Genomic DNA, 922,746 nt, shown 5'->3' with positions numbered 1-922,746 from the left:
TGGGGTTCGCGTTCCATGTCGGTTCCCTGTATTTTAGGCCTCAACCGTTTGCTCGGCGGACAGCGTACATACCCGCATTTTTAAGCCGACCCCGCATTTTTAAGCCGACAAAGTGCGCGCTGTCACCTTTTTAACCCTATCGACCGCGCGCGCTCTATGTGGGGGCGGGCGGTCGTGTGCGATGTTCGTCATTATCATGCCGTGCGGGGCGTTATTGGGGCCGATCACTTCGGCTTTCTTCCCTATCGGCGATTTTACGGGGTCCGTGCGCGATTGTATGGGCGGGGCGGGGCGGTGACGCCGGGCGCTTTTGCGTGCGAAGCTTCGGTCCTGGGGGGTCTTTTCGATGAAACCGCACAAAAAATTCAGCGGCGGATGTTTCGTCTCGCGCCCTCGCACCGCCGCCGCCGACATGTCGCTACGCTGGCCCGGGGCATGGTTGAGCGAGAACAAGGGCGCGCCGTATGGAGGATCATATGTGCGCCGTATTTCAGTTCCAGGTAACTAGGGTCAGGACCTATTCATCTGAAGCGTCTGGCGGAGATGAATAGGTCCTGACCCTAGCATATTGAATGCGCACCCAAAAAGTGTTCAGAAGACTTTTATTCTGCGATAAGGGGGCGTAGTATGTGCCGGAGTTGGGCACGCGAACACCGGAGTTGGGCACGCGAACAAGCGTCAACGAGAGGCGGGCGTCAACGGCAGGATGGACAAGGTTGGCGCATTTTTGGGCGGTCCCCTTCGGTTCCGCGTATTATCTTTTAGGACATTACGGCGATGGTGAATAAAGAGCGTTTATTTTCGAACGGCGTCCTTTTTGGCGCGGTTGGCGTGGGATTGGTTGCGGCTCTGACCTTCGGCAGTTCCGCGCAGGCGGGCGAAATGGCCAACGGGTTCTATCTGAAAGGCGGCGTTGGCCTTAACGCCCAGCGCGACGCTTCGGTCAGTGGGACGGGGGTTGACGGCACCGTTGATTTTAACCGGGGCGCGGCGGGCTTGATTGGGCTGGGCCGACATGTCGGCGACAATCTGCGCGTCGAAGGTGAGTTGGGATATCGTCAGAACGGGGTCGATAGCGTCTCCGGGACCGGCGGGTCGGGCAAGACGCGGGCCTGGACGTTGATGGGCAACGTTCTTTATGATATTCCGGCGAATTTGCCGGTGCAGCCCTACATCGGCGTCGGACTCGGCTTGGCGCGGATCGATTATTCCGGGGTCTCTCCGATCGGCGGCAGCCGCATTGATGATCGGGACAATACTCTGGCCGGCCAAGGTATTGTCGGTTTTTCCATGCCGATTAAGGATTCGCTGTCGTTGTTTGCGGATTACCGCTACTTGCATGCGTTCGGCCCATCAATGCATACCAATTCCGGTGTTGGAGTCGATGTCGGCTACAATACGCACACGGTGATGGTCGGGTTGACGTGGGATTTCCCGTCGCCCGCCCCGGTGGCCGCGCTTGTGCCCGCACCGATGCCTGCGCCTGCGCCCGAACCCAAGCCCGTTCCGGCGCCCAAGCCTGCGCCTCGGGTCCAGGTTGCGCCCGCGCCTCAAGTGGTTAAGGATTTTCTGGTCTTCTTCGATTGGGATAAGGCGACCTTAACCCCCGAGGCGAAGAAAATCATTGCCCAGGCGATGGACAACGCCAAAAAAGGCCACATAACTCGGATCGTCGCCACGGGGCATGCCGACCGTTCGGGACCGGCCGCCTATAACATGCGTCTTTCCAAGCGCCGCGCCGATACGGTGAGCCGGGAATTGGTTCGTCTGGGGTTTAATGCCGCGAACATCACCGAAATCGCCAAGGGCGAGACCGACCCCTTGGTGCCGACGCCCGACGGCGTTCGCGAACCGCAAAACAGACGTGTCGAAATTGTCTTGAAGTAAGGCGTTTTCTGCGTTTTTTACGGGATATTGATCGGCAAGCTCGACGCCCCCTTCTATTTTGAAGGGGGCGTTTTTGCATTTAAAGCGTTTTTCGTTCGAGGATTTTTATTACGCGAATATGCTGTCGCGGCGAAGGGACCCGCGCCGGCATACGTTTCAATTCAGTGGCCGAAAGCTTGGCGCGAAAGCTTGGCGAGAGATAGGGGGAAGGGCGCTCAGGGTTGGATAGGGGGGACGGCAGTGTTGGCGGCTTCCTCGCTTAGGGCGGGAGGTAGAGTGGCATGCGCCTCTTGGGGGCATCCCTCGACGCCGCGTGGGTATGCCATGCGGGTGGACGTTGCGATGGTTTTGACGACGGCGCCGTGCTGAGCCGAAAAAGAATCGAACACGGTTTCGGCGCGGCGGCAAAATCCTGCGGTGTCTCTGGTGCGGCGTAAGGAGGCCTCGTTCGCGAGTCGGGTAACGAAGGCGTTCATCCGCCGCTCTCCCGATGCGCCGAAGCTGCGTCTGAAAAAGGACCGCAAGATGTGGCCCTGCGTAACCAATTCGGATCGGAAGTCCGTCACGAAGGCATTGTAACGCGGACGCAGGCCGCAAGTCAGCGCGGCGACCATCAGGTTGCTTTGCAGGACACGCGTTTTTAAGGCCACTTGATCCCTTGGCGCTGCGCACACCCCAGCCACGGCCGGAGCGCTCAACGCCAAGCCGGTCATCACGGCGAGCACAAGCGTCCCTCTTTTTAACGCGTCAATCCGCATCCCAAGACCCTAATTAACAAGACCCTAAACCCTAAATCACGCATGACGGGTCCCTGGAAAAGATACCCAATCAACAAACCGACTGCGCCGAAATCACCCTGAGTTACGGCGCATTCACGATCGGTACCTTACGCCAAAAAGAGCAATCGGAAAAGAGATGTCTTTATTATGCGGTCCGGAGGATAGGAAGGGGGCGGCGGCGGGGGCGAAGGCGCGTTTGCGACGCGGGGTTATTTTTTTTGCGCACCGACATCCGCGCGTCCGGTGGCGGTTTCGACGCTGACGGGCACCGTGCCCTTGATGTGGATGTCGCGTTGAGGGAAGGGAAATTCAACGCCGTTCTCGTGGTAAAGGTCCCATATTTTAAAATAAATATCGCTTTTAATATTGGACAATCCTTTTTCGGCGTCTTGAATCCAGACGCGCAATTCCAGGTTGACCGCGCTATCGCCGTACCCCTTGAGCAAACAACGAGGCTCCGGCGTTTTTAGGATGCGCTCAAACGACGTCGCCGCTTCGATCGCGAGAGCGCGGGCTTTGTGAAGATCGGATGTGTAGCTGACCCCGAAAGGGAGGTGTTGGCGCACCAGACGGTCGGTATAAGACCAATTTTCGACGGGGCTGCTAATCAGCTCTTCATTGGGAATAAGATGTTCGATGCCGTCCCGGGTGACGACGGAAACATAGCGCGCACCTAAGGAGTTGATCCAACCGTACGTTTCCCCGATGGCGATGACGTCGCCGGGTTTGACCGATCTGTCCAATAATAAAATGACGCCGCTGACCAGGTTCGAGGCGACTTTTTGCAAGCCGAACCCCAGGCCCAGCCCCAGCGCGCCGCTGAAGACGGTCAGGGCGGTCAAGTCAATGCCGACGCTTTCCAAGGCGACCAGCACCGCTAGCGTTATTAGGGCGATGCGCAGCAGTTTTCCGAAGAGGACGCGCAATGACGGCGTCAGGTTGGGGAACGTGCCGATCCGCCGTTCAATCGTGCTCGACAATAAGTTGGCCATCCACAACATCACGGCCAGGGCGATCATGGTCTTGAACACCCCGAGCACCGAAATCCGAGTTTTGCCGAAGGTGAGCGCGATCGTATCGAGAACGGTAATGGTTGGGGCCAACAGGCCGAGAATATTGAGCGCCGCTAAAACCCATACGGTGGCGGCCATCGCGCGCGCCCACCATGGGTCGGCGATGAAATTGGCGGCCAGACGAATGACGATCCATGCCGTCAGAAGACTGAGGGCCACGCCCGTCAGTTGCGTCGCCCCACCGGCCTTGGCGATGGCCAGATGCGCGAGACCCAATAGGGCCAACCAGACGACGGGTAGGGCGAAGATTGAAACTTCGATCGCCAGGCGGGCGTGAAAACGCTTGGGAATAGTTTTGTCACGGACGGTTTGCAGCAATCGGTGCGTCCCTCCGCGCAGAAAACGGGCGGGAAGGTAGCTTAGCGCGATGGCGAAAAACTGGATGACATTGCCCATGCCCAAGACATTGGTCCTGATCCAAGGCTCGACACCGCGAAGGGCGTGAAGGTACGTCGCGGGATCCAGTAGATAGTTGAAAGTGGCGTAATCCATCACATGCGGCCCTACTGGAAGCGTCACTCCGGGGAGCGTAAAGGGTAAGACGTATCCTCCGTGTCATCAAGCGCCGTGACGGTGTTCGGCTTTATTTTTCCTTGAAGTGGCGGGGGGTTGCCGCCGGTTTTATAAACTTTTGCAAGCGGTGCGTCGTGGATGTGGGCGTGATCCCCGGTCGCGTGGAAACGAAATTTGACGATTAAACGCTTCCGAAGGGCAATAGCGGTTGACAGCTCTCGCCTACCCTCGTACTTTCCGCGCCCAGGCTATCTGCTTTGTGCCGATGCGATAAAGATGTGAAGGTTGTGTCATGAAGGTAAGAAATTCCCTGAAGTCGGCGAAGTCGCGCGACAAAAATTGTGTCATCGTGCGCCGCAAGGGACGCGTTTACGTCATCAACAAGCGCAATCCGCGTTTCAAGGCGCGCCAAGGCTGAGCCTGCGGCCCCTTTCGGAAAAGCGCGATGGCGTTATCTGGCGTTTTCGCCGACGTGCGCTTTTTTTAGGGTATGCGCCCCGGGCCGGGAGACGCCCGCGTTGAAGGTGGGGCGGCGTATAAAAACATATGCTTTGAGAACCGTATGCTATTGGGCGTGCGGTTTTTCTTTTCCCGGCGACAAAGTCTCCGTACAGTGTAAAAAAAAGCGCCGACGCCCGGCTTAATTTTACGCGATACGGGAGCCCCCCATGAAAATGCCTCTTCCCGATGACGGCGTCATCGCTCGGCGCGGCGACATCGTCGCCGCGATGCGTGGGATCGTTCCCGGCGAAGGCGTTATCGTCGATGAGGAGGAGCTGAAGGTTTTCGAATGCGACGGCCTGCTCGCATACCGCCAACTCCCCCTTATCGTGGTGCTTCCGGAAACCACCGAACAGGTCTCGCGGATCTTGCGCTACTGCCATGAAAACGGGGTAAAAGTCGTCCCCCGTGGGGCGGGTACGGGACTTTCCGGCGGTGCGTTGCCGCTGGCCGACGGCATTACCCTGGGGCTGGGTAAATTCAATAAAATTCTGGAAATCGATTTTTACAATCGCTGTGTCGTCGCCCAGCCCGGCGTCACGAATTTATCGATCACCTCGGCGGTCGATGGCGACGGTTATTACTACGCGCCCGACCCGTCGAGCCGGATCGCGTGTTCCATCGGCGGCAATGTCGCGGAAAACGCCGGCGGCATGCATTGCCTGAAATACGGATTGACCACCAACAACCTCCTGGCGGTCGAAATGGTTCTGATGTCCGGCGAGGTGGTTCGCCTGGGCGGCAAGCATTTAGATAGCGGCGGGCTCGACCTGATGGGAGTCGTGACGGGATCGGAAGGTCTGCTCGGGGTGATCACCGAGGTTACGGTGCGTATTTTGCCCAAGCCGACCAGCGCACGGGTCGTGCTGCTGGGTTTTCCCTCATCCAATGCCGGGGGGCGGTGCGTGGCTGGGATCATCGGCGCGGGGATCATTCCCGGCGCGATGGAGATGATGGACAAGCCCGCTATCGCGGCGATGGAACAGTTTGTCAGTTCGGGCTACTGGCTGGACGTGGAAGCAATCCTCATCGTCGAACTGGATGGTCCCGAAGTCGAAGTGGACCACCTTTTGGGCGTGGTCGAAGGTATCGCCAGGGACGTCGGGTGCAGCCACGTGCGCGTCAGCGAGGGCGAAGACGAGCGGCGGCAATTTTGGGCCGGGCGGATGTCGGCGTTCCCCTCGGTAGGACGCCTGTCTCCCGATTACATGACCATGGACGGCACCATTCCGCGCCACCAGTTGCCGGCGGTCCTCACGCGCATGGCGCAATTGTCCGACTCATACGGATTGCGCGTCGCCAACGTGTTTCATGCCGGCGATGGTAATCTCCATCCGCTCATTTTGTATGACGCCAATCGTCCGGGTGAAATGGAAAAGGCCGAGGCCTTCGGCGCCGATATCCTCAGGCTGTGCGTCGAGGTCGGCGGCGTGCTCTCCGGCGAGCATGGCATCGGGGTCGAGAAACGCGACCTGATGGGCGATATGTTCACGGACCAGGACATGGTGCAGCAATCCCGCCTGAAGTGCGCCTTCGACGGGCATGGTTTGCTCAATCCGGGAAAGGTTTTTCCGATTTTGCACCGCTGCGCCGAAATGGGAAAGTTGAATGTGCGTGACGGGCGGCTCCCATTTCCGGATATTCCCAGATTCTAACCGGCACTTCCGACAGGTATGACGATCGCGCCGGGTCCGAAATTGAAGGTGCGACGATGATAAAGGCGAGATCACGATGACGACACGCTTACAGCCGCAAACATCCAGCGAGCTTCAGGCCATGCTTGCCGAGGCGGCGCGCCGCCGCACGTCGTTGGAGATCCGCGCCGGCGCTTCGAAGCTGTCATGGGGTGGAGTCGTGCGCGCCGATAACATTTTGGATATGAACGCTTTTTCCGGTATCGATTTATATCAACCCGAAGAGCTGGTGATGACGGCGGGCGCGGCGACCCCCTTGATGAAAATCGACGCGCTGTTGCGTGAACAATCCCAGCAGTTGGCTTTCGAGCCGGCTAATTTTTCGCGCCTGCTTGGCGCTACCGACAGCGCCACCATTGGGGGTGTTTTTTCTTGCAACCTATCGGGTCCTCGGCGGATAAAAATTGGCGCCGCGCGGGATCATTTGCTGGGATTTTCGGCGGTCAATGGAGTAGGGGAGCCGTTTAAATCGGGTGGGCGCGTGGTCAAGAATGTTTCGGGGTTCGATTTGTGCAAGTTGATGAGCGGAGCGTTCGGGACGCTGGGGGCGATCGAGCGGGTTTCCTTCAAGGTGCTGGCGAAGGCGGAAAAAACGCGTACCGTATTGCTTTTCGGTTTGGACGATCGCGATGGCGCGCGGGCGATGACGATGGGATTGAACAGCCCTCACGAGATTTCCGCGGCGATGCATCTGCCCGAGGATGTCGCCGCTTTGTCATCGGTGTCCTACGTGCGCGGCGCCGGGCGCGCCGTCACGGCGTTGCGCCTTGAGGGACCAGGACCATCGGTGGAGAAACGCTGCGCGGATGTTCGCGCTCTGTTGCATCTTTTTGGCGGCGGCGAGGAATTGCACAGCGCAAACAGCGCCGAGCTGTGGCGAGAGGTGCGCGACGTTCTGTTTTATTGCGATGACAATAGCCAGGTTTGGCGTATTTCCGTTCCGCCCGCCCAAGGGGCCGTCGTTGGCGCGGCGCTGCTCCGGGCGACCGAAGGACGGGTGTTCTACGACTGGGGTGGCGGGCTGCTTTGGTTGTCCCACGCCCCCGTCGATGACGCCCATCATGAAATCGTGCGCCGCACCGTGGGCGACCTTGGCCATGCCACCTTGATTCGCGCCGACGCGGCGGTGCGCGCCCGGACGCCGGTCTTTCAGCCCCAGCCTACCGCATTGGCGACGTTGGCGCATCGGGTGCGTGACGCTTTCGATCCCGAGGGCATTTTAAATCCGGGGAGGATGGACTGATGCAGACCCTGTTCAGCCCCGAGCAGCGCCGGCGCGAGGTCGTACGCGAGGCGGACGCTATTTTGCGCACATGCGTGCATTGCGGTTTTTGCACTGCGACGTGCCCAACCTATGTGTTGCTGGGTGATGAGTTGGACAGTCCGCGTGGGCGCATTTATCTCATCAAGGACATGATGGAAGGGGACAAGCCCGCCACGGAAAAAGTCGTGCGTCACATTGACCGCTGTTTGTCGTGCTTGTCGTGCATGACGACGTGTCCGTCGGGGGTGGATTACATGCATCTGATCGACCGCGCGCGGGTTCACATACACCGCACCTATCGCCGCCCTTTTGGCGCGCGGTGTTTGCGCGCCGTTCTGGCGTGGGTCCTTGTCCGGCCCAAGGTATTCCGCCTGTCCTTGATCGGCGCGCGCTTGGCGCGGCCTTTTCAAAAATTTCTTCCCGGCAGGTTGAAAGGCATGGTGGCGATGGCTCCCGCCGCATTGCCCAGATCGTCGCCGCTGGATAGACCGGGGGTTCATGTCGCCCATGATATCGCCCATGATATCGCCCAAGGGAAACACCGGCTTCGCGTCGCGCTACATCCAGGGTGCGCCCAACAAGTGCTCGCCCCGCGCATCAATGCGGCTGCGGTGCGTCTGCTAACACGTCTGGGTTGTGAAGTCGTGATCAGCAAGGGCTTGGGGTGTTGCGGCGCGCTGGTTCATCACATGGGGCGCGAGGATGACGCCCAGGCCCAAGCACGGGCCAACGTCGCCGCCTGGGTCCGGGAGATGGACGGCGCCGGGCTGGACGCCATTGTCGTGACCGCGTCGGGGTGCGGAACTACGCTCAAGGATTATGGCTATTTATTGAAAGACGACCCTCAAATCGCCGCCGCCGCCCAGCGCGTCGCCGCCTTGGTGCGCGATATTTCCGAGGTCTTGATCGATCTGGGGATGTCCGCCGACAAGGGGCGGGGAACGGTGGTCGGCTATCATGCGCCGTGTTCGATGCAACACGGACAGAAACTTAAAAATCAGCCCCAGGAACTGTTGCGTCAGGCCGGGTTCGATGTTCGCGAACCCGCCGAGGCGCATCTGTGTTGTGGCTCGGCGGGCACTTATAATTTGCTACAGCCCGACCTTGCGGCGCGGTTGGGTGCGCGCAAGGTCGAGAACCTGGATAAAACCGAAGCCGCCATGATCGCCACCGGCAACATCGGGTGCATGGTGCAGATCGCCCAGCGCACCGAAGTTCCCGTGGTGCATACGGTCGAACTCCTCGATTGGGCGATGGGCGGTCCCAAGCCTGCCCCCCTGGTTTGATGGGACGTGCATGGAGAAGACCCCCGCGCAAAACGAGCGCAGGCGCGGGGTGGAAAAAATCAAAGCTGCGCGAGGCGAGGGATAACCCACTTCAATCGACTTTCGCGACAGGCGACGCCGGGGTACAGGTGGGTCTTGCCATTCAGGGTGATGCTCTGGCGATAGGTCCGGCAAAAAGCGCCGGAAGCGGCCTTATACGTGAGTACCGGGGTGACGGTGGTCGCGGCGCCGGTTTTCTTGTCGCGCCACGTCAGGGGGACGCCGCTTTTATGATTTTCCAGGGCGACCTGGAATGTTTTTCGGATCTCTCGCCGTATCGGCGTGGCCACGCCGGGCAGGATCGAATAGACCGCCGTTAACTCGCGGCGATAGGTTTTCCCCGGGTACTTGTAATAATCTTCACGGCGGACGTATTGTCCGATTTCGGGGGCGTAATACCAGGTTCGTTTTTGATAAAAACGGAATGTCGGACTGAAGCGCTTGCACTCGACCTTATAGGTGTCGAAGGTCCCGGCCAGGACGCGGACGCGTTCCGTTCCGTCCACGGCGCATTGCCAGCGTTGAACGTATTTCGTGTCCTTTTTCGCGCCCTTGAGCTTGACGTGGTTAATCACCGTGAACCTGCTGGTGTTGCCGACGCCGAGCGGCCAAAGTGCGCCCGGCGCGCCGTGCAGGACGCGATTGTAATCGCGGGTCGTCGTCTCCACGAATTTTTCGGGGATCGTAAAGTCGCGGCTGGATATCTGTTTATGACGCCTATTGTTGATCCAGGTGACGTCGTCGCCGCCAACCGCCGTCACCCGCTCGGTGACGCCGTTGGAGTAATAGTACCGCGTGCCGACGACGGGCGTGGGAATTGGCGCCGGGGGCAATGTCGGGGCATAGGCCTTCTGACCGGAAGTCAAGGTGGACAACTGTTGTAGCACGGGATCGCCGACGCAGGCGGCCAACAACGGAGTGCTTAGCACGAGAGTTAATGCGGGGCGAAAAAGGCGATGCTGAAATACTGTCATGTTATGTAACTAGGTATCCCGATGAAAAGTGCTGCGATTATATCCGCCGACAACATAAAACGAAACGACTGAACCCATCCTGAACGAAAACAAGCCGGCGATGTAAGACCGCAACGAACCAAGATCGAGACGTGCAATGCCGTCGGATGCGTCCCGCGCGGTTAAAAACTTCCGGCCTTCGGCGTCGAGATTAGATAGCGCGGGCGCCACTGTCCGTCGGGCGTGCGGCAAGCGAGACCGTAGGTTTCGTTCGCCTTGCCTTGAAGGTGGGTTTGCTGGCGATATTCGCGGCAGAACTGACCATTTTTGTCTTGGTACGTGCGCACTGGCGTGATTGTCGCGGTGGCGGTGGCATCGGGACTTTTCCAAGTCATCGCCCGCCCGCTGACTTGGCTTTCCAAGGCTGAATTGCGCAGGGTATCGACGGCGAGAAGCTCGTGTTGACGCAGGGCGTTGGCCATCTCTTGGCTTTTTCCGGCGCGCCAATTCATGACGCCGTAGCCTCCGCCGACGCCGATCATCACCCCGACGATCGTCGCTGCGATCGGCAGGGCGAGGCGCCACGATGCGCGCGGACGCCGATCCGGGGCGGTGGGGGCATGGGTTTTGGTCCGGGGCGCGTGCGAAGCGGGCGATGGCCTTCGCGCAGCGCCGTCGCGCCCCTGATCGGGGGCGGCGTTGACGGTATCGACGAGGCGCTCGGGAACCGGCGCATGAAGGACGTCGTTGAAGGCGATGCGCGCCAGCGCCGCGCTTTTTTGCAAGGCGTCGAGGCGAAGCCGCGCCGTCTCGTCGAGGCGTAGGCGGCGTTCAACGGCGCGGACGGCTTCATCGTCCAATTCCCCGTCAAGGTAGGCGATTAGGGTGTTTTGATCGAGATGCTCTGTCATTTTTTCATCCTTCGGATCACGGCCCGTAAAGAGAAATGGATAAAGGCGGACGTTTGCGTCATGGCGTTCAATTGCTCAAACAATACCGACGAGGGCGTCGTCGGCCTGCGTCTCGCCATCGAGAAGGTTTAGCAACGCGGTGCGTCCGCGGACCAGGCGGCTGGTCAGGGTGCCGACCGGGATGCCCAAATTTTCCGCCGCGTCTTTGTAGGAATACCCTTCCACGCTCACCAACATGATGACGGCTCTTTGTTCTTCGGGGAGGCGTAAAATAGCGTCGCGGACGTTTCTCAGCGTCATCCGCGATTCCATGGCCTGGGCGCCGTCGTGTCCCGGTTCGGGTTGGTTGTCGAAGGGTTCCAAGACGCGGTCCTTGCGCGTTCGCGCGCGCATGACGTCGATATGTGCGTTTTGAATAATTCGAAACATCCAACTGTCCAATCGAGTCCCTTGTTGCCATTGATCGAAGCGGGAGATCGCCTTTTCGCAAGCGCACTGAACCAAATCGTCGGCTTCATCCAAGCTTCTGGTCAAGCCCAGGGCGAAGCGGCGCAGGCGCGGCAACAAGATGACGAGTTCTTTGCGTGTGCGTTCGTCCAAAGGGGCGATCCTTACTTGGTCCGATCGTGTTTTTCCGCGCGTTCTCGGGCGGCCACAGGGGCAGTCCCACGACCTTCTTCCACCGTCTTCAACCATCCACCCCGGACCATGGTCCATATTATAGTCCACTGTCCCGCCGAGACGAAATCGGAGACGAAACCAAGCCGTGGACGGGTGGCGAAGACGTCGGCGTTAAGACAACGCGTGGATGGTTGCTTTAATCCCAAACCTATTTTTTGAGGGGCTTTTTTTAAAAAGGGTTTTTTCATGCGCCGTGGGGATGAAAGTTGCATTTGGCGGCGTTGTCATGGCGAGTACGGTTTTGAAAGACGGCGCAGCGATCCCAGCATAATATGAAAAATGAAGGGTGTGGTCGCGCAGAGTGTCGTTCCTCCAAGCACGAAAACGTCTCCAGGAGCAAATTGCTTCACCGAGGATGTTAACCCTTATAGGACGATGTAAAATGAAACAGTTTTTTCCAAGATCATCCGAAACTTCCACCGTGGCGGCGTTCGCACACGCCGCACAAGATGGAAAAACCTCTGGCGCGACGCAGAGTATCGCGTGCGCCGTGCGCCGATCCGTGGCGCGCCTCGCTTCGGTTTCGGCGGTCAGCCTTCTCGCCCTGGGGTATATCGTCGCCCCCATCCACATCGCCAATAATGTAGTCCATTTCGGTCATGCCAGCGCACTGGCCGATGATGATGGTGGCGATCACGAAAGTGGCGGTGGATCCGGCGGTGGCGACAGTGGTGGCGATAGCGGCGATCATGGCGGTGGCGATAGCGGCGATCATGGCGGTAGTGGGCCAAGTGGCGATTCCCCCGATGGTGCGGGGCATGACGCCGGCGACAGTGGCGATCATGGTGGCGACGTCGCGGACCACAGTCCCGATTTGGGCGATGACGGCGCGCATGATGGCCCACAAGGCGATGTTCCCGATGATGGCGCCGGCGTCGGCGGCGCGCTTGGGACGCCTGCCGGCGGCGGCGCACCCGCCGGTGGCGGCGGAGCAAACGCTGGTGGTGGGGCCGCCGCCGGCGGGACGGGAGGCGGGCCGCTTGGTGCGCTGAACGGTATGAACGCCGTTCCGCCCGCAGCCGAAGCAGGGCTTGTCGGCAATTGGGGCGGCGCTCCGGCTCCGGCCGCTCCGGCCCCCGCCGCTCCGGCAATATAAGTCTCGCCTTTTACCAAAGGTTTCTTTCGCCGCCCCAATTTTTTGGGGCGGCGTTTTTTTACGTGCGGCGTTGCATCGGAAGTTGTCGCCTTGCGGTGACGGAGCGCGGGATAATCCAAATCTTGCCGCGGCGGCGTTTTGTGTGATTGATCCCGAGACGGGGTGGCTCTACTATTCGAAGGTCTTTGGATTTTTCTCCTCGCCTCCTGCGATCTTTCCGAAGAATTTTTTCACTCTTTGTAAAATCGGGTCCATCGTGAGCAAACGCATTCTGATCGGTGTCGGAACTTTTTTTCTCCTTGTGATCGGGACGGCGCTCTTACTTCCCCGGTTTATCGACTGGAACGCGTACAAAAACATCATTACCGAGCAGGTGCGCGCCCAAACCGGACGCACCATGGATATTCGCGGAGACCTGAGCGTTCGACTTTTGCCCTCGCCGGCGTTGACGATGCAGGACGTGCGCGTGCGCAACATTGAGGGGGCGCATGACGCCGACATGGTGCGGTTGTCCTCGCTCGAGGTCAACGTGGCGTTGCTTCCGCTTTTTCACGGCGAAGTGCAGGTTCGCAATGTGCGTTTGGTCGATCCGGTGATCAGTTTGGAAAGTCTGGCGGACGGGCGAAACAACTGGACACTCGCCCCGGCGCCCGCCTCCCCGAGGGGGGGACAGGCGCCGACCGTCGCCCAAGCGCCCGCCGTTGCGCCGTCGGGGGGCGGGGCCGCGCTGGTCGATCGCACGCCTGCGGTGCGCCTGGATAATTTCGTCATCGCCAATGCGACGATCATCTATCGGCGCGGGGCGCAGGTGCGCCGGATTGACGGCTTCAACGCCCGAATAACGATGGGTTCTCTGAAGGGACCGTTCGATAGCGCCGGCGATTTCACCTATCAGGGCAAGGCGTTGCATTACGAGGTTTCGTTGGGCAAAACCGTCGCCGACCGGACGTTGCCGCTTAACCTTACGGTGACGCTTCCGGGCGATGGTCGCATCCAGGCGAGCGGCGCCATCGTCGGTTTAAACGAACAGCCTCGTTTCAAGGGCAAGGTTAAATTCGATGGCCAAGACGCCTACGCCGTTAGCCATGCCTTGGCGCCTTCGGCGACGCTGCCGTCCATGTTGGCGCAGCCCTTTTCCCTGGAGGGCGAGATCACGGCGTCGGCCCAGGGCGTCGAGGCTCCCACGATCGCCCTTGCGCTGGGTACGACGAAGGCTAAGGTTGGGCTTTCGTTGAATACGGGCAAAACCACGACCTTCAAGATAGATATCCGCGCCGACCAGATCGCGCTTGATACGTGGCTGGCTTTGAAGCCGGGAACGCCTGCGTCGTCGGGTACGCAGACAGGGTCGGATACGCGGACAGGCGATTCCGCTATAACCGGGGGGGGTGGCGCGCCGATCGTGCTTGCGATACCCAATCAAAAAACGCCGCCGTCGCCAAAAGCCTCCGCATTGAACGGCGTTTCGGGCGCATTGACCCTAAGCATAGACACGATCGCGTATCGGGACGCCATCGTCTCCAACACCGCTGTGCAGGCGCATCTGGAGCAAGGCAAAATCACCCTGAGTAGGCTTTCGGCGCTGTTGCCAGGGGCCGGCGAGATATCTTTGTCGGGGGTTGCCGCCGTGGCGGGGCCGGTTCGTTTTGATGGTAACGTTTCGGCCCTGGTCAACGATCCGCGTACGTTGGCTTCGTGGCTTGGCGTTACTCTGCCCGAAGGCGTGCGCCGTCAAGCGCACAGAATAAACCTGCGTGGGCAAATCCAGGCGACACCTCGGGAAATTACCGTTTCAGGTGTCGATATGGCGCTGGACCGCACCCACATTCGGGGCGGCATTACACTGGCCTTGCGCAAACGCTTGGCGTTTGGCGCGAGTGTCACCATCGACCGGCTCGATCTCGACGGTATATTGGGGGATGCGGCGGTCGGGACCGGCGGGGGCGTGGCGCGCGCAAAGGCCTCGACCCCAAGCACCGGGACGCCGGGTGCGTCCAAACCGGAGAACGGCGCCCTACAAGGTCTTAAGGCATGGTCCGCGATGGGCGTCTTGAAAACTTTCGACGCCAATGCCAGGGCGCAGGTTAAAGAATTGATTTATCGCGGAGAAACGGTTCGCAACATTTTCTTTGACGGTTCGCTCGTCGATGGCGCGTTGACAATCCGCAAGGCGGGGATCGAGAACGTCGCCGGCGCGTCGGCCCAGATCAGTGGAACATTGTCGGGTTTTGGCGGCATTTTGGACACCAAGAACGTTTCTCTTTCCGTCAATGCGGCGGATAGTGCGCGCTTCGCCCATCTGCTCGGCGTTGGTGCGGGGGTTCCGCCGACGCTGGGCAAAGTGGCGATCGTCGGGCGCATCGACGGTTCGGTGTTGGCGCCGTCCCTCGACCTTAACGTCAGTGCCGCGGGCGCGCGCCTCAATGTCAACGGCAAGGCGTCGGCATTGCCCGTTGGCGCCCTTTTCGATGGAGAGGCGCATTTTGTCGCCGACGATACTCCTAATGTCCTTCGTCGTCTGAGCGGAGGTTTCACGCCGTCGGGACCGCTCGGCAAAACGGATATGCGAACGCGCGTGATCGTGAGCAAGAACGTGCTCGCTTTTTCCAAAATTCAGGGCCAGGTGGGTGGGGTTGATCTCAGCGGTCAAATTCAGGTGGCCATGGAGGGGGCGCGCCCCATCATTAATGGCGCGCTCTCCAGCGGGGCGATCGCCGTGCCGCGTTTCCTGCCGCCCAGTGTGGTGAAAAAAGCGAGCCTTTCCCTGTTCGAGGTCTTGGCGCGCCTCGATCGTGAAAACGCCCGAATGCCGATCGTCAAGGCGGCGGCGGGCGACAGTGGCGGTGTCGCCGTGGCGGCGATAGATCCCAGATGGTCGAAAAAGCCGATGGATTTGAGCGTTCTCGGCCGCTTCGACGCCAATCTTCAACTGACCAGCACGGCGTTGGAATTTGAAAAATACCGTCTCGATAACCTATCGGCCGAGGTATCCTTGAAGGACGGCCTGGTTCAAGGCAAAAAAATATCGGGTGTTTTTTTCGGCGGACCTTTGAATGCGACGGTGCGCCTGAACGGCGCCGCAATTCCCACCGTTTCCGCGACGTTTTCGATAAAGGACGCCGATGTCAATCGCATCGTGCGCGCCGTCGCGGCCAAGGATTTGGCGAACGGAAAGTTGACCTTCGACGCGACGATAAACAGCCGGGGCGGCAGTTCCGCCGATCTGGTTTCGGCGTTGGCGGGCAAGGGGGCGATTAAACTGAATCGCCTGGACGTTAAGAGAGGCGGCAGCGGCAGCGCCCTGTCCGGGGTCATGGGGTTGCTTGCGACGATGAACCAATTGGGCGGTGGCGCGGCCGATCGGATCGCCGACGCCAGCGCCACCTTCGTCATCGCCAAGGGGGTCGCGCGCACCGATGATTTCGCCCTGACGTCCGGGATCGGCGATGGCCACGCCAAGGGGACCGTGGATCTCCCTCAGTGGCGCATCGATATCGCGGGGGCGATGGCGGTCAAGCCGAATATCGTCACCGCTCTGCTCAGCAAGCGCGGAACGGGGGTGCAAACGGTGCCGTTTTCGATCAAGGGGGTGCTGGACGCGCCCGACGTCACGGTGGACACGTCGAGCCTGACGGGCAAGACGGTATTGCCGCCGGCCCTGGACAAGGTTCTGAAGAAAAAGGGTTTGGGTAAGATTCTTCAGCAGCTTGAACCCGCGCCTGCGCCCGGGAATGCTCCGGCGCAGCCTCAACAAGCCCCGGCAAATACGCCGATCAAACCGAAAGATTTGTTGCGGGGAATTCTCGAAGGGGTCATCAAATGAAATCGGCGGCGATAAGATCGGCGCACAAGGTTAGCTGCGCGCCGCCCCGCTAGACGTAAGACCGTGTTCGCCGGTCGCCTGTTCAAGGACGAATACCCGAATGGCGCTGGATAAATTCCCGGCGTGGGTTCTTGTGCGAACGTGGTCGATTTCACCGATCAGTTTATTCAAGGAGATGTTTTTTGACCGTGCGATGGCGCAAAAACGCCACCAGAAGGCGTTTTCGAGGGTAATGCTGGTCTGATGGCCGTCGATCGAAACCGAATGTTTGCGAAGGACGTGGGGGTCGGCCGTGGGACTGGGCGTCTCTTCCGTGGGGTGTTCGATCATGTCATGGCCTACGGCGTTGCGGGCCGGAGGAGGAGGCCGGCTTTGCCGACCGCCGGGCGGCCTCCCATGCGCGCCGCGCCCACAGGCGCAGGGTTTCGCCGTCGTCGAACAGGTCCGACGGCACTTCGTAGTACGAGCGCAGCGCCGGGCGGTCGATGAATGGGGCGAAGGCCGCCATGCCTTCGCTTATGTAGGCCTTGCGGCTATCGTCATCGACCTTGAAGTAAAGAACGTCATCGGAAATGATGGCGAAAAATACGCCGTCGAGATATAGCCCGACGCCGCCGAACATCGCCCGTGGGGTGACGGAGCCGGCGGAGTCCAGCAGGTCGAGAACATGATCGCGAAATTCCCGGCTGTAGCTCATGACGACTTGATTCCAAGGTGCGGAGCCGGGATCACAAAACGTGATCGATAATCAACAGCGCCGCGAAACCGATTAGGATGGTACCCGTCAGGCGGTTGAAGGCCAACAGGATTTTGGGGTTTTTCAACCAACGTCGAACGATCTCGCCCATGAACGCGATCGGTGTTTGCCACAGGACGTTGATCGCCACCAGGGTGACGGCCAGGGTAATTAGCTGGGCTCCGGTATCGCCGCGACGCAGGTCGATAAAATTGGGAAACAGGGCGAGGAAGAGCAAGATCACCTTAGGATTGAGCAGGTTGCACAATAGGGCGTCGCGAAAGGCGTGATGGGCCTTGAGTGGAACGCCCGCTCCATCGAGGTGGATCACGGCGCCATGGCGAAAGCTCTGGACGCCCAGTCCCATCAGATACAGCGCGCCGGCGACGGCGAGGGTTTTGAATAAAATTGGGGACGAGGCGATGAGAACGGAAACCCCAAGCACGGCGAGCAGGGTATGCACAAACAATCCGGCCTGCACGCCGAGCACGCTGACCAACCCCGCGCTGCGCCCCGCTCTTAGTGTGGCGCGAAGAATGATCAGGGTGTCCGGTCCGGGCGAGATGACGATGGCCAGGGCGGTTAAGACGAAAAGCCCCAAGGTGGCGGGGGGGACGGGAAGCGACATGCCTCAACCTTCGAAAATGTGAACGATGCCGCTATTGCGGCGATGGCGCGGCGTACGCCTTGATGACAGTGACCACGATTACAGGGATAGGGCGAATTGGGCAAGCGCATCCAACGCCGCGTCCCAATTTTCGACTTCGCTGCGTCCGGATTTCTTGCGTGGTTTGAAGCCGTGATCGCCGTCGGCCATCCATTTGAGTTTGATCGCCGGAGACAGGGCGTATTCGGCGATATCCTCGCGGCTGCCCAGGGTGTCCCTTTCGCCTTGGATGATTAGAGTCGGCGTGCGCAGGTTCAGAAGATGCGCGGTGCGCAATTTTTCGGGCTTACCCGGCGGATGGAAGGGGTAGCCTAGGCACACCAGCCCCCTAGGGGGAGCGCCTTCGTCTTCCAATGTGCGCGCGAGCATGGAGGCGATGCGCCCACCCATGGATTTTCCGCCAATGATCAAGGACGCCGGGGAGAGTTCGTCGATCGCCTCGCGCCAAGTTTGCAAGAGAACCCGCGCCGGGTTGGGCGGACGTTTTTTACCGTCTGTGCGGCGCTGCGCCATGTAGGGAAATTCGAACCGCGCACACCGCAACCCACGCCGGGCGATTCCTTCGGCGAAAGCGGCCATGAAGGGGCTATCCATGGGTGCGCCGGCGCCATGGGCGAGGACGACCGTCAGCGCGGCGTCCGGCGGGCCGGTGAATAGGAAATCGATCATGGTCGCGTCCCCACCGATCGCCGCCTCAGCCGATCTTATATTCGGCGAAAAAATCGTTGCCCTTGTCGTCGATAATAATGAAGGCGGGGAAATCGACGACCTCGATCTTCCAGACCGCCTCCATGCCCAGTTCGGGGTATTCCAAGCATTCGATCTTCTTGATCGATTTGTATGCCAGTTCGGCGGCCGCCCCGCCGATCGAGCCCAGATAAAAACCGCCATGTTTCTTACAGGCCTCACGGACCTGCGCCGAACGGTTTCCCTTGGCCAGCATCACCAACGAGCCGCCGGCGCTTTGAAATTCCTCGACATAGGTATCCATGCGCCCGGCGGTGGTCGGACCGAACGATCCCGAGGCGTAGCCTTCGGGCGTCTTCGCCGGGCCGGCGTAGTAAACGCAGTGATCCTTGATGTACTGGGGCAGGCCCTGACCGGCATCCAGGCGTTCCTTGAGCTTGGCGTGGGCCGAATCGCGGGCGACGATGATCGGCCCGCTCAGCAGCACCCGGGTTTTTACCGGGTATTGACTGAGGCGCGCGCGGATCGCATCCATCGGTTCGGTGAGGTCGATCTTGACCACCGCCTCGTCGAGATGTCCTTCGGTAATGTCGGGAAGATACTTGGCGGGATCGCGCTCCAGGCGTTCGAGAAAGACGCCGTCGCGAGTAATCTTCGCCAAAATTTGACGATCGGCGGAGCACGACACCCCAATCCCCACCGGGCACGACGCGCCATGGCGGGGCAGGCGGATGACGCGGACATCGTGACAGAAATACTTGCCGCCGAACTGCGCTCCGATGCCCAGGTTTTGGGTCATTTTGAAGACCTTGGCTTCCCACGCCGGATCGCGGAACGCCTGACCGTGGGCATTGCCCGCCGTGGGCAGGCCGTCCAGATAACGCGCGCTGGCCAGCTTCACGGTCTTCAGGTTCATTTCCGCCGAAGTGCCGCCGACGACAATCGCCAAATGATAGGGCGGACACGCCGCGGTGCCCAGGGTGCGCACTTTCTCGTCGAGAAACGCCATCAGGGACTTTTCGTTGAGCAGGGCCTTCGTCTGTTGATAGAAAAACGTCTTGTTGGCCGAGCCGCCGCCCTTGGCCATAAACATGAAATGGTATTCGTCGCCCTGGGTGGCATAGAGGTCGATCTGCGCCGGCAGGTTGTTGCCGGTGTTGACCTCGGAGAACATGTCGAGCGGGGCGACTTGGCTGTAGCGCAGATTGTTCTGGGCATAGGCCTTGAGCACGCCCTGGGACAGGGCGGCGACGTCATCGCCGCCGGTCCAGACGTTTTCGCCTTTTTTGCCCATCACGATCGCGGTGCCGGTATCTTGGCACATCGGTAGTACGCCGCCCGCCGAGATGTTGGCGTTTTTCAGCAATTCCAGGGCGACGAAACGATCGTTCTGTGACGCCTCGTCGTCGTCCAAAATTTGGCGCAACTGCGCCAGATGCGAGGGTCTTAAGAGGTGGGAGGTATCGCGCATCGCCTCGGCGGCCAGGTCGGTCAACACGGTGGGGGCGATCTTTAGGATATTCCGCCCTTCGACGTGAAGGGTGTCGATATCCGCGTCGGGCATATCGACTTTGCGATATTCGGTGGTGTCGGGACCAAGGGCGAAAATGTGATGGAGATCGTTTCCCGTCATGACTGAACCTCGATGGAAAAACTAAAAAAGGGGGGCGCGGGCGGCGCTACGGGCCGAGAACGCCCGGCGGATATTCGTGCGTCGGGATGAAAACGCCGGGGGGCTTATTTTTTACGAAAGGCGTCCAGCGTGATGACTTGGCCGCTTTTTTCGTCTTTTTCGGATACATCGCCGACCGACGGCTTGTCCTTATCTCCCTTGGATCCCGCAGCCTTGAAGGGGAGATCGTTCGGAGCGCCCGACGTGGCGGCGTCATTATCGTTTTCGTCGATGTCGATAAAAAGATCGTCCCCGCCGTCGCCGAGATCGTCGTCATCGCCATCGTCTTCGATTTTAAGCTGAAGCCCGAAATTCACCGACGGGTCGGCGAACGCCGCGACGGAATCGAAAGGTACCGTCAAACGTTCGGGCTTGCCGCCGAAACTGAGGGTGACTTCGAAGGCGTCGTCGCGCACCACCAGTCCGTCGAATTGATGTTGCAGGACGATGGTCATGTCTTCGGGGTGCTGGGCGCGCAGATGCGGCGGAATACGGACCCCCGGCGCATGCGTTCGAAAGGTAATGTAAAAGTGGTGATCGCCGGGCAGGCCGTGTTCGTTTATAAAATGCAGACCGCGCCGAATGACGCCCCGCAAGGCGTCTTCAACCCAACGATCATAACGCAGAAGATCGTCCTCCATGGCGTATCTCGACTTTCCTGTAATCCCAAAACCAAGGCGCCCACCCATGGATCGCCACCAAGTGGGGCGAAAGAAGGCGTCGCAATTTTGTAACAGCGTTTGCGCCGCGCGTATATGAGAGAAAACAAAAAAAAGTGGGGGGCTTCTGTTGCTAGGCGCCCCCCGGGCCCCGCAGATGCTTAGCGATTAAGCGGCAACTGCATATGCCTGATTATCGTTGGCATTTCTACGTTTTGATCCCGATACGGTGGGTATCATGCCGGGCAAAAACTGTACCTTTACTACGCACGTCGATCCTATTTCGCCCCCATATGTTTCCGTCGGCGACATTGAGGCCGACGGAAAACGGGAAATTGGTGGAGGCGCCGGGTACCGCCCCCGGGTCCGTAACGCTTATTCCGAACAGCGTTTATTACCATAGCCAGCGAACTGGCAGGGCTAATATAGGGCGGCGGCGGTCAAAAAGGAAGGGGGCGGGAAAAGATTAAGGCGTTCTTCGTATTCGTTCGCCGTTTCCGCTTTTATCTTCTCTTTTGTGAGGACTTTTCTTTTCGAGGCGGCGTTGGGCTTGGACGATGGGACGCGAAAGGGTAAAGTGCGGCGAACGGGATAAGCGCCGTCGGCGCATTTTCCGATCCCGCGAGATCACGCATACGCCATCACGCATACACCATAAGGACACACGATGGACCTGACGCCAGAACAAAGGGGCGAAATCGACGCCCTGCGCAAGCAAAATACCCCGACACGTCGGGTCTGCTCCCCGGCGCTGGAGGAGGTGCTGTACGAACCCGTTCCCGTTCTCGATCACGGTTTTGTGCGGGTCATCGACTATATGGGCGATGACGGCGCGATCGTTCAGGCGGCGCGCGTTTCATACGGTAAGGGCACGAAAAAAACCCAGAACGACGCCGGACTGATCAACTATCTGATGCGCCACCGCCACACGACGCCCTTCGAGATGTGCGAAATCAAATACCACATCAAGATGCCGATTTTCGTCGCTCGGCAATGGATTCGCCACCGTACCGCCAACGTCAACGAATATTCGGCGCGCTATTCGATCATGGATAAGGAATTTTACATTCCCGCGCCCGATCAATTGGCGGCGCAATCGCGTAGCAATCGCCAGGGTCGCGGCGACGTTCTTCAAGGCGAAGAAGCTCAGCGCGTCCTCGATCTTTTGCGCGACGACGCCGCGCGGTGTTACGAGCACTACGCCGAGATGCTGAACGAAGGCGACGACGGCGCGGCGCTGGATGACAATCGCCAAGGGTTGGCCCGTGAACTGGCGCGGATGAACCTGACGCTCAATACCTATACCCAATGGTACTGGAAGATCGATCTGCACAATCTTCTACATTTCCTCAGCCTGCGCGCCGACGGCCACGCTCAGTACGAAATTCGGGTTTACGCCGAAGCCATGATGGAAACGCTAAAACGGTGGACGCCGATCACCCATGATGCCTTCGTCAATTATCGGATGGGCGGGGTGCATGTTTCGGCGAAGGGTATGGATGTCATCCGCGCCTTGCTCAACGGTGATGAGGTGACCGCGCAAAGCGCGGGGATGTCGCCAAGAGAATGGCGCGAATTAATGGAAAGTCTTGGACGTTGAGGGCAGGCGTCCCTAAGTAAACATCTGTGCGCACGTTAAAGAGCGTGATTGACCTTGATAGCGGGGGTGTATCACCCTCTCCGGTTGTGGAGCGAACGGATGCCGACGAAAAGCCAGCGCAAATTATTTTCCGCAGAAAAAACCCTGCTCAAGAAACGCGGAGCGGATGAAGTTATTCACCATAAACCCGACCCCGGCGTGGATACCTCGCAAATTCTCGCGGCCATCGAGGGGTTGAAAAAGTCGGTTGAAAAAGCGGCGGCCCCGGTAACCGCCGCCGACTTGCCGGAAATGGGCGTGTTGCGTGGCCAACTCCACGAAATGCGCGAAAGTATTGATAAAACCAAGCTCGAAATCGCCTCGATGCGCAAACCCGGCGAGGGCGACGATCGGTTGGTGACGGCGGCGATGGAATTGGACGCCATCGTCAAGGCCACCGAGGAGGCGACCAACAATATTCTCTCGGCGGCGGAGGATATCGACGAGCGGGTGCAAAAGCTGAAAGATCGTATCGGCGACGTCGGGGCCATTCAAATCCTGGATGAAATCAGCGGGCTGACGATCCAGGTCTTCGAAAATTGCAATTTCCAGGATATTACCGGCCAGCGCACCAACAAGGTGGTCAAGACCATCAATTACCTGGAAGATCGCATCCACACCATGATCAATATTTGGGGCGAGGAAGAATTCGAAGGCTTGGTGCTTCCCGAAGCGGAATCCGATCAGGATAAGAAGCTCCTCCAGGGGCCTCAATTGGAAGGGGCGGGCGTCAGTCAGTCCGACATCGACGCCTTGTTCGATTAGGAAAAGCTCCAAGCCCGAGGCGGCGGCGAAAAAATAATGTTGATAAAAAAACGGGGCGGACCAAAGGATGTCCGCCCCGTTTTTTCACACGCCGCCCGCGGGCGGCGCAATGTGTTCAAGACGCCTACTGAATAATTTTCGGCATCGAGACCTGCTTTTTTTCCAGTTGGGCGCAAATTTTATTCCAGATCGTCTCGGCGATCTGTTTATAGGCTTGGGCATGGGCGCTATCCGGTTGCGAATCCACGATGGGATGACCGCCGTCGGAAGTTTCACGAATGATAATATCGAGTGGAATTTCGCCCAAGAAATCCATGCCGACGGTCTCCGCCTCCTTGCGCGCGCCGCCATGGCTGAAGATATCGGTGCGTTCGCCGCAATGCGGGCAGGCGAAATAGCTCATGTTTTCGACGATGCCGAACACCGGAACATCGACCTTGCGGAACATGTTCATGCCCTTGCGCGCATCGAGCAAGGCGATGTCTTGCGGGGTCGAAACGATGACCGCGCCGGTCAGCGGTACTTGTTGCGCCATGGTCAGTTGGACGTCGCCGGTGCCCGGCGGCATATCCACGACGAGGACGTCGAGCGCGCCCCAATTGATGTCACGCATCATTTGCTGCAATGCCGATTGAGCCATCGGTCCACGCCAGATGATGGGCGTGTCCTCATCGACCAAAAGTCCCATCGACATACATTTGACGCCGTGGGCGAGCATCGGGTCCAGGCGTACGCCGTCCGACGAAGTCGGTTCGCCGGAAAGTCCCAGCATACGAGGCATTGACGGGCCGTAAATGTCGGCGTCGAGAATGCCGACGCTGCGCCCCTGCGCGGCCAGGGCGAGGGCGAGATTGACCGCCGTGGTCGATTTACCCACGCCGCCCTTGCCGGAAGCCACCGCGATGATCGCCTTGACGTCGGGCATCAGGGGGGCGTTAGGGTCGGGCTGGGCCGCCTGAGGGGTGGGGCCGCCGGCTTCGTTGCGGGTGTCTTTTTCCGCTGTCAGCACCACGGTGGTGGAGAGGACGCCGTCGAGGGCCTGGACGGTTTGTTCCGCCGCCTTGCGCAGCGGCTCGGCGCTTGCGCCGACCTTGGGATCGACGACGATGGCGAAGATGACATGACCGTCCTGGGTTTGAATGCCCTGGACCATGCCCTTCTCGACGATGCTCTGATCGCCATCCTTGACGGCGCCGAGCGCCTCCAGGATGGTTTCTTCTGTAACTTGACTCATACTTGAAATCTCCGCGCTGTAAGCTGATATCCCTGTGACCCCGTTGGCGTTCCCGGCGGGGCAAACGTTGCGTGGTGCGCTAAGCTGCCTTATAAGGCAAGCAGACGGTGATATAAGCGTATCCATTAGAAATGCAAAATATAAATCCCGCATCAATATTTCGATCATGGGAATGATGCGGTCCAAAGTGAAGGGAAATGTGATCAATGGCATGGAAACCTCAAGGCGGCGGCCCCTGGGGCGGCGGCGGCGGCGGCGGCGGACAAGGCCCCTGGGGCGGCGGTTCGCAAGGCGGGGGTCAGCAACCACCCGACATCGAGGAAATGCTGAAGCGTTCGCAGGATCGCTTCAAGCAGATGCTGCCGGGGGGATTCGGCTCGTTCAGGGGCGTTGTCTTGGCCGTGTTGGCCATTTTTGCGCTGTGGATGGGCAGCGGGGTGTACCGGGTCGAGGCCGGTCATGAGGCCGTGGTGTTGCTGTTCGGAAAATACACCAAGACGTCGGACCCTGGGTTGCACTGGTTTTTCCCGACACCGATCGGCACGGTTCTTAAGGTCGATGTGCAAAGCATTCGCCGCGTCGATGTCGGTTATCGCAGCACCGGCGACGTGAGCCGCGTTTCCGGGACGGGTCGGGACATCCCCGCCGAAAGTCTGATGCTGACCGGCGATCAGAACATTATCGACCTCAACTTCACCGTACAATGGAGCGTCAAGGACCCGCAGGCCTACGTTTTCAATATCCGCAATCCCGACAAAACGGTCAAGGCGGCGACCGAAAGCGCGATGCGCGAAGTGATCGGACAGACCGATCTGGAATCGGCGCTGACCGGCGGACGCGGCCAGATCGAGGCCAAGGCCCACGCCTTGATCCAAAAAATTCTCGACAGCTACGGCGCGGGGATCAGCATCGCCCGCGTGCAGTTGTTGAAGGTGGACCCGCCCAGCGCCGTGATCGACGCCTTTAACGAAGTTCAACGTGCGCGCCAGGATAAGGTGCGTAAACAGAACGAAGCCCAGGCCTATATGAACAAGGTGGTGCCGACGGCGCGCGGTGAGGCGCAACAGGTGATCAAGGCGGCGGAGGCGTATCGCCAACGCGTCGTCAAGGAGGCCGAAGGTGAGGCCAAGCGCTTTACCTCCGTTTATGACGCCTATAAAAAAGCGAAAGACGTCACCGTTCGTCGCTTGTATATCGAAGGCATGGAAGCGGTCCTTCGCAACACCCCGAAAACGATCATCGACCAAGGCAAAGGCGGAACCAACGTCGTTCCCTACCTTCCCTTGAGTGAAATTCAAAAAAACCGGGGAGGGTCCAGCAAATGAACAAGACAGTATTTGCCGTTTTGGGCGTGATTGTTGTGATAATCGGGATAACGTTGAGTTCGGCGCTGTTCACGGTCGATCAACGCGATCAGGTCGTGGTGCGCCAATTCGGCGAGCCGGTCCGGCTGTTTTCCAAGGATCTCGCCGTCGTGCGCACGCCGGGGCTCTATTTCAAGTTGCCTTTCTTTCAGGATGTGCTGGTATACGATAAACGGATATTGGACCTCGATCCGCAGCCCGAGGAAGTGATCTTAGCCGACCAGAAACGGATCAATGTGGATTCGTATGCCCGTTATCGCATTACCGATCCGCTGCTGTTTTTGAAAACCGTGCGTAGCGAGACCAACTTCCGCGATAAGTTCGGCGGCATCTTGAATTCGTCGGTGCGTAACGTCCTCGGGCTGTTTTCGTTGCCCGACCTTTTGTCGCGGCAACGCGACAGCATCATGAGGCAAATCGACGAATTGGTCGTCAAGGCCGGCAAGAGCTTCGGCGTCGAGGTCGTCGATGTGCGTATCGGACGGACCGATCTGCCCGAGGATATTTCCAAAAACGTTTACGAACGTATGCGCACCGAACGGCTTCGCGAAGCCAATAAGTTGCGCGCGGAAGGCGATGAGGCGAAAAACACCATTATGGCCAGCGCCGATTTGCAGAAAAACATCATCATCGCCGACGCCAATTTGAAAGCGCAGATTCTGCGCGGTGAAGGTGACGGCAAGCGCACGACCATTTTGGGCGCAGCCTATGGTCATGATTTGAAGTTTTTCGAACTCTACCGGTCCTTGAGAGCGGCGCGCACGACGCTGACCGACGGCAAAACGAATCTTGTGTTGTCGCCCAACAGCGACCTGTTGACGTTTCTCAAAAATCTGACCGGGGATATCAAGGCCGCCAAATGACAAGGCGACCATTCTCGGCGGCGGCCCCCCCGGGCTCGCCGCCTCCTCGGTCCCGAGAGTTTTGAAAGGGGCCGCGCCGGATGAGCGATTTTCTGGCCGCCTTGGGTCTGGCGGTGGTGATCGAAGGGGTTTTGTATGCGCTTTTCCCGGCGCATATGAAACGCATGATTGTATCCATTTTGGAGATGCCCGAGGGTAAGATGCGTCTCGTCGGTCTTGCGATGGCGGGGATCGGCGTGTTGATCGTATGGTTCGTCAGGGGGTAGAAAATGGCGGCGCGTGGGCTAATTTTCCCAATCGCGCCCGGAATTCGCCACACTTATAACAAATTGATTGGCCATCGTAACGATCAAGCGCCCCCGCGGCGTAGGCAATTTCAGGCAAATGAAGAAAGATCATGATGAACACACATGAAAGCTACACTACGGCACGGGCCGCGATGCACGCTCCGGGACGCAGGTTGTCCCTGTCCGTGCTGGTGACGGCATTCGTTCTCGCTTTGATGTTCGCCGCCTCGGCACACGCCAAGGGTGCGCCGGAATCGTTCGCGCCTCTGGTGCACAAACTGCTTCCGGCGGTGGTGAATATTTCCTCGACGCAGACCATCGAAACTCGAGACGGCCCGGCGATGCCGCAATTCCCTCCGGGATCGCCGTTCGAGCAGTTTTTCAAGGATTTCATGGATCGGGGCGGCCAGCCGAACCAGATGCATAAGCGCAAGGCGACCTCGTTGGGTTCGGGATTTATCATCCAAGACAAGGCTGACGGCGACGCCTATGTGGTGACCAATAACCACGTCATTCAGCACGCCGACTCCATTCACGTTATCTTGCAGGACAACACGCGTCTCAAGGCGACGCTGGTCGGGCGGGATACGAAGTCGGATATCGCGGTTCTTAAAATTCATACCAAGCGCAAGCTGGCGTCCGTGCCTTTCGGCAATTCCGACGCGGCGCAGGTCGGCGACTGGGTGGTGGCGATCGGCAATCCGTTCGGTCTCGGCGGCACGGTGACGGCGGGTATCATATCGGCTCGTGGCCGGGATATCCGATCCGGTCCCTATGACAACTTCATCCAGACCGACGCCTCGATCAACCGGGGTAATTCCGGCGGCCCGATGTTCAACATGGAGGGTCAAGTCATCGGCATCAACACGGCGATCTATTCGCCCTCGGGCGGCAGTGTCGGGATCGGCTTTGCGATCCCCAGCATGTCCGCGGAACCGGTGATCAAACAGCTTATCGCTCACGGCGAAGTGCGCCGGGGTTGGTTGGGCGTGCGCATTCAGGACGTGACGCCGGAAATCGCCGACACGCTGGGCCTCAAGGACGCCAAGGGCGCTCTGGTTTCCAGCGTGATCAAAAACGGACCCGCCGAAAAGGCCGGCCTGAAACCCGGCGACGTCATCGTCACCTTCGACGGCAAGGACGTGCCGGCGATGCGCAAGCTCCCCAGGATCGTCGCCATCACCGATATCGGCAAGCGGGTTGACGTCAGGGTTTGGCGTGACGGAGCCTACAAGGATTTGTGGGTGACGCTCGGCAAGCTGGACGACAAGACGGAGGCGGCCGCCGAAAAAGGCTCGAAGACGCCACCGCCGGCTGCGGTGTCGGAAAAGAAGGTCGCCGGTCTCGGCTTGACGTTGTCGAAGCTTACCCCCGAACTGATCAAACACTATGACCTTGCGGACAATACCCAGGGCGTGGTGGTGACGGGGGTCGATGAAAACGGGCCCGCGGTGGAAAAAGGCATCCGCGAGGGCGATGTGATCGTCGAAGTCAGTCAGCGCAAGGTCAGCACGCCAGCCGAAGTGAGCGATCTGATCGCCAAGGCGCGAAAAGACGGACGCAAATCGGTAATTTTATGGCTAGAAGGTCAATCCGGGATGCGGTTCGCCGCCGTGCGTATCGGCAAGTAACCGTCCATTCCACGCATCGCTCGGACCCGTCTTGATATTCAAGGCGGGTATCCGGGGCCGGACAAGAGAAAGGGAGCCTCGCCAAGGGGCTCCCTTTTTATTGGCCGCGGGCGCTCCACGCGTTCGGCGGAAGGGGGGAGGAGGGTTCAGCGGGAAGTGTTCGGGAAGGAATAGCCGTTTTTCCCCGACCCCTTTACGCCGTACATGGCGTTGTCGGCGGAGGTCAATAAGGCGTCGTAATTGCGACCGTGCTCGGGATACAAGGCGATGCCGATACTGGCGCCGATCGCACCCTTGTTCGTGTCCAAGTCGAACGGCGCGGACAGCGACGCCAGAATTTTCTGGGCGACCTTGACGGCGTTGTCGGGGCTTTCGAGTTGATCTAGGACGACGACGAACTCATCGCCCCCCATGCGCGCGGCGGTGTCGGTCTCTCTGAGGCAACCGCGCAGGCGGTGCGCGACTTCGACCAAAACTTGGTCTCCGGCATCGTGACCATAGGTGTCGTTGATCGCCTTAAATCCATCGAGATCGACGAACAAAACCGCGACTCCTAAGCGGTTTCGTTTGGCCTGCTTCAACGCGTCGTCCACTTTTTCCGGTAAAAGCGTGCGGTTGGGTAGGTTCGTCAGCATGTCATGGGTGGCGAGTTGGCGGTAACGCTCCTCGGTACGGCGACGTTCGGCGATTTCATCGCGCAACGCACGGGTGCGTTCCTCGACGCGGTGTTCCAGGGTATCGATCGACGACCTTAGGGCGGCGACGGCGCGGTTGTGCGCGGTAATATCGCGGGCTTCGATCATGACCTGCTCGGCATCCCCGCCATCCAAGGAAAAAAAACCGACGTCGGCATCGATCATTTTTCCGTCAATCCGCTTTAGGCGAACCGGCAAAAGGGTGTTTTCCCGCGCCAAATCTCGAAGGGAAGATTCGATGATCTCCCGATAATCGCGCTGCGTGAACGCGCTAACGGGGCGGCCAATGATTTGCGTCTCATCCGTTGCGCCCAGCATCTTAAGGCCGGCGGTGTTTATGTACGTAATACGATTGGCTTCGCTGACGCAAATCAGGTCCAGGGCGTTGGCGACGAGATGGCTGTAGCGTTCCTCGCTACGGCGCGCCGCTTCGGACAAGGAAAGGCGATCGTTGACGTTCTCCGCGATGAGTACGAAGGCTTCGGGGTGTATTTCACGGGCGTGGTGCACACGTATGTTGACCCGGATATCCGTGTCGTCCAGGGTGCGCAAGACAAAGGAGGTAGAGGTGTTTTTTTCGGCTAAGGCGGCGCAAAAAACGTCCGTATGCGCCGCGTCATGGTCGGGGATGAAATCTGCGAGGTGGCGGCCGATAAGCTCTTCCACCGCTTTCGCTCCCAATATGTTAACACCCGCCTCGTTAAGGTATTCGATGGTCCCGTTTTGGCATACGCAGACCATGTCCGAAAAAATTTGGAACAGATTGGGGTGGTTCACGAAACAGGAAAATCGCGGACCCACGACGCGCCGATCTTCGGTGGCGTCCGAATTGTAAGATGTTGACGGGATGTGTCGCGGCATTTTCATGGCTGTCGTACGCTGACAAAGTGGAAAGAAGACAAGACGCCGACAGTGTCGTCAAGCACGCCCCCACGCCCCGAGAACGCGAGGGTCGGGCGGACGGGCGGAGTCCATGCCGGGAGCGGACGTTCCTGTCGTGTCACGCTGTTCAATGGTCTTCCTCAAGAGGTTTTTATATTTGTACCGGTGTGCCGCAAGATATAAAAATTTAGCCATAACAATTGGTTATAGATTCTCGTAGGGAGCAAAACACGTTCCCGTATATGTTGGAACGGCATGGGGAAAAATCCACAAAAAAACGCCATGCCGGATGGCGGATGCGCCGCCGAGTCCCGCGCCCGCGCCTTAAATCCCGAAGCCGGAGGAGGTCGCCCCTTTAATTTTAGGTGGCCTCTTTAATTTTAGGTGATTGTAAATTCGTCTCGGGCATAGCCTTGAGCGAACAGCAGGGCCGTCAGGTCGCCATGGTCGATGCGATGGCGCGCACCGGCGGCGACGGCGGGTTTTGCATGGTAGGCGACGCCCAGGCCGGCCGACAGCAGCATTGGCAGGTCGTTGGCCCCATCGCCGACGCTGAGGGTCTCGATGGTGGGGATGCGTTTTTTTCCGGCCAGCGCGAGGAGGGTTTTTAGTTTCGTTTCCTTATCGACGATAGGTTCGATGACCCGTCCGGTGAGTTTTCCCCCGGCGATCTCAAGGTGATTGCCGAGATGTTCGTGAAAACCGACGGTGGCGCTGATCCGTTCGGTGAAGTAGGTGAACCCGCCCGAGATCAAGGCGGTGTATGCGCCGTGGGCGCGCATCGTACGCACCAGCGCTTGGGCGCCGGGACTGACGGCCATCGCCTTCAAGGTTTCCTCAAGGCACTTTTCTTCCAGCCCGCTCAACATTCCGACACGCTCGAAAAGGGCCTCGGCGAAGCCGATTTCGCCGTTCATCGCGCGCTTTGTAATCGCTGAGATACGCTCCTTCAAACCGGCGAAGGCGGCCAGTTCGTCCAGAGTTTCGCCGGTGACGATGGTTGAATCCATGTCCGCGATCAGGAGCTTTTTGCGTCGTCCGTCCAGCGATTGGCTGATAATGTCGATCCCCGGCGTGTTCGGAATTTCGTTCAGGGTTTCGCGCACGGCGGCTTCCGCTTGCTCGACGGCCAGGCCACTAAAGGCAATGTCGCAGGCCTCGTTCGCGCTTAACCACACGGCTTGCCCGGTTTCCGCCCCCAGGACGTCCATCGCGGCGCGGGCGCGGGCCGCTGTGGCGGCGTCGAGAATGCTGGCTTGAGGAGGGGCAATTAGGGTAAGTACGGAGTCCATGGCGACGTTCTATCCAATTGATCAAGGCGACAAGACGACAAGGCGACACGACACCATGACGAAACCGCCGACATCGGGCGCCTCGGGCGCCGCCGAACGGGCCGTGCTGGCGGTCATAGGGCCGACCGCGAGCGGCAAGTCGTCGTTGGCTCTTGATGTGGCGACAGCCTTCAATGGAACCGTCATAAACGCCGACAGCCTTCAGGTCTACAAAGAATTGCGCATTTTAACGGCGCGTCCCAGCGCCGAAGAGGAAGCGTGCGCCCCTCATCGTTTGTATGGCGTTCTGCCTGGGAATGCGGGATGTTCCGCTGGGCGTTGGCTGGACATGGCGCAGCGGGAAATCGGCGCCGCCCAGGATGAGGGGCGCCTGCCCATCGTCGTCGGCGGGACGGGGATGTACCTTCAGGCCCTGATCGAGGGGTTGTCGCCGATGCCCGATATTCCGGACGAAATGCGCGCGCGGGCGGCGCGGCGGCGCGAAGCCCTCGGGGCGGCGGCATTCCACGAGGAAGTCGCCGCTTTCGATCCCGAGGCCGCCCGGCGGATCCCCCCCGGGGACACCCAGCGCCTAATCCGCGCCTGGGAGATCTACCACCAGACCGGGCGGACGTTTTCGGCCTGGCGCGCCGCGCCCCGGCGGCGCGCGGCGACGTTGGAAAATATGCAATTCCACATCCTTGCGCTGACGCCCGAGCGGAGCGTTTTGTATCCGTCCATCGAGCGGCGGTTCGACGCCATGATGACGGGGGGCGCGGTGGACGAGGTGCGCGCCCTGCTGGCTTTGGGGTATCCGCCCGGCGCGGCGGTGATGAACGCGGTCGGGGTCGAACAAATCAAGGCTTATCTGGAGGGTACACTTCGTTTGGAGGATGCCGTGAGCGCGGCGAAAACGCTTTCCCGGCGGTACGCGAAACGACAATTGACTTGGCTGCGACGACAAGTATCGCGGGCGAAGCGCATAGACACGCAATATTCAGAAAGCCTAAAGCCGGAAATCTTTTCATTTATTCGCCAGTTTTTGTTGACCCGATAAAATTGAGGGACTAGGTTTCCTTTATTCGCGGTTCGGGACCGCCCCTTGAGGGCGGCCCTGTTGCGTTATAAGGTGTTTCTTCGCGTCGCCCTCGGGATGGGGGTGCGACGCAAAGGCGACTTCACGAAATTTGAGGGCGCTCCCCGCCCCGCGTGACGGTTTGAGTCGACTGAGGTCGGCGCGTGTGGGGACGTCTTTAGACCATTCACACGCGCCGCTCCGCATTGGGTGGGGGGCGTTAACCGCCTTCGGGCAAAGAGGCCAGAACGATGTCACATAAGCAGCTCACCGGCGCCCAAATCTTGATCCAAGCCTTGGCGGATCAGGGCGTGGATACCATTTTCGGTTATCCCGGAGGGGCCGTGCTGCCGATTTACGACGTCATTTTTCAGCAAAATCGCATTCGTCACATCCTTTCGCGCCAGGAAGGCGGCTCCGTCCACGCGGCGGAAGGTTACGCCCGCTCCACCGGCAAGGTCGGCGTCGTGCTGGTGACCTCCGGTCCCGGCGCGACCAACGCGGTCACCGGTCTGCTCGACGCGATGATGGACAGCATTCCCCTGGTTTGCATTTCCGGCCAGGTGCCGACCCATCTGATCGGCAACGACGCTTTTCAGGAGGCCGACACCACCGGGATCACCCGCCCGTGCACCAAGCACAATTATCTGGTCAAGGACGCCAATGACCTGGCGCGGGTGGTGCACGAGGCCTTTTATGTCGCGCGCTCCGGTCGGCCCGGCCCGGTATTGATCGACCTGCCCAAGGATGTGGCGATGGGGCTTGGGGATTATCTGGCGCCCGGTAAGATCAAGCACAAAAGTTACCGCCCCACGGTTAAGGGCGATATCTCCGCCATCAAAGAAGCGGTGAAAATGCTGTCTTCGGCGAAGCGCCCGATCGTTTACGCCGGCGGCGGCGTCGTTAATTCGGGTCCGGGGGCGAGCACTATTTTGACCAATTTGGTGCGCTTAACCGGGGTTCCGATCACCACCACCTTGATGGGACTGGGTATTTTTCCGGGAGACGATCCGTTGTCCCTGGGGATGCTTGGGATGCACGGCACCTATGAAGCCAACATGGCGATGCACGACTGCGACGTCATGGTGTGCATCGGGGCGCGTTTCGACGATCGCGTCACCGGTCGGTTGGATGCCTTTTCGCCCGGCTCGCGTAAAATCCATATCGACATCGACCCCAGTTCGATCAACAAGAGTATCGCGGTGGATCTGCCGATCGTGGGCGACGTCGGGCACGTTTTGGAAGATTTTCTCAAAATCTGGAAGACGAGTCAGGCGGCGATGAACGAAAAGGCGTTGAAGTCCTGGTGGAAGCAAATCGATAAATGGCGCGATCGCCAGTGCCTGCGCTACAATCTGGATGACACCATCATCAAACCGCAATACGCGATCCAGCGTCTATACGAACTTACCCGCAAGCAGAGCAAGGAAGTCTACGTCAGCACCGAGGTCGGCCAACACCAAATGTGGGCGGCGCAGTATTTCAAATTCGACAGGCCGAACCGGTGGATGACCTCCGGCGGGTTGGGCACCATGGGCTACGGCTTGCCCGCGGCGCTCGGCGTCCAGGTCGCCCATCCCAAGGCGCTGGTTGTCGATATCGCGGGCGAGGCGTCGATCCAAATGAATATCCAGGAAATGGCGACGCTGGTGCAGTATCGTCTGCCGGTCAAAATTTTCATTCTCAACAACCAGTACATGGGCATGGTGCGCCAGTGGCAGGAACTGCTCCATGGCGGGCGCTATTCGGAAAGCTATATGGAAAGCCTGCCCGACTTCGTTAAATTGGCCGAGGCGTTCGGCGCCCACGGCGTGCGCGCCGAAAAAATGGCCGACCTTGATGGCGCCATCGCCGAGATGTTGGCCACGGAGGGGCCAGTGATCGCCGATATTTGCGTCGATGAAAAGGAAAACTGTTTTCCGATGATCCCCTCGGGGGCGGCCCACAATGAAATGCTTTTCGGTCCCGACGATACGTCGGCCAAGCCCATTTCCGAAGAAGGCATGGTCCTGGTGTAGGCCCCGCGCCGCGTTCAAGCCACCCTTAAAACCGTCCGTGACCCTTGACATTCCGTCCGCATCGACCGCCCTTGCATCCGGTGCGTGATAATAAAGCGAGATACAGATAGTGACGCCGATAGACCAAACGATCAGAAGTCATACCATCTCCATCCTGGTGGACAACGAGCCGGGCGTGCTCGCCCGTGTCATTGGCCTATTTTCCGGGCGTGGCTATAATATCGAAAGCCTGACCGTCGCCGAGGTCAGCGAGGACGATAATTTCTCGCGGATTACGGTGGTCACCTCGGGCACGGCGATGATTATCGAGCAAATCAAGGCGCAACTGGGGCGTCTCGTTCCGGTCCACCAGGTTTCCGATCTGACCTTGGACGGTCCCTCGGTGGAGCGGGAGTTGGCCCTGGTCAAGGTGCGTTCAAGCGGGGATAAGCGCGTCGAGTCTCTGCGCATCGCCGATATTTTTCGCGCCCGTGCGCTGGACAGCACCAACGAATCGTTTGTCTTCGAAATTGTCGGCGATACCGGAAAACTCGACGCCTTTATCGAACTGATGAAGCCGCTGGGTCTGATCGATGTATCGCGGACCGGCGTCGTCGCCATCGCTCGGGGGCCCGGCGACGGCAAAATCTCCACTTGATTGCCTTCTTCAAACAGCGTTACCAAGCACTCTTAAAGGAAACAAATTCATGCGTGTTTATTATGATCGCGACGCCGACCTCAATTTGATCAAGGCGAAAAAGGTCGCCATCGTCGGCTATGGCAGCCAAGGCCACGCCCATGCCCTGAACCTGCGCGACAGCGGCGTGAAGGACATCTGCGTCGCCCTTCGCGACGGTTCTTCCTCGCGCGCCAAGGCCGAAGGCGAGGGGCTGAGCGTGATGACCCCCGCCGCCGCCGCCGCCTGGGCCGACGTGGTGATGATCCTGGTGCCCGACGAACTGCAGGGCGACCTTTATGCGGACGACCTGAAAGACAACATGAAGGAAGGCGCGGCGCTGGTTTTCGCCCACGGCCTGAACGTGCATTTCAACTTGATCGAACCGCGCGCCGACCTCGACGTCTTCATGATCGCCCCCAAGGGGCCGGGTCACACCGTGCGCAGCGAATATCAGCGCGGCGGCGGCGTTCCTTGCCTGGTCGCGGTGGAACGGAACGCCACCGGCAACGCCCTGGAAATCGCGTTGTCCTATGCCTCGGCGATCGGCGGTGGGCGTTCGGGAATTATCGAGACGACCTTCAAGGAAGAATGCGAGACCGATCTGTTCGGCGAGCAGGTCGTGCTCTGCGGCGGCCTGACCGAACTGATTCGCAACGGCTTCGAAACCCTGGTCGAGGCGGGCTACGCGCCGGAAATGGCCTATTTCGAGTGCCTGCACGAGGTCAAACTGATCGTCGATCTGATCTATGAAGGCGGCATGGCGAACATGCGCTATTCGATCTCCAACACGGCGGAATACGGCGATTACGCCACCGGCCCTCGGATTGTTACCTCGGACACCAAGGCGGAAATGAAGCGTGTCCTTGATGATATCCAGTCGGGTCGCTTCACCCGGGATTGGATGCTCGAATGCAAGGCCGGTCAGCCCAGCTTCAAGGCGACCCGGCGGCGCAACGCCGAACACCAGATCGAAGAAGTGGGTGAGCGTCTGCGCGCCATGATGCCGTGGATTTCGGCCAACAAGCTGGTTGACAAAGAGAAAAACTAAGCCCGCGTCCCAGCGCCGTGGATTTTTCGAAAAGGGCGGAACATTTCGGTTCCGCCCTTTTAAACGGGCGATATACGCCGTCGGCGGCGTGAAAAAAAGTTGTCAGCGCCCGAGAATGCTATATCCTGGCGCACGGCTAAGGTTTGCGCCTTTTCCCTTTTATGGGGGCGCGAACACCCCAGAGAAGCGAGTGCGATAACGGTGAGCTATAGGTGGATGCAGGTTGCGATGGCGGCGGGCGGGGAATTTTCCTCGGCGGCGCCGACGCGCGCGCTCAATGTCCCCCTGGAGGGAAGCCGTCCCGTCGCCGGTTTTTCCGCCACGCCCCTGCTTGGTGGCCTCCTTCGACTTAGGCGCCCCTGAGTATCGCCTGTGACGCATTTTGCGCCGGGTATTCAGGGGATGAGTAGCTCCGTTCATACGCTTTGAGTAACGATGATACGCTTTCACGAGAACAAGAAAGCGTAGCCTAAGAAGACAAGGATAGTTCCATGACCGAACAATCGTCCCCATCCGCTGCGGATGGTGTGTCCGCCGCCGACCCCCGGCGGGTCGTCATTTTCGACACCACCTTGCGCGACGGCGAGCAATCGCCCGGCGCGTCGATGAACCTGGATGAAAAACTGCGCATCGCCCTGGCCCTGGAAGAACTCGGCGTCGATGTTATCGAAGCCGGGTTTCCGATCGCCTCGATCGGCGATTTCGAATCCGTCCATGAAATCGCCAAAGTCGTTAAAAATTCCACGGTCTGCGGTCTGGCGCGCGCCGCCAAGGGCGATATCGAACGCTGCGCCGAGGCGTTGGCCCCGACCGCGAGGAAGCGTATCCATACCTTCATCTCCACGAGCCCGCTGCACATGAAGTACAAGTTGCAGATGGCCCCGGAGCGGGTGCTTGAAAAAGTCGTCGAAAGCGTGAGCCAGGCGCGCAATCTGTGCGACGATGTCGAATGGTCGGCCGAGGACGGCTCGCGCACCGAGCACGATTTCCTTTGCCGTTGCGTCGAGGCCGCCATTCGTGCCGGGGCGGGAACCGTCAACATACCCGACACCGTGGGCTACGCCATGCCCGACGAATTCGCCGCCTTGATCGCGATGCTGATAAACCGCGTGCCGAACATCGACAAGGCGATCATTTCGGTGCATTGCCATAACGATTTGGGGGTCGCGGTCGCCAATTCGTTGGCCGCCGTCAACGCGGGGGCGCGCCAGGTCGAATGCACCATCAACGGCCTGGGCGAGCGGGCGGGCAACGCGGCGCTCGAAGAAACCGTAATGGCGCTGAAGACCCGCCACGACAGGTTGCCGTTCACGACCGAGATCAAGACCGAGCAGATCACCAAGGTGTCGCGCCTGGTCTCGGCGGTGACCGGCTTTGTGGTGCAGCCCAACAAGGCGATCGTCGGGGCCAATGCCTTCGCTCACGAATCGGGTATTCACCAAGACGGCATGCTCAAACACGCGGGAACCTACGAAATCATGTCGCCCGAATCGGTGGGTCTGAATCAGTCGAAACTGGTTTTGGGTAAGCATTCGGGACGTCACGCCTTCAAGGAAAAACTGAAGGACCTGGGTTATGAATTCGGCGATAACGCCGTCGAGGACGCCTTTCGCCGCTTCAAGGACCTGGCGGACAAGAAGAAAGACGTTTTCGACGACGATATTGTCGCCCTGGTCGATGACGAGGTCATGCGCGCCAACGATTACTTGAAATTAGTCTCGCTGGAAATCTTGTGCGGGACCAAACACAACCCACCCGAGGCGACATTGGAATTGAGCATCGACGAAGTGAAAAAAAGTCACACCGCGACGGGCGACGGGCCGGTCGATGCCGCGTTCAACGCCGTCAAGGCGTTGTTCCCCCACCGGGCGCGCCTGCAGTTGTATCAGGTCCACGCCGTGACCCAGGGTACCGACGCCCAGGCCGAGGTCACCGTTCGTCTCGAAGAGGACGGGCGCACCGTCATTGGCCAGGCGGCGGATACCGACACCATGGTCTCTTCGGTTAAGGCTTATATCAATGCGCTCAACAAGTTATTGGTGAAACGGGAAAAAACTGCCCCGTCGGCGCTTTCCGCCTAGCTTTGATGAACGGGATTTGAGTATATTGTGAGCGCCGGGGTTCCACCCCCGGCGCTCATTGTCCAATGAGTGGACCCGAATTTAATGAATGGTCCTTGACGCATGACCCCGCGGCGTCTTTGAATGGCGTCTCCCAACAAGGTGTGAGGTTCGATGTTTTCCAGATTGTTCGGCTTTTTATCTGCCGATATGGCGATTGACCTAGGTACGGCGAATACGCTGGTTTATGTCAAGGGTAAGGGGATTGTCCTGAACGAGCCCTCCGTTGTCGCCATTACGGAAATCAAGGGTAAGAAGCAAGTTCTTGCCGTCGGCGAGGAAGCCAAGATGATGCTGGGGCGCACCCCTGGAAACATTCAGGCGATCAGACCGTTGCGCGACGGCGTTATCGCCGATTTCGAAGTCGCCGAGGAAATGATTAAGTATTTTATACGCAAGGTCCACAAGCGACGTAGCTTCGCCAGCCCCCAAGTCGTGGTTTGCGTACCGTCGGGATCCACTGCGGTGGAGCGCCGGGCCATTCAGGATTCGGCGGAAAGCGCGGGGGCGCGCAAGGTGTGGCTGATCGAAGAGCCGATGGCGGCGGCGATCGGCGCCGGGCTGCCGGTGACCGAACCGACGGGCTCGATGGTGGTCGATATCGGCGGCGGCACGACCGAGGTCGCGGTGCTGTCGTTGGGCGGCATCGTTTACGCCAAATCGGTGCGTGTCGGCGGCGACAAAATGGACGAGGCGATCATCGCCTATATCCGGCGCAATCATAATCTGCTGATCGGCGAAGGGTCGGCGGCGCGGATCAAGGAAACCATCGGTTCGGCCTGCCCGCCCGAGGAAGGCGACGGACGCACCATGGAAATCAAGGGCCGCGATCTGATGAACGGCGTGCCCAAGGAAATCGCCATTACCGAACGGCAGATCGCCGAAAGCCTGGCGGAACCGGTGGGCGCGATCATCGAGGCGGTGAAGGTGGCGCTGGAACACACCGCGCCCGAATTGGCGGCCGATATTGTCGATAAAGGGATCGTGCTGACGGGCGGCGGCGGTTTGCTCAGCAACCTCGATCATGTTTTGCGCCATGCCACGGGACTTCCCGTGTCCATCGGGGACGATCCGTTATCGTGCGTGGTCATGGGTACGGGGCGTGCTCTGGAAGAAATGCACCGTCTGAAACACGTCCTATCGACGATGTACTGATCCGATCTCGGCGCGGGGATTTTCGGGGGCGCGTGCCGGCGCGCCTTGCGCGGGGAGGCGATTTCTCAAATGGATCGCACCGGCGAAGGGGCCGCGTGGGGGGGAAGAATTCGCATGGGGAAGTGAACGACGCCTTAAAACGGCCACGATAAAAAGCCATAATGGACAGCATGGTTTTGTTATGGCCTGGCCCGAAAAAATTCGGGGCCTGAAAAAAGCCGGGCGCCGTACTTTTTCTGTTTTGCCATCGTATGTTAACGTGGTGTCAACCGATCGTGACTATCGTTACGACGGATATGTATCGTAACACCTTTGAACGGTTCGCGCGCAGCGGACAGGGGGTGCCTTGAAATCTCGCCCACGATTCGGACACGGTATTTCCCCCTCCGCGCGAGGGGCGCAGCATAATGTTGCTTCGGCGCTGCTGGTCGTGGTCGCCATCGCCCTGATTTTCATGGCCAAGGCCGACGTCAATGTGGTTGATCGCATGCGCGTCTTGATTTCCGACGCCTTCTCGCCGGTCCTGGATGTCGTGTCGCGGCCGATCGCCAACGTCAATCATTGGAGCAATCAGCTGCGCGAGTTGATGTCGGTGCGCGCCGAGAATGCGCGCCTTCGCGAAGAGCGCGCCCGCTTGTTGCAGTGGCAAGAGGTCGCCCGCGCCGTCGAAGCGGAAAACCGCAGTCTCAAAGCTCTGCTGCATTACGTGCCCGAGGGCGCGGCCACGTATATCGCCGCGCGGGTGGTCGCCGATACCGGCGGGGCGTTCGCCAACAGCTTGCTTGTCAACGCCGGACGGCGCGACGGCGTGCGCAAAGGACTGGCGGTGGTCAACGGCGACGGCTTGGTGGGGCGCATCGTTGATGTCGGCAGGCGGTCGTCCCGGATCCTTTTGCTGACCGACTTGAACTCTCGAATTCCGGTGCTCATATCCGCGTCGCGTACGCGCGCGATCCTGGCCGGCGACAATACCAGCCGTCCCACCCTTATTCATCTTCCCCCGGGGGGGACGGTATCGCCCGGCGATCGCATCGTCACCTCGGGAAGCGGGGGGGCTTTCCCTCCCGGTCTTCCCGTGGGGTTGGTGGCGGCGGTCGATGAGCAGTCGATCGTGGTTCAGCCCTTTGTCGATCGCTACCGCCTGGAGTACGTGCGGGTCGTCGATTATGGCCTGCGGGGTGTTTTGGATGTCTCGTCGTCCACCCTGGCGCCGAAAAGCGGCCAAAAGCGATGAGCCAAAAAAAATGAGATCGACTTTATTTCAGCGCATGGACGCCATGCTGCGCCGTCTTACGCCCTTTGCGCTTGCCGTTTTGACGGTGATCTTGAACGTTATTCCCGTGCGCATCCCCGGGTTGCCGGAGGTTGCGCCGGTGCTGCCGATCATGGCGATCTACCACTGGACGATTTATCGCCCTCAATTGTTGCCGGTGTATGCCGTCTTCGCCCTGGGTGTGTTGCAGGACGCCCTCGTCGGCCTTCCGATGGGCGTGAGCGTCCTGGTGTTTTTGATGGTTCATATCATGGTGCTCAGTCAGCAGGTCTTTTTCACGGGGAAATCGTTCGCCATTCACTGGTTAGGCTTCGCCTTGGTGGCGGCGGGCACGCAGCTTATGTTTTGGGTGGTGATGTCTCTGTATTACACATCGTTGATCGGTGTTTGGCCGATGGTCTTCCAGTACCTCCTGACGGTGGGTTTTTTCCCTCTCGTCGCGTGGCTTTTACTGCGTTGGCAACGGTCCGTTCTGGCAATGGTGTAGGTGAGCGGGGACGTGGTCATGCACAGAGATTCCGAGCGACTGAAACTGTTCAACCGACGCGTCGCCCTGCTGGCGGGGGGAAAGGTGTTGCTGCTGTCCGGGTTGGTCGGACGCATGTATTATTTGCAGGTGGTCGAAGCCGCCCGTTACGCCACTCTGGCCGATGAGAACCGGATTAACCTTCGCCTTCTGCTTCCACCCCGAGGCCCCATCGTCGATCGCTTTGGTCGGCCTCTGGCGGTTAATCGCCAGAACTACCGTTCCGTTCTCGTGCCCGAGCAAACACCGAGCGTCGAGATGACGTTGGAGCGTCTGGGCCAAATCGTGGCCATCAGCCCCAGCGATAAACGACGGATTTTGCGTGAAATTCGTCGTAAACGGGCGTTCGTTCCGGTTACGGTACGCGATAATTTGGATTGGAACGAGGTCTCGCGCATAGAGGTCAACACGCCGGATCTTCCCGGCGTCATGATCGACGAAGGGCAAAGCCGGAAATATATCGACGGGCGAGAAGTCGCCCATGTTATCGGTTATGTTTCCAGCGTCAGCGAAAAGGATATCAACTCCGACCCGTTGATGGAATTGCCGGGATTTCGCATCGGCAAGGCAGGCGTCGAGAAGGTTTACGATTTGGCGCTGCGGGGTACGGGGGGCAGCTCCCAGGTCGAGGTCAATGCTCTCGGTCGAGTAATCCGCGAATTATCGCGCCAGGAAGGTCAGCCCGGCGTCGATCTGCAATTGACCATTGATATCGAACTCCAGCGCATGGTCAACAAACGATTGGCCGGACAGAGCGCGGCGTGCGTGGTGTTGGACATTCATACCGGAGGCGTCCTGGCGATGTCTTCGACACCCAGTTTCGACCCCAACGCGTTCAATCGCGGATTGTCCAACCAGGAATGGCAGGACTTGGTTTCCAACCCGATGGCGCCACTGACCAATAAGGCGATCGCCGGGCAATATTCTCCGGGATCGACCTTCAAGATGGTGGTGGCGTTGGCGGCTTTGGAAAAGGGGGTGATTTCCTCGACCAACGAGCTGTTTTGTTCGGGCTCATTGACCCTGGGCAACGCCGTTTTTCATTGCTGGAAAAGGTCCGGACACGGTCGGGTGGATATGAGAAAGGCGATCACTCAATCGTGTGACGTTTATTTTTACGAAGTGGCGCGTAGGCTGGGTATCGACGCCATCTCGGCGATGGCCAATCGATTGGGGATGGGCGCCAAGTTGGGGATCGACCTGCCTGGAGAGAACACAGGCCTGATGCCGACCCGCAAATGGAAAATGGGCGCCATGGGCACGCCGTGGCAAACGGGGGAAACCTTGATCGCGGGAATCGGGCAGGGTTATGTTCTGACGACCCCCCTGCAATTGGCGGTGATGACGGCGCGTTTGGCCAATGGCGGGATCGCGGTGACTCCGCATCTGGCGCACGATATCGTGACCCCGGAAAAGGTGACGCCGCGTAAAAGTGGCGATTTCCCCTCGGTCGGACTCGATCCCGACCATCTGAAAGTGGTCCTTGACGGGATGACGGCCGTGGTCAGTTCCCCTCATGGAACGGCGCATCGCTCGCGGATTGATATCGCGGGAATGGAGATGGCGGGAAAATCCGGCACCGTTCAGGTGCGTAGAATCACCAAACTCGAACGCGAACAGGGGGTGCGCAAGAACAAGGATTTGGCTTGGCTGGCGCGCGATCACGCGCTTTTTGTCGCCTATGCGCCGGTCCATGCGCCCCGTTATGCGGTGTCGGTGGTCGTCGAACACGGTGGCGGCGGGTCATCGACCGCCGCGCCCATCGCCCGTGACGTGCTGTTGGAGGCGCAAAAACGCAAGTCCGCGCGCCCGGCGGTCATTGAACAAGACGCGAGGAATTATCATCGCGCCGAGTCCAAGGGGTAACGCTATGCATTCCAGCCGTTTTACCCAATCGCAGATGACCGTCGGGCAAAAGCTTCTGCATATCCACTGGTTTTTCGTTCTGCTTTTGGTGCTAACCGCGAGCATTGGCTTTGTTATGCTATATTCGGCGGGCGGCGGAAGTTTCAATCCGTGGGCGTCGCGCCAGATGCTGCGGTTCGCCGTCGGCTTCGTATTGATGATTGGCGTCGCGCTGATCGATATTCGTATTTGGATGCGCTATGCCTATGTGATTTACAGCATCGCCCTGTTTTTGCTGATTGCGGTCGATGTCGCGGGGTACGTCGGCATGGGGGCGCAGCGCTGGATCAACCTCGGGGCGTTCAACCTGCAGCCGTCCGAGTTGATGAAGATCGCGATGGTCTTGACGTTAGCGCGTTATTTTCACGGCGCCTCGGTGGACGAAATTCGCCAACCCTTATTTTTACTGCCTCCGATCATGATCGTGCTTGGGCCGGCGGCGTTGATTTTGCGTCAACCCGACCTGGGCACCACGGTAATGCTGTTGTTGGCCAGCGCCGCCATTTTTTTCGTCGCCGGGGTGCGCATGTGGATGTTCGCCGTGGTCGCCCTGATCGCCTTGATTTCCGCTCCTGTCGGCTGGCATTTTCTGCACGAATATCAAAAACAGCGGGTACTGACCTTCCTTAACCCGGAAAACGATCCCCTGGGCGCCGGATACCATATCATCCAATCCAAGATTGCCTTCGGTTCGGGGGGGGTCTTTGGCAAGGGATTTTTGATGGGCAGTCAAAGTCACCTCAACTTCTTACCGGAAAAACAAACCGACTTTATTTTCACCATGCTGGCCGAAGAATTCGGAATGATCGGCGGGCTTACGCTTCTGGCGTTGTACACTTTGATCGTCATCTATGGCTTTGCCATAGCGCTGGGCGCGCGCAGCCACTTCGGCCGGATGGTGGCGATGGGGGTCAGCACCACGTTTTTTCTCTATGTCTTCATCAATATCGCCATGGTCATGGGTCTCATTCCGGTGGTCGGCGTGCCGCTGCCGCTGATCAGCTACGGCGGGACGGCCATGCTGACGTTGTTGATTGGTTTCGGCTTGCTGCTGGGCGTGCACGTCCATCGTGACGTGACCATCGGGCGGCGCGGTAGCACAGAAGATTTTTAAGCGGCGCACGAAGCCGCCACCTACCCCGAATTCTTGGGTGTTTGCGCATGGCGATGTCTCATCCAAGGAGAATATCTGAGCGTAAAAGGGGCGGGACGTGCTTACGTCTTGATAAGCGGTAAACTACAGGTGTGCACGATGGTCGATCTCGAAGCCTACAGGATCAATACCAGTGTTTACGAATGGTGTGTCGGCGCCTTTTCACGCCTGGAACGGCACCTCGGCCTGAAAATAAAACTGCATTCGTCCCCCGAACTTCTTGCTCAGGGGCAAATTTTTCTGTTCAATCATTTCGCCCGTTTCGAAACGGTCATTCCACCGTATCTCGTCTATAAGCACAGTGGGCGGTATTGCCGTTCGGTCGCCGATCACACCCTCTTTGAGGGCAGCGAGATGTTCGCGAAATTCCTGCGTGGCGTCGGGGGGGTTCCCAACACAACCGCCGGTTTGATGCCGTTTTTGGCCGCCGAAATCTTGCGCGGGCGCAAGATCGTCGTGTTCCCCGAGGGGGGCATGATCAAAGACCGCCGCGTCCTCGATAAAAGGGGGGCCTACAATGTTTATTCGCCGGTCGCCCAAGAACGGCGCAAGCACCACCGGGGGGCGGCGGTGATCGCCTTGACTCTCGATACCTTCAAGAATCGCATTCTCAGCGTCCACGCACACGCGGAGGAAGAGCGCCTTCACAGGTGGGTGGACGCCTTGGGCTTGGAGAGCGTCGATCAGCTTCTCGAACGCGCCCGCGAGCCGACGATGATCGTGCCCGCCAACATCACGTTTTACCCTCTAAGGGTGACGGAGAATATTCTCCATCGGGGCATGGAATTGTTGATGAAAGACATGTCGGGGCGTTTTTCCGAAGAGTTGCTGATCGAGGGCAATATTCTGCTGAAAGACACCGACATGGACATCCGCTTTGCGCCACCGGTGATGGCCGCTAAAAAATGGCGCTGGTGGGAACGCGTCCTGTTGAAATCCGTGTTTGAGCGTATCGATTCCTTGGAGGAACTGTTCGCCATGCGCGACGGGGCGGTCGGTTGGGCGGAAAAAATGATGAACCGTTGTATACAGGACGAAACGATGCGCATCCGCGACGCCTACATGGCCGGGATGTATTCGGTGACGACGGTGAATTTCAGCCACCTCGCCTCACGCCTGATTGTAGATCTGGTCGCCGCCGGGCGACGGGAAATCGGTAAGGAAGAATTTCACAAGGCGCTCTATCTGGCCATCAAAAACCTGCAAAACGCCGAAGGCGTGGGCCTGCACCGCAGCCTGCTCGCGCCCGAAAGCTATCGTGGTTTGCTCGACGGACAGTGCGACGCCCTGGAACAGTTTCTCAGGACCACCAAACAGGCCGGCCTAATCGGACGGACGCCAAGCAAGTATCGTTTTTTGGATAGCTTAAGTGCGGACAGCACGTTCGATCGGATCAGGATTGACAATCCGATCATGGTCTACGCCAACGAGGTCGCCCCCATCGCCGCCGTCCGCGCGACCCTGAACGACGCCCTCGAAAGGGCGGGACGGGTGCTAGATGAAGAATTGGCGTCCGACCAATTCGACGACGAATTGCGCGCGCACCAGTGGAACCACGCGCACTATCGGGGGGAACGCCACCACGAGATTAACGCCAAGGAAACCGCGACACTTTCAGGGGAGCCTTTTCTGCTGATCCCAAAAGAGATCACGGCGGTCGGCGTCGTTCTGGTTCATGGTTTCCTTGCCTCGCCCGCGGAAATGCGCGCCTTCGGTGAAAAATTGGTGCAAAAGGGGCATCCCGTGATCGGGGTGCGGCTGGCGGGACACGGCACGTCACCTTGGGATTTGCAGCACCGAAGCTGGCGCGAGTGGCTCCAATCGGTGCGCCGGGGCTGCGCCATATTGGGTGCGTTTTGCGAAAAAATCGCCGTGGTCGGATTTTCCGGCGGTGGGGTTTTGGCGTTACGTCTGGCCAGCGAGGCGCCGCGTTCCCTGGTGGGCGTCGCCGTGGTCAGCGCGCCGATGCGCTTCTTGGACCGGCGCATGGCGTTCGTGCCTCTGGTGCACCGTCTGAATACCCTGACCGAATGGTTGCCGTCTTTCGATGGCGTCATGCCCTTTCATGAAAACGCGAGTGAACATCCCGAGATAAATTACAAAAACATCCCGACGCGTGGCGTTTACGAATTGCGTCAATTGGTGGAGGAAACCCGGCATGTTTTACCCACGGTACGGTGCCCGGCGCTGATTGTGCAAGGAGATCGCGACCCGGTCGTCGATCCCGAAAGCGCGACGCTCATTCACGATCGGCTAGGCAGCTCGCAAAAGACGCTTGTTTACGTTCCCTCCACCCGTCATGCCATATTATTGGAAGATATCGCGGGCGCTCAGGATCGGGTCGCGAATTTTTTGAAGGGGCTACCCTGGGAGGCCGACGACAGTGGGACATCGTAATTTCAGGGGTGGGCTCAAGGATCGCTCGTCTTCGTAAGAAGACGCCTTACTTATAAAACGTGAAAGAGGGTTCGGGAGGATGTCATGACGCACGATAGCAATATCTCGGACGCACCCGAAACGCCGGATACCGGCGGGCGGGAATTTCGTGTTCCGAATGGCCCCCTGCACGCTATTTTCGACGATGCCGCGGCCCGCTGGCCGCACCGGCCATGTCTGGATTTTCTCGGTCGCACCATGAACTATCGGGCCGTCGCCCGGCGTGTCGATCGTGCGGCCAAGGGGTTGATGTCTTTGGGCGTGGGGCGCGGCGTCAATGTCGGGTTGTGTCTGCCCAACAGTCCTTACTATGTGATCGGTTATTTCGCGATCTTGAAAGCGGGAGGGACGGTGGTCAACTTCAACCCACTGTACAGCGCCGAGCAAATCGATTTTCAGGTCCGCGATTCGAAAATTCAAATCATGTTGACGCTCGACCTTCAAACGGTGCTGTCCAAGGTGACGCAAAGCAATGTCGGCAAGATTGTCGTCTGTCGGTTCGCCGCCGCCTTGCCCTTCGTTAAAAAGGGGCTGTTTTCGATTTTCAAGCGCCGGGAAATCGCCGCCATGCCCAAAGACGGACGGCATATTGCGTTCGACGCCCTGATCCATAACGATGGCGTTTTCACGCCGCCCGCGATTGATCCTAGGCGCGATCTTGCGGTGATCCAGTATACTGGCGGCACCACCGGCGCCCCCAAGGGGGCGATGCTGAGCCACTACAATCTCCGTGCGAATACGGCGCAGGTGCGTATTTTGCTGGGGGCGCTGTGCGACGGTCAGGAAAAATTTGTCGCCGTGATCCCGTTCTTTCACGTCTACGCCATGACCGTGTTGATGAATTTGGGGATCGCCACGGGATCGCAGCTTATCTTATTGCCCAGGTTCGACGCCGACCAATTGTTGAAGGCGATCTCGCGCAAGAAGGCGACGTTGATCGCCGCCGTGCCCACGGTTTACGCTGCGTTGGCGGGCCATCCCCGTGTGCGGAACCATGATTTCAGTTCGTTGCGCCATTGCGTGTCGGGCGGCGCGCCGCTGCCGTTGGCGGTGAAGGAAACGTTTGAGGGACTGACCGGGTGTCCCTTGATCGAAGGATATGGCCTCAGCGAAGCCTCGCCGGTGGTGTCGTTCAACCCACCGGACGGGGTGCAAAAAGCAGGATCGATCGGCCCCGCGTTGGCGGGGACCGATATCGAGGTGCGCGACCTGGAAGACCCCACCGTTGTTTTGGAACGCGGAAAAAAAGGCGAAATCGTCGTTCGCGGCCCCCAGGTGATGGTCGGATACTGGCAAAATACCGCGGCGACGCAGCAGGTTTTGGACAGAGAATGGTTGAGGACGGGCGATGTCGGTTATATGGATGAGGACGGTTATGTTTTCTTGATCGATCGCCTGAAGGACATCATTATCACCGGAGGGTATAAAGTCTACCCGCGCAATATCGAGGAGGTGTTGATGCGTCACCCCGAGGTTGAGGAAGCGACGGTCATCGCCATCGATCATCCTCTGCGCGGCCAAGTGCCCAAGGCTTTTGTCAAAGTGCGCCCGGGCGCGGCGGTGGACGAAGAAGCCCTGAAGGTCTTCGTCGGCGAGCATCTGACGCCGATGGAGCGTCCGGCCGAGATTGCGTTCCGCGACGAACTGCCGAAGACCTTGATCGGAAAACTCTCGAAAAAAGAACTGGTGCACGAGGAAAAGGCGAAAAATCGAAACCCGAACGACGCGCCGGAATAAAGACCGCGCGGGCGACGGAGGTGGTCGCGCGCGTAAAGAAACAACATCGTTAAGGAGAGCCCGTTCATGAAACCTGTCGTGATTGCGGCCTATGTCCGCTCACCGTTTACTTTCGCCAACAAGGGCGCGTTGGTGAAAACCCGACCCGACGACCTGGCCGCCCAGGTCGTCCGCGCTCTGATGGTGCGCACCGGCGTCGCTCCCGACAGTATCGAAGATTTGATTTTGGGGTGCGCCTTTCCCGAAGGTGAGCAAGGTTTCAATATCGGTCGTTTGGTTGGGTTTCTCGCCGATCTTCCGCTTTCGGTATCGGGGATGACGGTCAACCGCTTTTGCGGATCGTCGATGCAGGCGATCCATATCGCCGCGGGGGCGATCCAGATGAACGCTGGCGCGGCGTTTATCTGCGCCGGGGTCGAATCGATGAGCCGGATTCCAATGACCGGTTTTAATCCGATGCCCCATCCCGGATTGGCCGAACGCTACCCCCAGGCCTACATGTCGATGGGGGAAACGGCGGAAAACGTCGCGGCGAAATGGGATATTGGGCGCGACGCGCAGGACCGCTTCGCCGTTGAAAGCCACCGCAAGGCCGCCGCCGCTCAGGAAGGCGGATTGTTGCGCGACGAAATTGTCTCGATCACGACTCCGGGCGGCGCGCGCGTCGAAGCCGACGGCTGTATCCGTCCCGGCACCGACATGGAAGGTCTGAGCACCCTGAAACCGGCGTTCGACCAAAACGGGGTGGTGACGGCGGGAACCGCTTCGCCGTTGACCGATGGCGCGACGGCGGTACTGGTGTGCAGCGCCGAGTACGCCGAAAAATACGGTCTCGAACCGCTCGCTTACGTGCGTGGGATAGCGACCTCGGGCTGCGCCCCGGAAATTATGGGGATCGGCCCTGTCGAGTCTTCGCGCAAGGCGCTGGCGCGGGCCGGGATCGAGGTCGGCGATGTGGATGTCGTCGAATTGAACGAGGCGTTTTCCTCGCAATCGATCGCCTCGATCCGGGAGTTGGGCCTGGACGCGGCGAAGGTCAACCTCGACGGCGGGGCCTTGGCCCTGGGCCATCCCCTGGGGGCGACGGGGGCGCGGATTACGGGCAAGGCGGCGGCGCTTCTTGGGCGCACCGGGGGGCGTTGGGCGCTGGCGACGCAATGTATCGGCGGCGGACAGGGGATCGCCACGGTGATGGAGCGGGTGTAATGGCCGAGATTGAAAAAATCGCGGTGATCGGCGCCGGCGTGATGGGGGCGGCGATCGCCGCCCACGGCGCCAACGCGGGGGCCCTTGTGGTGCTTCTCGACGTCGTTCCGGGGGCGGCGCGAAAGGCGATCGACCGCTTGGCGAAGACCGACCCCGCGCCCTTGATGAGCAAACGTTTCGCCGCGCGCATCACGCCGGGAAGTATCGAGGACGATTTCGATTTGCTTGCCGATTGCGACTGGATTATCGAGGCGGTCATCGAGGACGCCGCCATCAAGCGCGACCTTTACGCACGCATCGAAACGGTGCGTAAACCCGGCGCGATCGTCTCTTCGAACACCTCGACCTTGCCTTTGGCGGTGCTCTGCGAAGGTTTGCCGCCATCGTTCCGGCAACGCTTTTTAATCACCCATTTTTTCAATCCGCCGCGCTATATGCGCCTTTTGGAGATCGTCAAGGGGGCGGATACGGCGCAGGAGGCCATCAACACCGTGGTCAACTTCGCCGACCAGAAGATGGGAAAATCGGTGATCGCATGTCGGGATACGCCGGGCTTCATCGCCAACCGGATTGGAACCTATTGGCTGCATTGCGCGGTGACCGAGGCGATCGCCCAGGGCATTGATGTCGAAACCGCCGACGCCCTCATCGGTCGGCCGATGGGCATTCCGAAAACAGGCGTATTCGGCTTGCTCGATCTGGTTGGGCTCGATTTGATGCCCCATGTTCTGGGCAGTTTGGAAAACGCCCTTCCGTCCGATGACGCCTTTCACGCCCTGGGAAAGGCGCCCGACATCCTGTCCCGTATGATTGACGATGGGTATACGGGGCGTAAAGGGAAGGGGGGGTTTTATCGTCTCAACGCAAAACGTGAAAAAGAGGTGATCGATCTCGCTACCGGCGCCTACGGCCCGGCGCAAAGACCCGTTCCGGCGGCGGTGAAGGCGGCTAAGGCGAAAAAGGGCAAGGGCGCCCTCAGGGCGATGATGTCCCACGATAGCCCGGAGGGACGTTACGCCTTTTCCGTGATCGGCAAGACGCTGTCCTACGCGGCGGCGCTGATCGGCGAAATCGGCGATGATATCGATGCCGTCGATCGCGCCATGCGTCTGGGCTATAACTGGAAGTACGGTCCGTTTGAATTGATCGACCGCTTGGGGGCGCATTGGCTGGCGCAGCGCCTGAGCGCCCCACCGTCCTTTTTGAGCGCGGTCGGCGAGGGCCGTTTTTACCGGGTCTCGGCTGGTCGCCTGCACCGCTTCGACGGGTCTGGATATATCGCGGTGACGCGCCCGGCGGGAGTTCTGCTGTTGGAAGACGTCAAGCGCCGCACCCGGCCTTTGGCGACCAACGGCTCCGCCAGCCTGTGGGATATCGGAGACGGTGCGCTATGCCTGGAATTTCATTCCAAGATGAACACCATCAACCCGTTGACGTTGGCGATGATCGCGCGCGTGGTGAAGATCGGACCGCGCGCGCTGGTGATCTATAACGAGGGCGCGAATTTTTCCGTCGGGGCGAATATCGGCCTTTTCCATTATGCCGGGAAATTCGGCCTGTGGCCGTTCGTTCGTTGGATGGTGAAACGGGGGCAGAGGGTTTATCGGGCGTTGAAACACGCGCCGTTTCCGGTTGTCGCCGCGCCCAGTGGGATGGCGCTGGGGGGCGGTTGCGAGATCGTGTTGCATTGCGATGCGATACAGGCCCATAGTGAGACCTACATCGGGTTGGTCGAGGCCGGGGTTGGTATCGTCCCCGGTTGGGGCGGCTGTGTGGAAATGTTGTCCCGTTGGGCGGTTCGCGAGAACGCGCCCAGAGGACCGATGCCGCCGGTAATGAAGGCGTTCGAACTGATCGCCACGGCGACGGTGGCCAAATCCGCCGAACAGGCGCGCGAGGCGGGCTTCTTGCGCCCCACCGACGGGGCCACCATGAACCGGGATCGGGTCTTGTTCGACGCCAAACAAAGGGCGCTGAAGATGGTCGAGGGCTATATGCCGCCCGCTCCACAGCCCTTGGTTTTGCCCGGACCGACGGGGAAGGCGGCCTTGGTCTTGGCGATCCACGATTTCGTCAAGCGCGGCTTGGCGACGGCGCATGATGAAACGGTCGCCTTGCAGTTGGCGCGGGTGCTCAGCGGCGGCGATTGCGATATGACGGAACCGCTTGAAGCGGACCGTGTTCTGGACCTGGAACGCGATGCGCTGTTACGCTTGGCGCATACCCCCCAGACCCGCGCCCGGATCGCGCATATTCTTAAGACCGGAAAACCGCTGCGCAATTGAGACGACAGAAGGAGGGTCGAATGACCTGGATAGTGATTGTAATCGTCATAGCCTTGATTGTGGTGTTCGGGGTGTCGTCGTTTCGCATCTCGTTGATTTCGGCGCCGCTGATGCGTTTGGTCGGGCGCATGTTGCCCGCCATCGGAGAGACCGAACGGATCGCCCTGGAGGCCGGCACCGTGTGGTGGGATGGCGATCTGTTTTCCGGCAAACCCGATTGGAAAAAGCTGCTCGCCTTTACGTCGCAGGGGCTTAGCGCCGAGGAACAAGCCTATCTCGACGGCCCGGTCGAGGAATTTTGCCGCGCCCTGGACGATTGGCTAATCGCCCAGGATCGGGACCTGCCGCCCGAGGCCTGGGCGTTGATCAAGAAACATCGCCTATTCGGCATGATCATTCCCAAGGAATATGGCGGCCATGGCTTTTCGGCGATCGCCCATTCCGCCGTGGTGACCAAGATCGCCAGCGTCAGCAGCGCCGCCGCGGTGACCGTGATGGTGCCCAATTCCTTGGGGCCGGGTGAATTGCTGGTGCACTATGGAACACAAGCGCAAAAGGACAAATACCTGAAGAAGCTGGCCAGCGGGGACGATATTCCCTGCTTCGCCCTGACCGAACCGGGCGCGGGCAGCGACGCCGCCAACGGGGCCAGCCGGGGCGTCGTCGCCAAGGGGCGTTACGGCGGCAAGCAGGTCTTGGGGCTGCGCCTCGATTTCGATAAGCGCTATATTACGCTGGCCCCGGTTGCGACCGTGATCGGTCTGGCGTTTCGCGCCTATGATCCCGACGGGTTGCTCGGCGATGTCGAGGACCTGGGCATCACCTGCGCCTTGTTGCCGCGCAAGCTGAAAGGATTGGAAATCGGCGATCATCACGATCCCATGGGGGTGCCCTTTCACAACGGCCCGGTGCGCGGCAAGGGGGTCTTTATCCCCCTGGAATTCGTGATCGGCGAGCGTGAAGGGGTCGGCCAGGGCTGGCGCATGCTGATGGAAAGTCTGGCGGCGGGACGCTCGATCTCACTGCCCGCGCTCTCGGTGGGGGCGGTCGAACTGGCGGCCCGCGTGGCCGGCGCCTATGGCGTGGTGCGCGAACAATTCGGCCTGCCGATCGGGCGCTTCGAAGGGGTCCAGGAGGCCCTGGCGCGCATCGGTGGGTATGCCTACTTCATGAACGCCGCCCGGCGGTTGACGGCGGGCGCGGTCGATGCCGGGGAAAAACCGGCGGTGATCTCGGCCATCGTCAAGGCGTACCTGACGGCGGGCATGCGCGATCGCGTCAACGACGCCATGGATATTCGCGGCGGCGCCGAAATTTGTCGGGGGCCGCGCAATATCTTGGGCCGGGGTTATTTGGGCGTCCCGGTGGCGATCACGGTGGAGGGGGCGAATATTTTAACGCGCTCGCTGATCGTTTTCGGTCAGGGGGCGATGCGCTGTCATCCCTATGTGCAAGATGAAATCCAGGCGATCGCCGCCAAAGATATGGAGGCCTTCGACCGAGCGTTCTTTGGTCATATCTTGCATATCTTCAAGAATGCGGGACGGGCGTTCGGCCATGCCGTTAGCGGGGCGATGTTCGCAGATTCCCCGGTGATGGGACCCGAGGCGAAGTATTATCGCCGCCTGACCCGGCTCAGCGCCGGGTTCGCCTTCGCCACCGATGTCGCCCTGATGAGTTTGGGGGGCGCACTGAAGCGCAAGGAAAGCTTTTCCGGGCGGATGGCCGATGTGTTGGCCTGGATGTATATGGCCAGCGCCGCCCTCAAACAATTTCACGACGACGGACGCCCGCCATCGCAATTGCCCCATTTGCGATGGGCATGTGAGCACGCCTTATTCCAGAGCGAACAGGCCCTGCTCGCCGCGGTGCGAAATTTTCCGCTGTGGTGGGCGCGCGTACTTCTGCGCGTCGTGATTTTCCCCCTGGGAGGGCGCTATGCACCCGTCAATGACGCGCTTTCGAGAACTGTCGCCGGAAGTCTTACGGACGGAAGTTCGGTGCGGGAAAAATTGAGCCCCGATATTCATATCCCCGAAGCCGAAAAAAACGGCCTCGGCCGACTTGAGGCGACGCTGGATAAAATCCTGGCCACGGATGCGACGCGCAAAAAAATTCAGGCCGCGGTCCGTGGGAAAACGCTGAAAAGGGGACCGATAGAGGATATGATCGATCAGGCGAAGGCGGCGGATCTGATCGACGACGACGAAGCGCAGAAACTCAAAGACGCCGAAGAGGCGCGCTGGGAAGTTATCCAGGTTGATGTCTTTTCTCCGGATACGTACAAGGGCCTTAAGGGATAGATTGCAAGGCGGGCGAAAAACCCACCGAATCACGCCACCGGCGCATTAAGCGCCGGTGGCGTGGTGAAGCGACAAGACTATTTTGTGATGTCGATAACGCCGGTCATGCCCGATTCGTAATGACCGGGAATGTTGCAGTCGAACTTGATTTTGGTCGGGGGACCCGCGAATTTCCAGATCAGTTCTTTGGTCTTACCCGCAGGAACGCTTACCGCCCAAGGTACGGTCATGGTGTCGGTCATGCCTTTTTCCGCCATGGCCTTCATCTCGACGACGACGGTGCGATCGACATGAGCGGCGGAGCCGGCTTCTCCGAAGGTTACCGATTCCTCCGCGCGCGCAGATGGCGCATGCACCGTTGTTAAGACCAAAACGCATAAACCGAGAAACGAAGCGGTGTCCATTTTCATAGATGTACCCCCCTTGTCGGTGACTCTGATTGTCATAATCGAAGACGAGCCTAAAGCTTCCCGTTGGCGTAATGTCAACGCGCCGCTTTATTTCCGTCGGTTTAGGGTCAGAACCTATTAATCTGACCCTAATCGGGAAAGGGGGGGGGCGAACGCTCCCCCTCCATGGCTTGAGGGGAGAAAAATTATTTTATGACGGAGATCGTGCCGTGCATGCCCTCGGCCTCGTGTCCGGGTTGGGTGCAGTAAAACGTGACCGCGCCCGCCGACGCGAAAGTCCAGATCAGGCCTCGACTCGCGCCTGCGGGAATGTCAACGGACCAGGGCGCCGTCGGGGTCAGTTCAACGTCTTCGCCGTCAAGCGTGGCCAACATGGCCGATGGGGTCGTCGCGGGGTTCTTTTTTGCGCCCAGGACGAATGCGTGATGGATATTGTCATGGTTTTTAACGACGAAACGAACGGTTTCATGCGCCCTAACCTTGATGGTTTTCGGGCCGAAGCCTTTGTCCTTAATCGCTAGGGTAATGGTGCGATCGACGTGAGTTGGGGCGCCGGGGCGACCGGGGGGGATGTCCGCGGCGTGGACCATGGGCGTGCGGCCAAGCGCGCCGCTTAGAACGGTCGTGAATACAAAAAGCAATGTGAAGGTTTTTATGGTTATGGCGGTTTTTGCGGCCATGGGAGTTGTCCTCTCGTTATTATTTTTTTTACGCGAAAACGCAGGCGTGAGGCGCCTTTCTCAGATGTGGGCAAGGCGCTGTAGTTTTGCACCTTATTTGTGCGTCGAGGGTGCAAAAAGAGGAGACAGCCGCGAACGCATGCGTTCGACTGCGGCGATAACGACACGTTTACGTCGCCCGATGCTCTACCGGGTTTTAGAGTGTTGTGTGTGTTGGGTTTGCGAATTGGTCATGCCGACCAGACGGCCAGTTCATTGCCGTTGGGATCGCGGAAATGGAACCTGCGCCCACCGGGAAAGGCATAAATCGGTTTGGTGATTTCCCCCCCGGCGGTGGCGACGAGCTCATTTTTTCGTTCTAGATCGTCGGCGTATAACACCACAAGGATGCCGGGTTCGGTCGGTTTCGCGTCATCCACGGCGTTGAAACCGCCGTCGATCCCGGCCCCGCTAAAGCCGAGGTAGTCCTCGCCCCAGGCGGTAAATTCCCACCCGAAGGCCTGCGCATAAAAGCGCTGGGTTTCCTTGGCGTCGATGAGAGGAAATTCGATATAGTTTATCGTGTTGTTTCGGGGTGTCATTTGTGTTTTCTCCCGGGTGTTGGCGTTAGATCGGGGTCTGTCCGCGGGTTTAGGGTAAAAACTGCTCGGTGAGAATGCGGTTCTCCAGGTTGTGTTCCGGATCGAACAAGAGGATCGGCTTGTTCGCCCGATCCTCGCGTACGCTCACCGATTGCACCCGGCGCACCTCGGTGCCGTCCGCGACCGCGCTGACCGGGCGTTGCGCCGGGTCGAGTATGTCGAAGGTTACTTCGGCGTTATGCGGCAGGAGCGCGCCGCGCCAGCGCCGGGGACGGAAAGCGCTGATCGGGGTCAACGCCAGCACGCCCGCGCCGATCGGGATGATCGGTCCGTGGGCGGAAAGATTATAGGCGGTGCTGCCGGCAGGCGTGGAGACGAGGACGCCATCGCAGATCATTTCCTCCAATCGGGTGACGCCATCGACGATGATGCGGATTTTCGCGGCGAGACGGGTCTGACGCAGCAAAGAGACTTCATTGATGGCGAGGGCCTCGTGGACGATCCCCTTGGTGTCGGTTGCGATCATCCGCAGGGGATGCAGCTCCACGGGTTCGGCCCGGCCTAACCGTTTGAGAAGCCCCGTTTCGCGATAGGCGTTCATCAAAAAGCCGACCGTCCCGCGGTTCATGCCATAGATCGGAACGCGCCTATTGAGGTAGTGGTGCAAGGTGCGCAACATATAGCCGTCCCCGCCTAGGGCGACGATAATGTCGGCGCGCGAGGGCGGAACATGTTTGTAGCGCGCCTTCAAGCGAACGAGAGCATCCTGCGCCTCTTTTTGGCGCGCCGCGACGAAGGCGATGGTTTTGAATTTCATAAGGTCCCGCCGGATCGATTGCGCGGGAAGTATACCCTATGCGTATGATGCTGGCTATCCGCCGGTTACGCTCATATGTCGGGCGACGGCGGGCCCGGAGCGACCTTCCTCGATCGTAAAATCGTGCCCCCGGGGCTTAAGCGCGATGGCTTTGTCGATGGCGGCGTTAAGGGCGACGTCGCTTTCGCTGTGGCGCAAAGGTTCACGCAGGTCAACGGCGCTATCTTGACCTAGGCACATATATAACTTTCCTGTCGCCGTTATGCGCACGCGGTTGCAGGTATCGCAAAAATTGTGGGTCATCGGCGTGATGAAGCCAATTCTTTGACCACTTTCTTCGAGGGTGACATAACGCGCCGGGCCACCGGAGAAATGGCTGTTGTCAACAAGCGTCCAGCGCGCCGACAAGCGTGCGCGCACCGTGCTCAGGGGGAGGTATTGTTCCGTTCTATCGCCGCCAATATCGCCCAACGGCATGGTTTCGATAAAGGTCAGGTCGAAACCTCGTTTTGCGCACCATATGACGAGATCGTCCAACTCAAATTCATTGAATCCGCGCAAGGCGACGGTGTTAATCTTAATTTTCAACCCGGCGTCCCGGGCCGCGTCAATCCCGCTCAGGACCTTATCGAGGGCGCCGCGGCGGGTGATTTCGGCGAATTTTTTGGGATCCAGCGTATCCAAGGAAACGTTGACCCGCTTGACGCCATGGCCGGCCAGCTGATGGGCGTATTTGGCCAATTGGCTGGCGTTGGTGGTCAAGGTTAATTCTTCGAGGGCGCCGCTACGCAAGTGGCGCGACAGTTCGCGCACCAAGTCCATGACGCCGCGCCGGACCAGAGGTTCGCCGCCCGTCAGACGGAGTTTTTTCACGCCTCGGCGGATGAAGGCGCTGCAGACCCGATCGAGTTCTTCAAGGCTCAGGATGTCGGCTTTGGGCAAAAAGGTCATGTCTTCCGACATGCAATATTGACAGCGGAAGTCGCAGCGGTCCGTCACCGACACGCGAAGATAACGGATACGCCGCCCAAAAGGGTCGGTCATGGATGGCGTTTGCGTATCCTTGTGAGCGTGCTTTTCCATGAGAATGGCCGTCGCCTTGTTTCGTGATCGTTAAGTCAATATGTATATAACGCTTGGTCAATAGATAATACGTCTTTCGTTGAAAATCGTCCCCAATTTTCCTGCGGGTATATCCGTCGGGGCTTAGCCTAGGAGCAGGGCGTCGTCGTCGATGGTTTCCCCACGCACCTTTTCGAACATGTGCAGCAGGTCTTCGATCGTTAACCCCCGGCGCTCGCTTCCCGATACGTCGAGCACGACCCGTCCCTCGTGCAGCATCACGGTGCGATCTCCGATATCCAAGGCCTGACGCATGGAGTGGGTGACCATCACCGTGGTCAGGCGGCGTTCGCGGACGATGGTGCGGGTCAGATCCAAGATGAAGGCCGCCGTCTTCGGGTCGAGCGCGGCGGTGTGCTCGTCGAGGAGGAGGATTTTCATCGGCCGCAAGGTCGCCATCAGCAGACTGACGGCCTGACGCTGTCCGCCCGACAGCAATTCCATCTTGTCGTTGAGGCGATTTTCCAGACCCAGGTCCAATTCGTGGATGCGCGCCTTGAAAGTCTCGCGCATGGTGTGGGTCAGGGCCGGCCATAGGCGGCGGCGCTTGCCCCTGGATGCGGCCAGGGCCATGTTTTCGGCGATGGTCAGATTGGCGCAGCTTCCCCCCAAGGGGTCTTGGAAGACGCGCGCGACCCGCCCGGCGCGGCGCGCCGTGGGCCATTTCGTGACGTCGTCGCCGTCAATCACGATGTGGCCGTGGTCAACGATGATTTCTCCGGCCAGCGCGTTCAGGAAGGTGCTTTTTCCGGCCCCGTTGGAGCCGATCACGGTGACGAATTCGCCTTCGGAAATGGTTAGGTCGATGCCACGCATGGCGCGGGTTTGCATCGGGGTTCCGGGGTTGAAGGTGACGTGCAGGCCCTTGGCTTCAATCATGAGGTGGCCCTTTCGCGCGGCGCGGGCGTAGGGGATTGCGCATACCCGGCAAGACCATGGCGAGGGTCACCAGGACCGCGGTGATCAAGTTCAAATCCTGGGTCTTCAGGCCGATGAAATCGGCGTTCAGGGCCAACGCCATCGCCAAGCGATAGAGGATCGAACCGATGACGCAGCCCAGCGTCGCCAGAAACACGGTGCGTGGCGGGACGATCGCCTCGCCGCCGATCACCGCCGCCAGGCCGACGACGATCACGCCGACGCCTAAGGTGACGTCGGCGAAGCCCTGGCTTTGTGCGAACAGGGCGCCGGCGAGGGCGACGAGGGCGTTGCTGATCGCCATCCCCAGGAGAATATGAAATTTCGTGTTTACACCCTGGGCGCGGGCCATGCGATCGTTAATGCCGGTGGCGCGCATCGCCAACCCCAATTGCGAAGAAAGAAAAAAGTCGAGGGCGATTTTGACGACCAAGACGACGACGGCGAGCACGATGGGGGTGGCGATATGCATCGCGATGGGCAAGTTTTGCAGCACCGTGAAGACCGTATCGTCGCCCAGCAGGGCGATATTGGGGCGCCCCATAATGCGAAGATTGATCGAATAGAGCGCGATCATGGTCAGGATCGACGCCAAAAGATGGAGAATTTTCAGGCGCACGTTGAGCCACGCGGTCATCAGGCCCGCCAGGGCGCCGGCCCCGATCGCCGCCAGTGTCGCCAGATAGGGGTTCACCCCCGAGACGATCAGGCTCGCCGACACCGCCGCCCCCAACGGAAAACTGCCGTCAACGGTGAGGTCGGGAAATTCCAACACCCGAAAGGAAAGAAAGACCCCAAGCGCAACGAGACCGAACAGCAGTCCGGTCTCGATCGCGCCGAGAAAGGCAAATGAACTCATCGCGCGTCCTGGTTAAAGTGTGTCACCCGTTTTTCGTGAACCCCGTTTTAGCGGATCACGTCCTTGGCTTCTTTGACGATGTCGGTGGGAACGGTGACGCCCATCTTGGCGGCGGCGCGAAGGTTTAGGTACAGTTCGGTCTTGGAGACGCCCTCGACCGCCATGTCGCCGGGTTTTTCACCGTTCAGAATACGGGCGACCATGGCCCCGGTCTGCCGCCCGACATCGTAATAGTTAAAACCGGCGGCGGCGATGGCGCCGCGCTTCACCGAGTCGGTGTCGGCGGCGAAGAGGGGGATTTTCGCCTCTTCGGCGACCTTGACCACGCCCTCGAAGGCCGAAACGACGGTGTTGTCGGTGGGAATATAAATGGCGTCCACCTTGCCGACCAGGGACCGGGTGGCGTCGAGCACGTCGCTGGATTTATAGGCCGCCGCCTCGACCACGGACATCCCGATCTTGGGAGCCTCGCTCTTCACCAGATTGACCAGCGATACCGAGTTGGCTTCGCCGGGGTTATAGACGATCCCCAAGCGTTTCACCGTCGGGACGATGCGCTTGATCAGGCGCATGTGCGCGCCGATCGGCGACAGGTCGGTGACGCCGGTAATATTTTTACCGGGGTGTTCCATGTTGGAGACCAGTTTAGCCCCCACCGGGTCGGTCACGGCGCTGAACACCAAGGGGATGGTTTTGGTGTTGGCGGCCACGCTCTGCGCCGAGGGGGTGGCGATAGCGACGATTACATCGGGGGCTTCGCCGATGAATTTCTGCGCGACTTGGGCCGCCGTGGTGGGACTGCCTTGGGCGCTTTCGTACGTCCACTTCAGGTTTTTCCCGGCGACGTATCCGGCGTCGGCCAGGGCGTCCTTGATGCCCTTGCGACAGGCGTCGAGGGCGGGATGGGCGACGATCTGGGTAATGGCGACGGATTTTTCCGCCCCCTGGGCCGCAAGAGGCATAATACTCGCCATCAGGGCGAGAAGACCAAGACGCAGAGCCTTCATGATAGTCTACCTTTGTCCTATTTTGTCGGGGCGAATAGCGCAACGTACGCCAATCCCCGCCCGCGCGACGTTTGTCCGTGCGTGAATATTTTATCGCGCTGATAACGCCACGAAAGAAAAATGTAAAGGGATCGTCACGAAATTACGCTTTTTTGGGCGTTTTTACGCCCCGGATCGTGGTTTCGGAGAGGTTGGCGTTTGGGGAACCCAATGCTCGGGCAGCCTAGCGATTGTGAATAGGGTCGCGCCGCGGACCGCTGCCCCGCCGCCACCACAGAAGCTTCCCGTTCATGAAGGCTTGCGCCAGGTCGTTTTTCGGTTCCTTGAAGAAAGCCTTCGCCGGAGATTGTTCGAGTAGGCGCCCGCGATGGAGGAACAACACCTCGTCGGCCAAACGTTCGGCCTGACCGAAATCGTGCGAAACCATGACGATGGTGGTCCCCAGGGCATGTATGGCGTTGATTACGTTCTCGATAACGTGGGTCGCCGAAGGATCGAGGCTGGCGGTCGGTTCGTCCAAAAAAAGCACTTTGGGTTTCAGCGCCCAAATGCGTGAAAACGCCAATTTTTGTTGCTCGCCGAAGGACAGCGTCCGGGCGGACCGGTCGGCGAGCCGGCGGATTCCGGTGCGTTCGAGGGCTTCATCGACGATGTCGCGGCGATGGCGGGCGTCGATCCCCCTCAGCGTCAGGGCATAGGCTACGTTGGCGCGCACCGAACGGCGCAGCATCACCGGTCTTTGAAAAACCATCGCCTGGTGGCGTGCGGGATCGACGGCGTCGCCGTGCCAGATCACTTGCCCCTCGCTGGGGCGCACCAGTCCATGACAAATGCGCAAGAGGAGGCTCTTCCCGGCGCCGTTTGGCCCTAAAATCAATACCCGCCTGGCGCTCTCGATGCGCAGGTTCATGTCCTTGATCAAGGGCATCGTGTCGACGCGAAAGCAGACGTTTTTCAATTCAAGGGGGAGAATTTCGCTCATCATGCGGGGACGATGGCAACCAGGAGGGAAGATGTCAACATGATCGAGGGCTCACGCATAGAGGTGTCGGCTCGCGCGCTCGCGGATCCAAAACACGGCGGCGTTCACGCTGATTGAAATCGATATCAAGATGAGGCCGAGGCCGAGGGCGAGCGGCAGATCGCCCTTGCTGACCTCCAACGAGATCGCGGTGGTCATGACCCGGGTGACATGGTCGATGTTGCCACCGACGATCATCACCGCGCCGACTTCCGCGCTGGCGCGGCCAAAACCCGCGAGTACCGCGGTGAACAGAGAAAATCGCCCGTCCCACAACAAAGTGAACAGCGCACGCAGGGGGCCTGCGCCCAAGGAGCGGAGCTGTTCCTCGTATTCACGCCACAGGTCTTCGATGACTTGGCGGGCGAGGGCGGCGATAATCGGTGTGATCAATAAAAACTGCGCGATAATCATGGCGCTGGGGGTAAATAGGAGCCCGAACACGCCGAGCGGACCCGACCGGGATAATGATAGATACACGATGAGACCGACGACGACGGGCGGCAACCCCATCATGGAATTCAGGGCGACGATCGCCATCTTGCGCCCGGGAAAGCGGAACAAGGCGACCGCCGCGCCCACCGGCAGTCCGACCACGGTGGCCAGGGTGACGGCGAGGAAGCTGACCCGGAACGAAAGAAAAACGATTTCGGCCAGGCGAGGATCCATGCTGACGATAAGATGAAAAGCCGCGACAAACGCGGCGCCGATATCGGACATGCGGGAACGGGTTCCACATCGCTAGAGGTTAAAAAAGAAGATCGAAGGTGTAAAAGGATAGCACGCCCAATGGGGCGGGCAAAAATCTCCCTTTTCGGTGACGCCGCTCAATCCGGGGCGTAAGGGTTGGCGCCTTTACGCATTAAGATACGGATCGGCAAACCTTCCAAGGCGAAGTCCTCGCGCAGGGCGTGAGTCAGATAGCGCAGGTACGATTCGGGCATGCCCTCGGGCTGGCTGACGAAGACGGCGAAGGTCGGCGGGCGGCTTTTGACCTGCGTCATGTAGCGCACCTTGATCCGCCGTCCCTTGGCCAAGGGCGGCGGATGGCGTTCCGTGGTGATTTCCAGCCAACGGTTTAGCTTGCCCGTCGATATCCGCGTGTTCCATGCATCGTAAACGGATAGGGCCTTAGGAATAAGGGCGGCGACGCCCTTCCCCGTGTGTGCGCTCAAAGTGACGACGGGAACGCCGCGAACCTGGGGCAATGACGTTTCCAGGCGATCGGCCAGGCGTTGCAACGCGCCCTTTTTGTCACGCACCATATCCCATTTGTTGACGGCGATGATCAAGGCGCGCCCTTCGTCCGCGACCAAACGGGCGATGGTCAGGTCCTGTTTTTCAAGAAGATCCTGGGCGTCGAGCACGAGAACGACGACCTGCGCGAAACGAATGGCGTTTAGGGTATTGGCGCTGGACAGGCCTTCGATTTTTTCGGTGATCTTGGCCTTGCGGCGCAGCCCCGCCGTATCGACGAGATCGACCCGCCGCCCTTTGTGATGCAGGGGAATGGTGATGGCGTCGCGGGTGATGCCGGCCTCGGGACCGCTGAGCAGGCGGTCCTCGCCGATCAAGTGGTTGATCAGGGTGGATTTTCCCACATTGGGGCGACCGACGATCGCCATTTGGATCAATCGGGGTTCGCCGTCGGCATCGTCGTCCGTGAGGGTGTCGGGGGCTTCGGCTTCACCTTTTCCATTTCGATCGTCATTCACGGCGGCGGTGGTCGGCGCGGGGTGGGATTGGGCGTCGGCTTTTTTGTCCTGCCATGTTTCTTTTTCCCGCCGGGCATCGTGCAGCGGGCGCAGGGCGTCATACAATTCGCCCATACCCTCGCCGTGTTCGGCGGAAATGGCGATCGGCTCGCCCAGGCCCAGTTCGAAGGCCTCGATCATGCCGCTTTGACCGGCGCGGCCCTCGCATTTGTTGGCGATCAGAATAACCGGGGTCTTGCGTTTGCGCAGCCAGGACGCGAAGTGCTTGTCCATCGGCGTGACCCCGGCGCGGGCGTCGATCAGCAACAACCCGACGTCGGCCTGATCGACGGCGGTTTCGGTTTGCGTGCGCATGCGCGCTTCCAAGGAATCGTCGAAGGCTTCTTCCAGTCCGGCGGTATCGACCACGGTGAAAGCGAGGTCGGCGATCCGCCCCGGCGCGGCGCGGCGGTCCCGGGTGACGCCGGGAGTGTCATCGACAATAGCCAGACGCTTACCCGCCAGACGGTTGAATAGCGTGGATTTCCCCACGTTGGGGCGGCCGATAATGGCGACGGTCAAGGGCATCGGGCAGGAACTCCATCAGGCCTCTTGGGGCCCGGCGTTGGCTGTTCAGCGATAGGCGATCAGCTGTGCGTTGTCGGTCAGGAAATAAACGCTGCCACCCGCGATAATCGGCGGGACGGAAACGCCCGAAGGCATTTCGACCTGACCGAGAATTTTCCCGGTATAAGGAGAAATAGCGAGGGCTTGTCCCTTGGATCCGGCGACGATAAGCCGGTTGCTGGCGAGCAAGGGTCCGGTCCAGATAACAGGGTGTAGGCGGGTTTTGGGGTCCGTGTACTCGGGCAGTTGCCGCACCCAATGAATTTCCCCATCGGCGCGCGATATCGCGATCAGTTCTTGATTATTGGTGATCAGATACAGGTAATCGCCCGCCGTCCAGATGGTTTGTTGTCCACCGATGGCCTTATCCCAAAGGCGTTTCCCCGTGCGCAGGTCGATGGCGACCATGACGTCGCCGTTACCGATGGCGAAAACCCGACCGCGATCGATGACGGGCGACGCCTTGATCTGGGAAATTGTCGAAATAGCGTTCGTGCGTTGTACCGAGGTTAGTGAATCGGCCCACACCATCAGTCCGTTGTCAACCTTGAACGCCAGCAGCTCGCCCGACGTGAAGGGGGCGACGACGACCCCCTGATCGACGGCGGGACTGCCCCCGCCGAGCAGGCTTGCGCCCTCGGCGATGGCGTTGTGGGTCCACAGCGTCCGACCGTCGGAGGCGGCCAGGGCGTACAGGGTATTGTTCAGGGTGACCGTAAACACGCGCCCGCCGCGCGCCGTGGGGCCGGAGTGTATAGGTCCATCGACCGGGCTGCGCCACAAGACCTTTCCGGTGGCGCTGTCCAGCGCGATCACTTGGGCGAACCCGGTGGTGACGAAAACCCGTCCGTGGTCGTAGGCCAATCCACCCGAAATTAGGCTGCTGCTCTCGTCTTTGGGGGTCAGCGAGACGCGCCACAACCGGGCTCCGGTCTTGGCGTCATAGGCGCCGACGTTGGTTTCGGTGTCCATGGCGAAGACTTTGCCCTCGGCCGCGATCGGCGAGGTGACGAAGCGCCGGCTCGAACTGGCTCCGGCGCCGATATTGACGCGCCATGCTTCATGCAGGGTGGCGTTGACCTGGATGTGATACATGGCGTGGTTGGCATAGCCTCCCTGCTGCGGCCAATCGGGGTTGGGTGAGGGGGCGGGCAGCAAAATGGGTTTAGCCTTGAGTTGGGCGTCCGGCGTCAGCGTGCTTTGATGGGTCAGGACGGAAATACGCTTACCGGGCAGCGGCGGGGCGCTGGAAGTGCCGAACCAAGTGTCGCAACCGCCGAGTAGGCTCAGCGCACCCATCGTCAAAACGAGCGCCGATAGCCCCCCCAGGCGGCGTTTTGCCCGTGGGAAGGGCGCGACCGTGAGGGGGGGGGGCGTATCGATGCGTTCTGACGTCATGTTCGGAGCCTCAATTAGCGGCCAACGCCGCGGCCAATTCGCCGGCGCGGGTGCGCAACGACTGTGGCGCGCTGGCGTCGGTGGCGATGGCGTTGAAAAGGTCGTGCGCTTTTTTGCGGTCGCCTTTTTTCAGGTAATAGGCGGCGGAAACTTCCTGGGCGCTAAAACGCAGGGGGTTGTCGGCGGCCTCGATCGGCTGCAGGCGTTTAATGACGGCGTCGGCGTGCGCCTCGGCGCCGGGAAGGCTTATCGACGCCTGCGCGCTTTCGATGGCGGCGATGTCGCGATATAGAGGGTCGAGGCTGGCGTTCGCGCTGAGCGCGTCATAGATCGCGATTGCCCCCGAGGCGTCCTTTTTTTCCAACAAAAGCGCGGCTTCCTTGAAGCGGGCGATCATCGCATATCCGCCACCGGCTTTTTTAGCCAGGGCGTTGAGGTCGGTCACGGCAGCGTCGATCTTGCCTTGGGCCGCCAGGGTAAAAGCCGCGTGGAGGCGTTCGCCGTATTTTTCCCGGTGATGGGTGTCGTATGTTTTCCAGCCTTGGTAACCGGCGACGCCTATGATAATGGCGATCGTCACGCCAAGAATATAGGCGCCGTATCTCTTCCAAATCTTGGCGATGGAATCCTGCCGCAGTTCATCGTTGATTTCCCTAAAAAGCGCTTCTTCGCTGTGTTCGGCCACGAACGTCTCCACTCCCCGGCGGGGTTTTTCAGTTGCTTGGTCTTTGCGCGAAAATGCCGGCGCGCCGCCGCGCCGGGCGCACGATACGTCGGCTCGCCGGCACAAGATATCGCCCCCGGCCCGCGAAGGCAAACGTCGTGATGACGTTGGCGGCGTATTTCTGCCTTGACGAACCTATCCAGGCAGGTTTTTCGGGGCGCGCCACGTTTGAGGGGAAAAAATTTATCCGACCGAAAACATGCGCTGCAAGATGCGGTGCCCCATGATTTGGTGCAGCACCGCGAGCGAGGCGTGGGCGATCAAATAGGCCCACATCAAGTTGGCGACGGCGCCGTGAACCTGCGCCGCGCCCCAGCCCAGGGCGGTCAGGGCGCCGTTCGGCGCCATCGAGAAGAAAATAAAAGTTCCACTGACGGCGAGGATCGTCGCGATGGTCAGGCCCAGGCCGTGGATCGCACTGGCCAGCGGGGATTTTTCGTCGGGCTCGGGCAGGCGACCTTTTTTCAGGGCGTCGGCGTGGGTCTTGAGATCGTCAATGACGGCGCGCCGCTCGTTTGTGGAAAACCAGGGTATCAGCGTCTTTACCGAGGTCTCCCGGCGACGGACCAGGGTCCATATCCAAAACAGCATGATGACGGTAAAGCTGACGAGCCCCCCGTATTGGTGCAGTTCGAAACCGAAATTGGCGGCGCGACCGATGGCGGGGCGGGGAACGCGCATGACCCAGGTGACGACAAGCTGGAAGACGATCGACGATGCCAGAAGAAGGTGAAGAAAACGTGTAATCAAGGATCGTTTCATGGTGCAGTTTCTTTGTTTTGGACTCAACGCGAGGTCGGTTTCGGTGATTTTGCTCGGGTCGGGATGGTTTCTCGGGTCGCGATGGTTCGAAGAGGATTACGCCGAAGACGGCGAGGGCGCGCCATGCGCGGGCGAGTCGGAGAGAACGCCTTCGTGGCTGGCCTCGAACGCCGCTGTACGGCGTTTTTCAAAACGCCAGACGAACGCGGGAGGCATGTTTCGCCACACGAAGGCGACGCGCCTTCCGGTGATCCCCAATCGGTTGAGCACTTTGGGCGAGATCGGTGTTTTCGGGCCATAGGTGAACTGCACAAAGGTGCCCCCCGAGCCGATCAGGGCGAAGGCCTGCTTTAAAATGGCGTATTGTTTTTTGCGTGTCAGCAGCAGGAACGGCAACCCCGAGACGATATCGCACGCCTCGCCGACATTGTGTTCACGCGCGATGACGCCCAGTTTGGCGGCATCGCGTTCGACAATCTGGGCATCGGGAAACGTTCCACGCAGCAATCCGGCCAAATTCGGATTATTCTCCACCACGATCAGTTGGTCGGCACGGGAAACCGCTTTTAAAAGGACGCTTGTGATCACGCCGGTACCCGCGCCCAGTTCGATAATGGTTCCGTTTTCACGCATGCCGACTTGGCGCGCCATGGCGTTGGCCAGGGTGCCCCCGCTGGGGACCAGAGATCCCATTTCCTGTGGACTTTTGATCCACTGCAGCAGAAATGCGCCAAGGTGTGAATCGGTCATTAATTCAGCTCTCCATAGTTAGGCTTGAACGACGATTAAATCGGTCATGGCATTATTCGGTCCGCCCGGCCCATCGACCGGACGGGGTCTGAGTATTGGAACTTCGGGCCGGACCAGTGATAGCGCGAACCATGCGATGCGTGGGCGAAAACGCCACGTATCGTGACCGCGGTGGGTATTGTCTTGAAGGTTAACGCACGATGTTTTCTCGCAGTGTCGATTTTAAAAGCATTAACATGAACAGGCGGTTCAAAAATCCAAAAGAAGCGAAAGGGGACCACGTCGCGACCGGATGAAACCCGTTTTCGCGGTTTGATCCTTGTTGTTGCGGCTTATCGGTCCGGTGCGTGGTATGTATCCCATGCTCATCTTAGGGTTATAAGACAGCACGGATGGAAAGGCATTGTAAAGATACCGATTTGTAAGGTTGAGACCACATTCTTGACATTAAAGACCGATCGGGAAAAATCAGGGGTCCCGGTCGGTCTTTGTCGTGTGGACCGAAACAATGACGTCATTCTCACCGGGGCCATTTTCCGGTGGTTTTTCGGTGGGCGGCGATTTTGACCAGGCGGTCTGCGCGGGTGCCCGCGGGCGGGGTGGCGCGCTGGTGTTCGATCCATGCGATGGCCCGCGCGCGTCCCGGTTCCTGGGCGATGGTGGTGCGTTGCGGGGCGTTGGGGGTGTTGTCGGCGTAGGCGGCCTTGAAGAAATTGCGCACCGCGTTCGCCGCGAAGGCGTGCAGCGGATGGCTGGCGCTTGCGTAGGCCTTCGACGTCATCACCCGTTCGGCCATTGCCTTGTCGAGCAACAGCCCGGCGATCTCGGCCGTTTTCGATGATGGAACGGCCGCGCGGGCGGACGTGGGTGATGACGATGAAGCCGACGATGAAGGCGACGATGGAACGGGCGAGGCCGACGGAAAAGGCGATCGCGTGGGGATCGGCGAAAATCCCCCTTTCGCGGCGGCTTTTCTGTTTCCCGGGGCCGTGTTTTTTGGGGCCGTGCTCATTGGCAAGGGGCTTTTCTTGGGGGCCAATATCTTGGGGGCCAAGATCGCCTTCAGGGCGGCGACGCCGTCGTTGGCGTGGGTGAAGAAGTCCTTGTTTCGGACTTGCTCGGGGATGGTTCCGCGCAGCACACGCGATGCCCGCGCGCGGTCGCCGTAAAGGTGGCTCAACCGGTCGATGGCGTTTTGCGAAAGATCGGGGCCGGGAGTTTTCGCCGGGGCGGGAACTTTCCCCGCCGTTCCCGGGGCCGCGTCCTTCTCCTTCGTCTCCCCGTTTCCCGCAGGCTTGTTTTGGGGGGCGGCTTTGTCTTTTGCCGTGACTTTGTTTTGGGCCGTGGGGGCATCTTGGGACGGCGCATTTTGGGCATGGGGCGCCGTTCCCGCCCCGTCGCCGCTTTGCCCGGGGACGGCTTGTTTGGGCGCGTTTCCCTGGTCCGTCGGTGCGCCTTTCCCCGATTTATGGACGGGGCGGTTATCGGGAGCGGGATTGCCCGACAGGCCGTCTTTGCCGGCATCTTTTGTCGCCCCGACTTGCGCCTTGGAGGCCGCGCCGGGCGCGTCGGAAGGGTTTTGTGCGGGACCTTGGGCGGATGGCGCCGCCGGGGCGTCGGCCCAAAGATCGCCGGGTTTTTGCCGATACGCCGCACGGGGCAGACAAATCAGGTCTCCGGCGCGAATTTTATCGGCGTTCGCAATGTCCGGGTTCGCCGCCATGACGGCGCGTAGGGGAACGTGATAACGCGCGGAAATAGCGCCGAGGGTATCCCCATTGTTCACCGTAACCGTGCCTTTCTCGTTGGTGTTCATGAAGTGCTTGGCGAAACTGAGGCCACGACTTTCGTCGTGTAGGTATCTGCCGATACGGATAAGGATGCGCCCGACGTCCTTCATGTCCCCCGCCCGAAGGGCCTTTTGCAAGGCGTCCCGTTCGCGCCGGACGCTGGCCGGGGACTGATACGTGACCAGCGTCAAAATCCCCTGACGTTTGGGACTGAGGGCGGCGAACAGGGGATCGCCGATGATGTTGCGGGTTTGGTCGTAAAAGCGGGCGTAGGACTGCGCGAACAAAGCCTTGGTCTGTTCTGGATTAAGTTCCGGGCCGCGCAGGGCGGAGATCATCCCATCGAGACGCTTGGTGTCGGCGTTCTCGCCCTTGTTCAATTCGTCGGCGATGGCGCGCAGGGTCTTTTTTTGGGAATCGCCCAGCGGGATCTTCGCCGCGCGCATGTCCGCCTCCAAGGTCGGCTTGATCACCCACCGCCCGTCCCGCCCCAAAACCACGGCGGCGTAACCGATGCCGATGGTCGGAACGTGGCGACCGTCGTTGTAGTAGGTGGATTGCATTCTTCCTTCTATTCCTCGGGCAATGTCGTAGATATGACCCAACGACTGTTTGTACGGATCGCTAATTTTGTTCTCGGTCATTTTTTGTCCTCCATGTTGTTAAGGGCACAAAAAAAACAGCGCGGAGGCGCTGTTTTTTGGAAATTGGGTATAGCTGAATTTTGGGATGTTACCTTAAATCAACTTGCTTGGAATCTTCATTCTCTGCGGTTTTTATAAGGAATGTATGTGTGCCAACCACAGAAATCATTCTTTTGTTTTTTTGGGGGGAGCCAAGTGTTCTCGATCGCGTTTTTAGCTCTTTTTTCTGTTCTGCATGTATTGACCCATATGAGGCACGATTCAAAAGCGATCCCCTCATGGTCATAATTAAGAACAATGTAATGTTCTATAATGGGGTATCCGTAAGCCACGGGCACGTCGAGGAGTTCGAGGTAAGGCACGTTGCGGGGCCCCCGGTGAATTTTGAAGCGGAATTCGCCGAGCTTGCCGAAGCGGATGCGGTCTTTCTTGATCTCCATGATGCCCAGGGTGGGCATCGTTATCCGGCTGAAAGGGTACCACTTGCCGTAGGGTGTTTTGGGGCAGGGGGGTGCCGGAGCCAGGGCCAGCGGGTCGGGGTTGGCGGCTTGTTTTGATCCCGGGGCGGGGATGACGACCTCGCGCGCGGCGCGGGTGATTTTTGCCTCGGCCTCGGCGTCGGCGATGGCCAAGGTGGAAAAGAGGACGGCGCTTAGGGCGGCGATAAGGCCTCCGACGACGCGCCCGCGCCGTGACGATGCAAACCTAACCATGGCGCGGTTCCCTCATCCTCAATCTCCCTCCCATCACGTTCCCATCTCCCCGCCGTATCCCGGCAGGAAAACGGCGCACCTATGGCGCGCCGTTGGGGTCATCTTATACACCAAATCGTCGGATCAATAAAGGAAAAAATTCACATAAATGCACATGTCGTCACCCCCCCTGACGTTTGGGACTGAGGGCGGCGAACAGGGGATCGCCGATGATGTTGCGGGTCTGGTCGTAAAAGCGGGCGTAGGACTGAGTGAACAAAGCCTTGGTCTGCTCCGGGGTCAATTCCGGGCCGCGCAGGGCGGTGATCATCCCATCGAGACGCTTGGTGTCGGCGTTCTCGCCTTTGTTCAATTCGTCGGCGATGGCGCGCAGGGTCTTTTTTTGGGAATCGCCAAGCGGGATCTTCGCCGCGCGCATGTCCGCCTCCAAGGTCGGCTTGACCACCCACCGCCCGTCCCGCCCCAAAACCACGGCGGCGTAACCGATGCCGATGGTCGGAACGTGGCGTCCGTCGTTGTAGTAGGTTTTCCCTGGTCCCTCCGCGCCTCCTGCGAGCGAATATATTTTATTTAAGGATTGCCCATATAAATCGAGGTTCGCCTTTTGTTTGGTCATAAGAGATTCTCCATACTGTTAGGTGCATAAAAAAAACAGCGCCGAAGCGCTGTTTGGGGGATTGAGGGTAGTTGGGCTGGGGCTTTAATTTGTAAACCTCTTGGGCACGGTGCTGCGTTCGCTATTCCCTGCGATTTTTATAGGGGATGTATGTATCTCCATTGCAGTAATTATCTTTTTGTTTTTCTTTGGGAAGCCAAGCGTTTCCAATTATATCTCTAGCATATTCCGCCGTTCTGCATGTATTGACCCATATGAGGCACGATTCAAAAGCGATCCCCTCATGGTCATAATTAAGAACAATGTAATGTTCTATAACGGGGTATCCGTAAGCCACGGGCACGTCGAGGAGTTCGAGGTAAGGCACGTTGCGGGGCCCCCGGTGAATTTTGAAGCGGAATTCGCCGAGCTTGCCGAAGCGGATGCGGTCTTTCTTGATCTCCATAATGCCGAAAATAGGCATTGTCCGGCGGCTGAAAGGATACCACTTGCCGTAGGGTGTTTTGGGGCAGAGGGGCGCCGGAGCCAAGGCCAGCGGGTCGGGGTTGGCGGCTTGTTTTGATCCCGGGGCGGGGATGACGACCTCGCGCGCGGCGAGGGTGATTTTTGCCTCGGCCTCGGCGTCGGCGATGGCCAAGGAGGAAAAGAGGACGGCGCTTAGGGCGGCGATGAGGCCTCCGACGACGCGCCCGCGCCGTGACGATGCAAACCTAACCATGGCGCGGTTCCCTCATCCTCAATCTCCCTCCCATCACGTTCCCATCTCCCCGCCGTATCCCGGCAGGAAAACGGCGCACCTATGGCGCGCCGTTGGGGTCATCTTATACACCAAATCGTCGGATCAATAAAGGAAAAAATTCACATAAATGCATATGTCGTCACCCCCCCTGACGTTTGGGACTGAGGGCGGCGAACAGGGGATCGCCGATGATGTTGCGGGTCTGGTCGTAAAAGCGGGCGTAGGACGGAGTGAACAAAGCCTTGGTCTGCTCCGGGGTCAATTCCGGGCCGCGCAGGGCGGTGATCATCCCATCGAGACGCTTGGTGTCGGCGTTCTCGCCCTTGTTCAATTCGTCGGCGATGGCGCGCAGGGTCTTTTTTTGGGAATCGCCAAGCGGGATCTTCGCCGCGCGCATGTCCGCCTCCAAGGTCGGTTTGACCACCCACCGCCCGTCCCGCCCCAAAACCACAGCGGCGTAGCCGATGCCGATGGTCGGAACGTGGCGTCCGTTGTTGTAATAATTGTGTTTGTCGCGCTCCAAATGGCTGGCCAAGGGGTATATTTTATCAAGGGATCGTTGGCCGTAATCATCAATTTGCCGCTTTTTGTGATCAGTCATCGTGTATCCTCCTTGTTGTTAAAGGCATAAAAAAACAGCGCCGAAGCGCTGTTTTAGAAACTGGGTGTGGTTGAAATTTGGGATGTTATCCTAGAGTGTTTCCCGATTATTCTGGCTCATACCCTGCGGCGGTAAAATAGTTTTTCGCTTCTCCTGGCGTGATCGCGTCGATGGCGTTTTTGACGGCGTCCCACAGGTCTTCGATTTTTCGGGCGGCGGCCTTTTTGAGCAACGCCTTGATTTTGCTGAACGCCATTTCGATTGGATTGAAGTCCGGGCTGTAGGGTGGCAAAAACAGGAGCCTCGCCCCGACCCGTTCAATGGCCTCTCGGATGGAGGCGCGTTTGTGAGCGGGCAGGTTGTCCATAATGACGATATCGCCACGCTTTAAAGTCGGCGCGAGGCATTGTTCTACGTAAGCCAGGAAAGCGGCGCCGGTCATGGCCCCGTCCAGCGTCATTGGGGCGGTGATCCCTGACGGCCTGAGCGCGCCGACGAATGTCGTCGTTTTCCAATGCCCGTGCGGAACCGGCGCGCGACACCGCTCACCGCGGAAGGATCGGCCACGCAGACGGGCCATCTTGGTCGATACACCGGTTTCATCGATGAAGACCAAATGCTCGGGATTGAGGTCCGGTTGTTCGTTGAACCACGCCTCACGCTTCGCCTTTACGTCGGCCCGTTCCTGCTCGCTGGCGTGCGCAGTCTTTTTTTGAATGTCACGCCGTGTCGAGCAAAGAACCGGTCCACCGAGCTCTTCGATGTTTCCACGCCATGGGCTCGGTGCAAATGAACGACGATTTCACCCAGCGTGATGTCGGCTTGCTCCTCGACCAAAGCCAGGATTTCCGTCCGCAACCCGTCCAGGGGGCTCCGGGGAGCGCCGCTGCCCCTCTTGTCCGGTTCCCAACTTCCGGTCCGGCGATACCGGGCAACCCAGCGGATCGCCGTCGCCTCACCAACATCATACTTCGCCGCCGCTGCCCGCCGCGACATCCCGCCGTTAACGGCTTCAATCACTCGTTTGCGTAGATCGTTTGAAAGGGTTCGTGCCATAGGGGCTGGCCTCCTCATCCAGCCCTTAGCTTGAATCATAAAACGCCGCTCAAGGGAATCCCTTACGATTCAAAAGGGGCGGGAAATGCTCTAGGTTAACTCGCCTGGGATCAATGTCATGAATCTTCATTCTCGGCGATTTTTATAGGGGATGTATGTGTCGTAGGCGCAGTAGCCAAATTTCCGTATCTTTGGAGGGAGCCAAGTGTTCTCGATCACCTTTTTGGCCTTTTTAACCGTTTCGCATGCGCTGACCTGTATAAGGCACGATTCAAATGCGATCCCCTCATGGTCATAATTAAGAACAATGTAGTGTTCTATAACAGGGTATCCGTAAGCCATGGGCACGTCGAGGAGTTCGAGATAGGGCACGTTGCGGGGGCCACGGTGAATTTTAAAGCGGAATTCGCCGAGTTTGCTGAAGCGGATACGGTCTTTTTTGATCTCCATGATGCCGCGAGTGGGCATCGTTATACGACTGAAAGGGTACCACTTTCCGTAGGGCGTTTTGGGGCAGAGGGATGCCGGAGCCAGGGTCAGGGGGTCGGGGTTGGCGGCTTGTTTTGATCCCGGGGCGGGGATGACGACCTCGCGCGCGGCGAAGGTGGTTTTTGCCTCGGCGTCGGCGATGGCCAAGGTGGAAAAGAGGACGGCGCTTAGGGCGGCGATAAGGCCTCCGACGACGCGCCCGCGCCGTGACGATGCAAACCTAACCATGGCGCGGTTCCCTCATCCTCAATCTCCCTCCCATCACGTTCCCATCTCCCATCTCCCATCTCCCCGCCGTATCCCGGCAGGAAAACGGCGCACCTATGGCGCGCCGTTGGGAACAGTTTATATCCTAAAACGGCGCCCCTAGGCAACCCAATAAAGGAAAAAATTCACATATCATTATCTAGCGTTAGCTGGAGTGAGGGCGGTTAATACACGTATTTATAGAATTTATTTTTTTATTTTTATTTTAGAGTATGCGGTGTTTTGCAGGTGTTTTTATGAGGGGCGTATTTTTTATTTTATATTAATACACCTAATAATTTTATTTTATGTAGACATTTTAGCTTGTTTTTTTCGAAATGATATACATCAACTATTTTATTGATGATGCGGTATCATTAGGTGTGTATATAATTTTTTATTTTTATTTAATTGGTTATGATGTTTTGGTGACATATTTTCGCATAGAATTTTTATAAAAAAACACGTAAAACGAGATAAATTGAGCTTGTCATGCTTTGTCGTTATGGGTTAGTCTTTATCAACTTAAAGATGAAATTTATAACTTTTGCATGGGGAGTGAGATGGCGCCGACGTATACCTTATCCTGGCGTGTATATTAAGGAAGTACCCAGTGCTGTGCGCGCCATTGCCGGTGTGCCGACCTCCGTCGCGGCGTTTATCGGGCGGACGACCATGGAGCCAGTCAATCAACCGGTTCGAGTTCAGAATTTCAGCGCATTCGAAAGGGCGTTCGGGGGCATGAACGCCGCCTTTGCCCTACCGTACAGCGTGCAGCAGTATTTCCAAAATGGCGGCGCGGACGCCTATGTGGTCAGGTTGGAAAAAGGCGCTACGGCGGCCCAGATCCATGTTCCCGTGGGGGTGACGACGCAGCAGCCTATCAATGCGGGCGCGACTACCCCCCAGACCGTGCAGGCTCAGGACGAGAAGATCGCGGGGAGGACGGTCATCACCGATCCTCCCAAGGCGCTTAAGGAAAACACTACGCTTTTTATCGCGCCCGGCCAGCAGGCGTTCAGCCAGGATTACACTTATGTCGGACCCGCCGTGATCGTCGGCGACGAGGGGATACCCTTTGAGAAGGCGGTGACTCTGGAGATGCCCATCGCGGTCGAGAACATTCCCGACGGAAAGAAAATTACGGATGTCAAGTTTCTCGTCTGGAGCCATAAAAACGGCACGTTGAGCCTACAAGCGCAAGCTTCGAGCGACCCTGACAAGAAAAAGGCGAGCTTAGCGACAAAAACCTTCTCGACCGTGCAGCCGGTGATCGAGGCCGCGAGCGCCAAACCGCCGAAGGCCGATCCCGCGCCGATGGTTCTGAGCGCCAAAAACGGTGGGGCATGGGGTAATGGGTTGCAGGTTATTATCGATTACAACACGCGCAATCCCGCCGATGCGACGTTGTTTAATTTGACGGTTCAGCTTGTCGATCCATCGACCCAGGGCGTCGTCGCGTCGGAAACGTTCCTTAATCTTTCGTCGGATGCAAGCGCGCCTTCGTATGTCGTGCGCACGCTCAATGACGATTCTCAATTCGTTCAGGTCGAAGGCGTGGTTACGGAGCGCCCGGTGGCGACGTCGCGTCGGAAACGTTCCTTAATCTTTCGTCGGATGCAAGCGCGCCTTCGTATGTCGTGCGCACGCTCAATGACGATTCTCAATTCGTTCAGGTCGAAGGCGTGGTTACGGAGCGCCCGGTGGCGACGCCTGTGGGGCAGGCGTATAAGGTCGATCAAAAGGGGAGCGACGGCAATGCTCTGGATGCGGCGACGATCAACGGCAACCTGGAAAATAAAACCGGGATGTACGCCCTTGAGGACGCCGACATTTTCAATCTTCTGATCATTCCGCCGTTGGCGCGCTACGATGGGCAAAGTCCCGATGTTCCCCAGGCGGTCTGGGATCAGGCGATTTCGTATTGTGATCAGCGCCGCGCGGTGGCCCTGGACGATCCCAACAAGAACAAGAAATGGGTCGTTTTCGGCACCCACCAAACCCGCGTTGCTCCGTAAAGGCGCGGCGCGAGCTCAATCGCGAAGGGGGTCGGGGATAAGGGGGCGGGGCATCGCGCCCAGGGCCAGCGCGCCGACGCCGCCCAGGGCGGAAAAGACGACCATGACGTAAAACGCGCCGGTGGCGTAATGCTGATACGCCCAGCCTGCAAGTAGCATCGCGATCGCGAATACGAAGCCCATCGCGAGGCCGCTATAAAGACCTTGGGCGCTGGCGCTCTGTTCGCCGGGAACGTTGCGGGCGATAAAGGTCACCGCCGCCAGATGGGTGCCCGCGAAGGTCAGCGCGTGCAGGCTCTGAACGGCGATTAGGAGCGTAAAATCGGCGCTGCTTCCCAGTGCCGTCCAGCGGATGATCCCGGCCAGCGCCGCCATCGCCAAAAGTTTCCAAACCCCAAATCGCAATAATATCCGTTGCCCGAAAGTAAACAGTAAAATTTCAAAGACCACCCCTTCGGCCCATAAAAAACCGATCGCTCCGTCGCCGATCCCGGCGCTGCGCCAAGCCAACGTGGCGAAACCGTAGAGCGCGGCGTGACTGGATTGCAAAAACGCCGCGCTGAAAATAAACACCATGAAGCGGCGGTTGGATAAGAGTTCGATCACCGGCCAGCGCCGCGCGCGCCGGGGCGCCGTACGATGATCGGGCAGCAGCGCCATGCCCGCCGTGGCGGCGGCGGCGGCGGCGATCAGCAGGACCAAAATGGCGTCGTCGGAACGGCCCTGGAGAAACAGTCCGCCAAGGAACGAGGCGGTGATAAAGCTGATCGATCCCCACAGGCGAATTTGGCCGTACTTCGCGCCGTGGCGCGTGATCGCGATCACCGCCAAGTTGTCGGTCAAGGGCACCATGGTGGTCAATACGGTGCCGACGATTATCCAACCAATCAAGATGGCCTCGTAGCCGTGCAAAAACGTGAAGGCGATAAATCCTGTCAAAACGAGGGCGCCGGCGGCGATCAAAATCCCCTTACGCCGACCGCTGCGATCTGCGAAGTGGGCGAGAAACAGGCTGATGGGGATGCGCGCCCACAGGGCGGCGGCGAAAACGACGCCGACTTCCTGGGGGGAAAGGCCGCGGCTTTTAAACCAGGCGGGCAGGAACGGCACATAGACGCCGATCATCAGGAAAATGGTAAAAATGCCCAGGGATAATCGGGCCGTCGGGGTGAGCGCGGACGACATCTGCGGCCTCGTGTCCATAACTGGGGTGAAACGGGCGTGCGGTGCATAGTTTGGGGGAGTATGCCGCCGTTCGCGCCGGGAGGGTACTGGAATTTACCGCGCCGCCTTTCCGGGATCGTGACGATTTGGGCGTTGACTTTTCGGCGTGCGCGGATCACCCTGAAAAAAAAATCATCAAGCGAAAAAAATTTCACATTGTGGCGCTTCGAGACGCCTAAGGGCGCGCCGGTAGGGCTTTGTTTGTGCGACCCACGAGGTCCGTAGGATCAACTTGGGGGTGTGCGGGTGTGTGAAGAAGGGTTGGCTGTTCCGTGAAGTCCACGACGATGACGAATGACGAAAGCCTCGCGGCGCGGGCGGCTTGGCTGTCTTATATCGGTGGCTATACGCAAGGCGAGATCGCGCGGCGGCTCGACGTGTCCTCGGCCAAGGCGCACCGCCTGATCGGCCAGGCCCACAAGGCGGGATTGGTGCGTGTATTTATCGAGGGCGCACCGGGCGAATGCCTTAGGTTCGAAGAAGAGATCGCGCGCCGCTTCTCCTTGCAGTCATGCGTCGTCGCCCCCGATATCGACGATGACGACGCGCGCGGCTCCCGTTTTCGCTTCGCCGGCGTCGGCGCGGCGGCGGCCAAGCGCCTATACGCCGTTCTGGAAGGCGGCAATGGGCTAACGATAGGTCTGGGCAAGGGGCGCTCGCTGGCCGCCATGGTGCAAAATTTTCCGCGCATCGAACGGCCCGACCTGAAATTCGTTTCGGTTTCCGGCAGCCTGACCCGCAATCTTTCGGCCAATCCCTACGACATCGTGCACAACATGGTGGAACGTACGGGCGGTGAGGGATATTTCTTGCCGGTGCCGTATATCGCCGCCAGCACCCGGGAGAGAGAATTGCTGATTGCGCAAAAAAGCGTCGCCGACGTGATGGAACTGGCGCGCCGGGCCGATGTCTACGTGATCGGCGTCGGGGCCGTCGGGCGCGACCCGGCGATCAAGGCCCACATCCAGCAGGTCGGCATGGTCAGTGACGACGAATGGCGCGATCTACAGGATAAAAACGCCGTTGGCGATATCATGGGATGCTTTATCGACGCCGACGGGCTTCGTGTCGATAGTGCGATCAACCGGATGACGCTCGGTTTGCACCTGGAGGACCTGAAGGGACGCAGGGTGATCGCCGTTGTCGGGGGCAAGGATAAGGGACAGGCTGTCTTGGCGGCCTTACGGACGGGCGCCGTTACCGATTTGATCATTGACGAGGGAACCGCCGCGTCCATATTGAAGATCGCCGACGGAGAGGGCGCATGACGAAGCTGGACGAACGGGCCGCCGCCCCATTAACCGCCGCCGAAGCCACTTCCGCTATGGATTCGCAGAACCTGCCGCGCAATCCCGGCGGCGATCTGGACCTCGACTGGGTCGCGTCCTTGCGCGTCAACCGCAGCGCCGTGGAGCGCCGCGCGGCGAGCATCGGCGCGCGCCGTTCGGTGAAGAAACAATGGCAGGCGGCATGGTTGATTCGGGCGTTGGAGTGCATCGACCTGACCACCCTCGCCGGGGACGACACGCCGGGCCGGGTGCGCCGGTTGTGCGCCAAGGCGCGCGCGCCGCTGTCGTGCGAAACCCTTAACGCCCTGGGGCTGGACGGGCGCGTCGTCACCACGGCGGCGGTCTGCGTCTATCACGAAATGATCGCCCCCGCCGTGACCGCCCTTAAGGGCAGCGGTATTCCCGTCGCCGCGGTCTCGACGGGATTCCCCGCCGGACAGACCCCGTTCGACCTGAAGGTGATGGAGATCGCGCGTTCGGTCGCCGCCGGGGCGCGCGAAATCGATATCGTCATCTCCCGTAAACATGTTTTATGCGGCGACTGGCAGGCGCTGTATGACGAGGTCCGGGCCTTTCGCGAGGCCTGCGCCGACGCCCACATGAAGACGATCCTGGCGACCGGCGATCTGAAAACCCTGCGCGCCGTGGCCAAGGCGTCGGCGGTGTGCATGATGGCCGGGGCCGATTTCATCAAGACCTCGACCGGCAAGGAAGACGCCAACGCCACCCTGCCGGTGTCGTTGGTGATGATGCGTATGGTGCGCGATTATTTCGAACGCACGGGATATCGCGTCGGCTTCAAGCCCGCGGGGGGCATCGGTTCCGCCAAGGACGCCCTGAATTATCTGTTTTTGGTCAAGGAAGAACTGGGGTCGCGCTGGCTGCGACCCGACCTGTTCCGCTTCGGCGCGTCGAGCCTATTGGGCGACATCGAACGCCAGCTCGATCATTTCGCCCGTGGGGCGTACAGCGCCGATTACCTCCATCCGATAGGGTAAGGTCATGGATATTGTGGAGATCTTGAACACCATGGAATACGGACCGGCCCCGGAGGACCGCGGTCCCGCCGATACTTGGCTGGAGTCTCACAAGCGGACGTTCGGCCATTTCATCGACGGCAAATGGTCGGCGGTCAAAGGCGGCGCGCATTTTGAAACCTGCAATCCGGCGACCGGCGAGGTCCTGGCCAGCATCGCCCAAGGGGGGGACAAGGCGGTCGGCGACGCCGTGCGTGCTGCCCGCCGTGCGCAGCCGGGATGGGCCGCCCTGGGCGGCGCGGGCCGTGCGCGCCATCTGTACGCCCTGGCCCGTCTGGTGCAAAAACACGCCCGTATTTTGGCTGTTCTGGAAACCCTGGACAACGGCAAGCCGATCCGCGAAAGCCGCGATATCGACGTGCCCTTGGTGGCGCGCCATTTTTATCATCATGCCGGTTGGGCGCAATTGATCGAGGATGAATTCCCGGCGCATCGGCCCCTGGGCGTGATCGGCCAGATCGTGCCGTGGAATTTCCCCTTGTTGATGCTGGCGTGGAAAATCGCCCCGGCCCTGGCGGCGGGCAATACGGTGGTGCTCAAACCGGCGGAATATACCCCGTTGACGGCGCTACGCTTCGCCGAAATCTGCGCCGAGGCGGGCCTGCCCGCGGGCGTCGTCAATATCGTCACCGGCGACGGGCGCACCGGAGCGCTGCTGGTCGAAAACGAGGCCGTCGATAAGATCGCCTTTACCGGCTCGACCGAGGTCGGGCGCATCATCCGCCAAAAAACGGCGGGCAGCGGCAAGAAATTGTCCCTCGAACTGGGCGGGAAATCGCCGTTCATCGTCTTCGACGACGCCGACCTCGACAGCGCGGTCGAGGGCGTGGTTGACGCCATCTGGTTCAACCAGGGGCAGGTCTGTTGCGCCGGGTCGCGCCTTTTGATCCAGGAAGGCGTCGCCGCGCGCTTCACCGAAAAGCTCAAGGCGCGCATGGAAACGCTGCGCGTCGGCGATCCGTTGGACAAATGCACCGACATCGGGGCGATCGTCGATGCCCGCCAGTTGGACGGCATCAACGAAATCGTCGGGCGGAGCGTGGCCCAGGGGGCGCGATTATGGCAACCCGCCGCGCCGTGTCCAAGCACGGGGATCTTCTATCCGCCGACCCTGCTTGAGGACGTCACCACGTCGTCGATCGCCGCCCAGGAGGAAATTTTCGGCCCGGTGCTGGCGGTGATGACCTTTCGCACCCCGGAGGAGGCGGTGGCGCTGGCCAACAACACCCGCTACGGACTGGCCGCCAGCGTGTGGAGCGAGAATATCAACCTCGCCCTCGGCGTCGCCCCGGCGATCAAGGCCGGTTCGGTGTGGATCAACAGCACCAACATGTTCGACGCCGCGGTCGGTTTCGGCGGCTATCGCCAATCGGGCTTCGGGCGTGAGGGCGGGCGCGAGGGCATGGCGGAATATCTGCGCCCGGAACCGATCCCAAGCGCCCCCAAGGCGGTGCGGGCCAAGGACGCCGCGGGCAAGACAAAACCGATCTCGGGAGTAAAGCGGTCCTCCGTCGCCGGGCCTTCGGTGGATCGAACCGCCAAGCTTTATATCGGCGGCAAGCAGGTTCGCCCCGACGGCGGCTACAGCCGCCCGGTGCCGGGCGCGGATGGGGCCGTTCTCGCCGAGGTCGGCGAGGGCAACCGCAAGGATATCCGAAACGCCGTCGAGGCGGCGCGCAAGGCGGCCGCTTGGGGAACCGTGAGCGGTCATGGCCGGGCGCAGATCCTGTATTACATCGCCGAAAACTTGTCGGCGCGTGCGGACGAATTCGCCCGGCGTCTTCAGGCGATGGGCGCGATGGACGCCGCGGCGGCGGAGCGGGAGGTCGCCGACACGCTCACGCGGCTGTTCTATTACGCCGCCTGGGCCGATAAATTCGACGGCGCCGTGCATACCCCGCCGATCCGTGGCCTGGCCCTGGCGGTCAACGAGCCGGTCGGCATTTTAGCCCTGTCGTGTCCCGACGGCGCGCCGCTTCTGGGCTTCGTTTCGATGCTCGCCCCGGCGATCGCCATGGGCAACCGGGTGGTCATCACGCCGTCCGCGCGCCATCCCCTAAGCGCCACCGATTTTTATCAGGTCCTGGAAACGTCCGACGTTCCCGCCGGTGTGGTCAACATCGTTACCGGCGATCAGGACGTCCTAGCCGAAACCTTGGCCGCGCATGAACAGGTCGATGGAATGTGGTATTTCGGCGCACCCGCGGGCATGGCCGATGTCGAGCGATTATCGGCGGGAAACATGAAACGCACCTGGGTGCTGGACGCCGGGGATTGCAATTTTTCCGACCGGCGCTTCGGGCTAGGTCGGCGCTTCCTTGACCATGGCGTCGAAGTGAAGAATATTTGGGTCCCCTTTGGGGAATGATGGGGCGTTTCAGCCCTGCTTGGCGGTGCGCGATCACCGCGCTGCTGTAAAAGGAGATACGTTTATGAAGGCCCTTATCCGTTTGGCGGGCGCGGCGATCGTCTCGTTGTCCGCGTTTTCCGCGTCGGCCGCCGAAATCAAACCGGCGGTGGTTTTCGACATGGGTGGAAAGTTCGACAAATCGTTCAACCAGTCGGTTTACGACGGCGTGGAACGTTTTAAGAAAGAAACCGGCATCGGGTATCGCGATTTCGTCGTCACCAACGAAACCCAGCGCGAACAGGCGATCCGCAAAATGGCCCAGCGCGGCAGAAGCCCGATTATCGCCGTCGGCTTTAGCCAAGCCCCCGCCGTCGCCGTGGTGGCCAAGGAATACCCCAAGTTGAAATTCACCCTGATCGACGGCGTGGTCAAGTTGCCCAACGTGCAGTCGGTGGTGTTCAAGGAACACGAAGGTTCGTTTCTGGTCGGCGTGTTGGCCGCGATGGCGTCGAAAACCGGGAAGATCGGTTATATCGGGGGTATGGATATTCCGATGATCCGGGCCTTCGGTTGTGGCTATGCCCAGGGCGCGAAATACGCCCGTCCCGATATCCAGGTGATCCAGAACATGACCGGATCAACGCCTTCGGCCTGGAACGATCCCGGGCGCGGAACGGAATTGGCCAAGGGTCAATTCGACCGTGGCGTCGATGTGGTCTACGCCGCCGCCGGGGCGACCGGAATCGGCGTCTATCAGGCCGCCGCGGATGCCGGGAAATTGGCGATCGGAGTCGATTCCAATCAAAATTACCTGCATCCGGGCACCATGCTGACCTCGATGGTCAAACGGGTCGATGTCGCCGCCTATAACAGCCTTAAGACGGCCATGGACGGCGATTGGAAGGCCGGCGTTCAGGCCATGGGTTTGAAGGACGGCGGCGTTTCGTGGGCCTACGACAAATACAACAAAAGCCTGATTACCCCGGCCATGAAAGCCAAGGTCGATCAGGCCGAAGCCGACATCATCGCCGGCAAAATCAAGGTGCACGATTACCGCACCGACAACGCCTGCCCCAACTGATCGACGGGCGGGGACGAAAAAATGCTTGTGTCCAATGCGCTCACCGTGGCCGGCGGCGATGTTTCCTTGGGCGAGAAGGAACACGGCCCGCCCCCGGCGATCGAGTTGCGGCACATCCATAAATCCTTCGGCGCCGTTCACGCCAACAAAGACGTTCATCTTTTTGTTCGCCCCGGCACGATCCACGGGATCGTGGGCGAGAACGGCGCCGGAAAATCGACCCTGATGAGCATCCTCTACGGCTTTTACGAGGCCGACAGCGGCGACATTCTGGTCGATGGGCGAAAGGTCAGGATCAATTCGTCCCAGGCCGCGATCGACGCCGGGATCGGCATGGTGCATCAACACTTCATGCTGGTCGATACGTTCACCGTCTTGGAAAACGTGATGCTGGGGGCGGAATCCGGCCCTCTGTTGAGGGAAAGCGCCGATGCGGCGCGGCGTAGACTGGCCCAATTGGCGGACGATTACGGCCTGCGCGTCGCCCCCGATAAGATGACCGGCGATTTGCCGGTGGGCGAGCAGCAGCGGGTCGAAATTTTAAAGACGCTCTACCGCGGGGCGCGGGTCCTCATCTTGGACGAGCCGACCGGCGTGTTGACGCCCCAAGAAACCGAACAACTGTTTCGCATTCTCGCTGCCTTGAAGAAGGAAGGCGTGACGATCATTCTGATTACCCATAAGTTGCGCGAAATCATGGCGGCGACCGACTATGTTTCGGTGATGCGCGGCGGCGAGATGGTCGCCCACCGCCACACCGCACGGACCAGCAAGGAAGAACTCGCCGAACTGATGGTCGGGCGGCGGGTCAATCCGACACAGCGCCGCGTGGGGTCGGCCCTTGGCGAGGTTCGCCTGAGTGTGGAAAAAGTCAGCGTATTGCGCAGGAGGTCCGCGCCGCTTCTCAAGGACATCGATTTTTCCGTGCGCGCCGGCGAAATCGTGGGCATCGCCGGCGTTTCCGGCAACGGGCAAAGCGCGTTGCTGGACGTTCTCAGCGCGATCCGGCCCATCGACGAGGGGCGGATCGTCGTCAACGGACGGGAAATCACGCCGCGACACCCCAGCGACCCCGCTCAATTGCGCGACCTGAAGGTCGCCCACGTCCCCGAGGATCGCCACCGCTTGGGGTTGGTGGCCCGTTTTTCGGCCATGGAAACGGCGATCCTGGGCTATCATCGTCGCGCCCGGTTCAACCGGGGTCCCTTTGAGTTTTCCCAGGATCTGCCCGCGATCGAACGTCATTGCCGGGCGTTGATGGAACGCTTCGACGTCCGTCCGCCGGAGCCGTTTATCAAAAGCGCCAACATGTCGGGCGGCAATCAGCAAAAATTGATCCTGGCGCGGGAAATCGATCAGGCGCCGACGGTGCTGTTGGTCGGCCAACCGACCCGGGGGGTCGATATCGGGGCGATCGAATTCATTCATCGCCAATTGCTCGACCTGCGCGATCAGGGCTGCGCCATCGTCATGGTGTCGGTCGAGCTTGATGAAATCATGGCGCTGAGCGATCGCATTTTGGTGATGTTCGACGGCCGCATTGTTCACCAAGTCGATAACGAGGACGCCGACATTCAGAGCCTGGGGTTGATGATGACCAACGCCTACGACAAGGAAAAGCACCCGCCCGCCGCCGGTGCGCGCGGGAAGAGGGGGGCGCCATGAGCGATCAGACGCGGACACTGCCCCGGTGGATCGATATCGGCCTGATACCGCTGATCAACGTCGCCATGGCCTTGGTCGTTTCGGGCGTCATTATCCTGGCGATCGGGGAAAATCCGATCGACGCCGTCGTCATCATGCTTCACGGCGCGCTGGGCTATGAAGAGGGGGTCGGTTACACCCTGTACTACGCGACCAATTTCATTTTTACCGGGCTCGCGGTGGCGATGGCCTTTCACGCCGGATTGTTCAATATCGGCGGCGAGGGGCAGGCCTATATCGGCGGTCTCGGCGTCGGGCTGGCGATGCTCGGGCTGGATCATGTGCTGCCGATGGGCCTATTGATCCCGATCGCGATTTTGATGGCGGCGGCGGGCGGCGCGTTGTGGGCGTTGATCCCGGCCTACCTTCAGGCCTATCGCGGCAGCCATGTGGTGATCACCACGATCATGTTCAATTTCATCGCTTCGGCGCTGATGGTCTATTTGATGGTCCACGTCCTGATCGAACCCGGCCAGCAATCCCCGGAAAGCCGGGAATTCGCCGCCAACGCCCAACTTCCGTTCATCTATCAAGTCCTGGGGTGGTTCGGTATCCCGATGGCCAAATCCCCGGCCAATCTGTCGCTCGTTTGGGCGCTGATTTGTTGCGTCGGGGTGTGGTTCTATATCTGGCGCACGAAATGGGGTTACGAGCTGCGCGCCGTCGGCTTTAACGAACGGGCGGCGATTTACGGCGGGGTGCGTCCGGCGCGGGTGATCATCCTGACGATGTGCCTTTCCGGCGCCCTGGCCGGGTTTGTCGGATTGAACGAAATCATGGGGGTGCAGCATAAATTGCTGCTCGATTTCACGGCGGGCTACGGGTTCACCGGGATCGCGGTTTCCTTGATGGGGCGCAACCATCCGCTGGGTATCATCCTGGCCAGCCTGTTGTTCGGGGTGTTGTACCAAGGCGGCGCGGACTTGGCGTTCGACGTGCCCAACATCACCCGCGAGATGGTGGTCGCCATTCAGGGCCTGATCATCCTGTTTTCGGGGGCGCTGGCGTACATGTCAACGCCCTGGATCACGCGGCTTTATTTCCGGCTGCACGACGGGGCGACCCCATCCGACCCACCCAAACCCGCCCATGAGGAGGCGTAAATGGCGGATTTTTTCTTATTGGCCGTACTTACGTTGGACGCCACCCTGCGCGTTTCGACCCCATTGATTTTCTGCGCCATGGCGGGCATTTTCTCCGAACGCTCGGGAATCATCGACATTAGCCTGGAAGGCAAGATGCTGATGTCGGCCTTTGTCGCGGCGGCGATCGCGGCGGTGACCGGATCGCCCTGGCTGGCCCTGGCGGGCGCCGTCGCCGCGGCGTGCGCGATGGCGTTGCTGCACGGTTTCGCCTGCATCACCCACAAGGGCAACCAAGTGGTCAGCGGGGTGGCGATCAATATCCTGGCGTCCGGTCTGACGGCGGTACTGGGCAACGCCTGGTTTCAGCGCGGCGGGCAAACCCCGACCCTGGACGCATCGTCGCGTTTCATGCCGATCACCCTACCGATGGCCGACACCCTGGGCCAGATTCCGATCATTGGGACCATTTATAAACACGCGATCAGCGGCCATAACGGTTTTGTTTACTTGGGCTTCGCCGTCGTTCCGTTGACGTGGTGGATCCTGTTTCGCACCCGTTTCGGGTTGCGCTTGCGCGCGGTCGGCGAAAATCCGCAGGCGGTGGATACCGCCGGCTTGTCGGTGACCGCCCTGCGCTACCGCGCGGTATTGATGTGCGGCGTGTTGACCGGTCTCGCCGGGGCCTATATCTCGATCGCGCAAAATGCCGTGTTCGTGCGCGATATGACGGCGGGGCAGGGCTATATCGCCCTGGCGGCGATGATTTTCGGCAAGTGGCGGCCCTTTCACGCCTTGGGCGCATGCTTGATGTTCGGTCTGTTGGACGCCGTGGCCATCCGGTTGCAGGGGGTTCATTTGCCCGGCATCGGCGAGGTGCCGGTGCAGTTTATTCAGGCCTTACCCTATATTTTGACGGTGGTGCTGCTCGCCGGGTTTATCGGCAAGGCGGTCGCGCCCAAGGCGATCGGCACCCCTTATGTGAAGGAGCGCTAGAATGGCCATGGACGACGCCATGCGCGAAGCCCTTGATAGGGCGGTCGAGAGATCATACGCCCCCTATTCGCGGTTCGCCGTGGGGGCGGTGGTGCGCGGCAAGAACGGCCGACTTTACGGCGGCTGCAATGTCGAAAACGCGGCCTATCCCGAAGGAAGTTGCGCGGAAACGGCGGCGATCGCCGCGATGGTCATGGACGGCGAGCGGGAAATCGTGGAAATCGCCGTGCGCGGAAGGGGGGATACCCCGGTCACGCCGTGCGGCGGCTGCCGACAACGCATCCGCGAGTTTGCATCCGCGGCGACACCGATCCATCTGTGCGGTGCGGGGGGCGTGATTAAAACCGTAACCTTGGACGATTTATTGCCGATGTCTTTCGGCCCCGATACCCTGGCCGACGGCGGCGAGGATGCGCCGGCGCGAGGAAATCCATCATGAACGAGGATAATGCGAACGAGAATGTCGCACGGTCGTTGGAGGTTGTCGCCACACGGGCCGGGAATCTGGCCCCTAAGGTCGCGGTCGTCCTGGGTTCCGGCCTGGGGAATTTCGCCAACAATGTGGAAAACGCGATCGCTATCGCTTATGGCGATCTGCCGGGCTTTCCCGAAGGCGGCGTCGGCGGCCATGCCGGGCGGTTGATTTTAGGGCGCATCGGAGGCGCCGACGTCGCCTTGATGCAGGGCCGGGCGCATTACTACGAAAACGGCGCGCCGGACGCGATGAAGGTGGCGGTGCGCACATTGGCCGGGCTGGGATGCGAAACCTTGGTGCTGAGCAATGCGGCGGGCAGCACGGACGCCGAGGTTGGTCCGGGTAGCGTCATGGCGATCTGCGATCATATCAGCTTCACCGGGGTTTCCCCGCTGTTCGGCGCGCCGGGCGACGATCGCTTCGTCGATCTGAGCGAAGCCTACGATCCCGCCCTGCGTCAAAGTCTGCACGCGATCGCCGCCGACATCGGGGTGACGCTGCATGACGGCGTCTACATGTGGTTTTGCGGCCCCCATTTCGAGACCCCGGCCGAAATTCGCGCGGCGCGGATGTTGGGCGCGGACGCGGTCGGCATGTCCACCGTGCCCGAGGTCATCCTCGCCCGTCACGCCGGAATGCGCGTCGCTGCGCTGTCGATCATCACCAATTTCGCCGCCGGCATGAACGCGGTCCCGCTCAGCCACGAACAAACCATGGATAACGCCGCCTTGGCGAGCCGGGCGGTGCAGGATCTGCTGCACGGATTTTTGACCCGCTACGGAGAATAAGCATGTTTCTGGCCCAGGAAATCATCCGCAAGAAACGCGACGGCGGCGTTCTTAGCGATGCGGAAATCGCCTTTGTCGTCGAGGGCGTTTCGGACGAGAGCATGAGCGAGGGGCAAGTCGCGGCCTTCGCCATGGCGGTTTTCTTTCAAGGCATGTCGATGGACGAGCGCCGGGCGCTGACCCGCGAGATGACGGCCTCGGGCGATGTGCTCGATTGGCGCGATCTGGATTTGCCCGGCCCGGTTTTGGACAAGCATTCCACCGGCGGCGTCGGCGACAAGGTCAGTTTGATGCTGGCCCCGATCGTCGCCGCGTGCGGCGGCTATGTGCCGATGATCTCGGGACGAGGCCTGGGGCACACCGGGGGCACGCTGGATAAGTTGGACTCCATCCCCGGCTATCGGACGACGCCCGACAACGCCCTCTACCGCAAAACGGTGAAATCCGTGGGCTGCGCGATTATCGGTCAGACCGCCCGCCTGGCTCCCGCGGACAAGCGTTTTTACGCCATTCGCGACGTTACCGCGACGGTCGAATCGATCCCCCTGATCACGGCGTCGATCCTGTCGAAAAAGTGCGCCGCGGGTCTGCAAGGCTTGGTGATGGACGTCAAGACCGGCTCGGGCGCATTCGCCCGGGAAATGGACATGGCGGTCGATCTCGCCGGCAGCATCGTTGAGGTCGCCAACGCCCTTGGCCTGCCGACGTCGGCGTTGATCACCGACATGGATCAGGTGTTGGGGCGCGCCGTCGGCAATGCGCTGGAGGTTGTCGAAGCGGTCGATTTCCTCAAGGGCGACGGCGATCCCAGAATGCGGGAGGTGACGCTGGCCCTGGCCGGGGAAATGTTGGTCCTGGGCCGTCTCGCCAGGAACCGCGACGCCGGGCGCAAGCAGGCCCGGGCGGCCCTCGACAGTGGTCAGGCGTTGGAGGTTTTCGCGCGTATGGTCGCCGCTTTAGGCGGGCCGAAGGATTTTATCGACGCCCCGCAAAAACACCTGCGCCCGGCCCCCGTCGTGCGGCCCTGTCCGATCGGCGATGCCGCACGGGACGGCGGATACATCACCGCCGTCGATGCCCGCGCGGTTGGGGTCGCGGTGATCGGCCTGGGCGGTGGGCGCCGTCGGGCAGATGATAAAATCGACCATGGCGTCGGTCTTGACGACGTGTGCGCGCCGGGACAGGCGATCACTCCGGAAACGCCGCTGGCCATGGTCCATGCCGCCGATGAAGACGATTATCACGGCGCTTGCGCCGCCTTGCGCCGGGCGATCCGCCTCGGCGACGCCCCGCCGCCCGCCCGTCCGATGGTGATCCGCGAAATGCGCGGCGACGTCGCGCACGAGCAAACGCCATGAGCCGGGCCTTTATCATCGTCATCGATTCCTTCGGCATCGGCGGCGCGCCCGACGCCGCCGCCTTCGGCGATGCGGGGGCCGACACCCTGGGCCACATTGCCCAGGCCTGCGCTGCGGGCGAAGCGGACATTCCGGGCGTGCGCCGTGGCCCTTTGGCGCTGCCCCATCTGACCCGCCTCGGCCTCGCCCGCGCGGCGCTGGCCAGCAGCGGGGAGGCCTCCTTGGGGGTGGACCCGAAGACGCCGGTCGGCGGCGCTTATGGCTACGCCCGCGAGAAAAGCGTGGGCAAGGACACGCCGAGCGGCCATTGGGAAATGGCCGGACTTCCGGTGATGTTCGCCTGGGGCGTGTTTCCACGTACTGTGCCGTGCTTCCCCGCCGAGGTTACCGACGCCTTGATCGCGCGCTGCGCCTTGCCCGGAATTTTGGGCAACCGCCACGCCTCGGGCACCGAAATCCTGAAAGATTTGGGCGAAGAGCATATCCATAGCGCAAAGCCGATTTGCTATACTTCCGCCGATTCCGTGTTTCAGATCGCCGCCCACGAGGATCATTTCGGGTTGGCGCGCCTCTACGCGGTGTGCGAAACCGCCCAGGAGATTCTTAAACCGCTGTCGATCGGCCGGGTCATCGCGCGGCCCTTTGTCGGGGAAACCGCGGCGACGTTTAAACGCACCGCCCATCGCCGCGATTACACCGTACCGCCGCATGGCCCGACCCTCCTCGATCACGTGCGCGACGCCGGCGGCGAGGTGATCTCGATCGGCAAGATCGCCGATATTTTCGCCCACAAGGGGATCGGCCGGGCGGTCAAGGCGGACGATACCGACGGCTTGATCGACGCCACCGTCGCCGCGGGCCGCACCGCGCCGGACGGGGCGCTGGTATTTACCAATTTGGTCGATTTCGATTCCGTTTACGGCCACCGGCGCGACGTCGCCGGGTACGCCCAGGCGCTGGAGGCGTTCGATCGACGCATTCCCGAACTGGAAGCGATGCTGAGGCCGGGCGACCTGTGCGTGCTCAGCGCCGATCACGGCTGCGACCCGACGTGGCCGGGCAGCGATCACACCCGCGAGAACATTCCCGTCTTGTTTTTCGGCCCCGATGTCGCGCCCGCCGATCTGGGCGGGCGCGATACCTTCGCCGATATCGGCCAAACCGTCGCCCGGCATTTGGGGGTCGAGGGGCTTGCCCACGGCGTCGATTGCCTCGCCGGGCGCGGTGTGGACGAGAAATAGAGGCCCGAGAAAAGCCCCCCGGAGACGGAATTACTTCGTGCCGAACAGGCGATCCCCGGCGTCGCCCAATCCGGGCAGGATATAGGCGTTTTCGTTTAACCCGTCGTCCAGCGCGGCGATGTAAACCGCTACTTTAGGATGCTCCTTGAGCAAGACGCCAACCCCTTCGGGGGTGCCGACCAAGGCCATCAGGCGAATATTTTCATCGGGCACGCCGCGTTTGTTAAGAACGTCCAGGGCGTAGGACGCGGAGTGGCCGGTCGCCAGCATCGGGTCGGTGACGATAAACAGCCGTCCCTCCACATCGGGAAGCTTGACCAGATATTCCACCGGACGCTGGGTGTCGTGGTCGCGGTACAGCCCAATATGGCCGACCCGGGCCGAGGGCATCAGTTCCAACAGGCCATCGGCCATGCCTTGCCCGGCACGCAAAATCGGAATTACGCCGACTTTCTTGCCGTCGATCACGGGGGCGTCTTCCATAACCTGCAAGGGGGTTTCGATCCTCTCGTGCGTGAGGGGGAGCCGGCGCGTGATCTCGTACCCCATAAGTAAGGAAATTTCCTTGAGCAGGGCGCGAAAGGTCTTGGTCGAGGTGCCGATTTTACGCGTGTGAGTCAACTTGTGCAGGATCAGGGGATGATCGAGGATATGCAGATTGGGAAATTGAAGATGCTGCGACATGGGTTCTCGTCTTCGATGTTCGATGGCGGCGAATTTTCTGTGGCGGCAGTAAAACAAAACAGGGGGGATAAACCAATGCCTAACTTACCACGGTGCGCGTTTTCAGACTCTTCGAAAATGAGGACGGACGCAGGGGCGTTATCCCGGATTAGGCATGCCCTCGCCATTCGCCTTTGTACGGGCGTTTGCGTCAATCGCGGTGCGAATGACGGCACGCAGAGTTTCGTTGCTGGTTCGCGACTTCACCAAGGAGGCGTAGATGGCGTCGATGGTTTCTTTTGTTGTGTCCTGCACCGAGAAAATAATGGTTGGCGTCGCGCTGTTGCGCGTTTTTTTCAAGAAAGGCAGTAATTGCTGGCCATCGCCATCGGGTAACATGAGGTCGAGGATGATAAGGTCGAAAATTTTGTCGCCCAGCAATGTCCGCGCCTCGGAAAGATTGCCGACGGAGGTGATCTCGGCCATGTCGTCGACCAGAGCGGCGACCACTTGGGCGACGTCGGGGTCGTCTTCAATGTGCAAAATTTGGGGGACGTGGTTGGCGGTGTCGCGCATGGCGCGCTTCAGCCCTTGGAAAAAGCGCGTTTGATCAATCGGCTTTTGCATCCAGTCGATGATACCAACGGTATCGCCGTTTAATTCCAACTTTCCTTCGTTCGCCGTCGCCGAAATAACGATGATGGGCAGTTCGCGAGTTTTCTCGTTGTCGCGCAATTCGCGGATCAAGGAAACGCCGTTTTGATCGGGCAAGTCGAGGTCCAGGGTCATTGCACTATACCTGGTTTGGGACAGTAAGTGTTTTGCCTGTTTGGCGTCGCGGGCGATATCGGCGACGAAGCCGTCGTTGTGGAGCATAAGTTGGATCAAAGCCGCAATATCGGGATCGTCCTCGCAGATTAAGATATGGCGCGTATTATTTTTCAACGCCGTCGAACGGTTGTTGGAAATGTTGTTGGGAGCCAGGGGGAGGTCGAAGTAAAATGTCGTTCCGACGCCTTTTTCGGTCTCGTAGCCAATTTCTCCGCCCAACTGTTCAATGATGGCTTTGGCTATGCTCAACCCCAATCCGGTGCCCCCTTTTTGGCGTTTGTCGGAAGAATCCGCCTGGGTGAATTTTTCAAAAATTTTATGCTGAAATTTTTTGTCTATGCCGGGGCCTTGATCGGAAACGGAGACGCGAATACGACCCTCGACCATGCGAAGGGCGATATTCACAGCCGCGCCTTTGGGTGAAAACTTGGCGGCATTGGACATCAAGTTGCTCATCACCTGCATTAAACGGTCGGGGTCGGCATGGACTGAGATGTCGGGAAGTTCGTCGGTAAAAGTGAACTGAACGTCGAGGGTGGCGGCGTAATCCTGATTGACGGCGATGGCCTGATGGATGAAGGGCGGCAAGCGCATCGCCGTATTGTTGAAGGGCATTCTCCCGGCGGCGATTTTTTCGATGTCCAGGATATCGTTGATCAGGCGAGTGAGACGATCGCTGTTGGAGTAGGCGATGTCGAGCATCGCGCCGAGTTTGTCTGGTAATGTGCCGATGACGCCCGAGCGGATCAATCCCAGCGCCCCCTTGATGGAGGTGAGCGGCGTGCGGAGTTCGTGACTGACCGTGGAGACAAATTCGACCTTGAGGCGTTCCGCCGCTTTGCGTTCGGAAATATCGCGCGTAACCCCGACGAAGGTGCGCTGTCCACTTTGTTCCATTTCGGCTATGGACAGCTCAAGGGGAAAAGTTGAACCGTTTTTGCGTTGTCCGACAAGTTCACGGCTATTGCCGATAATTTTTGCGCGGCCCGTTTTAAGGTATTCGTGAATGTACGCGTCATGTTTGCTGCGATACGGTTCGGGCATCAACATGTTGACGTTGTGGCCGACCATTTCATCTTCTTCATAGCCAAATAATTTTACCGTCGAGGGATTGACGGTTTTGATGACGCCCTTCTCGTCGATTGAAAAAATGCCGTCGATAACGGTGTCCAGGACGGCCCTTAAGTGGCTTTCCCGTGCCGTAAGCTCCGCGGTGGTTTCAATTAATAGCGCCTGCGTTAATTCCTGTTGCACGCAGTCGGCCAGATCGCGCAGCGCCTGAAATTCCTTTGGCGACAAGGTCCGGGGGACGGTGTCGATAATACATAACGTGCCTACTTTTTGACCGTTGGCGACACTGAGGGGGGCTCCGGCGTAAAAACGGATATGTGGCGCGTCCGTGACAAGCGGATTGTCGTAAAAACGCGGATCCTCAAGGGCGTCGGGGACACAAAAAACATCTTCGCCTAAAATGGCGTGACCGCAAAAAGAGACGTCCCGCGGAGTTTCGCAAGCATCCAAACCCTGGCGCGACTTAAACCACTGCCGGTCTTTGTCCACGATGCTGACCAGAGAAATGGGAACCTCGAAAAGATTTTTTGCTATTCGCGTCAGACGATCGAACCGTTCCTCCGGGGGGGTGTCGGTGATGTTTAGCTTGTCCAGGGACCGCTGACGTTCATGTTCGGTTGCGGGGAATTCCGGTGCTTTCACTTCGGCTCTCACCATGGGGCTAAACCCACGGTCCTTTTCTGGTGTTATGATTTACCCTGAGCGCGGCCCAGGTGAAATCGGTATGCAAATTCGGCTCATGGTGCAGTGGAAATATGGTATGGAACGTTGGGCGTTGCGATATTTATTTTTCCACGGGAGGGCGGCGACGGCCCCCATGGCGGGGGCGTCTTCTCGTGGTGTTTTTAAAATGTGACGTGACTCCCAAGTTCCCTCCGGTTATGGGGGTAGAGCCCGCTTGCAAAGCATTGCCCGTTGCGGGCGCTTTAGTTCAAGCCGATATGGGGCATGCCTCATATCGGCTTTTTCGGCGAACTCGACCAGTGTCGCCCCACCATGGGCGGAGTGCGGTCGGTGGTGGTTGTCATCATGCTTCCATGCCGCCAGTATGGTCCCGGCATGCAAAATAGGGTCTCGTTGAGACATTTTCCCACAGCTGCCCGTTGAAGCTTTCCACGAAGGCGTTCTGTGTCGGCTTTTCCGGCTGAGTGTAATGCCATTTCACGTGGCGCTCCTGTGGCCATTTGAGGATCGCGATGCTGGTCCGTTCGGCGCCGTTGTCACTGACAACGCTTTGGGGCTTGTCCCAGCGCTGAATGTTCCCGTGCAACCCGTAAGTCCGACAGGGCGGTGTCGGCCGCTAGGCCGAGGCATTCTCGCGTGAAGTCATCGACGACACACAGGATGCGGAACCGCCGTCCGTCGTCGAGCACGTCGGAAACGAAGTCCAGGGACCATCTTCGGTTCGGTCCCTCGGGCAGAATCGGCACCCGCGTGCCCAAGGCACGCCGCGCACCTGAAGACCTTTTTCCCGGTACAGGCGACGCAGATTCTTCTGATTCATGTGCAGGCCCTCCCGGGTTAACGGCAGGTGCAGACGGCGATAACCAAACCGGCGCCGTCGGGCGAATAGCGCCCGCAGCCGCTCCCGAATCGAAACATCATCCGGCTTGATCGACCGGTAACGGACCGAACTGTGGCCCACGCCCGTCGCGCGACACACCCACCGCACACCCACCGCACACTCACCTCACAGGTCTTGCGGAGGTAGGTGTCGGTCTCGCGCCTGGTGGAGGTACACATCCGCCGTCTTCTGACCCGCTTCCTGCTCGTGCAGAATCCCAATAATCCGTTCCTCTGAGAAACGTGAACGCTTCATGCCCATTTCCCCGTTTGGGTGATGGCCTCTCTACCTTGATGTGGAGGAAAATTCGGAGCGTACGCCACACGTGCGCATATGGAGTCGAAATAAGAAAAAACCAATGATTGCATTATAAATATAATCAATCACCTACAGTTTTATACTCCATAAAATTAAAGGAAATTCCTTGATGTCGGTCAAGTGGACACCAGGTGACACCATGGTAGAACGCTCTGTATAGGTACGAAGATAGCCGGAAATTTTGAGAGGGGTTTTCGGTGATGTGTGACGGCGTTTGGTTCCAGGCCTAATTTTTGGGTCCCGTTTCCGGGCGTAGGCTCGGGTTTGGGCTTGCGCGCGTGGTTCCGGCGAGTTGGTGGCGGATGGCGCCGCCCAGGGGAGAGGTGCGACTTGCGTTCTCTAGCGATGTTTGGTATCCCGCGGTTGCGTGGGAGTGTTTCTTTTTTCGTGTGCATTGTGGCGTTGGCGATTTTGGCGATCGCGCCGTCGCGGGCGCAAGGGGCCGATGATTTTCATCTCGCCGCGTTTTTGCCCAAGATTCAGATAAAAACCTTTTTTCCCGGCGCCGATCGGATCGAGATCGTCAAAGATACGCCGCCGGTGGCCGCGGTGTACGGTGGCGGCAAAAAACTGGGATACGTGTTCCTTAATTCGGATTTTGTCGATTCCACGGGATATTCCGGCAAGCCCATCAGGATTTTGATCGCGATCACCACCGAGGGTGTGATCGTTAACGCCAAATTGGTCGAACATCACGAGCCGATCGTCCTGGTCGGCATTCCCGAGGCTCGGATCGTCAAGGTTTTCGACGATTACAGGGGCCTCAACATCGCGCATCTGGCGGAAGGTGGGACCCAGGACCACAAGTTGGACATCGTCAGCGGCGCCACGGTGACGATCATGGTGATCGACGACAGCATGTTGCGTTCGGCGATCAAGGTTGGGCGCAAGTACGGTCTCGGCGGGCTGACGGCGCTTGCCCAGCAGGCGAGCGGGCCCAAGTTTTCGATCGCTCCCGGCCCCGGCACGGTCAAGGACTGGCCGGCGCTGTTGGGCGACGGCTCCGTGCGCCACTTGAAGATCACCGTGGGCGAGATCAATCAAGCGTTCGCCAAATCCGACGATCCCGAGGCCAAGAACCGACCCGAGTCGGGCGACCCCAAGGACACGTTCATCGATTTTTACGCCGCCTTGGCGACGGTGCCGACGATCGGGCGCAGCTTGCTCGGCGAGGGCGAATACAAAAATCTGAAAAATCACATTCCGGAGGGGCGCCAAGCCATCCTTCTGGCCGGGACCGGGCGTTTTTCGTTCAAGGGTTCGGGCTATGTGCGCGGCGGAATTTTCGATCGCTTTCATATCATCCAGGGCGAAAATTCCGTCCGTTTTCGCGACCGCCATCACAAGCGGTTGTCCAGGATCGCGGCGAAGGGTGCGCCCAAACTGAAAGAAGTGGATCTTTTCTACATTCCGAAAAACGCCAAATTCGATCCGACCCAACCGTGGCGTATCGAATTGCTGGTCAACCGGCCGACGGGGCCGACTAAAAAGGCGTTTTTGACGTACACCTTGGGATACCAGACGCCGAAGGTCTATTTGCGCGCCGAAGCGTCCGCGAAATCCGCCTACGAGGAAAGCGCGTCGGGAGGAAAGACCCCCCTGTGGCGCAAGCTGTGGCACGAGAAGTTTTACGAAGTGGTGGCGTTGAGCGTCGCCGTCGGCCTGTTGACGATTATCTTCTTTTTCCAGGATTGGGTGGTCCAGCGGCCACGTCTGATCAAGCGCACCCGCCTGGCGTTCCTTATTTTCACGTTGTTCGGGCTGGGCTGGTACGCCAACGGCCAAATTTCCGTCGTTAACGTGATGACCTTCTTCAACGCGCTGATCACCAAGTTCAGTTGGACCTACTTCCTGCGCGAGCCGCTGATCTTCATCCTGTGGTTCTCCGTGGTGGTGTCGTTGATCTTCTGGGGACGAGGCGCGTTCTGCGGTTGGCTGTGTCCCTTCGGCGCGCTTCAGGAAATCCTGAGCAAAATCGCCAAGGCGTTCAAGGTGCCGCAAATTCAGGTGCCGTGGGCGATCCACGAACGCTTGTGGCCCTTGAAATACCTGATCTTTCTGGTCTTGTTCGGGCTGTCGTTGTATTCTACCGGCCTGGCCGAACGTTGGGCCGAGGTCGAGCCGTTCAAGACCGCGATCGTCTTGAAATTCGCCCGTGAATGGCCGTTCGTGATCTTCGCCCTGACGGTGCTGTCGGCCGGGTTGTTCATCGAGCGGTTTTACTGCCGCTATTTGTGCCCCCTGGGCGCGGCGTTGGCGATTCCGGGGCGGCTGCGGATGTTCGAATGGCTGCGTCGCTACAAGGAATGCGGTTCGCCGTGCCATCGCTGCGCGCAAGAATGCATGGTTCAGGCCATTCATCCCGATGGTCATATCAATCCCAACGAATGCCTGTATTGCCTGCACTGCCAGATCCTTTACCACGACGACCAGAAGTGTCCGGTCGTCGTCCAACGCAGGCAAAGGCGCGAACGGCGCGCGGCTCTGTCGGCGGAAACGAAGAATGTGGAGGGCAAGGCCACGTAATACGAACGTCAAGGAGGAGGGTACGATATGGCGATAAGAACGATACCGATACGTCAAGGAGGAAGGTACGACTTAACGATAAAAATAATGTCAAAGGGTTACATCTAGGTCTTAGAAAAATGGAGAGAGAAAATGTCTAAGAACAAAGAAAACAAAAGTACGGGCTATACGCGCCGCGAGCTTTTCGGGGGCACCGCGAAAATTGCCGCCGTCAGCAGCGCCACGGTCGCCGGACTGGCCGGGTTCATGGGCAACGCCCTGTTGGCTCCAAGCGCCAGTCGCGCCAGCGAAAGCGAAAAAGTCACCGTCAAGCCCGGCGAGTTGGACGAATACTACGGCTTTTGGAGCGGTGGACAATCCGGCGAGCTTCGCATTCTCGGCGTGCCGTCGATGCGCGAATTGATGCGTGTTCCGGTGTTCAACCACGACAGCGCCACGGGTTGGGGGCGAACCAACGAAAGTCGCAAGATCCTGACCGAACACCTGCAACCGGAAACCAAGAAGTACCTCGAATCGCGGGGCGGTGTTTGGTTGAACGGCGATCTGCATCACCCGCACATGTCGTTCACCGACGGCACCTATGACGGGCGTTACCTGTTCGTGAACGACAAGGCCAACACCCGCGTCGCCCGCGTGCGCTGCGACGTGATGAAGGTCGATAAAATTATCGAAATTCCCAACGCCGCCGATATCCACGGGCTGCGCCCGCAAAAATATCCGCGCACGGGATATGTCTTCGCCAACGGCGAACACCGGGTTCCGATCCCGAACGACGGGACCATTTTGGACGAACCGAAGAAATACCACGCCATCTTCACCGCCGTTGACGGCGACAAGATGGAGGTCGCCTGGCAGGTGATGGTGGACGGCAACCTGGATAACTGCGATGCCGACTATCAGGGCAATTACGCGCTTTCGACCTGCTACAACTCCGAAGAGGGCGTCACCCTTGAGGAAATGACGGCCAACGACCAAGATTGGGTCGTCATCTTCGACATCAAGCGCATCGAAGCCGGCGTTAAAAAGGGCGACTTCAAGACCATCAAGGGGGTTCCCGTGCTCGATGGTCGCCACGGTTCGCCGTATACCCGCTACGTTCCGATCCCGACCAGCCCCCACGGCTGCAACACCGCTCCCGATGGTCGCTATGTGGTCCTCAACGGAAAATTGTCGCCGACCGTTTCGGTGATCGACTTGACCTTGGTTCCCGATCTGTTCAACGACAAAATCAAACCGCGCGATTGCGTCGTCGCCGAACCCGAATTGGGGCTTGGGCCGCTTCACACCGCGTTCGACGGCAAGGGCAATGCGTTCACCACTTTGTTCCTCGACAGCCAGGTCGCCAAGTGGAACATCGAAAAGGCGGTGCGCGCGTTCAAGGGCGAGAAGGTTAATCCGATTATCGAAAAAATCGACGTCGCCTATCAGCCCGGACACAACCACACGACCATGGGCGAGACCAAGGAAGCCGATGGAAAGTGGTTGATCTCGCTGAATAAGTTCTCGAAGGATCGGTTCTTGAATGCCGGTCCATTGAAACCGGAAAACGACCAGTTGATCGACATCACGGGCGAAAAAATGATTCTCGCCCACGATGGCCCGACCTTTGCCGAGCCGCACGATTGCATCATGGTGCGTTCGGACATCGTCAATCCGATCGATATCTGGAAACGCGACGATCCGATGTGGTCGGACGCCCGCGAATGGGCGAAAAAGGACGGCGTTAACCTGGAAGAAGCGGCGAACGTTATCCGCGACGGCAACAAGGTGCGCGTTTACATGCACTCGATCGCGCCGAACTACAGCCTGAGTAAGTTCACCGTCAAGGAAGGTGACGAGGTCACGGTGTTCGTCACCAACATGGATGACGTCTCGGATTTGACCCACGGCTTCACCATCGCCAACTACGGCCTCGCCATGGAAATCGGCCCGCACGCGACGTCGTCGGTGACGTTCCATGCCGATCGCCCGGGCGTGCATTGGTTCTATTGCCAGTGGTTCTGTCATGCCTTGCACATGGAAATGCGTGGGCGCATGCTGGTCGAGCCGCGTTCGGCCTAGACCATGAAAACGCGAGTGCGACATCTCGCCTCTCTCGTGGCCACAACCTTCATGAGTTTCATGATCGTCGTGGCCACGGGACTGCTGTGCGCGTGGGCGGGGCTTGTCTTGGCGAGCCCCGCCGCGTCCGCGGCGACGCGTCTCGTCGCGCCCGGTCCCGACGCGTTGCGCCGGGCGATCGCGGCGGCGGCCCCCGGCGACCGCTTGGAACTGCAAAGCGGAACCTTTCATGGGCCGGTCGTTGTCGATAAACCTCTGACCCTTGAGGGCGAAAACGATAGCGTCATCGACGGCGGCGGCAAGGGGCGGGTCATTACGATCTCCGCGCCCCACGTCACGGTGCGCGGGGTGACCATTATCAATTCCGGGATCCGTTTGGATATCGAAGACGCCGGCATTTATGTTCTGGCGACGGCGAATGACGCGCTGATCGAAAACAACCGGTTTCGCCATAACCTGACGGGAGTTTTCCTGAAGGGCCCCAAGGCGGCGGTGGTGCGCAACAACGATGTCGTCGGACGCAAGGACTTGCGCATGAACGAGCGGGGCAACGCCTTTCATATCTGGAATTCGCCCGGTTCGGTGATCGAGAACAATACCGTGCGCTATGGACGGGACGGCATTTTCGTGACCACCAGCAAGGACAATATCTTTCGCGGCAACACGTTTCGCGATCTGCGATTCGCCGTGCATTACATGTACACCAACGCCAGCGAGGTTTCCCATAACCTGTCCACCGGCAACCACATCGGCTACGCGATCATGTTCTCGCAGAACCTGAAAATTGAGGACAACGTCTCACGTGACGACCGCGACCGCGCCTTTTTGTTCAATTACGCCAATTATTCTCTGGTGGACGGAAATTTCGCCGACGGCGGGGCGAAAAAATGCGTATTCATCTATAATGCCAACCATAACGTTTTTCGCGATAATATCTTTTCCGGGTGCACGATCGGGATTCACTTCACGGCGGGGTCCGAGGATAACGAAATGGTCGGCAACGCCTTCATCAATAACCGCACCCAGGTTAAATATGTCGGCACCCGTCACTTGGAATGGTCGGTGGCGGGGCGGGGTAATTATTGGAGCGACAATCTCGCCTTCGATCTCGACGGCGATCACATCGCCGACCGCCCCTACCATCCCAACGATATGATCGACAAGGTGATGTGGCGTCATCCGTTGGCGAAGTTGCTTTTGAACAGCCCAGCGGTGCAGGTGCTGCGCTGGGCGCAATCGGAATTTCCCTCTCTGCGGCCGGGCGGCGTGGTCGATAGCGCCCCTTTGATGTCTCCGCCGAAACGACGGCAATATAAAGGAGCGCGCTCGTGAACGTGCCATCGTCTCCCGTGATTACCTTTGAAGGGGTCTGTAAACGTTATGGGCGCAAGGACGTGCTCAACGATATCGATTTGCAGGTCTTCGAGGGGGAAAACCTGGTCCTTCTCGGCCATAACGGGGCGGGGAAGACGACCTTGATGAAGATCGTCCTCGGCCTGACCCGGGCCAGTGCGGGAAAGGTTCGGGTGATGGGCGAGGACCCGGTGGTCGCGGCCTCGACGGTGTTGCGCGGGCGCTTCGGTTATCTGCCCGAGAAGGTGTCGCTCTATGAAAACCTGAGCGGGCGCGAGGCGCTGCGCTTTTACGCCCGCCTCAAGGGGGAAAATTTCGCCGCCTGCGACGACCTGCTGGAACAAATGGGGCTGGCCCCCGCCGCGGACCGGCGCATCGCGACCTATTCCAAGGGCATGCGCCAACGGCTGGGCCTCGCCCAGGCTATTCTCGGTTCCCCCCGGTTGTTGTTCCTGGATGAGCCGACGACCGGATTGGATCCCACGTCGCGCCAAGATTTTTACGCCCTTCTGCGCGATTTGCGTAAAAGCGGGGTGACCATGTTCCTGTCGTCCCACGCCCTGAGCGAGGTCGAACATCAGGCCGACCGCCTGGTCATCCTGCGTGAGGGCCGGGTGGTGACGTCGGGCACCCTGGACGAACTGCGTCGGCGCGCCGGGCTTCCCGTGCGCCTGAGAGTCAGCATGGCCGGCGATGACGGGCAGGTCGGCGTCGAGGGCGCGCTTGGGGCGGCCGACGGGAACGCCCAAGTGACGCGAATCAACGGCCACACCATCGAGGTGTCGTGCGCGCAGGCGGACAAGATGGAGACCATTCGTCGCATTCTCGCCGCGGACGAGACGATCGATAACATCGAATTGACTCCGCCGGGATTGGAAGACATCTACCGCGTGTTTACAGAGCAAGGAGGCCCGCGATGAGGACCTTAGCCATACTCGCCGGCAAGGAGTTTCGCGACGGTCTGCGCAACCGTTGGGTCTTTGCGACCATCGTGTTGCTCACCGCTCTGGCCCTGGCCCTGACGTTGCTGGGATCGGCCCCGGTCGGCGAGATCAAGGCGAGTAGGTTGAGCGCCACCGTCGCCAGTCTGTCCAGCCTGAGCGTCTATCTGCTGCCGCTGATCGCCTTGATGCTGTCCTACAATGCCCTGGTCGGCGAGTTCGAGCGGGGAACGATGATCTTGCTGTTGACCTATCCGGTGGCGCGCTGGCAGGTGGTGGTGGGAAAGTTCCTCGGCCACATGGCGATCCTGACGGTGGCGATCGTCGTCGGTTACGGCGTGTCGGCCCTGTATATTCATTTTAGCGGCGGTGGCGACGCCCAGGGATGGCGGGCGTTCTCCGCCCTGATCGGAAGCTCCGTTTTACTGGGCGCGGTATTTATCGCGCTGGGCTATTTGCTCAGCCAGCTCGCCCGCGAGGAGAGCATGGCGGCGGGGCTGGCGATCGGAACTTGGATCGTGATGGTCGTTTTATATGATCTCGCGTTGTTGGGGATGTTGGTCGCCGACCATGGCGAGGGCGTGGGCAAATCTTTGTTCTCCTGGCTGTTGCTGTTTAATCCCACCGACGCCTACCGGATATTCAACCTGACCACCTTCAATAGCGTCACCCTGGCGTCGGGAATGGCCGGCGTTGGACTGAAGGTCGGCCTGGGGGCGGGAACGTCGTTGCTGACCATGCTCGTCTGGTTGGCGGCGTCCTTGGGGGGGTGCGTCTATCTGTTCCACCGACGGGAGTTGTAGCCATGACCATGCCTCGCGCCGCCCTAATTTTACTTGTCGCCCTGGGCCTGGGGGCCTGCGGCGATAATACCCCCGCGCCCAAGCCGCCGCCGCGCGAATTGACCCGTGCCGCCAATGGCAATTATTGCAATATGATCGTGATCGACCATTTGGGACCGAAGGCGCAGGTCTTCGTCAGCAATCGAAACGATCCGCTTTGGTTCCCTTCGGTGCGTGACGCCATGTTCTATCGTCTCTTGCCCGAAGACGACAGCACTGTCATCGCCATCTACGTCAACGATATGACCGGCCAAAATTGGGATCATCCCGACCCCAAATCGTGGGTTGACGCCGATAAGGCCTGGTACGTCATCAACAGCAACAAAGTGGGAGGCATGGGCGCGCCCGAGGCGGTCCCCTTCGCCACCCGTAACGCCGCGGTGGATTTCAGCCGCAGGCACGGCGGCGATGTCCGCCGTCTTAAGGAAATTCCATCTTCCTATTTTCTCGACCCCGTGGACACGCCCGTACCCGGTGCGCCAAGCGTCCCGGGGGCTATAGATGAGGCTCCAAAACCATGAAGTTTTCTTCCTTAGATTCCCGTGGCCCCGTCCTTTCCCGTCGTCGGGCGCTTGTGATCATGGCCGCCGCCGGAGGCTTGGGTCTGGCCTTTAAGGGGGCGAAGGCGCGGGGGGCGTCCGACGTCGCCCCGGTGCGTTGGCGCGGCGTGGCGCTGGGCGCACGGGCGGAAATGATCCTTTATCACCCTAATCGTGTGGAGGGACGGAAAATACTCGATCGGGCGGTGCTCGAAGTGCGGCGGTTGGAAAACGTCTTCAGCCTGTACAAGGCCTCGTCGGCTCTGTCGCGCCTGAACGGGGCGGGATACCTCGACGCCCCGCCGTTGGACCTGGTTCGGTTATTGAGCACGGCGCAGCGTTTCGGCGATATTTCCGGCGGGGCGTTCGACATGACCGTGCAGCCGCTGTGGGCGGCTTACGCCCGCGCCGCGCAGATCGATGGAGGTGGCTCCCAGGGGCCGGACGCCCGGCGGCTTCGCGCCGCCCTGGAGTTGGTCGATTACCGCCGGGTGGATATCCAAACGGGGCGTATCGCGTTCGCCAAGCCGGCGATGGCGATTACCCTGAACGGCATCGCCCAAGGGTACGTCACCGACCGGGTCGCCGATCTTTTGGGCCAGGAAGGCATAGACGATATCCTCGTCGATCTGGGCGAAATGCGCGCCCTGGGCGGCCATCCCGACGGCCGACCATGGCGGGTCGGGGTGCAAAACCCGGTTCACCGCGATAAGGTCAGCGTGCCGCTGGCGTTGCGCGACAAGGCCTTGGCGACATCGGGCGGATACGGCTTCGCCTTCGGCGACAACGGCGAGAATACCCATATCTTCGACCCGCGCACCGGTCGCTCGCCGAAACGCTACGAGAGCGTTTCCGTGACCGCCCCCCACGCCGTCACCGCCGACGCCCTATCAACGGCGTTCTGCTGCATGGATACCGACGCGATAAAAACCGTGCTGGGTAAGATGCGCGATACCGGGGCGATTATCGTCAATGGCGTGAACGGCGAGAAGGTCACCCGGCTTGGGGCGTAGGGGGGGTATCTCTCCCGCCCGACAGGGTGCGTGCGACGGCGCGCCGCCAGCCTTGGTATTTGCGCTCGCGCACGGCGGCGTCCATTTCGGGCGTGAAGCGTTTCTCGAAACGCATGGAGGCGGCGAAACTTTCCATATCGGGATAAAGCCCGATCGCCTTTCCCGCCAGATACGCCGCGCCCAGGGCCGTGGTTTCCAGGGTGTGTGGCCGATCGACGGTGGCGTTTAAGATATCGGCGAGGCATTGCATGGTCCAGTCGTTGGCGACCATGCCGCCATCGACGCGCAGCGCCGTCGCCGCGCCCTCGCTCCGGGGCCAATCCCGGCGCATCGCTTCAAGAAGATCGCGGGTCTGATAGCACACCGCCTCCAGCGCGGCGCGCGCGAACTCCTTCGGCCCCGTGGCCCGGGTTAGTCCGAACATCGCGCCGCGGGCGTGGGCGTCCCAATAGGGCGCGCCAAGCCCGGTGAAGGCGGGCACCAGATAGACGTCTTGGAGGGGGTCGCCGTCGCGTGCCATCCGGTCGGTATCGGCGGCGTTTTCAATGATTCCCAGGCCGTCGCGCAGCCACTGCACGGCGGCCCCGGCGATGAAGATCGAGCCTTCCAGGGCGTATGTCGTCCGCCCACCGATGCGGTAGGCGACGGTGGTTAACAGGCGGTTTTGCGATAGGACGGCCTCGGCCCCGGTGTTGAGCAAGGCGAAGCATCCGGTGCCGTAGGTCGATTTCATCATGCCGGGTTGAAAGCAGGCCTGTCCGATGCTCGCCGCATGTTGATCGCCGGCGATACCGCGGATCGCGATGGCGCGGCCGAAGAGGGCCGCCGCCGTGACGCCGAAATCGTCGTCGCTATCGCGAACTTCGGGCAGAATCGCGCGGGGAACGTTAAACAGGTCGAGCAGATCGTCGTCCCAGCAATGGTCGTGAATATGGTAAAGCAGGGTGCGCGCGGCGTTGGTCTCGTCGGTGGCGTGTACCGCGCCGCCGGTTAGCCGCCAAAGCACGAAACTGTCGATGGTGCCGAACGCCAGTTCGCCCTTTTGCGCCCGCGCCCGCGCGCCGGGGACGGCGTCCAAAATCCAGGCGATCTTGGTCGCGGAAAAATAAGGATCGAGCAATAGACCGGTTTTGTGGCGCACGACGGCTTCGTGGCCGGCATCTTTCAGCGTATCGCAGAGATCGGCCGTACGCCGGTCTTGCCAGACGATGGCGGGATGGATGGCGGCGCCGGTTTCGCGGTCCCAGATCACGGTGGTTTCGCGCTGGTTGGTGATCCCGATGGCTTGAATGTCGGCGGCTCCGGTCTTGGTTTCGACCTTGGCGATCGCCTCGCGCGCGCTGTCCAGGACGCTTCGCCAGATGTCCTCGGGGTCGTGTTCGACCCAGCCCGAGGCCGGAAAATGTTGCGGAAATTCTCGCTGCGCGATCGCCACCGGACGATGGTCGCGATCGAACACGATCGCCCGCGACGATGTGGTGCCCTGGTCAATGGCGAGGATATACGCGGTCATGGTGTTCTCCCGAATGTGTGACGGCGCCGTCCGTCCGTATGGTAGCGTCGGACCTCCGGGCCGGGAATCGGAATTTCCGGCCCGGAGGCTTCGAGTGTGGGCAAGCCTATTTCGCCGTTTCGTTCCAGCTTGCGATCAGTTTGTCGTAATCGACGGTAACGCCCTGCGGCTTCTCGTTGGCCAGCTTAGGCTTCGGCGCGCCGGGGCGGTTTAGCCAGACGGCGGGATCGACCTTCGGGTTCAGCTTCGGGCCGCATTTGCCTTGCACGCCGGCCCGTTCGATACGCGCCATCACCTTGTCTTGTGCTTGGGCGAGACTGTTCATGGCCTCTTGTGGGGTTTTCGCGCCCGAACTGGCGTCGCCGATGTTTTGCCACCACAATTGCGCCAGTTTCGGATAATCCGGCACATTGACCCCGGTGGGTGTCCACAAAAGACGCGCGGGCGAGCGGTAAAATTCGATCAATCCGCCCAATTCCGGGGCCCGTTTGGTGAAGGATTTGTCCCAGATATCGCTGTTGCGGATGAAGGTCAGCCCGACGTGGCTTTTTTTCAGGCTCACGGTTTTGGACACCGTGAATTGGGCGTAAAGCCAAGCCGCCATGCGCCGCTTGACGGGGGTGGATTTGAGCAACGTCCACGACCCGGCGTCCTGATAGCCCAATTTCATGCCTTTTTCCCAGTAGGGACCGTGGGGCGAGGGGGCCATCCGCCATTTCGGCGTGCCGTCGGCGTTGACCACGGGCAGGCCCTTTTTTACCATGTCGGCGGTAAAGGCGGTGTACCAGAATATCTGTTGGGCGATTTCGCCTTGGGCGGGTACCGGACCCGCTTCGCTGAAGACCATTCCGGCGGCGGATGGTGGGGCGTATTTCTTCAGCCAGTCGATATATTTACGTACCGAATACACGGCGGCCGGGCCGTTGGTGGCTCCGCCGCGGGAGACCTCGGAGCCGACCGGACGGCAGCCTTCCATGCGGATGCCCCATTCATCGACCGGGAGTCCGTTGGGTAGCCCCTTGTCGCCGGCGCCGGCCATCGACAGCCAAGCGTCGGTGAAGCGCCACCCTAGGGATGGGTCCTTCTTACCGTAATCCATGTGGCCATAGACCCGCTTGCCGTCGATTTCCTTGACATCGTTGGTAAAGAAATTGGCGATGTCCTCGTAAGCCGACCAGTTGACCGGTACGCCGAGGTCGTAGCCGTACTTGGCCTTAAACTTGGCCTTCAGTTCGGGGTTGGTGAACCAGTCGTAACGAAACCAGTACAAATTGGCGAACTGTTGGTCGGGAAGCTGATAGAGCTTGCCGTCGGGCGCGGTGGTGAACGACAGGCCGATAAAGTCCTTGATATCCAGATACGGGTCGGTGACCGATTTTCCGTCGCCGGCCATCCAGTCGCTCAACGGTTCGACGAAGTTGTATCTGAAGTGGGTGCCGATCAGGTCGGAATCGTTGACATAGGCGTCGTAGATGTTTTTCCCCGACTGCATTTGCGTTTGCAGTTTTTCGATCAGGTCGCCCTCGCCGATGATGTCATGGTTCACCTTGATTCCGGTGATTTCATAAAACGCCTTGGCGAGCACTTGGGATTCGTATTTGTGGGTTGTCAACGTTTCCGAAACGACGTTGATTTCCATTCCCTTGAAAGGTTCGGCGGCCTTGATGAACCACTGCATTTCCTTCATTTGATCGGCCTTCGACAGGGTCGATGGCTGAAATTCGTTATCGACCCATTTTTTCGCCGCATTCATATCCGCCAAGGCGGTATGCGAGACGAACAACAGGCCAATTGCGGCAATCGCCGCCTTTGAGCGCGGTCTCATTTATAAACTCCCCTTAAAGTTGTCGGGCGCGACGTCGTTTCACCCCATTACAAAAAACTCCCGTTGATTTACACCCAGCGAAAAACCGCGAGGGCGTATACGGCGTCGAAGGCGAGAGCCCACCAGAGGTCCGGCCCGATCCAAAGGAGCCATCCCAGGCAGATGAAGGCGCTGCCCAGCAGCGCGACGAACAGGCGATCTCCGCGCGTGGTGGGGATGCGCAGGATGCCGACCCGTGGGGTTTCGGGGGACGCAATCGCCCATACCGTCATGCCCACGAGAATCGCGAAAATGGTGATGAAAAAAATCGCGGTAGGCCAGGTCCAGGCCATCCATGCCAATGCGTTCATGGTGTTCCCCCCCCCCTTAGACCCGACCCAGGGCGAAGCCCTTGGCGATGTGGTTGCGGACGAAATAAATCACCAGCGCGCCGGGGATAATGGTCAGTATCCCGGCGGCGGCGAGAACGCCCCAGTCCATGCCCGCGGCCGAAACGGTACGCGTCATGGTGGCGGCGATCGGTTTGGCGTTGACCGAGGTCAGGGTCCGCGCGAGCAGCAATTCGACCCACGAGAACATGAAAATAAAAAATGCGGTAACGCCGATGCCGGACGAAATCAACGGCATGAAAATACGCACGAAAAAACGCGCAAAGCCGTAGCCGTCGATATAGGCGGTCTCGTCGATTTCACGCGGGACGCCGGACATAAAGCCTTCCAGTATCCACACCGCCAGGGGGACGTTAAACAGGCAGTGCGCGAGGGCGACCGCGATCGGTGTGTCGAACAGGCCGATCGACGAGTACAATTGGAAAAACGGCAGGGCGAACACCGCCGGCGGGGCCATCCGGTTGGTCAGCAGCCAGAAAAACAGGTGCTTGTCGCCGAGGAAGCGATAGCGTGAAAATGCGTATGCCGCCGGAAGCGCCACGGTGAGCGAGATCACGGTATTCATGACGACGTAGGTTATCGAGTTGATGTAGCCCGAATACCACGCCGGGTCGGTGAAAATGACGATATAATTGGCCAACGTCGGGTGCTGTGGCCACAGGGCGAAGGTGGACAGGATTTCCTCGTTGCTTTTCAGCGACATGCTGAGCAGCCAGTAAATCGGCAAAAGCAGGAACACGATGTAGGCGATGGTCGCCCATGTACGCTTTCTCATGATCCGCTCTCCCGCTTATCGGTGTTGGTCATCACCGTGTAGAAGACCCAACACAGCGCCAGGATGATCAGGAAATAAATGATCGACATCGCCGCCGCCGGACCGAGGTCGAATTGTCCAAGCGCCATTTTGACCAGATCGATGGATAAAAACGTGGTGGCGTTGCCGGGCCCGCCGCCGGTGACGACGAACGGTTCGGTGTAGATCATGAAGCTGTCCATGAACCTGAGCAGGACCGCGATCAGAAGCACCCGGTGCAATTTCGGAAGCTGAATGTAGCGGAACACCGCCCAGCGGCTCGCCCCGTCGATTTTGGCGGCCTGATAAAAGGCGTCGGGGATGGACTGCAATCCGGCATAGCACAGAAGCACGACCAGCGACGTCCAATGCCAGATATCCATGGTGACGACCGTCGCCCAGGCGTCGAAGACATTTTTGGTGTAATTGTAATGGAGCCCGGCCTTGTTGGCGGCGACACCCAAAAGTCCGATATCGTCGCGGGCGAAAATCTGCCAGATGGTGCCGACCACGTTCCAGGGAATAAGCAGCGGCAGGGCCATCGTAATCAGGCAGACCGGGACCCAGAAGCCACGCTTGGGCATCGCCAGCGCGATCGCGATGCCGAGGGGAATTTCCAGCGCCAGAATAATAAAGGAAAAGAGAAACTGACGCCCCAAGGCGCTGTGGAAGCGCTGCGACGACAGAATTTCACGGAACCATTCGATGCCGGCCCAAAAGAATTGGTTGTTGCCGAAGGTGTCCTGTACCGAATAGTTGACCACCGTCATCAGGGGGATAATGGCGCTGAAGGCGACCAGAACGACCACCGGGGCGACCAGGAACCAGGCGCGGTTGTCGGTCCATTTGTTCATCTCAGGTTCCCTCCACCAGATGGCCGTCGGCGTAGATCAAGGCGTGCGCGGGGTCGCAGGTCATGGTCAGACCGTCCGGCGCGATGGCCCGATCTTCGGGGACGGTGACGTTGAATTCGAACGTGTCCAATGCGACGCGCGCCAACTTGTAGCGCCCCATGTCCTCGACCTTGATCAGGGTGACGGCGATCCCCGAAGACGCCGAGGACAGGGTGATGAATTCGGGGCGGATTCCCAATTCCGTTTTCGTCCCGGCGCGTTGCGCCGGATAATCGCGCCCGAGCGGAATATCGCGCCCGCCAACCCTCGCGACATTGCCGTGCACCGAGCAAGGATGCACGTTCATTCCCGGCGATCCGATGAAATAGCCGACGAAGGTATGGCTGGGGCGCTCGAACAGGTCTTCCGGCGATCCCATCTGAACCACCGCGCCGTCGTACATGACGACGACGGTATCGGCGAAGGTCAGCGCCTCGGTCTGGTCATGGGTGACATAGACCATGGTGTGATTGAAACGTTTATGCAGGTGCTTGAGCTGGCTGCGTAATTGCCATTTTAGGTGGGGGTCGATCACGGTCAGCGGCTCGTCGAACAGGATTGCGGAAACGTCGGACCGCACCAATCCCCGCCCCAGGGAGATTTTTTGCTTGGCGTCCGCCGTCAATCCCCGGGCTTTATTTCGCAGGCTGTCCGACAGGTCGAGGAGGGCCGCCGTTTCGCGCACCCGCCGCTCGACCTCGGCGTTTTTGACGCCCCGGTTGCGCAGGGGGAAGGCGAGGTTGTCGTAGACCGTCATGGTGTCGTAGATCACCGGAAACTGGAAGACCTGGGCGATGTTGCGCTGTTCGGGCGGCTTGTGGGTCACATCCCGGCCGTCGAACAGCACCCGTCCCTCGGTCGGCGTGATCAGCCCCGAGATGATGTTCAACAAGGTCGTCTTGCCGCACCCCGATGGGCCCAGTAGGGCGTACGCGCCGCCGTCTTCCCAGACATGGTTCAACTCTTTGAGGGCGAAATCCACCGAACCGGTGGGATCGCCGAGATACGAATGGGCGAGTGCGTTCAATTCGATACGCGCCATGACAATCAGTCCCCCGCCCGAGTCTGAGGCGCGGCGACCAGCGCGCCCGCCGGAGTGAAGACGAAAGCCCGCGCCGTGTCGAAGTAAACTTCTATTTGCGTGTCGATCTCGAAGTTATGGACGCCGCGGGTCAGGCTGACCCAGCGTTTCCCGTCGAAATCCACATGCACGAAACTTTCCGATCCGGTAATCTCCGTGACCGCGACCTTGACCGCAATGGGAATTTGCGCGGCGTTGCTGCGATGGACGTGCAGGTGATTGGGGCGAAAGGCGAGGGTGTACCGGCCCGGCGCGAGCCCGCTGAGGACGCCGCCCAGCGGCGCGTCGAGGCCGTCCGGGTTATGGACGGCGCCGTTTTCGACGGTGACGTCCAAAAGGTTCATCGGCGGGTCGGAAAAAACCATCGCCGCACGCAAATCGTGCGGCTTGCGGTAGACCTCCAAGGTGGGTCCGAACTGCACGACGCGCCCCTCATGTAAGCTCGCCGTGTTGCCGCCCAACAGCAGGGCTTCGCCGGGTTCGGTCGTCGCGTAGACGAAGATGGACCCGGTTTTTTCGAAAATTCGAGGCAGTTCCTCGCGCAGTTCCTCGCGCAGCTTGTAATCCAGATTGGCCAGCGGCTCGTCGAGCAGCACCAGATCGGCGTTCTTGACCAGGGCGCGGGCGAGGGCGGTGCGTTGCTGCTGTCCGCCGGACAATTCGAGCGGTTTGCGCCCGAGCAGGCCGTCCAGGCGCAGCAATTGCGCCGCTTGATGAACTTTCCTCTCGATTTCTTTCCTGGGATACCCCCCAACCCGAAGGGGCGAGGCGATGTTATCGAACACCGTGAGGCTCGGATAATTGATGAATTGCTGATAGACCATGGCGACGTTGCGCCGACGGACGGAAATGCCGGTGACATCGACATTATCCATCAGGACGCGCCCCTCGTCCGGGCGGTCAAGGCCGGCCATTAGGCGCAGTAGGCTGGTCTTGCCCGACAAGGTCGGCCCGAGCAAAACGTTGATGCTTCCCCGTTCCAGGGTGAGCGAGACGTCCGCGATGTGTGTCTCGCCGTCAACGATCCGCGAGACATGGTCAAGTCTGAGTGACATCTCCTAGCGCTCTCCCTGTTGTCGTCTCCGTTCCAAGCGGTTGAGGGTCTTTTTTTATGTCTTGGGACGTAACGGCCAGTGTGCCGATCCAGGCGTCGAGGCCTTGTTTTTGTCGCTTGGACATGCGCAGTCCCAGTTTGGTGCGCCGCCAGAGGATATCCTCGGCGGTCTGCGCCCATTCATTGGCGATCAGGTAGCGAACTTCGGCCTCATACAGTCCCGCGCCGAAATCGTGTCCTAGGTCGGCCAGACTGTCGGCGGCGCCCAAAACGGTCTCGACGGTGCGCCCGTAAGTACGCGCAAGGCGTAGTGCGAGCGCGTCGGGGAGGAAGGGGTGGCGCGCCCGAATATCGTCGAGGAAGCTCTGAAATGCGGTGGTTGGAAAGTCGCCGCCGGGCAGCGTCGCGCCCGCGGTCCACGGCGCGGACATGCCCGGCAGATACGGTCCGAGATGGGCCAGCGTCTGTTCGGCGAGTTTGCGGTAGGTGGTGATTTTGCCGCCGAAGATGTTGAGCATCGGCGCGCCGCCGACCCCGTCGCGTCCGGGTATGGTGTCGATTTTTAGGACATAATCGCGGGTCGCCTTGTGGGCGGCCGACGCGTTGTCGTCGTACAGTGGGCGCACTCCGGAAAAACTATGGACCACGTCGGCGGGCGTGATTTCCGTCTTGAAATAATCGTTCGAGACCCGGCACAGATAATCGATTTCCTTGGGCGTGATCGCGACATCTCCGGGATCGCCTTGATAATCCTCATCGGTGGTGCCGATCAGGGTGAAGTCGTCTTCGTAGGGGATGGCGAAGACGATGCGCCCGTCGCCGTTTTGGAAAATATAGGCGTGGTTGTGTTCGAACAGGCGCTTGACGATGATGTGGCTGCCCTTCACCGTGCGTACGCGGTGTTTCGTCTGTCCGCCGATGGCGTGCTCCAGAAATTGAGAGACCCAAGGCCCACTGGCGTTGATTAAGGTTTTTGCCCGGATCGTCATCGGCGCGCCATTGGGGACTTGTTCGGCGCTCAGTGTCCACATGCCGTTCTCGACCACGGCCCTGGTGCAGCGGGTGCGAGTCAGAATTTCGGCGCCGTTCTGCCGTGCGGCGATGGCGTTGAGAACGACCAAGCGGGAATCATCGACGGCACAGTCGGAATATTCGAACCCCGTGCGTGCGATGGGCTTCATCGGCGCGCCCAAGGGATCGTGAACGAGATCGATCGTGCGCGTGCCGGGAAGCAACTTGCGCCCTCCCAGATGATCGTAAAGGAACAGCCCCAGGCGCAACAGCCAAGCCGGGCGCAGTCCCTTGGTGTGGGGGAGGATGAAGCGCAGCGGGTGGATGATGTGAGGCGCCATCGACCACAGCACTTCGCGTTCCAAGAGTGCTTCGCGCACCAGGCGGAACTCATAAAATTCGAGATAGCGCAATCCGCCGTGAATAAGTTTGGTGCTCGCCGAACTGGTGGCCCCGGCAAGGTCGCCCTGTTCGACAAGGCAGACCGACAATCCCCGACCGGCGGCGTCGCGTGCGATGCCGCAGCCGTTGACGCCGCCGCCGATAATGGCGATATCGAAAATATCCCTCACGCGTTCCCCCAAGGACAAAATTGGTGTGAAAAATTGAACCCCTGTAAAATTTTCCGACGCCACTTCCCGGCGGAGGTTTGTACACGGACGCTATCCGCCGAAAAATCCCTCCCCGAGGCGGGTGATCCGGGATGAGCGGTGTCCGGGATGCGATCCATCCGGGACGAGACCCCGCTTTGGGGAGGGATTTGGGAAAAGGCTAAACCGAATATTTATAACTTTCAATCGAAAGTTAATGATGCGCGAAAAATTATCCGATACCGGCCTCGATCAAATGCACGCCGGCGTTTTGGCAGACCAAGCGCAGGGGCTCGGGAGCCAAGCGGTCGGTGATGAAACTTCCCACCTGCGACAGGTGGGCGATGCGCACCGGGGCGCTGCGCTCGAATTTCATGCTGTCGGCGACCAGGATAACGTGTTTGGCGTTGGCGATGATGGCCTGGGCGACTTTCACTTCACGCAGATCGAAATCCAGCAGGGAGCCGTCCTCGTCGATGGCCGAAACGCCGATCACCGCGTAATCGACCTTGAACTGATTAATGAAATCGACCGCCGCCTCGCCGACGACGCCGCCGTCGGCATGGCGGACCTTACCTCCGGCGATAATGACTTCGTTTAGGGGGGAGTGACGTAAGATATTGGCGACATTTATATTATTTGTGATCACCAGGAGGTTTTTATGGTCCGTAAGGGCGCGGGCGACGGCTTCCGTGGTGGTGCCGATGTTGATAAACAGGGAACACTGGTCGGGGATGATGCGTGCGGCGGCGGCGGCGATGAGGTTTTTTTCGCCTTGGGCGAGGTGGTGGCGGGCCTCGTAGTCCAAATTTTCGATGCTGCCCGCCAGAACCGCCCCGCCGTGGATGCGCCTCAGGACGCCCGCTTCGCAAATGTCGTGGAGGTCCTTGCGGATCGTTTGTTCGGAAACTTGAAATTGGCGCGCCAACGCCTCGACGCGAACGCCGCCGCCGTGACGGGCCTGAGCAATGATTTTTTGGTGTCGGTCGGAAAGTAAACGCATTTGTCCTCTCGTTGCGCCAGAGTAAGAGGGGGGCTTCATACAGCCCGATGGCCGCTTATGAAGTTTCGTTTTATTTTCGCTTTTTATAAAATCGAAAGCAAGACGATCTTGGGTGGCGGCGGTTGGTGATCTGTTTTAAAATCCGGCGCACGGCGCACCTAGTAGTTTGAATTTAACATTTGAGTCCGATGCAATTGGACACAAATGTGTGAAGAAATCAAACAGCAACAAAAAGATAGATAGTGGTCGGCCCGATGGTTCGCGGGAGCGAAACGTCGGAGTCGATCCACTAGGTCCCGATCTTGGTTTTTGAGGAATTTCCATGTCTGAAATGCATTGCGCGCCGCCCTTAAAACGCGCCCTGTTTGGGCTTTATTTCGGCAGGTCCGTGCGGGCCGTCCGCTTTCGCTACGCGTTGGTGGCGTTCGATATTGTGACGGTGCTCTACTTCGTCGTCGTCTCGATGATACACCAAGCCGCCTGGATGGGGGCGTTGGACATGGCGATAGCGGTTTTTCTGGGGCTCGATTACGGCGCGCGTTTCTGGCTGTCTACGCACCGCCTCAAGTTGTTGCGCAACCCCATCACCATCGCCGACGCGGTCGTCTTGGCGTCCCTGGTGATCCCGGCGATGACGGAAAATTTCGCCTTTCTTAGGGTAGCGCGGGCCTTGCGTTTGGTGCGCTCGCACCACGTTCTTCAGGATTTGCGCCGCTTTTCGTTTATCGCCCGCAATGAGCAGATGATTCAAAGCGTCATCAATTTGGTCGTTTTTATCTTTGTGGTGACGGCGCTGGTTTACGTGCTTCAAGTCAAAACCAATCCCGCGATCGCCAATTATGTGGACGCCCTGTACTTTACCGTCGCCACCTTGACCACGACCGGGTTCGGCGACATCACCCTGACCGGATCGCTGGGGCGGATTTTGGCCGTGATCATCATGGTGTTCGGGATTTCATTGTTTTTGCGCCTAGTGCAAACCATCTTCGTCGCCCAAAAATTGCACTACGTCTGCCCGTCGTGCGGTCTGAGCCGCCACGATCCCGACGCGGTTCACTGCAAGCACTGCGGCGAAACGGTGCATATTGAAACCGAGGGTCATTGAGAGATTCGCGCCGCGAATTTGGCGTTTTGCGGGAGATATAGGTATGGTGGTTCCCCGGGACGGGCTGAACCGCCGGGCGCGGCCTCGGGCCGTTTTTTAGGGGTGTGGAGGTCTTATGGGTAAGAGCAGATTAGAGGCCTTTAGCGATGGCGTGATCGCCATTATCATCACCATCATGGTGCTCGAGATGAAGGTCCCTCATGGCGATTCCCTCGCTCATCTGACGCCCCTGCTCCCCATATTTCTGAGTTACGTGCTGAGCTTCGTCTACATCGGCATATACTGGAACAACCACCACCACATGCTTCATACCGCCAAGCGGGTGACCGCGCCCGTTCTTTGGGCCAATTTACATTTGCTGTTTTGGCTGTCGCTGATGCCCTTCACCACGGGCTGGGCCGGGGAAAATCACTTTTCCGCTCTGCCCGCGATGCTGTACGGCGTCGATCTGCTGATGGCGTCGATCGCCTACTGGCTTTTGCAGAACGCGATTATCGCATCCGAGGGACCCGATTCCTTGCTCAGGAGTGCGATCGGAAAGGATATCAAGGGCAAGGGGTCGATCGTTCTGTATGGCGCCGCGATCGCCGTCGCGCTCCCCGTGCCTTGGCTTTCCTTGGCGATCTACGTTTTGGTCGCCTTGCTCTGGCTTATCCCGGACAAACGCATCGAAAATGCCCTCCTTTCCGAGGAAACCTGATCGTTCGCTCAAGCGGACCGCCCGCAGGTCAACCGACGTTCGCCGGCATTATCGCGGACCGGATAATGTCGGCACGTTAGGCATTTCAGAAACACGAGTGCTGCTGTCTATTTGACCTGCTCCAAGACCAACGGCGATCTCATTCAAATAATTCTCATAGAAATTTCGAAGTTCACCGTTCGCAGATGACCACTCACCCCTTTGAAACGCCGAAAGAGCTTGTTCTAAATGCCCTTTGGCAACCGCGAGACCGCCTTGATCAAGAAGCACAACAACTTCACTCCCTGCCTCACGGAAGTCTAAGCCCGGAATGTCATCAGGTAGCACCCTTCTAAGCGTTGCTTTTGTTTCAGCCCTCCCATGGCTCCAAGGGGATTCATCGGGATCAATCCCCTCAACAATCTCAATCTCGAAACCATCAAACCTAAGCCCCGCCAATAGCCTTTGCCACGCGCCCGGATTCCGTCATAACGTCCGGAGATTCCTCCATGGCAATACGCGCCCAACTCGCAACACGGGCTGATTTGTTTGACGCATTACATCTGCCATCCAAAACCTTTCACGTTGCGCAGGTACAGAAAACACAGCATGAAGCCCCAATTGCGGTGGCGCTGCGTCAGCGCAACGAGCCACCCGGCAACTTCGGCATTTTCGTCGCTGAGCTTCGCCTGATGGCGATAACAGGTCTCGCTGATCATGGCAGGCCGAACGGATGCTCAACCGCTCCAGCGCGACAGCCGTCTGCGCCATTTATAAAAACTGGCGCTGCTCATGCCGTGCTCGCGGCACAGATCCGGGACCGGCGTACCGGCCTCGGCCTGCTTCAAAATCGCAATGATTAGGCTGTCGGAATAACGGGACTGTTTCATGTCGAATCTCCCCAGTTCAAAATCCGAGAAAATTCTACTTCTGAAGACATCTGATTTTGGGGGGTATTACCCCGGGACTTAAACACCTAGCCCTTCGGAGGCGTGGCGGCGTCCGTCTTCGCCGGGGGCGTCGCCGGACGGGGGCTTGGGAACCGGGGATGGGGCGACGGATTAGGCGGCATTTGTGGCGGTTGCTGGTGCGAAACTGCGGATCGCCGTAGCGGATCAGTTCCGTTTTCGCGACATAAGGCGCGCCCACTTCGGTGTTGATGGTTGTCGTCGCCATGGCGGAGATCTTGGCTAAAGCCGCACCATCGATTTTGTCCTCGCCGGTGGCGAGGGCGTTGAAGGCCAGATACACGGCATCGACGACTTGCGGGTACCGCCGACAAATAGCGGACGTGGCGGTCGAATTTTTGATGGGGTAGATCAAGGCCGCGTAGTACGTCGTGGTCTGTCTGACGGCGGCGGCGTCGAACGGGGGCCAACTGAAGGGACGCAGGACGATGATCCTCGGCAACGTCGGCTTTGCGGGAAGGGCTTTCGCCCCGCCGGGGGCCGGGGGAACGTTCGCAAGCGGCGCGTCCGTCGCCGCTTGTCCGGGCGTGGCGGGCTGGGTTTGCGTCGCCCCGGGTCCGTTTTGTCCGGACGCCTGGGCCGTGCCGTCGTTCGCCGTCCCGTCCGTGGGCGGCGTTTTCGCAGCGCCTGTCGCCGTCTGCCCACCGTCTTGCCCCGCCGCCTGTCGTCGGTCGTCGGCGGATGTGGCGGCGGAGCCCGAGGCCACGGGGCTCTGGTCGGGCGTCGGTGGCGTCTCGAACAGTCCGACGGCGAAGTATATGCCGCCGGCGAGGGCGATTAATATGGCAAACAGCCCAATTGCTATTTTGGGCTGGCTGATCCGAAGAAGAAACGACATCAAGGTCGCCGTGCGTTGGGCCTTGTATTCCTTTTGCGCCCGCCGTTCCTGCGCCCTCTGCCGGGCGTTCTTCTGGGCGACGTAAAGCCGGGCCTTTTCGAGGCGTTCCTCCTTGATTCGACGCAACAGGGCCATCACGGAGGCGATTGTCGCGTTCAATTCCTCGGCGTCGTTCACGCCCGCGAGAATATCGTCGAGCTGCGCCGTGAATTTCGCGACGTCGTCGGCGTCGTCCTTACGGGTGAACAATTGTTGAATGACGACGCAAGTGCACTGACGCAACGCCTGACGGGATTGCGCCTCGCTGATGATCGGGATCAGGCCTGTTTTGGGGTCTTCGAAGACCACGTCCCAGTCGGTGGTGCCGTCGGGGGTCTTAGGCCATGCGGGTTTGCTGTGTTCGCTCACGTGTTATCCGATTTGCGCCATTTCTTGGCGGGGGTGTTGCGATGTGTTGGCGAAGGTGTCGCAAAAAGTTTCATCCATTTAGGCCGAAGTCTTTCGAGGGGGCTTCATATGTGTGTGTTGGCGCGTCTTCATTGTTTCTCCCAGATATTTCACCCCGCTTTTAACTTGAGGTGCGGGTATGTTCGGGTCAATCATTTTCGCAACCCCGTTAGGCAAGATGCGGGATAAGACGTGGGATTAAGGGAGATCGACGATGCTAACCTTGGAAAGACTGTCTTACCGGGACGCCATGGTTCTCATGGATGGGGCCGAGGCCAAGGCTCGTGAAATCGGTGTGCCCATGTGCATCGCCGTTTGCGACGAAGCGGGGCACCTCATCGCATTTCAGCGTATGGACGGCGCGAAAATCTTGAGTGTCGCGTTGTCTCAGGACAAGGCGATGACATCGGCGATTTCCCGGCGCCCTACCCACGAGTACAACGCGCGGTGTATTCCCGGAAATTTGGTCTTTGGGATACACACCTCTTTGGCGGGACATTTCAGCACCGTTGGCGGAGGTCTCGCGGTCGATATCGGCGATGGGGGCGTGGTCGGGGCTATTGGGGTAAGTGGCGGCGCGCCCGAACAGGATATTGCGTGCGCCGAGGCGGCCCTTGAGGTTTTTCTTTCCGACTGAACGGTGTGTGTTCGAACGGGGTGCGCCGCCTTTTGGATTTGCTCGCGCCGTTGGGCTTTCGAAACGGAGTTATGCGAGGGCGATTGATATCGACGCACATTATGAGCGTATAAAGAGCAAATCTCCGCTGTAACCATAAAACATTTTTAATAACAGTGCGTTGTAAATCTTGAGGCGAACGCTGCCCAGGTCATGGCCCGGTTTTGAGACACGCTCCTAAAAATTGTACGTAAATTGTATACAAAAAGACTTGCCAATTGTGCGTGAATGGGAAAGCCTTGCTTTTAAGGTTCCGGGGCAGGGCTTGGGTAAAAACAAAAACAACCCAAAGATGATGTCGAACGCAGAAGGTTCGATGTTCCTTTTGTTCCGGTTAGGGCTTTTTTGTGGGGATTTCCGTTTTACGGTCAAGGGAATCTCAGGGGTTTCTTCATCTTGAAGAAAGCGTTTACGCCATAGCCAGGGAGGCAAAAATGACAAAGGCCGAAACCAAAAGCGCGTCGGAGGGGCGCGCTTCGAAAGCCGTCAGTCGTCGTAAGTTTATGCGCGCTGGCGCCGCTGTCGCCGGGGCCGCCGGAGCCGCGGTCGCCGGTGTTGCGATGCCCAATGTATCGCGGGCGGCGACCACCGTTTTAAAAATGCAGGGCGCTTGGGGCAGTGGTATCTTTAAGGAATTCGCCCTTGATTACGTCAACCGCGTTAACGAAATGTCCGCCGGTCGTTTGAAAATCGACTACCTGGATGTCGGCGCGGTTTTGAAAACGCCGGAAATTCAGACCGGCGTGCACAAAGGGGTCGTCGATGCCGGACATCTGGTGACGGCGTATTGGTATTCGAAGCACCCCGCCGCGTCGTTGTTCGGCACCGGACCGTGCTGGGGTTGGGACGCCAATCAGATGCTCGCCTGGGTTAAGTACGGCGGCGGCCGGGCCTACTATGACAAGCTTTTGCAGGAGGTTTTGCGCTTGAATTTGGTCGGTTTTTTGTCCGGCCCGATGCAGGCGCAACCGTTCGGATGGTTCAAAAAACCGATAAACGGTATCGAGGATATTAAAGGGTTGAAGTACCGCACGGTGGGACTTGCCGCCGACGTCCTCAACGAAATGGGCATGTCCGTGGTACAAATCCCCGGCGGCGAAATCCAGCCGTCGATGGAACGGGGCGTGATTGACGCGGCGGAATTCAACAACCCGACCTCGGACAAGGACTTTGGCATGCAGGACGTGGCCAAGGAATACTATTTGGCGAGCTTCCATCAATCTCAGGAATCCTTTGAGATTATTTTCAACAAGGAACGCTTCGAGAGCCTGTCCAAGGAAGAGCAAAAAATTCTTGAGTACGCCAGCGAGTCCGCTTCGTCGGATATGTCCTGGAAATCGATCGACCGCTATGCCAAGGATCTGGTTCTGTTGGAGACCAAGTACGGCGTCCACGTGCACAGAACGGACGAATCGATCATGGCCGGTCAGCTCGCCGCCTGGGACGTGGTTATCAAGCGGTTTGCGGACGCCGATCCGTTCTTCAAGGAAATTGTGGAATCGCAAAAGGCTTGGGCGAAACGGACGATGGGGTACACCCTGACCAACGCGCCCGATTATAAGCTCGCCTTCGATCACTATTTCCCGGGCGTCTTGGCGTAATTTCGCACTTCCCGGCGCGGCGGTTCTCATAAAAATGTCGATGGGAACCGCCGCGTTGCTTTCTTGGAACGCCGGGGCGTCGTGCGCTCCGCGCCGTGCGGGACGTCTCGTCCGAAAACTCCTCCCCCCCGTAATCTGGAATCCGACATGAAACCGGTTCTTTATTTCATCGACAGCCTCAGCATGTGGGTAGGCAAGGCGTTCGCCTGGTGCATCGTCGTTCTGACCTTCGCCACCTGCTACGAAGTTTTCGTCCGCTATGTCTTGAATGCGCCGACGACCTGGGCGTTCGACATGAACGTTCAGATGTACGGCGCGCTGTTCATGATGGCGGGCGCCTACACTCTATCGCGCAATGGCCATGTGCGCGGCGACGTGATTTACCGTTTGCTGCCGATCAAGGTACAGGCGAGCATAGACTTGGTGCTGTATTTCATCTTTTTCTTCCCCGGCGCATTCGCCCTGCTTTACTACGGCTATTCCTTCGCCGCCGACAGCTGGTTCTACAAGGAAGTGAGCTGGAGCAGCCCGGCGCGGATTCAGATTTACTCCTTTAAAACCCTGATCCCGATCGCCGGAGCGCTTTTGGCGCTCCAGGGCTTCGCCGAGGTCGTGCGCTGCATCGAATGTATTCGAACGGGGGTTTGGCCGACACGACTGCACGATGTCGAAGAAACCGAAACCATGATGATGCATCAAGACGAAGACGTCGCCGCCGTGAAGCAATCGCTCGGCGTCAAGGAGAACGGAGCATGACCGACCCCCAAATCGCCATCATGATGCTGGCGCTGTTTATTGTTATCGTCCTTTTGGGGTTCCCGATCGCCTTCACCCTGGTCGCCATGGGGTTGGGGTTTGGCTACTACGCCTACTGGGACCCGTCGCGGATGCACTCCATCTTCGATAACCGTATTTTCGATTTGTTTGTCCAAAATACCTTCTCTGTGATGTCCAATGACATTTTGGTCGCGGTGCCTCTGTTCCTATTCATGGGGTACGTGGTCGAGCGGGCGAATATCGTCGATCGATTGTTCTTTTCCATCCGTCTCGCCGCGCGCAAGGTGCCGGGGTCGATGGCCCTTGCGGCCTTGGCGACGTGTTCTTTGTTCGCCACCGCCACCGGCATTATCGGCGCCGTGGTGACCTTGATGGGACTGTTGGCGTTGCCGGCGATGCTCAAGGCGGGTTACGAGACCAAGTACGCCGCGGGCGTTATCTGCGCGGGCGGCTGTCTGGGCATTTTGATTCCGCCGTCGATTATGTTGATCGTCTATTCCGCGATCGCGGAATTGTCCCCGGTGCGGCTGTACGCCGCGGCGATGTTCCCCGGCCTCTTGTTGGCTGGAATGTATATGGTTTACGTGGTTGGGCGGGCTTATTTCAATCCCTCGCTCGCGCCCAGCCCAAAGGAGGAGGACGTTCCCCCGACGGGCAAGATCGTTCTTCAACTGTTCACTTCGTTCGTGCCTTTGTTTTTATTGATCATGAGCGTGTTGGGCGCGATTTTGTTCGGCATCGCGACTCCCGCCGAGGCGGCGGGAGTCGGATCGGCGGGCGGGTTACTCCTGGCGCTGGCTTACCGTTCACTGACCTGGGAGCGTCTGAAAGAGGCGGTTTACCTGACCGCGCGCACTTCGGCCATGGTCTGTTGGCTATTCGTCGGCTCGTGGACGTTCGCCTCGGTGTTTTCCTATCTGGGGGGGCACGACATCATTAAAAATTGGGTGTTGTCGATGCAGATGACTCCCGTCGAATTCTTGATCTTGGCGCAAACCATCATCTTCCTTCTGGGCTGGCCGTTGGAATGGACCGAGATCATCATCATCTTCGTGCCGATTTTTCTGCCGATGCTGGCCGATTTCAAGATCGATCCGTTGTTCTTCGGCATCTTGGTGGCGCTCAACCTGCAAACGTCGTTCCTGACCCCACCGATGGCGATGGCGGCCTATTACCTGAAGGGGGTCGCGCCCAAGCATGTCGAATTGATCGACATCTTCAAGGGGATCATGCCCTACTTGGGGATCGTCATTTTGTGCATGGTGTTGTTGTACAATTTCCCGGGCATCGCGTTGTGGCTGCCGACCTATTTCTTCGGCTGACCCTGGTGGAAAGTGTGTGTGAAATGAACGAAACTGCCTATTACACCCTGACGGCGCTTCAGGCGGCGGACGATATTCGCGAGGGCCTGATCACGTCCGAGGAGCTGGTCGCCGCGTGCCTGGCGCGGATCGCGGCGGTCGATGACGATATTGAGGCCTGGGCCTACCTCGACGCGGAGTATGCCTTGGCCGAGGCGCGCGCGCGCGATGCGCACCGCCGCCGGGGCGGCGTCCTGGGGCCGCTTCATGGGGTTCCCGTGGCGGTGAAGGACAATATCGACACCGAGGAATTTCCCACCGCGTACGGGTCACCCCTCTATGCGGGGCGCCGTTCGGGCGAAGACGCCCATGTCGTCGCTCTGCTGCGCGCCGCGGGGGCGGTGATTGTGGGCAAAACGGTAACCACGGAATTTGCGGTCTTCCATCCCGGAAAAACACGCAACCCCTTAAACCCGGCGCACACGCCGGGAGGCTCGTCGAGCGGGTCGGCCGCCGCCGTGGCGTCGTTAATGTGCCCGCTTGCCGTCGGTACGCAAACCAATGGGTCGGTCGTCCGTCCGGCGTCCTTTTGCGGCGTCGTCGGCTTTAAGCCGTCTTTCGGCTGGGCGTCGCGCCGGGGCGTGTTGAAAGGCTCGCTGGAATTCGACACTGTCGGCGTCTTCGCCCGCTCGGTGGAAGACGCCGCCCTGATCGGCGAGGTGATGATGGCGTTTGATGCGCGCGAGACCAGTACCCGCCCGCGCACGGCGCCGCCGTTGCTGGCGACGGCGCGTGAGGACCCTCCCGTCGTCCCCCGTTTGGCTTTCGTCAAAACGTCTCAATGGGGCAAGGCCGACGCCGCCGTGCACGAAGGTTTCGCCGAGCTTGTCGATGCCCTCGGCGATCGGGTCGAAGAGGTCGAACTGCCGGGAATATTCGACAACGTCCACGGATGGCACAAGGCGATGATGGAGGCCGACTTAGCGCTCAACTTCGCCAAGGAATACGAGCGCAGCGCCGACCGCCTGAGTCCGGTTCTGCGTCGGATGATCGAGGCGGGTCGTGGCGTCCCGGCGGTGGCCTACAATTTCGCGCGCGACAAGAAAGAGATACTGTGCGCCATTTTGGACAAGATTTTCGAAGATTACGACGTCATCCTGACCCCCGCCGTGGTGGGCGAGGCGCCGCCGACCTTGGTCAATACGGGCGATCCGGCCTTTTGCACGATCTGGACGTTTTGCGGCGTTCCCACCGTCAGCTTGCCGATTTTGCAGGGTGAAAGCGGCTTGCCGGTCGGGGTGCAACTGGTCGGGGCCAAGGATGACGACGCCCGCCTTCTGCGCACGGCGCGCTGGTTGATGGATGCCGCCAAGGAATAAATTTTATCAATGATCTTTAGGGGCAGGACCTATTAATCTGCTGCGTTTGGTTTCTGAATAATAAAAAAACAGACAGATGAGGCATAGTGATGAACGTTCTTTTCAATACCGTGCTCGCCGGAGCGATCGCGATGGTGATGGTTATCTTGTTCTTGGGCGGCTTGGCGATTTCCATCGGATCGCTGCCTTTCGGCATCATCACGGCGGTGGTTTTGCTGGTGGCGGTGTGGGCCTATATCGACGAGGTGCGCAGCGCTTTGCGCGGGGATGACGTGTCCACCTGAACGGGGGAACCGACTACACGAAAACATCCTTCCAATAGCCCCGGGTGGCCAGCACCACCATGGTGAAAATTTCAAGTCGCCCCAAGAGCATCGCCAGGGTTAGCAGCCATTGTGCCGTCTCGCTGAGGTCTTGAAACGTTCCCGATGGCCCGATAATTTTACCCAGACCGGGGCCGACGTTGGCCATCGCCGTCGCCGCGCCGCTGAAGCTGGTGGTGAAATCCAGGCCGGTCGCCGCCAATCCCAGCGTGATTAAGATGATACAGACGACAAAGATGACCGCCATGTCGAGGGCGCCGACGAGGGTGTCGTTATCGACAGGCTTGCCGCCGTAACGCACGGTGTATACTCCATGGGGCATGGTCAGGCGGCGCAGTTCCTTGCGGATCGCCCCCGCCGCGAGCTGGATGCGCAGGTACTTGATCCCCCCCGCCGTCGATCCGGTGCACCCACCGACAAAAGTTAAAAACAACACGAAAATGATCGGGAAATATCCCCAAAGGGTGTAATCCTCGCTGGTGAACCCGGTGGTGGTGACGATGGAGACAAGATTAAACGCCGACGCCGTCAGGGCGTGCCAGATCGGCATGCCCTTGGCCAGGGTCAGCCACAGGGTCATGGCTAAAATGATGACCAGAAGGAAAAATAAAAACCCCTTGATCTGCGGCTCATTGAAACGTTCGGCTCCGCGTTTCTTGATCATCGAGACGTAGGAAACGAAGGGTAGGGATCCCGCGATCATGAAAAAGGTCAAGATCCATTCGATCAGATCGCTGTGAAAATGGCCGATTGATTTGTCCGAGGTCGAAAATCCCCCCGTCGATACCGCGGCCATGGAATGGATGATCGCTTCGAACGAGGTCATTCCCGCCGCCCATAGGGCGAACCAGCACAGCGCGATAATACCGAAATAAACGCCGACAATCGCCGCCGTCAGGCGGGCTACCCGGGGCAGGACCTTTTCCGACATGTCGGACGATTCGGTGCGGTACAATTGCATTCCGCCCAGACGCAGGAAGGGCAAAATGGCGATCGCCATCACGATAATGCCGATGCCGCCGATGCCCTGCAAAATGCCGCGCCACAACAAGATGCCGGGTGGCGCGCTATCCAGCCCGGTCAGCACCGTAGATCCGGTCGTGGTCAACCCGGAAACGGTTTCGAAAACGGCCTCGGTAAAGGTTAGGTTGTGAAACGACAGATAAAACGGCAGCGCGCCGATCGAAGACATCAAGAACCAACTGAGCACGGTGAGCAAAAAGGTTTGCCGGATATTCAATTCTTCGATCTTTCCGCTGCCGGAAAAAATCATCACCCCGCCGAGGAATACCGAAATGACCGCCGAAGCGGTAAAGGAGACCCAATCGTGGTTTCCCGAAACATAATCGGCCGAAGCGGGCAAAAGCATCGCGAAGCCGAGGAAGCTGAGCATCGGCCCCAAGATGAAAATGAGGGGGCGCAGGGCGGGAAAAAATTGCATGGCCGCACCCTATGTCCACGGACAACCGCATGGCGCCACCGCGCGTCCCTGACCGATGTGGCCGCTTTGGGAGGGCGTCTCCGCGCTTTGAGGCGAACGGCGCGTACGCCGCGGGGCCCGGGGCTGGAAAAGCGGGGGCACGGGTTAAACGGCCTTCGAATGGCGCCCTTGGCCGGACCCGAGGTAGGCGTCGAACGCGCTGGCCACGAGACGGACGAAGGGGCGGCCTTGGGCCGTCAAGCGGATGTGGCGGCCGTCGATGACGACGATGCCGTCGGCGGCCATCGGGGCCAATTTTTCCAACCCCGCGTCGAGGGCGTCCGGGGTCATGTCGTGAGCGGCGCAGACCTGGTCCAGATCGCATTCCAAATCGCACATGATGCGCATGATGGCGTCGGCTTCGAGTTTGTCGCGCGCAGTGAGCGCGCGCCCGCGCTGAACGGGAAATTCACCGGCGTCGATGGCGCGCGTGTAATCGCGCAGAGGCAAGACGTTCTGCACATACCCCTGGGGCAGGGCGCCGATCGCCGAAGCGCCGAAGGGCAGCATGGCGGGGCTGTCATCCACGGTGTAGCCCTGGAAATTGCGATGCACGGTATGGTTTTTCAGGGCGATCGCCAAGGCGTCGTCCGGCAGGGCGAAATGGTCAAGGCCGATCTTGACATAGCCCCGTTCTTCAAGCCGGTCCGAGGCCCGGGAAAATTGCACCCAGCGCTGCCTGTTGTCGGGAAGGTCTTCTTCCTTGATCAGTTTTTGGTGGCTTTTCATCCATGGAACGTGAGCGTAACCGAACAGGGCGATCCGGTTGGGACGAATTTCGACGGTCTTGTCGATCATATCGATGACGCCGTCCACGCTTTGATGGGGCAGGCCGTACATCAAATCCATGTTGATGCCGTCAATGGCGTTGTCGCGCAGCCAATCGACCACTTGGCGGGTCATCTCGAAGGGTTGAATGCGGTTGATCGCCTCCTGCACCTTGGGGTCGAAATCTTGCACCCCGATGCTGGCGCGGTTGACGCCGGCGGACGCCACCGCCCTGACGTAGTCCAAGGTGGCGGTGCGTGGGTCCATTTCGACGGCGATTTCGGCGTTTTGGGCGAAATCGAAGCGGGCGCGCAACTTATCCATGATGCGCATCCAATCGGGGCCGGTCAACATGGTTGGGCTGCCGCCGCCCCAATGCAGATGATGGGCGCTGAACCGACCGGGCAGGCGATCGGCGACCAGGTCGATTTCCTTGAGCAGGGTATTCAAATATTCGCTGACCGGCTCATAGCGCTTGACGATTTTGGTGTAGCAGCCGCAGAACCAGCACATTTCGTCGCAAAAGGGGATGTGGAAATACAGCGAAAGGGCGGTTTTGGGGTCCAGTTCGCAAAGCCAGCGACCATACACGTCGGCGGTGACGTCGTCGTTAAAGTGCGGCGCCGTGGGATAACTCGTGTAGCGGGGGACGAGCATGTCGTACTTTGTGGTCAGGTCCGCTTTCATGGAAACTCCGCCGGAATGAAGATGCGCCGTGGCGCGTGGGCGATAAGATACTCTCGCCCGGGAGGGGGCGCAAGGCGCTGTGTTCCCGTTCTAAAGAGGGTCGCGGACGAAGGGATGGCGTGGTCCGAAATCTCCCAATTGGCTATGGTGGGCGACCAGACCGGTATCGTCGCGCCATAGTAAAATGGGGATGGTGGGGGGTTCCTTCACGAAGCTCGACCCAACGTCGGGGCGCAGGTCGAGGGCCATTTGAAATGCGCTCGAAGAACACACACTGGCCACGGTCCCACCGAAGCGCTTGGAGATGGTGCGGTGCAGGTGTCCGGCGACGATCCGTTCGACCTGGGGGTGGCGGCGGATCAGCGCCTCGAAATCCTCGGCGCCGTCGAAATGCTGTTTGTCCATGAATCCGATGCCGGTCTTGAACGGAGGGTGGTGCATGAAAACCACCGTCGGGCGATCGGGTTGCTCGCCCAGACGCGCATCCAGCCAGGCCAGGCGTTCGGGGCACATCTCGCCGCCATCGCGCCGGTCGGCCTTGGTGTCCAGGGCGATCATGCGCACCGGCCAGTCTTCCACGGTGTAGTGCAGGAATTTTCCGTCGGGCGGGAAATAACCGTCCTTGGCGAAGACGTCGCGCATCATCGCGCGGTCGTCGTGGTTGCCGGGGATGACGTAAAACGCCATGCTCAAGGTGCGCAGCATGGCTTCCAGGGTTTCATAGTCCTGGACGTGCGCCTTGTTGGCCAGATCGCCGGTCGCCAGCACCACGTCGGGGCGCGGCTCAAGCGCGTTGAGGTGGCGCACGACGGCGTCAAGCGCGCCGACGGAATCGACAATACCCTTCAGTTTGTGTCCGTCGGTTCTCAGGTGGAGATCCGAAATTTGGGCGATAATCATGCCGTTATACCCGTAAGTTGCCATCGTGAAAGAGGAGAAAACAAAAGCGCAAACGCGCCGGGCGGGCATGCTAACGTGCTTCGTCCGTTCGTCAAAGAGGTATAATTCGTGATCAAACTAAGCGCCAACCTTTCTTTTCTTTTTACGCAAGAGGCCTTTCTTGAGCGTTTCCACGCCGCCTCTTTGGCCGGATTTAAGGGGGTTGAGTGCCTGTTTCCTTATGCTTTTCCCTCTCGGGAGATCAAGAACCGTCTTGCCGCGTCGCGCCTTGAGATGGTGATGTTCAACGCGCCGCCGGGCGATTGGGCGGCTGGTGCGCGCGGCCTTGCCGCCCTTCCCGGACGCGAAACGGATGTTGATGCCGCGATGGAACAGGCCCTCGCTTACGCCACGACCGTGCACTGTTCCAGGGTCCATGTCATGGCGGGGATCGTCCCCGTGGGGATTTCCCGCACGCGGGCGATGGCGACGTTGGTCGCAAACCTGGGCCGCGCCGCGCGCGTGTTCCAACCCCACGGGATCAATATTTTGATCGAGCCGATCAACCCCTTCGACATGCCGGGTTACCTTTTGAATCGAGCGGAAGAAGCGGTCGAGATTATCGAGCGGGTCGGTGCGGACAACGTCCGTCTGCAGTACGATATTTATCACGCCCGCCGCCTGGGCGTTGATCCGTTACTGGAAATCCACCGCTTTCTTCCGGCGATCGGCCATATTCAGATCGCCGCCCGTCGGGGGCGCGGCGAACCCGACGATGGCGATCCCGATACGCCGATGATTTTCAGGCTGTTGGATCGTCTGGGCTACGACGGTTGGGTGGGGCTGGAATATACGCCCCGGGCGGGCACGACGGCAGGTCTGGGCTGGGCGCGCGAGGCCGGATTTTTGTCGTCCCGCGGCTGACCGCCGTTGGTGCGGCGTAAAGCCGGATTAGGAGTGATGGCCATGTGGTGTGACGGGCACTACTACGGGGGCGCTGGATTTCGCCGATAGGACCGCGTCGGCCAAGGTGACGAAGGGAATCGAAAACGTGTAGGTATAGCTTGCGGTGATGGTCTTGAAAGCGGTGCCGCTGACCGTGCTGTCGGCGGCGTTGAAGGTTATTCCCGAGGGATCCAGGCCGTTGACCTGGCTCACCGCATAGGTGGTCAGGGTCGTGTTCGTGGCGGTGGGGTTGACCATGGCGTAGCGCGCGGTTTGTTCGACGGCGTATTGCATCGTGCTTTTGATCCAGTAGACGCGACCGAAATCCACCAGACCGAGAACGAACATCAGAAAAACCGGCGCGACCAGGGCGAATTCCACCGCCGTCGCGCCACGGTTGTCGGCGGTTTTTTCGGCGACTTTGCGCAAAATCGGTCGGATGCGGCGCGCTGTTCGGGTTTGGGTCATGGTGTTACTGGGTTCTGATGGTGGTGGTGTCGCTCAGGGTGATCGGCCCGGGCAGGAAGATTGGCGTATAGTCGTAGCTGCCGGCGACGCGGGTGTAGTAATGTACGTTACCCGCCGCGCACGTCCCGCCGCAAACGAGGCTGCTGCCGTCCGGGCATTCACAAAAGTTGGTGACGGTGACGCTGAGCGTGTTGGCGGGCAAGTTGGTCGAGTTAATCACGGTTTGCGCGATCGCCGTCGTCGCCGAGGAATCGATCAAGGCGTATTGCGCCCCGGAACGCACGGCGCCGACCAGTTCCATTTTATGGAAGATCAAGACGGCGTAATCGAACATGCCGAGCATCAGGATCATCAGCACCGGCGCGATCAGGGCGAATTCGATGGCGCTGACCCCCGCTGTATCGCCGGGTAGCGTCTTCAGCTTGCGTACACGCGGGCGAAGCCATTGGCGCAGGTGACGCAGGGTTTCCATCAAAGGGCGTCCGTCATGTCAAAGATGCCTCATTCCACGAGCAGCGGCTTGTTGCCGTAGGTGATCTTCGGGCTACTGTATTTATCGCACTTATTTTCGATATCCGCACCTCCGTTGAAGCTGATTTTTTGCGCAATCAGCATCAGGCAGCCGTTGTCGTCGGTGGAATTACCCCCGGAGAAGGATATATCGTTGTTGGGGACGTAGATCAAACCGTCCAGTTCGCTGTCCGACCCCCCGGTCAATTGGGCGTTGAGGCTGGGCGTTGTCGGCGCGTTGCGGTCCTGGTAAATCAGCACGCCGGTGTAATCTCCGGTCAGGCTACCGCCGGTGTCGGCGGCGGTGGGCGCGCTCAGGGCGATGTCGTCGTTGCCGGTGAATAGGAAACTGCCATACCCCGTTCCGCTGGACGAGGTCAGGATGATGGTGACATCGTGGCCTTCCAGGTGGGCGTTGCCCTGGACGTTGAAATCACCCTTATCCATGATGTAGATACCGGGGTCCATGTAGACGGTGTCGCCACTGCTGACCTTGATGCCGCCGCAATAGACGCCCTCGGTCATGGTTTCGCCCTCCGCCGGCGTATAGGGTTTGTTTCCCGCCGGGTCGTGGTCGCACCCGGAATAAGACGGCACCGTCAGGGCGCTGTATGGGTCGGCGACGGCGGGCGCGCCGGTGACGGGGGCCGGGCATTTCTCGGTCTTGATGTTTTCCGCGCCGCTGACGCCGCCGACGGTGGATACGCAATCGACTTCGAACTCGCCGTTTTGCACGTTGACCGCTTTGGGGTCGTTGGAATTGGCGACGACCCCGCAGCCTTCCATGCTGACGTCGGACATGGCGCCGTTCACATAAATGGCGTTTTGCGCGGTGGGGTTCAGCGCCAGGACGCAGGCTTCGTTCTCGCCCTGGGTGGTGGCCACGGCGCGGGTTGTCGCCGTCACCGGGTTGTTCAGGAATATTTTGGAAAAATAAAGATTGAGGGGATGGGTGATTATCACCTCGACATAATTGCCATCCCCTTTGTAAGCGCCGGAATGGGGGGCGACGTTGACCTGAATGGTGTCGGTCGCGGCGTTAAAGCCGTTGCGTGTCGCCTCCTGCAGCGCCGCGGCGTCTATCGATTGGGTGGTGCCGCCCTGCGATCTTTCCAAAGCGGCGGACACCGCGGCGGTATCGGCCGCCGACTGCATCGAGCGGCGTTCTTGATACCATGAGCCGACATCGACGCCGACGCCGACGAATCCGATGATGATGGGGGTCATCAAGGCGAACAAAATCGCCATGGCGCCTCGTTCGTCGCGCCAGAGGTTGCGGGCCCACGACAAACTTTCGTTTCGGTTTTTCTTTCCCGATACGCGGCGCCGGCTGCGATGAAACAATGCTGAAAGCAAAGCCGATACTCCGTTGCGAGAAGGGAAACAAGACGACGAACGTCGGCGTCTTGTCGGGATAATCCGTCGCGCCACGGCGCGTCTCAAGAGGAGGGTCTTTTTTGAGGCTGCGCCGCGAAGAAGCGGGGCCAACGATACGCTACGCTCAAGCATGATGAAAGCCTTTGTCGTTGATATCAATAGCGACCACCGCGGTCATCTCAAGCATAGCCGGGAGGAGGACCCTCAGGGTTGCTTTCGACGACGCCGAGCCAAGCTTTCCCCCATGAACTTCGACGAATGCCCCAGATTATGCTCCGGCGCGTATCTCGGCGCAGTGACGGCGGTCACGGATGGCGGGCGCGGCGTGGGCTAGGGTTTTGGATCGCGGCCCCTCCAAGGTTGTTTTTTCCGAGGGGGCGCCCCGGCGCCGGGGCGGCGATTGTTTTCTTCTGGGTGACGGCGCATGCGCGATCGGCATTCACAGCGTCGCCAAGCTGGCGTAAGCTGATGTGGTCGCGGCGTCGTGGTCGTGGCGTCGAGGATCGTTCCACGGGCGCTTGAGGGACGGGGGCGCGCGCACCGCGTGGCTTGTGGACAATGGAATTTGAAATGGGGAATGGGCCGTGCGCAATAGCTTGAAGGCGACGACGTTTCGTTTGGCGATCTTCGCGGGGGTCGTCGGGATTCTGTCCGGTTGCGCAAGCACGGGCGGCGCGCCGGTGAAGGTGAGCGAGGCGTCTCTCGCCAAAACCCTGGACATCGCGGCGCGAGATTCGGAGAACCAACACGATTATACCTCCGCCGCACAGTATTACGCCCGACTATCTCATGAAAAGCCCGATGATATCCGCTTGCGGATCGATTTGGCGCGTAACCTGCGTTATATCGGCGAGGCCAAGCAAGGCGTTAAAATCTTGCTGGAAAAACGCCCCTCCCAGTCCTCCAATCTGCCGTTTTTGTTGGAACTGGCGAAAAGCCGGATCGCCGCAGGTGACGCCGAGGGCGCTTTGGGCGATCTAAAGGCGTTGTTCGCCGCCGCGCCCGCCACATGGCCCGGAATGTGGGACGCCTTCATGGTGAGGGGGATCGCGCGGGATCAAGTGCAACACTACAAATTGGCCCAGGCGGATTATAACGCGGCCCTGAAGCTGTCGCCGAAAAATCCGCAGGTGATGAACAATTACGCCATGTCTCTGGCCCAGTCCGGTCGGCTTGACGCGGCGATCGCAATTTTGGAGAACGCATCGAATCAAAACCGTTCGAATGTCCAGGTTCGCCAGAATTTGGCGTTGTTATACGGTGTGAAAGGCGAATTGGGTAAGGCCAAGGCGTTATCGGAAATGGACCTTGATCCGAAAAATGTCGATACCAATATGAGCTTTTATCAAAGATTTAAACACCGGGGGACGCCGTGACGGCCCTCAAGGTCGTTTGAGGCGGAGATAGCAGGCATGGACGCAGATCGTGAACGCGAGCGCCGGCTCTTGGGGGGGGAGATTGAGGAACGCCAGGATCCGGGAGGCCTCGATTTGGGCCGTCGTGCATCGCCTAGGCTATCTAGTGTGTATAGCGCGAAGCTGGCGCAACGGGGGAAAGTTCAGGCGTGCGTGGTGACCAATCTTTCTCTAACCGGAGGGCGCGTGAAGCTGACCCAGCCGGTCGATGTGCATGCTCCCATGCGCCTGATGTTCGATCGCTTGGGCGATTACTGGGCCTTGAACGTGGGCGTCGTATGGTCGGCTTCGGGAATGGTCGGCGTGCGCCTGTTCGATGCCGAAGAAACCCGCCGGGCGACTTTGCAGCGCCTTATGCCGGGTCGTTTCAAGCGGATGAATTTCCCAAGGGATAAAGAGAAGGAAGGGTAGTCTGGGGGTTTGTTGCAGACGAAGCGGGGAGTTTGAGATTATAGTCTAACCTTCGGGGCGAATTATTTTTTCAGAGGTGGCCCGGTAGCGCGGATTGGCGCGGGGTGAATTTTGAAGGCGGGGGAGGAGAAGACGTATCCGAGGGCATGGGCGTTCGGAAAACGACCTCCTTGATGTAAGCGGGGCGAGTCTGAGATGGACGAAATGACGGATATCAGCGGTGTTGAACGGACCCTCCAAAATGTGGAGATGCTGGCCGAGGCCGGCCCCGATCGGGTCGAGGACCTGGAGAAAAAGTGCCGTTGGCTGACATTCGAGGCGAACCAGACGATCGTCGATCGCGACGACACATCGACGGATGTTTTCTTCATCGTCAGCGGGCGGGTCAAGGTCATGGATTTCCTGGGCAAGGATCAGGAGATCGCCCTCGCCGAGTTGGGTGACGGGGCCAGCTTCGGCGAACTGTCGGCGATCGATTTATCGAAACGCTCAGCCCGGGTGACGGCGTTACAGACATCCCTGATCGCTTCATTGCCCAGCGCCGATTTTAAAAAATTGCTCCTCGATTGTCCCGGTATTTCTGTGATGTTGCTGAAACGCTTCGCGTCGGTGATCCGCACCCTAAACACCCGAGTGACGGCGTTGACAACTCTGTCGCCCCATCAGCGGGTGTATTACGAATTGCTGCGGATGTCCGAACCCAACCCTCAGGGCGATGGATCGTGGATGATCCATTATCTGCCTAAACACGAGGAAATCGCCAGTTGGAGCGGCACCCGGCGCGAGGACGTCGCCATGGCGATCGGTCATCTGGCGCGCGAGGGTATCGTTGGGCGCAAGCACAAATCGCTGGTGATCAAGGACCATAGCAAATTGCAGATGTTGTTGAACCAGTGACGCCAAACACCTATTTAGGAAAGGTTGGCGCCCCGCATATGCCTCAGGGTACCTCGACAGTTGGGCGTGCGAAAAAATGGGATTTATTTTCTGAGTCGATGTGATACCCGTCACTGAATAAAATAAGATTTATCCATTAAATAAGGATAGATGGTTTCAATCGTGAAGGTTAGATGAAATATAGTTATTGAGAAAAAATCGCATGTAATAATATATTTTTCAATAGCATAGTATTCTTGAAAACAGCGGTGTAACGGCATACCCTTTTATTTAGAAGTTGACTTTTTGTTTTTGTTTGTGTATTCTGGCCGAGTGTTAGTATAGGTTTCTTGGCGGACTTACACGTTGGATGGTCTCATAGGAGTTTTTAAAATGACGCACCTCATGCAATACCTCACCCGTTTCAAGCGTGACGAATCCGGCGCGACGGCGATCGAATACGGCCTGATCGCGGCGCTGGTCGCCGTCGTCATCATCGGCGGGTTGACCCTGGTTGGCGGCAATCTGCAAACGTTGTTTACCACCGTCGCCGGCAAGCTTTAAGGGGCATCGCGCGGACCGTTCAGGGATCAACGCGCACCGCCCAGCGACACACCGCCGAAGGAGTGATCCTTCGGCGGTCATTTTTTGCGCCTTTGATCTTTCTCCTTATCGTTCGCGGGGCTGTTCGCCGCCACCCTGAGGCAGGAGACACCGTAGAGGGATACCACGTATGTTTCTTCCGTCGGTTTTCGCCGTTGTTTTCGCCGCCCTGTTGGTTTATGGCGCGCTCTGCGACATTCGCGCCTTGCGTATTCCCAATTGGGTCTCGCTCGCCCTGGCCGGGGCATTTCTGCCCGCCGCCGTGGTGGTGGGCATGGGCGGGCGGGCGATCGCGATCCATTATGGGATCGCGATTTTGGTGCTGGCGCTGTTAAGCGTCCTGTTCGCCCTGGGCGTCCTCGGCGGCGGCGACGTGAAGCTGTTTTCGGCGGCGGCGGTGTGGATGGGCGGAAGCCATCTGCCGATTTTCGCCCTGTCGGTCGCCCTTGCCGGCGGGGGCTTGTCGGCGCTGATTTTAATCGGCCGCGCCTGGCTGCGCGCCGGCAAGGGATGCCCGGCGTGGCTGGCCCCCCGTCTTGCCCCCGGCGGTGCGGCGCCCTATGGCGTCGCCATCGCCGCGGGAGGACTTTACGTCCTGCCTCGCCTGTTCATCCCGTCATAGACGCGCCATCATGGCGCATCCCCGGTTTACATGTGGCTGATCTGGATCGCGGCGGGGCCGATGACGACGGCAAACAGGGGCGGCAGAAAAAACACAATCATCGGCACGGTCAATTTGGCGGGCAGGGACGCCCCCTTGCGTTCGGCGATCGCCATTCGGTCCTGGCGGCGTTCTTGAGACAACACCTTCAAGGCCTGCCCGACCGGGGTGCCGTATTTTTCCGACTGAATAAGTGTCGTCGCCAGCGATTTGATGGCGGGCAGCCCGGTGCGATCGGCGAAGTTCTGATAGGCCTTGTGGCGGTCGCCGAGATAGGCCAGTTCGGCCGAGGTCAGGCCGAATTCCTGGGCCAGGGTCGGCGAGGCCTCGCCGATTTCCTCGGTCACCCGTTCGAAGGCGTTTTCCACCGAAAGTCCGCCTTCGACGCAGATCACGATCAGGTCGAGGGCGTCGGCGAAGCCCAGATTGATTTCTTTCTGGCGTTTCTGCGCCTGATTGACGACCAGCAGCTTAGGCAAATAAAACCCGCCGAGCGCGCCCAACCCCATGCCCACCAGCTTAAGGGCGTAGGGCAGGGTCGCCGTCGGGCCTTGCGATTCGATCAGGAAAATGGCGAGGAACGGCCCGGCGATGGCGGCGGCGAAACGGGCGAACTGGAAAAAAACCAAGGCGTTCTGGTAGCGGTATCCGGCCTGGGAAAGATGCAATTTTAGTTCTTTCGAGGACAGCGCCTGGTCCAGCTTCAGGGCAACCAGGACCTTTTTCATGATCTCCGCCTTGGTCGATTTCTGGCGCTGGCGCAACAACGACCCCTTCGTGGTCAAGCCGTCCAGTTGCTGGCGGCTGAGTTCTCGGCGTTTGGACGTCACCTGCTTAAAGCGGGCCGATTTTCCCTTGGCGGGAAAAACAAAGGGCGCGGCGATCGCGGCCACCGAGACCAAGGCCGCCAGGGTGGCCATCCAAACGATCAAGGTGGGGGTGGCGATATTGAAAATGGACATGGCGCAAAGCCCCTAAATTTCGAAGTTGATCATTTTGGACATTACGGCGACACCGCAGACCATCCAAAAACCGGCGATGCCGATAATCCAGTTTCCGGTTGAGGTGGAGAACAGCAGGCCGACATATTCCGGGTTGAGCAGGGAAAGCATGCCCAGAACGGCGAACGGCAAGCTGGCGATGATCGCCGCCGATGATTTCGCCTCGCTGGACAGGGCCTTGATTTTGTCACGCATTTTTTTGCGCTCGCGCAGCACCGTGGACAAGCCTTCCAGGGTATCGGCTAGGTTTCCGCCGGTTTGTTTCTGGATCTGTAACACGATGGCGAAGAAACGGTATTCGGGGATGGGGATGCGCTGTAGCCCGCGTTCGAGGATGTCGTCGAGGGTTAGACCTAGCCTCTGGCCTTCGATGATCAAGGTGAATTCCTCGCCGACCGGCCCCTCGAATTCGCGCGAGACGATGGCCAGGCATTCGCCTATTGGCAAGCCGGAACGGATGCCGCGCACGACGACGTCGATGGCTTCGGCGAAGTGGGCGATAAAATTTTTCTGGCGCTTCTTGGCCAGGAATCCGAGAAACAGTTTGGGCAGGCCGAGGGCGCCGGCGACGCCGATCAAGGGAACGGCGATCAAGGGCAGCTTGGCGACGGCGGCGATGGCGGCGCAGGTGAGTCCCGTGATGATGCTGGCGATGACATAGGCCTTAATGTCGGCGTGCAGGCCGGCCTGCAGGAAGGATGCGCGCAAAACGTCACCGCGCTGTTGGCGTTTGTTCTTTTCCTGAAGGGATTTGACCTTGTCCTGGATGCGTTTTTGACGCCGTCCGTCGCCACGCTGCGCGGGGGCGGATGAAACCGCGCCGATGGCGGCGAGGCGTTTTTTTAAGCGCAAGCGGGGCTTGATCGTCATGTAGATCGCGGCGCCCAACAGGGACAGCATGAACAGGCTCACAACGCCTAGCGCCGACATCATCAAAACCGGATTATTCATGACGCGTCATCCTATTTTGGGCCGGTCCGTTCTGCGCCGGGGGCGGCGCGGGCTCACTCTTCCCGATCCATGTTCAGGGCTTGGGCCAGCTTGCGTTCCTGGTCGTAATACCGCGCCTTGTCCCAGAACGACGGGCGCATGCCGGTGTGGCGATGGGCGCCGATCAGACGGCCGTTGGCGTCCTCGCCTTCGACTTCGTAAACATACAAATCTTGTAATGTCACGATATCGCCTTCCATGCCAATGACCTCGGTCACATGGGTGATCTTGCGGCTGCCGTCGCGCAGGCGGGCGGCCTGGACGATGATATTGACGGCGGCGGCGATCTGTTCGCGCACGGCCTTGGCGGGCAGGGTAAAGCCGCCCATGGCGATCATATTTTCCAGACGACCGATCGCCTCGCGCGGGTTGTTGGCATGGACCGTGCCCATCGAGCCGTCGTGGCCGGTGTTCATGGCCTGCAACAGGTCGAACGCCTCGGGGCCGCGAACCTCGCCGACGATGATGCGTTCGGGGCGCATGCGTAGGCAGTTTTTCACCAGATCGCGCATGGTGATCTCGCCCTTGCCCTCGAGATTGGCGGGGCGCGTTTCCAGGCGCACCACATGGGGTTGTTGCAATTGCAACTCCGCCGAATCTTCGCAGGTGATGACGCGCTCGCCGGGGTCGATGTGCGCGGTCATGCAGTTGAGGAGGGTCGTTTTCCCCGATCCGGTGCCGCCTGAAATCAGGACATTGAGACGGACCGCCGAGATCACTTCGAGCACGGCCTTCAGTTCCGGCGTGATCGAGGAGAAACGCAGCAAGTCTTCGAGGGTCAGCTTGTCTTTCTTGAATTTACGAATGGTCAGGGCGGTGCCGTCGATGGCCAATGGCGGCGCGATCACGTTGACGCGCGAGCCGTCGGCGAGGCGGGCGTCGCAAATCGGACTGGCCTCATCGACCCGGCGGCCCACCGCCGAAACGATACGTTGACAAATATTCATCAATTGCGCCTGATCGCGAAAGCGCACGGCGGTTTTCTGCATCTTGCCATCGACTTCGATATACACCGTGTCGGGGCCGTTGACCATCAGGTCGGCGATATCGTCGCGCACCAGCAGCGGTTCCAGCGGACCTAGCCCGAGAATATCGTTGCAGATATCGTCGATAACGAGCTGTTGTTCGGGGTGGCTGAGGACGATGCCGCGCATCGAGATGATCTCGCTGACCATGTCGGTGATTTCGTCGCGAACTTGCTCCTGAGTCAGCTTACTCAACTCGGAAAGATCGACGGCCTCCATCAAATCGTTGAAAACGTTAACCTTGACGTCGTTGAGTTTTTCCAGGGCTTCCGCACTTAGAGTCGGATGCGCGGCCTTGGCGGTTTGTTTTTCATCTCTTTGGGATTTGTTGGGCGCGCCCTTGCCGTGTGTCGAGGCGCTGCGCGCGGAACCTAAGGCGGAGGCTTGCGCAGCGCGCCCGGGATGACCGGCGCCGCTCCCGCCATCGTCCGAAGCTTTTTCGGACGCGGTGGAAGGCGCTTTGTCGCGCGGCGGTTTTGGCGGCGTTCCGCGGCGTCCAAACATCCTCGTGCGTTCCCTCATGTCATGTTCGTAGCATTTTTAAGCGGATTTAACCGTCTTTAAGATGGCGCTCTATTTTTTACCCAGAAAGTTAAACAGGCCGGGTTTCTTTTTGGTCTGGGCGTTTTGGCGGGCGCTCAGCAGTTTCGCCAGAGTCTCGATCGCGCTCACCGATTTTGACTTGGCGCCAACCGTGCGCAGCATGTCGCCGTTGTTGAGCGCCTTGCTAAATATGTCGGCCTCGTATGGAATGGAGGCCACGGGCTTCATTCCCAGGGCTTCCTTGAAATCCTTATCATCTAGTTGCCCCGCCTTATTGGCGCCAACCTTATTGAAAACGAGCCGCGTCGGCGCATCGACCCCACGATTGGGGGATAGGAATTCAACCAGGTTTTTGCCATCGCGTAAATTATACAAATCCGGCGTCGCTACGAGGACGGTTTCATCGGCCTCGACCAGAAGATCCTGAGTCCATCCGGTCCAAATGTGAGGGATATCCAAAACGACGAAGGAGGCCATTTGCTGAACCAGAGCGATGACGCCCTCCAGCATTTGGGTGTTGACCTGAACGCCGGAGATCAGATTTCCGGGCGCGGCTAAAAGCGAGACGTTGTCGGTGCATTTTTCCAGATAGCGTTGGAGTAGGGTTTCATCGAGGCGATCGGTTTGGGTTAGGGCGTCGGCCAGCGTATAGCTGGGCTGGGTGTTATACGCCAGCGCCGCCGTGCCATAGGCAATGTCGAGATCGACAAGAATGACGTCCTCATCGTAAGCTCGTGCGAGTTCGAACGCGATATTGTGGGCGAGTGAGCTGGAGCCCACGCCCCCGCGCAAACCAAAGCATGAAATAAGGCGACCCTTGGTCTGTGTGGTGCGATCGGAAAAAGCCTGATAAATCGCGTCGCGCAAACCCTCGACGCTGGCATGTTGATAAAAATATTGGCTAATACCTTGTTCGATCAAGGCCTTGAACAGATCAATGTCATTTACCGCACCGATCAGAACGACCCGCGTGCCAGGGGCGCAGACATCGGCCAGGGCGTCCAGTTCCGCCGATTGGCTTTGTGCGTCGGTGGCGAAACTTTCGACGATTACCAAATCGGGTGTCTGGTGAGTGGATAGAAATTTCGTTCCTTCGAGGATCGCGCCGTCCTGTATCGCTATGCTGGAGCGAACAAACATGCGGTCCGTGGCAAGCTCTTCCAACACGGCCTTCATGGCGTCGCTGCGGACAAAGGCCCCAACGGAAATTTTGAGGATCACGGTTTTCTCCCGTTCATCGTCAATGGGGTGGCGGACAAAATTTTCGCGTAGATCATGACGGTTCCAGAAGTCATTTGACGGTGGTTGTCGAAGGCGCGGCCGGGGCGGGCGCGGGCGTGGCGGCCTGTTGTCCGGAGTTTTTGACCGGGGCGTTGACACGATTGGTATAGTTTTCAATCGCCAAGTCCGAATTGAAGGCCGGACGGGCGGCCATCGGTTGGGACTGGATCAGATCGCCGGGGTCGTCCACCATCAAGCCAATGTTGCGCTGGAAGGCGCAGCCGAAATTGGAGTGAATTTTATTGCCGGGGTTGAAGCCCGAGGAACTGGACCAGTCTCCACATTTGGGAACGATGGCCCGATTGGTGGAAAAACTTAAAATCATGGTCCGACCGCTATCCTTGGCGAGGATGAAGGTCATTTCATCGTCGCGGAGACCTCGGCTCGTCAGCATCGCGCGGGCTTTTTCGGGATAGCCCGTTTCAACGACCACCGCGCCGTGGCCACGTGCGATGTAATCGCGCAGGAAACCCATGAAGCGTTGGGTGTCCGCGTGCGGCGGCGCGCCATCGCCGGAGGGGATGTTCAGCGTTATCGAAACGCGCTCGCGCCCGACTTTGAGGGGGTGATTGACGCGGTAATCGTCACTTAGCGTGGAGGTCGCGGTGTTTTGCGTCGCCGCGCAACCCGACAGGGCGACGAGGCCGAGTAAGGCGACAAGGAACCGCTTGCATACGGGAAGCGATGAAAAGGAAAGAGACGCCATGATCGCTTACTCCATGATATAGCCGTAAGGGCCGGACAGGGGGGTGACATAAGGCGGCAGGTCTTTTTTCAGATATTCCTTGTTCAACCGCCCAAGGAGATAGACGTCCATGTCGCTCGCCGACGCGAAGCCGTCGGTCGGCAGGTTGAGAGGTTTGTCGTTGCCGGTGGACTTCGCGAGATAGGCGGTGACGATAATCACCAATTCGGTCTGATCGCGCTGGAAAGACTCGCTGCGGAACAATTGCCCCAATATGGGCAGATCCTTGAGAAACGGTAGGCCGCGAATTTTGTTGGATTCATTGTTTTTCATCAGCCCGGCGATCATCACCGAGCCGCCGCTGGGCAGGTCCACGGTGGTTTGCGTGCGTCGGGTCGAAATGCTGTTGACCGTCAGGGTGCCGATTTTGACCTGGCCATCGGTGGATAGTTGGCTGACCTCGGTCGAAAGAATAAGATTGATGCGGTTTTTGCTGATCACCGTCGGGGTCGCGTCCAGGCGGATGCCGAACTCCTTGAATTTGATGATCGGCAGGCCGTTGGTGTCCAATCCGACGGGGAAGGGAAACTCGCCACCGGAAAGAAAATTGGCGTTTTCCCCGGAAATGGCGGTCAGCGTCGGCTCCGCCAGGGTTTTGATGACGCCCTGGCGTTCCAGCGCGCTGAAGGCGGCGGAGCTTTTGTACGGCAGTCCGATCGACCCGGTGCCAAACGGTGGATTGCTGATGAAGTTGGCGGCGCTGAGATCCGTCGCGCCGACGGTCGCCAGCGACACCGCGCCGCGCAGGAGCTGGTTGCTTACCGAAAGATTGACGCCCAGATGTTTGACGGCCTCGCGTTGCAGTTCGGAAATACGCACCCGCATGATGACCTGTTGACTGCCCAGGATTTGCAGCATGTTGACCACGTTCAACGATTTGGGCACGTAGCGCTTGGCGATTTCGAGCGCCTTGGCGGAAACCCCGGGTGAACGGACAAACCCCTTAAGGAAAAGGCTGTCGCCATGGGCGCTGACCTCGATCTTTTCTTCCGGCAGAAGATCCTTGAATGCGCTTTTCAGGCTCGCGGTGTCGAGATGAACGCGGATCTCCGATTTTAAAATAATTTCACCCTTGGCGTCTTCGAACATGACGCTGGTCGAACCGATCTTGCGCGCCACGACATAGACGAAATGGCGTTTGGGCGCGCCGCGGACCCCCTGACCGGGAATGATGACGTCCGCGATGTTGGGGTCGGCCAGAATAACGTTGCGTACCGGCGTCGTCACCTTGATGGCGACCGCTTTGTTCAATTCGACGCCGATGACCTCCCCCGGTGTAATCTGAGGCATAGTTTGCGGGTCGAGTTTGGCGGGAATGACGGGCGCCACCGGCGCGGCGCGGGGGGGCGTGGGGCTGTATGAGGGCACTTCCTGCGCCTGCGCGCGCGCGGGGGCGAGCGATGATGTCGCTACAGTGAAAACAGCCAAAACCAACCCCGCATGGACCGTCTTTTTGGGCTTCATTTGGCGGTTGCTCCTGTTGCTGATGACGTTCCGCGGTAGATCGTGATTGTCGGTGACGGCGCGGGAGCGGATTTTCGCCGGGCCGTGGGGACGCTCCGCGCTTTGGGAAGGCCCGCGCTTAATTCCTTGCCGATTTGGGACAAAAAGGGGCTGACCTGAACATCCGTGGTGTAGGGAGGACGTTTGATTCCGAGAGCCGCCGTTTTCGCGCCGCTCCGCGGTTCGGCGCTGCGCAACGTCAGGTCCAGCTTGCCCATGGCCTTCGCCGTGGCCAGGATTTGCGCCTGTCTGGGGGTGACCTCAAGAAGCACCGTTTTCGCCAGCATGGCGCCATCCTTGAAGTCGCTGACCTTCTGATCCAAGGCCAGGACGCGAATATTTTTCAAAATGGTTTCGGTGGTGTTTTCGACGACGATCAGCTTGTTGATATTCAATTTCTTCTTGTTTTCCGCCAACACCTTTCGGGCAAGGTTGTGGGTCAAGACGACATCCACCCGATCGTCGGGCAGGATGAACCCGGACGCCGAACTTTCCGCGCTGACTTTAATCGCGATGGCGCGTTTTCCCGGCGCGATGACACCGGGCAGAAAGCCGGGCGCGCCGCTGGCGTACAACTTGTCCATCGTGATCGGCTCACCCTTGGCCAGGGCATGGCGGACGATATGCTTGTCTTTTTCGATTTTTGCGAGAGGGTCTTCGCCTTGGGATTTGACCAAATAACCGTCGGCGACTCCATCCTCGGGCCAGTCGCGATACTCGGTGTTGTGGCTGGTGACCACGGTGCCGACCGGAAGGGCGCTGGAGGCGACAAGAATCTTCGCCGATTGTATCTTTGGCGCTTGTTGAGCGATCTCGGTCTGTTGCGTGTGCAGGTAACTGCGCACAAGAAAGGCTGTCCCACCGGCGAGCGTGACGGCCACGAAGATTAAAGCGATGACGAGAATGCGCATACCCTGTTCACCAAGCCCCTGAAATTTAAAATTCCCGCATCCTACAATGGAACGAAGACATTAATATGGCCTGAACGACCCTTAAATTACGCCCACGGGCGCACCCCTGGAGGATGTCCCCACCGCCCAGCGGATTGCTCCCCGATGGGCGATGTCGCGTCGTGCTTTACCCCCTCGTGTCCAAGCTCGTGTCCGAGATTTTACACCCCACACATCCGCGCGCGCCGGGTCGTTTGCGTCCGTCGCGGTGGAGTCGAATGATAAATCTTCTTTTTCAAGGGTATAACAAGCTCGCGTCAGGTACAATACGTTCATCGTCGATGCAGCTTTCATCCCCGGGCGGGCGCGGGGGGAGGTTGAGTTCGGGCATTCCATGCGTTTTTATGGATAGGCGGTCTGTTAAGTTATGAAAATATATCGCGGAACGCGTCGTGACGGAGTGATACAGGTCACTGTTGATGATCGCCCCCTGGCCCTGCCCCCGGCGCATGGCGGGGGCGCCGAGACGTTGGGCGGTCGTGTTTTCGAGTGGGGGTATGAGGGGGGAGGACCGTATCAATTATCCTTGGCCATATTGGCCGACCACTTCGACGACTCGATCAAGGCGAACGAACATTATCGTTCATTTTGCGAAAGCGTGGTTTCGCAATTGGACGACTCGTGGCAGTTGACGTCATCCCAAATCGACGGCGCTCTGGAGGGCGTGGTCCGGGTCGATATGACCTTCGAAGACTTGCTTCGGAAATTACGGGGCGCGCGCTGAGCCGTCGCTCGGAGGCGCGACCGGTTCATTTTGCGATAAAACTATGTGATATCCGTCACTTAAAGTTCGCCTAAAATTGTTTATATGCTTACGTATTGTGGCGTCCAATCGAAAGCGACGATGTCGATGCCGAGGTGGCAATGTATGGGTTTATCTATCTTTGGCATGTATGGGACGGTCTTTTTCGTTTCGTCGCCTTCGGTCGGCCTTACGTCAGCGTCGTCATGTTTTTCTTCACGATGCTTTGCATGGGGAAAATCATTAAATTTATTCGGGAGTAGGGTCATGGGCGCGAGGCCTTGGGTGTGCGCGCCATGGCGTGGGTTTAGAGTGGAAAAGGTATCGACAGGGTGACAATTAAAAAAGAATATCTTGAGTTGACGCGTCTCGTGGAGCGGCTGCACCGGCGGTTCTTAGACGTCCTTAGGGTGGAATTGAATAGGATGGACGTTCGCGACGTCAATTCCGTTCAAGCCCTACTTTTGGCCAATATCGGCGATGAGAAAATCATCATCCGGGATTTGGTGGAGCGGGGCTATTACCAGGGCTCGAACGTGTCGTACAACATCAAAAAATTGGTTGAGCTGGGTTATCTCGATCAGGAACGTTCCACGCACGATAAGCGCTCCGTCAGTGTGTCGTTGACCGATAAGGCGCGCCATGTCGTCGCGCGAATCAGGGAACTGGAAGAACGTAACGCACAGGCTTTGGACGATGCGGGGCTGGACGGCGGTGCGCTCGATAGCGTCGCGGTCGCCCTGCGCCGGGTCGAGAGAACGTGGACCGATTATATTCACTACGGATGAAACGCGCTATCCGGGTGACCGGGGGGCGTTTTTTATTATATTTAATGAAAACCTTTGGTTGCCGATCTCTTGTCCATATTTATATTGAAGGGGATAGCCTCTCTTTTTTGAGGCTATCGCGGGAAAACAATAAGGCTAGGGCGGCTTATGAAGGGAAGGTATCCGCGGTCTTCGCGCGACCCGGAAAACTCAGATACCGGGGACATAAAGCCGAAGCTAGAGGAACAATATGATGCGGGCACGGGAAAAACCGGGGGAAAGCCCACGTTAGGCGCCTCCAGGGCTGCGAAGTTAACCTTACTTACCTTGGTGCTCTCTCTTTTGGTCTTGGCCGCGGCCGGGTTTGTTCAAATGCGGATCGAGAAAGCCGTGCGCCGGGAAGTCGGCGCCCTGCTTTCGACCGTGTTGCACGCCACCCGCGAGGATATCTCATCTTGGTATGATTGGCGCGCCGACGACGCCCGCGCGGCGGTCATGACCGACGGCGTCGTGCCCGCCGTGCGCGACTTGCTCGATGCTCATGTTGGGTCGAAAAACCTTTTGGCCGCGCCGGCGCAGCATGTATTGCGGGCTAAAATGCGGCCCTTCATGATCAATAAAGGTTATTTGGGGTACTTCGTCATATCGCCCGATGGAATTAACTTGGCCTCCAGCCGAGATGTAAATGTCGGCGTGCGCAGCCTACTTAACGAAGATCCGAATTTTTTGAGCGCCATATTTTCCGGCCACAATGCAATCAGCCGACCTCAGATATCCGATGTTCCTCTGCCCGACGCCACGGGCGCGTTGATGGCTTCGCCCCCCACCTTGTTCGTTGGGGTGCCGATTTTCTTACCGAAGAGCGATCACGTCATCGCGGCATTCGCCTTTCGTATCGACACCGTTAGTGATTTTTCCGCGATTTTCGCCAATTGGCGCCTTGGGAAATCCGGCGAGACCTATGCCGTCGGGGCGGATGGTCTGTTGTTGAGTGAAAGCCGGTTTGATGAAGACCTTAGAAAGATAGGCCTGCTGCCTTCCGGCGTTCCGTCAATGCTGCACATTCATGTACGCGATCCCGGCGGAGACATAGCGCAAGGCTATAAGCCGCGCCAACCCCGTCATTTGCAGCCCTTGACGCAAATCGTACAAGGGATCGCCGATGACGAATCGAAATTTAGAATCAAGGAATATCGCGATTATCGGGGGGTTGACGTTCTGGGGGTGCGGCTTTGGGATTCCAAATTCAATTTTGGGATCGTGGCCAAGATAAACGCCGATGAGGCCCTGAAGACGCTTCACACCCAGCAGTATATGATCTGGGGCGTTATTTTTCTGGCGATCGGTTTGATGGTCGTGTTGGCCGTTTTTGTCCATCGGAGCCGCACCGATAGCGAAGCTCTAACCATGCGCACCCAAGCGATTTTGGACAACGCCATCGATGGTATCCTCACGATTGATCTTCTTGGGATCGTGCGTAGTTTCAACCCGGCGGCCGAGCGTATTTTCGGATATCGGGCCTCGGACGTCATCGGTCAAAAAATGTCGTCGCTGCTGGCCGGCGAGGAGAAACAGGTGGGCGGCGTCGATATCGATAAATATCTTTCTGAAAAAAGCGATGGCGCCGCCGATGCGTGGCAAGTGATCAGGGGAAAACGAAAAAGTGGCGCGCAATTCCCCATGGATATCGCCATCACCAAAATCCGGGTTGGGGAAAAATACCTTTATTTGGGAACCGTGCGCGATATCACCGAACGCCGTCATGCCGAGGAGACCTTGCGCCAATCCGAAGAAAGGTTGAAAAATGCCCAGCGGATTGCGCATTTGGGGAGCTGGAGTTGGAATTTCGACCAGGATGAAATGATTTGGTCCGATGAAATTTTCCGAATTTTCGGTCTTCGTCCGAAGGAAATTCAGCCGACGTTCGCGCGGTTCATGAAGATCGTGCATCCACAGGACCGCACTCGCGTGGAAGGCGCCCTACGAAACAGCTGGGACGGCAAGAAGGGGTTTCATTTTGAGCATCGAATTTTGCTGGCCAATGGAAATCAGCGCACGGTGCAGGAAATTGGCGAGATCGTCTCCGACGATGTTGGGAATATTGTCCGTATGGATGCGACGGTGCATAACATTACCGAACGCAAGCAGGCGGAAATGGCGAAAAGCGAATTTGTCGCTACCGTAAGCCATGAACTGCGTACCCCGATGACATCTATTCACGGCTCTTTGGGCTTATTGCTGGGGGGCGCCGCGGGCACGCTCGGAAGCAAGAAAAAAGAACTGGTCGAATTGGCGTACAACAGCTCGGAACGTCTGGTTCGCCTGATCAACGATATTCTCGATTTCGAGAAACTCGAAGCGGGCAGCATGAATTTCAATATGATCGAGTATCCACTGAATGACTTACTCGATCAGGCGGTGGACGCCAACGCCTCCTACGCGGAGAAATTTCAGGTAAAATTGGAACGATTGCCGATCTTCGGTGATGCGTTCGTTCTTGTCGATATCGACCGCTTCGCGCAAGTCATGGCCAACCTCCTGTCCAACGCCATTAAATTTTCACCTCCCGGCGCAAGTATTGAAATATCGGCCCAGGTGCGGGGAAAAAATGTGCGCGTAAGCGTGACCGACCATGGACCGGGAATCCCGGAAGAATTTCGGGGACAGATCTTTCAGAAATTTACCCAGGCCGATTCATCGGATACCCGGGCCAAAGGAGGGACCGGGCTGGGGTTGAGCATCACGCGTTCGATGATTAACAACATGCATGGCGTTTTATCCTTCGAAACCCATTTGGGCCGTGGAACGATATTTTATTTCGACCTTCCCCTGATGCTCCGCTCGCGGATGCCCCCTCAAGAGGGGGAAACGTCGCACGACACGTTGCGTATCCTGATTTGCGGGGACGATCACGCCACCGCCATGCATTTGAAAGAAACGGTAGTTGCGGCGGGCGGACGGGCGGATATTGCGAGGACGCTCAAGCGCGCTTCTAAATTGCAACAGGCGAACGCATACGTGGCGATGATTTTGGATATCGCTTCGACGGGGTCCGACGCAATTGCGCTTTTGCATCGAATACACAGGGAAAAGAATGGCGACGAATGCCCCGTCATCGCCGTTTCAGCCGTGTATTCCGACAATAAGGAAAACCTGTTGAGAGGAGGGATTGGGGTTGTGGAGTGGCTCGACGAGCCGATTGATTTTTTGAAATTGAAGAGCACCGTCAAGGAGGTTTTGGATGCAGGGAAGAGCGCCGATGTGCTGTATATTGAAACTGGTGAAGACAATGCGCATGTGCATTCACAAGTGATTGATTCCAGTGTCGGCCTATTGAGGGCTCGGAACGTTCTCGAGGCGAGGAGAATTGTTGCGCGGGACAATATCGGCCTCGTGTTGCTTGACGTGACGCCGCAAAATACAACCGGGATCGAATTATTATCCGGTCTGGAGCGCCCCGATGGCGCAACCGTTCCGGTTCTTGTTCTTTCCGCAGAGGGGATCGAAGATGATGGGGCCGGCCGGGTTGTTGCTATCCTCATGAAAACAGAGACCGAAGAAGAATTTCGTTTGAAAATCAGGGGGATGATAAATGACGTCGCAACGTAATGGAGATACGCCATGCCCCCTCCTCTGAAGAAAATTCTTTATGTCGAAGATGATTTGGATATTCAAATCGTCGCACGGATGGCTTTGCAAACCGTCGGCGGGTTTACTTTGGAGGTGTGTAGTTCGGGACGCGAGGCGGTTGAAATCGCGCCGATGTTCGTTCCCGATCTTGTCTTGCTGGATGTCATGATGCCGCAGATGGATGGGCCGAGCACCCTGCGCGCCTTGCGCGAATTGAGCGTCACGAAAACGACGCCGACCATATTCATGACGGCGAAGGTCATGCCGTCCGATGTTGCGCGATATCGTGAAATCGGCGCGGTTGACGTGATCGCAAAGCCCTTCGACCCGATGAACCTTTCTCTTGAAATTCAAAATATCTGGAAAAGACACCACGATGGCGGATGAAGAAACCACCGTTCAGTCTCGATTGGATGCTCTGCGCGCCAGCTACGGCGCCCATATTCCGGGAAAGGTCGCGGCGATTAAATCCTCTTTCGATGCGGTTTTTCGAGGTGAAACGCTGGATATGGAAGCCTTCGGTGCGTTGCGCCACCTGACTCATCAACTGTCCGGTTCCGCGGCGACTTTCGGGTACCCGGTCCTGGGAAAATCCGCGCGTGAAATCGAACGCCTCTGTAATTCTACGCCTGACGGTGAAACGCTCGATAGCGAATCCGTTTTAAACCTTCATCGCAACATTGAAAAACATATCGTTGCGATCGAACGCGATGGAACCGCCCCTCTGGAGGGAAAAGACCGAGAGACGGAAATAACGCCGGTTTTCGCCGCCGCACCGGAGAACCGCAAAAGAATTTTCGTCCTTACCGACAGCGAGGAATTTTCTTCGCGAACCCGGCATGAACTCGCCGCCTTTGGGTTTGAGGTGACGATCACGCTGGATATGGATGTCTTGATACGCGCGCTTGACGGGGATGATTTTGATGTTTTTATCATCGACAGCGATTTTTCCGGGGATGAGCATCCCGGCATCGCTGCGGTCGAGCGCGCCCGCGAGCGTGCGCAAAGTCGATCACGCACTCTTCCTCCCATTGTTTTGAGCACCGACCGCAGCGATCTTCACGCCCGCATAAAAGCCGTGCGCGCGGGCATCGAAGTGTACCTGAGCAGACCCTTGGATTTTTCCGTGTTGGTCGATGTGTTGGACCGTTATACGGACTCCCAGGATGTGGAGCCCTATCGTATCTTGGTGCTTGACGACGAGGTTAGCCTGGCACGATACAGCGAGTTGATTTTACAGGGCGCGGGCATGATTTGTCGGGCGTTGTCCAATCCGATGGATTTTTTGGAGGCGGTCGAGGATTTTTCTCCGGAATTGATTCTGATGGATTTGTACATGCCCGGAATCGATGGCGAGGAACTGGCGACGGCTTTGCGGCAAAATGAAAGTTTTGCGGGAATTCCAATCGTTTTTCTGTCCGGCGAGGCGGATCTGGATAAACAACTCATGGCGCTAAAACAAGGTGGCGACGATTTCCTTACCAAGCCGGTTACCCCGGAGTATCTGATTTCATCCGTTAAAATACGGGTGCAGAGATTTCGTCGTCTGCGTATGTTGATGGCGCGTGACAGCATGACCGGGCTGTATAACCACACAACGACGAAGCAACTGTTGCAAACCGAAGTTTCCCGCGCCGAACGCGATCGGAGTACATTGGTCTTGGCGTCGTTGGATATCGATCATTTCAAGCGGGTCAACGACACCTATGGTCACGGCGTCGGCGACAACGTCATCAAGAGCCTGTCGAGATTGCTTCGCCAACGCTTGCGTGGGGTCGATATTATCGGACGCATGGGCGGCGAGGAATTCGCGGTGATCATGCCCGACACGCTGGGCATTCACGCCAAGGGCGTGTTCGAGGATATCCGGAATTCCTTTTCCAGTATCGAGCATCATGCCCGCGAGGGAAATTTTAGTGTGACGATCAGTTGCGGGATCGCCGAATTTCCCAAACGCGCCGGCGCCGCGGCGTTGTCGGACGCCGCCGACAGGGCGCTTTACGCGGCCAAGCATAATGGGCGCGATCAGGTCGTCCTGGATTGAGGCCGCCCAGCGCGCGGGCCCCCGCGGGAAAGCGCGGCGGGGACGGCGATCCGATAGGGCTATTTTTCGATAATGGGGATAGACGTTTGGGCGTCGTCCAGGGTGTTCGCGCCGCAAACGACGAAATCTTTTCGTGCGCACGCCAGGGCTTTTTCCCGTTCGCCCGGCGCGCCGCCGTGGCCGCTGAGGACATGAACGCCGCCGGCAAGCCCGGCGCCCCGCCCGGCCAACATGTCGATGGCGCGATCGCCGACGATCCACGAGGCGGATAAGTCGAGGTTCAACAGGCGGCGCGCCTTGAGCAGCATGGCGGGGCCGGGCTTGCGCGCCGGATGGTCCGTGGCGGTAAACGGCGGCTTGGCCTTGGCGTGGAAGGGGCAGGCGATCACGGCGTCGAAATGCGCCCCCCAGCCATTATCGAGGTTCTCGATGATCCGGGCCTGCACGGCGATGAAATCGTCCCAGCCGAAATAGCCATAGCCGATGCCGGCCTGATTGGTGACGACGACGACGGCGATACCCGCCGCGTTGGCCCGCGCGATGATCGCGCCCGCGTTTGACGTTAGGCGCACTTTTTCGGGGTCGTGTAGGTAATGCTCGTCCTCGACGATCACGCCGTCGCGATCGAGGAACAGTGCGGCACGGGGCGGACCGTCCGGCGTCGGGGTCAGGCGTTGCACCCAAACGCCGCCGTCCTCGAAGACGGCGCCCTCGGGCATGACGCTTGGGGCGGCGTCGGCGCGGACGGCGAAACGGGGATCGACGGGTGGGGGCGGAGCTGACATCACATGAGACTTTCGACTGAAGCGCGGGTTATTCCGCCTGAAGGATGTCGCGATAACCGTAGGTCGCGCCATTTTCCCACCGTTGCGGTTCCAGGGCGACGTTCAGCACGGCGCGGGCAAGGTCGTCGCCACGGGCGCCACGACCGCTGAGGACGCCGACGGTGCGTAGCAGGGGTTCGACCGGCCCCTCGTCCGTTTCGTCGTTTTCGGTCGTATCCTCGCCGTCGAAGGGGTCGGCGAAGCCGTGCGCGACCCCGCCGCCCGCGACCAAGGCGCGCAGCGCCGCGCCGCTCATCGCGGCATAGATATCGTCGTCACGAACTTCGTCGGGGGCGTCGATGACGACGATGAATAGGCCTCGATCGCTTTCGATCAGCGGTTCACGCAGTTCGCGCAACATCACGGCGGGGGCGAACACGGCGGAAAGTAGACCCTGCTTGAAGCGATCGGCGGGGATGTCCTCCAATCCCCCGGGGGGGATATAGCCCGAACAGCTGACGGCGATGTCGATTTTACCGCATTCCAGGGCGGTCGCCTCGACCTCGACCGGCTGGGTGACGTCGGCGACGGCGGTCTCCACCGGGACCGCGAAGTCCTGGCTGATCTGAAAGGCGGCCTTCGCCAGGGCGTCGGCGGAGCGGGCGGTCAGGAATAAAGAGGCGCCACCCGACGCCAGCATCCGCGCGACGGCCAATCCGACCCCGCCCGACGCGCCGCTGACAAACGCCCGGAGCGCGCTTAGGGGGCCCCTCATAACCGCACGCCTCGTTTGCGGGTGCGTTTTTGCGGCGTCAATATCGTGGGGCCTAGGGGGGCGGTGGTGTCCAGTGCGGGATAATCGCGGGTGTAATGCAGGCCGCGGCTTTCTTTGCGCGCCATCGCACAGCGCACGATCAGTTCGGCGCATTGTGTGAGGTTGCGCAGTTCGAGAAGGTCTCTATTGACGTGAAAATTGCCGTAATATTCGTGGATTTCGCTTTGTAGCAGGTCGATGCGGTGCTTCGCGCGTTCCAACCGCTTGTCGGTGCGCACGATGCCGACGTAATCCCACATGAAACGGCGCAGTTCATCCCAGTTGTGCGACAGCACCACTTCCTCGTCGGAATCGGTGACTTGGCTTTCATCCCAGGGCTTCAACTTAGCCGGGGCCGGGGCGGTCGCCAGCTTTGCGCGGATGTCGGCCCCGGCGGCGGCGGAAATCACCAGGCATTCGAGAAGTGAGTTGCTGGCCATGCGGTTGGCGCCATGCAATCCGGTGTAAGCGACCTCGCCGATGGCGTAGAGGTTTTCCAGGTCGGTATGCCCGTTGATGCCGCTTTTGACGCCGCCGCAGGTGTAGTGCGCCGCGGGGACGACGGGGATCGGTTCCTTGGTGATGTCGAAACCGTATTTCTTGCAGCGTTCGTAAACGGTCGGGAAGTGCTCCTCGATGAATTCCTTGGGCTTATGGCTGATGTCGAGAAAGACGCTGTCCAGGCCCAACCGTTTCATCTCGAAGTCGATCGCCCGGGCGACGACGTCGCGCGGGGCCAGTTCGGCGCGTTCGTGAAAGCGGTCCATGAAGCGGCTGCCGTCGGGCAGCAGCAGAACGCCACCCTCGCCGCGCACCGCCTCGGTAATCAGGAACGATTTCGCTTCCGGGTGGTACAGGCAGGTCGGGTGAAACTGGGTGAATTCCATGTTGGCGACGCGGCATCCCGCCCGCCACGCCATGGCGATGCCGTCCCCGGTACAGGTATCGGGGTTGGATGTGTACATATACACCTTGCTCGCCCCGCCGGTGGCGAGCACGACGAAGGGCGCGGCGAAGGTATCGACCTTGTCGGTGCGCTCGTTCAGGACGTAAGCGCCGATGCAGCGTTCGGGTCCACCATCGACGCCGGACTCGACGATCAGGTCGATGGCGTTGTGGTGTTCGAAGATTTGGATGTTAGGCTGCGCCAGGACCTGCTTTTCCAAGGTGAGTTCGATCGCTTTGCCGGTGGCGTCGGCGGCGTGAATGACCCGGCGATGGCTGTGTCCGCCCTCGCGGGTCAGGTGATAAAGGTTTTTGCCGTCGGGTTGGCGTTCCTTGGTGAAGCCGACGCCGTATCCGATCAGTTTTTCGATCGCCGCGCGCCCGTTCTCGACGATATAGCGCACGGTGGCTTCTTCGCACAATCCGGCCCCGGCGATCAGGGTGTCTTCGATGTGCGATTTGATGCTGTCGGTTTCGTCGAGGACGGCGGCGACCCCGCCCTGGGCGTAGAAGGTGCTGCCCTCGCTAAGAGGGCCTTTCGAGAGCACCGCGACGCGGGCGTGAGGGGCCAGTTCGAGGGCGAGGTTCAACCCCGCCGCCCCGCTGCCGATAATCAAGACGTCGAATTTGTGGGATTGTTTTTCAACCATGATCGTTTTTATAGGCGCTTTCGCCTTCCCCCGCCAATGCTTTACGCGCTTTCGTTCAGCGCCCAATCCAGACCGATATCGACCGCCGGGGCCGATTGCGTGATCCGGCCGACGGATATCGTCTGGACGCCGGTTTGTCCAATCGCGCGGATGGTGTCCAGGGTGACCCCGCCCGAGGCTTCCGAGCGCGCCGCGTCGCCGATCATGGCGACCGCCTCGCGAAGCTCGTCGAGCGTCATGTTGTCGAGCAAGATCGCGTCGGCCCCGGCGTCGAGGGCTTCGCGGACTTGGCCCAAGGTGTCGCATTCGACCTCGATTTCGCCGCGCCACGCCGCTTTCGCTCGGGTGACGGCCTCGGCGACGCCACGCGTCACGGCGAGATGGTTGTCCTTAATCAGCACCGCGTCGTCCAGGCCCATGCGGTGATTTTTAGCCCCCCCCATGCGGGCGGCGTATTTTTCCACCATGCGCAGGCCGGGGGTGGTCTTGCGGGTGTCGAGCAGCACCGCCCCGGTGCCCGCCAGGGCATCGACGTAGCGCCGCGTCAAGGTGGCGATCCCTGACAGATGCTGCAGCATGTTCAGGGCGGTGCGTTCGGCGCACAGCAGGGCGCGCGCGGGGCCTTCCAGGCGCGCCAGAACGTCCCCCGCGGGCGCCGCGTCGCCGTCGCGCGCAATCGCCGTCAAGGTGATCTCGGGGGAGACGGCATGGAAAATTTCCCGCGCGATCTCCAACCCGGCGACGACCATGTCCTCGCGGGCGGCCATGATACCGGAAAAATGCACGTCGGCGTCGATCACGGCGTTGGAGGTGACGTCGCCGCCGCCGACATCCTCCGCCAGCGCCCAGTGGATAACGCGCGCGAGAGTGGCGGCGTCGAGGCCGCCCAAATCCGCTTGGGTCATTTCAGGCCGCGTCCTGCGCGGGCGACTTGGCCGCGGGCGGCGACATCTCCAACATCCGTTTCAGCGGTTTTAAGGCGCGTAGGCGAAGGTCTTCGGGGATCACGATCTGCGGCGCTTCGTTGACCATCGCCAGATAAATCTTTTCCATGGTGTTCTTGGCCATGAACGGGCAATTGGCGCAATCGCACCCGCCGTCCGCGCCGGGCGCGGGGATGAAGGTTTTCTCGGGGGCGTCTTTTTCCATTTGGTGCATGATATGCGGTTCGGTGGCGATGATGAATTCTTGAGCCTCGGCATTCTTGACGAAGTCGAGAATCTTCCGCGTCGAGCCGACCGCGTCGGCGACCGAAAGAATACTTTCCGGGCACTCCGGGTGAGCGACGATCAACGCCTCGGGGTACTGGGTTTGCAGTTTGGTGATTTCGCGCGCCGAAAATTGCTCGTGGATAATGCACGACCCCGGCCACAAGGTCATTTCACGCCCGGTGATGCGCTGCATATAGGCCCCCAGGTGACGGTCGGGGGCGAACAAAATAGGCTTGTCCTCGGGCAGGGCGCGGACGATCGCCTCGGCGTTGGACGAGGTCACGATAACGTCCGAAAGGGCTTTGACCTCGGCCGAGCAGTTGATGTAGGTCACCGCGATATGATCGGGGTGCTGCTCGCGGAAGCGGCGAAAGGCGTCGGGCTGGCAAGAATCCTCAAGCGAGCAGCCGGCCTCGGCGTCGGGGATGACGACGGTTTTATCGGGGCTGAGGATTTTCGCCACCTCGCCCATGAAGCGCACGCCGCAAAACACGATCATGTCGGCGTCGGTGGCCGCCGCCTTGCGCGACAAATCGAGGGAATCGCCGACGAAATCGGCGATATCCTGAATTTCCCCCTCTTGATAATAATGGGCCAGGATGACGGCGTTCTTTTCCTCGCGCAGGCGTGCGATTTCAGCTTCGAGATCGATCAGGGGATCGAGCTTACTTTCCGTAAGTGCGTCTTTTCCCGGCATGGCGATGGTGTCGAACATGGCGTATCTCCCGAGGTTTTTGCTTTAGGTGGCGGCCTGTTACGCCGAGCGCCTTTATCAATTAAGTGAGTATGAGTTGCGTGCGCGACGACGCGCGATGAATATTATCAGCAGATGATTTAGTCCTACAATACCGATCCGGCAAGGCGGATATTCATGGCCCCGCCATGGGCGGCGGTATTTTTTTATCGATCGAGAGGTTTTTGCAATGCGTATCCTGGATGAGATGGCCTCATACGTTTCCGATATGAGGGACTGGCGGCGTGACATTCACGCTCACCCGGAAACCGCTTTCGAGGAACGGCGGACCTCCGACTTGGTGGCCGACAAGTTAACGGCGTTCGGTCTCGACGTGCACAAGGGATTGGGGAAAACCGGTGTCGTCGGCACGTTGCGCACCGGGCCGGGTCCGGCGATCGGTCTGCGCGCGGATATGGACGCCCTGTTCATCGACGAGCGCAACACCTTCTCTCACGTATCCCAAAATCCGGGGCGCATGCACGCCTGCGGTCACGACGGGCACACCGCGATGCTGCTGGGGGCGGCGCGCCATCTCGCTGAAACCCGCGCCTTTCGGGGGACCGTCCATTTTATCTTTCAGCCGGCGGAGGAAAACGAAGGCGGCGGACGCCTGATGGTCGAGGAAGGCCTGTTCGAAAAGTTCCCGATGGACATGGTATTCGCCCTACACAATTGGCCGGGGCGTCGGGCGGGCTCCTTCGCGGTCAAGCCCGGGGTGATGATGGCGTCGTCCGACAATTTTGAAATCACGCTGACCGGCAAGGGCGCGCACGGCGCGATGCCCCATCTGGGGACCGACCCGATCGTCGCCGGGGCGGCCATCGTCGGCGCGCTGCAGACCATCGCCAGCCGGGAAACCGACCCCTTGGACTCCACGGTGGTCAGCGTCACCTGTTTCAATAGCGGCGAGACCTGGAACGCGATTCCGGCCCAGGCTCGATTGAAGGGCACCGCGCGGGCGTTGTCGCCGGAAAGTCGCGACGCCCTCGAAGAGGCGATCGGTCGCATCGCCCGTTCGGTCGGTACGGCCCATGGCGTGGATGTCGATTGCGTCTATCACCGCCTTTATCCGCCGACCGTCAACAACGCCGAAGCGGCGGCGATCGCGGCGCGGGCGGCGGCGCGGATCGCCGGAGAGGCGGGGGTCGATCTCGACCCCAGAGCGAGCATGGGGGGTGAGGATTTTTCCTTCATGTTGCAGCAAAAAACGGGCTGCTACATCTGGCTGGGCAACGGTCCGGGAACCGGCGGGTGCACGCTGCACAACGCCCATTACGACTTTAACGACGACATCCTGGCGACCGGCGCCGCGTATTGGTGCGCGTTGGTGGATGAAATTTTGGGAGGTGCTTAGAGAAAAACCCGAAACCTCTTTCGAGACCCTTTAGGGGCAGGAAAATGCCTGCAACCCGGTCTGCGCGCGTCCAAGGATAAGGGCGTGAACATCGTGGGTCCCCTCGTAAGTGTTGACCGCTTCCAGGTTCATGACGTGGCGGATGACGTGGAATTCGTCGGCAATGCCGTTGCCGCCGTGCATGTCCCGCGCGGTGCGGGCGATGTCCAGCGCCTTGCCGCAGGAATTGCGCTTGATCAGGGAAATATTCTCCGGCGCGCAGCGCCCGTCGTCCATCAGCCGTCCGGCGCGCAGGCACCCTTGCAGGCCCAGGGCGATTTCGGTTTGCATGTCGGCGAGCTTTTTCTGCACCAGTTGGGTCGCCGCCAGGGGGCGCCCGAACTGGGTCCGGTCCAGGGTGTACTGGCGCGCCGCATGCCAGCAAAACTCGGCCGCGCCCAAGGCCCCCCAGGCGATGCCGAAGCGCGCCTTGTTGAGGCACCCGAAGGGACCCTTGAGGCCTTCTACGCCGGGCAGGATATTGGTTTCGGGAACGAATACGTCGTCCATCACGATCTCGCCGGTGATCGAGGCGCGCAGGGAAAATTTACCCTCGATCTTGGGCGCGCCGAGGCCCTCCATACCCTTATCCAGGATGAAGCCGCGGATCACGCCGTCCAGCTTCGCCCAGACGATGAAGACATCGGCGATCGGCGAATTGGTGATCCACATTTTCGATCCCGTAAGGCGGTATCCGCCATCGACCTTGGTGGCGCGGGTTTTCATCGCGGCCGGGTCGGAGCCGGCGTCCGGCTCGGTCAGACCGAAACAGCCGATCCATTCGCCACGCGCCAATTTGGGCAGGTACTTGTCTTTTTGTTCTTGCGTGCCGTAGGCGTAGATCGGATGCATAACGAGACTGGACTGCACGCTCATCGCCGAACGATAGCCGCTATCGACCCGCTCGACCTCGCGGGCGATCAGGCCGTAAGCGACATGGGAAACTCCGGCGCAGCCGTACTGTTCGGGCAGGGTCGCGCCGAGCAAACCCATTTCGCCCATTTCGCTCATGATTTCACGATGAAAAATTTCCCGGCGATTGGCCTCGACGATGCGACTCATGAGCCGATCCTGGGCGTAATTGTGGGCGCTGTCGCGTACCATGCGCTCGTCCTCGGTCAGTTGTTCGTCCAGGAAAAAGGGATCGTCCCATTGAAAACGAGGGCGTGTACTCATCGAAAGCTCCGGGTCTTGAGGTGATGGTGGGCGAAAGGCCGCGCTGCGGCGCACAAGCACTCTAGGTGGCGTCCCTCGCTACGGCAAGATTAAATGAGGCGATTTTTTTATGGGGTTAGGTCCTGACCCTAGTCCGAGGCGGAATTGGATTGGGGAGGGGGCGATGTGGTCTGATCTTGTAGGAAAGTATCGCTGGCGGTGATGCTGACGGCTGTCGAGGGCGTGCCGTCCCCGTTGTGACTGCGCGTGACGACATCAAGAACGATGCCGTCGGTCAACCACCATTTGAGCATACATACCTTGTTTCTGCCGGTGGCGTTTATTTTACAGTCGCTGGATGCCGAGCGCCCGTACTCTTTGGAAATATGGGCGATCACCTGATCCTCGCCCATGCCCTTGAAAGTATGTTCGAAACGTACTTGATAGGCGATGTTTCGCTCTTTTCGAGAAACGTAGCGAACGGTGTATAGACCGGAGTCGTCGGCAAAGGCGGCGACGGCCTCGCCATTGCGGTTTACGGCGATTTTCACCTCGGGGTGTTTGCGCTTGAGGTTATCCAAGGTATCGCCCAACCAGGCGTCCCCCATGTGAAAGGTATGTGCTTTTTGGGAACTTAACTGGGTGAAAAATTTTTCGGCCTCGTCGGGCGTCGAGGTAAAGGACATGGCGATGAAAAGACCCAAGGCGATGACGCTGACGGTGAGAAGTCCGATCAAGATCGAGATATCGACCTGGGCGCCTGTCGATCGCCGCTTCGTGGCGGAGGAACGTTTTGTGGACTGAACACGTGACGTCAACGACAAGTCCCTCGGGCTCACGCGGTGGGCCAAATCTAAAGTTAAAGATGTCAGGTCGCGCGGATAACGCGATAAGTGTAAACGATGGCGCGGCGCGTGCCGAATGAATAATTTTTAGCCCCCATTTTTTCAAGTGAACTCGATATTTGATGCCGCAAAATATAAATTTTTATATAAAAATCAATATGTTGATGAGTTAACGGCATGGTTTGCATGGCACGCTCGGTGGGGGGCTTAAAAGGGGATGGCTCTGGGTCGGTTTCGTTCGCCGCGTGAAGCTGGAATTTCATGGCTTCCAGATCACCTCTAACGGCGGGTTGCCCGCTTATCGGGAGCTTGAATATCTCCTCGGCTTGATAGAGGCAGCCGTACCGGTAAGAACGGATGGTACGGCATAACGTTGGAAAATGCGTCGATGGGTGCAAGTGCAAACGGCGTCACAGGGAATATGTTGATCGTTTCCGGCGGCATTATGCGGCATTATATGGTGGCGCTGCGTGCCGTCAGTGCGAATACCGCCGGGACGTTCTTGAACCTTGCGCCGTTGTTCGGGTTTGCCGGTGCGTTCGTATTTCTTGGCGAACGCTTGTTCATGCTTCAGTTCCTCGGCATCATGGTGACTGTTGCAGCGGTCACCATGATCGGTTTTGGCGGTCGGCAGACGGTCAAAGAAGGTTAGGCCCCATATGCACGGCCCAATAAGATTCGGTTTCCTTTATCATCAGGATCAATCCAATGACGAACGTTGCGCTAACGTCCGCCGAGTGGGCGGACTTCGTCGAACTTATGGGCGGGGAGCAAGGTGGGTGTGGGGGCTGTTGGTGCACGTGGTGGAGTTTGTCGCGGGCAAGCTGGACCCAACACTCCAAGGCACAAAGAAAAAACCTGTTGCACGATAGTGTCATCAATGGCCGATCGGTCGGCGTCTTGATGCGCGACGCTCACGAGGCCGAAGGGTGGTGCGCGGTTGCGCCAATGGCGGATTATCCCACCTTGCTGAGGTCGCCGGTAGCCTATCCCATTGACGATATGCCGACGTGGGTGATCAGCTGTTTGTTTATCAAGGCCCCATACCGAAGACAGGGCAAGATGAGCCAACTCATTCAAGGCGCAAGCGAATATGCGTTTGCACAAGGTGCGGCCGCGGTGGATGGATTTCCCCAAACAAGCGACGCCGAGGGAAAGCACGTTGATCGCTTCGTAGGGGTCGAAGGCAGTTTTATTAGGGCCGGGTTTCGACGCATCGAGGTGCGCGGCCCTCACCGCGTTGCGGTTCGAAAAGAGCGAGCGTAGTTTTTCATGGTATCGCCGGACGATCCGGCTTTAGACGATTTTATCGGAGGTTGTTTATCGTACGTTGCGAATATCCGCGACCCGCCGCGCATGTATGTTCATTTCGAATTGGGAATAAAAAAACTTCAGGTGAAGTTTCTTTGTCGGTTTTCGTGGAGGCGGTTGAGAAAACGCCGATATACGGCGATTGACAAGGAGGACGTCGTTATTGGGCGGCGGTGTCTCGACCGAGGTAGGCGCGCCGTACGGCGCTGTCGGCGCGTACGGCGGCGGGGGCGGCGCTGGCGAGAATTTTGCCGCTTTCCAGAACGCTGACGGTGTCGGCCAAGGAAAAAAGCGCATCCAAATCGTGTTCAACCAAGACAATTCCCCGGTGCGCCGAAAGGGCTTTGATCAGGGCGACGATGTTTTCGCTTTCTCCGGGGCCGAGGCCGGCCAGGGGTTCGTCGAGGAGAAGAAGCTTGGGCGCGCCCGTCAGCAACATGGCGATTTCAAGTTGGCGGCGTTCGCCGTGGCTCAGCGCGTCGCCGCGCGTTTCGGCGCGGGAACTCAGCTCGACGCCGCCCAGGGCCTCCAGCGCCCGCACCCGGGCGCGTTCCGGAGTGTGCGGGCGGGGTAAGATTCCGGCGCGCGCGGCTTCGTGGCGCAGTGCGCCAAGCCAGCAATTTTCAAGACAGGTGAGCGCGCCGAAGATGTTCGATTTTTGATAACTGCGCGCAATACCCAAGCGCGCCGTGCGGGCGACCCCAAAAGAGGTGATGTCGCGCCCTTGAAAGACAATGCGTCCCTGATGGGGTTTAAGATCGCCCGAAAGCAGATTGATCAGGGTTGATTTTCCCGCGCCGTTGGGGCCGATCAGGCCGTGCACCCCCGTGTCCGCGACCTCAAGGTTGACATCCTGGACGGCGTTCAACCCGCCGAAATGGCGGGTCAGCGCGCGCACCTGCAGGAGAGGGCGATGCGAAGGAGGCGGCGTCATGTACGTGGTTCCCGCGCGCGCCCAAACGGGGGAGTGAAAACGGCGGACAGTCCGCGTGAGCTCATCATTACGGTCAGCACGATCAAAAGACCCAGCGCCCCCTGCCAATGGGGGGTCAACTCGGAAAGAATATCCTGGCCGACGACCAGCGCCGCCGCTCCCAGCACCGGTCCGAACAGACTGCCCCGTCCGCCCAGGGCGACCATGATCAGGGCGAGGCCAGATTCGCGCCAATCCCCCAAGGCTGGGCTGACGTATTCGCCCTGGTAGGCGGCGATGATGCCGCCCAACCCGGCGAACGCGCCGGCGATGACGAAGGCCGCCAATTTATAGCCGTAGGTGGCGTAGCCCAGCGCCTGCATGCGGTGTTCGTTTTCCCGGATACCTTCGAGCACCCTGCCGAAGCGCGAACGCACGATCAGGGCGAGGACGATGAAACTGACCGCCAGTCCGCCCAGGCAGGCGTAATAAAACAGTTTCGGGTCAGCGAAATCGGCCACTATCGCACCGTTCCAGCGCAATTGCGGGCGCGCAAAAATCAGGAGACCGTCGGAACCGCCGAACGCGGGCCAATCGTGGAGGACGAAAAACACCATCTGCGCCAGCGCCAAGGTGACCATGATGAAATAGACCCCGCGCGTGCGTAGCGCGAACGCCCCCAGCAGCAGCGCCGCGAGCGCCGAGGCCCCAATGGCGGCAGGCACGATAACGAAAAAATCGGCGGCGGCGTATTCGGGGGCGAACATGGCGACGCCATAGGCGCCGATGGCGTAAAAGGCGGCGTGCCCGAAACTGACCAGCCCGCCGTAGCCGAGGATAAAGTCCAGGCTCATGGCGAAGATGGCCAAGGCGACGATCTTGACGCCGAGGACGCCGAGGTAAGCGTTGGGGCCAAAGGGAAGCAGGGCGAGAAGAAGAATAAAAATCGTCATGATCTTGAAGGCGCGGGAAAACGTACCGTTCATTGCAGTCCCCTGCCGAAAAGACCTTGGGGACGCCATAACAGGACCGCGGCCATCACCAGATACAATGAAAATTCGGCGACCTCGGGGAAGAACGCCTTTCCGAAGGCGTCGCTAAGGCCGACCAACATGGCGGCGATGAACGCACCCTTGATCGACCCCAGGCCGCCGATCACGGCGACGACGAAAGAGAGGATCAAAACATGTCCGCCCATCGCCGGGTACACGGTTTCGACCGGTGCGGCGATCATGCCGGAAAACGCCGCTAGGGCGACGCCGCCGCTGAACACCAGGGTAAATATTTTCCCCACGTCGATGCCCAAGACTTGGGCCATCTCCCGGTTGTCCACCCCGGCGCGAATGGTCATGCCGAGGCGGGTTTTTTGAACCAGGACATACAGACCGATGGCGATGCTTCCGGCGACCGCCGAAAGGAAAAGCCGATATACGGGGTAGGCTTGGGTGTCGCTTAAACGGATCGAGCCTTGCAGCAGGGCGGGCAGGGCGACGCTATGCACGTCATTGCCCCATGCCATGCGTTGCAGTTCACTAAGAATCAAAATCAAACCATAGGTCAAGAGCACTTGATCGAGATGGTCGCGCCGGTATAGGCGGGAGATGAAGACCCGTTCGATCAGGTAACCCGCCGCGACGGTGATCGGTGTGGCAAGGACGAGGGCGAGCGGGAAGCTCCCCGTTTTCAGGCTGAGCCAATAGGCAAGATAGGCGCCGATCATGTAAAAAGCGCCGTGCGCCAGGTTGATCACCCCCATGACGCCGAAAATTAGCGTCAAGCCACTGGCGGTCAAAAACAGGAGCAGACCGTATTGCACTCCGTTCAGGGCTTGGATGAGATAAAAAGGCAGTTCCATGGCGCTTGTCGCGGCGAACTTGGCGGAGGAAAAATTCCCTCAACCGAGTCGGCAACGTCCTCCGGGGTCTTCCAGGGCCTTCACGGCGGTCGCGATGACCACGTTTTTACCGCCTTCGACCCGGCGCAGGTAAAAATCCTGGATCGGGTTGTGGTTTTTCGACATTCGCCACGGCCCGCGGGGGCTGTCGTTCATCACCGATCCCGCTAGGGTTGCGGTTAATTCCGCGGTGTCGCCGGTGTCGCCGTCAAGGCTCGCCATCGCCTGGGCGATCAGGGCGGCGCTATCATATCCTTGCATGGCGAAAACGGTGGCCGTTTCGGATGTGACTTTTCGGTAGGCCTTCATGAAGGCGATATTGGCGGGAGTATTCAACGTGTCGGCCCAGTGCATGGTGCTGACGATACCCTCGGCGGCGGTTCCTTGGGCCTCTAGCGTGCCTTCGGTGACGAACGCGCCGTATAGTGGGATGGTATCCTTCAGGCCCGCCCCGGCGTAATCCTTGACGAACTTGACCGCCCCGCCGCCACTGAAAAAGACCATCACCGCGTCGGGCTTCAGCGCCGCGATCCGGGTCAAGTGGGCCTGAAATTCGGTATTTGGGAAATCGACCAGGATTTGCGCGATCGGCGCGCCGCCACCGGCCTTTTCATAGCCCTCGACGAAGGCCTCGATGATCTGTTTGCCCGCGGCGTAATTCCAGGTCATGGTAACCACCCGTTTATGCCCGCGTTTGACCAGTTCCGCGCCCATCGGATATCCGGCCTGCCAATTGCTGAACGAGGCGCGGAAGATGTTTTGGGCGCAGGCTTCGCGGGTCAGCGCGTTGGCCCCCGCGTTCGGGATGATCATCATGGTTTTCGGTGATTTGCGCATGACCTTGGTCATCGCCATGGCGACCCCGGAATGCACCGGGCCGACGATGAAATCGACACCTTTGCCGGCGACCAGCCGCGCGGCGTTGCCGATCGCCTTGGACGGCGCGGCCTCGCTGTCCACCGTGATCAGTTCGACGGGGCGCCCGCCCAGTCGGTTGCCTTCTTCGGCCAAGCGCAATTTAAAGCCGTTGGTGATATCGCCCCCCAATTTGGCGTAGACGCCCGAGTAGGGCAGCATCATGCCAACCTTAAGCGGCGTGTTCCCGCCGATGGCGAACGCCGACGGCGCGAAGGTCGTGGCCGCGGCGAGCCCACCCGCGGCGGTCAGGAAGCACCGTCGTGTGAGGGGGCTGCGCGGGCGGCCGTCGGTGACGGCGGTGCGGTGTTTCATGGTGAAGATATCCCCTACGAACGGTTGCGATGTCCCGGCGCCGTGTGGGCGGTGCGCGCCCCCCCTTGCCGTTTTGTCGGTCCTCGGCCTATGATCCGCCGACCATAGAAATTCAATTCCGGCATGTCATCCCCTAAACGCACCGGGCGCGTTCGCCCGGTGTCACAAAGGGAAACGAGAGAGAGCGAAAGCATCATGACGTCATATTTAAGCGCCGATGACCTTAAGAAAAAATTGCAATATATCAAGGTGTTGTCGCTAGATGTGGATGGTGTTTTAACCGACGGCGGGATGTATTTCGACGATCACGGCGGTCAGATGCGTAAATTTAACGTCAAGGACGGCATGGGCATAAAGCTGGTTCAGCGCGCCGGAATCGAGGTTTGCATCATTACCGCCAGCACGACGCCGTCGATCCGTCACCGGGCCGAATCGCTGGGCATCGAGCGTGCTTATCTCGGTGTTCGTGATAAGTTGGGCACGCTTCGTGAAATTTGCGCGAAATTGGGCGTCACGCTCGATCAGGTGGCCCACATCGGCGACGATATCAACGACGTCGATGTGTTGCGCGCGGTCGGCTTGCCGCTCACCGTCAACGACGCCGTCGCGGCGGTGAACGCCGTCGCGCGCTACGTCGTCCCCAGGTCCGGTGGGCAGGGGGCGGTGCGTTACGTTTGCGATCTGCTGGTCGAGGTACAAGATGCCGATCCAACGTTCCTTGGCAAGGGGGACGCCTGAGACGAGGGAATTCTCCGGCCGGACTTGGCTCCTCCGGCGCCGCTGTAAGGACAGAACCCGATGCGTAACGTTTTTCATACCGTCGCCCTGCTCGCCATGATGACGGCCCTATTGGCGGCGGTCGGCTGGTTCCTGTCGGGGGTGGAAGGCGTGGTGTTGATCGTCGCCATGGGGTGGGTGATCCTGGCTTTTGGCCAGAACGTTTCGCCAAAGATGCTGCTGCACGCGATCGGGGCCTACCGTCTCGACGCCGAGGACTTGCCGCCGTTGGGGGAACTGATCGGCGAACTGGCGCGCCGCGCCCACCTGGGCCGGATTCCGCGCATTTACTTGGTCGAAAGCCAGATCATGCAGGCTTTCACCCTGGGGGGGGACCCGCGCGAGGCGACGATCGTGCTCACCGACGCCCTGGTGAAGACAATGACGATTCGCGAGCTTGCCGGGGTTCTCGCTCATGAAGTCAGTCACATCCGCCATGGCGATTTGAAAATTTTGGGACTGGCCGATCTGGTGACGCGGATGACGCGCAGCCTGTCTTTTCTGGGGGTTTTGTTTTTGCTGTTGAACATTCCCCTAGCGGTGTCCGGGGCGGCGCCCGGCGGTTATGTGCCGCTCCCGGTGTTGCTGCTCTTGGTCGGCGCGCCACTGTTGAGCCTGTTGATGCAACTCGGCCTGTCGCGGGTACGCGAGTTTGACGCCGACATCGGCGCGGTGGCTTTGAGCGGCGATCCGATCGGTTTGGCGCACGCCTTGGAGAAGCTCGAAATTCAGCAGGAAGACCTTTGGCGGCGGATGTTTCTGCCGCGCCGTCCGGGGATGGACCCTTCGTTGTTACGCACCCATCCGGCGACGCAGGCGCGAATCGAGCGGCTTCTGGCGATACCCGTGGACAGCCCGCCGCTGCCGGCGCGCTTTCTGAGTGACGACATCCATGCCGCCCAATGGGAAGGGTTGCTCAGGGCGCCCATTCGCTGGTTTCTGCGTTGGTGGCGTTGAATGCGTTCCGAGGTCGCGTCTCAACCACCCTGCCAGCGAGAGACGGCGGGATGATCGATGCCGAAATGATCGAGCGCGCGCCCCACGCTTTGGCGGACGATGTCGGCGATACGCGTGGGGCGATGGTAAAAGGCGGGCATCGGAGGCAGGATCAGCGCGCCTAAGTCGCTGGCGCGCACCATCAGTTCCAGATGGCCCTTGTGCAGCGGCGTTTCGCGCACCATCAGGACCAGCGGGCGACGCTCCTTCAAGGTGACGTCGGCGGCGCGGATCAACAGATTTTGGCTGTATGAATGGGCGATACCCGACAGGGTCTTGATCGAACACGGGGCGATGAGCATGCCGCGGGTGCGGAACGAGCCGCTGGCGATCGACGCGCCGATATCTTTGATGTTGTGAACCACGTCGGCGAGGCCGCGCAGTTCGTCCAGGCCGACATCGCTTTCGATCGCCAGGGTGCGCACGCCGGCTTCGCTAATCACCAGATGTGTCGGCACCTTCATGTCTTTCAACGCTTTTAGCGCCTCGATGGCGTAGATAACGCCCGTGGCGCCGGAAATGCCGACGATAAGAGGAAGGCTCATGATGTGATCCCGAGTGTGATTTTGGTTTGCGCCGTCGTTCGGCGAGAAAAGTTTCTCGGATCATGGCGTGAGCCGAGCCTTCTTGGCAAGACCATCGTGCGCCCGGATAGGAGACGGGGTCCTGTCTTCGGAGAGATCCGACATGGGCGTTGCCGCCGCGTCCCGTTCGGGGGTATAGATGAACCATGTGTATTGATGGTCTTCATCGTCGGGGGTTGGCGTTGGTCGTATTGACCGTGGCGCTTGCGCTTGCGGGGTGCGCGGCGAGTGCGCCGTACGTCTACCGGAGCGGGGAATTCGATCGCACGCGCCCGGATTATGGTCAAAGTATCACTGACCGGAGGCAGGTGACGATTTGTTATTCCAGTCTGGACAGCACGCCCCAACAGGTCGCGGCGCTGGCCCATGCGCAGTGCGCGAAATTTTCCAAGGCGATCCGTTATATCAAGCACGATTACACGCTTTGCCCGTTAGCCACGCCGGTCGCCGCCGTGTTCGCCTGCGTGAAAAAGCGATAAAATTTCCGGTCTCGTGATGTTGGAGGATTGGGCGAAATGGTCATTCAGACGATCGTCGCCGGAGCCATCGCTTATAGCGCCGTGGTCGGGATCATGTGGGCGCTGCAACGCCGGTTGATGTACAATCCCGACACCACCGCGTCCTCGCGGCGACAGGGCGGGGTGCCCGAGATGGACGAAGTGACGATAACGGGTGACGACGGTCTCGTCCTGGTGTCGTGGTACCGCCCGGCCCCGCGCGCGGTGGCGCCGACGGTGGTTTATTTTCAAGGGAACGCGGGTAATCTGACCGAACGCGGCGATAAGGTTCGCCCCTACCTGGATCGCGCCATGGGGGTCCTTCTGGTGGGCTATCGGGGGTATGGCGCCAATCCGGGTCGCCCATCGGAAAAAGGTTTGTACGTGGATGCGCGCGCGGCGCTGAATTTTCTCAGTCGCGAGGGTATCCCCCCGGCCCGGTGGGTGATTTACGGCGAATCCCTAGGCACGGGGATCGCTGTCCAAATGGCTTGGGAATACGCCGCCAAGGGCGCCCCCGTGGGGTGCGTGGTTCTGGAGGCGCCTTTTACCTCGATGGGGGATGCAGGCCGCCATCGCTACCCCTTTTTACCGGTCAAGACGTTGGCGCGCGACCGTTATGACAGCCTTTCCAAAATTGCTCGAATCGATACCCCGTTGTGTGTCGTGCATGGCACGGCGGACCCGACGGTGCCCGTGGGACAGGGGCGCGCGGTGTTCGCCGCGGCCCTGCCGCCCAAGGAAGCGTTGTGGGTCGAGGGCGGGAAACACAGTGATCTTTATGATTTCAACGTCCAGATCGGCATCGTGGATTTTATTAAAAAATATTTAAATTCAAAGAGTTGACTTGGTTTCGTTCAACAAGATTCGAAATCCTTTGGGCCGGACCAGCGAGGGGAGGGGGTGCGTTGGTCGCTGTCGCTGCGTCGGGGCAAAATTTTAAATTGGAGGTGAGGTGAGGTAAAATATAACGATCACAGTATCTTGTCGTATTTTATAGTTTATTTTTAAACAAACTTAAGTATTATTTAACCATAATGTCCGTCGAAAGGGAGATGTCCTGTTTTTGGGGGTTTTTCGAGCAATATGATGCCGGCGTGACTATATCTGGTGTAAGGTCTGGGCAACCGGACGAAGCGCGGGGTGGGCGGTTCGCTTCTTTGCGAGGCGAAGGCGGCCCATGCCCGGCGGGGTTTTTATAGTCGGAGAGCGCGCGTCTTTTGAGGCGCGGCGAAACAAAGGCCATGAATCAGGCGGCACGAGTTTCATCGGGTTCGAACGTCGCCGGCGGAATACCCGCCGGGCGGGTGGGGTTGCGTGGCCCGGCGACATCGTCGCAGGAACGGGTAGAAGGCCTGAAAAGTCATGACGGACCCCATCTCAATGACGCGGAATACCAATTTCAGTTCGTCGAGAAAAAAGGCGAGGAACGGGCGGCTGGGGATAAACATTCACGGCGCAGGCCGGGAATTTTGTTTCAAACGCCGAGCGCGACCTTCGCCGCCATTTTAGGGACGATCGACGAGCATGAAGGCCTCCATGGCGGCGCGGCCGTGAGGGGCGTGAAGTCGTTTGGGGGATTGCTCGCCCGCGCCATTTCCGCCTACGAAAAAACGGCCCACGTGATCGGCGCAGCGGCGGCGGGACCGGCCCATACGGTGCGCATCTCCCTCTAGGGCCAGGACCTAATTTTGCGTTCTGTGATTGTCGTCACTGGTGATGCGCCGGGTATCGGGCATACTACCCTGTCGGTTCCCGTCGTGAGTGTGGGGATGTCATGAGCCGGGATTCATGGCGGCTTTGGTGCGGCTTTGGTGCGGCTTTGGTGCGGCTTTGGTGCGGCTTTGGTGCGGCTTTGGGTACGGTGGATTGCGGTGATCTCGAATATTTTTTCTTCGGCAGTTTCCGGTCTTCAATTGAATGCGCAGCGCGTTGGCGCGGCGGCGGACAACATCGCCAACGCCAATACCGCGGGCTATAAGGCGGTGCGCCTTGAGGCCAAGACGGTGACGACGAGACAAAGCCCGACGGCCTATGCGCCGGGCGGCGTGCAGAGCGCGCCGCGCACTCAGGCCTCCATTCAAGGTTTGTTACAGGCGACGCCCGACGCCACCGACCTCGCGTTGTCGGGGCCGGGATACTTCACCGTCGCCCGCGCGGGCGCGGGCGGGCTTGGCTATACTCGTTCGGGGGCGTTCTCCCTTGCCGCCGACGGCACTTTGAAAAACGTATCGGGTCAGACCTTATTAGGCTATCCGCTTGACGGGGCGGGGAAGCCGACTTCCGACACCCCGGCCCCGGTGCATGTCGGCGGGCGGGGTCTGGATGCGCGGGCGACGGAAAACCTCGCGCTCAGCGCTAATCTTCCGGCCAACGCGCCGAACGGCCAAAGTCATGACGTCAATGTTCAACTGACCGATTCTCAGGGCAACGCTTTGAACGCGACCCTCAATTTCAAGCAGGAGGGGGCGAACACCTATCGTCTTTCCATCGGCGCGATCAGCGACGGCGTCAGTGGGGGCGCGGTGAGCACCGCGCAACTGGGCGGCGCCGGTGGCGGGGCTTATACGGTCGGTGTGCACTTCAATGCCGACGGCGCTCTGGCCGGGTTCGACACCACCGGCGACGGTGCGGTCGATACGACAAGCGCGCCCAATCTTTTCGCTACTTCCTTGAGCACCGGAGGGGCCGATCTTAATGTCGCCCTAAATCTAGGGAAAAGCGGCGGCCTCAACGGCCTTACGCAGTTTGCCGGGAACTTTCAGATCGGGGCGATTAGCGCCGATGGGGGCAAACCCGCGGCGGCGCGGGGTGTTCTGGTCGCATCCGACGGCACCGTCAGCGCCCAATACGCCAATGGCGACAGCCGCCCCCTCTATCGCGTCGCGGTCGCAACGTTCGCCAATCCTTCGGGGCTTGAGGCGCAAACCGGCAATGTTTATATCGCGACCCAGGCCTCGGGCGCGCCGCTTGCGCGGACGGCGGGACAAGGCGGGGCCGGAACGATCGCCGGGGGCGCGCTTGAGGCCTCGAACGTGGACATCGCGCGTCAATTTGTCGATCTGATCGTCGCCGAAACCGCGTACACGGCGAATGTCAAAACGATCCAGGCCGCCGGCGACATCACCCGCAGCCTTTTGAACGTCCGGGCGTAACGCCGTCGGACGAGAATCCTCTTGCGGAAGGGGCGCGTTAATACTTTTTTGCCTTAATCGCAATACCCTGAACGGGCCGTTGAAAGCGTGTCGTTCGGGATCGTATACTTGTCGCCATTGGCGGGCGGACTTTCGTCGGTGTATGTCCTCCTTCCCGTGGGAAGAGGGGCGCGGAGAGGGATGGCTGTTGGACTTATGGGCGAGGAAACGGAACGCATGGCATTTGCCGTTGACACGACTTTTGATGTGGCCTTTTGGTTCGCCGATACGGCTTTGAATCAAAACGAATATCTTGCCCCGCAAAAGATGCAGAGGCTGCTCTATTTGGCTCAGGCCTACTATGCGGTGGTGCATCGCGGAAAAAAACTGATGCCGGCGGTTTTCGTCGCCGATGAAATGGGGCCGATCGAACCGACCGTCTATAGGGCCTTCATGAAGGGGCGTCCCGATGTCGAGGTCGATATTTTTTTACCCGATCAGGTGGAAAAATTTCTGGACGGAATTTGGAAAAAATTTGGACACTTATCGGTTGAACACCTAAATCGCCTTATTAACGACAACAACGCGTATGGTTTGGCCTTGCGCAAGGGGCGGCGAACGGAAATACCCTTGGACGCCATGCGTTCCAGCTTTCAAAATGCGTCGAATAAGAAAAAAAGGGAACATCCGGGTTTAGGAAAGAAGATCATGGTCACCCAACATGGCGCGCCCGTTTCCGTGCAATCATGGGTTCCGGGCGCCAAACCCGTGGACGCCGATTGAACTGCAGGGGGGGCTCTCCTTAGTCTCCTTTTAGTCTCCTTCTTTCCTGTTTTTCGGGTTGCAGTCGTATGCATCTGGGCTACACTCCCCGGCCAGGGAGTATCCCCCGGCGGGGGTGAGTGTGTTTTGGCTTCGATACGTCGCGCCGCGCCGGGAACATAAATGGGGTGATCGTAAACTCGCTGCGGGCAACGGCCGGTGGCTAATTCACAGGGAGGATTAAATGAAATCCAGACAGTTCGTCGGCGCCGCTGCGCTTGGCGCAGCGGCTATTGCCTTGACGTTGGGCGTGACCAGTCAGGCGTATGCCGCCAGCGACACGATTACGCTGGGCGCCGCCGTTTCGATGACGGGGAAATATTCCACCAACGGAAAAAATACCAAGAACGGTTACGATTTGGCCGTCAAACTCATCAATGATCACGGCGGCGTTAAGATCGCGGGAAAAACCTATAAAATCGCCGTCAAGTACTATGACGACGAATCGACTCCCGCCCGTGGCACCCAATTGGCCGAACGCTTGATCCAGCAGGACGGCGTGCGTTACATGCTTGGGCCGTACAGCTCCGGTCTGACCAAGGCGATGGCGCCGGTCGCCGAAAATAACGGCGTGCCGATGGTCGAGGCCAACGGCGCATCCAACAGCCTGTTCACAAAGGGTTACAAGTACCTGTTCGCCGTCCTTTCAACCTCGGATAAGTACCTACAATCGGCGGTCAGCTTGGCCGGCGAGGTCAACAAGGGTAAAACCGTGAGGATTGCCGGGGTCTTTCAAAACGATCCGTTCTCCCAGGATATCCGCAACGGTGTGTTGGCCGACGCCAAGCGCATCGGCGCGAAGATGGTCATCGACGACAAGCTGCCGCCCGAACTGAACGACATGACGGCGACCTTGATCAAGGTGAAGGCCTTGAAGCCCGATCTCTTGGTCGTGTCCGGTCACGACAAAGGTGCGGCGTTGGCGATCCGCCAACTGTCGGACATGCGCATCAATGTTCCGATGCTGGCGATGACCCACTGTGATTCGGCGGACATCATCGGCAAATTCGGCAAGGCCGCCGAATACACGCTGTGCGCTTCGCAATGGGATCGCACCCTGAGTTATAAGGATCCGCTTTTCGGAACCGCCGAAGATTTTGCGAAGCTGTTCGAAAAGACATACGGCTATGCTCCGCCTTATCAGGCCGCCGAGTCCGCCGCCGCGGTGCTGGTCTACAAGGACGCGTTCGAACGCGCCAACTCGCTTGACCAGAAAAAGGTGCGCGACGCCCTGGCCGCAACCGATATGGAGACGTTCTACGGTAAGGTGAAGTTCAACGCCGAAGGCGAGAATATCGCCAAACCCATGGTCCTGTTCCAGGTTCAAGACGGCCAGTATAAGGTTGTCGCCCCCGCCAAGTGGGCCGCCGCCAAACTGCGCTGGCCGACGCCGGTGTGGAGCAAGCGCTAAGTATCCACAAATTCGAAATCCGCCCCACGTGACAGTGGGGCGGGTTTTATTTTTTAGGGAACACGTCGTATTCCATGTTGAGCAATATTCAAATCCTGTTCGACGCCCCCCTTCTTTTCGTTGATCTGATGGTCAACGGTTTGTTGATCGGTGCGATCTTCGCCCTTGTCGCTTTCGGCATGGCGCTGGTCTGGGGTGTCATGAACATCATCAATATCGTCCAGGGCGAATTCGTCATGCTGGGCGGCTTCATCACCCTGGTGGTCATGAATAAACTGGGGCTTCACCCCTTGTTCGGAATTCCGATTTCCGCCGTGGTTCTTTACGGCGTCGGTTGGGCGCTCTATCACACGGTGATTTTCCGGGTCGTTGACAAGGACATGTTCATATCGATCTTGGCCACGTTCGGCTTGTCGATTTTGATAGCCCAATTGTCCAATCAGATCTTCGGCGCCGATGTGCGCACCGCCGATGCCGGATTGCCGACGTTGTTGTTTTTCAACGGTATGGTTTCGGTGTCCGCGATTAAGCTGATCGCCTTCATCCTCGCCCTGGTGACGGGTTTGGGTCTCTGGCTATTCCTCAAAAAATCGCGCCTTGGTCAAGCCATCCGCGCGACGGCGCAAAATCCCCGCGCGGCGAGAATCTTGGGAATCGACACCAACCGGGTTTACGCCGCGACCTATGGCATTAACGCCGCCATTTGCGGGGCCGTCGGCAGTTTGGTCGTGATGGCGTGGGCCATTCAACCCTACATCGGGCTGCCGTATACGGTGCGTTCGTTCATGGTTGTCATCGTCGCCGGGCTCGGAAATTTGCCGGGCGTCATCGTCGCCGGGCTGGGATTGGGGGCCGTCGAAAACTTGGCGGGGTTCGTTTTCGGCGCTGAATTCCAAATTGCCTTCGTCTTTAGTCTGATGGTCGTGATTTTGGTGTGGCGCAATTTTAAGCTGAAAAGAAGACGGGAATACTTGAAATGATCGCAAAACGTAACAATCCTCTTCTTTTTGCGGCAATTTTGGCGGTGTCCATCGCCGCTCCGTTGCTTTTCCCCGATTACCGCACCCAGTTGGCCTTGTTGTGGTTGATGGTCATATTCGCTATGACCTGGGACATCATGGGCGGGCAAATGGGGTATAACTCCTTTGGCAATATCCTTTTCTTCGGTATCGGCATGTACGCCTGCGCGGTTCTCCAACGTGATTCGGGATTGAGCTATTTTTCCGCATTGGCGCTGGGTGTTGTGCTCGCCGGGGCGCTGGGTATCGTGACCGCGATATTTTTCGGCGCGGGCATTCTTGGTCTAAGAGGACATTATTTCGCCATCGGTAGTCTGGGGCTGGCCATCGCCGCGGGTGAAATCGCGGGCGGCATCGATTATATCGGCGCCGGGTCGGGCATGACGACGCCGTTGTTCCCCGGGCGAAGCGAGGCGGGGGGACTGTTCTTTTATTTCTTCTTCTTCGTCTTGGCTACGATCACATTTTTCACCCTGAGGAAGCTCTACGAAGGGCGATTTGGCCTCGCGATCAACGCCATTCGCGATGACGAAGACAAGGCCGAGGCGATGGGCATCCGCACCACGCGCTTCAAGACCACGGCCTGGGCCGTTTCCGCCTTTTTCTTGGGCATGGCCGGGGCCGGAGCGGGCAACTTGTTCAAGTTTATCGACCCCCTCGACGTCGCCTTCGCCGGTTCGACCTATGGCGTGTGGATGATCCTGATGGCGATCCTGGGCGGTAAGGGAACGCTGTGGGGACCGGTCATCGGCGCGGTCATTTTCCATATCACCCAGGAACTGTTTTGGACCTATTTGTTGGGCTGGCAGCGGGTGGCGTTGGGCTTGCTGATCGTGATTATCGTCGTCTTCTTCCCCCAGGGGATTTTGGGTTGGATGCGCGAGCGCTGGCCCGAACGTTTCGGCCAGAAAATCGACGAAGCCACCCGGACATCGGGAGGTGCGGCATGAGCGAAGCGCTTCTTAGGGTCGAGAACGTCAGCAAATCGTTCGGCGGCGTTATCGCCAACCACGCCATCTCTATCGAGGTTCCCGACGGCGCCATCGTCGGCTTGATCGGCCCCAACGGGTCGGGCAAGACGACGTTGTTCAATTCTATCGTCGGCTACCATCCCATCGATGAAGGCTCGATCCGTTTTCGCGGACGGGAAATTTCCAAGCTTTTGGTGCCGCAAATCGCCCGGCAGGGGCTATTGCGGACCTTCCAGCAAACCCGAATTTATGGGCAGATGACCTGCGTGCAAAATATGTTGATCAGCATGCCGCAACGTTCGAGCAGTCTTTCCGCCATGTTCGGCGGCTTTCCCGAAGGCGCCATGGACAAGGTTGACGCCCTGCTGGAATTTGTTGGTTTGTATTCCAAGCGGACTCTGTTTGCCGGCGATTTGTCGTTCGGGCAGCAAAAGTTGTTGGAGTTCGCCATGGCGTTGATGAACGAACCGAAGCTTCTTTTGCTCGACGAGCCGACGGCGGGCATCAATCCAACCTTGATCAACGGTCTGATCGATCGCTTGAAAAAAGCCAATGAGGAATTCGGCATTACCCTTTTGGTGATCGAACACAACATGCGCGTGATCATGAACCTGGCGGAACATCTGTATTGTCTGGCCCACGGCGAAATGCTGGCCAGCGGCACGCCTGTGGAAGTTCAAGACGACGAACGCGTTATCGCCGCGTATCTTGGCGCGCACTGAGGAGAGATCGATGAGCGATACGCAAGACAAACAAGATAAGAAAGAGAAAATTAGCGGCTATGGCTTGGGCAGCGTGGATACCGTTCTGTCGGTGGACGACGTCGCCCGGCAGGCGCAGAAGCTGTCCGAAAGCGCCCCTAAGCTCGAAGTCCTCGAAGATTTGGTTGGCGACAAGGCGTTTCTCGCTCTCGACGGTCTGGTCGCGGGCTATGGAAAGATGGAGATTCTTCACGGCGTCGATCTGCGCGTGGGGGCCGGTCAGTCGTTATGCTTGATCGGGCCCAACGGGGCCGGGAAATCCACCGTTCTGCATTCCATCTACGGCTTCACCAACATCACCGGTGGCACGATCAAGGTGCAGGACAAGGATGTCACCCGCCTGTCGCCCAACGACAAGCTGAAGAACGCGGGGATCGCCTATATCCTGCAAGATAATTCGGTCTTTCCCGATATGACGGTGGAAGAAAACCTGCTGATGGGGGGCTTCCTGAAGAACCGTCCGGCCGAGGCCCATGCCGCCGCCGAACGGGTTTTTACGAAATACAGCCGCCTGAGCGCGCGGCGCGGTCAACGGGCTGGGGTGCTTTCGGGGGGCGAACGCCGCCTTCTTGAGATTTCCCGGGCGTTGATCATGGATCCGGACATCCTGCTGGTGGACGAACCGTCGATCGGCCTCGAACCGCGCTTCATCGACATGGTGTTCGAAATTCTCGAAGACCTGCAAAAAAGCGAAGGCAAAACCATCGTCATGGTCGAACAGAACGCCAAAAAGGGCCTCGAATTCGCCGATATCGGCTATGTCCTGGTTTCCGGTGAATTGGCGATGGCCGACAAGGGCGACGCCCTCTTGGAAAACCCCGAGGTGGCGCGCCTGTTTTTGGGTGGGTGATCCTGGGTGGATTATGAAAGACTGAAAGCGGGAGAGCGTCGATAGGCGTCTCCCGCTTTTTTATGCGTGCGCCTATTCGTGATGATCATGAACACGCGCGGTTTTCAGCGCCGCCTGCGCGCGTTGCGTCTTTCCTTCGCGGTAAACGACATAGACACCGGCGGCGACGACCAGCAAGGCGCCGATCCAGACGCCCAACGTGGGGATATCCCCCCAAAAGACATACCCGAATACGGTGGCCCAGAAAAGCGCGGTGTAGTCGAACGGCGAGACCACGGCCACGGGGGCGCGGCTATAGGCGTAAACGAGGGAAAAATGGGCGCCGGTGGTGATGATCCCAAGCCCCATCATCCACGCCAGATCGCGCACCGATGGCGGGGTCCAGTACCCGGGCAGTAACGTCCCCATGACGACGATATCTCCCAGCAGCATGTAAAAGACCAAGGACAGGGTATTTTCCGTGCGCGATAGCAAACGGTTCAAAATCATCGCCAGGGCATAGAGCACCACGGCGAACAGAACCAGGATGATGCCGGGGCTGATCGCCCCGCTTCCCGGATGGGCGATCAAGATCATACCGGCGAAGCCCAGTCCGATCGCAGCCCAGCGCCGGGGGCCGACGCGCTCGCCCAGGAAGGGGACGCTGAGCGCGGTCGAAATCAAAGGGGCAGCGTAATAAACGGCGGTGGCGTCGGCGAGGGGGACGGTGCGCAGCGCAAGATAAAATAGGCTGACCTCGCTGACCCCGATGATCACCCTGAGGACGTGCATCATCGGGCGTTTCGTGGCGAGTCGCCTCGGGCCGCCCGATCTTAAAACCCAGACGCCAATTAGGATGATCGACAGCGTGGCGCGCAGAAAAATAATCTGGACCACGGAGTAATGGCCGACCAGCGCCTTGGAGGCCGCGTCGCTGAGCGAAAACATGAAGATCGCCAGGGTGATCGCAAGGATCGCGCGGGCGTTTTGGGATGTGGGGACGGCAGGCATGACGCATCGCCCTTTATTACTGTCGAACCGTGGTCAGGGCGGATGCTCAGGTGAAGAAATAGACCCCCATGTACGCGATCAGCAGGACCAGGACCCACAACACCATGCTGCTGGCGGGGGTCGCGCGCGCCAGCACGCCCTGCGGTCCATGATGGCGGTTGACCACGGCGACCAGGACCGTAACGGAATTGCGGAACATTTGGCGAAATCCCCGATCCAGGGGGGCGAACGTATGAACGAAATTTCGCGCCAAACGAGGCAAAAGCCACCGATAAGACCAATCCGAATCGATGTTGATGCCGGGAAGCTCGGGGGGGTAGACGTGAAAGATCTTCAACAGCGTGAACGCCAGCGCCGAGAAGAACAGCAATTGGGTCTGCGTCAGCACGTGGGTCATGGTATAGGGCGCATAATCCACCGGGAACGGCAACAAGGAATACAGCGCCCACGGGTAGACGCCGTTAAACACGCAAATCGCCGCCGAAATGCCCATCGCGATCAACATGTTGGTCGGGGCTTCCTTGCAGCGGATGCCGCTATCGTGAGCGAAAAAGGCGAAAAACGGGATCTTGATTCCGGCATGGTGGAAGACACCGGCCGACGCGAACAAGAGCGCCAGCCAGACCCACGGATGCCCGCCCTCTAGGGCGGCGACCATCACCATCGATTTGGACACAAAGCCGGAAAACAGCGGGAAGGCCGAAATCGACGCCGCGCCGATGATGCAGAAAAAGGCGGTCTTGGGCATGGATTTGTATAGGCCGCCCAAGTCGGAGCCGTTGATTTTCCCGGTGCGATGGAGAACCGCGCCCATGCTCATGAACAACAGGCCCTTGAAAATGACGTCGTTGAAGGCGTGGCTGATCGCGCCGTTCATCGCCAAGTCCGTGCCCAGGCCGATGCCGACGACCATGAACCCCAACTGGTTGATCATGCTGTAGGCGAGCACTCGACGCAGATCGTTTTCGATCACGGCGTAAAAAATCGGGAACATCGTCATCACCGCGCCGATATCGACCAAAATCTCGGTGCCGGCGAACGCCCGCGCCAGGGCGTAAATGGCGACCTTGGTGGTGAAGGCGCTGAGATACACGGTGCCTCCCGCCGTCGCCTCGGGGTAACTGTCGGTCAGCCAATTGTGCAGCAGCGGGAAGCCGGCCTTGATGCCGAAGGCAAGGAAAATGAGCAGGGAAGCCAGCGAGCCGTCGAGGCCGATATGGCCAAAGGCGATCGATCCGGTGGCGGCGTAGCGCAGCAAGATTCCGGTCAGCAGGATGACACCGGAAAGCACCTGGATAAGCATGTAACGCATGGCGGCGCTTTGCGCCCGCGTGGTCCCGCGCGCCAGGATCAAGAACACCGAGGTCACCGCCAGCAGTTCCCAAAACACGAACAGCGTGATCATGTCGCCGGCGAACACCGCGCCCAGGGCGCTGCCTGCGTACAACATCCCGGCGGCCAGTTCGCCGCTCTTTTTGACGTTCAGCGAATAAATGCCGCCGATCAAGGCGGCCAGATGGAACAGATAGCCGAACAACATACTCATGCGGTCGGCCTTGAACACGCTTAAGGTAAGGTCGAGGACGCGTCCGTCGATCACCATGCTTTGGTCCAGGGTGAACAGGTTCAGCGCGCCAAGGATGGGAACAGCGATAACGATCGCCTGGCGCAGGCGTCCCTGGGTGAGGAAGATCGCCAATGCGCCGGCGTAAAAAATGGCGAAAGGGGCCAGGTTACTCGTCATAGTAATCTTCCTTGCGCATGATGACCTTGCGCATTTCCTTGGCGAGCAGAACCAGAAGGACGCAGGCGGCGAAGCCGTACAGGGCGTAAAAACCGAACAACTGTTCCCACGAGTGCTCGGCGTGGCGGTGAATGAAAAAATCCCCCGCCAGACTGATCGCGCACGCCACGTAAAGCGCGTGAATTACGCGTTTGACGTTCTTCGGATTGTCGAAGACGTGCTTCTTTTCGTCTTTCTTTACGTCGGTTTTCGTCTGCTCGCTCATCGCATCACCAGAGGCTTGAGTAAGTCGATTATCGGATCGGGATAGAAAAACAACGCCACGCTCCCCGCCACGGTGATCGCAAGGGCGATCAGGATCGCCACCGGCGCCTCATAGCGAAAGGGAGACGCCGTCGGAGGCGCGTCTTCGTGCGCGGACGGCCCGGCGTCCTCGGCGGGGGCGCTGAAAAAGGCGTGAAAGGGGATCGGAAGAAGATAGGCGATATTAAGCAGGGAGGACGCCATCAACACGACGACGAAGACGAGTTGATGCGCCTCCAGCGCGCCCAGGGCGAGGTACCACTTGCTCCACAAGCCGCCCATCGGCGGCAGGCCGATGATCGACAGCGAACCCAACAGGAACGCGAGCATGGTCAGGGGCATGGTTTTTCCGATGCCGCGCATCTGGCTGACCTCGGTCTTGTGGGTGCGCACAAGGATCGCTCCGGCGCAGAAAAACAGCGTGATCTTGGCGAAGGCGTGCATGGCGATGTGCATGGCCCCGCCGATAAAACCCAGCGAGTTGGCGAGCATGGCGCCCAGAATGATGTACGACAATTGGCTGATCGTCGAATAGGCGAGCCGCGCCTTCAGGTTATCCTTGGTCATCGCCACCAGCGAGGCCAAGAGGATCGTCGCCGCGGCGAGGTATTGCAGCCATTCGTTGCTCGCCAGCCTGGAAAGGAAATCGAGGCCGAAAACATAGATCGAGATCTTCAGGATACTGAAGACCCCGGCCTTGACCACGGCCACCGCGTGCAGCAGCGCGCTGACCGGCGTCGGGGCGACCATCGCCGAGGGCAGCCAGCGATGAAACGGCATCAAGGCGGCCTTGGCGATGCCGAACACGAACAGCACCAACAGGACCGAGGCCACGCCCTGTCCGACATGGCCCTCCAGAATTCCGCCCAATTTGAAATCCAGGGTCCCGGCGGCGTTCCAGGTCCACAAAATGGCGAACAGGAAGAACGCCATCGACGTTCCCATCAAGACGCCCAGGTACACGCGCCCCGCGCGCTTGGCCTCCTGGGTGCCCGAATGGGTGACCAGGGGGAACGTCGAAAGGGTCAAAATTTCATAAAAAACGAAAAGCGTCAGCAGGTTGCCTGAAAAGGCGATCGCCAAGGTCGCGGCGATGGCGACGGCGAAGTAAAAATAAAAACGAGTCTGATGCTTTTCGTGGTGCCCGCGCATGTAGCCGATGGCGTAGATCGAGGTCACGATCCACAGGAAACTGGCGACCAGGGCGAACAGCATGCCCAGGGGTTCGACCGTGAAGGCGATGTTCAGGTGGGGCAGCATTTCGCCCAGCACCACGGTGGGGGTCTGTCCATGAGCGACGCCGCCGTACAAGCCGGCGACCGCGGCGAAGGTCGCCGTGGCGCTGAGCAGGGTGATCGCCTCGCGGATATTGGGATTGGCCCGACCCGCCAGCACGATCCCCAGCGCCCCGATCAACGGGACGATCAGGCTGAGGACGATCAGGGTCTCGGGTAGGTTTTGCGGGCTGAAAATCATCACTGCGGCCCCTTCAAAAGAATACTCGCGGCGCGCACGGCGACGTCGAGGGTCGCGGTTCCGTTGATCCCAAAGTAGACGGTCGCCGCCGTCAGCACCCACAACGGCGCCATCATGCTCAGAGGGGCTTCTTCGAGGTGGGGCGCATCGGCGGGCGCGCGGCGAAAATAGGCCACCTCGACGACGCGCCAGACATAGATTACGGCAAGCAGGGAACTGAGTAAAATCAGCACCGCGATGGGCCACATGTGCTGTTCGAGCGCGGCCTGGATAAGGGCCCACTTGGAAACGAAGCCCGCCGTCGCGGGAACGCCGATCAGGCTCAGTCCCGCGATCACGAAGGCCGCCATGGTGACCGGCATGCGCCGTCCGATGCCCGCCAGATCGTTAAGATCGCTGGAGCGGATGCGCAGGGCGAAAATGCCCACCGCCATGAACAGCGCGCCCTTGGTCAAGGCGTGATTGAACAGATGGACAATCGTGCCGCTGAGCCCGGCGACGCTGACGAAGCTGATGCCCAACACCATATAGCCGACCTGCGCGATGGACGAATAGGCGAGCATCCGCTTGACGTTGGTCTGAAAGATCGCGACCAGCGAGGCGGCGAACATGCCGAGCAGGGCGAGGCCCATCAACATTTCCCAAAGCATGGGGAAAACGTGGAACAGATCGACCTTGGCGAAGACCGTGAAGTAGATGCGCAACAATGCGTAGACGGCGATCTTGGTCGCCGTCGAGGCGATGAAAGTGCTGACCACGGACGGCGCATAACTATAGGCGTTGGGCAGCCATGTGTGCAGTGGGAACAGCGCCAGTTTCAGCGACAGCCCGACCGTCAGGAAGGCCAGGGCGACCAGTATGGTGCGGGTGTCGGCGACGGCGGGCAGGATGCCCGACAGATCGACCATGTTGAGCGATCCCGTCATCATATACATCATGCCGACGCCGATGATGTAAAAGGTCGCCCCGATGGTGCCCATGATCAGGTAGCGCAGGCTCGCGGTCAGCGCGCGGCGATCCTTTCCGAAGGCAATCAGCACATACGACGACAGCGATGAAATCTCCAGGAAAACGAACAGATTGAAGGCGTCCCCGGTCACCGAAATGCCCATCAGTCCGGTCTGGCACAACAGCATCATGGCGTAGAACAGGTAAATACGGTCGGCGGGAATTTCCCGCTCGACGCTTTTGCGCGCGTACAGGACGCTCAACGCACCCATGGCGCTGACGATCAAAAGCATGACCGCGCCGAGCAGGTCGAGGCGATATTCGATCCCCCAGGGGGCCGCCCAATCGCCGATCGAATAAACGATCACGCCCGAGTTCAAAACCCGCATGAACAAACTGATCGCCACGCCCAGCGTCGTCCAGGTGACCGCCAGCGCGACAGACCACGCCAGGGCCGGACGATGAAACAAAACACACAGCGGGGCGGAAAGTAGCGGAATGACGATAATCAAAACGATAAAGTGATCGGAAATCATGCCCCCTCCCCGGTGCTCTCACCCTTCACGAGGGTGGGGTGCTCGATCGCATCGATTTCATCTTCTTCGATGGTGCCGAAGGCGCGGTTGATGCGCACGACGAGCGCCAATGCCAGCGCGGTGGTGGCGATGCCGACGACGATCGCGGTGAGAATCAGGACGTGGGGCACCGGATTCGAGTAGATTTTGATAGTCTTGTCCAAAATCGGCGCGCTGCCACCGGTGACTTTACCCATGGAAATATAAAAGAGGAAAACAGAGACCTGGAAAATGTTCAGGCCGACCACTTTTTTAATTAAATTTCCCTGGGAAATGACGATGAAAAAACCGACCATCATCAAAAAAATGGCGACCCAGTAATTGAACAGGCCGGGAATGTCGAAACTGAAGGTCATTGCGTGGGGTTCTCCGTGCCTTCATCGTCCTCGCGTTGTCCGGCGAAGGTAAAGAAGATCGTGGTCATCGCCGCGGTCACGGTCGTGCCGACGCCGAATTCGACCAGGAAAATCCCCAATTCCTGACCTGTTTTGACGTTTCCCGTCAGGACCGTGTAATCGAGGTAGTTTCCCCCCATGATCAGCGTCGCCAGCCCGGTCGAGCCGTAGATCATCAACCCCACCGCCAGCATCGTGCGCGTCGCCCAGGCGGGCAGGACCTTGCGCGCGGTATCGACGCCGAAAATGATGCCGTACAAAATAAATCCGCTGGCCAGAATGACGCCGGCTTGAAAGCCGCCGCCGGGGCCGTAATCGCCGTGAAACTGCACATACAGGGCGAACAACATGATCGGCGGGATGAGCAGTTTCGAAACCACCCGCAAAATGGATTTGTTGTGCATCATGTCGGGCTTGGTCATTTAGGCGGTTCCCCGGTCATGTTCGTGATCGTGTTCGCGATCATGTTCGCGATCATGTTCGGGGCGGTTTTCCGGGGCGCCCATTTTCTTGCGCCGCGAGCGACCGATAATCGCCAGCACGCCAATCGCCGCGGTGAAGACGACGGCGGTTTCGCCTAAGGTGTCATAACCGCGATAACTGGCCAGGATCGAGGTGACGATATTGGGCGGGCCGACTTCCGCGCCGGATTTTTCGATGTAGCGCGGCGCCACGTGATTGTTGATCGGGGCGGTGGCGTCGCCGTAGTGCGGCATGTCCAAGGTGCCATACAGCAACCCCCCTCCGGTCACGAAGACGATCAGCAGGGCGAGCAGGGGGGAGCCGGCGCGAATTTTCTCTTCCTGTTTTGTCAAGCCCAAGGTGCTTAACATCAAGACGGTGGCGATCCCGGCGCCGACGGCGGCCTCGGTAAAGGCGACATCGACGGCGTCCATCACCACGTACAAAACCGCGGCGATCAGGGAAAAAGCCCCGCTTAGCATGGCGACGGCGAATAGGTTGCGCAGACGTACCATGACCAGGGCGCTGGCCGCCATGAACAGCAGAAGCGTTATGACGATTAGGTCTTCGATGACGGCGTCTCCTTAGGCTTGGGGGTAGAGCCGGAACCTTTTTTACGTGCTTTTTTCGCCTTCGCGGCATCGGGCCTTTTGCCCGATTTGATTCCGGTCATGGGGATAATTCCCGCGTTAAGGGCGGCGCGCGCCAGGGCATGCGTCGTCGTCGGCGAGGTGAAAAACAAAAAGGCGATAATCAAAAAAAGTTTGATCGAAACAATGGTGAACCCGGCCTGAAACATCAGCCCGACAAGGATCATGCCCGCCCCCATGGTGTCGATCATGCCCGCGCCGTGCATGCGTGAAAACATGTCGGGAAAGCGCAGCACGCCGATCGCCCCGACGATCGAGAAAAAACCGCCGATGAGCAAGAACGTCCAACTCAGCGTGTCTAGGATGGTGTGCTCCATCAGATGTCCCCTTCATCGTGATTGCGCACAGGAAATCCCAATCCGGTGAATTTGATGTACTTGCTGACGGCGATGGTGCCGATGAAGTTAATCAGGGCGTAAACCAGAGCGATGTCCAAAAAATCGGGTCGCCCATCGAAAAAACCATACAGCGCAATCAGAACCATGGTCAGGGTGCCGCAGGCGTTGACGGCGAGAATCCGGTCGTAAACCGTGGGGCCGGCGAACGCGCGCACCAGGGTTAGACCCATGGTGATGAGAACGGCGAGAATGGCGACGGCGAACATGTTCATGGCGCGATCCTTTCGGACGGTTCGCCTTGACTGTCGTTTCCCGGATATTTCGACATTTCCTCGATACGGCTGACGTGCCGATCCATATCGCCCGAGGTCACGCCGTCGGCGGCGGCCCGGGTGATGGCGTGAACGGACATGTCGTCATCGTCCAGGGCGATGGTGACGGTGCCCGGGGTCAGGGTGATCGAATTGGCGTAGACGACCCGGCCAAGTTCGGATTTTTGCGACGCCTTCGTCGGAAAGACATGAGGGTAAATAGGCATCCTTGGGTTAAGAATCAGGCGTGCGACGTCAACGTTGGCCTTGACGATTTCCTTGCACAGCCAAACCCAATAGAAAACGGCGCGCGCGCCGAGGTGTACGGGATGCCCCTCGTGATCGATCACATCCATACGCCGGGCGATCCATACGACGAACAGCACGCTGGCCACGCCAAGACCCAGAAACAGCGGGGTGAAATGACCGGATAGCGCTATCCACAGCACCGCCATGGCGAACCCTAGACTGATTGCATGCGCCACGTTGGGACACTCCTTAAGCTGCGAAACGAATTAAGCTGCGAAACGAAAGGTGGGAACGGGATGTTCTCGGTGTGAGTTTCCCGGTCGAATCCCCCCTCGACGGTAAAGGAGAATAAGAACCCTGCAATCACGAGGCAAGAGTGTTTGTAAACCCGTTGCCTTTTGGGGATCAAGAGTGGTTTGTTAATTAAAGGCGCGCAATCGTGTAAAGACGCGCAATCGTGGGGTTGGTTCGGCTTGGTTCGGGGGGCTTTGGGCTTATCCGTTGCTCGACGAAAGAGAATGCGCTATTGAAATAATTATGATGAATACTTTTTTGGGCCGCCGTTTCGCCGTTTTCGCCGCGCTTCTGATCGTCGGGATATTTGTCGCCCAGGCGCGGGGCGCGGGGCAAAAAACCTCGGTTCCGGTCGTCGCCTTTCCAGCGAAAACCATATCCATCGCCTCGCAAAATGGCGCACATGCTTTTTTTATCGAAGTCGCCTCGTCCCCACTGCAACAGCAGCGGGGATTGATGTACCGAACCTATTTACCCGAAAATCGCGGCATGCTGTTTGTTTTTCCGCACGAAAAAATTGTCCGCATGTGGATGCGCAACACGCGGATCCCGCTGGATATGTTGTTCATTGGGAAAGACAATAAAATTAAACGAATACAAGCTATGGCCACTCCCGATTCGGACGCCCTGATCTCTTCCGGGGTCAAAGTGAAGACGGTTTTGGAAATTCAAGGCGGCCTCGCCCGGAAGCTGGGGATCGCTCCCGGCGACACACTGATCGACACCTCGTATCATCCCCAAAAGAAATAAAACAAATCCAGAATCGTCGGCGAAAAATTGGCGCGGACGGCGGCCAATGACGGCGACCGTTGCATGCGGTGTATACGGCGCTCAACGTGGGTGCGTATGGCGCCATGTCCACGGCGCCTGGCATCGCCCTCGCCAAATGCCGATATGCTCCGCTCGCGCGGCGTTTTCGGCGGCGACGTAGCGTTTGGAGTAGTGCCGATAGGCGAAGGCCCATCCCGAACGGACCAGCGATTCGTTGAGGTTGCGCCCATCGACCGTGCAGGTCGCGATATAGCGGCCGTAGCGGTCGCGGGTTTCGGCGTGGCATGTCGCTCGTCCATTGCCGACAAACGAGATCGCCCATGCGGTCGCTTTCTGGCCGGCCATCCAATCTTGGCCGTTTAAGGTGCAAATCTGCGACCATTCCGGCGCATCAACGCCGCCGAGGCGAATTTCCGCACCCCCGACATAGGCGCTGTCCGCATCGATCATTTGGATACGCCCCGAAATCATCTTCGCCATGCCGAGGTTGGGGAATGCCAGAACGAAAAGCCCGAAAACGGAAAGAAAAATTTTATTCATAGGCCGGTTTCCTTTCCGATATTTTACCGTTGCGAATGGAATCGAAATGGATTGCACGTGTGTGGCGTGACGTGAGCGCCATGCCGAGGCGCGGCGTCGCCATCCCGCCCGGCGGCGCTTGTTTCCTTTTGCGTTTTTGTGGGGTTGCGTAGAACCGCCAAAAAGCCTAATAAACCCGACAGTCGGGGAGTGGCGCAGCCTGGTAGCGCATCTGGTTTGGGACCAGAGGGTCGCAGGTTCGAATCCTGTCTCCCCGACCATTTTTCCGATTAAGGAAGTCCCTGGCAAGGAAAAATCCACGTTCCGAGCGCTGTCGTTTCGGCGCGCCTCGCCCATCCGGCCACATGAGGTAAAGGCCCCCTTCGGCGTTTTGAAGCGCCGGCGGTTGTTTGATCTTGTGGATGCGGGCGGCCCGTTTATACTGGCCATAGGCTTCAGCGTATTGATGAAAAAGGCTTAAATGATGGTTAAGGCACGCATTTATCGTCCCGCGAAAACGGCGATGCAGTCCGGGCGGGCGCGGACACGCAAGTGGGTTTTGGACTTTGAGCCGGACCAGGCCAAGGTCACCGACCCCTTGATCGGTTGGATCGGTTCGGCCGACATGAACGGCCAGGTGCGCATCACGTTTGACAGTCGGGAGGACGCCATTGCCTTTGCCGAACGCAACGCCCTCGATTACGAGGTCAGCGCCGCGCACGAGCGTCACTTGGTGCTTAAAAACTACGCCGATAAGTTCGCCTTCGATCGGGTGCGCTAGACCAATCATCGAAAGTTGCGCGAATCAAATTTCACGACCCCGTAGCTCAATTGGATAGAGCACCGGCCTTCTAAGCCGGGGGTTGCAGGTTCGAGCCCTGCCGGGGTCGCCATTTTCGTTGTCCGGGGTTCCCTCGCCGATTTCGGGCGGCGACGCGCCGGAAGGTCCGCATTGCGCGCGAATGGGACGCGCGAGAGGGAAATGCGTATCCGATATCAGTGAGGCTTGTGCGGTGGAATTGGGCCGTCGTCCTCATCGAAGAGGATGCGATTGGCCGCGCCTTCCATATCGTCGAACTGGCCGCTTTTTAAAGACCACAGAAAGGCGGCCAGGGCGATGAGACCCAGCACCAAGGCGATCGGAATCAGATAAACAAGAACGGTCATGGCGACCTCGGCTCCTTATGCGGGTTTTACACGCGCGCCCGGGCGCGCGCAAGCCTGAGGGCGTTTGCAATGACGACAATGGACGATGTAGACATGGCCACGGCGGCGAGTAACGGCGTGACATGCCCCAACATCGCCAGGGGAATGGTGACGGCGTTATATACGAAAGAAAGCGCGAAGTTCGACTTTACCAGCCCATCCGCCTGTTTGGCAACGTCGATCGCTTCGACGATGGGATCGAGGCGCGCGCCCTGGAACACGATGTCGGCGGCGTTTTGGCTGATGTCGATCGCCGATGACGGCGACATCGAGACATGCGCCGCGGCCAGCGCCGGGGCGTCGTTGAGGCCGTCGCCAACCATCAACGCAAGATGACCTTGGGCGGCAAGATTTTCTAGGACCTTGGTTTTATCCGAGGGCGTGCATCCGGCGCGCCAGTCCGCGATCCCAACACGGTTCGCGGCGTAGGCGACCGCCCCCTCGCGGTCGCCCGATAACATCAACACGTTCAAGCCCCTGCGTTTGAGCGCCGCCACCGCCTGCGTCGCGTCGGGGCGCGGACTGTCGATGAATTGAAAAAGTCGAGGGGGCGCATCCGGTCGGCGCAACCAGATTTCAGGCCCCAGGGGAGGCTTCGTAGACTGTCTCGGCTCGGTGCTCGTTTCCGTTCCTCTGCGTGCGGAGGGGAGGGGGAGACCGCACCAGGCGGCGTTTCCAAGGCGGACATCCTCGCCGTCAAGGCTTCCCCTCAAGCCTCGGCCCGGAATTTCGTTGACATCGCAGACCGAGATGCCGCGATCCGACGGCATTTCCCCTCCAAGCTCATCGAACGCCCGCGTGAGGGATTGAGACAGCGGATGGAGGCTTTCCCTCGCCAACGCGTACGCTAAGGCGAGGTCGAGACGCCACGGCGCATCGGCTTTTTCGGGAACGATCAATTCGGGCCGCCCTAGGGTCAACGTTCCGGTTTTGTCCAGAACCACGGTATCGATGCGAGTCAGGCGTTCCAGGGCGGTCGCCGATTTTAGCAAGATACCGCGTTTCAAGAAACGTCCGCCGGCGACGACCTGAACGGTGGGCACCGCCAGGGCCAGGGCGCAGGGACAAGTAATGATCAACACCGAGATGGCGGTCATCAGGGCGTCCTGCCACGGGGACGGCGTCAGCAGGACCCATCCCAAGAAGGTCAGCGCGGCGAGACCGTGAACCGCGGGCGCGTACAGACGCGCCACGCGATCGGCGATGGCGACGTATTTGGCGCGGCCTTGTTCGGCGTTTTCCATCAGGCGCACGATCTCGGCAAGCAGGGTGTTTTCGCCGACCGCCGTCGTTTCGATGTGCAAGGGGGCGGAAACGTTGAGCGTGCCCGCGAAAACGCGATCTCCGGGGGCGACGGAAGTGGGGATGGTTTCGCCACTGATCAGCGAGGCGTCGATATCGCTGGTTCCCGACAGGATGACGCCATCGATGGCGATGCGCTCTCCGCGCGCCACCAAAACGTGCATTCCCGTGGTGGCTTTGGCGGGAGGTATGATGGTTTTGCCGCCATTCTCGCCGATTACCGTGACCGATCCGGTAGCCAACGCCAGCAGGTGTTCCCCGGCGCTGCGCGCCCGACCGCGCGCGCGACGATCAAGGTAACGCCCAACAAGCAGGAAAAACAGCAACGTGACGGCCGAGTCGAAATAAACATGATCCGAGCCGCGCATCGTTTCCAGCAGGCTCATGCCCGCGGTAAGCGCTATCGCCAGGGATATCGGCACGTCCATATTGGTGTGTCCGCGTCGCAGGACGGCAATCGCCGAAGAGAAGAAGGTCCGCCCGGCGTAGGCGATCGCGGGCAGGGCGATCAAGGCCGACAGCCAATGCATCATGTCTTCGGTAATGATATTCATGTCGCCGCCCTGTCCCGACCACACGGAAATCGACAACAGCATTACGTTTCCGGCGGCGAAGCCGGCGACCACCATGGCGCGCAGCAGGGCTTTTTCTTGGCGCTCGCTTTCCCGTCCCAGCAAAACCGGGTCGTACGGGGCTAGGCGATAGCCTAGGGCGCTAACCGAGGCACACAGGGTTTGCGGGTCCGTCGCCCCGATGCGCCAGCGTACCACAAGGCGGCGGGTCGTCATGTTCAGACGCGCCGAAACGACGCCCGGCTGGCGCGATAAAACCGTTTCGATGAGCCACACACAGGCGGCGCAATGCAATCCTTCGACCATTAGGTGAAGGCTGGCCGTCGTCTCGTCGTCGGTCTGTACGTAGGAAGTGAAGTCGATGGCCGGGGCGTTTTCGTCGGGCCGTATCGGTTGGGTCTCGGGGTCCAGACAGCGCTTTTGATAGTAGCTTTCCAAGCCCATGTTTTCGATCAAATGATAGGCGGCCGCACAGCCGTGGCAGCAAAAATGCGCGCCGCCCGTACTGTTGGCGGGGACGTTCTGTCCACAATGAAGGCATTCGGCCATGGCGTACCGTTCGGATCAAAAGAGGAGAAACCGGTTCTCCGGCGAGGTGATAAAACGCAAGAAACCGTCCGAACGTAGGTTCGGATGATGCACGCGTTATGGAATTACGGCGAAACCTACGGCGTTTGAATGCGCGTTACGTGTTGATAGGGAACCTTGCCGCCAAGGGCGATGACGCGGACATCCCACAAACCGGGAAGCGGCAACGATACCGGCGCGCCGTAGCGCCCTTGCTCCAGCGCTTTCAACGGCACGGTTTGATCGTGTCCGGCGCTGGTGGGGCGAACAAACATCGCACGGACTTTCAAGCCGTCAAGCGGCAGACCGTTCTTGTCGTGAAAGGCGACGACAACTTCACCTTTACGGTGGCCGGTTTCCTTCTCGACGCCCTCGTAGGTGAAGTTCACCCCAAGCGACCAGTGCATGGCCTTTTGTGCTTTGGCGTCCGCGATGTTTTTATTGTAGGCGATGCCTTTTCGGAAGGGATGCTTCTCGACGCCGGTCCATGTCGATAAAGCGAAATAAGCCATCAGGGCATTGACCGCGACGACGATCCCCAGGCCGATGACGAACAGCCATGGGTACCACCAACCGTCCGAACGACGAGGCCTTAAACCGCCTTGTACCGATTGTCCGCTCAGGTTCATGGTCATGGATACCTCCTATTTTTTTGGCCCGTAGAATTTCGTCGTACTATCCACTTCGACGTGCGATTGCGCACCTGTTTCCCGAAGCACGAACTCTAAATTTTGAGATTCCGCTTTCAAGGATTGCGGGGGCGCCTTGACGAACACGCGATAGGTTCCGACCGTGTCCGGACCAACCTTCAGGGTGACGTTTTTGCGATCACGACCATTGATCCCGATCACCGTCATCGTCGCGTTGTCCACGTACTCCGTGGTCAAGTTAAACGTGCGTTCGCGTCGCAGCATATTGAGAATTTTGAAGGTATATCCATTGCGAATATCGCCGTTGGACAGGGTGACGAACAAGGGTGAACGGTCACGCTGAATATTAACTTCGACCCGAGGGCGCTCAAGTAGGCCGTAGGCCATGATTCCGCCGACGATGGTCAACAATGCCATGTAGGCGACGGTGCGGGGGCGAATCAGGCGAATGCGTTCCGGCTTGCCCTCTTGACGGGCGTTTTGATTGGAAATCGAGTCATAGGTGATCAGGTTGAGCGGACGGTTTAACTTCGTCATTACCGAATTGCAGGCGTCGATGCACAGGGCGCAACCGATGCATTCCAACTGCGACCCTTTGCGAATATCCACACCGGTCGGACAGACGTTCTGACATAAATTGCAATCGACGCAATCGCCGATTTTATCGTCGGTCTTGGCCTTTCCCCGAGGTTCCCCACGCCAGGCTTCGTAGGTGACGATCAAGGTGTCTTCATCGAACATGGCGCTTTGGAAACGGGGCCAGGGACACATATACGTGCAGACCTGTTCGCGCGCCCAACCCGCCAGAAGATATGTGGTCGCCGTGAACAGAAACAAAAATCCATAAACGGTTTGAGACGCCTGGCCCGTGAGCATTTCTTTCAACATGGTCGGGGCGTCGCCGTAGTAAAAAATCCAAGCCCCGCCGGTAATGATGGAAATCACGATCCATGCGGCGTGTTTGGAGATCTTCTTTGCGGCTTTTTCAAGGGTCAGCGGACCGGCGTCGAGCTTCATGCGCTTGTTGCGGCTGCCCTCGATTTTTCGTTCGACCCACATAAAAAGGTCGGTCCATACGGTCTGTGGGCAGGTAAAACCGCACCACACGCGCCCGGCAAGGCCGGTCGCCAGGAATAATCCGATGGCGCCGAGGATGAGAATTCCGGCCAGATAGTAAACTTCCTGGGGCCAAATTTCGATGCCGAAGAAGTACGCTCGGCGGGCGGGCATGTCGATCAGGACGGCCTGACTGGGCGCGCCCGGACCGCGGTCCCATCGAATCCAGGGGACCAGATAATACAGGCCGAGAAGAGTGTATAGCGTCAACCACTTGATCCGTCGGAACGTTCCGGCGATTCTTTGCGGATACACCTTAATGTGACTGGCGTATAACGAGGGTTTTTCCTCGGCTTTTTTGGGGCCGTTTTTCGTTTCGTTATGGCTAATCACGCTCATGATGTGTTCTCGATGTTCAGACAAAAGTATTGCAGAAGTATGGTGTGTCGGTCGGCTTGTATCTACGTGAAAAAAAAGGAGAGGCCTTGTCGAACGTGAACAGCCTCTCCCCCCAGTCTGATCTTGCAGTCGTGCTCCGCGAGACTTACTGACCGCCCCCTAAGGAGTGGACATAAACGGCGGCTTCCTTGATTTCAACATTGCTTAGACGACCCGTCCAGGCGGGCATGACGCCCAACTTGGGATGGGTGATCTGGCTGACGATGGCACTCTTCGCGCCGCTGTATAGCCAAATGCCGTCACTGAGCCGTGGCGCGCCCAATTCGTGGGTGCCCTGCCCCTTGTCGCCATGGCAGGCGGCGCAGTTGTCGGCAAAAACGGTCTCACCCTTCTTCGCCGCGGCGGGATCGGTTTGTTTGCCGCTCAGGGACAGAACATATTCCGCCGCATCGTTGATTTCGGTCGGCGTCAGAATTTCGTCCGTTCCGAAATTAGGCATGGAATCGCTGCGGGTGTTGTCGTTCTTCGCACGAATGCCGTATTGAACGGTTGTATATATGGCGTCCAGCGTGCCGCCCCACAACCAGTCGTCATCGGCCAGGATGGGGAAGTTTTTATTCCCCGAACCGTTGGTCCCGTGACACGGGGCGCAATTGTTGGCGAAAATCGAGTGTCCCGCCGCGATCGAGTAGTTCAAAAGTTCTGGATCGGCGGCGATCTCATCGACCGTTTTGCTCGATATTTTATCGGTCCATACCGAGCGTTCGGCTTTCTGTTTGAGTTGATCTTGGGCGAACGCCCCGCGGGACGTATAGTGCAACAGGCCCTGCCAATGGCCGTGCAGCGTTGGCCAGGATGGATACAAAATCCAGTACCCGATGGCGAAAAGAATACATGCATAGAACGTATACAGCCACCATTTGGGAAGCGGTGTGTTCAATTCCTTGATGCCATCCCATTCATGGCCGGTGGTCTCTGTGCCCGTAATGGCGTCTTTTTCCACGTTCGCCATGGTTACCCTCCGTTATCTTCATCTTTGAAAATCATTTTAGCGTCATCTTCAAAACGTTTTTTGTTTTTTGGGCGATAGGCCCAATAGATGACGGCGGCAAAAATGACCATGAGCCAAACGACCCAAATCGAGCGGAACAAACCTTCAAGTTCGTGAAGTATCATGATGTCCATGTGTTACCCCCCTCATCGCGCCGGCGTCAGTTCGGGTTTGTAGGTGGTGAAGTCCACCAATGTCCCGAGCATCTGCAGGTAGGAAATGACGGCATCGAGCTCGCTGATTTTTTTGGGGTTGCCATCAAAATCACCAAGAACGGCCTTGGGGTAACGTTTTTCAAGCGCATCCGTGTCGCTGTTGTCGCCGTCGGGATTGGCCTGCGAGCGCAAGTCTTTCACGGCGTTGGCGATCATCGCGTCGGTATAAGGAACGCCCAGAGTTTTGAGCGTACGCAGATGGGCCTTGACGTCGGTGTAGTAGAGGTCGTTTTTCGCCAAAAAGGCATAGGGTGGCATGATCGATTCGGGGACCACGCTACGCGGATCGATCAAGTGGGCGCGGTGCCAGGCGTTGGAATATTTTCCACCGACACGGGCGAGGTCCGGCCCCGTGCGCTCCGATCCCCATTGGAAAGGATGGTCGTACATGCTTTCCGCCGCGAGCGAGTAGTGCCCGTAACGTTCCGCTTCGTCGCGAAAGGGACGAACCATCTGCGAATGGCACAGATAGCACCCCTCACGGACGTATATGTTGCGGCCCATCAGTTCGAGCGGAGAGTACGGCCGCATGCCATCGACTTTTTCGATGGTGTTCTTCGTCGTGAACAGCGGCACCACTTCGACGAGCCCGCCGACCGCGATCGTAAGCACGACCGCGATGACGAGCAAAACGATATTGCGTTCTAGAATGCTTTGCATTTTTCCTATCCTCCTTCGTCGTTAACCGGCAACGCCGGCTATGGGTTGACGTTGGACGATCGGTTTTTCGTCGCGAACATCGCCATTGACGGTTTTAATCAGGTTGTAGACCATGATCAGAGCCCCAAGGAGGAAGAAGACGCCACCGGTGCCGCGAATGACCAAATAGGGGTGCATCGCGGAAACGGTTTCGATGAAGGAATACTGTAAGAATCCGAGTTGATCGTAGGCGCGCCACATCAACCCCTGCATAATTCCGGCGATCCACATCGACGTGATGTACAGCACGATGCCGATGCTGGCGATCCAGTAGTGCCAAGTGACCAGACGCAGGGAATAAAGCTGACTGCGTTTCCACAGACGGGGCACCATGTAGTACAAGACGCCGAAGGTGATCATCGCATTCCAGCCCAAGGCGCCGGAATGGACGTGCCCGATGGTCCAGTAAGTATAGTGGCTTAAGGAGTTCACCGCCTTGATCGACATGACCGGACCCTCGAAGGTGGACATGCCGTAGAAACCGACGGCGGTCACCAAAAAGCGCAGGACGGGGTCGGTGCGCAGTTTGTCCCAGGCGCCCGAAAGGGTCATCAGTCCGTTGATCATCCCCCCCCAAGACGGCATCCACAGCATGATCGAGAACGTCATGCCGAGGGTTTGCGTCCAATCGGGAAGCGCGGTGTAATGCAGGTGATGGGGCCCGGCCCAGATATAAAGGAAGGAGATGGCCCAAAAATGCACCACTGACAGACGATAGGAGTAGATGGGACGTTCCGCCTGCTTGGGGATAAAGTAATACATCATCGCCAGGAAGCCGGCAGTCAGGAAAAACCCGACCGCATTGTGTCCGTACCACCATTGTATCATGGCGTCTTGAACGCCGGACCAGATGATATAGCTTTTGGTGCCGGTCCACGAGACGGGCAGGGCGAGATTGTTGCCGATGTGCAGCACCGCGATGGTCAGGATGAACGCCAGATAGAACCAGTTCGCAACATAAATATGCGGTTCCTTGCGTTTGACGATCGTTCCTACGAAAATCACTAAATAGGCGACCCAAACGACGGTCAACCATAGATCGGTGTACCATTCGGGCTCGGCGTATTCTTTGCCTTGGGTAATGCCCATCACGTATCCCGACGCCGCCAGGACGATGAACAGCTGATATCCCCAGAAAACAAATTTCGCGGCGCCCTCGCCGCCAAACAACGTCGTTCGGCAGGTCCGTTGGACGACGTAAAATGACGAACCCAACAAGATGTTCCCGCCGAAGGCGAAAATAACGGCCGATGTGTGAACCGGGCGGAGGCGACCGAAGGTCGTCCACTCCAAACCCAAATTCAAGGCCGGAAAGGCCATTTGGAAGGCGATATATACGCCGACGGAAAAACCGACGATTCCCCAAAAGGCCGAAGCGACTATAAATTTCTTAATCGTCTCTTCTTGATACGCAGGGGCCATTGCGGCCGTTCCTGCAGTAGCGCTCGTGTTCATTGAATGCTCCCCGATCGCCTGGACTTAAAACATACAGCGAAAGCTGTGCGTGCATTACGACACCCCCCGCCAAACCCTCGCCTCACCCTGAGTTTTTGCAAACTCTGAAGCTTTCACATTGACGGAAAGAAAATTTCGTAATGTTTAAAACACATTGCCCTCAATACGCAAAAGAAAATGATTTTAAGGTGGGGGGCAAGCTAAATATTAAATTTATGATAATTAGATGTGAAATCACCCTGGCGCACCCTAAGGTGTATTCGGCGGCAAGGCCTATGAAAACGCTTGGAAAATACACCAAAAAAAGATAATACCGCTCGGGTATTGGGGGAATATGTACCTATTATGGTTCAAAGGTAGGGAGCCGCTTCGGAGTTAGGATAATGAAAAAAAAGGGCCCTTGAGAATCGCCGTGAGGGGGATATGGAATCAATTTAAATATCGGAAAGCGTGCACAGATTATACTAATTCTTGTAATTAATAAGTATAAAATGCCAAGCTTGACTTTTATTCCGTTACATTGATTTTTAAGAACCGTAATATGTAGCGGGGCGCGGGGAGAAATCTGCGTCATTCCCGTTTTATGACCCCTGCCTCGGGAAATGGCTTGTTGAGGCGCGGGCGTTATTTTCCTAAAGAAACCACAGGCAAGAAGCACCGACGCAGTCGCCCTCTCTCGGGTAAAGATATTGTCTCGCGTAAAGGTATTGTTATGAGCCAAGAGTATATGCTGGCCAATATCCTCGCCTCGGGTTTGTCCGAGTGCAAGGTAGTGGTCTCTCAACACGGCGCGGCGATAGGCACGTTGTTCGTCGCCGGTTTGGCCGGTAGCGCCACGCACTGCGCGGGGATGTGCGGACCTTTCGTGGTCTCGCAAGTATCCTCCCGCTTGGAGGGGGTTCCGGCGTCGTCTATGACTGAATTTCATCGCCTGAGCGGGGGGGCTTTGATCCCCTATCATTTAGGGCGAATGACAACTTACGCAATTTTGGGCGCGGCCGTCGCCTTCCTGTCGGGAGGTGTCGTTCGCCTGAGCGATTATGGTGAGCTCGGCGCCATTTTTTTGGCTTTCGCGGGTCTTTTTTTCCTCGGCTACGCCTTGAAGAGCCTAAACCTTCATTGGATTCTCCCCCGCTTTGGCGTTCAGGGGGGCGCTAAGACGGAAAATGGGGGCGAGGGGCCTATAGCCCGCTTGATCGCCAAGGGGGTTAAGCCGTTGTTTATACGCCCAATCGGTATTCGCGGCTACCTGCTGGGGGTTTTTCTAGGGTTGTTGCCTTGTGGGTTGCTCTACGGGGCGCTGTCGGCGGCGGCCAGCACGGGGAATTGGCTGGCCGGGGCGTTCATGATGGGCGCGTTCGCCTTGGGAACCGTGCCGATGCTTCTTTTGATCGGGTTCGCGGGACGGGTTGCGGTTAACCGGTGGCGGATATTCAGCTCAACCGTCGCACCCTTGCTCATGGCTTTTAATGCGGGGTTTCTTTTTTACTTGGCATGGCGAATGGCGTTTTAGGAGGCGGATGCATTCCATCTCGTCGTCGTGGTCTGCCGCCTCTTACGCCGATACCGCTTGAGCCTCAGGGCGCGCAGTAAGGTAAGATATTGGTCAAGCCCCAGCCGAAAACCGGATCGCGCCCGGGGCGGCCGAGGTCGTGTGCGTATTTGCGTAAAAAGGCGCGAACGGCTTCGGTGTTGGCCTGGACGCCGTCGCGGTGCGCCTTCAAGGCCGCAAGAACGGTAACCATCGGCGCGGCGAACGATGTTCCGCTTTGTGTTTTTCCACCTCCGGGAACGGCGGTCCAAAGGCCGACGCCCGGCTCGGAAAACTCAATGTAGTCGCCTTGATTGGCATGGAAGTATATGGCGCCCTCGCCGGCGGTCGCCGTGACGGCGATGACGTCGTCATAAGCGGCGGGATAGGCGGGCTTGGACCGGGGGCCCCAATTGCCCGCGGCGGCGACCAAAATCATGCCCTGCGCCGCGCTGCGGGCGATGACCTTGCGCACGATGCGATTGTCGGCGCCGGCGATCGATAGATTTACCACTTGAAGATGTTCTTGGGCCATCCAATCCAGCGATTTCGCGAGTCCGACGACACTGCCGGTTTCGCCGCCGTTTTCGTTAACCTCGAACATATTCGCGGCGTAAAGTGTGGCGCCGGGCAACAGACCACCCCATTTGGCGGAACCGACGATTTCGGCGGCGACGGCGGTACCGTGCCCGCGCTGTCCCGGCTTGTGCCGAGGGGTGTGAAACGACTGGGTGACGATATGGCTGTTTTTCAGTGCCGGGTGGAGAAGATCGACGCCCGAATCGATTATTCCGATGCGGATCCCCTTGCCGCAATTGGCGGCGACGTTTTGCCATCCGGCGAGGGCGCGGGCGCTGGAGTAGGCGGGCCGCGGCGGCGCGGCGACCGGCGTGTCGTCGGACGAAGGATCGAAGGTGTGGTTGGCGTCGATGTCGAGGCCCGGCATGTGCGTGCGCAATGCGCCGATGGCCTGGGTAATGGTGCTACCCCTGGGTATACGCAGCCGAAGAATGCGCATACCCAGGGATTTTAGTCGTACGGTTTCAATAATCTTAAACCCCAGGAGACGTGCCTGATCCTCGAATTGAGCCGGTGGATCGCTGACGACGATTTGCCCCTTTTTTCTTTGTTTTTCGGGGGCCGCCGCCCAAGGGTTGGTCGTGCCGAAGGGGGATTGCCGTTGTTTGCGCTCGGCTATGGCCGGGCCGACGTTTCCTGGCGCGCCGATGCCGAGCGGCGCTTTCCGTTGGGTGCTGGAGGACGACGTCGTTTGGGAAGAGAGATAAGATACAAAAAAATCATGATACGTGATCGTCACCCAAATGCCCAAGGTGATCGCGAGCAGTACGACAGCGTAGAAAATCAACTTATTCATGGGCGATCATCGTTTCCTGAGGCTAGTGGATCGACTCCGACGTTTCGCTCCCGCGAACCATCGGGCCGACCACTATCTATCTTTTTGTTGCAGTTTGATTTCTTCACACATTTGTGTCCAATTGCATCGGACTCAAATGTTAAACTCAAACCACTAGGGAAGATACGCCGCCCCCGCGCCGTGGGTCCCGTTTCCGGCAGGCGTCCGGGCCGCATGTCCGAATTCAATAATGATCCGTGGTTGCGACGGTGTCCATTTCAACGTGGCGTTCGTGTTTTTTTGAGCCCTTAGGCATCCCTGTGCACGGTGGCGCCGATGCCGCTCAGGCTTCCGCGATCGATCGCGATGGCCTTGATCATCGCGTAGACGGTTTTACCCGTTTCGATCTGGAGGCCATGGGCCGATTTCCGACTGATTCTAGCGATTAAGGGTGCGCCGATGTCGAGGAGAACATCGACCTGTGCATTTTCGCTTTCGCGAATTTCGATGATTTTCCCACGAAAAATATTAAGGATGCTGGTGTCTTTGGGGGGGGTTAGGGCCAGGGCGACATCCCGCGCGCGAATGCGGGTGCGGATCGCCGTTCCTTCCGCCACGGCAAGTTCGGGGACGCTCAACGCACCGCCGGGAAACAGGAGTTGCGTTAATTTGAACGATCGGTGGGTCTCGCCGACGCGCGCCGACAGCACCGCGCCGGCTTCGTAACGACCGGTCAGCGGGTGTAAATCGAGACGATTCATGATGTCTTCGAGAGGACCGGACGCGCGCACCCGTCCATCGGAAAGCAAAATCAGCGTATCGGCGAGGCGGATGACCTCTTCTATGGCGTGCGACACATAGACGATGGGAATCCCGGTTTCCCCGTGCAGGCGTTCGATGAAGGGAAGAATTTCGTTCTTGCGCGCGCCGTCCAGCGCCGCCAGGGGCTCGTCCATCAACAGCACCTTCGGATTGGACAGCAGGGCTCGGCCAATGGCGACCCGTTGGCGTTCTCCCCCGGATAGGCGCGCGGGCATCCGTGCGAGCAGAGTTTCGATATCGAGCAGGGCGACGATTTTATCGAAACTTCCGCCCCGTGCGTTTTTGCTCAGGCGCGATATGCCATAGGTGAGGTTATGGCGAACGTTTAGGTGTGGAAAAAGCCGCGCATCCTGAAAGACATAGCCGATGTCTCTGCGTTCCGGGGGCAGGTAAACTCTGGATGCGCTATCGAAAACGACACGCTCTCCAAGCACGATGCGCCCTCGGTCTGGGCGGCTTAGCCCGCTCAGGATGTTGATGAGGGTGGTTTTTCCCGCGCCCGACCGCCCGAAGACGGCGGTAATCCCCTGGGGGATGGAAAATTGGGCGTTAAGCGTAAAATCGCCCTGGCGGCTTTCGATATCGACGTTGAGCATGGCTCACCCCTCCAGTCGGTGTGAAATTTTGCGCGCCAGAATTTCCGAGGCGATCAACGCCGCGATGGCTAGGATAATCGATAGCACGACAAGGCGGGCGGCGGCGCTTTCACCGCCGGGCTGTTGGATTAGACTGTACAGAGCAAGGGGGATCGTCCGCGTTTGACCGGGAATATTCGAAACGAAGGTAATGGTCGCGCCGAACTCTCCGAGTGAACGGGCGAACGCCAAGACGACGCCGCTTAAAATACCCGGAATGGCGAGCGGCAGGGTGATCGTGGCGAACACCCTACCGGGGTGCGCGCCCAGGGTTCGCGCGGCCTGTTCGAGGCCCGCGGGGATCGCCTCGATGGCGAGACGAATGGTGCGCACCATCAGGGGAAACGCCATCACGCCCGACGCCACCGCGGCGCCTTTCCAAGTGAAGGCGATGGTGATGGATAACGTATCGTGCAGCCATGCGCCCAACCATCCTTGGGTTGACAAGGAAACCAACAGCAAGTAGCCGACCACGACAGGCGGCAGGATCAGCGGAAGGTGGACGATGGCGTTGAGCAGCGTCTTGCCCGGAAATATTCGCCGCGCGAGGACCCAGGCCACGAGAATGGCGAGGGGAAGGCTGATGAGGACGGCCCAAAACGCGACTTTGAGGCTCAGGGTTAGGGCTTCCACTTCGAGGGCGCTGAGCGCCCATGATCCCGAGGCGGTCGCGGTCTTGGCCGCGGTCGCGGCGGCCGTTTGCTTATCGGTGCTCGTGGCGGCGGGAAGGAAGCCATGGGCGGCGAAAACGCGGCTTGCGGCGGGGCTGCTTAGAAAAGCGAGGAAACGTCGCGCATCGGCGCCATCGTGGGCGCCCGGCGCACGCACCACGCCGGCCAGATAGGCGATCGGCTTGTGGCTGTCGGCCGGCAACGTGGCGATGATGCGCACCAGAGGGCTGGATAAGGCGTCGCTGCGATACAAAATGCCGACCGTCCCCCCCCGTTCGACCTGGGCCAGGGCGGTGCGCGCATTGGCGGCGCGTGCGGTTTGTTCGCCGAGGGTTCGCCACACCCCCATCGATTGCAGCGCTTCGCGGGTGTAGCGTCCCAGTGGAACATGATCGGGATCGCCGACGATCAGAGGTCGTCCTTTCAAAGTGGCTTTCAGAGCGTCGAGGCGCACGGGGTCTTTCAGGGTCGTCGGCGCCGCCAGGACTAAACTGTTCGAAGCGATCGTCTTGCGCGTTCCGGGGATGATCAGGCCCTTGTCATCCAGTCGGTTCATCCAGTCGGCATTGGCTGAAATGAAGACGTCGGCCGGCGCGCCCTCGATGATTTGGCGCGCGAGTGCGGAACTCGACGCCGGGACGACAATGGCGTCGATGCCGGTTTCGCGTTGAAATATCTTGGAAATTTCGCCGATTGCCGGGCTCATGCTCGATGCCGTCATGACGGTTATTTTCTGCGCCTGCGCCTGCGCCTGCGCCACGGCGGGGGCGGCATAAATTCCACAAGCCGCCGACACTAAGAAGGCCAGCACGATCGAAATACTTGAATTCACGGCATATCCCCCAAGAAAAACACATATCGCTATATACCATCAAACATAACGATTTTTCCAGGACTCTTTTTCCGTGTGTCATATATGAACCGTATTTCAGTCCCAGATGAATAGGTCCTGACTCTAGTGGATCGACTCCGACGTTTCGCTCCCGCGAACCATCGGGCCGACCACTATCTATCTTTTTGTTGCAGTTTGATTTCTTCACACATTTGTGTCCAATTGCATCGGACTCAAATGTTAAACTCAAACCACTAGGGTGCGCGCGCCGTTGGAATAGCGCGCGAGCGGGCGAGGGTATGCTGTGACGGGAGTCACATCTTTTCATGTGTATTTGACGTATCCTATGCCGGAGGTTCGTATAAATTTGATCGCTAAGGTTCTCCCGCTATGTCGCGTTCCCCTTTCGCCGACGCCGAAAAGAAGCCTTCGGGCCTCGAACATCGCGCCCACGCCCGTGTCGATACCCCTTTTATCGTCGTGCGGATTGATGGCGAAACCTACCGGACGGTGAACTGGAGCATGGGGGGGATGTTAATCGACGGCTATGGCGGACGGTTGACCGCCGGGGCCTTGTTTAGCGTCGATGCGATCGGAAACGATGAAAAATCCCTGCTTTCGGTACATATCCGCGCCCGCGTCGTTCGGTGCGAAGCGGATAAGGTCCAGCCGAACAAGCGTCACCTTGCGATAACCTACCTCGACCTCGACGACAGCGCCTACACGCTGTTGGGCGACGTCCTGCGCGCCCGCGATGACGCCGGGGAGACCGGGCGCGGCGCGCTTGCGCAGACGGGCTAGGGCGCCGCAAGATCGATCTCACTCTCTTATATTTCGCGTCCTTATGTTTTGGGCGCCTTTCTTCGCGAGGCCGGACGTTTCTCACGGACGGACGAAGGCGTGGAACGTGTCTTCGAGGGCCTGTCGGCTCAGATTTTGGGTGATAAAGACAAGACGCGACGTGCGCGGGTCGTCCTTGGGCCAGCAGGCGAGGGGCGCGGGCGGATGAAAAACATGCTGGACGCCGTGAATGGCGATCGGGCGCGTTTCTCCACGAACGTTTAATATCCCCTTGAGCCGAAGAATGCGATCGCCCTGCGTGGCCAGGATCATGTCGAACCAGACCATCAAGCTTTCCCAGGGGAGGGGAAAGTCCACGTCGATTACGAAAGATCGAATATGATGATCGTGCGCGTGTTCGCGCGTCGCTTCGAAGCCGTGGGTGCGGATTGGCGCGTCACTTCCATAGGCTTGCGTGTTGAGCCAGGGGAGAAGGTCAGGGCATGCCCCTTCGCCCCGAAATAATCCGGCGTCGATAATCTCGCTCACGGCGAGGCGCCCGTGGTCCGCGCAAATCATTGGGACGGCGGGGTTGATGGTGTGCGCGTGGGCCGTCAGTCGAGCCCGCGCCTCGGAACCGGCCAGGTCGTTTTTGGTCAGCACGATGCGGTCGGCTAGGGCGATTTGTTTGACAGCCTCGCCGTGATCGCGCAGTTGGCGCAGGCCCAAAACGCAATCCAGCGTGCAAACGATCCCGTCGAGGCGATAATGGCGAGCGGTGAAGGGGTCGGTCATCAAGGTATGAACGATCGGGGCGGGGTCGGCGAGGCCCGTAGTTTCCAGGAACAGGCGCTGGAAGGGCGGGACCTCTTTCGCGGCGCGCTTGGCGAACAAGTCGCGTAACGACGATACCATGTCGCCGCGAACCGAGCAGCAAATACACCCGGCGTTCAGCAAGACGATATCTTCGCTCAGGCGCTCGACCAAAATATGATCGATGCCGATTTCTCCGAATTCATTGATCAGGACGGCGGCGTCGGCCATCGCGGGGTCTTTTAAAATGGCGTTCAGGAGGGTCGTTTTGCCGCTCCCCAAAAACCCGGTTAGAATGCTTACCGGGATGGGTTCGCGCGGCGACGTGTCCCCGCTCATTCAGGGCCGCCGCCGTATAAAATATCGGGAGAGACCGCGACATCGGCGATCACCGAAGGTTTTCCCTCGCGCACGGCGTTGAAGAAGCAATTGCGCCGTCCGGTGTGGCACGCCACCCCTTTTTGATCGACCATCAGCAACAGGGTGTCGGCATCGCAATCCCAACGCAGCTCGATCAAATTTTGGATTTGTCCCGATTGTTCGCCCTTGCGCCACAGTCGCCCCTTGGAGCGGGAAAAATAGCAAACCCGTCCGGTTTCGAGGGTTTCCCTGACGGCGTCGCGGTTCATCCACGCCATCATTAGAACCTCGCCGCTGTCATGTTGTTGGGCGATCGCGGGAATAAGCCCCGCGTCGTTGAACGACAAGGCGTCAAGCACGATGGTCGTGGTTTCGGCGGGGACGGTGGTCGGCATCTTTATTGTTCCTCGTCATTGCCGTGCATGCACGGCGGGACTTTATCCGCGCTTTGTCTTGGGTGCGCTCAACGGCGCCCCAGGCAGGAGACGAAATCATGCTTCAATCGTTCCATCAATTCAAAGTAGAAGCTTTTTCCGGGTTTGATCGTGGCTCCGATGGGATCCAACTGAGCCAGGCGCACGCCGGTTTCCTGGGCGATGGCGCGCGCTTGGGCGGGGTCGAACTGGGGCTCGCTAAACAGGCAGGCGGCCTTTTTTTCCTTGATCAGAGCGATGACGTCGGCGATGTGCCGGGCGCTGGGACGGCGTTCGGGCAGGGTGCTGATATATGCTGTCGATTGTAGTCCGAAGGCCGCCTCGAAGTAATGATAGGCGTCATGCTGAACGACGAAGGCGCGCCCGCGCAAGGGGCGGACCGCGGCCTGGATGTCCTGCTGCAAGGCGTTTAGGCGCAGGTCCAGCGCCGCCGCGTTTTTATGATAGATGGCGCTGTGTTTGGGGTCGATCGCGCTTAGGCGGCGGGCCGCGACGGCGACGACGGCGCGGGCGTTTTCGGGGGAAAGCCAGATGTGTGGATCGTAGGCGCCGTGATCGTGATCGTGATCGAATTCGGGCGCCACCGCCTTAACGCCGTGGGCATTGCTGGTGCGTGACGGTAAAAGGTGGATTTCCGGGCTGTCCATCAAGGTGACGATGCGCGCCGGGGGCAAGGTGGCCATCGGGCGGTCCAAAAAGGTTTCCATCGCCGGGCCGACCCAGAACACGAGATCGGCGTTGGCGATTGCGCGGACTTGCGACGGGCGAAGGGATTGCGCGTGAGGCGAACCTCCCGAGGCCATCAGCAAGGTGGGTACGCCGACCCCGTCCATTACGCCCTGAACCAGTGAATCGATCGGCGGCAGGCTGACCGCGACCGCAGGGCCGTTTTTCCCCGTAATACCGCCGCCCAGGGCGGCGGTTTGAAAAAGCAACGTCCCGCCTATAAAAAAACCGAGGAGCAACGCTGTTTTTCGTGCGAATTCGAAACCGTTCCGGAAGAGGGCGCTACATTGGGGTGTTTTTGCTGTCATCGGGGGTCACTTTTTTGCGGGAGGGGTTGCGGGGGATGTTAGGTACAGGGTTGGCGTCGCTATAAGGCAAATGATAGGCGTCGCCGTCGCCCGACCGTCGGCTTTGTCTATGGCGTCGCGTGCGGTGAAGGTGACGCGGCGAATGGCGACCTCGCCCGACTTTTGGGCGAGATCTTGCGCCAGCGTGTCAAGAGGAAGCGCGCCGCCCGGGCTTTGACCGGCATACGTGATCAGGGGAAGCGACACCACCTTTTGGCGTGCGACGCTGCCCAGCCAAAGGAGGGGGCCGGTGGGTGCTATCCGGGCGTTGCTGCGCCATACACGTAAAATTAAGCGGTGTTTTCCGTCTGCGGTGGGTTTGACCAACAACAGACGTTCTTGGGTTCCGTCGTGAACTTGCGGTAGGACGGGCAGCATTTCGAGAGTGGGTCGCGGGCGAACCCAACTTAGGGCCGAGGCCACGGAAAGCGGCGTGGCGGGACGCCAGCCACGTTGCTGTAAAAGGGCCGAAAGGCGGTCCAGTTTCCCCGCCCATTGCAGGTTTAAGGGCTGCTCGAAGAATCCGGCCATGTCGATGCGATGGGTCGGAAGTTGTCGCCAGGCGCCATTCCACCATTTTTGAAGGGGAAGTTCGCGAACGGGGACATGGGCGGCATAGCGTTTGAGATCGGTGTTAAAATTCCCACGAATATACCATGCGCCGCTAACCACGACCAAGATCAGGGCGAGGACGCCGAGGCCCTTTAGGCGGGGGGTGTGTTCCCCATGGCGCCGCCGCGCAATTGTCAACAGGGCGACCCAGGCTCCACCCAGCCCCATGCCGCCGATGACGTCGCTTAACCAATGGGCCCCTAGGTAGAGGCGGGAAAAGGCGACCGCGACGATGATCAGCATCGCCAAGGCGTAAGGCGCCCAACGCCACTTGGGCGTGCGCAACGGCGCGCTGAGGACCGCCGCGAAACCGTAGACGACCGTCACCATGGCGGTATGAGCGCTGGGGAAGGCGTAGGCGCTGGAGCCGGAATACAGCGGGGTCGGGCGGGGGATGGCGAAACCGATCTTGAGGGCGGTTACCATAAGGGCGCCAAAACCGGCGGCGGCGAGCCAGTACAGGGCGTCACGCCAGGCGCGCCGCCAGACCATCCAGGCCAAAATTCCCAACACCACCGGGATGATCACCGCGCGTTCGCCCAGGGCGCTGAAGACGATCACGATTTGGTCGCCCAATGGGGTGCGAAGCCCCTGCAGGGCGTGATAAATGGATTGGTTGGCGTATACGAGGGGGTCCCTACTGACGACATCCTCGCCGACGCCGAGAAACAGCCAGCTACCGCCGATGAGGATCGCCGTCCACAGCAGCAACGAGCGCCATTCCGGGCGTTCGGGATCGACCAGTCCGGAAACCAGCCACGATCCATGGGGATGGTTCTTACTCCAAGCAAGCAGGCGTTCCCCCCAACTTTGCGCGTGACCGACAAGGTGACGATAGGAAAAGCGTGCAAGCCAGACGAGCAGCCAAGTAACGAGAACAATTCCGCCGAGCAGCACCGCCAGCCGTCCGGCGACTTGCCCGGCCAGCGCCAGGGATGCGCCGAACACGACGCCGGGCATCAGGTAGGCCGGCGCCCAGCCCAGGGCAGAGATAATATTGACGACGAAAAACCGTCCGGGCGCCATGCCCATCATGCCGGCGACCACGGGAATAACCGGGCGTACGGGGCCGACGAAGCGGCCCATCAGGACGCTTTTTCCGCCATGTTTGGTGAAAAAAGCCTCGCCACGCTGCAAAATGCCTGGATAACGGCTGAAGGGCCACCACCCGCGAATTTGCTCGTGGAAGCGGTGCCCCAACCAGTAGCTCGCGCCGTCGCCCAGGGCCGCGCCCAGGGCGGCCCAAGCCAAGGTTGACCACAGGTTTAGCGCCCCTGCCGCCACCAGGGCGCCGACCGCAAACATGGTGACGCTTCCAGGGACGATCAGACCGACAATCGCCAGCGATTCGGAAAACGCGATCAAAACGACGACGAGGCCGGACCAGTTGGGGTGTGCGCCGACCCAGGAAACAAGGTGGTGAATGTATAAATTCATGCAAGAGACTCTTCGATGGGGATAAGGGCATGGCGACGCGTTTCGTTACGTACGCCGCGACCGTCCGACACTATGCGATCCCATTCCTTTCTAGGCAATGCGGGAGATAACGGCGGAGCCGATTTTTTGGCGATCGTCCTTTTTTAGCCAAGCGGCGCGCGCCACGCCGCCCGACGCCGTGGAAGTCGCGCATGGGGGAGGGAAAACGTAGACGGAGAGAAATGCCAAAAACCAAAAATTAGAGTTGAAAAGAAAAATATTTTGTTATGTTATAACATAACACTTCGAACGGGCGTCAAGATCATTTTTCGTCCTCGCGCGCGATCGCCCGATGGGGCGCGGTTCGTGATTTCAGGAGCGCGTGGTATGAGGGCGCGAGCGAGCGATATGGGTGCGTGCGTAATGAGGAATATCAAAACTCCTTTTTCCAAAAGCGATACGTCTTCCGGCGGGCACGATCATCGGCGCTGTGTGGATCATGCTTTGAATGCCGCGGAGCGTGTTTGCGCCGCCGCTGGCGCGCGCCTGACGCCATTGCGCCGTCGTGTCCTTTTGGAAGTATGGGCCAGTCACGACCCTATTGGAGCCTATGATATTTTGCGCCGTCTCAAAGGCGACGCCTTGAAGGCGGCGCCGCCGACGGTTTATCGCGCCCTTGACTTCTTGATGAAATACGGGCTGGTTCACCGGCTCGAAAGTCGGAACGCCTTTATCGGATGCCGCACGCCGGAAAGCGCCCACGCCGGACATTTTCTAATTTGCGCGCGCTGCGGCGACGTCGCCGAATTCGATGACGATCGGCTTGACGGGACGATCAGTGACGCCGCCGCGAGGGTGGGTTTTGCGGCGCATCGCGCCGCCGTTGAAATCAGGGGACTGTGCCCATCATGCCAGGAAAACGACGACGAACGGACGACCGCGCCATGAAAAAAATCGGGGAAAACCCAAACCATAAGACCTCGTTATTGATCGAGGCGGATAACGTGTCGGTTTCTTTCGCCGGACGCCCGGCCTTAAATCATGTTCATTGCCGGGTCGAGCGTGGCCAGATCGTGACTCTCATCGGGCCGAACGGGTCGGGAAAAACGACCTTGGTGCGGGTGTTGCTTGGTCTTCAAGTTCCGGATAGCGGCCGGGTGTTCCGGCGCAAGGGCCTTAAAATTGGCTACATGCCCCAGCAATTGAGACTGGATCCCACGCTGCCGATGACCGTGGCGCGATTCTTGGCGCTCGGCGTTCCCCGCGCCCGTCTAGGTGACGGCGTGCGCCGCGCGGCGCTGGTCGAGGTCGGAGCAAGCCATGTCTTTGACAGCGCCCTGCATGACATTTCGGGCGGCGAGATGCAGCGCGTCATGTTGGCGCGCGCCTTGCTACGTGAGCCGGATGTTCTCGTCTTGGATGAGCCGGTCCAGGGTGTCGATATCAATGGGCAGGCCGACCTGTATCGTCTGATCGGCAGCATTCGCGATCGTAGGGGGTGTTCGGTGGTCATGGTGTCCCACGATCTGCATATGGTGATGGCCGAAACCGATCAGGTGATATGTCTCAATCAGCATGTCTGCTGCGCGGGGCATCCCGAGCAGGTCAGCCGACACCCCGATTTCGTCGCCCTGTTCGGGCAAAGAGTTGCGGCGACGTTGGCGGTGTACCACCATCAACACGACCATCGCCACGACTTGCAAGGGAACGTCCTCGGCGACGCGTCGGCTCCGTCATGCGCGACATGCACCAGAGGCGAGAGTCACGATCATGGATGATTTTCTTTGGCGTGCGCTGCTGGCGGGGACCGGCGTCGCGTTGGTGGCGGGGCCGTTGGGCGCGTTCGTGGTGTGGCGGCGGATGGCGTATTTCGGCGCGGCGTTGTCCCATTCTGCGCTGTTGGGGATCGCCCTGGGGTTTTTGCTGCATATCGATCCGATGATCGGCGTCATCGCGGTTTCCTTCACGGTGGCGGTCCTGCTGGTTGTCTTGCAACGGCAAAAGCGGCTGGCCGACGACACCTTGCTGGGGATTTTGGCCCATGGCGCCCTGGCGTTGGGGCTGGTCATCGTCGCCTTCCTTCAGTCCGTGCGCTTCGATCTGATGGCTTATCTGTTTGGCGATATCCTGGCCGCGGGATGGTCCGATGTGGCGTGGATATTCGCCGGCGGCGCGGTCGTCTTGGTGACTTTGGCTGTGATCTGGAAGCCGCTTTTGACGGCCAGTGTCCACGAGGAACTGGCCTTTGTCGAAGGTGTTCCGGTGGGTGCGGTCAACCTTGCTTTTATGGTGCTTTTGGCGTTCGTGGTGGCCTTGGCGATGAAGGTCGTCGGCGTGCTGTTGGTGACATCTCTGCTGATTATTCCCGCCGCCAGCGTGCGGCGTTTTTCCGCCACGCCCGAGGCGATGGCGGTGCTCGCCGCTGTCGCCGGGGTCGCCTCGGTCATTGGCGGATTGTGGGGGTCTTACCGTTTCGATACCCCATCGGGGCCGTCGATCGTGCTTTGCGCCGTCGTCATTTTTGTGGTTGCGACCGTTGTCCCAAAAATCACGAAGCGGCCCAAAATCACAGGGCGGCGTTAAGGCGCGCGAAACCGCGTTCCAGGTCGGTGATTAAATCGTCGGGGTCCTCGAGACCGATGTGCAGGCGCAGGGCTTGTCCCGGCCAGGGCCAACGATAGGCGGTGCGCATCGGCGCCGGCGCCGACGGCACGATCAGGCTTTCGAAGCCGCCCCAGCTATAGCCCATGGCGAAATGTTCCATGCCGTCGGTCATCGCGGCGATCGCGTTGATCGGATAGTCCTTCAACTGGACCCCGAACAGCCCGCTGGCCCCGGTGAAGTCCCGTTTCCAGGTATCGTGGCCCGGGCAGGACGGAAAAGCCGGATGGAGGACCGCTTCGACCTCGGGGCGGGTGGACAGCCATTTCGCGATGCGAAGGGCGCCGTCTTGGTGGCGGGCGAGGCGGGCGGCCAATGAACGCACGCCGCGTAGGCCCAGATAGCAATCGTCGGGCGCGGCGCAATAGCCCAGCCCCGCCGCGGTGCGGCGCATATGTTCGTAATGTTTCTCGGCCATGGTGATCGTGCCCAGCATGGCGTCGGAATGCCCCCCGATGTATTTGGTCGCCGCCTGGATCGACAGATCGACGCCGTGTTCAAAGGGGGCGAAAAAGTATCCCGCGCTCCAGGTGTTGTCCATCACCACCAAGGCGCCGCCCCGATGGGCGGCCTCGGCGATGGCGGGAACGTCCTGCACTTCGAAGGTGATCGAGCCGGGGGCCTCGGTGAACACGATTTTGGTGTTCGGGCGCATCAGTTCGGCGATACCCGCCCCGATCATCGGGTCGTAATAAGTGGTTTCGACGCCGAACCCCTTGAGCAATCCCTGGCACAGCTTGATGGTCGGATAGTAGGCGTTGTCGGTCATCAAGATATGATCGCCACTTTGCACATGGGCCATGATCGCACATGCGATGGCGGCCATTCCCGAAGGCAAAGCAATGCACTTTTCGCCGCCTTCGAGGGTGGCCACGGCCTCTTCGAAGGCGAACGTGGTGGGGGTTCCATAACGTCCGTAGTAAACGCCCTCGAAGGGGGTTTGTCCGGCGTCATGTAGGGCCTTCAGGGTGGGAAAAACGACGGTTGAAGCATGATAAACGGGAGGGTTGACGATACCGAAGTTGGTTCCGGGGCGTCGCGCGGTGGTGGCCAAAAGGGTGTCTTTTTTCATCGAGACCGAGGTCCTCCGTTTTTCCTGAATTGCAGAGACCCGCATGGAGAGGTAGTATGTGTGCGCTCGCAAATCCTCTCGGGGAGAATGCCGAAAACCTGCGGGCGGCGAAAAAGTGATCGCCGCCGATGATGGGCGAAAGCCTTGGGATTCGGAAGGGGTTTTATACCCGAAAAGACGGATATTTCAAACTCTTCGCTCAAGTTGGAATTTATATTTCTTTTTTTGAATGGAAAAGAAATTTTGGAACGCCTGCTTCAGCGCCCTTGAGTGTATCGAAACAATTGTGATACGGATTTGTGATCACCGTAAGGCGGCGACGGTTTCGCGTGTCGCCGCAAACGATTTTTTTCAGGGAGGAACTATTCGTGAAAACCACTATCCGCGTATTGACCGCGGCAGCCGTTGCCGCCGTCGCTTTCGCTTCGGTCGCCAGCGCCGCGACACTCGACGACGTCAAGGCGCGTGGCGTCCTGAGCTGTGGCGTGAACACCGGGCTTCCGGGATTTTCTCAGGCCAACGATCAAAATCAGTGGGTCGGCCTCGATGTCGATATGTGCCGCGCCGTGGCCGCCGCTGTTTTCGGCGACGCCTCCAAGGTCAAATATGTTCCGCTGACCGCCAAGGAGCGTTTTACCGCGCTGCAATCGGGCGAAATCGACCTGTTGGCGCGCAACACCACCTGGACGATGACCCGCGACACGCAACTGGGTCTGAACTTCGCCGGCGTCAACTACTATGACGGTCAGGGCTTTTTGGTGAACAAATCTCTGGGCGTGAAAAGCGCGATGGAATTGAACGGCGCTTCGGTGTGTATCCAAGCCGGTACGACGACCGAATTGAACCTCGCCGATTATTTCCGCCAGCATCACATGAAGTATTCGCCGATCACCTTCGACACGTCCGATCAGACCATTGCCGGTTTCCAGTCCGGTCGTTGCGACGTTCTGACCTCCGATCGCTCGCAGTTGTACGCCCTGCGTATCAAACTGGCCGACCCCAGCAGCGCCGAAGTGCTGCCTGAGGTGATCTCGAAGGAGCCGTTGGGTCCGGTTGTCCGTCAGGGCGACGATCAGTGGTTCAATATCGCCAAGTGGAGCCTATCGGCGATGATCAACGCCGAGGAACTCGGTGTGACCTCGGCCAATGTCGATGAAATGAAATCCTCGACCAACCCGTCGGTCAAACGCCTGCTCGGTGTCGATGGTGATTTCGGCAAGGGCATGGGCATCGGCAACGACTGGGCCTATAACATCATCAAACAGGTTGGCAATTACAGCGAATCGTTTGAACGCAATGTCGGGATGTCCTCGCCGCTGAAGATCGAACGCGGTCTGAATGCGCTTTGGAACCAGGGCGGCATCTTGTACGCCCCGCCGATCCGTTAATTCGGATTTTTAATGTGATGGATCTCCCCGCTGCGGTGCGTTTCGCCCCGTGTCGGGGAGATCGGTTTTTGCCCTTATTTTTGTGAGGGCGTTGCAGTGCTTTTTGAGGAATAACACATGACGGAACGAGACGAGCGCAGGCTCGCATCGTCCAAACCGGCCCCTTGGAACGACCCCAAGACGCGCGCCGTCGTATTTCAGGCCCTGACCGTCGTCGTTGTCGGCTACGTCTTCTACGTGATTTTCCAGAATACTCTGTACAATATGGAAAGGCGCGGCATTTCGACGGGGTTTGGCTTCCTTCACAATCAGGCGGGGTTCGGCGTCTTAATGAGCCTGATCCCCTATAACGAGACCGATACCTATGGGCGGACATTCTTTGTCGGCTTGCTCAATACGCTTTTGGTTTCGGGACTGGGCATCGTTTTCGCGACGGTGGTCGGCTTTCTGGTTGGCGTCGCCCGCCTGTCGTCGAACTGGCTGATCGCCAAGGTGGCGATGGTCTACATCGAAACCCTGCGCAACATTCCGTTGTTGCTGCAAATTTTCTTCTGGTATTACGTCGTGTTGCAGGCGCTGCCTTCGGCGCGCCAAAGCATGTCCCTGGGAAAGAGCCTGTTTTTAAATATCCGGGGGCTTTATTTACCGGCGCCGGTTTTGAACGATGGGGCGGGATATATCATTTTTACGGCGGTCGTCGCTGTGATTGCGGCCGTTATAATCGCCATATGGGCGAACAGGCACCAGGAAAAAACCGGCAATCGCATCAAGGTGCTATGGCTGAACTTGTCGCTTGTCGTGGTGGCCCCGACGTTGGTTTACTTTATAATGGGTCGCCCGGTCTCGTTGGACTATCCGACCTTGCAGGGCTTTAATTTTCAAGGCGGGATGCGGATGATTCCCGAATTGATGGCCTTGTTGTGGGCGCTGTCCTTCTATACGGCGGCGTTTATCGCCGAGATCGTGCGTTCGGGTATCCTCGCGGTCGGCCACGGTCAGACCGAGGCCGCTCGGTCCTTGGGGTTGCGTTCGGGGCAGACCCTGCGCCTGATCATCATCCCTCAAGCGCTGCGGGTGATCGTGCCGCCCTTGACCAGCCAATATTTGAATCTGGCCAAGAACTCGTCCCTGGCGACGGCGATCGGGTACCCCGATCTGGTCAGTGTATTCATGGGGACGACCCTGAACCAAACCGGTCAAGCGGTCGAAATCGTGGGGATGACGATGGCGGTATACTTGACCATCAGTTTGTCCATTTCCGGATTTATGAACTGGTACAACAAACGTGTCGCCTTGGTGGAGAGATAAGGATATGCCGGCTTTTCAACCCCTCCCCGACATGCCTCCTCCGATCGCGTCTCGTGGCGCCATCGGGTGGGTTCGGGAGAATCTCCTGTCCTCGCCGTTGAACGTCGCCTTGACGTTGGCCGCGCTGTATCTAATTTTTTCGTTTGTCCCTCCGATCGTCAATTGGGCCATAATCAACGCCAATTTCGCCGGAAATACGCAGGCCGCCTGCACCGCCGGCGGGGCGTGCTGGGTTTTCGTCAAATCCCGAATCACGTTGTTCATCTACGGCTTTTATCCGGCCGATCAATACTGGCGGATCAACAGCATTTTTCTCTTGATGGCGCTGACGTTCGCGCCCCAGTTTTTTAACGCTTTTCCCTATAAGAAAATCTTCGGAATTTTCGCCCTCATCGGAATTCCGGTCGTCGGCTACGTCTTGATTTCGGGGGGAATGTTCGGGCTTCAGCACATCGAAACGGAAAAGTGGGGCGGCTTGATGCTGACCTTGGTGCTGGCTTATGCCGGCATCATCGCGGCCTTACCGATCGGCATTGTCTTGGCGCTTGGCCGGCGATCGGAAATGCCGGTGATCCGATCTTTGTGTATCGGGTTTATCGAACTGTGGCGCGGCGTCCCCTTAATTACCGTGTTGTTTATGGCCTCGGTGATGTTGCCGATGTTCTTGCCCGAAGGGGTCAATTTCAACAAGTTGCTGCGCGCCCTGATTGGAATCATCCTGTTTGAGTCGGCATACATCGCCGAGGTGGTGCGCGGCGGTCTGCAGGCGATACCCAAGGGGCAAAGCGAAGCGGCTAGCGCGTTGGGGCTGAATTATTGGAAAAGCATGGGGCTGATCATTTTGCCCCAAGCCTTGAAGCTGGTTATCCCCGGCATCGTCAACACCTTCATCGCCCTGTTCAAGGATACCACGCTGGTGTTGATCATTGGTCTGTTCGATGTTTTGGGCGCGGTTCAATCGGCGATCACCGATCCGTCGTGGCGTTCCGTTTCCACCGAGGGGTACTTGTTCGCGGCGTTTTGCTTCTGGATATTCTGCTTTAGCATGTCACGCTATAGCCAGGCTCTGGAACGCAAGTTGTACACCGGCCACAAACGTTAATTTTCGCTTCAGGACACGCTTTTAAGGAAAAATCTATGTCCGAGACCGCTTCTAAAGCTTCGCCATCCACGGCGGACGACAAGCTCGCTATCGAAATCAAGGCCATGCATAAATGGTATGGCCAGTTCCATGTTTTGAAGGACATCAACCTGAGTGTCCGCCACGGCGAGAGGATCGTCATCTGCGGCCCCTCGGGGTCCGGCAAATCGACCATGATCCGCTGTATTAACCGACTTGAGGAACATCAGCAGGGTCATATCATCGTCGGAGGTATCGAACTGACCGACGATCTGAAGAAAATTGATGAAATCCGCCGCGAAGTCGGCATGTGCTTTCAGCACTTCAATTTGTTTCCCCATCTGACGGTGCTGCAAAATTGCTCTTTGGCGCCGATCTGGGTGCGCAAGATGCCCAAGGCGAAGGCCGAAGAGGTGGCGATGAAATACCTCGAACGGGTCAAGATTCCCGATCAGGCGCACAAGTTCCCCGGTCAGCTGTCGGGCGGCCAACAGCAACGTGTCGCCATCGCCCGCTCGCTGTGTATGTCACCCAAGGTCATGCTGTTCGACGAGCCGACCTCGGCGCTCGATCCGGAAATGATCAAGGAAGTGCTCGACGTGATGATCGAGCTGGCCGAAGAAGGCATGACGATGCTTTGCGTCACCCACGAAATGGGCTTCGCCAAGACCGTCGCCGACCGGGTGATCTTCATGGATGAAGGGCAGATCGTCGAGGAAAACGAGCCGGGCGAATTTTTCAACAATCCGCAGAACGATAGGACCAAATTGTTCCTTAGCCAGATTCTGAACCATTAATTTTTCGCCATCGATCAAGGAGCGTCCGCGTGATTAAAAGCCTAAGAGAACGCGCCGAGCTAACGGCCCAAGACATTCAAAAAATTCTGGGCATCTCCGCGGAGGACCACCCCAAGGAAATCGCCGACGCCATTGAGGTGTGCGTCGTCAAGGCGTTGCTGGAGGAACGCGAGCGTTGCGCCATGATCGCCTTCGATCATGTTTGCCCGGAAGATCGTGACAAGGCGCACAAACTGTCCGATGAAATCAAGAAAGTCAAAAACGCCTTGATGACCAACCTGTCCTCGCTGCGCTAAACCGCGCTTTACTACGAAACGTCGTTGTCGGGGGTGTGCGGTGTCGCAACCGCGCCCCTTCCGGCGGCGATGATTTGGCGTGGATCCTCGATAACGATCCGTTTTTGATCGTAGGGCACGAACCCTTCCTTTTGATAAAGGCCTACGGCGCTGGGGTGGTCTTGCGTACAGGTATGTACCCAGAACCGCCGGGGGGCGTGCGTCCAGGCCTGATCGATCGTCCAGCGCAGGAAAAAGCGCCCCAGGCCCCGACCGATAAATTCAGGCATGAGGCCAAAATACGCCAGTTCGATGTCTTGCGGGTCGCGTGCGTCCAGTTCGCTGTATCCGGCGGGAACGCCGCCGAGGTAGAGTACGTAGATCTCCACGTCATCGTTTTGGATCGTGCGGGCCAGGGTGTGGTCATCGAGTAAAAGTCGCTCGTACCATAACCACGGAGCGCCGACGGTTCCGTATAAAAAGCGGTAAAACGACACCGTCGGACGGAGTGCGCGCATCAATGACAATCGTTCGCCCGGGGCGGTATTGGAGGGGCGCGGCGTCGGCGAAAGCGGTCGTTTCGTCATCTCCAGATAGGTGATGGTGCTTTCGATTTTGTCATCTTTCTTGAAATGGTCGGGCATCGCGCGGGGGGTCCATGGCGTGTTGTTCCGGGATACTCCGGGGTGGGACGTCGTTCAGGGATTGGCGATGGGGGTGTCCGGAAGGTTCCCCCATTCGGCCCACGAGCCGTCATAAACCGCCACCTGATCGTGCCCAAGAAGATATAAGGCAAAAGCGTTGACCGCGGCGGTAACGCCGGAGCCGCAGGTGCTGACGATCGGTTTGCCGAGGTCGAGTCCGATCTCGTCGCAGGCGGCCTTGATCTCATCGGCGCTGCGGAAGGTGAAGTTTTGCCGGGGGTCCATTAGCCTCGTGAACGGCAGATTGATACTGCCCGGAATGTGCCCGCGCCGTTCGGTCGGTCGCGGTTCGTGGTCGATGCCGGCGAAACGTTTTTCGTTGCGCGCGTCGATGACTTGAGTCTTTTTTCTTTCGACGTTGGCGAGCATCTGATCGAGCGTGCGCACCAAGGTGTTGTTCATGCGCGCGGTGAAGTGCCGTTCCGTGATGGCGGGGGGGGCGTCCTGTTCCAAGGGGCCGCGTTCCTTCCCCCATTGCGGCAGCCCGCCGTCGAGCACGCAAACGTCCTCATGGCCGAAAACCCGGAACATCCACCACACTCGGCACGCCGCCATGAACCCGCCCGAACCGTCGTAAACGACGATCTTATTGCCGTCGCCCAGGCCCAGCTTGCGCACCTTTGCCGAGAACTTTTCGGGGCTGGGCAACATATGGGGCAGGTCGGTATCGGTATCGGCGATTTCGTCGATGTCGAAGTGTACGGCCCCCGGAATATGGCGGAATCCATATTCTTCGCGGGCGTCCCGGTCATCATGGGGCAGATGAAACGTCGCATCGACGATGCGCACGTCCGGGGCGTCGAGATGATCGCGCAACCACGCGCAATCGACCAAGGCTTCTGGATTGGCGAACTCCATGAATAGCAGGCTCCCTGTTGATTTTATGGCGGAATTCCCCCAAGGGATTAGACCATCCACGGGGGAACCGGCAACCCTTTTTCACGAAGAAATGCGGGGTTGAACAATTTACTCTGATAGCGTGATCCGTAATCGCACAGGATTGTGACGATGGTGTGACCAGGTCCCATTTGGCGGGCGAGACGCACCGCGCCGGCAAGATTGACGCCACTGGATCCACCGAGCACCAGCCCCTCATACTGGATAAGGTCGAAAATAATTTCAAGGGCTTCGCTATCGGGGATTTGGAACGCCTCGTCGATCGGCGCGCCCTCTAGGTTGGCGGTGATGCGCCCTTGTCCGATGCCTTCGGTGATCGAGGAACCCTCCGCTTTTAAGGAGCCGAATTTGTAGTAGTGGTACAACGCCGCGCCCATCGGATCGGCCAGGGCCGTAATGATGGTCGAATCGCGCTCTTTCAGCGCCATCGCCACCCCGGCTAGGGTGCCGCCGGTGCCCGCGGCGGCGGCGAAGCCGTCTATTTTACCGTCGCACTGATCCCAAATTTCGGGGCCGGTGCCCTCGATGTGGGCCTGGCGGTTGGCGACGTTGTCGAACTGGTTGGCCCAGAACGCGCCGTGAGGTTCGCTCTCGTTAAGCTCCTCGGCGAGGCGTCGGGAAACATGGACATAATTGTTGGGGTCGCGATACGGCGCGGCGGGAACTTCGCGCAGGTCGGCCCCGCACAGGCGCAGGGCGTCCTTTTTTTCCTGGCTTTGGGTATCGGGGATGACGATCACGGATTTATAGCCCAGGGCGTTTCCCACCAAGGCCAGACCAATTCCGGTGTTGCCCGCGGTGCCCTCGACAATGGTTCCTCCCGGTTTCAGGTGACCTCGCCGTTCGCCGTCGCGGATGATGTACAGCGCGGCGCGATCCTTCACCGAGCCGCCGGGATTGAGAAACTCCGCCTTGCCGAGAATGGTGCATCCGGTGTCCTCGGAGAGTTTTTTCAGATGAATGAGGGGGGTGTTTCCAATGGTTCCGATGAACCCTTTGCGGATTTTCATGTTTCCTCTATGTAAAACAAACAAAAATAACCATATAAATTAGTATTACATTTATAAAATATATACGCGATAGGAAATATGCAAGAAAAAGCCCGGACGCCGGGGCGTTAATCTAGGGTCCGAACCCTAGGGTCGGGAGTGGGTCACGATCCGTTTTTTCGTAAGGATACCCGGTTCAGGGCGAACCACTGCATGGCGATCAGGGTGAGCGCGTTGCTAAATCCCCCCTGTTCGAGCCGGGATACCGCCGCCGAGGCGTCCAGGCAGAGGACGCGAATATCCTCGTGCTCCTCGGCCAGCCCGTGCAGGGAGCCGTTCTCGGGGGCTTGCGTGAGGCCGCAATACAGGGCGACGGTTTCGGATCCGCCGCCGGGACTGACGAAATAGCGGGAAATCGGAATCAGGTCGTCGATTTCGCAATGGGCCTCCTCGAACGCTTCGCGGCGGGCGACGTCCTCGGGGCTTTCTCCCTTTTCGACGATGCCGGCGACGCATTCGATCAGCCAGGGCGCGCCACCCGCCAAGCTTTCCCCCGCACGCAGGGCGGCGAAGGCGCCGGGGCGGAATTGTTCGACGAAAACCAGAACGTCTCGCGCCGGGTCGAACAACAGCACGGCCACGGCGTGCCCGCGTTCGAAGACCTCACGGTGGATCGGTTCCGACCAGCCGCCATCGAACAACCGATGGCGCAGGTGGTACCGATCGACGGCGAAATAGCCTTGAAAGGCGCGCGTCTTGTCGATGATTTCGACGTCGTCGATGGTAAAATCGTCCCCCGGCTGCGGATCGCGCCGCCGATCGGCGCAGCACAGGCGTGCGCCGTGATCGTGCTCGACCGCCGCCATGGCGTCCGCGCGGTCTTCAAAGGCGCCGATCGCGCCGCCGTCCCCGCCGTCGGGTAGGGCCAACCAACCGTCGTCTTCCTTGACGACGACGCCTCCGGTCTCGCAAATGCTCATAAACGGGGCATGGGTCCATTTCATATCGTTACCGTTGTGCCCGAGGTGGCTGCTGTGTTCAACTCCTATCGTGACTCGGCGACATTTGTTAAGCCGGTCGTGGTTTTTTTGTGGTGGAGGATCGGATGACGGCGGCGCGAAGCGAAAAAGTAACCTTCCAGGGCGGAAACGGCGAAATGTTGGCGGCGCGGCTGGATTTTCCCGAAGGCGCGCCCAAGGCCTATGCCCTGTTCGCCCATTGCTTTACCTGCTCGAAGGATGTTTTCGCCGCCGCGCGCGTCGCCGGCGGACTGACCGCCCACGGTATCGCGGTGCTGCGCTTCGATTTCACCGGGTTGGGGGCGAGCGAGGGCGAATTCGCCAATACGAACTTCACCTCGAATGTCGCGGACCTCGTCGCCGCGGCGACGTTTCTAAGCGAAAACCACGGCGCGGCGCAAATCTTGATCGGGCACAGCCTGGGCGGGGCCGCCGCGTTGGCGGCGGCGGCGCGCATTCCTCAGGCGGCGGCGGTGGTGACGATCAACGCGCCCCACGATCCCTCCCACGTCGCCGGTCATTTTCATGCGGCGATGGACGAAATTAACGCCGAGGGCGAGGCCGAGGTTTCCTTAGGCGGGCGTCCGTTTACGATCAAGAAGCATTTTCTCGACGATATCTCGGCGCAAAACCTGAATGGGGCGATCGCCGGTCTCGGCAAGGCGCTTTTGGTTTTTCACGGTCCCCGCGATGAGATCGTCGGCATCGACAATGCGCAGCGGATTTTTCAGGCGGCGAAACATCCGAAAAGTTTTATCTCGCTGGATGACGCCGATCACTTGCTGCACCGCAAGGAAGACGCCTTCTATGTCGCCGACGTCATCGCGGCATGGTCCAACCGTTATATCAGCGCCGACAGGGGCGATGAAAGCGTCCAGGATTTTGCGCGGTTCCCGTCGGCGGGTGTCGGCGAAGTGGTGGTCACGGAAAGCGGCCAGGGTATATACGCTCAGGCGGTTTCAATCGGGGGTGCGCACTGGATCACCGCCGACGAGCCCGAGGACGCCGGGGGCGACGATCTTGGGCCGTCGCCCTACGACCTTCTTCTCGCGGCCCTCGGCGCATGCACGGCGATGACGTTGCGGATGTACGCGGCGCGCAAGAAATGGCCGCTGGCGCGGGTATCGGTACGCCTGTCCCATAAGAAAATCCATGCCGAGGATTGCGCCGAATGTGAGACGCGCAGCGGCAAGATCGACACCATCGACCGCGAAATCGAGATCATCGGCGATCTCGATCGGCAAAGCCGGGAACGGTTGCTGGAAATCGCCGATAAGTGCCCCGTGCACAGGACCTTGCATTCGGAAATTCGCGAGGTCACCCACGAAAAAGCGTGAGAACGGCGCGCTTAGCCCCAAAAACGACCCGACACCGCGACGACGATCGTAATCAGGCCCAAGACCAGATTCGTACCGACGATGCGGCGAATAATGGGCAGAATTTTGCCCGCGCGAGGCCAATCCTCGGCCTTTACGGCTTGTCGGTACTGACCGTAAGGAACGACGTACAAGTACAGATACAGGGCGATCATGACCCAGCCGATGGCGTGCATCACGGTGACATGCATGCCGGCGTTTTCGAAACTGCCGAAATCGCCATAGACCATGGCGTACCCGGTGATGGGAAGAATAATCACGGCAAGCCATACCCAAACGAAAAAGCGTGCGAATACCCGCCCCCAAATGCCCAGGCGGACGGGGGGCTCGTTGGCGCCCAAAGCGGGGCGTAGGACCTGATGGGCGAAAAACATGCCGCCGACCCAGATAACGGCGGCCAGGGCGTGAAGCGTGTTGGCGAGGGGAAAGATGTAATCCATGGCGCTATGGTGTCGAAACCAATTCGAAAAGCAAGTTTTTTTCTTGCGCCGGGGGTTCAGAAGCGGTCGATCCCCAACCCCGTTAGGTCGATTTCGGGGCGGCGCCCACCGATCAAATCGGCGATTACGCGCCCCGATCCCGCCGCCATGGTCCAACCCAGGGTCCCGTGTCCGGTATTGAGGTACAAGTTTTCGATCGGGCTGCGCCCCAGAAGCGGCACGCTGTCGGGCGTCACCGGGCGCAATCCGGTCCAATACTCGCCCCGATCGCGCGATCCGGCGCGGGGGAACAGGTGTAGTCCGGCGTCCAGGGTCTGGCGTGCTCGGACAGGGTCGATGGTGGTGTCATAGCCCGCGAATTCGGCGGTTCCGGCAATCCGGAAAATGCCGCCCAGGCGACTTAGGACCAACTTGTGCGCGTCATCGGTGATCGACACCATCGGTGCGCCTTCATCGTTTTCGATGGGGATCGATACGGAATATCCCTTGGCGGGATAAATCGGCAGGTTCAGGCCCATGTCTTGGGCGATCTTTCGGCTGTAGCTGCCCAGCGACAGGACATAGGCGTCCGCCGTTTCGACCCCGGTCGCGGTCTCGACGCCGCCGACCCGATTGCCTTTCGCCAAGAGACGCGTAACGGTGGTTCCGAAGTGAAAACGGGCGCCCTCCTTTTGCGCCATCTCGCCGATACGCTGGGTGAACAAAAAGCAATCTCCGCTTTCGTCGTGGGGGCTCCAGGTTCCGCCGACGAAGGGGGCGTCGGAAAAACGCAACGCCGGTTCGAGATCGAGGCAGGCGCCGCGATCCAGGGTCCGTCGTTCGCAACCCAGTTCGCTCATCACGTCGGCGGCGCGCGCGCCGGCGGAGAAACTTTTCGGGGTGTGGAAAATATTCAAGATGCCCCGCGCCAGATGGTCATACTCGATCGCGGTTTCCCGGCGCAGGCGCTGTAAAATGGTGCGGCTGTATAGGGCGATGCGCAGCGTGCGCACGGTGTTTCGCCGTTCGCGCCCCGGGGTGCAGTTGGCGAGGAATTTCAATGTCCATGCCCAAAGCGAGGGATCCAGGCGCAGGTGATAGAGCAGGGGTGCGTCGGTGCGGCCCAGCCACTTCAAGGCCTTGGGCAAAACGCTGGGCGCGGCCCACGGTTCGGCGTGGTTGGCGGCGATTTGACCGCCGTTGGCGAAACTGGTTTCCCGAGCGACGCCTTCCTGGCGGTCGATGACATGGACGTCCATTCCCGCCTTGGCGAGAAAATAGGCCGTGCTCGTTCCCACGACCCCGGCACCGAGGACAATGACTTTCATCGCGCAAAAACACTCCGTACAGGCAAAGGGAAGGCCCCGCGAACTTGAGGAGACTCGTTTATACGCCCGGAGGCTCTCGTGATCCAGGGCGATGGAGCGACGTGAGTTTAGCGGGAGACGTGAGTTTAGCGGGAATTGTGCGTGAAACCGTTCTCCGCGACGATGGGCTTTCAAGCCGCCGCCGCCATGGAGTACCATCGTGAAATCAATAGCCGGGCGTGAAATCAATAGCCGGGCGTGAAATCAATAGACGGGAAAACACCATGGCGTGGCGACAGACCGAAAATCTTGAGGATATTACGTCGGGTTTTGGGCGGGAAGAGCTGTTGACGGTCGCCGAAATGGCGATGGCCGACCGGTTGACGATCGCGGGGGACGTCGCGGGACGCGATTTGATGGCGGCGGCGGGACGAACGGTGGCCGATGAAATTTTGAAAAAATGGTCCCGCCGTTCGGTGGTGGTGCTGTGCGGGCCGGGCAACAACGGCGGCGACGGCTTCGTCGTCGCCCGCGCTCTCGCCGAAGCGGGGTGGCCGGTGCGCGTCGCCTCGTTGGCGAATCCGGACGCTCTTTCCGGCGACGCCGCCCATCATTTTCACGAGTGGCGCGGCGAAACGGCGGCGCTGAGTCCCGATTCGTTGGATTTTGGCGACGCCCCCGTCCTGGTGGTCGATGCCCTGTTCGGCGCCGGTCTCGACCGCCCCCTGGCGGGGGTGGCGTGCGCGGTTATCGAGGCCATCGGCGCGCGCGGCCTGGATTGCGTCGCCGTCGATATGCCCAGTGGCGTTCACGGCGACAGTGGTGAAATTTTAGGCGCGGCGGCGCGCGCCGTTTTAACCGTGACGTTTTTCAGGGGGAAACCCGGTCATTATCTGTTTCCCGGACGCGCGTTACGCGGCGAGCTATGCGTCAGGGATATCGGCATCGCGGATGCGGCGCTGGGCGAAATTCGGCCGATGACGACATTGAATACTCCGGATACCTGGTTGTCGTCGTTTCCCATCCCCGCGCTCGACGGGCATAAATACCTACGTGGCCATGGCGTGATCGCGGGCGGGGCGGAGATGACCGGGGCCGCCCGCCTGGCCGCCCGCGCCGCGCGCCGGGCGGGCGCCGGGCTGGTGACGATCGCCGCGCCTCCCGCCGCGCTCGGCGTCTACGCCGCCGGCGATCCGGGCAATATCGTAATACCCGTGGACGGCGTCGCCGCCTTTGAAAAAGCGATGACGGATCGCCGTGTCGGCGCCGTTCTGGTTGGTCCGGGCGCGGGACGAGAGGGGGACGCGGCGGAACGAACCCGCGCCTTGACGCGTGCCGCGCTGGCGACGGCGAAACCGGTCGTGCTTGATGCCGACGCCCTCACCGTCCACGCCGAATCTCCCGGCGATTTATTCCCCACGTTCGATGGGCCGGTGGTGTTGACGCCGCACGCCGGGGAGTTCGCCCGTTTGTTTGCGGACCTTGAAGACGTATCGAAGTTGACGCGCGCCCGCGCCGCGGCCCGCAGAAGCGGCGCCGTCGTCGTCTTGAAAGGCGCCGACACCGTCATCGCCGCCCCCGACGGGCGCGCCGCGATTAACGCCAATGCCCCGCCGACACTGGCGACGGCCGGCTCCGGAGACGTCCTGGCGGGCGTTCTTATTGGATTGCTCGCACAAGGAATGCCGCCCTACGCCGCGGCGCGGGCGGCGGTGTGGCTCCATGGCCGCGCCGCCCAGCATGGGGGATGGGGGCTCATCGCCGAAGATATCGGAGATTTGTTGCCCCAGGCGCTTGCGGATGTCGATGCATTGATGAACACTCGGTTTCGCGAGGGGCGCCAGTAGCCCTCTCCGACACAAAATTGAAGGTTGCGATAGATGATCATGCTTGGTGAAAATAAATTCGGTTTTTTTGATAGCGCGTTGAAAAATATGCGCGGGTTATGGAAGTCCATAGCCAGTTCGGAGTATGACGCCGAGCGTGCGCTGTCGCGCCCCGATCTTCCCGAGGACGACGCCGTCCGGTTGCGTCAACAAATGCAGGCTTGCCTCGAATCCCGAGGGACGGAGGTCAAGGCCCGCGCCCGCGCCGCGGCGCTTGGCCGGGCTTATCTCGCCCTTGACGGTAAGGGGCGGGAACGTTTTTTAAGGGTGCTGGCCGATGAGTTCGATATCGATTCAGACGCCTTGCTGGTGGCCGTCGAGGCTTTCCGCGCCGCCCGGAACGCCGAGGACCGTTGGCAGGCCGAATACCAATTGCGTCGGACTTTGAAGGCGCCCAGGGTGAGACTTCTCACCCTTTTCAATGCGTTACCGGAGGGGGTTAAGTTTTTAGTCGATATGAGGGCCGAGTTAATCGTCCTCGCGCGCCACGATCCGTCCTTGCGGGCGTTGGAACACGATCTGCGCGATTTGTTGATCAGTTGGTTCGATATCGATTTTCTCGAACTGCGGCGCATCACCTGGGATGGTTCGCCCGCCGCCGTACTTGAAAAACTGATGGTTTATGAGGCGGTGCACGCCATCGAGAGTTGGGACGACCTGAAAAACAGGCTCGATTCCGATCGGCGTTGTTTCGCCTATTTCCATCCCCGGATGCCCGCGGAGCCGTTGATTTTCGTCGAGGTCGCCCTGATGAACGGGCTTGCCGGAAATATCCAGGATCTGCTCGACGAAAATGCCCCCGTGATGGACCCGGAAAAGGCGGATACGGCGATATTTTACTCCATATCCAACGCGCAGAAAGGACTGGCTGGGATCAGTTTCGGAAATTTCCTGATCAAGCGAGTCGCCGAGACTTTGAGCGGAGAATTGAAGGGGCTTAAAAATTTTGCAACCCTGTCGCCACTCCCCGGGTTTCGCGCCTGGCTCGATTTGGTGATTGAGGAAGAGGGCGCGGTCTTGCTTAGCGCGAACGAAAAAACCGCCCTCGAAAAAATAGGGGGGGACGACATGTCCACGGACGGTGACGCCGGGATGCATCCTCTCGGCCGGATCCTGGCGCGTGCGGATTGGGCGGAAAGGCCCGCCGCGTGCGATGCCTTGAAAACACCGCTTCTTCGTCTTGCCGCCCGCTATTTGATTGAGGAAAAAGGAAAAAACGGCCGCGCCCTGGACCCCGTCGCGCATTTTCATCTGTCCAACGGCGCCCGGATGGAACGCCTGAATTGGCTTGGCGACCGTTCGCAAAAAGGGTTGGAGCAGTCGGCCGGAATCATGATCAACTACGCCTACCGCCTGAGCGATGTCGAGAGCAACCACGACGCTTATTCTCGCGACGACCGTGTCGCCGCCGCCGGCGCGGTGCGTGCTTTATTGAAAACCTGATTTGAAAAAAATATGCGATGTCGCTATGCGTTGACAGGAAAATACATTCGTTTAAAGTGCGCCGCGCCTGGGCGAGCAGGTATTCGCGGGCGTGGTGAAATTGGTAGACACGCCAGGTTTAGGTCCTGGTGGCGGTGACGCCGTGGGGGTTCAAGTCCCTCCGCCCGCACCATGGGGCGCTTCCTTAATCAATTTGGGAGCAGCCCATTTATGAATTTGGATTGCCGTCCTCTTCGATCATGAAGTTTTGCGATCATGAAGTTTTGCGCGGCGGTCCGTCATTTTGAACACTCCGATTGGGATTCCAATGCAGGTCACTGAAACGAAAAACGAAGGGTTAAGCAGGGAATTCGCCGTAGTGATTCCCGCCTCAGATGTCGAGATCAAGGTCACGGAACGCTTGAAAGAGCTGTCGGCCACAATCAAGTTGCCTGGGTTTCGTCCCGGCAAGGTGCCGATGTCCCTGGTTCGTAAGCGCTATGGCGCCAATGTCATGGGCGAGGTGCTCGAACGCGCGGTAAATGAAACATCGACCCAGGTTTTAACCGATCACGCCCTGCGTCCGGCCCAGCAGCCCAAGATTGAAGTCACCAAATTCGATGAGGGCGGAGACCTAGAATACACCATCGCCCTGGAGGTTTTGCCCGCCATAGAGCTAACGGATTTTTCGAAAATTTCCTTGGAACGCTTGATCGCCAAACCGGACGAGGCCGAGCTTCAAAAATCGCTCGATCGCATGGCCGAGGCTTATAAAACCGCCGAGCCGATTAAAGGCGCGCGTAAAAGCAAAACCGGCGACGTCGTCGTGATCGACTTCGTCGGCAAGGTGGATGGCGTCGAGTTTCCCGGCGGCAAGGCCGAGGATTATTCCCTCGAATTGGGTTCGGGCAGCTTCATCCCCGGCTTCGAGGAGCAACTGATCGGCGTCAAGGCCGGCGACGACATTGAAGTGAAGGTATCCTTTCCCAAGGAATACGGCGCCGAGGATCTGGCCGGCAAGGATGCGGTGTTTGACGTCAAGGTTAAGGAGTTGCGCGAAACCGCGCCCGCGCAGATCGACGACGAATTGGCCAAAAAGGCCGGCATGGATACTCTGGACGACCTGAAAAAAGCGATCAACGAAGAGCACGAGCGCGGGTTCAAGGATGTCTCTCGCCAGAAGTTGAAGCGCGCCTTGTTGGACGCCTTGGCCGTGACCTACGATTTCGAATTGCCGCAGAGCCTAGTCGATGGCGAACTGGAGTCCATTGAAAAGCAGTTCGAGGAAAGCAAAAAAGCGGGCCACGAGGAAGACGACGGAAAGTCCGACGACGAGCGCAAGGCCGAGTTCGAGGAAATCGCCGAACGGCGCGTGCGTTTGGGTCTGGTTCTCGCCGAAGTGGGGCGGACCAACGAGATCAAGGTGTCTCAGGAAGACCTCAACAAGGCGATGTTCCAAGAAGCGAAGCGTTATCCTGGGCAAGAACAGGCCGTTATCGATTATTTCCGCCAAAATCCCGATGCGATGCAGCAGCTCAGTTCGCCGATTTTCGAGGACAAGGTAATCGACTTTATCCTTGAGATGGCCAAGGTGACGGACAAAGTCGTCGATGTTGAAACGCTGCTCGCCCCCGAGGACGAGGACGTTTCCCCGAAGGCTTCGGCGAAGAAGGCCGCCGCCAAGAAGGCCCCCGCTAAAAAAGCGGCGGCCAAGAAACCCGCCGCCGCCAAGAAGCCCGCCGCCAAGAAAACCTCGGCCAAGGCGAAGGACGAAAGCGCTGGGAAAGCCGAATAAAGACGCGTAGAGCCATAAATCGAGAGACGGACGACGACACAAACGACCCGGTCGGCTTTCGCCGCGCGCACGGCGCCTTGGGGCAATGCCGGTCGGGTTTGTGTTGTGGGTCTGGACTTTCCTCCGCGACACCCCCACATTGGTTGAGGCCTTTTCTCAACCTTTTGGACTTTAAAGGATGTGCGTACCAATGAGCGATCCGGTTGAAACATATATGAGTTCTCTCGTGCCCATGGTGGTCGAAACGACCAACCGCGGCGAGCGCGCATATGATATTTTTTCCCGCCTTTTGAAGGAGCGAATCATCTTTCTGACCGGACAGGTTGACGACGGCGTATCCAGTTTGATTTGCGCCCAGTTGCTTTTCCTGGAGTCGGAAAATCCGAAGAAAGATATTTTCTTCTACATCAACTCGCCGGGCGGGGTCGTGACTTCGGGATTGGCGATTTACGACACCATGCAATACATCAAACCCGACGTTTCGACGGTGTGCATCGGTCAGGCGGCGTCGATGGGGTCGTTGTTGTTGACCGCGGGGGCGGCGGGCAAGCGCTATTCGTTGCCCAACTCCCGCGTCATGGTGCATCAGCCTTCCGGCGGCGCGCAGGGGCAGGCCTCCGACATCGAAATTCAGGCCAAGGAAATCCTTAAATTGCGCCATCGCCTGAATGAAATCTATGTGCATCACACGGGGCAACCCTTGAGCACCATCGAAGACGCACTCGAACGCGATCGCTTTATGTCGCCCGAGGAGGCGCGTGAATTCGGCTTGATCGACGAGGTCGTTTCCCAGCGCCCGAAGAGCGAGGACGGTGAAGACGAGCAGGCCGACAAGGTCGATTAAAGCCCCTTGTCCGGTTTTGTGAAAACAAACCTTATTCCCGATTGTGATGATGCCTATATCAAGTAAATCGGGGAAAGGTTTCCTGGGTATTTTTCGTTTTTGTTCCGGCTTGCAGCCGCGGTGGACATGACGAAAAATGACTTTATAGATTTTAGAGATTGTGCCTCCCTTCGCCAAACGGCTAATATAGCCCTTGGGGAGTGTGGCGTTCGAACGGAGCATTTATGAGCAAGTCCAGCGGCGGCGAATCGAAAAATACGCTTTATTGTTCTTTTTGCGGTAAAAGTCAGCACGAGGTCCGCAAGCTAATTGCCGGCCCGACGGTTTTCATTTGCGATGAATGCGTCGAGTTGTGCATGGATATTATCCGCGAGGAACACAAGAGCGCGTTGGTGAAGTCCGGCGACGGTGTGCCGACCCCCGCGGAAATCAAGACCGTTCTCGATGATTATGTAATCGGGCAACCGTACGCCAAACGAGTTTTATCCGTGGCCGTGCACAATCATTACAAGCGTCTCGGACACAGCTCCAAAAGCGATGACGTCGAATTGGCGAAGTCCAACATTCTGTTGATCGGGCCGACCGGTTGCGGCAAGACGTTGTTGGCGCAAACGCTGGCGCGTATTTTGGATGTGCCCTTCACGATGGCCGACGCGACGACCCTGACCGAGGCGGGGTATGTCGGCGAGGATGTCGAGAATATTATTCTGAAACTCCTGCAATCGGCCGACTACAATGTCGAACGGGCGCAGCGCGGTATCGTCTATATCGACGAGGTTGACAAGGTTTCGCGCAAATCCGACAACCCGTCGATTACCCGTGACGTCTCGGGCGAAGGCGTCCAACAGGCGTTGTTGAAAATCATGGAGGGGACCGTCGCCTCCGTACCACCGCAAGGTGGGCGCAAGCACCCTCAGCAAGAATTCCTCCAGGTGGACACCACCAATATCCTGTTCGTTTGCGGCGGTGCTTTTTCCGGGTTGGACAAAATCATTTCCAACCGCGGCAAGGGGACCTCGATCGGTTTCGGCGCCGATGTGCGCGAGCCTGACGCCCGGCGTACCGGCGAGGTCCTCCGCGACGTCGAGCCCGAGGATTTGCTGAAATTCGGCCTGATTCCCGAATTCGTCGGCCGGTTGCCGGTGCTGGCGACCCTGGAAGACCTCGACGAAGCGGCCCTGATCCAGATATTGACCGAACCGAAAAACGCCCTGGTGAAGCAATACCAGCGCCTGTTCGAAATGGAAGACGTTCAACTGAGCTTTACCGAGGGGGCCTTAAAGGCCATCGCCAAAAAAGCCGTTGAACGCAAGACCGGCGCACGTGGATTGCGTTCGATCATGGAGGGTATCTTGCTCGATACGATGTTCGAATTGCCGGGCTTGGATAGTGTCGAGGAGGTGGTCGTCAATCGCGAGGTCGTCGATGATGGCGCCAAACCTCTTTACATCTATGCCGAACGCACCGGCGAGGTTGAATCCAGCGCTTGAATGCGCCGTGTTTCCCTCGTCGTTGAGGGCGAAATATGTCCGCCCCGGAGATATAAGCGTGTCTCCGGGGCTTTTTCTTGGCCGACACCCCCTCCTTTAACGGGTCTTCACGGCAATTTTACCGATAAAATCGGGGAAGATGACGCACAAAAACAAGAAAATCCTGTTTGGGGGACAAAATAGGCTCTATCATTACATTTCTATCCCATTGACCCTTGAATGCGTCTTGCGAGGGGGCCATCTCTATCGGGAAACAGGCTCATGATCCGCCTGCCGATATTCGGGGGCGGATGTCATCACAATACGTCAAATGATCGAGGCCGCTATGACCGTACCCGCCGTAGGTAATTTCCATCCCGTTTTGCCGTTACGCGACATCGTCGTTTTTCCCCATATGATCGTTCCATTGTTTGTCGGGCGGGAGAAGTCCGTGCGCGCGCTTGAGGACGTCATGCGCGACGACAAACAAATCCTGCTGGTGGCGCAAAAAAACGCCGCCCAGGACGACCCCGAATCGGATGACATCTACATGGTGGGAACGATTTCGACGGTCCTGCAGTTGCTCAAACTCCCCGACGGAACGGTCAAGGTCTTGGTCGAAGGCGGTCAGCGGGCGCGCATCAAACGCTTTGCCGATAATCCCGATTTCTTTCAGGTCGAAGCCGAGGTGATCGTCGAACCCGAGGCCGACCCCTCGGAACTCGAAGCATTATCGCGTTCGGTCGTCGGCCAGTTTGAACAATACATAAAGCTGAATAAGAAAATTCCGCCCGAGGCGCTGGTTTCGATCAACCAGATCGAGGACCCCTCGAAGTTGGCGGACACCGTAGCTTCGCATTTGGCGTTGAAAATTTCGGAAAAGCAGGAACTGTTGGAGATCGACGGCGCCGCCGAACGCCTGGAGCGCGTCTACGGCTATATGGAAGCCGAGATCGGCGTCTTGCAGGTGGAAAAGAAAATTCGCAACCGCGTCAAGCGCCAGATGGAAAAGACCCAACGTGAGTACTATCTGAACGAGCAGTTGAAGGCCATTCAGAAGGAACTGGGTGAAACCGAAGATGGCCGCGACGAGGCCGGCGAGCTTGAAGAGAGCATTAAGAAAACGCGCCTGTCCAAGGAAGCACGCGACAAGTGTCTGGGTGAGTTGAAAAAACTTAAGTCGATGAGCCCGATGTCCGCCGAAGCCACCGTCGTGCGTAATTACCTGGATTGGATGCTAGGCATTCCCTGGAAAAAACGGACCAAGGTCAACAATGACCTGAAAAAGGCGGAAACGGTCCTCGACGCCGACCATTACGGCCTGGAGAAGGTCAAGGAACGCATTCTCGAATATCTTGCCGTACAGGGCCGAACCAAGAAAATCAAGGGTCCGATTTTGTGCCTTGTCGGCCCTCCGGGCGTCGGCAAAACGTCGCTGGGCAAGTCGATCGCCAAGGCGACCGGGCGCAAATTCGTGCGCATGAGTCTCGGCGGCGTGCGCGACGAGTCGGAAATTCGCGGGCATCGGCGCACCTATATCGGCTCGATGCCGGGCAAGGTTGTCCAGGGCATGAAGAAGGCCAAGGTCTCCAACCCGATGTTCTTGCTCGACGAGATCGATAAAATGGGCCAGGACTGGCGCGGCGATCCCGCTTCGGCGCTTCTCGAAGTGCTCGATCCGGAGCAGAACAACACCTTCAACGATCACTACCTGGAAGTCGATTATGACTTGTCCGATGTGATGTTCGTGACCACCGCCAACACCATGAACATGCCGGGGCCGCTGCTCGACCGGATGGAGATTATCCGCCTGTCCGGCTATACAGAGGACGAAAAGGTGGAGATCGCCAAGCGTCATCTGATTGAAAAACAGATGAGCGCCCACGGCCTGAAGGCCGAGGAATGGTCGATTTCCGACACCGCCCTTCGCGACTTGGTCCGCTATTACACCCGCGAGGCCGGGGTGCGTAACTTGGAACGCGAACTGGCGAACCTGACGCGTAAGGCGATCAAGGAAATTCTGATGGATGAAAACCTTCAGAAGATCGCCGTCACCACCCGTAATTTGGAAAAATACGCGGGCGTGCGCCGTTATCGCTTCGGCGAGATCGAAGAGACCGATCTGGTCGGCATCACGACCGGCTTGGCCTGGACCGAGGTCGGCGGCGAATTGCTGGCGATCGAGGCGATCATGGTGCCCGGCAAGGGTAAGATGACGATCACCGGGAAACTCGGCGACGTCATGCAGGAATCGATCCAGGCGGCGCGCTCCTACGTGCAGTCGCGGGCGCCGGCATTCGGCATCCACCCCAACGTCTTCACCAAGAAGGACATTCACGTCCATGTCCCCGAAGGGGCGACTCCGAAGGACGGTCCGTCGGCCGGCGTCGGCATGGTGACGTCGATCGTTTCCGTGCTCAGTGGCAATCCGGTGCGCCGCGATGTCGCCATGACCGGCGAGATCACGTTGCGCGGCAGGGTTTTCCCGATCGGCGGCCTGAAGGAGAAACTCCTGGCCGCCCTGCGCGGCGGAATCAAGACCGTCCTGATCCCAAAGGACAATGAAAAGGATCTCGCGGAAATTCCGGATAACGTCAAAAAGGGGATGAAAATCATTCCGGTCAACACCGTGGACGACGTCCTCAAGGTGGCCCTGGCCAACCCGATTACGCCGGTCGAATGGAACGAGGACTCGGACGCCGTCGCCGCAGCGGCCAAGGCCGCCGAGGCCGAAGACGGTAAGGAAGTGCTCACCCACTGAATCTTGGGGTAAAAATAAATCATCTATGAAAGAGTAAAGTGAATCCCGGTGAACTATTTGTTTCACCGGGGTTCTTCTCGTTTTGAATAATTGTATTTTCCTAAAATGCGCTGTAACCCGCAAAAAACCTGGGGAAAAGTGCAGTTCAACGATTGACGGCGGTGTTTCCGGCGATCTAAAGTGCGCCATCACACATCGCCACGGAACAACCCCCGTGGTCCTTTCCAAAAATGTCTAATTTCACATAGACGATAAAGGGGGCCTTACATTGAATAAGAATGATCTCGTTGCTGCCGTCGCCGAAAGCACCGGCCTTTCCAAGGCTGATGCCGCCAAAGCCGTCGACGCTGTTTTCTCGTCGATCACGTCCTCCTTGAAAGATAAAAAGGAAGTGCGTCTGGTTGGTTTTGGCACCTTCAGCGTCGCCAAGCGCGCGGCGTCTCAGGGACGCAATCCCCGGACCGGCGAGCCCATCAGCATTCCGGCGTCCAATCAGCCGAAATTCAAGGCCGGCAAGGGTCTGAAAGACGCCGTTAACTAAACGACGCATTTCGACGCATGCTTTAAAACCGGCTGTCTTTTGGGGCGGCCGGTTTTTTTTGTTTCGACCCTCCATAGAGCTTGAGTTTACGGCCCGTCAAAGATACTCTGCGCCCCACGGCGAGGTTGTGAGGCTTAGAGGCGTCCTATCGCTCTTGAGGGCCGAAATTGGGGCGGACGCCAGTGGGAGGGAACGTCCGCTAAAAGATATCGTAAGATATCGTAAGGTATCGGGCGATTTTCACCCGGCGGACATATCCCGACATGCCGGGCGCCCGGATATGGGACGCATTGCATTTTAAGGGCGGTTAGCTCAGTTGGAAGAGCATCTCGTTTACACCGAGAATGTCGGCGGTTCGAGCCCGTCACCGCCCACCATTCCCACCCACCAATATTTGCCACCGAGTCTCGGGGTTTCATCCGGTTTCGTCGTAAAGGGCGTCCCCTATCAGGCCGTGGGGGATGTCCGCCAGTTCGTCGCTGACGCTGCCCAAGGTCGTTCGATAGGCGGGAGACCCGTCCCGGTCGGGTAAGGTTAGCGCTTGTAAGTCAGGACCCTTTTGACTACCCCTCCCGACTGTTTGAGCAATTCGACGCGCGTCGTTTCAATGATCCGGGGGCGTTTTCCACCTTGCGGAGGGCATCGATGCGATTCTTGACCTCATCGCGGCGTTGATCGACGGCGGGATTGATATTCCCGGCACGGCGATCGACGTTCTGATGATCTCCGGTCTTTACAAAAAATAACCGGTAACGATATGAGCCTGTCGGATGCCCTTTGTTTTGTTTCCAGCTTGGTCTTGTTTCCAGCCTGGCGGCGTACGTCGGCATGAACATCTTCTTTATGTCCTTTGTTAATGCCGTAGGAAACGAGGCAAAGAAGCACGGGGTTGAACCGGCGGTTTGCTGATTTGCGGGGGGGGGCTTGCCGGCGGAAGGGTTGAAGAGCGAGCGGGTTCTCCCATTGTGAGTACGCCGTCCCATCTTTCGGTGGGGCGGCGTACTCGAAAAGCCAAAATGGGTAAACAAACGTGAAAGCCCGCGGTTACGCCGCGTTTGTAAACGGTTTATTGGGTGGCGTCTGGTCCGGTGCGGGTGGGGGCGCGGCGTTCTCGGACAGGGCGGCGAGGATGGTCTTGCGGGGCAATATGCCGCGAATACGGCCATCGTCGCCGATGATGGCGATCGGGACGTCCGATTGCAGGGTGTCGGACAGCAGATCGGCGAGCATGGTGTCGGGCGTTGCCGAGGGGATCGGCTGGACCAGCGATTTCAGATCGTCTTCGCCTTGCCGGGACGCCGCGCGTACCGTCTCGCCGGTGACCGCGCCTTGAAGGATGTTTTGCGAACACTGAACGTAGGCATAGCTGGCGCTGGAGGCGGCGATTTTTTCAATGACCTCGCTCAACGAGGCGTCCTCGCTGACGACGACCGGCGGTTTTTTCATCAACGAGCGCGCGGAGAGGACCCGCGAACGATCGACATCGCGGACGAACGCATTGACGTAATCGTCGGCCGGATGCATCAAAATTTCCTCCGGCTCGCCGATCTGACGAATCTCGCCGTCCTTCAAGATGGCGATACGGTCACCGATGCGCAGGGCTTCGTGCAGGTCGTGGGTGATGAACACGATGGTTTTGTGCAACTTTTTCTGTAGTTCGACCAACTGGTCCTGCATGTCGCTGCGAATCAAGGGATCCAATGCCGAAAACGCCTCGTCCATGAGCAAGATGTCGGGATCCGTGCACAAGGCGCGGGCGAGCCCGACGCGCTGCTGCATGCCGCCCGAGAGCTGACTTGGGTAGGCGTTTTCGTACCCCGAAAGGCCGACCGTTTCGATCCATTCGCGGGCCCGTTCGTTACGCTGGGCGCGGGGGATTTTTTGCACCTCAAGGCCGTAGGCGACGTTTTTCAATACCGTTCTGTGCGGGAACAGTCCGAAGCGCTGGAAGACCATGCTCATCTTGTGGCGGCGGAAATCGACCAACGCTTTCATGTCCATCTTGATGACGTCCTGTCCGTCAACGATGATTTCCCCCGACGTGGGGTCGATCAGGCGGTTGAAATGACGGATTAGGGTCGATTTTCCCGAGCCGGACAGACCCATGATGACGAAGGTCTCCCCTTCCTTGATCGACAGGGTGACGTTGTTGAGGCCGATGGTATGACCGGTTTTTTCCAGCACTTCGTCCTTGCCCGCGCCGTTTTCGACCATCGGCAAAATGGCCTTTGGCGTTTTACCAAAGACCTTAAAGACGTTACGGACTTCGATTTTATTTTTTGCTTCGGGCATTATCCATGTCCCTTTTGTTTGTATGCCTGAGCGCGCTTTCCATAAGCTTGGGTGATGCGGTCGAGCACGACGGCCAGCGCGACAATGGCGATGCCCGCCGATGCGCCGCGTCCGACATCCAGGCGTTGAATACCCAAAAGGACTTCCTGACCTAACCCGCGCACGCCGATCATCGAGGCGATGACGACCATCGACAGGGCCATCATGGTGGTTTGATTAACGCCGGCCATGATGTTGGGAATCGCAAGGGGCAGTTGTACGCCGAATAAAATTTGACGCCGATTGGCGCCGAAGGCGCGGGCGGCCTCGACCGTTTCATGATCGACGAGGCGAATTCCCAAGTCGGTTAGGCGAATCACCGGCGGGACGGCGTAAATGAACGTCGCCAGAATGGCGGGCACGATGCCCAGGCCAAACAGCATCAGCGCCGGGATCAGGTAGACGAAACTGGGCATGGTCTGCATCATGTCTAAAATGGGCAAAACAGCCGCGCGCAGGCGGTCATGCGCCGCCATGGCGATTCCGATGGGAATGCCGATTGTAACCGAAATGACGGTCGAAACCAACATCAGGGCGAGGCTCTGCATCGCCATGTCCCACAGCCCCAAGACGCCGATCAACATCATCAACGCGCCGAGCATTGCGCTCAGGCGCCAGTTACGGCTGGCGTGGTACGAAAGACCCAAAACCAGCAGGACGATGATCCACCACGGGGTGTGTCGTAAAGCCTGCTCGATGGGAACAAAGACGGCGAGGACGTTGTGGACGACGGCATCGAAGGTATCGCCAAAATTGGTAATCAACCAATCGATCGCCGTGTTGATTGGATTTCGAATCGAAAACGTGAAGTTTTCCGGAAACACTATATTTTTCTCATTGCTGTTGCTGGAAGTTATTGGAAGCAAATCCCCGACCCCGTCTTGGATGGGGTCGGGGATTTGGTCCGAAGAAAATTTTAGTTAAGGGCGCTTTCCACCCGTTTCGCGACATCGGCGGGGACCCATTTCGTCCACACTTTTTGTTGCGTTTTCAGGAAGTGTAGGGCGGCGTCCTTCGCCGAGACGTTGTTTTCCTGCATGTACGTCAAAGCCCGAGAAACCATCGCATTATTGGTGTGATAGTGGGATAGGAAATTGATGATCTTCGGCGCCTTGTCCGCGAACGGCTTGCTGACCGCCACCTCGACGGCGACGACCGGGTAGGCGCAGGCTTGTTTCGCGTTGTCGTTTTTCAGCAAGTTGTCCCAGACCTTGGGATCGTATTTCGGTTCCTGCAACTGCACCATGTCGTATTTGCCCATGATCCAGGTCGGTCCCCAATAATAGAACAAGATCGGTTTTTTACGTTTGTAGGCGCCGGCGATCGCCGCATCCAGCGCGGCGCCCGTGCCGACACGGAAATTGGTGTAATCCTTCAGCAGGCCGTAGGCCTTGAGCTTTTTCGAGTTGACGTCCTCGCACCCCCAACCGGCGGGGCAGTTGGTGAAACGCCCCTTGCTGGGCTCCTCGGGGTCCTGGAAAAGATCTTTATATTTGGGGAGGTCGGCGACGCTTTTCAGGCCCTTGGCCTTGCCTTCGGCGAGGTATTTGGGGATGAACCATCCTTGAACCGCGTCGGGAAAGTTAACGCCGACCTTCTCGACCTTGCCCTGCTTCTCGGCTTTTTGCCAGACATCCTTAACGTTTTCTTCCCACAGCTCCATCATGACGTCGTTGTCGCCACGAATCAGCGCCATGATCAGTGGCATGGTGTCGCCGGGGGTTGCGTCGGTTTTACACCCATAACCTTTTTCGACGATGAAGCGGGCGAGGGCGGTATGGAATCGGTTGGAGTCCCAATTGAGATCCGAAAATACAATAGGACGGTTGATTTCGCACTGGGGCGCGGCGGTGGACGCCGCGCGCGCCGTGCTCATGGTGAGGTTCATGGACAACACGCCGCCAAACGCAACGACGCAGGCGCCAACCACTGCTTTCCTGATCATAATAAATCCTTATGGCTTGTAAGTATCTTTGGTGAATGAGGTGCGCATATTCGTTGATTGTTTATGAAATGTCAAATTTCATGACAAATATAGAACACCAGCAATTCCTACTATGGCTGTGTATAGTTATAGTATGTAAATAAAAATAGTATTCATATTCTCTTAAATAATTTTTATTAAGGTGTCTCATTATTCTTTATGTTTACATGTTTATGTTTATAATTTTTAGTTTGTGTTCTTTGTTCTGTTGGAGCTATCGGTTCCCTTCCGTCGCCCTAGGGTTATCCCAAGAAAAAAGTGAAAACCTCGACTTGCGTGCTTGACACTCATGGGGGGGTGTTTTACTAAACCGCCGTCCCTAACGACACGACGCTTTCCTCCATGGAAGGTGTCCTCTTCTCTAAGGGGGTGTAGCTCAGTTGGTTAGAGCGCTGGCCTGTCACGCCAGAGGTCGCGGGTTCGAGTCCCGTCACTCCCGCCATATTAGCAATTCCATAACTATTTGTAATCGTGGAATTGTTCTTTTACATTTCTAGATCTTAGCTATCTGCACGCGGCTTTTGCATGTGTACGATTGATCTTGGCCTCGGCGTTGTTCGGGGAAGAGTTCGCTGCACCTCTGCCGGAGGGAGCTCGGTGTTTGATTTTCACAATCCAAAACGGTTCACGCTGCTGAATGGAAAAGTATCCTGGGTTGTCTTTTAGGATGTCTTTAAAATTTGGCATAGGAATAGGTTTTTAAAAACCTTATAAAGAATGTGGTTCGCCGCAGTCTGGTTTTTAGGGCTGACTAGAGCAAGGCCGAAGTGTCGGTTTTCGTGCGTGTTGGTGTGTGGCGATAACGACCGAAGGGGTCGGTTGACATGACGGAACTTTCCCTAATGCGCGCCATGACGTTCGTACGGCGCGTCGGTTTTGATGTGGCCGTTTTTTTGCGGTGTGCCGGGGGATCGGCATTAGATCATCTTCTTAGGCAGAGGGATTCGCGGATATGAACGCTGTCGTCGGCCAATATTTTCCCATCTTGGTTTTTTTAGGGGTCGCCTTCGCGATCGCGTTTTTCATGCTGGCGGCCTCTTGGCTGATCGGGCATCAAAAACCCGATCCGGAAAAGAATTCCGCGTATGAATGCGGTTTCGAGGCGTTCGAGGACGCGCGCCGTCCCTTCGATGTCCGGTTTTACCTCGTCTCGATCCTTTTTATTATTTTCGATTTGGAAATAGCCTTCCTATTCCCCTGGGCGGTCAGTCTGGGGAAAATCGGGTTGTTTGGGTTTTGGTCGATGATGATCTTTCTCGCGATCTTGACGATCGGTTTTGTATACGAATGGAAGAAAGGGGCGTTGGAATGGGAATAGAGCAACCCTTGGCGCCGTTGCCGCCGGGCGCGCAGCAGGATGTCGTGCTTGGTCAGGTCACCGATACGTTGAAAGAGCGCGGCTTCGTCGTCGCCAACCTCGACAAAGTGGTCAATTGGGCGCGCACCGGTTCGCTGTGGCCGATGACTTTCGGCTTGGCGTGTTGCGCAGTGGAAATGATCCACGCCTATATGAGCCGCTACGATCTCGACCGTTTCGGCGTCGTGCCGCGCCCCAGTCCACGCCAGTCCGATGTGATCATCGTCGCGGGGACGCTCACCAACAAAATGGCGCCGGCCTTTCGCAAGGTTTACGACCAAATGGCCGAACCGCGGTACGTGATCTCGATGGGATCGTGCGCCAATGGCGGAGGATACTATCATTATTCCTATTCCGTCGTGCGCGGTTGTGATCGCGTCGTTCCGGTGGACATCTACGTTCCCGGTTGCCCGCCGACCGCCGAGGCGCTGATTTACGGCGTGTTGCAGTTGCAGAAAAAGATCCGCCGGACCGGAACTATTCTCCGTTAAAGGTGGCGGGGTAACGAGCAAGGATACGGGACAGACCATGACAGCGGCACTCAAGGAACTTGGAGACATGATCGGTGAAGCCCTAGGGGATGCGGTCCTGGCGACCGCCGTGACCCAGGGTGAGCTTGTCGTTCATGCGCGCACCGACGATATCGTGAGGGTTTTGACCTTTCTGCGCGACGACGTGAACTGTCGGTTCAAGCAAGTGATGGACATTTGCGGCGTCGATTATCCGCAGCGGGAAAAACGTTTCGATGTCGTCTACAACCTATTGAGTTTGACGCATAACACGCGGGTCCGGGTCAAGGTTCAGACCGACGGCGAAACCCCGGTGCCCAGCGTGACCGGCGTGTTCAGCACCGCCGGCTGGTTCGAGCGGGAAGTCTGGGACCTTTATGGGGTGTTGTTTTCCGGTCATCCCGATTTGCGCCGGCTACTTACCGATTATGGTTTCCAGGGTCATCCGTTGCGTAAGGATTTTCCGCTTACGGGCTATGTCGAGATGCGCTACGACGACGAGAAAAAGCGCGTCGTCTACGAGCCGGTCGCCTTGACCCAGGAATTTAGAAGTTTCGATTACCTCAGCCCCTGGGAAGGGCCCGAGCGCGTTCTTCCGGGGGATGAAAAAGCCGCCGCAGGCGAGGGGGACGCATAACGTCATGTCCGTCAATCATATCAAGAATCTGACCCTGAATTTCGGCCCTCAGCATCCCGCCGCCCACGGCGTCTTGCGCATGGTCCTGGAAATGGACGGCGAGGTGATCGACCGCGCCGACCCCCATATCGGCCTGCTGCATCGGGGCACCGAAAAGCTGATCGAGCACAAGACCTACACCCAGGCGGTGCCGTATTTCGATCGCCTGGACTATGTCTCGCCGCAAAACCAAGAGCACGCCTTCGCCCTGGCGACGGAAAAACTGCTGGGGATCGAGGTCCCCAAACGCGGCCAATACATTCGCATCCTGTATGCCGAAATCGGCCGCATCCTGAGCCACATCCTGAACGTCACGTCCTACGCCATCGACGTTGGCGCGATGACGCCGATGCTGTGGGCCTTTGAAGACCGCGAACGGTTGATGGAATTTTGCGAGCGCGTTTGCGGCGCGCGCATGCATATGAATTACTTCCGTCCTGGCGGCGTTTCCCAAGACGTGCCCGAAGGTTTGATCGAGGATATCCTGGCGTGGACCGAAGCCTATCCGCAGATGATCGACGACTTGGAAACCCTGCTGACCGAAAACCGAATTTTCAAGCAGCGCACCGTGGATATCGGCGTCGTCAGCGCCGAACAGGCCTTCGATTGGGGCTTTTCCGGCCCCAACCTCAGGGCCTCGGGCGTCGCGTGGGATCTGCGTAAATCGCAGCCCTACGACAGCTATGACGAGATGGAGTTCGACATTCCGGTGGGCAAGAACGGCGACTGCTACGATCGTTATTTGCTGCGCATGTATGAAATGCGCGAAAGCGTCAAGATCATGCGCCAGTGCCTGGAAAATATGCCGGACGGCCCCGTGATGTGCGAGGACGGCAAGGTTTCGCCGCCGCCCCGGGCCGATATGAAGACCTCTATGGAGGCGCTGATCCACCACTTTAAACTGTATACCGAGGGCTATCACGTGCCCGCCGGCGAGACCTATAGCGTCGTCGAGGCGCCGAAGGGCGAGTTCGGCGTCTTTCTGGTTTCCGACGGCACCAACAAACCTTATCGGTGCAAGATTCGCGCGCCGGGATACGCCCATTTGCAAGCCATGAACATGCTGACCAAGGGCCATATGCTGGCCGACGCGGTGGCGGTGATCGGCTCGCTCGACGTCGTTTTCGGTGAAATTGACCGATGAGTAGTGATATGACTTTTGAACAGCCCGAAACTTTCGCCTTTACCCCGGAAAGTTTGGAAAAGGCGCAGGCCTTTATCGCCAAGTATCCCGAGGGACGCCAGCAAAGCGCGGTGATGCCCTTGCTGGCCCTGGCGCAGCGCCAACACGACAATTGGCTGCCCCGCGCGGCGATGGACGTCGTCGCCGAGATGCTGTCGATGCCGCCGATCCGGGTCTACGAGGTGGCGACGTTTTACACCATGTACAACCTGAAGCCGGTCGGTCGCCATCATATCGAGGTGTGCACCAACCTGCCGTGTTGGTTGCGCGGCTCCGACGAGGTGGTCTCGACCTGTAAGAACAAGCTCGGCATCGATGTTGGTGAAACCACCGCCGACGGCGAATTTTCCCTGGCCGAGGCGGAATGTCTGGGCGCTTGCGTCAACGCCCCGATGCTGCAGATCGGCGACGATTATTACGAGGATCTGACGCCCCAGGCGGTCGAGGACCTGCTCGACGCCCTGGCCCGGGGCGAACGTCCCAAGACGGGATCGCAAAGCGGGCGCAAAGGCTGCGAGCCCGCGACCGGCCTAACCACGCTAAAAGGGGAGGATGCTTGAATGTTGTCGGATAAGGATCGCATCTTCACCAATATCTACGGTCTGCACGACACCTCCGTGAAGGGGGCGCAATCGCGCGGCGATTGGGACGGCACGGCGAAGATCATCGCCAAGGGCCGCGACTGGATCATCGACGAAGTCAAGTCCTCGGGCCTGCGCGGGCGTGGCGGCGCCGGTTTTTCGACCGGCATGAAATGGTCGTTCATGCCCAAGGAAAGCGACGGACGGCCCCATTATCTGGTGGTCAACGCCGACGAGGGCGAGCCGGGCACCTGTAAGGATCGTGAAATTTTGCGCGCCGAACCGCACAAGCTGGTCGAAGGTGCGCTGATCGCATCCTTCGCGATCGGCGCCAAGGCTTGCTATGTCTATGTCCGCGGCGAATTTCACCGCGAGGCCGAAGCCCTACAACGCGCCATCGACGAGGCCTATGACGCCGGTCTAATCGGCAAGAACGCCTGCAAGTCGGGGTGGGATTTCGACATGTACGTCCACCTCGGTGCGGGCGCGTACATCTGCGGCGAGGAGTCGGCGCTGATCGAAAGCCTCGAAGGTAAAAAAGGGCAACCTCGCCTAAAACCGCCGTTTCCCGCGAACTGCGGCCTTTACGGTTGCCCGACGACGGTTAACAACGTCGAATCGATCGCCGTCGTGCCGGAAATTCTGCGCCGTGGCGGCGCCTGGTTCGCCGGTCTCGGTCGGGAAAAGAATACCGGCACCAAGCTGTTTTGTATCTCCGGTCACGTCAACAATCCGTGCACCGTCGAAGAGGAGATGGGCATTCCTCTGAAGACGCTCCTGGAAAAACATTGCGGCGGTGTGCGCGGCGGTTGGGACAATTTATTGGCCGTGATTCCGGGCGGCTCCAGCGTGCCTGTGTTGACCAAGGAAATTTGCGACACCGTTTTGATGGATTTCGACAGCCTGCGCGAGGTGCGCTCGGGCCTGGGGACCGCGGCGGTGATGGTGATGGACAAATCCACCGATATCGTGCGCGCGATTTCCCGTCTGTCGGCGTTTTATAAACATGAAAGCTGCGGTCAATGCACGCCGTGCCGCGAAGGTACCGGGTGGATGGCGCGGATGATGGCGCGGATGGCCGAGGGCAATGCCTCGATCGAGGAAATAGATCTGCTTGAGGAAGTCACCCGTCAAGTGGAAGGTCACACCATTTGCGCGTTGGGCGATGCGGCGGCCTGGCCGATCCAAGGTCTGATCCGTCATTTTCGCCCCGAGATCGAAAAGAAAATTGTCGCAAGCCAGGTTAAGAAAACAGGCCAGGCCGCGTAAGTTTTAAGGAGAACGCCCCGAATGCCGAAGCTCACGATTGACGGCAAGGAGATCGAGGTCGAAGCCGGGATGACGGTACTTCAGGCCTGCGAACAGGCCGGCGCCGAAGTCCCCCGGTTTTGTTATCACGAACGTCTGACGATCGCCGGAAACTGCCGGATGTGCCTGGTCGAGATGGAGCGGGCGCCCAAGCCCGTCGCCTCGTGCGCCCAGCCTGTCGGCGAGGGCATGGTGATCCGCACCAATACCGACGCGGTCAAGAAAATGCGCCAATCGGTGATGGAGTTTTTGCTCATCAACCATCCCCTCGACTGCCCGATCTGCGATCAGGGCGGGGAGTGCGACCTACAAGACCAGGCGATGGCCTACGGCGCGGATCATGGGCGCTACAACGAAGAAAAGCGCGCGGTCGAGAACAAAAATTTCGGTCCCCTGATCAACGGCACCATGACCCGGTGCATCCATTGCACCCGGTGCATCCGTTTCGCCACCGAGATCGCCGGGGTTCCCGAACTGGGGGCGACCGGACGCGGCGAACATATGGAGGTCGGCACCTATGTCGGCCGGGCGTTGTCGTCGGAACTGTCGGGCAACATGATCGATCTGTGTCCGGTGGGCGCGTTGACCAGCGCCCCTTACGCCTTTACCGCGCGTCCGTGGGAACTGAAAAAAACCGAAAGCATCGACGTGACCGACGCCGTGGGCAGCAACATCCGCATCGACGCCCGGGGTAACGAGGTGATGCGCGTCCTGCCGCGCCTGCACGAAGACGTCAACGAGGAATGGATTTCCGACAAGGCGCGTTTTTCCTATGACGGGTTGAAGCGTCAGCGCCTGGACACGCCCTATGTGCGCAAGGACGGCAAGCTGGCCCCCGCCACCTGGGACGAAGCGTTCGCCGCGATCCAAATCCGCGTCGCGGCGCTCGGCGGCGATAAAATCGCGGCGATCGCGGGCGATCAGGCCGATGTCGAGGCGATGTGCGCCCTCAAGGACCTGATGGTCAACCTGGGTTCCCCGCACATCGATTGCCGTCAGGACGGCGCCCCTCTGGACGCGGCCAATCGGGGCGGTTACCTGTTCAATTCCACCATCGCCGGGATCGACGAGGCCGACGCCGTGCTCATCGTCGGGTCGAACCCGCGCCTCGAAGCGCCGATCATCAACGCGCGCCTGCGTAAAAGATACCTTAAGGGCGGCGTCAAAATCGCCGCCGTCGGGCCCCAGGCGGACCTTACCTACCGTCACGAACATTTGGGCGACGGCCTGGGTGTCTTGCGGGACATCGCGGGCGGCGGGCATCCCTTCGCCGACGTTCTCAAGGGCGCCGCGCGGCCGATGGTGATCGTCGGGCAGGGGGCGCTGGCCCGAGCCGATGGTGCGGCGATCTTGGCTCTGTTGAGCGCCTTGGTGGAAAAACTGGGCGTCGTCAAGGACGGCTGGAACGGGTTTAACGTGTTGCACGGCGCCGCGGCCCGGGTCGGCGGCCTGGATATCGGTTTCGTGCCCGCCAAAGGGGGGCTTGCGGCCCCCGCCATCGCCGAGGCGGCGAAGAGCGGCGCGATCGAGGTGCTTTATCTACTGGGCGCCGATGAAATAGACATGAGCGATCTTGGCGATGTCTTCGTCGTTTATCAGGGCCATCACGGCGATGTCGGGGCCCATCGCGCCGACGTCATTTTGCCCGCCGCCGCCTATACCGAGAAAAACGCCACCTACGTCAACACCGAAGGGCGCGTGCAGCGCACCCTTCGCGCCGTGTTCCCGCCCGGAGAGGCGCGTGAGGATTGGGCCATCGTGCGCGCCCTGTCCGCGGTTTTGGGAAAACCCCTGCCTTACGACAATCTGGATCAGGTGCGCCGCCGGATGACCGAGGTCAATCCCGTCTTCGCGACGTTAGACGCGATCACACCGGCAAAGTGGCTTCCCTTGTCGGGCGAGGGGGAGGTTTTCTCGGATCATCCGCTGGTTTCCTGCGTCGAGAATTTCTACCGCACCGACCCGATTTCACGGGCGTCGATTACGATGGCCAAGTGCATCGACACTTTCTTAAACGAAGACGAAGAAAGGACCGGCACCCATGGTTGAGCTGTGGAACGCATATCTGTGGCCGATTTTGTGGATTTTGATCAAGATCGTGGCGATCGTTCTTCCGGTCCTGGTGGCGGTCGCCTATCTGACCTACGCCGAACGCAAGGTGATCGGTGCGATGAACCTGCGCAAGGGGCCGAACGTGGTCGGCCCGTTTGGCTTGTTGCAGCCGCTCGCCGACGGGGCCAAGCTGTTCCTCAAGGAAATGGTCATCCCCACCGGGGCCGATCGGGGGGTGTTTCTCATCGCCCCGGTCCTGACCTTCGCCCTGGCGTTGGTCGCCTGGTCGGTGATCCCCTTCGACGCCGGGATGGTGTTGGCCAATATCAATGTCGGCATCTTGTTCTTGTTCGCCATTTCCTCGCTCGGCGTGTACGGCATCTTGATGGCCGGTTGGTCGTCCAATTCCCGCTACGCCTTCATGGGCTCGATGCGCAGCGCGGCGCAGATGGTCTCCTACGAAGTATCGATGGGGTTGGTCATCATCACCGTGTTGTTGTGCGCCGGTTCGTTGAACCTGACCGACATCGTGATGGCGCAAAAGACGGTCTGGTTCGTCGTCCCGCTGTTTCCCATGGCCGTGATCTTCTTCGTCTCGACGTTGGCCGAAACCAACCGTCATCCGTTCGACCTCGCCGAGGCGGAGTCCGAACTGGTCGCTGGGTTCAACGTCGAATATTCGGGGATCAGCTTCGCCATGTTCTTCCTCGGCGAATACGCCAACATGATCTTGATGGCCGGGATGACCACGATCCTGTTCCTCGGCGGCTGGCTTGCGCCGCTTGATATCGCGCCGTTCAACTGGCTTCCCGGTCCGGTGTGGTTCGCCCTCAAGACCGCCTTCGTTTTGTTCTTTTTCCTGTGGGTTCGCGCCACCTTCCCGCGCTATCGCTACGATCAGTTGATGCGCCTGGGTTGGAAGGTCTTCCTGCCGGTGTCCCTGCTTGCCGTTGTCGTCGTGGCGGGGGTCCTGGTGACCTTCGGCCTGACCCCGATCAGTGGTTGATGAGAGGAGCGATTAAATGAGTTTCATCGACCGAAGCGTTCGCACCGCGTTTTTGTCCGAATTGGTGGCCGGAATGTGGCTGACCCTACGCTATATGTTCCGCCCGAAAGTGACGCTGAACTACCCTTATGAAAAAGGGCCGATCAGCCCGCGCTTTCGCGGCGAACATGCTCTGCGGCGCTATGCCAACGGCGAGGAACGGTGCATCGCCTGCAAGCTGTGCGAAGCGATTTGCCCGGCCCTGGCGATCACCATCGAGGCCGAGCCGCGCGCCGACGGTTCGCGGCGCACCACGCGCTACGACATCGACATGACCAAATGCATCTATTGCGGCCTGTGTCAGGAAGCCTGCCCGGTGGACGCCATCGTCGAAGGGCCGAATTTCGAGTACGCGACCGAAACGCACGAAGAGCTTTTGTACGACAAAGACAAGCTGCTCGCCAACGGCGAGCGTTGGGAAACCGAAATCGCGGAGCGGATTGCCGCTGACGCGCCGTACCGTTGATGAGGTTGGGGAAACGATGATTATCCAAGGCTTGGCCTTTTATCTGTTCGCCATTTTGGCCGTGGCGTCGGGAGTTCTGGTGATATCGGCGAAGAATCCCGTTCATTCGGTGTTGTTCCTGATCGTGGCTTTTTTCAACGCCGCGGGATTGTTCGTGCTGTTGGGCGCGGAATTCCTGGCGATGATCCTGGTCGTGGTCTACGTCGGAGCGGTCGCCGTGCTGTTCTTATTCGTGGTGATGATGCTCGACATCAATTTCGTCGAACTGCGCCAGGGCTTTTTGAACTATTTACCGATCGGCGGGGCGGTCGGCTTGCTTTTGCTGGCCGAACTGTTGTTCATCGTCGGGGCCTGGAAGATGGCGCCCGGTGCGTTGCACGGGCTTCAAGCGATGGCCCCCCATCCCGCCGATATTCACAATACCCAGGCGCTGGGCGCGTTGCTGTACACCCATTACATCTACCTGTTCGAAGCGTCGGGCTTGATCCTGCTGGTCGCCATGATCGGGGCCATCGTTTTGACCCACCGCCGGCGCACCGGCGTGCGTAAGCAGGTCATCGCCGATCAGATCGCGCGGCGTCCCGAGGACAGCGTGGAATTGAAAAAAGTCGAGAGCGGAAGGGGCATCTGATGTTGGAAATCGGGCTTGGCCATTACCTCAGCGTGGCGGCGATTTTGTTCACGCTGGGTATTTTCGGGATTTTTCTCAACCGCAAAAACGTCATCGTCATCATGATGTCGATCGAACTGATGCTGCTTGCGGTGAACATTAATTTTGTCGCCTTTTCATCGTTCATGAACGATCTGGTCGGACAGGTTTTTTCCGTCTTTATTTTAACCGTCGCCGCCGCCGAGGCCGCCATCGGCCTGGCGATTTTGGTGGTGTACTTCCGTAATCGCGGCTCGATCGCGGTCGAAGACATCCATGCGATGAAGGGGTAGGACCATCATGATTGCTTCCATCGTTTTCCTGCCGCTTCTGGCCAGCGTGATCGCCGGGATTATCGCCTTCCTGCCGGTTTCGCCCGAGGACAAGGCGCGCAAGCACAATCTGGACCGGCTCGCCCAGTGGGTGACCTCGGCGGGCTTGCTGATCGCCATGGTGCTGGCGTGGATCACCTTCAAGGAGGTCATTTTCGGCGGCAACGCCCATGTCGTAACCCTGTTTACCTGGATCCATTCCGGTAATCTCGATTTCAGCTGGGCGCTTAAGATCGATACCCTGACGGCGGTGATGTTGATCGTGGTCACCACGATTTCGGCGATGGTGCATATTTACTCGATCGGCTACATGCATCACGACCCCGACGTGCCCCGCTTCATGAGCTATCTCAGCCTGTTTACTTTTTTCATGCTGATGCTGGTGACCAGCGACAATCTGGTGCAGCTGTTTTTCGGCTGGGAGGGCGTCGGTTTGGCGTCGTACCTTCTGATTGGGTTCTGGTATTCCAAGCCCAGCGCCAACGCCGCCGCGATCAAGGCGTTCGTCGTCAACCGGGTCGGCGACTTTGGCTTCGCCCTCGGTATCTTCGCTACTTATCAGGTCTTCGGCTCGGTCAACTTTGAAACGATCTTCGCCCATGCCCCGCAACTTGCTTCGGCGACCTTGAATGTCTTCGGCGGTCAGTTCCACGCTCTGACCGTGATCGGATTGTTGCTTCTGGTCGGCGCCATGGGCAAATCGGCTCAGTTGGGGTTGCATACCTGGTTGCCCGACGCCATGGAAGGCCCGACGCCGGTTTCCGCCTTGATCCACGCCGCGACGATGGTGACCGCCGGGGTGTTCATGCTGGCCAGGATGTCGCCGCTGCTGGAATATTCGCAAACGGCGCTGAACGTCATTACCATTGTCGGCGGATCGACCGCGATCTTTGCCGCCACCATCGGTTGCACGCAAAACGACATCAAGCGGGTGATCGCTTATTCGACCTGTTCGCAGTTGGGCTATATGTTTTTCGCCATCGGGGTTTCGGCCTATTCGGCGGCGATTTTCCACCTGATGACCCACGCCTTTTTTAAGGCCCTGTTGTTCCTGGGTGCGGGCTCGGTGATTCACGCCATGTCCGACGAACAGGACATGCGTAAGATGGGCGGCATCTGGAAGATGATTCCGGTGACTTATATCTTGATGTGGGTGGGCTCGCTGGCGCTTTCCGGCGTTCCGCCGTTCGCCGGCTATTTCTCCAAGGACGCCATCTTGGAGGCCGCCTACGCCGCTCACAGCACGGTCGGCGGATACGCTTTCTGGATGGGGATCGCGGCGGCGTTTCTGACCGCGTTCTATTCCTGGCGCTTGATTTTGATGACCTTCCACGGCGCTTCGCGCGCCGACGAGAAAGTCCTGGCGCATGTCCACGAAAGCCCGAAGGTGATGCTGATCCCCCTGATCGTCCTCGCCTTGGGGGCGCTTCTGGCGGGGTGGCTCTTTGTCGAAAGCTTCATCGGCGCCGGATCCGAGGCGTTTTGGGGTGAGGCGATTAAGATTCTCCCCATCCATCCGGCCATGGAAGGCATCCATCATGTGCCGTCCTGGGTGAAGTATCTGCCCGCCGTTGTCGGCGGGGCGGGGATCTTCGTCGCCTATGTGATGTACATGTTCATCCCCTCGCTTCCCGGGATTTTGGCCGCCGCCTTCAAGCCGATTTACACCTTCGTTTACAACAAGTGGTATTTCGACGAGCTGTACGACGCCGTGTTCGTCCGCCCCGCCTTCTTCATCGGCCGGGGACTGTGGAAAACCGGCGATCAGGCGATTATCGACGGTGTCGGTCCCAACGGGATCGCAAGCGTGAGCGAGGAAATCGCCCATCGTACGAGCTTTCTTCAATCAGGATACCTGTACCATTACGCATTCGCCATGTTGGTCGGCGTCGCGCTTATGGCGACGTGGTATCTCATCTAGCAGGTTGGGTTAAAACGCATGACGCAGTTCCCCATATTGTCCTTCGTGACCTTCGCGCCGCTGGTCGGGGTGTTCTTTATCCTGATGATCAGCGGAGACGAAGAAGTGGTCGCCCGAAACGCCAAAATGACGGCGCTTTGGGCCTCGTTCGGAACCTTTTTGCTGTCGCTGTATCTTTGGTTCGCCTTCGATCCGACCACGGCGGCGTTCCAGTTCGAAGAGCGGGTCGCCTGGATGCCTGCCTACAACATTTCCTATCACATGGGCGTCGATGGGATTTCCATGTTGTTCGTGTTGCTTTCGACCCTGTTGACGCCGATTTGCATCCTGGCGAGCTGGCGTTCGGTCAAGGAGCGGGTCAAGGAATACATGATCGCTTTCCTGGTTCTGGAAACCATGATGGTGGGCACCTTCGCCGCGCTGGATATTGTTATTTTTTATATCTTCTTCGAAGCCGTTTTGATCCCGATGTTTTTGATTATCGGCGTGTGGGGCGGCCCGCGCCGGGTTTATGCGTCGTTTAAGTTTTTTCTGTATACGCTGTTGGGCTCGGTGTTGATGCTGCTGGCTTTGCTGGCGATGTACTTTTACGCCGGAACGACGGATATTCCGACCCTGATGAAGGCGCATTTCCCCGCGGATATGCAGTTCTGGCTGTGGCTTGCGTTCTTCGCCTCGTTCGCGGTCAAGGTCCCGATGTGGCCGGTTCACACTTGGTTGCCCGACGCCCACGTCGAGGCGCCCACCGGCGGTTCGGTGATCTTGGCCGGCGTGCTGTTGAAATTCGGCGGTTATGGCTTCTTGCGCTTTTCGCTGCCGATGTTCCCCGAAGCCACCCATTTTTTCACGCCTTTGGTGTTCACCCTGTCGATTATCGCGGTGATCTATACCTCCCTGGTCGCCCTGGTCCAAAAAGACATGAAGAAGCTGATCGCTTATTCCTCGGTGGCGCACATGGGGTTCGTGACCGTCGGCACCTTTACCCTGACGACCATGGGGATCGAAGGCGCGATCTATCAGATGCTCAGCCACGGCATCGTGTCCGCCGCCCTGTTCCTGGTGGTCGGCGTGATTTACGATCGCGTGCATACCCGCGAAATTTCGGCCTACGGCGGTCTGGTGCATCGTATGCCCGCGTACGCCTTGGTGTTCATGGTGTTCATGCTGGCTTCCGTGGGGTTGCCCGGGACCAGCGGTTTCGTCGGTGAATTCCTGGTTCTCATGGGGGTGTTTCAGGTCAACAGTTGGGTCGCGGCGGCGGCGGCGACCGGGGTGATCTTGGGGGCGGCGTATATGCTGTACCTCTATCGCCGGGTCGTTTTCGGCGTCTTGGATAAAGACAAGCTTAAAAAATTGCTCGATTTGAGTCTGCGCGAAAAAATTGTCTTCGCCCCTCTGATTGTCCTGGTGCTGTGGATGGGGATCTATCCGGCGTCGTTCCTGGACGTGATGCATGTTTCCGTGGCCAATCTGATCGGTCAGGTGACCACTGCGCAGACTGGCGCGCAAACCGGAGGCTTGGCGGCGCACGCCGTCTCCATGCTCGTCGGTCAATAGTGATATTTTTGGAGGATGACGGCCCATGCCGATCGCAGAACTTCCCAATGTGATTCCCGCCCTGCCGGAGATATTCATGGCCATCGCCGCCATGGCGCTTTTGATGGTGGGGGTGTTTCACGGCGCGCCAAGGGCCGCCACGGCATCCACCAAGGCCATTTCCGGTAAATCGGGGGCGGCGAAGACCGGTCGATTGGTTTCCAATCTGGGCGTCATCGTTTTGCTGCTGACGGTGCTCTTGGTGGTGACCATATCGGGCGGACGGATGGTGACGTTCGAAAACATGTTCGTCGTCGATACCTTCGCGGTTTATTTTAAAATCCTGATCCTGATCGGTTCGGCATTTTGCTTGGTGCTTAGCCAGGATTACATGGAACGTCACGGTAGCGCGCGGTTCGAGTACGCCATCGTCATCCTTCTTGCGAGCGTGGGCATGATGATGATGGTTTCCGCTAACTCATTGATTTCTCTGTATATTGGCCTGGAGATGCAGAGCCTTAGCTTGTACATTTTGGCGGCGTTCCGTCGCGACGATTTGCGCTCTTCCGAAGCGGGGGTGAAATATTTCGTCCTCGGCGCTCTGGCGTCCGGGATGCTGCTCTACGGTGCGTCGTTGATATACGGTTTTAGCGGCGCGGTGGACTTTGCCGCGATCGCCGGGCAGATCAAACATGCCGGGACGATCGCGCCGGGGATGACGATCGGCGTCGTTTTCATTTTGGCCGGTCTGGCGTTCAAGGTTTCCGCCGTACCCTTCCATATGTGGACGCCCGACGTCTACGAAGGCGCGCCGACGCCGGTCACCGCGTTCTTTTCGATCGGCCCCAAATTGGCGGCGATCGCTTTGCTGATTCGGGTTCTGATGGATCCCTTCGGCGATCTGAGCGCACAGTGGCAGCAGATCGTGATCGTGATCGCCATCGCCTCGATGTTGCTGGGGGCGTTCGCCGCGATCAACCAGCGCAATATCAAGCGGATGATGGCCTACAGTTCGATCGGCCATGTCGGCTACGCCCTGATCGGCGTCGCCGTCGGCAACGCGTCGGGCGTTAACGGCGTGTTGGTCTATATGGCGATCTATCTGTTCATGAACGTCGGGACCTTCGCCTGCATTTTGACCATGCGCCGGGGCGATCGGATGGTGGAGAACATTTACGATCTGGCGGGCCTATCGCGGACCAATCCGTTCGTCGCCGCGGCGATGGCCGTGTTCATGTTTTCCATGGCTGGAATTCCACCGCTCGCAGGGTTTTTCGGTAAGCTGTATATCTTCCTGTCCGCGATCGAGGCCCACCTCTACGCATTGGCCGTGATCGGCGTGCTGGCCAGTGTCGTGTCGGCGTTCTTCTATATTCGGATCGTTAAGATCATGTATTTTGATGCGCCGGGCGAGCCTTTGGAAACCGAAATCGGTCGAGGCGTCAAGTGGGTGATTTTGATCTCGATGGTGGCGATTTTGGTGTTTTTCATCTATCCGTCGGCTCTATTAAACGTCGCTTCGGTCGCGTCGCGGGCCTTGTTCTAAGTGCTTTTGAGCGCTCCCCTCCGGCGTGGGGTCGGGGGGGACGCCCCTCCCGGGCAGATCCGATGACCGACGCACCCGTTTTTCCTGATTTTTTTCGCGTGTTGGCGTTTGACGATATCGACAGCACCAATGCCGAGGCGCGGCGTCGCGCCGAGGCCGGCGACCGCGGACCATTGGCGATATGGGCGCGCCGCCAGTCGGCGGGGCGGGGCCGGCGGGGGCGACATTGGATGTCGCCCGAGGGCAATCTTCATGCCTCTTTTCTCATCAGTCCTGATCGCTCCCCGGAATGTTTGCGCCCCCCCATTCGGGCTGAAAGCGCCATGCAGATCGGTTTCGTCGCCTCTCTTGCGATCGCCGACGCGATGCGCCACGCCTTGCCACGAAGCGCTTTCGTGACCTGTAAATGGCCCAATGACGTGCTTATTGAGGGACGGAAGGCCGCGGGAATTCTTGTTGAATCGGCACTGAATACGAACGGTGATCTGGACTGGATGATTATCGGTATGGGGGTCAACGTCGCTCACTGCCCGGGACCGGAGGATGTGGATTATCCCGTCACCTCGATGGCCCGCGAAGGGGGGCATGGTCTGGATAGTGAAACGATCCTAAAATCTGTCGCACAACGTTTTCTCACCCACATGGCGACATGGCGGACCTTGGGGTTCGGCCCCGTGCGTCGTGCTTGGCTGGCGCATGGTGCGGGTCTGGGAAAGCCCATTCGGGTGCGCCTTGGCGTGGAAACCCTCGAAGGAATTTTCGAAACCCTGGATGAAGATGGCGCCCTGGTCTTGAACATGGCGGGCGGGCGGCGGCGCATCGTCGCCGGGGAAGTCTTCCCGGCGGATCGACCGGTAGAAATCTCCTGACTCCATGGCGGTATTGGGGACGCCAGAAAACCGCCATCCCGTTATATTGTATTGTATTTTTTCTCTATTATGGTTCCCTTGAGATTCGCGTCTTCGGATGGTGAATGAAGGCGAGGACGGCGAGGAGATGCGCATCGGCGGGGAGAATACGGCATTTATTTAGCTTCGCCGCCTTCGTGCTCTAGCGGTGTCCCCCCAAGACGTGCTAGGAGGAGCCATGCTGTTAACTATCGATTCAGGCAACACCGACACGGTCTTCGCGGTCTTTGATTCGGGCGGCGATTTGAAGGGGGAGTGGCGCGCCTCGACGGGCGGCGCGCGCACGCCCGATGAGTTGGGGGTATGGCTGAACCAATTGCTGGCGCTGGCGGAGATCGAACCGCGGGAAATTCATCACGCGATCATCGCCAGCGTCGTTCCGTCATCCCTGTTCACGCTAAAAACCCTGTGCCGCAAGTATTATGGCTGCGACCCCTTGGTGGTTGGCGAGGGCGACGTGATCGACCTGGGCATTCGCGTGCTGATGGACAACCCCGAAGAGGTCGGCGCCGATCGCTTGGTCAACGTCATCGCCGGGTTCGAGCGTTACGGCGGGCCGCTGATCGTGGTCGATTTCGGTACGGCGACGACGTTCGACGTGATGAACGACAACGGCGATTATATCGGCGGAGTGATCGCGCCGGGGATCAATCTGTCCCTTGAGGCGCTGCACATGGCGGCGGCGCAATTGCCCCGCGTCGCCATCGCCAAGCCCAAGCACGTCATCGGCAAGGGCACCGTCTCCGCCATGCAGTCAGGCGTTTTCTGGGGGTATGTCAGCATGATCGAGGGGATCGTGCGGCGTATACGCGACGAATACGCCAAGCCCATGGACGTGGTGGCGACGGGGGGATTGGCGGCCCTCTTCAGTGACGCCACCGACGTCATTTCTTGCGCGGACCCCGATCTCACCCTTCGCGGTCTGTATTCCATTTTCAAACGTAATCGGACATAGATAATCTATATGGCACAAGAAGAACTGTTGTTTCTGCCCTTGGGCGGCGCAGGCGAAATCGGCATGAACCTCAACCTCTATGGCTTTGGCGCACCGGGGGATGTGACATGGGTAATGGTCGATTTGGGCATTACTTTCGGCGACGCCATGCTGCCCGGCGTCGATGTGATGATGCCCGACCCGCACTATATCGTCGAACATAAGGACCGCCTAGCGGGACTGGTGCTCACCCACGCCCACGAGGATCATATCGGCGCGGTCGCCCACTTGTGGGAAAAGATCGGACGCCCGCCGATTTACGCGACCCCGTTCACGGCGCAGATCGTCGGGCACAAACTGGCCGAGGCGGGACTCGTCAAAGAGGCCAAGATCACGGTCATTGCGTTGGGCGGGAAATTTTCCGTCGGTCCGTTCGATATGGAATTGATCACGCTGACCCATTCGATCCCCGAACCCAACGCGATCGCCATCCGCACCAAGCTGGGCACGGTCCTGCATACCGGGGACTGGAAGTTCGATCCCGACCCCGTCCTGGGCGCGGCTTCGGATGAAGCGGGGCTGGAAAAACTGGGTGACGAGGGCGTCCTCGCGATGGTCTGCGATTCGACCAACGTTTTCACGCCGGGAACATCGGGTTCAGAAGGCGACCTGCTCGAAAGCCTGACCAAAATTATTGCCGCGGCCGATCAACGTGTCGTGGTGACGTGTTTTTCATCCAATGTCGCCCGGATCGAAACCGTCGCTCGTGCGGCCAAGGCTTGTGGGCGCGACGTGGTTTTGTCCGGCCGTTCTCTTCAACGGATGGTGGCGGCGGCGCGCGATAACGGCTACCTTCAAGACACCGCGAAATTCCTCGAAGAAGACGACGCCGGTTTCCTGCCCCGTGACAAGACCCTGATCGTGTGCACCGGATCGCAGGGCGAGCCGCGCGCCGCTCTGGCGCGCATGGCCGCCGACGATCACCCGCGTTTAACATTGAACGAGGGGGATACGGTTATTTTTTCATCGCGCATCATTCCCGGAAACGAGGTGGTGATCGGGCGAATGCAAAATCGGCTGGTGCGTGGCGGCATTCATGTGGTGACCGAAAAAGACGCCTTCGTCCATGTTTCGGGCCATCCTGCGCGCGACGAACTGGTGCGCATGTACCAACGTGTCCGTCCTAAGATTGCGGTTCCCGTACACGGTGAGCTGCGTCATATTTCCGAACACGCCCGTCTCGCCAAAACCTGTCAGGTGACGCAGGCGGTGGTTAATGAAAACGGCGGTATGATCCGTCTCGCCCCGGGCGACGCGGCGATCATCGAGGAGGTGCCCAGCGGGCGGTTGACCCTGGAGGGCAACCGTTTGGTTCCTCTCGATAGTGAGCTGGTGCGCGGACGCACCCGTTCTTTGTTTAATGGCGAGGCGGTGGTCAGCGTGGTCGTCGAGGACGATGGCATCTTGGCTGCGGACCCGCAAATCACGACGACGGGCCTTCTCGATCCGTCCGAGACGGACCTTCTGGACGGCGCTGTCGATATCGCCGCGAACGTCGTCGATACGTTGTCGAAAAAAGCCCGAAGCCAGGACGACCAAATCAGCGAGGCGGTGCGCATCGCAGTGCGGCGCTATTTTCGAAATAGCTTGAATAAGAACGCCGTGGTCAAGGTGCAGATGATTCGCCTTGGGCCGATCGAGGATTAAGCGCAGTTTCGATGCCCTGCGCTCGGTCATAATCTGGCCACGTTGGCGCGCCATGATCGCGCCGTCGGTGTGAAATCCGGTGCGCCGTTTTTGAGTGAAGGGAAGGACGATGATCGGAAGGCTTAATCATGTCGCCATCGCGGTCGGTAATGTCGCCCAGGCGAGCCGAATATACAAGGAGTCCCTGGGCGCGGAAGTTTCTCCGCCCAGCGATCAGCCCGATCACGGCGTGCGCGTGGTTTTCGTCACCCTGGACAACACCAAGATCGAACTGTTGGAACCCCTGGGCGCGGCCTCGCCGCTCGCTAATTTTTTGGCCAAGAACCCTTCCGGGGGCGTGCATCACGTGTGTTACGAAGTCGATGACATCCTCGCCGCCCGCGATCATTTGAAGGCGCGCGGCGATCGGGTGCTCGGCGATGGCGAACCGAAAATCGGCGCCCACGGCAAACAGGTCTTGTTCCTGCATCCCAAGGATTTTTGCGGCACCTTGATCGAACTCGAAGAAAAATGACGGTATGTATTTAAGCTGGAGTCAAAATGAGCGCTTTTGAAGATTGGGAAAATCGTTTTTCGTCCGATCATTACGTTTTCGGCAAGGAGGCCAACACCTTCCTGGTCGCCAACGCGGATAAACTTCCCGAACATGGGAATGTTCTGGTCGTCGCCGACGGTGAGGGGCGCAACGGCGTCTGGTTGGCGCGTCGGGGGCTGGATGTGCTTTCCCTCGATTTTTCCCCCGCCGCCCAGGTGAAGGCTCGCGCTCTGGCCGATGAATACGGCGTGACCATGCGCATCGAACGCGCCGACGTTCATCAATGGGCCTACCCCGAGGCGCAATTTGACGTCGTCGTTGAAATTTTCACCCAATTCAGCGATCCCGACCAACGGGCGCAAAAATGGGCGGGCATGCTGAGGGCTTTAAAACCGGGCGGACTGCTGATCCTCCAAGGGTATACGCCAAAACAGCTCGAATACGGCACCGGCGGGCCGCGCCGTCTTGAAAATTTGTACACGCGCGCGCTTCTCGAAGGAACATTTACCATTTTAGAAAAACTTGAAATCGCCGAGGAAGAGCGAGAGGTCGATGAAGGTCCGGGGCATAGAGGCATGTCGGCGCTGATCGGGCTGACCGGATATAAAAGGGCGTAGGCTCGTCACCTGGAACTGAAATACGGCGCGCCGTATGGGGGGCCGCTTTGCCTCTATGATCGTTTGGGCGCACGGAAAAAGGCTTCGGACGTCGTCACGGTCCGCTTATGATGTTCCCGCATCACGGCGCGGGCCTTTCCTAGCCGAAGCCTTTTTCCGTGTGTCATATATGAACCGTTTCAGTTCCAGGTGACGAGGGTCAGGGGGAAAAGGCGTGAATTGGTATTGCGACGCAGCTAAGGGGCATCCCATCCACGGCCCCTATCACGATAGGGAATACGGCTTTCCCTTAAACGCGGAAAGTGCCCTGTTCGAACGTCTGGCGCTGGAAATTTTCCAGGCCGGGTTATCCTGGTTGTTGATTTTGAAAAAACGCGAAGCGATCGGGCGCGCCTTCGCCGGGTTCGATGTCGATACCGTGGCGGCGTTCGGGGCCGACGATGTCGAACGTCTGCTCGGCGATTCTGATATAATTCGCAATCGGCTTAAAATCGCCGCGATTATCGAGAACGCACGGCGCATTCAGGCCCTGCGCGCCAGTCACAAAGGCTTCGCCGGTTGGCTCGCCGCCCAACACCCCCGCGTCAAGAGCGATTGGGTGAAGCTGTTCAAGAAAACCTTCAAGTTCACCGGCGGTGAGATTACCGGCGAATTTTTGATGAGCATCGGCTATCTGCCCGGCACCCACCGTGAGGATTGCCCGGCCTACGACGCCATCCGGGCGTTGGACCCGCCATGGATGGCGGTCGGGCGCGCCTTTTACGCGGGAGACGCATCGTAATTTTCACACCGGGCGCCCCCCAAAAGGCCCCCCGAAAAGAGGGAACTTTTTGGGGGCGGGAAGTGTACTTAACCGCCGACGTAGGCGAATTTGACGATGAAGGCGAGGGCGAGCACGAAGATCGCCGGTCCGGCTTCCTTGGCTTTGCCGGAGAACAACTTGATCGCGGCATAGGTGATAAAGCCCAGACCGATGCCGTTGGCGATCGAGAAGGTTAGCGGCATGGTGATCGCCGTGACCAGGGCGGGCGCGGCCTCGGTGATGTCGTTCCAGTCGATCTCGGCCAGGCCGCGCACCATCAGGCTGGCCACGAAAACCAAGGCGGGGGCGGTGGCGAAGCCCGGAATGCTGTGCGCCAGCGGCGACAGGAACAATGCCAGGGCGAACAGCGCGGCGACGGTCACCGCGGTCAATCCGGTGCGTCCCCCGGCGTCGATACCGGCGGCGCTTTCGATATAGCTGGTCGTCGTCGAGGTGCCCAGGGCGGCCCCGGCCAGGGTCGCCGTGCTGTCGGCGATCAGGGCGCGGTTGAGGCGCGGAAGCTTTCCGTCTTTATCGAGCAACCCCGCCCGATGAGCGACCCCGACCAGGGTGCCGGCGGTGTCGAACAGATCGACGAAGAGGAAAGCGAAGACGATCGTAAGCAGGCCGATATTCAAGGCGCCCATGATGTCCATATGCAACAGAGTCGGCATGACCGACGGCGGCATGGCGAAAATGCCGACGAAATGGCTCAGGCCGCTCGCCATGCCGATCAGAGTCACGGCCAAAATGGAAATGATGATCCCGCCGGGAATCTTGCGTGCGCTGAGCACCGCCATCATGATGAAGCCCAGGCACGACAGCAGCACCGTCGGGCTGGTCAAATTACCCAAAGTGACGAACGTCGCCGGATTGGCGACGACGATTCCGGCGTTCTTCAATCCGATGATGGCAAGAAACAGACCGATGCCCGCCGAGATCGCCATTTTCATCGAATTGGGAATGGCGTTAATGATCCATTCGCGCACGGGCAGGATGCTAAGCGTCAGGAAGATGGTGCCGGAAATAAAGACGGCGCCCAGACCGACTTGCCATGTGTACCCGCTGCCCAAAACGACGACGTAGGTGAAGTAGGCATTCAGCCCCATGCCCGGGGCCAAGGCCACCGGGTAATTGGCGTACAGACCCATGACCGCGGTGCCGATGAGGGCGGCGAGGCACGTCGCGGTGAACACGGCCCCCTTGTCCATGCCCGCCTGCGACAACATTTCGGGATTGACGAAGATGATATAGGCCATGGTCAGGAACGTGGTGACCCCGGCGAGTATTTCCCGGCGCACCGTGGTGTCGTGCTCGGACAGGCGAAAAAAGTTTTCAAGCATGCTATGTTCCCTCTAAGGCTTTGGTCGATGTGACGATGGCGTTCCCCTGGTGACGCGCCAACGTCGTGATTGTGTCGGCTTGTCTTGGTCTTGGGAGTTCCCGCGCCGGCCGGCGGGCAGTATAGTGATGTTATGGCGGTCATAAAAATGAAACGTTTTCTTATCGTGATTTGGCTGTGGGGGCTATGGGTGATTGTTCCAGGCGGTATTCTTGTCGATTTCGCCCATGGCGACGGTCTCGCGTCTCAAACCGCGCCTCAAACGGCCCGGCGGGGCGGTGCGGCGCAAGACGAAGCCGCGACGAAAGTCTCCGTCAGCAAAGAAGCCTGCGCCCAATTGCCCTCGGTCGTCCCCGCCGATGGCGGGGCGTACACGCCGGGCGTCGATGTCAACGGCAAGCCGGTCGCCCCGGCGGACCTGAACGGCGCAACGTCGCCGTTTGCCGTGCCGCAGAACATCGTGATCGATTTCGGCGTCGATATCGCCAAAAGATACGGCCTGGACGCCCTGGGCTATTCGGCGACGAGCAAGCTGTGGACCGTCGGCGTCAAGGATGGAAAATTGTATGTGGACGACAAACCGCTAAAGGACGAAGACGCCGAGGCCATCGCCAAGGCCTGCCGCCGCGCCTATGGGCCCTGATTTGTCTTTCTGTTTTATAAAAATTTGATGGTTTGGCGTGTGCGCGCCATTGCGGCGGGGGGCGCCATCGCCTAAAGTCGGCGGCTTCACGGTTTGTTTGCGCCGCGTTCGCGTGGGCATTTGTTTTTCGGGGTTTTTTATGCGCTTATCCGCCTACTTCCTTCCCACGTTAAAAGAAACACCGGCCGAGGCGCAAATCGCCTCGCATCGCCTGATGCTGCGTGCGGGCATGGTCCGCCAGGCCAGCGCCGGGATTTATTCCTGGCTGCCGATGGGGCTAAAGGTGTTGAAGAAAATCGAACAAATCGTGCGCGAGGAACAGGACGCCGCCGGGGCGCAGGAAATGTTGATGCCGACCATCCAGTCGGCCGACCTGTGGCGCGAAAGCGGACGCTATGACGCCTACGGGCCGGAGATGTTGCGTATTCGCGACCGCCATCAGCGCGACATGCTGTACGGCCCCACCAATGAGGAACAGATCACCGATATTTTCCGTGGCGCGCTGCGCAGCTACAAGGACGTGCCCAAGCTGCTGTACCATATTCAGTGGAAATTCCGCGACGAGATCCGCCCTCGCTTCGGGGTCATGCGCGGGCGCGAATTCTTGATGAAGGATTCGTATTCGTTCGATCTCGATAACGCCGGGGCGCGGCGTTCGTACAATAAAATGTTCGTCGCCTACCTGCGCACCTTCGCGCGCCTGGGCCTGAAGGCGATTCCGATGCGCGCCGACACCGGTCCCATCGGCGGCGACATGAGCCACGAATTCCTGGTGCTCGCCGAGACCGGCGAGTCCGAAGTCTACTGCCATAAGGACTTCCTCGACTTCGAAGTTCCCGAGGATGTCGATTACGATGGCGATCTGCAGCCCATCGTCGATCGTTGGACATCGCTTTACGCCGCCACCGACGAAATTCACGACAGCGAACAGGCCGCCGCTTTGGGCGACGATTTGGTGACCGCGAGAGGGATCGAGGTCGGCCACATTTTCAATTTTTCGACCAAGTACTCCAAGCCCATGAACGCCGTCGTCACCGGCTCCGAGGGGGAGGAAATTCCCGTCGAGATGGGCTCGTACGGGATCGGCGTCTCGCGCCTGGTGGGGGCGATCATCGAAGCCTCGCACGATGACAACGGCATCATCTGGCCCGAAAGCGTGACCCCGTTCAAAGTCGGCCTGATCAATCTGCGTTATGGCGACGAGGCGTGCACGAGCGCGTGCGATACGCTGTATCGCGACTTGCGCCGCGCCGGGGTCGAGGTGTTGTATGACGATCGCGATAAAAAGGCCGGGGCTAAATTCGCCGACATGGATCTGATCGGGCTGCCCTGGCAGGTGGTGATCGGGCCGCGCGGGGTGAAGAACGGCATCGCCGAGGTCAAAAATCGAGCCGACGGCGAACGGATCGAAATGCCCATCGCCGCGGTCGTCGAAAGGTTCGCTTCGTGATGTTTTCAGCCCTCGAATGGATGGTGGCCTTTCGTTATCTGCGGGCGCGCCGGCGGGAGGGGTTTATTTCCGTGATCGCCTGGTTTTCCCTGCTGGGCATCGCCCTGGGCGTCGCCACCTTGATTATCGTGATGGGGGTGATGAACGGTTTTCGCGAGGAACTGCTGAACCGGATTTTGGGGCTGAACGGGCATCTCGGCGTTTATAGTCAAAGTTCGGAGTTGACCGACTACGACCCGTGGACGGCGAAGATCAAGGCGGTTCCCGGCGTCCGCGCGGCGTTTCCGCTGATCCAAGGGCAGGTTATGGCGACCTCGAAAAACGCCGCGGGCGGCGCCGCCGTGCGCGGCGTCAGACCCGCCGACCTGAAAAGCCGGGCGATCGTCGCCGATCATATCGTCAGCGGCTCGTTGGCCAATTTTTCCGGCCCCGACGCCATCGTCATCGGCGATAAATTGGCGCGCAACATGGGCGTCGGCGTCGGCGGCCGGATCACGCTGATTTCGCCCAAGGGGCAGGTGACGGCCTTCGGCACCGTGCCCAGAATGCGCGCCTATACGGTGGTGGCGACTTTCGACGTCGGCATGTACGAATACGATTCGAGCTTTATCTTCATGCCGCTCAAGGCGGCGCAGACCTATTTCCGTCTGCCCGGCGCGGTCACCAATATCGAGGTCTTCATCAACGATCCGACGCGGGCGACGCACGTCGCCGGCGCGATCGCCAAAGCCTTGGGCGGCGGCGTCAACATACAGGACTGGCAACAGGCCAACGCCAGTTTTTTCAACGCCGTCGAGGTCGAACGCAACGTCATGTTCTTGATCCTAACGCTGATTATCGTGGTCGCCGCCTTCAATATTGTTTCCAGCTTGATCATGCTGGTGAAGGACAAAGGCCGCGATATCGCCATCTTGCGCACGATGGGGGCGACGCGCGGAACGATCATGCGGATTTTTTTCATCGCCGGGGCGGGGATCGGCTTTATCGGCACTTTCGCTGGATTGATTTTGGGCCTAGCGATCGCCACCAATATCGAGCAAATTCGCCAGTGGATACAGGGCCTGACCGGAACGCAGCTGTTTTCCTCCGAGATTTACTTCCTTTCGCAATTGCCCTCGCGGGTCGATCCCGCCGAGGTCGTTGCGGTGGTCGCAATGGGGCTGGGGCTGTCTGTTTTGGCGACGATTTACCCGTCGTGGCGGGCGGCGCGCATCGATCCGGCGGAGGCCTTGCGCTATGAGTAATCCGGTTTTGGCGTTGAGCGCGGTCCGGCGCACCTTCCTTCAGGGACGCGACGCGCTGGAGGTGCTCAAGGGGTGCGATCTGGTCATCCATCCGGGGGAAATCGTGGCCCTGGTCGGACCCAGCGGGGCGGGCAAATCGACCCTGCTGCAAATTGCGGGACTGCTGGAAAAGCCCGACGGCGGCGTGGTGTGCATCGTCGGCGAGGACTGTACCGCCCTGGGCGATGACCGCTTGACGGCGATGCGCCGCGACCATTTGGGCTTCGTCTATCAGTACCACCATTTGTTGGCCGAATTTTCGGCGCTGGAGAACATCGCCATCCCTCAAATTATCGCCGGTCGCGGCAAGGCCGAGGCTCGCGGTCGGGCGGCGAAAATGCTGGACGCCTTGGGACTCGCCGCCCGCGCCGACCACCGCCCGGCGCGCCTGTCGGGCGGCGAACAGCAGCGCGTCGCCATCGGCCGCGCGTTGGCCAACGGGCCGAGCCTCCTACTCGCCGACGAGCCGACCGGAAACCTCGACCCCGACACCGCGGGAACCGTGTTCGACATGCTTCTGACGTTGGCCCGCGACGCCGGTCTGGCCGCCCTGATCGCGACCCACAATCCCGACCTCGCGGCGCGCATGGACAGGACCGTGCGCCTCGAAGACGGTCATCTGGTGGCGGTTTAAGCCGCGACTAGGTCCTGACCCTGGATGAAGACGGTGGACCTCAGCGCTTTTTAATCTTGGCGATGTACGAGGTGATTAGGAACGCCAAGCGTTCGGGGGAAAACCCAGGCCGATCGCAAATTAGCCCCGTGACCATTCCCGGCGTGCGGTCGCGGTACCCTTTCTCTCCGACCTGCTGTGCGAACAGGACGCAGGGGCGCGATTTGGTGGTAAAGGTCGCATATTTCATCCTTCCCTTCGTTTTGATCGTGAGGGTTTTGTAGGGAACGGGGATGACGACTTTGCTCAATTGTGCGCCCAACTTACGAAAGTGACGGTCGAATACCTGGCCAAACCCGCCTCGGTAAACTTCTTCGTAGCGCGCGAAGCCAAGGCCTTTAAACATGATGGATTCTTCATAGCGATTGGGGCCGACGTCCCCGGCAATGATTTTATCGATTTTCAAGGCGGGTTTCGCGGGCAAAATAAGACGGCTTTCGGCGGGGGTGATTTCGTGGCGGGTGTCCTTGCCGAGGTATTGCCCGCTCATGGCATAGGCGCCGTGTTTACCGGTTTTGCCGGGCGCGGCGCAGCCGCTTAAAATCCCCCCGAGGGCGATGGCGACGATGGCGATATTGAACACTTTCATGATATTTCCAGTCTGATCGTGAAAAGAGCTAACTGTGATCAAGAGCAGGTTTTTTTATTGTATCTTTTTATTGTACGGGGGCTAACGTGCGCCGACGGCGTTCTCCCGCAGGGTGATTTTCCCAACATAATAAGTGACCAATTTTTTCAATTCGTCCGTCCCATAACGGGAGCTGTCGCAAAACGACCCGATGATCATGGCGCCGGCGCGCGCCGCGCCCTTTTTTTCACCGATGGGGCGGGAGAACAGAACGCACGGTCGGTCGTGGTCGGACCTAAAGGCGGCGTATTTGACCGCGCCTCGTGTCTCGATTTTCATGTTGTCGAAGGGAACGTAGGTAAACTTTCGGGACATGACTTTGCCCAAGGAACGAAACTGTGGGTCGTCTAACTGAGAGTATCCTTCCGTGCGGCGTTCGTCCAACCAGAGCAGGCCGATGCGTTGGAATTGGATAAATCCGGTGAGATCGTAAAGATAAACTTCCCGCAAACGCCCCGGTGCTTCTTCTTTTCTGAATATCCGCGGCGCGGAAAGCAGGGGCCTTACCGGTAGAACCAGGCGGCTCTGCCATTGGGCGACGGGTACGCCCCGGTCATTGTCGAGCGAAGGGTTGGGCGTCGGCGCATCGAGAATGCCGACGCTCCCTTGAGGCGCGGCGCAGCCGCTTAAAATCCCCCCGAGGGCGATGGCGACGATGGTGATATTGAACACTTTCATGATGTCTCCTGTGCGGCGCTATTTCGCGGGGGGTGCTTTTTCTCGCAGCGTGATCTTCTCAATGTAGAAGGACACCAGCTTTCCAAGGAGATCGTCGGGGGAACCGTTGATATCGCATAAAACGCCCATCATGACGGCCGAGGTGAGCTTGGGACCACGGTTCTTTCCGAAAACGCGGGAAAATACGACGCAATTGCGTCCTCCCTTGGTCGGGAATTGCGCGTATTTTGTCGTTCCGAGGGTTTGGATTTTCATCGTTTTAAAGGGAATGGGCGTGTATGTCTGCGAAAACGTGCGGGCGAGGTCACGAAAATTATGGTCGGATATCTGTGCGTACCCACCACTGCGCTGTTCTTCAAAACGGATAAACCCAAGATCAATGGAAAGAAAAAAACCCTTTAGGTTATAGACATAAGTTTCTTCGTAAAAATTTTCCGAGAGGTTCCTCGCGAGAACATCGGGTGCGCTGAGTTTCGGTCTCTCGGGCAGGATCAGGCGGCCTTTTTCCAATGCCACGGGTTTTATTTGCGTCGGGTATGGGGCTTCCGTCCGTGGCGGTGGGGCGACCTGTGCACCGGGAGAGGCCGCTGAGGCCGTGGAGAAGATAAGCGTTCCGGCGAATATCCCCGTCACCAAACTCATGGCGGCGGTGCGAAAATATGAATTCTTCATAATGGGGCGCTCAACCAAGAATAATATATTTTTCTAATACACACCTTTTTATAACCATTAACGGCGGCGGAAGGCAAGCCCGCCCCGGGCGGGCTGGTGGGCGGGCGCCGCATCGCCGTTTCATGGCGGCGCGATATGACGGCGAAATGTTGTGGATAAACGGTCGCTCGCCCACAACGCGTGCTGACTTGGGGCGCGGAATGTGGAATCCTTGCGCCATCATGGCACATGCAGATTTCGTTCATCTTCGGGTTCATTCCGCTTATTCGCTTTCTGAAGGCGCGACACGCATCAAGGATCTGGTGCGTTTGTGCCGGGAAAACCGCATGCCCGCGGTGGCGGTGACCGACACCAACAACCTGTTCAGCGCCCTGGAGTTTTCCTTGGCCGCGTCGGACGGCGGCGTGCAGCCGATCATCGGTTGTCAAGTGGCGGTCGATCTTGGCGCCGACGAGCCACGCGCACCGCGCACCGCGCCCAAAGAACGCGCGCGCACGCCGGCGCTGGTGCTGCTGGCGCAAAACGCCGCGGGCTATGGCAATATCTTGAAATTGCTCAGCCGCGCCTACCTCGACGGCGAGGATGTCGATGATCCCAAGGTGACGCTTGACGATTTGGCGGCCCACGGCGCGGGCGTCATCGCGCTTAGCGGCGGCCCCGGCGGGCCGGTTGGGCGATTGCTCTTGGAGGGCCGCGCGGACGACGCCGAAAAGCTGATGCGCCGCCTGGCGGAAATTTATCGGGGGCGTTTGTATGTCGAACTGATGCGCCACGACTTAGGCGATGAAAAACGCACCGAGGAAGCGTTCCTCGATCTCGCCTACGATCTCGACCTGCCGTTGGTCGCCACCAACGAAGTTTTTTTCCCCGACAAGGAAATGTACACCGCCCACGACGCCCTGATCTGCATCGCCGAAAGCGCCTACGTCTCGCAGGACGAGCGGCGCAAGCTAACGCAAGAACACTATTTCAAGTCGGCCGGGGAAATGAAGGCCCTGTTCGCCGACCTTCCCGAGGCGATCGCCAATACCTTGGTGATCGCCAAACGCTGCGCCTTTAAGGTCGATAAGATCGCGCCCATTTTGCCGCCCTTCGACTGCGGGCAAGGCAAGACCGAGGAGGATGAGCTGCGCACCCAGGCGCACGCCGGCCTGATCGCCCGCCTGGAAACCCAGGTGTGGTCGGCGGACATGGACGCCGCCGCGCGTGAAGCGGCGGCAAAACCCTATTTCGAGCGTCTGGACTACGAACTCAATATCATCGTCCAGATGGGCTTTCCCGGATATTTTCTGATCGTTTCGGATTTTATCAAGTGGTCCAAGGAGCAGGGCATCCCCGTCGGGCCGGGGCGCGGCTCGGGCGCGGGTTCGGTGGTGGCCTGGGCGCTGACGATCACCGACCTCGATCCGTTGCGCTTCGGGTTGCTGTTCGAACGCTTCCTCAATCCCGAACGCGTCAGCATGCCCGATTTCGATATCGATTTCTGCCAGGATCGCCGCGACGAAGTGATTCATTACGTTCAGGAAAAATACGGCCGCGACCGGGTCGCCCAGATTATCACGTTCGGAAAGCTCCAGGCCCGCGCCGTGATCCGCGACGTCGGGCGGGTGCTCGAAATGCCGTACGGGCAGGTCGATAAAATTTCCAAGCTGATCCCCAGCAATCCGGCCAATCCGATGACCCTGAGCGAGGCGATCAACGCCGAGCCGCAATTGCGCGAAATGATCCGCGGCGACGAAACGGTCAAGCGCCTGGTCGATACCGCGCTGCCGATCGAGGGGCTGTATCGCCACGCCTCGACCCATGCCGCCGGCGTGGTTATCGCCGACCGCCCGCTCGACCAACTGGTGCCGCTTTACCGCGACCCACGCTCGGACATGCCGGTGACCGGGTTCAACATGAAATGGGTGGAATCGGCGGGGCTGGTCAAGTTCGACTTTTTGGGCCTGAAAACCCTGACCGTTCTTGCCAAGGCGGTCGAATTCGCCGCCGAGGGCGGGGCCGAGGTGGACCTTTCGACCATCCCGTTGAACGACAAAACGACCTTCGCGATGCTGGCGCGCGCCGAGACGGCGGGGGTGTTCCAGTTGGAAAGCCAGGGCATGCGCGACGTCCTGCGTCAGCTCAGGCCCGATACCTTCGAGGATATCATCGCCGTCGTCGCCTTGTATCGTCCGGGGCCGATGGAAAACATCCCCAGCTATATCAAGCGCAAGCACGGCGAGGAGACGCCCGATTACCTGTATCCGACGCTTGAAGGCATCCTCAAGGAGACCTTCGGCATCATGATCTACCAGGAACAGGTGATGCAGATCGCCCAAGAACTTTCCGGCTACACCCTGGGCAGCGCGGACCTGTTGCGCCGGGCGATGGGCAAAAAGATCAAGGAGGAAATGGACAAACAGCGGGTCCTGTTCGTCGAAGGCGCGGAGGCGCGCGGAGTACCCGGCGCCAAGGCCGATGAAATTTTCGATCAGGTCGCCAAGTTCGCCGGCTACGGTTTCAATAAGTCCCATGCCGCCGCCTATGCCCTGGTGGCCTACCAGACGGCGTATATGAAGGCCAATTACCCCCTCGAATTCATGGCCGCCCTGATGACCCTGGACATGACCAATACCGATAAGCTTGGGGGATATCGACAGGAGCTTGTGCGCATCGGCGCCCCCCTCCATACCCCGGATATCAATAAGTCTTCGGTTTTTTTTAAGGTCGAGCGTGATCGGGACAACAAAGCCGTGGCCATACGCTATGCCTTGGCCGCCATTAAAAACGTGGGCGAGGCGGCGATGCGCTCGGTCGTCGAAGAACGCGAAAAAGGCGGCCTTTTCCGTGATATCAACGCGTTCGCCTCTCGTTTGGATGGTCACGCCGTCAACAAAAGATCCTTGGAAAATTTGGTGCGCGCCGGGGCCTTTGACGGCCTGAATTCCAATCGTAGGCAACTGTTGGAGGGTGTCAACGTCGTTCTGGGACACGCCAGCGCCGCCACGCGCGAGCGCGAAAGCGACCAAATCGGCCTGTTCGGCGGCGAAGCGACCCCGGCCCCGGCCTTGCGGCTTCCCGAAGTTTCGGACTGGTCGGTAATGGACCGCCTGCGCGAGGAATTTTCGGCGATCGGGTTCTATCTGTCCGCCCATCCGCTGGACGCTTACGGCAAAAGCCTGGAACGGATCAAGGCCCAGCCGATCGCCCAGGTCCTGTCGCAGGGCCGCTCGGGCGCGGTCAATCTGGCGGGAACCATGGTTTCCAAGCGCGAGATGGTGTCGGCCAAGGGCAATAAATTCGCGTTCGTGCAGTTTTCCGACGCCTCGGGCGCGTTTGAAGTGACGGTGTTTTCCGAGGTGCTGAGCCAGGCCGCCGAGATGTTGGTTCCGGGAAATTCCTTGTTTATCAAGGCCGCCGTGCAGTTCGAAGGTGACACCCCGCGGATGACCGCCCATTCCATGGAGCTTTTGGACAAGGTCACGGCGCGCACCGCCAGCGGGTTGAAAATCGTGATCGATGCCCCGACCGCACTGCCGAATTTGGCCGGTCTTTTGGGGGAAGTCCAAGGCAAAGGCCAGGGCGAGGTGCGCGTCGCCGCCCGTCTGGACGCCTTAAACGAGGTCGAAATCAATCTCAAGGGGCGCTACAACATCACCCCCGACATCCTTCAATCCGTTCGTCTCATGGTGGGCGTGTCCGATGTTCAGGAGCTATAGGTCCGTGGGCATGCGCCGCACGGTATGCTCACGCAGGGCGTCGCCGTGCACGGCTAAGGCGGAAAGTTCCGCTTTTCCCTCGGAATCACGCGAATTTCCCTTGCGTTAACGCCGCGACGACGGTAGAACCCGCCCATACGTCGGTGCGGGCGCTTTTATGCGTTCGCGCGGTCGTGGTTTCGTTATGCGCAAATGGTGCGCAATTTCACACGCGGGTTTGCGGCGGGGAGTGCATGTTCACACCAAGCCGTTCCGGTGCCCCAAAAGGGGCCGCGCCCGCGGAGGAACAACCGGAAAAGGACAGATAAAATGGCTTTGCCGACTTTTACCATGCGTCAGCTCTTGGAAGCGGGCGTGCACTTTGGGCATAACACCCGCCGTTGGAACCCGAAAATGGCGCCGTTTCTTTTCGGCGTGCGCAACGGGGTTCACATCATCAATCTGCAGCAGACCGTGCCCTTGATGTATCGCGCCATGCAGGCCGTGCGCGACGTCGTTGCCGGCGGCGGGCGCGTGTTGTTCGTCGGCACCAAGCGCCAGGCCTCGGGCAAGGTCGCCGAAGCGGCGCAGCGCTGCGGTCAGTATTACGTCAATCACCGCTGGCTCGGCGGCATGATGACCAACTGGGAAACCATCTCCAAGTCGATCAAGCGCCTGCGTGAACTGGACGATCAGATGTCCAGCGTCGAGAAAACCCAGGGCCTGACCAAGAAGGAACTGCTCCAACTGACCCGTGAGCGCGATAAGCTCGAACGCGCATTGGGCGGCATCAAGGAAATGGGCGGTCTTCCCGATATCCTGGTGGTCATCGATACCAACAAGGAATCGATCGCCGTCGCCGAGGCGAATAAGTTGGGCATTCCCGTAGTCGCCGTTCTCGATTCGAACAGCGCTCCCGACGGCGTCGATTATCCGATCCCCGGCAATGACGACGCCCTGCGCGCGATCAGCGCCTATTGCGATCTGATGGTCGGTTCCGTTTTGGACGGCATCCAGGCTGAAGTCACCGCCAGCGGCGGCGACTTGGGCGCCGCCGAGGAAGCCCCCGTCGAGGTGTTGCCCGCCGCGGCTCCGGTCGAGACCCCCGCCGCCCCGGTGGCGGACGCCGCGGAAGTCGTCGCTCCCGCCACGGAAGGGACCGGCGCCTGATCCGCCGCTTTCTCTTCGTTGGCGGACGAATAATTTTACTGGAGAACAAGAAGTATGGCACAGATTACTGCCGCCCTGGTTAAGGAACTGCGCGAATTGTCCGGCGCGGGGATGATGGACTGCAAGAAGGCGTTGTCGGAAACCGATGGTGAAATCGAGGCGGCCGTCGATTGGTTGCGCACCAAGGGGCTGGCCGCCGCGGCCAAGAAGGCCGGTCGCGTCGCCGCCGAAGGACTCGTCGGTGTCGCCGTCGACGGTGGCAATGGAGCGATCGTCGAGGTTAATTCGGAAACCGATTTTGTCGCACGTAACGAAACCTTTCAGGGGTTTGTGGCCTCTGTCGCCAAGTTGGCGTTGAATGTCGCCGACATGGACGCCCTGAAGACTTGCGCCTATCCCGGAACCGGGCGGACCGTAGGGGAAGAACTGACCCATTTGATTTCGACCATCGGCGAGAACATGAGCTTGCGCCGGATGGACAAAATCAGTGTCGCCGAAGGTGTTGTCGCCCCGTACGTTCATAACGCCAGTGGCGAGGGGGTCGGCAAGATCGGCGTTTTGGTGGCGATCAAGTCGCGCGCCGCCGCGGAACCTCTGATCGCGTTCGCTAAACAGATCGCGATGCATGTCGCCGCGACCAATCCGGCGTCGTTGAGCCGTGACGATCTTGATCCGGCGTTGATCGAACGCGAAAAAGCGGTCATCGGCGATCAGGCCCGTGAATCTGGACGCCCCGAGGAAATTATCGCCAAGATGATCGAAGGGCGAATTCGCAAGTATTACGAAGAAGTCTGCTTGATGGAACAAACTTTTGTCATCGACGGCGAAAACAAGGTCGCCAAAGCGGTCGAGTTGAAAGCCAAGGAATTGGGCGCGGAGCTTGCGGTCGGTGGATTTATCCGCTTTGGCCTCGGCGAGGGGATCGACAAAAAGGAAGACGATTTCGCAGCCGAGGTGGCCGCCGCCGCCGGAGCTTGACATTTTGTCCGGGTGATCGTAAGGCGGGGCGGCTCTATCGGGTCGCCCCGCTTTTTTTTCGATATATCCGGTGCTTGGCGTCGTTCGGGGCGCTTCGATCAGGTTCGGCTGCACGCCAGAGTTAAAGCGCTGGCTCCGCGTCGTGGTTTTTCATAAAATCCGTCATGTTGAAAATATAAAAAGCGAGAGGATACTCATGTCGTTACCGACGTCTTCCCCGAAATACCGGCGCGTGTTGCTCAAATTATCGGGCGAAGGGTTGATGGGCGATCAGCAATACGGCTTGGATACCGACACCGTGGAACGGATCGCCGGCGAAGTTAAATCCGTTTACGATATGGGCGTTCAGGTTTGTTTGGTGATCGGCGCCGGTAATATTTTCCGCGGCATGTCCGCGGCGGCGACGAAAATAGAACGGGCGACCGCCGATTACATGGGCATGCTGGCCACTGTGATGAATGCGCTCGCCATGCAGAGTTTGTTGGAAAGTTTGGGCGTGCCGACCCGGGTGCAATCGGCGATCCCGATGACCACGGTTTGCGAACCATACATTCGCCGCAGGGCCGTGCGTCATTTGGAAAAAGGCCGGATCGTGATCTTCGCCGCCGGAACGGGGAATCCGTATTTCACCACGGACACCGCGGCGGCCCTGCGCGCGGTGGAAATGAATTGCGACGCCTTGCTGAAAGGCACCCAGGTTGACGGGGTCTACAGCGCCGATCCGAAAAAAGACCCCGACGCCGTGCGTTACGATACGCTCAGCTATCAGGAGGTCCTGAGCCAAAATTTACGGGTCATGGACGCCTCGGCGATCGCCTTGTCGCGCGAAAATGAGCTTCCGATTTTGGTCTTTTCCATACATAAAGAAGGCGCTTTCGCCGATGTGGTGCGCGGCGAAGGGCATTGCACCATTATCGAATGACGTTATATTCAGCCCACTTCACCAAAGAGCAGTCGTTTTTTTTAAGGGGTTAGGATCGTGGCCGACGCGAATATTGATGGTTTGATGAAAGACACGCGCAAACGTATGGAAGGCGCGGTCGAAATGTTGCGCAAGGAATTCGGCGGCTTGCGCACGGGTCGGGCGTCGGTCAGTCTGCTCGAACCGGTGACCGTCGAAGCCTACGGCGCGGCGATGCCGCTGGCCCAGGTCGGCACGGTGGGGGTTCCCGAACCCAGAATGTTGTCGGTTCAGGTCTGGGACCGTTCGATGGTCAAGGCGGTCGAAAAGGCGATCATCGAGGCCGGCCTGGGATTGAACCCAGCGGTTGACGGGCAGCTGATCCGGATCCCTATTCCGCCGCTGAATGAAGAACGTCGCCGTGAAATCACCAAAATTGCGGGTAAGTATGCCGAAGAGGCGCGCATCGCGGTGCGCAACGTGCGCCGTCATGCCATGGATGAACTGAAAAAGGCCGAAAAAGACGGTGCGATTTCCAGTGATCAGCAGCATGACCACGGGCAAAATGTGCAAGATTTGACCGATGAACACATTAAATCGATCGATACCGTGCTTGCTCATAAGGAAGAAGAAATCATGCAGGTTTAATCCGGCAGGATGACACTGATAACGCCGAATAGAGAGTGGATGGCGAAATGAAGGCTGTTTCGTTGCAAACGCAGACGATGGACGGGCAAACGCCGCGTCACGTTGCGATCATTATGGATGGTAACGGACGATGGGCGCAGGCGCGCGGGCTGCCCCGCACGGCGGGACATAAACGCGGTGCTGAGGCGGTGCGCGGCGTGGTCGAAGAGGCCGTTCACAAAGGCGTTCGTTATCTGACCTTGTTTGGTTTTTCGTCGGAAAACTGGAAACGTCCCGACGGCGAGGTTCGCGACCTCTTGGGGATCATCCGTTTTTATCTTCGCCGTGAAATCAGCGAGTTGCACAAGAAGGGTATCCGTCTTCGCGTGATCGGCGATCGCGCCCGCCTGCCGGAGGATATTCGGGCGTTGATCGACGATAGCGAAACGTTGACATCGCAAAACACCCGGTTTGATCTGATTATCGCGCTCAGCTATGGCGGGCGGGACGAAATCGTGCGCGCGGCGCGCGCCCTGGCCGAAGATGTGCGCTCGGGCAAGATCGTCCCTGAAGATATTGATCAAGATGCGTTCTCCCGGCGTCTGTATACCGACGATATTCCCGACCCGGATCTGCTGATCCGCACCAGCGGGGAAAAACGCGTCAGCAACTTCCTGTTGTGGCAGATGGCGTATAGCGAGCTTGTTTTCGTCGATACCCTATGGCCCGATTTTTCCGCCGCCGTTTTTTCCGCCACGCTTGAGGAATTCGACCAACGCGATCGACGCTATGGCGCCGTCCGTGGCTGAAAAAACCGCCCTTAAGGCCTTGACGCGGGTGGCTTCGGCCGTCGTTTTGGCGCCACTGGCGATTTGGGCCGTTTTCGCGGGAACACCCTATTTTGAAGTGATGGTCGTCGCGGGCGGGGCCGTTTTGATTTACGAATGGTCGGCGATGGTCGGCGGGCGTCCGTCGTGGTTGACTTTGGGGGTGGGGTATGTCGGCCTTGCCTGCATCGCTTTCATGTGGCTGCGCGGCGATACCGAAAGTGGCTTTCTGACGGTGACGTGGTTGTTTGGCGCGGTTTGGGCCACGGACATCGGGGCCTACGTTTTCGGGCTAAGCATAGGCGGTCCTAAACTGGCCCCTAAAATCAGCCCAAAAAAGACCTGGGCGGGGTTAATCGGGGGCATGACGTGCGCGGCGGCGTGCGGCGCCGCGATCGGTTATTTTCTCGCCGCCGCGCCCGCGCTATGGGGCTGGGCGGCGTTCAGCGCTTTTATCGGCGCTGTTTCACAGGGCGGGGATCTGTTCGAATCTTGGGTCAAGCGGCGGTTTGGCCTCAAGGATTCCGGGGCCATCATTCCCGGTCATGGCGGTCTTTTCGATCGCGTCGATGGTTTGTTGAGCGCGATTTTGGTGACCGCCTTGATAAACGCCCTGCTGAGGAGCAACGTATTGCTATGGCTATAGCCCAATCCCAGCCGGCGGTTCTGCGACATCCCCAAAGCGTGACCATTTTGGGGGCGACGGGATCGGTCGGCTGCAATACGGTGGATGTGGTCGAGAGAAATCCCGAAAAGTTCACCGTCACGGCGTTGTGCGCCAAGCGCAACGTTTCCCTCTTGGCGGATCAAGCGCGGCGGCTTCGCCCGGAGTTGTGCGTCGTTGCCGACGAAAGCATGTTCGCCGCCCTGAAGACCGCTCTGGCGGGAACCGGCATCGAGGTTGCGGCGGGCGCCCAGGCGGTGATCGACGCCGCCCGGTTGCCCAGCGATATCGTCGTCGCGGCGATCGTCGGCACCGCCGGCTTGCGCCCGACGCTGGCCGCCGCGCGCCGGGGGGCGGTGGTCGCCTTGGCCAACAAGGAATGCCTGGTGTCGGCGGGCGAGCTGATGATGGCCGAGGTGCGCGCCCACGGCGCCACCCTGTTGCCGGTGGATTCCGAACATAGCGCTATTTTCCAGGTGTTCGATTTCGATCGCGTGGATGGCGTCGAAAAAGTGACCCTGACGGCGTCGGGCGGCCCCTTTCGGACGTGGGATATCGCGCGCATGGCGGCGGTGACCCCGGAACAGGCCTGCGCCCACCCCAACTGGGACATGGGCGCCAAGATATCGATCGACAGCGCGACGATGATGAATAAGGGGCTGGAATTGATCGAGGCCTATCATCTGTTTCCGGTCGGTCATCAGCGCCTGGAAACCTTGGTCCATCCGCAATCGGTGATCCATTCGATGGTCTCGTACGTCGATGGCTCGGTTTTGGCTCAGTTGGGTGCGCCGGATATGCGCACGCCGATCGCCTACGCCCTGAGTTGGCCACAGCGCATGCACGCCCCGTCAGCCAGATTGTCGCTATCCGAAATCGGTCAGTTGACGTTCGAAGCGCCGGACATCGCGCGCTTTCCCGCTTTGCGTTTGGCGGGCGAAAGTCTCCGTTTTGGGGGCGGCGCGCCAACCGTTCTCAACGGCGCCAATGAGGTCGCGGTCACCGCGTTTCTTGAGCGCAAGATTGGTTTTCTCGATATTGCGGGCATTGTCGAGCAGACTCTGCAGTTGCTTCCCGGCGCGCCAGTCGATAGCCTTGAAAACGTCATGGCCCTGGATGGGGAAGCGCGCAGGGTGGCGCGCCTGGAAGTCGATCGCGTGGCCGCCGCACGGCCCTGAGGGGGCGCGCCCTTGGAAATTCCAAGATATGATACCCCTCGACGCCGGTATTTCGCCATGCGTCGAGGGCAATCGGCGCAAACGAAAACATTCGTGCATTTGAGGTAAGAAGAGACACATGACCTTCCTGAATTTGATCGGTTCGATGGCGACGTCGGTTACGGAAAACACGCTTCCGTTTCTGGCTTTGATCACGGTATTGGTTTTCGTCCACGAGATGGGACATTTCTTGGTCGCCCGCTATAACGGGGTGCGGATCGAAGTGTTTTCCATCGGTTTCGGACCCGAATTGTGGGGGCGTACCGATCGGCGGGGCACCCGCTGGAAGGTGAGCATGGTGCCGCTGGGCGGATACGTGAAAATGTTTGGCGAGGGCGATATGGTGACCGGCGTTGACGATGCCGAGGATCGCCCTATGACCCCCGAGGAACGGGCGGTTTCTTTCCATCACAAGCGTCTGGCGCAGCGCGCGGCCATCGTTTTTGCCGGCCCCTTGGCCAACTTTGTGTTCGCTATCGTCGTGATGACGGGGTTGTTCGCCGCCGTCGGCACGCCTAAGCCCTTGTCCGGGGTTGGGCAAATACAGCCCGATAGCGCCGCCGCCGCCGCTGGTTTTAAAACCGGCGACACCATTGTCGCGATTGACGGCCAGGCGATTCGCTGGTTTGACGATTTACGCAATATCGTCAGCCGGAATCCGGGAAAATCCTTACGTTTCGATATTGTCAGGAACAACCGCGACATAACCCTTGACGCGACTCCGGCGCGTCATGTGCTTGAGGCCTCGCAAAAAGGGGTGGCCCCGCGGGTCATCGGCCTGCTTGGCGTGAGCCCCGATCCCGCTCAGGTGATCTATCAACGCATGGGAATCGTTCAGGCCGTCGAGCATGGCGTCGGGCGGACTTACGCCATGACGGCGGGGATCATGGACGCCTTGGGACAGATGATCCGAGGCACGCGCAACGCCAACGAATTGGGTGGGCCGATCAGCATCGCCATCGTTTCCGCCGATGTGGCGCAAACCGGGTTGATCAATATGATGATGCTGGCGGCGGCCTTTTCCGTCAACTTGGGGCTGCTCAACTTGTTTCCCGTGCCGATGCTCGACGGGGGCCATCTGGTCTTTTACGCTTTTGAGGCGTTGCGTGGACGGCCTCTCAGTCAGCGCACCCAAGAATACGGTTTTCGTTTTGGGTTGGTTCTGGTATTCCTCCTTATGATCTTCGCGACCTGGAACGATTTTGTGCGGCTGTTCGCGCGCTTCGGGGGGCTATGATCTCGGTCTGTCGTTTCGTGTTCGACCCCATTGAAATATCTTGATCCCGGGGGGATTTCTTGCTGGTACTGGCGCGTTTTTTCCTGTTTCTGACAGTTGTTGCGGGCGGATTCTTATTCGCGTCGCCGGGCCTTGCGCAAACGAGTCCACAAACGGGCGTGCAAACGGGCGGGGTGGTGCGTGAAATTCGAGTTGAGGGCGCTCGTCGGGTCGAACCGGGGACGGTTCGTTCGTATTTGTTGATCCATAAGGGCGATGCGTTCGATCCCGAACGCATTGATAAATCCCTAAAAAGCTTGTTTGCGACCGGCCTGTTCGCCGACGTCACGATTCGCAGAGACGGTGATGTTCTTGTGGTTGACGTGGTTGAAAACCCAGTAATTAACGAGATCGCCTTCGAGGGCAACAAAAGGATCAAGACGGCAGACCTAAAGGCCGAAATTTCATTGCGTCCGCGGGTTATCTATACGCGTACCAAGGTGCAGAATGATGTCGAGCGGATTTTGACGTTGTATCGGCGCAGTGGGCGTTTCGCCGCCACGGTCGAGCCTAAAGTGATCCAATTGGATCAGAACCGCATCAATTTGGTGTACGAAATTCACGAAGGTGATGTAACAAGGGTTCAGAATATTCGGTTCGTGGGCAACCATGCGTTTACCGATTCCGACCTGCGCGACGTTATCAGGACCAAGGAAACGCGGTGGTATCGCTTTTTAAGTTCCGACGATACCTACGATCCCGATAGACTGACGTACGATCGCGAGTTGCTTCGTCGATTTTACCTAAAAAATGGCTACGCCGATTTTCGTGTTTCCTCCTCGGTCGCCGAATTGACGCCAGATCATAAGGCGTTCTTCATCACCTACACCGTCGATGAAGGTCCGCGCTATCGCGTCGGGAACGTTAAGGTGGCGGTCAAATTGCGCAATCTGACCAGCGCGACCTTGATGCGCGAAAACACCCTCAAGCGGGGCGACTGGTACAACGCCGACGCCGTGGATAAAAGCGTCGAAAAGATGACGGCGCAAGTCGGAAATCTGGGGTATGCCTTCGTCGATATTCGTCCGCGCATCAACCGCGACCGTAAGAAACACGTGATCGATATCACATATCAGGTCGATGAAGGCCCCAGGGTGTTTGTCGAACGGATCAATATTTCCGGTAATGTGCGCACCTTGGATAGGGTTATTCGCCGCGAATTTCGTCTCGTTGAGGGCGACGCCTTCGACGCTGCGAAACTGCGCCGGTCGAAAAAACGCATTCAGGATTTGGATTTTTTCAAGAAAGTTGACGTCGAACAAGTCCCCGGAAGCGCGCCCGATAAGACGGTGATCAATGTCAAGGTAAAGGAAAAATCCACCGGAGCATTGTCGTTGACCGCCGGATATTCAACCACCAACGGGGCTTTGGTTGGGGCGAGTATTCGCGAACGCAACCTGCTGGGCACCGGACGTAGCCTGAGTTTGAGCACGCAAATCGCACAATCGCAGAGTACCGTCAATCTTAGCTTCACCGAGCCTTATTTCCTCGGCCGGGATATTTCCGCGGGATTCGACATTTTCCATACCGCGAGCAACCGTCAATCCACCAGTTCGTTCAATTCGAAATCGACCGGTTTCGCTCTGCGGGCGCATTATCCGTTGACCGATACCCTGACCCAGGGATGGCGTTATACGCTGCGTAGCAATCAGGTGGATAGCGTCAAGGATACGGCTTCGACGTTCATCAAGGCTCAAGCGGGCAAACGGATGCTGTCGGAGGTTACCCATACGTTGGGGTACGACACGCGGGACGATAAACGCAACCCCACCGAGGGCGTGTTTGCGCAGTTGACCACCGACTTGGCGGGATTGGGCGGCGATTCCAAATATTTCCGCAATCGGATTGATGGGTCCACGTACTACCAATACGCCGATGGCTGGGTGGCGCATTTGCGTGGGGCGACGGGATATGTGATGCCTTTGTCGGGCAACGTGACGATTCTCGATCGTTTTTTCTTAGGTGGCGACGACCTCAGGGGGTTCGCCTCTTCCGGCGTCGGGCCTCGCGACCGGGTATCAGGAGATGCTTTGGGCGGACAATGGTTTTATAGCGGCTCGTTGGAAACGTCGTTTCCCATTGGACTGCCGAAGGAATTGGGGGTCGCCGGGCATGTCTTCACCGATTTCGGGTCGATCGGTAAGATCGTTCCGAGCAGTTCGGAAGTGCAAAATACTGGATCGTTGCGCGCTTCGGCAGGTTTTGGTCTTTCGTGGTCTTCGCCGATCGGACCGATCGGCGTCGATTTCGCTTGGCCCGTGTTACATGAAAAATATGACAAGAGCGAAGTCATGCGCGTTAATATCGGGACCAGATTCTAGGCCTGAATCATGGTTGTTTCTTCGGGTCAAATCTAATTTTCCTGTTCAAAAGACCCATACTTAACCCGTTTTTTAAAAAAGGTTATGACGTGATGCGTACATTCCTCGCCGCCTTATTTACGTTGGTCACATTGGCGATGACCCCTCCGGCCTTCGCGCAACAAAAGACCGGAACGGCGCCTGCCCGCGGAGAGGTTGCGGTCAAGGTTGCGTTGCTTAATCTCGATATGATTCGGGCCAAGGCGAAGGTCACGAAAAATGTCGGCGAACAGATCAAAAAATATCACGACGCCATCCAACAGGATATCAAGAAGGAAGAAGATACTCTGCGTGGCGTTGAACAGGAATTGAACCGCAAGCGCACGCTCCTTGCTCCGGAGGCTTATGCCGCCGAGCGGCGAAAATTCGAACAACGTCTGAGCAAGGTTCAAGCCGAGGTTCAGCAGCGCTTGCAAGCCCTCAACAAGGTTCGCCTCGCCGCCAACGAGGCGATCAACAAGGCCTTGATCGAGGTTATTAAAAAGGTGTCCGAGGAAAATCATCTAACGCTGGTGTTGAACGCGCAGCAAACCATTTTTTATGCGACGGCATTGGACATTTCCGATATTGTCCTGGAACGTTTAGACAAAAAACTGCCGGCCTTCAAAGTCGCCAAACCGGATAAATAAGTCATGGCGGATCCCCGTTTTTTCAGTTGTGCGGGTCCGTTGACGCTTCGCCAAATCGCCGATATCGCCAAGGCCGAACTTTCGCGTTGCGCCGACGAGAGCAGGCGGATCAGGGATGTCGCGCCACTGGACCGGGCCGAGGCTGACGAGATTAGTTTTCTGGACAATAAGAATTACGCCGCCGCCTTCGCGGCAAGCAAGGCGGGCGCATGTATCGTGCATCCCGATTTAGCTCCGCGTGCGCCGGAGGGTATGGTCTTGTTGGTGACCGACGAGCCGTATCGCGCCTATGCGCGTCTCGCCCAGGCGTTTTACCCGATGACGACGCCCGCCGAAACGGTCCATCCCTCGGCGTATGTCGATCCCACCGTACGTTTGGGGGCGGGGTGTCGGGTGGACGCCGGGGTCGTCATCGCGCAGGGCGTGGAACTCGGCGCGCGTTGCCACATTGGCGCCAATACAGTGATCGGCGAAGGCGTGGTCATCGGCGATGACGCCCGGATCGGCGCCAATGTGACGGTTCAGTTTAGTCGGGTCGGCGCGCGGGCGATCGTTCATCCCGGCGCGCGGATAGGGCAGGACGGTTTCGGTTTCGCCCCCGCCCGCCCGCCCGGCAGTCTCGATCATTTGAAAATTCCGCAGTTGGGACGTGTGCTGATTGGTGACGACGTCGAAATTGGCGCGAATACCACGATAGACCGGGGAACGGGGCCGGACACCATGATCGGCGATGGTTGTAAGATCGACAATCTGGTCCAAATCGGGCACAACGTACAGATGGGAAGAGGCTGCTTCGTGGTCTCTCAGGTCGGAATATCGGGAAGCACGAAGCTGGGCAATTATGTCGTGGCTGGGGGGCAAGTCGGAATCGCCGGGCATTTGACGATCGGCGATGGCGCACGGATGGCGGCGCAAAGCGGTGTGATGCGCGATATCGCCCCCGGCGCCACGGTCGCCGGCTCCCCCGCCATCGCAGCGAAGGATTTTTGGCGGCAGGTCGCCCGCCTGGGTACATTGACAAAGAAGAAAGACAAGGGGTCCATCCGATGAGTCCTGAGACAAATACTGTTGCCGAAAGCATTGATATCGTTCGGATCATGGAAATGATACCCCACCGTTACCCGTTTTTGATGATTGATCGCGTCGTTGATATCACGCCCGATGTCGGCGCCACGGGAGTCAAAAACGTGACCATTAACGAGCCCTTCTTTCAGGGTCATTTCCCGGGGCACCCGGTAATGCCGGGGGTGCTGATGATCGAGGCGATGGCGCAAACGGCGGCGGTGGTTGTCGTGCGCACCATGGGTAAAGGGGCCGAGGGCAAACTGGTCTATTTCATGTCGGTCGATCAGGCGCGCTTTCGTAAACCTGTCACGCCCGGCGACACCGTGCGCTTTGTCGTTGAAAAGAAGCGCCAGCGGGCCAACGTGTGGAAGTTCCAGGGCAACGCCTTTGTCGGCGACGTGCTCGTCGCCGAGGCTGTTTTCGCCGCCATGATCGTGGACAATTGATAATGACAACCATCCATCCTAACGCTATCGTCGCCCAAACCGCCACCATTGGCGAGAATGTCACGGTCGGCCCATTTTGCTCTGTCGGCCCCGAGGTTCACCTGGGCGATGGTGCGACGTTGGTTTCTCACGTCGCCATTGACGGGCGCACGACGCTTGGCGCCAATAGTAAGATTTACCCCTTCGCCTCGATCGGCTTACAGCCGCAGGATCTGAAATATGCCGGCGAGCCGTCACGCCTTGAGATCGGCTGCAACACCGTTATTCGCGAGCACGTCACCATGAACCCCGGCACCCAGGGCGGCGGCATGGTGACCCGCGTCGGCAATAATTGTCTGTTTATGGTCGGCGCCCACGTCGCGCACGATTGCGTGATTGGAGATAATGTTATTTTAGTTAACAATGCGACGTTGGCCGGTCATGTCGTCGTTGAGGATTGGGTGATCTTGGGTGGGTTGTGCGCGGTGCATCAATTCGTGCGCATCGGTCGCCATGCCATGATCGGCGGGATGTCCGGCGTCGAACACGATATCATTCCCTACGGTTCGGTGGTCGGTAATCGGGCCCATCTTTCGGGGCTGAACCTCGTCGGGTTGAAACGGCGAAATTTCGACCGGGAAACTATCCATGCCATGCGCAATGCCTATCGCGTTTTATTCGCCCAGGAAGGCACCATGAGCGAACGCATCGCCGACGTGGCGGAAATGTTCAAGGATGTCGAGCCGGTGATGGAAATCGTCGATTTCATTCGCGCCGATTCATCGCGGGCGATCTGCCGGCCCAAGTTGGACGATGCAGCCTAAACTGGGCATTCTGGCCGGTGGCGGCGCGCTTCCGGCGCGCCTGATCCGGGCGTGCCGAGACAGCGGACGCGATTTTTTCGTTATCGCCTTTAACGGACAAACGGATCGTGAGACCGTCGTGGACACGCCTCATGCCTGGATACGTTTGGGCGCGGCGGGGCGGGCGATCGCCGTTCTTAAGCGCGAGGGCGTCCGTGAACTGGTGATGGCCGGGGCGATCCGCCGCCCCTCGCTCGCCCATTTATGGCCCGATCTGCGCACCTTGCGCTTTGCCCTCGGCGGCGCTTTCTCCCGGGGGGACGACGGGCTGCTGTGCTCCGTCGTGCGCACGCTTGAACGGGATGAAGGTTTTCGCATTATCGGTGTCCACGACGTGCTGCACGATCTTTTGGCCCGTGCCGGCGTGCTCGGTACGCCTCGCCCTACGGAGGATGCCTTGGCCGACATGCGTATCGCCGCCGGGGCGGCGTGGAACCTGGGGCGGCGCGATATCGGGCAGGCGGCGATCGCCCGCGGCGGGGACGTCATCGCCCGCGAGGACCGTTTGGGCACGGACGCCATGATGGCGAAGTTGGGCGCGTCGCAGGCGGGCGCGCGAACCCGCGGGGTTTTGGTGAAAATTTCCAAGCCCGGCCAGGAACGCCGCGTCGATCTGCCGACCATCGGTGTCGATACGATCGAAAATGCCCGCAAGGCGGGGTTGACCGGTATCGCCGTCGAGGCGGGAGGTGCGCTGATCGTCGATCGGGATGCGGTGATCGCCGCCGCCGACAAGGCGGGTTTGTTCGTTTATGGGATGTCCTCCGGGGAGATCGCGGACCTCCGCCGCCGACACTTTTTTATTATCGCCGGCGAGCCTTCCGGCGACGAACTGGGAGGGCGCCTGATGGCGTCATTGCGGGAGATCTATGCCGATCGGGTGCATTTTTCCGGGATCGGCGGGGTGCGGATGGCCGAGCAAGGGCTCGACAGTTTGTTTCCCATGTCCGAACTGAGCGTCATGGGGCTGGCCGAGGTGTTGCCGAAATTACCGACCCTGATCGGGCGCATTCGTGAGACCGCCCGCGCCGTGCGCCGGGAGCGCCCCGATTGTCTGGTTTGCATCGACGCCCCGGACTTCAATTTTCGTGTGGCGCGCAAGTTGAAGGGGGTGGGGATTGCGTTGGTCCATTACGTCGCGCCGACGGTGTGGGCGTGGCGGGCGGGCAGGGCGCGAAAAGTCGCCCGCTTCCTCGATCACATGCTCTGCCTGTTGCCGTTCGAGCCGCCCTATTTCGAAAAGGCGGGGTTGGCGGCGACCTTTGTCGGTCATCCGATCGTCGAAAGCGGCGCCGATGCGGGGGACGGGGCGCGTTTTCGCGCGGATCACGCGATCGCGCCGGCGACGACCTTGGTCGCGGTGTTGCCCGGATCGCGGCACAGTGAAACCTCTAAGATGTTGCCGGTTTTTGCGCGCGCCTTGACTCTTTTAGCGCGCGACAAGGGCGAATTCCACGTCGTGATCCCCTGTGTCGCCGCCCGCTTGGACGATGTGCGCGCCGCCACGCGGGATTGGCCGTTTTCGGTCAGCATCGTTATCGGGGTAAAGGATAAGTACGACGCCCTTGCCGCGACCGACGTGGCGCTTGCCGCCTCGGGCACGGTGGCGCTGGAACTGGCGCTGTCCAAGACGCCCACGGTCATCGCCTATAAACTGAACCCGTTGACGGTCTGGCTGGCGCGGCGTTTGGTGCGTGTGCGCTTCGCCAACCTGATCAATATTATCCTGGACCGCGAGGCGGTCCCCGAATTTCTCAACGAGCGTTGCCGCCCCGAGCTTCTATGCGCCGCCGTTGCGCGCCTGATGGATGACGCCGCCGCGCGTCGCCGCCAGATCGAAGATGCGGGAGCGGCCCTGGAAAAACTAGGTTTGGGCGGACCGTCTCCGGGAATGCGCGCGGCCAAATGTCTTGTCGATATCGTCGAAAGCAGAATGGGAGAATAGACCATGGACACTCAAAACTTTCGCTTCCTGCACACCATGATCCGGGTTTTCGATCTGGAAAAGTCGATCGATTTCTACACCCGTCACCTGGGCATGAAGGTACTGCGCCGCAGCGATTATCCCGAGGGAAAATTTACCTTGTGTTTTTTAGGTTATGGGGATGAGAACAGCCACACGGTGATCGAATTGACCCACAACTGGGATCAGGCGGAGTCTTACAATTTAGGCACCGCCTTCGGCCATCTGGCGATCGGCGTGCCCGATATCCATGGCGCTTGCGAGGCGATGAAAAGCGAAGGCGTGCCGATCCCGCGTCCGCCCGGCCCGATGAAGCACGGCGCCACCGTGATCGCCTTCATCGAAGATCCCGACGGCTATAAGATCGAGCTGGTCGAAAAAAAATGACGGTGAAAAAGCGCTGACGGGCGGACCCGGCGGGCACTGTCATCAAAGCGACATATGAATACGATAGGCTTCCATCGTCGTCCACACTGTCAGCGTATCGGAGTTCCCCAGTGCATAAAACGTTTACCGCCATGGCCTTGGCCATGCTTGCGTCGTCTCTTGTTTCCGCGCCCGTGCCTGCGTTCGCGGCGGACCCCCTGGTTGTCTACAGCGCCGGGCCGAAGCCGTTGTCCGGCGCGCTGGTCAAGGCCTTCGAGAAAAAGACCGGCCTTCAGGTCAGCCTGTTTCAGTCCTCGTCGGGCAAGGTCATGGCCCGCTATCAAGCGGAAAAGGCCAATCCCCACGCCGATGTCCTGATTTCGGCGTCATGGGGGCACGCCATCACCCTGGACAAGGCGGGCGAGTTGCTGCCCTATACCTCGCCGGGCGCGGCCCATGTGCCCGCCGACCTGAAGACGCCGACTTATGTCGCCGAGGGCGCGGCGGCGCTGGCGATCGCCTACAATACCAAATCGGGATTGCCGGCCCCCGCGCATTGGTCCGATTTGACCCGCCCCGCGTACAAAGGGCAGGTGACGATGCCCGATCCGGCGAAGTCGGGCTCGGCGTTGACCCTGGTCGAAGGACTGGTCAACAAGGACGGCGCGCAGGCGTGGTCGATGTTCAAAGGGTTGCACGATAACGGCATGATCGTTCCCGGCGCCAACAAGGCGGCGTTGACCCCGGTCTTGCAGGGGGCCAAGGGCGTCGTCTTCGGCGCCGTCGATTACATCGCCATCGGTTCCAAGATGAAGGGGGAAGCGATCGATATCGTCTATCCCAGCGAGGGCACCGTTCTGGCGCCCCGCCCGATCATGATCTTGAAATCGACCCGCCATCCCGCCGCCGCCAAGGCGTTTGTCGATTTCGTGCTCTCCAAGGAAGGACAGCGTCTCGTCGCCGCGCGCTATATCCTTCCCGCGCGCACGGACGTTGTGGCCAAGCGGGCCGGTTGGGACGCCTTGCATTTGATTAAGATGGATTACGTCGCCGCCGCCGATCACGCCGCCGCCACCAAGGATCATTTCGCCAAGGTCATGCGCGGCGAATGATCTTCTCCCCGCAGGTTCGCGAAGAAGGCCGGAACCTGAGACCGGCCTTCTTTTTTCTTTCGACGACGGTGTTGGCGGTGATCGTGGGGCTGCCGGTCTTGGCGATCGTGGCGTTCGCGGTGTTCCCCGATCTCAACGCGTTGTCTTTCGCCGCGCCCTTTAGCGCCCTGGCGCCAAGTCTACGCGATGCACGTTTGACCGGCGCGATCGCGCGTTCTCTGGAACTGTCGAGCGCGGTGACGGCGGTCTGTGTCGTCATCGCACTTCCCCTGGCGTATCTGCGCGTGCGCATAACGCCGCGCTGGGGGCGCGTTTGGGACGGGTGTTTTCTGGTTCCCTTTTTAATACCGCCGTACATCGGATCGCTGGCTTGGATGCAGTTGCTGCAACGCAACGGGTTCATGCAGCAGGTATCGGGCCTCAATCTGGATGGGATGCTCTATTCCTTCTGGGGCATGGTTTTGGTCATGGCGTTGCACCTGTTCGCCTTGATCTACTTCGCCGCGGCCAAATCGTTCGCCCTCATCGGTCGGCGCTACGGCGACGCCGCCAAGGTCTTCGGCGCCCGCGCCCTGTCCCTGTTCTGGCGCATTCATTTGCCGATGACGGTTCCGGCGGTGCTGTCCAGCGCGCTGATCGTCTTCGTTCTGACGATCGAGGAATTCGGCACCCCCGCCATTCTGGGAAATCGCTTTGGCTATGAAGTCATCGTGACCTTGATCCATGAAAAATTCACCGACTGGCCGATCGACCTGTCGGGGGCGTCGGTATTGTCGATGATCTTGATCGCGATCGCCTTCGTCGCCTATCAGGGCAATCGGGCGCTTTCGAAAAAATTTGAATCGCGGGTTGAAAATCAAATCCTGACCGCTCCGGGCGACGATCGTTCCCGGCGCTTTCAGGTTCTCGTCAACATGCTGTTCGCCGGGGTGTTTTTTCTCGCCGTGGCGTTGCCGGTGGCGACTGTGACGATCATGGCCCTGATGAATACCGTCAGCGGCGGGGTAACCTGGTCGAACTTGTCGTTGGCCCATCTGGTGGGGTTGTTCGAGGGCGGCTCGGCCGCCTGGCGGGCGATCCTCACCAGCGTGACCCTGGCGATTTCGGCGGCGGTTCTGACCGTATTGATCGGATTGTTGGTCGCCTTCAGCACGGTGCGTATGCGTTTTCGCGGCAGCGCCGCTCTGGATTTCCTGTCAATCCTGCCCAGTTCGATCCCCGGCATGGCGGTGGCGGTGGGTTTGATACTGACCTGGAATTTGCCGTTTTGGCCGGTCACGCCTTACAACACCCCCGTGGTTTTGCTGTTGGCTTACCTGTGCTTGATGCTGCCTTATCCCATTCGTCTGCTCACCGGTGCGCTTAGGCAGCTCCCCCGATCGTTGGACGACGCCGCTTACGTCTCCGGGGCCAGCGAATTTACGCTGGTCGTGCGGGTCTTGTCGCCCCTGCTGGGGCCGGTCGCCCTGGCCGCCGGATTGATCGTGTTCGCGATCAGCACCCGCGAACTGGTTTCGTCGATCATGCTGGCTCCGCCCGGCGTCGAAACGGTGGCGACGTACGTCTTCAACCAGTTCAATCAAGGATCGATCGGATCGGGCATGGCGATGAGTCTGGTGGCGATTGTTTTTTCGGGGGCGATTATCGCCCTCGGCCAAGGCCTGTATGGCGGGCGGCAGGGAGGCCCCGGATGAGCGCGCTTGAACTTCGCGGTATTTCGAAGGCCTTCTCTTCGGAACAGGTTTTGCGCGCCATCGATCTGGATGTCGCCGCAGGGGATTTCATGACCCTGCTGGGGCCGTCGGGATGTGGAAAAACGACGCTTTTACGCATCATCGCCGGATTGGAACACCCGGATGAGGGGAAACTGGTCATCGGAGAAAACTGTTTCGTCGATAGCCGGCGGGGGGTATTCGTCGCCCCGCAACGCCGCCGTTTGGGTTTCGTTTTTCAGGACTATGGTCTTTGGCCGCATCTTAGTATCGCGGAGAATGTCGCCTTCCCGCTGAAGATGGCGAAGGTCCCGAGGGCGCGCATCGCACGCCGGGTCGGTGAGGTGTTGGATATCGTGCGCCTGGGCGAACACGCCAAGAAAGTGCCCGAACAGTTATCGGGTGGTCAAAAACAGAGGGTCTCGATCGCTCGCGCCCTGGCCGGCGAGCCGAAAGTCATCCTATTCGACGAACCGTTGTCCAATTTGGACGCCAACCTGCGTGTCGAGTTGGGCCGGGAAATTCGCTTAATTTCGAAACAATTGGGACTGACCTGCGTCAACGTCACCCATGACCGGCGCGAGGCCCAGGTCCTGTCCGACCGAATAGCCCTGATGAAGGATGGCGTCGTGCATCAATGCGCGATCCCGGAAGTTCTGTTCAGGAAGCCGAAGGATGCCTGGACGGCGCGCTTTTTGGATGCGGGAAACATTTTACCCGCCGCCATGGTCCTCGGTGGCGATCTCCGCGCCGATGTCGAGGTTCTGGCGCCGCGCGGCGCATTTATTGTCCAGGACGATAAAACCGGCCATGAAGCCCGGGTGCTCAATTGTGTTTTCCTGGAGGACCGCTACGAGATCACGGCGGCTTTCCAGGGCCTGGACGTTCAGTTCTATAGCGCACGTCCCTTCGACACGGGGCAGACGATGACTTTCACCTTCGACGAAAGCCGGATCGTCCCCTTGTAACGCTCCATCGTTCGCGCGGAAGAAATTTGTCATGTAACCGTGGCGCGAATTGGCCTTCCTAAAATACACTTTTTAAGATATAAAAAATAAGTTTTAACAACTATTAGGGAATTTCTGACTATGAAAACGCGCTTACGGACGACGCTGCTACCTTATATTCGCGCCATCGCCTTTGCGTTGGTTCTCTTTCCGGTATTGTCGGTCGGGGCCGGCTTGGCGTTTGCCCAAGACATGGTGACGGTGGGTTCGGCATGGCAAAATCAGAGGGGATCGGTGATGTACATTGAATCCGTCGGCCCCGATGGAAGCTTCAGAGGTGTCTTCGTCAACAAGGCGGCGGGCACCTACTGCCAGAATACGCCTTATCCGATGACGGGGCGGACCAATCAAAGCGCGCTCGCCTTCGTGGTCAATTGGAAAAACGGGACTGAGGATTGTAAATCGATCACCGCATGGGCGGGCTATATCTCGGGCGGTCACATGACGACGAAGTGGAATCTGAGCGTCGCCGGGAGCACGAAACCCGATCAAATCATGAGCGGCGTTGATGTATTCAAGCCGCTGGCGTTCGAGGCGCACGACTCGCTGATGAAGTAATCCGGCGCATGCAAAGCGGGCGCGGGAGGGTCTTATTGGACCATCCTGCGCCCGCTTTCGTTATCGAACAGGTGCAAATTTTCGGTCCCGACGTCCAGTCCAACGATCTCGCCCGCCTTGGCCCGGACGATGCCCGATACCCGGATCGTCAATGCGGTTTTTTCGCGTCCGAAATGACCATGGAGGAGGGTGTCGGCCCCCAGGAGTTCGCTCGTTGCCACATGAAGATGAAATTGGGCGCGTTCGGCGTCGGTCAGGCGCAGGTGTTCGGGACGAATGCCCAAGATCACCGCGTCGCCGCCGGCGTACCGTGCGCCATTGGCGAAGGTAAGTCCCGCCGTAGAAAGCGTCTGTCCATCGGGGAGGAGAATGTGGGCGCTCTCTGCATCCAGCTTGACGTCAATCAGATTCATCGCGGGCGAGCCGATAAAGCTGGCGACGAAGGGGGTCGCGGGCTTGGCGTACAGTTCGATGGGGGTGCCGATCTGCTCGACAATGCCCGCGTTCATCACCATCAGACGATGGCCCAGGGTCATCGCCTCGACCTGATCGTGGGTGACATACAGACTGGTCACGCCGAGGGTTTCCTGCAGGCGCTTGATCTCCAGGCGCATCTGTACGCGCAGCTTGGCGTCGAGGTTGGACAACGGCTCGTCGAACAGGAAGACCGCGGGCTCGCGCACAATGGCCCGCCCCATGGCGACCCGTTGGCGTTGCCCGCCGCTGAGCAGCTTTGGTTTGCGAAGCAACTGCGCGTCGTCGAGTTCCAGGATGGCGGCGGCCTTGCGTACTTTTTCGTCGATTTCCCGCTTTTTCAATCCGCGAATTTTCAGGCCATAGGCCATGTTGGCGTAAACGCTCATGTGCGGGTACAGGGCGTAATTTTGAAACACCATGGCGATATCGCGTTGGGCCGGCTCCAGGTCGTTGACCCTGCGCCCGGCGATGTGGACATCGCCGTCGTTGATTGTCTCCAGTCCGGCAATCATGCGCAGAAGGGTAGACTTGCCACATCCCGAAGGGCCGACCAGGACGACGAATTCACCATCGGCGATGTCGATATTGACGCCGTGGATCGCCTTGAAGCCGTTGGGATAGGTTTTTTTTACATTTTTGATGGTGACGTTCGCCACGGGATGCTCCTGTTTATTTTTCGCTCTCGACCAAGCCCTTGACGAACTGGCGCTGCATGATGATGACCACCGCGATCGGCGGCGCCATGGCGAGCAAGGCGGTCGCCATGGTGAGGTTCCATTGGGGTACGGCGTCATCGACGTGGATCATCTTTTGCATCCCCATGACCACGGTTGTCATGTCGTTTTGCGTCGTGATCAAAAGCGGCCATAGATATTGATTCCAACCGTAGATGAACAAGATCACCGCCAGCGCGGCGATGTTGGTGCGCGACAACGGCAGCAAAATGGTGAAGAAAAAGCGGATCGGGCCGGCGCCGTCCATTCGGGCGGCCTCGGTCAATTCGTCGGGAACGGTCAGGAAAAATTGGCGGAACAAGAAGGTCGCCGTCGCCGAGGCGATCAGCGGCAGGGTCAGGCCGCCGAAACTATCGAGCAAGCCGAGGTCGGACACCACCTTGTAGGTGGGCAGGATGCGCACCTCCACCGGCAGCATCAGGGTCATGAAAATGACCCAGAAAAACACCATGCGGAAGGGAAAACGGAAATACACGACGGCAAAGGCGGAAAGGATCGAAATGACGATTTTCCCCGCCATGATGCCCAGCGCCATGATGGTGCTGTTGATCATCATCCGTTCCACCGGAACCGCCCCCACCGACCGACGCCCCGATTGCAAAACGGACGTGAAGTTGGCGATCATCTGATCGCCGAACCACGGCTGCACGGTGTTGAGGACATCGGCGGCGTGATGGCTGGAGGTCACCAGAGCGACATATATCGGAAAGGCGATCACCGCCACGCCGATAATTAAAATGGCGTGGCTGAGGAAAGTTAGGAATGGGCGATTTTCGACCATCAGTATTGCACCTTTCTTTCCAGGAAACGAAATTGCACCACGGTGAGGGCGGCCACGATCAACATCAAGATCACCGATTGGGCGGCCGACCCGCCCAGATCGAGGCCGATGAATCCGTCGTTATAAACCTTGTACACCAGGGTGTTGGTCGCCCCCGCCGGCCCACCTAGGGTGATGATGTGAATGATACCGAAGGTATCGAAAAAGGCGTACACGATGTTCACCACCATCAGGAAGAAAGCGGTCGGCGACAGCAGCGGAAAAACGATGGTCCAGAACCGGCGCGCCGGTCCGGCCCCGTCGATGGCGGACGCTTCGATCAGGGCCTTGGGGATCATCTGCAATCCGGCCAGGAAGAACAAAAAATTATAGGAGACCTGCTTCCAGGCGGCGGCGATCACCACCAGGGCCATCGCCTGATTGCCGTTGAGCAGATAGTTCCAGTCATAGCCCATCGCGGTCAAGGCCTCGGCGACGATGCCATTGGCCGGACTGAACATGAACATCCACAATACCCCGGCGATGGCGGGCGCCACGGCGTAGGGCCACAGAAGCATGACCTTATAGACGCCGGCGCCGCGAACCACCCGATTGGCCATCACCGCCAACAATAAGGACACGCCGAGCGCCAGAAATGTCGTCGCCAGACTGAAAACGGCGGTGATGACGATGGAATCGAAATAAAGCGGATCGCCCAGAACGTCCTTGAAATTGTCGAACCAGACGAATTGGGTGCTCAAGCCGAAGGGGTCCTCGACGAAAAACGACTGGTACAGCGCCTGTCCCGCCGGCCAGATAAAGAAGATGAGGGTTATCGTGATCTGTGGCGCGACAAGGACGTAAGGCAGCCAGCGGTTAGAGAATGTCGTCTTCTTTTCCATAAGGCTATCCGTCGGGGGTATGTTTTAGAACGAATGATCTAAAAAGCAGTGCGCCGGGCGGCGCGTGAACGCATTTGAAACGGAAACGGGGCCGCGCAAAGGCGGCCCCGCGGGTTTGACGTTACGTCATTTGTTGGCTTTTTCGAACTTGCGCAACAAGACGTCGCCGCGCTTGACCGCTTCATCCAGGGCCTGTTTGGCGGTTTTCTTGCCCGACCAGACGGCTTCGAGTTCTTCGTTGATGATGTCGCGGGTTTGTACGAAATTGCCCAGGCGCAGCCCCTTCGAGTTGGCCGTCGGCTTCTTGCCGTTCATCTGTTCGATGGCGACGTCCCGACCCTTGAAGGTGTTGTAGTAGCCGGTGTCCTTGGTCAGTTGATAGGCCGCCTTGGTGATCGGCACATAGCCGGTGTTTTCATGCCAGAACATTTGCACGAACGGGTCGGACAGATAGTTCAGGAATTCGGCGACGCCCTTGTAATCCTTTTTGGCGTTGCCCTTAAGCACCCACAACGAGGCCCCGCCGATGATCGAATTTTGCGGCGCGCCCTTGACGTCGGACCAGTAGGGAAGCTGATCGGTGCCGAAGTCGAATTTAGCGCTTTTCTTTAGGCCGCCATAAGACGCCGAGGAATTAAGCAGCATCGCGCATTTGCCCTGAGCGAACAGAGGGTTGGCGTCGCTGCGACGCCCGCCGTAGCGAAAGACGCCGTCTTTTTGCCAATCGGCGAGTTGCTGGATGGTTTTGACCTGGAGCGGGCCGTTGAAGGTCAGCTTGGTGTCCAGGCCGCCAAAACCGTCCGACTTGGTGGCGAAGGGAAGGTTATGCCAGGCGCTGAAGTTTTCCAGCATCACCCAGGACTGCCAGCCGACCGTGAAACCGCATTGGGCGGCGCCAGAGGAAATCAGCTTCTTGGAATATTCACCCATTTCTTCCCAGGTCTTGGGGGCGCGAGTCAGACCCGCCTTGGCGAAGGCGTCCTTGTTCCAGAACAGAACCGGGGTCGAACTGTTGAAGGGCATCGACAGCATCTTGCCGTCGGTCGTGGTGTAGTAGCCGGTCACCGCCGAAATATAGCGGTTTTCGTTGAACGGGACGTGTTCGTCCTTCATCAGCTTGTAGACGGGATAGACGGCGCCCTTGGCGGCCATCATCGACGCCGTGCCGACTTCGAAGACCTGCAAAATGTGCGGCGGCTTACCGGCGCGAAAGGCGGCGACGCCCGCGGTCATGGTTTCGGTGTAGTTTCCCTTGTACACCGGCTTGATGACATATTTGCTTTGGCTGTGGTTGAAGCCCGCGGCGATTTCCTCGACCCGCTTGCCCAAATCGCCGCCCATGGCGTGCCACCACTGAATTTCGGTCGCGGCCTGGGCGGTCGCCACCCATCCGCTGAGCGTCGCCGTTGCGGCGGCGAGCACGATTTTGCGTTTAAACGACACAGTCATGAATGATGTCTTCCTCTTTGATTGAACGTGAAAATGGGGGGCGGTGCGCCTTAATGTTGGCCGGAGAATCCGGCGGATGGGCGCGATGTTAGGCATATCTGGATGACGGATTGATGACGCTTTGAAGACGTTCTGCGAACGTGTTTTTAGAGACCATCACCAATGCGGGTGACCGTTTCCACGCGTCAATCTGGGATTGCGTCGTTCGCGCGGGAGCGGCGTTCAACCGCCCCGCTTTGAGAGGCGTTTTGAGCGTTTTTTCAAGGCGTGCGGCCCATGAAAAAGGGCCGGACGGTTTCAACCGTCCGGCCCGAATGTCCGGGATGCCCCGGCAGGGATAAAGAGCTTAGCCGCGGGCGGCGATATCGACGTAATCGCGCGGCCCCGACCCGGTGAACAATTGCCGCGGGCGGCCGATTTTCTGCATTGGATCCTCGATCATTTCGTTCCACTGGGCGACCCAACCGACGGTGCGCGCCACCGCGAACAGAACGGTAAACATCGAGGTCGGAATGCCCATCGCCTTGAAAATGATTCCGGAATAAAAATCGACGTTGGGGTAGAGCTTTTTGGAGACGAAGTAGTCGTCTTCGAGGGCGATGCGTTCCAGCTCCATCGCCAGATCGAGCAGGGGGTCGTCACGAACCCCCAATTCATCGAGGACATCGTGCGCGGCTTGGCGCATAACCCTGGCGCGAGGGTCGAAGTTCTTATAGACCCGATGACCGAACCCCATCAGGCGGAAGGGGTCGTTCTTGTCCTTGGCGCGGGCGATGTACTCGGGAATGTGATCTTTCGTGCCGATGTGTTCGAGCATGCTGAGCACGGCTTCGTTGGCTCCGCCGTGCGCCGGTCCCCACAACGAGGCGATGCCCGCGGCGATGCACGCGAACGGGTTGGCTCCGGACGACCCGGCGATGCGCACGGTTGACGTCGAGGCGTTTTGTTCATGATCGGCGTGGAGGATCAATATCCGATCCATGGCGCGGGCCAACACCGGGTTGACGACGTATTCCTCGCACGGATTGGAGAACATCATATAAAGGAAGTTTTCCGAGAAGCTAAGGTCATTGCGCGGATAGGCGAACGGCATACCCATCGAATAACGATACGCCGTGGCGGCGATGGTCGGCATTTTCGCGATCAAGCGGGTCGAGGCGACGAAGCGGTGGACCGGATCGGAAATGTCCGTGCTGTCGTGATAGAACGCCGACAGCGCGCCGACGACGCCGCACATGATCGCCATCGGATGGGAATCGCGGCGGAAGCCTCGGAAAAAATAGTTGATCTGTTCGTGGATCATGGTGTGGTATGTGATGCGGTACTTGAACTTGTCGAGTTCGCCGCGGTCGGGCAACTCGCCGTAGACCAGCAGGTAACACACTTCCATGAAGTCGGATTTTTCCGCCAGTTGTTCGATAGGATAGCCGCGATACAGCAGAACGCCCTTATCGCCGTCGATAAAGGTGATTTTGCTCTCGCAGCTTCCCGTCGAGGTGAAGCCCGGATCATAAGTGAAATGGCCCGTTTCCCCATACAGCTTGCGGATATCGATAACGCTCGGTCCGACCGATCCTTCCAGGACCGGCAGCGTATAGGATTTTCCCGTGGCGTTATCGGTCAGGGTGAAGGTTTTGTTGGAAGTATTCTCGCTCATGTAACGTCCTTCCTTTTTATCTTATGTCCGAATCATGCGAGGAAGCGGACATATATGTATGGTATGTGTATTTCTTGTTAAGGTTGTTTTTTCTCGTTGTCCTGTTAAGTTTGGGACAATGGAACGCATAAAAAATGCGGCGGCGTGACGCGGTGGCTATAAGCCGTTAACCGCATCGTCTATTCGACCCAGGGTTTCTTCGCGTCCGAGGACCCGCATGACCTCGAAAATTCCCGGTGAAACGTTGGACCCGCTTAATGCGGCGCGTAGGGGTTGGGCGATCTTTCCCAGTTTGAGTTCTTCGGCCTCGGCGAAACCTTTGACGGCTTGTTCCAGGTCCTCTTCGCGCCACTGGGGCAAGACCTTCAAGATTTCGAGGAGCTTCCCAAGGGCGGCGCGCGATTGAGGCTCTAGGAGTTTAAGCGCCTTCTCGTTTTTCTCGATAGGCCTGTCGAAGGCGTAAAATAGCGCGCTTTCGGCAAGTTCGACGATGGTTTTGGCGCGTTCCTTAAGGCCGGGCATACCGCTTAAGATACGCTCCTGGGCTTTGGGTCCGGCCGGTTTGGCGCTTTGCGCCGCGATCGTGCGCAAGGCAAGGTCGGACAATCTTTGATCGTCGGCGGTGCGGATGTAGTGGGCGTTGAGACTGGTCAACTTGGCCATGTCGAAACGGGTGGCGGCGCGACCGACGTCTTTCAGGTCAAACCATTCGATGGCCTGCCGGCGTGAGATGATTTCATCATCGCCATGGCCCCAACCCAGGCGGAGGAGATAGTTGCACAGCGCCTCGGGAAGGAATCCCATGTCGCGGTACGCTTCGACGCCAAGGGCGCCGTGACGCTTGGACAGTTTCGCCCCGTCGGCGCCGTGGAGCAGCGGCATATGGGCGAAAATCGGGCGATCCCAGCCCATCGCCGTGTAAATTTGCAACTGGCGGAAGGTGTTGGTCAGGTGATCGTCGCCGCGCACGACATGGGTCACCTCCATGTCGTGATCGTCAACGACGACCGCCAACATGTAGGTCGGCGTGCCGTCGGCGCGCAGCAAAACCATGTCGTCAAGCTGGGCGTTATCGACCGTAACGTCGCCCTGAATCAGGTCTCTGATAACGGTTTGTCCGTCCTGGGCGGCTTTCAGGCGGACCACGGGATCGACGCCGCCCGGCGCATCCTTCGGGTCCCGGTCGCGCCAGCGCCCGTCATAGCGCATCGGGCGGCCCTCGGCCTTTGCCTGTTCGCGCATCGAGGTCAATTCATCGGGGGTGGCGTAGCATTTATAGGCCATCCCCGCGCCGAGCAATTGCTCGGCGACCTCGCGGTGGCGCGCGGCGCGGGCATACTGGGAAATGGCGTCGCCGTCCCAATCCAAACCGAGCCATTTCATGCCGTCGATGATGGCGTCAACGGCCTCCTGAGTAGAGCGTTTGCGATCGGTGTCTTCGATTCGTAGCAAGAATTTACCACCGCAATGGCGCGCGTACAGCCAGTTGAACAAGGCCGTGCGCGCGCCCCCAATGTGGAGGAATCCGGTCGGCGAGGGGGCGAATCGTGTGACGACGGTCATGGATATGCTTCTTCTGTTTTTATGAAGGGGCGCAGCGCCGTTGGAGGGTGGGCGCAAGTGCGCTAAACTCAAGTGCAGTAGGGGTTTACCATATTCTTTTCGCTTGTGCAGCATTTGCGTGGGCGATTGCGCCATATTTTCTTGCGTCGAGGGGGGGATGTTTTTGTTTTTATGAGATTTTTTAGGATGTTAGGCGGATATTTTGAAAACAACCTATCCGCCGAAAGCGATCGTTGGATACTGTGGTTTCCCGTCGCCATGGGGGTGGGGATCGCCGGTTATTTTTCCTTGCCCGGCGAGCCTCCGTTTTGGGTCGGACCGGTTGCGCTGATTGTCTGTGCGGTGCTCGCTTTTCGTCTGCGCGACCGCGTGCTTCCCTTTGTCGCCGTTGTGTTTTTACTCGGCGCGGCGCTTGGTTTCAGTGCCGCCCAGGTGCGTACGAAGGCGGTTTCCTCGCCGGTTCTAGATCGCGCGTATGGGCCGGTTATCGTCTCGGGGCGGGTGCTGTCCGTCGAACTTTTGGGCAAGGTTCATAGGGTTGTCCTCGATCGGGTGCAAATCCCCGCTCTCGCGCCCCGCGATACGCCCGAGCGCGTGCGCATTCGCCTCAATGCACGAGGGCGTTCGGCGCAATCCGATGCGGGAGGAAAGAATAACCTCGTTATCGCGCCCGGTGTATGGATCGATGTCTTGGCGGTGTTGCGCCCGCCTTCCCCGCCGGTGGCCCCCGGCGCGTTCGATTTTCAGCGTCGGGCGTATTTTCAACGCCTGGGCGCGGTGGGGTACGGCTTGGGTCCGGCGCGCCTTTATCCGCCCCGTGACGAGACCTTTTCGTTTGCTTTTTTTGCCGCAGTTGAGCGCTTGCGTCAGAGGATTTCACAAACGGTTATCGCCCATATGGGCACCGACAGTGGCGCCATGGGGGCTGCCCTGATGACCGGAGAGCGGGGGAGCATCGCGCCCGAGGTGTTGACGGCGATGCGCGACTCGGGGCTGGCGCATCTTCTCGCCATATCTGGGCTGCATGTGGGTTTGGTCGCAGGACTTCTGTTTTCCGCAATTCGCTTGATCTTGGTGATGATTCCTGCGCTGTCGTTGCATCATGACGTCAAAAAATGGGCCGCTTTTCCGGCGCTTGGCGGGGCTTTTTTCTATGCGCTCCTGTCGGGCGGGGCGGTGCCGACCCAACGGGCGTTGGTGATGGTCACTCTGGTGTTTTGTGCGATCGTCTTCGACCGTCGGGCGCTTTCCCTACGCACCATTGCTTGGGCCGGTTTTATCATTTTGTTGATCGAACCGGAAAGTCTCTTGGGGGCCAGTTTTCAAATGTCCTTTGCGGCGGTGGTCGGGCTGATTTCTTTTTATGAGGCCGCGAATGAACGTTTGCGCCATCATCCGTCGCCGGCATGGGGATTTTTGGGGCGTGTCGGAGGTTTTTTTCTCGTGGTGGCGATGACGACCGTCGTTGCGGGACTGCTCACGGCGCCGCTGGCTGTTTTTCACTTTAACCGAATTGCGGATTATGGGGTGGCGGCGAACGTGCTCGCCGTTCCGCTGACGGCTTTTTGGGTGATGCCGTGGGCGATCGCCGCGTTTGTTTTAATGCCCTTCGGCGCCGAGCAGGTGGCGTTGGCGCCGATGGGGTGGGGGATCGACGCTATTATCGCCGTCGCCCGCGAAGTGGCGTCGTGGCCGGGGGCCGTGCATCTGATGGCGGCGCTGCCAATGGTGTCGTTGGCGGCCTTGACGCTGGGGGGATTGTGGTTGGCGTTATGGCGCACGCGTTGGCGCTGGTTGGCCGCCGGGCCGATCGGCGCCGCGCTCGTGCTGGCCATGACGGCGCGCCCGCCGGACGTATTAATCGACGGCTCGGCGCATTTGTTGGGTATTCGCGACACCAATGGCAGGTTTTATTTTTCGAATCTCAGGGCGCGCCGATTCGTGCGCCAATCTTGGTTGCGTCGAGCGGCCATGACAAAGATGGATGTGCGCCGCTGGGATGACGCCAAAAGTCGTGCGGAGGATCGCGCCGTCAAGCCACCGCCGATTTCCTGCGACGCCTTGGGGTGTTTGTACACCCATAGCGGTTGGCGGCTTTCCGTGGCCACCGACCCGATGGCGCTGGACGAGGATTGCCGGAACGCTGATGTCGTGGTCAGCCTTGAGGGCACCCCGAAAGACTGCGCCGCAGCGCTGGTAATTGACCGCAGCGACCTGCGGCGCGCGGGAACCCACGCTCTATGGATCACGCCCCAGGGTGTGCGGGTCGAGACCGTCAACGGCGCTCGGGGCGATCGTCCTTGGGTTTTGCGCCGCGGCGACGTGGGCCGTTAACGTCCGGGGGCATCGGGCGCGGCCAACGTCGAGGTGAAGCGAAGAGGGCTGTTCGCTCGGCGGTCATCGGGGCGTGCGCGCCGTCAAGCGCATCAAACGCAAGGCGCGCCCGGGACTAAAAAAGGAGGGGCGAGAAAAGAGAGCCGAGAAAGAGATTGAAGCCATCTTCCAAAGCCCTCCATATTCCAGTCGGGAATTCAGACCCTAATGCCCTAATATTGGCGGATCAGGCCCACCAGTTTGCCTTGAACCTTGACCCGGTTCGGACCGAATATTCGAGTTTCGTAGCGTTTGTTCGCGGGTTCCAAGGCGATCGAGGCCCCTTTGCGGCGAAAGCGCTTTAACGTCACTTCCTGATCGTCAACCAGGGCGACTACGATGGCGCCGTTTTCGGCCTGATCGGCGCGCTGAATGATTATCGTATCACCGTCCTGAATGCCGGCGTCGATCATCGAGTCGCCATCCACTTCGAGGGCGTAATGTTCCCCGGAACCGACCATGGATTGGGGAATGTGCACCGTATTTTCCGGATCGCGGATGGCTTCGATGGGAATGCCCGCCGCGATCCGCCCATACAGGGGCAATTCGATGGCGTCGCCGGTGCGCGCCTGAGGAGAGCGGGCGCCGGGAATTTGAAAATCTCCGCGGATCACGTTGGGCGAGAACGACGTGCCGCCCTTGGCGGTTCCCTGAGTGGGAAGGGGCGCGCGAGGTATGCGCGTGGCCGTGTCTTCAAGATTTTCGGGGAGTTTGAGGACCTCGAGCGCGCGCGCGCGATGAGGGAGACGGCGTACGAAACCGCGTTCCTCCAGGGCGCTGATCAGTCGGTGGATACCCGACTTCGACGCCAGTCCCAGGGCGTCCTTCATCTCGTCATAGGAAGGCGAAACCCCGGAGGTCTTAAGGCCTTTGTCTATCAGAAGCAAAAGATCGTATTGTTTGCGCGTCAGCATCTCAAAATTCCCATTGCCCTTCGCGGAAGCGTCCTACCCGAGTGCTCAAATTCCATTTCCGTGAAGGTTGGGTTTTTGTCGGCGCTGAGCAAAGCGGGCACAATCTAAAACAGGCACAATCTAAAACGGACAAGAACAAAACAAAAACATCTTTATATGTTCTATGTTGGTTCTCGCCGAATGTCAAGGGGATGCGCGCCGCCTTCTTTCCCCATGGAAGGTCTTGGGTCGTGGGCGGAATACGATGCGCCTCAGGCCTCGCGTATAACGATGATTTTGACACGATCGCCTTTTTGTGCGGACGGGGCGAAGGGGGAACGCACGATCAAGGCGTCGGCTTGGGCGAAACGCGCCAGCATGGCGCTGTCCTGCTTGGTGAAGGGATGGGCGACAAGAGCGCCCTGCGCATCGCGGGACAACGACGCCCGCAGGTAATCCTGGCGTTGATCGTTTTCGCCCAGGGGCGCGCCGAGGACGGCGTCGTTGGGGGTGGCGGCGTTTCGCGTGAGGGGCGTATCCATCCCCATCATGGTCTGCATGGCCGGTTTCAGGAACACGGCGGAGCTTACCCCGACGGAGACGGGATTGCCGGGAAGTCCGAGCACCGCCGTATGTCCAAGATGGCCAAAAATCAGAGGCTTTCCGGGGCGCATGGCGACTTTGTAAAAACCCATATCGATGCCTTCGTCACCCAAAACCTTGCGCACCAGATCGTAGTCGCCGACCGATGCGCCGCCGATGGTGATCAGGAGATCGGCCCCGCGTGCGGCGTCGAGCAGGGCATGCAGCGAGGTTTCGTCGTCGCGGGCGATTCCCAGATTAAGCGCGACGCCGCCCCATTGTTCGATGAACCCCTGGAGCAGAAGGGAATTGGAACTGATGATCTGATTGGCGCCCAGCGGGTCGCCCGGCATGACGACCTCGTTCCCGGTGGCGACGATGGCGATTCGGGGTTTGCGCACGACGGACAGCCACGGCGCGTTCATCGCTGCGGCAAGGCCCAACTCGCGTGGTCCCATGCGGGTTCCCGCCTTAAGGAGAATATCGCCCTCGTTGAAATCGAGGCCGCGTTTGCGCACGAATCGCCCTGGGGTCGAGACTTCCTTGATCACGACACTGTCGCCCTCGGTTTCTGTCACTTCCTGGATGACAATGGCGTCGGCGCCTTCGGGCAGGGGGGCGCCGGTGAAAATACGCACGGTCTCGCCTGCGCCGATCTTGCCGGCGAAATGTCCTCCCGCCGCGGCCTCGCCGATTCGTGTCAGCGTTACGGGAACATGCGCGACGTCCTGGGCGCGCACGGCGTAGCCATCCATCGACGAGACGTCGGCGAACGGTTGGGTCAGGCGGGCGGTAACATCTCGGGCGAGGACGCGGCCCAGGGCCTGAGGTAGCGTGACGTGTTCGCCCGCCAGGCGGGGCATGCCCGACAGAATCATTTCCATGGCCTCGGCGACGCTGATCATGGTTTTCATAAGCGGTTCCGTTTATCCGTTAATTGGCGTTGAATTCGCCGGACTTGCCTCCGGCTTTGTGGATAAGGCGGACGTCGCCGATACGCATCGCGCGGTCTACCGCCTTGCACATGTCGTAAACGGTCAGCGCGGCGATGGAAACGGCGGTGAGGGCCTCCATTTCGACTCCGGTGCGCCCCTTCAATTTGCAGGTGGCGGTGATCTCGATGGCGGTATTATCCGCATCGCAGACGAGTTCGACCTTGACCGACGTCAACGCCAGGGGGTGGCACAGCGGGATCAGGTCGGGGGTTTTTTTCGCCCCCATAACTCCGGCCAATTGGGCGACGCCAAGCACGTCGCCTTTTTTAATGCCGCCCGCCACGATCTTGGCCAGGGTTTCGGGCTGCATGAAAACCGTTCCCTTGGCGGTCGCCGTGCGTTCGGTGACGTCTTTTTGCGAGACGTCAACCATGACGGCGTTGCCTTCGGAATCGAAATGCGTGAATTCGGCCATTGTGATGTCCTTAAGCGCCGCCGTCTTGGGAGGCGTGTTTCGGGGCGACCCGCGCCGGGGCGAGGGGATTGTCCAAAAGTGCGCGGGTGGCGCTTTCGACATTGGCTTGGCGCATCAACGATTCGCCGACGAGAAAGCACCTAGCCCCAACGCGCGCGGCGCGAGCGAGGTCGTCCGGCGTGTGCAAACCGCTTTCGCTGACCAGCAACTTGTCGGAAGGCGTGCGCGCGGCCAGGGCCTCGGTCGTCGCGATATCGACATCCAACGTTTTAAGATTTCGATTGTTTATGCCTAAAAGCGGGGTTTTTAGGCGCAGGGCGCGTTCGAATTCCGCCGCGTCGTGAACTTCGACCAGCACGTCCATATCCCAGTCGTGGGCGCACGCCTCCAACTCTGCGGCCTGATCGTCCGACAATGCCGCCATGATCAATAAAATGCAATCGGCCCCGAGGGCGCGGGCCTCGGCCACCTGATAGGTGTCGAGCATGAAATCTTTGCGCAACAGGGGCAGCGAGACGGCGCTATGGACGCTTGTCAGGTATTCATCCCGGCCTTGGAAATAGGGCGTGTCGGTAAGCACCGACAGGCATGCCGCCCCACCGTTTTGATAGGCGCGGGCGAGGGCGGGCGGGTCGAAATCGGCACGTATCAGGCCCTTCGACGGTGAGGCTTTTTTGATTTCCGCGATCAGACCGTACTCGCCCTGGGTCACCTTGGAATTGAGCGCGGCGATAAACCCTCGGGGTGGTGTTTGGGCGCGGGCGCGATCTTCAATGTCCCAAAGCGATATCGCCCGTTTACGGGCGGCGATATGGCCGCGTTTTTCGGCGCAAATGGCATCGAGAACGGTGCTCATCCGCCGACTTCTTCTTCCAGGGCGGCTTCCGTGGGGGCGTTGGTGACTGCAATCAGGTCGTCTAGGGTATCCATGGCGTGACCGTCGTCGATGGCGCGCGCGGCGCGTTCCGCCCCTGCCTTGAGGGTCTCGACTTTGCCCGCGACCAAAAGCGCGGCGGCGGCGTTGAGCAGGACGACGTCGCGTAGCGGGCCATGTGCGCCGCCCAGCATGGTGCGCATGGCCTCGGCGTTATGCTCCGGGTTGCCGCCTTTAAGGTCCTCGGAGGCGGCGTGGGGTAAGCCGGCGTCGTCGGGCGTGACGTCGAAAGTGGTGACCGCGCCATCCTTGAGTTGGGCGACGAAGCTGGCGCCCGTCGTGGTCAGTTCGTCCAAGCCGTCGGAACCGTGCACGATCCAGACCATTTCCGAGCCTAGATTGCCCAGGGTGCGCGCCATCGGTTCGATCCACTGGCGAGAAAAAGCCCCCGATAATTGACGCTTGACCCCGGCGGGATTGGATAGGGGGCCTAGAATGTTGAAAATGGACCGAATGCCCAGTTCGACCCGAGTCGGACCGACATGGCGCATCGCCCGATGATGACTGGTCGCCATCAGGAAACCCAGGTTTGTTTCCCAGATCGAGCGTGTGACCAATTCCAGATCGGCGTCGATTTTGACCCCCAACGTGGTGAGCACATCGGCGGTGCCGCATTTGGAAGATAACGCCCGATTTCCGTGCTTGGCCACCGGCACGCCGCACGCGGCGGTGACGATGGCCGCTCCGGTGGAAATATTATAGGTCCCCGAGGCGTCGCCCCCGGTGCCGACGATGTCGATGGCGCCGGGCGGCGCCTTGATCGGCAGCATCTTGGCGCGCATGATTTTCACCGCGCCGGTAATTTCGTCAACGGTTTCTCCGCGCACCCGAAGAGCCATCAAAAAAGCCCCCAGTTGCGCCGGGGTCGCGCCGCCGGACATGATAATCTCGAACGCCTTTTCGGCCTCGTCCTCGCTTAGGGCCGCGCCGGTGGCCACGATGGAAAGGATTGGCTTCAGTTCGGTTTTCGGGTCTGTCATGCCGCAGCCTTTGTGTGTCGGGTCAAATCCATAAAATTTTTCAAGAGGGTATGGCCATGTTGTGAGCGTATGCTTTCGGGATGAAACTGAACCCCGAATAGGGGGCGGGTCTTGTGTTGGATGCCTTGGATGACGCCGTCGTCACTTTGGGCGGTGATGGACAGGGTGTCGGGAAAATTTTCCCGCGCCAGGGTCAGCGAATGGTAACGCGTGGCGTTAAACGGGCTTTCGATGCCGGCGAAGATCCCTTGACCGGTGTGTGTGATGGCGCTGATTTTACCGTGCATCGGTTGCGGCGCGCGGACCACGATGGCGCCGGAATGCTGGCCGATGCACTGATGGCCCAGGCAAACGCCAAGAATCGCTAGGTCCGCGGGGGCCTTGGCGATCAAATCCAGACAGATGCCCGCCCGGTCGGGATCGCACGGACCCGGCGATATGACGACGCCTTGAGGGCGCAGGGCGAGGGCTTCTTCGGCGCTCAAGGCGTCGTTGCGTTTGACGACGACATTGGCTCCCAGCTCCCCTAGATAGTGAAGCAGGTTGTAGGTAAAGCTGTCGTAGTTATCGATAAGAAGAAACATATCAATCAAGTACATCTGTGCATTGAAATGCAAAACGAGGGAACGACGGGGCGAAACCGACCGTCGAAGGTCCACAGAATGCAGGGCGGTCGAGCAAGCGTCAAGGCGTCGGTGCGCTTCGTCGGGTAAAAAATATTAACGGCCCACGCGCATTTGTTTTGCCCATGCGCATTTGTTTTGAATGAAAGCTTGACCTTCCAGCGGCTGGAAAGAACATATATGTTTCCAGTTAACTGGAATGTTGGAGTCCGCGCCATGTCACATTCGCAAGCGACGACGGAAAAAACGCAAGCGACGACGGAAAAAATGAAAAAACAAAACCAAACGGAGAACGATCGGCGGGAAGGGGCGCTATACGTCAATCCGGTGGCCGAGGACCGCATCGTCATGCCGATACGGGGGATGACTTGCGCCTCATGTTCGGCCCGGATCGAAACCGTCCTAGGAAAAATGGATGGGGTCGGCGTCGCCAACGTTAATTTGGCGAGCGAGCAGGCGGACATTTCCTTCGACAGTGAAAAAGTCAGCCGCGCCGATCTGGCGGCGGCTATCGTGAAGGCGGGCTACAGCGTTCCCGCGCGCAAGGTTGAATTGTCGATCTCGGGGATGACGTGCGCGTCGTGCTCGAACCGAATAGAAAAGGTCTTGAACGCCCTCGAAGGTGTTGATAGCGCCGTCGTCAATCTATCGACGGAACGCGCCACCATGGAGGTTGCGCCAGGAGGGCCGAGGGTCGTCGATTTGATCGGCGCGGTGGTTAAAGCCGGGTATGGCGCCAAGGTTGTCGAGGACAACGAGGCCCGCTTCGCCGAGGAAGACGCCGAGGCGGCGGCGCGGGCTCGGCGCGATCTTTATGTCTTGAGCGCTTCTGCGCTGCTCTCGCTTCCCTTGGTCGTTCCCATGTTCGGCCATTTGGCCGGCGTTGATTTCGCCTTGCCGCCGCTGGCGCAATTCTTGTTGGCCACAATCGTTCAATTCGGTGCGGGCGCACGTTTCTATCGCCCCGCCTGGGCGGCGGTTCGCGCCTTTACGGGAAATATGGATGTCCTGGTGGTGATGGGCACCATGGCGGCGTGGGGTCTCAGCGTTTGGTACGTTTTCACCAAGCCGGACGGGGGTGCGGGGCATCTATATTTTGAAGCCTCGGCGGCGGTCATTACCCTGATTTTGTTCGGTAAGTATCTTGAAGCCCGCGCTAAACGCGGAACCACGGGAGCGATTCGGGCTTTAATGCGCCTGCGTCCCGACACCGCGCGCCTCATTGGCGCCGACGGCGTTGAGGTTGAAGTTCCCGCTTCGCAGGTGACGTCGGGCGATATCGTCGTGATCCGTCCGGGCGAACGGGTCGCCGTCGATGGTGTCATTATCCAAGGCATGTCGAGTTTCGACGAATCCCTGCTCACCGGCGAAAGCGTTCCCGTTTCTCGTAATGTCGGCGAAACCGTCACTGGAGGGGCGATTAATGGCGATGGTTTGGTCAAGGTCCGCGCCACGACGGTGGGCGCCGATTCCAGCTTGTCTAAGATCATCAAGCTGATCCAAAACGCCCAAGCCAGCAAAGCGCCGGTGCAGCATCTGGTCGATCGCATCTCCGCGATTTTTGTTCCGGCGGTAATCGTGATCGCGATGGGGACCTTCGCGGGTTGGACCTATGGCGGCATCGGGATTGAAGGCGCGATTATCAACGCCGTCGCCGTTCTGGTCATTGCTTGCCCGTGCGCCTTGGGCCTCGCCACGCCGACGGCGATTATGGTGGGCACCGGAACCGCGGCGCGTCACGGTATCTTGATCAAGGATGCCGAATCTCTGGAAATTGCTCATCACGTGGATACGGTCGTGTTCGATAAAACGGGCACCTTGACCATGGGGCGTCCCACCATAAGCGACGTCGTCTCGGTCGATGGCGATGCCGAGAACGTTCTGCGCATCGCGGCTTCCGCCCAGCAAGGTAGCGAACACCCTTTAGCTAAGGCGATCCTGGCGCGGGCCAAGGATGACAACCTTACGTTAAGCGCGCCCGAAGATTTCAAGGCGTTGGGTGGGCGAGGACTTCAGGCGCGTGTCGATGGGCGGGCGCTGATTATCGGCAATCGTCGCCTAATGAAGGACAATGCGCTCGATCCCGGCGCCCAAGAAGCGCAGGCGGCGGCCCTTGAAAATAAGGGAAACACGGTGATGTGGGTGGCCGAGTTAGGCGATAACCCACGTATTTTGGGGATAATCGCCGCGGGCGACGCGATCAAGGACGACGCGGCCCACGCCATAGACCGGTTAAAAAAACGTGGGGTGAAAAGCGTCATGTTGACCGGCGATAACGCCCGTGCGGCCAAGGTTGTCGGCGATGCCCTGGAGATCGACCGGGTGCTCGCCGAAGTCTTGCCCGAAGACAAGGCGCGGGAGATCGTCCGTCTGAAAGATGGCGGGGCCACGGTCGCCATGGTCGGCGACGGCGTCAATGACGCGCCGGCTTTGGCGGCGGCCGATGTCGGCATCGCCATGGGCGGTGGGACCGATGTCGCCATGCATGCGGCGGGCGTTACGCTGATGCGTTCGCGCCCCGCTCTGATCGCCGACGCCTTGGATATTTCCGGGGCGACGTACAAGAAGATTCGCCAGAATTTATTTTGGGCCTTCATATACAATGTGATCGCCCTCCCGTTGGCGGCCAGTGGGTTGCTTAACCCCGTGGTGGCGGGTGCGGCGATGGCGATGAGCAGCGTCTCTGTGGTTAGCAGTTCGTTGATGTTGAAACGCTGGAAGGCGAAATTGTAAGGCGAGGAGGCATGTTATGAACATCTCCAACGTAGCGCAAAAATCGGGCGTTCCCGCCAAAACGATCCGCTATTACGAAAGCATCGGACTTATTCCCGAGGCGGAGCGGGCCGAAAACGGCTATCGTGATTATGACCGCGCCGACGTGCAGCGGCTGCGTTTTATCCAGCGCGCGCGGCGGCTGGGGTTTTCGGTCAAGGATGTCGGCAATTTGCTTGAATTGTGGAACGACCGCCGGCGCGCCAGCGCCGACGTCAAGGCGCTGGCTCTCAAGCATATTCAGGAGGTCGAAACCCGGATCGAGGAACTAAAGTCGATCCGCGAGACTTTGCGTCACCTGACCGAAAGTTGCCACGGTGACGACCGTCCCAATTGTCCGATCTTGGACGGGTTGGCCGGGAAAGGTCGGGAAAAATGAGTTCATGAAACAAGAAAGTCGCCGGCGCGATCGCCATTGACGCGGGCGGCGCGGTGGGTTAGCTCTTCGTCATGAACAAACCTCGAAAGCGTGACGTCAACCGCTCGCCCGGGCGGGCCAGGGTCCCCTTGGGAAGGGTGATGAACGCCTTTAAAAACCGCACCTCCGTGGTGGTGGTCGCCGCCGTCGTGCTCGTCGGGGCCGTGGCGATGGGCTATTATTGGGGTGAACACGCCGCCCCCCTTCAAATGGCGGGACCTTCCAAGGTGGACAAGATACCCGCGCCGCCGTCGGCATGGTTTACGAAAAACGCCGTGCCTCCGAAAATGGTGGTTCGTCCCGACACACCGATTTTCCCCGATGAGGCAGGACCGACAGGCGCGCGGGGGAGTAGCCGTCCTTACGAGGAACCGCTGCCCCAAGAAACCTATATGCCCAGCCACGACATTCCCGCAATTCCCACGCCGGGAATCGCAAATGCGCCGCCCACCGGTTCGCCCCTCGGCGCGCCGGGGGGCGCCATGCCCCCGGCGGCGCCCGTCAAAGCCCCATGGCGGCGTTACGCCATGGCGCGCGGCGCGCCCAGCGGACGCCCTTTGGTCGCCATCGTCATCGACGACATGGGGGTGGACCATAAACGGTCGTTGAAAATGGTCGCCATGCCGGCCCCACTGACCCTGTCGTATTTGACATACGCCCCCAATATCAAGAAACAAACGGCGGCGGCCCGGGCGGCCGGGCATGAGTTGATGCTGCATGTCTCCATGGAACCCGGCAGTCATGCCGTCGATCCCGGCCCAAATGTCCTGCTGACGGGAGAGAGCGACACGGAAATCCGCAGCCGCCTGGATTGGGGGCTGAACCGTTTTTCCACCTATATCGGTATTAACAATCACATGGGCAGCAAATTTACCGCCGATGCGACGGGCATGCGCGTCGTCATGGAGGAATTGAAAAAACGCGGCTTGATTTTTCTCGATTCCCGCACCACAAATAAGACCGTCGGCGCGCAAATCGCCCACGAGCTGGGCGTTACGGTGGTCGAACGCAACATTTTCCTCGACAACGTCAACGCGAAAGACGCCATCTTGAAGCAGCTGGCGGCGTTGGTGCGCGTGGCTCGTCATAAAGGGGCGGCCATAGCCATCGGCCACCCCCGGGACGGGACGATTGCGGCGCTGAAGGCTTGGTTGCCCACGGCGGTCGATTTGGGGGTCGATGTCGTTCCCCTAAGCGCGGTGATCGAAAAAATGTACGCCCTCAAGCCGTTGCCCGATGTGGCGCGGGTATCGCGTCGTTAAAAACCCGGGCCTTATCGGCACTGCGATGAGATTATCATTGACCTTCCCAGGACTGGAAGGTTTAACCTACTCGTCCAGTTTGACATTTCCTCTTCGAACGGAGAATACCTATGAGCACGACCTATAAAGTTTTAGGCATGACCTGCGGCGGATGCGCCAAATCGGTGACCAACGCAATTCAAAATGTCGCTCCGGACGTCACGGTGGAGGTTGATTTAGACGCCAAAACCGTCACCGTCACGGGCGCGGCCCCCGAGAACGCGATTAAACAAGCGGTCGCCGACGCCGGGTTCGAATACGCGGGCGCGGCGTAACGCCCTCCTGAGCGCGTCGTGCTCAGTTGCGTTTCGAGGCGAACCTGATGGCTTCTTCGGCGGCGCGCAGCAGGGCGCGTGCCTTGTTACGGCTTTCCTGATACTCGCCTTCCGGGCTGGAATCGGCGACGACGCCGCCGCCGGCCTGGATGTATAGGGTTTCGTTTTTATGGACCGCAGTCCTTAGGGCGATGCAAGTGTCCATGTCGCCGTTGGCTCCGAAATAGCCGATACACCCGGCGTAAATCCCACGTTTTTCCGGCTCCAATTCGTCGATAATCTGCATTGCGCGGACCTTGGGCGCGCCCGAGACGGTGCCTGCGGGAAAGCCCGCGAACAGGGCGTCCAGGGCGTCGAAGCGCTCGTCCAGGGACCCTTCGACGTTGGATACGATATGCATGACGTGGGAATAGCGCTCGACGATCATTTCCTCGGTGACGGTGACGGAGCCGATTTGGGCGACGCGCCCGACATCGTTGCGTCCGAGATCCAGCAGCATGAGGTGTTCGGAAAGTTCCTTAGGGTCGGCGAGAAGTTCGCGCTCCAAACGGGCGTCCTCTTCGTGGGTCTGCCCGCGTGGGCGGGTGCCCGCGATGGGACGAACGGTGACTTTACCTTCACGAACCCGGACTAAAATTTCCGGGCTGGATCCGATTACCGAAAAATCGCCGAAATCGAGGAAAAACAAAAATGGCGAGGGGTTGATCCTGCGTAACGCCCGGTAAAAAGCGAACGGGGGTAATTTGAAGGGCAGCCGGAAACGTTGCGAAAGAACAACCTGAAAAATATCGCCCGCGAGGATGTATTCCTTCGCCCGTTCGACCATGTCGTGGAAAAAAGAGCGCGTCATGTTGGACTGCGGCTCTTCGGCGTCGAAGGTGCTGTCCGGCTCACCCGGGGGTTGCTGGGGCGGCAGGCTACGCTCGAAATCGCCGACCGCGCGGGCGAGACGGTCTTGGGCTTCGTCATAGGCGGTTTGGGCGTCAACACCGTCCCGGGGGCGCACCGGGGTGACGATACTCAGGATATCGGATACCGAATCGAACACTGCGACGACCGTGGGGCGGACGAACAATCCATCGGGAACGCCGATGACGTCGGGGTTGCCGTCGGGCAGGTTTTCCCTAAGTCGTACGGTGTCGTAGGACATATAGCCGACCAATCCGGCGGACATCGGCGGCAAGTCATCGGGCAGATCGATCCGCGAGGCGGCCAAAAGGGCGCGCAGCGATTGTATGGCGCCTTGCGTCTCGGCGATCGGACAAGGGTTGAAGGCGTCGGGATCGCGTAGCGGATCGGTATTGATCTCGGCGCGGTCGCCGAAGCACCGCCAAATGGTGTCGGGGCGCAGGCCGATGAACGAGTACCGTCCCCGGATCGCGCCGCCCTCGACCGATTCGAACAGAAAACTTCCCGGTTCGCCCCGTGACAGTTTCAGCATCGCCGAAACGGGGGTTTCCATGTCGGCGATTAAGGTGGTCCAGACAACTTGTGGCGACCCCTTGGCGTAGGTCTGCTCGAAAGGGCGGAATTCGGGGGTGACGTCCATGGTCCGATGCGCCGAATTAAAAGACGCGATCGAACGCGGCGCGATCGATCGTCGAGGGGTAACGCACATGCATCGCCGCGGCGATTTGCTCCAACAGATCGCCGGCCATGTTCGCGGCCAACTTCTTCTTGATTTCGGCGTCCATGACGCCGGCAAGGGCAGGATCGGCGGGTTCGACCGTGCGTACGCGCGCCACCAGGGAAACGCCGGGTGCGCTCGCCATGGCGAGGCCGCCTTGTTTGTCCTTGAAGACCTCGGCGAGAAGCTTTTTGGGTAAATTCAGGGTATCGCCATCACCGTCGCGGCGGATCGCGGGCGAGGTTACGACGCTTGCCCCGGCGGCTTTGGCCATCGACGGGAAATGGCTTTCGTTCGTGGCGTCGGATTGAACTTTTTTCAATAATGCCGCGGCTTTTTTCCGGGCGATTTCGGTTTGTTGCTCCGCCTTCCAGTCGGCGGCGACCCGATCTTTCACTTTGTCCAGGGGAATTAACGCGGGCGGGGTCACGGTTTGAACGTGGACGACGAAATAGCCGTCCTTGGTCTCAACCAAGGAGCTGTCCTGTCCTTGGTTGGTGGCGAAAACCGTTTTCAGGAATTTCGGGTCCTGGGGCAGGTTCGCCACAGGCTTGCCGCTGGCGTCCATCCCCCGGCGGTCGATGGACGAGATGGCGCGATAGGTGAGGGCGTTATCCTTGGCCGCTTCCTGCAGGGTGGCGCCACCGGCCAAGGCGTCGTCCAATTTGTTGGAAACCTTGAACATCAGGTCGAGCGCTTTTTCGTGCTTGACGTCGGCGATAACTTTATCCCTGACGGCGGACAAGGGGCGTTGAACACCGGGCTGGATCGCGGTGACGCGCAACAGGTGCCACCCCAGGGGGCTTTTCACCGGCTGGCTGACGGTATTTTTTTTCAATGAAAACGTCACGGTGGCGAGGCTTGGCAATATCTGAGAGCGCGTGAATGTGCCCAAGGTGATGGTTTTGGCGTCGGCCCCGGTCATGGCCTTGGCGACGGCGGCGAAATCCTTGCCGGAGACGATTTGAGCCCGGGCCTTTTGGGCTTCTTTTTCCGAGGGGAACAATATCTGCTGGATGGTGCGTTTTTCCGGCGAGATAAATTCGTCGGCGCGCGAATCGTAAGCCGCCTTGATCTGTTTTTCATTGACGGCGATATCGCCTGCCAAATCGTTGGCGCTAATGACGATCATACCCACGGCGCGGTATTCGGGCGACATGTATTTTGCGGCGTTTTTCTTGTGATAGGCGGCAAGCGTCGCGGCATCGGGAGCGGGAATATTCTTTTGCGCGCCATCCTCGAAGCGGGCGACGTCGAGCACCCGGCGTTCGTTGCGATATTTAAACAGCACCGAAATCAGGGGCGAGGGGGCTTCGACGCCCGAACGCAGGGCGTCGAGATAGATGGCCAAGGCGAGGCCGCTGCGCACACGCTCGACGTAGGCGCTTTCCGTCAATCCGTTTTGCTGCAGGACCTGTTCAAATTTGAAGCGGTCGAATTTTCCGACCTTGTTGAAAAACTCGGGATTTTGACGAATGGAACTGCGAATGACGTTATCGTCGATCTTCAGGCCCAAATCGGCGGCGGCGAGAGCCACCTGTTTACGCACGATCATGTTGTTGAGAACGTTGTCGGCGATGCCCATATCGCGCGCTTTTTGCAGCGAGAAATTTCCCCCGAACATGGGACGCAGGCGATCCACTTCGCGGTTCAGTTCGGCACCGAATTGCTGCACCGTAATCTTCGCGTCGCCGATCGTGGCCACCGTATCGCTGACGCCGCCCCCCTTGAACATGTCACCGACGCCCCATGCGGCGAAACTCAAGACCAGAAGGACGAGCAAGATCTTAACAACGATTCCGGTGGAATGTTTACGGATGGCTTCGAGCATGGGGTTCGCTTTCAAATCTCGTTCGGCCGCAAGGGGCCTTGGTCAACGGGGCTGCGCCGGCGGCGCGCCCGGAGGGCGGCGGTCGCCTTTGTCGTGACGTCTTATCGCCGGAACCGGCGCATCATAGAAGCGCTCGAGTTTGCTCGCAACAGCGAAAGCGTAATTGGTTTTTTCGTGCAAGGTTCCACCCCGTTCTCTTTTTTCGCCCACCCTTAGGGGTATGGAGCGGGTCTTTTTCCTATGCTAGAAGTCCACCTAATACTAGGGCGTGGCGTCGCGGCGCCGAATTAGTGGTGTGGGCGCAAGGCGAAAATATGACGGCGAACGATCCGAGATTCGCAAACAAGGGATCGACGCATTTCAACAGGTGAGGACCCAAGAACATGAATGCTGAACGGCGCATTTTGATAGCGGGAAACTGGAAGATGAACGGGCTCGGCGCCGATGGCGGCGAACTGGCGGGGGCCTTGGCGGCGCGCATGAAAGCCGCGCCACAACCGTTTGAGATGCTGGTCTGCCCGCCGTTCACGCTGTTGTCCCGGGTCGGCGAAACCCTGTCGGGCTCGGCAATCCTTCTTGGCGGGCAAGATTGTCACGCCCAGGTCAGTGGCGCGCACACCGGGGATATCAGCGCCGCGATGCTGAAGGACGCCGGTTGCGCGGCGGTGATCGTCGGCCACTCGGAGCGGCGTACCGATCACGGCGAAAGCGACGCCCAGGTCAAGGCCAAGGCCGAGGCCGCCCATGGGGCGGGACTGATGGCGGTGATCTGCATCGGCGAGACCGAACAGGAACGCGACCGCGGCCAGACCCTCGACGTCAACGCGCGCCAGGTCGCGGGCTCGCTGCCCGACGGCGCGACGGCGGCCAATACCGTGGTCGCCTACGAGCCGGTGTGGGCGATCGGCACCGGGCGCACGCCCAGCGCCGACGAGGTGCAGGAAGTTCACGCCTTTATTCGTGCCGAGATCGCCAAAAAGCTCGGCGCGGACATCGCCGGAGGCATGCGAATTCTTTACGGCGGCTCGATGAAGCCGGGCAATGCCCGGGAATTGCTGGGGCTTGCCGATGTCGATGGAGGGCTGATCGGGGGGGCCAGCTTGAAATCGGAAGATTTTTGGGCGATCGGCGAAAGTTGTCTCTAGCCTTATCGGTCCCGAGGGACTAAAAACACGCAACGGATTTTTTCGGCGCGAGGGCGAACGTGTGTTCGTCCTCCTCTTGTGCTGATTGGGCTTGTGCTGATTGTGGTGACAAAAATATGTTGACGGTTCTCCTGGTTATCCACCTGCTGATCTCTATTGCATTGGTGGGCATTGTTCTTTTGCAGAAAAGTGAGGGCGGCGGCCTCGGCATGGGCGGCGGCGGGGGCGGCGGCGGCGGCATGGGCGGCTTTATGACCAGTCGGGCGACCGCGAACCTGCTGACCCGGACGACCGCGATTTTGGCCGCGGCATTTATGATCAGCAGCTTGACGTTGGCGATTTTGGGTAACCAAGGAAAAGTCAGCCGGTCGATTCTCGATACGCCGGCGGGAACATCGGCCCCCGCCACGCCCACGGGAACCACCGACAAGGCGCCGGCGAAACCCGCGGGACCGACCGTTCCTCTCGCAAAATAAGTTTTTATAGCCAGGAGGTTGTTCGCTATCGACAGGGGCGTATCGCGCGCTGTCACGCCTCCGCACGTTTTGTTTCTATGTTTGATGGTGCGTATGACGAATTTCTTGATGTATAGTGTGGGTCCATGACGCGATTTATTTTCATCACCGGCGGCGTGGTTTCCTCACTGGGTAAGGGGCTGGCCTCCGCCGCCCTCGGCGCGGCTTTGCAGGCGCGGGGCTTTAAGGTCCGCCTGCGTAAGCTCGACCCCTATATTAACGTCGATCCGGGGACCATGAGCCCCTACCAACACGGTGAGGTCTATGTCACCGACGACGGCGCGGAAACCGACCTGGATCTGGGGCACTATGAACGGTTTACCTGCGTTTCTTCGCGCCAGAGCGACAACGTGACGACGGGGCGCATTTATTCCGACGTTATCGCCAAGGAACGGCGGGGCGATTATTTGGGGGCGACCATTCAGGTCATTCCTCACATCACCGATGCGATCAAGGAATTTGTCCTCGGCAATATTGAAGATGAGGACTTCGTTCTCTGCGAGATCGGCGGCACGGTCGGCGATATCGAGGGGACGCCTTTCCTGGAAGCCATTCGCCAACTCGGCAACGAACTGGGCCGTGAACAGGTGATGTATCTGCACCTGACGCTGTTGCCCTGGATCGCGACGGCGGGCGAACTGAAAACCAAGCCGACCCAGCACTCGGTCAAGGAGCTGCTGTCGGTCGGGATTCAGCCCGACATCTTGTTGTGCCGCGCCGAACGGGAAATTCCGCAATCCGAGCGGCGCAAGATCGCACTGTTTTGTAACGTGCGCCCCGACGCCGTAATCCCGGCGCTCGACGTGGACAGCATTTATCGGGTGCCGATCAGCTATCACGAGCAAGGCTTGGACGCGCAAGTCTGCCGTCATTTCGGATTGACCACGCCCGAGCCCGACTTTTCTCGTTGGCAGGACATCGTCGATCGCGCGACCCACCCTGAAGGGGAGGTGACGATCGCGGTGGTTGGGAAGTATACGGGTCTCCTCGACGCCTATAAGTCGTTATCCGAGGCGCTGACCCACGGCGGTATCGCCAACAATGTCAAGGTCAGGTTGAACTGGATTGACGCCGAGATTTTCGAACGCGAGGACGTCATCAAACATCTCGAAAGCGTCCACGGTATCTTGGTGCCGGGAGGCTTCGGCGAACGGGGGACGGAAGGCAAAATCGCCGCCGCGCGGTTCGCCCGTGAACGCCAAATTCCCTATTTCGGGATTTGCCTAGGCATGCAGATGGCGGTGATCGAGGCCGCGCGTCATCGTTCGGGGATCGCGGGGGCCGGTTCTAGTGAATTTGGAACACCGGGCGAGCCGGTGGTCGGCCTGATGACCGAGTGGGCCAAGGGCGAAGACATCGAAAAACGCGCCTCGGATGGAAATTTGGGCGGCACCATGCGCCTGGGGGCTTATCCTTGCGTGCTTACGCCTGGATCGAAGGTGCGCGAAATTTACGGGCAAGATCATATCAGTGAGCGTCACCGCCACCGCTATGAGGTCAATACGGCGTATAAGGAACGCCTGGAGGCGGCGGGAATGGTGTTTTCGGGGATGTCGCCGGACGGCGTTCTGCCCGAGATCGTCGAGCTTCCCGATCATTCTTGGTACATTGCGGTGCAATTCCATCCCGAATTGAAGTCCCGCCCGTTCGAGCCGCACCCCTTGTTCGTCTCTTTCATCGGTGCGGCCGTGCAACAATCGAGATTGGTGTAATTCCGGGAAACGGGGCTTTTTATGGCGGATAAGACGATGGATGGCGCGATGCGCCGCGTTCGGGCCGGCGGCGTGACTTTCGGCAATGACCTTCCGATCGCCGTGATCGCCGGGCCGTGCCAGATGGAAAGCCGCGCCCATGCCCTAGAGATCGCAGGCGCGCTCAAGGATATTTGCGAAAAATTGTCGATCGGATTGGTTTTCAAGACGTCGTTCGACAAGGCCAATAGGACCTCGCTGAAAGCACAGCGGGGCCTGGGCATGAGTAAAGCGCTCGATGTTTTCGCCGAAATCCGTGAAACCTTGGGTCTTCCCGTTCTTACCGATGTCCACGAGGTTTCCCAATGCGCCCCGGTGGCCGAGGTCGTCGATGTTTTGCAAATTCCCGCTTTTCTGTGTCGGCAAACCGACCTTCTGATCGCCGCGGCGCGCACCGGCGTGGTCGTCAATGTTAAAAAAGGGCAATTTTTGGCGCCCTGGGATATGAAAAATGTGGTCGCTAAGATCACCGAAAGCGGCAATACGTCGGTGTTGGTGACGGAGCGGGGCACCAGCTTCGGCTACAATACACTGGTCACCGATATGCGCGGATTGCCGACGATGGCGCGTGACACCGGCTATCCGATCATTTTCGACGCCACCCATTCCATACAGCAGCCGGGCGGGCAGGGCGCGTCGTCGGGCGGGCAGCGCGAATTCGCCCCGGTTCTGGCGCGCGCTGCTGTCGCCGTCGGCGTCGCCGGGGTCTTCATCGAAACCCATCAGGACCCGGATCGAGCCCCCAGCGACGGCCCCAATATGATCCCCTTGGCTGAGATGGCGGGGCTGATTGCAACCTTGCAGGCATTTGACGCGGTGGCTAAAGCGAATCCCGTCAAAATCTGAGCGTTTCAGGCACTTGATCGTACCGTCAAGGCGGTGTATCTCCTTAATCACTGTCTTTGACAGGCCCCGAACGACGGCCCAGCCATGTCGGGCCGAGCCGTTGGGGAATGCACCGTCATTTCAGATCGATACGATCTTTTCCGGCCAACTTAAGGATTTTCCCAATATGACCGCCATTATCGATATCCACGCCCGTGAAATTCTGGACAGTCGGGGCAATCCGACGGTCGAAGTCGATGTTGTTTTGGAAACTGGGGTGATGGGGCGCGCGGGGGTGCCGTCGGGGGCGTCCACGGGGAAGCACGAAGCCGTCGAGCTGCGCGATAACAACAAAAACCGCTTTTTCGGAAAGGGCGTTCTGTCGGCTTGCGAATCGGTGAACGGTGAAATTTTCGACGCCCTGTCCGGCATGGATTGCGAAGATCAGCTTTTGATCGATCGCACGATGTGTACTTTGGACGGCACCGAAAATAAATCGCGTTTGGGCGCCAACGCCATTTTGGGCGTCAGCTTGGCCTGCGCCAAGGCGGCGGCGGATGAGGCGGGCTTGCCTCTATACGCGTATTTGGGGGGGCCGCAGGCGCATGTCATGCCGGTGCCGATGATGAACATCATCAACGGCGGCGAACATGCCAACAATCCGATCGACTTTCAGGAATTCATGATTTTGCCGGTCGGCGCGGACACCATGGCCGACGCCGTGCGTATGGGCTCGGAAGTTTTTCACGCCCTCAAAAAAGCCCTGTCCGACGCCGGCCATAACACGGCCGTCGGCGACGAAGGCGGTTTTGCCCCCGCGGTGTCGGGCACGGTCGAGGCGCTCGACTTCATCACCAAGGCGATCGAAGTGGCGGGGTACCGCCCGGGCGAGGACGTCATGCTCGCCCTCGATGCGGCGGCCAGCGAGTTTTATAAGGACGGAAAATACGTTCTCTCCGGCGAAGGTAAGACACTGAACGCCGACGACATGGTGGCCTACTTGGGCGATCTTGCCGCACGCTACCCGATTTTTTCAATCGAGGACGGCATGGCGGAAGACGACTGGGAAGGCTGGAAGGCGATGAACGCTGCTCTGGGGGATAAGGTTCAGATCGTCGGGGATGATATTTTCGTCACCAACCCCACGCGCCTGCAACGGGGCATCGACGAGAAAAGCGCCAATTCCATTTTGATCAAGCTCAATCAAATCGGCACCCTGTCGGAAACGCTGCAGACCGTCGAAATGGCGCATCGGGCGGCGTTTACGACGGTGATTTCACACCGTTCCGGGGAAACCGAGGACACGACCCTCGCAGATTTCGCCGTCGCCGTGAACGCCGGACAGATTAAAACCGGCTCGTTGTCGCGTTCCGATCGCCTCGCCAAATACAATCAATTGATGCGCATCGAAGAAGAGCTTCGCCCCGTCGCCACCTATGCGGGGCGGTCGATCTTGCGTTGATGCCGGGGGAATAGGGACAATTTAGACGTTAGGTGTTTAGAGGCCGCGACCATCGTGTCGCGGCCTCTTTTTTGATGCATGTTTTTGTAGCGTGAAAACAATTTATTAACGATTCCCCGCTAGGATGACAAACAGAAGAATCTGGACTCAAGGTCTCAATACAGGCTCGATTCTGGGGAATCGAGCCGTTTGATTCGTAAAATGGAACGGTCGTTCTAAATATGAGCTTGTTTGCCGAAATCCGCGCGCGGGCGCACCATATCATAGGGCCGGTTTTGGGCGTCTGTATGGTGGCGTATTTCGGCTATCATATCGTTCAGGGCGATCGCGGCTATTTCGCGTTGCGCAAACTTCAAAAAGAGGTCGCCGCGGCGAAAGTGGCTTACGCCCAAGTTCACGGCGAGCGCTTGGCGCTCGCCCATAGGGTCAAGTTGCTGTCCCCGGGGACCCTGGACCCCGACATGCTGGATGAGCGCGTCCGCCTGATGCTGAACTACGGTCGGGCCGATGAAAAGGTGATCATGTTCAAGGGCAATCCCTGAGGCTGTTCTGGAATCTTTATTTTGCCACGAAGGGGATGTTGAGGGGGGCGCTTCCCTCTCTCGCCGCCATGGGGGCTTCGCATGAACGCAAAAGAGAATTTAGAACCGGCGCGAACGCGTCCGACTCCACCCCCTGTCCCCCCTTACTATGCCGTTGTTTTTGTCAGCACGCGCCCCCGGCGGGCGCGGGACGGCGAGGATGACGGTTATGCGACCACGGCCGCACGGATGGTCGAATTGGCTCAAAACATGCCCGGTTTCCTGGGCATGGACAGCGTGCGCGACGCCGCCGGTCTGGGGATCACAGTCTCCTATTGGCGCGATGCGAGGGCGATCGACAACTGGAAAGAAAACGCCGAACATCTCGATGCGCAACGCCGTGGCAGGGCGGGATGGTACGAGGATTTTACCCTTCATATCGCCCGAGTCGAAAGAACATGCCGTGGACCGGCCTGATGGGACCGTTCTTTTAGGAACACATTTTTCCACGCTCATGCGCCCCGTCCGCCGGGGCCATCCTTGGGACATTCCTCCGAGGAGGTCAGGCGCCTTTATTTTTTCACGAGAGTACGCTACACATTTTTCACGCGTTGAGCGTTTTTTTTCGGAAGGTCGATGTGGCTAGGGTCAGGACCTCTTCATCTGATGCGTCTGGTTTGTGAAAAATGTCACAGGTCCAGGAGAAGACTTGCCGGAAGTGCCGTTCACTTTCAAAAGTCTTCGACGACGTTCCTGGGGCATTTTTCACAAATCCCAGCGGGACGTGATGAATTTAAGCACGGATGTCGTTGGAAAATCCTTGTAATGAGGGCCATTGCGGCGGATTTTCCGTCTAACCCACACTTAAATTCATCTCCGCCAGGCGCTTCAGATGAATAGGTCCTGACCCTAAGCTGGGAAATGCAGGGGACGTCGGCGGCGGCGGCGTTCCGAAAAACTGAAAGTGCGATAAGGATGACGGTTCTCGAACGCGTTGACGACCCCCTGTGGATTGCCGAGGGGGAAGTTGTCGATTTTTACGGTTTCCCCTATCCCACCCGGAGCGTGATCGCGCGCCTGTCCGATGGGACGCTTTGGGTATGGTCGCCGGTTCGCCTGACCGAGGCGTTGCAGGCGGAAATATCGGCGCTGGGGGAGGTCGCCCATCTCGTCAGTCCCAATAAACTGCATCATCTTTATCTTGGCGCATGGAAGGCGGTCTTTCCCCGGGCCGCGCTCTGGGGTTTGGCGTCTTTGCAACGCAAGCGCAAGGACCTTGCCTTCGGGGATCCCCTGACGGACACCCCGCCATCGTCATGGCGGGGCGAAATCGACCAGGCCTGGTTCCGCGGCTCACCCTTCATGGATGAGGTGGTTTTTTTTCACAAGGCTTCGAAAACCGCGATTATCGGGGATTTAAGCGAAAACTTCTCGGCGGCGTTTTTGCATGAATACTGGGGCGGGTGGCGCACCGTGATCGCCCGGTTGTGGCGTTGCGTCGAGGGTTATGGCTACGCCCCCCTGGAGTGGCGCCTGTCTTGGATCGACCGCAAATCCGCGAGGGCGGCGCTTGATAAAGTTGTCGCGTGGCGGCCCAAGAGAGTCATTATGGCGCACGGCCAATGGCAGAAGAAGGATGGTGAAGCCTATCTCAGGCAGGCGTTTTCCTGGTTGCGGAGATAACGCCCGCGCGAGGAGGCGTGCGGGCGCTGGGAGAATATTCACCGATTTAAGGGCCGGACTTTAAATTAAAAATTCACGCTTCTTGTTGTCAACCTGATTAAGGTTAATTCTAAAAATACGTTGTATTTCAATATGTTGACATAATCAAGTGTGCTTGTTTTATGGGGACGCAGCGGGTATGATTTGATTCACGCCAGAGCTTGAGCGAGCGCCATGATCATGCGGCGCCGGTGTCGTTTGCGCAAAACCGAAGTTTTCCGCGCAAAACGGGATCTCGATCGCAGGAAAATAAGACGGCGACGCCAAAGGGGGGACTGTTTTTTTCTGCATGTTTTCCCCTCACGACATAGTCTAATTGAAATGTCTAATTGAAATCTTGGGAGGATCCTCGATCCATGACGAAACCAGCCAAGCCTAAACCCGCGCCGCGCAGCGCGGCCAAAGCCGCCGTGCGCAAGCCCGCGCGCACCCGCGCCGTGGCCTCCACGCCGCAGGCGAGCCCCGAGCAATTGCTGCATTATTACCGCGAGATGTTGAAAATCCGCCGTTTCGAGGAAAAGGCCGGTCAATTGTACGGCATGGGGCTGATCGGCGGCTTTTGCCACCTATATATCGGCCAGGAAGCCGTCGTCGTCGGCATGCAGGCTGCGGCCAAGCCTCAGGATACGGTCATCACCAGCTACCGCGATCACGGTCACATGCTGGCCTGCGCCATGGACCCCAAGGGGGTAATGGCGGAACTGACCGGGCGCGCCGGGGGCTATTCCAAGGGCAAGGGCGGCTCGATGCATATGTTCTCGCGCGAGAAGAATTTCTTCGGCGGGCATGGCATCGTCGGGGCCCAGGTGCCGATCGGCACCGGGCTCGCCTTCGGCCACAAATATAAAAAAGATGGCGGCGTGTGCATGGCGTATTTCGGCGATGGCGCGATCAACCAAGGCCAGGTTTACGAATCGTTCAACATGGCTTCGTTGTGGAAATTGCCCGTTGTTTACGTAATCGAGAACAACAAATACGGCATGGGGACCTCGATCGAGCGGGCGTCCTCGACCACCGACCTGTACCACCGTGGGCGCGCGCATGGCATTCCCGGACGCCAGGTCAACGGCATGGACGTTCAGGAGGTGCGCGCCGCCGCCGAGGACGTGCTTGAGCACGCACGCAGCGCAAAAGGTCCCTATATCCTGGAAATGATGACCTATCGCTATCGTGGTCATTCGATGTCCGATCCGGCGAAATATCGCTCCAAGGAAGAAGTCTCCAAAGTGCGCTCGGAACAGGATCCGATCGACAATCTGAAGACGCTGATCTTGAAACGGAAAATCGTGGACGAGGCGGCGTTGAAGGAGATCGACCGCGAGGTCAAGACCCTCGTTTCCGAGGCCGCCCAATTCGCGCAAAGCAGTCCCGAGCCCGATCCGGGCGAACTGTACACCGATATCCTGATCGAGGCCTGAGGGAACAAGCATTATGACCATCCAAATTACCATGCCCGCCCTTTCGCCGACGATGACGGAAGGCAATCTGGCCAAATGGCTGAAAAACGAAGGCGACGCGGTCTCCAGCGGCGACGTCATCGCGGAGATCGAAACCGACAAGGCGACGATGGAAGTCGAGGCCGCCGATGACGGCGTCCTCGGCAAGATCGTGGTGCCCGCGGGCAGCGAGGGGGTCGCCGTCAATTCGGTGATCGCGTTGCTGCTCGAAGAGGGCGAGGATGCCTCCGCCCTTGAGAGCGCCGCCGCCGCCGCGTCCACGCCGGACGCCGAGACACGCGAAGCGCCGGGCGACGAAACGACACCAACGCCCGCCCCGACGTCCGCCCCCGCGCCCGCCCCGGCCCCCGTCTCCGCGCCGCCTGCCGAAACGGCCTACAGCGGCCCGACCAAGACACTGACGGTCCGCGAGGCTTTGCGCGACGCCATGGCCGAGGAAATGCGCGCGGACGAGACGATTTACCTGATGGGCGAAGAAGTCGCCCAGTATCAGGGCGCCTATAAGGTGAGCCAGGGACTACTTGACGAATTCGGCGATGAACGCGTCATCGACACGCCGATTACCGAATATGGTTTCGCGGGCGTCGCCGTCGGCGCGGCGTTTTCTGGCCTGAAGCCGATCGTCGAATTCATGACGTTTAATTTTTCCATGCAGGCGATCGACCATATCGTCAACTCGGCGGCGAAGACGCTGTACATGTCCGGCGGCCAAATGGGCTGTCCGATCGTCTTTCGCGGTCCCAACGGCGCGGCGTCGCGCGTCGCCGCCCAGCATTCGCAATGTTACGCCTCGTGGTATTCTCACGTGCCGGGCCTGAAAGTGCTCGCCCCTTGGTCGGGTGAGGACGCCAAAGGATTGCTCAAGGCGGCGATCCGCGATCCCAATCCGGTCGTTTTCTTGGAGAACGAGCTTCTATACGGCCAGTCCTTCGAGGTGCCGGACGATCCCGATTTTATCGTGCCGATCGGCAAGGCGAAAATTGAGCGTCCGGGGACGGACGTCACCATCACCGCGTTCTCGCTGATGGTCGGCAAGGCCCTTGAGGCCGCCGAGCATCTGCAGGAGGAGGGGATCTCCGCCGAGGTGATCAACCTGCGCTCCCTGCGCCCTTTGGACAGCGAAACCATCGCCCGTTCGGTGATGAAGACCAACCGCGTCGTCAGCGTCGAGGAAGGCTGGGCGCAAAGCGGGATCGGTGCGGAAATCGCGGCGCGGATCATGGAAGACGCTTTCGATTACCTGGACGCTCCGGTGGTGCGCGTCGCCGGCGAGGACGTGCCGATGCCCTACGCCGCCAATCTTGAGGCGTTGGCCCTGCCGACTGTGGAAAAAATCGCGGCGGCCGCCAAAGCCGCCTGTTATCGTTGAGGAAAAGGGACCCGACATGCCGATCCAAATTACCATGCCCGCCCTTTCGCCGACGATGACGGAAGGCAATCTGGCCAAATGGCTGAAAAACGAAGGCGACGCGGTCTCCAGCGGCGACGTCATCGCGGAGATCGAAACCGACAAGGCGACGATGGAAGTCGAGGCCGTCGATGACGGCGTCCTCGGTAAAATCGTGGTGCCCGCAGGCAGCGAGGGGGTCGCCGTCAATTCGGTGATCGCGTTGCTGCTCGAAGAGGGCGAGGATGCCTCCGCCCTTGAGAATGTTACGGTGACCGCGCCTTCTCCGGCTCCCCCCCCAGCCCCAGCCCCAGCCCCAGCCCCAACCCCAACCCCAACCCCAGCAGCCCAGGCGCAGGGCTCAACGCCGGCTTCTTCACCTACGCCTTTACCGGCCTCGGCCAGATCCGGCGGCGATCGTCTGTTCGCTTCGCCGCTGGCCCGGCGCATGGCCGATCAGGCGGGGTTGGATCTTTCGGCGTTGACCGGCAGCGGTCCCCATGGGCGGATCGTCAAGCGCGATGTCGAACAGGCCATTGAAAAGGGCGTTCCGGCGAAAACGGCGGCTGCGCAGGGCGCACCTCAGGCGATGGCAATCGGCCGCGATGGCGGCACGACGGCCCAGCCCAACTCGACCATGCGCAAGATCATCGCCAAACGGCTTCAGGAATCGAAGCAGACGGTGCCGCATTTTTATCTGACGGTCGATTGCGAACTGGACGGATTGATCGAGGCGCGCAAACGCCTGAACGCGCTTTCGCCCGAAGGCGAGGGCGCCTACAAGCTGTCGGTCAACGATTTCATCATCAAGGCGGTGGCCCTCGCCCTGAAGCGCGTGCCCACCGCCAACGCGATGTGGACGGACGATGCGATCGAACTGTTTAACGATATCGACGTTTCCGTCGCGGTGGCGACGCCGGGCGGTCTGATCACCCCTGTCGTGCGCAACGCCGACCTTAAGGGAATGGTACAGATTTCAAACGAGATCAAAAGTCTGGCCGCGCGTGGGCGGGACGGCAAGCTGATGCCCGAGGAATACCAGGGCGGCGGTTTCACCATTTCCAACTTGGGCATGTATGGGGTCAAGGAATTTTCCGCGATTATCAACCCGCCGCAGTCGTGCATTCTCGCCGTCGGCGCGGGCGAACAGCGCCCAGTCGTCAAAAACGGCGAACTGGCGATCGCCACGGTGATGGGCGTCACCCTGTCGGTCGATCACCGCGCCGTCGATGGCGCTCTGGGCGCGCGGTTCCTTCAAGCGTTCAAGAGCATCATCGAAGAGCCGTACACCCTAATCCTGTGAGGATTCGATGGAAAAAATAAATCTGGCGGAAAAGTTCACCCTTTTTTCCGAATGTTGGTCGCCAAAAATCGCGGCCCAGGTGGACGATTACGCCGTCAAACTGGTCAAGCTGCAAGGAGCCTTCGACTGGCATAAGCATGACGACGAGGACGAAATGTTTCTGGACGTCAGCGGGGTCATGCACATCGATTTTCGCGATCGCCGCGAAACCCTTCATCCCGGTGAATTCATCGTGGTGCCCAAGGGCGTGGAGCACTGCCCCTGCGCCGAGGGTATCTGCGAAGCCGTCGTTTTCGAGCGCAACACGGTCGTCAACACCGGCGACAACACCGCAAGCGCCTTTACCGTGCGCGACTTGGAGAGGATTTGAAACATGGCGGACACCCAATTTGACCTGATCGTGATCGGCGGCGGGCCGGGCGGTTACGTGGCGGCGATCCGCGCCGCGCAACTGGGCATGAAGGCCGCCGTCGTCGAAGCCCGGCACCTGGGCGGCATTTGCCTCAACTGGGGCTGTATCCCGACCAAGGCGCTGCTGCGTTCGGCGGAGGTCTACCACACCATGAAGCGCGCCGCCGAGTTCGGCCTCAAGGCGGACGGGATCGCCTTCGACCTGGACGCCGTCGTCAAGCGTTCGCGGGCGGTCTCCAAGCGTCTCAACATGGGCGTCGCTCATCTGTTGAAGAAAAACAAGGTCACCGTGTTCGACGGTTTTGGCAAGCTGTCCGGCAAGGGTAAGGTCCACGTCGAAAAAGACGGCAAAGGGGTCGCCGATTTGGCGGCCAAGCACATCATCCTGGCGACCGGGGCGCGGGCGCGCACTTTTCCGGGGTTGGAGCCGGACGGCGATCTGATCTGGACCTATAAGGACGCCCTCGTGCCCAACACCATGCCGAAAAAATTGCTGGTGGTGGGCTCGGGCGCGATCGGGATCGAATTCGCCAGCTTCTTCCATACCCTAGGCGCGGAGGTCACCGTGGTCGAGGTGATGGACCGGATCATGCCGGTCGAGGACGAGGAAATTTCCGCCTTCGCGCGCAAGGCGATGGAGGCCGAGGGTATGAAAATCGTCACCGGCGCCACGGTGAAAGCCCTGAAAAAGGGCAAGGGCAGCGTCACCGCCACCATCGAGGCGGCGGGCAAAAGCGAAAGCCAAACCTTCGATCGCGTCATCCTGGCGGTCGGCATCGTCGGCAATGTGGAAAATATCGGCCTGGAAGGCACCAAAGCGAAGGTCGCCAAGACCCACGTTGAAACCGACAAATGGTGCCAAACCGGCGAGCCTGGAGTGTATGCCATCGGCGATCTGACCGGCGCGCCTTGGCTGGCCCACAAAGCCAGCCACGAAGGCGTGATCTGCGTCGAGAAAATCGCCGGCGTGAAGAATGTGCATCCTCTCGACCCCCTGAAAATTCCCGGCTGCACCTACTGCCGCCCCCAGGTCGCCAGCGTCGGCATTAGCGAAAAGGCGGCGCGTGACAAGGGGTTAGATATCAAGGTCGGACGTTTCCCGTTTCAAGGCAACGGCAAGGCGATCGCCCTGGGCGAGCCGGAGGGCATGGTGAAAACCATCTTCGACGCCAAGACCGGCGAGCTTCTGGGTGCGCACATGGTCGGCGCCGAGGTCACCGAATTGATCCAGGGCTATGGCGTCGCGATGACGCTGGAAACCACCGAGGAAGACCTCATGCACACCGTGTTCCCGCATCCGACCTTGTCGGAGATGATGCACGAAAGCGTGCTCAGCGCGTTTGGCCGGGCCATTCACTTCTAGGTCCTGACCCTGGACACCTCCGGATATGGGCGTGGACCTAATCCCCCCGACCGGTGTATCCGTTCGGGGGGCGGACTTCGATCGGGGTCGGTTGCGATCGGGCGTTCCACGAGAACCGACGAAAGAAAAAACGTATCTCGCCGCCTTGGGCTTGCCGCGCCGCCGCGCCGGGTTATATTGACGAGATATCAAAAAGGAGCGATACCCGCGCCATGACAGCCAATGCCCCCATAAAAGAAGCCTCCGGCAAAGCGGACGTGCGCCACCCGGAAAAGGCGCGCAAGCCGGACAATCCGATCCAGCGCAAACCTGCATGGATCCGGGTCAAGGCGCCGACATCGCCCGAATACGGCGAAACGCGTCGTTTGATGCGCGATAAGGGTCTGCACACGGTCTGCGAGGAGGCGGCGTGCCCGAACATCGGCGAATGCTGGATGCATCGCCACGCCACGGTGATGATTCTGGGCGATACCTGCACCCGGGCCTGCGCTTTTTGTAACGTGCGTACGGGCAAGCCCGGGCCCGTTGATCCCTTGGAGCCGGAAAACATGGCCAATGCCGCGGCCAAGATGGGCATGAAGCACATGGTCATCACTTCGGTCGATCGCGACGACCTGGACGACGGCGGGGCGCACCAATTCGTCGCCTGCATCGAAAAACTGCGCGCCCGCACTCCGGAAACCACAATCGAGGTGCTGACGCCCGACTTTCGCCACAAAAAAGGCGCTCTCGAAGCCGTCGCCGCGGCGGGGCCGGACGTCTTCAACCATAATCTGGAGACGGTGCCCAGGTTGTATCCCACTATTCGACCGGGGGCGCGTTATTATCATTCCCTAAAAATCCTGGATCGTGCGAAGGAAGTGAATCCCGAGATATTCACTAAATCGGGAATCATGGTCGGCCTGGGGGAAACGCGTGAAGAAGTCCTTCAGGTGATGGACGACATGCGTTCGGCGGGGGTCGATTTTCTGACCATCGGTCAATACCTACAACCGACCCCGAAACACGCCGCGATCGACCGTTTCGTAACCCCCGATGAATTTGACGAATACAAGCGCGTCGCCATGAGTAAGGGGTTTTTACTGGTTTCTTCGTCGCCGCTAACGCGGTCGTCCTACCATGCGGATAAAGATTTCGCCGCCCTACGCCGAGCCCGGTTGGAGCGTTTGAACGCGCCCGCGTCCAAAAAATAATCTATTTTAAGAAACGACGATTTTTCATAATGCCTTCATACGCCGAAAAAAAAATCCTGTCCTATCGGCCCGATCAGCTTTTCGACATGGTCGCCGATGTCGCCAAGTATCCCGATTTTTTGCCATGGTGCATCGGGGCGCGGGTTCGTTCCAACGATGGTCATGTGATGATCGCCGACATGGTGATCGGCTTTAAGGTCTTTCGTGAGAAATTCACCTCGCGGGTCGTTATGCAAAACCCCGATAGGATCGATGTTAAGTATTTGGACGGACCCTTTAACTACCTGGAGAACCATTGGATATTCGAACCCCATCCAGACGGTTGCCGGATTGATTTTCACGTCGATTTCGAGTTTCGCTCGAAGATTCTCGACAAGGCCATCGGCGCCGTTTTCGGCGAGGCGGTACGGCGCATGGTGTCCGCCTTCGAGACCCGCGCACACACCCTCTACGATCGGTACGTCCCGATATCGCCCTGACCGTGAGTAACTAGCCTTCTTCCCCGGCCAGACTTAAGACCATCTCTAGCGCCGCCCGCACGGCGGCGAGGCGCACTTGATGGCGGTCGCCTTCGAAGACGAAGCGGCGGTGGCGGGTTTGAAACCCGGTGCGCGCGGCGGCGATATGCACCAGTCCCACGGGCTTGTCGGGCGTCCCGCCGCCGGGGCCGGCGATCCCCGTGACGGCGACGGAGATATCCGCCGGGCTATGCGCCAACACGCCTTCGGCCATGGCGCGCGCGACGTCCTCGCTGACCGCGCCGTGGCGTTCGATCAGTTCCATGGGAACACCCAGCATTTCGGTTTTGGCCCGGTTGGCGTAGGTAACGAAGCCGCGCTCCAGGACATCGGACGACCCGGGTACGGCGCTCAGCAGGGCGCAGATCAGGCCGCCGGTGCACGATTCCGCAGTCGCTGCGTGTAATCCGCCTGCGCGGCACGCCGTTAGCGTTCGTGCGCCAAGTTCTATAACATCCTTATCAAACATGCGGTTTCCTCTGGTCTCGTGGTCTGTCTGAGACAAAAGAGTTCGCCGACAGACGGGGGGGTGAAGGAAATCAAACCCTATCAAAAAGATAACTTCGTGGGGCGGCCTGACGTCTCGGAATCGAAAAGTCGGAATCAACCCACTGGTGGATCGACTCCGACGTTTCGCTCCCGCGAACCATCGGGCCGACCACTATCTATCTTTTTGTTGCAGTTTGATTTCTTCACACATTTGTGTCCAATTGCATCGGACTCAAATGTTAAACTCAAACCACTAGGGCAGATAAGGCATGGCGAAAAACAAAAGAATTGCGGCGAAAATTCCCGCCAGAACATCGTCCAGCATCACCCCATGAGCGCCTCCGACGTTCCGGTCTACCCACGAGATTGGCCACGGTTTAACGATATCGAAGAAACGAAACAGGGCGAATCCAAAGAAAAACGACGCGGGGCTGAGGGTTGCGGGCAGAAGGGCGATCCAAACGCCGACGACTTCGTCGATGACGATTTGTCCGGGATCGTGGGTTTTTGTATGGGCCATGTAGACCTGGGCGGCCCAGATTCCAAGGGCGTAGACGCCAACCGCCGCCGCCGCCAACCCCGGTCGGCCCGCGATGAGAATAATACCCCAGGCGAACGGCAGCGCCGCCAGTGTGCCCCACGTTCCAGGCGCTTTCGGAGCAAGGCCCGCCCCGAACCAAGTGGCGGCGATTTTCGCTATTTTGAAGGACATCGCGGTGGTCCCTTTCGTGAAGTCTTGATTTAGCGATACATCTCGGAAATCTGAAAGTACGAAAGCCTCCATGCTCGGGTCTAGGGGAAATATCCGATACCACTGAGCGAAATACGCCATAGGTTAAGGAGATGAAGTTTTTTATCCGAGGCGTGATGGCGCGCACTTTCCGGTTAACACAAAATTAATAGACTCTTGCCTCCATCCTCGCGAGTGGATAATTTCGAGGGGAGGCCATGCCTTTGGGAGGCCGTGTCTTTAAAATTTACCGTAAGGGCGGTATGAAAAAGATGCACCCCATAGCCAAAGGCGCGCTAAGCTGTGCGTCGTCCACGTGTCACGCAAGCCATGTGACATGGAGGCGGGCGTGTTATAGTTTTTTCTCTAGGGGTCTGGCGTCGTTGGGGCACGGGGCGTAAAGACCGAAAAGCAGGACTTGAAGCAGGGGAATTCGCGGGGATGATTCCAAGAGACACGGGGGAGAATGTCCACAGCATTGTCGATCGGTTGCGCGTGGTGTTTCCCGAGCGTCAGATCGTTATGCGCCATAATGGCGCGGTGCGCTGTCTACGGTTTTCCTGTCGGTTTCAAATTGGCGTCTTGCTTTTATGCCTGGCGATCGGCGGCTGGGTTTCCTATGCAACCTATGCGGTATTCAATCACGGCAGTGAATTGGCGGCGAAAGACGCCCAGATCGCCAGCGTGCGGATGGCCTATCGCAGTTTGTTGGGGGACGTCGCGGAATACCAGAAACGCTTTACGGGAATCGTGCGCGATCTCGAAGAGAACCATACCTTGATGTTGGCCCTCGCCGGGCGTCGCCCCGGTTCCGCGAGCAACAGTTTTAAAGGCGTCGCCGGTGGGATAGACACGCCGCTGGGGGGCAAGGCCAAGGCCGATGTCGAACGTAAGCGCAAGCAATTGCGCTCCCAGATGGGGGATATCGAGACCAAGATGAAAATCTTGGCCAAGAAAAATTTTTCCTTGAAGGACGATCTGTCATCGGTGGAAACCGATTTGCAAACAGCGCTCAGCGAGCGGAATTCGGCTTTGCTGCGGTCAACCCAAATGCGCCACGACATCCAATTGCTGGAACACCAATTAACCGTTTTCGAGCAAAACGAAAATGATTCCGTTGACCGCCTTACCGAGCAAACGGCGGAATATATCTCGACCATGGAGCGCGTGGTCGAAAAAACCGGATTGGATGTGGATCAGCTTTTGGCCGCCAATGAGAAAGAAAATGCCGGGCAGGGGGGGCCTTTCGTTGAGATAAAGCCGTCGAACCGACCGGCGGGGCGTTTGAAGACAAAGTTGGCGCTGTTGGACGATAAGCTTAATCAATCGGATTTATTGCAGTCCATTTTGGGGAGAATACCGCTCAGTCCACCATTGAAAACCTACACGATCACCAGTCGTTTTGGCCCCCGGCGTGATCCTGTAAACCATCGCCTCAGTATGCATTATGGTCTGGATATGGGGGCGTACAGGCGTACTCCGGTTTATGTCATGGCTCCTGGGGTCGTCGTTTACGCCGGATGGCGGGGGAATTTCGGCAATATGGTCGAGGTGGACCATGGCGACGGCATCCGCACCCGCTATGGGCATTTGAATAAGATACTCGTTAAAAAAGGTGCTAAGGTCAGTTATAAGGAGAAGATCGGACTGGTCGGTAGCACAGGCAGAAGTACGGGGCCCCATCTGCATTACGAGGTGCTATACAAGAACAAAAGCATGGACCCCCTAAAATTTATCATGGCAGGTCGAGATGTTTTCCAGGAATAAAAAACCCACTGACCAAAAGTCCTCCTCGGTGCAATCGAGGCCCTCGGTCCCGTCGATTATCAGCACCGATTTGAAAATTACCGGAGATTTGGTCAGCGCGGGGGAAATCCAAATTGACGGAACGATTTTGGGCGATATCCGATCCAGGGTTCTGTTGGTTGGCGAACAGGCGCAAATTACCGGAGAAATTATCGCCGATACGGTGCGCGTCCACGGAACGGTAAACGGCCAAATCAAGGCGAAGACCGTAAATTTGGCAAAAAACGCCCACGTTGTCGGAGACATTTTGCACGAAAATCTCTCCATCGAGAAGGGAGCCTTTCTCGAAGGGCACATAACGCGATTGGAGGATGGCGTGGATCTTTTAAAAGATCGCGAGCAGGCGTCGTCGGATCGAACCTTGCCGCGGGCGGCGACGGCGATGTCGGACGTTCGGGGCGTCGTAAAAGGCGATACCAGACCGTCCGCCCCCTCCGGGGGGAGCGTTGGTGCGACGGATGGAGGGCGCCACCCCTCGCCGGACGAACGCGTCAATTTGGTGATTAATAAATCCCAACAGGGACTGTCTCAGCCCCAGAATGCGGCACAGCCGTCCCCGGGAGCCGCGCTCGGAAAAAACGCTGCGCCGACGCCTCCGAGCGGGCGAGAGCCGGAACCCAAGAAGACGGTCCTGAGTTAGGGGCAGGGCTCACTGGTCTCATGTGGTTAGATCTCATGCGTTTGGCCGCAGGCCGATGTTTCCGCCTCGGAAACGTGGGAGCGTGGTCTTGTCCATCCGGCGGAGCGCATTTATCGCGATAGGGCGCGGATGAAAATTTCATGATCAACATTGCCGCCGCTGCACACGGTAACGATCGTTCGTCCCGTGATATCGATCGCGCCGTTTAGGATCGTCGCCACGGAGATTGCCCCGCCCGGTTCGCTGACAACCTTGAAATGATCGAACAATAGAGCCATCGCGTCGAGGGCGTCGGCATCGCTGGCGACCAGTCCCGCCTTGACGCGATGGCGGTTGATGGCGAAAGTTAATTCTCCCGGGCTGGGCGTCATCAAGGCGTCGCAGATAGAGCCGCCCTCGCTGGCGTTGCTTTGCCGTGCGCCCGCCACCAAGGAGCGCGCCATGTCGTCGAAATCTTCCGGCTCCGCGGTGTAAAGGGCGGTGTCGGGCAGAAGGGTCTCAAGGGCGATGGCGATCCCCGCCGACATTCCGCCGCCGCCGCAAGGCGCGATAACGGCGTCAAGCGTGAGGCCGAGGCGCTGGACGTCCTCGGCGATTTCAATCCCGATCGTACCCTGTCCGGCGATGACCAAGGGCTCATCATAAGGACGCACCAGAGTCAAAGCGCGTTCGCGCGCCAGGTTTTCGCCAATCTCCTCGCGGCTTTCTCGACCGCGGCGGTAATGCACGACCTCGGCGCCATAGGCGCGGGTTTTCGCGATTTTCGCCGCCGGGGCGTCGTCGGGCATGATGATCACCGCCGCGACGCCATGCAGAGCCGCCGACAGGGCCACGCCTTGGGCATGATTGCCGGAGGAATAGGTGATCACGCCGGAAAGATCGGGGTCGCGTTCAATAAGGGCCGTAATCGCGTTATAGGCGCCACGGAATTTGAAGGCGCCACTTTTTTGCGTCATTTCAGGCTTGATCAGAAGACGCCCGCCAAGACGCTGGTTAAGCAGAGGCGATTCCAATAATGGGGTGCGGACGGCCTGTTTGTGAAGGCGCGCTTGCGCTTGGCGAAGATCATCGAACGTTGGTTCTTTAGGAGCGTCCATGGTGAAATTTACCTAAAGACCGAGAATATCGGGCAATGCTTCCAGGGTGTCAATTTCTCCGAGGGGTTTTCCGGGCAGTTCCTCGGGGCGACCGCCGCGACGGTTAACCCAGATGGTTTGGAATCCAAAATGGGAGGCGCCGGCGATGTCCCACGCGTTGGAGGATAAAAAACAAATACGCGAGGCGTCGATAAGCAATTCGTCCACGGCCGATTGGTAAACACTGGGGTGTGGTTTGTAGATTCCCAAGGCGTCGGCGGACAAAAGACGCTGGAAGCGATCGGCCAAGCCCGAACTGTCAACCGCGGCGGCGAGCATCGCGGGCGATCCGTTGGATAGAATCGCCGTCCGTATGCCGTTGTTTTTCAGGCACCCCAGAACGTCGGCGACTTCGGGGTAAGCGTCGATGTGAAGGTACAGTTCCATCAGATGTGCGCGTAAATCCAGGTCGTCCACTTCGAATTGGTCGATCGCGTAATCCAGAGCGTCGCCGGTGACCTGCCAGAAATCGGCGTAATCGCCCATTAACGAGCGCAGCCAAGTATATTCAAGTTGCTTGGTGCGCCACATTTCGGCGAAGGGCCCCCAGTTCTCTCCCAGTTTGTCTTGGCAGTGACGGGCGGCGGAAGTCACGTCGAAAAGGGTGCCGTAGGCGTCGAAAACACAGGCGTCTATTGTCTCGCATTCAATCATAGAGCGTTTTTCCGTTCGGTCGGTTGAGATCCAAAACCAAGTTCAGCGCCTTGCCGCCTTGCCCCAGACGGCGGCGGTAAACCTGTAAATTCTCCATAACTCTTTGAACATAATTCCGCGTTTCGTTAAAGGGAATTTGTTCGACCCAATCGACAACGTCAACGGAAGGGTCCCGGGGGTCGCCATAGAGGTTTATCCATTGTTTCGCACGCGCCGGCCCGGCATTGTAGGCCGCCAAGGCAAGGACATACGATCCATTGTAAGCGGTGATCAGTCGCCCAAGATAAGCCCGCCCCAAGGCGACGTTATAGCGGGGATTGGTCAGGAGCTTTCTATGTGAATAGGGCATGCGCAACCCTCTGGCCATACGCCGCGCGGTCGAGGGCATGAGCTGCATCAGCCCCCGTGCCCCGGCGTGAGAACGCGCGCCTGGGTAAAAGGCGCTTTCCTGGCGAATGACTGCCATCAAAAATGCCGGTTCGACCTTGCCGCCGCGCGCCGCGCGCTTGGGCCGTGGCGGGGGAGTGATCAAGGGGTATCCGGCTTTACCCAGCGGCGCGCCTGCGCGTTGGGATGACTTTGCGATGGTGATGGCCAGGTCGGCGCGGCCCTGTTCGCGCGCCAAGGCCGCGCTTAGCGCTCGCCAGCCGGGACTTTTCGATACGCCGGCGAGACTGAGCATGAAAGGGCGCATGCGCCTTTCCTGTTTCAGAAGATGCAATATTTTCACGACACGCGTCATCTGATGGGATTCGAAACGGCGAATTTCGGCGCTGCTGGGGTGGGGCAAGGGAGGCAGTTCGACAAGGGCCTGAGGAGAAAACCACGCCATGGATAATTGGCCGTAATACGTCGTGGAATAGCGCGCCGCGGTATGAAACCAGTCGGCGGCCTGTTTCTCTTTCTTCAGGGCGTGATAGGCGCGTCCAATCCAGTAAGCCCCGCGCGCCTTGCTGACGGGGTATTTTACCATCGCGTAAAGCGCCTGGAAATGACGCAAAGCTTGTTTGGGATCGTTTAGGAAACGTAAGGCGATCCATCCCGACAGCCATTCGGCGTCGGCGTATTGTACGGGTGAACGGGGGGTCAACCCATGGTGGGAGGCCAGTGCGTAGGCGTCCGTCACGGCGCCCATATCCAAGGCGCGACGGGCCAAGATAGACCGTTCGGTCCACCATTTTTTGCTGTGGTTGTGTTGAGGAGGAACGCGCAAAAGTAGGTCGATGGCGTCTTGGGTTTTTCCCTTGCGGCGACGCCAGCGCACTCTTTCGTACACCAACCCAGGGTCATTCCGTAATTTCCGGGGGACCTTGGCGATCGCCCTATCGACATTTCCTTCCCGGCGCATCAGGAAAAGGCGCGCAATCGCCAAGGCTTGATCGGGCTTATCGACCCGCCACAACATGCGCCGAGCGGGGCCCACGCGCCCCTCCCAAATCAGGCGATCCAGGCGCGTCACGTTGTCGGCCGTGGTGAAAAAATTCTTGTAGCGTTTATAAAAGCTCTTTTCCTGACGTCTCCCGAAATTGGCTTCTCGCCAAGTCGCGATGATGGCGTCATGGGCTTTCTTGGTCTGTCCGTCCGCCATCAGGGCCTCGATATAGCGCGTACGGCCGTCGGTGCTCGTTATGGGATTGTCTCGGAACCAGGCCAAAACGACATCGGGGGGCAAGGTCTGCGTCATGGCCTCTTCGGCGCGCCGGCGCAAAAGCCGCTGGTACGGCCAGTCGGGATTGTTGCGGATAAAGGCGCTTAGGGTGTTGAAAGAGGCCTTGTTTCCCTTTGACGAAAAATAGGACCACATCACGACTTTAGCCGTCAGGTTGTCCTTGATTCGCGCCGCGAGAAGAGGAACGTGTTTCCATTGATGTTCATCGAGGGCGCGAAAGGCCGCCCGGGCGGCCTTGATGTCCCGGGCGCTTAGTTGTGCGGTATTGGAATTGGCGCGCGGGGCTTTTTGTCCCGCCATGCCGCTTTGCCCACCCAGTAGAGCGCTCAGGCTTAACAAAATCATCGCGATGGCGACAGGTAGAAGCCGCGACCATACGATGGAGAAAAACCGGGCCGGATCGGGCCGCGCGCCGCCCGCCGTCGTTTCTGACGGGCGCATGTTTTCCGGCGGTGATGTTTTCTCGAAGCTTGAATACACCATTACACCGAAAAACCTAGGCCTTCGCAGCGGCGCGCTCAAGAAAGAAAGGGGGGGTCCGATAAAGAAAGCGGTTAAATTCGGAACGAGCGCCAATCGGGAGAAAAACATCGGATGAAGACGTCGGGTGAAAACAATTGTCTCGATATGATGTGACGCTTGCCGGACTTTACGCGAAGAGATAGTCTCCGGGGCACGATACGTACCGCAAATGAAGTAGGAGTTCGTCATGTTCAAGGGATCGCTCGTCGCCCTGATTACCCCCATGAAAGATGGAAAAATCGACGAGGGCGCTTTTCGAAAATTCGTCGAGTGGCACATTGAACAAGGCACGGACGGCTTGATTCCCTGCGGAACGACGGGGGAATCGCCGACGCTCAGTCACCAAGAACACATGCGGGTGAGCGAAGTGACCATCGAGGTGGCCGCCGGTAGGGTCCCCGTGATCGCGGGGGCGGGCTCCAACTCCACTGCCGAGGCGATCGCTCTGACCCGTCATGCCCAGAAATCCGGCGCGGATGCGGCGCTGGTGGTTACGCCCTACTACAACAAGCCGACCCAGGAAGGTTTGTACCGCCACTACAAGGAAATTCACGACAACGTGGATATCCCCATCATCATCTATAATATTCCCGGTCGGTCGGTGGTGAACATGTCGGTCGAAACCATGGCGCGGCTCGCCGAATTGGACCGTATCGTGGGCGTCAAGGACGCGACTGCCGATCTGTCCCGTCCTTTGGCCGAACGGGTGGCGATCAAGGGGGCGTTTTGCCAATTGTCCGGCGAGGACGCGACGGCGCTGCCGTACTTGGCCGCCGGTGGTTCGGGGTGCATTTCCGTCACCGCGAACATCGCTCCGAAGCTTTGTGCGGACATGCAACGCTCCTGGCGTGAGGGCGACCTTAAAGGCGCGATGGCGATCCAGGAAACGCTGATGCCGCTCCATCAGGCGATGTTCTGCGAGACCAGCCCGGGTCCGGTGAAATACGCGGCGAAATTACTGGGTATTTGCTCCGATGAAATGCGCCTGCCGTTGTGCGAGATCACTCCGGCGTCGAAGGCGCGGGTGGAAAAAGCCCTGAAAGACGCGCGGCTGTTATGAGGCGCGGCGTTTCGGGCGTGAGGGTGCAGTGTAGAAACGATGGCCGGTAAAAATCGTAAGAAAAAAAGCCAAGAAAACGTCGTGGCGCAGAACCGTAAGGCGCGCCACGACTATTTCATCGAGAAAAACTTCGAACTGGGGATCATGCTCGCGGGCAGCGAGGTCAAATCCCTGCGCCAGGGCCACGCGACGATCGCCGAGTCCTACGCCACCGAAAAAGACGGCGAGCTATGGCTGATCAACGCCTATATCCCCGAGTACGACGCGGCCAGCCATTTCGGCCATGAAAATCCGCGCCGCCCGCGCAAGCTGCTCGCCCACCGGCGCGAAATTGAAACGCTCTCGATGGCGGTGCGCCGCGACGGCATGACGTTGGTGCCGCTGTCGATCTATTTCAACGACCGGGGCGTCGCCAAGGTCGATGTCGGTTTGGCCAAGGGAAAGACCAGGGGCGATAAGCGCGAAACGACCAAGGAACGCGACTGGAAGCGCGACAAGGCCCGCTTGCTGCGCGCGCACGGTTAAGCGCGAACAGACCGCTATCTCTTACGGAGGACACGTTATGGGCGACGATGACCATCCGCCGAGCGGAAAAACCCCCGGCGCGATTTTGGGGGAGATCAACCGAAAGCTCCTCGACACCAAGCAAAAGTGGGCGCGCGAGGGCCGCGCCCTGACGGGCGAGGACCCGCCGACGCCGTCCGAGGGGAGGCGCGACCGCCTTCCGCCCGGCCAACGCCTGACGCGGGACTGGCCGGTTCTCGATCTGGGGGTGCGTCCCGACATTACGCCCGATCGGTGGGCGTTCGGCGTGTCCGGATTGATCGAAAATCCGATTTCCTGGGATTGGCGCGATTTCCTGGCCCAGCCCCAGGTCGAACGAACTACGGACATTCACTGCGTCACCACGTGGTCGCGCTATGACAATACCTGGAAAGGGGTCGGCGCGCGCCATTTCCTGGATATCGTGCGGCCCCGGTCCGAAGCGGCTTTTTTGATCTTTCACAGCCACGACGGCTACACCACCAACGTTCCCTTGAAGGCCTTCGACGACGATGATGTCGTCCTGGCGCGCCAGTGGAACGGGGCGGACATCACCCGTGAGCACGGCGGTCCGATGCGTCCTGTCATTCCCAAACTGTATTTTTGGAAAAGTGCGAAGTGGGTCAGGCACATCACCTTCGTGGACAAGGACGCGCCGGGGTTCTGGGAAACCCGCGGCTATCACAATAGCGCCGACCCGTGGAAGGAAGAACGCTACGGTTAGGGCCGGGGCGCCGGCCATGGCGGTTCCTCGCGGGATGCCTCATGCCGGTGTCTCGATATCGAGGATTTCGGCCACCGGAATTACGGCGATATCGTGAAATTTATCATGTTTGGGGTTATTCAGGTCGATCAGATTGGAAACGCGCGAATACGTGTTGGGCACTAGAATTTCCGCACCATCCTGACTTTTTCGGCGGATGCCATAGCTGATCTTGTCGCGCTCGTTCGACGATAGTTGTCCGAGCATGCTTTTGGTGACCCATATCGCGCCCTCGCGGGCGAAATCGCTGAGGCGTCCGGCCATGTTGATCGAATCGCCGAGGACCGTGAATTCAATTTGAGTCGGCGTTTGGTAGGTGCCGAACCATTCCCGTCCCTCGACGAGGCCGATATTAAGTTTGAGGACGTTCATCCAGTTTTTTCGTTTGCGCCATTCCTTGTCAATTTCGGCGATTGCCGCCTTCATTTCGAAAGCGCAGCGCATGGCGTTGAGGATATAATTGCAATCAGGCTGGGGAAAAAAGTAATAGACCATACCATCGCCCACATGCTTGCCATGCGTGGCGTAGTATTTACGCAGTTTAGGCGCCATTGTTGACCAAATTTGGTTAATCAATTCGAAGTATTCCTCGGGCGGCAGTTCGGCGCAAATCTTGACCGAATTTTGAAGATCGGCGACGAGGACGGAAAGGTGCGTGAGATAAGGGCGGCGTTTTTTTAGCAAGTCGCGGATGACGATATCACGCCGAGCGAGAAGGTCGGCCAATTCGCTATGGGCCTCGTCCAGGGGGGCGTAGACGAAAAACAGACCCTCGCGAAAAAATGAGGCATACAGATTGTACCAGTTTTCCGGCGCCCCTCTCGCCGCCATGTTAACCTGACAATGTAACATCTGCCCCTTGGGCTGGGCTTCGGTGTCATCGTAAAGTTCGGCGAGCAGACGGATGTCATCCTCGTCCAATGCGTTGTCGCGGTTTAAAAGGGTGGAGCGCTGCATCCGGTTCTTGGCGATGGCTAAGTGAAAGCGCATCAACGCCTCGAACCCTTCGCACCGGCGTAGGGCAGGGGTTTTTAGGAACAGACCGAACAAATTACGCTCTGTGATATCAGACGAGACATCTTCCACGTCGCTCAAAAGAGAGTCGAGGGTGTGTCGATTATACCATTCCAACTCGAACAAATTGTTGACCATGTAAGCGGGGCAATCGACCTGATCCAGACTCAATTGAGGAGGCTGGGTGCGCGTTCCCACGGTGGGCGAGGGCGGCATCGCCTGTTCCGTCGCCGCGCGCGGCCCATCGAAATCTCGGTCGTCCGTATCCGATGGTGCGCTTTTGATGGGGGCGGGGGCGGCTTTGCCTTGGGGGAGACCGGGATGTGCCCCGCGCAGCAATTGATCAACGATATCGGACATTGAAAAGCCTTTTTTTTTCAAATTTTTAATGGTGTTTATAGTGTCTAAGACAGAGTCTGGGAAAAACCCCATACGCACGGCTTTTCCTGTTTTGGACGTGGCTTGGCCGATCCTGGGGCGTGGAATAAGGTTAAGGGTGATGTAATTGTTAAGAGTAGCCCTGGAAATATCTGTTTTTAAAATAATTTCTTTACTGCTAATCATGGAATGCGGCCACTCTGCATCAGGCTGTTTCGGCTGATTGCGTTTAGACTGTCCAAATTCAATGTCTTATTATGAAGGTGTAAAAGGAAGTCGTGTCAAGTTAATTAGACAGTCTAATTGGCGCATGGGTGGAGTGGGTGTTTGCGCGAGGCTGTGGGGAGAGGGATTTTAAGGGGGCGTGCGTTATTCTTAGACAGTGTAAAATAGAGGTGTGCGCGTCTTAATGTATCCCGCTGGCGCGCGGGCGCGCGCGGGGTAAAATTTTCAGAAATCTTATGGTGAAGAAGAGGGGGGCGGTGCTTTTGGGGGAGGAGGATAATCCTGCGCCGTCCCTCTTGCTCCCGAGAGTCATGGGCCGTATGTTGTGCCCACTTTAATTTCCTTTTGGAGTCACGGTCATATGGCTAAATCTTTGCTTCATCTCGTCTTCGGTGGCGAGGTGAAGGATCCCCAGGGTATCGATTTCGTCGATCCCCGCAATCTCGATATCGTCGGCGTCTACCCGTCCAACCGCGAGGCCCTCGACGCCTGGCGTGGCGCGTCGCAAGCCCATGTCGATGAGGCGAACGTGAAATACGTTCTCGTTCACATCCATCGCATGCTCGACGATCCAGAACACCAGGAAGATTCGCCTGACGATAACTAGGGTTAGGACCTGTTAGTCTGGTGCGTCTGGTTTGTGAAAAATATCACAGACCTAGGATGAAGACTTGCCGGAAGTGCCGTTCACTTGCAAAAGTTTTCGACGACGCACCTGGGGCATTTTTCACAAATCCCTGCGGGACGGGATGAATTTAAGCGCGGATGTCGCTGGAAAACCCTTGCAATGAGGGCCATTGCGGCGGATTTTCCGTCTAATCCACACTTAAATTCGTCTCCGCCAGGCGCACCAGATGAAGAGGCTCTGACCCTAAGGCCTCATCCGCAGGCGACCGCGGGATTGGCCCGCGCGCCAATCCCACGTCGGAACGGTTGTGTTCAAACCGTTACGTTCAAGATGACAAAATCAGGCGCAATCGTCGGGCGGTCCCTCGTTGGAGGGGCTACCGCCTGGGGTGCTTCCTGGGGTGGCGGGCGGCTCTTGTGGGGCGATTTTGTGGCCGTCCAAGAGGTCCTTCAAGCGGCGCGTGGCATCGTCCTGCGCCGCTTTTTCTTTTTTCGTTCGTCCGAAAAAGGTGCGATTAACGCTGGCCTGCGTGTCTTCGGTCTTACGCGCCTTGGCCTTGCGGTAGCGTCGAAGATTGATGATTTCCGCCATGATTAAGGCTCTGTATTGTGTTTCAAGCTGTGTGCGTTGCTCACGGCGCGGGTGCGATATAAGTCGTAAGTGTTTTAAAAACATCACGAAACATCTTTGCCGTCAGGCGACCGGTGTTGGTATTATAACGCGAACAGTGATAGCTATCGAGAAGGAAAAGGTCGGGGGTGAGACGGTGGCGCGCATTGTGGGCGAAGCGATAGGCGCTTTTTTTGTACCCCAGCGCCGCCAAGACGCCGCCGTGGGCGACCCCGCCCAGCGCCAATATCGCACGTAGGTTGGGCATCGCCGCGATTTCGTGGCGTAAAAAAACACCACAATTTCGGACCTCGTGCGCTGTAACCTTGTTTTGCGGCGGCACGCAACGCACGGCATTGGTTATGCGGCAATTGCATAAGGTCAGCCCGTCGTTGGGGTTGGCGCCGTATACGCCTTGCGCCAAGGCGAATTCGCATAACGTCGGATAGAGTAAATCACCCGCCCAATCCCCGGTAAAGGGGCGGGCGGTGCGGTTCGCTCCCTTCAGGCCGGGGGCCAGGCCGACAATCAAAATTTCGCTATCCAGAGGGCCGAAGGCGGGAACGGGGGCGTTGTGAAAATCGGGATATTGAACGCGGTTGAGACTACGGAATTCGCTTAGGCGCGGGCACAGCGCGCAAGCGCTGTCCGGTTCTTCGGCGTACCGCCGGCAGGATGACGACGAAGACGGCGTTGCGGTATCGTCGTCACGGGGGGGCGGAAGGGTTCCCACTTCGGGCGGGCCTCATGGTGTGTGTTTGGGGCTGTCTTCTTTCTCTTGTGCGCGGAAAGCGCGGCGCATCACGATAGAAGACACGTCGCGGCGTGTCCACAAATCCATTCAATTCAAGTCCTGTCTCAGGCCCTGTCTCAAGTTCTGTCTCAGGTCCTGTCTCAGGCCATGTCCATGAAATCACCGGGCCCCTTGATCTCTTGTAGGGGGCGTTCGTCGTGATCGCTGGTGTCGTTATCCGGCTTTTGAATTTGCTGAGGGGAGCTGTCGTGCTGCTGGCGTAGCGGCTCACCTTTGCGCGATATCGCCGCGTGCAAATCGGTCAACTCGATGAAATCGTCGGCCTGACGGCGCAGTTCGTCGGCGACCATCGGAGGGTGCGACTTCACCGTGCTGACGACGGTCACGCGCAGTCCTTTGCGTTGGACGGCCTCGACCAGACGGCGGAAATCGCCGTCGCCGGAAAAAAGGACGATATGGTCCAGATGCACGGCCATTTCCATGACGTCTATGGCCAATTCGATATCCATGTTGCCCTTGATCTTGCGGCGTCCGGCGGCGTCGGTGAATTCCTTGGTCGGTTTGGTGACCATGGTGTAGCCGTTGTAGTCCAGCCAATCGACAAGAGGGCGCAGCGGGGAATATTCTTGATCGTCGAGCAGGGCCGTATAATAGAAGGCGCGCACCAGTTGACCCTTGGCGGCGAAGTGATCCAGAAGACGTTTATAATCTATGTCGAACCCGAGGGCCTTGGCGGCGGCGTACAAATTCGATCCATCAATAAAAAGGCCGATTCTCTGCTGAGGGTAGAACATAATATATAAATATCCCTTCAATAATATAGGTGTCGGACTGCCGTTTTTGAGCGGGTTACCGAGCGTTTTTCAGAGATCCTAAAAGCGGGTCGTTAATACCGAGGGTGGCGCAATGAAACGATATGAAATCTGAGCTTTAATACCTAAGTTCTAAGCTCGGATATAGCAAGGTTATAAATATTCCAAAGAACATGTAGGCCTTGTTTATGGCGGGGAAAAGGTTTTTTTGTGACGGGAGGGGGCACCCTGGGCTACATCATGGGGGAACGAAAGTATTTTGTATCATAACCCCAGTGGCGTTACGTCCACGATAGGACCGTCTGCGACGGCGGAGGCATTGTGAAATTCATCGCGGTAGGGGCAAATCTTTCAAGCCGCCAATACGGCGACCCGAGGGCGACGTGCGAAGCGGCCTTAGGCGCGCTGAAAAATCAAGGAATTGACGTGGTTAGGGTGGCGCCATGGTATCGTAGCGCGCCGGTGCCGGCTTCGGATCAGCCTTGGTATGTTAATTCCGTCGCTGAAATCGCGACGAATCTCGCCCCGCGCGCCGTGCTTGATGCGCTGCATCGGGTCGAAGCCGACTTCGGGCGCGTGCGGACTGTGCGCAATGCGCCGCGAACCGTCGATATCGACCTGTTGTGTTACGATGACTACCTCAGCAAGCGCGCGGTCCGCGATGTTTTTCGGGACTCCCCCCAAGCCGGAGGCGCCGATGAGGAAATCGTGCCGCATCCGCACATGCACGAGAGAGCCTTCGTTCTGTTGCCCTTGCGCGACCTCGCCCCCGCTTGGCGCCACCCTCGTTCCGGTGCGACGATAAGCGCCCTTATCGCGAAATTGCCCAAGGATCAGATTATCGCGGCGATGGACGGGTAGGGGCTAAATGCAAATTTAGAGAGGCGGAACGGCGGGTTCCGGTCGCCGGTTCCCTGGTCTTGGGGCGTTATTCCCCGCGCATGGGTCTTGCTTTCCTGGCCCGAGGACAATATATAGACACGCTGAACCTCTCTCTATTTTTCAGGAGCGCCCCGATGGCCCGTGTAACGGTTGAAGATTGCGTCGAAAAAATTCCCAACCGCTTTGATTTGGTGATGATCGCCGCCCAGCGCGCCCGTGACATCACCGCCGGTGCGGAATTGACCATGGACCGCGACAACGACAAAAATCCGGTTGTCTCCTTGCGTGAAATCGCCGATCAGACGGTCGATTATGCGGCGTTGGAAGAAACTCTCGTCAAAAGCCTCCAGCGTTTTGTCGAAAGTGACGAGCCGGATGTTGACGAAATGGACATGGCGTCGATGCAAGAAGACCTGTGCGAGGAAATCGGCGAGCCGTCCAGCGAAAAGGAAATCAACGCCGACGTCTTGACCGTGCACGATATTTCCGCCGAGGAATTGGCCGCCGAGGACGCCTTCGAAGCCGCCCAGAACGACGATTGACGGCCTTTACGGCCACGGGTGACCGGCACGCCGGCGGGACCCGGCGCGTGCCGGAGGTTCAGGTTAAGGAATTTCCGATTCCGCCCCTGCTCTCGAACCTTCCGTTGTGTTACTCTTTTCTAATACGAGGAGAGAGAGGGCATGATCAGACAGTTTGAGTTGGTGGAGCGGATCAAAGCATACGATCCCAACGTCGAGGAAGACGCGCTCAATCGCGCCTACGTGTTCGCCATGAAAGCGCACGGCTCGCAGGTGCGCGCCTCCGGCGACCCTTATTTTAGCCATCCCCTTGAGGTTGCCGGAATTTTGACCGGTTACCGGCTCGATGGATCTTCCATCATCACCGCCCTTTTGCACGACACCGTCGAAGACACCCTGGCCACCCTCGATGAAATCGAAAGCCTGTTCGGTGAGGAAGTCGCCAAGTTGGTCGATGGGGTAACCAAACTCAGCCTGATCGAACTGCAGTCCGATCACGCCAAACAGGCGGAAAATTTCCGCAAGCTGCTGCTTGCGATGTCCGACGATATTCGGGTGTTGATGGTGAAGCTGGCGGACCGTTTGCACAATATGCGGACTCTCAACTTCCTCAAAAATCCTGCAAAACGGTTGCGTATCGCGACCGAAACCATGGAAATCTACGCGCCGCTCGCCGAGCGTATCGGCATGCAGGAGATGAAGAACGAATTGGATGATCTGGCGTTTGCCGAGATCAACGCCGACGCCCGCAATTCGATCATGAAACGCCTGGATTTTCTGCGCAATCAGGGCGAGGGCTTGGTCGAGCGTATTCAGAACGAACTGCGCCGGACCCTGGCCGCCGCGTCGATCCACGCGGTCGTCAACGGGCGGGAAAAAACCGCCTATTCGATCTGGCGCAAAATGAAGCATAAGGACGTCGAGTTCGAGCAACTGTCCGACATCATGGCGTTTCGCATCATTGTCGATAGCGTCGATGATTGTTATCGCACGCTGGGCGTGATGCACAACGCCTATCGTGTCGTTCCGGGACGCTTCAAGGATTATATCTCGACCCCTAAACCGAACGGCTATCAATCGTTGCACACTGGCATCTATGGGCCGGAGCGCCACCGCATCGAAATTCAGATACGCACCCAGGACATGCACGATGTCGCGGAAAACGGCGTCGCCGCCCATTGGCAATACAAACAAGGCGGCGAGACGCGGGCGCGCGAGGGGCGGCAATATCGCTGGTTGCGCGAGCTTTTGGATATTTTGGAGCACGCCTCCGGCCCGGAGGAATTCCTCGAACACACCAAGTTGGAGATGTTTCAAGATCAAGTCTTTTGCTTTACCCCCAAGGGCGACATCCGCAATCTGCCGCAGGGGGCGACGCCCGTGGATTTTGCTTATGCCGTGCATTCGGAGGTTGGCGATACGTGCGTTGGGGCGAAAATTAACGGTCGGATGATGCCGCTACGCACGCGTCTAAAAAATGGCGATCAGGTAGAAATTCTAACCTCGAAGGCGCAAAAGCCGTCCCCCACCTGGGAGCGCTTCGTCGTCACCGGCAAGGCCCGGGCGCGCATCCGTCGTTTTATCCGCCTCAAGGAGCGCGACCAATATCTGGAGCTGGGTAAGGCGATGCTGACCCGCGCCTTCAAGGAAGAAGGTTACGAGGCGACCGATAAGGCGTTGAAGGGGGTGCTGCGCATTTTTCAGCGCGAGACGACCGACGATTTGACCGCCGAGGTCGGCATGGGTAACATCACCTCACGCGAAGTCCTGGAGGCGGTCTACCCCGGCACGAAAAAGAAGAGCGCCAAGGTCGTCCCCTTGGCCCCCGTCCGCGTCCGTCACGAGCGCAACGCCCAGCAAGCCAAAAACGCGATTCCCGTACGCGGCCTTATTCCCGGCATGGCCGTGCATTACGCCGGATGCTGCCATCCGCTTCCCGGCGACCGTATCGTGGGGATCATCACCACCGGAAAAGGTGTGACGATCCACACTATCGACTGTGAAAAACTCGAAGCGTTGGCCGATCAGCCCGAACGCTGGATCGACGTGTCGTGGGATATGGACCGGGGCGAACTGGATGGGTCGCATGTTAGCCGGGTTTTCCTAACCGTGCTCAACATGCCCGGAACCTTGAGCGACCTCTCCACGGTTATCGCCAAGAACACGGGGAATATTTCAAACTTAAAGATCGTCAATCGATCTGCGGATTTCTTCGATCTGATGATCGATATCGAGGTTAAGGATGTTACCCATTTGGCCGAAATTATGGCCGCTTTGCGGGCTTCTCCGGTGGTTAACACCATCGAGCGGGCGCGGGGTTGACGGGGCGGTGGTTTTTTACGCCGCCGGACGGTAAAAGCATATAAAAGGACTACGCTCTAGAGGTCCTTTATCTTATATTGCGCAGATGTTCCTCCGACGACGAAAACATGGCCTTTTACGGCGCGCGCGCGAGTTCTTCTGGCCTACGGCGGGATGGCGACGCTCCACGCGTTACGTTTTTCATCGCGTGGCGCGGATTCCCGGGTCCGCGCATTCCATCGCCGCTGGGTTCGCCTGTGGTGCGGCCGTTTCTTTCACCCCGTTTGTCGGTCTTCACTTTGTCCTTTCCGCGCTGTTGGCGTATCTTTTGCGGGTCAATATTTTGTCTTCGGCGATTGGAACCGCGGTCGGCAATCCATGGACCTTTCCCTTTATCTGGATATGGATTTTAAACCTTGGCGAATGGTTGCTCGGCGGGGCGGGGCGGGGGGCTCACGGGGTCGGGCTTGATTTCGCCTCGATTTTCGCCGCATCGATGTCGGCGCTGTTGCGGTTTGATTTGGCGTACCTCTTTCATGTCGCGGGGCCGGTTCTGTGGCCGATGTTGGTCGGAAGTATCCCCACGGCAATCGTCGCCTGGACGTTTTTTTACCTCTTGCTTCGCCCGATGATTTCCAACTATCAAAAGGCGCGGGCGCATCGGCGGATAAAAAAGCATAGTTATCACGTGGGCGATTATCCCGCCTCGTCCGTGCGTCCGGTTAAGGAAAAAGAAAAATGACAAATTCCCTGCGTTTGGGCGTCAACATCGACCATGTCGCCACCATTCGTAACGCGCGTGGTGGGGGGCTTCCCGATCCCGTTCGCGCCGCGCACCTTGCGGCGAAGGCCGGGGCGGACGGCGTTACCGCGCACTTGCGCGAAGATCGCCGGCATATTTCAGATAAAGATATCAAAAGATTATGCGATGAAGTTAATCTTCCGCTAAACCTAGAGATGGCGGCGACGCATGAGATGTTGGAGATTGCCCTGCGCCACAAACCCCATGCGGCGTGCATCGTGCCGGAAAAGCGCGAAGAAAGAACCACCGAAGGCGGTCTCGACGTCATTGGCGGGCGGGCGCAGTTGGCCCCGTTTATCGCCGCCTTGAACGGGGCCGGTATCCGCGTGTCGCTTTTTATCGAACCGGACCCGGCGCATTTGGACATCGCCAAGGCATTGGCCGCGCCGGTGGTGGAATTGCACACCGGCGCCTATTGCGACGCCCAGGGGGCGCATCGGGCGCGCGAACTGGATCGGATCAGGGCCGCCGCCGCCCATGCTCACGCGATTGGCCTAGAATGCCATGCCGGGCACGGCTTGACCTATGATACGGTTGATCCGGTCGCCGCAATCGCGACCATCGCCGAGTTGAATATCGGTCACTTCCTCGTCGGCGAGGCGATTTTCGTTGGACTGGAGGCTTCTATTAGAAAAATGCGCGTCCTGATGGATAAGGCGCGCGTTGGGGGCGTGCAATGAGTCGCCGCGGGTTCGTTGATTGCCGTTGGTGTCGGGAACCGGGTGGATGATTATTGGCATAGGCACGGATTTGTGCGATATCCGACGGATTGAAAAAACCTTGGCGCGTTTTCCCGATCGCTTTGTCAAAAGAGTTTATACACGCCGTGAGCGGGAAAAAGCCGAACGCAGGCCCAATCCGGCTTACAGCTACGCTCAGGCGTATGCCGCCAAGGAAGCGCTCGCCAAGGCCCTGGGCACGGGGTTTCGTCAGGGGGTGTTTTGGCGCGATATCGCATTGGAGAACCTTAAATCCGGACAGCCGACATTGTCTTTGCATAACGGCGCGCGGGCGCGCTTGGATACCCTGGTGCCCCCGGGCATGGACGCGCGGATCGATGTGTCCTTGACCGATGAATATCCGCTGGCCCATGCCATGGTCGTGATTTCCGCCATCCCGAGCGTAGGCCCATCCCGCTGAGGCGTTCTTTTCAATGTTTGAAGTTGGGTTATTTTTGATCCATTTGATATGAGGTTCCTTTTATGGATGACGAAAACGAAGCCGTAAGTGGTGAGAACAAGACCTCCGTCGCGTCGCGCGATGGGTCTTGGGAGATCATCAAAACCATCTTTTACGCGATTTTGATCGCGCTGTTTGTCCGGGTGGTCGCCTATGAGCCGTTCAAAATTCCATCGGGATCGATGATCCCGACGCTGCAGGTCGGCGATTATATGTTCGTGTCCAAGTTTTCTTATGGCTATTCGCGTTTTTCGCTACCGTTTTCGCTGCCGCTTTTTCACGGGCGCATCTTTTACACGCCGCCCAAGCGCGGCGACGTGGTGGTGTTCAAGTTGCCGACCAACACCGATATCAATTATGTCAAACGCATTATCGGTCTGCCGGGTGATCGCATACAGATGATCAACGGCATTTTGAATATTAACGGCGTCCCGGTGAAGCGCAAAAGGGTGCAAGATTATACGTACACGGACGAACGTTCCGGAACGCTGGTCCGCGAAACCCAATACATCGAAACCCTGCCCAACGGCGTGAAGCACCCCATTTTGGAAATTTCAGACAACTTGCCCCAGGACAACACCCAGGTCTACACCGTTCCCCCAGGGCATTTCTTCGCCATGGGTGACAACCGGGATAATTCCGAAGACAGCCGCTTTTTGAATGTGGTCGGCTTTATTCCCAAGGAAAATCTTGTCGGGCATGCGGAATTTCTATTTTTCTCGTTTAACGGCGATGCTTGGGATTTGGGCAAATGGGGCTCCGTGATTCGCTTTTCGCGCATTTTCAGCGTGGTGCACTGAGGGCGCCGCCGTGAAGACAAGGGAAACCCGTCGGGGATGAACCATCAAGAGCTGGTCCAGATATTGGGCCACACGTTTCGCGATCCCGAACTTTTGACATGTGCGTTGCGCCATGCCAGCACGACGGACCGGCGCACGGCGTCGAACGAACGGCTCGAATTTTTGGGTGATCGGGTGCTCGGCTTGGTGATTGCGGAAATGCTCTACATGCGCTTTCCCGACGAGCCGGAAGGTCATTTGGCGCGCCGCTTCACCGCCCTGGTCAGCGGCGACGCCTTGGTGCGTATCGCGGGGGAAATCGGCCTTTCCCGTTTCATCGACATGGCGACCGCCGATGCCGACGCGGGGGGGCGCGACAACACCGCCCTGCACGCCAACGCCATGGAGGCGGTCCTGGGCGCGCTGTATCTGGATGGCGGCATCGACGCCCCGAAGCGGGTCATCGGCGCGTTTTGGGCGCCCTTGATCGACGAGGACAAGGCCCCGCCGAAGGATCCCAAGACGGCATTGCAGGAGTGGGCGCAAGCACACAAGATAGCGCTGCCGGTGTATCGCGAAATTAGCCGTAGCGGACCCGATCACGCCCCCAGGTTCACCATGGAGGTCGCCGTGAAGGGGGCCGCGCCGGCCCGCGCCGAGGGCGTCTCGAAACGCTTGGCGGAACGCGAGGCGGCGCAAGGCCTCCTCGATCGACTCAAGGATTAACCCGGCCGCTTTTGGCCGCCGAAGGACAACAAATGAACGTAAAGGCACAACGGTGCGGTTTTATCGCCATCGTCGGCGCGCCCAACGTCGGCAAGTCAACGCTGTTGAACCGAATTGTCGGCAGTAAGGTTTCGATCGTCTCGCCCAAGGTGCAGACCACGCGCACTCGGGTCTTAGGCATTGCCCAGCACGACCGGGCACAGCTTATTTTCATCGACACGCCGGGCATTTTCACGCCCCGTCGGCGGCTTGACCGGGCTATGGTCGCGGCGGCGTGGACGGGCGCCGAGGATGCCGACACCACCTTGATGGTAATCGACGCCAAGCGCGGCATCGATCGCGACAGCGAACGGATCATCGCGCGCTTCAAGGCTGACGGACGGCGGGTCGTGTTGGTCCTCAACAAGATCGACCTGGTGAAAAAGGCCGATCTTCTGGCGCAAATTTCCCGGCTCGACGAAGAGGGGATCTTCAGCGAAACCTTCCTGGTTTCCGCCGAAACCGGCGACGGCGTCGGCGACTTGCTCGACGCCCTGGCGGCGCGCGTTCCCGAGGGGCCGTGGCATTATCCCGAAGATCAATTGTCCGACATGAACGACCGCCTACTGGCGGCCGAGATCACGCGGGAGAAGTTGTACTTGCAATTGCACCAGGAATTGCCCTACGCGGCCACGGTGGAAACCGAGGAATGGGAAGAGCGCCCCGACGGCTCGGTTGCGATCCGCCAGGTTATTTTCGTCGAACGGGACAGTCAGAAGGGGATCATTTTGGGCAAGGGCGGCGCGCGGATCAAGCAAATCGGGGCGGCGTCGCGCCTGGAGCTGGAGGAAATCTTGGAGCGCCGGGTGCACGTTTTCCTGTTTGTCAAAGTCCGCGAAAAATGGGGCGACGATCCCGACCGTTACCGCGATTGGGGCTTGGATTACGACGCTTAAACGCCGAATATCCACCCCTGAAAAAAGGCGGCCACATGTCATGGCCGCCTTTTCTCTTCTCGCAGGAAAGCCCCCTCTTGATAGATTACGCCATCAGGACCTTTTGCGCCGCCTGAACGGCGTCGCCATGACCGATGTCGGCTTTCATGTCGGTCAATACCGCCTGTAGGGCGCCAAGGCAGAGCGTGACGTTCTTAGGGGTCGCCCCCGCGCCCATCAGACCGATGCGCCAAACCTTACCCGCCAACGCGCCCAATCCGGCGCCGATTTCCAGATCGTAATCGACCAACAGGCGGCGGCGAACCTCGGCCTCATTGACGCCCTCGGGGATCTTCACCGAATTGAGCTGCGGCAGGCGCGCCGTCTCATCGACAAGCATCTCAAGACCGATGGCGCTCAAGCCCGCAACCAAGGCCTTGGACATCCTGGCGTGGCGCTTCCAAGCATTCTCGACGCCTTCCTCGCGCAGCATGATCAGAGATTCGTGCAGGGCGTACAACGCATTGATCGGCGCGGTGTGGTGATAGGAACGGCTCGCCCCGGAATCGCCCCAGTATCCCATTATCAGGTTTAGATCCATGAACCAGCTTTGTACCTTGTGGTTGCGTCCGCGAATGACGTCTTCGGCGCGTCGGGAGAGAGTCACCGGGGAAAGTCCCGGCACGCACGACAAACATTTTTGCGATCCCGAGTAAATGGCGTCGGCGCCCCATTCGTCGGTCAGCACCGGGGTGCCGCCCAAGGAGGTCACGGCGTCAACGATGCTCAACGCGCCGTGTTCCTGGGCGAGGCGGCACAATAGGGCGGCGTCGGACTGTACGCCGGTCGATGTTTCGGCATGGACGAACGCCACCGCCTTAACGCCGGGATTGGCTTTCAGGGCGTCCTCGACCTTACCTGGATCGACGGGAAGCCCCCAGTCGTCTTCGACCATGATCGCCGTCGCGCCGCAGCGCTCGACGTTCTCTTTCATGCGTCCTCCAAAGACGCCGTTTTGGCAGACGATGACCCTATCGCCCGGTTCGATGAGATTGACGAAACACGTTTCCATGCCCACCGAGCCCGGCCCGCTCAGGGGAATGGTCAGGGGGTTTTCGGTTTGAAATGCGTGGTGGAGCAATCCTTTCATTTCGTCCATCATGGCGACGAACTGAGGGTCGAGATGTCCGATCGTCGGGCGCGCCAGTGCGCTTAGGACGCGGGGGTGAACATCGGACGGGCCGGGGCCCATCAGGGTGCGGAGCGGGGGATTGAACGAAGTGACGGTCATGGGGTTCCTACGATTTTCTTGCTGCGGTCGATATGTTCGTGCGTTTTGGATAAAACCCGTGAAATTCAACCACTTTAAAGTTATTTTTGATAAGTTTTTTTCTTTTACACGGTATTTTTCGATCAAAAGCACGCAATGTCGTGTGCATTGTCAATACCGTGTGGGACATGTGAAGGCAAAGAAAATTGTCCGTTCGGGCGCGTGGTCAAGGCCGATAATGCGTTATAAGGAGGATATCCTATGGCTGGAACGGTCCTTAAGAAGGAAGTGGTGCGCGCGCGATGGCGGTTGAATGGTCGGATCGGGGAATTGTGCTGTCCCTGCGCAAGCATGGAGAATCGTCGGCGATCGTCAGCTTGTTGACCCGCGCGCACGGCGTGCATGGTGGGTTGGTGCGCGGGGGGACGGGAAAGCGCGCGCGGGGGGACTTGCAACCGGGAAACTTGCTCGACGTTCACTGGCGCGCGCGCTTGGAAGATCACCTGGGCGCCTATAAGTGTGAAATGATCGAGGCCTATAGCGCCGCCGTGCTTGATCGTCCGGGCCCCTTGGCCGCCTTGAGCGCGGCGTGCGCCCTAAGCCTGACCGCGTTGCCGGAACGAGAATCTCATCCCCCTATCTTCGACGCCCTGACGGTGCTTTTGGGACACTTGCACAGGCCGCATTGGGCGGCTTTATACGTGCGCTGGGAACTGGGTTTTTTGGCGCAAACCGGCTTCCCTCTGGATCTGACGCGTTGCGCCGCCAGCGGCGTTACGGAGGATTTGGTTTTCGTCTCGCCCAAAAGTGGGCGCGCCGTTTGCGCCGCGGAGGGACGGCCTTATCGGGATAAGCTGTTGGAACTTCCGCCTTTTTTGCGCCCTCAAGTACGCGATGGAAGCGCCTTTTCGCGCCACGAAATCGCCGCCGGTTTGCGCCTGACGGCGTTTTTTCTGGGCCGCTTCATTTATGACCCAATGGGCAGGCCTCTACCTGACGCGCGTCTTCGATTGGCGCAACGTTTCGTTTCTCCGTAATGTGGTGGGGCGCTGTGTCGAAGCCAAATAAGAAAAAAGCAAAGAAGAAAACCCTGGCTTTTTCACGCGCAAAGCGGGAGAATTTTGATCACGGCGCAATCGGTTAAAAACACGGACGGATAAACAAAGTTCGAAACCGGAAGCAAAGCGGGTGTGTGGGAATTTCCCAAGAAAAAACCGCCGCCGGATGGGGAGAAGGATAAAAGGGAGGTCTTGAAACGATGGCGTTTCGAAATGGTATGGCGCGAGGTGGCCGCGACCGCGCGTGGCCGCGTCGGGAGGCATGGTGGGGCATGCTTTTTGCGACGCTGCTGTTGTGGGGGGCGTCGGGGGGCGTGGCCCGCGCGCAAAGCGATTTTATCATTCAAAGCATCGACAATGATTTTCCTTCGGAAATCGCCGACGCGGCCGGAAATGATAAAAATTTGATCATTTTTTTCCATCAGGCGGGCTGTCCCTATTGTGACAAAATGCGCGCGCGGGTTTTTCCCGACCCCAAGGTGGATGGTTATTTCACCAAGCATTTCGTCATGATCGAAAGCAATATCCGCGGCAGCCTGAGCGTCGTTACGCCCGATGGAAAGACGATGACTGAAAGTGACTTCGGCCACAAAATGCGGGTGCGCGCGACGCCGGTGATCGTTTTTTACGACAGGCAAGGCCACGATGTGCTGCGTACCACGGGGTATCTGGACCCGCAGCAATTCTATCTTGCCGGACGCTATGTCGAGGATGGGGTTTATAAAAGCGGAAAGTCCTTTTTTCGCTATCTGAGGGATCAGTCGCAATGATCGCCGTCAAGCGCGTGGCCTGGGGGGTGTCGCTCTTTTTTTTGACGGCCCTTCCCGCAACACCCCGGGCGGCCTCCGCTTCCGGGGGCGCGGGTGCGCACGTTCTGGCGTCCACGCCCCAGGGGGTGGTGCGCCAGATCGCGGCCCATGTCGGCGCGCAGGGGACCGATTTCGTGCTGTCCACGTTGGCCCCGCGCGAACTGGGCGTGTCGGCGCAATACAGCGTCTTTCTGGAGGGGTTGAGGGTGTATTTCGATCTTCACGAATCGGAAATCATGCTGCGCGGCCTTAACGAGCGGCACACCCATGATTACCTGATGTGGACCCGGGCCCGCGACGACGCCAAGGATGGGCGGGTAAACCCCGTCGATGTGGCCAAAATGCTCGCCGTGACCGAGGCGACGCGGTTGGACCTCTACCGCGAACGAACACGCAATGCGATCCTGCGTGATCGCCTAAGCGCCTTTACCGGTCTTGCCCTACCCGACGAATTGGTCGATCCACCTGCGCCGCCTAAGGACAAGCCGCCGCAAATTGATTTGGGTCCGACCTTGAAAAAATTTTCCATGACGCGGGCGGATCCACGTATTCGACGTAAAATTCTGCATACCATATTGAATATCAAGGATGCCTGGCAGTTTGCCGTCGCGGCGCGGGCGAACCTTGATTATTTGCGCCGCAATCTGTTGCTTGCCCAGGAAATTTACCAACAAGACCGGGCCTCGTCGCTGGGCGCCGCCATGGGTGAGGTGACGATGGGCGAGGCCGAAATGGTGCGCGCGGCGAAGGCTTACTACAGTAACGTGTATTTGCTGTCCATTTTACTGGGAAACGAAAACAGCGACCCCGACCAACCGACCTTTAAGGGGCTAGATCCCCAGTTTCTCTATCGGTTGACGGGGCAAAAAAAAGGCGAGGAAAGGGGGGGATATGTTCCAAAATCAGGCACCGGGTTTGGGCAGAGCGATGCGCAGTAAAAGCGCAGAAACCCAGGATATTGCGCGGCGCGAAAAGTGCCCCCGCCGCGTGTTTTGGGTGCTGAGTGTCGTGATCGGATTGGTCGTGTTTCATGGATTTTCCGACGTCGCCCGCGCCGCCGATCGTGGCTATGGTTTTGCGGTGTTCGGCGTTATCGACGCCGTTTCGGTCAAGCCGGGGCAGGCGGTCGCCGCCGGAGACGTCCTGGCCCGTTTGGACGATCGCGTGTATCGGGCGCGCCTGAATACGGCCCGCTCGGCTCTCGATCTGGCCAATAATGCGGTCACCCTGGCCGAGAAGGAATACGACCGCGTGAAACAGCGCTATGACGACCTTTCAGCGTCGGGGCAGGCGTTGGAACAGGCCGATGTGGGACTGCGCACGGCGAAACGCGATCGGGCCAAGGCTGAAGAAGCGCATCTGCGCGCGCAGTGGGACCTGGATCATGCGACCTTGACGTCGCCGGTCGCGGGAACGGTCAAGTCGGTGTCGGGGTATCGCGGTTTGCTCGCCAATCCCGCTATCGCGGCGCCGCCCGTCGTCGTGATTACAACGCCCTGACACACCGCGTCCAGGCCGCTTTGCCAGGTCATTTTTCCAGGTCGCCTTGATTGTCCGCGATCCGTCGGAGTTTTCCCCAGGAACACCCCAGGGGTGGGCGTTGACGCCCGTTGTTCATGGGATACTATGAACGGTATGCTTCGGAGATTCTTGAAATTTACGAAGGCCTCGTTGGGCATACTTTTTTAAGAACAGTCACAGGTGACAGATCCCATGAGCGATCCCGCTCGCGAAGAAGACGACAACATCATCGACACCCGCCTTAGCGACGCCCTCAGCGAACGCTACCTGTCCTATGCGTTATCAACCATCATGTCGCGTTCTTTGCCCGACGTGCGCGATGGTTTGAAGCCGGTTCATCGGCGCCTGTTGTTCGCCATGCGGCAACTGAAACTGGACCCTAAGAACGGCTATAAAAAATGCGCCCGTGTGGTCGGTGACGTCATCGGTAAGTATCATCCCCATGGCGACAGCGCCGTTTACGAAACCCTGGTGCGCCTAGCCCAGGATTTTGCGGTGCGCTATCCCTTGGTCGATGGGCAGGGCAATTTCGGCAACATCGATGGCGATAACGCCGCCGCTATGCGTTATACGGAATCGCGCATGACCGCCGTTGCCGTGGCCCTGATGGACGGCCTCGATGAGGATGCCGTCGATTTTCGCCAAACCTACGATGGCGAGGACGAGGAACCGGTGGTTCTTCCTGCACGCTTTCCCAATCTTCTCGCCAATGGTTCGGCGGGGATCGCGGTGGGGATGGCGACCTCGATTCCACCGCATAACGTGGGGGAATTGTGTGACGCCCTGGCCTATATGATCAAGCACCCAGGCGCCAGTGTGGATAAGCTGGTTGACTTTATTCCCGGACCGGATTTTCCCACCGGGGGCATTTTAGTCGAATCGCGCGATAGTGTGATCGACGCCTACAAGACGGGGAAGGGCGGGTTTCGCCTGCGCGCCCGCTGGCAGTGCGAAGATCTCGGCCGCGGAGTCTATCAAATCGTCATTACCGAGATCCCCTATCAGGTCCAAAAATCGCGCCTGATCGAAAAAATCGCCGAGATGATGACCGCTCGGAAATTGCCTTTCGTCGATGACATTCGCGATGAATCGGCGGAAGACATTCGCCTGGTGATCGAGCCGAAAAGCCGCGCCGTCGATCCCGAGATGCTGATGGAACAACTGTTCAAGCTGACCGACCTGGAAACCCGTTTCAGCTTGAACATGAACGTTCTAGACGCGGCGCGCACCCCCAGCGTGATGGATCTGCGCCAGGTTTTACAGGCGTTCCTCGATCACCGCATGGATGTTTTGGAGCGCCGCTCGCGCCATCGCCTAGAGAAAATAGATCATCGTCTGGAAATTCTGGGCGGCATGCTGATCGCCTTTCTAAATCTGGATGAAGTCATCCACATCATCCGCACCGAGGATGAGCCCAAGGCGGTCATGATTCGGCAATTCGCCCTGAGCGACATTCAGGCCGAGGCGATCTTGAATATGCGCCTACGCCAGTTGCGCAAACTCGAGGAAATCGAAATCCGTACCGAACATGACGCCTTGAATCTGGAAAAAAGCGGCCTGTTGGCGCTGTTGGACGACGAACCGCTGCGCTGGAAAACCATCGGCAAGGAAATCGCCGCCATCAAGGCTGAATTTGGCGCCGCCACGGCGCTGGGCAAACGGCGGACCGATATCGGCGCGCCGCCCAGCGCCGTGGTGGTCCCCCTAGAGGCCTTGATCGAGCGTGAACCGATCACCGTGGTGTGCTCGCAAAAGGGATGGGTGCGCGCCATCAAGGGGCATCTCGACGATGGCGCGGTGAAGGATCTGCGCTTCAAGGATGGCGACAAGGGACGTTTCGCGGTTCATGCCCAGACCACGGATAAAATCCTCGTTTTCGCCACAAATGGGCGCTTTTACACCCTTGGCGGCGATAAGTTGCCGGGTGGGCGCGGCAATGGCGAGCCGTTGCGCCTGATGATCGATCTGGGTAACGAGCACGACGTGACCGCGATCCTGACCCATGATCCCGAGCGCCGCCTCGTGGTCGCATCGGACAGCGGGCGAGGGTTCGTCGTCGCGGAAAAGGATGTTATCGCCCAGACCAAGAACGGCAAACAGGTCCTAAACCTTGCGCCGGGCGAGGAAGCGGTCGCTTGCGCGGTTCTCGACGCCGGCGCCGACCACCTCGCCGTGATCGGCACAAACCGTAAGATGCTGATTTTCCCGTTGAGCGAACTCCCGCTCATGGGGCGGGGGAAGGGCGTGATCTTGCAGCGCTATAAAAAGGGCGGCGGCGCGACCTTGAATGATATCAAGGGGTTTTCAATGGAAACCGGACTTTCTTGGCCGTTCGGCTCGGGATGGCGGACGGAAACCGATCTGCGTTCATGGCTGAGCAAACGCGCGCAATCCGGGGTGATGGCCCCGCGTGGGTTTCCGACGTCGAACCGTTTTTCCTGATCGGAGAAACCATGGAGCTTGCCGCGGTCGCCGTCGGCGCATGAAATTTTAGCGTGGCCCATATTGGGAAGAAGGGGGGCGATCTTTTGTGGTCGTCCTTTTTTCGTGGCCTTGAAGCGCTGCTGTAAAAAACCCCCGCAAGGATCGGTTCCTTGCGGGGGAAGGACGATGCGCCTGTTTAGCTGGTTTTTCTCTATTGAAAAACGATCGTCGGCAGCCATGTTGCGATCGCGGGAAAAGCGGCGAGGGTCAAAAGCCCGATGATCTGAATCAATACAAACGGGGCGACTCCACGGTAAATATCCATGGTGGACACTTCTCTGGGGGCCACTCCGCGCAAATAAAACAGGGCGAAACCGAAGGGCGGCGTAAGGAAGGAGGTTTGCAAGTTCATCGCCATCATGACCCCAAGCCAAACGGGATTGACATCCATTTTCAATAGGACCGGGGCGACGATGGGAACCACGACAATGGTGATTTCGATGAAGTCGAGGAAAAACCCAAGTACGAACATCACCGCCATGACGACCGAGATTGCGCCCCATTTCCCACCCGGAAGGTCGCTGAGAATTCTGTGGACGAATTCATCGCCGCCCAGTCCGCGGAAAACGAGGGAAAAGACGGAGGCCCCAACCAGAATGACGAACACCATGGAGGAAATTTTTAGCGTCGTGCGCATGACCTCGATCAGGACGGGATGGGGTGATGTGCCGACATTGATTCTAAGAACTTGGCGCAGGCTGACGAATACCCCCCACATCATCCCCAATGTCGCGATGCCGGCTAAAGCAATGCCAACCATGTCGGCATGTGTCAGGTCGTCGCGGGAGATCCTAAGGTCGAGGGTATTGGACAAAATCAGAAGGAGCAACAGGGATGCAGCCCCCAGGTAGATGGATTTTTTCCCCGTGTCGCTCAATCGTACGCCCGCCAGCATGATCGAGCCCATGGCGCCGACCGAAGCGGCCTCGGTGGGGGTGGCGATACCCGACAGGATGGAACCGAGTACGGCGATAATCAAAATTACCGGAGGCAACATGGCTTGCGCGATCCGCCAGGCCAGACCATCGACGTTGATTTCCTCTTCGGGGATGGCGGGAGAGGTCTGGGGTCGCAACCAGGCCATCAAAATTTGGTAACCTATATACATGGCGACCAGGGTCAATCCCGGCAACAAGGCGCCGGCAAAGAGATCGCCGACCGAAACCGGTTCCGGAGACCAGTTGCCGATGGCGCGCTGGGCGTCCACGTAGGCGTTGGAAATTTGATCGCCCAACAGGACCAGAACGATCGAGGGGGGAATGATTTGCCCCAATGTTCCCGCAGCGCAGATGGATCCGCAGGCCAGCGATTTTGAATACCCCCTTTTCATCATGGTCGGCAGGGACAACAACCCCATGGTGACCACGGTCGCCCCGACGATTCCGGTCGAGGCGGCCAACAAGGCGCCCACGATGGTGACCGAAAACCCCAAACCGCCGCGTAGGCTGCCGAACAGCATGCTCATGCTGTCGAGCAATTCCTCGGCGACCTTGGAGCGTTCCAGCATCACCCCCATGAAGACAAAGAGAGGTACGGCGATCAACACTTCGTTGGTCATCGCGTTGCCGAAAATACGCGAAGGCAAGGCGCCGAAAATAGAGAAATCGAAAATACCCATGGATGCGCCGATGCCGGCGAAGACAAGGCCGGTTCCGGCTAGGGTGAAAGCAACGGGGAATCCCGCCAATAGGAAAAGACAAACGACGGCGAACATCGTGATGTCGAGAGTTTCTTTGCTTAGCATAGTTTATGAATTCCCCTGTGCGCCGTTGTTGTGGCCCACCAGCAAAAGAAAAGAGCGCAGCGCCATGGAAATGCCCTGTAGGGTCATCACGAAGGTAAAAAGCAAGATGGTCGTTTTTAGGATGTAGACGGCTTGAATGCCGCTGGTTTCCTTGGAGCCTTCCCAGACGGCCCAGGATGAGGTGACATAGGGCCACGTATACCAGGTGATCAAGACGCACACGGGGATCAAGAAGACGATTGCGCCCAGGAAATCAACGATGGCCTTGGTCCGCGGCGCGGCCTCGCGATAAAAAATATCGACCCGGACGTGACCTTCGCGCAACATCGTATATCCGGCGCCGATCAGGAAGACGAAGGAATGCATATAAACGATGGATTCCTGCATCTTGATGATGCTGACGCCAAAAATGTAGCGCATGACGACAATGGCGAACTGGGTCAAGACCATCAATAGGGTCATCCAGGCAAGGCCTCGGCCGATGCGTGTGTTGAATGCATCGATCAAGCGGACCACGTGGGCGATAGACTGCACGATCCGTCTCTCCTTCCGATCTCTAGGGGGGTAATTGTCCGAGGGTTGTTATTATAAGTCCGCGTGTGTGGTTAATTGAGAAGGCCCGCTCTCCTTTTGGGAAGCGGGCCTTTCCTGTGGCGTCATGCGGACTTAATACTTAAAGGGCAAAAGCCGGGCGTTGGCGTAGGCTTGAGAGGATATTTTCTCGTAGGCGATCGCGTTTTTACGGAACTTGATGAAGCTATCGTAAACTTTTTGCGCCAGCGGGTCGCTTTGTCCGGTTTCGCGGACGACTTCGCCGGAAATTTCACCGATTTTCATCATGACGTCGTTGGGCATTTGGCGCAGTTTGACGCCGTGCTTTTCGACCAGGGTGACCAGGGCGTCGCCGTTCTTAGCGTTAAATTCCGAGTACATCCGGTTGTTTTCCGCGGCGCAGGCCACCTGTATAATGGATTTTTGCCCCGCATCCAGGCTGTCCCAAACCCCCTTATTCATGCCGCAACTGAGCGTCGAGCCCGGCTCATGGAAGCCCGGCCAGTAGTAATATTTGGTGACCTTATAAAAGCCGAAGGCGAGATCGTTCCAGGGGCCCACCCACTCGGTGGCGTCGATCGCGCCCGACTGTAAGGCGGGGAAGATTTCACCGCCGGGGAGGGTGACCGCAGCGGCGCCGAGCCGACGCAGAACTTCGCCGCCCAGGCCCGGCATGCGGATTTTCAAACCCTTGTAGTCTTCAACCGACTTGATCTCTTTGTTGTACCAACCGGCCATCTGCACGCCCGTATTGCCGGCGGCGAAAGGCTTGATGTTGAATTTCGCGGACAGTTCATCCCACAACTGTTGGCCGCCGCCGTAGTTGACCCAGGCGTCCATTTCGTTCGCGGTTAGGCCGAAGGGCACGGCGGCGAAGAAATTAAAAGCCTTGTTCTTACCTTGCCAATAATACTCTGCGCCATGATACATGTCGGCGGTACCGCCGGACACGGCGTCGAAGGATTCCAGCGCGGGGACCAATTCTCCGGCGGAATAGAGGGTAACCTTGAGTTTTCCTTCACTCATAGCGGTGATGGAATCAGCCAGACGCTGCGCGCCGGTGCCCAGACCGGGGAAATTCTTCGGCCAGGTGGTGACCATTTTAAGCTCGCGCACGCCCTGCGCAAGGGCTGGAGCGGCAAGGGCGGAGGCCGCGGAAGCGACACCGGCGACGGTGGCTCCCCTCAAAAAATCGCGACGTTTCATTGAATTGTTTCTCCCTGAAAACTCGTACTTTGCGGAGGCGGTAATAAAGTTACCTCAACAGGCCGTGGAACAGTCATACAATGGTGTGGGCGAGACTATATCGAACATCTATGTAACGCAACGAAGGTTTAAAAGAAAATTTCAAAAAATGTTTAAATCACACCACTTTCCGTTGCAATAGGACTCAAGGGGATGGAATAATGCTTTGTAAGCCATTTTTCGGCTGTCACGAATCCAAAACCCTAAATAGACGTAGTCGAGATTTTGGCTTTTGGCGTGTTCGACGAGCCACATGATCATGTACGTCCCCAGGCTACGCTTACCGATGTCCGGGTCGTAAAAGCTATAAACGGCGGAATATCCTCCTCGGACGCTGTCGGTTAGGCACGCGGCGAGGAGCGTTCCTTGAGGGTCGCGAAATTCAAAAATAGCGGTATCGACCGGACTGTCGGAGACCATGGTTTCAAAATCATCTTCTTCCATCATCGCCATGTCGCCTTCGCCGTGACGATGGAGGAGGTATGTGTGAAACAGGTTGAACTGCTCCCGGGTCGCCTGAGCGGGACGTTCGCGCGCGACGAGGTCGCTGTTATACTTCCAGAGCCGCCGTTGCGTTTTCCCCGGCTTGAACCGTCGGGTCGGGATGCGCACGGGGATGCATGCTTGGCAGTTTTGGCAAACCGGGGCGTAGACGATGGAATGCGAGCGGCGGAACCCGGATAGGGTTAGGATGTCGTGAAGCAGGGAAGATTCGGGGCCGACCAGTTCGGTCACCAGGCGGCGCTCGACCCGGCCTTCGAGATAGGGGCAGGGCAGGGGGGTCGTGGTGAAAAAATGGTGTCTCGGAGTGTAGGCGCCTCTATCCATGCTCGAACTCTTTTCCCTACCGCCCAATGATCAAGGTCCTATTTTATAAGGCGGCGCTAGTCTTTTTGCGGGTTTATAATGCTCGGTGGCACGCGTGGTTGCGCCGGCGCCGCGGGCTTTCCTGTCCCCCGAAGAAGCACGATCGAAAGCCTCCTATTGCGCGCATTCTTCGGATCGTCCTTGAGGAGGGGATCGTTCGCCGCCCGCCCCACCACCATGGCGATGCGCTTTTCCGGAATGCCCAGTGAGACCAATTCCCGCCGCGCGGCATTGGCGCGATCGGCGGACAATTCCCAGTTCGAATACCCGCTGGCCCCTTTGAAGGGCACGGCGTCGGTGTGTCCGCTGATCGATATATCTTGCGGTAGGTTTTTTATCGCCTCGGCGACCAATTTTAGCAGATTGTGGGTGTGTTCGTACATAACGGCGCTGCCGCTGGGAAACATCGCCAGCCCATCTTGGTCCACCAGTTGGATGCGAAGCCCCTCGGGGGTGTCTTGAATAAGCAGGGACTTGGCCAATTGCTTCAGTCCCGGCGCCGCCTTGAGGGCGTCCTGCAATTGTTGCTGGGCTTGCTTGAATTGCTGCTCTTCTTTTTTCTTTTGTATGGCCTCGGCCGTTTGATCCGGCGGCGGATTCTCAAATCCCGCGTCGCCGCCGCCGGTTTGCCCACCGCTGCCCGCCTTGGGCGGGGGGAGATCCATGGTGACGCTGGCGCGGGCGGTCACCGTTTCGTTGGCGCCGGGAACTTCGATCGATTTTCCGCCCAGAATGTCGCCGGCGCCGCTTTGGCTTTTGGAGGTGACCGTGGGGGCGAAATAATCGGCGATGCCCTGGAGTTGCTCCTGCGTGACTGCGTTTAACAGCCAGAGCAGCAGGAAGAAGGCCATCATCGCGGTGACGAAATCGGCATAGGCGATTTTCCATGCCCCGCCGTGGTGGCCATGGGCGGCCTTTTTAACCTTTTTGACGATGATGGGAGGTTGCGACATCTTTGTGTTTTATCCGCCGAGAATTAGCCGGCGTCCCCCGCGTTTTGCACGGAATCTTCGAGTTCGGCGAATGTCGGGCGTACGTCGGAACCCAGTGTCTTGCGGGCGAATTCAATGGAAACCTGCGGGGCGTATCCTTGCATGTGCGCGATAATTCCGGCGCGAATGCAGGTCAAATATTGGCTTTCCGAGTTGAACGTATGGGTCAGGGATCCCGCCATAGGTCCAAAAAAACCATAGGAAAACAGAATACCACTGAAGGTTCCAACAAGGGCCGCGCCGATTAGATGACCCAGGATTTCAGGGGGTTCCGTGATCGAGCCCATGGTATGGATAATGCCCAAAACCGCGGCGACGATGCCCAGCGCGGGCGTTCCATCGGCGAGGGTCGTGACCGCCGAAGTGATGTTGTGGTGTTCCTCGTGATGGGATTCGAGCTCCAAATCCATGATGTCGCCGACCTCGTGGGGATTGGATGTTCCTAGCGTGAGCATTCTTAGGTAATCGCAGAGAAATTCGACGGCATGATGATCACTGTGAAAGCCCGGGTATTGTTGAAAAATAGAGCTGTCGTCCGGGTTTTCGACGTGAGACTCAAGAGCCAGGTCTCCCTTGCTTTTGGCCAGCTTGAAGACCGTGTAGAGCACGGAGAGCAGTTCCATATAATCGTCGCGACCGTATTTTGGACCCTTGATTAGCTTTCCCAAGGATTTTAGTGTGCCGGTAATGACGCTTTTGGGGTTGGATATAAGAAAGGCGCCAATCGCGGCACCGAAAATGATGACGAATTCCAGTGGTTGCCAGAGAACGACGAGGTGCCCGCCGGCCCCCATGAAGCCGCCGATAACGGCACCGATAACCACGACTATACCAACGATAAATAGCATTATTGTTCCTCAAAACAGCAAGAAGTCGCCCTGTCGTGTGCCTGAGAACGGCTATTCGAATGCCCCAAAGTTCGTAAAGCGCAATTCCGCCCGCCATCACGGGACTTTAAAAACACATACTCACACCAAACATAATCTATAGATTTGTAATTCAAAATTTTTTTTGAAGAAAAAAGGTTTTGATTGTATGAGAGCCGTGCGTGGCGTCGATGTCGCCACGCCCATTGAATTTACGTCGGGATTTGAATTCGTGAATGTTGATCAAGCGACTTTTCGCAATGCGCTAAGCAATTTCGCCAGTGGCGTCACCGTTGTTAGCGCGTGCGATGAAAATGCCCACCCCTATGCGATGACCGTCAGTGCGTTTACATCACTTTCTCTTGATCCGCCATTGATTTTGGTGTGTATCGGGCAGAATTCCGCGCGTGCGGAGAAATTTTCCCAAGCGCGTTTTTTTGCCGTGAATGTCCTCAGCGCCGGTCAAGTGGCCCTGTCCGACCGTTTCGCGCGCACTCAAGGGATAGACTTCGACGGTGTCGATTATGATCTGTGGGACCATGGCGCCCCAATTTTGAGGGGGGCGGTCGCCACTTTGGAATGTGAGCGCAGTAAAATGCATGAGGAAGGCGACCACTACATCATGATCGGGCGGGTCTTGCGCGCCCAATTTGACGAGAGCCGCCGCCCTTTGCTTCATTTTCGCCGCGAATACGGGAAGATCGGGTAATATTCGACGCGCCCCAGAGACTTTTTTCCGGTTAAACTGAACGGGACGGCAGAACAAGGCGGCATGCGCTCGTCAGTATAGAGAAGCGGGGGCGTAGGGAAGCGGGATACGATGGCGCGACGCGATGATGCTATTGGACGCGACCGGCTCGTGAAAGGCCGCATCGGGGCGCTGGCGCGGTTCTTGGTCGCTCTCATTTTGGGGGGCGGGGTTTCTTTTTTGCTCTTTTGGCTGGGTAAACGCTTTTCCGTGATTGCGATTCCCATCCCTATCTTGGTGTTGACGCAAGGATTCGCGGCGGCGCTTTTCAGCCGCCTGTTCGCCCTAGAGTGGTGGTGGAGCGCGATACAGCTTTTGCTGCCGATTTTTGTTTTTGGGATCAGCGCCTTTCCCCTGCCGGGGTGGATTTTTCCGCTAATTATCGTGGTTTGGGTGCTGGTTTTTTGGAACAGTGTTTTCGGTCGGGTTCCTTTGTTTCTCACCAACGCGACGACGGCGAAGGCTCTTGCGCAATATATCGCCCCCTACCGCGATGCGCGCGTGCTCGATGCGGGTCACGGTTTCGCCGGGGTTTTGCTTGCGCTCTCGAAGCACCGGCCCGACGTTCACTTCGTAGGGTGCGAAACCGCCCCGTTTCCGTTCATCGTGTCCTGGGTGCGGTTACACATGATTTTCCGAAGACCCAACGTCGAACTGCGATATCGGAATTTCTGGGATGTGAATTTTCGCGATTTCGACGTTGTTTACGCCTTTCTGTCTCCGACGCCGATGCGCGCACTGCATGAGAAGGCGAACGAGGAAATGCGTCCCGGAAGTATTTTGATCAGCAATTCGTTCGCCGTCGAAGGGGTTACGCCCGACGAAACGTTTTGCGTCGATGATCGGCGCAAGACCCGCCTGCTTATTTGGCGGATGTGATCGCGGGGGCGCTTATCCCGACGCGGTTTCGATGGAGGTGTCGCTCATCAAGCGGGTAGCGAATCCGGCGGCGTTGAGTTTGTCCAAAAGTGTACGGACGTGAATTTTATCCACGGTTTCGACGACGACATCCATCTCCGCCTGCTTAATGGGGACATCTGAAAATAGACGCTGATGGTATACTTCGACGATGTTGGCGCCGGTTTCGCCGATCAGTGTGGCGACGGTGGCGAGCGCGCCGGGGGCGTCGAAAATTTTCACTCTGAGACGGACCAAGCGTCCCGCGCGCACCAATCCGCGCATGAGAACGGACGCCAGGACCCGAGAATCGATGTTTCCCCCCGAGACGACCAACCCGACGCGCCGTCCCTTGAAGCGGTCGGGATCGCCGAGCAAGACAGCAAGGGACGCGGCGCCGGCCCCCTCAACGACAATGCGCTGGGTTTCCAGGTAAACCTGGATGGCATTTTCAAGGGCGGCTTCATCGGCGAGCACAATATCCGAGACATGCGTTTTGATGATCTTGCGGGTGATCTCGCCAGGGGCCTTGACGGCGATGCCTTCGGCCACGGTTTGTCCGCCCCCCCTCGGTTGGTCGGGCGCGTTCCCCCGCAGCGCGTTGAACATGGATGGGTAAAGCGCCGCCTCGGCGCCGATAATTTCGACGTTCGGCCAATGCGCCTTAAGGGCGATGGCGATGCCCGCGATCAGGCCGCCGCCACCGATCGGCACGATGACCACATCGAGGGGAAAGGGGGTGTCGTGAACGATTTCAAGGCCGATCGACCCCTGTCCGGCGATGACGTGTTCGTCGTCGTAAGGGTGTACGAAGACACGATCCTGCCGGGCCGCGATTTTCAGGGCGTGATCGCGCGCTTCGTTCAGGTCGTCGCCGATCAAGATAATTTCGGCGCCGAGGGATTCGGTGCGCCCGACCTTGGTGAACGGCGTTCCCTTGGGCATGGCGATCAGGGCGGGAATGCCCAATCTTTGAGCATGATAGGCGACGCCTTGGGCGTGGTTTCCGGCAGACGCCGCGACCACCCCGCGGGCGCGTTCCTGATCGCTTAGGCTGAGGAGCTTGTTCAACGCGCCGCGTGGCTTGAACGATCCGGTGTGCTGAAAATTTTCCAGCTTGAGCACGACTTCGGTCCCGCTCAGGGCGCTCAGGGAAGGGGATGGGATGCACGGCGTGCGCAGGATGTCCGAGGCGATGCGCGCGTGGGCGCGCTCAATATGTTCGACCGTAATGCTCATGGCTTCTCCGGGATGGGCGTGGCTTCTCCAGGATGGGCGTGTTTTATCTTCACGTCCAGACGGTTGACGTCTTCAATGGGAAGCGATGGAGATGAAGGCGTTAAGTTTACGCACGCCTTCGACATGGCGGATAATCGATTCCACGGTTCGTCGTTCCTGGGGGGTGCGCGCCTCGCCGATGATCGAGACCACGCCGAATACCGAACGCCAGCGGTAATTGATGGAGCCGACGTCCTTCGCCGCGACCAATTGCCCCTTGATTTTGGTTTCAATCCAGACGTCATTCAGGGCGTCGCCGACACGTGCTGCGCCTGCTTTCGCTTTGTCCATCATATCGCGGCGGTCTTGATGGCGCGCGGCGCTGACAATCTGGATTTCATCATATATTTTTTTGGTTCTGGCGTCGGCGTGGGCCGCCGCAAGGACTTTGGCGCGCAGAGACGGACTTTCCAACGCGCCAGTGAGCAAAACCTCGCGTTTCCAAACATCGACCGTAACGTCGATCAGGAGCATTTTGTCGATCTTGGCGAGACGTTCGAGCAGCGCCGTCTTGATTTTGGCATCGACAACCTGTTGTTCGGCCAGACGGTTTTCAAACGGGGCCTGCACCGCCTGAACGACCACCCCTTGCGTTCCGCAGGCTCCGAGGAAAAGGGCCAAGACCAAGACCGGGATGTGGCGGGGAAGGGCCGCCACGAATTTGGCGCGCGCGTACATGGTATACTCCTTGGATGCCGTTGCCCGGAGGCTATCCGGGGTGGTTGAAGATCGCCGTGAGCCGTGCTCATGTCATGCCCACGCCAATACTCATGCCTATACCATGTCCGCTTTCTTGGCTAGAGTCAGGACCTATTAATCTGGTGCGTCTGTTTTGTGAAACTATAGGGGCAAGTCTTAACTTAATCTTGAAACATCACTAAAGTGTATGATCGCATGGAAAAAAATAATTTTTTGTCTCTTGGACCTCATGGGTTTCATCGTGTGGCCTATGTGCTTTGGCCGGGCTTCAACGTTTCGGGGTGTTGCGTTTGCGTGCATGGCCTGACCAGAAACGCCCGCGATTTCGACATTCTCGCACAGGCCCTCGGCGCGGATTACGCGGCTGTCGCTTGCCCCGACATCGTCGGTCGGGGGTGCAGCGACCGGTTAGAGCGCCCCGAGGACTATGGCTACCCCCAGTACATGGCCGACATGGCGGCCTTGATTGCGCGTCTGGGGGTAGAGCGGGTCGATTGGGTGGGCACCTCCATGGGGGGATTGATCGGCATGATGTTGGCGGCCCAACCGGGCAGTCCGATCCGGCGTTTGGTGTTGAACGATATCGGCGCGGTTATTCCGGGCAAGGCCCTGGAACGTTTGGCCGAGTACGTCGGTAAGGCGCCGTTTTTCGAATCCATGCAGGAGGTCGAGACATACCTGCGTCGCGTCCACGGCTCGTTCGGAACGCTTGATGACGCGCAGTGGGCGCATCTCGCCCGCCACAGCGCCCGACGGGGCGACGATGGAAGATGGACCCTAAACTACGATCCGGCGATCGCCCAAGGCTTCGTGCGCAACGGCGAGGGGCGGTTCGACGATGTCGATTTGTGGGCGTTATGGGACCGGGTGCGTTGCCCGACGTTGATCCTTAGGGGCGAGCGCTCGGATATTCTCAGCGCCGATTGCGCCCGTGAAATGGTGGCGCGCAACGCCTGCGCCCAGTGGGTGGAAATCCCCAATACCGGCCACGCCCCGGCCTTGATGGCGGCGGAGCAAATCGCCACCGTTCGCGCATGGTTGAAGAAATAGGGCGTGGCGCAGGCTATGGATCGGAACGGAAGGGCCGTATTTTCGCGTCTATTCGGAAATAACCGTTTCGCGATAAACAATCTTTTTTTTCGTTTGGCGATAGGTATGCTAGCAACCATATTAGGTTCAATATCCGCGATAATTTTCGGTCTGCGCGTTTTTCGAGAAGTCCCCCGAGAACGCCGCCGCTTTTGGAGGACGAGACATGGTGGGTCAAGCTGTCGCCACGACGGGGTCAACCTCGCTTGAGAGTGTCGGAGGTGAAAATTTAGAAGATTTTGTCACCTTCGTCATCGCCGGGCAGCTTTTTGGTATTCCGGTGCTTAAGGTTCAAGACATTCTCACTCCAGAAAATATTGCCTCGATTCCTCTCGCGCCGCCTGAAGTGCGTGGGTCGATCAATCTTCGCGGCCGGATCGTGACGGTCATAGATGTGCGCGTGCGATTAGGTTTGCAGCGCCGTGAAATCAAAGGCCGGTCCAGCGCAAACGCGCAGAAAGCTCAAGATGCGGCGGTGAAGAAAAAAAACCAAGACGCCGCGGAGCAGAAGAAAAAAGAAGATGGCGCGTCCGAGCCGGCGAAGAGCGACGGCGAAGCCGTGTTGGACACCCAATCCATGACCACCAGCACCCGGGCCAAGAATGAGTTGATGATGGGGGTTACCGTCGAGTACAAGAACGAGCTTTATACGCTTCTTGTCGATAGCGTGGGTGACGTGATCGGGGTGGAAAAAGACCGTTACGAGAGCAATCCCAGCACGTTGGATCCGATTTGGCGCGAATATGCGAGCGGCGTTTTCCGATTGGATGGAAATTTGATGGTTGTCTTGGATATTGGACGGTTACTCAACTTCGCGTCCGAGGGCGACGCCTGACATCCCTCAAGGGCGCTCCCAAGATAGACGCCGAGATAAACACCAGTGCGAATCATAAAGGCCGCCTTTATCAAAGGCGGCCTTTTCCGGTGGTGATGGTAGGTTGGGTGGCGGTTTATCTTTTTTGTCCGATCAATTGCGCCGCTTCCAGTGCGCAATAGGTTAAAATGCCGTCCGCGCCCGCACGCTTGAAGGCGAGAAGGGTTTCCAGAACCACCTTATCGTTCTCCAGCCAACCGTTAAGGGTCGCGGCCTTCAACATGGCGTATTCGCCGCTAACGTGATAGGCGAAGGTCGGTACGCGAAATGTTTCCTTCACCCGGTGGATCACGTCGAGGTAGGGCAATCCCGGTTTCACCATCACCATGTCGGCGCCCTCATGAAGGTCGAGGGCGACTTCATGCAGCGCTTCATCGGTATTGGCGGGGTCCATTTGATAGGTGGCTTTATCGCCTTTCAGCGCGCCGCCCGAGCCGACGGCGTCCCTAAATGGGCCGTAAAAAGCCGACGCGTACTTGGCGGCGTAGGACATGATACGGACGTCATGGTGGCCGTTGCCGTCCAACATTTCGCGGATCGCGCGCACGCGTCCGTCCATCATGTCCGATGGGGCGTTAATGTCGCACCCCGCCTGAGCCTGCACCAGGGCCTGACGGCTGAGGACGTCGAGGGTTTCGTCGTTGATAATTCGCCCATCGCGGACAATGCCGTCGTGTCCGTCGCTGTTAAACGGGTCCAGAGCGACATCGCAAACGACCCCGATCCGATCGGAGAAACGTTCCTTAATGGCGCGTACCGCCCGACACACCAGATTGTCCGGGTTATAGGCTTCCCTGGCGTCGGGAGATTTTCGCGCATCGTCAATGCAAGGAAACAGCGCTATGGCGGGAATGCCGAGATCGACGGCCTGTTGAACCGCCTCCAACAACGTATCGACGGAGCGGCGCATAACGCCCGGCATCGAGGGGACGGGCACGCAAATCTGCGCGCCTTCGACGACGAACAAAGGCCAAATCAAATCGTCGATCCCCAGTCGCACCTGGGAAACCAAGCGTCGGTTCCATGAATCGTGTCGGTTGCGCCGCATGCGGGTCAGGGGAAATCCGCCGTGGATCGGGTCGGTCATCATCATTCCTTAAACAGCTTTGGAAATAGTCTTGAAAAAGGCCTGGGGGCGTTTTAAAGCCGGGATTGTAGAGCTAAAATATCATCGAAGAAGGCGCAACAACAGACTCCCATTGGCGTAAGGTTTTTTCGTGCGCGCCGCCGCCCCCCTTACCACCCCGAATTCACGATTGTTTGAAAAAAAAGACGGAAGAAGGGGCGTAAAACAGCATACGTTTCGTATCCCACTATCCTTCTCATGTCCGAATCGCATCCCTTTTGACATTGTCTCGCCACCCGATAAAATACCGTCGTCGTACTCGAAATTACGATTTGGTCCGCGTTGTGACGCTCCGAATGTGCCTTTTTTTGTGTGAATAGTCATGCCCAGCAAAAAAAATCGTGAAATATTGTTCGAATTCCAACGCGTCGGCCAAGCGCTCCGCATTACGGCGATAGATGCTCAAAGCGGGACCGAGGTTGTCATGGTTGGCGACCCCCGCTATAGCCAAGAAATGCTTAAACGTATGGCGGTCCGGAAACTTGAATATGTTTTGAGCAAAAAATGACAAAAAATCGACTTTATTCGTGTTTTTCCTTGTTCGCAGTCGTCTTATGGTTGGAGTTTGGTGCTTTTTCGCGCCTTTCGTTTTGTTATTTTGTCTTGACACAATCTGTGACACGATTAGCTTTCACCTTCTGTAACAGAAGATACATCATCTCAATCGGATGATTGCGTTGTCTGGCTATTAACGAAACTAATCAATGAAACGAAGATCGTGAAGATCGCATGGGGGAGGACTGATTAAAGCCGGACGCTGGATGTTTTTGGATACTTCATTTTCGCCCTGACACGGAGTGTGCCTGGTGGTCCAGAAGTTGGATCCCGTGCGCGGTGGGGGCGTTTTTATTTATCCCAAGTTATCCTCGTCGCCGCCTTTAGCGGAAATAAAAATGGCATATTTTACACAGCAACTCATCAACGGTTTATCCCTGGGCGCGGTTTATGGCTTGATCGCCATCGGCTACACCATGGTTTACGGCATCATCGGAATGATCAACTTCGCCCATGGCGAGATTTTCATGATTGGGGCGTTTTTGTCCTTGATCACGATCATGTTGGTCAAATCCCTTGGCGTGGCGTCCGTCCCCCTGATTCTTTTGACCGCCCTTGGCGTCACCATGGTGCTGACGTCGGTTTACGGTTGGGCCTTGGAGCGGGTCGCCTACCGCCCCCTGCGCAATTCCCCACGGCTCGCCGCTCTGATTACCGCGATCGGAATGTCGATCACTTTTCAGAATTACGTTCAATTGGCGCAAGGGCCGCGCAATAAGCCCTTGCAGCCTTTGATCGAGGGAGGATTTGTGATCATGCATCGTGGGAATTTCACGGTCATGCTCAGTTATCTGCAAATTTTCACGATCGTCCTTACCATCATTTTGATGGCGATCTTCACGTACGTCATCAGCAAGACCGAGTTGGGGCGCGCTCAGCGCGCTTGCGAGCAAGACATGAAGATGGCGTCTCTGTTGGGCGTGAACGTTGACAGGACAATCGCCCTGACCTTTGTGATGGGGGCCGCGCTGGCCTCTGTCGCCGGTCTGATTTTCCTTATCAGCTATGGGGTGATTGATTTTTACATCGGCTTCCTGGCTGGCGTGAAGGCCTTCACGGCGGCGGTATTGGGAGGGATCGGCTCTTTGCCCGGCGCGATGTTGGGCGGGTTATTGATCGGTCTGATCGAAACGTTCTGGTCGGGATATTTCACCGTTGAATACAAAGACGTCGCCGTTTTCGCCATTTTGGTCCTTGTCCTGATTTTCCGGCCTACCGGCTTGCTCGGAAAACCGGACATAGAAAAAGTCTAGGTCCATGGTCGATACGGTTAAGTATAAGAAGGATTCTTCTGTGATACGCCCCCCACTTGATATTCCCTCGATGTTAAAAGAAGCCGCGTTGGCCTCTTTCGTGATGTTCTTGCTGTCCATCGGGATGATCGGTTTTCGTATTACCGACATCACCGGAGGGCTCGAACTGGTAAGCCGTTTCGGGTACGTCTTCACCACCATCGTTCTGACCTTTATCGGACGGATCGCCTTGGTCCTGATGCGTGAAAATCGCCCGCGTCCGGTGATCGCGATCACCGCCGTCATCGCCATCGTCCTGGCCGCGCAATTGTTGGGCTTGGTTGATACGGGCGGCGCCTTGTTGCCTTACGACGATCCGGTGATGAATTGGTTGGTGACGTTGCTGGCGGTTGGTTTTTTTCTGCGCGCCGTCATAAAACAGACGCGCGGAGAGCGCGACACCAAACCGATTGACCTCGGCGCGAAGGTCAGCAAGGCGTCGAAATATATGACGCCGTTGATGCTTCTCGGCGCCGTCGGGCTTCCTTTTATGCCCTTTTCCGATCGCCATATTTTGGATATCGCCGTTCTGGTGACGACCTACATCATGCTCGGCTGGGGGCTGAATATCGTTGTCGGGCTAGCCGGTCTTCTGGACCTCGGTTACGTCGCCTTTTATGCGGTGGGGGCGTACTCATACGCCTTGTTGGCGCAAAATTTCGATCTTGGATTTTGGGTGTGCCTGCCGTTTGCCGGCATCATGGCGGCGTTCGCGGGGATTATGCTGGGCTTTCCCGTGTTGCGTCTGCGTGGTGATTATCTGGCCATCGTCACCTTGGGGTTTGGCGAGATCGTTCGTATCGTGTTGCTTAATTGGTACACGTTCACGGGGGGACCCGACGGACTTTCCGATATTCCCCGTCCGACATTGTTTGGCCTCAGCTTTACCAAAAAGGCCCCGGAGGGCATGGTCCCATTTCACGAATTCTTCGGGTTGCACTATTCGTCGATTTACCGCGTCATTTTTCTCTATTACCTAATTGTCGCCTTGGCCATGCTGACCAACATCTTCACTTTGCGCATTCGCAAATTGCCCATTGGGCGCGCCTGGGAGGCCCTGCGCGAGGATGAAATCGCCTGTCGTTCGTTGGGCATCAACCCCACCAACACCAAGCTGACGGCATTTTCGATCGGCGCCATGTTCGCCGGGTTCGCCGGCTCGTTCTTCGCCACCCGACAAGGCTTCATCAGCCCGGAAAGTTTCACCTTTATCGAATCCGCCGTGATTTTGGCGATTGTCGTTCTCGGCGGCATGGGCAGCCAGATCGGGGTGGTTATCGCCGCCGTATTGCTTGTCGGGCTGCCGGAATTTTTCCGCGATTTGCAACAGTACCGTATGCTCGCCTTTGGCAGTGCGATGGTCTTCATTATGTTGTGGAAACCGTCGGGCATTTTGGCTCATCGCGAACCGACCTTGCGCTTGCACCCCAAAATTAGTGGAGGAGGGAACTGAGATGACAAGCCCGAATCCACAACCGCTATTGACCGTCGAGCACCTGACCATGCGTTTCGGGGGGCTGGTGGCGATCAACGACGTGTCGTTCAAGGCGCAAGACCGCAAGATCACAGCCATCATCGGCCCCAACGGCGCCGGCAAGACGACCCTTTTCAACTGTTTGACCGGGTTTTACAAACCTTCGGAAGGACGGCTCGGCCTCAACCATCCGAGGCGCGGACAAATTTATTTGGAGCGACTGGAAGGGTTTCGTATCCCGCAAAAAGCGGGTGTGGCGCGCACCTTTCAGAATATTCGCCTATTTTCTCAGATGTCGGTTTTGGAAAATCTGGTGATTGCCCAGCACAATACCCTGATGCGGGCCTCGGGGATTACGGTCGGGGGGTTGCTTGGTCTTCCTTCCTATCGTAAGGCCGAGCGCGAAGCGGTGGAACTGGCGAAATATTGGCTCGACAAGGTCGGCCTGACCGACCGCGCGGATTGGGAGGCGGGCAATCTGCCTTACGGCGATCAACGCCGTCTGGAAATTGCCCGCGCCATGTGCACGAAACCGGTTTTGCTTTGCCTGGATGAGCCCGCGGCGGGGCTTAACCCCAGAGAGTCCGGGGATCTTAACACCTTGCTGATCAATATCCGTGACGAACAGAAAATCGGTCTTCTTCTGATCGAGCACGACATGAGCGTTGTGATGGGAATCTCCGATCATATTATCGTGCTCGATTATGGTACTAAAATCTCCGATGGCGCGCCCGATGCGGTGCGCAATGATCCGGCGGTGATCCGCGCCTATCTTGGTGAGGAAGAAGGCGAGGATATCCCCCCCGATGTCGCCGCGGATGCCGCAAGCAAGGCCGCGCATGAAAAAGAGGCCGCGCAAACGGCCCCAAAATCGGAAGAGGGGGAGGTCTGAGCATGGCGATGTTGGAAATTTCAGGCGTCCATACCTTTTATGGCCGCATCGAGGCGCTGCGTGGGGTTGATCTTACGGTCGAGGAAGGTGAGATCGTCACCATGGTGGGCGCCAATGGGGCGGGAAAATCGACACTGTTGATGACCCTGTGCGGTAACCCGCGCGCGGCGCAAGGCTCGATCGTTTTCGAGGGTCGAGACATTGCCGCCATGCCGACACACGACATCGTTTCGTTGGGCATTGCGCAATCCCCGGAAGGGCGGCGCATTTTTCCGCGCATGAGCGTACTCGAAAACCTGCAGATGGGGGCGATCAACACGGACGACGCCTTTTTCGATGATGATTTGGAAAAAGTTTTCGAGATGTTTCCGATCTTGAAACAGCGACAAGATCAACGCGGCGGAACCTTATCGGGTGGAGAACAGCAGATGCTGGCCATCGGTCGCGCCTTGATGAGCCGACCGCGCTTGTTGCTGCTTGACGAACCTTCCCTCGGTCTAGCCCCGCTGGTGGTGCGTCAAATTTTCGAGGTGATCAAGACGTTGAATAAAGAACAGGGGATGACCGTCTTTCTGGTCGAACAAAACGCCTACCATGCCCTGAAGCTGGCCCATCGCGGGTATGTCATGGTCAACGGCTTGATTACATTAAGCGGCAGCGGTACGGAATTGCTTAGCGACCCGGAAGTCCGCGCCGCATATTTGGAGGGCGGCGCATAAGCGCCGTGTTGAGGAGCCTGTTGATGGACAACATCCTTGGTACCACTTTTTTCGTTTATATCGGGATGAACATTTTTCTGATCGGATTCGCCGCCTACATGACCGGTCAAGCCATCGCCACGACGTGGCGTCCTATGTGGCAAATACTTCCGTACAGCGTTTTGCTTGGTTTGGCGTCGCGTTTTCTAACGTATGCTCTGTTTGATGGGCCGTTGCTTCATTTAAGTGGATTTTTGATCGGAACGTTGACCGTTTTCGCGATGTGTTGTCTGGGATATTTCATCAGCCGCGCTACGGTGATGGTTAATCAGTATCCCTGGCTTTACCGGCGCAACGGGTTGTTTGGATGGTCCGAAAAGACAGACGTGGCCAATGGCGAATAATACGAAAAATACACGCCGAAACGCCGCGTCTGATATGTGTTGCGTGTTGTTGCGTTGCGCAGCCGTGATACTGTTGTCCCCCTCGTCGTAGTCTCGATGAGTCTGTCAATCTTTGGCCCAGCCCAGGGGAAGGGTAGGAGGCTGTTAACTCAGGGAGGAGTACCTGGTATGTTGAATTGGAAGTCTTTAATCGTCGCGGGTGTGGTTTCCGCCGCCGCGATGAGTACCGCGCAGGCGGATATTTTAATCGCGACGGCCGGCCCGATGACCGGGCAGTACGCCGCCTTTGGTGAGCAGATGAAGCGTGGCGCCCTGATGGCGGTTGCCGATATCAACCGCGCCGGCGGCGTTTTGGGGCAAAAATTGAAGCTGGAAATCGGCGATGACGCATGCGATCCCAAGCAGGCCGTCGCCGTCGCCAACAAGTTGGCGGCCGATGGTGTTGTTTTCGTGGCCGGGCATTTTTGTTCCAGCTCCTCGATACCGGCATCCAAGGTGTATACCGAAGAAGGCGTTCTTCAGATTTCGCCGGCCTCCACCAATCCTAAATTGACGGACGATGGCGGCGATAACGTGTTCCGTACCTGCGGTCGTGACGACCAGCAGGGCGCCGTTGCCGGAGCTTATCTGTGGGACCACTTCAAGGGCAAGAAAATAGCCTTCCTTCATGACAAGACCGCATACGGTAAAGGTCTTGCCGACGAAACCAAGGCCGCGTACGAAGCCAAAGGCGGAAAGCCGGCGATGTATGAAGCCATTACCGCGGGTGAAAAAGATTATTCCGCAGTTGTTTCCAAGCTGAAATCCGCCGGCATCGACGTTGTTTATCTGGGCGGTTATCACACCGAAGCGGGGTTGATCATTCGTCAGGCCAAGGAACAGGGGTACACCCCGGTTCTGGTTTCCGGCGACGCCTTGGTGACCGACGAATATTGGAAAATCACGGGCGACGCCGGCGAAGGCACCCTGATGACCTTTAGCCCCGACCCCCGGAAAAACGCCGTCGCCGCGCCGATTGTGAAAGAATTTCAGGCCACGGGTTATGATCCGGAAGGTTATACCCTGTATACCTATGGCGCAATCCAGGCATGGGTCCAGGCCGTCGCCGCGGTCGGTTCCACGGACACCGATAAAGTCGCCGCCGAATTGCACAAAGGGAAATTCAAAACCGTCTTGGGCGATATTGGCTTTGACGCCAAAGGCGACGTCACCGCGCCGGGCTACGTTTTTTACAAGTGGTCTCACGGTAAATACGATTACGTGAAGTAAGGTTTTTGCTTCGCGCACACGCAAACGTGACCGATCGTATGGTCAAAAAGGCCCGGGACAATCAACCCGGGCCTTTTTATATGCATCGTTCACCGTCATTCATGCAGAAAATTAGTGTTGGCTGTGTATACTGGCGAACGCTGTCATGAAATGGTCACGATGACCATATCTAAGCCTGGTTACTTTTTGAGCGCCCCTTTAGCGCTTTGCTGGCCAAGGCCAATTTTTTTTGCGAAATCTGAACGGCGTTTCGCATAGTTAGGGGCGACCATTGGGTAATCGGGCGCCAAGTTCCATTTGGCCCTGTAGTCTTCCGGCGTCATGCCATAGGCTGTTCGCAAATGGCGTTTGAGCATCTTGAGTTTTTTTCCGTCTTCGAGACAGATGATAAAATCCGGAGTTATCGAACGGCGTACGGGAACGGCAGGCTTTTGCTGTTCTTGTACTTGGGGTTGAAGTTGAAGTTGGCAGACCGAAGTCAATGTCGTGTGAACCGTTTTGATAACATCTGGTATTTGGGCCGCAGGCACCTGGTTTTGTCCGACATATGCGGCAACAATATCGGCGGTTAAACGCACAATATCGTTCAGGGCCTCTGCGCTTCCATCAGGAGGCGTAACTTTTTCGTTCATAGCGTGTGACTTTTTCACTCTAGGTTTTATGAGTAGCGGTCTATTGCTACTTCAAATAGAAGTTTACTATACCTTTATACTTTTTAATCGATAGAAGTGTCAAATATTCCATTTAAAAAAAATATGAAATTCTTAAATTTTCAATCATCGCATATGAATAGATATGGGGTAGGTATGATTTCTTGTGGTTAAAATCGTTTATATAAGGTCAAATGATTGTATTTTTAACGTAACAGTGTATTCGTTTGAGTGCCGTAACAATAATTTTAGGTTACGTTCAGATGGGTTGATATACCTAATATCCCGACTTTGAAGAACATTCAGCCCACGAAACGTTGTGGCTGCTTGGCAGAGAGATTCGAGATATGGTATTTAGACGGCGTAGCCCCTCTCTTGAACCGGTATTTAGGGATGAATTATGGCCTCCTCAACAATCGCCGTCGCTTGTGACCACGGTGGGTTTCATCTTAAGGACACTCTGATGAATGCCGTCCACGACCTGGATTGGGATGTTCTCGATTTGGGCACCAATTCCATCGAATCGGTGGACTATCCGCAATTCGGATACGCCATGGCCAGGGCCATAAAAAACGGCGACGCTGAACGAGGAATTTTGATCTGCGGCAGCGGAATCGGAATATCCATCGCCGCGAACCGTTTCATCGAGGTGCGCGCCGCTCTTATCCACGACGGTCTGGGCGCGCGTTTGGCCAGACAGCACAACGACGCCAATGTGATTTGTTTCGGGGGGCGTATGATCGGCCCCGATTTGGCCGTCGATTGTCTGAAAATTTTCCTTTCAACCTCGTTCGAAGGCGGCCGTCATGCGCGCCGTGTGGACCAGTTGTCCGATCCACGGTGACAATCTCATAGCCTCATCATCCCTGCTTAGGAATATCCCTATGACCGATTATTCTTCGGATACACAAAATCATTTTTTCTCTCGTTCCCTCGCCGAAAGCGATCCCGAGGTTTTTGCCTCGATCGTTCGTGAGTTGGATCGCCAAAAGGATCAGATCGAATTGATCGCGTCCGAGAATATCGTCTCCAGGGCGGTATTGGAGGCCCAAGGGTCGGTTTTAACCAACAAATATGCCGAGGGTTATCCGGGGCGTCGTTATTATGGGGGGTGTGAATTTGTCGATGTCTCCGAAAGTCTGGCCATCGAACGGGCGAAAGAATTGTTCGACTGTGCTTATGTGAATGTGCAGCCGCATTCCGGGGCCCAAGCCAACGGCGCCGTTTTCATGGCGTTGCTTAAACCGGGCGACACCATTTTGGGGATGTCTCTTGCCGCCGGCGGTCATTTGACTCATGGCGCGCCTCCGGCGCAAAGCGGAAAGTGGTTCAACGCCGTTCAATACGGCGTGACGCCGGACACGCACCAGATCGACTATGATGAGGTGGCGCGTTTGGCGAAAGAACATCGGCCGAAATTGATTATCGCCGGTGGGTCGGCCTATCCAAGGGTTATCGATTTCAAACGGTTTCGTGAAATTGCCGATGAGGTCGGGGCGTTTTTAATGGTCGATATGGCGCACTTCGCCGGACTGGTCGCCGCGGGGGTTCATCCCAGCCCGCTCCCGCACGCCCACGTCGTTACATCGACGACACACAAAACCCTGCGCGGCCCTCGCGGCGGGATCGTGCTTAGCAACGATCTCGATTTGGGCAAAAAAATTAATTCCGCGGTTTTTCCGGGATTGCAGGGCGGTCCGTTGATGCACGTCATCGCCGCCAAGGCGGTCGCCCTTGGCGAAGCCCTCAGGCCGGAATTCAAGACCTACGCCACGGCCGTGCGCGATAACGCCCAGGTTTTGTCCAGGGTTCTCATCGAAAATGGCCTGGACATCGTTTCGGGAGGAACCGATACCCATGTCGTTTTGGTTGATCTTCGCCCCAAGAAACTGACCGGACGGGACGCCGAAGCGAGTCTGGAGCGCGCCGGCATGACCTGTAACAAGAACGGCATTCCCTTCGATCCGGAAAAACCGATGGTGACTTCGGGTGTCCGCCTGGGCACGCCGGCGGGGACGACGCGAGGGTTCGGCGTTGCCGAGTTCGAACAAATCGGGCACATGATCGGCGCCGTGCTCGACGGCTTGGCGTCGCCGGGCGACAACGGGGCGGCCGAGGCCGCCGCTCGCGAGAAGGTCGCCGATCTTTGCCGCAAATTTCCGATTTATGGCGGTCACTGAGGTACCAACGGGAGGGGATTAAGCCATGCGTTGTCCTTTTTGCGGGCATGATGACACACAGGTCAAGGATTCGCGACCGACGGAAGATAATGCGACTATTCGTCGGCGGCGTTTTTGCCCGTCGTGCGGATCGCGCTTTACAACTTTTGAGCGCGTTCAACTGCGCGAGCTGACCGTGGTCAAGCGCAGCGGCGAAAAATCGGTGTTCGATCGCGAAAAAGTAATGCGTTCGATGCGGGTCGCCTTGCGCAAGCGTCCGATCGATGACGACCGAGTGGAACGTATCGTTAACTCGATTCAGCGTCGCCTGGAGACGCTGGGCGAAAATGAAATTCCGACTAAAGTGATTGGAGAAATGATCATGGATCACCTTTCCAGTCTCGATCAAGTGGCTTATGTACGCTTTGCCTCGGTCTATCGCGATTTCCACGAGGCTAAGGATTTCAAGGAATTCGTCGGGAGTCTCAGTGACGACACCTGATCCATTGCGGAGCGCTTCTGCGAAGAGTTCCCCTCATGTCGCGCACGAGCGCGGCTATATGCGCGTCGCCCTGGGGCTGGCCCGGCGCGCGCTGGGCCGGGTGCATCCCAATCCTGCCGTCGGGTGTTTGCTTGTCCGGGATGGGGATGTCGTCGGACGCGGGTGGACACAGGCGGGCGGTCGCCCTCATGGCGAAACCATGGCGTTGCGTCAGGCCGGCGCGGCGGCGCGAGGCGCGACGGCCTATGTCACCTTGGAACCGTGCAGCCATCACGGACAAACCCCCCCATGCGCGGCGGCCTTGATCGCCGCGGGCGTAAAAAGGGTGGTGGTGGCGACGACGGACCCCGATCCCCGGGTCTCCGGGGCGGGAATCCGCGCTTTGGAAGAGGCCGGAGTCGCGGTCACGCTCAATGTGTTGAAAGATGAGGCGGATGATCTCAATGCCGGATTTTTCTTGCGCATTACCCGCCAACGTCCTTTGTTCACCTTGAAAAGTGCGACGACCCTGGATGGGAGAATTGCAACCGGGAGCGGGCAAAGCCAGTGGATCACCGGTCCCGAGGCGCGCGCGCGTGGGCATTTGTTACGGGCGCAACACGATGCCATTTTAACGGGCGTTTCAACCGTGGTCGCGGACGACCCCTCTTTGACATGCCGGATTGACGGGCTGTCCGAACGGTCTCCGATTAGGGTTGTTCTGGACGGTGCTTTGAAAATTCCCGTTCGTTCGACCTTGGTGCGCAGCGCCGCCGAGGTTCCTCTTTGGGTTTTCCATCACGCCGACGCAAATTTGCAAAAATGCAAAGCCCTGAAGGATGTGGGTGTGGAGATGATCGCCATTAAACCCGACAACGATACGCGGTTAAACCTTCCCGAGGTCGCGCACATTTTGGCGCAACGAGGGCTGACTCGGGTCCTCGTCGAGGCTGGTGCGACATTGAGCGGCGCTTTTGTCGCTGAAAATTTGGTCGATCGCATCGCCTGGTTCCAGGCCCCATCGCTGATCGGCGCGGACGGCCTGGCGGCGATCGGCCCGCTGAAATTGGAGACATTGGCGTGTATGGCGCGCTTCGATACTGAAGATGTGATTCCCTGCGGTGTGGATACGCTGGCATTTTTGCGGCGAAAGCCTTAAACATCTCGATCAGATTATTAAGGACCATCCGTTATGTTCACAGGAATTATCACCGATATCGGTACGCTTAGGGATGTACGTCGGGATTCGTCTTCCAAGCGGGAGGCGCATTTCACGATCGCCACCGCCTATGACACGACGACGATCGATATCGGCGCCTCGATCGCCTGCGCCGGGGCGTGTATGACGGTGACGCAAACGGGTCCCGATTGGTTTCGTGTCACGGCGTCGGGCGAAAGCCTGTCGAAAACCACCATGGGGGCCTGGACCGTGGGTGCGCGCATAAATCTGGAGCGCGCCCTGCGCCTTGGCGACGAACTTGGTGGGCACTTGGTGTCCGGTCATGTCGATGATGTTGGCGAAGTGACGGCCTTGCGCGAAGATGGCGAATCCTTGCGTATAACCGTTCGCGCGCCCGGCGAACTGGCCCGATTTATTTCGCCCAAAGGCTCTGTTGTGATCGACGGTGTTTCGTTGACCGTTAATGAAACCGATGGCGCGTGCTTTGGCGTCAATATCATCCCCCACACCCAGCAAGCGACAACGTTGTCGTCTCTCGGTGTCAACAGCCGAGTTAATCTGGAAATCGATATGTTGGCGCGCTACGTTGCGCGACTTTTGGAAAAGGAATAAGCCCCGTGCCCCACCGCCAATACCTGTCCTCTATCGATGAAATTATCGAAGACGCCCGCAACGGACGAATGTTCATTTTGGTGGACGACGAAGATCGCGAAAACGAGGGCGATCTCGTTATTCCGGCTCAGATGGCGACGCCGGAGGCAATTAATTTTATGGCGAAATATGGCCGGGGGCTGATTTGTCTGTCGTTGACCAACGCCCGCGTCCGTGAATTGAACCTGCCGCGCATGGCCAAACACAACGGTTCGCGCCACGAAACGGCGTTCACGGTATCGATCGAGGCCAAGGAAGGGGTGACTACGGGAATTTCCGCATCCGATCGCGCGCGCACGATTTCGGTCGCCATAGATCCCGCCAAGGGAATCCATGACATCGCCACGCCCGGTCACGTTTTTCCTTTGGAGGCGCGCGACGGCGGGGTCCTCGTGCGCGCCGGTCATACCGAGGCCGCGGTCGATGTATCGCGTTTGGCGGGATTGAACCCGTCGGGCGTGATCTGTGAAATTATGAACGAAGACGGCACGATGGCGCGGATGGACGATCTGATTGTCTTCGCCAAGACCCACCAATTGAAAATCGCGACCATCGCCGATTTGATCCGTTACCGCCTGCGCAACGATCACCTGGTCGAGCGGACCTTGAGCACGACATTGGACAGCGAATACGGTGGAACGTTCGATATGTCGGTTTATGTCAGCACCCTGAACTACGCCGAACATGTGGTCCTGAGCAAGGGGGACATCGCCACCAAGGAGCCGGTCTTGGTGCGCATGCACGCGCTGAATCTTCTTGAGGACGTGCTGGGCGACACCGCCTCTGGCAAGGCGCATGAACTGCATCGGGCGATGCGGGCCATTGCCGACGAGGGCCGCGGCGTTATCGTTTTGCTGCGCGAGCCCAATCCCGAGACGTTGTCGCAGAGAGTGCGTTCGAAGATGGGCGATGGCGACGGTGCGGGTGGGCAATTGCGTGATTACGGCGTCGGCGCGCAGATTTTGCGTGATCTCGGCTTGGGAGAAATCGTCCTGCTGTCCAATACTCAGCGTACGATCGTCGGCCTTGAGGGCTATGAATTGAAAGTGGTCGGTCAACGGCCGATCGGTGGAGGGGCGTAACCATGGTGGGCGACGATAGAGTCCTGATTGTCGAGGCGCGCTTTTACGAAGATATCGCAGACGAACTCGTCAAAGGGGCGGTGCGGGTTCTTGAAGACGCGGGGATACCCTACGACCGTGTCGCTGTTCCCGGCGTTTTCGAAATACCGGCGGCCATCCAGTTCGCGCGGCTGTCCACGATTAAAAACCCCAAGGCTCCAAAATATACGGGTTTTGTCGCTCTGGGTTGCGTGATTCGCGGGGAAACCACGCACTACGACTATGTCTGCATGGAATCGGCCCGCGCGCTCATGACGCTCACAACCGACGACAACGCCATCGCTTTGGGCTATGGTGTCGTGACGACGGAGAATATGGAACAGGCTTGGGCGCGCGCCGGGGTCGATCGTAAAAACAAGGGCGGCGACGTCGCCCGCGCCTGCGTGAGAATGATGGAGATCAAGCGTGACATGCGCCTGAGGGAAGAATGACCGTAAACGATACGCCCGCCGGGACGGAAAAAAAAGTTTCCGCGCTTAAAAAGAGAAGTGCGGCACGCCTTTCCGCCGTTCAAGCTTTGTATGAAATGGACGTATCGCACGCCGGCGCCGATCCGGTACTGCGTGAATTCATGCAGCGCCGCTGGTCCATCGGCGTTGGCGACGGCGACGACACGCTTCTTGTCGAGCCGGACCAAACTTTCTTGATCGAACTGGTGCGCGGCGTGACCGAACGCCTTGGCGAACTGGATAAAATCCTGGGATCGTCTTTGCGCGGCGAATGGACGGTGGAGCGCCTGGAGGTTTTACTGCGTGCGGTTCTGCGCGCCGGAACCTTGGAATTGGTTGGCCGCCCAGACATTCCCGCCAAGGTCGTCATCAGCGAGTACCTGGAAGTTTCTCACGCCTTCTTCTCCGGGTCGGAGCCGTCGTTGGTGAATGGCGTTCTCGACCGGATCGCCCATGTCGTGCGGGGCGATGAATTCTAAACGGGCCTGTTTTCGAACCCTCCGACAACGACGGAAGAACCTCCATGTCGATAGAAAAAGACCTGGGTGAATTCGATCGGATTTCTCATTTTTTCGCCCCTCTCGCACAGGGCCGCAAGGGCGCTTTTTCGCTCACGGACGACGGGGCGCTGATCGACGATGTCCCCCGCGATGGAAGCATGGTGGCGACGATGGACACCCTGGTCGAGGGCGTCCACTTTCTTACCGCATCCCCCCCCGAGACCGTGGCGCGCAAACTGATTGGGGTTAACCTTTCGGATCTTGCGGCAATGGGCGCGCGGCCCCATAGCTGTTTGTTGTCGCTGGCGTTACCAAGAAACATAGATGATTCCTGGCTCGCCTCCTTCGCGGGAACCCTGCGGACGATGCAGGATGAATTTTCCTTCGCCGTGATCGGCGGCGATACGGTCGCTACGCCGGGACCGCTTACGGTGACGTTGAGCGCGCTGGGGCATATCGCCGCGCCGGGCCGGGTGTTGCGCCGTTCGGCTGCGCGCCCCTCGCACGGGGTGTGCGTATCGGGCACAATTGGAGATGGCGCGCTGGGGCTGATCGCGGCGCGGGGGGGATTGACGGAGCTCGACGGTAACGACCGCGCTTATCTTATCGATCGCTATAATCATCCCCGTCCGCGTATCGGATTGGGACGGGTTTTAGCGAACCTCGCCCCCGAAACCGTTGGCGGCGTGTGTGATATTTCCGACGGCTTGCTGGCCGATCTCGGACACATAGGCGAACAATCCGGTGTGCGTTTCGATATCGACGCCACGCGAATTCCCTTGTCGCCGGCGACGCGCCACGCACTAGACCGCGATCCCTCCCTGATCGAAACGGTTCTCGGCGGCGGAGACGACTACGAATTGGTTTTTACGCTTGGCGATACGAGTCCGGGGTTCATTGAGAAAATTATCGCGGCGGGGCAGGTTGACGTGCATGTTATCGGCCATGCCGACGCCACGCCAAAAGCCAATGACGACGGCATACCCCTGGTTTCCGCCCGCGATGAAAGGGGGGAACGGATTACCGTTATCCACCCGGGCTACAGTCATTTTTGAAACCTCGTAAACGTCGCGTGCGGAGCAGAGGAGGACGCGCACCTTTATTGCCCTGTCATGTCTCGTTATACTAGTGGATCGACTCCGACGTTTCGCTCTCGCGAACCATCGGGCCGACCACTATCTATCTTTTTGTTGCAGTTTGATTTCTTCACACATTTGTTTCCAATTGCATCGGACTCAAATGTTAAACTCAAACCACTAGGCCGCGGACTCGATTATGGAACGCGATGGGGAGCGTTCTCATGGGGCTGCTTGATCAGGCGCACGATCTAAACCGATAGGACCGACAGATGAAAAAACTGGCCATCGCCATCGCCGCGGTTCTCATGCTGTCGGGGGGGACAATCAGTATCCTGAAATGGATGAAGATAGGCCCGTTTGCCGATACCACGGCAGAAAAATCGGATGCGATCAAACAGATCGATAACGCCACGCGGTTTATCGACATGGATCCGATGTTTATTCCTATTTTTAAAGATAACGGCGTCGCCGGCACGATCCAATTGCACTTTAAGTTTGAAGTTAACGGGGCGGATAATGAAAAAAAAGTCCGCCAAGTCGTGCGTCTTTTGAATAATGAAATTTTCAAGGATCTGTACGCCTATATCCCGCGCACGCTGCACAATAACAATACCCTGGATGTCGAACTGATTAAACATCGCTTGGAAATGGATGCGGCCAAGGTCCTCGGCCCCGGTGTCGTTAACGCCGCGCTAATTCAATCGATGACCAATAGCGGTGGGTGATCTTGGTGACGCGGATATAAGAGATATAAGATACGAGGCCACCGCTCGCCGATCGGATCTCCCGGATGGTATGCGGCCAGGAAAAACGACCGGTCCGATGTGTGTAAGCTAACCCCGCCGATGTGCAAGAGTTCTGTGATCTTGCCGACAAAGGCGTCGATAAAGGCTAAGGCTGGAACGCTTCAGGGCGTATTTGAGTTAACCGAGATTATGCCCCGCGGCGGGAAGCGTCGGGGTGATCGTCATCTCTGTACGGACAGGGGGGAGGGGGCGATTCCCATCTCGATGCACTATCGTGTATGCAATCATAAATAATTTCTATTATTTTCTTTCTTGCCGTAATTATCTGGTAGCGTGAGAAATATATTTTTTAATCATTTTTTAGAGGACGCGCGATCGCGTGGTGCGCAAAATACGCGCATTGATTTTATTCGTTGTGCGGTGCCTATCGTTACGATAAGTATACAAATGCTTATATTTCAGTGTGTAATTGCAATTTATCGTATAATTATAATATTAGATTTTAATGTAACTATTTGAAATTTAGTAAATAACAATAAGTATATCCGTCACGATTTTCTAATATATATACAATCTTGTCATATTACAGTTTGCTAATTTTCATAATTTCTGCCAAATTTTTCAAATAAATAAAGGACATCACCGGATTCAACCGGGGAGGCTTTTTTGAACCATCAAGGGTGAGAAAACATGTCGAATCTGTATTTATTAGTGATTGCCATGGCAATCTTGGCACTACTTTACGGACTTTATGCGATCCGTTCCATTCTCGCCGCGCCGGCGGGGACGGAGCGAATGCAGGAAATTGGGCGCGCCATTCAAGAAGGGGCGGGCGCATATTTGAAACGTCAATATACGACGATCGCCGTGGTCGGGGTCGTGGTTTGCGCCTTGTTGGGGCTGCGTTTGGGCGTTCATGCCGCCGTTGGTTTCGCCATCGGTGCTTTTTTATCGGGCGTCACGGGCTTTATCGGGATGCACGTCTCCGTGCGCGCCAACGTGCGCACCGCCGAAGCCGCGCGGACCCAAGGTCTTGCGGCGGCGATGGGGATCGGGTTTAAATCCGGCGCGGTCACCGGCATGCTGGTCGTCGGTTTGGGTCTTCTTGGCGTTACCGGCTATTACATGTACATGCGCTCCATCGTCGATCCATCGACCGCCGCAGGCGTGCGTCATATTCTCGAATCCCTGGTCGCCCTGAGTTTCGGTGCGTCCTTGATCTCCATCTTCGCCCGTCTCGGCGGTGGCATCTTTACAAAGGGTGCGGACGTCGGCGGTGATCTGGTCGGTAAGGTCGAGGCCGGAATTCCGGAAGACGACCCCCGCAACCCCGCGACCATCGCCGACAACGTGGGCGATAACGTGGGCGATTGCGCCGGGATGGCGGCCGACCTTTTCGAAACCTACGCGGTGACGATCGTAGCGACCATGTTGCTGGGGGGGATTTTCTTCACCGGCGCGGCACAGGAAACGCTTATGGTGTTCCCGTTGCTGGTTGGCGGCGTGTGCATCATCGGTTCGGTGATTGGAACTTTTTTCGTGAAATTGGGGGCCTCGAACAATGTGATGGGCGCCCTTTACAAGGGTTTCATCGCCACGGCGATTATTTCCGGAATTTTGATCGCCGGACTTATCGCCACGTTGATCGGTTTCGGCACAAGCTTCACCACCTCCTCCGGTCTGACGTTCACGGGCTTTAACCTGTTCGTTTGCTCCTTGGCCGGCCTGGGCATGACCGGGCTTTTGATTTGGATAACCGAATACTACACCGGCACCGATTACCGACCGGTAAAAAGCATCGCGCTTGCCTCGACCACCGGGCACGGCACCAACGTGATTCAGGGTTTGGCCGTTTCCATGGAGGCGACCGCGTTGCCGGTGTTGGTGATCAGCGCCACGATCATTATCACCTATCTCAGCGCCGGATTGTTCGGTATCGCCGTTGCGGCGACCACGATGTTGGCCTTGGCCGGTATCGTTGTCGCTCTGGACGCCTTCGGTCCGGTGACCGATAACGCCGGCGGTATCGCCGAAATGGCGGATTTGCCCGCCGATGTTCGCGTTACGACGGACGCTTTGGACGCCGTTGGAAATACCACTAAAGCGGTTACCAAAGGGTACGCCATCGGATCCGCCGGCCTTGCCGCGTTGGTTTTGTTCGCTGCGTACACGGAAGACCTGGTGCACTATTTCCCCACCCTCCACGTCACCTTCAGCCTACAGAACCCGTATGTCATGATCGGGCTGTTTATTGGTGGATTGCTGCCTTATTCCTTTGGCGGCATGAGCATGATGGCGGTCGGTCGGGCCGGGGGCGCGGTGGTGCGTGAAGTGCGCCGCCAGTTCAAGGAAATTCCGGGCATCATGGAAGGGACCACCAAGCCGGATTACGCGGCGTGCGTCGATCTGCTGACCAAGGCCGCCATCAAGGAAATGATTATTCCGTCCTTGTTGCCGGTTTTGGCGCCGATTGTGGTTTATTTCGCGGTCAATGCGTTCGCCGGTCAAACGGCGGCGTTTAGCGCCTTGGGCGCGATGCTTCTGGGCACGATCGTCACCGGCCTGTTCGTCGCCATTTCGATGACGGCGGGCGGCGGTGCTTGGGATAACGCCAAGAAGTATATCGAAGACGGCAACTACGGCGGTAAGGGTTCGGAAGCCCATAAAGCCGCGGTTACCGGCGATACGGTTGGCGATCCTTATAAAGATACGTCGGGCCCAGCGGTCAACCCGTTGATCAAAATCACCAACATCGTTGCGATTTTGCTGCTGGCGTTTGTCGCCTAACGGCGGCATCGTTAAAGGAAAAGGCCCGGCATATGCCGGGCCTTTTTTTGTTGTGAGCTTATCTCGAACAATGTCGGGAAATTAAATTTTTCCGCGAACATAGCGCCAAAGCACTAGGGCGAGCCATATCGGAATGACCACGACGGCGCCCAATAGGATGTAGGGAACGGCGGTCTCCACCCACCCCACGACGATGGAAAAAACGGCCCTGACAGTATCGCCAAAGCGGGTCAGGAGTTCCTCGGGGCGCATATTGAACAGCGACAACAGCAAGCCGACGATGAGCGAAATGACGATCAGCTTTAAAACGGGAACGCGGAAATTCCTAAAATGCGGTTCGCCCATTTTAAGTTCTGGTTCCCATCGCGCGCTCTATTTTTTTATCGGTCTTATATTGGCTAAGGGCGTAGACGGACCAGATGGCCGCGGGAATCCAGCCGATAAGCGATATCTGCAAAAGCAGGCAAATAATCCCGGCAATGGGTCTTCCTATGGTGAAGAATTGTAACCAGGGCAGGAAAATGGCGAGAATGAGCCTCATTGACCCCTCCTATACGGGATGTAAAACAACAAAACGATGGCGTCCATTCATAGCAGATCGTTTATGGAAATCTATATTAAGATCGTCCTCTTTCGTGTGCTGGGCAGGTGCGTACGAAAGACAGGAAACGATTTTGTTCAAAAAGGGCCATAATCGAGTGCGCGCCCTAAGACGAAATAATTTTTCAAAAGATACCCACGTATTGGTTACATTTGTCTTTTCTAAAGTGGTGTTTTCCCGCATAGTATTTAGAAAACCTACCCGTTAGGGGGGACTGCGCCAGGGGGAGCCTTCACAGTGGCCGAAGACAAGGGTGCCATAGAAGTTGTCGTCGCGGATAAATCGCCGTTGATGTTGCATGCGTTGACCCAGCTTTTCGGCGGCGACGACAGGTTTTCCTTGGTCGCGACGGCGGCCGATGGGGAGCGTTTCATGGAGGCCGTCGATAGGTTGTGTTTCGATGTTGGCGTTATCGGCTGGAATATGCCGTACATGACCGGACAGGGGGTTTTGCAGTCGATCAAAAACACCGAGTGTCCGCCCAAAATTGTCGTTTTTACCGGAAACATGGTCGGCGATGTTCCTCGTCAGGTGATGCATTTGGGTGGGGCCGGTTTTTGTTCAAAAACGGAGCGTCCCGAGAAGTTGATCGATACGGTCGTCGCGGTATCGGAAGGACGCATGGTTTTCCCGTTTATGGACCTGTCCCGCCCCAGCAACGATCCCTTCGCCAGTCTGACCGCGCGTGAGCAGGAATTGTTATGTTCTGTCGCACAGGGTCGGACGAATGCTCAAATCGCGGGAGACTTGGACATTTCGTTGAACACGGTGAAGTTTCATCTCAAAAATCTATACGGAAAATTGGACGTTAAAAACCGCGCCCAGGCCGTCGCCTCTTATTTGAATGCGCATGCCTGACGGCGGCGTCTATGCTGAGGACATTAATTCCGTCTTTCATAACGTAAAAAAACTGGGCGCGCGCCACATGCCCTCCTTCGGGCGCAGACTCTTGATTTTCCGCTACCTACCCGAAAGAGTTTTTTTGGCTCCCCTTGCGGGTGTTCCCTTGCGCCGCCTGGGATTCAATGATGCGGCTGCGTCCACCTAGGGGGAAATTTGGACGTCCTCTCGGCCACGGGGGCGCTATGGGAGCGCCATGAGGGGGGCCATGGGATGAACGGGGTTGGGTTATCCACGATTGTATCCGGGATCGCGTGAACGGCGTCAGACTCGTGACCGATCCGCTACGGAATCAATCCGCTATGGAATCAAATAGGGTAGGGCGATGAGCGACGCGTCTATTGAGGATCCATTATTTGTCTACGCGTTGCGCAACGCAACCGAGGCCGCGGCTCGCGCTGCGTATGATTGGATCGGACGCGGCGATCGCGGTCGGGGGGACCGCGGGGCCATATCCGCGATGCGTGGCGAACTCGACAAATTACCGGTTCACGGGCGCATCGTCGTCGGTGAAAGCAATCCTGAGGATAGCGGCCTGTCGGTCGGAGAGGTGATCGGGGGGGGAACGGTCGCGATGCGCTTTGACATCGCGGCCGACCCGATCGAAGGTATGTCGTATTTGGCGCGGGGGATGACCAATGCGATGGCGGTGATCGCTCTGACCGTCGAAGGCGCCATGTTCGATCCGGGGCCGGCGTTTTACATGGAAAAATTTGCCGCTCCACCAGCCGCGCGCGGCAAGATCGATCCCGCGGCGCCGTTGGAGGAGAAATTGAAAAATCTCGCCAACGCGCTGGATAAGCCTATAGACGAATTGACGATTTTTGTTTTGGAGAAGCCACGCCATCGCAATTTAGTCGAGCGTATTCACAACGCGGGCGCGCGGGTGGCGTTGTACCCGGCGGGCGATGTCGCGGGCGCTTTGATGGCGGCGATGCCCAATTCGGGAATCGATGCCTTGATGGGCTGCGGCGGTGCGCGCGAGGGGTTGCTTTCGGCTTGTGCGATCCGCGCCTTGGGAGGCGAATTTATGGCCCGTCTCGATCCGCAACTGGCCACCGAAAAGGCCGAAGTCGCCAAGGCCGGAATGAACACCGCGTCGTGGATGGCGTTGGAAACGTTAATCCGTTCGCCGCAGGTTTATTTTTGCGCTACGGGCATTACCACGGGGTTGCTGTTCGAGGGTATTGTGCGCAGACCCGATCATGAGCAAACGCAAACGCTTCTAATTTCGGGAAGCGGAGAGAGGCAAGTTCTGACGACGTTCCATCGCACCCGGGGAAGTCTCCCGAGATATGACGGGGACGATAAAAATGCCGTTTAAGAAATTGGAACGCCCCATTATCTTGGGCATCGTCGGTGATTCCGCGTCGGGAAAAAGCACCCTAGCCGACGGTATCGCGCAGATTTTGGGGGCCGATCGGGTCGTGACGATATGTACCGACGATTATCACAGCCTGTCGCGGGCGGCGCGGGTGGAGCGGGGGGTCACAGCGCTTAGCCCCGAGGCCAATTACACCGACATCCTGGAACAGCATATCGGCCTGTTACGCCAGGGAAGGCCGATCTTAAAGCCGGTCTACAATCATGTCTCCGGGGATTTCGACACGCCGCAGTATGTTCGCCCGAAGGAATTTATCATTCTTGAAGGGCTGCTCGGGTATTCGACTCGGCAGATGCGCGATTGTTACGACGTTAAAATTTTTCTCGAACCGCACGAGGCGCTGCGCATCAAATGGAAGATCAAGCGCGACACTCATATGCGGGGCTATACCGTGGACGAGGCGCGGCGCACGTTGGCGCGGCGGGTTGAAGACAGCGTGCATTGCATCCTGCCGCAACGCACTTTTGCCGATATGGTCGTCAGCTTCTACCCGCCCGACAGCAATCACGACGAAAGCGGGGCGCACCTCAATGTGCGCCACACCCTGCGCCCGACGCTGCCCCACCCGGATTTGACCCCGGTGCTTGAAGTCGGGGCGATGAAAAAAGGTTTCCGTCTTGAATTGGCGCGCGATATCGACGGAAAACCGGTCGATGTCCTGGATATTTCAGGGGATATCGACGGCAAGCGCGCCAAGGCCGTGGAGGACTTGTTGTGGAATCTGATACCGGAGGCCCAACACCTGCGCGAAAACGTCGGAAAATTCTACGACGACCAAAATCAACTGGCTCTCAGCCATCCGCTCGCCCTGTCGCAGCTTTTGGTGACGTATCACATGATCAAAGCCGCTCAGGGACATCACGCGATCTAAGGGGACCTCAATCGATGACCGCGACGCATAATGAAATGGCCAACGCAATCCGCTTCTTGTCGGTGGACGCCGTGCAAAAGGCAAAATCCGGACACCCGGGAATGCCCATGGGCATGGCCGACGTGGCTACCGTTCTTTTTACCAAATTTTTAAAATTCGACCCCAAGGCGCCCCATTGGCGCGACCGCGACCGTTTCGTGCTGTCGGCCGGTCACGGATCGATGTTGATGTATTCCCTGCTGTATCTTGCGGGCTACGACGACGTAACCATGGACGACATCAAAAATTTCCGTCAGCTCGGCGCGAAAACGGCGGGGCACCCGGAATATGGACACGTCGAAGGGGTCGAAACCACGACAGGGCCGTTGGGGCAGGGGATCACCACCGCCGTCGGCATGGCGCTGGCGGAAAAAATGCAAAACGCCCACTTCGGCGACGATATGGTGGATCATTACACCTACACCATCGCCGGTGACGGCTGCCTGATGGAAGGGATCTCCCAGGAGGCGATTTCGATCGCCGGTCACTTGAAGTTGAGCAAGATGATCGTGTTTTGGGACGACAATTCGATCTGCATCGACGGCAATACCAACTTGACCCTGAGCGACAATCAGCGCCAGCGTTTCGAGGCGTCGGGCTGGGATACGCAGCAGGTTGACGGCCACGATCCCGCCGCCATCGAGGCGGCGATCGTCAAGGCGAAGAAATCCGGCGCGCCGTCCCTGATCGCCTGCAAAACCACCATCGGTTATGGCGCGCCGACCAAGGCGGGCACCCACGACACCCACGGCGCGCCCCTGGGCGATGAGGAAATCAAAGGTATGCGCGAAGGCCTGGGCTGGCGCGCCGAACCGTTCGAGATTCCCGACGACATCTTAGAAAGCTGGCGTTCGGCCTGTGCGCGCGGCTCGGCCGACCGGCAGAACTGGGAATCCGCACTTAAAAACGCCGATCCCAAGGCGCGCGAAAAATTCGACGCCCTGTATAGCGATCAGCTCCCCGCGGGGTGGATGGAGGCGCTTAACGCCTTCAAGAAAAAGATGTCCGCCGAAGCGCCCAAGCTGGCGACCCGCCAGGCTTCGGGCAAGACCCTCGAAGTTTTGACCAAAAATATCCCCGCGATGATCGGCGGCTCGGCCGACTTGACGGGGTCGGTCAACACCAAGACCCCTTCGACCGCCTCGATCACCAACAGTGACTTTACCGGACGGTATATCCACTACGGTGTGCGCGAGCACGCCATGTCGGCGGTGATGAACGGCTTGTCATTGCATGGTGGATATATTCCCTACTCTGGAACATTCGCGGTTTTCGCCAACTACATGATGGGCGGGATTCGGCTTTCGGCGTTGATGGAAAAACGGGTGATTTATGTTTTGACCCACGATTCGATCGGCCTCGGCGAAGACGGCCCCACGCATCAGCCCGTTGAAACCTTGGCGATGTTGCGCGCCCTGCCGAATTTCAACACCATGCGTCCGTGCGACGTGGTGGAAACGGCGGAATGTTGGGCCCTGGCCGTCGCCAATACCAAAACCCCGACAGGCATGGTCTTGACCCGCCAGGGTCTGCCCACCCTGCGCACGACGTATACCGACGACAACCTGTCGGCGCGCGGCGCGTATGTCCTGGCCGAGGCCGATGGCGCGCGCAAGGTGACGATCATGGCCACCGGATCGGAAGTATCGATCGCCATGGACGCTCGCGCCGCACTGCAAGGCGACGGCATTCCCACCGCCGTTGTTTCAATGCCGTGTTGGGAGCTTTTCAACGATCAAGATGATGCGTATAAAGCATCGGTTTTAGGCGCCGAAGGCGGCGTGCGCATCGGCGTCGAAGCGGCGATGCGCTTCGGCTGGGACGCCTATTTGGGAAGCAACGGCGATTTTGTCGGGATGAATTCGTTCGGGGCCTCGGCGCCGGCGCCGGAACTCTACAAACACTTCGGCATTACCGCCGAAAATGTCGTCGCCAAGGCAAAAGCCCGCGTCTAAGGCGGGGGGGAATTTTATTCGGAGGAAAATGACTAATGGCACTCGTCTCTCTGCGACAGCTGCTCGATCACGCCGCGGAAAACGGTTACGGCCTGCCCGCGTTCAACGTCAACAATATGGAACAGGTCAAGGCGATTATGATCGCCGCCGATGCGGTGGACAGCCCCGTCATTTTGCAAGGCTCCGCCGGAGCGCGCAAATACGCCGGCGAGCCGTTCTTGCGCCACCTGATCTTGGCCGCGCTTGAGGCCTATCCTCATATCCCGGTGTGCATGCACCAGGATCACGGCACCAGCCCGGCGGTCTGCCAGCGTTCCATCCAGTCGGGCTTTAGCTCGGTGATGATGGATGGTTCTTTGATGGAGGACGGCAAGACCCCGTCGACTTACGATTACAACGTCGAAACCACCCGCAAGGTGGTCGAGACGGCCCATTCATGCGGCGTTTCCGTGGAAGGGGAACTGGGCTGCCTGGGATCGCTGGAAACCGGCGAGGCGGGCGAGGAGGATGGCGTCGGCGCGGAAGGCAAATTGACCCACGACCAAATGCTGACCGATCCCGAAGAGGCCGCCGATTTTGTTAAGAAAACCCAAGTTGACGCCCTGGCGATCGCCATCGGCACCAGCCACGGCGCATATAAGTTCACCCGTCCGCCGACCGGCGATATTCTGGCCATCGAACGGGTCAAGGAAATCCACGCCCGCATTCCCGACACCCATCTTGTCATGCACGGCTCAAGTTCGGTGCCTCAGGATTGGCTTAAGATCATCAACGATTTCGGCGGTGACATGGGGCAGACCTACGGCGTGCCGGTCGAAGAAATCGTCGAGGGTATCAAGTCCGGTGTACGCAAGGTGAATATCGACACCGATTTGCGCATGGCGTCCACCGGGTCGATCCGACGTCATCTGGCGCAAAATACGTCCAACTTCGATCCCCGGAAGTATTTCGCCGAGGCGACCAAGGGAATGACGGAAATTTGTAAAAACCGCTACGAGGCCTTCGGCTCCGCCGGACAGGCGCAGAAGATAAAGCCTCTGTCTCTGGAAAAAATGTTTGAACGTTACGCCGCCGGTGAATTGGATCCCAAGGTGAACTGACCGGGCCTCGGCATAAAACTTACAACGAAAGGAAGGCGGGCTTAGGCCCGTCTTTTTTTCGTTTATGACTCTGGCTTTCGTTTATGACTCTGGCTTTCGTTTATGACTCAGGCTTTCGCTTATGACTCTGGCGTTTTTTCCGCGAAGGATGCTCTCTTTGACGTTGCCGTTCGATCCTGTTAGGCAGGTTGAAAAGGGAACGGAAGCCTTGAGACACCCGTTTCTTAACGCATCGTGTGACGGGTCGTTTCCATGAAAAATAAAAAATCCGACATCGCCGAAAATGAACAGCTTTCCGGCGTTGCCTTGATCTTGCTGGCGACGGCTTGTTTATCGTTGATGGACGGGACGATAAAATATCTTGTCGGTCAGGGCTTCGCCGTCGTGCAAATCTTAGCCGTGCGCAGTTGGTTCATCGTTCCCGTGCTGTTGATTTGGGTGTTGCACACGAAGGGGGGCGGCGTTTTGCGCACGCGGCGCAAGTGGGCGCATTTTTCTCGCGTCGTGTTGGGGATGGGGGCGCCGTATTTTTTCTTTACCGCCCTTAAAACCATGGCCCTTGCCGACGCCACGGTTATTTTTTTCGGATCGACCTTCATCATGACGGCGCTTTCGGTGCCGGTGTTCAAGGAAAAGGTCGGCGTTCATCGTTGGAGCGCCGTTATCATCGGTTTTGTCGGCGTCGTGATCGCCATGAAGCCCAGTGGGAATGTGTTTCAGCCCGGCGCGCTTTATGTCGTGGTATCGAGCATCTCGTACGCGTTGTTCATGTTGTCAACGCGCTGGTTGGGCCTTCGCGAGGGGGCGTTCAAACAGGTCGTATACTTTAACGTGTGGATCGGCTTGGCGGCGAGCGCGGCATTGCCGTTGAGCTTCAAACCCATGACCGGGATGGACGTCGCCATGGCGGGCTTGGCCTCGGCTTTCGCCCTTTTGGGGCACCTCAGTTCGACCCGGGCGTTCGCGCTCGCCCCGGTCGGTCTTCTGGCGCCGTTCGAGTATTCCGGCCTGTTGTGGGCCAGCGGTATCGGATATTTTTTTTGGCGCGAAATCCCCGGTCCAAACGCGCTTGTCGGCGGGGCGGTGATCGTCGCCTGCGGGCTATATCTGGTTCATCGCGAATCTAAAAACCATCGGGCCCGAGGCCGCCGAAAGACCCCGGGTGACGTTGTCGCCGATCCGATCGTTGCGCCGGCCCTGATCGCGACGCCGAAAAAGGGCCGCGATCAAGAAAGTTAGACGCCGTTTTTTTAGGACGCTCGCGTGGTGGTTAGGGCCTGACCCTAGTGGTTTGAGTTTAACATTTGAGTCCGATGCAATTGGACACAAATGTGTGAAGAAATCAAACTGCAACAAAAAGATAGATAGTGGTCGGCCCGATGGTTCGCGGGAGCGAAACGTCGGAGTCGATCCACTAGAGCGCGCTGATGGGCGGCTTGCGTAACAACCCTTTGGCTTCGTTAAGGACAAAGTCCCTAAATGCTTGGGCGGAAGGCGAAAGATGTTTCCCCTTTCGGGAAACCAGATACCAACTACGCATCAACGGAAAGCGCTGGATGTCGGGAATAATTAAACGCCCGAGGGTCAATTCCATCTGCACCGCGTCGCGGGACATTAACCCCAGTCCCAGCCCGGCTTGAACGGATTGTTTGATTGCCTCGTCGGAACTGACCTCCATGCCGTAGGTAATCTTAAGGTCGTGTTTGCGGAAAAATCGTTCCATGGCTTGGCGCGTTCCCGATCCTTTTTCACGCACCAGAAAAATTTCTTTTTCCAGGGCGCGTAGGGGAATTTTTTTACCCGTGGCGAAGGCATGATCGGGGGGGGCGATGACGACCAGAGGATTTTCCATGAACGATCCGGCCTCAAGGTCCATCTCGCCGGGGGGCATTCCCATGATCACCATATCGACGTCGTTTTCCGCCAGTTGCGCCAGTAACGCCTTGCGGTTGGTGACGTCCAGGTGGACGCTGACCAGGGGGTAGCGTTCGTGAAAAATTCTTAGTAAGGCGGGCGCGAAATAATTGGCGGTTGTCGCCGCGGCGATGCGCAAACGCCCATGCCCCGGCTCCTTGTATTCGTTGAGAACGGCGTCTAGATCGTCGATTTGCTGTAAAACATCGCGGGCGTGCTGAAGCACGATTTGGCCGGCTTGGGTCAAATATATTTTTTTTCCGACATGCTCAAGAAGAGGTAGCCGCACCTGATTTTCAAGTTGTTTGATCTGCATGGAAACGGCGGGTTGGCTGAGGTTTAGATCTTCGGCGGCGCGCGTGTAACTGTTGTGTTTAACGACGGATGAGAAGACTTTTAGTTGTCGTAACGTGATGTTCATGGCGCTATGCTGTGATGTTGTTTACGGAGATTTTTATCATAATATTTTCTTATGATAGATATCAATATTCATTACTTCACTTATGGTTTGTGGCTTGCTAGAACCAGGGCGAGCCAGATCGGAAAATATGGGAAGAATGAAACGGTCCGGTTGAACCATGTGGTCATGATGACCGTTTCGTCCGCGTGGCGCGCGATGCGCCAATATCAAACAGAGGGGGTTTTAAGTTATGGACCAATCCGCACGGTATGCCGATTTATCGTTGAAAGAGGACGATTTGCTTAAAGAAGGCAAACACGTCCTGGTCGCTTATGAGATGATGCCCAAGTCAGGGTACGGATATTTGGAGGCGGCCGCCCATTTTTCCGCGGAATCGTCAACCGGCACCAACGTCGAGGTTTCCACCACCGACGATTTCACCAAGGGCGTGGACGCCCTAGTCTACGAAATCGACGAAGCCAAGCACATCATGAAGATCGCCTATCCGGTGGAATTGTTCGACCGTAACATCACCGACGGGCGTGCGATGATCGTCTCGTTCTTGACGTTGGCGATCGGTAACAATCAGGGCATGGGGGATATCGCCCATGCCAAAATGCTTGATTTTTATGTGCCGCCTAAGTTTCTGCAACTTTTCGACGGTCCTGCAAAGGACATCTCGGACATGTGGCGCATCCTCGGACGTCCGATCAAGGACGGCGGGTATATCGCCGGCACCATCATCAAGCCGAAATTGGGCCTGCGCCCCGAACCGTTCGCCGAGGCGGCCTATCAGTTCTGGCTGGGCGGCGATTTTATCAAAAACGACGAACCCCAGGGCAACCAACTTTTCGCGCCGATGAAAAAGGTGATGCCCCTGGTCGCCGACGCCATGCGCCGCGCCCAGGACGAAACCGGCGAGGCCAAGCTGTTTTCCGCGAACATCACCGCCGACGATCATTATGAAATGCTCGCCCGCGCCGAGTATGTTTTGGAAACCTTCGCCGAAAACGCCTCGCACGTGGCCTTCCTGGTCGATGGCTATGTCGGTGGGCCGGGCATGGTGACGACGGCGCGTCGTTGCTTCCCCAATCAGTATCTGCATTACCACCGCGCCGGTCACGGCGCCGTGACGTCGCCTTCGGCCAAGCGCGGCTATACCGCCTTCGTGCTCGCCAAGATGTCGCGCCTGCAAGGGGCGTCGGGGATCCATGTCGGCACCATGGGCTACGGCAAGATGGAAGGTGCGGCGGATGACCGCAACATCGCCTACATGATCGAACGCGATAGCGCCGACGGTCCGTTCTATCACCAGGAATGGTACGGCATGAAGCCGACCACGCCGATTATTTCCGGCGGCATGAACGCCCTGCGTCTGCCTGGATTCTTCGAAAACCTGGGCCACGGAAACGTGATCAACACGGCCGGCGGCGGGTCATACGGTCACATCGACAGCCCGGCGGCGGGCGCCGTCTCGTTGCGCCAGGCCTACGAATGCTGGAAAGAGGGGGCCGATCCCATTGAATGGGCGAAGGAGCACAAGGAATTCGCCCGCGCCTTCGAAAGCTTTCCCGGCGATGCCGATAGCATTTTCCCGGGATGGCGTGACAAATTGGGCGTGCATAAATAAGCTCGCCGCGCTCTGTCGTGAGATCCGCCAGAAGCCCCCGCTTTCCGTGCGGGGGCTTTTTGGTGGAGGCCGAAGCAAGGGGGGGACAGGGGAGCGCCCCCTGTCGTGTTAGCACCGTCCGTGATGAAGGAGATCCCATGAGCACCGATGTCGAACAATTCAAGATTCACGACGAACCCTTCTATCGTCCGCAGCGCGGTGAAATTGATCTTTATCGCGCGGCGTACCAGGAACGCCTTCCGGTGATGATCAAGGGGCCAACCGGATGCGGCAAGTCGCGTTTCGTCGAATATATGGCGTGGTCCCTGGGTCGCCCCTTGATCACGGTGGCGTGCAACGAGGATATGACCGCCTCCGATCTTGTCGGACGCTACCTTCTCGACGCCAACGGCACCCGCTGGGTCGATGGGCCATTGACCACGGCGGCGCGGATTGGCGCGATTTGCTATCTGGACGAAATCGTCGAGGCGCGCCAAGACACGACCGTGGTCATTCACCCGCTGACCGACCATCGCCGCGCGCTTCCGCTGGACAAGAAAGGGGAACTGGTTAAGGCGCACCCGGATTTTCAGTTGGTGATTTCGTACAATCCCGGATACCAGAGCCTGATGAAGGACCTGAAGCAATCGACAAAGCAGCGCTTCTGCGGACTTGACTTCGATTACCCGGAAAAGGATTTGGAAATTGCCGTGGTCGCCAAGGAAGGCGGTTGCGACGAGGCCGTGGCCGCCAAGTTGGTTCATATCGGCGAGATTGCCCGCAATTTGAAGGGGCACGGATTGGATGAGGGTATCTCGACCCGCTTGTTGATTTACGCCGCGCGCCTGATCGCCCAAGACATTGCCCCGGACGCGGCCTGTCGCATGGCCCTGGTGGCGCCGATTAGCGATGATGCCGATATTCGCGCCACGCTTTATCACGCCATCGAAACCGTGTTTGCTTGACGGGTCGAACATGTAAAGGGATACACCATGACGCTGAGCGCGGGCGAACTTGAGGAATTAAGGCGAGAGCTCAGCTGCGGCTTCGAGCAGCTTGACGGCGTTTTCCCCGAGTGCATGGAAAATGCGGTCGTGCGCTTGAGTCCGGCGGGCGTGAAGACGTATCTTGAGGGCGCTTCCTTGATCTGCATGATCGGGCGCGGGTTCGAGCCGGTGCTGACGTACCTGGAGAAAATGCCCGAACTCGCCGAACGTCTGGGCGAGGAAACGCTCTCTTTGGTATCGCAAAGCGTCTGGAAAATGTCGCGCACCCCCAACGGCCAGGCAATACCGCCGTTCCTGCAATGCCTTCCCGAGGCCGCTCGCCGTTTGGGCACGGCGGAACGCCTGGGGACGTTTATCGATATCGTCTTCGACATCATGGCGCGCACGACGCGCTCCATCCATGGCTTTCACGCCACCATTCCCAGCCCCGGTTTGGTCGATTTTCTCGATCATACGCCCTATCTTCTCAGTCAACTGTCCCTGGACGGGGTGCAAAACTGGGTGGCGTACGGGCTGCGCTATTACCTCGATCATCCCGATCGCCAACGCGATTATTTTTCCTTGCAATCGGCCGACAGCAGGGCGGTGTTGCAACGCGAACGTCATGGCACTCTGTATGGCGACGTCGAACGCGCCTTGGGCCTCTACCTGCGTGCGCTGTGGCGGCGCGATGATTTTTTGATCCCGTATTCCACCGGATTTGACGAATTGCGCAAGCCGACGCCGTATTTCGACCACCTCGGCATACGCCTACCCGACGTCTACGACGACCTGGGAGAGATCGCCGGAATTGACCGCTATCGGGCGCTGCTGGCCCATATCGCGGCCCACCGTCGGTGGACGCGGGCGATTGTCGCCGATAATTTCAGTCCTTTTCAGCGCTTGGCGATCGAGACTTTCGAGGATCTGCGCGTGGAAACCTTGGCGATACGTCTTTATCCCGGACTTGGAAATTTATGGCGCGCGCTCCACCCCAAACCGATCGAGGGGGATTGCGATCCCGATGCGATGTCATGCATTCGCCATCGGTTGGCGATGTTTTCCTATGCCGTTTTGGATCCGGATCACCCTTATGGCGACCCGAATATTTTGTCTTTCGTCGAACGCTTTCACGCTGAAATGGAGCACGGTGAAAGCTCGACGAAAGCCATGGCCGATCTCGCGGTGACGTTTATCACAAAAACACGAGGCGCCGCCGATCTGTCGGCCAACATTTACTTTAAGGATACCGAAATCGACTACCGAGACGATAACAGGCATATGTGGACCTTCATCGAGATGGGCGATGAAGAAGAGATGTTCGATCAGCCTGATAAGACCCAGGTCGAAGACGAAGAACAACAGAACGCCTTGCCGCCGCGTTATTACCCTGAATGGGATTATCACACCCAAAGCTATCGTCCCGATTGGGCCAGCTTGTACGAAAGCCTCCATCCCAGTGCCGACCCGGCGCGTATAGATGATCTGCTTGTTAAGCACGCCGCTTTGGCGAAGCAATTAAAGAAATTGATGGACCTGCTAAAGCCTCAGCGCTACGTCCGAATTCGTTTTCAGGAGGACGGCAGTGAACTCGACCTGGATGTGGCGTTGCGCTCTCTGCTCGATTTTAAAAGTGGGTGCACGCCCGACCCGCGCATTACGATGAGCCATCGTCACGACGGTCGGGATATCGCGGTTTTGCTTCTTCTCGATCTGTCCGAATCGCTCGACCATGTGCCGCCGGGGGGGAGCCAGAGTATTCTCGAATTGAGCCAAGAGGCCGTGGCGCTGTTGGCTTGGGCGATCGACGGTTTGGGCGATACCTTCGCCATCGCGGGATTTTCCTCAAATACGCGCCATGAGGTGCGCTATCAGCATATCAAGGGCTACGGGGAAAAGTGGGACGACACGGTGAAGGCGCGCTTGGCGGCGATGGCGGCCGGGTACTCGACTCGGATGGGTGCGGCCTTGCGTCACGGTGGGCACTATTTGTCGGCCCGCAAAGCCGACAAAAAGCTGATGCTGGTCCTTACCGATGGCGAGCCGTCCGATATTGACGTGAAGGAAGACCGCCTGCTCATCGAAGACACCCGAAAGGCGGTTCAAGAATTAGACCGTGACGGTATTTATACGTACTGTATCAATCTCGACCCCGATGCGGATAATTACGTTCGCGATATTTTCGCCAACCGCTACACGGTTATCGACCGTGTCGAGCGCTTGCCAGAAAGGTTGCCGCAACTTTTCATGGCGCTAACGAAATAGTATGAACGCGATAGTCTTAATTATATCAATAACCTAAAACAACAGAGAGGCCGCCATGACCGTTAAAATCGCCCCTAGCATTCTGTCCGCGGATTTCGCCCAACTGGGCCCCGAGGTCAAAGCCATCGACGATGCGGGATGCGACTATATCCATATCGACGTCATGGACGGTCATTTTGTTCCCAATTTGACCTTCGGCCCGCCGGTGATCCAGTGCATTCGTCCGTGGACGAAGAAAGTTTTCGATGTCCACCTGATGATCGACCCGGCCCAGCCCTATCTCGAAGAATATGCCAAGGCGGGCGCCGATATCATTACCGTCCATGCCGAGGCCGATAAGCATCTCGATCGTTCGCTCCAGGTGATTAAGGATCTGGGAAAAAAGGCCGGGGTGTCGCTAAACCCGCATACCCCGATCAATGTCATCGAACATGTCCTCGACCGTCTCGATCTGATCTTGATCATGTCCGTCAATCCGGGCTTCGGCGGGCAGGGGTTTATTCCCGAGGCGCTCAATAAAATTCGCGCGGTCAAAGAGATGATCGGCGCCCGCCCGATCGAACTGGAGGTGGACGGCGGCGTCAACGCCGGCACCGCGAAGGCGGTCGTCGAGGCCGGCGCCAACGTCTTGGTCGCCGGAAGCGCTGTTTTCAAGGGCGATGACTACGCCGCGACAATCAAGGCGATTAAAGAGGTTTACGAAAAATAACAAACCCCAGGCCTTAATGATAAGACCTTAATGACATGTGAGAGACATCCGGCCCTTTGCGGCCGGATGTCTCTTTTTCATGGGCTGGGCGTTGCCGCGCGCGATGAACTCTGATAGACAATAATGACCATTGGTTTCTCAAGGGCAAAGCCCGTGAGATGAAAAGGGAACACGGTAGGGAAGACCTCGACGGGTCCCGATCCGTGGCTGCCCCCGCAACTGTGAACGGTAGCGGCCTTTCGTAAACCCACTGGCGATTTTTCGCCGGGAAGGGGAAGGGCCTCGCGATGATCCGTGAGCCAGGAGACCTGCCATGGTTTTAGCCGGCCGCCGTATAGGGGTGGCGGCCATGTTTTTGTACGGTGGGTACGTAAAGGAAAGTAAAATGCATATCGAACCGGGTTTCGTGACGCCCGTAAAAGTCGCCATGGCCAATGTCGGCGCGCTCGCTATTGCCGGATGGGCCCTCAAGGAACATATCAAAATTTCGATTAAAAACCCCTGGTCGGTGGCCAAGCCTTTGGTCGCCGCGGTTTTCTTCACCCTTTTCATGCAGAGCTTCCACATGCAGGTCGGTCCGTCCGAACTGCATTTCGTCGGTGCGATGGCGATGTACCTGACGCTCGGGTTTATACCGACGCTGTTGGGGTTCGCCATCGGGTTGCTGCTTCAGGGCTTGGTCTTCTCGCCCTGGGATTTGGTCAATCTGGGGGTTAATTCGCTGTCATTAATCGTGCCGTTGCTGGCCGTGCATTACGGCGGCGGGCGGCGTTATTTCGCCGGCGGCGATGCGCCGCAAATTTCGTGGGCGCGTATCGTTAAATTGGATGCGATGTATTATTCCGGTGTCACCGCGATGGTCGGGTTCTGGCTGACGGTCGGCGGCGGCGAGGCGCACTTTATGGCTTGGCTGAAGTTCGCCAGTTCCTATCTTGTGCTCGTGGCGCTTGAACCCGTGTTTACGTGGACCATCGTCAAAGGATTGAAAAAAATAGAAAATTCATCCTTTGTCTCGCGTTTGTTCGCGGTTCGAGAACTGAATATCGCCGGCTCGTAAATCCACTTTTCCAGAAAAAACGCCGCCTTGGCCGTGATGGTCCAGGCGGCGTTTTTTTGACCTTATCACAGGCTTCAAACCTCGCTTACGCGCGCGCGGGTCCACTCTTTCGAGACGGTTCGGTCATGGCGCCCGTTCGAACACAAAAGTGTAATTGAGCGTTCACAGTTTCATTCAAAAACCGCAACGCCGCGCAACTAGACTTCCTCCCGTTAACGCCTATGCCGCCATCGCTTCGCGTTCCGATCCAGGGGGCGGCGAAGGGGAACGGTTCACGCCGATAGATCACATCACGGGAGAGAAAAAAATGAAGCTTCGTGTCGCCGTCATCGCCGCCGGTGCGATGGCCACCATGGCCGCCACCGCCGCCTCGGCCATGGCCACCTCGGCCGATTGCCCCAACAACGGCGTCGTCCGTTTCGCCGTCGAGCCTTACGAATCGTCGGCCCATTTGATGCCTGTTTATAAGAACCTCGGCAAACTGATCGGCGAGAAGATCGGTTGCACGGTCAAGGTGCTGATCACCACCAACTACACCGCCGAGATCGAGGCGATGCGCAACAACAAGCTGGAAATCGCGCAGTTTGGTCCGCTCGGCTATGTGCTCGCCCATCAGGTCGCCGGGGCCGAGGCCGTCGCGACTTTCGCCACCCCAGACGGTAAGCCCTCGACCTACACCGCCAGCATCGTCACGTGGCCGGGTTCGGGAATAGCCTCGCTCGATGACGTCAGAGGTAAATCGTTCGCATTTTCCGACGCGGCATCGACCTCCGGTCACCTGTTTCCGGCCTATGGCCTGAGCACCAATGGCATCGACCCCGACCATGGCGTCAAGGCGATTTACGCGGGCAGCCATACCTCGTCCTACGAGGCTTTGCGCCATCACAAGGTCAAGGCCGGCGAATTGAACAGCGAACAGATCGAGTCCGCCAAGCAGGCCAACGAGTACAAGGATGGCGACTTCATCACCTTGTGGAAATCCGATCCGATCCCGACCGATCCGATCACCGTACGCGGCAACCTGCCCGCGGCGTTCAAGGCCCGTGTTTCCAAGGTGCTTGCCAATCTCGATCTTAGCGTGCTGTCCGAAGCGGACCGCAAGGTTCTGGTCGCCAACGGCTCACATCTGGTGCCGGCGACGGATCATACTTACGACCTGATCCGCAGCCTGGTGCACACCTTGCATATCGACTTGGCCAAACTCTAAGGCCGACGGCTCACCCTGAAGGAGACTTCTCATGAAGACGCCATCGCGCACGCTTCTAGATATCACCGATCTCGCCATGTGTTACCCTAACGGAAAGCAAGCGTTGCACGGCGCCAGCCTATCCGTTCGGGCGGGTGAATTGGCGGTGGTTTTAGGGAGCAACGGTTCGGGCAAGTCCACCCTGCTCAAGTGCGTGGCCCGTCTTTTGACGCCGTCTTCGGGGGCCATCAGGGTCGCCGGACAGGATCTTACCGCCCTGTCCGGCGAGGCCCTGCGCCGGGCCCGCATGGCGTTGGGGATGGTGTCGCAACACGCCAATTTGGTGAAGCGGCGCAGTGTCATCGCCAACGTGGTCAGCGGCACGCTCGGGCGCCACCGCAATCCGGTCACCGCCTTGGGCTTCTTGCCTCGCGGCGAATTCACGTCCGCCCATGCCCTATTAGATCATGTCGGTCTTGTCCACCTTGCCCGCCAACGCGCCGGAACGCTTTCCGGCGGCCAAGCGCAGCGTGTCGCCATCGTCCGCGCCCTGGCGCAACGACCGAGCGTGTTGCTCGCCGACGAGCCGGTCGCCAGTCTCGATCCCGAGGCGGCTCAGGACGTCATGGGTTTGCTGCGCCGTCTCGCCAGCGAGGACGGCCTCGCAGTATTGTGCGTCCTGCACCAGCCGGAACTTGCGGCGCGTTACGGCGATCGCATCATTGGCATCCAGGATGGGCGAATTTTGTTCGACACCCCGCCCAAGGGCATGTCCGACCACCACGTTTCCACCCTTTACACAACGCAGGCAGCATGAACACCATTCCCGCTCTCGCCGACGCCCCCCACACGCCGAATGGCCATCAAGTCATCTCTGACGGCGGTCCGTCTCGCACGCTGCGTCTTGTCCTTGGCTTCGGCGCCCTGATTGCTTTCATCCAATCCCTATTCGTCATCGAGGCCAAGCCCGAGGACCTGATTTCCGGTGCGGCGGGCATGGCCGATATGATCTCCCGCGCCATGCCGCCCGCCGTTGACCAGTTGCCCAGCGCCATGTGGCCGGCGCTGGAGACCATCGACATTGCCATTTTCGGCACCTTTGCCGGGGTGTTCCTCGCGGTGCCGCTGGCCGTGCTCGCCGCCGGCAATGTCAGTCCGGCGCGCCCGCTCTATTATCTGTCGCGGGCGGTGATCGCGTTGTGCCGCTCGGTCCCTGATTTGGTGTGGGCGCTGCTGTTCGTCGCCGCCGTCGGGCTTGGCCCGTTCCCCGGCGCATTGGCGATCTCGATCCATTCGGTCGGTATGCTCGGGCGCTTGTTCTCCGAGGTTATCGAGGACATGGATATGGGGCCGGTGGACGCCCTGACGTTGACCGGGGCGACCCGGATGCAGGTCTTCACCCACGCCGTATTGCCCAGTGTGCTGCCCTCGGTTCTGGGCATCAGCCTGTATCGTCTCGACGAGAATATCCGCTCGTCGCTGGTGCTCGGCTTCGTCGGCGCCGGGGGTATCGGTTTCCAGCTGCTTACGGCCATGAACCTGTTTCAGTATAAAACGGTCTCGGTGCTGCTGATCGTCACTTTCGTCATGGTGATGCTCGCCGAACGCTTCTCCGCCTATCTGCGCCGCGTGATCGCCTGAGGGGGATCGTCATCCCCGGCGGAATTTTACCATTTGCACGATCAGGGTGTGAAAACCACTTGTACCCGGTCGCCCGCGAAACGGCTGATGGCGAATTCGACCGGACGACCGGTGGTGTCGATATTGATATTTTCGCAGACCATGATTGGACGGGTATGCGCCTGACGAAGGTATTCGGCATCTTCGCGCTTTGGCAGACGGGCGCTGACGCGTGTCTCCTTGCGGGTATAATCTTCAACACCAAGGCGCGCCAGAGTGCGGCTAATCGATCCCGTCTCGCGAAAGACGTCGATCAAGTTAGGGAATCTTCGGGCGCAAAAATAACTATCGGCGATGTTGACCGGACGACCATCGGCTTCGTTCAACGTGCGCAGTTGGATAACCATCGCGCCGGGGGGAAGGGTGAGGTTGTCGAGCGTTTTCTCATTGCCCTCAACGATGCGGGACATCAGCAAGCGCCCGCCGGGAACGCGCGATTGTGCGCTCATGATTTCGCTGAACCGCGTGCGCTTGCGCACCGCATAATCGATGACATCCTCGCGAACGAACGTCCCCCGGCCCTGCGCGACGGTAAGTAAGCCTTCCTCGACCAGGGTGGCGACGGCGCGGCGCACCGTGTGCCGGTTAACGCCGAAGCGCGACGCCATGGCGTTTTCGGTGGGCAACTGCGCACCGGCGGAATACCGCGCGCCGACAATCTCGGCCTTCAGGATATCGGCGATCTGCCGCCATACGGCGACGCCGCGGCTGCGGTCTACGGACATCGAGAATCCTCCTTATGCGTTGGCGGACGCATGGTGCGTTGACGGACGCATGGTGGGGATGCGTATGGCGTCAAAAAAAGTTCATTCAACAGTTGTTGCGCGGCGCGCCCGTTGAGTCGTATAAGAACACAATAAGATATAGACGTCTATACAAATTAGCCAAAGATCCCGTTTTGGCCGCAAGGCGAAAAAACCGAACGCGCCTACTAAATTCGATTGTTTAAGAGGCTGGTCATGCACTCTCGGTTCAAGCTTCGGAGATTAGGGTCAGGACCCTAGGTTCGACGAGAGGAAGTTCCCGTCGAAGAAACCCGCCCCACGCAAATGGCGACACCGCAACACCAGTGCGATTATGGAAAAATGCCACATATCGACAGCGCCACGCCCCTCAATGAGCCCACCGACGCGCGGGTCGCCGCGCAAACCGATACGCGCGCCGATGACGATCCGGGCGCCGTGCGCTCCGCCGCCGAAAGCGGGGAGGCGGAGACAAGCGAGGGAAGGGATGGGATGGGCGCGGACAAAACGCCTCGTCAACGCTGGATGGGGGCGTTGGCGCGATCCGACGGCGCGACCCTCGAAGCGGCATGGACGGATCTGGATGGGGTTCCGGATTATACCTTCTTGCGTCCGGCGGAGATCGGAATGGTCATGGTTCGCGCTCGGGCGGGCGGCGCCGGACGGCGCTTTAACTTGGGTGAAATGACGGTTTGTCGTTGTGCGGTGCGCACCGGGGACAATTATATCGGACATGCTTATGTCGCCGGACGCGACACCCGCCATGCTCACTATGGCGCGCTTTTCGACGCCCTTCTTCAAGATCCCGTCTGGTATGCCCGATTGAAAACGGACTTGCTTGAAAAGCTCGCCGCGTCTCAGGCGCGCCGCCGACAGGCGTTAAACCGCAAGACGGCCGCGACCAAAGTTGATTTCTTCACCCTGGCGCGCGCGCAGGGCGTGCAAGGAGGCGACAGCTCATGACCGCGCAAACTCCAATTTTTGGTGGGGACACGCAGCCGTTGCCCGGGTTTTCCAATCCCGGCCACGACAGTCAGCGCGTCTTCCGTTCCGTTCTTGAGGCGATGTCCCATCCCGGTCGGGTCGTCGATTTTGACGATCTTCCGGAGCCGCCTTTGCCGTTGTATCCCTCAAGTGCGGCGATTTGTCTCGGTCTGGCGGATTTCGAGACTCCACTGTGGATCGACGACGCTATCGCCGCCTCGGCGCAGACGGTCAACCATCTGAAATTCCACTGCGCCTGTCCGATCACCACCGTACCCGGCGCGGCGCGCATTGCGTTGCACGCCGACTCCCTGAGCTGCGCCGACCTGGCGCGCTTTTGCCGGGGCACGGACGTGCGGCCCGAAATCTCGACCACCGTGATCGTTCAGGTCGAGAGCTTCGAGGAGGGGCGGGGGAAACGCCTCGACGGCCCCGGCATCGACGGCGCGCGAAGGTTGTCTGTCGGCGGCGTTCCTGAACGGTTCTGGTCCTCGTTGAGGGAAAACAACGCCCAGTTCCCCCGCGGCGTCGATGTTATTTTATGCGTGCGTAGCGCTATCGTCTGCCTGCCGCGCACGACCCGAGTCGAGGATTAAGCGATGTACGTTGCGGTCAAAGGTGGCGAACGGGCGATCGACAGCGCCCATGCCCTGCTCGACGAACAGCGCCGCGGCGACCCCGCCGTGGCGGAAATTTCACCGACCCAGATTTCGGAACAAATGGGGTTGGCCGTCGATCGGGTGATGAGCGAGGGCGCCCTGTATGACCGCGATCTCGCCGCGTTGGCGCTAAAGCAGGCCTGTGGCGATCAGGTCGAGGCCATTTTCCTATTGCGTGCCTTTCGCACCACCTTGGCGCGCTTTGCCGCCAGCACACCCATCGACAGCGCCGCGATGAACACCCGTCGGCGCATTTCCGCCACCTACAAAGACCTTCCCGGTGGACAAATGCTGGGACCGACGTTCGATTACACCCATCGCCTGCTTGATTTCACCCTGGCGGAGACGCCCGGCGCGGCGCGCTCGGAGCGCCGGGCGAAGAGCGAACGGCCGGTGACGGCGGACTATCCTGTTGCCGATGATGGCGATGAACTACCCGTCTTGCCCCGAGTTTCCGAATTTTTGTCCCGCGAGGGCCTGCTCCAGGACGAGGTGGCCGAGGATGACCAACCCGTCGGCGACATTACCCGCGATCCGATAGCCTTTCCCGCCGAACGGGACGTGCGCCTGCAGGCGCTGGCGCGCGCCGACGAAGGCTTCTTGCTTGGACTCGGCTATTCGACGCAGCGCGGCTATGGCCGCAATCATCCCTTCGCCGGTGAAATTCGTCTCGGAGACGTCGCGGTGGAGATCGTCCCCGAGGAATTGGGTTTCGCCATCGAGATCGGCGACATCACCGTCAGCGAGTGCGAAATGGTCAATCAGTTCACCGGCTCGGCGCAAGCCCCGGCCCAGTTCACGCGTGGCTATGGGCTCGCCTTCGGCTACTGCGAGCGTAAGGTCATGGCGATGGCCCTGGTCGATCGCGCCTTGCGCGCCCGCGAACTGGGCGAGGAGGTCACGGCGCCCGCCCAGGACGATGAATTCGTCCTCTCTCATAGCGACAATGTCGAGGCGTCGGGTTTCGTGCAGCACCTCAAGTTGCCCCATTACGTCGATTTTCAGGGAGAACTGGAAACCGTGCGCAAGCTGCGCGCCGATGCCGACAAGGCACGCCACGGTGACGACAAGCAGTGCGATAATCCGGTGTCCGACACCCCGAAGGAGACGGCGTCATGAATTCAAGCAGACCGTGGCCCGGCGACACCGTGGCGGGGCAAGGCGCTTACAATTTCGCCTACCTGGACGAACAGAGCAAACGGATGATCCGTCGGGCCATACTCAAGGCGGTGGCGATTCCCGGCCATCAGGTCCCTTTTGCGTCGCGGGAGATGCCTTTGCCCTACGGCTGGGGGACAGGCGGTATTCAGATTACCGCCAGCATCATCGGTAAAGACGATACCCTAAAGGTGATCGATCAGGGCGCCGACGACACCACCAACGCCGTCAGCATTCGCCGTTTTTTCGCCAAGACGGCGGGCGTCGCCACCACCGAGCGCACCGCGGAAGCGAGCCTCATCCAGACCCGCCATCGGATTCCCGAGAGTCCCTTGGAAGAGGGACAAGTCTTGGTCTATCAGGTTCCCATTCCCGAACCGTTGCGCTGGCTGGAGCCGCGCGAGGCGCAGACTCGCACGATGCACGCGCTCGGTGATTACGGTGCGATGTCGGTCAAATTGTATGAGGACATTACCCATTATGGGCGGATCGCCACGACCTACGACTACCCCGTCATGGTCGGCGGGCGTTATCTCATGTCGCCCTCGCCAATCCCCAAATTCGACAATCCGAAAATGGACCGTATGGCGGCGCTACAACTGTTCGGGGCCGGGCGTGAGCAGCGCATTTACGCCGTTCCACCCTACACCCGGGTCGAAAGCCTGGATTTCGACGACTATCCCTTTGCGGTGCAGACCTGGGACGAGGCGTGCGCCCTATGTGGCAGCGCCGACAGCTATCTCGACGAGATCGTGATCGACGACGCGGGGGCGCGAATGCATGTTTGTTCGGACACCGATTATTGCCGGGAACGCCGCGAGGCCGGGCACGGCGGCGCGCCCGAAACGACGGACGGGGCCACGGACGCGACCGCGAAGCGCGAGGCGGCGTACTGAGATGACAATACAAACGCCCCTCTCGGATCTCTCCGGCGGCAGACCCCTGATGCGGGTTTGCGGTTTGCATAAAATGTACGGCATGCGGGTCGGTTGCGCCGATGTCAGCTTCGACATCTGGCCCGGTGAGGTGCTCGGCATCGTCGGCGAATCGGGATCGGGGAAAACCACGGTGCTGGAGTGCGCATCGGCCCAACGCTCTCCCAGTGGGGGGGGCGTGTGGTACGACCTCCCGGAGCGGGGCCTGTGCGATATATTCTCCCTGAGCGCGGCCGAACGACGCATGGTGATGCGCACCCAGTGGGGTTTGGTGCGGCAAGACGCCCGGGATGGTCTGCGCATGGGGGTCAGTGCCGGAGCCAACGTGGGCGAGCCGCTGATGGCGGTGGGGGCGCGCCACTACGGCGATATTCGCACTCGGGCGCTCCACTGGTTGCGTCGGGTCGAAATCGACGCCGAGCGGATCGACGATTTCCCGACGACATTTTCCGGGGGCATGCGGCAACGTTTGCAGATCGCGCGCAACCTCATCACTGAACCGCGCCTATTGTTCATGGACGAGCCTACTGGCGGCCTGGATGTCTCGGTGCAGGCGCGTCTCCTCGATCTGTTGCGTTCCTTGGTGGCGACGCTGGGCGTTTCGGCGATTATCGTTACCCACGACCTGGCGGTCGCCCGCCTGCTCGCCCATCGCCTGGTGGTGATGCGCCGGGGGCGCATCATCGAAAGCGGGCTTACCGATCAAGTCCTCGACGACCCGCAGCATCCCTACACCCAATTGCTGGTGTCCTCGATCTTACAGCCCTGAGGATCTCATGAAAAAAAACCCCTCCATGATCGATGACGCGGATATGATTTTCGTTCGGGGGATCGAAAAAACCTTTACCCTGCATAATCAGGGTGGCATCGAAATCCCCGTCCTGCGCGCCGTCAGCGTGACCGCGCGGCGCGGTGAATGTCTCGTCTTGCGCGGTCCGTCGGGGGTCGGCAAAAGCACCCTCTTGCGCGCCTTGTACGGCAACTACCGAATCCAGGCTGGGGCCATCTGGGTGCGCCACGGCGATCACGTCGTCGATATCGTCGGCGCATCCCCCCGTCAAGTTATCGAGATCCGCCGTCGGACCATCGGCTACGTCAGTCAATTCCTGCGCGCCGTCCCCCGGGTGCCGGCGATCGATGTCGTCGCCGAGCCTTTGATCGCCTTGGGCGAGAGGGCGGCGCACGCCCGCGACAAGGCGGCGGCGGTATTGCGCCGGATGAACATCCCGGAACGGCTGTGGTTGCTGGCCCCGGCGACATTTTCCGGCGGCCAACAGCAACGTATCAACGTTGCGCGCGGCCTGATCGTCGATTATCCGATTCTGCTGCTGGACGAGCCCACGGCATCGCTGGACGCGGACAACCGCGATGTTGTCGGCGCCCTGATCGGCGATGCGTTGCGACGCGGCGCCTGCGTTGTCGGGACCTTTCACGACGACGCCCTTCCCCAGGCATTGGGCGCGAAATTTTTCGAGATGGCGGCGTTGACGTCCGCACCGTGAAGACTGATGGGGTTCTAAAAAATAGGTCGTGTTTTGCTAAGGCATCTTTTCCCTTGCGAACCCATCCCATCCTGTCTCATCCCATCCTGTCTCATCTCATCTCATCTTTTAGGGTGCCGGAGGCTCCTTTTTCGATTAAGAAAAGGCTCGAACTCGATCAAGAAGCGGCGCGGGTTTGCACGGTATAGTGCGATTTCTTTTCCCGGCATCGCCTGTTGGGCGGATGGAGGTAAATGTCTTAAGGTTAATAAGTGAGGGGATTTTCAATCCCGGATAGAGTACCATGATTCCCACGGGTGGGGCCTTTTTGCGGGTTCGTGTTCTCCTTGCATGAAAACGCCATGAATATAAGCCACGGGGACCCGTGGACACAGGGGGTGTGCTCGCGATGTTTAATGGGCGGATAACGGTCGGCGCGCTCTCGAAGAATCTACCTCGTATTCTTCATGTACGCCGCCGTTTGAATCTTCTCTATTTCTGGGAAAAACGTTGGTTTTTCATCGCTCTCGCCGTGGGCGCGATCCTGCTTAGTTTGGGACAACCCGAAGGACTGAGTCGCGAAGGGATGATCGTTCTGACCGTCTCGCTGGTCGCCACGATTTTGTTTATCACCGAGCCGGTTCCCTTGCCCACCGTGGCGCTACTGATCGTGACGGCGGAAGTCGTCTTGATGGAACTGGAATCTTCCACCGTCGCCAAAAGCCTGATGAGCGATTCCGTTTTGTTTATCATGGGCTCGCTGATGTTGGCTGTGGCCGTCGTCAAGCAAAAGTTGGATACGCGAATCGCCTGGATATTGGTGCGCATGACGGGAACCCGCACGGCGCGAATCGCCTTTGGAATATCGGCGGTTTCGGGAATCCTGGCCTCGTTCATCGGTGAACACACGGTCGCTGCGATGATGTTGCCGGTGGGAATCACCTTGATCAGCCTGACCTCGGACGACCCCAGGAAGGTGCGTAAACTGGCGGCCGTTTTATTGTTGTCCATATCGTACGGCTGTTCCGTCGCCGGTATTGGCACGCCATCGGGCGGGGCGCGTAACGCCATCATGATCGGCTATTGGAAAGAATTTTTTTACGACCCGACCAACCCCGCGACATATGGCTATCTGGTCGATTATCTGAAGTGGACATTTTACGCCTATCCCATATTTTTGGTGCAACTGCCGTTTGTTACGTTGATCCTGCTGTTTACCTTCCGCCCCGAATACAAGGATATGTCTCGCGCGATCGTTAAGCTCCGCGCCAGGGTCGAGGAACAGGGGCCGATGAAAATCGGCGACTGGCTGTCGATCGTCCTTTTCCTGATGGTCTTGGGGGGATGGATTTTCCTTTCCGGCGATCATGGCATGGGCACCATCGCCATCGCCGGAGCCGCCGCCTTCTTGGTTGCCGGTCTGGTGCGCTGGGAGGACATCAACTCGGGCGTCAACTGGGGAGTCGTTTTGCTGTACGGCGCGGCAATATCCCTGGGCGTTCAGATGAAGGACACGGGGGCGGCGCAATGGGTTGCCGAAAGCTTCCTCGCGCTCCTCACCCCCTTGGGGGCGCATAGCGGAATTGGTCTGTGGGCCGCCGTTTCCGTTCTGACCACCTTTGTGACCAATACCATGTCCAATGGCGCCGCCGTCGCCGTGTTGGGGCCAATCGTCCTGAAGTTGGCCGTCGCGGCCCACGAAAGCCCGATCGTCCTGGGCTTCGTGACGGCGGTTTCGTCCGCTTTTGCCTACCTTACCGTGGTCGGTACGCCGGCGTGCACCATCGTTTATGCATCGGGTTACCTGAAAACCACGGATTTCCTTCGTGTCGGTTGGAAAATGGTGATTGTCTCGACGGTTATTCTGCTTATCGGGGCTTTGGTGTATTGGCCCCTGATCGGCGTGTAGGACGTTTCCACCGGCGTGTTCAGTTAAGGAGTATGTTGCCGTGAACGACCTGGATCAGAAAGCTATCGGCGATGCGATGGACGATCACCGGTTTCGCATCCTTGTGTGTATAGACGGATCGGACGAATCTTACCGAGGGCTGCGCTATGCCGCCAAACTCGGTGGGGGAATCGACGCCGATATCGTTCTTTTGTACGTTCGCCCCGCCGATCAGGGGTTGCGCTCCGGGGGGTTTGAGATCGAAGTGGCGCGCCAGAACATGTTGGAGTGGGGCCTCGAATTGCCGGGGATTAAATATTTAAAGAAAGGTCGCGATCTTCTCGTCGATCTGGGCGTTATGGACAATAACTGGGAGCAGCACAGCTATCACACCGATGTCCAGGGCACGACGCTGGGGGACAATAAAATTGAGTACAGGAATGAAAATGGCAAGAAGACGGTCCTAAAACTTAAAGTCGCCCCGGATGTCGCTACCGGTATTTTGCAGCAGTACGAGCTGGCGCCTTACGATTTGATCATCTTGGGGGCGTCTTCGCGCTGGAAGGGGAGCATTAAGGGATTTTGGGATCCGGCTGTTGCCGAAAAAGTCGCTATTCACGCGCCCTGTTCCGTCTTGATCGCCCGTGATTTGGAAGTTGGGCATGGACATTTGATCTGTACCGACGGCTCCGCGACCGCCATGGATATGGTGCGCAAGGACGCTATGATCGCTAGCCGATGCCAGTGCCCGATTTCCATCATGTCGGTTGCTTTGGATGATGAAGGCGAGGAAAAGGCGCGAGAAAACGTCGAAGCGGCTCGCAACGCGCTCGAATCCATGAAGATTTCCGTGGCTGAAACCTTGATCCGCAGGGGCGATCCGGTAGAAGAAATCGTCGAGGCCGGGCCGGATTATTCCCTGATTGTCTTGTCGGATACGGCGAAGAGTGGCCTGCATCGATTTTTCATGGGGTCCGTCGCCTTCAAAGTCATGGAAACGGCGCACAATTCGGTCATGATCGTACGCTGAGTGTCCTGTGTTTTCGGGTACGGCTCTTGGAACGGCCCTTCGGCGGCACGGCCCCTGACGCGGACTCCCGGAAGCAAGCGCCCCGCGCCCTTTTCCCCTCAAAGGAGGAGGAGGAGGGGGAGGGTGCAGAGATCATGTGATTTGGTCTATTTCCTCGTCCGTAAGCGATCCGGGGACGATCGTGATCGGAACGCGCAGCTGACCGGCCATCTTCTCAATCAAGGTCGATACCAGCGGACCGGGACCTTCGGCGCCCGTCGCTGCGCCGAGAACCAGAAGTGAAATGGATTTTTCTTCTTCGATCAGCTCGATTAACTGTTCGAGAAGGTTGCCTTCGCGGATGTAGTTTGTCGGTTTTTTTCCGGTACGTTTGAAAACCACATTCGAGACGACATTCAACATCTCCTCGGCTTCTTCCAAGCGTTCTTCACGCATCAGATCGCCGACGGCGACCCAGTGATGGAACTCGGCCGGTTCGACAACATAGAGCAAGGACACCCGTCCGCCGACCCGTTTCGCTCGGGCGCATGAAAAGCGAAGCGCCTGGCTAAGCTCCTCGGTGTCGTCAACGACGCATAAAAAGGTAAATTCCTTATTTTCGTCGGTGTGGATTTCACTGCCCTCTAGGGCTTCGGGAGATAATCTTTTTTCACTCATGAGTTTTAAGCCTTCCGGAAGATGGCGTTTGCAACCCATCCTGCCAGACCGGCAACGATGATAGCAAGAATTCCGTACGCCCAAGCCTGTTGATGGGCGAAATTGTAGATTTCTTCTTCGACGCCGATTTTATGCACGCGCATCTCCGTTTCATGGCGCGTGACGATTTTGTCGTCGCGCACCAAATAGGTCTCGATCCGGTAATCGCCCACGGGAACGGCGGCGGGAAAATGAAGGGTGGTGCGAAACAGATTTACGCCGACGAATGTCACATCCCCAATATCCGTCGCGTAAAGGCCTTGCCGGCGTTTGTTACGCAGCAGGGCCTCGTGGTAGGCGGCCTGCTTTTCCGGCCCCATGGTGGTTCCCGCAATGGGACTGAAGACCAAACGGTGTGCGCCGATCTGTTCACGCTTTAGGACATCCTCGGGCAAAATTTCGTTCAAGGGACGACTGCTGGCGACGGTATAAAAATCGGGTACGCCGACAAACTCCATTTCGCCACTGTTGATCCAAAGTCCCATGACGTGCTCCTTGTGGCGCACGATTTCCTTGCCTTTGGGGCCACGGACAACGACGATAATGTCGCTTTTTTTGTTTTGGTCGGTGGCGCCGAAAAGAAGAAGGTCGGTACCACTGAAAGCCGTGGTGATCGCAACCTCGTTATGGGAAAGGTCGATCGCTAAATCTTCGCCATGAGCGGTGGATATGCCAAAGAGGAGCATACATATTGCGATAAAAGGTGAATTTTTACGCATTAAGCGCATTAGCATTGAAAGCGTCATGGACTTAGTGACCTCCAACGGGGCCGATTGAAAAAACATCAACTGGGGTGATGAGAAGATCGAAACCGATTTTTCCGCAAACCCCAAGAACCATTACGGCAAGGAGAACGCGAAGCTGTTCGCCATGCAGTTTCGCACCGGCCTTGGCGCCAAACTGGGCGCCGATCACGCCGCCGGCAAGCAAGAGCAGCGCCAAGACGACATCAACGGCAAAGTTATTGACGGCCTGCAAGATGGTGACATTGGCGGTGACGAAAATAATCTGAAAAAGCGATGTTCCCACGACGACCGCCGTAGGCATGCCGAGCAGATAAATCATCGCCGGAACCATGATGAATCCACCGCCAACCCCCATGATCGCAGACAAGATGCCGACGACGACGCCGATCATGAGAGTCGGAATCACGCTGATATATAGACGCGAACGATGGAAACGCATCTTCAAGGGCAGCCCATGCATCCAGTTGTGCACCCTGCGCCTGGGAGCGGCTTGCTTCTGGCGATGCATCATCGTCCTCAGACTTTCGACGAACATAACCGATCCGATGATTCCCAGGAAAACGACATACGAGACCTTAATGACCAGATCGATCTGCCCGAGTTCCTTGAGGATTGTGAACAGCCAAACGCCCAAAGTAGAGCCGATGACGCCGCCGATCAGCAGCATGACCCCCATTTTGACATCGACATTGCCCCGTTTCCAGTGGGCGAGAACCCCGGACACGGACGACGCTACAATCTGGTTGGCTTCCGTGGCTACGGCGACCGCGGGGGGAATGCCGATAAAGATCAGCAAGGGAGTCATCAAGAAGCCGCCGCCAACACCAAAAAGACCGGAGAGGAAGCCCACGCCGCCCCCCATGCCTAAGATTAAAAAGATGTTCACTGAGACTTCGGCGATGGGGAGGTAAATTTGCATAGCGATTTTTGCCTTATTTCCCTGCCCGGGACGTGTTGGCCGAGGCGGTCAAAACCACCCATGCACGCGTTTGAAATGTATTTTTTGTCGTCACGCGCGTCTGTTTTCCATCCCGGTGGCCTTCTTTAACGTCCCAGGTTTTGAACCGAACGTTCCCGACAGAGAAAAAATGTCGGAAAAAGGCGTGTGTGAAGGCATGATCATATGTCTGTAAGGCATCGAATAAAACAAAAAACCCCTTACATTTAAAGACATTAGAGGCTTCTAATGTAATGTGGGCCGATTGTCAAGGGGCGTGCATCGACAATATCGAATTTCAACCGGCGGCGCGGGGGGGGGCATTCTTTTTTAATTTCCGCCCAACATCGCCAAGGAATAGACGTCTTCGGGCGTGGCGATCAGGCCATAGGCCATCTTTGCGCAGACGGCGACAACCAGTAACGCCAAAAGAACGCGGAGCTGTTCGCCATGCAATTTGGCGCCGAGCCGGGCGCCAAATTGGGCGCCGATGACCCCACCGACCAGCAGCAGCAACGCCAGGACGACGTCCACTGCGTAATTGTTAACGGCTTGCAAGATGGTGACGTTGCCGGTAACAAAAATGATCTGAAAAAGCGATGTCCCAATGACGATCGACGTCGGCATGCCAAGAAGATATATCATCGCCGGAACCATGACGAAGCCGCCACCGACCCCCATGATTGCCGAAAGAACGCCGACGATGATGCCGATTATGAAGGGGAGAATGGCGCTGATATACAGGCGCGAACGACGAAACCGGGTCTTGAAGGGCAGTCCATGAATCCAGGTGTGATGATGGCGTTTTCCCGCCCCCGCATTCTTTTTGCGCATCATGGCGTTGATGCTTTCGACAAGCATCAATCCCCCGATGATGCCGAGAAAAACGACATAAGACAATTTGATGACGAGGTCAATTTGACCCAACGATTTTAAGAAGGTGAACAGCCAAACGCCCAGGGTTGAGCCGATCACGCCGCCAACCAGCAAAATAATCCCCATCTTGAGATCGACATTACCGCGTTTCCAGTGCGCGAGGACGCCGGACACGGAGGCCGCCACGATTTGATTGGCCCCGGTCGCCACAGCGACGGCGGAGGGAATGCCGATGAAAATCAACAAAGGGGTGATTAAAAAACCTCCGCCGACGCCGAACAGGCCGGATAACAGGCCAACGCCCCCACCCATGCCTAAAATAACAAAAATATTGACGGAGATTTTAGCTATAGGAAGGTAGATCATCATGACGGTTACGCCTCGAATTCAGTCTCGAATACAGCCTGCAGCACACTTAACCGAATGTTCGGCGTCGGCTGGCGCGACCATTTCATGGCGGTTGCGTCTCACAGCGCGATAGAGCGAAACATCATAAGGTGTGCTGACAGCCCCCAAAAGCCTACGAAAGAAATTCCCGAAAGCTCGTGAAAACGATTGCTCGTTAACGATAAGATCGGTGAAAGTCTGGGGTTCGAAACGCCGCCGCCTTCCATGTGCTCGGTCCCGCTTCGTATGCGGACCCCCAATCGACACATCCGGCGAGGCTATGCGAGGAAAACACAAAACCCCTTCGATTCAAGGATATTAGGGGCTTCTAATAAGAACCGGCCCGTTTGTCAATAACCTGCACTCGATTAACGATTAAAAAGTTGCGCAATTGTTATTATAGATTTTGTAAAGGGCCTCAATGATCGCTCTCGGCTCGGGGCCGGCGATCGAATAAAAAATAGATTGTGATTTTCGGCGCGTTTTTACCAAGCCGTTTTCACGAAGGACCGCAAGATGTTGGGAAAGCGCCGACTGGCTCAATTTAACGGTGGTGTCGAGTTCGCCCACCGTCTTCTCGCCGTGGACCAGCTGGCAAAGGATCATAAGCCGCGTCTCGTTGCTCATGGCTTTGAGCAACTTGCTCGCCGCCGTGGCCCGGACCTCCAAGATATCTAGAGAAGTTTGCTCTAAAGCTGGTTTCATAGCTAATTTATTAGATAATTCTTATATATCTGTCAAGCCAAAGCCCACGTGGCATGCGGCTATTGCGTATGGCGTGCGTCTGGAACAATCGTCATCTCGGAGCGCGCTGTGGGCGCTTTATTTTTTCGTCAGCAGAGGCGAGGATAGCCTTAAGGTGCTTTCATCACACGTTCGGATAAACTAATATAAAGAAATTCGAGTAATCTAATATAAAAAAATATTTTCAAGGGAGAGGTTTTATGCAATTCAGGCAATGGGTTGGGGTGTTTTTGGTTTTTGTTGCTTGTGGTATTTCCACGGCCAAGGCGCAAGAGTTCGCCGATCCGCAACCCACGATGGACAACCCGCGGCGAATCGTGCTCGGGGTGGATACCAAGGATGTCGCCCGCCTGAACAATATTTTATACAATACCGTCAATCTGCAAAAAAATTATGGGCAGGATAACGTCGAAATCGCCATCATCGCTTACGGCCCCGGCGTGCGTATGCTGTTGAAGGGGTCGCCCGTCGCCGAGCGCGTACGCTCCTTGATGATGTACGGCGTTAAATTTATCGCCTGTCAAAACACGATGGACACCCTACATAAAACTAAAGCCGACCTTATCGACGGCGTGAGCGTCGTGCGGTCGGGGCTGGCCGAAATCGTCGAGCGGCGCTTGAAAGGGTGGGTCGATATCAAGCCCTAATTCCAAGGACGGTCCCCGCCGAAAATATCGACCCTTCGCGCCGCTGAGACGCAGCAAAAAGGAGGTAAATAAAATGACGGGATTATCCAGACGATCGCTTTTGGCATTTTCCGTGGCGGCCGCGGCAACGGGGATGGGTGTGGGGATTTTTCCCTCGCGCGGTGAGGGCGCGCCGGTCGCGTCGGACGAACGTTTGCCCGTACCGGCTTTGGGTGAAGACGGCTTATATGTGCAGCCGTGGTTCCTCGACAGCTTTCTCGAACTTTCTAGCGATTTGGCGGAAACGTCGGCCCAAGGAAAGCGGTTGGCGATTATGTGGGAGCAACGGGGGTGTCCTTACTGCCGTGAAACACATTTAGTGAATCTGCGCCAACCCAAGGTCGTTGATTACATTACCAAGCACTTCAATGTGATCCAGATGAATTTGTGGGGCGACCGAGAAGTCGTCGATTTTGATGGGGAGAAACTCTCGGAAAAGAAACTGGCCCGCAAATATGGCGTGCAGTTCACGCCGACGATCATGTTTTTCAAGGACGACCCGAACGGAATCGGAAAGCTATCCCCACGAGATCGCGAGGTTTGGCGATTGCTCGGCTACTGGAAGCCGTTTCATTTTCTCAATTCGTTCGTTTATGTCTCTGAAAAAGCCTATGAAAAAGAACCTAATTTTCAACGATGGCTTCAGGGTGTCGCCGAGGAAATGCAACGTCGCGGAGAGCCCGTGAATTTGTGGTGACGCACGCACAAAAGGAAGGTCGCACCTCAGGGTCAGGACCTATTCATCTGGTGCGTCTGGTTTGTGAAAAATGTCACAAGCCGAGGAGAAGACTTGCCGGAAGTGCCGTTCACTTTCAAAAGTCTTCGACGACGTTCCTGGGGCATTTTTCACAAATCCCCGCGGGACGGGATGGGTTTAAGCGCGGATGTCGCTGGAAAACCCTTGCAATGAGGGCCATTGCGGCGGATTTTCCGCCTAACCCACACTTAAACTCGTCTTCGCCAGACGGATCAGATTAAGAGGTCCTGACCCTAGGTCTCGGTGGTTTGAGTTTAACATTTGCGTCCGACGCCATTGGACACGAATGCGTGAAGAAATCAAACCGCAATAAAAAGAGAGGCAGGGGTCGGCCCGATGGTTCGCGGGAGCGAAACGCCGGAGCCGGTCCCCCGGCCTAGTTAACCTTGTTCGCCCAGGCTGGGGAAGGTTTCCAAAATCCATTGCGAAGCGTCGGCTAGAGAGCCCGTGAAAATGGCGATGCCGGTTAGGATCAATAAAACGCCAATGGCGATTTCCACCTTGTGCAGGTGGCGACGGAAGCGTCCCATGAACGTCATGAAGGGTTTGACCGCGAAGGCCGCCAGCAAGAAAGGAATGCCGATGCCGGCGGCGTAAACCGCGAGCAAGCGAACACCGAACCATACCGAATCGCTTCCCGCCGCGACCATTAATATCGTCGCCAGAATAGGGCCAACGCAGGGTGTCCAACCGAAGGCGAAGGCCAGACCCAAAACATAAGACCCGAAAAATCCCGAAGGTTTGTTTTGGATATGGACCCGCTTTTCAAAATTGAGAAAACCAATTTTGAAAATACCCATGTAGTGCAAGCCAAAGATGATAATGACCACCCCCCCGAACTTGGATAGAACCCCCATGTTCTCGGCGAGGACGGCGCTCAATGTCGTCGCTGTTGCGCCCAGGGCGACAAAAACGGAGGAAAAGCCAAGTACGAAAAAGAGGGCGGAAAGAAAGACCTTACGCTGAACCGCCTTGTTGATTCCATCCTTTGCGGTTAATTCGTCGAGGGTGGAACCTCCAAGGAAACAAAGATACGCCGGAATCAAGGGAAGGACGCATGGGGACACGAAGCTCAGAATTCCAGCGGTAAATGCGCCTAAGTAGCTAATGTTAAACGGGTCCATAAGTTATCCTGAATTTCTTTGGCGGCTGAACGACCTTACGTTTTTCAACCGGCATGCCTACCCCGACGCGTGGAAAGGCGCCCTATATCGTGACTTTGATCGTATTGTTTTGCGGAACCGAAACAACTTTTTTGCGACGAATATAATCGGAAACGACATCGTAGATCGGCGGCCCTTCGGTGCCTGGGTTGACCGACGCCCATCCGCCGACGGTATATGTCTTCTTCGCGTCGATCTGCTCTCCGGTGTCCAGCAGGGTCATTTCGCTGATCCGGTTTCCGATTGTTTTCGAAATATCGATGGCGTAGCCCATACCGCCGACGCGAACCATATCGCCGCCTTGTTGGTAGTAGGGATCTGCATTGAACAGATTGTCGGCGACGTCTTCCAATATCGTTTTCAGACGCGCCCCCGTCATTTCCTGACGGTAGCAGTTGGGATAGGTGATCGCGGTTTGTGAAAACAGATCGTCGGTGGTGATGGCCTGTCCGGGCAGAAGCGTCGCCCCCCAACGAAATCCCGGCGAAAGGGCAATCTGGGTGTCGCGTTCCTGACGAATGGCTTGGCAGATCAAATCATCGAAGCTGCCGTTGAAATTGCCCCGACGGTACAACAGCGAGTCCGTACGGCCGAGAATTTCGGAAATGTCTTTTAGATACGGTGCGCGTACGTCGCGGACGACGGCGGCGATTTCCGGGTCGGGGGCGATGGCGTCGGAGAGAATGGGGATCATTTTGAAGCTGTGGTTGACGATTTTTTTACCCTGAACGTCCAAATCCAGTCGCGCCAAGAACTTGCCGTGCGATCCGGCGGCGACGAGCAGGGTGTCTTTGACCTTGACCAAGGCGGGAATGGCGTCGTGGGTGTGGCCGGTCAGGATGACGTCGATGCCTTCCACGCGGCCGGCCAGTTTGCGATCGACGTCAAAGCCGTTATGCGAGGCGAGAACGATTAGGTCGGCTCCATTGGATTTAGCCTCGGCGATATTTTCGACAATCATATCTTCATTAATGCCGAACGACCAGTCGGGGACCATGTAGCGCGGGTTGGCGATCGGCGTATAAGGGAAGGCCTGTCCGATAACCGCGACCTTGACGCCGGAACGTTCGAAATAAGCGATCGAATCAAACACGCGTTCTTGCCATTCGTTATCCTTGACGTTACCCGCTAGGAAGGGGAATTTCAGTTTTTTGATCAACTCCTTGACGCGGTCCTCACCATAGGTGAATTCCCAATGGGGGACCATGACATCGACACCCAGGGCGTTCATCGCCGTGACCATATCCTCGCCGCGAGATTTTAATGATCCGTAAGAACCCTGCCAGGTATCGCCGCAGTCGATCAGAACCGTGTTGTCCGGGCGTTCGGCGCGGATAGCCTTGATTAAGGTCGCCATATGCGCCAAGCCGCCGACGCGTCCGTATTGTCGAGCCAGGGAGACATAATCGTCGCTGGTGAAGGCGTAGGCATCCATCGTTCCGGCGCGAAGTTTGAAATAGTTCAGAAAATCTTTCCCCGTCAGGTGCGGGGGGATGCCGGCGGATTTACCGACGCCTAAATTGGTGGATGGCTCACGGAAATATAAGGGCACCAATTGGGCGTGGATATCGGTGAAATTCAGCAACGTGACCTGCCCGACGGGATCGAACTGAAGAAGTTTCTCCTGGGTAATTTTTTGTCCGGCGGCGGCGCGCCCTAGCGAGGAACACCCCGTGGGCCCAAGCAGGGCTGCGGTCGCGGCGGTTATTTGCATGAAATCTCGGCGGGTGAGCATGTTGTTTTCCGTTTCTCCGTTAGGGATAAACCGTTTGGCGGAAGCAAATTAACCGCCAAAATGGGGCGGGACCCCCTTTGCCTATTCCATTTTGTTGTGATGCGTGTCTCGGTGAAAAATAAAAAAGAATAAATTGAGAAAAAGGGGCGGCATGGGCCAAGGCCAAGGCCACCCCTTTTTGAGTAAATTTGGCTACTTCCGAACGGAAGGTGTCTCGACCTTAAGGCCTCGACCACGCCAAGCCAAATAGGTTTCGAGATTGAGATATTCATCCGAACCATAGCCGTAAGGTTGTGCGCGGATATTTTTGTTGCAGCCCCGGAAACGCCGGTCTAGAGATCCGATTTTTTGCCATTTTAGACGGTAGGTCGGAAAACCATTCGACTGTCCCTGAGAAAGCAGTTCGGCGCGAATATATTGACCGGCATGGTCTTCGTGGCAATTGCTGCACGCCATGTCGAGCTGTCCGCGGCGTTTGTAGTAAAATTCTTTGCCTTTGAGCCAAGCCTGATGCAAAGGATCGTTTTCGTTGGCTGCGGTCGAGACCACCGGCATGCCGCGCGACTGCATGCGGATTAGCGCCGTCATGCCGAGCAGTTCGTCGGATTCGTATTTATAAGGCTTGGCCTTCATCTTTTCCGTACGGCACTTATTGATGCGCAATTCTATATTGATCGGCTTCTTCGTTTCCTTGTCGTACACGGGATAACGGGCGCCGACGCCTTTCATGCTTTTCACGTCGCCGTGACACGATGCGCAGGACTTTCCCGCCTCTCCCTCGACTTTGGTCCAGTTTTCTGAAGCCAGGTCAACCCATGGCATGGCGGGGTTGGAAAAATCATCGTCTTGCATGGCGCGTGTTTCAGGCGTTGCCGTTTTATAGCCGGACCAAGCATCAGGATTCGAATCCCCCCCCGTGCAGCCGGCCAGCAGAGCCCCCATACCCAGTGTGATGATAACCCCGGTAAGTTTAATATTCATTTTTGATAACCTCCCTTGGTTATACCCCCTTAAGAAACAGCGATATTTTTACTTGTTTTTACGGTTTTCCCGTTATCGTCTGTCCATGCGAACTCGAACGTGCCGCTGTCCGTGGCCCTTGCATAAAACGCGAAGTAGGGGTTGGCGGAGATGGACGTGTTCATATCGGCGCGCAAAATCTCGTTCCCGTTATAGGTGCAGGTAAATTTATTGATGATCATGCGCGGAATTTTTTTGCCGTCTTTTCCCTTGCGATTCCCGGTTTCCATGGGATGGGTAATCAACGTTTTGATTTCAAAAACTTCCCCTTTTTTCGCCGTTTTGGGGACTTTAACGCGCGGCGGTTTGGTAGCCATTATTGGTTTCTCCTGTAAAAAACGATCTTTACACTCAGCCGCCGCAGCCGCCGATGGTGACTTTGACTTCTTTGCTTGTGGAGTAGACGGAGCCGTCGCTCATAACGGCGGCGGCAACGACCTTTTGGGTTTGTCCCAGGCGCATGCGCGTCGAGATGTCGGCTTTTCCCGCCGCCGGGGTCAGGTAGAAGCTGACGACTTCGGGGGTTGGATTGCCTTCCGCCAATAAGTGAATTTGTTTGACGTAGTTGTCCGCGGTCATCGGGCTATCGACGATGAGGGTCACCGGAACGCTGGCGCCGTTCTCTGCGATTTCGGGCAGCTTTAAGGTGATTTTACCCGACTGGGGCGTAACCCCACCAGTCAGCTTGGCCAATGCCGTGGCCACTTCCTCGGGGGTGGCCTGGGCGACATTCGCCGTTAGGGAAGCCCCGGCGATCGCCAGCACGCCTACGCCCGCCGCCTTCAAGGCGTTGCGCCGTCCTGTATCAATTATTTTTTGTGGTTGGTTATTCATTTCGTTCCTCTTCGATTTTTCGGAAAAACTTCCGTTACTTTAAGGTCATCATGTAGGCGATGACGTCTTCCACATCTTGCGCCGACAAAACGGTTTTCCCTCGAAAGCCCTTGAGAACGCGATATTGGCCCAATTTGTAAAAACTGGGCATCATGGTCGCTGGGTTAATCATCTTAGAATCGACGAGACGCATGCGCATTTCGGCGACGCTATGATGCTCGGGAATGTGTTCCAGTGCAGGCCCGGTTTGTCCGTGAAAGGGTTGCTCGGGAATATCCTTGATGTCGTGGCACGCCAGACAATTCCCCTTTTTTCGGTTGATTACGATTTTACGGCCACGGATAGGGTCCCCGGCAACGCCGGTTAGCGATTGTGGGACGGTATCGTCCTTAATCACAACATCGTTGGGGGCGGTTACCTGCGCGGCGTACGCCGTGGATCCCATCAATGCGAATCCCATGGTGGCGACAAAAATTTTTAAGGTCTTCATTGTCCCTCCCTTTTAAAAAAGGTCTTAGTCGTTGTTTCCCGCAGGGAACGCCTCCACTTGCGGGGAGCTTGCCGACAATACGCATCTATGTGCGCTGATTTATCGACCGTACGGAGTTGCAAACCCTTTATTGGTGTATTGTCAAAAGATCAGACAACCCCAGGGGTATTGCTTATGCATAAAATAGACGGATGAGGATACAACCTTAACTGTGTACTAGAACTCAAGCGCGACGTCGCCATCAAAGGGTCCCGCCGCGTTTATCTAACGCAGTCGCCCCACACACGAGTTTTCGGAGATATTTTTCCCATCATCCCAATTTAACGCCTCGGCCTCCCAGGCCTTTTAAAGGATTTTTTATGGATCGCATTGATGCGAAATTCCTTTTATTAGATGAAGATAACATTATCTCTGCGAATGGCTATAGACAATTAGGGAAAACCCCTATTTGTACAGGGGGATTTACTAGGGATATGGTCGATGTTTCGATTTTTTAGGCGCAAAGGCGCGCGCTTAACGGAGCCGAAGCCAGGAAGCTGGCGGCAAAACAAAAAGCCTCCTTCTCGATGACGCGCGCAACCGGAGGACGCTCAAGGGGAACATTAAGAGGGGGGGCGCAATGGCGATCCCGGGATTTATTCTTATTATCGGTCTTTGTCTTGTAAAATGACAAACCTCGCCATAATCATGGCGAGGTTTGCGTGGACTGAGGCGCGCCGTTTGCGCGCGCCCGAGAAGATAGGCGAGGAAAGCTCGTCGGTCAGCCGGCGGCGAAAATTGCCCTGAAAGCACCACTGAAAGACCCTTCCTCCATGCGTTTTAACGAGATGACCGCACCCATGATGATCGACGATAAGGCGATCAACGAGCCGACGGCCAGGGTGGACATGCCCGTAATTCCTTGGCCGATCGTGCAACCCAGGGCCAACACGCCGCCGGTTCCCATCATGGCGGCGCCAAACAAATGTCCGATCATGTCCGGCGTTGTGGAAAACCCCTCGATGTGAAAGGATTTACTTGCGATCGCGGCCAAAAACGAACCCAGTATGACCCCACCGACGGTGGCGATGCCGAAATTGATCGTCGCGCCGGAAAACGTCATCAGGTACTGAAGGCTGTCGCCGGAGGGCGCGACGAAGGTGAACGAGGCCAGTTGTGTCGGTTCGAAATCATCGTATCCCATGACCCCGGTGATGTACCAACCGATCGGGGTTAGGAGGCCAATGATGACGCCCGCCGAAATATTAAGCGGTTCGCCGCGGAATTTACGATCCTTGAAGCAGTAAATCAACAATGCCCCGGCGAAAATCGCGGTAATTGCAACCCGGATGGAATCGGGCTGCACGCCAACCAATTTTGCTATGATATCCACCATTCCTTGGCTTTGCAGGCCGACGCCGGTCAGATCGACGTTGGCTGCGGCCTCCATCTGGACGCGCCCCATGCCGATCAATCCGCGTAAGGTCATATAAGCGAAAACCCCCATGACGAGGACCACGATCAGAGATTTTAAATTCCCACCACCGACACGAATCAGGTTTTTCCCGGCGCATCCACCGGCCAGGGTCATGCCGTAGCCAAACATCAGCCCGCCGACAATTGCGCCGAGCCAACCGAAATTACTGGTCAGATAGATCGATTTATAAATGTCAATGTACCCGAGAACGTGAAGCGTCTGGGTTCCAATAATCGCGACGGCAATCGCCAGCATCCACGACCGGAAACGGCCTTTGTCCCCCATCAGCACCATGTCGGATACGCCCCCCATGGTGCAGAAATTTGTTTTATTGGCCGTGGCGCCGAAGACAACTCCGGCCAACAACCCGAAGGTGGACACAATCGTCCCTACACTCATCGCTTCCATTTCACCATCCCTTGTTTGATCGATATGTTTTTTTCTATTTTTTTGGCGCTCAAGCGTCCCGCGAACGCAATTTTGTACGTCTTGATCTATTGGCGAGGCCGCATGAACGAATTTTTCAAGCTAATGCTTTAGTGTATTAAAAGATTATACTAAATTAGAGTCCACTAACGCCTTCGCTGCGGCTAAACCTATCACGCCGTTATAATTCGTGAATTGGGGTTTTCCCTACTATTGGGGGTTCCCTCCGAATTTTAACTTTTATAACAAGGCGTTGAGATTGTTTACGCAGGCACGCCCCACCGTAGTTTAGCGAAGCGTGTGGGGTGTTTTCCTTGTCGGAATGTCTTCTCCGCGGCTCTGGATATGCAATGGGGGTACCTGAAATCGTGATGCGTAGGCACTGAGTACTACCATTGGGAATTTGAGGTACGTTAGATTGGGGTTATATAAGAAAACGCTAAACTCTTAAATCGACGTATGTTGATGAGTTGGCATATTTTTAATAGGGAAGAAACAATGTCAAATAGCGGTGAAAACACCAAAAAGATGTCGATCATTGTCACGAAGGGGACCTTGGACTGGGCCTACCCGCCGTTTATCCTGGCGACAACCGCCGCCAGCATGGACGTCGATGTGACTTTGTTCTTCACTTTTTATGGGCTGCAATTGCTCAAAAAAGATCTCAGCCATTTACAGATATCCACGCTGGGGAACCCGGCCATGGAAATGCCCATCATGGGGATGCACATGACGATGCCTAACATCGTTTCCGCCATTCCCGGCGTCGATGCGATAGCCTCGTCGATGATGCGTAACCTGACCAAGAAAAAAGGGGTTGCGTCGATTCCTGAACTGCGTGACATGGCCGTTGAATGCGATGTCAAAATCATCGGTTGTCAGATGACACTGGATTTATTCGAGTGGAACAAGGATGACATGATCCCGGAGATGGAGCTTGGCGGAGCCGCGACCTTTATGGAAAAGGCTCTGGATTCCGATGTTAATTTGTACATCTGATTAGCGTCCCCGGCGGGGGGCGTCCGCTTCCCCTGTGTGGCCTTTTCTTTTGTTCCGCCCTGGTTCTGCTGTACCGACCGGGCGCGCGTGGCGTCGGAGTTTTAACCGGCCCTCTTAAAAAAATCCGCCCGGCGCACGGTCATTAATATAGGACAAGGGTGGCGCCTAGAGGGGGACGTTCGCGCTAATTTATTGCAAAATGACGACCAAGCCATATAGGTTGGTGCGGATTTGCCTTCATGACATCTTCGGGGCGACATCCTGGGGTGTCCCTGAGAATGGAAAGTGGGCGTCTCCTTTCCTCATCGGCGTGCGGGCGTATTCATTGGTCCGCCGGGATATTTGTTAAGGACACATCGAACGATGGCTAAATTGGAAGCGGAGTCCCAATCGCCACTTTCATACCTTTTCGGGCTTTGTGTCGCCGATCAGGATCGTGAGTATACGCCCGAGCGCCGCTCTTTGCGCATTCACGGCCACTCGACAACGATACGCCTTGAACGCGCCTTCTGGACGGTTCTTGAGGAACTTGCGGGTCAAGAAAGTATTTCTGTTGCCGGTTTGGTTACGCGAATTTACGATCACTGTCAGGTTGCAAATCAGAAAAACATGGCGTCCTGCCTTCGGGTGGTTTGCCTGAAATACATCAACATCGGTTATTGAATCTGCCGGTGGTGGTTTTTTGAACACTAAAAAAATGGGAGAAATTTTATTATGACGACGACACTCGACACCAAAGGAATGAACTGCCCGTTGCCTATTTTGAAGACCAAAAAATCAATTAAAGACCTCAAGGTCGGCGATACCCTTGAGGTTTTGTCAACCGACCCGGGTTCGGTCAAAGATTTTGAGGCCTTTTGCCGTTCAACCGGTAATGAATTGGTCGAAAGCTCTGAAGATGGAGGCGTTTTTCGCTACCTCATCAAGAAAAATTGACCCGCTTCTAGGGGATTTCCCGCCTAGGTCTAGTGGTTTTCCCGGTCTTTTCCTTTGCGAAAAGGCCGGGTACCATAATGGGATGGGGGCGATATGTTTTTCTTTTTTTTGAGAGTATCGCGCCCCGTCATCATGAGGCGAAGTGCGGGGTAAGTTCTTTTTTACACCCGAGCGGCCTCTTTGAATCTTGATCATGATTATCTGGATCCGGGTCTGTTTGAGGTGTTATATGATTTTTAAGTTCGCACGCACGGGATTTGTGCTCGCCTTGCTTGTACTGGGCGGGCGTGTCGGTTTGGCCAATGGCGCCGAACTCGTATATTTTCACAGTAAGGGCTGTTCGTACTGCGAGCTGTGGGATCATCAGATCGCCCCGATCTATCCGAAGACGGACGAGTCCAAGGTCCTGCCTCTTCGCGTCGTGAATTCCGAGGCGCCGTTGCCTTCGGATATCTCGTTTATCAAAGGCGTTGTGTATACGCCCACGTTCGTCGCTGTGGAACATGGCAAGGAAGTTGGACGTATCGTCGGCTATCCGGGCGAAGGTTTTTTCTGGGTTCGCCTGGACGAGTTGGTCAAAAAAGTTCCCGTCGGGGGCGCCGTCGCAAAAACCTCGGCTGACGCGTCCTGCCCAGGGGGCAAGGCGGACTCGGGGCGTCATAAGTGCTAACCTGAAGGAGGATATTGCCGGCCTTTTCCGCGATTCAGGCATGTTTCTCAAGGGAGGGAGGCGTTCTTTCCTCACTCGAATTTACTCTCGGCCTCACTCGAATTTACTCTCGGCCTCACTCGAATTTACTCTCGGTTGTAGGCGACGGCTGGTCCCGTTTGTACCGATGGGGCTAGGATTTCCCTTGGGGCGTCGGTCCTGAAAGCTGGTCTTGCGCGGCTGCGCCGGACTCAAAATTCAACCCCAGTTCGCCGGCCGTATTGGCCACGGCGGCCAAGCAGCTTTGTACGGATTGCGTGGGAATGCTGGCCGCGATGCGAATGACATATTGCCCATCTGCGCCATCGGGAACGTGTTCGGCGTTCAGGCGGACGATATTGACCTTGAATTGAACAAACAACTCGCATAAACGCGCCGTCAATCCTGGACGATCTCCGCCGCTGATCACCAGGCGGTGGGTGATCCGTCCGCTCGGGGCGTGCACGGGGGACAAGGTGAACCGAGACAGCGTCATCTCGGCGTCTTGCAGGCCTTCTACGGCGCGTAATTCCTCCTCTAGGGACGTGAGTTCGATACCATTGAAGAAAGAGCAAACGCCGGTAAATTCAGCGCCTTCGCCCAAGACGGCGAAAGTGACGTCGCCTAAATTCGCTCCAAGGTCGAATAGGCGTCCCGTGAGATCGGCCAACAATCCGACGCGGTCCGGACATATAATGGAAATCAAGATCGAGGAGGTCATGGCGCAAAACCTATCCAATGCCAGAAGGGTTTCTGGGCGTTTTTTTTCCTGTATTGAAAGGCCAACACGAAGCATAGTCTTACAACCTCTGCCGGAGACTTGCAAAGTGCCTTGTCAATTTCAAGGTGATAATTTGCCGTGGCGTGATAGGTCAAAGGACGATGACGCAAAGGAGAATGCTGGTGGGCAGGGCGCGGAAAGTCGCGTTTGGGGGAATTGTCGTGGCGGCGATTGTCGCCGGTGGGGTCTTGGCGCGCGCCGATTCGGCGTCCCCATCGCTTCGTCAAATCGTTTCATACTTCAACACGATCGTTTTTGCCAGTGAGTTGTCCCCCGAGATGGCGTCGAAGGTTGTCGCCAAATGGCAGGATAATCCTGTCGGCATTTCTCTGAGCGGTCGAATTAAGCCATTTTATATCAAGGCGGTGGAGCGTCATCTGCGGGAAATTACGCGTGTTTCCGGCGTACGTTTCAAGCAAGTTAAGCCCAATACCCCAAATGCGATCAGCCTGTATTTTCTAACGCGCGCGGAAATCATGAACGTTAAGGGAAAAAACGTAGACAGTCGTTTCATTCAAGCTCAGATGCTTCACGCACGATGTCTTTTTTTGGCCTATCGCAAGCCGGAAAAGAGGATTGTTCGCGCCCTTATTTTTGTCAACGTCGAGGCCCCGGACGCCTTGATCGACAGTTGTCTTTTGGAGGAATTGGTGCAAAGCATGGGTCTGCCCAACGACAGCAACAATTTACGCCCGTCGATTTTTAGCGACCTCGATCACCTGACCCGTTTAAGTTATAGCGATAAAGTCTTATTGCGTGTTTTATACGATCCCCGCCTGAAACCCGGGACGCCGCGACGTGAGGCATTGGGGATCGTGGCGAAAATTGCCGCCCAGGTGATGGGGGTCAAGTATTAGGAGAGACTCTTCTCGTAGGGTCGTTGAAGGTTATTGAAAAATTCCCGCCCAAAGTTCCGTTGGAATAAAACCGGGAAGTGATGGCGCGCAAAAGCGCTCCGCTTGTGTTTTGTAGGAATATCTAGATGTCAAACGGCGATATAGTTTTAGAACGGCGTAATCTTGCCAAGGGCGCTCAAATTTACACTCAGGATGAAGAGGCGAAAAACGCTTACATCATCCAGCAGGGCGGCGTTGAAATTATTAAAAACGGGAAGGTCAGCGATACGTTGGGTAAGGGCGCCTTGTTTGGAGAAATGGCCCTGATCGGAACCGCGCCTCGGGCCGCCAGCGCACGCACGACCGAGCCCACGGTTCTGATCGTGGTTACCCGACAGATGTTTGAGGAGAAGCTGTCTAAAACGGATCCGTTCATTCGCAGCATCGTGAATATTTTTGCCGAAACCATCCAAAAATTAACGGCGGACTCGCCCTGATATTTCAGGGATGGAATTCAGAGGGCGCAACTCAGAGGGCGGAGATACGTACGGCGTTGTGCTCTTTTTTTTCTTCGTGTATGTTCAACGCGGCGGGTTCTGTGCGTATCGGGTGCGCCCCGTTTTTTTGAATAAGGTCCTGTCCATGACTGTGCGAACGTTGGCGCTGCGAACGAAGGAGAGTGTGTCTTAACGGCAGGGGCTTTGTGTTTCTTTTTGCGAGACGCCCCACGCGGGCGTTTTTTGTTTTTCAATATGTTGACAGTAATCTGGATCAGGCGATGACATCTCCGCTTTCACCATCCTCCATCAAGGCCGCGATCATCGGCGCCAGTGGGTACACCGGAGAAGAGACCGTTCGTCTTTTGTTGCGCCATCCTCGGGTTGAAATCGTGGCCCTTGGCGCCGATCGCAAGGCCGGACTGCCATATGGCGCGGTTTATCCACACCTCGATGGGCGGGGGTTGCCCGATTTGTGCGCGTTGGAGGATATCGATTTCACCACCATCGATGTGGCCTTCTGCTGTCTTCCTCACGGCACAACGCAACAGGTTGTCGCGGACTTATTCGCCCGGTATCCGCGTTTGAAGATCGTTGACCTTTCTGCGGATTTTAGACTTCGTGACGGGGACCTGTACGCCACATGGTACGGCCACCCTCATCAAGCCTTGGAACTTCAAAAGGAGGCGGTTTACGGCCTCAGCGAATTTTCTCGGGATGCGCTGAAATCTGCGCGTCTGGTCGCCTGTCCGGGATGCTACCCGACATCCGCGCTTCTTCCCCTTTTGCCGCTGGTCGGGCGTGGTTTGATTGATGACGGTTCGGTGATCATCGACGCCAAGACGGGGGCGACGGGGGGAGGACGTTCGGCGAAAGAAAACCTCCTACACGGTGAAATGGGCGAAGGATTGAGTGCTTACGCCATCGCCCATCATCGCCATGCCCCGGAGATGGAGCAGGCCTTGTCCCAGGTCGCGAATGCGCCGCTCACCGTGACCTTTACGCCTCATTTGGCGCCGATGAGCCGGGGTATCCTGGCGACCATTTATGCCACCTTGGGCGAGGGGGAAACGCCCCAGTCCGTGCATGAAGCTCTGACGGAGCATTATCGAGGCGAGCCTTTTGTGCGTGTCTTGCCGTGGGGGGCGCCGCCTCCGGCCACGCAGCATGTGCGCGGCTCGAACTATGTTCACATCGCCGTCTTCGCGGACCGCAAAGAGGGGCGGGTGATCATCGTTTCGGTGATCGACAATCTGGTCAAAGGGTCGTCGGGGCAGGCGGTGCAAAACATGAATGTGATGTATGGGTTTGACGAGACGGAAGGCCTGATGCAGGCCCCGCTGTTTCCCTAGCCTAGTGGTTTGAGTTTAACATTTGAGTCCGATGCAATTGGACACAAATGTGTGAAGAAATCAAACTGCAACAAAAAGATAGATAGTGGTCGGCCCGATGGTTCGCGGGAGCGAAACGTCGGAGTCAATTCACGGCGGTCCCGTTACACGTCGATATCCTCGACGAAGCGCGCATGTTCTTGGATAAAGGCGTAGCGTAACTCGGCCTTTTTTCCCATCAGGCTTTCCACGAGATTTTCCGTATCGCGCGCGTCGTCCACGCTTTCCTCTCTTAGGACGTTGGGGACGATCACACGCAACAAGGTTCGTTTGGTGGGGTCCATCGTCGTTTCCTTCAATTGGCTTGGCGGCATTTCGCCCAGTCCTTTGAAGCGACTGATCTCGACCTTTCCTCGCCCCGAAAAATCGCTTTTCAAGAGCTCGTCCTTATGGGTTTCGTCGCGCGCATAGCCGACCTTGGCCCCCTGTGCGAGTCGGTACAGAGGGGGTTGCGCCAAATAAAGGTTACCTTTTTCAATGAGTTCCGGCATTTCTCTGTAGAAAAATGTGATCAATAGGGAGGCAATGTGCGCGCCGTCCACGTCGGCGTCGGTCATGATGATGACTTTGTCGTAACGCAGCGCATCGTGATCGTAATGGGATCGCGTTCCGCACCCCAGCGCCTCGGTAAGATCCGAGAGTTCCTGATTAGCTTTCAGTTTGTCGGCGGTGGCGCTGGCCACGTTAAGAATTTTTCCACGCAAGGGGAGGATCGCTTGGGTTTTGCGGTTGCGCGCCTGTTTCGCCGAGCCGCCCGCCGAATCGCCCTCGACCAGGAAAATTTCCGTTCCTTCGGCGGTTTTTTGCGCGCAGTCGGCTAACTTTCCGGGAAGGCGAAGTTTTTTCGTCGCCGACTGACGTTTGGTCTCGCGCAACGCCTTACGGCGTAGCCGACTTTCGGCCCGCGCGATCACTGCCTCAAGCAGTATTCGCGCCGCCGCCGGGTCCCCCGATAACCAATGATCGAAATGGTCGCGAACGGTTCCCTCGACAAGGCGCGTGGCTTCGCCCGTCGCCAATTTTTCCTTGGTTTGACCTTGAAATTGGGGGTTTCGGATAAAAACGGATAACAGAATGTCTGCGCCGCCGACAACATCATCCGAAGTGATTTTCGCGGCCTGCTTATTCCCGATAAGTTCGCCATAGGCGCGCAGTCCCTTGGTCAGGGCATTGCGCATCCCCGCATCGTGGGCGCCCCCCAGTGGGGTGTAAACGGTATTGCAGTAGGAATTGAAATAACCTTCTTCATCACGCGGCCAGGCCACGGCCCACTCGGCTTTTCCGGCGCCATCCGAAAAGGCGCTTTCGTCGGCGAAGGCGATCGGGGTATACGTTTTTCGGTTTTTCAGGGTTTCTTCGAGATAGTCGCCGAGCCCGCCTGGGAAATGAAGCGTGTCCTCGGCGGGGATCTTTTCTTCGGAAGCCAAAAGTTCGGGGGCGCATTTCCAGCGAATTTTAACGCCGCGGAAGAGATAGGCCTTGGATCGTATTAGCCGATATAGAAGATGGGGGCGGAAGATGGCGCGCGCACCGAAGATTTCGGCGTCGGGGTGAAAAACCACCTGAGTTCCACGTCGGTTGTGTATGTTCCCCAAGTCCCGAAGGGGAGTTTGGGGGACGCCTCTGGAGAAGTCCTGCCCCCAGAGATGACGATCGCGCGCCACTTCGACCGATAGGCGATCGGAAAGCGCGTTGACCACGGAAATGCCGACGCCGTGCAAACCGCCCGACGTTTCATAGGCCTCGCCGCCGAATTTTCCGCCGGAGTGCAAGGTCGTCAAAATGACTTCCAAGGCCGATTTGTCCTTGAACTTGGGGTGGGGATCTATGGGGATGCCCCGCCCGTTATCGCGAACGGTCACGGTTTGGTCCGCCGCCAGTTCCAGGTCGATCAAGCTGGCATGGCCGGCGACGGCCTCGTCCATTGCGTTGTCGAGAACTTCGGACACCAGGTGATGGAGCGCCCGTTCGTCGGTGCCGCCGACATACATTCCCGGGCGCATGCGCACCGGCTCCAGGCCTTCCAGGACCTGAATGTCTTTCGCCGAATAGCCGCCGGCGCTTCCGCTTGACGGTGAGGGCGGGGAGAGGGTTCGTGAAGGCGATGTTCGCGGTAGCTTGCGATTGGATTGGGAAGCGGTAGAAGTGGAGATTTGAGGGCGCGTTGATTCGCTACCCGCCGCTTTTTCCTTATCGGTCTTAAGGGGTTCTATGCCCGGTCGTGTAAAAAGATCGTTCATGCCGATTCCCGTCAGTCGTCCCACTTCGACGCAATATAAACTCGCCACGAGGCCGCCATTGCGCCCAAAGGTGGCCAAAGGCGGGCCAAGCTACGCCGCGCAGATTAAAAATCATAGCGAACCATATTAAGGATGATAGAGTGTTTTATCCAGGTTCTATAACAAAATGTTGTGCTATTTATCCCCAAGGGGAGAGGCGTTTATGCGTCCCCATGGGAGCGTAGCAAGAGAGGAAAACATGTCGAACAAACCGTCTTCGCCGTCAACACCCCATGGCGTTTTGGCTATACGAACCCTGGCGATGCCGGCCAACACCAATACGGGCGGTAATATTTTCGGCGGGTGGTTATTGTCGCAAATGGATGTGGCCGGTGGGATTACCGCCGCCGAATTCGCCCGGGGTAGGGTGGCGACGGTGGCGATCAACGCCATGGAGTTTCATTGTCCGGTTCTCGTCGGTGATGTTCTCTCATGTCATGTCGACATCGTGAAGGTCGGTAGGACATCGCTTAAGACGCACGTCGAAGCCTGGGTCAAACGTCTTCGTGAAGGTCACGTCGAGGAAATCAAGGTGACTGAGGGCGATTTCGTCTTCGTCGCTTTAAACGCGAAAGGCGAAAAACGCGTGATTTCTCAAGAGTAATGTATCGATTTCCTTGATCGATCGTGCTCCCCTGGCCAATCATTGTTTCTCATGGCGCCGTTCTCCGGCGGCCAGGATTGCCCATCGGCCGAGCCGGGGCGTAAGGAAACCGTCAACACCCAGGGTCAGTCCCGCCCGCGATACGTAGAGCAGGACAAAAACGAAAATGTAAATTACCGCGGTGCCGATGTCCGTGGAACCTGCCGTGTAAGGCCCGCCAAGCCCTTCTGCCGTAGACCAGATAACGAAGCAAAGTAGCGTCCCGCCAAAATATGCGACATTTGTGAATATCCCAAAAAGCAAGGATGCCGCCAGCGCTGTCTCGCTTATCGCCACGATATGGGCGAATAAAACAGGATCAACGTTAATAATTTCAATCCAAAACTTGATCCACACTTGAACAGGGACCGGCTGCCCGGCGAGAGCGCCGGTCAGGTACGATGAAAATCCAGAGATAAATGATGGTTGCCATTTAAAGGCGGCGTCGATTGCCCAAACGAGGCCAAAAGAAATTCGTATTGCCGCATATGTCGTGGCGCGCCATTTTTCCGTATTCGTATCCATGATAAGAAAACTCCACAAGACTATGATGTTGTTCGATGTCTTGGTCCCTTCAAAAGACTATGATCTTCTTTCGAGAAGAAAGGCTGAGTTTCTGGAGGAATGTTTCGCTAAGTCCAATATTCCAACGGACTGGTTTCTCCGCCCTGTCGGAATGAGCCCATGCGCCATGGCTTTTTTAAACGCTTTTGACCTTTTAAAAACACAGCCGCCCGTTCGACCAAAGAGTCACTTCCATGGCCAACGGATATCCTTTGTCCTCTGGGCGTATCTTATGCCGTCGATTTGGCGAGATTTAGGCACTCACCTGCGGGGTGCGGTTTTTTTTACCCTTTATCGCAAAGGGAAAACGCGTCTGATATCCCTTCCCGCTCCCCAAGCAGGAGGGGAAGGGATCGTAATGCGACCACAGGATATCGAGTGGGACGCCTTTGACGAACCTTGGCTCATGTCACTAAAAGGCAAGCATAGCCTGCTGCAAAAAGTAGAGTTATTACCGATAACTCGTTAATAATAAGTCCAATTTTCATTATTTTATCTCTTTGTATCAGCATGCCATCCACCCTAAAATATCCAATTAAAAAAGAACATAACAAGAACATTTAATAAGGGCAATCAATAATTTTCCGGCATAAAACGTAAAGACCGCACAACAGCGAAAGGGGGAAATTAAACGCGTAAAATGATAGGGAGGAACAAGGGAGAATGGGGGATATGGATGGGTGGAACGGGAGGATTTAAAGACCTAACAAAAAATATAGGTCCAGAATGGATTGAAAATAGGATAAGACTGCAGGCGCTTTGGGCGTAAGGCGAGGGGGGCATGATCCTGGTCTTGGCCTGTCCGATGGTTTAACCGGAGTAGAAAATTTGAAGTCCCACGCCTTTTCATCCCCGTACGTTTTGCTCGTTATCGCGACCCTTTGTTGGGGGGGGAATTTTGTGATTGCGCGGGCGGTCCATGCCGACATGCCCCCGATGTCCCTGACCTTCTGGCGTTGGGTCATGGCGTGTCTCTTGTTGTTTCCCCTTTCCGGGCGCGCCTTGTTCGCGCACCGCGCCTTGGTGAGACGCCATTTTTATGTACTGTTGGGGCTGTCGTTGACCGGAGTCGCGATTTTTCACAGCTTCGTCTACATTGCCCTACACACGACGACCGCAGTCAACGCATCGCTGGTTCTGGCGGTAATGCCGATGGTCATTCCCTTATTCTCGTATTTGATTAATGGAGATCGGTTGAGCAGTCGTCAGATTGCGGGGATCGGCGTTTCATCGATCGGAATCCTGATTATCATCTCTCGCGCCGATTGGTCCGTTTTAACGCGCCTGTCGTTCACTCCCGGAGATTTATGGATATTGGGTGCGGTCATATCGTGGTCGATCTATTCCTCGTTATTGAAACGCCTTCCCCGAGAAATGCCTTCCCTCGTGATGTTGCAGACCATCATGATGATCGGCATCGTTCTGGTTTTTCCGTTCTATCTGCGGGAGGTTTATCTTTATGGCGGCTTCACGCCGAGCCCCGCCAATTTGGCGGCGATCGCCTACGTCGCCATATTCGCATCCATCGTTGCTTTTTTAAGCTGGAACAAGGCGGTGCACGAAGTTGGCGCGAACAAGGCGGGGTTGTTCATTCATCTGATTCCCCTGTTCAGCGCCTTTCTTGCGATCCTTCTGCTGGGCGAGCGCCTGCAGGGGTATCATTTCGCGGGATTGCCTCTGATTTTGGCGGGTATTTACTTGACCACGCGGGGGATGGCTCGTGGTCGTGAAAACATTATTCCCCGGAGCGTGCCCGATGAACGCTAATCACGCGGTGTTGCGGTCTTTATCGGAAACGCGCGACGCAAGGGGAGGGCGCGATGCGGCGTTATAAAATTAATGTTTTTTTGCTATCCTCCGCCCAGGCCCTATATTTGATCACCAGCATCGCCAGCATTACGTTCAGCGGTCTCGTCGGCCAGATGCTTGCCGACAATAAACTGTTGGCGACCCTGCCGGTGGCTATGCTGACCCTGGGGACGGCGTCGATTACGGTGCCCGCATCGTTCCTTATGCGCCGTATCGGTCGGCGGGGCGGGTTCATGGTCGGGGCGTTTTCGGGCGCGTTGAGCGGTGGGCTAGCCTTTTTCGCGATCGTCCAGGGGAATTTCTGGCTCTTCTGCGCCGCGGCCTTTCTGCAGGGAAGCTTTCAGGCGTTTTCCCAATATTATCGGTTCGCCGCCGTGGAATCGGCCCCTGCGGCATACACCAGCCGCGCCGTTTCCTACGTCCTGCTTGGGGGCGTCGCCGCCGCCTTTTTAGGGCCTAAAATTGGCGTTCTCAGTAAGGATTTAGCCTCGCCCATACCCTTTGCCGGGACCTATCTTGCTGTGATGGCCGTCAGTTTTCTGGCTTTGCTGCCGTTGTTCTTTTTGAAAATTCCAGAAATCGCGGTGCAAGCCCACGAAGGGCAGGGTAGACCGATGCGGGAAATCATGCGCCAGCCGGTTTTCGCCGCCGCAGTGCTCAACGCCTGTACGAGCTATGGGGTGATGGTTCTTGTCATGACGGCTACGCCTTTGGCCATGGTGGCCTGCGCTTTCCCGGTGGCGGAAGCGGGATCGGTTATCCAGTGGCATGTTTTGGCTATGTTTCTGCCCTCCTTTTTTACCGGTAATCTGATCCGCCGTTTCGGGGTTTTGCCGGTGCTGTTTGTCGGCATGGCGCTGTTCACCGCCAGCGCCGCCGCCGCGATCGCCGGGATAGATTTGGCGAACTTTACCGTGGCTTTGATTTTACTGGGGGTCGCCTGGAACTTTATGTATGTCGGCGGCACGACCCTGTTGACCGAGGCGTACCATCCCAGTGAACGTACCAAGGTTCAGGCCTTGAACGAATTTTTGGTTTTCGCCGTCGCCGCCGCAGGGTCTTTTTCATCGGGAGGTTTGTTGAACTGGTCGGGATGGAACGCGGTGAACTACGGCGCGATCCCCGTACTCGTGCTGACCGCCGGCGTGACGTTGTGGTATGCGTGGACGTCACGACGCGGACGGGAAGCGGCGGCGCGTATCAAAACGTGATAAAGGCGGGCCGCGTCCTCACGGTCACCGCGTCTTCACGGTCTATGCCGGCAACGAAAGAACGTCAGGCGAGCACGCTCGCCTGACGTTCGCGTTCGTCGTCTTGTGGCGCCTTGCGATCAATTGCCGAACAAATTCTTTAACTGATCCTGTGCGCCGCCCAATTTTTTCTGAATTTCTTGAGGCGCATTTTCGATTGGGGTCGATCCCCCCGTCGTTTGTTCGATGATTTTTTTCGCCGCGCCGAGTTTTTGGTCGATCACGGCCTTGGCGCCGCCGGAGGTACCCAGAAGACCTTTAACCTGTGTCTTCAGATTATCTATCGTGGTCATGTCAAGGCCGAGTTTAGATAAATCCGTTGACATCGCCGCCTCTGTCGCCGCTTTGGTCATGGCGTTGACGACCTCCAATACGATTTCATTTGACGTCAGGCCGCCCTTTTTTCTGCCGATATCGCGCAAATGAATTTTGGGAAGAGGGACATCCAATGTTTTGCCCTGAAACATGGTGGCGCTGACCCGCACGACGCCATCGCGGATAATCAGATTTTCTATGATGAATTTCTTCGGCGGCTTTTGACCGGATGTTGTTCCGGTTCCCGTGCCGCCGATTCCGAGACGAGACAGTGAACCTTCGACATTTTTTTGGATCGCCGTGATATTTGATCCGTTGCCCCCAATTTCGTAAGTCACCTCGGGTTTCTCGACGAATACGCCGTGAATAATCGTGGGATTTTTGATGACGGTATTGACATCAACTTCAAGAACGACCTTACCCAAGCTGGCGGCGTAATTGGTGTTGTACCCCTGTGGGTTGCCGACTTTTAGGCCGTCCATCTCGCCTCGCCCCGAAGTTAGGGATAATTTTGTTTTCTTCAGGGTGACATCCACCAGCATCATACGACTGCCTACCTTTTGCACCGTGGCGGTGATGATCTCGTCAAGCGAGGAGTATAAGTAAGCAACACCGCCGCCGACGAGGACGGCGAGGATACCAACGACGATTAGAATTTTTTTCACAATGGCCTCCTGAGGGGTCAGTCGAAGTGTCGGTAGCCCGAGGATCGAGCCTATGGTCCGCGCATGAATATTCCACAATAAGTATTCAACTCACAGGCGTTTTTATAACCAGGATAAAAACCTATCGCAATCTTTCGTGAGACACCATAATTAAGCCTTTGAATTAAGCTTCGGTACGACAGGCGCCCTTAAGTTCAAGGGAGATGTTCGTGGATAGGGGCATAATAACAAACTGTATGACGCACCGTTTCGTAAGGACCATCATACCTTAATGCCCATACCTTACATGCCGCGCGCCAAGAGGGAATAATATGTTCGAAACCGCAGAGTTGGGGCAATCCATAGACAAGGACAAATACAAGCAGGAGTTGCCGAATCTTCGCGAAGACCTTCTTGAGGCGCAATTTGATCTGGCTCAGGAAAAAAAATTTCCAACTGTCATCATCATTGCCGGGATGGATGGGGCGGGGAAAGGGACGACGGTCAATACCCTGAACTACTGGATGGATCCTCGTAATATCCATTCTCACGCCATGGGCACCCCATCGGACGAGGAAAAAGAGCGTCCCCCCATGTGGCGTTATTGGCGCGCCCTGCCGCCTAAGGGGGCGATCGGTATCTTTTTCGGCAGCTGGTACACAACGCCCTTGATCGCGCGGGTTTACGAGGACATGAAGACGGCGCATTTTGATCACGCCATCGACGAAATCAATCATTTCGAGCGTATGCTGGCGAACGAGAACGCCCTGATTTTAAAATTTTGGCTTCATCTTTCCAAAAAGGACCTGAAGGAACGCCTGACGACACTGGAACAGCGCGAGGAAACGCGCTGGCGCGTCTCCGAATACGATTGGAAACGTTTTGAAAATTACGATACCTATAAGTCCGTCGCCGAGGACATGTTGCGCCGGACCTCCAATGCCTTCGCTCCATGGTCGGTCGTGGAAAGCGTAGACGAACGCTATCGCAGCTTGACCGTCGGTAAAATATTACACAAAGCCCTGCGCGATCGCCTTGACGACGGACGACTCCCCGCCAAACGAGCCGCCGTGACCGCCGCCCTCAACGACATGGAGGAGCGAAAAAATGTCCTCGACACCCTGGACCTCACGCGGGCGTTGGAGAAAAGCGACTACAAGAAAAAATTGGCTAAATATCAAGCGCTGCTCAATCAACTGAGTCGGAATAAGATTTTTCGTGAAAAATCCATGGTGATTGTTTTTGAAGGCAACGACGCCGCCGGAAAAGGTGGGGCCATTCGACGGGTGTGCGGCGCTTTGGATGCGCGTTTCTATGACATTATTCCGATCGGCGCGCCCAGCGACGAAGAACTGGCGCATCCTTATTTATGGCGCTTTTGGCGCAACTTGCCTCGCCAGGGGAATGTCACCGTTTTTGATCGGTCCTGGTATGGCCGGGTTTTGGTTGAGCGGGTCGAGGGACTGTCGCCCCAGTCCGATTGGATGCGTGCGTATGGCGAAATTAATCGGTTTGAACAACAGATGAACGATCACGGCACGCTGGTTGTTAAATTTTGGCTTTCCGTCGATAAGGACGAGCAACTGCGCCGATTTCAGGAACGTGAGGCCAGCGGGTTCAAGCGTTTTAAGTTGACGGATGAAGACTGGCGCAATCGCGATAAATGGGACGACTACGCCCGGGCGGTCAACGACATGGTGGAACGCACCTCGACGCCATACGCCCCCTGGACCTTGGTCGAGGCGAACAACAAATATTACGCCCGTATCAAGGTTCTGAAGACCGTGTGCAAGCGCCTCCAAGAGGCGATCGACGACCTATCATAAGGGTTTTGGAAACTGCGCCGCCAGGGCGCGATAAAAAAAGGCCCCTCCAAATTGGAGGGGCCTTTTTTTGCGGATTGGATACGGATTACACCGAGTAGTACATTTGAAATTCCACGGGATGGGGAGCGTGTTCCAGGGCGTACACTTCTTCCCATTTCAAGGACAGGTAGCCGTCGAGCATATCGTCGTTGAAGACGTCGCCCTTACGCAAGAAATCGCGGTCGGCGTTGAGAGATTCCAGGGCCTCGCGCAGGGATCCGCAAACCGTCGGGACTTCGGCCAACTCTTCGGGCGGAAGATCGTAGAGGTTTTTGTCCATGGCGTCGCCGGGATGGAGCTTGTTTTCGATACCGTCCAGGCCGGCCATCATCATCGCGGCGAAGGCTAGGTAAGGATTGGCGGTCGGATCGGGGAAACGGATTTCGACGCGCTTGCCTTTCGGGTTGCTCGAAAACGGTATGCGGCACGACGCGGAACGGTTGCGGGCGGAGTAAGCCAGCAAAACCGGAGCTTCAAAGCCGGGGATCAGGCGCTTGTAGCTGTTTGTTGACGGGTTGGTGAACGCGTTCAACGCCTTGGCGTGTTTGATGATGCCGCCGATATAATAAAGGGCCGTGTCGGAAAGGTCGGCGTAGCCGGATCCCGCGAACAACGGTTTGCCGTCTTTCCAAATGGATTGATGGGTGTGCATTCCCGATCCGTTGTCACCGGCGACGGGCTTGGGCATGAAGGTCGCGGTTTTGCCATAGGTGTGGGCGACCATGTGGGTGCAATATTTGTTGATTTGCACGTTATCGGCGGTGCGCACCAGGGTGGAGAACGCCATGCCCAATTCGTGCTGAGACGGCGCCACCTCGTGGTGGTGCTTGTCCATGACAAGCCCCATTTCCTTCATCACGCTAACCATTTCGGCGCGCAGGTCGTGGGCGCCATCAACGGGTGGAACCGGAAAATAACCGCCCTTTACCGGGGGGCGATGGCCGATGTTGCCGCCCTCGTCGAAGGCTTTCCCCGCGACATAAGGCCCTTCTTCGGATTCAAATTCGTAAAAGCAGTGGTTCATTTTGACGTCGAAGCGCACGTCGTCAAAAACAAAGAATTCCGGCTCGGGGCCAAAGTAGGCGGTATCGCCGATACCCGTGGCGGCGAGATATGCCTCGGCCTTTTTGGCGACGGAACGAGGATCACGGTTGTAGGCTTGGCCGGTTGACGGTTCGTTGATGTCACAAAAGAGGATCATCTGCGGTTGCGCGGCGAACGGGTCCATAACGGCCGTTGTCGCATCGGGAATCAAGGACATATCCGACTCGTTGATCGCCTTCCAACCCGCGATCGAGGAACCGTCGAACATGATGCCGTCTTCGAAGGAGTCGGCGTCAACGAAATCCGAGCACATGGTCAAGTGCTGCCACTTGCCGCGCGGATCGGTGAACCGCAGATCAACGTACTCGATGTTGTCCTCTTTCAGGAGTTTCAAGACGTCATCAGGTGTCTTGCAATTGAGTGACATGAAATTAAGTCCTTTGTCTTTAAATGTTGAAACGTACGATTGGGATCACACCGTCATGATCTTAGCGGGGATAAACGCCACGAATGCGAAGACGCCATCCTGAAGGCCTATGGCCGGCGATTTGAAGTTAGATGGCTTCGGCTCCACGTTCTCCGGTGCGCACGCGAATGGCGTCTTCGACGGGGGAAATGAATATTTTCCCGTCACCGATACGCCCCGTTTGGGCCGCCTGTTGAATAGCCTCCACGGCGCGTTCGACCATCGTATCCTCGACGACAAGTTCGATTTTGACCTTTGGTAAAAAATCGACCACATATTCGGCGCCGCGGTAAAGTTCGGTATGGCCTTTTTGGCGGCCGAATCCCTTCGCCTCGAGGACGGTGATGCCTTGCAGGCCGACTTCGTGCAAAGCATCCTTAACCTCGTCAAGCTTGAACGGCTTGATAATCGCCTCAATTTTTTTCATGGGCTTGTGCCTCTTGTGTGTCGATATGTGATACGCCGACGCCAAGCCAGCGCCCGGCCGTCGTCGCGAGAAGGCAGAATGATATCCTAACCGATAGCATGAGACATGCCATTTTAAAACAGATCATTTAACATGTTGTTATAGAATAAAAATTTATTATTTTCCAATTTCATGAGGTGCTTTTGGCGGCTTTTTCATGATTAATTATTATGCAATTGCCTAACGGAAATGCAGGTGCAAATACGAGCGTCTCCGTGTGCTTGGGAGTAAGGCATGGAAAGACTGGACGAGGGGGCGCTCGTATGGTTTCGTCCATCCTTTCCGTGCACGGATCGAGGGGGGCTATCGGTGAAAAAAGGCAACACTATCTTGTCGGGTTACGCGACGACGATCTTCACGGTGATGAGCGCCCTGGCCAATGAGCACGACGCCATCAACCTGGGCCAGGGTTACCCCGATGAGGACGGGCCGCGCGATATTCGCCGCCGTGCCGCGGACGCCGTGTTCGAGGGACCGAACCAATATCCGCCGATGATGGGCACGCCCCAATTGCGCCGCGCCGTGGCCGCGCACAATGCGCGCTTTTATGGCTTGGACATCGACCCCGACACGGAAGTCATCGTCACCTCCGGGGCGACCGAGGCGCTCTGCGATAGCCTGCTCGGATTGATCGAACCGGGAGACGAGGTCGTTTTGATCGAACCCTTGTACGACAGTTATGCGCCGATCGTTCGCCTCGCCGGAGGTGTCGCGAAAACGGTCCGCATGGAGCCCCCTCGCTGGACACTTCCCCGAGAGGCTCTGGCCGCGGCCTTTAGTGATAAAACGAAGTTGATCGTTCTCAATTCTCCGCACAATCCATCGGGCAAGGTTTTCGATCGAGATGAACTGTCCTTCATTGCGATGCTGCTTAAAAAACACGACGCCTATGCGGTGTGCGACGAGGTCTACGAGCACTTGGTTTTCGATGGCCTGGCGCATATCCCCCTGATGTGTCTTGAAGACATGCGCGATCGTTGCGTGCGCATCGGCTCGGCGGGGAAAACCTTTTCCTTGACCGGCTGGAAGGTCGGCTACATTACCGCCTCGCCCGAATTGATCGCGCCGATCGCCAAGGCGCACCAGTTTGTCACCTTTACCACCGCGCCCCACTTGCAAAGCGCGGTGGCCTACGGCTTGGCCAAGGAGGCGGCGTATTTCAGCGCCCTCGCCCAAACGATGCAGGACAAACGCGACCGTCTGACGCAAGGCCTGCGCGCGGCGGGGTTCGAGGTCATGGCGGCGCACGGTTCCTACTTTATCACCGCCGACATTCGTTCCGTGGGGCACGTCGGCGGCGATGTCGATTTTTGTCGCCACATCACCATCGAAGCCGGCGTCACCGCCGTGCCGGTCAGCGCTTTCTATGAAGGGGGCGGGGCCGACCACTTCGTGCGCTTTTGCTTTTGCAAGAACGACGCGACCTTGGATGAAGCCTGCCGCCGCCTACAAAAACATTTTGCCCGAAGCGTCCCGCGGGAGGGGACGCCCTTGTGATGGTGTCTTTTTCGAGCCCGTTTGTAAGCCCGGCGTTGGAAGGTTTCGCTCTCGGCGCGGGCCTGATCGTCGCCATCGGCGCACAAAATGCGTTTGTTCTGCGCCAAGGGCTGAAACGCCGCCATGTTTTTGCCGTCGCCACGGTGTGTTTCCTCTCCGACGTGGTGTTGATCGCCTTGGGGGCGGGGGGTATGGGGACCTTGGTGTCTTCTCACCAAGGTTTGCTCGTGCTCGCTTCGCTCGGGGGCGGTGCATTTCTGATTGCCTATGGCTATCGCTCGCTGCGCGCGGCGTTTCATCCCGGGGTGTTGAAGGCGGCCGTCCAGAACGAGTCCCCCTCCCTGCGCGCCACGCTCGCGACGGCGCTGGCGCTGACATATCTCAACCCGCATGTCTATCTGGATACCGTCGTCTTGCTGGGATCGGTCGCGGGACGTCACGTCGGGGCCGAACGCGTCGCCTTCGCGCTCGGCGCGTCGTTCGCCTCGATGGTTTGGTTTTATACCCTGGGCTATGGCGCGGGCCGCCTAGCGCCATTGTTCGCGAAACCCATCAGCTGGCGCGTTCTTGACGGCCTCATCGCCATCGTCATGTGGACGATCGCGTTCAGCCTTTTAAAGCCGTATGTTCTGCGCGCCCCGGCATGGTTGGCCGGGGTGTGGTAAAAACGAACGCCCTTGACGGTGCGTTCGTCATGGCCCTTCAAGGGGCGTTCCCATACTCTCGCCATGTTTTACGCCAACGGTGTAAGCATGATGCTCACGAAGCCGCATTCGCGTGGAGGTTTTTGAAATGAGAGAGGCGCTCGATAGTGGAAAGCTAAAAACCATCTATGGCCATGTCGCCAAGCGATACGATTTTCAGCATTCTTTTTTTACGGCGCGATCGGATCAGCGTGGACGCGAGCTCCTGGTCGATAAGGCGGTTGGCGGTGGCGACATGGTCCTCGACTGTGGCGCGGGCACGGGTTCCACCGGGATATTGGCGGCGGGCAAGGCCGGAGAATCTGGAAAAGTCGTATTCTTTGACGCCAGCGAGGAAATGTTGGCGCTCGCCAAAGAAAAAACGGCGCGCACCCACGTACGGGCCCGGATCGCGTTTCGACGGGGCGACATGCTCGATTTACCGTTCGAAGACGACAGCTTTGATGTTGTCCTTTCTACATACAGCATGTGCCCGGTGCACGATCCCGCCAAGGGCGCCATGGAGCTGTATCGCGTCACCAAACCGGGGGGACGCATAGGCGTCGCACACTCCACCGATCCCGAGGCCCCGGTCGTTAAATGGTTGGCGGATCGAGTCGAGGACCTTGTTTGGCATATCCCGTCAATATCCCTGGGGTGTCGATCTGTTCGTGTCTTACCCACCCTGGAGAAACTCGGTTGTGTGTGTATTTTTAAAGAACACATCGGCGTGCCGCTATGGCCTTTCTTCGTTTTCGTCGTGGAAAAACCGGCGCTTCCGTCATCGTACGGTGAGGGACTTAAAAGCCGAGCGGGGCGAGGGTAAATTTTCATCATTCCGCGTCACCTCTTTCTTTTCTCCCGTAAAAGAATCGAAGAGGGCGCGGTGCGCGGCCAGGGAATATTCGTCGCGGCGGTTCGGATAACGACGCACCCATTCGATCAGCATGGCGAGATTTTTATCCTGCTGCGCGGCGCTTTTGTATTTATGGGGCTCCCACGGCCTGCTTTTGCAATTGGCGACACAGGCCTCGACCCCAGGGTTCATGAAAAAAAGCTGGTCGGCCCGGACGATCGCCACGCCGAGAAGGCCCGCGTAGACGCCTTCGATGACCCACTTCCGATTTTGCGCGATGAAGGTTTCTATTTCTTCGGCGCTATCGCAGAGCGCCTTGCGCGACGGCGGCGTGGCGTCTGTCCAAGCCAGGGTGTCCAGGTCTAGGCGTGCCAGTCCATAATGGTTTGCATAATGGCGGGCTAGGGTGGTTTTCCCCGACCCGGCATTGCCGAAAATTACGATTTTTTGCATTTCACTGCACCTACGAACCGTAGGATTTTTCCAGAAAGTCCAAATTTTTTTGTATCCAGGCACGCAATCCCAATCCTTGTTGGGGGCCGTGCTTGTTGACGTATTGCAGCGCCGCGAAATAATGAAGGGGCGGTAGGAAACCCGGCATTCGGTAAATCTCGGAAGCATCGGGCGCATAAAAAATGGTTGTCGGTGTGCCGTTAACCCGATTTCGCGCCGAAAAATCGTGCTGACTGAGCGTCGTCCCGGTAAAGTCGCGCATGGTTCTGTCGGACCGCATATCGACCTGCACCACGCTGAACTTGCGCTTCATCAGATCGACGATTTTGGGGTCACGAAAGTCTTCCTTGTGCAGACGGGCGCAAAAGGGACAACCAGGCTGCTCGTAGAGAACGACGAAGATCTTACCTGCCAGGCTCGCCGCCTTCAGGGCTTGGGCCAGATCAATGTTTTTGTCCGGGGAAACCATCCAGGACTCGACGTGGATACCGTCGATCATTTTCATCGCTTCGGGGGCGGCGGGGGCGGCCCGTGTCGGCGACGGTGCGAGACCTAAAGTCAAGGCGAAAACGACGATGGAGAGGATCACGCTCAGCGCGGCGGAAGAGTGTTGTGACGTTATCAATTTCATTTCTTTTGTTTCCATCGTATCCCTCCGTTTCTCCAGGGATCCCTAATTTTGACACGTCAATGGAAGGTCCCGCCTTGGAAGAACCTTAATTCAGCCAATTGCTCGCGCAGACTATCATAATTTCCTAATCCGCCGGGTTCACAAGACAGTGATTTGTCGAGCGAGGTCTGACGCAATATTTTTTTAACGGTGGCGCACGCGACAGCTTGACGGGGCGAGGCGATCCGTCTACTTAGGTGCCGTATTCACGGCAACGGGAATATGGTGGCTGTAGCTCAGTTGGTTAGAGCGCCGCGTTGTGGTCGCGGAGGTCGTGGGTTCGAATCCCATCAGCCACCCCATCATTTTTCTTCCGCCGTCTCATTGTTTCCCTCAAAATTTCAGTCTCCGAAAAACGCGGTATGACCAGGAACGCGGTATGATCGTGGTTGTCTTTCGTTTGGCGGGTTAAGGTTAACGGCCAACGCGAACGACCCCGCGCCTTCATGGACGCGGGGTCGCGTGTCATCGGTTTGTGTTTCGCAATTCCGTAATTGGTGGGCGACTATACGCCGAACCAATCCCGGCCGTTATGCGCGCCATTTCCCGAGACCAAGAAGGGTTGGGTGATGGTGGCGTCGCGCGGGGCCTCGATCATGCCACCGACGCCGCGTAAGGCGTCGGGGACGAGTTCCCGGGCGAGGAAGCGCTCAAGAGCGACGGGGCCGGGCAGGGCGAGGTCCCGCGCCAAGTCGCGACGAAACCCGAACCGCCGGTAATAAGGCTCGTCGCCGACCAGAACGACGATCTCGTGACCGTGATCCTGGGCGCGGGCAAGGCCACGGTGCATCAATCGGGTGGCGATGCCCAGCCCCTGGTACGCGCTGGCGACCGCCAGTGGGCCAAGCAATAGAGCCGGTATTTGTGCGCCGATACGGATCGGCCAAAACCGCAACGTGCCGACCAACTGGCCACGGCGCATGGCGACGAGGCTAAGATCGCCAAGAGGCGCGGTGTTCTCGCGCAGGCGATACACGGTTTTTTTGAGGCGGTCTTGTCCGAAACGAGCATGCACCAGCATATCCACATCGGAGGTGTGGTGCGCTTTCTCGGTTTGAATCACGACGGTGTCGTCGGTCCCGCTTTCAGGGACAACATGCAAAAGAGCGTTCATCGCGGCGGTCCTATATGCAGATCGTTTCAAGCGGCGCGAAGCCATTGAAATTCACTGCGGAATACGTGGTGGTGTATGCCCCCGTCGAGAGGATCAGAACCTTGTCGCCGGCTTTCAGGCGGGCGGGCATCCGGTACGGGGTCTTTTCGTACAGGATGTCGGCGCTGTCGCAGGTCGGGCCGGCGATCACGACGGGGACGGTTTCCCCGCCGTCATGGGGGGTCATGAAGCGATATTTAATCGCTTCGTCCATGGTTTCGGCGAGGCCGGAAAATTTCCCGATGTCCAGATACACCCATCGTCGCCCGTCTTCGTCGCCCTTGTGGGCGGTGAGCACCACTTCGGCCTGGATAACGCCACTGTCACCCGCGATGGACCGCCCCGGTTCGATGATAATTTCGGGAATATCATGACCGAAACGCCGTACCAGGGCTATTTTTACCGCCTCGGCATAGGCCTCGACGGGGTTTACCCGTGCGCGATAACGCGCGGGAAATCCACCCCCCAGGTTAAGCATGCGCAGCTCGATTCCGTCACTTTTCAACTGGGCGAAAAGGTCGGCCGTCTGGCCCAAGGCGATATCCCATTGGTGAAGGTCGGTCTGCTGGGAACCGACGTGAAAGGAAACCCCATAAGGATCCAATCCCAGGTCGCGGGCCTTGCGCAGAAGGTCGCGCGCCATTTCGAGGGTGCAGCCGAATTTACGCGACAGCGGCCATTCGGCGCCGGCGCATAGCATCAGAACGCGGCAATACACGCTGGCGTCAGGGGCGACGTGAGCGATTTTTTCCAATTCTTCGGCGCTGTCAAAGGCGAACAGGCGCACGCCTTTGGTATACGCCGAAGCGATGTCGGCCTGTTTTTTGATCGTATTCCCATAGGAAACACGCGATGCCGGGACGCCGAGTTCCAGACACAGATCGATCTCATTGGGGCTGGCGGTGTCGAAGTGCGATCCCAGGGCCGCCAAACGGGCGACGACCTCGCGCGCCGGGTTGGCTTTGACCGCGTAATAGATTTTGGCCAACGGCAATGCCCGGTTGAGCGAGACGTAGTTGTGTTCGATGATGTCCACGTCCACGATCAGACAGGGCGAGGGCACTTCGTGGCGCGCCAAATATTCGGCGATCCGGGGCGGAAGGCCGCCCTGTTCCTCAGGGAGGCGCACCCCTTCAACAGGGTCGGGCACCAGGGAAATAGGCGTTTTTTTGGAAACGGTTGTACGCAGCAATAGGGCATCGCGCCCCTGTTCAGTAGCAAACATCGTCACACCCCTTCTAGTCCGGCCTTGCCGGGGAAACCAAAAAGGACGCGTTCGTCGTTACATAAACCACCAAGGGCCAGCGGCACGTGCGTGTGCGTCATTGAGGAAATGTGGAATACGCGGAAAAGTTTTTTTTGGCAATAAAAAAACGATCGGATTTCTTTTTTTTTCGTCGGTGGTGAAGATGAAAAAAAGGCGCCCCAAAAAACAGGATCGAAGATAGGGCGGAAAAAGAACGAAAAAAGCGCCGGAAGCACAAAGAAGCCACCAATCGGAGGGCTGGTGCGTCCCCCGGCGTCTCAACGTCACCCTTGCGGCGCGGCCGGTTTTTTCTTTTTCTTCTTCACGGTTGTCGAAATCGGTCGGGTTAAAAAAGCGGGAAGATGATCATGGTTGCGCGCGGGTACATCGTCTGCCCCGCTTCGGCCTGCGCCACCCCGAGATTTCGTCGCCTGCGTCCGGGGCGCTTGTTTAGCTTTGGGCGTGTCTTTGGGGGGCGTTGTCGTTGCGTCCCGAGTGGGAGACTCCGTCGTTTTGATCGCACCGGACTCTCCGCTGGAGGTATCGGCGCGTTTAGAACTGCGCCGCCGACGGCGTTTTTTCGGCGCGTTCTCGGAGCCGGGTTCCTCCGAATTCGCCGAGGCGGCATCCCGCGGGGACGATTTTTGCGGTTCGTGGCCACGCGATGGGCGTTTGGCCGCAGAATCAAGGGATGTTTCCGTGACGCCTTCCAGAGTGATGCGGGGAATTTCCCGGCCAATCAGCTTTTCGATTTCGGCGATGTACTTAGCGTCTTGGGGAACCGCGATCGTATAGGCGTGGCCCTTGAGGCCGGCCCGGCCCGTTCGCCCGATCCGGTGAACATAATCTTCGGCGTGGGTCGGAACGTCGAAATTGAAAACATGGCTGAGCGCCGGGATATCCAGGCCGCGCGCGGCGACGTCCGAGCAAATCAAGTGGGTGAATTTTTTATCTTTGAAATCGCGCAGCATTTCCATGCGCGCCGGCTGCGACATGTCACCGTGCAACTGACCGACGCTGTATCCGCGCTTCTGCATCGACCTAAAAAGGACGGAGATATCGCGCTTGCGGTTGCAGAAAATAATCGAATCGGAAACGTTTTCTCGGGCGATAAATTCGCGCAACGCCGCGCGTTTTTCCTTCATTCCCCCTCCGGGGCGCTTGCCGTCCATATGGGGGACGACCAGCAATCCTTGAGTCACGGTCTCCGCCGCCGACGTCAGGGGAGCCACGGTGATTTCCTTGGGATTGAGGAGGAATTTGTCGGCCAGTTTGCGAATGGCCGGGGCCAGCGTCGCAGAGAAAAACAGCGTTTGTCGGATCGGCGACAGCAAGGATACGATTTTTTCGACATCGGGGATAAAGCCCATATCGAGCATCCGGTCGGCCTCGTCGATAACCAGAATTTTGACGTCGTTCATCAAAAGATGGCCGCGCTCGAACATGTCGAGCAGGCGCCCCGGCGTGGCGATCAGAACATCCGCCCCCCGATCGAGGACCGTTTGCTGTTCGCGCATATTGGTGCCGCCGATCAGCAACGCCTTGTTGAGTTTGTGGTACTTGCCGTAAATGTCGAAGTTTTCAGCGACCTGCGACGCCAACTCGCGTGTTGGCTCCAAGATCAGCGAGCGCGGCATGCGCGCCTTGGCTCGGCCATTGGCGAGAATGTCGATCATGGGCAGGGTGAACGATGCGGTCTTGCCGGTTCCCGTCTGGGCGCAACCAAGAATGTCGCGGCCCATGAGGACGGTGGGAATAGCCTGCTCTTGAATGGGGGTCGGCCTGACATATCCGGCGTCATCGACAGCGCGCAGAACGTTATCGCCAAGTCCTAGTTCGGTAAAATTCATATGGTTTTGTTTGTCCCCCCGTTCGCGCCAAAGGCGGTGCACGGGAATATTTATTGAAAAAAAGAACTGCAGCGGGATAATTAGACTTTCCGCCGCTGATGTCAATGCCGACGCCGGGATGATCCTTAGGCGGGGCGCCCGGAGAGATCGCAACTCAGGGCCGGAGAGATCGCAACTCAGGGAAGGTGGAATAGGTGTGCTCTGGGCTTGATGTTCTTTCCCGATGCGAGCCTTTAATCTTTGCGGGGGGAACGTTGTTTATGGGAGATCTCGGTGCTGCTGGACATTGCGCAAAGCCTTTTGGTGGTCGTTGACGTTCAAGAAAGGCTGTTGCCGGCGATGTCGGCGCCGGGTGCGGTGCGCGCGCAATTGGCGATCTTGACGCGAGGGGCTTCGATCTTGGGTGCGCCGGTGCTGGCGTCGGAACAGTATCCACGGGGAATAGGCCCTACCGTCGAGGATTTGCGCCCCCACATCCCGGCGAAGGATATCATCGAGAAGAATTCATTTTCATGTCTGGCCTGCGCCCCCTTCGTCGAACGTTTGGGCGCGTTCGACCGCACTCAGGTCGTGCTTAGTGGGATCGAGGCGCATGTCTGCGTCCTGCAAACGGCGCTTGATCTACGTGCGCGGGATGTGGAGGTATTCGTAGTCGCCGATGCGACGGGATCGCGAACTGCGCGAAACCATCGTCTCGGGATCGCGCGAATGCGTCAGGCCGGGTGCCGGATCGTCAGCGTCGAGATGGTGCTTTTCGAATGGTTGAGAACGTCGGCATCTGAAAAATTCAAACAAATAAGCGCGCTGATCAAATAACATACGTTCTAAATATACGCGTCGCGCGCCGCTTTATACATTCTTTGCGTAAAGGATCGATTATGCCCGATAAGGATTTATACGCCATCGGCTGGGAAAAACTCAAAGAGATCGACGGCGCCGCCGGCGAGCGCGTGATTGAGGCCTTGAAGGACATCGCGCCGGATTTGGCCAGGTATACTATTGAATTTCCTTTTGGTGAGATATACAGCCGTCCCGGTCTGGACCTGAAATCGCGCGAAATTGCGACGGTTGCGGCCTTGACGGCGCTCGGCAACGCCGTTGCTCAGCTCAAAGTGCATATTCACGGCGCCCTGAATGTCGGCTGTTCCCGGCAGGAGATCGTGGAAATCATGATACAGATGGCTGTCTACGCGGGGTTCCCTTCGGCCTTGAACGGCATTTTCGCCGCCAAAGAGGTTTTTGCCGAACGTGACGTTAACGAATTGGATTGAACTGAACGTTTTTTAAAAGAGGTCGAAAATCGAGACTCATGAGCGAAAACCCCACCCTTATTCTTCTTCCCGGACTTTTAAACGATGAAATGTTGTGGCGTCATCAGGTCCACGCCCTCGGCGATATTTCTTTTACCCGGGTCGCCGATTTAACCCGGGAGGACAATATGGCCGATTTGGCCCGCGCCGTTTTGCGCCGGGCGCCTGAAAAATTCGCGCTTGCGGGATTATCCATGGGCGGCTACGTGGCGATGGAAATCATGCGACAAGAGCCCGATCGCGTCGCCGGTCTGGCCTTGCTTGACACCAGTGCTCGGCCCGACACGCCCGAGATCACGGCGCGCCGCCTGGCGCTGATGAAAGAGGCGGAATTGGGGGAATTTCGTGGCGTGACGGCGAAATTGCTCCCCAATCTGGTGCATCCATCCCATGTTAACGCGCCGGGCGTGCGGGACGTGGTTTTTGAAATGGCGGAAAGAGTGGGTAAGCTCTCGTTCATGCGTCAGCAAAACGCCATTATGAACCGCCTTGATTCACGGCCTTTCCTGAAAGATATCGACTGTCCGACATTGGTCTTGTGTGGTCAAAACGACCAATTGGCGCCACCGGAAATTCACCGCGAGATCGTCGATATGATTGGCGACAACGCGCACCTTGTGGTGGTTCCGGAATCTGGGCATCTCACCCCGCTGGAAGAACCCGACGCCGTCAATAGGGCGATGCGTGAGTGGCTAGGGCGATGCATGAGTGGCTTTTGACGACCTAATGGGCTCACGCCGAGCATTTCAACGCGGTGTCGCACGGCGTCTTGGGCGGCGGTATCGAGCTCGATTTTTGGCACGTGGTGTTCTATCGTTTCACTTTGCCGCCGGGGTAGGGCGCAAGGAAGAAAAATCAACACGGAGAGGCGCCTAAAACACTATGGAAACGACAATGGTCCCATATATACGATCCTACCGGGATGCGTACCCTCGCATTGACGCGGGCGCCTACGTCGCCGCGGGCGTGGTCATTGCGGGGGATGTCGAAATTGGCCCGGATAGCGGGATTTGGTATGGTTGCGTCATCCGCGCCGACGTCAATAAGGTGCGTGTCGGCGCGCGCACCAATATTCAGGACGGAACGATTGTCCATGAATCGCGGCTTTATCCGACGCTGATCGGCGATGACGTGACGATCGGCCATATGGCGGTAATCCACGCCTGCACACTGGGGGACGGCTGCTTTATCGGCATGAAGGCGATGGTCATGGACGGCGCGGTGGTCGAAGCGGGCGCGTTGCTGGCCGCGGGGGCCATGCTGACGCCTGGGAAAACCGTACCCGGCGGTCAATTATGGGCCGGGAGCCCTGCGCGCTACGTGCGCGATATCAATGAACAAGACCGCGCGATGATGGACTATACCGCCCCGCATTACGTCAAGCTGGCCCATGAATACAAAAATTCCGGAGGCTAAGCCGATGACGGACAATACGATCGCAGGCTTGAGCGCGGGAATAGGGGCGGGAGACCCCCGCGCCATCGCCCGCGCGATGTCCCTTATAGAGGGCCGCACGGCGGCGGCGGCGGCCCTCATGGGCGAGGTGCAAAAGCATACCGGACGGGCCCATATCGTCGGTTTGACGGGGGTGCCGGGAAGCGGCAAATCGACCATGGTGGCATCCCTCACGCGGTTGCTGCGCAGTCAAAACGTGCGTGTGGGGATTATCGCCATTGATCCGTCGAGTCCGTTTTCCGGTGGCGCGATCCTGGGTGATCGAGTGCGAATGTCCGGGTTTTCCGGCGATGACGGCGTTTTCATCCGCTCGATGGCGACCCGAGGCGCTTTGGGCGGCTTGGCCCGCGCCAGCCTCGACACGGTGGATATTTTGGACGCCGCCGGATATGACGTGGTGTTGATCGAAACTGTCGGTGTGGGGCAGGACGAGGTGGATATCGTTCAGGCGGCCCATACCGTGGTGGTGGTCTCCGCGCCTGGACTTGGCGACGACATTCAGGCGATCAAGGCCGGCGTCTTGGAAATCGCCGATATTCACGTGGTCTCCAAATGCGATCGACCGGGATGGGAGCGCACAGTGGCCGAATTGAAGGCGATGATGTCGTTGGGGCGCTACGCCCAGGGGCCGTCGGCCTGGCGCGCCCCGGTGATCCCGACCAGTGCCGAGACCGGGCAGGGCATGGACGAACTTTGCCGCACCCTGGACGCACACCGGCGCGCCCTCGAAAAAAGCGGCGAATTGGCCGCGCGCAAACGGGCGATCATCGAAATGCGGATCGTTAAAAGCATTGAAGATCAGATCCGCGCGCGTATCGCGGCGACACGGGAAGGGGGCCTAAAGGAAATGGTCGAGCGGGTCGAAAACCATGAAATCGATATCCATGGCGCGGCGGTTATGATTTTGGATCATTTGGGGGAATCCGTATGAGCGCACAAGATATCGGCGAAATAGCGCGACGGCTGGCGTCCCTCGAAGAATTTTCGGCCCACCAGCAGGCCACGATCGAGGATTTGTCGGCGATGGTCGAGGCTTTGTGGAAAACGGTGGACCGGCAAAATGCGCTCATCGAAAGACTGAAATCCAACATGTTGGATATCGAGGACCGGGTCGATGGCAACGTTCCTTCCGCCGACGTGAGGCCGCCGCATTACTAGGGTCAGGACCTCTTAATCTGGTGCGTCTGGTTTGTGAAAAATGTCACAGACCTAGGAGAAGTCTTGCCGGAAGTGCCGTTCACTTTCAAAAGTCTTCGACGACGCTCTTGGGGCATTTTTCACAAATCCCTGCGGGACGGGATGAGTTTAAGTGCGGATGTCGTTGGAAAATCCTTGCAATGAGGGCCATTGCGGCGGGCTCTCCGCCTAACCCACACTTAAGTTCATCTCCGCCAGACGCACCAGATTAAGAGGTCCTGACCCTAATGCACGGTATTTCCTGCGATGTTGCGCGGCTTATTTCGTCTTCGGCTTGGCCGCGTCTTCTCGGTGGTCCGTTTGATGATCGGCACGCATCACAACGTAGGCGCCGGGGGCGTCGCACAAGGGCTTCAAGGCGCCGTCGCCGGGAATACGCGCAGGAATATTCTTCACGCCTGCGTATTTGTTGATCCACTTCGCCCAATCGGGCCACCATGATCCCGTATGTTGGATTGCGCCGTTCAGCCACGCATCGGGACTGGTGGCGGCGTCCCCATCGGTCCAGTAGCAGTACTTGCGCTTTACCGGCGGGTTGACGACGCCGGCGACGTGGCCCGATGCGGAAAGCACGAACCGCGTTTCCCCTTGGTAGACGTTGACGGCCTGAAAAGTCGATTTCCAAGGCGCGATATGATCCTCGCGCGCCGCCATAATATAGGACGGCGTATCGATACGGCCCAAATCCAAGGCGACATCATCTATTGTCAGCGCTCCGGGTTGAACCAGTTTGTTATCCAGGTACATGTTCCTCAGATAATAGGCATGCATGACTGCGGGCATGCGGGTCGAATCGGAGTTCCAATACAAAAGATCGAACGGGAAGGGGTCTTTCCCCAGGAGATAGTTGTCGATAACGAAGGACCAGATTAGATCGTTGGAGCGCAGCATGGAAAATGTCGTCGCCATTTCGCCGCCTTCAAGGTAACCGCGCTCGGTCATCCGCTGCTCGAGGGATGCGACCTGTTCCTCATCGATGAAAACCGACATTTCTCCAACGTCGGAAAAATCGACCAACGTGGTGAAGTAGGTGGCGCTTTTGATGCGCTTTTTCCAGCGCGCGTCCGTCGTTCCGGCGATGTAGGCCAGGGTGCTCGCCAGCAAGGTTCCACCGATGCAATATCCGATGGCGTTGACCTGGCGCTCACCGGTGGCTTTTTCGATCGCTTCGAGCGCGCCTAACGGCCCGCACCGCATGTAATCGGCAAATGTTTCGCGGGCCAGTTTCTCGTCCGGGTTGACCCATGAAATGGTGAATACCGTGTGGCCCTGTTCGCAGGCCCATCGGACAAAAGAGTTATCGGCGCGCATGTCCAGAATGTAGTATTTGTTGATCCACGGCGGGATGATCAACAATGGAGTCTTGCGCACTTTCTGTGTCCTGGGGGCGTACTGGATCAGTTCCATCAACGCATTGCGATAGATTACTTTACCTTCGGTGGTGGCGAGGTTGACGCCGACCTTGAAGGCCTCTAGGTCGGTTTGCCGAACGGCCAGTTGCCCATGCCCCCGCTCGAGGTCCGCAAGCATGTTCTTCAAGCCCTTAAGCAGATTTTCCCCGCGCGTTTCAAGGGTCGCCTTCAACACTTCCGGATTGGTCATGACGAAGTTTGTCGGCGATAGGGCATCGGTAAACTGGCGGACGTAAAAATCGACTTTGCGCGCCGTTTTGGCGTCTACCCCGGGAACGTTTTGCATGGTTGACTGCATCCAGCGTGACGTCAGAAGGTAGGACTGTTTGATGTAATCGAAGACGGCATTATCCCGCCAAGCCGCATCCTTGAAGCGTTTGTCCCCGATTTCCGGGGTCGCGACGGGGGGCGCTTCCCGGCCCATCATGCGCTCGGAGGCGTTCTGCCACAATTTCAGGTAATCGTTCCACAAAGAGACATGCGCGCTTACCACCGTTGCGGGGTCGCGCGTCATTCGCTCCATGACGTCCATAAAGGCTTTGGCCACGTTCATCGGGTCGGCCATGCTTTTTTGCAGCATCGCTCCGGGGTGCGGTGCGGCATGCTGTTGGGCGATGAAATCCGCTACAATTCTTTGCGAGCGCTCGGCTATGGTGGCCATGATCCCGCTAAGCTCTGCGTTATCGCCATTTTTGTTCGCATCGGCGGCGAGGTCGGAGCTTTCGGATGACGGCGCTTCGGTGGTCGGAATTGCAGAGGCTTTTTTGATTTTGTCCGCAGGATTGTGCATGGAGAATCGTAACCTCAAAGGGGGGGATTTGGATGTTACCATTAACTTGGAAGCGTTTTCAGGGTTATTCGCATTGGATAGAGGAGGGTAAAGAATATCCCGGAATTTCGAGTTAGGCCTCCCTCGACCCTATGTACGTGGACGCCGTCGTTTCAATCATTATGAGATTCCCGCTTTTCCAGTATGATCGCAAGCTCCAATCTCGGTAACGCCGCAAGGGGGGCGTGTTCGCGCCTTGCGTGCTTTACCTCGTCTTCCATACATTGCATTCTTATTCTTAACAAAAGCGGTACAATGTGCAATGAATGCACAGTTAATTTTTTAAGTCTTTGGGGGCGGTCGTATTCGCATGGCGGACATCAGTGGCAGTAGGCATGGCGCCTCGGAGCGAGGCGCTCCGACTGGATTAAACCCTGTGACGCGGCTCGTGGCTTTGTTGGCGCTTGGCGCTATCGCCGGGTGTTCTTCGGTTCCCAATGCCGCAAACCCGGTTGAATGGTACAAAAGCGCTTCGGATTTTTTCACCGGTGGCGACACCGCCGGGCAGGCCAAGGCGCCGGCGAACGGTCTTGTCGCCGACAAGAACGCGCCCAAACCGCAAGCTTCAAAAAAAACCACACCCGGCGAAACTTCCAGCGGCCTGAATAGCGCGGATGGGGCCCAGGCGTACGCCTCCGAACCGATTCCCCGGCAAAGCGCGCCAAGCAGCGTGCTCAGCGAGACTCCGCCCACCGCCGAGGCGCCCGCTCCGGCCGCTCAACCGGTCATCGCGGTGACGCCGGAACAGATTGCGCCGCCGCCCACGCAACATACACAGACGGGGCAGGCTTCCGATACGTCGCCCCCCACCGCGCCTGAAAACCTTGGCGCAGTGGCGTCGAAGACGTCGCCTTTGCCGCCGCCCGTTTCTCCGATGGCCGCCGCGAACAGCGAATACGGGACCGTGGTGATTGATGGTGCGACCGCCGGGCGCGGCGCGCCCGAGATGTCCGCGCGCAAGTTGGCGGAATTGACCGGGGCAAATGGCGCCGGCGGCGAGGCCGCTGATTCCTATAAGACGGTTATCATCTCCAGTGATGGCGTGGATACCGCCAACGTGACGGAGTCCAGCGGAGCAATCGTGCCCCACAAGGGCGAGCTTCTCTTTCCATCCTCCGCGAAAACCCCGGGTAAACCCGTCGCGCACGGCGCATCCTCCGTGGGCGACCTGAAGGTGGCGAGCATCCTGTTCGCCAACGACTCCGCCGGTCTGGATTCCCGCGATGTTTCCATTTTAAGGGCGGTTCGCGAACTGCAGGCGGAACGGGGGGGGGAACTTCGTGTCGTGGGCCATGCCTCTTCGCGTACCGCGAATATGGATCCCATTCGTCACAAAATGCTGAATTTCAAATTGTCCGTCGAACGGGCCGACAACGTCGCGCGGAAATTGGTTTCCCTCGGTGTCCCTAAGAGCGCGGTGCAAATTGTCGCGGTCTCCGATACGGAGCCGTTATACTACGAAGTCATGCCCTCTGGGGAAGCCGGTAACCGCCGGGCCGAAATTTTTCTTGTTAAGTAAGGCGTTGACTTAAGTAAGTCTTTGACGGCGCGGCGCGCGCCAAGATTCGGACGCGGTATCCAAAAAAAACGACAATGCTTGGGGAACGGGCCGGATCCGTGCGAAAACGACCAGTTATAACCCTGCGGTTTTTTTACACATGAGCGATATGAACCAAGATTTTCATCGAATAAAGCGCCTTCCGCCCTATGTTTTCGCAGAGGTCAACGCCATGAAGGCCCGCGCCCGCGCCGATGGCGCGGACATTATCGATTTCGGTATGGGCAATCCCGACTCGCCGACTCCGCGCCATATTGTCGATAAAATGATCGAAACCGTGAACAATCCGCGCACCCATCGGTATTCGAATTCGCGAGGAATTCCGGGCTTGAGAAAGGCTTTTTCGGCGTACTACGAACGTCGTTTCAATGTCGCCATCGATCCCGAAAGCGAATGCATCGTGACCCTGGGGTCGAAGGAAGGCTTGGCTAATCTGGCCTCGGCCGTGACCAGCCCGGGCGATGTGATCTTGGTGCCCAATCCCAGCTATCCGATTCACCAATTCGGTTTTATTATCGCCGGCGCGGCGGTGCGCAACATTCCCGTGGCGACAGGGGAAGCCTTTTTCCAATCTCTGGATAGCGCGGTGCGTCACAGCATCCCTAAGCCGACCATGCTGGTGTTGAATTATCCGAACAACCCGACGGCGTGCATGGCGGATTTGGATTTCTATGCGCGTGTCGTCGATTTTTGCCGCCATCATAAAATTTATGTTCTTTCCGATCTCGCCTACGCGGAGATTTATTTTAACGATAATCCGCCGCCGTCGATTTTGCAGGTGCCGGGGGCGCGGGATATCGCGGTTGAGTTCACGTCGATGAGCAAGACCTACTCGATGCCGGGCTGGCGGATCGGGTTCGCGGCCGGTAATAAGGACCTGATCGCGGCTTTAACGCGGATCAAATCCTATCTCGATTACGGCGCGTTTACCCCCATTCAGGTGGCGGCGGCGGCGGCGTTGAACGGCCCCCAGGATTGCGTCGAAGATATCCGCAAGCTGTATAAGGAACGCCGCGACACCCTTGTCGAGGGACTCGGGCAGGCCGGCTGGAAGTTACCATCCCCCGAGGCGACAATGTTCGCCTGGGCGCCCATTCCTCCGGCTTTTCGCCATTTAGGATCGTTGGAATTTTCCAAATTATTGCTCAGCGAAGCCCAGGTCGCGGTCGCGCCGGGAATCGGTTTCGGGGAGTACGGCGACGGATTCGTGCGCCTTGGTCTCGTCGAAAATAAACATCGCACCCGCCAAGCGGTGCGCAGTATTAAACAATTCCTCGACACCTATGACCATGTCATCGAGGATTCGGAAAAAAAACGCGCAGAGGCATCGTGAACACTCCTTTAAAAATAGCCATCGCCGGACTGGGAACGGTCGGCGCCGGCACCGTTGGCGTGATCGAAAAAAATAGCGCCCTCCTGAAGGCGCGCTGCGGACGGGAAATCGTCATTACCGCCGTCAGCGCCCGCGACCGAGGCCGGGATCGAGGCGTCGATGTGTCCCCCTATGCCTGGTACGACGACCCTTGCGCGATGGCGCAAGATGCCGATTGTGACGTGGTTGTCGAATTGATCGGCGGCTCGGAAGGCGTCGCCCGCGATCTGGTCACCGCGGCGCTCGGTTCGGGCAAACATGTGGTGAGCGCGAACAAAGCGTTGTTGGCCCATCATGGTGTTGAACTGGCGAAAATAGCGGAAGAAAAAGGTGTTTCCTTGAATTACGAGGCTGCCGTCGCCGGGGGAATTCCGATCGTCAAAACCCTGCGCGAAGGTTTGGCCGGGAACGCGTTGTCTCGGGTTTACGGTATTCTCAATGGAACCTGCAATTATATCCTGAGCACGATGCGCGAAACCGGGCGCGATTATGCCGACGTCTTGGCCGAGGCTCAGAGCCTGGGCTACGCCGAGGCCGATCCCGCTTTCGATATCGAGGGGGTTGATGCCGCCCATAAAATCGCCATTCTCGCCAGCGTCGCTTTTGGCGGAGCATTGAACTTTCCTTCGGTCCATGTCGAAGGCATCACGAATATTTCCGCTCTGGATATTCAATTTGCCGATGAACTCGGCTTTCGCATCAAATTGTTGGGGATCGCGGAACGCCATGACGATGTGATCGACCAGCGGGTGCACCCGTGCTTGGTGCGGGGGGGCAGCCCCATATCCACCGTCGAAGGCGTCTTCAACGCCGTCGTCGCCGACGGTGACGCCGTGGACACCCTGATGCACGAAGGCCGCGGCGCCGGAGCGGGGCCGACCTCATCGGCAGTTGTCGCCGATATCGCCGATATCGCCCGCGGCGTCAGCGTTCCCACGTTTGGCGTCCCCGCCGGTGTGCTAAGAGATTACGCCAGCCAATCCATCGCCGATCGCCATGGGGCGTATTATTTGCGGTTGATGTTGGTCGATCGTCCCGGCGTCTTCGCCGATATTGCTTGCGCGTTGCGCGACCATGACGTCTCGATGGAGTCGTTGTTGCAGCGCGGGCGCAACCCGGGAGAACCCGTTCCCGTGGTCGTCATCACCCACGAAACAACCGAACGACAAATGGCCCAGGCCATTGCGAAAATCGCCGATATCGACGGCGTTCTCGAGGCTCCGCACATGATCCGTATCGAAAGTTTTTAAATCACGCGGCGTTGGCGTAAACTTGACTTGAGGCGTTTTTTCTTGGGCGTGGCGTGGTGCGCCACGACAGTGGCGTTTGGGGCGGGCGTGTTTGACGGTGCGAAATTTGGGAGGCGTCATATATGAGCGACAGCAGCGGTTCCGGACGTAATCTCGCGCTTGAGGCCGTGCGCGTTACCGAAGCGGCCGCGTTGGCGGCTTCACGCCTGATGGGGCGTGGCGATGATGAGGCCGCCGACCGCGCCGCTATCACGGCCATGCACCGGGCCATCGCCAAGCTGGCGATCGACGGCGCCGTGCGTTTCGGTGATAACGGCGATCTTCTCTTTCCCGGGGAAAAAGTCGGGGCGGGTAATGGGCCGCAGGTCGATGTCGCGGTAATGGCCTTGGAGGGGCCGACGATTATCGCCAAGGGTGAACCCAATGGCTTATCGATTCTCGCGATGTCCGAAGAGGGGGGGTTTTTGAATGTCCCCGACCTTTACATGGAAAAAATTGCCGTCGGCGCGGGCCTCCCCGAGGGGATCGTATCTCTTGAACGCGCGCCCGCGGAAAACCTTTCCGCTGTGGCCGACGCCAAGGATATGGATATCGGCGATTTGGTCGTGTGCGTCTTGGACCGGCCCCGCCATGCACAGCTGATCTCTCAGGTGCGCGAGGCGGGGGCGAGAATCGTTTTGATCCGCGATGGTGACGTCAGCGGCGCCTTGGGCGCCGGGTGGCCGGAAAGCGGCATCGATCTGTACATGGGGATTGGAGGCGCCCCCCAGGGGGTGATGGCGGCGGCGGCGCTGAACTGCGTTGGGGGGCAAATGCAAGCACGGTTGGTTTATCGCGACGATGGCGAACGCCACCTGGCCCAAGGGTGTGGTATCCACGATTTAGATCGAATATGGACCGCGGCGGAAATGGCGAACGGTGATGTCACGTTCGCCGCCACCGGGGTGACCAACGGCGCATTGCTCGCCGGGGTGCAAAATCATGGCGTGCATATTACCCATTCCATCGTCATGCGTTCGGTCACCGGAACCGTCCGCTACATCGAGGCGCACCATAACTTCGCCGATGGGCGACCTTGAACCGAATGACCGACGATAAAAATTTTTTGAACGTCGCGTCGTCGTTATCGGGACGGCGATGGGCTAGCAAACCCGTCGATGAACGTTTGGCGTTGACCTTCGCGCAGCGTTTGGGGATTCCCGACGTGTTGGCTCGGGTCCTGTCGGCGCGCGGCGTGAGATTGGATGACGCCGAACGTTTCCTGGATCCGACATTGCGGGATTTTTTGCCCGATCCCGCACATTTGAAAGATATGGACGGCGCGACGGAGCGTTTGGCGAGCGCCGTCATGAGTGGGGAGTTGATCGCTATTTTCGGCGATTACGACGTCGATGGCGCGACCTCTTCGGCCTTGCTCGCGCGGTTTGTTCATGCCGTGGGCGGCCGGGCTCTGGTGTACATTCCCGATCGTCTGCGCGAAGGTTACGGCCCCAACGCGGCGGCGATGGCGCGCCTCAAAGAACAGGGTGCCAGCGTCGTTGTTACCGTGGATTGCGGAACCGCCGCATTCGCCTCTTTGGACGCCGCCGTGGACCTTGGCTTGGAGGTGATCGTAATCGATCACCATACTGCGGAACCGGCTTTACCGAAGGCGGTGGCGATCGTTAATCCCAACAGGTTGGATGAACATAGCCCGCACGGCAATTTGGCGGCGGTCGGCGTGACCTTTCTTCTCGTCGTCGGGGCCAATCGGGTTTTACGCAATGCCGGATGGTATAAGACGCGTCCCGCGCCGGATCCCTTGCAGTGGCTCGATATCGTGGCCTTGGGAACGGTCTGCGACGTGGTTCCTTTGACGGGCGTTAACCGTGCTTTGGTCGCACAGGGGCTAAAGGTGATGGCGCTTCGGCGGAACGTCGGAATGAGCGCCCTCGTCGATGTCGCGCGGATTGACGAAAAGCCCAACGCCTACCACGCCGGTTTTGTGCTGGGACCCCGGATCAACGCCGGAGGGCGGGTCGGGGCTTCGGACTTAGGCGCGCGCCTGCTGCGCACGGATGACCCCGAGGAGGCGAAAATTCTCGCCCACCGGCTCGACGAGCTTAACCGTGAACGCCAGGACATCGAAGGCGCGGTCTTGGAGCAAGCGCTGGCGCAAGCCGAAGCCCATTACCTGGACGACCCGGTATTGGTCGTCGCCGCAAAGGGGTGGCATCCGGGAGTTGTCGGCATTGTCGCTTCGCGTCTGAAGGAACGGTTCAACCGCCCAGCCTGTGTCGTCGCCCTGGCGCAGGGGCAGGGGACCGCATCGGGGCGATCCATTTTAGGGGTTGATCTGGGGGCCGCCGTGATCGCCGCGCGCCAGGCGGGAATCTTAGTCAAGGGAGGTGGGCACGCCATGGCCGCGGGGTTCACCGTCGCCGAGGACCGGCTCGACGACCTGCGGCGCTTTTTCGCCGACCGCTTGGCCGAGCAAGTTATTCAAGGCACGCGGGTGAACGATCTTTATCTCGATGGGGCCATGGAAGTGCGCGCCGCCACCGTCGCCTTAGTGGAAACCCTGTCCCGCCTTGGTCCCTTCGGTAGCGGTAATCCGGAACCGCGTTTCGCCCTTGTTGACGTCGGCATCGCCAAGGCCGACCCGGTCGGCAAGGCGCGCAACCATGTGCGATGCATTTTGCGCGGCAAGGACGGCGCGACGATAACCGCTATCGCCTTTCGCGCCATGGATAGCGATTTGGGACCGGGGTTGCTGGCGCACGGTGGACGACCTTTTCACATGGCGGGGAAATTGCGCATCAACGAATGGAATGGAAACAGGCGTCCTCAGTTGCTGATTGATGATGCCGCGCCTATATGGTGAGTATTCGCGATAATCATCCACAATAGCGAGGGGTAGGGCATGGCCACGGTCTTTTTGGCCGCGGAAGTATCGACCGGGCTCGATCCCGTCAATGTGCTTCTTCCGATCGCCAATCGTTTGCGACTCCATGGTCATACCCCGGTTTTCGTCTTGCGCGATTGCAACCGCCCCATGGTGATTTTGCGTCAACAAGGGTTTTCCGTGTTACAGGCCCCGGTTTGGCGTGCCGGACGGGGCGCGCCGCAACCCGATCCCATGGCGTACCCCGATTATGTGCATTATTTGGTCAAACTGGGAATCGCCGACGGTGCGGCCATAACGACACAGGTTGATCGTTGGCGCACCTTGATCGAATTTCATCGTCCGGCGTTGGTCGTGGCCTACGATAGTCCGGGATTGATGATTGCGGCCCGTGGTCGCGCCCCCGTGATCGCGTTGGGGAAGGAGGGGACCCTACCGGCGATCACAGAGTCCGGACGTTATCCGACCTTATGGGGCGCCGCGGCCCCACCGGCGCGGGAACAGGGATTGGTCCATGTCGTCAATCAAGCCTTGGCGGGCTTGGGCGAGCCGGAGATTAATTTACTGAGCGACATCACCAACGCCTGCGTGGACCGCTTTGTTTTGGACCTCCCCCAGTTTGATTTCTACGATGATGTCCGCCGACCTAAGGCCGTGGGACCGTTGTTGTCGGTTCCCGGTCCTGCGGCGGCGCCGTCCGGGGCGGGGGCCTACGTCCATGTCAAAAGCGACGTGCATACGGTGGATTTTTTGATGAACGCCCTTGGACAATTCACGATGCCCGTCCGCGCATATATCGAGGGGGTATCGCGGGATTTTCTTTCGGCGATGGCATGGCGTGATGTCCATCTGTTGCCGCGCCCCGGCGATGGCGAGGACGAGGCGGGGAAGGCCTTGATCGTTATTCATGACGGCAATCCTACGTTGGCCGGGATATGTCTGTCGCTGGGGCGCTCCCAAGTGGTCTTGCCACAAACGCCGGGGCAATTTGTGATCGCCGAAAAAATCGAAAAACTTGGTGTCGGCGCGGTATGTTACGGGGCGGCTTGTCAAGATGGCGCCATCGAATTGGTCGGTCTGGCCCTAGCGTTGAACCCGACGGCCTGGCAATGGGCGGAAAAGATGGACCGCCGAGGGTCCTTGAAAAGGGTCTTCAACGCCTGCCTCGTCGCGACGGGTGAAAAACCGCCGTCCGGCCAAACCGACACGGGGAAAAAACAGGGGCGGCGTAAAAGACGTTAGGGCGTGAATGGAAAAAGGGCCAGATTCGGGAAAAATAGAAAAAAGGCCGGCGCTTGTGTCGGCCTTTTTCCCATCGCGTCGATAATCGCCATCGTTATCGGTTTGTCCGGTTTATTTCTTGGTCAGAATTTTAGGCACGCCGTTGGACATATCGAGCCGGGAAGCCACCGGCATGTTCGAACCCAATAGCGGCGCCAGATAGTCCATAAACTTCGCGGTTACGCCATTGGCCTCGCGGTTGATGAAGGATTTGTGCATGACCTTGGTTTTGCCCGCGACGTCCTTCAATTGCGACAGCTTGTACTCGACGGCGTAATCGCCAACCCGATGGATGGTCACCGTGCCGTGGGCGCGGTCGCTATAATTGGCGAACAGGGCGGCCTTACGGCCGACTTCACGCGCTTCGATGCGATCGACATCGGACACGCAGCCCAAGAACGAGCGTTGCAGATAGCCGAAGGTATCGCCGCGTACGCGGGTGATGCCGGTTTTCTCCTTGATCTGGTCGCACAGAAGATCGGCCAGCGCCCCGGTGCCGGAAAGTTGAATGTTGCCGTGGGCGTCGCGTTCGACGTCTTTCGCCAGTTTGGTGATGATCGGCGTACCCTTGGCGTCGTGAATGCCTTCCGAGACGGCGATCACGCAGCGCCCGAGCTTGTCGTATATCCTTTTCACATCCTTGACGAAGGCGGTCATGTCGAAGGTGCTTTCGGGAAGATAAATCAGATGCGGTCCATCGTCGCTATAGAGCTTGGCGCCCGCGGCGGCGGCGGTCAGAAAACCGGCGTGGCGGCCCATCACGACGCCGACGTAAACGCCCTTGAGGGCGGCGTTATCCTGGTTGATCCCAGCGAAGGCGCTGGCGACGAAGCGCGCCGCGGAGGGGAAGCCCGGGGTGTGGTCGTTGACCGTAAGGTCGTTGTCGATGGTCTTGGGAATATGGATGCAGCGCAGGGCGTACTTAGCCTTGACGGCTTCCTCGCTGAGGATGCGCAGCGTGTCCGACGAATCGTTGCCGCCGATATAAAAAAAGGTGCCGATATCATGAGCCTGAAGGACCTTGAAAATGTCCTTACAGTATTTGACGTCGGGTTTGTCCCGGGTGGAGCCCAATGCGGAACACGGCGTGTCCGCAACCGCTTCGAGATTTTCCAGCGTTTCGCGAGACAAGTCGAGAAAATCTTCATTGATAATGCCGCTGACGCCGTGGCGCGCGCCGTAAACGTGCTCGACACCGGCGAAATTGCGCGCCTCAAGGACCGCGCCGACAAGAGATTGGTTGATCACGGCGGTCGGTCCGCCGCCTTGGGCGATAAGAACTTTGCCCTTGAGCATATGTAGCCCCCCCTAAAATTTCGCATGGGATTGAATTGTGGAACGAAAGTTGCGCGCCGATTTTAGGAGACACACCCATTTCGTGCAATTGCTAATATATCAAAAGGCAATTTACGCGGTAACGCCCGACGATCAAACATAAATGTCCCTTTTGTTTTCAGTTTGCGCTTGATTTTGCCCGCAAGTCCGTTTACCTAACGCTCCACCACAGTCGATGACCCCATCGTCTAGAGGCCTAGGACACCGCCCTTTCACGGCGGCAACACGGGTTCGAATCCCGTTGGGGTCGCCATCTCCGCGCCAAGCATCCGATCTTCATAAAAACATAAACCTCCCAACAGTCCCGGACTTCCGGCGACTATCCCCGTGGCGTGAAAGACATGATGAATTCCCTGGCCTGCGGCGGAAGCGTCCGGGCGCACCGAACAGGTACGTGGTTCGTAACCTTCCCCGTGGCGTGCGACCCGCGTTTACGTCGGGAAACGCTCTAACATAGCATGACAACGTCTGACTGTAGGGCGTGGGAGAATGAAGACCTCGTCAATTTAGGGGCGGCTCAATCGGAAGTTCGAGAACGCTGCCCGGAGAAAATTCAGCCCGTATTGGATATTCTCTGTCGTATCGCACGGTCGATGAGCACACGAACTGTGCTGTCTAAATTTTCAAACTGAATGCGAGACATAAACCCAAGAGGCCCGATACTTGCGAATAACTTCCCAAAGGCTTCATCGGCAAAAGGTAATACCCCCCCTTTTATCGCACGATGTCTCACGGCCGGTTTATTTTCCGGTCCATTCATAAATTTCCACGGTGAGGGGGGCGCATTTTTGGCAGCCCCCGCAGGCGCCGCCGTCACTGTCCAGGCGGCGCGCCTGACCCTTTCGGATAAAGTGGTCCAGCATGCCGCGGAGGGCGTCGGGTTCGGCGTCGAAGCGGTTGACCAGATCGCCGATCGGGGCGCGCTTTCGTTTCGAAAGATAAGACTTAAGGTCCGACAGGATCATCGCTTACTCCGCCGCCAATATGCGAATTTTCGGGTCGCGGCGCTGCCCGACGATCCGCATGATCGCAATGACCGCCGCCAGGCCCAGAACCAGACCGCCGATCCAGACCGATGAGGATTGCGGGTGGCGGGTGAAGGTGGCCGCCTGATAAAACCCGACCGATACCCCATAGGCGATGCCCAGGGTCCAGGCCGAGGAGAACACCGTCCAGCGCCCCCCGACCTCCCGGTTGATGGCCCCTAGCGCCGCCGCGCAGGGGATATAGAGAAGGATCAACAGCATATAGGCCATGGCCCCGGCGGCGCCGTCGAAACGCGAAACCATGGCCCCGAAGGTGTCGAGCGAGACGCCATTGGCCTTGGCCGCGCCCTGGACGCTATCGACGCCGGCGGCGCCGATCCCCAGCGGGTCGGTGACCAAATCACCGAGGGCGGCGAAGTTCCTCGGGATGGTGGATATGGCGGCCCCCAGTCCGGCGAAAAGATCATAGGGCGCGTTGCCTTCGTGGTCGGCCGTCGCGGCTCCCGCGACGTTTTCCGCCTTGCCCAAGGAGGAGTAGAGCGCGCTCAGGGTGCCGACAACCGCTTCCTTGGCGAAGACGCCGGTGAAAACGCCGACCGTCGCCGGCCAATTGTCGTCCTTGATGCCGAGGGGACCAAAAACCGGGACGATGGCGCGCCCGACGGCGCTTAGAACAGAGCGGTCGCTATCCTCGTGGCCGAAGGTGCCGTTGGGGCTGAGCGAATTCAAAAAGCTCATCATCGCGACGACCACGACGATGATCTTCCCAGCGCCGAAGATGAAACTTTTCAGTCGGCTCCAGGCCTGCAGCGCAATCCCCTTGGGGTTGGGGGCGTGATAGGGCGGAAGCTCCATGACGAAAGCCGTGGTTTCGCCCTTTAGGAGGGTATGCTTGAGCAGAAACCCGGTGCCGATCGCGACCGCGATGCCGATGATATAAAGCCCGAAGACGACGTTTTGGCCGCCGACGGGAAAGAAGGCGGCGGTGAACAGGGCGTAGACCGCCAGACGCGCGCCACAGGACATGAAGGGGGTCATCATCACCGACATGATCCGGTCGCGTTGCTGTTCGAGCGTGCGCGTCGCCATGATCGCCGGCACGTTGCAGCCGAAGCCGACGATCAATGGTACGAAGGCCTTGCCGGGCAAGCCGATGAGGCGCATGTAGCGGTCCATCAAAAAGGCCGCCCGCGCCATGTAACCGGTATCTTCAAGCACCGAGAGGAAAAGGTAGAGAAAACCAATAATGGGGATGAAGGTGGCGACGACTTGGATACCGCCGCCAAACCCGTCGGCGAGCACCACGCGCAGCCAGTCGGGGCTGCCCAGCGCCGTCAATATGGTCCCCACGCCATCGACGAAAACGGTTTTCGCCGCGATGTCGAAAAAATCGACGAAGACGCCCCCCAGGTTGATCGTGAACATGAACATCAGATACATTACCCCTAGGAAGATCGGCAATCCGAACCAACGGTTGAGGACGATCTTATCCAGGATGTCCGAGCTGGAGCGCCGCATGGCGCCCGTTTTTTTAACGACATGGTGGGCCAGCCCGTTGGCGAAGGCGTAACGGGCGTCGGCGATCAGGATGTCGATATCCTCGCCGAGTTCGTCCGCGACGACCGCCGCCACGTGCGTCAGGTCGGGGATCACGACCGGCCCCGCCATGGCGGCGGCCGCGGCGTCGCCTTCGAGCAATTTTACGGCGAGCCAACGCGGCGGCACGGCGTGGGTCGAGGCCGCATCGGCGATGAGAGGGGTGATGTCCCGGATCGCTTTTTCCAGAAGTTGGCCGTATCCGATGCGGGCGGAGGGCGCTCGGCGTTCCGCCGCCGTTTCCCGGATCGCCGTCTTCAATTCATCGATCCCCCCTTTACGGCTGGCCACCAGGGGAACCACCCGGCACCCCAGATGTTCGGCCAGATGCTTCACGTCCACCGCGATGCCCTGCTTGCGCGACAGGTCCATCATGTTGACGGCGACGACCATCGGAATATTCATTTCGAGGAGTTGCGCCGTCAAATACAGATTACGCTCCAGATTGGTGGCATCGACCACGTTGACGAGAACCTGCGCGTCACCCTGGAGGATGGCGTCCTGCGCGATGCGTTCGTCGAGGGATTCCATGCCGGGCAGCGCGCCCAGCGTGTAGACGCCCGGCAAATCGACGACGTGGACCGGGCCGCCATCGTGATAGCGCCCGGTCTTGCGATCGACGGTGACGCCGGGCCAATTTCCGACGCGCTGGCGCGCTCCGGTGAGGGCGTTGAACAGCGTCGTCTTGCCACAATTTGGATTGCCGGCAATGATGATGTTGAGTGAAGACCTGGTCATGGTGTCGTCGTTTCCCCGGGTGACTTTTCGCCTGTCGCGATATGATTATCACCCGATTTTCCGGGGCAGAGCATGACGATGATCATTTGCGCCGCCCCGGCGCCCAGGGCGACCCTGTTGTTACCGTCCGATACGACGACGGAACCGTTCCTCTGGTGAAGGACGACGTCGATGACAGACCCCTTGTGCAGGCCGAGATCGCCGAGCCGCTTGCCCAATCCTTTGCCGGTTTTGAAGGCGGCGATACGCAGCCGTTCGCCGCCGCGGGCGAGGGCGAGGGGAAAGGCCTTGGTCTTGGCCTCGTCCACGGACGCGCTTATAGCGTTCCCCGTGGCCGTTTGGCCGATATGTTCACCGCTATGATTCACGCCGATCTCCAGACTCTCAATCAGGATTTGTTGTTAATAACTATTCTCAATAATTATGCATATATTTTTTATGGATATTATTCAAGAAAAATATGCGAATCGTTCTCATGTATCCTGGATGCCGGGTCTCCTGGCCAGGTCTCCCGGTATGTGTCTCCAGGGGGGCGTTTTACACCGCTTTTCCGCACGCCGCCCCGGATGCCCACGCCCATTGGAAGTTAAATCCGCCCAAGTGCCCGGTGACATCGACGACCTCGCCGATGAAGTACAGGCCGGGGACCGATTTGACCTCCATGGTTTGCGATGACAATTGCCGGGTATCGACGCCACCCACGGTGACCTCGGCGGTGCGTAGACCTTCCGACCCCCTGGGGCGAAGACGCCAGGCATTGATGTGCTCCGCGAGACGGCGCAGGTCTTTGTCCGGGGTCTCGGCCAGACGACCGCCGACGCGCGCCCATTCGGCCATCCTGTGCGCCAGACGCTTGGGCAGGAGGTGCGCCAGCGCCGTGCGCACGTCTTTTTTGGGCGCGGTTTCTTTGGTTTCTTTCAGGCGCTTGAACACCTTGACGCCGGGCAGCAAATCTATGGTGAGGATGTCGCCTTCGCGCCAGTAGGAGGATATCTGCAAAATAACCGGGCCGCTCACGCCCCGGTGGGTGAAAAGGAGGGCCTCCGTGAACCGTGTCTTGCCGAGTGTGACGGTCGCCTCCAAGGAAATGCCCGCTAGCCCGTCAAGCTTGCCCAGGGTATCGGCGTCGAAGGTCAGCGGCACCAGTCCCGGGCGCGGCTCAATCACCTTGAGGGCGAACTGGCGGGCGAGGTCGTAGCCAAAGCCGCTCGAACCCATCTTCGGAATCGACGGCCCGCCGGTGGCGACGACCAGGGCCGGGGCGTTAAAAGTGCCGCGATCCGTCGCCACGGTAAAACCCCGGGCGCTCCTTGCGACGTGGGTCACGGTTGTCGCCGTGCGTAGGGTTATGCCGCGCGCCTCGTCCAACAGCATGTCGATGATCTGTTGGGCGCTCTCATCGCAGAACAGTTGCCCGTGTTCACGTTCGTGATACGCGATGTGGTGCTTCTTCACCAAGGCGATGAAATCATGCGGGGAATAACGTTTAAGCGCCGAAACGCAAAAGCGCGGATTATCGGATAGGTAGTTGGCGGGAGAGACGTGCAGGTTGGTAAAGTTGGACCGTCCTCCGCCGGAAATGCGGATCTTTCCGGCTATCTTTGGCGCACGCTCAAGGATCAGCACGCGGCGTCCACGCTTGTTCGCCTCGATGGCGCACATCAGGCCGGCGGCCCCCGCGCCAATGATGATGACGTCAAAATCCTGCATGGACCGTGGTATAGTCAAAGTCTCCGTCGCCGCCAAGCCCATCTTCCAAATCACCCCATAAAACGGGGGCCCTGCGTCATCGGGAAAATCGCCCTTGTTTTTGGAACGATTGTTTAAAAATAAAAATGCAGACGATTGAGGGGCGCTCATGAAGCAAGATATTTTAACGCTTCAGTGCGCCGACCAGCCCCCCACTGATCAAGGCGGCGATATCGACGGCGACAACGAGAGGGTCGATCCCCCCCGGTGTCGCTAGGTATTTGGGGCGCCATTCGGGGGCGAATTTTTGCTTGAACCGGCGCAGCCCGTTGAAATTGTAAAAATGCCCGGCATGGCGATAAACGAAGGCCCCAAAGCGGTCCCACATACGCGCCTGCGGGTGCGAGGCCAGACCGGCCAGAGGCGCCATGCCAAGGTTAAATTCCCGATACCCCTGATCCTTAAGCGCCAGCAACAGTTCGACAAAAAGAAAATCCATCGTCGCCGGTGAGATATTGGGCAAATGGCGCATCAGATCGACACTCGCCATGCTGACGGTTTCGGTGGTGAAGACATTGGCGAAAGCGGTGAGTTTGCCCTTTTCGCGGACAATGGCCAGAGGAAAATGGCGGATGTAATCGATACTGAACCGTCCCAACGAAAATCCTTTCTCGCGGGTATTTTTCGACTCGAGCCAGGCGTCGGATATGGCGGCGATCTCACCTAGCATCGCTTCACTTGGTGAAGGGGGGAGGAGTTCAAAGGTCAATTCCTCGCGAAGAGCCCTATTGTGGCTTTGACGCAAGTCGCGCCGATGCGCCCCCTGCAGGGAAAAGTCCTTGAGTGGGACGCGTGCCTCTTCGCCCAATTTGTGCAGAGTAAACCCGGCGTCGATATACCAAACCAGATTTTCCTCGCCAACTTGGTAGAAGGCGACGCGCCCATTATTGGCGTCGGCCAGCTTTTTAAACGACCAAATTAAATCCGGCCCATCGTCCGGATTGCCGACAGGCTCACCAAAAGCGACCCAACTGCGCCCGTGAGTGCCGTACATCAGAAAACTTTCCTCGGAGGGCGAGAAAACCAGCATTTTATCGCCGATCAACGCCAGATTGGCGTCGGCGTTGTTTTGTTTGCGGACGATGTCTTTCGCCTTTTTCAGGGCGCTTTCGTCGGGTGACTGGGAGCGAACCTTGGGCGGGCGTAGAGCGAAGACGACATACAGAACAAGAAAAGCCGATACCGCGGCCACGGCGGCGCGAAGGCCGCGCGGCGCTTGCTGATTGAACGCGAACTCCCACCACAATTGATTGCTATAAGGTATTGTTTTAAAAGAAAAAAACAGCACCCAAACAAGCCCGAACAGGGCCGCTATGCTCAACAGAAGCCAGGGTAGGGAAAGCGATTGGCTGAACACCCTGGCGCGGCGGTAAAAGGCCCCCTTGCAGGACAACAAGGCGACCGCCACCAAGGCCATGAGACCAAATCGATCAAAATCCAAATTTTGCGCCAAGGAAAGAAATGCCCCCGCCGCCACGATCGAAATCACCACCCACAAAGCGGCGCCGACGCGGCGGAGCAACGCCGGAGCGAGAACGATCATCACGACCCCAAGAATGCTCCCGGTAAGGTGGGAAAGTTCGACGAAGGCCAGGGGGAAAACCGTTTCTAGGGTTTCCAGGGTGTTTTTGGAGGCCGGAACCGAACCGCCGATCAAGAGCAAAAGACCGGAAATGAAGGAGACTCCCGCCGCCGCGATCGGGACCGACTGCTGAACGACGCCGGCGACCGGTTTGATAATCGTGGTAAGGCCCTGGATTTTGGGGTAGCGCGCCGCTGCGTGCACGCTAATTTCGCTCAAGGCCAACAGTCCTAGGGCAAGTAGAAACGGTCCCAAGTAGTAAAGGATGCGATAGGCGAACAGAGCGGCGGCGACGGCGTCCGATGGCATATAAAACTGCAAAGCGGTCAGCAGAACGCCTTCGAAAACACCGATCCCTCCGGGAATATGACTGGCGACGCCGGCCACCGCGGCGAAGGAAAACAGAGCCATGAACGTGAGTAACGGAAGATCGCTTTGCGGCAATAGGAGGTACAGCGTCATCCCTGCGAAACCTATGTCGAGGATGGAGAAGCCCAATTGTCCCGTTAAAATCGCGGTGGTGGGCAGCTGGAACGACCACTTTCCAACCTTGAAGCGTCCGTGTGTACGGCTACGATACAACAACAGACCCAGCGCCCCGCCCAGAACAAGAATGCCAAAAAGACGCACGACAAAGGGGGGGAGCGAAAGGATGGCGGCCAGGGCGTGCGGATGAACGATCACTGCCGCCGAACCGACGACGGCGATGCCAAAGCCAAAGCCGACGGCGCAGAAGGTGGAAACAATGGCGATATCCCCGCCATCCAGACCTAGCCTGGAATACAGCCTATAACGCACGGCGGCGCCGGAGAGGGCGCCAATTCCCAGGGTGTTGCCGAGGGCGAAACCGATGAACGACGTGAACCCGACAATCGCCAGGGGAAGTTTTTTACCGAGATAGCGCAACGCCGACCAGTCATACCCCACCAGCGCTAGATAACTGGCGGCGGTGGACAGGGCGGCGAGACCGAGAACCGGTTTAGGCACCTCGCGCAACCGCGCCATGACGTCGCGAAAGTGCACGTCCGCCAGAAGGCGATCCAGAGCATATAGTCCGAGAAGGAAAAGAACGGTCACGCCGATGGACGGGGCGATCGCCCAAATTTTGGACGCCCCCGTTCGGGAGAAGCGGACACCGCTTTCGCCGAATCTTACGCCGAAAACAGAAAATCTCACGCCGCCATCCTTTTATACGCTCCGCCGGAAAATCCAGAAGCTGTGTTGCGATAACTCGACAGGAGGGTAAAAGGATGGCGTGGATTTGCAAGCCCTCGTGTGCCGGGGGGCTTCGAATTCTCCGGCGTACGAGGGGGTTTTGTTAATGGCGGTTATTCCATGAACCAGCCGTGGCTGACGACTAGCGACTGACCGGTCAAAGCATTGGTCGGGAAAGCGGCGAACAGCAGGGCGACTTCGGCGACATCCTCGGTGGTGGTGAATTCACCGTCCACGGTACCGCCCAGCATGATTTTTTTCACCACCTCTTCCTCGCTGACGCCGAGTTCCTTTGCCTGTTCGGGGATCTGTTTTTCCACCAGGGGCGTTTTGACAAACCCGGGGCAAATAACATTGGCGCGCACGCCATGGGCCGCACCTTCCTTGGAAATGACTCGCGCCAACCCCAGAAGCCCGTGTTTCGCCGTGACGTAGGCCGATTTTAAGGGCGATGCTTCCTTGGAGTGAACGGATCCCATGTAGATAACCGAGCCACCGCCGCGCTTGTACATATGCGGGATGCATGCCTTGGTGGTGAGAAACGCGCCGTCGAGATGAATGGAGAGCAGTTTCTTCCATTCCGCAAAGGGAAAATTTTCAATTTTATGAACCAATTGTATGCCGGCATTGGAAACCAGGATGTCAACGCCGTCCCACGTTTCGACAACTTTCTCGACGCCGGCGTTGACGGCGTCTTCATCGGTGACGTTCATAGCGATACCGATAGCGCTTCCCGGACCCAGGGCGGTTAATTCCTTCGCGGTCTTTTGGGCGGCGTCGAGGTCGAGGTCGGCGATCGCAACACGCGCGCCTTCTAGGACGTACCGTTTGGCGATCGCTTGGCCTATGCCCCGCGCCGATCCGGTAATGACGGCGACTTTATCTTTAAGTTGCATTGTGTCCTCCATTTATCTTGCTGCCGATTTAACGAGAAAAGCGCGCCATATGACGCGTGTCCTCCAGAATTATGGGCGCGAATGAAAACAAGCTCTAAGAATCGCGGGCCAGATCGTATACATTGACGCCCCTTTGTGGTTTTTTTCGCTTTTTCCAGTCGTCATGGAGAAGGGTAGCCTCAACGTCGCGAACGCCATCTTGCCAATGTTCCTCGATCGACAACCTGGAAAATTCGTAATCTTTCGATTGCGCATAATATTGCCGACGTTGATGAATCAGGTGGACGATGGTTACGGCGGCGTCACAGCTGAACTCATGGAGCAAGGCGACATCCGGGTCATCCTTAAGGGTGTCGGGAAGTTTGTGAAGCAGACGATGCGTCGCCCTTCGTATGGATTGCTCGGTGCGAAAAATATCAGTATTCAGGCGGGTGCGGCTGGAATAGCGGATATCCTTCTGTCTTTCGGCGACCTGGGACAAGTTATCGGGCATCGGCCCACGGGCGCTGAAGAGGTCAACCTGAAAAATCAACATGTCGGGGCGGGGACGTTCGTCGAGGACGTACTGCAGCGGCGTGTTCGACACCAATCCCCCATCCCAATAATATGCGCCGTCGATTTCCACGGGGGCGAACCCCGGCGGCAAGGCTCCGCTGGCCATGATGTGCTCGGGCGTCAAGGACTGTCGGGCGCTATCGAAATAGGTGAAATTTCCGGTCTCAATATTGACGGCCCCGACGCTAATTCGGGTAGCGCCGGAGTTAAGCCTCTCAAAATCGACATATTTTTCCAACGTTTCGCGAAGTTGGTCCGTTTTATAGACACTGAGCGCACCCGGCCCGCCCGTGAAATGGGGAAAAGCGGGGGGAAATCGGGGTTCAAAAAATCCCGGAGCGCCCAGTACCGTGGTCAGGGCGGCGCTTGCCTTATTGTACAAGTTGCGCGAGGGCTGTGTGGGTGTCAGATAGGGGGCGGGAATTCGCGATGAGACCAAATCCCAAAAATCGCCCAAGCGCTTGGCCCTGAGCTCGGGAGGATTGCCCGCGATTAGGGCGGCGTTAACCGCACCGATTGAAATTCCGGCGATCCAGTCGGGGACATAGTCATTTTTGCTAAGGGCTTCGTAGACCCCCCCTTGATATGACCCCAAAGCGCCGCCGCCTTGAAGAACAAGTACGGTGCGTTCCCTTGTTTTTTGATCGTGCATCGAAGCCTCCGGGCATTTATATGGACATCAGTGTGGACGGGCCGCCGACAAGAATTAAGGTGACTGACTTCATGGTCGACCGCCGTCGCGGCAGGAAACAACAAGGCGTCACGCCGCGTTATGGTCCGTCGTCATGGTCTTTTACGTGGCGGGCCGTGCGTTCACGGCGCGGAGCGGTGAGAATAAAGATCGCTTCAGACTCCAAGAGTGCTCGAAGACTACGTAAAGATCATGTCGTTGCTATGGCAATGCGAAAACAAAATTATGGCGCCTAGAGTAAAGCGCGACGGCACGCTATGAGTGGCGCGAGCGGACGGTCCTCGTCTCCCGGGTCGCCCGAGACGGAAGACGGTCCACCATCCCGGAATTCGGCTTAGTTGCCCCCCAGATCCGCTGCCGCCCGGCGATAAATAGCCTCAAGGCTTCCATCTTCGATCATGGCGCGAATGATTTTATTTAATTGTGGAACCAAATATGCATTTTTTTTGTGCACGAGATGATGCAAGGGAGCCTTGAAGACGCTGCGCCCTATCGTGTGGATCCCTTTTCCCGGAAAGTATTTCGCTACATTGAAATCGGCTTCCGTATCGATGCCGATGACGGCGTCGGCTTTGCCGCTGAGCAAAAGTTGAAAGAGCTGGCGATAGTCTCTGACAGAGGTGCGTTCGATATCCTGCGTGCCCCTCTCCGCATACAATTCACCACGCACGATGCCGACGTGTAGCCCCTTTAAATCCTGCCACGATTGGATATCCCGATTGACGTTAACGGTATAGACGCGCCCATTAATGGCCATAATTGGACTGGGAACGGCGATAAGGTTCGAATACTGCGAACTGGCGCCCGGAATTCGGGCGATCTCCCCATCGTATGTTCCGGCATTCGCCTCTACCAGAGAGCGGCGTGTCGGTAGGGCCTCCCACTGAAAATGGATGCCGGCCTTGGCATAAATTTTTTCAAGAATGCGCGCACCGATTTGGTGTAATCGAATATGCGAAGATCCGCTAATGATAACGCTGTCGGTCGGAGCCGTGGAGGCGGCGCGCGCTTTTGAAATTCCCCAGGGGACGATGCTTGTCAACACGAGGCAGATAAGGAATACACCGTATGTGTTTCCGGGTAATAAACGGCTCACGCAGTCCTCGCAATTTAATAAATGTTGACCGGGCGTTGGAATGAAGTCGCCTCTTTTCATTTTTGCCGTCACTTTTTGGAATCAAGTAAAAAGGCGAAAGAAAACGCCATTTTCGACTCCGTAGCCCCCCCCTTCGAAAGGGCGGATTTTTCCGGTCGATGACAAGGGGGCGATGTATGGGCCGTGCCCGGTATCCACAAAGCAGGGGGAAAGAGGAGGGCGATAAAAGCATTGGTTTTTCCGTTACGCGCCTTACATCATTTAAACGGATATGGAGAAGGCGGCGTCTTGAATTGGGAACTTTATTTACCGTCCCATATTCTTGTGGTCGGCACCCACGTGGTTGAATGTCCCGGACGGTAAGTCGGCAAGGGCAGTGCGAACAGGGCTTTTGAGTTTCAACATGATACGCCTTCCTAAAGACAGAGAAACATCGGCTCCTCACCCGTTTAGAAACATTAGTCGTGTTGGGTTGAAGTTGGCGTTGTTGGTCGTCTTGTTCAGCGCGTTCATAACGTTAATCACGACGGCGGCCCAGTTGATTTTTGAATATCGGCGCGACGTATCCGAAATCACGCGAACTATCGATCGTATTCGCACCGGCCAGTTGCAAAGCCTTTCCAGCAGCGCCTGGGTGATTGATGGGCAACAAATCAAAGATCAACTGGAAGGTCTATCACGGTTACCCGGCATTGAATATCTGGAACTCACCTTGACCAGTGGGGAAAAATGGACGGCCGGAGAACGCGTGTCGGGTCGGTCTATCGTGGCGTCTATCCCGCTGCTGCACCGCTATCATGGCGAAAACCGTATCATCGCTCACGTGCGTGTCGTTGCGAGCCTCGACGCCGTCGTTGGTCGATTAATCGATCAGGGGGTTGTGCTTTTCGCGGTCAATGCGGTCAAATTTTTCCTGGTCGCCGGGTTTATGCTTTTCCTATTTCATTCCCAGATTACCCGTCACTTGCTCGCCATTGCGCAATCGTTGCAAGATTTTGATCCCAGCAAAAAAAATCCGCGGCTCACTCTCAGCCGTAAAAAGCATCGCGCGGAGGGAGGCGATGAGCTCGACGACGCCGTGCGCATTATAAACCAAATGCAGGAAAATATCGAAGTCACCTACTCGGCCATGGACGATGCGCGCGAAGAGCTCGAAGAGCGAGTCGAAAAACGCACACGGGAACTCAGAAAGCGTGTTGATGCGCATGAGATCGCCGAGCGGGAATTGGCGCGTAGCCAGCGCATGCTTTCCCAACATTTGGAAAATATGCCGATGGCGGCCATTTCTTGGAGTCCGAAGTTGGTTTGCCGGGGATGGAACGCGGCCGCGGAAAAAATTTTCGGCTTCAAGAGAACCGAAATGATTGGAAGGGCGTGCCTGGATCGAATGGTCGAGGCCGAGGAATTGGATGTGGCGAAGCAAACCCTCTTTGACATGATGCGAGCCAAGCGGCCGATGCAAAGCACGCACCGGAATAAAAGAGAGGACGGCTCGATCATCATGTGTGAATGGTTCGACGCTCCTCTGCTCGACGAGAACGGCGATGTGGTTGGCGTGGCTTCCTTGGGAATGGATGTTACGGCCCGAATGGCCGCCGAAAAAGCGCTTCAGGAAGCCAAGGCCTCGGCCGAGATAGCGCGAAAAGAGGCCGTCCGGGCGAACAACGCGAAGTCCGACTTTCTGTCGTCCATGAGCCACGAACTGCGCACGCCGCTGAACGCCATCCTCGGATTTTCTCAATTGTTAAAGTGCGATATCAACAGCCCCTTGCCGGAAACGCAAGCCGAAAATATCGACCAAATCGTGAAAGGGGGGAACCATCTGCTGGGTTTGGTCAATCAAATACTGGACCTTTCTAAAATTGAATCGGGGAAGGTGACGGTTTCGATTGAAGAGGTGGACTTCCTCGACGTTCTTGAGGAGTGTCTCAGCTTCATTGCGCCGGTGGCGGAATCTCGGAAAGTATCGATTCGATGCGTGGTCGCCCCCCACCATCACATATACGTACGCGCCGATTATACACGCCTAAAACAGGTGATCCTCAATCTACTTTCCAATGCCGTGAAATATAATCATGAGGGGGGTGAAGTTCGTATAAAACTTGAGATTGACGGGGACGGGTTTGCCCGTCTTAGAATTTCGGATACGGGGATAGGCATTCCCGAGCATGAATTTATCAACGTTTTCAAGCCGTTTTCCCGCCTGAATGTCGAGCAGAGCGAAATTGAAGGGACCGGAATAGGCCTCACCATATCCAAACAACTTATTTTGATGATGGATGGGCATATCGGCTTTCACAGCATCGAGGGACAGGGAGCCGATTTTTGGATCGACATACCTCTCGTCTCCTCTTCCAGTCCTTTTGTCGAGATATTAGGGGAAAATGATCCCGATATCATTCGTCGGGTGGCCCGCGGAGAAAATTTCCCGAGTGGACGATTGGACGTCTTGTACATCGATGATACGGCGGCCAATCTGGTCTTGATGGAAAAAATATTTTCGACGCTGCCGCAGCTTAATCTTGTTTGTGCGTCCAGTCTCGAATCGGGCATGAAAGAGGCTCAAAAAACGCCGCCGGGCGCGGTGCTTGTGGATTTGGATTTTTCCGGATCATCGGGAACCATCGTTATAAAAAAAATACGTGAAAATAATATGTTACGCGATGTCCCCGTCATTGCCCTTAGCGCAAATATAATGCCTTCGGAGGTTGCGAGCAGCCTAGAGGCGGGGGTCGAACACTACCTAACAAAACCGTTCGATTCGGCGGCATTGATTGAGGTTCTCAACGAGAGTTTGCACCTAGGCGCGCGCGCGCAAGTGTCGCTGGTCTGATCTATAAGAAACCCTGAACCCAAGCATGATAACCTGAATGGAAGAAATCTACGCGATCGACTGCAAATGCATAAAGACGCATGGTTAAGGGCGTTTTTTTAAGCTTCTTTTGGAAAATGTTGTGAACATCAAGAAAGAACGGGATCGCTTCGTCGCCTTGGCTTTTTGCCGGTCGGATGTTTTGCTGGAATTGGATACGGACGCCCGTGTTGTCTTTGTCGGCGGAGCGAGCGAATCTCTCCTGGGTGAAACCATGCAAAGCATGCAACAAAAACCGCTTTGCGATTTTATTTCCGATGAAGACAAGCCGCTGGTCCGCGCCGTATTGTTAGCTGCGCGCAAGAGGGGGCGATTTGAGGATATTCGCGTCCGCTTTCGCAATGCATCGCGTCCGGTGAGCTTTGCGGGGTACGTTCTCAACGATTTGGGTGGGCATTACTACTTATCCCTCAGCAGGCTTACGTCCCCGCATAAAAAAATTGTCGATGGGGTCTCGGGCTTGCTTGATTCGGGGTCTTACAACCAAAAGCTAAAAGAACTGGTGTCGAGACAGCCGCTTCCCCCCGGTTCGCAGGTGACGATGATCGAACTTCGCGAATTCGACGACCTGCGTTCACGGCTGGACGAAACCGCAGGGAAAAATCTTTTTAACACGATAGGCTCGACGCTTAGGGTCAACTCGATTGACGGCGACGCCGCGGCGGCGCTTTCCGAAAACCGCTACAGCCTTGTCCATGGAACGGGGGTCGCGGTCGATGATCTAAAGCAGCAAATCACGAATATGACGCGCGACGCCGATCCATTGGGAAAGGGGGTCGAGATCGGAACGGCCAGTATCCCGGTCAGCAATGAATTGGAACACGGCGCCAGCCCCGAGGATCTCGCCAACGGACTGGTCTTCGCCATTAACAAATTCCGCAACGCCAAGGACAGCACGTTTACGATCGAAAACTTGACACTGAACATGAAGCAGTTGGTCCACCAGGCCTCTGAAACGGTTCTCGGGTTCCGTAAAATTGTCCGTGACAACGCGTTTGAAATCGCTTTTCAGCCAATCGCATCGATTGCCGACGATAAAATACACCATTACGAAGCGCTGGTGCGTTTCGACAAGGATGAAGGTAGCACCTCGCCCTATGAAACAGTGATTTTCGCCGAGGAGACGGGATTGATCTCCGATTTCGACATGGCGATGCTGCGCAAGGTGGTCGATCGGATGTCGGGCGCCCCCCGAGACGGATCGATTTGCGCCGCCGTGAACATTTCGGGGAAGTCCCTTCTTTCGAGCAAATATCAAACCGGGCTCTTTGAAATTTTCGATCTGTATCCGTGGACGCAACGTAGTTTGATGTTTGAAATCACGGAATCCTCGAAAATAGGAAATCTTGACGATGCGGGCGAAGTCATCAAAAAAATTCGTGCCCATGGCTATAAGGTTTGCCTTGATGATTTTGGTGCGGGGGCGGCAAATTTCGAATATTTAAGCACCCTTGACGTCGATATTGTCAAATTCGACGGGCCGGTCGTCCGCAATGCTTACAAGGTGTCCAAAGGGCGGGCTTTTTTGAAGGCCCTGTCCAACCTGTGCCGCGATTTAGGCGTGGAAACCATAGCCGAAATGATTGAAGACGAAGCGATGTATCAGTTCGCTAAGGATTGCGGCGTCATGTATGTTCAGGGCTATTTCATCGGTAAACCGGCTCCAGATTTTATTACGTCACCCTAAGGTCGCGTATTTCCCGGCGCCACAGAAAGGCGTCTCAATGCGAATTGGGCCGCTTCGTATTGCCGGTAATCGGTGACGCCCGTCTGTACGGCGCGGTTGAAATCGGTCTTCGCCTGGATGGGGTCGCCGTCAATCAACGCCTTTTGGCCGAGAAAATAATAAGCGACGCAGGCCCGCCGGCGCTGCCCCTTTACATCATCCGATTGCGCGATTCCTCTCTCGACGTCCTCTCGACTCGCCTTCGCATCGAAATGTTTCAGGATAACGCCGGGCCATGGGGTCAAATCAATCGTTCGCAGATAATCTTGAAGATCGGCGTCGCGCTTGACGTCTCCGCGGCGGTCCGCGACATAAAGCCACAACAAGGCATAGCGTTCAAGTTCGGGCCGCGCGAAGCGCGCCGCGGATTTAAAATCCAAGGCGGCGCGATCGAAGTCGTCGTTGTAAAATCTAAGCACGCCACGACTGAGAAAAGACTGCGCATCTCCGGGGGTCAACTTGAGAACGCGAGAATAGTCCGCGATGGCCCCCTCTCTGTGGCCTCTTTTTTCCTCGGCCCATCCCCGGGCGAACCAGGCCTTGGCGAATCCGGGCTCTAGGGCGACGGCCTGGGAAAAGTCGTCATAGGCCTGATTGAAAAGGCCTTCATTGATGTTCTTCCAACCCTGCTTAAGGATATCTTGCGCGCTCTTGGTCGGGCCGGCTTCGCTATGTCGCGCGGCGGGTTTCGTGGCGGCGGGCGTGGGCGATCCAGAAACGGAGGAGGGGGCGGCGGCGGATGTGTTTTTCTGCGTTGGATGGGGCGGTGACGTTGGACGGAATGGTGTGGGAATTGGATGCGGCGGCGGGCGCACGGGTGTCCGCGCAAGCATATCCGTGCGCGCCAAAGACGTATGCGAAGGCCGCGTCGTTGATGCGCGCGGGGATGCAACGGTTTCTTCGATGGGTTGGGGGACGGACGCCCGTGGACCTTTTTGTTGCGCGACCGGCGGAGGAGATTGCGACGCGGCGGCGCGGGGAGATGGTGAGGGTGCGCGGATGGATACTTTGGCGATGATGGCGACAAGGGCGAGGAGGGTGAAAAAAACAGCGATGGCGACGGCCGGCTTGAACCACGCTCCAATGCGGCGAAATCCGAGAGTGTTCGTCTCCCCGAGCGTGAAGTTCTCGGCGGAGGGTGGCGTTTCCTTGTTGCGTTGCGCTTCGGATTTTCGCAGCGCGTCGAGAATATAGGACATTGCGCTTTCCTCAACCGTTGCCGGGCGGCGGTGTTTGGCGCCGCGCCTGGGGTTCTTTGGAGGTGCGGGAGGGATGCAAAACCGGCGCATGGTTCCATCCCAGAAGGCCAAGAAGACGGGCGATGGTTTGTGGTCCGGCGACCCCATCAACGGGCAAGGCATGGGTGCGCTGAAAGACCCGAACTCGGCGGACGAGGCTGTCGTCGAAAATAGCGTCGGCGGGGGGCGGGGGGGCTTGCTCGATGGTTGCCGAGCCTTCGGTCCGGGCAAGAATGGAGCGCAACCATATGACGTCGTTCCCACGCATGCCTTGACGCAGGATTGGGCGCACGCCTTTCGGCACGGGCCAGAGCAAGAGATAATTTCCGTCCCACAGAGCGCGAAACGCGGGTCGGGGGAGAACGTCTTGGATCGATCCGCTGGAAAGACTTACTTGGGTGCGATCCATGGCGGTCACGATGGCGTAGGATGCCGACACGGATGCGCTCTCCGGCGAGGTCGAAGCCTCAAGGCGGACTAAGGCCGGTAAATTGAGGGCGTCCAAATCGGCTAAACCGCCCTGTCCGCGCAGACAGCTAAGCCCGGACAGGGCGGCTTTTTCGCAGGGACTGAAGCCAGTTAGACGAGCATAGTCTTTTCCCCATGCACGAAACAAAGTGACATAGGCATTGTTCAAGGTGCGCTCCGCGCGCTGTTTTGAGGGCAATTTTAGCGGTGTCTGGGAAAGGCCGTTCTTCTGCGCGTTTTGTATGGTTTCCGGCGTCGGTTTCGGGGTCTCCGAATCGGGGGCTGTGGGCGCCGCCATAACGTGTTCTTCTTGCACCGGTGTGGGGGAGGAAGGAGGGGCCTTATATATATGTGTGGGCGCTTCGATAACGACGGATGAGGGCAGGGGGGGCGATGTCTCGCCGCCATGAAAGTCTGCGGTCCAAAATGTATTTAGGGTCGCCAAACCATTTCCGGCCCACCCCTTCAGATCGCCCAAGATGGCGTGGACATTCGTGTAGGCGATGGCGCGGTCCATTTGTTGCGGCGCAAACAGCCAAGACGCCACGCCTAACAAGATGACGCCGATCGCCACCGCACCGCCCAGATAACCGCTATATCGGCGTGGCGAAGGACCGCGCCCCACTTCGTCGATGGCCTTTTTTACGATTGCGACATCAATTTTTTGACGTCCGCCGACATAAGCGCCCAAGAGCGCCCGGTCGCATACCGTGTTGATAAGCCGAGGAACGCCCTGACTGTGCCGATAGACCGCACCGATCGCCCGGTCCGTGAACAACCGCCCCGCCAAACCGGCCACCTCCAGGCGATGATGGATGTATTTTCCGGTTTCCTTACGGTTTAGCGCTCTTAAGGCGTACCGCGCCGTTATCCGTTGGGATATTTGCCGCAATTCGGATCGCGCAAGAATGGTTTCGAGCTCGGGCTGGCCGATAAGGATGATTTGTAGAAGCTTGGTTTTCGCCGTTTCCAAATTGGTCAACAGACGAATGAGTTCAAGCAGGGACGCCGATAAATTTTGAGCCTCGTCGATGATTAACACCGTACGCCGATTTTTGGCGTGCGCCTCGATCAGGTACGCGTTCAAGGCGTCGAATGTCGTTTTCAGGGAATGGGGGGCAGGGGGGCGGACGATCGACAATTCGTCCAAGATGGTCAACATCAGCTCCAACTCATCGAGGCGAGGATTGACGATCAGGGCGATATCGACGTCATCGGGAACGTGTTCTAGGAAACTGCGGCACAGGGTCGTTTTTCCGGCTCCGACCTCGCCGCTGAGCATGACGAAACCGCCGCTCCCGGTCACCGCGTACAACAAATGGGCCAATGCTTCTTGATGGCGAGGACTGAGATAGAGATAGCGCGGGTCGGGCGTTATCGAAAAGGGCGTTTCCTTGATATCGAAAAAATCAAGATACATACGCGCAGGCGTCCTCTTTCAGGAGCGGAGACCATTGACCTAGACCGAAAAACCGCCGTCGTCAGTCAGTCGGGATTTTTTTCAACGGTCACGGCAGTACCACTGGCGACGAGAAACAGCATGGATTTTCCGTCACCGGAAATTTCGTTGTAATCGAGATCGACACCGATAACGGCGTTCGCGCCGACCATCAAGGCTTCTCTCCTTAGTTCATTCAGGCAGATCTTACGCGAGTCGCGCAGGACTTTCTGTGATGCTTTACTCCGCCCGCCGATAATATCGCGAATCCCAGCGAAAAAATCCCTGAACAAATTCATGCCGAAAACGCATTCCGCGGTAATGATTTCAATTCTCTGTGTGACCCGATATCCCGACATCGTCGCCTCGGTGGTCAGGATTATGTCCTTCGCTATTTCCTCTATCACCTCGGGAGGCAAGCCTTCGTAATCTTTATTTTCAATGGATTCTTGGATGTTTTTGTCGTTTTTCTTGAACATATTGAACATACGGCGAACCTCCTTGCGAAAAAAGTACGATCGTGCGTACAGGGTCTATGTACGCCCTGGCGCCAAGACATACCGAATCCAAAAATCATAATGACGTGATTAACGCCGATGAGCCAAGCGTTCGTGGCCGATCAAAGGCCGATTTGGCACGGAGGTCTTTGAATTGAGGCATTTTAAAAACACCCTTAACACGATTGATGTGAATGCCTACATAGTTAGGGCCGAAACGCGATAACTGAAACATAGGCTCATGACCAATATCCCTGCGCATATTCTCAACGCCAAGCTTCTGATCGTCGATGACAATGCATCGAATGTCATGCTTTTGAGCAAGCTTCTGGAAAACAGAGGCTACACTAATATCCATGGCGTAACCGACCCCCGCGAGGTGGAGGCGCTTTATAAGCAGGAACGGCACGATCTCATTTTGCTGGATATTCGTATGCCGCATCTGGACGGGTATCAAGTGCTCGAAAAATTGCGCGCCTTGTGCGAAGGCGACGATTACCCGCCCGTCATGATCTTGACCGCGCAAACCGACCAAGAAACCCGCTACAAAGCGCTGGAGGCGGGTGCGCAGGATTTTCTCAATAAGCCGTTCGATCAAATCGAGGCGATGACGCGCATTCGAAACTTGATTGAAATTCGCCTACTGCACAATCAAGTGCGCGAGCAAAATATGGCCTTGGACCGCAAGGTCAAGGAGCGAACCCGAGAACTCGAAGAAACCCGCCTCGAAGTGGTGCGTAGGTTGGGTGCGGCGGCGGAATACAAAGACAATGAAACAGGCATGCATGTCATCCGCATGAGCAAAACGTGTCAACTTCTGGGGCAAGCCATCGGAATGGACGAACGGCAAAGTCAAATATTGCTTAATGCCAGCCCGATGCACGATATCGGGAAAATAGGAATCCCCGATAGGGTGCTCTTGAAGCCTGGAAAGCTGGATCCCGGTGAATGGGAAATTATGAAAACCCACACCGAGATCGGCGCTGAAATCTTGGGATCACATACGTCCGATCTTATGGAGATGGCGAGGGTTATCGCCGTCACGCACCATGAAAAATGGGATGGCAGTGGGTATCCTCGGGGGCTTAAGGGCGAGGATATCCCCCTCGTCGGTCGAATATCGGCTGTCGCCGATGTTTTCGATGCGCTGATTTCCGAACGCCCCTACAAGGATGCGTGGCCGGTGGAACGGGCCGTCGCTCTTCTTGAACAAGAGTCGGGCGCGCACTTCGAGCCTTTGCTGATTGAGAAATTCATGATCGTTTTGCCCCAAGTACTGGAGATCAAAGAGCAATTCAAGGATGTGAACGAAGAGCGCTTCCACCCATTTCATCGCGCTGGGAAAGAGGCGGGAAGGGACCGGTGACGCCGACCTTATCCGCAAAACTCGACATCAAAGCCGAAGCGCCTCGCATCCTATGCCATGATGGTGCCGTTCGGACCAGCATCATCGCCGACAACTATCTTACAATTGTCTTGTTGGGCCCTTGTTCGGCACACCGACGGCGGAAATTCCGCCCGACATGTGGGTTAGGCGGAAAATCGGCGTCGGCGGTTATATTGTCGGGCGAAGCGTGGAAAAAGGGGCGAGCGCATGGAAAGCGTAGACGAAAAGGGCGGGATGAAGCCGGGACCCAAACAAAACGCCCCTTCGGGGGCGTTTCAGCCTGCTGACAAACCCCGTTGATTTTCGGCGGGGTTTTTCTTTTGGTTATTATCGTTGGGTGTTCTCTCCGGGCGCGCGGACGCCCTGCCGGTCAGGTCGGGGTTGGGGCTGCGTTCGGCACCACTGCCAGGGCGATTTTCTTGATGTTCTGAGCGGCGGCGGCGAGTAGGCACTGACAAGCGACAGCGGTTTGACCTCGGAACCGGGCATAGCGGTGTCCGTGGAGTTGCTTGGCATCGGCGAACGAGCGTTCGACTGTTTCTTTTCGGCGCTTGTAGATGCGCTTGCCCCAATCGGCCAGCCGGAGCGCGTCAGTCCGGTCCTTGGCGTCTTGCCAGACGTGGCGGGTGTGAGCGTTGGCGTTGGCGTTGGTGGTGCAGGAACCTGACAACGGCCGCCTGAGACTTGGTGAAACAACTCCGCAAATTCCTGATCCGTCAGAAGGTCGAATTCAGCGTGTTTAAAGATATACTTAACGACCTCATTCGCCTTTTGCACCTTGCTGTCGTGGACGTAACCTTTGGGGAAATAGTTTCGGGCGAACTCAAGGAACCCCGTCCATTTCTTTTTGCCCTGGTATCGGGTACTGCGAAACAGAACATGGGTGCGGCGGTTCACCGCGGGCCGTGCGGCCCTGAATACCCATGCGCTCCAAGTGCCGAATGATATGTTCCGATTGTTCATTGAGCTGGCGCTCACGAATACGACCATCAAGGTACGTGTCCCGTGCAACCTCATGGCCGATCAGGGTGTTATTGATTTCGCGGGATGTAATCTCCCGGGGACCTGCATTCCATCCGAAGTTGTCTGATTTGGTGTTTTCTTTGGGCGGGGGGAGGGTCATACTGCCCTCCCGGAGAAAACAACTATCGGATGTTGTTCATGGAAAAATACGTAGAAAAGCATATGCCCACTTTTGTGGTGCTTACCGCCTTTAGCTTTGTAGCCACTATTAGCCTGGTGTTTCTTTACCCTGACTCCGAGGGCACCAAGATAGTTGCGCGGTTTCAGACCCTTATCACGGGCATTTTCGCAGCAGGCGCGGCTTCCTTTACTGCAGTTGTTGTCTACACATCTGCGACAATTCCAGTCCGTGAACAAGAGAGGCAACGCGAAAGGGACAGAAAGGAAAAAGAGCAGATATATGCAGCTCTTATGCTCCAAGGGCTTGTTGACATCATGCTGACACTCGGCTCGTATAATGGCGCCATAACCGGGGAGGTGCCTGCCATCCTCTTGAACCCAGAAGCTCTTGAAACTCAGAACCCTGAAATAGCCGCTGAAGTTTCCAGGGTCGCACTTATGGCTAAGGCGTACTGGTCTGGTTCTGACAGGTTTTCGAAGAGCATTTTTGCAGATGATAAAACAGTGGTCATCAGCGCCATCGAAGACGTCGTCGAGCAGCTTGAGCCTATTAGTGGACTTAAACCTGAGGTCTGATTTACCTCTAAGAGGCTGATCCAAAAATAGTTTAGTGATTTCAGTCATTTGAGATTCTCTCGTTTGTGATGAAGCAAATGAGGTGTCACAAGATGTGGATTGAAATCACCCGCCCGGAGTATGAGCGCACAGGACGGCGATACGCAAGCGACGTGACGGATGAGGAGTGGAGCCACGTTGCGCCTTTGCTTCCGCCGCCGAGGCCCGGGGGCCGTCCCACGAACCACGGACCTTCGGGATGTCTTCGATGCCATTTTGTACATGGCGTCTACGGGCTGTCAGTGGCGGATGTTGCCGAACGACTTCCCTCCGGCTTCAACGGTGCGTCGGTATTTTTTACGATTGGCGCGACAACGGTCTTCTTCGCACGATCAACCATCATCTGGTCATGACGGCGCGGGAAGCCCTGGGGCGGGAGGCCAGTCCGACGGCGGGCGTGGTCGATAGTCAGAGCGCCAAAGCCACGGAAAGCGGCGGTATCGCGGGCTATGACGCGGGTAAAAAAGATCAACAAGGGTCCGTAAACGCCACATCGTCATCGATACGACCGGATTGCTCGTCGGTCTGGCCGTTCACGGCGCGGACATTCAGGACCGGGACGGCGCGCCCATCGTGCTCAATTCGATCCGTCATGCGTTCCCGTGGTTGCGCCATATCTTCGCCGATGGTGGTTATGCAGGACCAAAACTCAGGGGCGCGCTGGACAAGATCGGGAAATGGACCCTGCAGATCGTTAAGCGCGCCGATAAAGCCGAAGGCTTCGAAGAGCAGCCCCGTCGTTGGGTCGTCGAACGCATGTTTGCATGGCTCGGGCACTGTCGCAGGTTGGCAAAGGATTGGGAGCGCTCTTGGCAAGGGGCTGATATCATGGAAAAACTTTCGGATCGGACACTTAGACATGGCGAACCTCCTGGGGAGAGGTATTATTTAGGCAGGGAATGTTCCCGTGAATGGAACGGGAAACAGGGACAACGTTCCAGAACAAATCGCATAATGAATATTATGGAAAATATGGTATTTTCTTTTTATGAAAGGATGTTGAATAGTTTACTTTATAAGATGCCTTTGGTTTTTATGGATATGCGCGATCTCTTTTGGGGTAAAATTTTCCGGTATGCGCCTTTGTTTTTTTGAGTGATATTTGGCTTGTTTATCGCAGGGCCGCGGACCGGAAGAAAAAATTTCAGGGAATATCCAAAACCATCCCGTCGTAGGCCGGAAGTACGTTGTCGGGCAAGCTTGACCTAAGCGTACGATAATCCAACCGCGGGCTCATATGCGTTAACACCGCGCGCTCCGGTTTTACTCTGTCGATCCACTCAAGCGCCTGATCCACCGAAGCATGGGTGGGATGCTTATGGTCGGTGAAGGCGCCTATGACCCAAGTTTTCACACCCACGAGGAGATCAAAGGCCTCATCGGGCAAAGCCATCAGGTCGGTGCTATAGGCGAAATTGTCAAAACGAAAGCCCAGGGTATGACCATAACCGTGATTTTGCTCGAAACAGGTGACCGCGATCGGTCCGATATGGAAGGTTTCCCCGTTGACGATGCGGTGCTCGGTTAATGTGGGCTTGTAGTAAAATTGCGCCCCTTGCGAAAGCGGCTCGAGAATATAATCGAAGCGCTGGCGTATGGCGGTAAACGTCGCCGCATCGCCGTAGGCTGAAATATTGGCGTTCATCAGTCGGTTAATACCGCGAAGATCGTCTATGCCATGAAGGTGATCGGCGTGGGCATGGGTAAAAACGACGCCATCAAGGCTTTTGACATTGGCGTTCAGAAGTTGCTGACGCAGGTCGGGCGACGTATCCACCAGGATCGACGTCGCCGCGGACTGAACGAGAATAGAGGGGCGCAGACGGCGGTTTTTTGGTTCGTTCGAATCGCACCTGCCCCACCCCGCCTCGATGGATGGCGTTCCCGAGGATGCCCCGCACCCCAGGATCGTCACCCGCATGGCGCGTCTCCTTCAAACAAGGCCTTGGAGGCGAAATCGGGGCGGCGCGCCTTGGTGAATAAACGAAAGAAGTTATCGCAGCTGGCAGCGTTAAAAACATCTTCACCGACGTTTTTAATTGCAGCGACGCGATGGGCCGTATTGACGGTAAACGCCGGTTCGTTACGTTTTCCGCGGTGGGGCATCGGAGCGAGATAGGGCGCGTCGGTTTCCACCAGAAGGCGATCCAAGGGAACGCCGGAAAGGGTATCGCGTAAGCCCTGAGCGTTCTTAAACGTTGCGATTCCCGATACCGAGATATAAAAGCCAATGTCCAAAACCGCCTGGGCCAGCTCACTTCCCGAACTGAAACAGTGGATCACCCCCGGAAAGGAACCCTTTGCATATTCCCGGCGTAGAATGCCGATCATATCCGGATCGGCGTCTCGGGTATGGACAATAAGCGGCAATCCGGTTTCCCGCGCGGCCTCGATATGGGCGATAAAGGCCTTTTTTTGCAAATTCTTCGGGGAATGTTCATAGAAATAATCCAGCCCCGTTTCCCCCAGTCCGATGACCTTGGGGTGCGCGCACAGCGCGACCAATTTCTGGGCGTCGATAGCCCCCTCGCTTTGTGCATTATGGGGATGGACGCCTACCGTGCAGTAAACGTTTTCATAGCGCTCGGCGATCGCCAGGACTTGATCGAAGCGGGAAACGTGCGTGCAGATACTGACCAACGTGCGCACGCCGGCGGCTTCGGCGCGAGCGATCACGGCATCCAGGTCGTCGGCGAAATCGGGGAAATCCAAATGGCAATGGCTATCGACAAGCATGGGAAACGCCTCAGCCCCCCTCTTCTTCCGGTTCCACGTAGCGTGGGAACACGCCCTGAGGCGGTTTGAGATTTTGGCCGGGCGTCAGGGCCCAGTCCGCTCCGAAATGGGCAAAATCGCGGTGATCTGCGGCGATTGCCAGTTGATCGAGCAGGCACGACGAGGCATCGGGCATGAACGGTTGTGTCAGCAGCGCCAGCTTGCGAACGGTCTCACACAAGACGTACAAAACGCTTTCCATCCGCGCGGGGTTTTCCTTCTTTAGCTTCCACGGCGCCTGATGGTCGATATAGGCGTTCGCCGCGCGGATCAGCACCCAGATATACTCCAGGGCTTCGTGGTAGGCCTGAACGTCGATCGCTTGACGGACTAGGTCCAGAAGAGCGTCGCCTTGCCGGATCAGGGCGTCGTCGTCATCGCTCGCCGTGCCCATCGTGGGAACTTTTCCGGCGCAGTTTTTCGCCACCATCGACAACACGCGCTGGGCCAGGTTGCCGTAGTCGTTCGCCAGTTCGCCGTTCATCCGGGCGACCATCGCGTGGCGGGAAAAATCTCCGTCATTGCCGAACGGCACCTCGCGCAATAGAAAGTAACGCACCGGGTCGAGGCCGTAGGTCGCCACCAGTTCGAGCGGGTCGATGACGTTGCCCAAGGATTTTGAAATTTTTTGTCCCTCGTTGGTCCACCAGCCGTGCGCGAACACCCTTTTGGGCAAGGGAAGGTCCGCCGCCATCAAAAAGGCAGGCCAGTAAACCGCGTGAAAACGCAAAATATCTTTGCCGACCATATGCAAATCGGCGGGCCAATAGGTGGTGTATTGCCTCCCCTCCTCGTTGGGATACCCCACCGCGGTCAGGTAATTGGTCAGGGCGTCCAACCATACATACATGATGTGACTGTCGTCGCCGGGCACGGGAATGCCCCATTTAAAGGTCGTACGCGAAACCGAGAGGTCAGTCAAACCGCCCTTAACGAAACTCAACACTTCGTTACGGCGCGAGGTTGGCGCGATAAAATCGGGATTTTGTTCATAGAAATCCAACAGCGGCTGTCGCCATTGGGAAAGTCTGAAAAAATAACTGGGTTCCTCGACCCATTCCACGGCGGCCCCGGTGGGTGCGATGAAGTGGCCGTCGGCGCCCTTTGTCAGCTCTTTTTCACCGTAAAAGGCTTCGTCGCGTACCGAATACCAACCCGCGTATTTATCAAGGTAAATCGCCCCCCTATCGCATAATCTCGACCACAGCGCCTGCACGGAAACGCGGTGACGCGCCTCCGTGGTGCGAACGAAATCGTCGGTGGAAAAATTCATCGCCCCCAACAGATCGCGAAAATTTTGCGATACGGCGTCGGTGAACGCTTGCGGATCCATCCCCTTGGCCTCGGCGGATTTTTCTACCTTTTGGCCGTGTTCGTCGGTACCGCTCAGAAACTTGACGTCGAAGCCGTCCAAACGCTTAAAGCGCGCCATGACATCGCATGCCAATGTCGTGTAGGCATGGCCAATGTGGGGGATATCGTTCACATAATAAATCGGTGTGGTGATGTAATATTTTTTTTGCGTGGCGGCCATGGGAATTGGCGGGCTCCTAGAAGACGGCGGTCGCGGGACCACCAAAAAAACAAACACCCGTCATGCGGCGAGAACGACGCCCTCCACCAGTAGAAAGATATCGATCAATACCTGTTTACGGTCGAGATGGGCGCCATCGGTCCGCGCGATCAGACGATTGATCTTTTCCCACACCTCCAGCCAACGATCAAGAGGGGCGGCGCACGATATCCGCAAGATCGTTTCGTTCCGTTCAAGGTTCCCCGCCTCCGGCGGTTTTCCTCCGGCACATAAAACGATCCGCGAGAGCCACCATTGGATCATTTCGGAAACGGTGCGAAACGCATCGACGTTCCCCGCGCGCGAAACTTGATCTCCCAGGCGTTGTACGGCTTTTCCATCGATTCGCCCGCGCCCGGCGGACGCCGCGAGGCTCGACATCAACGTCGCCACCTCATCGAAAAGATCGAGCCCGCCCTCATCGAAAAGATCAAGCGCCCGGCCGATCGACCCTTCCGCTAAATGCGCGAGCGCATCGGCGCCCTCGGGGGTGACGTCGGGACGTCGGGCGCACAGAAGATCACGCACCTGATCTTCCTTCAACGGAGATAGCCCCACTTTGCGGCATCGCGAGCGAATTGTCGGCAACAGACGTCCCGGATTGTGGCTAATCAAAATCAGCAGACTATTGTTCGGTGGCTCTTCGAGAATTTTGAGTACGGCGTTCGCCGAAGCCGTGTTCATGTCGTCGGCGCTGTCGATGATCGCGACCCGCCAGCCGCCTTCCGACGTGGTCAGCGCCATGAAGTGGCTTATGGCGCGAACGTCATCGACCACAATCTCACTTTTCAGTTTTCCGCTGCGTTCGTCGCGCCGTCTTTCGATGGTCAGTAAATCGCCGTGCCCTCCTGCCTTCACGCGCCGCCCGATAGGATCATCGTCGGGAACGCTTAAGCTATTGTGCTTCGAGGCGTGGGCGGTCGGCGCACCTGGAGGAGAAGGTGGGGTCGGAGCGAACAATCCTTCCGTTCCCCCCTGCGCGGCGGCACTTTTCTGTTTTCCGCCCTGTTCGCCGCCGTGGACCAATAAAAAACGGGCGAAACGGTAAGCCAACGTCGCCTTGCCGATGCCCCGGGGACCGCAAAACAACCAAGCGTGGTGAAGGCGCTTGGTGTTATAAGCCTCCAAAAGAGCGGCTTCGGGCGCATCGTGACCGATCAACGTACCGGCGTAACGCGGATGGTCCGGAGCCGCGTCCCCTTCTTGTGGTCCCGGCGGTTTGCTCATGACAAATCAATCCCGAAACGCGATTGCACCACGGCGCGGATCGCGCGCTGCACATCATCCACGCCGGGTTCACCGTCGATAATGGCGCAGCGGGCGATATTTTTTCGCGCAATATCCAAAAACCCATCACGCAATCGATGGTGAAAAGACACCTCCATGCGTTCGTACCTATCTTCCCCATCGCCGCGGGCGCGGGCGCGGGCCAGGCCGACATCGACGGGGATATCCAAGATTAGGGTGAGGTCGGGTTCGAAGGCGCCGAGAACAAGACGGTGCAAACGCGCGATCGTTTCCCGGTCCAGGGCATGGGCATAGCCTTGGTAGGCTAGGGTCGAGTCGGAAAAGCGGTCCGACAATACCCAGGCCCCCCGTTCAAGCGCGGGAACGATCAGCCGGGAAACATGTTCGAAGCGCGCCGCATAGTTTAGCAACGCCTCGCTAAGAGGTTTCCACAGATCGATATCGCCATTGACCAACAGGGAGCGTATTTTCTCTCCCCCCGGCGTTCCGCCGGGTTCGCGCGTGCGCACGACCTCTAGGCCGCGCGCTTTGAGGGCCTTCGTCAAAAGTCCGATCTGGGTTGACTTCCCCCCTCCCTCGCCGCCTTCAAAGGTTATGAGCTTCCCTTTTTTTTCGGCAGTTGCCGACATGATCGTTCCTATTTTCCGTTCCTTATTCCGCTGGGAGGCCTCTATTTTTTAGGCTGCGACGATCCCCATAACAGCTGATTGAAGGCCGCGCCAAGACGGCCAAAAAGTCCCAACTTGGCGGAACTGTCCCCGGCGACGAGAGGAATGTCCACCGTTTTGACATCCGGCGCGCTGATCACCAAGTCCGCAATATGCTGACCCTTGGCGATCGGGGCGGGTACTGGACCGTCGTAAACGACCTGGACCTTCATCTCCTTGCGCGATTTACGCGGCAATGTCAGCGTGACGTCCTGTTTGACTATCAGCGGAACTTCAGATTTCTTGCCCAGCCATACCGAGGCCTGATCGACGACATCTCCCGATTTGAAAAGGGCATAGTTTTGAAATTCACGAAATCCCCAATCGAGAAGATGCTCGGGTTCGCTCGCACGCAACTTTTTGCTGGCCAAACCGTTCAGCACCAAGATAAGGCGACGCCCATTGCGCTTGGCCGAGGCCACCAAGCCGTACCCGGAGGCTTCGGTATGTCCGGTCTTCAGGCCATCGGCGCCGCTGGTATTTTGGTAAACCAGAGGATCCCTGTTTTGTTGTTTGATTCCGTTATAGGTGAAACTCTTTTCCGAGAAATAATGGTAATATTCGGGGAAATCGTAAATCAAGTGGCGCGCCAACAACGCCAAGTCATATGCGGTCATCCGTTGGCCGGGGTCGGGCCAACCCGTCGCATTGGCGAAATGGCTGTTCTGAAGGCCAAGTTCGCGGGCCGTTGACGTCATTTCGGCGGCGAAAGCATCTTCGGTTCCCGCGAGGCCTTCGGCGACGACGATACAAGCGTCGTTGCCGGACTGAACGATGATGCCACGAATTAAGTCCTCGATCCGGACCCGTTGTCCCGGCTTCAGGAACATGGTCGAACTGCCGCTTTTCGCTCCACCCTTACGCCAAGCCCGCTCGCTGACCCGCAGCGTGTCGTCCAGAGATAGGCGCCCGTCACGCAACCGCTCGAACAGCAAATACAGCGTCATAAGTTTGCTCATCGACGCCGGAGGCATGGAAACGAATCCATCCTTTTGGTAAAGCACGCTCATCGTTTGGGCATCGATCAATATGGCCTGTTTGGCGTTGGTTTCGATGGCTTGGGCGCGTGATGAGAACCCGACGGAGGCGACGAGAATCACAAGCGTGGAAAAAAGGGCGGCGCGTAAGGAATTAGGGGAAAATTTCAGAACGGACATCGTTGGCTTTCTTACCCGGTATGTTTTAGACGGCATGAGGACGTTGCGGACTCAAAAAACAGCCGCGCGAAACGGCTAGTGGCTGCTTATAAAAGGCAAATGCGGCAGCAATTAGGTCCGCCGCACCTTGGGTTGCGGACGAAGGATCAATAGGTGACGACATGAGAGGCCGCAGCCTCGGATGCGCCGTCAACGATGGTTTTCGCGTCGTTATACCCGGCCTCGATCACTTTATTCAAAACTTTATCGGCGTCGCCGACACCTTTAAGCGGACCGAGCCTGACCCGGAAAAGATCGCGTCCGCCAATCAATACCGTCGTCACCTTTATGGGGGCGATCCCGGTCAAATTGGCGCGCACGCGATTGGCGTTTTCAAAATTCGCAAACGCTCCGGCTTGAACGAAGATTTTGGTTTCCTCAACGCCGACCACACTGACCCGAGGAGACAAATCGGGGGGCGCGGAAACATGCGGAGCACGGGGAGCGCCCTCACGGTTGTGGGAGGGCGGCGGAGCGGAGGCGATGCGCACAGGAGAGAGTGGCGATGTTCGTTCCGCTTCACGCCCCTCCCGTGGAGGAAGAAGATTTTCCGAAACCACGGTCGGTTTGGGCAATTTATCGACGATAATCGGACTGTCCCCCTTCGCCAATCGACCTCCCTTTCCGCCTCGCAGGCGTGCGGCGAGTTGGCGGCTTTCTTTCGCCATAACCTGCACGCGTACTCGGGCCGTACCCTTTTTCAAAAAGCCGAGAAGTTGAGCCGCCCGGCGGGAAACATCGATAATGCGCCCCCGAGCGTAAGGACCGCGATCATTAACGCGCACGACCAATGAGCGACCGTTTTGAAGGTTCGTTACCCGCACGATGGACGGCAACGGCAGCGTTCGATGCGCGGCACTGATGGCGGTCATGTCGTATCGTTCTCCATTCGCTGTTCGTCGGCCATGAAATTTAGGCCCATACCACGAGGCGATCCCAGTCTCGTCATAGGAAAAGTTTTCTTTCGGATAATACCAAACCCCATTGATTTGATAGGGTGCGCCAATTTTATACTGCGAGCCCTGCTGCGTTCCGGAGCCCATATATTTTTTAGCGGTATGTGAAATGAATTGCGTTTCGGCGCATGCGCTGAGAAATACACCCGCCAAAACAACCAAGGCATAGCGCCCGATCAAGGCGACCCTACGGGAGGGAGGATGATCAAGCATGTTCAGATGTCGGTCGTCTCGTATCGTCTCGCTTGGCGGGCTCACGCTTGTCGTCCCCTGGTTCAGCATATATTCGCGTCTATCGCGGTTATACCGCAAAAACAATCACATGGCTAAAGCATCTCGACCATTATGCGCGCCCTCGTTCTAAATCGCTCATGGCTGCCTAAATCGCTCATGGCCGCAGGCGGGCGGGTGTGGATTTGGCAATTGGCGCTAATGTTCTGCCAGGATAAACTTTCTTTTTCATTAATTCCCCGACGATGTTTTCGATGCATCGGCTTTGTTCAGTGCGACAAGAACGTCAAGACTGGGATAGCCGTCGGCGATCGCCCCGGTCTGGCGTTGAAAATTGGCGACCGCCTTTCGTGTTTGCGCGCCGGCGATCCCATCGGGGGCGCCGACATCGTATCCCAAAGTGTTGAGTAACGTTTGCATACGCAGAACTTGGGTGCGTGTGAGCGCGACGTCGTCCTTCGGACCCGAATTGTACATCTCGCCCAACCCTACGATCCGGTCGGCAAGATATCCGACAGCCAGGGCGTAATTCACGGAGCGGTTCCAGACCATCATGGCGCGGAAATTTTGGTACACCAAAAAAGCTGGGCCGCGATGCCCCGCGGGCAAGACAAGCGACGCCTTCATATCGGCCTTGGGAAGATCGCCTCCCCCGGGCCTGCGCACGCCGATTTTCTGCCACTGCCCCAAGGTTTTTTGCACCCCTAAACCGGTTAGGTCGTAGTCGAATTTTTGAGGAACAACGACCTCCCTCCCCCACGTTTGGTGCGCATTCCACCCGGAATGAGAGAGGAAATTGGCGGCCGAGGCGAAACCATCCTTCTTGTCGCTCCAGATGTTGCGTTTTCCATCACCGTCAAAATCAACGGCATAAGCCATGAACGTCGAGGGGATAAACTGAAAATGACCCATGGCCCCGGCCCACGATCCCTTCATGTGCGCGAGGTCGATGTTGCCTTGATCCAAAATTTTTAGGGCGTCGATAAGCTGCGCCCTGAAGAACGCGCTCCGCCTGCCGTCATACGCCAGTGTCGCCAGGGCGCCGATAACCGGGAAATATCCACCGGACAATCGACCAAAATCCGTTTCAACCCCCCAAAAAGCGGTGAGAAACCGTCCTTGAACCCCATATTTAGCTTGAATTTTTTTCAGTAGCGATTTGTTTTCGTTGTATTTTAGTTGCCCATTTTTAATGCGTTCCGGACTTACGAGACGCTTAATGTAATCACGGAACGTCAGTGCGAATTCAGGTTGGCGGCGATCCAGCTCGATGACTCTGGGTATCGGACTTAGGTTCGCCAAGGCACTGTCCAAGGTGCCTGCGCGGATCCCTTGGGACAACGCCTCTTTCCTGAGTCCGACAAGCCAGGTCTCGAACTTTGCTTTGTTTATGGGCAATTGCAGGGCGGTCCGCGACGTTGACGCGGCGGAAGGGGAAGGTGTTTTCGCCCCGTCATTTCCCGCCCTGGCTTGTCCCGCGAGAGCGCCCACAAAACACCAAGCGAGAACGCCGCCAAGAAAAATGTCGCGTAAGATACGCTGCGTTCGCAAATTAATCATCATGCAGGCCTATTATCCGGAATATACCAAGGCAATGTTGGTTGCGTTTCGTTTGGTGTTGGATGGCCCTACGTCACGGGGATTGCTACGCAGGCGCCCCCTCTCTTTACTAATATCCACAATAAGCCAGACCGCCCTAAAGAATCCCTTAATTTTTGACCGGCCCACATCGCTAAAATTCGCTTACGGGCGCCGCACGCCCTGTTAAGCGGTAAATTAAAAGTCCCAGCCATTCGTGCCAAGCCAAGGCGGTGAGTCTTAAGTTGTGCGTGACGTTAAATTGGGCGAAAGGAGAAGCCTGAGGGTCCGTTCTGTAATCGACGGGATACGGTATGACCCGCCACCCTTTTTCACGAAAAACACCAAGCGCCCTGGGCATATGATATGCCGAGGTGATCAGTATCCAGGTTTCGCTTCGGTTGGGCGTCGCCAGTTCGTAGGAATAGCGCACATTTTCAGCCGTATTGCGCGCCCGGGTTTCAAACATGACCCGAGAAACATCGAAACCCTGCTCTCGCATAAAGCGCCGGGCCGCCTCCGCTTCGGAAAATTTTTGCCGCAAGGGATCGTTCGATCCTCCGGTAAAAATCAGTTGAGCATGAGGATACAACCGCCCCAGGCGCATGAACTCGGTCAGGCGCTCCGCAGATTCGGTTAGGGTTACTTGATCGCGTTCGGCTGTGATGAACGGGTCGATTCCACCGCCCAGCGTGATAATGCCATCGACATGAGCCGGCAACGTTTTTGGTGGGAGTACGGTTTCTTCGAGAACGCCCAAGGCCCAACTCCCGACAGGCAACATCCCAAATACGAAAAAAAGCAGAACGCCGATGGTCGCGATCCCCCGGCCTATGGAACGATACCCCATCCAAAGCAAAAGAACGCCTATGGCGATGGTAAATAAAATGAGATTTCCAGGGCTTACAAAAAACCAGAAAATTTTGGAAAGATAAAAAAACATGGCGCCGTATCTGTTTCTAATTTGGGGAATTTTTCGACGAGCTATTTTTCACGCGATGAGCGGCGGCGCGATAAAGACGAACGGTGGGCATCACCTAAATTATTAGACTATTAAATTCTTTGGGTTAGGTCGCAGTATAACTATATTCTTTCTAGACTATATACCTTTCGGATGTACGCAGTCTCGCCTTCTTCATCGAGAAGAGACAAAGAAGGCGGCTTCTTTCCGGCATGTTATGCGCGTAACGTTACACCCTTTCGATGTGTTCTGTTTAACCTGGCAAGAAAGAAGAAAAGCTTAAATTTTGGATTAAGTTCATGGTGGTATCTAAAACTTTACCTGCGTCCGCGGAGCTCGTTCAATCGGTGCGCGCACAACGCGCGTCCCGTGCGCTTTCCCCTTCTCCCCCAAGCGTTTCGGAAAACGCCGCCCTATCCCCATCCTCGTCGCTCACACCCGCGAAATCGGTGCGTGCGGAAACCTTGCTTGCCGCACAAGAGGTATCGCACCCACGGGAAGGCCGGCGGCGGGCTTATGCGCCACCGGATGTTGTTCCACGACATGCGGCGCGCGAGGCGCCTCCGTCACAGGACAGGGCGGCCCTACGCCGTGAAACGGTCCGCCACGTCGCCGAACAACAAAACCAAGCCGCCGACACCTCGAACCGCCCAAGCGGCAGCGCTGTTGCGCCGGGAGAACGGAATGTCTCCTATCGCCTTCAGCCGTCTCCGGCCAATGCGACCCAAATTCCCCAAGCAATTTCCCCGGAACCATCGAACGGGGGGGGCGCGTCCTCCCCGCCCCCCGGCGCCGTTAAAAACGCTGCGGTTTATGCCCAGGTGAGCTCTCTCTATCAGGCGACGCACGCACGACTTGGTGTTTTCGGTGAGGGTTCGACCTCGAATACCTCCCTCGATTTTCCGCCCCCCTCCCCCATCGATATTTCCGCCTAAACGCCCACGTATGCCCTGACCCGAACGGGCGTCACCCCCCATGATACGCGACCACTTCATAGTAAACGGTAAGGCCGCTTCATCGTAAACGGTAAGGCCGCCCTGTATCTTTATGACCAGAGGATGATCTTTTCACGACCTTCCGAAGGGGCTATGACGTCGTTTTTGGGATGGCGGAACAACCCGATAAAGTGTACATAAAGCCGGTCTCAAATGCGGATGGGTGGCCGAGCGGTTGAAGGCACCGGTCTTGAAAACCGGCAAGGGGTTACCCCCCTTCGTGGGTTCGAATCCCACCCCATCCGCCACTTCAGTCCCTGAGTGGGCACTGAGTTTACGCCGTTTTTTGCGGTGAGCGCCTGAAGTAGCCGCGTCTTCGATCCCATGATCCGAACCTCGCCGTCTGCGACCTCGACGCGCCGGGCGAGCGCGCGCAGGTGATCGCGGCGATAGCCGCCGCCTTCGAGACGAATACGCTGGCGGGCGGTCTTGCGGCCGATGACCTTGACGTGAAGATGATAGATCGCCATCGCGATCCGAACATCACCACGGCGAAGCGCACGTCGGAACGACGTATAAGCGCGCCCTCGAAACTAATTTCTCGGGAAGACCCGTGCCGTTTCAGCCCGTCCCGGCAACCCTACAGCATTGAGGCAGGCGCTCAACTATCATCGCTCCATCGACAGCTTATGGAGGATATGATGCGCAAGCCAAGAGACTTCGATGCGGAACTGAAGTCGCTCAAAGACAAGGCGCGAGACCTGAAAGCCCGCAAGGTGCAGCAGCTCGGCGAGCCGGTCATCTCCACCGGCGCCGACGCCCTCAACGCCGACGAACTGGCGGGCGCGCTGATCATGCTGGTCGAAATCAAAGATGCCGGAAAGAGGGAGGTGTGGGCGAAACGCGGGGCCGCGTTCTTTCAGAGCCGGTCACGGCGATCTGCGCCATCGCCTGACCGCGACGGTGGCGGCGCTCAACCACAACAGGGCCGCGTGCAACCGGCATCGGGCGGCGCGGGCACGACATGACATGCGTACCTGGCAGGTCGAGCGCCGCAAGCGCACGCGGCATCTGATCGAACTCGGCGGCCTCGTCGTCAAGGCTGGGATCGTGGACCTGACCAGCGATGATCGCGCCATGATCTACGGCGCGCTGCTCTGGATGGTTGACAAACTGCATAGCGATCAAGGCGAACAGGCGCGGGCGCTCTGGACCGCGAAGGGAAAGCAGGCGTTCGAGGCGGAACACGACGGAAAGAGTGTTGCCGTCTCGCAAGCGCCGCAGGATCGGGCGTGACCGATGGCGGGCGGCGCGGAGACCTCACATATCGCAGCGCTGCCCGCCATCGCGCCACCTACGCCAAGCCCCTTATTGTCAACATGATTCCGCGTCTGTATGCTAATCTTCTGCTTCGAAACTGTAGGATGGGGGACGATGGAGCATATTCTCAAGACGACGAGCGTAGCAGCCTGTGGGCTCGTGACATCACTGCTGACGGCGCTGCTAGTGACCGTCATCGAGCGTCTCACCGGTTTCGACGTGTTCACCTTCAGTCTGTGGCTCATCATCCCGGCTGGCGCAATTGGAACCGGAATCGCGGCCGCGTCGGGATATTATTTCGGCAGTCTCTATTTCCACACGCGGCCGAATCTTCTGTTGTTGTTGCAAATGGTCGTCGTTGCTGGCCTCACCCAACTGCTGATCTATTACACCCAATACGCGACGCTGATTCTCGACAACGGTCAGAGAGTGAGCGATTTAATTCCGTTCGCACAGTACCTCGATATCACGCTCACGACGGCGCATTACCGCGTTGGCCGCGCTGGACAGGTCGATGCCGGAGAGGTCGGACAGTTCGGCTATTGGCTTGCCGTGATTCAGTTCATTGGCTTTTTGCTAGGTGGCCTTGGAGCCTTCGGCATTCTGCTGGGTCACCCGGTTTGCGCTCACTGCAAAAAATATCTTCGCGTCTTAGCCAAATCGGACAAGCTATTTGGTAGCGCCGACGACCTCGCGAGCTACGACGACACGCTTTTCCAACTCCCCGTGGACTCTCCCCAATTCGCTGAAATGGCGAGGGCAGAACACAAGATGAAGGCCGAGAAGGGGACCTGGAAGCAGAACCTAAAGCTTTATGGGTGCCCTGAATGTAAGACGCAGACGATTGGCAGCGAAGTTAGCGTGTGGAATGGCAAGGACTGGAAATCGGTCAACGAATTGGCGCGGAAATTCACCATCCCACCCGGCATCGACTTGGCTGGAGTATTCAGGGCGAAAACGTAGATGCTACTGCCGTATGGCGACAATCTGACGAGGGGCCGCTTCTTTTTTGGCGTCATTCTGCTCGTGTCGCTGATGCTCATACTCGACGTTCCCACTTTCTTGGACGCGGACCTTGAGGAATGGTCAATCCGGTATCTCAGCTTCGTTCCTTTGCTTTTCTCAATTTCACCATGGAGCCACGTCCACACTCTGCTGACTTCGGTCTTCTTGCATCAGGACATATTTCACCTTGCCGGCAACTGCCTATTCCTGTGGGTTTTCGGGCGTTCGTTAGAGCGGCTATTCGGGCTCCTGATATTCCTTTTGGCCTTTCCGTTCTTGGGCGTCGTGGGTCTCCTTGCACACTGGGCGCTATTTCCCGCGTCGCGCGCGCCTGTCATCGGAGCTTCAGGAGCAATAGCAACCCTGATGGGTGCCTATCTCGCCCTCTTCCCGGCAGCCAGAATGAGAATGGTGCTGTTCCTCGGAGTCTTCTTTAAGCGATTTCAGGTGCCTGCGTGGGTATTCCTTCTATATTGGGGCGCATTACAGTTGCTTTCGTTAGTATTTGGTTCGGGCGGTGAGGATAACGTGGCCTACGCTGTGCACGTTGGAGGCTTCGCGGTAGGGGTGCTGGGCGCAATGGTCTGGAAGGTCACATATCCATTTGCCGAGGAACACCTTTCCGAGTTCATGCAGATAGCCTCGACAGGAGCAAGAAGCGCGCTGGCCGCCAAACGACTTACATGAGCGCCATCAGATGTTCGGCGATGCTCTATAACCGTTCACTCCCTTCCAACGGTGAGCGGAATGCAAATATGCTCGGAGGTGACAGGCAGGCCAATCATGAATCCAGTGTTCTCCCGGTTCGTCGACGACGCAGCCGGTATCAAATCGTCCGGCAGGTGGACGGCGTTGAACGGGCGTATCAAGCAGATGGCAGCTAGTCCCGGCGCAGACAACGAATGGTACGTTCAGCTCTTCGGGCAGCTTTGCTACCAGGTGTTGTCCGAGTACCGCTTGCTGCAAGATGCCCACGCGGCGAAACCGGAAGGTGATGCCCAGCTCCTCGCGTGGCGGGCGCGAAATCTCCTGGAGCTGTCGGTGTGGGCCGGGTACTTCGCTAAGAGCCGGGATAACGCGCGCCGCCTCTACGAAGATGCTGGTCGCGACGCGCACGAACTCGTGGCTGTCTTTGAGAGATGGGGACAGGCGAGCGGGCAATCGACCGATTGGCTCAACTCGCTCGCCAACGGCAAGACCGACCTGGCTACGCGGGCCGAGAAAGAGGGGATCGCCACATTGGATACCCGCTACATGCGTGTTGACGATGCCGCCGAAGAGTGTGGCCTCAAGGACCACTACAAGATCATGTCGAAGATGTTGTCCAAGTTCGTGCACCCCACAGCCTTGCAGATCCTGGGCCTGGTGGACGACGCCAAGCACACCCTGCAGAGAGATTGTTTCTTTAGCCTTGGCTGTCTGTTCTTCTCGGGAGGTTTCGTGGCCTTGGAGAAGGTGGCTTCTCCACCACCCCGGGCATGAACAGTCCGCCATGCCCGATTAGAGGGCTATAGCGTAGACATAGTGCTCATCACTATCGGTCGTGGCCCGCCACCCCCGCGCCGCCCCACCATAACCACGCGATAACCACACGAACGACCCGCCTCCACCACGCGAAGCGCCGTCGCCCGCAGCCTTGATTTTAGGTGTGGCGCAACTTATGTATGAAAAATTCAAGAAACACAACGTGTTCTCTGAATAATAAAAATAGATGGCGCGAGAAAATAAAAAAATAATTATAATTGAAAATAAAAAAATTATATTTATTTATAATTTTGTTAGAAAATGTAACGGTGCAATATAACCATTTTACATATCTTAAGTAATTCTAATTATTTAATTTTTTGTATGTTGTTATGGTACTACGTTTGACATGAATAATTGCCGTTATTTAGCTTTTCCAGTGATCTTTTTTTTATTCCTCACACCTGATGGGCCGACGAATGCCTATGGGGCAAACCACAGCGCCCTAAATTTGACGCCTCTAGAGCGCGCCTGGGTGGAGAAACATCCCGTCGTTCGCATTTTAGGACAAAGCAAAGTCCCACCGTTCATGTTCAAAAGTGGACCGAATGAAGGACCGCGCGGCATTTCGATCGATTATATTACCCTGGCTTTGAAAAAGGTCGGCTTAAAGGGAGATTTCAGTGGATTTATCCCCTTGCGCGAGTCCCATGATCGCCTGGAAAAGAAAGAGGAAATCGATTTAATCCCTCTCGCCATCGTCACACCTACTAATGCGCGCCGATGGGCTCTGACCTCCCCCTATTTCACAACCCCTATCGTCGTATTTTCGAGAAGCGACCTTGATACGTCCCGCACGCTCAAGGATTTTTTTGGCAAAAAACTGGCCTATTCAAACTCGGCGCGCTACATGGGGCCGCTTATTGAGAAATATAAAAAAATACAATGGACCGCCTATAACGCCCCCCGCCTCGCCCTGCAATCCGTGGCGACCGGACTGGAGGATGGCTTCGTCGGCGCCTTGGCGGTTGGGGCCTACCTAATTAGGGATCGGGGGTTGCTTAACTTAAAAGTGGCGGCGAGGACGGAAGCGCCCGATCTGAAGATGGCTTTTGCCGTGCGCAAGGATAATAAAATTCTGGCCGACATTTTATCAAAAGGAATTAAATCGATAAGTGACGACGAACACGCCCAAATACGCAACAAGTGGGTCGCCCTGGATTTTAATTCCGGAATTCCCATACAACAACTTATTGCATGGGCCTCTTTTGTCGGTGTGTTTTTCGGTACGCTCGCCATTATATTTATGATGTCTTACGGACGACTGAAAAAAGAGGTCATTAAGCGTAAGGAAATCGAGGACGAACTCGAACAGCTAAACGCCCGTCTTCGCAAGACCACGCGCGAAGTCTTGAAAGCTTCCGAGATTAAGGAAAATTTTCTAAGTACAATCAGTCATGAACTGCGCACCCCTCTAACTTCAATTATCGGTGCGTTGAGTTTCGTCAATTCGGGAATGGCCGGCACGCTTAGCGATGAGGGGAAAAGGCTTATTGAAATCGCCTCGCGTAACAGTAGCCGCCTTTTGACGTTGATCAATGAACTTCTCGATACGCAGAAAATGGGGGCGGGAAAGCTTGTGCTGGAAAAGACCCCTCTGCCCATAGCCAATTTACTGGAGCAGGCCCTAGAGGCGAATACCGGTTTCGCCTTACATCACGGCGTTACCCTCGCTGCGGACACGCCGTTTCCCTTGGGAGAGATTAATGGCGACCAAGGGCGTCTTCTGCAGGTTTTCGCCAACCTGATTTCGAACGCCGTCAAATTTACCCCCCCACGGCAGGTCGTTACGATCAGCGCAAGGATCGAAGACGGCTATGTTCATTTCTCGGTAAAGGATCGCGGCCCAGGCATTCCCTGCAAATTTCAGCATAAAATTTTTCAAAAATTCACAACTGAAGAAGACGGCACGATGAATCGCACATCCGGCACCGGCCTGGGGTTAAATATCGCAAAGAACTTGGTGGAACTGCATGGGGGGGAAATCCGTTTCGAAACGACCGAGGGGCGGGGAACCACCTTTTTCTTCTCCATTCCCCTCCATCACCAACACCAAGTCTCTCTTCAAAATTAAGGATAAGCCCGGAAAAACCGCCGGCGCCTTGCCATAAGGCGAAACCACCCCTATCTAGAAGAGACGAAAAGCGCGAAAACCCGCCGACGCGCAGCCAAATAACGCGATACGCGTCGGACGCTGTTTCCCGACGAAGATTTTTCTGTCTCGCATCTCCGATTAAGGAAAGGAACGCGATGCTACTCCTCCGCATGAAGGGAACCATTATCGCCCTCATGGTGGTGATCGTATATACCTTCCTATCGGCGGCCTTGAAGGTTGATATCTTTACCGACCTCGTCGCCAGTTTGACCTTCATGGAAACGACAAAATCAGAAGAATTGATTTTGTTGGGATTTTCGGCGCTTCTCGGCCTTGGCATCGATCTTAACCGGGCGCGGCTAAATGAAAAACGACGGCGCGATATTGATGCGCACCGACTGCGTACGATGCACGCCACCATGGCGACCGTGCACGATATTGTTAACAACTTCCTCAATAATTTGCAGCTCTATCGCTTACAAGCCGAGCGCAGCAAGGCGTTTTCCCCAGAAGTCTTAAAAGAGTTCGACGAGGTGGTCGCCCAAACCGCCGCGCGGCTGCGGGAAATAGACAGTCTGAAACAGATTACCGTGCAGGAACGCATCGAGGGAATCCCCGGCCTGGAGTTGCCTCGCGGGGAACCTTTATAATTTTTCGGCCGATTTTCTTGAGAAGATCGAGGCGCACCGTTCCTAGTGGATCGACTCCGACGTTTCGCTCCCGCGAACCATCGGGCCGACCACTATCTATACTTTTTGTTGCAGTTTGATTTCTTCACACATTTGTGTCCAATTGCATCGGACTCAAATGTTAAACTCAAACCACTAGAACAGCCCTAACGCCCCACCTTGATGGACGATGATGGTTACGCCTATAAAAACGGTTAACCCGCCGAGCGCCCCTTTAATCCCGTTGTAAAGCCAAGTCATGGACCGCGCCGCGGCTTGCATCGGGACGGAAATAACCGTGCTTAACAGCCCCATGCCAAGAATGGAGCCCACGCCGAATACGCCGATGTAGGCCAACCCCATGGGCACCGACGGCACAGTTTGCAAGGCGATCACGATCAGTGCGGCGGAACCGGCAAGGCCGTGAACCATGCCGACGACGAGTGAGCGCACCGACAGTCCCGAACCATGGGGGTGTTTGTGATTCGCGGCCTTATGGGTTTTTTCCCCGGCATGGGAATGGGCGTGAAAATGTCGCGTACCCTCCCCGTGACCATGGATATGAAAATGTATGCGCTCGCGGATCAGGCGCACGATCAAATCGCCTCCCAGAAGAACCAGCATGACGCCCACGGCGAATTCGAGCCCGTGCGAAAAATGATCGGGAACCATGGCGTTCAAGGTCATGACGAAAAACCCGACCACGAACAAAGTCACCGTGTGCCCGACGCCCCATAGCAGCCCCAACCGCAGGACCTGCCCGCGTGAGCGCGATTGCGCCGAAAGCGAGGCCACGGCGGCGACATGATCGGCCTCCGTGGCGTGGCGCATCCCCGCCAAGAACCCTAGGATCAAAATGCTTTCCATCATCTGAACGTCACCCCCCAAGGCTCAACAAAAATTAAGTAATTTCACGCGGTAAGATGTCTGTTTTGCGTTGTAATGCAGCCGTAGAACCCGTCTTTACCGGGGGTGCATCATGCCTTATCTTATTGCAATGTCCACTCCATTTCCGAAAGGGGGCGCCTAACGCGCCTGTGCCCAAACGATCATAGAGGCAAGGCGGGTCCCCCATACGGCGCGCCCGCCACGTCGGGAACGTTCGCCGATGAACCGCATCGCTTTCACGCCCTCTCCTATCGGGCGTGCCGTATGAAGGATCATGTATGCACCGCATTTCAGTTCCAGGTGACGAGTTTAACGAGCGATTGAAACGCGCGAAGCTATTTTCTATAAAAGAGAATGGCTCCGAGGTGGGATTGACCACGACCCCCAACACGAGGGCGGCGAAGATGGATATAGATGTTGTTTTTGAGCCCATCTGCCCCTGGAGCTTCATAGGCAAAAGGCGGCTGGAACAGGCGTTGCGAAAGCGTCTTGATGTCTCTTGCGCGGTGCATTGGCGACCTTTCTTGCTCAATCCCGCCATGCCCATGACGGGTATGGCTCAGGACGAATACATGGTCTACCGCTTCTCGACCTTGGAGCGGGCGCGGCACATATATCAAACGCTGGAAGAAACCGGGAGAAGCTTGGGTATCTCCTTTAATTTTGCGGCGATGAAACGCGCGCCGAACACCATAAACGCACATCGTCTGGTTATGAAGGGGCGTGCGTTCGGTTTAGAAGACCGCCTGGTGGAGGGTCTTTTCCAGGCTTATTTTTTGGAAATTCGGGACATATCCGACAAAACCGTGCTTCGCGATATCGCCAAAGAAGCAGGCATGTCCGCGCGGGATTTCCAAGCCGTGTGGGAAGACCGTAACGCCATAACGAAGATACTCCAAGCCAACGCCGACCTCCACGATCAAGGAATTAGCGGCATCCCGACCTATATCTTCAACCAACGCATGGTGTTGTCCGGGGCCCAATCTCCCGAGGCCCTACTCCGCTTGATGGACGCCGCGCACGAGGCGGATATTTTGTTCCAAACCATCGCCTGACCCCATCACGGCGTGACCAGGGCGGCCAACTCGCGGGCGAGATGGCGCACGCCCTTCAGGCGATCGGCGGGGGTTTCCCAGTCGCGCTTGAAAACCAATTTATGATCGGGCCTTAATTTTGCCGTACCGACCTGCTGAACGATAAATTGAACCAGCGCCTCGGGGTTTGGAAAGCTGTTGTCGCGGAAAGAGACGACCGCCCCCTTGGGGCCGCTTTCTAATTTTTCGACCCGCGCCTTTCGGCACAATCGCTTAATTTCAACCGTCTTTAAAAGATTCTCGACGGCTTCGGGCAAGGGACCGAAACGGTCGATCATTTCGGCGGCGAAGGCTTCGGATTGTTCGTCGTCATGCAGACGGGCGACGCGGCGATACAAATCCATGCGCACGCTCAAGTCGCCGACGTAGGTTTCCGGTATCATGACCGTCACGCCGCACGATACTTGAGGGCTCCAATCGCCATCGCCGGCGCTCTGTGTTGCGCCCCCCTGCGCCCCCCGCGCCTCGGCGACGGCTTCTTCCAGCATTTGCTGATAAAGCTCGATGCCGACTTCGCGGATGTGTCCCGATTGTTCGCCGCCGAGAAGATTCCCCGCGCCGCGGATATCCAAATCGTGGCTCGCCAGCATGAATCCCGCCCCCAAACTGTCCAGGGTCTGCATCACTTCCAGGCGTTTTTGCGCCGCCGTCGATATGGTCTTGCCCGGAGGCAGCGTAAGGTAAGCGTAGGCGCGCGTTTTCGACCGTCCGACACGACCGCGCAATTGGTACAACTGAGCCAGTCCGAAACGGTCGGCGCGGTGGATGATAATGGTGTTGACCGAAGTCATGTCCAAGCCGCTCTCAATGATGTTCGTCGATAGCAGAACATCGAATTTTCCGTCCTGAAAATCGCTGACCATTTCTTCCAGTTGCTTGATCGGCATTTGCCCGTTGACCACGGCGATGCGCGCCTCGGGGACCAAATCGCGCAAGGCTTCGGTCAATTCGGGTTGATCTTGGATGCGCGGGCAAACATAAAAAATTTGTCCCCCACGAAAACGCTCACGCATAATGGCTTCGCGTACGATCACCGGGTCGAACGGCAAAATGAACGTGCGCACGGCAAGGCGGTCCACCGGCGGGGTCGCGATGAGACTCATTTCACGCACACCCGATAAGGCCAATTGTAAAGTTCGCGGGATCGGTGTCGCCGACAGCGTCAAAACATGAACGTCCGACTTCAATCCCTTCAACTTTTCCTTATGCGCAACGCCGAAATGCTGTTCTTCATCGACGATCAACAAACCCAGTTCCTTGAAACCGACGTCTTTGGCCAGAAGGGCATGGGTGCCGATGACAATATCGACGCGGCCGTCCTTCATCTCGGTCTTGACCCGCTTTGAGGTTTTAGGGGGGACCAGACGCGAGAGCTGCGCCACGTTAACGGGAAAATCGGCGAAACGCGCCTTGAAATTGTGATAATGCTGACGGCACAGCAGCGTTGTCGGCACCACGACGGCGACCTGACGACCCGTCATCACGGTGGCGAAAGCCGCGCGCAACGCGACCTCCGTTTTACCGAATCCGACATCGCCGCAAACCAGCCGGTCAGTCGGACGTCCACCGGCCAGATCCCCAAGTACATCCTCGATGGCGCGGGATTGATCGTCGGTTTCGACATAGGGGAATCGGGCGCAAAATTCGTTGAACGCCGCCGGATCGGGAACGATTTTCGCGCTGTTTTTCAACTCGCGGCCGGCGGCGATTTTAATCAAGTTTTCGGCCATGTCTTTCAGCCGCTGCTTCATATGGGCCTTGCGCGCCTGCCATCCCGCCCCGCCTAGACGATCGAGATGCGCGCCCGCCTCATGCGAACCGTAGCGCGATAAAACATCGATATTTTCGACCGGGAGAAAAAGCCTATCGTCCCCGGCATAGACCAGCTTTAAGCAATCATGATCGGCCCCCCCGACCTGAACGGTGTGCAAGCCCTCGAAACGCCCAATGCCATGCTCACCGTGGACCACATAATCCCCCTCGCCGAGACTAGAGGCGTCGGCGATAATGTTCTCCGCGCTGACCTTTTTGCGGTTCTTGCGTTCGCGGGTCATGCGATCGCCTAGGATGTCCTGCTCGGAGATCACCGCCAACCCTGGGGCGACGAACCCTCGTTCGATCCCAACCACGCATAACGCCGCAGCATGCTTCGCCACCCGGGCGCGCGCCGACCAATCGTCGATCGCGACTAAACTTTCGAAACCATGCTCCGTCAACGCCGTTTTTATGCGCTGCGCCGTACCCTCGGAAAAGGCGCTGATGAGAACCTTACGTTCCTCACCGATCATGGCGCGGATATGCGCGGCCAGCGCATCGAACACGTTGAGGGCGCCCTGTACCCTGGCGTCCGAAAAATCGCGCCCCCCGCGCCCGTCGGCATCGACGGTATTGGGGCCTTCGGGAACGGCAAAAGGAGAAAGACGCACGACGGGGAAAACCCTCAAGGCGGCGCGCCAGTCCTTGGCGCTAAGGTACAGTTTTTCCGGGGGAACCGGGTTGTAGCGACCACCAACCGTTTTGCTTTTGGATTCACGCATGGCCAGGCGCGCCGCGTAATATTCCCTGATCAGTTCGTGGCGGCCTTCGACTGCGGTATCGATCTGATGATCGAGAACGATGCGGGCGTCGGGAAGATAGTCGAACAATGTCTCAAGCTTGTCGTAAAACAGCGCGATCCAATGTTCCATACCCATATGGCGACGTCCGGCGCTAACCGCCTCGTAGAGTGTGTCATCCGGGGGAACGGCGCCAAACAGCTCCCGATACGCGGTGCGGAAATGTTTTTTTGTATCCTCGTTCAAGACGATCTCACTGACCGGAGCCAGCGTGAAGGTCGCCGTGTGCGCGCTTGTCATCTGGGTGGTCGGATCGAAATGACGCAAACTATCCAGGGTGTCGCCGAAAAAATCGAGACGCAGGGGCTCCGAGGCTCCCGGGGGGAAAACGTCCACGATTCCCCCGCGCACGGCATACTCGCCCGGCTCCATCACCGTCGCCGAACGTCCATAGCCGTTATTTTCGAGAAAATCGACCAACATATCGGAGGATAAGGAACCGCCGACGTTCAGTCTCAAGAGCGCGCCGCAAAAAACCGCACGGGGCGGCACCCGTTGCAAGCAGGACGATATCGTGGTGAGAATGGCGCGTGCGCGCCCATCGCCGGGGCGCGCTAACTGCGTCAGCGTGGCGATCCGCGAAGCCACAATATCGCCGCTGGGGGAAACCCTGTCATAGGGCAGACAATCCCACGCGGGGAATTCTATAATATCCGAATCCGGGGCGAAAAAACGCAACGTTTGCCCCATCCGCGCCAGATGAACATCGTCCCTGGCGACGAAGATCACATCCCGGGAGTCTTTTCCCTTCAGTCCGAAGAGCGCGGAAAGGAGCAACGCATCAAAGCCCTCCGGTGCTCCGCCAACAAGAATATCGTCCGATTTTGTTATTTTGTTAAGTATATTTATCAATGTCTTAGCGTTCGTTCTTATACTTTATAATCAAGTTCATAAAGTCCTCATCCAGACGTTTGGGGAACCCTGTTTCAGCGGTTAGCCAGGTAAAAATATCGTTGTCGTTTTCGTCGAGAAGGCGTTCGAAAGCGGCAAGTTGCGCATCGTTAAAGTCGTCGATAAAAGTTTTGGCGAATTCACCCAACAACACGTCATTTTCCTGCATGCCGCAATGTGTGGCGCGAAAAAGCAAACGCTTCCTTCGGTTATCCAAAATTCGTGCTCCCATCAAGACGCTTCATGACGTAACCATGCGGCCTAGGGTATAAATCGAATAATCGCCTTTGTCAGCACACGTTAGACGGTTTACGGAAGACCAACCCATGCGCCCCGAAATTCTGTATCCTTTATTCAAACCCGTCGGCAGCTTAAAAGGCGTCGGCCCGCGCATGGAAAAAGCGTTGGCGCGCATTGGTATCGATCACGTCGCCGATGTCTTGTGGCGCCTTCCCGGCGCCGTCATCGACCGACGCAATAGCCCCTCGGTCAAGAACGCCGTGCCTGGGGACGTCGCGACATTCACGGTCACGGTCGATCGCCATGTCCCCCCTACCGCCCCGCGCCAGCCCTACAGAGTTCATTGTCATGATGAAACGGGAACGATGGTGCTGGTGTTCTTCCATGCCCGAGAAGATTACCTGACCAAGACCCTGCCCATGGGAAAGCGGCGTGTCGTCAGCGGAACCGTCGAACATTACGACGGGCAGGTCCAAATGACCCATCCCGATCATATCGTCAGTGAAGCTCAAAAAGAGAGTATTTTAAAGTTCGAGCCGCTTTATGCGCTAACGGCGGGGGTGTCGCAGAAAATGATGCGCAAAGCCGTTATGGGGGCCTTTGAAAATACGCCGGACCTGGCGGAATGGATTGACGACGCTTATCTTAAGAAGCAAAACTGGTGTTCTTGGCGCACCGCCCTCGAACGCGCCCATCATCCCCAAACATCGCAAGATGTCACCCTGGACGCGGCGCATCGCAGTCGTCTCGCCTATGATGAAATTCTCGCCAACCAATTGGCCTTGGCGCTGGTGCGCGCGGCGATGAAAAAAACGAAGGGCCGCCCCAATACCGGTAACGGGGTCCTGCGCGCAAAGGTTATGGTCGCCCTTCCCTTTTCCCTGACCGGGGCCCAGGAAAAGGCCTTGAGCGACATTACCCGCGACATGGAAAGCACGCAACGCATGCTGCGTCTGTTGCAAGGCGATGTCGGCAGCGGAAAAACCGTCGTAGCGCTGCTTGCTATGCTGGTCGGCATCGAAGCCGGCGGCCAGGCGGCTCTGATGGCCCCAACCGATGTGTTGGCCCGCCAACACATGAAGACCATCGCCCCTCTCGCCGAGGCCGCCGGTGTCGAGTGCGCCTTGCTGACGGGACGGGAAAAAGGAAAAAATCGCGACGCCCTCTTGGCGCGTTTGAAAAATGGAGAAATATCCCTGATTGTCGGCACGCACGCACTTTTTCAGGGTGATGTTGATTTTCACGACCTACGCATCGCCGTCATCGACGAACAGCACCGCTTCGGCGTCCACCAACGCCTGGGGTTAACGGAAAAAGGCGACGCCGTCGATGTCCTGGTGATGACCGCAACCCCGATTCCCCGCACCTTGATGCTGACCGCCTACGGCGACATGGACGTTTCGCAATTGCGCGATAAACCCGCCGGACGCAAGCCGATAGATACCCGGGTTATGCCCGCGGCGCGCATCGCCGACGTGGTGGAGGGGCTGAAGCGCCAAATCGCGCAAGGCCATCAGGCCTATTGGGTCTGCCCGTTGGTCGAAGAATCGGAAACCTTGGACTTGAGCGCCGCCCAAGACCGTTTCGACCACTTGCAATCGGTGTTTGGTGCGCGCGTCGGTCTGGTGCACGGACGCATGAAAGGCGCGGACAAAGACGCCGTCATGCAGGCCTTCGCCGAAGGGCGGATCGACATCCTGGTCGCGACGACGGTGATCGAGGTTGGCGTTGACGTCGCGCGCGCCAACGTCATGATAATCGAACATGCCGAACGCTTCGGCTTGGCGCAACTGCACCAATTGCGTGGGCGGGTCGGTCGTGGCGCGGCGCAGGCCAGTTGCCTTCTCCTATACGGGACGCCATTGGGCGATACCGCGCGCACGCGCTTGAAAGTCCTGCGCCAGAGCGATGATGGTTTTCATATCGCCGAGGAAGACCTCAAGCTGCGCGGCGCGGGCGAACTGATGGGAACGCGGCAAAGCGGCCTGCCGGAATTTTTTATCGCCGACCTGACGGCGCACGCCGATTTGCTCGACGTTGCGCGTAAGGACGCGCAACTCGTTTTGGACAAGGACCCGCAACTGCAAGGCCCGCGCGGCCAGGCGCTACGTGTTTTGCTGTACCTTTTCGAACGCGACAGCGCCGTGCACTATCTGCGTTCGGGATGAATCTCGATCGGCTTATCCGGAATTTTTCACGGAGGGCTCATGGGGGGACGCGACAAGCACCGGCGCACGATCACGCTCGCGCAGAATATCCACATCTTCATAAGTTGCCGCCGACACCACCGATTTGTCGCGCACGTCCTTAGGCCGACGATCCAGTGGAGTCACGATTCCTCCGGAAATAACCATTTTAACCGCTTCTTCCACGCTCATCGACAGGGTGACGATCTCCTTGCGCGGCAAGAACAATAAAAAACCCGACGTTGGATTAGGCGTGGTCGGCAAAAAAACGTTGAGAACATCTTCTTCGGTTAAATTTTGCACCTCGCCCTGGGTCTGTCCTGTGATAAAGCCGATGGCCCAGACGCCGCGGCGGGGGTATTCCACCAAAACGGCTTCGCGAAAGGCATTCGATTGCTGGGCGAGCACCGTTTCTAAAATTTGCTTTAATGAGCCATACAAACCGCGGATGACCGGCATCCTGGACAACACGCCATCCACGGTCCTTTGGTACAGTCGGCCCAGGAACCCCGCCGTAAGAGCCCCTATAAGGATTAGAGAGACGATAACGATGAGCAATCCCAGCCCGGGAATGGCGAAAGGTAAATAATGTTCGGGGCGATAAGCCAAGGGGATAAGCGGCGTCACCTTGCTATCGACGTATGTGACGAAAAGCCATGCGATGTAAAAGGTGAGCGTAATGGGTGCGGTGATCAGAATTCCGGCGAAAAAATAAGCCCGCAACCGCGCCCCTATGCCAAGGCGCACGCTTCCGAGAGGGGCGTCGGTCCCGTCTTGTGTGTGAGGCGCGCCGGAATTTTTCTTATCGTCACTATTCATGTCCTCACGCTTTCCTTTCGTTGGGGTTCCCCTCTATCATCGCATATCGCGCGCCGCGCCCGGAGCCTCTTTTACAAAAAGCCGGGGCGCGACATAATGACAGTCTAAACCCGAAGAACGACGATCGTTGTGGCGGTTTTATGATCGTTGCATTTCAAGGCTTCCGGAACGACGACCCGGAACGATGATATGGGGGCGAGTTGGGTATGAACAAGGGCATAACGTAATGGGGCAATGGATTATTCACTATGTTTTTCCCGACGCCCGGGACGACAAGGGGGCCACCCTATGCAAGGTCGTGCAGGTGCGCGCCCGGGATGAGGAGCAGGCGCGCCAGTTCGCCCACGAAATCGCCCCCTCGGAAGAATTTATCTTTTCTCTTCACCCCGCCAGCGATGCGCAAATTCTAGGCACCGTGCGCCATCAGGCCCTGAAAATGAGCGGAAAGGCCCGAAATGGTGATTTCGTCGAAGAACTGGCGGACGCGGAGCAACAAGACGCCCCCGCGATCGTCAACTGGAATGTCGAGACGGCGCCGCCCTCGACGCAATTGACATCAAGAAACACGGCCCCCACCCATGAAAACGACGGGACCATTCAAAAACGACGCGCCATCATCGAGAGGCTGCGCGAATTAAGCAAAAAACCCTGACCCGAACGGAGGTGCAGACAAAAAAAGACCCGCCGAAGCGGATCTTTTTTTGTGTTTTGGGGAAGACGCGCGACGCGGATTAACGCTTGGAGAACTGGAAGCTCCGGCGGGCCTTGGCGCGGCCGTATTTTTTGCGCTCGACAACGCGTGAATCACGGGTTAGGAAGCCGCCTTTCTTGAGCGACGGACGCAGCGCCGGCTCGTAATAGGTCAGCGCCTTGGATATCCCGTGGCGAACCGCGCCGGCCTGACCGGACAGGCCGCCGCCGGTGACGGTGCAGACTACGTCGAACTGGCCGGAACGTTCGGCCGCGGAAAAGGGCTGATTGATTAGCATGCGCAGCACGGGGCGGGCGAAGTAGACTTCGATGTCGCGGCCGTTGACCGTGATCTTGCCCGAACCGGGCTTGACCCAAACGCGGGCGATGGCGTTTTTACGCTTGCCCGTGGCGTAGGCGCGGCCTTGCGCGTCGATCTTAGGCGCGGCGACCTCTTCCTCCGGCGCGGCGGCGGGGACGACCGGGGCTTCGACGCTTGCGGCCGCAGCAGCCGCGGCCTTGCCTTCGACCATATCCTTGAGATCGGCGAGTGTCTTCGTTTCCTCGGCCATGGGTTAGGCGCTCCTCTTGTTTTTCGGGTTCATCGCGGCGACGTCGAGCGCTTCGGGCTGCTGCGCCGTGTGCGGGTGTTCCCCGCCCGCATAGACATGCAGGTTCTTCATCTGGACCCGGCCAAGGGGGTTACGCGTGATCATGCGTTCGACGGCCTTAATCAGGACCCGCTCGGGGTGCGCGCCGCCGAGGATTTTATCCATCGTGCGCTCTTTGATTCCGCCGGGATAACCGGTGTGCCAAAAAAACTTCTTATCGGTCAATTTACGACCGGTAAGGCGGACTTTCTCGGCGTTAATCACGACGATATGATCGCCGCAATCCATGTGCGGGGTGAACATCGGTTTGTGCTTGCCGCGCAAACGCATGGCGATCACACTGGCCAGACGACCCAGAACGAGTCCGTCGGCGTCAATGACGCACCATTTCTTTTCGATGTCCGCGGGCTTGGCGGAGTAGGTTTTCATTTTGTACCCAGTCTTCTCGGAAGTCGCGGCGTCGGTATCGCCCGGCGAATTCGGTTGGCGGAAACGATAAAGAGAACCGGATTGGCCCCCTGAATTCGAATTGGCGCATTATGCCGTTTTAGCTTTCGACGTCAACATAAAATTTTCGAAAAAAATCAACTAGATCAGTGCATTAAAAATACGGTATTATGATACCTCTGAAAACCAATCTCTTATCGCCCACCTAATCTCTCGTCACCCGCATAGCGGACAATTTTTTCGCACGGCGAGGTCATGAGAGCACGGCAAGGCCATGAGAAAGGGCCCAAACGCGCCGCGCGATTTGAAATTTCCTTGCCATGAGGACAGGGCAAGGCCAGCATGGCGTACGGAAAAAAGCAATGAAACCGACAAGGGAGGATAACCGTGGCCGCAAATAGGACCGCCGCCCAACCCCAAGGAAGCCCGGAGGAGAACGATCCACAATCCGACCTTGTGCTCAGGCGCGAACACGATGGAATCGTGTGGCTAACGTTAAACCGTCCCCGTCAATACAACGCGCTTTCCGAGGCGCTTCTCGCACGGCTACAAGACCGCCTCGACACCATCGCCGACGATCCCGCCGTTCGTGTCGTTATCCTTCGCGGCGCGGGAAAGGCCTTCTGCGCAGGCCACGATTTGAAGGAAATGCGCCAGGAAGATACACGCGAGGCGCATCAAACGCTGTTCGAACGTTGTTCACGCCTGATGTTGAGCCTGACCCGTTCACCACAGCCGATCATTGCCGCGGTCGGGGGCATCGCGACCGCGGCTGGCTGCCAATTGGTCGCACAGTGCGATCTGGCAATTGCCGCCGAAAATGCCCGCTTCGCCACTTCGGGTATTAATTTAGGTCTTTTTTGCGCGACCCCTTCGGTAGCGTTGAGCCGTGTCATGGGACGCAAAAAGGCGCTTGAAATGCTTCTGTGCGGAGACTTCATCGATGCCCGGGAGGCCCTTGAACATGGTTTGATCAATGCTGTCGTCAAGGCCGAGGAACTCGAAACCGCCGCCGATACCCTGGCGCGCAAGATCGCAACCAAGTCGCCTACGGCGGTCGCCATGGGTAAGCTGCAATTTTACCGCCACATTGACCGCCCCCTTGAGGAAGCCTACACCATCGCCGCGCAAACCATGGCTTGCAACATGATGCACCCCGACGCCCAACACGGTATCGACGCCTTTATTGAGAAACGCCCCCCGCCCCGGTGGTCCGACAGGGACACCCGCGCCGTCTCGTGCGCGAACAAACCGCGCATCGAGGCGGCGCCAGATCACAAATATGGACAATGAGAGCCCAGCCATGAACGCCTCATCTTCCCCCACTTCGGACGATTTGATTCTCGGTATCCTGGAAACGGTGCGCACGATCGCGTTAATCGGCGCGTCCGCCAAACCCGAAAGACCCTCCTATCAGGTGATGAACTTTCTGCTCTCCAAGGGCTACGTGGTGCATCCCGTCAATCCTGGATTGGCGGGAAAGACACTTTTGAATCGCCCGGTATTCGGGGCGCTGAGCGATATCCCCGGCAACATAGACATGGTGGATATTTTTCGCGCCAGCGAAGCCGCCGGAAATATCATCGATGAAGCCATTTCCGTGGCCGGCGCAAAAGAAATCTCAGTGATTTGGATGCAATTGGGGGTCAAAAACGCCGCGGCGAGAGAACGCGCCGAGGCCGCGGGCCTCGTGGTGATCGAAAATCGCTGTCCAAAGATCGAATACGGCCGACTTATGACCTAGTGGTTTGAATTTAACATTTGAGTCCGATGCAATTGGACACAAATGTGTGAAGAAATCAAACTGCAACAAAAAGATAGATAGTGGTCGGCCCGATGGTTCGCGGGAGCGAAACGTCGGAGTCGATCCACTAGTCACCTGGAACTGAAATACGGCGCGCATATGATCCTCCATACGGCGCGCCCGATAGGAGGGGGCGTGAAGGCGATGCGGTTCATCGGCGAACGTTCTCGACGCAGCGGGCGCGCCGTATGGGGACCTACTTTGCCTCTATGATCGTTTGGGCGCACGGAAAAAGGCTTCGGACGTCGTCACGGTCCGCTTATGATGTTCCCGCATCACGGCACGGGACCTTCCCTAGCCGGAGCCTTTTTCCGTGTGTCATATGTGCATCGTATTTCGGTTCTAGGTGACTAAGGGAAAAACGCATTAACCTTTAAATAATTCAATGACTTGACATTCTCATGTGGGCGTTTCAAATCATGAAGAACGGTTTTTGGCTTTCCGACGACAGATGGGCGCTCCCCCAACCATATTTACCTTATCGGTCGGCGGGTCGGCGACATGAAGACGATCGACGTATTATCTCGGCGGTATTCTTCACGTCCTTCAGTCCGGTTGTCGTTGGCGAGGACGCCCGAAGAGATTTCCTTGGATAGCACGTACATCAAAGCCCATCGCCACGCCTAACAGCCCCTTAATGAGTCAAGCTTTTTACAATGGAGCATAGGGTGAAACGCGGCCCCGGCGACGCGTCGCCGCCTGACGAGGCCACCATCCATTGCAATCTTCGTGAAGCGGGCGCTTGTTTCGCGTTTTGCTCGTAAAGACAATTTTTCTTCCTCACAAAAGTTGTTTGATGTCCCTCTGCCGACACCCTACGTATAGAGCATAAAAAATGGATACATCGCTCCTTTTGCCCGCTCCTTTTTTGGAATTCCGTGTATTGGCGCAACATCTTACCAATTTAGAATAAATACAGGCAAAATAGTGACAAATGGATAGTAAGTCTATCGTCGTTGAATTTGAAAGACTAATCGAACTCGCCTATGACAAAAGCGTCAAGGGAAGATCGGAACTTGTTTCCGTCCTGGGTAAGATTTTTGATGACGGCGGGTATCCTTTGAGTGAGCAAGAGCGCGCACTTGTATTTGCGATTCTTGAAAACATTATCAGTGACGTTGAAATTTCCGTGCGCCAACAGTTGAGCGAGCGTTTAGCGGAACGCGACGATGTACCTCATACCCTGGTTTCATGGCTGGCGAACGACGATATCAAGGTGGCTTTTCCCGTTTTGTGTAGAAGTGGCCTCCTAAACGATATGGATTTAATCGACGTCGTGCGCGCCCGCACCCAGGAACATCAATTGGCGATCACATTGCGTACGGAACTTAGCGAGGAAGTCTCTTCTGCGCTGGTCCATACGCGAAATGAACCCGTGATCGTCAGCCTGTTGAACAACCAAAATGCCCGCATCGCGAAAGCGACGCTGGAGTTTTTGACGGAGGAATCGCGCCGGATCGATAGCTTTCATCGCCCCCTACTCTTGCGAAAAGAGCTTGAACCTCGTTTGGCGATCCGTTTATTCATGCTGGTTTCAGTGGCCTTGCGCCAATATATCCTCGATCATTTTGAGATCGGCCCGGAGATTGTTAACGATCTGCTTAGGCAAATGGCGATAGATGAGGTCTCCCGCCCGTCAGCGCCCCCTACGGGAAAGGAAAACTTGGTTTCTGTTCTCGAAGAAGAAAAGGAACTCACGACAGACCTGTTCATCTGTGCTCTGGAAGAGGGGGAAGTCGCCTTGTTCTCGGGTATTTTTTCGCGTTTGACCGGGCTCAAAAATAGCCTTTCCCTACAGATTTTATTAGACCCCGTTGGCGAAGGTTTGGCCGTCGCCTGCCGGGCGTTGGATTTTGGCGAGGCCGTTTTTACGACTATTTTCGCCTTGGTGAAACGTCACCAAAAAGGAAACGCTCAGGGGATGATAAATACGTTGCCTAAAATTTTGAAATTTTACCGGGCGATGAGTCCGGCGGCCGCTAATGAGGTGGTCAATAAATGGAAGAAAAACGTGTCATATCTGGAGGGTATCCGCGAATTGGAACTGGGTGAAAATTGTGCCTGAAAATTACTTCAACCACCCGCAAAGAAATTGGGTGAGGTTTAAGGGGACGCCTATTGAACGGGCGAATTTCGCCGTGCGCCGTTTGGAGGACCTAACCCGACTGATCTCCGAGTGGATATGGGAAACCGACCATGAGGGGAAATTGGTCTATGTTTCCGATAAGTGTATCGATGTTCTCGGGATTCATCCCCTTGAGTTGGTCGGAAAAAAAATGGATAGCCTGGCCGTCTCCGGGTACGCCGACAGCCCTGTTTTTCCTCCTCACGCAATCGATTGGCAGCACCCTTTTCGCGCATTACCATTTTCGATCCGCGCTAAAAATGGAGAAAATCGCGATTTTCTCTTGAGTGCGATTCCCCAGTTCGACACCAAAACCGGCGCCTTCCGGGGCGCCGTCGGGACGGCTCAAGACGTCACCGAAAGTCGCAAGGCGCATATCATGGCGATTGAATCGCAACGTCAGGCCGAAGAAGCGAACCAAGCTAAAACCGATTTTCTCGCCAACATGTCGCACGAATTGCGCACGCCCATGAACGCCATCATAGGGTACGCCGGATTGCTGGGGCATTTACCCGACGCTCCATTAAGCGCCGTGCAAGAGGAATATCTAAACGACATTCTGGAAAGCGCAGAGCACTTGCTGGGTCTGATCAATCAATTGCTGGAGCTTTCCAAGATTGAAGCCGGCGAAGTCACCATGAATTTCACATCCGTAAATCTTGAGGATATCATCGGGAGGTCCTTGACCTTGGTCAGAGGCCTGGCGCGCTCCCGCGGCATCACCCTCATCGAAAATCATCCTCGGCATCCCGTTGAAATTTGGGGCGACCCGCTACGCTTGAAACAAATCCTGGTCAATTTGTTGTCGAACGCTATTAAATACAATAAAGAAGGCGGTCGGGTCATCATCACGGACGAAGTCGTTGCTGGGCGAAGTTCCGCGCCTTGTGTTCGCATTTCCGTGGAAGACACCGGCGTCGGCATTGCCCAGGAAAAGCACGCGCATGTCTTCGGGCGATATAAAAGATTGGGGCACGAGAGAAGCGTTGTCGAAGGGCTCGGCCTGGGGCTGGATATCACTAAAAAACTTGTCGAACGCCTGGGCGGCTCAATCGCCTTTAAAAGCGAAGAAAACTCCGGGAGCACCTTTTGGATCGAATTTCCCTTGCCCTCAAGTTTCGGGAAAAACCTTCGTACTACTGTCGATTAGCAAAAAAGCGATCCCTCGCGACAAAAGGGCGCCATCCGCGGAAGTCCCCGAGTTTACGCGCCTTCGCGGGCGTGAAGGAGGCGTAAACGCGCGCTTTTGCGCCGGAATATCTGACCTGAATACTCAAGAAACTGTAGCATTTTAAAAAATCAGCAAGCATAATATCATATATAACAAATACCTATATAAAATTCAGGGCAAATATAAGACGTTGAATGAACATACAGGAGTATCGGATAATGCAGCAAACGTCGGAAATGAACGTTGCGTTCGGGGACGAAGGTTACCTCATTAATCCCAACGATTGGACAGAAGATGTAGCGGCGGCCTTGGCCGAAGACGAAGGCATTGAGCTTACCGAAGAGCACTGGACGGTTTTGCGTTTTATGCGTGACTGGTACACCGAGCACGGTGTCGCCCCCAGTGGGCGAGATGTCGGATTGTTCATGAAAAAAATCGGAGCCCCCCGAAATCGTCTATTTGAACTTTTCCCCTATGGCTACGTTCAACAAGCCTGCAAGATCGCGGGAATGATCAAGCCGCGTTCGTGGAGTACGGGTTGACCGCGATCAACATCTGGAAATGGATGTATTTTGCGAATAGGCGCGCCGGCGCCATCACAATAAAAAGGGGCGCTCTTAAGAAGAGCGCCCCTTTCGATCGTTTTGAGAGGATGGGCTATACGCGTTCGATCTTAGCGGGAAGCCCTTGGCGGACGCCCGAACCGACCACCGGATCGACAAACACCGACGCGCCTTTGAGCGTGGGATCAGGGATGCCCAAATCGTTGAGGTTAATTCCCGCCTTTAGTTCAGGTTCATTGGGCTGCATTTTATTGCCGATTAAATGCGGGCGCGCCCCCAGTTCCCTGTGGCCGAAACCGTGTTCAATCGCCAATACGCCCTTATGTACGCCATGACGCACGGAGACGGTTGCTTCGCGGCTACCGCCCGGGGTGCTGATCCGTACCTTGTCGCCCGATTGCAGGTTAAGCCCTTGGGCATCCACGGCCCCGATAATGATTTGGTTCTCGGGATGGATTTGACGCAAACTCCGCGCCCCCAGACTATAGCTATTTTGCAAGGGCGATTTGAAGCTGATCAGTTTAAACGGCCACTCCGTCTTGGGGTAGATTTTATCCACCGGCGTTCCATCGCTGAAGACCGGTTCCGACCAATACGGCGAACCATTATGGCGTTTGCCGGTCATGCTGCTACGCGAAGTGCCGATGTATTCGTTGTAGACATACATCTGGTTTTTGAAACGGTTCCTGGCAACTTCGCCAACAAATCTTTCGTCGTAGTTTTGGTAGCGCCCGCCCCTGGCATAAACATAGGCGACCTTCCGCCATTCATCCGGCTTCAAAGTTTTTTGCAAGACGGAGGAAATACGTGAAACGCCGGATAGGGCGATATCATCATCGCTTGCGTCGGGCACGGGGTTGCCCATGTACGCCACGTTGGCGCCACCACGCAGGTAATAATCCTCCGCTGTGTTCAGGGGGTAAGCGTTCCCAGCTTTATCGGTAATCGCCCCTTCGCCAAATCCCGGAAGGTTCATTTTTTTGGCTACGGCGATAAAGAAGGTTTCCATCGTAATCGGCTGGCCATCGGCCGTCTTTTCGGTCCTAGGCTCCATCACCGGCCACCGCGCAGTCGTGGTTTTCGTTGGCACATCGTTCCACGGCGCCGTCCATCCCCAGGCTTCGTACATAAAAGTATCGGGGACGATGTAATCGGCATATGCGCCGGTTTCGTTAATGAACGGATCGACCGATACGAGCAAAGGCAATTGCTTGGGGTCGGCCAATTTATCGGCGATTTGCCCACGCAAACCAGGGATTCCGTATACAGGATTGGCGCCCAGAACAAACAACGCCTTCATTGGATACGGATCGCCGTTGAACATCGCGGTCATCCATTCGGTTACCAATCCCGGCGAGTTAGGGTACCAAGGGTGCTTAGAAGGATACGCGTTACCTTTGGCTTTGTTGGCGTTGAATTCACCCGTTTTTTCGTACGGCTTATTGCGGGTGATTGGAGCGCCCTTGGGCTTCACCATGCCCGGGAACGTCGCCAAATTATAGCGTGGCCCCTTGCCCGCGTCGGGATATTTCCCCCCGTGGAACAGGGTGCCGCCCTTCCAGTTCAGGTTGCCAATCAGGGTATTTAACATAACCACGGAGTAGGCGTTGTAAAATCCGCTGGCCGACATCATACCGCCGTGGGAGTTCATCGCGGCGCGTTTACCGTGGCTTGTGAATTTGGACGCCAATCCCGCAATAATATCGACGGGGACCTCGCAAATCTTGGAATAATCGGCCAATTCCATTTGGAAGGCATTGTCGTGCAGGATCGACATCGATGTCTTTACCGACACCTTCTGTCCCTTGATCTCCAATTCGCCGTCGAAAAACAGGCGCGCGGGACCCGTGGCCTTGCTGTGCGGAAGCATTTTACCGCTATCGCGATCGAGGACCACATAGGGGTCTTTTTTTCCGTAAACGGCGTCAGCCGGGATATCGAGGCCGATATCCGAACCGCGGAGGAACCTTCCATCCCGGGGATGCCCCTCCTGACGGATCACCAAGTGGGTGGCGTTGCTCCAGCTGACCTCCCCCGCCGCCTCGGCGGCCTTTAGGTTGGGTTGGGTCAGAAATTTATCGTCATAGCGCTCGTGTTCGATGATCCAGCGGATCATCCCCATCATCAAGGCGCCGTCGGTGCCCGGCTTGATCGGAACCCAGCGTTCTCGGTCCGCCGACGCCTTCGTGGTCGCGTGGGAAACCACGGGATCGATGACGACGTAATCCAATTTCCCATCGCTGCGCGCCCTGGCGATCTGCATGCCTTGGCGCTTAAAGGGGTTCCCCGCGTTGGATGGCGCCGTCCCGATGAAAATGATGAATTCGGCATTGTCGAAATCGGGTTTGGCGTGGGGATTTTTTTTGTTATTGCCAAACATCGCACCGGAGCCCGCACGATAGGCCAGCCCACAATACGAACCATGTCCAGCATAGTTCATGCTGCCGAAGGCTTTTTTCATGAACCGTTGCGCCAGGGAGCGTCGGCCATTGTTCATAGGATCAAGAACGCCGACCTGATTGGCCTTAGGGCCGAGCCAGGGCTTGTCGGGGTCGATCGGGGTTTTCAGATCACGCAGTGAACGTAGACCTTCTACCTTACCCTCACCGAACAGATCGCCTCCCTCGACGATTTCGTTGACCAACTGTTCAAACGAAATCGGCTGCCACTTGCCGCTATTGCGCGGCCCGACGCGTTTCATCGGCGTCGTTATCCGAAACGGCGACGTCAATTTCTCCAAGACCGCGTTGCCACGGCCACACGCGGTGGAACGGTATTTAAGACCGTCCTCGTTGCGATGGCTGAGGGCGACGAAGCTGTCACGAACGGAGGTTTCGTACGGTAGCCACGGATCCGTGGACAACGGGCTGAACGGGCTTCCGGCAACGCGGATGACCGTCTGGGTCTTCTTGTCGATACGCACCCGAACGCCACACTGCGTCGTGCACCCGAGGCATTGGGTGTAAGACACCTGCTGTTCGGGATTGACGGTCAGTTCGCCGGTTTTTTGATCGACGGAGAACTCGGGTTTCGGGGCATCGCCATAGATGCCATCTTTCGGCTTTTCACCGGCCCAATAACCGTGGGCCAAATTTTTTCCGGTTTCGGAATACCCCGCGGCGAACACCGCAAGGCCGCCACCCGCCACGGTCGTTTTTAAGAGATTACGACGTGAAAACTTCATAGCTCAAACTCCTTTGAATTTCTTGTATGCGTTTAAGCGTTTGCAGACGGCGTTCCCGAATCATCTTTCCGCCACGGCACGAAGCTCGTGATAACGATGATCAGGAAAAACCAAAGACCCGCAGTGCCGATAATCCCCAAGAGACCTTCCGGACCATTGGGCAGGGCGAACGAATATAGGCCAGCCCCGGTTTTCGGCACGCCTTGACCGCCGATGAAGACAGCCCAGCGGAATATCCATGCGACATGAAGCGCGATCAATCCGGTTACCCAGCCGCTGCCTTGCGGGCGAATTACGGCGATCAGGAAGGGTATGGCCGTGGCCGCGATAGCCCAAACGACGGTTTCACGCCATGCCGCCGACCCGGAAACGCTGCTCAGCGCGGTGGCGATGACGGAACTGATGCCGAAAATACCCAAGGCGAACCAAACGAACCCGATAATCATCGCAATCGCCAGGAAAATCGCCAGCATCCGATTGGTCTTGGTCTCGACGACCATATCACTGTCCCCCACGGTGCGATTGAGCAAAAGAATTAACCCCAACGCGCCGACGAAGCCCGTTGCGATAAACTGCAAAGGCAACAGCGGTGTGTTCCACAAAGGACGAGCCCGAACGACGGCGACTTCCGCGCCGGTGTAGGTAAAGACCAAAATAGCGGCCACAATGGCGGCTAATCCGATCAAGCGGGTCAGACCCGGCGTACGATCCCCACCCATGGCGACAAGACGATAAATCGGCGCCAGCGCGCGGTCGCCTTCACCCAATTCGGCCAAGGCGGGGCGATAAATCGTCCACGCGTAGGCGAACAGCGCAATCAGATAAATGGGAATAAAGAACGACCCCCAAGACATCCACGAGCCCGGCATGAAGTGAAGATAGAAATTCATAAACCGTCCCGGCTGATGAAGATCGGCAAGCAAGGCGATCGGCGCGGCGACGCCCATGCTCAGGGCGCCGATCAGGGCGATGCGGCTGATCTTCTCCCAATCGGTGCGGCCAAAGACAAAGGCGGGAACCGTAAGGAAAAAACACGCGACGCTGATCCCGATCAAGAAGAAGTACTGGACCGCCCAGGGCAGCCACGCCACCGGCTGAGAGTTATTGATGAGTTCAATGATATTGGTGTTCATCGTAGGCTCTCCTCATGATCGCGACCGGGACGCCACAGGGCTTCTTCGCCGCCGACTTTGCCTTGGAAACGGCTATCGAGGCCAATGTAATAGACATGCGGCTGGGTGTTCATCTCGGGCCGGAGAACCTTGACTTCGTTCGTGGCCAGAAGTTTGCTCGCCTCGCTATTGGGATCCTTAATGTCGCCAATGACGCGCGCGCCGCCAACGCATGTTTCGACACAGGCAGGAAGAAGGCCGGCCTCCAGTCGGTGGGTGCAGAACGTGCATTTATCCGCGGTCCGCGTTTTGGGATTGATAAAGCGGGCGTCGTAGGGACACGCTTGTACGCAATATCCGCAGCCGACGCAGCGCGTATTATCGACAACGACGATACCGTCTTTTTTCTGGTATGTGGCGCCCACCGGGCAAACCGGGATACAGGCCGGCTCTTCGCAGTGATTGCAAAGGCGCGGCAACATGAAGATACCCACCTTGTCGCCGTCCTTGACCTCATAGGTCGAAACAATGGTGCGGAAGTTATCGTAAGGCACCTTGTTTTCCATGATGCATGCGACAGAGCACGCCTGACAGGCAATACACTTACGCAGATCGACGACCATCGCCCATCGTTTGGAGGGGTCTCCTCCAGTGTCCCGAGTTTCCGCGGCGGCATCCTTGCTGGCCAGCGAAACCGTGACGACGCCGGCGGTCAACACCCCGGCGTCCTTCATAAAATTCCGTCTTGTCTTATCCATAAGCTTTCGCCCCTGTTCATTGGGTAGCGGTGCACGATCGAAACCCTCTCGGCCCGGATAATTTTCGAATTTTTCCAGGTCTAAAATATTACGTTTTAATCGTGTGGATACATTACACCCGGGGGAAGGTGTTCTGACACTGGGTATAACCCCAGTTACTATAGGGTTATCCCTACCCCTCTTTGTGTGGGGGATGCTCGCCGGCTTCGAACATCAGGCGGGTAATTTCGGCGACCGAGTGCGCATCCAGCTTTTCCATAATGTGATGACGATGCATCTCAACGGTTTTCATGCTGATGTCGAGTTGATAGGAAATTTCCTTGTTTTGCTTTCCCGCGACGACGAGGTCGAGGACCTGGCGCTGGCGCGCAGTCAGGCTTTGCAAGCGCTCCATGGTTTTGCCCTGGCGTTCACGCTGCGTTTGCGAGCGGGCGTATTCGAGCAACGCCTCGCGAATGCGATCGAGCAAGATTTGATCGCTAAAAGGTTTTTCAATAAAGTCGAAAGCCCCGTTTTTTAGCGCCCGCACAGCCGAAGGAACATCTCCGTGACTTGTAATGAAGATCACGGGAATATCGACGCTGCATTTTTTAAGTTCTTCTTGTAATTCGAGTCCACTCATGCCCGGCATGCGCACGTCGAGAAGCAAACAAACAGGGCCCTCAAAGGTTACGACGCCCAAGTTTTCTTCCAAAAAGGCATGCGCCGAGGAAAAGGAAACAACCTTGTATCCCATAGATTCAATCAAATAACACAGCGAATTGCGCATGGATTCATTATCATCAACGATAAAAACCGTGGCGTGCGCATTATTTATCATCGCTATTCTCCGTGACTTGGGAATCCTTATTCGCCGACGCCAAAACGAACGAGAAGACCGTTCCCCCGCCGTCCTCGGAGTGCGCGGTCAGTTGGCTTTCATGGGCCTCGATGATCGAACGACTGATGGACAACCCCAGCCCCATTCCATTCGACTTGGTTGTGTAAAAAGGCTCGAACATGCGGTCTATGGCCTCGCGAGAGAGGCCGGGACCATAATCCCTAACACTAACTTTTACGGCGCCCCCGACATTTTGCGTACACACTTCAAGTTTTCGTTTGGCGCTGTTCGTCGATACCATCTCCTCCATGGCATTACGCATTAAATTCAGGATCACCTGCTGAATTTGAATTCGCTCGGCGAAAACCTTGGGGACTTTTTCATCAAGGTCCAAAACCACCTGGGTGTCGTTGTGGCGAGCCTCCCACGAAAACAGGGAGACGGCCTCGCGTAAGGTTTCGTTAATGTCCAAGGCGGTGCGTTCGTCCGTGTCTTTTTGCAAAAAGCGGCGAATTCGACGAATGATTTCGGCGGCCCTTTCCGCTTCACTGGCCATTTGGCGCATGGTCTTGAGCAATTGCGCCTGATCACATGTTCCCGACTTGGCGCGCAATTCGCTGCCCCGGGCGTAATTGACGATCGAGCCCAGCGGTTGGATAACCTCGTGAGACAAACCAGAAGCCAATTCCCCCATGATGCTCTGACGCGAAACGTGCTCCAGTTCCGCCTCGTGGCGACGGTCTTGTTCCTCGGCGTTGCGCCTGACGGCCATCTCTTTTTGCAATTGTTCATTGCTGTCGTTTAATTCTCCGGTACGGATTTTAACCAGATATTCGGAACGAACGACATGGCCAACGGTCCACAGAAAGGCCGCGGCGACAAAGACCAACCACTCCCAATAGCGGGCGATCAAATCAATCGGAGATATCTTTCCCAAATATTCGTAAGGCCCGATCTTGAGTTCCTTGAACAAATCGTGGACCGGCTGATAATCCAATGGAACGGTCCACCCTGCGTAATTCCCCGTACGCGCGGCTTGGCTATCGGAAGGCAAGGACAACAAAGCCTGGGCGACGCGTTTCGCCAGATTTAGAGAGGTGTTCCTCGTTTTGGCGAAGGGCCAGTCGGGGTAGAGTTCCGTGCTACTGGCGCATTGAAACCCGGGATGGTGTTGTGGATTGAGAATCTTGAAACTGTCGAAATTGATCTTCCCCTCCTCGGCCATGTGTTCCAGCAAACATGTTCGCACGACCCCGGCGTCGGCGACGCCGCCGCGCACGGCAAAGACGATGTTGTCCATTGGAAACCCCAAAAAGGATATTTGGGCAAAATCCTTATAGGGCGAAATACCTTGATGGAGAAATTCCCGAAGCGGCACCTGAAACCCGCCAAAAGCTTCCGGGGCGATCGCGGCGAAAACTTTTCCCTTGAGATCGGAAAGCCGCTGAATGTCCGTGCGGGTACGCTTCGTGAAAATCACGGACCCCACCGCCCCCGCGGGCGAACGGAGCGTATCTTTTTGCAGTGTGGCGATTCGCGAAATTCCAAAGCGCGCTTCGAGTTCGACGTAATTCCCCGGATTGGTGATGATGAAATCCACCTTATTGGTGCGCACCGATTCCTTCATCGTGTCGATGGTCAGGGGAACGATTTTAAATCGTAAGTCCGGAAGTTTATGATCGAGATACGCCGCTGTCGCCGTCCATGTCCGCGTTGCGCGCGCGGCCCCTCGATAGGCGAGAACGCCGATACGAATGTGGGTTTTTTGTGCCGTGGATTGATGTTCCGTCTGTTGAGGGTGGGCAAAAGCCGGAAAAACCGTCGCCCCGAAACCGCCGTATCCTCCTATGAAAACGACGAATAAAAGCCCCATGGCACGAAATTTTATTTTTTGTTTCAGGGCCATAAAAATAGGGAGACCTCCGCTATCTTCCCGTGGAGCGACGACATCGAAGCGGGCACGCATTGTCCTTTCTCGCGAGCGACAAAATCCCGTTTTAGCATCTAAGGTTCCGCGCCGAAGGCCTCATCGACGCGCCCCTTGTCGGGTTTATGGCGCGTTTCTTCTCGCCCCCTGTATTACACACCTTTTTTCACGATGGGAACCTATCAACGTATCGTGAGCGCACCCTGCTCAAAAAAAGCGATACTTGAAATCATCGTCCGAACCTCGATACTCTGTATCTTATGGATAGCGACGATGATACGCCCCCCTCCTCTTCCGTGGATGACCAGGCCCGAGACACGCCAAGCTCGGGGCATGTTCCCGGCAATATTGCGCGGCTTCTCGATATCATGGCCCATCTTCGTGATCCCGCGCGCGGCTGCCCGTGGGACTGCGCGCAAACGTTCTCGACGATAGCTCCCTACACCATCGAGGAGGCCTATGAAGTCGCCGACGCCATCGACAAAGGAGACATGGCGCATCTCAAGGATGAGTTGGGCGACCTGTTATTTCAGGTCGTTTTTTACGCCCAGTTGGGGCGTGAAAAAAGCCTGTTCGAATTTTCGGATATTGTACAAGCCATTATCGATAAGATGATCCGACGCCATCCTCACGTTTTCGCCGACGATGTGATTGCTTCTCGTGAAGAACAGGTGCAGGCTTGGGACGGTCACAAACAACGCGAGCGCGCGGGAAAAATGGCGACAAGCGCCATGGATGACTTGGCCCTGGCCCTGCCGGCGTTGAGCCGCGCCGAAAAAATCCAAAAACGCGCCGCTCTGGTTGGATTCGATTGGCCCAACGCCGAAGGCGCTTTCGCCAAGATTAATGAGGAACTTGGCGAAATTAAAGATGAAATAGACGAAAGCGCCCCCCCTAGCGCGGCGCTTGAAGCCGAGGTCGGCGATTTGCTTTTTAGTTGCGTCAATCTTTCGAGACACCTAAACATTGCCCCGGAAAAGGCACTACGCCAAGCCAATGCGAAATTTATCAATAGATTCAGGACAATGGAAACTCAGGTCCTGAAGTCTGGAAAAACCTTGGGCGAGGTCGCGCTCCTTGAAATGGATTCTTTATGGGAAGCCGCAAAACGCGATGAAGATGATTCATAACACCCGTTTTCCTCGGTTTACGCCCTTGTTTCCCCCCGTCGCCAAGGCGCTTCGGCTCGCCGTTACCTTGGGCGCCCTGGTCGTGGTGTCTTCATGCTATCTTCCCGCGCGCTTCGACAGTGAATTGCAGCTCGACCGCGCCGGGTACTATTCGATGATCTTCGACGGTTATCTGGTCGATATGAATACATACAGCGCCCTGCGCAAGGGAACGATGGACAAGGCGCAGGAAGCGGAGAGGGTAAAAATTCTCAGAACGGATATTATGCGTGACCCCAATGCTAGCGGGTTTCGATACTATCGGGACGGCACCTTCAAGGTGCACTGGGAACGTAAAGGCGATCTGCTTAAGGCCAAAACCGTCACTTTTTTACGCCAGAATGAGCTAATCCTTCAGTTGAAGTATCTGGAAAAAGTTGACGGAAAATCCGATATTGTCGTCATGGAAGGAAAGTCTCTCAGCAAAGCGGAACGCCGGCATGTTCTTGAGATGGGCCTGAATATGCAAGGCGAAATTCGCCTAAAAACGGATGCACGCATCCTCGACCAGAACGCAACCGAGATCAAAACGATCCCCGGCGAACGCGCCAAGTGGTTAATTTGGAAAATCCCCGACATCAATGCCGCGACGCCCAAGGCCGTCTTGCAGTTACGTTGACGGAACTCCCCTTTCGCGTCCTTTTTTCATATGTAGTCTCCTCTCGTCACCGTCCTTTTCGAAACCGCCGTTAACTCGGCGCGCTTCTTGACAAGTCAGTATTGCTGACCTAATATTTTAGTCAGTAATGCTGACCTATTTTAGGAATGGGGACGATGACGGTGATGGACCTGTTAGAGATGGACCTCTATGTGACCCTGCGCGTGACCGTCTTGGGGGGTGGTTTTATTTGGATTTTCATGGCCTTGGCCGAACGCTTTTTACGCAAACGTCAAACTTCCGGAGGCGTGACGCGTAACCATGTTTATTGGATGGGGGTCCTTCTTATGTCGCAAATTCAATTTGCCTTGGATTATGTTTTTTACCATTAACCCGTTAAAAGGAACGCCCGCCGCCATGGACTCCCAGGACGGCGGTTCCATTCATATCCAGACGAGCCGCCGTCGTGATATTACGTGCCGCGTGTCAAGCGGCGCAACAGACTTGACGTATCCCAGCGCCCGCCTCCAATCGCCTGAATGTCGGCATAGAATTGATCGACCAACGCCGTCACCGGCAACTGAGCGCCGTTTTTACGCGCTTCGTTCAAAACGATGGAAAGGTCCTTGCGCATCCAATCGACGGCGAATCCAAAATCGAACGTATCGTCGATCATCGTTTGCCCACGGTTTTCCATTTGCCACGATTGCGCCGCGCCTTTGGAAATGACGTCGATCACCTTCTTCGTGTCCAGGCCGGCTTTTTGCGAAAAGTGAATGGCCTCGGAAAGTCCCTGGACCAAACCGGCGATACAGGTCTGGTTGACCATTTTGGTTAACTGGCCGCTTCCGACCGGTCCCATGAGCGTTACGGCGCGAGCGAAAACGTCGATGATGGGACGAGCCTGGGAAAAGGCGTCCTCGTCGCCGCCGCACATCACCGTCAACGCGCCATTTTCGGCGCCGGACTGGCCGCCGGATACCGGCGCGTCTATGAAGTGGAATTCCCGTTCGCGGGCCTCGGCGTAAAGCGCTCGCGCGATTTCGGCCGAAGCGGTGGTGTTGTCGATGAAAATGGCCCCTTTGGCGATGCCGTGGAAAGCTCCTCTTTCCCCCAAGGTGACGGCGTGGAGGTCGTGATCGTCGCCCACACAGCAAAATACGAATTGCGCCTCTTGGGCCGCCAATTCTGGCGTTTCGGCAAGGGTTCCCCCATATTCTTCAACCCAGCGCTCGGCCTTAGCGCCGGTGCGGTTATAGACGGTGACCTCATACCCTGCCTTACGCAGGTGTCCCGCCATGGGATACCCCATGACGCCCAGGCCGATAAATGCGGTTTTGACTGCCGCCATTGTTGGATATCCTCCCCTAAAGATTAAACGACGCGCTTCTTCGGACACTATAGAACAAGGTGCCGAAAAGTATAATTCTTGAACCCTTATGGCATCAATTTTTGCCTGAAGCTCGCCCACGAAGGGGGCGACGGCGCAAGCAGCAATTGTTCACCATGGCGGTAACGCTGGGGGCGATAAGGGGCTTCATGAGGAAAAATCGCACTGTACCCGCCAGCCTCACGGTGGATAAGCACCCCCGCGGCGTGATCCCAGACGTTGAGGTTTCCGCCATAGGCCGCATACTGAATTTTACCCAGTGCAAGATCGATATATTCACGCCCACAGCACCCATAACGCACAATCCGCTCTGGAATTTCAGGCGGCGGCGCACGATCGCCGGACCGCGCGTGGGTATGGGCGTGCAGGCGTTTGCGCATGCCCGGTCCAAGCGAGGCCGTGCTTTGGGATGGGGAAAGATTATCGGAAATACCAAGCGGGCGCGCCCCAAGCCAAGCACCGCCCCCCTTATGGGCGTGAACCATGACTTCTCCGCAGGGGTCATATATCCATCCTGCTTGCGTTTCACCCCGTTCACAAAAGGCGACAATGACGGCGAAGACCGGCCGCCCCGCAATAAAATTTTTTGTCCCGTCTAAGGGATCAACGATCCAGAAAGGACGATCGTCATCCAATGAATTCAATATATTGGGATCTTCTTCGCTGGCTTCCTCGCCGATCACGGCGCTGGCCGGCGCGATCTTCCGCAAGGCCGTGCTCAGCGCTTTTTCGGCGCGCAAATCGACCATCGTGACGACGTCCCGATTGCCCTTATTGAAGATATCGTCCGCATCGAGATGGCGGAAAAAAGGGAGTATTTCCTGTTTCGCCACGTCATCGATCGCTCGGCAGACATCTTGAGGGTCGAAATTCATGGCAAGGCCGCCTCAACCGTTATTTTTTCAACGTCAGCCTACCATATCAGGGCGCGCGGCTATAGCCCCTGGCCTTGAGAAGGTGACTCCCCCTCCCGATAGAGGCGTTCAAAGCGCCGAATATCCGCCGGAGCCATCCTGATAACCAGATGAACGCCCCCCTCCTCGTCGTCACGCCGCTCAAGCACCTCGCCGTGGTCGTAGAGCCAGGAGAGTTTCTTGCCGTCATCGCTCTGAAGATCGAGGTTCAGAATTTCGAGGTTTTTAGCCAACGCGGAATCAATCAACGCCAATAGTCGAGATATCCCCTCACCCGTCGCCGCCGACAAGGCGACGCCGCCGTCTTCGGCGCGAACGAGCCGATTCAAAAGGGCGTCATGGGCATCGGCTTTTAAGAGGTCGGTTTTATTGAGAACCTCGATATCGGGAACATTGTCGTGGACCGCGTCACTTGGCCTTTGCTCACCGTTGTCATGCGCCAATTCTTTGAGCACGTTCAGGACGTCGTTTTTTTGGGCCTCGGTATCGGGATGGGCGATATCGCGGACATGGATGATGATATCCGCCTCCTCGACTTCCTCCAACGTGGCGTGGAAGGCTTCGACCAGCTCATGGGGCAGGTCGGAAACGAACCCCACCGTATCGGAAAGGATAACCGAGCGTCCCGAAGGCAAGGTCAAGGCGCGCATGGTCGGATCAAGCGTGGCGAACAATTGGTCTTTCGCCACCACCTGGGCTTTGGTCAGACGGTTGAACAAAGTTGATTTTCCGGCGTTGGTGTAGCCCACCAACGCGACGACCGGATAAGGAACCCGTTTCCGTGCGGCGCGATGGAGTTGGCGCGTCCGCTTAACATCCTTAAGATCGCGTTTCAAGCGGGTTATGCGTTGATCAATAAGGCGTCTGTCGGTTTCGATTTGGGTTTCGCCAGGTCCCCCCATGAACCCCGCGCCGCCACGTTGGCGTTCCAAATGGGTCCACGAACGCACAAGGCGTGAGCGCTGATAGGTCTGGTGGGCGAGTTCGACCTGCATGCGCCCTTCCCGGGTGCGCGCCCGAGCGCCGAAGATCTCTAAAATCAAGGCGGTTCGATCGATCACCTTGCACGACCAGGCGCGTTCCAAATTACGTTGCTGCCCCGGAGTAAGTTGGGCATCGACGATGCACACCGCGCATTCCAGGTCGGCGATAAGCCGCCCTATCCGTTCCAGGGCCCCTTTCCCGTACAACGTCGCCGATCTGACCGCGGAAACCGGCGTGACCTCGCTGTAGGCAATGTCAAGGTCAATGGCGCTGGCCAACCCCTTGATTTCATCCAACTGGGCCTCGGGATCGCGCGCGTGACCCACGACGCGGCTTTTCACATAAGGGAACGTCACGAGACAACGATCGCCACGAGAATCATTTTGGCGCGAGGTCGTGACGGAACTGTCGTCTGATGAGGAGACCAAAATAATGTCGGCTGTTTAAGCGTCTTCTTCGGGTTCGAACAACTGAACGGGATTGGACGGCATGACGGTTGAAATGGCGTGTTTGTACACGAGTTGGGTGTGCCCGTCTCTACGCAGCAGGACGGAAAAATTATCGAACCAGGTGACAATTCCCTGCAATTTAACGCCGTTGATCAAAAAAACCGTCACCGGCGTTTTGTTCTTGCGTATGTAATTGAGAAAAACGTCCTGCACGTTTTGTGATTTCTCGGGTGACATGGGCGTATCTCCCCCTCTTGTTTTTTTGTTATTGTATATTGATGTAAATCAATAAATTAAGCGTCGAGAGCACGTAAAAGCCAAAGAAAAATTCCTCGACCGCCCCCAGCGAAGATGACTTGGTCCTGCTATGCCACAAATGATCAACGAAAGGCAAGCCCAAGAGCCGAGATTTATCGCCGTCTTTGTCGAAAGGATCAAGTGAAAAAACGACGGTGACATAAACAATAGCGTGTTTTTCGGATAAAAAACGACGTCCGAGACTTCACAGGGGCGCGCGCGCCTTAACAAAACCGCCGAGACCGCGGCAATCGCCGAAATGGAGCGCCGGAGAGTGCGCAAACTCGCCAGGCTCCGGCGCTTCGGGGCGCAAAAGAACGCCGACACATCCACTGCCGGCGGCGCATTCCATATCGATCGGGCTGTCGCCGACAAACCAAATGGCGCCCTCTTCTCGGGAGACGCCGTCGAGCGCGCGCAAGACCGGATCCGGCGCCGGTTTATCGCGTGGACAATCATCCGCCCCAACGATATGGGCGAAGTGATCCGTCCAGCCGAGGTGCGCGGCCTCACGGCGAAGAATTGGGCCTTTTTTGTTGCTCACCACGGCCAAATACACGCCTTGGTCCCGAAGATCATTCAATAAATTTTCCGCCCCCGGCAGCGGCGTCAGACGATCGAGGTGAATGGACTGGAAGCGTGCGTAAAAATCGTCCCGCGCCTCCATCCAACGCGCCTCGAAGAGTTCGGGGAAGCTATCGCGTAAAGAACGGGCGACGCGCCGGCGGGTCTCGCCAAAAGTCCATGGCGCATGACCAAAAGCGCGGAGAGTCCCATTCAACGCCTCGTGAAGGACAGGCCATGAATCGATTAGCGTATTGTCCCAATCGAAAATGACCGCCCGCGGAAAAACTGAAAAATCCTCGCGCGGAACCGAAACGGAAGGAACCGTGCTCATGGAGCTTCCCCTCCCCGCTCCATATGCGCGGCATAAAGGTCCAGAAGTTTCAAACTGAACGGCCCCGGCTCGCCGTCAGCGATCACCCTATCGTCTATTTTCACGACGGGCCTTAAAAGAGCCGTGCTCGATGTCGTGAACGCCTCCGCGGCTTCGGTGGCCTCTTCGAGGCTGAACGGGCGTTCCTCCAGAGATAACCCATTTTCCCGGGCGAGTGCGATGATTCTCTGGCGCGTGATGCCGTTGAGAATGGCGCCTCCGGCGTCGCGGGTGACCACCCTTGCGTCCCCGGTAACGATCCAGGCATTGGAGGACGCCCCTTCGGTGATGTTCCCCGCGTCATCGACGAGCCATGCCTCGAAGGCTCCGGAGCGCACGGCTTCTTGTTTACTTAAAATATTAGGTAAAAGAGATATCGATTTAATATCGCAACGTTTCCAACGTGTATCTGGTCGTGTAATCACGCACACGCCCTGGCGGAAGTGCGACCGCGAAAAAGGTTTCAGTCGGCGCGCGGTCATGACGATGCTGGGCTTCATTCCCTCGGGAAAAGCGTGATTGCGCGGAGCGACTCCGCGGGTAATCTGAAGGTAGATCATACCATTATCGATACGATTTTTTTCAAGCAGCCGACGCATGATCAAACCGAGAGGCGCGCGATCCATAGGCGCCGCGATCTCCAGGGCGCTCAGCGACCGCTCTAGGCGATCCAAGTGTCCGACCTCGTCAATCAAGCGGCCATTTTGCACGGCGATGACTTCGTAAACGCCATCGGCAAATTGATAGCCGCGGTCTTCAATATGCACCCCGGCGCCGCGTTGGAGTTCGTAGCGGCCATTGACGTAAGCAAAAAGCGCCATAAAATGCCCCCGGATAAAACGGTAAAATGTTTGAGACTAAAAATATTCCAACTGAACGGAAAACAGAGCTTCAACCTTGCGGATGACGCTGGCCTTGGCGAATAAGACAACGCGATCCTTGGCCTGAATAACGGTATGTCCGCGAGGGCTGATGACTTCTTCGCCCCGGACGATGGCCCCGATCAACACGCCCTGGGGCAAGTTGACCTCACGTAGCGGTGAGCCGACCAGGGGCGAGGTTTCCAGCGCTTCGGCCTCGATCAGTTCGCCAAAGCCGTCGCGCAAGGCGTGCACGGAATGTATGCGGCCCCGGCGAACATGCTGGATAATGGTCGATACCGTGATGTTGCGGGGGCTAACCGCGACGTCGATCCCCAGGGACGAAATCAGCGGCTCGTATGCGCCCTTGTTGATTAACGTGATCGCCCGCTCACAACCCATTCTTTTGGCCAGAAGCGACGATAGAATATTGGTCTCGTCGTCATTGGTTACGGCGATGACGGTTTCCGTAATTGCGGCGTTCGCCTCTTCTAGTATTTCAGAATCGAGAACATCGCCGTGAATCACCATCGTCGTCTTCAAATGCCCCGCAATCGTCTGCGCCCGCTCGGCGTTGTTTTCGACAACTTTAACGTTAAGATTGGGGTAGGTTCTTTCCAGCTCTCCGGCAAGGAACAAGCCGATATTCCCACCACCGAAAATCAGCAGTCTGCGCGCCTCCGTTTCCTCGTGACCGAAGGCCGCCATGGCGCGTTCTTGCTGACTCGCATCGACCACGAAATAGACTTCGTCGCCCGCGAGCATCTCGTCCTCTCCGGAAGGAACGACCGCCTCGCCCGCGCGCATTAGGCCGATGACGACGATATTCAGGTCGGGGAAAAGTTGGGTAAGTTGGCGCAAGGGCGTGTTGATTAAAGGGCACTGCTCGTCAAGACGCACGCCAAGCAACTTAACCCGGTCCCCCGCAAGGGCGATCATTTCGAAAGCGCCGGGAACCTGAAGACGGCGCATCACGGCGCGGGCGACCTCGATCTCCGGGGATATGATGACGTCAATCGGCAGGTGCTCGCGAGAAAACAAATTCGCCCACATCGGTTGTAGATAGCTCTGATGGCGTACGCGGGCGATCTTGGTTGGAATATCGAAGAGGGAATGGGCGACCTGACAAGCGATCATGTTCGCTTCATCGGCGTAGGTCACCGCGACGATCATGTCGCTATCGGACGCCCCCGCACGTTCGAGAACATCCGGGCGCGAAGCATGCCCGACGACCCCCTGCACATCCAACGTATCGCTGATACGACGGATCAGTTCGGGAGATTGGTCAATGACGGTGACGTCATTGTTTTCCTGCGCCAAATGCCGTGCGATATTAAAGCCGACCTGTCCGGCGCCGCAAACAATCACTTTCATGCGATAATTTCCATCTTGATGGCCATCTTATGCCACGATCAACCTTATGCCACGATCAACCTATGCTACGATCAACTATGACGTTTTGCGGGCGACCGTGACGTCTTGCAGGTTTCCCCGCACTCGCCCCCTCCCCACGCGGACATCCGCCGAAGTCTTGAGAAAACAAAAATTACTCCCGACCATCCTCTTAACAAAGCGAATTCTTATTCTCCTTTGAGGACGGTTTCCGCATCGACGCCAAGCGCCTTTAATTTACGGTGCAAGGCGGAACGTTCCATGCCGACGAAATTGGCCGTCTTGGAGATGTTGCCGTTAAAACGACGGACCTGAGAAATAAGATATTCCCTTTCAAACATCTCCCGCGCCTCGCGCAGGGGCAGCGCTAATATTTCTGTGTTTCCCGTGGCCGCCGGAACCTTCGCGGAAGAGCTGCGCAATTCACCCGGCAACATATCCGCGCGGATCGCCATAACCGAATCCCCAGGGGCAAGGATCAATATGCGTTCGATGACATTTTTCAACTCGCGAACGTTGCCCGGCCAATTATAGGCCTGCAGGGCGGCGATGGCGTCATTGGCGAGGGTACGGGGAGATCGACCGTTGTGCTTGGCGACATTATTCATGAAATACTGCGCCAGGATGGGAATGTCGTCGCGCCGGTTTCTAAGCGGCGGAATTTCTATGGGCACCACGCTCAAGCGATAGTAAAGATCCTCGCGAAACCGCCCCGCGGCGATTTCATCCTGGATTGCGCGAGTCGCGGCGGCGACAACGCGCACATCGACCTCGATACGCGCCGTTCCGCCCACTCGGGAAAAAATTTGTTCTTGTAGAACGCGGACAATTTTCCCCTGCGTTTCAACGGGCATATCCGTAATTTCGTCCAAAAACAACGTCCCGTTATGCGCTGCCTCGAAAAAACCGATTTGGTGATTACCGTTCGCCTCGTCATTTTTCTCGACACCAAACAACGCGCTTTCCACCCGGTCGGGAGCCATGGTAGCGCAATTAACGACGACGAAGGGGCCTTTGCTGCGTGGTGACGCACCATGAAGTTTCCGCGCGGCGACCTCCTTGCCCGACCCCGAGGGGCCGGTAATAAGCACCCTGGAATTGGCCGGGGCGACACGCTCGATCGTTTGGCGCAGCGTAGCCATCACGCTGGACTGACCGATCAGATCGTCATCACTGTCTGTGCGTAGACGCAACTCTTCGAGTTCACGTTTCAGTCGGGCGGCTTCCAAGGCCCTTTCCACGACCAGAACCAAGCGGTCGGCTTTGAAAGGTTTCTCGATAAACTCATAGGCGCCCTGCTTAATAGCGTTGACCGCCGTTTCAATCGTGCCGTGACCACTCATCATCACGACCGGCAGGCTCGGGGCGTGTTTTTTGATGGCGCCCAAAATTCCAAGACCGTCAAGACGACTTCCCTGCAACCAAATGTCCAAAAGAACGAGGTCCGGTCTGCGGGTTTCGATATGTTTCAAGGCGTCGTCGCTATTGGCGGCAAGCCGGCAATGATGGCCTTCATCTTGAAGAATTCCAGACGTCAAAACCCTGATATCGGCTTCGTCGTCAACAATGAGGATGTCGTTCGCCATGATGTTCCCATGAAAAAATATGCGTCCCGACCGCCGGAAATTTCCGCTTAGCGAGGCGAAATGATAATTAAAAAAGATAGCGCGCGCGTTTATTTTTCTACAAAATCATGGTGATCCGCGCACCGCCCGAGGGGCGGTTTTCAAGGCGCAGATCACCATCGTGATCCTCCATTATTTTTTTTACGATCGCCAAGCCCAACCCAGTGCCCTTTTGGCGTGTGGTCACATAAGGCTCGGTCAGGCGATCGATCATGTCCGCCGCCAATCCCACGCCGTTGTCTTCGATGATGATGCGCACGGTTTCCTTGAGGGAGGCGTTATCGAGGGCGTCGGAGGCCTTTTCTCGCCGGGCCGACATCCTCTCGGTTGAAACCGCCAAAGTAATCCGTCCTGCGAGTCCACGTTCGCCCCCACCGTCGATCGCCTCGGCGGCATTTTTGAGTAAATTGGTCAAAGCCTGGGCGATTTGCCGCCCATCGCAGACGGCGTAGACGTCATCATCGGGTAAATTCAGGATATACTCAATGTCTGGTTTGGAGGTACCGTCCGGGAGCTCCCCGTTGCGCAAATCTTCCTTGCGGTTGCGTTCGAGAAAAAAAACGGTGCGGCAAATATCGGAAATATTTTCCCGCTTCATAACCGGCTCGGGCATCCGTGCAAAGTCTGAAAATTCATCGACCATGCGCCCGATATCCCCGACCTGACGAACAATCGTATCCGTGCACAACGTAAACGTTTCCGCATCATTTGTTATTTGTTTTAAATACTTACGCCTTAAACGTTCAGCGGAAAGTTGAATTGGCGTTAACGGATTTTTGATTTCGTGGGCGATGCGTCTGGCGACATCGGCCCAGGCGGCCTTGCGTTGCGCGGACAATAGCTCCGTAATATCATCGAACGTCAGAACATAACCGATGACTTCCCCCTCCAGGTGTTCGGCGACGACATTGACGATCAAGGTTCTTGGGCGTCCGTCGCGCACGATCGAAATTTCAACCCGCGCCCCACGCTCCGGATTGGTTATCGCGCGTTCGATAATTGTGTGCATTTCCGGCACGGCGTCTTCAAGACGGCGGCCGATATACGGATCCAGATCAAGCCCCAAAAGCTCCGAGGCCGAACGGTTGGGCAGGTGCACATGGCCTCGCGCGTCAAGGCCGACAACCCCCGCCGACACGCCGGAAAGCACCGTTTCCGTAAAGCGTCGGCGCTCATCCAACTGACGGTTCATTTCGATCAGGCCTTGTTGCTGGACGTCCAGGCGATCGGTCATACGATTAAAAGCCCGCGCCAGCGTACCAACCTCGTCGGTGGACGCCGGCGCGCGTACGCGCACACTGAGATCCCCGGCGCTCACTTTTTCCGCCGCCCCAATCAAGCGCGTAATCGGCGTCGTCAACTGGGTCGCGAACGAAATGCCGATCCACACCGCGGCCAATAAAAGCAACAAGGAGACAACGATAAAAATAACGACAAAAGTAATCTGGATGCGGCCACTGCGTTCCTGCAGTCTCTTATAGAGGCTTTCCGCCTTGGTCGAGGCGTCGATATAACTCATGACCTGGGGATCGACGAAGCGCCCGACCAGCAGATAGGCGTCGGCAAACTGATTGAGGCGCAGCAAGGCCCGCACGCGGTCATCGGCGTCCGATGTCAGAATGACGATCTCGCCCAGATTGGCCCGGGTCAAAGCGTCTTCAGGAATATTGATGGTTTGCGTCGGCGACAGTCGCGCACGGGCGCGCACGGCGCCTTTGGAATCGATCACCAAGGCTTCCGGCAGGTTGCGCAGTACGGCCTGGGTCGATAACACCGCGTCGAATTGGTATCGGCTGCGCACCAGGGACGCCGCTTCACTGTTTAGGTCGTCGGCCACCGCAAGGGCGACCGCGCGGATCGATTGCCGATGTTCGTGGAGGTAAGCCGTCGCCACCGAATGAGAGGCCTCAAGGGCGGTACGGACTTTATCGGAAAACCAAGACTGGATACCGAAATTCAAAAAAAGCCCGGCGAAAACGGCGACAAGAATCGCCGGGGTCACCGCGACCATGGAAAACATGAACACCATGCGGCTGAGCAGGCCCGACCCGGCGCTTTTGTTGCGCCGATCGATCCACATCTCCACCAAACGCCAGGCGATGACCGCGCCCAGCATCAACAGCAGCACTCCGTCCAAGCCCAATAAAACGAGGACGGTCTGCGGATCGACGCCATTCTCACCCGCCGAAGTTCCGGTCAACGCGATGAAGGTCGCCGTGCCCGAAACGACGGCGGCGACGACCAGAACCAAAGCCAAAATCCGGGGCAATTTGACGCGCCGCGACCAGATGCGAAAACGGATCAAGAGGCGCGCGTAAGGGGACATCCGCGCATTCATCGCCCGCCACGTACGATCGGAATGTTGAGCTCGCGGATTTTTTTACGCAGGGTATTGCGATTAAGACCAAGAACCTCGGACGCCTTGACTTGATTGCCTCTGGTCGCCTGCAACGTCAACAAAATCAACGGACGTTCGACCTCGCGAACCACTCTTTCGTGTAATCCCGAGGCGGGAAGCGCCTTGCCGTGAGCGGAAAAATAAGTCTGCAACTGCCGTTCGATCACCGCCGAAAGCCCCCCAGAATCATCCGGCGCCGGAGCCATGGGCACACTATCGTTCAGTTCGGTTTCAATAGCCTCAAGGCCGATATCTTCCTCGGCGCATAATGCGGCCATGCGCTTGATCATGTTTTCCAGTTCACGCACGTTGCCCGGCCACGAATGGCGCTGTAGGCGCTCCATGGCCTCCGGAGAAACCGTCTTCCATGGCAACCCTTCGCTGGCGGCCAGCGAAATGAAGTGGCGCACCAACTCGGGAATATCGTCTACCCGTTCGCGTAAGGGGGGCAGGCGAATTGGGGCGACGTTGAGGCGGAAGAACAAGTCTTCGCGAAACAACCCTTGGCGGATCAGCTGCTTCAAATCGCGGTGGGTGGCGGCGATGATGCGAACATTGGTTTTAACCGGCGTCCGCCCACCAACCGTGGTATATTCGCCCTCTTGTAGAACGCGCAACAATCGGGTTTGCGCCTCGGGCGGCATGTCGCCGATTTCGTCGAGAAACAAGGTTCCGCCCTGGGCCTGCTCAAAACGCCCGACGCCCCGCTGCGTCGCCCCGGTGAAGGCGCCCTTTTCATGGCCGAACAGCTCGCTTTCGATCAGTTCACGCGGAATGGCCGCCATATTGATCGCGACAAACGGTTTTTTTCGACGCTTGCCGTAATCGTGCAGGGCGCGGGCGATCAGCTCCTTTCCCGTGCCGCTTTCTCCCGTGATGATAACCGACAGGTCGGTATTCATCAGGCGCGCCAGGGTTCGATAGATGTCCTGCATCGAACTCGAACGCCCAATCAAGGGGAGATCTTCACCTTCCTCTCCGCGCGCGCGGTCGGGTTGTGCGCCGCGTGGCGTTTCCAAGGCGCGGCGAACCACGCCGAGCAGCTCATTCAAGTCAAAGGGCTTGGGCAAATATTCAAAGGCGCCCCGTTCGGTGGCCTTGACGGCGGTCAACAAGGTGTTTTGCGCGCTCATCACCAAGATACGCAAATTGGGGCGAACCTTAAGAATACGCGGAATAAGATCGAGCCCGTTTTCATCGGGCATCATCACGTCGGTAATCACGAGATCGCCCAGACCCTCCTTAACCCACTGCCAGAGTGACGACGCATTGCCCGTTGTTCGAACGTGATACCCCGCCCGCCCGAGGGCCTGGTTTAACACGGTGCGGATCGCCTCGTCATCGTCGGCGATTAAAACGGTTTTTGCCGTCATTCGCGCGTCCCTTCCCCCGTCTTATCCGTTGTCTGCTCCATCGCCAGCATAACCCGAAAAACAGTTCGTCCCGGTTGAGATTCAAAATCGATCACACCGCCATGGTCTCCGACAATCTTCGCCACGAGGGGAAGCCCCAGCCCACTCCCCTTGGGTTTGGTGGTCACAAACGGATCAAAAATATAGGTTTGAACATCTTCCGCCATGCCCTGACCATTATCTTGAACGCTAACCATCAAGGGAAGATGCACTTTGCTTTTCGATCCCGGCATCGCAAACCGAACGCCGTGCTTGTAGGCGGTTTTTAAAATGATTTCCCCTCCAATTTCAGGGCACGCCTCACAAGCGTTTTTGACCAAGTTGACGAAAACTTGCATCAATTGGTCTCGGCTGCCCCTAACCGGCGGCAGCGAGGGATCGTAGTGTTCTATGAAACGGACGTGCCTGCCGAAACCGCTTTCGGCCAACCGGCGCACCCGATCGAGAACAAGGTGGATATTAACCGCTTCGGCTACGATCGGGCCGGTTTCGGAGAAAACGTCCATGCGGTCCACCAGGGCGCAAATACGATCCGTTTCATCGCGTATCAATGTTGTCAGTGAATGATCTTCCGCGCTGACGCTACTTTCTAGGAGTTGAGCGGCGCCACGTATTCCCGACAACGGATTCTTAACTTCATGGGCGAGCATGGCGGCCATCGCCGACACCGAACGCGCCGCGCCGCGGTGGGTAAGGCGGTGATCGATTTGATCGGTGATCGAACGCTCGCGAAGGGAAAGAACCGTGGCGCCGGGCGTTTCCAGAATCATCGACGCCTGGGCGTTGATCAAGTAATGGCCGAATAACGGCGAGCGCAGATGGATGCCATATTCGGAAACCGCGTACGCACCGGCGCGAATTTGCACGACCAGACCGTATATAGGATTGTCCTCGGGGATGAGCTCGCGAAAAAGATACTTCTTTTTCAATTTGTTCGCGCTGATTTTAAAGAATTGTTCGGCGGCCCCGTTAACATACATGATGCGGTCATCGGCGCCGATGACCATCACCGTCTGGGTCAAGGCGTTCAACACGGCGTCGGCATCGACCTGCGTAGGCGCTGTGCGCGGTTTTCTTTTTATCGAAGTTATACTGTCCGTCATCATGCCGCCACTTGCTCGATCAAGGGGGTATAGAAAGCGCGCAGCAGGGCGATCACATCTTTCGGGTCGGAGAGACGCATAACCTCGCGGCGAAATTCGGACGATCCCGCCAACCCCTTGGAATACCAGCCTAGGTGTTTGCGCGCGATACGCAGCCCCGCCTCGACGCCGTAGTGACTGAGGATGGCGTCGTAATGTTCGAAGATTATGTTCAACTGCCGGGATAAATCCGGATCGGGTAATTTTTCCCCGGTCCGAAGGTAATGATCGACCTGAGATAAAAACCATGGCCGACCATAGCTGCCCCGCCCGACCATCACACCATCGGCGTTGGCGCGACGGATCAAATCTTCGGCATCCTCGACGGTGGTCACGTCGCCATTGCCGCACAGCGGAATGGAAACGGCGTCCTTGACTTCCGCAATGAAATCCCAATCGGCCCGGCCACGGTACATTTGGCACCGGGTCCGGCCATGCACGACGAGAGACCGTATGCCGCTCTCCTGTGCGATTCTCGCCACTTGTGGCGCATTTCGGGAATTGTCGTCCCATCCCGTGCGCATCTTCAACGTTACAGGAAGCGACACCGCGCCGACGACGGCCTCGAGAATTTTACCAACCAGCGCCTCGTCCTTCATCAACGCCGATCCGGCATAACCCTTGACGACTTTTTTCGCCGGACATCCCATATTGATGTCGATAATCGCGGCCCCACGGTCGGCGTTTAATTTCGCCGCTTCGGCCATGATTTCCGGTTCATTCCCGGCGATCTGGACCGCCATCGGATGCTCGTCGCTGCATGGCGTGGACATGCGCATGGTCTTGCGCGCGGCATGGATCATCGCCTTGCTCGCGATCATTTCCGAAACCACGAGACCGACGCCGAGCTTACGCACGAGACGACGGAAAGGCAAATCGCTGACGCCACACATGGGGGCGAGCAACACGTTGCTCGGCAGTGTGACGGGGCCGATCGTATAAGACATATGGGACTCATCTAAATTGACGAAGGATGTGACTTTGCCTATTTATTGTGCATTTTTTCATATTTTGCAACGCAATTGCGCCTGCATACGTCAAAAGTCCCGGAAGAACTGTTACAATGACGGCTTCGGCTTATGCGCCGCCGCCCACCATCAGCACATCGGTGACGAATTTCACCCCCAGATAACCCAGGGTTAACAGCAGGTAGGCGACGAGAACCATGCGCGCCGCCTTGCGTCCACGCACGGCGCTGGTGTACCGCGCCACGATCAAGACTCCAATAACGCAGAAGGCCGCTAAGCTGAAGATCGTCTTGTGATCGAAAATCATGACCACGCCGGTTTCGCCATACTGCGCGATCATGCCCGTCACGAGGTCCAGGGCGAGAAGTCCCTCGCCCAAAAACAGCATCCCGATTTGCAGTCGCTCACAATCGGCCGCGGAAGGAAGCAACCGGGTGAGCATTGTCGGTCGTTTGGTTTTCAAGGCGCGTTCCTGCAAAACCGCCCCCAGCGCCGCGACCGCCGCGATGGTGACCAAACCATAAGTAAAGACCGAGATCACGATGTGTGCTTCGAGCCAACTTCCGATGCCCCCCACGGCGCCGGACAGTGGCTGCGCGGGGGCGTGTTGCCAAGCCAGAGCGAGGAGCCCCATGCCGAACATATAGGGCGCCAGCAAAGGGGTCAGGCGTAAAGCTTCACGGTTGAACAGACCAACCAAGAAGAACAAAACCATTGCCGCACTGATACTCACCCAAAGCGTGGGGGAAATTCCCGTATGCCATGTCCCCGATAACAAAGCCGTCGTGCGCGCCACCGGACCGATGACGGCGACCGCCAAAAGCACCCAAAAAATCCCCGTTCGGGTGGCGTTTTTTCTTAACGACACGATGCTTACAGGCACAAGAGCAAGCAAGGCGGCCAGGCTAAAGATAAAAGCATCTGCCATGGTGCGGGGCATCCTTTAAGTCTGAATTGGGCGCATCCTCCGATCCGCCGGGCTAAACCTGACCGACCACGCGAGACTTGGCAAGATCCCAAGAGGACATTAGATTGAGCCGCGGCCTCACGGCGTTACCCAGATTAACCGAATTGGATAAAAAACGATATGGCGCGATGCATCGCCCTGATCGTCGCCGCCGGACGGGGAAGCCGTTTCGGCGCCGACATGCCCAAACAATACGCCATGATAGGACGGCGCTGCGTGCTTGCCCATGCGGCGCAGGCTTTTCTCGATCATCCCGAGGTGGACGCGGTTCGTGTCGTGATACACCACGACGATGAAAAACGTTATCGCGAGGGCACGAAGGGGATGAACCTGATGGCCCCCGTTTTCGGTGGGACCACACGCCAGCAGTCGGTGCGCGCCGGGCTAGAAAGCCTGCAGAATGATCATGTCGATGTGGTGTTGATCCACGACGGCGCTCGTCCCTTCGTCTCGCCCGCCGTCATATCAAACGTGATCGCCGCCGTTAAAGACGCCGCCGGGGCGATCCCCGCCCTGCCCGTCGTCGATACGTTGAAACGCGGACGGCGCGTCTCGCAAACGTCTATACAGGCCGGAGAGACCGTCTCTCGGGAAAATTTGTGGCGGGCGCAAACGCCGCAGGGCTTTCGCTATGACGCCATCTCCTTGGCGCACGAAAAGACTCGGGGGCAATCAATGACCGACGATGACGCCATCGCCCGGGCCGCAGGTCTGGATGTTGAAATAGTGCCCGGCGATGAGGATAATTTCAAAGTCACGACCCGGGAAGATTTATCCCGTGCGCGTCGGCTTCTGAGAGAGCGTATGGACATCGAGGAATACAGGTCGGGGGCCGGCTACGACGTCCACCGCTTCACTGCCGGAGATCATCTTTATTTATGTGGAACGCGGATCCCGTTCGTGCAGCGCCTAGAAGGACATTCCGACGCCGACGTCGCTTTGCACGCGCTTTGCGACGCCCTTTTAGGTAGCATCGCGGATGGCGACATAGGAGACCACTTCCCCCCCTCATCGCCTCAATGGAAAGGCGTCGATTCAGCTACCTTCGTTCGGTTCGCCTTGGAACGTATCACGCAACGCGGAGGACGCCTGATCAACGTCGATATAACGATCATCTGCGAAGCGCCAAAAATCGGGCCGCACCGCGAAAGTATGCGCAACAACTTGTCGGAAATTTTAGGCATTGGAACCGATCGTATCAGCGTTAAGGCGACGACGACGGAAGGTCTGGGTTTTTGCGGGCGCGGCGAAGGCATCGCGGCTCAGGCGTTGGCGCAAATCGGTGTTTCCCATGGAACGCCCCCTCGACACGAATAAACGACCGTATCGCGACAGCCGGCTTCATCGCCGGGGATATCTCCCCGTTGTCCCACGCGATTTCCCGCCCCAAAGCCGTTTCGGACGACCTGCTACCGTTACAAACCGTTGCCGACGACGAGGAAAGCATGTATCCTCGTAACATATCATTATGATTTTAAGGTTTAATTGTAGAAACAATCCGGCACATTGCGCCGATACTTGAAGATCGTGAAATTCGGCTCGAACGGGGTGATTTATAGATCTAAGAAAAAGATCGACGCCTATCGGCTATTTAGATTTTACGACACATGCCAAACCACGCCGGAGCGGCCCGTTTTTCCCGGCGCAAGATGTTTCTCCGGACATCTAGGGGTTTCGTTTTCGGAGGCAAAAAAAACAATGTGAAAGAGGCCGGCGATACGCCCACGCTGCCGACACGGGTCGTCGCTTGGGGGGCAAGTCCCGCCTTTAGGGGAGCGCTGGACATGAAACGTTTCAATTTCGAACAAGTCCACCTCCTTCTGATCGACCAAGATAGCGTTATCCGGCAAACCCTGCGTAATATTTTAACGGATAACGGGTTTCGCAATATTCGCCTGGGTGCGGATCTTTTCGATCTGAAGTCATCGTTCAAAACGCTGGAACCGGACCTTCTGATCTGCGATATGGATATTGGAGAGTGCGGTCTCGCCCCTTTTATCCATAAACTTCGCCATCATGATATCCCTGCAAACCCATTTATTCCCGTCATCGCGACAAGTTGGAGCCCAACACCGTCCGCCGTGCGCCAAATTATCAACGCAGGCGCCGACGACCTCCTGACAAAGCCCCTGTCCGCGAGTCAAATTCTCAGCCGCATCAAAAGTCTCGTTCTTGCGCGCAAACCGTTTATCGTGACCCACGAATATATCGGCCCGGAACGTCGAAAACCCGATGCCGCGCGGGAGGCGACAATTCCGCAATTTCCGGTCCCCAACGTCTTGCGCGCCAAGGCATTGGCGCAGGGCCGGATCGACCCATCAAGCATCCAGCAAGCAATCGACGAGGCCGTCGCAACCGTCAATTTTCTAAAATTGGAACGCGACGCCTTTCAAGTTCTCTACCTTGTGGATCGCATCGTCCCTGCCCTGGCTATGTTTGGCGAAGCGGACGAAGCCACGAAAATGATGATTGACCGCCTGATATACCTTGCCGAGGACATGGTGCGACGCATTAACAGGACGAAATACGCCCATGTCGCCGAGCTTTGCGAGAGCCTAATGTCCGTGACGACAAATTTGCGCGATAGCCAGGGTTGCCCGTCCCTCAAGGATGTCAACCTGCTTAAGCCGCTGGCCCAGTCGATCCACGCCGGATTTGCGCAAAAAGACGTCGAGGCGGCGCAAATCGCACATAAAATATCGTCCACCGTCAAGCGTTGAGGTGTTTTGCGCCCTCGACCAAGACGATCCACGTAACAGTCTCGCCAAATTAAAGGATCTTCGCCTAAATTGAAGTTTGGGTTTTAATCCAATGAATAAAATCCGCGGCGCCGCCAACGATGGGAACCGAGACGATACACGGGCATTCATAGGGATGAAGCGCCTTGACGGCTGCAACCAAGTCCGACATCACCCGATATTGCGTTTTAAGGATAACGATACATTCCCGGTCATGGCGGACTTCGCCTTCCCAGAAAAATATTGACGTCATATCTTCGATGAGATTGGCGCATGCCGCAAGACGTTGATCGATCAGGTCGCGGGCGATGGCCTCGGCGGTTTCACGGTCTGGAGTCGTCAGATAGACCATAACCGCCTGTGTCGAGGTAGGGTTCTCGAAAGTCGAGGGCGTTTGCCTGTCGCGATGTGGCGCCGTCGTCATTGTTCCAACCCCTCGGTCTTATGGCACAGACAAGAAAACAACCATGGAGCCTAAAAATATGCCCCAAAGGAAAAAATCTTCAACGGAAAAAAAAAGCGCCCACGCGCCAAGCGACTCTCAGGCGAAATGGTTGCGCCGTGGATTGTCGCAGCCCGGTGGAAAGCTGCCGCTTTTCGATGAAAAAGGGCAAAAAATAAATTTGCGAACGGTTGAAAGTTGTATTCGGAACGGATGGGCCGAACCGTGGTTCGACAACCCACTTAAGCCCGACTGGATCGTCTGCAAGTTAACTTCGGCGGGGCGCGAGATTCTTGAATAATTTCTTCCTAAGGGTCGTCTCTCCACTTCAAGACACAAGGCATTCTCCATATTCAAGAGGTTTAGGGTCAGTGACCTATTCACCTCGTAGCCCCAAAAGAAAACCCCCCGTGGAGGGGGGACACGGGGGGGCAGTCTGTTTGTGTTTCTTGGTGCTTTAGGGGCACTTTTATTTTTTTGGACCCATTTTTCAAACTGTGGGTTTCTTTTTATAGGGGCAGTCTGAAGAAACAGAACTTCATGGGGAGGGGGAGGAGGTCTATTCCGTCTCCGTCAGACTGTTAACCTATTATAAGCATATGCCATGCCAAACTCTCTCCTAGAGAGCATTTTTACCTAAAAACAAGCCTTAAGGGGGATAATTTTTTCTGAAAAACGGAACCACCCAGCCAGACAGAAAAGTTCCTACTTATACAAAAAACATTTTAATTTTAATGTGTTAGGATGTTTTTTTTAAATAATTTTTATGTTTTTTTGCTATCGATATTCGACCTGAAACGTTAACGTCGCGCTTAATTTTCGCCGATTTCTTTCATCAAAATGAAACCTTTTTTAAATTTTTTTTTGCATTTTAAAAAAAACAATTGTCTTTCTTGTTTAGTTTTACCCCAATGAGGCGATATGCGATTCGCATCCTGCAATTAAGGTCCTCAGCTTCGCGAATCGAAAATGTAAAATTCTTTCTTTGTATTTTTATCCACAAGGCGTCAACAAGAGATGCGATATTGTTGGGAGGAATTCCGGAAGGAACACAGGTTATCCAGCGCCACCTGCTCTTTACTCTATAGCTATCGCATTGAGGGGGCGGACGAAACGCGCAGCAATGCTTCATGTACCTTTATCGTCTTTTTAATTTTTTAGATTCCGATAGGTGGGAACAACTTAATTGCGGCACAAAAATCGCATATGGATGGCAGGTGCACTCGGCACAACGTAATGAAAAAACAAAAAAAGGCGCGTAAGCCATCATGAAAACAAACGTACAAATAGAAACAACCCACGAACGGGCGACACTTGTGTCCGTTAAGGGAAGCCTTGAACTGGAATCGGCGCTTGAGCTTCGAGAAACTTTATTACAAGCCATTTCCAGCGCTCACCTAATCATGGTCAAGCTGGCGCGAGTAACGGAGGTTGATGGCTCCGGCATCGCGTGCCTTTTGGAAGCCTATCAAAAGGCTGCTCGGTTAAACAAAAAATTTGTTCTGGTCGATGTTTCTCAAACGGTCTCTCGGTATCTTGAGACAGCGCAATTGGGGGAGGTTTTGTGTTTTGCTCCCGACGTTTCCACTGCGCATACGCTCTAACCTCGCCCCCTCCAAAAAGCCTCATATAAACAGCCCCGTCGCGCACCTGGCGCGGCGGGAGCGATGGAAATATCCAGAATTTAAAAATTACAGGAAAATTTGACGATCCGAACGCTGAATCAGCTAAGATCAACATCCACGTAGCCACGCTCGATAGCATAACGTAGCGCTTCGAAGGCGGCCTTGCCCTCCTCGTACATTTCACGAGCATTGCGCAGTCTCTGGACACTCTCCTGGGTCGGTTCCAGCGCGTGGTCCGTTGTCGAAATCTGAAACGCGGCCTCAAGATACGTCGCCCGCATGCGGGCGACGACAACAGCGAAGGACAAAACGGATTCTTTGTTCAGAGTCGGTATTCGGCTGTGAATGATCTCACGATTGGCAATCTGCAGCCCCTGCTCAACCTCTCCGAAAAACCGTTTTTGGTCCATCAGCCTTTTGTAATCATCTTTTTCCGGGTTATTCGACATTTTCAGCGTGCACCCCTAACTTATGCGTTGTTCGCCGTTTCTCCTCGCGACATTTAGGCAACGAGAAGCGATCGTCGGACTTCGACACTATATAAACATAAGGCCTGTTGGCTAAATTCCCAATCGAAGAAATGGAAAACAGGGTCATAAGGATATAGAATAGTTTTAATAACCGATAGAAACCCAAGGAATACCGTTTGATGAGGAATCCCCGTGCACAAAAATGCCGTAAGCCGATCATCTTCCGGCATCTCGAAGAAGAAGAAAAAGAATTGCTGCGCAAGGAGCCGGGCGCGTTAAGTGTCGCCGCCTTCCGTCATAAAAAGTGGCGTGAAATTCATAAATACCTCCACAATCACCCCTTTCACGTCAACTCGGCCCTTGAGCGTTCACAGCAGTGGCGGCGTGTTTTCGATTTTATGCGCACGATCGTCGAAGAGGACGAAATCACCGATTGGCTCCTTGTTCAAATTGACGTCGCCAATAACCTCGAACGGGGTATACGCGATCTTCGTCCGCGGAAAAACGGTCCTTGTTATGACGTTTTTATGGAGTTCATACGCGACAGAAAACGCAAGGCCAAGGTCGTTCATCGCTGGCTGCAAGACGCCCAAACTCAGGGTTCCGCACTGACGTGGAGCGTTCCCGATCAGATGGGGCTAAAAAACACATAATTTTATACTAGGGCATACATAACTCAACATGCTGATTTAAAATGAAATATTATATTTTTACATAATTTTTAAATTATAAAAAAAAGGTCTGTGACGTAGGTCACAGACCTTTTTCATAAAAGGCGGCATAAAGGTCATGCAAGGTCACGGTTCATACGGAACCACGATCTTCCCTCAAGAGCACAAAACTTGGGCTGGCCCTGAATAAGGCGCCAGCCTTTTTTTGTTTTTCGAGAAAACGGTTCAAGGGGTTGCTCGATGACAAATGCCCTGGGCAATTTCCCTAAACGCATCGCCACGCTCCATAAAATTTTTAAACTGATCGAACGACGCACATGCCGGAGACAACAGCACGACGGCATCCCCCACCCCATCCTCGCGGGCCGCAGCGAAGGCGTCATTGACGGCCGCCCGCAAGATTTTCGATTGGCTGATGGGAACGACACCCTTTAGAATTTCCCCAAAGGAATCGGCGGCGTCTCCGATGAGAAAGGCGCGGCGCACTTCTTTCAGATGCGCCAAAACGCCATCAAGGCCATCATCCTTGGCCTGGCCGCCGGCGATCCAGTAAATATTTTTATAACTATCCAACGCCCGCGCACAGGCATCCCCATTGGTCGCCTTACTGTCGTTAATAAAGGTAACGCCATGGCGGGACCCTACGCATTCCTGGCGGTGAGCCAGCCCAGGGAAAGACCGTATGGCGGCCTGCGCATCGTCTAGCGCCACGCCGGACAAGCGCACCGCGGCATATGCCGCACAGGCGTTCTGTGCATTATGGCGCCCACGAAGGTTGGCGCACTCACGGATGTCCAAGACGGGCGTTCCGGGGACGCCGTCCAGGGCGTCCATCAGGATATAGTCATCCATATACACCCCAGCGAAAACCTCGCCCGTGTTCTTTGTGGCCTCCCGCATATACGCCGAAGCGCCCGCCATGATCGCAACAACCCGCCGCTGTCCGCGCGCGTGGAGACGAGACAAAATTTCCCGGGATGTCGCATCATCGGCGCCGACGACCGCGCTAAGAGCACTTTCCTCCCGTGTTTCAAAGATTCTCTCCTTGGCGGCGACATACCCCGCCATTCCACCATGGCGATCCAAATGATCCGGGCTGATGTTCAGTAAAATGGCGATGTCGAACACACTCTCGTGCAGCAGTTCCAATTGATACGAGGATAACTCGAGAACGTAAACGCCCCCCTCTTCCAAGGGGCTGAGCGCAAGTGCGGGAATACCTAAATTCCCCCCCACTTGCACCTGGCGGCCTACTTTTTCGAAAATATGGCCAATCAGTGCTGTCGTGGTGGATTTTCCGTTGGTTCCGGTAATACCGATAAAGCGTGATTTTCCTTGGGCGAGAGTCAACAATTCGACGTCGCAGACGATGGGGCATTCGACCTTTTTCGCCAATTGCGCCACCGGGTGCGGACGAGGGTGGGTATGCGCAATGCCCGGGCTTAACAGCAAGTAATCGAACTTTTCCGCCGTCCAGTCGAGCCCCGCCAAATCGACGGGTTCGACGCCAAGCCCCAAACATTCGCGGCGACGTTCGTCCGCGTCATCCCAAGCGAACACCTGTGCACCACTGGCCCGCAAAGCGTCAACACTGGCCATACCGGAGACGCCCAACCCCAAAACGGCAATCTTTTTATCTCGAAACAAGCTATTGATGATCATCGAAAACCGTCGCCTATAACAAATGTCGTGGTTCTTATACCCCTGTACGGTATCGGGCGGAAACACAATTGCGCAGGATATTAACCTTGATCCGTGCTCTAGTGTGGGTTCAAATACGCGTAAGCAATCAATGCAAATCAATGATTGGTTTTTAGGTATGAACAGACGCACCACCATTAAAGTCATGTTCGCCCCTTTCGTCGCCGGAATGTATGGACTGTTTAGCGGTCGAATGGCGCAGGCGGCGCAGGACGCGTCCACCCAACAAGCATCGGGAGAAAAAGCCGGAACGGTCTTACGCGTCAAGGGACGCGCCGTCGCGGTGTTGGACGCCATATCGAGGCCCCTGGCGCCCGGTGTCGCCGTTTTTATCGGAGACATTCTCTCGACGGGGGCTGATGCGCGCCTTGAAATTAAAATGATCGACGACGCTCTATTCACCCTTGGCGAGCGAACATCGTTCAATGTTTTTGATTATTCTTTCCAGAACGGCGCTACCTTGAATTTGGTGTCCGGCGTGCTCGATGGAGCCAGCGGCCTTATCGGAAAACAAAACGATCGAGGAATAACCATCAACACGCGTTTGGCGACGATTGGGATTCGGGGTACCAAATATTGGATTGGGGATATGATGGGCGCATTTCAAGTCGCGCATTGGTCCGGCGGCGGCGTGGAGGTTCGCACGGATGCGGCGAGCGTACGCCTCGAAGACCCCAAGGCCGGTACAATCGTCCGCGCACGCAACCGCCCGCCAACGCCCCCCATGCCATGGGGGGCGGATCGGATGTCCATGGCCAAAAAAATGGTTTCTTTTTAAAAACGGGTTGAAACAGGAGACCTCCATTCAAAATGGGGGATGCGCCAACACGCCATAATTAAGAGCTCCCGACCCTAGACTTTATCGCGCCTAAAAAAAGAAAAAGGGATGGGTCATAGGACCCATCCCTTTTTTTGGTCGGAGCGGCGGGATTCGAACCCACGACCCCTACACCCCCAGTATAGTGCGCTACCAGACTGCGCTACGCTCCGTCCGACCGTGTTGATTTCGCTTCACAAAGTGACAGCGCGCGCACTATACGCGCCGCCGCTGTGATGTGCAATGGCGGTATTCACCTTTGATGGGGATTTTTATAAAAGGTCCCGCAACGCCTCAAGTTCACCCAACACCGCCCGCAAATCATCCCGATGAGAGGCGCGTCGAGGCGATGGATCGGGGGCGTCTCCGTCGTGTTTCGAGCCTCCATCGGGAGAGACGGAAGACGGCGCCAGGCGCTCTTCATCCGACAGGGGGATATCCCCCTCACGCATGAGCTTTTGCACGCCCTTTATCGTGTAACCCTTATCGTAGAGTAAAGTGCGGATTTGGCGCAGCAGAGCGACATCCTCTGGACGGTAGTACCGTCGCCCGCCCCCTCTTTTCATGGGTTGTATTTGGGCGAATTTGGTTTCCCAGAACCGTAAGACATGTGAGGCTAGGGAAAGCTCATCGGCAACCTCGCTGATCGTACGAAAGGCGTTCTCCGACTTTCCGTTTCGCCGCTTTTTCGCGGCGGCGTAGTGCGTTGAAGGATGAGTGGACATTCGAAAAATCCGCCTTATCCCAGTTAGATGAAGATCAACGGGAGGAATCCGACTCGTTAATGCGCGATTTCATAACCTGGGATGGACGAAAAACCAGAACCTTGCGGGGAAGGATCGGCACCTCCTCGCCGGTTTTAGGATTACGTCCAATACGCTGTCCCTTTTTACGCACGGAAAAACTTCCAAACGATGAAATCTTCACCGTCTCCTCGCGAACCAGGGCTTCGGACATGTAATTAAGGACCGCCTCGAGAAGAACAGCGGACTCATTTCGCGATAGGCCGACCTCTTGATAGACCGCCTCGCTCAACTGTGCGCGTGTAATGGTTCTATTTGCCATCGTTAGTCCCAGGTTCCACTTTAAGGTCAAATAACACTCAAGGGTATCGCGTGACGATTATTGCGTCAATATCAAAGGGATGCCGAAAGCCATCGGAAACGTAACTTGTGCATCGCAACATCAAAGCGTTTCGTGCCGCACGGGACACGCTCAAGCACTCCGAAGGCGACCTACCAGCGCACCAGCGCCGCGCCCCACGTTAGACCGCCCCCCATGGCTTCCATCAGAACAAGGTCGCCTTCCTTAATTCGCCCATCACGCACAGCTTCATCAAGAGCCAACGGAACGGATGCGGCGGAGGTGTTGGCGTGCTTGTCCACGGTGACGACGACCCGATCGGGCGCAACACCTAACTTGCGGGCGGTTCCGTCCAAAATTCGTTTGTTGGCTTGATGGGGCACGATCCAGTCGATATCGGACTGATCCAGACCGTTGGCGTGGAGCGCCTCGACAACAACCGCCGCCAAATTGACCACGGCGTGACGAAACACTTCACGGCCCGACATACGCACGTGGCCAACACTTTGCGTGGAGGACGCCCCTCCATCGACATAAAGAAGATTGGCGAACCTGCCGTCGGAATGCAAATGCGTCGATAAAATTCCCGGCGGGCGCGCGTGCGATCCGTCCGTGGTTTCCCCACGCAGGACGACGGCCCCCGCGCCGTCGCCGAAAAGAACGCAAGTTGCGCGGTCTTCCCAATCGAGAATACGCGAGAACGTTTCCGCCCCGATCACCAGAACCGTTTTCGCCTGCCCGGCGCGAATAAAATTGTCGGCGACCGATAATGCATAAATAAATCCCGAACAGACCGCCTGAACATCGAAGGCGGCGCCGCGCTGCATCCCCAGCATGGCCTGCACCTTGACCGCCGTCGAGGGAAAGGTGTTGTCGGGCGTCGTGGTGGCGAGAACGATCAGATCGACCTCGGCCGCGTCTACCTGCGCGCGCGCCAGCGCGGCCCGCGCCGCCTTGAAGGCGAGATCGGATGTATATTGTCCGTCGGCCGCGATATGGCGCTGGGCGATTCCGGTGCGCGATCGAATCCACGAATCCGAGGTATCGACGGTTTGCGATAGCGCCGCGTTGGTAAGAATTTTATCCGGAAGATACGATCCGGTACCGATAATACGCGCGCGAACGGACATCCTTTACTCCTCCTGCGATGCCGGGTCTAAGGAAGAAGGCTCCACGTTCAAACGGGCGAAATCGGCTTTGATTCCTTCGTTCAATTGGTCCTTGATCAATTTATGCGCAACTTGAAGCGCACAGGAAAAACCAAATGCGTCCGTACCGCCGTGGCTTTTCACGCATACCCCGTTCAACCCTAGGAACATCGCGCCGTTGTAGCGCCGGGGATCGAAGCGGTCGCGGAACTTATTCAGGGCGGGCATTGCGACCAAGGCGCCGATTTTACCCAATAGCGAGGATTTAAACGCGGCGCGCAGGGAGGTACTGAAAAGTCGCGCCGTCCCCTCCGCCGTTTTCAAGGCGACATTTCCCGTAAACCCATCCGTGACGATAACGTCAACGGTTCCCGCGCCAATGTCATCGCCTTCGACAAAGCCATAAAACCGGATGGGCAAATTCGTATCGGACAAAATGGCGGCCGCCTGCTTGACCGAGTCATGCCCCTTGAGGTCCTCACTGCCGACATTCAAAATACCGATTGTCGGCTGATTCAACTTCAAGACATGACGGGCGAACACTTCTCCCATGACGGCGAACTGAACCAAATTATCGGCGTCGCATAGGATATTCGCGCCAAGATCCAGCATCACGCATTCGTTGCGCAAGGTGGGAAAATAGGTGGCGATCGCCGGACGATCTATCCCCGGCAATGTTTTCAAGACGAACTTCGCCATCGCCATTAACGCGCCGGTATTACCCGCCGAAACCACGCCGGAAGATTCGCCGGAAGCCACCGCATTAATGGCCAGACGCATCGAGGAATTTCGTCCAGAGCGTAAAGCCGCGCCGGCTTTTTCGTCATTGGACACCGCGTCCGGGGTATGACGGCATTCGGTCAATGCCTTGACGCGCGGAAACCGGCCGAGCAAGGGAAGAATCTTGCTCTCGTCACCAAACAACAAGAAACCCAAGTCAGGCATCCGCTTGAGCGCCAAGTCCATGCCTTCGATCACCACAAAGGGCGCGTCATCGCCACCCATAGCGTCGACGGACAAGATTACCCGCTCGGTCAAAGCCTATACCTCGCTTTTAAGTGCGCTGAAGGAGGGTGTTTCAGGCCGCCGTGCCCGACTCCAGAACCTCGCGTCCATTATACTGGCCGCACGCAGGGCACACATGGTGCGGCTGCTTCAATTCACCACACGAAGAGCATTCTTCATATTGCGTCGCGCCAAGGGCGTCATGGGCGCGGCGTTGGTTACGTCTGGATTTTGATACTTTTTTCTTAGGGACTGCCATTTTCGTTACCTTTTCAAGAATCCCGGAAGGGAAACGGGGTGCTTAATTAAACAAAAAAACATGCCGGGGCAAGACAATACCCGGTTTATGATTTTTCATCCGCGTTTTGTTTAAGTCTCTCGAGAACGGAAAAAGGACTTTTTCGGCCCGTTACCCTCGCCTCGACGCCGTCATTTTCGCCACTTTTCTTCGGCGCATCGACGGCGACATCGACAAATGATGCGCCATGTACCCGCGGATAGGGGGTGATTTCAAGGATTAATTGTTCCGCAACGCACTCGCCCATGTCAATTTCACCGTTCACGATTGGTTCCGGAGGGTCGGCGTATTCCTCCCCTGCATCCGAATCATGCCCTTTTTCACTTCCCCAGTATTCAGGAGAATCAAGGCTATAGGAGACGCTAAACACGCAGTCGATGTTTTCCGCAACGGGTTCCTGCGTGACCGTGCAGGCCTGAACGACCCGGCTCGACATTTTTGCCGTCAACACGAAGGCGCCCCGTCCCCCCGGCGTTACACGCACATCCGCTTGCAACCGTTCAATCACAAGCAAGGAAAAACGCCGGGCCAAGGCGGCGCACTCATCGTGGGAGGCTGTAATCACGACATGATATTCGTCGCGAATTTTATCGGCTTTGACGGGGCGGTAAAATTCGCTGCGTTGGATCGCGGTATCCAGGCGATTTTGCGCCGAGGGGGTTGTCGCGTGGATCATTGAATTTCCTCACCTTGCGCCGTTCGTTCTGGTGTCGGTTGCGGCTTCACACTTCCGGGCGTGGGTATTGTAGGCGGTTCGGCGAAACGCACCCGCCCTTCGCATAAGGTTGCGATCGGCTGGCTATCCAGCAGTTGGACACATGCCCGCGTGTAATGCGCCATGCGCAAAATGCGCGCGTCATCCAACCGGTCACTTCGGTAAATATTACGCGCCAGCGCCGACACGAGCGCCGAAACGTCATCTTCCTTCAACGCACCGTCGTAGGCGCCGACGCGACCACTGAAGCTTTCGGTCATCGCCCGTAGTTTGTGCAGAACGCCGTCATCGCCGATTCCCTGTTCGCGCAAACCGGTCTCGAGATCGTAAAAAAGGATATCATAAAGACTCTGCGCGGTGCGCCGTGTCTGATGTCGCGCCTGCCCCAGACGCCGAAGAAGCACAATCGTGTGCAAAAAAATCATATCCACGCGACCGTCCAAGGTATCGGCGACGCCATATTCAAGGTAAAATGAGGGACGTCGCGCCTGGGCGACCAGCGCGCCGTACAGGCTGTGCGCGGCGCTTTCCGAATGATCGGGCCTCCATATGCGACGAAAAAGTTTCATGGGCAATCTCACGACATCTGTTTTGCGACACGGACCAGCGATTGACAGATGCCGGGGGGGGTGTCATTTATCTGCATTGGATAGACGGAAAAAGCCTACACGGCCTTTTCGGAGTCGGGGTGCGGCGCCCGCCTGTCCGTGTTCACGATCCGGTGATCGCGGTAGGTTGCGTTCACGATCCTAAAGACCACGGCATCCCCGCCTCCGACGGCTGTCTTAGGCCACCTGGGACGAAAAAGCGATAGATATAATGGGTCTTTTCAGTCAAGCAAGGCAATACACGTTTGCACGCGGAAGGAAATCGCGCCTCGCGTATTTCGCCGCCCTGATGCTTGTGGGCGTTGCACTTACGGCATGCGCCCCGCGCATCGAAACCCACGGCAGCGACCCCGACCCCGCAAAAGTTGCCGAGATCGTTCCCGGCGATTACACGAAACAAACCGTTAAAGACGTACTTGGATCCCCCTCTTCCGTCGCCGTGTTCGACAAGAACGAGGTCTGGTACTACATCACCGAGCACACGGCGACCGAGGCATTTTTTAAACCCAAAGTCACCGCGCGAACGATCCTTGTAATCGCCTTCGACAACAAGGGTGTCGTCCGTTCCGTTAAGAAAGTAGGACTGGATCAAGCCCAAAACATGACGCCGGTGACACGAGAAACACCTACCGCGGGGAACGAATTGACGCTGATGCAACAGCTTTTGGGCAATCTGGGACGTTTCGAAGACACCGGAAAGAAAAAGCCGTAGCTCCTACCCCTGCCGCGACAAGCTTTCATAAACGGCTTGATGTACGGCTTGTTCGATGTACGGCTTGGACGCTTGTGGCTCATCGGTTCGGGTGTCACGCATCCACCCGGGAAAAAGCCCCCGGAAATTTATTTTCCAGGGGCCGTACGCCATGAAGTTACGGAAAAGCCTTACTTATGGCGGTTATCCAACATGTAGCTGATGATCGGCGTCAAAATTAATTCCATCGCCAGTCCCATTTTTCCACCGGGAACGACGATGGTGTTGCGCCGCGACATGAAGGAATCATGGATCATCTGTAAGAGATATGGGAAATCCACGCCTCCCGGAATTGCCTCTGGGCTACGGAAACGAATCACGACAAGGCTTTCATCGGGCGTCGGGATGTCACGCGATATAATCGGATCGGACGTATCCACCACGGGAACGCGCTGGAAGTTGATATCCGTATTGACGAATTGCGGTACGATGTAATGAACGTAGTCGTGCATTCGCCTCAAAATGGTATCCATCACCGCTTCTTGAGAATACCCCCGCTGGCTGGTGTCACGGTGGATTTTTTGTATCCACTCCAGATTGATCACGGGAACCACGCCGATCCGTAGATCCGTACACGACTTCATATTGATTCCATTGGACACGATGGCGCCATGAAGTCCCTCGTAAAACATCAGATCGGTGTTAGGTGGGATATCTTCCCAGGGGGTGAACTCTCCGGGCTTCAATCCCGGATAGGCCGCCGCTTCGCTTTCACTATGCAGATACAGCCGACGTTTGCCTCGCCCCGTCTCACCGTAGGTCTTAAAAAGCTCCTCCAATTCTTTAAAAAGATTCGCTTTTTCTCCGAAATGGCTAAAGGTGTTGTCCCCTCTTTTTTCGGCTTCGAGCATCTGCTTTTTCATGTCGGCGCGATTATAGCGGTGAAAACTATCCCCCTCGATCACGGCGGCATTGATTTTCGCACGCCTAAATACATGTTCGAAGGCGTCCTTGACGGTGCTCGTTCCCGCACCGGACGACCCGGTCACGGCGATGATCGGATGTTTAATGGACACGTTAATCCCCCCCTGTTTTACAATTATTTCGAGTTTTTCACCGCTCCTTTATAGGGCGGTGCGGTAAAATTACCCGTCCAGGCACCCCCGCCTGCACGTACACGTTGTCATAGCGTATATTCGCAGTTTCGCATAGAACACAATACGCGTCACCGTCCTTGCACGATCTGGTCGCTTTTTAAAAACGAAGACGAAAAGTGAAAAATTCGCCGTACGCCGAGGCGAAATGCCTAAATCAAGCCCGCCAGGGGCGAGCTGGGATCGGCGTAACGTTTCTTCGCCATGCGTCCCGCAAGGTAGGCGAGACGCCCCGATTCGACGGCCAACTTCATGGCTCGCGCCATTTTAATCGGATCCTTGGCCTCGGCGATGGCGGTATTCATCAACACCCCGTCACAGCCCAGTTCCATCGCCACGGCGGCATCGGACGCGGTGCCGACCCCGGCATCGACCAAGACGGGAACCTTGGACTGTTCGATAATCAGGCGAATCCCGACCGGGTTTTGAATCCCCAAACCCGATCCGATCGGCGCGGCCAAGGGCATAATCGCCACGCAGCCCAAATCCTCCAGCTTACGCGCCATGATCGGGTCGTCCGAACAATAGACCATCACCTTAAAGCCTTCGCGAACCAACGTTTCTGCGGCGATCAAGGTTTCCGTCATGTTCGGGTACAAGGTTTTCTGATCGCCCAAAACCTCCAATTTAACGAGATCCCAACCGCCCGCTTCACGCGCCAGACGCAGCGTGCGCACGGCGTCGTCCGCCGTATAACACCCCGCCGTGTTGGGCAAATAGGTATAGGTGTTGGGATCGACATAATCGACCAGCATCGGCTGAGAGGGGTCGGAAACATTAACCCGGCGTACCGCCACGGTGACGATTTGCGCGCCCGAGGCTTCAATCGCCTTGGCCGTTTCTTCGAAATCCTTGTATTTTCCCGTTCCCACCAGAAGGCGTGACCAGAAGGTTTTTCCGGCAATATCGAACGTATCTCTATTGGTATCGGACGCGCCGCCACCGATAAAATGGACGATTTCCAGACGGTCACCCTGACCGAGAATCGTCGTTTCATAGGCCGATTTAGATACGATTTCCTGATTGCGTTCGACCGCGACCTTGCCGCCGTCCAATCCGATGGTGGACAGCAATTTCGCAACGCTCAAGACATCGTCGAAGTCACGGCTTTCGCCATTTATAGTCAAGCGAATAGACATGGAGTATCCTCAAAGCTGGTATTTTTTTGCGCATGCGTTCAAGAAATTGAAACTAACATAGGGAAATCTCGCTGTTACACAAGGCCGCGTGGTGCTATAACGCCCCCCTCATCATGATAAACAGGATTTCTCGGCGATGACCTCTCAGATCCTGGTCTTGAACGGCCCCAACCTGAACATGCTCGGCGCCCGCGAGCCCGAAATTTACGGACACGAGACCCTGGCGGATATCGAAGCGGCGACCCGCGCACACGCTCAAAAATGCGGTCTGGGGGTGACCTTCCGCCAGTCCAACAGCGAAGGCGAGCTGGTCGGCTGGGTGCAGCAGGCCCGCCACGACCGCGCCGCCGCGTTGATCGTCAACGCCGGGGCTTATACGCACACTTCCGTAGCGCTGCTCGACGCGCTTTTATCGTGCGATCTCCCGGTCGTTGAAGTTCACCTATCCAACATCCATCAGCGCGAGGAATTTCGCCACCACTCGTATGTCTCTAAGGCCGCCGTCGGCATGATCGCCGGTTTCGGCGGTTTTGGTTACGCCATGGCCGTGGACGCCCTCGCCCACATTTTAAAACAATAAGTGACAGGATAAATGACGCACAAACTCGACGTTGACGATGAATTGATTCGCAAATTGGCCGCCGTTCTGGATGAAACAGGATTGACCGAGATCGAATATGGCCAGGGCGACGTGCACGTCCGCATCGCCCGCACCGCCGCCGTCACTCACATCGACGCGCCCAGAGTGCCCCACTCGCCCGCGCCGGTCCATGGCGCGCCCCCCGTTGATGCGCCCGCGCCCGCGCCTTCTCCCGCCGAGCACCCCGGTGTCGTCACCTCGCCGATGGTCGGCGTCGTCTATACCTCGGCCGAACCCGGCGCTCCGGCGTTTGTCAACGTCGGCGACGTCGTCAAGGCGGGCGACACCGTCATGTTGGTCGAGGCGATGAAGGTCTTCAACCAGATACACGCGCCCAAGGATGGAACCGTTACCGAGATTCTCGTCGAAACGGGCGCGCCCATCGAATTTGGCGAACCCTTACTGATTATCGAATAAGAGAACGGGACTGATCACAATGTTCGACAAAGTTCTCATCGCCAACCGCGGCGAAATTGCCTTACGTATCTTAAGGGCATGCAAGGAAATGGGAATCCAAACGGTGGCCGTGCATTCCACCGCCGACGCCGACGCCATGCACGTGCGCCTAGCCGACGAATCGGTGTGCATCGGCCCGCCCGCGGCCAAGGACAGCTATCTCAATATCCCCGCCATTCTCTGTGCCGCGGCAAATTCAAACGCCGACGCTATCCACCCCGGATACGGCTTCCTGTCGGAGAACGCCGACTTCGCCGCCATGGTCGAAGAACACGGTTTTACCTTCATCGGCCCGACCGCCGAACACATCAAGCTGATGGGCGATAAGATCGCCGCAAAGGAGGCCGTCAAAGCGGCGGGAATCCCCGTCGTGCCCGGGTCCGACGGCGCGGTCAAAGATATCGACGAGGCCCTGTCCATCGCCGAGGAAATCGGCTACCCGGTTCTGATCAAAGCCTCGGCCGGAGGTGGTGGACGCGGCATGAAGCTCGCACAAAACGCCTCCGAACTGCCCGACGCCATCAAGATGGCCGCGAACGAAGCCGAATCGGCTTTTGGTAGCGGTGAGGTTTATCTGGAAAAATATCTGCAAAAACCTCGCCATATCGAAATTCAGGTCCTCGCCGATCATTTCGGCAATGTCGTTCACCTGGGCGAACGCGACTGCTCGCTGCAACGACGCAACCAAAAGGTTCTCGAGGAGGCGCCCTCGCCCGCGCTCAACGCCGAACAACGCGCCGAAATCGGCGCCATCGCCGCCGAGGCCATCGCCAAAATCGGCTATCGCAGCGCGGGAACCATCGAATTTCTGTACGAGGACGGCCGTTTTTACTTCATCGAAATGAACACCCGTCTTCAGGTCGAACATCCCGTCACGGAAATGATTACCGGCATTGATCTGGTGCGCGAAATGGTGCGCATCGCCAATGGCGCACCCCTGGGTTACGCCCAAGAAGACATAACCTTCTCCGGGCACGCCATTGAATGTCGGATCAACGCCGAAAACCCGGTCACGTTCATGCCGTCGCCGGGCACGGTGGGGATTTATCACGCTCCGGGCGGCCTTGGGGTGCGGGTCGATTCGGCGTTGTACTCCAGCTACAAGGTTCCCCCACATTACGACAGCATGATCGCCAAACTGATCGTGCACGGCACCAATCGCAACGAATGTCTCATGCGTTTGCGGCGGGCCTTGAGCGAATTTGTCATCGATGGCCTGGAAACCACCATTCCTCTGCATCAACGCTTGGTCTCGGCGGCGGATGTCATCAATGGCGATTACAACATTCACTGGTTGGAAAAGTTCGTCGATAAGGATGCCTAGACCCTCCGTTGGCCCGCACCTTCTGACACCGGAAATCCTGGTGCGCGCCTATGCCGCCGGCGTTTTTCCCATGTCGGAAAGCCGCGATGACCCGACAATTTTTTGGGTTGACCCCGAAGTTCGGGGCATCCTTCCTTTGGACGGCTTGCATGTTTCGCGCTCGCTGCGCAAAACGGTTCGTAAATCGCTCTTTGAAGTGCGCTGCGACACCGCATTCGAGGCCGTGATCGACGCCTGCGCCGAGACGACGCCCGAACGTCCCGAGACCTGGATTAACGATAAAATCCGCCGCTGTTTTATAGAAATGCATACCCTGGGTCTCGCGCACAGTGTCGAAACCTGGAAGGACGGTCGCCTCGTCGGCGGACTTTACGGGCTGGCGTTGAAAGGCGCTTTTTTTGGCGAAAGCATGTTCTCGCGAATGACCGACGCCTCGAAAGTGGCGTTGGTCCACCTCGTGGCGCGCTTGAATATCTCGGGATTTCGCCTGCTCGACAGTCAGTTCCTCACCGAGCATCTCCACCGTCTGGGCGCAATCGAAATTTCGGCGGCCGACTACCACAAGCGCCTCGACGACGCCTTTAGCGTTGACGCCGAATTTTACTGTGACCCACCACCGTCGCTGCTCGAAGGTGCGCTCGAAGCCGTGTTTATGCAATCGAGAACCCAAACGTCGTAGACCGGGTGCTCCATCGCCGACAAGGCGGGGCTGGAGGCGAACATCCAGCCGCGAAATACGCTCGCGGTCGGTTCGCCGGGGCGTTCTTCCCAGATATCCAAAAACGCAGCGCTTTCGGGCGTATCTTCCGGGGGTTTTTTGTCGCACGCCCGGGCGATGATTTCCAGCGTGCCGAAATGGACCACCCGTCCGATCGGGGCCTCGATTTTGGTTACCCGCGCCGTGACCTTGTCCAGCGCCTGCAAAACCGCCGTATTGTAGGGGACAGCCCATGCCGGCGCGGACAGGAGCAGTAAAAAAAAGCTACTCAAAACGAAGACATAAAGAGGGTCGCGTTTCATCGGATCTCCGGTTTTTCTGCATGGAACCGTAGGCGCACATAGTCTAGCACCCACCCCTCTTCGGGAGTGCACAGGTCGGCGCGAACAGCGGCGCGGACAGCATCCATAAGCGCAGCGCGCCGGGCGGAATCGACCGCGCTTAGGAAAGATTCGGCGAAGGTCTCCAGCCATGAGATAAAATCGCCGGGCAGTGGGGTCGGTCGGTCAAAAAGCATGATAGCCGATACCGTAAAGCCTGCCTCTTCCAAGATATCCCGATAGCTTTCGCGGGAAGGGAAAAACCAAGGATCGAACGCCTTGCCATCGACGCCGCACTTGGACAAAGCGTCAAGCAAAGCGCGCCGAACGGTGGCCACGTTGCCGATACCGCCCATTTCCCCGATGAACCTGCCGCCCGGACGCAACGCCCGAAAGACACTTTTGGCGACATCTTCGGGCGGGTGCATCCAGTGCAGCGCGGCATTGGAAAAAACCGCATCGAAGTCGTTCTCGTAGAGTAAATGCGCGCCATGTCCGACATGAGCGGCGATCCCGCGCGCGCGCGCCGTCTTGACTTGATCGGGGGCGAAATCGATCCCCACCACATTGCCTCCTCTTTCGGCAATCGCCGCCCCGAGCGTCCCGTCACCACAACCTAAATCAAGGATATCCTCCCCCATACGTGGGGCCAACTCATCCAAAAGCTCCCGACCGAACTCAGAAACGAACGCGGCGTTTCGACGGTAACGTTCGGAATCCCAATATTGAGAGGTCGGACCAGCGCTCCGCGTATTTTGGCGCATAAGGGGAAAACCTTTCCGATGCACATAAAGGATGGCGTTATGGGTTACCCTTGCCCGTCCCGCCGGTGGCGAGAAAAATAATCTCACCGACCTGATCTTCCAGAGAACGGTAATCCTTGGTGTGGGTGATTTGCCCGCCATCGGCGATCATGGCGGTATCCTTACCCGGTTCCAGACGAACGTATTTATCGCCCAACATACCACTGGACGTAATCGAGGCCACCGTATCCTTAGGCAGACGAACATCACCGGCCAAACGCAAGGTCACCATAGCATCATAGTTTTTAGGGTCGAGCCCCGCATCGACGACGGTTCCCACCTTGACGCCGCTTAAGCGAACGTCCGATCCCTTGCTCAGCCCGCCGATCGTATAAAAGGCGGCCTTCACCTCGTAACCGGACATGGTTCCGACTTGGGCGGTGTTGATGGCGAAATAGACAAAAACGCCGGCCACGATCAAAACCGCCGCCCCCATCACCGTCTCGATCGCGTGTCTGCCCATGGTATCCTCACTCATTTTCCATTCGCGGCGGGTTTTTTCTCCTGGCGGCGCGCCTTGCCTTCGGAGATGATCAAGTTCAACAAATCACTGACGATCACGGAGTCCTGAGTAAAGGAAATAGTATCGCCCGATTTCAAGTTCTTTATATCCCCACCCGGTTCCAACACGACGGCCTTGGAGCCGAAAAGACCGTCGGTGTGAATGGCGGCGGAAGAATCCTTGGGCAGCACGACATCCTTTTTAATTTTTAAGGTCACCACGGCCCGATAGTTTTTATCGAGCCGCTGCATCCCGACCGTTCCGACACGCACACCCGCCAAACGAACATCGTCGCCTTCGTATAGGCCGTCGATCCGGTTAAACACGGCGTTAAGCTCATAATAGTCGCCCGATGCGCCCGCGCCAATGTCCCGCGAGGTATACGAAAAGACCACCGCCATCACAAAAATAGCGAACACCACCGCGCCTGTAACGATATTGCGAGTTTCCGTATTCACGGTCTGCTGGCCCTCATCAATTACACGCTCTTTATGCGAACTCGATATGCTCTCGGCGGGGCGTATTTGCCTGGACGCCCCCCCCCAGAACCCCCTCTATCCTTTACGTTATAAGGAGATTATTCCGGTTGCCAAGCCTGATAATCGCCCGTGGCGTGCTGGCGCTGCGCCCCGGCCGCAGGATGGCCCTTGGGATGATAGGCGTTGACCGTCCCCGTTAGATTAGGCAAATGCTCTTTTTGCCACGCCTTGGGCTGTATCCCCTTTTCCGACAAAGGCGCGGCGCTGGTGTGATGTAGCCAGGCATGCCATTCGCCGGGCACCTTCGAAGGTTCGGCCTTACCCCGATAAAGCACCCAACGACGTTCGCGCCCATTAAGCTTGGGTCCCTTGGAGCGGTAATACCGATTGCCGAATTCATCGGCGCCGACCAAATCGCCTTTCAATAAGGTATAGAGGCGCGTTGAAATAGACATGACGAGGAATCTCCTTAAAATCAATATGCAGTGCATCTGGACTTGGCGTTATCCAAAGGCCGGGACCCGGGTACGAACCCGATTTTTGCGGGCGTCATACTGCGCGATTCATAAACCGCTACCGGCAATAAAGCCACAGAATATGCCCCGTATTTTTATTCGGCAAGGACCCCTTATCCCTACACGAATCCCCCAACCCGATTCTTAGTTCGAGGCGGACACGGGAGGTGGCGCCCCGCACGACGAAAACTCCCCCAAAAGTTGAACTTTGCGCGTTGAAGGCCCATGAACTCAAGCATTTTCACCTGCCGCAACGATGCTCTCCAAAGACATCGAGTTCGGATGCGACATTGAGTAAAAAATTCAAAATAACACTACAATACATTGATATTAAATGATTACATGAAATCTGTGGAAAAAATTCTTCTTGAACATCCGGATGTTTTAGAGCTACATCTTGTGCGTTCGCCGCCCAGAGAATACGCAATGTAGTGTATCCAATGCACGTTGCATGGCGTTTATGGTGACGGCGGGCGCACGATGCGCCGAAAACAAGGCGCACCGCCATCTTGGGGGACATTCCATGCGTGCCATATTTCGTATGCGTCGTAGGCGTTTGTCTAAAAATCATAGGCCTGGAGTCATCGTCTTTTTGACCCGGGGGGCCTGACGGCTCACATCGAAAAAGAAAATCATCAATCCCTAGAAAACGGGTACAAAAAACCTCATGCGTATTCTCCGTCACTTCACCCAAGCCGACTGTTCCCCCTATGACAATTTTCAGTTTCGCACCACATCGAGCGAGATTAAAAACCCCGACGGCTCGGTCGTGTTCCAATTGCCGAACATGGAAGCCCCCGTTGGCTGGTCCCAGGTCGCCTGCGACGTCTTGGCGCAGAAATATTTCCGCAAGGCCGGCGTCCCCAGCGCCCTCAAGCCCGTGGAAGAAAATACCGTCCCCTCTTTTTTGTGGCGCAAGGTCGCCGATCAAAAAAAACTGAACGATCTTCCCGAAGAGGCGCGGACAACCTCGGAAACCAGCTGTAAGCAAGTTTTCGACCGTCTGGCCGGCACCTGGACCTACTGGGGATGGAAAGGCGGATATTTCGACGCCGAGGAAGACGCCCAAGCCTATTTCGATGAAATGCGCTATATGCTGTGCGCCCAGATCGGCGCCCCCAATTCGCCGCAGTGGTTCAACACCGGATTGTTCTGGGCTTACGGCATCGACGGCCCGGCCCAGGGCCACCATTATGTCGATTTCAAAACCGGCAAACTGATTAAATCCAAATCCGCCTACGAACATCCGCAGCCCCACGCCTGCTTCATCCAGTCGATCGAAGACGATTTGGTCAACGAGGGCGGCATCATGGATTTGTGGGTGCGCGAAGCGCGCCTGTTCAAGTACGGTTCAGGCACGGGCACCAATTTTTCCAAGCTGCGCGCCGGCAACGAAGGGCTTTCAGGCGGCGGAAAATCGTCCGGACTGATGAGTTTTTTGAAGATCGGCGACCGCGCGGCGGGCGCGATTAAATCGGGCGGCACGACGAGGCGCGCGGCGAAAATGGTGGTGGTTGACGTCGATCATCCCGATATCGGCGAGTTCATCAACTGGAAGGTTCACGAAGAGCAAAAAGTCGCAGCTTTAGTCACAGGATCGAAGCTGGCGAAAAAACACCTCAACGCCGTGATGGCGGCATGCCGGGCGCCGGGACTGGGTGACGACGAACGCTTCAATCCGAAAAGCAACCCCGAATTGAAGCGCACTATCAAGGACGCCCGCGCGGTCATGATCCCGGAAAACTACATCCAACGGATCATCCAATTCGCCGAACAAGGCTTCCTCGAAGTCGATTTTCCGACCTATGACACCGACTGGGATTCCGAAGCCTACCTGACGGTATCGGGGCAAAACTCCAACAACACCGTGCGTCTGACCAACGACTTCATTCAAACCGTGCTCGACGGCGGCGACTGGGACCTGATTCGGCGCACCGACGGGGTGGTCAGCAAGACCGTTAAAGCCCGCGACCTTTGGGACGATATCGGCCATGCCGCCTGGGCCTGCGCCGATCCCGGCCTACAGTTCGACACCACCATCAACGAATGGCACACCTGCCCGCAATCGGGGCGCATCAACGCCTCCAACCCGTGCTCGGAATACATGTTCCTGGACGATACCGCCTGCAATCTGGCGTCCTTGAACCTGATGAACTTCATCGAGGAGGATGCTTCCTTCGCCGCCGCCGCCTTCGCACACGCGGTACGCCTGTGGACCGTCACCCTGGAAATTTCGGTGATGATGGCGCAGTTTCCCTCGGCGGAAATTGCCCAGCGATCATACGATTTCCGAACCCTGGGCCTAGGCTTCGCCAATATCGGCGGCTATCTGATGGCCGCCGGATATTCCTATGACAGCCCCGAGGGACGCGCCATTTGCGGCGCCGTGTCGGCGCTGATGACCGGTGTTTCCTACGCCACCTCAGCGGAGATGGCCGAACAGTTGGGCACGTTCCCCCGCTACCGGGAAAACGCCCAGTCCATGCTCAACGTGATCCGCAACCACCGTCTCGCGGCCCACGGCAAGAACAAGGGATACGAGGGACTTTCCGTCCTCCCCGTGCCGCTGGACAGCGCCAATTGTCCCGACGAGCCCCTGATCGAAGCGGCCAAAAACGCCTGGGACGCCGCCCTTGAGTTGGGTGAGGCCCATGGTTACCGCAACGCCCAAACCACCGTTGTCGCCCCCACCGGCACGATCGGCCTGGTGATGGATTGCGACACAACCGGAATCGAGCCCGATTTCGCCCTGGTCAAGTTCAAGAAACTGGCCGGCGGCGGGTATTTCAAGATCATCAATCGCATGGTCCCGACCGCCCTGACCCGATTGGGCTATGGCGAGAACGAGATTTTCGATATCGAACGCTACGCCCTTGGCCACGGCACCTTGAAGGGGGCGCCCGCCATTAATCACGATAGCCTCAAGGAAAAGGGCTTCACGGCGGACATCCTGCAAGATCTGGAAACGTCCCTGACGGACACCTTCGACATTAAATTCGTTTTCAACAAGTGGACTCTGGGTGAGGCCTTTTGTATCCAAACCCTGAACATTCCCCTTGAGGCGTTGAACGACCTTTCTTTCGACATGCTGGCGTTCTTAGGGTTCTCCCGTCAACAAATCGAAGACGCCAACACCTACGTTTGTGGCGCGATGACACTGGAAGGCGCGCCGCACATCAAGGACGAGCATCTCGCGGTGTTCGACTGCGCCAATCCCTGTGGGCGGATCGGCAAGCGCTCACTCAGCGTCGAGAGCCATATCCGCATGATGGCGGCGGCGCAGCCTTTCATCTCGGGGGCCATCTCGAAAACCATCAACATGCCCAATTCGGCCACCGTGGACGAATGCAAGGACGCCTACATGCTGTCGTGGCGCCTGGGCGTCAAGGCCAACGCCCTATACCGCGATGGATCGAAATTGAGCCAACCCCTGCAAAGCGCCCTGCTGGATGACGACGACGATGAGGATACCCTGGGCGAACAACTGGCCGCGGCCAATTCGAACAGCGAAAGGGTCGAACGGGTCGCCGAACGCATCGTCGAGCGCATCGTCAACCGCGCCGAACGTGGTCGCCTGCCCCACCGCCGCAAGGGATATACGCAAAAGGCCGTCGTCGGCGGCCATAAGGTCTATCTGCGCACCGGGGAATACGAAGACGGTCGCCTGGGCGAAATCTTCATCGACATGCACAAGGAGGGCGCGGCCTTCCGCTCCTTGATGAACAACTTCGCAATCGCGATTTCGATCGCGCTTCAATACGGCGTCCCACTGGAGGAATTCGTCGAAGCCTTCACCTTTACCCGGTTCGAGCCTTCCGGCCTGGTCGAAGGCAACGACACCATCAAGATGGCGACGTCGATCCTCGATTACCTGTTCCGCGAATTGGCCGTATCCTACCTTGGGCGCAACGATCTCGCCCACGTTCAACCCGCCGACACCCTGCCCGACGCCTTAGGTTCGGGCAACGACGAGGGCGACTTGAAAAAAGCCGAGGAAGCGTTGGAAATGGTCGAGCGCATGGCCAGCCAAGGGTTCATGCGCGGAAAGCTGACGGTGATCAGCGGCGCCAAAGACCGCAAAAGCGTGGAAAAAAGCGCCGAATCCGCCTTGTTGGACACCCCCCTCGCCGCGCCGCAATCCTTATCGACAGGCACCGACCATACCTCAATCAGCGTCGAAAGCACCATGGTGGAAACCGTCGATATTCATATGGAACGTGTCCGCGAGGCGCGCATGAAGGGCTATGAGGGCGATTCGTGCGGTGAGTGCGGCAACTTCACCTTGGTGCGCAACGGTACCTGCATGAAATGTGACACATGTGGAGCGACCAGCGGCTGTTCGTAACGATACGACCGCACGACGCTCATCTCCTTGATCCGCGGCGTCGATTATTGACATCTGCGGGACGCTCCCATGGGGGCGTCTCGTTTTTTTTAACCTTGAACATTCCCCCTGGAACCAAGAAGGCTCTTCTCATTTGTAAAAACCGGCTTATCTTCAAGCGATCTTTCTTAAGCTAAGGAGTCCGTCATGCCCAAAACCGTCGAAGAACGCCTCAAGGAAAAAGGCGTCACCCTGCCCCAGGCCGCCGCCCCCGCCGCCAACTATGTACCGTTCGTCGTTTCCGGCAACTTGGTCGTCGTATCGGGGCAGATCACCGTGGAAAACGGCGCCTTGAAATACCTGGGTCGCCTAGGTGACACTATAGACGTCGACGAGGGGTACGCCGCGGCGCGATTGTGCGGGCTCAACCTGATCGCCCAACTTAAGGCGGCTTGCGGCGGCGATCTTGAGCGGGTCAAGCGCGTCGTCCGCCTGGGCGGCTTCGTCCACTGCACCGCCGACTTCACCGACCACCCCAAAGTCGTCAACGGGGCATCCGACCTCATGGTCGAGGTTTTCGGCGACATCGGCAAACATGCCCGCGCCGCCGTCGGCGCACCCTCCCTCCCCCTTGGCGTCGCGGTTGAAGTCGAGGGGTTGTTTGAAATTGAATAACATGCATGCCTGTTTTTATCCCTCCCCCACCCCTGCCTACACCCACATCGTTGGGCCGACGCGCGCCCATTTTTGAGCCATGGCGGATGGATCGAACGCTTTGGAAATCAGCCTCCTTGAGGCCATCGGCGACATTTCGGCGGACGCCTGGGATATTTGCGCCGGGGGCGTAAATCCATTCGTCAGCCACGCCTTTTTATCTGCCCTGGAAGATAGCGCCACCTTGGGGGCGCAGAACGGCTGGCTGGTGCGCCATGTCGTCGCGCACGCCCCCTCGGGCAGGCTCGTCGCCTGTGCCCCGATGTACGTCAAGTCCCATTCCTATGGGGAATACGTCTTCGACTGGGCATGGGCCGACGCTTACGAACGCGCCGGAGGGCGATATTACCCCAAGCTGCTGTGCGCGGCGCCGTTCACCCCTGTCGCCGGCCCCCGGCTCCTGGTCCACCCCGACGCCCCCGAGGGGACCAAGGCCCTGCTCATCGACGCCATGGTGGACATCGCCCGGCGCATGGCCGTGTCGTCGCTCCACGTCACCTTTCCCGATAAAAACGACTGGGCCGCCCTGGGAAGCAAAAACTTCATACCCCGGATCGGACGGCAATACCATTGGTCCAATCCGGGATACGCCGATTTCGACGCCTTTTTAGCCGCGCTGTCTTCGCGTAAGCGCAAACAGATTCGCAAGGAGCGGCGCACCGCTCTTGGCCCCGAGCGGGAAATCGAGGTCGTGCGCCTGAACGGGGCGGACATTCACGAGGAACACTGGGACGCCTTGTATCGTTTTTACATGGACACCGGGGCGCGCAAATGGGGGCGGCCCTATCTCAACCGTACTTTTTTTTCCCTACTTGGCGAACGCATGGCCGATCGCGTACTTCTCATCATGGCGCGGCGCGGCGGGCGCTGGATCGCCGGCGCGCTGAATTTGATTGGCTCCGACGGCCTGTACGGGCGCTATTGGGGGGCCGTGGAACACGTCCCCTGCCTGCATTTCGAGATCTGCTATTACCAAGCCATTGAATACGCCATAACCCATCGTTTAAAAACCGTCGAGGCGGGCGCCCAGGGTGAACACAAAATCGCCCGAGGTTATCTTCCGGTGGAAACCTACAGCGCCCATTGGGTGCGCGACGACGGCTTTCGCGACGCCCTGGAACGGGCGATCGAGGCCGAACGCGACGCCGTGGCCGAGGAAATTGATGAGTTGGCTGATTTTTCACCGTTCCGCGCGCCTTCCACCCCCAAGTGAAGGCTATGATTTCCTCGTTATGGCGCACGCCATTGACGCGGGATTAACACTTTTTCGCTATACGGGAAGGTGATGAAACACAAATTTCCCTTTCGCTTTTTGCTAACGGTCGTTATGGCGGCTTCGGTATTGTCGATCGTTATCGCCATCCGTTCCCAGAACGCCCACGCCGCCATGCGATGCGTGCAACTTTACCGCCAGCAAGGCGGCGAAGGGCTGGTTAATCGCTGCAGCGCCTGTGTCGTGGCCAAGGTGATGCGCATCCGCCCCGGCGCGGCGATGGGACAATTCCCCACCAACCGTGAATACACCCTGCCCGGCGGCGCACGCCAACCACTCTCCTTCCTGGGGCCGGGGGAGACCCGGATAACCGGAATTTCGCCATGTCCAACCGCCCCCTCCGCCGCGCCGATAACGCCCCGCACACCGACGCCACAAACGCTGGGAGGGAAAGCCGATGGACAGCGTTGCCTTATCCTCGGCCAACAAAAAGGCGTCGGCATGGTTATCGTCAACACGTGTGGGCAATGCCGCGTCGCCGCGATCGAGCGGAGCTACCCCGCGGGAAAAACGGCGCTCACCCAATATTCCGTAGAACCCCACAAGACCACGGCCCTCGCCGCCTTGGGGGCGATCCGCGCACGCATCGTCCAAGACGCGGCATGCCGTCAGTAACCCACAAAGATGCCCGACCTTGGTTTTTCCTAAGCAAAAAACGGGGCGCCTCGAACCACGAAGCGCCCCGTTTTATCTGAATTTATCGACCACCGACGAGCGGACTATTCCATCAAGGCCGGAAGTTTCGGCGGCGAACCTTTCGACGAACCGGGCTTTTTCGCCGCGTGTTTGCGCGCCGCCCCTTTAGGGGGCGCGGTTTCGGGATAAGCGAAAGTCAGTTTTTCATCTTCGAGGCCCAGGACAACCGTCCCGCCATGGGCGAGTCGCCCGAAGAGAAGTTCCTCGGCCAGTGGTTTCTTGATGTATTCCTGAATGACCCGGGCCAGCGGGCGCGCGCCATTGAGACGGTCATAGCCTTTCTTCGCCAACCAGAGGCGCGCTTTGTCGCTGAGTTCGATCGCGACCTGACGGTCGGACAACTGTTCCTCCAATTCAAGGATGAACTTATCAACGACGCGGCTCATGACATCGGTGCTGAGGCTATCGAAGGGAATCACGGCGTCCAGTCGATTGCGAAATTCGGGGCTGAACATCCGCTCGATGGCTTCGGTATCCTCCCCCTCACGCACGGTTCTCTCGAACCCGATCGCCGGTTTCGCCATATCGGCGGCTCCGGCGTTGGATGTCATGATCAACACGACGTTGCGGAAATCGACGCTCTTACCGTTGTTGTCGGTCAGCTTGCCGTGATCCATCACCTGCAACAAGATGTTGAACAGATCGGGATGCGCCTTTTCGATTTCGTCAAGCAACAGAACCGCGTGGGGTTGCTGGTCAATGGCGTCGGTCAATTGGCCGCCCTGATCGTAACCGACATAGCCCGGCGGCGCGCCGATCAGGCGCGAAACGGAGTGGCGTTCCATGTACTCGGACATATCGAAGCGGATCAGTTCAACCCCTAGGGTGTGAGCCAATTGACGCGCGACCTCGGTTTTTCCGACGCCGGTCGGGCCGGAAAACAGGTACGATCCGATTGGTTTTTCCGGCGCGCGCAGCCCCGCGCGCGCGAGCTTGATGGCGCCGGACAGGGCGTCGATCGCCGTATCTTGACCATAGACCATACGCTTGAGATCGCTCTCCAAGGTGCGTAGCGCCTTGCGGTCGTCGCGCGAGACGCTTTTGGGCGGAATTCGTGCGATCTTGGCGACCACCGCCTCGACGTCCTTGACCGAAACCACCTTGCGGCGCTTCGCCTTGGGCACCAGCATCCGTGACGCACCGACCTCGTCGATCACATCGATCGCCTTATCGGGCAGCTTGCGGTCGTTGATGTAACGGTCGGCCAATTCAACGGCGCTTCGAATGGCGTCGTGGGTATAACGTACCTGATGGTGTGTTTCGTAATAGGGTTTCAAACCACGTAGGATTTTCACCGTGTCCTCGACCGAAGGTTCGTAAACGTCGATCTTCTGGAAGCGGCGCACCAAAGCGCGGTCTTTTTCGAAGTGTTGGCGGTATTCCTTGTAGGTGGTCGATCCCATGCAGCGCAACGCGCCGTTGGCCAAAGAGGGCTTTAAAATGTTGGAAGCGTCCATCGAGCCGCCCGAAGTCGCCCCGGCTCCGATCACGGTGTGGATTTCGTCGATAAATAGGATGCTGTCGGGGGTCGCTTCAAGTTCCTTGATGACGGCTTTCAGGCGTTCCTCAAAGTCGCCACGGTAGCGCGTTCCGGCAAGCAACGTACCCATATCAAGCGCATAAATTGTTGCTTTTTCAAGAACTTCCGGGACGTTTTTCAAGTGAATGCGCCGCGCCAACCCTTCGGCGATAGCGGTTTTTCCGACACCGGGATCGCCGACATAAAGAGGGTTGTTCTTGGTGCGCCGGCAGAGCACTTGGATGGTGCGCTCAACCTCGCCTTCGCGGCCGATCAAGGGATCGATCCGCCCCTCCGCGGCGCGCTGATTGAGGTTGACGCAGTAGGCGGTCAACGCCTCCTTGCCCTGCTTGGCGACATCTTCCTCGCCACTTTCCGGATCCGCTCCACCGATGGGGCGAGGTTGAGATTGTCCGGGCACCTTGGCGATGCCATGGCTGATATAATTAACCGCATCCAGACGCGTCATTTCTTGCTCTTGCAAAAAGAAAACGGCATGAGATTCCCGCTCGGTGAACAAAGCGACCAGCACATTGGCGCCGGTAACCTCTTCTCTACCCGACGACTGAACGTGGATAATAGCGCGCTGAATGACACGCTGAAATCCCGCCGTGGGTTTGGGTTCCGCCGCTTGGCTCGAACTTAGAGGGACCAACTCCGTCTCGATGAATTCGAGAACTTCCTGACGAACGCGATCGACATCGACACCACAGGCGCGAAACACCGCCACGGCGTCCAAATCCTCGCTCAGGGCCAGAAGCAAGTGTTCCAAAGTCGCGAACTCGTGGCCATGCTCCCCGGCGTAGCCCAAGGCGCGATGCAGCGTTTGTTCTAAATTTTTCGAAAGCATCTGTCGGACCCTCGCTGGCTTGAGTTACATCAATCGTCTTTTTCGATCGTGCATTGCAACGGATGTTGGTTTTTCCGCGCTAAATCGACCACCTGCGTCGCCTTTGTCTCCGCGACTTCGAAAGTAAAAACGCCGCAAACACCGACTCCACGCTGGTGAACATGAAGCATGATCTTTGTGGCTTCTTCATGGCTTTTGCCGAAAAAGCGCTCCAAGGCATGAATGACAAATTCCATCGGCGTATAGTCGTCATTCAGCATCAGTACTTTATACATGGAGGGCTTTTTTGTCTTTGCACGTGATTTAACCACAATCGCCGTATCCAGACGGTCGCCATCATGGGGTTTATCTGAGCCGCTCACGTATATGCACTCCACTTAAACATTGGATTTTCGTCATTCAAACTTTGGTCCGTATAACGCAGTATACGAAAAATCACGCCCCGGGAAAACGCCCCTCCGCACAGGCCATGGAAAAGCCTCCGCCATCGGCGTCTTTCTGATGTATGGACATTTTATCCAAAAGATAGGGGGTGGTAAAAAAAATGCGTCCGAAGACCGAACATCCCCGGACGCAGCCCGGACGCAGCCGGGACGCTGATGGAACCTCCGGAAGTCGGGGTTCCGTATTGTGCGTACGCCCTTCAGGGGTGTCGAGGCGTTGTCGTGGGTTTGTGGCGTGCGCCCGCCATCTCCTCGCTATGAGGGTCCCGACTTAGGGGGCTTAGGGCGTCCAGGGCCGTCACGTTGGAAATTTTCGACAAATCCTGAGTGGTTTGAATCCAGCGTTCCACCCCATCTTGAATAAGCGATTTCTGCATCTCCATGGCGTCCTTTGGCGACGCGCATTTCAACAGGCGCGCACTCGCTTCGACGCCCTGGCCCAACGATTTATAGGCAAAATCCCAGCACTGAGCCTGAAAATCCTGGACCCCCATGAACACTGTCACGCCACTCTCCAAAACGGCGTCCACGTTGGCGCGCCCAAAGGCGAAAACATCTCCTACGGACATCGCCGCCTTCCCTGAATCCCCCTTGGCTGCCGTACGGGACGACGCCGCCTTGCGGGAAGTAACGGATGGCGCCGTCTTGTTCTTTTGGGGGTTCTTTTTCGGGGTTGCTTTCGCCGCGCCCTTTTTTGGGGCGGCCACGGCCTTGCCCGCCGCCTTTCCCGCGGCGGCCTTCGTACCGGTTGTTCTCTTCGCCGCCGAAGCCTTGTCCGTCGGCGAAGTGGCGCTCGCCATAGTCTGGACGGCCCGCGCCGCGGATGGGCCTTGAGCCGGGCGTGAAGCCTTTGAAATTGGTGCGGAGCGCGTTGTCTGCTTACGCCCCGCGGCGGCGGCGCGCTTTTTCGGCCGCGAGGCCGCGTCACCCCGTTGGGGCGTCGTGTTCGACACGGACTTCGGCGTTTCCTCTACGTTGCCCGTCCCCAGAGGACGCGCCCCGATGGGAGGGGCGGTACGATTTCCCTGTGGCGAGGCCGCCGCTGAGGACGAAGCGGGTTCGTCCGCCGAACGGCCTTGCCCACCCCCATTCGAGGGCGTCACCACGGTGGGAGGCGACGGCTCTTCCTTAGGCGCAGGGGCGCTCGCCGAGTGCGTATCGAGACGATTAACGGCGCTGTCGGCGTGCCCGGAGGGTTCATTTTTCGGGTACGACGTCGGCGTTTTAGGGGACGAAACCATAACGAAATCTCCTGAAAAATTGTGCGGTTAAAGGCGGTTGGTCAAAGCGATTGACGTTCTTTCAAGATGTCCACGTCCCCCCTTGGCGCGCCCCAAGACTTACGTCAAAGGGGTATCCTTCCATAAATACCCGAAACACGCCATGCTCAGCGGCAGCCGGCTAAACCTGGACCAACACCAAGACACGCCACCTGCAACTCAAGGTAATGATAAAACAAAGACACACACCAAGCAATAAATTTGTGCGACGCAGCATATTGATAAACTTACAATAAGGCATTGTTTTCAAATAATATAACATAAATATTCCCCTCGAACCCAACACCTGACGTTTGATCATCCAGGGATTTTATGCACAAAAATCGCTCTTCGGGAAAAACGTGTCGGGTCCATTTATCGAGTCACTTTGTCAAAGGTCATCCAATTTTTTTTGACCAAGGCATTAACGCTTTGTTGACGACGCCTTATGCATAATGACACCCTGATTAAGCGTCTTTGTCGTAGGGGTGTCTCATCTGCGCGGTGAGATCGCACAATAGGCGTCCGGAAAGAAACCATAGAAGGCGAGGTTCATGTCGGATCTTCGCCGTCGAGTCAGGGAAAAGGGGGTCGCCTTGAGGGTGATGGCCGACGTAGTGACGAAGCGATATGCGGCTCCCTCCTCTCAAGCGGGTCCGCTTCGCGGTGAAAACGCCGTCCCGCGCACCAATCTTGATGCGCGACCGCGCCGTCGCCATCGGCGAGGACTTTTGCGAGAACTTTTCTCGGCGACACATATTCAAACCGCCTTCTTTATCTGTCTTATCGCCGTTTACGCCTTAATTTCCGCCCCTCAACTCGCCGCCGCGCGTTACGCCTCGTTTATCATTGACGTCAATACAGGCAAGGTCCTCCACGCCGTTAACCCCGACACCCGCAATTACCCCGCGTCGCTGACCAAGATGATGACCTTGTATCTCGTCTTCCAGGCCTTGGATCAGGGGCGCTTACATCTTAACGAGAAGCTCACCGTATCGCGCCATGCCGCACGCCAACAACCTTCGAAGCTGGGCTTGAACGCCGGTGAAAAGATATCCGTGCGCGACGCCATTCGCGCCGTCGCCATCAAATCGGCCAACGATATCGCCGTTGTCTTGGGTGAACGTTTAGGGGGTAGTGAACGCAAGTTCGCCTTGATGATGACGGCCGAGGCCCGAAAATTGGGCATGAAACGCACAACTTTCAGGAACGCTTCGGGGCTACCCAACCGCGGACAAATGAGCACGGCGCGCGACATGGCGACATTGGCGCTGGCGATCATCCGCGACTATCCCAAGAAATATCATTATTTTTCCGAGGAAACCTTCAACTACGATGGTTCCACGTTCAGGAATCATAATAAGTTGTTAACCACTTACGATGGCATGGATGGCGTGAAAACGGGCTATATTCGGGCATCGGGGTTTAATTTGGTGGCCTCGGTGCGCCGCGGCGGCACCCGCCTCATCGGCGTTATTTTCGGCGGCAAGACCTCCCGCAAACGCAACGCCCAAATGACAGCGATATTGAACCGGGCGTTCGCCAAAATCGATCGAGGGCAAACACAAACCGCGTCACGGCGCCGCACCAGGGGTGCCGAGAAAAAAATGGCCCGCGTGAAAACGGCCGCGCCCGATGTTCGAACGTCCCCACGTTGGGGAGTCCAGGTTGGCGCCTATAAACGCTACGATCCGGCGTTCGCCATCGCCACGAAAGCCGTTGACAAGGCCCCCCGTTCGCTCACCGACGGTACGGTTAAGGTCGTCCCTCTACGCGCGCGTGGCGGACCCGTTTACCGGGCGCGTATCGTGGGATTAAGCAAACGACAGGCCTACCGGGCCTGCCGAACGTTAAAGAAAAAAGATGTGGATTGCATGACGTTGCGCCTTAAGAACTCCGTCGAGCTGGCCTCCAACTGATGGGTTTCTCCCACGTCCCGGCAACCTAAGAAATGAAACCATCGTCAGTCGAAGGTCGGTGGGCGTATTCCGCTTCGAACCAACTGATCGGTCAGGGCCTTTTTTAACCGGTCTAGGGCTGCATCGTCTTTCGCCTCGCAGCGCGCGACCAGCACCGGTTGGGTGTTCGACGCCCGAAGTAGCCACCAGCCATCGTCGTTGAGCACCCGTACCCCGTCGATATCGTTGACGCGAACGTCGGCGGCGGCGCGAAGACGTTCGCGGACTTCCTGAACGACCTGGAATTTACGTTTATCGTCGCATTCGAAGCGCAATTCCGGCGTGTTGACCATTTGCGGCAGGCGGTCGCGCAGTTCGGACAGGCTTTCGCCCCCCTTGGCGAGGACCGACAGCAGGCGCACCGCACCGTATAGGGCGTCGTCAAATCCGTAATAACGATGCTTGAAGAAAATATGCGCGCTCATTTCCCCGGCCAGCGGCGCGCCCGTTTCCTCCATTTTCGCCTTGATCAGCGAATGTCCGGTTTTCCACATCACGGGATGGCCGCCCAGCCTTTCGATTTCGTCGAAAAACACCTGGCTGGCCTTAACGTCGGCGATAATCACGGCGCCCGGCAGATCGGCGAGGACCTCGCGCGCCAGGATGCACATGATCTGATCGCCCCACAGTACGCGCCCCTGCCCATCGACCACCCCCAGACGATCGCCGTCGCCGTCGAAGGCGATACCGATATCGGCCCCATGGGCGGCGACGGCGGCCTTTAACTGCGCCAGATTCTTTTCCACGGTGGGATCGGGATGATGCGCCGGGAACAAGCCGTCGATGGTTTCGTTCAACAGGATATGGGCTCCCGGCAAACGCGACACCAAGCCCTGCAGGGCCTCGCCCGCCGCGCCGTTGGCGTTGTCCCAAACCACTTTAAGACCCTTGGTTGCGTCATAGTCGCCACTGACCCGCCGGATGTAATCATCCAACACGGTCTCGTCGCGCGCCTGCCCGATTCCCGCGGCGAAGGCCCCCGTCGTGGCGATATCCCCCAAGCGGGTGATATCCGCGCCGAAGAAGGAATGCCCTTTCATGACCATTTTCACGCCGTTGAATTCGGGCGGATTATGCGATCCGGTCACCATCAACCCGCCATCAAGACCGAGGTGGTGCACGGCGAAATAAAGCATCGGCGTCGGGCCCAGCCCGACGCGCACCACATCGACGCCGGCGGCGATCAGCCCGGCGCACAGGGCGACGGCCAGTTCGGGCGACGAAAGCCGCCCGTCATAGCCCACCGCCGCCGTGCGTCCGTTCTTTTCCCTCAACACCGTGCCATAGGCCCGACCGATCGCCGTCATGTCCGCCGGAGTGAGGGTTTCGCCGACGATCCCGCGCACATCGTATTCACGCAGGATGGTGGAATCGAAGGTGTGTTTTTGCGCCGCCTGAGATAGATCCATGACGGGGTTACTTCCCTTCGCCATGAAGGAGGGGAAGCGGCCTTCCGATGCAATGATAATCGAAGCCCGCTCGAACCATTTCGTCGGGATTGTAAATATTCCGCAAATCGACCAAAACAGGCGCGCGCAACAATGCCTTTACCCGTTCGAAATCAAGACCGCGAAACTGATTCCACTCGGTAATGATCACCAGGGCGTCGGCCCCCTCCATGGTTTCGTAAGTGCCGTCGCACCACACGACGTCGGGAAGGAGGGCTTTTGCCTCGCGCATCGCCTCGGGATCATAAGCGCGCACGGTAGCGCCGTTGGCCTGTAGTTGAGGTAGGATGTCCAGGCTCGGCGAATCGCGCATGTCGTCGGTGTTGGGCTTGAACGCCACGCCCAGGACGGCGATGGTCTTGCCCGCCACGGATCCGCCGCAGGCGGCGATTACCCGTTCGGCCATCGCCTTCTTACGCTTGGTGTTGATGTCGATTACGGTTTCGACAATGCGCAAGGGAACACCGATGTCACGGGCGGTGTGGGCCAAGGCCAAGGTGTCCTTGGGGAAACATGATCCGCCGTACCCCGGACCGGCGTGCAGGAACTTTTTACCGATCCGGCCGTCCAAGCCTATACCCTTGGCGACGTCCTGGACATCCGCGCCGACTTTCTCGCACAAATCGGCGACTTCGTTGATGAACGAAATCTTGGTCGCCAGGAAAGTGTTGGCGGCGTACTTGATCAGTTCCGACGTCGTACGCGAGGTAAATAGAATCGGCGTTTCGATCAGGTGCAGGGGCCGATACAGAGCGCGCATGACCTCCTGGGCGCGCGGGCTGTGGGTGCCGATAACGACCCGGTCGGGATGGGTGAAATCGCTGATGGCGGAGCCTTCGCGCAAGAACTCGGGGTTGGACACCACGTCGAATTGGGCGTCGGGGCGGGCCTCGCGGATAATCCGTTCAACCTCGTCGCCGGTACCGACCGGAACCGTCGATTTGGTCACCACGACGGTATAACCGTCCATCGCCGCGGCAATTTCCTTGGCCGCCGTGTAAACGTAGGAAAGGTCGGCATGGCCGTCACCGCGGCGGGTCGGCGTTCCCACGGCGATGAAGACGGCGTCGGCCTTTTTCACCGCCCGGGAGAGGTCGGCGGTGAACGACAAGCGCCCCTCGCGGACGTTCTTGGCGACGAGATCGTCCAAACCCGGCTCGTAAATCGGCATGACGCCCTGTTCGAGTTTCTCGATCTTAGCGCGGTCCTTATCGACGCAAACCACATCGACACCAAATTCTGAAAAACACGTCCCCGAAACAAGCCCGACGTATCCGGTGCCGATCATTGCCACGTGCATGCGCCGTACCCTCCTCTAATTGATCGTTAAAATTCATCCCCCCGCGAGGGGACGGCCAGTGTCCGCCTCACGCGCGTCGGCACGGAGGGACGCCACACGAAAAGACGGGGTATTTGTAGGCGAAGGCCGGGACACTTTCAAGCGCCGCGCATGCCCTTTGGGTTTCAGAGTCAAACGTATTTTTTCAACATGTTGCGTACGTCGGCACGGATGTCTTCATGCTCCAGGGCGAAAGCGATGTTCGCCTCGACGAACCCTCGTTTATTGCCGCAGTCAAAGCGGGTGCCCGTAAAGCGCACGCCATGGAAGGGAACGCCGTCTATCGTCCGCGCGATCGCATCGGTTAACTGAATTTCTCCGCCCGCCCCCTTTTCGTGGCGGTCCAATTGGGCGAAGACCTCGGGCTGAAGGATGTAGCGACCGATAATCGACAGGGTCGAGGGCGCGACATCGGGGGCGGGCTTTTCCACCAGTCCCTTCGCCTTGACCAATTCGCCGTCGTCGTCGCTGACGTCCAAAATACCGTAACGATGGGTCTGCTCGGGGGCGACGTCCTCGACCGCGACCACGTTGCCGCCGACACGCTGATAAACCTCGACCATCTGGCGAAGGCACCCCTTTTCGGCCAAGATCAGGTCGTCGGCCAAAAGAACCGCGAACGGTTCGTCGTTGATAAAGTTACGTGCGCACCACACGGCATGGCCCAACCCCAAGGGGGTTTGCTGACGGGTATAGCTGATTTGACCGGGTTTCGGCAAAAAAGCCCGCACGGAGCGCAGTTCAGCCTCCTTGCCGCGCTCTTCCAGGGTTTTTTCCAGCTCGAAGCTGCGGTCGAAATGATCCTCAAGGACGGATTTACCCCGCCCGGTGACGAAGATCACCTCTTCGATTCCCGCGTCCAGCGCCTCCTCGACGGCGTGCTGAATCAAAGGCTTATCAACGATGGGCAGCATCTCTTTGGCCATCGCTTTGGTGGCGGGTAAAAAACGCGTCCCCAATCCGGCCACGGGAAAAATCGCTTTGCGTACAGGCTTAATCATGATCTTCCCTTCATCGACGCCGAAGGCCTCAAACCATCCCCGGCGATGGGCTTGTCGTTTGGGTGGTCTTTGTGCCACAGCCGCCTCACTGTCCGCAAGTCGCCGGTGCGAGGCGGGCGATCAAATCAATCCCGCCCGGCGGGCGCGGGAAATCACGACCAGCGTATAAATCGTCTGAAACGCCACGAAAGGCGCGAAAACCCAAAGCCGCGCCGCGCCGTGAACGTGCACGAAAACAAGCGCCCCAATTCCCTGCGCCACGAAAATACCGTAGTGCGTCAGGGTGACCCGAGCATGAGACGCTCCCATGCGATTGGTAAGCTGATACAGATGCCCACGATGCGCCTGGGCGACGGGCTCACCCGCTTTCCATCTACGCGCGAGGGTAAACGCGGTATCCCAGATGAAATTAAAGAACAAAAGGGGCATTACCAGATAGGGTACGTGCGCGCCGTCGTAGCGCCCCGCAATAAGCGCCATCGCGGCGAACAAGAAGCCGAGGAATTGGCTCCCCGAATCGCCCATGAAAATTTTCGCCGGGGGGAAATTCCACACTAAAAATCCCAAACTGGCGGCGGCGACGATCCAACTGAGCATGTAGATGAAGTTGCTGCCCTCAAGAAAGGCGACAAGCCCGAACGCCGCGGCGCTGATCACCGCGGCTCCGCCCGCCAGACCATCCAGACCGTCCATGAAATTGAACGCATTGGTTAGCCCGACAACCCAAACCAGCGACACCGCTCCACCCCACCCGCCAAGGTTCACATGGCCGATCCCGGGCAGGGAAACCGTGCTAAGCCCCGCCCCGCTTAACACCAACGCCACCGCGGCGCCGGTTTGCACGAAAAGCTTGGCCGCAAACCCCAAACCGTGCAAATCGTCATAGATCGAAACCGCGGCGACCGCCAGCGCGGAGGCCAGAAACCCGATATAATAACCTTGGCTCAAGCGCGCTTCGCCGCCGACGAAAAACACCGTCAACAGGCCGATAAATACCGTGGCGACGATGGCGAGCCCCCCGGAACGAGGCGTCGGCGTGCGATGCGACGAGCGATGGTTGGGATGATCGATAATGCGCACTTTGCGCATCAGCACCCAGGTCAACAGCGCCGACAGCGCGAACAACGCGACGCCAAACGCCATATGCGACATCAAGGCCGAAATCGTCATTGTTCAGCCCACCGCACCGCCCACCGCTCCATTTGTTTTTGTTCGTTCTCCATCGTCGTCATCGCCCACAAGGCGCCCATCCTTTGCCACACCTCTACGCCTTCGCGCAACCTCATCAGTCTTGATCGCCCAGCAAAACATCCTTGGCGCGGTTGATTTGGGCCGCAAGATACGACGATCCCCCGTGATCGGGATGGAGGTTCGCCATCAAGCGGCGATACGCGGCCTTGATCTCCTCGGCGGACGCCGTTTCTTCCAGACCCAGAACCTTCAACGCTTCGCCACGCGCCATCTCGCCCGTCCGCGCGGCCCCGTCATTGCCGTATCCATCTTCGTTGTGATCCCGCCAATCCGGGTGCGCACGTTCGAGATAACTTTCCAAAAGCCGGGCGGAATCAAGATCGTCCACGCGCAAGGTCCCCAACAGTTTCAGAAGCGCCTCCAAGGGGAGCGTATCGAGGGCGCGGCCCCGGTACGCACCGGCAAGAACGACCCCATGCATCCGCCCCGTAAGATGGTCCAACTGCATACGAAGATAACTTGTTTCGATTTCGGAATTTTTTTCTTCACTCTTTTTTTCCCGCCCCCCGGCAAACGATTTCACCGCCCGGAAGGCCCCGAACAGGCGCATCAACCAGATCAATACGGCGGGCAGCGCGGCCAACGCCCACAGCAACCTCCCCGAAACCGCCAACACGATAATTATGGTGAGGCCAACCAACGCCACGGCAATCTTAAGGACCTTAAAAAGGTCCTTTGGGTCGGCACTGATGAACCAACGCCCCAAAAGAAACAACCCCAACGCAAGGGTAAGACCTAGAATGAGATAAGGCATGAGATCAGAGTCACTCCGATAAACGCATTGTGGGATAAGCGCGTTATGATCATTGTTTGGGCAATAAACGCACGAGGCGCAAGGCCTCTTCCCCGCCTTTTTTTCGCGCCGCGCGTTCCAATGCGGGCCTTCCTCCGGCGGCATATACGGCGACGGCTTTCAGCAACTCACGAAGCATGTTTGGGCTTTTCGCGTCGAAACGAGCGTAGACCCCGCCGGACAACCGAGCAACTTGCATGAAGGCCGACCTCGCCTGACCGTTTTCCCCCTCTTGAAAAATAAAAACCGGCACCCCCAGCAATCCCAGTTCGCCGGCCGTCGCGGCGACTCGATCAATATCTTCTTCAAAGCAATCTCCAACGAAAACTAAAGCATTTACAATTGACTGCTTAGTTTCATTTATGCAATGCTTTAATATCTTGGAAAGCTGCGTAGGGCCCGCCTGGCATGAAACCGACGCCATCAGGCGCACCAATTGATCACTGTCGTCGATCCAAGGGCTAACCTTGAATGTTCCATAGCCGCGATAAAACGCCAATTGAACGCGAAGCCCGCCGAGGTCCTTAGCCGCCAGGAACATATCACTTTGAATCCGAAGCGCCTGACGCCACGCTCCCTCCCGGCTGGCGGTGGCGTCCATGGCGAAAAGCATCCGCCCCTGGACGCCCGGTTCCGGGGCGCGTACGGGGACCCGCGCGACCTGTTCTAAGAATGCCTCGACGTCCGAAGACGACGATTTGGCCGAAGGCGTTTTATCTGAAGTATCGGACATCGCTCTCCCTGAGGGTATGGGGCGCGGGGCAAAAATCGACCTCGAACATTGAGGGGGGGCGCCGGGGCTAGGTCCTGACTCTAGGAAGAAATCACAAAACCACCGACCCCAATCATTACGGACCCCGCCCCACGCTTAAGCCGGAGCATGGCGCGTGGGCTTTTGAATACCGGACGAAGCCGGGCGGCCAACAAAGCGTAGCCGCTAAGCGTGGTGAAGATAACCCCCGAGATAACACCTGCCGCAATGGCGAACTGGGACAACGACACCGCGTGAAGGTCCATGAAGCTCGGCAAAAAAGCGATGTAGAAAATAGCCGCCTTGGGGTTGCCCAGCGTCAGCATCAAGCCGGACAAAAATCCACGCACCCTCCCCCGTTCCACGCCGACGCCGAGATCGGCCGCCTCTGCCTTGGTGCGCCATAAGGTGATTCCAAGGTACACCAAATACACCCCTCCGGCGATCTTGATACCCAGGAAAATCCCGGAAAATTCAGCGGCGATGTACGACAGACCAAGGACGGCGAAGGCTAAATAAACAAGATCACCCAGGGTCAATCCGGCGACGAAAATCAACGCGGGCCCAACCCCCTGAGTCAAGGCGCGGGCAAGGGTGGCGAAAACACCGGGCCCCGGTGTCAGCCCCAAAATAAAAACGGCCAAGGCCAAGGCCAAAATCGAATGTAGCGTCATGACGCCCTCCAGGAGAAAAATGCCACACCCCACAATGAGACTAGCGAAGCCTGCATAAAGGGGCCACCCCTAAACACAAAAACAAGAACGGTATCCGTTCGATCATTAGCCGATCTTCAACGCCTCGACCAAGGCGCGCACTTCTTGTCTGGCTTTGACGTGCGACATCGTGAAATCGAACTCGGGATCGGCGGCGGGCAGATCCATCAAGGTCAAGCCCTTGAGATACAATTCCCGGAAAATGACACGTTCACTGAAACCGTCGATCAGACGAAAACCTATTCTTTGGGACAAATCATGCAGCAACCGCGCCATATCGCGTTTGTTACGCGCATCCAGGGATGTCAAACGATTACGCATCACGATCCAATCCATGGACCCGCCGTCGCGCCGCGCGCGAATCATTTTTTGCCCCCACACCATTTCGGCATAATGGCTCGGCCCCTTAATCGTCATTTTTTCCGAATCGACGTGAGCCAGCACGTCCAGATCGACAAAACTGTCGTTCAAAGGCGTGATCAACGTATCGGCGTAGGAATGCCCGCATCGCCCCAAGACGCTATCGCTTCCGGGGGTGTCGATGACGATGATGTCGTGCGCACCGGCATATTTATCGATGATTTCCTGGGCGCGCTCTTCTTCCTCGCGTTTCGCCACCTCCCGGTCGGCGGCGGGACTGGGCTGTAAAACGCGAAATGTCGGTTGCGGCAACACGACGGCGTGACGTTCGGCGTAATTGTGGCGGTTGAGGAAATAACGCGAAAAGCTCGCCTGACGGACGTCCAGGTCGAGGGCGGCGACGCTGTAACCCAATTGCAGCAAATACACGGATACATGCATGGCGGTAGTGGATTTTCCGCTGCCGCCTTTTTCATTGCCGACCACAATAATATGCGCGTGTCTGCCCACCGGACCCTCATCTGAACGCATTGAGAAAAACTAGCGGCAATGTAATGATCTTCTTTAAATGGAGCAACACAAGCCTATCGTATAACACTCTTTTTATTTGGAACGACGGCACGGAGAACCCTTGGTCTCGGCGGCGCCCTTGACTTCGCCTGGGAAAGACGATCACACTCCGACGTCCTGTTTTTAGCCTAAAGTCATCACAATGATCGAGACGTTGGAATGCGCCGTTGTCGGCGCCGGAGTGGTCGGGCTTGCCGTTGGGCGCGCCTTGGCGCGCGACGGTCGCGAGGTCGTGGTGCTCGAAAAGGAAGACGCCGTCGGCACGGGAATCAGCGCCCGCAACAGCGAGGTCATCCATGCCGGAATTTACTATCCCCACGGCTCCTTGAAAGCGCGCTTGTGCGTCGATGGGCGAATGATGCTTTACGACTACCTGCACACTCGCCATATCAACCATGAGAAATGCGGAAAGTTGATCGTGGCGTGCCGGGAAACCGAAGACGTCCGATTGAACGAGATTGCCGCATGCGCGCGGTCGAACGGCGTCGGCGATTTGCAAAAGCTGGCGCAAAATCAGGTCCGCGCGCTGGAACCTCAATTGAACGCCCGCGCGGCCCTGTTTTCTCCTTCGACGGGAATCCTCGATGCGCACGCCTACATGCTCAGCCTCCAGGGCGAGTTGGAGAACGCCGGGGGCATGGTGGCGCTGAACAGCCCCCTCCAACGGATATTGCCGACCCCCGACGGACGCCACCTTCGGATGGACACCGGTGGCCCCACCCCGATGACGATCGACTGCCGTTGGATCGTTAACTGCGCCGGGCTTGACGCCCAGCATGTCGCCGCGTCGTGCGCCACGCTAGCGGGCGAAAAAATTCCGCCGCGATACCTCGCCAAGGGCAGTTATTTCACCTTGAGCGGTCGGGCGCCGTTTCGCCACCTGATTTATCCCGTCCCGCAACCGGCCGGGCTAGGCGTGCACCTGACGCTCGACCTCGGCGGACAGGCTAAGTTCGGACCCGACGTCGAATGGATCGACACCATCGATTATGCGGTCGATAGCGCGCGGGCCGAACGTTTCTACGCCGCCATCAGAAGCTATTGGCCGGACCTGAAGGACGGCGCGCTGCACCCGGGGTACGCGGGTATTCGCCCAAAGCTTCAAGCCCCCGGCACGGCGCAGCGCGATTTCATGATCCAGGGACCGGAAGATCATGGCGTCGGCGGCCTTATCAATCTTTACGGAATTGAATCGCCGGGGCTGACCGCCGCACTGGCGATTGCCAAAATGATCCGTGCGCGCATACGTTAGGGTTAGGACGATGACGGGATGGTGATAAGGACAAGAATGTCTCCTGCAGGGCTTCGTTAACAAAATTCGATTACGGTGAACGATCATGAAACGGAAAGAGGCGCGTGTCCCCTTGCAAGAAACGTCCTTCCTCACAAACGCACGACAAATCCATTCCCTGTGGCGGGGTCTGGGGATGGCGTGCGTCCTCGTTCTATCGTTTCTCGGGCTTGTCGCGGGAATGGCGTCCGGTGTTCGGGCGCAAACTCCTCCAGGAGGAACGCAGGCTCCGGCCCCGCAAAGCCAATCTCTCCAAAACCAAACCCCGTTCGACGCTTTGTTGGCGACACCTCCCGCGTTGCGCGACTACCGCCAAGAATTGAGGGACTTTGTCCAGTCCGTCAGCGTTTACGCACGGGCGCTGAAACCGGGCTTTACCGTCATCGCGCAAAATGGCGTGGACCTTTTAGGCAAAGCCGACCCCGAAAATGACGCCAATTTTTTCCCCGCCCGCACCTACATGCACAGCCTCGATGGGGTCATCGCCGAACAGTTGTTCACGACGTACAAGGGCGACCCGCCATCTCCGGAGACGACCAAAAGCGCGGTGGAGCATTTGTCGATGGCCCGAAAATACGGCCTTAAAGTGCTTTCGCTGGAATACGCCGACACGTGGTCAAAAGCGCGCGGCGCCATCCGCAAAAACGTGAAAAATGGCTTCCTTCCCTATATTGGATCCAGCCCGGTCCTCTCGAAGTTGTCGCCCTGGAAACCCGACGCCAACCCAAGAAGCATTCTGAGCATGCGCGATGTTAAAAATTTCGCCTACCTGCGCGACAGCCAGGGCTTCGGCACTGCCGACGAGTATGCAAACGCCTTACACAACACAAATTACGATCTTGTTGTCGTTGACGTATTTCACGGGCGCACCGCGCTTACCCCGCAACAAATAGCGTTGATGAAATACAAAAAACTGGGGTCGCGACGGCTGGTTTTCGCACATCTCGACATCACGGCGGCGGAAAGTTATCGATATTACTGGAAACCGCAATGGAAAGAAGGCGCGCCGAAATTCATCAAGGCCCCCTACACCACCAATCCCGATAAATACCACGTCGATTATGCCGATCCGGCATGGCAGGCGATTATTTCGGGAAACGCCAAATCCTATATTTACGGTATTATCACCCAAGGGTTCGACGGCGTCGTCCTTGACGGTCTAGATGCCTATCAATACTTCGAAGGCGGTCTCTAAGCACCTGCCAACGCGGCTTCAAGGATAAGCACACCCCGCACGAGGACCTCGCACGACGGAGCGAAACCGGGCAAGGCGCCTTCTCGCAAGGACGAGACGCTTCATCGCCTCTCGGAGATGGCCGCGATGATAAATCCATCCTCGGGGGGAAAACGACCTTGAATAACAGCGATAGCCTCGGCCTCATCCCTGGCCTCGACATCCTGCACATGGTCATCGGCCCAGTGGTCCTCGAAAAAGAAATGGCTTTTATTTTCCTTCACCAAGGCGCGGACAGTTTTGTTATAAATTGTAAAGACAAACACCGTGTTTCTAGGGCGAATCTGTAACATATCGATAGGACCTCAACCTGAATTAGGTCGCGCAAATCGAAGACGACCTTGAAACCACTTAACCTCGAAAACAGGCCAAAATCCAATTGGAACCGACCCATAAGCGAACGAATGGCGTCATAAAAAAGAAAAAAATATTCTCGAAATGCGCCAATAACATCTTAATGACACAATTGTTAACAAACGATTTCATCATGTCAATGACAGTATTGACCACTCCTGATATTTCTATTTTTTGATTTATATTTTATATTCGATATAGCCTCAAATCGACTGCCGCTTCCGATGGTTGCGCGAAACGCCCCTCCCCCACGAATGTACGGAGGATGTGCGGTAACGGATGCACGGCGCTTTGCGTGGTGACGCCCCAAGAAGGAATTCGGAAATTTCACCAAATAGAACCGCAGGTGGCTAGAGTCAGGGCCTAAAGCCCGTACTGCTCGCGGGCGAATTTTGCGAGGCCCGCTTGCTCAAGCTTACACATCGGCGCAAGGAAAGTGACCTGAACCACGCCGGGACTACGGCCGATCTCGATCGCCCCGGTGACGGTGGCGCGGTTACGCACTTCGGCGACGCTCATATCCAACAAATCCGCCGCCCGCCGCAGTCCATTCTCGGTCGCGTCATTGAGGTTCGGTCCCGAACCGACGATCGAAATCGGTGCGGATTCTTCGAGCGCATCCAGGCCCCATTGCTGCGCCAACTGCTGCGCCTTGGCCCTTTCACGATCGTTAAACGGTCGGGCCAGGGGCGGTAAATCCTCGACAAGAGGGAAAAGAACGGGGCCGTCAAGGGCTCGCCCTTTCACGACTTCGACCTGCAACGTGACGCTGCCGGCGACATCCATCGTGTGTCCGGCAATTTCGCCGTCCCCCTGCAGGGCGTGCATATCCCCCATGTAAATACCCGCGCCCTCGACCTTGACCGGGACGACGAGAATGGCCCCCGCCCTGACGGCGTCAATATCCAGGTGCCCGTCCGTGCGATGTTTGGCAAGATCCTCTTTCGTGATCGCGTATGGATGCGGCGCGCCGACGAGGAAGGGGCCAAAATCTCCCGCGTTGTGCGAATCCGGCATCGGCATGGATGGCGTCGATCCGAGCTGTCCCATGAAAGGACGCATCCGCACCATGACGCCCGCCATGTCCGAAGCGGCGAACGTAAGAATGGGGTGTTGCACGGAACCATCCGGAAGGACCGCGTAATGCGCGGCGTTAGCGGCGATTTTCTCCGCCGCAGCCTTGGGCATCGTTACACCCACGCGACGCGTGTCATCGAAAACAACTGTATAGCCATGCACGAACTGGAATGGCGTTACCGGATTGCCGCAGTCGTCGCAAATGACGGCCTTCGGACCGATCCCCTCCACATGGGTTTCGGGCCACAGCTTGTCGCAGGTCGGGCAGCGCGCCGCCACGTAGGGGTCGCCAAGAAAATAGCCTTCCGGCGAGGTGTCGTGACCGGAAGACGTCGCAATCGACGTCACCGTGACTTGACGGATTCGCAAGGCCACCGCGTCACCCGGCGTGGCGCCCTCGACATAGACCGGTTGAGTGACTTCATGGCCACCGCGTAGCCTTGGCGTGATCATTGGTCCCCAACAGCCCGGGGCGGTGTTGGCGATGATCGTACCGCCATCCTCGACCGGTCCCAGCATGGGTTGATTGGGGTCGAGAATACCGTTGGTGTATGTCTGCACGACCACGTTGCGCTGGGCTTTGACTTGCTCCGGAGAAATGCGTTTTTTAGCTAATGCCATTGTGAGACTCCTTTCAAAACCTAAAAATCGAGACGAACAGGCGTCGCCACGCTTCGAATTTTTTTGCAGCCCTTCGACACGACGGTAAGCGGGGCAGACGCCTTGGCGGATGAGGGAAATTCCTCCCTCCAATGGCGTTTTTTCGTCACGGACGCATGCCCGATAAGCTTTTCCGCACCGATGGGAAGGTTCGCATATGGTTCGCCGAACCGGCGTTTCAGATAAAGCTCGCGGGCTTATCGCCGCAAAGCCCGTCACGAGGCGCAATGGGTGTATTTCCAGAAAATTGGACGCACCCCGCAAACACCATTTCAAAACACCCTTAAGTGTAGCCGAGAACGGTGCATTGGGGAACGATAAAGCAGGCAAAACGGCCTCTGGAATAGCCGTGCACAAGGAACGTGCGCCCCTTCCACAGGGAGGCGCATATTGTCGCTCAGGGTGTCGTTTTCCCGCGCAATCCTAAACCTCTGGATCGAAATGGCGCGGAGCGGGCGACGCGGCGATGGGAACCTGAAAAACAAATCGCGCACCTCCATCCTTGGCCGGTTCCACCCATATTCTCCCTCCAAAAAATGTAATGATCTGCCGGCAGATGGCCAATCCCAGTCCCGTTCCCCGCGGCATTTGGTTCGTCGCCTGATTGGTTTGATGGAATTTTTCGAAGATATACTCTCTGTTTTCCGGCAGGATACCGTCGCCGTTATCACGCACGCTGACCACGATCACGTCCCCCGCCTTGCGCGCGACAACCTCGACCTCGCCTCCCGGATGACGGCAAAATTTGGCCGCATTGGACAACAAATTAGTCGCAACCTGAATGAATTGGTCCCGGTCCGCGCGCACCGGAGGAAGGTTTTCCTCAATGACGCTGTGCAGCGTTACCCCATGCTCGTGCATTAAACCGCTCATCGCCGTCAGGGCTTGATTTAACGCTTCGCTCAAATCGACATCGCGTATCCGCCAATCCATGCGCCCCGCCTCCATTTTGGCGAGATCCAGAATTTGATCGATCAGACGCGTCAGTCGTTCGCTTTCCTGGGTGATCACCATCAGAAACTTTTGGCGCTGCCATGGGGCGATATCCTCTCCGCCGGAGAGAATTTCACCAAACGCGCGAATGGATGTCAGCGGAGTGCGCAACTCGTGACTGACGGTGGAAAGAAAATCGTCCTTTAGGGAATCGAATTCCTTTAGGCGGTTGTTCGCCGCTTGTAATTTGACCGCCATTTCTTCGAGCTGGGCCGACTTGATTTCCAACATCCGTGAATATTCGATCACCTGGGTCGTTTCGTCCAAAATCGAATAAACGGCGTCCAGACCCACGACTTCGCCCTTGACCACGGTCGCGATCATGACCCGCGCGGCGGCTGAACCGATCGCTCCGGCCAGGACCTTTTCGGCATGATGGATCAGGGCCGTGTCGGCATCCTTAGTGGGGTCCAACGCACCGCCACGCGCCGCGGCGAACGCCTCCAAATCGCGCCTGGCGGCGTCATCTCCCAGAAACCGCGCCAACAATGCACGCAGCTCGCCGATACTCGCCGAACCCCGCCAGTAACGGGAATTATCGCCGCCTTCGGTGCGCGCGAAGACATCGACAAAGGACGTCGCCTGAATGCGTTCTATGGCGCTTTGCCACCCCGTAACGGAGACCCCGACAAACCCGCCGATATTGAACACCATGCTCCAAAACAGGGAATGGGACAGGTGGTCAAAACCGGTGAGACCGAACAAGGCATAGGGTTTAAGAAACCCTATAGCGAAAGGTCCATGCTGGACAAAACCGATATCGAGCCATCCCGATTGCGAAAATGACGGCAGTAAAAGAGTATATATCCAGACTCCAAACCCCAACAAAAGGCCCGTCTGCGCCCCCCTTCGGGTCGCCCCCTTCCAAAACATCCCCCCCAGCATCGCCGGGGCGAATTGGGCGATGGCGGAAAATGAAACCAATCCGATCGTCACCAAGGAGTACGATTCGCTGGCGATGCGGAAATAGCCGTACCCCAGCAACAAAATCGCGACGATACTGGTGCGTCTTATCGTCAGCAGCAACATCGAGACGTCGCCGCGCATGTCGATATGCGCGCGCCGCCAGCGCAACAGGAAGGGCATGGCAAGATTGTTGCAAACCATCGTCGATAGCGCGATCGAGGCGACGATCACCATCGACGTCGCCGCCGACAGACCGCCGACGAAGGCGAACAGAGCCAAGGCGCCTTGCCCGAAATGAATGGGTACCGTCAACACGAACATATCGGCGTCGGCGCCGTTGCCGGCAAAAATCATTTTGCCGCCAAGCGCGATCGGCAGCACGAAAATATTGCTCGCCAGTAAATAAAGCGGAAACAGCCAGACCGCCGTGCGTAACTGTCGCTCGCCCGAGTTTTCCACGGCGGTGATATAAAATTGGCGCGGCAGGAACAAAATCGCCGCCATACTAAGCAGCGTCATGGTGACCCACTGGCTGTACCCCGGATCGTTACTGACCGTAAGAAGCTTTCTTAGATCCGCCCGCGCCATGGCCTTGGCGAACAGATCGCCGAACCCGCCATGGACGCTAAAAGTGACGAAAACGCCAACCGCGACAAAAGCGAAAAGCTTAATCAGGGATTCGAAGGCGATCGCCGTCACTAGGCCTTCGTGGTGTTCGTTCGAAGTGATGTGGCGGGTGCCGAACAAAATCGCGAACATTGCCAAGATTAACGCCACGATCAAGGTCGTATCCATGGCGAACAAATGCCCCCCCGAGGTGGCCGGAGTCCCCCGAAAATCCACCAGGATGTTATAACTGGTGGCGATCGATTTCAGTTGAAGGGCGATGTAGGGGGTAATGCCGATAACGGCGATCACCGTCACCATGGCGCCTAATGTGACATTTTTGCCGTAACGCGAGGAAATGAAATCGGCGATGGAGGTGATGCGGTTAACCTTGCAAATGCGCACGATCTTGACCCAGACCAGCGGCCACACCGCGAACATCAAGGTCGGACCGATATAGATGGGCAGAAAATCCAACCCCGTGTGGGCCGCCCGCCCGACGCTGCCGTAGAAGGTCCACGACGTGCAATAAACCGCCAGCGATAGGGTGTAAACGTAAGGGTTTTTGGTCAGGCTGCGCCCTTGGGCGGCACGCCGCTCGCCGTACGAAGCAATGGCGAACAGCCCTCCCAAATAGGCAAAAGACACGCCAACGACCAAACCGCCGAGCATCACGAATCCACCGAGGGCGGAGGGGGCGAAGACGTATCGCGGTTCGAGACGGGCGCGGTGGGGTCGATTTGTCGTCGCGCGCCGATGGCAATCAAAACGATGAGGGCCAACCACGCCCCGTACAGGGTCAGATAGGCCACGGGCATTCCCCCGATCAGGAACTCCCGGTTATAAATTCCCAAAATAGGCGGAAAAAAAATAAGCAGAAAAAAACACAGCAGGACGATCGAAGATTCTTTCTTACGGTGCGTTCGGATCATGGTTCCCTACCATCACTCTTGGCGTCAGCCTTGGCGTCGATCCCGGCGTCAACCCTGGCGTCCGGCGCGGTATCGCCCGGGGTTCGAACGTCCGTCAATTCCGTGTTTTACCGTGCGCGGCAAGCCGATCGCCCTGGTTTTCGACGATTCGAACCAGCCGTTCGCTTAATTCCCGGGTCGAAAAAGGTTTGGTGATAAAATCGTCGGCCCCAACGGCCTTCGCCCGTTCCTTATCGGCGTCACGGCTTTTCGCCGACAGCATGACAACCTTGACGTCCGCCCACCGGGGCGTCCCCTTGATCATTTCGCACACCGCGAAACCATCGCGCTTGGGCAACATGATATCCAACAGGACAACGTCGGCGCGCGCCTGCTCCAGCGCATCGATCGCAAGCACGCCGTCCGTCGCCACACGGACGTCAAATCCCGCCTGTTTCATGATAAACTGCAACGACAGCACAATATTTGGCTCGTCTTCGACGAGCAAAACCGAATACGCCATACTCCCAAGCCATCCCTAGACCGCGACGCGCCCATTTCTTTTTTTTAACATTAGCGCATCGTAACGCCTCTTGTCATGGCTTCCCTTGGAAAGAGAACCGCGCACCACGGGGATACCGTCGGCGGCACGAGTCTTCGGGTCGGCGCGGTCCTAGGGTCAGGACCTCTTCATCTGGTGCGTCTGGTTTGTGAAAAATGTCACAAGCCTGGGAGAAGACTTGCCGGAAGTGCCGTTCACTTTCAAAAGTCTTCGACGACGCTCTTGGGGCATTTTTCACAAATTCCTGCGGGACGGGATGAATTTAAGCGCGGATGTCGTTGGAAAAACCTTGCAATGAGCGCCATTGCGGTGGGTTTTCCGCCTAACCCATACTTAAATTCATCTCCGCCAGACGTATCAGATGAAGAGGTCCTGACCCTAGTGGATCGACTCCGACGTTTCGCTCCCGCGAACCATCGGGCCGACCACTATCTATCTTTTTGTTGCAGTTTGATTTCTTCACACATTTGTGTCCAATTGCATCGGACTCAAATGTTAAACTCAAACCACTAGATCGCCAAATATTCTTCGCGTAGTTCTTTATTGTCCAAGACCTCTTTGGCGGTTCCCGTGAAGACGACCTCGCCGACATCGAGGATGATCGCCCTGTCGGCGAGTTTCAACGCCGCGACGGCATTTTGCTCGACGATCACCGTGGTGATCCCCAGGGCCTTGACTTCATGCAGGATGGCCTCGATTTCATGGACGATCACCGGGGCCAGCCCCTCGTAGGGTTCGTCCAGAAGCAACAGTTTCAAATCCCGAGCCAGCGCCCGCGCCACCGCGAGCATCTGCTGCTCGCCGCCGGACATGGTGGTGGCCTGTTGCGTGCGCCGTTCGGCGAGGCGCGGGAAATGCTCGTAAATGCGCGCCAACGGCCAGCCCGGAGCGCCTTCGATTTGCGCCAAAATAAGGTTTTCCTCGACCGTGATCCCGGGGATGATCCGGCGGTCTTCGGGAACCAGTTGGACCCCCGCCTGGGCGGCTTCGAAGGCCTGCAGGGAATGCAGCGCGGTGCCGTTCAGGTGGATTTCCCCCGACGTCAGCGCCGGGTTGTGCGCCCGGGCGATAGTCCGCAAGGTCGATGTCTTGCCCGCCCCGTTGCGCCCCAGGAGCGCCACGATCTCACCTTCGTGAATATCGAAACTGACATCCTGAACGACGTAGCTTTCCCCGTAATAGGCGTTGATGTTCCGGCAGGAGAAAAAAGCATCGGCGCGCAATTCCTGCTGGGTGTTTTGTGCAAGGGCGGTCATTCCTGCTCCTCCCCGAGGTAGGCTTCGATCACTTTTGGATTGCCGCGCACCGCATCGGGACCGCCCTCGGCGATGACTTGCCCCTGGGCGAGAACGGTAATGGTGTCCGACAGGGCGAAGACGACGCTCATGTCGTGCTCGACGATCACCTTGGTCACGCCGCGAGACGATATTTTCTTTAAAAGGTCGATGGTGCGTTCCGTTTCATGGCGCGACATTCCCGCGGTCGGCTCGTCCAACAACATCAGCCGGGGACGGTGCGCCAGACACAACGCCAGTTCCAGGCGCCGTTTATCCCCACGGGAAAGATAGCGAGCCTGCTCGTGCATCTGATCTTGAAGTCCGACGTCGCACAGAACCTCCTCGCCCACCGCATGAACATCCTTCAGGCTGCGGTCGGTTTTAAACAGGTTTGCCTTAAACGCCCCGTCGCGGGCCGCCAAAGCCGGGATGGTGACGTTTTCGAGCAACGTCAATTCGCCGAAAACCGCCGGTGTTTGAAAAACCTTGGCGATGCCGCGCTGATTGATCTCGTGCGGCGAGACATTGCGCAATGCCCGCCCGTCGAAAATCACCTCGCCCTTATCGGGTCTCAAAAGGCCGGTCAGCACATTCAGCAACGTCGATTTACCCGCCCCGTTGGGGCCGATCAAGGCGTGAACGGTCCCCTCCTCGACGTTCAGGTTAACGTCGCTCAAGGCGTTCAATCCGCCGAAACTCTTCGATACGCAGGAGACTTCCAAAATCGTCATCGCTTAGGCCTCCCCTTTTTCGGCGGGTGGGCCGCTTGGCGCGCTTCGACCCATGATTTTACGATGCACCCTGCGCGCGCCATCGACGAACCCACCGGGCAGGAAGATGACGATCGCCATGAAAATAAGCCCCAGCACCAACAACCACTGTTCGTGCAGGGCGACCGAAATCACATTTTCGAAATAGAGCATGAAGGCCGCCCCGATCATTGGTCCGAACAACGTTCCGACACCACCGATCACCGACATGATGACGATTTTCCCCGAGGTTGACCAATGCAGAAACTCGGTCGCCACGTAAGGTTCGTAAATCACCATCAGCGAGCCTGCGAACGCGGCGAAGATCGCACTAACGACAAACCCTGAAATTTTATAGCGTTGAACATTGATTCCCGTGAACTCCAGGCGGTCCTGGTTCGATTTGATCGCCCTGAGCATTAGCCCGAAAGGCGAGGATGCTATTCTACGTGCGGTAAAATACGCCACGATGGCGAAAAAGGCCGTCAAATAAAAAACATCGGTATCCTTGATCACCGACCCGAACAGGGTCGGCGTCGGCAGCCCCGTCAGGCCGTTATCGCCCCCGGTCCAAGATTGCAACGTGGAGACCGCGGAACTGTAAAACATCTCACCGAACGCCAGGGTTAGAATCGAAAAATAAATGCCCGAACGGCGCAAGGTCAGCATCCCGATAATCAGGGCCGCCACGGTCGTCACAACCACGCTCATCAACATCGCAGGGACGATTTCCGACGAGTAGTGCAACAACATCAAGCCCGTCGTATAGGCGGAAATACCGAAAAACGCGGCATGCCCGAACGATAGGTACCCCATATAGCCCAGCAAAATATCGAACCCGATGGCGAAAATCGCCCAAATCAGAATTTTTGTGTCCAGGCCGGGATACCCCCCGATCAGAGGAAACCAGAACGGCATCGTCAACACGATCACCGCGAAATACGCCACCGGCGCATTGGCGCGCCAAAAGGAGGGATATGTCTTGTTCATCATTCTTCCATCAGTCCCTTTTGTCCCATCAGACCGCGCGGGCGCACCAACAGAACGACGACGGCGATCACGTAGACGATAATCTGCTGGATCGCCGAATATTCAGCCGTGAAACTAAGCGCGAGGCCGAGCAGGAAACTGGCGAGCACCGCGCCCGGCAGCGAGCCCATGCCGCCAATGACGACAACCAGAAACGACGGCACCAGCATGTTCATTCCGATTTCGGGATCGACCTGGGTCACCGGGCCGCCAAAAACCCCGGCGATGCCGGCGATCATCGCCCCCAATCCAAAGACGATGGCGAAGCGCTTGTTGATGTCGATGCCGAGAAACCGCAGCATTTCGGCGTCGCGCATTCCGGCGCGAACGATCAGGCCGAAGCGGGTGAACTGTAACAATACGAACAGGGCGGCGACCGTCGTCATTGAGACGCCGATCAAGATGATGCGCCACTTAGGATACACCACGAAACCTTCCAAGAAGGGAACCCATTCGTGCATCTTGATAATCCCGACCCCCCAACTGGGCAGGGAAAACGGCAGATTGTTGGCCCCGAAGATCCACTTCAGGGTTTCCTGAACCACGATCGCCAGGCCGAACGTCACCAGAATTTGATCCGTGTGCGGGCGTTGATAGAAAAAACGGATCAACCCCTTTTCCAGGATAAGCCCGACGATGAAAAGGATGATCGGCACGCCGACGATGGCGGCGATGAAACCGAACTTGGCGGCGATGACGACCGCCAGGTAGGCGCCCAACATGAACAACGCCCCATGGGCGAAATTGACCAACCCCAGAGTGCCGAACACCAAGGTCAGGCCCAAAGCGATCAGGGCGTATATCGCGCCTAATTGCAACCCGGTCACAAATTGCAGAAAAATATGGTTCGTCAGCGTCCCTGACATTGATGCGCTCCACCCAATATAACCATCACCCGACCGCGGCACGAGGCCGAGGCGGCCCCGCCGCCTTGACCCATTCCACGCGGCGACGGCCGCGCCCGAGGTCTCTCACTCGAAACAGAAAGGTCAAGAGGCCGACGACGGACGTTCGAAAAAGAAATACGGACGCGTCCGTTTCCGGCGGGCGCGTCCGTATCGAAAGAGGACTTAGGCCGGCTTGTAAGGGCCGAGCTCGCCGCCGAAAATTTTCGGATCGTAGGTGACGACGTCGCGAGGCACTTCCTCGACCACTTCGAGAAGGTCGTATTCGCCCTTCTTCTTATCCGGGCCTTTACCGCGCACCACCAAGATGTCCTTGAAGCACTGGTGATCGGCCGCCCGATACAGGGTTTTCCCCGATAGCCCCATTCCCTCGAACTCGAACCCTTCCAGGGCCTTGATAACCTCCGGCGGATAGAACGTTCCCGCCACTTCGCACGCATTGGCGTAAAGCAACGTCTGGCAGTAACACGTCTGCGCCGCCTGGGATGGCGGGAAGCCGTACTCGGCCTCGAACGCCTTGGTGAACACTTTGGAGCCGGCGTCCTGAAGGGTCCAGTTCCAGCCGCTAGTGCCCAGAACGCCGTCAATTTTCGACGCCCCCGCCCCTTGCGCCATCAGGCGCGAGTACAACGGCACCACGATTTCCATATGCTTGCCGTTCTTGATCATATCGCGCATGCCGAAATCGACCGCCTGGCTGAGCGAATTGACCATGTTCTTGCCGTAATGATTGAGCACCAGAACGTCGGCGTCGGAATTGATCACCGCGGTCAGGTACTGCGAGAAATCGGTCGCCTTGAGCGGCGTCATGATATTGCCGACCGTGGTCCAGCCCTGCTTTTCGGTGAATTCCTTCATCGATTCGTACTGGGTGTGGCCCCAGCTGTAATCGGCGGTCAGATGGAAGGCGCGGCGATCCTTGCCGTAGGTTTTCGCCAGCACGGGGGCAAGCGCCTTGCCGGTCATGTACGCGTTAAAGAAATGACGGAAACCGTAACGACGCTTATCCTTACCCGTGGTGTCGTTGGAATGGGTCAGGCCGCACATGAAAATCACGCCGACTTCTTGGGCCAGATACTGTTGGGCGATCGCCACCGAACTGGACGACCCTCCGCCCCACATGATGACCTTGTCACGCTCGATCATGCGCCGGGCGCTGGTGCGCGCGGCGTCGGGGTTGGTTTGGGTGTCGCCGACCACGAAATCGACTTTCTTGCCGAGGACGCCGTTACCCTTCAAAGAACTCGGCTTGAAGGTCTCAAGCATGCCGCCGCCGCTGTTGAGGTGCTTGACGGCAAGTTTATAGGCGCGCAGTTCATCCGCGCCCTCGTCGGCGTAAGCCCCCGTTTGCGGCACGTTAAAGCCGAACATTACTTTTGGCCCGTTAACGGGGAAATTACCCAACGCATCCTGCGCCCAGGCATTTTTCATGAAAAACGCCGGTGTCCCCAGCGCCAGGGTCGTCGCCGCGCCCGCCTTCAACAGACCGCGCCGCGAGACATGTAATATTTTATCGTCACTCATAATGGTGTGTTCTCCCTGTTCTTAAGAACGTGATCATGGCGGGGCGTTTTCGCTCCCGGGCGCGCCCCGTCCGAGGGCGCGCATTCCGGTTGATCCGGATATGGCGGGAGTAAATTTTTCACATATCCACACGAACGACAACAACACATTGATTTATCTTCTATTTTCATGTAAATATGAAAATTATTTTTTTGTAAAAATGAAAATATTGTAAAATCACAATTCCCAACCCAAGAAGATAAACCCAATGTCCAAAACGCCACTTCTCGGTCATAAGGTCAGACGCCTGCGTATGGACCGATCCATGAGTCAGGTCCAACTCGCCGAACGCTTGGGCATTTCGTCGAGTTATCTGAACTTGATCGAGCATAACCAGCGCAATCTCACCGTCCATCTTTTGCTTCGAATCAGCGCGGCGCTCAACGTTTCTCCGCAAATTTTCGCCACGCAAAACGAAACCAAGTCGATCGCCGAACTTACCGAAATTCTGAAAGATCCAATGTTCGAGGATCTTTCCATAGACGAGCGGGAAATTAATGCGATCGCGAGCGAACATCCGTCGATTGGCGTCGCTCTATCCAAGACCTACAACGCCTTCCGCACGATCCAAGAGGACTATCAAAATCTCAACGAACGGCTTTCCCAGGATTCTCTTTTAGCCACCAACACTCATCGCCTGCGCACGCTATTGACGTCGATCGTCTCGTTTTCCGAGATTCTCCACGACAACGTCGATTTGCCCCCCCACGAGCGGCAGAATTTTCTCAAAATCGTTCTTGGGGAAAGCGAAAATCTCACCCAGACCGTCAATACTATGGTCGATCTCGTTTCCGGCGAGGGCATGACCGCCAAGGCCGTCAATACGTCCCCCAACGAAGCGGTCACAGATTTCATGCAGGCGCACAACAATTACTTCGACGACCTGGAGGTCGCCGCCCAGGATTTACGCCGCGAAGCGGGGATGGACGGGCTTTCCGTGCGTGCGCGCCTAATTAGTTATCTTATGGAAAAACATGGGGTTAGCGTCGAAATCGCAACCACCGACACCCACCAGAGCCGCGTTTCCATTTTCGATCAGACCAAACGCCATCTGGTTCTGTCGATGTCGCTGTCGCCGCCCAGCGTCAATTTCCACCTGACGCTGTTGATCGGTCACCTTTGCCACGCCCCCCTCCTCGAACGCTTGAGCGACACCGAGGCCTCGGAACTGACGAGTCCCCAGGCCCGTCTGAAGGCGCAGGGCGCCCTGGCCAATTATTTCGCGGGCGCGTGCTTGCTGCCCTACGACGCCTTCCTAGAGGCCGCCGAGGAAACCCGTTACGACCTGGAGCGCCTGCAACACCGCTTCAACGCCAGCTTCGAGCAAATCGCCCACCGTCTGGTCACCCTGAGACGCCCCGGCGCCGCCGGAATTCCCATGCATTTTGTTCGCGTCGATATGGCGGGTAACATCTCCAAACGGTTCAGCGCCTCGGGCCTGCGTATCCCGCGCTACGGCGGCGCATGCCCGAAATGGGTCATGCACCGCGCTTTTTTGACGCCGGGGAAAATCTGTCGGCAAATCGGCGAAATGAACGATGGCAGCCGCTTTTTTTCGATCGCCAAGGCGGTCTCCAAGCCGAGCCTCGGATATGGGCAGGATAAGAGTTTTTATTCGATCAGCATCGGCTGCGAAATCAGCCAAGCCAAACGGATGGTCTATGCCGACGGCCTGGACACTCAATCGCCTACCGTGGCCGTTCCCATCGGCGTCGCCTGTAGGCTGTGTACGCGATCGGGTTGCGCCCAACGCGCCGCCGCCCCACCTCCAAAAGCTCAAACCGAACAGCCGGACAACTGGCGCAATATATCGCCCGGCATCGGCGATACTTAAGGCTTCCGGTCGCCTCCAGCGGATCGACCCCGGTCTCTCTTTTTGTTGCGGTTTGATTTCTCCACACATTTGAGTCCAATGGCATCGGACTCAAAAAAAACAAAGCCCCCGAAAAAATCCGAGGGCTTCGTGAAATTGGTGGGCACTGCAGGATTCGAACCTGCGACCGTTCGATTAAAAGTCGAATGCTCTACCAACTGAGCTAAGTGCCCTTAAAAAAGAACCGCACGAATACCCCCTTGGGCTTTGGCGGGGTAACGCGCGCGTTGGTGGGCGGAACTTAAGCATCCGCGGCTTCGCGGTCAATACCCGAAAACGACCTCATCGTGGAAAAGCCGAAGAAAGGCGAAAAAAGGACCCGCCCCGTTATAGGTCGAAGCGCTCGCGTACCTTTTGGGCGACCCTGGGTGAAACGAAATGTTCGATATCGCCGCCCAGGCGCGCGATTTCCTTGACGAATCGCGACGAGATAAACTGATAGCGATCGGCGGACATCAGGAAAACGGTCTCCAAACTTGGGTCGAGCCGGGAATTCATCCCCGCCATCTGGAATTCGTACTCAAAATCGGAAACCGCGCGCAATCCACGCACGATCACGTTGGCCGACATATCTTGTACGAATTTGACCAGCAGGGAATCGAACGCCACGACCTCGATCCGTGCGCGGCGGTCCTCGCCCAAGGTCGCGATTTCCTCGTTCAACAGGGCGACTCGATCATCGACCGCAAACAGCGGATCTTTGCCGTCGTTCACCGCCACGGCGACGATCAAGCGATCGACGATCCGGGTCGCCCGCGCGATGATATCCAAATGGCCGTTGGTCACCGGATCGAAGGTGCCGGGGTAAACCCCGGTACGCTGTCCCGTCATAGTATTTTCTCCCTGATCACGGTTGGTTCCGCCTTACCGACATCGCTCGACGAGGAATGTCGGGAAACGATTTATTCCGACGAAATCCCGTCCCCGGGCGAACCATCGGAAGGCGTCCCCGCATCTTCGTTCCCCGCTTCCGTGGATGGCGCGTCCCCGCCGGTTTCCTCGGCGCCGTCGTCTTCATCCTCGTCTTCGTGTAGACGGGTCACCGAGACGACTTTTTCGCCCTTGGCTATCTTGAACAAGGTCACGCCCTGGGTATTGCGCCCGGCGATGCGCACCTCGGCGACACCGGTGCGGATCAACTTGCCGCCGTCGGTCACCATCATCACATGATCGGTGGCCTCCACCGGGAACGACGCCGCCACGGGACCATTGCGCGAGGAAGTTTCGATATTGGTGATCCCCTGCCCGCCACGTCCTGCTATTCGGTACTCGTACGCCGATGTGCGCTTGCCGTAACCGTTTTGCGTAATACTCAAGAGGAATTGCTCGTCGCGCGCCATTTCGTCGAAACGCTCGGCGCTCAATAAGCTTTGAGCGAAATCGGGCGCGACGGATTCTCCGTCGTCCTCTCCCCCATTCCCACCATTTTCGGCGCGCCTTTGGGCGTTCGAAATTTTCAAATAGGCATCGCGTTCGTCGGTATCGAAATCGACATGCCTGAGAATCGACATCGAAATCACCCGATCCTTCGCCCCTAGGCGCATGCCACGCACTCCGGACGACGCCCGGCTGGCGAAAACGCGCACAGCCGTCACCGGGAAGCGGATGCATTTTCCACCCTGCGCCGCGAGCAAGATGTCGTCATCCTCGCCGCAAACCTTGACCCCGACGAGCTGTTCGCCTTCGTCGAGTTTCATGGCGATTTTACCGTTCGACTTGACGTTGACGAAATCCGACAGGCGGTTGCGCCGCACCCCGCCCGACGCGGTGGCGAACATGACGAACATGTCCGACCATGTGCTTTCATCCTCGGGCAGCGGCATCAAGGTGGTGATCGTCTCACCCTTGTCCAGCGGCAGCAAATTGATGATCGCCTGCCCCCGGGCCTGCGGACTGCCCAGAGGCAGCTTGTAGACCTTCATTTTGTAGACCATGCCATTGGAAGAGAAGAACAAAACCGGCGTATGGGTATTGACGACAAATACCTTATTGACGAAATCTTCATCCCGGGTGCTCATCCCCGAACGTCCCTTTCCGCCCCGGCGCTGGGCGCGATAGGTCGATAGCGGCACCCGCTTGACATAGCCCGTATTGGTCACCGTGACCACCATGTCTTCACGCTGGATAAGGTCTTCAATATCGTGTTCGAATTCGCTGTCTTCCAACGCCGTGCGCCGAGGGGTGGCGAACTTGTCGCGCATTTCCAACAGTTCTTCGCGCATCACATCGCGCAACCTGCCCGGGGAATCCAGTATCTCCAGATAGCTTTCGATCTCGGCGCCCAAATCGCGCAAATCACCGGCGATTTTATCGCGTTCCAGCCCGGTCAGGCGCTGTAGGCGCAGTTCCAAGATGGCCTTGGCCTGGACCTCGGAAAGCCAATAAACGCCGCCATCTTCAACCTGGCGTCCCGGCTCATCGATTAACGCAATCAAGGGGGCGACATCGCTGGCGGGCCATGAACGCGCCATCAATTGCTCGCGGGCAATTGTCGAGTCGGGAGCCTTGCGGATCAGGGCGATGACCTCGTCGATATTCGCCACCGCGATTCCCAAACCGACCAAGACATGCGCCCTGTCGCGCGCCTTGGACAAAAGAAAAATAGTGCGCCGTCGGATCACTTCTTCACGGAAATCGACGAACGCCTGAAGCACGTCCTTTAAGTTCATCAACTGCGGTCGGCCGCCGTTCAGCGCCAGCATGTTGATGCCGAAGCTGGTTTGCAGCGGGGTATAGCGATAAAGCTGATTGAGGACGATCTCGGCCATCGCGTCGCGCTTGACCTCGACCACCACGCGTACGCCGTGACGATCGGACTCGTCGCGAATGTCGGAAATTCCCTCGATCCTTTTGTCGCGCACGCACTCGGCCATGATCTCGACCATGCGCGACTTATTGACTTGATAGGGTATTTCGGTGATGACCACGGCCTCGCGGTCCTTGCGGATTTCCTCGATCGTCGCCCGGCCGCGCATGATCACCGAACCGCGTCCGGTGTGATAGGCGGAATAAATCCCCTGACGCCCCAAGATGGACGCTCCGGTCGGGAAATCAGGTCCCTGAACATACGCCGTCAGGGCGTCGATGGACAGATCGGGGTCGTCGATCAAGGCCATGCAGGCGTCGATCACCTCACCCAGGTTGTGCGGCGGGATATTGGTCGCCATGCCGACCGCGATACCACCCGCTCCGTTGACGAGAAGATTGGGAAAGCGGGCCGGAAGCACCGTTGGTTCATGCGCGCTTTCATCATAGTTGGCGCGAAAATCGACGGTGTCCTTGTCGATATCGGCGACCAGGGCGTGCGCCGAATGGGCCATGCGCGCCTCGGTATAGCGCATCGCCGCCGCCCGGTCGCCGTCCATCGAACCGAAGTTGCCCTGACCGTCGATCAGCGGCAGACGCATCGAAAAATTCTGCGCCATGCGCACCATGGCGTCGTAAATCGCCGAATCGCCATGCGGGTGGTACTTACCCATGACGTCACCGACGATGCGCGCCGACTTGCGAAACGGCTTGGTCGCGTCGAATCCGCTCTCGTTCATGGAATGGATAATGCGCCGGTGCACGGGCTTAAGACCGTCGCGGACGTCGGGCAAGGCGCGGCTGACGATTACGCTCATCGCGTAATCCAGATATGAGGTCTGCATCTCGTCTTCGATCGCGATTGTCGCGATGGGAGAATCTGAAATGGGCGGCAAAGAGGTCGGATCAGACGTCAAGACTTTTATCCAATGCTTTCAATGATATAAACGGCCCTGAATCGGGCCGCTCACAGAGGCGAATTCTAGCCCACAACTGTAGCATGACACGTGCGGGACCTCAACCTCGCCACGCTCCGACGGCGGGAGACTTTCAGACACACCGAGTGGTGGAAAAACATCCCCACGAAAGCCCCTCCCGCCCCTTAATCATTCGACATGCACGCCTCTTCTTCACAGGGCAAAATTTCCACGGTAACATGGGATAGATCCCGCACTTCTTTCAGCAACGCCTTGTAATGGGCGGGTGGACGTTGGTGGTGGGTGACGACCGAGATCACCGCCCCCAAATGACCCGCCCCGATCTTCCATATATGTAAATCGGAAATTTTGTTATCGGCATCGGACTCAATCAACCGGCGCACCCGTTCGACGGTATGTGCATCGACGTCGCCATCGACCAAGACCCGCGCGCTATCGCGCATCAACGTGACGGCCCACCGTGCGATCATCGCCGCGCCCACCATGCCGATCACCGCATCCAACCAAGCCCAGCCGAATAACCGCCCCATCAACAGGGCGGCGATCGCGAGGATAGACGTCAGGGCGTCGGCGAGGACGTGCAGATAGGCCGCCCGGCGGTTCTGGTCGGTGTGATGAGGCCCCGAGCCGTGAGCTTCTCCGGCGGCGTGGGAGACGGGATGGTCGTGGGGATGGTCGTGGGTATGTCCCCCCGTTCCCCCGTGCAGGATCGCGGCGCAAACGAGATTAACGACCAGGCCGAGCGCGGCGACCGCCATCGCCTCGTCATAGCGGATGGTCAGCGGCGCCAACAGGCGGGACAGCGAATCCCATGCAATCAGCACGGCGACCATGGCCAGGGCGACGGCGCTGGCGAAGGCCCCCAGGTATTCGACCTTGCCGGTGCCAAAGGTAAAGCTGGGGTTGGCGGCATGACGCTGAGCATAGACGTAGGCGAACAGGGCGATCCCCAGACTGCCGGCGTGGCTCGCCATGTGCCAACCATCGGCCAGCAGAGCCATCGAATTGAAAACGGTCCCCGCCGCGATTTCGAGCGCCATGGTGACAACGGTCAGGACGATCACGATGCTCACGCGCCGTCGTCCGTCACGGATCGATTCCAGGTCGATGAACTCATGCTCGTGCCTCAAGCGTTCTATCGTTTTGCTGTGCATGGCGTCCTTAATTTCTCACGAAAAGCCATCTAACTCTTGCTGCGATACGATCACTTTACGCCATCGAAGCGCACCCGAGAAATAAGATCGAGGGGGAGGGATGCAACGCCCTCTCCCCCACGGTCATCCTGCGCCGAGAAGCGCCGGCATTGTCTTGGCCAAAGCCTGCCGCCGTGCGGTTTGCGATCCGCTCAGGGCAAACCCCAGGGGGACGCCGCCGCCGCCTTCGAATAGGGCCGCGCAGTCCCGTCCCGAACGTTCCGTCAGGACCCATTTCCCCTGCGCCCCGGGTTGGGGTGGGCAGACGACGAGCGCCAGACAGGGCGTCTTTACCGTCACCGGCATCGCCGCCATCTCCAGGCGCGCATCATCTCCCGACAGGACCTTCGCCAAGGCGCGCGCCTGGGCCATCAACGGCAGGACGAAAGGCTGCACGCCGGCCTCGGTCTCGCAACAATCGCCGAGGGCGTAAATATGAGGATCGCTGGTGCGCAAATTTTCATCGACGCTGATTCCCGTCGCCACGTCCAACCCCGCGTCCCGGGCCAGTTGGGTGCGGGGCAGCAGGCCGATCGCCGATAAGGCATGATCGAAAACAACTTTCCGTCCATCTTGAAGATGGGCGATATTTCCTCCGGTTCCCTTTTCCATACGGATCGCGGAATTTTCCATATGCAGATTAACCCCGGCTTCCGTCAGGGCTTCGCCGAGAAGCGCGCCCATTTCCTGGGGAACCAGACGCGACAGCGGCCAGGACGCGGGATCGAGCACGGTAATCTCGTGGCCACCCAACGCCAAATCGTTGGCGAATTCGCAGCCGATCAGGCCCGCCCCAATCAGCAATATCCGGCTGTTTTTCCCGATTCGTTCCCGCCAACGTCGATAATCGCCCAAGTCGTTGACCATCATCACGGGAACGGCGTCGTCCCCTTCGACTCGGTATGTCCGCGGATCCGCACCCATGGCGAGCACCAAGGTCGCGTAGCTTAATCGTTCGCGCCGACCATTTCCCCGGTTCAGCGTGATCGTCTTGGCGCGTCGGTCGATGGCCTCGACACGGGTTTCGGCCTTAATCGTGACGTTCAAGTCTTGCGCCGCATCGATGGATGCTTTCTGCACCAGTTGCGCGGGAACCTTGCCCTGGGCGAAGGCGTTGGAGAGCATCGGCTTGGAGTACATCGCCCCATCATCGGCGCTGATCAGGGTGATCGGCCGCTTGCTATCTCGTTTGCGCAGTTCGCGGATAAGCGTGTAGCCCGCCATCCCGCTGCCGACGATCACCAGTTCTTCTTTTTTTCGGTTTTTTTGCATACTCATACCTATCGCTCCTCGTCTTAAGTTCCGCCACGTAGGGAAACCGATGACCCCAAAGTGGGGCCATCGGTGCGCGCTCAATCCATCGGTTCAAAATCTTCTTTGGAAACGCCGCAGTCGGGGCAACACCAATCGTCGGGAATATCCTCGAAGGCGGTGCCCGGAGCGATACCGTCCTCGGGCATTCCCTGGGCTGGGTCGTAGACGTAGTTACAAACGACGCAAATATACTTTTTCATGTTTCTCTCTCTTTCGTTTCCAGGCCTCGAAGGGCGTTCGGCGCGGTGGCTTAGTCGTTTTTAGCGCGCGTCTTTTTCAAGGTTTCGCTGTAGTGATTGGCGTGGCGTTCTTCAACCTTGGCCAAGGCGGCGAAGCGCTTTGCCGCCTTATCGAGAACCGCGGCGAACATTTCGGCGTGCTCTTTCGATTCTTCGATCTGCTCGTCCATTTCCTTGACTGCGGCGTCGTTTTTCTCCTCCATCGCCAGGTGGCGGAACTTGGGGTACATCTCGGTGTATTCGTAGGTTTCCCCTTCGATCGCCAGTTCGAGCATCTTCTCGACGCTCAATTCCTTGGACGGGTAAAGCAATTCGAGATGACCGAAGGCGTGGGCCGTCTCCTGCTCGGCGGTTTTTTCAAAAACTTCGGCGACATCGCCTGCCCCCAACTCCCGACAACGCCGAGCGAAATACAGGTATTTACGGTTAGCCATGGATTCGCCGGCAAAGGCCGCTTCCAAATTTTCGATCGTGACCGATTTGGGATTACTGCTCATCGTCAATTTCCTTTCGTTCGTTGCGCCGCGACGCGTCGTGCGTTTTGGCTCTGGAAGGAAGATGACAGATCGTTTATATTCGATCCAACCGATTATTTATATTTCTGTGATTGGAAAAAACGATTATGATTCTCCCCACCCTGCGCCAGCTCCAGTATCTTGTGGCGGTGGTCGATCTGCGCCATTTTGGCCAGGCGGCACAGCGATGCTTCGTCACCCAATCGACCCTCAGCGCGGGAATTCAGGACCTTGAACACATTTTGGGCGCGGCCCTGATCGAACGGACGAAACGTAAGGTCTTACCCACCCCCCTAGGGCGCGATATCGCGGCCCAGGCCAAGGACGTTTTGAACCGTGCGGAATCGCTCGTGGATGCGGCGAAAGGCGACACGCTTCCCCTGTCGGGACGGTTTCGTCTTGGGGTTATTCCCACCATCGGGCCGTTCGTGCTGCCGTGGGTGCTTCCCGAATTACGCCACGCCTACCCCGATTTGCGCCTGTACCTGCGCGAGGAACAAACCGCGCGCCTGCTGGAAAATCTGCAATCGGGCGACCTCGACGCCGCCCTGCTCGCCCTGCCCTACGAGTTGGGCGGCATGGAAAGCGTCGTTCTCGCCGAGGACCCGTTCTGGGTCGCCTGTCCGAAAGACCATTCCTTGGTCCGCTCCGTGGGCAAGGGCGCGGCGATCGACGCCGGGGCGATCTTAGTTGATGATTTGCTGTTGCTTGAGGACGGTCATTGTCTGCGCGATCACGCCCTCAGCGCCTGCCACCTGGAAGACGCAAAAAAACGGCCCGAGGCGTTTCAGGCGACCAGCCTGTTGACCCTGGTGCAAATGGTCGCCAACGGCTTGGGGGTGACCTTTTTGCCTGAGATCGCCCTCAATTCGGAAATCGTGCGCACCGCGGATATTGTCGTACGCCCCCTGGGAGGAACGTCCGCGCCGCGGTATCTGGGATTAGTTTGGCGGCGCTCCTCGCGCCATAAGAAAGAAATGAATTTACTCGCCGATTTTCTTCGCCGTGCGCTAGCCGACTTTAACGCAAAATATCCCGCCGGAGACCTTCCCTCCAAAAAATCGGAGCGACGGTCATGATCGGATTATTGGTCTAACGCGCGATGCGCGGGGGGGGTCTAACGCGCGATGCGCGGGGGGGGGGCCTAACGCGCGGCGCGCGCACGAGCGCGCGGGCCTAATGTCCGGCGCGGACCGGCGCGATCGTCGCCAACCTTGGCGACAAGATCGACAAAGGCGCCGACGACGTCGTCGGCGCTGATTTTTTCAATCAGGCTATTGCGCCGTGAACTGAAGAACATCTGCGATAAGCCGCGCCCACGCGAACGATCGAGAAAAACGTCACGAGGATTGTAGGGCAGGTACATATGCGGGCCAGGACCGAAAATGATGAGGCTGGGAATATCGACGAGATGGGCAAGGGTCGCAGGCCCGCTGTCGATACCGATAAAATAATCGCCCTCGTCGAGAACGACCATCAGTTCGGCAAGGTTGATATCGCCGATCAACGAAAGGGTCGGCGCATCAATCCGCTCGGCGATATGCGTATAATCCACGCGATCCCCCTCCGTACCGATAAAAATAAACCGATACGGACCGCTATCGGCGATCTTCCGCAAGGCGTCGATCCACCGTTCGTTGGGAAAACGTTTCATCACCCAGGGCGTTCCCGTGTGCACGATCACCGTTTTTTCACCCTGCGCGAAAGAGGCGATACGCCCCCTGACCCGGTAATCTTGGACGGTTGGGGCGAACATCTCACCGAAATGCATGTCCGGCGGCGGCGCGCATCCGGCGACGCCACCGAGCATTTCGAAATTAACGGCCCTCCACTGCTTCGGAGTCTTGCCCCGAATCAGACAAAACGACAGATGTAGACCGTAGCGCAGGAAAAATCGAAATGACGTGCACAAGGCCTTGGCGCGGACGTTCTTGACCAAGGCAAACGCCTCCGGGCTCATACGCAAGGCAATTATTTTTTCATACCCATCCGGCGGCGTCATGTTTTCTTGAGCAATCGCTCTTTCGCGTCCGTACACCGAAAGCGTGACATAGACCCTCTCCACGCCGATGATCCTCTCCGCGAGGGGACGCGCCGCACCCGTTACCACAAGGTCAACCGGCGTCTTTGGATGACGTGCGATGAAATCCCTAATGGCTGGGACGGATGCACCAAACTCGCCAATCAGACAGGGGTTGACGATAAGAATGCGCCCATTGCCGTCGCTTTGCGGTTTTTTCGTAACATTCAAAAGAAGAAGGAAAATAACCTCCTTCCACAGCTTAAAATATTCCGAATTAAACCGTAGCCGTGGCTTTTTCGCCGCGCTCATACCAGTAACTTTCGCATACGGACGATTTGAACGACAAACTCAAAGAACGAAACCGTCTGAAAGATATCACGCCACATAAGCAGTTCGCCGCGAACGCCGCGCCAAAACCCTCTTTTGTGGAATTTAAAATCGTTAAGAACCCCATCTAACATAACCGTGCGCAAGCGCAATTTGCGACTCACGACGAGACGGTTCAAAAACACTTCAAGCCCGAAACTGGACATCGCCTCCAATTCGTCCAAGTGCGCGTCGCACAGAGCACGTGGCAACACGCGTTCGCCGCTCATGATATCCAGCCCCCCCATTTTCATCCACAAGGGCGTGTTTTCCCGCATACTTATGGCGACATCCGCCTCGCCGCCACGGATCGGCGCGATTAAATCGCGAATGCCCCGCGCCGTCAGACCGATCAAGTCGGCGTCGAGGAAAAGCACGTATGCGCCCCTCGCCTCACGCACGCCGCGCGCCACGGCGCAACTTTTTCCGCGGTTTCGATCCTGCGCGATAAGCCGCACGGTCTCGTAACGCTGCATGGTTTCGCGCACGATATCGCAGGTGGCGTCGCTCGACCCGTCGTCCACCACGATGATTTCCTCAAGCTCGTCGCCCACGGCGGCGATCGCTTCGAGAATTCTGGCGACCGAACGTTCCTCATTAAAGGCGGGAACGATACATGAAATGGTAACCTCCGAGGCGGTGGCCGTCGAATATTGATTTGTTCGGGTCATCTTTTGCCGTTGCGTTCCCTTGTTTCCCGATCATTCGGCGCATGGGGGTGTTTTTCGCCCTCGTCGTCTGCTTCGCAAATAGCCCCATCTTCTTTCCCGAGGGCATCGTTTTTTTCGAGAACTTCTTCTTCCATAACGTCAATTTTATGGCGCGCATACCTGCCGACGGCGACATGAACGATGATAAAGGCTATCACGCCACCGGCGAGCGCGAAATACGCCAGATCGACGTAATTCAGCGCCATCGCGTAAGAGTTTCCCAGCACGTAACCGAGCACCATCAATACGCCATATTGAAAAAATGTGACCGGCGCCGCGTATTGGATGAATTTCCCAAAAGGAAGTTTGACCGCCCCGGCACTTGCGAGAAAGGGTAAGCCCATCCCATATGCTAACTTTCCGAAGAACATGGTGAGACGTCCGTGGCGCGTCCACAACCTCCCCAGCCCCTTTACCTTTTCCCCGGAAAGGTATGTATTCACGAGATCGATCTTTCCTCCATAGTAGCCCAGCGCATAAAAAAGCGCATCGGGAATGATATCTCCCAGGATAAGGATTGCATATGCCAACCAAAAATCGAGAACCCCGGAATGGGATAGAAAACCCGCAATCAATGCGATCAAAGGCCCCTCAATCATACCGAGGGGGAGAAGCACCAGATATTTATATTTAACGAGGATGCCAAGCGACCATTCCATGGTTTACGCATTCACCATTTTAAGTCGCGGCAATAGAGCCGAAAATTGAAGAGATCGAACCAACACAATGCACTTATATATTGAGCGATACAAATCCTGCCTGAAAAATCCAAGTTTCATTTTCTCCATTCTCGTTTCCGTAGCCCTGCTCGGCCTCAGCTTGACGATCAACTACTATGCGGGCACCTACGCCACCGAAAAGGCCAGCAACGCCGTCACCGACATCATCTTGAATAACATCCCAACCTACGATGTCGATGGGTTTTTCGTATACGGTTCTGTCGTCTTTTGGGCCTTCGTCATGCTGATCTGCATGCTCAACCCTAGTAAAATCCCCTTTACCCTTAAGACGGTCGCGCTTTTCGTGCTCGTGCGTTCGGTCTTCATCACCCTCACCCATATCGGACCGTTCCCCGTCGAGGCGCCGATCGATTCCAATTTGATCGAGGATTTCACCTTTGGCGGAGACCTCTTTTTCTCCGGCCATACCGGGCTTCCCTTTCTCATGGCGCTTATCTTTTGGGAGAACTTTCGCCTACGCATCCTGTTTATCCTCGCCTCACTTTTCTTCGCCGCGATCGTCTTGATGGCGCATTACCACTATTCGATAGACGTTCTTTCCGCCTTTTTTATTACCTACACGATCGCCCAACTGGCCGAGAAATTCTTCGCCGCCGATCGGCGCATTTTCCGCGACGGGCCGTGAAGGGACGCGGATAAAAAAACGCGAAACCGCAAGGGGTTTCGCGTTTTTCTTAATGTTTTTTGACAGGCTGAGATCAGAAAGGAATTTCATCGTCCAGATCGCCGCCGGGAACGTTTCCAGCGCTGCCGCCGGCGCTCCCCGTTCCTCCGCCGGACGCGCCGCCCTGATCGGGGCCGCCCCAGTCGGGGCCGGAACGGCCGCCGGAAAATCCGTCATCGCCGCCAAACCCGGAACCGGAGCCCCCCGCGCCGCCGCTCTCGCCCCGACCGTCGAGCATGGTCAGGTTGGAGTTAAAGCCCTGCAAAACGATTTCCGTGGTGTATTTTTCGACGCCGTCATTGCCGGTCCACTTGCGGGTTTGCAGCGCGCCTTCAAGGTATACCTTCGATCCCTTGCGCAGATATTTTTCCGCAACATTGGCGAGGCCTTCGGAAAAAATGACGACACGATGCCATTCCGTTTTTTCCCGCCGTTCGCCGCTGTTGCGATCGCGCCAGCTTTCCGAAGTGGCGATGCTCATGTTGACGATCTTCTTGCCGTCCTGGGAAAAACGCACTTCGGGATCGCGTCCCAGGTTGCCCACCAAAATCACTTTGTTCACGCTACCGGCCATCTGAAACCCTCTCGTCCTTAGCTCGAATCCGTGTTGCGGAGTCTACACAATGCGCGCGAGCACACCAGCTTTCTTTGCGCCGCGCGCACGCCTCTTGTGGATAATTCGGGCACCCTGTGAAAGAAGACCTTGAAAAGAACATATAGCGAACATACAATTTTTCTAAAAAGAATCGAGCGTCGCCCGCTTTACGCCCCTATCTTTCGGGTCTATCTCTTCGCGGCGTGCGTCCAACTCAGACTCAAACGGAACAGTTCATGGTTCAGACCATCCATGTGCGCGGTGCGCGCGAACATAACCTGAAGAATATCGACGTCGAGATTCCCCGCGATCGCTTGACCGTGATCACCGGGCTGTCCGGGTCGGGTAAGTCGTCTCTGGCGTTCGACACCATCTACGCCGAGGGACAGCGACGCTACGTCGAAAGCCTGTCGGCGTATGCGCGTCAGTTTCTCGAACTGATGTCCAAACCCGATGTCGAATCGATCGAAGGGTTGTCTCCGGCGATTTCCATCGAACAAAAAACGACCTCGCGCAACCCCCGCTCCACCGTCGGCACGGTGACCGAAATCTATGATTACATGCGCCTGTTGTTCGCCCGCGTCGGAGTGCCCCATTCACCCGCCACCGGATTGCCGATCGAAAGTCAGACCGTCAGCCAAATGGTCGATCGCATTATGGCGATGGGCGAGAACGCCCGATTGTTGCTGTTGGCTCCGATCGTGCGCGGACGCAAGGGGGAATATAAAAAAGAGCTTCAGGATTTCGCCAAACGCGGCTTTCAGCGGGTTAAAATCGACGGCGCGCTGTACGAGATCGACGACACCCCGACGCTTAACAAAAAGGTCAAGCACGACATCGATATTGTCGTCGATAGGTTGGTTGTGCGCGACGGGATCGAGACGCGCCTCGCCGACAGCTTGGAGACCACCCTGGCCCTGGCCGACGGCCTCGCCTTTATCGAAAATGCCACCGGCGGCGCGCGTACCCCCTTTTCCGCCAAGTTCGCCTGTCCGGTTTCGGGTTTCACCATCGACGAGATCGAACCGCGCCTCTTTTCCTTCAACAATCCTTTCGGCGCGTGCCCGGCGTGCGATGGGTTGGGCACCGAGATGTACTTCGATCCCGCGTTGGTGATCCCCGACGACAGGTTGACCCTCAATCAGGGGGCGATCGCGCCGTGGGCCAATTCGACCAGCCAATATTACGTACAGACCCTGGAAAGCCTGGCGGCGCATTTCGGCTTTTCCCTGACCACGGCGTTGCAGGACCTGGGCGACGAGATCCGCCAGCTTTTACTGTACGGCAGCGGCGAGGATGCCGTCACCATGCGCTACGACGACGGGCGCAAGGCCTATCAAATCGCCAAACCGTTCGAGGGCGTCATCCCCAACATGGAGCGGCGCTGGCGCGAGACCGATTCGTCGTGGGTGCGCGACGAACTGGGTAAATACCAAACCGTGACGCGGTGCGAGACCTGCGCCGGTCATCGCCTCAAACCCGAGGCGCTGGCCGTCAAGATCGCCGGTCTGCATATTTCCCAGGTTGCCGAAATGTCGATCGAACAGGCCGCCGGGTGGTTCGCCGACCTGCCCCGCCAGCTTGGCGTCAAGCAGATGGAAATCGCCCAACGGATCTTGCGTGAGATCAACGAACGCCTGGGATTTTTGATGAATGTCGGCCTCGATTACCTGACCTTGTCGCGCGCCTCGGGAACGTTGTCGGGCGGAGAGAGCCAGCGCATTCGCCTGGCGTCGCAGATCGGCTCGGGGCTAACCGGGGTGCTCTACGTCTTAGACGAGCCGTCGATCGGCCTGCACCAGCGCGATAACGACCGCCTGTTGGGCACCCTGATGCGCCTGCGCGACTTGGGCAACACGGTGATCGTCGTCGAACACGACGAGGACGCCATCCGCAGCGCCGATTACCTCATCGACATGGGGCCGGGAGCGGGCGTGCACGGCGGGTCGGTCATCGCCCGCGGCGCCCCCGAGGACGTGATGGCCGCGTCCGACAGTTTGACCGGCCAATATCTGACCGGGATCCGTTCCATCCCCGTACCCACACGGCGGCGCAAGTTCGATAAAAAACGCCTCCTTAGCGTCAAGGGCGCCAGGGCCAACAATCTCGATAATGTCACGGCGGACTTCCCCCTCGGCTTATTTACCTGCGTCAGCGGCGTTTCGGGCGGGGGGAAGTCGAGCCTCGTCGTCGAAACCCTATACAACGCCCTGGCGCAACGGCTGAACCGGGCCCGTTTGCACGCCGGCGACCATGACGAAATCACCGGCATCGAAGGGATCGATAAAGTCGTCGATATCGATCAAAGCCCGATTGGGCGCACCCCCAGATCCAACCCCGCGACCTATACCGGGGCGTTTACACCGATCCGCGAATGGTTCGCGGGCCTACCCGAAGCCAAGCGCCGGGGCTACAAACCGGGCCGCTTTTCGTTCAACGTCAAGGGCGGTCGCTGCGAGGCCTGCCAGGGCGACGGCGTGATCAAGATCGAGATGCATTTCCTGCCCGACGTCTATGTCCAATGCGACGTCTGCAAGGGCAAACGCTACAACCGCGAAACCCTGGAACTGACGTTCCGGGGCAAATCCATCGCCGACGTCCTCGATCTGACGGTCGATGAGGCGGTCGAATATTTTAAGGCGGTCCCGGCGATCCGCGACAAGATGATGTCCCTGCAACGGGTCGGCCTGGGCTATATCCACCTCGGCCAGCAGGCGACGACACTCTCGGGCGGCGAGGCGCAACGGGTTAAGCTGGCCAAGGAACTGTCCAAGCGCGCCACCGGAAAAACCTTTTACATCCTCGACGAGCCGACCACGGGCCTGCATTTCGAAGACATCAAGAAATTACTCGAAGTCTTGCATACCCTGGTTGACGCCGGCAACACCATGGTCGTCATCGAACATAACCTGGAAGTCATCAAAACCGCCGATTGGATCATCGACATGGGGCCCGAGGGCGGCTCAAAGGGCGGCAAGATCGTCGTTGCCGGAACGCCCGAAGCCATCGCCGCCACCAAGGAAAGCTACACCGGGCATTACCTGAAACCCTATCTGGCGGCGGCAAAAAAGAAGAAAAAACGGATCGCGCGGTAAGCCGGCGGCGGCGGTCTTGTTCGAGCGGCCGTTTTCTACGCCGACCAGAAGGGCGCACGGCGGCGAAAGGACTTCCAGGCCGAGAGCAGCTCTTGTTCTTGACTGACCTGTAGATGACCATACCACCCCGAAACTTCACCCACGGCGCGCCGGAAACTTTTGTCCCTGATGGCGGGCGTAGCCGCGCCGACCCGTTCAAGCAGGCGTTCGGCGACCACCCGATCGTTCAAATGACCGAGAACATCCTGAAGCCGTCCCAAGGCCTTGAGGTAGGGATGCGTCTTATCGGCATCGAACAACGAGGCGAACAGCTCGCTCGTATAGCGGGCCTTTTTCACTGCGATGCGCAAACGATGGCGATCGGCTGCGGATAATTTTTTTAATCCCCGCCCCCTTTTCATCAGACGCGCATGTCCGCGAGCGAGGACTCGGTAGGCGAAATCCGTCGCGGGAGCCCCGAGATCAACGTCCCCACCAAGCGCCGCGCCGTCCGGGCCTATTTCCTTCTCCCCATCGCGGTGCACGGTGGAGCATGCCGCCAGTTCGACCAACAGGCAACCATATTCACGCGAACCGAGGTAGGCCTGCGCCCGTTCGTAGGCCTCGTCGCGCAGGGCCGAGGACCGGCGAAGCAGCGCCTCACTTCCCGGGGCGGCAGCCTCGGAATACCGCACGGCGGGTAGCGTCGTTCCGATAAAGACGTCCCAATCGCGGGCATCGCCCAAGGCGGCGCTGGTTTCGCGGATCATCCCCACCAGATCGCGGGTTTTTTGTATGCCCACGCCCCCCCGATAAAGACTTAACGCCGAACGCATGCGTCGCAGCGCGACTCGCATCTGATGGACGCCTTCCTCGTGGCTGCGCGCCAGAACACACGGCGCGTTGGCCAGTACCTGGCGCAACCCCAGCTGCAGCGCGCTTCGCAAGACCTCGCCATTGCTGGCGCCGCGCCGCGGTTTGGGATGGCGCGCGCGTTGCCAATGCGGCATGGTCCCGCTGGCCAGGGAAAACCCTCGACACGCCTTCGAACACAAGGACAACCGCACCGGAACGCTTTGCGCAATCTTGCGCGCGATATCATAAAACGTGGTGATTTCGCCGGAAACGAATTCCAATTCCATTTCATGGATCGTCACGTCGGCATCGCCCGCCACGATGCGCCCCCGGTCAACCTCACATTTCATGCGGGTGCCGTCGGCGCACACCAAGACTCGGCTTTGGCGCGTGATGTCGGTTTCGAACACCGCCGTCAAGGTGTCGATATCGATATCCGCCAGCGCCCTCCCGGCCCGTGTATCTTTTTTCAGCAGATCCGGATCCAGGCGCGCCCGCTTGACGGGCCATTCCTTTTCTTGACGGGAAAACCCGTTACAATCGGATGCGGTGTTCGATTTCAAGCACTGCACATAGGCACGGCTCTCCTTGCGCACACGCAGGGAAATACGCCGGTCGGCAAGATCATGGGCGGGGGTGTCGAAATACAGGGCGTGTAGGGATTGGCGATGCACCTTGCCTTCCTGAAGCGCCTTCAACCACGGCATCCGGCAAAGCTTGCGCACGTCTCCCGGACTTAGGTCGAATTTAAGCTCCAACTCAATGCCCGGACGTTCGTCCGGATGGCTTTCACCTGGCGCGTGCACGCTCACGGCATATCCCCCATTCCTGGGTTACTCGTATCATATCGTGCGGCATCTTTCGAGAGGGAAGAGCCATTTTTGTCGCAAAAAAACACCTCGGCGAACCTGGCGTCCACGACCGATCCGACAACACCCCCTGGACCACACCGGAAACCGGGAACATACTGGAGTCATGGAACTCTTGGCCAATCAGGAAACATTGGGGCGTTTGGCGCTTGCCCTGGGGATCGGCCTTTTGGTCGGCATCGAACGGGGATGGCACTCACGCAAGGCGAGCGGCGGCGCGCGCGCCGCCGGCGTGCGCACCTTCGCGCTAAGCGGACTACTCGGTGGTTTCTGCGGTTTGCTCACGATGCGTTACGGCGCCATTGTCCTGGGGGTTTCCCTAGCCGCGTTCGCGGTCCTACTCGTCTTTTCCTATGTCAACTCCAGTCGCCTCAGCCAAGATTTCGGTTTGACATCCGAGGTCGCCGCCCTGCTGGTATTCATTCTTGGCGTTTATGCCGTCCTCGGCAACATGGCGCTCGCGGCAGCCGGCGGCGTCGTCACCGTCGCCTTGTTGGACGCCAAAAGGTATTTGCACCGCTGGGTCAGACATCTCAACAAACTGGAACTGGACAGCGCCATAAAGTTGCTGTTGATTTCCGTCGTCGTTCTTCCCGTCGTGCCGAATCAAGGGTTCGGTCCCGGCGAAGTGCTCAACCCATATCGGATGTGGTGGATGGTGGTCCTGGTCGCCGGTCTTTCTTTTTCCGGCTACATCGCCATGCGCATCGCGGGGCCGCGACTGGGGGGCGTCCTCACCGGATTTTTCGGAGGCCTGGCGTCCTCGACCGCGCTGACCGTCGGCGCCGCGCGCATCGCACATAAAAACCCACAACTCATTCCCATGTTGAACGGCGCGGTGGCCATCGCATCGGCGGTGATGTACATGCGTATTCTCGTGATCGTCGCCTTTTTCAACCGCGCCCTGGCCTTTCAGCTCGCCCCCGCCCTTGGCGTCATGTCTCTTTTTTGCGCCATCGGCACGGCGTTTCTACTCTATAAATCCCGACGGCGCGGCGCGGCGGCCCCGATCGAGATCGACAACCCCTGCGATATTTCGATCGCCGTTAAATTCGCCCTCCTGTTGGCCGTCGTCGCCTTGCTGGCGCATTATGCCCGCATCCATTTCGGGAACAGCGGGCTTTACGTCCTCGGCGCAATTTCGGGTTTGGTTGATGTCGATGCCATTTCCCTATCGCTCGCGGAAATGACCAAAACGGGCCTAACCGAAAATCTCGCCGCCAACGCCATCTTTGTCGCCACCGTGGTCAACACCCTTGTCAAAGCCGTCATCACCGGATTTCTCGCCGGCCCAAAAATGGCGCTTCCCCTACTCGCCTTGTTGATCGTCGCCTCAACCGCTGGTGTCGTTGTTTTAGAGATATTTTAGGGGGATAACGTTCTTTCTATAGTCTCTATAAGATAATTTATTCTTATTTCTCATAGAGATACTTGAAACAACATGAGACAAATGTAATTCTTTCGCAAGGCGAGGAGAGAGCTATTTTTTCCAGAGACAACGGGGGGGTCCCATGAAGGCGAAGACCATGGGGTGGAAAGCAAAATACACCACCGGCATCACATTGCTCGACGACGAGCACAAGGAACTTCTCGAACTGGTGAATACGCTTATTTCGGCTCTGGAAAGCCCGAATGAGGGCGCCGCCACCCACGCTCACGTCATCGACGGTTACCGCAAGGTTCACGATCACATCGTCGCGCATTTCGCCGACGAGGAACGGCTCATGCACAACATCGGCTTTCCCGACGTCACGGAGCACATCACCCAACATGAAGCATTGCGCCAAGAACTCGAACAACTCGGGAAGATGATCAAGGAGGGCCGTACGCCCGAGAATTGGGAACCGCTCGCCAGCATGCTGAATGTCTGGGTCTTGCGCCACATTATGTCGCATGACGTCAAGATCCGCACATATCTCCACCGCAGCCCTTCGTAGGAAACAACCTTAAGCTTCCGGCCCAACGTCCGGCGGTACATTCTTTTCCCAATACGGAACGGGACCGAACCGCCGAGTCAAGTAGTCGATGAATGCGCGCACCTTGGGCGATGGTCGCGCGCCGCCGGGATAGACCGCCCACACGTCGGCGCGCGTCGCCGTCTCGTATTGCGGCAACACGGCTTTCAGTTCCCCGCTCGCCAGGTAGGGACCGACATCCCACAGCGCACGGAGCACGATCCCCAATCCGCGAAGCGCCAGATCCCGCACCACGACGCCGTCGTTACTGCGCACATTTCCCCTAACCACGACATTTTCTCGCACGCCATGGCGCGTGAACGCCCATGTTTCGCGCCCCGACGAAACGAGGCAGTTGTGCGCCTTCAGATCCTCAAGACACAAAGGCCGACCGCGGCGTTCCAAGTAAGACGGCGCGGCGCAAACGACGCGCCGCACACCGCTGAGTTTGCGCGACATCATCCGTGAGTCCGCGAGCGCCGCAATGCGCACCGCGACGTCGATACCCTCGTCAACGAGATCCAAAAGCGATTCCGACAAGATGAGGTCGATGTTGACGTCGGGATACAGGCTCAAAAAATCCGGCAACGCCGGCGCGATATGGGCCTGGCCAAAAGAGATTGGCGCGGTAATTCGAAGCGTGCCGCGCGGCGTATCGCGGTAAGCGGACAAACTCTCACGGGCGGTTTCCATTTCCTTCAAAATCCGCTGGGCGTGGCGCAAAAAAACTTCGCCATCCGCCGTGAGCGCGATGCTTCGGGTGGTCCGATACAGCAATCGCGTTCCAAGCACGTCTTCGAACGCGGCGAGGCGGCGGCTCGCCGTCGCCGCGGACATTCCGACCCGGCGGCCCGCCGCCGATAGGTTGCCCAACGCCGCCGCCGCCACGAAAAGGGAAATATCGCGAAGGTCAAGCATATTAATTTTCAATTAAATTGCAATTCTATTTTTTCAAGTTTCGATATTATCATGGTCCCCGATTAACACAAGTATAGCTGTCACGTTGAAACGATAAAAAAGCGCACAGGAGTTTCCATGTCCAACACCGCGCCTCGATCCACGACAGCCGATACGCCCATCAATCACCTATCATTCTCACATCTGGTCGCCGTAACGACGATGGTTCTCGGCGTGGCTCTTGTAATCACCGCCTCGATCGCAAACCTGAACATTCTTGGCGAGGCAAACATGCAACGCGCCGCCGGCATCATCGTTTTCTCTCTCGGTTTGTGGGCCACCGGCGTCGTGCCCGAATTTTTCACCTCGCTCGTTTTTTTGTTTCTCTGCGCCGTCTTCGCCATCGCCCCTCCCGGCGTCATCTTTTCGGGCTTCCAGGCCAGCGCCATGTGGTTGGTTTTCGGCGGTCTCGTGATTGGCCTGGCGGTTCATGAAACGGGATTGGCCAAGCGCCTGGTGCACGCCATGGTCGCCTATATTCCGGCCAACTACTTCGGCATCTTGGCGAGCGTTATCGCCGCCGGGGGCGTACTCGCCTTTGTCATCCCCTCCGCACTCAGCCGCGCCGTTCTGATTACGCCAATCGCCATGGAACTGGCGGCGCGACTGGGATTTGCGGAAGGATCGAAGGGGCGGACCGGCATCGTACTGGCGGCGGGCATGGGCACGACCTTGCCCGCCTTCGCCATCCTGCCTTCCAATGTGCCCAATCTCGTGCTTTCGGCGTCCGCGGAAAGCCTATTCAACATCCATTTTGAATACGGCCACTATCTGGCGCTGAATTTTCCCGTCCTCGGGGTCTTCAGCATGCTGGCCACCTTGGGTTTGAACTGGCTCTTTTTTCGTGAGGCGCCGACCCGGGACGGCGCACCATCGCAAAGCGGCGGCGTGACGGGGAATGAACGCAAGCTCGCCGTGATCTTAATGATCACGGTCGCCTTATGGGCGACGGATTTCATCCATGGCGTCTCGCCGGCCTGGGTCGCGATGGGCGCCGCGCTGCTGTGCGCCGCGCCCGGGGTCGGGGTATTGAAGACTCAGGACTTGGTCAAGAAAATCAATTACGCCCCATGGCTGTTCGTCGCCGGGGTGGTCGGACTCGGCGCGGTCGCCTCGCATTCGGGACTTGGGGCGACCCTGGGCAAGGGACTTCTGGCGCTCACCGGACAAAATATCGGCGGCGGCCTGGCGGGCTTCTCGACCCTGGTCGCGGTCGGGATGTCGGTCGCCTTCGCAACGACCCTGCCCGCCGTTCCCGCCATCATGACCCCGCTCGCCACCACGTTGAGCAGCGCCACCGGATGGCCGATCGACACCGTGCTGATGGCGCAAGTTCCGACCTGGGTGCTCATTCCCCTGCCCTACTTAGCGCCGCCGATCCTGGTCACGCTTTCCATGGCGGGGATCACCGCACGGCGCGCCGCGCCGCTCATGATCGTTTATTTTATCTTAGGCGTCGTCATCGCCCTACCGCTACATTTCTACTGGGCGCGCTATTTAGGGGTGTTCATGTAACGACAAAGCGCACGGTGACGCCGTTTTTGGGCCGGGTCAGCGGGTTTCGCGGGGCAGGCCTTCCCTTTTCCAACGCGCCATGCCGCCGTTGAGAATCTGGACATTGTTCAGTCCCGCATTCTTCAAAAGCTTAGCCGCGCGCGGTGAGCGGTTTTGTGTGCGGCAGGTCACGAAAACGGGGGCGTCTTGGTACGCCGCGAGGGCCGCCCCGTTTTCCTTGAGCGCATTCGACAGTTCGCTGTAGCCAAGGTTCAGCGCGCCGGGAATATGCCCCAGATCACCGCTGTATTCACCCGGCGTACGGACATCGATGACAACGACATCCCGCCCTCCGTCCATCAGGTCCTTAAGGGTTTGCGGATTGGCGAAGGGAACCCCCCAGGCCATCAAGCGCGGCAACCCGATACGCATGAAGACGAAAAACCCCGCCGCGATTGCTATCGGAGCAAGAGAATGAAGGTCGAAAGAATGAAGATCGAAAGACACGGGTGGGCTCTCCGTTCGTTGTGGCGCTGTCGTCGGCTACTGGTAGCGAACCCCCGGAATAAAGTCAATCGACGCTCCTTTATTGTTCACCTTCGCCGCGCATCGCCGGATGCGTGAAAAAACGCTTGCCCATTGCATGAGCCGCCGCCACCGGGTATGAGTTCGGCCATGAAAAATACCGTAGACTCTCCCGTTCGTGTTGTTGGCGCAGGATTGGCCGGCTGCGAGGCGGCATGGCAGCTCGCCGAGCGCGGCATCGGCGTCGTTTTACACGAAATGCGCCCGGTGCGCGCCACCGATGTGCACAAGACCGACAACCTGGCCGAACTGGTCTGTTCCAACTCGTTTCGGTCCGATGACGCCCAGGGCAACGCCGTCGGCGTGTTACACCGGGAAATGCGCGCCCTCGGGTCATTGATCCTGGCGACGGCCGACAAACACAGGGTGCCCGCGGGGGGCGCCCTGGCGGTGGACCGTGAGGGGTTCAGCACCGCGATCACCGAAACCCTTGAGGCCCATCCCCTGATCACCATCGCGCGCGAGGAAATCGACGATCTTGGCGCGCTGGGCGACGGCCCGGTCATCGTCGCCACCGGACCGCTGACCTCCGATGCGCTCAGTCAATCGATCCGCGCCCTGAGCGGAACGGACCATCTGGCGTTTTTCGACGCCATCGCCCCGATCGTCTATAAGGACAGCATCGATTTTTCCAAGGTCTGGTACCAGTCGCGCTACGACAAGGGAGACGCCAAGGATTATATCAATTGCCCCCTCGACAAGGCGCAGTACGACGCCTTCATCGACGCCTTGGTGAACGGCGAAAAAACGACCTTCAAGGAATGGGAGGCGAACACCCCCTATTTCGAAGGCTGCCTGCCGATCGAGGTGATGGCCGAACGCGGCCCCCAAACCCTATCCTACGGCCCCATGAAGCCGGTGGGCTTGACCAATCCCCACGCCCCCACCACCAAGGCCCACGCCATCGTGCAATTGCGCCAGGACAACGCCCTGGGCACGCTGTGGAACATGGTCGGCTTTCAGACCAAGCTGACCTACGGCGAACAAAAACGCATCTTCCGCACCATCCCGGGGTTGGAAAACGCCGCGTTTGCCCGCCTCGGCGGCATTCACCGCAACACCTTCATCAAAAGCCCGGTTCTACTGGACAACACCTTACGTCTGAAAAACCGCCCAAATATTCGCTTCGCCGGGCAAATCACAGGCTGCGAAGGGTATGTGGAGAGCGCCTCGATCGGTCTTCTGGCGGGAATGTTCGCCGCCGCCGAGATTCGCCGCGTTTCTTGTCCGCCGCCACCGAAGGAAACCGCCCTGGGCGCGTTGCTGGGCCACATCACGACTGATGCCGAAAGTGAAACGTTTCAGCCGATGAACGTCAATTTCGGCCTCTTTCCTCCGATCGAAGCCGAGGGCGGAGAGAACGGGGAGAAAAAGCGCCGTCTCAAGGGGCGCGATCGCAAGCTCGCCCTATCCTCGCGCGCCGAAATCGCATTGATGCGATGGATCGAAAAAAACCGGGTGCACCCAGGCGCCTCATAAACCGACGGGTCCTCAACCCGGCGCATTTCAACCTTCGCCGCCCGCGACAAACGGCGCCGATCGGTCGTTTTTCGCCACAATCCCCAACATTGTCGTCCCGGCGCGCCCCGGCGCTGTCCCGGCGCTGTCCCGGCATGCGCGAATATTGACGTTATTTTAGGATTACCACGAATATGATTTTTCTATATAACTTCCTCGAAATCAAAAAAATGAAAACGATCGACAATGACCTTAAAAATACAATGATCTTAAAAAATATACCGAGCACGATGGGGCCTTGTTCGGTTTTTCCGCTTTCCCTATGAAACCAAAGGTTCCGACCCTATGGAATCAAAGGTTCTGGGAAACTATATGTTGAGTCCATGGACAGCCTTGGTATCATGCCCCGAACCTACGCACGCACCGCGAATACCAGACGCAGAAAGACGTTGCCCCATAACGTCAAGGTTCAACGGAGCGTGCGCTCGGTTGCCTTTGGTCCGCCTGTTTTTCGATCTTTTTTCGGCATCCGATCGTCTAAAAGACACCGCATGAAACGCATCTTACCCATCGCCATTTTTTTTATTTTCGGCAGTTTCGCGGTTACAGGGACAGTGCCGGGATTGACGCTCGTCTCCCATGCCCGAGCACAGGCGCCGGCGGACACCCCAACCGACCGGCTGTTTGCGGCGATCAACGCCAACGACCTTGGCAAAGTAAAAGAGGCCGTCGCGGCGGGGGCCGACCTTGAGGCGTTCAATGCGCAAGACATCCAACCCATAGACCTTGCGATCAACAAGGGGGCCTTCGACATCGCGCAGTATCTGCTTGACGTGCACGACGGCAAAATCGCGGTGTCCCCCCCCGAGCCAAACACGGCGCTTTCACCACCTCCTCCCCCGACGCCAACCCCGCCCAACACAGTCCCAACGCCCACGAAAACGCCCAAAGAACCCTTTAATGGTGATGTCCTGGACAGTGCGCCGGCCCTGAAAGAAGCGCAAAAGGAAGCCGATTCGATAGACAGCGCGCAATCGACGGCGGCGGTCAAGTCTCTGCAAAAGGAAATCAAAGCCAATAAGGATGTCCCGCCCTCGCAACGTGGCGAGAAGCCGGTGCGTTTTTTCCAATCTCTCGTCGATTATTTCTTTGCTCCGAAAACCCCGTCTGCGGGAAAGACGAAACATACGGACACGCAAGTTTCCGCCCTGCCAAAAACCGCCGCGTCGGTCAAGCACGCCGCCCCAAGCACGCCGCCTGAGACCGTTCCGAGCTCATCCCCAAGCGTAACGCCGCCCCCCGCTAAGGGGAACGGGATTACGGAAGAACAGATCATCAAGGAACTCAGCACGGTGCCGCCCAATGCGTCATCTCCCGCAGCCCTCAACGTACCCATGCCGTCCGTTCCGCCCTCGGCGGCGCAAACGCCAAATGCAAAAACACCAACCGCCACCACGTCCTCTCTCGGGGCGAGTCCGCGCGTTCAAACTGGACCGACGACGTCATCTGAAAAAACGCCGCGAAGCCTCTCCGCCCTGGATGCAAAAGTTCCCTTGCAGGCGACGAACACCACGGGTGACGTCACGGGAGAAAAACCCGTCGATATCCAAGCCTACCGCGATAAGATCATGCCCAGCGACGCCCAATTGTCAAAAATCTTACGGCTCGTTCTACAAGGCAAGGGCAACACCCCCGAAGCCTACGCCATAACGGGTGGAAAGTCGCAAACGGGCGTTACCGAAGCCCCAACGCCCGACGTCGCTGTCCCCGGGGCGCAAAGCGCGGCCTCCTCGTCTTCGCAGCCCCCGCCATCCACTCCGACGTCCACGGCCACGGAGCAGATTGGGCCAAAGGAGCTCGACGCCCTGCTCGCCACACTACCCGACCAGCCCGTAACGGGAAAAACATTCAATCCCCTCGACCGCACTCCGCTCAAAAACACGGCGACGCCCCCCTCGCCTAACGTCAACCCAAGCGGAAAAATTAAAGCCGCGGCCACTCAGCCCACGTTGCCCACGTTGCCCGCGACCATCGTCAAGGATCACGGGCCGGGCGCCACGATCCCACCCGAAACGGAGGCATTAACGACACGGCCCACCCCGCCCAACGCCGACGCGGGATGGGACGTTAAATCGGTACAAACGGCGAAACTGTCCCCAAACGACGTCATCGGAAAACCGATCAAGGCGCTGGGAAAACTTCTCGATGGGGCGGCCCTGGGAATAACCGACAGCGCGCGATTGGGCGCGCCGATCTCTCCGACCATGCTCTCCAATCTCGATCAGCACGATAGTTGCGTCAGCAAGCAGGGAAAGGATATCATTTTTTGCGTTGTCCCCGTGACCTGGCCAAGCAACCTCGCCAAGGATTTTCAAGTCGATACGATCATGTATCAAGGAACGAAAACGATCGTGCGCTACGATAATGAACGGGCGAGTTCCTATCAAACGTTGTTTCTGTCGAAGGCGTTTGACGCCGTGGTCTCTCATTATATCGACCTGTATGGCCCACCCACCCGAAAACTGGCCCGCGCCATAGCCCCCCTGGCGCAAAAGAGGCGGGACAACCCCGTCGTCATCTGGCAAAGCAAGGAAGCGGGCACCGGGGACGTCGTCACCTTGGAAATTCGTAAATTTGACGATACCGGAGGCAGCTTTCCCGATCTTCAACGCGGGGTTATTTTACTGTATAGATCCTCATCCGCGCCAATTTTCCCGGTCATCTCGAAGCTGGACCTGATGGTTTTAAAAACTTCGGTCGCCCCCATAACGAAGCCGACTCCGCAATCGGTATGGTGATTTATACGTTTTCAGACGTCAAAAACGGCCGCGCCAAACCGCCCACCCCAACCGCGTCAACCGCCAGGGGGTAAGGCGCGCACACAAAGGCCTTGAACGGCGCAAGGCGCCCGCCCCAACGCCGTGCTTGCGAACATCGAAAAGGACCAATCGCCCCAGAGTAATCGCCACCAAGGCGGGGCGAAGTTTTTTGTCCACCCCCGCCGACAAGGCGGCTGCGGTAACGATCGCCTCTTCGGCGCACGCCAACAGGGCGGCCTTGAGGGGTTCCCCGAACGCCTTCTCCCCCAGAGCGCGCTCGCTGAGACCGGCGAGCGCCTCCAAGGCGCGTAAAGCGTGAAATAAGGCATCTTCATTTACATCGAGATTATCCGAGCCGCCCCCCATTAGAATGCACCTCATCAAGGCGCCTTGCGCCCGCGCCACGGCGGTAGCGCGATTTTTCAAGAGATCCACATCCGCAGGAGACACCGGGGTAAGCTTATCTTGCGCGGCGTCGATCAGCGCGGCGGCGGATGCGCGCGCAAGACCGCCGGGGAGCGTAGGATCGTCCAAGATCCCCGCCAGCGCGCGCACCAAAGGAGGAGACCCCACAGGCATGTCGCCGGACGCGCCACCAAGCATATCGCGCCACCACTGATAGCGCATCGCCCCCAGCATCGGCTCTTTTACTTTGTGCGGGATCCGCCGCAGTTCCGCGTCGAACGCCAGCAGCGCCAGCATTGCACGGCGGCGGCGCGGGGGGGAAAAAACGGCGATGGGCCATAAATGCCGACATCCTTGTGTGTATTCACCAATCCACGTATCGTGATCCATTCTTTACTCGTAAAAATTGAATTTAGAATAATTGTGATATTTCATCGTTCTGCCCTTTAAATTCGTCCATCATGTCCATATTTCATGCGCAGTTTAACGCATTCAACTCGTGAGAGGCACAAAATGGCATTTGAACTTCCTGCACTCCCCTTTGCTCAAGACGCATTGGCGCCCCATATCTCGGCAAACACTCTTGGCTTTCATTACGGCAAACACCACAACGCCTACGTCACCAATCTGAACAAATTGATCGACGGAACGGATTTCGCCGCCAAAAGTCTTGAAGATATCATGAAGGCGACGGCGGACGATGCTTCAAAGGCCGGGGTTTTCAACAATGCTGCCCAGGTCTGGAACCATACCTTCTATTGGAACAGCATGAAGCCCAACGGCGGCGGTTCGCCGAGCGGTGAATTGGCGACGAAAATAGACGCCGCATTCGGCTCGTTCGAGAAATTCAAAGAAGAGTTCAAAACCGCCGGCATGACGCAGTTTGGTAGCGGCTGGGCTTGGCTGGTCGCCGAGGGTGGAAGCCTGAAAATTGTTAAAACCGCAAATGCCGCCTGCCCGCTGACGGACGGCCAGACGCCCCTTTTGACCTGCGACGTCTGGGAGCACGCCTATTACCTGGATTACCAAAACCGTCGCCCCGACTATATTCAGGTCTTTCTCGACCATCTGGTGAACTGGGACTTCGCCGCGGAAAACCTGACCAAAGCCTAAGCCCTCCGTTCCCCCACGCCAAATACGTGTCGAAGACCGCGCGCTGACGTCTTTTATGGGCGTCAGCGCTTTATTTTCGTTCCCGTCCGTTATCGCGGAGGCGAACCAAAAATCGGCGCTCCAGATTAATAGGCCCTGACCCTAATCATATAGCCGCCGTGACACGTGACGCATAAATTAGTGAGGCGGGCGAATTGCCTTAAGATGGCATCCCTAGGCGCACCCCGTTCGGCCATGTTGGCGAGCGCGTCAAATCCGGTTTGCGTCAATGTCATCAATTGCTTGTATTCGAGCGGGAGCTTAAAAGAGAGCGCCTCGGGTATTTCGTGTCTTCCCCGCGCCCGGCCCAAGGCGCGCGTCACTTCGATCAGATGCGGCGAATCGTTATCGGCCAGGGCGGAAAGGGTATCGCTCACGCCTTGAGTAAGGGTCCCCATCTGCTTCAAAACGGTTAGGCGTTCCGCCTCATTTAGAGTAATCGCATAGCGCCGATCGGAATTTTTTTCGACCCGCCCCATGGCGTAATAATATCCGGCGGCGACGAGGGTAATGAGCCAAAGGCCGATCGAATAAGCGAACAACTTTTTAAAATTCATCGTTCTCATCGCGCCAACCCTTCATATTTCGGTCAAATCCGCGGCCTTCATCCACTCATTCGACGGCAATGAATACTCCGGCGACGCGACGCCCTTCGATCGCGAGAATATTATAGGTGCGGCACGCCGCCCCTGTCGCCATCCATTCCAGGGCGATCGCATTACGCCCAAGAAAGGCATGAAGCGCCGTATTGGGCAGAACGAAGCGCGCCCCACACCCAAACACCAAGATGTCGATTTCGTTTTTGTATTGTAAGATATCGTCAAGGTCGGCGGGATCGAACCCCTGTCCCGCGCCCAAGATACGTTCGGCCTTGGGCCATAAAACGGTTTCGCGTTCGCATATGAAAACCGAGCCCGCATAGTCGCGTTCGGAAATGCGGAATTCCCCCTCGCCATATCCTTGAACGATTTGGCGGGATGGGTCGGCGATGGGGGTTATGTCTAAGGAGATTTTTCCTTACGCCGCCCCGTGGGTCGGCGCCTCCTCTGTATTTTTATCGTCTTTGCCGCCGCGACGTTGCAGGTTCATGTACAAAAGCATCGGAACCGCGACGCAAATCGACGAATACGTTCCCACGACGATGCCCCAGATCATCGCCAGCGAGAAATCGTGGATCACCGGACCGCCCAGAATAAACAGGGCGACCAGGGCCAACAGCGTCGTCAAGCTGGTAATCAGGGTGCGCGACAGGGTTTCGTTGATCGCCCGGTTGAACAGTTCCGGCAGGGGCATCGTCTTGTACTTACGTAGGGTTTCGCGAACACGGTCGAACACGACAACGGTGTCGTTGATGGAATATCCAGCGATGGTCAAGACAGCCGCCACCGTGGTGAGGTTGAATTCCAAACCCAACAAGGAAAATAAGCCAATCGTCGAGGTGACGTCATGGACCAGGGCGACCACGGCGGCGAGGCCGAACTGCCATTCGAAACGCACCCACACGTATCCCAAGATCGCGATCATCGCCGCCAAGACCGCATACACCCCGTCCATGAGCAATTCGCTGGAGACCTTCGGGCCGACGAACTCTGTGCGTCGATACTCAATCCCTTTACCCAGGGCCGCCTTGACCGTCGCCACGGCTTTTAGCTGCGCCGTCTCGCCGCCGCTCTGGCGCCCAATGCGGATCAAAACCTCGTTCGGGTTGCCGAACGTTTGCAACGATACGTCGCCTAAACCTAAGTTCCTCAAATCGCTGCGCAATTGTCCGATCTGCACGTTACCTGGGGTGTGCACTTCGATCAATATCCCCCCCTTGAAGTCGATGCCGTAACTCAACCCCTTGATGAAGAAGATGGCCAAAGAAGCCACGACCAAGGAAATGGAGAATGCGAAAAAGAACTTCCGCAAGGGAATGAAGGGGATGTTGACATCATCCGGAATTAATTTCAGTCCGCGCATGCTTCTTGCGGTCCTTATTCTCTAGAGAGGCAACGTGCCGGGGCGCGTGCGTTTAAACCAAGTGACGACTATCAATCTGGTCAACATGACGGCGGTGAACACCGAAGTCACAATTCCGATCGCCAAGGTCACGGCGAAACCGCGGATCGGCCCCGAACCGAATTGATACAACAGCAACGCCGCAATCAAGGTCGTCACGTTGGCGTCGATAATCGTGCTCAAGGCCCGGGAATAGCCGGCGTCGATCGCCGATATAGGCGTGCGACCGAGGCGAATTTCCTCGCGTATTCGTTCGAACACCAGAACATTGGCGTCCACCGCCATGCCCATGGTGAGCACGATACCCGCGATGCCGGGCAGCGTCAGCGTCGCCTGAAGAAGGGAAAGCAGCGCCATGATCAACACCACGTTCACCGCCAAGGCGGCATCGGCCATGATCCCGAACAGGCCATAGGCCACCACCATGAAAACCACAACGAAGACCAGACCAACGATGCTGGCGATTTTTCCGGCCTGGATCGAATCGGCGCCAAGCCCGGGGCCGACACTGCGCTCTTCAAGAATGGTCAATGGTGCGGGCAGCGCGCCGGCGCGCAGCAACAACGCCAAATCTTGCGCGCCTTGGACGGTGAAACCGCCGGTAATAATGCCCGAACCGCCCAGAATAGGCTCTTGAATCCGAGGCGCACTGATCACCTTGCCGTCGAGAACGATCGCGAACGGCTTTTTGACGTTATGGGTCGTGACCTCGCCAAAGCGCTTAGCGCCCAGGGCGTCGAAACGGAAACTCACCACCGGCTGCCCCGTGCGCTGATCGAAGGTCGGCTGGGCGTCAACCAGGGTATCGCCGCTGACCATGACCCGTTTTTTAACTAGGATCATGACCGGTTTCCCGTCGGGTCCAACCTCGTTCGCCATGGGCAACAGGCGCGACCCCGGCGGCACATGCCCGGCCATGGCTTCGGCCACCGAGGTCGAACCGTCCACCAGATGAAATGTCATCTTCGCCGTTTTCCCGAGCAACCGCTTGATCCTTCCGGGATCGTTGATACCGGGAAGCTGGACTAAGATTCGGCTGTCTCCCTGACGTTGAATAGTCGGTTCGCGCACGCCGGTTTCATCAATTCGGCGCCGTACGATTTCGATCGACTGCTGGACCGCGGCGATAGAGCGTTTTTTGACCGCCGCATCGCTCAACATCAACGCGATTTTTCCATCGGCGCCCAACGTCGCGTGCATGTCTTGATCGAGGGAACGAACAAGATTGTAAGCGTCCTCGGCACGCGCCGGGTCTTTCACGGTGACGACGACCCCATTTCCCTCGACCCCGAGGTTGGTATAGGGAATCCGCGCCTTGCGCAACGTAGTGCGCACGGTATCCACCATCGAATCCAAGCGTTCGCGGATAACCGCGGAGACCTTGACCTCGAGCAGAAGATAAGAACCGCCGCGCAGATCCAGCCCTAGGCTGATCTGCTTGTGAGGAACCCAATCGGGCAGTTCCGCGGCCTGCTTGGCGCTGATGAAGTTAGGCGCGGCGAACGCCACCCCCAAAAGACACAGGCCGAGGACCAGAGATATCTTCCATTTGGCGAAATGAATCATTGTCAAACTATCCGGCGCTTATGTGCTTACGTTCTTATGTGTCGTCTTTACCGCTCAACAGCTTTTTCAGGCCAGACAACCCTCCTTTGGCGGACTTCGCCGTATCGTTGGCGGGCGTCGTACTCCCGGCGCCGGAACGGCTGACGGGTTCGGGCTTCGAGACGACGGCCGAGATTGACTGACGCTGGACGCGCACCCTGACGCCATCGGCGATTTCGACCGTCACTTCGTTCTCGTCGATCACTTTGACGACGGAACCGATGATGCCGCCGCCGGTCACCACGGTATCGCCGCGACGTAAGGCGTCGAGCATGGCTTTATGCGTCTTCATTTTCTTTTGCTGTGGGCGGATCAGCAAAAAATAAAAGACGGCGAAAATCAGAATCAGGGGAAGGAAGGATTGAATCCCACCGGCCAGAGAGGCCGCGCCCCCGGCGTCCTGGGCGAAAGCGGATGAAATCAGCATGAAGAACTCCTACACATACGAGGCATAAAGCCAGGCGGACTATACCCGCCTTACCGTCAATTTCAAACGCAAAGAACACATGGTGAGAAACGCGCCCGTCAAGCGCATGCCCCATGGCTTCCATCCACCGCGACATTCCTAAAGAAATGAGACGAAAATGTGGCGTATCCCCATGCGTCGCTTACCCGCGATACGAAACGCCCGCCGCGCCCGCGTCGCCGTGGGTGAGAAATTGGTCGCGAAAAGATGTTTTGTCTTCGATCTTCTCGAACATCACGTCCAATTGCTTGCGAATGATCCCCTCATCGGTTTCGACGATCCCGCCAAAGCGAACATCCCATTCGCCCTGACAATGAAGCGCCAACCAATCTTCAATGCTGTCCATAGACCGCGTCGTTTTAAGGCGAATCCCCGAGGTCAGTTTCCCCATCGCTCAAACTCCTGAAAATTCATAAAATTTGCCGTTATTACCCTCTTTTGCGAGACGCCGGAAATTTCCGGTCATGCACCCTTGGGGCAAAGTTATAATTATATTAAAAACGCGTCCTTGAATTTAGGGCATGCGGGATGCCGAACGCTTCTTTCTGGATACGCCGCTTTACTGCAAAAATCAAACTATCTTTAGCATTAGCTTGTTTTGTCAACGTGTTGTTTTTAATATGTAAATATTGACTTTAACAAACGATGGATCCTAAAGTTTCCCTTTTATTGCGCGTTCACTTTATTCCACCTTCATAAGGCCCGATCCATGTCCGATGAAATCCCCACGCTTTGCGATGTGTCCACCGTCCTTGAGCGCATCGCGCGCGCGCTTGAACGTATCGCCCCACCGCCACGCGCCGACGACGCCATGGGATCGCAAGACGCCTATGTCTGGCAGGCCGACACGGAGCGCCTTCACCCCGTCCCCCGGGTCAACCGGGTCGCGTTTGGGTTGCTCAAGGGCATCGAGCGCCAAGGCGAAATCTTGATGGAAAACACCCGCAGATTCGCCCGGGGCCTACCGGCGAACAACGCCCTTTTGTGGGGCGCACGGGGCACCGGAAAAAGCTCCCTGGTCAAAGCCGTTCATGGCGAAATCAACGCCACGACGCCCCACGCCCTTATTTTGATTGAGATCCATCGCGAAGATATCGCCACCCTCCCCCACCTGCTCGAACGTATTCGCGGCACGGAACACCGTTGCATCGTTTTCAGCGACGATCTTTCCTTCGACAGCGAAGATGCATCGTACAAATCCCTAAAGACCGTCCTCGAAGGCGGTATCGAGGGGCGCCCGGAGAACGTTCTGTTCTACGCCACATCCAACCGCCGCCACCTGATGGCGCGCGACATGATCGACAACGAACGGGCGAGCGCGATCAATCCCACAGAGGCGGTGGAAGAGAAGGTTTCCCTTTCCGATCGTTTCGGCCTGTGGCTCGGCTTTCACAATTGCGATCAGAAAACGTATCTGGCCATTGTCGAGGGGTATGCGCAGCACTACGCCATCGCCATAGCGCGCGAGCGCCTGCACGCCCTGGCGAACGAGTGGTCGATCACCCGTGGTGCGCGTTCGGGCCGCGTGGCCTGGCAGTTCATCCAGGATCTTGCGGGAAAAGAGGGGCTCACCCTGTCGTGATGGCGCGCACGCCGAGAGCGAACTCTTGAACCACGCCCTCGGATTGATACACCTCAGCGTATCCCGTCCTTGTACACCTCGGTACGGTTGCGCCCCGCCTTTTTCGCTGCGTATAACGCTTCATCGGCGCGTGCAAGCATACCTTCGAAGCCTGAATTCTCTCCGGTCCGGTCGTCTATCCCAATACTTACGGTGAATTTTACAATATCCCCATCGATGGAAAGCGGCGCCTCGGCGACCGTCGAACGAATACGCTCGGCGACGGCAACCGCGTTGTCGCCCGTCGTTTCGGGTAAAACGACGGCGAATTCCTCACCCCCAATGCGCCCAAATATGTCGATATCGCGCAAATTTTTCTGAACGCTCGACACAAAGGCTTGTAGCACCCTGTCCCCCACGCCGTGGCCGTAGGTGTCGTTGATACGCTTGAAGTGGTCAAGATCGAAAATCATAACGCTCAAGGGACGTCCCACACGCTGGGCGCGCCTGAATTCACGCTCGCCGTCGTGAAGCAGAGAACGGCGATTTTTGATTCCGGTCAGGCCATCGGTGTTGGCCAGAACGATAAGGTCTTTTTCCCGCTGTTTATGCTCGGTAACGTCAACCGCCGAAATAACGACATGGGCGCGCATCCCCCGGTGGCTGACCAGTTGTATGGCGGTACTCAAGAATGTACGTTCCCGCCCGTCCTTGCGACGAATCCGAACCTCCGTTTCGCGGTGTTCCGCACTGCCCTGAACGTTGACCAACATGGCCTCGAACGCCGCCACGTCATCTTCGTTGCAGAGCAACCGACGCATCGGCGTATCCAGCACCTCCGCAAGAGCGAACCCGGTGGCGGCCCGCGCCATACGATTGAACCGGACGATCCGCCCGTCGGCATTCAACACAATCAGGATCGACCCCTCCATATCCAGCAGGGCCGACGTGAATGCGACCTCGGCTTTGAGGGTTTTACGCGCCTCGCTGAGGCGGCGCACATAGCGGGAGAGGAAAAAGCCGAAAACGGCGACGCCAACGAAGGCGATGGTGAAAAGCGGCAGCAAAATCCTTAATTCGGAATTCCACAGAGCCCTATTCCAAGAATCACGCACGCTAACCGTAACGACAAAAGGCGTACCGGAAACGACCCGGTGCGCGATGCGCCGTTGGATTACGTCGGCGCTTTTCGGGCCTTGAGTAACCCCAACCGGCGCCATGGGAATGATCTTACGAAACAAGGAGGCGTGGGCGTAAGAGCGCCCTATAAACTTATCCCCAAAAGGCGCCCGCGCCAGAACGACGCCGCCGCGGGTATAGACCGTCATGCTATCGAGACCGTCCAAGGTAAAAGAATGGAAAAAGCGGTCCAAAAATGAGGGCGACATCACCGCCATGACGATGCCGGCGAAACCTTTTTGACTGTATACCGCCCGGCTGATAACGATCACCACCGCCGCCCGCGACCATGTTTCCGTGGCGTCCGGACGATACAGATCAATGCGAAAAGGCGGACGATAGTCTCGCGTCACCACGCCCCCGACATTTCTCGCGACATTTTTATGGGCCTGAAAAAAAGCCTTCTTCGCATAAGAACGACCAACATCGTTCACGTCCTTGCCGATTTCCCCCAGCACTTTCCCATCCTCGGCGATTAACTCAATCACGCTGACGGATGAAGGCAATCGGTCAAAATTACGCAAAGCCCGATCAACCGCGGCTCGGGTCATTCCCGTGTCGCGCAGGCGAGATTGGACGTCCCACCCCACGTCATCCAGGGAATCTTTGGCCTCGTTGTACGTTCGAAGGACATGTTCCTCAAGGGCCCGGGCGATACTTTCCGCGCGGATCGTGGTCTGCTTTTGCAGCGCCAAATAATCTTGCCGCACCGTAAATATGAAAAGCCCAAACAATAGAGCGGCGAATACCACACCGGCCAGAGTGACGATCATCATCCGTGATTTCAAACGCATAAAACGTGTTCCGTTTTTATTCTTTTTCTAATTTTTGATAATTCCCCGGTCCACAACCCACGCATCAACGTGCACGTCGCCTCCGCCGGGGTAAGATGAACGCGCCATTGCGACTTATTACTCCAATTTTAAGGTCAACACGGCGCCTCTTTCTCGTCGCCGTCCGAAAAAGACTATGCCCCCCCTAAATATTTTTCGGGATCGACGGCGCGCTTGCCCTTGCGCAATTCAAAATGAAGTTGCGACGTCTTGACCGTCCCGGTGCTACCGGCACGGGCGATAACCTGTCCCTGAACGACTTTATCGCCCCGCTTGACCAACAAGCGTTGGTTATGGGCGTACGCCGTCATCCAACCGCCGGCATGCTTAACCAGCAACAGGTTGCCGAACCCGCGCAGCTCATTTCCGGCGTAGACGACAACCCCGTTCTCGGCGACATGGATAGCCGTTCCCCGGGGAACGGCGATATTGATGCCGTCATTGTACAACCCCTTATCCTTGGCCCCGAAGTGAGAAATGATTTTTCCGTGGACAGGCCAAGTAAAACCTTGCGCACTTTGTGCGCCGGGGCGAGGCACGGGCGTTAGCGGATGTCTTCGCGCCGCCGAGGGCGCTTTGATCTCGACGCGCGATCGCGTTGACGTCAATGGCGCATTCGCCTTGCGGGGTCCCGCCTCCGGCGCATTTGACGTGCTCCGGGTTCCCGTCACATTTCCCGTTTCCGCACCTTGAGTTAACCCCAACGAGGGAAGACGCAATTTCTGTCCGGGATAGATGGTGTACGGCGGGCGCACCCCGTTCGCGCGCGCCAAAGCATAAAAATCGACGTGATAGCGTCTGGCGATGGCGTATAAGTAATCCCCCCTCGCCACCACATGCACGCGGGTGTGCGGCAAGGTTAGCCATTGGCCGACGCTTAGATTATAAGGCGGGGACAGGTGATTCGCCACGATCAGGGCGCGCGGCGAGACGTTATGGCGCCGCGAAATCGCATACAAGGTATCGCCGGCAGCAACCTTAACCCGCGATGCGTTGATGAAAAGGGTATCGCCCGCCGATAACCTTCCGGCCTGATTGCTGAGGTACGGCCCATTGCCGGATGACGGCCATTCGATCGAACCGCAGGCGGCGAGTCCGGAGAATAGGAAAACAACCGCCAGCGCCCGCCATGCGTTCGCCCCGCGCTCATTGTGATAGCTTAAATGCGCCTTGACCATACGCGCAGTATTCCAGGCTCGCGGGTTTGCATCAACGATCCCCTGGCGCGCACTCAATAATTTTTCGCCTTACCTTCGACAAAGGGTACGAAACGCACCGCCCCCAAATCCTTCGTTTCAACCCCATCGGCGGTGCGAGTGACGCGCAGCAAGCGCTGGTCGTGCTGATCGTCGCCGACCGGGATTACCATCACGCCGCCGATCGTCAACTGGTCGATCAATAAGGGAGGCACATCGACCGCCGCCGCCGTCACGATAATGCGGTCAAACGGGGCCTGTTCGGGCCAACCCTTCGAGCCATCGCCGAAGCGGGTGGTAATGTTCATCAACCTCAAGGCATGAAAGCGTTTTTCGGCGGCGTCGAGGAGCGCCTTATGCCGCTCTATCGTGTACAAACGCCGACACAACGGAGCCAGAACCGCCGCCTGATAGCCCGAACCCGTGCCGATCTCCAGAACCTTCATCCGCTCGCCGACATCCAGGGCCTCGGTCATCATCCCCACGACCAAGGGTTGACTGATGGTCTGATGTCGCCCGATCGGGAGGGCGACATTTTCATAGGCCCGGACGCGAAAGGCCTCGGGGACGAAAAGGTCGCGGGGCACCCGCTCCATGGCTTCGATCACGCGTGCGTCACGAACGCCACCCCGGCGCAAGTCCAGGATCATTTGCGCTTTTCTGGGATCAGGCGCGGACAAGTGAGGCCTCCTTAAAGCAATTCACCAAGGGCGGTCAGCGTCCGGGTGTGGGTCAAATCCAACCCCAACGGCGTGATCGACACCGCGCCACGATTGACCGCCTCCAGGTCGGTTCCCGCCTTGAAGCGATCTTCCTCGCGCTGCGGCCCGATCCAATAATAATTTTCACCCCGGGGGTCGCGGCCCTCCTGAAACGCCCCGCCGATTTTGCGTCGCCCCTGGCGCGTGACCTCGATTCCGGTGACATCTTTAGCGTGAACGTCGGGAAAATTGACATTCAGCAACACGCCACCGGGCAACGTCAACGCCGAAATTCGCCGCATCACCTCGCCGATCCAGTGTTCGGCCGAAGACCATTTCGGGTTTTTCGCGTCGTCGGTAACCAGGGAAAAGGCGATCGACGGCACCCCCAGGAGGGTGCCTTCCATGGCCGCGGCGACGGTCCCCGAATAGGTCACGTCCTCGCCCAGATTGCCCCCACGATTGACTCCGGACAGCACGACATCAGGAGGCCGGTTGACCATCACCTGTTTCATGCCCAACAGCACGCTGTCGGTCGGCGTCCCGCTGACGGCGAAACGCCGGGCCGACACCTTGCGGATACGTAGCGGCATGCGCAGGGTTAGCGAGTGACTGGCCGCGCTTTGTTCGTGCTCGGGCGCGACCACCCAAACCTCGCGGGCGATCTCCTTGATCGCCCGTTCGAGGACTTTCAACCCCGGCGCGTTAATCCCATCGTCATTGGAGATGAGAACCCGCGCCTGGGAAAGGTTTCCGATCGCTTTACCCGGCATCGGTCGCGATCACCTCGATCCCACCCATGTACGGACGCAACGCATCGGGGACCTCTATCGACCCATCGGCCTGTTGATAGTTTTCGATCACCGCGATTAGCGTCCGCCCGACGGCCAGCCCCGAACCGTTCAGAGTATGGGCGAATTGGGGTTTCTTGGTTTCTTGGGGGCGATAGCGGGCATTCATGCGCCGGGCCTGGAAATCGCCGGTGTTCGAACAGCTGGAAATTTCACGGTACGCCCCCTGCCCCGGCAGCCAGACCTCGATATCGAAGGTCTTGCGCGCCGAAAAGCCCATGTCCCCCGTGCACAACACGACGGTGCGAAAGGGCAATCGCAATTGTTTTAGGATATCTTCGGCGCACGCCGTCATGCGCTCGTGCTCGTTCTCGGATTGCTCCGGGGTCACCACCGAGACCATCTCTACCTTGGTGAACTGATGCTGGCGGATCATCCCTCGGGTATCCTTGCCCGCAGAGCCGGCTTCCGAGCGGAAACACCAGGTCATCGCGGTATAGCGCCGGGGAAGCGTATCCTCGCCGACGATGCTGTCGGCGAGGATGTTGGTCAATGGGACCTCCGCCGTCGGGATCAGATAAAAATCGTCTTCGGTATGAAAGAGATCCTCGGCGAACTTAGGCAATTGCCCGGTGCCGTAAAGCGCATTGGCGCGCACCAAGGCCGGGGGATTGACCTCCCGATAGTCCCATTTTTGCGTATTGTGATCGAGCATGAACGCCCCCAGGGCGCGTTCCAGGCGGGCCAACCCGCCGCTTAACAAGACGAACCGCGCGCCCGACATCTTGGCCGCGGTTTCGAAATCCATCATCCCCAGGGCCTCGCCCAGGTCGAAATGCTCCCGAGGCGTGAAGTCGAATGTCCGAGGATCCCCCCAACGGCGAATTTCGACGTTGGCGCTTTCATTTGCGCCGTCGGGGACATCATCCATCGCCAAATTGGGAATCGCGGCAAGCACGGCGTTCAAACGCTCGCCCAGGTCTTTCGCCCGTTCTTCAAGCGCGCCCTGCTGCTTTTTGGACTGGGAAACCCGATCAATGAGAGCGCTGGCGTCTTCGCCACGGCCTTTGAAGATTCCGATTTGTTTCGCCAGCGCATTGCGTTCGGTTTGCACCTGTTGCGCCTGCGCCTCGGCCGCTCTGCGTTCCTTATCCAGGGTCAGGATATCGGCGCTCATGGCGGATACCGCCCTGCGCGCCAACCCGGCGTCGAAGGCTTCGGGGTTTTCGCGGATCCATTTGATATCGTGCATCGGAGATGTGCTCTTCGTTCAGTTAGAGATGCTTCGCCCGCATCCTATACGCCGTCTTTTTCATCATCATCATCATCATCATCGCTATCGTCGTCTTGCGCATCATCGCCCGCCGCTTCGGCGCGTTTACGCTCGACCATGGCCACCGACAGGATCGACACCTCGTACAATATCAACGTCGGCACGGCCAAGCCGATCTGGCTGATAACGTCCGGCGGAGTCAAAATCGCGGCGGCGACGAACGCCATCACGACGGCGTATTTCCGCTTGGCGCGCAAACCTTTGGCGTTGACCAGCCCGACCCGGCCCAAAAGGGTCATCACCACGGGCAATTCGAAGGCCAGACCGAAGACGAAAATCAAGCGCATGACAAGAGACAGATATTCGCTGACCTTGGTCTCCAGGATGATCGGCATCGCGCCGGCCGCCGTGCTCGTGGACTCGAAGCTAATGAAAAACCGCCACGCCAACGGAAAGACAAAGTAATAGGCCAGCGCGCCACCCATGAAAAATAGGATGGGAGTCGCCACCAAGAACGGCAACAAGGCCCGTCTTTCATTTTTATACAGTCCCGGCGCGACGAATTTCCATACCTGGATGGACAGGAAGGGAAAGCCCAAAAAAAGCGCGGCGAAGAACGAAACCTTCACATAGGTGAAAAAGGCCTCATGGGGCGCGGTAAAGATCATTCGGCGGTGTTCGCCCGCCGCCGCCAGAACATCGGCCAACGGTTGAGCCAAAAAGGCGTAAATCGTTTTCGATTCGTAATAGCAAAAGAAAAACAGGATGATAATCGCCACAAACGAATAAATCAGGCGTTGGCGCAACTCTATCAAATGCGACATCAGGGGGGCTTTGCTCGCCTCGATATCGGGATCAAAATCGGGATCGTCTGCGGACACGCTAGGAACCTCTTATTTTCTGGTCACTTTACCCGGCGCGTCTCCCGACGGAAGGTCGGGCATCACGTCATCGGCAAGCTCGGGGGCAAGCTCGGGGGTAGGCTCGGGGGCAAGTCCGGGCGTTTCCGTGGCGACGGGGGACGATTGTTCTCCGGCGACGTTGTCCGGCGCAGACGCGTCATCGTCCGTCTTTTCCGGTATTTTTGCGGGCGTCGAAGGGGTATCGATGTCGCTGAGATCCAACGTTTTGGACAGCTCCCCCGTGGGATCGACATGCTCGGATATGACCTTGTGGACGTCCGTGTCCCGCGCGCTGGTGATTTGTCGGCGAAGATCGTCGAGTTCCGCTTCGCGGATCATTTCGTCAACGCCGCTTTGAAACTCACGCGCCAAGCCCCGCGCCTTGCGAATCCATAGCGTTATGGTGCGGATCGCCTTGGGCAAGTCACTGGGTCCGACCACGACGATGGCCAGAAGGGCGATGACAAAAAGTTCCTGCCAGCCGATATCAAACATGGCGGGTCGTTATCCGTTAAAATAGCGAAAAAAAACGTGACCATACCCCTTGGGCATGACCGTACACAGGAAAAAGACCGGTTACGAATGCGCCGTCTTGTCTCCGTTCGACGTCGTCGTGTCGGCAGCATCGCTTTGTTCGGCCTTGATCGTCTTCGGGGGGGTTTCGGAATCGACGTCGTCTTCGTCCTTCAAGCCTTTCTTGAAGGATTTAAGACCTTTACCCATGTCGCCCATCAACTTCGACAATTTGCCGCCGCCGCCGAATAGGACGAGAACGATAATGAGAACGATGACCCATTGCCAAATACCTGTAAAACCCATCTTTTTTTCTCGCTATAATCAGTTTGCGTTGCGCGGATAATGCGAAACTCTCTAGGCCACGTCATCGACGAAAGACCTCGGCGAGGCGCATGTCACACAAGTGTTTTAAGAGCCTTCGTCATCCGTGTCGAGTGATTCGATGATAAATTCCTCATCCCTATCGGAATTTTCGGGTAGAGCCTCATCCCCGATGTTCGCCAACATCCCCCGTACACTGTACGTTTCGGCGGCGGGGCGGGCGTCGAGAAGACCGGCGGCTTTCAAATCCTCGATCCCCGGCAAATCTTTCAGACTCTCCAAACCGAAGTGGTCGAGAAAGGCATCCGTCGTTCCCCACGTCATCGGGCGACCCGGCGTCCTGCGCCGCCCCCGGGGGCGAATCCAGCCCGCTTCGAACAAGACGTCCAGCGTCCCCTTGCTAAGGGAAACGCCGCGAATTTCCTCGATTTCAGCGCGCGTCACCGGCTCATGATAGGCGATGATCGCCAGCGTTTCGATCGCAGCGCGTGAAAGTTTACGAGAAACCTGCCGCTCCCGGTTAAGACGCGGCCCCAAATCGGGGGCGGTGCGAAACGCCCAGGCCCCACCGGCGCGAACCAGACGCACCCCACGGTGGGCGTAATGCGCGCTCAGGGCATCCAAGATATGCCTAACATCGACACCTTCGGGTAGACGCCGCTGCAAGGCGTTCTCGGGCACCGCCTCGCGCGAGGCGAAGAGAATCGCCTCAATCAAGCGAACATCGTCGTCCAAAGGCGCCGACACCGTCTCGCTCATGGTTTATCCTTCGCCGGAGCGCCGCGGGAGACCTCGCGAACGGTGGATTGAATATAGATATCCTCGAAAGCGCCGTCCTGACGCAGCGTAACTTTACCCTGTTTGGCCAACTCCAACGAAGCGCTGAATGTGGCGGCCAGGGCCGACCGTACGGCCAAGGGATCTTTGAGAGTCTCGGGTAGGAAGTGCGCCAGCCTTTTCCAATCGGGACAATAGCCGACCAGCGCGCGCAGGCGTTCCAAGGCGTCTTCCACGGAAGAAAGCTGCCATGACGTTTCGATATGCAGGGGGCCTGCCGCCGATTTGCGGCGCACTTGATCGCCATAGGCTTTTAGAAGGTCGTACAATGAGGCCTCGAAAACCGGTTTCGCGTTATCTGCGAAGGTTTCCGGCGCCCCTCGGGGGAAAAAACCTTCCCCCAAACGCGCCCTGGCCAGCAGTCTGCGCCCGGCGTCCTGCATCGCTTGCAGGCGACGCAGCTGAAAGGCCAACGCCTCGGCCAACTGGGCGCCGGTCGGTTCGTCCTCGGTTTTCAAGTCGGGCAGCAGCAGGCGGGATTTCAAATACGCGAGCCACGCCGCCATCACCAGATAATCGGCGGCGAGTTCCAGATTCGAGCGCCGGGCGCGGGCGATAAACCCCAGATATTGGTCGGCCAGGGCGAGCATGGAGACATGGATGAGATCGACCTTCTGATCGCGCGCCAGCGCCAGCAAGATGTCCAACGGTCCCTCGAAGCCTTCGATATCGACGATGAAGGATTCCCGCACGGCGGCGATGCGCGCGTCTTGTTCCCAGCCGTCTTCCATCCCGCGATCGTCGCTCATATGGTCTATTGCACCCCCGTCACGCTTGCGATCGCGCTCATCAGGGCGCGCGCGGGCTCCCCGATTACCCAAGGCAGGATGTCCAGGTTGACGCCGATCTGCCGTCCCAACCAGGGCAACACAAACAAGATCGCCAATAAAATCAGAAATCCCGATCTTTCCAATCCGGCCAGCTTGGACGAAAACGGCTGCGGCAGGACGCCCACCGCCACACGCCCGCCGTCCAATGGCGGCAAGGGGATCATGTTGAACAGGGCGAGCACGATGTTGATCCACATCGAATTGACGAAGTTTGTCGCCGACCATTGCGCGAAAGCGGGCGGCATGTATTGGATCGTGTGCAACAACAACGCCGAGACGACGGCCAAGAGGATGTTCGTGCCCGGCCCCGCCAAGGCGACCAGGACCATATCCCGGCGGGGATGACCCAGGGCGCGGAAATTAACCGGAACCGGTTTGGCGAAACCGAACATGAATTTTCCCCCGGACGCCAACAAAAGCATCGCGGGAAGGATCACCGTGCCGAAAGGATCGACGTGTCTGAGAGGGTTGAAAGTAACGCGGCCCGCCCGATAAGCCGTCGGGTCGCCCAAACGCCAAGCGATAAAACCGTGCGCAGCTTCATGCAAGGTCACCGCAAAAAGCACCGGCAACACCCAGACAGACGCCGTGTGAACGATGTCGTTTAAAGTCAGTCCCATTCATCGTTTCCTGTTCCGTCGGCGCTTCTTTCAAGACGCGCGCTTAAGTAGACCCGCCAATCGCGCCCACTGTTCCATCGTATCCTCGTCATCCGCGCGAGCGCACCGGCAGCGCATCTTTTCACCACTTTGGACGCGAAAATACGATGTCTCCGTCATTTCACGCGCCCCCTCGGCCACTGCCTGCATTTCGTCGCGATCCCCGTTGCAATGAAGCACCACGTCGCACCCCGCCGTCAACGCCTGCCGGGCGCGCTCGGCGTAATCGCCGCCGAGGGCGTTCATCGACAAATCATCACTGAGCACGACGCCGCGAAAGCCAAACTCCTCACGCACGATCCGCCCGAGGATGCGCGAAGACGTGGTCGCCGGCCCGTCGGGGTCGATATCTTTATACACGACATGGGCGGTCATCGCCCACGGCATGTCGGCAAGATCGAGAAAGGGACGAAAATCGACCCGCCGCAATTCGCCCAAGGGGGCGTCAACAACCGGCAAGGCCATGTGACTGTCAACCAGGGCGCGCCCATGACCCGGAATATGCTTGATCACGGGAACGACACCACCGCGCAAATAACCGTCGCACGCCGCGCGCGCCAGGGTCGAAACCATGCGCGGCGTCGTCCCGAAAGCGCGGTCGCCAATGATCGGATCGCTACCGGCCTGGGGAATATCCAACACGGGTGCGCAATTCACGGTAATTCCCAAATCCCGCAACACACATGCTATGAGAAAGGCATGAAGCATCGCCGCTTCCAAGGCGGCCTTGGGGTCCTCTTCATAAAGTCCGGCTATCGCGCCCGCGGCGGGAAAGAGCGGCCAATGAGGCGGCTTCAGGCGCGCCACTCGGCCGCCTTCCTGATCGATCAAAATGGGCGCGTCGGAGCGTCCGACACATGCCCGCAGTTCACTCGCCAGGGCGCGCACCTGATCGGGGTTCCGGCAATTGCGCGTGAACAGGATGAATCCCAAAGGATCGACTTCTGCAAAAAAAGCCGCCTCCTCGACGCTTAACACCGTCCCCGCGAGACCGAAAATCACGGCTCGGGGAAAGCGCCCGCCTTTCGTTCGTGCGTCGAGAGCGCAATCAGGGGCGGACAATCAGGCACCCCTCCTTACGTTTTGCCAATTCGGCGCACAATTTCTTCGCCGCGTTTTCCGAAGGCAGGGGTCCGGCGCGCAGGCGGTAAAATACACCCTTGCCGGCCAATTTAACGTCCATCACGTGTAGCTTCAGCGTCCCCAAAAGATCGGGGTTGGCCTTTTGCAGGCGGTCCCATTCCGACTGCGCCACGGCGCGGTCGCGCACCGCCGCCAATTGCACCAAATAGGCCCCCTGAAGGGAAGCGGCCGATACGGCCTTCCCCTGCGGGGCCTCGGCGGCGGGCTGTGCGGCGGCGTTCAAATTGGGCGCCGGCGAAACCACGGAGGGGGCCGGAGCCGCCGTCTCGCCGAGGACGTTTTTCAGTGATTGCGACAGGTCTTGAGGCAAAGGCGCGCCGCCGGTAACCGCCTTTGCGGTGGAGGGCGTGGGTACGCCGGGCTGCGCGGGCGGGACCGGAGGAACGGTCGCCTTGGCGATATCCCGCCCCAATTTTTGCCGCCCGCCGGCAATCTTCTTGAGGTCGGGCGTCGCGGGAGGGGGAACGGGTATTCCCTGAGCGGCGGGAGCCGGCTGGGGCGGCGCGATCGGCTGCTCCGCCGGGGCGAGCAATTGTTCCACCGGGGGCAACGGCACGTCCTGGCCGTTCATGCGATTGTAGACCAGTTTATCGCGATCGGGCACCGCCATGCCGCCGGGATCCGCCGGACGGACCTTATAGGGCGTGCTTTCGGCGTGGATGACCGGCGCTTCATACCCGGCCTTCACCGCCAACTCGTTTCCCCAGTAAAACCACGTGACGCCCCCCCCCAACACGATCAGGGCGAGCAATATAAGGACAATTTTCACCGCCGTGCGCCGGGGCGGATCGCTTTGCGCCAACGGTTCGAATTCCAAAACGTCGGAGGCGGCGGGCACGTCGTCGGGATGTTCGTTCTGTTCGTCGGACTTGGACATCACCGCATCTCCTCTACCGGGGTCACGCCAAACACATTGAGGCCCGAGGCGATCACGTCGGCCATCGCCTTGAGCAGCGCCAACCGGGCGCGGGTTAATGATAGATCGTCGGCATGAACAAATCGTAACGACGCGTCGTCCTTGCCTTTATTCCACAAGGCGTGGAACAGCGCCGCGACATCGTTCAGGTAATAGGCGACGCGATGCGGCTCGTGCGCCTCGGCGGCGCTTTCGACCAGACGCGGCCAACCGGCCAACAGGCGGATCAACTGCACTTCGGCCTCGTCGCCGAGGCGCGTAAAATCGATCGCGGAGAGGTCGTCCAAATTCACCGCGTCCGCACCCAATTCATCGGCGGCGTGGCGCATCACCGAATGGGCCCGGGCGTGGGCGTACTGGACGTAAAACACCGGATTGTCGCGCGACTGTTCGGTGACCTTGGCCAAATCGAAATCGAGCGGGGCGTCGTTCTTGCGCGTCAGCATGATAAAGCGGACGACATCCTTGCCGACCCGTTCGACGAGTTCGCGCAGGGTGACGAAATTACCCGCCCGTTTCGACATTTTGACCGGCTGGCCGCCATCCATCAGGTTGACCATTTGGCACAGCTTGACGTCGAGATCGCCCTTCCCCTCGCTGAGCGCCTTGACGGCGGATTGCATGCGCTTGACGTAACCGCCATGATCGGCGCCCCAAACATTGATCATCCGGCTAAAGCCGCGGGCGAACTTGTCCATATGATAAGCCATGTCGGAGGCGAAATAGGTCCACGACCCATCGGACTTGCGCACCGGACGGTCGATATCGTCGCCGAACCGGGTCGCCTTGAACAGGGTTTGTTCGCGTTCTTCCCAATCGTCGGGCAATTTGCCCTTGGGCGGGGTCAGGACGCCTTCGTAAATCAATCCGCGTTGTTGCAACCCGGCAATCGCCGCGTCCACCTTGCCGGCGTCCACCAGGGCGCGCTCGGACGTGAAAACATCATGATGCACGCCGAGGACGTCGAGGTCGGCGCGGATCAGGTCCATCATCGCCGCCACGGCAAATGTCCTCAGCGGGGCGAGCCAATCCTCCTCGGGCGCATCCAGCCAGCATGCGCCGTCGCGTTTTTTTAACGCCTCGGCCACGGGAATCAGATAATCGCCGGGATACAGCCCCTCAGGGATCGCACCGATATCCTCGCCGAAAACTTCGCGGTAGCGCAGATGGACCGAACGGGCCAAAACATCGACTTGGGCGCCGGCGTCGTTGATATAGTATTCGCGGGTCACGTCGTAGCCCGCCTTTTCGAGCAGCGCCGCCAAGGCGTCGCCGACCACCGCGCCCCGGCTATGGCCGACGTGCATCGGCCCGGTCGGATTGGCGGAAACGTATTCGACGTTGACCTTGCCCCCCTGCCCCAGCGTACCGTCGCCATAAGCGCGCCCGGCGCGTAGAATATCGCCCAGGCGGGCGTGCCAGAAGGCCGCCTTCAGGCGCATATTGAGGAATCCCGGTCCCGCGATCTCAACGGTCTCGACATCGGGTAAATCTTCGAGCCGCCGGGAGATCAGGGCCGCCACGTCGCGCGGCTTCATGGCCGCGGGTTTGGCGAGGATCATCGCGGCGTTGGTGGTGATGTCGCCGTGGGCGGCGTCGCGCGGGGGCTCGACCGACATTTTGTCGAGGTTAAGGCCCCGCGGCAGATCTTCGTCCGCCACCAAGGTTTCGATAATGCCGCCGATTTCACCGCGAAAGTGCTCAAAAAGGTTCATAAATATCCCTATCCGATGGAAATGTCAGACGTCCGCGCCTGTAGGTCGAACAATCGGCGGTGCTCGTCGAGCGCCGAACGGTCGGTCATGCCGGCGATATAATCGGCGACCAAGCGCGCCGTCTGCTGCGTTTCCGGCGCGCCGGCCATCGCCCGCCAATCCGTGGGCAGGCATTCGGGCTCGCTCAACAATAAGGAAAACAGATCCCTGACCACCCGGCGCGCCTTGCTGGTCATGCGATTGAGCTTGTAATGCCGGTACATGTATTCGAAAAGAAATTTCTTCAAGGCGCGGTCATTTTCCTGCATCCGCTCGGAAAAAGCCGCGATTGGGACTTTCAGATGGCGGATATCGTCGGCGCATTTCGGCGCGGCGTCGCCGATACGGCGGCGGCTTTCTTCCAACAAATCATCGACCATCGCCCCGATCATGCGCCGCACCGCCTCATGGATGATGCGCGAATTGTCCAGATCGGGATACGTTTTCATCACGTCGGCGAAGATGGGACCGACCAGGGGCACGTCGCCGAGATCGGCGATGGTGAACAATCCGGCGCGCAGGCCATCGTCGATATCGTGATTGTTGTACGCCACGTCGTCGGACACGGCGGCGATTTGCGCCTCGGCGCTGGCGTAGGTGGACAGCCACAGATCCTGACGCGCGCCATACTCCGCGATTGCCCGGGGCAACGGTTTGCTGTCCGGCCTACCGATCAGCGGGCCGTTGTGCTTGACCACCCCTTCCAGGGTTTCCCAAGTCAGGTTAAGGCCGTCGAAATCGGCGTACCGCCGTTCCAACGCGACCACGACGCGCAGCGATTGGGCGTTGTGATCGAAGCCACCGAAAGGAGCCATGACGTCTTCGAGGGCGTCCTCACCGGCGTGACCGAACGGGGTGTGCCCCAGATCGTGGGCCAGGGCCAGCGTTTCCGCCAAATGTTCGCTCAACCCCAGACAACGGGCCAAGGAGCGTGCGATTTGCGAAACCTCCAGCGAATGGGTCAGGCGCGTGCGAAAAAAATCACCCTCGTGATTAACGAAGACCTGGGTCTTGTATTGCAGGCGGCGAAAGGCGCCGGAATGAATAATCCGGTCGCGGTCGCGTTGATGGCACGTCCGGGTCGCGCTCGCGGGTTCGGCATAGAGCCGTCCGCGACTCTCATTGGGATGCGAGGCGTAGGGGGCGAGAATACTCATAAGCGGAAATTACCCCCGCCCGCTCCAGGGTGCAACGCCTTATGGCGCAATTGACAAACCGCGAAGCGCGCATAAATAATAAACGGACTTCATCCGCGTCTTTGGGGTTTCGGCGGGACGCCTTCGCCCGTTCCCCCGACGCTCCGGTCGTGCGCGACGCTCTCGCGCCCTCGAGGAATAGCAATGTCACAACACGCACCATCAGAACAAGCGATCACCATTTCCCAAAGCGCCGTCAAACGCATCGCCAACCTCATCGAAAGCGAAGGCAATGCGGCGCTGAAGCTGCGCGTCAGCGTTTCTGGCGGGGGATGCTCGGGCTTTCAATACGGCTTCGAACTGGACGAGAGCACCTCCGACGAAGACCTTATTTTTGAACTCGACGGCGTTCGGGTCGTGGTCGATAAGGTATCCCTGGATCTTCTCAACGGCGCCGAGCTCGATTTCAAGGAAGACCTGATGGGATCTTACTTCGTCATGTCCAACCCCAACGCCACATCGACATGCGGGTGCGGCTCGTCATTTTCCGTTTAGGCGCGCCACCTTCGCCGCGCGCCATTTTTCACGCACTCGGACGTTTTGTGCGCCTTCACCGTTTCGCACATCCCGATTTCGGGCATAACCGGAAACGCCCCCCGTCATGATCACCATCGCCACCTGGAACGTCAATTCCATCAAGGCCCGCCTGCCCCACGTCCTGCGCTGGCTGCGCGAATTCGCCCCCGACATCGCCCTGCTCCAGGAAACCAAGACCGTGGACGACGCCTTTCCTCGAATGGAAATCGAGGCCGAAGGTTACCGGGTCCGAGCGCATGGGCAAAAGACCTACAACGGTGTCGCCGTGCTCTCCAAAGGAGATATCGAGGTCGTCCAGGAAGGACTGCCGGGAGACGCCGACGACCAGCAGGCGCGCTACCTTGAGGTGGACACCCTGGGCCTTCGCGCCGCCTGTATCTATCTGCCCAACGGCAACCCCGCCCCCGGCGATAAATACGATTATAAACTGCGCTGGATGGACCGCCTTTACGCGCGCACCCGGGAATTGCTAAAAAGCGAAAAACCGTTTGTCCTGGGCGGTGATTATAACGTCATCCCCGAAGAAGGCGACGTTTACGACCCCAAGGGGTGGCGCGACGACGCCCTATACCGCCTGCAATCGCGCAAGGCCCTGAGGCGAATCGCCACCCTCGGCCTAACCGACGCCTTTCGCGCCCTGAATAGGGAAACGGGACGCTACACTTGGTGGGATTACCGTGGCGGCGGATGGCAAAAAGATATGGGCGTGCGCATCGACCACCTGTTGCTGTCGCCGCAGGCCGCCGACCGCCTAAGCGCCTGTGAGATCGACCGCACCCCGCGCGGTTGGGAAAAACCCTCCGACCATACCCCAGTGTGGTGCCGTTTGGACGACTGACCCTCATCGCGCAACACATCCTTCGGAAATAATCCGACATATGCATGGAGTAGACGAAGCCATGAACATCACGCTCGCCCTAAGGCTCGATGCCTTGGCCATTTTAGCCGCTTCCGTCGGCTTGCATGCGTATTTTGGCGGAAATTGGTGGGGTTTCGCGCTGTTCCTCGCCCTGCCGGACCTCGCGATCATCCCCTACGCCCTTTTCGCGAAGTCCAGCCCATGGCCCCGATGGATTTACAACGCCGCGCACACCTATGCACTGCCCGTGGCTCTGAGCCTGATTTTCTGGTCATCGGGACCCTATTTCTTATTCGGATGGGTTGCTCACATCGCCCTTGACCGTGTCTTGGGTTTCGGCATGAAGTCGTCCCAGGGGTTCAAGGTCACACATCTACAGATGCTGGGCGAATGACAGACCCTCTTTTGCCACGCAAAGGCGAGGAGGCAAGAAGGCCGCGGACTCAAGCCTAAGTCAAACGCCGATCGGCTCGCGCAACGTCGAGGTAATCATTTCCAACAACTGGCGCGCCTGTATCGGTTTTTCCAAAAAAGCGCTAACGCCGGTCTGGGTCGAACGCTCCTGCAGGATGTCGATCGAATAGCCCGTCATCAGGACCACCTTGGTCGGCAACGCCATTTGATGGACCTTATAGGCGAATTCCGATCCGTTCATGCCATCCATCACCCAATCGCAAAAAACAATATCCACCGGTCGGCGCGTCAGCCGTGTGATCGCTTCTTGCGCATCTCCAACCAGATCGAGATTGCGAACCCCGACGGCGTGCAAGATGGTCTTGATAAGGGCCCTAAAATTGGCGCTGTCATCGACAAGCATGACCCGCAGGTCTTCCAAATTTTTGGTGGGCACCAGGAACGCCATCTCGGTCGCTTGCGTTCTCGCATCGATATTATCCACGCAATGGCGACGATACGACACATCCTCACCCATGATGTGTTCCAACAACCATTGATTGAGAAACGCCTTAACATCATCGGATTTTACAGTTTCTCTATTGTACCGGAACACACGGCAAAGGTCGCGGACTTCGCCCTCCAAGAGACGATGGCTGTCTTTATGTTCTTCCAGGAGGGGATACGCGCATATTTCGAGAAGTTTTTCTTCACGACGAAAATGATAATTCGTGTATTCAAGCAAAGTGGACAATACGCTGTCCAAAACCGTGAGTTCTTCACGCTGATCAACACAACTGTGTAATTGATTGAGAAGATTAACCAAAACCCGGTGATCCGTATCGACAAAGGGAATGCCGATCTCCAGCTGCTTGTTCCAATGAATGAGAGTCATTCAGCCTCCCCCGTTGATCGCGCACAAAAATATAATTTTCTCATTATTTGAGTGTAATAAATCGCAAAAAAAGCCATGACGACGCAAGCATTATTTAACACTTCTTCATCGTAAATGTGGATAAGGCGCAAAAAATCATTCCGGCACAACCAATTGACGAGTATGCTACAACCACTCAAAAACAGTCGGTGGGCCTATCCACGCGAACGGAGGAAACCTTCCCTACGGAATATCCGCTATCGCACTTGGCTATTCCACCTGGGAAACGTCCCGAACCGCCCCACGGTCGGCGCTTGTCGTCAGGGCCGCATACGCTCGAAGCGCCGGAGACACCTTACGCGCCCGGAGAGATTCCGGTTTCCAAGCCCCACGCCCTTTTTGTTCCATGGCGGCGCGCCGGGCGCCCAGGTCGCTTTGCGAAACATCGATGGCAATCGTACGGTTGGGTATGTCGATCATGAGGATATCGCCCTCTTCGACAAGCGCGATCGCACCGCCTTGGGCGGCCTCCGGTGAAACGTGGCCAATCGAAAGCCCAGAGGTCCCTCCCGAGAAACGCCCGTCGGTGACCAAGGCGCAGGCCTTGCCCAGTCCCTTCGATTTCAGATAGCTGGTCGGGTATAGCATTTCTTGCATTCCCGGGCCGCCCTTGGGGCCTTCATAGCGGATAAGAACGACGTCGCCGGCTTCGATTTTATCGTTTAAAATCGCCTCCACCGCGCTGTCCTGGCTCTCGAAAATACGCGCCCGACCGCTGAACGTCAGGTTCTCGGCATCGACACCCGCCGTTTTCACGATGCATCCGTTTTCAGCGATGTTGCCAAACAGCACGGCAAGACCACCGTCGGTCGAATAGGCGTGCCCGACATCGCGGATGCACCCCAGGGCGCGATCAAGATCAAGGTCGGAATATTGACTGTCCTGGCTAAAGGCCTGAACCGTGGCTCTGCCGCCGGGGGCCGCCTTGAAGAAGGCGTGAATGACCGGATCCTCTCTGCGCGTCACATCCCAACGATCCAGGGCTTCGCCCAGAGTTTTCTCCTCCACGGTGGCGACATCCCTGTGAATAAGCCCCGCACGGTCCAATTCGCCCAAAATGGCGTAAATTCCCCCAGCCCTATGAACGTCTTCCATGTGGTAAAGCGCGCTCGCGGGGGAAACCTTGCACAAGTTGGGGACCTTGCGCGACAACGCGTCGATATCGGCCATGGTGAAATCGATTTCCGCTTCGTTGGCGATCGCCAGGAGGTGCAGCACCGTGTTCGACGATCCTCCCATGGCGATATCAAGCGTCATCGCGTTTTCAAACGCCTTGCGCCCACCAAGATTGCGCGGAAGGACGCTGTCGTCGTCGTGATCGTAATATCGCCGGCACAATTCCACCACAACCCGTCCGGCGCGTAAAAAAAGATCCTTCCGCGTTCGGTGCGTGGCCAACAACGTGCCGTTTCCGGGAAGCGCGAGGCCCAGGGCCTCGGCCAGGCAATTCATCGAATTGGCGGTGAACATCCCCGAACACGACCCGCAGGTGGGGCATGCGGAACGCTCAATTTGCGCCACCATTTCATCGCTGGCGTCCGGATTGGCCGCCTGGACCATGGCGTCAACCAGATCAACGGCGACGGTTTTACCATCGACAACCACCTTGCCCGCCTCCATCGGTCCGCCCGAAACAAAAACCGTCGGTATATTCAGGCGCATCGCCGCCATCATCATGCCTGGCGTGATTTTATCGCAGTTAGAAATACACACCATGGCGTCGGCGCAATGTGCGTTGACCATGTATTCCACACTGTCGGCGATGATCTCGCGCGACGGCAACGAATACAGCATCCCGTCATGGCCCATCGCAATGCCGTCATCGACGGCGATGGTGTTGAATTCCTTGGCGACGCCGCCCACCGATTCGATTTCCCGCGCAACCATCTGCCCGAGATCCTTCAGGTGCACGTGTCCGGGAACGAACTGGGTGAAGGAATTGACCACGGCGATGATCGGCTTACCGAAATCTCCGTCGCTCATGCCGGTGGCGCGCCACAGTCCCCGCGCGCCCGCCATGTTGCGCCCATGGGTGGATGTTTTCGACCGATATTGCACCATGATCCGTTTCCCAATAACCCGCAGCCGACGCCGCGTCATAACAACCGTTTCCCGCCGTCCCCCAAAACGCCTCTTCAAGGCGGCGGCCCTTCACCGAATTTTTTTTACCCCTTGTCGATCAAATCGTCGAGGGTCTTGTCCAACCTTTCTTGACGGCCGCGGCGAATGTCGCGCGCTTCGGAAGCGCTCATTTCTTCCAGCGCCGACTTCAGTTGATCGACCCGCTCGTCCAGGTGGCGTTGCAATTCTTTGATTTGCCGGTCGAACCGATCGATACGTTGGAGCGAATCGCGCCGTCGGGCGCGTTGGTAGTACTTTTCGGCCTTCCTCGCGCCCCAAATCGCAATAATCAACGCCAACGCCGCGCCGGCGCCGATTAAAATAACCCCGGCGACTTGGCGGTCCGGCGCCCGATCAATAGCCAGCGCGGTCCCCCAGACTCCCGCCGTCACGAGGGCGCTGGCGCCAACGGAAAAAGCCCGATCGACAAACCGCTGATCCAGGCGCCAATGACGTTCGGCGTCTCTAATGGCGTTGACGACTTCATGCAGCGCCAACTCCTGCCAGCGGGAGAACGACATGCCCCCATCATCGCCGCGGCCCTCACGAATGAATTTCTCCAGTCGTTTGACGATCAACCGGCCTCGTTCGCGCGGTGTCGGATTGTCCGATGCGTCCACGTCATCGGGCTTGCCGGCGAGACGGTTGTCGATAATGTTCTTTTTTCGAGACACCCCATTTCCTCGCCATTTAACGCCCTAAGGCAATAGGTTTTACAAGTCTATGGCACGCCCGTTAAAAATCGGTAAGGGGATATCGTTCCGCCCCCAGGGCTCTTGCACCAGGGGCCGTGATCTCCTAATCTGCCGCTTCGGCATTTTCAAATAGCTCCGTTACGACAATAAGGTATGACATGGCCCGCAATCTGGTTCTTTCCGTTCATGAGTTCATGACCATCATGGGCACTCTCGACGAGGCCATCACCGCCGCCGGGGGGGAAAGCGCTTCAAGCGTTTACGATGCTTGGTATATGCAATGGCGCGAAGTCGATGAAAAATTGGAATCGTTGTCGCTGATGAAACGCGCCGACATGCTTTTTGACGGTAAAATCACGATCAACAACATTTCCGACGCCCACCTAAACGAGCTGATGGTCGTCGTCGAAAACCAAATCCGCGCCAACAGGGAACTGCTCGATTCGAACGATGAGGACGCCGACGAGGAAGAGCTGGAAATGTGGGAAAAGCGGCTTGAGAATATCCTGGAATTGCGCCGCGAGGGTGAACACGGCGGGGTTTCCTGACCCCGCCGCATTCGACGAACTCAAAGATCTTCGACAATTTTTTGTAACATCGCACGAACGTCCGCGGCGACGTGGCCCAAATTTGGGTTATCGACCGCCTGCATAGACGCCATGGGATCCACTGCCGACACTTCGATTTTACCATCATCGAGTTGCTGGACGACAACATTACACGGCAGCATCGTGCCGATTTTGTTTTCCGCTTGCAGGGCCTTATAGGCAAATCCGGGATTACACGCGCCGAGAATCGTGTAAGGGAGAATATCCTTATCAATTTTTTCCTTCATCGCTTTTTGAACATCGATCGTGGTCAACACCCCGAATCCTTGCGTCTTCAAAGCGGCGGTGACGTAATCTATGGCGTCGGCGAAGGGCCGGTCCAGGGTTTTGGTGAAGTGATAGCTCATGGCGGGAAAACTCCTATAATTCGGGGTGACAAGGATATAGTCGGTTTATCGTTGACGCCAAGTCCGTGGGGAGGGAATGGTGGAAAAATCGCATCGGAGACCGTGGCGGCCCCATTAGGCAGGAAGACGCAGGATTCGAGGCGGGCGGACCTGGGAATCAACAAGGCCTGGGATCAACAAGGAATGACCCTCAGGCTTGTCCCCTCGACCCCGACGATCTCAACCCGACGGCCTGCGGCGATATCTTCGGCGCAAACGACGGTCCATGAGGTGTCGTCCAAGCGGATCTTTCCATAACCGTTGACCAGCGCGCCGTCGAGAACGACATGCCGGCCGATGTATTGCGCACCGCGTTGATTGAGAACGGGATGATCGCTCGGCGGGGTATTTTTAGACATCCACACCCGCCCGACGACGATGCTGCCTACCGACAGAACGGCGAAGGCCAAGCCCTGCGCCTCCAGTGGCATCCCCGGAACGATAAACAGGGCGACGCCGATCAGGGCGGCGGAAATACCGACCCACAAAAACACGAAACCGGGCGCGATGCTTTCAATAATGATAAAAACCACGGCGACGATCAGCCAATGCCAACCCGTGAGATGGCCTAAAAAAACGTCCATGATCCCCCGAACTTCCCAATAATTCCAGGTCCCCAACAAAAAACCGCCCGGTAAGACGTTTAGCCGCGCGTCGTCGGCACCGAGCCCCCCACGCCGGATGCGCCGCCGCCCGCGGCATCGGAACCGAAGGCGCTCTTGGCCAGTTCGGAAATCCCCGCCAGGGAGCCCAATATCCCCGTCGCCTCCATCGGCAACAAGATGACCTTTTCATTGCGCGCCGAGGCGATATCGCGCAGCGCCTCGACATATTTCTGAGCGACGAAGTAATTGATCGCCTGGGTATTTCCGGCACCGATCGCGGCAGACATCGCAGTGGTCGCGGCGGCTTCGGCCTGGGCCTGACGTTCGCGCGCCTCGGCATCGCGGAAGGCCGCCTCCCTGCGTCCCTCGGCCTCAAGGATCGCCGCCTGTTTTTCGCCTTCGGCCTTCAGCACCGCCGCCTGACGCGACCCTTCCGCCTCTAGAATTTGTGCGCGCTTGACGCGTTCCGCCTTCATTTGCCGCCCCATCGCATCGACCAAATCGCGTGGCGGAGAGATGTCCTTGATCTCGATCCGGGTCACTTTCACCCCCCACGGCGAGGTCGCGTCATCGACGACGGCGAGCAGGCGGGCGTTGATCGAATCGCGTTGGGAAAGAAGCTCGTCTAAATCCATCGCACCCAAGACGGTACGCACGTTGGTCATCGTCAGGTTCAAGATCGCGATTTGCAGGCCGCTGACTTCGTAGGCCGCCTTAGCGGCGTCCAAGACCTGATAGAAGACCACGCCATCGACCTGAACCATGGCGTTATCGCGGGTGATCACCTCCTGAGATGGAACATCTAGAACTTGCTCCATCATATTGATCTTAAACCCAATTCTATCGACTACCGGAACGATAAAATGCAAGCCGGGGGCCAACGTCCGGGTATACCGGCCAAAACGTTCGACGGTGTACTGCATCCCCTGGGTGACCGACTTGACCCCCAGAAACACCATGACGAAGGCCAAAATGACAATGAAAACGACGAAAGAAGAAAAACCGGCCATAAACAACATCTCCCAACGGGACCAAAAGTATTTCGCAGGAGGAGGCGCAAACGCATACGCGCACAACCCGCGTTAAAAAACCTTTCGCGAACATCGACATTAGACCATGTCTTTTTCAGGTCAAGGTTGATAACGACGTCGTACCGCCCCGGGCGCTCTTCCATGCAGGGGCACGTACAGGCCCGCCAAAAACGAAATCGCCCCTTTGTCTGCACATTATCGGCACAAAGGGGCGTTCTCTCGTCGCGCGAAGGCCTTATGCCATGGCGGCCAATCGCGCCAGGGCTTGGTTCAAGGTTTCGCGCGTTTGCACCATATCCTCAAGGCGAGCGCGCTGTTCGGCGACGACCTCCGCCGGGGCCTTGGCGAGGAAGCCCGCGTTGGACAATTTCTTTTCGTATTTAGAGACATCCGCATTCAACTTGGCGATTTCTTTTTCCAGGCGCCGGCGCTCGGTCGCGATATCGATAATTCCGGCGAGCGGCAGGATCACCGTGGTCTCGTCGAGGACCCCCTGAACCGCGCCCTTAGGCGCCGCGTCGTTCGAAAGCGTCGCCTCGGACAAGCGCGCCAGATGGAGGATCGCGTCACGGTGAACGGCGAGTTTTTGCGCGCTCTGGGCACTGGCGTCCTTAAGCAGCAACGGCACCTTGGCCCCAGCGGGGACGTTCATTTCCGAACGCAGGGCGCGCACTTGAGTGACCAGACGAATAAGCCAATCGACATCCGCCTCGGCAGCGAGGTCGCGGTCACCCTCGCCCAGATCGGGCCAAGACGCGCCGATCAAGCGCGTCGCCCGCATGCCGGTCTGCGCCCACAGCTCCTCGGTGACGAAAGGCATCACCGGATGAAGAAGGTGCAGCAGCTGATCGCGCACCCAGGCCACAGCGGCGCGGGTTTCCGCCTTGGCGGTTTCATCCCCGCCCTGAAGGTACGGTTTGCTCAGTTCCAAATACCAGTCGCAGAACGTCCCCCAGGTGAAATGGTAGAGCACATCGGCCAGTTCGTTAAAGCGATAGGCGTCGATCGCGGCGGCGCAATCCATCGCCGCCTGCGCCAGCTTCGAGACGATCCACCGATTGATGCTCAGGCTGCACGATTTGGGGTCAAATGCGCCGTCATAGGCGCATTCGTTCATTTCGGCGAAGCGCGCCGCGTTCCATAATTTAGTGACGAAATTACGATAACCCTCAATGCGGTGTTCGGACAATTTAACATCGCGCCCCTGCACCGCCTGCGCGGCCAATGTAAAGCGCAGGGCGTCGGCCCCGTATTTGCCGATGATCTCCAGGGGATCCATCACGTTGCCCTTCGACTTGGACATCTTCTGGCCCTTTTCGTCGCGCACCAGGGCATGAATATAAACCGTGCGGAACGGCGCCTCGCCGGTGAATTCAAGCCCCATCATCATCATCCGTGCGACCCAGAAAAAGATGATGTCAAAGCCCGTGATCAACACATCGGTCGGGTAATAGCGCGCCAATTCCGGCGTTTGCTCCGGCCACCCCAAGGTCGAAAAAGGCCACAGCGCCGAGGAAAACCACGTGTCCAAAACATCGGGATCGCGCTCCAGGGGGGTATCCTCGCCATAATGCGCGCGCGCGGCGTCAAGGGCGTCCTGCTCGGTCATTTCGACGAAGGGCCGACCGTCGGGGCCGTACCAAGCGGGAATCTGATGTCCCCACCAAATTTGGCGCGATACGCACCAGGGCTGGATGTTGTTCATCCACTCGAAGTAGGTATTTTCCCAATTTTGCGGGACAAATTTCGTTTGGCCGTTTTTTACCGCCTCGATCGCGGGAACGGCCAAGGTCTCGGCGTCAACGAACCACTGATCGAGTAGCCACGGCTCGATCACGACGCCGGAACGATCGCCGTAGGGGACCGTCATCGGATTATCCTCGATCCTGTCGAGCAAACCTAGACTTTCCATTTCCTCGACGACCAAACGGCGCGCCTCGAAACGATCCAGGCCACGGTATTTTTCCGGCGTATTTTCGTTGAGGCAGGCGTTGTGATCGAGGACGTTGATCAACTCCAGACCGTGACGACGGCCAACCTCGAAATCGTTGAAATCGTGCGCCGGCGTCATCTTGACGGCCCCTGTGCCCTTCTCGGGATCGGCGTAGTCGTCGGCGACGATCGGGATATGGCGACCGACGATCGGCAACACCACGCGCTTGCCGACGAAATCGCGATAGCGGTCATCGTCGGGATGGACGGCGACGGCGCTATCGCCCAGCATGGTTTCCGGGCGCGTCGTCGCCACCGTGAGGAAAAGCCCGTCTTCGCCTGCGATCGGATATTTAAAATACCACATCTTACCGACGGTTTCGCGCTGCTCCACCTCCAGGTCGGAAATCGCGGTATGCAATTTCGGATCCCAGTTCACCAGACGCTTGTCACGGTAAATCAGGCCCTTTTTATGCAGATCGACAAAGACCTTGCGCACCGCGGCGGACAGCCCGTCGTCCATGGTGAAGCGTTCACGCGGCCAGTCGCACGACGCCCCGAGGCGGCGCAACTGCTGGGTGATCGCCCCGCCTGAGCTCTCTTTCCAAGACCAAACCTTTTCGATAAAGGCGTCGCGGCCCAGATCGTGACGGGATTTTCCGTCGGCTTCCAACTGGCGCTCGACCACCATCTGGGTCGCGATCCCGGCGTGGTCCGTGCCCGGTTGCCACAGGGCGTCGCGTCCATTCATCCGGTAGTAGCGGATCAGGATATCCTGCAGGGTGTGATTGAGCGCATGTCCGACGTGCAGATTTCCCGTCACGTTCGGTGGCGGCATGACAATCGTAAACGGTTTCGCGTCGCCACGGGCGCCGGCGCTGAAATCGCCGTTCTCTTCCCACTGGCTGTAAATTTTCTCTTCGACCTCTGCGGGGCGATACGTTTTGTCCAGCATTGCCGAACGGTCCTCTCTTTTAATCTCGGGGTGTCGGGTGGGGTGACATCGGGATGGCGCGCGCCACGTGGGCGTCACGGGACGGCGACGGGAAAAATCTTAATCTTCCAGACGCTCGGCCCGGTTAATCATCCGGTCGATCTCTTTCTTGACCAGCCGCTCGATCAGATAAGGCAGGTTTTGATCCAACCACTCTTTCAGCAAGGGACGCATCATTTCACGCACCATGCCTTCCAATGTGACCTCGTGACCACCGACCGCCAACTCCCGCTGACTGAGAATCGCACGCGCCAAATCGCCGAGAATATCCTCGCTCAACTTCACCGCGGGGGCCGACATGATGCTCTTATCCTGGGGCAAATCGGCAATCATTTCTTCGGTAAGATCAAAAATATTCGCTGCAGGCGCGGCCTGGGGTGGCGGAGGGGGCGGAGGAGCCACGACTCGTGCGGGCTCGGGCTCGGGCGCCGGCTCTGGAATGGGATCGGGTTCCGGAACAGGCTCGGGCTCGGGCGCTGGTTCGGGCGCCGGCTCAGGTTCAGCCAATTCTATCTCGGGCGTATCCTCCATTTCCGCCATCGCGGCGGCCATGTCCATTTCCGGCTCCGGCTCCGGCTCCGCCGCCATTTCCTCCATGGCGGCGGCCATGTCCATTTCCGGCTCGGGTTCGGACTCCCCCGCCATCTCTTCCATGGCGGCGGCCATGTCCATCTCCGGTTCTTCCTCGGCGGAAGCGGCGGGCTCTTCTACGGGCGTCTCGGCGGATGCCGCGCCCTCGCCCCCCTCCTCTTCCTCATCCTCGGACAGAATTCTCCGAATGGATGCGAGGATATCCTCCATCGAGGGCTCTTCGCCCGCTTCTTCCTGCCCAACTTCTTCGCTCATTGACCGCTCACTCGGTTGGTGTCCCCCAAAGATGATATCCGTTGTGCGCCGGGCGCCCGCTACTGCACGGGACGATTATCTTCGCCGCTCGACGAGGTTCCGACCCACTTGCCGCGAACCTCACGATAATGCCCTTGGTTATCGTATAAATCCACCTTGAGGTTTAAATTACGGGCGGTGAGTTGCCCCATGGATTCCTTCAAGCGGAAAATGGCGACTGTCGCGTCGCGCTGGGCACGCACCAACTTGACGCGCGCGTTCAGCAACTCCTGCTCGGCGTCCAAAACGTCCAAAACGGTGCGTGAGCCCACTGCGGCTTCGCGTTCGACGCCGGCCAGTGCGGTTCGCGAGGCGTTGACCTGCGATTTGATGGACACGATTTGGGCGCGAGCCGTTTGCAAAGTTTCCCATGCGCTGGTAGCCGACTCGGTAGCGCTCCTGCGCGCCTGATCGATCAACAGGCGTTGCCGTGAAGCCTGTTGGCGAGCCTGGCGAAGCCGCGAATAGGTCCCACCGGCCTCATACAGCGGAACGCTCAATACCAACTGCGCCTGATAAGAGTTCGAGGCGTAATTCTGGCTCATCGTGTTCAACGAGCGAGTCGCCGAACCGTTCAAGGACAGTGAGGGCAGCAAATCGCCCTCGACGCCGCGCACCCCGTCGCGCGCGGCGCGTTCGTCATAAACCGCCGCCTGCACGGTGTAATTTCCCTCTGCGGCGATTTTGACCGCCTCGCCTAAGGAATCGGGCAACGAAAATTCAATGTCCGGAGCCCCCAGTTTTTCCGGGGCCATGCCCACGACGCTGACGAAATTGGCGCGCGATGTTTCCAGCGCCCCTTCGGCCTGAATACGGTCGGCGGTCGCTCCCGCCAGCCGCGCCGAGGCCTGATCGACATCGGTGCGCGTAATCTCGCCAACCTTAAAGCGATCCTTCGCCGCATCCAATTGACGCTTCAGAACTTGTTCGTTGTTAATGTTGAGATCGACGACGGCCTGATCGCGCACGACATTTACATAGGCCGTGGCGGCGTTTAACAGAACCGTTTGTTCCGCGCTCGAGAGTCGGGCGCGCCCGGCGTACACGGCATTGTCCGCCTGCGCCGTGGCGGCGACGGTTTTCCCGCCGGAGTACAGCGGCTGGGAAATCGTCACACCCATCGTCGAGGGGTCGCGATAGACCTTGGGCGTCGCGCTTTTATCGTCAATGGCGCGACCGGTCGTCATTGTGGCGTTAACCGAAGGACGCCATCCCGACCGCGCTTGCGCCACCCCTTCGTCGATGGCGCGCAAGCGGGCTTGTTCGGCCAATAAACCGGGGTTGCTGCGGTAGGCCGCAGCCAAGGTTTCCTCGAAAGTCTGTGCATGCGCCGCGACGCCTAACGACAGGCTGAAAATGCCTGCCATGAAAACGGGAACTACACTTCTTAATCGACCGTACATTAGCTAAGACCCCCAATCGGGTTTTGAGTTTATCCGCCGTCGCCATAAAAGGCAAAGGAATCTCAATCAGTTGTATTCACACGCTTTCAAACGCTCAATATGTCGCCATGGTCGGGTCCATTTGGCGCGCCCAGGCGTCGATGCCGCCGCTCAAATTGATGGCGTTGTCGAACCCGTTCGCCCGCAGCCACGAAACCGCATGTTTGCTGCGAATACCATGATGGCAAACCACCACGACCGCCCTGTCGCGAGGGATTCGATCGACGCCCTCCGGCAAAGAGGCCAAGGGAAGCCTGATGCCGTCCTCGAAGGCGCAAATATCGGTTTCCCAGGGTTGGCGCACATCCAAAATCCACAAATTTTCGCCCTTCTCGCGCATATCATGAAACGTATGGACATCAATATCGACGGGGAAAGACCCTGCCACGCTTTTTCTCCACCAAACGCTACGAAAAAGACGCAAGGCTCTTTATCCGCTTATCCGTAGAATCCACGAATAAGGAACCCGACCGTCAGAAAGTGAATTTGGGTGCGTTCGCGAAATCATGCAAGAGGGGGCACGCGGCATCGAATAAATCAACCTGGGAAAGGACGCCATCTTGCTTGTTCGCCAGAACGGCCTGCCCTCCTCCCCGCGCGCCTAACGCGACATAAACCATGCGCCCGCCGTCCGCCAACTGATCGCGCAACGCCGCCGGGACCTCAGCCACGCCGCCATTGATGAAAATCACATCATAAGGACCCTGCTCCGGGTATCCCGCGGGCAACGCTCCCTCGACAACGGCGACGGTGTCCAATCCCAACGCCGCCAGCGTATGCGCCGCCTCGTCGGCCAGCGCCTTATCGCTTTCCAGCGCGACGACGGTCGCCGCAAGTTTGGACAGCGCGGCGGCTTCGTAACCGCTGGCGCATCCGACGACGAGGGCAATGTCCTCCGCCTTGACGTCCGCCGCCTGGAGAAGGCGCGCCAAAACCATCGGCTCCATAAGGACGCGACCGCCGCCGAGGGAAATATCTTCGTCCATGTACGCGAGCGCCTGAAGGCGTTCGGGAACAAATTTTTCGCGAGGCAAGGTTTCCATTGCCTCCAGAACCAAGGGATCCCGGACCTTGTTGGTGCGGACTTGGCTTTCAACCATGTTGTGGCGTGCGGCGGAAAAATCCATCGTGCACTTCCTTTTGTCGGCTGGGGTTCTCTGTAACGTGTGCCTTATGCAACGTCATAACGCTAAACACATGAAAAAACGATAGCAGCCCCCTGAGAGGTCGGGGACGAACGAACGGTCAGGATCGCACGCACCTTTCATCCTTCAGAATAACGCCCACCGGGAACCGGCGCCCCACGACGCGCATAGCGCGAACCCGCAGGAGCGGTGGACGGGACTGACGTTTTCAAGATACGCACGATCAGGCAGACTCCGTCGCCCTTTTTATAGGGCCAAACGCGTTCGCCTGACAATCCCGATCCGATCCAAGCGGTCGAGAAATATCCCATCGCCGCCATCCCGCGAACTGGAATCGACGCGGCGCGAACATAAACAACGACCGACGACCTTTACAAGGGCCGTGACGGGCGCAAATTCGGCGCGAGAAGCGGCGTTCGCCTCTTCATTCCGGCGTGCGGAGGGAAATGGAAAACACCCTCTGTGCAAAAAAAAATACAAAACTGCAATTTGCGTGCTTGACCACGGAGGCGCCAAGCGTCTAATTTCCGCCTGCCCTTGGGATGAGGCGTAAATGGATCCCCGGTTGGTGGCCTTCGTTGGTCGCCGTCGGCGAAATTGGCGCGGTGGCGGAGTGGCTACGCAGCGGCCTGCAAAGCCGTGTACACCGGTTCGATTCCGGTCCGCGCCTCCATCATTCCGGGGTTGCCTGATCCGAGGTAGCTCAGCGGTAGAGCAGTCGGCTGTTAACCGACCGGTCGTCAGTTCGAATCTGACCCTCGGAGCCATCTTAAAAACGGTCGGAATCACAAGTTCCGACCGTTTTTATTTGCTTTAATTTACGCGGCAATAAAAAAATTTCCGCTCCATTCCTCTTCTCCTCTTCCACCATAATCGCAAATCGTCCCAAATTGCGAACCGCCCCACATCTCTGGCCCCACATCTCTGATTGTGTGTTAAGTGGTTTCCGGACTCCCCATACATCAAATTTTGCAAACGATAGATATAGCTCACATCGGCGTCCGAATTTCGAAAGGCGGCTCTAAGGAAAGCTCAACCCCTTATAAGATTTGATCTTTTCTGGAAGTCATCGTACCTTGTATTCCCTATAAAATGAGGGTTGCACGAAAACCTCATAACGTGCTCTGCCGGTGGGAAATTTGCCCGCCCTCTTCCCAGGCCGCCGTTCGCCGTGGAGGGGGCGCGATGAAAAAATCCCCCTGCCCCGAGGAAGGAAATTGTCCGTGGGACGTTCACCGAAAGCCCGCTCAAAGGGCGTGGAAAATAACGACAAACACGGACGGACGAACGTTCCGGGAATGCAAAATCTTGAGGCATTGGCCGAAATTCGCCATTTACACCAAACCATCTGGACGCTGCGTGAGAACCTGGAGACTTTGAGCTTCGAAAAGGATGAGGCCGTCCAAAAGACCGTCGCCTCAACCAATCAGGAAATCATCCAATTACGCGCAACCTGCCAGGCGCTGCGCGGCGAACTGGAAAAACTACGCTTCGACAAGGACGAGGCCGTTCAAAAAGCGACCCGCAACAACGCCGATGAGATCGCTCAGCTTCAGGGAACCGTCGCCGCTCTGCGCGAATCTTTGGAAAAAGCCAACTTCACCTACCAAGATCGCCAACAAAAAATGGCGGCCCAGCATCGGGACGAAATCCGTCAGTTGCATGAAACCATCGCGACCTTGCGCGACATGATCGAGATCCGCTAATGACGAAAACATCGGCCCCGAAAAAACCCTCATCCCCCGCCCGGAAACAACCCGAATCAAACGGCGCGCCCAGACGCACGCCGTCAACGTCGGCGTTGCGCCTGCGCCGCACCGAAATGCTTCTCGACATTTCGCACAAAATGGCCGCGCTCGACACTCTAGACGAGGTCTTGCTCGCCCTCGTGGATATCGTCACCCACGAGACCAAGGCCGAACGGGGATCTCTTTTTCTCAATGACCCCAGCAGTGGAGAATTATATTCCCGCGTCGCCCAGGGCGAAGATATCCGCGAAATCCGCATGCTCAACGACACGGGGATCGCCGGGTGGGTGTTCACCTCGGGCGAGGGACGCATCGTCCACGATCCCTATGCCGACCCCCATTTCAATCGAACGATCGACGAGCAGACCGGTTTTCGCACCCGGAACATCTTGTGCGCCCCAATTACCACCGTCAGAGGCGAGGTGATTGGCGTCGTACAGGCCCTCAACAAGCAAAAAGGGCGCTTCACGAAAGACGACATGGCCTTGCTCGAAGCAATGACGACCCAGGCCTGTATCGCCCTGCAAAACACGCAAACCATCGAAAGAATGGAAAAAAAGAGAGTTCAGGAGTTGGAATTCCTGGACATCGTCGCCGACGTTACCGGCGAAATCAACCTCAACGCCCTGCTGCAAAAAGTCATGGGCGAAGCGACGCGCATGCTCGGCGCCGAACGCTCCACCCTGTTCTTGAACGACGACAAAACACAGGAACTGTGGTCTAGCGTCGGCGAAGGGTTGGACCAGGTGCAAATCCGCCTCCCCAACCACCTCGGCATTGCGGGCAGCGTCTACACCTCGGGGCAAACGGTCAATATCCCCCACGCCTACGCCGATCTGCGCTTCAATCCCAGCTTCGATAAAAAGACCGGGTTTTTCACCCGCTCCATTCTGTGCGTCCCGGTCGTCAATAAGGCGGGGCGGGTGATCGGCGTCACCCAATGCCTGAACAAACGCGGTGGGCCGTTCACCGGCGAGGACGAGCAGCGCCTCAAGGCGTTCACCGCCCAAGTTTCGATCGGGCTTGAAAACGCCAAGCTGTTCAGCGACGTGCAGAACATGAAGAACTATAACGAATCGATGTTGCAAAGCATGTCCAACGGCGTCGTCACGCTTGACGAGGACGGTCGCATCGTCACTTGCAACGCCGCCGGTGTCGCGATTTTCAAGGCCGAAGACAGCGCGGCGATCATCTCCAAGCCGGCGGATGAATTTTTCAGCGCTCCCAACGACTGGGTGATCGAGAAAATTCACAAGGTCGATAAAACCCAAATCAGCGACATCACCGTCGATGGCGAGTTAACCTTCGGCGGCGAAAAAATTTCCGTCAACCTGACCGTCCTCCCCCTGATCAGCACCGATAAAAATAAATTGGGCGCGATGATCATGATTGAGGACATCAGCGCCGAAAAACGCATGAAATCAACCATGTCACGCTATATGGATCCGGGTGTCGCCGATCAATTACTGGGGCAAGGTGAAAACCTGTTGGGCGGCACCGCCACCACGGCGACGGTGCTGTTTTCCGACATTCGCAGCTTCACCACCATCACCGAGGAATTGGGCGCTCAAGGCACCGTCCAATTGTTGAATGAGTATTTCACCATCATGGTCGATTGTATTTCCCATGAAGGTGGCATGCTCGACAAGTTCATCGGTGATGCGATCATGGCCGCGTTCGGCATCCCGATCGCCCACGGCGACGACGAGGACCGCGCCGTGCGCGCCGCGATTGCGATGATCGTCAAGCTTCACGAGTGGAACGAGGTGCGCATCGCCCGAGGGCAACGCCCCATCGATCACGGCATCGGACTTAACACCGACACCGTGGTTTCGGGCAGCATCGGCAGCCCCAAGCGGATGGATTACACGATCATCGGCGACGGCGTAAACCTGGCCGCGCGCCTGGAAAGCGCATGCAAGCAGTATTCGGCGAATTTGCTCATCAGCGAGTTCACCTTCGCGCGCCTCAAGGGCACCTATCGTATTCGCGATATCGACGATGTCGTCGTCAAAGGGAAGACCAAACCGGTCCGCGTCTACGAGGTCCTCGACCACCACAGCGAAGACACCTTCCCCAACGCCATGGAACTGATCAATCATTTTAAAGAGGGACGGACCCAATACCATAAGGGGAACTGGGACAAGGCGGTGAAATCCTTTGAGCAGTGCCTGACCATCAATCCTCGCGATGGGCTATCGCAAACCTATATCGAGCGCTGCCGACACCTGAAAAAGGACGCCCCGAAGGATTGGCGGGGCATTTGGGTGATGTCCTCGAAATAACGCCCCCTTTTCAGTCTTCGCCTCCGCCCGCGATCTCCCCCCGCCTTCACCTCGCTTATTTGCTTGTGGCGACAAATACGCCGTCCCAATCGGCCGGCGGCGAATTTCTCTCGTAGGCCGTGATACGCTCTTCGTAAAGATCCATTAATCCCTCGATATCGAAATACCGGGCGGATGGCCGCGCACGTTCAAGTCCGTCTCGCGCCGCCGCCCAATCCTGCTTGCGATAGGCCGAGATCATACTTTCACAAGTTTCTTTAAGGCTCTGAAATTCATTAATTTTTGCCACAGATTCGTCACCCAGAAGGGTGAAAATGCGGACCGCCTGATTTTTGCCCTTCACTTTGATCAAGTCCAGTTCGATCACCGCCAAGTCCGGCACCTGTTTTTGCGTGCTTTCACCGATGACGATACGCACGCCGTAATTTTTACTCTGCCCTTCCAGGCGCGAAGCTAAATTCACGCTGTCGCCGAGAACCGAATAATCGAAGCGCTGTTCGGAGCCCATGTTGCCGACCACGCATTCGCCGCTGTTGACGCCGACGCCGACCTTCAACGGAATATGTTTGCGCCCCTCCTCTTTCGCCTCTTGTTCCAGGCGCGCGTTGAGCGGCCCCATTTCCTCAAGCATCACCAGGGCGGATATGCAGGCATTGCGAGCATGCTCGGGATCGTCCAAAGGCGCGTTCCAAAACGCCATGATGCAATCGCCCATGTACTTATCGACGGTGCCTTTGTGCTTGAGGATCTGATCGGTCAACGGGGTCAGCAACTTATTGATCAAAGCCGTCAGACCGACCGCGTCGAACTGTTCGGAAATGGTGGTGAACCCGCGCACGTCGCAAAACAGGATCGACATGTCGCGCCGGTCCCCGCCCAATTTCAGCTTGCCCGGGTTGGCGGCCACCGCCTCGACCATATCCGGAGACAGATATTTCGAAAAAGCGTCGCGGGTTTGGCGGCGTTGGGCCTCCTCCCTGGCGTAGCTCATGTAGGTCAAAAAAGAATACAGCAAGAACGTCGCGATCACCGCGTAGGACACGTCGAACAGCATCCGCTTGTGGGCGAACAGGTACCACGACCCGCTGGCGCTGGACCCGGCGATCACCACCAACAACAGCAAGGTCCAGCGCGCGCCGATCAATGGCACCAGCCAGATCATCAACAACCCGCTACCGAGCAGCAACAAGGCCTCCAAAGAGCGCATGTAGGTCGGACGGCTCAGAAAATTACCGCCGAGGATGGTTTCGATCATCTGAGCGTGTATTTCCACCCCCGGAATCACGGAATCGACCGGCGTCGCCCGCAGATCGAGCAATCCCACGGCGGATGTCCCGACAAGGGCCAGTTTCCCGCGCAGTTTCGCGGCATCGACGGTGCCGTTCAGAACATCGACCGCGGAAATGTATTTCGATTTATCCGACTTGGAAAAATACGGCCACGCGCGACCGATCGAATCGGTGGTGACCTTCAACCCCTTGGGCGGAAACTGGCGCACCGGCGCGATGCCGACGTTCTTGACTCCAAAGCGCCCCACCGTCACCAACAAGGTCGGACGACCGAAAGCGACGCGCAACATTTCCAAGGAAAGGGCGGGATATATGTTGCCCCCATGGCGGAACAACAACGGAACCCGGCGGACGATTCCGTCGGTTTCGGGGATCAACGAAAAAATGCCGTGCCCCACGGCGGCCTTGTCGATCACCGGAACGTTGCGCACCAGGGTTCGGATGCTCTTGAGAAAGGATTGCGCCTGGACGCCTCGCGGCGCGCGAACGGCGACGGAGGTGCGAATGGGTGGGGGCGCATCTTTCTTATCCAGTGTCCCCCAGAAGCTCGCCTGCCCGAGCACGACGCGTTTGCCCCGGATCTCATCGGCCAGCACGCGATCATTGCTGGGCAATCCCTCTAGCCGTTTGCGCGTGGTGGGATCCAGCCCCTGCAGCGTCCGCGCCAAGACCCCCGGACTGGTCCGGTCCGCCTCGGGAAACACGATATCGAATCCCACCAAGCCGACACCCAAGGCGAATGCATTGTGCACCAGTTTGGCAAGAACGGTGCGCGACCACGGCCACTGACCGACTTCGGCCAAGCTGCGCTCGTCGATATCGATGATCACGGCGGGCTGGCGGTTCGCCGGTGGAATGGCGCGCGGTTTCGCCTGCTGATAGGCGTCGAAAACCTTAACCCTGAGCGTTTCGAGCTCTCGGGGGTTAAGCATGAAAACCCCTAAAAACGCCGCGAGAACGGCAAAGCCTAAAAGGCGGTCGGTGCGCAACGTTCCACGGATAAAGCGCATAAAAAAAGCAAGCCCATACCGCCCCATTGCACCAAGATATCCCTTCACCGACATCAGCCCTCCCCCATCACTCTTTTGCCCCGGATATCAAGGCGTTCCGTTTATCCCGGATGACCACCCATGAAAGGTGGATTTTAATATTTAGCTTTTTTAAGTTAAAAATACATATATATCCACACAGTTATCATGGCATGATCGTTTTGCCGTAACGTCGCGTTACGGAGCGCGCACCATCCCGATGCGAAAAAATATCCTTGATTATATTTAATCCGGGGTTGTTTTCGTTTAGGATTAGTTAAGACACAAACGACATACTTACTTGATTTACGGGGTATTTTTACAAAGAGCTTGGGGCGCTCGTTTACGAAAAATACCTTCAATTTGAAAAGGCGTGCCTTGTTTGGCCTCCGTGGCGTCCTCGCCATCGGTTTTGTCGTCTCCGCGATTGTTTTAAAATGACGACGGACAAATTCGGCCCAATGATTTAGTGAGTGCGCATGAGCGAAGAACCCCACGCAAGATCTTGGATACGCCCGTTTCTTGCCCCGATAAAGCCGATTTTCCGCGAAATTATTGCGATGTCGTTTTTCGTCAACGTGATGGCGCTCGCCGTTCCCGTGTTCGTCATGCAAGTGTACGATCGCGTCGTCTACAATCAAGGCATCAGCACGCTCGAAGGCTTGCTGATCGGCATGGTGTTCGTGCTGATTTTCGACTATGTCCTGCGTCAGGCGCGCTCACGCATTTTGCAGACTATCGCCCTGCGCGTGGATATCGAGGTCGGCAAACACCTGTTCGCCAAACTGATGGGCGCGCCGATGAAAGCCCTCGAAGCGCGGCCTTCGGCGTACTGGCAGGCCCTGTTTCGCGATGTTGACGTCGTTCGCAACACCTTGTCGGGGGCGTCCGCAGTTCTCGTCGCCGATCTCCCCTTCGTGGTCATCTTCGTAACCTTGATTTTTATCATCGCGACCCCCGTGGCGTGGGTTCTTTTGATCGTTCTTCCGGTCTTTATGTTTGTCGCCTGGCGTTCGGGCAACGTCATGGCCCAGGCCAACGCACAGGAATTGCGATCGACCCAGAGCCGTGACGATCTGATCGCGGAAATGATTTCCAGCCGCACCACGATCAAGGCGCTGGCCTTGGATCGCGCGTTGCGTCCGATCTGGGAGGAAAAGCACGCCAAGAACATCAAAAACGCCGTTGATCGCGGCCGCAAGACCGACAGCTTCACCAATCTGGGCGCATCGTTATCGATGCTGACGTCGATTTCCCTGACCACGATCGGCGTTCTTGCGATTATCGACCAGCAAATCACGATGGGCGCCCTGATCGCCACGAATATGCTATCTGGCCGCATTCTCGGCCCCCTCAACCAATTGGTGGGAACATGGCGAACCTATAACGGCTTCAATCAATCGGTGGAGCGTCTCGGGCAATTTTTCGACATGCCCTCGGAACGAGAGTCCAGCGACATCGAAATCGATCGGCCGCAAGGGCATTTGTCGATCGAGGCGGTCAGCTTCGCTTATGGCGAGGATCAGGCGCCGGTCGTCTCCAACGTCTCGTTCAAAGTCGAAAAAGGCGGCATTCACGCACTGGTCGGACGTAACGGCAGCGGCAAGACGACATTACTCAAATTGGTTCAGGGGCTTTATCATCCCAACAGTGGGCGGATCACCATTGACGATGCCGACATCGCTCAATTCACCCGCACGGAACTGGCCAGTTGGATGGGTTATGTGCCTCAGGAAAGCGTTCTTTTCGCGGGAACGATCCGCGACAACGTCGCCAAGCGCATGCCCGGGGCCAGCGATGAAGAAATCATCAAGGCGGCGACCGAGGCCGGCGTACATCACTTCATTATCGACATGCCCGACGGCTACGCCACCGAAATCGGCGAGGCCGGCGCGCGCTTGTCCGGTGGACAACGCCAAAGAATTGCCATCGCCCGCGCACTGGTTGGCGACCCCCCGGTGATCCTTCTCGACGAGCCGTCTTCTCACCTGGACCGCCACGCCGAACAGGAATTGCGCAACACGCTAAAGAAAATTTCTAAGGACCGCACGGTGATCGTCGTCACGCACAGCCCGATTTTGCTGGGGGCGTGCGACTATCTTTACGCGCTCGACCATGGCAAGTTGGCGCTGGCGGGGCCGTCCAGCGAAATATTGCCGCGGCTTTTCGGCGTCGCGAAACCGGCGACATCGGAGGAAGAGTCGCGCCCAAAACGTACGCCGAAGGGCGCGCCGCAAGAACAGCCGAAGGGCACGCCACAAGAACAAACGGGCGACACACAGACGCGCAAGCCGCCCCTTCCCGCGCCCTCCACAACGCCTTCGGTTGAAAAAAAGATACCGGCCTCTCTCCTGCGTGAACGACCTTCGCACGGCAAAGAGCCTTCCGCGCCGTCCGGCGCCCCGGCCTTGAATTTGACCCGGGCGCGCCAGAAAGCGGAAACGCCCCATGCTCCGCTGAATTGGGAACCCCCCAAACGGGATAAGCCCTTGGCCCCTATCGGCGCGCCCGGCACGCGAAAAAGCGTTCAAGCCCCCCAAGAACCACGGGCCGATAGGACGCCCCCCCAAAACAACACGCCGCCGGGCGCGCAAGCTTCCCCTCCGCCCACAACGGTGCTTCGTCCGCGTGGCGCACAGCCGATTTCGCCCGCGTCTTCCCCTCTCTCTCCTTCCCGGCAACCGTCCTCCCGAATCAAAGGACCTCAAGGAGGCGGGGCGACCGTCACCCTGCATCCACGCGGACGCGCCCCGACCCACAAGGTCGCCCCGGGCGAACATGTCACGCCACCGAAAACAGCATGGAAGATGGGCGCCCCTATCCGTCCTGTTTCGATCGACGGCGCGCCCGGCATCCACGCCTCTTCGGCCACGACCAAGTCCGGCGAAAAAGATCAATCTTCATCCCGCCCCACCCGGACGAATGCCGTCACCCTGCGCCCAATAACGCAGACTCGGATTGACGATCCCGACAACGACGAGGGCGACAAATGAACGCTTCGATGTCCTCACTTGTTTCACCGCAGACCCCCGTCCAGGGCGGCTCTCAAACACCCAAGCTCGATTCCATGCTCACATCCCACCCGGTGCCGACTTGGCGCCCGCTGGCATGGCCGGTCATGATTTTTTTGGGGTTGGCGTTCGTCTGGGCCAACTTCGCCACCCTTGACGAGGTCGCCTCCGCCCCCGGAGAGGTCGTTCCGCAAGGTAAGATCAAGGTCATCCAGCATCTTGAGGGGGGAATTATCCAAAAAATTTACGTTACCGAGGGGTCGGTCGTGCACGCCGGGCAACCCTTGATCCAACTCGACCTGGCCTCCGGTGGCGCCAATATCAACGAACTGAAGGTCCGCCTGGGTAATGAACTTTTGGTCAAGGCCAGACTGGAAGGAGAAACCCAGGACCACGAACCCGTTTTCCCCCCCGATTTGGTTAAGGAGCGCCCCTTGCAGGCGGAGGCGGAACGCCAAGCTTACAACGCGCGCAAACGCCAACTCGAAGCGGCCGTCGGCGTCCTGCAGGAATTGGTCAAACAGCGCGAACTGGACGTTCAGGAACTTGAGGCCAAGCGCCGCTCGACGGCAACCAATCTAAAGCTCGCCAAAGAACGTTTCGCCATGTCCACGTCTCTGCTCGCCGAAGGTTTGACGCCAAAGATGGAGCACTTGCAGTTGGATGCCGAAGTACAAAGTCTACAGGGCGAACTTCAGGGCCTCGGCCCGGCCATTCCGCGCGCCCGCGCCGCCGTCGCCGAAGCGCGCCAACGCGTAAAGGAAGAGGAAACCAAATTCCACCGCGAGGCCCAGGATGAACTTGGGAAAACCGAACAGAATATCGCGCGCATTCAGCAGTTGCTGAACAAAGCCAACGAACAGGGCGTGCGCGCCGAAATCAGGAGTCCCATCAACGGGATCGTGAAGAACATGACGACCAATACGATCGGCGGCGTTATCAAACCGGGCGAGCCAATCATGGAGATCGTCCCCACCGGCGAAAATTTGGTGATCGAAAGTAAGTTGCGCCCAACCGATAGAGGGTATGTCAGCGTAGGCCAAAACGCCCTCGTGAAAATATCGACATACGATTTCGCCCGCTACGGAGGCCTGCAAGGAAAAGTGATCCTCGTCGCGCCGGATTCCAGCACGGACGACAAGGGCAACCCATTTTTCCGCGTCGTGGTGCAAACCGAAAAAAACTATCTCGGCGCTACCCCAGGCGACCTCCCCATCATGCCCGGCATGGTCGCCACGGTGGACGTTCACACCGGGAAAAGAACGGTGATGGACTACTTGATGAAACCCGTCTTAAAGCTGCGTCACGAAGCCTTCCGGGAACGATGACCTCCAGCGCGCCAGATTAATAGGTCCTGACCCCAACGAAATGCGCGAACATATGCTTATTTTGGAAGAATTCTTAGATATCCTATGCTATCAAGTCGGTAACGGCGGCCCAACGGCGGGCGATATAACAAAAACGAACGGCTGAATTTGGGGTTACGCATGGGGGGTATGTCTTTTTCAACAATTTTCGGTGTCTTGGGCGCGTTTGGGCTTTTTCTTGGGGCCATCGCCTTCAGCACGACCCACTACTGGATATTTTTAAGCCTACAAAGCTTGGTCATGGTCGTCGGGGGAACTTTGGCTTCGACGTTCATTTCGTATGAGCCCCGTTATGTTTTTCTATCGCTCAAACTTATCGGCAAAATCATCTTCACGCAGAAAATTGGCCGTAACATTCTGAAAGCCGAAGTCGGACGCATCATTCGCTGGGCTTACACCGTGCAACGCTCCGGCGTTCCCGTTTTGGAAAAAGAGGCGCAAAAAGCGGTTCGTGGCGATCGGTTCTTGCGTTTCGGCGTCGAGATGGTCGTGTCCGGCTACACCGGCGAGGAAGTCCGCGAAATTTTAGCCAACTCGATCGAAACCACGTTTGGGCGCAACACGGTGCAGGTCAATATCCTCAAAAACATGGCCGCCGCCTCTCCGGCTTTCGGCATGATCGGCACCCTGGTGGGATTGATCATCATGCTCGACAGCATGGGCGCCGACCCAACAAAACTGGGGCCGGGGCTGGCGTTGGCGCTGATTACGACGCTCTATGGCATTATTCTCGCGCGCATGATTTTTCTTCCCGCAGCCAACAAGATCATGCAACGCGAACAGATCATCCGGTTCAGAAATTATCTCATCGCCGAAGGTCTGGTGATGCTCGCCGACCGCCGCAGTCCGCGCTATATCCAGGATAAAATGAACAGTTTCCTAGACCCCGCCATTCACTTCAACATTGATGCGGCACGGCGCAACCAGCAGACGGAGCAGGCCGCCCGCGCATAGAGGGGCGCGCCACCAAAACTTGAAATCCGAGGAATATCCGTGCCACCACCACCGCCGCCGATCGAAGACAATGACGAAGAAGACTGGCTGATCACTTACGCCGACGCCATTACGCTTTTGATGGCCTTCTTCGTTATGTTGGCCTCGTTTTCGAAAATCGACCTGCCGACATACGAAAAAGTTATGGCTGGAATCAGCAAGGAAATCGGAAAAAGCGACAGTAAAATAGCGACACCGATCGCCCTGATGAAGAAAGATATCGAGACCACCATCTTCGATATGAAAGCCGAACGGGCCGCCACGGTCACCACCGATGCTCGTGGAATCGTTATCGAATTGGCCGGCGGCGCCTTTTTCCCTTCGGGATCCGCGACCCTACGCCGCGAAACACTTCCCTTTCTGGCGAAAATCGCCGACACCCTACTCGATCCAAAATTCCGCGCCTACAAGGCCGAAATCGAAGGTCATACCGACGATGACCCGATTCACACCGTACAGTTTCCTTCGAATTGGCAACTGTCCAGCGCGCGCGCATCCAGCGTCGCCAATTTTTTCAATGAAAAGGGCGTGATCCTAAAACGCCTGCGCGCCACCGGCTTGGCCGACGCTTGGCCCAAGGTTCCCAACCGCACCCCCAAAAGCGTGGCGATACCGGAGAACCAAGCAAAAAACCGCCGGGTCGTGATTCATATCGTTCCTCTGACCTTGGATGAACGGGCAAAAATTCTTGCCGAGCAAGATGCTCTTTATGAAAGAGAACGCCAAAAAGAAGCCTTAAAAAAACAAGGTAAAAAGACCTCACCCCTCCGACAAAAACCAAAATAGCGCGCTGCAAAGTCTAAACCAGGGGAAATAAACGGACGGCATGTGGGCGTAAAGCCGCGGAAGGAACACACCCCCGCACGGCACACCCCCCCACACACGGGCACGGCACACCCCCAAGCGCGCATGACGCGGGCGTTACGTCCCTACTCTTTGTCCAAAACCACGACCATCCCTTCGCGGGCGGCGATCACGGAGGGCCAGACCTCCTTGGCCTCGGCCTCCAACTTATCCATGAAGGCGTCGTCATGCTCGGGGTCGTGATGAAAGATGACCATTTTTTTCGCCTTGGCCGCGCGACACAACTTAACCCCCTGGTTCCACGTGGAATGCCCCCAACCGACCTTGGCGGGGAACTCTTCCTCGGTGTAGGTGCAATCGTAAATGACCAGATCCGCCTCCTTGATCAGACCCACGATTGTCTGGTCGAGTTCACCGGGGACGTGTTCGGTATCGGTCACGTAGCACACGCTACGCCCTTCATGATTAATCCGATACGCGGTGGCGCCGTTGGGGTGACGCAAGGGCGCGGTCGCCACCTCCACGCCCGGGTAGGGCTGGAAAACTTCTCCGGCGATGAAATCACGAAAACGAAGAGTCGCCTGCATCGCTTCGAGAGGAACGGGAAACATCGGATTATCCATCTGTGCGGCGAGGACGTTTTGAATGCCGGTTTTGCTTTGCAAGTGCCCCGCCAAAATATCGATAGTGCACTTTGGATCGTACGCCGGCGTGAAAAAAGGAAATCCATTGATGTGATCCCAATGGGTATGGGTCATCAAAAGGTGAATATCCTGGACTTTATTTTTCACCAAAACCTGTCCAAGACCCCGAATTCCCGTCCCGGCGTCGAGAACGAAACAATGCCCCCCCGCCTGCACTTCGACACAACTGGTGTTACCGCCGTAGCGGATGTGGTCGGAAGAAGGGCATGCGATAGACCCACGCACGCCCCAAAACCTGATGACGATCGACATCTCGTACCTTTCCCAATCTCGGGCGCGAAAATCCTTCGTCGCCTCGGTGCTCCACCACGCAGGTCTGTTCGCTCACGGCCGAAACGCCGACGAAAAGCGACCATCAGCGTACGCAATATCTTCATCGGCATGCACGCCCTCGATCCGAAAAAGACAGAGGTGAGCCCTAAAGAATTCGCCATTAAGCGTAAAGACAAAATACACGATGAGCCATGGGTTCCATCACAGAGAATCCATTTTATGTCGCGTTCCGCCTCACGCACGCCGGCGTGTACCGATAATTGCGGGACCTTATCTCTGAATGGGCGCTTTGCCTCCCTACCTTTGGATTGCTATTGCTTTCCCGTCTCGGTCCGAAAAGGGTCGCAAGATTCGCTACACATTACAAGAATTCAAACCGCGCTACGCATTGCGTACAGACGGCCCCGACCGACACAACGGTCGTTTAAATCAATTGCACGGCGTCGCCGAGACATAACGACAGCCGGTCCTTAGCCGATCCGCCGTTAACGGCAATTTCCACCATACCGTAAGCATTTTCATACACAAGAGGGGCACTCTCGGGGACATCGGAAAAGGTGCGGTGAAAAGGGATGGAAAGTCCGTTAACGATAAGCCTCCCGCCCGGTTTTAACGTTTTCGCGCGCACACCGGTAAAGGCGTTTCCAAAACCATCGAAATAGACGATTTCGAACACATCGTCGGGCCAGTCGGGGCGGCGTATCGCTCCGGTGGCGTCCACCGCCTCCCCTGGAGTGGCGCACCCCCACGGCGTTGGAGGGACTCCGCGCGGGTTGTGATCGGCGCCCATGGCCCCACCACCATCGGAAATATCTTTCGCGAGACGACCCGCGACCGGAGCGAACAGGTCACGTCCATGGAACGTCACGCTCAGGTTCCGGGGTCGCCAAACGATCTCCCACGCTTGCATGTCTTTTTGCGCCGCACGCATGGGATACTCGAAAAGTCCATTATCCGGACCGACGAACCAGTGATCATCGCAACGAACGACAAGAGGGCGACGCGCGCCGCCGACGCCGGGATCGATAACGCAAACAAAAATGCTGCCCGCGGGAAAGTCTCGAGTCAGTCCCTGCAACACCTTGGACGAAAGCCGGGGATCATGGGCGGGCGCATCGACAAGAAGATCCTCGGCCCATAGCCCCGGCGCCCGTTGCGCAATTCTGGCGCGCATCTCGGCGGTGTAGGGAAGACCAAAATCACAAAACAGGTAAATCATCGCCCAATCCCGATCCAATTATCCAATCTCGCCAATTTTCCCACCCCCGAACGCCAACCCCAATCGCGCAATGGGAAAGAAGAAATCCCGCCCCAGATAGAGGTCCGGGACGGGATCATTGTGGGTGGAAGGCGCCATGCCGAGACGCCGTCATCCAACATCAAGCGGGTGCGGATACAGCCGTAAAATCGTCACCACCGAGAGAGACGGGCATCGCCTCGACAACGGCTTTTTTCACCTTATCGAAAGCGCGCACTTCGAGCTGGCGAACCCTTTCGCGAGAGATCCCGTAGTGCTGCCCCAATTCCTCCAACGTCACCGGGTCGTCCTTCAGGCGGCGCTCGATGAAGATATGGCGCTCACGCTCGTTCAGATTTTCCACGGCGCGCGCCAACAACTGGCCACGCAAAGCGCTTTCCTCACCTTCCGCCGCCAAGGTTTCCGGCGACAGTTCCTCGGAAACCAGATTATCTTGAAACTCCTGGCCATCCTCATCGGCGACCGGCGCATTCAAGGACAGATCCCGCGAAGCCATCCGGCGGTTCATGTTGACGATGTCGCCTTTGGAGATATCGAGGGCGTCGGACAACGTCGTCGCCTGATCGTCATCCAATTCACCACTATCGACGATACCCAGCGCTTTTTTGTGTTTACGCAGACTAAAAAATAACTTCTTCTGCGCCGCAACGGTTCCCATTTTGACCATCGACCACGAACGCAAAACGTACTCGGTTATCGCGGCGCGAATCCACCACATGGCGTATGTGGACAGGCGAAAGCCCCGCTCTGGATCAAATTTCTTAACCGCCTTCATCAAACCGATGTTGCCTTCGGAAACCAGATCCGCGACCGGCAAACCATAACCGCGGTAACCCATGGCGATCTTGGCGACAAGGCGCAGATGGCTGGTCACCAGCTTATGGGCCGCCTCCACATCGCCTTGCTTGCGATAGCGTTCGGCCAGCATGATCTCTTCCTGGGCGTCCAGAACGGGATATGTCCACGCCTCACGGAAATAGCGCGACAAACCGCTTTCCGTATTCAGCGCCGGTAGATTCAACTTTGTGCTTGTCATAGCGTACTTTCCTTAAGTCCAAGAAGCCGTCACGAAACAAAATCTTGCAAAAACACCCCGACCTCGCCCGTCTCATTGGCGTGCGGAACGAAAAGCATCAGCATAGAACCCCGATGCGCACCGAAACGGTCCCCCCGCAGTGTGCACGCGCGCTATGTAGAGACAATGCGCCAGAGCGTCCGGCGCTAAGATAGACAAGGAAACGGCGCACGAAATGTGCTATGACCATGAGCATGGCTATCCTCCATAAATTGAGCAATAAGCCTCATATCCATCGGATTTGCGCGAAGGCCCCAACCCGATACCGGCCCCACTCTGGGCACCGACGGGAAGACTCTGCCACAATACCCAAGCCGGGTCAAGGGTTACTTGTTTTAATCCATTACTTTCATAAGGTTATAATTCAGTTTCGAACAAACAAACGACACAAATCAAAGAGCTTAGGGCATAATCTCGAAAATAATGGAGGGGAAATCAAGCGGCCATGGCGCGTCTAAATGCGACGAAAAATATCCCTGCCCGGGTAGAAAAATATTTTCTGTCGCGCCGTCGTGGAGCCATCAAAATCACGGGAGCGCTCCTCCGGCGCGCCGCCTTTATCGCCGTGATCGTCATGATCGTGGTGGGCGCGATGATACCTTTCTTCGGCGCACGAGCCGCGGCGCAAGGCGCCGCGCCGCCGGAAGTCGTGCGTATCGGGGTCTTGTCTTTTCGCGGTAAGGAAGTCACCGTCAAGCGGTGGTCTCCGACGGCGGATTACCTCACTCACGCTATCGCCGGAACACGCTTCGAGATCGTTCCCCTTGGGCTTGAGGAAATCACCTCGGCCATCGAGGCGCGCCGTGTCGATTTTCTCCTGACCAACCCGGGCAACTATATCAATCTGGAAAGCCCCTACGGTATCTCGCGCATCACGACGATGTATTCCCTGGGCGCGAATAAGGCCATCATCAACGAATTTGGCGCTGTCATTTTCACCCGGAAAAATCGTGACGACATCACGACCTTACGCGATCTTCGCGGAAAGACGTTTCTTGCGGTCGCACGGCACGGATTCGGCGGATATCTGATGGCCGCCCGTGAATTTTACGACCGCTTGATCGACCCCGAACATGATTTTTCTTCTTTGAATTTCAGTGGCGCACCCCAAGATCTCGTCGTTTACGCCGTCGAGGCCGGCGCGGTTGACGCCGGAACGGTGCGCACCGGCGTCTTGGAAAACATGGCCGCCGACGGCAAGATCGACCTCGCCGATTTCAAGGTTCTCAACCCGCAACATGTCGCCGGATTTCCCTACCTTCTCAGCACCCGCCTATATCCGGAATGGCCGTTCTCCAAACTCCGCCACACCGATCAGATATTGGCGCAAAAAGTCGCGATCGCCCTCCTCAGCATGAAGCCGGGCGCACCCGCCGCACGGGCGGGAGATTACGGTGGGTGGACGGTCCCCCTCGATTATCAAAGGGTCCATAATCTTTATCTCGACTTGCATCTCGGCCCCTACGTCAAGTTCGGCGATATCAGCTTCAAGAAGGTATTTTACAAGTATGAAGAATGGATATTCATGGCGGTGGCGATCTTGGTGATCGCCCTTGTCTGGGGGGCGCGCGTCGAACATCTGGTTCAAGAGCGCACCGCCGCCTTGTCCCGGGCCAATGAAACCCTGGAAAGGGAAATTCGCGTGCGCAAACAGGCCGAGGAGGAAGCACGCCGTCACCAGCATGATCTGGCGCATATCACCCGCTTGCACACCATGGGACAAATGGCCACCAGTCTCGCTCACGAAATAAACCAGCCCCTGGCTGCGATCACCAATTACGCCAAGGGCGCCGTACGCCGACTGACCGGAGAAAACGAGGCGGACAAACAAATCAAAGGCGCGTTGGAGCGCATCGCACAACAGGCCGAACGCGCGGCCGAGGTCGTCAAGCGAATTCGCGCCTTCGTCGGCAAGGACCCCCCCGCCATGATCGCCCTGGAGATCAACGACATCATCCGCAATACGGCTGATTTCCTGGGCGCGGAGGCCGCGCGCAACCGATGTGACATTCGCCTCGTACTGACCGCCAAATTGCCGCCCGTTCGCGCCGACCGCGTACAACTGGAGCAAGTGCTGCTCAACCTGGGCACCAACGCCATCGAAAGCATGGTCAATGATGGTGTCAAAGAGCGCACGATACGCTTCAAAACCCGTATCGGTCCCGATGGCTGGGTCGCGGTCAGCGTCGCGGATACCGGATGCGCGCTTGACGAAAAGAATATCGAAAAAATATTCGAACCTTTTTATACATCGAAAAAAAACGGCCTCGGCATGGGATTGTCGATCAGCCGCTCGATTATCGAATCGTTTGGGGGAACGCTTAATGTCAAAAAACAACCCGACGGCGGGGCCGAATTCACATTCAGGCTTCCCCCCGCACGCGGAAAAATGCTTTAAAGTAAAATTCATGATAGAAGACAGCCGCACGCAACACCCTCTCGCGAAAGAAAAGCAGGACGTCGTCGTCTTTATCGTCGATGATGACGAGGCCGTGCGCGAATCGTTGAGTTGGCTGATCTCTTCGGTTGGCCATACGGTCAAAAGTTTCGATTCGGCGCAAAATTTCCTTAAAACCTTCAGCCCGGGGACGCAAGGATGCGTTCTTGTCGATGTCCGCATGCCCGGCATGAGCGGATTGGACCTGCAGCGCATGCTGGTGCGCCAACCGACATGCATGCCGGTCATCATCATTACCGGACACGGCGATGTCCAAATGGCCGTGCGGGCGATGAAGGATGGGGCCTTCGATTTCGTGGAAAAACCGTTCAACGACCAGGTCATCCTCGACCTCGTCCATGGCGCTCTAGAGGAATGCCATCGCCGTAGCGCGCAAAAGGCCGAACACATGCGCGTGCTCAACCGCATGGACACCCTAACCCCACGCGAGCGCGAGGTTCTCGAATTGATTATCGAGGGCGAAACCAACAAGGAAATCGCCTACGCGCTGGATATTTCGGACAAAACCGTCGAGGCGCACCGGGCGCGCGTAATGGAAAAACTTCAAGCCCGTTCATTGGCCGATTTGGTTAAAAAAATTACCGAGCTGGGCCAATATCAGGGAAAACCCTGAGCCCATTTTGGGATATCCCGACTGGCCCCCTTTCCCGCCCTGGCGCTACCATGACCCGGTTCACACAAAGCGAGGCGTCATTTTGGCGCGACGAGACGCCGGAGGGAGCGCGCCTCGGCCATGCCATGAAGCGAGAAAGGGAAAACATGATCCGAACCGCGCTGCGCGGTAGCCTCGCCGTTATCCTTTTGGTGGCCGCCTTTCCCCTCCTTGGGGTGGCGCAAGGCCGTTATGGCCAACAAAAGGTGGTGTATCATATCGATTACGCCGGTGGAGACGATAACATCCGCTATTTCAAGGCGTTGGAGACCATTCGAAACCATATTAACGCGGTCGGACGGGAAAACCTGAACGCCGTCCTGGTCGTTCACAACCAGGGCGTCGGACTGTTGAAGGCGGCGAAAACGAACACGAGACTGAGGGCGGCACTGGTCGGCCTAAAGGGGGACAACGTCCAAGTCGATGTCTGCGCCAAGACCATCCGCGACCAAAAAATAGACGTCGGACGCGATCTTTATGATGTTTTCGACGAAGATATCGTCCCCAGCGGGGTCGCCGAAATCGTCCGTCTGGAACAGCTGGGGTACAGCTATATCAAACCCTGAACCACACGGCATCAAACCCTGAACCACACGGCGCGCCTGGAAACATAAGCCCAGAACAACGAGCAAAGACCCTTGCCGGAACCCCAATTCCCCGGGTTCCGGTCTTTTTTCGCCTTCCGGCGCGCCCCCTTTCCAACCCTCGCAAAGCCGCCTATGATCGCCGTCGTCACGCGATATGAGGACACCCATGAAACCGGCCCTTCACGTTATCCTAGCCCAACCCCGGGGATTTTGCGCCGGCGTCGAACGCGCGATCGCCATCGTCGAAAAATCCCTGGAGAAATACGGCGCGCCCGTTTATGTGCGCCATGAAATCGTCCACAACAAACACGTCGTCGAACGCCTTCGCGCCAAAGGCGCGATTTTTGTCGATGAGTTGGACCAGATACCCGACGGCGCACGCACCGTCTTCAGCGCGCACGGCGTGGCACAGGCCGTCGAGGACGAGGCCCGCGCGCGCGCCCTTCCCTATATCGACGCGACCTGCCCCCTGGTGACCAAGGTCCACCATGAGGGTCGCAATCATGTCGAACGCCACGGCCGCGAAATCATCTTGATCGGCCATCAGGGACACCCCGAAGTCGAAGGCACCCAAGGGCGTATTCCCGGCGGCACCCATATCGTCGCCACCGCCGAGGACGTCGCCCGGCTTCGGGTGCGCGATCCGCAAGCCTTGGCCTTCGTCACGCAAACAACCCTCAGCGTCGATGACACCCGCGACATTATCGACGCCCTACGCCGGCGCTTTCCAAAAATCATCGGCCCCGGGTTGAACGATATCTGCTATGCCACGCAAAACCGCCAGAGCGCGGCGCGCCAACTGGCCGAGCAGTGCGACCTGGTTCTGGTCATCGGCGGCAAAAACAGCTCCAACTCGAACCGGCTACGTGAGATCGCCCAAGAAAGCGGCACGAAGAGTCATCTCATAGATGATCGCCGGGCCTTCGATCCGGCATGGCTACGTGGGGTTCGCACGCTCGGCATTACCGCCGGGGCTTCCGCCCCCGAGGATTTGGTCTCCCAACTGGTCGATTGTCTTGGCGAACACGCCCGCCTCGACGTTACGACCCTTAATGGGGCCCGCGAGGATATGCATTTTAATCTCCCCAAATCCCTGCAGAGCGCGTAGCAGGGCGGGGCGGGCCATATCACCGTTCGAAGGAGCGCAGCACCGCCTCCGCCGCCCACCTGCCCGAAAGCAGCGCGCCTTCGATTGTCGCCGGCAATCCGGTGTTCGTCCAATCCCCGGCGAGGAACAGGTTCCCCAGGGGGGTTGTGACGCCGGGGCGTCGCCTCTCGTTTTGGGGGCTCTGTAAAAAGGTGGCCCGCTTTTCCCGCACAATCCGATACCTCCCCATCGAACCGGAGATATTTTGCGCGCGCGCGACGTTCGTCCAGACCCGCCCCGCCAGGTCGGAGTCTTCCATACCGATCCGGGCGTCGGCATCGCTCAGGGTCACGCTTGTTGTGTCGCCCTGGGAAAAAACCCATTCCCCCATGCCGCCTACAATCGCACACACATGCGCCTCGCCGCCGTAGGCGGGGGTGTCGAAGTGAACATTGACGATGGCGCGGTCCCCTTCGGGGGCGTCTATTCCCACGACAAGATGCTTCACCGCGTAAGGCGGCAAGGCGAAAATCACGCGATCCTGCACGTCGAGGCGGACCGCGCCGCGGCGAAATTTCAGACTCTCCAATCCCGTCGGTCCATGGGATACCGCCCGTAGGCGGGTATGGAGGCGAACTTCACCGCGAAGCCGCCTTATGGCGACCAGCGCCGGATCGACGAACGTTTCGCTCAAACCACGAACGGGCAGGAAAAGGCGACTCGCACCGCTCCCCTTGAGCAGAGTTCGTTCAAGCACGGCCCACAACAAGGCCGCCGCCGCCCGATCCGGGTGCGTGTTCAATATCGCGACACAAAGCGGGAGCCAAAATCGACGGAATAAAGGGCCGTCAACATCCCCCAATGCCTGAGAGACCGTTCCCGTGGCGCGGCGCAAACGATAAAGATCCCCCAAAATCGCCCCCAGTCCGACGCCCGGAATTCTCCGTCGGTCGAACGGCCACGCGAGCGCCGCCCCGAGACCGACGCGCAGCGTCCATTGACAATCATCGGTCAGGTCATAAAACGGTATTCCCTTCTGGGGAACCGCCCTCAGGGTGTGTTCGGCGCCGCACAGCCGCAAATAGGAAAAAACCTCCCGATTGGCGCCCAGGACCAGATGGCTGCCATTGTTCAAGGCGCGGCGCAAAACCGGATCGCGATAGCTTCGACAACGCCCCCCGGCCTGCCCGCCCGCCTCGCACACGATGGGAATCACCCCCCGCCGCACCAAGCACAGCGCCGCCGACAGTCCGCTCAACCCACCGCCGATAATATATACCCGCCCACTCATGCTCCGCTCATGGTCCGCTCGTTCATGGTTTTGGCGCGCGCGGGGGCAAGTCCCGCGGTCATGACAGTCCCTGCATGACGATCCATGTTTTTTCCATGGTCCCCAAACGGGGAGGGGTGTCCCAGCGCCGCCAACCCCGACGCACCATGCGTGTGAGAACACGTTGATAGAACGCCTTCATCATGCGCGGCGCGAGCGCTTGGTTACGCGGGAGGCGCGCCAGCAAATCATCGCTTTGCACGAACAACGCCTGGGCGCGTAGAGCAAGACCGTCGAGCATAGCGGTGACGGACGGGTCCGCGAGCACGGACAGCGGATCATCGAAGGCGTGCGCGTCCCCTGCGCCTTTGGGCATGTACGTTCGCAGGGTTTCCAAGGGCAGATAGAGACGATTGCGCTTCGCGTCTTCCTTCAGGTCCCGCAATATATTGGTGATTTGAAGAGCCGTCCCCAAGGTTCCGGCCAGACGCCTTGCCGTATCGTTGGGCACCCCAAAAATGGCGTTGGACAATCGCCCGACGGTTCCCGCCACGCGATCGCAATAAAGATCGAGGGCGCGATCGTCTTCTAGGCGTACCCGGGGAGCGGCGTCCAACTCCATGGCGTCGATCAGGGCGACAAAATCGGCCTTGTCTAGGGCGTAGGCATCGACGGCGAGCGACAGACCAAGGGTCACCGGGTGGTTGGGCGCGCCGCGAAACAGCTGATCCACCCTATCGCGCCAGTCTTCCAATTGGGCGATCTTATGCGCGCTAGCCCCATCGCCGTCGGCGATGTCATCGACGATCCGACAGAAGGCGTAGAGTGCGAACATCGCCCCCCGGCGCGGCTCGGGCAGTGTGCGCATCGCCCAATAAAAAGACGAGCGCGAGCCACGCACGATCCGATCGATATATCGGCGCGCATCGCGCTCGGCGGCGGTGCTATGTAAAGGCCCCTGAGACATGGCCACACCATACATCAGTAACGTCGAAAGTCTTCTTGTTTAAGCCCCTGTCCCGGGGTGTTGCGATCGGGCGCGCCCCGCATGATCCCTAATGCGAAGTGTTTCACCGTGCTCAAACGCGACAGGGCGACGCGACGCGCCAGCGGATCGGCGTGGCGAAGCCGACGACTTAGGGCGCGGGCGATGGCGTGAATTCCGCGCGCCTCCAGTTTCAAGCGCGCGGAAACATAGTTCCGTCCGACGCCATCGGCCATGCACAGCAGGGCGTCGGCGCCGTCGAGCATCCGCACCTTGACCCGCGTCATCGCCCGGGTCATCTCCGTTTCGGCAAGCTCTTCACGGCGTGCGCCCTCGGCGTCGATCCAACATTGCGGCAGATACACCCGGCCGAGCGTTCGATAATCGGCCCTCAAATCCTGCACGTGGTTGAGAATTTGCAGCGCCATCGACAACGCGTCCGTCGCCCGTAGTTCCGGCGAAACATCGCGCGCGCCCACGACTCCCCCGGACTTTACCCCCCCCGTCAACGCAACCAGAAAGCGGCCGACGGGAACCGCCGAAAGGCGGCAATACTGCATAAGATCGTCCCAGGTTTGATAACGATCGCACCGGACGTCCTGTAAAAATGCGTCGATTAGCGTTTCGAGCAACGCACGGACATAGGAAACATCGATCGGCGCGCCGACGCGCCCCTGAGCGAGGTTTAGACGAACCAGGGCACGATCCAGCTCTTTCGCGTACATCCTCGCGGGATCGCTCGTCTCGCCGCCGTCCCCGCATACTTGTGATTTCAGAGCATGAAGCCGAGCGCGTTTTTCCCGGTCGTTCAGGCGCGCACAATCGGCAATATCATCGCCGAAACGGGCGAGCGCGTAAAAGGCATGCGCGCTGCGGCGCGCATGGGCGGGCAGCAACATCGAGGCGACGGGAAAATTTTCGCCGCGTCTGGCGCGATGCATCCCATCCGCCGCCGCGTCACTCAAGACGAACCGCTGACCTTTTGGCGAAGAACCTTGAGCAACCCGGCGACCTGCCCTCCGTTCTGACGGATCACGGAAGCGAATTCCGAACGCTGCGTCTGGCCCATGCTGACCCCCTCGACGACGACATCGATAATTTTATAGGCGCCTTCGATTTTACGCACCCGCCAATCGACGCGGACGGGCGTCCCACTCTGAGGGCGGGCTATTTCGGAGTAGACGATCGTGTCGCCGTTGGAATCTGTCAGACTTTTGCCGACTTTCAAGACCTCGCCGGAATATTGTTCGAAGCGATCGACATACGTCACCACGATCAAATTCTCGAACAGCTTAAGATATTCCTCCCGTTCCGAGGTTCCGATCCCTCGCCAATAGCGGCCCAACACCCACTGCGCAATAAAGGGAACATCGAAATTACGATCGAGAATGGCGCGAAAATGCGCCACCCTATCGTTATGCGTCTGGTTGCCCGCCGTTAGCGTGTCGATGGCTTCCTGGGCCATGGTAGCGACAAATTTTTGCGCATCCTCACCATTGCTCCCACCGGCGACGGCTGGTTGCCCCGCACTTAATACAAAAAGCGCGATCAAAACGCCAAAGGCACCCGAAACGTACCGCCGCACATTCCATCTCAATTGGCAGAGTTGAGCCATTTCGTTCCCTTTACAGCTGTTACCGTCGCTCCTAGAACGCCTCAATTTAACTCGAAAATCAAGTACATTTGCGCCCGGCTCACCGTTCGGCCTCGCGCAATCGCCCCTTCAACGCATCGTCAAGTCCAACGCCATAGCGGCGCACGCCCTTTTCCCTAAATGCGAAGATCGGACGCTTGACCAACGCCGAATGGCGAACCATCAGATCAAGGGCGCGCGTTTCGTCAAGAGATGTGCGCGCATCCTCGTCCAAATTCCGCCAAGTCGTCGAGCGACGATTGAGCAGCACGCTCCATCCCACGGCGTCCGCCCATGCCTCCAAGGAGGCGCGCTCAATGGGGTGTTCCCTCAGGTCGTGGAAGCGGAAATCGAGGCCCTCGCCTTTCGCCCATTTTTGCGCCCGCCGGCACGTGTCGCAGTTTTTAAGGCCGTAGATATCGATCACGACTTACTCCTTTGGGGTGCCTTTACGAAACACTCTAGAATTCCTATGGTTCTTACTCAAGATCATCGTAACGCCCCGGCGACCTGGGCGCACAGAAAACATCCCACGATCAGGAGAATGCCGCCCATGCTCGCGTTGATTTCGCCCGCCAAGAAACTCGATTTTTCTCCCCTCACCGAACCCTTACCCCACAGTCAGGGAGATTTTCTGGACGACACGCAAGAACTCATGGAAACGGCCCGCACGCTGTCGCGCCAGGATCTTCGCCGGTTGATGAAACTCAGCGACGCCTTGGCCGACCTCAACTATCGGCGTTTTCAGGATTTTTCGCCGCCCTTCGACACCACCAACGCCAAGCAGGCCGCACTGGCCTTCGCGGGAGACACCTACATCGGTCTTGACGCGCGGTCGCTTTCGCCGGACGAGCTCAACTACGCCCAGGATCATTTGCGCATTCTTTCGGGGCTATACGGTCTTTTGCGACCTCTCGATCTGATTCAACCCTATCGTCTTGAAATGGGCACAAAACTCCCGACCCCCCGGGGCGCGGATCTCTATGATTTTTGGGCGGGTCTTTTGAGTGAAAAAATTAACGCCCTATGTGCCCGCCACGGCCATCGCGCCGTAGTCAATCTCGCCTCCGTGGAATATTTCAAGGCGATCGGACCGCTTCGCAAAACCGGTCTCGACGCGCGCCTAATCACCCCGGTTTTCAAGGAGATACGAAACGGCGAAGCCCGCGTTATCAGCCTCCTGGCGAAACGCGCGCGCGGCGCGATGGCGCGCCACATCATCACCCGACGCCCCGCGGACCCCGAAGAGCTAAAAACATTCAATGCCGGAGGATACGCCTTCCAACCCCACGCCAGCGAAGGCGACACATGGGTCTTTACCCGCGAAAGCTAGTGGGTCTTTACCCGCGAAAGCTAGGGTCAGGACTTAAACTCTCCCGCAAAAGCCAAAACCGCCCCCGCCCTCGCCAAAACCAAGGACCGAAAAACGGGGGCGTGGGCGCACAACCTCTGCCGCCTTTGTTAAATACATTCCTTCAATTGTAGGTCCCGCCGGAGATGTATTGACGCATGCTTTCTTCCGTCATCATCATTTCCTCAAGACGATGTTTCAGCATATCGCCGATACTCAGCAAGCCCATCAGCCGACTACCGTCATACACCAGAACATGACGGGTACGCCGTTCGGTCATCAATTCCATAATGGTCTCGGCGGTATCGCCATAAGCGCACGTGACGATATTCGTCGTCATCAGGGCGGCGACCTTGGTCGTGGCGACCTCCCCGTTCAGGCGCGCCAGCGCCTGAACAATGTCGCGCTCGGAAATCGTGCCGATAACCGGTCCCGCCGTCTCATAGCGGTGTACGGTCGCAAAACCGATCCGATTGTCGCGAAACAACCGGGCGACATCCGCCGCCGTGGCGTCACTCGACACCGCGACGACTTCCGAACCTTTACTTTTAAGAATATCCTGGACAAACATCGGGTACTCCTTTCTCCCAGAACAAGAAGCCTCCTTAAGTTCCCCCACGTTTTATTTTAGAGCCCCCCTCGTACCGGCGCATTATAGCAGAAATTCCTCGTTCAAGCCATGCCGCCCCGCGCGCCGGGCCCGCGCCATGGCTTCCCGGCGCGAACGCGCAGCCATTTCTCGGCGCCCACCACGGCGAAAATGACTATCCCCCCGCCGACGACGAGAGCCCACTGGACAATGTTCAGCGGCGCGCTACCGAACACGGCATTCATTCCAGGCGCATAGGTGAACACGACCTGCAACGCACCCATCGCGACCACGCCGAAAAGCAACGGCCGGTTCGAAAACACGCCCAGCGCCACCATGGAATAGCGCAGGGAACGACAATTGAGCAAATAAAACAGTTCGCCAAAAACAAACATATTGACCGCCAGCGTTCGCGCCACCTCGACGCTTTGGCTGGTTTGCAAAGCCCACTCGAAAAAGCCGAAAGACCCCACCACTAAAAGCAGGCCGACCAGAACGATGCGGAAGGCCAACGCGTGGGTTAAAATGGGGGTTTGAGGGTGGCGCGGCGGGCGCTCCATGATCCCGGGCTCCTTACCCTCGAACGTCAGCATCAACCCCAGCAACAGGGCGGTCGCCATGTTGATCCATAAAATTTGGACCGGCGTGATCGGTAAGGCCTGTCCCGAAAAAACGGCGAGCAGCACGACGAACCCCTCGGCCAAATTGGTGGGCAGGGTCCAGGTAATAAACTTGAGGAAATTATCGAATACCGCCCTTCCCTCCTCGACGGCGGCCTCGATGGTGGCGAAATTGTCGTCGGTCAGCACCATGTCGGCGGCCTCTTTGGCGACCTCGGCCCCGCTTTTACCCATGGCGATTCCGATATCGGCCTGTTTCAGGGCCGGGGCGTCGTTGACCCCATCGCCTGTCATCGCCACCACGTGACCGCTCGCCTGAAGCGCCTTGACGAGACGCAATTTTTGTTCCGGCGCGACCCGCGCGAAAACCACCGCCCGACCGGCAAGTTCGATCAGGTCCGTATCCGAGACCGCCGCCAGGGTGTGACCGCTAACGGTGAACGTGTTCGGATCGCTGTCCGCGCTTCCGTCCAAGCCGATCTGGCGCGCGATCGCCCGCGCCGTGACGGCGTGATCGCCGGTGATCATTTTGACCTGAATACCCGCCCTGCGGCAGGCCGCGACGGCGGTGATCGCCTCCCGGCGGGGCGGGTCCATCATCGCCTGCAAGCCCAAGAAACATAACCCATCGGCAACGTCCCCATGGGAAAGCCCGCCGGAAGACCGAACCGGGATCTTGCGGGCGAAAGCCAGCACCCGCAATCCCTTTTCGGCCAGCGCCTCGCCCTGACGGTGGATTTCCGCACGATCGAAGGGCGCCTCGCTTTCCTCCCGCCCCCCCAAGGCGTGGGAACTTCGGCTTAAGACGCTTTCCAGCGATCCCTTGACGTAAATAACGCGCGCGCGCGTTTCCCCGCCGGACGGGAGGGGGCCGTCGATCTTTTCGTGCAAGGTGGCCATGTATTGGTGCTGGGATTCGAAGGGCAAGGTGTCGATACGAGGGAACTTTCGCTCCAAATCGTCGGGCAGCAACCCGACCTTGGCGGCGGCGACGATCAATGCGACTTCGGTGGGATCGCCCTCGCAGGTCCAGTGCCCGCCGACGTCAACCAAGCGGGAGTCGTTGCACAGCACCCCCGCACTCAGACATTGACCGAGGGCGCGATGCCGTGCCGGGTCGATATCCATACCATGCAGCGTGATCTTGCCATCCGGCGCATATCCCTCGCCGGTAACTTGGTAGCCGACCTCCCCGGAGAACACCTCGCGGACCGTCATCTGGTTTTGCGTCAAGGTCCCCGTTTTATCGGAACAAATGACGGTCGTGCCGCCCAAGGTTTCCACCGCCGGTATTTTCCGAATGATGGCGTGGCGGTGCGCCATTTTACCGGCGCCGATGGCCAGCATGATCGTCATAGCGGCGGGCAATCCCTCGGGTATCGCCCCGACCGCCAGCGCCACGGCGGCCATGAAAGCCTCGATCGGCGCGTAACCTTGCCACCACCCCGCCAAATACGTCACCGCGGCCAGCGCCAGAATAATCCACAACAGGACCCGACTGAAGGTGGCGATTTTTTTGGTGAGCGGCGTCGCCAGCACGGCGGCCTCGGCGATCAGGGCGTTGATCCGTCCGATCTCCGTGGCGTCGCCGGTGGCGACGACCATCCCAACCCCGACGCCATAGGTAACAAGCGTCGAGGAATAGGCCATGTTGGCGCGGTCGGCGAGGATTGTCTGCGCCGCCAAACGCTCCGTCTGTTTGTGTACGGGCAGCGATTCTCCGGTCAAAACGGACTCGTCGATTTGCAGGTCCCGCGATCGCAACAGGCGCAGATCGGCGGGGACCTTGTCGCCCGACTGCAGGACCACAAGATCGCCGGGCACGATCTCAGCCGAGGCGATCTTATGTCTTTCGCCCTCGCGCACGACCACGGCGAAACCCGCCAGGGCGTTCGTCAGGGCCTCGATCGCCTTGCGCGCCTTGGTTTCCTGGACAAAGCCGATCATGGCATTGACCACGACGACGGCGAAAATGACGGCGCCGTCGGCCCACTGCGCCAACGCGAACGTCACCGCGCTCGCCGACAACAAAATGTAAATGAGCGGCTGGTGAAATTGTAAAAGAAAGATAAGCAGGGGAGGTTTTCCCTTGCGGACCTTGATCTTATTGGCTCCAAAACGCGACTGGCGGCGCTTCACATCGGCCAGATCAAGACCCTTGGCGCTGTCCGTCTCCAGAAGCGCGGCCGCCTCGGTTTCTGTCAAATGATGCCAGTTTTTCGGCGTGGTCGTGTCCATATGCGCCCCCGGCCCTTCGCGGCGAAGTCATTTGCGAATTATGGACCGTCCATACGCCTTGGCAACCATCTTGGGCGCGCGTTGCGTCTTCACGGCGTTACGACGGGGAACCCGCCTTCTTCGCCGCCTCGCCCGCCTTCTTCGCCGCCTCGCCCGCCTTCTTCGCCGCCTCGATGGTTTCGCGCAAGTCCTCCAGTTCCAGCCATTCTTCCTCGCAGGCCTCCAGGAGTGTTTTTTTCGCGTCGATCAGTTCGGCGGTCCGGGAAAATCCCCGGGGATCGCGGGCGTACAGGTCGGGCGCGTGCAGAACGGCTTCGGCGGCGGCGATTTCACCGTGGAGACGATCCATCTCGGCGGGCAGTTGTTGTAGCCTGCGTTGCTGGTTATAGCTGAGTTTTTGCGCCTGTTTTTGAGGTCCGGGGCGCTCCGGCGCTCTTTTCCGCGCCTGCACGGTAGCGTCGCCCCGCCCGCTCGCCCGCGCGATGGCCGCCATGGCGTCGCTGTACCCACCGACATATTCGTGCACGCCCGTCTTTTCGTCCATAAGGATGGTCGTCGTCACCACCCGGTCGAGAAAATCGCGGTCGTGGCTGACGACGATCAAGGTGCCGTCATAATCGGCCAGGACATCGACCAGCAGGTCGAGGGTGTCCATGTCGAGATCGTTGGTCGGCTCGTCGAGGACCAGAAGGTTCGCCGGACGGGCCAGGGATTTGGCCAACAGCAGGCGGTTTCTTTCGCCCCCCGACAGGCTGCCGACCGGCGTGCGCGCCTGGTTTTCATCGAACAAAAAATCGCGAAGATAGCTGACGACGTGACGGGGCTGTCCACGGACGTTGACCTGATCGCCCCCCATGTCGCACAGCGTGTCCCAGACCGAACGACCATCAATCAACTCGGCGCGGCGTTGATCGAGGTATTCCATAGTGACGTTGGCGCCCAAGGTAACGCGCCCGCCGTCGGGGGCGATGCGTCCGGTCAGCAGGCCGAGCAAGGTGCTTTTACCGACGCCGTTGGCCCCGATGACGCCCACCCGGTCGCCGCGCACGATGCGGGTCGAAAAACCGTCGATCAAAACGCGTGCGCCATAGGCTTTGGAAACGTTCTCCACCTCGATGACGCGGCGGCCCGAGGCTTGGCCGCTGTCGGCCTCCAGCGCCACGGAACCGGTGCGTTCGACCTGCCGGGCGCGAACCGCGCGCATTTCCTGAAGTTTGCGCAACCGTCCCTGGTTACGCTTGCGCCGGGCTGTAATGCCTTGATGAGACCAGCGGGTTTCCTCGGCGATACGCTTGTCGAGCTTGGCTCGTTCGACTTCCTCGCGGGCCATGATATCCTCCGACCAAGCCTCGAAATCGGCGAACCCCTTGTCGTGACGGCGCAACACCGTGCGGTCGAGCCAGAGCGTGCTCCGGGTCAGGCGGTTGAGAAAAACCCGGTCATGGCTGATCAAAACAAACCCGCCGCGAAATTTACCCAGCATTTTTTCCAGCCATTCGATAGCCGGCAGGTCGAGATGGTTGGTCGGCTCGTCGAGCAGCAGAATATCGGGCTCGCCGACCAAGACCCGGGCGATCGCCGCGCGCTTGGCCTCGCCGCCAGAAAACGCCGACGGATCGGCGTCCGGGTCCAGACCGACCTCGCCCAGCAAGGCGTCGGCGCGAAAGGTTTGGCCGCGTTCCTCCTCGGGCAAGGTCGCGGCGACAAAATCGCGCACCGTTGCGTAACCCGACAGGTCCGGCTCCTGCGGCAGATAGGCGATCTTTACCCCCGGCTGCATAAAGCGCACGCCGTCATCGGGTTCAATCAGTCCGGCGACGATCTTCAGTAGGGTCGATTTTCCCGACCCGTTGCGCCCGACGAGACACGTCCTCTCGCCCCGCGACAACGCCAGCGCGATCCCCTGAAACAGAGGCGCTCCGCCAAAGGTCAGAGAGATGTCTTGGAGACTGAGTAAAGGCGGAGCCAAAAAATATTCCTTCCACAGAGCGCGCGCGATGAAAACCGTCGGCGACATAGACGTCTTCTTGCCTTACTCCCCGTTCGAGCGCAAGACCCCACGATACCCTTGTGGAAAAGATGATGTTCACGCCGATCGAGCGTGTGGTCAAAAATACTGCGTCGGCGGATTGACGATTCGCCCCACGCATCCACCCTTACGCCGCCGCCGGACAAAACATGACGCTGACCGTCGCACGGCGATCGACGAAATCTTCACAGCACGGAACGTTTATGGCGAAACCCCAATCTCGACAAGCTGTTGCACAGCGGCTTCGACGCTAAACGCCCTCTCTCAAACACGCTATATGTGGTAATATTCCTGGCACAGAATAAAAACTGTTGTGTTTTGTTAACTCTTTCCCATTACTCTGTAGGGGTTGGAAACGTTTACCAACGGGAGGAAGGATGACCGCACCATTCCATGCTCCGGGTCATGCCCTGGGCCACGCTCCGGGCGCAGCGCCCAAAGCCCACCGACAGGCGCGCAGTTATGACGCGCGGCTGTCGAACCTTACCCTCCCCAATCCGACCAAGCGCCTCCGTAAAGGGGGCGTTTGTCGTTTATACCCCATCCTCAATCAGTATCGGAGGCCATAATGGCGAAAGCTAAACGGCGCGCCGCGGCGGGCAAACCCACGGTTCACGCCCTTTATCAAAACCGTGAAAATGATTGGCACCCCTTGAACGACGAACAGCCCAGGGATCAACGTTACGTTAAAAACGTACGCCCACGCAGCACCAATCAAGAACTGCTGATGGACGCCATCGACCATTATAATCTGGCCCTGGCGCTGGGACCGGCGGGCACGGGCAAGACCTATATCGCCATCGCCAAGGCGGTCGAGGCCTTCGAAAAAGGGGAAATCGCGCGCATCATCCTCACCCGACCGGCGGTGGAGGCCGGGGAAAGCCTGGGCTTCTTGCCCGGCGACCTGGAAGATAAGCTGGCCCCCTACTTGCGACCCCTGTTCGACGCCTTGTCCGACCGCATGGGCGGCGCGCAAATCAAAAAACTGATCAAGGACGGATCGATCGAAATCGCCCCCGTGGCCTACATGCGCGGACGCACCCTGAACAACGCCTTCGTCGTCATCGACGAGGCGCAAAACTGCACCTACGGCCAAATCAAGATGTTGCTCACCCGCCTGGGCTGGCACTCCACCATGGTCATCACCGGCGATCCCGACCAGAGCGACCTTTTGCCCGGCATGTCCGGTCTGGCGGAGATCGCCCATCGCCTGGAACCGTTGGAGGATATCAGCGTCGTCCGCTTGAAAGACGAGGACATCGTCCGCCACCCGCTGGTCGCCAGCATGCTGTCGGTAATATAGGGCAAAAACGCTTCGAGGTTTTGAAACCCGCGCCCCTCGCTCCGTCGCGAGGGGCGCGTCGCCTCGAATATCCCGCTTGACTTCCGCCGCGCCAATGGATCATACCGGACGCTTCCGCATATTCTTTTTGGCGTTTCTCATATGAACCAGTCGTATTCCGGCCACGCATCGCCGTGGCGTCTTTTCGTCCCCAAAATGTACACGGTTCTGCGCGAGGGGTACCGCCTCGGCGATCTTAAAAGCGATGTTCTCGCCGGGCTGACGGTGGCCATCGTCGCCCTCCCCCTGTCGATGGCGTTGGCCATCGCCTCAGGGGCGACACCGCAACAGGGGCTGTTCACCGCCATCGTCGGCGGGTTCATGATTTCCTTTTTCGGCGGCAGCCGTTTTCAGATCGGCGGGCCGACCGGGGCCTTCGTCGTCGTCGTCTTCAATGTCATTCACCAATACGGATATGGCGGACTGGCCCAAGCGACCGTTATCGCCGGCATCATTTTGATTATTTTCGGCCTCGCCCGTTTGGGCGCGTATATCAAATATATCCCCTATCCGGTCGTCACGGGGTTCACATCGGGCATCGCCGTTATCATTTTTTCAAGCCAGGTCAAAGATTTACTGGGTTTGCGTCTGGCCGATGTCCCGGCCGAATTTATCGCCAAGTGGGACGCCTTTTATCATGCCGCCGCCACCGCCCAGGCGGCGCCCATCGCCATATCCGCCGGGTGCCTGGCGCTGATCGTGGCGACCCGCCGCTATGCGCCGAAACTCCCGGCCTTTCTGATCGCCGTCATCGCGGGCGCATTGGCCGTTTGGGTCTGGGGGCTGAACGTGGAGACCATCGGCAGTAAATTCGGCGCCCTTCCCCAGACCCTGCCGACGCCGTCATGGCCCACTTTCACGTTCGCGCGGGTTCGCGAACTCCTGCCCACCGCGTTCACCATCGCCTTTCTTGCCGGCATTGAATCGCTCCTCAGCGCCGTCGTCGCCGACGGCATGACGGGGCGCCGACATCGTTCAAACTGCGAACTGGTGGCCCAAGGCATGGCGAATATCGGGTCGGTCCTATTCGGCGGAATCCCGGCGACGGGCGCCATCGCACGCACCGCCACCAACATTCGTTCCGGCGGACGCACCCCCGTCGCCGGGGTCGCCCACGCCCTGTTCATCCTGCTGTTTGTTCTCTTCCTATCCCCGCTGGCCTCATACATCCCCTTGGCCAGTCTCGCCGCGGTGCTGGTCGTCGTCGCCTGGAACATGAGCGAGTTCGAACACTTCAAATCCCTGATGAAATCCCCCGCCGGCGACCGGGTGGTCCTGATCACGACCTTTTTATTGACCGTTTTGGTCGATCTCACCGTGGCGATCGGTGTCGGCGTGGTGTTGGCCGCGATCCTGTTCGTTCATCGCATGGCCCTGGCCGTCGAAGTCGAAACGAAAACAAAACTGCTCGCCGAGGATGTCGATGATTTATCCGCACCCCGGCTCGCCCCTTACCAAGGCCCGCCGGATCTTCCCGAAACGATTGAAGTCTATCAAATCAACGGACCTTTCTTCTTTGGCGCGGCGACGCTGCTCAGCGACGTCCTCGACCGTCTGCGCCACCCGCCCCGGGTGATGATCGTGCGCATGGGCAACGTCCCCATGATCGACGCCAGCGGCGCGGCGGCGCTGACGGCGTTCATCGATAAATGCCGAAAACAAAACACCATCGTCCTTTTATCGAACCTGAAGACGCAACCCCGCCGCTTGATCGAAAAAATGTGCGCAAAAGACATCGAACGCGGCGACGTGCGCCTCGCCGAAAATTATGCCGACGCCCGCGCACAGGCCCTAGCCTACGTCGCGGATGGGAAATAAACCGCCCATCTCCAGGGCAAAGGCGCACCAGATTAGTAGGTCCTGACCCTAAACCGTTTGTTCCTTGGTCTTGTGAAAGACGATATCGGGAAAGTCTTCCTGGGCCTTGTTCAAATGCCAGGCGTTGCGCGCCATGAAAACCGACGCGCCGTCATGATCTTCGCCCATGGCGGCGCGGTTGGCGTCGAAAAAGGCCTTCATAGCCCGATCATCCACCGCTTCGACCCATCGCGCGGTATACAGTTCGGTTTGTTCGAAATGGACGCTGACTTCATATTCGGTGCGGATACGGTCGGCCAGGACCTCGAACTGCAGAGGACCGACGACGCCCACGATCCAATCGGCCCCAAGCGCCGGTTTGAAAACGCGCGCCGCGCCTTCCTCGGCGATCTGTTGCAGGGCCCGACCGAGGTGCTTGGCTTTCAAGGGATCGTCGGGGCGGGCCTTTTGCAAATATTCGGGGGCAAAACTGGGAATGCCGGTAAAATACAGGTCCTCGCCCTCGCTCAGGGTGTCGCCGATGCGCAGTTGGCCATGATTGGGGATGCCGATGATGTCTCCGGCAAAGGCTTCTTCGGCGACCTCGCGGTCCTGGGCCAAGAACATCACCGGATTGTGCATATTCATGATCTTGCCCGAGCGTACGTGTTTAAGCTTCATGCCCCGCCTGAAATGCCCCGAACACAAACGCATGAACGCGATGCGATCGCGGTGTTTGGGGTCCATGTTGGCCTGAATTTTAAAAACAACCCCGGAAACCTTGGACTCATCGGGAACAACCATGCGGTCGCGCGACGGCTGCGGGCGGGGCGAAGGCGCGGTCTCAGACAAACCACTCAACAGTTCGCGAACCCCGAAATTGTTGATCGCGCTGCCGAAGTAAACCGGCGTCATATGCCCTTCCAAATACGACTGCGTGTTGAAGGGGGGGCACAGCCCGCGCACCATGTCCACTTCCTCGCGCAGTTTCGCCACCGCGTGGGCGGGAAGCAGTTGGTCGAGTTTAGGGTCGTCCAAGCCCTCGCACACGACGCCGTCGTCCGGCACGTCGCCCTTGCCGCGCGCCATCAAAATCAAACGATCGCGGAACAGGTCGTAACAGCCCAGAAATTCGCGCCCCATCCCGATCGGCCAGCTCGCCGGCGTCACGTCCAAGGCCAGGGATTGCTCGATTTCATCGAGAATATCGAAGGGATCTCGGGATTCCCGATCCATCTTGTTGACGAAGGTGAACACCGGCATATCACGCAGGCGGCAGACTTCGAACAATTTGCGCGTCTGCGACTCGATTCCTTTCGCGCCGTCGATCACCATCACCGCCGAATCGACGGCGGTTAGCGTTCGATAGGTATCCTCGCTGAAATCTTCATGGCCCGGCGTGTCGAGAAGATTGAAGGTGGTGTTCAGATAATCGAACGTCATCACCGACGAGGCCACCGAAATGCCGCGCTCGCGTTCGACCTTCATCCAGTCCGAATGGGCGCGCCGGGAATCGCCACGCGCCTTGACCGCACCGGCCAACTGAATGGCGCCGCCGAAAAGCAGCAGTTTCTCGGTGAGAGTCGTCTTTCCCGCATCGGGATGGGAAATAATCGCGAATGTGCGGCGCTTTGAGATTTCGTCGGTCAGCGGACTCATGAATATGCCTTCGTCGGTTTCAATGGACCCTCCCGGTCCCTCTTCGGCGGCACTTTAATTTCTTTGTTCAAAATAACCAGGAAAAAGACCGCCCCTTTCTCGCACGGAACGCGCAATCATCCGATGGGTGTAAAAATAGCGCGCTTACCCCATTTACATTTTTACGAGTAAAAACTATTATCCGCGCATCCTACGGCGACATGACGCCAGTTGCGCACCACGGTCGTGGGTCAGATCATCATAATTTGCAAAAATTCAGTAGGTACAAACCATGCCCAATAATTTGGCGATGCGTGGCACGCCGGCTCTTAAGGAAGATCACCATCGCGCGGAAGATCGCCGTGGGAGTGAGCGTCGCGGTGAAGACCGCAGAATGAATAATGATCGCCGCGCCTATCGCGACGGAAATTTTAGCGGTATCGAACGGCGTTCACGAAATCGGCGCATGACCGAAGATCGCAGGGAGGACGGCAACCGTCGCCTGGGTCAAGACAGGCGAAAATAATCACCTCGTTGACGAGAACGCCTAGCGTCCCCCTGTCCACCGGGAACGTCGCGTCGCGCGCGGAATCCGGTCGATGCGGAAACGACGGCGCCGTCGTTCACGGTTTGATATGCCGCCACCAGGCCTTCGCGTTGATGGAAAAAACGGGAAGGTAGTGGTGGATTGTGCTGGCCTGCACGACCTGCCGGATTTGATTGTCGAGCACCAATGTTTTCCCTTTGAAAAACACAACCAACACGGCGTGGCCAATTTTAAGATTAAGATCTTTCAACGCGACCACGCGCAAGTCGTCTTCCTTGAATCCTAAGAACTTCAATGAGATGTATTTGGCGATCGCGTAATCTTCACAATCGCCGAAACGCGCCATGAACTCGTTGGGGGTTTCCCAGTAGTCCTGCACGCCCCAATTTTGCATATCGGTGATATAGGGGGCGCGGTTCATGTAGCTGTTAACCGCCTTGATTTGCGCCAATGGTGGCTTGCCGCGTAGGTCTTTTAAAAAGGCCATCCATTTTAAATAATTACATTTGTTCAATTCCGTCGCGCCACAAGGCGTTTTCTTTTTTATCGCCATCTCCCTGGAAAAGCGCGCCAAGGCGCCATTCCATTTTTTAAACGGTTTTAGGTTGGTTGACTTTACCTCCCTGGTGCCGAAAAAACTGGGCTGGGATTGGATCGCTTGAGCATCGTGGGCGGCGACGAAAACACAGGTGAAACACAAAAAAAACAGGGCGCCACGGGCCAGCGCGCGCGCGGAGAAAGCCGCCATGAAGGGTAATATCATTTCACGTTTCACAATCTCAACACGCTTCACATACAAAACAAACAGATCATACCGGCAACGCCCCCTGATCACCCTCGCATACAAATACCGACTTCCTATGAAACCTACCTGGGGTTACAACATCGTCAAAGCTTTTTCAGCAAATGCCCACAAACGTCAAAACACAACTATGGGCTATGCGGAGACCTCCTTTTCTCCTTTGCGTGCAAGGCGATATCCGCTAGATTCAAGATAATTTCCGTTTTCACCAGGAGGCCGATGTGCCGGTAAAGGATGCCGTAGAACGCGACAAGGCTAGCGATAAGGCTACGCGTCAGTTGGAAAGCGTGAACCGCCCCATCAATACAAGGATGGCGGTGATTTTTATATCTATGGGGCTGGCGATTGCCATCGCGGTCTTTTTCGCCTTCAAGTTCGTGCAAAACGAAAGACAACGCACGCTTCAAGAGTGGCAAATTCGTTTAGGTATCGTCGCCGACAGCCGCTTGGCCGAAGTCAACGCCTGGCTCGATCAAAACTTTAAGGTCATGCGCGAACTGGCGGAAAACGCGTCATTACAGCTGTACATGTCGGAACTATCGGCCGCCGGAAGCGATCCAGCGGCCAGGGTGGATGTCGAGGCTCAAGGGACGTATCTGCGCAACATGTTGACCGCCACGGCGGAACGGAACGGTTTCGTTCCTCCCGTCGCCGCGGCTCAAATTTCGGCCAATGTCGAGCGGGTTGGCATCGCCGGGATCGGCCTCACCGACGCCAAGGGCGCTCCTCTTTCGAGCACCAGTTCCATGCCGCCCATTACCGGCAAACTACGTAAAGACATCATCAAGGCGCTTACCGGCGAACCGGTTCTGATCGACGCCTACATCGGCGCCAGCAATTTGCCGACCATCGGCTTTGTCCTTCCCATCTACGGCATCCAAGATGACCCGACGGGCCCGGCCGGATTGGGGACGGTGGTCGGTATCCGGGTCTTGGACAGCAGTCTTTTTTCTCATCTCGCTCAGCCCGGAGAAACAACTAAAACGGCGGAAACCGTCATTGTCCGGCGCGAGGGAAACACCGTTCAGTATATTTCCCCTCTGGGCGACGGCACCAAACCGCTCAAACTTTCTTTGGCCATGACAACGCCTGACTTGGCGTCGGCTTACGCCCTAAAGAATCCCGGAGGTTTCGCCATAAAGCGCGATTACGCCGGCAATGATGTGCTGGTCGTCTCACGCAAAATCGCCAACACGCCTTGGATTTTGATACGGAAAATTGACGTCTCCGAGGCGCTGGCCTCCAGTGAGACCCGCCTAAAAACCCTCCTCACGGTTTTTGTGCTCATTATCATCGGTGTCACAATCACGATTATCGCCGTGTGGCGCCATGGGAGTTCTCTGCGCGCCGCGCAAGCCGCCGAAAATTTTCGCATATCTTCGGAGCGCTTCAAAAATATGTCGCGCTTCATGAACCTGATTTCCAACAGTCAACCGACCGCGATCATCGCGGTCGATGCCAACGGTCAATATACCTACGTGAACGAACTCGCCGCCCACGAAGCCAAACTTCCCTCCGAAGATATCATCGGCAAGACCATGGCCAGCGTGATGGGGCCAAACAAAGCCGCCGTTTATGAAGAAATCAATGCGCAAATTCTTAAGAATTTTGAAAAAAACAAAGATCCCGATGCGTGCAGGGAACAACACATACAAACCTTTGGTGACGAGGACGATGAGGTCCATTTCCGGGTGATCAAATCCGATCATATCCCCCTTGTGGGGGATCGCGATTACCCCATGGGCATTTTGATGATCCAAGAGGATATTACCGCGCTCACCCGCGAACGACGGCGTTCCGAGAAAATGCTTCGCCAGTTGATCGACACCCTGCTCAGCGTTGTCGATCGCCGAGATCCTTTCTCCGCCCACCATTCTTTGCATGTCGCACAGGTTTCCAAAGCCATCGCCGAAGAAATGGAAATTTCTCCTCTTGAAACGAAGACGGTGGATATCGCTGGAAGCCTGATGAACCTAGGAAAAATTTTCATTCCCCCGGAGTTGTTGACCAAAACCGGGAACCTAAGCGACGAGGAACGGAAAGTCGTTACCAACAGTTACCTGGTCAGCGCCGACTTGCTTCAAGACGTCACGTTCGAAGGGCCCGTCGTGGAAACCATCCGTCAACTCGGCGAAACCTGTGAGGGAACCGGACCCTTGGGATTGAAACAGGAGGGGATCCTGGTGACGGCGCGCATTCTCGCCGTCGCCAACGCCTTCGTCGCCATGATTAGCCCGCGCGCCTATCGCGACGCCATGACGTTTGAAAAGGTTTCGAACATTCTCCTCGAAGAAACCGGGACAAAATTCGACCGTAGATCGGTCTCCGCCCTGATCAATTACCTTGAAAATCGCGGCGGTAAGGAAAAATGGGCGCATTACCGCGATAAACCCGCCGCCACATCGTAGTAACCTTCCCTACGGTAGGCAACCGCAGGAAAACGGGCCTTCTTGAAGAGTCAAGAAGGCCCGTTTCATTAAGATGGCTGCCTCGTCCATGCGCGTGGCGAGGCTTGACATCATCCCTGATGATGGTGGTCGAGGGTCACCGACATGTTGTCGCCGCTCTCGGAAACGCTATAGCCGTGTCCCGACGCCAGATCCTGATTGTCCGCCATTTTCACGCCGTCCAAGGTTACCGATACATCAGGCGCATCCTTGCCGCCGAACGAAACCACGACATCTCCCGCATCATTTGCGCTAAAGCTCAGATGTTCGGCGTTAAATTCCTTCCCCTCAAATACCAGTGTGTTGTGATCGGTCATGATGTCGGTGATGATATCCTTGCCGCTGTCGGCGTTAAAGATAAAGGCGTCATTTCCGCTGCCGCCGGTCAGTACGTCATTACCTGCCCCGCCGCTAATAACATCGTTACCGGCCCCACCGCTGATGACATCGTTACCGGCGCCTCCATCGATGAGGTCATTGCCGCTCCCACCGTTAATCGTGTCGTTTCCGCCACTGGCCCACAGCACGTCGTTCCCGGACCCTCCGTCGATCTGAACGTTGCCGTAATCGTAATGCTGGCTGGTCAGATCGACGACATCATTGCCCGCGCCCGCTTCAATATGCTCGATCCCTGAAATTCTAGGCCCGTTCGACGGGGACGCACTATGGCTATCATCCAGGAACAATGCATCGTTTCCGTCGGTCATCTTCAGCGTGTCATACCCCTCGCCGCCGTGAAACACGTCATGGCTCTGGTTTTCACCAGCGATATTAACAAACTGCCCACTACCTTCATGGCCGGGGCTGCCCACGTTGAGTGCGCCATAATGATGACTCCAGTTTCCATCGTCGGAATACATCAACGTATCGTTACCGCCACCGCCGCTCAGCAAGTCGGCGCCGTGTCCGCCATCGAGGACATTCGCCCCACCATCGCCAACCAGGGTATCGGAGCCGTCGCCACCGGTCAGAACCGCGCCGTGATCGGCGTTGGGGACATCGACATTCAAGGTCGTCAGCGTTGTCGCCGAACTGCCGCCATCCGCTTCCGTCGAGGTGGCGGAAATATCCAGCGCGAAATTATGCTCGACATTGTCGTTCACGGTCAGCGTCAGCCCGGACAAATCGTGTTGCGTGAGTGTCCACGATCCGTTGCCGTTGTCCGTTCCCGCGCTCAGATGCGCACCGTCCGGAACCCCTGAAACGGTGACGTTTGAAAGCGTCTCGGAACCGTCGGTGTCGGTCAGTATCGTGTGGATAGCGAGATCGTAAACATACCCGCCTCCGGCATGGCCGTGGTTATGCCCGTCATCGACGGAGGGATTCGAACCTAAGAGCTGATCCGCGCCGTATTTTCCGTCCAAAAATTGGAAATACTCAACCCCCTTCACATTGTCCGTGCCACTGTCCAAAAGGCCGCCGTTCACGTGCTCGACAATAAAAGCGTGATTATTTCCTTGTCCATGATCTGAGATGACGTAGTCGCTACGGTTGCCCGGAAGGACCATGGTATCGACGCCGTCTCCACCTCTCAGCGTATCGTTTCCGCTACCGCTGACAAGGATATCATTACCGCTACCGCCCTCTATTTTATCGTTTCCGCTACCGCCGACAAGAATATCATTACCGCTGCCGCCCTCTATTTTATCATTACCGGCTCCTCCGTAGAGGATATCGTTCCCGGATCCTCCGTCGATTTTATCATTACCGCCCTGGCCGTAAATGATGTCATCCCCGGCTTTGGCGTAAATATGCTCGTTTTCTGAGGTTCCGACAAAGAAGTCGGCTGAGGTCGTTAAAACATGATGCTCGCCGCCCGATCCTTGTCCACCGTCGTGTCTTCCGTGATCGTGATGATTTTCGTGATCATCGTGATCTTCATGATCATCGCGATCGTCATCGGCGGAATGATCGCCATGATCATCCGATATTTCCGACGGAGAACCTAGCTCGGCCGTAACGATCGGCGCATCCGCAACCGCGTCTACGGACACATGAAGCGTGCCGTGGGTGTCGCTAACCGACCCGCCATCTATCGACGTCGCCGTTACCGATAGGTTAAAGTCCACATCGGAATTATGCGGAGGAACGATACTCAAGTTATCGAGTTGAGCCGGTGTCAATACGGCTTCTCCGTTAACGACGGATATCGTATCCGTCCCCGACATCAGATGCGCACCGTCCGGAACTCCGCCGATGGTCACCGACAGGCTCTCCGAGCCGTCCGTGTCCGTCAGCGCCGCCTGGACGTTGAGCGCGATCGCGTGATCCTCAAGACCCGTCGCCGGCGCAACCGTCACGTCCGGCGCGTCCGCGACCGGCGTCACCGTCACCGCGACGTTGCCGCTCGTCGCCCCGCCGTCCGTCGAGGTCGCCGATACGCTCAAATCAAGCGTACCGCTGTAGTCGTGCGGCGGCGTCAGGCTCAGACCGTTCAGCTGACCCGGGCTCAGCGTCCACGTCCCGTCGCCGTTGTCCGTTCCCGCCGATAGATGCGCGCCCGACGGAACCCCGCCGATGGTCAGCGAGGACACCGTCTCCGTGCTTCCCGGCACCGTCGCCCCGATGTGCAGCGCGATCGCCGTGTCTTCCGATCCCGTCGCCGGCGTCGTCACCAACGCGGGCGCGTCCGCGACCGGCGTCACGCTTACCGTCAGGCCCGCGTTCGTCGTCGCCGTGTCCGCGCCGTCCGTCGCCGTCGCCGATACGCTCAGATCGATGTTCCCGTTGAAGTCCGCCGGCGGCGTCAGGCTCAGACCGCTCAACTGGCCCGGGCTTAGCGTCCACGTCCCGTCGCCGTTGTCCGTCCCCGCCGATAGATGCGCACCGTCCGGAACTCCGCCGATGGTCACCGACAGGCTCTCCGAGCCGTCCGTGTCCGTCAGCGCCGCCTGGACGTTGAGCGCGATCGCGTGATCCTCAAGTCCCGTCACCGGCGCAACCGTCACATCCGGCGCGTCCGCGACCGGCGTCACCGTCACCGCGACGTTGCCGCTCGTCGCCCCGCCGTCCGTCGAGGTCGCCGATACGCTCAAATCAAGCGTACCGCTGTAGTCGTGCGGCGGCGTCAGGCTCAGACCGTTCAACTGACCCGGGCTCAGCGTCCACGTCCCGTCGCCGTTGTCCGTCCCCGCCGATAGATGCGCACCGTCCGGAACCCCGCCGATGGTCAGCGAGGACACCGTCTCCGTGCTTCCCGGCACCGTCGCCCCGATGTGCAGCGCGATCGCCGTGTCTTCCGATCCCGTCGCCGGCGTCGTCACCAACGCGGGCGCGTCCGCGACCGGCGTCACGCTTACCGTCAGGCCCGCGTTCGTCGTCGCCGTGTCCGCGCCGTCCGTCGCCGTCGCCGATACGCTCAGATCGATGTTCCCGTTGAAGTCCGCCGGCGGCGTCAGGCTCAGACCGCTCAACTGGCCCGGGCTTAGCGTCCACGTCCCGTCGCCGTTGTCCGTCCCCGCCGATAGATGCGCACCGTCCGGAACTCCGCCGATGGTCACCGACAGGCTCTCCGAGCCGTCCGTGTCCGTCAGCGCCGCCTGGACGTTGAGCGCGATCGCGTGATCCTCAAGTCCCGTCACCGGCGCAACCGTCACGTCCGGCGCGTCCGCGACCGGCGTCACCGTCACCGCGACGTTGCCGCTCGTCGCCCCGCCGTCCGTCGAGGTCGCCGATACGCTCAAATCAAGCGTACCGCTGTAGTCGTGCGGCGGCGTCAGGCTCAGACCGTTCAACTGACCCGGGCTCAGCGTCCACGTCCCGTCGCCGTTGTCCGTTCCCGCCGATAGATGCGCCCCGTCCGGAACCCCGCCGATGGTCAGCGAGGACACCGTCTCCGTGCTTCCCGGTACCGTCGCCCCGATGTGCAGCGCGATCGCCGTGTCTTCCGATCCCGTCGCCGGCGTCGTCACCAACGCGGGCGCGTCCGCGACCGGCGTCACGCTTACCGTCAGGCCCGCGTTCGTCGTCGCCGTGTCCGCGCCGTCCGTCGCCGTCGCCGATACGCTCAGATCGATGTTCCCGTTGAAGTCCGCCGGCGGCGTCAGGCTCAGACCGCTCAACTGACCCGGGCTTAGCGTCCACGTCCCGTCGCCGTTGTCCGTCCCCGCCGATAGATGCGCACCGTCCGGAACCCCGCCGATGGTCACCGACAGGCTCTCCGAGCCGTCCGTGTCCGTCAGCGCCGCCTGGACGTTGAGCGCGATCGCGTGATCCTCAAGACCCGTCACCGGCGCAACCGTCACGTCCGGCGCGTCCGCAACCGGCGTCACCGTCACCGCGACGTTGCCGCTCGTCGCCCCGCCGTCCGTCGAGGTCGCCGATACGCTCAAATCAAGCGTACCGCTGTAGTCGTGCGGCGGCGTCAGGCTCAGACCGTTCAACTGACCCGGGCTCAGCGTCCACGTCCCGTCGCCGTTGTCCGTCCCCGCCGATAGATGCGCGCCCGACGGAACCCCGCCGATGGTCAGCGAGGACACCGTCTCCGTGCTTCCCGGCACCGTCGCCCCGATGTGCAGCGCGATCGCCGTGTCTTCCGATCCCGTCGCCGGCGTCGTCACCAACGCGGGCGCGTCCGCGACCGGCGTCACGCTTACCGTCAGGCCCGCGTTCGTCGTCGCCGTGTCCGCGCCGTCCGTCGCCGTCGCCGATACGCTCAGATCGATGTTCCCGTTGAAGTCCGCCGGCGGCGTCAGGCTCAGACCGCTCAACTGACCCGGGCTTAGCGTCCACGTCCCGTCGCCGTTGTCCGTCCCCGCCGATAGATGCGCACCGTCCGGAACCCCGCCGATGGTCACCGACAGGCTCTCCGAGCCGTCCGTGTCCGTCAGCGCCGCCTGGACGTTGAGCGCGATCGCGTGATCCTCAAGACCCGTCACCGGCGCAACCGTCACGTCCGGCGCGTCCGCAACCGGCGTCACCGTCACCGCGACGTTGCCGCTCGTCGCCCCGCCGTCCGTCGAGGTCGCCGATACGCTCAAATCAAGCGTACCGCTGTAGTCGTGCGGCGGCGTCAGGCTCAGACCGTTCAACTGACCCGGGCTCAGCGTCCACGTCCCGTCGCCGTTGTCCGTCCCCGCCGATAGATGCGCACCGTCCGGAACTCCGCCGATGGTCAGCGAGGACACCGTCTCCGTGCTTCCCGGTACCGTCGCCCCGATGTGCAGCGCGATCGCCGTATCTTCCGATCCCGTCGCCGGCGTCGTCACCAACGCGGGCGCGTCCGCAACCGGCGTCACGCTTACCGTCAGGCCCGCGTTCGTCGTCGCCGTGTCCGCGCCGTCCGTCGCCGTCGCCGATACGCTCAGATCGATGTTCCCGTTGAAGTCCGCCGGCGGCGTCAGGCTCAGACCGCTCAACTGACCCGGGCTTAGCGTCCACGTCCCGTCGCCGTTGTCCGTCCCCGCCGATAGATGCGCACCGTCCGGAACCCCGCCGATGGTCACCGACAGGCTCTCCGAGCCGTCCGTGTCCGTCAGCGCCGCCTGGACGTTGAGCGCGATCGCGTGATCCTCAAGACCCGTCACCGGCGCAACCGTCACGTCCGGCGCGTCCGCAACCGGCGTCACCGTCACCGCGACGTTGCCGCTCGTCGCCCCGCCGTCCGTCGAGGTCGCCGATACGCTCAAATCAAGCGTACCGCTGTAGTCGTGCGGCGGCGTCAGGCTCAGACCGTTCAACTGACCCGGGCTCAGCGTCCACGTCCCGTCGCCGTTGTCCGTCCCCGCCGATAGATGCGCGCCCGACGGAACCCCGCCGATGGTCAGCGAGGACACCGTCTCCGTGCTTCCCGGCACCGTCGCCCCGATGTGCAGCGCGATCGCCGTATCTTCCGATCCCGTCGCCGGCGTCGTCACCAACGCGGGCGCGTCCGCAACCGGCGTCACGCTTACCGTCAGGCCCGCGTTCGTCGTCGCCGTGTCCGCGCCGTCCGTCGCCGTCGCCGATACGCTCAGATCGATGTTCCCGTTGAAGTCCGCCGGCGGCGTCAGGCTCAGACCGCTCAGCTGGCCCGGGCTTAGCGTCCACGTCCCGTCGCCGTTGTCCGTCCCCGCCGATAGATGCGCACCGTCCGGAACCCCGCCGATGGTCACCGACAGGCTCTCCGAGCCGTCCGTGTCCGTCAGCGCCGCCTGGACGTTGAGCGCGATCGCGTGATCCTCAAGACCCGTCACCGGCGCAACCGTCACGTCCGGCGCGTCCGCAACCGGCGTCACCGTCACCGCGACGTTGCCGCTCGTCGCCCCGCCGTCCGTCGAGGTCGCCGATACGCTCAAATCAAGCGTACCGCTGTAGTCGTGCGGCGGCGTCAGGCTCAGACCGTTCAACTGACCCGGGCTCAGCGTCCACGTCCCGTCGCCGTTGTCCGTCCCCGCCGATAGATGCGCGCCCGACGGAACCCCGCCGATGGTCAGCGAGGACACCGTCTCCGTGCTTCCCGGCACCGTCGCCCCGATGTGCAGCGCGATCGCCGTATCTTCCGATCCCGTCGCCGGCGTCGTCACCAACGCAGGCGCGTCCGCAACCGGCGTCACGCTTACCGTCAGGCCCGCGTTCGTCGTCGCCGTGTCCGCGCCGTCCGTCGCCGTCGCCGATACGCTCAGATCGATGTTCCCGTTGAAGTCCGCCGGCGGCGTCAGGCTCAGACCGCTCAACTGACCCGGGCTTAGCGTCCACGTCCCGTCGCCGTTGTCCGTCCCCGCCGATAGATGCGCACCGTCCGGAACCCCGCCGATGGTCACCGACAGGCTCTCCGAGCCGTCCGTGTCCGTCAGCGCCGCCTGGACGTTGAGCGCGATCGCGTGATCCTCAAGTCCCGTCGCCGGCGCAACCGTCACGTCCGGCGCGTCCGCGACCGGCGTCACCGTCACCGCGACGTTGCCGCTCGTCGCCCCGCCGTCCGTCGAGGTCGCCGATACGCTCAAATCAAGCGTACCGCTGTAGTCGTGCGGCGGCGTCAGGCTCAGACCGTTCAACTGACCCGGGCTCAGCGTCCACGTCCCGTCGCCGTTGTCCGTCCCCGCCGATAGATGCGCACCGTCCGGAACCCCGCCGATGGTCAGCGAGGACACCGTCTCCGTGCTTCCCGGCACCGTCGCCCCGATGTGCAGCGCGATCGCCGTGTCTTCCGATCCCGTCGCCGGCGTCGTCACCAACGCGGGCGCGTCCGCGACCGGCGTCACGCTTACCGTCAGGCCCGCGTTCGTCGTCGCCGTGTCCGCGCCGTCCGTCGCCGTCGCCGATACGCTCAGATCGATGTTCCCGTTGAAGTCCGCCGGCGGCGTCAGGCTCAGACCGCTCAGCTGACCCGGGCTTAGCGTCCACGTCCCGTCGCCGTTGTCCGTCCCCGCCGATAGATGCGCACCGTCCGGAACTCCGCCGATGGTCACCGACAGGCTCTCCGAGCCGTCCGTGTCCGTCAGCGCCGCCTGGACGTTGAGCGCGATCGCGTGATCCTCAAGTCCCGTCACCGGCGCAACCGTCACGTCCGGCGCGTCCGCAACCGGCGTCACCGTCACCGCGACGTTGCCGCTCGTCGCCCCGCCGTCCGTCGAGGTCGCCGATACGCTCAAATCAAGCGTACCGCTGTAGTCGTGCGGCGGCGTCAGGCTCAGACCGTTCAACTGACCCGGGCTCAGCGTCCACGTCCCGTCGCCGTTGTCCGTCCCCGCCGATAGATGCGCACCGTCCGGAACCCCGCCGATGGTCAGCGAGGACACCGTCTCCGTGCTTCCCGGCACCGTCGCCCCGATGTGCAGCGCGATCGCCGTGTCTTCCGATCCCGTCGCCGGCGTCGTCACCAACGCGGGCGCGTCCGCGACCGGCGTCACGCTTACCGTCAGGCCCGCGTTCGTCGTCGCCGTGTCCGCGCCGTCCGTCGCCGTCGCCGATACGCTCAGATCGATGTTCCCGTTGAAGTCCGCCGGCGGCGTCAGGCTCAGACCGCTCAGCTGACCCGGGCTTAGCGTCCACGTCCCGTCGCCGTTGTCCGTCCCCGCCGATAGATGCGCACCGTCCGGAACTCCGCCGATGGTCACCGACAGGCTCTCCGAGCCGTCCGTGTCCGTCAGCGCCGCCTGGACGTTGAGCGCGATCGCGTGATCCTCAAGTCCCGTCACCGGCGCAACCGTCACGTCCGGCGCGTCCGCGACCGGCGTCACCGTCACCGCGACGTTGCCGCTCGTCGCCCCGCCGTCCGTCGAGGTCGCCGATACGCTCAAATCAAGCGTACCGCTGTAGTCGTGCGGCGGCGTCAGGCTCAGACCGTTCAGCTGACCCGGGCTCAGCGTCCACGTCCCGTCGCCGTTGTCCGTTCCCGCCGATAGATGCGCGCCCGACGGAACCCCGCCGATGGTCAGCGAGGACACCGTCTCCGTGCTTCCCGGTACCGTCGCCCCGATGTGCAGCGCGATCGCCGTGTCTTCCGATCCCGTCGCCGGCGTCGTCACCAACGCGGGCGCGTCCGCAACCGGCGTCACGCTTACCGTCAGGCCCGCGTTCGTCGTCGCCGTGTCCGCGCCGTCCGTCGCCGTCGCCGATACGCTCAGATCGATGTTCCCGTTGAAGTCCGCCGGCGGCGTCAGGCTCAGACCGCTCAACTGGCCCGGGCTTAGCGTCCACGTCCCGTCGCCGTTGTCCGTCCCCGCCGATAGATGCGCTCCGTCCGGAACCCCGCCGATGGTCACCGACAGGCTCTCCGAGCCGTCCGTGTCCGTCAGCGCCGCCTGGACGTTGAGCGCGATCGCGTGATCCTCAAGTCCCGTCACCGGCGCAACCGTCACATCCGGCGCGTCCGCAACCGGCGTCACCGTCACCGCGACGTTGCCGCTCGTCGCCCCGCCGTCCGTCGAGGTCGCCGATACGCTCAAATCAAGCGTACCGCTGTAGTCGTGCGGCGGCGTCAGGCTCAGACCGTTCAACTGACCCGGGCTCAGCGTCCACGTCCCGTCGCCGTTGTCCGTTCCCGCCGATAGATGCGCCCCGTCCGGAACCCCGCCGATGGTCAGCGAGGACACCGTCTCCGTGCTTCCCGGTACCGTCGCCCCGATGTGCAGCGCGATCGCCGTGTCTTCCGATCCCGTCGCCGGCGTCGTCACCAACGCGGGCGCGTCCGCGACCGGCGTCACGCTTACCGTCAGGCCCGCGTTCGTCGTCGCCGTGTCCGCGCCGTCCGTCGCCGTCGCCGATACGCTCAGATCGATGTTCCCGTTGAAGTCCGCCGGCGGCGTCAGGCTCAGACCGCTCAGCTGGCCCGGGCTTAGCGTCCACGTCCCGTCGCCGTTGTCCGTCCCCGCCGATAGATGCGCTCCGTCCGGAACCCCGCCGATGGTCACCGACAGGCTCTCCGAGCCGTCCATGTCCGTCAGCGCCGCCTGGACGTTGAGCGCGATCGCGTGATCCTCAAGACCCGTCACCGGCGCAACCGTCACGTCCGGCGCGTCCGCGACCGGCGTCACCGTCACCGCGACGTTGCCGCTCGTCGCCCCGCCGTCCGTCGAGGTCGCCGATACGCTCAAATCAAGCGTACCGCTGTAGTCGTGCGGCGGCGTCAGGCTCAGACCGTTCAACTGACCCGGGCTCAGCGTCCACGTCCCGTCGCCGTTGTCCGTTCCCGCCGATAGATGCGCGCCCGACGGAACCCCGCCGATGGTCAGCGAGGACACCGTCTCCGTGCTTCCCGGTACCGTCGCCCCGATGTGCAGCGCGATCGCCGTGTCTTCCGATCCCGTCGCCGGCGTCGTCACCAACGCGGGCGCGTCCGCGACCGGCGTCACGCTTACCGTCAGGCCCGCGTTCGTCGTCGCCGTGTCCGCGCCGTCCGTCGCCGTCGCCGATACGCTCAGATCGATGTTCCCGTTGAAGTCCGCCGGCGGCGTCAGGCTCAGACCGCTCAGCTGGCCCGGGCTTAGCGTCCACGTCCCGTCGCCGTTGTCCGTCCCCGCCGATAGATGCGCTCCGTCCGGAACCCCGCCGATGGTCACCGACAGGCTCTCCGAGCCGTCCGTGTCCGTCAGCGCCGCCTGGACGTTGAGCGCGATCGCGTGATCCTCAAGACCCGTCACCGGCGCAACCGTCACATCCGGCGCGTCCGCAACCGGCGTCACCGTCACCGCGACGTTGCCGCTCGTCGCCCCGCCGTCCGTCGAGGTCGCCGATACGCTCAAATCAAGCGTACCGCTGTAGTCGTGCGGCGGCGTCAGGCTCAGACCGTTCAACTGACCCGGGCTCAGCGTCCACGTCCCGTCGCCGTTGTCCGTTCCCGCCGATAGATGCGCCCCGTCCGGAACCCCGCCGATGGTCAGCGAGGACACCGTCTCCGTGCTTCCCGGTACCGTCGCCCCGATGTGCAGCGCGATCGCCGTGTCTTCCGATCCCGTCGCCGGCGTCGTCACCAACGCGGGCGCGTCCGCGACCGGCGTCACGCTTACCGTCAGGCCCGCGTTCGTCGTCGCCGTGTCCGCGCCGTCCGTCGCCGTCGCCGATACGCTCAGATCGATGTTCCCGTTGAAGTCCGCCGGCGGCGTCAGGCTCAGACCGCTCAACTGGCCCGGGCTTAGCGTCCACGTCCCGTCGCCGTTGTCCGTCCCCGCCGATAGATGCGCACCGTCCGGAACTCCGCCGATGGTCACCGACAGGCTCTCCGAGCCGTCCGTGTCCGTCAGCGCCGCCTGGACGTTGAGCGCGATCGCGTGATCCTCAAGTCCCGTCACCGGCGCAACCGTCACATCCGGCGCGTCCGCGACCGGCGTCACCGTGACGCTCCCTTGGGAAACGGCGGAAACACCGCCTGTGGTCGTCGCCGTCACGCTTAAGGAAAGATTTCCCGAATAATCCTGAGCGGGTGTCAAGGTTAGGCCGGCGAGTTGCGCCGGGCTTAGCGTCCAACTGCCATTCCCGTTGTCGGTACCCGCCGATAGATGCGCGCCCGACGGAACCCCAGTAATCGTAATTTGAGCTATGGTGTCCCCACCGCCGGGCACCGAGGCGTGAACAGAGAGAGGAATCGGTTTATCCTCGCTACCGCTCGCCGAATCAACGCTGACCGCCGCGACGGCCGGCGTTGTCGCCGTCGCCGTAGGCGTCGGGGGCGTCGGAGGCACATAGGGAGCGCCATTTCCACCCGGCTGCGGAGCGGCGCTGGGTCCGTTCGTGGTCGGCGGCGATGGCTGCGTTTCCGGGCCGGAAGGTACCTGCGAAGCCGGCCCCGGAGCGAACGCCGGTCCCTGATCGGTGGGAACAACGACCCCGCTGGGATCGCTTTGCAACGGGGAAATCGAGCCCAAGCCAACGCGTGAACCGTCTTGGGTGATGGATATATTTTCTGTTTGCGGCTGTCCGGCTGTTGGTCCCGCCGCCGTTTGAAAGCTGGCGAGATCGGTTGCGTTGGCGTCCGCGGCAACGGGCGCGCCATGATGATTAGGGGCATCCTGTCCGACCGCGGCGAAATCAGCGATACCATGATCACTGGAGATCACCTGGGTCTGCAGACCAAAATCATTCACATTTTCGAATTGCAGGGGGAGGCTTCGTAATGCGGCGCCAAACTCGTTCATAAGAGACTGGTTGTCGAGAATGATCGGCTGCGAAGGGGCCAGGTTGAAGCTTGTCAACGTGGTGTATTCGTTGGTGCCATTCAACACCGCGGTCCCACCCGCGTTGTGAACGACCACCTCTCCGACGAAGCCGTCCGACTCCTGCATGAGAACAACATGCAAGTTATGCCCATCGCCGAGGTCCAGGCCGACTTGGGTGCCGCGAATGCCGATAGTGCCGACCGGTGTATTCAAAGCCATCGCATCGGGGTTTGTCTTGGCCACTTGTCCGCTGACAAAGGTAAAAACGCCTTGGACTACGGAAAGCGAAACCGACCCGTCTTGAGTGCCCGGATCGTAAACCATTTCATCGAGCACCATGCGCCCGTTATCGGCCATGGAAAAAGTGGTTTCATCCGCCAAAATGACCCCGATAGCACCGTGTGCGCCCGTCTCCAAGATATCGCCTTGGAAAACAGGGGATCCCGGGTGCAGTTCGACACGGGTGCCGTCGGCGTGAATGGCGACAACCGTGCCTGCGACTTTTTCGACCTGCCCGATCGGTTGGTGCGCCACCCCTTCGCCGGCCTGCGCCGTCTGTCCGGGCGCGCTAGGACCCGCCAGCCGCGCCGCCAAATCGCCGGGAATATGGACGCCCGAATTAGAAACCAGTTCGGGGGGATGTTCGGTTTCGAAATAACCACGGACCGTAACCTGAACGCCATCGGGCCACGTCATCACGAGATCCGCGCCGTCCTGACCGAACGTCGCGAGTGAAGGGTTTAAACCATCCGGAACAAGCACTTGGGGGGTACCAGCAGAATCAACGACATAGGTCGATGTCGCCTCACCGGCGCCTACGGATCCGGCGGAGTCGGTCGTTGTAACCATACCTATAGTCCCTTCGTCGAATGGATTCCCTCAAGAACCACCCACTTGGGCCGCCTATGTAGAGCACACGGCGCTGCGCGCCTTGCATAATGAGCACTTTTATAGCGCTTCTATTATACTTACCTATATAGACAGCCTTGAGCTGTTGTCAACAACATGAGTAAATAACGCATAAAATCTTATTAAATTTTACCCGACTTAGCAGTGATCGTCATCACAGTATCGTGAAGATGCGCTAAAATCGTATATTAAGGGTATTACAAAAATAAAACTTGCGCCGCACGGTCATAATTTCCGTACGGCCTCGATGGAGGAGAAGGCGGCGTTCCGTCCATGAAATACATATCATCTCAGTTTCACCACATTCCCACTTTTTTCATACGTTACGGGATATTTTTACTTCTGTTTCTATCCCCGGTGTTTCTATCCCCGGCGAGAGGCGCAAATTATAATGATGGGCTGCGTGCCGTGCACAAAGACGATTGGTCGCGCGCCCTCGCCAACTTCCGCCCTCTGGCCAAAGAGGGGCATGCCGGCGCTCTGTTCAGTCTCGGCCTAATGTATCAGAAGGGACGCGGCGTTAAGGTCGATTATAATCGCGCCTTGGAGTATTATCTGCGCGCCGCAGTCAAGGATTACGCGCCGGCGCAAAACAATATTGGCACGATGTATCAGGAGGGCCTGGGCGTTCGACGTAATTTCAAGGAGGCGATACGCTGGTACACCCTGGCCGCACGCGCGCACTTAAAGGCCAAGCTGAACTTGGCGCAGATATATGCGAACGGCATGGGGGTGAAGCGCGATCCTGTCATCGCCGCAAAATTGTACACGTTATGCGCAAAAGAAAATAACCCCTTTTGCGCCTTTTTCCTGGCTCAGGATTACGAAACGGGCGTGGGGGTGGCAAAAGACCTTAAGAAGGCCATCACGTATTACAAAATATCGGCGATCAATGGGGACGAAAAGGCCTTGAAAAGACTCAAGGCGTTGGGCGTCGAGACATCCACGTTAAAGATCAAAAAGAAAAACTGAGCGCCAAACGCCGCCCCCGCGGCGACTTCTCACGGAGCAATTTCCTACAAGACCATTACCTCGCGAGAGAGGAGGGCTCGTGAGGGCGACGGAGGGACGTTCCGGCAAGGAACCTCTTCCCCGCCGGACGTTGTTATATGGCCGCCCAAGGTTACATCGCGCCCAAGTTCTCGCGCGCCTTGGCCATGGCTTCGTGCAAAATCGGCTCCTTGAGGGTGATTGTCGGCTCGTTGAACATGACATTCTTCATCCAGTCGAAGCCCAGGCGCAACAGCACCTTGTCATCCGTTTTCAGAATTTCAACAGCCTCGGGATCGATCTCATAGGTTTCCAGAAACTTGGTATCGAAAACGAAGCTGCGAAAACCGTCAACGTTGGTTGAGACCAGGAAGAACATCTGCTTGGTCTGGGGCGCGATATCCTTACCGCCCGGTCCGCCAAGGTTTTTCCATGACGCCATCTTCATTAGAATGTCCATCCATCCCCGATTGACATCGTCGTATTCCTCGATCCCCTGCTCTTTGCGATAGGCGGCGACGGTTTGGGTTTTGTCTTCATTGTGGCCGCAGCAATGCTGTTCGCGCACGAGAAAGAAAAAATCCTCTTTTTCGTCGGCGCCCTTGGGCTTCACCGAAGCCAAGCCCAGCGGATAGTAGCGGCATGTCGCCGGGCGGTGTTCGTATACGGAGCACCCTTCCTCGGTCAAAAACTGACATGCGCCCTTGCCGTCGGCGTCCGACATTTTCAGTTTGGCGACGGGAAGGTCCGCCCGGTCCCACATGCCGGGAACGGTATATGTCTTGAGAAATTCCATCGGGCGGATATCCAAATGGGCGCACAGGCGCAAAATGTCATTGGGCGTCAGCGTAATATCGGCGCCATGACAACAATCGTTCCAGCACGAGACCCCCTGATGGCAGCGGAAGGTGAACTCGTCATCCTGCCTAAGGCGCACCGGCATCACCGGATTGGCGCTATCGGGGACGCGCACGGCGTCGATAATTTCGACCTCGGTCTCCTTGTCCAAGCGGGCGAGATCGGGATTGTCGGAATTGTCTAGGCGACTCATATCGATATTTTTCCTTACTTTCGCGCGTGAATAGGGCCGCCAATACGAGGACGAGCAGGCCCTTACGCGCCGAGATACCGAAAAGAAAGAAAGGCGAAAGGGGTCGGAACGAACCGACCCCCAACACCACTGTCAAAACCGGGCCGCCCGAAGACGGCCCGGAAGGAACGGCGAAGGCTTAGTGCGCCTGACCGCCATAGGTTTTTTCGACCAAGTCCTTGTGCGGGACTTTCTTCATTTCCCATTCACCCGTTTCCGGATCGTGGCGGGAATTGACGAAGCACTTCCAGTTCTCTTCGTCCAGATTCGGGAAATCCGTGCGATAGAAGAAGCCGGGATAGCGGGTCTCTTCGCGGAACAGGATGTGGCGCAGATGGGATTCCGCCGCCCACAAGCGGTGGTAGTTTTCCCAGGCCCGCATCAGTTCGTGCAGATCCTTAGCGCGCAAGTTTTTGGAATCTTCCTTCAACATGCGCAAGTGATCCAGGCCGATTTCCAACATCACTTTGTTGGTCTGATAGTAGGTCGAGGTACCCGCGACATATTCGTCCATGTACTTCTGCAAGCGCATCTGGAACATTTTCGGCGTGATGTAGAACGGGTTGACGTCCTCGGCGGTGGTTTTATCTTTGTGTTCGAAATAGTTACGAACCGGCAGATAAATTTCCTCGGCGATGGCATGAATATCGCCCTTGAGGGCCGGCTTGAAGTCGGCGTGGTCCTTGCAGAACCGCACCATTTCCTTACCCGCAATACGCCCTTCGGTGTGCGAACCGGAGGAGAACTTATGGCCCGAGGCGCCAACGCCGTCACCGGCGGTGAACAGACCGTTGACCGTGGTCATGCGGTTGTAGCCCCACTGCCATTCCGCCGGCGCGATATCGCTGGGACCGGAGACCCAGATGCCGCAGCAGCCGGAATGTGACCCCAGAAGATACGGTTCGGTCGGCATCAGTTCGGACTTAGTCTCTTCCGGACGGATGTTCATGCCTGCCCAGTGGCCGGCCTGACCGATGCACATGTCGAGGAAATCCTCCCAAGCTTCCGCTTCGAGATGCTTGACTTCCTGCGGCGTCATGGTCTCGGACAGCTTGGCCATCGCCGTCGGGGTGTCCATGAAGATCGGACCGCGTCCATCCTTCATTTCTTTCAACATGGCGTGGTTACGCAGGCAGGTCGGGATCACGGCCGCGGTATCGTAAGGCGCGAAATCCTTCAGCATGTCGGCGTTTTTGGTCATGTAATCTTCGCCGAAGCCATTGGTCGCCTTCGACTTGAAAAGCAAGAACCAAGCGCCGACGGGGCCATAGCCGTCTTTGAAGCGGGCGGGGACGAAGCGGTTTTCCATCATCGTCAATTCGGCGCCGACTTCCGCCGCCATGGCGTAGGTCGAACCGGCGTTCCACACCGGATACCAGGTGCGGCCCATGCCCTCACCCATCGAACGGGGACGGAAGATGTTCACACACCCACCGGCGACGTTAAGAATGGTGTTGGCCTTGAAGACATACAGCTTGTGCTCGCGAACGCTGAGACCGACGGCCCCCGCGATACGATTGTCTTCGTTGGCGTCGAGCAGCAGTTTGACGATGAAGACGCGTTCCATGACGTTTTCGATGCCGATGGATTTCTTCGCGGCCTCGGAGACGATGGTTTTATAGCCTTCGCCGTTGATCATGATCTGCCATTTACCGGAACGCACGGGCTTTCCACCGTCGGCTAAGGCGACGCCTTCGGTTTCCTTGCTTTTCCAGACCGGCAGGCCCCACTCTTCGAACAGGTGGACGGTGCCGTCAACGTGGCGGCCGACGTCATAAACCAGATCGTCGCGGGTAATGCCCATAAGATCGGCGCTGACCATGCGGCAATAATCTTCCGGCGAATTGTCGCCGAGATAAGTGTTGATCGCCGAAAGGCCCATCGCCACGGCGCCGGAGCGGTCCATCGCGGCTTTATCGACCAAGGTGATCTTCAGGTCGTCGCCGGCCCAACGCTTGGCTTCGAAAGCCGCGCCGCAAGCCGCCATACCACCACCGACGAGCAAGATGTCGGTTTCCACTTCGATAATTTCGGGATTACCGAAAGTACCTTCACTCATAGAACTGTCTCCCTGATAAAGCGGGTACCTGCGTCACGGCGCGGGCCTACCGCTAAAAAAATATGCCGAACCGAATACGTTAAAACGGTCCGTCGGGTTCGCAACGGGCGCGCTTAGGAAATGTTCCGAAGCGTCTGACCGGCTTCGGTGAACAACAAGTTGTCGGTCAAATCACCGGCCTGCGGCTTATTGCCATAAGGATCGATGGTGCCGACGGCTGTGGTGCGCACCGGGAATTTGAAGCGTTTCACTTCGCCATCGCGGAATTTAATGGTCCACATAATCGCCGTATCGGTGCGCAACGGAATACAGGCGCCGCCCATGGGCACGACATCCTGGTAAGCACGCACTTCAATCGCCTGCTGCGGGCAGGCCTTAACGCAGCACTGGCATTCCCAGCACTGTTCCGGCTCTTGGTTGAACGCCTTCATCCGGTCGGTGTCGAGCTTCATAAGGTCGTTCGGACAGATGTACATGCAGGCGGTAACCTCACCACCCTTACAACCGTCGCACTTTTCTGTATGCACAAAAGTGGGCATTACTTGTATTCTCCCTGTGTTAGACGAACTCGCATCAGGTCCGTGATCACATCAAATCATTAGGCGGGAAAGGAGTGCAACATCAAACGCAAGGAAAGCCCCCCAAGCGGGAAACCCACCAGGCGAGCAGCGTGAAAATACACCCTGCACAATCGCCCCCTTCGATTTTCGGTTGACCCGAACTGTGAATATTATTGTTCATTGATATAGCGGCATACTATGTGTGTCAAACATCTTAATTCATGAAATCGTAATTAAGCATTTGCTTAATTTATAGTGATTTTATTACGCATCGCTATGACTTGATTCAAAAGCGCAAAGCTAATGTCCACAGATGGGAGTCTCAACGTAAAGATGTCCTCCGATATCCCTCTCTTGATTGAAAGACTAATCGCCTTTCGAGATGCTCGTGAATGGCGGCAGTTTCATAGCCTGAAAGATTTGATCGCATCGGTGGGTATCGAAGCGGGCGAATTGCTGGAACTGACGCAATGGACGAAAGACGACGTCCTCGAAGATAAAGCCACCGACCCCCATTTCCGCGATCGGCTGAGCGAAGAAATGGCGGATGTCTTTATTTATCTCCTTTTGATCGGCGAGCGCACGGGGATTGACCTGATCGACGCCGCCAATCGCAAAATCGACATCAACGCACGGAAATATCCGGTCGAAAAATCTCGGGCGAACGCCAAGAAATACACGGAACTATAACCCGCCACATATACGTCCTGACCCTAGAGTTCCTCACCGAGCAGCGCGGCTATGGCGTGGCGTTTTTTAATCCGCGCCAACTCGCGAGGCGTTACGCCGTCATCGTCCGCGCACGCAGCCTCGGCGCCGGCCTGCAACAGCACCCGCACGCAAGCCTCGCAATCCGCGGCGATAGCGAAAAGAAGCGGCGTCGAACCTTCCCGATCGGCGGCGTTCGGATTCGCTCCGCAAGCCAGATACGCCCGCACGGCGTAAGCCTGTCCCTTTTTTGCCGCCTCGATAAGATTAGCCTCAAGTCCCCGCTTGCGATTGAATGAGCCATATCCAACATAGACCAGGGCGCCGTCTTCGACCCTTTGGACGGCTGGCATGTATGTTTGCCCCATCATATCGACGACGTGCGCATTCTCTCCAAAGGCGACCGCCGCAGCCTCGGCGCCTTCCATGTTGGCGTAATCGCCGACCGTTTGCATATCTGGAGAAACGACGACATAGCGCCGCGTAAGAGCCGCCATCTTTTACATCCTCTCGTTTTTATGGAGTCAAAACCTGTTGGCCCATTCTCGTTTCTCATTTTCAAAAACGATACAAAAAAAAGGGAGGGAAAGGCAACGCACGCCGCCATCCCTCCCCTAATATTTCGCGTGACGTCCCGTGTCGTCTATTTCAGAGACGCGTAATACTTCTGCAACACGCTGACCACTTCGGGCCGAGAAAACTCGGCCGGAATGTCCTCACCCGCGGACAACATCGCGCGCTGCTTGGTGCCCGAGATGCTGATCCGCTCCTCACTGCCGTGGGGACAGGTTTTCGCCGTCGCCATGCCGTAACACTTTTTGCAATAAAAGGTGATGTCGATCTTGAGCGCCTGAGTCTCCAATGCGCCATCCCAAAGGGTATCGAAAATGTGTTGGGCGTCGAAGGGGCCATAGTAATCGCCGACGCCGGCATGATCGCGCCCGACAATCAGGTGCGAACACCCGAAATTTTGCCGAATAAGTGCGTGCAACAACGCTTCGCGCGGCCCGCCATAGCGCATTTCGATGGGATAGCCCGCCTGAACCACCGTGCCGTCAACAAAATAGTTGTCGATCATCGCTTGAATGGCTTCGGTACGCACCTCGGCGGGGATATCGCCCGGCTTCAGTTTTCCCAATACCTGATGGATAAACACGCCGTCGGTCACTTCGACGGCGATCTTGGCCAGATGTTCGTGGGACCGGTGCATCGGATTGCGGGTTTGGAAGGCCGCGACTCGCGCCCAGCCTTTTTTGGAGAAGAGCGCCCGCGATTCGGCGCAGCTATAATACAATCCCTTGTATTTTTCGGGATATTCCCCCTCGCTGAGAACCGAAACCGGGCCGGCTAAATTTATGTCGGCCTGCGCCATGACCTTTTGAACGCCGGGATGTTCATCATCGGTGGTGCGATAGACGTGTTCGCATTCGAACGCCTTATCGATGGAATATTTTTCGCTGATCTGCATGACCGCCATGATTTCGCCGGTTTCGCCGTCGGTCAGGGCGACCTCTTCCTCAAGGTCGATCGAATCGGCAAGCTCGCGGCTCGCCGAAAGCGTGATCGGAATCGGCCAGAACAGGCCGTCGGCCATTTTCATATCGGCACACACGCCACGCCAGTCGGCCTCGCCCATGAAGCCGGAAAGCGGCGTATACGCACCCATCGCGAACATCAGCACGTCCGACGTCTCACGAGAAGTCATCGGCACTTTCTTCAAATTTTCGGCGCGTTTCCTTTCGGCCTCGCGCTCAACTTCGGGAAGCAATAAAGAGTTCAGCTCACCGCCGCCATGCGGCGCAACAAGTTTGGACATAAAATCCCCCTGTAACGATTTTCGCCTATAACGATTTTCGCCCGTAACTTATGGGCGAATGCTCATTTTAATTTTGTCTATTTTTGGTCGCACGACGCTTGCGCGCGACAGTCTACGGTAAAAGCAAAAGCCGTCCGCGCCCACGGTGACAACGCCAAGCCGAAAGGCGCAGGATACGGCGCTCCACAAAAGTGAAAGCTCGGATCGGGCGCCTTGTATTCACGCATATACGCCAACCGCAAACGACAACGACATCTATGCTTGTACCAAACAATCGCCGCCTTCGACCATCGCTAAATTCAAAAATGCTAATAAAACCCCGTCAACGCGTAACGCCGCCGCGCAACGCAAAATGAGTACCCAACTTTCATGGTCGGTTAAAGAACGCACCATATTTTTTTTAATTATTTGAATTAACCTTTCAACGCCGTTGGAAATACCGTTATTCTTCATCTCTCTTTTACGCTGAGCTAAAATGAGACGATCAAGCCCCTTTTCCCGGCATGGAGAAAAAATCTCTCATTTAAGAGATAATCCACCAACGTCAAGGGAATGGGGAAAATTTTATTTCGCTAATATACCTTTTTGGTGTAAGAATTCCGCACGCAATCGGAACCGTACAATCCGAATTCGACAAAAACATACCAGGTGAGGCACAATGTCCAACGGATCAGTCAACAGCCAGACCATTTTGGTCGTGGGTGGTGGTATTGCCGGCGTCAGCGCGGCCGTCGAAGCGGCGGAATCGGGTTATGAGGTCGTTCTCCTCGAAAACGCGCCGACATTGGGGGGAAGGGTCGCCAAACTCAACCGCTATTTCCCCAAACTCTGCCATCCCACTTGCGGCCTGGAAATTAATTTCCAACGTATTAAAAAGCTTAAAAATTTAAAAATCTTCACCATGTCCAGCGTCGCTCAGGTGGCCGGCGAAAAAGGAAATTTCACGGTTTCGGTGAAAACCACGCCGCGTTACGTGAAGGCCAATTGCACCGCCTGCGGGGCCTGCGCCCAGGCCGCCGAGAGCGATGTCGCCAACGCCTTCAATTACAATCTGGACACGGTCAAGGCTGCGTACCTTCCTCACGAGATGGCGTTCCCGATGCGCTACGTCATCGACCCCAGCGTGATCGGCACCCCCGAGGCCGATAAAATCAAGGCGGCTTGTTCGTATGACGCCGTCGATCTGGACGAGGTGGAGAGCACGTTCGACATCAACGTCGGGGCGATCATTTGGGCCACCGGTTGGCGACCCTACGATCCCGCCAAGATCACGCCGTATTCATATGGAGAAAGCCCCGACATCATCACCAATGTCGAGATGGAGCGCCTCGCCGCCCACGACGGACCGACCCACGGCAAGATTTTGCGCCCCTCCAACGGCGAGGCGCCGAAAAAGGTCGCGCTGATCCAATGCGCCGGTTCGCGCGATTACAACCACCTGCCCTACTGCTCGCGCATCTGTTGTCTGGGCAGCCTCAAGCATGCCGCTTACATCCGTGAGCAGTACGCCGAGAGCGAGGTCGATATCTATTACATCGATATCCGCGCCCACGACAAATTGGAAAGCTTCCACGTCAAGCTAAAGGCCGACCCCCAGGTGTCGTTCCGCAAATCGAAACCCGCCTCGATCGAGGTCGGCGACGATGGCGGCCCCATCGTCAAAGGCGAAGATACGATCACCCGCGAGGTCTACGCCCGCCCTTACGATCTGGTGGTTCTGGCCACCGGGATGGAGCCGTCGAACGCTCAGGACCGCGCGCCCGTCACCATCGAGCAGGACGAATACGGGTTCATGGTTCCTCACCAGGGGGATAAGGACGGCATGATTTCCGCGGGCGTCGCTTCGGGGCCCCTTGATGTATCCATGTCCGTGCAGTCGGCGACGGCCGCCGCGCTGAAGGCTATTCAAGCCGTCAGCTCCAACGCTTAAATGACCGTCAGCCGCACGACAGGAGGGATGAATAACTATGTCTGAAGAACGTAAAATCGGCGTCTATCTATGCAGCGGTTGCGGCATCGGCGACGCCGTCAATCTGGATACCATGGAAAGTGTCGCCACCGGTGAAATGAAAGCCGCCGGTTGCAAGCGCCACGGCGCGCTGTGCAGCGACGAAGGCGTCAAGCTGATCACGGACGACATCGCCTCGGGCGAGGCCAACTCCGTGGTGATCGCCGCCTGCTCGCCCCGCGTGATGACCGACAAATTCAATTTCGAAGGCACCTCCATGGTGCGCGCAAATATTCGCGAACAGGTCGTGTGGTCGCACCCCGCGGGCGATGAAGACACCCAGATGCTGGCCGACGATCAGGTGCGCATGGGCGTCACCCAGGCCAAGTTCATCACCTTGCCCGAAGCCTACACCGAGGGCGAGTTTTCCGAAACGGTCCTCGTCGTAGGCGGCGGATTCGTGGGTCTTACCGCGGCCCTGGAAGCGTCGAAATCCGGCCACAAGGCGATTTTGGTCGAACGCTCCGACCGTCTCGGCGGATGGGCGGCGGGCTGGTCCAAGATCATGCCCCACACACCCCCCTATCGCGAACCTCAGGACAATCCGGTCGCCGAGCTGATCAAAACGGTGGAGGCCGACGCCAACATCACCGTCATGACCGACACCGTGGTCGCCAAGACGGCGGGCATGCCGGGGCGCTTCACCGTTGACTTCAGCAAGGGCGGCGCCACCACGACCGAGACCGTCGGCGCCATCGTCGTCGCCACCGGCTGGCGGCCCTACGACGCCAATAAACTCGGCCACCTGGGCTACGGCGCATCGCCGGACGTCGTCACCAACGTCGAATTGGAAGCCATGCTCACGGCCGGCCCCGTGGCCCGTAAATCCGACGGCAAGGCGCCCAAAACGGTGGCCTTCGTACAGTGCGCCGGATCGCGCGATCCCGCCCACTTGCCCTACTGTTCTTCGGTATGCTGCGGCGCGTCGATCAAGCACGCCATTCAACTTATCGACGCCGACCCCGAAGTGATGTGCTACGTCATTTTCGATGAACTGCGCACCCCCGGCACGGCCGAGGAATTTTATCGTTCCGCCCAGGAAAAGGGCGTCATCTTCGTCAAGGGCAAGGTTTCCGGCGTCGATGATAAACTGACCGTCACCTATCACGACGATTTGCTTGGCGACGACATCCCCATGGAAGGTCTGGACATGGTCGTCCTGGCGACCGGCATGGTGCCCAATTCGACCAATGTCGAGGCCCCTACGGTGGAAATCAAGGACGAGCAAAAGGTTTATATCACCAGCGATATCAACCCCACCGCACCGATCACCGTCGCCGGATATAAGGAAGGCGTCGAGGCGCCCGCCCCGGTCGAGCGCCCCGAAGAAGCGCTTCCCGAGGGCGCGCCGATCCTCAACCTGCAGTACCGCCAGGGACCACATATCCCGATCCTCGCCGACGGTTTCTCCGACAGCCATTACATCTGTTTTCCTTATGAAACGCGGCGGACCGGAATTTACACCTGTGGGCCGGTGCGCCGCCCGATGGATATGGGCGAGGCCGGGCTGGACGCCGGCGGCGCCGTCCTGAAAGCCATTCAGGCGATTCGCAACGTTCGCGATGGCCGCTCCTTGCACCCGCGCACCGGCGACCTGTCGTTTCCCAAATTCGGCCTCGATCAATGCACCAAATGCCGGCGCTGCACGGTGGAGTGCCCATTCGGCGCCATCGATGAACGCGAAGACGACTATCCCGTCCTCAACCCGTCGCGCTGTCGGCGCTGCGGCACCTGCATGGGGGCCTGCCCTGTGCGCACCATCCGTTTCGACAATTATTCGGTCGATATGATCAACGCCATGTCGGGGTCGTGTGAAATTCCCGACGAATTTTCCGGTAAGGCCCGGATTTTGGTGCTGGCGTGCGAGAACGACGCCTACCCCGCGCTCGACATGGCGGGCATCAACCGGCACACCTATTCGGCCTATGTGCGCGTCATTCCGGTGCGTTGCCTAGGCTCGGTGAGCATGCTCAACGTTTCCGAAGGCCTGTCCAAGGGCTACGACGGCGTCATCTTGATGGGGTGTAAATCCGGCGATGACTACCAGTGTCACTTCGTCAAGGGGTCGGGTTTGGCCCAGGAACGCATGGGCAAGGTCGAGGAAACGCTAAAATCGATGATGTTGGAAAAGGAACGCGTCGAAACGATGGAAATCGCCATCTCCGACTCGGCGCTCGTCGGCAAATTAATCGACGATTTCGCCGCCAATATCGAAAGCATCGGGCTCAATCCTTTCAAGGGGTTTTAGACCATGAACGCGCTCTCCCCGGATACCAAGAAAAAGTACGACCTCAATTTCGCGCGCTGGGTTTACGAAAATGTCGATGGCGGCGACCGTCTGTCGATGTGCATGCAATGCGGCGTTTGTTCTGGATCATGCCCGATCGGCGATCAGATGGATTACGGCCCGCGCAAGCTGTTCATGATGGTGCGCGCCGGCATGAAGGAAGCGGTGCTCAAGGCGAACACCATGTTCAACTGCGTCAGTTGCTATAACTGCGTGGTGCGCTGCCCCCGTTCGGTGCCGGTTAAGTATATCCTCCACGGCTTGGGACGCCTCGCCCTCCAAGAGGGCTACGCCAAACCCAAAGAGGTTGATAATTCCCGCTTCGCCGATGCGTTCTGGTGGTCGGTCAGCAAATACGGCAAGACCGATGAGCGCTTGGTCACCGCCAAGTACTATTTTTCCGCCGGCCTCAGCGAGGGCATCAAAAGAGGCATGGGCAACATGAAAATCGCCATGGGCATGATCAAGACCAAGCGCATGCATCTGGGCATGCCCCATAAGACGAAAAAACAGGGTGAGTTGAAAGCCATTCTCGCCAAGGCCGTGGAAATCCAAAACCGCAATCATGGGGAGGGCTAAGCATGTCCAAGAAGTATACTTACTATCCCGGTTGCAGTTCCGAGGCCAGCGCCAAACACTTGGACACCTCGCTGCGCGCGATCGCTCCGAAGTTGGGCGTCGAACTGGAAGACATCGCGGACTGGAATTGCTGCGGCGCCTCGGTCGGCGAAATGGCGGCCGGTCACCTGGCCAACGCCGCCTTGTCGGCGCGCAACTTGGCCCAAGCCCGCGAACAGGGTGAACAAGACGTGATGACCCCGTGCGCGGCGTGTTATTTGAACACCCATTCCGCCAACGAGGAAATCCGGGAGAATCCCAAGCTCAAGGATGACCTCAACGAGGCCCTCGCCGCCGCCGGGAAATCCTACGACGGCGATCTTCTTGTGCGCCATGCCTGTGAAGTTTTGGTCAACGACGTCGGCCTGGACACCATCAAAGAGCAAGTCACCAACCCCCTGAAGGGCCTGAAAGTCGCCGGATACGTCGGCTGCCAAACCGTGCGCCCGTTCGCCGGAACGGACCGTGGGGGGAAGTACGACACCTACGACGATCCGGAATTCCTCGATAACTTTATCGAATCCACGGGGGCCGAGGCGGTCGAATTCGAGAACAAGACGTCATGCTGCGGCGGATCGGTTTCGGTGATGAGTCCCGACAAGACCCTGCATCTGATGAAAAAAATCCTCGAGGAAGCGGTCGCCAAGGATGCCGATTGCATCGCCACGCCGTGCCCGCTGTGCCAGACCAACGTCGAAATGTATCAGGCGGATATCAACACCAAGTTCGGCACCAATTTCAACATCCCCGTTGTTTTTTACAGCCAGTTGATGGCGGTCGCCTTCGGCATGGACGCCAACAAGGACGCCGCACTCAACCAAAACATCATCAAGGCGGAAAAATTAGCGGGCATGGCGAAGTAAAAAATCGAAGCGCCCACCCCGTTTTCATAGCCCTAAACCAGCGCCCGGCGCGGAGTCAACCGCGCCGGGCGGTTTTTTTACGCAGTTCCGCACCTTCCGCAAGATGAGGGGGCGTTTGTCATCTCGCGGTCGCCCGACATGGCGGAGACTACATGCATGGCGGAGACTACATGGCGGATGCCGACGCCGCCAACGACGGCGTCGGTGTGGGAACGGCCATATTCGCGCCCTTGCGTATCAAGGAGGCGACAAAGTTCGTTGTTGTCCCCGTACGCAGATACTGCAGAGCGCACCCGAGAGGTTTATCCTTTCCATCCGTCCCCGCGGAGGGGCATTTTGCTTCGGGCACCTTGGCTTGCACCGTATGAATTTCGCCATTTTGCGCCGAAATCGCGTGGGGAAGATCCGCCTCTCTGCGGATGACCGGTTGATCTTCCTTTTTCGCCTTGGCGACGAAATCGGCCATGGCCTTTTTTTGCTCGGCGGTCGGCAAAAGTTCGATATCCGGTTCAATTCCCAGGGCCTGGATGGTGCGCCCGGAAGGAACGTAATAAAGCGCCGTCGTCAACCGCAGGCCCCCGCCCAAGGGCAGCGGCGTGATCGTCTGCACCGACCCCTTGCCGAAGGAACGCGACCCCATGATCACCGCCCGATGGCGGTCCTGCAAGGCGCCCGCCACGATTTCCGAGGCCGAGGCCGAACCACCGTTGATAAGCACCACCATCGGCACGCCATGGGTCATATCGCCATCGTGGGAATCATAGTTGCGCACGTCTCCCGAATCGCGCCCCCGCACACTGACCACAAGGCCCTTTTTCAAGAAGACATCGGCCAAAATGACCGACTGCTCGAGCAACCCTCCGGGATTGTTGCGCAAATCAAGAACGACACCCTTCAGGCGCGGCCCCAGTTTGGTGCGAAAATCCGACATCGCAGACATGATCCCGTCTTTGACCTGTTCGGAAAAACTGATCACGCGGATATACCCGATATTTCCTTCGATGCGCCAACGCACCGATTTTTCGGAAATGACCGCCCGGGTGATTGTGACATCGAACGGCTTCGTTTCCTTGCGGCGGATCGTCAGGCGAATATGGCTTCCGGGTTTTCCGCGCATCAGATGGACGGCCTGCATCAAGGTCTTGCCCTTCACGGGATCGCCGTTGATGGCCACAATGAGATCACCGGCCTTGACGCCGGCCAGATACGCCGGCGTGTCCTCGATCGGAGAGATGACTTTAACCTCTCCTTTCTCCATGGTCACGGTAATGCCCAGCCCGCCGAATTCTCCCCGGGTTATAACCTGCATGTCTTGATATTCCTGGGGGTTGAGGTATGACGAATGCGGGTCAAGTGACGCCAGCATGGCGTTCAATCCCGCCTCGACGACCTTTTGCGGAGCCAAGGTCCCGGGTTTCCCCTTCATTTTTTTCACCCCTTCGATCGCCGCGTCGGCCATCTTCACGGGGTCGAGCGGGCGCACGTAATAGGCATCGACGCGCATGAAGGCATCGGAAAACTGTCTGCGTTGACGATCGTAATTCGGATCGGTGGGGTTGGCGTAGTGAGCGTAAACTTTATCGAAACGCCGAATGTCCCCCTTCTCGCCGGGACTGTCGAGCGCCGGTTCGTCGTCGAAGATATTCAGAACCTGCGCGATAGGCGAGCCGGAATCCTGCGTGCATCCATTTAAGGATTGCAGCAAAACAAGGCCCAACGCGCCACCAATCAACAGTGTCGCCATTGAAGAGAAACGCTTCATCCGTCCTGGGTGATCCTTTCGATCAATTCTCCAAGCACACGCTTGGCGTCGTCATTATCTATCTGGCATGTTCCGGCATTTTCGTGGCCGCCGCCGCCATATTCAAGCATCAAAGCGCCGATGTTCGTGCGCGAGGTCCGGTTGATGATCGATTTTCCGACGGCATAGACAGTATTTAGCTTATTCAATCCCCAAATTTCATGGATGGAGATATTGATCTGCGGGTACATCGCATAGACCATGAACCTGTTTACGGCATAAATAACATCTTCCTGCCGCAGATCGATCACGGCGAGGTTACCGTGCAGCGTCGTGCAACGGCGGATTTGCGCCTTCGCCTGTTCCTGGTGGGACAGATACAGATCGACGCGTTCCTTGACATCGGGGAGAATTAAAATCTCCTCAATCGTATGATTGCGGCAATAATCGATCAATTGCATCATTAACGTATAATTGGAAACGCGGAATTCCTTGAAGCGCCCTAGGCCGGTTCGGGAATCCATGATGAAGTTAAGCAGCACCCAGTCGGTGGGATCGAGTATTTCCTGCTCGCTAAATTGCGCGGAATCGGCCTTATCGACCGCGTCCATCATCTCGACCGAAACGTTTTTGAATTCCTGGCGCCCACCATAATAATCATAAACGACCCGCGCCGCCGAAGGGGCCTCGGGATCGATCACGTGATTGGGGGCGACATCGTCCAGGCGGATGGTTTCGCTCATATGATGATCAAAAGCGATGTGCACTCCCTTGACATAGGGCAGGTTTGTCGTGATGTCGTTATCGGAGATCAGGATCGTGCCATCCTGCATATCCTTGGGATGAACAAACTTGATATCCTCGATCAGATCCATTTCCTTAAGCAACACGGCGCAAACCAGACCGTCGAAGTCGCTTCGCGTCACCAATCGAAATTTCTTCTGTTTATCCATCTGTACGCCCATCAGTCGATCATCCCTCTGAGTTAATTATCGCGGGACGACTTCGGTTCTCGCCACCCGCGCGCCGTCGCCGCGCAAACACCCCACCACATCAACGCCACCCGTTATTGTATCGGAATTTTCAAGATGGCGGCAAGTCAGATAACGTTCTGTTTTCAGGAGTCTTTTTTTACCTTGTCACGGAAGACGTTCACCCTTTCGCACCATTCCCCCGCCTGTGGAGAAAACGAGAAACGGATCGATCCTGTTTTTTCCTGTCTTTACCTCTTCGTATCGAGAAAGGAAAACGCCCCCGCCTCCGCGCAGCAGCAAAGGGTGTCGTCTACGTAAATAAGAACGAAAGGAGTCAAATTTAAGGCTCAATTTCAAGCTTTCGGCCCATTAAATCTCCCCTCTATCGATAATCGCGCGCACGTAGGCTCCGCATCGGAACATAAAAACAACCGCCTGGGGAAACGAATATCCCTCACGCCACCGTTCGGGTTTCGTGACAAACCCAGATCGCCAGGGAAAACAAAATCACGGCGCCCGCTTGATGAAGGCTCGCCAAGGGGGTCGGCACGACCAACAGTAACGTCGATACTCCCAATGCGGCCTGAACCAGAACCATTCCCGTAAAAAGGGTAACCGCCCGCCGTGCCCGAGGAGCCAAAACCGCTTTGCGCGCAAAAAAACCAAATATCAAAACCAGAAGAAAGGTGCTTTCGGCCAAGATTCGATGATCGAACTGCACGGTGGTGATATCTTCGAAGACGCTCAGATAGGCCGGCGTGTAGGCGAAGACGTCGGCGGGAATGAACTTACCTTCCATAAAGGGAAAGGTATTGTATGCGAACCCAGCGTCAAGGCCCGCGACAAAAGCCCCCGACAACGCGGTCAGGAAAATAAGTCCTGCGAGCGCGCGCGCGGCGAGCCGCTGTTTTCGCGGTGAAAAACCGCCCCGACCGGCCCGAAGAGGCGTCCGCTCCGGCCTGGGAAACAGAGCGCCCAACGCCGTCCAAATCAAGGCGGCGATAATTATCAAGGCCAGCGCCAAGTGTGCCGCCAAACGGTACTGACTGACATCGGGACGATCGATCAGGCCACTTTTGACCATGTACCACCCCATTAGCCCCTGCGCCGCCCCCAGCGCGAACAGCCCCGCCAAGCGCCAGCCCAACGCGCGATCGACCCACTTTCGCGCAAGAAAAAAAATGAAGGGAAGGAAAAACACGAGGCCGATCAGCCGCCCCCAAACCCGATGGATGAATTCCAACCAGAAAATAGACTGAAACCCGGAAAGGTCCATGGCGTGGTTGATTTTCTGAAATTCTGGGAAGCGCCGGTAGTCTTCGAAAAGAGCGCGCCAATCGGCGTGGCTGGTGGGGGGCCACCACCCGGTCAGAGGTTTCCATTCGACCATCGACAGGCCGGAATGGGTCAATCGAGTCAGTCCGCCAATAACCACCATGACGAAAACCATGGCGGCCACGGTAAAAAGCCAGCCCGCGATGATCTTACGGCGGTGCGCCGACGACGCCACCCCGTGATGAAACATCACCACCGTGGCGTCGGACGAAAAAGACATCACACGTCCCCCCTTACAGATCGAAGCCCCCTTACAGATTGGATATGGCGTGCGGCGCGGAGCCGCTTCCTGGGGCCCATCCGATTTTTCTTCATTCGCTCGCCCCTCCCCCCCTCTTTCGCGCGCCTCCCAAAGGAATTGCCCAGGAGCCGCCCCGCCTCCGGCTAATCTTGATTGGCCTTTGCGCGGCCCGCCCAATCGGCGAGAATATCCGCAATTTTGGCGGCGGTTTCAAAATCGAGTTCCAAATCGGTAAAGCGCTTACCCTCTTTGATGCGCATCAATATGGTCGTAAATCCGCCATCGTACATTTTCTCGCTAAACGTCAGGTGCTTGTTCCATGGGGCTTGAATTTCCTCAAGGAACGGAACGCTCGGCGTGGAAGAAGGCAATGTGTCGCTCACCGGACAGTCTCCTTTTTTCTTTATTCAAATTCAAGAAACGTACTTATTCAAGAGGCAAGTTCGGCGTAAACCTCTTTTACACCGGTCCCCGAGATACGATCGAAGTAGCGCGCCCGCAAATACAGGCGCCCCGGCGCACCATCCTCGGGATCCTGGAACCCTGTCCGATTGTGCAGGACATTGTTGCACACCAGCCCCTGGCCGGCGGCCATTCGATGTTGAAAAATATAGGGTTTTCCATCTTCCAGCAATGCGTTCAAAAACGCCACCGCCTCCCGAGTCACGGCGTCGTCACGCCAGATAATATTGCGCTGGCGGGCGCTGAAGCGCATGTGCAAAGTCGCGGTCTTGGCGTCCAAGGAAAAAACAGGCCCCGTGCTGATAGCGCGAATTTCCTGTCCGTTGCGTTCATCTTGATTGGGGGGAATGTGCATCGCCTCGGGATGGGCCAGCGCACGGATGTAGTCGGGGTTGGCTTCACGCATCAACAGATAAGCCATCTCGGGATCGTATAGGGCGCTTTCTCCGCCGCTTTGAGACGGTCGAACGCAATGAAGAACCATACCGCGAATCTGCCTGTCCGGCGTGTTGTAGTATCCATCGACATGCCAACTGATCGGCCGATTGGTATAGGGAATGTACCGCGCCCGCGCGCCTTCGCCGTTGTGAACATCGTGCAGAGGGGTGATCGCGTCCGTGTCGGCGCACAGGTTGGCGTCCAACCGCTGCAAACCAAACCGCCGCCCCAATGCGCGCACGAATTTTTTTGATCCCTCCTCTTCGTCCAGGGGGTTCGCGCAAACATACACCGCCATATTGGCGCGCTTCAGACGGTCCATGAGCGCCGCAACTTCTTTGTCCGAGGGTTGGTTCGGATCGGTGATCTCGACGACAAGATCGGATGTTTGCCTTGGAAAAGACGCTCTTTTGTAATCGCGCCACCGTTCGAAATCTTCCTCGCGCTCAAGATCGAACGGGTTGAAGGCGTTTCCCTTGCGCGACAAAGATGAAAAACCGGACTCCACAATTGTAGAAATTGATGACATCATAAAACCACAGTCCTGATTGAAAGTTATTTGAATAAAAGACGCCCAAGCGCCGCAGATGGGTGGGGGGAAGTTGATATGCCCCCCCCGCGAACGAACAAATGGGCGATACGAATGGTCGATTCACAATGAATGCACACAACCTGCACACAGATAGGAATAATTCAAAGGTTTTTTTGCCCTAATCTTTCCTAAGAACACCATGAATTTAAAAGAAAATTTCTTTTCCTACACAAATTTGTAGATTCAGTTGGACATATTAGATTACAGTAATATAAATTTATTCGACCGGACAGAGCAATATCCGGCTAAAATTCCGGCGGTAAGACCGGGCACGATAGATAACAATGAGTCGCATACAGGTCGTGGCTTTACGGGGAAACTCCCCCTTATTATTTTTTTTAGGTCCGGCATGCCGACCTAAACCTACGCGAGGCCTCCAGGGCGCCGTACTGAGTCGCAGGGTCGACCGGTTCCCGGGGAACAACCCAATGATTCGAGGGTTGGGGCTTTGGCGTGTGGGTTATGGCGTGCCGGTTCGGTAGTGCCCAATGTGGGCATCGTTCATGGCGTTGATTCTTTGCGCTTCACGCGGGAAACGCCCGAATAAAATTAGACTCTGCGGAGGTTGATCAATGGCTAACAAACCAAACACCCCCATGCTGGACCAGCTCGAAGGCGGCCCGTGGCCGAGCTTCGTTACCGGACTAAAGCGTCTGGCCGACGATGAGGGGAAGTCTCATGCGCCGATCATGAAAAGTCTTCTCGGGCAGCTTGAGCATTCTTACGAGACTCGCAAGGGCTACTGGAAAGGCGGCACCATCGGTGTGCGCGGCTACGGCGCCGGCGTCATTCCTCGTTTCTCGGAAGTAGCCGGCGATTATCCGGAAAGTTCCGAGTTTCATACCCTGCGCATCATGCCGCCCGCCGGGATGCACTACGACACCGCGATTTTGCGTAAAATGTGCGATATCTGGGAAAAGCACGGTTCGGGCTTGATCGCCTTTCACGGTCAGTCCGGGGACATTATGTTCCAGGGCTGCGACAGCGAAAACGTGCAGACCTCGTTTGACGCCCTCAACGAGCTGGGCTTCGACCTGGGCGGCGCGGGCGCCGGCGTACGCACCTCGATGAGCTGTGTCGGCGCGGCGCGCTGCGAACAGTCCTGCTTCGACGAAGCCAAGGCGCTGCGCATGGTGATCAACAACATGCTCGACGACATGCATCGCCCTTCGCTGCCTTACAAATTCAAAGCGAAGTTTTCCGGTTGCGGCAACGACTGCGTCAACGCCACCCACCGTTCCGATTTCGCGGTTCTGGGCACCTGGGCCGACGACATCAAGGTTAACCAGGACGAAGTCAAAAAATACGTCGCCACCTTGGGCCGCAAAGGCGTCAACGATCAGGTCGTCAACATGTGCCCGACCCGGGCGTTGAGCCTCAACGACGACGATACTCTGGAAATCGACAATAAAAGCTGCGTACGCTGCATGCATTGTATCAACGTGATGACCAAGGCGTTGTCTCCGGGCGATGAAAAGGGTGTCACCATCCTTGCCGGCGGCAAGCGCACCTTGAAAATCGGTGACCTGATGGGCACCGTGATCGTCCCTTTCCATCGCATGGAAACCGAGGAGGATTACGAGTGGCTGGTCGAACTGTCCGAAACCGTCCTCGAGTTTTTCGCCGAGAATGCGCTCGAACATGAACGCACGGGCGAAATGATCGAACGCATCGGAATGATTAATTTCCTTGATGGGATCGGTTTGGATGTCGATCCGAACATGGTCAGCCACCCGCGCACCAGTTCTTACATCCGCATGGATGGCTGGGACGACGAGGTGACGAAATGGAACAGCCGTCACGGCGCTGCCGCTGCGGAATAGTTCGCCCTCTTCGCTTAATGCTTTTAAGCGGCTTGATATCGTGCGAGGCGGGTCCGGTTTACCCGGACCCGGCCGAGCGCAACGCTAGATTTTTGTTGGAGGAATAATTCAATGAGTGAGGCCCAAGCAGCCCCGCGTATGCCGGACGAATGCGGTGTACCCGATCCACAACAGTATATGCATCCGACGCTCAAGAAAAACTACGGCGCCTGGGATTGGCACGATCGTCCGCGGGTTGGTGTTTTGCATCATGTCGCCAAAAGTGGCGACGAAGTCTGGACCGTCAAGGCCGGCACCCAGCGCCAAATGGATGTCCACACGATCCGCAAACTCTGTGATATCGCCGACGAATTCGCCGATGGGCACGTCCGTTTTACGACGCGCTCCAACATCGAGTACATCGTCGCCGATCAATCCAAGGTCGATCCCCTGATCAAAAAACTCGAAGGCGAGGGCTTTCCCGTCGGCGGTACGGGGAATTCGGTTTCGATGATTTCCCATACCCAAGGTTGGCTGCACTGCGATATTCCGGCCACCGATGCGTCCGGTGTGGTTAAGTCGTTGATGGATGAGCTTTATCAAGAGTTCACCAACGAACAGATGCCCAACAGGGTCAAAATCACCACTTCGTGTTGCCAAATCAACTGCGGCGGCCAGGGTGATATCGCGATCAATATCCAGCACACCAAACCGCCCGTGATCAACCACGACCTCGTCGCCAACGTTTGCGAACGACCCGCCGTCGTGGCGCGTTGCCCCGTGGCGGCGATCCGCCCGGCCCTGGTCAACGGCAAGCCCTCGTTGGAAGTCGATGAAAAGAAATGCGTGTGCTGCGGCGCCTGCTATCCGCCCTGCCCACCGATGCAAATCAACGATGCGGAAAACTCCAAACTGGCGATTTGGGTCGGCGGCAAGCACTCGTCCACCCGCTCCAAGCCTTCGTTCCACAAGCTCGTCGTCGCGGGTCTTCCCAACACCCCCCCGCGTTGGCCGGAAGTTTCCAAGACCGTGATGAAAATTCTTCACGCCTACAAGGAGGACGGACGGGCCTGGGAGCGCATGAACGAGTGGATCGACCGCATTGGTTGGCCTCGGTTCTTTGAACTGACCGGGTTGCCGTTCACCAAATACCACATCGAAGATTGGCGTGGTGGTCGGAACTCACTCAATGCATCGAACCACGTCCATTTCTAGGACGCTGTCGCGAGGTATCTACCGGAGGGGCCGTCTGGGATGGCTCCTCCCCTACCTACCAAACGGAGTTGTTAATGAAATTCGGTATTTTAATAAACGAGGGTCCTTTTACGCATCAGGCATCCGATTCCGCTTATCACTTCACCAAAGCGGCGCTTGAAAAAGGTCACGAGGTTCCCCGCGTTTTTTTCTATTACGACGGCGTCAATAACGCGAATAAGTTTTCCGCCCCCCAAGCCGATGACCGCAACTTGGTCAAGTTGTGGGGAGAGATGGCAAGCCAACACAACGTGGATCTCGTGGTGTGCGTCGCCGCCGGCATGCGCAGGGGCATAACCGAGGACAGCCTCGCCGAGGGATTTCGGATCTCGGGTCTGGGGCAGTTGGTTGAAGCCGGTATTGGGTGCGATCGCCTCATGATGTTTGGCGATTAAAGGGACGGGAATCAGAAAAATGGCTGAATACGTATTTGAGACAGAAGGCGTAAAGAAGACCTTCACGTTCCTCAACCGCAAGGCGCCCTACGGCACGATTTATGCGCTTGAGGTGCTTGAGACGGTACTGATTTCCGCGGCTTTCGAGCAGCACGCCAATATTGTTTTCGTCGATGACGGCGTCTATCAGATCAAGAAGGATCAAGATACCGCCGCCATCAATATGAAAAATTTCTCACCGACCTACGGCATCATCGAAATGGAAAAAGAAGATGCCGATGAAGATGAGGATATGGATATGGTTTGGCGCATCATCGTCGAAAAAGAATCGATGGAAGCGCGCGGTTTGAGCCCCGATGACTTCAAAGTTGAGGTCGAGGTTTTATCCAGCGCCGAACTTGCCGACGTTCTCGAACAATCCGATGTCGTTATCGGCGGATAAGGGGGAGTCCACCAATGTTTCACACCATCAATAAGTCGCCCTTCGAACGCAATTCCCTGGACACCTGCTTACGTCTTTCGAAAAAGGGCAGCGCGATTTTACTTTTTGAAGACGGCGTCTATGCGGCGCTCAAGGGCACCCAGGTTAGCGCCAAGGTTGAAGGCGCGGTTGGGGAGCACCCGATTTTTGTTCTCGGCCCCGATCTTAAGGCCCGGGGACTTTCGGAAGATCACGTTATCGAGGGCGTCAGCGTTGTCGATTACGGTGGGTTCGTCGATTTAGCCGCCGAGCATGGCGCCGTAAACGCCTGGCTTTAAGGCGCCCCCGTACCTTAATGCCCATCCCTCTAGGGGGGGTAAACCCAGTGGCGGTCCTGGCGTACGGGAACGCCAGGCCACCATAGAACTCAGGAGAAAGAAAATGGCTGCATACACCGTAGACGGCAAGGATTACGAGCACGATGAGGAGGGTTACATCCTTGACGTCAACGACTGGAACTCTGACCTCGCCAAGACCATCGCCGACGCCGAAGGCTTGGACATGACCGACGAGCACTGGGAAGTGGTCAACTTCCTGCGTGAATATTACAGCGAATACCAGATCGCCCCTGCCGTGCGCGTTCTCGTCAAGGCCGTTAAGAAAAAATTAGGCGCGGATAAGGGTTCGAACAAGTATCTCTACGAGTTGTTCCCTTACGGCCCCGCCAAACAGGCTTGCAAAATCGCCGGCCTGCCCAAGCCGACCGGCTGCGTCTAAGACGCGCCAAGTCTGGCCCTGTGGGGGAGAGCGTGACCTCTCCCCCAGAGTTTCCCTGTTGGTTTTTGTTTTAAGGACGTTGGTGAGATGTCGCTCCTAACGGTAATTTACGCCCTGGCTTTTTATTTTGCGGTGGCCCTCTTCGTTATCGGTCTGGCCGTGCGGATCCGCCTCTATGCGGTAACGCCCGCCCCGCTCAAAATTCCGGTCATGCCCGCGCCTTTGACCAAAACCGGCGTGGTGTTCCGTCTGGCCCGCGAAGTGACCTTTTTTGAAAGTTTATTTAAATCCAACAAATGGACATGGATTTTCGCCATTTTATTTCATGCCGGCCTGCTTTTGGTGTTCGCCCGCCACTTGCGTTATTTCACCCAGCCGGTCTGGGAATGGGTCGTTCTCGTTCAACCGTTCGGTATCTATGGCGGTATGGCCATGGTGGCGGGCTTGCTAGGGTTATGGGGACGCCGCATTGTGGTCGAAAGGGTACGCTATATCACGAACCCTTCTGATCATTTGATGCTGGCGCTTCTGGCGTTGATCGGGGCTTCCGGTCTGTCGATGAAATTTTTCGCCCACACCGACATCATCTCGGTTAAGGCGTTTTGCCTCGGCCTGCTGCGCTTTGATTGGCAACCTCTGCCGGCCGACGCGCCTTTGCTCATCCATTTGGGAGCGGTGATCGTTCTTTTCATCGTCTTCCCCTTCAGCAAGTTGCTGCACGCTCCCGGGGTCTTCTTCGCCCCGTCGCGCAATCAAGTTGACGACGCCAGGGATAAACGTCACTTGGCGGCATGGGCGGCGCCGATGGACGCCCAACGTGACGCTTAGTCCAACGTCCTGAGGGGACATGCGATTTCATTCAATATCGGCGAGGTATGAGACGTGGCTGATCAAAAATTAAAAGCTCCTGAATATCGGGAATTCCGGGAAATACCGGCGATTCATGAAGGGGCGATGAAACATTCCCAGCAGTATCGGGCCAAGCCCGAGCACCAGGAAAAATTGGGATTTCCCGGGGATCTTGTCGATAATTGGCAGCAAAAAGCCGTCGAAAAAATGGGCGATTTGCTGAATAAAAATCGCGCCCTGAGGGTCTATATGGACGCCTGCGTAAAGTGTGGCGCGTGCACCGATAAGTGCCATTATTTCCTGGGTACCGGCGACCCCAAGAATATGCCGGTAGCGCGCCAGGATTTGTTCCGCCAGGTTTATCGCCGCCACTTTACGATCAGCGGCAAGTTGTTTCCCGGATTGGTCGGCGCCAAGGATTTCGACGACGAGGTTCTCGACGACTGGTACAAATATTTCCATCAGTGTTCCCAATGCCGCCGCTGCTCGGTGTTCTGCCCTTACGGCATCGACACCGCCGAGGTCTCCATGGCCGCCCGCGACGTGATGGACCATATCGGTATCGGCACCAAGTACACCAATGAAATCCTCGGCAAGGTCCACGACATCGGCAACAACTTGGGGCTGCCGCAGGCGGCGCTGATCAATACCATGGAAGGACTGGAGGAAGACGTCGAAGAAGATACCGGCGTCGCCGTCAAGTACCCGGTCGATCAGAAAGGCGCCGACGTTCTTCTGATCACTCCGTCCGCCGACTTTTTCGCCGAACCCCATGTCGATGGCCTAATCGGCTACGGCAAGGTGTTCCACCAAGCCGGTATCAGTTGGACAACCAGCTCCTACGCCTCCGAAGCGGCCAACTTCGCCATGTTCATCGGCTCGTACGAGCAGATGCACAAGGTCGCCAACCGCATCCGTAAAGCGGCGTTGGATCTTGGCGCGAAGCGGATTATTTTCGGGGAATGCGGCCATGCCTGGCGCGTCGCCTACAGTTTCTTGAATACGCTGGCCGGGCCGTGGGATTTTCTCGATCCCAAATACCCGGTGCCCCAGCATATTCTCGAATTCACCTACGATCTGATGCAGCGCGGCGCGCTGAACCTCGATCCCACCGCCAACGACGACAAGGTCGTGACGTTCCACGATTCATGCAACGTCGCCCGCGCCTCGCGCATGGGGGATGTTCCCGGCGGCCAATTCGAAATTCCGCGCAACGTCATCAAGACCGTCGTCAACAAATTCGTCGAGATGGACCCGGAAACGACCCGGGAAAAGACGTTTTGCTGCGGCGGCGGCGGCGGCCTGTTAACCGATGATATCATGGAACTGCGCGTCAAGGGCGCCCTGCCCCGCATGGAAGCGCTGCAGAACGTGGTCGATAACTTCGGCGTCACCCACATGGCGGCGATTTGCGCCATTTGCAAAAGTCAATTTACCAAAGTCATGCCGTATTACGGATTCTCGATGGACATGATTAACAGCGTGCACCAGTTGGTGGGCGACGCGATCCTGTTGGGCACAAAAGAATAGGGATAACCGAAGGGCCGGTCACAAAGGTCCAGGTATCGTTGCAAGGAAGGAAGATAAAATGACAGCGGATAAGGTTTTAAGCTGGCGGCGTTATGAGGAGGGAGACTCCCAATACGACGATTTTCAGGAAAAGATTTTTCAGGCGGGCTGGTCCTATAAATGTCCGACCTATGTCCACCGCACGCCCCCCTGCCAAGGCAGTTGCCCGTCGGGTCACGACATCCGCGGTTGGTTGGCCATCGCGCGGGGCATGGAAAAACCCCCGGTCGAGGGCATGAGCTGGCAACAATATGCCTTTGACCGGATGATGGAGGCCAATCCTTTCCCTGCGGCGATGGGGCGGGTCTGCCCGGCGCCGTGCGAGGATGGCTGCAACCGCAATGAAGTCGATGATTTTGTCGGCATTAATTCCGTTGAAATGTATGTCGGTGATTGGGCGATCGAAAACAAGGTCAAGCTCGCCAAACCGGAAAAGGAAACCGGTAAGAAAATCGCTGTTATCGGCGGTGGTCCGGCCGGCCTTTCGGCGGCCTACCATTTGCGCCGCATGGGACATGGCGTCACCGTTTTCGAGGCCCACGAGGAATTGGGCGGCATGATGCGTTACGGTATCCCCGGATACCGTACGCCGCGTGAAATGCTCGACGCCGAAATTGACCGCATTCTCGATCTTGGCGTCGAGGCCAAAACCGGCGTGCGCATCGGCAAAGACGTCACCGTTGAGCAACTGGAAAAAGACTTCGATGCCATTTTCTGGGGCGTCGGCGCGCAAAAGGGCCGCCCCCTACCCGTTCCCGGTTATGAAGGAACGCCCAACTGCCTGACCGGCGTGGATTTTCTCGAGGCTTTCAATGAGGGCCGACTGCAATACATCTCCGAGAAGGTCGTCGTCGTCGGCGGTGGCGACACCTCGGTCGATGTCGCCTCTGTCGCCCGCCGTTTGGGACATATCACGACGACCAACGAGAAGGACCGTCCCGAGAACATCGTTCTCGGCCACACCGCCCATGACGTCGCCTCGGCGGCGCAACGCAAGGGCGTGCAATCGGTCCTGACGTCGTTGTTCCCGATCGAGCAGATGACCGCCGCCGAACACGAACGCGAAGACGCCAAACGCGAGGGTGTCGAAATCAAGGGCAGCGTGATGCCGCTTGAGGTTCTGCTTGACGAAAAAGGTCGCGCCCGCGCGCTGAAGATGTGCGAATGCGACATGGACGGCATGAAGCCGATCCCCCGCGAGGGCACCGAATTTGAAATCGAGTGCGATCTCGTGGTCTCCGCGATCGGTCAAATGGGTGATTTGGCCAATGGACTCAGCGCCCTCGATGGCGGCAACGGCTTCATTAACATCGATCCCTTCTACAAGGTCAAGGGCACCGACAAGCACTTCGCCGGCGGCGATATCCTGCGCCCGCACCTGCTGACCACCGCGATCGGCCACGGCTCCATCGCCGCCGAGGAAATCAACCATTTCCTCAACGGTGAACAGCTCGACAAACGCCCCAAGGTCGATGTCCATCATTTCAACTTGCTCGAAGAATTGCACCTTCGAGGACTGGATCCGCAGGAATACGCCCATCAGCCGACCCGTGGCACTTCCGACGAGAAATTTGCGGTTCACAACTTCGAGGATCGCTCGGAACAGCAGATTATTTCCCACAAGGAACTGTTCCTGGGCCACTTCCCCTACAGCGACCGCAATCGCCGTGAAGAGGTGCACATCGGCGCCGCCGAGGTTCTCGGAAACTTCCAGGAACGCGTCAAAACGCCGACCGAGGAACAGGCCCGCGGCGAAGGCGAACGCTGCATGAGCTGCGGGATGTGTTTCGAGTGTGACAACTGCGTCATTTTCTGCCCTCAAGACGCCGTTTATCGCGTGAAACCCGCCGAACGCGCCGTCGGACGATATGTCGCCACCGATTACGCGAAGTGCATCGGGTGCCATATTTGCGCCGACGTCTGCCCGACCGGGTACATCCAGATGGGCCTGGGCGAGTAAAGGGGAACCGCATCATGAACCGCGTTTGTGTTCTTTCCTTTATGTTTGCGCTCGTCCTCGGCGCCTTGCTGTGGTCTCCGACCACGGCAAGGGCCGCCGATGGCGGGGGCGTTCCCCTGCCCCACCCGGCGAAGGCGGCCAAAGGCGAGAAATGCGTTCAACCGGTCGAGGTCATGCGGCGTAAACATTATGAATTTCTTCTCCATCAGAGGGAATTGACGGTCCGCAAAGGCGAACGGGGAATGAAGTACAGCCTTCGCGAATGCGTCGATTGCCACGCCACCAAGTCGCCCGCGATTGACGGTGGAAAAGACCGGACGATACAGCCTTTTTGCGCCCAGTGTCATTCTTACGCCGCGGTCACCATCGACTGTTTCGAATGCCACACGGGCAAAGCCGACGACGCCCCGAAACCGTCCGCCGGCATACCCGCAAACCATGGCGCTTTGTTGAGCCGAATTGAAGACCATCTAACCAAGGGGGATGGCGCACAATGACAACGCAAGATCAAAAAGAGGGGCAAGATCAAAAAGAGGGCATCAGCCGCCGGCGTCTCCTTTCCACCGCCGGCGCGGGCATGGCGACGATCGCCTTGGCGTCTGGTGTCACCTTGATTTCCCGCGCCCAGGCGACCCCCCGGGTTCGCGGCGTCGGGGTTCCCGCATCGTCGAAAATTCGTTGGGGTTTCCTCGTCAACACCAACAGCGATCCCAGTGATTGGGACACCTGCGTCGCGGCCTGCAAAAAAGAGAACGGTTGGGCCAATACCGGGCATCCCAACACGGATCCTCAGTGGATTCGAAAGGTTTCCCTTAAGGACAAGCGCACCGGTGCGGCGACCTCCTTGCCGATGATGTGTCAGCATTGCGAATTTCCGCCGTGCGTTGACGTTTGTCCCACCGGCGCTTCGATGCGGCGCGCCGACGGCATCGTTCTGGTCGATCGCCACCGTTGCATCGGTTGCCGTTACTGCATGATGGCCTGCCCCTACGGCGCAAGATCGTTCGTCCATCACGATCTCCACAACCAAAGACCCTCCATGCCACGAGGAAAGGGTACCGTGGAAAGTTGCACCCTGTGCGTGCACAGAATCGACACCGGAAAAAACCCCGCTTGCGTCGACGCCCTGCAGGCAAAGGGCAGCAAGGCGATTATTTTCGGCGATCTGAACGATCCCAACAGTGAAATTTCCCGTGAGGTGGCGCGCTATTTGACCACCCGCATCCGCGACGACCTGGCGTTGGAACCGGGTGTTCTTTATCGGGGCCTTTGAGGGGTCGGGGGAAAATAAATTATGAAAAATATGATTGTTTTTAAGGAACTCGACGCAAACGGGCTTGATTATTTAGCCCTCCTGGGATGGCTTCTCGTTTTCATCGTCGCCGGACTGGGATCATCCTGGTACATGGAACACAACGGTCATATCGTGACCGGGATGACCAATCAGATCGTCTGGGGGATGCCCCACGTCTTCGCCGTCTTCATGATCATCGCCGCCTCCGGGGCCTTGAACATCGCATCGATCTCATCGGTTTTTCAACGCAAGATGTACAAGCCACTGGCGCGGATTTCGGCGATCCTGGCGATCGCCTTGTTGGCCGGCGGACTGATGGTGTTGGTGCTTGATCTTGGCCGACCCGACCGCCTGATCGTGGCGATGACGAAGTATAACTTCAAATCCATCTTCGCCTGGAACATTTACCTATACTCGGGGTTTTTCGTCGTCGTCCTCGTTTATTTGTGGATGATGATGGAGCGGCGGATGAACCGCTATGCCCGCGCGGCGGGTATTTTCGCCTTTGTCTGGCGTCTCGCCCTGACCACCGGCACCGGGTCTATTTTCGGTTTCCTCGTCGCCCGTCAGGCTTATGACCCGGCGATCATGGCGCCGATGTTCATCACCATGTCGTTCTCGTTCGGTTTGGCGATTTTCATCCTTTTGCTTTTGTTTACCTACAAGGCAACCAACCGCCCCCTTGGCGATCGCATTTTATTCATGCTGAAAAACCTGCTCGGCGTATTCGCCGCCGCCGTGTTGTATTTCATCGTCGTACGCCATCTCAGCAACTTGTACGCCACCCACCGTCACGGAGTTGAAGCGTTTATTCTCTTGAATGGCGGCGTTTATACCGCGTTGTTTTGGATTGGCGCGGTGCTTATGGGCTGCGTTTTACCGATCGCCCTTTTGTTTCACCCCGCGACGGGAAAGTCATGCTCGGCGATCATGTTGTCCTGCTGGTTGGTCATCTTGGGCGGCCTCGCTCAGATCTACGTTATCATCATTGGAGGGCAGGCCTATCCCTTGGATATTTTTCCGGGCTACCAGGTCTCCAGCAGTTTTTTCGACGGAGTGGTGCACCCCTATGCGCCCTCGTTACCCGAAATTCTGTTGGGATTATCCGGAATGGCGACGGCTGTCTTCATCGTAGCGATCGCCATGCGTTATTTGCCGATCTTGCCGATGAGTCTTTCCGACGCAGCCGTAGACCCATCGCATGACAAGAGCAAGTAAACACCGCGCATGCCGGTCGCACTTCCCCGGAGCATTCCCGATGCTCCGGGGTTGTTCTTTCCTCCGGCGGGTTCCTGGTTCTTGAAAAGATACGAAGCTCCGTCCCTTTCTTCTTCCCTTTTTAGACATTTTCGCGCGAAAATCGCCTCCTTCGATGCTGCGCGCGACATTTTCGGTTCGTGCGTCGGCACGAAAAACCGGCAAAAACAACCGTTGTAACCCTATTTACGCAAACCAGGACAGGCCCATGACCCTCGAGCACCCTTTCGCACAATACGTTCGCATCATCGGGCGCGGCCCCAATTTATCGCGCCCCCTGAGCGAACAGGAAATGTACGACGCCGCCCGGATGATCCTCGAGGGCCGCGTCGAACCTCTGCAGCTGGGCGCGTTCCTCTGCATTTTGCGCGTACGCACCGAAGTCGCCGAGGAAGGCGCCGGGTTCGTGCGCGCCACCCGCGACATGCTCGACATTCCGGGGGACCTGCCCGAAGTGGATATCGACTGGTCGTCCTATTCGGGAAAAAAACGCCAGCTTCCCTGGTTTTTGTTGGCGGCGCTAATGTTGGCGCAGAACGGTATACGCGTCGCCATGCAGGGCACCGAGGGACACACGCCCGGGCGCACCTACTCACGCGAGGTCCTGGAATACCTCGACGTGCCCATAGCGCGCAGCATCGCCCAAGGTGGTGAACATATCCAAGCCCACAATTTCTGCTATCTTCCCCTCGCCAATTTCATGCCCCGACTGCAAGAAATTCTCGAACTAAAATCCATCTTGGGCGTGCGCTCGCCGGTCAACACCTTCGCCCGCATGATCAACCCGTTTTCCGCCCCCAATGAAATGCAGACGGTTTTTCACCCCAATTACCGCGATGTCCACCGTGAGACCGCGACCCTTTTAGGGCAAAAAAATATGGCCGTTTTCAAAGGTGAAGGCGGAGAAGCCGAGCGTCGTCCCGGCAAGCCGGTGCTGGTGCAAAGCCTACACGACGGCGCCCTCGACGAGGAAACGTGGCCACCCCTGATCGACGAGGCGACGACGCCCAATGAAACCATGGATATTTCCCGCCTCCGGGCGGTATGGGATGGAAGCGTCATCGATCCCTACGCCGACGCCGCCGTGATCGGCACCGCGGCGATCGCCCTGAAATTGATCGGGCGGGCGAAAGATCAAGACGAAGCAATCGCCCAAGCCACTCAAATGTGGGAAACCCGCAACAAGGAGCGCCTGATCACGGCCGCATAACGCCATGGCATATGTCCTCATTTCCGCCGCACATAAATCGTCGGGAAAAACCACCGTAACGACGGGAATTTGCGCCGCCTTGGCCAATCGCGGCCTTGATGTGCGTCCGTTTAAGAAGGGGCCCGATTACATTGATCCGATGTGGCTGGGAAGCGCTGCGGGAAAATCGTGTTTCAATCTGGATTTCAACACCCAGAGCGAGAGCGAAATCCGCACCACGTTCTCCGTCCACGGCGCCAGCGGCGATATCAGCGTCATCGAAGGCAACAAAGGGCTCTACGACGGCATGGATATCGACGGCGCCAACGCCAACGCCGCCCTGGCGAAACTGTTGGACGCGCCGGTGGTCCTGGTGATCAACGTGTCGGGAATGACGCGCGGCATCGCCCCCCTGCTTTTGGGCTATCAAGCGTTCGACCCCGAGGTGAGAATCGCGGGCGTTATCCTGAACATGGTCGGCGGACCCCGGCACGAAAGCAAATTACGCGCCGTTATCGCCCATTATACCGATATTCCGGTCATTGGCGCCGTCCATCGCAACCCCGCCATCGCCCTGACCGAACGCCATTTGGGGCTGATCCCCAGCGTCGAAATCGATACCGCCCGGAGTAAAATTTCGGCAATGGCCAAAGTCATCGCCGAACAGGTCGATCTGGACGCCTTGCTCACGATCTCCAAACGGGCTCCGGAAACCGTCGCCATCGCCGCAGAGGCGGCGGCGCCGTTTTCCGAGGTAACGGTCGCCGTCGTCCGCGATAGCGCGTTCGCCTTTTATTATCCCGACGATCTTCTCGCATTGCAACGGGCCGGCGCGCGCCTGTACTTTGTCGATGCCATGGCCGATCGCGCCCTGCCCGCCGATATCGACGCCTTATTTATCGGCGGCGGTTTTCCCGAAACGCACATCGCCGCCCTATCCGACAATCGATCGTTGATGCGCGACATCAAGCAGGCGATCGAAAACGGTCTTCCCGCCTATGCCGAGTGCGGCGGCCTGATGTATATGGCGCGCACCTTGAGTTGGCGCGATGAAAAAGCGGATATGGTCGGCGTCATTCCCGGCGATGTCGTCATGCACGACAGGCCCCAGGGCCGCGGATATGTCCGCCTTCGCGAAACCACCGCCATGCCGTGGCCAGCCTCCTCGGACAGCGCCCCAACCGCCCCTCATCAAGAGATCATCGCCGCCCACGAATTTCATTACTCAAGCCTGGAAAACCTCCCTCCGGGACAAAAATTCGCCTATGACGTTCTGCGGGGCAATGGAATTACCACAGATAAAGACGGCATAGTTTGTTATAATCTCCTCGCCAATTACGCCCACCTTCGTGATGTCCAGAACCATCGCTGGGCCGCGCGTTTCGTAAACTTTGCGCGTCGTTGCGCCGCCTCCACCGAACGCCGCTCCGCGCGCGTCACCGGCTAAGCGCTCTTCGACGTCTTGTGTTGGGTCTATACGCTTTAGGATCGCACCATTTTTAGTCTAGAAACGGAAAAGATAACGTGAACAACACCGGTTTTGTGTATATCGTGGGGGCGGGCCCCGGAGACCCCGAACTGATGACCGTCAAAGCGGTGCGGGTCCTCAAATCGTGCGACGTGGTGGTCTATGACCGCCTGGTGTCGGATGATATCCTGGAGATGGTGCCCGCCGGCGCAACCCGGATTTTCGCGGGGAAGGCGGCGCGCAATCACCACATGCCCCAGGACGAAATCAACGATCTTCTCGTCAATTTGGCGCAATCGGGACACACCGTCGTGCGCCTTAAAGGCGGCGATCCGTTTATCTTCGGACGCGGCAGCGAGGAAGCGACCCGGCTGGCCGAAAATGACGTTCCCTTCGAAATCGTTCCCGGCATCACCGCATCCGCCGGATGTGGCGCCTACGCCGGCATTCCCCTGACCCATCGGGGACTGTCCACGGGCGTGCGCTTTGTCACCGGGCATTGTCGCGACGGTCAACATCTGGACCTGAATTGGAAAAGCCTCGCCGATCCCAACACGACTTTGGTCATTTACATGGGACTGATCAATGTTCAGAAAATCTCGGACGAACTGGTCAAGGCAGGCCTGCCCGCAACGACGCCCGCCGCGGGTATCGAAAAAGGCACCACCGCCGATCAGCGCACGATCATCACCACTCTGGGAGAACTGCCCCAGTGCGTGGACCGGGCCAAGTTGCGCGCCCCCAGTTTGTTGATTATCGGGCGCGTCGTCGATTTGGCCGACATCCTGACGTGGCGCAACCCCGCCGAACAGTGTGATCAGGAAGCCCATGGCTAAGACGCCCCCGCACGCTGTCGGATCTCCGGATAGGCTTAAGGTTGGCTCCGAAGATGGCGGCGAGGATGGTCCTTGGCCGAATGCGGCCCTTCTGTTGATCGGCCATGGGTCCAGCCGAAACCCCTCTAGCGCCCTACCGACGCTTTTGCACAGCGAGACTTTGCGCAACCGCGCCATCTTCGGCGCCGTTCATGCCGGATTTTTAAAACAGCCGCCGTTCGCCACCGAAGTGATCGACACCATCGCGTCACCCGACATCTATATCGTCCCCAATATGATATGCAAAGGCCATGTCACCACCGGCATCATCCCCAAAAAACTGGGACTTTACGGCCCGCTCACCGTGCGCCACGGTCCCACGGGACCGCGCCGATTGCATCTATGTCCACCCGTAGGCGCCGATTCCCACGTCATTTCCGCGACCGGCGAAACCATCCGCGCCATCGTCGCCAAGCATCATCTTGTCGCCAAAGATACTTGCATCATCATGGTAGGGCACGGCAGCGGCAAAAGCCGACAATCCTACGATCAAACCCAGGCGGCGGTGGCGGTGCTCACCAACTTCGTCATTCCCGCGCACATTCGGGCGGCATTCCTGGAGGAACCCCCATTTATTCGTAATTGGCGCGCGATAACCCCCGCGCCAAACCTTATCGTCGTCCCGTTCCTGATGGCCGGAGGGCAGCATGGCGCCTTGGATATCCCCCAGTGTCTCGAACTACCCCCTGATGACGATGCGTTAAAAGATCTGGAAAAAGGGACCCGCAGCGTGGCGGGGCCGTACGCCAACGAAGGCCGACGCATCTGGTATCTGCGCCCCATCGGTCTCGAACCGATCATCGCCGACGTCGTCATCCAAAGGGTGCGCGACGCCATCTCAATGGGCGGCGATCGATAAAAGTCGGTATTATTGATCGCGTCCCAGGGCGCGGGCGAGCAGCATGTACAATTTACCCATGTCCGAGGTCAGGAACGTCGCGTTCAAGACCCCCTCATGGTCGCGCTCGCGCGCTTCGGAAAGCATGGCCTCGAAAACGGACAGATAGCCGTCAACATACTCGCGGAACTCGGCGTCTTCTTGAAACCGATTCTTGATGGAATTGAGCGCGCCACGCTCGCGAAATCCCAGCATCTTGCGTACGAATACGCCTTTTTCTCCTTTGTTAAAGCGACGCCAATCGTCCTCGCTGATGGCGGTTTCGCTCACCCGGGCCATATCCACGGCAAGCGATTGCAGTTTCTCGGTAACAAAGGTCGCCCGCTTGAGAAAATCGTTCGTTTTCTCCTGACCGACCCGATTTTCCAATTTTTCCAAAATTGCGGCGGCCTCTTGCGCCGAGCCGTGTATCGCATCGACCTTGACGTCGAAGCCTCGACTGACGTCCTCGGCATGGCGGGCGAGTTGTTCACTCGCCGCCGTCAGGGCATCGACGCGCCCCTTGAGGGTCTTATCCCAGGTGATGACCGAACCGAGCGCCTCGGTCGATATACGGCCTACCGATTTACCGTGCTTAAGCAGAACGTCGCTCAGTCGTTCGGCGCCCGTTTCGGCCTTGCCGTACAGCGTGGTGAGGTCCATTAATTGACGCCTGAGTTTTTCTTGTGTGGCGTCGATTTTCGTCGTGTAATTTTCGGTACGAATTTGGGCGTCTTGCGCCTGGCCCTGGACCATCGCCCCGAAGCGCGCCAGTTTGGAAATGCTTTGATCGGAAATCATCGTGATTTCCTGTCCACGCTGATTGAGTATTTCGCTGATCTGACTTAGACGCGCAACGGCTTCCTCGGATACGGCGCCGATTTCCTGAGACTGGAACTTAAGGCCGTCGGAAACGCCATCTATCTTCGTTGTCGCCTGTGTCGAGGCGCCGGTAAGCTCGTGCAGCCGCTGGCGTAGGCTCTGCCCGGCCTCGCGCATCTGGGTTACCGTCCGTTCCGATAACGCATTCAATTCATCCGACCGCTCGCCCAAGGCGTCGGTGACTTTTTCGACCTGCGCCGCCGCTTGTTCGGAAGCCTTGCTCAACGCCTCGGACTGCTGAGAAAGGATATTGGAAGCGCCCCCCAAGACCTTGCCCGCCTGTTCGGCGGCGCCCACCACCACCCGGCTCTTGTCGCCCAATTCCTCGCCGACCTTGGCCAATTTAGCCGTAGCCTCATCGGAAACATGGGTCAAGGTGTCCGCCTCGGCGCGCAACGACGAAGAAAACGCCTGTACGTTTTCACCCGCCTGGACATAGGCTTCGTTCAGATCGTGCGCGCGCCGACGCAGAAGATCTCCAACCGTATCCAGCCGGTCCTGAGCGCGGTCGACCGTGTTGTCCATGTTGGCCATATTCTGGCGAATGGCGTCGGCTATGGAATCCAAACGCAACGCGGCGTTGTCGGAGGCTTCGGCGGCGTCATTCACCCTATCGTGCACGGTACGGCTCATGTCGTGCATTTCCGTCTGCGCCTTCTGGGAAACGCTTTCCAGGGCGTTCTGGCTTCCCAACAGAGCATCGGTCACGTGACCGACTTTTTCCACCGCGGTGTCGGAAACCTGAGACAGGTCCCCGCCGCGCTCGCGCAAACGAAAGCCCGCCTGATCGAGAAGCTCCGAGGTCTGCGCCCCCAAAGCGTCCATTTCATGGGCGCGCTGGCGCAAAACCTCGCCAACGCTTTGCATGCGCTGACTGGCGTGCTCGCTGGAATTATCCAGCTCATCGCTTTGCCTGCGCAGGGCGTCGGAAACCAAGGCGATCAGCTTGGCCGCACGGTCGGACGCCGCCCCGACATCGCGGGAGCGATCAAGCAGGGCGAAAGAGGCCTTGCCGACCTCATCGACAGCCCTGTCGGCGACCGACGATAATCCTTGAGAGTGTTGACGCAAAACCTCGGTCACCGTTTCCACCCGCCCCGCGGCGTTTTCGGAGGTATCGACCATATCCTCCAATGTCGCGCGCATTTGCCCGCCGACGCTTTGCAAGCGGGATTGCGCATTGTGCGCCGCCAAATCCAGATCGTGCGTGCGCTCACCTAGATTTTCAGCTGCCGCCGTGATTAATTTTCCGGTGCGCGCCGACAAATACGTCAGGCGATCCGCTTTTTCCTCAAGGACGCCGGAAACATCGTGTAAGTGCTCCGAAGCCTTCTGGCTCGCCCCATCGACCTGCAAGGAGCGTTCGCCGACCGTCGTGGCCAGCGCATCGAGGCGATTGACCGCCGCATCGGATGCTTCACGGATCATCGACAAGTGCTGACGGAAGGCCTCGGCGACACGCGCCGTACGTTCCGAAGTTAGATTCAATTCCCCCAGACCTTTACTGAGGGATTGGGTCGCGGTCCCGATCTTGGCCGCGCCGCTATCGGCCGCCACGGCCAATTTTTCGGCGCTTGCAAACATAGCGTCATTGGCCCCCGAAATTTCAGAGCGCGCCCGGCTCGCCACGATGGCGACATTCTGACCTTGCGTTTCCAAGGCGTTGCCCACGGCCTCGATATCATCAAACGCACCGGCGCGAACCTCTTCGATGTCGGCCCGGCGCGCCATCATCGTCTCGCCCACGCGCGCGATATCGTGAACGGCGTCATCGGCGCGTTCACGCACCAGTTCGGCTTGCGCGTTCAGGGAAAGGCCCGCCTGAGCCGCACTGTCCTGCGCCAATTTACCGGCGCCGCTCAGGCTGTCGCAAGATTGGCGCAATTGTTCGTTAATCCGAGTTGCGCGCTCGCCCGCGGCATCGGAGTTTTCGATCATTTCCTTCGCCTGCTTACGCATCGTCTCGGCGCTGGACTTGAGACGCAACCCAACCAGTTCCGACGCCGAAATCAAATTGCGCGAACGTTGGGCCAGCGTTTCCGACAGGGCGTCAACGTCGGTCGAGACCTTTTTCGAGGTTTCGTTCAACGTCTTGGTCTGATGTGCGAGGGTAACCTCGATCTGGGTTGTTTGGCCCGCCACAAGCTGTGCGATATCGCCCAAATCCTGGCTTTGCCGACGCAAGGTTTCGCGGGTCAGGCTCGCCTGAAAAGTTGTTTTTTCCGTTTGCTTGGCCAGTTCCTCGGTATTGTCATGCAACATCTCGGCGCTGGCGGCGACCTCGCCGGTAACGTCGCGGGCGGCCTTGAGGAGGCCTTCGAGACGGCCATGCAGACGCCCGCCAACCTCATCGGCGCGCGTCGTGGTTTCCTGCGAAAGATCGTCGAGTTCGCGGATTTTTTCGGAATAGAGATCGGCGACTTCCCGGACCTGGGTCGTGGACTGCGTGGTAACCGTCGCCAATTCTCCGGTCCGGCGCTGCAAAACATCGCTCAGCGCCTCCGCCCGCGCCGAGGCGCGATCGGTGCTGGTCGCGATTTCATGGCCACGACGATGCAGAACATCCGCCGCCTGGCGCGCGCGTTCCTCGACTTTTTCACTGACCACGCGCAAGTCGTCGGTCTGGCGGCTCAACGCCTCGGCGACCGCTTGCGTACGTAAATCGGCGTCTTCGGAAACCCGCGCCAACTCCAGGGTGCGCTCACGCACTTGATCGGTGACGGCGCCGGCGCGCGTCACGGCCTCATCCGAGGCCTTGCTCAGGTCCCGAGACTGACGGCGCAACGCATCGGTCACTTCCTTCAGGCGTTGGCTCGCCCGGCCCGACGGGTAGGTCAGTTGATTGAGTTGCCAGCGCAGCGCCTCGGTTTCGCGACGCAATGAACGCCCCCGCTCGAAGAAGGCGACCACCATCCATAAAAACGCCACCGGCGTGACCACGCCTGCCGCCAATCCCCCCAATTCATACGGCAAAAGCGCCGAAAGATCGTCAAACCCGATGCTGACACGTAGATAATAGATCATCGCCGTCACCCAGGCCGTGGTCGCGATCAGACCACCCCACATCGGCAGACGGTATTTTAAATAAAACGGCGTCGGCCAGGCATCGGGCTCGAAAAGGGGGCCGTCGGACAGGGAATCGCCACCCTCCGTGCGCGCCAAGGCGCCCGCAAGGGCATCGTCGTCACCGTCCCGTCCGGCGTCACCGGAGGAATGGGAGGGTGTTTCGCCTTTGTGTTCAACGCCTTTGTGATCAACCATGTCCAGCCCCTTGCGTGCATTCAACGCGAAACGCACCCAGTGGCCGAGGCGGCCCAAAAATTGGCGCACCGGCCTTAACGATCGTTTGTCCGATCATACATAAGATTATACGATGCCCATATGGTAGCCTCAAACCGCCACATAGCACAATATATTGTGTTTTTTTGTGCACAACCCCCTATAAATCTGAGGATATGTGGACAAAGCGCCGAACGGGATGTGGATAACTTTCGCCAAGGCCGTTCCAGGACAGACCCAGGACAGACCCAGGGCACACCGCGCGCCGCTTGGAGGCGCCCAGCCTTTAAAACATATGTTGCCCGCCGGTAATCCAGATTTCGTCCCCGGTCACATAGCTCGCCTCGTCGGAACACAGAAAATAAATGACGTTGGCGACATCCTCGGGCGTGCCCATCCGTTCCAGGGGAATACGCGGGATCAGCGCCTCGTATTCGGGCTGGATCATCGAGGTTTCGATCTCACCTGGGGCGACGGCGTTGACGCGCACGCCAAGGGCGGCGAATTCGTTGGCCAATTCACGCGTCAGACCCGAAAGCGCCGCCTTGGAAACCGAATAGGCCGAACCCGCGAAGGGATGGATAGAGTGCCCAGCGATGGACGTCACATTGACGATCGCCCCACTCCCCTTATGCAGCGCCGCAGCGAACCCCCGCGACAGCTTGAGAGCCGCGAACACATTGATGTCGAAAACTTCGCGCCAGGCGTCGATATCGCCGTTCAGGCAGCCTAAACGTTCCTTAAACGGCGTCTTCGGCGACAGACCTGCATTGTTGACCAAACCATGCAGCGGTCCCCCATCCAAAATCGCGTTCGCCTCGGCGATGAAGTTGCGTACGCTGTCGCGATCGCCCAGGTCCGTAGGGATATGGGTCGTCCAGTTGGGATCGCGCTTGCATTCCTTAGGCACCTCATCGCGCGAACAGGTGATGATCTGCCATCCCTTTTTAAGGAATTTCAGGGCCGTATGATGGCCGATACCCCGCGACGCGCCGGTAATGACAACGGTTTTTCGCTTTTTATCCATGCTCGAACGCTATGATAAAAAAGACCCGCTGGCTAGGGGATTACAGCCCCAAAACCGCCGTCGCCGAGCGAAATGTCTGTTCACGCGATCCCGAACTGTCGATCCGATGCCAGGTCACCTCACCCAGGTCGTAATTCAACTGCCGGCGGACGATCTCGGCATCGGCGTCGGACGGGTTGTTGATCCGCCGCTTCACCCGTTCGACCATGACCGCCTCGGGCGCTTCGAGCCACAGGCCGTCGAAGGGCACGCCGACCCGTTCGGCCACCTGGGCGATGGCGCGCCGTTCATCCGCGCCCGCGAAGACCGCATCGGCGATCACCGAATGCCCCGCCAAGAGGACCATTTCCGCCTCGTCATAAACGGCCCGATAGGTCTTCTCCGTCATCTCCCGGCTGTAGCCTTCCTCGTCCAGACGATCCAGGGGATGCACCCCCATCAGACGTTTGCGCAGGGTATCCGAACGGACGATCCGCGCCCCCGGCTGCGGGCCGAGCAGCGGCGCCAGGGTACGTCCGGTCAGGGATTTTCCACTGCCCGAAAGGCCGCCGACGGCAATCAGGCGCGGCGTCGAGGGGGTGAGATACTTCACCGCCATGTCAAAATAAGCCAGCGCCTCATCGCGGTGGGGGCCGCGATCACCGGCGGCCTGCGCCAAAGCGGCGTTGATATGCGCCCGCGAGGAAGCGCGCATGCTCAAAACAGCCCCATCGCCCCCAACCCCCACGATGCCCCGGTAATATCCAAGTAGCGGTTCATCACTATGTTGGCGAGGTCGCCCAAGCCACGGTATTGCAGATCCATCAGCAAAAAAGCCAAATCGTATAAAACATCTATGATATTGAAATTATTATTGAACTCTATCGCGTCGAAGAGCACGGGGCGGCCATCCATGAGAAAGATATTGCGTAAGTGCAGGTCGCCGTGACACATCCGCACGCAGCCGCTTCGCCGCCGTTCTTCGAGTAAGGGACCTACCTGGTCGAGGCGGTCCCACAAACGGTTCTTCAGGTCCTTTGTCCGAGTCCGACCGAGGACCCCCTCGCCCGCATCGAGATAGGCGTTATCGTCGCTTTCGATGGTCCGCGCGATCCCGGCGCGCCCGCCGCCGTCGGTGCGCGGCTCGCCGTGGGCGTGAAAGGCAGAAATGACATCCGCCAGATCGTCCATCATATGACGGTCGAGCTTGCCCGCCATGGCCAAACGGTCGAACAAGGTATCCTGGTCGAAACGCACCATCTCGACGACCCAGTCGATCACTTCGCCCGCGCCGTCGAGACTCAGGGTCCCGTCCCCCCCACGGCGGACCGCGCGCACGCCCTTGTAAAGCTTGGGCGCGCTCCTGCGGTTGATCGCCACTTCGGCCAGACATGATTCGTGGCGACGCTCGAGCGTAGAAAAATCGAGGTAAGGAAAACGCACCGCGCGCTTCAGCTTGAACACCCGATCGCGCCCGATGAAAATTTGCGAAATATGGGTCTCGACGCGCTCGACCTCCTGCGCGCCATCGCCAAAAGCTTCGGGGCGAGACAGGAAAGCCACGACTTCGCTTTGGTCTTCTACGATCATTTCGACGCGGTTCCCTGACCGGACAGAGGGAGGGGGAGAACAGTTATAGCCCCCGCCCCCATATCCGATCAACGCTCTTCGATCTCCACGCCGTCATCGCGTAGCAAGACGTATATCGCCGGGATCACCAAAAGGGTCAACGCCGTCGATGACGCCAGGCCGAACACCATGGAAATCGCCAAGCCCTGGAAAATCGGATCGGCGAGGATAAAGGCCGAACCGATCATCGCCGCGATAGCGGTCAGGAAAATCGGCTTGAAACGGATCGAACCCGCCTCCAATAACGCCGCACGCAGGGGTTTTCCGCGCATTTGAAGATGGCGGATAAAGTCCACCAGAAGGATCGAGTTGCGCACGATAATTCCCGCCAAGGCGATAAAGCCGATCATCGAGGTGGCGCTGAACGGGGCGCCGAACAACCAATGGCCGAACATGATCCCAATCAGGGTCAGGGGTACCGGCGTTAGAATAACCAACGGCAATTTGAAGCTGCCGAATTGGCCCACGACCAGAAGATAGATGCCCAGGATAGCGAAAATGAAGGCCAGCCCCATGTCGCGGAAGGTGACGTAGGTGACCTCCCATTCGCCGTCCCACAGAATGGAGACCTTCGATTCGTCCCGGGGCTGACCATGGTAGCTGACCGGCGGTGGGCCGGAGACGCCCCAATCCATTTTCTTCAAGGCTTTTTCGACGTCGAGCATGGCGTAAATCGGGGCCTCGAAGCGGCCCGCCAGTTCTCCGGTGACCATTTCCTCGAAATGGCCGTCGCGGCGGAAAATCGGGTACGACGCCTTCTCGTAACGTGCGGTGACGACGTCGCCCAGTTCGACCACCGCTCCGGTATCGGCCGCCTCACCCGGAGCGGGCACCGGGGTCGTGAACAAACGTTCACCGAACGACAGCCCGCTTTTGGGCAGGCGGATCGTGATTTCAATCGGGTTTTCACCCTTTCCACGCTGGGAATAACCGACATTAACCCCACCGATCAAGGCGGAAATAGTATTGTACAGGGCGTTTTCCTGAACCCCGTTGAACTCCATGCTATCGTTGTCGATTTTGATGCGCAGGCGCTTGGTCGGCTTACGGAAGGTATCATCGACATCGACGACATAATCGAGGCTCTCAAAGGCCTTGCGAATTTTCCGCGCGGCGGCCCTACGGGATTTCTGATCGGGACCGTAGACCTCGGCCATTAGCGTCGCCAAAACCGGCGGTCCGGGCGGCACTTCGACGACGCTGATCGTCGTTCCCTTAGGCGTGTCCAACCCCTTGATCCGCTGACGCACGTCGAGAGCGATCTGGTGGGATTGACGTTCACGGTCCGCCTTTGGCTTCAAGTTAATCTGTAACTCTCCCTCCCAAGGTTTTGAGCGCAAATAATAATGTCGCACCAAGCCATTGAAATTAAACGGCATTGCCGTACCTACATAGGCCTGCATATTGGTCAATTCCGGCAAGTCCTTCAGGCGCTCGGCGGCGGCTTGTATGACCCGGTCCGTTTCTTCCAGGGAAGCCCCATCGGGCAAATTGACGACCAATTCCAATTCGGATTTGTTATCGAACGGCAACAACTTCACCGTCACCGTTTTGGTGACGAACAACAGCAGCGACGCCAGCGTGGCGACGCCCACCACGACAAGTAGAATTTTCGCTCCCCTGCGCCCCCTGAGGACCGGTGTGGCGACGCGCAGGTAAAAACGCCCCATCGCCCCGATGTCGTGGTGTTCGTCGGCCTCGTCGCCGCCAAAGCTGACCAAATGGTCCTCCAGATCGGCAGGAGACGGCGCGCTTTTTCCGCGAAATGTGACTTTGTACAACAACCACGGCGTGATGATGATCGCGACAAAAAATGAAAAAATCATCGCCGCCGAGGCGTTCGCCGGGATCGGGCTCATATAGGGTCCCATCATCCCCGACACGAACATCATCGGCAGCAACGCGGCGACGATGGTCAAAGTGGCGATGATCGTCGGATTGCCGACTTCGGCGACCGCTTCGATCGTCGCCGCGAGAGGGTGCTTCATCCCCCCCTTGCGCCAATGTCGAACGATATTTTCGACCACCACGATGGCGTCATCAACCAAAATACCGATCGAGAAGATGAGCGCGAACAGACTGACCCGGTTGATGGTGTACCCCATCAAATAGGCGGCGAATAACGTGAGCAGGATCGTCGTCGGCACCACCACCATCACCACGACGCCTTCGCGCCATCCCAGGACGACGCCGACCAGCACCACGATCGACAACGTCGCCAACGCCAGATGGAACAGCAATTCATCGGATTTTTCGGTCGCCGTGGCGCCGTAGTTGCGGGTGATCGTGGCGACCACGCCGGGAGGGAGCAATCGACCGCGCACGCTGTTCAGGCGGGCGATAACGTCGTTCGCGACATTGACCGCGTTGGCCCCCTTGCGCTTGGCGATCGCCAGCGTCACCGCCGGCGTCACGCTGAGAGAACCGTCCTTCTTTTTCAACATCTGCCAGACCCGATGTTCCTCGGGCTTGGCGCCGACGACGACCTTGGCGACGTCCTTCAAGTACACCGGACGACCGTCACGCGCGGTGATCAACAACAATCCGATATCGGGCATGCCGTTCAGGGTCTGTCCGGCGACCACGGGAACGGTATGGTTGGTCTCGCGCAGCGAGCCGACCAGAAACGAGCGGTTCGCGCCCTTAACCTTCTCCACCAATTGATTCAGGGTGACGCCGTATAACGACAGCCGTTCGGGGTCGGGTTCGACACGGATTTGATCGGGGCGGCCACCGACGATAAACGTCAGGCCGACGTTATCGACCTTGACCAATTCATGCAGCAATTCCTCGCCCACGTCGTACAGCGTATTGTCGTTCCAACGCGTCGGCTTGCCCGCCGGGGACAATCGCGTCGGCGACAGGGTCAGGGTGATGATCGGCACATCGTTGATGCCCCGCCCGACAATCAAGGGCGCGGGAATGCCCAACGGCAGCTTATCCATATTGGCGCGAATTTGATCGTGAACGCGCAAGATCGCGACGTCCTCGTCGGTGCCGACGTTAAAGCGCGCCGTCACCATCACCCGATCGTCCTCGGTGCGCGAATAGACGTGATCGACCGAATTGATCCCCTTGATGATATCTTCCAGAGGCTTGGTCACCAATTCGACGGCGTCGGCGGCCTTGAAGCCGTTGGCGTCAACCATGATATCGACCATCGGCACGCTGATTTGGGGATCTTCCTCACGCGGCAGCATCAGCAACGCCACAGAGCCCAGCGCGATCGACGCCAACAAAATCAATGGCGTCAACGCCGAGCGAATGAAATACTTCGTGAGATGTCCCGAGATGCCTAGTTTCATCGTTTCCGTTCCCTGGCCGCCTTATTCGTGCGCGCCGGGAAGGACGAGAACATCGCCCTCTTTCAGCCCGGAAAGAATCTCAACGCCACCGTCGATGGGAAGCCCCGGTTGCACAACCACCTCGGTGCCGTCTTCCAGGCGCACGAAGGTGATGCCGAAGCGATTAAACATATACGCCTTGGGAATCACATAAGTCTGGCGCTTCCCCGTTGAAATATAAACGCGAATACGCTCGCCGATGAAAAACCCCTCAAGACCCGCGACCTCGACGTCGGCGCTAACGCGCCCTTGTTTAATTTCGGGATAGACTTGGCGCACATAGCCCCGTCGCAGGTATTTCTCGGCGTCCGGCGTCAGAGATTCCAACCCCCGTTCGGCGACCATCACCACGTCGCCGACCTTGATGTAACGGGCATGGCGTTCGGGCACCTGCAGGCGCAGGATGTAGGCCGACGCCGTCAGGGTGGCCACGGTTTCGCCCGGCAAGACGACCGCGCCCTTGGTCAGATCGACCTTAAGTATACGTCCGTCGGCGGGCGCGAGGACATCGCCCTCGCTCTGTTGCTCGATGACGACGCGCCGCTGAGCCTGCGCCGCCGCCCATTGCTGATTGACAACATCCAGATTGGTTGTCGCTTCATCAAGGCGAGCCTTGGGTATCGTCCCGGAACTCCATAGTTTTTTCGCCCGACCAAGCGCCGTTCTGGCCAAGGTGCGTTGCGAATCCAGGGATCTCACCTCGGCATCCAGGGCCTGTAGGCGCAATGCGAGTTTTTTATCGACGACCCGCGCCAGAACTTGACCGGCCTTCACCAAATTACCTTCGTTCGCCTTCAATTCGACGATAGTGCCGCCGATCCGGGTACGCGCCGAAGCGACGTCCTTACTTTGCACCGTGGCGAAGACCGATTTACGATCATCGACGGTGCGCAACGTTACCGTATAGGTCGGGCTGGGAACCGAGTTGGAGGCTACGCCGGCGTTCGAATCGACCCCGTCCGATACCGTCGGCGTCGCCTGAGGAGCAACCTTGTTCTCTTGCCCCCAAGCGGCCTGGGGCGCGATCTGCGCGGCGGCGAAAGCCGGCGCGGCAAAAATCGCTAAAATTGCAACGGCTTTAAGCCGGGGGGTCTGGAGCCAGGGCGTCATCGTCTGCACCTTTCGCGTTACGGCTTACATGCCTCGTATGGCGTCATGCTCTTTATTAATTAGATCAAACTAAATTAGCAATATCTAAATTATGTGCTATAACAGGCCCTCGACGCCCCGTAAGCTGGTAAGCTTTGTGTGTCGTCTTCGTAATCTCACGTGCTAAAAACAAGGAGAAAATCATGTCTATCGACCGTCTCGTCATGGCGTTTGCGGGGATCGTCATCCTATTGAGCGTCGCCTTGGCGCATTGGGTAAACCCCAACTGGCTCTGGCTTACCGTATTCGTCGGCGCCAATCTTTTGCAAGCGGCGTTTACCAAGTTTTGCCCTCTGGCGACCATCCTCAAGAAAATCGGCGCAAAACCGGGCTGCGCCTTTTAATCGCCCTTCCGCCAATCGACGCATCGCGCGCCAATGCGGGCCTTTACCGTGCGGGCCTTTACCGATGGTGAGGGTCCGCATGATCAATTCACGGCAAAACTTGGGCGTTCTTCGTCAATCCCTTCCGGGTCCTCATGGATAAGAACTTCCGCGTTGGGAAAGGCCGTCGCGACGCGGCGCATGACGTCCTCGGAAATATCGTGGGCGCGACGAAGGCTCATTTTACCGTCCATTTCGATATGCATCTGAATAAAAACATCAGGCCCCGATTTACGCGTGCGCAGATCATGCATGTCGCTGACACCGGGATGACCAAGAACGATTTCCCGTATCCGCGCGCGCGCGTCGTCGGGCAATTCGCGGTCCATCAAAACATGCAGGGCCTCGTAACCGATCTGGTAAGCGCCATAGATGATGTACGCCGAGATTCCAATGGCGAACACCGGGTCGGCGTATACCCACCCCAAATTTTGAGACAACGCCAACGACACGATCACGCTAAAATTGATCAGGATATCCATCTGATAGTGGGTGGAATCCGCGCTGATAGCCAGCGATCCGGTGCGCCGAACGACATGGCGCTGAAACCACACCAACACCAAGGTCGTCAAAATCGAAAAAACCATCACCACATATCCAACCGTGGTGTTAACGATCGCCGCGGGATGGTAGAGACGACTAGACGCCTCGACAAACAAGAACAAAGCCGAACCGCAAATAAACGCCGCCTGCGCCAATCCCGATAAGGATTCCGCCTTGCCGTGACCGAAGCGGTGCTCTTCGTCGGCCGGTTGCAAGGCGTGACGCACGGCGAGCAAATTCAACAAAGACGCCGCCATATCCAGGAGAGAATCTATCAGGGTCGAAAGCAGACTAATCGAATCGGTCGCGACCCAGGCGACGAACTTGGTCACGATTAAGGCCAGGGCGACGCCAACCGAGGCATAGGTCGCCAGACGCATCAAACGTTCGTTCCTTTCGCGTACACTCGGTGTCGGGCTGTCTTCGCTCATAGCATGTTCCGGGTCGTCGGAGATGGGGGGGCTTATTCCAAATGGCCTGGGTGCGGCGGTCCGCCGCACGGACGTATCGAAATCACGCCGCGCGCGGAGCGTAAGATCACGGGTAAAGCCTTTCGCTGCGCCAGCCATCGTCGCGGCGATGATAAACCACCCGTTCGTGCAAACGAAACGGTCGATCGCTCCAAAATTCGATTTCGTCGGGAACAACCCGATAACCCGACCAAAAGTCCGGTCGAGGAATATCCCCGATCATGAATTTGGCGGCGAACTTAGCCACCCGCTTCTCCAGTTCAAACATCCCCTGCAAGGGCTGCGATTGCCTGGACGCCCAGGCCCCGATCCGCGAATCGCGCGGTCGCGAGGCGTAATAGGCGTCGGCCTCCGCCGCCGAAACGGGTTCGACCTCGCCGACGACGCGCACCTGGCGGCGTAGCGACTTCCAGTGAAAGACCAACGCCGCACGAGGGTTTTCATTCAATTCCGCAGCCTTGCGACTGCCCAGGTTGGTATAAAAAACGAACCCACGCTCATCAAGCCCTTTCAGCAACACCATGCGCACCGACGGCGCGCCATCCTTTGTCGCGCTGGCCAGGGCCATCGCGCTCGCGTCGTTGGGCTCGCTCTCTTCGGCCTCGGCTAACCACCGCCTAAACAAGGCGATCGGTTCGCTATCATCGTGAATTGTGATGTCGGTCATTGACGTCATGGATGTCCGCCTTAAATTTATTCCAGGAGTGAGATGTCAGTTGGCGTCGTAGGTTTTATACGAAAAGCCCATTGCATGCACAAAACCCCGGGCGTAAGAAGTGGCCGCTCTGCGATAATTCGAATAACATACCCGCGATAACATGTTTGAAAGGTTTTTCTCATATTGTGCTACTTTAGGCGGGGGATAAAGCCCTATCCCCACCTTGCGTTTTTGCGCCGTATGCAAGCCCAGGCTTTATTGAGGAGTTCGAGACCAATGAGATTCAAATACGCAATCACCATCATTGCCCTGGCGGCGACCTTGAGCGCGTGCGCCGAAACCGGCCAACAAAAACAGCAGGCAGGCTCTGTCGTCGGCGGCGTGCTGGGCGGCGTGCTGGGCAGCAATGTCGGCAGCGGAAAGGGCAAGACCGCAGGCACCATTATCGGCGTCCTGCTGGGCGCGGTCATGGGGGGTGAGATCGGAAAATCCATGGACAAAGTAGACCGCATGTACGCCGAACGGACGACCCAAAAAGCCTTGGAAACGGAGCCCAGCGGCCAAACTTCGACTTGGAGCAATCCCGACAGCGGCCACTCGGGCAGCGTCACCCCGATACGTACGTACCGAAACGACGCCGGCGTCAACTGCCGTGAGTTTGAAACCACCGTTTATATCGGCGGCAAGGAAGAAACCGCCACCGGGACGGCCTGTCGCCAAAGTGACGGCACATGGAAAATTCAACAATAAGTATAGACCCCGACGACGGAACGTATCCGTCCGGATTGGTGAAAACGACATATGAACGATCCGTATGCGACCTTGGGCATCCCTACCGGCGCCAGCCAGGACGAAATAAAAAAGACCTACCGCGCCCTGGCCCGCAAGTACCACCCGGATAGCCGCCAGGGCGGCGGCGAAACCGATCCTCGGACCGTGGACCGGTTCAGGGAAATCGCCGCCGCCTACGCCCTGCTTTCCGACCCGAAGAAGCGCGCCGCGTTCGATAACGGCGATATCGACGCTGCGGGACGACCGCTACGAACGCGGCGGGCGGCGGCGGGTTCCGCCTGGCGCGACGCCGCTCATGCCTATCGCCAACGCGAAACCGCCTGGACTTCGCGGCACTCTGGGGGAACGGGCGGCGAAAAGGCGGGCGACGGCGGAGAGAGCCGCTTCGACGCATTTTTCAGAAATCGCGCGGGAGTCTTCAAAAGCAAGGGCGCGAACGTTGCTTACACCCTGACATCGGACTTCGTCGAAGCCGCCATGGGCGGCGTACGTCATATTAAAATCGCGAACGGCAAGCGCCTCAAGGTGTTGATCCCGCCGGGCACGGAAAACGGTCAAATTCTGCGCCTGAAAGGTCAGGGTATGGTCGGCTCCGGGGGCGGCGAAAACGGCGACGCCCATGTCGAAATTCAGGTTCTCGACGATCCCGTGTTCAGCCGCAAGGGCCATGATGTCTACACCACCGTTCCGATATCCTTACCCGAGGCCGTTCTGGGCGCGAAAATCGATATCCCCACCATCGACGGCATGGTGACGCTGGGCGTCCCCCCCGGATCCAACAGCGGATCGAAACTGCGCCTGAAGGAAAAAGGCATCCCCAAAAGCAAGGATGGCGGCAAAGGCGGCCCGCGCGGCGATCATTATGTCATCCTGTCATTGGCCCTGCCGCCAAAACCCGATGCGGAATTGACCAAGTTCGTCGAAAAATGGGCGGCGAAACACCCCTACGATCCGCGCGCGAAAAGCAAGTAAGCCCCCCCCTACTCGGGGCGGACGATCGTTTTCAAAGAACGGGCCAGATGATCGTGCTGACTTTCGCCGAGCCCCCGCAAGGTGCGCGCCAACGCCGCACGCCAGGGCGTCTGCCGTGCGCTTTCGTTTTGCAGCTCGACATCCAGCCCCAGGGCGCGATAGAGGTCTAAAATCGTTACCGAATCCAGATCGCGGGCGAACAAATAACGACCATTCTCGCAAAGCGCGATAATTCCCGCCTTTTCTAGAATCTCCAACATCGCGTCCAGGTCGTCACCGTGGTGATGAACATCACGTGTCAGGGTTTCGCGAGTGCACAATTCCCCCGTGCGCGCGCCTTGATCGAGATGGCCCGCCACCTCGACCGCCAGGGCCAATTTTTCGCCGGGCCGTAGGGGAGCGCCACCCGCCGCCCGCGCTTCCGCAAGGGGGGTCGCCCACGACGGCAGCGCCGCGCACACGACCGCACCGATCAATACCACCGCCCATGACAGGAAAAGCCAAACCAGAAAAAACGGGATCGACGACACTGCGCCGTACATGGTTTCGTAGGCGGGGAAAGCCAGAACATACAGCGTGAACCCCTTGCGCAAAAGGGCGAACAAGAGCCCCGCGATCACCCCCCCGATCAGGCCATGCATAAGACGCACCGGACGATTGGGCACGGCGGTGTAAAATACCGTAAACGCCGCCATCGACAATAACGTGGGCAAAAGCCGGGTGACCCAACCCCAAAGCCCCCTCAACATGTCGATTTGAGCAACGTTATTTTGGATAAAAACATAGCCGCCGACGGAAAAACTGGCCCCCATCAACAACGGCCCCAGGGTGATCACCGACCAAAAAATCAACAGTCGAGGGATCAGCGCCCGCGCCTGGGCGACCCGAAAAATTTCGTTAAGCGCCGATTCTATGGTCGCGAACAGTAAAATCGCGGTAACCGCCAGACCAACGATCCCCAGGGCCGTCATCCCCCCCGTGTTGGCGATATAATGATCCAAGTGCTGATTGACGTTTTCGATGGCGTCGGGGAGAAAATTTTGAAACACCCAGGTCTGGATATCGGCCCGCACCCCCTTGAAAACTGGAAAGCCCCGCAAAATCGCAAAGGCGATCGCACTGAGGGGCACCACAGACAAGAGCGTCGTATAGCTGAGCGCCGCCGCGACGCGCATGCACCTGTCATCGACGAACCGCCGCCAAACGACAATGGCGAAGCGTTTCAGTTCGGGAACGAAATCTTGACGCATTAACCTATTCCCATCAAAGGTTTTTTTTAAAGGTGCTTCGGCGAAAAAATAGCATATAACCAATATGAACGTGTCTAAAATGTAAACGGGCGACCCCCATCATACAGGGATACTCCGGTTTTGCAGGGAAGGCATTTCGTGTAGGATGCAGCAAACGTCTACGGCGCCGGATCGCGCCCGACGTTTTTCTTTGATCAAGACGAAAGAGGGGAAAATGACCGCGAATACGGCGTTGATGGAAGGCAAAAAGGGCTTGATCATGGGGGTTGCCAACAACCGCTCGATCGCATGGGGGATCGCCAAGGCGGCTCATGCGCAAGGCGCGGAATTAGCTTTTACCTATCAGGGTGAGGCTTTGCTAAAGCGCATCACTCCGCTCGCCGGGGAGGTCGGCGCCGAGATCGTCTTGCCTTGCGACGTTACCGACGAAGGCAGTGTCGATGCCGTTTTCACCCACTTGCAGGAAAAATGGGGCGCCCTGGACTTTGTCGTCCACGCCGTCGCTTATTCCGACAAAGACGAACTGAAGGGGCGTTACCTCGACACGACGCGGGAAAACTTCAATCGAAGCCTGGATATTTCATGCTATTCCTTCACCGCCGTATGTCAGCGCGCCGCCCCCCTGATGAACGATGGCGGCAGCCTGCTGACGCTGACCTACTACGGCGCCGAAAAAGTCATTCCCCACTACAACGTGATGGGCGTCGCCAAGGCGGCGTTGGAGGCCAGCGTGCGCTATCTGGCGGCGGATATGGGGGCCCAAAACGTCCGCGTCAACGCCCTCTCGGCGGGACCGATGAAAACGCTCGCGGCGTCGGGGATCGGTGACTTCCGCTATATCTTGAAATGGAACGAGCTCAACGCGCCGCTCAAGCGCAACGTCAGTCTCGAAGACGTCGGCGGCGCCGGACTTTACCTCCTGTCGAACCTATCCAACGGCGTTACCGGCGAAATCCACCACGTCGATAGCGGCTATAACATCGTCGGCATGAAGGCCGTCGACGCCCCCGATATTTCCACCGTATAAAGCGCATTGATCCCATCATGACCGGTAATTCCTTCGGCCACCTGTTCAAGGTCGGCACCTTCGGTGAAAGCCACGGCCCCGCGATCGGGTGCGTCATCGACGGCGTTCCCCCCGGAATCGCCCTGTGCGAAGGCGACATCCAAGCCGATCTCGATCGGCGAAAACCGGGGCAATCGCGCTTCACCACCCAGCGCCGCGAACCCGACGTCGTGCAAATTCTCTCCGGCGTCTTCGAAGGCCGCACCACGGGAACGCCGATTGGCCTTTTGATCGTCAACCAAGATCAACGCTCCAAGGATTACGGCGACATCAAGGACAAATTCCGCCCCGGTCACGCCGACTATACCTATTTCAAGAAATACGGCGTACGCGATTATCGCGGCGGCGGACGGTCCAGCGCGCGCGAGACCGCGACGCGCGTCGCCGCCGGGGCGGTCGCGCGCAAGGTGCTGGGAGGCGGGATCGCCGTTCGCGGCGCGCTGATCGCCGTCGGGGACAACGCCATCGACCGGGCGCGCTGGAATTGGGACGAGATCGACAAAAATCCTTTTTTCTGTCCCGATCCCCGCGCCGCCGAACAGTGGGCGACCTATCTCGACGCCATCCGCAAGGACGGGTCGAGCATCGGCGCCGTCGTCGAAATCATCGCCTCGGGCGTTCCGGCGGGCCTCGGCGCCCCCGTTTTCGATCGCCTCGACGCCGACATCGCCAAGGCCCTAATGTCGATCCCCGCCGTCAAGGGGATTGAAATCGGCGCCGGATTCGCCGCCGCCGCCCTGCGCGGCGAGGAAAACGCCGACGAAATTCACCTCGAGAATGGAACGCCCGCGTTCCTCTCCAACAACGCCGGGGGCACCTTGGGCGGTATTTCCAGCGGCCAGGATATTGTCGCGCGCTTCGCCGTCAAACCCACCAGCTCGATTCTCAAGCCCCGACAAACACTGACCACCGGCGGGCGAGAGACCACGATCGTCACCAAGGGCCGTCACGACCCATGCGTCGGCATTCGGGCGGTTCCCGTCGGTGAGGCCATGGTGGCGATCACCTTGGCCGACCATCTGCTACGGCATAAGGCGCAATGCGGTTAACATCTTATAACATCCTGAAATAAAATATATTTTTATAAATTACCTTTTTTCGGAATTTGGTTTTTGATCTATTTTTACATTTTTATTTAGTTATTTAAAATAAATTGACATTTAAAATTGTGTGTATATTATAAAGAACAATACAAATGCAGTTTAATTGCGGATCCGCCTTATTATTCTCTGTTCGGCCCGCGGAACCCCGAACGAACTGCCTACGCCCAAACAGTTTACGCCGAGGAAACATCAGATGAGTGTTCACGCCTTACCCATCGAACCCGCCCCCATCGTTAACGAATGCACCGCCCACGAAGCCGCGGCCATGGTGCGCGAGGGCGAAGCGTTCCTGGTTGATGTCCGCGAGGTTAGCGAATACGAAAACGAACGTATTCCCGGCGCCTTCCTGATGCCCCTGTCGTTTTTCGACGCCGAACATTTCCCCTGGATCGCGGCGCAGAAGATCATCCTGCATTGCGCCGTGGGCAAGCGCTCGGCGGCGGCGGCCAAACAGCTTGTCGCCGTCGGTCTCGGCGGGGTCTATAACATGGTGGGTGGGCTCAACGCCTGGAAAGACGGCGGCCTTCCGGTCGAGACCGACTAAGGCCCCCCCCGCTTCGCACACGACGAATATCCTCAACGGAATACGTCAACCGCCCGTAATGGGCGGTTTTTTTTGCTTACCCCCGAGCGTAAAAGCGGGCATCATGACGGCCCCTTCGGTTCGGAAACAAGGCGACACATCCCCTATGCCCCCTCGCAAAAACCCCCTGAAGCTGAATAAACTTCAACTGCGCACCTTGGCATTGATGCAGGAACTGGCGCGCCATCCCGACACCTCCAGCCATGACGCTCAAACCGGTGAGTCCCTGCTGACGGTTCTCCCCCATCCTCACGGCGATCACGTTCATGTCGGTGGGTTGGTGGTTTCGGCGCGCGACGCCAGCGGCTTTCAAAACGAGGCCGTGTGGATCGCCCTCCAGCGCAAGGGGTTAATCCGTGCGGCTTTTCCCAGGGCCGTCACGCTCACGGCGCAGGGAAAAGCTTACGATACCGGCCTGTTGGACCCCGTCGCCCAACCCAGCGATCATTGATCGGTCGGCGCAGGCGACATTTTGGCGTCCGCCGCCGCGGGCGCGCCGTCAAAGCGCCCCCCGATCAAAAATTCGACATTGCCCTGCGGCCCTTTGATCGGGCTTTCATCGATCCCCAGAACGGTCCACCCGGCAAGCCCGGACAACCAGCCTTCGATATCCGCGCAAACCTCACGGTGCAATACGGGATCGCGCACCACGCCGCCCTTGCCGACCCGGCCCTTGCCGACTTCGAACTGCGGCTTGATCAGGGCGACCACCGCCCCACCGGGGCGCACCAAACCCAGCGCCGCGGGCAGCACGGTCCGCAGGCCGATAAAGCTGGCGTCACAGACCACCAGGTCGATCATCTCGGGGATTTGTTCCGCACCCAAATGGCGCGCATTGGTGCGTTCCAGAACGACGACACGGGGGTCGCCGCGCAGTTTCCACGCCAATTGGCCATGGCCGACATCGACCGCGTAAACCCGCGCCGCGCCGCGCTGCAACAAAACATCGGTGAACCCCCCGGTCGAGGCCCCGACATCGATGCAGAGCGCCCCCGTGGGGTCGATCGCGAAGGCGTTTAGGCCGCGCTCCAGTTTCAAGCCACCTCGCGACACCCAAGGGTGATCTTGGCCCTTGAGTTCGATCGCGATATCCTGGGCGACCTTGAGACCCGACTTGTCGAGGCGGCGGGTGTTGCTCAGAACTTGGCCCGCCATCACCATCGCTTGGGCGCGCGGGCGACTTTCCGCCAAGCCGCGATCGACCAGCAATTGGTCGAGCCTGACTTTCGCCGCCTTGGGCTTTTTGGGGGTATCGTTCATTGTCGGTAAGACCGCCGGGGAATTCTAAGCTCTGGCGGGATGCGCCGCATCGACGCTGTCCTTACCCAAAGTTTCCAAAACTTGGGCGACGATGGCGCGGGCCGTCAACCCCGCCTTTTCAAGTTGAACACCCGGCGCATCGTGATCCATAAAATGATCGGGCAGGGTCATGGTGCGCATTTTAAGGCCACCGTCCAACAGTCCCTCGTTGGCGAGGAAATGCAGGACATGCGCCCCGAATCCACCCTGAGCGCCCTCTTCGATGGTGATCAACACCTCGTGCGTGCGGGCCAGTTCGCGAACCAAGTCATGATCGATCGGCTTGGCGAAACGGGCATCGGCGACGCTTATCGCCAAGCCGTGACCGGCCAGAATATCGGCGGCCTCCCGCGCCGCCCCCAAGCGTGTCCCCAAGGACAACAGCGCCACGGCGCTTCCCCGGCGGACGACCCGCCCGCGACCGATCTCCAACACGTGGCCGCGTTCGGGCAAATCGACCCCGACGCCCTCGCCGCGCGGATAGCGAAACGCCGACGGCCCGTCGTCATAAGCCCGCGCCGTCGCCACGGCGTGCATCAGTTCACCCTCGTCGGCCGGGGCCATCACCACCATCGACGGCAGGCAACACAAATAGGCCAGATCGAAAGCGCCGGCATGGGTCGCCCCGTCGGCGCCGACCAGTCCGGCGCGGTCGATGGCGAAACGCACGGGAAGGCCCTGAAGAACCACATCGTGCACCACTTGGTCGTAACCACGCTGCAAGAACGTCGAATACAGGGCGCAGAACGGTTTGTACCCTTCGGCGGCGAGGCCGGCGCTGAAGGTCACGGCGTGCTGTTCGGCGATGCCGACGTCGAAGACCCGCTCGGGAAATTCCTTGGCGAAGGCGTCCACCCCGGTTCCCGTAGGCATCGCCGCGGTCACCGCGACAATGCGATCATCGGCCCGCCCTTCGGCGATCAGGGCGCGGGCGAAGACCTCGGTATAGGTCGGCGCGTTGCGCTTGGCCTTGACCTGTTTACCGGTGACGACGTCGAACTTGCCGACGCCATGATACTTGTCCGGGGCGTTTTCCGCCGGGGCGTAGCCGTTGCCCTTGCGGGTCACGACGTGGATCAGGACCGGCCCCGCGCCTTTATCGTCGCGGACGTTTTTCAATACCGGCAACAGATGGTCCAGGTTGTGCCCATCGATCGGGCCGACGTAGTAAAACCCCATTTCCTCGAACAGGGTGCCTCCGGTAACGAAACCGCGGGCGTATTCCTCGGCCCGGCGTGCGGCTTCTTCCAGACCCTTGGGCAGCCGCTTGGATATCTGTTTCGCCAGTTCGCGCACCGAGCGGAACGATTTCGACGAAATCAGGCGCGACAGATACGCGCTCATGGCGCCTACCGGCGGCGCGATCGACATGTCGTTGTCGTTGAGAATGACGATCAGGCGGCTATCCATGGAGCCCGCATTGTTCATCGCCTCGAAGGCCATCCCGGCGCTCATCGCGCCGTCGCCGATCACCGCGATCACGTTACCTTGCGCACCGCCGAGATCGCGCGCTACCGCCATCCCCAGGCCCGCGGAGATCGAGGTCGAACTATGCCCGGCGCCGAACGGATCGTAAGGACTTTCCGAACGCTTGGTGAAACCCGACAGGCCGCCGCCCTGGCGCAGGGTGTGCATTTTATCGCGCCGACCGGTAAGAATTTTGTGCGGATAACATTGATGGCCGACGTCCCAGATCAGACGATCGTGGGGCGTGTCAAACACGTGGTGCAAGGCGACGGAAAGTTCGACCACGCCCAGCGACGCCCCCAGATGCCCGCCGGTGATCGACACGGTGCGCACCGTTTCCTCGCGGACTTCCCGGGCCAGACGCACCAGATCATCAACCGAAAATCCGCGAAAATCTTCCGGAGACCGAATGGCGTCGAGCAATGGCGTCGCCCCGATGGTTATCGCCTGTTTGGACAAAGAAAGCTCCTTGGGAGAAGACCGCGCGGCGACCGTGAGAACGCGCGCTTGTTACCTACCATTCCTAACTCATAGCACTTTATGTAAGCCCTGTGACAACTTTTGATTTTTCCAGCGCACGGATCGGAAGAAAGCAGCGGGAATTACGAGCCTCGGACAACGACGTAATCGGCCAACTTTCTGAGAAGTTCGGCTTTTTCGCCGAAGACGTCGAGATGCCCGACCGCCTGGCGGGAGAGCATTTCCGCCTGTTCGCGCGCGCGCGACACCCCCAACGCGGAAACGAAGGTGGCTTTGCCCCGCTGGGCGTCCTTACCTGTTTTCTTGCCCACCGTTTCGGCATCGCCCTCGACGTCGAGCAGATCGTCGGCGATTTGAAACGCTAGGCCGAGATCATGAGCATAGGCGTGCAACATATGACGCGCCCCCTCGGTCGCCTTGCCGATGATGCCGCCCGCCTCGCAGGCGACCGCGATCAACATTCCCGTCTTCATCCTCTGCAAGCGCGTAATTTCGCTGAGGGCGAGGTCCCGATCACCGGCGAGAAGATCCAACATCTGGCCGCCCACCATGCCGAACGCGCCCGCCGCCTTGGCCAGCGCACCGACCAGTTCCACCCGCACCGCCGCGTCGGGGTGGGTCGCCGCGTCGGCCAGCACCTCGAAAGCCTGGGTTAACAAAGCGTCGCCCGCCAAAATCGCGGTGGCCTCGTCGAATTGGATGTGCACCGTCGCCCGGCCCCGGCGCACAGCGTCGTCGTCCATCGCCGGCAAGTCATCATGGACCAGGGAATAGCAATGCACCATTTCGATCGCGGCGGCGACACGAAGGGCATGGCTTTCCTCGACGTTAAACATCGCCGCGCTGGCCAGGGTCAAAAAAGGGCGCACCCTTTTCCCACCACCAAGCGCGGCATAGCGCAGCGCTTCCATCAGGCGCCCCTCCGGCCCGTCATCGGGGGGGAGAAGAGAGTCCAGAACGCCCTCCACCTTATGGGCGCATGAGCGCATCGCACGTTGAAATGTGTCCATATGAGTGAAAACGCCTACCTTGTTGTTATTCGACATCGAGAGGTTCGGTTTTCAACACGCCACCCGCGCCGGGAATGATTTTTTCAATGCGCGCCTCGGCTTCTTGCAATTTGGCCTCGCAATGGCGTTTCAGTTCGGCCCCACGTTCGTAGGCCGAAATCGAGGCGTCGAGACCGCCACGCCCTTCTTCCAATTGACGCACAATCGTTTCCAATTCGCCCAAGGCGTCCTCGAAATTCATTTGCGAAATATCTTGGGCTTCGCTGTTGTCGGCTTCTTTTTGTTCGGACATTATCTCTTAACCTTAAGGTTTCGCTGCGCCGCGAGTCTAGGATCAGACCCCCGCAAGGGCAACCGTGAATGGCGCTTTTTCCGAACGGCGTTCGCCGCCGTCCTCTTGGAGTGACCCGGAGCGACAATGGCGCGTCTTGGAATGGCTTTTCTAGGAGGCCAACCGGATAGGTTTTTCGGTATCGAACCTGCGTTTTACCCGGCGTTTCAAAAAGGATCCGAACGGCGAAGAAATCGCCTTCCTGCGCGCCCGCGCCATCGACGATCTGGACAGGCTGGACGAGGAATTCGCCGAAGCGCCGTTCCTGACCGGCCCCATACCCACCATCGCCGATATCGCCTGCTGCGCGTATTTATATTGGCTGGACGAGGCCGGTTTACGGATATCGGACTGGCCGGGGGTTGAAAAATGGCTGGGGCGCATCGCCCAATTGCCGGGATGGTTCCATCCCGACGACATGCCCCGCCAATCCCGGGTTTTTGCCCCCGGAATCGCCGCCGGGTAACGGTTCAGTCCCCCGCGCCCATCAGTCCGCCGACATGCGCCGCGACCGAAGCGCCGAGGGCCTCCAGGTCGTAGCCGCCCTCGAGAACCGATACGATTCTTCCCGAACAGCACCGCCCGGCGAGGGCGCACAGTTCCCCGGTCAGCCAGGCGTAATCGTCCGCACTTAGGTCATGCGCCGCCAGGGGATCGCGCCCGTGGCCGTCGAAGCCGGCGGAAAGCAAGATCATATCCGGGGCGAAGGCGGCGACCGCGGGCAGGATTTTATCCACGTAAGCGGCGCGAAACGCAGCCGATCCCGTCCCCGGCGGCAGTTCCACATTCAGAATATTGCCGAGGGGGCCATGATCATCGGCGCGCCCGGTGCCGGGGTACGCCGGAGATTGGTGCGACGAGGCGTAGAACAGGTCCGCACGCCCCCGCGCCACGGTTTCGCTGCCGTTGCCGTGGTGCACGTCGAAATCGACGATCGCGACCCGCGCGACGCCCTCATGCTCCAACGCGTAAAGCGCGCCGACGGCGATGTTGTTAAACAGGCAAAAACCCATGGCGCGGCCCGGTTCGCTATGGTGGCCGGGCGGGCGCACGGCGCAAAAGGCGTTGTCTGCGCGCCCGGCGAGGACGGCATCGACGCCCTGCATCACCGCGCCCACGGCAAACAACGCGCTTTCCCCCGATTGCGGGGAAATCACGGTGTCCGGATCCAGATGAACCACGCCTTTCGCCGGCATTCGGGCGAACACGCCCTCGACATAAGCGCGGTCGTGAACGCGCAACAGGTCTTCGCGACTTGCCTTATCGGCCTGCGCGCGGTGCAGGGGCACAAAACTCACGCCTTCCAACGCCCGCGTCACGGCCTCCAGACGCGCCGCCCGTTCGGGATGGCCGGGGCCGGTATCGTGGCGCAAAAAAATCGGGTGCGTCAAAAATAGGGTCGTCATGGCATTCTCGCCCGGGACTGTGGCAATGCGGGGCCTTCGCGTGTGCAGCGCGCCCGAAATGATGCACCGGCGCGCCGGTGCGCGAAAGTGCTTTGTTGATCCACCCTTTAAATCCCCTTACGCTTTAGCCTTCCGATAGTGCCCTTTTAATGCCCCCCTGGCGGGAAGGACCGTGGCCGTGAAGTTGAGTATTCCTCCCACAGTAACGACGTCGCCACCGGGCTTGCCGCTTTCGCGCCGCCACCGTTCGAAAAGGCGGCGTATCCTCGCGCTGGGCGCCCTCGCGCTGTTTTCCCTCACCCCGGTCTGGAGCGCCCCCGCCCAAGGCCAGGAAAAAATCAAGGGCGGCGGTCAAGAAGCGCCCCACGTGCGCGTCGATGCCGTGGTGCGCACGTTCACCGATCAAACGTTTCCCATCATCGGCCGCCTGGTCGCCAAACAATCGGGGGTCGTGTCCGCCCGCATCGCCGGGCCCGTCGCCCAAATGCCCGCCGAGATCGGCCAGCGCATCGAAAAAGGCGATATCGTCGCCGTGCTCTATAGCGAAAGCCTGCGTTGGAAAGTCGCGCTGAAGAACGCCGAGCTCACCAAGGCCGCGGCGGCGCTGAATACCGCGAAAGCGCAGCTGAAATTGCGTGAATTGACTCTGCGGCGTCTGGACCGCCTGCGTAAATCGTCGGCCTTCAATCCGGCTCGTTTCGACGACGCCGGCCAGGAAGTCGCAAAAGCGAAAAGCGCCGCCGCCGAAAGCGCCGCGGCGGTGGCCAGCGCCCGGGCGACCCTTCAATTGGCGAAAATCGATCTTGAGAACGCCAATGTCCGCGCCCCCTACGGCGGCGTCGTGGTGCGCCACCACACCGAGGTCGGCGCTTACGTACGCATCGGCGACCCCGTGGTCAGTATGATCGACGATCGCCATCTGGAGATCGAGGCCGACGTCCCCGCTGACAAAACCGGCGGGCTAACGCCCGGCGCCGAGATCGCCTATACCTTTGCCGACGGCGCCGAGCGCCATGCCTGGGTGCGCGCCGTCCTACCCAGTGAAAACCCTCTGACGCGCACCCGAATCGTGCGCTTGGGCACTGCCATCGACACGACCGCCGCCAAAACACGCGACCTGGTCGTCAATCAAAGCGTCACCCTGCGCATTCCCATCGGCGCGCGGCGCGAAGCGGTGAGCGTGAGCAAGGACGCCGTCCTCATCAAAAATGGCGCGCACAAGGTCTTCGTCGTCGTCGGCGGCAAGGCGGTCTTGAAAACGGTGCGCCTGGGGACGGCGCTGGGCGAGCGCTTCGAGGTTTTAGGCGGTCTTATCCCCGGCGAGCGGGTCGTCGTGCGCGGCAACGAGCGCCTACAGGACGGTCAGAGCGTCCGCATCGAAGGCGCGCCCGGATGAACCTCATCAAAGTCGCCATCGAACGGCCCATTGCCGTTATCGCCGCCGTTTTAATGGTCGTGATGTTCGGTCTTCTAGCGCTGAAGACGATCCCCATTCAACTTATTCCCGACATCCGCAAGCCGGTCTTGAACGTGCGCACCGAATGGCCCGGCGCGGCCCCCGCCGAAGTCGAGCGCGAAATCGTCAATCGCCAGGAAGAAGCCTTGCGCGGCCTGCAGGGGCTGGACGAAATGACCTCGCGCTCGGATCGGGGTCGGGCCACCATTTCCTTGGAATTCGCCGTCGGCCAGGACATGGACAAGGCGCTTTTGCTGGTCGCCAATAGGCTCGACCGGGTGACGGATTACCCCGCCGAGGTCAAACGCCCGACACTGAACACATCCGACAGCGAGGACCAGCCCATCGCCCGCTTTTCGCTGGTCCGCACGCCGGGCAACACACGGCCCCTAAGCAGCTACGGCTCATTTGTCGAAACCGTGATTCAAGACCGCCTGGAACGGGTGCCCGGCGTCGCCGGGGCGTATCTGTTCGGCGACGTTCCCCGCCGCCTGGAGGTCATTGTCGAACCCGCCCGCTTGGCCCAGTACGGCCTTGGCGTCGGGCGCATCCTCGACGCCCTGCGCGCGGCCAACGCGTCGGTGTCGGCGGGCACGGTCGATGAAGGCAAACGGCGTTACGTGGTGCGCGCCGAGGGCGAATTGACAACCCCCGAAGCGGTCAGGAACGTCGTCGTGCGCACCATCGCCGACACCGCCACGGGCAACGTTTCCAGAGTGCGCATCGGCGATATCGCCCATGTCGCCTTCGGCTACCCTGAACCCGACGCCGTGATCCGCAGGAAGGGTCAGCCGGCCATCGCCATCAGTGTCGTGCGCGACACCGGGGCCAACGTGATCGACGTCATGAAAGGCCTGAAGCGGGCCGTCGCCGAGCTTAATCGAAGCGTTCTTCCGGCGCAAAAACTAAGGCTGGAGCAAATTTACGACGAGACCGTTTATATCACCTCGGCGATCGACCTGGTAAAGCAGAATATCTGGGTCGGCGGCCTGCTGGCGGCGCTCATCTTGTATATATTTTTGCGCTCCTGGGCGGCGACACTGATCATTTCCGTCGCCATCCCGGTTTCGGTGATCGGCTCGTTCGTCGCCATGGCGGCGATGGGTCGATCGCTTAACGTCATCTCCCTGGCGGGAATCGCCTTCGCCGTCGGCATGGTGGTGGACGCCGCCATCGTCGTTTTGGAAAATATCTTCCGCTTGCGCCAGGAAGGTCTGCCCCCGGCCGAGGCCGCCTACAAGGGCGCGGCGCAGGTCTGGGGCGCGGTGCTGGTTTCGGTGTTGACCACGGTTTTGGTGTTCGCCCCGATTTTGGTGATGAAACTGGAAATCGGCCAGCTTTTCCGCGATATCGCCGTCGCCATATCGGTTTCCGTGGTGCTGTCGCTGATTGTCGCCATTACGGTGATCCCCGCCCTGGCCAACAGGTTATTGCGCGCCGCCCCGGTAGACCCGAGCGCGCGCCCCCTGCCCCTGCTCGATCCGTTCGCCCGTTGGTTCACCCGAAGCGCCGTCGCCTTTACTCACCGCGTCGCCCACAACCGGGGCCTGGCGATCGTCGTCGTATTGGTCGTCTGCGGCGTCAGCGGGGCGAGCAGCTTCTTGTTCCTGCCTAAAATGGAATACCTGCCCGAAGGCAACCGCAATCTGGTTTTCGGCGCGGTAATCCCGCCGCCCGGCTACAACCTCGCCACCACGACCCGGATCGCCCAGCGCATCGAGGACGCCGTGCGCCCACTGTGGCAGCCGCGAAAAGACGGCGCAAGCGACGCCAAGGGACCACCCCGGATCGCCAATTTTTTCTTCATCGCCCGATCGACCACGACCTTCGTCGGCGCCAGCGCCGTCGATCCCGCCCGGGCCGGCGAACTGATCCCGATCTTGCGCAAGCCTTTGTTCAAGGAACCGGGAACTTTCGGCTTTATGTCGCAACCGTCCCTTTTCGGGCGCGCCGTGGGCAGCGGGCGGTCGATCGACGTCAACATTTCGGGGCCCGACCTGAACAAGATCCTCGCCGTCGCCATCACCGCCACCGATTTGATCGAGAAAATCCTGCCCCGGGACGAAGGCAATCAACTGCGCCCCAGGCCGGGGCTCGAACTGGGCGCGCCGGAAGTGCGGATCATTCCCGACCCCACCCGCTTGGCGAACAACGCCATCACCACACGGGAGTTCACCCAAACCGTGGACGCCTTCAACGACGGCCTCAGGGTCGCCGAGATCACCGTCGATGGGCAGCGTCTGGATCTGACCTTGATGGGACCGCAAAGACACATCACCCGCACCCAGGGCGTCTCCACCATGCCGATCGTCACCGCAAGCGGGGCCATCGTGCCGCTGAGTTCGCTCGCCAAGGTCGTCGTCACCGCCGGCCCCACCGAAATTCGCCATATCGAACGCGAGCGCACCGTCACCATCCAGGTCCGTCCATCGAAAAAAATGGCGCTGGAAAGCGCGATCGCCCTGATTCGCAAAGACGTCGTGCAGAAGCTTTACGCGGACGGCCTGCCCCAGGGCGTGCACGTCAACCTGGCCGGCACCGCCAATAAACTTTCCCAGGCCTGGGACGCCATGGCGCTCAACCTTCTGATCGCCATCGTCATCGTTTATCTGGTCATGGCGGTGTTGTTCGAGAGTTTCATTTATCCCTTCGTCATCGTTCTTTCGGTGCCGCTGGCCACCGCGGGGGGGGTCGGCGGCCTGGCGCTGCTCAACCTGTTCGTTCCCCAGCCGCTCGACATGCTAACCCTGCTCGGCTTTATCATTCTCATCGGCATCGTCGTCAACAACGCCATTTTGCTCGTCCACCAGACGCTCTATCATCTGCGCCGGGACGCCATGGAACTGGAAGACGCCATCATCGCCTCGACACGCAACCGGATCAGACCGATCTTCATGTCCACCCTGACCAGTGTCGTGGGGATGCTGCCCTTGGTGATTTTCCCCGGCGCCGGATCCGAGCTGTACCGGGGCTTGGGTTCGGTGGTCGTCGGCGGCCTGACCCTTTCCGCCGTCCTGACGCTTTTGATCATTCCGCCGATGATGACGCTGCTCGCCCGCTTCGCCGAAGAAGATAAGGGGGAAGGAAACAAAAAAAAGGCACGCCCCACGGAGCGCGCCGCCTCGTAAACGCGCCCCCTCGCCCCGTTTCCCGGGCGCGGCGGCTACGACATTTGCTTTTCAAGAATTTCGATACGAATAGTGTAGACCCCGCTCTCTTCCGTACACTCAAGCAGCTTGTGCCCCGTGGTTTCGCAAAAAGCCTTGAAATCAAGCGGAGCGCCGGGGTCCGTCGCAAGAATTTCCAACGTGTCGCCCGCCATCATTTCCTTCACCTGCCTGTTGGCCTTCAAAACGGGTAAGGGGCAACTCAAATCTTTTACGTCAAGCGTGAAAGTCATCATATCCCATATTCCCTTACATATATTTTACTTGATCGAGTTACTTGATCGAGAGATCCAGCCTCCCGGCACGCGGACACTTAGCATGTCTGTAAAATCCGAGACTGACAAGGGGGTTGAAGCGTCTTGGGCGGGATGGGGGGAACTCGCGAGGCAAATATACATGCGTTTTTTTGCGTTGCGATATTTATTTTTCGCGGCGCAGCATCAATATCTTCCCCTCACTTTTCCCACCTCCCTCCGATACGCCTATCGCATCGGGAATATGCGCGTTCAAGGTTAGAGCCGTTTTTTAATTTTATGGTGATATTACTCATCGTTGGCGGAAAATTAATAAACGGAATAACAAAAGAAATACAGCATATATACATGCTGCAGTGCACATAAAAATGCAAAAAATCAACTAGCCGAATGCCTTAATCTCCGTTAAATTTAATATTAGTAATACACATCCGGCTACAACCGATAAGGAACCGATGAACTGAGGTGGGTCAACGAACCGAAAAAATCGATCTCGGGCTTGAAACGCGCTTGAGCCCGCGTCGGCCAAGGGGGAGGTCCATCAGCCTCGGCGACGTGGCCTATACCGAAAACGAAGCATTTGAAATAAGTGCCAGGAGAGGGGTTGTCGTAAGATCATGAGATTGGAAACCATTCAGGAAAACGCGCGCCGCGCAAGCACACTCCTTAAGGCGATGAGCAACCAGCACCGCCTTATGATTCTCTGTCAATTGGTCCCCGGCGAAAAATGCGTCGGCGAGTTGGAGGACATCATAGGTCTCAGCCAGTCCGCCCTATCTCAGCATTTGGCGCGTCTGCGCAGGGATGGCTTGGTCAAAACCCGGCGCGAGGCGCAAACCATTTATTATTCCCTGAACGGAGAAGAAGCCAGTTCCGTGATCGAGACGCTGTACAGCATTTATTGTGGCTCCGAGGCCACCTTGACGTACGATTCCGGCGGTGAAGTTAAGACGGTCGCGGTCGGATAAAACATTTCGGTCCGCCGCCGCCTCTCCGCCGGCGTCCCAGCGTGAGATAGACGAACATCCTCCCCTGTAGGTCGCCATAGACCTAAACGGCCCTGATAGCCCTGAACGGCCCAGCGTGCGGGTTAGCCGCGCGTTTGTGTGGGCCGAACGCCGGCGCGTCCCAAGGAATGCCCGCCCCTTGGCAAGGACCCGACATGATTTCGCGACGACGCCGGGGGACGCGGCGCGCCGGCCTTACGCTCCTGGGAAATAATCCAGCGCAATTCTTCCTTGATGATGTCCGTATGATGGTTGGGCGGCCCCTGCAGAACCGCGGAAATAATCGCCCTGCGCGTCGGATCGGGAAGACAACTTAAATGTTCGAGCATCAAGAATTTGATTCCGGGACGAACATTTTCGGAAAGTAAGAGGCTGGAAATCAACTTACGGCGGATATCCATATGCAGGTTGCCCGCCTCGGTCAGCTCAAAAAACTCGCCGACGAATTTACGCGGCGCGATCTGACCGTCGAGAAGCGCCTGCAGATTGTACTTCAAAAGCCGGGAATATTCCTTGCGCGAGTGATTGATGAATCGGCTGGTATGAAAGCGCACCTTGCTTATCGCGTCGGGCGAAAAGGCGCTTTCGGTAATCAAATCGACGCAATGCTTGACCAGGGGATGCTTAGTCGCCTCGCCGACGACACGAAAAACGCCGTTGACCAGTTTATTGCGACTTCCCAACGGGGACAGGCGGGTCGCGGCGGCCATCGCCATCGGCGATTCGGGATCGCGCGTCGCCATCATCGCCAAAGGCAACGGGTCCTCATACCCCCCCAAATCGATATGATGGTTAAGAAGGTATTCCGGCAACAAAATACGATTATCCTCGCCGGGCACGCACAACACGGACTTGCGGCGATAATTTTCGCGAACCGTCAACGCCGTCGCCAGCCCCTCCTGCGTAATCCCCAACGTCTGCCGTGGAGCATCAAACCTCGCTTGAACGCCCTCTCCATCCAGACGTGCGGCCCCGGAGCGATCGCGTTCTCCCGAACGCCGGGAGCGCATTTGCCGAGGACGCGTTTCAAAGCTCGCCATCGTCACGCCCACCCCATCGCGGCGCTCGATGACGCCATTGCGGCGAAACGAAAACCGACGCCGACCGCACGGACACGAACAGGCCCATCCAAAAAGCTCATCTCCAAACGCCTCTCTTCATTCCTTCGGCAAGGATGCCGTTCTCACGACGACGCATCGTCCATCCTCTCGGACACAGATCATGTACTACAGCGTTTTTTATTCTTAAAGCAATATTTAGACGAAAAACCAACGCGATATACCATATATGGGCGGAAAACTGGATGTAGATGTACGCTATCCTTGTAAATATGACAGGTCAGGTCTAAACATCTTGTTAAGATGCAACAAAGCGACGCCGGACAAAAACGGCGACGACGCCCTCTTCCACAAAACCATACGGTACAGCCTTACAACGGTGGCGACGCCCCCGGCGTCTCGGCATAATGCCTTATAACAATTTATAAAATTAACGTTCTGCCCCATCCCTTCGTGGGATATCTCTCCCTCACGAAAAAACATGCCGTCAAAAAAATTAAAACAAAATTTAAAATAAATCGTATTTTTTAGATGCAATATTCCAGGTTTAATGAATTTGGACTATGTCTATTTTTACATCAACATATCGAATGGTACACGAAATCATGTATTTCAACGTTGACATGGCACCTCATCTGCTATAGTTAACGAAGTGTTTACGATGTTTGCGATGACGGAACACAAAACAAAAAATCGCAAAAATATAAACCTACGGCGTTTTTGCGTAAGTAATCGCGATGGAAATGAAGTCTTAGGTGGATATAGCAAAAAGTCATCGGATGATATTTTTGTCTGTACTTTATTGCGTGGCATATAAGGCGCCCACGCCGGAGGAACCGAGCGCTCTGGGGCGATTGGGAACCCATCCGTAAATGAAGGGGTCGGTTGTCGGCAAAGATGTTGGCCGCGGCGAACCGGCGAAGATAGAGACTCAGAAACCAGGGGGATTCATGGCGCAACGTTATTTTTCTCAGGGGAAAACGATAGCCTTCCGAACAAGCCGGAGCGCGGCGGATCGGGACGCAACGACGGAATCGCCCGGCCTCTCGCACCTCTCGTTTTCCCGCTTGCCCGCCTCACGGGTGCCCACTCGAACCTTCGTTCTGTCTCTAATCGACGAAGCCTACCCCGGAGAGGTGCGCCGCGAGACGATCGCCGCACCCGACGAGGCTTGCGCCTTGGTCCGCGCGCGCCATATTTTCGCCCGCGCCCATATTCTTCAAATCAAACCCGTCGCCGCGCCCGCCGCCGCTTCGAAAACCGCAACGCGGGCGGCCTTGGCGCGCCAGCCCATCGCCCGCTTTATCGGTGGCGAGTTCAAGGCCTTTGATTGCACCGACGAGGTCACCCTATTTGACCTCAGTCACGCCGAATAAGGCTTCCTTTTTCGTCGCCACGGGGCCGCCCTCCGCGCCTTCGCTCCTTATTCTTTATTTTATTGCAAAGTATTCACCGTCCTCGACGGGAATATTTTGACGCCCGGCGGCAAGATAGGCGACCATGGCGCGGCAAGCGGAGGGAACAATTCATGCGCCTGGGTATCGACCTTGGGGGGACCAAAATAGAGGGAATCGCCCTACACGCCGACGGCGCCATCGCCGCCCGCATCCGCACGGCGACACCTGCGGGCGATTACGCAGGGACCTTGCAGGCCGTCGCGCAACTTTTGTCCAACCTGGAGAATGTCGCCAAAATCAAGGGCCGCGCCCTGCCCGTCGGCTTCGCCATCCCCGGGGCGCTCGACGCAACCACGGGGTTGGTGAAAAACGCCAATTCAACCTGCCTAATCGGGCGCCCCCTAGGCGACGACCTGCGCACCCTCCTGGGGCGCCCCATACGGCTGGAAAATGACGCCAACTGCTTCACCGCGTCCGAAGCGAAGGACGGTGCGGCGACCGGATATGCCGTGGCCTTCGGCGTTATATTGGGAACCGGCGTCGGCGGAGCCATCGCCGTCGAGGGCCGCGTGTTGCACGGGGCGGCGGGGCTGAGCGGCGAATGGGGGCACAATCCCCTGCCTTGGCCTCAAATATCCCGGTCCCAAGAACGGAAGGACGAAGACGAATACCCAGGCCCGCTCTGCTACTGCGGAAAAACGGGATGCATCGAAACATTTTTATCCGGGCCCGGTCTCGGCGCCGATCATGCGCGCCATCGGGGGGGCGAGCTATCGCCCGAGGAAATTGTCGCCCGCGCCCGCGAAGGCGACGCGACGGCGGAAGCGAGCCTCCAACGCTACGAGAGCCGTCTCGCACGCGCCCTCGCCGGCGTTATCAATATCCTCGACCCCGACGTCATCGTTCTGGGCGGCGGCCTTTCGAACATGGACCGATTGTATCGAAACGTCCCCCGGCATTGGACCGACTGGATATTCGGCGGAACTTGCGCGACCCGGCTCGTGCGCAACACGCACGGCGACAGCAGCGGCGTGCGCGGAGCCGCCTGGCTCTGGCCCGACGCCGATCGGCCTTCCCAAACCTGACATCTTCAAACCTTGTAAGACTATGCCTTTCATAAGGGTCAGGGCCTATTCATCTCCGCCAGACGTATCAGATGAATAGGTCCTGACCCAAGAGAGCAATAGGGGTACACTGAATCTTCCAGGCGCATTGCGGGTGACCGATATGGCCCAGAAGGATGACAGGCGAACAACGCTCTCGGCCCTCGGGATCACGAAGGTCTATCGCACCGGCGAGGTCGATATTCACGCCTTGCGCGGCGTCGATCTGGATCTTTACGAGGGAGAATTGGTGGTCTTGCTGGGGCCGTCGGGCAGCGGAAAATCTACTCTTCTCAACATCTTGGGCGGCCTCGACAATCCGACTTCGGGGCGGGTGTTTTTTCAAGATAGCGAACTCACCGCCCTGAGCGACCGGGGCCTGACCGCCTATCGTCGGGATCATGTCGGTTTCGTTTTCCAATTCTATAACTTGATCCCCAGCCTCACCGCCCGCGAGAATGTCACCATCGTCACCAACATCGCCCCCGATCCATTGCCCGCCGAAGACGCCTTGCGCATGGTCGGTCTGGCCGAACGGATGGCCCATTTCCCCGCCCAGTTATCCGGCGGCGAACAGCAACGGGTGGCGATCGCCCGCGCCATCGCCAAGCGTCCCAACATCCTGCTCTGCGATGAACCGACCGGCGCCCTCGACAGCAAAACCGGTATCCTGGTGCTGGAGGCGATCGAACACACCAATCGAACCTTGGGCACAACCACGACACTGATCACCCATAACGCGATCATCGCCGACATGGCCGACCGTGTAATCACATTTAACGACGGTCGTATCGCCGACGTCCGCGTTAACACTTCCCGGCGCCCAGTCAAGAATTTAAGGTGGTAAAGCGCCATGACCCCGCTAAACAGAAAAATTCTCCGCGATCTATGGGGTATCAAGGCTCAGGCACTGGCCATTGCATTGGTGATCGGCTCGGGCGTCGCCGTCTATATCATGAGCCTGGGCACCTTGTATTCACTTGAGGAAACGCGCGACGCCTATTACGAACGTTATCGCTTCGCTCAAGTTTTCGCCCCGATGAAACGCGCGCCGAAACGCCTTGAATCCGCTATCGCCGCCATTCCCGGGGTGAAAACCGTCACCACCCGCATCATCAAGACCGCGACGCTGGACGTTCCCGATCTCGCCGAGCCCGCCACCGGGCGGCTGATCTCGTTTCCCGAAACCGACGAACAGCGGCTCAACAAGCTCCACCTGCGCCAGGGCCGCCTGTTGACACCGGGCCACCCCGACGACGTGCTGATCAACGAGGCCTTCGCCCGCGCCCATAATTTCACCCCCGGCAGCACCTTCACGGCCATCATCAACGGACATAAGCGTACGCTGAATATCGTCGGCATCGTGCTGTCGCCCGAATATGTCTATGCGCTCGGCCCCGGGGCGTTGATGCCCGACGATGAACGCTTCGCGGTGATCTGGATGGGACAAAAAGCGATGGAGGCCGCTTTCGACCTTAACGGCGCTTTCACCGAAGCCTCGATGACGCTTGAGCGCGGCGCCAGCGAAAACGGCGTCATCGCCGCGCTGGACCGGATCACCGCGCCTTATGGCGGCATTCGCGCCTATGGCCGCAAAGATCAGATATCCAATTGGTTCGTCACCAACGAAATCAGCCAATTGCGCGCCATGGGGAATTTTGCGCCGCCGCTTTTTCTTGGGATCGCGGCGTTCCTGCTGCACATTGTGGTTTCGCGCCTGATTCAGACCGAGCGCGAGCAAATCGGCCTGCTCAAGGCCTTCGGCTACGCCAACGAGCAAATCGCCTGGCTGTACATCAAATTGGTGCTGGTCATCGTCATGGCCGGCCTCGCCATCGGCTGCGCCTTCGGCACTTGGCTTGGCCGCGGAATGACGGAGGTCTACACCGAATATTTCCGCTTTCCTTTCCTGTATTACATCGTTGACGGTTCGATCTATCTGACGGCGGCCTTGATCGGCATTGTCGTCGGCCTGGCGGGCGCGGTGTTTTCCGTTTGGCGCGCGGCGCGCCTGACGCCCGCCGTCGCCATGACGCCGCCGCCGCCGACCGCGTACCGGACGGCCTGGATCGAACGCCTATTGCGTCTGCGAACATTGAGCGAGCCCAACCGCATGATCCTTCGCCACGCTCTGCGCTGGCCTTTGCGCTCGGGGCTCAATGTGCTGGGCGCGGCGCTGGCCGTGTCGATTCTCGTCAGCGCCATATTTTTCCTCGATTCCATGGATCGCTTGGTGGATTTTCAATTTTTCAGAGTCCAACGCCAGGACGTCACGGTGACCTTCACCGACACGCACCCCCAAACGGCGATGGCCGAAATTGCGCATCTGCCCGGCGTGCTGGCCGCCGAACCGTTCCGCTCGGTGCCGGTGCGCCTGATCGTCGGCCACCGTAAACGCTACGAAAATATCATCGCCATCGCTTCCGACGCCCATATGTTCCGCCCCCTGAGCACGACCGACACGCCATTGAGACTCCCCAAACACGGCCTCGCGCTTTCCACCAAACTGGCCGAGATTCTCCATGTCGGCCTGGGCGACAGGATCACCGTCGAAGTTAAGGAAGGTCGGCGTCCGGTCGTCACATTGCCGGTTACAGCCCTGGTCGATGAATATATCGCGACTCCCGTCTACATGAACATGGCCGCACTCAATCGTCTGCTTGGACAAGCGCCGAGCGCTTCAGGCGCGAGCCTACGGATCGACTCATCCCAGGCGGAACGCCTTTACCGTCGGCTCAAGGGCATGCCCTCGGTCGCATCGATCTCCATACATCGGTCGGTGGTGCAAAATTTTCGCCGGACGATCGAGGAAAACATGGGGGTGATGATCACCTTCAATATCATGTTCGCCGTGATTATCGCCCTTGGCGTGGTCTACAATTCGGCGCGCATTTCCTTGTCGGAGCGGTCACGTGAACTGGCCAGCCTGCGCATTCTCGGGTTCACCCGGCGCGAGGCCGCGTATATTCTACTGGGAGAACTCGCCCTGCTCATCGTCCCCGCGCTTCCGCTCGGATGTCTGCTCGGCTACGGTCAGGCGGCGCTCTGGACGGCGCTGATGGACACCGAATTGTTCCGTATGCCTCTGGTCGTCTCCCGCGATACCTATACCTGGTCCATCGTCATCGTGCTCGGGGCCGCCGCCGTCTCCGCCCTCCTCGTGCGCCGGAGGCTCGACGCCATGAATCTCGTCCAAGCCCTGAAAACCAGAGAATGAGGGAACCGCAATGGCGACATTACCTCTTAAAAAAATTTCCCTTTTCATCGTCGCATGCGCCATCGCCATCGCTCTTCTGGTCTGGGGGATCACCCCGACCCCGGTCCCCGTCGATCTGATCGCTGTCAAACGCGCGCCGATGGATGTCACCATTGATGGCGAAGGACACACCCGGGTCCGCGATGTCTATGCCGTCTCCGCCCCGATATCGGGGCGTCTTCGACGCGTAAAGATCCGTGTCGGCGATGCGGTACGCGCCAACCGAACCGTGCTCGCCACGATCGAACCGGCCAGCCCGCAGTTTCTCGACGCTCGTGCGCTGGCCCGGGCGCAGGCCGCCGCGAAGGCCGCCGAGGCGGCCCAAGCCCTGGCCCGGGCGGAACTCGAGCGCGTCCGGGCCAAACTGACTTTCGCCAAGACCAACCTGCGACGCGCCCGCGATCTGTTCGCCAAACACGTCATTTCCGAACGCCAATTCGACCAGGCGAAATTGGACGTCACGATCCAGGGCGCCGCCGAGGACAGCGCGCGGGCAGCGCTCAATGTGCGCACCTTCGAACTGAAAACAGCACGCGCCGCCCTGATCGCCCCGACCGACGATCCCGAAGGGCAAACGACCTGCTGCGTCGAGGTGCGCGCCCCGGTCGATGGTAAGGTGCTGCGCCTGTTGCGCCAAAGCGAAGGCTTCGTCGAACGCGCCAGCCCCTTGTTCGAGATCGGCGATCCCACGCGAATGGAGGTCGTGGTGGATTTACTCTCGTCGGACGCCGTCAAGGTACGTAAGGGAGCGTCGGTTCTCCTCGACGGCTGGGGTGGACAACACCCTCTTGAGGGTGTCGTGCGCCGGGTCGAACCCTATGGCTTCACAAAAGTGTCGGCGCTCGGCATCGAAGAGCAACGCGTCAACGTCATCATCGACTTTACCGGACCCAAAAAAACATGGGCTCCCCTCGGCCATGGCTTCCGCGTCGAGGCCCACATCCGTGAATGGCGGGGGGAGGACGTTTTGCAGATTCCCATAGGGGCGCTATTTCGCGATGGAAAAGACTGGGCGGTTTTCGTTGACGTCAACGGCACGGCGAAACTGACGAAGGTCAACATCGGGCACACCAACGGGCGCGCCGCCGAAATTCTCGGCGGTCTCGCCGACGGCGTACAGGTTGTCAGCTATCCCAGCGATCGAATCACGAACGGAACCGATATCGTCGCACGTTGAGGCTCACGCCCGATAAAATCCCCCGCGCCGCACGCCTGGATTTCTCGCTCCCCCTGCGTGACCTCGCCGGCCCCCTCGGTTTCGCCTAGGGTGCGCGGGGGCCGATTTTATACGTCTCCGCCGAATCGGTAAAACGGAAACACGTATACAAAAAGGTCCTCGCTCTCGCCGCGCAGTAACCGTATCCACAGGGGAAGTCATTGTGAATAAGGCGAAATTAGAATTTATCAAAAGATGACCTTACATTTTTATTTCAATCCCATATAATCCGCGCCCACTTACCTTTACGTGTGAAGGCTTGACAATTTTCTTTTTCCAAGGTGGGTATTTTTTACCCAACCGGCAAAAACTGCCGCCCTAAACTATTCTTTAACCGTTTGCAATGTAAGAATATGTGGGTGGCATGGTGTTTGCCTAGCTTATTGGGAAGTCTGTTTTTGTGCTGCCACCGCCACAAAGGATGGGGACGCCCGTGCAATCGCTGAAGAAAGATTACACCGCCTTCAAAACCGCCGATCAAGGCGTGCCGCGTCGCGCCGTGACGCCTGGCGTGGCGTTCGCCCGGAAAGACGGCAATTCACGTGATGCTCTATCCGATTTATCCAATCCGTCCGCATGCGAGGAACCGATCGACGGCCTCGCCCTGGGGAACTTGTCCCTGGCGGCGGTTTTGCTTGAAGACGAGGTCCGCAGCGCCAGTTGGATGCTTGGCGAAGAGGCGACCATGCACTGCATCAAGGCGGCGCAAAACGTTCTTAAGGCCGCCTTGCAACAAGAACGCATTCTCGCCCAGCAAACGGCGCGGATCGGCGAACTCGAAAAAGCCGTCGATACCGACATACTTACCGGGCTTTTGAACCGACGCGGTTTCGAGGCGGAGCTTTCGCGTATATTATCCTCGGCTCGGCGCTTCGATGAAGAAGGGGTTCTGGTTTACATCGATCTGGACGCCTTCAAACCGGTAAACGACACCTACGGCCACGCCGCGGGCGATGAAGTTTTACGCCGGGTCGGCGCTATCCTCCGAAAAAATGTCCGCGAAACCGACAGTATCGGTCGCGTCGGCGGCGATGAATTCGCGGTGGTCTTAACCCGTACCGATCATCAAAACGGCATTCGCTGCGCCAAGGGATTGGACACCCTTCTCAACACCGCGCACATCACATGGCAGGGTCAGGAAATCCCCCTGAGGGCCAGCCTGGGGTATCAGGTCTATGGCCCTCATGACGACGGCGCGGAGCTCCTGCACCGCGCCGACACGGAGATGTATCGATGCAAACGTTCGCGAGCCGGATGCGATAACGCGACCACCGGATTTGTGACCACCTTAGTACGGTAATCGTCGGTACGATAATCGTCGATTTAAAGCCATGGCCGCGAGGCCTCCCCTTTCGCCGGTTACGCCGAAGCCCTCGAACGGTTGGATCTTCCGCCCTGAGGCTTCGTTTTCATACCGCCTGCCCCTCTTAAAGAAACGCCTTGAGCGACCGAGCCTCCCAACCAATTCCGCCTCCCCGGAGCTATCGTTTTCCGACGCCAAACAATCGCGCGAGCTTGAGGTCGGAAACGCGAAGATGAAGACGCCATAGGCCGATCCGAGACGATGCCGGACGACGCCGCATGGGGGAACATCGTTTCGCGAGAGTGGTCGAGCCGACCGTCAAGCGGAAGGCGGGTTCGGCTTGTTCCCGCACCACGACCGATCTCACGATCTCTCGACCTGGCGACACACGTCCTGGCGACACGCATCCACCAAGTAGCCGCAAGCGGCCTGTGGGAACGGATCTGCGAACTTTGCGGTGTGTCGTTTCGGTTATCGCGGCCCGCATATCCTACCGCGCCGGGAGGCCTCTAACCCTCCTGGTCGCCGCCCACGCCTTTAAGGCTGGCGTCCTTTTTCACCTTGGGCAGGTTCAATTTGATGTGCAGTTCGCGCAAACGGCGATCATCGACCACGGCGGGCGCGCCCATCAGAAGATCCTGGGCCTGCTGGTTCATCGGGAAGGCGATAATTTCGCGGATGTTCGGTTCGTCCGCCAGCAGCATGACCATGCGGTCGATCCCCGGCGCGGAGCCGCCGTGGGGCGGCGCGCCGAACTTGAAGGCGTTGAGCAGGCCGCCGAACTCTTTTTCCACGACCTCCTTGCCGTATCCCGCGATGGCGAAGGCCTTGTACATGATGTCCGGGCGATGGTTGCGGATCGCCCCGGACGACAGTTCCACGCCATTGCACACGATATCGTACTGATAGGCCAAAATATCCAACGGGTCCTTGCTTTCCAGCGCCTCCAATCCACCCTGGGGCATCGAAAACGGATTGTGGCTGAAGGCGACCTCGCCGGTTTCCTCGTCCAATTCGTACATCGGATAATCGACGATCCAGCAAAACTTGAAGGTCCCGCCTTCGCGCAAGGTCAGTTCGTCGCAGATACGCTCGCGCGCCTGACCGGCGAACTTTTCGACGTCCTTTTTCTGCGCCGAGGTAAAGAATACCGCGTCGCCCGCGCCGACCCCGGCGGCGGCCCTGATCGCCGCAATGCGATCATCCTCAAGATTCTTGCCGATCGGCCCCTTGACCCCGCCGTCTGCGGTGAAGACGATGTAGCCCAGTCCACCCATGCCTTCGCCACGCGCCCAATCGTTCAACTTGTCGAAAAAGCTGCGCGGGCGCTCCGCCGCGCCGGGAGCGGGAATGGCGCGCACCAGCGCCCCTTTTTCAACGTTCTTGGCGAACAGACCAAAGCCCGATCCCCGAAACGCCTCGGTGACGTCGCTGATGTTCAGCGGATTGCGCAGATCCGGTTTGTCGGAGCCATAGCGCAACATCGCCTCGGCGTAGGGGATACGCGGAAACGGCGGCTTGGTGACGGTGCGTTCCGAGGAAAATTCCTCGAAAACGTCGTGCATGACCGGCTCGATGGCGGCAAAGACGTCTTCCTGGGTGGCGAAGGCCATTTCGAAATCAAGCTGATAGAATTCGCCGGGAGAACGATCGGCGCGGGCGTCCTCATCGCGAAAACACGGCGCGATCTGAAAATACTTGTCGAATCCGGAGACCATCAGCAACTGCTTGAACTGCTGGGGCGCCTGCGGCAGGGCATAGAACATCCCCGGGTGGTGGCGCGACGGCACCAGATAGTCGCGCGCACCTTCGGGCGAACTGGCGGTCAGGATCGGCGTCTGCATCTCCAAAAAGCCCTGGTCCGTCATCCGCCGACGGATCGAGGCGATCACCCGACTGCGCAATACGATGTTGGCGTGCACGGAAGGGCGGCGCAAATCCAAGTAACGATGCTTCATGCGCATTTCATCGGAATATTCGCCGTCGCCGGCGACCTGCATCGGCAACACGTCCGCCGGAGATTCGACATTCATGTCCTCGATCTGAACCTCGACCTGACCGGTCGGAAGATCCGCGTTCACGGTATCTTCGGTGCGCGCCACCACCTTGCCCGTCACCGTCACCACGCTCTCGGGGCGCACGCCTTCGGCGCGCGCGAACAGCGGACTGGAGACATCGATCACCCCCTGGGTTATCCCATAATGGTCCCGCACGTCGATGAACAGCAGATTGCCGTGATCGCGCTTGCGATGAACCCATCCAGAAAGACGGACGACCTCGCCGACATGATTGAGCCTGATTTCGCCGCAAGTATGGGTACGGAAGGGATGCATGAATAAAACACTCTTGTCCAACGGTTAGACGGCTGGGCGCGCCGCGCTGACGATCTCGTATAAAGCGCGGCAAAAGCACACTGTTCACACCGCTTTGTCAAGTCATGTGTCGCTTTCACGGCGCATTACGCGTCTTTAAGTCATGCCCCTTATCAACGCCAAACACGGTAAACGCCAAACACAGTAGTATGGGTAGCCCCTGAGCCTAAGTGACGCGGAAGGAAAGCGCGACTTTCAAGCCCCGCCTACCCGCTGCGGGCTCCAGACGCAACTGTCCATCGACGAAACGGCCGACCGACTGCGCCGCGCCCAAAAGACCATACCCCGACCCTCCGGGACGCGCCGACAACACCGGATCAAAGCGCCCTTCCTCAATCACCTTGTGGGCCTGAGCCAGTTTTTCCGGAGACATTCCCCGCCCGTCGTCAACCACCTCGATTTCCAGGTACCGCCCTTTGACACCGGCATTCACAAAGATGTGACGCGCTCCGCTGTGGTGCGCATTGCGAACCAGCTCGCTGAGGGTGTCTTCCATTTGCCCGCCATAGCAGACAATATTCATGTTCAAGACATCCTCGGGCGCACGCACGTCCAAGACCATCCCCGTTTCATCCGATATCCGACGCGCCCCCTGAAACCATCCGGCGACACGCTCGCGAATTTTTCTGGGAAAGCCGGCGTTGGGTTGCGCCATCACCTTAAGTTCGGCAATCCGCCGATGTATTTTTTGGATAACGCCCAAGAGGGCGTCGCGCACCTCTTGAACGTCCGCCCTGGTCTTAACCACGTGAAGGACCTGCATATGCAACCACAAATTTTTTAGGCCGTGAAACATGGCGCGAACGTCCACGCCTTGAGTGTAAGCGTCGGCAATCATCGCCTGCCACCCCATTCCCAAACCCGGACGTCCCCAAACTTCCATATTTTCCCCGGCCACGGCGAAGCGGGTTTGATTTTCATGTTGTCCCAGGGATGAAAAAAAAGTCTCGGCGCCATGGCGTGAATTCACCCCCACCTCGATCCCTCGCACCAGATCTGGAATGCTGGAATAAATTTCACCACGCTGAGGACCGCTCAAGACATAATATTCCCCCTCACACGGTGCGATAATAAAAATCAGGGTGGAGTTGGACACGAATTCATGCGCCGAACGCACCGCATGCGCATATTCGCCCTTCAGGGCCAATTCGCCGCCGACGCGGGCTAAAATAAGGTCCTGCGTCCCTTGCCAATCGTTGCCGAGGACGCAGTGAATGCCGCTTGGAGGACAAGATTCGTTCACACGATCCTTTCCGGTATGCCCCCCATCACTGCCGTCCGTGTCGATCGCGTTGAGAATATCCACCAGGCGATTCGCGGCGGCGGATACGCCCGTTGCGATATGGTTTGCCCGAATAGCGATTTGTCGATCGTCCGTGGCGGAAAAAAGGTCGTTCAAATCATTTTCGACCTTATTGAGGAGCGCGATTAAATTTCTGGGATCGTTCTTCGAAAAAGGCGATTCCATGGCCGCTAGAATTTGGCGGGAAATCTCCCGCATTTTCGCGTTTCCCCGCTCGAAACCGGTCATCTCGTGTATGGAAAATTGAACATGCCCCCCGGCAATATCCCGTCGGCGAAACAAGACAAGACGAAACGAACGTTGCTCCCGCCCCCGCAAAAGATGACGATAGGAAACCGCACTTCCCGGATCGAGAAGCCCGATCACATCTGCAATGTCGTCAATTTCCTCGGGCGCCACGCCAAGCCGGTTTAACACGTCGCTCAAACGCAACGGCGCCACGGAGCGAGGTTGCACCTGCGCCGTATCGATTTCCCGCGGCGCGTGGGCGTGCAGAAGGTCGCAAAATTCGGCCCCGCCCGCCGTCCATAAAAGAGAGTCGCCATCCTTCCCCAATACGCCGATAAAGGGGCGCGCGTCGGCGACCAACACATAAGCCCCCAACATTAAACGCGCCAAGGCATCGTCTTCTCCGGCGAACAGCTTGCGCCCGACGAGGGCGCTTAGGGATAAATTCGACGTATCCATCATTTCTCCGGCCAACACCAACCCACACAATTTATCGGATGTGCAGAACGACATTTATGCAATGATACGGATTTACGTTGAACTACTCAATCGCGCTAATGTGAATGCATCAAATGCGCCGCCTTCAACTCGATATGCTCAGGAATCGAGATAACTAATATTGCGGCGTGAGTACAAGACGGAACCCTACAACTTCGTTTGAAAAAGAAGAATAAAATAACCACTTTTACGAGCATATCTCAAAAAAGATACACCCGGAGGAATACCTACGCCTATTTTTTGCATCGTCTTATTTGTGCCTCCACATTTTATTGTGTATAGCATACCCATGATTATCATTAAGGATACGAACGATCTTTCCGCATTTTGCGCCCGCCATGGCGCAACGCCGTTTATCACCGTCGATACCGAATTCATGCGCGAGACGACGTACTGGCCGATTTTGTGTCTCATCCAGGTCGCCGCCCCCGATGAGGCCGTCATCATCGACCCTCTGGCGCCGGGTATGGACCTGTCGCCGCTATTCGATCTTCTCTTGGCGCCGAACATCATCAAGGTTTTTCATGCCGCGCGCCAGGATATGGAAATTTTTTACCGCCTTATGGGCTCCTTGCCTCACCCGATTTTCGACACCCAAATCGCCGCGATGGTTTGTGGTTTTGGCGATAGTGTGGGATATGAAAATCTTATTTCCCGCCTGACCAACGCGCGCATAGATAAATCGTCACGGTTTACCGACTGGTCGCTCCGCCCCTTAAGCGAACGGCAATTGAGTTACGCCCTGGCGGACGTCACGCATCTGCGCGAGGCTTACGGCAAACTAAAGGCGCAATTGGAAAACAGTGGGCGGGGAAGTTGGCTGGACGCGGAGATGAACATCCTCACCACGCCCACGACGTACGAGGCGGACCCCTATACCGTTTTTCGCCGAATTAAGGTGCGCAACCCGCGTCCACGATTCCTCGGAGTCTTGCGCGAACTGGCCGCCTGGCGCGAGCTTGAGGCGCGCAAGCGCGATCTGACGCGCAACCGCGTCCTACGCGACGACCCCTTGGTGGAGATCGCCCACCATACGCCAAAAAATTCCGAAGACCTTGCCCGTACTCGGGGACTGACGGCCAAGCAAGCCCATGGCGAATTCGGCAAGGGTATTTTGGATGCGGTACAAAAAGGACTGGCCCTGCCTGACAGCGCACTCCCGCGCGCCCATGAAAAGGTTGATCTTCCCCAAGGAATCAAGCCCACGGCGGAATTGCTGAAAGTGCTTTTAAAAACCAAATGCGAGCATAGCGGCGTCGCTCAAAAATTGATCGCCTCCAGCGCCGACATCGACCTGATCGCCGGGTTTGGCGAGAAGGCCGACGTGCCCGCCCTAACCGGCTGGCGCGCCGAGGTTTTCGGCGATGACGCCCTGAAACTGCGCCGCGGAGAAATCGCCCTAGCCATTAAAGACGGCGAGATTCAGATTACGGAAATCGGACAGTAAAGGCGGACTTATTTTCAATGCCCCCCCCTCAAGGGGAGTCGGCTTTCGGGAAACGCGCCACCTTAATCGATCGCCGAGGCCTTTCCTTCTCCAAGACTTTTGGCCAGCGTTTTCAGACGCCTTTCCACCATCTCGCTGACAAACGCCTCACGCGATTGCGGCAAGCCCAAAATCAGGGTGTTATCTTCATTTCGAAGATGCGTTTGCGCCAAAATGCCCGGCGCGCTGCCCGATAGGGTGTGGGCCAAACGCAGGGCCAGCCCCACGGTATCGCACCAGCGTATTTGATCCTCACTTAGCAATGCACCTACGGATCGCACGAGAGAGTCGCCCGAGTTTCCGTTATAACGGACATAAATGGAAATCGCCAACAACGCCCGCTCAGGGTGCGTCAGACCCGCGAAAGGAATCCGCAAAATCCGATAAAACGCGTGTTCCGCGCGATAATCCGGATGTTCGTTCCACCCCAAATCGCCGAGCAGGCACGCTGCATAGAGAATACGCGTTTCTTCATATGTGATGTCCGGAAAGAGCGGCTCCATCCAATCACGAATTTCCCGCCCCTTGATACGGAACCGACCGGTGCGCTCATTACGGGTTTTCGACGCGCTGATCAGCGGATCCTGACGGCGCAATCTTTCGGGCAGGCATTGCAGCAACTGCCCCTCGCGCATGCCGTATCCCGAAAACGTCACCTGCGCGGCCCCGGATTGTTCCAACAAAACGCCGAGGGCGATTGCCGCGTAAGGCAGCGTCTCCACCCTTTTCTTCGGAACGCCGGGTATTTTAGCGATGGACCCGCTGCTCATTTTGCCGATCAACTGCAACAGGCGCAACGCCTCTTCGCGTTCGATGGTGTAATTGTCGATGACGTGCAAAGGGTAATGGGTCTGGTCGATCATGATCCGTGCGATTGCGCGCCACGACCCCCCGACCGCATACAACGTGCGTCCTTTGATCTTCTTCATCCAGGAGGTTCCCTCCAGATGACCTTCAATGACCTTCCCGGCGTTTTCCGGTTTGCCTCCGGCGGCGTCGCGCAGGCGCAAATGCCCTAGGGGAAACGTTGCGTGCTCGCCGAACGTCCCGTGGTTCAAAACCACGAGATCGAGGCTTCCCCCTCCCAAATCGCCAATCACGCCATCGGCGTCGGGCGTCCCGCTCAACAAGCCGTACGCCGCAAGCTTGGCCTCTTCCTCGCCGCTGAGAACAGTGATTTCATGGTTGAGAAGAGCGTGAATGCGGCGCACGAAATCGGGGCCGTCCTCGGCTTCTCGTACCGCCGCCGTCGCCACTATCTCAAGGTGGTCCACCCCCATGGCCCGGCTTAAATTAACAAACCGAACCAGGGCGTTGACCGCCATCTCCACGCCTTCGGGATTAAGTTTTCCGGTGTCGGCGAGGCCAAGACCCAAGGCGCACTGAACTTTTTCGTTGAACATCGGAATCGGCAACCGGGTCGGCGCGTCGTAAACCACCAGACGGACCGTGTTCGAGCCAATATCGATAACGGCGATCTTCCCCAGTCCGCGACCCTCCGGGTCGGCTACGGTAACGTCTTTTAAAATGCGCAAGGACGGTGTCATCATTCGGTCATCACGGTTTCATGGCTGATTTGGCGGCGGATGACTTGCGGGGCCTACGTCCCTTCTTGGCGGTGTGTCCCATACCCGATAAACTGGCGTTGGTCATGAAATAGGTGTGCGCGTTGAAGCCGTCACCGCTATCGTCCACGCGGACGTACCGACCATCGCCGTCCAACACCCAGGACTGCCCCTCATCGCGAAAACTGACCTCCATGATTTCGTCCATCACCTGGCGATGGACAGTGGGATTTTCGATCGGCACCAGGGATTCGATGCGGCGATCCAAATTTCGCTGCATCCAATCGGCGGAGGAAATATAAACCTTGGCGTTACGTGACGGCATCTCGTGACCGTTGGCGAAGCACATGATGCGGGAATGCTCCAAAAAACGCCCGACGATACTTTTCACCCGAATATTTTCCGATAAATCCTTAATCCCCGGGCGAAGACAGCATATTCCCCGAATGATCATGTCGATCTGGACTCCGGCGCAGGACGCGCGGTATAGGGCATCGATCAATAATTGATCGACGAGAGAATTAACCTTGACCCAAATCGCCGCGGGTTTGCCCGCCTTGGCGTTAGCGATTTCAACGTCGATAAGCTCCAGCAACGTACTGCGCAGCGTCAACGGCGAAAACACGAGCTTTTGCATCGCCATGGGTTGCGCATATCCCGTCATATAATTGAACAAGCGCGACGCATCTTGACACAATTGCGGATCGCACGTGAAAAAAGACAGATCGGTGTAAATCTTGGCCGTGATCGGGTGATAGTTCCCCGTACCATAATGCACGTACGAACGAAGCATTTTCCCCTCTCGGCGAACGATCAAGTTCACCTTGGCGTGAATTTTTTTATCCATGAAACCGTAAACCACCTGGACTCCCGCCCGCTCCAAGTCGCGCGCCCAACGAATATTCGCTTCTTCATCGAAGCGCGCCTTCAATTCGACCATCGCGGTTACCGTTTTCCCCGCCTCGGCCGCCTCGATCAGCGCGGCGACGATCGGTGAATCGTTACTTGTGCGGTAAAGGGTCTGCTTGATCGCAACCACCTGCGGATCGTTCATTGCCTGGCGCACGAACTGCACCACGACATCGAAACTTTCATAGGGATGGTGGACTATTAGATCCTTTTTGCGGATCGCGGCGAAGACGTCGCCGCCAAAATCCCGCACCCGTTCGGGAAACCGAGGATTGAACGACTCAAACAAAAGGTCGGGACGCTCGGAAACGATCAACTGCTTGATATCGACCAACCCCAAGATGCCTTCGACAGGGAATGTCGCGTTATCATCAACCCCGAATTCACTCATCACCATGTCGCGCAGTTCTGCGGAAATATCGTCGTTGAACCCAAGACGGATGACCGATCCGCGGCGACGGCGCTTGAGTGCGGATTCGAAGGTGCGCACCAGATCTTCGGCCTCCTCGTCAATTTCCATTTCGCTGTCGCGTATCACCCTGAAATTAGCCAATTCGACGACTTTAAAGCCGGGAAACAAGCGATCCAGAAATAAACCGATAACCCGTTCGATGGGGATAAAACGGATTTGCCGACTGGGCAGGCGCACGAAGCGTTCGACCAGATGGGGCACGGGAATGAGCGCCCGCAACATCTCGCTCGATTTCTCTTCCTGTAGCAACATCACCAAGGAAAACCCCAGATTGGGAATGAACGGAAACGGGTGGGCCGGGTCGATCGCCAGAGGCGTAAGCACCGGGAATAGGTGATCCATGAAATATTTATCGAGCCATTCATGTTCGCGCGCGCTGAGGTCACGCTCTTTCAGGACGTGTATCCCCTCCCCGAGAAGCTCCCGACGCAAATTTCCCCAAGTGTCGTGTTGCGCCTGCATCAGGCGGCGGACTTCTTCGTGGATCGCCTCAAGCTGCTGGGCCGCGTTCAATCCATCCTGACTGACCGAGGCGATCCCGGCGCGGACCTGTCCTTTCAAGCCGGCGACGCGCACCATGTAAAATTCATCGAGGTTGGCCGATGAAATCGACAAAAACCGGACCCGCTCCAAAAGGGGATGTTTTTTATTATCAGCCTCTTCCAAAACGCGGGTATTGAAGGCCAACCACGACAGTTCCCGATTAAAAAAACGCGCGATGGAGGTCAAATCCGGCGTCTGAGTTTCATCCTTCGTCAAGACATTCACATCAAAATCCCATACGTTCCACGCTTCCAATAGGCCCTGTAGACGCCTCAAAAAGGCCGCCGTCCTCACCGTCGAATACTTTCCCGTCCCCGCGGCGGCCCCAGGCCACGAGGGGGTCGCTTCTTTTTTGGGGCGAAAGTTCCATTTCCACCAAAAGTCTCTTTTCCGCCATGAGATATTAAGCTTTCACGCCCCCCGTGTCATGAAAGAAGACCGACACCTACGGTACAGTCGCTAGGGTCAGGACCTCTTAATCTGATGTATCTGGTTTGTCAAAAATGTCACAGACCTAGTGGATCGACTCCGACGTTTCGCTCTCGCGAACCATCGGGCCGACCACTATCTATCTTTTTGTTGCAGTTTGATTTCTTCACACATTTGTGTCCAATTGCATCGGACTCAAATGTTAAACTCAAACCACTAGGAGAAGACTTGCCGGAAGTACCGTTCACTTTCAAAAGTCTTCGACGACGTTCTTGGGGCATTTTTCACAAATCCCTACGGGACGGGATGAATTTAAGCGCGGATGTCGTTGGAAAACCCTTGCAATGAGGACCATTGCGGCGGGTTCTCCGCCTAACCCACACTTAAATTCATCTCCGCCAGACGCATCAGATTAAGAGGTCCTGACCCTAGATTACCATGAAAAATATTGTATTCCGGGCTATGCGCTCAACATAAAAGGATGCAATCCTTACGCCGTTCGCGCCTTTTCGTGCCGATACAGGCTGAATTAGGGAAGGGAATGAACGATTTCCGGAGGGTCGTTTTGGACCGCCGCGGCACAGGGGGAAATCGCACATGACGACACTCAAATCGGCTCCGGCCCTATGCGATGATGGGCTACAACCGGGCAAGGAAGGTACCAATGCTGCGCTCCCGCCTTTTAAAGACGAAGCACTTCGAGTCCATGATCGGACACATGCCGGTCGGCGTCATGGTTCTCGATCCCCGTGATTTGTGCATCCGTTACATGAACGAAGCCGGTCGGCGCACGTTCGAGGGGTTGCAACACCTCTTTCCCGAAAAACCCGATAAAATGATCGGACGGTCCATCGATTTTCTCGGCGATATTCAGGAAATTCGACGCATCCGCGGGGGCGGAGAAGCGCAACTTCCCCAACAGGTCCGCGTCACCCTCGGCGAAAAATGCCTGAACCTCGTTTTCAGCGCACTGCGCGACGACGCCGGGCGCTATATCGCCCCCATGATGACGTGGGCGCACACCGACACGCCGGGCGCAGAGGATGTCGCCCCCCCTCCCTTGCAGCGGATGCTCGAACAGATGCCGATCAACGTCATGGCGATCGACATCGCAACCTTCGCCATCACCTACGCCAACGCCACCAGCATCGAGACGCTGCGCGACTTGGAACACCTACTCCCTTGCAAGGCCGAGAATATTGTCGGCCAATGCATTGATATTTTCCATAAAAACCCATCCCACCAGCGCGCCATCCTAAGCGATCCCGCGAACCTACCACATCATGCGACGATCACGCTCGGCGAAGAGACATTGGATCTCCGCGTCTCCGCTTTCTTTGACGACGCCGGCGTCTACACCGGGGCCATGCTGACGTGGAGCGTGATTACGAAGCGGGTCGAGCAAGCGCATTCCTTCGAACAAAACATCGGCACGGTCGTCAACGAGGTCGGCGATGCGTCGGAAACGTTGCAGGCGACCGCGATATCGATGGCCGACACGGTCGAAGAGGCCCAAGGCCAAGCCTCAAGCGTCGAAGAGGCGGCGCAGCATTTGAGCGCCTCGGTTCAGGAAATTTCCCGACACGTCACGCGATCGACGGAATTGACGGCGCAAGCCGTTGAAAACGCCAACCATTCCAACACGATGATTCAAGGCTTGGCCGAAGCGGCAAAAAAAATCGGTGACGTCGTTAATTTAATCAACGACATCGCATCGCAAACCAATCTCTTGGCCCTGAACGCCACCATCGAGGCGGCGCGCGCCGGAGAAGCCGGGAAAGGGTTCGCGGTCGTCGCTTCGGAGGTCAAGAATCTCGCGACCCAAACCGCCAAGGCGACCGAGGAAATCAGCGCCCAAATTGGAGGCATTCAAAGCGCCACCCATGAGGCGGTCGAAGCCATCGAGGGGATTGGAGGAACCATTCGCGAACTCAATGAAATCGGAGCCACTCTCGCCGAGGCCATTGATGAGCAAAGAAAAACAAGCCAAAGCGTCACTGATCATATCGCCGCGGTCGGCGCCACGTCCGAGGAGTCCGGCAACGCCGCGGATCAGGTTCTCGAACGGGCCAGCGCGCTGTCGGAGCAATCCGTGCGTCTGAAAAGTGAAGTCGATGCTTTTTTGTTCGAACTGCGCCGCAATGACGACGGCAAGAAACGCGAAGCGCCTTCCGGGGTCTTTCCTCACCCCTCACCTTCCGACGGCCAACCCGAATCGCCGCAAGCTCCACCCGACGTCACACATCCTTCCCGCGACGCCCACCCGGGCGTCGCGGGAAAAGCACAGCCGGACGCCGACGGAGATATGAGCGAAGCTCCGCGAGACGATAGCCTCAATCGAGGTCCCTTCAGCATCGAGCAAATCAACGCCGTGCGATCCAGCTTCGCCCTCCTAGAAGAGCACTTCGATGCGGTCGCCGATGGTTTTTACCGGCGCCTGTTCGAAATCGACCCAAATTTGGAGAACCTGTTCAAATTCGGCCCACAGCAACAAGCGCAGCGCCTGTTGTCGTTGTTAAAAAGTATTGTCGCCAATCTCGACCGGGTCGATACGTTGTTGCCGGACATCGAAGAATTAGGTCGCAAACACGGCCAAGGCGACATCTCCGCCGCCGATTATGAAAGTTTCAAAGAATCCTTGATGTGGACTTTGGAGACTTTTCTCGGCGCGCAGTTTACGCCCGAAGCGCGCGATTCCTGGGAGACGGTCTACGACACCCTGGCGTCAACCATGAAATACGCCCAAAGCTGACCGAAGGACTACAATCCCCGGGGCGCACAGACGTAATCAGACCCAGGACGCGCCCAGGACATTGCGCGGTTCCTTGGAAGGCCTCAATGCCCCGGTTCGATCTGAATATCGCGCGCCGCGGCGTACTCGACGGTGTTTAGGTCCCCATCCAGATCGATAATCACGATATCGTCGGTGATCAGGCGTTCTTCCTCGGGATTGGTATTGAAAAAATTCCAAATAAAGCAGGCGGCGAGAATTTCCGCGCCGCCGTGGTGGGCGTCGGCGGTCGCGCGCGCGCGGGCCATGAAGGCGTCGAGAACGTCGCGCGCCTTGGTCAAATCATCCTCGCCATAGCGTTCGAACTGTCCCTCGCTCTTGAGAAATTCCTGAAATCGATCGTCGGGAATCGTGAAGTCGGCTACGGTCCCGGCGCTAAAATAAGTAACTTTACGCATAAAAATTCCTTTCTCCCGGCCCAAGGAGTCATATCCGGAAAGGCCAAGTCTGAAAACATCACCCGGGCGTTCCGAGCCGCGATTAAAAAGTCCCGGGGTAAGCCCCGCCGTCGATTAGTATATTCTGACCCGTGATATACCCCGCCTGGGCACTGCAAAGATAGGCGCAAAGTTGCCCGTATTCGTAAGGATCGCCAAACCGGCCGGCGGGTATCGAGGCGATGCGCGCGCCATGCGTCTCTTCGAGCGTCTTGCCGTGCGTCTTGGCCGCGCTGGCCAGATTGGCGTTCAGGCGCTCGGTATCGAAGGCGCCGGGAAGCAGATTGTTGATCGTCACCCCGCGTCCCACGGTTTTGCGCGACAACCCGGCGATAAATCCGGTCAGTCCCCCACGCGCGCCGTTGGACAACCCCAAGATGTCAATCGGCGCCTTGGCCGAGGCCGAGGTAATATTGACGATGCGCCCAAAACCGCGCGCCATCATCCCATCGACCGTCGCCTTGATCAGGAAAATCGCGCTGAGCATGTTGGTGTCCAGGGCCTTGATCCAATCGTCGCGATCCCAATCGCGAAAATCCCCCGGCGGCGGACCGCCGGCGTTGTTGATCAAGATATCCGGTTCGGGGCAGGCCGCCAGGATGCGGGAGCGACCTTCCTCGGTAGCGACGTCGGCGGCGACAATCCGTGGCGTCTTGCCGGTTTTTTCCGCGATGTCGCGCGCCGCTTGCGCCAAAGTCGCCTCGGTGCGCGCGTTGATCACGACCTCCGCGCCCTCCTCGGTCAACGCCAGCGCCACCGCCCTGCCCAATCCTTTCGATGCGCCGCACACCAGCGCCACCTTGCCTGCAATATCGAGGTCCATCGCCCCTCCTTAGTCCATATTTATGAGTTTCTATTTATGGAACCTAGCGCCCAAGAACCCGATGCGCGCCGGCGTCATCTTCCAATCCCTCGATGACTTCGCGCACCAGAGGCACGGTGATGCGTCGCCGGTGTTGCAGTGCGTGGCGGTCGATCGCCGCGACCAGGCGCGTCGCGCCCTCGAAGGAACGTTCCATTCGCGTCAACAAATAAGCCAGAACGTCGCCATCGATACGGATCTGACGATCGGAGAATTGCTTCATTACCAGAGCCGACATCAACATATCGTCGGGCGCGCCGATCTTGGGCGCCGGTGACGCCAACAAACGGGAACGCAAATCGGCCAGACCGATCCCCCATTGCGACGGCGGCTTGCGCGATGTCAGCAACAGCGGGCGGGCGTACTCCTTGGCCAAGTTATAGAGATGAAAAACTTCGGCCTCCAGTTCGGGAACGATGAAACGATCCGCGTTTTCCAGCACCAGGGCGGGGTGGGCGTCAATCAAGACGTCCGGTTCACTTAGCGCCATTTTGCACGCGGTGATCGACGCGCCGCCGTAAAGACCGAGAAACACTTGGGCGAGATGGGTCTTTCCCGACCCCTGGGGACCGTGAATGATGACCGCCGGGACCGGCCAGTCGGGCCATTTTTCGACCCAGCCCAGGGCCTCGCGATTACACGGCGCGACGAAAAAATCATCTCCGCTCAAGGAGGGGCGGTGTTCGAAATCCAAGGTGAGTTGGGTGTGTTGAGGCATCGTTCAGTTTTTTTCCGTCGGCGTCGATTTGACGGAGTGGGCGTCGGTGAGCGCGGCGGCGTCTCCTTGCAGATAAAGCGCACTCGTGCGGTACTTGGAGATAGCGAAGCGCACCAAAACCCCGATCGCGCCGGCCACGGGAACCCCCAACAAAACCCCGGTAAAACCAAATATCGCCCCTCCCGCCATCAGGGAAAAAATGACCCAAACCGGGTGGAGGTTGACCCGCCCGGCGACAAAATTCGGCGTCAAAAACATGATGTCGATCGTTTGCCCGAAGGCGAACACACCGATCACCAACAAGAAATCAACAGGATTGGAAAATTGCACCAACGCCACGCTCAGGGCGATAACGGCCCCGGTCATCATGCCGACGTAGGGCACGAAGGTCAGAACTCCGGTGCCCAGACCGATCAGCAGGCCGAACTCGAGACCGACAAGGCTAAGGCCGATCCCATAGATCACGCCTAACGAGGCGCAGACCATCGCCTGTCCTCGAACGAACCCGGCGATGGTCTTGTCGATTTCGCGAATCTGCTGGCGAATGGTGTCCGCCGAGGCGCGGGGCAACAGACTGTCGAGCATGGCGATGATATGATCCCAATCGCGCAGCAGGAAAAAAGCCACCATGGGCATCACCACCATCAACGACAACAGATTAACGATCGCTTTACCCCCGGCCCAGACCTGCGGCAAAAGACCGCTTAGCCAGTTCATCGCATCGCCGGTATAGCCTTGCAAGAACGTCTGTATCCGCGCCATCTGCCCAACCGGCAGGACGTGCTCAAGCCTGGAGATATACTGCTGCAACGAGGCATGGAAAGTGTTGATCATGTCGGGCAAACGCCCGATCAGACCGACGACCTGCGCCTGTAAAAGCGGAAAAAGGACCATCCCGATCGCCCCGACAATGACGAAAAAGGACAGCAATATCACACTGGTGGACAAGGCGCGCGAAATCCCCAACCGTTCCAGGCGGTCGGCTAGCGGGTCGAAGAAATAGGCGATGGCGAGTCCCGCGACGAACGGCAGGAGAACGCTGCTGAGAATGTAAAGAATAGCCATGGCGACGGCGAGACCGACGACCCAAAAGGCGATTTGTTTTTCTTTCCTCATGGCGCTCTTTACCCTTGATCGATACACCCTACGCGTCCAAACCGGAGGCGTGACGAAAGGCCCTGATCACATAGACCACCCCAGAAACCGCCGTCGTCGCGCCGACAATATAGGCCAGGATATCGACAAAACCGTGCAGATCCCAACTCAGCCCGTATCCACCGAGCACGACGCCGGCCAGAACGATTTGCGCCGTGGTGTTGACCTTGCTAATCAGCAAGGGGCGCATCGCCATGGCCTGTTCCAGAGTCTGGAACAAAATCACGCCACCGACAATCATGGCGTCACGAAAAACCACCAGGATAACGAGCCAGCTCGCAAGATAACCTTGCTGTCCCAACGTGACGTACACCGAAACCAAAAGCGCCTTGTCGGCCAAGGGATCGAGATACTTCCCCAATTCGGTTTCCATATTGAACTGTTTGGCGATAAAGCCATCCAAGGCGTCGCTAACGCCGGCCAGAACGAAAACGCCAAACGATTCCCAGATCATATTTTCCAGGATCAACCAAACCACGAGAGGCACCAACGCCAGACGCAACAAGGAAATCGTATTGGGGAGATTCACTGCTCGGCCTTTCTCGCCGATAGATACCAGGTATCGGCCTCCCGCCACAAGATCAGATCGGCTTGTTTCAACGATAACGCCAGTTGATCGGTGTCGCCGATAAAGTTCAGCTTGATCCAGGCTTCCTTGGGTGAAAGCAAGGCGATATCGACCCGGCGCACGACCGCCACTTCACGCAGGCGGCGTTGGATATCGACCCACGACGTCAAGCCGGAAATCGGCACGATGGCGGAAATCACCGCCGGCTTGGTGAATTGCAGCAAATTGTCCTGTTTCCAGTTATCCTCGACCTGAAGCATGATTTGGCGGGCCGAACGTTCTAGGAGACCGTCCACGCTCTCCCCCACCTGAGAGGAAAACGTCCGCACGATGGTTTGTTCCTGCGACGCCGTGCCGTAACGGGTCACGTAGACATCGAGGTCGGGTAGCCCGGTCTGAGGATCGACGCCCAGCACGCCCTCGGCGACCAGGCTGTCGCCGGCGTCGTAGCGCCTAGCGATGGCGTCCAGACGCTGGCCATCTCCGTCAAGGGCCTGCTGTGCGCCGATCGTTGCGATATCCTTCAGGTCTCCTTGCGCCAGAACGACGGGCACCAAACCGCCCTGACCGGCGACCGCCGCCCACGCCTTACTCCAAGGGTTGGGATCGTCCCACAACAGAAGCGCGCCCGCCGCCCGGTAAACGGGCAGGAGCAAAACCGGTTTGCTTCGCGTTTCGGCGAACGGTATTTGCGCATCGCGCAACAGCGCGCGCACCGCGCCGGCCTTAAAGCGATAATTCAGTGTCGCTAAATAGCGCACCGACGACGCTTTTTCCTCGGCCACGGAAAAATCCAACACCAACGCCGCGCGCTGCGCAGCCGAAGGTTTGGGGAGGCGATCGTGGTACGCTTGCAGGGTCAACCGCTTCAACAAAATTTGAAGGGCGCGCGCCTCTCCCTCCTCCAAGGCCCGGTCGCGCGCCACGGCCACCGAATCGGCGCTAACGTCCACCTTCACGCCTTTAACTTCAAAGACGTCGTTTGCCGCCGCCTGCGCCTTGGCCCCGACGGGTTCGACCACCAGCCCCAGTCCCAAGACAAGGGCCGTGGCAAGAACCAACGGCATTGCCGACGTCACCGTTCGGGCGAACCATCCCGGGCGAAACAATACCGACACAAACGAGAGGGGTATCGCGCCATGCGTAAAAATATTCATTCGTTTCCGTTTCATCTTCACCATCGCTTCGCTCGACGGAGCCCACGGGGCCACGACATTTCGCGGATCATGGTGTCCCATGGCGGTTTATGTGTCGAGCCTATTGCGTAGTGGATTGCAAACCGGCCTGGATGCGTTATGTTCGCAAAATGGACGTATCCTTCAAGGACGCCCGCGGATCGGGCGATACAATTTAACACGATGGCGCGCTAATTTTTAACACGATGGCGCGCTAATTTAACACGATGGCTCGATGGAGAAAGCCCATTACTGGTTCCAATTATAAAGATGCCGGCGTCGATATCGACGCTGGTAACGCCTTGGTCGAGGCCATCAAACCGATGGCCGCCTCGACCAAAAGGCGCGGCGTCGCCTCCGGCCTTGGTGGTTTCGGCGCCATGTTCGACCTCAAGGCCGCCGGATTCAAGGACCCGATTTTGGTATCGGGCACCGACGGCGTGGGAACGAAACTGAAAATCGCCCTTTACGCCGCCAACCACACAACAATCGGAATCGATTTGGTCGCCATGTGCGTCAACGATCTGGTCGTTCAAGGGGCGGAACCTCTTTTCTTCCTGGATTATTTCGCCACGGGAAAACTGAACGTCGATGCCGGGCGGGATATCATTTCAGGCGTCGCCGAAGGCTGCCGACAGGCCGGGTGCGCCCTGATCGGCGGAGAAACCGCGGAAATGCCCGGCATGTACGGCGGCGGCGAATACGATCTGGCGGGATTTTGCGTCGGTGCGGTCGAACGCGACGAAATTTTGACCGGAGACGCCGTGCGCGACGGCGACGTGATCTTGGGGTTGGCTTCCAGCGGTCTGCATTCCAACGGATTTTCCCTGGTGCGCAAGGTGGTCAAGGATTCGATCCTCGGCGCCGACCTCAGCAGCGCCATGGAAATCGCCCTGCGTGATCACCTCGCCGACAAGGCCCGCCTGGGCTATGAAACGCCCGCCCCGTTCGACCCCGAACGCACCTTAGGCGACGCCTTGCTCGAACCGACGCGGATTTACGTCAAAAGCTGTCTCGCCGCACTCAAGGCCGGGCGGGCGCAAGCCCCAGAGGCGGGCGGCGCGATCAGCGCCCTCGCGCACATTACCGGCGGCGGACTCCTGGAAAACATTCCCCGAGTCCTGCCCGAGGGCCTCGGCGCCGAGATCGACGTCACCTCGTGGCGCTTGCCCGGTGTCTTTCGCTGGCTTCAAAAAGCCGGGCGGATCGTCCCCAACGAGATGGCGCGCACCTTCAATTGTGGGATCGGCATGGTCTGCGTCGTGCGTCCGCACGCCGCAGACGCCATCGCCGCCGTCCTTGAAGAACACGGCGAAACCGTTTACCGGATCGGCCGCGTCGCCCCCACCGACGGCGCCCCGGAGGTTCTCCTGCCCGGCGTTCAGGACCATTGGCGGCTATGAAACTCGCAGTTCTTATCTCCGGGCGGGGGAGCAATCTTCAGGCCTTGATCGACGCTTGCGCCAAGGATGAATTCCCCGCCGAGATCGCCCTGGTCCTATCCAACAAGGCCGACGCCCAAGGCTTGCACCGGGCGGCCCAGGGCGGTATCGCGACCGCGGTCCTCAAACACACGGATTACGCCAACCGCGAGGCATTCGATCGGGCGATGAGCGAACGCCTCGAAGAAGCCGGCGTGGATTTGATCTGTCTGGCGGGGTTTATGCGTTTGCTGTCCGATGGCTTTGTCAAACGCTGGCGCGACAAAGTGATCAATATCCATCCCTCGCTCCTGCCCGCGTTCAAGGGACTACACGTCCATGAACGGGCGGTCGAAGCCGGGGTGCGTTTTTCCGGGTGCACCGTGCATGTCGTACGCCCGGCCATGGATGAAGGCCCGATCATCGCCCAGGCCGTGGTGCCGGTGCTTCAAAATGACACCGCGGACGATCTCGCCGCGCGAATTCTTATCCAGGAACACCGCATTTACCCGATGGCGGTACGCCTAATCGCCGAAGGGCGGCTGCGTATCGGCGCCGAACGGGCGATCGTGGACGCCCCGGAACCGAAAGCCGAGGCGATGATCAACCCCTGCGAAAAAACCACCCGATAATTTCCATCACCGCCGCCCAACGCGAAAGGCCGCTTCCATCAAGGGAAGCGGCCTTTCGTAAGTATCAAAAAAATGAGATTAGCCGACGATCTCGGTACCGGCGAAGAAGTAGGCGATTTCGATCGCCGCATTTTCCGCACTATCGGAGCCGTGCACCGAATTTTCCTGAACGTTCAGCGCAAAATCCTTGCGGATGGTGCCCTCGTCGGCGTTGGCCGGGTTGGTCGCCCCCATAACTTCGCGATTCTTGGCGACGGCGTTTTCACCTTCAAGAACCTGGACCACGACGGGACCGGAAGTCATGTACTCAACCAACTCGTTGAAGAACGAACGTTCCTTGTGCACACCGTAAAAGGTTTCGGCCTGCTCACGGGTGAGACGCACACGCTTTTGCGCCACGAAGCGCAAATCCGCGTCTTCCAGGTACGCATTAATTTTGCCAGTCAGATTACGCGCCGTGGCATCCGGCTTAATGATGGACAGTGTCCGTTCGACAGCCATGCTCTCGAACCTTCTTCTGTTGCGGGGAAAGGGTTCATGCCCAACGTCACAACGGGCGTCACGATGGGGTCGGCGCGTTATAGACGTAACGCGCCCGGCTTGCAAGGCCCGTTTGACAAAGGGCAAATAGACGATGATGACGCATTCCCTACCACGATCCCTTATGCTAAGACCCATACCATGCTGCATATTAACGACATCACCTACCGAATTTCCGGGCGCATCTTATTCGATCAGGCGACCCTGGCCGTTTCTCCGGGGCATAAAATTGGCCTCGTCGGGCGCAACGGCGCCGGAAAATCGACCCTGTTTCGCCTCATCAACGGCCAATTGACCCCCGACGGCGGGTCTATCACCGTGCGCAAACGCGCCCGTGTCGGCCAGGTCGCCCAGGAAGTCCCCGCCGGAGCCGACAGCCTGCTCGACACCGTGCTAAAGGCCGACACCGAACGCAGCGCCCTTCTCCATGAGGCAGAAACGGCGACCGCCCCCCATCGCATCGCCGAAATTCACACCCGCCTCGCCGATATCGGCGCCCATTCCGCCCCCGCCCGGGCGGCGTCCATCCTGTCCGGTCTGGGCTTCGACAGCGCCGATCAGGATCGCCCATGCAGCGATTTTTCCGGCGGATGGCGGATGCGCGTGGCGCTGGCGGCGGTGTTGTTTTCTCAACCCGACTTGCTTCTCTTGGACGAGCCGACCAACCATCTCGACCTGGAGGCGACCCTTTGGCTGGAAAACTATCTCGCCAACTGGCCCGGGACCCTGCTGGTAATCAGCCACGATCGCACCTTGCTCAACGCCGCGGTCAATCATATCGTGCACTTGGAAAACGGCAAACTGAACCGCTATACCGGCGGCTATGATCGCTTCGAAAACACCCGGCGCGAACAAATGGCGATCCAATCGAAAATGCAATCGCGCCAGATGGAACAACGCCGCCATATCGAACAATTCGTCGAACGCTTCCGCTATACCGCCAGCAAAGCGCGCCAAGCGCAAAGCCGCCTTAAAATGCTGGAACGCATGCAGCCGATCGCCAGCGTCGCCGGGCGAAAACCACGACCTTCCGTTTCCCCGACCCCAGCCCCTGCCGCCACCCCTATTGGCGCTGGAGGACGCCTCCGTCGGCTATCAGGAGGGCCGGCCCATTCTCAAGGGGCTGGACATGCGCATCGACATGGACGACCGGATCGCCCTTCTCGGAGCCAACGGCAACGGCAAATCGACCCTGATCCGCCTCCTCGCCGGGCGTTTGAAGGCGCAAACGGGAAAAGTCATTAAATCGTCCAAGCTCGAAGTCGGGTATTTCGCCCAACACCAAAGCGAGGAGCTTCCATTAAGCGATACGCCGTACCGGCACATGCAGCGCCTGATGGAGATGGCCACCGAAACCAAGGTGCGCGCCCATCTTGGTCGATTCGGTTTCAGCGGCGACAAGGCGGATACCCAAATCGCCAGCCTGTCGGGTGGGGAGAAAGCGCGCCTGTTGTTCGCCACCATGAGCTTCGGCGCGCCGCACATCATGTTCCTCGACGAACCGACCAACCACCTCGACGTCGATGCCCGCGAGGCCTTGGTCACCGCTCTCAACGATTACGACGGCGCGGTCATTTTGGTCAGTCACGATCCCCATTTGATCGAATTGGTGTGCGAACGGCTATGGATCGTCGATCAGGGGACCTGCCGGGCCTATGACGGCGACATGGAGGATTACCGTCGCCTGCTTCTCGAACGGCGGCGCCAACCCAAACAAAACGCCGATGGCGAACCGACCGGCCGTCCCGACAAAAAAGCCGAACGGCGCAAGCGCGCCCAAGCGCGCTCGCAAAGCGCCCCCTTGCGCAAGGCCGTTCGCGACGCCGAAAACGTCATGGCGCGCCTGGAGCGGGAGAAAGACAAAACCGAAAAGCGCCTCGCCGATCCCACAATCTACGAAGGAACCGGCGAGGACATCGCCGCCCTGCAAAAGGAACTAGGGCGCATCGAAACCGCCCTCAGCAAGGCGGAAAATGCCTGGCTCGACGCCAGCGACGCCCTGGAACGCGCCCAATTGACCACCGAGGCCTAAAACGCATATCGTTTTCATCGCTCCAACCCACCGAAAAACGATAGGGAGACGATGAACGAATGCCCGCACGTATAACGATGCTGCCCAGCGGCCATACTTTCGAAATTCTCGCCCAGGAAACCATTCTAGAAGCGGGGCTACGCGCCGGACGAGCGATGAACTACGGCTGCTCCGACGGCAATTGCGGTGGCTGCAAGGCCCGCGTCGTTTCCGGCGACGTGATTAAAACACGCCATCACGACTTTGCCCTCACGGCCCAGGAAAAAAGCCAAAACACGATCTTGCTATGCTGTCATAGCGGCGAGGGCGATGTGGTGATCGAAACACCCGAGGCCGAGGGAAGTCACGAAATTCCTCACCAAAAAATTATCGCCAAAGTGCGTAAGATCACCTTGCCGACTCCCGAAGACATTCGCGCCGTGGCCATGGTGCACATCAAGACGCCGCGCACACAGCGCCTCCGCTTTCTCGCCGGCCAACACGTTCGTTTGGATTTCGGCGACGACGTCGCCGCCCTATGTGCGGTCGCCAGCTGTCCGTGCGATGACATGAACCTGCATTTTCATCTGCCGTATCGACGCGACGACGCCTTTTCGGAATTTATCTTCAATACCCTGAAACCCACGCAAACCGTCACCATCGAGGGACCGTTCGGGAATTTCATTCTCGATGACGACGTCAAGACTCCGCTTATCTTTGTCGCCTGCGGCGCCGGCTTCGCCCCCGTCGGCAGCCTAATCGAACAGGCGATGGCGCTGGACGAAACCACGCCCATCCATCTGTTGCGATCCCCCGATCCGGCAAACCTTCGCGCGGGTCCCGCGCCCGAATTTGGATTCGGAAACGATAGCGCTCCCCCATACCTGGATAATTTATGCCGGTCCTGGAAGGACGTGTGGGACGGCTTCGAATACGACACGCTCAATGACGACACCACGGCGATGATCGACGCGGCAAGTCGCCGTGCGCGCGCCTTTGATCAATACCGCCTGTATCTGTCCGGGCCGTCAACCTGGCTGAAAACCGTCCGTGACGGCCTTGTGCAAGCTAACGTCCGCGCCGAATGGATTGTCGGTGACGATATCAACGGATATCGTGAGATTTAAAATTCATTTCGTTCAAAAAACGAATGCCCGCTTTACTTTTATTGCGCGCCTATAACATCGAGTGGGGCACAATCAACGGATTGAAAAATCACGCTTTTCCATCGATGCGCCTCATTTCCATGGAGGGCCGCTATCGCGCACTACACTTGACATGCACTTCGTGTCCCACCACATTTGGAATGCATCGCGCGTCCACGGACGAGAGTGCGGCGCGTCCGCAAACAAAGAGGTCACCGGGGAGGGGAAGGTATCTCGGTTTTTACGGGTTTGCGCGGCGCGCGGACGGTGATGTATGAGCGTGTTTATAAAAACGTAATCTCAACGGTAAAAGCGGGGACAATCTTTTGGGGCACCCCTTTTTCAACGCTCTGGACGCCTTCGGCTTCACGCAAATGCAAAGCTGGATCGTTTTGGTTTGCCTGCTGGTCTTTTTGGGTAATTTTCTGGGCGGCATGCTTTACAGCATATCGCGCGCTTATCTTGGGGCGATCACACCGCGCAAGCTGTCCGAGAGAATTTCTTTCCGGCTATTTCTTTTGTCCGAGTTGTTTCTTGTCGTCTTCATCGTGTATTACCACGGCGCATTGATCGGGTATGTCTATCCGGGGCATATCCTTTTTTGGATTTCGGCGATGATCATCGCCCCCTTGTTGGCGATCATTGGCTCACAGGCGATGTATTTGCTTTTGTCGAAACAAATCAACAAGAACATACAGACCGGAAAAAAACGCCGGTCCACATCGCGCGCGACCCCCGCCGCCGAAGCCAAGAACTCGCCTCCCGAGGATTTCAAAAACCCGGCGAAGGATTTCCTTCGTGGAAAGCGCACGCCGCGCTAGAGTTCCAATCCATAGAGTTCCAATCCATGTCGTTGCGCGCCACCGGACGCCGTCCCAACGATCGGGCCAACGATCGGGCCAAGCGCACGAAACGACCGTCCCGCCTTACGGATGGGGGCGTCTTTGTTTTTCCCTAACCTTCCCTTTTCTTTCTCTGGCCTTCCCTGGGGTCAGGACCTAGTGGTTTGAATTTAACATTTGAGTCCGATGCAATTGGACACAAATGTGTGAAGAAATCAAACTGCAACAAAAAGATAGATAGTGGTCGGCCCGATGGTTCGCGGGAGCGAAACGTCGGAGTCGATCCACTAGCCCTTTTTCGCCCACCCGCCGCCGACGTCCTGCTGCCAGTAGGTCAGCACATGGCCGTCCTCAAGATAGCGTTTCCACTGCGTGCGGGCCCGGGCGAGTTGCTCGGGATCATGACCGTCGAAAATATAGAAACAACGCTCGAATTCGCCGGACCGCTGTGAAGTCGCTCCATCGGTAAGAAACAGAAACGATGCGCTATTGACGTTTTCGTCCGCGCACGACAGCCACACCGGCTGACGCGCCCCGTGACCATCCTTGTCCGTGCCGTGAGGCAACCAGGACGCCGGATCGTACGTCCACAGCGCGGCGCACAAATGTTCGACCCGTTCCCCCGAAGCCGCCAGGACGAGGGCGCGTTCACCCGCCTGGAGGGTCTTTTCCAGAAGTTTAGGTAAGACCGTCTCCAGTGGGGTATGCTGTAGATGATAAAACGCGATATCGGTCATAAAACGCCGCCGCCTTCGCCGGGCATCAACCCGCGCCCCGCGCGGTAACGGCGCGGGGCGCGGCCCGTTGGGTGGACCGTCTTCGAAGAGGCCGCCCCCTCGAAATGGTTATTTTTCACCATATTCGGCGACGAACCGATCCAAGAGCCGAACTCCGAACCCAGTGGCGCCCTTGGCCCTGGTCGGGGCGTCGGTCTTCGACCAGGTCACCCCGGCGATATCGATATGCGCCCACGGCACATCGCCGACGAAACGCTTGAGGAACTGCGCCGCCGTGATCGACCCCGCGCCCCGACCGCCGGAGCTGATGTTTTGCACGTCGGCGACCTGCGAATCCAGCATCTTGTCGTAGGCCGTCCCCATCGGCAGACGCCAGACGTGCTCGCCCACCGCCTTACCGGCCGCGGTAATTTGTTCGCTCAAGGCGTCGTTATTGGAAAACAGCCCCGCGTGTTCGCTTCCCAGGGCGACGATGATCGCCCCGGTCAACGTCGCCAGATCGATCATCGCCTTGGGCTTGAAGCGTTCCTTGCAGTACCACAGCGCGTCCGCCAACACGAGGCGGCCCTCGGCGTCGGTATTCAACACCTCGATCGTCTGGCCGGACATCGAGGTGACGATGTCGCCGGGACGCTGCGCCGTGCCCGAAGGCATGTTTTCAACCAACCCGACGATGCCCACAACATTGACCTTGGCCTTGCGTCCGGCCAGAGCCTTCATCAAGCCGATCACCACACCGGCCCCGCCCATGTCCCACTTCATGTCTTCCATGCCGGCCGACGGCTTGATCGAAATGCCGCCCGAATCGAACGTTACCCCCTTGCCGATAAAGGCGATCGGCGCTTCGGGATTTTTGCCCTTGTCGGCGGGCGCGCCGACCCATTGCATCACCACCACGCGCGGGTCGTGGGCACTACCCTGGGCGACGCCCAACAGCGCCCCCATGCCCAGGCTTTTAATCTTTTTCTTATCTAAGACCTCGACCGTGACGCCTAATTTGCTCAGATCCTTGGCGTGCTCGGCCAGGGTTTCCGGGTAAAGGACATTGGCCGGTTCCGAGACCAGATCGCGGGTCAAGAACACCCCATCGGCAATTTTCGACAATTGTGAAAAAGCCTTGCGCGCCTTGGCGGGTTCCATACTTTGAACGGATAGAGATTTGAGCGGCGGCGCCCCATGAGATTTTTTCTTGGTGCGATATTTATCAAACGTATACGCGGCCAAAAGCGCGCCATAGCCGATTTCAGCGGCGATTTCGGGCGCGTTCAGAGTGCAGCCGTCAATGGCGTCAACCATGATCGTCGCCCCTCCGCGAGCGTGGGTGTTCAGCGCCTTAAACGCCCGTCCGCCCAGCGCCTGAAGCGCCAGGGCGTCGGCTTTGGCGGCCTTGCCCAGCCCCATCAACACCACACGGTCGAGCTTCGATCCGCCCGGCGTCAAAACCGTCAGGGAATGCTTCGCCGAGCCCTTAAAATGGGCGGCTTTGATCGCCCGACTGAGGGCGCCCTTGGTGGCGTCGTCCAGCGTTTTCGCCGAAGCCGATAACACACCCCCTTCGTAAACAGTGGCGACGACGCTGCCGGTGGCGGGCGCGGCGGGGGCGGCAAATGTGATTTTCATAGACAAACCCTTTCAAGGACATTCTTCACGGGTAAGGTGATCGCTCAAACAGCGCAAAGTGAACACCACTGTAACAATGACGGCGGCGATGAAAAGAAGAACTTACGCCAAACCGCGATAATCCCGCCCTGACCGAAACGCACCGGCGCGGGCGCTCCACGCCCATGACGCGCCATAGCGTTATTTTTTGTCATGGGGGAGGACGGATTTAGGGGGAAGACATTTACGGCGTGGGTGTTTCACGCGGTTCGGCCCCGCACCGCGATACGCACGGGCAATCGGCGATTCCCCCAGCGCCCCGGCTCTTTCTCGAACACCCCGGCGCACGGCGTCCCGCACGCGGCGCAGCGCCCCTGGGTATCGAGTCCCCACCGGCTCAACTCATACCCCCAGCGGGCGATCAAAAGATGGTCGCACCGATGACAATAGGTGTTTTCCCCCCGATCGTCATGCACGTTTCCGCAATAGGCGTAACGCACACCGTTTTTAATCGCAATATCGCGCGCCCGGCGCACCACGGACGGATCGGTGGCGGGAAGGTCGGCCATTTTCCAGGCCGGATGGAAAGCCGAAAAGTGCATCGGGACATCCGGCCCCAACTCGCGTACGACCCACCGGGTCATGGCGTCGATTTCCTCAGGGCTGTCGTTTTCGCCGGGGATCAGCAGAGTCGTCAGCTCAAGCCAAGCGTCTGTTTCATGTTTTAGATAAATCAGGGTATCCAAAACCGGGGCCAGCGTTCCTCCACACAAACGATGATAAAAATCGTCGTTGAAACTTTTCAGATCGATATTCACCGCATCCATCGCACCGAAAAACACGGCGCGCGCCCCGGCGTTGACATACCCCGCGCTGACCGCGACGTTCTTGATCTCAAGTTTGGCGCACGCGGCCGCGACATCGATCGCGTACTCCAAAAAAATGATTGGATCGTTGTAGGTATAGGCGACGGCGCGGCAATCGTGTTTTTGCGCCGCCAGGGCGATATCCTCGGGCTGGGCGATATCGCTCAGGGTATCGAATTGACGCGATTTGCTGATGTCCCAGTTCTGACAGAATTTACAGGCCAAATTGCATCCGGCGGTGCCGAACGACAACACCGGGGCGCCCGGCAGAAAGTGATGGAGCGGTTTTTTTTCGATTGGATCGATGCAAAAGCCGCTCGCTCGCCCATAGCTGGTCAATACCACGGCGCCGTCTTTGCATGCGCGTACGAAACATAGCCCGCGCTGGCCTTCGTGAAGCTTGCATTCGCGGGGACAGACGTCGCACTGCACCCGACCGTCGTCCAAGACGTGGTAGAAATGGGTAGGAAAATTTTCCGGCGAGATTTGCGTGGAATGAAGCGCCATGGCGGCAGCCTCCCTTCGACGTTGAAGGTCTTCAACGGGACCATTCGACACCGGGGACCCCGATAGGAAGATCGACAAAAAACAATGACCGCAACCGAGCTAGGGTTAGGACCTATTCACCTCCGCCAGACGCATCAGATGAATAGGTCCTAACCCTAAACCGGCATTGATATTTCGCACGTTAAAATTGCGAACAGTTCAAAATCGGCATACACTCCGGCGATGAACAGTTTACGCCAATCCGCCGTCGCGGGCACGTTTTATCCGGCCGATCCCGCTGCGCTAAGCAGTATGGTCGAGACGTTGCTGGGTGTCGCCCGGGCGGAGCGCTCATCCCTACCCTCACCTCCCGACGTCACGTCTCCCGACATCACGCCCAACGCCGCCGTTCCCAAGGCGATCATCGCACCTCACGCGGGATACGCCTACAGCGGCATCGTCGCCGCGAGGGCCTACGCATCCCTCGCCGCCGCCCGCGATCGAATTAAGCGGGTGGTGATTTTAGGTCCTGCCCACCACTATCCCTTAAAGGGGCTGGCGCTGAGTTCCGCCGCAGCCTTCGTCACCCCTTTTGGTCAAATCCCTTGCGATGCGAAAAGCACGGAGATTCTCTCCAAGCTGCCCCAAGTCCAGGAGCTCGACGCCGCCCATAGCCTTGAACACAGCATCGAGGTTCAACTGCCCTTTCTACAAAAAGTGCTTGATAAATTCACCCTGGTGGCGCTGGCCGTCGGCGACGCCACCACCGATGACATCTCCGAGGTTCTCGCCGCGCTTTGGGGCGGACGGGAAACCTTGATCGTGATCAGCTCCGATCTCAGCCATCACCTCCCCTACACCGAAGCCAAGAACATGGATACCCAGACACAACGCATCATCGAGGCCATGGACCCGGCCTTGATCGGACGCGAACGTGCATGCGGGCGCGTCGCTATGCGCGGCCTTCTCGGTCTCGCCCGGGTGCGGCGAATGCGGATCGAAACCGTGGATCTTTGCAATTCCGGCGATACCTCCGGCGACAAAGATGCCGTCGTCGGCTATGGCGCATGGCATTTTTATGAAGAAGACACCAACGGCGCAAAAACCTGACGGCGGACAACCGTCAGGTCGGGTAAAAATGACAACCACGACGGATACGGAGCAGGACCGGGATATGGCGCGTATCGCACAGGAATATGGCGATACACTGATCGCCTTGGCTGCACGCGCCATAGCCTATGGTCTGGACCATGGCGTGGCGATGGCGGTCGATCCTACGGCCTATCCCCCCCTGCTCGCCGAGCCGGGTGCGGTGTTCGTCACCCTGAAAAAGAAAGGCCAATTGCGCGGATGCATCGGTAGCAGCACGGCCTTCAGGCCTCTCGTGCAAGACATCGCCGACAACGCCTTCTCCGCCGCCTTTCGCGATACGCGTTTCCTCCCCATGACGCGCGCCGAAATGGCGGACATGGAAATTTCCCTGTCGCTGCTCAGCCCCTCTCGGGAGATGACTTTTCATGGCGAACGCGACTTACTGACGCAGCTGCGCCCGCAAATCGACGGTCTGATCATCGACGATGGCGTCCATCGCGCTTTGTTCCTTCCTCAGGTCTGGGAACAATTGCCGACGCCCAATCTGTTTTTATCCCATCTCAAGGCGAAAGCCGGGATGTCCGAGGATGACTTGCCCCCCGATACTCGGGCGTGGCGGTTCAGCGCCCATGGCATTTCCGGAAATACGTCCATTGCCGACCGGGAATAACCCACACCACGCGCCCGGGATAGACCGGCAAGATAGCAGCGCACGTTTGTATGAATTTTTTCCTTCATCGGCCGGTTATTTGGTGTATACAATGCCCCAACGGCGCGCCATAGGTGCGCCGTTTTCCTGCCGGGATACGGCGGGGAGATGGGAGATGGGAACGTGATGGGAGGGAGATTGAGGATGAGGGAACCGCGCCATGGTTAGGTTTGCATCGTCACGGCGCGGGCGCGTCGTCGGAGGCCTTATCGCCGCCCTAAGCGCCGTCCTCTTTTCCACCTTGGCCATCGCCGACGCCGAGGCAAAAACCACCCTCGCCGCGCGCGAGGTCGTCATCCCCGCCCCGGGATCAAAACAAGCCGCCAACCCCGACCCGCTGGCCTTGCCCGACAAGCCCTACTGCCCCAAAACACTTTATGGCAAGTGGTATCCCTTTACCCGAGGCACTATGCGCGCTATCGGCATCATGGAGATCAAGAAAAACCGCATCCGCTTCGGCAAGCTCGGAGAGTTTCCCTTTAAAATCCGAAAGGGACCACACAAAACACCCTATTTTGAACTATTCAAACTGCAGCAACACAAAAGAGGCGGATACCTTTTGAAGCGCTTCGCTTTCGTCGGATATAGCACATTCCAGGTTTTGGATAATGCCTGCACGATCCAACTCAGTCTATGTGTTTCCAAAGATGATGTGGAAAAACGCATCGAGCACGACTGGCTCCCTACATCCGCACCGGAGAATTACCACTGCGATTTAGATATCTATGCCCCCTACAGGGACAAAGAGAGGCTAAAGAGATACTTATTCGACTACCCGCGCGACGAATAGAAGCGCATAAAAATTGACGAATTATCAGAGTTTGAAAACAGCGCCCCGGCGCTGTTTTTTTATGCCCAACATGTTAAGGAGGATACACGATGACTGATCACAAAAAGCGGCAAATTGATGATTACGGCCAACGATCCCTTGATAAAATATACCCCTTGGCCAGCCATTTGGAGCGCGACAAACACAATTATTACAACAACGGACGCCACGTTCCGACCATCGGCATCGGTTACGCCGCCGTGGTTTTGGAGCGGGACGGGCGTTGGGTGGTCAAGCCGACCTTGGAGGCGGACATGCGCGCGGCGAAGATCCCGCTGGGCGATTCCCAAAAAAAGACCCTGCGCGCCATCGCCGACGAATTGAACAAAGGCGAGAACGCCGACACCAAGCGTCTCGATGGGATGATCACCGCCCTGCGCGGCCCGGAACTTAATCCAGAACAGACCAAGGCTTTGTTCACTCAGTCCTACGCCCGCTTTTACGACCAGACCCGCAACATCATCGGCGACCCCCTGCTCGCCGCCCTCAGTCCCAAACGTCAGGGGAGGTTGACGACATGTGCATTTATGTGAATTTTTTCCTTTATTGATCCGGTTATTTGGTGTATACAATGCCCCAACGGCGCGCCATAGGTGCGCCGTTTTCCTGCCGGGATACGGCGGGGAGATGGGAGATGGGAACGTGATGGGAGGGAGATTGAGGATGAGGGAACCGCGCCATGGTTAGGTTTGCATCGTCACGGCGCGGGCGTGTCGTCGGAGGCCTTATCGCCGCCCTAAGCGCCGTCCTCTTTTCCACCTTGGCCACCGCCGACGCCGAGGCAAAAATCACCCTCGCCGCGCGCGAGGTCGTCATCCCCGCCCCGGGATCAAAACAAGCCGCCAACCCCGACCCGCTGGCCTTGCCCGACAAGCCCTACTGCCCCAAAACACTTTATGGCAAGTGGTATCCCTTCGGACGCGCGACAATGCCCACCCTGGGCATTATGGAGATCAAGAAAGGTTACATTAACTTCAGCAAACACGGAGAGTTTCCCTTTAAAATCCGCAAGGGGCCTCATAATGTTCCCTACCTTGAACTGTTCGGCCTGCCGCAGCACCAAAAGTATGGGTATCCTTTGGGACGCTTCGCCTTTATCGAATATAGCACATTCCAGGTTTTGGATAATGCCTGCATGGTTCAAGTTAGTCTATGTACAACCATAGGTGATGTTGAAAAACGCATCAAACACGACTGGCTCCCTAAATCCGTACCGGAAGATTACTACTGCGATCTAGATAGCTATATCCCCTACAGAGATAAGGAGAGGCTAAAGAGATACTTGTTCGACTACCCGCGCGACGAATAGAAGCGCATAAAAATTGACGAATTATCAGAGTTTGAAAACAGCGCTTCGGCGCTGTTTTTTTATGCCTTTAACAACAAGGAGGATACACCATGACCGCCAACAAAATCAGCGATACGTACAAACAATCCTTGGATAATATCTACGCCATTGCCCACAACATAGAAGGAGCACGTACGAAAAAAACCTACTACAACGACGGACGCCACGTTCCGACCATTGGCATCGGTTACGCCGCCGTGGTTCTGGGGCGAGACGGGCGGTGGGTGGTCAAGCCGACCTTGGAGGCGGACATGCGCGCGGCGAAGATCCCGCTGGGCGATTCCCAAAAAAAGACCCTGCGCGCCATCGCCGACGAATTGAACAAAGGCGAGAACGCCGACACCAAGCGTCTCGATGGGATGATCTCCGCCCTGCGCGGCCCGGAATTGACCCCGGAGCAGACCAAGGCTTTGTTCGCGCAGTCCTACGCCCGCTTTTACGACCAAACCCGCAACATCATCGGCGACCCCCTGTTCGCCGCCCTCAGTCCCAAACGTCAGGGGGGGGTGACGACATATGCATTTATGTGAATTTTTTCCTTTATTGATCCGACGATTTGGTGTATAAGATGACCCCAACGGCGCGCCATAGGTGCGCCGTTTTCCTGCCGGGATACGGCGGGGAGATGGGAGATGGGAACGTGATGGGAGGGAGATTGAGGATGAGGGAACCGCGCCATGGTTAGGTTTGCATCGTCACGGCGCGGGCGCGTCGTCGGAGGCCTTATCGCCGCCCTAAGCGCCGTCCTCTTTTCCTCCTTGGCCATCGCCGACGCCGAGGCAAAAATCACCCTCGCCGCGCGCGAGGTCGTCATCCCCGCCCCGGGATCAAAACAAGCCGCCAACCCCGACCCGCTGGCCTTGCCCGACAAGCCCTACTGCCCCAAAACACTCTATGGCAAGTGGTATCCCTTTACCCGGGCGGCAATGTACAACCTTGGAATCATGGAGATTAAGAAAGACCGCATACGCTTCAGCAAACATGGAGAGTTTCCCTTCAAAATCCGCAAGGGTCCCCGTAATGTTCCCTACCTTGAGCTATTCAACCTCCCTCCACCTCGGCAAAACGGATATGCCGAACTGGATGGATATGTATATATCTCATATATACCCGTCCTATGGGACTCCTGCGCCGTCCGAGTTAGCTTGTGCACCTCTTCAAGAGACATCGAAGCCCGCATCGAGAACGATGTACTTCCCGGAGGAACGAAGAAAATATATTATTGTGACGGGGCTACTTATACGCATAATAAGAATAAATTTTGAATAACCCTTCAAGCATTATCAGGTGGACGTGCGGTCCATCTTAAAAAAACCACTCGACGATTAAAAGCATCTCATGAACTACTCAGCAGCGCCTCGGCGCTGTTTTTTTGTGCCCTTAACAACATGGAGGACTAAAAAATGACCGAGGATAAAACTCATAGAATCATTAACCTCTACAAACAATCCCTAGATAAAATATATTCACTGGCGCGAACCATAGAGTATGAGAAAAAAACCTACTACAACGACGGACGCCACGTTCCGACCATCGGCATCGGTTACGCCGCCGTGGTTTTGGGGCGGGACGGGCGGTGGGTGGTCAAGCCGACCTAGGAGGCGAACATGCGCGCGGCGAAGATCCCGCTTGGCGATTCCCAAAAAAAGACCCTGCGCGCCATCGCCGACGAATTGAACAAGGGCGAGAACGCCGACACCAAGCGTCTCGATGGGATGATCACCGCCCTGCGCGGCCCGGAATTGACCCCGGAGCAGGCCAAGGCTTTGTTCACTCAGTCCTACGCCCGCTTTTACGACCAGACCCGCAACATCATCGGCGATCCCCTGTTCGCCGCCCTCAGTCCCGAACGTCAGGGGGGGGTGACGACATGTGCATTTATGTGAATTTTTTCCTTTATTGATCCGACGATTTGGTGTATAAGATGACCCCAACGGCGCGCCATAGGTGCGCCGTTTTCCTGCCGGGATACGGCGGGGAGATGGGAACGTGATGGGAGGGAGATTGAGGATGAGGGAACCGCGCCATGGTTAGGTTTGCATCGTCACGGCGCGGGCGCGTCGTCGGAGGCCTTATCGCCGCCCTAAGCGCCGTCCTCTTTTCCACCTTGGCCACCGCCGACGCCGACGCCGACGCCGAGGCAAAAATTACCCTCGCCGTGCGCGAGGTCGTCATCCCCGCCCCGGGATCAAAACAAGCCGCCAACCCCGACCCACTGGCCTTGCCCGACAAGCCCTACTGCCCCAAAACACTTTATGGCAAGTGGTATCCCTTCGGACGCGCGACAATGCCCACCCTGGGCATTATGGAGATCAAGAAAGGTTACATTAACTTCAGCAAACACGGAGAGTTTCCCTTTAAAATCCGCAAGGGGCCTCATAATGTTCCCTACCTTGAACTGTTCGGCCTGCCGCAGCACCAAAAGTATGGGTATCCGCTGCAACGGTTTGCTTTCATTGGCTACGATTCTCCACCGTTTTTGGACAATGCCTGCATGGTTCAAGTTAGTCTATGCACAACCATAGGTGATGTTGAAAAACGCATCGAACACGACTGGCTCCCTAAATCAGCACCAGAAAATTATTATTGTAATTTCGATACTTACGTCCCGTATAGAGATAAGGAGAGGTTGAAACGGTACTTATTCAACTACCCGCGCGACGAATAGAAGCGCATAAAAATTGACGAATTATCAGAGTTTGAAAACAGCGCCCCGGCGCTGTTTTTTTATGCCCAACATGTTAAGGAGGATACACCATGACTGATCACAAAAAGCGGCGAATTAATGATTACGGCCAACGATCCCTTGATAAAATATACCCCTTGGCCAGCCATTTGGAGCGCGACAAACACAATTACTACAACGACGGACGCCACGTTCCGACCATCGGCATCGGTTACGCCGCCGTGGTTCTGGGGCGAGACGGGCGGTGGGTGGTCAAGCCGACCTTGGAGGCGGACATGCGCGCGGCGAAGATCCCGCTGGGCGATTCCCAAAAAAAGACCCTGCGCGCCATCGCCGACGAATTGAACAAAGGCGAGAACGCCGACACCAAGCGTCTCGATGGGATGATCACCGCCCTGCGCGGCCCGGAATTGACCCCGGAGCAGACCAAGGCTTTGTTCACACAGTCCTACGCCCGCTTTTACGACCAAACCCGCAACATCATCGGCGATCCCCTGTTCGCCGCCCTCAGTCCCAAACGTCAGGGGATTTTGACGCTGGTCACGTATCAGTCCCCGGCCAGCGTCCGGCGCGAACGGGACGCCTTGCAAAAGGCCCTTCGGGCGGGGGACATGAAGGACGTCGGGCGCATCCTTATCCGTATCGGCAGATACCTACACGACGAAAGTCGTGGCCTCAGTTTCGCCAAGCACTTCATGAACACCAACGAGAAAGGCACGGTTACGGTGAACAATGGGGATACCCTCGGCGCCATTTCCGCGCGTTATCACGTTCCCCTACGCGCCGTCATGGCGGCGAACCCGGACATTGCGAACGCCGATAAAATTCGCGCCGGAGACCTGATTTATCTGCCCCGCGCGGCGTATCGGCAAAAACCCGGCGATCTTTGGGCCGACGTCCCGGCGGCGCCATCCGCCCAAGGTCCCGCACAAAACCCTTCCGACGCGCCCGGCGCGGCCTCCAAGGCGCAAGTCGGGGCGACAAAAGATGCCGGCAAAGACGGCCTGTCGGGCAATCCCGCTCCCGATAACCGCCCCGTCCATAATTCGGGGAAAGGCGCACCGACGGACCAGGGAAACGCGCCCAAACAAGCCGTCCCCGGGCAAAGCGGCGACGGGGCGGGAACGGCGCCCCATGCCCAAAATGCGCCGTCCCAAGATGCCCCCACGGCCCAAAACAAAGTCACGGCAAAAGACAAAGCCGCCCCCCAAAACAAGCCTGCGGGAAACGGGGCGACGAAGGAGAAGGACGCGGCCCCGGGAACGGCGGGGAAAGTTCCCGCCCCGGCGAAAACTCCCGGCCCCGATCTTTCGCAAAACGCCATCGACCGGTTGAGCCACCTTTACGGCGACCGCGCGCGGGCATCGCGTGTGCTGCGCGGAACCATCCCCGAGCAAGTCCGAAACAAGGACTTCTTCACCCACGCCAACGACGGCGTCGCCGCCCTGAAGGCGATCTTGGCCCCCAAGATATTGGCCCCCAAGAAAAGCCCCTTGCCAATGAGCACGGCCCCAAAAAACACGGCCCCGGGAAACAGAAAAGCCGCCGCGAAAGGGGGATTTTCGCCGATCCCCACGCGATCGCCTTTTCCGTCGGCCTCGCCCGTTCCATCGTCGCCTTCATCGTCGGCTTCATCGTCATCACCCACGTCCGCCCGCGCGGCCGTTCCATCATCGAAAACGGCCGAGATCGCCGGGCTGTTGCTCGACAAGGCAATGGCCGAACGGGTGATGACGTCGAAGGCCTACGCAAGCGCCAGCCATCCGCTGCACGCCTTCGCGGCGAACGCGGTGCGCAATTTCTTCAAGGCCGCCTACGCCGACAACACCCCCAACGCCCCGCAACGCACCACCATCGCCCAAGAACCGGGACGCGCGCGGGCCATCGCATGGATCGAACACCAGCGCGCCACCCCGCCCGCGGGCACGCGCGCAGACCGCCTGGTCAAAATCGCCGCCCGCCGAAAAACCACCGGAAAATGGCCCCGGTGAGAATGACGCCCCTCCCTATCGCCCCAGGGCTTGATCACGAAGGCTTGGTCGCGTGCGCGCAATGGCGTAATGTGCCCAACTCTTGACGCCCCTCACAGAGCGAGTCCCCCACCATGTCGCTGAACATCACCATCCACCTTCTCGACCAAATCCACACGCTAGCCAAGGCCGCTGGAGACGAAATCTTAAAAATCTACGACACCGATTTCGTCGTCCAAAACAAGGCCGACAAATCTCCCGTCACCGCCGCCGACAGAATAGCCGACACGTTGATTTGCGAAACCATCCGCACCGAGGTCACCGACCATTTCCCCATCATTAGCGAAGAATCTTACGACGAAACCGGTGCGCACGGCGACCTCTCCTCTTCGCCTTTCTGGCTCATCGACCCCCTGGACGGAACCAAGGAATTCATCAACCGCAACGGAGAGTTCACCGTGAACATCGCCCTCATTGAAAACGGTTTGCCCGTTTTGGGCGTCGTCCACGTCCCCGTTTCGGGGCGCACTTATCTAGGAAGCCCACATGGGGCCTTTGTCGAGAAGGATGCCGCAGGACCACAGCCGATCAGCGCCCGCACCCCGCCGCCCCAGGGGCTTGTCGCCGTGGTCAGCCGCAGCCACAAAAATCAGGAAACCGAAGATTATCTCGCCGATTTTTCAATCCAAGAGGAAGTCACCGCGGGCAGTTCTCTCAAGTTTTGCATGATCGCCGAAGGCCGGGCCGATCTGTACCCGCGCTTCGGGCGCACCATGGAATGGGACACCGCCGCCGGTCACGGCGTTCTTCGCCACGCAGGCGGCGATGTACGCAAACAAGACGGCGGCGTATTGACGTATGGCAAGGCCGGGTTCGAGAACCCGTTTTTCATCGCCCGCGGGCGTTCTTGATCCTGTCCCGGACCAACGCCCACGGGCGTGCCGAGCGTAAAAAAAGAACTTCGAAGGCTCAATCGAACCTTTGTTTTCATCACCGTTTCCGGTATGTAACAGGAGGGGATGGGGAGTTCGGTGGGAGATCGAGGCGACTTTCACTTCTTGATGAGGGCGCCTTGCCGACACTATCTCAACCATCGGATGGTGAAATTCCCGGCCAACGTTCGAAAAGCGGTCGGCGGTGTTTCGGTCCCGAGGCGGCATGTCTGCGCGGGAGGCCGATCGTCGTTTGTTCGACGGCCCCTTAGGCTACAAATTAACGGAAGCGTATTGTGACTCAGGATTTTCCGCTGCCCCAGCACTCGCGTATCGTCGAAACCGACGAAGACACCCTGGCCATGGCCGCCCAGGCGATTCGTGACGGAAAGCTGGTCGCCTTTCCCACCGAAACGGTCTACGGATTGGGCGCCGACGCCGCCTCTGATCGGGCCGTCGCCTCGATTTTCGACGCTAAGGACAGGCCCCAATTCAACCCCCTGATCGTTCATTTCGCGGACGCGGGACAGGCGGCGCTCGAGGTGGTTTTCGACGATCGCGCACGAAAACTGACGCAGGCGTTTTGGCCCGGATCGCTGACCCTCGTCCTGCCTCGGCGCAAGGACAGCTCCATTTCTCTGGTCGCCAGCGCCGGTCTGGACACTTTGGCGGTGCGCGTGCCCGACAATATTATCGCTCGCGCCCTGATCGAGACTTCGGGGCGTCCGATCGCCGCCCCCAGCGCGAACCGGTCGGGCACGCTCAGCCCGACGGCGGCGCTTCATGTCGAACTGTCGTTGCGCGATAAAGTGGACATCATCCTCGACGGTGGATCGTGCGCCGTCGGCATTGAATCGACGATCGTCGATTTGAGCGGAGAAACGCCGACCTTGTTGCGTCCCGGCGCCATCCCGATGGAAGATATCGCGGCGCTACTCGGCCCCATCGCCCTACCCGGCAACGGCAGCGCGGTAAAGGCCCCCGGCATGATGAGCCGCCATTACGCTCCGTCGATCCCGATCCGCATCAATATCACGCCGGAGAACCGTCAACGCGGAGAGGCCTACCTGACGTTCGGCCCCGACGCCCCAAAGCGCGCCGCGCTCAACCTTAGTCGTAAGGGCGACCTGAAAGAGGCGGCGGGCAACCTGTTCGCCATGTTGCGCGCCCTGGACATGCCGGGCATTCGCGGGATTGCCGTGCAACCGATCCCCGATGTCGGACTGGGCCGCGCGATTAACGATCGTTTAGAACGCGCCGCGTTGAGCCTCGAAAAACGCGCCCTCCCCAAAAGCATTCCCGACGTCAATGCTTAGGCCTTGGCCAGACTTAAGTCCGTCCCTGCCCTCAGGTTCCCGGACGCATTTCGGTCTTCGGCGGTCGCCCATCCCCCCTGCGCCTCGATGCGCACGGGCTTGTCTTCTTTTTTTTCCAGTGCAATCACCGAGATTCCTCACCCGATGAATATGCCCACCGACCCCACGCAAGCCCCCCCTTGGGAACCGACCTCCACCCTGGAGGAAAAACTCAAAAATTTCCTGATTCCCCCGACGCTGTATTACCGTCACCGCGCGCAGCGCGAATTGAGAAAAGGCGAAAGCGAATTGGCGCTTATTCCGCACCTCGCCAACCGCGATCAGGTCAGCATCGACGTCGGGGCGAACAAGGGGGTCTTCACCTATTGGCTGGAGCGGTATTCCGTCCACGTTTACGCCTATGAGCCCAATCCTAAAATTTTTAAAATTCTCAAGGCCGCCACACGCCTCAGTACGAACGTTACGGTTTCCCCGATCGCCCTGTCCGACCGCAGCGAAAATACGGTACTGCGCGTTCCTCGCGGCGCGAAAGGCTATTCCAATCAGGGCGCCAGCTTGAATTTCGAAAAAGTCGGCGACAGCTACGGCGAAGCCTGCGTCGCCACCCGCAGGTTGGATGACGAAAACATCGAGAATATCGGCTTTATCAAAATCGATGTCGAAGGTCATGAATTCGCCGTTCTCGACGGCGCCATCAGAACCATCGAGCGGGAACGTCCGGTGATGCTGATCGAAATCGAGGAGGCGCACAACAAAATCCCCATCCACGACGCCGTCGCGCGGGTTGCCGCGCTGGACTACCACGCCCTCTTCCTCTGGCACGGCATCCTCACGGATTTCACCCGTTTCGATCCGAAAATTCATCATGATCGCGCCACAAATCCGAACGATTATGTGTTCAACTTCATTTTTCTTCCCAGGGACACCCCGCGCCATGGCGCCTACGAAAACAGCCGCGCTTGACACGATTAAGGCCATTGTCGGACCTAGGGGGTGGGTCGCCCCCGGCGACGACGCCGCGCCGTTCGTTCGCGAAGAGCGCGGCTTGTACACATCCACGCCGGAATTGATCGTCCTGCCCGCCACCACAGAGGAAGTCGCGCGCGTCGTCGCGATCTGCGCCGAAGAGGCCATCGCGATCACCCCGCAAAGCGGAAATACCGGCCTCGTCGGCGGCGCCGTCGCCGAGGACGGGATCGTGCTTTCGACCCGGCGCATGGACGCGATTCTCGACCTTAACGCACAAAACGCCACCATCAGCGTCCAGGCGGGATGTATTTTAGCGGATATTCAAGCGGCCGCCCAACGCGCCGGACTACTTTTTCCACTATCCCTGGCGGCGGAAGGAAGCTGTCGGATCGGGGGAAATTTATCGACCAATGCCGGCGGCGTTCAGGTTTTACGCTATGGCAATGCGCGCGATCTCGTTCTCGGACTCGAGGCCGTGCTTGCCGATGGACGGATCTGGAACGGAATGACGGCATTGCGCAAGGACAACACCGGATACGACCTCAAACAACTGTTTATCGGCGCCGAAGGGACGCTGGGCATCATCACCGGGGCCGTACTTAAACTTTTCCCCGCCCCCAAAGACCGGGTTTGCGCCATGATCGCCATGGACAGCCCCCGGCAGGCCCTGGAGTTATACGTTCGAGCGCGCGAGCGCCTTGGCGACAGCGTCACCGCGTTCGAAATGATCCCACGCCTCGCCATGACGTTTGTCTGCCGCCACATTCCGGGGGCCCGCGATCCCTTCATCGCCCCCTATCCGACCTATATTTTAATTGAATTGTCCGCCGCGCACGTCGGAGAGTCCCTGCAAGACGCCTTGCAAGACCTCCTCGCCCCAGCCCTGGAAAAGGGGCTCGTCGGCGATGCGGTCGTCGCCGTCAGCGAAGCGCAGACGCAGAATTTATGGCGTTTGCGCGAAAGCATTTCCGAGGCGCAAAAACATGAAGGTGGATCGATCAAACACGATATTTCCGTCGCCGTGTCCCACATCCCCGAATTTTTGGACCGCGCCGGCGCCCTGGTGAAAAAGGCCATCCCCGACGCACGCATCTGCGCCTTCGGGCATATCGGCGACGGTAATATTCATTTCAACATCAGCCAGCCGGAAGGCGCCGACAAGGACGAATTTCTATCGCGTTGGGGGGAAATCAATCGTCTCGTCCATGACCTGGTGGTCGATATGGGGGGAAGTTTCAGCGCCGAGCACGGCATCGGAAAACTGAAAGTCGGCGAGATGGAGCGCTATGTTTCGGATGTCGCCCTGGACATGATGCGAACACTCAAGCGCACGTTGGATCCGAAAAACATCATGAACCCGGGAAAGATCGTTCGCCCGTAAGGTTTCTTTTTGCGCCGTGATGCGGATCAATCGTAAATAGCGCTTGCGTTTGGGTCAGGAGATGTATTCTTTCATCTTCGTGCGCGGCCCAAACCTCCGACACGTCGCGCCGACGATCCGTTGGATGCGCAACCGTGATAGACTTCGATTTTGGATAGAACAGACCATGAAACGACTGACCTGGTATATGTTGGGGCAGCTGGTGGTGGGAATGGCGCTTGTCTCCTTTTCACTAACCGCGGTGATCTGGCTGACCCAGTCGTTGCGTTTCGTGGACATGATCGTCAACCGTGGGCTCTCCGGCAGTACATTTTTATACTTAACGCTGTTGTTGACCCCCAATTTCCTGACCGAAATTCTGCCCATTTCTCTGTTTGCCGTCACGATGTTCGTCTACAACAGGATGGTCATGGATCGCGAACTGGTCGTGATGAGCGCCGCCGGGCTGAGCCGCCTTTCCCTCGCCAAGCCGGCGCTCTTGCTCGCCGTACTCACGGCGCTTGCGGGATATGCCCTAAATTTATGGATCGTCCCCGCAACCTATGGAGAATTTCGCCAACTACAGTGGGACATCCGCTACAGTTTCTCCCACCTTTTGCTCCAGGAGGGACAATTCAACAATATTTCCAACGGCGTTACGGTATACGTCCGCGAACGCACGGCGGACGGCCAACTGCTCGGCATCTTGGCCCAAGATTCACGCAACCCCGACAAAGTTTACACCCTAATGGCCGAACGCGGGGCGATGGTCAATTCCAAGGAGGGCGCGCGCGTCGTCATGTATAACGGCAACCGCCAGGATATCGACAGCAAGACCAAACGTCTGTCGATCCTCTATTTCGACCGTTATATTTTCGATCTAGGACTGACCGGAAAGGCGCCGGGGCAGCGCAACCGAGAAGCGCGAGAACGCACGGTTCCCGAATTGCTGAACATCCGCAAAGATCCACATATTTCCGATTACGGAAAATATCTGGTCGAGGCGCACAAACGCCTCACGGCCCCCCTGAACGCCATCGGTTTCACCCTAATCGCCCTGATCAGCGTCCTGTCCGGAAATTTCACCCGCCGCATGCAATCGCGGCGGGTCATTATCGGGGTCGGCGTCACCTTGGCTTTGCAGATCGGGGTTCTGGGCCTTTACAACGTCGCCGGAAAAAATCTGATGTTCGTCCCCCTGATCTACGCCAGCGCCATATTACCCATCATCGTCGGATTCATTCTGTTAAGCGTCACGCCGCGCCGAAGAAGGCGCGATGCGCCGTCGTCCCGGCACACCCGTTCGATGCATATTTAAAGCGCCAAAGGTTCTGTCATCATGCGCCTGTCGCCCACACTGTCGATCTATATCGCCAAGCAATTCTTGATCAGCTTCCTAGCCATTTTCTTCGGCTTCGTGGCGCTGATCTACCTGCTTGACGTCATCGAATTGTTGCGCCGGGCGGGATCGAAACCCGACGTCACTTTTTTGATCGTACTTCAAATGGGGCTGTTAAAGTTACCCCATATGGCCCAACAGACATTTCCCTTCGCATCTCTGTTCGGCGGCATGTCCACATTTTGGCGTTTGACCCGCTCGAACGAATTGGCCGTCACGCGCGCCGCCGGAATTTCGGCATGGCAATTCCTGCTTCCGGTTTTGGCGCTGACTTTCGCCCTTGGGGTTTTCAAGGTAGCCGCATTGAACCCCCTGGCGTCCAGTCTTCTGGCGCGGTACGATTTGGCCGAAGGACGCTATCTTAAGGGACAGAAAAGTTTCCTCGCCCTATCGCCCACGGGCCTGTGGCTGCGCCAAAGCAGTCCGGATGGGCAAGCCGTCGTCCATGCCCTGCACATGCACCAGAAGAAAAAAACCATCGAACTGGACGGCGTCACCGTCTTCCTGTTCAAAGGGAAAGATATTTTCAAACAACGCATCGACGCCGACAGGGCCTTGCTTGAAAAAGGCTACTGGCTGATGTCCAACGCCATTCTTCAAAACGCCGAAGGCGGCGCCACGGTTAAGCCGACCTATCGCCTCGCCACGGATCTCAGCGTCAGTCGCATCCAAGATAATTTCGCGCCACCGGAAACCATGTCGTTTTGGGCCCTGCCCGATTTCATCAAAACGCTGGAAAAATCCGGATTTTCGGCGGTGCGACACCGTCTGCATTGGCATTCCCAACTGGCTTCGCCGTTTTTGATGTGCGCCATGATCTTGATCGCCGCCACCTTCACGCTGCGCCATAGTCGCAAAAGCGGAGCGACATTTGTTATCGCCAGTGGCGTCTTGACCGGATTTGTGCTTTATTTTTTCTCCGACGTCGTTCTCGCGCTCGGCATTTCAAATTCGCTTCCCGTCGTCCTCGCCGCTTGGACGCCATCCGGGGTCAGCATGTTACTGGGGCTCGCCATGTTGCTTCATCTTGAGGATGGTTGATTCACGATGACCGCGACACCACAGGCAAAAACAACCGCCCGGTCCATGTCCACCCTCGAATTTTGGTCGCGCGGCGCGGCGCGCGGGGCCGCATCAAGGTATCCGACGGGATGGTGGCGTTTTTTCCGGATATCGGCCCCGGCGTTATTCCTGGCCTCGGCGCTTACCGTGGCGACGCTTCCACAGGCGGCATGGGGGCAAAAACCGATTGATAAAAACGCCCCCGCCACCTTCAGCGCCGACACCATGTCCCAAGATAAGGCTAAGGGAATCATCACCGCCAGCGGCCATGTCGAGGTCAACCAAGACCAACGCACGCTGCTTGCCGACAAGATCGTTTACGACCAGAAAAACGACCTGCTCAGCGCCAAGGGCCACATCATCTTGCGCGAGCCCAGCGGCGAGGTGGTTTTCGCCAAAGATATGAAAATCTCCGGCGATCTGAAGAACGGCATCGTGCACAATCTGCGCATCGTCATGAAAGACAAATCTCGTTTCGCCGCGCGGACGGCGACGTTGCGCGAGAATCGCTTCACCAAACTCGGTCGCGCGGTGTACACCGCATGCAACGCATGTAAAAAAGATCCCAGCCGCCCGCCGTTATGGCAGGTCAAAGCGATGGAAATCTTTCATGATAAGAAGGCGCAATCGGTGGAATACAAAGACGCCTGGGTCGAATTTGCCGGCGTTCCCATCGCCTACACGCCCTATCTTTCCCACCCCGATCCCAGCGTCAAGCGCAGAAGCGGCCTTCTTCCCCCACGCTTCGGTGGGACGACGGATCTGGGCGCGACGGTTGAAACGCCCTATTTTTACGCCATTTCACCGTCCAGCGACGTTACCTTGCGTCCGATCTTCACCTCGAAGGAAGGTCCGGTTTTGGCCGGAGACTACCGCCAGCGTTTCCGCAAAGGCGAAATCAACCTGGACGCCAGCCTGACCAAGGATTCCAAAAAAATCACACACGGTCATGTCATCGGCATGGGCCGGTTCGATATCGACAATACTTGGCGCTGGGGGGCCGATCTTCAACGCACGACCCAGGACACCTATATGCGCCGCTACGGGCTTGGGACTCAAAACACGCTAACCTCGAAAATTTTCGCCGAAGGGTTTCGTGGACGCAATTATTTTTCCGCTAAATCGTATCTCTTTCAAAGCCTTCGTGCAAATGACAAGCCGGGCTCCATTCCCCTCGTGGCGCCGATGCTCGACTACAGCCACGTCAGCGAACCATCGCGTTACGGCGCATACAACACCCTGGACTTGAGCATGGTCGCGCTAACCCGTTCCAAGAGCACGGACGATCAACGTTTTTCTTTTCGTAGTGGATGGCACCTTCCCTATACCGCGCCCAAAGGCGACATATACGATCTTTCCGCGACGGTGCAGGGGGACCTCTATCACGTCAACGGCCTCAAACGCACCGACGGCAGCACGTTCACCGGATACAAGGCGCGCCTCCACCCGCAGTTGGCGTTTGATTGGCGTTATCCTTTCGTACGCCAGGAAAACCGGGATATCTATCAATTGATCGAGCCGATCACATCCTTTGTCGTCGCGCCTTACGGCGGAAATCCCTCAAGTATTCCAAATGAAGACAGCCTGGATGTGGAATTTGACACCACCAACCTATTCAGTCACGATCGCTTCGCAGGCTATGATCGGGTCGAGGGCGGGCCGCGGGTCAATTACGGCATAAAATGGGGTGTTTACGGCAGCAGCGGCGGCAGCACATCGGTTCTTTTTGGGCAAAGCTATCGCCTCAAGGCCGACAGCACATTCGCGGCGGGCACGGGTCTCAACGACCGCTTTTCCGATTACGTCGGACGGGTGCACATTCAACCCGGACATCTGGTTGACCTTTTGTACCGCACCCGCATCGATAAGAAAACACACGCCATCAGCCGCAATGAAGTGCGGATAAGCGCCGGCACGCCGGCTTTTAATATTTCGTCGAACTACATTTATTTCCCCAAACAGGCCGATAGCGAATACAACGGGCGTAAGGAACTTTCCTTGAACATTAAATCGCAGCTGTCTCGTTATTGGCGTGGCTCCGTGTCGGGCGTTCGCGACTTGCAAACGGGCGGTGGCATGCGCTCGACGTCGTTGTCCCTGGCCTATGAAGATGAATGTTTCGTATTCAAAACCGATGTCCAACGAACCTATTATCAGGATCGCGAGATTCAACCTTCAGATGCGTTTGTTTTTGAGATCGTCTTCAAAACCCTGGGGAGCGTTCGCGCGAACACGACACGCTAGCGCCCACGAAAGATACGACTTATCGTAACCATGATGGCTGAAAAATCGATGACCATAGATCTATTCCACGGCTTTTCCCGGAGAGTTCGGGCAGGCTTTTTCCGTAGCGTTCGTCGGGCCGGGCTTCGTGTCGTGGTGGCGACGCTGCTCGGTTTTCTCGCGTCCGCCGCTCCCCTTCACGCACAAACCTTGTCCATCGCCGCCGTGGTTAATGAAGACGCCATCTCCGTGTACGACCTCAACGTACGCATTACGATGCTGATTGCGACGTCCAACCTGGACAATACCCAAGAGGTTCGCCGACGCCTCGCACCTCAAGTCTTGCGCGGCTTGATTGACGAGCACCTTGAACTTCAGGAGGCCAAGCGACTGAAAATAAACGTCACCAAGGATGAAATCAATGTCGCCCTGGCGCAGATTGAACGTCAGAACAACTTCAAACCGGGTGCCCTCGATCAGCTCTTACAGCGCATAGGCGTCCCAAAATCAACCCTGATCGAACGCACCAAGGCCGAAATCGCCTGGAGCAAGGTCGTCCGCGACAGAGTCCTGCCCCAGATCCAAATCGGCCCCGAGGAAATCGACGCCGCGGTGCGCGATATCCGCGCCAACGCCACCCGTCCGGAATACCTGACCGCCGAAATCGTCTTGCCCACGGGCCCCCAAGGCACGAAAGACAGCGACGCCCGCCAGCTCGCCGTGCGTATCGTTCAAGAACTAAAGCGCGGCGCCAATTTCCAGATGCTGGCGCAAAATTTTTCGCAAAGTCCATCGGCCGCGCGTGGCGGTGATATGGGCTGGGTGAAAGCGGGAAATGTAGACCCAAAAATCAGCGCGGCTCTTGAAAAAATGAAACCCGGCCAGGTCACCGAACCGATTCGGGCGGAAGACGGCTACCACATCATTCTTTTACGTAAAAAACGCCTGGGTTCGGGCATCAAAATTCCCGAACCAAAGCTGAAAATCTCCCAATTCTACCTGCCTCTGCCCGCGTCGGCTTCGGCGGTGGCGGTATCGCAAACCGCGCAAAAAGCGCGCGCTCTCACACAGAATGCTAAAAGCTGCACCCAGTTCGACGCCCTGGGGCGGCAAAGTGGATCATCCCTGTCCGGCAACTTGGGCGCCGTCAAGCCGTCAAGCTTACCCGTGGCGCTGCAAAGCGTCGTCTCCTCGCTGCCGATCAATCACCCCAGCGCGCCCGTGCGCACCAAAGAGGGCGTCGTCGTTTTAATGGTCTGTGAACGCTCCGGTCAAGATACGATGGCGGCGATGCGCGCGGAGGTACGTCGCCGCCTGTTCGCCGAGCGCGCCGACAACGGTGCGCGCCGCCTGCTTCGCGATCTGCGCCGCAGGGCGTTCGTGGACGTCCGCCTATGAGCGCCGCCCGGCGCGCCGCCGTCCCTCCGATCGCTCCAATCGCCCCGATCGCCCCGATCGCCTTGACCATGGGGGATCCCGCGGGCGTCGGCGGTGAGTTGACCTTGATGGCTTGGGCGCGGCGAAAAATATCGGGGCCGGTTTTTTTTGCGATTGACGACACGGCGCGCCTAAGCGCCTTGGCTCGACGCCTAAGAATCGATGTCCCCATTGAAACGATTGCCGACCCGGCCCAGGCTTCCGATGTTTTTCCCCGCGCCCTTCCCGTTCTTGAAAACCCCCTCGAACACGACGTTCAACCGGGGCGGGGCGACGCGCGCAATGCGCCCAGTGTGATCGCATCGATCCGGCGCGCCGTGGATTACGCCCAGAGCGGCGCGGCCTGTGCCATCGTCACCAACCCGATCCACAAGGGCGTCCTTTATCAAGCGGGGTTCACCTTCCCCGGCCATACCGAGTTTCTCGCCGATCTCGCCGCCATCCAGACCCCACCGGTGATGATGCTGGCCTGCCCACAATTGCGCGTCGTTCCGGTTACGGTTCACGTCGCCCTGAGAACCGCCATCGCCACATTGAAAACGGAAACCATCGTTACCCTATCGCGCATCACGGAATGGGCGCTACGCCGCGATTTCGGCCTTTCCAATCCCCGCCTCGCCATTGCCGCGTTGAACCCTCACGCCGGCGAAGACGGCGCCATGGGAGACGAAGAAAACACCATCATCCGCCCCGCCATAGAGATCCTTAAGGGTGACGGGATCGCCGTATCCGGCCCCCTGCCCCCGGACACCATGTTCGGCGAAGAAGCCCGAGAAGGCTATGACGCGGCGATCTGCATGTACCACGACCAGGCTCTGATTCCCCTAAAGACGTTGGATTTTCACGGCGGCGTCAACATCACGCTGGGGCTTCCTTTCGTGCGGACGTCGCCCGATCACGGCACCGCGTTCGACATCGCCGGGCAGGGCAAGGCCAACCCCACAAGCTTTATCGCCGCGATCGACCGCGCCTTCGCCATCGCCACCAACCGCGCCACCACCGAGGGTGGGGGGCCGACGTCGTGAGCGGGGTTTCTTTCGACGGCCTGCCCCCCCTGAAAGAAATCATCCACCGCCATGAGCTTTCGGCGCGTAAGGCCCTTGGCCAGAATTTCCTTTTGGATCTTAACCTGACGGCACGCATCGCCCGCACCGCAGGCATCGTGGAGGGCGACTGCGTCATCGAAATCGGACCCGGACCGGGGGGCCTGAGCCGCGCCATCCTGGCCGGAGACGCCGCCCGTCTGATCGCCGTCGAACGCGACCCGCGCTGCATCCAAGCCTTGGACTATCTGAAGGAGGCCCACCCCCGGCGCTTCGAGGTGATCGCGGGCGACGCCACCGAAATCGAGGTCTGGACGCTGGGCGATGCACCCCGGCGTATCGTCGCCAACCTGCCCTACAATGTCGCCACGGTGTTGCTGATCGGCTGGCTCAGGCACGCCCGAGCATTCCGCTCGATGACCTTAATGTTTCAAAAGGAAGTCGCCGACCGCCTGCTCGCCCGGCCGCGCACCAAGGCCTATGGCCGGCTTTCGGTGATGTGCCAGTGGTTGTGTGCGATAAGCCCCGCGTTCACCATTCCACCCAGCGCCTTCACGCCGCCGCCCAAGGTGGTCTCCAGCGTCGTCCATCTCGTCCCCCGCGATGCGCCCTTGGGCGAGGCCTCATGGGCGGCGATGGAGAAAGTCACCGCCGCGGCGTTCGGACAGCGGCGAAAAATGCTCCGCGCCAGCCTCAAGGCGATTGGCCTCACCCCGCACTTGAAGGCCCTGGGGATCGAGGAAACCGCGCGGGCCGAGGAATTGGACGTCATCGATTTTTGCGCCCTCGCCCGGGTCTATGAAACCCTCGCGCCACCGTCCCAAAAATAGGCCGCCGCCGGACTCAGGGCTGATCGGCGCTCAACGCGGCGACGAAATCGTGCAATCCGTGCTGACGTTCACGGCGCAGGCGTTCGGCGCGCAAAATCGCCGCGACATTGGCGACGCTTTCGGCCACATCGACATTAACCACGATGTAATCGTATTCATAATAGTGACTCATTTCCTTGGCCGCCTGGGCCATTCTCTTTTTAACCACCGCGACGCTATCTTGGGCGCGCTTATATAAACGCCGCTCAAGTTCCTCATATGACGGCGGTAAGATAAACACCCGCACCAAATCCTTACCCGCGCTATCGCCCAACTGCTGGGTGCCTTGCCAGTCAACGTCGAACAACACGTCGCGGCCTTCTTTCAAGGCGGCTTCGACCGGTGCGCGGGGTGTGCCGTAATAATTGTCGAAGACCCGCGCGTGTTCGAGAAATTCCCCCTTTTCGACCATATCCTCGAATTTTTTCTTTTCGATAAAATAGTAATCGACGCCATCGACCTCGCCGGGGCGGGGCGGGCGGGTGGTCGCGGAAACGGACATCGACAGATTGTCGTCGGCCGCCAGCAGCGCCCTGGAAATCGTCGTCTTTCCGGCGCCCGATGGCGACGACATCACCAGCATCAAGCCGCGTCGTTCGATATGGGGATCATTATTCAATGTTTTGCACCTGCTCACGAAATTGTTCGATCGTCGCTTTAAGTTCGAGACCGACCCTAGTCAACGCCACGTCCGACGATTTCGAACACAGCGTATTGGCCTCGCGATTGAATTCTTGACATAGAAAATCAAGCCGCCTGCCGATCGCGCCGTCTTCATCCAAAAGACTTCTCGCTCCCTGCAGGTGCGCCGCCAGGCGGTCCAATTCTTCGCGCACGTCCGCCTTGGTCATTAAAAGCGCCGCTTCCTGCGCCAGCCGTTCGGGAGGAATGTCGGTGGCGTCCGCGCACAAGGCCGCGACCTGACGGGAAAGACGCGCGCCGATACGTTCGGGTTGTACCGATTCCAACGCACGGGCCTCGTGGTGCAACCGCGCGATTCGATCCAATTGACCGTGAAGCACCGCGGCCAGTTTTTCGCCCTCCCCGGCGCGCATTTCGGCCAACCTCGACAAAGCTTCATCCAGTCCGGCCAACACGGCGGCCTCCGCCTTTTGACGGGTATCGTCGTCGATCTCGCCCTCGGTGGTTTCGAGCAGTCCCTTGACCGCCAGCAAGCCATCGGCGCTGGGTGGGCGCAGATCGCCCAAACGGGTTTTCAATGTATCAATCAATCCTAAAATTTCATCGAGAACCGTCTCATTGAAAGACAGACGGGTGCGTGACGCCGTCCACTCGAAATCCAAGGACAGCGACAGGTTTCCCCGCCTGAACCGGTTCGTGACAAGCGCCTTGACGCGGGGTTCGAGGTCGTCGAAACCGCCGGCCATTCGGGTGCGCACATCGATCCCCTTGCCGTTCACACTTTTTACTTCCCAACTCCAGGCGCAAGTCTCCAGGCGTCCTGCGCTCCTGGCGAAACCGGTCATGGATGAAACTGTCAAAAAACCCCCTATGATCCCGAGTGCGAGCCTACCGGCCTTACCCCCCTCCAGCCGTGAGGGTCTACCAAGTTATACCCGCCCCGCCCCCGCCCGCGCAACACATCGCGCCTTGCATCGCGCCTCGGTGCGTTGCGACGAATATTAAAAATCGCTTTTTCGGTGTATGGTGAACGCCATGAAAGAGCCCAACCATATTCTGATCACCGGGGCGTCCAGCGGTATCGGACGCGCCTTGGCGTTACGTTACGCGGCCCCTGGTGTTCGTTTGTCGCTTTGCGGTCGCGACCGAACCCGCCTGGACGACATCGCCGCGCAGTGTCGCGCCAAAGGGGCCGACGTCAACACCGCCATTGTTGATGTCAAGTCCGCGCAATCCGTAACCGCCTGGATCGAAGGGGCCGATCGCCATCAACCCCTGGATTTGGTGATCGCGAACGCAGGCATCTCGGGCGGCTCCGGGGGGAAGGTCGAAAGCGCGGAACAGGCCCGCGCCATTTTCGACACCAACCTCGGTGGTGTTCTAAACACCGTCTTTCCCGCAGTGGCCGCGATGCGCCCTCGTGGCGGCGGGCAAATCGCTATCGTCGCCTCCCTGGCGGGTTTCATCGCCATCCCCGGCGCGGCGGCGTATTCGGCGTCGAAGGCCGCCGTCATAACCTGGGGCGAGGCCCTCAACGGGCAGCTCAAAGCCGACGGGGTGTGCGTCAGCGTCATCTGCCCCGGCTTCGTCGCCAGCGCCATGACCGACGCCAACCCCTTCCCCATGCCCTTTCTGATGCCCGCCGAAAAAGCCGCCCGGATTATCCGGCGCGCCCTTGCTCGCCGCCCGCTTTATATCGTCTTTCCCTGGCAGACGGCCCTGCTGACCCGCGTCCTACGCCTTTTGCCCGCGCCGTTTCGCGGCGCTCTATTCAACCGCGCACCGAAAAAACCACCCCGGTAAATCTCCGGTGCGAAAAAACACCTTTTCCCGTCCCGATATTTCCTTCGAGCTAGAAACTGTAACATTTGTTTCGCGATAATCGGAGACCTTAAACAACTCAGCTTGGATAACCCACCCATGGCGATCCATTTCCCTGTTCATTTCCGAGATGTACCCGCCCCTCTCGAAAGGACGGAGAATCCGTTTACTCAAATCGCGTCGCCGCCTTTTCTCGGACAGGTCGAACGCCATATCGATATCGCCTTCCAGCCTATCGTCAACACCCTGACCGGAGCCTGTTACGCCGTCGAGGCCTTGCTTCGCGGACATGAGACTTTGGGGTTCACCACGCCTTTCGCGGTCTTCGATTACGCCCAAAAGCTGCAAATCCTTCATCAAATGGACCTGATCGTCCGCGAAAAAGCGATCCGCAAGTTCAGCGCCCTGGGGTTGGGCGAACAGGTGAAGATGTTCTTCAATCTCGACAATCGGATACTGAACTCCCCCGATTACCAGATGGGTGCGACGGTTCAGCTTCTCGAACGCCACGGCCTGCCGCCCTACGTGGTCTGTTTCGAGATATCCGAACGTCACGACATCGCCGGGCAAGGCAACATCAACCGGATATTGGACAATTACAAGGCGCAATCCTTCCGCCTTGCGATCGACGACTTCGGCACCGGATTTTCCGGCATGAAACTGCTCTACGAACGCAATCCCGATTACATCAAGATCGACCGCTTCTTCATTTCCGGGATATCGCGCGATAGCCGCAAGAAGCTGTTCCTCACCAACATCGTCAATCTGGCCCATGTCCTGGGCATCTTGGTGATCGCCGAAGGCGTCGAAACCGAGGAAGAATTCCTCACCTGCAAGGAAATCGGCTGTGATCTGGTGCAGGGGTTTTTGATCAAGAAGCCGACGATCGACGCCGCTCAAATCACATCGAATTATCCCATCGTCGAGGATATCAACCGCCGCGACCGGCGCAAGAACGCGCGCGACGACCATTTCATCAGCGAGCGCATCGAGCGCCTGCCGATCGTGCGCTTCGACGCCCCGATGGAAGACGTTTTCAAGATCCTGAGGAAAAACAAGAATCTGTCCTATTTTCCCGTGCTCGACGCCGTCGAACAGCCGATCGGTCTGATTCGCGAAAACGACATCAAGGAACTCAGCTATTCCCCCTACGGCAAGGATTTGATGGCGAACCGGGCCTACGGAAAAAAAGTCCAGGACTTTATCACGCCGTGCCCCATCGTCGATATCCGCACCAGCACCGACCGGGTGCTCGAATTTTTCTCCATGGCCGACGATTGCAAAGGCGTTCTGATTACCGACAATTCGCGCTATGTCGGATTTTTGACCGCAACGTCACTACTGAGGGCGATCAATGAAATGAACCTGGCCTGCGCGCGCGACCAAAACCCCCTGAGCAAGCTTCCCGGCAACAATATGATCGCCAATTTCGTCGCCGACGCTCTCGACGAGACCGAGCGCAATCTGACCTTGGTCTATTTCGACTTCGATAACTTCAAGCCCTTCAACGATACCTACGGGTTTCGCCAAGGGGACCGGGCGATCGTCTTGTTTTCCGATCTGATGCGCAAGACCTTCAACACCAGCGACACCTTTTTGGGACATATCGGCGGCGACGATTTTTTTGTCGGCGTCTACGATCAAGATATTCAAGACGTCGTCTCGACGACCACCGAACTGCGCGCCACGTTTTCACACAACGTGGAGAGCTTTTACGATCCCGACGACCGTCGGCGCGGCCACATCGTGGCCAACGACCGTCATGGCGTCGAGCGGCATTTTGATCTGTTGACGATCAGCGCCGCCGTCCTCCACCTGCCCCACGGCGTCGTGCGCCCATCCTTCGACAAGTTGTCCGAACGGATCGCCGTCATGAAGAAAAAGGCCAAAAAAGCCCCCAACGGCATCGATGTCGGTCTGCACGCCATAGACGAGGCCATCAACACGCACAGTCAGCTTCCATTATCATTTTGCTGAGTTTTCCGCCAACGTCGAACGTTGGCGTTATGCTCTTGCAATGTTTGCGCGAAAGCGTGCCCACCGCGACCGTTGGCGACGAAATAAATATCGGGCGTGCTTTGCGGATGCAAAACCGCCATGATCGATGCTCGCCCCGGATTGCAGATAGGGCCGGGAGGCAGTCCCTTGATCATATATGTGTTGTAAGGCGTCGCCGTATGCAAATCCTGATAGGTCAACGCCCGCCCCAGCGTGCCCTCACCCGCGCTGAGGCCATACACCACGGTCGGATCCGATTGCAGGCGCATTCCCCGTTTTAGGCGGTTAAAGAATACGCCGGCGACATGCGCGCGCTCTTCGGGAAGCGCGGTTTCCTTCTCGACGATCGAGGCCAACGTGATCGCCTGATTAATCGACGTCAACGGAAGGCCCGGCGCACGGCGCGCCCACAATCCATCGATCTCCCGGCGATCGGCGACGGTCATCCGGCGCACCAGAGCGTCGCGTTCGTCCCCCCAGGAATAATGGTAAGTTTCCGGCCAAAGCGCACCCTCGGCGGGCGATCGCGTTATTCTTCCGACCAACCCCTCGGCGCCTCGAATAATATCCAACACCTGCCTTGTGGTTAATCCCTCGGCAATGGTGAGCTTGCGCACCACCGTCTTTCCTGACACCAAAAGATTAAGAACATCGCGCGCGCTCGCCCCGGCGGGGAAAGCGTACTCTCCGGCCTTCAGTGTGGTATCGGCCCCGGATAGACGCACGGCGATGCGAAACACGGTGGGATGCCTGATAACCCCCACATCGGCAAGCCGGTGGGCGATCGCCCGCACCCCACCGCCCTTGGCGATCACCACGGTAATCGGCACGGTGGACGGCCCCGGCGCGTCGAATTGGGAATACCCCCACCACGACGCGCCGAGAATACCCCCGAGAATGACAAACAGAACGGCTAAAAGGCGCGCCATCCCCACGGCGGCTTTAAGTAAAGGCTTTAAAGATCAAGGACGCATTGGTGCCGCCGAAACCGAATGAATTGGACAGCGCCGCACGTACCGGGCGTTCCTTGGCTTGATGAGGAACCAGATCGATATCACAGCCGTCATCCGGGTTGTCCAGATTGAGGGTCGGTGGAACGACGCCGTTCTTGATCGCCAATACCGAAAACACACTTTCGACGGCGCCCGCCGCACCCAGCAAATGACCGATGGCCGACTTCGTCGATGACATCGAAAGACCGTTGACGGCGTCGCCAAAAGCCCGCTTGACGGCTTGCAATTCGATAACATCGGCCATTGTCGATGTGCCATGGGCGTTGATGTAGTCGATGTCCTCGGGGTTCATTTGGGCGCGTTTCATCGCCGCCTTCATACACCGATAAGCCCCATCACCGTCCGGGGTGGGCGCGGTGATGTGATAGGCGTCTCCGGTCAAACCATAGCCCACGACTTCCGCGTAAATTTGCGCGCCACGGGCCTTGGCGTGCTCTAATTCCTCGAGCACGACAACACCCGCGCCCTCGCCCATGACAAACCCGGAACGGTCCCGATCCCAGGGGCGCGAGCCTTTTTGCGGCTGATCGTTATAGGTCGCGCACAGCGCCTTGGCCTGTGAAAACCCGGCCATGCCCAAACGACAGCACGCCGCCTCGGCGCCGCCCGCGACCATGACGTCGGCATCGTCCCACATGATCAAGCGCGCGGCGTCGCCGATCGCATGCGCACCGGTGGAGCACGCCGTCACCACGGCATGGTTGGGTCCCTTAAAACCGTACTTGATCGAGACCTGTCCGGAAACCAGGTTGATCAGGCTGGCGGGAATGAAAAAGGGGCTGAGCCGGCGCACGCCGCCGCCCGATTCGCAATCGACGGTCAGCGAACCGTCGGCGATTTCGGGCAAGCCGCCGATTCCCGAACCGATCATCACGCCGGTGCGCACCAGCTCGCCTTCGTCGCTAGGCGTCCAACCGGCGTCCTCGACCGCTTCGCTGGCCGCACCTAGGCCATAGACGATAAAATCGTCCATGCGGCGGCGTTCTTTCGGGGTGACATAGGCGTCGATATTGAAATCCCCCACGCCTTCGCCCAGGGGCACCTGCCCGGCGATTTTGGCGGGAAGATCGGAAACATTGAATGAGGTGATGGAATCAATACCCGATTCGGCATTGACCAGACGATTCCAGGTATGTCGAGCGCCGCTCCCCAATGGGGAAACGACGCCGATACCGGTAATAACGACACGTCTCATGGCGAACAATTTAACTCCGTCATCGAGCGTAAATCGGATGTGAGGGATGATACCCCACGACGTCCAACGACAAAAGCCGTTTGAACGGCGGGGTCATCACGATCAGGTGTTGGCCGAAATAAAGTCGATGGCGTCTTTAATCGTCAGAATTTTTTCGGCGGCATCGTCGGGGATTTCGCACCCGAACTCTTCTTCGAAGGCCATCACCAATTCGACGGTATCAAGGCTGTCGGCGCCCAGGTCGTCAATGAAGCTGGCGTTTTCAACGACCTTCGCTTCGTCAACACCAAGATGGTCCAAGACGATCTTTTTAACGCGATCGGCGACGTCACTCATAATTCTTATTCCTCGAATCGAAGTTTGTTTATCCAGTTGCATATCTTCTTGTCGGACCCCGTTTTACCACGGATTTCCAACAATGCGCACCGTCTCTGTCTCGCCACGGGCGGGCGGAAAGTCTCGTTTCCTATCATACTTTTTTTTCCATGACCAGCGCTCATAACCCGGCTTTATGAGCGCCGTGCGGGGAAGCCTCCCCTCCCGCGTTAGCCGCGGTCCACGATCACATCTTCGCCGGGTCTCCGTCAAATCATGGCAAGCGCGCCGTTGATATGCAGTGTCTGGCCGGTGACATAAGCCGCCTCCTCACTGGCCAAATACAGAACGCCCGCGGCGATTTCCTCCGGGGTCCCCATGCGTCCGACGGGAATTTGCGCGTCGATCGCCGCTTTTTGCGCATCATTCAAGGCGTCGGTCATCGCCGTCGCGATAAATCCAGGAGCGACGCAATTGACCGTAATCCCGCGCGACGCCACTTCCTGGGCCAAGGATTTACTCATCCCGATCAGCCCCGCTTTCGATGCTGCGTAATTGGCCTGCCCCGCGTTTCCGGTCACGCCGACGACGGAACTCATCGACACGATGCGTCCCCAGCGCGCTTTCATCATCCCCTTCAAACACGCCCGCGTCAAACGGAATGCCGCCGTCAGATTGACGTCCAAAACGGATTGCCAGTCTTCGTCCTTCATCCGCACCGCCAAACCATCGCGGGTCAAACCAGCATTATTGATGAGAATGTCAACCCCGCCCATCGCCGCCACGGCGTCGGCGTACAGTTGGGCGGGCGCGTCGCCCTGGCTTAAATTGGCCGGGGTGACGAACGCGCCGTCCCCCAACGCGTCACGGAGCGCCTGCAATGGTTCTATGCGCGTGCCCGAAAGCGCCACCAACGCGCCCTGGCGACGCAAGACCCGCGCGATGGCGCCCCCGATTCCACCCGAGGCCCCCGTCACCAATGCCCTCTTGCCTGTCAAATCAAACATCTTTTTTCCTCTCTCGCCCGACCGAAGGCCGCGAACGTCTTTCTTTAACGTTATTCTCTATTACAATGTCTACAATGTCGCCGCAAACGCCTCGATGTCCTCGGGACCGTTGAGAGTGACGCACGCCAAATCGCGGTCGATCCTACGGGCCAATCCCGACAGCACCTTACCCGCACCGACCTCCAGAAGGGTATCGACGCCCGCCGCCTTCATGGCCAGGATGCTTTCGCGCCAGCGGACCGCTCCTGTCACCTGGCGGACCAGAAGATCGCGAATTTCATCCGCATCCACGGCGGATCGGGCGCTGACGTTGGCGATCAGGGGCGCCGACGGCGCACGCATCTCGACATCGGCTAGCGCCTCGGCCATGACCTCGGCGGCCGGTTGCATCAAGGCGCAATGAAAAGGTGCGCTGACGGGAAGCAGCACGCATTTTTTAGCGCCCCGCGCCTTGGCGATTTCGATGGCGCGGTCCACCGCGGCGGCCGTCCCACTGATCACCGCCTGACCGTCGGCATTGTCGTTCGCCGCCGCGCAGACGTCGCCTTGGGCGGCTTCCTCGGCCACCGCGCGCGCGCTTTGCCAATCCAGCCCCAGTAGGGCCGCCATCGCCCCCGCGCCGACGGGAACGGCCTCTTGCATCGCCCGCCCGCGCGTTCTTAAAAGCCGGGCCGTGTCGGCAAGCGTGAAGGTCCCCGCCGCGCACAGGGCGGTGTACTCGCCGAGCGAATGTCCGGCGACGAAAGCGCCGTGCGTCGCGATATCGATCCCGCCCTCGCGCAACACCGCCATCGCGGCCATCGAAACCGTCATCAGAGCGGGCTGTGCATTTTGCGTCAGGGTCAGTTCATCGTTCGGCCCTTCAAAAATAAGAGCGCTGAGGTTTTGCCCCAAGGCGTCATCGACTTCTTCGTAAACGGCGCGCGCCGAGGCGAAAGCGTCATAAAGCGCCCGCCCCATGCCGACGCTCTGTGCGCCTTGTCCGGGGAATACGAATGCGCGGGTCATCGGCGATTTTCCTTAATCCATCCATGTCTAACGTGGCGTCTTGGTCTAACGTGGCGTCTTGCGATTGAGCGAGGGATACACTGTCTCTTTTTTCTGTCAAGCCCTCGCACGGTTCGGGGCGACCCCTCGCACGGTTCGGGGCGACCCCTCGCACGGTTCGGGGCGACAACGACCGCCACCCGATGCGCCCGCGAGAACGGAGACGAGGCCTTGCGCCTGCGGAATAATGATGTATAGTGCGCGCCCTTGAGCTCCTTGCTGCGCCGCGTGGTGCAGCTATGTCCGGATGAGCCGGACTGAGACAATCCATAGGGAGAGAAACTATGGCTTTTTACGAAAGCGTGTTCATCGCGCGCCAGGACCTATCCGTCCAACAGACGGAAGCCCTGGGTGACGCCTTCTCCAAGGTGATCGAAGATAATGGCGGCAAGATCGCCAAACGGGAATACTGGGGCCTGCGCGCCCTGGCGTACAAAATCAAGAAAAACCGCAAGGGTCACTATATCCAGTTGACCATCGACGCGCCGGCTGCCGCGATCCACGAAATGGAACGCCAGATGGGCATCAACGAGGATCTTCTGCGTCACCTGACAATCCGCATCGACGAGATCGATATGGAGCCGTCGGTCATGATGCAAAAACCTCGTGACGAACGCCCCCGCCGTGGCGATCGTGGCGACCGCCCGGATCGTGGCGACCGCCCGGATCGTGGCGACCGCCCGGATCGTGGCGACCGCCCTCAGCGTAGCGACAACGCCAGAAACGGAGCAGAGTAATGAGCCGTCGTCCTTTTTTCCGGGGCCGCAAAAGCTGCCCCTTCGCCGGTCCCGGCGCCCCCAAGATCGATTTTCGCGACGTCAAGTTGTTGTCGCGCTATACCTCCGAGCGGGGCAAAATCGTCCCCAGCCGGATTACCGCCGTTTCGGCGAAAAAGCAGCGTGAACTGGCGAAGGCCATCAAACGGTCGCGCTATTTGGCGCTGATGCCTTATATCGTGCAATAAAAAGAGCTTCAGGGCCGCCATCACCGACGTCAGGATGGCGGAACTTAAGGCTCAAGCCAGGAGATTCAGGTGACCAAGGATAAAATTTACGCCTTGGTGGCCGGTGTGGTCAGCGCCATGATCACACTGGCTTCCCTTTCGGGGGGAACCTTCAACGCCTTGTTTCTCGCCTTCTTTGGCCCCCTGCCCCTCATGCTGGCGGGCTTGGGATACGGAATAGGCGCGTTGAGCATCGCCGCGGTGGTCGGTTTGGGCTTGATCACGGTCATCGGCGGTCCCTACGCGGCGGGGGTTTACGTGCTTTTTCACGCCCTGCCCGCCGGAATCACGGTGAAGTTGGCCCTGAGCAGGGTAAAGTGCAACGGCGCCGTGCGGTGGATTAAGGCGGGAGAAATTCTCGCCTGGTTGTGCGTGATCGGCGTCGTCGCCCTACTCGGGTTCGGTCTTTATGGACACTGGGTTCAAGATACCTTTTCCAACGCCGTGAAGGTGTATCTTGACTTCCGTTTCCAGGAGATCGCACCCAACCAGGACGCTGCGGCGAGAGCGCGCTTTGTCTCGCATCTTGCGGCATTTTTCCCCGGACTCCTCGGGGGAGGCTGGATCGTTTTGGTGTCGGTGAACGCCGCCGCCGCACAGGCCTTGCTGGCGCGCGGAGGAAAAAGTATTCGGCCCTCACCGGCCTATCGGGACCTTATTTTGCCCGGTTGGTTTTCCTGGCCTTTGATTTTGGCCGCGGTCGGGGCCTTGATCGGGAGCGGAGAAATAGAATACGCCGGCAGGCAAATCGTATTGCTTTTGTCGGTAGCGTTCTTTTTCTTGGGTCTTGCGGTTATCCATTCCTTGATGCGCCGTGTGGCGTTTCGGGGGGTCTTGTTGGCGCTACTTTATGTGGTGTTGGTGTTTTCCGGATGGTTTTCCATGGTGGTCACCGGAATTGGTATGATTGAACAGTGGGCCGGTCTACGCGAACGTTTCGCGGACCCCAAGAACGGCCAGGAGGTGTGAGTGATGGAAGTCATTCTGTTAGAACGAATTGAAAAGCTCGGTCAGATGGGCGACGTGGTCAACGTGAAACCCGGCTACGCCCGCAATTTTCTTCTGCCGAGGAACAAGGCGCTGCGCGCAAACGCAGACAATATGAAACGCTTCGACGATCAACGGGCTCAGCTTGAGGCCGAAAATCTAAAACTTCGCGAAGAAGCGGCGGCGGTTTCCGAAAAAATGCAGGGACTGACGGTCGTGTTGATCCGTCAGGCCGGCGAAAGCGGGCAGTTGTACGGCTCGGTCAATGCGCGCGATATCGCCACCTCGGTAAGCGAGGCCGGGTTCACCATCGCCCGCACCCAAGTCGCCTTGAATACCCCGATCAAGACCTTGGGACTGTTCGACGTTCGCGTCGATCTGCACCCCGAAGTGTCGGTCGTGGTCCGCGCCAATGTCGCACGCACCCTGGACGAGGCGGAAATTCAAGCAAAAACCGGCGCGGCCTTGGTCGGGCAAGATCACGGAGCCCTCGAAGAAGACACCCCGTCGGACGAAGATGTCTTCGAGGTCCCCTCACAGGACGCCGAAGAAGACTTCGGTGAAGTCGAGAACATCGAAGCGGACATAGAGAAAGACGAATAACGGCCTCTCGCCGTCTTCATCTTAATCTTACGCTGTTTTTACGCGATCGTTTTGGCGGCGCGCTCCCGAAAGGGGCGCGCCGCCGGCATTTTTACGCGCGCATGGCGGCAATTCCCTCAGCGTATTTTCAAAAACGCGCATTTTCGAGTACTATTTCCACCCTTGGGACGCCACGATCCTTCTTGGCCCACTTTTTCCGGTATTTTGGGCAATGACGTTCCTTTGATGATGGCGCCTTGACGCCACACCCGGATGTGGCCCCTTCTCGACCCACTAGGGTCAGGGCCTATTAATCTGAAGCGTCTGGTTTGTGTAAAATGTCACAGACCTAGTGGTTTGAATTTAACATTTGAGTCCGATGCAATTGGACACAAATGTGTGAAGAAATCAAACTGCAACAAAAAGATAGATAGTGGTCGGCCCGATGGTTCGCGGGGGCGAAACGTCGGAGTCGATCCACTAGGAGAAGACTTGCCGGAAGTGCCGTTCACTTTCAAAAGTCTTCGACGACGTTCCTGGGGCATTTTTCACAAATCCCCGCGGGACGGAATGAATTTAAGCGCGGATATCGTTGTAAAACCTTTACAATGAGCGCCATTGCGGCGGGTTCTCCGCCTAACCCACACTTAAATTCATCTCCGTCAGACGCTTCAGATTAACAGGTTCTGACCCTAATCACCTATAAGCACGGAGGGTTTACAGTGAAGCTCTTGTCCTTATTGTTACGACAATTGATCCAGGTCGGCACGCTGCGCGTCATTGATTGGAGAGGGAAAATCCATGTTTTCGAAGGCGCCTATGTCGGACCGCACAGAACGATCCGCCTCCATGACCGCCGCGTCGCTTACGCTCTATTCCTGAACCCGGAGCTTGCCCTCGGCGAAGCCTATACCGACGGTCGCCTGACGATCGAAGGGGGGCAAGGCATATACGATTTTCTCGATTTTATCGGCGCCAACATGGCGTTGCGGGACGGTTTTGTCCCCTTTACCCGGATAGCGGGGGCGGTCCGTTTCGCCCTGCGGCGCTTGCATCAACTCAACCCTCCCGGTCGGGCGCGGCGCAATGTCGCTCACCACTACGATCTTTCGGCGACCCTCTACGACCTGTTCCTCGATGCCGACCGGCAATATTCCTGCGCCTATTTCGAAACCGGCGCGGAGACCCTGGACGAGGCCCAGGAAAAGAAAAAACGTCATATCGAGGCCAAACTCCTTCTGAAGGAAACCCACCGCGTTCTCGATGTCGGCTCGGGGTGGGGGGGGCTCGCCTTGGATATCGCGCGCCAGAGCGGCGCCCGGGTCGATGGCGTCACACTATCTACGGAGCAGTTGGGTTATGCGCGAACGCGCGCCGAAAAGGCGGGACTGGATGCGCGCGTGCACTTCGATCTTCGCGATTACCGTACGGTCGAGGGGAAATATGACCGGATCGTCTCGGTGGGGATGTTCGAACACGTCGGCGTTGATCATTACGTCCGCTTTTTCCAAAAAATGGGGGACCTTCTGAAGGACGACGGGGTCTTCCTGCTGCACACCATAGGCAGGATGGATGGACCGAGCGGAACCAATCCGTGGATTCGTAAATACATCTTCCCCGGCGGCTATAATCCGTCCCTGTCCGAGGTTGCGCGAGCGGTCGAAAGGGCGAACCTCAACATCCTGGATATCGAAATCCTGCGCCTGCATTACGCCGAAACCCTGAAGGCCTGGCGCGCCCGTTTCACCGCCAACCGCGCGCGCGCCGAGGAGCTTTACGACGCCCGCTTTTTCCGCATGTGGGAATTTTATCTGGCGCTCAGCGAAATGGCTTTTCGACGCCTCAGACACGTCGTTTTCCAAATTCAAATCGGCAAGGAGATCACGGCGACCCCCTTGACCCGCACCTACATCACCGAACGGGAACATCGTAATGACGCAAACGGGCGCCTTCCCCACAGAGTGGCCTGAACGAAAGCCGACGGAACCGCCTCGCATCGAGGGTTCGAAAGTATATCGGCGCGGCGAACATATCCCCGGGTTTAAGGCAATTCACAACCGTCCCCCAATCGGTTAATAGAGGTGCTTTCCGTCGATTTGATGTACCCTCGATTTCATGACCACAAACCCACCACTTGAGGAAGATCGCCTCGCCGCCGCCCTCGGCGTTCCCGAACTCGCGCCCACGGCCCCGGCGTACCGCACGCCACCGCACAACCCGGACGCCGAAAAAGCGCTTTTGGGCGCGATCCTGACCAACAATCGCGCCCATGAAAAGGTTTCCGAGTTCCTGCGCGCCGAACATTTTTCCGACCCGGCCAATTGTCTGATTTACGACGCCTGCACGCGGCTGATCGAACGGGGACAGATCGCCGATCCTGTCACCTTGAAAAGTTTCTTCAGCCAGACCGACGCCCTGTCCAAGGTCGGCGGCGCGCAGTACCTCGCCGAACTGGCCGGCGCGGCGGTGACCATCATCAACGCCGGGGAATACGGGCGCATCGTTTTCGATCTTTACCTGAAGCGCGAAATGATTGCGCTGGGCGAGGACATCGTCAACGACGCCTATAGCCCGGATATCGACAAACCCGCCAATCAACAAATCGAAAGCGCCGAACAGCATCTGTTCAATCTGGCGACGCAGGGCGAATACGAAGGTGGTTTCCAGGATTTCAAGACCTCGATCATCGAAGCGGTCCACATGGCCGAGGTCGCCCACAAGCGCGAAGGCGCGCTGGCCGGGGTAACGACGGGCCTGCGCGATCTCGACCAAATGCTGGGCGGTTTGCACCCGTCCGATCTTCTGATCCTGGCCGGTCGTCCCTCGATGGGAAAGACCGCCCTGGTCACCAACATCGCCTACAACGCGGCCTACTCGCACTTTCGTTCGGGCGGCGAGGAAGGCGCCGTGGTCGGTTTCTTTTCGTTGGAAATGTCCGCCGAACAGTTGGCCGCGCGCATCCTTTCCGAACAAACCGAAATATCGTCGGACAAAATGCGCAAGGGCGAACTGGCGAACGAGGAATTCACCCGCCTGGTGGTCGCCAGCCAGGAATTGCACCGCATCCCGATTTTCATTGACGATACCCCGGCGCTCACGGTCAGCGCCCTAAGAACCCGCGCCAGGCGTTTAAAACGCCAACACAATCTGGGCCTGATCGTGGTCGATTACCTACAATTGATCTCTCCGCCGCCGGGCAAAAACGATGGCCGCGTCAACGAGGTGTCGGAAATCACCCGCGGCCTGAAAACCTTGGCCAAGGAATTGGGGGTTCCCGTGATCGCCCTGTCGCAGCTCTCGCGCGCGGTGGAAAGCCGCGATCCGCCGCGTCCGCAGTTGTCCGATCTGCGCGAGTCGGGTTCCATCGAACAAGACGCCGACGTGGTGATGTTCATTTACCGCGAAGAATATTATCTGGAACGCAAGAAACCCGCCCAGCGCGCCGACGACGACGGAGCGAAGTTCGCCGACCGCGAAGCCAAATGGGAAGAGGCCATGGACCGGGTGCGCAATCTGGCCCAGGTGATCGTCGCCAAACAACGCCATGGCCCGATCGGCGACGTGACCTTAATGTTCCAGGGGCAGTTCACCCGCTTCGGCGATCTCGATCGTCAACATTTTCAGGAATAATCCCCAAATGACCAGCGCCATGAGCCCCAGCGATTACGATCGCGCGTGCGCCGTTTTAAGCGTCGATCTGGACGCCCTGGCGGACAATTGGCGCCTGTATCGCGATACCGTCGGCCCCACCTGCCAGGCGGCGGCGGTGGTCAAGGCGGCGGCCTATGGCCTGGACGCTCGGCGCATCGCCCCGGCGTTGAAAGCCGCCGGATGCCGGCTTTTTTTCGTCGCCCACCTCGACGAGGCGGTGGCGCTGCGCCAAACCTTGGGCCGGGACGTCGAAATCGCCGTGCTTAACGGCCTGATGGCGAAGTGCGAAAGCGTCTTCGCCGAGCACGACCTGATCCCGGTCCTCAACGATCCCGGTTCCGTCGCGGCGTGGCGCGCCTTTGCGCGGCGCTTGGAAAGTCCTTACCCCGCTATGATCCATCTCGACACCGGGATGTCGCGCCTGGGGTTTTCCCCTGCCGAAACACAAGCCCTGATCGACGATCCCACGGCGCTTGACGGGATTGACGTGCGCGCCGTGATCAGCCACCTCGCCTGCGCGGATGAGCCGGATCATCCCTTGAACGTCCGTCAGTTGGCGACGTTTGGGGCCGCCCTGGACGCCCTCGGTCGCGCGCCCTCCCACAGCCACGGCGTCGATAGGCGACCGGCGGCGTCGCTCGCCAATTCCTCGGGGGTCTTCTTAGGTTCGCGTTATCATTTCGATTTCGTCCGCCCGGGAGCGGCCCTATACGGCGTCAATCCGACCCCCCATGCCCCCAACCCGATGGCTCAAGTCGTTCGCTTGCAAGGGAAAATCCTACAAATCCGTACAATTGACACCCCTTTGAGCGTTGGCTATGGTGCGACGGTCGAACCATCGATAGGCAGCCGTATCGCGACCGTTGGCGTGGGTTATGCGGATGGCTATCCTCGATCCCTCAGTAATGGCGCGACCGCCTACCTGGGCGATCATGCCGTAACGGTCGTAGGACGCGTCTCTATGGATTTGATCACCATCGATGTGACCCGGGTTCCCCCCGCGCTGCTCCACCCCGGCGCGCTGGTGGATTTGATCGGGCCGCACAACCCGGTTGACGCCGTCGCCCACCAAGCCGGCACGATCGGCTATGAAATTTTAACCGGGCTAGGATCGCGCTTCCACCGCGTCTATATCGAGAAGGGCGGCGCACACGCATTCGGACCCGCCTCCGCGCACGCGAGAGGCGCCGACGCATGAATTTTTTACAGCCCATCGGACGCATGTTCATCGCCTTCTTGCACGCCACGGGGCGGCTAAGCACGTTCGCCGCCTCCGGCGTCGGCCATTGTGTGCGCGCACCGTTTTATCCCCGCCAAGTCGTGCGCCAGATGGTCGATATCGGTTATTTTTCCCTACCCGTCGTCGGTCTGACCGCCGTCTTCGCCGGGATGGTTCTGGCGCTGCAGAGCTATACCGGGTTTTCGCGTTTTTCCGCCGAGGGGGCGATCGCCAACGTCGTCGTGCTGTCGATCACCCGCGAACTGGGACCGGTCCTCGCGGGCCTAATGGTGGCGGGGCGCATCGGGGCGTCGCTGGCCGCCGAAATCGGCACCATGCGGGTCACCGAACAAATCGACGCCCTGAGCACTCTGTCCACCGAACCGATGAAATACCTGGTCGCGCCACGCCTGATCGCGGGCGTCACCATGTTCCCGATCCTGGTGCTGATCGCCGACATCATCGGGGTCTTCGGCGGTTATCTGGTGGCGGTTTATAAGCTTGGCTTCAATCCGTCCAACTACCTGCAAAATACGTGGAATTTCCTTACCGCCGAGGATGTCAATTCGGGATTGGTCAAGGCCGCGGTATTCGGGTTCACGGTTTCCCTGATGGGCTGCTATCATGGCTATAACTCCAAGGGCGGGGCGCAAGGCGTCGGCGCGGCGACGACCAACGCCGTGGTCAGCGCCAGCATCCTGATCCTTTGTTTCGATTACATCCTAACCGTGGTGTTTTTCACCAAATGACCAACCACACCCCGAAAATTCGACTCCGCGATGTCCGCAAGGCCTTCGGTCGCAAGGTTGTTCTGGACGGCATCGACCTGGATGTCGCCAAAGGCGAATCGGTGGTCGTCATCGGCGGCTCGGGCACAGGAAAATCGGTCATGTTGAAATCGGTGCTCGGTCTGCTCACCCCCGACGGCGGCGCGATCGAGGTTGACGGCGAAAGCGCCATCGACGTTTCCAACGACGTACGCGCCCGCATCAACCGCAAATTCGGCATGCTGTTCCAGGGCGCGGCCCTGTTCGATTCCCTGCCGGTATGGGAAAACGTGACTTTCAAGATTCTGGCGGAAAAAAAGGCCACCCGGTCCCAAGCCCGCGACATCGCCGTCGAAAAACTTGCCCAAGTCGGCCTGGAGGCGGACGTGGCGAGCCTGTATCCCGCCGAACTGTCCGGCGGGATGCAAAAACGCGTCGGACTGGCGCGCGCCATCGCCGCCGACCCCGAGATTATTTTTTTCGACGAGCCGACCACCGGCCTCGATCCGATCATGGCCGATGTCATCAACAACTTGATCGTCAAGATCACCCGCGAGACGGGCGCCAGCGCACTGTCGATCACCCACGACATGGCCAGCGTGCGCAAAATCGCCGATCGCGTCGCGATGCTTTACCAAGGTAAAATCATCTGGGCGGGTCCGGTGTCGGAAATCGACAATTCGGGCAACCCCTATGTCGATCAGTTCATCCACGGCCGCGCCGAAGGCCCCATCATAATGACCGCGAAGGCCTGAGCGCCATGAACAAGACGTCCATAGCGCGCCGCGCCGCCTGATTTTTCACCGAAGGATGCCTGCCTTGGCCACGAAAACCGCCCGTTTCGTCTGTCAGCAATGCGCCGCCGTCACCGCCAAATGGGCGGGCCGCTGCGAAAGCTGCGGCGCTTGGAATTCGATCAGCGAGGAGGCTCTGCCCGAAAGCACGCCCAAGGGGCTGAGCGCGCGCAAGGGGCGGACCATCACCTTCGTCCCCCTGGAGGGAGAGCGCACCGTCACCGCGCGCAAAAAAACCGGGATCGAGGAATTCGATCGCGTCGCCGGGGGCGGCCTGGTGGCGGCGTCGGCGTTGCTTGTCGGCGGCGACCCGGGAATCGGAAAATCGACACTGTTGCTTCAGGTCACGGCGAAAATGGCGGCCGGGGGGGCGCGCTGCGCCTATATTTCCGGCGAAGAGGCGATCGACCAACTGCGCCTGCGCGCGGCGCGCCTAGGCTTGGCGAAGTCTCCCGTTTCCCTGGCCGCCGCGACATCGGTGCGCGATATCGTCACCACCCTGGATCAAGGCGCGCCGTTCGATCTGGTGGTTATCGATTCGATCCAGACCATGTATATCGATTCCATAGAGTCGGCCCCCGGCACGGTTTCACAGGTACGCACCTGCGCCCAGGAACTGGTCCGCCTCGCCAAACGCCGGGGGTTTTGCGTCGTCCTGGTCGGTCATGTCACCAAGGACGGCCAGATCGCCGGTCCCCGCGTGGTCGAGCACATGGTCGATGCCGTACTCTATTTCGAGGGCGAACGTAGCCATCAGTTCAGAATTTTGCGGGGCGTCAAGAACCGTTTCGGCGCAACCGACGAAATCGGCGTTTTCGAAATGTCGGACAAGGGCCTCGGCGAGGTCCCCAATCCGTCCGCCTTGTTCCTCGGCGAGCACGACAGCTCGGTCAGCGGCGGCGCCATTTTCGCCGGGATCGAGGGCACCCGACCGATGCTCGTCGAAATTCAATCGCTTCTGTCTCCATCGGCGCTAGCGACGCCCCGGCGCGCCGTCGTCGGCTGGGACAGCGCCCGCTTGGCGATGATCATGGCGGTGATGGAATCGCGCTGTGGACTGGCGCTGGCGGGCAATGACGTCTACCTAAACATCGCGGGCGGCCTTAAAATCAACGAGCCGGCGGCGGACCTCGCGGTGGCCGCCGCCCTGGCTTCGAGCTTGAGCGGCGCGCCGGTGCCGGAAAAAACCGTCATTTTCGGAGAAATCGGCCTGTCCGGAGAAATCCGCGCCGTCTCCCACGCCCAAGCCCGGCTCAAGGAGGCCGCAAAATTGGGGTTTGTTCATGCCATTGTCCCCAAACGCCGCGCACGGTCTGCGGAAAAAAATAGGAAAGATGGGGAAACTGGATTAAAAACAACCGAAATCGCACACCTTCAGGATCTGTTGGCTCTATTCGACGCGCCACCCCGGCGCCCGAGCGGCCCAACACCGGATCGCAACGGACGCGCCCATGGATAAATTACCTTTCAATGTCGTCGATATCGCCGTCGTCGGCGTCATACTTTTATCCGCGCTGTTGGCCTATGCGCGTGGGGCGGTTCACGAGGTCCTGTCCATCGGCGCCTGGATCGGGGCCGTCGTCGCCACGATTTACGGCGCGCCGTTCGTCAAACCCTACGCGCGAAGCCTGATCCCGGCGCAAATCTTCGCCGATTTGGTCGCCGGAGCGGCGATCTTCATTTTGACGCTGGTCGTCCTATCCTTGATTACCCGCATTCTTTCATCGCGGGTCAAGGGCAGCGCACTAGGCGCGCTTGATCGCGCATTGGGATTTTTGTTCGGTATTTTGCGTGGCGCGCTTTTGGTCGTTTTGGCGTACATCGCATTGAATTGGGCGCTTCCCCGCGAAACGCCGGTCGTTATCGCCGGGCCGGGCGCCACGACCATTCAAACCGGTAAAATGAAGCAAAATTGGCCCACGTGGCTGCTTGCCGCGCGCGCGATGCCGGTCATCGAAACCGGCGCCCGGGTGCTTAAGGGCGTACTGCCGAAAAGCGCCGCTCAGGCCGCAAAAACCGGCGGCGACGCCGCGAACAACCTGCGTGAGAAAACCCAAAAACTACTCGACGCCCAAAAAATTCTTAAAGACGCCATTACCCCCACACCGAAAAATTCCGGCGCGAACAAGGATCCCGTTGGATACGGCGCCCGCTCGCGTAGTGAAATGGACCGTCTGTTCGACAACAATCAATAACGATGATATCGAGAACCGAAGCCATGACCCACGCCGCACCGCCTCCCGTCGTCCCTTCGTCCCGTGCCGACGCTTCCCTCGACGATGACCATTTTCACGACGAATGCGGTGTCTTCGGGGTCTACAATCACCCCAATGCGGCGGCGCTGACGGCCCTGGGGTTACACGCCCTTCAGCACCGCGGCCAGGAAGCCGCCGGCATCGTCAGCTATGATGAAACCCACTTCCACAGCCATCGCGCACTTGGCGTCGTCGGCGACAATTTCAACTCCGAGGACGTCATCAACCAACTGCCCGGCACGCTCGCGGTCGGGCACGTGCGTTATTCCACCTCGGGTGGGACCCTGCTGCGCAATGTCCAGCCGCTGTTCGCCGACCTCGTTTTCGGCGGTTTCGCCATCGCTCATAACGGCAACCTAACCAACGCCCACACCTGCCGTCACGAATTGGTCGAAAACGGGTGCATCTTTCAGTCCACCAGCGACACCGAAACTTTCCTTCATCTCATCGCCACCAGCCACTATCGCAAAGTCCTCGACCGTTTGACCGACGCCCTAAATCGGGTTCAGGGCGCGTATTCCCTGGTCGCCCTGACCCGACGCAAGTTGATCGGGGTACGCGACCCGTTGGGGGTGCGCCCTCTCGTTCTGGGGCGGGTCGGCGACGCCTGGGTGATGGCCTCGGAAACCTGCGCCCTGGACATCATCGGCGCCGATTACGTACGCGACGTCGAGCCCGGTGAAATCGTCGTTATCAGCGAAGATGGCCTCAAAAGCATAAAACCGTTCCCACCGCAAAAATCCCGTTTTTGCATCTTCGAACACATCTACTTCGCCCGTCCCGACAGCGTCATGGATGGACGCAGCGTATATGGCGTGCGCAAGGAAATCGGCGCCGAACTCGCCCGCGAAAGTCATGTCGAGGCCGACATGGTCGTGCCGGTTCCCGATTCTGGGGTGCCCGCCGCCATCGGCTATGCCCGCCAATCGGGGATTCCGTTCGAATTGGGGATCATCCGCAACCACTACGTCGGGCGAACGTTCATTCAACCGGGCGATCATATCCGCCATCTGGGCGTCAAATTAAAGCACAACGCCAACACCGCCCACGTCAAGGGCAAGCGCGTGGTCTTGGTTGACGATTCGATCGTGCGCGGCACCACGTCGGTGAAGATCGTCGAGATGATGCGGGCCGCCGGGGCCAAGGAAATCCACATGCGTATCTCCAGTCCGCCGACGACCCATCCGTGCTATTACGGCATCGACACACCCGATCAGGACCAGTTGATGGCGCATAAATATTCAATAGCGCAAATGGCCGCCCACATCGGAGTCGATACCCTGGCCTTCATCAGCCACGATGGCCTTTACCGCGCGTTGGGCGAGGAAAAGCGCGACGCCGATTGCCCGCAGTATTGCGACGCCTGCTTTACCGGCGACTACGCCATCCCCCTTGTCGATCACAACAACTTGACGGAACCCCAACAGCTTTCGCTGCTGGCGGAAAAGGTTTAAACGATGACCACACAAAACAAACGCCTGGACGGTCGCGTCGCCGTGGTGACCGGAGCATCCAGGGGAATCGGACGCGCCGTCGCCCTGCGCTATGCCCAAGAAGGCGCCCACGTGATCGCCTGCGCGCGGACCACCGGAGCCCTTGAGGAGCTTGACGACGCCATCGCCGCCGTCGGCGGTTCGGCGACCCTGGCGCCCTTCGACATCACGGACTTTCCCGCCATCGACCGCCTCGGCGAGGCTATCCATGGACGTTGGAAAAAACTCGACATTCTGGTCGGAAACGCGGGCATGCTGGGAACCCTGACCCCAATGGGGCACATGAAACCGGACGAGTGGGACGATGTTCTTAAGGTCAACCTAACCGCCAATTGGCGCCTTCTGCGCAGCCTCGACCCCCTGCTTCGCCAATCGGACGCCGGGCGCGCCATTTTCGTCACCAGCACGGTAGGCCATCAACCGCGTGCGTTCTGGAGCGCCTATGCCGTGAGCAAGGCGGGCCTGGAGATGATGGCGCGGACCTATGCCCAGGAAATGGAAAAAAGCACCGTACGCACCAACTTGATCAACCCGGGGGCCACCCGTACGACAATGCGCATCGAGGCGATGCCCGGCGAAGACCCAAAAACGGTCAAGTCGCCCGAAAGCATCACCGAAGCCTTCGTCGAGCTGGCCGAACCGACGTGCACGCGCAATGGCGACCTGATCGAACTGTAACCCACCCCTCACTGCCGCAATGAACCGGCGCGCCAATTAGAACAGCGCCGCGTGTAGGGCTTTCTCGAAACGGGACCATTGCCCCGGTGCGCCCGGCAGCCCAAAGCGCAACCAGTCGCCATGGTCGTCGAAGCGACGCACCAAGATTCCCGCCCGCGCCAAGGCCGCGAAAACGGAGGATGCTTGGGGAACGCGCGCAACCTGAGGAACCCGCGCCAGGCGAAACAGGTCCGTGCCGCCGACGGGGACAAGCCCCGCAGCGCCCAAAATCGCATCCAGGCGCAGGGCGCTGTCCTTCAGCCGGGCGCGGGTATCGGCGATCCAACGCGTATCGGATAGGGCCTGACGCCCAATCGCCAACGCCGGCCCTGAAATATGCCATGGCCCCAAAGCCTCCGACAGTCCGGTGCAAATGGGACGGCCCGCCACGGCGAAGCCCAGACGAAGTCCCGCCAAGCCAAAAAATTTTCCGAACGAGCGCAGCACGATCACCCCGCGGTGATCGTGTCGCCCGATAATGCTGCATTCAGGCGTCATGTCGGCAAAGGCTTCATCGACAATTAGCCACCTTCCCTGCGCGCTCAACGCTTCTCCCAGCGCCGCCAAACGTTCCACCGCCCACACCCGGCCATCGGGATTATTCGGATTGACGACGACAATGACGGCGCAATCGTCAAGGCCGTCCTCGGGGATATTCAAAAGATCGACGCGATGACCGGCGCGCCGCCAGACCAGCGCGTGTTCGCCATAAGTCGGCGAGACGACGCCAACCCGCCCAACCGGACGTAGCCGCGCCAACCACTGAATCAGCGCCTGAGTCCCAGGCGCGGCGATCAAGGAAATTTCCCGCGCCCGGGACATATCGACGCCGTAATATTGCCGAGCGGCCTGTATCAGATCGTTATGGGCGCCCGCGTCGGGAAGCCGTCGCCAAACATCGTCGTTCGGGGCGTCGAAGGCGTAGGCCCATGGATTTATCCCCGTGGACATATCGATCCAACCGTCGGAGGGTCGCCCAAAGCGGTTTTCCGCTTCTCGAAGGTCGCCACCGTGAAGAATTGATGTTGGGGGATGGCCCGCATCGTACGTATTCATGTGCACCACTTATCAAAAAATCCGACCTGCGCGTCCGACACCGTTTTATAGACCGCTCTTTTTATTTCCCCAACCGATTGATGATCGACGCGTCCCCCGGGTCGTGATAGACAAGGCCATCATACACGCGCCCTTGCGCCAAACGGAATTAATCGACGCACATCATGCCCAGTAATACCGAAAAACCTCCCTTGGACCCCGTCGCCCAAACGATTATCGATATGCTGGCCGGCGGCGCAACACCGACGTTCCAGGACGTCGCCAAGGCGATCGCCAAGGCGCGCGCCAAGCCCAAGGACGGTCCGGACGCTTGGCGGCGTTACCTGACGGCGGTGCGCCAACAGGCCTTGTATCTCGCGCGCAACGGCAGCCTGGAACTCACCCGCAAGGGCGTGGCCATAGATCCCAATGATTTCAAGGGGCTGGTCAGAATTCGTTTGCCGCAAGCGGCGGACCGACACGCAACGGACTGACCGCAGAGAACTATTCGCCGGGGATGAAACCCAAGAAACGACCTCATTGCGCCGAAATCGCCTGGTCGCGAAGCATTTTTTCCCCAACGCCGATTTGATATTTACTCATTTCAACACGAATTCTTTTCAAGGCCGAGCGTGGATCGTATTTCGGATTGATCGCCAACGCCTGATCGGCGTGGCGGGCCGCCAGGGTGTACCAATAATAAGCCTGGACCAAATCGACCTTAAGTCCCCAACCTTCCTCGTACATCGCCCCCAACAAATATTGCGCGCCCGCGTGTCCTCGCGCCGCGGCCATACGGTAATATTTAAGCGCCTTGCTAAAATCGTTCTCTACCCCCCGACCGGTAAAATACAATCGGCCGAGGGCGAATTGCGCAGGAACGCTCTTGCCGAAGGTCGCCGCCAGACGGTACCACTTCGCCGCGGCATAATAATCCTGGGTCACGCCAAGCCCACGCTCATACAAAACAGCCATATCGTAGGCGGCTTGGACATCGCCCTTGTCCGCCGCCTTTTTGTACCAATCCATCGCCCTGTCGGGCGCTTTGGGGACACCGTCGCCGTTTAGGTAGGCGTCGCCGAGAAGCACCATCGCTTTTTCATCGCCCCTTTCCGCCGATACGCGCAAGGCTTCGGTGTGCTGACTTTTTTTCATGGAAAGTAAGGTCTGAGGATCCTCCCCATGGCCGCGCAGCAAAAGCCAAAGGGCCAACCCGGAAATGGCGACAAGCAGGGCGATAGCGATAAACAGACGGCGCATGGGGCCTCTTTTACATATGAATCGCGACAAAAAAACGACCCGACTATAACATGTCGCGTCTCTCTCCTGCCATGGTCGATGACCAAATGACGCCGCCCGAAAAACGATGGGATTGCGCTAGGGCCAGGACCTATTAATCTTCGGAACGGACCCGCGCGGAAGGATCCTGGGAAGGATCGGGGTTCTTGTAACACGTCACATTGCCGAGCGTGCGATAGCAATACACGTCGGCGACCGGGTTCGCCTCATCCTCGACGCAATACGTACGGCCTTGCTCCAGACGCACCGACGAGCAATTTTTCCCACTGTAATGAGAAACGATATGGTCGCCGATGGTTTTATCGGTCAGGATGACGCTGGTCCCCTCAACCGCCAAAAAAGCCGCAACTTGCGCCGGCAAGGTGGTCGGGTACACGCTTGACGGCGACGAACAGGCCCCCAACGAAAAAACCACGGCGGCGCCTAAAAACGCGGCGCGCCACGCCAAAGGTTTCGGACTTGAGAATATTGCCGTCATCGATGCCACCTTTATTTATTTATTTATTCTTCTTACGAAGACTTTTTTCATGGTGCGCGGTGCGCGCAAAAATCGCCTCTAACCCATCTACAGTATCCCCTGCGAGCCGTTAAGGGCGCGTTAAGGCGACCCGCCCCTTGCCAGACGGGGCGATCGCGGTTATCAAAATTCTCGCCGCATATCATCAACGGCCTCGACATCAGCAGCAAAGGAGAACGCCGACATGGTTTCCCTGAACACGCCAATTTGCGATTTTGGCTGGAAAGCGCCGGATTTTTCTTTACCGGGCGTCGATGGGAAAACCCATACCTTGGCCGGCGTGCGCGGCGGGCGGGGAACGCTGGTGATGTTCATCTGCAACCACTGCCCCTACGTCAAGGCGGTCATTGAGCGCATCGTTCGCGACAGCCGGGATCTTCAGGCGCTGGACATCGGCGTGATCGCCATCATGTCCAACGATCCGCACGACTATCCGGAAGATTCCTTCGACAACATGGGACGCGTAGCCCGGCATTTTGGTTTTACTTTCCCCTATGTTTTCGACGAAACGCAAGAGGTCGCCAAGGCCTATGGCGCCGTCTGCACCCCCGATTTTTTCGGCTTTAACGACGCACTCGAACTGCAATACCGGGGCCGCTTGGACAGCTCCAAAAAGGAAAGCGCCCCCGCGGACGCCCACCGCGATCTTTTCGAGGCGATGCGCCACGTCGCCCAGACGGGACATGGCCCCAAGGAACAAATCCCGTCCATGGGCTGTTCGATCAAGTGGCGCGAGGATCCCACCCGGCCATCGGGTTGACGGATACGAAAATCGGACCTTGACGGACGAGGCGCGGCGGTCGATACCTGCGCCTTATGAAACCCGACGATCTCCTCGCCCGCCTGCTGTATCGCGATTCGTTGATGCTCATCATCGACAAGCCGAGCGGCCTTCCCGTGCATGGTGGACCAAAAGGCGGCGACAATCTGGAACGTCATTTCGACCCGTTGCGTTTCGGTCTTCCCAAACCGCCCGCCCTCGCCCACAGACTCGATCGCGACACCAGCGGCTGTCTGATTTTGGGTCGCCACACCAAGGCGCTACGCAAACTCGGCAAGCTGTTCGCCGAGGGCCGGATCGAAAAAACCTATTGGGCGGTCGTTGGCAACGCCCCAGTGGAAACGTCGGGAACGATCGACCTTCCTCTCAAAAAGCTAACCCCTAAGGGCGGCTGGAAAATGACCGCCGCCCCGAACGATCCCGATGCAAGACCCGCCGTTACCGATTGGCGCGTGTTGGGTCGCGCCGGGGGTCTGGCGTGGCTGGAACTGAAGCCACGCACGGGGCGCACCCATCAGTTGCGCGTCCACCTCGGCGCCATCGGAAGCCCCATCGTCGGCGATAAGGTCTACGGGGCCAGCCTGTTGGGCGACGATGCCGCCCCCCTGCACCTGCACGCCCGACAGGTTATCATCCCGCTGTATCCTTCGCGCGCGCCCATAACAATAACGGCGTACCCCCCTCCTCATATGTTAACCGCACTGAGAGCCTGTGGTTTCGATGAGGCCCCGCCCCCCGTTCCCTCTGGAGAAAGCGCGCCCGCCAGACAGGAAGAGGCGTCAAAAAATACTGCGAAATAAGCCGTTGGCGAATGCGCTATGGCGCGCCGCGCGCTATGATGATCCGTGTAGGGGAAAATAGTGAGGCTCAGCCAATGAAAATAACATTTCTCGGAGGGGCCGGCACCGTTACCGGATCCAAGACGCTACTGGCGCTAGACGGACAATCCGTTCTCGTCGATTGCGGTCTTTTTCAGGGACTGAAGGAGCTACGCCTGAAAAATTGGGCGCCCTTGCCGATTTCGCCCAAGGATGTTGACGCCGTCGTCCTCACCCATGCCCACATTGATCATTCGGGATATCTGCCCCTGTTCGTCAAGAACGGCTTCAAGGGGCCCATCGTCAGCACCCAAGGCACCGCCGAATTATGCAAAATCTTGTTGCCCGACAGCGCCATGCTTCAAGAAAAAGACGCCGAATTCGCCAACCGCCACGCCTTTAGCAAACATCATCCGGCGCTGCCGTTATACACCCGCCGCGACGCCGAAAAGGCGCTGCGGCTGTTCCACCCCATCGCTTACGACACGCTCTATGACTTGAATGGACGCCTCAAGGTACGCTTTCTTTCCGCCGGACACATCCTGGGCGCCGCCATGGCTAAAATAAGCTGGAAGAAACTCGATGGAACGCCGCGCAGTCTTATTTGTTCCGGCGACTTGGGACGGCCCAACGATCTCGTCATGACCCCGCCCCAACCTTTGCCCGAATGCGATTACCTCATCGTGGAATCGACCTACGGCAACCGCCTCCACGACAACCAGGATATGGAAAAGACGGTCGCCGATATTATCACGCGCACCGCGAAACGCGGGGGAACGGTCCTCATTCCAGCCTTCGCCGTGGGTCGCGCGCAACTCATATTAACTCTGGTTCACCGCCTAAAAAAACGCGGCTCCATTCCCGATATTCCCGTTTTCCTGGACAGTCCGATGGCGATAAGCGCCTCGGAGATTTTCCGCCATCATCCCACCCTGCACCGCCTGAGCGCCACCGAGGCCGAGGACATTTGCAGCCAAGCCCGCTACGCACGCACGCCGGAGCAGTCGATCGCGTTGGACCACGATCGCATGGCCAAGATTGTGATCTCAGCCAGCGGCATGGCGACCGGTGGGCGGGTTCTGCACCACCTCAAGCACATGGCGCCGGACAGACGCAACACGCTCCTTTTCACCGGGTTCCAGGCTCCTGGAACCCGCGGGGACACCATCACCCAGGGCGCCACCAGCGTCAAAATTCACGGACGGCAAATTCCTATCCAAGCCGAGGTCCACAACCTGCAGATGCTGTCGGCCCATGCCGACCAGGAGGAAATCATGGACTGGCTGAAAACCAGCCCCGCCGCGCCGAAGATGACGTACGTCAATCACGGCAACCCGGAGGCGTCCGAGACCCTGCGCGCGCGCATTCAAAAAGACCTCGGTTGGGCCTGCGCCGTGGGCGAGAGCGGTCGGAGCGTCACGCTGCCTTAAGCCCGGACGCCTCAAAACACAGAGGCCCGCGAAAGCCGTCCGCAGGGCGCTCTCCCCGAAAAGCCCAAAAGGCGGCCCGCCCCCGCACGTTCGGTATGCGGGGGACAATTTTACCGCCACTTAAGGTTACATGCGGATTACATGCGCCCGGGAATATTATGCGTCCTGATCTTGACCCGCGCCCGCCGCTTCCTGCGCCTGCGCCTCGGCGACCTTGGCGCGGACCTCTTCCATGTCCAGCGACGTCACCTGGCCGATCAACTCCTCCAGAGCCGATTCAGGCAAAGCGCCGGGTTGGCTGTACAGCAATATCTGTTCGCGAAAAATCGCCAATGTGGGGATTGAACGGATACCAAACTGAGAGGCCACCATCTGTTCCGCCTCGGTGTCGCACTTGGCGAACGTCACGGAGGGGTGTTTTTCGGAGGCCGCCTCGAAAACCGGGGCGAAAGATTTACAAGGACCACACCAACCGGCCCAGAAGTCGATCAGTAAAATATCATTGTCCTTAATCGTGCTTTCCAGGTTGCCCTGGGTGAGTTCGATGGTCGCCATAATTCTCTTCCAAACTGTGGAATCCCTTGCCACCAAGGGCTCCCGTTACAAACTGTACTTCGATCGCCCGGCGACATCGGGCTCGAAAATATCAAGCGGGACACCAAGACCAAGCAAACAAGCGGACATTCCGCCAAGTATTCATCTTTTTCTAATATATGAACTTTTCCATTCCGTGACCACCCCCCCCGACCAGCGACTGGACCGCCCTGGGCTCATCGGTCCCACGCCCGACCAACGTCTGCGCAAGGGGATGCGCGTTATTTAAAGTAAGGCAGGATAATGGGAGGGGTGACGCGCCATTGGGGCGATCTAGGGCCAGGACCTATTAATCTGATGAGTCTGGTTTGTGAAAAATTCCACAGGCCAAGAAACGGCGACACCGCGCACAAAGTTAAAGTATGTATAACGCATTGAAAATAATGGTGCCCAGGGGCGGATTCGAACCACCGACACGCGGATTTTCAGTCCGCTGCTCTACCAACTGAGCTACCTGGGCACGACCCGAAAAAGGGCGTCGGCGGGGAACGATCGGCCCCACCGGTTGGTAAGAAGGCGCTTATAAAAGATATCGTCCGGGCTGTCCAGCATCCAAAAAGGGAAATTAATTTTCTTGGGGTGAGAAATCGTCATCATCGACGGGCGCATCGGCGGGGACCCGGTATTCTTCGTTCAGCCAACGCCCCAGGTCCCGCATCCGACAACGTTCGGAACAGAAAGGCCGATGCGCCGTCACGGTTTTTGCGCCGCACATAGGACACCTCTGTGGACCCCTCTGCATTTTTCCGGGAGCATTTTCTCTCAGCGCGACAACATCGCCGCTAGATTTCTTTTTACGGTCAGTCATGTTTTTTCAACCCGATGTGAACACGGTTTCTTCGATTCGAAAGGCGTCTTTATTTTCGCCATCGACGACTTTCAATACAAGCGCGTGCCCCAGGCGCCCCTCCAATTCGCGTAGACCCGCAAGCAATCTTCCCCGCAAGGCATCAACGACCCCCCTGCGGGCGGAGACGGCGGGGATTTTTCCCGGATTTGCCCCAACGTAAGCGAGAACGCCATTGAGCGCCTCGATCGCCACCGTATCGTCGGACGGCGTACGGCCTTGCCCCACACGAGCGCGCCAAGGACCATAAAGAACATGCGAAAGCGGCGGCTGCGTTCGGCGGCGGGTGAGCTCCAGCAGGCCGGACGGCCCAAAGCCCAACACCTGCGGTTTTTTAGGGTCCGACTCCAGGGCGCGGATTAAGGTGTCGCGCACGTTCCGGCGGTCGGCCTTGGTTGACATTTTCAACATATCGATGACGATCAGGCCCGAAAGATTGCGCAATCTGATTTGCCGCGCCGCCTCATGGGCGGCCTCGATATTGATGCTCAGCGCATGATTTCGAGTATTTTTTGAGCCTTTCTGCGCCACCCGCGCACTGTCAACGTCGATCACGGTCAATGCGGCGGTTTCTTCGATCGTCAGTCGCCCGCCCGAAGGCAGCGCAACCCGCAGGGCGCAGGCATTGGCGACGCGTTCATCCAGGTCGAAGGTCTCGAACAGCGCGCAGGGACCGTCGTACCGTTCGATGACCGGGGCATCGCCTCGATAGCGCCGGGCGCACAATTGGTGCAAGATTTCACAAAGCGCGCCATCATCGCACACGATGCGCCGTATCTCGTGTGCGTCCAGGTCCTCCAATATTCCGGCAAAAGGCGGCGTGGGACGGTGCAATCGGCGCGGCGCCGGCTCTTTTTGCGCATCACGCAGAATCTCCGCCCAGCCTTTATGCAGGATTGCGAGGTCGGCGGATATTTGCGCCCCCGTGGCGTCGGACGCCTCGTCCCGCACGCTAACGCCGGGATCCTCGCCGCGCTCATCCCCCCCTTCGATCACCGCGCGCAGACGCGCGCGTTGTCCCTTGTTGGCGATGGCGGGTGAAAATGCAATTCCGGGACGACCGGGGGTCAAGGCCGTGAAGCGCCCTCTCAGGGACGGTCGCGCGGTCAATTTCGCGCCCTTACCATCGACCGGATCGCGCACCGCCTGAACGATCATTCGCTGCCCCTCGATCAAAGCGCCGTCGGGCGCGTTTCCTGCCCCCGGGCGCGTTTCCTTGAGGTCTAGATAACCCGCCTGCCCGGTTCCGATATCGACGAACGCCGCGTCGATCGCGGCGGCGATCTTGGTGACCCGGCCGACAAAAATTTCACCGCAAACGCTACGCGCCCCGAGCGGCCGGTCAATGTCGAGCTGGATCAGGCGCCCCCGTTCGTCGGCCAAAACGGTTCGGATTTCACCTAGGCGGGCATGGATGAAAACGTCATAGATCGGCATTGGAGCAGACCGCCTCACCCCCATGAAAATTGGGTACGACGCCGTGGTTTTTCAGCATGTTCGCTACCTCGAACAAGGCGAGGCCGACGACATTGGGGTACGAGCCGACGACCTTGCGCACAAACAGCGCGGCGCGCCCTTGAATGGCGTACCCGCCGGCCTTGCCGCGCCATTCGCCGCCGGCGAGATAGGCGTCGATTTCGCCCGGCTCCAGGGTCTTAAAGGCGACCGCGGTCGTTATTACTTTACTGGACATCCGCCCATCCGCCCCGATCACCGCGATACCGCCGACAACACGGTGACGTCGCCCCGACAAAAGATCTAGGAACCGTCGCGCCGCGACCTCGTCATCGGGTTTGCCCAAAATGCGCCGTCCGACGGCGACGGCGCTGTCGGCGCCCAGCACCACCGCGCCGGGATAGCGGGCGGCCACCGCGCGCGCCTTGGCTTCGGCCAGACGACGCGCCAGTTGATGGGGAAGTTCGCTCGCTTTCGCCGTTTCGTCAACGTCCGCCGGCGCGATATGCGCAGGCGTAATTCCGACCTGCCGAAGCAGTTCGACGCGCCGCGGGGATGCCGACGCCAGAACGAGCCGCGGGGCACCTGAACGGGGAACCGTCATCGCGCACCCTTCTCGATTAAAAGCTCATGATTACTTGAAGCGGAAGGTAATCCGCCCTTTCGTCAGGTCATAAGGGGTCATTTCCACGCTGACCTTGTCACCGGCCAAAACGCGGATACGGTGCTTACGCATTTTTCCTGCGGTATGCGCAAGAATCTCGTGGCCATTTTCGAGCATTACCCGAAACATGGCGTTGGGCAGCAACTCGGTCACCACACCTGAAAATTCTAGTACTTCTTCTTTCGCCATCATACTCTCGTTGTTGCCTGGGCTGGCGCAAATAAGTGGACGCCCACAGCCTTCAGGTCAAGTTTTTTCCATAAATTGTCCGTTATTCGCCCCTTATAAGGGAAAATAAATTAAATGTCGCCCATTGACCGGAGGGGAAAGCGTTCTTTGATCCGGGCCATCAACTCGTCGCGCACCTGACGAAAGGCTTCCAGGCGCGCTTCGCGTGTTCCCTCGACCACGGAAGGATCGAAGGTATTCCAAAATTCCACTTCACAGGCCATCACACGCGTCATATCGACGGCCCTGTGCTGGGCCTCGGGCGACAACGAAATGACCAGGTCGAAGTACGAATCTTCCAGTTGGTCAAATGTCTTACAGACATGAGCGCTGATATCGATGCCGACCTCTTCCATAACGGCGACGGCGAAGCCGTCGATTTCACGCCCGCGCACACCGACCGAATCCACATAGATGCGCTGTCCATGGAGCATTTTGAGAATACTTTCCGCCATCGGCGAGCGAATCGAATTTGCCGTGCACGCGAACAAGACGGCGCTGGGCTGATCCATCATCAATCTCGCACCCGCACGTGCATGACGCAAATAAGGGTATACAGCCTGCGCGCCGTGTTGGGATCTAATTCGACCTTGCCTTGAAGCCGTTCGCGCAGCAGTTCGGCGCCATCGTTGTGTAGTCCGCGTCGTCCCATGTCGATGGCTTCGATCTGCGAAGGACTTGCGCTTTTAATAGCCTTAAAGTAGCTGTCGCAAACCATGAAGTATTCGCGAATGATCGAACGGAACGGCGACAGCGCCAAGGTAAAGCGGATCAACGCCTGATCGTGCAGGTCGCGCACATCGAAGGCGAGGCGGTTGTCTTCGATCGACAGATGCAAATTATAGGGTCCCTCGATATCACCCTTCGGTTTAAAATGGTTGGCTTCCAGAAGATCGTAAATCGCCACCTTGCGTTCGTGTTCGACCTGCGGGCTGCGGCTGATGACCGAGCGCTCGTCGAGGAAGATACCGGCAATATAGTGTGCGTCATCCGGCATCGGAACCATCGTTTCCTCATCATCGCCAGGAGACCGAAACGGCGGTCGAGAACCACGCTTGCGGGTTTCGTCCCTAACGTTTTCGTCAGGTCCTGGGCATGTTTAATCTGAGTGCGACGGAAAGACCGTGGGCGTCCAACCCCTCGGCCTTGGCCAAACGCACCGCGGAAGGACCGATTTTATTTAGCCCCGCCGCGTCGCACGCAATAATGGAGCTTCTCTTGAGAAAATCCAAGACCCCAAGTCCCGAAGAAAACCGCGCGCTTCTGGCGGTCGGCAATACGTGGTTCGGGCCGCCGACATAATCGCCGATCGCCTCGGGGGTGTAGCGTCCCATGAAAATCGCCCCGGCATTGGTGAAGGTGCCCGCCATGGCGTCCGGATCGGCGAGCGCCAGTTCGACGTGCTCCGCCGCGATGCGATCGATGATCGGTCCCGCCGCGAACAGGTCGTCCACCGTGATGATGACACCGAAATCGCACCAGCTTTGCCGAGCGATATCCGCCCGGGGCAAGGTTTCCAGGCGTTTCTCGACCGCCCGCGCCACGGCGTCGGCAAAGGCGGTATCATCGGTCAATAAAATAGACTGGGCGGCGGTGTCGTGTTCGGCCTGGCTGAGAAGGTCGGCGGCGATCCAGTCTGGATCGTTGTCGCCGTCGGCGATCACCAGGATTTCCGATGGCCCGGCGATCATGTCGATGCCCACGGTTCCGAACACCTGTTTTTTCGCCGCCGCGACAAAGGCGTTGCCCGGCCCCACAATCTTGTCCACCGGAGCAATGCTCCGAGTGCCATAAGCCAGCGCCCCGATCGCCTGCGCGCCACCGATGCGATAGACCTCGTCCACTCCGGCAAGGTGGGCCGCCGCCAACACCAGCGGGTTGACGACGCCGTCCGGGGTCGGCACCACCATCACCAGGCGCCCTACCCCGGCAACCTTAGCCGGAATGGCGTTCATCAACACCGATGACGGATAAGCCGCCGTGCCGCCCGGCACATACAACCCGGCGGCATGCACCGGGGTCCAGCGGTAGCCCAGGCGAACGCCGCTATCATCGACGTAATCGAGGTCGTCCGGAACCTGCTTGGCGTGAAACGCGTTGATGCGGTCCGCCGCTAAAACCAGGGCGTCCAAGGTTTCCCGATCGATACCGTCGGCGGCGCGCGCCAGTTGATCCTTGCCGATCGCCATGCTTTCGGCGTTGAGGGCGATGCGATCGAACCGTTCGGTGTATTCAAGCACAGCCGCATCGCCGCGCGCGCGCACATCGGCTAAAATCGCCGCCACCGTCTGATTGACGTCGATACTATCCTCGCGTTTGGAGACCAGCATTTTGGCGAAGGCGGCCTCGAATGCCGCATCGTGGGCGTTAAGACGCATGGGCATTGACGGCCTCCCTGAAACGATCGATCCAACCGCCGATTTCGCCGGGGCGGGTTTTCCACGCCGTCCGGTTAACCGCCAGCTTGGACGTGATTTCGGCGATTTTCTCGATTTCCACCAAGCCGTTGGCCCTTAGGGTCGCGCCCGAGGACACCAGATCGACGATACGCTGACACAGCCCCAAGGTGGGCGCCAGTTCCATCGCGCCGTTGAGTTTAATGCATTCGGCCTGCACCCCCCGCTTGGCGAAGTGGCGCTTGGTGATCTCGGGGTATTTCGTCGCCACGCGAACGTGACTCCACGTCCGCGGATCGTCCTCGCCGCGCAGAGCCTCCGGTTCGGCGATGGACATCCGACAGTGGCCGATGTTCAGATCAAGCGGCGCGTAGATTTCCGAACTGTCGAATTCCATCAGCACATCGCCCCCGGCGACACCCAGGTGCGCCGCCCCAAAGGCGACGAAGGTGGCGACGTCGAAACTGCGCACGCGAATAATTTCGATATGGGGATGGTTGGTGGCGAAACGCAGTTGACGCGCGTCTTTATCGTCGAAAGCGGCTTCCGGTTCGATGCCCGCGGCGCGCACCAACGGCATCACTTCTTTCAGGATGCGCCCCTTGGGCAACGCTAAAACCAATATTTCTTTATCGTTCACAGTTGCCTCGCTCACCAGTGCTTGGCGGCATACATACCGGGTTTTATCCCTTTACGCCAGCGCTCAGCGCCCATCTTTCAGCCTTTGATCCGTTCGATGACGGCGCCGCAGGCGGATAACTTTTCCTCCAGGCGTTCGTAACCGCGATCAAGATGATAGACTCGGTTGACGACGGTCTCCCCTTCGGCCACCAGACCTGCCAAAATCAGCGACACCGAGGCGCGCAGATCGGTCGCCATCACCGGGGCGGCGCTAAGCCGTTCGACCCCGCGCACAATCGCCGACGATCCGTGAACATTGATATTCGCCCCCATGCGGACCAGTTCGGGAACATGCATGAAGCGGTTTTCGAAGATCGTTTCGGTGATCATCGACGCTCCCCCGGCGACCGACGCCAAGACCATGAACTGGGCCTGCATGTCGGTGGGAAACCCGGGATACGGTTCGGTCATGACGTCGAAACCTTTGAGCGGACCCTGGGTGCGGCGCACGCGGATTCGGGCGGCGGCCTCGTCCACGTCAACCTCGGCTCCGGCCAAACGCAAAACGTCGATTACCGACCCGATCAGATCGGCGCGCGCACCCTTCAAGACCACGTCGCCGCCGGTGATCGCCGCGGCCACGGCATAGGTCCCCGTCTCGATGCGATCGGGAACCACCGCGTGATCCGCCCCGTGCAAGCTTTTTGCACCGCGGATCGTCAGGGTATCGGTGCCGATGCCCTCGATATCCGCCCCCATGGCGACAAGACAGCGGGCGAGATCGGCGACCTCGGGCTCGCGCGCGGCGTTGGACAATACCGTCTCGCCCTCGGCCAGGGAGGCGGCCATCAGCAGATTTTCGGTGCCCCCCACCGTGACCTGGGGAAACAACACGTGCGCCCCTTTCAAGCCGCCCGGAGCCCTAGCGTCGATATAGCCTTCGTGGAGATCGATCTCGGCGCCTAACTGAGTCAGCGCCTTCAGGTGCAGATCGACCGGGCGGGTGCCGATGGCGCAGCCTCCCGGCAACGATACTCGGGCCTCGCCGAAACGCGCCAACAACGGCCCCAAGACCAGGATCGAGGCGCGCATCTTGCGCACCAGGTCGTACGGCGCGGTGGTTTTATCGACCGACGATGCATCCAAGGCGAACACCCGCCCGGCATGGCCGCCGTCCGGGGCGTCGCCATTCATCGACAACGTGCAACCCAATTCGCTCAACAGGTGGGCCATCGTCGAAATATCCGCCAGGTGCGGCAGATTGGACAGGTTCAGGGGCTCCGCGCTCAACAGGCTGGCCGCCATCAGGGGTAAAGCGGCGTTCTTCGCGCCGCCGATCGCGATCGCGCCGTGAAGCGGAACGCCGCCATGAATGTGAATGCTATCCATAAAAATCCTAGTGACTCTAAAAATTGCGCATCGTGCGCCACGCGCCGGGGCGACGATGGCGGGCCCGAGCGCCTAACTCGACATCGTTGATGGGGTTTTAGTGGATCGCCCCGCGAGCCTCAAGAACTTATGGAAATTCGGGTAAGAATCCACCCACGACGCATTCGCCGACATCATTCCTCACCGGAGGCGGCATCGTCCTTTGGCGATGGTGCGTTTTGTTCGGCGCGCGCCTGGGTCCGCCCCTTGCGGCGGCGCAGGTTGGCCCGCAATGCCGCGCCCAGGCGGGCGTCACGTTCACTTTTACGCTCGGCTCCAACCTTGGACAAACGCGGGGACGCCTGAGCATTCCCCTTGGCCTTCGTCGGCTCGGCGGTCATCATCGTATCCTTTAAAGCGCCCTCGGCGGGCCAGAATAAAGGGTACATGGTGGACATTCAAATTTTTCCCGTCAAGGGTGCTTGCCAAGTTCAAATCGGTATGGCATGTTGCCGCCGCTTTCACATACCCGTTGCCGCCGTAGCTCAGGGGTAGAGCGCACCCTTGGTAAGGGTGAGGCCGTAAGTTCGATTCTTACCGGCGGCACCATTTCTCTTTCTTGAAAAATCAAGACGTTACGGCTTGCCTCAGAGCGTGCATTTCGGCGTTTTAGGCCGAGTTTCGTACCATATTTCGTACCAGAATTTCTGAGCCTTCCTCACTGGCCAATTTACATGTCCCTTGAGCCGTATATGATCCGGTCAAGGAGGCACTCTTATTATGAGAATTGGGATCGACCGCAACAATCATGCTGTCTATGAGGGCGAAAGTTATTACGGGCGTGCCTTATGGCCAGCGCCTGTGTTAACGCCAGCGAAAATCCTCTTTCCGTCGGAAGGACCAATCAAAGCCCCATCAGATTATGAGCCGACATTTGGTGAGTTTATGTTTCGGGAGGACTCATTCGATCCCGTGGCAGGCATCCGGCGCGGAAGGTTCTATGAAAACGTAGGCCCTCAACCCCGAGAGTGGCACGTCACTGATATGATTGGGTCAGGACTCAAAACATTTCCAGAGAGTCTGCTGACATACGAAGGCAACCCGATTTACCACAAATACTTCCATGAAAAAGACGAGCAACCGATTGTCTGTCTGGGATTTGGAGATCGCTTCACAATCTGGACGATTATCAATATCGAGGCCACGTCTACCTGCGAAGACCTGGTCACTTTGAAAGCACGACGGGGCCTGGGTGTCTTACCAGACCTCGACAAAGAGAAAATCCCAGATTCACACCGGAATGCGGTTCTGGAATCTCTGGAAGGGTTTGTGGATGAAGTACACAGATCCTCTCCGATATCCGTGATCGACCGAGCAAGGGATGCGATCAGTCAAATTCTGCTGGCTTTCTTCAACACTTCGCCGGAAAAAGCTCAGGATCTTGGAAAAATGATCACGGTCCTCAAAGACAAATACCCGGAGAAGGTCATTGCGATCAGTTCAGCCGATATTGTTCGGCGCCTCCATGCTCGCGCCAAACCCTCAGAAAAGATGAAACGTGATTTAAGAGTAGTCCGCGAACAGGATGCTGAGTTTGCCACGCAATGTGTTGGCACTGTTTTGTGTGAATTGGGGTGGGCAGAGTGGGGATAATACCCACTCTCGAAACACACCTCACATTAATTTTGGATACCCGGTAAATATATTTCGATTCCAAGCCCATCAGGGCCCAAATGGTAATACTCCCCTTTTTAGGGGCGATGGATTCAATTGGTCACAGCAACACCGTGTCGAGTCTATGAGCTGGCGTTTCGAAGTCCAATGTTTTTCTTGGGCGACTGTTAAGTTTTTCAGCAACTCTATTGAGGTCGCGCTGTGAATATCCTGACAAGCAATGTCCCTTGGGAAAATATTGCCGCAGCAATCCATTCGTATTCTCGTTTGTTCCTCGCTGCCAAGGGCTGCTTGGATCACAAAAATATACGTCCATGTTCGTTGCCATTGAGAACTTTCGGTGTGCGGCTAATTCTGTGCCCCGATCCCAAGTTAGACTTTGCCTCAAAAGGTTCGGTAGTTTTTTCATTTGCTTCGATAACGCGGTCACAACGGTCTCCGTGTCTTTTCCATCGACTTTCACCAAGACTGTAAACCTCGATTGGCGTTCCACAACCGTCGCAATGTAACTGTTCTTTGAACCGCAGATGAGATCGCCTTCCCAATGCCCAGGAACGGCCCGATCTTCGATTAAGGCCGGTCGTTCACTGATCGAAACACCGCCAACAATCGCTCCCCTGGAGGCCACTTTATGGTTTTTAGAATGCCTGAACTTGCGTTTGGTTCTCAGGTGGTTTCGCATTTCCTTTCGAAATAAACCACGCGTTTGTATAAACAAACTTTTGTAAATTGTTTCGGGGGACACGCGTAAACTTTCATCGTCTGGATATGTCAGTTTTAGCCAACCCGATATTTGTTCAGGTGACCAATTTTCAGACACTTTACGCGTAACCAGTCCTTTTAAGAGGATGTTTTTAGCAAGAAGGCATGGCTTTGGCCGTTTAGATCGTTGCCAAGCGGCCTTATCGGCATCTGCGGCTCTATATCGAAGGCGTCCTCCATTCTTCTTGATCTCCCGGCAGACAGTAGAGGCACTTCGACCCAGAAAGCTGGCAATCGATCGAATACTTTGACCCGTCACCACGCCTCTCGATATTTCTTCGCGCTCGCCCAAAGATAAAGACCTCGTGGATCGTATTCGATGACGAAGCTGGATCCCGCCGTGGTAGCGTAAATATGAGAATACCGTTGCTGGAGGTTTTTCAATGGCTCGGGCAATCTGAATCATGGGAATCCCATTTTCCCATTCATCCCAAATAACCGCCTTCTTTTGATCGTTCATAGGGGGTGGCTTTTGCATATACCGTAATCCTCATTATCTATAAGGCGTTCAGAGTATGTTGCATCGACCAATTGAATCCATCACATCTAATTTCGGGGAGTATTACCGTAACCGGGTGCTCGAAGCTTTTGCGCCCGATGGGGGCGCGACCTCGCTCAACGCCCCTCTTCTCTGCACCCAAGCGCTAAAGCGACTGGTTTGATATCACGTGAGAGGCTAAATTGGGGCGCGACCCGTTCGCCCATAACCGAAAGAGACTGTTGCGATGACCACGACAAAATGCCCTTGCGGCTCCGGGATCCTCATGAGGGACTGTTGCGGCGCAATCCTGGACGGGCGCACAAAGGCCGAAACGGCCGAAGCGATGATGCGCGCCCGGTACACCGCGCACGTCGTGGGCGATTTCGATTTCGTCGCCAACACCCACGCCGCCGAAGTTAAAAAGACCTACAACAAATCGGCCGCGCAGGCGCAGGCCGAAACGATGCAATGGGTCGGGCTGGAAATCATGGAAACGGTGGAAGGAGGCGCCGGCGACGATGAGGGCGTTGTCACATTCGGGGCGCGGTTCATGCAGGACGGCGTTTTGAACATGCACCGCGAACGCTCCAACTTCCGCCGCGAAAATGGTGTGTGGGTTTACGTCGATGGCAAGATCAACCCTCAAATCGAACCGCGAAGGATCGAAAAAGTCGGGCGTAACGCCCCCTGCCCCTGCGGCTCGGGGAAAAAATACAAGAAGTGCTGTGGCGCATAATACGCAAAGGTAAAGGTTGATCATGGAGCGCCGTTTCGAATGCACGGCTTGCGGAAAGTGTTGTTATGGATGGCTTCCCTTATCGATCGATGACGCGCTGGGCCACGCCGACCGCTTTCCTTTGTTTTTACAGTGGACTCCCGTGCGTCAAGGTGGAAAATCCTATGACCTAGCGGTCGAATTGGGCCTAACCATCAAGCTCAAGAACCGCAAACGCGCCGCCGTCCGGATCGAGCCGATATCCTATGTGCCCCCGGACATGCCGTGCCCCGCGTTGCGCAAGGATGGCCTGTGCGCCGTTCATGACGCCAAACCTCGGCGATGTCGCGCCATGCCGCTTTCGGGCGGCCGCGCGGAGAACGACCAGGACGATCTACTCATCCCCAAGGCCGACTGGGCTTGTAACACCACAAGCACCGCTCCCGTGGTTTATCGCGACAAAAAAATCGTAACGCGCGAAGCGTTCGAGCTTGAACGCAAGCAACTCATGGCCGATGCGGATGTACTCAAGCCGTTTGCCGAATTGATGCTCGACAGCATTCCCAGCTTACGTTTGGATTTGACAAAGCTCGCGCAACGTCCCCACGGGGGATGCATGATCCTGAGCTTCTCGACCTTGGTTCCGCGCCTAGCCTACGTCGATATTTATGCGCTGGCCGCCAAACAACTTCCGGTAATGGCGTCTTTCGCCAAATTAACCTCCGAAACCCCAAAGCACGCAGACGAGCATCGGCGTTACACCGCGAGCGCGGGAGAATGGCGGCGCATCTTAGATGGCGCGCCCTAGGGTCAGGACCTATTCATCTGAAACTGAAGGCGTCGTTTTGGTGTTCGTTCCAAGGAATAGGGTGACCTCGGGCGCGATATCGGCTACATCTGCGCCTTTGTTCGCCGTCGCCTCGTTTCGCGCGGCGTTTTGGCGCGCCCTCGTTCTGGAAAATGCATGCTCTCTTCTTTAAAGCGCGACTGGTTCGGCAACATTCGCGGCGATCTTTTGGCCGGGATCGTTGTCGCGCTGGCGCTGATCCCCGAGGCGATCGCGTTTTCCATCATCGCCGGGGTCGATCCCAAAATCGGACTATACGCATCGTTTTGCATCGCCGTGGTCACGGCTTTTTTAGGGGGACGGCCAGGGATGATTTCCGCCGCCACCGGGTCGATGGCGCTGTTGATGGTGACCCTGGTGCGCGACCACGGCCTGCAATATCTTCTGGCGGCCACCGTGCTGACCGGCGTGTTGCAGATCGGCGCCGGGTATTTGAGGCTGGGATCGTTGATGCGTTTCGTCTCGCGGTCGGTGGTCACCGGCTTCGTCAACGCCCTGGCGATCTTGATTTTCATGGCCCAATTGCCGCAATTGACCGGCGTGACTTGGCACGTTTACGCCATGACCGCGGGCGGGCTTGGGATCATTTACCTGTTTCCCTACATTACCCGGGCGATCCCCTCGCCGCTGGTGACGATTATCGCCCTCACCGCGATTTCCTTAGGACTGGGTCTGCACATTCCTACCGTGGGGGACATGGGCAAGCTGCCCGACACCCTGCCGTTCTTCCTATGGCCCGCGGTGCCGCTGAATTTCGAGACCCTGACGATCATCTTCCCTTACGCCATATCGCTGGCGGCGGTGGGTCTTTTGGAATCCTTGATGACGGCGACCATCGTCGACGACCTGACCGACACCCCAAGCGATAAAAACCGCGAGTGCAAGGGCCAGGGCGCGGCCAACATCGCCACTGGATTTCTGGGCGGCATGGCCGGGTGCGCGATGATCGGCCAGTCGGTGATCAACGTCAAATCGGGCGGGCGGGCGCGCCTTTCCACCCTGGCGGCGGGGATATTCCTGTTGATCATGGTGGTCTTTTTGGACCGTTGGGTGGCGCGCATTCCGATGGCGGCGCTGGTCGCCGTGATGATCATGGTGTCGATCGGCACGTTCAGTTGGGAGTCCCTGCGCAATCTAAAGAAACACCCCCTGGGCACCAACATCGTGATGATCGCCACGGTCGTCGTCGTCGTCGCCACGCACAATCTGGCGTACGGCGTTTTCGTCGGCGTGCTGCTGGCGGCGCTGTTCTTCGCCAACAAGGTCGCCCGGTTTAAGTACGTTTCCTCGGAACTAAGCGACGACGGCGCGGTGCGCACCTATCGCGTGGTCGGCCAGGTATTTTTCGCCTCGGCCGACAAGTTCATCGAGTTTTTCGATTTCAAGGAGGCGCTGGACAAGGTTGTCATCGACCTGTGCAACGCGCATTTTTGGGACATCACCGCCGTCTCGGCGCTGGACAAGGTGGTCTTGAAGTTTCGCCGCGAGGGGACCGTGGTCGAACTTCTGGGCATGAACGCGGCGAGCGCCACCATCGTCGATCGCTTCGCCGTTCACGACAAGCCCGACGCCATAGATAAATTGATGGGGCACTAAAACTTCGATCCGACGTTAAGGAACATAATGATGAGCCAAGTCATCGCCTGTATCGACGGCACCAACGTATCGACCGCCGTGTGCGATTACGCCGCCTGGGCCAGCCTGCGTCTGGACGCGCCGTTGCAATTTTTGCACGTGTTGGAAAAAGCCCTGTACCCCGCCGCCAGCGACCTGAGCGGCAACATCGGCCTGGGCAGCCGCGAGACCCTTTTGCACGAACTGGCCGCCCTGGACGAAAAACGCGGCAAGATCGCCCTGGAGCAAGGCAAAAACATGCTGAAAGCGGCCCGCGAACGCGCGATCGCCGACGGCGTCCCCGCCCCCACCAGTCGGCAGCGCCATGGCAGTCTACTGGAGACCCTGGCCGATATCGCCGACGACATTCGCCTTTTGGTGCTGGGCAAGCATGACGAACACCTGGGCGATCACATCGGCAGCCGCCTGGAGAACGTGGTGCGCACCCAGCATCGCCCGACGCTGATTACTCCCGCCGTGTTCAAGACGCCGCGCCGGGTGATGTTGGCCTTCGACCGCAGTTCCGCCACCCGCAAGGGGATCGAAACCGTCGCCGCCAGCCCCCTGCTGCGCGGCCTGCCTTGCCACGTGGTCATGGTCGGCGACGATAACGCGGCCAACCGCGAACACCTGGATTGGGCGCGAGCGACATTGCAAGCGGCGGGCTTCGACACGCCCACCGCCCTGATCCCCGGCGAGGTCGAACAGACGCTGTGCGATTATCGCGCCCGGCACGACATCGACATGCTGATCATGGGCGCTTACGGCCATTCCGTTGTGCGCCGCTTTTTCGTCGGCAGCACCACCACCGCCGTCATTCGCGACGCCCAGGTCCCCGTGCTGCTGCTGCGCTGAGGGGCGTCAAAATAGCCTCAAAATAGCCAGAGCGCTCCTTGACCTCCTCGCTCTTATTGGTGTGTTCGTGACGGCATTCTTGGTACTGTCGTTGGCGATGGCCTTTGGGGTCGGAACCTATTAAAAGATGACGGTCCCTATCCATAGCCCCGCCCCGCCCTGTCGGCGGCTTGCGTGGCCACCGCCCACCCCGAAGTCGTTGCAACCGAATATGAAGGGAGTGCAGAAAATAATGGAACTCACTGAAAAATTCGAAGATGCCCTATCCATGGCCGCGCGACTTCATGGCGATCAGAAACGCAAGGGCACCGACATTCCCTATCTGTCTCACCTGATGGCCGTCGCCGCGATTGTCCTGGAAAATGGCGGTGACGAAAACGAGGCCATCGCCGCCCTCCTCCACGATGCCGTGGAGGATCAGGGCGGCGCGCCCGTCCTCGTGCGGATACGCGAACGTTTCGGCGACGACGTCGCCGACATCGTGGCGTCCTGTTCGGATACCGATGTGACCCCCAAACCGCCATGGCGGGAGCGCAAACAGGCCTACATCGACACCATCGCGCGCAAATCACCCTCGGCGCGCCTGGTATCTCTGGCCGACAAACTGCACAATATCCACACCATCGACAGAGATTACCGCCGGCATGGCGAGGCCCTGTGGAAACGCTTTAACGCCGGAAAAGAAGAGCAACTTTGGTACTATCGCGGCCTCGCCAAGGCCTTCATGGCGCGGGGCGACGACCCGCTCGCCCGTGAACTCGACAATGCCGTGAGGACGTTGGAGAAACTTTGCGCCTGACGCGCACGAGGTGAATTTTTGCCACCTCCCCGCCCAGGGGGAAACAATTTCACCGCTCCAAGGCGGCGCAATCCGCGCCGGGGCGCATGCGCGCAGGCGCAGGCGGTATATTCCTTCCGGCGGTGTGTCACTCGTCGGTGGGGCCGATCCACATGCAAAGCTATATGGACGGAAAAATCAGCCCGGCATGGAACACAAGAAAAAGCGGCCCTAACGTCTTTCCGCGACGTCTTTCCGCGAGGTCTCCTTAGCGATGATCCGCTCCGATGGCGGCTTGGATGCTCTCAAAACCGTCGCGGCGCAAGCAGGCGGCGAGGTTGCGGTTGAGCTTATTCGCCAGCAACGGGCCTTCGTAAACCATCGCGCTATAGAGCTGGACCAACGACGCACCGGCGCGGATCTTGGCGTAGGCCCCACCCCCGTCCTCGACCCCACCGACACCGATCAACGGCAGTTTGCCGTCGGTCAGACGGTACATTTCACCCAGAACGCGGGTCGATTCCGCAAACAAAGGCCGCCCGGAAAGACCCCCGGTTTCGCGTTTCTGCGGGTCGGTCAGGCTGGATGGTCGGCAAATCGTGGTGTTGGAGACGATCAGGCCGTCGATCCCGGTTTCCAGGGCGACGGCGGCGATGTCGGCCTTGTCCTCGTCGGTCAGATCGGGGGCGATTTTCAACAACAGGGGCGGCGGGGCGTCGCCGCCGACCTCGGCGCGGTTTTCCATCACCGCGCCAAGCAGGCGCAGCAATTCGCCGCGCCCCTGCAGGGCGCGCAGGCCCGGCGTATTGGGCGAGGAAACGTTAACCACCAGATAATCGGCCAGGGGCGTGAAGCGACGCGTCCCTAGCACGTAATCATTAAGCGCGTTGACCGTGCTTTTATTTTTACCCAAGTTGACGCCGACGATACCCCCACCGTCTCGGGCGCGCGTGCGTCCTTCGAGGCGCGCGGCGACGGCCTCCATGCCTTCATTGTTAAACCCCATCCGGTTGATCACCGCGCGGTCGCTTTCCAGGCGGAACAGACGCGGTCTCGGATTGCCCGACTGGGCCAGCGGCGTGACCGAGCCGACCTCGACAAAGCCAAAACCCAGTTTCAGCATTTCCCGATAAACCTTGGCGTTCTTATCGAACCCGGCGGCGAGACCAATGGGATTGGGAAAGTCCATGCCCCAAAGCCGTTGATGCAAGATCTCATCCACATAGGGCGCGGGACCTCCGATCATCCCCGTTTCCAGTGCGCGCAACGCCAAGGCGTGCGCGCGTTCGGGATCCATCGGGCGAATCAAGGGCCACACGAGTTTATAAAAATCCATGGTGGCGGTCTTCCCCCTTACACGTGCGGCGCCGAAAAGCTTGTCGGAAAGACATGCTGTCCGCTGTTTTCATCCAGGGGAAGATCATCGGTGCGCATCACCGCCGACGGCGCTAACGCACCGTATAAGTGGGGGAACAAACGGTTATCCCTGGAAAGCTCCCAGCGCAAGGCATCCCCCAAAGCGCCCGGGTCCACCGTCAAGAGGACAAGTCCCCTTTGTCCCGCCCGATGCTTGGCGGCGCTTTGTTGGACCTGGGACGCCGTCGAAAAATGAATGAAGCCATCCTCGCGATCCTGACTGGACCCACCATAAACGCCTTGCGCTCTCGCCTGCGTCCACTCATCCCGTCGGCAAATATGAAAAATATATTCTTGAGCCATCCGCGAAATCTATCAGTTCACGGCTGCGAAGAACAGCCACCTTAAAAGGTCATGCGCATTTCGCAAAAGGCGCTATCGGAAAAATGCTTTGCAAAATGCATATGATTGTACACCAAAGCGGGCGCCGAGGCCATGAAGGGGGATTGCCTTGGGGTTCAAAAAAGGAATTTCAGACAACCTTTCATAAAATAAGCGCTTTTTTTTTGAAAACCCCGTCGAAAGACCCACATACAAACAAAGATGATAAAAACCAGGGTGTGGCACGCTCATTGCTTGCAAAAAAAATAACACCTGTATAACAAAAAGGAGCCAATCATGGCCACCGCACACTACCCCGCCAATAACGACAATCACTGGGATACAGCCATTCAAACCCGGGGCGGCGCCCTGTTTAAGTCGCTCGCGCTTTTGGATTCCCTTGGACGTTCCGGCTTGGTTCTGATGCCCGATGTGCCTACCGAACAAATGCTTTTGTCCACGGCCAAAAACGCCGGAATAACGGTCGAGCAGGCGGCGCTGGCATACCAGGCGATGATGCGTTCCGTCGAATAGGGCGATCTTCTCGCTCAACATGAAAAAACCTACACCTTAAAAGCAACAACAAAGAAAGGGCGCCCCATGTCCCGTCACACTCCCGTTTATCCTCAGCGAGGCGATCAGTCCCGAGTGAAGGCGCAAAGCCGCGTTTTTACAAGCGGCCCGACCCCCGCGATGTGGGTCGCCGGAATCGGCGCGGCGATCATGATCAAGATTATCGCCACCCTGCTTGCATAGGTTATTTCAACGGCGTGTCCGCGGGGTGAAAAATTCCCGCGGACATTTTTTACGTCCTATATCTTGACTATTTTACTAAGGTATACCATATTGTACATAGCAAACATTAGAGTTTACGCATGAACACCCGAAGACGCTGGGTCGTCGTGCGCTCAGGAATGTAGAATAAGGAGAATACCGATGAGCGGTTTTATTCCCAATTTCCCCGCTGAGGGCATTGTCACCGTGAACCGCGTCATTTTAAAGCCCGAGTTCGACGTTGACGATCTTCAAGAACGCGTCGCGCTTTTGTGCGAAAACGTGAAGACATATCACTCCGAGACCGGTTTTCACGGCGGTTTTGTGATGCTGAACAGTGGCGTTATTTCCAACGAAGGCAGCACGATAGGAAAAGCCGTCGAAAGCCCGTTGAAGGACCGCGAAGCCCTGATTGTGACTTTTTGGAGTTCCTTCGAGGAGCACGAAAAGTCGCACCAAAGCGAAACCTTTCAACCGTTGTTCAATGAGGTTCTTGAGTTGTGCGAAAACGGTAACGAAGAGGTCGCCTATGAAATGATGTGGTCCGGGAAAGCCTACAATCCCGAGGAGGCCCGCGCCGCCCGAGACGCAAAAAAGCGCCACATGGCCGCCTAATTGACGATTAACCCACGTTATAACCGACCTTATAAGTCGGACTTTTGGGGTTCCCCCCTACCCCTCCGAACTACCTCACGCCTCCCCCCGGCGAGAGGTTTTTTTTTACGCCACACGGAAAGCCGCGCACCCGCCGGAAGGACGGCTCAATCGCGTTCCCCGTGATCGTTTGATGACGTTCCATCCGATCCGCCCCCCGTATCGTGGGCGCTTTCCCGGCTCTGCGCCGAATCGCGTTCCGGGCTCCGATCGCCGCCGCCCTGATCGCCTTCGCCGCCGGAGACATCCCCGCCGCCCATTCCCTGTTCGGAAGACGCACGATCGCCTTCTTGGAGGTCCGCCCTGTCGATCCGGGTCTCTGCGCCGGAAAGTTCCCCACGATCGCCTTCCTGGCGCGCACCCAACAAATCCGAGCCGCCGGCGCCATCGCCTTCTGCGTGCACGCCCTCATCGTGGACCGCCTCCTGGACGTCTCCAAGCCGGTCGCCCTCAAGGCCGTCCAAGGGCTGTTTTTGTTCCTCACGCCAATGGGCGACCCCGGAAACGTAGCCATCGACCCCCTCGTCATTGGTCAGTTCGATCCCCTTTAGCGGACGGCCTTCAAAGCCCCCCGCCGAGACGGTGGAGGAAGTTCCCGTTTTCAACTCCTGAACGGCGCCACTTTCACGCGAACGGATAAACGCCCGACCGTGGATGACACCCACGGTCGTCGCGCCATTGCGGGCGACGCGAATAATCAATTCAGTGCCACGAATACCGATGGTGGCGCTGGATGTTTCAATGCGGATTGCCTGCTTGGGAAGTTTTCCCGACACATAATGAAAAGCCCCCTCGAATAAATTCAAGGTGAGACGGCCACCCTTGCGCACCGGATCGAAGACCAGATCATCGACGACCAACGCCGAGTTCGCCCCTAACGTCAAGTGGGTATCATCCTTCAGCAGCACCCGCAAGAATGCGCGCGCGCCGGTTTCCAAGACTTCGCCCCGATAGACCTGATCATCGGGAACCATCGCGACCTTGCGGCGTAGGGGCGGCGTGCCGAAAACATCAAGCCGCACCTCACGCACCACGCCCACGGCAACATCCGCGGCGGCGGACGGAGCGGCCCGAAAAACCCCGAGGGAAATTGCCCCGATGGCGACGAGGACAATCCCCCAACACACGCAATGCGCGTTCCGTTTTTTGGGTTTTTTCATCCACGCACGGACTCGGGCTGTCATGGCATCCTCCTTGTGGCAGATACTCTAACAACGCCCCGGCTTCACGAATCCATCCCAAAGAGCGCGACGCGCCGTCTCGTGACGGGCATAGGACGGAACGAGACGCCCCCCATTGAGCACAGCGCGCCCGGCGTCACGGTGAAAACCTTGGGGCGCCCTTCCGCCATATCCGTGAGAATTTCGCCATAACGGAAATTATTGCCCGCCTCCATTGAGTGTTCGCTCGGCCTTAAACGCTCCCGCGGGCAATTGGTGGGCGATCCCCTTGTGACAATCGATGCACGTTTTGCCTTCGTCGAGCGCCTGTTGATGACGGGTGCGCGAACGTTTTTCCTGGGTCGTGAAATCCATATAGGCCATGTTGTGGCAGTTGCGGCATTCGCGCGAATTTGTCGCCTTCATGGTGCGCCACACATTGGTCGCCAATTCCAAGCGTTTGGCCTCGAATTTTTCCCGCGTATCCACGGTGCCTAAAATGTGATGAAACAATTCATTGGAGGCGCGGATTTTTCGCGCCACCTTATGTATCCAGGTCTTTGGAACATGGCAATCGGGGCACGTCGCGCGCACGCCGGTTCGGTTGGAGTAGTGGATCGTCCTACGGTATTCCTGGTAGACGTTATCTTTCATTTCGTGACACGAGACGCAAAAAGCCTCGCTATTGGTCAATTCCATGGACCAGTTGAAACCGCCCCAAAAGACAATTCCGGAAATGAACCCGACAACCAGTATTCCCCCCAGCGTGTAGCGCGCGCTCGGCCGGCGCAGCGCCCTCCACGACCGGCGAAACCATCCGCCTTCTTTTTTCAAGTTCTCCGATTTTTCGTCGTTCATCGCTGATCCCCTTCACCGGAGCCGCGCCCACGCGCGGCGAAACGATCTTTCATTTGGTATCGAACGCGGAATGGAACGTGTTGCCGACCAAGGCGCGCGCGCGTTCCTGGGGAACATGGCACTGGGTGCAGAACCACCGGGCGCGGCTGACCTTGTCCAGGGCGACCCCGTTGCGATCGTGGTAATGGGTTTCACTGACCTTGGGGGCGCCCTCCTGGGCGTTATAAGGCCAATCATGGCAACGCAGGCATTGATTGACCTTCAGATTGATTTGATAGTTGTCGATCTTGTGTGGGATCAACGGTGGTTGCTGGCGATACGCTCTTTGGAATCGCGCATCGACGTTTTGTTGCTTCAAATCCTCGGCCGGCGCGGTATCCTCGATCCCCACCGGACCGCGCAAGGACTGAACGCCCGGATCTTGCGCGACGCCGTCGCTCGCAATGGCAAGAACGCCAAACACGCCGCCGCCGACAATCACCGCGGCCTTAAGCATCATTCTCATGACCCATCTCCCTTCCAAAAATCGGTTCATCATGGCTTTCGTCCTTCCGTTGTCTCGACATGGGAATATCCCGCCTCACGCGCCCCTTCCCTCGTGTTGAAGACGCCGGGTCCTGTCGGGCGCACGGCGGCAAGACGCCATGAAAAAGCGAAAACTTCTTTTTCGCAAACATCGATGCAACGCCCGCAGTTGGTGCAAACACCGGAAAGGATCCGTCTTGAAGCGTCCTTTTGCGTGCCGCGCAACGCCGGCGCGATAACCTGCGGCTCGGGACAAACGGCAAAGCAATCCATACAATCGTCGCACCGTTCCCGTTCTTTTGCGGCGACGCGCAGCAACGCGCCCGCGCCAAGCACGCCATAAAACGCACCCATCGGGCATAGGCGACCGCACCAACCACGTCTTGAGATTAGAAAATCGAAAACGAAAATTGCAAAAACCACCGTCCAGGCGTAACCGAAGCCGAACAGCAGACTACGGCTAAGAACCGTCACCGGGTTGATCAGTTCCCACGCCGGCAGGGCGGCGAAGACGGCGGCGAGCAGTGTCGCCCCCAAAAGCCAAAAACGCGTTTCGGCGGGGGGCGTCCATCCCTTTGGTAGTTGCAACCGTTTGGACAGCCAGCGCGCGGCGTCGGTAACAATGTTCATCGGGCAGACGAAGGCGCAGTAGGCCCGCCCGCCGACAAGCATGTAAAATCCCAAAACAATCGCCGCCCCAATCAGGGTAGTGCTCGCCAGAAGGTGGCCCGCGGCGAGCGATTGCAAGGCGACGTACGGATCGCTGAGGGGCAGGACGCCCATGGTTTTGCTCGAGATCAACGATCCCTTGACGATCCACACCCCATACATCGGGCCGGCCAAAAACAGCGCGATGACGCCAAACTGCGACGCCCGTCGCAACAACAACCATTTGTGCCGACGCAACCAGGGGCGGCGGCGGGGCGGCGGGGCATCGTATTGCCCACGTGCGCGTATCGCGGTCATGGCCGTCCTCCCGGCGAGGGTGACGCGGGCATACGGTCGGGAAGGTCGATCAGGCCGGGCACCAGAGGGCCGCCATGGCGTTTTTCCTCGACCCATCCGAGGCGGTAATGATCGCCGATCTCGCCCTTCACCAAATGGCGCGGCAAGACGCGGATCGCGGCGCGCTCCAACACGCAAGCGCGCTCGCATTTGCCGCATCCGGTACAGGCCTCGCTATGAACGGTGGGGATGAACATGGCGTGTTTACCGGTGCGCGGATTGTGCAACATCTCCAAGGTGATCGCCTTGTCCATCAAGGGACAGACCCGAAAACAGACGTCGCAGCGCAAGCCCTGGAAATTCAGGCAGGTTTCGTGATCGGTCAGCACCGCGAGTCCCATCCGCGCGGCGTCGATGTGCGTTAATTCAGGGTCGAGCGCCGCCGTCGGGCAAGCCTTGACGCAGGGAATGTCCTCGCACATTTCGCACGGCGCGCGCCGGGCGATGAAATAAGGCGTGCCGACGGGGACTTCCTCGCCAAAACGGGCCAGCCCCAGGGTCGGGTACGGGCAATCGCGCACGCACAGGCCGCAGCGCACGCAGGCGGCGAGAAACGCCCCTTCGTCGCCCGCCCCCGGCGGACGCAGGGCCACGGCGGGGAGGCCGTGGGCGTCACGGCTGAACAGATCCAGCGCCAGCGCGAACACCCCGGCGCCGGCGGCGGCCCTGGCGATTTTCACCAGAAACCGACGCCGCGCGCCCTGCCCGCGCACCGGTGGAGGCGCGGGTGGAGGAGACGGGGTTCGTGCGGAGGGGGTATCCACGACCGTTCACCTTCGCCAATTACGCCTTTTCAACCCGGCAGGCGCACTTTTTGTAATCCGTTTCCTTGGAAAGCGGATCGGTGGCGTCCAATGTTAATTTATTGACAAGCTGACTGGCGTCGAACCAGGGAATGAACACCAGTCCCCGCGGTGGGCGATTGCGTCCCCGGGTTTCGACGCGCGATTTCATCTCGCCGCGACGGGTTCGGACCATCACTTCCTGACCCCGGCGCAACCCACGCGCCTTGGCGTCGTCCGGATGCATGAAAACCTGGGCGTTGGGGAAGGCGCGGTACAGTTCGGGGACCCGCCGGGTCATCGACCCCGAATGCCAATGTTCGAGGACACGCCCGGTACTCAACCACAGGTCGTAATCCTTGTCCGGGCTTTCGGCGGGCGGCTCGTAAGGCGCGAAGATGATGTTCGCCCGCCCGTCCGGCTTGCCGTAAAAATCGATCCCCTTGCCCTTCGCCACGTGGGGATCGTACCCCTCGCGGAACCGCCATAGGGTTTCCTTACCGTCGATTACCGGCCAACGCAAACCGCGCGCTTTGTGGTACATATCGAACGGCGCCTGCTCGTGGCCGATCTTGGGGCCGTCATATTGGAATTTGCGATATTCCTCGAACAGGCCCTTCTGTACATAGTAGCCGAAATCGTGGGACTCGTCGTTATCGAACCCGGCGTAGGTCTGCGACAGCGGGAAGGCATCGACCTGGCCGTTCTGGAACAAGACGTCGTACAAGGTCTTGCCCCGGTATTGCGGTTTTTTCGCGACCAAATCCTCGGGCCAGACTTCCTCGACCTTAAAGCGTTTGGAAAATTCCATCAGTTGCCATAAATCGGACTTCACCCCCGGGGCCGGCTTGACCTGCTGACGCCAGAATTGGGTGCGTCTTTCGGCGTTGCCGTAAGCCCCCTCTTTTTCCATCCACATCGCGGTCGGTAAAATTAAATCGCCGGCCAGCGCAGTGACCGTCGGATAGGGGTCGGACACGATGATGAAGTTTTCGGGGTTGCGATAGCCGGGGAACGTTTCCTCGTTCATATTCGCCCCGGCCTGCATATTGTTGTTGCACATCACCCAATAGGCGTTGAGCTTGCCGTCTTTCAGCATCCGGTTTTGCAGCACCGCATGGTACCCCGGCTTGGGATTGATCGTGCCTTCGGGCAGCTTCCAAATGCGCTCCGCCGCGTCGCGGTGTTTTTTGTTCATCACCACCAAATCGGCGGGCAAGCGATGAGCGAAGGTGCCGACCTCGCGCGCGGTTCCGCACGCCGAGGGTTGGCCGGTCAACGAGAACGGGCCGTTGCCCGGTTCGGAAATTTTCCCCATCAGCAGATGCACGTTATAAATCAGCCCGTTCACCCACACCCCCCGGGTGTGTTGGTTGAACCCCATGGTCCAGTACGAGGTGATCTTCTTGTTGGGATCGGCGTACAACTTGGCCAGTCGTTCCAAATTTTCCGCCGGCACCCCGGACAGGGCGCTGACCTTTTCCAGGGTGTATTCGGAAACGGACCGGGCGTAGTCGTCGAAGGAAATTTTTGTCAATGCTCCCTTTCCCGGATTTTTCGCCTTCTTTTCCAGGGGATTATCCGGGCGCAGGCCATAACCGATGTCGGTTGGGGTCTTCGTGAAGTGGGTATGGTTGTCGATGAATTCCTGATTGTAGGCCTTATGCTGGATGATGTAGTTGGCGATGTAATTGAGGATCGCCAAGTCGGTCTGCGGCGTGAAAACGATGGGATTGTCGGCCAATTCGAAGCAGCGATGCTCGAAAGTGGACAGCACGTGAACTTCGCAGCCGGGTTTGGTCAGGCGCGTGTCGGTCAGGCGCGACCACAAAATGGGATGCATCTCGGCCATGTTCGCTCCCCACAGGACGAACGCGTCGGCGTGCTCCAGATCGTCGTAGCAGCCCATCGGCTCGTCGATGCCGAAGGCGCGCATAAACGCGCCGACCGCCGAGGCCATGCAGTGGCGCGCGTTGGGGTCGAGGTTGTTGGAACGGAATCCGGCCTTGATCAGCTTGGAGGCGGCATAGCCTTCCCAGATCGTCCACTGGCCCGATCCGAACATGCCGACCGAGGTCGGGCCTTTTTTCTTCAGGGCCTCTTTCCATTTTTCGGCCATGACGTCGAAGGCTTCGTCCCACGACACTTCGGCAAACGCACCGTTTTTGTCGAATTTCCCGTTTTTCTTGCGCAGCAGGGGCTTGGTCAGGCGGTCTTTCCCGTACATGATCTTGGACAGGAAATATCCCTTGATGCAGTTCAGGCCCTTGTTCACCGGGGCCTCGGGGTCGCCCTGGGTGGCGACGATCTTGCCGTCCTTGGTGCCGATCAAGACACCGCACCCGGTGCCGCAAAACCGACAAACCCCCTTGTCCCAGCGGATATCGTTTTCTTTGCCCACCTGGGCCAGAGTGGTGACCGGAAGGCTAACGCCCGCCGCAGCCGCAGCCGCAGCCGCCGCGTTGGCCTTGATGAAATCACGCCTTGAAACACTCATCGACTGTCCTCCTGATCGCCCTGAAAATTATCGAAGTGGCAATAAATAAGGGATGTGGAGATCACACCCTCCACATCCCGAATACTGTTCATGGCCTGAACGGCGCGCCCGTCATCAGGCTGATCCACGGTCACGACGATGCGCCCGCCCTCGCCTGGAGAATGAACCTCGACGCCGTCGATGGCGCGCAACGCGTCGGCCACGATCGCGGCCCCGTCGAGGTGTGTAAAGACAACCAATCCCGAGACACTCATGGTTCGGCTCCCCATTGCCCAGCCGCGGAGCGTTCCTCCCACTCCGCACGCAAACCTCTCTCACGGGTTTCAATTTCGAGAATTGAATAACGCGTTATGAAATCGAGATCGCGTTCACTGGACATGGAGCGTAGCAGGCCCCGCATCCCGTGCATTGACAAGTGTCAATTTCCGGAAAAACGTGTCCTGCGGTGTGAGATTTGAAGGTGATCGCGCGGGTCGGGCACGGGTCGGCGCAAACCCGGCACGTGGTCCCACGCATCGCCAGACAGCGATTCGATATCTGCGCCTTGATTCGCCAGGGCTCGCGGATCCGGGGCGGTGTTTCGGCGCTGAAACGCGACAACGCCCTCGGTTCGCAAACACCGACGCAGCGTGCGCAAAATGTGCATGCACCCCGGAGAAAATCGACCGAAGGCGGAAAATCGACCGAAGGCGCGTCGCGCCGGGCGACATCCGGGTCTTTTTGCCCTTCCGCCATCACCAAGATGCCCTCGGGGCAAGCCGTCACGCAAACTTTACACCGGGTGCATCGCGCCGCAAAGGCGTCGCCATCGAGCGCCCAAGGGGGGCGGGGACCTTGCGTCCGGCGCGCCTTGCGGTTGGGGCGAAGGAACCCTCCCCTAAGAAAGTCCGCCCGCGTGATATCCCGGCTCACGACGTGATCCTCCCAACCGCTGTTCTCTTGGTTATTGGCGATCTCTCGCAATCAGTATACTATTGCCGAACGACAAATAAAGGCCGCAAGAACCGGGAACGATCGTGAAAACCCTATACTTGCTTCGCCACGCCAAATCCGATACTCGCCATCATGACGGCGACGATTTCGGTCGCGCCTTAAGCCCACGCGGACGGCGCGCGGCGTCCTCGATCGGGCGCCTGATGGCGACACGGGGATGGACACCGCAATTCGTCCACTGTTCGACCGCCGCACGGGCGCGCCAGACCTGGGACGGCGTCGTCACGGGGCTGCACGCCATCCCTATGGAAACTTTCGGTGAGGGGAACCGCACGCCGCCTGTCGTTTATCACGACCGACTATATCTAAGTACGCCGGAAGTCATGATCGAGGTGCTGCGCGAAACACCGCCCGTTTGCGAGAACGCTCTGCTGATCGCCCATAACCCGGGAATGGAAAATCTGGTGCGCCGCCTGTGCGGCCCCGGATCCGACGCCCAAGAGGTCGAAAAGGTCCGGCGTAAATATCCGACGGCGGCCTTGTCCATAATCACGGTCGAGGGAGCCTCCTGGCGCAATATCGGAGTCGCGCCAAGCCGCTTAACACGCTTCGTTAGGCCCGCGGACCTGGACGAGACTCCGCCCCCGGCAGATATCCTATTGCCATAAACGAGCGGTCCTTTCATGGTGTCCATACCCCAGCTTCGAATGCACCGTGGGTTCGAACGCACCATGGGCGCGACGACATTATTTACGAAATTCACGAACGGAAAAATTCATGAACGGTCAGGCGGAATATATCGTTAACGGCGCCCAAAAGGCGATCGAGCAAATCGTGCAACTGATGACCCAATACGGGCTGAACGTCCTGGGCGCGATCGTCATCCTGATCTTGGGGCTGTGGATCGCCCGCAGGGGGGCGCATATCACCCAGGCGGCCCTGCGCCGGACCAAGCGGATCGACGAAACCCTGGTCACGTTTTTTTCCTCGATCGTGCAATACACGATCATCACCTTCACCGCCCTTGCCGTTCTCAGCCAGTTCGGCGTTCAAACGGCCAGCCTGCTTACCGTCCTGGGCGCCGCGGGTTTGGCCGTCGGCCTCGCCTTGCAAGGCACCCTCAGCAATGTCGCGGCGGGAGTCATGCTGCTGATCTTCCGCCCCTTCAAGGTCGGCGATTTCATCGATGTCGCGGGCAAGTCGGGCACCGTCAACGAACTCAATCTGTTTTTCACCATGATGGCCACCGTGGACAATATCCGCGTTATTCTTCCCAACAGCCAAGTATGGGGCAGCGCCCTGAGCAATTTTTCCACCAACCCCACCCGCCGTGTCGATTTGTTGATCGGAGTTTCCTACGGCGACAACATCGACAAGGCCATGGGGGTCATCAAAGACATCATTGCCCGGGACGAACGCATTCATAAGGAACCGGAGCCCCTGGTCGCGGTATTCGAATTGGGAGAAAGCTCGGTCAACATCGTCATCCGCGTATGGACCTCGAAAGACGATTTCTGGGCGCTTAAATTCGCCTTGACCAAGGCCATCAAGGAAGGCTTCGACGCCAACGCCATTACCATTCCCTTCCCCACCCGCACGCTCGTGGGCGCGCCTTGGAAAGAAGCACGCGATCGCGCGCCAGACGCGCCAAATTGATGGGTCCCGGGTCTAATGGCGGATGCAACAAATTCACTCTCGAAATAGCAAGCTTACGGCGCGCCTTTATTCTTTGGCCATAACGTGCGGGTCTTCGTGAACTCACGATCTATCGGGCCTTGCCTTGCGGGGCGCCCTGACATAATGATAAGCGATGCTCCGGCGCCGACAAGGCGCGATCGCTCTTTCTTGCTAAAGGTCCTTCAATGACGTGGCAGACTTGGATCGCCTTTGTTTCCGTGGTCAGCGCCTTGGTCGCGCTCCCCGGACCCGCCGTGTTAATGGCCCTAAACCTCGGCGCACGCAACGGTTACCGGGGGGCCGCGCCCGCGATTGTCGGCAACATCAGCGGGCTTGCGATCATGATCGCGGCCTCGGCGCTGGGGATCGGCGGTCTGATGAAAACATCGGCGATGGCCTTCATGGCGTTAAAGATCGCGGGCGGCGCGTATCTGATCTATCTCGGCGTTAAGATGATCCGCGCCAAGGAGCGTAACACGCCACGCCCGATCACGGCGACGGTCAAGCCCGTGGGACCGGCGCGGCGCTATGTCGAGGGCGTCGGCGTGGCGTTGAGCAATCCCAAGGCGATTTTATTTTGCGCCGCCCTGTTCCCCCAGTTTCTCAATTCCAACGCCAGCGCATGGCCTCAGTTGTTGATCCTGGGGGCGACGATGATGAGCCTCTCCTTTATCGGCCTGTCGATGTACGCCGCGCTGGCCAAAAGCGTGGCGAAGAAAACCCGTGCCGGAACATCCAAGATCTACGAGCGCATCTCCGGGGCGCTCTTTATCGCGCTGGGGATCGGCATCGCCCTCAGTCGTCGTTGATGCGCACGGGGTCCATCGGGCGGCGGTTAACCGCGCGTCCGCTCTTGCGTATCTGAATAAACATTCCAAACTTTAATGTTCTGCGCCGCTTTTAAAACTGAACTGCGCGCCGTCCTTGATCCCCGAGGGCCAACGCGCCGTCGTCGTCTTCAACTTGGTGTAAAAACGCACCCCTTCCATGCCGTGCATGTGGTGATCGCCGAAAAGAGAGCGCTTCCAGCCGCCAAAGCTGTGATACGCCACCGGCACCGGAATCGGCACATTGACCCCGACCATGCCGACCTGGACCCGATTGACGAAATCGCGTGCGGCGTCGCCGTCACGGGTGAAGATCGCCGTCCCGTTGCCGTATTCGTGTTCGTTGACCAGATGCAGGGCCTGCTCGTAATTCTGCGCCCGCACCACCCCGAGAACGGGGCCGAAAATTTCCTCGCGGTAAATTTTCATATCCTCGGTGACCCGATCGAATAGCGTTCCGCCCAGAAAATAGCCGTTTTCATAGCCCTGCAGCGAAAGCCCGCGGCCATCGACGACCAACTCGGCGCCGGCGTCAACGCCACTTTGGATATAGTCTTCAATACGCGCCTTGGCCTGAGCGGTGACAACCGGACCCATTTGCGTCTCGGGATCGCTCGCCGGACCGACTTTAAGGGCGCGAACTCGGTCCGCCAAACGGCCGACCAGGGTATCGGCGGTCTCTTCGCCGACGGCGACGGCGATGGAAATCGCCATGCACCGTTCGCCCGCCGAGCCGTATCCCGCCCCCATCAGGGCGTCAACGGTCTGGTCCATATCGGCGTCGGGCATCACGACCAGATGGTTTTTCGCCCCGCACAGCGCCTGCACCCGTTTGCCGTGCGCGCAGCCTTCGCTGTAGATGTATTCGCCGACCGCGGTCGAGCCGACGAAACTGACCGCTTTCACGCCCGGATCGCGAAGGATGGTATCGACCGCTTCCTTGTCGCCGTTGACCAGATTAAGCACGCCCTTGGGCAGTCCGGCCGCGTTCAGAAGTTCGACGATTTTCAACGTCGCCGAGGGATCGCGCTCCGACGGTTTCAAGACAAACGTGTTGCCGCAGGCCAGCGCCACCGGGAACATCCACATCGGCACCATCGCCGGAAAATTGAACGGTGTGATCCCGGCCACGACCCCCACCGGCTGGCGCACCGAGAAGGTATCGACATTGCCGGCGACGCCTTCGCTGAATTCCCCCTTCAGCAGGTGGGGAACGCCACAGGCGAACTCCACCACCTCGATCCCGCGCACCACTTCGCCGCGGGCGTCATCGACGGTTTTGCCGTGCTCTGCGGAAATCAATTCGGCGATGTCGTCTTGATGGGCGCGCAACAGGTCACGAAAGGCGAACATCACTTGGGCGCGCTTGGCGGGGGCCAACGCCGACCACGCGGGCAACGCGGCGGCGGCGCTGGCGATCGCCCCGCGCACCTCATCGCCGGAGGCCAAAGGAGCACGAGCGCAAACCTCGCCCGTCGCCGGGTTGAACACATCGGCGAAGCGTCCGCCGGCGCCGTCAACCATCGCGCCGTCGATAAAATGAGTGAGTGTTTTGATCATGTCCGAATTCCTTAAGGGTCAACGCCTAAAAAGGGCGCGGCGCGCCATCACCGCGCGGCTGCCTTTCCCGCAGGGTAACACGTCAATTTTACTTTAACGAATGGGTTTCTTTACGAATATCAACATATTGAATTCAATCATTTTTTATATCCAAAATATAAATATATTTAGGGGCAGGACCTAACGCCATTCATAGGAAAATCAAAACAAGCCCTCGATACGTCCCGCGTCGTCGAAGTGGATTTTTTCCGCCGCCGGACGGCGCGGCAAACCGGGCATGGTCATGATGTCGCCGCAGATGACGACGACGAATCCGGCCCCCGCCGACAGGCGAACGTCGCGCATCGGCATGACATGATTACTGGGCGCGCCCTTTAAATCGGGATCGGTGGAAAAACTGTAAGGGGTCTTGGCGATGCATACCGGCAAGTTGCCGTGGCCGGTATCCTGAAGATGCTGAAATTTGCCACGGATTTTTTTGTCGGCGATAATGCCCTGCGCGCCGTACACCGATTGCGCCACCGTGCGCACCTTGTCCCATAGCGACATCTCGTCGGGATAGAGGAAGCGGAACGTGTTGTCCTTTTCCGCGATCACCGCCATGACCTGACGGGCGAGGTCCAGCGCGCCTTTTGATCCCTCGGTAAAGTGGGTGCAAACGCTGACCCCGACGCCCAGTTCGGCGCAGTGCTGGCGCACCAGGTCGATCTCGCCGTCCGTATCGCCGGGGAAACGGTTGATCGCCACCACCTGGGGCACACCGAAGTGGCGCACGTTTTCGACATGGCGGGAAAGATTGACGAGGCCTTTCTTCAGGCTTTCGCAGTCTTCACGCGCGAGGGCCGCCTTATCCGCGCCGCCGTGCACCTTCAACGCCCGGATGGTGGCGACGATGACCGCCGCGTCGGGATGCAGGTCGCCCTTGCGGCACTTGATGTTGAAAAATTTCTCGGCCCCGAGGTCGGCCCCGAAGCCCGCCTCGGTGACCACGATATCGGCCGTTTTCAGGGCGGTGCGCGTCGCGATGAGGGAATTGCAGCCGTGGGCGATATTGGCGAACGGGCCGCCGTGCACGAAGGCCGGGGTGCCTTCCAGGGTCTGCACCAGGTTAGGCTCCAGGGCGTCCTTAAGCAGGACGCTCATCGCGCCGTCCGCTTTCAGATCGCGGGCGGTGACCTCCTCGCGGGAAAAGTTTTCCGCAACCACGATATCGCCCAGGCGGCGGGTCAAATCCTCCCGATTTTCCGACAGGCACAACACCGCCATGATTTCCGACGCCACCGTGATGTCGAAGCCGTCCTGGCGGGGAATGCCTCCCGTCACCCCGCCCAGTCCGCAGACCACCTCGCGCAGGGCGCGGTCGTTCATATCGACGGCGCGCCGCCAAGTCACCCGGCGGGGATCGATACCCAAATCGTTGTCCCAGTGGACATGGTTGTCGATCATCGCCGACAGCAGATTATTGGCCGCCCCGATGGCGTGAAAATCGCCGGTGAAGTGCAGGTTGATGTCTTCCATCGGCACGACCTGGGAATAACCCCCCCCGGCGGCGCCGCCCTTCATGCCGAAACACGGTCCCAGCGACGGCTCGCGCAAGCAAATGGCGGCCCTTTGCCCCAGCGCGCCGAGGGCGTCGCCGAGACCGACCGCGGTCGTCGTCTTGCCCTCGCCCATCGGCGTCGGCGACATGGCGGTGACCAGCACCAATCGTCCCGACGGCTTGTCCCGCTGCGCCTCGATCCAGGGCAGCGCTATCTTGGCCTTGTCCGTGCCGTAGGCTTTCAGGGCGTCCTCGGGGATGTTCAGCTTCGCGGCGATCTTTGCAATCGGTCGGAGCGCGCCGGCGCGGGCGATCTCGATATCGGAGGCCATTTTTTGATTATCGGATATCTTCTTCGTCATCACTGAAAACCCTCTTGTCAAACAAGCCATTTCTAAAACACGAGCCATTTCTAAAACATAGGCCGTGACCTTACGCGAGGAACCAAAGCGCGCCAAGCGGCCAGGGGCACACGCCAAATGGGGCGCAAGCCAAAAGCGTTCATAAACGTCGCACCGAACACGTCGCGCATACTTGATTCCCATCAAGGCCGACCCCACGCCGCCATGGTTAAATGGCGTGGACGCTTTGTCTGCCGTCACGGCGGCTACACGCAACGACTGCAACACACAACGAAAGAGAAGCTGTTTATGGCCACACCCATTACCCCCACCCCGCATGTATCGCCCTCCCCCCCATCACATTTCGCACTTTTCGCCAGCGGTTTTCGTCCGTTTTTCCTGGCCGCCGGCATTCAAGGGGTCCTCGCGATGGTCGTTTGGGTCCTGCTTTACGGGGGGCGCGCATCCCTACCGATCACCGCGTCGCCGGCGGTCTGGCACGGACATGAAATGCTCTATGGCTACGCCATGGCGGCGATTTCCGGTTTCTTGCTGACCGTTGTGCCCAATTGGACCGGACAGGGAAAGGCTTCCGGGGGAAAACTGATCGGTCTGTTTTCGGTCTGGGTGATCGGACGTATCGCGTACTGGATGTCGGGATACTTGCCCGCCGCGGTGGTGGCGGTCGCCGATCTCGCCTACATTCCCGTCTTGCTGTTGATCATCACGCCCCCCCTAATGGCGGCGTCGAACCGACGGCAGATGATCTTTGTCCCCATCATGGCGATGGTGTTCCTCGGCGACCTTATGGTGCATCTGGACAGCCTCGGCGTGACCTGGCTGGGATCGTGGCTCACCGCCCAGCGCGGTCTGGTTCTCGGCCTCGACATGATCATGGTGCTGATCACCATCATGGGGGGACGCGTGATCCCCAGTTTTACTTCGAGCACCCTGGGACACGGCGACCCCACGATCAAGGTCGTGCAGCGCCCCTGGGTCGAAAAAATCATCCTCCCAGCGACGGCCCTGGTCGCCCTGGCCGATCTTATTTTCGGTTTCGATCACGTCATTTCGGGCACGCTGGCCTTGATCGTCGGCGTGCTTCATGGCGTGCGCATGTCCGGTTGGCAGACCCGGCGCACCCTCGCCAATCCGATTCTCTGGGTCCTCCATCTCGGGTACGCCTGGCTGGTCGTGGGGTTCGTGCTAAAGGGTTTCGCCGTTTTGACGCCCTGGATCGACCCGATTTCGGCCTTTCACGCCCAAACCGTGGGCGCGATCGGGATCATCACTTTGGGCATCATGACCCGCGCCTCGCTAGGACACAGCGGACGGGTTATCCGGGCGGCGCCAAGCATCACGCTGGCCTATATTTTGATTGCGTTGGCGGCGTTGGTTCGGGTACTGGGCGCGGCGATCGCCCCCGATGTCTCACTGCCTTACTTGGGATCGCTTGAGGTCGGCCTCTCTGGAACTTTATGGGCCTTAGGTTTTTTGCTCTACACGATCCACTACACCCCGATTTTCCTGAAACCGCGCATCGACGGGCGTCCCGGATAGAGGGGCGCATCGGGAAGGGGAATATTTAAGAACAGCGATCAATGCGCGGCGGGCACAAGTCTTCGTCGTCTTTACCCAGCGTCAACAAAATATCGACGTCGGCAATGATGACGGTGCTGCCTTGAGTCTTGACGCCATAAGAACCCAACTTGGAAAATGACCGCGACAGGGTTTCCGGTTGCATGCCCAGGCGCGCCGCGATCAACGCTTTATCGATGGGTAAATGCAGTTCCACCGCTCCTTCCCGGCGCGCCGCCAACTGGCCGAGAAACAAGGCTAGGCGTTCGACCGAGGAGCGCACCGTGATCTGTTCGACCTGATGGACCACTTGGCGCATCCGCCGCGACATCGCCGACATGATGTTCAAGCAGAGGTCCGCATTGGAGCGCAGGGCGCGCAGCAAGGGTTCGCCGGGGACCTCCAGCAGACGCGCGTCGCAGACCACCTCGGCGGAGACCGGATATACGCTTTCATCGAAAATGGCGGCCTCGGCGAAGCTTTCACCACCGGTCAACACCTCGATAACGCTTTCATGGCCATCGGCGCTCTGACGGTACAGCTTTACCCAGCCTTCAAAAATAATATAAAAACGGGTCGCCGGATCGCCTTGCAGAAAAAGCGTCGTGTGGCGCGGCACCGTTGTAATCGCCATGTGACCTAAAAGTTTACGCACCTCGACGTCGGGCAGCCCTGCAAACACCGCCAAACGCCTAAGCATGGCGTAATCGCCTTCACTCATGCCCAGGCGGTGGTCCACTATATTTATCAGAGTATGTTCTTGCACTCTTTACCGACCCCAATTTCACTGTTCACGTTTACTGTTCGCGCGCGCACGCCAGTGTGTAGCTTCGCATCCGGGACCGTCTTTTGTACAGAGAAATAGGCGTAAAACGTATCGACACAGCGCGCGCCTACACGCTGGGCGGCGTGCAAGCGCTGACGACTTCGCATACCTCGTCACCGACATTGCGAAAACGGTGCGGATGACGACTATCGAAATAGTAGGCGTCTCCCGCCTTGAGAACCCGCTTTTGCATCCCCACCGTCACCTCCAGGCGTCCGCGAATGACAATCCCACCCTCCTGAGCCTCATGGGAGAGCATGGATTTTCCGGTATCCGCCCCCGGTTGCAGACATTCGTGCAAAATTTGTATCGCCTGGCGGCGCATGTCGCGCCCGACCTGGCGGTAGGAAATGCGCCCGCCGGCGATTTCGACTAGGTCATCGCCATGAAAGAAAACCTGCCCCTGGGGCTCCTCGTCAACGGCGAAAAAATCGGAGAGCGCCATCGGAAGACCATCCAAAACCCGCTTCAAAAGCCCGACCGAAGGGTTGGTGTTATTGGTCTCAATCAGGGAAATCATGGCGTTGGTGACGCCGCTTTTTTTCGCCAATTCGCGCTGTGACAAGCCGTGCGCCTTGCGCACGAGGCGGAGTTTGTTTCCGATATCAATATTCATAGTCTTACCCATCGTTAAATATACTTATATTCTATCCACTACATTTTTATTTATATCAATGAATTAACATTCTCAATAAAACATCTGCTTATCGGTTATTGAGCATGATAGCCTTTTGGGGATTTGATAAGGCATAGCACAATCAGGAGCCCGCCCGATGCGCCGTCAAGACGCCACGCCCAACGATCTCGAACCGTTTTGGATGCCCTTCAGCGCCAACCGTCAATTTAAAGCCTCCCCACGTTTGCTGGTCGCCGCCCAGGGTATGTATTATACCAGCCACGACAACCGGCGAATTCTCGACGGCACGGCCGGATTGTGGTGCTGTAACGCCGGGCACGGCCACCCTAAAATCGTCGAGGCGATCCAAACCCAGGCGGCGCAACTGGATTACGCCCCGACCTTTCAGATGGGCCACCCCAAGGCCTTCGAACTGGCGGGGCGGCTGGCCAACACCATGGCGGGCGATCTCAACCATGTTTTTTTCACCAACTCCGGCTCGGAATCGGTGGATACGGCGCTGAAAATCGCCCTCGCCTATCACCGCGCCCGCGGCGAGGGCACGAGGACCCGGCTGATCGGACGGGAAAAGGGCTACCACGGTGTCGGTTTCGGCGGCATTTCGGTGGGCGGCCTGGGCAACAACCGCAAGCAGTTCGGCGGCCTGTTGACCGGCGTCGATCATTTGCCCCATTTTCACAACCCGGAACACAACGCCTTTTCCCGTGGCCTGCCCGAATGGGGCGCGCATCTGGCCGACGACCTGGAAAAGTTGGTCGCTCTGCATGACGCCTCGACCATCGCCGCGGTGATCGTCGAGCCGATGGTCGGCTCCGCCGGGGTCATCATGCCGCCCAAAGGTTACCTGGAACGGCTACGCACGCTATGCACCAAGCACGGCATCTTGCTGATTTTCGATGAAGTGATCACCGGATTCGGACGCCTGGGCGCGCCCTTCGCAGTCGATTTTTTCGCCGTCGAGCCCGACCTGGTGACCACCGCCAAGGGCCTGAACAGCGGCGCCGTCCCGATGGGCGCGGTGTTCGCCCAGGACAAAATTTACGACGCCATCGTCAACGCCGCCCCCCCGGGCGCGATCGAATTGTTCCACGGTTACACCTATTCGGCCCACCCCCTGGCCTGCGCCGCCGCCCTGGCGGCTCTCGACGTTTATCAAGGCGAAGGCCTGTTCCAGCGCGCCGCCGAGCTGGCGCCCTATTGGGAAGACGCCGTGCACGCCTTGAAGGGACTGCCCCATGTGATCGACCTGCGCAATCTGGGATTGGTTGCCGGAATCGAATTGGCCGCAATTGACGGCAACCCCGGGGCACGGGGCTACAGTGCGTTTGTTCGCGCCTACGAAGCGGGTCTTTTGGTGCGCGTCACCGGCGATATCATCGCCCTATCGCCGCCGTTGATCGTGGAAAAGGACCAAATCGACACCATGTTCGCCATTCTCGCCGACATCATTAGAACTCTCGACTAGGGTCAGGACCTGGTCGAAGGGCGTTAAGGAACGCCGACCTTAAGGGCGTCGCCGACGCAGTTTCATCTTGATTCCACCTTTCGGGCGCAAGGTGATCATCGGCTCGGGGGCGATCACGCGCGGCGCAACTTGGACGAGGTGAAACCGCCTAGTAACGGCGGCGATCACCAGCGGCGCTTCCATCATGGCGAAGCGGTTGCCCAGGCATACCCTGGGTCCTCCGCCGAAGGGAAAATAGGCCAGCCGGGGACGCCCGGCGGCACGCTCGGGCAGAAAACGGTCGGGATCGAAGATGTTTGGGTTTTCCCAAAATTCGGGATTGCGATGCACGACGTAGGGCGACATCATCACCACCGTCCCCTTGGGCACGCGCACGGCGCCGATCACATCGTCCTCGACGGCTTGGCGCGATAGGGTCCAGACCGGTGGATAAAGGCGCAGGGTTTCCTCGAATACCCGGCGGGTATAGGACAATTTCGGTAGCGTGTCGAAGCCCAGAGGACCGTCGCCCAGCGCGTCAACCTCTTCATACACACGCCGTTCGACATCGGGATGGCGCGCCAGAACGTACCACACCCAAGCCAGGGCGTTGGCCGTGGTTTCATGTCCCGACAACAACACCGACAGAACCTGATCGCGCAACAGTCGATCGCCTGCGCGATCATCCCCATAGGCCTCGATCAGGCCGCTGAGCATATCGTCGGGCGGTGACGGGTCGGCGCGCCGTTGGTCGATGATCCGGTAAGTAATGGCATCCAGACGCGCCAAAGCCTTCTTGTAGGCTCCGTTGGCGGGCGTCGGCAGCCAACGGGGCGCCGGGAAAATCGACCATACCCGCCGCTCGGCGTCACCCAGGGTCTGGGTCAGGCCGTCGTAAACGTCCTTGTGATCGCCGTCGATGCGCAGATTGAAGAGCGCCTGCGCCACCCCATCCAAGGCGATGTGCATCATTTCCGCGGCGACATCGAGATTATCCCCGCGATCGCAGTAACCCTCCCAGCGATCCAGCATGTTTCCCGCCGCGGCGACGATCTTCTGCGCGAAAACATCGAAATTCGGCCCGTGAAAACCCTTATTCAGGGTCCGGCGCTGGGACAGCCATGACGCACCTTCGCTGAGGAAAATACCCTCACCCAAAACCGGGCGCAACGGCTGATAAAACTTGCTTTTGCGATAGTTTTCATGATGGTCCTGAAGTACGTGACGGATGTGCTGCGGCGCGTTGAGCATCAAAATGCTCTCCAGACCGACCCGATAGGGCACCATCGCGCCGTACTCCTTTTGCAGATCGACGAAATAGCCTAGCGGATCTTTTCGTATCGCGCCGACAACGCCCACCCCGGGAAGGCCCGAAGGCCCCGCCAGGGTGCGAAAATCGACAATCGTATCGCGGTAACGACCGTTTCGTTCGCCTCCTTCATCTAGGGGAGAAGAGGAACTCAAAGGGCACGTCATTATTGTATCTTCCTCATCGTATCTTCCTCGCCAAATTACATTCAGGCATTCGTTTTTGTTTGCGGCGCGATGGGCATGGAAAGCACGTCACCATGAGAAATTTCGCCCTGCGGCAGGTGGCTTTCCGCGCGCACCGCCTCCGCCGCGGCGCCGATCAGATGGGCGGTCAAGTCAAACCCTGCGCCTTGGGCTTCCTGACAAAGATATTCCAGGCAATACAGCAGCGATTGCGCACTCACCGGGCCGCCGTCGAATTCACCATCGGGATCGTCCGAGAGGCCGCGTAGGGGTTCGTTGTTATTGTGGTTATGCTGCATTTTTTCTCTCCTTCCACGGGGCGCTGCGGATCACCGATCCGCCGACGCCGCTGACGTGCTGGATATTTTTTAAGACTTGAGGGTTGATATCGAAGCGGCTCGCGAAAGTCACCGTGTCGCCAATCAGATGACGGCGCGATTGCCAACGGGGAACACACCCCAAGCGGGCGTAAATGCGGGCGACCCGGAGGTCGTAGACAGTCATGAACGCACGCACGTCATAGGCGAGACAGGTCTCGACGACGGCGCAAAAAATTTCCGCGATCGCCCGGTGCGCCATCAACACGCGATGGCGCGACGGCGCACCGTCTTCGTCGGGAAAATTTGGAATATCGACGGCCAGGCGGCTGCCCTCCCAGATTTGCGGATCGACGGGCGGGGGCGTGCCGTCCAACAATTGGGGAAAGGTATCCTTCAACATGTAACGCCCCGTCGAGGGGAGTATTCGGGCGCTGCCGATCAATGCCCCGCAATCGTCGAAGGCCAGCAGATAGATCGGGTTCAGATCGTCGTAATCGTCCTTTTCCCGACCGTCGCGAGATACCACCCGCCACCCCAAACGTTCCTTAAATACCCGGTGACGTTGACGAAACATCGCATCCATATCCAACGTTCGGCGGGCAATTTCCTCACCGCGGATAACGTCGATCATTCCCCCTACTCCTCATTGTCCCTACGATAAGGACAATGAGAGCGCATTTTAGAAAATCGGAAACGTCCCCAACTTTGGGGAGGGGCGACCCGGAGGGGAAATCCGAGACCGTTTAAAAAATCCAAGCGTTATCAAGGAACGATCAAACCAAAACAAACGGCCTTGACCACGGCATGCGTTTTGCTGAACACATCGAGCTTGGCGCACGATTGCTTCAGATAGGTGACGACCGTTTCCTGGGAAATATTCAAGATGGCGGCGATCTCGGCGGCTGTTTTCCCCTTCGACGTCCACAGAAGGCATTCTCTCTCGCGCGGGGACAGATGGGGAAGATTGGCGCCATCTTGGGGGTATAACTCCCGAAGCACCACTTCGTGGGCATACATCGCGAAGACCTGTAAATCATGGCGGTGACGGGACCAGTTTTTCCGGAAATCTTCCGCATTACTGTCCGACGCCACATTCAAGATCGCCAACGAGCCGCCGGGGCCATGAATGGGCACCGAGGCGCCGCCGTGGATACCGAATTCCCCGGCCTCGTTGAAAATTCGTTTTTGCACGCTGTTTTTGCCGCCGCCCGGAGTGGCGACACTCTGCCAGTCGAACGGCAGCAACCCACACGCGGCGCGGTCGATGACGGCATCGCTGTTGACGTAATTGTTACCGACGTAGTGTTCGACCCAGGCGTCGGGATAACTGCTGAGATAGAAGGGAACCCTTTTACCCGCGGGCGGGCGCACGACATGATAGGTGTATCGTTCAAAACCAATGGCGCGAACGTAGTCATTGATGGTTTGGCTGACTCCGGCAATATCCTTGCGTTTGCCCAGGGTTTCCAGTTGATCGACAACCCGGTCAATGTTTCTTCGGGACTGCATGACAAAGCCCCCCTACTAATATCGGTCAAAGAAATTTTCCGAACCGCACAGCAGGATATCAATTTTTCATAAAAATTCAACGTCATACAAAAAAATATATAAATAATTTTTTGTTAAAACGTATAATCAACATCTACTTTCATATACATTTTTCAAGAAATGATGTCCTCTTTGCTTCCTTTTTTCATGACTTGCTCGACCCGTGAGTCACTCGG

841 protein-coding genes, 14 tRNA genes, 1 other RNA gene, 5 pseudogenes and 1 riboswitch (1 of these 862 cut by a window edge) are annotated in these 922,746 nt (G+C 58.2%); of the genes and pseudogenes, 444 read left to right on the top strand and 417 right to left on the bottom strand.

Features of this window, described 5'->3' with window-relative positions; genetic code table 11:
* Nucleotides 1–17 carry the beginning of a response regulator gene (locus P3M64_RS04515; protein ID WP_132939771.1) on the bottom strand. It extends 703 nt beyond the left edge of the window, so the window shows 17 of its 720 coding nt (coding positions 1–17); its start codon is at nt 15–17; its stop codon lies beyond the left edge, outside the window.
* Between the two features lie 760 nt (nt 18–777).
* On the opposite strand from P3M64_RS04515, the gene P3M64_RS04510 reads away from it, so the two are divergent.
* On the top strand, nt 778–1,887 hold the full coding sequence (locus P3M64_RS04510; protein ID WP_132939772.1) for an OmpA family protein: 1,110 nt from the start codon (nt 778–780) through the stop codon (nt 1,885–1,887).
* Nucleotides 1,888–2,102: 215 nt separating this feature from the next.
* Here P3M64_RS04510 and P3M64_RS04505 read toward each other — a convergent pair whose 3' ends face one another.
* Together P3M64_RS04505 and P3M64_RS04500 are read right to left on the bottom strand one after the other, a co-directional pair.
* Nucleotides 2,103–2,612, bottom strand: a complete 510-nt coding sequence (locus P3M64_RS04505; protein ID WP_132939773.1) for a hypothetical protein — start codon at nt 2,610–2,612, stop codon at nt 2,103–2,105.
* A 263-nt stretch (nt 2,613–2,875) separates the two neighbouring features.
* Nucleotides 2,876–4,231, bottom strand: a complete 1,356-nt coding sequence (locus P3M64_RS04500; RefSeq protein ID WP_132939774.1) for a mechanosensitive ion channel family protein — start codon at nt 4,229–4,231, stop codon at nt 2,876–2,878.
* 313 nt (nt 4,232–4,544) lie between these two features.
* Between P3M64_RS04500 and ykgO the strand changes: the two genes are divergently transcribed.
* The 4 genes from ykgO to glcF all read left to right on the top strand — a co-directional run bounded on the left by ykgO (nt 4,545) and on the right by glcF (nt 8,997).
* Nucleotides 4,545–4,670: a type B 50S ribosomal protein L36 gene (gene ykgO / locus P3M64_RS04495; protein ID WP_132939775.1), complete on the top strand. Its 126-nt coding sequence runs from the start codon at nt 4,545–4,547 to the stop codon at nt 4,668–4,670.
* Nucleotides 4,671–4,920: 250 nt separating this feature from the next.
* Nucleotides 4,921–6,408, top strand: coding sequence for an FAD-linked oxidase C-terminal domain-containing protein (locus tag P3M64_RS04490; RefSeq protein WP_132939776.1), 1,488 nt, complete (start codon nt 4,921–4,923; stop codon nt 6,406–6,408).
* Between the two features lie 76 nt (nt 6,409–6,484).
* Nucleotides 6,485–7,690, top strand: a complete 1,206-nt coding sequence (locus tag P3M64_RS04485; RefSeq protein WP_132939777.1) for an FAD-binding protein — start codon at nt 6,485–6,487, stop codon at nt 7,688–7,690.
* Nucleotides 7,690–8,997: a glycolate oxidase subunit GlcF gene (glcF, locus tag P3M64_RS04480; protein WP_132939778.1), complete on the top strand. Its 1,308-nt coding sequence runs from the start codon at nt 7,690–7,692 to the stop codon at nt 8,995–8,997. The genes P3M64_RS04485 and glcF overlap by 1 nt, the downstream gene beginning before the upstream one ends.
* A 59-nt stretch (nt 8,998–9,056) precedes the next feature.
* On the opposite strand, the gene P3M64_RS04475 is transcribed toward glcF, so the two are convergent.
* The 4 genes from P3M64_RS04475 to P3M64_RS04460 form a co-directional block, all read right to left on the bottom strand.
* Entirely contained in the window at nt 9,057–10,010 is a 954-nt protein-coding gene (locus tag P3M64_RS04475; RefSeq protein WP_132939779.1) for an RT0821/Lpp0805 family surface protein, read from the bottom strand.
* Between the two features lie 161 nt (nt 10,011–10,171).
* The gene (locus tag P3M64_RS04470) at nt 10,172–10,900 is read right to left on the bottom strand and encodes an RT0821/Lpp0805 family surface protein (protein ID WP_132939780.1); all 729 of its coding nucleotides are present in this window, start codon (nt 10,898–10,900) and stop codon (nt 10,172–10,174) included.
* Between the two features lie 75 nt (nt 10,901–10,975).
* Nucleotides 10,976–11,500, bottom strand: coding sequence for a sigma-70 family RNA polymerase sigma factor (locus P3M64_RS04465; protein WP_243644816.1), 525 nt, complete (start codon nt 11,498–11,500; stop codon nt 10,976–10,978).
* A 484-nt stretch (nt 11,501–11,984) separates the two neighbouring features.
* Complete coding sequence (locus P3M64_RS04460) at nt 11,985–12,416, bottom strand: hypothetical protein (protein WP_132939781.1); 432 nt, start codon at nt 12,414–12,416, stop codon at nt 11,985–11,987.
* Between P3M64_RS04460 and P3M64_RS04455 the strand changes: the two genes are divergently transcribed.
* A complete protein-coding gene (locus tag P3M64_RS04455) occupies nt 12,415–12,573 on the top strand; it encodes a hypothetical protein (RefSeq protein ID WP_276157062.1) in 159 nt (52 codons plus the stop codon). The two genes, P3M64_RS04460 and P3M64_RS04455, sit on opposite strands and share 2 nt — an antisense overlap.
* Nucleotides 12,574–12,933: 360 nt before the next feature.
* Nucleotides 12,934–16,500 carry an AsmA family protein gene (locus P3M64_RS04450; protein WP_165886382.1) on the top strand — a complete coding sequence of 1,189 codons (3,567 nt, stop codon included), beginning with the start codon at nt 12,934–12,936 and terminating at the stop codon, nt 16,498–16,500.
* A 30-nt stretch (nt 16,501–16,530) separates the two neighbouring features.
* On the opposite strand, the gene P3M64_RS04445 is transcribed toward P3M64_RS04450, so the two are convergent.
* From P3M64_RS04445 to ssrA, 7 genes are all read right to left on the bottom strand, one after another.
* A complete protein-coding gene (locus tag P3M64_RS04445; protein WP_132939783.1) occupies nt 16,531–16,830 on the bottom strand; it encodes a ribbon-helix-helix domain-containing protein in 300 nt (99 codons plus the stop codon).
* A 1-nt stretch (nt 16,831) separates the two neighbouring features.
* Nucleotides 16,832–17,197 carry a TfoX/Sxy family protein gene (locus tag P3M64_RS04440; protein WP_132939784.1) on the bottom strand — a complete coding sequence of 122 codons (366 nt, stop codon included), beginning with the start codon at nt 17,195–17,197 and terminating at the stop codon, nt 16,832–16,834.
* A gap of 31 nt (nt 17,198–17,228) precedes the next feature.
* Nucleotides 17,229–17,864 carry a LysE family translocator gene (locus tag P3M64_RS04435; RefSeq protein WP_132939785.1) on the bottom strand — a complete coding sequence of 212 codons (636 nt, stop codon included), beginning with the start codon at nt 17,862–17,864 and terminating at the stop codon, nt 17,229–17,231.
* A gap of 78 nt (nt 17,865–17,942) precedes the next feature.
* Complete coding sequence (locus P3M64_RS04430) at nt 17,943–18,572, bottom strand: alpha/beta fold hydrolase (protein WP_132939786.1); 630 nt, start codon at nt 18,570–18,572, stop codon at nt 17,943–17,945.
* 25 nt (nt 18,573–18,597) lie between these two features.
* On the bottom strand, nt 18,598–20,223 hold the full coding sequence (locus P3M64_RS04425) for a fumarate hydratase (protein WP_132939787.1): 1,626 nt from the start codon (nt 20,221–20,223) through the stop codon (nt 18,598–18,600).
* A 104-nt stretch (nt 20,224–20,327) separates the two neighbouring features.
* Nucleotides 20,328–20,903 (bottom strand): SspB family protein, encoded by a 576-nt coding sequence (locus tag P3M64_RS04420; RefSeq protein WP_132939788.1) that lies wholly within the window; start codon nt 20,901–20,903, stop codon nt 20,328–20,330.
* Nucleotides 20,904–21,036: 133 nt separating this feature from the next.
* Nucleotides 21,037–21,376, bottom strand: a transfer-messenger RNA (tmRNA) gene (gene ssrA / locus P3M64_RS04415).
* Between the two features lie 212 nt (nt 21,377–21,588).
* On the opposite strand from ssrA, the gene thyX reads away from it, so the two are divergent.
* Both thyX and P3M64_RS04405 read left to right on the top strand, forming a co-directional pair.
* Entirely contained in the window at nt 21,589–22,521 is a 933-nt protein-coding gene (gene thyX, locus P3M64_RS04410; protein WP_132939789.1) for an FAD-dependent thymidylate synthase, read from the top strand.
* Nucleotides 22,522–22,620: 99 nt separating this feature from the next.
* The gene (locus P3M64_RS04405) at nt 22,621–23,325 is read left to right on the top strand and encodes a hypothetical protein (protein WP_132939790.1); all 705 of its coding nucleotides are present in this window, start codon (nt 22,621–22,623) and stop codon (nt 23,323–23,325) included.
* 124 nt (nt 23,326–23,449) lie between these two features.
* Here the strand turns inward: P3M64_RS04405 and apbC are convergent, their stop codons facing one another.
* Nucleotides 23,450–24,559: an iron-sulfur cluster carrier protein ApbC gene (gene apbC / locus P3M64_RS04400; protein WP_132939791.1), complete on the bottom strand. Its 1,110-nt coding sequence runs from the start codon at nt 24,557–24,559 to the stop codon at nt 23,450–23,452.
* A gap of 206 nt (nt 24,560–24,765) precedes the next feature.
* Here apbC and hflK point away from each other — a divergent pair, with 206 nt between their 5' ends.
* The 4 genes from hflK to P3M64_RS04380 all read left to right on the top strand — a co-directional run bounded on the left by hflK (nt 24,766) and on the right by P3M64_RS04380 (nt 28,704).
* Nucleotides 24,766–25,884 carry an FtsH protease activity modulator HflK gene (gene hflK, locus P3M64_RS04395; RefSeq protein WP_132939792.1) on the top strand — a complete coding sequence of 373 codons (1,119 nt, stop codon included), beginning with the start codon at nt 24,766–24,768 and terminating at the stop codon, nt 25,882–25,884.
* The gene (gene hflC, locus P3M64_RS04390) at nt 25,881–26,786 is read left to right on the top strand and encodes a protease modulator HflC (RefSeq protein WP_132939793.1); all 906 of its coding nucleotides are present in this window, start codon (nt 25,881–25,883) and stop codon (nt 26,784–26,786) included. The genes hflK and hflC overlap by 4 nt, the downstream gene beginning before the upstream one ends.
* 80 nt (nt 26,787–26,866) lie before the next feature.
* Complete coding sequence (locus P3M64_RS04385; protein WP_132939794.1) at nt 26,867–27,052, top strand: DUF2065 domain-containing protein; 186 nt, start codon at nt 26,867–26,869, stop codon at nt 27,050–27,052.
* Nucleotides 27,053–27,183: 131 nt separating this feature from the next.
* Nucleotides 27,184–28,704 (top strand): DegQ family serine endoprotease, encoded by a 1,521-nt coding sequence (locus P3M64_RS04380; RefSeq protein WP_165886383.1) that lies wholly within the window; start codon nt 27,184–27,186, stop codon nt 28,702–28,704.
* 146 nt (nt 28,705–28,850) lie between these two features.
* On the opposite strand, the gene P3M64_RS04375 is transcribed toward P3M64_RS04380, so the two are convergent.
* Nucleotides 28,851–30,260 (bottom strand): diguanylate cyclase domain-containing protein, encoded by a 1,410-nt coding sequence (locus tag P3M64_RS04375; RefSeq protein WP_407702168.1) that lies wholly within the window; start codon nt 30,258–30,260, stop codon nt 28,851–28,853.
* A 401-nt stretch (nt 30,261–30,661) separates the two neighbouring features.
* Nucleotides 30,662–31,573, bottom strand: a complete 912-nt coding sequence (gene serB / locus P3M64_RS04370) for a phosphoserine phosphatase SerB (RefSeq protein ID WP_132939796.1) — start codon at nt 31,571–31,573, stop codon at nt 30,662–30,664.
* Between the two features lie 55 nt (nt 31,574–31,628).
* Between serB and miaA the strand changes: the two genes are divergently transcribed.
* From miaA to P3M64_RS04295, 15 genes are all read left to right on the top strand, one after another.
* Nucleotides 31,629–32,609: a tRNA (adenosine(37)-N6)-dimethylallyltransferase MiaA gene (miaA, locus tag P3M64_RS04365; protein ID WP_132939797.1), complete on the top strand. Its 981-nt coding sequence runs from the start codon at nt 31,629–31,631 to the stop codon at nt 32,607–32,609.
* 269 nt (nt 32,610–32,878) lie between these two features.
* Nucleotides 32,879–34,645: an acetolactate synthase 3 large subunit gene (locus tag P3M64_RS04360; protein WP_132939798.1), complete on the top strand. Its 1,767-nt coding sequence runs from the start codon at nt 32,879–32,881 to the stop codon at nt 34,643–34,645.
* A gap of 109 nt (nt 34,646–34,754) precedes the next feature.
* The gene (gene ilvN, locus P3M64_RS04355; protein ID WP_165886385.1) at nt 34,755–35,282 is read left to right on the top strand and encodes an acetolactate synthase small subunit; all 528 of its coding nucleotides are present in this window, start codon (nt 34,755–34,757) and stop codon (nt 35,280–35,282) included.
* 49 nt (nt 35,283–35,331) lie between these two features.
* Entirely contained in the window at nt 35,332–36,351 is a 1,020-nt protein-coding gene (gene ilvC, locus P3M64_RS04350; RefSeq protein WP_132939800.1) for a ketol-acid reductoisomerase, read from the top strand.
* Nucleotides 36,352–36,842: 491 nt separating this feature from the next.
* On the top strand, nt 36,843–38,432 hold the full coding sequence (locus P3M64_RS04345; RefSeq protein ID WP_207893199.1) for a 2-isopropylmalate synthase: 1,590 nt from the start codon (nt 36,843–36,845) through the stop codon (nt 38,430–38,432).
* A 153-nt stretch (nt 38,433–38,585) separates the two neighbouring features.
* Nucleotides 38,586–39,626, top strand: coding sequence for a rod shape-determining protein (locus P3M64_RS04340; protein WP_132939801.1), 1,041 nt, complete (start codon nt 38,586–38,588; stop codon nt 39,624–39,626).
* Between the two features lie 346 nt (nt 39,627–39,972).
* On the top strand, nt 39,973–40,860 hold the full coding sequence (gene mreC, locus P3M64_RS04335; protein ID WP_243644818.1) for a rod shape-determining protein MreC: 888 nt from the start codon (nt 39,973–39,975) through the stop codon (nt 40,858–40,860).
* Between the two features lie 10 nt (nt 40,861–40,870).
* A complete protein-coding gene (gene mreD / locus P3M64_RS04330) occupies nt 40,871–41,386 on the top strand; it encodes a rod shape-determining protein MreD (RefSeq protein ID WP_165886386.1) in 516 nt (171 codons plus the stop codon).
* Nucleotides 41,387–41,404: 18 nt separating this feature from the next.
* Nucleotides 41,405–43,291, top strand: a complete 1,887-nt coding sequence (gene mrdA / locus P3M64_RS04325; RefSeq protein ID WP_132939803.1) for a penicillin-binding protein 2 — start codon at nt 41,405–41,407, stop codon at nt 43,289–43,291.
* 4 nt (nt 43,292–43,295) lie between these two features.
* The gene (gene rodA / locus P3M64_RS04320) at nt 43,296–44,444 is read left to right on the top strand and encodes a rod shape-determining protein RodA (protein ID WP_132939804.1); all 1,149 of its coding nucleotides are present in this window, start codon (nt 43,296–43,298) and stop codon (nt 44,442–44,444) included.
* A 138-nt stretch (nt 44,445–44,582) separates the two neighbouring features.
* Nucleotides 44,583–46,880 (top strand): alpha/beta fold hydrolase, encoded by a 2,298-nt coding sequence (locus tag P3M64_RS04315; RefSeq protein WP_132939805.1) that lies wholly within the window; start codon nt 44,583–44,585, stop codon nt 46,878–46,880.
* An 84-nt stretch (nt 46,881–46,964) separates the two neighbouring features.
* On the top strand, nt 46,965–48,656 hold the full coding sequence (locus P3M64_RS04310) for a long-chain-fatty-acid--CoA ligase (RefSeq protein WP_132939806.1): 1,692 nt from the start codon (nt 46,965–46,967) through the stop codon (nt 48,654–48,656).
* 66 nt (nt 48,657–48,722) lie between these two features.
* The gene (locus P3M64_RS04305; RefSeq protein WP_132939807.1) at nt 48,723–49,862 is read left to right on the top strand and encodes a thiolase family protein; all 1,140 of its coding nucleotides are present in this window, start codon (nt 48,723–48,725) and stop codon (nt 49,860–49,862) included.
* Nucleotides 49,862–52,147: a 3-hydroxyacyl-CoA dehydrogenase/enoyl-CoA hydratase family protein gene (locus tag P3M64_RS04300; protein ID WP_132939808.1), complete on the top strand. Its 2,286-nt coding sequence runs from the start codon at nt 49,862–49,864 to the stop codon at nt 52,145–52,147. The genes P3M64_RS04305 and P3M64_RS04300 overlap by 1 nt, the downstream gene beginning before the upstream one ends.
* 20 nt (nt 52,148–52,167) lie before the next feature.
* Nucleotides 52,168–54,450 (top strand): acyl-CoA dehydrogenase, encoded by a 2,283-nt coding sequence (locus tag P3M64_RS04295; RefSeq protein ID WP_132939809.1) that lies wholly within the window; start codon nt 52,168–52,170, stop codon nt 54,448–54,450.
* 77 nt (nt 54,451–54,527) lie between these two features.
* On the opposite strand, the gene P3M64_RS04290 is transcribed toward P3M64_RS04295, so the two are convergent.
* The 22 genes from P3M64_RS04290 to P3M64_RS04185 form a co-directional block, all read right to left on the bottom strand.
* On the bottom strand, nt 54,528–54,860 hold the full coding sequence (locus P3M64_RS04290; RefSeq protein ID WP_132939810.1) for a cupredoxin domain-containing protein: 333 nt from the start codon (nt 54,858–54,860) through the stop codon (nt 54,528–54,530).
* A gap of 185 nt (nt 54,861–55,045) precedes the next feature.
* A complete protein-coding gene (locus P3M64_RS04285) occupies nt 55,046–55,540 on the bottom strand; it encodes a cupredoxin domain-containing protein (protein WP_132939811.1) in 495 nt (164 codons plus the stop codon).
* Between the two features lie 230 nt (nt 55,541–55,770).
* A complete protein-coding gene (locus P3M64_RS04280) occupies nt 55,771–56,121 on the bottom strand; it encodes a VOC family protein (RefSeq protein ID WP_132939812.1) in 351 nt (116 codons plus the stop codon).
* Between the two features lie 49 nt (nt 56,122–56,170).
* Complete coding sequence (locus P3M64_RS04275; protein ID WP_132939813.1) at nt 56,171–56,938, bottom strand: NAD kinase; 768 nt, start codon at nt 56,936–56,938, stop codon at nt 56,171–56,173.
* Nucleotides 56,939–56,992: 54 nt separating this feature from the next.
* On the bottom strand, nt 56,993–58,021 hold the full coding sequence (gene moaA / locus P3M64_RS04270) for a GTP 3',8-cyclase MoaA (RefSeq protein WP_132939814.1): 1,029 nt from the start codon (nt 58,019–58,021) through the stop codon (nt 56,993–56,995).
* A 123-nt stretch (nt 58,022–58,144) separates the two neighbouring features.
* Nucleotides 58,145–58,939 carry an ABC transporter ATP-binding protein gene (locus P3M64_RS04265; RefSeq protein WP_132939815.1) on the bottom strand — a complete coding sequence of 265 codons (795 nt, stop codon included), beginning with the start codon at nt 58,937–58,939 and terminating at the stop codon, nt 58,145–58,147.
* Entirely contained in the window at nt 58,932–59,837 is a 906-nt protein-coding gene (locus P3M64_RS04260) for an ABC transporter permease (protein WP_132939816.1), read from the bottom strand. The genes P3M64_RS04265 and P3M64_RS04260 overlap by 8 nt, the downstream gene beginning before the upstream one ends.
* Nucleotides 59,838–59,884: 47 nt before the next feature.
* A complete protein-coding gene (locus P3M64_RS04255; RefSeq protein ID WP_132939817.1) occupies nt 59,885–60,844 on the bottom strand; it encodes an ABC transporter substrate-binding protein in 960 nt (319 codons plus the stop codon).
* Nucleotides 60,845–61,067: 223 nt separating this feature from the next.
* Nucleotides 61,068–61,829: an energy-coupling factor ABC transporter ATP-binding protein gene (locus P3M64_RS04250; protein ID WP_207893200.1), complete on the bottom strand. Its 762-nt coding sequence runs from the start codon at nt 61,827–61,829 to the stop codon at nt 61,068–61,070.
* Between the two features lie 48 nt (nt 61,830–61,877).
* Complete coding sequence (locus P3M64_RS04245; RefSeq protein WP_132939818.1) at nt 61,878–62,585, bottom strand: ABC transporter permease; 708 nt, start codon at nt 62,583–62,585, stop codon at nt 61,878–61,880.
* A 107-nt stretch (nt 62,586–62,692) separates the two neighbouring features.
* Nucleotides 62,693–64,147: a ribosome biogenesis GTPase Der gene (gene der / locus P3M64_RS04240; protein WP_132939819.1), complete on the bottom strand. Its 1,455-nt coding sequence runs from the start codon at nt 64,145–64,147 to the stop codon at nt 62,693–62,695.
* Nucleotides 64,148–64,192: 45 nt separating this feature from the next.
* Nucleotides 64,193–65,584: an outer membrane protein assembly factor BamB family protein gene (locus P3M64_RS04235; protein ID WP_243644825.1), complete on the bottom strand. Its 1,392-nt coding sequence runs from the start codon at nt 65,582–65,584 to the stop codon at nt 64,193–64,195.
* Between the two features lie 10 nt (nt 65,585–65,594).
* Nucleotides 65,595–66,269: a tetratricopeptide repeat protein gene (locus P3M64_RS04230; protein WP_165886387.1), complete on the bottom strand. Its 675-nt coding sequence runs from the start codon at nt 66,267–66,269 to the stop codon at nt 65,595–65,597.
* A gap of 222 nt (nt 66,270–66,491) precedes the next feature.
* Nucleotides 66,492–67,070 carry a cytochrome b/b6 domain-containing protein gene (locus P3M64_RS04225; RefSeq protein WP_132939821.1) on the bottom strand — a complete coding sequence of 193 codons (579 nt, stop codon included), beginning with the start codon at nt 67,068–67,070 and terminating at the stop codon, nt 66,492–66,494.
* 96 nt (nt 67,071–67,166) lie between these two features.
* Complete coding sequence (locus P3M64_RS04220) at nt 67,167–67,820, bottom strand: class I SAM-dependent methyltransferase (protein WP_132939822.1); 654 nt, start codon at nt 67,818–67,820, stop codon at nt 67,167–67,169.
* Between the two features lie 520 nt (nt 67,821–68,340).
* Nucleotides 68,341–70,254: a LysM peptidoglycan-binding domain-containing protein gene (locus P3M64_RS04215; RefSeq protein WP_276157061.1), complete on the bottom strand. Its 1,914-nt coding sequence runs from the start codon at nt 70,252–70,254 to the stop codon at nt 68,341–68,343.
* Between the two features lie 116 nt (nt 70,255–70,370).
* A complete protein-coding gene (locus tag P3M64_RS04210; protein WP_132937942.1) occupies nt 70,371–70,967 on the bottom strand; it encodes a hypothetical protein in 597 nt (198 codons plus the stop codon).
* 160 nt (nt 70,968–71,127) lie between these two features.
* On the bottom strand, nt 71,128–71,583 hold the full coding sequence (locus P3M64_RS04205; RefSeq protein ID WP_132937943.1) for a hypothetical protein: 456 nt from the start codon (nt 71,581–71,583) through the stop codon (nt 71,128–71,130).
* 121 nt (nt 71,584–71,704) lie between these two features.
* Nucleotides 71,705–72,301 (bottom strand): hypothetical protein, encoded by a 597-nt coding sequence (locus P3M64_RS04200; RefSeq protein WP_132937944.1) that lies wholly within the window; start codon nt 72,299–72,301, stop codon nt 71,705–71,707.
* Nucleotides 72,302–72,461: 160 nt separating this feature from the next.
* Nucleotides 72,462–72,923 carry a hypothetical protein gene (locus P3M64_RS04195; protein ID WP_132937945.1) on the bottom strand — a complete coding sequence of 154 codons (462 nt, stop codon included), beginning with the start codon at nt 72,921–72,923 and terminating at the stop codon, nt 72,462–72,464.
* A 106-nt stretch (nt 72,924–73,029) separates the two neighbouring features.
* Nucleotides 73,030–73,979, bottom strand: a protein-coding gene (locus tag P3M64_RS04190) for an IS630 family transposase (protein ID WP_243644718.1) whose coding sequence is annotated in 2 segments (ribosomal slippage) — nt 73,030–73,637 and nt 73,637–73,979 — 951 coding nt in all. Because the reading frame shifts where the segments join, the coding sequence is not laid out codon by codon here.
* Between the two features lie 126 nt (nt 73,980–74,105).
* Nucleotides 74,106–74,696, bottom strand: coding sequence for a hypothetical protein (locus tag P3M64_RS04185; protein ID WP_132937946.1), 591 nt, complete (start codon nt 74,694–74,696; stop codon nt 74,106–74,108).
* Between the two features lie 636 nt (nt 74,697–75,332).
* On the opposite strand from P3M64_RS04185, the gene P3M64_RS04180 reads away from it, so the two are divergent.
* Nucleotides 75,333–76,562 (top strand): hypothetical protein, encoded by a 1,230-nt coding sequence (locus P3M64_RS04180; protein ID WP_165886216.1) that lies wholly within the window; start codon nt 75,333–75,335, stop codon nt 76,560–76,562.
* Entirely contained in the window at nt 76,523–76,732 is a 210-nt protein-coding gene (locus P3M64_RS04175; protein ID WP_132937948.1) for a hypothetical protein, read from the top strand. The genes P3M64_RS04180 and P3M64_RS04175 overlap by 40 nt, the downstream gene beginning before the upstream one ends.
* Nucleotides 76,733–76,747: 15 nt before the next feature.
* Here the strand turns inward: P3M64_RS04175 and P3M64_RS04170 are convergent, their stop codons facing one another.
* Complete coding sequence (locus tag P3M64_RS04170) at nt 76,748–77,917, bottom strand: MFS transporter (protein ID WP_165886217.1); 1,170 nt, start codon at nt 77,915–77,917, stop codon at nt 76,748–76,750.
* A gap of 326 nt (nt 77,918–78,243) precedes the next feature.
* Here P3M64_RS04170 and P3M64_RS04165 point away from each other — a divergent pair, with 326 nt between their 5' ends.
* The 11 genes from P3M64_RS04165 to P3M64_RS04115 all read left to right on the top strand — a co-directional run bounded on the left by P3M64_RS04165 (nt 78,244) and on the right by P3M64_RS04115 (nt 91,357).
* Complete coding sequence (locus P3M64_RS04165; RefSeq protein ID WP_132937950.1) at nt 78,244–79,224, top strand: sugar-binding transcriptional regulator; 981 nt, start codon at nt 78,244–78,246, stop codon at nt 79,222–79,224.
* Nucleotides 79,221–80,243 carry a deoxyribose-phosphate aldolase gene (deoC, locus tag P3M64_RS04160; protein WP_207893094.1) on the top strand — a complete coding sequence of 341 codons (1,023 nt, stop codon included), beginning with the start codon at nt 79,221–79,223 and terminating at the stop codon, nt 80,241–80,243. The genes P3M64_RS04165 and deoC overlap by 4 nt, the downstream gene beginning before the upstream one ends.
* A 4-nt stretch (nt 80,244–80,247) precedes the next feature.
* Nucleotides 80,248–82,650 (top strand): aldehyde dehydrogenase family protein, encoded by a 2,403-nt coding sequence (locus tag P3M64_RS04155; RefSeq protein WP_132937951.1) that lies wholly within the window; start codon nt 80,248–80,250, stop codon nt 82,648–82,650.
* Between the two features lie 64 nt (nt 82,651–82,714).
* A complete protein-coding gene (locus tag P3M64_RS04150; RefSeq protein ID WP_132937952.1) occupies nt 82,715–83,713 on the top strand; it encodes a BMP family lipoprotein in 999 nt (332 codons plus the stop codon).
* Nucleotides 83,714–83,734: 21 nt separating this feature from the next.
* On the top strand, nt 83,735–85,378 hold the full coding sequence (locus P3M64_RS04145) for an ABC transporter ATP-binding protein (RefSeq protein WP_132937953.1): 1,644 nt from the start codon (nt 83,735–83,737) through the stop codon (nt 85,376–85,378).
* On the top strand, nt 85,375–86,520 hold the full coding sequence (locus P3M64_RS04140; RefSeq protein WP_132937954.1) for an ABC transporter permease: 1,146 nt from the start codon (nt 85,375–85,377) through the stop codon (nt 86,518–86,520). The genes P3M64_RS04145 and P3M64_RS04140 overlap by 4 nt, the downstream gene beginning before the upstream one ends.
* On the top strand, nt 86,521–87,495 hold the full coding sequence (locus P3M64_RS04135) for an ABC transporter permease (protein WP_132937955.1): 975 nt from the start codon (nt 86,521–86,523) through the stop codon (nt 87,493–87,495). It abuts the gene before it with no gap.
* Between the two features lies 1 nt (nt 87,496).
* On the top strand, nt 87,497–87,934 hold the full coding sequence (cdd, locus tag P3M64_RS04130; protein ID WP_132937956.1) for a cytidine deaminase: 438 nt from the start codon (nt 87,497–87,499) through the stop codon (nt 87,932–87,934).
* Nucleotides 87,931–88,758, top strand: a complete 828-nt coding sequence (locus P3M64_RS04125) for a purine-nucleoside phosphorylase (protein ID WP_132937957.1) — start codon at nt 87,931–87,933, stop codon at nt 88,756–88,758. Before cdd ends, P3M64_RS04125 begins: the two co-directional genes overlap by 4 nt.
* A 2-nt stretch (nt 88,759–88,760) precedes the next feature.
* A complete protein-coding gene (gene deoA, locus P3M64_RS04120; RefSeq protein ID WP_132937958.1) occupies nt 88,761–90,116 on the top strand; it encodes a thymidine phosphorylase in 1,356 nt (451 codons plus the stop codon).
* On the top strand, nt 90,113–91,357 hold the full coding sequence (locus P3M64_RS04115) for a phosphopentomutase (RefSeq protein WP_132937959.1): 1,245 nt from the start codon (nt 90,113–90,115) through the stop codon (nt 91,355–91,357). The genes deoA and P3M64_RS04115 overlap by 4 nt, the downstream gene beginning before the upstream one ends.
* A 30-nt stretch (nt 91,358–91,387) precedes the next feature.
* Here P3M64_RS04115 and upp read toward each other — a convergent pair whose 3' ends face one another.
* From upp to P3M64_RS04100, 3 genes and pseudogenes are all read right to left on the bottom strand, one after another.
* The gene (upp, locus tag P3M64_RS04110) at nt 91,388–92,041 is read right to left on the bottom strand and encodes a uracil phosphoribosyltransferase (RefSeq protein ID WP_132937960.1); all 654 of its coding nucleotides are present in this window, start codon (nt 92,039–92,041) and stop codon (nt 91,388–91,390) included.
* 138 nt (nt 92,042–92,179) lie between these two features.
* Entirely contained in the window at nt 92,180–94,579 is a 2,400-nt protein-coding gene (locus P3M64_RS04105; RefSeq protein ID WP_132937961.1) for a PAS domain S-box protein, read from the bottom strand.
* A gap of 222 nt (nt 94,580–94,801) precedes the next feature.
* Nucleotides 94,802–95,741 (bottom strand): annotated as a pseudogene (locus P3M64_RS04100) (integrase core domain-containing protein).
* Nucleotides 95,742–96,191: 450 nt separating this feature from the next.
* On the opposite strand from P3M64_RS04100, the gene P3M64_RS04095 reads away from it, so the two are divergent.
* The 7 genes from P3M64_RS04095 to P3M64_RS04065 all read left to right on the top strand — a co-directional run bounded on the left by P3M64_RS04095 (nt 96,192) and on the right by P3M64_RS04065 (nt 105,079).
* Nucleotides 96,192–98,330, top strand: coding sequence for a NosR/NirI family protein (locus tag P3M64_RS04095; RefSeq protein WP_165886219.1), 2,139 nt, complete (start codon nt 96,192–96,194; stop codon nt 98,328–98,330).
* 132 nt (nt 98,331–98,462) lie between these two features.
* A complete protein-coding gene (nosZ, locus tag P3M64_RS04090) occupies nt 98,463–100,391 on the top strand; it encodes a TAT-dependent nitrous-oxide reductase (protein ID WP_132937965.1) in 1,929 nt (642 codons plus the stop codon).
* Nucleotides 100,392–100,442: 51 nt separating this feature from the next.
* A complete protein-coding gene (locus P3M64_RS04085; RefSeq protein ID WP_243644695.1) occupies nt 100,443–101,723 on the top strand; it encodes a nitrous oxide reductase family maturation protein NosD in 1,281 nt (426 codons plus the stop codon).
* Complete coding sequence (locus P3M64_RS04080; protein ID WP_243644696.1) at nt 101,720–102,664, top strand: ABC transporter ATP-binding protein; 945 nt, start codon at nt 101,720–101,722, stop codon at nt 102,662–102,664. The genes P3M64_RS04085 and P3M64_RS04080 overlap by 4 nt, the downstream gene beginning before the upstream one ends.
* Nucleotides 102,661–103,488, top strand: a complete 828-nt coding sequence (locus tag P3M64_RS04075; RefSeq protein WP_132937966.1) for an ABC transporter permease subunit — start codon at nt 102,661–102,663, stop codon at nt 103,486–103,488. The genes P3M64_RS04080 and P3M64_RS04075 overlap by 4 nt, the downstream gene beginning before the upstream one ends.
* Before the next feature lie 2 nt (nt 103,489–103,490).
* Nucleotides 103,491–104,048, top strand: a complete 558-nt coding sequence (locus P3M64_RS04070) for a nitrous oxide reductase accessory protein NosL (RefSeq protein WP_132937967.1) — start codon at nt 103,491–103,493, stop codon at nt 104,046–104,048.
* Nucleotides 104,045–105,079, top strand: coding sequence for an FAD:protein FMN transferase (locus P3M64_RS04065; protein WP_132937968.1), 1,035 nt, complete (start codon nt 104,045–104,047; stop codon nt 105,077–105,079). Before P3M64_RS04070 ends, P3M64_RS04065 begins: the two co-directional genes overlap by 4 nt.
* Here P3M64_RS04065 and glpK read toward each other — a convergent pair.
* The 9 genes from glpK to P3M64_RS04020 form a co-directional block, all read right to left on the bottom strand.
* A complete protein-coding gene (gene glpK / locus P3M64_RS04060) occupies nt 105,060–106,592 on the bottom strand; it encodes a glycerol kinase GlpK (RefSeq protein WP_132937969.1) in 1,533 nt (510 codons plus the stop codon). The two genes, P3M64_RS04065 and glpK, sit on opposite strands and share 20 nt — an antisense overlap.
* Before the next feature lie 106 nt (nt 106,593–106,698).
* Nucleotides 106,699–108,417 carry an ABC transporter substrate-binding protein gene (locus P3M64_RS04055; RefSeq protein ID WP_132937970.1) on the bottom strand — a complete coding sequence of 573 codons (1,719 nt, stop codon included), beginning with the start codon at nt 108,415–108,417 and terminating at the stop codon, nt 106,699–106,701.
* Between the two features lie 68 nt (nt 108,418–108,485).
* Nucleotides 108,486–108,767, bottom strand: a complete 282-nt coding sequence (locus tag P3M64_RS04050; protein ID WP_132937971.1) for a DUF2160 domain-containing protein — start codon at nt 108,765–108,767, stop codon at nt 108,486–108,488.
* Nucleotides 108,768–108,783: 16 nt separating this feature from the next.
* Complete coding sequence (locus P3M64_RS04045; RefSeq protein ID WP_132937972.1) at nt 108,784–109,581, bottom strand: carbohydrate ABC transporter permease; 798 nt, start codon at nt 109,579–109,581, stop codon at nt 108,784–108,786.
* Nucleotides 109,578–110,453, bottom strand: coding sequence for a carbohydrate ABC transporter permease (locus tag P3M64_RS04040; RefSeq protein WP_132937973.1), 876 nt, complete (start codon nt 110,451–110,453; stop codon nt 109,578–109,580). The genes P3M64_RS04045 and P3M64_RS04040 overlap by 4 nt, the downstream gene beginning before the upstream one ends.
* Nucleotide 110,454: 1 nt before the next feature.
* Nucleotides 110,455–111,534: an ABC transporter ATP-binding protein gene (locus P3M64_RS04035; RefSeq protein ID WP_132937974.1), complete on the bottom strand. Its 1,080-nt coding sequence runs from the start codon at nt 111,532–111,534 to the stop codon at nt 110,455–110,457.
* 5 nt (nt 111,535–111,539) lie between these two features.
* Nucleotides 111,540–112,628 carry an ABC transporter ATP-binding protein gene (locus tag P3M64_RS04030; protein ID WP_132937975.1) on the bottom strand — a complete coding sequence of 363 codons (1,089 nt, stop codon included), beginning with the start codon at nt 112,626–112,628 and terminating at the stop codon, nt 111,540–111,542.
* Nucleotides 112,612–114,210: a glycerol-3-phosphate dehydrogenase gene (gene glpD, locus P3M64_RS04025; RefSeq protein ID WP_132937976.1), complete on the bottom strand. Its 1,599-nt coding sequence runs from the start codon at nt 114,208–114,210 to the stop codon at nt 112,612–112,614. The genes P3M64_RS04030 and glpD overlap by 17 nt, the downstream gene beginning before the upstream one ends.
* 250 nt (nt 114,211–114,460) lie before the next feature.
* Entirely contained in the window at nt 114,461–115,231 is a 771-nt protein-coding gene (locus P3M64_RS04020; protein ID WP_132937977.1) for a DeoR/GlpR family DNA-binding transcription regulator, read from the bottom strand.
* A 322-nt stretch (nt 115,232–115,553) separates the two neighbouring features.
* Between P3M64_RS04020 and P3M64_RS04015 the strand changes: the two genes are divergently transcribed.
* Both P3M64_RS04015 and P3M64_RS04010 read left to right on the top strand, forming a co-directional pair.
* Nucleotides 115,554–116,336 carry a potassium channel family protein gene (locus tag P3M64_RS04015; RefSeq protein WP_132937978.1) on the top strand — a complete coding sequence of 261 codons (783 nt, stop codon included), beginning with the start codon at nt 115,554–115,556 and terminating at the stop codon, nt 116,334–116,336.
* 115 nt (nt 116,337–116,451) lie between these two features.
* Complete coding sequence (locus tag P3M64_RS04010; RefSeq protein WP_132937979.1) at nt 116,452–117,036, top strand: TMEM175 family protein; 585 nt, start codon at nt 116,452–116,454, stop codon at nt 117,034–117,036.
* Nucleotides 117,037–117,084: 48 nt separating this feature from the next.
* Here the strand turns inward: P3M64_RS04010 and P3M64_RS04005 are convergent, their stop codons facing one another.
* The 3 genes and pseudogenes from P3M64_RS04005 to P3M64_RS03995 form a co-directional block, all read right to left on the bottom strand.
* On the bottom strand, nt 117,085–117,474 hold the full coding sequence (locus P3M64_RS04005) for an exodeoxyribonuclease VII small subunit (RefSeq protein WP_132937980.1): 390 nt from the start codon (nt 117,472–117,474) through the stop codon (nt 117,085–117,087).
* A gap of 107 nt (nt 117,475–117,581) precedes the next feature.
* Nucleotides 117,582–117,905 (bottom strand): annotated as a pseudogene (locus tag P3M64_RS04000) (transposase); the annotation flags it as partial.
* 34 nt (nt 117,906–117,939) lie between these two features.
* On the bottom strand, nt 117,940–119,229 hold the full coding sequence (locus tag P3M64_RS03995) for an AAA family ATPase (protein ID WP_276157060.1): 1,290 nt from the start codon (nt 119,227–119,229) through the stop codon (nt 117,940–117,942).
* A 253-nt stretch (nt 119,230–119,482) separates the two neighbouring features.
* On the opposite strand from P3M64_RS03995, the gene P3M64_RS03990 reads away from it, so the two are divergent.
* From P3M64_RS03990 to P3M64_RS03965, 6 genes are all read left to right on the top strand, one after another.
* Nucleotides 119,483–119,905, top strand: coding sequence for a GlcG/HbpS family heme-binding protein (locus P3M64_RS03990; RefSeq protein ID WP_132937983.1), 423 nt, complete (start codon nt 119,483–119,485; stop codon nt 119,903–119,905).
* A gap of 473 nt (nt 119,906–120,378) precedes the next feature.
* A complete protein-coding gene (locus P3M64_RS03985) occupies nt 120,379–121,545 on the top strand; it encodes a TRAP transporter substrate-binding protein (protein ID WP_132937984.1) in 1,167 nt (388 codons plus the stop codon).
* Nucleotides 121,546–121,692: 147 nt separating this feature from the next.
* Nucleotides 121,693–122,301 carry a TRAP transporter small permease subunit gene (locus tag P3M64_RS03980; RefSeq protein ID WP_132937985.1) on the top strand — a complete coding sequence of 203 codons (609 nt, stop codon included), beginning with the start codon at nt 121,693–121,695 and terminating at the stop codon, nt 122,299–122,301.
* Nucleotides 122,298–123,644, top strand: a complete 1,347-nt coding sequence (locus P3M64_RS03975) for a TRAP transporter large permease (RefSeq protein ID WP_132937986.1) — start codon at nt 122,298–122,300, stop codon at nt 123,642–123,644. The genes P3M64_RS03980 and P3M64_RS03975 overlap by 4 nt, the downstream gene beginning before the upstream one ends.
* 23 nt (nt 123,645–123,667) lie before the next feature.
* Complete coding sequence (locus tag P3M64_RS03970) at nt 123,668–125,002, top strand: amidase (protein WP_132937987.1); 1,335 nt, start codon at nt 123,668–123,670, stop codon at nt 125,000–125,002.
* 89 nt (nt 125,003–125,091) lie between these two features.
* Nucleotides 125,092–125,286: a hypothetical protein gene (locus P3M64_RS03965; RefSeq protein ID WP_132937988.1), complete on the top strand. Its 195-nt coding sequence runs from the start codon at nt 125,092–125,094 to the stop codon at nt 125,284–125,286.
* A 13-nt stretch (nt 125,287–125,299) separates the two neighbouring features.
* On the opposite strand, the gene P3M64_RS03960 is transcribed toward P3M64_RS03965, so the two are convergent.
* The 3 genes from P3M64_RS03960 to P3M64_RS03950 form a co-directional block, all read right to left on the bottom strand.
* On the bottom strand, nt 125,300–126,766 hold the full coding sequence (locus tag P3M64_RS03960; RefSeq protein ID WP_132937989.1) for a TrkH family potassium uptake protein: 1,467 nt from the start codon (nt 126,764–126,766) through the stop codon (nt 125,300–125,302).
* Between the two features lie 144 nt (nt 126,767–126,910).
* Nucleotides 126,911–128,260, bottom strand: coding sequence for an oxygen-independent coproporphyrinogen III oxidase (gene hemN / locus P3M64_RS03955; RefSeq protein ID WP_132937990.1), 1,350 nt, complete (start codon nt 128,258–128,260; stop codon nt 126,911–126,913).
* Between the two features lie 90 nt (nt 128,261–128,350).
* Complete coding sequence (locus P3M64_RS03950) at nt 128,351–129,160, bottom strand: phosphodiesterase (protein WP_132937991.1); 810 nt, start codon at nt 129,158–129,160, stop codon at nt 128,351–128,353.
* Nucleotides 129,161–129,268: 108 nt separating this feature from the next.
* On the opposite strand from P3M64_RS03950, the gene P3M64_RS03945 reads away from it, so the two are divergent.
* Nucleotides 129,269–130,063 (top strand): hydroxypyruvate isomerase family protein, encoded by a 795-nt coding sequence (locus tag P3M64_RS03945; protein WP_132937992.1) that lies wholly within the window; start codon nt 129,269–129,271, stop codon nt 130,061–130,063.
* A 27-nt stretch (nt 130,064–130,090) separates the two neighbouring features.
* Here P3M64_RS03945 and P3M64_RS03940 read toward each other — a convergent pair whose 3' ends face one another.
* From P3M64_RS03940 to P3M64_RS03930, 3 genes are read right to left on the bottom strand one after another with little or no spacing between them, the layout of a single operon-like run.
* On the bottom strand, nt 130,091–130,552 hold the full coding sequence (locus P3M64_RS03940; RefSeq protein WP_132937993.1) for a TadE/TadG family type IV pilus assembly protein: 462 nt from the start codon (nt 130,550–130,552) through the stop codon (nt 130,091–130,093).
* A gap of 4 nt (nt 130,553–130,556) precedes the next feature.
* On the bottom strand, nt 130,557–131,024 hold the full coding sequence (locus P3M64_RS03935) for a TadE/TadG family type IV pilus assembly protein (protein WP_132937994.1): 468 nt from the start codon (nt 131,022–131,024) through the stop codon (nt 130,557–130,559).
* Between the two features lie 29 nt (nt 131,025–131,053).
* Nucleotides 131,054–132,310, bottom strand: a complete 1,257-nt coding sequence (locus P3M64_RS03930; RefSeq protein ID WP_165886221.1) for a pilus assembly protein TadG-related protein — start codon at nt 132,308–132,310, stop codon at nt 131,054–131,056.
* A gap of 440 nt (nt 132,311–132,750) precedes the next feature.
* On the opposite strand from P3M64_RS03930, the gene P3M64_RS03925 reads away from it, so the two are divergent.
* The 6 genes from P3M64_RS03925 (at nt 132,751) to P3M64_RS03900 (ending at nt 136,366) form a co-directional block, all read left to right on the top strand.
* On the top strand, nt 132,751–132,903 hold the full coding sequence (locus tag P3M64_RS03925) for a hypothetical protein (RefSeq protein WP_165886222.1): 153 nt from the start codon (nt 132,751–132,753) through the stop codon (nt 132,901–132,903).
* A 120-nt stretch (nt 132,904–133,023) separates the two neighbouring features.
* The gene (locus P3M64_RS03920; RefSeq protein WP_132937996.1) at nt 133,024–133,815 is read left to right on the top strand and encodes a tetratricopeptide repeat protein; all 792 of its coding nucleotides are present in this window, start codon (nt 133,024–133,026) and stop codon (nt 133,813–133,815) included.
* Between the two features lie 36 nt (nt 133,816–133,851).
* The gene (locus P3M64_RS03915; RefSeq protein WP_132937997.1) at nt 133,852–134,265 is read left to right on the top strand and encodes a PilZ domain-containing protein; all 414 of its coding nucleotides are present in this window, start codon (nt 133,852–133,854) and stop codon (nt 134,263–134,265) included.
* A gap of 195 nt (nt 134,266–134,460) precedes the next feature.
* On the top strand, nt 134,461–135,162 hold the full coding sequence (locus P3M64_RS03910; RefSeq protein WP_132937998.1) for a Crp/Fnr family transcriptional regulator: 702 nt from the start codon (nt 134,461–134,463) through the stop codon (nt 135,160–135,162).
* A gap of 372 nt (nt 135,163–135,534) precedes the next feature.
* Nucleotides 135,535–135,705, top strand: coding sequence for a Flp family type IVb pilin (locus tag P3M64_RS03905; protein ID WP_132937999.1), 171 nt, complete (start codon nt 135,535–135,537; stop codon nt 135,703–135,705).
* A 169-nt stretch (nt 135,706–135,874) separates the two neighbouring features.
* Nucleotides 135,875–136,366 (top strand): A24 family peptidase, encoded by a 492-nt coding sequence (locus tag P3M64_RS03900; protein ID WP_132938000.1) that lies wholly within the window; start codon nt 135,875–135,877, stop codon nt 136,364–136,366.
* Nucleotides 136,367–136,392: 26 nt separating this feature from the next.
* On the opposite strand, the gene P3M64_RS03895 is transcribed toward P3M64_RS03900, so the two are convergent.
* The 7 genes from P3M64_RS03895 to cpaB form a co-directional block, all read right to left on the bottom strand.
* Nucleotides 136,393–137,367, bottom strand: a complete 975-nt coding sequence (locus P3M64_RS03895; RefSeq protein WP_132938001.1) for a type II secretion system F family protein — start codon at nt 137,365–137,367, stop codon at nt 136,393–136,395.
* Nucleotides 137,368–137,379: 12 nt separating this feature from the next.
* The gene (locus P3M64_RS03890; protein ID WP_132938002.1) at nt 137,380–138,357 is read right to left on the bottom strand and encodes a type II secretion system F family protein; all 978 of its coding nucleotides are present in this window, start codon (nt 138,355–138,357) and stop codon (nt 137,380–137,382) included.
* Between the two features lie 53 nt (nt 138,358–138,410).
* Nucleotides 138,411–139,925 carry a CpaF family protein gene (locus tag P3M64_RS03885; protein ID WP_132938003.1) on the bottom strand — a complete coding sequence of 505 codons (1,515 nt, stop codon included), beginning with the start codon at nt 139,923–139,925 and terminating at the stop codon, nt 138,411–138,413.
* 69 nt (nt 139,926–139,994) lie between these two features.
* Nucleotides 139,995–141,185, bottom strand: a complete 1,191-nt coding sequence (locus tag P3M64_RS03880) for an AAA family ATPase (protein ID WP_132938004.1) — start codon at nt 141,183–141,185, stop codon at nt 139,995–139,997.
* A gap of 70 nt (nt 141,186–141,255) precedes the next feature.
* Complete coding sequence (locus P3M64_RS03875; protein WP_132938005.1) at nt 141,256–141,951, bottom strand: CpaD family pilus assembly protein; 696 nt, start codon at nt 141,949–141,951, stop codon at nt 141,256–141,258.
* Between the two features lie 6 nt (nt 141,952–141,957).
* On the bottom strand, nt 141,958–143,454 hold the full coding sequence (locus P3M64_RS03870) for a type II and III secretion system protein family protein (RefSeq protein ID WP_132938006.1): 1,497 nt from the start codon (nt 143,452–143,454) through the stop codon (nt 141,958–141,960).
* Entirely contained in the window at nt 143,451–144,404 is a 954-nt protein-coding gene (cpaB, locus tag P3M64_RS03865) for a Flp pilus assembly protein CpaB (RefSeq protein ID WP_132938007.1), read from the bottom strand. Before cpaB ends, P3M64_RS03870 begins: the two co-directional genes overlap by 4 nt.
* A 439-nt stretch (nt 144,405–144,843) precedes the next feature.
* Between cpaB and P3M64_RS03860 the strand changes: the two genes are divergently transcribed.
* From P3M64_RS03860 to P3M64_RS03840, 5 genes are all read left to right on the top strand, one after another.
* Complete coding sequence (locus P3M64_RS03860; RefSeq protein WP_132938008.1) at nt 144,844–145,167, top strand: DUF6166 domain-containing protein; 324 nt, start codon at nt 144,844–144,846, stop codon at nt 145,165–145,167.
* Between the two features lie 350 nt (nt 145,168–145,517).
* The gene (locus P3M64_RS03855; protein WP_322111130.1) at nt 145,518–145,973 is read left to right on the top strand and encodes a MarR family winged helix-turn-helix transcriptional regulator; all 456 of its coding nucleotides are present in this window, start codon (nt 145,518–145,520) and stop codon (nt 145,971–145,973) included.
* Nucleotides 145,974–146,324: 351 nt separating this feature from the next.
* Nucleotides 146,325–149,561, top strand: a complete 3,237-nt coding sequence (locus P3M64_RS03850) for a PAS domain S-box protein (protein ID WP_165886223.1) — start codon at nt 146,325–146,327, stop codon at nt 149,559–149,561.
* Nucleotides 149,562–149,573: 12 nt separating this feature from the next.
* Entirely contained in the window at nt 149,574–149,969 is a 396-nt protein-coding gene (locus P3M64_RS03845) for a response regulator (RefSeq protein WP_132938010.1), read from the top strand.
* The gene (locus P3M64_RS03840; protein ID WP_132938011.1) at nt 149,959–151,626 is read left to right on the top strand and encodes a diguanylate cyclase; all 1,668 of its coding nucleotides are present in this window, start codon (nt 149,959–149,961) and stop codon (nt 151,624–151,626) included. Before P3M64_RS03845 ends, P3M64_RS03840 begins: the two co-directional genes overlap by 11 nt.
* A gap of 59 nt (nt 151,627–151,685) precedes the next feature.
* On the opposite strand, the gene P3M64_RS03835 is transcribed toward P3M64_RS03840, so the two are convergent.
* Genes P3M64_RS03835 through nadA form a run of 5 tightly spaced genes read right to left on the bottom strand, consistent with a single transcriptional unit; the run spans nt 151,686 to nt 156,725 of the window.
* Entirely contained in the window at nt 151,686–152,411 is a 726-nt protein-coding gene (locus P3M64_RS03835) for a D-glycero-alpha-D-manno-heptose-1,7-bisphosphate 7-phosphatase (RefSeq protein WP_165886224.1), read from the bottom strand.
* Nucleotides 152,412–152,439: 28 nt separating this feature from the next.
* Entirely contained in the window at nt 152,440–153,165 is a 726-nt protein-coding gene (locus P3M64_RS03830) for an SDR family NAD(P)-dependent oxidoreductase (protein ID WP_132938013.1), read from the bottom strand.
* Entirely contained in the window at nt 153,162–154,799 is a 1,638-nt protein-coding gene (gene nadB / locus P3M64_RS03825; protein ID WP_132938014.1) for an L-aspartate oxidase, read from the bottom strand. The genes P3M64_RS03830 and nadB overlap by 4 nt, the downstream gene beginning before the upstream one ends.
* 41 nt (nt 154,800–154,840) lie before the next feature.
* Nucleotides 154,841–155,704: a carboxylating nicotinate-nucleotide diphosphorylase gene (gene nadC, locus P3M64_RS03820; RefSeq protein ID WP_132938015.1), complete on the bottom strand. Its 864-nt coding sequence runs from the start codon at nt 155,702–155,704 to the stop codon at nt 154,841–154,843.
* A 1-nt stretch (nt 155,705) separates the two neighbouring features.
* Nucleotides 155,706–156,725 carry a quinolinate synthase NadA gene (gene nadA / locus P3M64_RS03815; protein ID WP_132938016.1) on the bottom strand — a complete coding sequence of 340 codons (1,020 nt, stop codon included), beginning with the start codon at nt 156,723–156,725 and terminating at the stop codon, nt 155,706–155,708.
* A gap of 208 nt (nt 156,726–156,933) precedes the next feature.
* Here nadA and P3M64_RS03810 point away from each other — a divergent pair, with 208 nt between their 5' ends.
* The gene (locus P3M64_RS03810; protein ID WP_132938017.1) at nt 156,934–158,100 is read left to right on the top strand and encodes a M20 aminoacylase family protein; all 1,167 of its coding nucleotides are present in this window, start codon (nt 156,934–156,936) and stop codon (nt 158,098–158,100) included.
* Nucleotides 158,101–158,130: 30 nt separating this feature from the next.
* On the opposite strand, the gene P3M64_RS03805 is transcribed toward P3M64_RS03810, so the two are convergent.
* From P3M64_RS03805 to P3M64_RS03795, 3 genes are all read right to left on the bottom strand, one after another.
* Complete coding sequence (locus tag P3M64_RS03805) at nt 158,131–159,315, bottom strand: acyl-CoA dehydrogenase (protein WP_132938018.1); 1,185 nt, start codon at nt 159,313–159,315, stop codon at nt 158,131–158,133.
* A gap of 128 nt (nt 159,316–159,443) precedes the next feature.
* Nucleotides 159,444–160,112 (bottom strand): hypothetical protein, encoded by a 669-nt coding sequence (locus P3M64_RS03800; protein ID WP_132938019.1) that lies wholly within the window; start codon nt 160,110–160,112, stop codon nt 159,444–159,446.
* A 50-nt stretch (nt 160,113–160,162) separates the two neighbouring features.
* Nucleotides 160,163–160,402, bottom strand: a complete 240-nt coding sequence (locus P3M64_RS03795; RefSeq protein WP_132938020.1) for a hypothetical protein — start codon at nt 160,400–160,402, stop codon at nt 160,163–160,165.
* 125 nt (nt 160,403–160,527) lie between these two features.
* Here P3M64_RS03795 and P3M64_RS03790 point away from each other — a divergent pair, with 125 nt between their 5' ends.
* Both P3M64_RS03790 and P3M64_RS14405 read left to right on the top strand, forming a co-directional pair.
* The gene (locus P3M64_RS03790; RefSeq protein ID WP_132938021.1) at nt 160,528–160,791 is read left to right on the top strand and encodes an EamA family transporter; all 264 of its coding nucleotides are present in this window, start codon (nt 160,528–160,530) and stop codon (nt 160,789–160,791) included.
* 56 nt (nt 160,792–160,847) lie between these two features.
* Entirely contained in the window at nt 160,848–161,405 is a 558-nt protein-coding gene (locus tag P3M64_RS14405; protein ID WP_407702165.1) for a GNAT family N-acetyltransferase, read from the top strand.
* Nucleotides 161,406–161,610: 205 nt separating this feature from the next.
* On the opposite strand, the gene P3M64_RS03785 is transcribed toward P3M64_RS14405, so the two are convergent.
* From P3M64_RS03785 to P3M64_RS03770, 4 genes are read right to left on the bottom strand one after another with little or no spacing between them, the layout of a single operon-like run.
* Nucleotides 161,611–162,384, bottom strand: coding sequence for an ABC transporter ATP-binding protein (locus P3M64_RS03785; RefSeq protein WP_132938022.1), 774 nt, complete (start codon nt 162,382–162,384; stop codon nt 161,611–161,613).
* Nucleotides 162,381–163,349, bottom strand: a complete 969-nt coding sequence (locus P3M64_RS03780; RefSeq protein ID WP_165886226.1) for a branched-chain amino acid ABC transporter permease — start codon at nt 163,347–163,349, stop codon at nt 162,381–162,383. Before P3M64_RS03780 ends, P3M64_RS03785 begins: the two co-directional genes overlap by 4 nt.
* Nucleotides 163,346–164,218 (bottom strand): branched-chain amino acid ABC transporter permease, encoded by an 873-nt coding sequence (locus tag P3M64_RS03775; RefSeq protein ID WP_132938024.1) that lies wholly within the window; start codon nt 164,216–164,218, stop codon nt 163,346–163,348. The genes P3M64_RS03780 and P3M64_RS03775 overlap by 4 nt, the downstream gene beginning before the upstream one ends.
* 39 nt (nt 164,219–164,257) lie before the next feature.
* Nucleotides 164,258–165,487: an ABC transporter substrate-binding protein gene (locus P3M64_RS03770; RefSeq protein WP_132938025.1), complete on the bottom strand. Its 1,230-nt coding sequence runs from the start codon at nt 165,485–165,487 to the stop codon at nt 164,258–164,260.
* Nucleotides 165,488–165,682: 195 nt separating this feature from the next.
* Here P3M64_RS03770 and P3M64_RS03765 point away from each other — a divergent pair, with 195 nt between their 5' ends.
* Together P3M64_RS03765 and P3M64_RS03760 are read left to right on the top strand one after the other, a co-directional pair.
* Nucleotides 165,683–166,225: a KdsC family phosphatase gene (locus P3M64_RS03765; RefSeq protein WP_132938026.1), complete on the top strand. Its 543-nt coding sequence runs from the start codon at nt 165,683–165,685 to the stop codon at nt 166,223–166,225.
* A gap of 60 nt (nt 166,226–166,285) precedes the next feature.
* The gene (locus tag P3M64_RS03760; RefSeq protein ID WP_132938027.1) at nt 166,286–167,221 is read left to right on the top strand and encodes a zinc metalloprotease HtpX; all 936 of its coding nucleotides are present in this window, start codon (nt 166,286–166,288) and stop codon (nt 167,219–167,221) included.
* Nucleotides 167,222–167,241: 20 nt separating this feature from the next.
* Here P3M64_RS03760 and P3M64_RS03755 read toward each other — a convergent pair whose 3' ends face one another.
* On the bottom strand, nt 167,242–167,805 hold the full coding sequence (locus P3M64_RS03755; RefSeq protein WP_132938028.1) for a UbiX family flavin prenyltransferase: 564 nt from the start codon (nt 167,803–167,805) through the stop codon (nt 167,242–167,244).
* Between the two features lie 185 nt (nt 167,806–167,990).
* Here P3M64_RS03755 and P3M64_RS03750 point away from each other — a divergent pair, with 185 nt between their 5' ends.
* The 10 genes from P3M64_RS03750 to P3M64_RS03705 all read left to right on the top strand — a co-directional run bounded on the left by P3M64_RS03750 (nt 167,991) and on the right by P3M64_RS03705 (nt 177,309).
* Nucleotides 167,991–168,323, top strand: coding sequence for a hypothetical protein (locus P3M64_RS03750; RefSeq protein ID WP_132938029.1), 333 nt, complete (start codon nt 167,991–167,993; stop codon nt 168,321–168,323).
* Nucleotides 168,324–168,359: 36 nt separating this feature from the next.
* Nucleotides 168,360–169,187, top strand: coding sequence for an alpha/beta hydrolase (locus P3M64_RS03745; RefSeq protein ID WP_132938030.1), 828 nt, complete (start codon nt 168,360–168,362; stop codon nt 169,185–169,187).
* Between the two features lie 398 nt (nt 169,188–169,585).
* A complete protein-coding gene (locus P3M64_RS03740; protein ID WP_132938031.1) occupies nt 169,586–170,017 on the top strand; it encodes a hypothetical protein in 432 nt (143 codons plus the stop codon).
* Between the two features lie 198 nt (nt 170,018–170,215).
* On the top strand, nt 170,216–171,496 hold the full coding sequence (locus tag P3M64_RS03735) for a flagellar hook-basal body complex protein (protein WP_165886227.1): 1,281 nt from the start codon (nt 170,216–170,218) through the stop codon (nt 171,494–171,496).
* Nucleotides 171,497–171,712: 216 nt separating this feature from the next.
* Nucleotides 171,713–172,258, top strand: a complete 546-nt coding sequence (locus tag P3M64_RS03730; protein ID WP_132938033.1) for a Panacea domain-containing protein — start codon at nt 171,713–171,715, stop codon at nt 172,256–172,258.
* 223 nt (nt 172,259–172,481) lie between these two features.
* Nucleotides 172,482–173,708, top strand: coding sequence for an amino acid ABC transporter substrate-binding protein (locus tag P3M64_RS03725; protein WP_132938034.1), 1,227 nt, complete (start codon nt 172,482–172,484; stop codon nt 173,706–173,708).
* Between the two features lie 74 nt (nt 173,709–173,782).
* On the top strand, nt 173,783–174,688 hold the full coding sequence (locus P3M64_RS03720) for a branched-chain amino acid ABC transporter permease (protein WP_132938035.1): 906 nt from the start codon (nt 173,783–173,785) through the stop codon (nt 174,686–174,688).
* Complete coding sequence (locus tag P3M64_RS03715; protein ID WP_132938036.1) at nt 174,685–175,677, top strand: branched-chain amino acid ABC transporter permease; 993 nt, start codon at nt 174,685–174,687, stop codon at nt 175,675–175,677. The genes P3M64_RS03720 and P3M64_RS03715 overlap by 4 nt, the downstream gene beginning before the upstream one ends.
* A complete protein-coding gene (locus tag P3M64_RS03710) occupies nt 175,674–176,420 on the top strand; it encodes an ABC transporter ATP-binding protein (protein ID WP_132938037.1) in 747 nt (248 codons plus the stop codon). Before P3M64_RS03715 ends, P3M64_RS03710 begins: the two co-directional genes overlap by 4 nt.
* 10 nt (nt 176,421–176,430) lie before the next feature.
* Nucleotides 176,431–177,309 carry an ABC transporter ATP-binding protein gene (locus P3M64_RS03705; RefSeq protein WP_132938038.1) on the top strand — a complete coding sequence of 293 codons (879 nt, stop codon included), beginning with the start codon at nt 176,431–176,433 and terminating at the stop codon, nt 177,307–177,309.
* A gap of 72 nt (nt 177,310–177,381) precedes the next feature.
* Here the strand turns inward: P3M64_RS03705 and P3M64_RS03700 are convergent, their stop codons facing one another.
* From P3M64_RS03700 to P3M64_RS03650, 11 genes are read right to left on the bottom strand one after another with little or no spacing between them, the layout of a single operon-like run.
* Nucleotides 177,382–178,299: a DMT family transporter gene (locus P3M64_RS03700; RefSeq protein ID WP_132938039.1), complete on the bottom strand. Its 918-nt coding sequence runs from the start codon at nt 178,297–178,299 to the stop codon at nt 177,382–177,384.
* A gap of 46 nt (nt 178,300–178,345) precedes the next feature.
* Entirely contained in the window at nt 178,346–180,043 is a 1,698-nt protein-coding gene (locus P3M64_RS03695; RefSeq protein WP_132938040.1) for a Na(+)/H(+) antiporter subunit D, read from the bottom strand.
* Entirely contained in the window at nt 180,033–180,308 is a 276-nt protein-coding gene (locus P3M64_RS03690) for a hypothetical protein (RefSeq protein ID WP_132938041.1), read from the bottom strand. Before P3M64_RS03690 ends, P3M64_RS03695 begins: the two co-directional genes overlap by 11 nt.
* Nucleotides 180,305–181,822 (bottom strand): monovalent cation/H+ antiporter subunit D family protein, encoded by a 1,518-nt coding sequence (locus P3M64_RS03685; protein ID WP_132938042.1) that lies wholly within the window; start codon nt 181,820–181,822, stop codon nt 180,305–180,307. The genes P3M64_RS03690 and P3M64_RS03685 overlap by 4 nt, the downstream gene beginning before the upstream one ends.
* A complete protein-coding gene (locus P3M64_RS03680; protein ID WP_132938043.1) occupies nt 181,822–183,306 on the bottom strand; it encodes a monovalent cation/H+ antiporter subunit D family protein in 1,485 nt (494 codons plus the stop codon). Before P3M64_RS03680 ends, P3M64_RS03685 begins: the two co-directional genes overlap by 1 nt.
* Nucleotides 183,303–183,701 (bottom strand): cation:proton antiporter subunit C, encoded by a 399-nt coding sequence (locus P3M64_RS03675; protein ID WP_132938044.1) that lies wholly within the window; start codon nt 183,699–183,701, stop codon nt 183,303–183,305. The genes P3M64_RS03680 and P3M64_RS03675 overlap by 4 nt, the downstream gene beginning before the upstream one ends.
* Nucleotides 183,698–184,162, bottom strand: coding sequence for a Na(+)/H(+) antiporter subunit B (locus tag P3M64_RS03670; protein WP_243644697.1), 465 nt, complete (start codon nt 184,160–184,162; stop codon nt 183,698–183,700). Before P3M64_RS03670 ends, P3M64_RS03675 begins: the two co-directional genes overlap by 4 nt.
* Nucleotides 184,163–184,738 carry a DUF4040 domain-containing protein gene (locus P3M64_RS03665; protein ID WP_132938045.1) on the bottom strand — a complete coding sequence of 192 codons (576 nt, stop codon included), beginning with the start codon at nt 184,736–184,738 and terminating at the stop codon, nt 184,163–184,165.
* Nucleotides 184,739–184,761: 23 nt separating this feature from the next.
* Nucleotides 184,762–185,169, bottom strand: coding sequence for a monovalent cation/H(+) antiporter subunit G (gene mnhG / locus P3M64_RS03660; RefSeq protein ID WP_132938046.1), 408 nt, complete (start codon nt 185,167–185,169; stop codon nt 184,762–184,764).
* Nucleotides 185,169–185,462 carry a monovalent cation/H+ antiporter complex subunit F gene (locus P3M64_RS03655; RefSeq protein WP_243644698.1) on the bottom strand — a complete coding sequence of 98 codons (294 nt, stop codon included), beginning with the start codon at nt 185,460–185,462 and terminating at the stop codon, nt 185,169–185,171. Before P3M64_RS03655 ends, mnhG begins: the two co-directional genes overlap by 1 nt.
* Nucleotides 185,459–185,986 (bottom strand): Na+/H+ antiporter subunit E, encoded by a 528-nt coding sequence (locus tag P3M64_RS03650; protein ID WP_132938047.1) that lies wholly within the window; start codon nt 185,984–185,986, stop codon nt 185,459–185,461. Before P3M64_RS03650 ends, P3M64_RS03655 begins: the two co-directional genes overlap by 4 nt.
* A 301-nt stretch (nt 185,987–186,287) precedes the next feature.
* Between P3M64_RS03650 and P3M64_RS03645 the strand changes: the two genes are divergently transcribed.
* Nucleotides 186,288–186,794, top strand: a complete 507-nt coding sequence (locus tag P3M64_RS03645; protein ID WP_132938048.1) for a DUF192 domain-containing protein — start codon at nt 186,288–186,290, stop codon at nt 186,792–186,794.
* Between the two features lie 81 nt (nt 186,795–186,875).
* Here the strand turns inward: P3M64_RS03645 and P3M64_RS03640 are convergent, their stop codons facing one another.
* A complete protein-coding gene (locus tag P3M64_RS03640) occupies nt 186,876–187,355 on the bottom strand; it encodes a thermonuclease family protein (RefSeq protein ID WP_132938049.1) in 480 nt (159 codons plus the stop codon).
* A gap of 183 nt (nt 187,356–187,538) precedes the next feature.
* On the opposite strand from P3M64_RS03640, the gene P3M64_RS03635 reads away from it, so the two are divergent.
* From P3M64_RS03635 to P3M64_RS03625, 3 genes are all read left to right on the top strand, one after another.
* A tRNA-Pro gene (locus P3M64_RS03635) sits at nt 187,539–187,615 on the top strand.
* A gap of 200 nt (nt 187,616–187,815) precedes the next feature.
* Complete coding sequence (locus P3M64_RS03630; protein WP_132938050.1) at nt 187,816–188,115, top strand: ETC complex I subunit; 300 nt, start codon at nt 187,816–187,818, stop codon at nt 188,113–188,115.
* 35 nt (nt 188,116–188,150) lie between these two features.
* A tRNA-Arg gene (locus tag P3M64_RS03625) sits at nt 188,151–188,227 on the top strand.
* Between the two features lie 103 nt (nt 188,228–188,330).
* Here the strand turns inward: P3M64_RS03625 and ccoS are convergent.
* The 8 genes from ccoS to ccoN form a co-directional block, all read right to left on the bottom strand.
* The gene (gene ccoS, locus P3M64_RS03620) at nt 188,331–188,501 is read right to left on the bottom strand and encodes a cbb3-type cytochrome oxidase assembly protein CcoS (RefSeq protein ID WP_132938051.1); all 171 of its coding nucleotides are present in this window, start codon (nt 188,499–188,501) and stop codon (nt 188,331–188,333) included.
* A 26-nt stretch (nt 188,502–188,527) separates the two neighbouring features.
* Nucleotides 188,528–190,963 (bottom strand): heavy metal translocating P-type ATPase, encoded by a 2,436-nt coding sequence (locus tag P3M64_RS03615; protein ID WP_132938052.1) that lies wholly within the window; start codon nt 190,961–190,963, stop codon nt 188,528–188,530.
* Between the two features lie 116 nt (nt 190,964–191,079).
* Nucleotides 191,080–191,616 (bottom strand): FixH family protein, encoded by a 537-nt coding sequence (locus P3M64_RS03610; protein WP_243644699.1) that lies wholly within the window; start codon nt 191,614–191,616, stop codon nt 191,080–191,082.
* Between the two features lie 9 nt (nt 191,617–191,625).
* Nucleotides 191,626–193,086: a cytochrome c oxidase accessory protein CcoG gene (ccoG, locus tag P3M64_RS03605; protein ID WP_132938053.1), complete on the bottom strand. Its 1,461-nt coding sequence runs from the start codon at nt 193,084–193,086 to the stop codon at nt 191,626–191,628.
* Nucleotides 193,087–193,231: 145 nt separating this feature from the next.
* Entirely contained in the window at nt 193,232–194,098 is an 867-nt protein-coding gene (gene ccoP, locus P3M64_RS03600; protein WP_132938054.1) for a cytochrome-c oxidase, cbb3-type subunit III, read from the bottom strand.
* 2 nt (nt 194,099–194,100) lie between these two features.
* Nucleotides 194,101–194,271 carry a cbb3-type cytochrome oxidase subunit 3 gene (locus tag P3M64_RS03595; protein WP_243644700.1) on the bottom strand — a complete coding sequence of 57 codons (171 nt, stop codon included), beginning with the start codon at nt 194,269–194,271 and terminating at the stop codon, nt 194,101–194,103.
* A 12-nt stretch (nt 194,272–194,283) separates the two neighbouring features.
* Entirely contained in the window at nt 194,284–195,012 is a 729-nt protein-coding gene (gene ccoO, locus P3M64_RS03590; RefSeq protein ID WP_132938055.1) for a cytochrome-c oxidase, cbb3-type subunit II, read from the bottom strand.
* A gap of 21 nt (nt 195,013–195,033) precedes the next feature.
* On the bottom strand, nt 195,034–196,473 hold the full coding sequence (gene ccoN / locus P3M64_RS03585) for a cytochrome-c oxidase, cbb3-type subunit I (RefSeq protein ID WP_243644701.1): 1,440 nt from the start codon (nt 196,471–196,473) through the stop codon (nt 195,034–195,036).
* Between the two features lie 745 nt (nt 196,474–197,218).
* Here ccoN and P3M64_RS03580 point away from each other — a divergent pair.
* Nucleotides 197,219–198,019 (top strand): sulfite exporter TauE/SafE family protein, encoded by an 801-nt coding sequence (locus P3M64_RS03580; protein WP_132938057.1) that lies wholly within the window; start codon nt 197,219–197,221, stop codon nt 198,017–198,019.
* A gap of 64 nt (nt 198,020–198,083) precedes the next feature.
* Here P3M64_RS03580 and P3M64_RS03575 read toward each other — a convergent pair whose 3' ends face one another.
* From P3M64_RS03575 to modA, 4 genes and pseudogenes are all read right to left on the bottom strand, one after another.
* Nucleotides 198,084–199,412: a S8 family serine peptidase gene (locus P3M64_RS03575; protein WP_132938058.1), complete on the bottom strand. Its 1,329-nt coding sequence runs from the start codon at nt 199,410–199,412 to the stop codon at nt 198,084–198,086.
* Between the two features lie 287 nt (nt 199,413–199,699).
* Nucleotides 199,700–200,809, bottom strand: coding sequence for a molybdenum ABC transporter ATP-binding protein (gene modC / locus P3M64_RS03570; RefSeq protein ID WP_132938059.1), 1,110 nt, complete (start codon nt 200,807–200,809; stop codon nt 199,700–199,702).
* A gap of 3 nt (nt 200,810–200,812) precedes the next feature.
* Nucleotides 200,813–201,481, bottom strand: coding sequence for a molybdate ABC transporter permease subunit (gene modB, locus P3M64_RS03565; protein WP_243644720.1), 669 nt, complete (start codon nt 201,479–201,481; stop codon nt 200,813–200,815).
* Nucleotides 201,482–201,637: 156 nt separating this feature from the next.
* Nucleotides 201,638–202,225: pseudogene (gene modA, locus P3M64_RS03560) on the bottom strand (molybdate ABC transporter substrate-binding protein); the annotation flags it as partial.
* Between the two features lie 516 nt (nt 202,226–202,741).
* On the opposite strand from modA, the gene P3M64_RS03555 reads away from it, so the two are divergent.
* Complete coding sequence (locus tag P3M64_RS03555) at nt 202,742–203,152, top strand: PilZ domain-containing protein (RefSeq protein WP_132938060.1); 411 nt, start codon at nt 202,742–202,744, stop codon at nt 203,150–203,152.
* A gap of 81 nt (nt 203,153–203,233) precedes the next feature.
* On the opposite strand, the gene P3M64_RS03550 is transcribed toward P3M64_RS03555, so the two are convergent.
* The 4 genes from P3M64_RS03550 to P3M64_RS03535 form a co-directional block, all read right to left on the bottom strand.
* The gene (locus P3M64_RS03550; RefSeq protein ID WP_132938061.1) at nt 203,234–204,283 is read right to left on the bottom strand and encodes a CobW family GTP-binding protein; all 1,050 of its coding nucleotides are present in this window, start codon (nt 204,281–204,283) and stop codon (nt 203,234–203,236) included.
* Entirely contained in the window at nt 204,280–204,699 is a 420-nt protein-coding gene (gene hisI, locus P3M64_RS03545; protein WP_132938062.1) for a phosphoribosyl-AMP cyclohydrolase, read from the bottom strand. The genes P3M64_RS03550 and hisI overlap by 4 nt, the downstream gene beginning before the upstream one ends.
* A 68-nt stretch (nt 204,700–204,767) precedes the next feature.
* Nucleotides 204,768–205,673 carry a zinc ABC transporter substrate-binding protein gene (locus P3M64_RS03540; protein ID WP_165886228.1) on the bottom strand — a complete coding sequence of 302 codons (906 nt, stop codon included), beginning with the start codon at nt 205,671–205,673 and terminating at the stop codon, nt 204,768–204,770.
* A 105-nt stretch (nt 205,674–205,778) separates the two neighbouring features.
* Nucleotides 205,779–207,860 (bottom strand): bifunctional DedA family/phosphatase PAP2 family protein, encoded by a 2,082-nt coding sequence (locus tag P3M64_RS03535; RefSeq protein WP_132938064.1) that lies wholly within the window; start codon nt 207,858–207,860, stop codon nt 205,779–205,781.
* Nucleotides 207,861–208,262: 402 nt separating this feature from the next.
* Between P3M64_RS03535 and P3M64_RS03530 the strand changes: the two genes are divergently transcribed.
* From P3M64_RS03530 to P3M64_RS03520, 3 genes are read left to right on the top strand one after another with little or no spacing between them, the layout of a single operon-like run.
* On the top strand, nt 208,263–208,787 hold the full coding sequence (locus tag P3M64_RS03530; protein ID WP_132938065.1) for a Fur family transcriptional regulator: 525 nt from the start codon (nt 208,263–208,265) through the stop codon (nt 208,785–208,787).
* Nucleotides 208,784–209,617, top strand: coding sequence for a zinc ABC transporter ATP-binding protein ZnuC (gene znuC, locus P3M64_RS03525; RefSeq protein ID WP_132938066.1), 834 nt, complete (start codon nt 208,784–208,786; stop codon nt 209,615–209,617). The genes P3M64_RS03530 and znuC overlap by 4 nt, the downstream gene beginning before the upstream one ends.
* Nucleotides 209,610–210,422 carry a metal ABC transporter permease gene (locus tag P3M64_RS03520; protein ID WP_132938067.1) on the top strand — a complete coding sequence of 271 codons (813 nt, stop codon included), beginning with the start codon at nt 209,610–209,612 and terminating at the stop codon, nt 210,420–210,422. The genes znuC and P3M64_RS03520 overlap by 8 nt, the downstream gene beginning before the upstream one ends.
* Here the strand turns inward: P3M64_RS03520 and metC are convergent.
* Complete coding sequence (gene metC, locus P3M64_RS03515) at nt 210,406–211,572, bottom strand: cystathionine beta-lyase (protein ID WP_132938068.1); 1,167 nt, start codon at nt 211,570–211,572, stop codon at nt 210,406–210,408. The two genes, P3M64_RS03520 and metC, sit on opposite strands and share 17 nt — an antisense overlap.
* Nucleotides 211,573–211,940: 368 nt before the next feature.
* On the opposite strand from metC, the gene P3M64_RS03510 reads away from it, so the two are divergent.
* The 5 genes from P3M64_RS03510 to P3M64_RS03490 all read left to right on the top strand — a co-directional run bounded on the left by P3M64_RS03510 (nt 211,941) and on the right by P3M64_RS03490 (nt 216,481).
* Complete coding sequence (locus P3M64_RS03510) at nt 211,941–212,960, top strand: amino acid ABC transporter substrate-binding protein (RefSeq protein WP_132938069.1); 1,020 nt, start codon at nt 211,941–211,943, stop codon at nt 212,958–212,960.
* A 117-nt stretch (nt 212,961–213,077) separates the two neighbouring features.
* On the top strand, nt 213,078–214,268 hold the full coding sequence (locus P3M64_RS03505) for an amino acid ABC transporter permease (protein WP_132938070.1): 1,191 nt from the start codon (nt 213,078–213,080) through the stop codon (nt 214,266–214,268).
* A 4-nt stretch (nt 214,269–214,272) separates the two neighbouring features.
* A complete protein-coding gene (locus P3M64_RS03500; protein ID WP_132938071.1) occupies nt 214,273–215,370 on the top strand; it encodes an amino acid ABC transporter permease in 1,098 nt (365 codons plus the stop codon).
* 35 nt (nt 215,371–215,405) lie between these two features.
* Nucleotides 215,406–216,185, top strand: a complete 780-nt coding sequence (locus P3M64_RS03495; RefSeq protein ID WP_132938072.1) for an amino acid ABC transporter ATP-binding protein — start codon at nt 215,406–215,408, stop codon at nt 216,183–216,185.
* A gap of 29 nt (nt 216,186–216,214) precedes the next feature.
* Nucleotides 216,215–216,481 carry a hypothetical protein gene (locus P3M64_RS03490; RefSeq protein WP_132938073.1) on the top strand — a complete coding sequence of 89 codons (267 nt, stop codon included), beginning with the start codon at nt 216,215–216,217 and terminating at the stop codon, nt 216,479–216,481.
* Nucleotides 216,482–216,492: 11 nt separating this feature from the next.
* Here P3M64_RS03490 and P3M64_RS03485 read toward each other — a convergent pair whose 3' ends face one another.
* From P3M64_RS03485 to P3M64_RS03470, 4 genes are all read right to left on the bottom strand, one after another.
* Nucleotides 216,493–217,104, bottom strand: a complete 612-nt coding sequence (locus P3M64_RS03485; protein ID WP_132938074.1) for a GNAT family N-acetyltransferase — start codon at nt 217,102–217,104, stop codon at nt 216,493–216,495.
* Nucleotides 217,105–217,158: 54 nt separating this feature from the next.
* Complete coding sequence (sseA, locus tag P3M64_RS03480) at nt 217,159–218,022, bottom strand: 3-mercaptopyruvate sulfurtransferase (protein WP_132938075.1); 864 nt, start codon at nt 218,020–218,022, stop codon at nt 217,159–217,161.
* Between the two features lie 47 nt (nt 218,023–218,069).
* Complete coding sequence (locus P3M64_RS03475; RefSeq protein ID WP_132938076.1) at nt 218,070–219,071, bottom strand: cysteine synthase A; 1,002 nt, start codon at nt 219,069–219,071, stop codon at nt 218,070–218,072.
* A 143-nt stretch (nt 219,072–219,214) separates the two neighbouring features.
* Nucleotides 219,215–220,030: an NUDIX domain-containing protein gene (locus tag P3M64_RS03470; RefSeq protein ID WP_322111132.1), complete on the bottom strand. Its 816-nt coding sequence runs from the start codon at nt 220,028–220,030 to the stop codon at nt 219,215–219,217.
* Nucleotides 220,031–220,155: 125 nt separating this feature from the next.
* Between P3M64_RS03470 and P3M64_RS03465 the strand changes: the two genes are divergently transcribed.
* On the top strand, nt 220,156–221,406 hold the full coding sequence (locus tag P3M64_RS03465; RefSeq protein ID WP_132938077.1) for a bifunctional alpha/beta hydrolase/OsmC family protein: 1,251 nt from the start codon (nt 220,156–220,158) through the stop codon (nt 221,404–221,406).
* An 11-nt stretch (nt 221,407–221,417) separates the two neighbouring features.
* On the opposite strand, the gene P3M64_RS03460 is transcribed toward P3M64_RS03465, so the two are convergent.
* Both P3M64_RS03460 and P3M64_RS03455 read right to left on the bottom strand, forming a co-directional pair.
* The gene (locus P3M64_RS03460) at nt 221,418–221,885 is read right to left on the bottom strand and encodes a CopD family protein (protein ID WP_132938078.1); all 468 of its coding nucleotides are present in this window, start codon (nt 221,883–221,885) and stop codon (nt 221,418–221,420) included.
* Nucleotides 221,886–221,941: 56 nt separating this feature from the next.
* Complete coding sequence (locus P3M64_RS03455) at nt 221,942–223,192, bottom strand: D-amino acid dehydrogenase (protein ID WP_132938079.1); 1,251 nt, start codon at nt 223,190–223,192, stop codon at nt 221,942–221,944.
* Between the two features lie 263 nt (nt 223,193–223,455).
* On the opposite strand from P3M64_RS03455, the gene P3M64_RS03450 reads away from it, so the two are divergent.
* From P3M64_RS03450 to P3M64_RS03410, 9 genes are all read left to right on the top strand, one after another.
* The gene (locus P3M64_RS03450) at nt 223,456–225,018 is read left to right on the top strand and encodes an NAD(P)H-hydrate dehydratase (protein WP_132938080.1); all 1,563 of its coding nucleotides are present in this window, start codon (nt 223,456–223,458) and stop codon (nt 225,016–225,018) included.
* Nucleotides 225,019–225,051: 33 nt separating this feature from the next.
* Nucleotides 225,052–226,500: a malonyl-CoA decarboxylase gene (locus tag P3M64_RS03445; protein ID WP_243644702.1), complete on the top strand. Its 1,449-nt coding sequence runs from the start codon at nt 225,052–225,054 to the stop codon at nt 226,498–226,500.
* Between the two features lie 85 nt (nt 226,501–226,585).
* A tRNA-Leu gene (locus P3M64_RS03440) sits at nt 226,586–226,672 on the top strand.
* A gap of 186 nt (nt 226,673–226,858) precedes the next feature.
* Nucleotides 226,859–228,274: a trigger factor gene (tig, locus tag P3M64_RS03435; protein WP_322111245.1), complete on the top strand. Its 1,416-nt coding sequence runs from the start codon at nt 226,859–226,861 to the stop codon at nt 228,272–228,274.
* 190 nt (nt 228,275–228,464) lie between these two features.
* Nucleotides 228,465–229,118, top strand: coding sequence for an ATP-dependent Clp endopeptidase proteolytic subunit ClpP (clpP, locus tag P3M64_RS03430; protein ID WP_132938082.1), 654 nt, complete (start codon nt 228,465–228,467; stop codon nt 229,116–229,118).
* A 224-nt stretch (nt 229,119–229,342) separates the two neighbouring features.
* The gene (clpX, locus tag P3M64_RS03425) at nt 229,343–230,608 is read left to right on the top strand and encodes an ATP-dependent Clp protease ATP-binding subunit ClpX (RefSeq protein WP_132938083.1); all 1,266 of its coding nucleotides are present in this window, start codon (nt 229,343–229,345) and stop codon (nt 230,606–230,608) included.
* 325 nt (nt 230,609–230,933) lie between these two features.
* Nucleotides 230,934–233,348 carry an endopeptidase La gene (lon, locus tag P3M64_RS03420; protein ID WP_132938084.1) on the top strand — a complete coding sequence of 805 codons (2,415 nt, stop codon included), beginning with the start codon at nt 230,934–230,936 and terminating at the stop codon, nt 233,346–233,348.
* A gap of 268 nt (nt 233,349–233,616) precedes the next feature.
* The gene (locus P3M64_RS03415; protein ID WP_132938085.1) at nt 233,617–233,889 is read left to right on the top strand and encodes an HU family DNA-binding protein; all 273 of its coding nucleotides are present in this window, start codon (nt 233,617–233,619) and stop codon (nt 233,887–233,889) included.
* Between the two features lie 301 nt (nt 233,890–234,190).
* Nucleotides 234,191–234,266 (top strand) — tRNA-Val (locus P3M64_RS03410).
* A gap of 186 nt (nt 234,267–234,452) precedes the next feature.
* On the opposite strand, the gene P3M64_RS03405 is transcribed toward P3M64_RS03410, so the two are convergent.
* From P3M64_RS03405 to P3M64_RS03390, 4 genes are all read right to left on the bottom strand, one after another.
* Nucleotides 234,453–234,719, bottom strand: coding sequence for a hypothetical protein (locus tag P3M64_RS03405; RefSeq protein WP_132938086.1), 267 nt, complete (start codon nt 234,717–234,719; stop codon nt 234,453–234,455).
* A gap of 214 nt (nt 234,720–234,933) precedes the next feature.
* Nucleotides 234,934–236,181, bottom strand: coding sequence for a quaternary amine ABC transporter ATP-binding protein (locus P3M64_RS03400; RefSeq protein ID WP_132938087.1), 1,248 nt, complete (start codon nt 236,179–236,181; stop codon nt 234,934–234,936).
* The gene (locus P3M64_RS03395) at nt 236,181–237,044 is read right to left on the bottom strand and encodes an ABC transporter permease (RefSeq protein WP_132938088.1); all 864 of its coding nucleotides are present in this window, start codon (nt 237,042–237,044) and stop codon (nt 236,181–236,183) included. The genes P3M64_RS03400 and P3M64_RS03395 overlap by 1 nt, the downstream gene beginning before the upstream one ends.
* A gap of 92 nt (nt 237,045–237,136) precedes the next feature.
* Entirely contained in the window at nt 237,137–238,165 is a 1,029-nt protein-coding gene (locus tag P3M64_RS03390; RefSeq protein ID WP_243644703.1) for an ABC transporter substrate-binding protein, read from the bottom strand.
* A gap of 404 nt (nt 238,166–238,569) precedes the next feature.
* Between P3M64_RS03390 and P3M64_RS03385 the strand changes: the two genes are divergently transcribed.
* The 21 genes from P3M64_RS03385 to P3M64_RS03285 all read left to right on the top strand — a co-directional run bounded on the left by P3M64_RS03385 (nt 238,570) and on the right by P3M64_RS03285 (nt 258,847).
* Nucleotides 238,570–238,646, top strand: a tRNA-Asp gene (locus P3M64_RS03385).
* 510 nt (nt 238,647–239,156) lie between these two features.
* Nucleotides 239,157–239,522 (top strand): NADH-quinone oxidoreductase subunit A, encoded by a 366-nt coding sequence (locus tag P3M64_RS03380; protein WP_132938089.1) that lies wholly within the window; start codon nt 239,157–239,159, stop codon nt 239,520–239,522.
* On the top strand, nt 239,513–240,052 hold the full coding sequence (locus P3M64_RS03375; RefSeq protein WP_407702164.1) for a NuoB/complex I 20 kDa subunit family protein: 540 nt from the start codon (nt 239,513–239,515) through the stop codon (nt 240,050–240,052). The genes P3M64_RS03380 and P3M64_RS03375 overlap by 10 nt, the downstream gene beginning before the upstream one ends.
* 37 nt (nt 240,053–240,089) lie before the next feature.
* A complete protein-coding gene (locus P3M64_RS03370; RefSeq protein ID WP_132938091.1) occupies nt 240,090–240,707 on the top strand; it encodes an NADH-quinone oxidoreductase subunit C in 618 nt (205 codons plus the stop codon).
* A gap of 4 nt (nt 240,708–240,711) precedes the next feature.
* Complete coding sequence (locus tag P3M64_RS03365; protein WP_132938092.1) at nt 240,712–241,890, top strand: NADH-quinone oxidoreductase subunit D; 1,179 nt, start codon at nt 240,712–240,714, stop codon at nt 241,888–241,890.
* An 8-nt stretch (nt 241,891–241,898) separates the two neighbouring features.
* Nucleotides 241,899–242,489, top strand: coding sequence for an NADH-quinone oxidoreductase subunit NuoE (gene nuoE, locus P3M64_RS03360; protein ID WP_243644704.1), 591 nt, complete (start codon nt 241,899–241,901; stop codon nt 242,487–242,489).
* Complete coding sequence (nuoF, locus tag P3M64_RS03355) at nt 242,490–243,779, top strand: NADH-quinone oxidoreductase subunit NuoF (RefSeq protein WP_132938094.1); 1,290 nt, start codon at nt 242,490–242,492, stop codon at nt 243,777–243,779.
* A 21-nt stretch (nt 243,780–243,800) separates the two neighbouring features.
* A complete protein-coding gene (nuoG, locus tag P3M64_RS03350; RefSeq protein ID WP_132938095.1) occupies nt 243,801–245,867 on the top strand; it encodes an NADH-quinone oxidoreductase subunit NuoG in 2,067 nt (688 codons plus the stop codon).
* On the top strand, nt 245,860–246,876 hold the full coding sequence (gene nuoH / locus P3M64_RS03345; RefSeq protein WP_132938096.1) for an NADH-quinone oxidoreductase subunit NuoH: 1,017 nt from the start codon (nt 245,860–245,862) through the stop codon (nt 246,874–246,876). Before nuoG ends, nuoH begins: the two co-directional genes overlap by 8 nt.
* A 16-nt stretch (nt 246,877–246,892) precedes the next feature.
* Entirely contained in the window at nt 246,893–247,381 is a 489-nt protein-coding gene (gene nuoI, locus P3M64_RS03340) for an NADH-quinone oxidoreductase subunit NuoI (RefSeq protein ID WP_132938097.1), read from the top strand.
* 16 nt (nt 247,382–247,397) lie between these two features.
* Nucleotides 247,398–248,012, top strand: a complete 615-nt coding sequence (locus P3M64_RS03335; RefSeq protein ID WP_132938098.1) for an NADH-quinone oxidoreductase subunit J — start codon at nt 247,398–247,400, stop codon at nt 248,010–248,012.
* 2 nt (nt 248,013–248,014) lie between these two features.
* Nucleotides 248,015–248,323, top strand: a complete 309-nt coding sequence (gene nuoK / locus P3M64_RS03330) for an NADH-quinone oxidoreductase subunit NuoK (RefSeq protein ID WP_132938342.1) — start codon at nt 248,015–248,017, stop codon at nt 248,321–248,323.
* A 7-nt stretch (nt 248,324–248,330) separates the two neighbouring features.
* Nucleotides 248,331–250,283 (top strand): NADH-quinone oxidoreductase subunit L, encoded by a 1,953-nt coding sequence (gene nuoL / locus P3M64_RS03325; protein WP_132938099.1) that lies wholly within the window; start codon nt 248,331–248,333, stop codon nt 250,281–250,283.
* Between the two features lie 18 nt (nt 250,284–250,301).
* Entirely contained in the window at nt 250,302–251,840 is a 1,539-nt protein-coding gene (locus tag P3M64_RS03320; RefSeq protein WP_132938100.1) for an NADH-quinone oxidoreductase subunit M, read from the top strand.
* 25 nt (nt 251,841–251,865) lie between these two features.
* Nucleotides 251,866–253,365, top strand: coding sequence for an NADH-quinone oxidoreductase subunit NuoN (nuoN, locus tag P3M64_RS03315; protein ID WP_132938101.1), 1,500 nt, complete (start codon nt 251,866–251,868; stop codon nt 253,363–253,365).
* A gap of 62 nt (nt 253,366–253,427) precedes the next feature.
* Entirely contained in the window at nt 253,428–254,234 is an 807-nt protein-coding gene (locus P3M64_RS03310; protein WP_132938102.1) for a biotin--[acetyl-CoA-carboxylase] ligase, read from the top strand.
* Between the two features lie 217 nt (nt 254,235–254,451).
* On the top strand, nt 254,452–255,228 hold the full coding sequence (locus tag P3M64_RS03305; protein WP_132938103.1) for a type III pantothenate kinase: 777 nt from the start codon (nt 254,452–254,454) through the stop codon (nt 255,226–255,228).
* 9 nt (nt 255,229–255,237) lie between these two features.
* Nucleotides 255,238–256,914 carry a ribonuclease J gene (locus tag P3M64_RS03300; RefSeq protein WP_132938104.1) on the top strand — a complete coding sequence of 559 codons (1,677 nt, stop codon included), beginning with the start codon at nt 255,238–255,240 and terminating at the stop codon, nt 256,912–256,914.
* Nucleotides 256,915–257,023: 109 nt separating this feature from the next.
* Complete coding sequence (mce, locus tag P3M64_RS03295) at nt 257,024–257,428, top strand: methylmalonyl-CoA epimerase (protein ID WP_132938105.1); 405 nt, start codon at nt 257,024–257,026, stop codon at nt 257,426–257,428.
* Nucleotides 257,429–257,454: 26 nt separating this feature from the next.
* Nucleotides 257,455–258,066, top strand: a complete 612-nt coding sequence (locus P3M64_RS03290; RefSeq protein WP_132938106.1) for a class I SAM-dependent methyltransferase — start codon at nt 257,455–257,457, stop codon at nt 258,064–258,066.
* A 214-nt stretch (nt 258,067–258,280) separates the two neighbouring features.
* Nucleotides 258,281–258,847, top strand: a complete 567-nt coding sequence (locus tag P3M64_RS03285; protein WP_132938107.1) for a DNA-3-methyladenine glycosylase I — start codon at nt 258,281–258,283, stop codon at nt 258,845–258,847.
* Between the two features lie 68 nt (nt 258,848–258,915).
* Here the strand turns inward: P3M64_RS03285 and P3M64_RS03280 are convergent, their stop codons facing one another.
* Entirely contained in the window at nt 258,916–260,211 is a 1,296-nt protein-coding gene (locus P3M64_RS03280; protein WP_132938108.1) for an NCS2 family permease, read from the bottom strand.
* Nucleotides 260,212–260,358: 147 nt separating this feature from the next.
* On the opposite strand from P3M64_RS03280, the gene P3M64_RS03275 reads away from it, so the two are divergent.
* From P3M64_RS03275 to P3M64_RS03260, 4 genes are all read left to right on the top strand, one after another.
* Complete coding sequence (locus P3M64_RS03275; RefSeq protein ID WP_132938109.1) at nt 260,359–260,853, top strand: hypothetical protein; 495 nt, start codon at nt 260,359–260,361, stop codon at nt 260,851–260,853.
* 139 nt (nt 260,854–260,992) lie between these two features.
* Nucleotides 260,993–262,303 (top strand): proline--tRNA ligase, encoded by a 1,311-nt coding sequence (gene proS, locus P3M64_RS03270; RefSeq protein WP_132938110.1) that lies wholly within the window; start codon nt 260,993–260,995, stop codon nt 262,301–262,303.
* A complete protein-coding gene (locus tag P3M64_RS03265) occupies nt 262,300–263,547 on the top strand; it encodes a lipoprotein-releasing ABC transporter permease subunit (protein ID WP_132938111.1) in 1,248 nt (415 codons plus the stop codon). Before proS ends, P3M64_RS03265 begins: the two co-directional genes overlap by 4 nt.
* Nucleotides 263,540–264,220, top strand: a complete 681-nt coding sequence (locus P3M64_RS03260) for an ABC transporter ATP-binding protein (RefSeq protein WP_132938112.1) — start codon at nt 263,540–263,542, stop codon at nt 264,218–264,220. The genes P3M64_RS03265 and P3M64_RS03260 overlap by 8 nt, the downstream gene beginning before the upstream one ends.
* Before the next feature lie 40 nt (nt 264,221–264,260).
* Here the strand turns inward: P3M64_RS03260 and P3M64_RS03255 are convergent, their stop codons facing one another.
* The 3 genes from P3M64_RS03255 to P3M64_RS03245 all read right to left on the bottom strand — a co-directional run bounded on the left by P3M64_RS03255 (nt 264,261) and on the right by P3M64_RS03245 (nt 266,237).
* Nucleotides 264,261–264,848, bottom strand: a complete 588-nt coding sequence (locus P3M64_RS03255; RefSeq protein WP_132938113.1) for a hypothetical protein — start codon at nt 264,846–264,848, stop codon at nt 264,261–264,263.
* Between the two features lie 81 nt (nt 264,849–264,929).
* A complete protein-coding gene (locus P3M64_RS03250; RefSeq protein ID WP_132938114.1) occupies nt 264,930–265,565 on the bottom strand; it encodes a hypothetical protein in 636 nt (211 codons plus the stop codon).
* A gap of 18 nt (nt 265,566–265,583) precedes the next feature.
* Nucleotides 265,584–266,237, bottom strand: a complete 654-nt coding sequence (locus P3M64_RS03245; RefSeq protein WP_132938115.1) for a hypothetical protein — start codon at nt 266,235–266,237, stop codon at nt 265,584–265,586.
* A gap of 221 nt (nt 266,238–266,458) precedes the next feature.
* Between P3M64_RS03245 and dnaE the strand changes: the two genes are divergently transcribed.
* The 20 genes from dnaE to P3M64_RS03145 all read left to right on the top strand — a co-directional run bounded on the left by dnaE (nt 266,459) and on the right by P3M64_RS03145 (nt 289,637).
* Nucleotides 266,459–269,938: a DNA polymerase III subunit alpha gene (dnaE, locus tag P3M64_RS03240; protein ID WP_207893095.1), complete on the top strand. Its 3,480-nt coding sequence runs from the start codon at nt 266,459–266,461 to the stop codon at nt 269,936–269,938.
* A 309-nt stretch (nt 269,939–270,247) separates the two neighbouring features.
* A complete protein-coding gene (gene rpsB, locus P3M64_RS03235) occupies nt 270,248–271,087 on the top strand; it encodes a 30S ribosomal protein S2 (protein ID WP_132938116.1) in 840 nt (279 codons plus the stop codon).
* Nucleotides 271,088–271,141: 54 nt separating this feature from the next.
* Entirely contained in the window at nt 271,142–272,065 is a 924-nt protein-coding gene (gene tsf / locus P3M64_RS03230) for a translation elongation factor Ts (protein ID WP_132938117.1), read from the top strand.
* A gap of 196 nt (nt 272,066–272,261) precedes the next feature.
* The gene (gene pyrH, locus P3M64_RS03225) at nt 272,262–272,987 is read left to right on the top strand and encodes a UMP kinase (protein ID WP_132938118.1); all 726 of its coding nucleotides are present in this window, start codon (nt 272,262–272,264) and stop codon (nt 272,985–272,987) included.
* An 84-nt stretch (nt 272,988–273,071) separates the two neighbouring features.
* Nucleotides 273,072–273,614, top strand: a complete 543-nt coding sequence (frr, locus tag P3M64_RS03220; protein ID WP_132938344.1) for a ribosome recycling factor — start codon at nt 273,072–273,074, stop codon at nt 273,612–273,614.
* A gap of 47 nt (nt 273,615–273,661) precedes the next feature.
* Nucleotides 273,662–274,402, top strand: a complete 741-nt coding sequence (locus P3M64_RS03215) for an isoprenyl transferase (RefSeq protein ID WP_207893096.1) — start codon at nt 273,662–273,664, stop codon at nt 274,400–274,402.
* Nucleotides 274,395–275,066: a phosphatidate cytidylyltransferase gene (locus P3M64_RS03210; RefSeq protein WP_243644706.1), complete on the top strand. Its 672-nt coding sequence runs from the start codon at nt 274,395–274,397 to the stop codon at nt 275,064–275,066. Before P3M64_RS03215 ends, P3M64_RS03210 begins: the two co-directional genes overlap by 8 nt.
* Nucleotides 275,057–276,262, top strand: a complete 1,206-nt coding sequence (locus P3M64_RS03205; protein WP_207893097.1) for a 1-deoxy-D-xylulose-5-phosphate reductoisomerase — start codon at nt 275,057–275,059, stop codon at nt 276,260–276,262. Before P3M64_RS03210 ends, P3M64_RS03205 begins: the two co-directional genes overlap by 10 nt.
* A gap of 118 nt (nt 276,263–276,380) precedes the next feature.
* Nucleotides 276,381–277,538, top strand: a complete 1,158-nt coding sequence (gene rseP, locus P3M64_RS03200; RefSeq protein WP_132938120.1) for an RIP metalloprotease RseP — start codon at nt 276,381–276,383, stop codon at nt 277,536–277,538.
* Nucleotides 277,539–277,714: 176 nt separating this feature from the next.
* Nucleotides 277,715–279,898, top strand: coding sequence for an outer membrane protein assembly factor BamA (bamA, locus tag P3M64_RS03195; RefSeq protein ID WP_243644707.1), 2,184 nt, complete (start codon nt 277,715–277,717; stop codon nt 279,896–279,898).
* A gap of 92 nt (nt 279,899–279,990) precedes the next feature.
* Nucleotides 279,991–280,566, top strand: coding sequence for an OmpH family outer membrane protein (locus P3M64_RS03190; RefSeq protein WP_132938121.1), 576 nt, complete (start codon nt 279,991–279,993; stop codon nt 280,564–280,566).
* 3 nt (nt 280,567–280,569) lie between these two features.
* Complete coding sequence (lpxD, locus tag P3M64_RS03185) at nt 280,570–281,616, top strand: UDP-3-O-(3-hydroxymyristoyl)glucosamine N-acyltransferase (RefSeq protein ID WP_132938122.1); 1,047 nt, start codon at nt 280,570–280,572, stop codon at nt 281,614–281,616.
* Nucleotides 281,613–282,077 (top strand): 3-hydroxyacyl-ACP dehydratase FabZ, encoded by a 465-nt coding sequence (fabZ, locus tag P3M64_RS03180; protein WP_132938123.1) that lies wholly within the window; start codon nt 281,613–281,615, stop codon nt 282,075–282,077. Before lpxD ends, fabZ begins: the two co-directional genes overlap by 4 nt.
* Before the next feature lie 2 nt (nt 282,078–282,079).
* Nucleotides 282,080–282,880 carry an acyl-ACP--UDP-N-acetylglucosamine O-acyltransferase gene (lpxA, locus tag P3M64_RS03175; RefSeq protein ID WP_132938124.1) on the top strand — a complete coding sequence of 267 codons (801 nt, stop codon included), beginning with the start codon at nt 282,080–282,082 and terminating at the stop codon, nt 282,878–282,880.
* Entirely contained in the window at nt 282,870–284,864 is a 1,995-nt protein-coding gene (lpxB, locus tag P3M64_RS03170; protein WP_132938125.1) for a lipid-A-disaccharide synthase, read from the top strand. Before lpxA ends, lpxB begins: the two co-directional genes overlap by 11 nt.
* A gap of 3 nt (nt 284,865–284,867) precedes the next feature.
* The gene (gloA, locus tag P3M64_RS03165) at nt 284,868–285,269 is read left to right on the top strand and encodes a lactoylglutathione lyase (protein WP_132938126.1); all 402 of its coding nucleotides are present in this window, start codon (nt 284,868–284,870) and stop codon (nt 285,267–285,269) included.
* Between the two features lie 110 nt (nt 285,270–285,379).
* On the top strand, nt 285,380–286,360 hold the full coding sequence (locus P3M64_RS03160; protein WP_207893098.1) for an ABC transporter substrate-binding protein: 981 nt from the start codon (nt 285,380–285,382) through the stop codon (nt 286,358–286,360).
* Nucleotides 286,357–288,054 (top strand): ABC transporter permease, encoded by a 1,698-nt coding sequence (locus P3M64_RS03155; RefSeq protein WP_132938127.1) that lies wholly within the window; start codon nt 286,357–286,359, stop codon nt 288,052–288,054. Before P3M64_RS03160 ends, P3M64_RS03155 begins: the two co-directional genes overlap by 4 nt.
* Nucleotides 288,051–289,040 carry an ABC transporter ATP-binding protein gene (locus tag P3M64_RS03150; RefSeq protein WP_132938128.1) on the top strand — a complete coding sequence of 330 codons (990 nt, stop codon included), beginning with the start codon at nt 288,051–288,053 and terminating at the stop codon, nt 289,038–289,040. The genes P3M64_RS03155 and P3M64_RS03150 overlap by 4 nt, the downstream gene beginning before the upstream one ends.
* Nucleotides 289,041–289,160: 120 nt before the next feature.
* On the top strand, nt 289,161–289,637 hold the full coding sequence (locus tag P3M64_RS03145) for an avidin/streptavidin family protein (protein WP_132938129.1): 477 nt from the start codon (nt 289,161–289,163) through the stop codon (nt 289,635–289,637).
* Between the two features lie 32 nt (nt 289,638–289,669).
* Here the strand turns inward: P3M64_RS03145 and P3M64_RS03140 are convergent, their stop codons facing one another.
* The 6 genes from P3M64_RS03140 to gltX form a co-directional block, all read right to left on the bottom strand.
* Nucleotides 289,670–290,770 (bottom strand): sn-glycerol-3-phosphate import ATP-binding protein UgpC, encoded by a 1,101-nt coding sequence (locus P3M64_RS03140; protein WP_132938130.1) that lies wholly within the window; start codon nt 290,768–290,770, stop codon nt 289,670–289,672.
* A 13-nt stretch (nt 290,771–290,783) separates the two neighbouring features.
* On the bottom strand, nt 290,784–291,629 hold the full coding sequence (gene ugpE / locus P3M64_RS03135; RefSeq protein WP_132938131.1) for a sn-glycerol-3-phosphate ABC transporter permease UgpE: 846 nt from the start codon (nt 291,627–291,629) through the stop codon (nt 290,784–290,786).
* On the bottom strand, nt 291,629–292,510 hold the full coding sequence (ugpA, locus tag P3M64_RS03130) for a sn-glycerol-3-phosphate ABC transporter permease UgpA (RefSeq protein WP_132938132.1): 882 nt from the start codon (nt 292,508–292,510) through the stop codon (nt 291,629–291,631). The genes ugpE and ugpA overlap by 1 nt, the downstream gene beginning before the upstream one ends.
* Before the next feature lie 126 nt (nt 292,511–292,636).
* Nucleotides 292,637–293,959 (bottom strand): sn-glycerol-3-phosphate ABC transporter substrate-binding protein UgpB, encoded by a 1,323-nt coding sequence (gene ugpB, locus P3M64_RS03125; protein WP_132938133.1) that lies wholly within the window; start codon nt 293,957–293,959, stop codon nt 292,637–292,639.
* 346 nt (nt 293,960–294,305) lie between these two features.
* On the bottom strand, nt 294,306–295,616 hold the full coding sequence (gltA, locus tag P3M64_RS03120; protein WP_132938134.1) for a citrate synthase: 1,311 nt from the start codon (nt 295,614–295,616) through the stop codon (nt 294,306–294,308).
* 156 nt (nt 295,617–295,772) lie between these two features.
* Nucleotides 295,773–297,179, bottom strand: a complete 1,407-nt coding sequence (gene gltX, locus P3M64_RS03115; protein WP_132938135.1) for a glutamate--tRNA ligase — start codon at nt 297,177–297,179, stop codon at nt 295,773–295,775.
* Nucleotides 297,180–297,350: 171 nt separating this feature from the next.
* Here gltX and P3M64_RS03110 point away from each other — a divergent pair, with 171 nt between their 5' ends.
* Complete coding sequence (locus P3M64_RS03110) at nt 297,351–299,513, top strand: ComEC/Rec2 family competence protein (protein ID WP_132938136.1); 2,163 nt, start codon at nt 297,351–297,353, stop codon at nt 299,511–299,513.
* A gap of 212 nt (nt 299,514–299,725) precedes the next feature.
* On the opposite strand, the gene lexA is transcribed toward P3M64_RS03110, so the two are convergent.
* From lexA to P3M64_RS03080, 6 genes are all read right to left on the bottom strand, one after another.
* A complete protein-coding gene (lexA, locus tag P3M64_RS03105) occupies nt 299,726–300,466 on the bottom strand; it encodes a transcriptional repressor LexA (RefSeq protein ID WP_132938137.1) in 741 nt (246 codons plus the stop codon).
* A gap of 251 nt (nt 300,467–300,717) precedes the next feature.
* Complete coding sequence (locus P3M64_RS03100; RefSeq protein ID WP_322111133.1) at nt 300,718–301,941, bottom strand: molybdopterin molybdotransferase MoeA; 1,224 nt, start codon at nt 301,939–301,941, stop codon at nt 300,718–300,720.
* Between the two features lie 19 nt (nt 301,942–301,960).
* Complete coding sequence (gene moaC / locus P3M64_RS03095) at nt 301,961–302,437, bottom strand: cyclic pyranopterin monophosphate synthase MoaC (RefSeq protein WP_132938138.1); 477 nt, start codon at nt 302,435–302,437, stop codon at nt 301,961–301,963.
* Between the two features lie 10 nt (nt 302,438–302,447).
* The gene (gene trpC / locus P3M64_RS03090; RefSeq protein ID WP_132938139.1) at nt 302,448–303,293 is read right to left on the bottom strand and encodes an indole-3-glycerol phosphate synthase TrpC; all 846 of its coding nucleotides are present in this window, start codon (nt 303,291–303,293) and stop codon (nt 302,448–302,450) included.
* Nucleotides 303,290–304,351 carry an anthranilate phosphoribosyltransferase gene (gene trpD / locus P3M64_RS03085; protein ID WP_132938140.1) on the bottom strand — a complete coding sequence of 354 codons (1,062 nt, stop codon included), beginning with the start codon at nt 304,349–304,351 and terminating at the stop codon, nt 303,290–303,292. The genes trpC and trpD overlap by 4 nt, the downstream gene beginning before the upstream one ends.
* Nucleotides 304,348–304,935 (bottom strand): anthranilate synthase component II, encoded by a 588-nt coding sequence (locus P3M64_RS03080; RefSeq protein WP_132938141.1) that lies wholly within the window; start codon nt 304,933–304,935, stop codon nt 304,348–304,350. Before P3M64_RS03080 ends, trpD begins: the two co-directional genes overlap by 4 nt.
* A gap of 255 nt (nt 304,936–305,190) precedes the next feature.
* Here P3M64_RS03080 and P3M64_RS03075 point away from each other — a divergent pair, with 255 nt between their 5' ends.
* The 4 genes from P3M64_RS03075 to P3M64_RS03060 all read left to right on the top strand — a co-directional run bounded on the left by P3M64_RS03075 (nt 305,191) and on the right by P3M64_RS03060 (nt 309,740).
* Complete coding sequence (locus tag P3M64_RS03075; RefSeq protein WP_276157059.1) at nt 305,191–307,707, top strand: heavy metal translocating P-type ATPase; 2,517 nt, start codon at nt 305,191–305,193, stop codon at nt 307,705–307,707.
* Between the two features lie 16 nt (nt 307,708–307,723).
* Complete coding sequence (cueR, locus tag P3M64_RS03070; protein ID WP_132938142.1) at nt 307,724–308,125, top strand: Cu(I)-responsive transcriptional regulator; 402 nt, start codon at nt 307,724–307,726, stop codon at nt 308,123–308,125.
* A 71-nt stretch (nt 308,126–308,196) separates the two neighbouring features.
* Nucleotides 308,197–309,426, top strand: a complete 1,230-nt coding sequence (locus P3M64_RS03065) for a divergent polysaccharide deacetylase family protein (protein WP_132938143.1) — start codon at nt 308,197–308,199, stop codon at nt 309,424–309,426.
* Between the two features lie 110 nt (nt 309,427–309,536).
* Entirely contained in the window at nt 309,537–309,740 is a 204-nt protein-coding gene (locus P3M64_RS03060; RefSeq protein WP_132938144.1) for a heavy-metal-associated domain-containing protein, read from the top strand.
* A 22-nt stretch (nt 309,741–309,762) separates the two neighbouring features.
* Here P3M64_RS03060 and trpE read toward each other — a convergent pair whose 3' ends face one another.
* On the bottom strand, nt 309,763–311,289 hold the full coding sequence (gene trpE / locus P3M64_RS03055; protein ID WP_132938145.1) for an anthranilate synthase component I: 1,527 nt from the start codon (nt 311,287–311,289) through the stop codon (nt 309,763–309,765).
* A gap of 16 nt (nt 311,290–311,305) precedes the next feature.
* Nucleotides 311,306–313,198 carry a SurA N-terminal domain-containing protein gene (locus P3M64_RS03050; protein ID WP_132938146.1) on the bottom strand — a complete coding sequence of 631 codons (1,893 nt, stop codon included), beginning with the start codon at nt 313,196–313,198 and terminating at the stop codon, nt 311,306–311,308.
* 383 nt (nt 313,199–313,581) lie between these two features.
* On the opposite strand from P3M64_RS03050, the gene tpiA reads away from it, so the two are divergent.
* The 15 genes from tpiA (at nt 313,582) to P3M64_RS02975 (ending at nt 328,732) form a co-directional block, all read left to right on the top strand.
* Entirely contained in the window at nt 313,582–314,343 is a 762-nt protein-coding gene (gene tpiA, locus P3M64_RS03045) for a triose-phosphate isomerase (protein WP_132938147.1), read from the top strand.
* Between the two features lie 116 nt (nt 314,344–314,459).
* Nucleotides 314,460–314,819: a preprotein translocase subunit SecG gene (gene secG, locus P3M64_RS03040; RefSeq protein WP_132938148.1), complete on the top strand. Its 360-nt coding sequence runs from the start codon at nt 314,460–314,462 to the stop codon at nt 314,817–314,819.
* A gap of 125 nt (nt 314,820–314,944) precedes the next feature.
* Nucleotides 314,945–316,570, top strand: coding sequence for a CTP synthase (locus P3M64_RS03035; protein WP_132938149.1), 1,626 nt, complete (start codon nt 314,945–314,947; stop codon nt 316,568–316,570).
* 21 nt (nt 316,571–316,591) lie between these two features.
* Nucleotides 316,592–317,455, top strand: coding sequence for a 3-deoxy-8-phosphooctulonate synthase (kdsA, locus tag P3M64_RS03030; RefSeq protein ID WP_243644708.1), 864 nt, complete (start codon nt 316,592–316,594; stop codon nt 317,453–317,455).
* 166 nt (nt 317,456–317,621) lie between these two features.
* On the top strand, nt 317,622–318,896 hold the full coding sequence (eno, locus tag P3M64_RS03025; RefSeq protein ID WP_132938150.1) for a phosphopyruvate hydratase: 1,275 nt from the start codon (nt 317,622–317,624) through the stop codon (nt 318,894–318,896).
* Nucleotides 318,897–319,117: 221 nt separating this feature from the next.
* Nucleotides 319,118–319,438, top strand: coding sequence for an FtsB family cell division protein (locus P3M64_RS03020; protein WP_132938151.1), 321 nt, complete (start codon nt 319,118–319,120; stop codon nt 319,436–319,438).
* Between the two features lie 81 nt (nt 319,439–319,519).
* On the top strand, nt 319,520–319,894 hold the full coding sequence (locus P3M64_RS03015; protein ID WP_132938152.1) for an antibiotic biosynthesis monooxygenase family protein: 375 nt from the start codon (nt 319,520–319,522) through the stop codon (nt 319,892–319,894).
* Nucleotides 319,895–320,392: 498 nt separating this feature from the next.
* The gene (locus tag P3M64_RS03010) at nt 320,393–321,100 is read left to right on the top strand and encodes a DUF4336 domain-containing protein (RefSeq protein WP_132938153.1); all 708 of its coding nucleotides are present in this window, start codon (nt 320,393–320,395) and stop codon (nt 321,098–321,100) included.
* A 530-nt stretch (nt 321,101–321,630) separates the two neighbouring features.
* Nucleotides 321,631–322,557, top strand: coding sequence for a pyruvate dehydrogenase (acetyl-transferring) E1 component subunit alpha (gene pdhA / locus P3M64_RS03005; protein WP_243644722.1), 927 nt, complete (start codon nt 321,631–321,633; stop codon nt 322,555–322,557).
* 13 nt (nt 322,558–322,570) lie between these two features.
* Nucleotides 322,571–323,965: a pyruvate dehydrogenase complex E1 component subunit beta gene (locus P3M64_RS03000; RefSeq protein WP_132938155.1), complete on the top strand. Its 1,395-nt coding sequence runs from the start codon at nt 322,571–322,573 to the stop codon at nt 323,963–323,965.
* 16 nt (nt 323,966–323,981) lie between these two features.
* Nucleotides 323,982–325,286: a pyruvate dehydrogenase complex dihydrolipoamide acetyltransferase gene (locus P3M64_RS02995; RefSeq protein WP_276157058.1), complete on the top strand. Its 1,305-nt coding sequence runs from the start codon at nt 323,982–323,984 to the stop codon at nt 325,284–325,286.
* Between the two features lie 7 nt (nt 325,287–325,293).
* On the top strand, nt 325,294–325,656 hold the full coding sequence (locus tag P3M64_RS02990; protein WP_132938157.1) for a cupin domain-containing protein: 363 nt from the start codon (nt 325,294–325,296) through the stop codon (nt 325,654–325,656).
* A 3-nt stretch (nt 325,657–325,659) separates the two neighbouring features.
* Nucleotides 325,660–327,060 (top strand): dihydrolipoyl dehydrogenase, encoded by a 1,401-nt coding sequence (gene lpdA / locus P3M64_RS02985; protein WP_132938158.1) that lies wholly within the window; start codon nt 325,660–325,662, stop codon nt 327,058–327,060.
* A 212-nt stretch (nt 327,061–327,272) separates the two neighbouring features.
* A complete protein-coding gene (lipA, locus tag P3M64_RS02980) occupies nt 327,273–328,253 on the top strand; it encodes a lipoyl synthase (RefSeq protein ID WP_132938159.1) in 981 nt (326 codons plus the stop codon).
* Nucleotides 328,254–328,282: 29 nt separating this feature from the next.
* Entirely contained in the window at nt 328,283–328,732 is a 450-nt protein-coding gene (locus P3M64_RS02975) for a type II toxin-antitoxin system RatA family toxin (RefSeq protein WP_132938160.1), read from the top strand.
* Nucleotides 328,733–328,742: 10 nt separating this feature from the next.
* On the opposite strand, the gene P3M64_RS02970 is transcribed toward P3M64_RS02975, so the two are convergent.
* Nucleotides 328,743–329,240: a CinA family protein gene (locus tag P3M64_RS02970; RefSeq protein ID WP_132938161.1), complete on the bottom strand. Its 498-nt coding sequence runs from the start codon at nt 329,238–329,240 to the stop codon at nt 328,743–328,745.
* A 273-nt stretch (nt 329,241–329,513) separates the two neighbouring features.
* On the bottom strand, nt 329,514–329,972 hold the full coding sequence (locus P3M64_RS02965; RefSeq protein ID WP_132938162.1) for a phosphatidylglycerophosphatase A family protein: 459 nt from the start codon (nt 329,970–329,972) through the stop codon (nt 329,514–329,516).
* Nucleotides 329,973–330,431: 459 nt separating this feature from the next.
* On the opposite strand from P3M64_RS02965, the gene P3M64_RS02960 reads away from it, so the two are divergent.
* Entirely contained in the window at nt 330,432–331,757 is a 1,326-nt protein-coding gene (locus P3M64_RS02960) for a M23 family metallopeptidase (RefSeq protein ID WP_132938163.1), read from the top strand.
* On the top strand, nt 331,741–332,436 hold the full coding sequence (locus P3M64_RS02955) for a bactofilin family protein (RefSeq protein WP_132938164.1): 696 nt from the start codon (nt 331,741–331,743) through the stop codon (nt 332,434–332,436). The genes P3M64_RS02960 and P3M64_RS02955 overlap by 17 nt, the downstream gene beginning before the upstream one ends.
* A 110-nt stretch (nt 332,437–332,546) precedes the next feature.
* On the opposite strand, the gene P3M64_RS02950 is transcribed toward P3M64_RS02955, so the two are convergent.
* From P3M64_RS02950 to P3M64_RS02940, 3 genes are read right to left on the bottom strand one after another with little or no spacing between them, the layout of a single operon-like run.
* Nucleotides 332,547–333,533: a threonine ammonia-lyase gene (locus tag P3M64_RS02950; RefSeq protein WP_132938165.1), complete on the bottom strand. Its 987-nt coding sequence runs from the start codon at nt 333,531–333,533 to the stop codon at nt 332,547–332,549.
* Between the two features lie 12 nt (nt 333,534–333,545).
* Nucleotides 333,546–334,226, bottom strand: a complete 681-nt coding sequence (locus P3M64_RS02945; protein ID WP_132938166.1) for a haloacid dehalogenase type II — start codon at nt 334,224–334,226, stop codon at nt 333,546–333,548.
* The gene (locus tag P3M64_RS02940; RefSeq protein WP_165886230.1) at nt 334,219–336,336 is read right to left on the bottom strand and encodes a lytic transglycosylase domain-containing protein; all 2,118 of its coding nucleotides are present in this window, start codon (nt 336,334–336,336) and stop codon (nt 334,219–334,221) included. Before P3M64_RS02940 ends, P3M64_RS02945 begins: the two co-directional genes overlap by 8 nt.
* Nucleotides 336,337–336,604: 268 nt before the next feature.
* Here P3M64_RS02940 and dapA point away from each other — a divergent pair, with 268 nt between their 5' ends.
* Genes dapA through P3M64_RS02925 form a run of 3 tightly spaced genes read left to right on the top strand, consistent with a single transcriptional unit; the run spans nt 336,605 to nt 338,744 of the window.
* Entirely contained in the window at nt 336,605–337,477 is an 873-nt protein-coding gene (gene dapA / locus P3M64_RS02935; RefSeq protein ID WP_132938168.1) for a 4-hydroxy-tetrahydrodipicolinate synthase, read from the top strand.
* Nucleotides 337,478–337,516: 39 nt separating this feature from the next.
* Nucleotides 337,517–338,002, top strand: a complete 486-nt coding sequence (smpB, locus tag P3M64_RS02930) for an SsrA-binding protein SmpB (RefSeq protein WP_132938169.1) — start codon at nt 337,517–337,519, stop codon at nt 338,000–338,002.
* Nucleotides 338,003–338,039: 37 nt separating this feature from the next.
* Entirely contained in the window at nt 338,040–338,744 is a 705-nt protein-coding gene (locus P3M64_RS02925; RefSeq protein ID WP_132938170.1) for a sulfite oxidase-like oxidoreductase, read from the top strand.
* 39 nt (nt 338,745–338,783) lie between these two features.
* Here P3M64_RS02925 and P3M64_RS02920 read toward each other — a convergent pair whose 3' ends face one another.
* Nucleotides 338,784–340,157, bottom strand: a complete 1,374-nt coding sequence (locus P3M64_RS02920) for an adenylate/guanylate cyclase domain-containing protein (protein WP_165886231.1) — start codon at nt 340,155–340,157, stop codon at nt 338,784–338,786.
* 604 nt (nt 340,158–340,761) lie between these two features.
* Here P3M64_RS02920 and P3M64_RS02915 point away from each other — a divergent pair.
* Nucleotides 340,762–341,007, top strand: coding sequence for a DUF4170 domain-containing protein (locus tag P3M64_RS02915; protein WP_132938172.1), 246 nt, complete (start codon nt 340,762–340,764; stop codon nt 341,005–341,007).
* Nucleotides 341,008–341,367: 360 nt separating this feature from the next.
* On the opposite strand, the gene P3M64_RS02910 is transcribed toward P3M64_RS02915, so the two are convergent.
* From P3M64_RS02910 to P3M64_RS02900, 3 genes are all read right to left on the bottom strand, one after another.
* Nucleotides 341,368–341,619 (bottom strand): DUF4169 family protein, encoded by a 252-nt coding sequence (locus tag P3M64_RS02910; RefSeq protein ID WP_132938173.1) that lies wholly within the window; start codon nt 341,617–341,619, stop codon nt 341,368–341,370.
* Between the two features lie 40 nt (nt 341,620–341,659).
* Nucleotides 341,660–342,370, bottom strand: a complete 711-nt coding sequence (locus P3M64_RS02905; RefSeq protein WP_165886232.1) for a uracil-DNA glycosylase — start codon at nt 342,368–342,370, stop codon at nt 341,660–341,662.
* Between the two features lie 161 nt (nt 342,371–342,531).
* On the bottom strand, nt 342,532–343,188 hold the full coding sequence (locus tag P3M64_RS02900; RefSeq protein ID WP_132938353.1) for a LabA-like NYN domain-containing protein: 657 nt from the start codon (nt 343,186–343,188) through the stop codon (nt 342,532–342,534).
* Between the two features lie 336 nt (nt 343,189–343,524).
* Between P3M64_RS02900 and folK the strand changes: the two genes are divergently transcribed.
* The 9 genes from folK (at nt 343,525) to era (ending at nt 351,328) form a co-directional block, all read left to right on the top strand.
* Nucleotides 343,525–344,064: a 2-amino-4-hydroxy-6-hydroxymethyldihydropteridine diphosphokinase gene (gene folK, locus P3M64_RS02895; RefSeq protein WP_132938174.1), complete on the top strand. Its 540-nt coding sequence runs from the start codon at nt 343,525–343,527 to the stop codon at nt 344,062–344,064.
* Nucleotides 344,065–344,219: 155 nt separating this feature from the next.
* Nucleotides 344,220–344,627, top strand: coding sequence for a DNA-directed RNA polymerase subunit omega (rpoZ, locus tag P3M64_RS02890; RefSeq protein WP_132938175.1), 408 nt, complete (start codon nt 344,220–344,222; stop codon nt 344,625–344,627).
* Between the two features lie 141 nt (nt 344,628–344,768).
* Nucleotides 344,769–346,928 (top strand): RelA/SpoT family protein, encoded by a 2,160-nt coding sequence (locus P3M64_RS02885; protein ID WP_132938176.1) that lies wholly within the window; start codon nt 344,769–344,771, stop codon nt 346,926–346,928.
* Between the two features lie 187 nt (nt 346,929–347,115).
* On the top strand, nt 347,116–347,649 hold the full coding sequence (locus P3M64_RS02880; protein ID WP_165886233.1) for a DUF2062 domain-containing protein: 534 nt from the start codon (nt 347,116–347,118) through the stop codon (nt 347,647–347,649).
* The gene (locus P3M64_RS02875) at nt 347,646–348,389 is read left to right on the top strand and encodes a pyridoxine 5'-phosphate synthase (RefSeq protein ID WP_132938178.1); all 744 of its coding nucleotides are present in this window, start codon (nt 347,646–347,648) and stop codon (nt 348,387–348,389) included. The genes P3M64_RS02880 and P3M64_RS02875 overlap by 4 nt, the downstream gene beginning before the upstream one ends.
* Nucleotides 348,390–348,435: 46 nt before the next feature.
* Nucleotides 348,436–348,849, top strand: coding sequence for a holo-ACP synthase (gene acpS, locus P3M64_RS02870; protein WP_132938179.1), 414 nt, complete (start codon nt 348,436–348,438; stop codon nt 348,847–348,849).
* Nucleotides 348,850–348,911: 62 nt separating this feature from the next.
* A complete protein-coding gene (gene lepB / locus P3M64_RS02865) occupies nt 348,912–349,688 on the top strand; it encodes a signal peptidase I (protein ID WP_132938180.1) in 777 nt (258 codons plus the stop codon).
* Between the two features lie 36 nt (nt 349,689–349,724).
* Nucleotides 349,725–350,393 (top strand): ribonuclease III, encoded by a 669-nt coding sequence (rnc, locus tag P3M64_RS02860; RefSeq protein WP_132938181.1) that lies wholly within the window; start codon nt 349,725–349,727, stop codon nt 350,391–350,393.
* Between the two features lie 32 nt (nt 350,394–350,425).
* Entirely contained in the window at nt 350,426–351,328 is a 903-nt protein-coding gene (gene era, locus P3M64_RS02855) for a GTPase Era (protein WP_132938182.1), read from the top strand.
* 85 nt (nt 351,329–351,413) lie between these two features.
* Here era and P3M64_RS02850 read toward each other — a convergent pair whose 3' ends face one another.
* Nucleotides 351,414–352,598, bottom strand: coding sequence for a pyridoxal-phosphate-dependent aminotransferase family protein (locus P3M64_RS02850; RefSeq protein WP_132938183.1), 1,185 nt, complete (start codon nt 352,596–352,598; stop codon nt 351,414–351,416).
* A gap of 281 nt (nt 352,599–352,879) precedes the next feature.
* Between P3M64_RS02850 and recO the strand changes: the two genes are divergently transcribed.
* The 5 genes from recO to parC all read left to right on the top strand — a co-directional run bounded on the left by recO (nt 352,880) and on the right by parC (nt 358,407).
* Complete coding sequence (gene recO / locus P3M64_RS02845; RefSeq protein WP_132938184.1) at nt 352,880–353,614, top strand: DNA repair protein RecO; 735 nt, start codon at nt 352,880–352,882, stop codon at nt 353,612–353,614.
* 293 nt (nt 353,615–353,907) lie between these two features.
* Nucleotides 353,908–354,405, top strand: coding sequence for a thioredoxin family protein (locus P3M64_RS02840; protein ID WP_165886234.1), 498 nt, complete (start codon nt 353,908–353,910; stop codon nt 354,403–354,405).
* Nucleotides 354,402–355,382 (top strand): hypothetical protein, encoded by a 981-nt coding sequence (locus P3M64_RS02835; RefSeq protein ID WP_132938186.1) that lies wholly within the window; start codon nt 354,402–354,404, stop codon nt 355,380–355,382. Before P3M64_RS02840 ends, P3M64_RS02835 begins: the two co-directional genes overlap by 4 nt.
* On the top strand, nt 355,372–355,944 hold the full coding sequence (locus tag P3M64_RS02830; RefSeq protein WP_207893099.1) for an efflux RND transporter periplasmic adaptor subunit: 573 nt from the start codon (nt 355,372–355,374) through the stop codon (nt 355,942–355,944). The genes P3M64_RS02835 and P3M64_RS02830 overlap by 11 nt, the downstream gene beginning before the upstream one ends.
* Nucleotides 355,945–356,157: 213 nt before the next feature.
* On the top strand, nt 356,158–358,407 hold the full coding sequence (gene parC, locus P3M64_RS02825) for a DNA topoisomerase IV subunit A (RefSeq protein WP_132938188.1): 2,250 nt from the start codon (nt 356,158–356,160) through the stop codon (nt 358,405–358,407).
* A gap of 193 nt (nt 358,408–358,600) precedes the next feature.
* On the opposite strand, the gene P3M64_RS02820 is transcribed toward parC, so the two are convergent.
* The 6 genes from P3M64_RS02820 to motA form a co-directional block, all read right to left on the bottom strand.
* Nucleotides 358,601–360,193, bottom strand: coding sequence for a TRAP transporter large permease (locus tag P3M64_RS02820; protein WP_132938189.1), 1,593 nt, complete (start codon nt 360,191–360,193; stop codon nt 358,601–358,603).
* Between the two features lie 3 nt (nt 360,194–360,196).
* Entirely contained in the window at nt 360,197–360,727 is a 531-nt protein-coding gene (locus P3M64_RS02815; protein ID WP_207893100.1) for a TRAP transporter small permease subunit, read from the bottom strand.
* 132 nt (nt 360,728–360,859) lie between these two features.
* On the bottom strand, nt 360,860–361,951 hold the full coding sequence (locus P3M64_RS02810) for a TRAP transporter substrate-binding protein (RefSeq protein ID WP_132938190.1): 1,092 nt from the start codon (nt 361,949–361,951) through the stop codon (nt 360,860–360,862).
* A 141-nt stretch (nt 361,952–362,092) separates the two neighbouring features.
* Nucleotides 362,093–362,818 (bottom strand): arginyltransferase, encoded by a 726-nt coding sequence (locus P3M64_RS02805; protein WP_132938191.1) that lies wholly within the window; start codon nt 362,816–362,818, stop codon nt 362,093–362,095.
* 56 nt (nt 362,819–362,874) lie between these two features.
* Nucleotides 362,875–363,810, bottom strand: coding sequence for a flagellar motor protein MotB (gene motB, locus P3M64_RS02800; RefSeq protein ID WP_132938192.1), 936 nt, complete (start codon nt 363,808–363,810; stop codon nt 362,875–362,877).
* A 23-nt stretch (nt 363,811–363,833) separates the two neighbouring features.
* Nucleotides 363,834–364,697 (bottom strand): flagellar motor stator protein MotA, encoded by an 864-nt coding sequence (gene motA, locus P3M64_RS02795; RefSeq protein ID WP_132938193.1) that lies wholly within the window; start codon nt 364,695–364,697, stop codon nt 363,834–363,836.
* A 187-nt stretch (nt 364,698–364,884) separates the two neighbouring features.
* Between motA and P3M64_RS02790 the strand changes: the two genes are divergently transcribed.
* Together P3M64_RS02790 and P3M64_RS02785 are read left to right on the top strand one after the other, a co-directional pair.
* A complete protein-coding gene (locus P3M64_RS02790) occupies nt 364,885–365,424 on the top strand; it encodes a flavin reductase family protein (protein ID WP_132938194.1) in 540 nt (179 codons plus the stop codon).
* 111 nt (nt 365,425–365,535) lie between these two features.
* Nucleotides 365,536–366,342 (top strand): class I SAM-dependent methyltransferase, encoded by an 807-nt coding sequence (locus P3M64_RS02785; protein WP_132938195.1) that lies wholly within the window; start codon nt 365,536–365,538, stop codon nt 366,340–366,342.
* A gap of 12 nt (nt 366,343–366,354) precedes the next feature.
* Here P3M64_RS02785 and P3M64_RS02780 read toward each other — a convergent pair whose 3' ends face one another.
* Together P3M64_RS02780 and P3M64_RS02775 are read right to left on the bottom strand one after the other, a co-directional pair.
* Nucleotides 366,355–367,599 carry a threonine ammonia-lyase gene (locus P3M64_RS02780; RefSeq protein WP_132938196.1) on the bottom strand — a complete coding sequence of 415 codons (1,245 nt, stop codon included), beginning with the start codon at nt 367,597–367,599 and terminating at the stop codon, nt 366,355–366,357.
* Nucleotides 367,600–367,671: 72 nt separating this feature from the next.
* Nucleotides 367,672–368,316: a BON domain-containing protein gene (locus P3M64_RS02775; protein WP_132938197.1), complete on the bottom strand. Its 645-nt coding sequence runs from the start codon at nt 368,314–368,316 to the stop codon at nt 367,672–367,674.
* A gap of 264 nt (nt 368,317–368,580) precedes the next feature.
* On the opposite strand from P3M64_RS02775, the gene P3M64_RS02770 reads away from it, so the two are divergent.
* Together P3M64_RS02770 and P3M64_RS14400 are read left to right on the top strand one after the other, a co-directional pair.
* The gene (locus P3M64_RS02770; protein ID WP_243644710.1) at nt 368,581–369,387 is read left to right on the top strand and encodes an alpha/beta fold hydrolase; all 807 of its coding nucleotides are present in this window, start codon (nt 368,581–368,583) and stop codon (nt 369,385–369,387) included.
* A 205-nt stretch (nt 369,388–369,592) separates the two neighbouring features.
* On the top strand, nt 369,593–370,261 hold the full coding sequence (locus P3M64_RS14400; protein WP_132938199.1) for a chemotaxis protein CheW: 669 nt from the start codon (nt 369,593–369,595) through the stop codon (nt 370,259–370,261).
* A gap of 115 nt (nt 370,262–370,376) precedes the next feature.
* On the opposite strand, the gene hemB is transcribed toward P3M64_RS14400, so the two are convergent.
* Nucleotides 370,377–371,393, bottom strand: a complete 1,017-nt coding sequence (gene hemB, locus P3M64_RS02755; protein WP_132938200.1) for a porphobilinogen synthase — start codon at nt 371,391–371,393, stop codon at nt 370,377–370,379.
* 355 nt (nt 371,394–371,748) lie between these two features.
* On the opposite strand from hemB, the gene P3M64_RS14395 reads away from it, so the two are divergent.
* The 7 genes from P3M64_RS14395 to P3M64_RS02725 all read left to right on the top strand — a co-directional run bounded on the left by P3M64_RS14395 (nt 371,749) and on the right by P3M64_RS02725 (nt 378,010).
* Nucleotides 371,749–371,934 carry a DUF6898 family protein gene (locus P3M64_RS14395; RefSeq protein ID WP_132938201.1) on the top strand — a complete coding sequence of 62 codons (186 nt, stop codon included), beginning with the start codon at nt 371,749–371,751 and terminating at the stop codon, nt 371,932–371,934.
* 385 nt (nt 371,935–372,319) lie between these two features.
* Nucleotides 372,320–373,234 carry an ABC transporter permease subunit gene (locus P3M64_RS02750; protein ID WP_132938202.1) on the top strand — a complete coding sequence of 305 codons (915 nt, stop codon included), beginning with the start codon at nt 372,320–372,322 and terminating at the stop codon, nt 373,232–373,234.
* 70 nt (nt 373,235–373,304) lie between these two features.
* A complete protein-coding gene (livM, locus tag P3M64_RS02745; RefSeq protein ID WP_132938355.1) occupies nt 373,305–374,726 on the top strand; it encodes a high-affinity branched-chain amino acid ABC transporter permease LivM in 1,422 nt (473 codons plus the stop codon).
* 1 nt (nt 374,727) lies between these two features.
* Nucleotides 374,728–375,639 carry an ABC transporter ATP-binding protein gene (locus P3M64_RS02740; protein WP_132938203.1) on the top strand — a complete coding sequence of 304 codons (912 nt, stop codon included), beginning with the start codon at nt 374,728–374,730 and terminating at the stop codon, nt 375,637–375,639.
* An 8-nt stretch (nt 375,640–375,647) separates the two neighbouring features.
* A complete protein-coding gene (locus P3M64_RS02735) occupies nt 375,648–376,358 on the top strand; it encodes an ABC transporter ATP-binding protein (protein WP_132938356.1) in 711 nt (236 codons plus the stop codon).
* 23 nt (nt 376,359–376,381) lie between these two features.
* On the top strand, nt 376,382–376,741 hold the full coding sequence (locus P3M64_RS02730) for a DUF6867 family protein (protein WP_132938204.1): 360 nt from the start codon (nt 376,382–376,384) through the stop codon (nt 376,739–376,741).
* Nucleotides 376,742–376,909: 168 nt separating this feature from the next.
* Nucleotides 376,910–378,010, top strand: a complete 1,101-nt coding sequence (locus tag P3M64_RS02725) for a branched-chain amino acid ABC transporter substrate-binding protein (protein WP_132938205.1) — start codon at nt 376,910–376,912, stop codon at nt 378,008–378,010.
* 179 nt (nt 378,011–378,189) lie between these two features.
* Here P3M64_RS02725 and P3M64_RS02720 read toward each other — a convergent pair whose 3' ends face one another.
* Complete coding sequence (locus P3M64_RS02720) at nt 378,190–378,642, bottom strand: MucR family transcriptional regulator (protein ID WP_132938206.1); 453 nt, start codon at nt 378,640–378,642, stop codon at nt 378,190–378,192.
* Between the two features lie 418 nt (nt 378,643–379,060).
* Here P3M64_RS02720 and rpiB point away from each other — a divergent pair, with 418 nt between their 5' ends.
* The 11 genes from rpiB (at nt 379,061) to P3M64_RS02665 (ending at nt 389,813) form a co-directional block, all read left to right on the top strand.
* A complete protein-coding gene (gene rpiB / locus P3M64_RS02715; RefSeq protein ID WP_132938207.1) occupies nt 379,061–379,504 on the top strand; it encodes a ribose 5-phosphate isomerase B in 444 nt (147 codons plus the stop codon).
* Between the two features lie 40 nt (nt 379,505–379,544).
* On the top strand, nt 379,545–380,840 hold the full coding sequence (glyA, locus tag P3M64_RS02710) for a serine hydroxymethyltransferase (protein ID WP_132938208.1): 1,296 nt from the start codon (nt 379,545–379,547) through the stop codon (nt 380,838–380,840).
* 25 nt (nt 380,841–380,865) lie between these two features.
* Nucleotides 380,866–381,321, top strand: coding sequence for a transcriptional regulator NrdR (gene nrdR / locus P3M64_RS02705; RefSeq protein WP_132938209.1), 456 nt, complete (start codon nt 380,866–380,868; stop codon nt 381,319–381,321).
* Entirely contained in the window at nt 381,308–382,459 is a 1,152-nt protein-coding gene (gene ribD, locus P3M64_RS02700) for a bifunctional diaminohydroxyphosphoribosylaminopyrimidine deaminase/5-amino-6-(5-phosphoribosylamino)uracil reductase RibD (protein ID WP_243644711.1), read from the top strand. The genes nrdR and ribD overlap by 14 nt, the downstream gene beginning before the upstream one ends.
* Nucleotides 382,460–382,492: 33 nt before the next feature.
* Nucleotides 382,493–383,092: a riboflavin synthase gene (locus P3M64_RS02695; protein ID WP_132938210.1), complete on the top strand. Its 600-nt coding sequence runs from the start codon at nt 382,493–382,495 to the stop codon at nt 383,090–383,092.
* 5 nt (nt 383,093–383,097) lie between these two features.
* A complete protein-coding gene (ribB, locus tag P3M64_RS02690; RefSeq protein WP_132938211.1) occupies nt 383,098–384,213 on the top strand; it encodes a 3,4-dihydroxy-2-butanone-4-phosphate synthase in 1,116 nt (371 codons plus the stop codon).
* Between the two features lie 2 nt (nt 384,214–384,215).
* Complete coding sequence (ribH, locus tag P3M64_RS02685) at nt 384,216–384,683, top strand: 6,7-dimethyl-8-ribityllumazine synthase (protein ID WP_132938212.1); 468 nt, start codon at nt 384,216–384,218, stop codon at nt 384,681–384,683.
* Nucleotides 384,680–385,180, top strand: coding sequence for a transcription antitermination factor NusB (gene nusB, locus P3M64_RS02680; RefSeq protein WP_132938213.1), 501 nt, complete (start codon nt 384,680–384,682; stop codon nt 385,178–385,180). The genes ribH and nusB overlap by 4 nt, the downstream gene beginning before the upstream one ends.
* Nucleotides 385,181–385,224: 44 nt before the next feature.
* A complete protein-coding gene (thiL, locus tag P3M64_RS02675; RefSeq protein ID WP_132938214.1) occupies nt 385,225–386,256 on the top strand; it encodes a thiamine-phosphate kinase in 1,032 nt (343 codons plus the stop codon).
* Between the two features lie 293 nt (nt 386,257–386,549).
* Nucleotides 386,550–387,005 (top strand): hypothetical protein, encoded by a 456-nt coding sequence (locus tag P3M64_RS02670; protein WP_132938215.1) that lies wholly within the window; start codon nt 386,550–386,552, stop codon nt 387,003–387,005.
* Between the two features lie 711 nt (nt 387,006–387,716).
* Nucleotides 387,717–389,813 carry a sodium-translocating pyrophosphatase gene (locus P3M64_RS02665; RefSeq protein WP_132938216.1) on the top strand — a complete coding sequence of 699 codons (2,097 nt, stop codon included), beginning with the start codon at nt 387,717–387,719 and terminating at the stop codon, nt 389,811–389,813.
* Between the two features lie 81 nt (nt 389,814–389,894).
* Here P3M64_RS02665 and P3M64_RS02660 read toward each other — a convergent pair whose 3' ends face one another.
* Both P3M64_RS02660 and P3M64_RS02655 read right to left on the bottom strand, forming a co-directional pair.
* A complete protein-coding gene (locus P3M64_RS02660) occupies nt 389,895–390,158 on the bottom strand; it encodes a DUF6460 domain-containing protein (RefSeq protein ID WP_132938217.1) in 264 nt (87 codons plus the stop codon).
* A gap of 1 nt (nt 390,159) precedes the next feature.
* On the bottom strand, nt 390,160–390,354 hold the full coding sequence (locus tag P3M64_RS02655; protein ID WP_132938218.1) for a YqaE/Pmp3 family membrane protein: 195 nt from the start codon (nt 390,352–390,354) through the stop codon (nt 390,160–390,162).
* 297 nt (nt 390,355–390,651) lie between these two features.
* On the opposite strand from P3M64_RS02655, the gene P3M64_RS02650 reads away from it, so the two are divergent.
* From P3M64_RS02650 to P3M64_RS02625, 6 genes are all read left to right on the top strand, one after another.
* Nucleotides 390,652–391,272, top strand: a complete 621-nt coding sequence (locus P3M64_RS02650) for a response regulator transcription factor (RefSeq protein WP_132938219.1) — start codon at nt 390,652–390,654, stop codon at nt 391,270–391,272.
* 367 nt (nt 391,273–391,639) lie between these two features.
* Nucleotides 391,640–392,638 (top strand): fructose-bisphosphatase class II family protein, encoded by a 999-nt coding sequence (locus tag P3M64_RS02645; RefSeq protein WP_132938220.1) that lies wholly within the window; start codon nt 391,640–391,642, stop codon nt 392,636–392,638.
* Nucleotides 392,628–393,569, top strand: a complete 942-nt coding sequence (locus P3M64_RS02640) for a phosphoribulokinase (protein WP_132938221.1) — start codon at nt 392,628–392,630, stop codon at nt 393,567–393,569. Before P3M64_RS02645 ends, P3M64_RS02640 begins: the two co-directional genes overlap by 11 nt.
* 14 nt (nt 393,570–393,583) lie before the next feature.
* Nucleotides 393,584–395,563 carry a transketolase gene (gene tkt / locus P3M64_RS02635; RefSeq protein ID WP_132938222.1) on the top strand — a complete coding sequence of 660 codons (1,980 nt, stop codon included), beginning with the start codon at nt 393,584–393,586 and terminating at the stop codon, nt 395,561–395,563.
* A gap of 35 nt (nt 395,564–395,598) precedes the next feature.
* Nucleotides 395,599–396,663, top strand: a complete 1,065-nt coding sequence (gene fba / locus P3M64_RS02630) for a class II fructose-bisphosphate aldolase (protein ID WP_132938223.1) — start codon at nt 395,599–395,601, stop codon at nt 396,661–396,663.
* 252 nt (nt 396,664–396,915) lie between these two features.
* On the top strand, nt 396,916–397,902 hold the full coding sequence (locus tag P3M64_RS02625) for a DMT family transporter (RefSeq protein ID WP_132938224.1): 987 nt from the start codon (nt 396,916–396,918) through the stop codon (nt 397,900–397,902).
* A gap of 175 nt (nt 397,903–398,077) precedes the next feature.
* Here the strand turns inward: P3M64_RS02625 and P3M64_RS02620 are convergent, their stop codons facing one another.
* Nucleotides 398,078–398,998, bottom strand: coding sequence for a LysR family transcriptional regulator (locus tag P3M64_RS02620; RefSeq protein ID WP_132938225.1), 921 nt, complete (start codon nt 398,996–398,998; stop codon nt 398,078–398,080).
* A gap of 229 nt (nt 398,999–399,227) precedes the next feature.
* On the opposite strand from P3M64_RS02620, the gene P3M64_RS02615 reads away from it, so the two are divergent.
* The 8 genes from P3M64_RS02615 (at nt 399,228) to phnE (ending at nt 408,430) form a co-directional block, all read left to right on the top strand.
* A complete protein-coding gene (locus P3M64_RS02615) occupies nt 399,228–400,607 on the top strand; it encodes a ribulose-bisphosphate carboxylase (RefSeq protein WP_132938226.1) in 1,380 nt (459 codons plus the stop codon).
* Between the two features lie 137 nt (nt 400,608–400,744).
* Nucleotides 400,745–401,551 carry a CbbQ/NirQ/NorQ/GpvN family protein gene (locus P3M64_RS02610; protein ID WP_132938227.1) on the top strand — a complete coding sequence of 269 codons (807 nt, stop codon included), beginning with the start codon at nt 400,745–400,747 and terminating at the stop codon, nt 401,549–401,551.
* Between the two features lie 27 nt (nt 401,552–401,578).
* Complete coding sequence (locus tag P3M64_RS02605) at nt 401,579–403,837, top strand: nitric oxide reductase activation protein NorD (RefSeq protein WP_132938228.1); 2,259 nt, start codon at nt 401,579–401,581, stop codon at nt 403,835–403,837.
* Between the two features lie 55 nt (nt 403,838–403,892).
* Nucleotides 403,893–404,546: a ribulose-phosphate 3-epimerase gene (rpe, locus tag P3M64_RS02600; protein ID WP_132938229.1), complete on the top strand. Its 654-nt coding sequence runs from the start codon at nt 403,893–403,895 to the stop codon at nt 404,544–404,546.
* Nucleotides 404,547–404,659: 113 nt separating this feature from the next.
* A riboswitch (cobalamin riboswitch) is annotated at nt 404,660–404,876 on the top strand.
* Nucleotides 404,860–405,603 carry an energy-coupling factor ABC transporter permease gene (locus P3M64_RS02595; RefSeq protein WP_276157057.1) on the top strand — a complete coding sequence of 248 codons (744 nt, stop codon included), beginning with the start codon at nt 404,860–404,862 and terminating at the stop codon, nt 405,601–405,603. Its footprint overlaps the riboswitch before it by 17 nt.
* A gap of 307 nt (nt 405,604–405,910) precedes the next feature.
* The gene (locus tag P3M64_RS02590) at nt 405,911–406,810 is read left to right on the top strand and encodes a phosphate/phosphite/phosphonate ABC transporter substrate-binding protein (protein ID WP_132938231.1); all 900 of its coding nucleotides are present in this window, start codon (nt 405,911–405,913) and stop codon (nt 406,808–406,810) included.
* A 31-nt stretch (nt 406,811–406,841) separates the two neighbouring features.
* On the top strand, nt 406,842–407,606 hold the full coding sequence (gene phnC, locus P3M64_RS02585) for a phosphonate ABC transporter ATP-binding protein (protein ID WP_132938232.1): 765 nt from the start codon (nt 406,842–406,844) through the stop codon (nt 407,604–407,606).
* Nucleotides 407,603–408,430: a phosphonate ABC transporter, permease protein PhnE gene (gene phnE / locus P3M64_RS02580; RefSeq protein WP_132938233.1), complete on the top strand. Its 828-nt coding sequence runs from the start codon at nt 407,603–407,605 to the stop codon at nt 408,428–408,430. Before phnC ends, phnE begins: the two co-directional genes overlap by 4 nt.
* A 41-nt stretch (nt 408,431–408,471) precedes the next feature.
* Here the strand turns inward: phnE and phnF are convergent, their stop codons facing one another.
* Nucleotides 408,472–409,194 (bottom strand): phosphonate metabolism transcriptional regulator PhnF, encoded by a 723-nt coding sequence (phnF, locus tag P3M64_RS02575; RefSeq protein WP_132938234.1) that lies wholly within the window; start codon nt 409,192–409,194, stop codon nt 408,472–408,474.
* A 324-nt stretch (nt 409,195–409,518) separates the two neighbouring features.
* Here phnF and phnG point away from each other — a divergent pair, with 324 nt between their 5' ends.
* From phnG to P3M64_RS02535, 8 genes are all read left to right on the top strand, one after another.
* Entirely contained in the window at nt 409,519–410,175 is a 657-nt protein-coding gene (phnG, locus tag P3M64_RS02570; protein WP_243644712.1) for a phosphonate C-P lyase system protein PhnG, read from the top strand.
* Complete coding sequence (gene phnH / locus P3M64_RS02565) at nt 410,172–410,792, top strand: phosphonate C-P lyase system protein PhnH (RefSeq protein ID WP_132938235.1); 621 nt, start codon at nt 410,172–410,174, stop codon at nt 410,790–410,792. The genes phnG and phnH overlap by 4 nt, the downstream gene beginning before the upstream one ends.
* A gap of 3 nt (nt 410,793–410,795) precedes the next feature.
* Nucleotides 410,796–411,974, top strand: a complete 1,179-nt coding sequence (locus P3M64_RS02560; protein ID WP_132938236.1) for a carbon-phosphorus lyase complex subunit PhnI — start codon at nt 410,796–410,798, stop codon at nt 411,972–411,974.
* The gene (locus tag P3M64_RS02555) at nt 411,971–412,909 is read left to right on the top strand and encodes an alpha-D-ribose 1-methylphosphonate 5-phosphate C-P-lyase PhnJ (protein ID WP_132938237.1); all 939 of its coding nucleotides are present in this window, start codon (nt 411,971–411,973) and stop codon (nt 412,907–412,909) included. Before P3M64_RS02560 ends, P3M64_RS02555 begins: the two co-directional genes overlap by 4 nt.
* A 1-nt stretch (nt 412,910) precedes the next feature.
* Entirely contained in the window at nt 412,911–413,717 is an 807-nt protein-coding gene (gene phnK, locus P3M64_RS02550; protein ID WP_132938238.1) for a phosphonate C-P lyase system protein PhnK, read from the top strand.
* Nucleotides 413,718–413,724: 7 nt separating this feature from the next.
* The gene (phnL, locus tag P3M64_RS02545; protein WP_243644713.1) at nt 413,725–414,450 is read left to right on the top strand and encodes a phosphonate C-P lyase system protein PhnL; all 726 of its coding nucleotides are present in this window, start codon (nt 413,725–413,727) and stop codon (nt 414,448–414,450) included.
* Between the two features lie 388 nt (nt 414,451–414,838).
* Nucleotides 414,839–416,338, top strand: a complete 1,500-nt coding sequence (locus tag P3M64_RS02540) for an SLC13 family permease (protein WP_132938360.1) — start codon at nt 414,839–414,841, stop codon at nt 416,336–416,338.
* A gap of 40 nt (nt 416,339–416,378) precedes the next feature.
* Nucleotides 416,379–417,347, top strand: coding sequence for a universal stress protein (locus tag P3M64_RS02535; protein WP_132938239.1), 969 nt, complete (start codon nt 416,379–416,381; stop codon nt 417,345–417,347).
* Nucleotides 417,348–417,479: 132 nt separating this feature from the next.
* Here the strand turns inward: P3M64_RS02535 and P3M64_RS02530 are convergent, their stop codons facing one another.
* From P3M64_RS02530 to P3M64_RS02510, 5 genes are all read right to left on the bottom strand, one after another.
* Complete coding sequence (locus P3M64_RS02530) at nt 417,480–418,004, bottom strand: universal stress protein (protein WP_132938240.1); 525 nt, start codon at nt 418,002–418,004, stop codon at nt 417,480–417,482.
* 5 nt (nt 418,005–418,009) lie between these two features.
* Nucleotides 418,010–418,729 (bottom strand): TIGR02186 family protein, encoded by a 720-nt coding sequence (locus tag P3M64_RS02525; protein ID WP_165886235.1) that lies wholly within the window; start codon nt 418,727–418,729, stop codon nt 418,010–418,012.
* 64 nt (nt 418,730–418,793) lie between these two features.
* Nucleotides 418,794–419,708: a sulfite exporter TauE/SafE family protein gene (locus P3M64_RS02520; RefSeq protein ID WP_132938242.1), complete on the bottom strand. Its 915-nt coding sequence runs from the start codon at nt 419,706–419,708 to the stop codon at nt 418,794–418,796.
* 348 nt (nt 419,709–420,056) lie between these two features.
* Nucleotides 420,057–420,971 (bottom strand): sulfite exporter TauE/SafE family protein, encoded by a 915-nt coding sequence (locus P3M64_RS02515; RefSeq protein ID WP_132938243.1) that lies wholly within the window; start codon nt 420,969–420,971, stop codon nt 420,057–420,059.
* A gap of 393 nt (nt 420,972–421,364) precedes the next feature.
* Entirely contained in the window at nt 421,365–421,628 is a 264-nt protein-coding gene (locus P3M64_RS02510; protein ID WP_322111244.1) for an ArsR/SmtB family transcription factor, read from the bottom strand.
* 305 nt (nt 421,629–421,933) lie between these two features.
* Between P3M64_RS02510 and P3M64_RS02505 the strand changes: the two genes are divergently transcribed.
* Nucleotides 421,934–422,380, top strand: a complete 447-nt coding sequence (locus P3M64_RS02505; protein ID WP_132938245.1) for a DsrE family protein — start codon at nt 421,934–421,936, stop codon at nt 422,378–422,380.
* A gap of 208 nt (nt 422,381–422,588) precedes the next feature.
* Nucleotides 422,589–423,116, top strand: coding sequence for a thioredoxin family protein (locus P3M64_RS02500; protein ID WP_276157056.1), 528 nt, complete (start codon nt 422,589–422,591; stop codon nt 423,114–423,116).
* A 440-nt stretch (nt 423,117–423,556) separates the two neighbouring features.
* Here the strand turns inward: P3M64_RS02500 and P3M64_RS02495 are convergent, their stop codons facing one another.
* The 6 genes from P3M64_RS02495 to soxX form a co-directional block, all read right to left on the bottom strand.
* Nucleotides 423,557–424,300 (bottom strand): cytochrome c biogenesis CcdA family protein, encoded by a 744-nt coding sequence (locus P3M64_RS02495; protein WP_132938246.1) that lies wholly within the window; start codon nt 424,298–424,300, stop codon nt 423,557–423,559.
* Nucleotides 424,301–424,382: 82 nt separating this feature from the next.
* Nucleotides 424,383–426,074, bottom strand: a complete 1,692-nt coding sequence (gene soxB / locus P3M64_RS02490) for a thiosulfohydrolase SoxB (RefSeq protein WP_132938247.1) — start codon at nt 426,072–426,074, stop codon at nt 424,383–424,385.
* A 192-nt stretch (nt 426,075–426,266) separates the two neighbouring features.
* Nucleotides 426,267–427,055 carry a sulfur oxidation c-type cytochrome SoxA gene (gene soxA, locus P3M64_RS02485; RefSeq protein ID WP_132938248.1) on the bottom strand — a complete coding sequence of 263 codons (789 nt, stop codon included), beginning with the start codon at nt 427,053–427,055 and terminating at the stop codon, nt 426,267–426,269.
* Between the two features lie 29 nt (nt 427,056–427,084).
* The gene (soxZ, locus tag P3M64_RS02480) at nt 427,085–427,411 is read right to left on the bottom strand and encodes a thiosulfate oxidation carrier complex protein SoxZ (protein ID WP_132938249.1); all 327 of its coding nucleotides are present in this window, start codon (nt 427,409–427,411) and stop codon (nt 427,085–427,087) included.
* Between the two features lie 34 nt (nt 427,412–427,445).
* Complete coding sequence (gene soxY, locus P3M64_RS02475) at nt 427,446–427,928, bottom strand: thiosulfate oxidation carrier protein SoxY (protein ID WP_132938250.1); 483 nt, start codon at nt 427,926–427,928, stop codon at nt 427,446–427,448.
* A gap of 34 nt (nt 427,929–427,962) precedes the next feature.
* Complete coding sequence (soxX, locus tag P3M64_RS02470; protein WP_132938251.1) at nt 427,963–428,418, bottom strand: sulfur oxidation c-type cytochrome SoxX; 456 nt, start codon at nt 428,416–428,418, stop codon at nt 427,963–427,965.
* Between the two features lie 359 nt (nt 428,419–428,777).
* Here soxX and P3M64_RS02465 point away from each other — a divergent pair, with 359 nt between their 5' ends.
* Entirely contained in the window at nt 428,778–428,915 is a 138-nt protein-coding gene (locus P3M64_RS02465; protein WP_165886236.1) for a hypothetical protein, read from the top strand.
* 263 nt (nt 428,916–429,178) lie between these two features.
* Here P3M64_RS02465 and P3M64_RS02460 read toward each other — a convergent pair whose 3' ends face one another.
* Nucleotides 429,179–430,273: a YeeE/YedE family protein gene (locus tag P3M64_RS02460; protein WP_276157055.1), complete on the bottom strand. Its 1,095-nt coding sequence runs from the start codon at nt 430,271–430,273 to the stop codon at nt 429,179–429,181.
* Between the two features lie 525 nt (nt 430,274–430,798).
* Here P3M64_RS02460 and dsrE2 point away from each other — a divergent pair.
* From dsrE2 to P3M64_RS02440, 4 genes are all read left to right on the top strand, one after another.
* Nucleotides 430,799–431,299, top strand: a complete 501-nt coding sequence (gene dsrE2 / locus P3M64_RS02455) for a sulfur carrier protein DsrE2 (protein ID WP_132938253.1) — start codon at nt 430,799–430,801, stop codon at nt 431,297–431,299.
* Nucleotides 431,300–431,662: 363 nt separating this feature from the next.
* Nucleotides 431,663–431,962, top strand: coding sequence for a ribbon-helix-helix domain-containing protein (locus P3M64_RS02450; RefSeq protein WP_132938254.1), 300 nt, complete (start codon nt 431,663–431,665; stop codon nt 431,960–431,962).
* Between the two features lie 51 nt (nt 431,963–432,013).
* Nucleotides 432,014–432,235 carry a sulfurtransferase TusA family protein gene (locus tag P3M64_RS02445; RefSeq protein ID WP_132938255.1) on the top strand — a complete coding sequence of 74 codons (222 nt, stop codon included), beginning with the start codon at nt 432,014–432,016 and terminating at the stop codon, nt 432,233–432,235.
* Nucleotides 432,236–432,464: 229 nt separating this feature from the next.
* A complete protein-coding gene (locus tag P3M64_RS02440; protein ID WP_207893104.1) occupies nt 432,465–432,905 on the top strand; it encodes a thioredoxin domain-containing protein in 441 nt (146 codons plus the stop codon).
* Nucleotides 432,906–433,077: 172 nt separating this feature from the next.
* Here the strand turns inward: P3M64_RS02440 and P3M64_RS02435 are convergent, their stop codons facing one another.
* Nucleotides 433,078–433,644 (bottom strand): glycine cleavage system protein R, encoded by a 567-nt coding sequence (locus tag P3M64_RS02435; RefSeq protein ID WP_132938256.1) that lies wholly within the window; start codon nt 433,642–433,644, stop codon nt 433,078–433,080.
* Between the two features lie 161 nt (nt 433,645–433,805).
* On the opposite strand from P3M64_RS02435, the gene P3M64_RS02430 reads away from it, so the two are divergent.
* The 3 genes from P3M64_RS02430 to argC all read left to right on the top strand — a co-directional run bounded on the left by P3M64_RS02430 (nt 433,806) and on the right by argC (nt 436,389).
* Nucleotides 433,806–434,561, top strand: coding sequence for a DUF2927 domain-containing protein (locus P3M64_RS02430; RefSeq protein WP_132938257.1), 756 nt, complete (start codon nt 433,806–433,808; stop codon nt 434,559–434,561).
* A 125-nt stretch (nt 434,562–434,686) separates the two neighbouring features.
* Nucleotides 434,687–435,037 (top strand): cyclic nucleotide-binding domain-containing protein, encoded by a 351-nt coding sequence (locus P3M64_RS02425; protein ID WP_132938258.1) that lies wholly within the window; start codon nt 434,687–434,689, stop codon nt 435,035–435,037.
* A gap of 281 nt (nt 435,038–435,318) precedes the next feature.
* Nucleotides 435,319–436,389, top strand: a complete 1,071-nt coding sequence (argC, locus tag P3M64_RS02420) for an N-acetyl-gamma-glutamyl-phosphate reductase (RefSeq protein ID WP_132938259.1) — start codon at nt 435,319–435,321, stop codon at nt 436,387–436,389.
* Nucleotides 436,390–436,532: 143 nt separating this feature from the next.
* Here the strand turns inward: argC and parE are convergent, their stop codons facing one another.
* The gene (gene parE / locus P3M64_RS02415) at nt 436,533–438,716 is read right to left on the bottom strand and encodes a DNA topoisomerase IV subunit B (RefSeq protein WP_243644714.1); all 2,184 of its coding nucleotides are present in this window, start codon (nt 438,714–438,716) and stop codon (nt 436,533–436,535) included.
* Nucleotides 438,717–438,906: 190 nt separating this feature from the next.
* Between parE and P3M64_RS02410 the strand changes: the two genes are divergently transcribed.
* On the top strand, nt 438,907–439,311 hold the full coding sequence (locus tag P3M64_RS02410) for an acyl-CoA thioesterase (protein ID WP_132938260.1): 405 nt from the start codon (nt 438,907–438,909) through the stop codon (nt 439,309–439,311).
* Nucleotides 439,312–439,350: 39 nt separating this feature from the next.
* Here the strand turns inward: P3M64_RS02410 and P3M64_RS02405 are convergent, their stop codons facing one another.
* Nucleotides 439,351–439,875 (bottom strand): hypothetical protein, encoded by a 525-nt coding sequence (locus P3M64_RS02405; RefSeq protein ID WP_132938261.1) that lies wholly within the window; start codon nt 439,873–439,875, stop codon nt 439,351–439,353.
* Between the two features lie 22 nt (nt 439,876–439,897).
* On the opposite strand from P3M64_RS02405, the gene P3M64_RS02400 reads away from it, so the two are divergent.
* The 3 genes from P3M64_RS02400 to P3M64_RS02390 all read left to right on the top strand — a co-directional run bounded on the left by P3M64_RS02400 (nt 439,898) and on the right by P3M64_RS02390 (nt 442,934).
* Nucleotides 439,898–440,383, top strand: a complete 486-nt coding sequence (locus P3M64_RS02400; protein WP_132938262.1) for a hypothetical protein — start codon at nt 439,898–439,900, stop codon at nt 440,381–440,383.
* Nucleotides 440,384–440,814: 431 nt separating this feature from the next.
* Nucleotides 440,815–441,681: a DMT family transporter gene (locus P3M64_RS02395; RefSeq protein WP_243644715.1), complete on the top strand. Its 867-nt coding sequence runs from the start codon at nt 440,815–440,817 to the stop codon at nt 441,679–441,681.
* Nucleotides 441,682–441,734: 53 nt separating this feature from the next.
* The gene (locus P3M64_RS02390) at nt 441,735–442,934 is read left to right on the top strand and encodes an MFS transporter (RefSeq protein ID WP_132938264.1); all 1,200 of its coding nucleotides are present in this window, start codon (nt 441,735–441,737) and stop codon (nt 442,932–442,934) included.
* A gap of 119 nt (nt 442,935–443,053) precedes the next feature.
* Here the strand turns inward: P3M64_RS02390 and P3M64_RS02385 are convergent, their stop codons facing one another.
* Nucleotides 443,054–443,953 carry an AsmA family protein gene (locus tag P3M64_RS02385; RefSeq protein ID WP_132938265.1) on the bottom strand — a complete coding sequence of 300 codons (900 nt, stop codon included), beginning with the start codon at nt 443,951–443,953 and terminating at the stop codon, nt 443,054–443,056.
* A gap of 311 nt (nt 443,954–444,264) precedes the next feature.
* Here P3M64_RS02385 and pap point away from each other — a divergent pair, with 311 nt between their 5' ends.
* Complete coding sequence (pap, locus tag P3M64_RS02380) at nt 444,265–445,758, top strand: polyphosphate:AMP phosphotransferase (RefSeq protein WP_132938266.1); 1,494 nt, start codon at nt 444,265–444,267, stop codon at nt 445,756–445,758.
* An 85-nt stretch (nt 445,759–445,843) separates the two neighbouring features.
* Here the strand turns inward: pap and glnA are convergent, their stop codons facing one another.
* Together glnA and P3M64_RS02370 are read right to left on the bottom strand one after the other, a co-directional pair.
* Complete coding sequence (gene glnA, locus P3M64_RS02375; RefSeq protein ID WP_132938267.1) at nt 445,844–447,268, bottom strand: type I glutamate--ammonia ligase; 1,425 nt, start codon at nt 447,266–447,268, stop codon at nt 445,844–445,846.
* Nucleotides 447,269–447,395: 127 nt separating this feature from the next.
* Nucleotides 447,396–447,734 (bottom strand): P-II family nitrogen regulator, encoded by a 339-nt coding sequence (locus P3M64_RS02370; RefSeq protein ID WP_132938268.1) that lies wholly within the window; start codon nt 447,732–447,734, stop codon nt 447,396–447,398.
* Between the two features lie 348 nt (nt 447,735–448,082).
* On the opposite strand from P3M64_RS02370, the gene P3M64_RS02365 reads away from it, so the two are divergent.
* The 3 genes from P3M64_RS02365 to P3M64_RS02355 all read left to right on the top strand — a co-directional run bounded on the left by P3M64_RS02365 (nt 448,083) and on the right by P3M64_RS02355 (nt 450,779).
* A complete protein-coding gene (locus P3M64_RS02365) occupies nt 448,083–449,270 on the top strand; it encodes an aminotransferase (RefSeq protein ID WP_132938269.1) in 1,188 nt (395 codons plus the stop codon).
* Nucleotides 449,270–449,935, top strand: coding sequence for a LysE/ArgO family amino acid transporter (locus P3M64_RS02360; protein ID WP_132938270.1), 666 nt, complete (start codon nt 449,270–449,272; stop codon nt 449,933–449,935). Before P3M64_RS02365 ends, P3M64_RS02360 begins: the two co-directional genes overlap by 1 nt.
* Nucleotides 449,936–450,062: 127 nt before the next feature.
* Entirely contained in the window at nt 450,063–450,779 is a 717-nt protein-coding gene (locus tag P3M64_RS02355) for a class I SAM-dependent methyltransferase (protein WP_132938271.1), read from the top strand.
* Here P3M64_RS02355 and P3M64_RS02350 read toward each other — a convergent pair.
* Nucleotides 450,735–451,262 carry a P-loop NTPase family protein gene (locus P3M64_RS02350; RefSeq protein ID WP_132938272.1) on the bottom strand — a complete coding sequence of 176 codons (528 nt, stop codon included), beginning with the start codon at nt 451,260–451,262 and terminating at the stop codon, nt 450,735–450,737. The genes P3M64_RS02355 and P3M64_RS02350 overlap by 45 nt on opposite strands.
* Before the next feature lie 10 nt (nt 451,263–451,272).
* Nucleotides 451,273–451,908 (bottom strand): thioredoxin family protein, encoded by a 636-nt coding sequence (locus P3M64_RS02345; protein ID WP_132938273.1) that lies wholly within the window; start codon nt 451,906–451,908, stop codon nt 451,273–451,275.
* Nucleotides 451,909–452,157: 249 nt separating this feature from the next.
* On the opposite strand from P3M64_RS02345, the gene P3M64_RS02340 reads away from it, so the two are divergent.
* A tRNA-His gene (locus P3M64_RS02340) sits at nt 452,158–452,234 on the top strand.
* A gap of 203 nt (nt 452,235–452,437) precedes the next feature.
* On the opposite strand, the gene P3M64_RS02335 is transcribed toward P3M64_RS02340, so the two are convergent.
* From P3M64_RS02335 to P3M64_RS02320, 4 genes are read right to left on the bottom strand one after another with little or no spacing between them, the layout of a single operon-like run.
* Nucleotides 452,438–453,046, bottom strand: coding sequence for a GNAT family N-acetyltransferase (locus P3M64_RS02335; protein WP_132938274.1), 609 nt, complete (start codon nt 453,044–453,046; stop codon nt 452,438–452,440).
* A gap of 10 nt (nt 453,047–453,056) precedes the next feature.
* Nucleotides 453,057–454,310, bottom strand: coding sequence for a type III PLP-dependent enzyme (locus P3M64_RS02330; RefSeq protein ID WP_132938275.1), 1,254 nt, complete (start codon nt 454,308–454,310; stop codon nt 453,057–453,059).
* Between the two features lie 2 nt (nt 454,311–454,312).
* Nucleotides 454,313–454,567: a hypothetical protein gene (locus tag P3M64_RS02325; RefSeq protein WP_132938276.1), complete on the bottom strand. Its 255-nt coding sequence runs from the start codon at nt 454,565–454,567 to the stop codon at nt 454,313–454,315.
* Between the two features lie 48 nt (nt 454,568–454,615).
* Nucleotides 454,616–456,181 carry a DEAD/DEAH box helicase gene (locus tag P3M64_RS02320; protein WP_132938277.1) on the bottom strand — a complete coding sequence of 522 codons (1,566 nt, stop codon included), beginning with the start codon at nt 456,179–456,181 and terminating at the stop codon, nt 454,616–454,618.
* Between the two features lie 273 nt (nt 456,182–456,454).
* Here P3M64_RS02320 and P3M64_RS02315 point away from each other — a divergent pair, with 273 nt between their 5' ends.
* The 6 genes from P3M64_RS02315 (at nt 456,455) to P3M64_RS02290 (ending at nt 460,104) form a co-directional block, all read left to right on the top strand.
* Complete coding sequence (locus tag P3M64_RS02315; RefSeq protein WP_132938278.1) at nt 456,455–456,997, top strand: hydrolase; 543 nt, start codon at nt 456,455–456,457, stop codon at nt 456,995–456,997.
* A gap of 62 nt (nt 456,998–457,059) precedes the next feature.
* On the top strand, nt 457,060–457,452 hold the full coding sequence (locus tag P3M64_RS02310; RefSeq protein ID WP_132938279.1) for a carboxymuconolactone decarboxylase family protein: 393 nt from the start codon (nt 457,060–457,062) through the stop codon (nt 457,450–457,452).
* Between the two features lie 38 nt (nt 457,453–457,490).
* Complete coding sequence (locus tag P3M64_RS02305) at nt 457,491–458,210, top strand: alpha/beta fold hydrolase (protein ID WP_132938280.1); 720 nt, start codon at nt 457,491–457,493, stop codon at nt 458,208–458,210.
* Between the two features lie 175 nt (nt 458,211–458,385).
* Nucleotides 458,386–458,907: a gamma carbonic anhydrase family protein gene (locus P3M64_RS02300; RefSeq protein ID WP_132938281.1), complete on the top strand. Its 522-nt coding sequence runs from the start codon at nt 458,386–458,388 to the stop codon at nt 458,905–458,907.
* A gap of 4 nt (nt 458,908–458,911) precedes the next feature.
* Nucleotides 458,912–459,877 (top strand): methylmalonyl Co-A mutase-associated GTPase MeaB, encoded by a 966-nt coding sequence (gene meaB, locus P3M64_RS02295; protein WP_132938282.1) that lies wholly within the window; start codon nt 458,912–458,914, stop codon nt 459,875–459,877.
* Nucleotides 459,874–460,104, top strand: a complete 231-nt coding sequence (locus tag P3M64_RS02290) for a SlyX family protein (RefSeq protein WP_132938283.1) — start codon at nt 459,874–459,876, stop codon at nt 460,102–460,104. The genes meaB and P3M64_RS02290 overlap by 4 nt, the downstream gene beginning before the upstream one ends.
* Nucleotides 460,105–460,401: 297 nt before the next feature.
* Here the strand turns inward: P3M64_RS02290 and phaC are convergent, their stop codons facing one another.
* Nucleotides 460,402–462,345, bottom strand: a complete 1,944-nt coding sequence (gene phaC / locus P3M64_RS02285) for a class I poly(R)-hydroxyalkanoic acid synthase (RefSeq protein ID WP_456119832.1) — start codon at nt 462,343–462,345, stop codon at nt 460,402–460,404.
* Between the two features lie 415 nt (nt 462,346–462,760).
* On the opposite strand from phaC, the gene P3M64_RS02280 reads away from it, so the two are divergent.
* The 6 genes from P3M64_RS02280 (at nt 462,761) to P3M64_RS02255 (ending at nt 470,690) form a co-directional block, all read left to right on the top strand.
* A complete protein-coding gene (locus P3M64_RS02280; RefSeq protein ID WP_165886239.1) occupies nt 462,761–463,903 on the top strand; it encodes an OmpA family protein in 1,143 nt (380 codons plus the stop codon).
* A 148-nt stretch (nt 463,904–464,051) separates the two neighbouring features.
* Nucleotides 464,052–465,275 (top strand): LL-diaminopimelate aminotransferase, encoded by a 1,224-nt coding sequence (locus P3M64_RS02275; protein WP_165886248.1) that lies wholly within the window; start codon nt 464,052–464,054, stop codon nt 465,273–465,275.
* Nucleotides 465,272–466,564: a homoserine dehydrogenase gene (locus P3M64_RS02270; protein ID WP_132938286.1), complete on the top strand. Its 1,293-nt coding sequence runs from the start codon at nt 465,272–465,274 to the stop codon at nt 466,562–466,564. The genes P3M64_RS02275 and P3M64_RS02270 overlap by 4 nt, the downstream gene beginning before the upstream one ends.
* Before the next feature lie 122 nt (nt 466,565–466,686).
* Nucleotides 466,687–467,643, top strand: coding sequence for a class II fructose-bisphosphatase (gene glpX / locus P3M64_RS02265; RefSeq protein WP_132938287.1), 957 nt, complete (start codon nt 466,687–466,689; stop codon nt 467,641–467,643).
* Between the two features lie 5 nt (nt 467,644–467,648).
* Nucleotides 467,649–469,427, top strand: a complete 1,779-nt coding sequence (gene recJ / locus P3M64_RS02260) for a single-stranded-DNA-specific exonuclease RecJ (protein WP_132938288.1) — start codon at nt 467,649–467,651, stop codon at nt 469,425–469,427.
* 39 nt (nt 469,428–469,466) lie between these two features.
* Nucleotides 469,467–470,690 (top strand): hypothetical protein, encoded by a 1,224-nt coding sequence (locus P3M64_RS02255; RefSeq protein ID WP_132938289.1) that lies wholly within the window; start codon nt 469,467–469,469, stop codon nt 470,688–470,690.
* Nucleotides 470,691–470,801: 111 nt separating this feature from the next.
* Here the strand turns inward: P3M64_RS02255 and P3M64_RS02250 are convergent, their stop codons facing one another.
* A complete protein-coding gene (locus P3M64_RS02250) occupies nt 470,802–472,025 on the bottom strand; it encodes a 6-phosphofructokinase (protein WP_132938290.1) in 1,224 nt (407 codons plus the stop codon).
* Between the two features lie 216 nt (nt 472,026–472,241).
* On the opposite strand from P3M64_RS02250, the gene P3M64_RS02245 reads away from it, so the two are divergent.
* Nucleotides 472,242–472,317: transfer RNA gene (locus tag P3M64_RS02245), tRNA-Glu, on the top strand.
* 487 nt (nt 472,318–472,804) lie between these two features.
* Here the strand turns inward: P3M64_RS02245 and P3M64_RS02240 are convergent.
* The 8 genes from P3M64_RS02240 to P3M64_RS02205 all read right to left on the bottom strand — a co-directional run bounded on the left by P3M64_RS02240 (nt 472,805) and on the right by P3M64_RS02205 (nt 483,228).
* A complete protein-coding gene (locus P3M64_RS02240; RefSeq protein ID WP_132938291.1) occupies nt 472,805–473,029 on the bottom strand; it encodes a FeoC-like transcriptional regulator in 225 nt (74 codons plus the stop codon).
* 3 nt (nt 473,030–473,032) lie between these two features.
* Nucleotides 473,033–475,384, bottom strand: a complete 2,352-nt coding sequence (feoB, locus tag P3M64_RS02235; RefSeq protein ID WP_132938292.1) for a Fe(2+) transporter permease subunit FeoB — start codon at nt 475,382–475,384, stop codon at nt 473,033–473,035.
* A complete protein-coding gene (locus P3M64_RS02230) occupies nt 475,381–475,752 on the bottom strand; it encodes a FeoA family protein (protein ID WP_165886240.1) in 372 nt (123 codons plus the stop codon). Before P3M64_RS02230 ends, feoB begins: the two co-directional genes overlap by 4 nt.
* A 169-nt stretch (nt 475,753–475,921) precedes the next feature.
* Entirely contained in the window at nt 475,922–477,112 is a 1,191-nt protein-coding gene (locus tag P3M64_RS02225; RefSeq protein WP_322111134.1) for a BaiN/RdsA family NAD(P)/FAD-dependent oxidoreductase, read from the bottom strand.
* A 145-nt stretch (nt 477,113–477,257) separates the two neighbouring features.
* A complete protein-coding gene (gene mprF / locus P3M64_RS02220; protein WP_132938294.1) occupies nt 477,258–479,891 on the bottom strand; it encodes a bifunctional lysylphosphatidylglycerol flippase/synthetase MprF in 2,634 nt (877 codons plus the stop codon).
* Between the two features lie 152 nt (nt 479,892–480,043).
* Nucleotides 480,044–480,826, bottom strand: coding sequence for a 3-hydroxybutyrate dehydrogenase (locus P3M64_RS02215; RefSeq protein WP_132938295.1), 783 nt, complete (start codon nt 480,824–480,826; stop codon nt 480,044–480,046).
* 94 nt (nt 480,827–480,920) lie between these two features.
* Nucleotides 480,921–482,033, bottom strand: a complete 1,113-nt coding sequence (locus P3M64_RS02210; RefSeq protein ID WP_132938296.1) for a DUF3734 domain-containing protein — start codon at nt 482,031–482,033, stop codon at nt 480,921–480,923.
* Between the two features lie 373 nt (nt 482,034–482,406).
* Complete coding sequence (locus P3M64_RS02205) at nt 482,407–483,228, bottom strand: substrate-binding periplasmic protein (RefSeq protein WP_132938297.1); 822 nt, start codon at nt 483,226–483,228, stop codon at nt 482,407–482,409.
* A 418-nt stretch (nt 483,229–483,646) separates the two neighbouring features.
* Between P3M64_RS02205 and P3M64_RS02200 the strand changes: the two genes are divergently transcribed.
* The gene (locus P3M64_RS02200; protein ID WP_165886241.1) at nt 483,647–486,001 is read left to right on the top strand and encodes an ATP-binding protein; all 2,355 of its coding nucleotides are present in this window, start codon (nt 483,647–483,649) and stop codon (nt 485,999–486,001) included.
* A gap of 121 nt (nt 486,002–486,122) precedes the next feature.
* Nucleotides 486,123–487,727, top strand: coding sequence for a sensor domain-containing phosphodiesterase (locus P3M64_RS02195; protein ID WP_132938299.1), 1,605 nt, complete (start codon nt 486,123–486,125; stop codon nt 487,725–487,727).
* Here P3M64_RS02195 and P3M64_RS02190 read toward each other — a convergent pair.
* The 3 genes from P3M64_RS02190 to P3M64_RS02180 form a co-directional block, all read right to left on the bottom strand.
* Nucleotides 487,724–488,965: a tetratricopeptide repeat protein gene (locus P3M64_RS02190; RefSeq protein WP_132938300.1), complete on the bottom strand. Its 1,242-nt coding sequence runs from the start codon at nt 488,963–488,965 to the stop codon at nt 487,724–487,726. The genes P3M64_RS02195 and P3M64_RS02190 overlap by 4 nt on opposite strands.
* A gap of 10 nt (nt 488,966–488,975) precedes the next feature.
* Nucleotides 488,976–490,892, bottom strand: coding sequence for an ExeA family protein (locus P3M64_RS02185; protein WP_132938301.1), 1,917 nt, complete (start codon nt 490,890–490,892; stop codon nt 488,976–488,978).
* Between the two features lie 65 nt (nt 490,893–490,957).
* Complete coding sequence (locus P3M64_RS02180; RefSeq protein WP_132938302.1) at nt 490,958–491,398, bottom strand: YbjQ family protein; 441 nt, start codon at nt 491,396–491,398, stop codon at nt 490,958–490,960.
* Nucleotides 491,399–491,648: 250 nt separating this feature from the next.
* Here P3M64_RS02180 and P3M64_RS02175 point away from each other — a divergent pair, with 250 nt between their 5' ends.
* Nucleotides 491,649–492,773, top strand: a complete 1,125-nt coding sequence (locus tag P3M64_RS02175; RefSeq protein ID WP_132938303.1) for an HD-GYP domain-containing protein — start codon at nt 491,649–491,651, stop codon at nt 492,771–492,773.
* 391 nt (nt 492,774–493,164) lie between these two features.
* On the opposite strand, the pseudogene P3M64_RS02170 reads toward P3M64_RS02175, so the two are convergent.
* Nucleotides 493,165–493,467, bottom strand: a pseudogene (locus P3M64_RS02170) (transposase); the annotation flags it as partial.
* A gap of 150 nt (nt 493,468–493,617) precedes the next feature.
* Nucleotides 493,618–493,917, bottom strand: coding sequence for a hypothetical protein (locus P3M64_RS02165; RefSeq protein ID WP_132938304.1), 300 nt, complete (start codon nt 493,915–493,917; stop codon nt 493,618–493,620).
* Between the two features lie 38 nt (nt 493,918–493,955).
* Here P3M64_RS02165 and P3M64_RS02160 point away from each other — a divergent pair, with 38 nt between their 5' ends.
* Both P3M64_RS02160 and P3M64_RS02155 read left to right on the top strand, forming a co-directional pair.
* Nucleotides 493,956–494,513 carry a hypothetical protein gene (locus P3M64_RS02160; RefSeq protein WP_132938305.1) on the top strand — a complete coding sequence of 186 codons (558 nt, stop codon included), beginning with the start codon at nt 493,956–493,958 and terminating at the stop codon, nt 494,511–494,513.
* A gap of 92 nt (nt 494,514–494,605) precedes the next feature.
* A pseudogene (locus P3M64_RS02155) lies at nt 494,606–495,374 on the top strand (IS5 family transposase); the annotation flags it as partial.
* A gap of 322 nt (nt 495,375–495,696) precedes the next feature.
* On the opposite strand, the gene P3M64_RS02150 reads toward P3M64_RS02155, so the two are convergent.
* The 9 genes from P3M64_RS02150 to P3M64_RS02110 all read right to left on the bottom strand — a co-directional run bounded on the left by P3M64_RS02150 (nt 495,697) and on the right by P3M64_RS02110 (nt 505,759).
* Nucleotides 495,697–496,473: an MBL fold metallo-hydrolase gene (locus tag P3M64_RS02150; protein ID WP_132938306.1), complete on the bottom strand. Its 777-nt coding sequence runs from the start codon at nt 496,471–496,473 to the stop codon at nt 495,697–495,699.
* Complete coding sequence (locus tag P3M64_RS02145) at nt 496,464–497,288, bottom strand: TatD family hydrolase (protein ID WP_132938307.1); 825 nt, start codon at nt 497,286–497,288, stop codon at nt 496,464–496,466. Before P3M64_RS02145 ends, P3M64_RS02150 begins: the two co-directional genes overlap by 10 nt.
* Nucleotides 497,289–497,298: 10 nt before the next feature.
* A complete protein-coding gene (gene metG / locus P3M64_RS02140; protein ID WP_132938308.1) occupies nt 497,299–498,861 on the bottom strand; it encodes a methionine--tRNA ligase in 1,563 nt (520 codons plus the stop codon).
* A 60-nt stretch (nt 498,862–498,921) separates the two neighbouring features.
* Nucleotides 498,922–500,127: a DNA polymerase III subunit delta' gene (locus P3M64_RS02135; protein ID WP_132938309.1), complete on the bottom strand. Its 1,206-nt coding sequence runs from the start codon at nt 500,125–500,127 to the stop codon at nt 498,922–498,924.
* Entirely contained in the window at nt 500,124–500,777 is a 654-nt protein-coding gene (gene tmk / locus P3M64_RS02130; protein WP_132938310.1) for a dTMP kinase, read from the bottom strand. The genes P3M64_RS02135 and tmk overlap by 4 nt, the downstream gene beginning before the upstream one ends.
* A gap of 41 nt (nt 500,778–500,818) precedes the next feature.
* Nucleotides 500,819–502,012 carry a D-alanyl-D-alanine carboxypeptidase family protein gene (locus tag P3M64_RS02125; RefSeq protein ID WP_132938311.1) on the bottom strand — a complete coding sequence of 398 codons (1,194 nt, stop codon included), beginning with the start codon at nt 502,010–502,012 and terminating at the stop codon, nt 500,819–500,821.
* Between the two features lie 146 nt (nt 502,013–502,158).
* Nucleotides 502,159–503,094 carry a septal ring lytic transglycosylase RlpA family protein gene (locus P3M64_RS02120; RefSeq protein WP_276157080.1) on the bottom strand — a complete coding sequence of 312 codons (936 nt, stop codon included), beginning with the start codon at nt 503,092–503,094 and terminating at the stop codon, nt 502,159–502,161.
* 375 nt (nt 503,095–503,469) lie between these two features.
* Complete coding sequence (locus P3M64_RS02115; protein ID WP_132938313.1) at nt 503,470–504,801, bottom strand: lytic murein transglycosylase; 1,332 nt, start codon at nt 504,799–504,801, stop codon at nt 503,470–503,472.
* A gap of 169 nt (nt 504,802–504,970) precedes the next feature.
* Entirely contained in the window at nt 504,971–505,759 is a 789-nt protein-coding gene (locus tag P3M64_RS02110) for a YdcF family protein (protein ID WP_132938314.1), read from the bottom strand.
* 1,170 nt (nt 505,760–506,929) lie between these two features.
* On the opposite strand from P3M64_RS02110, the gene P3M64_RS02105 reads away from it, so the two are divergent.
* The 8 genes from P3M64_RS02105 to P3M64_RS02070 all read left to right on the top strand — a co-directional run bounded on the left by P3M64_RS02105 (nt 506,930) and on the right by P3M64_RS02070 (nt 513,306).
* Nucleotides 506,930–507,020, top strand: a tRNA-Ser gene (locus P3M64_RS02105).
* A gap of 129 nt (nt 507,021–507,149) precedes the next feature.
* On the top strand, nt 507,150–507,740 hold the full coding sequence (locus P3M64_RS02100; RefSeq protein WP_243644716.1) for a conjugal transfer protein TraD: 591 nt from the start codon (nt 507,150–507,152) through the stop codon (nt 507,738–507,740).
* 1 nt (nt 507,741) lies between these two features.
* The gene (locus tag P3M64_RS02095; protein ID WP_132938315.1) at nt 507,742–508,008 is read left to right on the top strand and encodes a conjugal transfer protein TraD; all 267 of its coding nucleotides are present in this window, start codon (nt 507,742–507,744) and stop codon (nt 508,006–508,008) included.
* Nucleotides 508,009–508,146: 138 nt separating this feature from the next.
* Nucleotides 508,147–508,995 carry a hypothetical protein gene (locus tag P3M64_RS02090; RefSeq protein ID WP_132938316.1) on the top strand — a complete coding sequence of 283 codons (849 nt, stop codon included), beginning with the start codon at nt 508,147–508,149 and terminating at the stop codon, nt 508,993–508,995.
* Nucleotides 508,996–509,724 (top strand): rhomboid family intramembrane serine protease, encoded by a 729-nt coding sequence (locus P3M64_RS02085; protein ID WP_132938317.1) that lies wholly within the window; start codon nt 508,996–508,998, stop codon nt 509,722–509,724.
* A gap of 96 nt (nt 509,725–509,820) precedes the next feature.
* Nucleotides 509,821–510,519: a DUF5677 domain-containing protein gene (locus P3M64_RS02080; RefSeq protein ID WP_132938318.1), complete on the top strand. Its 699-nt coding sequence runs from the start codon at nt 509,821–509,823 to the stop codon at nt 510,517–510,519.
* A gap of 517 nt (nt 510,520–511,036) precedes the next feature.
* Entirely contained in the window at nt 511,037–512,635 is a 1,599-nt protein-coding gene (locus P3M64_RS02075; protein ID WP_165886242.1) for an ATP-binding protein, read from the top strand.
* Nucleotides 512,636–512,811: 176 nt separating this feature from the next.
* The gene (locus P3M64_RS02070) at nt 512,812–513,306 is read left to right on the top strand and encodes a hypothetical protein (RefSeq protein ID WP_132938320.1); all 495 of its coding nucleotides are present in this window, start codon (nt 512,812–512,814) and stop codon (nt 513,304–513,306) included.
* Nucleotides 513,307–513,480: 174 nt separating this feature from the next.
* Here the strand turns inward: P3M64_RS02070 and P3M64_RS02065 are convergent, their stop codons facing one another.
* Nucleotides 513,481–514,194: a high frequency lysogenization protein HflD gene (locus tag P3M64_RS02065; RefSeq protein WP_207893105.1), complete on the bottom strand. Its 714-nt coding sequence runs from the start codon at nt 514,192–514,194 to the stop codon at nt 513,481–513,483.
* Between the two features lie 422 nt (nt 514,195–514,616).
* Here P3M64_RS02065 and P3M64_RS02060 point away from each other — a divergent pair, with 422 nt between their 5' ends.
* Nucleotides 514,617–515,267, top strand: a complete 651-nt coding sequence (locus P3M64_RS02060; protein ID WP_165886243.1) for a DsbA family oxidoreductase — start codon at nt 514,617–514,619, stop codon at nt 515,265–515,267.
* A 5-nt stretch (nt 515,268–515,272) separates the two neighbouring features.
* On the opposite strand, the gene mfd is transcribed toward P3M64_RS02060, so the two are convergent.
* Together mfd and P3M64_RS02050 are read right to left on the bottom strand one after the other, a co-directional pair.
* Nucleotides 515,273–518,698, bottom strand: a complete 3,426-nt coding sequence (gene mfd, locus P3M64_RS02055; protein WP_276157054.1) for a transcription-repair coupling factor — start codon at nt 518,696–518,698, stop codon at nt 515,273–515,275.
* A 79-nt stretch (nt 518,699–518,777) separates the two neighbouring features.
* Nucleotides 518,778–519,008 carry a succinate dehydrogenase assembly factor 2 gene (locus P3M64_RS02050; RefSeq protein ID WP_165886245.1) on the bottom strand — a complete coding sequence of 77 codons (231 nt, stop codon included), beginning with the start codon at nt 519,006–519,008 and terminating at the stop codon, nt 518,778–518,780.
* A gap of 130 nt (nt 519,009–519,138) precedes the next feature.
* Between P3M64_RS02050 and recG the strand changes: the two genes are divergently transcribed.
* Nucleotides 519,139–521,220 (top strand): ATP-dependent DNA helicase RecG, encoded by a 2,082-nt coding sequence (gene recG / locus P3M64_RS02045; protein ID WP_132938323.1) that lies wholly within the window; start codon nt 519,139–519,141, stop codon nt 521,218–521,220.
* Between the two features lie 12 nt (nt 521,221–521,232).
* On the opposite strand, the gene P3M64_RS02040 is transcribed toward recG, so the two are convergent.
* Nucleotides 521,233–522,057 carry a DUF502 domain-containing protein gene (locus tag P3M64_RS02040; protein WP_132938324.1) on the bottom strand — a complete coding sequence of 275 codons (825 nt, stop codon included), beginning with the start codon at nt 522,055–522,057 and terminating at the stop codon, nt 521,233–521,235.
* 226 nt (nt 522,058–522,283) lie between these two features.
* On the opposite strand from P3M64_RS02040, the gene P3M64_RS02035 reads away from it, so the two are divergent.
* Nucleotides 522,284–522,709, top strand: coding sequence for a hypothetical protein (locus tag P3M64_RS02035; protein ID WP_132938325.1), 426 nt, complete (start codon nt 522,284–522,286; stop codon nt 522,707–522,709).
* A 79-nt stretch (nt 522,710–522,788) separates the two neighbouring features.
* On the opposite strand, the gene rpsI is transcribed toward P3M64_RS02035, so the two are convergent.
* Both rpsI and rplM read right to left on the bottom strand, forming a co-directional pair.
* The gene (gene rpsI, locus P3M64_RS02030) at nt 522,789–523,319 is read right to left on the bottom strand and encodes a 30S ribosomal protein S9 (RefSeq protein ID WP_132938326.1); all 531 of its coding nucleotides are present in this window, start codon (nt 523,317–523,319) and stop codon (nt 522,789–522,791) included.
* Between the two features lie 3 nt (nt 523,320–523,322).
* Complete coding sequence (gene rplM / locus P3M64_RS02025; protein ID WP_132938327.1) at nt 523,323–523,787, bottom strand: 50S ribosomal protein L13; 465 nt, start codon at nt 523,785–523,787, stop codon at nt 523,323–523,325.
* A gap of 405 nt (nt 523,788–524,192) precedes the next feature.
* Between rplM and P3M64_RS02020 the strand changes: the two genes are divergently transcribed.
* From P3M64_RS02020 to P3M64_RS02000, 5 genes are all read left to right on the top strand, one after another.
* Nucleotides 524,193–525,098, top strand: a complete 906-nt coding sequence (locus P3M64_RS02020; protein WP_132938328.1) for an enoyl-CoA hydratase — start codon at nt 524,193–524,195, stop codon at nt 525,096–525,098.
* Between the two features lie 10 nt (nt 525,099–525,108).
* Complete coding sequence (locus P3M64_RS02015) at nt 525,109–525,549, top strand: CoA-binding protein (RefSeq protein WP_207893106.1); 441 nt, start codon at nt 525,109–525,111, stop codon at nt 525,547–525,549.
* Nucleotides 525,550–526,543: 994 nt separating this feature from the next.
* Nucleotides 526,544–527,674, top strand: coding sequence for a DUF2336 domain-containing protein (locus P3M64_RS02010; protein ID WP_132939508.1), 1,131 nt, complete (start codon nt 526,544–526,546; stop codon nt 527,672–527,674).
* 31 nt (nt 527,675–527,705) lie between these two features.
* The gene (locus P3M64_RS02005; RefSeq protein ID WP_165886353.1) at nt 527,706–528,884 is read left to right on the top strand and encodes a PAS domain-containing sensor histidine kinase; all 1,179 of its coding nucleotides are present in this window, start codon (nt 527,706–527,708) and stop codon (nt 528,882–528,884) included.
* Nucleotides 528,885–529,123: 239 nt separating this feature from the next.
* Nucleotides 529,124–529,447, top strand: coding sequence for a TusE/DsrC/DsvC family sulfur relay protein (locus P3M64_RS02000; protein ID WP_207893188.1), 324 nt, complete (start codon nt 529,124–529,126; stop codon nt 529,445–529,447).
* Between the two features lie 115 nt (nt 529,448–529,562).
* Here the strand turns inward: P3M64_RS02000 and P3M64_RS01995 are convergent, their stop codons facing one another.
* The 5 genes from P3M64_RS01995 to P3M64_RS01975 form a co-directional block, all read right to left on the bottom strand.
* Complete coding sequence (locus tag P3M64_RS01995) at nt 529,563–532,652, bottom strand: molybdopterin-dependent oxidoreductase (RefSeq protein ID WP_132939510.1); 3,090 nt, start codon at nt 532,650–532,652, stop codon at nt 529,563–529,565.
* Between the two features lie 32 nt (nt 532,653–532,684).
* Nucleotides 532,685–533,785, bottom strand: coding sequence for an NrfD/PsrC family molybdoenzyme membrane anchor subunit (gene nrfD, locus P3M64_RS01990; protein WP_132939511.1), 1,101 nt, complete (start codon nt 533,783–533,785; stop codon nt 532,685–532,687).
* A complete protein-coding gene (gene dsrO / locus P3M64_RS01985) occupies nt 533,782–534,522 on the bottom strand; it encodes a sulfate reduction electron transfer complex DsrMKJOP subunit DsrO (protein ID WP_132939512.1) in 741 nt (246 codons plus the stop codon). The genes nrfD (P3M64_RS01990) and dsrO (P3M64_RS01985) overlap by 4 nt, the downstream gene beginning before the upstream one ends.
* A 172-nt stretch (nt 534,523–534,694) precedes the next feature.
* The gene (locus tag P3M64_RS01980) at nt 534,695–535,342 is read right to left on the bottom strand and encodes a response regulator transcription factor (RefSeq protein WP_132939513.1); all 648 of its coding nucleotides are present in this window, start codon (nt 535,340–535,342) and stop codon (nt 534,695–534,697) included.
* Nucleotides 535,332–537,215, bottom strand: a complete 1,884-nt coding sequence (locus P3M64_RS01975; RefSeq protein ID WP_276157053.1) for a sensor histidine kinase — start codon at nt 537,213–537,215, stop codon at nt 535,332–535,334. The genes P3M64_RS01980 and P3M64_RS01975 overlap by 11 nt, the downstream gene beginning before the upstream one ends.
* Before the next feature lie 314 nt (nt 537,216–537,529).
* Between P3M64_RS01975 and mazG the strand changes: the two genes are divergently transcribed.
* The 3 genes from mazG to P3M64_RS01960 all read left to right on the top strand — a co-directional run bounded on the left by mazG (nt 537,530) and on the right by P3M64_RS01960 (nt 539,428).
* Nucleotides 537,530–538,399, top strand: a complete 870-nt coding sequence (gene mazG / locus P3M64_RS01970) for a nucleoside triphosphate pyrophosphohydrolase (protein WP_132939515.1) — start codon at nt 537,530–537,532, stop codon at nt 538,397–538,399.
* Nucleotides 538,389–539,057: a hypothetical protein gene (locus P3M64_RS01965; protein ID WP_132939516.1), complete on the top strand. Its 669-nt coding sequence runs from the start codon at nt 538,389–538,391 to the stop codon at nt 539,055–539,057. Before mazG ends, P3M64_RS01965 begins: the two co-directional genes overlap by 11 nt.
* Nucleotides 539,058–539,212: 155 nt before the next feature.
* A complete protein-coding gene (locus P3M64_RS01960) occupies nt 539,213–539,428 on the top strand; it encodes a hypothetical protein (protein WP_132939517.1) in 216 nt (71 codons plus the stop codon).
* Between the two features lie 80 nt (nt 539,429–539,508).
* On the opposite strand, the gene P3M64_RS01955 is transcribed toward P3M64_RS01960, so the two are convergent.
* The 13 genes from P3M64_RS01955 to P3M64_RS01895 all read right to left on the bottom strand — a co-directional run bounded on the left by P3M64_RS01955 (nt 539,509) and on the right by P3M64_RS01895 (nt 554,732).
* Nucleotides 539,509–540,387, bottom strand: coding sequence for an NAD(P)-dependent oxidoreductase (locus P3M64_RS01955; protein ID WP_132939518.1), 879 nt, complete (start codon nt 540,385–540,387; stop codon nt 539,509–539,511).
* An 86-nt stretch (nt 540,388–540,473) separates the two neighbouring features.
* Nucleotides 540,474–541,301 carry an inositol monophosphatase family protein gene (locus P3M64_RS01950; RefSeq protein ID WP_132939519.1) on the bottom strand — a complete coding sequence of 276 codons (828 nt, stop codon included), beginning with the start codon at nt 541,299–541,301 and terminating at the stop codon, nt 540,474–540,476.
* Nucleotides 541,302–541,360: 59 nt separating this feature from the next.
* Nucleotides 541,361–542,680, bottom strand: coding sequence for a GTPase HflX (gene hflX / locus P3M64_RS01945; protein ID WP_243644798.1), 1,320 nt, complete (start codon nt 542,678–542,680; stop codon nt 541,361–541,363).
* Between the two features lie 87 nt (nt 542,681–542,767).
* On the bottom strand, nt 542,768–543,010 hold the full coding sequence (gene hfq / locus P3M64_RS01940; RefSeq protein ID WP_132939521.1) for an RNA chaperone Hfq: 243 nt from the start codon (nt 543,008–543,010) through the stop codon (nt 542,768–542,770).
* A gap of 265 nt (nt 543,011–543,275) precedes the next feature.
* A complete protein-coding gene (locus P3M64_RS01935) occupies nt 543,276–543,968 on the bottom strand; it encodes an HAD family hydrolase (protein ID WP_132939522.1) in 693 nt (230 codons plus the stop codon).
* Nucleotides 543,965–544,828, bottom strand: coding sequence for a D-amino-acid transaminase (locus P3M64_RS01930; protein WP_132939523.1), 864 nt, complete (start codon nt 544,826–544,828; stop codon nt 543,965–543,967). The genes P3M64_RS01935 and P3M64_RS01930 overlap by 4 nt, the downstream gene beginning before the upstream one ends.
* 36 nt (nt 544,829–544,864) lie before the next feature.
* Entirely contained in the window at nt 544,865–546,241 is a 1,377-nt protein-coding gene (gene trkA / locus P3M64_RS01925; RefSeq protein ID WP_132939524.1) for a Trk system potassium transporter TrkA, read from the bottom strand.
* A 206-nt stretch (nt 546,242–546,447) separates the two neighbouring features.
* Entirely contained in the window at nt 546,448–547,845 is a 1,398-nt protein-coding gene (ntrX, locus tag P3M64_RS01920) for a nitrogen assimilation response regulator NtrX (protein WP_132939525.1), read from the bottom strand.
* Between the two features lie 97 nt (nt 547,846–547,942).
* Nucleotides 547,943–550,210, bottom strand: coding sequence for a sensor histidine kinase NtrY-like (locus tag P3M64_RS01915; protein ID WP_165886355.1), 2,268 nt, complete (start codon nt 550,208–550,210; stop codon nt 547,943–547,945).
* Between the two features lie 8 nt (nt 550,211–550,218).
* The gene (gene ntrC, locus P3M64_RS01910) at nt 550,219–551,655 is read right to left on the bottom strand and encodes a nitrogen regulation protein NR(I) (protein WP_132939527.1); all 1,437 of its coding nucleotides are present in this window, start codon (nt 551,653–551,655) and stop codon (nt 550,219–550,221) included.
* Nucleotides 551,652–552,800, bottom strand: coding sequence for a two-component system sensor histidine kinase NtrB (locus P3M64_RS01905; RefSeq protein ID WP_132939528.1), 1,149 nt, complete (start codon nt 552,798–552,800; stop codon nt 551,652–551,654). The genes ntrC and P3M64_RS01905 overlap by 4 nt, the downstream gene beginning before the upstream one ends.
* Nucleotides 552,797–553,783, bottom strand: coding sequence for a tRNA dihydrouridine synthase DusB (gene dusB, locus P3M64_RS01900; RefSeq protein ID WP_132939529.1), 987 nt, complete (start codon nt 553,781–553,783; stop codon nt 552,797–552,799). The genes P3M64_RS01905 and dusB overlap by 4 nt, the downstream gene beginning before the upstream one ends.
* 130 nt (nt 553,784–553,913) lie before the next feature.
* Nucleotides 553,914–554,732 (bottom strand): cytochrome C assembly family protein, encoded by an 819-nt coding sequence (locus P3M64_RS01895; RefSeq protein WP_132939530.1) that lies wholly within the window; start codon nt 554,730–554,732, stop codon nt 553,914–553,916.
* A 159-nt stretch (nt 554,733–554,891) separates the two neighbouring features.
* Between P3M64_RS01895 and P3M64_RS01890 the strand changes: the two genes are divergently transcribed.
* Together P3M64_RS01890 and P3M64_RS01885 are read left to right on the top strand one after the other, a co-directional pair.
* Nucleotides 554,892–556,088 (top strand): bifunctional 2-C-methyl-D-erythritol 4-phosphate cytidylyltransferase/2-C-methyl-D-erythritol 2,4-cyclodiphosphate synthase, encoded by a 1,197-nt coding sequence (locus P3M64_RS01890; RefSeq protein WP_132939531.1) that lies wholly within the window; start codon nt 554,892–554,894, stop codon nt 556,086–556,088.
* Nucleotides 556,089–556,555: 467 nt separating this feature from the next.
* Nucleotides 556,556–557,491 carry a response regulator gene (locus P3M64_RS01885; RefSeq protein WP_165886356.1) on the top strand — a complete coding sequence of 312 codons (936 nt, stop codon included), beginning with the start codon at nt 556,556–556,558 and terminating at the stop codon, nt 557,489–557,491.
* 64 nt (nt 557,492–557,555) lie between these two features.
* On the opposite strand, the gene cutA is transcribed toward P3M64_RS01885, so the two are convergent.
* On the bottom strand, nt 557,556–557,933 hold the full coding sequence (cutA, locus tag P3M64_RS01880) for a divalent-cation tolerance protein CutA (protein ID WP_132939533.1): 378 nt from the start codon (nt 557,931–557,933) through the stop codon (nt 557,556–557,558).
* Nucleotides 557,934–557,991: 58 nt separating this feature from the next.
* Here cutA and P3M64_RS01875 point away from each other — a divergent pair, with 58 nt between their 5' ends.
* Nucleotides 557,992–558,252: a hypothetical protein gene (locus tag P3M64_RS01875; protein ID WP_132939534.1), complete on the top strand. Its 261-nt coding sequence runs from the start codon at nt 557,992–557,994 to the stop codon at nt 558,250–558,252.
* 967 nt (nt 558,253–559,219) lie between these two features.
* Nucleotides 559,220–559,555 carry an STAS domain-containing protein gene (locus tag P3M64_RS01870; RefSeq protein ID WP_132939535.1) on the top strand — a complete coding sequence of 112 codons (336 nt, stop codon included), beginning with the start codon at nt 559,220–559,222 and terminating at the stop codon, nt 559,553–559,555.
* Nucleotides 559,556–559,674: 119 nt separating this feature from the next.
* Here the strand turns inward: P3M64_RS01870 and P3M64_RS01865 are convergent, their stop codons facing one another.
* Nucleotides 559,675–560,025 (bottom strand): hypothetical protein, encoded by a 351-nt coding sequence (locus P3M64_RS01865; RefSeq protein WP_132939536.1) that lies wholly within the window; start codon nt 560,023–560,025, stop codon nt 559,675–559,677.
* Between the two features lie 200 nt (nt 560,026–560,225).
* On the opposite strand from P3M64_RS01865, the gene P3M64_RS01860 reads away from it, so the two are divergent.
* Nucleotides 560,226–560,699 (top strand): hypothetical protein, encoded by a 474-nt coding sequence (locus P3M64_RS01860; protein ID WP_132939537.1) that lies wholly within the window; start codon nt 560,226–560,228, stop codon nt 560,697–560,699.
* A 243-nt stretch (nt 560,700–560,942) separates the two neighbouring features.
* Here the strand turns inward: P3M64_RS01860 and murD are convergent, their stop codons facing one another.
* Entirely contained in the window at nt 560,943–562,379 is a 1,437-nt protein-coding gene (gene murD, locus P3M64_RS01855; protein WP_132939538.1) for a UDP-N-acetylmuramoyl-L-alanine--D-glutamate ligase, read from the bottom strand.
* A gap of 157 nt (nt 562,380–562,536) precedes the next feature.
* Here murD and P3M64_RS01850 point away from each other — a divergent pair, with 157 nt between their 5' ends.
* On the top strand, nt 562,537–563,196 hold the full coding sequence (locus P3M64_RS01850; protein WP_165886357.1) for a FecR family protein: 660 nt from the start codon (nt 562,537–562,539) through the stop codon (nt 563,194–563,196).
* Nucleotides 563,197–563,331: 135 nt separating this feature from the next.
* Here P3M64_RS01850 and P3M64_RS01845 read toward each other — a convergent pair.
* The 8 genes from P3M64_RS01845 to P3M64_RS01810 form a co-directional block, all read right to left on the bottom strand.
* Nucleotides 563,332–563,408, bottom strand: a tRNA-Pro gene (locus P3M64_RS01845).
* Between the two features lie 99 nt (nt 563,409–563,507).
* Nucleotides 563,508–563,960 (bottom strand): MerR family transcriptional regulator, encoded by a 453-nt coding sequence (locus P3M64_RS01840; RefSeq protein WP_132939540.1) that lies wholly within the window; start codon nt 563,958–563,960, stop codon nt 563,508–563,510.
* 34 nt (nt 563,961–563,994) lie between these two features.
* Nucleotides 563,995–564,300: an integration host factor subunit alpha gene (ihfA, locus tag P3M64_RS01835; RefSeq protein WP_132939541.1), complete on the bottom strand. Its 306-nt coding sequence runs from the start codon at nt 564,298–564,300 to the stop codon at nt 563,995–563,997.
* A gap of 170 nt (nt 564,301–564,470) precedes the next feature.
* Nucleotides 564,471–565,448: a beta-ketoacyl-ACP synthase III gene (locus P3M64_RS01830; protein WP_132939542.1), complete on the bottom strand. Its 978-nt coding sequence runs from the start codon at nt 565,446–565,448 to the stop codon at nt 564,471–564,473.
* A gap of 3 nt (nt 565,449–565,451) precedes the next feature.
* Nucleotides 565,452–566,504, bottom strand: a complete 1,053-nt coding sequence (gene plsX / locus P3M64_RS01825; RefSeq protein ID WP_132939543.1) for a phosphate acyltransferase PlsX — start codon at nt 566,502–566,504, stop codon at nt 565,452–565,454.
* A gap of 40 nt (nt 566,505–566,544) precedes the next feature.
* The gene (gene rpmF, locus P3M64_RS01820) at nt 566,545–566,730 is read right to left on the bottom strand and encodes a 50S ribosomal protein L32 (RefSeq protein WP_132939544.1); all 186 of its coding nucleotides are present in this window, start codon (nt 566,728–566,730) and stop codon (nt 566,545–566,547) included.
* 85 nt (nt 566,731–566,815) lie between these two features.
* Nucleotides 566,816–567,301 carry a YceD family protein gene (locus P3M64_RS01815; protein WP_165886358.1) on the bottom strand — a complete coding sequence of 162 codons (486 nt, stop codon included), beginning with the start codon at nt 567,299–567,301 and terminating at the stop codon, nt 566,816–566,818.
* A gap of 140 nt (nt 567,302–567,441) precedes the next feature.
* Complete coding sequence (locus tag P3M64_RS01810; RefSeq protein WP_132939546.1) at nt 567,442–568,053, bottom strand: ubiquinol-cytochrome C chaperone family protein; 612 nt, start codon at nt 568,051–568,053, stop codon at nt 567,442–567,444.
* Between the two features lie 328 nt (nt 568,054–568,381).
* Here P3M64_RS01810 and P3M64_RS01805 point away from each other — a divergent pair, with 328 nt between their 5' ends.
* Nucleotides 568,382–568,804: an outer membrane protein assembly factor BamE gene (locus P3M64_RS01805; protein WP_165886359.1), complete on the top strand. Its 423-nt coding sequence runs from the start codon at nt 568,382–568,384 to the stop codon at nt 568,802–568,804.
* A 170-nt stretch (nt 568,805–568,974) separates the two neighbouring features.
* Here the strand turns inward: P3M64_RS01805 and P3M64_RS01800 are convergent, their stop codons facing one another.
* Nucleotides 568,975–569,859 (bottom strand): phosphoribulokinase, encoded by an 885-nt coding sequence (locus tag P3M64_RS01800; protein WP_132939548.1) that lies wholly within the window; start codon nt 569,857–569,859, stop codon nt 568,975–568,977.
* A gap of 230 nt (nt 569,860–570,089) precedes the next feature.
* The gene (gene thiS, locus P3M64_RS01795; protein WP_132939666.1) at nt 570,090–571,070 is read right to left on the bottom strand and encodes a sulfur carrier protein ThiS; all 981 of its coding nucleotides are present in this window, start codon (nt 571,068–571,070) and stop codon (nt 570,090–570,092) included.
* A gap of 142 nt (nt 571,071–571,212) precedes the next feature.
* Between thiS and aroQ the strand changes: the two genes are divergently transcribed.
* Genes aroQ through aat form a run of 4 tightly spaced genes read left to right on the top strand, consistent with a single transcriptional unit; the run spans nt 571,213 to nt 574,175 of the window.
* Nucleotides 571,213–571,656, top strand: a complete 444-nt coding sequence (gene aroQ, locus P3M64_RS01790) for a type II 3-dehydroquinate dehydratase (protein WP_132939549.1) — start codon at nt 571,213–571,215, stop codon at nt 571,654–571,656.
* Between the two features lie 12 nt (nt 571,657–571,668).
* Nucleotides 571,669–572,133 (top strand): acetyl-CoA carboxylase biotin carboxyl carrier protein, encoded by a 465-nt coding sequence (accB, locus tag P3M64_RS01785; RefSeq protein WP_132939550.1) that lies wholly within the window; start codon nt 571,669–571,671, stop codon nt 572,131–572,133.
* Nucleotides 572,134–572,152: 19 nt separating this feature from the next.
* Nucleotides 572,153–573,496: an acetyl-CoA carboxylase biotin carboxylase subunit gene (accC, locus tag P3M64_RS01780; RefSeq protein WP_132939551.1), complete on the top strand. Its 1,344-nt coding sequence runs from the start codon at nt 572,153–572,155 to the stop codon at nt 573,494–573,496.
* Nucleotides 573,489–574,175, top strand: coding sequence for a leucyl/phenylalanyl-tRNA--protein transferase (aat, locus tag P3M64_RS01775; protein WP_132939552.1), 687 nt, complete (start codon nt 573,489–573,491; stop codon nt 574,173–574,175). The genes accC and aat overlap by 8 nt, the downstream gene beginning before the upstream one ends.
* Here the strand turns inward: aat and P3M64_RS01770 are convergent.
* The 5 genes from P3M64_RS01770 to P3M64_RS01750 form a co-directional block, all read right to left on the bottom strand.
* On the bottom strand, nt 574,097–574,516 hold the full coding sequence (locus P3M64_RS01770) for a DUF2155 domain-containing protein (protein WP_132939553.1): 420 nt from the start codon (nt 574,514–574,516) through the stop codon (nt 574,097–574,099). The two genes, aat and P3M64_RS01770, sit on opposite strands and share 79 nt — an antisense overlap.
* On the bottom strand, nt 574,513–575,175 hold the full coding sequence (locus tag P3M64_RS01765) for a class I SAM-dependent methyltransferase (protein WP_243644799.1): 663 nt from the start codon (nt 575,173–575,175) through the stop codon (nt 574,513–574,515). The genes P3M64_RS01770 and P3M64_RS01765 overlap by 4 nt, the downstream gene beginning before the upstream one ends.
* A 160-nt stretch (nt 575,176–575,335) precedes the next feature.
* Nucleotides 575,336–575,815 (bottom strand): outer membrane lipid asymmetry maintenance protein MlaD, encoded by a 480-nt coding sequence (mlaD, locus tag P3M64_RS01760; protein ID WP_243644800.1) that lies wholly within the window; start codon nt 575,813–575,815, stop codon nt 575,336–575,338.
* Nucleotides 575,812–576,297 carry an MlaD family protein gene (locus tag P3M64_RS01755; protein WP_132939555.1) on the bottom strand — a complete coding sequence of 162 codons (486 nt, stop codon included), beginning with the start codon at nt 576,295–576,297 and terminating at the stop codon, nt 575,812–575,814. Before P3M64_RS01755 ends, mlaD begins: the two co-directional genes overlap by 4 nt.
* Nucleotides 576,298–576,416: 119 nt before the next feature.
* Nucleotides 576,417–576,773: an NADH:ubiquinone oxidoreductase subunit NDUFA12 gene (locus tag P3M64_RS01750; RefSeq protein WP_132939556.1), complete on the bottom strand. Its 357-nt coding sequence runs from the start codon at nt 576,771–576,773 to the stop codon at nt 576,417–576,419.
* A 727-nt stretch (nt 576,774–577,500) separates the two neighbouring features.
* On the opposite strand from P3M64_RS01750, the gene P3M64_RS01745 reads away from it, so the two are divergent.
* From P3M64_RS01745 to P3M64_RS01730, 4 genes are all read left to right on the top strand, one after another.
* Entirely contained in the window at nt 577,501–581,178 is a 3,678-nt protein-coding gene (locus P3M64_RS01745) for a vitamin B12-dependent ribonucleotide reductase (protein ID WP_132939557.1), read from the top strand.
* Nucleotides 581,179–581,364: 186 nt separating this feature from the next.
* Nucleotides 581,365–581,832: a RidA family protein gene (locus P3M64_RS01740; protein WP_132939558.1), complete on the top strand. Its 468-nt coding sequence runs from the start codon at nt 581,365–581,367 to the stop codon at nt 581,830–581,832.
* A 100-nt stretch (nt 581,833–581,932) separates the two neighbouring features.
* A complete protein-coding gene (locus P3M64_RS01735; RefSeq protein ID WP_243644801.1) occupies nt 581,933–583,084 on the top strand; it encodes a GNAT family N-acetyltransferase in 1,152 nt (383 codons plus the stop codon).
* 72 nt (nt 583,085–583,156) lie between these two features.
* Complete coding sequence (locus tag P3M64_RS01730; RefSeq protein WP_132939560.1) at nt 583,157–583,759, top strand: hypothetical protein; 603 nt, start codon at nt 583,157–583,159, stop codon at nt 583,757–583,759.
* 104 nt (nt 583,760–583,863) lie between these two features.
* Here the strand turns inward: P3M64_RS01730 and clpA are convergent, their stop codons facing one another.
* The 3 genes from clpA to P3M64_RS01715 form a co-directional block, all read right to left on the bottom strand.
* The gene (gene clpA, locus P3M64_RS01725; RefSeq protein WP_132939561.1) at nt 583,864–586,209 is read right to left on the bottom strand and encodes an ATP-dependent Clp protease ATP-binding subunit ClpA; all 2,346 of its coding nucleotides are present in this window, start codon (nt 586,207–586,209) and stop codon (nt 583,864–583,866) included.
* A 29-nt stretch (nt 586,210–586,238) separates the two neighbouring features.
* Nucleotides 586,239–586,571, bottom strand: a complete 333-nt coding sequence (clpS, locus tag P3M64_RS01720; RefSeq protein WP_407702163.1) for an ATP-dependent Clp protease adapter ClpS — start codon at nt 586,569–586,571, stop codon at nt 586,239–586,241.
* Between the two features lie 281 nt (nt 586,572–586,852).
* Nucleotides 586,853–587,452, bottom strand: coding sequence for a phasin family protein (locus P3M64_RS01715; RefSeq protein WP_276157052.1), 600 nt, complete (start codon nt 587,450–587,452; stop codon nt 586,853–586,855).
* Nucleotides 587,453–588,465: 1,013 nt separating this feature from the next.
* On the opposite strand from P3M64_RS01715, the gene P3M64_RS01710 reads away from it, so the two are divergent.
* Nucleotides 588,466–589,830, top strand: coding sequence for a D-alanyl-D-alanine carboxypeptidase family protein (locus P3M64_RS01710; protein ID WP_276157051.1), 1,365 nt, complete (start codon nt 588,466–588,468; stop codon nt 589,828–589,830).
* 44 nt (nt 589,831–589,874) lie between these two features.
* Here P3M64_RS01710 and pgmG read toward each other — a convergent pair whose 3' ends face one another.
* From pgmG to P3M64_RS01680, 6 genes are all read right to left on the bottom strand, one after another.
* Nucleotides 589,875–591,278: a phosphoglucomutase/phosphomannomutase PgmG gene (pgmG, locus tag P3M64_RS01705; RefSeq protein WP_132939563.1), complete on the bottom strand. Its 1,404-nt coding sequence runs from the start codon at nt 591,276–591,278 to the stop codon at nt 589,875–589,877.
* 7 nt (nt 591,279–591,285) lie between these two features.
* Complete coding sequence (locus P3M64_RS01700) at nt 591,286–592,617, bottom strand: UDP-glucose dehydrogenase family protein (RefSeq protein ID WP_132939564.1); 1,332 nt, start codon at nt 592,615–592,617, stop codon at nt 591,286–591,288.
* 170 nt (nt 592,618–592,787) lie between these two features.
* Nucleotides 592,788–593,657, bottom strand: a complete 870-nt coding sequence (gene galU / locus P3M64_RS01695; protein WP_132939565.1) for a UTP--glucose-1-phosphate uridylyltransferase GalU — start codon at nt 593,655–593,657, stop codon at nt 592,788–592,790.
* Nucleotides 593,658–593,777: 120 nt separating this feature from the next.
* The gene (locus P3M64_RS01690; protein WP_132939566.1) at nt 593,778–594,827 is read right to left on the bottom strand and encodes a glycosyltransferase family 4 protein; all 1,050 of its coding nucleotides are present in this window, start codon (nt 594,825–594,827) and stop codon (nt 593,778–593,780) included.
* Between the two features lie 115 nt (nt 594,828–594,942).
* On the bottom strand, nt 594,943–595,662 hold the full coding sequence (locus P3M64_RS01685) for a DnaJ domain-containing protein (protein WP_165886362.1): 720 nt from the start codon (nt 595,660–595,662) through the stop codon (nt 594,943–594,945).
* Nucleotides 595,663–595,711: 49 nt separating this feature from the next.
* Nucleotides 595,712–596,302 carry a VWA domain-containing protein gene (locus tag P3M64_RS01680; protein WP_276157050.1) on the bottom strand — a complete coding sequence of 197 codons (591 nt, stop codon included), beginning with the start codon at nt 596,300–596,302 and terminating at the stop codon, nt 595,712–595,714.
* On the opposite strand from P3M64_RS01680, the gene P3M64_RS01675 reads away from it, so the two are divergent.
* Nucleotides 596,301–596,486 (top strand): hypothetical protein, encoded by a 186-nt coding sequence (locus P3M64_RS01675; protein ID WP_276157049.1) that lies wholly within the window; start codon nt 596,301–596,303, stop codon nt 596,484–596,486. The two genes, P3M64_RS01680 and P3M64_RS01675, sit on opposite strands and share 2 nt — an antisense overlap.
* Nucleotides 596,487–596,514: 28 nt before the next feature.
* Here P3M64_RS01675 and P3M64_RS01670 read toward each other — a convergent pair whose 3' ends face one another.
* Together P3M64_RS01670 and P3M64_RS01665 are read right to left on the bottom strand one after the other, a co-directional pair.
* Nucleotides 596,515–597,126: a LysE family translocator gene (locus P3M64_RS01670; protein ID WP_132939569.1), complete on the bottom strand. Its 612-nt coding sequence runs from the start codon at nt 597,124–597,126 to the stop codon at nt 596,515–596,517.
* A 105-nt stretch (nt 597,127–597,231) separates the two neighbouring features.
* A complete protein-coding gene (locus P3M64_RS01665) occupies nt 597,232–598,035 on the bottom strand; it encodes a division plane positioning ATPase MipZ (RefSeq protein WP_207893189.1) in 804 nt (267 codons plus the stop codon).
* Nucleotides 598,036–598,237: 202 nt separating this feature from the next.
* Here P3M64_RS01665 and P3M64_RS01660 point away from each other — a divergent pair, with 202 nt between their 5' ends.
* Nucleotides 598,238–599,347 (top strand): NAD(P)/FAD-dependent oxidoreductase, encoded by a 1,110-nt coding sequence (locus P3M64_RS01660; protein WP_207893190.1) that lies wholly within the window; start codon nt 598,238–598,240, stop codon nt 599,345–599,347.
* Nucleotides 599,348–599,432: 85 nt separating this feature from the next.
* Nucleotides 599,433–600,581, top strand: coding sequence for an endo alpha-1,4 polygalactosaminidase (locus tag P3M64_RS01655; RefSeq protein ID WP_132939571.1), 1,149 nt, complete (start codon nt 599,433–599,435; stop codon nt 600,579–600,581).
* A 756-nt stretch (nt 600,582–601,337) separates the two neighbouring features.
* Here the strand turns inward: P3M64_RS01655 and P3M64_RS01650 are convergent.
* The 9 genes from P3M64_RS01650 to P3M64_RS01610 form a co-directional block, all read right to left on the bottom strand.
* On the bottom strand, nt 601,338–602,672 hold the full coding sequence (locus tag P3M64_RS01650) for an acetamidase/formamidase family protein (RefSeq protein ID WP_132939572.1): 1,335 nt from the start codon (nt 602,670–602,672) through the stop codon (nt 601,338–601,340).
* Between the two features lie 462 nt (nt 602,673–603,134).
* A complete protein-coding gene (locus P3M64_RS01645; RefSeq protein WP_207893191.1) occupies nt 603,135–605,888 on the bottom strand; it encodes a sensor histidine kinase in 2,754 nt (917 codons plus the stop codon).
* Nucleotides 605,888–606,148 (bottom strand): hypothetical protein, encoded by a 261-nt coding sequence (locus tag P3M64_RS01640; protein ID WP_132939574.1) that lies wholly within the window; start codon nt 606,146–606,148, stop codon nt 605,888–605,890. Before P3M64_RS01640 ends, P3M64_RS01645 begins: the two co-directional genes overlap by 1 nt.
* Nucleotides 606,149–606,242: 94 nt before the next feature.
* Nucleotides 606,243–606,650, bottom strand: coding sequence for a response regulator transcription factor (locus P3M64_RS01635; protein WP_132939575.1), 408 nt, complete (start codon nt 606,648–606,650; stop codon nt 606,243–606,245).
* Nucleotides 606,651–607,198: 548 nt separating this feature from the next.
* A complete protein-coding gene (locus P3M64_RS01630; protein ID WP_132939576.1) occupies nt 607,199–607,945 on the bottom strand; it encodes an ABC transporter ATP-binding protein in 747 nt (248 codons plus the stop codon).
* The gene (locus P3M64_RS01625; RefSeq protein WP_132939577.1) at nt 607,942–608,697 is read right to left on the bottom strand and encodes an ABC transporter ATP-binding protein; all 756 of its coding nucleotides are present in this window, start codon (nt 608,695–608,697) and stop codon (nt 607,942–607,944) included. The genes P3M64_RS01630 and P3M64_RS01625 overlap by 4 nt, the downstream gene beginning before the upstream one ends.
* A gap of 3 nt (nt 608,698–608,700) precedes the next feature.
* Nucleotides 608,701–609,708 (bottom strand): branched-chain amino acid ABC transporter permease, encoded by a 1,008-nt coding sequence (locus P3M64_RS01620; RefSeq protein ID WP_132939578.1) that lies wholly within the window; start codon nt 609,706–609,708, stop codon nt 608,701–608,703.
* Nucleotides 609,705–610,610 (bottom strand): branched-chain amino acid ABC transporter permease, encoded by a 906-nt coding sequence (locus tag P3M64_RS01615; protein WP_132939579.1) that lies wholly within the window; start codon nt 610,608–610,610, stop codon nt 609,705–609,707. Before P3M64_RS01615 ends, P3M64_RS01620 begins: the two co-directional genes overlap by 4 nt.
* A 204-nt stretch (nt 610,611–610,814) precedes the next feature.
* Nucleotides 610,815–612,173 (bottom strand): substrate-binding protein, encoded by a 1,359-nt coding sequence (locus P3M64_RS01610; RefSeq protein WP_132939580.1) that lies wholly within the window; start codon nt 612,171–612,173, stop codon nt 610,815–610,817.
* Between the two features lie 304 nt (nt 612,174–612,477).
* On the opposite strand from P3M64_RS01610, the gene P3M64_RS01605 reads away from it, so the two are divergent.
* On the top strand, nt 612,478–614,046 hold the full coding sequence (locus P3M64_RS01605; protein ID WP_165886363.1) for a short-chain fatty acyl-CoA regulator family protein: 1,569 nt from the start codon (nt 612,478–612,480) through the stop codon (nt 614,044–614,046).
* Between the two features lie 136 nt (nt 614,047–614,182).
* Here the strand turns inward: P3M64_RS01605 and P3M64_RS01600 are convergent.
* From P3M64_RS01600 to P3M64_RS01570, 7 genes are all read right to left on the bottom strand, one after another.
* Nucleotides 614,183–614,258: transfer RNA gene (locus tag P3M64_RS01600), tRNA-Lys, on the bottom strand.
* A 154-nt stretch (nt 614,259–614,412) separates the two neighbouring features.
* Nucleotides 614,413–614,916 carry a pantetheine-phosphate adenylyltransferase gene (coaD, locus tag P3M64_RS01595; RefSeq protein WP_132939582.1) on the bottom strand — a complete coding sequence of 168 codons (504 nt, stop codon included), beginning with the start codon at nt 614,914–614,916 and terminating at the stop codon, nt 614,413–614,415.
* Nucleotides 614,917–614,987: 71 nt separating this feature from the next.
* The gene (gene gyrA / locus P3M64_RS01590; RefSeq protein ID WP_407702162.1) at nt 614,988–617,807 is read right to left on the bottom strand and encodes a DNA gyrase subunit A; all 2,820 of its coding nucleotides are present in this window, start codon (nt 617,805–617,807) and stop codon (nt 614,988–614,990) included.
* Between the two features lie 185 nt (nt 617,808–617,992).
* Nucleotides 617,993–618,982: a CDF family Co(II)/Ni(II) efflux transporter DmeF gene (gene dmeF, locus P3M64_RS01585; protein ID WP_132939584.1), complete on the bottom strand. Its 990-nt coding sequence runs from the start codon at nt 618,980–618,982 to the stop codon at nt 617,993–617,995.
* Between the two features lie 123 nt (nt 618,983–619,105).
* On the bottom strand, nt 619,106–620,299 hold the full coding sequence (locus tag P3M64_RS01580; RefSeq protein WP_243644803.1) for an NAD(P)/FAD-dependent oxidoreductase: 1,194 nt from the start codon (nt 620,297–620,299) through the stop codon (nt 619,106–619,108).
* Nucleotides 620,300–620,373: 74 nt separating this feature from the next.
* Nucleotides 620,374–620,535: a rubredoxin gene (gene rd, locus P3M64_RS01575; protein ID WP_132939585.1), complete on the bottom strand. Its 162-nt coding sequence runs from the start codon at nt 620,533–620,535 to the stop codon at nt 620,374–620,376.
* Between the two features lie 50 nt (nt 620,536–620,585).
* Entirely contained in the window at nt 620,586–621,071 is a 486-nt protein-coding gene (locus P3M64_RS01570; RefSeq protein ID WP_132939586.1) for a rubrerythrin family protein, read from the bottom strand.
* 125 nt (nt 621,072–621,196) lie between these two features.
* Here P3M64_RS01570 and P3M64_RS01565 point away from each other — a divergent pair, with 125 nt between their 5' ends.
* On the top strand, nt 621,197–622,168 hold the full coding sequence (locus P3M64_RS01565) for a hydrogen peroxide-inducible genes activator (RefSeq protein ID WP_322111145.1): 972 nt from the start codon (nt 621,197–621,199) through the stop codon (nt 622,166–622,168).
* A gap of 65 nt (nt 622,169–622,233) precedes the next feature.
* Here the strand turns inward: P3M64_RS01565 and P3M64_RS01560 are convergent, their stop codons facing one another.
* From P3M64_RS01560 to P3M64_RS01550, 3 genes are read right to left on the bottom strand one after another with little or no spacing between them, the layout of a single operon-like run.
* A complete protein-coding gene (locus P3M64_RS01560) occupies nt 622,234–623,421 on the bottom strand; it encodes a glycosyltransferase family 9 protein (protein ID WP_132939587.1) in 1,188 nt (395 codons plus the stop codon).
* Nucleotides 623,418–624,149: a glycosyltransferase family 2 protein gene (locus tag P3M64_RS01555; protein WP_132939588.1), complete on the bottom strand. Its 732-nt coding sequence runs from the start codon at nt 624,147–624,149 to the stop codon at nt 623,418–623,420. The genes P3M64_RS01560 and P3M64_RS01555 overlap by 4 nt, the downstream gene beginning before the upstream one ends.
* Complete coding sequence (locus P3M64_RS01550; RefSeq protein WP_132939589.1) at nt 624,146–624,847, bottom strand: DedA family protein; 702 nt, start codon at nt 624,845–624,847, stop codon at nt 624,146–624,148. Before P3M64_RS01550 ends, P3M64_RS01555 begins: the two co-directional genes overlap by 4 nt.
* Before the next feature lie 67 nt (nt 624,848–624,914).
* Here P3M64_RS01550 and P3M64_RS01545 point away from each other — a divergent pair, with 67 nt between their 5' ends.
* Nucleotides 624,915–625,553: a phosphatase PAP2-related protein gene (locus P3M64_RS01545; protein WP_132939590.1), complete on the top strand. Its 639-nt coding sequence runs from the start codon at nt 624,915–624,917 to the stop codon at nt 625,551–625,553.
* 73 nt (nt 625,554–625,626) lie between these two features.
* Here P3M64_RS01545 and ssb read toward each other — a convergent pair whose 3' ends face one another.
* Nucleotides 625,627–626,166: a single-stranded DNA-binding protein gene (ssb, locus tag P3M64_RS01540; protein WP_132939591.1), complete on the bottom strand. Its 540-nt coding sequence runs from the start codon at nt 626,164–626,166 to the stop codon at nt 625,627–625,629.
* A gap of 257 nt (nt 626,167–626,423) precedes the next feature.
* Here ssb and uvrA point away from each other — a divergent pair, with 257 nt between their 5' ends.
* Nucleotides 626,424–629,282, top strand: a complete 2,859-nt coding sequence (uvrA, locus tag P3M64_RS01535; protein WP_132939592.1) for an excinuclease ABC subunit UvrA — start codon at nt 626,424–626,426, stop codon at nt 629,280–629,282.
* A 35-nt stretch (nt 629,283–629,317) separates the two neighbouring features.
* On the opposite strand, the gene P3M64_RS01530 is transcribed toward uvrA, so the two are convergent.
* Complete coding sequence (locus tag P3M64_RS01530; RefSeq protein ID WP_132939593.1) at nt 629,318–630,928, bottom strand: CYTH and CHAD domain-containing protein; 1,611 nt, start codon at nt 630,926–630,928, stop codon at nt 629,318–629,320.
* A gap of 163 nt (nt 630,929–631,091) precedes the next feature.
* Here P3M64_RS01530 and P3M64_RS01525 point away from each other — a divergent pair, with 163 nt between their 5' ends.
* Together P3M64_RS01525 and P3M64_RS01520 are read left to right on the top strand one after the other, a co-directional pair.
* Nucleotides 631,092–632,354, top strand: coding sequence for an MgtC/SapB family protein (locus P3M64_RS01525; protein WP_165886364.1), 1,263 nt, complete (start codon nt 631,092–631,094; stop codon nt 632,352–632,354).
* A gap of 142 nt (nt 632,355–632,496) precedes the next feature.
* Nucleotides 632,497–632,922, top strand: a complete 426-nt coding sequence (locus tag P3M64_RS01520) for a bacteriohemerythrin (protein ID WP_132939595.1) — start codon at nt 632,497–632,499, stop codon at nt 632,920–632,922.
* A 9-nt stretch (nt 632,923–632,931) separates the two neighbouring features.
* Here the strand turns inward: P3M64_RS01520 and P3M64_RS01515 are convergent, their stop codons facing one another.
* The gene (locus tag P3M64_RS01515; RefSeq protein WP_132939596.1) at nt 632,932–633,858 is read right to left on the bottom strand and encodes a LysR family transcriptional regulator; all 927 of its coding nucleotides are present in this window, start codon (nt 633,856–633,858) and stop codon (nt 632,932–632,934) included.
* A gap of 117 nt (nt 633,859–633,975) precedes the next feature.
* Here P3M64_RS01515 and P3M64_RS01510 point away from each other — a divergent pair, with 117 nt between their 5' ends.
* Nucleotides 633,976–635,412 (top strand): SLC13 family permease, encoded by a 1,437-nt coding sequence (locus P3M64_RS01510; protein WP_132939597.1) that lies wholly within the window; start codon nt 633,976–633,978, stop codon nt 635,410–635,412.
* A 36-nt stretch (nt 635,413–635,448) separates the two neighbouring features.
* On the opposite strand, the gene P3M64_RS01505 is transcribed toward P3M64_RS01510, so the two are convergent.
* Nucleotides 635,449–635,898, bottom strand: coding sequence for a rhodanese-like domain-containing protein (locus tag P3M64_RS01505; RefSeq protein WP_132939598.1), 450 nt, complete (start codon nt 635,896–635,898; stop codon nt 635,449–635,451).
* Nucleotides 635,899–636,066: 168 nt separating this feature from the next.
* Here P3M64_RS01505 and trmFO point away from each other — a divergent pair, with 168 nt between their 5' ends.
* Both trmFO and P3M64_RS01495 read left to right on the top strand, forming a co-directional pair.
* Nucleotides 636,067–637,455, top strand: a complete 1,389-nt coding sequence (trmFO, locus tag P3M64_RS01500; RefSeq protein WP_132939599.1) for a methylenetetrahydrofolate--tRNA-(uracil(54)-C(5))-methyltransferase (FADH(2)-oxidizing) TrmFO — start codon at nt 636,067–636,069, stop codon at nt 637,453–637,455.
* Between the two features lie 530 nt (nt 637,456–637,985).
* Nucleotides 637,986–640,232 (top strand): hypothetical protein, encoded by a 2,247-nt coding sequence (locus P3M64_RS01495; RefSeq protein WP_132939600.1) that lies wholly within the window; start codon nt 637,986–637,988, stop codon nt 640,230–640,232.
* Nucleotides 640,233–640,250: 18 nt separating this feature from the next.
* On the opposite strand, the gene P3M64_RS01490 is transcribed toward P3M64_RS01495, so the two are convergent.
* Nucleotides 640,251–641,048, bottom strand: coding sequence for a squalene/phytoene synthase family protein (locus P3M64_RS01490; protein WP_132939601.1), 798 nt, complete (start codon nt 641,046–641,048; stop codon nt 640,251–640,253).
* Between the two features lie 123 nt (nt 641,049–641,171).
* Here P3M64_RS01490 and P3M64_RS01485 point away from each other — a divergent pair, with 123 nt between their 5' ends.
* A complete protein-coding gene (locus tag P3M64_RS01485; protein ID WP_132939602.1) occupies nt 641,172–641,771 on the top strand; it encodes a superoxide dismutase in 600 nt (199 codons plus the stop codon).
* Between the two features lie 125 nt (nt 641,772–641,896).
* On the opposite strand, the gene P3M64_RS01480 is transcribed toward P3M64_RS01485, so the two are convergent.
* The 6 genes from P3M64_RS01480 to P3M64_RS01455 all read right to left on the bottom strand — a co-directional run bounded on the left by P3M64_RS01480 (nt 641,897) and on the right by P3M64_RS01455 (nt 646,228).
* Nucleotides 641,897–642,376 carry a hypothetical protein gene (locus P3M64_RS01480; RefSeq protein ID WP_165886365.1) on the bottom strand — a complete coding sequence of 160 codons (480 nt, stop codon included), beginning with the start codon at nt 642,374–642,376 and terminating at the stop codon, nt 641,897–641,899.
* A 46-nt stretch (nt 642,377–642,422) separates the two neighbouring features.
* Nucleotides 642,423–642,779, bottom strand: coding sequence for an Mth938-like domain-containing protein (locus tag P3M64_RS01475; RefSeq protein WP_276157078.1), 357 nt, complete (start codon nt 642,777–642,779; stop codon nt 642,423–642,425).
* A gap of 48 nt (nt 642,780–642,827) precedes the next feature.
* Nucleotides 642,828–643,772: a protein translocase subunit SecF gene (secF, locus tag P3M64_RS01470; RefSeq protein ID WP_132939605.1), complete on the bottom strand. Its 945-nt coding sequence runs from the start codon at nt 643,770–643,772 to the stop codon at nt 642,828–642,830.
* Nucleotides 643,773–643,793: 21 nt separating this feature from the next.
* Nucleotides 643,794–645,377 (bottom strand): protein translocase subunit SecD, encoded by a 1,584-nt coding sequence (gene secD / locus P3M64_RS01465; RefSeq protein WP_132939606.1) that lies wholly within the window; start codon nt 645,375–645,377, stop codon nt 643,794–643,796.
* Nucleotides 645,378–645,411: 34 nt separating this feature from the next.
* On the bottom strand, nt 645,412–645,843 hold the full coding sequence (gene yajC, locus P3M64_RS01460; protein WP_132939607.1) for a preprotein translocase subunit YajC: 432 nt from the start codon (nt 645,841–645,843) through the stop codon (nt 645,412–645,414).
* A gap of 181 nt (nt 645,844–646,024) precedes the next feature.
* Nucleotides 646,025–646,228 (bottom strand): hypothetical protein, encoded by a 204-nt coding sequence (locus P3M64_RS01455; RefSeq protein WP_276157048.1) that lies wholly within the window; start codon nt 646,226–646,228, stop codon nt 646,025–646,027.
* A gap of 363 nt (nt 646,229–646,591) precedes the next feature.
* On the opposite strand from P3M64_RS01455, the gene P3M64_RS01450 reads away from it, so the two are divergent.
* Nucleotides 646,592–647,464 carry an ATP-binding protein gene (locus P3M64_RS01450; RefSeq protein ID WP_132939609.1) on the top strand — a complete coding sequence of 291 codons (873 nt, stop codon included), beginning with the start codon at nt 646,592–646,594 and terminating at the stop codon, nt 647,462–647,464.
* A gap of 53 nt (nt 647,465–647,517) precedes the next feature.
* Here P3M64_RS01450 and P3M64_RS01445 read toward each other — a convergent pair whose 3' ends face one another.
* From P3M64_RS01445 to P3M64_RS01375, 15 genes are all read right to left on the bottom strand, one after another.
* Nucleotides 647,518–649,416, bottom strand: coding sequence for a sensor domain-containing diguanylate cyclase (locus P3M64_RS01445; RefSeq protein WP_132939610.1), 1,899 nt, complete (start codon nt 649,414–649,416; stop codon nt 647,518–647,520).
* Between the two features lie 173 nt (nt 649,417–649,589).
* A complete protein-coding gene (locus P3M64_RS01440; RefSeq protein WP_132939611.1) occupies nt 649,590–650,633 on the bottom strand; it encodes a M23 family metallopeptidase in 1,044 nt (347 codons plus the stop codon).
* Between the two features lie 53 nt (nt 650,634–650,686).
* Entirely contained in the window at nt 650,687–651,331 is a 645-nt protein-coding gene (locus P3M64_RS01435; protein WP_132939612.1) for a protein-L-isoaspartate(D-aspartate) O-methyltransferase, read from the bottom strand.
* Nucleotides 651,332–651,342: 11 nt separating this feature from the next.
* Nucleotides 651,343–652,125 (bottom strand): 5'/3'-nucleotidase SurE, encoded by a 783-nt coding sequence (surE, locus tag P3M64_RS01430; protein ID WP_132939613.1) that lies wholly within the window; start codon nt 652,123–652,125, stop codon nt 651,343–651,345.
* The gene (gene serS / locus P3M64_RS01425) at nt 652,115–653,395 is read right to left on the bottom strand and encodes a serine--tRNA ligase (RefSeq protein WP_132939614.1); all 1,281 of its coding nucleotides are present in this window, start codon (nt 653,393–653,395) and stop codon (nt 652,115–652,117) included. The genes surE and serS overlap by 11 nt, the downstream gene beginning before the upstream one ends.
* Before the next feature lie 44 nt (nt 653,396–653,439).
* Nucleotides 653,440–654,297, bottom strand: coding sequence for a twin-arginine translocase subunit TatC (tatC, locus tag P3M64_RS01420; protein ID WP_322111146.1), 858 nt, complete (start codon nt 654,295–654,297; stop codon nt 653,440–653,442).
* A 12-nt stretch (nt 654,298–654,309) separates the two neighbouring features.
* Nucleotides 654,310–654,813 carry a Sec-independent protein translocase protein TatB gene (gene tatB, locus P3M64_RS01415; RefSeq protein WP_132939615.1) on the bottom strand — a complete coding sequence of 168 codons (504 nt, stop codon included), beginning with the start codon at nt 654,811–654,813 and terminating at the stop codon, nt 654,310–654,312.
* An 81-nt stretch (nt 654,814–654,894) separates the two neighbouring features.
* The gene (gene tatA / locus P3M64_RS01410) at nt 654,895–655,137 is read right to left on the bottom strand and encodes a twin-arginine translocase TatA/TatE family subunit (RefSeq protein WP_132939616.1); all 243 of its coding nucleotides are present in this window, start codon (nt 655,135–655,137) and stop codon (nt 654,895–654,897) included.
* A 105-nt stretch (nt 655,138–655,242) separates the two neighbouring features.
* The gene (scpB, locus tag P3M64_RS01405; RefSeq protein WP_132939617.1) at nt 655,243–655,914 is read right to left on the bottom strand and encodes an SMC-Scp complex subunit ScpB; all 672 of its coding nucleotides are present in this window, start codon (nt 655,912–655,914) and stop codon (nt 655,243–655,245) included.
* Complete coding sequence (locus P3M64_RS01400; protein ID WP_132939618.1) at nt 655,911–656,741, bottom strand: segregation and condensation protein A; 831 nt, start codon at nt 656,739–656,741, stop codon at nt 655,911–655,913. Before P3M64_RS01400 ends, scpB begins: the two co-directional genes overlap by 4 nt.
* Before the next feature lie 5 nt (nt 656,742–656,746).
* Complete coding sequence (locus P3M64_RS01395) at nt 656,747–657,442, bottom strand: site-2 protease family protein (RefSeq protein WP_132939619.1); 696 nt, start codon at nt 657,440–657,442, stop codon at nt 656,747–656,749.
* 30 nt (nt 657,443–657,472) lie between these two features.
* The gene (gene nagZ, locus P3M64_RS01390; protein WP_132939620.1) at nt 657,473–658,543 is read right to left on the bottom strand and encodes a beta-N-acetylhexosaminidase; all 1,071 of its coding nucleotides are present in this window, start codon (nt 658,541–658,543) and stop codon (nt 657,473–657,475) included.
* Nucleotides 658,530–659,501 (bottom strand): SPOR domain-containing protein, encoded by a 972-nt coding sequence (locus P3M64_RS01385; protein ID WP_132939621.1) that lies wholly within the window; start codon nt 659,499–659,501, stop codon nt 658,530–658,532. Before P3M64_RS01385 ends, nagZ begins: the two co-directional genes overlap by 14 nt.
* Nucleotides 659,501–661,255 carry an arginine--tRNA ligase gene (argS, locus tag P3M64_RS01380; RefSeq protein WP_132939622.1) on the bottom strand — a complete coding sequence of 585 codons (1,755 nt, stop codon included), beginning with the start codon at nt 661,253–661,255 and terminating at the stop codon, nt 659,501–659,503. Before argS ends, P3M64_RS01385 begins: the two co-directional genes overlap by 1 nt.
* A gap of 8 nt (nt 661,256–661,263) precedes the next feature.
* On the bottom strand, nt 661,264–662,451 hold the full coding sequence (locus P3M64_RS01375; RefSeq protein ID WP_132939623.1) for a deoxyguanosinetriphosphate triphosphohydrolase: 1,188 nt from the start codon (nt 662,449–662,451) through the stop codon (nt 661,264–661,266).
* A gap of 183 nt (nt 662,452–662,634) precedes the next feature.
* On the opposite strand from P3M64_RS01375, the gene erpA reads away from it, so the two are divergent.
* The 3 genes from erpA to P3M64_RS01360 all read left to right on the top strand — a co-directional run bounded on the left by erpA (nt 662,635) and on the right by P3M64_RS01360 (nt 664,280).
* Nucleotides 662,635–662,985: an iron-sulfur cluster insertion protein ErpA gene (erpA, locus tag P3M64_RS01370; protein WP_132939624.1), complete on the top strand. Its 351-nt coding sequence runs from the start codon at nt 662,635–662,637 to the stop codon at nt 662,983–662,985.
* Nucleotides 662,986–663,091: 106 nt separating this feature from the next.
* Nucleotides 663,092–663,865, top strand: a complete 774-nt coding sequence (gene xth / locus P3M64_RS01365; RefSeq protein WP_243644804.1) for an exodeoxyribonuclease III — start codon at nt 663,092–663,094, stop codon at nt 663,863–663,865.
* A gap of 61 nt (nt 663,866–663,926) precedes the next feature.
* The gene (locus tag P3M64_RS01360; RefSeq protein ID WP_165886366.1) at nt 663,927–664,280 is read left to right on the top strand and encodes a DUF4260 family protein; all 354 of its coding nucleotides are present in this window, start codon (nt 663,927–663,929) and stop codon (nt 664,278–664,280) included.
* Nucleotides 664,281–664,340: 60 nt separating this feature from the next.
* On the opposite strand, the gene P3M64_RS01355 is transcribed toward P3M64_RS01360, so the two are convergent.
* The 3 genes from P3M64_RS01355 to P3M64_RS01345 form a co-directional block, all read right to left on the bottom strand.
* Nucleotides 664,341–665,174, bottom strand: a complete 834-nt coding sequence (locus tag P3M64_RS01355) for a bacteriohemerythrin (RefSeq protein WP_132939626.1) — start codon at nt 665,172–665,174, stop codon at nt 664,341–664,343.
* 249 nt (nt 665,175–665,423) lie between these two features.
* On the bottom strand, nt 665,424–667,274 hold the full coding sequence (gene ilvD, locus P3M64_RS01350) for a dihydroxy-acid dehydratase (RefSeq protein WP_132939627.1): 1,851 nt from the start codon (nt 667,272–667,274) through the stop codon (nt 665,424–665,426).
* Nucleotides 667,275–667,378: 104 nt separating this feature from the next.
* Nucleotides 667,379–668,008 carry a hypothetical protein gene (locus tag P3M64_RS01345; protein ID WP_132939628.1) on the bottom strand — a complete coding sequence of 210 codons (630 nt, stop codon included), beginning with the start codon at nt 668,006–668,008 and terminating at the stop codon, nt 667,379–667,381.
* Nucleotides 668,009–668,187: 179 nt separating this feature from the next.
* On the opposite strand from P3M64_RS01345, the gene P3M64_RS01340 reads away from it, so the two are divergent.
* On the top strand, nt 668,188–668,577 hold the full coding sequence (locus P3M64_RS01340) for a hypothetical protein (RefSeq protein WP_132939629.1): 390 nt from the start codon (nt 668,188–668,190) through the stop codon (nt 668,575–668,577).
* Nucleotides 668,578–668,597: 20 nt separating this feature from the next.
* Here P3M64_RS01340 and P3M64_RS01335 read toward each other — a convergent pair whose 3' ends face one another.
* The 8 genes from P3M64_RS01335 to P3M64_RS01300 all read right to left on the bottom strand — a co-directional run bounded on the left by P3M64_RS01335 (nt 668,598) and on the right by P3M64_RS01300 (nt 677,039).
* Nucleotides 668,598–668,984 (bottom strand): DUF302 domain-containing protein, encoded by a 387-nt coding sequence (locus P3M64_RS01335; protein WP_132939630.1) that lies wholly within the window; start codon nt 668,982–668,984, stop codon nt 668,598–668,600.
* Nucleotides 668,985–669,157: 173 nt separating this feature from the next.
* Nucleotides 669,158–669,607 carry an NfeD family protein gene (locus P3M64_RS01330; RefSeq protein WP_132939631.1) on the bottom strand — a complete coding sequence of 150 codons (450 nt, stop codon included), beginning with the start codon at nt 669,605–669,607 and terminating at the stop codon, nt 669,158–669,160.
* A gap of 59 nt (nt 669,608–669,666) precedes the next feature.
* Nucleotides 669,667–670,638, bottom strand: coding sequence for an SPFH domain-containing protein (locus P3M64_RS01325; RefSeq protein WP_132939632.1), 972 nt, complete (start codon nt 670,636–670,638; stop codon nt 669,667–669,669).
* A 256-nt stretch (nt 670,639–670,894) separates the two neighbouring features.
* Nucleotides 670,895–673,546: a valine--tRNA ligase gene (locus P3M64_RS01320; RefSeq protein ID WP_132939633.1), complete on the bottom strand. Its 2,652-nt coding sequence runs from the start codon at nt 673,544–673,546 to the stop codon at nt 670,895–670,897.
* Nucleotides 673,547–673,645: 99 nt separating this feature from the next.
* Nucleotides 673,646–674,431 (bottom strand): DUF2497 domain-containing protein, encoded by a 786-nt coding sequence (locus P3M64_RS01315; RefSeq protein ID WP_243644805.1) that lies wholly within the window; start codon nt 674,429–674,431, stop codon nt 673,646–673,648.
* Between the two features lie 59 nt (nt 674,432–674,490).
* On the bottom strand, nt 674,491–675,837 hold the full coding sequence (locus P3M64_RS01310; protein WP_132939634.1) for a TolC family outer membrane protein: 1,347 nt from the start codon (nt 675,835–675,837) through the stop codon (nt 674,491–674,493).
* Nucleotides 675,838–675,967: 130 nt separating this feature from the next.
* The gene (locus P3M64_RS01305) at nt 675,968–676,300 is read right to left on the bottom strand and encodes a rhodanese-like domain-containing protein (protein WP_243644806.1); all 333 of its coding nucleotides are present in this window, start codon (nt 676,298–676,300) and stop codon (nt 675,968–675,970) included.
* Nucleotides 676,301–676,385: 85 nt separating this feature from the next.
* Nucleotides 676,386–677,039, bottom strand: coding sequence for a protein-L-isoaspartate O-methyltransferase family protein (locus P3M64_RS01300; protein WP_132939635.1), 654 nt, complete (start codon nt 677,037–677,039; stop codon nt 676,386–676,388).
* Nucleotides 677,040–677,656: 617 nt separating this feature from the next.
* Here P3M64_RS01300 and P3M64_RS01295 point away from each other — a divergent pair.
* The 4 genes from P3M64_RS01295 (at nt 677,657) to P3M64_RS01280 (ending at nt 681,090) form a co-directional block, all read left to right on the top strand.
* Nucleotides 677,657–677,730, top strand: a tRNA-Cys gene (locus P3M64_RS01295).
* Between the two features lie 19 nt (nt 677,731–677,749).
* Nucleotides 677,750–677,824 (top strand) — tRNA-Asn (locus tag P3M64_RS01290).
* 456 nt (nt 677,825–678,280) lie between these two features.
* Nucleotides 678,281–678,763 carry a hypothetical protein gene (locus P3M64_RS01285; RefSeq protein WP_132939636.1) on the top strand — a complete coding sequence of 161 codons (483 nt, stop codon included), beginning with the start codon at nt 678,281–678,283 and terminating at the stop codon, nt 678,761–678,763.
* Nucleotides 678,763–681,090 carry a GAF domain-containing protein gene (locus P3M64_RS01280; protein ID WP_132939637.1) on the top strand — a complete coding sequence of 776 codons (2,328 nt, stop codon included), beginning with the start codon at nt 678,763–678,765 and terminating at the stop codon, nt 681,088–681,090. The genes P3M64_RS01285 and P3M64_RS01280 overlap by 1 nt, the downstream gene beginning before the upstream one ends.
* Nucleotides 681,091–681,145: 55 nt before the next feature.
* On the opposite strand, the gene P3M64_RS01275 is transcribed toward P3M64_RS01280, so the two are convergent.
* Nucleotides 681,146–683,311, bottom strand: coding sequence for a CHASE2 domain-containing protein (locus P3M64_RS01275; protein WP_165886367.1), 2,166 nt, complete (start codon nt 683,309–683,311; stop codon nt 681,146–681,148).
* A 575-nt stretch (nt 683,312–683,886) separates the two neighbouring features.
* Between P3M64_RS01275 and P3M64_RS01270 the strand changes: the two genes are divergently transcribed.
* The 4 genes from P3M64_RS01270 (at nt 683,887) to P3M64_RS01255 (ending at nt 689,564) form a co-directional block, all read left to right on the top strand.
* Nucleotides 683,887–686,400, top strand: coding sequence for an ATP-binding cassette domain-containing protein (locus P3M64_RS01270; protein ID WP_132939639.1), 2,514 nt, complete (start codon nt 683,887–683,889; stop codon nt 686,398–686,400).
* Nucleotides 686,401–686,408: 8 nt separating this feature from the next.
* Nucleotides 686,409–687,746, top strand: coding sequence for an HlyD family type I secretion periplasmic adaptor subunit (locus tag P3M64_RS01265; protein ID WP_132939640.1), 1,338 nt, complete (start codon nt 686,409–686,411; stop codon nt 687,744–687,746).
* A 168-nt stretch (nt 687,747–687,914) separates the two neighbouring features.
* Nucleotides 687,915–688,739: a motility protein A gene (locus P3M64_RS01260; RefSeq protein ID WP_132939641.1), complete on the top strand. Its 825-nt coding sequence runs from the start codon at nt 687,915–687,917 to the stop codon at nt 688,737–688,739.
* A gap of 39 nt (nt 688,740–688,778) precedes the next feature.
* Nucleotides 688,779–689,564, top strand: coding sequence for an OmpA/MotB family protein (locus tag P3M64_RS01255; protein WP_132939642.1), 786 nt, complete (start codon nt 688,779–688,781; stop codon nt 689,562–689,564).
* Nucleotides 689,565–689,707: 143 nt separating this feature from the next.
* On the opposite strand, the gene P3M64_RS01250 is transcribed toward P3M64_RS01255, so the two are convergent.
* From P3M64_RS01250 to rpoH, 3 genes are all read right to left on the bottom strand, one after another.
* Entirely contained in the window at nt 689,708–690,538 is an 831-nt protein-coding gene (locus P3M64_RS01250; protein WP_132939643.1) for an MBL fold metallo-hydrolase, read from the bottom strand.
* A 445-nt stretch (nt 690,539–690,983) separates the two neighbouring features.
* Nucleotides 690,984–691,778, bottom strand: coding sequence for an SAM hydrolase/SAM-dependent halogenase family protein (locus P3M64_RS01245; RefSeq protein WP_132939644.1), 795 nt, complete (start codon nt 691,776–691,778; stop codon nt 690,984–690,986).
* Between the two features lie 160 nt (nt 691,779–691,938).
* Nucleotides 691,939–692,853, bottom strand: a complete 915-nt coding sequence (gene rpoH / locus P3M64_RS01240) for an RNA polymerase sigma factor RpoH (RefSeq protein WP_132939645.1) — start codon at nt 692,851–692,853, stop codon at nt 691,939–691,941.
* 484 nt (nt 692,854–693,337) lie between these two features.
* On the opposite strand from rpoH, the gene P3M64_RS01235 reads away from it, so the two are divergent.
* From P3M64_RS01235 to ispH, 4 genes are all read left to right on the top strand, one after another.
* Complete coding sequence (locus P3M64_RS01235) at nt 693,338–695,290, top strand: sensor histidine kinase (protein WP_132939646.1); 1,953 nt, start codon at nt 693,338–693,340, stop codon at nt 695,288–695,290.
* Nucleotides 695,291–695,300: 10 nt separating this feature from the next.
* Nucleotides 695,301–695,963 carry a response regulator transcription factor gene (locus P3M64_RS01230; RefSeq protein ID WP_132939647.1) on the top strand — a complete coding sequence of 221 codons (663 nt, stop codon included), beginning with the start codon at nt 695,301–695,303 and terminating at the stop codon, nt 695,961–695,963.
* A 50-nt stretch (nt 695,964–696,013) separates the two neighbouring features.
* Nucleotides 696,014–696,568 (top strand): DsrE family protein, encoded by a 555-nt coding sequence (locus P3M64_RS01225; RefSeq protein ID WP_132939648.1) that lies wholly within the window; start codon nt 696,014–696,016, stop codon nt 696,566–696,568.
* A 187-nt stretch (nt 696,569–696,755) separates the two neighbouring features.
* On the top strand, nt 696,756–697,697 hold the full coding sequence (ispH, locus tag P3M64_RS01220; RefSeq protein ID WP_207893193.1) for a 4-hydroxy-3-methylbut-2-enyl diphosphate reductase: 942 nt from the start codon (nt 696,756–696,758) through the stop codon (nt 697,695–697,697).
* A gap of 19 nt (nt 697,698–697,716) precedes the next feature.
* Here ispH and hpnE read toward each other — a convergent pair whose 3' ends face one another.
* From hpnE to P3M64_RS01195, 5 genes are all read right to left on the bottom strand, one after another.
* On the bottom strand, nt 697,717–698,967 hold the full coding sequence (gene hpnE, locus P3M64_RS01215; protein ID WP_132939650.1) for a hydroxysqualene dehydroxylase HpnE: 1,251 nt from the start codon (nt 698,965–698,967) through the stop codon (nt 697,717–697,719).
* Between the two features lie 58 nt (nt 698,968–699,025).
* On the bottom strand, nt 699,026–699,913 hold the full coding sequence (gene hpnD / locus P3M64_RS01210; RefSeq protein WP_165886368.1) for a presqualene diphosphate synthase HpnD: 888 nt from the start codon (nt 699,911–699,913) through the stop codon (nt 699,026–699,028).
* Nucleotides 699,914–699,927: 14 nt separating this feature from the next.
* Nucleotides 699,928–700,872 (bottom strand): squalene/phytoene synthase family protein, encoded by a 945-nt coding sequence (locus P3M64_RS01205; protein ID WP_132939652.1) that lies wholly within the window; start codon nt 700,870–700,872, stop codon nt 699,928–699,930.
* Between the two features lie 20 nt (nt 700,873–700,892).
* A complete protein-coding gene (locus P3M64_RS01200; protein WP_243644807.1) occupies nt 700,893–701,396 on the bottom strand; it encodes an MlaC/ttg2D family ABC transporter substrate-binding protein in 504 nt (167 codons plus the stop codon).
* 229 nt (nt 701,397–701,625) lie between these two features.
* Nucleotides 701,626–701,991, bottom strand: a complete 366-nt coding sequence (locus tag P3M64_RS01195; protein WP_132939654.1) for a Spx/MgsR family RNA polymerase-binding regulatory protein — start codon at nt 701,989–701,991, stop codon at nt 701,626–701,628.
* A gap of 126 nt (nt 701,992–702,117) precedes the next feature.
* On the opposite strand from P3M64_RS01195, the gene yaaA reads away from it, so the two are divergent.
* Complete coding sequence (gene yaaA, locus P3M64_RS01190; RefSeq protein WP_132939655.1) at nt 702,118–702,897, top strand: peroxide stress protein YaaA; 780 nt, start codon at nt 702,118–702,120, stop codon at nt 702,895–702,897.
* 142 nt (nt 702,898–703,039) lie between these two features.
* On the opposite strand, the gene P3M64_RS01185 is transcribed toward yaaA, so the two are convergent.
* From P3M64_RS01185 to P3M64_RS01175, 3 genes are all read right to left on the bottom strand, one after another.
* Nucleotides 703,040–703,486, bottom strand: coding sequence for a CBS domain-containing protein (locus P3M64_RS01185; protein WP_132939656.1), 447 nt, complete (start codon nt 703,484–703,486; stop codon nt 703,040–703,042).
* A 101-nt stretch (nt 703,487–703,587) separates the two neighbouring features.
* Entirely contained in the window at nt 703,588–706,362 is a 2,775-nt protein-coding gene (locus P3M64_RS01180; RefSeq protein WP_132939657.1) for a cation-transporting P-type ATPase, read from the bottom strand.
* A 97-nt stretch (nt 706,363–706,459) separates the two neighbouring features.
* The gene (locus P3M64_RS01175) at nt 706,460–708,331 is read right to left on the bottom strand and encodes an ABC-F family ATP-binding cassette domain-containing protein (RefSeq protein ID WP_132939658.1); all 1,872 of its coding nucleotides are present in this window, start codon (nt 708,329–708,331) and stop codon (nt 706,460–706,462) included.
* A gap of 628 nt (nt 708,332–708,959) precedes the next feature.
* On the opposite strand from P3M64_RS01175, the gene P3M64_RS01170 reads away from it, so the two are divergent.
* Both P3M64_RS01170 and P3M64_RS01165 read left to right on the top strand, forming a co-directional pair.
* Nucleotides 708,960–709,694, top strand: coding sequence for a PhoH family protein (locus P3M64_RS01170; RefSeq protein ID WP_132939659.1), 735 nt, complete (start codon nt 708,960–708,962; stop codon nt 709,692–709,694).
* Between the two features lie 141 nt (nt 709,695–709,835).
* Complete coding sequence (locus tag P3M64_RS01165; protein ID WP_132939660.1) at nt 709,836–711,551, top strand: SulP family inorganic anion transporter; 1,716 nt, start codon at nt 709,836–709,838, stop codon at nt 711,549–711,551.
* A gap of 48 nt (nt 711,552–711,599) precedes the next feature.
* On the opposite strand, the gene P3M64_RS01160 is transcribed toward P3M64_RS01165, so the two are convergent.
* Together P3M64_RS01160 and P3M64_RS01155 are read right to left on the bottom strand one after the other, a co-directional pair.
* Nucleotides 711,600–713,189: a peptide chain release factor 3 gene (locus tag P3M64_RS01160; protein ID WP_132939661.1), complete on the bottom strand. Its 1,590-nt coding sequence runs from the start codon at nt 713,187–713,189 to the stop codon at nt 711,600–711,602.
* Between the two features lie 602 nt (nt 713,190–713,791).
* Nucleotides 713,792–714,463 carry a transglutaminase-like cysteine peptidase gene (locus tag P3M64_RS01155; protein WP_165886369.1) on the bottom strand — a complete coding sequence of 224 codons (672 nt, stop codon included), beginning with the start codon at nt 714,461–714,463 and terminating at the stop codon, nt 713,792–713,794.
* A gap of 371 nt (nt 714,464–714,834) precedes the next feature.
* Here P3M64_RS01155 and P3M64_RS01150 point away from each other — a divergent pair, with 371 nt between their 5' ends.
* Nucleotides 714,835–716,925, top strand: coding sequence for an HD domain-containing phosphohydrolase (locus P3M64_RS01150; RefSeq protein ID WP_165886370.1), 2,091 nt, complete (start codon nt 714,835–714,837; stop codon nt 716,923–716,925).
* Nucleotides 716,926–717,035: 110 nt separating this feature from the next.
* On the opposite strand, the gene P3M64_RS01145 is transcribed toward P3M64_RS01150, so the two are convergent.
* Nucleotides 717,036–729,386, bottom strand: coding sequence for a tandem-95 repeat protein (locus P3M64_RS01145; RefSeq protein ID WP_276157047.1), 12,351 nt, complete (start codon nt 729,384–729,386; stop codon nt 717,036–717,038).
* A 468-nt stretch (nt 729,387–729,854) separates the two neighbouring features.
* On the opposite strand from P3M64_RS01145, the gene P3M64_RS01140 reads away from it, so the two are divergent.
* Nucleotides 729,855–730,418, top strand: coding sequence for a tetratricopeptide repeat protein (locus P3M64_RS01140; protein WP_165886401.1), 564 nt, complete (start codon nt 729,855–729,857; stop codon nt 730,416–730,418).
* Nucleotides 730,419–730,569: 151 nt separating this feature from the next.
* On the opposite strand, the gene P3M64_RS01135 is transcribed toward P3M64_RS01140, so the two are convergent.
* The 3 genes from P3M64_RS01135 to aprB form a co-directional block, all read right to left on the bottom strand.
* A complete protein-coding gene (locus tag P3M64_RS01135; RefSeq protein ID WP_132940005.1) occupies nt 730,570–731,487 on the bottom strand; it encodes a YkgJ family cysteine cluster protein in 918 nt (305 codons plus the stop codon).
* Nucleotides 731,488–731,665: 178 nt separating this feature from the next.
* Nucleotides 731,666–733,585 (bottom strand): adenylyl-sulfate reductase subunit alpha, encoded by a 1,920-nt coding sequence (gene aprA, locus P3M64_RS01130; RefSeq protein WP_132940006.1) that lies wholly within the window; start codon nt 733,583–733,585, stop codon nt 731,666–731,668.
* A gap of 113 nt (nt 733,586–733,698) precedes the next feature.
* Nucleotides 733,699–734,124, bottom strand: coding sequence for an adenylyl-sulfate reductase subunit beta (gene aprB / locus P3M64_RS01125; RefSeq protein ID WP_132940007.1), 426 nt, complete (start codon nt 734,122–734,124; stop codon nt 733,699–733,701).
* Between the two features lie 354 nt (nt 734,125–734,478).
* Between aprB and P3M64_RS01120 the strand changes: the two genes are divergently transcribed.
* Nucleotides 734,479–734,835, top strand: a complete 357-nt coding sequence (locus P3M64_RS01120) for a nucleotide pyrophosphohydrolase (protein ID WP_132940008.1) — start codon at nt 734,479–734,481, stop codon at nt 734,833–734,835.
* 23 nt (nt 734,836–734,858) lie between these two features.
* Here P3M64_RS01120 and P3M64_RS01115 read toward each other — a convergent pair whose 3' ends face one another.
* From P3M64_RS01115 to P3M64_RS01105, 3 genes are all read right to left on the bottom strand, one after another.
* The gene (locus P3M64_RS01115) at nt 734,859–735,350 is read right to left on the bottom strand and encodes an ankyrin repeat domain-containing protein (RefSeq protein WP_132940009.1); all 492 of its coding nucleotides are present in this window, start codon (nt 735,348–735,350) and stop codon (nt 734,859–734,861) included.
* A 146-nt stretch (nt 735,351–735,496) separates the two neighbouring features.
* Nucleotides 735,497–736,669: a sulfate adenylyltransferase gene (sat, locus tag P3M64_RS01110; protein WP_132940010.1), complete on the bottom strand. Its 1,173-nt coding sequence runs from the start codon at nt 736,667–736,669 to the stop codon at nt 735,497–735,499.
* A 255-nt stretch (nt 736,670–736,924) separates the two neighbouring features.
* Nucleotides 736,925–737,122 (bottom strand): hypothetical protein, encoded by a 198-nt coding sequence (locus P3M64_RS01105; protein ID WP_132940011.1) that lies wholly within the window; start codon nt 737,120–737,122, stop codon nt 736,925–736,927.
* Between the two features lie 205 nt (nt 737,123–737,327).
* Here P3M64_RS01105 and P3M64_RS01100 point away from each other — a divergent pair, with 205 nt between their 5' ends.
* From P3M64_RS01100 to P3M64_RS01085, 4 genes are read left to right on the top strand one after another with little or no spacing between them, the layout of a single operon-like run.
* Entirely contained in the window at nt 737,328–738,599 is a 1,272-nt protein-coding gene (locus P3M64_RS01100; RefSeq protein WP_132940012.1) for a CoB--CoM heterodisulfide reductase iron-sulfur subunit A family protein, read from the top strand.
* Nucleotides 738,600–738,636: 37 nt separating this feature from the next.
* The gene (locus P3M64_RS01095) at nt 738,637–740,925 is read left to right on the top strand and encodes an FAD-dependent oxidoreductase (RefSeq protein ID WP_132940013.1); all 2,289 of its coding nucleotides are present in this window, start codon (nt 738,637–738,639) and stop codon (nt 740,923–740,925) included.
* 3 nt (nt 740,926–740,928) lie between these two features.
* Nucleotides 740,929–741,543, top strand: a complete 615-nt coding sequence (locus tag P3M64_RS01090; protein ID WP_132940014.1) for a 4Fe-4S dicluster domain-containing protein — start codon at nt 740,929–740,931, stop codon at nt 741,541–741,543.
* 2 nt (nt 741,544–741,545) lie between these two features.
* Entirely contained in the window at nt 741,546–742,445 is a 900-nt protein-coding gene (locus P3M64_RS01085) for a CoB--CoM heterodisulfide reductase iron-sulfur subunit B family protein (RefSeq protein ID WP_132940015.1), read from the top strand.
* Between the two features lie 166 nt (nt 742,446–742,611).
* On the opposite strand, the gene P3M64_RS01080 is transcribed toward P3M64_RS01085, so the two are convergent.
* The 5 genes from P3M64_RS01080 to P3M64_RS01060 form a co-directional block, all read right to left on the bottom strand.
* Nucleotides 742,612–744,207 (bottom strand): S41 family peptidase, encoded by a 1,596-nt coding sequence (locus P3M64_RS01080; protein WP_243644868.1) that lies wholly within the window; start codon nt 744,205–744,207, stop codon nt 742,612–742,614.
* On the bottom strand, nt 744,204–745,139 hold the full coding sequence (locus tag P3M64_RS01075) for a DHH family phosphoesterase (protein WP_132940016.1): 936 nt from the start codon (nt 745,137–745,139) through the stop codon (nt 744,204–744,206). The genes P3M64_RS01080 and P3M64_RS01075 overlap by 4 nt, the downstream gene beginning before the upstream one ends.
* Nucleotides 745,140–745,614: 475 nt before the next feature.
* Nucleotides 745,615–746,715, bottom strand: a complete 1,101-nt coding sequence (locus P3M64_RS01070) for a COX15/CtaA family protein (protein ID WP_243644870.1) — start codon at nt 746,713–746,715, stop codon at nt 745,615–745,617.
* A gap of 164 nt (nt 746,716–746,879) precedes the next feature.
* Nucleotides 746,880–747,119, bottom strand: a complete 240-nt coding sequence (locus tag P3M64_RS01065; RefSeq protein WP_132940017.1) for a DUF6967 family protein — start codon at nt 747,117–747,119, stop codon at nt 746,880–746,882.
* A 47-nt stretch (nt 747,120–747,166) separates the two neighbouring features.
* The gene (locus P3M64_RS01060; protein ID WP_207893213.1) at nt 747,167–748,168 is read right to left on the bottom strand and encodes a TauD/TfdA family dioxygenase; all 1,002 of its coding nucleotides are present in this window, start codon (nt 748,166–748,168) and stop codon (nt 747,167–747,169) included.
* Between the two features lie 632 nt (nt 748,169–748,800).
* Here P3M64_RS01060 and dsrA point away from each other — a divergent pair.
* The 16 genes from dsrA to P3M64_RS00980 all read left to right on the top strand — a co-directional run bounded on the left by dsrA (nt 748,801) and on the right by P3M64_RS00980 (nt 764,197).
* Nucleotides 748,801–750,051 carry a dissimilatory-type sulfite reductase subunit alpha gene (gene dsrA / locus P3M64_RS01055; protein WP_132940018.1) on the top strand — a complete coding sequence of 417 codons (1,251 nt, stop codon included), beginning with the start codon at nt 748,801–748,803 and terminating at the stop codon, nt 750,049–750,051.
* Nucleotides 750,052–750,162: 111 nt separating this feature from the next.
* Complete coding sequence (dsrB, locus tag P3M64_RS01050; protein ID WP_132940019.1) at nt 750,163–751,245, top strand: dissimilatory-type sulfite reductase subunit beta; 1,083 nt, start codon at nt 750,163–750,165, stop codon at nt 751,243–751,245.
* Nucleotides 751,246–751,319: 74 nt separating this feature from the next.
* Nucleotides 751,320–751,679: a sulfurtransferase complex subunit TusD gene (gene tusD / locus P3M64_RS01045; RefSeq protein WP_132940020.1), complete on the top strand. Its 360-nt coding sequence runs from the start codon at nt 751,320–751,322 to the stop codon at nt 751,677–751,679.
* A gap of 19 nt (nt 751,680–751,698) precedes the next feature.
* On the top strand, nt 751,699–752,121 hold the full coding sequence (locus tag P3M64_RS01040) for a DsrE family protein (protein WP_132940021.1): 423 nt from the start codon (nt 751,699–751,701) through the stop codon (nt 752,119–752,121).
* 14 nt (nt 752,122–752,135) lie between these two features.
* Entirely contained in the window at nt 752,136–752,438 is a 303-nt protein-coding gene (gene tusB, locus P3M64_RS01035; protein ID WP_132940022.1) for a sulfurtransferase complex subunit TusB, read from the top strand.
* A 103-nt stretch (nt 752,439–752,541) separates the two neighbouring features.
* Nucleotides 752,542–752,877: a TusE/DsrC/DsvC family sulfur relay protein gene (locus P3M64_RS01030; RefSeq protein ID WP_132940023.1), complete on the top strand. Its 336-nt coding sequence runs from the start codon at nt 752,542–752,544 to the stop codon at nt 752,875–752,877.
* Between the two features lie 87 nt (nt 752,878–752,964).
* On the top strand, nt 752,965–753,705 hold the full coding sequence (locus P3M64_RS01025; protein WP_132940024.1) for a respiratory nitrate reductase subunit gamma: 741 nt from the start codon (nt 752,965–752,967) through the stop codon (nt 753,703–753,705).
* Between the two features lie 126 nt (nt 753,706–753,831).
* A complete protein-coding gene (gene dsrK, locus P3M64_RS01020; RefSeq protein WP_207893214.1) occupies nt 753,832–755,256 on the top strand; it encodes a sulfate reduction electron transfer complex DsrMKJOP subunit DsrK in 1,425 nt (474 codons plus the stop codon).
* A gap of 58 nt (nt 755,257–755,314) precedes the next feature.
* On the top strand, nt 755,315–757,255 hold the full coding sequence (locus P3M64_RS01015) for an NAD(P)-binding protein (RefSeq protein WP_132940026.1): 1,941 nt from the start codon (nt 755,315–755,317) through the stop codon (nt 757,253–757,255).
* A 14-nt stretch (nt 757,256–757,269) separates the two neighbouring features.
* The gene (locus tag P3M64_RS01010; protein ID WP_132940027.1) at nt 757,270–757,752 is read left to right on the top strand and encodes a hypothetical protein; all 483 of its coding nucleotides are present in this window, start codon (nt 757,270–757,272) and stop codon (nt 757,750–757,752) included.
* Nucleotides 757,749–758,528: a sulfate reduction electron transfer complex DsrMKJOP subunit DsrO gene (dsrO, locus tag P3M64_RS01005; RefSeq protein ID WP_132940028.1), complete on the top strand. Its 780-nt coding sequence runs from the start codon at nt 757,749–757,751 to the stop codon at nt 758,526–758,528. The genes P3M64_RS01010 and dsrO (P3M64_RS01005) overlap by 4 nt, the downstream gene beginning before the upstream one ends.
* A gap of 21 nt (nt 758,529–758,549) precedes the next feature.
* Nucleotides 758,550–759,767 (top strand): NrfD/PsrC family molybdoenzyme membrane anchor subunit, encoded by a 1,218-nt coding sequence (gene nrfD / locus P3M64_RS01000; protein WP_132940029.1) that lies wholly within the window; start codon nt 758,550–758,552, stop codon nt 759,765–759,767.
* Between the two features lie 247 nt (nt 759,768–760,014).
* Nucleotides 760,015–761,016, top strand: coding sequence for a glycosyl transferase family protein (locus P3M64_RS00995; RefSeq protein WP_132940030.1), 1,002 nt, complete (start codon nt 760,015–760,017; stop codon nt 761,014–761,016).
* A gap of 4 nt (nt 761,017–761,020) precedes the next feature.
* Nucleotides 761,021–762,442 carry a cobyrinate a,c-diamide synthase gene (locus tag P3M64_RS00990; protein WP_132940031.1) on the top strand — a complete coding sequence of 474 codons (1,422 nt, stop codon included), beginning with the start codon at nt 761,021–761,023 and terminating at the stop codon, nt 762,440–762,442.
* 77 nt (nt 762,443–762,519) lie between these two features.
* Nucleotides 762,520–763,299, top strand: a complete 780-nt coding sequence (gene cobA, locus P3M64_RS00985) for a uroporphyrinogen-III C-methyltransferase (protein WP_132940032.1) — start codon at nt 762,520–762,522, stop codon at nt 763,297–763,299.
* Entirely contained in the window at nt 763,292–764,197 is a 906-nt protein-coding gene (locus P3M64_RS00980; protein ID WP_132940033.1) for a CbiX/SirB N-terminal domain-containing protein, read from the top strand. The genes cobA and P3M64_RS00980 overlap by 8 nt, the downstream gene beginning before the upstream one ends.
* A gap of 9 nt (nt 764,198–764,206) precedes the next feature.
* On the opposite strand, the gene P3M64_RS00975 is transcribed toward P3M64_RS00980, so the two are convergent.
* The 6 genes from P3M64_RS00975 to P3M64_RS00950 all read right to left on the bottom strand — a co-directional run bounded on the left by P3M64_RS00975 (nt 764,207) and on the right by P3M64_RS00950 (nt 775,465).
* Nucleotides 764,207–768,358, bottom strand: coding sequence for a hypothetical protein (locus P3M64_RS00975; protein ID WP_132940034.1), 4,152 nt, complete (start codon nt 768,356–768,358; stop codon nt 764,207–764,209).
* Nucleotides 768,359–768,662: 304 nt separating this feature from the next.
* Nucleotides 768,663–769,403, bottom strand: a complete 741-nt coding sequence (locus P3M64_RS00970) for an SDR family NAD(P)-dependent oxidoreductase (protein WP_132940035.1) — start codon at nt 769,401–769,403, stop codon at nt 768,663–768,665.
* Between the two features lie 40 nt (nt 769,404–769,443).
* On the bottom strand, nt 769,444–770,097 hold the full coding sequence (locus tag P3M64_RS00965; protein ID WP_276157046.1) for an AAA family ATPase: 654 nt from the start codon (nt 770,095–770,097) through the stop codon (nt 769,444–769,446).
* Between the two features lie 2 nt (nt 770,098–770,099).
* Nucleotides 770,100–770,972 (bottom strand): phosphotransferase, encoded by an 873-nt coding sequence (locus P3M64_RS00960; protein WP_276157045.1) that lies wholly within the window; start codon nt 770,970–770,972, stop codon nt 770,100–770,102.
* A gap of 68 nt (nt 770,973–771,040) precedes the next feature.
* Entirely contained in the window at nt 771,041–774,316 is a 3,276-nt protein-coding gene (locus P3M64_RS00955) for an efflux RND transporter permease subunit (protein ID WP_132940037.1), read from the bottom strand.
* A 21-nt stretch (nt 774,317–774,337) separates the two neighbouring features.
* Nucleotides 774,338–775,465 (bottom strand): efflux RND transporter periplasmic adaptor subunit, encoded by a 1,128-nt coding sequence (locus P3M64_RS00950; protein WP_132940038.1) that lies wholly within the window; start codon nt 775,463–775,465, stop codon nt 774,338–774,340.
* Nucleotides 775,466–775,647: 182 nt separating this feature from the next.
* Here P3M64_RS00950 and P3M64_RS00945 point away from each other — a divergent pair, with 182 nt between their 5' ends.
* Nucleotides 775,648–775,848 (top strand): YgaP family membrane protein, encoded by a 201-nt coding sequence (locus P3M64_RS00945; protein WP_132940039.1) that lies wholly within the window; start codon nt 775,648–775,650, stop codon nt 775,846–775,848.
* Between the two features lie 83 nt (nt 775,849–775,931).
* Here the strand turns inward: P3M64_RS00945 and P3M64_RS00940 are convergent, their stop codons facing one another.
* On the bottom strand, nt 775,932–776,861 hold the full coding sequence (locus P3M64_RS00940; protein WP_165886402.1) for a cation diffusion facilitator family transporter: 930 nt from the start codon (nt 776,859–776,861) through the stop codon (nt 775,932–775,934).
* Between the two features lie 106 nt (nt 776,862–776,967).
* Nucleotides 776,968–777,567 (bottom strand): pyridoxamine 5'-phosphate oxidase, encoded by a 600-nt coding sequence (gene pdxH / locus P3M64_RS00935; RefSeq protein WP_132940089.1) that lies wholly within the window; start codon nt 777,565–777,567, stop codon nt 776,968–776,970.
* 267 nt (nt 777,568–777,834) lie between these two features.
* On the opposite strand from pdxH, the gene P3M64_RS00930 reads away from it, so the two are divergent.
* Both P3M64_RS00930 and P3M64_RS00925 read left to right on the top strand, forming a co-directional pair.
* Entirely contained in the window at nt 777,835–778,308 is a 474-nt protein-coding gene (locus P3M64_RS00930) for an RT0821/Lpp0805 family surface protein (RefSeq protein WP_132940040.1), read from the top strand.
* Between the two features lie 51 nt (nt 778,309–778,359).
* Nucleotides 778,360–779,322, top strand: a complete 963-nt coding sequence (locus P3M64_RS00925) for a DnaJ C-terminal domain-containing protein (protein WP_132940041.1) — start codon at nt 778,360–778,362, stop codon at nt 779,320–779,322.
* Between the two features lie 8 nt (nt 779,323–779,330).
* Here the strand turns inward: P3M64_RS00925 and P3M64_RS00920 are convergent, their stop codons facing one another.
* Nucleotides 779,331–780,572, bottom strand: coding sequence for a YihY family inner membrane protein (locus P3M64_RS00920; protein WP_132940042.1), 1,242 nt, complete (start codon nt 780,570–780,572; stop codon nt 779,331–779,333).
* Nucleotides 780,573–780,786: 214 nt separating this feature from the next.
* Here P3M64_RS00920 and fabI point away from each other — a divergent pair, with 214 nt between their 5' ends.
* The 4 genes from fabI to P3M64_RS00900 all read left to right on the top strand — a co-directional run bounded on the left by fabI (nt 780,787) and on the right by P3M64_RS00900 (nt 783,775).
* Nucleotides 780,787–781,599: an enoyl-ACP reductase FabI gene (gene fabI, locus P3M64_RS00915; protein ID WP_132940043.1), complete on the top strand. Its 813-nt coding sequence runs from the start codon at nt 780,787–780,789 to the stop codon at nt 781,597–781,599.
* A gap of 17 nt (nt 781,600–781,616) precedes the next feature.
* Nucleotides 781,617–782,687 carry a chorismate synthase gene (gene aroC, locus P3M64_RS00910; protein WP_132940044.1) on the top strand — a complete coding sequence of 357 codons (1,071 nt, stop codon included), beginning with the start codon at nt 781,617–781,619 and terminating at the stop codon, nt 782,685–782,687.
* 247 nt (nt 782,688–782,934) lie between these two features.
* The gene (locus tag P3M64_RS00905; RefSeq protein ID WP_132940045.1) at nt 782,935–783,285 is read left to right on the top strand and encodes a rhodanese-like domain-containing protein; all 351 of its coding nucleotides are present in this window, start codon (nt 782,935–782,937) and stop codon (nt 783,283–783,285) included.
* A gap of 145 nt (nt 783,286–783,430) precedes the next feature.
* Nucleotides 783,431–783,775, top strand: a complete 345-nt coding sequence (locus P3M64_RS00900; RefSeq protein ID WP_132940046.1) for a hypothetical protein — start codon at nt 783,431–783,433, stop codon at nt 783,773–783,775.
* On the opposite strand, the gene P3M64_RS00895 is transcribed toward P3M64_RS00900, so the two are convergent.
* The 4 genes from P3M64_RS00895 to P3M64_RS00880 form a co-directional block, all read right to left on the bottom strand.
* Complete coding sequence (locus P3M64_RS00895; RefSeq protein WP_132940047.1) at nt 783,769–784,584, bottom strand: TlyA family RNA methyltransferase; 816 nt, start codon at nt 784,582–784,584, stop codon at nt 783,769–783,771. The two genes, P3M64_RS00900 and P3M64_RS00895, sit on opposite strands and share 7 nt — an antisense overlap.
* Nucleotides 784,585–784,608: 24 nt before the next feature.
* On the bottom strand, nt 784,609–786,549 hold the full coding sequence (gene dxs, locus P3M64_RS00890) for a 1-deoxy-D-xylulose-5-phosphate synthase (protein ID WP_243644871.1): 1,941 nt from the start codon (nt 786,547–786,549) through the stop codon (nt 784,609–784,611).
* Between the two features lie 143 nt (nt 786,550–786,692).
* Nucleotides 786,693–787,580 carry a polyprenyl synthetase family protein gene (locus tag P3M64_RS00885; RefSeq protein ID WP_132940048.1) on the bottom strand — a complete coding sequence of 296 codons (888 nt, stop codon included), beginning with the start codon at nt 787,578–787,580 and terminating at the stop codon, nt 786,693–786,695.
* Nucleotides 787,581–787,605: 25 nt separating this feature from the next.
* A complete protein-coding gene (locus P3M64_RS00880) occupies nt 787,606–787,872 on the bottom strand; it encodes an exodeoxyribonuclease VII small subunit (RefSeq protein ID WP_132940049.1) in 267 nt (88 codons plus the stop codon).
* A gap of 166 nt (nt 787,873–788,038) precedes the next feature.
* Between P3M64_RS00880 and P3M64_RS14390 the strand changes: the two genes are divergently transcribed.
* Nucleotides 788,039–788,377, top strand: a complete 339-nt coding sequence (locus P3M64_RS14390) for a glutathione S-transferase family protein (RefSeq protein WP_132940091.1) — start codon at nt 788,039–788,041, stop codon at nt 788,375–788,377.
* A gap of 4 nt (nt 788,378–788,381) precedes the next feature.
* Here the strand turns inward: P3M64_RS14390 and P3M64_RS00870 are convergent, their stop codons facing one another.
* Nucleotides 788,382–789,317, bottom strand: coding sequence for a histone deacetylase family protein (locus tag P3M64_RS00870; RefSeq protein WP_132940050.1), 936 nt, complete (start codon nt 789,315–789,317; stop codon nt 788,382–788,384).
* Nucleotides 789,318–789,495: 178 nt separating this feature from the next.
* On the opposite strand from P3M64_RS00870, the gene P3M64_RS00865 reads away from it, so the two are divergent.
* Together P3M64_RS00865 and P3M64_RS00860 are read left to right on the top strand one after the other, a co-directional pair.
* Nucleotides 789,496–790,713 (top strand): efflux RND transporter periplasmic adaptor subunit, encoded by a 1,218-nt coding sequence (locus P3M64_RS00865; RefSeq protein ID WP_165886403.1) that lies wholly within the window; start codon nt 789,496–789,498, stop codon nt 790,711–790,713.
* On the top strand, nt 790,710–793,901 hold the full coding sequence (locus P3M64_RS00860) for an efflux RND transporter permease subunit (protein ID WP_132940052.1): 3,192 nt from the start codon (nt 790,710–790,712) through the stop codon (nt 793,899–793,901). The genes P3M64_RS00865 and P3M64_RS00860 overlap by 4 nt, the downstream gene beginning before the upstream one ends.
* 35 nt (nt 793,902–793,936) lie before the next feature.
* Here the strand turns inward: P3M64_RS00860 and P3M64_RS00855 are convergent, their stop codons facing one another.
* Nucleotides 793,937–794,176, bottom strand: coding sequence for a sulfurtransferase TusA family protein (locus tag P3M64_RS00855; protein WP_132940053.1), 240 nt, complete (start codon nt 794,174–794,176; stop codon nt 793,937–793,939).
* 635 nt (nt 794,177–794,811) lie between these two features.
* Here P3M64_RS00855 and P3M64_RS00850 point away from each other — a divergent pair.
* Entirely contained in the window at nt 794,812–795,162 is a 351-nt protein-coding gene (locus tag P3M64_RS00850) for an ArsR/SmtB family transcription factor (RefSeq protein ID WP_132940054.1), read from the top strand.
* Between the two features lie 122 nt (nt 795,163–795,284).
* Here P3M64_RS00850 and P3M64_RS00845 read toward each other — a convergent pair whose 3' ends face one another.
* On the bottom strand, nt 795,285–796,241 hold the full coding sequence (locus P3M64_RS00845) for a hypothetical protein (protein WP_132940055.1): 957 nt from the start codon (nt 796,239–796,241) through the stop codon (nt 795,285–795,287).
* Between the two features lie 968 nt (nt 796,242–797,209).
* On the opposite strand from P3M64_RS00845, the gene P3M64_RS00840 reads away from it, so the two are divergent.
* The 6 genes from P3M64_RS00840 to P3M64_RS00815 all read left to right on the top strand — a co-directional run bounded on the left by P3M64_RS00840 (nt 797,210) and on the right by P3M64_RS00815 (nt 804,531).
* Nucleotides 797,210–797,635: a hypothetical protein gene (locus P3M64_RS00840; protein WP_132940056.1), complete on the top strand. Its 426-nt coding sequence runs from the start codon at nt 797,210–797,212 to the stop codon at nt 797,633–797,635.
* A 152-nt stretch (nt 797,636–797,787) separates the two neighbouring features.
* Nucleotides 797,788–798,741, top strand: a complete 954-nt coding sequence (locus P3M64_RS00835) for an ROK family protein (RefSeq protein ID WP_132940057.1) — start codon at nt 797,788–797,790, stop codon at nt 798,739–798,741.
* A 142-nt stretch (nt 798,742–798,883) separates the two neighbouring features.
* Complete coding sequence (locus tag P3M64_RS00830; RefSeq protein WP_132940092.1) at nt 798,884–799,606, top strand: ABC transporter ATP-binding protein; 723 nt, start codon at nt 798,884–798,886, stop codon at nt 799,604–799,606.
* A 6-nt stretch (nt 799,607–799,612) separates the two neighbouring features.
* A complete protein-coding gene (locus tag P3M64_RS00825; protein WP_132940058.1) occupies nt 799,613–801,976 on the top strand; it encodes an ABC transporter permease in 2,364 nt (787 codons plus the stop codon).
* A gap of 10 nt (nt 801,977–801,986) precedes the next feature.
* A complete protein-coding gene (locus tag P3M64_RS00820) occupies nt 801,987–803,192 on the top strand; it encodes an efflux RND transporter periplasmic adaptor subunit (RefSeq protein ID WP_132940059.1) in 1,206 nt (401 codons plus the stop codon).
* A 472-nt stretch (nt 803,193–803,664) separates the two neighbouring features.
* On the top strand, nt 803,665–804,531 hold the full coding sequence (locus P3M64_RS00815; RefSeq protein ID WP_165886404.1) for a GGDEF domain-containing protein: 867 nt from the start codon (nt 803,665–803,667) through the stop codon (nt 804,529–804,531).
* A gap of 512 nt (nt 804,532–805,043) precedes the next feature.
* Here the strand turns inward: P3M64_RS00815 and aspS are convergent.
* Together aspS and P3M64_RS00805 are read right to left on the bottom strand one after the other, a co-directional pair.
* On the bottom strand, nt 805,044–806,867 hold the full coding sequence (aspS, locus tag P3M64_RS00810) for an aspartate--tRNA ligase (RefSeq protein ID WP_132940061.1): 1,824 nt from the start codon (nt 806,865–806,867) through the stop codon (nt 805,044–805,046).
* Between the two features lie 205 nt (nt 806,868–807,072).
* Nucleotides 807,073–808,950 carry an ATP-binding protein gene (locus P3M64_RS00805; protein WP_132940062.1) on the bottom strand — a complete coding sequence of 626 codons (1,878 nt, stop codon included), beginning with the start codon at nt 808,948–808,950 and terminating at the stop codon, nt 807,073–807,075.
* Between the two features lie 274 nt (nt 808,951–809,224).
* Between P3M64_RS00805 and rnd the strand changes: the two genes are divergently transcribed.
* Nucleotides 809,225–810,382 (top strand): ribonuclease D, encoded by a 1,158-nt coding sequence (gene rnd, locus P3M64_RS00800; RefSeq protein ID WP_132940063.1) that lies wholly within the window; start codon nt 809,225–809,227, stop codon nt 810,380–810,382.
* Between the two features lie 62 nt (nt 810,383–810,444).
* On the opposite strand, the gene P3M64_RS00795 is transcribed toward rnd, so the two are convergent.
* Together P3M64_RS00795 and P3M64_RS00790 are read right to left on the bottom strand one after the other, a co-directional pair.
* Nucleotides 810,445–811,971 carry a Ppx/GppA family phosphatase gene (locus P3M64_RS00795; RefSeq protein ID WP_243644876.1) on the bottom strand — a complete coding sequence of 509 codons (1,527 nt, stop codon included), beginning with the start codon at nt 811,969–811,971 and terminating at the stop codon, nt 810,445–810,447.
* 7 nt (nt 811,972–811,978) lie between these two features.
* Nucleotides 811,979–814,135, bottom strand: a complete 2,157-nt coding sequence (locus P3M64_RS00790) for an RNA degradosome polyphosphate kinase (protein ID WP_132940064.1) — start codon at nt 814,133–814,135, stop codon at nt 811,979–811,981.
* 868 nt (nt 814,136–815,003) lie between these two features.
* Between P3M64_RS00790 and P3M64_RS00785 the strand changes: the two genes are divergently transcribed.
* Nucleotides 815,004–817,091 (top strand): methyl-accepting chemotaxis protein, encoded by a 2,088-nt coding sequence (locus tag P3M64_RS00785; protein ID WP_165886405.1) that lies wholly within the window; start codon nt 815,004–815,006, stop codon nt 817,089–817,091.
* Nucleotides 817,092–817,174: 83 nt separating this feature from the next.
* On the opposite strand, the gene P3M64_RS00780 is transcribed toward P3M64_RS00785, so the two are convergent.
* From P3M64_RS00780 to P3M64_RS00755, 6 genes are all read right to left on the bottom strand, one after another.
* Nucleotides 817,175–817,528: a hypothetical protein gene (locus P3M64_RS00780; protein WP_132940066.1), complete on the bottom strand. Its 354-nt coding sequence runs from the start codon at nt 817,526–817,528 to the stop codon at nt 817,175–817,177.
* An 82-nt stretch (nt 817,529–817,610) separates the two neighbouring features.
* Complete coding sequence (locus tag P3M64_RS00775; protein ID WP_132940067.1) at nt 817,611–818,390, bottom strand: SDR family oxidoreductase; 780 nt, start codon at nt 818,388–818,390, stop codon at nt 817,611–817,613.
* 43 nt (nt 818,391–818,433) lie between these two features.
* Nucleotides 818,434–819,147 (bottom strand): HdaA/DnaA family protein, encoded by a 714-nt coding sequence (locus P3M64_RS00770; protein WP_132940068.1) that lies wholly within the window; start codon nt 819,145–819,147, stop codon nt 818,434–818,436.
* 3 nt (nt 819,148–819,150) lie between these two features.
* Complete coding sequence (locus tag P3M64_RS00765) at nt 819,151–820,263, bottom strand: AI-2E family transporter (protein WP_132940069.1); 1,113 nt, start codon at nt 820,261–820,263, stop codon at nt 819,151–819,153.
* Nucleotides 820,264–820,291: 28 nt separating this feature from the next.
* Entirely contained in the window at nt 820,292–820,831 is a 540-nt protein-coding gene (locus P3M64_RS00760) for a CDP-alcohol phosphatidyltransferase family protein (protein WP_132940070.1), read from the bottom strand.
* On the bottom strand, nt 820,828–822,027 hold the full coding sequence (locus tag P3M64_RS00755; protein WP_132940071.1) for a DUF2066 domain-containing protein: 1,200 nt from the start codon (nt 822,025–822,027) through the stop codon (nt 820,828–820,830). Before P3M64_RS00755 ends, P3M64_RS00760 begins: the two co-directional genes overlap by 4 nt.
* A gap of 245 nt (nt 822,028–822,272) precedes the next feature.
* On the opposite strand from P3M64_RS00755, the gene purM reads away from it, so the two are divergent.
* Nucleotides 822,273–823,448, top strand: a complete 1,176-nt coding sequence (gene purM, locus P3M64_RS00750) for a phosphoribosylformylglycinamidine cyclo-ligase (protein ID WP_132940072.1) — start codon at nt 822,273–822,275, stop codon at nt 823,446–823,448.
* On the top strand, nt 823,445–824,098 hold the full coding sequence (gene purN, locus P3M64_RS00745) for a phosphoribosylglycinamide formyltransferase (protein ID WP_165886406.1): 654 nt from the start codon (nt 823,445–823,447) through the stop codon (nt 824,096–824,098). Before purM ends, purN begins: the two co-directional genes overlap by 4 nt.
* Nucleotides 824,099–824,176: 78 nt before the next feature.
* Here the strand turns inward: purN and ndk are convergent, their stop codons facing one another.
* Nucleotides 824,177–824,599, bottom strand: a complete 423-nt coding sequence (ndk, locus tag P3M64_RS00740) for a nucleoside-diphosphate kinase (protein WP_132940074.1) — start codon at nt 824,597–824,599, stop codon at nt 824,177–824,179.
* Nucleotides 824,600–824,779: 180 nt separating this feature from the next.
* On the opposite strand from ndk, the gene P3M64_RS14455 reads away from it, so the two are divergent.
* The 4 genes from P3M64_RS14455 to P3M64_RS00725 all read left to right on the top strand — a co-directional run bounded on the left by P3M64_RS14455 (nt 824,780) and on the right by P3M64_RS00725 (nt 828,615).
* Nucleotides 824,780–825,883: an ATP-binding cassette domain-containing protein gene (locus P3M64_RS14455; protein ID WP_456119831.1), complete on the top strand. Its 1,104-nt coding sequence runs from the start codon at nt 824,780–824,782 to the stop codon at nt 825,881–825,883.
* A complete protein-coding gene (locus tag P3M64_RS14450; RefSeq protein ID WP_456119830.1) occupies nt 825,768–826,670 on the top strand; it encodes an ATP-binding cassette domain-containing protein in 903 nt (300 codons plus the stop codon). The genes P3M64_RS14455 and P3M64_RS14450 overlap by 116 nt, the downstream gene beginning before the upstream one ends.
* 59 nt (nt 826,671–826,729) lie before the next feature.
* The gene (locus tag P3M64_RS00730) at nt 826,730–827,776 is read left to right on the top strand and encodes a 2Fe-2S iron-sulfur cluster-binding protein (protein WP_132940076.1); all 1,047 of its coding nucleotides are present in this window, start codon (nt 826,730–826,732) and stop codon (nt 827,774–827,776) included.
* Between the two features lie 344 nt (nt 827,777–828,120).
* A complete protein-coding gene (locus tag P3M64_RS00725; protein ID WP_132940077.1) occupies nt 828,121–828,615 on the top strand; it encodes a hypothetical protein in 495 nt (164 codons plus the stop codon).
* A 308-nt stretch (nt 828,616–828,923) separates the two neighbouring features.
* Here the strand turns inward: P3M64_RS00725 and P3M64_RS00720 are convergent, their stop codons facing one another.
* The 3 genes from P3M64_RS00720 to amrS all read right to left on the bottom strand — a co-directional run bounded on the left by P3M64_RS00720 (nt 828,924) and on the right by amrS (nt 832,345).
* Nucleotides 828,924–829,373: a DNA polymerase III subunit chi gene (locus P3M64_RS00720; RefSeq protein ID WP_132940078.1), complete on the bottom strand. Its 450-nt coding sequence runs from the start codon at nt 829,371–829,373 to the stop codon at nt 828,924–828,926.
* A gap of 108 nt (nt 829,374–829,481) precedes the next feature.
* The gene (locus P3M64_RS00715) at nt 829,482–830,993 is read right to left on the bottom strand and encodes a leucyl aminopeptidase (protein WP_132940079.1); all 1,512 of its coding nucleotides are present in this window, start codon (nt 830,991–830,993) and stop codon (nt 829,482–829,484) included.
* Between the two features lie 239 nt (nt 830,994–831,232).
* Nucleotides 831,233–832,345, bottom strand: coding sequence for an AmmeMemoRadiSam system radical SAM enzyme (gene amrS / locus P3M64_RS00710; protein ID WP_132940080.1), 1,113 nt, complete (start codon nt 832,343–832,345; stop codon nt 831,233–831,235).
* 222 nt (nt 832,346–832,567) lie between these two features.
* Between amrS and amrB the strand changes: the two genes are divergently transcribed.
* From amrB to P3M64_RS00645, 13 genes are all read left to right on the top strand, one after another.
* A complete protein-coding gene (gene amrB, locus P3M64_RS00705; protein WP_132940081.1) occupies nt 832,568–833,434 on the top strand; it encodes an AmmeMemoRadiSam system protein B in 867 nt (288 codons plus the stop codon).
* Between the two features lie 28 nt (nt 833,435–833,462).
* The gene (gene amrA / locus P3M64_RS00700) at nt 833,463–834,086 is read left to right on the top strand and encodes an AmmeMemoRadiSam system protein A (RefSeq protein ID WP_207893215.1); all 624 of its coding nucleotides are present in this window, start codon (nt 833,463–833,465) and stop codon (nt 834,084–834,086) included.
* Nucleotides 834,087–834,285: 199 nt separating this feature from the next.
* Nucleotides 834,286–834,915 carry a hypothetical protein gene (locus P3M64_RS00695; RefSeq protein ID WP_132940083.1) on the top strand — a complete coding sequence of 210 codons (630 nt, stop codon included), beginning with the start codon at nt 834,286–834,288 and terminating at the stop codon, nt 834,913–834,915.
* Nucleotides 834,916–835,004: 89 nt separating this feature from the next.
* Nucleotides 835,005–835,487: a hypothetical protein gene (locus P3M64_RS00690; RefSeq protein WP_276157044.1), complete on the top strand. Its 483-nt coding sequence runs from the start codon at nt 835,005–835,007 to the stop codon at nt 835,485–835,487.
* Nucleotides 835,488–835,633: 146 nt separating this feature from the next.
* Nucleotides 835,634–836,263: a hypothetical protein gene (locus P3M64_RS00685; protein ID WP_276157043.1), complete on the top strand. Its 630-nt coding sequence runs from the start codon at nt 835,634–835,636 to the stop codon at nt 836,261–836,263.
* 89 nt (nt 836,264–836,352) lie between these two features.
* Nucleotides 836,353–836,832, top strand: coding sequence for a hypothetical protein (locus tag P3M64_RS00680; RefSeq protein WP_276157042.1), 480 nt, complete (start codon nt 836,353–836,355; stop codon nt 836,830–836,832).
* Between the two features lie 147 nt (nt 836,833–836,979).
* Nucleotides 836,980–837,567, top strand: a complete 588-nt coding sequence (locus P3M64_RS00675) for a hypothetical protein (protein WP_276157041.1) — start codon at nt 836,980–836,982, stop codon at nt 837,565–837,567.
* 138 nt (nt 837,568–837,705) lie between these two features.
* Nucleotides 837,706–837,900: a hypothetical protein gene (locus P3M64_RS00670; RefSeq protein ID WP_132940197.1), complete on the top strand. Its 195-nt coding sequence runs from the start codon at nt 837,706–837,708 to the stop codon at nt 837,898–837,900.
* 9 nt (nt 837,901–837,909) lie between these two features.
* Nucleotides 837,910–838,188: a hypothetical protein gene (locus P3M64_RS00665; protein WP_132940196.1), complete on the top strand. Its 279-nt coding sequence runs from the start codon at nt 837,910–837,912 to the stop codon at nt 838,186–838,188.
* A 140-nt stretch (nt 838,189–838,328) separates the two neighbouring features.
* Entirely contained in the window at nt 838,329–838,970 is a 642-nt protein-coding gene (locus tag P3M64_RS00660) for a hypothetical protein (protein WP_132940195.1), read from the top strand.
* A gap of 89 nt (nt 838,971–839,059) precedes the next feature.
* Nucleotides 839,060–840,979 carry a LysM peptidoglycan-binding domain-containing protein gene (locus P3M64_RS00655; protein ID WP_276157040.1) on the top strand — a complete coding sequence of 640 codons (1,920 nt, stop codon included), beginning with the start codon at nt 839,060–839,062 and terminating at the stop codon, nt 840,977–840,979.
* 113 nt (nt 840,980–841,092) lie between these two features.
* Nucleotides 841,093–841,869, top strand: a complete 777-nt coding sequence (gene cysQ, locus P3M64_RS00650; protein WP_132940094.1) for a 3'(2'),5'-bisphosphate nucleotidase CysQ — start codon at nt 841,093–841,095, stop codon at nt 841,867–841,869.
* Between the two features lie 317 nt (nt 841,870–842,186).
* Entirely contained in the window at nt 842,187–843,206 is a 1,020-nt protein-coding gene (locus P3M64_RS00645; protein ID WP_243644885.1) for an L-threonylcarbamoyladenylate synthase, read from the top strand.
* On the opposite strand, the gene P3M64_RS00640 is transcribed toward P3M64_RS00645, so the two are convergent.
* On the bottom strand, nt 843,203–843,334 hold the full coding sequence (locus tag P3M64_RS00640; protein ID WP_276157039.1) for a hypothetical protein: 132 nt from the start codon (nt 843,332–843,334) through the stop codon (nt 843,203–843,205). The genes P3M64_RS00645 and P3M64_RS00640 overlap by 4 nt on opposite strands.
* 16 nt (nt 843,335–843,350) lie before the next feature.
* Between P3M64_RS00640 and P3M64_RS00635 the strand changes: the two genes are divergently transcribed.
* The 8 genes from P3M64_RS00635 (at nt 843,351) to rsmA (ending at nt 853,529) form a co-directional block, all read left to right on the top strand.
* Nucleotides 843,351–844,169, top strand: a complete 819-nt coding sequence (locus tag P3M64_RS00635) for an FkbM family methyltransferase (RefSeq protein WP_165886409.1) — start codon at nt 843,351–843,353, stop codon at nt 844,167–844,169.
* Nucleotides 844,141–845,556: an FAD-binding oxidoreductase gene (locus P3M64_RS00630; RefSeq protein ID WP_132940096.1), complete on the top strand. Its 1,416-nt coding sequence runs from the start codon at nt 844,141–844,143 to the stop codon at nt 845,554–845,556. Before P3M64_RS00635 ends, P3M64_RS00630 begins: the two co-directional genes overlap by 29 nt.
* Before the next feature lie 166 nt (nt 845,557–845,722).
* Complete coding sequence (gene lptF / locus P3M64_RS00625) at nt 845,723–846,853, top strand: LPS export ABC transporter permease LptF (RefSeq protein ID WP_243644887.1); 1,131 nt, start codon at nt 845,723–845,725, stop codon at nt 846,851–846,853.
* A gap of 21 nt (nt 846,854–846,874) precedes the next feature.
* A complete protein-coding gene (gene lptG, locus P3M64_RS00620; protein WP_132940097.1) occupies nt 846,875–847,975 on the top strand; it encodes an LPS export ABC transporter permease LptG in 1,101 nt (366 codons plus the stop codon).
* A gap of 6 nt (nt 847,976–847,981) precedes the next feature.
* Complete coding sequence (locus P3M64_RS00615) at nt 847,982–850,240, top strand: LPS-assembly protein LptD (RefSeq protein WP_132940098.1); 2,259 nt, start codon at nt 847,982–847,984, stop codon at nt 850,238–850,240.
* A 48-nt stretch (nt 850,241–850,288) separates the two neighbouring features.
* Nucleotides 850,289–851,617 carry a peptidylprolyl isomerase gene (locus P3M64_RS00610; protein WP_165886410.1) on the top strand — a complete coding sequence of 443 codons (1,329 nt, stop codon included), beginning with the start codon at nt 850,289–850,291 and terminating at the stop codon, nt 851,615–851,617.
* A complete protein-coding gene (gene pdxA / locus P3M64_RS00605) occupies nt 851,614–852,681 on the top strand; it encodes a 4-hydroxythreonine-4-phosphate dehydrogenase PdxA (protein ID WP_132940100.1) in 1,068 nt (355 codons plus the stop codon). The genes P3M64_RS00610 and pdxA overlap by 4 nt, the downstream gene beginning before the upstream one ends.
* Nucleotides 852,678–853,529 carry a 16S rRNA (adenine(1518)-N(6)/adenine(1519)-N(6))-dimethyltransferase RsmA gene (gene rsmA / locus P3M64_RS00600; RefSeq protein ID WP_132940101.1) on the top strand — a complete coding sequence of 284 codons (852 nt, stop codon included), beginning with the start codon at nt 852,678–852,680 and terminating at the stop codon, nt 853,527–853,529. Before pdxA ends, rsmA begins: the two co-directional genes overlap by 4 nt.
* Before the next feature lie 13 nt (nt 853,530–853,542).
* Here the strand turns inward: rsmA and gmk are convergent, their stop codons facing one another.
* Both gmk and P3M64_RS00590 read right to left on the bottom strand, forming a co-directional pair.
* Complete coding sequence (gene gmk / locus P3M64_RS00595; RefSeq protein WP_132940140.1) at nt 853,543–854,151, bottom strand: guanylate kinase; 609 nt, start codon at nt 854,149–854,151, stop codon at nt 853,543–853,545.
* Between the two features lie 28 nt (nt 854,152–854,179).
* Nucleotides 854,180–855,070: a YicC/YloC family endoribonuclease gene (locus P3M64_RS00590; RefSeq protein WP_132940102.1), complete on the bottom strand. Its 891-nt coding sequence runs from the start codon at nt 855,068–855,070 to the stop codon at nt 854,180–854,182.
* A gap of 175 nt (nt 855,071–855,245) precedes the next feature.
* Between P3M64_RS00590 and P3M64_RS00585 the strand changes: the two genes are divergently transcribed.
* Both P3M64_RS00585 and P3M64_RS00580 read left to right on the top strand, forming a co-directional pair.
* On the top strand, nt 855,246–856,013 hold the full coding sequence (locus P3M64_RS00585; protein WP_132940103.1) for an SDR family NAD(P)-dependent oxidoreductase: 768 nt from the start codon (nt 855,246–855,248) through the stop codon (nt 856,011–856,013).
* A gap of 117 nt (nt 856,014–856,130) precedes the next feature.
* On the top strand, nt 856,131–858,008 hold the full coding sequence (locus P3M64_RS00580; RefSeq protein ID WP_132940104.1) for a GGDEF domain-containing protein: 1,878 nt from the start codon (nt 856,131–856,133) through the stop codon (nt 858,006–858,008).
* Here P3M64_RS00580 and mltG read toward each other — a convergent pair.
* From mltG to fabD, 5 genes are all read right to left on the bottom strand, one after another.
* Nucleotides 857,984–858,958: an endolytic transglycosylase MltG gene (mltG, locus tag P3M64_RS00575; RefSeq protein WP_132940105.1), complete on the bottom strand. Its 975-nt coding sequence runs from the start codon at nt 858,956–858,958 to the stop codon at nt 857,984–857,986. The two genes, P3M64_RS00580 and mltG, sit on opposite strands and share 25 nt — an antisense overlap.
* 13 nt (nt 858,959–858,971) lie before the next feature.
* The gene (fabF, locus tag P3M64_RS00570) at nt 858,972–860,237 is read right to left on the bottom strand and encodes a beta-ketoacyl-ACP synthase II (protein ID WP_132940106.1); all 1,266 of its coding nucleotides are present in this window, start codon (nt 860,235–860,237) and stop codon (nt 858,972–858,974) included.
* Between the two features lie 102 nt (nt 860,238–860,339).
* Nucleotides 860,340–860,573, bottom strand: coding sequence for an acyl carrier protein (locus tag P3M64_RS00565; protein WP_132940107.1), 234 nt, complete (start codon nt 860,571–860,573; stop codon nt 860,340–860,342).
* 248 nt (nt 860,574–860,821) lie between these two features.
* Nucleotides 860,822–861,559, bottom strand: coding sequence for a 3-oxoacyl-[acyl-carrier-protein] reductase (gene fabG, locus P3M64_RS00560; RefSeq protein ID WP_132940108.1), 738 nt, complete (start codon nt 861,557–861,559; stop codon nt 860,822–860,824).
* A 69-nt stretch (nt 861,560–861,628) separates the two neighbouring features.
* The gene (fabD, locus tag P3M64_RS00555; protein WP_132940109.1) at nt 861,629–862,567 is read right to left on the bottom strand and encodes an ACP S-malonyltransferase; all 939 of its coding nucleotides are present in this window, start codon (nt 862,565–862,567) and stop codon (nt 861,629–861,631) included.
* Nucleotides 862,568–862,890: 323 nt separating this feature from the next.
* On the opposite strand from fabD, the gene rpsF reads away from it, so the two are divergent.
* The 13 genes from rpsF to P3M64_RS00490 all read left to right on the top strand — a co-directional run bounded on the left by rpsF (nt 862,891) and on the right by P3M64_RS00490 (nt 876,035).
* Nucleotides 862,891–863,343, top strand: a complete 453-nt coding sequence (gene rpsF / locus P3M64_RS00550) for a 30S ribosomal protein S6 (protein ID WP_132940110.1) — start codon at nt 862,891–862,893, stop codon at nt 863,341–863,343.
* Entirely contained in the window at nt 863,343–863,570 is a 228-nt protein-coding gene (gene rpsR, locus P3M64_RS00545; RefSeq protein WP_132940111.1) for a 30S ribosomal protein S18, read from the top strand. Before rpsF ends, rpsR begins: the two co-directional genes overlap by 1 nt.
* A 69-nt stretch (nt 863,571–863,639) precedes the next feature.
* Nucleotides 863,640–864,578: a DUF2232 domain-containing protein gene (locus tag P3M64_RS00540; protein ID WP_132940112.1), complete on the top strand. Its 939-nt coding sequence runs from the start codon at nt 863,640–863,642 to the stop codon at nt 864,576–864,578.
* 3 nt (nt 864,579–864,581) lie between these two features.
* The gene (gene rplI / locus P3M64_RS00535; RefSeq protein ID WP_132940141.1) at nt 864,582–865,199 is read left to right on the top strand and encodes a 50S ribosomal protein L9; all 618 of its coding nucleotides are present in this window, start codon (nt 864,582–864,584) and stop codon (nt 865,197–865,199) included.
* 701 nt (nt 865,200–865,900) lie between these two features.
* On the top strand, nt 865,901–867,148 hold the full coding sequence (locus P3M64_RS00530; protein WP_207893218.1) for an SAM-dependent methyltransferase: 1,248 nt from the start codon (nt 865,901–865,903) through the stop codon (nt 867,146–867,148).
* Between the two features lie 145 nt (nt 867,149–867,293).
* Entirely contained in the window at nt 867,294–868,808 is a 1,515-nt protein-coding gene (locus P3M64_RS00525) for a replicative DNA helicase (protein WP_132940113.1), read from the top strand.
* Between the two features lie 7 nt (nt 868,809–868,815).
* Nucleotides 868,816–870,027: an alanine racemase gene (gene alr, locus P3M64_RS00520; RefSeq protein ID WP_132940114.1), complete on the top strand. Its 1,212-nt coding sequence runs from the start codon at nt 868,816–868,818 to the stop codon at nt 870,025–870,027.
* A complete protein-coding gene (locus tag P3M64_RS00515) occupies nt 870,024–870,797 on the top strand; it encodes an MlaE family ABC transporter permease (RefSeq protein ID WP_132940115.1) in 774 nt (257 codons plus the stop codon). Before alr ends, P3M64_RS00515 begins: the two co-directional genes overlap by 4 nt.
* A complete protein-coding gene (locus tag P3M64_RS00510; protein WP_132940116.1) occupies nt 870,794–871,570 on the top strand; it encodes an ABC transporter ATP-binding protein in 777 nt (258 codons plus the stop codon). Before P3M64_RS00515 ends, P3M64_RS00510 begins: the two co-directional genes overlap by 4 nt.
* Before the next feature lie 64 nt (nt 871,571–871,634).
* On the top strand, nt 871,635–873,068 hold the full coding sequence (radA, locus tag P3M64_RS00505; protein ID WP_207893219.1) for a DNA repair protein RadA: 1,434 nt from the start codon (nt 871,635–871,637) through the stop codon (nt 873,066–873,068).
* A complete protein-coding gene (locus P3M64_RS00500) occupies nt 873,061–873,804 on the top strand; it encodes a CvpA family protein (protein WP_132940118.1) in 744 nt (247 codons plus the stop codon). Before radA ends, P3M64_RS00500 begins: the two co-directional genes overlap by 8 nt.
* A gap of 23 nt (nt 873,805–873,827) precedes the next feature.
* Nucleotides 873,828–875,318, top strand: coding sequence for an amidophosphoribosyltransferase (purF, locus tag P3M64_RS00495; protein ID WP_132940119.1), 1,491 nt, complete (start codon nt 873,828–873,830; stop codon nt 875,316–875,318).
* Between the two features lie 3 nt (nt 875,319–875,321).
* A complete protein-coding gene (locus P3M64_RS00490; RefSeq protein ID WP_132940120.1) occupies nt 875,322–876,035 on the top strand; it encodes an SDR family NAD(P)-dependent oxidoreductase in 714 nt (237 codons plus the stop codon).
* Nucleotides 876,036–876,071: 36 nt separating this feature from the next.
* Here P3M64_RS00490 and cobD read toward each other — a convergent pair whose 3' ends face one another.
* Nucleotides 876,072–877,130: a threonine-phosphate decarboxylase CobD gene (gene cobD, locus P3M64_RS00485; RefSeq protein WP_132940121.1), complete on the bottom strand. Its 1,059-nt coding sequence runs from the start codon at nt 877,128–877,130 to the stop codon at nt 876,072–876,074.
* 164 nt (nt 877,131–877,294) lie between these two features.
* Between cobD and P3M64_RS00480 the strand changes: the two genes are divergently transcribed.
* Complete coding sequence (locus P3M64_RS00480) at nt 877,295–877,603, top strand: DUF3253 domain-containing protein (RefSeq protein WP_132940122.1); 309 nt, start codon at nt 877,295–877,297, stop codon at nt 877,601–877,603.
* Between the two features lie 43 nt (nt 877,604–877,646).
* Here the strand turns inward: P3M64_RS00480 and P3M64_RS00475 are convergent, their stop codons facing one another.
* Complete coding sequence (locus P3M64_RS00475; RefSeq protein ID WP_132940123.1) at nt 877,647–878,369, bottom strand: tetratricopeptide repeat protein; 723 nt, start codon at nt 878,367–878,369, stop codon at nt 877,647–877,649.
* Between the two features lie 133 nt (nt 878,370–878,502).
* Nucleotides 878,503–878,886 carry a hypothetical protein gene (locus tag P3M64_RS00470; protein ID WP_132940124.1) on the bottom strand — a complete coding sequence of 128 codons (384 nt, stop codon included), beginning with the start codon at nt 878,884–878,886 and terminating at the stop codon, nt 878,503–878,505.
* A 223-nt stretch (nt 878,887–879,109) separates the two neighbouring features.
* Between P3M64_RS00470 and P3M64_RS00465 the strand changes: the two genes are divergently transcribed.
* The 3 genes from P3M64_RS00465 (at nt 879,110) to P3M64_RS00455 (ending at nt 881,954) form a co-directional block, all read left to right on the top strand.
* Nucleotides 879,110–879,685, top strand: coding sequence for a thioredoxin family protein (locus P3M64_RS00465; protein WP_132940125.1), 576 nt, complete (start codon nt 879,110–879,112; stop codon nt 879,683–879,685).
* Nucleotides 879,686–879,741: 56 nt separating this feature from the next.
* Nucleotides 879,742–880,506, top strand: coding sequence for an RluA family pseudouridine synthase (locus P3M64_RS00460; protein WP_132940126.1), 765 nt, complete (start codon nt 879,742–879,744; stop codon nt 880,504–880,506).
* A gap of 74 nt (nt 880,507–880,580) precedes the next feature.
* Nucleotides 880,581–881,954: an MBL fold metallo-hydrolase RNA specificity domain-containing protein gene (locus P3M64_RS00455; protein ID WP_132940127.1), complete on the top strand. Its 1,374-nt coding sequence runs from the start codon at nt 880,581–880,583 to the stop codon at nt 881,952–881,954.
* Nucleotides 881,955–882,110: 156 nt separating this feature from the next.
* Here the strand turns inward: P3M64_RS00455 and P3M64_RS00450 are convergent, their stop codons facing one another.
* The 12 genes from P3M64_RS00450 to P3M64_RS00395 form a co-directional block, all read right to left on the bottom strand.
* Nucleotides 882,111–882,509 carry a thioredoxin family protein gene (locus P3M64_RS00450; RefSeq protein ID WP_132940128.1) on the bottom strand — a complete coding sequence of 133 codons (399 nt, stop codon included), beginning with the start codon at nt 882,507–882,509 and terminating at the stop codon, nt 882,111–882,113.
* 423 nt (nt 882,510–882,932) lie between these two features.
* A tRNA-Phe gene (locus tag P3M64_RS00445) sits at nt 882,933–883,008 on the bottom strand.
* A gap of 105 nt (nt 883,009–883,113) precedes the next feature.
* Entirely contained in the window at nt 883,114–883,263 is a 150-nt protein-coding gene (locus P3M64_RS00440) for a DNA gyrase inhibitor YacG (RefSeq protein ID WP_243644888.1), read from the bottom strand.
* A gap of 99 nt (nt 883,264–883,362) precedes the next feature.
* Nucleotides 883,363–884,832, bottom strand: coding sequence for a ribonuclease E/G (locus tag P3M64_RS00435; protein WP_165886412.1), 1,470 nt, complete (start codon nt 884,830–884,832; stop codon nt 883,363–883,365).
* Nucleotides 884,819–885,454 carry a Maf family protein gene (locus P3M64_RS00430; RefSeq protein WP_132940130.1) on the bottom strand — a complete coding sequence of 212 codons (636 nt, stop codon included), beginning with the start codon at nt 885,452–885,454 and terminating at the stop codon, nt 884,819–884,821. Before P3M64_RS00430 ends, P3M64_RS00435 begins: the two co-directional genes overlap by 14 nt.
* Nucleotides 885,455–885,484: 30 nt before the next feature.
* Nucleotides 885,485–885,703 carry a translation initiation factor IF-1 gene (gene infA / locus P3M64_RS00425; RefSeq protein WP_132940144.1) on the bottom strand — a complete coding sequence of 73 codons (219 nt, stop codon included), beginning with the start codon at nt 885,701–885,703 and terminating at the stop codon, nt 885,485–885,487.
* Nucleotides 885,704–885,813: 110 nt separating this feature from the next.
* A complete protein-coding gene (locus tag P3M64_RS00420; protein ID WP_132940131.1) occupies nt 885,814–886,257 on the bottom strand; it encodes an arsenate reductase ArsC in 444 nt (147 codons plus the stop codon).
* A complete protein-coding gene (locus P3M64_RS00415) occupies nt 886,257–886,739 on the bottom strand; it encodes a UPF0262 family protein (protein ID WP_243644891.1) in 483 nt (160 codons plus the stop codon). Before P3M64_RS00415 ends, P3M64_RS00420 begins: the two co-directional genes overlap by 1 nt.
* An 85-nt stretch (nt 886,740–886,824) precedes the next feature.
* Nucleotides 886,825–888,126 carry a histidinol dehydrogenase gene (hisD, locus tag P3M64_RS00410; RefSeq protein WP_132940133.1) on the bottom strand — a complete coding sequence of 434 codons (1,302 nt, stop codon included), beginning with the start codon at nt 888,124–888,126 and terminating at the stop codon, nt 886,825–886,827.
* Nucleotides 888,110–888,718 carry an ATP phosphoribosyltransferase gene (gene hisG / locus P3M64_RS00405; protein ID WP_407702177.1) on the bottom strand — a complete coding sequence of 203 codons (609 nt, stop codon included), beginning with the start codon at nt 888,716–888,718 and terminating at the stop codon, nt 888,110–888,112. Before hisG ends, hisD begins: the two co-directional genes overlap by 17 nt.
* 137 nt (nt 888,719–888,855) lie before the next feature.
* Nucleotides 888,856–890,148: a UDP-N-acetylglucosamine 1-carboxyvinyltransferase gene (gene murA, locus P3M64_RS00400; RefSeq protein ID WP_132940135.1), complete on the bottom strand. Its 1,293-nt coding sequence runs from the start codon at nt 890,146–890,148 to the stop codon at nt 888,856–888,858.
* 173 nt (nt 890,149–890,321) lie between these two features.
* Nucleotides 890,322–890,585: a hypothetical protein gene (locus P3M64_RS00395; protein WP_132940136.1), complete on the bottom strand. Its 264-nt coding sequence runs from the start codon at nt 890,583–890,585 to the stop codon at nt 890,322–890,324.
* Nucleotides 890,586–890,661: 76 nt separating this feature from the next.
* Between P3M64_RS00395 and P3M64_RS00390 the strand changes: the two genes are divergently transcribed.
* Nucleotides 890,662–890,736, top strand: a tRNA-Thr gene (locus P3M64_RS00390).
* Between the two features lie 171 nt (nt 890,737–890,907).
* Nucleotides 890,908–891,780, top strand: a complete 873-nt coding sequence (locus P3M64_RS00385) for a hypothetical protein (RefSeq protein WP_132940137.1) — start codon at nt 890,908–890,910, stop codon at nt 891,778–891,780.
* Between the two features lie 121 nt (nt 891,781–891,901).
* Here P3M64_RS00385 and P3M64_RS00380 read toward each other — a convergent pair whose 3' ends face one another.
* Entirely contained in the window at nt 891,902–893,041 is a 1,140-nt protein-coding gene (locus P3M64_RS00380; RefSeq protein WP_276157038.1) for an IS30 family transposase, read from the bottom strand.
* A gap of 247 nt (nt 893,042–893,288) precedes the next feature.
* On the opposite strand from P3M64_RS00380, the gene P3M64_RS00375 reads away from it, so the two are divergent.
* From P3M64_RS00375 to P3M64_RS00355, 5 genes are all read left to right on the top strand, one after another.
* Nucleotides 893,289–893,780 (top strand): YchJ family protein, encoded by a 492-nt coding sequence (locus P3M64_RS00375; RefSeq protein ID WP_132938922.1) that lies wholly within the window; start codon nt 893,289–893,291, stop codon nt 893,778–893,780.
* Nucleotides 893,781–893,802: 22 nt separating this feature from the next.
* Nucleotides 893,803–894,567, top strand: coding sequence for a YkgJ family cysteine cluster protein (locus P3M64_RS00370; RefSeq protein WP_132938923.1), 765 nt, complete (start codon nt 893,803–893,805; stop codon nt 894,565–894,567).
* 156 nt (nt 894,568–894,723) lie between these two features.
* Entirely contained in the window at nt 894,724–896,202 is a 1,479-nt protein-coding gene (locus P3M64_RS00365; protein WP_132938924.1) for a SulP family inorganic anion transporter, read from the top strand.
* A gap of 27 nt (nt 896,203–896,229) precedes the next feature.
* A complete protein-coding gene (locus P3M64_RS00360) occupies nt 896,230–897,075 on the top strand; it encodes a universal stress protein (protein WP_165886295.1) in 846 nt (281 codons plus the stop codon).
* A gap of 232 nt (nt 897,076–897,307) precedes the next feature.
* Complete coding sequence (locus P3M64_RS00355; RefSeq protein ID WP_132938925.1) at nt 897,308–897,874, top strand: HD domain-containing protein; 567 nt, start codon at nt 897,308–897,310, stop codon at nt 897,872–897,874.
* A 247-nt stretch (nt 897,875–898,121) separates the two neighbouring features.
* Here P3M64_RS00355 and P3M64_RS00350 read toward each other — a convergent pair whose 3' ends face one another.
* On the bottom strand, nt 898,122–899,189 hold the full coding sequence (locus P3M64_RS00350) for a quinone-dependent dihydroorotate dehydrogenase (protein WP_132938926.1): 1,068 nt from the start codon (nt 899,187–899,189) through the stop codon (nt 898,122–898,124).
* Nucleotides 899,190–899,206: 17 nt separating this feature from the next.
* Nucleotides 899,207–899,572 carry a DUF952 domain-containing protein gene (locus P3M64_RS00345; protein WP_132938927.1) on the bottom strand — a complete coding sequence of 122 codons (366 nt, stop codon included), beginning with the start codon at nt 899,570–899,572 and terminating at the stop codon, nt 899,207–899,209.
* 315 nt (nt 899,573–899,887) lie between these two features.
* On the opposite strand from P3M64_RS00345, the gene P3M64_RS00340 reads away from it, so the two are divergent.
* The 3 genes from P3M64_RS00340 (at nt 899,888) to P3M64_RS00330 (ending at nt 900,979) form a co-directional block, all read left to right on the top strand.
* Entirely contained in the window at nt 899,888–900,124 is a 237-nt protein-coding gene (locus tag P3M64_RS00340) for a hypothetical protein (RefSeq protein WP_132938928.1), read from the top strand.
* 66 nt (nt 900,125–900,190) lie between these two features.
* Entirely contained in the window at nt 900,191–900,346 is a 156-nt protein-coding gene (locus P3M64_RS00335; protein WP_165886296.1) for a hypothetical protein, read from the top strand.
* A 180-nt stretch (nt 900,347–900,526) separates the two neighbouring features.
* Nucleotides 900,527–900,979, top strand: coding sequence for a ligand-binding protein SH3 (locus P3M64_RS00330; protein ID WP_132938929.1), 453 nt, complete (start codon nt 900,527–900,529; stop codon nt 900,977–900,979).
* Between the two features lie 146 nt (nt 900,980–901,125).
* Here P3M64_RS00330 and P3M64_RS00325 read toward each other — a convergent pair whose 3' ends face one another.
* The 8 genes from P3M64_RS00325 to napF all read right to left on the bottom strand — a co-directional run bounded on the left by P3M64_RS00325 (nt 901,126) and on the right by napF (nt 908,757).
* Nucleotides 901,126–902,202 carry a FecR family protein gene (locus P3M64_RS00325; RefSeq protein ID WP_132938930.1) on the bottom strand — a complete coding sequence of 359 codons (1,077 nt, stop codon included), beginning with the start codon at nt 902,200–902,202 and terminating at the stop codon, nt 901,126–901,128.
* A gap of 195 nt (nt 902,203–902,397) precedes the next feature.
* A complete protein-coding gene (locus P3M64_RS00320) occupies nt 902,398–903,036 on the bottom strand; it encodes a NapC/NirT family cytochrome c (protein WP_132938931.1) in 639 nt (212 codons plus the stop codon).
* Between the two features lie 49 nt (nt 903,037–903,085).
* Nucleotides 903,086–903,541 carry a nitrate reductase cytochrome c-type subunit gene (locus P3M64_RS00315; protein ID WP_243644764.1) on the bottom strand — a complete coding sequence of 152 codons (456 nt, stop codon included), beginning with the start codon at nt 903,539–903,541 and terminating at the stop codon, nt 903,086–903,088.
* Between the two features lie 29 nt (nt 903,542–903,570).
* On the bottom strand, nt 903,571–904,527 hold the full coding sequence (gene napH / locus P3M64_RS00310; protein WP_132938932.1) for a quinol dehydrogenase ferredoxin subunit NapH: 957 nt from the start codon (nt 904,525–904,527) through the stop codon (nt 903,571–903,573).
* On the bottom strand, nt 904,524–905,330 hold the full coding sequence (napG, locus tag P3M64_RS00305) for a ferredoxin-type protein NapG (RefSeq protein WP_243644765.1): 807 nt from the start codon (nt 905,328–905,330) through the stop codon (nt 904,524–904,526). The genes napH and napG overlap by 4 nt, the downstream gene beginning before the upstream one ends.
* 19 nt (nt 905,331–905,349) lie before the next feature.
* Nucleotides 905,350–907,845 carry a nitrate reductase catalytic subunit NapA gene (gene napA, locus P3M64_RS00300; RefSeq protein WP_132938933.1) on the bottom strand — a complete coding sequence of 832 codons (2,496 nt, stop codon included), beginning with the start codon at nt 907,843–907,845 and terminating at the stop codon, nt 905,350–905,352.
* On the bottom strand, nt 907,842–908,099 hold the full coding sequence (locus P3M64_RS00295) for a chaperone NapD (protein ID WP_165886297.1): 258 nt from the start codon (nt 908,097–908,099) through the stop codon (nt 907,842–907,844). Before P3M64_RS00295 ends, napA begins: the two co-directional genes overlap by 4 nt.
* A gap of 94 nt (nt 908,100–908,193) precedes the next feature.
* Entirely contained in the window at nt 908,194–908,757 is a 564-nt protein-coding gene (gene napF / locus P3M64_RS14385; RefSeq protein ID WP_207893156.1) for a ferredoxin-type protein NapF, read from the bottom strand.
* A gap of 104 nt (nt 908,758–908,861) precedes the next feature.
* Here napF and P3M64_RS00290 point away from each other — a divergent pair, with 104 nt between their 5' ends.
* From P3M64_RS00290 to P3M64_RS00280, 3 genes are all read left to right on the top strand, one after another.
* Nucleotides 908,862–909,446, top strand: coding sequence for a SixA phosphatase family protein (locus tag P3M64_RS00290; RefSeq protein ID WP_165886298.1), 585 nt, complete (start codon nt 908,862–908,864; stop codon nt 909,444–909,446).
* 109 nt (nt 909,447–909,555) lie between these two features.
* Nucleotides 909,556–910,434 carry a mechanosensitive ion channel family protein gene (locus P3M64_RS00285; RefSeq protein WP_132938936.1) on the top strand — a complete coding sequence of 293 codons (879 nt, stop codon included), beginning with the start codon at nt 909,556–909,558 and terminating at the stop codon, nt 910,432–910,434.
* A 206-nt stretch (nt 910,435–910,640) separates the two neighbouring features.
* The gene (locus P3M64_RS00280; RefSeq protein WP_132938937.1) at nt 910,641–911,264 is read left to right on the top strand and encodes a LysE family translocator; all 624 of its coding nucleotides are present in this window, start codon (nt 910,641–910,643) and stop codon (nt 911,262–911,264) included.
* Nucleotides 911,265–911,336: 72 nt separating this feature from the next.
* On the opposite strand, the gene P3M64_RS00275 is transcribed toward P3M64_RS00280, so the two are convergent.
* Together P3M64_RS00275 and P3M64_RS00270 are read right to left on the bottom strand one after the other, a co-directional pair.
* Nucleotides 911,337–912,842: a CoA-acylating methylmalonate-semialdehyde dehydrogenase gene (locus tag P3M64_RS00275; RefSeq protein ID WP_132938938.1), complete on the bottom strand. Its 1,506-nt coding sequence runs from the start codon at nt 912,840–912,842 to the stop codon at nt 911,337–911,339.
* A 201-nt stretch (nt 912,843–913,043) separates the two neighbouring features.
* Nucleotides 913,044–914,744: a formate--tetrahydrofolate ligase gene (locus P3M64_RS00270; RefSeq protein WP_456119829.1), complete on the bottom strand. Its 1,701-nt coding sequence runs from the start codon at nt 914,742–914,744 to the stop codon at nt 913,044–913,046.
* A 288-nt stretch (nt 914,745–915,032) separates the two neighbouring features.
* Between P3M64_RS00270 and P3M64_RS00265 the strand changes: the two genes are divergently transcribed.
* Nucleotides 915,033–916,283, top strand: coding sequence for an NnrS family protein (locus P3M64_RS00265; protein WP_165886299.1), 1,251 nt, complete (start codon nt 915,033–915,035; stop codon nt 916,281–916,283).
* A 25-nt stretch (nt 916,284–916,308) separates the two neighbouring features.
* On the opposite strand, the gene P3M64_RS00260 is transcribed toward P3M64_RS00265, so the two are convergent.
* Together P3M64_RS00260 and P3M64_RS00255 are read right to left on the bottom strand one after the other, a co-directional pair.
* Nucleotides 916,309–917,022: a Crp/Fnr family transcriptional regulator gene (locus tag P3M64_RS00260; RefSeq protein WP_132938940.1), complete on the bottom strand. Its 714-nt coding sequence runs from the start codon at nt 917,020–917,022 to the stop codon at nt 916,309–916,311.
* 172 nt (nt 917,023–917,194) lie between these two features.
* Nucleotides 917,195–917,743 carry a cupin domain-containing protein gene (locus P3M64_RS00255; RefSeq protein WP_132938941.1) on the bottom strand — a complete coding sequence of 183 codons (549 nt, stop codon included), beginning with the start codon at nt 917,741–917,743 and terminating at the stop codon, nt 917,195–917,197.
* Between the two features lie 157 nt (nt 917,744–917,900).
* Here P3M64_RS00255 and P3M64_RS00250 point away from each other — a divergent pair, with 157 nt between their 5' ends.
* A complete protein-coding gene (locus tag P3M64_RS00250; RefSeq protein ID WP_132938942.1) occupies nt 917,901–919,229 on the top strand; it encodes an aspartate aminotransferase family protein in 1,329 nt (442 codons plus the stop codon).
* A gap of 39 nt (nt 919,230–919,268) precedes the next feature.
* On the opposite strand, the gene P3M64_RS00245 is transcribed toward P3M64_RS00250, so the two are convergent.
* The 4 genes from P3M64_RS00245 to P3M64_RS00230 form a co-directional block, all read right to left on the bottom strand.
* On the bottom strand, nt 919,269–920,684 hold the full coding sequence (locus tag P3M64_RS00245; protein WP_132938943.1) for a cytochrome P450: 1,416 nt from the start codon (nt 920,682–920,684) through the stop codon (nt 919,269–919,271).
* 41 nt (nt 920,685–920,725) lie between these two features.
* Nucleotides 920,726–921,001: a hypothetical protein gene (locus P3M64_RS00240; RefSeq protein ID WP_132938944.1), complete on the bottom strand. Its 276-nt coding sequence runs from the start codon at nt 920,999–921,001 to the stop codon at nt 920,726–920,728.
* Nucleotides 920,991–921,653: an acyl-homoserine-lactone synthase gene (locus P3M64_RS00235; protein ID WP_132938945.1), complete on the bottom strand. Its 663-nt coding sequence runs from the start codon at nt 921,651–921,653 to the stop codon at nt 920,991–920,993. The genes P3M64_RS00240 and P3M64_RS00235 overlap by 11 nt, the downstream gene beginning before the upstream one ends.
* A 131-nt stretch (nt 921,654–921,784) precedes the next feature.
* Complete coding sequence (locus tag P3M64_RS00230; RefSeq protein ID WP_132938946.1) at nt 921,785–922,531, bottom strand: helix-turn-helix transcriptional regulator; 747 nt, start codon at nt 922,529–922,531, stop codon at nt 921,785–921,787.
* Between the last annotated feature and the right edge of the window lie 215 nt (nt 922,532–922,746).

This window comes from Varunaivibrio sulfuroxidans (assembly GCF_029318635.1).
In the GTDB taxonomy this organism is placed as follows: domain Bacteria; phylum Pseudomonadota; class Alphaproteobacteria; order Rhodospirillales; family Magnetovibrionaceae; genus Varunaivibrio; species Varunaivibrio sulfuroxidans.
This window is presented reverse-complemented; position numbering and strand designations above follow the sequence as displayed.

Bases quoted from the DNA above. Each gene is read 5' to 3' on its own strand.
- P3M64_RS04510 (WP_132939772.1), top strand. From the start codon at position 778: ATGGTGAATAAAGAGCGTTTATTTTCGAACGGCGTCCTTTTTGGCGCG.
- P3M64_RS04500 (WP_132939774.1), bottom strand. From the start codon at position 4,231: ATGGATTACGCCACTTTCAACTATCTACTGGATCCCGCGACGTACCTT.
- ykgO (WP_132939775.1), top strand. From the start codon at position 4,545: ATGAAGGTAAGAAATTCCCTGAAGTCGGCGAAGTCGCGCGACAAAAAT.
- P3M64_RS04490 (WP_132939776.1), top strand. From the start codon at position 4,921: ATGAAAATGCCTCTTCCCGATGACGGCGTCATCGCTCGGCGCGGCGAC.
- P3M64_RS04485 (WP_132939777.1), top strand. From the start codon at position 6,485: ATGACGACACGCTTACAGCCGCAAACATCCAGCGAGCTTCAGGCCATG.
- glcF (WP_132939778.1), top strand. From the start codon at position 7,690: ATGCAGACCCTGTTCAGCCCCGAGCAGCGCCGGCGCGAGGTCGTACGC.
- P3M64_RS04475 (WP_132939779.1), bottom strand. From the start codon at position 10,010: ATGACAGTATTTCAGCATCGCCTTTTTCGCCCCGCATTAACTCTCGTG.
- P3M64_RS04470 (WP_132939780.1), bottom strand. From the start codon at position 10,900: ATGACAGAGCATCTCGATCAAAACACCCTAATCGCCTACCTTGACGGG.
- P3M64_RS04455 (WP_276157062.1), top strand. From the start codon at position 12,415: ATGATGGCCCACAAGGCGATGTTCCCGATGATGGCGCCGGCGTCGGCG.
- P3M64_RS04460 (WP_132939781.1), bottom strand. From the start codon at position 12,416: ATGCGCGCCGTCATCGCCCAAATCGGGACTGTGGTCCGCGACGTCGCC.
- P3M64_RS04445 (WP_132939783.1), bottom strand. From the start codon at position 16,830: ATGATCGAACACCCCACGGAAGAGACGCCCAGTCCCACGGCCGACCCC.
- P3M64_RS04440 (WP_132939784.1), bottom strand. From the start codon at position 17,197: ATGAGCTACAGCCGGGAATTTCGCGATCATGTTCTCGACCTGCTGGAC.
- P3M64_RS04435 (WP_132939785.1), bottom strand. From the start codon at position 17,864: ATGTCGCTTCCCGTCCCCCCCGCCACCTTGGGGCTTTTCGTCTTAACC.
- P3M64_RS04430 (WP_132939786.1), bottom strand. From the start codon at position 18,572: ATGATCGATTTCCTATTCACCGGCCCGCCGGACGCCGCGCTGACGGTC.
- P3M64_RS04425 (WP_132939787.1), bottom strand. From the start codon at position 20,223: ATGACGGGAAACGATCTCCATCACATTTTCGCCCTTGGTCCCGACACC.
- P3M64_RS04420 (WP_132939788.1), bottom strand. From the start codon at position 20,903: ATGGAGGACGATCTTCTGCGTTATGATCGTTGGGTTGAAGACGCCTTG.
- thyX (WP_132939789.1), top strand. From the start codon at position 21,589: ATGGACCTGACGCCAGAACAAAGGGGCGAAATCGACGCCCTGCGCAAG.
- P3M64_RS04405 (WP_132939790.1), top strand. From the start codon at position 22,621: ATGCCGACGAAAAGCCAGCGCAAATTATTTTCCGCAGAAAAAACCCTG.
- apbC (WP_132939791.1), bottom strand. From the start codon at position 24,559: ATGAGTCAAGTTACAGAAGAAACCATCCTGGAGGCGCTCGGCGCCGTC.
- hflK (WP_132939792.1), top strand. From the start codon at position 24,766: ATGGCATGGAAACCTCAAGGCGGCGGCCCCTGGGGCGGCGGCGGCGGC.
- hflC (WP_132939793.1), top strand. From the start codon at position 25,881: ATGAACAAGACAGTATTTGCCGTTTTGGGCGTGATTGTTGTGATAATC.
- P3M64_RS04385 (WP_132939794.1), top strand. From the start codon at position 26,867: ATGAGCGATTTTCTGGCCGCCTTGGGTCTGGCGGTGGTGATCGAAGGG.
- P3M64_RS04380 (WP_165886383.1), top strand. From the start codon at position 27,184: ATGATGAACACACATGAAAGCTACACTACGGCACGGGCCGCGATGCAC.
- P3M64_RS04375 (WP_407702168.1), bottom strand. From the start codon at position 30,260: ATGCCGCGACACATCCCGTCAACATCTTACAATTCGGACGCCACCGAA.
- serB (WP_132939796.1), bottom strand. From the start codon at position 31,573: ATGGACTCCGTACTTACCCTAATTGCCCCTCCTCAAGCCAGCATTCTC.
- miaA (WP_132939797.1), top strand. From the start codon at position 31,629: ATGACGAAACCGCCGACATCGGGCGCCTCGGGCGCCGCCGAACGGGCC.
- P3M64_RS04360 (WP_132939798.1), top strand. From the start codon at position 32,879: ATGTCACATAAGCAGCTCACCGGCGCCCAAATCTTGATCCAAGCCTTG.
- ilvC (WP_132939800.1), top strand. From the start codon at position 35,332: ATGCGTGTTTATTATGATCGCGACGCCGACCTCAATTTGATCAAGGCG.
- P3M64_RS04345 (WP_207893199.1), top strand. From the start codon at position 36,843: ATGACCGAACAATCGTCCCCATCCGCTGCGGATGGTGTGTCCGCCGCC.
- P3M64_RS04340 (WP_132939801.1), top strand. From the start codon at position 38,586: ATGTTTTCCAGATTGTTCGGCTTTTTATCTGCCGATATGGCGATTGAC.
- mreD (WP_165886386.1), top strand. From the start codon at position 40,871: ATGAGATCGACTTTATTTCAGCGCATGGACGCCATGCTGCGCCGTCTT.
- mrdA (WP_132939803.1), top strand. From the start codon at position 41,405: ATGCACAGAGATTCCGAGCGACTGAAACTGTTCAACCGACGCGTCGCC.
- rodA (WP_132939804.1), top strand. From the start codon at position 43,296: ATGCATTCCAGCCGTTTTACCCAATCGCAGATGACCGTCGGGCAAAAG.
- P3M64_RS04315 (WP_132939805.1), top strand. From the start codon at position 44,583: ATGGTCGATCTCGAAGCCTACAGGATCAATACCAGTGTTTACGAATGG.
- P3M64_RS04310 (WP_132939806.1), top strand. From the start codon at position 46,965: ATGACGCACGATAGCAATATCTCGGACGCACCCGAAACGCCGGATACC.
- P3M64_RS04305 (WP_132939807.1), top strand. From the start codon at position 48,723: ATGAAACCTGTCGTGATTGCGGCCTATGTCCGCTCACCGTTTACTTTC.
- P3M64_RS04300 (WP_132939808.1), top strand. From the start codon at position 49,862: ATGGCCGAGATTGAAAAAATCGCGGTGATCGGCGCCGGCGTGATGGGG.
- P3M64_RS04295 (WP_132939809.1), top strand. From the start codon at position 52,168: ATGACCTGGATAGTGATTGTAATCGTCATAGCCTTGATTGTGGTGTTC.
- P3M64_RS04290 (WP_132939810.1), bottom strand. From the start codon at position 54,860: ATGAAAATGGACACCGCTTCGTTTCTCGGTTTATGCGTTTTGGTCTTA.
- P3M64_RS04285 (WP_132939811.1), bottom strand. From the start codon at position 55,540: ATGGCCGCAAAAACCGCCATAACCATAAAAACCTTCACATTGCTTTTT.
- P3M64_RS04280 (WP_132939812.1), bottom strand. From the start codon at position 56,121: ATGACACCCCGAAACAACACGATAAACTATATCGAATTTCCTCTCATC.
- P3M64_RS04275 (WP_132939813.1), bottom strand. From the start codon at position 56,938: ATGAAATTCAAAACCATCGCCTTCGTCGCGGCGCGCCAAAAAGAGGCG.
- moaA (WP_132939814.1), bottom strand. From the start codon at position 58,021: ATGGAAAAGCACGCTCACAAGGATACGCAAACGCCATCCATGACCGAC.
- P3M64_RS04265 (WP_132939815.1), bottom strand. From the start codon at position 58,939: ATGATTGAAGCCAAGGGCCTGCACGTCACCTTCAACCCCGGAACCCCG.
- P3M64_RS04260 (WP_132939816.1), bottom strand. From the start codon at position 59,837: ATGAGTTCATTTGCCTTTCTCGGCGCGATCGAGACCGGACTGCTGTTC.
- P3M64_RS04255 (WP_132939817.1), bottom strand. From the start codon at position 60,844: ATGAAGGCTCTGCGTCTTGGTCTTCTCGCCCTGATGGCGAGTATTATG.
- P3M64_RS04250 (WP_207893200.1), bottom strand. From the start codon at position 61,829: ATGATGAGCGAAATTCTCCCCCTTGAATTGAAAAACGTCTGCTTTCGC.
- P3M64_RS04245 (WP_132939818.1), bottom strand. From the start codon at position 62,585: ATGTCCGATATCGGCGCCGCGTTTGTCGCGGCTTTTCATCTTATCGTC.
- der (WP_132939819.1), bottom strand. From the start codon at position 64,147: ATGCCCTTGACCGTCGCCATTATCGGCCGCCCCAACGTGGGGAAATCC.
- P3M64_RS04235 (WP_243644825.1), bottom strand. From the start codon at position 65,584: ATGACGTCAGAACGCATCGATACGCCCCCCCCCCTCACGGTCGCGCCC.
- P3M64_RS04225 (WP_132939821.1), bottom strand. From the start codon at position 67,070: ATGAAACGATCCTTGATTACACGTTTTCTTCACCTTCTTCTGGCATCG.
- P3M64_RS04220 (WP_132939822.1), bottom strand. From the start codon at position 67,820: ATGACCGATTCACACCTTGGCGCATTTCTGCTGCAGTGGATCAAAAGT.
- P3M64_RS04215 (WP_276157061.1), bottom strand. From the start codon at position 70,254: ATGACCGAGAACAAAATTAGCGATCCGTACAAACAGTCGTTGGGTCAT.
- P3M64_RS04210 (WP_132937942.1), bottom strand. From the start codon at position 70,967: ATGGTTAGGTTTGCATCGTCACGGCGCGGGCGCGTCGTCGGAGGCCTT.
- P3M64_RS04205 (WP_132937943.1), bottom strand. From the start codon at position 71,583: ATGACCAAACAAAAGGCGAACCTCGATTTATATGGGCAATCCTTAAAT.
- P3M64_RS04200 (WP_132937944.1), bottom strand. From the start codon at position 72,301: ATGGTTAGGTTTGCATCGTCACGGCGCGGGCGCGTCGTCGGAGGCCTC.
- P3M64_RS04195 (WP_132937945.1), bottom strand. From the start codon at position 72,923: ATGACTGATCACAAAAAGCGGCAAATTGATGATTACGGCCAACGATCC.
- P3M64_RS04185 (WP_132937946.1), bottom strand. From the start codon at position 74,696: ATGGTTAGGTTTGCATCGTCACGGCGCGGGCGCGTCGTCGGAGGCCTT.
- P3M64_RS04175 (WP_132937948.1), top strand. From the start codon at position 76,523: ATGTACGCCCTTGAGGACGCCGACATTTTCAATCTTCTGATCATTCCG.
- P3M64_RS04170 (WP_165886217.1), bottom strand. From the start codon at position 77,917: ATGTCGTCCGCGCTCACCCCGACGGCCCGATTATCCCTGGGCATTTTT.
- P3M64_RS04165 (WP_132937950.1), top strand. From the start codon at position 78,244: ATGACGAATGACGAAAGCCTCGCGGCGCGGGCGGCTTGGCTGTCTTAT.
- deoC (WP_207893094.1), top strand. From the start codon at position 79,221: ATGACGAAGCTGGACGAACGGGCCGCCGCCCCATTAACCGCCGCCGAA.
- P3M64_RS04155 (WP_132937951.1), top strand. From the start codon at position 80,248: ATGGATATTGTGGAGATCTTGAACACCATGGAATACGGACCGGCCCCG.
- P3M64_RS04150 (WP_132937952.1), top strand. From the start codon at position 82,715: ATGAAGGCCCTTATCCGTTTGGCGGGCGCGGCGATCGTCTCGTTGTCC.
- P3M64_RS04145 (WP_132937953.1), top strand. From the start codon at position 83,735: ATGCTTGTGTCCAATGCGCTCACCGTGGCCGGCGGCGATGTTTCCTTG.
- P3M64_RS04140 (WP_132937954.1), top strand. From the start codon at position 85,375: ATGAGCGATCAGACGCGGACACTGCCCCGGTGGATCGATATCGGCCTG.
- P3M64_RS04135 (WP_132937955.1), top strand. From the start codon at position 86,521: ATGGCGGATTTTTTCTTATTGGCCGTACTTACGTTGGACGCCACCCTG.
- cdd (WP_132937956.1), top strand. From the start codon at position 87,497: ATGGCCATGGACGACGCCATGCGCGAAGCCCTTGATAGGGCGGTCGAG.
- P3M64_RS04125 (WP_132937957.1), top strand. From the start codon at position 87,931: ATGAACGAGGATAATGCGAACGAGAATGTCGCACGGTCGTTGGAGGTT.
- deoA (WP_132937958.1), top strand. From the start codon at position 88,761: ATGTTTCTGGCCCAGGAAATCATCCGCAAGAAACGCGACGGCGGCGTT.
- P3M64_RS04115 (WP_132937959.1), top strand. From the start codon at position 90,113: ATGAGCCGGGCCTTTATCATCGTCATCGATTCCTTCGGCATCGGCGGC.
- upp (WP_132937960.1), bottom strand. From the start codon at position 92,041: ATGTCGCAGCATCTTCAATTTCCCAATCTGCATATCCTCGATCATCCC.
- P3M64_RS04105 (WP_132937961.1), bottom strand. From the start codon at position 94,579: ATGGTGAGAGCCGAAGTGAAAGCACCGGAATTCCCCGCAACCGAACAT.
- nosZ (WP_132937965.1), top strand. From the start codon at position 98,463: ATGTCTAAGAACAAAGAAAACAAAAGTACGGGCTATACGCGCCGCGAG.
- P3M64_RS04085 (WP_243644695.1), top strand. From the start codon at position 100,443: ATGAGTTTCATGATCGTCGTGGCCACGGGACTGCTGTGCGCGTGGGCG.
- P3M64_RS04075 (WP_132937966.1), top strand. From the start codon at position 102,661: ATGAGGACCTTAGCCATACTCGCCGGCAAGGAGTTTCGCGACGGTCTG.
- P3M64_RS04070 (WP_132937967.1), top strand. From the start codon at position 103,491: ATGACCATGCCTCGCGCCGCCCTAATTTTACTTGTCGCCCTGGGCCTG.
- P3M64_RS04065 (WP_132937968.1), top strand. From the start codon at position 104,045: ATGAAGTTTTCTTCCTTAGATTCCCGTGGCCCCGTCCTTTCCCGTCGT.
- glpK (WP_132937969.1), bottom strand. From the start codon at position 106,592: ATGACCGCGTATATCCTCGCCATTGACCAGGGCACCACATCGTCGCGG.
- P3M64_RS04055 (WP_132937970.1), bottom strand. From the start codon at position 108,417: ATGAGACCGCGCTCAAAGGCGGCGATTGCCGCAATTGGCCTGTTGTTC.
- P3M64_RS04050 (WP_132937971.1), bottom strand. From the start codon at position 108,767: ATGAACGCATTGGCATGGATGGCCTGGACCTGGCCTACCGCGATTTTT.
- P3M64_RS04045 (WP_132937972.1), bottom strand. From the start codon at position 109,581: ATGAGAAAGCGTACATGGGCGACCATCGCCTACATCGTGTTCCTGCTT.
- P3M64_RS04040 (WP_132937973.1), bottom strand. From the start codon at position 110,453: ATGAACAAATGGACCGACAACCGCGCCTGGTTCCTGGTCGCCCCGGTG.
- P3M64_RS04035 (WP_132937974.1), bottom strand. From the start codon at position 111,534: ATGGCGCGTATCGAATTGAACGCACTCGCCCATTCGTATCTCGGCGAT.
- P3M64_RS04030 (WP_132937975.1), bottom strand. From the start codon at position 112,628: ATGTCACTCAGACTTGACCATGTCTCGCGGATCGTTGACGGCGAGACA.
- P3M64_RS04020 (WP_132937977.1), bottom strand. From the start codon at position 115,231: ATGCGTTTACTTTCCGACCGACACCAAAAAATCATTGCTCAGGCCCGT.
- P3M64_RS04015 (WP_132937978.1), top strand. From the start codon at position 115,554: ATGTCTGAAATGCATTGCGCGCCGCCCTTAAAACGCGCCCTGTTTGGG.
- P3M64_RS04010 (WP_132937979.1), top strand. From the start codon at position 116,452: ATGGGTAAGAGCAGATTAGAGGCCTTTAGCGATGGCGTGATCGCCATT.
- P3M64_RS03990 (WP_132937983.1), top strand. From the start codon at position 119,483: ATGCTAACCTTGGAAAGACTGTCTTACCGGGACGCCATGGTTCTCATG.
- P3M64_RS03985 (WP_132937984.1), top strand. From the start codon at position 120,379: ATGACAAAGGCCGAAACCAAAAGCGCGTCGGAGGGGCGCGCTTCGAAA.
- P3M64_RS03980 (WP_132937985.1), top strand. From the start codon at position 121,693: ATGAAACCGGTTCTTTATTTCATCGACAGCCTCAGCATGTGGGTAGGC.
- P3M64_RS03975 (WP_132937986.1), top strand. From the start codon at position 122,298: ATGACCGACCCCCAAATCGCCATCATGATGCTGGCGCTGTTTATTGTT.
- P3M64_RS03970 (WP_132937987.1), top strand. From the start codon at position 123,668: ATGAACGAAACTGCCTATTACACCCTGACGGCGCTTCAGGCGGCGGAC.
- P3M64_RS03965 (WP_132937988.1), top strand. From the start codon at position 125,092: ATGAACGTTCTTTTCAATACCGTGCTCGCCGGAGCGATCGCGATGGTG.
- P3M64_RS03960 (WP_132937989.1), bottom strand. From the start codon at position 126,766: ATGCAATTTTTTCCCGCCCTGCGCCCCCTCATTTTCATCTTGGGGCCG.
- hemN (WP_132937990.1), bottom strand. From the start codon at position 128,260: ATGAAAGCGGACCTGACCACAAAGTACGACATGCTCGTCCCCCGCTAC.
- P3M64_RS03950 (WP_132937991.1), bottom strand. From the start codon at position 129,160: ATGATTATCGCCCAAATTTCGGATCTCCACCTGAGAACCGACGGACAC.
- P3M64_RS03940 (WP_132937993.1), bottom strand. From the start codon at position 130,552: ATGACCCAAACCCGAACAGCGCGCCGCATCCGACCGATTTTGCGCAAA.
- P3M64_RS03935 (WP_132937994.1), bottom strand. From the start codon at position 131,024: ATGGAAACCCTGCGTCACCTGCGCCAATGGCTTCGCCCGCGTGTACGC.
- P3M64_RS03930 (WP_165886221.1), bottom strand. From the start codon at position 132,310: ATGGCGATTTTGTTCGCCTTGATGACCCCCATCATCATCGGATTCGTC.
- P3M64_RS03925 (WP_165886222.1), top strand. From the start codon at position 132,751: ATGGCGGGCGCGGCGTGGGCTAGGGTTTTGGATCGCGGCCCCTCCAAG.
- P3M64_RS03915 (WP_132937997.1), top strand. From the start codon at position 133,852: ATGGACGCAGATCGTGAACGCGAGCGCCGGCTCTTGGGGGGGGAGATT.
- P3M64_RS03910 (WP_132937998.1), top strand. From the start codon at position 134,461: ATGGACGAAATGACGGATATCAGCGGTGTTGAACGGACCCTCCAAAAT.
- P3M64_RS03905 (WP_132937999.1), top strand. From the start codon at position 135,535: ATGACGCACCTCATGCAATACCTCACCCGTTTCAAGCGTGACGAATCC.
- P3M64_RS03900 (WP_132938000.1), top strand. From the start codon at position 135,875: ATGTTTCTTCCGTCGGTTTTCGCCGTTGTTTTCGCCGCCCTGTTGGTT.
- P3M64_RS03895 (WP_132938001.1), bottom strand. From the start codon at position 137,367: ATGTCCATTTTCAATATCGCCACCCCCACCTTGATCGTTTGGATGGCC.
- P3M64_RS03890 (WP_132938002.1), bottom strand. From the start codon at position 138,357: ATGAATAATCCGGTTTTGATGATGTCGGCGCTAGGCGTTGTGAGCCTG.
- P3M64_RS03885 (WP_132938003.1), bottom strand. From the start codon at position 139,925: ATGTTTGGACGCCGCGGAACGCCGCCAAAACCGCCGCGCGACAAAGCG.
- P3M64_RS03875 (WP_132938005.1), bottom strand. From the start codon at position 141,951: ATGGCGTCTCTTTCCTTTTCATCGCTTCCCGTATGCAAGCGGTTCCTT.
- P3M64_RS03870 (WP_132938006.1), bottom strand. From the start codon at position 143,454: ATGAAGCCCAAAAAGACGGTCCATGCGGGGTTGGTTTTGGCTGTTTTC.
- cpaB (WP_132938007.1), bottom strand. From the start codon at position 144,404: ATGCGCATTCTCGTCATCGCTTTAATCTTCGTGGCCGTCACGCTCGCC.
- P3M64_RS03850 (WP_165886223.1), top strand. From the start codon at position 146,325: ATGCGGATCGAGAAAGCCGTGCGCCGGGAAGTCGGCGCCCTGCTTTCG.
- P3M64_RS03845 (WP_132938010.1), top strand. From the start codon at position 149,574: ATGCCCCCTCCTCTGAAGAAAATTCTTTATGTCGAAGATGATTTGGAT.
- P3M64_RS03840 (WP_132938011.1), top strand. From the start codon at position 149,959: ATGGCGGATGAAGAAACCACCGTTCAGTCTCGATTGGATGCTCTGCGC.
- P3M64_RS03835 (WP_165886224.1), bottom strand. From the start codon at position 152,411: ATGTCAGCTCCGCCCCCACCCGTCGATCCCCGTTTCGCCGTCCGCGCC.
- P3M64_RS03830 (WP_132938013.1), bottom strand. From the start codon at position 153,165: ATGAGGGGCCCCCTAAGCGCGCTCCGGGCGTTTGTCAGCGGCGCGTCG.
- nadB (WP_132938014.1), bottom strand. From the start codon at position 154,799: ATGGTTGAAAAACAATCCCACAAATTCGACGTCTTGATTATCGGCAGC.
- nadC (WP_132938015.1), bottom strand. From the start codon at position 155,704: ATGACCCAAGCGGATTTGGGCGGCCTCGACGCCGCCACTCTCGCGCGC.
- nadA (WP_132938016.1), bottom strand. From the start codon at position 156,725: ATGTTCGACACCATCGCCATGCCGGGAAAAGACGCACTTACGGAAAGT.
- P3M64_RS03810 (WP_132938017.1), top strand. From the start codon at position 156,934: ATGCGTATCCTGGATGAGATGGCCTCATACGTTTCCGATATGAGGGAC.
- P3M64_RS03805 (WP_132938018.1), bottom strand. From the start codon at position 159,315: ATGAGTACACGCCCTCGTTTTCAATGGGACGATCCCTTTTTCCTGGAC.
- P3M64_RS03795 (WP_132938020.1), bottom strand. From the start codon at position 160,402: ATGAAATTCCAGCTTCACGCGGCGAACGAAACCGACCCAGAGCCATCC.
- P3M64_RS03790 (WP_132938021.1), top strand. From the start codon at position 160,528: ATGGGTGCAAGTGCAAACGGCGTCACAGGGAATATGTTGATCGTTTCC.
- P3M64_RS14405 (WP_407702165.1), top strand. From the start codon at position 160,848: ATGACGAACGTTGCGCTAACGTCCGCCGAGTGGGCGGACTTCGTCGAA.
- P3M64_RS03785 (WP_132938022.1), bottom strand. From the start codon at position 162,384: ATGACGCCGCCTCCTTCGCATCGCCCTCTCCTGCAGGTGCGCGCGCTG.
- P3M64_RS03780 (WP_165886226.1), bottom strand. From the start codon at position 163,349: ATGAACGGTACGTTTTCCCGCGCCTTCAAGATCATGACGATTTTTATT.
- P3M64_RS03775 (WP_132938024.1), bottom strand. From the start codon at position 164,218: ATGGAACTGCCTTTTTATCTCATCCAAGCCCTGAACGGAGTGCAATAC.
- P3M64_RS03770 (WP_132938025.1), bottom strand. From the start codon at position 165,487: ATGAAACACCGCACCGCCGTCACCGACGGCCGCCCGCGCAGCCCCCTC.
- P3M64_RS03765 (WP_132938026.1), top strand. From the start codon at position 165,683: ATGACGTCATATTTAAGCGCCGATGACCTTAAGAAAAAATTGCAATAT.
- P3M64_RS03760 (WP_132938027.1), top strand. From the start codon at position 166,286: ATGCGTAACGTTTTTCATACCGTCGCCCTGCTCGCCATGATGACGGCC.
- P3M64_RS03755 (WP_132938028.1), bottom strand. From the start codon at position 167,805: ATGAGCCTTCCTCTTATCGTCGGCATTTCCGGCGCCACGGGCGTTATC.
- P3M64_RS03750 (WP_132938029.1), top strand. From the start codon at position 167,991: ATGTGTATTGATGGTCTTCATCGTCGGGGGTTGGCGTTGGTCGTATTG.
- P3M64_RS03745 (WP_132938030.1), top strand. From the start codon at position 168,360: ATGGTCATTCAGACGATCGTCGCCGGAGCCATCGCTTATAGCGCCGTG.
- P3M64_RS03740 (WP_132938031.1), top strand. From the start codon at position 169,586: ATGAATCAGGCGGCACGAGTTTCATCGGGTTCGAACGTCGCCGGCGGA.
- P3M64_RS03730 (WP_132938033.1), top strand. From the start codon at position 171,713: ATGGCATTTGCCGTTGACACGACTTTTGATGTGGCCTTTTGGTTCGCC.
- P3M64_RS03725 (WP_132938034.1), top strand. From the start codon at position 172,482: ATGAAATCCAGACAGTTCGTCGGCGCCGCTGCGCTTGGCGCAGCGGCT.
- P3M64_RS03720 (WP_132938035.1), top strand. From the start codon at position 173,783: ATGTTGAGCAATATTCAAATCCTGTTCGACGCCCCCCTTCTTTTCGTT.
- P3M64_RS03715 (WP_132938036.1), top strand. From the start codon at position 174,685: ATGATCGCAAAACGTAACAATCCTCTTCTTTTTGCGGCAATTTTGGCG.
- P3M64_RS03710 (WP_132938037.1), top strand. From the start codon at position 175,674: ATGAGCGAAGCGCTTCTTAGGGTCGAGAACGTCAGCAAATCGTTCGGC.
- P3M64_RS03705 (WP_132938038.1), top strand. From the start codon at position 176,431: ATGAGCGATACGCAAGACAAACAAGATAAGAAAGAGAAAATTAGCGGC.
- P3M64_RS03700 (WP_132938039.1), bottom strand. From the start codon at position 178,299: ATGCCTGCCGTCCCCACATCCCAAAACGCCCGCGCGATCCTTGCGATC.
- P3M64_RS03695 (WP_132938040.1), bottom strand. From the start codon at position 180,043: ATGACGAGTAACCTGGCCCCTTTCGCCATTTTTTACGCCGGCGCATTG.
- P3M64_RS03690 (WP_132938041.1), bottom strand. From the start codon at position 180,308: ATGAGCGAGCAGACGAAAACCGACGTAAAGAAAGACGAAAAGAAGCAC.
- P3M64_RS03685 (WP_132938042.1), bottom strand. From the start codon at position 181,822: ATGATTTTCAGCCCGCAAAACCTACCCGAGACCCTGATCGTCCTCAGC.
- P3M64_RS03680 (WP_132938043.1), bottom strand. From the start codon at position 183,306: ATGATTTCCGATCACTTTATCGTTTTGATTATCGTCATTCCGCTACTT.
- P3M64_RS03675 (WP_132938044.1), bottom strand. From the start codon at position 183,701: ATGACCTTCAGTTTCGACATTCCCGGCCTGTTCAATTACTGGGTCGCC.
- P3M64_RS03670 (WP_243644697.1), bottom strand. From the start codon at position 184,162: ATGACCAAGCCCGACATGATGCACAACAAATCCATTTTGCGGGTGGTT.
- P3M64_RS03665 (WP_132938045.1), bottom strand. From the start codon at position 184,738: ATGGCGGCCAGCGCCCTGGTCATGGTACGTCTGCGCAACCTATTCGCC.
- mnhG (WP_132938046.1), bottom strand. From the start codon at position 185,169: ATGGAGCACACCATCCTAGACACGCTGAGTTGGACGTTCTTGCTCATC.
- P3M64_RS03655 (WP_243644698.1), bottom strand. From the start codon at position 185,462: ATGAACATGTTCGCCGTCGCCATTCTCGCCGTTCTCATCACCATGGGT.
- P3M64_RS03645 (WP_132938048.1), top strand. From the start codon at position 186,288: ATGATGAATACTTTTTTGGGCCGCCGTTTCGCCGTTTTCGCCGCGCTT.
- P3M64_RS03640 (WP_132938049.1), bottom strand. From the start codon at position 187,355: ATGAATAAAATTTTTCTTTCCGTTTTCGGGCTTTTCGTTCTGGCATTC.
- P3M64_RS03630 (WP_132938050.1), top strand. From the start codon at position 187,816: ATGATGGTTAAGGCACGCATTTATCGTCCCGCGAAAACGGCGATGCAG.
- ccoS (WP_132938051.1), bottom strand. From the start codon at position 188,501: ATGACCGTTCTTGTTTATCTGATTCCGATCGCCTTGGTGCTGGGTCTC.
- P3M64_RS03615 (WP_132938052.1), bottom strand. From the start codon at position 190,963: ATGGCCGAATGCCTTCATTGTGGACAGAACGTCCCCGCCAACAGTACG.
- P3M64_RS03610 (WP_243644699.1), bottom strand. From the start codon at position 191,616: ATGACCATGAACCTGAGCGGACAATCGGTACAAGGCGGTTTAAGGCCT.
- ccoG (WP_132938053.1), bottom strand. From the start codon at position 193,086: ATGAGCGTGATTAGCCATAACGAAACGAAAAACGGCCCCAAAAAAGCC.
- ccoP (WP_132938054.1), bottom strand. From the start codon at position 194,098: ATGGCGAACGTGGAAAAAGACGCCATTACGGGCACAGAGACCACCGGC.
- P3M64_RS03595 (WP_243644700.1), bottom strand. From the start codon at position 194,271: ATGGACATCATGATACTTCACGAACTTGAAGGTTTGTTCCGCTCGATT.
- ccoO (WP_132938055.1), bottom strand. From the start codon at position 195,012: ATGCAAAGCATTCTAGAACGCAATATCGTTTTGCTCGTCATCGCGGTC.
- ccoN (WP_243644701.1), bottom strand. From the start codon at position 196,473: ATGGCCCCTGCGTATCAAGAAGAGACGATTAAGAAATTTATAGTCGCT.
- P3M64_RS03580 (WP_132938057.1), top strand. From the start codon at position 197,219: ATGAGCCAAGAGTATATGCTGGCCAATATCCTCGCCTCGGGTTTGTCC.
- P3M64_RS03575 (WP_132938058.1), bottom strand. From the start codon at position 199,412: ATGAATAAGTTGATTTTCTACGCTGTCGTACTGCTCGCGATCACCTTG.
- modC (WP_132938059.1), bottom strand. From the start codon at position 200,809: ATGCTCAACGTCGATATCGAAAGCCGCCAGGGCGATTTTACGCTTAAC.
- P3M64_RS03555 (WP_132938060.1), top strand. From the start codon at position 202,742: ATGTCGCGTTCCCCTTTCGCCGACGCCGAAAAGAAGCCTTCGGGCCTC.
- P3M64_RS03550 (WP_132938061.1), bottom strand. From the start codon at position 204,283: ATGAGCGGGGACACGTCGCCGCGCGAACCCATCCCGGTAAGCATTCTA.
- hisI (WP_132938062.1), bottom strand. From the start codon at position 204,699: ATGCCGACCACCGTCCCCGCCGAAACCACGACCATCGTGCTTGACGCC.
- P3M64_RS03535 (WP_132938064.1), bottom strand. From the start codon at position 207,860: ATGAATTTATACATTCACCACCTTGTTTCCTGGGTCGGCGCACACCCC.
- P3M64_RS03530 (WP_132938065.1), top strand. From the start codon at position 208,263: ATGAGGAATATCAAAACTCCTTTTTCCAAAAGCGATACGTCTTCCGGC.
- znuC (WP_132938066.1), top strand. From the start codon at position 208,784: ATGAAAAAAATCGGGGAAAACCCAAACCATAAGACCTCGTTATTGATC.
- P3M64_RS03520 (WP_132938067.1), top strand. From the start codon at position 209,610: ATGGATGATTTTCTTTGGCGTGCGCTGCTGGCGGGGACCGGCGTCGCG.
- metC (WP_132938068.1), bottom strand. From the start codon at position 211,572: ATGAAAAAAGACACCCTTTTGGCCACCACCGCGCGACGCCCCGGAACC.
- P3M64_RS03505 (WP_132938070.1), top strand. From the start codon at position 213,078: ATGACGGAACGAGACGAGCGCAGGCTCGCATCGTCCAAACCGGCCCCT.
- P3M64_RS03500 (WP_132938071.1), top strand. From the start codon at position 214,273: ATGCCGGCTTTTCAACCCCTCCCCGACATGCCTCCTCCGATCGCGTCT.
- P3M64_RS03495 (WP_132938072.1), top strand. From the start codon at position 215,406: ATGTCCGAGACCGCTTCTAAAGCTTCGCCATCCACGGCGGACGACAAG.
- P3M64_RS03485 (WP_132938074.1), bottom strand. From the start codon at position 217,104: ATGCCCGACCATTTCAAGAAAGATGACAAAATCGAAAGCACCATCACC.
- sseA (WP_132938075.1), bottom strand. From the start codon at position 218,022: ATGGAGTTCGCCAATCCAGAAGCCTTGGTCGATTGCGCGTGGTTGCGC.
- P3M64_RS03475 (WP_132938076.1), bottom strand. From the start codon at position 219,071: ATGAAAATCCGCAAAGGGTTCATCGGAACCATTGGAAACACCCCCCTC.
- P3M64_RS03470 (WP_322111132.1), bottom strand. From the start codon at position 220,030: ATGAGCATTTGCGAGACCGGAGGCGTCGTCGTCAAGGAAGACGACGGT.
- P3M64_RS03465 (WP_132938077.1), top strand. From the start codon at position 220,156: ATGACGGCGGCGCGAAGCGAAAAAGTAACCTTCCAGGGCGGAAACGGC.
- P3M64_RS03460 (WP_132938078.1), bottom strand. From the start codon at position 221,885: ATGGATTACATCTTTCCCCTCGCCAACACGCTTCACGCCCTGGCCGCC.
- P3M64_RS03455 (WP_132938079.1), bottom strand. From the start codon at position 223,192: ATGAAAGTCATTGTCCTCGGTGCCGGGGTCGTGGGAACGAGCACGGCC.
- P3M64_RS03450 (WP_132938080.1), top strand. From the start codon at position 223,456: ATGGCGTGGCGACAGACCGAAAATCTTGAGGATATTACGTCGGGTTTT.
- P3M64_RS03445 (WP_243644702.1), top strand. From the start codon at position 225,052: ATGATCATGCTTGGTGAAAATAAATTCGGTTTTTTTGATAGCGCGTTG.
- clpP (WP_132938082.1), top strand. From the start codon at position 228,465: ATGAGCGATCCGGTTGAAACATATATGAGTTCTCTCGTGCCCATGGTG.
- clpX (WP_132938083.1), top strand. From the start codon at position 229,343: ATGAGCAAGTCCAGCGGCGGCGAATCGAAAAATACGCTTTATTGTTCT.
- lon (WP_132938084.1), top strand. From the start codon at position 230,934: ATGACCGTACCCGCCGTAGGTAATTTCCATCCCGTTTTGCCGTTACGC.
- P3M64_RS03405 (WP_132938086.1), bottom strand. From the start codon at position 234,719: ATGCCGACGTACGCCGCCAGGCTGGAAACAAGACCAAGCTGGAAACAA.
- P3M64_RS03400 (WP_132938087.1), bottom strand. From the start codon at position 236,181: ATGCCCGAAGCAAAAAATAAAATCGAAGTCCGTAACGTCTTTAAGGTC.
- P3M64_RS03390 (WP_243644703.1), bottom strand. From the start codon at position 238,165: ATGATCAGGAAAGCAGTGGTTGGCGCCTGCGTCGTTGCGTTTGGCGGC.
- P3M64_RS03380 (WP_132938089.1), top strand. From the start codon at position 239,157: ATGAACGCTGTCGTCGGCCAATATTTTCCCATCTTGGTTTTTTTAGGG.
- P3M64_RS03375 (WP_407702164.1), top strand. From the start codon at position 239,513: ATGGGAATAGAGCAACCCTTGGCGCCGTTGCCGCCGGGCGCGCAGCAG.
- P3M64_RS03370 (WP_132938091.1), top strand. From the start codon at position 240,090: ATGACAGCGGCACTCAAGGAACTTGGAGACATGATCGGTGAAGCCCTA.
- P3M64_RS03365 (WP_132938092.1), top strand. From the start codon at position 240,712: ATGTCCGTCAATCATATCAAGAATCTGACCCTGAATTTCGGCCCTCAG.
- nuoE (WP_243644704.1), top strand. From the start codon at position 241,899: ATGACTTTTGAACAGCCCGAAACTTTCGCCTTTACCCCGGAAAGTTTG.
- nuoF (WP_132938094.1), top strand. From the start codon at position 242,490: ATGTTGTCGGATAAGGATCGCATCTTCACCAATATCTACGGTCTGCAC.
- nuoG (WP_132938095.1), top strand. From the start codon at position 243,801: ATGCCGAAGCTCACGATTGACGGCAAGGAGATCGAGGTCGAAGCCGGG.
- nuoH (WP_132938096.1), top strand. From the start codon at position 245,860: ATGGTTGAGCTGTGGAACGCATATCTGTGGCCGATTTTGTGGATTTTG.
- nuoI (WP_132938097.1), top strand. From the start codon at position 246,893: ATGAGTTTCATCGACCGAAGCGTTCGCACCGCGTTTTTGTCCGAATTG.
- P3M64_RS03335 (WP_132938098.1), top strand. From the start codon at position 247,398: ATGATTATCCAAGGCTTGGCCTTTTATCTGTTCGCCATTTTGGCCGTG.
- nuoL (WP_132938099.1), top strand. From the start codon at position 248,331: ATGATTGCTTCCATCGTTTTCCTGCCGCTTCTGGCCAGCGTGATCGCC.
- P3M64_RS03320 (WP_132938100.1), top strand. From the start codon at position 250,302: ATGACGCAGTTCCCCATATTGTCCTTCGTGACCTTCGCGCCGCTGGTC.
- nuoN (WP_132938101.1), top strand. From the start codon at position 251,866: ATGCCGATCGCAGAACTTCCCAATGTGATTCCCGCCCTGCCGGAGATA.
- P3M64_RS03310 (WP_132938102.1), top strand. From the start codon at position 253,428: ATGACCGACGCACCCGTTTTTCCTGATTTTTTTCGCGTGTTGGCGTTT.
- P3M64_RS03305 (WP_132938103.1), top strand. From the start codon at position 254,452: ATGCTGTTAACTATCGATTCAGGCAACACCGACACGGTCTTCGCGGTC.
- P3M64_RS03300 (WP_132938104.1), top strand. From the start codon at position 255,238: ATGGCACAAGAAGAACTGTTGTTTCTGCCCTTGGGCGGCGCAGGCGAA.
- mce (WP_132938105.1), top strand. From the start codon at position 257,024: ATGATCGGAAGGCTTAATCATGTCGCCATCGCGGTCGGTAATGTCGCC.
- P3M64_RS03290 (WP_132938106.1), top strand. From the start codon at position 257,455: ATGAGCGCTTTTGAAGATTGGGAAAATCGTTTTTCGTCCGATCATTAC.
- P3M64_RS03280 (WP_132938108.1), bottom strand. From the start codon at position 260,211: ATGCTTGAAAACTTTTTTCGCCTGTCCGAGCACGACACCACGGTGCGC.
- P3M64_RS03275 (WP_132938109.1), top strand. From the start codon at position 260,359: ATGAAACGTTTTCTTATCGTGATTTGGCTGTGGGGGCTATGGGTGATT.
- proS (WP_132938110.1), top strand. From the start codon at position 260,993: ATGCGCTTATCCGCCTACTTCCTTCCCACGTTAAAAGAAACACCGGCC.
- P3M64_RS03260 (WP_132938112.1), top strand. From the start codon at position 263,540: ATGAGTAATCCGGTTTTGGCGTTGAGCGCGGTCCGGCGCACCTTCCTT.
- P3M64_RS03255 (WP_132938113.1), bottom strand. From the start codon at position 264,848: ATGAAAGTGTTCAATATCGCCATCGTCGCCATCGCCCTCGGGGGGATT.
- P3M64_RS03250 (WP_132938114.1), bottom strand. From the start codon at position 265,565: ATGAAAGTGTTCAATATCACCATCGTCGCCATCGCCCTCGGGGGGATT.
- P3M64_RS03245 (WP_132938115.1), bottom strand. From the start codon at position 266,237: ATGAAGAATTCATATTTTCGCACCGCCGCCATGAGTTTGGTGACGGGG.
- dnaE (WP_207893095.1), top strand. From the start codon at position 266,459: ATGGCACATGCAGATTTCGTTCATCTTCGGGTTCATTCCGCTTATTCG.
- rpsB (WP_132938116.1), top strand. From the start codon at position 270,248: ATGGCTTTGCCGACTTTTACCATGCGTCAGCTCTTGGAAGCGGGCGTG.
- tsf (WP_132938117.1), top strand. From the start codon at position 271,142: ATGGCACAGATTACTGCCGCCCTGGTTAAGGAACTGCGCGAATTGTCC.
- pyrH (WP_132938118.1), top strand. From the start codon at position 272,262: ATGTCGTTACCGACGTCTTCCCCGAAATACCGGCGCGTGTTGCTCAAA.
- frr (WP_132938344.1), top strand. From the start codon at position 273,072: ATGAAAGACACGCGCAAACGTATGGAAGGCGCGGTCGAAATGTTGCGC.
- P3M64_RS03215 (WP_207893096.1), top strand. From the start codon at position 273,662: ATGAAGGCTGTTTCGTTGCAAACGCAGACGATGGACGGGCAAACGCCG.
- P3M64_RS03205 (WP_207893097.1), top strand. From the start codon at position 275,057: ATGGCTATAGCCCAATCCCAGCCGGCGGTTCTGCGACATCCCCAAAGC.
- rseP (WP_132938120.1), top strand. From the start codon at position 276,381: ATGACCTTCCTGAATTTGATCGGTTCGATGGCGACGTCGGTTACGGAA.
- P3M64_RS03190 (WP_132938121.1), top strand. From the start codon at position 279,991: ATGCGTACATTCCTCGCCGCCTTATTTACGTTGGTCACATTGGCGATG.
- lpxD (WP_132938122.1), top strand. From the start codon at position 280,570: ATGGCGGATCCCCGTTTTTTCAGTTGTGCGGGTCCGTTGACGCTTCGC.
- fabZ (WP_132938123.1), top strand. From the start codon at position 281,613: ATGAGTCCTGAGACAAATACTGTTGCCGAAAGCATTGATATCGTTCGG.
- lpxA (WP_132938124.1), top strand. From the start codon at position 282,080: ATGACAACCATCCATCCTAACGCTATCGTCGCCCAAACCGCCACCATT.
- lpxB (WP_132938125.1), top strand. From the start codon at position 282,870: ATGCAGCCTAAACTGGGCATTCTGGCCGGTGGCGGCGCGCTTCCGGCG.
- gloA (WP_132938126.1), top strand. From the start codon at position 284,868: ATGGACACTCAAAACTTTCGCTTCCTGCACACCATGATCCGGGTTTTC.
- P3M64_RS03155 (WP_132938127.1), top strand. From the start codon at position 286,357: ATGATCTTCTCCCCGCAGGTTCGCGAAGAAGGCCGGAACCTGAGACCG.
- P3M64_RS03150 (WP_132938128.1), top strand. From the start codon at position 288,051: ATGAGCGCGCTTGAACTTCGCGGTATTTCGAAGGCCTTCTCTTCGGAA.
- P3M64_RS03145 (WP_132938129.1), top strand. From the start codon at position 289,161: ATGAAAACGCGCTTACGGACGACGCTGCTACCTTATATTCGCGCCATC.
- ugpE (WP_132938131.1), bottom strand. From the start codon at position 291,629: ATGGTCGAAAATCGCCCATTCCTAACTTTCCTCAGCCACGCCATTTTA.
- ugpA (WP_132938132.1), bottom strand. From the start codon at position 292,510: ATGGAAAAGAAGACGACATTCTCTAACCGCTGGCTGCCTTACGTCCTT.
- ugpB (WP_132938133.1), bottom strand. From the start codon at position 293,959: ATGACTGTGTCGTTTAAACGCAAAATCGTGCTCGCCGCCGCAACGGCG.
- gltA (WP_132938134.1), bottom strand. From the start codon at position 295,616: ATGAGCGAGAATACTTCCAACAAAACCTTCACCCTGACCGATAACGCC.
- gltX (WP_132938135.1), bottom strand. From the start codon at position 297,179: ATGACCGTCGTCACACGATTCGCCCCCTCGCCGACCGGATTCCTCCAC.
- P3M64_RS03110 (WP_132938136.1), top strand. From the start codon at position 297,351: ATGAGATTTTTTAGGATGTTAGGCGGATATTTTGAAAACAACCTATCC.
- lexA (WP_132938137.1), bottom strand. From the start codon at position 300,466: ATGCTGACGCGCAAACAATACGATCTTTTGCTTCTGATAGACAAAGGC.
- P3M64_RS03100 (WP_322111133.1), bottom strand. From the start codon at position 301,941: ATGAAAACCATGATCAGCGTCGCCGAGGCCATGGAAATGATTCTGTCG.
- moaC (WP_132938138.1), bottom strand. From the start codon at position 302,437: ATGGCCGAATTCACGCATTTCGATTCCGAAGGCAACGCCGTCATGGTT.
- trpC (WP_132938139.1), bottom strand. From the start codon at position 303,293: ATGAGCACCGTTCTCGATGCCATTTGCGCCGAAAAACGCGGCCATATC.
- trpD (WP_132938140.1), bottom strand. From the start codon at position 304,351: ATGACAGACCCGAAAACCGAACTGAAGCCAATCCTTTCCATCGTGGCC.
- P3M64_RS03080 (WP_132938141.1), bottom strand. From the start codon at position 304,935: ATGTTTCTTCTTATCGATAACTACGACAGCTTTACCTACAACCTGCTT.
- P3M64_RS03075 (WP_276157059.1), top strand. From the start codon at position 305,191: ATGTCACATTCGCAAGCGACGACGGAAAAAACGCAAGCGACGACGGAA.
- cueR (WP_132938142.1), top strand. From the start codon at position 307,724: ATGAACATCTCCAACGTAGCGCAAAAATCGGGCGTTCCCGCCAAAACG.
- P3M64_RS03065 (WP_132938143.1), top strand. From the start codon at position 308,197: ATGAACAAACCTCGAAAGCGTGACGTCAACCGCTCGCCCGGGCGGGCC.
- P3M64_RS03060 (WP_132938144.1), top strand. From the start codon at position 309,537: ATGAGCACGACCTATAAAGTTTTAGGCATGACCTGCGGCGGATGCGCC.
- trpE (WP_132938145.1), bottom strand. From the start codon at position 311,289: ATGGACGTCACCCCCGAATTCCGCCCTTTCGAGCAGACCTACGCCAAG.
- P3M64_RS03050 (WP_132938146.1), bottom strand. From the start codon at position 313,198: ATGCTCGAAGCCATCCGTAAACATTCCACCGGAATCGTTGTTAAGATC.
- tpiA (WP_132938147.1), top strand. From the start codon at position 313,582: ATGAATGCTGAACGGCGCATTTTGATAGCGGGAAACTGGAAGATGAAC.
- secG (WP_132938148.1), top strand. From the start codon at position 314,460: ATGTTGACGGTTCTCCTGGTTATCCACCTGCTGATCTCTATTGCATTG.
- P3M64_RS03035 (WP_132938149.1), top strand. From the start codon at position 314,945: ATGACGCGATTTATTTTCATCACCGGCGGCGTGGTTTCCTCACTGGGT.
- kdsA (WP_243644708.1), top strand. From the start codon at position 316,592: ATGGCGGATAAGACGATGGATGGCGCGATGCGCCGCGTTCGGGCCGGC.
- eno (WP_132938150.1), top strand. From the start codon at position 317,622: ATGACCGCCATTATCGATATCCACGCCCGTGAAATTCTGGACAGTCGG.
- P3M64_RS03020 (WP_132938151.1), top strand. From the start codon at position 319,118: ATGAGCTTGTTTGCCGAAATCCGCGCGCGGGCGCACCATATCATAGGG.
- P3M64_RS03015 (WP_132938152.1), top strand. From the start codon at position 319,520: ATGAACGCAAAAGAGAATTTAGAACCGGCGCGAACGCGTCCGACTCCA.
- P3M64_RS03010 (WP_132938153.1), top strand. From the start codon at position 320,393: ATGACGGTTCTCGAACGCGTTGACGACCCCCTGTGGATTGCCGAGGGG.
- pdhA (WP_243644722.1), top strand. From the start codon at position 321,631: ATGTTGAAAATCCGCCGTTTCGAGGAAAAGGCCGGTCAATTGTACGGC.
- P3M64_RS03000 (WP_132938155.1), top strand. From the start codon at position 322,571: ATGACCATCCAAATTACCATGCCCGCCCTTTCGCCGACGATGACGGAA.
- P3M64_RS02995 (WP_276157058.1), top strand. From the start codon at position 323,982: ATGCCGATCCAAATTACCATGCCCGCCCTTTCGCCGACGATGACGGAA.
- P3M64_RS02990 (WP_132938157.1), top strand. From the start codon at position 325,294: ATGGAAAAAATAAATCTGGCGGAAAAGTTCACCCTTTTTTCCGAATGT.
- lpdA (WP_132938158.1), top strand. From the start codon at position 325,660: ATGGCGGACACCCAATTTGACCTGATCGTGATCGGCGGCGGGCCGGGC.
- lipA (WP_132938159.1), top strand. From the start codon at position 327,273: ATGACAGCCAATGCCCCCATAAAAGAAGCCTCCGGCAAAGCGGACGTG.
- P3M64_RS02975 (WP_132938160.1), top strand. From the start codon at position 328,283: ATGCCTTCATACGCCGAAAAAAAAATCCTGTCCTATCGGCCCGATCAG.
- P3M64_RS02970 (WP_132938161.1), bottom strand. From the start codon at position 329,240: ATGTTTGATAAGGATGTTATAGAACTTGGCGCACGAACGCTAACGGCG.
- P3M64_RS02965 (WP_132938162.1), bottom strand. From the start codon at position 329,972: ATGTCCTTCAAAATAGCGAAAATCGCCGCCACTTGGTTCGGGGCGGGC.
- P3M64_RS02960 (WP_132938163.1), top strand. From the start codon at position 330,432: ATGATTCCAAGAGACACGGGGGAGAATGTCCACAGCATTGTCGATCGG.
- P3M64_RS02955 (WP_132938164.1), top strand. From the start codon at position 331,741: ATGTTTTCCAGGAATAAAAAACCCACTGACCAAAAGTCCTCCTCGGTG.
- P3M64_RS02950 (WP_132938165.1), bottom strand. From the start codon at position 333,533: ATGGACGCTCCTAAAGAACCAACGTTCGATGATCTTCGCCAAGCGCAA.
- P3M64_RS02945 (WP_132938166.1), bottom strand. From the start codon at position 334,226: ATGATTGAATGCGAGACAATAGACGCCTGTGTTTTCGACGCCTACGGC.
- P3M64_RS02940 (WP_165886230.1), bottom strand. From the start codon at position 336,336: ATGCGCCCGTCAGAAACGACGGCGGGCGGCGCGCGGCCCGATCCGGCC.
- dapA (WP_132938168.1), top strand. From the start codon at position 336,605: ATGTTCAAGGGATCGCTCGTCGCCCTGATTACCCCCATGAAAGATGGA.
- smpB (WP_132938169.1), top strand. From the start codon at position 337,517: ATGGCCGGTAAAAATCGTAAGAAAAAAAGCCAAGAAAACGTCGTGGCG.
- P3M64_RS02925 (WP_132938170.1), top strand. From the start codon at position 338,040: ATGGGCGACGATGACCATCCGCCGAGCGGAAAAACCCCCGGCGCGATT.
- P3M64_RS02920 (WP_165886231.1), bottom strand. From the start codon at position 340,157: ATGTCCGATATCGTTGATCAATTGCTGCGCGGGGCACATCCCGGTCTC.
- P3M64_RS02915 (WP_132938172.1), top strand. From the start codon at position 340,762: ATGGCTAAATCTTTGCTTCATCTCGTCTTCGGTGGCGAGGTGAAGGAT.
- P3M64_RS02910 (WP_132938173.1), bottom strand. From the start codon at position 341,619: ATGGCGGAAATCATCAATCTTCGACGCTACCGCAAGGCCAAGGCGCGT.
- rpoZ (WP_132938175.1), top strand. From the start codon at position 344,220: ATGGCCCGTGTAACGGTTGAAGATTGCGTCGAAAAAATTCCCAACCGC.
- P3M64_RS02885 (WP_132938176.1), top strand. From the start codon at position 344,769: ATGATCAGACAGTTTGAGTTGGTGGAGCGGATCAAAGCATACGATCCC.
- P3M64_RS02875 (WP_132938178.1), top strand. From the start codon at position 347,646: ATGACAAATTCCCTGCGTTTGGGCGTCAACATCGACCATGTCGCCACC.
- acpS (WP_132938179.1), top strand. From the start codon at position 348,436: ATGATTATTGGCATAGGCACGGATTTGTGCGATATCCGACGGATTGAA.
- lepB (WP_132938180.1), top strand. From the start codon at position 348,912: ATGGATGACGAAAACGAAGCCGTAAGTGGTGAGAACAAGACCTCCGTC.
- rnc (WP_132938181.1), top strand. From the start codon at position 349,725: ATGAACCATCAAGAGCTGGTCCAGATATTGGGCCACACGTTTCGCGAT.
- era (WP_132938182.1), top strand. From the start codon at position 350,426: ATGAACGTAAAGGCACAACGGTGCGGTTTTATCGCCATCGTCGGCGCG.
- P3M64_RS02850 (WP_132938183.1), bottom strand. From the start codon at position 352,598: ATGACCGTCACTTCGTTCAATCCCCCGCTCCGCACCCTGATGGGCCCC.
- recO (WP_132938184.1), top strand. From the start codon at position 352,880: ATGGCGGTTGAATGGTCGGATCGGGGAATTGTGCTGTCCCTGCGCAAG.
- P3M64_RS02840 (WP_165886234.1), top strand. From the start codon at position 353,908: ATGCTTTTTGCGACGCTGCTGTTGTGGGGGGCGTCGGGGGGCGTGGCC.
- P3M64_RS02835 (WP_132938186.1), top strand. From the start codon at position 354,402: ATGATCGCCGTCAAGCGCGTGGCCTGGGGGGTGTCGCTCTTTTTTTTG.
- P3M64_RS02830 (WP_207893099.1), top strand. From the start codon at position 355,372: ATGCGCAGTAAAAGCGCAGAAACCCAGGATATTGCGCGGCGCGAAAAG.
- parC (WP_132938188.1), top strand. From the start codon at position 356,158: ATGAGCGATCCCGCTCGCGAAGAAGACGACAACATCATCGACACCCGC.
- P3M64_RS02820 (WP_132938189.1), bottom strand. From the start codon at position 360,193: ATGCTAAGCAAAGAAACTCTCGACATCACGATGTTCGCCGTCGTTTGT.
- P3M64_RS02810 (WP_132938190.1), bottom strand. From the start codon at position 361,951: ATGAAACGTCGCGATTTTTTGAGGGGAGCCACCGTCGCCGGTGTCGCT.
- P3M64_RS02805 (WP_132938191.1), bottom strand. From the start codon at position 362,818: ATGGATAGAGGCGCCTACACTCCGAGACACCATTTTTTCACCACGACC.
- motB (WP_132938192.1), bottom strand. From the start codon at position 363,810: ATGTCGCAACCTCCCATCATCGTCAAAAAGGTTAAAAAGGCCGCCCAT.
- motA (WP_132938193.1), bottom strand. From the start codon at position 364,697: ATGCTATTTATCGTTGGTATAGTCGTGGTTATCGGTGCCGTTATCGGC.
- P3M64_RS02790 (WP_132938194.1), top strand. From the start codon at position 364,885: ATGAGAGCCGTGCGTGGCGTCGATGTCGCCACGCCCATTGAATTTACG.
- P3M64_RS02785 (WP_132938195.1), top strand. From the start codon at position 365,536: ATGGCGCGACGCGATGATGCTATTGGACGCGACCGGCTCGTGAAAGGC.
- P3M64_RS02780 (WP_132938196.1), bottom strand. From the start codon at position 367,599: ATGAGCATTACGGTCGAACATATTGAGCGCGCCCACGCGCGCATCGCC.
- P3M64_RS02775 (WP_132938197.1), bottom strand. From the start codon at position 368,316: ATGTACGCGCGCGCCAAATTCGTGGCGGCCCTTCCCCGCCACATCCCG.
- P3M64_RS14400 (WP_132938199.1), top strand. From the start codon at position 369,593: ATGGTGGGTCAAGCTGTCGCCACGACGGGGTCAACCTCGCTTGAGAGT.
- hemB (WP_132938200.1), bottom strand. From the start codon at position 371,393: ATGATGATGACCGACCCGATCCACGGCGGATTTCCCCTGACCCGCATG.
- P3M64_RS14395 (WP_132938201.1), top strand. From the start codon at position 371,749: ATGCCCAGCAAAAAAAATCGTGAAATATTGTTCGAATTCCAACGCGTC.
- P3M64_RS02750 (WP_132938202.1), top strand. From the start codon at position 372,320: ATGGCATATTTTACACAGCAACTCATCAACGGTTTATCCCTGGGCGCG.
- livM (WP_132938355.1), top strand. From the start codon at position 373,305: ATGTTAAAAGAAGCCGCGTTGGCCTCTTTCGTGATGTTCTTGCTGTCC.
- P3M64_RS02740 (WP_132938203.1), top strand. From the start codon at position 374,728: ATGACAAGCCCGAATCCACAACCGCTATTGACCGTCGAGCACCTGACC.
- P3M64_RS02735 (WP_132938356.1), top strand. From the start codon at position 375,648: ATGTTGGAAATTTCAGGCGTCCATACCTTTTATGGCCGCATCGAGGCG.
- P3M64_RS02730 (WP_132938204.1), top strand. From the start codon at position 376,382: ATGGACAACATCCTTGGTACCACTTTTTTCGTTTATATCGGGATGAAC.
- P3M64_RS02725 (WP_132938205.1), top strand. From the start codon at position 376,910: ATGTTGAATTGGAAGTCTTTAATCGTCGCGGGTGTGGTTTCCGCCGCC.
- P3M64_RS02720 (WP_132938206.1), bottom strand. From the start codon at position 378,642: ATGAACGAAAAAGTTACGCCTCCTGATGGAAGCGCAGAGGCCCTGAAC.
- rpiB (WP_132938207.1), top strand. From the start codon at position 379,061: ATGGCCTCCTCAACAATCGCCGTCGCTTGTGACCACGGTGGGTTTCAT.
- glyA (WP_132938208.1), top strand. From the start codon at position 379,545: ATGACCGATTATTCTTCGGATACACAAAATCATTTTTTCTCTCGTTCC.
- nrdR (WP_132938209.1), top strand. From the start codon at position 380,866: ATGCGTTGTCCTTTTTGCGGGCATGATGACACACAGGTCAAGGATTCG.
- P3M64_RS02695 (WP_132938210.1), top strand. From the start codon at position 382,493: ATGTTCACAGGAATTATCACCGATATCGGTACGCTTAGGGATGTACGT.
- ribH (WP_132938212.1), top strand. From the start codon at position 384,216: ATGGTGGGCGACGATAGAGTCCTGATTGTCGAGGCGCGCTTTTACGAA.
- nusB (WP_132938213.1), top strand. From the start codon at position 384,680: ATGACCGTAAACGATACGCCCGCCGGGACGGAAAAAAAAGTTTCCGCG.
- thiL (WP_132938214.1), top strand. From the start codon at position 385,225: ATGTCGATAGAAAAAGACCTGGGTGAATTCGATCGGATTTCTCATTTT.
- P3M64_RS02670 (WP_132938215.1), top strand. From the start codon at position 386,550: ATGAAAAAACTGGCCATCGCCATCGCCGCGGTTCTCATGCTGTCGGGG.
- P3M64_RS02665 (WP_132938216.1), top strand. From the start codon at position 387,717: ATGTCGAATCTGTATTTATTAGTGATTGCCATGGCAATCTTGGCACTA.
- P3M64_RS02660 (WP_132938217.1), bottom strand. From the start codon at position 390,158: ATGGGCGAACCGCATTTTAGGAATTTCCGCGTTCCCGTTTTAAAGCTG.
- P3M64_RS02655 (WP_132938218.1), bottom strand. From the start codon at position 390,354: ATGAGGCTCATTCTCGCCATTTTCCTGCCCTGGTTACAATTCTTCACC.
- P3M64_RS02645 (WP_132938220.1), top strand. From the start codon at position 391,640: ATGAGCGACGCGTCTATTGAGGATCCATTATTTGTCTACGCGTTGCGC.
- P3M64_RS02640 (WP_132938221.1), top strand. From the start codon at position 392,628: ATGCCGTTTAAGAAATTGGAACGCCCCATTATCTTGGGCATCGTCGGT.
- tkt (WP_132938222.1), top strand. From the start codon at position 393,584: ATGACCGCGACGCATAATGAAATGGCCAACGCAATCCGCTTCTTGTCG.
- fba (WP_132938223.1), top strand. From the start codon at position 395,599: ATGGCACTCGTCTCTCTGCGACAGCTGCTCGATCACGCCGCGGAAAAC.
- P3M64_RS02625 (WP_132938224.1), top strand. From the start codon at position 396,916: ATGAAAAATAAAAAATCCGACATCGCCGAAAATGAACAGCTTTCCGGC.
- P3M64_RS02620 (WP_132938225.1), bottom strand. From the start codon at position 398,998: ATGAACATCACGTTACGACAACTAAAAGTCTTCTCATCCGTCGTTAAA.
- P3M64_RS02615 (WP_132938226.1), top strand. From the start codon at position 399,228: ATGGACCAATCCGCACGGTATGCCGATTTATCGTTGAAAGAGGACGAT.
- P3M64_RS02610 (WP_132938227.1), top strand. From the start codon at position 400,745: ATGAGCACCGATGTCGAACAATTCAAGATTCACGACGAACCCTTCTAT.
- P3M64_RS02605 (WP_132938228.1), top strand. From the start codon at position 401,579: ATGACGCTGAGCGCGGGCGAACTTGAGGAATTAAGGCGAGAGCTCAGC.
- rpe (WP_132938229.1), top strand. From the start codon at position 403,893: ATGACCGTTAAAATCGCCCCTAGCATTCTGTCCGCGGATTTCGCCCAA.
- P3M64_RS02595 (WP_276157057.1), top strand. From the start codon at position 404,860: ATGGTTTTAGCCGGCCGCCGTATAGGGGTGGCGGCCATGTTTTTGTAC.
- P3M64_RS02590 (WP_132938231.1), top strand. From the start codon at position 405,911: ATGAAGCTTCGTGTCGCCGTCATCGCCGCCGGTGCGATGGCCACCATG.
- phnC (WP_132938232.1), top strand. From the start codon at position 406,842: ATGAAGACGCCATCGCGCACGCTTCTAGATATCACCGATCTCGCCATG.
- phnE (WP_132938233.1), top strand. From the start codon at position 407,603: ATGAACACCATTCCCGCTCTCGCCGACGCCCCCCACACGCCGAATGGC.
- phnF (WP_132938234.1), bottom strand. From the start codon at position 409,194: ATGTCCGTAGACCGCAGCCGCGGCGTCGCCGTATGGCGGCAGATCGCC.
- phnG (WP_243644712.1), top strand. From the start codon at position 409,519: ATGGCGACACCGCAACACCAGTGCGATTATGGAAAAATGCCACATATC.
- phnH (WP_132938235.1), top strand. From the start codon at position 410,172: ATGACCGCGCAAACTCCAATTTTTGGTGGGGACACGCAGCCGTTGCCC.
- P3M64_RS02560 (WP_132938236.1), top strand. From the start codon at position 410,796: ATGTACGTTGCGGTCAAAGGTGGCGAACGGGCGATCGACAGCGCCCAT.
- P3M64_RS02555 (WP_132938237.1), top strand. From the start codon at position 411,971: ATGAATTCAAGCAGACCGTGGCCCGGCGACACCGTGGCGGGGCAAGGC.
- phnK (WP_132938238.1), top strand. From the start codon at position 412,911: ATGACAATACAAACGCCCCTCTCGGATCTCTCCGGCGGCAGACCCCTG.
- phnL (WP_243644713.1), top strand. From the start codon at position 413,725: ATGAAAAAAAACCCCTCCATGATCGATGACGCGGATATGATTTTCGTT.
- P3M64_RS02540 (WP_132938360.1), top strand. From the start codon at position 414,839: ATGTTTAATGGGCGGATAACGGTCGGCGCGCTCTCGAAGAATCTACCT.
- P3M64_RS02530 (WP_132938240.1), bottom strand. From the start codon at position 418,004: ATGAGTGAAAAAAGATTATCTCCCGAAGCCCTAGAGGGCAGTGAAATC.
- P3M64_RS02525 (WP_165886235.1), bottom strand. From the start codon at position 418,729: ATGCTCCTCTTTGGCATATCCACCGCTCATGGCGAAGATTTAGCGATC.
- P3M64_RS02520 (WP_132938242.1), bottom strand. From the start codon at position 419,708: ATGCAAATTTACCTCCCCATCGCCGAAGTCTCAGTGAACATCTTTTTA.
- P3M64_RS02515 (WP_132938243.1), bottom strand. From the start codon at position 420,971: ATGATGATCTACCTTCCTATAGCTAAAATCTCCGTCAATATTTTTGTT.
- P3M64_RS02505 (WP_132938245.1), top strand. From the start codon at position 421,934: ATGCAATTCAGGCAATGGGTTGGGGTGTTTTTGGTTTTTGTTGCTTGT.
- P3M64_RS02495 (WP_132938246.1), bottom strand. From the start codon at position 424,300: ATGGACCCGTTTAACATTAGCTACTTAGGCGCATTTACCGCTGGAATT.
- soxB (WP_132938247.1), bottom strand. From the start codon at position 426,074: ATGCTCACCCGCCGAGATTTCATGCAAATAACCGCCGCGACCGCAGCC.
- soxA (WP_132938248.1), bottom strand. From the start codon at position 427,055: ATGAATATTAAACTTACCGGGGTTATCATCACACTGGGTATGGGGGCT.
- soxZ (WP_132938249.1), bottom strand. From the start codon at position 427,411: ATGGCTACCAAACCGCCGCGCGTTAAAGTCCCCAAAACGGCGAAAAAA.
- soxY (WP_132938250.1), bottom strand. From the start codon at position 427,928: ATGAATAACCAACCACAAAAAATAATTGATACAGGACGGCGCAACGCC.
- soxX (WP_132938251.1), bottom strand. From the start codon at position 428,418: ATGAAGACCTTAAAAATTTTTGTCGCCACCATGGGATTCGCATTGATG.
- P3M64_RS02465 (WP_165886236.1), top strand. From the start codon at position 428,778: ATGGATCGCATTGATGCGAAATTCCTTTTATTAGATGAAGATAACATT.
- P3M64_RS02460 (WP_276157055.1), bottom strand. From the start codon at position 430,273: ATGAGTGTAGGGACGATTGTGTCCACCTTCGGGTTGTTGGCCGGAGTT.
- dsrE2 (WP_132938253.1), top strand. From the start codon at position 430,799: ATGTCAAATAGCGGTGAAAACACCAAAAAGATGTCGATCATTGTCACG.
- P3M64_RS02450 (WP_132938254.1), top strand. From the start codon at position 431,663: ATGGCTAAATTGGAAGCGGAGTCCCAATCGCCACTTTCATACCTTTTC.
- P3M64_RS02445 (WP_132938255.1), top strand. From the start codon at position 432,014: ATGACGACGACACTCGACACCAAAGGAATGAACTGCCCGTTGCCTATT.
- P3M64_RS02440 (WP_207893104.1), top strand. From the start codon at position 432,465: ATGATTTTTAAGTTCGCACGCACGGGATTTGTGCTCGCCTTGCTTGTA.
- P3M64_RS02435 (WP_132938256.1), bottom strand. From the start codon at position 433,644: ATGACCTCCTCGATCTTGATTTCCATTATATGTCCGGACCGCGTCGGA.
- P3M64_RS02430 (WP_132938257.1), top strand. From the start codon at position 433,806: ATGACGCAAAGGAGAATGCTGGTGGGCAGGGCGCGGAAAGTCGCGTTT.
- P3M64_RS02425 (WP_132938258.1), top strand. From the start codon at position 434,687: ATGTCAAACGGCGATATAGTTTTAGAACGGCGTAATCTTGCCAAGGGC.
- argC (WP_132938259.1), top strand. From the start codon at position 435,319: ATGACATCTCCGCTTTCACCATCCTCCATCAAGGCCGCGATCATCGGC.
- P3M64_RS02410 (WP_132938260.1), top strand. From the start codon at position 438,907: ATGTCGAACAAACCGTCTTCGCCGTCAACACCCCATGGCGTTTTGGCT.
- P3M64_RS02405 (WP_132938261.1), bottom strand. From the start codon at position 439,875: ATGGATACGAATACGGAAAAATGGCGCGCCACGACATATGCGGCAATA.
- P3M64_RS02400 (WP_132938262.1), top strand. From the start codon at position 439,898: ATGATGTTGTTCGATGTCTTGGTCCCTTCAAAAGACTATGATCTTCTT.
- P3M64_RS02390 (WP_132938264.1), top strand. From the start codon at position 441,735: ATGCGGCGTTATAAAATTAATGTTTTTTTGCTATCCTCCGCCCAGGCC.
- pap (WP_132938266.1), top strand. From the start codon at position 444,265: ATGTTCGAAACCGCAGAGTTGGGGCAATCCATAGACAAGGACAAATAC.
- glnA (WP_132938267.1), bottom strand. From the start codon at position 447,268: ATGTCACTCAATTGCAAGACACCTGATGACGTCTTGAAACTCCTGAAA.
- P3M64_RS02370 (WP_132938268.1), bottom strand. From the start codon at position 447,734: ATGAAAAAAATTGAGGCGATTATCAAGCCGTTCAAGCTTGACGAGGTT.
- P3M64_RS02360 (WP_132938270.1), top strand. From the start codon at position 449,270: ATGGTGTCTTTTTCGAGCCCGTTTGTAAGCCCGGCGTTGGAAGGTTTC.
- P3M64_RS02355 (WP_132938271.1), top strand. From the start codon at position 450,063: ATGAGAGAGGCGCTCGATAGTGGAAAGCTAAAAACCATCTATGGCCAT.
- P3M64_RS02350 (WP_132938272.1), bottom strand. From the start codon at position 451,262: ATGCAAAAAATCGTAATTTTCGGCAATGCCGGGTCGGGGAAAACCACC.
- P3M64_RS02345 (WP_132938273.1), bottom strand. From the start codon at position 451,908: ATGGAAACAAAAGAAATGAAATTGATAACGTCACAACACTCTTCCGCC.
- P3M64_RS02335 (WP_132938274.1), bottom strand. From the start codon at position 453,046: ATGAACGCTCTTTTGCATGTTGTCCCTGAAAGCGGGACCGACGACACC.
- P3M64_RS02330 (WP_132938275.1), bottom strand. From the start codon at position 454,310: ATGTTTGCTACTGAACAGGGGCGCGATGCCCTATTGCTGCGTACAACC.
- P3M64_RS02320 (WP_132938277.1), bottom strand. From the start codon at position 456,181: ATGAATTTTACCGAACTAGGACTTGGCGATAACGTTCTGCGCGCTGTC.
- P3M64_RS02310 (WP_132938279.1), top strand. From the start codon at position 457,060: ATGCCCGATAAGGATTTATACGCCATCGGCTGGGAAAAACTCAAAGAG.
- P3M64_RS02305 (WP_132938280.1), top strand. From the start codon at position 457,491: ATGAGCGAAAACCCCACCCTTATTCTTCTTCCCGGACTTTTAAACGAT.
- P3M64_RS02300 (WP_132938281.1), top strand. From the start codon at position 458,386: ATGGTCCCATATATACGATCCTACCGGGATGCGTACCCTCGCATTGAC.
- meaB (WP_132938282.1), top strand. From the start codon at position 458,912: ATGACGGACAATACGATCGCAGGCTTGAGCGCGGGAATAGGGGCGGGA.
- P3M64_RS02290 (WP_132938283.1), top strand. From the start codon at position 459,874: ATGAGCGCACAAGATATCGGCGAAATAGCGCGACGGCTGGCGTCCCTC.
- phaC (WP_456119832.1), bottom strand. From the start codon at position 462,345: ATGCACAATCCTGCGGACAAAATCAAAAAAGCCTCTGCAATTCCGACC.
- P3M64_RS02275 (WP_165886248.1), top strand. From the start codon at position 464,052: ATGAACCAAGATTTTCATCGAATAAAGCGCCTTCCGCCCTATGTTTTC.
- glpX (WP_132938287.1), top strand. From the start codon at position 466,687: ATGAGCGACAGCAGCGGTTCCGGACGTAATCTCGCGCTTGAGGCCGTG.
- recJ (WP_132938288.1), top strand. From the start codon at position 467,649: ATGACCGACGATAAAAATTTTTTGAACGTCGCGTCGTCGTTATCGGGA.
- P3M64_RS02255 (WP_132938289.1), top strand. From the start codon at position 469,467: ATGGCCACGGTCTTTTTGGCCGCGGAAGTATCGACCGGGCTCGATCCC.
- P3M64_RS02250 (WP_132938290.1), bottom strand. From the start codon at position 472,025: ATGCTCAAGGGCAAAGTTCTTATCGCCCAAGGCGGCGGACCGACCGCC.
- P3M64_RS02240 (WP_132938291.1), bottom strand. From the start codon at position 473,029: ATGATCCTGTCGGACCTTAAGTCTTATCTTTCGAAACGAAAGCGCGCC.
- feoB (WP_132938292.1), bottom strand. From the start codon at position 475,384: ATGACCAGGTCTTCACTCAACATCATCATTGCCGGCAATCCAAATTGT.
- P3M64_RS02215 (WP_132938295.1), bottom strand. From the start codon at position 480,826: ATGCAACTTAAAGATAAAGTCGCCGTCATTACCGGATCGGCGCGGGGC.
- P3M64_RS02210 (WP_132938296.1), bottom strand. From the start codon at position 482,033: ATGCACGATCAAAAAACAAGGGAACGCACCGTACTTGTTCTTCAAGGC.
- P3M64_RS02205 (WP_132938297.1), bottom strand. From the start codon at position 483,228: ATGAAAAGAGGCGACTTCATTCCAACGCCCGGTCAACATTTATTAAAT.
- P3M64_RS02190 (WP_132938300.1), bottom strand. From the start codon at position 488,965: ATGTCCTATATTCTCGACGCGCTGCGAAAATCCGAAGCGCAACGCAAC.
- P3M64_RS02185 (WP_132938301.1), bottom strand. From the start codon at position 490,892: ATGTATCTTGATTTTTTCGATATCAAGGAAACGCCCTTTTCGATAACG.
- P3M64_RS02180 (WP_132938302.1), bottom strand. From the start codon at position 491,398: ATGTTCAATATGTTCAAGAAAAACGACAAAAACATCCAAGAATCCATT.
- P3M64_RS02175 (WP_132938303.1), top strand. From the start codon at position 491,649: ATGACCAATATCCCTGCGCATATTCTCAACGCCAAGCTTCTGATCGTC.
- P3M64_RS02165 (WP_132938304.1), bottom strand. From the start codon at position 493,917: ATGACCCTCCCCCCGCCCAAAGAAAACACCAAATCAGACAACTTCGGA.
- P3M64_RS02160 (WP_132938305.1), top strand. From the start codon at position 493,956: ATGGAAAAATACGTAGAAAAGCATATGCCCACTTTTGTGGTGCTTACC.
- P3M64_RS02150 (WP_132938306.1), bottom strand. From the start codon at position 496,473: ATGCGGGTGACGATCCTGGGGTGCGGGGCATCCTCGGGAACGCCATCC.
- P3M64_RS02145 (WP_132938307.1), bottom strand. From the start codon at position 497,288: ATGCTTGTCGATAGCCATTGCCATTTGGATTTCCCCGATTTCGCCGAC.
- metG (WP_132938308.1), bottom strand. From the start codon at position 498,861: ATGGCCGCCACGCAAAAAAAATATTACATCACCACACCGATTTATTAT.
- P3M64_RS02135 (WP_132938309.1), bottom strand. From the start codon at position 500,127: ATGAGCAAACCGCCGGGACCACAAGAAGGGGACGCGGCTCCGGACCAT.
- tmk (WP_132938310.1), bottom strand. From the start codon at position 500,777: ATGTCGGCAACTGCCGAAAAAAAAGGGAAGCTCATAACCTTTGAAGGC.
- P3M64_RS02125 (WP_132938311.1), bottom strand. From the start codon at position 502,012: ATGTCCGTTCTGAAATTTTCCCCTAATTCCTTACGCGCCGCCCTTTTT.
- P3M64_RS02120 (WP_276157080.1), bottom strand. From the start codon at position 503,094: ATGGGCTCCGGAACGCAGCAGGGCTCGCAGTATAAAATTGGCGCACCC.
- P3M64_RS02115 (WP_132938313.1), bottom strand. From the start codon at position 504,801: ATGATGATTAATTTGCGAACGCAGCGTATCTTACGCGACATTTTTCTT.
- P3M64_RS02110 (WP_132938314.1), bottom strand. From the start codon at position 505,759: ATGTTTTTTTATCTTTCCAAAATTTTCTGGTTTTTTGTAAGCCCTGGA.
- P3M64_RS02095 (WP_132938315.1), top strand. From the start codon at position 507,742: ATGCGTACCTGGCAGGTCGAGCGCCGCAAGCGCACGCGGCATCTGATC.
- P3M64_RS02090 (WP_132938316.1), top strand. From the start codon at position 508,147: ATGGAGCATATTCTCAAGACGACGAGCGTAGCAGCCTGTGGGCTCGTG.
- P3M64_RS02085 (WP_132938317.1), top strand. From the start codon at position 508,996: ATGCTACTGCCGTATGGCGACAATCTGACGAGGGGCCGCTTCTTTTTT.
- P3M64_RS02080 (WP_132938318.1), top strand. From the start codon at position 509,821: ATGAATCCAGTGTTCTCCCGGTTCGTCGACGACGCAGCCGGTATCAAA.
- P3M64_RS02070 (WP_132938320.1), top strand. From the start codon at position 512,812: ATGCTACTCCTCCGCATGAAGGGAACCATTATCGCCCTCATGGTGGTG.
- P3M64_RS02065 (WP_207893105.1), bottom strand. From the start codon at position 514,194: ATGATGGAAAGCATTTTGATCCTAGGGTTCTTGGCGGGGATGCGCCAC.
- P3M64_RS02060 (WP_165886243.1), top strand. From the start codon at position 514,617: ATGGATATAGATGTTGTTTTTGAGCCCATCTGCCCCTGGAGCTTCATA.
- recG (WP_132938323.1), top strand. From the start codon at position 519,139: ATGCGCCCCGAAATTCTGTATCCTTTATTCAAACCCGTCGGCAGCTTA.
- P3M64_RS02040 (WP_132938324.1), bottom strand. From the start codon at position 522,057: ATGAATAGTGACGATAAGAAAAATTCCGGCGCGCCTCACACACAAGAC.
- P3M64_RS02035 (WP_132938325.1), top strand. From the start codon at position 522,284: ATGGGGCAATGGATTATTCACTATGTTTTTCCCGACGCCCGGGACGAC.
- rpsI (WP_132938326.1), bottom strand. From the start codon at position 523,319: ATGGCCGAGGAAACGAAGACACTCGCCGATCTCAAGGATATGGTCGAA.
- rplM (WP_132938327.1), bottom strand. From the start codon at position 523,787: ATGAAAACCTACTCCGCCAAGCCCGCGGACATCGAAAAGAAATGGTGC.
- P3M64_RS02015 (WP_207893106.1), top strand. From the start codon at position 525,109: ATGAACGCCTCATCTTCCCCCACTTCGGACGATTTGATTCTCGGTATC.
- P3M64_RS02010 (WP_132939508.1), top strand. From the start codon at position 526,544: ATGGATAGTAAGTCTATCGTCGTTGAATTTGAAAGACTAATCGAACTC.
- P3M64_RS02000 (WP_207893188.1), top strand. From the start codon at position 529,124: ATGCAGCAAACGTCGGAAATGAACGTTGCGTTCGGGGACGAAGGTTAC.
- P3M64_RS01995 (WP_132939510.1), bottom strand. From the start codon at position 532,652: ATGAAGTTTTCACGTCGTAATCTCTTAAAAACGACCGTGGCGGGTGGC.
- nrfD (WP_132939511.1), bottom strand. From the start codon at position 533,785: ATGAACACCAATATCATTGAACTCATCAATAACTCTCAGCCGGTGGCG.
- dsrO (WP_132939512.1), bottom strand. From the start codon at position 534,522: ATGGATAAGACAAGACGGAATTTTATGAAGGACGCCGGGGTGTTGACC.
- P3M64_RS01980 (WP_132939513.1), bottom strand. From the start codon at position 535,342: ATGATAAATAATGCGCACGCCACGGTTTTTATCGTTGATGATAATGAA.
- P3M64_RS01975 (WP_276157053.1), bottom strand. From the start codon at position 537,215: ATGGGGCTTTTATTCGTCGTTTTCATAGGAGGATACGGCGGTTTCGGG.
- mazG (WP_132939515.1), top strand. From the start codon at position 537,530: ATGGATAGCGACGATGATACGCCCCCCTCCTCTTCCGTGGATGACCAG.
- P3M64_RS01965 (WP_132939516.1), top strand. From the start codon at position 538,389: ATGATTCATAACACCCGTTTTCCTCGGTTTACGCCCTTGTTTCCCCCC.
- P3M64_RS01960 (WP_132939517.1), top strand. From the start codon at position 539,213: ATGACGGTGATGGACCTGTTAGAGATGGACCTCTATGTGACCCTGCGC.
- P3M64_RS01955 (WP_132939518.1), bottom strand. From the start codon at position 540,387: ATGGCGGCAGTCAAAACCGCATTTATCGGCCTGGGCGTCATGGGGTAT.
- P3M64_RS01950 (WP_132939519.1), bottom strand. From the start codon at position 541,301: ATGAATTTCGACCCTCAAGATGTCTGCCGAGCGATCGATGACGTGGCG.
- hfq (WP_132939521.1), bottom strand. From the start codon at position 543,010: ATGTCACCCGAGAAATCACAAAACGTGCAGGACGTTTTTCTCAATTAC.
- P3M64_RS01935 (WP_132939522.1), bottom strand. From the start codon at position 543,968: ATGAGCACGGTTCCTTCCGTTTCGGTTCCGCGCGAGGATTTTTCAGTT.
- P3M64_RS01930 (WP_132939523.1), bottom strand. From the start codon at position 544,828: ATGGCGCTTTTTGCTTACGTCAATGGCCGCTACGAACTCCAACGCGGC.
- trkA (WP_132939524.1), bottom strand. From the start codon at position 546,241: ATGAAAGTGATTGTTTGCGGCGCCGGACAGGTCGGCTTTAATATCGCA.
- ntrX (WP_132939525.1), bottom strand. From the start codon at position 547,845: ATGGCGAACGACATCCTCATTGTTGACGACGAAGCCGATATCAGGGTT.
- P3M64_RS01915 (WP_165886355.1), bottom strand. From the start codon at position 550,210: ATGTCCCCTTACGCGCGCCTCTTGATCCGTTTTCGCATCTGGTCGCGG.
- ntrC (WP_132939527.1), bottom strand. From the start codon at position 551,655: ATGACGGCAAAAACCGTTTTAATCGCCGACGATGACGAGGCGATCCGC.
- P3M64_RS01905 (WP_132939528.1), bottom strand. From the start codon at position 552,800: ATGATGACGGACAGTATAACTTCGATAAAAAGAAAACCGCGCACAGCG.
- dusB (WP_132939529.1), bottom strand. From the start codon at position 553,783: ATGTCTTATACGATCGGCCCCGTCACACTGCCGAGCAACGTGTTGCTC.
- P3M64_RS01895 (WP_132939530.1), bottom strand. From the start codon at position 554,732: ATGGCAGATGCTTTTATCTTTAGCCTGGCCGCCTTGCTTGCTCTTGTG.
- P3M64_RS01890 (WP_132939531.1), top strand. From the start codon at position 554,892: ATGGCGCGATGCATCGCCCTGATCGTCGCCGCCGGACGGGGAAGCCGT.
- P3M64_RS01885 (WP_165886356.1), top strand. From the start codon at position 556,556: ATGAAACGTTTCAATTTCGAACAAGTCCACCTCCTTCTGATCGACCAA.
- cutA (WP_132939533.1), bottom strand. From the start codon at position 557,933: ATGACGACGGCGCCACATCGCGACAGGCAAACGCCCTCGACTTTCGAG.
- P3M64_RS01875 (WP_132939534.1), top strand. From the start codon at position 557,992: ATGCCCCAAAGGAAAAAATCTTCAACGGAAAAAAAAAGCGCCCACGCG.
- P3M64_RS01870 (WP_132939535.1), top strand. From the start codon at position 559,220: ATGAAAACAAACGTACAAATAGAAACAACCCACGAACGGGCGACACTT.
- P3M64_RS01865 (WP_132939536.1), bottom strand. From the start codon at position 560,025: ATGTCGAATAACCCGGAAAAAGATGATTACAAAAGGCTGATGGACCAA.
- P3M64_RS01860 (WP_132939537.1), top strand. From the start codon at position 560,226: ATGAGGAATCCCCGTGCACAAAAATGCCGTAAGCCGATCATCTTCCGG.
- murD (WP_132939538.1), bottom strand. From the start codon at position 562,379: ATGATCATCAATAGCTTGTTTCGAGATAAAAAGATTGCCGTTTTGGGG.
- P3M64_RS01850 (WP_165886357.1), top strand. From the start codon at position 562,537: ATGAACAGACGCACCACCATTAAAGTCATGTTCGCCCCTTTCGTCGCC.
- P3M64_RS01840 (WP_132939540.1), bottom strand. From the start codon at position 563,960: ATGTCCACTCATCCTTCAACGCACTACGCCGCCGCGAAAAAGCGGCGA.
- ihfA (WP_132939541.1), bottom strand. From the start codon at position 564,300: ATGGCAAATAGAACCATTACACGCGCACAGTTGAGCGAGGCGGTCTAT.
- P3M64_RS01830 (WP_132939542.1), bottom strand. From the start codon at position 565,448: ATGTCCGTTCGCGCGCGTATTATCGGTACCGGATCGTATCTTCCGGAT.
- rpmF (WP_132939544.1), bottom strand. From the start codon at position 566,730: ATGGCAGTCCCTAAGAAAAAAGTATCAAAATCCAGACGTAACCAACGC.
- P3M64_RS01810 (WP_132939546.1), bottom strand. From the start codon at position 568,053: ATGAAACTTTTTCGTCGCATATGGAGGCCCGATCATTCGGAAAGCGCC.
- P3M64_RS01805 (WP_165886359.1), top strand. From the start codon at position 568,382: ATGCTTGTGGGCGTTGCACTTACGGCATGCGCCCCGCGCATCGAAACC.
- aroQ (WP_132939549.1), top strand. From the start codon at position 571,213: ATGACCTCTCAGATCCTGGTCTTGAACGGCCCCAACCTGAACATGCTC.
- accB (WP_132939550.1), top strand. From the start codon at position 571,669: ATGACGCACAAACTCGACGTTGACGATGAATTGATTCGCAAATTGGCC.
- accC (WP_132939551.1), top strand. From the start codon at position 572,153: ATGTTCGACAAAGTTCTCATCGCCAACCGCGGCGAAATTGCCTTACGT.
- aat (WP_132939552.1), top strand. From the start codon at position 573,489: ATGCCTAGACCCTCCGTTGGCCCGCACCTTCTGACACCGGAAATCCTG.
- P3M64_RS01770 (WP_132939553.1), bottom strand. From the start codon at position 574,516: ATGAAACGCGACCCTCTTTATGTCTTCGTTTTGAGTAGCTTTTTTTTA.
- P3M64_RS01765 (WP_243644799.1), bottom strand. From the start codon at position 575,175: ATGGGGGAGGATATCCTTGATTTAGGTTGTGGTGACGGGACGCTCGGG.
- mlaD (WP_243644800.1), bottom strand. From the start codon at position 575,815: ATGAGTGAGGATACCATGGGCAGACACGCGATCGAGACGGTGATGGGG.
- P3M64_RS01750 (WP_132939556.1), bottom strand. From the start codon at position 576,773: ATGTCTATTTCAACGCGCCTCTATACCTTATTGAAAGGCGATTTGGTC.
- P3M64_RS01745 (WP_132939557.1), top strand. From the start codon at position 577,501: ATGCGTATTCTCCGTCACTTCACCCAAGCCGACTGTTCCCCCTATGAC.
- P3M64_RS01740 (WP_132939558.1), top strand. From the start codon at position 581,365: ATGCCCAAAACCGTCGAAGAACGCCTCAAGGAAAAAGGCGTCACCCTG.
- P3M64_RS01730 (WP_132939560.1), top strand. From the start codon at position 583,157: ATGAAACACAAATTTCCCTTTCGCTTTTTGCTAACGGTCGTTATGGCG.
- clpA (WP_132939561.1), bottom strand. From the start codon at position 586,209: ATGCTTTCGAAAAATTTAGAACAAACGCTGCATCGCGCCTTGGGCTAC.
- P3M64_RS01715 (WP_276157052.1), bottom strand. From the start codon at position 587,452: ATGGCGAGCGCCACTTCGCCGACGGACAAGGCTTCGGCGGCGAAGAGA.
- P3M64_RS01710 (WP_276157051.1), top strand. From the start codon at position 588,466: ATGTCGGATCTTCGCCGTCGAGTCAGGGAAAAGGGGGTCGCCTTGAGG.
- pgmG (WP_132939563.1), bottom strand. From the start codon at position 591,278: ATGGATCTATCTCAGGCGGCGCAAAAACACACCTTCGATTCCACCATC.
- P3M64_RS01700 (WP_132939564.1), bottom strand. From the start codon at position 592,617: ATGCACGTGGCAATGATCGGCACCGGATACGTCGGGCTTGTTTCGGGG.
- galU (WP_132939565.1), bottom strand. From the start codon at position 593,657: ATGATTAAGCCTGTACGCAAAGCGATTTTTCCCGTGGCCGGATTGGGG.
- P3M64_RS01690 (WP_132939566.1), bottom strand. From the start codon at position 594,827: ATGACGATTTCGGCCTTGATGTCGCATATGGCGTTTGGCGTCGCGTTG.
- P3M64_RS01685 (WP_165886362.1), bottom strand. From the start codon at position 595,662: ATGCCTTATCTCATTCTAGGTCTTACCCTTGCGTTGGGGTTGTTTCTT.
- P3M64_RS01675 (WP_276157049.1), top strand. From the start codon at position 596,301: ATGGCGAAAAGCATCCGCCCCTGGACGCCCGGTTCCGGGGCGCGTACG.
- P3M64_RS01680 (WP_276157050.1), bottom strand. From the start codon at position 596,302: ATGGACGCCACCGCCAGCCGGGAGGGAGCGTGGCGTCAGGCGCTTCGG.
- P3M64_RS01670 (WP_132939569.1), bottom strand. From the start codon at position 597,126: ATGACGCTACATTCGATTTTGGCCTTGGCCTTGGCCGTTTTTATTTTG.
- P3M64_RS01660 (WP_207893190.1), top strand. From the start codon at position 598,238: ATGATCGAGACGTTGGAATGCGCCGTTGTCGGCGCCGGAGTGGTCGGG.
- P3M64_RS01655 (WP_132939571.1), top strand. From the start codon at position 599,433: ATGAAACGGAAAGAGGCGCGTGTCCCCTTGCAAGAAACGTCCTTCCTC.
- P3M64_RS01650 (WP_132939572.1), bottom strand. From the start codon at position 602,672: ATGGCATTAGCTAAAAAACGCATTTCTCCGGAGCAAGTCAAAGCCCAG.
- P3M64_RS01645 (WP_207893191.1), bottom strand. From the start codon at position 605,888: ATGCTCGGCGGTTTGGTCGTTGGCGTGTCTTTTGCCTATTTGGGAGGG.
- P3M64_RS01640 (WP_132939574.1), bottom strand. From the start codon at position 606,148: ATGATCCGAACGCACCGTAAGAAAGAATCTTCGATCGTCCTGCTGTGT.
- P3M64_RS01635 (WP_132939575.1), bottom strand. From the start codon at position 606,650: ATGGCGTATTCGGTTTTGCTCGTCGAAGACGAGCCAAATATTGTGCTG.
- P3M64_RS01630 (WP_132939576.1), bottom strand. From the start codon at position 607,945: ATGACCGCCCTTGCACAAAACACCCAGCAGGAATTGCGCGCCGATGCT.
- P3M64_RS01625 (WP_132939577.1), bottom strand. From the start codon at position 608,697: ATGACGATTTTGGAAGTCTCCTGCGTATCGAAGAGTTTCGGCGGATTG.
- P3M64_RS01620 (WP_132939578.1), bottom strand. From the start codon at position 609,708: ATGATGAACAAGACATATCCCTCCTTTTGGCGCGCCAATGCGCCGGTG.
- P3M64_RS01615 (WP_132939579.1), bottom strand. From the start codon at position 610,610: ATGTCAGGGACGCTGACGAACCATATTTTTCTGCAATTTGTGACCGGG.
- P3M64_RS01610 (WP_132939580.1), bottom strand. From the start codon at position 612,173: ATGAGTGACGATAAAATATTACATGTCTCGCGGCGCGGTCTGTTGAAG.
- P3M64_RS01605 (WP_165886363.1), top strand. From the start codon at position 612,478: ATGAGTCAGGTCCAACTCGCCGAACGCTTGGGCATTTCGTCGAGTTAT.
- coaD (WP_132939582.1), bottom strand. From the start codon at position 614,916: ATGACGGGACAGCGTACCGGGGTTTACCCCGGCACCTTCGATCCGGTG.
- dmeF (WP_132939584.1), bottom strand. From the start codon at position 618,982: ATGCACAGCAAAACGATAGAACGCTTGAGGCACGAGCATGAGTTCATC.
- P3M64_RS01580 (WP_243644803.1), bottom strand. From the start codon at position 620,299: ATGAGTATGCAAAAAAACCGAAAAAAAGAAGAACTGGTGATCGTCGGC.
- rd (WP_132939585.1), bottom strand. From the start codon at position 620,535: ATGAAAAAGTATATTTGCGTCGTTTGTAACTACGTCTACGACCCAGCC.
- P3M64_RS01570 (WP_132939586.1), bottom strand. From the start codon at position 621,071: ATGAGCAGTAATCCCAAATCGGTCACGATCGAAAATTTGGAAGCGGCC.
- P3M64_RS01565 (WP_322111145.1), top strand. From the start codon at position 621,197: ATGATTCTCCCCACCCTGCGCCAGCTCCAGTATCTTGTGGCGGTGGTC.
- P3M64_RS01560 (WP_132939587.1), bottom strand. From the start codon at position 623,421: ATGAGCGCGGCGAAAAAGCCACGGCTACGGTTTAATTCGGAATATTTT.
- P3M64_RS01555 (WP_132939588.1), bottom strand. From the start codon at position 624,149: ATGACCCGAACAAATCAATATTCGACGGCCACCGCCTCGGAGGTTACC.
- P3M64_RS01550 (WP_132939589.1), bottom strand. From the start codon at position 624,847: ATGGAATGGTCGCTTGGCATCCTCGTTAAATATAAATATCTGGTGCTT.
- P3M64_RS01545 (WP_132939590.1), top strand. From the start codon at position 624,915: ATGCACTTATATATTGAGCGATACAAATCCTGCCTGAAAAATCCAAGT.
- ssb (WP_132939591.1), bottom strand. From the start codon at position 626,166: ATGGCCGGTAGCGTGAACAAAGTGATTTTGGTGGGCAACCTGGGACGC.
- uvrA (WP_132939592.1), top strand. From the start codon at position 626,424: ATGGTTCAGACCATCCATGTGCGCGGTGCGCGCGAACATAACCTGAAG.
- P3M64_RS01525 (WP_165886364.1), top strand. From the start codon at position 631,092: ATGGAACTCTTGGCCAATCAGGAAACATTGGGGCGTTTGGCGCTTGCC.
- P3M64_RS01520 (WP_132939595.1), top strand. From the start codon at position 632,497: ATGAAGGCGAAGACCATGGGGTGGAAAGCAAAATACACCACCGGCATC.
- P3M64_RS01515 (WP_132939596.1), bottom strand. From the start codon at position 633,858: ATGCTTGACCTTCGCGATATTTCCCTTTTCGTGGCGGCGGCGGCGTTG.
- P3M64_RS01510 (WP_132939597.1), top strand. From the start codon at position 633,976: ATGTCCAACACCGCGCCTCGATCCACGACAGCCGATACGCCCATCAAT.
- trmFO (WP_132939599.1), top strand. From the start codon at position 636,067: ATGAAAAATACCGTAGACTCTCCCGTTCGTGTTGTTGGCGCAGGATTG.
- P3M64_RS01495 (WP_132939600.1), top strand. From the start codon at position 637,986: ATGAAACGCATCTTACCCATCGCCATTTTTTTTATTTTCGGCAGTTTC.
- P3M64_RS01490 (WP_132939601.1), bottom strand. From the start codon at position 641,048: ATGGATCACGATACGTGGATTGGTGAATACACACAAGGATGTCGGCAT.
- P3M64_RS01485 (WP_132939602.1), top strand. From the start codon at position 641,172: ATGGCATTTGAACTTCCTGCACTCCCCTTTGCTCAAGACGCATTGGCG.
- P3M64_RS01480 (WP_165886365.1), bottom strand. From the start codon at position 642,376: ATGAGAACGATGAATTTTAAAAAGTTGTTCGCTTATTCGATCGGCCTT.
- secF (WP_132939605.1), bottom strand. From the start codon at position 643,772: ATGCGCGGACTGAAATTAATTCCGGATGATGTCAACATCCCCTTCATT.
- secD (WP_132939606.1), bottom strand. From the start codon at position 645,377: ATGATTCATTTCGCCAAATGGAAGATATCTCTGGTCCTCGGCCTGTGT.
- yajC (WP_132939607.1), bottom strand. From the start codon at position 645,843: ATGCTGATTTCATCCGCTTTCGCCCAGGACGCCGGGGGCGCGGCCTCT.
- P3M64_RS01455 (WP_276157048.1), bottom strand. From the start codon at position 646,228: ATGGACAGCATTGAAGATTGGTTGGCGCTTCATTGTCAGGGCGAATGG.
- P3M64_RS01450 (WP_132939609.1), top strand. From the start codon at position 646,592: ATGTCCGATGAAATCCCCACGCTTTGCGATGTGTCCACCGTCCTTGAG.
- P3M64_RS01445 (WP_132939610.1), bottom strand. From the start codon at position 649,416: ATGCGTTTGAAATCACGGATGATGATCGTCACTCTGGCCGGTGTGGTA.
- P3M64_RS01440 (WP_132939611.1), bottom strand. From the start codon at position 650,633: ATGGTCAAGGCGCATTTAAGCTATCACAATGAGCGCGGGGCGAACGCA.
- surE (WP_132939613.1), bottom strand. From the start codon at position 652,125: ATGCCGGGTAAAGCGATCGGAAACCTTTCCCAGGCGCGGGTTCTCATC.
- serS (WP_132939614.1), bottom strand. From the start codon at position 653,395: ATGCACGATATCAAATGGATCCGCGAAAACCCCGAAGCCTTCGACGCC.
- tatB (WP_132939615.1), bottom strand. From the start codon at position 654,813: ATGTTTGATATCGGCTGGCAGGAACTTTTTGTCATCGCCCTTCTGGCC.
- tatA (WP_132939616.1), bottom strand. From the start codon at position 655,137: ATGGGTTTTACAGGTATTTGGCAATGGGTCATCGTTCTCATTATCGTT.
- scpB (WP_132939617.1), bottom strand. From the start codon at position 655,914: ATGAGCGAGACGGTGTCGGCGCCTTTGGACGACGATGTTCGCTTGATT.
- P3M64_RS01400 (WP_132939618.1), bottom strand. From the start codon at position 656,741: ATGAGCGACGATCGCGGGATGGAAGACGGCTGGGAACAAGACGCGCGC.
- P3M64_RS01395 (WP_132939619.1), bottom strand. From the start codon at position 657,442: ATGGGACTGACTTTAAACGACATCGTTCACACGGCGTCTGTCTGGGTG.
- P3M64_RS01385 (WP_132939621.1), bottom strand. From the start codon at position 659,501: ATGTCCAAGTCCGACGAACAGAACGAACATCCCGACGACGTGCCCGCC.
- argS (WP_132939622.1), bottom strand. From the start codon at position 661,255: ATGAACCTTTTTGAGCACTTTCGCGGTGAAATCGGCGGCATTATCGAA.
- P3M64_RS01375 (WP_132939623.1), bottom strand. From the start codon at position 662,451: ATGAGTATTCTCGCCCCCTACGCCTCGCATCCCAATGAGAGTCGCGGA.
- erpA (WP_132939624.1), top strand. From the start codon at position 662,635: ATGTCACAACACGCACCATCAGAACAAGCGATCACCATTTCCCAAAGC.
- xth (WP_243644804.1), top strand. From the start codon at position 663,092: ATGATCACCATCGCCACCTGGAACGTCAATTCCATCAAGGCCCGCCTG.
- P3M64_RS01360 (WP_165886366.1), top strand. From the start codon at position 663,927: ATGAACATCACGCTCGCCCTAAGGCTCGATGCCTTGGCCATTTTAGCC.
- P3M64_RS01355 (WP_132939626.1), bottom strand. From the start codon at position 665,174: ATGACTCTCATTCATTGGAACAAGCAGCTGGAGATCGGCATTCCCTTT.
- ilvD (WP_132939627.1), bottom strand. From the start codon at position 667,274: ATGGTGCAATATCGGTCGAAAACATCCACCCATGGGCGCAACATGGCG.
- P3M64_RS01340 (WP_132939629.1), top strand. From the start codon at position 668,188: ATGGCCCGCAATCTGGTTCTTTCCGTTCATGAGTTCATGACCATCATG.
- P3M64_RS01335 (WP_132939630.1), bottom strand. From the start codon at position 668,984: ATGAGCTATCACTTCACCAAAACCCTGGACCGGCCCTTCGCCGACGCC.
- P3M64_RS01330 (WP_132939631.1), bottom strand. From the start codon at position 669,607: ATGGACGTTTTTTTAGGCCATCTCACGGGTTGGCATTGGCTGATCGTC.
- P3M64_RS01325 (WP_132939632.1), bottom strand. From the start codon at position 670,638: ATGGCCGGTTTTTCTTCTTTCGTCGTTTTCATTGTCATTTTGGCCTTC.
- P3M64_RS01320 (WP_132939633.1), bottom strand. From the start codon at position 673,546: ATGCTGGACAAAACGTATCGCCCCGCAGAGGTCGAAGAGAAAATTTAC.
- P3M64_RS01315 (WP_243644805.1), bottom strand. From the start codon at position 674,431: ATGAGCGAAGAAGTTGGGCAGGAAGAAGCGGGCGAAGAGCCCTCGATG.
- P3M64_RS01310 (WP_132939634.1), bottom strand. From the start codon at position 675,837: ATGGCAGGCATTTTCAGCCTGTCGTTAGGCGTCGCGGCGCATGCACAG.
- P3M64_RS01300 (WP_132939635.1), bottom strand. From the start codon at position 677,039: ATGGATTTTTCCGCCGCACGCCACAACATGGTTGAAAGCCAAGTCCGC.
- P3M64_RS01280 (WP_132939637.1), top strand. From the start codon at position 678,763: ATGACGAAAACATCGGCCCCGAAAAAACCCTCATCCCCCGCCCGGAAA.
- P3M64_RS01275 (WP_165886367.1), bottom strand. From the start codon at position 683,311: ATGCTTAACCCCCGAGAGCTCGAAACGCTCAGGGTTAAGGTTTTCGAC.
- P3M64_RS01270 (WP_132939639.1), top strand. From the start codon at position 683,887: ATGAGCGAAGAACCCCACGCAAGATCTTGGATACGCCCGTTTCTTGCC.
- P3M64_RS01265 (WP_132939640.1), top strand. From the start codon at position 686,409: ATGTCCTCACTTGTTTCACCGCAGACCCCCGTCCAGGGCGGCTCTCAA.
- P3M64_RS01260 (WP_132939641.1), top strand. From the start codon at position 687,915: ATGTCTTTTTCAACAATTTTCGGTGTCTTGGGCGCGTTTGGGCTTTTT.
- P3M64_RS01250 (WP_132939643.1), bottom strand. From the start codon at position 690,538: ATGTCGATCGTCATCAGGTTTTGGGGCGTGCGTGGGTCTATCGCATGC.
- P3M64_RS01245 (WP_132939644.1), bottom strand. From the start codon at position 691,778: ATGATTTACCTGTTTTGTGATTTTGGTCTTCCCTACACCGCCGAGATG.
- rpoH (WP_132939645.1), bottom strand. From the start codon at position 692,853: ATGACAAGCACAAAGTTGAATCTACCGGCGCTGAATACGGAAAGCGGT.
- P3M64_RS01235 (WP_132939646.1), top strand. From the start codon at position 693,338: ATGGCGCGTCTAAATGCGACGAAAAATATCCCTGCCCGGGTAGAAAAA.
- P3M64_RS01230 (WP_132939647.1), top strand. From the start codon at position 695,301: ATGATAGAAGACAGCCGCACGCAACACCCTCTCGCGAAAGAAAAGCAG.
- P3M64_RS01225 (WP_132939648.1), top strand. From the start codon at position 696,014: ATGACCCGGTTCACACAAAGCGAGGCGTCATTTTGGCGCGACGAGACG.
- ispH (WP_207893193.1), top strand. From the start codon at position 696,756: ATGAAACCGGCCCTTCACGTTATCCTAGCCCAACCCCGGGGATTTTGC.
- hpnE (WP_132939650.1), bottom strand. From the start codon at position 698,967: ATGAGTGGGCGGGTATATATTATCGGCGGTGGGTTGAGCGGACTGTCG.
- hpnD (WP_165886368.1), bottom strand. From the start codon at position 699,913: ATGTCTCAGGGGCCTTTACATAGCACCGCCGCCGAGCGCGATGCGCGC.
- P3M64_RS01205 (WP_132939652.1), bottom strand. From the start codon at position 700,872: ATGCATCGCGCCAGACGCGGCGAAAATTTTCCCGTCGCCTCGATGTTG.
- P3M64_RS01200 (WP_243644807.1), bottom strand. From the start codon at position 701,396: ATGGCCCAGGAAGCCATCGACACGCTAACGGCGGGCAACCAGACGCAT.
- yaaA (WP_132939655.1), top strand. From the start codon at position 702,118: ATGCTCGCGTTGATTTCGCCCGCCAAGAAACTCGATTTTTCTCCCCTC.
- P3M64_RS01185 (WP_132939656.1), bottom strand. From the start codon at position 703,486: ATGTTTGTCCAGGATATTCTTAAAAGTAAAGGTTCGGAAGTCGTCGCG.
- P3M64_RS01180 (WP_132939657.1), bottom strand. From the start codon at position 706,362: ATGGACACGACCACGCCGAAAAACTGGCATCATTTGACAGAAACCGAG.
- P3M64_RS01170 (WP_132939659.1), top strand. From the start codon at position 708,960: ATGGCGAAAGCTAAACGGCGCGCCGCGGCGGGCAAACCCACGGTTCAC.
- P3M64_RS01165 (WP_132939660.1), top strand. From the start codon at position 709,836: ATGAACCAGTCGTATTCCGGCCACGCATCGCCGTGGCGTCTTTTCGTC.
- P3M64_RS01160 (WP_132939661.1), bottom strand. From the start codon at position 713,189: ATGAGTCCGCTGACCGACGAAATCTCAAAGCGCCGCACATTCGCGATT.
- P3M64_RS01155 (WP_165886369.1), bottom strand. From the start codon at position 714,463: ATGGCGGCTTTCTCCGCGCGCGCGCTGGCCCGTGGCGCCCTGTTTTTT.
- P3M64_RS01145 (WP_276157047.1), bottom strand. From the start codon at position 729,386: ATGGTTACAACGACCGACTCCGCCGGATCCGTAGGCGCCGGTGAGGCG.
- P3M64_RS01135 (WP_132940005.1), bottom strand. From the start codon at position 731,487: ATGAGTCGCCTAGACAATTCCGACAATCCCGATCTCGCCCGCTTGGAC.
- aprA (WP_132940006.1), bottom strand. From the start codon at position 733,585: ATGAGTGAAGGTACTTTCGGTAATCCCGAAATTATCGAAGTGGAAACC.
- aprB (WP_132940007.1), bottom strand. From the start codon at position 734,124: ATGCCCACTTTTGTGCATACAGAAAAGTGCGACGGTTGTAAGGGTGGT.
- P3M64_RS01120 (WP_132940008.1), top strand. From the start codon at position 734,479: ATGTCCTCCGATATCCCTCTCTTGATTGAAAGACTAATCGCCTTTCGA.
- P3M64_RS01115 (WP_132940009.1), bottom strand. From the start codon at position 735,350: ATGGCGGCTCTTACGCGGCGCTATGTCGTCGTTTCTCCAGATATGCAA.
- sat (WP_132940010.1), bottom strand. From the start codon at position 736,669: ATGTCCAAACTTGTTGCGCCGCATGGCGGCGGTGAGCTGAACTCTTTA.
- P3M64_RS01105 (WP_132940011.1), bottom strand. From the start codon at position 737,122: ATGAAGAATAACGGTATTTCCAACGGCGTTGAAAGGTTAATTCAAATA.
- P3M64_RS01100 (WP_132940012.1), top strand. From the start codon at position 737,328: ATGTCCAACGGATCAGTCAACAGCCAGACCATTTTGGTCGTGGGTGGT.
- P3M64_RS01095 (WP_132940013.1), top strand. From the start codon at position 738,637: ATGTCTGAAGAACGTAAAATCGGCGTCTATCTATGCAGCGGTTGCGGC.
- P3M64_RS01090 (WP_132940014.1), top strand. From the start codon at position 740,929: ATGAACGCGCTCTCCCCGGATACCAAGAAAAAGTACGACCTCAATTTC.
- P3M64_RS01085 (WP_132940015.1), top strand. From the start codon at position 741,546: ATGTCCAAGAAGTATACTTACTATCCCGGTTGCAGTTCCGAGGCCAGC.
- P3M64_RS01080 (WP_243644868.1), bottom strand. From the start codon at position 744,207: ATGAAGCGTTTCTCTTCAATGGCGACACTGTTGATTGGTGGCGCGTTG.
- P3M64_RS01075 (WP_132940016.1), bottom strand. From the start codon at position 745,139: ATGGATAAACAGAAGAAATTTCGATTGGTGACGCGAAGCGACTTCGAC.
- P3M64_RS01070 (WP_243644870.1), bottom strand. From the start codon at position 746,715: ATGTCTTTTTCGTCCGACGCCACGGTGGTGATGTTTCATCACGGGGTG.
- P3M64_RS01060 (WP_207893213.1), bottom strand. From the start codon at position 748,168: ATGATGTCATCAATTTCTACAATTGTGGAGTCCGGTTTTTCATCTTTG.
- dsrA (WP_132940018.1), top strand. From the start codon at position 748,801: ATGGCTAACAAACCAAACACCCCCATGCTGGACCAGCTCGAAGGCGGC.
- dsrB (WP_132940019.1), top strand. From the start codon at position 750,163: ATGAGTGAGGCCCAAGCAGCCCCGCGTATGCCGGACGAATGCGGTGTA.
- tusD (WP_132940020.1), top strand. From the start codon at position 751,320: ATGAAATTCGGTATTTTAATAAACGAGGGTCCTTTTACGCATCAGGCA.
- P3M64_RS01040 (WP_132940021.1), top strand. From the start codon at position 751,699: ATGGCTGAATACGTATTTGAGACAGAAGGCGTAAAGAAGACCTTCACG.
- tusB (WP_132940022.1), top strand. From the start codon at position 752,136: ATGTTTCACACCATCAATAAGTCGCCCTTCGAACGCAATTCCCTGGAC.
- P3M64_RS01030 (WP_132940023.1), top strand. From the start codon at position 752,542: ATGGCTGCATACACCGTAGACGGCAAGGATTACGAGCACGATGAGGAG.
- P3M64_RS01025 (WP_132940024.1), top strand. From the start codon at position 752,965: ATGTCGCTCCTAACGGTAATTTACGCCCTGGCTTTTTATTTTGCGGTG.
- dsrK (WP_207893214.1), top strand. From the start codon at position 753,832: ATGAAACATTCCCAGCAGTATCGGGCCAAGCCCGAGCACCAGGAAAAA.
- P3M64_RS01015 (WP_132940026.1), top strand. From the start codon at position 755,315: ATGACAGCGGATAAGGTTTTAAGCTGGCGGCGTTATGAGGAGGGAGAC.
- P3M64_RS01010 (WP_132940027.1), top strand. From the start codon at position 757,270: ATGAACCGCGTTTGTGTTCTTTCCTTTATGTTTGCGCTCGTCCTCGGC.
- dsrO (WP_132940028.1), top strand. From the start codon at position 757,749: ATGACAACGCAAGATCAAAAAGAGGGGCAAGATCAAAAAGAGGGCATC.
- nrfD (WP_132940029.1), top strand. From the start codon at position 758,550: ATGAAAAATATGATTGTTTTTAAGGAACTCGACGCAAACGGGCTTGAT.
- P3M64_RS00995 (WP_132940030.1), top strand. From the start codon at position 760,015: ATGACCCTCGAGCACCCTTTCGCACAATACGTTCGCATCATCGGGCGC.
- P3M64_RS00990 (WP_132940031.1), top strand. From the start codon at position 761,021: ATGGCATATGTCCTCATTTCCGCCGCACATAAATCGTCGGGAAAAACC.
- P3M64_RS00980 (WP_132940033.1), top strand. From the start codon at position 763,292: ATGGCTAAGACGCCCCCGCACGCTGTCGGATCTCCGGATAGGCTTAAG.
- P3M64_RS00975 (WP_132940034.1), bottom strand. From the start codon at position 768,358: ATGGTTGATCACAAAGGCGTTGAACACAAAGGCGAAACACCCTCCCAT.
- P3M64_RS00970 (WP_132940035.1), bottom strand. From the start codon at position 769,403: ATGGATAAAAAGCGAAAAACCGTTGTCATTACCGGCGCGTCGCGGGGT.
- P3M64_RS00965 (WP_276157046.1), bottom strand. From the start codon at position 770,097: ATGCGCGCTTCCTCGCGGGCGCATATCAACGCCGCTTTGGCGCAGGCC.
- P3M64_RS00960 (WP_276157045.1), bottom strand. From the start codon at position 770,972: ATGATCGTAGAAGACCAAAGCGAAGTCGTGGCTTTCCTGTCTCGCCCC.
- P3M64_RS00955 (WP_132940037.1), bottom strand. From the start codon at position 774,316: ATGAAACTAGGCATCTCGGGACATCTCACGAAGTATTTCATTCGCTCG.
- P3M64_RS00950 (WP_132940038.1), bottom strand. From the start codon at position 775,465: ATGACGCCCTGGCTCCAGACCCCCCGGCTTAAAGCCGTTGCAATTTTA.
- P3M64_RS00945 (WP_132940039.1), top strand. From the start codon at position 775,648: ATGTCTATCGACCGTCTCGTCATGGCGTTTGCGGGGATCGTCATCCTA.
- P3M64_RS00940 (WP_165886402.1), bottom strand. From the start codon at position 776,861: ATGAGCGAAGACAGCCCGACACCGAGTGTACGCGAAAGGAACGAACGT.
- pdxH (WP_132940089.1), bottom strand. From the start codon at position 777,567: ATGACCGACATCACAATTCACGATGATAGCGAACCGATCGCCTTGTTT.
- P3M64_RS00930 (WP_132940040.1), top strand. From the start codon at position 777,835: ATGAGATTCAAATACGCAATCACCATCATTGCCCTGGCGGCGACCTTG.
- P3M64_RS00925 (WP_132940041.1), top strand. From the start codon at position 778,360: ATGAACGATCCGTATGCGACCTTGGGCATCCCTACCGGCGCCAGCCAG.
- P3M64_RS00920 (WP_132940042.1), bottom strand. From the start codon at position 780,572: ATGCGTCAAGATTTCGTTCCCGAACTGAAACGCTTCGCCATTGTCGTT.
- fabI (WP_132940043.1), top strand. From the start codon at position 780,787: ATGACCGCGAATACGGCGTTGATGGAAGGCAAAAAGGGCTTGATCATG.
- aroC (WP_132940044.1), top strand. From the start codon at position 781,617: ATGACCGGTAATTCCTTCGGCCACCTGTTCAAGGTCGGCACCTTCGGT.
- P3M64_RS00905 (WP_132940045.1), top strand. From the start codon at position 782,935: ATGAGTGTTCACGCCTTACCCATCGAACCCGCCCCCATCGTTAACGAA.
- P3M64_RS00900 (WP_132940046.1), top strand. From the start codon at position 783,431: ATGCCCCCTCGCAAAAACCCCCTGAAGCTGAATAAACTTCAACTGCGC.
- P3M64_RS00895 (WP_132940047.1), bottom strand. From the start codon at position 784,584: ATGAACGATACCCCCAAAAAGCCCAAGGCGGCGAAAGTCAGGCTCGAC.
- P3M64_RS00885 (WP_132940048.1), bottom strand. From the start codon at position 787,580: ATGGACACATTTCAACGTGCGATGCGCTCATGCGCCCATAAGGTGGAG.
- P3M64_RS00880 (WP_132940049.1), bottom strand. From the start codon at position 787,872: ATGTCCGAACAAAAAGAAGCCGACAACAGCGAAGCCCAAGATATTTCG.
- P3M64_RS00870 (WP_132940050.1), bottom strand. From the start codon at position 789,317: ATGACGACCCTATTTTTGACGCACCCGATTTTTTTGCGCCACGATACC.
- P3M64_RS00860 (WP_132940052.1), top strand. From the start codon at position 790,710: ATGAACCTCATCAAAGTCGCCATCGAACGGCCCATTGCCGTTATCGCC.
- P3M64_RS00855 (WP_132940053.1), bottom strand. From the start codon at position 794,176: ATGATGACTTTCACGCTTGACGTAAAAGATTTGAGTTGCCCCTTACCC.
- P3M64_RS00850 (WP_132940054.1), top strand. From the start codon at position 794,812: ATGAGATTGGAAACCATTCAGGAAAACGCGCGCCGCGCAAGCACACTC.
- P3M64_RS00845 (WP_132940055.1), bottom strand. From the start codon at position 796,241: ATGGCGAGCTTTGAAACGCGTCCTCGGCAAATGCGCTCCCGGCGTTCG.
- P3M64_RS00840 (WP_132940056.1), top strand. From the start codon at position 797,210: ATGGCGCAACGTTATTTTTCTCAGGGGAAAACGATAGCCTTCCGAACA.
- P3M64_RS00835 (WP_132940057.1), top strand. From the start codon at position 797,788: ATGCGCCTGGGTATCGACCTTGGGGGGACCAAAATAGAGGGAATCGCC.
- P3M64_RS00830 (WP_132940092.1), top strand. From the start codon at position 798,884: ATGGCCCAGAAGGATGACAGGCGAACAACGCTCTCGGCCCTCGGGATC.
- P3M64_RS00825 (WP_132940058.1), top strand. From the start codon at position 799,613: ATGACCCCGCTAAACAGAAAAATTCTCCGCGATCTATGGGGTATCAAG.
- P3M64_RS00820 (WP_132940059.1), top strand. From the start codon at position 801,987: ATGGCGACATTACCTCTTAAAAAAATTTCCCTTTTCATCGTCGCATGC.
- aspS (WP_132940061.1), bottom strand. From the start codon at position 806,867: ATGCATCCCTTCCGTACCCATACTTGCGGCGAAATCAGGCTCAATCAT.
- P3M64_RS00805 (WP_132940062.1), bottom strand. From the start codon at position 808,950: ATGTCGTTCTGCACATCCGATAAATTGTGTGGGTTGGTGTTGGCCGGA.
- rnd (WP_132940063.1), top strand. From the start codon at position 809,225: ATGATTATCATTAAGGATACGAACGATCTTTCCGCATTTTGCGCCCGC.
- P3M64_RS00795 (WP_243644876.1), bottom strand. From the start codon at position 811,971: ATGATGACACCGTCCTTGCGCATTTTAAAAGACGTTACCGTAGCCGAC.
- P3M64_RS00785 (WP_165886405.1), top strand. From the start codon at position 815,004: ATGCTGCGCTCCCGCCTTTTAAAGACGAAGCACTTCGAGTCCATGATC.
- P3M64_RS00780 (WP_132940066.1), bottom strand. From the start codon at position 817,528: ATGCGTAAAGTTACTTATTTTAGCGCCGGGACCGTAGCCGACTTCACG.
- P3M64_RS00775 (WP_132940067.1), bottom strand. From the start codon at position 818,390: ATGGACCTCGATATTGCAGGCAAGGTGGCGCTGGTGTGCGGCGCATCG.
- P3M64_RS00770 (WP_132940068.1), bottom strand. From the start codon at position 819,147: ATGCCTCAACACACCCAACTCACCTTGGATTTCGAACACCGCCCCTCC.
- P3M64_RS00765 (WP_132940069.1), bottom strand. From the start codon at position 820,263: ATGAGGAAAGAAAAACAAATCGCCTTTTGGGTCGTCGGTCTCGCCGTC.
- P3M64_RS00755 (WP_132940071.1), bottom strand. From the start codon at position 822,027: ATGAATATTTTTACGCATGGCGCGATACCCCTCTCGTTTGTGTCGGTA.
- purM (WP_132940072.1), top strand. From the start codon at position 822,273: ATGGCTCGATGGAGAAAGCCCATTACTGGTTCCAATTATAAAGATGCC.
- purN (WP_165886406.1), top strand. From the start codon at position 823,445: ATGAAACTCGCAGTTCTTATCTCCGGGCGGGGGAGCAATCTTCAGGCC.
- ndk (WP_132940074.1), bottom strand. From the start codon at position 824,599: ATGGCTGTCGAACGGACACTGTCCATCATTAAGCCGGATGCCACGGCG.
- P3M64_RS14455 (WP_456119831.1), top strand. From the start codon at position 824,780: ATGCTGCATATTAACGACATCACCTACCGAATTTCCGGGCGCATCTTA.
- P3M64_RS14450 (WP_456119830.1), top strand. From the start codon at position 825,768: ATGCGCATCGACATGGACGACCGGATCGCCCTTCTCGGAGCCAACGGC.
- P3M64_RS00730 (WP_132940076.1), top strand. From the start codon at position 826,730: ATGCCCGCACGTATAACGATGCTGCCCAGCGGCCATACTTTCGAAATT.
- P3M64_RS00720 (WP_132940078.1), bottom strand. From the start codon at position 829,373: ATGACCGATATCGCGTTTTATCATCTACAGCATACCCCACTGGAGACG.
- P3M64_RS00715 (WP_132940079.1), bottom strand. From the start codon at position 830,993: ATGAAAATCACATTTGCCGCCCCCGCCGCGCCCGCCACCGGCAGCGTC.
- amrS (WP_132940080.1), bottom strand. From the start codon at position 832,345: ATGGCGCTTCATTCCACGCAAATCTCGCCGGAAAATTTTCCTACCCAT.
- amrB (WP_132940081.1), top strand. From the start codon at position 832,568: ATGAACAGTTTACGCCAATCCGCCGTCGCGGGCACGTTTTATCCGGCC.
- amrA (WP_207893215.1), top strand. From the start codon at position 833,463: ATGACAACCACGACGGATACGGAGCAGGACCGGGATATGGCGCGTATC.
- P3M64_RS00695 (WP_132940083.1), top strand. From the start codon at position 834,286: ATGGTTAGGTTTGCATCGTCACGGCGCGGGCGCGTCGTCGGAGGCCTT.
- P3M64_RS00690 (WP_276157044.1), top strand. From the start codon at position 835,005: ATGACTGATCACAAAAAGCGGCAAATTGATGATTACGGCCAACGATCC.
- P3M64_RS00685 (WP_276157043.1), top strand. From the start codon at position 835,634: ATGGTTAGGTTTGCATCGTCACGGCGCGGGCGTGTCGTCGGAGGCCTT.
- P3M64_RS00680 (WP_276157042.1), top strand. From the start codon at position 836,353: ATGACCGCCAACAAAATCAGCGATACGTACAAACAATCCTTGGATAAT.
- P3M64_RS00675 (WP_276157041.1), top strand. From the start codon at position 836,980: ATGGTTAGGTTTGCATCGTCACGGCGCGGGCGCGTCGTCGGAGGCCTT.
- P3M64_RS00670 (WP_132940197.1), top strand. From the start codon at position 837,706: ATGACCGAGGATAAAACTCATAGAATCATTAACCTCTACAAACAATCC.
- P3M64_RS00665 (WP_132940196.1), top strand. From the start codon at position 837,910: ATGCGCGCGGCGAAGATCCCGCTTGGCGATTCCCAAAAAAAGACCCTG.
- P3M64_RS00660 (WP_132940195.1), top strand. From the start codon at position 838,329: ATGGTTAGGTTTGCATCGTCACGGCGCGGGCGCGTCGTCGGAGGCCTT.
- P3M64_RS00655 (WP_276157040.1), top strand. From the start codon at position 839,060: ATGACTGATCACAAAAAGCGGCGAATTAATGATTACGGCCAACGATCC.
- cysQ (WP_132940094.1), top strand. From the start codon at position 841,093: ATGTCGCTGAACATCACCATCCACCTTCTCGACCAAATCCACACGCTA.
- P3M64_RS00635 (WP_165886409.1), top strand. From the start codon at position 843,351: ATGAATATGCCCACCGACCCCACGCAAGCCCCCCCTTGGGAACCGACC.
- P3M64_RS00630 (WP_132940096.1), top strand. From the start codon at position 844,141: ATGGCGCCTACGAAAACAGCCGCGCTTGACACGATTAAGGCCATTGTC.
- lptF (WP_243644887.1), top strand. From the start codon at position 845,723: ATGAAACGACTGACCTGGTATATGTTGGGGCAGCTGGTGGTGGGAATG.
- lptG (WP_132940097.1), top strand. From the start codon at position 846,875: ATGCGCCTGTCGCCCACACTGTCGATCTATATCGCCAAGCAATTCTTG.
- P3M64_RS00615 (WP_132940098.1), top strand. From the start codon at position 847,982: ATGACCGCGACACCACAGGCAAAAACAACCGCCCGGTCCATGTCCACC.
- P3M64_RS00610 (WP_165886410.1), top strand. From the start codon at position 850,289: ATGACCATAGATCTATTCCACGGCTTTTCCCGGAGAGTTCGGGCAGGC.
- pdxA (WP_132940100.1), top strand. From the start codon at position 851,614: ATGAGCGCCGCCCGGCGCGCCGCCGTCCCTCCGATCGCTCCAATCGCC.
- gmk (WP_132940140.1), bottom strand. From the start codon at position 854,151: ATGCTGGTGATGTCGTCGCCATCGGGCGCCGGAAAGACGACGATTTCC.
- P3M64_RS00585 (WP_132940103.1), top strand. From the start codon at position 855,246: ATGAAAGAGCCCAACCATATTCTGATCACCGGGGCGTCCAGCGGTATC.
- P3M64_RS00580 (WP_132940104.1), top strand. From the start codon at position 856,131: ATGGCGATCCATTTCCCTGTTCATTTCCGAGATGTACCCGCCCCTCTC.
- mltG (WP_132940105.1), bottom strand. From the start codon at position 858,958: ATGGCGCGCCTTTTAGCCGTTCTGTTTGTCATTCTCGGGGGTATTCTC.
- fabF (WP_132940106.1), bottom strand. From the start codon at position 860,237: ATGAGACGTGTCGTTATTACCGGTATCGGCGTCGTTTCCCCATTGGGG.
- P3M64_RS00565 (WP_132940107.1), bottom strand. From the start codon at position 860,573: ATGAGTGACGTCGCCGATCGCGTTAAAAAGATCGTCTTGGACCATCTT.
- fabG (WP_132940108.1), bottom strand. From the start codon at position 861,559: ATGTTTGATTTGACAGGCAAGAGGGCATTGGTGACGGGGGCCTCGGGT.
- fabD (WP_132940109.1), bottom strand. From the start codon at position 862,567: ATGACCCGCGCATTCGTATTCCCCGGACAAGGCGCACAGAGCGTCGGC.
- rpsF (WP_132940110.1), top strand. From the start codon at position 862,891: ATGGCTTTTTACGAAAGCGTGTTCATCGCGCGCCAGGACCTATCCGTC.
- rpsR (WP_132940111.1), top strand. From the start codon at position 863,343: ATGAGCCGTCGTCCTTTTTTCCGGGGCCGCAAAAGCTGCCCCTTCGCC.
- rplI (WP_132940141.1), top strand. From the start codon at position 864,582: ATGGAAGTCATTCTGTTAGAACGAATTGAAAAGCTCGGTCAGATGGGC.
- P3M64_RS00525 (WP_132940113.1), top strand. From the start codon at position 867,294: ATGACCACAAACCCACCACTTGAGGAAGATCGCCTCGCCGCCGCCCTC.
- alr (WP_132940114.1), top strand. From the start codon at position 868,816: ATGACCAGCGCCATGAGCCCCAGCGATTACGATCGCGCGTGCGCCGTT.
- P3M64_RS00515 (WP_132940115.1), top strand. From the start codon at position 870,024: ATGAATTTTTTACAGCCCATCGGACGCATGTTCATCGCCTTCTTGCAC.
- P3M64_RS00510 (WP_132940116.1), top strand. From the start codon at position 870,794: ATGACCAACCACACCCCGAAAATTCGACTCCGCGATGTCCGCAAGGCC.
- P3M64_RS00500 (WP_132940118.1), top strand. From the start codon at position 873,061: ATGGATAAATTACCTTTCAATGTCGTCGATATCGCCGTCGTCGGCGTC.
- purF (WP_132940119.1), top strand. From the start codon at position 873,828: ATGACCCACGCCGCACCGCCTCCCGTCGTCCCTTCGTCCCGTGCCGAC.
- P3M64_RS00490 (WP_132940120.1), top strand. From the start codon at position 875,322: ATGACCACACAAAACAAACGCCTGGACGGTCGCGTCGCCGTGGTGACC.
- cobD (WP_132940121.1), bottom strand. From the start codon at position 877,130: ATGAATACGTACGATGCGGGCCATCCCCCAACATCAATTCTTCACGGT.
- P3M64_RS00480 (WP_132940122.1), top strand. From the start codon at position 877,295: ATGCCCAGTAATACCGAAAAACCTCCCTTGGACCCCGTCGCCCAAACG.
- P3M64_RS00475 (WP_132940123.1), bottom strand. From the start codon at position 878,369: ATGCGCCGTCTGTTTATCGCTATCGCCCTGCTTGTCGCCATTTCCGGG.
- P3M64_RS00470 (WP_132940124.1), bottom strand. From the start codon at position 878,886: ATGACGGCAATATTCTCAAGTCCGAAACCTTTGGCGTGGCGCGCCGCG.
- P3M64_RS00465 (WP_132940125.1), top strand. From the start codon at position 879,110: ATGGTTTCCCTGAACACGCCAATTTGCGATTTTGGCTGGAAAGCGCCG.
- P3M64_RS00460 (WP_132940126.1), top strand. From the start codon at position 879,742: ATGAAACCCGACGATCTCCTCGCCCGCCTGCTGTATCGCGATTCGTTG.
- P3M64_RS00455 (WP_132940127.1), top strand. From the start codon at position 880,581: ATGAAAATAACATTTCTCGGAGGGGCCGGCACCGTTACCGGATCCAAG.
- P3M64_RS00450 (WP_132940128.1), bottom strand. From the start codon at position 882,509: ATGGCGACCATCGAACTCACCCAGGGCAACCTGGAAAGCACGATTAAG.
- P3M64_RS00440 (WP_243644888.1), bottom strand. From the start codon at position 883,263: ATGTGCGGCGCAAAAACCGTGACGGCGCATCGGCCTTTCTGTTCCGAA.
- P3M64_RS00435 (WP_165886412.1), bottom strand. From the start codon at position 884,832: ATGCCGATCTATGACGTTTTCATCCATGCCCGCCTAGGTGAAATCCGA.
- P3M64_RS00430 (WP_132940130.1), bottom strand. From the start codon at position 885,454: ATGACGGTTCCCCGTTCAGGTGCCCCGCGGCTCGTTCTGGCGTCGGCA.
- infA (WP_132940144.1), bottom strand. From the start codon at position 885,703: ATGGCGAAAGAAGAAGTACTAGAATTTTCAGGTGTGGTGACCGAGTTG.
- P3M64_RS00420 (WP_132940131.1), bottom strand. From the start codon at position 886,257: ATGATGGATCAGCCCAGCGCCGTCTTGTTCGCGTGCACGGCAAATTCG.
- P3M64_RS00415 (WP_243644891.1), bottom strand. From the start codon at position 886,739: ATGCCGGATGACGCACACTATATTGCCGGTATCTTCCTCGACGAGCGC.
- hisD (WP_132940133.1), bottom strand. From the start codon at position 888,126: ATGCCCATGCGTCTTAACGCCCACGATGCGGCATTCGAGGCCGCCTTC.
- hisG (WP_407702177.1), bottom strand. From the start codon at position 888,718: ATGCCGTTGGTGCGCGCCGCGGGCATCGAACCGGAAGCCGCTTTCGAC.
- murA (WP_132940135.1), bottom strand. From the start codon at position 890,148: ATGGATAGCATTCACATTCATGGCGGCGTTCCGCTTCACGGCGCGATC.
- P3M64_RS00395 (WP_132940136.1), bottom strand. From the start codon at position 890,585: ATGTCCACCATGTACCCTTTATTCTGGCCCGCCGAGGGCGCTTTAAAG.
- P3M64_RS00385 (WP_132940137.1), top strand. From the start codon at position 890,908: ATGAGAATTGGGATCGACCGCAACAATCATGCTGTCTATGAGGGCGAA.
- P3M64_RS00380 (WP_276157038.1), bottom strand. From the start codon at position 893,041: ATGCAAAAGCCACCCCCTATGAACGATCAAAAGAAGGCGGTTATTTGG.
- P3M64_RS00375 (WP_132938922.1), top strand. From the start codon at position 893,289: ATGACCACGACAAAATGCCCTTGCGGCTCCGGGATCCTCATGAGGGAC.
- P3M64_RS00370 (WP_132938923.1), top strand. From the start codon at position 893,803: ATGGAGCGCCGTTTCGAATGCACGGCTTGCGGAAAGTGTTGTTATGGA.
- P3M64_RS00365 (WP_132938924.1), top strand. From the start codon at position 894,724: ATGCTCTCTTCTTTAAAGCGCGACTGGTTCGGCAACATTCGCGGCGAT.
- P3M64_RS00360 (WP_165886295.1), top strand. From the start codon at position 896,230: ATGATGAGCCAAGTCATCGCCTGTATCGACGGCACCAACGTATCGACC.
- P3M64_RS00355 (WP_132938925.1), top strand. From the start codon at position 897,308: ATGGAACTCACTGAAAAATTCGAAGATGCCCTATCCATGGCCGCGCGA.
- P3M64_RS00350 (WP_132938926.1), bottom strand. From the start codon at position 899,189: ATGGATTTTTATAAACTCGTGTGGCCCTTGATTCGCCCGATGGATCCC.
- P3M64_RS00345 (WP_132938927.1), bottom strand. From the start codon at position 899,572: ATGGCTCAAGAATATATTTTTCATATTTGCCGACGGGATGAGTGGACG.
- P3M64_RS00340 (WP_132938928.1), top strand. From the start codon at position 899,888: ATGGCCACCGCACACTACCCCGCCAATAACGACAATCACTGGGATACA.
- P3M64_RS00335 (WP_165886296.1), top strand. From the start codon at position 900,191: ATGTCCCGTCACACTCCCGTTTATCCTCAGCGAGGCGATCAGTCCCGA.
- P3M64_RS00330 (WP_132938929.1), top strand. From the start codon at position 900,527: ATGAGCGGTTTTATTCCCAATTTCCCCGCTGAGGGCATTGTCACCGTG.
- P3M64_RS00325 (WP_132938930.1), bottom strand. From the start codon at position 902,202: ATGACAGCCCGAGTCCGTGCGTGGATGAAAAAACCCAAAAAACGGAAC.
- P3M64_RS00320 (WP_132938931.1), bottom strand. From the start codon at position 903,036: ATGAACGACGAAAAATCGGAGAACTTGAAAAAAGAAGGCGGATGGTTT.
- P3M64_RS00315 (WP_243644764.1), bottom strand. From the start codon at position 903,541: ATGAGAATGATGCTTAAGGCCGCGGTGATTGTCGGCGGCGGCGTGTTT.
- napH (WP_132938932.1), bottom strand. From the start codon at position 904,527: ATGACCGCGATACGCGCACGTGGGCAATACGATGCCCCGCCGCCCCGC.
- napA (WP_132938933.1), bottom strand. From the start codon at position 907,845: ATGAGTGTTTCAAGGCGTGATTTCATCAAGGCCAACGCGGCGGCTGCG.
- P3M64_RS00295 (WP_165886297.1), bottom strand. From the start codon at position 908,099: ATGAGTGTCTCGGGATTGGTTGTCTTTACACACCTCGACGGGGCCGCG.
- P3M64_RS00285 (WP_132938936.1), top strand. From the start codon at position 909,556: ATGAACGGTCAGGCGGAATATATCGTTAACGGCGCCCAAAAGGCGATC.
- P3M64_RS00280 (WP_132938937.1), top strand. From the start codon at position 910,641: ATGACGTGGCAGACTTGGATCGCCTTTGTTTCCGTGGTCAGCGCCTTG.
- P3M64_RS00275 (WP_132938938.1), bottom strand. From the start codon at position 912,842: ATGATCAAAACACTCACTCATTTTATCGACGGCGCGATGGTTGACGGC.
- P3M64_RS00270 (WP_456119829.1), bottom strand. From the start codon at position 914,744: ATGACGAAGAAGATATCCGATAATCAAAAAATGGCCTCCGATATCGAG.
- P3M64_RS00265 (WP_165886299.1), top strand. From the start codon at position 915,033: ATGGCCACACCCATTACCCCCACCCCGCATGTATCGCCCTCCCCCCCA.
- P3M64_RS00260 (WP_132938940.1), bottom strand. From the start codon at position 917,022: ATGAGTGAAGGCGATTACGCCATGCTTAGGCGTTTGGCGGTGTTTGCA.
- P3M64_RS00255 (WP_132938941.1), bottom strand. From the start codon at position 917,743: ATGAATATTGATATCGGAAACAAACTCCGCCTCGTGCGCAAGGCGCAC.
- P3M64_RS00250 (WP_132938942.1), top strand. From the start codon at position 917,901: ATGCGCCGTCAAGACGCCACGCCCAACGATCTCGAACCGTTTTGGATG.
- P3M64_RS00245 (WP_132938943.1), bottom strand. From the start codon at position 920,684: ATGACGTGCCCTTTGAGTTCCTCTTCTCCCCTAGATGAAGGAGGCGAA.
- P3M64_RS00240 (WP_132938944.1), bottom strand. From the start codon at position 921,001: ATGCAGCATAACCACAATAACAACGAACCCCTACGCGGCCTCTCGGAC.
- P3M64_RS00235 (WP_132938945.1), bottom strand. From the start codon at position 921,653: ATGATCGACGTTATCCGCGGTGAGGAAATTGCCCGCCGAACGTTGGAT.
- P3M64_RS00230 (WP_132938946.1), bottom strand. From the start codon at position 922,531: ATGCAGTCCCGAAGAAACATTGACCGGGTTGTCGATCAACTGGAAACC.